Here is a 922,746-nt window from a genome sequence, read left to right on the forward strand (position 1 = left end):
GAAAGATACAGCTTCGCTTGATGTGTAGCGCCGAGTTCGCGAGCGCCGGAAACAAAGTCGGCGTGGATATGGGTTTCTGCGGCCGCTGTGATGTTTAGCCCTTCATCTTCGGCTGCTTGTAAATATGGTTTTAGATTGCGGCCGGGATCAATGACAATTGCCTCTCCTGTTTTTTGGCAGCCAACCAGATAGGATGCATGGGCCAGCTTTTCATCGTAAAAATAGCGCAATAACATGTTGTATTCCTCCTCTTGAAACATTTAACGGAATATGTCCTTTTGAGTTCGCATCATGCTTTGTCTTGCCTCTTACATCAGTCCTTTTAACATGCCATTCCAATACATGATGGGAAGCAATCTTCTTTTTAACAGGTACATGCTGAATCGTTCCTTGGACTGATCAAATGGAAACGTTTCTTGCGGCACCTTGTGATAGTCAAACTCAGCCAGCACGAGTTTGTTGTATCCTGTAACCAAGGGGCACGAGGTATATCCATCGTACTTTGCTTCTAATGAAGATCCTTTGATCAAGGACATCAGATTTCGCACCACAACCGGAGCCTGTTTACGAACTGCAGCTCCCGTTTTGGACGTCGGCAGGTTGGCACAGTCACCAATTCCGAAAACATTGGCAAACTTTTTGTGCTGCAGCGTGTACGGATCAACATCGACCCAGCCGCCGGCATCCGCCAATGCGCTTTCTTTGATGAAGAGAGGTGCTTTCATCGGCGGCGTCACATGAAGAAGATCATATGCTAATACTTCCTGCTCTCCCGTCTCCAAGTTTTCGAACAAGGCTTCTTTTGAATCAGGCTGAATTTCGATTAGATTTCTCTTGTACATCGTGTGGATATCCTTGCGCCTGACGACTTTTTCGAGCGCATTTGCATATTTGGGGACATCAAAAATGATCGATTTCGCCGATGCGAAAATAATGTCCGACTGATGGCGAACATTTGACTTGCGAAAATAGTCATCTGCTAAGTACATAATTTTCTGTGGAGCTCCCCCGCACTTCACGGGAGAATCAGGATGAGTGAAAATGGCGGTTCCGCCTTTAAAATTGCGGATGTTTTCCCAAGTGCTGTCTACCGTATGATATGAATAGTTGCTGCAAACCCCGTTTTTTCCAACCGCATCTTTCAAACCTTTGACCCCGTCCCAATCGATTTGCAAACCGGCTGCCGCCACGAGATAATCGTAGGAAACGATCGTTCCTTGTTTTGTAAGAAGTGTGTTCTGATTCGGGCGAAACTCAGTTACAGCATCGCCGATCAAGTCGACCCCGCCAGGAATCAGGGAAGCTAAATCGCGCTCAGACTCTTCCTTCTTCGCTGCGCCGCCTCCAACTAATGTCCACAAAGGCTGGTAATAGTGCTTTGTTTGCGGGTCAATGATGGCAATTTGTCCTTTGAGTGTTTTAGAAGCCCGAACGAGACGGGCGGCGACAGAGATGCCAGCAGTCCCACCTCCAACAATGACAATGGAATAACGAGCCTGTCTTGCCATGGTCAACCCCCTTATGTTTATAGAAAGTTGCTGTTTGTCTTAAAGATGTGTCTCTCGTTTTTTAAGTTACCATCCATCTTCCTTTTTTGTATAGGGGAACTCCCCTACTTTTATTTGAGCACCGTCTTCCCAAGCTGACAAGGTTAAGGGGCAGTATGTTAGAACGTCAGATCGAGATATTTGTTTTTGATCGCATATTGGATTAATTCGTGTTTCGAGTCCAGTTTTAATTTCTGCATCATATTTGTTTTATGATTTTCGACGGTTTTGACGCTGATTGAGAGTTTATCGGCAATCTCCTTATTGGCATAACCCAGCACAATGAATCTGAGAATCTCCTTTTCGCGAACAGTTAAAACAGAAGGCGGCTTTTGGGACTCTGAATTCAGCCATTGATCAATGATGTCCTGCGATACAGATGTCTTATAATAGAGATTTCCCCTGTACACTTCGACAATCGCCTGATAAAGCAACTGATAATGACTGTTTTTCAAGACGTATCCATGGGCCCCCGCCTCTATCGCTTTTTGGATAAAAATTTCTTTATCATGCATTGTCAAAATCACGATTTTAACAGAAGGGTTCATCTTTCGGATCGCAGTGCTCGCTGTGAATCCGTCCAACCCGTTTGGCATCGACAAATCCATCAGCACGACATCCGGTTTCAACTGTCCGGCCTTAAAAACGGCTTCGTTGCCATTGTTGCTTTCTCCCGCAATTTCGATTTCAGAAAAACCTTCCAAAAGCACACGGATGCCCTTGCGGATCATCATGTGGTCATCGACCAGCAATACCTTGATCACTCCCCCTCCCCTCCTTGTCCTGTACTTTCACTTTAATTGTCGTTCCTTTCTGAAGTGCGGAGTGAATTCGAAGGCTTCCTTCCATCTGATTGACTCTTTCTTCCATATGTTTGAATCCCAAGCCTTCCTCTGTCAGCCCGCGATCAAAACCAATGCCATTGTCCTGAATCATCAAAATAAGCTCGCCATCTTCTTTGTACAATATGACCTTAATATGTGTCGCCTGCGAATATTTCAGGGCATTATGCAGCGCCTCCTGAATGATGCGGTATAAATTGATTTCCAAAACCGGCAGCAAGCGAATGCTGACATTGCTTGAGGCAAACGTAATAGAAACATCCTGATGAGTCTTGTTTAAGCTGGACACAAGGTGCTTGACAGCAGGAATCAGCCCCAGCTGATCGAGACTGTGCGGCCGCAGCTGAAGAGAGTAGAGCTTGACGTCTTGGATCGCTTTTTCCAGTTCATCGATGATTTCCTGCATGTACTCTCTAAATGTTTCTTCCTGCTCCATGCGCGATTGAATCGCTTGAATACCTACTGAAACCGAATAAAGCGATTGTCCTACGCCATCGTGCAGTTCCTGGGCCAGCCGCTTGTGTTCGTTTTCCTGAGTTTCTAGCGTTTTTTGCAGAACCAGCTTGGAGATCCGCGCTTCCTCTTCCTTTTTCTTTATCGTTAAATCTTTCAGGACCAAAAGAACTTCCATTTGATCGCCGTTTTCAGAAATGACAGCCGTACTCATCTCCATGTCAACGAATCGTCCCTCATATGTGGGCATCGAGGAAAGAAAATAAGGAACTTCCCGCTTGGCCAGCAAATAACAACGCTCTTCTCCCGCTTCCAATTTTCTCGTTTGGCAGTAGGAACAGTACGGAACCTTGTCACCTAATTTCCATCCCGTCATCTTCTCTGCGGACGGATTCATCACCAGAATTCTGCGTTCCTGATCCATCATGATGATTCCATCCTGCAAATGGTCGAAGATCTGCCTTAAATAGCCGCTTTCCATTGACTTTCCTTCTTCTTTATACCGTTCAAAAAAAGTCGGGTTTTGACACATCATGGCCCCTCCCTTTAGCTATCTATTCCTCGTACAACTGATAGACTCTTTTTAACTTCTGTTCAAGCTGCTCAAAATGAACAAAACGCGCTTCTCTTAGACATTCGGTTCCCTCAATAAACAAAAGAAGCACAGGAATTGTGAAGACTGAAAACCAGCCGGCAACCTCCTTCACTATATCAGCGTTGATATGCCCTAATTTAATCTTTGGAAAGCGAGTCAACAGTACTCTAAGCTGCGGCAGAACAGCGTGACAGACTGTGCATTGAGGCCTTGATATATATATAAAACTTAATTTATGACCGGTTATAAACTTCTCAATTGCCGCCATTGAAGTCAGCTCTGTAATCTCTTTCATCCAATCCCTCCTTCAAAACAGAAAATATAGAAAACTTTAAACATTAATGTAAGATATCAAACCAGATTTTCACAGTTGTAATCAAAATAACGAATATCAGAATACCTTGAAGAACTTTAGCCTTCATCTTCTTGCCAATTAAAACACCTAGCGGGGATGCCATTAGGCTGGCAGCTATTATAATCAAAGCCGGCATAATAGGAACATGTCCAATGATGAGCTTTGTAGCTGTTGTTCCAATCGATGAAATAAATGTAACTGCGAGCGATGTTGCGATTGTGATTCGTGTAGGTATTTTTAAAACGACTAACATTAGCGGAACAAGCAGAAAAGCGCCGCCGGCACCGACAATGCCTGAAGCCAAGCCGACTGCAAAAGTAATTACTGAGGTTAATATCTTCGGAAAGCGAACGTGATCACTGTGATTACCTTCTGTTCCTGTCTTTGGAATAAGCATCATGACTGCGGCGATTATCGCCAATATTCCGTAAACCAAGTTTATGAAATCTTCGGAGAAAAAATGTGACCCATAACCACCGACTAGACTTCCGATCAGAATACTTAATCCCATGATGGAGATCAGTTCTTTATTTAAGTAACCGCCTTTCCGGTAAGCCCATACACCGGAAAATGTTGCAACAAAAACCTGGACTGCGACAATACCTGAAACCTGGTGAGCATTAAAGCCTGTAAACCCAAATAACACAGGAATATATAATAATAAAGGGTAATTAAGAATTGCCCCGCCGACACCAAGCATTCCGGACATAAAAGAACCAACAAATCCGATGAAAAATATGAGAAGAATAAAAGAGATGTCCACCGACTTTCCTCCTTTCCTTCAATAAAAAGGGGAATAGTCCCCCCTTTTTATCACCTTAACCTTTTTTAAGCCAAAACTTTAGTACACCATCTTCCTCAGTACCTTTAAGCAATTCATGGCCGCCTGACTTCGCCCATGCTGTCAGATCACTTTTTGCCCCTTTATCAGTGGCGTGTACTTCTAACACTTCTCCGGATTGCAATTCATCCATAGCTTTTTTTGTTTTCACAATTGGCATCGGGCACGCGAATCCTTTAACATCTATCACTTTATCTGATTTCATGTTTTATCTCTCCCTATCTTCAAATCTATACTCATCCATGAACCGCGCAACGGTTTGGTCCAATTTCCATCTCACTTTGCCTGTCAGCATCCGGCGTTATTTTGCCCATGTTGGTTTGACGGATTTCCTGATAGGCATTTGGCTGTGGCGGCAGGTTTTCTGATACAGCACTTCTGAATTCATTTTCATCCAGATTTAAACCGGCATTCTTTTTATATACATCACTCAGCTTAGCTTGAACCTGCCCTTGATCGCCTAATTCACTGACTGACGAAAAATGAGCTGGAAGCACAATCAAGTCACCTGATATTTGTTTGTATTTTTCATGCAATGTGTTACGTAAATCCTCTGCCCAGTCCCCGGCTTTTCCAGCCAAGTCTGGCCGGCCGATTGATTCAACAAATAAAATATCTCCTGTTAACAAATAGTGATTATCAACAATTAAAGATGTGCTTCCAATCGTATGGCCCGGTGAGTAGATAGGCTCCACTTTCATGCTTGTGTTTCCTATCGAAACATCATGACCTTCAATTAACGGTTCATGCGAAAATTGCACTTCCTCAGCATCTTTTGGCGGCAGGTAGTATGAGGCTCCTGTACGCTCACGAAGTAAACGTGCGCCAGAAATATGATCCGCATGTAAATGTGTATCGACCACATGTTTAATCGTAACGTTTCTCTCTTTTGCAAAATCTATATATGCGTCTACAGTACGAGCAGGGTCAACTATAATCGCTTCTCCGTCAGTCTCAATAAAATAGGATAAACAGCCTTTCCCCATTCTTACGAATTGATAGATCGAGCCCCCTTCTTTCAAGTTTCCGATTTTTACCGGATGTAAAAATTCGCTCCACGCTTTCATGCCGCCTTCAAGTGCAAAAACTCTTTCAAAACCGGCATCCACTAAATGCTGTGCAACCATCTCCGAAGACCCTTGTTTGGCACAAACCACCAGAACATCTTGATCTTTGGGAACTTGGCCTGCAATTTTATCTACACCATCAATTAAATCAAAATACGGAACATTTAAATGTTCAACCCGGCTGCCCTCGATTTTCCAATCACTAAAGGCATCTTTATTTCGTACGTCTAAAATAAAAAACGATTCTTTTCCTAATAATTTTTCGGTTACTTCTTTTGGTGAAATGATTGTAAAGTCCACTTCTAAACCTCCTTAGAATGTTAGAATCTCATTGGCACATGTTGCAATGGTCGCAACTTTTGCAGCCGTTCAATTTATTGATCATTTTTCAATAGGCCCTGACCACTCCTCCATTCCCCGCGCCACATTTTCAACGTCTTTAAAGCCGTTAGCTGCAAGCTGTTTAGCTGCCAGATCGCTTCTATTACCTGTACGGCAAACAACGTAAATTTTCTCTTCTCTATTCAGTTCCTTTGCTCTTTTTTCAAGTTCACCTAATGGGATTGAAATCGCTCCTGGAATATGGCCGAAACGGTATTCTGCAGGTTCCCGAACATCAACGACTGTTATCCGTTCTCCCGCCTCTACCTTTTTTTGAAGCTCTTCATTTTGAATCACATAAGGAAACGTTTTTTCTTTCTTTATTTCCGAGTGACCTGCTTTACGAAGAAAATGCTTTAATATATTTCCGTCTTCTGTCGTCCCGAGATACTGGTGGCCGCTTCCCTTTGCCCATGCCTGTATATCAGCAAGAGACCCTTTATCAGTAGCATGCACTTCCATTACCTGCCCCGGTTCTAACTCATTCATGGCCTTTTTCGTTTTTACAACGGGCATTGGACAAGCAAGCCCCTTCGCATCTAACACGCGGTCAGATTTGATGTTCATCAATCATCCCTCCATACTCATTTTCAGTATCAAAGTTCCATTTGATCGCTCCGGCAACCCTATTCCTTAAAGCACCGTTTAATTTGGAGACCGTTATATAAATAAATTCACTTTTGCTTCGTTGGCATCCCCGAGATATGCGGCAACTCCTGCATAATCAATACCGTCGATAAGTTCTTCTTTTTGCAAGCCTAACAAGTCCATTGTCATTGTACAGGCAACAAGCTTAACTCCTTGTTCTTGCGCCATTTCAATCAGCTGAGGCAGAGACAGCACGCCGTGCTTTTTCATGACATGTTTGATCATTTTAGGCCCGATACCGGCAAAATTCATTTTAGATAATCCGAATTTCTTTGAACCCCGGGGCATCATAAAGCCGAATGCTTTTTCAAGCGGCCCTTTCTTTACCGGCACCGGTTCATCCTTTCTTAAAGCGTTAAGCCCCCAAAATGTATGAAAAATTGTTACCTCATGATCATAAGCAGCGGCTCCATTAGCAATAATAAAAGCGGCAATCGCCTTATCTAAGTCACCGCTAAATAAAACAATGGTCGTTTTTTCTTTTTGGTCTGACATAGATCAACTCTCCTATTTCCATATACTAATACCCGTATGGGTATATAAAAAATAAAAAAATATAAGTTTCAGCTCTTTATACCCTTAAGGGGTTTTCTTTTAACTAAGGGTATACAGAGGCTGTATTATCAACAGCCATCTTAACACTATCTGCTTTTAACCAATAAATTAACGGCTTCTTGAATGAGGTCTTCGGTATCTTCTCCTCTTTCGATTTGAAGGCGAACGCATTTCTCCAAGTTGCTGCTTACAACAACACCAATGGCGCGATCTAATGCGGAACGAACCGCTGACATTTGGCTTACGAGCTCTTTACACTCTTTTCCTTCATCCATCATTTTTAATATCCCTCGAACTTGACCCTCCACTCGTTTGATCCTATTTTTTAATTGATCATCGTATTCCATCAGATAACCTCCCATTTTCTTATGATGATAGCATATCATTTTTATCAACAGTTTCGCGAAACCGTTACTATGCGGATATGAACTGTCCTGCATTTCTGTCATATTCGTTAAGAATCCAGCCTGTGACGACTTTTTGTACAAAACAGCCTATCTCCCGCACAATACATATACCCCTATGTGTATAATATACTGAACTGCTGAGGATAAATCAAATTTTAAGCTTCTGTCGCGGACCCGAGCGCTGATGAAGATGTTTCATGTGTTTTACCTTGTGGAGAAGGGAAGTGAAGCAGAAAAAGCCGGATCGTTTTCCGGCTTCCGCTATTTCATTTCAAAAACAAGAAATCACTTTATGCTGCTGGATATAAACATTGAAGCATCTTGATTCATAAAAATACGATGGCCGTGATAGAATGTTTTCATTTCAGTTGATTTAAATCCAACATCGGATAATCTTTTTTTCAATTCTCCGTGCGAAAAACCGCTGTGAACTTTCGGATGTTGAATTTTATCGTTTTTGTCAAAATCAATAATCATGAGCTTTCCGCCATTATTTAAAACACCGAACAATTCTTGTAAAATTTTATTCGTATCCGGAATATGAAGAAGGACTAGTGACATTAAAACGATGTCTGCCTTCAGTTCAGGAGTTTCTTGGGTAAAATCTGAATAAAGCACTTTTGCGTTGGCGATTCCTTTGCGAGAAATTTTAGCTTTCGCCACCTCCAGCATTTGTTTTGATGAATCGACCAACAAAATAGAATGTACTAAATCTGATAATTCTAAACTAATGAGACCCGTACCGCTCCCATAGTCGATTAAAGATTTTGATTGACTATTTCTCAATTCCTGTCTTACTTCATTCACGATCACTTTTGCTAATTCAATTCTTTCTTCTGTATCATATCGTTTTGCCATCTGTTCAAAAACGTTATTTTCCATATTCCACTTCCTATTTATTTTTAGATGGTTTACTAAAACTATGCTAACACCTTACATATTTCCGTTTGAAACCAAGGCGGCCTCTCTCAACATCCATTTGAATATTTTTGGAAGCGTTCAGGATACTGCTTTTTTTCTTGTCCCGCCGAAGTTCGACCGGGCCTACTGCTTTTGCGGTTTCAACCGCCTTTTCATGGAGCGGCAAATATGAAATCCCGACTGTGTAGATAAAGTTATTCATAGCCGATTTTGTTCGATCCGGAGAATCGTGAATCGCATGTTCCACCTGATCAAGCATACCGGCAATTTTGGTCACATTAAATTCATCGTCCGATCGATTACCTAAAAGCCAGCAGTAACAGCTCCAGCCTGCCGACATTCTGAGTTCTTCCCCGCTTGAAATCCATTTATCTGCGACAGCTTGCGCAAAATCGGTTTCTGCCAAAGTTACTGCAACAACATAATCAGATAGCATATAGAAATACGCCTCATCGATCCAGCGCTCAAAATCCGCTTCAGTCATTGTGATTGGGTCAGCAATAATGCCGGCAAAATACATGGCATCGTAGTTCCCGGTAGCGTAAAGCTGCTGCGCCAAAGGTTGATTTTTCTTGATTTTCTTTGCAAGCGGCTTCATTTTGCCTGTAGCCACACCAAAAAGCGGTTCGTGTGCACCATTCGTTATGTATCTTTTTTTCATATTTTCCGTACCCAGCGCTTCAAGTTCCTTCATAACCGTTTCAAAATCCATGCTTTCACTTCCCTCTGTAAATTAAATTCATTTCTTTGATTCCATTATCATGCTCTTTCGCTTCATCTAATCAATACAAATCAACTTTATTTGTTTTTTGCTCTCCATAAACGGTACATCATAATCCTCATCTTTTTTAGCGGCTGTTTTGTTTCTAAGTCTGATAAAAACTAAATTTCCTCTGCATATCATTTATATTTATTATGTGAAACATTTTAACAAGCAGAAAGGGGTTGTTTTTGACCGCCTTTCCTCTTAGACAAACAGAGAATATATGAAATCGTCAGCGGAAAGCCGATTTTCTCTTACCAAATCCCGGATACCCGGTGTTGAGCGCAGTCTGCGATGCCGTGAGAATGCGAATGACTGATTCAATGTTATTGCACCACTTTTCTATGAGTTATTTACAAATCATAAATATTACGATTTGTATTTTGAATTATAGACAATCACATCTATAATTTCAATGTTAGCAGACTCCTATTCTTAACACTGCCTGGTTAACCCCTGCGATATTCGTAAGGAGAAGAAAATTCCAGCCGTTGACGTTTTCCAAAGAATGCCCTACAATGAGATCGTAACTTTAACTTTTCAGGAGGATTATTAAAAAATGACACACTCAATGAGACTTCGTTTCCCAACTTTGAACCAGTAATTAAATACGTTCAAAGGCTCTGTTTGTGTATGCAGAGTAAACGGGATCAGTCTGTCCTTTTTTAATAATCTTCAATTTGCATATAAAATTTGTAATTTGTAGAAAGGCGGATCGTTCTGCCTTTCTTTTTTGTTTAATCCTTTTTTTCTAACGGCTGAGAAAGGCTTATTTGGTTATGGAAATACCGCGGCTTCATCCTTAAAGGATGGCTCTTCCCTTTACTCTGAATCACAGGCAGACCGCCTGTGATTTTTTATGATGAGAGGAAGAGGAAACATGAAGAAAAAAAATCATAAGTACAGAGGAAAAAAGTTAAACCGCGGGGAATCTCCGAATTTTTCCGGACAGCATTTGATGCATAATAAAAAATTAATTGAAGAAATTGTGGATCGGGCAAATATTAGCATAGACGATACGGTTTTAGAGTTAGGAGCGGGAAAAGGGGCTTTGACAACTGTGCTAAGTCAAAAAGCCGGTAAGGTATTGGCAGTGGAAAACGATTCTAAATTCGTTGATATACTCACACGTAAAACGGCACAGCATTCAAATACGAAAATTATTCATCAAGATATCATGAAGATTCATTTACCAAAAGAAAAGTTTGTGGTGGTCTCTAATATTCCCTATGCCATCACAACCCCCATCATGAAAATGCTTTTGAACAATCCTGCAAGCGGATTTCAAAAAGGGATCATCGTAATGGAAAAAGGGGCTGCTAAACGTTTCACATCAAAATTCATTAAAAATTCCTATGTTTTAGCTTGGAGAATGTGGTTTGATATTGGCATTGTCAGAGAAATATCGAAAGAGCATTTTTCTCCCCCTCCAAAAGTGGACTCGGCAATGGTCAGAATAACACGAAAAAAAGACGCGCCTCTATCACATAAACATTATATTGCGTTTCGGGGACTTGCCGAATACGCGCTAAAGGAGCCGAATATCCCTCTCTGTGTTGCTTTACGCGGAATTTTTACCCCGCGTCAAATGAAACACTTAAGAAAAAGTCTAAAAATCAACAATGAAAAAACCGTTGGAACGCTCACCGAAAACCAATGGGCGGTTATTTTTAACACGATGACTCAGTATGTAATGCATCACAAATGGCCAAGAGCAAATAAGCGAAAACCCGGAGAAATATAAAGAAAAAAGCTGCTGACTTCCCGTCAGCAGCTTTAGCTATTTCTGGAGGGATTCAGATGTCCCTGTCAACATTCCTTTTGTCCGCTTACAGCTTTCCAGTTAAAAACTGCGCCTCGCCGAGGCCGAAACTCCAATCGGCATCTCCATTTTCTGTGATGGACACCATGACATCTTCAGGTGAAATGCCGCATTCCGCTTCAAGCTTTTCAGCAAGTAAAGCGTACAATTTCTCTTTTTGGCTTTCCGTTCTTGTTTTACTGGTGATGCTAATCACAACCAGATCCTTTGATCTATTCAATCCCAAGCCTGTATCTTGGATAATAAGCTCATTCGCCGGATGCTGATGGACAATTTGATAGCGGTCTTTCTCCGGAACGTTAAACGCTTCTACCATCGCATCGTGTGCGGTATCTAATAATTTTTTTAATGCTTGTTCATCACGGCCTTCTATTAGATCGAAACGTAATAATGGCATTTGTTTATCCCCTTTTTGATCATTTTAAATTTCGTTAGCAAAATAACAAGAAATGATGTCTGTTAACTTGATAAAAACATAACACATAACCAAAATATATTCAACAATTGATAATCTTTTCATCTGCTTTATCAGTATCGAAGATATAAGGTCTGTATTATTAAAAATTAGTTGACACCCGTTCTTTAGGAGATGAGTATGTACATAATAGTTCATCAAAACATGACAATAACATGATCAGAAAACGCTTTTTTTGTCTTCCAGTCAAATGAAATCGAATGCGGTTAAGGCGGAAATTACGAAGACCGCCTCCTTCTTTATCAACACTCTACTTATTTCTAAAAAAAAGGGACAAGCTTTCTCAACTCGAATATGATGAAAATAATAAAAACAAATAAAGGGATAAACCCAACCAAGCTAAAACTTGTAAGCATAATAAGCTCCTTTCTTCATATATCCATTTAGTCCCTGCTCCAGTTTACGTTATCCACATTTTAAAAATATAATATAGATGTAAATGATATATTAAAAACAGATTTGTATACAAAAAAATCACCATCCAAGATTACGGATGGCGATTTTCTATTATTCAAGGTTGGCATGATTTCCATACATGTTATGAGTATTCAGCCCTTTCATTTCCATGATTCGCAATATGATAGCGTCATAATACAATAAAAGAGTCTGTTCAAAAAGCGAGCCCATCGGTTGTATCGTCTGTTTATTGCCTGTCGTTTGATCTTTTGGGGAGCCGGGCAGCTGCAGTATCAGGTCAGATATTTCAGCTATCGGCGAATCTGGAGAGATCGTAACTGTCGCTACAGTGCCTCCGATATCTTTTGCCTTTTCCGCCATATGAAGCAAACTTTCTGTTTTCCCTGATCCCGTGCCCACGATAAGCAAGTCTTTTTCGGTAAATACCGGTGTTACGGTTTCCCCTGTTACAAACGCATTGATCCCCATGTGCATTAATCGCATAGCAAATGATTTCCCCATTAAACCGGAGCGGCCTGCACCGGAAACAAACACTTTTTCAGAAGACATGATAGTGGATATTAAGTCTTCTATACCTTCCGCTTGATTTTGAGACGTTGCATGATCAAGCTCTGCGATGATCGCTTTTACATAATCATAAGTCTTCATGTTTATTGGATCATCTGCTTCATTTTTGCGGCTGCCGCAGCTTTATCGTCTTGATTTGCAATACCGCCCCCGACAATAACCAAATCAGGTTTTAATTTAACGACTTCGGGCAGTGTGTCTAATTTAATTCCGCCTGCAATAGCCGTTTTAGCGTTTTTCACAACATTTTTAATCGTCATTAAGTCTTCAAATGAATTTTGGCCAATGGCTTGAAGGTCATAACCGGTATGGACACAAATATAATCGACACCAAGCTCATCCAATTCCTTAGCACGCGATTTGATGTCTTTAATCCCAATCATATCCACCAGGATTTTGTTCCCTTGCGCTTTCGCCTCTTCTACAGCGCCTTTAATAGACATGTCTTCAGCAGCCCCTAAAATGGTGATGATGTCGGCTCCTGCTTCTGATGCTTTCATCACTTCATACCCCGCCGCATCCATAATCTTAAGGTCTGCCAGCACTTTCAAATTCGGGAAAGCGGCTTTCATCTCTTTCACTGCACGGAGTCCTTCATTTATCACAACCGGCGTACCGATTTCTACAATATCAATGTATTCTTCTACTTCTTTTACTACTTCGATGGCTTCCGGTATATTGACTAAATCTAATGCTAACTGTAATTCCACTTACAATCACTCCTGTTTGAATTAAGAATTCCGCGGATTATTCTTTTCATATTTTGTTACATCAAGAGTATAACAAGGGGAAAATTCCATTAATAGTACGCACTTTTTTTTTACATACTATACTTTTCCTCATATGGTACAGAAAAAGATACTGTCTCCAAAACAGTATCTTAAAGTCAACCATTCTATTCATCATCTTTTGAAAAGTTCGTTTCTATATAATTTTTACCCCATTCATACATCGCCTCTAATATAGGCATTAAACTTTCTCCTTGTTTCGTTAGGGAATATTCAACTTTTGGGGGAACAACCGGATATACTTCCCTATGTACAATATGATCCTCTTCTAATTCACGCAGCTGATTCACCAGCATTCTTTGCGTAATGCCGGGCATCAAAGCTTTTAATTCTCCGAACCTTTTCGTACCTTCTTTTCCTAAAAACCACAAAATCAGCATTTTCCACTTACCGCCGATAATGTTGAGCGTCAGCTCCTTCTCACAATTAAATGTTTTATTTTCCATTCGTGACATATGAATTCTCCCCTTATGAAATGACTAAACAATGAACATCTATCACATCATTGTAAAAGAACTTTGTTTAACTAATCAATCATCGCGTTTTTCCAGATTCCATTATTCACCATATCATCATGCGGATTTGCCCATCATGTCATTGTCAATCTTCTTATCCATTCGGGTGAAGGAAACATGACAAGTGTCATGTTTGAAGCATGATGTGTGCTACTACAAAGACATCTCTCTGTACCGTAAACTTAACTTAAGACCCATTTATGAGAGGATAACTTTACTATGACTGAACAAACCACCACACACAAACAAAAACAGTTAACAAAACAGGTTGCTGCATTTGCCCAGCCTGATACCAAAAACAGTCTCATTCAGCTCTTCAATACGTTTATTCCTTTCTTCGGACTGTGGTTTCTTGCCTACCTCAGCCTCGATGTCTCCTACCTCCTTACATTAGGAATAACGGTGATTGCCGCAGGGTTTTTGACGAGAATTTTCATTATTTTTCACGACTGCTGCCATCTTTCCTTTTTCAAACAAAAACGCCTTAACCACATTCTCGGCTTTTTGACAGGCGTTCTGACTTTATTTCCTTATCTTCAATGGCAGCACAGCCATTCGATTCATCATGCGACAAGCAGCAACCTAGATAAACGCGGAACAGGCGATATCTGGCTGCTGACGGTAAACGAATATAAAGCCGCACCTCTACGCACAAAAATCGCATACAGACTTTACAGAAATCCGTTTATCATGTTTATTCTCGGACCAATTTATGTCTTTCTGATCACAAACCGCTTTAACAAAAAAGGTGCAAGACGGAAGGAACGTGTGAACACATACCTTACCAACCTTGCAATCGCGGCATTGGCTGCTGTTTGCTGCCTGATCTTTGGCTGGCAATCGTTCTTGCTCGTACAGGGTCCGATCTTTCTGATCTCAGGTTCGATCGGCGTTTGGCTGTTTTATGTTCAGCATACATTTGAAGATTCTTATTTTGAAGCGGATGAAAACTGGAGCTACGTTCAGGCGGCTGTGGAAGGAAGTTCATTTTATAAACTACCGAAACTGCTTCAATGGCTTACAGGCAATATCGGGTACCACCACGTTCACCATCTGAGCCCAAAGGTGCCTAACTATAAACTTGAAATCGCACATGAGCAGCACGAACCACTAAAAAACGTCCCGACCATCACTTTAAAAACAAGCCTGCAATCACTCGCGTTCCGGCTTTGGGATGAAGAAAAAAAGCAGTTTGTAACCTTTCGGGACATGAAACAAACATCTTCCCATCTTCCGCAGGATTCAACGGAAAAACAGAAGCTGCGAAAGAACGCCTGACGATGAGGAGGTCTTCTTATATCAACAAGAAGGCTTCCTTATTTATTGTCGGATGATGCAATCCGGCTCAGGCAATGGTAAAGTTACTCTAAAGATGAAAAGCTGAAAACGAGGTTATATCATGTTCAAAAAGCACTTTGCATTTCAAAAACTTAACGGGATCTCACCGTATATATGGACGATATTTTTCATCCTGCCCTTCTACTTTATCATGCAATCATCATCTACCCTTGTCATCGTCGTCGGCATCATTTTGACACTTTTATTTTTTGCGGTATACAGATTTGCTTTTGTTTCAAAAGGCTGGGACATTTATTTGTGGGCGTTTATATTAATCGGCATTTCAACCGCCTCGATTATGCTGTTCAGCTATATTTATTTTGCTTTTTTTATCGCGTATTTTATAGGGAACATAAAAAAACGAGCCCCTTTTCACATTTTATATTATGTTCATTTAATAAGCGCAGCCGTCGCTGCCAACTTCAGTCTCGTGTTAAAAAAAGAATTTTTTCTGACACAAATTCCTTTTGTGGTCATCACTCTCATCAGCGCGATTTTATTGCCGTTCAGTATTAGAAGCCGCAAGGAGCGCGAACGCCTCGAAGAAAAACTCGAGTATGCTAATGAACGGATTGCCAATTTGGTAAAATTAGAAGAGCGGCAGCGGATTGCCCGCGACCTTCACGATACACTTGGGCAAAAGCTGTCTCTGATCGGTTTAAAAAGCGACTTGGCGAGAAAATTAATTTACAAAGATCCCGATCAAGCCGCGCGTGAACTGAAAAGCGTTCAGCAAACTGCGAGAACTTCTTTAAATGAAGTAAGAAAAATTGTATCCTCCATGAAAGGCATTCGGCTCAAGGATGAAATGATCAACATCAAACAAATTCTTGAAGCAGCCGACATTGCGTTCATCTATGAAGAAGAAAAATTGCCGGAAAATATCTCATTGCTTAATGAAAACATATTGAGTATGTGCTTAAAGGAAGCTGTCACTAATGTCGTCAAACACAGTCAGGCTAAAACCTGCCGCATTGACATCCAGCAGCTCTGGAAGGAAGTTGTCATTACAGTGACTGACGATGGAACGTTTCAAGGTGAAGAGAAGTACTTTTCAAAAGGACACGGCTTGCTTGGCATGAGAGAACGGCTTGAATTTGCAAACGGAAGCCTTCACATTGATACAAAAAACGGCACCAAGCTTACCATGTCAATTCCTAATAACTCAAAATAAACAAAAAAGGATGGCTTGCATGATTAGTATATTTATTGCGGAAGATCAACAGATGCTCTTGGGCGCTTTAGGATCACTACTGAATTTAGAAGATGATATGGAAGTCGTCGGCAAAGGCACAACCGGACAGGATGCCGTTGATTTCACAAAAAAACATCGGCCTGATGTATGCATTATGGACATTGAAATGCCGGGAAAAACGGGACTTGAAGCTGCTGAGGAACTAAAGGATACAGGCTGCAACATTATTATCTTAACCACTTTTGCCCGCCCCGGTTACTTTCAGCGGGCCATTAAAGCAGGTGTTAAAGGCTATTTGTTAAAGGACAGCCCAAGCGAAGAGCTTGTGAGCGCCATCCGCAGCGTCATGAAAGGAAAGCGGATCTATGCGCCTGAATTGATGGAAGACATGTACAGTGAGGCCAATCCCCTCACAGATAGAGAAAAAGAAGTGCTCGAACTTGTGGCTGACGGAAAAAACACAAAAGAAATCGCCCAAGAACTCAGCATCAAAAGCGGAACCGTGCGAAATTATATCTCAATGATTCTTGAAAAGCTTGAGGTCAAAAATCGGATCGAAGCCATTACCCGTTCAAAGGAAAAAGGCTGGTTTAAATAAAAAGAGAATCTTGGCATATCTCCAAGATCCCCTCGACGAATCAGCCGCTCCCACGGCGGAAACGTTCCTTTTCTACACGAACATCTTCTTCACAAGCTCGCGGTTGCGCTCTTTGAAAACCTCATTATGTGACGACACCATCGCACTCTTGTGTGCTTCGGGATCGATAAAGCGCTTGGCGCTGTTGACCGCGTTTGCCGCATCCTGAAACGCTCCGGCGATCAAGTGCAGCTTGCCTTCATAATGCACAATATCCCCTGCCGCATACAGTCCGGGCACGGAAGACTGGCAGTTGGCGGTACCTTTAATATAATAGTCATCAACCCTGGTAATATGAAGTCGGCTGTTCTCCAGCAGTGAGGTGTCGCGTTCATAGCCGTGGTTGATAACCACTTCGTCGACAGGCAGCTCCATCACCTCACCGGTTTGAGCGTTCGTGAGCTCGACCCGTTCGATCACCTCATGATCTTCCGAAGCGATCAGCTTGGTAATCTGTGTATGGAAGAAGCAGCTCACCGAGCTGTTCAGCAGCTGATCCACCTGGGCCTCATGCCCGCTGAGCGCATCTTTGCGGTAAGCGAGGTAGACCTTTTTCGCTACAGGTTCGAGCTCGTTGGCCCAATCGACAGCCGAATTGCCGCCGCCTGATACTATGACCGTTTTATCTTTAAAATGGTGCAGCGATTTGACCGTATAATTCAGATTGGACACTTCAAAGCGCTCTGCTCCTTCAATCTGAAGCTTTTGCGGATTGAGGATGCCGCCGCCCACGGCAACGATGACCGTCTTGGACAGATGCACCCCTGAGGCAGCCGTATGTAACTCAAACAACCCTTCTTCATTGCGGGCAATCGATTCAACTTTCTCATTCAGCAGCACTTCAGGATGAAATGTTAGCCCCTGCTGCACGATCTGTTCTATCAGCCTGGCTCCGGAAATCGGCGTTAGCCCCCCGACATCCCAGATCATTTTTTCAGGATATACGTGAACCTTTCCGCCCAGCATCGGCTGATATTCGATAATCTTCGTTTTCATTCCCCGCAGTCCGCTGTAAAAGGCGGAATATAAACCGGCCGGACCTCCGCCGATCACGGTCACATCAAACACTTCATTTCTGCTCATCGCTCTTCACTCCCGGTATATGTCATGAGTTTACACCCTCAATCGTAAATGATTATCATTATCATTAAGTGTACTTTGATTGCTTCGTTTTTACAATCCATTTTAATAAAAAGTTCATTCTTCGCCACTTCATTTTCGCCTCCCCCTCTTTGCGCTCGTTCTTCACGGGATGCCGCCGCTTCCCCATTCCGCAGCATGTAAGCAGTTCCTATATCTTACATTGACAAGGGTATGCTTCCTGCATAGAATGAAAATGATTATCAACTTCATTTAGGAGGAAACAAAGCATGATAAGCGGAAGGATTAGTTCGAAAATTAAAATTACTTTTGTATTAATGCTCGCCTTTTCTATTTTATTGGCCGGATGTACAACCTCAGGAAATTCAACAGAGAAAACGCATGAAAACATGGTCACAATGGCTTGGCCTAGAGATATTGGCGAGATGAATCCGCATGTGTATAATCCTTCCCAATTATTTGCCCAGTCGATGGTATATGAACCTTTGGTTACCTATGAAGCGGGAGGAAAGCTTAAACCGCATTTAGCCGAATCTTGGGATATATCAAATGACGGTAAAGTATATACGTTTCATTTACGTAAGAATGTAAAATTTTCAGATGGGACAACGTTTAATGCAAAAATTGTGAAGAAGAATTTTGATTCCATTTTAAAACATACTGAATTACACAGCTGGTTAGGGTTTCTTTCAAAAATAGCCCAAACAGAAGTAATCGATGATCATACATTTAAATTGACATTAACTGAACCATATTACCCGACCATTCAGGAACTAGCCGTAGTACGGCCGGTCCGGTTTTTGGGAGAAGCCGGCTTCCCTAAGGACGGCGATACATCAAAGGGTGTCGCAAAACCGGTAGGTACGGGCCCGTGGGTATTGGAAGAGCATAAAGCTGATGAATATGCGGTTTTTAAACGCAATGAACATTATTGGGGTGAAAAGCCAAAAGTCGAGAAAATCAAGGTGAAAGTCATCCCGGACGCCGAAACAAGGGTGCTTGCATTTGAAAAAGGCGAGCTTGACCTCATTTACGGCGAAGGCGTTATCAGTTTGGATGCATTCAAGCAGCTGCAAGCGACAGGCCAATATGAAACAAGCCTTTCTGAACCGGTGGCGACGAGACAGCTTGTCATGAATACGAAAAAAGAACAGCTCTCTGATGAGCGCGTGCGTCAAGCCCTCCACTATGGTTTTGACAAAGAAGCCTTGGTAAAAGGCATCACCTCCGGGTTAGAAGAAAAAGCAGATCATATTTTGCCGACAGACTTCCCATACACGTCTGATATTGATGTAAAGCAAATCAACTATGATCCAGAGAAAGCAAAAGCGCTATTAGATGCGGCAGGCTGGAAGCTTCCGAATGGCAAGACGGTGCGCGAGAAAGACGGAAAGCCTCTTGAATTTAGTTTAATGTATGATTCAGCGGAATCCATTCAAAAAACAATGGCCGAAACGCTGCAGGCAGAATGGGCGGCGATCGGGGTAAAGCTGAATCTTGAAGGTGTAGAATTGGCAACCCAAGTCAAACGGTTTAAAGCGAATGAGTTTGATATGAACTTCTTTAGCAACTATGGTGCGCCTTATGACCCGCACACATTTTTAAACATTGTCTCCTCCAAAGGATTCGGATTTAATGAAGCGATTTCAGCCTATCCAAACAAGGACGAGCTGATCAAGCAGATGGCAAAGGTACCTCAAACGACTGATGAAAAAGAGCGGCAGGAGCTTTACTCATCTATTTTAAAATCCCTTCAAGACCAGGGAGCCATCGTTCCTGTTTCTTATATTAAAAAGACGGCGATATATCAAAAGAATATCAGCAACTTTACGTTCCCTGCCAATCGTGACGAACATCCATTTACAGGGATTCGCATCAAGCAGCAACACTAGGAGGCTTTTATGGGCAACTATATATTGAAACGAATCATGTCTATTATTCCAGTGTTTCTTTTAGCTGCACTTCTCACAACTGGAATGATTCATCTCTCACCGGTTGACCCAGCTGAAGCATACTTAGCCGCAGCACATATCCAGCCAACCGATGAAATTTTAGCGCAAAAAAGACATGAGTTTGGCTTGGATCAGCCATTCTTTATTCAATATGTAAACTCTGTATTGAAGATATGCCAACTTGATTTTGGCATATCTTATGTTTCGAATCAGCCGGTTTGGGATGAAGTTGCACACCGAATGCCGGCGACGATCGAGCTCGCGCTTGGGAGTTTAATGATTGCGGTGCTTGTCAGTGTGCCGCTAGGCTTCTTAGCGGGAATTAAAAGAAACGGTGCAGTTGATCATATCAGCCGCTTCATTTCCTTTTTCGGAGCATCCATCCCGACTTTTTGGTTAGGGTATATGCTGGGTTTTTTCTTTTCTGTTCAGTTAGACCTTTTGCCGGTAGAGGGAATCGGGACATGGCAGCATCTTGTACTGCCGTCGATGACTTTGGCGCTTCCTTTAATCGCGATGTATACAAGGCTGCTCCGTGCAAGTGTCATCGAAAACCTGCAAGAACCCTATGTGCAATTTGCTCGCATAAGAGGAATGACGAGGATGAACATTATGGCCAAACATGTATTGCGAATGGCCATTTCTCCGATGATTACGGGGCTGGGAATGAACCTTGGCAAGCTGCTCACCGGCACAATTATTGTTGAAGTCGTTTTTTCTTGGCCGGGCTTTGGCCGTTATTTTATTGAGGCCATTTTCAATCGGGACATCCCTGTCATTCAATGCTATGTGTTCTTAGCCGCCGCCTTTTTTATATTGAGCAACTTAATTGTTGACCTCATTCAAATGTATATTGACCCGCGCATTTCAAGGAAAGAAGGACAGCATCGATGATAAGTATACGCAAGATTTTCAAAGGCCCAAAAGTGATCGCAATCTGCACCATCATATTAACCGTCCTTTTTATCATCGCTGTATTCGCCCCTTGGATTGCGCCGCATCACCCTGCTGATGTCCATTTGGTCTATAAGCTGCAGCCTCCGTCCTGGACGTTTCCTTTAGGAACTGATCATCTGGGAAGATGCAACTTATCCCGCCTTTTGTACGGCGCCCGGATTTCTCTTGGATTCGCGATGCTCATTTTCATTTCCTCACTCGTTATCGGCCTCATAATCGGGACGATCTCAGGGTATAAAGGCGGCTGGATTGATCAGCTGTTAATGAGATGCTGCGATGGTGTGATGGCCTTTCCGAACTTAATTTTAGTTCTTGGCCTCGTGGGCATATTCGGTCCTGGACTTCCTCAAGTCATTGTGGCCCTCATGCTTGTGCAATGGGTCTATTATGCAAGAATTTTTAGAGGAATGGTGCTTAGTCTGAAAGAGGAGAATTTTATTGCGGCGGCAAAAATCAATGGATCTTCCCAATGGAAAATTATTAAACAGCATATTATCCCTAATGTCCTCCCTCCCCTCGTCGTCATCGGCACGTTGGAAATGGGCTGGGCCATTATGGATATCTCCGCCATGTCTTTTCTCGGATTAGGCGTCCAGCCCCCGGCAGCTGAATGGGGAGCGATGATTCATGAAGGTAAATCGTATATTCGGACGAACCCCGAGTTAATGATTTATCCAGGGCTGATGATCATGGTTGTCGTTGTGACGTTCAATTTATTGGGCGAAGCCTTATCAGATCAATACGGCGTCAAACGTCGATGATAAAAAGGAATGAGGAAGTTGGGAACAGAACAATCAACAGTACTTCAAGTCAGAGATTTGCATGTGCAGGTTCACAATCAAAAAGGAAATTCAACTATCGTTCAAGGGATTAATTTTGAACTGAAGCGCGGACAGGTTCTTGGTTTAATTGGTGAGAGCGGTTGCGGAAAAACGGTAACGAGCATGTCTATTCTTCAGACGCTTGATCCAAAAACAACCAAGGTGGAAGGAAGTATTGCATTGCGGGGCCGGGAATTGAACGGATTAGCAGAACAGGACATGCGTAAAATCCGCGGCAAAGATATAGCCTATATTATGCAGAATCCGATGAACGCTTTTACACCCGTTTTTACGATCGGCCAGCAAATGATCGAATCGATTCGCTCTCATACATCTTTTAGCAAAAAACAGGCGAAAGAGCTCGCGACCGAAGCACTGCATCATGTAAACCTCCCCCACCCCGCTAAACTTTTGCATTCTTACCCTTTTCAATTAAGCGGCGGAATGCTTCAACGGGTCATGATTGCAATTGCAGCATGCCTGGAGCCGGCCGTTCTTATTGCGGATGAACCCACAACTGCGCTCGACGTGTTTAATCAGAAGACGGTGCTGAAATATTTAGACGGCTTGCGATCTGAATTCGGCACGGCGATTTTGCTTATATCTCATGATCTGGGCGTCATTGCTGAAATGGCCGATGAAGTCGCTGTGATGCAGAATGGGAGAATTGTAGAAAATGGAGATGTGTTTCAGCTGTTTGATGAACCAAAACATGACTATACAAAGAAGCTGTTAAGTGCACGGTTGACTTTGCCAATGGATCAACTTGCCACTTGAGTCAGTATGAAGAAGACCTGCATTTGATATGGGGTGAACAAGTGAGTTTATTACAAGTGAAAGACGTCACTCATCATTATACGGCGCGCAAATTGTTCAAATGGAAAGCTCCATCGAAACAAGTCCTTTCCAATGTCAGCTTTTCAATTGAAGAAGGCGCATGTCTGGGCATGATTGGACCAAGCGGAGCCGGGAAAAGCACATTGGGAAAAGTGATGCTCGGTTTGGAACGGCCGCAATCAGGCCAAATCTTTTTTCAAGGTCATGATCTATATAAAGCCGAGCAATCCATCCGGCGGAAAATCCGCCGCGACCTTCAAGCTGTTTTTCAAGACTCATATTCTTCCGTCAACCCGCGAATGACGGCGGAACAAATCATAGCAGAACCGCTGGAAAACTATGAAAGGCTCACAATCGCCGAGCAAAAACGGACCATTATCGAGCTGTTGGAAAGAGTAGGCTTAACTGAAGAGGATTTAACAAAATATCCGCATCAATTCAGCGGCGGCCAATTGCAGCGAATTAATATTGCAAGAGCAGTCTCGCTCAAGCCGAAGCTGATCGTATTGGACGAGTCTGTCAGCAGCCTGGACATGGTAACCCAAACGCTTATATTGGATTTATTAAAAGAGCTCAAAAACGATTTTGGAATGTCGTATTTCTTTATAACGCATGATTTAAAAGCCGCCTATCAATTAAGTGATACACTAGGTATTTTAGATCACGGCCAATTGACCGGGCTTTACGAGAAAGATCGGTTTTTAAAGTCAGATCACCCGGTTGTAAAAGAAATGAAGCGTTCCATACTGGCAGAGCATCCGCGATTTCGTTCGATCGGAACAAGAGCGCTTCAGCAATAAACTTGCCGGGACCAATTCAAACCTTTTCTCTGAAATGAGCTTCTTTAATTCACGTTTGTGAAAAATAAATGAGGGCTTCCAATCATGAAGCCCTCATTTATTTTTGAAAATCTATCATTTGGCGTAATGCCCCTTTTAGAGGCTGCGGTTCCTTGTTGACCAGGCATGCATTTTCACCTAATGTCAATAGTAGGCTTAAGATATACATCCGATAACCCTAAAAAAAGTTCACATACCAACAAATGAGGTGAAAAATGGTGAATAATCGATTCCGCGTGGGAGAAGTAGCACGGCTTTTCAAGCTGCCCGCATCGACTCTGCGTTACTATGATGAAATCGGACTGTTCAAGCCAAAGTATACTGACCCTGAAACATCCTATCGATATTATGGTGTTGAACAATTTCAGGTTCTGGATACCATTATTTTTTTAAGGAAAAATGGATTTTCGTTAAAAGACATTCAGCATCAGTTAGATAAAAGGACTCCGGAAACGACGATGGATATTTTGAAGAAGAAGCTTGAGGAAGTGAGGATGGAAATTTGCCGGCTCCAACGCAGTGCGGCGAGGATCGAAAACAAAATTTCCACAATCGAAGAAGGAATAAAACTTGCCGGTCATCCTGCTTTAACATTTCAGTATTTCCCAAAACGGCCTGTTTCCTATCTGTATTTTGACAAACCTGTCGATCTGATAGAGGAAGGCGACGACATCTATTTAAAGGATAGAGAAACGCTTTCGAGCCAGTCGATCGAGAATAACGGCTTCTTCACCGGAGACATCGGAACGATCGTGGATATGGAAAGCTTGAAGCAAGAAGGACCTGTAAAATACATCGGCTTATTTGAATTGCTGCACGGCGAAAACAGCAATGAATATTTAAACGAAGGTTTGTATGCAAGCTATCCTCATATTGGCCCCTACGAGGACATGAGAAAAAGTTATCAGCTTGTTTTACGTCAGCTGAAAGAGAAAGGATATAAACTTGAAGGAATCCCCGTTGAGATTTCCGTTCTTGATGAGGCTGTCATCAAGGAGTCCGATCATTTTGTCACTTTAATCCAAATTCCGGTGACAAAGTTTTGATTGACCTTCAAGTAACTTGAAGGTTTAGAATACTCCTGTAGCTCATTATAGGAGGAATACATGATGACAGAAACACATCAGCAGCTAATGAAATTACCAGTTAATCAAGTGTTTTTTAAATATTTCATCCCTGCAACGCTTGGATTACTCTTGATGTCAGCGAATATTTTAATTGATGGCCTATTCGTTGGAAATGGGATTGGAACCGCAGCACTGGCTGGAGTGAACCTTTCCTATCCGGTCATTTCTTTGATTATGGCCATCTCTCTGTGGGTTGGGATAGGCGGAGCAACGAAGTACTCTATCAGCATCGGGGAGAATCGTCCTCAAAAGGCAAGCAGCGTTTTTTCTCTGGCTCTCTTCTCTACACTAATCATCAGTGCGCTTTTAGGGGTGTTCGGGCTTTTCAATATTCAAGCCATTTCCCTATGGCTTGGCGCTAACTCCGACACCTCTTCTTACGTCATAGAGTACTTAAACATCATGTTTTTATTCGGCTGGGTCATCGCATTAGAACAGGTCTTAAGTATTTTTGTAAGGAATGACGGCAGTCCAAAGCTTTCGATGATAGCTCTTGCAACAACATCGATTGTGAATATCATTCTGAATTTTTATACAATCATGATTTTGAACATGGGGGTAACAGGTGCTGCGATTTCAACGGTGCTTGGCGGATTCGCCGGACTGCTTGTATTATCCCTGCACTTCTTTAACCGTCAAGCGCAACTGAGAAAGCTGGCGTTTCAGTGGTCCCGGAAATCCCTTCTGCATATCTTTGCCATCGGGTTTCCAAGTTTTCTGGCGGAGGCCGGGCTCCTCATATTTGTAACAGGGTATAACCTGGCGATGTCCGAATTGGCAGGCACGGGAGGGGTCGCTGCCTTCTCGGTCATCAACTACCTTCACGGGTTTATGTTCCTGTCCTTCTTCGGCATTGAAATGGCGCTTCAGCCAATGATCAGCTATTATCATGGTGCTGAAGAAAGCGAACGAATCAAAAGCAGCATGAAGATTGGGGAGAAGACCGCTGTTATCCTGGGAATTCTTTTGCTCGTTATCGGTTGGGTGGCTGCACCGTTCCTTGTAGGTTTATTCGGAATAGAATCAACCGAAATCCAGGAGCTGGCCATCGATGGAATCCGCCTATTTTTTATCGGGTATATCTTCCTTGGCTATAACTTTGTCTATATGAGTTACTTTCAATCCATTGGCCGGGCCGGCTCATCGGCTTTGATCATCATATTGCGAAGCTTCGTGTCCCTTCTCATCCTGCTTTGGATTTTGCCTAAGTTTATTGGCGTCACGGGAGTTTGGCTATCCTTGCCGCTTTCCGAGTTTTTTGTCGCCGCCCTCCTCTTTTTCATGACGAGAAAACATGTGATGAAAACAGGAAATCCCGTGTTTGGCAAGGGATGATTTTACAGCCGGGAGTTTCCTCCCGGCTTGTTTCCTATATCTAAGGACTGCATTCATCAATTGAAGATTCAAACAATAATACTTGTCCCTCCTATTTGAAGGTAATGATAGAATACAGGCGCCTGCCTGTCACAGTCTTCGTACGCTGACACGTTCGGCGTAATCGGCAAGTTAAATGTCGTCCTTTGCTAGTTACAGTCCGACAATGGATAGGTAAAGTTATAACTGTCCCGCCAATAAGGCAGGATGGAATGACGACCAAGTGAGCGAAGGTGCAGAAAGTTAAAGGAGTGCTCATACGTATGATGTCTCATAATCGAATTAAATTCCCGGCAGGTTTTGGGCGGGATTGCGTCACTTAGGAATTAACGCCTCTGACGTGCTCCGAAAAGCCCAGCTGCCGCTCACCATGATGACTGAACCAGTTGTCACCGCCGCCCAATACCTCGCGATCTGGCAGGCGTATTCCGATCTCGTTGATGATGTTTCCAAAGGAATCATCAAGCTTGCGACCGGCTTTGAGCCGGCACATTACCCTCCAGCCGTATTAGCGGCTTACCATGCTCGTGACTACCGCGACGCGCTAAAGCGAATGGCCCGCTATAAACAATTGTGCCCTCCCGAAAGCTTGCGTATCACCGAGGAAAGTGAGCACTGCACAATCGAACTGGAATGGTTGGATGATAAGCAACCCGGTCCGCCGCTCTTGATTGGCATTACACTGGCATTTCTTCTGGAACTCGGGCGCCGGGGTACAGGTCAGCCGTTGACAGCGAAGTCGGTCGAGTTTGCACACCCAATGGGCGACATGCAGGCGCTTGAAGCATACTTCGGCTGCCGTATCCGGAGCGGTGCAGATCGGAATCGGCTGACGCTGCATCGAGGAGATCTGGACCGCCCCTTTGTCTCGTATAATGCAGAGTTGCTGGAGATTCTGACTCCCGTGCTGGATCAATCGTTGAATGATCAGCAAAATAGCCTTTCAATCACTGAAGTGGTCAAGTGGATCATGAAACGCACGCTCACAGGAGGGCACCCAGACATTCAGACTGTCGCGGGCGAATTGGGAATGAGCGGCCGCACCTTGCAGCGCCGGCTTACTGATGAAGGCACTAGCTTCAAACAGCTGTTGATCCAAGTCAGACATGAGCAGGCGCGGGAATACTTGGCAGACCCTTCGCTCGATATTAAAGAAGTGGCCTTTCTGATCGGATATGAAGATCAGAACTCGTTCTACCGGGCCTTCCGCCTCTGGGAAGGCGAGACACCTTCTAATTGGCGTAAGCAAACCCGGCTGAATGGACTTAACTAGAATAGGAGAAATGTTTGATGGATATGGGATTAAAGAACAAAACAGCTTTAGTTACAGGATCGACGAAAGGGATAGGAAAAGCCATCGCTATTGAACTTGCCAAAGAAGGTGTTCATGTCCTCATTAACGGACGAAATGAGGAAGAGGCAGAACGAACAGTCAATGAAATAAAATCAGCTTTTCCTGCCACCTCTCCCCAAAACGCCGCGGCTGACATCGTGGATATTAGGCAAAGGGAAGCTTTATTTAAAAAATACCCTCAAATCGATATTTTAATAAACAATATGGGCATTTATGAAATCATGGAATATGAGGACGTTGACGATGAAATATGGGAAAAATACTTCCGCACCAACGTTCTGGCTGCAAACGGTTTAACTAAATTTTATTTGCCTAAAATGCTGAAAAGTGATTTTGGCCGCATCATCTTTATTGCAAGTGAAGAAGCGATGATGCCTTCAGGACAGATGCCTCAGTATTGTATGACAAAATCAATGCTATTATCATTGTCAAAAAGCTTATCTAAATTAACAATCGGAACAGAAGTGACGGTCAATACGATCATGCCGGGGCCGACGCTCTCTGAGAATGTGAAGCAAATCATTGAGGGAATGTACCCTGATGAAGGAATGACTTTTTCAGAAAAAGAGAAGAAATTCATGACCACAAACCTGCCTCAATCCGAAATACAGCGATTTATCAAACCTATTGAAATCGGCAGACTGGCGGCATTTGTATGCAGTCCTTATGCATCTGCATTTAAAGGGTCTCCGATCCGTATGGACGGGGGAATGGTGCCGACTATTTTTTAAGATCTCCTGTTCAAGATAGACTTCGTCAAAACGAAAAACAAGCTGGCGGCAGTAAGCGCCAGCTTGCAGCTTATGATGAAGATCAGCTTCTCCCCTTTTGATCAAGTTTCAACTGAATACTGTTGGACTTATAGATGATCTTCACTTTATACTTGCTTGGCAATCCTCTGGTTTCGACGGAAGAAAATGAGCCATGACGCTTGCGGAAGGTTATGACCGCCGATCCATCAGCCGGAACGTAATTGTCTGTAAAATTGAGACGTAATGTCCCCTTTAATCTTGCTTTTCCTTTAATTTTCAACTGATCTTTTTTACCGCTGAGATGAAGTTCAAGTATTCCTTCAGCAGATTGTTTGTAGTCTCCCCCGATCATCAGTTTTCCCGGCACATCTTCCCTAAGGGTGCCTCTTCCCAGTGAAACATCACCTCTCCCGAAAGCTGTCTCCGAACCGCCCTCAAGCGTCCCTTGATCAATCCGTGTACCGCCGGAATATGTATTTTTCCCTTCCAGCTTCAAAGTGCCTGTCCCCTTTTTGGTCAGCTTTCCAGCGCCGGAGATGTCGTTGCGCCAGCGATCCGTTGCATGGAAGCCGCCTTTGGCAGCATCCATCTTCACGGTAACATCTTTGGTCAAAGCACCATACCCATCTGCGGCGGAAAAGAGATTAAGCCTTCCCCATCCTTCCGCATCATCAAGAACAGGATAGCCGGCCGGAAGACCGGTAGTGGCTAAAATCAAACGGCGCTGCTTTTTATCAAGGTAAGGAAAACGCGTTTCCAGCAGGACTTCGGCTCCCTTTGGAACTGCCATTAGTTTAGCGGTTGTCTTCATTTGACGAAATCCATATGTCAATCGTTCCGTATATTGTTTTTTATTCGTTTCATAATCGCTGTATCTGTCTTCGCCTGTACCGGTTTGCGTTAATAGTTTACGATGAGCTTCATCATAAGCCGTTTTCTTCAATTTTTCATTGTCGGGATCGGACAGGATCGCAGCCGACAACGCTGTTGCCATGACCCTTCCCCCCATAACGTCCAGCGGGGAATGCATACCGGCAACAATCCGGTTATGACCGAGTTCAGAAGCGCGAGTCAGCAGCTCCTGATAACGCTCTGGTATCGCATAGGCCATGGCAAAAGCGCTGAGATATGCGGCGTTCGTATGTCCGCTTGGAAAACCTCCGTCTTTGTTCGGATCAGGATTGATGACGGGAATAAGCGTTGGAACAATGATCGAATTGTCTTTCCAGCGAAACGGACGGGGATAATTGAAATAGCCTTTAGCCGGATTCGATGAAGAATAGTTGCCGCGTAAAGTATTGACCAAGCTCACGACATGTCCAAGTTCCGAACTGGTGCTGCCTGAATTGGTTCCTTCATCATGATATTTTTTTATCGAGGCATCTGCCGGGATGCTGATGATCGTTGTCGTCGCTCCCGCGTTCATTCGATAGACGTCAGCAAGCTTCCCGAGGCCGTCAATAACACTGTAGCTCTGGCCCCTCCGATCATCAAAATATGCAGCATTTTCCTCAAACATCATGCGGTGTTCAGCAATATCCACGACTTTTTGGATGTTGGCATCCAACACTCTTCTGTTCAGTTTAGTACCGGCATTCCACGTCTTTCCGGGGATCCAAAGTTTATTAAATTCGGAAAGCACCCCGATGACTGGATTGGATTCCACCGTCATATTAGCAGAGATATTATTTTTGTAATGATCTACGAAAAATCCGGAAGACTGCGGCGAAGCTGCAGTTGTTGGTTTAGTTGCCGCGCTCGCATCGCCTACAACCAGAGAACTTAGAAGAAGTGCCAAAGAACAGACAGCTATCAGTAAATGCTTCCTCATCCTTAATCGTTTCATTCTCACATCATATCCCCCTTGCTCTTAATCTCCCAACCATCAAGTTCTATATGATCGTATCGTAAATTTGTTAAATCAAATGGCTTGATTTTATTAATGTTTTGTTTATATTTTTCAACGTTCTCTCTAAACAGTTGAAAGATCGTGTATACGCAAACATCGGATTGAAGGCACTGTCAGAGCTTTTTTGGATTCAAAGAAAAAAAGCGCATCCCGCAGGCCGCAAAGGATCTTGGTGAGTTATGTGTCATGCTTGGAAGCGGGAGTGTTTAAAGTGAGAAAGATACCGGCCTAATAGGTAAATGAGAGACAATAAAAATAAGGGGTCTTCGGAATATATCGTGGAATTCATATTTTAATTGCTTGATAAAAATCACATCATAAATCGGATTATATAGTGTAATAATGGATTAATTAAACCCTATTATAATCAGAATCTTTTAAAAAATAACTTGAAAAACATTTTAAATCGAATTACCTTATCTAAGAAAGGAGGATTAAATATGAAAATAACTATTGAAGAATTACCTGAATCAAGGATTGCTTATTTCCGAAATGTTGGGGAGTATGGTGAAAAGCAAAACAAAGAATTAATGGAGAATTTTAAAAAGTGGGCAAAATCGAATGGTGTATTTGATAATTCTACAATTTTAGGCATACCACAAGATAACCCAGAGATTACTCCTAAAGAGGAATGTCGTTATGATGTTTGCGTTGTTATAAATAAAGATTTTAATGTGGAAAAACCAGCTCATGTTGGTGAATTTTCTGGTGGGAAATACGCTGTTTTCTTGCTTGACCATACAAAAGAGGCAGTCAGTGAATTTTGGGGCAATATTTTTTCTGAGATAGAAAGAAATAATCTATCAATAAGAGAACAACCAATTATAGAAAGATATACCTCACAAATGATTGATAATCATTTGTGTGAAATATTAGTTCCTATACAGTAACGAAGCAGGGACATTTCCTACCTTCTGTTTAAAGGATGAACAACATGACAGACCTACTATGTATTTCAGATCTAACTGCAGTTGAAGCAGTCGAGGTAATGATATAATAAATTTTACCTTCTTGTTTGTCAAACATTTTTCTGAATTCAGTTAGTGACGGTAGACATACTGACGACATAGCGGGACACGGTAGACTTCGGAAAAGCGGGCTAAAGAAACGGAAGGTTTTCACTAAAGTACATATCAAGAACTTCGTTATATGAAAAAGAGCTGTATTGACAGCTCTTTTTGGTTTCATAAATTAACGCTTCTTCGCAACCAGATATTCAACGACAGGAAATATAACCATTCCCAAGCTTAACACAGCTAACAAAAATATATTAATGGTTCCGTTCACTAATTGATCAGCAAACACAGCTAACAATATCGCAAATAACAGAATAAAATAACTGATTTTCGAGCTTTTCTCGAGAACTTTTTGATCAAGTTCATCACTTTGATCTTCTTCCTTCTTATCCTCCCTAGCCATTACAGAAAAAAACATCATGAAAAATATCGATATCGTTATAATTTCATTGAAACCCACATCTTTTCCTGACATCATTTTGTAAGTTGTGTAAGCTATTGCGATGAGAGTAGCAATACCAATTATAATTGCACCAATTTTCCGCGTGCTCATTTTTCTATCTCTCCCTCATTTAAAAGTAAATATCAAAATTAAAGGCGGAAAACATTGTGAAGAAAAAAGAAAATTCAATAGAGAGGACAGATCTTAAAACCCAGCCCCTCTCTCCTAATCTTTAAAGCGCTTATGAACTTGACCGAAATCCATTTACACTTATTTATTTTCCTTCTCTAAAAACGCCATAACCGCTTTTGTCATATTCTGTGCTTCTGCCGGCGCATCCGGTGAGCCGAACATCTTATTTAAATCACTGTGAGATAAGCTGTTGACCCGATACACAAAATCCGTTGCTTTCGCTTTGTTTACGGTTTCCGCGAATTTGTAGACGGCGGGGTCTTCCCAGCGGGTCACAAGATAGGCAGGCGGTAATTTTGAGTTGTTGATGTAGGAGAGCGGCGAAGCTTCTGTCCATACCTTTTCGTCGGAACCGAACACTTTTTGATAAGACGGGATCGCTTCGATGAATCGTTTCATATCCAAGGGTCCATCTAAAACTACAATCGAATTGAGCGAGGCCGGCGTGAGGCCGACACGATTTAAATATGCCGGATTTGCGGCAATTAAGGCGGCCAAGTGCCCTCCTGCCGAATGTCCCATAACATTGATTTTTGACGGATCGATTTGATATTCATCAGCATGATCCATCACCCATTTAACAGCCTTAGCCGCATCATCAGCCATCTCTTCATATTGAACATCGGGATGAAGCCGATAGTTGACAGATACGAAAACATAGCCGTTTTCCGTGAACAATGCCGGCTTCGAAGCAGCCCTGCTTTTGTCGCCGCTTGTCCACCCTCCACCGTGAAGATAGATGAGAACAGGATGTTTTTCACCCTCGTTTATTTGCGGTGTATAAATATCCAATGTTTGTCTGTCGTCTTTTGCGTAATGAACATTTTCAGCATTCTTGTTGGAAGTACAGGCGATCAAGCCAATACACAGAATCGCCACCCCTGTCCATTTGATGAATCCTCTCAAGTTTAAAAACACCTTTCTTCTTTAGCCAGTATATTTTAAAACGTCTCACGGAACATTCCGGGAATGCTCATCTGTTAATCAGTTTTAAGGCGGCGGAACATTAGCATATGTTTCTAATTATAAACAGAAACAAGAAACTTACAAATTTTAAAATCAATGAGAGAATTAAAGGTTTTTACTGTCGAGGGCTGTAAACCTGCGAGGAAAATATGAGAGGCTGCATTCGCAAAAGCGGCCTGAAAAAGTATTAGACAATTAAGCCGGCAAGAAAAGTACTCCCCGTCATATCGGGGAGTACGATTTTTATGAGTCCTGTGATAGATGGTCGTCTGCTTTTTCTTCGAGCCGAAATGACAGCAAACATATCACGGCTGACTGTAAATCCAACCATTTAAAAACATAGTGGCAGTTCTTCTAAAGCTCTCATCAGAAAATTGCCTTTCCATTTGATCTGCTCCCTTTCACCTTTGATCTCTATATGTTCAAAGCGGCGCAGCAATGTTTGAATTGCGATTTTGGCTTCCAGCCGGGCAAGCGGTGCGCCGAGGCAAAAATGGCTGCCATGGCCAAAGGCAAGGTGGCGGTTATCCTTTCTTTCAATATCAAAGCGGTCGGCATTCGGGAAGACCGTGTCATCGCGGTTGGCTGACGCTAATGAAACGATGATCACATCTTTTCGCTTAATCTCCTGCCCGTGCAATGTAAATGGTTCGGCCGCCCAGCGCAGGGTGGTTAATTCCACTGGACTGTAAAATCTGAGCGCCTCTTCAATGGCTGAGTCGATTAAATCAGGATTTTGACGAAGCTTTTCCAGCTGATCAGGGTGGTTCAGCAAGGCAAAGGTCATATTGGTTATTAAGTTTACCGTCGTTTCATGTCCTGCAACGATAAGGAGCATAATCGTCGAATACAGCTCTTCTATGCTTAATCTCGTTCCTTCGCTTTCTGCCTGAATGAGCGAACTGACTAAATCTTCAGCCGGCTCCTCCCTTTTTTTGCGGACCAAATATTCCAGGTATTCAGCGAATTCGCCTATTTTATGCTTGTATTCCTCCAGGCTTTCAGGAGTGTCGGAAAAATCAATAATCGCCTGGGACCAAACCCTGAATTTTTGCCGATCTTCAACTGGAATACCAAGCATCTCACTGATCACGATAATCGGCAGGGGAAAAGCGTAGTCGTCTACAAGATTCATAGAATGGTTCGGTTCTGCTTCATCCAATAAGGAATCAGCGATTTGTTGGATTCTTCCTTCGAGCTGCAATATCATCCGGGGAGTAAATGCTTTCTGAACAAGGGACCGCAAACGGCCGTGGTCAGGAGGATCTAAGTTGAGCATATGCTTTGATAAAGGTTCTTCATTTCCCAGAGCGGAGAAGTTTTCTAATTCTTCTTCTGTAAACACATTTTCGTAGTTTTTCTTCATTCTTGCATCCTTTAATATACGAACCGCGTCATCGTACCTCGTAATGAGCCAGCCCTCACCCAGATCTCCCATGGATACGGGATAAACAGAACGAGAGCCGCGTGTGTTTTTGTAAAAATCGTACGCATTATGTTTAAATGCAGCAGAAGATAGTTCTTTTTCAGATAATATGGTAGAGACTTTTTGATGTTTTGAAGACATTTTTACAACCTCCATCTCCGAAAAATTGTTATTATAAACCTACCTTTACATATTAAACCACACATTGACTGATTTCATGATACCAAAAGCGTCATTCTGCTAAATTCGATCGACAGGGTTCGGCCGAACGGCCTCTCCCCTTTATGCTTTGCCTTTGGAGGAGCTGGTTTTCGCCATAACTTTTCTTCAAGCCCGTCTCCGTAAATCTAAAGCTTTCAGCCCTGTTCACGCATGCGCAGCAGTTCGTTTTCCTGCGTTTGATCAAAGGTTTTGGTTAGAAAGCGACATGGAGCTTGAGGATGGCTCGCTGGAAAAGTCAAACGGATTGCTTCATCGCAAAACCTCCTTTGCCATTCTGAACACTCATCAACTAATGAACATGTGTTTATTATAAGTTGGGGCAACTTTCAAATTCAATCGGCAATCAAGCGATGGATGTTCATTAATGAACACCTTCCGGAATCATTGTTTAGTAATGAAGTTTAATTTGAAAGGTTTTATCATGCATCTGCCCCTTCCGGGTTTCACTTACCCGTTAAGCGAGCGAGGATGACAACTTTTAAAATAAACCGAGGGAAGAAAGAGGCATTAAAACTGGAAGGGACGAAAACGGATTTAAACCGCCCCCGATTGTCGGGGGCGCTGTTTTTTTGACTCATAGCTCTTTATACATAAAGTAATCAAAATCGGCATGTTGATGTGCTCCGCTTGTATCTTGGCATTGCATTCCCACAAAAGCTCCGGTGAAGAATCCTCCTCCGCGCACATAATCATCTGACAGTTTTTTAGATTCCAACGGGATCTCAATTTTATACCAGTCTTTTTTATTAAAAGAATAGGAGTAATAATATGTTTCCCATTCGACATTTACTCTTAAATAAACATATTGTATGTCCCGCGGGATGACAATTTTGTCTTTTATCGGCTGTGAGAATGTAAAATTATCGCATATCGTTACATCCAAAATGCGCCCAAGGTCTTCATCATAAGTCACTTGAAGAGCCGTCCAGTTTTCGGTGTTGTAGTAATTCACGAGTCCCGCGGCTTGCTGAAAGGTCTCCGGGTTGAAATCAACAGCAGTCTCCGCTGTAAAACGGAGGCTTTGCCAACGCCTGGCTACAAACGCCTGGGTAAATGTAGAGGTTAGTGATTCACGTCCATATAAACGTAAATGATTCGGCCTTTCAGTCAATGATCCTAATTCTTTCGTAAAGGGAATCCGCAATGTCTGAAAGTTCATATTTAATGTCCGATCAGCAAATTGATCGACTTCCTGATATGTCGATGGAAACTTGGTTTCAGATATGCGGGGCGCTTCCACCTCCACCCTCCCCTCTTTTCCGCCTGCCACATAAGGCCAGCCGTCTTTCCACTCTAATTTTTGAATCGCGGTTTCTCTTCCCAAAGGACAATATCCTCTTTGGTGAATAACCGAGTCATCAGCAGGATGAATAGGACGCCCGGTTAAGTGAGCTAAATACCACTCGCCTGTATGCGTTTCCACAATTGATGCATGTCCGCATTTCTGCAACGGATTCCGAGGTTCGTGCCAAGACGTTAAAATTGGATTGTCGGGGTGAATCTCATATGGTCCTTCGATATGTTTTGAACGGGCAATTGTGGCGGCATGCTCGTAACGGGTCCCGCCTTCCGCTGTCAACAAATAGTAATAATCCCCGATATGATAAAGGTGCGGCGCTTCAGTCAGTTTAATATCTGTGCCTTCAAAAATGATTTTCGGTTGATGGATAAGCCTTTTTTCGCGCACGGAAAATTCCTGCATCACAATGCCTCCGAATGAATGGCGGCCGATCCGGTGATCCCACAGCATATTTAACAAATATTTTCTTCCGTCGACATCATGGAACAATGAAGCATCGAAGCCGGAACTATTTAGTTGAATCGGCTCCCCCCAATCTCCATCGACGGTTTCGCAAGTAACTAAATAGTTATGACAGTCTTTCCAGGCTCCATCCACAACTTTTACATCTGTATATATAAGCCAAAACTTTCCTTCACTGTAACTTAGACAAGGCGCCCATACACCGCCTGAGTCGGGATTCCCTTTCATATCCAATTGTGAAACCCTCTGCAACGGATGTGCAATTAAACGCCAATTCACCAAATCTTTTGAATGATGGATTTGCACTCCTGGAAACCATTCGAAGGTGGATACTGCGATATAATAATCTTCCCCTACTCTACATATGGATGGATCCGGGTTGAAACCTTTAAGCACCGGATTGATAATTTTCATCTTCATTCCTCCTCACGGTTGTCTTTAAAATGTATATTTCTACTGAAATTCTTCATAGAGTCCAAGTCACTTTATCTCTATTCTCTAATTCACGTACGACTTTTGCATATTTTTCATCGCTTAAATTGTAAAAATTAATGTCGATCATAGCCAATATAAGGAAAATAACCGGAACTACAGTTGTCGTTAATAATATCCCTGTCAACGCTTCAGGTGTTTGGACCTGGCCTGCGGCATAGCCGAACTTCTCCAATATGAGTCCTGGAACGATTCCGCCGAGTGCCATGCCAAACTTGAAAAAGAAGCCGATAATCGCATAAATCAATCCACTCAAACGTTTCCCTGTCTTATATTCGCCATATTCGATTGTTTCAGGGATAAGCGCCCACATATATCCCCCGGCCGTCACGCTTCCAACTGCGGCAATGACCCGAAAGAAGAGCACCAGAAACACATTGCTTGGCGGAACAATGAGAATGGCTAAAAGTCCAATGATATTTAATAATAAAGCGGCATTTAATAGCTTTCTCTTTCCCAGCCACTTATTGATTCGGGGTATAAACGGCAGGATGGCCAATGCAGGAAGGCTTCCAAGCAAGCCGTACCATTTCACAAGATCGGCTCTGCCTACATTGTACGTCATGTAGTAGATGCCGACGGAATTGCTTATCGAGTTGACGCCAAAAATAATGATAAAGAAAATGCTTAAAACGACTAACGGACGATTCACCCGGAATTGCTCGAATAGATCGGAAAATTTAATTTTTTCTTCGGACATTGGCAGAGTGACCCGTTCTTTTGTACTTTTAAAACAAAAGATTAATAGACAGGCGCCAATTATCCCCAGCATGCTCATCGTCAGCTGCCAGCCAAGAGCCGTGTTTCCTGTCGTATCACCTAAATAAGTAGAAAGTAAAGGAACAAAAAAAGATACGATGAGTCCGCCAAGATTGGCAAAGACCATCCGAACCGAAGTAATGCTGACGACCTCTTGATTATCTCTCGTCATCGCGGAGGTTAATGCGCCGTATGGAACATTTATCGCTGTATATGTGAGTGATAACCCGACATACGTGATATAAGCGTAGATTAATTTTCCGGTATCTGAAAAATCTGGAGTTGTAAAACAGAGGATGGCAAGTACAGCAAGCGGAAACGCGCCGAACAGCAGATACGGCCTAAACCTCCCGAATCTGCTGTTTGTTCGGTCTACTAATGTTCCGATAAAAGGATCGGCAAGCGCATCAATGATTCGAACAATCAGAAACATTGTTCCAGCGGCAGCGGCTGATAAACCATAAACATCCGTATAGAAAAATAACAGATATGTAGAAACCGTGGTGTAAATTAAATTACATGCTAAATCTCCAGAAGCATAACCGGATTTCTCATACATACTAACTTGGTTTACATGTCCACCCGTCATGATTCTTACCTCCTCCACAGCCTTTCAAAACGGCTTTATGATAAGTTTTTATGAAAGCGCATACATTGAACCTGGCAAGCGGCCTTTCAGCCGAAGTGAGACAGATGCTTCACTCGTCAACCACGAATACTAGATTGTAGGTTTATGTCATCTTATCACCTCCATTTTTCAATTTTCGCAAGAATCAGATTTCGAAGGTTGCTTTGATCAGAACATAAAATGATCTCCCTCTTTCATCCACTCCTTATGCACACACTTAGTTTAATCATCAAACTAAGTTTAAGTCAGTTTGAAAATGTTGTCAATCATTAGCAGTGTCTATTTCAATTTCAAAAGAAAAAAACTCGAAAAACCGCGGAGGCCTTCATGGGATATCAGCTTCATTTGTTACAGCGCCGCAGCACCATGATCGGCCTTTTTTCTTAATAAAAGCACAATTTATGGATGCCGTTCGCAAAAAGTGCATCATATGAAAAAGATAAACCCAATTTTTCAGGGAACAATGCCTCATTCTTTCATCTGTGATGAATGATACAATCCCCAGTGTAGTGACTAAAAAGGAGGACCAATCATGAAATTCAGCAAAATCGGTGCCTTACTGCTCACTTTGGCGTGTTTGCTTTTGCCTTTTTCTTCTGCGTCTGCAGCAGGTTCCGGTGTATGGGATAATATCGGCACATACGGCATGACATCGCAGACTCCGATCATTAAATCAGGCGGAGGGAAATTTTATTTTCACAACAACAGCTTTTATGGCTTTACTTTTACGCTGTATGAAGTTGACGGGGCGGGAAGCACGCCCGAAATCGTTAGAAAAAATATCTACGTCGGACCGAAAAGCAACAGTCCGGTGATCGATGTCAGCGATTTTACAGATGGCGCGAACAAAAAAGCAGAACTCGTTCTGTTTAAAGGGAACGATACATACATCACCGTTACTTGCTATGATTGAATTCCCCATAAACAGTAAGCCCGCCGTTTACAGACGGCGGTTTTTTGATGCTTTTTTTGCCTGGTCAAACAAACGGTCCCCTCTTTAAACTGAGGGGGCACAAAAAAGTGCCTATATAACTTTAAAGTGCGTACTTCCGTTTCGGGTTCTTCTGTTCCATAATCATGAATGATGTTTTGTATGACATTGTTCTGTTTATACTGAAAAGAAAACGGAGGGATCCATGATGAACCTGAACATACGAGGAAAAACAGCATTGGTGACCGGATCAACGTCCGGAATCGGCAAAGCGATTGCCGCTTCACTTGCGAAAGAAGGTGCGTCTGTCATCATTAACGGACGCCGGCAAGACAAGGTCAATCAAATAATAGACGAATTGAAAGGCCAATTCCCCGAGGCTGTTCTTCATCCGGCCCCTTATGATCTTGGCACTGAGAAAGGGTGTCAAGACCTAATAGCAGCGTTCCCGCATGTTGATATTCTCATTAATAATTTAGGAATTTTTGAGCCGGCGGAATATTTTGAGATTCCGGATGAGGATTGGTTCCGCTTTTTCGAAGTGAATATTATGAGCGGAGTAAGGCTCTCGCGGAGATATTTGCAAAACATGATCGAGAAAAAAGAAGGCCGGGTCATTTTTATTGCGAGCGAAGCTGCGGTTATGCCGTCACAGGAAATGGCGCATTACAGCGCAACAAAAACGATGCAGCTTTCGATTTCCCGGAGCTTGGCAGAGCTTGCTACGGGTACAAATGTGACTGTCAATACCGTTATGCCGGGCTCAACCTTAACCGAAGGCGTTGAAACGATGCTGAAGACTCTTTATCCAGATGAAAACCTGACGGTCGAAGAAGCGGAAAGGCGGTTTATGAAAGAAAACCGGCCGACCTCTATCATACAAAGGCTGATTCGGCCGGAAGAAATCGCGCACTTTGTCACCTTTTTAAGCAGTCCGCTTTCCTCGCCGATCAATGGTGCAGCCTTGCGGGCGGACGGCGGATTGGTCCGCAGCGTCTTTTAAATGAAAGGCTGGAATGCCCGGCATTCCAGCTTCATCGTTATCGATCAGCATAAACATGTTGGAAGACTGCGGTCGCATCCCATGCATTCAAGCCAAATGCTCCCTCGGTAAACGTGGAATCCCGAGCACTTATCACCAATCGGCCGTCCAAGTAAATATGAAAGTTGGAATCGCGGGCCACCGCCTTCAGGTGATATTTCCGGCCGGTTTCTATCGGTGTGCGGTGTTCGGCAATAACAGAGGCCGAGCCGTTTTCAAATTTGAAAAACTTCACCACATCATGCTTGGCATCCACATTGGCAAGATATCCGTTTTGAACATCCTTGTCGGCCCGAAACACGAGAGCACCCGCCCCTCTGCCATTTCCATCCTTTACCGTGATATCTGCTTCATATGTGAAATCTGTTCCTTTTGCTGAAGATAAAATGAACGAATCCCCGTCAGATCGCCCTTGTTTTCCATCAATCGTGTCGGCCCATACACCGTTTACGGTCGTCCAGCCGGTCAAATTCGATTGAAAGGGTGACGTTCCCCATACGTTTTTCAGAGGATGAACCGTCATTGAATTCAGCTTGACAAACCCGTTAGATGCGTATACTTCAAGCCCTTTACTGGATCGGTCCGGCAGAATAATGTCGGTGATCACCTGCCTCCCGTCGTTGCCGAATACTTCAACTGAAGAGCGGTCGACATAAATGCGCATCTTCACCTTCCCACCGACCGGTTGCAGCGGGGCCGCATGCTTTCCGGTGTTAAAGTTCGGATTAAAGGAGACGTTTCCGGATTGGCTTCGGTCGACGAACAGTGAAGCGCTGTTTTTGCTGTAGCCGATTTTCGTATATTGGTTTTCCCCTGTTCGGACTTTAAAGCCAAATTCGGCCGCAGTTCCGGTATTTACTTGAAATTCCGCATTGATTTCGTACGCATTATCTGACAGCGCTTTCAAAAAATTTCTGTTTCGAGGTGAAATGATCTTGTTTTTCCACATTTGCGATGCACCCCTGATCGACTTCAGCTCAGTTACCGGAGCCTGAACAATTCTGAATCCTTCGGAAAACGCTTTCAATTTTAGTTCTCTCGGGATAGACATTGCGCTTCTCCACGGGGAAGTGGGAATATCGTTTGCGTATTGCCAATTGCTCATCCATCCTAACCAAAGCCTTCGCCCGTCAGACCGCGGGATATCAGACCAGCTGACAGCTGCGTAGAAGTCTTTGCCGTAATCTGTCCATAATACGCGATTCGGCGGGTTTTCATTTTTAAAGGTTGTGCCGTCAAAGCTTCCGACGAAATATTGCATGCCTGATCCTCCTGAGACAGCACCGTCTCCAACACTGACTTGCATCACCCATTTCGTTTCATTCGGTCTGCCCTCTACAGGAAGCTCAAACAGATCCGGACATTCCCACACGCCTCCATGGCTGCCTTCTCCTTCGCCGAATTCGCTCGCATATGTCCAGTGCTTCAGGTCAGGCGATGTATAGATTAAAATTCGGTCGCCGCCCGCAAGCACCATCACCCACTTTTTCGTCTGTTTGTGCCAAACGACTTTCGGATCTCGGAAATCTCTTTTTCCCGGATTTGGAATGACGGGGTTGCCTGAGTACTTCGTCCATGTCCTGCCTTTGTCATTGCTGTAGGCGATGCTTTGTACTTGTTCCCCGTCCCGGTCCTGCGTATAAATGGCAACGAGCGGCTTCTCCGTCCCTGTTTGAAACCCTGTTGTATTATGCCGATCGACGACAGCGCTTCCCGAAAAAATTGTCCCTTTTTCATCCGGATACAGCGCGACCGGCAAATGCTCCCACTTGACCAAATCTTTGCTTACTGCGTGCCCCCAATGCATCGGCCCCCAGCGCAAGCCATACGGATGATATTGATAAAACAGATGATATTCCCCCGCGTAATACACCATCCCGTTCGGGTCATTCATCCAGTTTGCTTCCGGCGTGAAATGATACTTGGGCCGATGATCCTCGTTATAGTAGTCCGGGTCGGCCGCAGCTGCGGAAAAGGCTTCCGGAAACATCATAGCCCCTATGATCCCCATCTGAATCATTCTCTTTTTCATCCCTTTTCTCCCCTCTTCTTCACACGGTTTTTAGTGACGGTTAAGGCAGGAAGTCCAAACAGCCTCCCCCTTTTTGCGGCCGAATGGACCTGCCTCTCCAAAAGCTAAGAAAAGAACAACTAAATCATTTTATGCCAAAAAGCCAGCCCAATAGCCGACAATCCCGATGATAAAAATACCGAAAATCATGAGAAGAGGATTCACCCCTTTGCGAAGCATCCAGGCAGCGAGCAATGTCAATCCTAGAGGCAGTACCCCCGGCATGATGCTGTCTAAAATGTTTTGCACGGTCTGTACATCGACTTTGCCTGCATCATCTTTAATTCTCGACACGACGATCGGGATATTGATCGTCGTCCACTTGGAAACGAGCGCTCCCATCACAAACAGCCCGAGTATTGAAGCGCCTTCCGTCAGTTTCTGAATGCGGTTCCCGACCAAGTCCTGCAAAATTTCCATGCCTTTCACATAGCCGTACTTTAACCCGTAGTATTTTGTACTTAACCTGATCGCGTTGATTAAAAAGAAAAACAAAAGCGGGCCGGCGATGTTTCCGCTTAAAGCAAGCGACGCTCCCAAGGCTGCCAGAACGGGACGCAGCGTCCCCCAGAAAATCGGGTCGCCCACACCTGCCAACGGGCCCATTAAGCCGATTTTCATTCCATTAATCGCTTTGGCATCAATCTTTTTATTGTTGGCCATTTCTTCTTCCATCGCAGCGGTCACGCCGAATATCGGCGCTGTCAGCCACGGATGCGTATTAAACCATTCCAAGTGGCGCTGGAGCGCTTCGCTCCGTTTCGCTCCCGGACCGTACAATTTTTTGATCGCCGGAATCATGACGTAGCAGTAGCCGAGCGCCTGTACACGCTCAAAGTTAAATGATCCGAGCAAAAAGTTTGAGCGGATAAACATACTGAAAATCTCTTTCTTCGTTAACCTTTTTTCTGTGCTCATTATTCGTCCCTCCTTCAATAGTTAAGCATCCAGATCATCGTCATCATCATATGCAGCCACGCTGCTGTCACTGGCGGCAGCCACCGCCCCCTGCGCATGATTTTTTTGCATCACTTGCTGATATAAAAATGCCAGACAAAGCCCGAGGGCACCGAAGCCGACTAAATTGAAATCGGTAAACGCGGCCAGCAAAAAACCGATATAGAAAAACGGCTTCAAATACGGAATGTTCATCATGTTGATGACCATCGCATATCCGACAACAACGATAATCCCCCCGCCTATTTGCAAACCTTTTGTGATGACGTCCGGAATATTTCCCAAAAACGCCTGAACAGCGCTGACACTGATCAGAGCCACAATCAATGTCGGAATCATAACGCGCAGCGCCTGAAACGCCATGGCGGTAATATGCATGATTTCAATTCCTTTAAAATTGCCATCCTTTGCGTATTTGTCGGCACGGTGAATTAAAAATACGGTGATCGTCCTGACGAAAATCGTCAGCGCCTGACCCGCAGCAGCCAAAGCCACCGCGACGGCAATCCCTTCACCGACTCCCTGATCGGCGGTAATCACTAAAATGGTCGAAATCACGGAAGCGATAGCCGTATCGGGGGCCATTGCAAGACCGACGTTCATCCAGCCAAGCGCCATCAGCTCCAGCGTTCCGCCGAGAATGATGCCTGTTTTCAGATCCCCGAGAACCAGGCCGACCAACGTGCAGGCAATCAGCGGACGGTGTGTCTGCCCTTCGTCCAATACACTACCGATACCTGTTATAGCTGCAATGACGAGCAGCAAAATAATTTGAATCGTTGACATGGCTTTAGAACCCTCCTTCTAGGATTTTATTGCGTTTCTTAAAATCTGCATAAAGTCTTCGCTCGAATCTGACGGCAGCTGCCTCAGTTCCAGCTTCACGCCCAATCCGTGCAATTGTTCAAACGATTTGATGTCCTTTTCAGTCACGCTTACCGATTTCGTTATTTGCCTGCGGTTATTCTCGAAGCGCATCCCGCCGACATTGACTGTTTCGATCGGAACACCTGCTTCGATTAAAGAAACAATGTCGCCCGGATTTTCGAATAACAGCATTGCCGTCGTATCTTCGTACCGCGGACTGTGAAACGCTTTGGCCATTTTGGAGATCGAAACGGCGCTGGCTTTCACATTTGAAGGTGCGACAGAAAGGATCAGCGTTTTTCTCATTTCGTCCTGCGCCACCTCATCAGAGACGACGATAATGCGGTCAGCAGCGTGGATTTTAATCCATCTTGTTAATACTTGGCCGTGAATAAAGCGGTCATCAATTCTTGCTAAAACGATTTTCATTACAATTCATCCTCTCTTCCCTGATTAGACTGACTGAATTTTTCCAATTGCTCGCTGCAGATTTGGAAGCATTCCCGGCTCATCTTTTTCAACTGGTTCAGCAGTTGTTTTAGCGGCATATGCTCCCTCAAGCTCAATGCCTCTAACAAAATCGGCAGGTTCACGCCGGCTGCCATATCGAATCTCCGCTCCTTCGCGATGTAAGGAGTCGCTGCGTTGTATGGCGTCCCGCCGAAAATATCCACTAAAAAAAGCACCTCGTGTTCCTCCGGAATGTCCTTCAGCGTCTGATGATATTTTTCTTGCAGTGTCTGAATGCCTTCCCCTTTCAGAAACGGCACCGCGATCAGGCTGTCTTCTTCTCCGAATATCATCCCTGAAGATTCTTTTAATGCTGTGGGAAAGTTTCCGTGGCCGCTGATAATGACTGTAATCATGTACATTGCTCCTTTCTTTTTTCGTTCGCTTATTTATAATGCAAGGATCGTGCCAACAAAGTTGTATTAAGCGCTTTCACTGCATCTCAAGACGAATGATTTTCAAGTTTGAAACACATTCAAGCATAAAAATAAACCTGTATTAAAATGGGATTCCACTTAATACAGGTTTACCTGAAAAAATCGCTCATGGAAAACAGCTATAACTCTTCAGAAAAGATGGTCGCGATAAATATTTTTTCATCTTCGCTGATCGCGAGTCCAAGCTTTTCTTCGTAAGGCTTTAATGTTTTCTCTGTGATGTGAAGAACGTTTTGAAGCTGATCATTCATTTCTTCTTCCTCAGGAAAAGCGATCGGATTCTGTTTGATCACCCTTTCAAAAGCAAAAGCGGTATGCATGATGACTTTGATCAGCACCGCGTTGCTGAATGTGATGCGCAGTTCGTCTTGAACCGTCTGAAGCCACTCCAACAGCATGTCTATCATATGATAGGGATTCAAAAAGACAAGATATTTTTTCAGGCTGTCTTCGCACAGCTCCTTCACCACCACATTTTTACCGGATAATCCGCCGCTCGCAGGGACATTGCCGTTTCCAATCACTTGCTGAATCACTTTTTCTCCTTCGCCTTCAATCAATACTTCTAAAGGCACGTGCGGAGCATCGATTTTAGGATTCTTCGTGCCCACCGTGGCAAGGATCTCATACGCTTTTTCAATTTCTTTCATGCGGCTTGCTAATTTGATCGATGACACCGTCAAAATGCTGATTTGTTCATCTGATGTCCTGCTCACGATTGCTGTTAAGATCTCTTCGAGCTTTTTCGCCGTTCCGCCGCCTGTCGTGCAAATGGAGACGATCGCCTTCTTTTTGCCTGAGACCCGCGGTTTATCGGCCCATAAATCGATGAAATCCTTTGTAACCGAATCATAGATGGCGTGCAAATTCAAATTCAAATAATTCACCTTGCGGACAGCATCAAGCACCATCGATGTCGTAACATTGCTGATCGTTTTTATTTTTACGCCCGTTTGTTGTTCGAGCCTTGTTTCCAGCATCGCAAGCGATCCCATGTCGACAAGCATTAATACGCCTTCTCCTTCATCAACCTGCTTCACTTTCTCCGCCAGACTGCTTACGATTTCCGCAGGTGAAACGGTCAAAGGCATATCAACCGCAGCAATCGGGGTGCTCCCCAGCAGTTCAGTGGCTACTTCAACCATAGAGCTCGCCGTGCTGTTTCCATGGGCCGCCACGACAATGCCCGTCCTTTTGTTTTCTTTCCATGATTTAATCGACTGAATCAGCATCGTCAAGTAGATGACTTCGATTTCCGGAACGGTTACTTTAAAATACGCTTGAATTTTATCTTTGAAAATCAGTGCGACCTCATATTCTTTCACATGGGTTTCCCTGATTTCATCTGTTTCCTGCGGGTTTAAAACATCAATCTGTTTTCCGCGCTTTAAAAATGCGGCGATGTGCATGCTCAGGAAATAGATGAATTTACGGTCGAATTTGCAGTCTAACTCATGTTCAGCGACTTCCTTTAATTCTTTCGTCATCTGCATCACGTCGTCTTCAACGAATTTGAGCAAGCTGTGGTTTTGAAGCATTTTCTGATTAAAAAAGCTTCTGACGTGCAAATGAATATCCGTTAAAATATATTGATTGATTTGTTTTTTTGTTAAGCCTTCTTTATTCAGGATTTTCGCTTTTTCTTCTATAACATGGTATAAGTTAAATGAGTCATCGATTTTCGTTGTATCATCTTCCACAATCGGAGAGATGATCGTTGTAATGTTGACGTATTCAGAAATCATTTTGCTCCGTTCGATATTTTTGCTGCTGGACATCCAGTCCTGTTTAATCTCATCGGGAAGATCCCGGACGGTCAGTTCAACAACCTCGTCTTTGTCAAGGTTATTTAAAAATCCGTGCGCACAGACCAGCTGCACATTTGATTTCAGCTGCCCGACATTTCCGAATTTTGCAGAATGAATCAATGCATTATAGACGTCGATATGAACATTTAAGTTTTTTTTGATCCGCTCTGCTTCTTTCCCCAATAAAAACGTTGTCAGCTCCACTCTTTCTCCAAGGGAGCGTTCATCGAGCGACGGAATATGTACGGTCATCGGAATTCTCCGTAAAAATGTCTTCAGCAATGCAGAACTCGGGTTTTCTGTTGTTGCGCAGATAAACAGGACTTTTGCCGTTCGCTTATGCTCTGTTTCACCAAGCCTGTTGTATGTGCCGCTGTCAATGAAATAAAACAGCATTTCCTGCCCCTCCGGCGGGAGACGATGAATTTCATCCATAAACAGAATGCCCCCGTCCGCCTGTTCGACTAATCCTGCTTTGTCTTCGCCGGCACCTGTAAACGACCCTTTTTTATGTCCGAACAATTGCGAGAGCAATAATTGAGGATTGTTATAATAATCGGCACAGTTGAATGTGATGAACGGGGAATCGGGCTTCAATATGTCCGAATAAACGGCGAACTGGTAGATCCGGTTCGCAAACAGCGATTTACCTGAACCCGTCGGACCGAGCAGCAGCATGTGCAAGCCGTGCGGAGGATAAAAGACAGCCGCTTTCGCCTGAGAGATTGCCTTTTTCAAGCTCCCTTTAGCCCCGATCATGAGCTCGAGGGGATCGGCGGACATGTTGCGCGCCGGCTTTTTTTGGCCGTCAGCCAGCCGCTTCAGTTCTTCAACCTCCATCAACTCTGAGTTCCATTTGATGTTCAAGATGTTTTCAACGATTTCCACCGGGACATAGCGCACAGGGAACGTTTTAATCTTGATCACCTTTTTGGCACGAACGAGATTGTTTAATTCAAAGCTGACATTTGAACGCTCCATTTGCAGCTGACCGGCGATTTCCTGAGCCGAATTCCCTTGTATCTTTAAAAGCTGATGGATATTCGTTTCGCGAAAATTATCCAGCAGCTGATGGTAGATTTTATCTATTCTTTTCATATGTATCATCCTTTGTTCTCGATTGATCAGCAAAAAGGCGGCAAACTTCTTGAAGATTCAGAACTTTAAAGCCGAATCACGGGATAAAAAAAAGATCTTTTACAGATTGACAATCCTGACTCTCCTACTTTTATATCGATTTGTTCGTGCTCTCATGACACAGTCTGGTGTTTTTGCTTCATCAGCATCCACAGAAACACCCCACCCAAAGTAGCAGCTTGTCAATAGTGTATCATTATTGAGAAAATATTGGTGAAAACATCCTGTATTTTTCTCTAAATGTAAATGTTTTGTGAAAGCTCTGCTGATCAATGTTCACTTCGATACCATGTTGGCCGAACGACCGGCTGCCTTAACTTTCACAAAAAAGGCCGTTGACGGTTCAACGGCCTCTATCTTTATGATTCATCTCCCTTTGAAAATAAACGATTCCTTTAAAAGTCTGCCTTCGCTCCCTTTTTCCGTCCAAATCAAGTCCACTTCCAATTCGGTCGCATTCTCTGCCAATAGCAAATTCCGGTGCTTGACAGGGCTTCCGTCATTTAAGCTTTTGGCTAAAGAGACCGCATTGTCGTGAGGAATATTCCAAAGCGAAAATTTCGTTGAAGAATTGGGTTCATTCCGATAGAGATAAATTTCCGCCGAAGCTACATCGTGTCCAATGTTTTTGATTTCGACAGCATAAGTATGAAAGCTACCTTTTTCCGGCTTCGCCATTCCGTTTTTTGCTTCGGCTTTACCGATTTGAACTTCCCATTGTTTTGAAGCCTGTTTAACCGGCAATTCTTCAAACGTCAGCGCTTTCGTTTCAAATGTCGGAACAATCATGCCGAACAGGCACAATGCACATATGAATAGCCGCATATTTTTCACTCCTCGATGGTCGATGTCCCCATATGTTTTTCCTTATTCATAAATCCTATGCATACCGACGTTTCACTCCTGCTTCTGGCAGGGTAATAAAAGGACTGGAGGGATCAAGCAATGCCGCAAAACCACAATGATCGATACGAACTCTTTTTCAAAAAAAGATACAAAGTTCTTCATACATTAAACGATTTTCTCATCGGTCTTTTATTCCTTGTCGGGAGCTTCTGTTTTTTCTTCGAGGAACTGAAGCCGGCGGGAATATGGATGTTTGTGATCGGCAGCTTTCAGCTGTTAATCAGGCCGACGATCCGTTTGGTTCATGATTTTCATTACCGGAAGTTTGTTGAGAGCCGGCGTTCCAAATCCCGTGAGTAAATTTAAACAGCAGGGAGAGATGGCAGGGGACCCGCTAAGAAGTGCATATAAAAAAGGCCGAATCCTATCGGCCTTTCCTCTGTCACATAAGCCACTCCTCACAATCGGCGGCAAGCCGTTCCAACTCGTTCATAAAAGCGCCGGCATGATAGCCGTCACACACTGCATGGTGTACTTGCAGGGAAACCGGCAAAAATGTTTCACCGCCTTCTGAAAAGTATTTCCCGTTTGTAATAATCGGCAGCAAGTGTTCGCTGTTATCTAGGTTTAAATTAAAGTTTGTAAAGCGCACCCATGGAATAGAAGAAACTGAAAACGCATTGGGCGGGATGTCCGGCTTAGCCCACAAGCCCTTTTTGTCTCCAAAGCGCTCGGCATCCTGAAGATATTGACGATAAAACCGCGAGAAATCATCTGAGTATTCTGTCCAGAGGGCGGAAAACGTTTGGTCGTCCTGATGAAAAATCGTATAGCACGGGTGCATTTGTTCCCAATATCCCAGCTGTCCTTTGTCGTTAAAAGTTGTTCTAAACTCGGGACGCGAATGAATGGCCCTTGATACGATATAAATAAAAACCGGGTACAGCTTGATCTTCTTTTTCTTGAGCACGGCAAGCAAATTGGTCACATTGACGTTTGCCGTTATACTGAAAGAACATTTCGCTTCCTTCATGTAATGGTCAAAATAAGATTTTCTATACCAAGTGTCGAGATCGATTGTTTGAAAATTCATGTTTTACCTCCTAAAATATAGCTTTTTTATTTTAGGAGGCCTGCTTCTCTGATTTCGGCAATATTCTCACCTCATCCTGTATTGTAAATGAATTGTAGCGCGTTTCGGAGACGCAGGCAACCGTCCCTCCTCTTCTTTGTCTTCTTGCTGTGCCATTCCCCGCCTCTCCACCTCCGGCTGTCATTTAGGTTATACTGACATAGATCGGGGTGAAGATATGAATAGCAAATCACGATTGACGCCTGAAAGGTGGCGGGCGATTACGGAAAACGATTCCGCCTATGACGGAGTTTTTTATTACGCGGTCAAAACGACCGGGATATTTTGCCGCCCTTCCTGCAAATCGAGAGTTCCGCAAATCGAAAATGTGCAAATCTTTTTCAATGCAAAAGATGCTTTATCAGAAGGGTACCGCCCCTGCAAACGCTGCAATCCGGCCGGGATGCTGCTGCCGGATGAAGAGCTGGCACAGCGGGCGGTGCAAATCATCGAGGAATCTTATCGCGATCCGCTGTCTCTGCAAGCTTTGGCAGACAGGTGCCATATCAGCCCTTTTCATCTGCAGCGGACGTTTAAACGAATCAAAGGCGCCTCGCCGGCAGAATACATCCTGCAGAAAAGGATTGAGAAAGCATTCGATTTGCTTGCCCATTCTGAACGAACGATCGCAGAAATCGCCTCAATGGTAGGCATCGGGAATGCGGATTATTTTGCCGCTTTGTTTAAAAAGAAAACAGGGCAATCACCGACGTCATACCGGCAAATGAAACGGAGGTAAACATATGGAAGATCAAATCGTATACTGGCGTACGCTGACTTGCCGCCGCTCGCAGATTCACATTGCGGCGACTACCCGCGGGCTCTGTTTTACAGGGGCATGGAATCAAGGATTCGGGGAGCTGGCCGCTTGGGCCGAAAAAAGGTACGCACAGCCAGTTTTCATTCGGGATGACAAAGGATTGGCAGAATACGCCGAGCAGATTCAGGCGTATTTAGATGGCAAGCGGACTCATTTCAGCTTTCCTGTCGACCTTGCCGGAACGCCTTTTCAGCTGGCCGTGTGGCAGGCGCTCTCCGAAATTCCTTTCGGCAGCACGCGTTCCTATTCCGATATCGCCGGGCATATACAAAAGCGGAACACTGTCCGGGCCGTAGGTACGGCGATCGGCGCAAATCCGCTGTTAATGGTAGTGCCGTGCCATCGGGTTATCGGCAAAAACGGACAGCTCACGGGATACCGGGGCGGATTGGAGATGAAAAAAGAACTGCTGATACTGGAGGCCGCAGGCGCCGCTGAACATCCTTTAACAACGGCATCCCGATCTCAAGCTTTCTCATCCGAGACAATGTGAAGGTCGATTCCGTCTGTATGCCTCATAATGCTGTTGACAATCGAGCCTTTTCTGATTTCTTCCCATCGCGATCGGGCGGATTGGCCGAGCACGATTTGTGTAATGCCGTGCTGTTTCGCTGTATCAGTGATCGTTTCAGAAATGCGCCTTTTGTTTGAGTGTTTAAAAATGAATTCGGCGCCGAATTGTGCACAGAGCGTCTCCCATTGCCCGATTTTATCCCGTTCTGTCGGGGCCAGCTGCTCCTTTGACGTGCGCGACACGTTTAAAACGAGCAGATCGGCCTTCAGGCGGCTTGCGATTCTCCACCCGCGCCGAATCAGTTTTTCGGCATTTTTTCCGTGCTGGACGCACACCAAAATCTTTTCATTCGTTCCCCTCGGCCGGAGGCTGCCGTTCGTCCGCTCCAGACGATCATCCACATCATCTGCAACTTCTCGCAAGGCGAGCTCTCTCAACGCAGCTAAATTATTTTTCGTAAAAAAATGGGTTAAAGCCTGTTGTATCTTATGTTTTTCATATACCTTTCCTTCCTGAAGCCGCTTTTGCAATGTTTCCGGAGTGACGTCAATCAAGATGACTTCATTCGCCAATTCCAACACGCGGTCCGGGATCCGTTCTCTTACTTTCACCCCGGTGACGTGTTGAACGATATCATGGACGCTTTCGATATGCTGGATATTGACGGCGGACAGCACGTTGATGCCTTCCTGTAAAATATCTTCAACGTCCATGTACCGCTTTTCATTTTTCGAACCTGGCACATTGGTGTGAGCCAGTTCATCGACAAGCACAAGGTCTGGCTTCCGGTTAATAATCTCATCGACATCCATTTCTCCCATCGTTATCCCTTTATATGAAATGTTTCGTTTTGGAATGACTTCTAAACCTTTGACGAGTGCGGCCGTGTCTTTTCGATGATGCGTTTCGACAAGGCCAATCACGGCATCGATCCCTTCACGCTTTAAATCGTGCGCTTCCTGGAGCATCCGATACGTTTTTCCGACTCCCGGCGCAGAACCGATATAAATGGTCCAATGCCCTCTTTTCAGCTGTTCAATTTCGGCCAGCAGCTCTCCCGGCGTCTTCCTTCGATAATCACGGGTGTTTTTTGTCCGCATTGCAGCATCTCCGTTTTCTCATCAAGTTTGTTTTTCCCGATGTCGTATGATCAGACACCGGGCAGCATTCTACTTCAGTTTTTCTTTTAAATCGATATTGAGAAGCAGCACGTTGACGCGCGGTTCACTTAAGAAGTCGCTTTTGGTATGCTGATGAACAAGCTGCACAAGCTCTTTCTCCGGCAGTCCTGTCAGACGGCTGATTCTCGGAATTTGCGCCATCGCCCCGTCGGGACTGATATCAGGGTCTAATCCCGAAGCGGAGTTCGTGACTAAATCGACCGGCAGTTTACTGATCGGAACATCAGGGTTTTCCTCCTTCCACTTTTCAATCGATGCTTTCATCCGTTTCAGCAAATCGGGATTTGACGGCGCTTCGTTTGGGGATCCAGATCCTGCGGCATCATACTTGATGCTGGATTCCCTTCCTTGAAAGAGCCGCGGGTCTCTAAACCGCTGGCCAATGAGTTCAGAGCCGATCACATTCCCCTGCCGGTCATACACAAGACTTCCATTTGACTTTCCAGGCATGGCGGCCTGTGAAATCCCTGTCAGCGCGAGCGGATATCCAAGCCCGCAAACCAGCATTAACAGCAGGCTGATTCTGAAGATTACTCCGATTTCTTTCATGACGATTCCTCCTTACAACATAATCTGAAGCAGCATATCGATCAGCTTGATTCCGATGAAAGGGACGATAACGCCGCCGAGGCCATAGATCAATAAATTGCGGGCCAGCAAAGCATTTGAGCTCATCGGCTTATAAGCAATTCCTTTCATGGCTAAAGGCACAAGAAGCGGGATGATCAGCGCGTTAAATATCAGCGCAGATAAGATCGCTGAAATCGGCGAACCAAGCCTCATGATGTTCAGCGCGTTCATCTCGGGAATCGCCAGCATAAACATCGCCGGGATGATGGCAAAATATTTGGCGATATCGTTTGCGATGCTGAACGTAGTCAAAGCGCCGCGCGTCATAAGCAGCTGCTTTCCGATCGAGACGACTTCAATGATTTTTGTCGGATTCGAATCAAGGTCCACCATATTCGCTGCTTCCTTGGCAGCTGTTGTGCCGCTGTTCATGGCAAGCCCGACATCAGCCTGCGCAAGTGCGGGCGCGTCATTGGTTCCGTCGCCCGTCATGGCGACAAGCTTTCCTTCAGATTGTTCGCGCTTGATCACATTAATCTTGTCTTCGGGCTTGCTTTCGGCAATAAAGTCATCAACGCCCGCTTCCCTTGCGATCGTAGCGGCCGTTAATGGATTGTCGCCTGTGCACATCACCGTTTTGATCCCCATTTTGCGAAGCTCGGCAAAGCGCTCTTTCATGCCCGGTTTAACGGTGTCTTTTAAATAGATCAAACCGAAGATTGTTCCGTCTGCCGCTACAGCCAGCGGTGTTCCGCCTTCTTTTGAAATCCGTTCGCTTTCCAGATCGAGATTCGAAGGTATCGTTCCGCCATTGTTGATCACCCACTTTTTCACGGCATCGACAGCGCCTTTGCGAATGTGCCTTCCGTCGGGCAGGTTCACGCCGCTCATTCTCGTTTCCGCCTTGAATTCAATCGGTTCTCCTGCTTCAGCAACGGACGAGTCATAGTGAATCGAGAGTTTATCAGCGAGTTCGATGACTGAGCGTCCTTCCGGTGTTTCGTCATGGATGGAGCCAAGCGCCGCATATTCACCAACGGTTTGAAGCGATTCATCGCCGACAGGGACAAATTCCCCGGCCATCCGGTTTCCAAAAGTGATCGTCCCTGTTTTATCAAGAACAATCGTGTTAATGTCGCCCGCAGCCTCGACAGCTTTCCCCGACATCGCCAGAACGTTGAAGCGGGTCACGCGATCCATTCCCGCAATCCCGATGGCTGACAGGAGCCCGCCGATCGTCGTCGGTATAAGACAGACAAGCAGGGCAATCAAGACGGCGGGATCAATTTGAAAACCGAGATAGGACGTAAAAAACGGGAGTGTCGCAACAACGATCAGAAAAATCAGCGTTAAGCTCGTTAAAACCGTATTCAACGCGATTTCATTCGGCGTTTTTTGCCTTTCAGCCCCTTCGACTAAAGCGATCATCTGATCGAGGAACGTTTCACCCGGATCACTCGTGATCTTGACTTTAATCGAATCGCTGACGACCCGGGTGCCTCCCGTAACAGAGCTGAAATCACCGCCTGCTTCCTTTATGACCGGAGCAGACTCTCCCGTGATGGCCGATTCGTCTACTGATGCGAGACCCGCGATGACTTCACCGTCGCCAGGTATCATTTCTCCCTGGGAGACGATGACGATGTCCCCCTTTCTAAGCTCGGCAGGCGCTACCTTCTCAATGCGGTCATCCATTACTTTATTGGCCGAAACCCCTTTTTTCGTCTGTTTTAAAGAATCGGCCTGTGCCTTTCCTCTTCCTTCAGCCAGCGCTTCGGCGAAATTCGCGAATAACACGGTGATCAGCAAAATGAAAGAAACCGCCGGATTGAACCAGGGAGCCGCCGTACTGCCGAAAAACCGGGGAAACACGGAAAGCAGAACCGTTATGAAAAATCCAACTTCTACGACAAACATAATCGGATTTTTGATCATAGTTCGCGGATCTAATTTTAAAAAGGCATGTTTGACCGCATCTTTGATGATCGTGTCGTTCATCGTTTGCTTTGTTGTGTGAACGGCATCCGGTGTGGCCTGTTGACTGGAATGATGCAAATCGTTCATGAGTAAAGCCCCCTTATCGTAATGTTAAATATTCTGCGGCCGGTCCCAACACAAGCACCGGAAAGAATGTTAAAGCCCCGACGATCAGGATCGAAGCGATAAAAATCCCGCTGAACAGGCTTGAATCGGTGCGAAATGTTCCGATTGTTTCCGGAACGGTTTGCTTTTTCAAAAGTGACCCCGCAACTGCGAGCAGTGTGACAATTGAGAAATAACGGCCGATAAACATCACAATTCCCGTTGTTATATTCCAAAAAGGCGACGCGTCTCCGAGCCCTTCAAATCCTGAACCGTTATTCGCGGCTGAAGACGTATATTCGTATAAAATCTGGCTGATCCCGTGAAATCCGGGATTTGAAATTGCAGCCTGACCCGCTTGCGTCATGACGGCAAGCGCTGACGCCCCTAAGATTAACAAAGGATGAATCAGCAGAGTAACGGCTAAAAGCTTCATTTCATTTCCTTCAATTTTTTTGCCTAAAAACTCAGGCGTTCTTCCGACCATTAAGCCCGACAGAAAAACCGCAACCATCGCGTATAGAAGCATGTTCATCAATCCGGCGCCTATTCCGCCAAACACCGTGTTCAGCATCATATTAAGCAATGCCAAAAGACCCGTTAGTGGCGTGAGCGTGTCGTGCATCGTATTGACAGCTCCTGTCTCGCTCGCGGTGGTAACCATCGCATAAAAAGCTGAATTCAATGTTCCAAAACGCACTTCCTTACCTTCCATGCTGCCTTCTGTGTGCTCGATTCCGAGCTGATTGATGACGGGATTGCCTTGCGATTCCGCCATGAAAGCTGCCCCGGCTGAAAGCAAAAACAAAAGACCTGCGGATACAAAAAGAATGCGGCCTTGCTTCAGATTCCCAACCATTTTCCCATACGTAAACGGCAGTGAGATGGTAATCAAGAGCATTAATAAAATTTGAATCGCATTGCTCCATCCATTCGGATTTTCAAATGGATGAGAAGAGTTGACGCCAAAATACCCCCCGCCGTTGTTCCCCAGTTCTTTGATGGATAAAAAGGACGCCACCGGCCCCCGAACAATGGACTGCTCCCCTCCGCTCACCGTATGGGCTGTCACGGAACCGTCAAGCGTCTGCGGTACGCCTAGGGCGACGAAAACAAGCGACACCACAACTGTGATCGGCAGTAAAATCCGCGTGATCGAACGGACCAAATCGACAAAAAAGTTGCCGAACGGTTTCCCGGCGAGCCCCCGAATCATCGCAACCGCGGCGGCCAGCGCCGTAGCGGGAGCGGCAAACATTAAAAAGGTGATCGCAATCATCTGCGAAAGCATGGACAGACCGCTTTCGCCGCTGTAATGCTGCAAATTTGTATTCGTCATAAAACTGACTGCCGTATTAAAAGCCAGTGTGGGTTCCATTCCCGCGACCTTTTCAGGATTTAAAGGCAGTACACCCTGCAGACGAAAAACGAGATAAACGATGAAAATCATCGCCGTATTCGTGAGTACCAGCGCGGCGGCGTATTTCTTCCACGATTGGTTTTCTCCTTTTACTCCGCCCAGCTCAAGCAGCAAGCGTTCCGCCGGAAGGAAAAACCGGTCGATTTTGGACGGGGCGCCGTCAAATACCTTCGCTATGTAAAGCCCCATTGGTTTGGCTGCCAGCAATGCGGCAAGCAGGATAAAACAGATGGATATGAGCGACGTCATTTCAATACCCCCAATTTGTGTACAATTAAAATTTCTCAGGATTCAATAAAGCATAAGTCAAATAGACAAACATGGCGGCTGCTCCCGCTGCCAATAGCGCCATGGCAATCACTCCTTTCACATTTATGATTGATCAGCGGTTTTCCCCGCCCATCTCAGCAACAGAAACATCATCCCCGCTAAAAATGCGACAATGGCCAGCATCACGATATCCAGCACTCCGCTCACCTCCTTTCATGTTTTTTGCACGAAAAAAAGCCGCAAGAGAACAAACCTCTTACGGCTTTTTTGGGCACAGTTAAGAAACCGTGCTTTATGCACGTTTTTTGGTTCTCTTTAAACGCTTGCGAGGTTAGCTGTCGGATTCAGGTGCAAAGAGTCACCTTACCTTGAAAAGGATTCACCCCAAGTGGCAGCGCCACAAAAAATTGGTTCCCCCGCTTCCAATTGGAATTCAGCGGTTACGTTAATTGGAAATTTTATTCAGTTTTTTGATGAGATTTATATTACGCCCGTTCAATCATCGTGTAAAGTTTCATAAATGATCAAATTTCCTCGTTTATCAATTTTATAACCTTTTTTACACAGTTTATGACTTATTACCTTCTATTTTCTCTTAATATCTTGTTTTCTCTTTCATGTTATGGCTTTTACCTGTGAAAAACGGCGGATAAAAAATGTGTCGAAGCCCCGCTCGGAAATTCGAACGGGGCCGTTTTTTGTTAAAAGTCAAAGTTATCAGGATCAGGACCGACACGGGTGTTTTCATTCAGCCCGTCAATTTGCTTCATTTCCTCGAGGGTCAGTTCAAAATCAAATACCTCCGCGTTTTGGGCAATTCGCTCCGCTTTTGTCGACTTTGGAATGGTGATGACTCCGTTTTGCAAATCCCAGCGTAAAATGACTTGAGCAGGTGTCTTGCCGTGCTTGTCCGCGATATCTTTCAGCAGCGGGTGGCTGAGCAATTGGCCTTGCATCAGCGGCGACCATGCTTGAAGCTGGATGCTGTGCGAACGGCAAAACGCTTGCAGCTCTTTCTGCGTGAGCCGCGGGTGATACTCGACCTGGTCGATCACCGGTTTGACGGCGGCATCTTTCAGCAAGTCTTCCAGATGGTGAACGTGAAAATTGCTGACGCCGATTGCTTTTACGCGTCCTTGTTCATAAAGAGTTTCAAGGGCTTTCCACGCCGCTTTATAGCGCCCTTCAACAGGCCAGTGGATCAGGTATAAATCCAGGTAATCGAGCCCGAGCTTTTCGAGACTCGCTTCGTAGGCTGCAATCGTTTCGTCATAGCCTAAATCGTCATTCCAGACCTTTGACGTTACAAACAAGTCTTCTCTAGAAATTCCGGCTTCTTTCAACCCTTCGCGAATTCCTTGGCCAACCCCTTCTTCATTTCCGTAGATGGCTGCCGTATCGATACTGCGGTAGCCGTGCTTGATTGCCGTTTTTACGGCTTGCACCAGTTCGGGCCCTTCCTCTACTTTAAACACGCCTAGTCCAAACCAGGGCATGTCCGTCCCGTTATTCAATGTGATTCGATCTTGCAGATTTTTTGCCGTCATCTAATTGGCCTCCTCATATTTTTGTATACATCATGCGCAGTTTTTCTTTAAAGCTTGATTTTGTTTTTGGTCATTTCGTTCCAGCGCCCTGCTCCAGCCCGTCAGCGCGACGGCGCCGAGCACCATCAAAGCTCCGGCCCATGGAGTGTGAATCAAACCGATCGACTGTGTGATGGCGCCTCCTGTATAAGATCCGATCGCGATCCCGGCGTTGAATGCAGCGATATTGACAGCTGATGCGACATCTACCGCCCCCGGAACAAACCGTTCAGCCAGAATTACCACATAGGACTGGAGCCCGGGGACATTCATAAATGCTAAAAATCCCATCAGCATGATGACGATAAAGCCCGCTGCCTGATAAGGAGCAGCCGCCGTTAAGATGAGAAGCACAACCGCTTGGGCGATGAACATATAGAATAATGCAGTAAGCGGTTTTTGGTTGGCCGCTTTACCTCCGATGATATTTCCGAGCGCGACGGCAATGCCGTAAGCAAGCAAAATGACGGCAACAGCTTCCTGTTTAAAACCTGTCACATGCTGAAGCAGCGGGGATAAATACGTAAAGACAACAAATGTTCCTCCATAACCAAGCGCCGTAATGATGAATAAAAGCAGCAGACGGCCATTGGTTACAAGTTTCAATTGGCTCTTGAAAGACGTTCGGACGCCTTTCGGCAAATCGGCCGGAACAAGAAAGCTGTTGGCGATAAACGCCAGTGCGCCGACAGCGACAATCGCCGCAAAAGCAATCCGCCAGCCGAACAGCTGACCGAGGAACGTGCCGATGGGAACTCCGGTAATCATCGCAATCGTCAGACCGGTAAACATAATTGATATCGCTCCGGCTCTTTTATCCGCCGGGACCAGGCTTGCCGCAATCGTTGAACCGATTGACATAAATACGCCATGAGAAAACGCGGAAATCACGCGGGCGGTTAATAAAACACCGATGCTTCCGGCACATGCCGCAAGCCCGTTTCCGATCATAAAAATAATCATAATCACAAGCAACAGCGCTTTTCTCGGCATACTCGATGTGACAGACGTCAATACGGGTGCGCCGACTGTCACGCCCAAAGCGTATAACGATACAGTCAGCCCCGCGGTCGTCACTGAAATGTTCATGTCATCAGCAATTAAAGGCAGAAGCCCCACGCTGATGAATTCGGTTGTCCCGATGGCAAATGCGCTGGCCGCCAAGGCTAAAAGCGCTAATATACTGCGTTTTTTATCATGAACAGAAGTCATTCTTTTTCCCCCTTTCGTTTTTAATGTATAGCAAATGTCTGCCGGCAAATGATATTATGGTACATATCATCCATAAAAAAAAGTACGCACTTTTAAGTGCGATAGGAACCAAAAAGTTAGATAGGTACTTTTCGGTTCCTATGGTTTGGAGGAGAACATGAAGCCGAAAAAGTACAATATATCTGTCGAAGCTACACTTGAAGTAATTGGAGGTAAATGGAAATGTGTGATTTTGTGCCATTTGACGCACGGCAAAAAACGCACGAGCGAGCTGAAGCGGCTGATGCCGAACATTACGCAGAAAATGCTGACCCAGCAGCTGCGCGAACTGGAGGAGGACGGCGTCATCAATCGGCTCGTGTACCAGCAGGTGCCGCCGAAGGTCGAATACGAACTCAGCGAATACGGATGGACGCTTAAAGACATATTGGATTCATTGTGCGCCTGGGGTGAAACACATATTACGAAAGTGTATGGAGACAAATTTGCCGTTTTGGAGGACAGCGTGCTGAATGAACAATTAAAGGAAACATAATAAATAGATGGAGGTCAGGATGGGAAAATGGTTTCTTTCCGGAGGCGGAGATGCGCACCAAACTGAACGGCTGGATCGGCATTTTGCCGGGAGCCTCTGCCCGCATAAGCCTTTGTTGTATATTCCGATTGCCATGGACGCCGACAGGTATGATGAAGGCTTCGATTGGATCAGCCGGCTCTTTCACCCGCTCGGCGTTAAAAATATCGTGATGTGGACGGATGTCAAAGGCAAAACCGTGCACGATTTAGACGCATTTTCTGCCGTATATATTGGCGGAGGAAATACGTTTCGTCTGCTCAAACAATTCATTGAATCACATTTTATCGAGGTGTTAAAGCGCTATGCCGAAAGCGGCGGCGTCATTTACGGCGGAAGCGCAGGCGCCGTCATTCTCGGAAAGAACATCATGACTTGCTCTTATATGGACCGCAATGCTTGCGGATTGCGCGATTTTAACGGATTAAAGCTTCTGGGAGACTATGCGGTTTGGTGTCACTACAAGGTTGAACATGATCCGCTGATTAAAAGGTATAGGCATGCCTTTGACACTCCCGTCATCGCCTTGCCGGAAGAAACGGGAATCGCCGCAAGCATTTCAGACATCCGGGTCATCGGAACAAAGCCTGCCCGGATTTTTAATGAAGACGGCGCGGTATTCGTTTCAGATCAATTTGTTTTATAAAGCAAAAAACGCTTCGGCTCATCGGCGAAGCGTTTTTCTTGTTTTTGCGGCTGCAAGCCGTTTGACCAGGCTTTCCGTCAGAAAAAACACGGTGAGACTCAAACCCAGCAAAACAGAAAAATTTGACATCAACGGCTCACGATCAACATATTCAAAAGCATGATGCACAAAAAGTATCACGGCCCAGAAAATGATAGCCGCACGGCAAGCTGTGTCTGCGGCTTTTTTCCTTTTGGGTCTGCATACATGACAGCGCCTCTCAAGGAGACTCTCACGCCCCAATCTGCTGATTTCCTTCGCACTTACTGTGTTTTGATTTCCTCTTCCGTTTCATAAAACCGGGCCAGCTCCACAATCATCGCTCCCATTCGTTCGAGGCCGGGAGCGAGCAGGCGTTCAACTCCTTCTTCTCTTAAAGCTTCTGCCGTCACTTTTCCGACAGCGGCTGCCAACACGCTGTCTTGAAAAGATTGGACAATTTTCTCCGCATAGCCGTTTTCTTTCGCAAAATGAAAAAGCGAGCGGACTTGGACGGCTGTTGTAAAGGAAACCGCATCCACTTCACGGTTGATGACCTCGCTGCACAATAAGGCGACGGTTTCCCGGTCCGGTGCAACATGGCGATACGGCAGAAGCGGAAAAACAGCTGCACCTTTCTCTTCCAAAAACTGAAGCAGTGACGGTGCGTTTTCGCCGTGAAGCTGTACCATCACCCGTTTCCCGGAAAAATCATGGGATTGAAGCGAGTCGATCAGTCCTTTGGTGGTGCCGTCTTCATCCGCCGCAACCGGCGTAATGCCGAGCTTTTTTAATGCGGCGATTGTTTTGTAGCCTCTCGATGCCGCCTTCGCCCCGCGGATCGCTTGTAAATAGCGCTCACCGATCCCCAGTTTATCAGCTAGGTTGACAAGCGTCTCCGTCCCGATTCCGGTCGTGAAAATCACCCAGTCGGCTCCCGTTTCAACAAAGGCTCGCAAATCAGGACCTACTTCTTTTTCGGCCAAAAACACGGTACCCTGAAGGGAACGTACGACGGGAACCCCGCCTTGCTTTTTGATTAATGTGCTCATTTCATCCGTTTTTCGCGATGCTCCGATGGCAATTCTTCTGCCGTTCAATCCTTTTCCCAATCCAATCCCTCTTTTCCGTATCTGTTTCTATCAATGTAATGGTTTACTATCATCTTCCAAATGAGATATGATTGAATTATCAAAAAATAACAGGAGGTTTTTCAATGCATTCTCAATTTGAAACCCGAGCCGAGCATTTGACGAAACATGCCCGTTTTTTCGAGTATACCACTGCCTCTGACCCGATTGGAAGCGGAATAATCAGTCCGATTCCTGTGAAAGAGTTCGGACCTGAATTGTATGAAACAGGTGAAACGCGGATCATCCCGCTGGACATCTCAGAAGAACTGAAGACGGAATATCCCGCTTCAAGCCCTTCCCTTCTCGCCCACTTCATCAAGATTCGTTCGGGCGACACCATTCACACCGCCCCCCGCGCGACAAGCGAACTATATTACATTGTCAGCGGCGCAGGGCGTACCGAAGCGGGCGAAGATACGATTCACTGGCAGAAAGGCGATTTTTTGACTTTGCCTGCCGGTTCAAGCAGCCAGCATACCGCAGCAGAAGATGCAGCCATTTATTACATCACCGATTCACCTCTCCTGCATTATTTGGGCGTAAAGCCGTCGGAATCCCGCTTTCAACCAACCATCTACACCGCTGAACAGGCAAAAGCAAAATTGGCTGAAGCGGCCGCCGCTCCTGACGCCCGTTTCCGAAACCGTATTTCCGTTCTTTTAAACAATGATATATTCGATCAAACGCTGACGATCACCCATGTATTGTGGGCGATGTTCGGCATCGTGCCTCCCGGCTCCAATCAAGCGCCCCACAGCCACAAGTCGGTGGCTCTCGATTTTGTCGCCTATGCCGCACCAGGGACGTACACATTAGTCGGAAGCAAAATCGATCCGGCCACAAAGGAAATCATCGATCCGAAACGGATTGACTGGGTAACCGGAAAAGCCTTCATTACACCGCCGGGATTATGGCATTCCCACCATAATGAGTCAGGTGAAGCGGCCTATATCATCCCCATCCAAGATGCGGGCCTGCAAACATACCTCCGGACACTGGATATTCAATTTCAGCATTATGAAAAATGAAAAAGCGGGAAGCCGGATCATTCTTTTCGGCTCCCCGCTTTTCTATTCGTTTTTCGCTTTCTTGGATATCATGTCCGCGATTTCTTCGGCCTGCGCCTGAACAGCGTTTGGATCATACGGCCAGAACCTGTCCGGATCGAGGAAAAAGACCTTGCCTTTTTTCACCGCGTCAAGCGACTTCCAAACCGGATTGTCCTGATCAAGCTTTCCGTTGTATGATTCATCGACAAATATGTAGTCTCCGGCATATTTCGGCAGAACTTCGAAAGATATGGCTTTATATCCGTCAGCTGTATCAATGGCATCCTTTTTAACAGATTCAGGCGGCGTCAGTCCCAGCTGCGTATAGATCGCTTCTCCGCCCCGATACCCGTAGGCCCCGTAGACATACACAGATTTTGCATATGCGCCGATTAAAGAGAACGTTTCACCTTGTACAGATGCATCTTTGATTTTCGCGCGGGCGGCTTTCATTTTTTGATTAAACGTTTTCGTCCACTCCCGAGCCTCCTTTTCCTTGCCGAGCAGCTTGCCAAACGTTTTCATTTCATCGCGTGCATCTTTAAACGTGCCGAACGGATAAACGACAGTCGGAGCGATTTTTGAGAGCTTTTCATATTCTTTTTTATCGTTTGTCATCGATACGATCAAATCGGGTTTAAGCTTAAGAATCTTTTCCACAGATACTGAAAAACCGTCTTTTCCCCCGATATTCTTTATTTCTGAAATATGATCTTTAATATAGGGACTTTCAAGATATTTCCCTGTTTCTCCAAGCGGCTTGATTCCGAATGCAAGCATTGTCCCGGCATATCCTATCGTAACGACGCGCTTCGGATTGGCCGGTACAGTGACATTTCCGTTGATTGTTTTCACCACTCTTGTTTTCGCTTCGTTCTTTGATGCCGTCTGTTTTTGGCCGCTTTGACAGCCTGAAAGAAAAACAGAAAATGCGAGTAAAACGGTCAATATATAAGAATACTGCTTTTTCGTCATGTTCAACCCTCCAATTGATAATAATTATCATTATCAATATACAGGATAATTGTCACCATGAGAAGTCTTTATTTGCTTTACGGCTGATCAGGCCGCTCATTCCGTCGATAGTATTCGATGACAAATTCTTTAAAGTTGCGTGCCGCCGGCGATAAATAATAGTCTTTCAAAACGGCGAGACCGATCGTCCTCTCAGAACGGTAGTCTGACACTCGGCAAAATGCCACCGGAGAATGGATATGTTCCGCCGTTTTCGGCAGGATCGCCGCACCGAGCCCTGCTGACACAAGGCCCAAAATCGTCGACACTTCTTCCCCTTCAAACGCAAGCTTCGGGCTGATGGACAGTTCCCGGCACATTTGATCAAACACATATCGAAGACCATAACCCGGCTTAAAACCGACAAAGTCCTCATGGGCAATGGATCTGATCGCGACTTCTTTCCGATCTGCGAGCGGGTGGTCGGCGGGAAGCACCAGGTAAAGCGGTTCAGTATCCAGCACCGTCCATTCAAGAAGTTCGTTTGGAAGGGGTGGTGAGCTGAGACATATATCAGCCTCGCCCGTCTCCACCATATGCTGAAGATGTTCATTTGCGGCCTGATACAGACGGAACGCAACATTCGGGTATTTCTTTTTAAAACCGGCAATCAGCTGCGGCATCAGGCGTGAACCAAGCGTATGCAAAAAAGATACCGAGATTTCCCCGGCATTCGGATTGACGCTTTCCCTGATTTGCTGGACGCCTTCGTCAAGAGCAAGGCGGGCCTGTTTCGCTTTGATGAGGAACTGCTCGCCGTACTTTGTCAGGCGGATCGATTTTGTTTTTCGAATAAACAGCGGGACGCCCAATTCTTCTTCAAGCTTTTTGATCGACCTGCTCAAAGCCGGCTGGGAAATCCTTTGTTCCAGGGCGGCTTTTGTAAAGTGTTTATGCCTGCTCACGGCAATAAAATGGTCAATTTGATAGAGTTCCAATGCTCATCCGCTCCTTCATAACTAGAATGCATGATGTTGATAGATATTATAAATTAGACACATCACAAATGAAAGCGTACCATGAAACATAGATTGTCATTCTGGAAAAGAGGAGCTACCATGACTTACATACAGCCGCATACGAAAGATTATCAAAAAGCAAGCATCGCTTTATTCATCAGCGGTTTTGTGACATTTGCCACGCTTTACACCACACAGCCGCTCATGCCTCTGTTTGCGGAGGAATTCGGCATATCGGCGGCAGCTGCAAGCTTAACTTTATCCATTTCAACAGGTATATTGGCTTTTGCATTACTCACGGCAGCAGCTTTATCTGACGGATTCGGCCGGAAGACGATTATGGCAATATCCCTGTTTGCGACATCTGTGCTCGGCCTCTTGACCGCCTTTAGTCCGAACTTCGCGGGGCTCTTGGTGATGAGAGGGCTGCTTGGCTTTTTCCTTGCAGGCGTACCCGCGATCGCCATGACTTATGTCGGAGAGGAATTTGATCCGCGAGGGCTCGGGAAAATGATGGGGTTATACATTAGCGGCACAAGCCTTGGAGGAATGAGCGGAAGGCTTTTGACCGGCCTTTTGACAGACTTGTTCAGCTGGCGTGCAGCGCTTGGAATCATCGGGGGATTATCAGTGCTATTAAGCTATTTGTTTTGGATTTTGCTGCCCCGGCCACAGCACTCCGCTAAGCGAAAAACGAGCATGAAAAAGGCGAGCCTCGCCTACTCTGCCGTCTTGATGAACAAACGGCTGCTGTCGATTATTTCACTCGGATTTCTATTAATGGGAAGCTTTGTTACGCTGTTCAATTATATCGGATTTCAATTGATGGGACCTCCGTACAGACTCTCTCAAACTGTCATCGGGTTCATCTTTATCGTTTATTTGGCAGGGGCAATTAGTTCCGTTTATATGGGAAAGAAAGCCGACCGTTTTGGCAGCCCGCTGATGCTGAAAATCGGGATTGCCATTATCGCGGGAGGCGCATTGCTTACGCTTCTGCCTCAGCTTTCTCTGAAAATCGCCGGAATCGCTGTCTTTACATTCGGATTTTTCGGCTCGCATTCGATCGCAAGCTCCTGGGTCGGGCAGACGGCCGGCGAACAGCGCGTTCAAGCTTCCTCTCTTTATTTGCTGAGCTATTATCTCGGCTCAAGCTTAGCGGGGTCTTTCGGAGGCTTCTTCTGGACTCATTTTAAATGGCCGGGAATCGTCGCCTTCATTACCTTGTTGCTTTTGGCCGCTTATCCGGCAATTTTCTTTGCCGAAGCCAAAAGGAACAAGCGGCAAGACGATACACAGATCCGAAATAAAAGCTAAACTTTCTTCACCACATGCCGATATTTAAATCAAAGCCAGCATGACGATTCCTCCTGAAGATCAGCCGTTTTTAGAATGAATAAATGCAGCCTGTCATGTTGGCTTTTCCTTTATCTCCCTCTATAATGGTTTGAGGGGGAATCATCTTGCTTAAAACAATCGGATTTTACGGAATTTTGGCATCTGTAGGTTTGAATCTTTTTCTCCGGGCAGGGCTCAAGATCAACGGCACAGCGAATGATATTATCTCAATGGCCTCCCTGGTGTTCGGGCTGATGTACGTATGGAGCGATTTGAAAAAACATAGTGCAAAAACGCTCATTTTACAAGGAATCGTTCTCGTCATCTCTGTGGCGTTATTGGTGTTTGTCATCATGAAAGGGCAAACATTCATTGCTTCTCTGCCTTTTTTCGAGGGCTGGGAGACGCCGGCAAAATGGGTGTATATTTTGCTCGTTTTGTTCTTGGGATCAAACCTTTTCATCTATATCAATGAAAAAATCACAAGCTCTAAAAAAGAGGCATCCTGATCCATTCAGAATGCCTCTTTTTGTTTTATGTTCTTGCGATGCTGTCCGCATTCACGTCATGTTGGGAAACGCCGCCGTCCCACACATCCTTTGCATAGCGCCCTTCTTCCAAAAGTCCGGACAGCCAGCTTTCCGACTCTTCCTGACTCGCTCCCTGTACAATGCGGTACGCCTCACACAAAGCTTGTTCAACAGCGGGAGCCATGCGGCTTCCGTCTCCGCACACATACAGGCGGCCGCCTTCGTTCAACAAGTGAATCAGCATGTCTGCATCCTCTCTGAGCAAATCTTGCACATATGTTTTCGGACGGCCTTCAAGCCTGGAAAACGCTGTATGCAAATGGACGATTCCGTCCTTTTCCGCTTGCTCCAATTCGTCTCGATACAGAAAATCTTCGTCCGGACGGCGGCAGCCGAAGTACAAATGCGCTTCCCCGAGCTTTATCCCGGCATCGCGCTGGATGCGGCGCGCCTGAAGAAATCCGCGGTAAGGTGCGATTCCGGTGCCCGGTCCGACCATGATCACCGGTGTTTCAGGATCTTCAGGAAGCCTGAAGCCTGACTGGGGCTCCCTGATGAAACAAGAAATCGCGTCTTTCGGCGCAAGGCCTGCGAGATAGTTCGATGCGACCCCCTTATATTGCCCGCGGCCGCTCAATGCCGGGCCGCTTACGACAGAGACGGTGATGCTTGTTTGCCGCGGGTTAAGCTGCGGCGAACTGGAAATCGAGTAATACCTCGGTTTTAGCGGAGGCAGAAGCGCCAGAAAGCGGGCGAACGGCAGTTCACAGGCCGGGTATTGTTCAAGCAGGTCAAGCATTGTCAGCCGTTTTTTCAACACTTGATTCTTATAGACGTCATCTTTCAGCAGGTCTTCAAGCTCGCGCTGATGAGGCGGACAAACAGTATGTGCCGCCAACTCGCGAATCTGGGCCCTTGCGGCCGGTTCCTGGAGCTCGACGCAATGTTGAAAAAGATCCTTGACATGAACAGGCCGCTCCAAAGGCAAATGTGATGCTTGATTCCGGCCGCTGATCAAAATTTGTTCATCTCCGTTCAGCCCAAACCGCTGAAAAACACGTTCAATCAGCACCCCGCTGTTTTGCGGAAGCACCCCGAGATGGTCTCCCTCCTGATATGCGGTACCTTCAGGAAGCGATATTTCAATATGCCTCGTGCTTCTTCCGCTCTCTTCACACTGCAGTTCCCGGTTTGCCGATATTTTCGCTGTAAACACCTGATAAGCTTTAGCCAGCGGCGCAGCCGCAGGTGCGCTTACAAACTCGACAGATATGGCTTGCCTGTCTGTTTCTGTTTGATTCGGATCGGGTTCGGACAATGAAAATTCGGTTCTTAAAAGCGGCCACAGATCGTTTTTCCATGATTCAAACTGTCCTTCAAAATCATCGCCTGCGTCCCCTTCTCCGAGCTTGTGCAGCCTTTGGGCGCCTCTATTTTCCAATGCGCTGTCAATCAGGCGCGGAATCCGCTGGTAGGTGCTGGCCCAGCTCCGGTTACCGCAGCCGAATACCGCATATTTGACACCGTGCAAATCGCCTGTCTGATCATGCTCAAGCCAATTGACAAATTCCCTTGCGCAATCGGGCGGGTTTCCGTTATAGGAAGCCGTCACAATGATAACAGCCCCTTCTGCCGGGAGGGCGCCTGGATATTGATCAAGCTCCGCCGTCCGGCTTCGGTATCCTTGCTCACGCGCTTCTTCAGCAAGCTCCTTTGCAACCTCTTCGGCTGTGCCGAGATTTGAACCGTAAAGCACAAGGAGAGGAGTTCCGTGCGTATTTTCCGCAGCCGGTGCGGAAGGCTTTTCTTCCTGCCGCATGTTCTCTTCAGGTTGAGCACCCGGTGTCACCATCATTGCTTCTTTTTTCCTCGGCCTTACCCTGATTGTGAAGCCATCCGGTTTTAATGTCAGCGATTCTTTGATCTTCAATTGGTAGTTTGCATGATCTTCAAGATCAAAGTACTGAAGAATCATGCCGAGCACAAGCGTCGCTTCGTGAAGGGCGAACTGCATGCCGATGCATGCCCTTTGGCCGTTGCCAAACGGTTTGTATGCGTGCGCCGGAATGCTGTCCATCTGCTCGAACCGTTCAGGCCGGAACCCCTCGGCATCTTCTCCCCAGACGCTTTGATCCCTGTGCAGTTTTGGGATGAGCACTGTGACGCTCTGGCCTTTCGGAATCAAGTATTTTCCCCCGATAACCGTTTCGTCTTTTGCGTAAAGAGAGAAAGCCGGCGCCGTCGGCCAAAGCCTTATCGATTCATTCAAAATCATTCGGATGTATTTCAGCTGCTGAACCTGTTTGTAAGAAGGAACGGGATCAGTCAGCACGCGGTCTGCTTCTTCATACGCTTTTTTAAGCTTATCTGGATGCTTCAGGAGCAGATAGATCGCAAACGATAATAAACCGCTCGTCGTCTCGTGCCCGGCGATCAAAAACGTAATGATTTGATAGCGGATATTCTCATCATCCAGTTTTTCGCCGGTCTCAGGGTCTTTCGCATGAAGCATAAGCGATAAAAGGTCATTTCCACTTTCGCCGCCGGCCTGCTTCCGGTCAGCGATGATCCGGTCAACAAGAGAAAACATCGACTCAACATCGCTGTCAAACTGACGCTTCGTTTGGACCATCAGCTTATCCTGCAGCGGAAAGCGTTTCGTCTGTCTCATCGCTTCACTCAACCCCCGGACCATGCTCTCGATAAACGGATGCTGTCCTTCGCGGTAAAAGCTGTTAAAGCGGTAGTTAAATCCGCATAAACCGATCGTATCCAGCGTCAGCCGCGTCATATCATCCGGTACATCAATGCTTTCATCCTGATTGAGACGGGACCACTTTTGGATGAGCTGGACGGCGATGTCCTGCATCATGGGATGGTATCCCTTCATCGCTTTTTGGCTGAAGCTCGGCAGAAGGATATTGTGGGCTTTCCGCCAATTGGGTTCCTTCGTCCAGCTCGTAAACAGCCCGTCTCCGCTGAACTCGCGAACCTTCAATAGCCCCTTCCCCATGTTTTTGTCAAACCGGGACTCGTCAGAGACTTCTTTCACCAGTTCATGGCTGGACACAAATATCCCAATCGCATCCGCAAACTTAAATTGAAAGATAGGCCCCATCTCGTCCGCGATTTTCCAAAGAGACTGGGAGACCTTGTTTTTGTCAAGCAAAGGCAGGTTGCCGAGCGGCCCGTAAGTTTTAGGGATTGGAATTCCATTTAACATGTTCATGAAAATCATCCTTTCTGTTTTGAAAAAAGCTTTCATCCATGATATTTGACAGCATGCCAGGAACATTCTTCAATCTCTTTGATCAGTCCGGTAGGATCTTCGATTTCCCCGGCCCTTACCAATTTCTGAATATGAACGAACGCCCCGAATACCACAGCCGACAAGATGTGAGAAGGCAAGGGGCGAATCACGCCGGCCGCTTTCCCTTTTTCAAAAAATAAATAGACGAAATCCAGCAGTTCGTTTAAGACTTCACGGCTTTTCTCTGTCAGGTAATGAGAGGTTTTGTCAATTTCCAAAAAATAAAGCGCATGGACATTTTCCTGAGAAAACTCGAAAAGGCAGCGGAAAATATGCTGAAATTGTTTTTTTATCCCTGCTGAATCTTCAGGATAGTCCTCCTCAATCTTTTCTTTAAATCTCTTCACACTGTCTTGGAACAAGACGTTTACAAGGTCTTCCTTGCTGTCAAAGTAGCGGTAGATGGTGCCTGCACCGACGTTTGCCTTCTCGGCAATCATCGGAATGGTTGCGGCGTCAAAGCCACGGTCTGCGAAAAGGACGAGCGAAGCCTCGATAATCTTCTGATATTTGCTTTCCGATTCCATTGATTTTGCCCTCCAAGCCAGCGGAATGAACGTTCATTCCGCTTTTCCAATACATTCACTTTTTGACAGAACACTCGAAAATTCCTTTTTTAATATAAAATTTTTTAAAGGAAAACAAAAAAAGGGAGAATAGACCCAACTGTTGACATGAGTTGAAATTCATAAATCGAATGGAGGCAGTGCGGCTGTTTAATAGTATTCTTATATATTAATTTCGATTAAAAAAGAGGAACTGATATGTCATCAGTTCCCTCTGCCATCGGATTATTTTGCTTTTTTGACTTTTAATATGCTCGCTTTGCTCGTATTGCCGGCTTTATCTTTTGCAGTGACCGCTAAAACAGTGTTTGCCTTTTGTTTTTTTATTTTAACGGAAAACGCGCCTTTTTTATCGGCCTTGCCGGTTCCAAGCGTTTTCTTTCCTGCTTTGACGGTGATGGCGGCGTTTGCCTCTGCTTTCCCCTTAACGGCCGTGCTCTTGTTTGTTACCGTATTCACTTTTGGCGTGGGCGGGGGAGTTTTGTCAAGCACAGTGACGGCTTTCGCTTTGCTGACATTCCCGGCTTTATCCTTTGCTGTTACACTGATGACCGTTCCGGCTTTTTGCCTGCTGATTTTCAGCTTGTATTCACCTTTTCCGGTCGCTTTACCGGAAGCGATCGTCTTTCCTTTTACTTTTGCGCTGACTTGCGCGTTTGCTTCTGTTTTTCCCTGAATCACCGTACTTTTATCGGAAACCGGATAAACTTTCGGGGCGCCTGGCGGGATGACATCAGCAACCGTCATTTTAACATCGCCGCTTTCTCTGTAGTCATCAGCAGATGCGGAGACATACAAAACGGCATATTCTTTTTGCTTATTGATGTTCACTTTAAACGCTCCGGATGCATCCGCTTTGCCTTGCGCGATCACTTTTTTGGACGCGTTTTTCACTTTGATCGTGTAGCCGGCTGCCGTTTTCCCCGTTACGGCAGTATCTTTGTTCGTGATGCGTTTGACGGAAGGGTTTTTCGGCGCTTTTTCCACGACGGTTCTGAGCGAGGCTTCCGCCTGATAACCCGATGCCGCGACATGAAGAACTTGCCCCGCCTTCTGGGCCGGAATTTTCACTGAAAACGCGCCTGATTTTCCGGCTGTTCCCGTGCCCAATACTTGCTTCCCTCGCAAGATTTTGACCGCCACACCGCTTTTGGCTGTGCCTGTCACTGCCGTATGGCGGTTTAAAACGGGATGAACCTTCATGTTCAGCTCAAAAACGCTGGCTGCGTGATAAACATTCAGCCTCCCCCACCCGGAAACGAAATCATAACCAGGGATTTGAGCAGCCGGTTCTACATCCAGATCATAGTCCGGGTTGGGATTATCCTGTTCTTCAAATGCCACATCTGCTGTCGTCTCGGTCAATAGCTTTGCGACTTGCTTTGGTTTCAAAGATGGATTCTGTGACAAAAGAAGTCCTGCTGCAGCTGCAACATGCGGCGCCGCCATGGATGTTCCGCTCATATAAGTGACATTTCCGTCCGGAACGAGGCTTGGAATATCGGTTCCCGGCGCCACCATATCGAGACCTTTTCCATAATTGGAATAGTCCGAGACGAGATCGAGGTTATTGGTCGCCCCGACTGAAAGCGTATATTTCGAAGATGCCGGGTACGAAATCTCCGACACTCCGTCATTGCCGGTGGCGGCAACGATCGTCACATTTTTGGACGCCGCGTATTTGAGCGCATATTCCATCACCCTGCTGTATGGTCCGCCAAGGCTTAAATTAATGACTTTTGCACCGTGGTCGGCAGCATAGATGATGCCGTTGGCAATCTGTTCCGTATCTCCGCTTCCTGAAGAATCCAGCACTTTGACAGGCAGGATTTTGGCATAGGCATTGATTCCCGCCATTGAAAAATGGTTGTCTTGCGCAGCTGCGATGATGCCTGAGACGTGTGTGCCGTGGCCATTGTCATCCATCGCGTCCGCGGTGCGGCCGATATAGTTATAGCCTTCGTCTTTTTTGACGCTGCCGCTTAAATCGGCAAGCGTATGATCAACACCCGTATCGACAACGGCGATTACTGTATCTCTCAGCTTTTTGCCTTTCATCAGCTTTTGAAGCTGTTCAAATTGTATATCTGCATTCGCAGCACGGTTTTTGCCGTTATTTTTGAGCGACCATTGATATGGATACTGGGTGTCCGCTGACAGTGCTTCATATTGCTGAACCTGTTCGACGAATTCCACTTCAGGCATCTTGGCGATCTTGGCAGCTGCCGTCTGATATTGCTTTGCCGCCGCTTTGAATCCGGCAGAACGGCTTTCCTTCATTTCCACAACATACATATCTTTAAATTCCGTTTTATTTTTACCAAGGGGTTCTAATGCCTTGACGCCGGAAGATTGGGCTTTAGATTTGAAAGAACTCAGTTTTTTGCCGTCTTTCAATTTTACAATATAGCGTTTTTCGGGCGCGCTTGATGAAGCTGTCGCCATCCCCGCTTTCTCCAGCACAGCCGATACTTTGCTGCCTGTTAATTGTTCGATGCCGATGTCTTTTGCGACTTGATCCAGCTGTTTTTTCAGCGATTCGGGAACGGACGCGCGTGCTGTTTCGTACAGGCTGCTGATCGCTTTTTGATCATCATTCGTCATGGTGTATGCGCTCTCTTGTCCGTTTTTTGCGACATCGGCAAACAGCGGCTTCAGCTGCACCAAATCTTTGTAGACACTGTCTCTCATCGATTTGTTAAAGAGCATTTTTGCGCTGATGAATGGAGCTGCTTTATAGTAAAGGGAAGACAGCTCTTTTCCTTTTTCAGTTTTTGAAAGAACTTCATCCCTGATCGTTCTTAACTGTTTTAATATGCCCTTGCCGGTTTCCCTTTCGGAGACGCTTAATTCTGCCGGACACTCTTCTTCCGCCTCCTGGTTTGCCGGAGGCAGGGTGACGCCTTCATAGCTGATGGTGTAAGAAATATCTGTAATTGAAGTGGTTTCGTTTTCCTCATCATGGTGATTTTCTACTTTTATGTAGTAAGGACCTTTCCAGGCAATCGGAAAATCGATTAAAGCGGGATTATTTTCATAGGAGTAGCCGTTGTATCTGTCAAACGTTTGGTGATCAGCTGCGTTTTCCAGGCTGGAGTAAACGGAAATGTTCAGCTCTGCATCTGATTTCAGTTTAACGCGGAAATGCGTGTGGTTTGCGATTTCCTGATTTGAAGGATTGATTTTATACCAATGCGCCTCATCATCGCTTTGAAATGACGCTTCAACTGGGGACGCGCCGGTCAGTGTGGTTTCGTTAATCGGAACACTGTCTTCGGCCGCCATAGTCTTCGGTAGAGGCAGCTGGCCAAAAATCAATGCAACAAGGAGAAAGAAAGCAATTGAACTTTTCACGATCCTTTTGTTCATAAATACCTCCGGAAAATATAGTAAAAACGTTCACTTTGATATTAAACCATGTTTGCTATGTTATTGGAATACTTTTCTTTAAAAATCAAAAATATGATATTTAAGATCTGGTTTCAACTCTATCAAACATAAAAAATCCCTCTCGTATGAAAGGGATGATCGTACAAAGCTCACGATTTTACCGCAGAAATGCAGCAGTCATTTTCGTTCATATGTACCGTGATGTCTCTGAAATGGCTTTCTTCAAGCAGTTGCTTGATTTGCTCTTCTGAGTATAAGGAAAAGCCTTTTGTTTTTTTCGATTTTTTCAATTGCCCTTCCAGATGGACGGCGAGAAACAGCGTGCCGTCAACCTGTAAAACACGGTAAATTTCTTTTAATGCTTGTTTGAAATCCGTCCAAAAATAAAGGGTGTGGACTGAATATACTTTATGAAAAGAACGGTCCGGATAAGGAATGTTTTCGGCATGGCCGAGCTTCAATTCGGCTTTTCCTTCTTCTTTCATATGACGGATTCGCCGCATCCCTTGCTTGACCATGCTTTTTGAAGCGTCTATGCCGCAGGCTTTGCCGCTTTCAAGCATCTCCGCGATCTGATAAAGCGCCGCTCCGCTTCCCGTTCCGATTTCAAGGATGCGCTCATGCGGACAGACATCCATTAAATTGATGGTCCATTCGTTTATATCATGATTTCCGTTTTCCATATATGACGCGACCCATTTCGACAAAATGCCTCTCGGGCTCCGCAATTGTTTTCCAAGCCATTGTTCAAACACGTTATAACACCTGCTTTAATAACTAATTAGCCCGGTTTTTCAGGTTGCAAATCGTTCAAACGGGCCTTTCACCAATCATATCGGTCAATAAACCGAATATTAAAAGCATTAGCAAAAATAACTGCATTCTTTTGTTACATTCCATAACTAGACGGCTTCAGCTTTGAAAATGTTTCGCTTTAAGAAAACTGTTTTTTTAATGAATTGGTCTATCCGCCCTTTCCACAACTCAAACCCATGCATAGTATATATGGAATTTTCACTAAAAGGTGGTGCTATTTATGGGCTTTGGTTACGGCGGCGGATGCTGCGGCGGCTGGGGTGGCTACCCTGGCGGATACGGCGGTGGATACGGCGGCGGATACGGCTATGGAGGCGGATTCGCGCTTGTTGTGGTTCTATTCATTCTGTTAATTATCATCGGCGCTTGTTACGTCTGCTAAATGAACAGGAGGGGGGCTTTAAATCCCCCCTTTTTATTTTGCCATTCAGTTTGTCCACATGAAAAAGAGCAGAAAACAAACGTTTTCTGCTCTTTCTCAATAATACCAATAATGCGGCCAATACCCGAATTGGCGCGCCATCTCCATTCTTTGGCGCCGGTACGGATTACCGTATCCGTGCTTGAAAGAATGAGGCATTGATGTATACCCGTGGCCGATAAAAGGCATTCTGCCGTTTTTCTGCATGCTTTTCACCCGCATTCATTGAATTGCTTGCTTCATATTATGCAGAAAAGCGGAGATGCGGAACTCGTATCAGCCCCGGCTAAACCTGGTCCTTCTCCCGAGTGTAATGTGCCAACAGTTCCCTTCTATGCATCATCTTGATCTCCTCCTTTATTTTTTTTCGCGCTTTAAGCTAGCGCTGGCTGTTCATGTAAAGATATTTCAGCTGCAGGTCTTTCATTTCATTGTACATTTGTTCGATTTCGTATTCTCGCTCGTACTCTTCCGGACTTTTAAATCGTCTCTGAATGGTTAGTGTTAAGAAGAATAGATTTATTGTCACATCGCTCACCTCCTTTCAAGTTCGCTAAAAACAAAAACAGCCCGCAGATTATCTGACAAACCTGCGGGCGCAAACAAAAACCGCCAGATAAAAACGAATCGAGTCTTTATCTTGCGGGAGGAGCAGCGTATGATTATGCCTAACTTCCTAACGGACCGGCTGTGCTGAAAAAGCATCGGTTAAGGAAGTGCACAATCTCTCCCACAGGTTTGATGAATCATGATATTGGCGTTCACAAAGTCTAATGTATGTAGTCAGTGCTGGTTTCATGTTCATCAACCTCCTTTGCTTTTTGTTTACTTTGTAAGTATATCCATCAAATTCCTGTTTGTAAACCGTTTTTTTAATAAATGGACGGATTGATCAAACAAAAAAAGCGGAGAGCCCCTCTCTGAGTCTCTCCGCTTACGATTCTTCCATCTCATCTAATTGTCTTTTATATTTAAGCGAGCGCTTCACACAATAGAAGGCTCCTCCCAAAAAGCCGCATGTCGCGAGCATCATTGTCATCTTTTGGCCGGTTTCCAAACCTTGTCCGGGAATGACCGATCCGATATATAAAAATGCGCTTACGCTGAGAAGCGTAAAAGCAAACTGCTTATAGTCTTCCATCAGCGATTTGACTTTTTTCTTCTGCATGTCATGATCACCTGCTTTTGTTTCATAATGGATATGATTCAGGATAACATAGATTGACAGATGACCAGACATGTAAATTCAGCCATTTTAAGAAATCGGGGCCAGCGCTTGCTGCAAGTCTTCCAACAGATCGTCAATATCTTCTACCCCGGCGGAAATGCGGATCAATCCGTCTGTAATGCCAAGCTCCAGCCGGCGTTCACGCGGGATCGAAGCGTGAGTCATCCGCGCCGGCACTGAAATCAGGCTTTCAACCGCGCCAAGGCTTTCGGCAATCGTAAACCATTTCAGACGGCCAAGGACAATGTCCACGTTCTCTTCTTTTCCGATATCAAACGAGATCATGCCGCCGAAGCCCGTGCTTTGCCGCTTGGCAAGCTCATGTCCCGGATGGGACGGCAGCCCTGGATAATAAACCTTTTTGACGGCCGGATGATCATCTAAAAAAGCTGCGATTTTCCTGGCATTTTGCTCATGCGCTTCCATTCTCAAGCCAAGGGTTTTCATCCCCCTCATTAAGAGCCAGGAATCCTGAGGCCCGAGAATCCCGCCTGTAGAATTTTGAATGAAATGGATCTCTTCTGCGAGTTCCTTCGAGGCTGTCACAACCAGTCCGCCGACGACATCGCTGTGTCCGCCCAAGTACTTCGTCGCGCTGTGAAGGACGATATCGGCTCCCAACGAGATTGGGTTTTGAAAGTACGGTGTGTAGAAGGTGTTGTCGACAATCAGCAACAGGCCGTGCTTTTTCGCTGTTTCAGCGGCTTTCTTGATGTCCGTGATTTTCAATAAAGGATTTGTCGGCGTCTCAACATAAATCGCTTTTGTATTCGGCTTGATCGCTTTTTCGATGTCTTCAATGCTGCTCGTATCACTGAAGGTCGCTTCAATGCCGATGCGATTCATCACCTTTGTCATCACGCGGTATGTGCCGCCGTATACATCATCTGTCAACACGATGTGATCGCCGCTTTTAAAAAGCATCATGACCGCTGTGATCGCTGCCATCCCAGAGCCGAACGCGTAGCCTGCTTTACCGCCTTCAACATCCGCGATCAAGGATTCGAGCGCCGTTCTTGTCGGATTTCCCGTCCGGGAATATTCGTATCCTGTATGCTGTCCGGCGCGCGGCTGTTTGTACGTGCTGACTTGGTAAATAGGAACCGATACCGCTCCTGTTTTTTCGTCTCCTGTAATGCCGCCGTGGATCATTTTCGTTTTTGGCTTCATCTTATATTCCTCCTTCGTAAATTTTTTTGCTTAAATAGCGGTCGCTGCTGTCGGGGAAAATTGTCACAATGTTTGTGCCGGCTTTCGCTTTTTCGGCTTCTTTCAACGCGGCAAACAACGCGGCGCCTGATGAGCTTCCGATCAGAAGCCCTTCCTTTTCAGCGGCTTCTTTTACAAGCCGGAACGCCTCTTCGTCAAGCACGGTGTAAATCTCATCGAAATGGCTTTCGTCCATATATTCCGGAATGAATTCCATTCCGATTCCTTCGGTTTTATGTCCGTGCGGTTCTCCTCCGTTTAAAATCGAGCCTTCAGGTTCAACAATAACCGTTTTAATGGACGGATTTTTTTCTTTTAGAAACTTGGCGGTTCCCGCAAATGTCCCGCCTGATCCCGCACCGGCGACGAAGACGTCAATCCGGCCCTCTAGATCATCCCATATTTCCGGGGCGATCGTTTTATAGTAAGCCAATGGATTTACTGGGTTTTTAAACTGCAAAATGCAATAAGAATCAGGAATCTCCTTCTCAAGTTCAAGTGCCTTTTCAATCGCACCCTTCATTCCGGCACTTCTGGGGGTATGAACAATTCGAGCGCCGAGCGCTTTCATGATCGACTGTTTTTCCATGCTGAAATGCTCGGGCACGCAAAAAACGGGTCTAATCCTGTGCTTTCTGGCGGCGAGGGCAAGGCCGATTCCCGTATTGCCTGCTGTCGCCTCAATAACCGTTCCACCGGGTTTCAGCTTTCCCGAATCGACGGCTTCAGCAATCATCACTTCTCCGAGCCGGTCTTTAATGCTGCCTCCCGGATTCATCATTTCAAGCTTTGCATATATGTTAACACCGCTGGGGATATGAAAATTCAAAATCTGCAGAAGCGGCGTTTTACCGATCAATTGGGTGATGTCCTTGATCACATTCATGTTCCTTCCTCCTTCAAGAGGTGCAAAACAGAGGGGGGCTCCCCCCTGTTTTTAATTGATTCTTTTGATCATGCGGAGCACAAGATCTGTCGAATGCTTGGCAGCCTGCTCCAAAAATTGGTCAAATGAAATTTCAGACTCTTTTCCGGCGATGTCTGAAAGCGCCCTGATGACAACGAACGGCGTATTAAATTGATAGGAAACCTGTGCGACAGCAGCCGCTTCCATTTCAACCGCGTAAAGATCTGCAAACTTGCCGCGGATGAATGCCACGCGGTCAGGATCGCTCATAAAGGAGTCGCCTGTTGCAATCGTTCCTTTGACAACCTGAATGTGTCCCAGTTCAGACGCTTCGGCTTCCGCCGCTTGGATCAATGTACTGTCGGCCTTGTATGCGGCCGGCAGATTCGGAACCTGTCCATATTCATAATCAAATGCCGTGACATCGACATCATGATGGCGGACTTCGGTCGAGATGACGATGTCTCCGACATTAAGCGAATGATGGAAGCCGCCGGCTGATCCGGTGTTGATGACAACGTCCGGTTTAAAGCGGTCGAGCAGAATCGTCGTGCTCATGGCTGCATTGACTTTGCCGATGCCGGACTTTAAAAGTACGACTTCTTTTCCTTCATAAAATCCGCTGGTAAATTCACAGTTTGCGATGACTTCTTGGTTCGTCTGTTCGAGCTTGCTTCGCAAAATCGTGACTTCTTCTTCCATTGCTCCGATAACTGCGATTTTCATATCTTAAAACTTCCCTTCAAATTACAATTTTGCCGCTTCCATTACCCAGACAAAATCATTATGCTTTTGAAAGGCGATCCTGAATTGTTCTGAGGTAAAGATCATTTCCATTTCCGAAAGCGTCGGATAATGTTCCGTTTCAAGGTCTTCCGCCAATTGCAGGAACCCTTTTTCCTTCGCTTTTTTAACAGCGGCAGAGAAGGCTTCCCGATCCTTGAAGACGGTATCAGCAAACACTATTTTACCATGCTTTCCGAGCATTTTTCCATATCGCTTCACAGCCTCCCGTTTCTCTTCGTTTGTCAGGTGGTGAAACGCATAGGAACTGACAATCGTGTCGGGAGAAAACGGCGGTTCCGGAAAGTCGAGAAAGTCTCCGTCAACGATCACTGCATTCTCCGCTAGCTTTGCCTCGGCAATTTCCCTCATTGCTTTTGAAGGTTCTACACCTGTGACTCCCTTTCCGGCTGCCAGCAATTTTGCAGTCAGATTGCCAGTGCCGACGCCGAATTCAAGAACTTTATGCCCGGAGCGGCTGACGACATCATCCAGAATGCCGTCGTAGTTGCGAAACACTTCTTTGTACTGAAGATCGCGGCCAACTACTGTATCATCATAAGAATTTGCCCAGTTCTCAAATAAAGGAATGAACTCTCTTCCCATTTTATCGTCACTCTCCATCTATTTTTACAATTCCTATAAGTATAGTATGATTTATTTGGTTGATTAGTTCTTATCCTACCACAAGTCATTCGTTTTGGGTACAAAAAAGGCTTGGTTATATTTCCCTTGTCACCCGGACGCTTCTTTGCTTTAATAAAAAATGACTTGAAACGAATGGAGGATTGGTTTATGAACTTCGGGCTCGATCTGATCAAAGATAAAATTGAGTTTTTTGAGGCGCTGAGCTTAGAGGAGCTTGAAAAAAAGATCAGTCAGCAGATTGAAAACAACCAGGCGCTTTTGCTGAGGGTCCATTCGGTTTCCCATCAGACGGCGGTCATTGACGGACGGATCCACTACAGCGCAGTCGTGCATTTTAAAGCCGAATCATAAAAAAAAGCGCCCGGTTGTTAAAACCGGACGCTTTTTTCTTTACTTCAACTGTTCAACTTTTGTCGGCTTCCAGCCTTTCCCGTCAACCCAAGTAATGGCTACCTGGTATTTGACGCCGGTGTCCTTCGCCTGAATGGTTCCTTTCGCATCTTGCGGGCTGCCGTTGTTTCCGAGCCAGATCAACGTCATGTTATCCTGGGAAACCCCTGTCGCATATGAAATGGCTTCAAGCATTTCTTTCCAGTCTTGTGAAGACGAATCATATGTTGCGGTATGCTGTCCGCTCTGTTGTGTGCCGACAGGCTTCCAGTCAGGATTGATGATCGTTTTTTCAACATTGGCGCTTGAACCGCCTTCTTTCACTTCGGCTCCTTTAAACGGATCATCTGATGTTGATTTGTCCTCGTCTGAAGCAGAGTCTTTATCCTTGTCCGAGTCGGAATCGCTGTCTTCTTTGTCGGCAGAATCGCTTTTTCCTTTGTCCTCATCTTTTACATCTTCGTCAGACGTTTGTTTCTTATTGTCGGAAGCAGGTGCTTCTGTCGTCTGTTCAGAATCGTTTTTCGAAGCATCTTGCTGCGCCTGCTCCTTTGGGCTGTTCATCATCAGACTGCTGGCGACGACAACGATTAATACCAATACGATGCCTATTAAAATGTTAAGCACAAGATTCGCTTTCCTGCGCTTATCACGATTTTCAAAACGAGATTCCCTTGTTTCGCTCAAGTTCATTGCACTCCTTTTTCCCTCTTGCCTCGCTTTCTATTTTATCATCACCTGAGGCATTCTTCTATGTCTGGTTCTTTTCAATTTCATATACTTTTTTAACAATATCATAAAATACGGCATTTGTCGCAGCCTTGCTATCAGGCGTATCCATATGGACGACGACGAGCGCATATTTCGGTTTGTCCGCCGGAAAATAACCTGCGAACCATTTATGATAGAGCGATTTTTTGTCATCTGCCGTCCGGCCTGTCTGAGCTGTGCCCGATTTGCCCGCTACTTCGTACGGAAGATCTCTGAAGCGCCGGCCTGTCCCCTTTTCAGACGTGACGACTTTTCTGAGCAGTTTCTGCAGCTTTTGCGCGGTATACTGATCGATTTTCTCTCCGGGGAGCTTGTGATCTTTAAAAGCCGTCATCAATGTGCCGTTTTTATATTCGATCTGGTCTGCGATCTTGACTTGTTTTTTCTCTCCGCCTCTTGCAATGGTCGCCATCATGTTGGCGATTTCCAACGGGGTCAGCTTCACATTTTTTTGGCCGATGGCGGTCTGGGCTACAGCTTTTTTGACTTTTTTGTCCTTTTCATCCCCCCAGATTGATCCGGCAGTTTCATGATGAAACTGTCTGAACTCATCTTCATGATACAGCTTCCCTTCCCAGCCGACCCGTCCGGTCAGCCCAAGCTTTGCGGCGGTATCTTCGATCACGGAGCTGTTTTTTTCAACGAGCTGCCCAGCAAGATTTGTAAACGTGTAGTTGCAGCTTTCCGCAAAACTGTCTTCCAAGCTGAGCTTCCCTTTGTCTTCTCCGGCCTCACCGTACAGGTTCAAATTGCAGTTAAAGGTTTTTGACGGATGGTCCATGCCGTTTTCGATCGCTGCCGCGGCAATCACGGTTTTAAAAACCGAGCCGGGATATACCGGTGTCAGCATATAGTTTTGCCTTGTTTTTTGCGATGCCATGTTGAGATCGGGCTTGCTCGCAATCGCCGCCACGCCGTTCGTCTCGATGTCAATCAGAACCGCTCCGCCTTTATCAAGCTGATGGTCAGCCAGTACATCTTCCATTGCCCGCTGAACCTTTTTGTCGATCGTTGTTTTGACTTGCAGCGGGTAAAACGGATTTGCATCTGCCGTATATTTGACGTCCATACCGAACAAAGGGTTTCCCAATCCGTCCACATGATACAACAGTTTTGTATCTTGTTCAGGCAGCAGGAATTCATCAAATGTCCGCTCCATGCCGAAGGTGCCGATTTTCGTGCTGATGGAGAGGCCCTCTTTATCGGGATATTTTCGTCGGAGAAGGTCCGGGTCTTGATTGGTCATACCGAGCGTATGCGAAGCCAGCCTGTTCTTTTCTGTTTCTTCTATGTATACGCCGTAAACGCCGGGATATTTCAGTTTATTGATTTTTTCGAGAGCCGTCTTTGAAATGGACGCTCCTTCATGTTTTGTAAGAATCACAGGTTTTTTCGCATGCTCAAGCTTATTCTCGAGCTCATCTTTTGTCATGTTTAAAATTTCGGCTGCTTCTTCGGCCGGCCATGGCTGATGTTTTAAAAAAGGAAATAAGACGATGGCCGGTTTTTGGCTGACGGACAAATGTTCGCCGTTCCGATCTAAAAAAGATCCTCTCCCGTCTGAAATCCGAACTTCCTCAGTGCGCTGTTTGACGCTTTCCTGGATTAAGTTCACATTCCGTTTAGAAAAGGATTCGGTAAAAAACAGTTGAATTTCAGCGAGCCTGATCAGCAAAAATAACAGGGCAGCCGAAATGATAATCGACACCCACTTCATGCGCTTTTGCCATTTCATAATAAAAACACCTCATCCACATTGTGGACGAGGTCATCGTTTGCTAAACAAATTTTATGAAATTTTCACAATCTTTACAAGCATTTCGCCGCCCGGTGTTTGAACGGTCACTTCGTCCCCGACCTGTTTGCCGAGAAGGCTTTTCGCGATTGGGGAATCGTTCGAGATTTTTCCTTCAAACGGGTCGGCTTCCGCGCTGCCCACAATGGTATAAGATTCTTCTTCACCGTCAGGAAGCTCCGTAAATGTAACGGTTTTTCCGAGGCCGACGATATCTGAGTTTGCACCATCGTCTTCGATGATCTTTGCGTTGCGGATCATATTGTCAAGGGTTGTGATGCGCCCTTCTACAAAAGCTTGTTCTTCTTTTGCTGAATCGTATTCGGAGTTTTCGGAGAGGTCTCCGAAGCTTCTTGCCACTTTAATACGTTCAACAACTTCTTTACGTTTAACCGTTTTCAAATACTCAAGTTCTTCTTCCAGTTTTTTCTTTCCCGTTTCTGTCATAGGAAATACTTTCTCTTGTGCCATGTTCCTTCACTCCTTCTAGTTGGTTCCTCATCACTTGTATGTGAGGTATAGACTTGAATATACAAGAATGAGGACAACCCTTGTCCCCTTCTTCTCTCCCATATTTGTAAAGTATCATATAAACCGGATGGAAGGCTCCGGTAAATGGTGCTTATACAGTTAAAGAAGGGCTCAGGATGAGAACCCTTCAATTTCTATACATAATATGGTCAGAGTTGTGTTTGTCTATGCTATGTTATTATAAAATCGCGTTTTGTTCAAGAATAGTTTGTATTTTTGTTACCATCAGGTCGATGGCGACGCGGTTTTGTCCGCCCTCCGGAATAATGATATCGGCATAGCGTTTCGTCGGTTCGACAAACTGGTTATGCATCGGTCTGACGACTGAGATGTACTGCTCGATGACAGAATCGATCGAACGTCCTCTTTCTTTTATGTCTCTGACCATCCTTCTGATGATTCGCAGGTCGGCATCCGTATCGACATACAGCTTGATGTCCATTAAGTCGCGGAGCCTTTCATCCTCGAGGACAAGGATTCCTTCCAAAATAATAACATCTTTCGGATCGACGTGCACGACTTCCTCTGAACGCGTATGCAGCTTGTAATCGTAAATCGGCTTTTTGATCGGCTTGTAGGCAAGCAATTCGTTTAAATGCTCGATCAAATAGTCATTATCAAATGCAAGCGGATGGTCGTAGTTCGTGTTCAGCCGCTCTTCAAACGGCAGATGGCTCTGATCTTTATAATATAAATCCTGTTCCAGCATCAAGATCGAATGACCTTTAAACTGTTCATAAATGGATCTGGTGACGCTCGTTTTTCCAGATCCGGAGCCTCCCGCTATGCCGATAACTACCGGTTTTTTCCCCATGCCATTACTGCCCCTTTCTCATCATGTTGCTAGGATATATCTTGTTGTCCACTTTAAATTTGACGATCTGCAGGGGATGGCGGGCTGCATCAAGCACATTGCCTTTTTCGTCCCATATCGTGTCAATTTTGCATGTGAAATTTTCGATTTCCGGACCGAAAAATTCGACTTCATCTCCGGTTTTAAAGAAGTTCCGCTGCTGGAGCGTGACCATTTTTGTCTCTTCATCATAATCAAGGACAAGTCCGGCAAAGTCGTATGTTGTCTTTTTGCCGTGAACGCCGAACATCTGCTCTTCATATCCGGGGGTTCCTTCAAAGAAAGCAGGCGCCGTGTCTCTATTGGCGCATTTGTCCAGTTCTTTCAGCCATTCTTCTTTGATGACGAAATTTTCGGGGTCAGCACAATAAGAATCGATCACTTTTCTGTACACACTGACGACTGTCGCAATGTAGTGGATCGATTTCATCCGGCCTTCGATTTTCAGGCTGTCAATACCCATTTCAATCATTTGCGGAATCGATTCGATCAGCTTCAGATCTTTCGGGCTCATCGCAAACGGTGCATCGCCTTCTTCATATAGCGGCAGTGCATTCGCCCCGTCCGTCTGATACAAATCATAGTCCCATCGGCATGACTGGCAGCAGCCTCCGCGGTTAGAGTCTCTGGCCGTCATATGGTTGCTGAGCACGCAGCGGCCGGAATAAGCGATGCACATCGCACCATGTATGAATGTTTCGATTTCAATATCCACTTTTTCTTTCATTTCTCTGATCTCAAGTGCGCTCGTTTCGCGCGCGAGCACGACCCGCTCAAGGCCTTCTTCCTTCCAGAACTGAACGGCTTTCCAGTTTGAAAGGGACTGCTGGGTGCTCAAATGCACTTCCAGCTTCGGCGCGACCCTGCGGCATGTTTCAATGATCAGGGGATCAGCGACGATAATGCCTGACACGCCTGCTCCCTCGAGGTCGCGCAAATAGTCTTCTAGCCCGTCGATATTTTCTTCATGCGCAAAAATGTTTGTCGTCACATAAATTCTGGCGCCGTATTTTTTCGCAAATTCGACACCTTCAGCCATTTCTTCAATTGAAAAGTTATCTGCGTTTGAGCGGAGTCCATATTCACGTCCGCCGATAAATACAGCGTCTGCGCCATAGTGGACAGCGATTTTCAGTTTTTCCAAATTTCCCGCCGGAGCAAGAAGTTCTGGCTTTTTCGTAATGACGCGTTTTCCATCAACGATTTTGGAAATTTTATCTTTTACTGCAGACATGGCTATCCCTCCTTTTAGTATACTGTTTCTTTGAAAAAGAATCCGGTATCGATGCTGCGGTTTGCAGGCTGCAGCTGTTCAATCCGCTCGATCCATTCTTCTTTCTTGTCTTCGTATGCTTCTCTGTCTGCGATGCAAAGGTCGATGGCTTCGCGGTACATGGCCGTTACCTCAGTCATGTATTCGACCGATTTTAAAATCCCTTCAATTTTAAATGAATCGACGCCGGCATCGATTAAATCCTCAAGCTCATCAATGATGCAGACGTCATTCGGACTCATGATGTGCGTGCCGTTTTCGTCTTCGAAAATCGGATATTTGTTACCGCGTTCTTTATCATGAAGATACATGCCTTTTTCTTTTTTCTTTCCTTCGATATCCATGACTTTTCCCTGGTATTCAAAATAGTTGCCGATCAGGGAGCGCTTTGACTGGAACATACATGTCATGCCGTGAACCTGAATTTCGATCTCGACTTCTGCTTTCTCTTTAATCTCAACGATGCTGTCCATGTTGAGCTCTCTTGCGAGCACCGCGCGCTTCGCGCCCTTTCGCCCCCAATAGTTGCAGGAATAATGGTTGGTTGCGGTCGTTTCCGTATTCCAGTGAAGTTTCATATTCGGCGCTGATTCCCGTGCAGCCATAAGTACAGCGGGATCGCCGAAGACAACCGCATCGGCGCCTGCCTCGTCCAAGAAAGAAAGGTAGTCATTCAGTTCTGGAACCCGGTCATTGTGAAAAATCGCATTCACGGCAACATATACTTTTGCGCCTTTTTGATGAGCCTGAATGATGGCTTCTTTTACTTCCTCTCTGGAAAACTCCCCGGCTAAACGCAGACCGAACCTTTGTTCACCGATGATAAACGCATCGGCGCCCGCCTCTGCCAAAGGCTTAATATCCGAAACAGCCGTCGGCGTCACAAGCAGTTCAGGCTTTTTCATATCCGTTCACCTCTTTTTTGACTGACGGCCAATCCGTCGCCCACAGGCAGGATCGCCGTGTGGTAGTCAGGATGCTCCATCAGCCAATGATTGTAATGATCTATTTTCGATACAAGCTTTTTGATGCGCTTGTTTTCGATCTGATTGTAATCTGATGCGACAAGGCCTTTGAAAAGGACATTGTCAGTAAAAATGATGCCGTCATCGGCGAGCATTTTTTCATATATACTGAAAAACTTCTGATACTGGCCTTTTGCGGCATCGATAAAAAGCGCATCATAAGGAGCCATCGATTGAACGGCGTCCGATTCGCTGAGCGCATCGCCGAAGAACACGTGAATTCTGTTTTCAAGCTGGAATGACCGGATGTTTTTCAACGCTTCCCGATACCTGTCTTCATCGCGCTCGATCGTAAAGATTTCAGCTTCGGGAAGGGCAAGTGCCATCCGAATCGCCGAATAACCGATGGCGGTACCGATTTCAAGAATTTTTTTCGGATTTTTGAGTGAAAGAAGCTGCAGGAGCACTTCGATTCCTGTCGGTTCCATAATGGGCACGCCATGCTTTTCGGCATAGGCCTCCAGTTTCATAATTTCAGCCGGCCTTTGCTTCAGCAGCTTTTCAAGATAGCCGGTCAATTCTTCGTGTCCAATCTTCACGGGCAGATGGCCTCCCTTTCATAAAAAAGAGCCTTAGGTCAGATGTGCAGCACTCTCCTAAAGCAGTCGACTGTCTTTTCTCAATAAACAACCCGATATATTTTATCATAAAACCTTTGTATTTGCGAATAAAAGGAGAGTAATTTTTACTCTCCTTTTTCCTCGTCCTGCGTGTTCGTAATGTATTTTGCTTTTGCTTTATTGTGTTCTTCAAGCGTTTTTGTAAAGACGACTTCCCCATTTTTCTTTGCAAGGAAATAAACATAGTCTGTTTGCTCCGGATTTAATGCCGCTTCCCAGGAGCTCTCTCCCGCGTTAGCAATCGGCCCAGGCGGTAGACCGGCATGTTTGTACGTATTATACGGGGAATCCGCTTCAAGGTCTTTGTACATGACACGGTTTTTATGCTCCCCAAGCGCGTATAAAACGGTCGGATCCGTTTGCAATGGCATGTTTTTGCTGATGCGGTTGTAAAAGACGCTTGAGATTTTGTGCCGGTCCGCTTTTTCGGTAGCTTCTTCTTCAATTAACGAAGCCATCGTCAAGGCTTTGTGGACGGACATCTTTTTGTCTTTCATCTGCTTTTCATACTTTTCAGCCAGCTGATCTGTTTGTTTGATCATCGCTTCGATGATTGCGTCCAGCTTCGTCTCAGGGTCGTAAAACGGATATGTCGCAGGATACAGGTATCCTTCAAGCGGATGCTTGATATTCTTGTTTAGCACGTCGTCGGTGATCAGTTTCGGATACTTCTGTTTTAATCGGCTGATGAATTCGCGGTCATCCAGCTTTTTCATAATGTCCGCTGCCGAGTAGTTGGTTTGTCCGGCGATGATAGCTGCGATTTCCTGGAGCTGTCTTCCTTCAGGAACGGTAATTTTAAATGCCGGTACATGCGAAGCGCTCGTCAGCTTTTTGACCATGCCGGCCGCATCCATCGACTGGCTGAGCTGAAAGTTCCCCGCTTGAAAGCCGGAGACATTTTTAAATTTCACATAAGCGATAAATACTTTTTCGTTTTTAATTAGGTCCTCTTTTTTCAGTTTGGCGGCGATGGACGTAACGGTCGATCCTTCCGGAATATAGACGCTGACCGTTTTTGCATTATTTTTATCGACCGGTTCGAGCGCCGATTTGACGTAGAGCGAAACAGCGCCTGCGGTTAAAATCAGCAGAACCGCGACCACAGTCAGCCAAAACTTTATTTTATGTTTAAGGAGTCTTTTTATAAACGGTTTCTTTGTCTGATCTTCAAACATTGGTGTCCTCCTCTCCTCCCATGGTATATACTACATGATTCGTTATCATTCGGCAATTTATTACAAAATGTTTTAATAAAAAAAGCCGCCTGTCGGCAGCAGGGCGCAAATGATTGCAGATGCCCATTTAAAAAATGACAAAATCCTAAAACGGTTTAAGTTTTAGGATTTTGTCAAGCGGTTCAGCCGCTGCTTTATTCTTCTTCGTCTTCATCCGCTAAAAACGTGTTCAGCGTCTCTTCGATCATATCCCACTCTTCTTCTGTTTCAATCGGCATCAGTTCGCCGTCTTCTCCGGCTTCATTCGGTACGAAGCTTGAAGCATGGATCTCGATCTCTTCCTCATCCTGTGCTTCAACCGGATAATAAAGCACGTATGACTTGTTAAACTGATCGCTGTCAAATGTGAAGAGCACTTCACACAGCTGTTCGTTTCCTTTGTCGTCTACAATCGTAATGTTTTTTTCTCCGTGTTCCATCTTATTCACCTCATGAGTTTAGGCTGTCGAGATATCCTTGAAGGATCATCACGGCCGCCATTTTATCTATTACTTTTTTTCTTTTCTGCCTGCTTACATCTGCTGAAATCAGCATTCTTTCGGCCGCCATTGTCGAGAGGCGCTCGTCCCAAAGCACGACGGGAACTTGAAACGTTTCTTCAAGCACTTCCGCGAACTTCTGGCTCGCCTCCCCCCTCGGGCCGACGGTTCCATTCATGTTTTTGGGAAAACCGAGTACAATCTTGTCAATGACATAGTCTTTCGTCAATTCGGCGAGGCGGTTCAAGCCGTAGTCACCGCCCGCCTCGTCGATTTTAATCGTTTCTATCCCTTGAGCCGTCCAGCCCATTTCATCGCTCAGCGCTACGCCGAGCGTTTTCGAACCTAAATCCAGACCTAATATTCGCATGCTTGTTTACGCCTCTTTATGCTGTTCTAAGTACGATTTAACCAATTCTTCGATTATCTCGTCTCTTTCTATTTTCCGAATCAGGTTACGTGCATCTCGATGCCTTGGAATGTAAGCGGGATCTCCTGATAGCAGGTATCCGACAATTTGGTTGATCGGGTTGTAGCCTTTTTCCTGAAGCGCATCATGGACGGTTATCAGCACTTCATTTACATTGGTTTCCATCGAATCGTCGGAAAAGTTAAATTTCATCGTCTTATCAAATGAGCTCACCGTTTTGCACCTCTTTCCCAAATTCGCAGGCAAAGTTTCAGCCTGATTACCTTCTAATCACCATTCTACACCACAACGGCTATTTATAAAACGGATTTTACCCATTCTTCCGCAGATGCTAATGCTTCAGCAAGCCGCTCAGGCTGTTTTCCTCCCGCCTGCGCCATGTCTGGACGGCCGCCTCCGCCGCCTCCGCATGCTTCTGCGACTTGCTTGACAAGCTTGCCTGCGTGGAAACCCCGCTCTATTAAATCTTTTGTAACTCCGGCGGAAATATTCACTTTTTCGTTTTGAACCGCCCCGAGAACGATGACGGCTGAGCCCAGTTTCGCCTTCAGATCGTCAACCATTGTGCGCAGGTGATTCATATCTTTGGCATTCACTTTTTCTGCGAGCAGTTTGATTCCGTCAATTTCTTTTACTTTTTCTAAAATCTCTCCGGCTTCTTTATTTCCCAGTTTCGCCAATAAAGATTCGTTTTCTCTCTGAGCTTCTTTCAGATCAGACTGGAGCGCTTCGATCCGTTTCGGCACTTCCTTCACATTGGTTTTCAGGACTTCTGCCGCCTGCTCGAGAAGCTCCAGTTTGGCGTTCATCTCTTCATAAGCGCCCTGCCCAGTTACCGCTTCGATTCTGCGGGTGCCGGCCCCGATGCCTGATTCGGACACGATCTTAAAGAGACCGATTTCAGCCGTGTTTCTCACGTGGCAGCCTCCGCACAGCTCGATGCTGTAGTCGCCAACTTGAACGACGCGGACGATGTCTCCGTATTTTTCGCCAAACAGCGCCATGGCTCCCATCGCTTTCGCTTCATCAATCGGTTTTAAGTCGATTTGCACAGGAATCGATGCCCAAATTTTCTCGTTCACTTTTGTTTCTATTTGTTCGAGTTCTTCCTTAGTCACCTGTCCAAAGTGAGAGAAGTCAAAGCGCAGACGGCTGTCAGTGACTAGCGAGCCGGCCTGGTTGACATGCGTACCGAGCACATCTTTCAGCGCCTGATGAAGCAAATGTGTCGCGGTATGGTTTTTGACGATGTCTTTTCTTAGCCGCTCCGTGACTTCTGCGGTCACGCTCATGCCTCTTTTAATTGCGCCGCTTTCCACGATCCCTTCATGCAGGTTCTGGCCGTTCGGCGCTTTTTTAACATCTGTGACGCGAATCGCGGCATCCCCGCTTTTAACCCAGCCTCTATCACCGATTTGCCCGCCGCTTTCAGCATAGAACGGGGTTTTTTCCAGGATAAACTGAACTTTCTTGCCTTCTTGAACGAGGTCGGCAAGTTCCCCGTCTTGAAGAAGCTCGGCGATTTTCGTTTCCGTTTTGATATCGGAATAGCCGATGAATTCGCTTTTTGTCATGATATCGCGGAGAGCGCCGCCTTGAACCTGCATGCTGCCGACGTCCTGGCGCGCCTGCCGGGCCCGTTCGCGCTGCTTGTCCATCTCGCGCTCAAATCCGTCATGATCGACTTCCATGCCTTCATCTTCGGCGTATTCTTCGGTCAGTTCAACAGGGAATCCATACGTATCATACAGTTTAAAGACATCTTCCCCGGAAATGATGCGGTTTCCTTTTGCTTTTTCCTTTTGAATCACTTCTGAGAGAATCGCCAAGCCCTCGTGCAATGTTTCATGGAAGCGTTCTTCCTCTGTTTTGATGACTTTCGCGATAAAGTCCGCTTTTTCTTTGACTTCGCCGTAGAATGCGGCCATGATGTCGGCCACTACCGGCACGAGCTCATACATAAACGGACGGTTGATATTGATGGACTTCGCATAGCGGACAGCGCGGCGAAGCAGCCTTCTGATGACATAGCCGCGCCCCTCGTTTGACGGAAGCGCTCCGTCGCCGACCGCAAACGCAGCCGTTCGAATATGGTCGGCCACAACCTTAAATGCCGTATCTTTTTCAGCAGATGTGCCGTACTTTTCTCCTGAAATGGCTTCTGTCGCCTTGATGATCGGCATAAACAAATCCGTATCATAGTTCGTCTTGGCATCTTGAATAACAGATACCATCCGTTCAAGACCCATCCCCGTATCGATGTTTTTCTTCGGAAGCGGTGTGTATGTTCCGTCAGGATTGTGGTTGAACTCGGAGAACACAAGATTCCATACTTCAAGGTAACGCTCGTTCTCCCCACCCGGGTAAAGTTCCGGATCAGACGGGTCATTTCCATAATCTTCACCGCGGTCATAGAAAATTTCGGTATTCGGTCCGCTCGGGCCTTCACCGATATCCCAGAAGTTTCCTTCCAGTCTGATGATCCGTTCCTCAGGAACGCCGATTTTTTTTGACCATAATTCATACGCTTCGTCATCTTCCGGATGGACCGTGACTGACAGCCGTTCGGGATCGAAGCCGATCCATTTTTGATCGGTTAAAAATTCCCATGCCCACTCGATCGCTTCTTCTTTGAAATAATCGCCGATCGAAAAGTTCCCGAGCATTTCAAAGAACGTATGGTGGCGGGCTGTTTTCCCGACATTTTCAATATCGTTCGTCCTGATTGATTTTTGAGCGTTGCAGATACGCGGATTCTCCGGCACAACCCGTCCGTCAAAATATTTTTTCAGCGTCGCAACTCCGCTGTTGATCCAAAGCAGGGAGGGATCTTCATGCGGAATAAGAGAGGCGCTCGGTTCAACGGCATGCCCTTTTTCTTTAAAAAAATCTAAAAACATTTGGCGCACTTGTGCGGATGTCAATGTCTTCATTATTTTTTCCTCCTTTAAATGATGCACATGCAAATTAAAAAGCCCCCGCCCTATGCAAACAACGTTTACACAGGGACGAGAGCTCCTCTCGCGGTACCACCCTGATTATGGTCGTAACAAAACGCCCATCACCTTGATATCCGAATAACGCCGGATGAAGACGGCAGGTTTTCGCCTGCACTCAGGATTAGCTTCTACTGATCTTCTGTTAAAGCTCTTTCACCGCAATGGAGCTTCTCTCTATAAAACAGGGCTTCAGTATACTCGGATCCGTCAATCGAGATACGTATGTATGTCTATTTCGAAATTATAGACAACGGAAGCCGTTATGTCAAACTTCTGCCGCTCACGCTTTTCTTGCCGCTAAAAAATGGACGAGCATCACTTTGATAACGGCCATGACAGGCACAGCCAGAATCATGCCGATGATGCCGGCAAGCTCCCCGCCCGCCAGCAATCCAAGCATAATGACGACGGGATGCATATGCAGGCTTTTCCCGACGACAAGAGGGCCGAGAATATTGCCTTCGATAAACTGCAGCACCAAAATCGTAATGATCACCACGAAAACGAGCCTCGTCGATAAAGCGGCAGCTACCATAACGGCGGGAATCGCGCCGATGACGGGACCGAAATACGGGATGACATTTGTCGCGCCGATGACAAGGCCGAGGATCAGCGGATAGGGCAGGTCAAAAAACCAAAATGACAGGCTCGCTCCCAAGCCGATGACAAGACAGACAAAAAGCTGGCCTCTGATGTAGTCTCCAAGAGAATCATCGACATCGCGGATGAATTCGCTGCCTCTCGCCCTCCATGAAGAAGGCGTCAAATACCATACCGCCTTCTTCATCGTATCAATATCTTTCACCATGTAGAATACTAAAAAAGGAATAATCGCCGCCACGAGCATATAATCAAAAACGAACCGGATGCTTCTGATCGTCCGTTCCACCCAGCTTGCTACGAATTCCTCCGTCTGATTGACGAACCTGTCGATCCTGTCGTGCATGCCGTCGGGCCAGCCGTCTGTATGATGATGCAGCTGATCCAGCATGCTTTCGTAAGATGCGGCAAGAAACGGAATTCCCTCTGATAGCTCTGTCAGCTGTTTAATGAGGATCGGCACCCCTTTGTAAAAGGCGTAGCCGAGACCGGCAAAAAACAGAACATAAATCAGCAAAATACTCAATGTTCTCGGCACGCCGGCCCGGTGTATCTTTTCAACGACAGGCAAAAGCAGATAGGTGATAAAAACCGCAATTACAAGCGGAATCAGAATCGACTTCAGCAGCACGCAGACAGGCTCCCAAATCATTCTCAGCTGCAAAAAGATATAGACGGTTAATAGCAAAAGCATGAAGATCGAGACCCACATTAAAAGCTGCAGCGGTTTTTTCAGCATTTTTTTCACCCCTTGTTAGCTTTTGATTTCTGCTTGTAATTATTCCCGAAGAAAAAAGGGACACCCTTTTAAAGGTATCCCTTCTGCTTAAAACATTTTCATGACGCGTCTTCTCAGCTTTCTCATGTTTCGCTTGTTCATCATATCGTTCTGAGACGCCATGTAGTACATCAAAGCCCCGGCTCCTAAAGAAATGAGAGAAGTCATTGTACGATTCAACTTTCTAACCTCCATTCAAAGGTTAATCGTTCGTTCGTCATCTGAAAACAGATCGTCCAGGCTGCTCAATGTTCCGTCCTCTTCGACTTGATGAGTCGAAATTTTTCCTTTTGAAAGGGTCAGCTCAATAAAGCATCCCCAGCAGTAATATTGATTTACACCGATTTTGCCGATGTTTTTGCTTTTGCAATTCGGGCAAACGAGCATTTGAACACACACCTCTTATTCGTTCAAGACGATTGTGCTTCTGCCTACTTCAAGCGGTTCCCCAGATGAGTGAATCTGCTTTTTGTCGCCTGACAAATCGGCAAAAAAACCGTCTGATAGTTCATATGCTACGATTATGCCCGTGTCGGAAGAAAAGTATACATCTTCCAGCATGCCCAGCGTATCTCCTGCTCCGTTTTTGACCATTTTTTGTTTCATCTGGTCATAAGAAAGACTCTGCTTCGGAATTTGCATCGGCTTGAATTCGGTGAAATCAACATATACGCTGTCACGTCCGATTTCGGTGACAGCGGGAAGCGGAAGAAGCGAACGGGGATTGTAAAAGCGCCGCTTCTCTTCCATAATCAATCCGAGACATGTCCCTTCATTGGAAAAACAGATATCTGTTACCACCCCAAGCGGGAGAGAAGATTGTCTGTCGTAAACATTGAGTCCTTCCAGCTCATTGCATGTTCTCAAAGTGTGATCAACCACCTTTTTACGAACATTCTTATGATCTGCTGTTGCGACGCGACTCATACGATGAAATGGATTCCATGAAAAACACTTATTCTGCTTCCTTTTCCATAAAATCAAAAGGTGTAATGCCTTCCATCCCGATATTGGCGTCATAGACGCTAAAAGGCAGCTCTTTTTGCAGCGCCATGAGCTCTTCATCCTCTTCATGCGCCGCCTGCTGAAGCCTTCTTTTAAGCGATGTCTGCCTTTCCGATGATTCCTTATTTTTCACGCCCCATTCAAGGGCCTCTTCTTCCCCGCACAAAATCAGGAATTTCTTGCTTCTTGTGATGGCCGTGTAAAGCAAGTTCCTTCTCAGCATGCGGTAATAGCTTTTGACGACCGGAAGGATGACGATCGGAAATTCGCTGCCCTGCGATTTGTGGATTGAACAGCAATAGGCGTGCGTAAATTGGTTAAAATCTTTTTTTGTAAAGGTGATTTCATTCCCGTCGAAAGAGACGACGGCCATATCTTCTTTTTCCGTATTTTCTTTTGCATAAAAAATCGAGACGATCTCACCCATATCACCGTTAAACACGTTGTGTTCCGGCTGGTTGACGAGCTGAAGCACTTTATCCCCGGTACGGTACACGACATCGCCGTACTTCATTTCCCTGCCTTTCGGCTTCGGGGGATTCAGGATGCCCTGCAAAAGCGCGTTTAACTCGTTGATACCGGCTGCTCCCCTGTACATCGGAGCCAAAATCTGAATATCCCTGGCCGAATACCCTTTTTGCAGCGCGTTTTTGACGACTTTTTCGACGACTTCTTTAATCTGCTGCTGGCGGCAGCGAATGAAAGAACGGTCTTTTGTCGGCGCGGTCAAGTTTTCAGGAAGCTTTCCTTGTTTCATTTCATGCGCCAGTTCAACGATGGAAGAGCCTTCAGCCTGCCTGTAAATATCGGTTAATCTGACAGAAGGAATGACATTCGATGCCAAAAGATCCCTCAGCACCTGTCCGGGACCGACGGACGGAAGCTGGTCTTCATCTCCGACCATGATGACCTGAATCCGGTCGGGAATCGCCTTGAACAATTGGTTGGCGAGCCATATATCAAGCATGCTCGTTTCATCAATGATGAGCAGCCGTCCGTCAATCGGATTGTCTTCATCGTGCGTAAATCCTTCGGCTCCATTCCAGCCGAGAAGCCTGTGAATCGTTACGGCCGGCAACCCGGTCGACTCGCTCATCCGCTTAGCGGCCCGGCCGGTCGGTGCTGCGAGCACAAACGGAAACGTTTCATCCTTTTTGTAATCAGCCGGATTTAAGCTTAAGCCGTGCAGCTCGCTGTACAACTCGACGATTCCCCTAATGACGGTCGTTTTCCCGGTTCCCGGTCCGCCTGTCAAAAGCAGCATCGGCGACATCAGCGCTTTTTGAATCGCTTCTTTTTGACTTGGCGCGTACTGCACTTTCATCCGTTCTTCAAGCTCCCCTAAAGCGAGCAGGAATTCCGATTCGGGAAACTGGTCATCGTATTCGGTCTGTCCGGCGATTTTCTGCACCCTTTTGGCAAAGCTTTGTTCAGCGTAGTAAAGGGACGGATAATAACACCTTTCATCTTCAATGAACAGCTCTTTTTGCTCCCCTAAAGAAATGATCGCGTCCGCCACATCCATCTCGGTTACTTTTTCATCACCTGCAGACTGGTTTAACAGTTTTTGCGTCTCGATGATGAGCTGTCTCGTGTCTATGTATGTATGCCCTTCTTGAAGGCATGTCGCTTCAACCGTGTATAAAATCGCCGCCTTGATCCGCTCTTCATGTTTGCCTGAGATCCCCATTCTGCCGCCCAGTTCGTCCGCCTTGATAAAGCCGATTCCTTCGACATCCTTGACAAGCTGGTACGGATTTTCGCGGATTTTATCAAGCGTTTCCGCTTCATACGCCTGATAAATTTTCATGGACAGCTGGGGGCCGAAGCCGAATTCGCTCAAGGAGATCATAATCTGTTCGAGCCCCTGATGCTGCTGCAGGGCAGCGGCAAGCTTATCCGCCTTTTTTTTGGAGAGCTTCGGAACATCATACAGGACGGCGCCGTCGCTTAAAATTTTGTTGATCGCACCTTCCCCAAGCTTATTAACAATTTCCTCGGCCGTTTTTTTGCCGATTCCTTCAAATAAATCGCTGGCCAAGTATTGGATCACGCCTTCTTTTGTTGTCGGCACTTCTTTTTTAAAATGATCCGCTTGAAATTGCAGGCCAAATTTCGGATGGGAGGCGGTTTTTCCGTAAAAAGTGTAGATATCGTCTTCATGGATCAAAGGAAAGTAACCCGTGACAGAAACGGTTTTGTCTTCAAAAGACTCCGATGTTTCTTCCACTTTTACCTTTAATACGGTATACAGGTTTGTTTCATTATGATAAATGACAGCCGCAACCATTCCTTTTACAAATGAAGCTTCTTCCATTTCAATTTGGTCCGGGTTATGGCGCTGCATCACTGTTCTCCCCCTCTCCATTCAAAATCCGTCATGACGGCTCTTGATCAATCAAGCTTCTTCCAAAAGCTGCTTGGCGCGAATGCTGAGCATATGGTCCGGCTGAATGTCCAGCGCCTTGTTCAGCATGGCAAGCGCGGTTTCCCGATCTTCCTTAAACGCATAGGCAACGCCTAAATTATAAAAAGCATCTGCATGGGACGGATCGCGCTCTGTTACATTTGAAAACTCCGTGATCGCTTCGTCCAGCATCCCTTCATTGGCAAGGCACATCGCGTATTGAAAACGGGCTTCGACATCCGTATCGTTCAGCTCAGCGGCCCTTTGCAAATACGGCATCGCGAGCTTCGGCTGCTCAAGCTTCACAAGCGTCGTCCCGAGCATATAATATAAGTCGCTGTTTTCCATGCCCGTCCGATGCGCTTTTTCAAACATGTCCTTCGCTTCTTGATACCGTTCTTTCATGACATAGACATTCCCGGCTCCATAATAAGCTGCTCCCGCTTTCTCGTCCAAAGCAGCCGCCCGGTCGTAAAACTTAAGCGCCCTGTCCAGTTCCCCGACTGCCGAAAGCAGATTGGCAAAGTTGATATAAGGCACCGGATCGCCGCTGTTTTCATCAATTGCCTTTGTAAAGGCTTCTGCGGCTTTTTCAAAGTCGCCTTTTTGCATAGCATCTATTCCAATTTGATTGTAATCCAAAAGCCCTCTCCCTTTCACGAACTATTTTAAAAAGGCCGCCGACATTGCCGGCAGCCGTTCGAGAAGCTCCGGGGTGTTATCCAGAGCCCCGGTTTTATACATACCAAAGTTGTTGTCCGTCTTTAAACACATCATCAATCGTTCCGCCGCCTAGGCATTCTTCACCTCTGTAAAAGACAACCGCTTGTCCCGGCGTAACGGCGCGGACCGGCTCTTTAAAGACGACCTCTGCTTCATCTGTCCCGGTCATTCTGACAGTGACTTCGTGATCGGCTTGGCGATAGCGGAATTTGGCCGTGCAGTTGAGCTCTTCTTCACCGCCGAAGACGCCGTCATGCACAAAGCTTACGTTTGTCGCCGTGATCTTATCGGAGAAAAGAAGCGGATTGTCGAATCCTTGGTCAACATACAAGATGTTTTTTTCAAGGTCTTTACCGACGACGAACCAAGGGTCTCCGCTTCCGCCGATGCCGAGGCCGTGCCTTTGTCCGATCGTATAGTACATTAAACCGTCGTGGCGGCCTTTGAATTCGCCTTCCATCGTCCGCATATCTCCCGGCTGTGCTGGAAGGTACTGGCTGAGAAACGTTTTGAAGTTCCGTTCTCCGATAAAGCAGATGCCTGTGCTGTCTTTTTTGGAAGCTGTCGCAAGCCCCGCTTCTTTTGCGATTTCCCTGACGCGGCTTTTTTGAAGCTCGCCGATCGGAAACAGCACTTTGCTTAACTGCTCTTCTGTCAGCTGGTTAAGAAAATAGGTCTGATCTTTATTTTCGTCCAGCCCTCTGAGCATTTTAACACGTCCGTCCGTACGGTTGACCCGCGCATAGTGGCCGGTGGCCAAATAATCGGCTCCAAGCGACAAAGCGTGCTCCAAAAAGGCTTTAAATTTAATCTCTTTGTTGCACATCACATCCGGGTTCGGCGTTCTGCCCGCTTTATATTCATCAAGGAAATATTGAAAAACCTTTTCCCAATACTGCTTTTCAAAATTTACCGCATAGTACGGAATTCCGATTTGATTACATACCTTTATAACATCTTCGTAATCTTCCGTCGCTGTGCAAAAACCGTTCTCATCTGTGTCATCCCAGTTTTTCATAAAAATTCCGATGACATCATAGCCCTGCTCTTTCAAAAGCAAAGCCGCCACAGAGGAATCAACGCCTCCGGACATTCCGACGACCACCCGTGTATCTTCAGGCCGCTTCGTCATTTTCATCAACTCCAATAAATCAATTCAAAAACTTGTCCTTTCAGATCATATCATCATTTTCGGGCAAGATGCGAATCTTTAGCTCGGAGCGTCGCTTCCCGGCACTTATGACAGGCGCTGAACAATTGCCGCAAGTTCTTTCGCGGCCCGCTCCACCTGCTCCTCTGTATTGCCAAAGCCGAAGCTGATCCGTATGGATGACGTCAGCCGGTCATCTTCCTCGCCAAACATGGCGGAGAGAACATGAGACGGAAGCACAGATCCGGCCGTGCACGCCGATCCGCTCGATACTGCAATTCCCGCCATATCGAGATTAACGAGCAGCGATTCAACAGATACTCCCGGAAAATACAGATTTAAAATATGCGGCAGGCTGTGCTCTCTGCTGCCGTTCACATCGAAGGAGACGCCATCTGCTTTCAGCGTACGAATGACGATGTCTTTAAACCGGCGGTAAAGCGCCGATTTTTCTTCTCTTTCCTGACCTGACAGCAAAACGGCTTCACCGAGTCCCGCGATTCCCGGGACATTTTCCGTTCCCGCCCGGCGTTTGCGTTCCTGCTCTCCTCCGAAAAGCAGCTGGCTGAGCTTCACGTTTTCGTTGACGTATAAGAAGCCTGTCCCCTTCGGCCCGTTCAGTTTATGTCCGGAGACTGACATCATATCGATGCGGCTTTTTTGCACATCAATCGGCAAAAATCCGAAGGCTTGTACCGCATCTGTATGAAACAGCGCCCGATGGTCTTTTAGCAGATCGCCGATCTCATCTATCGGCTGAATCGTTCCCACTTCATTGTTTCCATACATTACCGTCACCAGGATGGTATCGTCCCGCAGCGCGTCTTTCACCTGCTCGGCGGAGATTCTTCCGCTTTCGTCGACATCAAGATATGTGACGTCAAATCCCATTTCTTCAAGCCTGTTGCACGTATGCAGAACGGCGTGGTGCTCGACTTTTGTCGTGATGATGTGGCGGCCCTGCTGCTCTCTCGCCAGCGCGGTTCCGAGAATCGCCATATTGTCGGCTTCGGTTCCCCCGCTCGTAAAAACGATTTCATTGGGATGCGCTCCGATTTCCCGAGCGATCATCTCCCTCGTGCCGTCAAGCCATTTTCGGCTCTCCCTCCCAAAGGAATGAATGCTTGAAGGGTTTCCGAAGTTTTCCGTTAAGTAAGGCAGCATTTTTTCCACTACCCGTGGGTCAGTCGGAGAAGTCGCTGCATGGTCTAAGTAAATCCGTTCCATCCTAACATTACACCTCAATCTTAAATGTAAAACATATACGCTTCTTGCTCGCCCTCTGTATAGCTGGCCAAGTCTTCAAGCGTCGTGGAGTCCAGCACTTCCTTGACAGCGTCGCGAATCTTGATCCACAGCTCGCGCTTTGCCGGCTCCTCATTTTCAAGTACTTCCACCGGGCTGATCGGTCCTTCCAGAACGCGAATGATATCGCCCGCCGTAATCGCCTCAGGCTCGTCACCCAGAATATAGCCGCCGTACGCGCCGCGGATGCTTTTCACAAGCCCTGCGTTCCGCAAAGGTGAAACAAGCTGTTCCAAATAATGTTCCGATAAATCGTTTGTCTGAGCAATACTTTTCAAAGAAGTCGGGCCTTCCCCATGCTTTTTAGCAAGCTCAATCATAATCGTCAGCCCGTATCTGCCTTTAGTTGATATTTTCAAAATAAACACCTCTAACCTATAATAAATCATGCCTTCAGGACGAAGGTACTCGGCGTTTTTCGCAGGACGCGAAAGCTCTTAGCCGAGTCTCCTTTCTCACCAGGACAAAGCTACTCGGCGTTCCTCGCAGGACGCGAAAGCCTTTAGCCGAGTCTCCTTTCTCACCAAGACGAAGCACTCGGCGTTCCTCGAAGGAGGAAAAAGCACGCAGCCGAGTCCCATTCGGACGCAGGAGGCGCCCGTAACATCCTAACAAGGCATAAGCCGTTCTCCAAATGAAATTACCGGTGCAAGCCGGCTGTTGGTTTTTAAGCATCTGTTATATATTAAAAACTCGGTTAAGGCAAGGTTCCAGCCTTGCCCTTCTGATAGATTACAGGTTATTATAGCACACTTTATATAAACTTTCATTTTCGGCCCTATATTCAGCTTGCCATATTCATTTCTTTTCTAATCGTCTTTTTTCCGTTACTCTATAAAAAGAATACATTCGGGAGAGATCAATCATGAAACCACTCGCATTTCGAATGCGCCCTACAAAAATCGAAGAGGTTCTCGGCCAGGATCATCTGGTCGGAGAAGGAAAGATCATTCATCGGATGGTGCAGGCCAAACACCTCTCATCGATGATTCTGTACGGCCCCCCGGGCATCGGCAAAACGTCGATCGCCACGGCGATTGCCGGCAGCACAAGCATCGCTTTCCGAAAACTGAACGCTGTCATCAATAATAAAAAGGACATGGAAGCCGTTGCCGCCGAAGCCAAAATGTCGGGGCAGGTCATCTTAATCCTTGATGAAGTGCACCGGCTTGACAAAGGCAAGCAGGACTTTCTCCTTCCGTATTTGGAAAACGGCATGATTATTATGATCGGGGCGACGACAGCCAACCCGTACCATGCGATCAATCCGGCGATCAGAAGCAGAACGCAGATTTTCGAGCTGCAGCCATTGGACTCTGAACAAATCAAAGCGGCCATTAAACGGGCACTTGAGGATGAACACAGAGGCCTCGGTTCGTATGATGTTGCTCTCGACGATGAAGCCCTTGACCATATGGCCCGCGGCTGCGGCGGCGATGTCCGCTCCGCTTTGAATGCGCTCGAGCTTGCCGTATTGTCCACAAAGGAAAACAGCGAAGGAACCATCCGCATTACATTGGAAATCGCAGAAGAATGCCTGCAGAAAAAAAGCTTTGTCCACGACAAAGATGGAGACGCGCATTATGATGTCATTTCCGCTTTCCAAAAATCGATCAGAGGCTCTGATGTCAATGCGGCACTTCATTATCTGGCAAGGCTCATTGAAGCGGGGGATTTGGAAAGCCTTGCACGGAGGCTGCTTGTTATCGCCTATGAAGATATCGGCCTGGCGAGTCCGCAGGCTGGAGGAAGAACGCTTCAAGCTATTCAAACGGCGGAACGAATCGGATTTCCGGAGGCAAGGATTCCGCTCGCCAACGCCGTGATCGAGCTTTGCCTGTCTCCTAAATCGAACTCGGCGATCCTTGCGGTTGACGAAGCGCTGTCAGACGTCCGCTCCGGAAAGATCGGCGATGTGCCGAACCATTTAAAAGACGCCCATTATAAAGGAGCCGCAGAGCTTGGCAGAGGCGTCGAATACAAATATCCGCACAATTACGAGAACGGCTGGGTCAAACAGCAGTACCTGCCTGATCCGCTGAAAAACAAAGTTTACTATCAGCCGAAGCAGACAGGAAAATTTGAGCTTGCGCTGAAACAAGTATATGACAAGCTGATGAAACAAAAATAATAAACAGCCTGTTCCCTTTTCATATGGGGAACAGGCTGTTTATTCTTACACTGAGCTTTAAAGGATGACAAAATCCCAAAACGGCTTTTAGTTTTGGGATTTTGTCAACAATCTTAAACGACAGCACCGTTGCCGTCATTTTTGTATTACTTATCTTTCACCCTTTTGATCGGGATATCTTTCAAAAGCTCCATGATCACATGGCCGCCCATGATCAAGCCTGCGACTGACGGAACAAAAGCATTCGAAGACGGCGGCATCTGCGCTTTGCGAATTTTCGCTTCGTCATTTCCGACGATTTGGCGTACGTCTTCGCGGATCACGATCGGGCTTTCGTCAGAAAAGACGACTTTAATGCCTTTCGTAATGCCTTCCTTGCGAAGCCTCGTCCGGATGACTTTTGCAATCGGATCGGTGTGGGTTTTTGAAATATCGGCCACTTGGAACCTTGTCGGATCTGTTTTATTGGCCGCTCCCATGCTTGAAATGATGTTGATGTCCCGCTTCAGGCACTCTTTCATTAAGTGAATTTTATAATGAATCGTGTCTGACGCGTCGATTACATAATCCGGTTCATAAGCAAAAAACTGTTCATACGTCTCTTCGGTATAGAACATTTTTAAAGCGATGACATCACACTCAGGATTAATATCGGCGATTCTCGCTTTCATTAAGTCAACTTTCGGCTGTCCTACCGTTGAAAGTAAAGCCGGCAGCTGACGGTTGACATTGGTGATGTCAACATCGTCTTTATCGACCATCACGATTCTGCCGACACCAGAACGGGCGAGCGCTTCCGCGGCGAAAGAGCCGACCCCGCCGACGCCTAAAACGGCGACCGTGCTGTTTTTTAAAATATTTAAACCTTCTTTTCCAATCGCTAATTCATTGCGTGAAAACTGATGTAACAAGAATCTCACTCCATCTTTATTAACAGTTACCGATAGTATCTTATCATAATCGGGTGATTAAACAAGCGGTCTATTTCATTTTCCCGTCATATTTTTTCGCTTCGCCTCATAGATTATCCTATGTATGGCCGAAATAGGCCTTTCAAGCACAAAAAAAGTCCCGATTGTGCCGTTGTCGTATTCCTTCGTTTTGATCCCGCTCTCGGCAGGTGGGTGTTCTGTTCCAAACTTTGCAAGTCCTCTTGAGCACACGAGTGATAAGAGGCATTTGCTCCATTTGGAAACGTCGAACTCCCAAGTAAAAAAATGTTCGGTCAAAACTAGGTGTACAACAAACACATCAGGACTTTATTTGTTAAAAATGATATCATACGTCCCTTTGATTTTCAATGGGATGTACAGCCGTATATTTTACAATTTACTGTCGAACTTTGCGGTTGATTGACAGGTGCAGCTCATCGAGCTGGGCGCTGTCCACTTCGCTAGGTGCTTCCATCAACAGACAGCTTGCGCTTGCCGTTTTCGGGAATGCGATCGTATCTCTCAGGTTGGTGCGGCCGCTGAGCAGCATTACAAGCCGGTCAAGGCCGAGCGCGATTCCGCCGTGCGGGGGAGCCCCGTATTCAAATGCTTCAAGCAGGAAGCCGAACTGCTCTTTCGTCTCTTCCTCAGATAAGCCCAAAAGCGCAAACATTTTCTCCTGAACATCTTTTTCAAAAATACGGATCGATCCGCCGCCCAGCTCATAGCCGTTTAAGACAAGATCATAGGCTTGCGCTTTCATGTCTTCCGGATTCGTGTCGACCAGATCAAGGTCTTCCCGGACAGGCATCGTGAACGGGTGGTGCGCCGCATAGAAACGTCCTTCTTCTGAATCATACTCAAGAAGCGGCCAATCAACGACCCATAAAAAGTTGAACAAGCTTTCATCGATCAGATTCAATTCTTTTCCGAGCTTTAAGCGCAGCGCGCCGAGCGCGTCATTGGCGACTTCCAGCCGGTCTGCGACAAAGAGGATGAGGTCCCCTTCCTTGGCGTCAAGCGCTTCAATGAGCGCCTGCTGTTTTTCGTCCTGGAAGAACTTCGCAATCGGACCTTTCAGTCCGTCCGCTTCAGCTTTCAGCCATGCCAGCCCTTTCGCCCCGTAGTTTGCGGCGAATTCGCCGAGTGCGTCAATGTCTTTCCGCGAATATTTAGATGCAGCGCCTTTAACGTTTATCGCTTTAACCGCGCCTCCGTTTGCCACAGCTGACGCAAACACTTTAAAATCGGAATCCTTTACGCTTTCTGATACATCGGTCAACAGCATGTCAAAGCGGGTATCCGGTTTGTCGGATCCGTAAAGGTTCATCGCATCCTGATATGACATTCTCGGCAGCGGCAGAGAAATGTCCACACCGTGCGTTTCGAGCATGACTTTCGCCATCATTTCTTCAGCGAGCTTCATGATGTCTTCTTGGCTCATAAATGACATTTCGATATCGATCTGCGTAAATTCCGGCTGGCGGTCGGCGCGTAAATCTTCGTCCCTGAAGCAGCGGGCGATTTGATAATAGCGGTCAAAGCCGGATACCATCAACAGCTGCTTGAAAAGCTGCGGAGACTGCGGCAGCGCGTAAAATTCGCCTTCATGGACGCGGCTCGGTACGAGATAGTCGCGCGCTCCTTCAGGCGTTTTTTTTGTCAACACTGGTGTTTCAATATCGATAAAGCCGTTGTCGTCAAGGAAGCTGCGGACGGCTTTTGTAACATTATGCCGCATTTTTAAGGTGTTGAACATCTCCGGACGGCGCAAGTCGAGATAGCGGTGCTTCAACCTGATGTCTTCAGACACTTCTGAAGCCTGGTCGCTGATCGCAAAAGGCGGCGTTTTGGCCGCACTCAGCACATTGACCGATTCCGCCTGGATTTCGATTCTTCCGGTTTTCAAGTTCGGATTGACTGTTGCTTCTTCACGGGCAACGACTTTTCCTGTAATGTCAAGCACATATTCGCTGCGGATGCTTTCAGCTGTTTCAAGGGCGTCTTTGGAAACGTCGGGGTTAAATACAACCTGCACAATGCCGGTGCGGTCTCTCAAGTCAATAAAAATCAAGCCTCCGAGATCGCGTCTTTTTTGAACCCATCCTTTTAAAACGATGGATTCTCCGATCGCCTTCTCCGTTATTTCGCCACAATAATATGTTCGTCCAAACAAAGCGGTCCTCTCCTTTAACTTTCAGTGTTTGTTTTCAAGAAACGGATGAATTCATCAAGGCCGATGGCCTGTTGATCTCCTGTTTTCGCATCTTTGACATTTATTTGATTTTGGCTCAGTTCATCCTCGCCCAAAACAGCGATATATTTCGCATTGAGACGGTCGGCCGATTTAAACTGGCCTTTCATCTTTTTTTGTTCATAGTCGATTTCGGCGGAAATCCCTGCTTCTCTCAATTTATAAAGGAGGGATACGGAATAGTCTTTGGCTTTGTCGCCAAGTGTCACGATATAGCAGTCAATGCCTTCATCCGCTCCGACTTTCACATTTTCCGCGTCCAGTGCGGCGAGAAGGCGTTCGATGCTCATCGCAAAGCCGATGCCCGGCGCTTTCGGTCCGCCGAACTCCTCGGTAAGGCCGTCATAGCGCCCTCCGCCAGCAAGCGTCGTAATCGCTCCGAAGCCTTCGGCATTGCTCATGATTTCAAAAGCCGTGTGATTGTAATAGTCAAGCCCTCTCACCAGATTCGGATCGACCTCAAACGCAATGCCGATGTCGGTCAGATATTGCTGCACTTTCGCAAAATAGGCTTTGGATTCTTCATTTAAGTAGTCAAGAATCGAAGGAGCCGTTTTCAGCAGTTCATGATCCCTGTCTTTTTTGCAGTCGAGAATCCGCAGCGGATTTTGCCGGAGCCGTTTTTGACAGTCTGAACAAAACTCGTCGATCCTCGGCTCAAAGTGGCGGATCAGCGCTTCTCTGTGAGCGGTTCGGCTCTCTTTGTCGCCGAGGCTGTTAATGACCAGCTTCAGATTGTTGAGACCCGCTTTCCGGTATACGCTCATCGCCAAGGCAATGACTTCCGCGTCAATCGCCGGGTCGTTCGAACCGATCGCTTCGATGCCGAATTGATAAAATTGGCGGTAGCGGCCTGTCTGCGGCCTTTCATAGCGGAACATCGGTCCGATGTAGTAAAGTTTCGTCGGCTGAACCGGATTAGCAAAAAGTTTGTTTTCCACAAAAGAGCGTACTGCAGATGCAGTGCCTTCAGGGCGAAGCGTCAGGCTTCTTCCTTTTTTGTCTGCGAATGTATACATTTCCTTTTGCACGATATCAGTCGATTCTCCCACCCCGCGGGAAAATAGTTCTGTATGTTCAAAAATAGGCGTCCGGATTTCTTTATATTGATACGCATGACACGTTTCTCTCGCAATCTTTTCGACGTATTGCCAGCGTTCCGATTCTCCTGGGAGAATATCTTGTGTTCCCCTTGGAATATTAAATCCCATTTTTAAATCCTCCTCATGACTTAAATGCTTTTTTCATTTATGGAAATAAAAAAACCCCCGAACCTACTATAAAACCAATAGTAGGGACGAGAGTTATACCCGTGGTGCCACCCTAGTTGGAACGATCAACCCGTTCCCGCTCATGCCTTTAACGCAGGTTCACGTCCGCCGCCTAATTGCTCGCAAGTTCTGCCGGGCTTTCAGCGGGAAACCTTCGGAGTGTTCATTCGGTCAAGATACCGTGCAGACCGCTTTCAGCCCAGGGCGGTTCCTCTCTTTTCACGTACTCTTGCCTACTATTCTCCATCTTCAGTTCAACTCATATGTACACTAATTTATATTATAATACGAGTGTTAAGTGTGCATGTCAACCCTATTTGCGGTTCTTTTTATTTTGAATTGATTCTTTGGACGCAAGCCCCAGCTCAGTCGCCGTTTCTTCCATAAAGCCGGCCTGCTCCGGGTCCGCATGATCCTTTAGATGCAGATTCGCATCTTGCTCATGGATCGCTCTGCCCATTCTTTGATTATACCTCATGCAGCAACATCCTTTTGATATCTTTTTTCTATAGTATAAACAAATCATTTTCATTTTATTAAAAAAACGGCAAGGAATATACGATATAGAAGAAGAAGTAGTGTTCCAAGTTTTTTACCGAAAGGAGGAGATGGGTACCAATATGAAAAAAAGAACAGTATTGATCCTATCGATGATGCTGGCAGCACAAGCAGCCTTTTATACATCGTCAAACACAGCTTCTGCAGCCATCGGGGAAGCCGTGATTGCCACCGATGAAATCAATGTCAGGAGCGGGCCCGGACTGAGCCATGAAATCGTCAGCGTCGTCAGCCGGAATGAAAGCTATCCGATTCTCGAAGAGCGCGGGGATTGGGTCCAGATCCAGCTGAACGGCGGACAAAAAGGATGGGTCGTATCCTGGCTGATCAAGAAAAAAAGCCAAGTCTCCAACGGCTCTGTTTCAGCGGCGGGAAAAGTCACATCTTCCGAAGCAAACCTGAGAATCAGAAAAGGCCCCGGCACTTCATATGAAGTCCAAGGCGTATTCCCTGAAGGAGAACAGGCTGACCTGCTAAAGACCGACGGAAAATGGATGAAGATTTCCTATCAGAATATCACTGGCTGGGTCCATTCAGACTATGTCAATCAAGGTTCAGGCCCGAAACAGTCTCAATCGTCTTCATCACATGCTTCATCAACAAAGTCAGGAACGGTCGGCGTATCCACCTTAAATGTCAGAAGCACAGCTTCCCATCAAGGACGGATTATTGCGTCGCTCCAACGGAATGCAAGTGTGACGATTTTAAACGAACAGCACGGCTGGTATGAAATCGAATTTAATGGTCAAAAGGGCTGGGTCGCAAGCCACTATATTCTCGAAGGAACCAAACAGAAAAGCGGAACTTCGGAAACAAGCAGCGGCTCCGGGTCAAAACAGCAGGCCACCATCGTGTATGAAGGCACAAATGTTAGAAGCGGGCCTTCGACATCCTCAGCGATCGTCAAGCGCGCAGGGAAAGGCGAGTCTTACCCGATCGTCTCTGCAAAAGGCGACTGGTATGAAATCAAACTGTCAAACGGCGATTCCGCCTATGTGGCAAACTGGGTCGTCCAGACTGCTGACCAGTCAGGCTCAGCCGGAGATTCGAAAAACGCAGCACCGCCTTTGGCAAAGCGGTCGAGTGCGAGCGGCACAATCAAAAACAAAACGGTTGTCATCGATGCCGGACACGGCGGACATGACAGCGGGACAATCGGAACGCAAGGGACGCTGGAAAAACGGCTGACCATCAAAACGGCAACGCTTCTTGCCGCGAAACTGAGAGCCGATGGCGTCAACGTCTATATGACGCGGAATGACGATTCTTTCGTCAGCCTTCAGTCGCGGGTCGCGACCTCTCACTACCGAAACGCCGACGCTTTTATCAGCATTCATTATGATAGTTTTGCAAACGCGTCCGTAAGGGGAAATACCGCCTATTACTACAGTCCGTCCAAAGACCGGAAGCTCGCAGCAGACGTGCAGTCCGAGATCGAAAAACACTCGCCTCTGCCAAGCCGCGGCGTATTATTCGGGGACTACTTCGTATTAAGAGAAAATAAACAGCCGGCCGCATTGTTTGAACTCGGCTACTTGAGCCATCCTCAAGAAGAAGCGGTTGTCAGCACGAACGCTTATAGAGAAAGAGTGACAGACGGCATTAGAAGCGGCTTAGAAAACTATTTTAACTAATAAAAAAGCTCCCAAATGGGAGCTTTTTTATGCTTTCGAATCCATAATAAAGGTGACGGGACCCGAATTTGTCAGCTTGACATCCATCATTTCGCCAAATCTTCCCGTTTCGACAGCAACGCCTTTTGCGCGAAGCATGCTGTTCCACTCCTCGTATAATTGAAGCGCCTGATCGGGCTTTGCCGCTTTTGTAAAATTCGGCCGTCTTCCTTTTTTCGTGTCGCCGTACAAGGTAAACTGAGAAACCGATAAAACGGAGCCTCCGACATCTAAAAGCGACAGGTTCATCTTTTCGCCTTCATCTTCAAAAATCCGCAGATTGACTAGCTTTTCCGCCAAATATGCGGCATCTTCGCTCGTATCCTCATGCGTCACGCCGACAAGCACCATCAAGCCGAGGCCGATTTGACCGACAGTCTCGCCTCCTACCGAAACGCTTGCATCTGTGACGCGCTGAACAACTAATCTCATGACGCTTTTCCTCCTAATTCATCACCCTGCGCACGGAGTAAATATCTTTGATCTGTTTGATCCGTTCAACCACTTTATGCAAATGATTAATATTTTGAATGAAGATGGCCATATGGATCGTCGCCACTTTATTGCGATCAGATTTACCTGACACAGATGAAATATTTGTTTTTGTCTCATTAACGGCCTGAAGAACTTCATTAAGAAGGCCGCGGCGGTCATAGCCGAGAATTTCGATTTCGACGTTATATTCTTTTCTCCGCTGCGTCTGCGGCTCATGCTCCCATTCTACTTGAATCAGCCGGTCGAGTGCTTCATTTGTTAAAACATTCGGGCAGTCCTCGCGATGGACAGATACACCACGGCCTTTTGTAATGAATCCGACGATCGGATCTCCCGGAACGGGGTTGCAGCATTTTGACAGTCTGATCAGAAGGTTGTCAACGCCTTTGACGCGAACACCCGCTTCGCGCTTTTTCCCTTGGTAAGGTTTCGGTTCAGGCGTTACGTCTTGAACGCTTTTCACCTGTTCTTCCTGATCTCTGATTTTCCGTTCTTTTTCCGTCAGACGGTTTGCAACTTGAGCGGCTGTAATGCCGTTATAGCCGACTGCGGCATACATGTCTTCTTCATTGGCAAAATTGAATTTGTCGGCGACTTTCTGCAGATTCTCGACTGTTAAGACGTCCTTCACTTCAAAGTCCAGGTTTTTAATTTCTTTTTCAACCAGTTCTCTGCCTTTTTCGACGTTTTCCTCTCTGCGCTGCTTTTTAAAGAACTGGCGGATTTTATGCTTAGCCTGAGATGTCTGCGCAAGGTTGATCCAGTCCTGGCTCGGACCGTACGAATGCTTGGACGTCAGAATTTCTACGATATCCCCTGTGCGCAGCTGGTAATCAAGCGTGACCATTTTGCCGTTTACTTTCGCCCCGATCGTTTTATTGCCTATTTCTGAATGGATCCGGTACGAAAAGTCGATCGGCACGGAGCCTGACGGCAATTCAATGACGTCCCCTTTCGGCGTAAAAACGAACACCATGTCGGAAAACAAATCGATTTTTAGAGACTCCATAAATTCTTCGGCATCGCTCGACTCATTTTGAAATTCCAAAATTTCACGGAACCAGGAGAGCTTTTTATCAAAGCTTGAATCTTCATTGACATTTTTGCCTTCTTTGTAAGCCCAGTGGGCCGCGATTCCGTATTCCGCAATTTCGTGCATTTCAAACGTCCTGATCTGGACTTCCAGCGGATCCCCCTTCGGACCGATGACGGTGGTATGGAGCGACTGGTACATGTTCGGCTTCGGCATTGCGATATAGTCTTTAAATCTGCCCGGCATCGGCTTCCAGCATGTATGAATGATGCCTAGAACCGCGTAGCAGTCCTTGATGCTGTTGACGAGGATCCGGACTGCGAGCAAGTCGTAAATTTCGTTGAATTGCTTGTTTTGCATCGCCATTTTTCTGTAGATGCTGTAAATATGCTTCGGCCGGCCGGAAAAGTCCGCTTTAATATTAACCTCTTCGACGCGGCTTTTCACTTCGTTTACGACCTCTTCGACGTACAATTCCCTTTCGGCCCGCTTTTTCTTCATCAAATTGACGATCCGGTAATATTGCTGCGGATTTAAATAGCGCAAAGCGGTATCCTCAAGCTCCCACTTTATTTTTGAAATCCCAAGGCGATGAGCCAGCGGAGCAAATATTTCAAGCGTCTCATTTGAAATTCTGCGCTGCTTTTCCTGCGGCAGGTGCTTCAGGGTTCTCATGTTGTGAAGGCGGTCCGCCAGCTTGATCAAAATGACGCGGATGTCCTGAGCCATAGCCACAAACATTTTCCGATGATTTTCTGCCTGCTGTTCTTCCTGTGATTTATATTTAATTTTCCCAAGCTTCGTGACGCCGTCGACAAGCATCGCAACTTCTTCGTTGAATGCTTCCTTTAAATCTTCAAGCGTTACGCTCGTATCTTCCACCACATCATGGAGAAATCCTCCCGCTATTGTGGCGGGGTCCATTTCCAAATCGACGAGGATACCCGCGACCTGGATCGGATGGATAATATACGGCTCGCCCGATTTGCGGTATTGTTCGCGATGTGCGTCTTCCGCGTACTGATAAGCCTTTTTTATAAAAGCAACATGTTCATCGGAAAGGTAACTTTTCGCCTTCTCAATGACTTGCTCAGCGGTTAATACTTGTTCGTTCGCCATGGAATCACCTTTTTTATAATTGAAAACTGTATTGTAATTATTATCAAGAAAAATGTCACAGATGTAAAGAGAAGAAATTCAAAAGGACTTTTGCCGGCCCCGGAATACTATATGAATAGGAAAAAAAGCACCCGCTTTTGATGAGTGCTTTTTATAGTATAAATTTTGTTTAGTATTGCATCAAGGTTAAAATATCATATCCGTCCAGTTTATTTCTTCCTTCAAGATATGTCAGCTCGATCAGGAAAGCGATTCCGGCTACGATGCCGCCGAGCTCTTCAACCAGCTTGATCGTTGCTTCGATCGTCCCGCCGGTTGCAAGCAGGTCGTCAGTGATCAAGACGCGCTGCCCCGGTTTAATGGCATCTTTATGGATGGTCAGGACATCTTTTCCATATTCCAATCCGTAGTCGACTTTGATGACTTCGCGCGGCAATTTGCCTTCTTTGCGGACAGGCGCAAATCCTACCCCAAGCGAATATGCGACAGGGCAGCCGATGATAAATCCTCTCGCTTCAGGTCCCACGACAAGATCGATCTCTTTTTCTTTCGCATACGTTACAATTTGATCTGTCGCATAGCGATAGACGTCGCCTTTGTCCATCAATGTTGTAATATCTTTAAATTGTACGCCTTCCTTCGGGTAATCCGGCACAATTGTCACATACTTCTTCAAATCCATCTGTCTTCATGTCCTCCTCATACTTTATAAGCGACGGCGTTTTCCGCCATCCGCTTATCCAGCCACTGTTTAAGCTCACCCGCCGAAGAATAAATGAGCTTTTGCTCCAATTCAATCAGGCGCTGTTTTTCCCGGTAGGTTTCAGAATCTGTCAGATCGCGCCTTTCGGCATGATAAACAACAGATAAAACACCATTCTCTATTGTAACAAAACCGAGCTCAAAAAACACCTTTGTCATGAAATCAATTGTGTCTTTTGTCCAGCCTTTATGTCTGGCAAGCTCCCCGCCGTATTTCGGCAAGTCAAAAGAACCTCTTTTCAGGAGGAAAGCATAGTACCATTTAAAGTATTCCCTTGTTGGAAATGTTGAGAAAAAATGTTCATCTGATTGATAAAAAATCAGATAAATGCGCTCCAGTTTTTTGCCTTTTATCACTTGGTCAAAGATGTCGAGCGACGGCGGAATATCTATAAATACCGCATAGCGGCTCTCAAGGTCGAGACGCTCTGCCTCTTCAGGGCCGCTGATGACGGTCAGCTCTTCTTCAAGGCCTGTCCCCGCAAGCTTCGCTTTTGTTTCCTCGCGGAAGCAGATGCACGCCCGTTTTGCAGGGTCCAGCTGCAATATTTTTTCTTCCCATGACCGTTTTCCCCGCAGATCAAACAGCTGCCATTCATTGACGGCCGCATCTTTGATCATCAGCTGCGGTTTTTTTCTGTTGTTCCACTCGTTAATCGACAGTTCCCCGACAATCGAAATCTTTGCTCCAGGAACGATCCCGTCTTCGATGGCGCCTTTATAAAATCCGATGCAATCGAGCTTGTTCTCGCCGTCTGCCAGGACAAGCTTCAAGTGATTCTTGTTGGCGCCGATTTTCCTGGAATCATCAATTTTAACGTCGCTGACAAGAACGAACGGCTTCGGATTTCCCGTGCCGAACGGCGCCAGCATGTTCATTTCGGCAATGCTGTCAACCGTGATATCTTCGAGCCGGCAGCACAAATCGACGTCTTGGACGGGAATAAAATCTTCCTCGGTCAGAACCGCTTCAGCCTGACGGTTGATTCTCTCCCTTAGTGCCGAAACATCTTCCAGGTTGAGCGTCATTCCGGCTGCCATCGGGTGCCCGCCGAAGTGCGGGAGAATATCCCGGCACTCCGAGAGATTTTGAAATAAATCAAATCCTTTGATGCTGCGCGCAGATCCTTTGGCAATGCCTTTTTCTTCATCGATACCGAGAACGATGGCTGGCCTGTAATACCTCTCGACAAGCTTTGAAGCCACGATTCCGACGACGCCGGGATTCCAGCCCGGCCGCGCCGCGACGATCACCGGCTGGTCAAGGCCTTCCTCCTCGATCATCTGAACGGCTTCCTCTGTCATCTGATTGACGATTTTTTGGCGCTCCTTGTTCAAGGCGTTGATGTCTTCGGCCAGCTCTTCTGCTTCTGTTTCGTCTTCTGTGTTCAGGAGGTAGACGGCCGGGTCAGCCTGTTCAATTCTGCCGACCGCGTTTAAGCGGGGCGCGATTTGAAAACCGATGGTCTCTTCATCCGCACTATGTATCTCCGCTCCGGCAATTTTGGTCAGCGCCTTTAATCCGGGGCGCTTCGTCCTCCTGAACTGTTCCATGCCGCGCTTGGCAATCTGCCTGTTTTCATCATGGAGCGGCACAAGGTCGGCAATCGTGCCGATCGCACAAAGGTCGAGCAAATCTTCCGGGAGCTCTCCGTTCAAAGCGTGGGCTAGCTTAAATGCGACACCGACGCCGGCTAGCTCTTTAAATGGATAGCCGCAGCCCGGCTGCTTCGGATGAATGATCGCATAGGCATCCGGCAAAACGGGGCCCGGCTCATGGTGATCCGTAATGATCAAATCGACGCCAAGCTCTTTAGCGACTTCAGCTTCATGAACGGCGGCAATGCCTGTGTCAACTGTGATGATCAATGAATAGCCTGATTCTTTGATCCCGCGAAAGGCCGCTTCATTCGGGCCGTACCCTTCTTTAAAGCGGTCAGGTATATAAAAATCGGCTTGTGCTGAACATTTTTTCAACATTTGCAAAAGGACAGTCGTGCTTGTCACACCGTCCGCATCATAATCGCCGTAAATCATAATCTTTTCTTGATCTGAAATTGCCTGTTTGATTCTCTGTACAGCTTTTTCCATATCTTTCAGCAGATAAGGATCGTGAAAAACAGCATCCTTGCCATTTAAAAATGAAGATGCTTTGTCGGCTGTATCGTAACCTCTCATGACAAGCAATGAGGCGGCAAGGGGAGTAATGCCTAATCTTCCGGCGAGCTGCTCCACCTTTTCTTTGTCGGGCGTTTGCACGTCCCAACGCATTTTTGACGCTAACATAAATTCACCCCTCAACCACACTATTATACTAGAGCAGCATGAGGGGATTCAATTTATTTCGTGCAATCTTTCTAGTCTTTCTGATTTTCGGGCGTCGCCGATTCGGCTTCAAGTTCAGGATGCTTTACCTGTTCTTCTCTCTTGAGCGCCTTCAGCTCTTTTTTCAGCCGCATGATCTGGAAAGCGCCGGCCGAGCCGATAATAAGCGCCCCCATTAATACCGACACCAAAATGACCAGGATCAGGGGCCATTCTGCCGTTCCAAAAAGAAAATCAACCTTTACCGGTTCAACATTAATGACCGCGAAAACAGCAACAATTAATGTGAAAATAAGTGCAGCGATTAACGTCCATTGTTTGTTCATGAGATATTCTCTCCATTCGCGTCGTTTTCTAGCGTTATTTTCCCGCTCTGCTCCCATTTTAAACAAAAAGAAGATCGATAGAAAGCCGCCAAAACAACTTTTTTTCTCTTTAAACCAAAAAAAGACCGCCCGGCAGTGCGGGCAGTCCACGATTTATTCTTCTGCAGGCTTGCGCTTCGGCTTTTTCAGTTCGCGCCCTTTCCAGACAAGCCATACTTGAGCCGCGATGTAGAGCGATGAATACACTCCGCTCAAAAGTCCGACCAACAGCGCAACAGAGAAGTTCGAAATCGATGCAGCGCCGAAGATGAGAAGCGCAATTACGACGATGACGACCGTAAGCACCGTATTAATCGAACGTGTGAACGTCTGCTGCAAGCTTAAATTCACAATATGCGACAAGTCGCTGAAAGTTTTCGGTTTGCGCTTTTTCAAATGCTCCCTGATCCTGTCAAACGTGACGATCGTATCATTTATCGAATAGCCGATGATCGTCAGCACGGCGGCAATGAAGGTAATATCAACCTCAAGCCTTGTGAGACTGAAGACGGCAATGATGAAGAACGCATCATACAGCAATGAAGCGATAGCCGCAACCGCCATCTTGTATTCAAAGCGGATCGATACATACAAAATGAGGCCGATCGACGCGATGATCACCGCATAGAACGCGTTTCTCGCCAGCTCTTTACCAACGGTCGGCGAGACGGTGCTGACATTTGGTTCGCTGCCGTATTTTTCTTTAAAATAATTTTTCACTTCAGCGATTTTTTTCTGATTCGGAACGCCGACAAACCTGGCGACGCCATGATCATTTTTTTCCCCTGAAAGAACGATCGAGTCAGGATCAAGCCCGACTTTTTCAAAGTCGTTTTCAAGCTCCTGGGTTGTCAGCTTATGATCGCTTTGAACTTCGATTCTCGCTCCGCTTGAGAAATCGATGCCGAGATTCAGCTTAAACACAAGCAAGACGATAAGACCAGCGGCCAGAAGAACACCCGAAACTGCAAAGAACCATTTCCGCTTTCCGACAAAGTCCCATTTTTCAAACGGAGTCGGAGGCTCCGTATTTTCGTCTGTCTTTCTGATATCCAAAATGTCTTTTTTGCGGACCCCAAACCAGCCTTTTTTCCGGTCAAGCCAGCGGCTTTCGACCAGCAGGCCGAGCAGGAAGCGCGACAGGAAGACAGCTGTAATAAAGCTTGTCAAAATGGATAGGATCAGCATGGTCGCGAAGCCTTTGACAGAGCTTGTACCAAATATGAAAAGGACGATTCCGGCAAGCATCGTCGTAATATTGGCATCAAAGATCGTTGCAAATGATCTTCTGTTTCCTGCTTTAAAAGCCGAGCGAACCGATTTGCCGAGCTTCAGCTCTTCTTTTATGCGTTCATACGTAATGATGTTGGCGTCAACCGCCATCCCGACACCCAATATAAGTGCCGCGATCCCCGGAAGGGTCAGAACTGCATTCATCCAGTCGAATATCTGCAGTGTAATGTAGATGTAGACCGAAAGCGTAATGACCGCAATAAAACCAGGCAAGCGATAGTAAAGAAGCATGAATAGGAAAATAATAGCAATACCAACGATTCCCGCAAACACGGTATCATTCAAAGCCTGCTCCCCAAACTGCGCCCCGACGGATGTCGAATACTTTTCAACGAGTTTGACAGGAAGAGCTCCCGCATTTAAAATGCTCGCCATGTCTTTTGCTTCCTGAATCGTAAAGTTTCCTTCAATCATCACGTCTGACGTATTCAGCACCTGGCTGACATTCGGAGCGGAGATATATTTATGATCCGCTTTTTGCGATTCCTTTTTAAAAGAGTCGCCTTTTTTGTAATCAAGCCAAATGACGAGCTGGTTGTTCGGCTTCATATCAAGCACTTTCTTCGTCACTTCGCCGAATTTATCGGCATCCTTCAGCTTGATCGTCACGATCGGCTCATTTGTGTCCTGCTTGAACGACTGTTTGGCGCCGTTTTCGACAAGATCCGCACCGTTCAAAAGCTCATTGTCATTCGTATCCCTGAACGTAAGCTGAGCCTGTGTGGATAAGATTTCCCGCGCCCTGTTCTGGTTGTCGACGCCGGCAAGCTGAACCCTGATCCGGTTATTTCCTTCAATTTGAATGTTCGGCTCGCTGACGCCCAACACATTCGCCCGGCGGTTCAGCGCTTCAACCGTGCTGACGAGGGCATCCCTGTCAATTTTGTCGCCCTGTTTGGCAGGCTGGACTTCATACAGAACCTCAAAACCGCCCTGAAGATCAAGGCCGAGGCTGATGCTGTCTGCAGCCGGCTTCGTGAACATTCCCAGTCCCGTACCGATCAAGAGAACGGTAAGGAAAAACGCAATCAAGCGTCCTTTTTTCATTATGTATTTCCTCCCTTAAATCAACCAAAATCAACGACTATCTCAGCAGCTCATCGAGCATATCCTGCCCTTCTTTGCTGTCGAGTAAATTAGACGTTTTAAACGATTCTACGGTTGCATAGTTCATAAATTCGCCAATTTTCACAGATAAAATATCACCGGCGAGCTGGTGAATTTGAACATCCTTCTTTTTCTTCCATTTCTTATTCAATAAGTATGACCACAATTCCTCTATTTCAATATCGTCATAACCGAGTATCCTGAACTCTTCCGTCTTGCTGCGAAGAAAGGGTTTTAAATGATCCTTGTAAAGATCAGCCGGATGTTTGCCCATGCCAAAGCCACGCTCCTTTCACATTTTTTCAGAGAGACTTGTCATGCTTGGACGATGTATGCGCATATCTTATTGTATATGATTAAAGGTTGTTTGAGAAGGCAGGGGACTCTAGAAATGACGAAGCAGACGTTTTTAAAAGGAACGCTCATTTTAATAGCGGCAGGTTTGATTACGAGAATGCTCGGCTTTATCAACCGGATTGTCATCGCAAGGTTCATCGGTGGTGAAGGCGTCGGACTTTACATGATGGCGGCTCCGACCTTTTTTCTGGCCGTCACCCTCACCCAGTTCGGCCTCCCGGTCGCCATCAGCAAGCTGGTCGCTGAAGCGGAAGCGCGCCGAGACCACAGGAAGACAAAGCAGATTTTAGTGATGTCTCTTGCGATCACCGGGACGCTCAGCGCCGTCATCACTCCGGTGTTTCTCATTTACGCCCCGCTGATGGCCGACACGCTGCTCACAGACAAAAGAACGCTTTATCCGCTTTTGGCGGTTACGCCGGTCGTTCCGATCATTGCCGTTTCCAGCGTACTGAGGGGCTATTTTCAAGGCAAGCAGAATATGCGGCCGCTCGCCGTGTCCCAGGTTCTCGAACAAATTGTCCGGATATCGCTCGTCGCCGTCTGCACGACGGCATTCCTTCCGCTCGGCATCGAATATGCGGCTGCGGGCGCGATGCTGTCATCCGTGTTTGGCGAATTGGCTTCACTCCTTTATTTGTTCGTCGCCTTTAAATACAAAAAGAAAATCCGCATCAGAAAACGTTTTTTCCAATCGCTGAAATCTGGACGAACCACGTTTTTCGAACTGATGAGCGTTTCGCTCCCAACAACGGGCAGCCGTTTTATCGGCAACCTGTCATGGTTTTTTGAGCCGATTGTCGTAGCGCAAAGCCTTGCAATAGCAGGGGTCGCCGCTTCCGCCGCAACGAGCCAGTACGGAGAGTTGACCGGCTTTGCCCTGACGCTTCTCACCCTCCCGAGCTTTATCACATATTCTCTGTCTACGGCGCTCGTTCCAGCCATCAGCGAAGGAATCGAACAGAAAAAAATGCAAGTCGTGGAATACAGGCTTGAGCAGGCGATGAGGCTTTGCCTTTTAAGCGGCGGAATATCGGCGGTCATTTTGTTTTCGTACGCGGATGAGCTGGTCAGCGTGATGTACGGGTCGTCAAATGCTGCGATTTATGTGAAAATCATGGCTCCATTCTTTTTATTTTACTATTTCCAAGGTCCGCTGCAGGCCGTCCTGCAGGCTTTAAACCTGGCCGGCGCGGCAATGATGAACAGCCTGGTCGGCGCCGTTGTGAAAACAGGTCTCATTTTTGTTCTCGCTTCACGGCCTTCACTTGGCATTATGGGGGCTGCGCTGGCGATTTTGACGGGGATCATCCTCGTCACCCTGCTGCACGCCGCAACCGTCAGCAAAGTACTTCCCATCAGCATTAACCTGAAAGAATATATCGTATCCTTCGGCGTCATTTTGATATCAGGGTGGGGAAGCCTTCTGATGAAAGAACACCTTTTTTTAGACCAGTCCGAGCCGATGCGCCTGCTTTTGTGTGTCGCGGTTACAAGCTTTCTTTACGTCTTCCTTCTGGTCGCCTTCAAGCTGGTCAAAAAAGAAGAAATCCAGCGGTTTCCGCTGTTCGGCCGCTGGATTTCGTAAGCTCTCGCTTTAAGGTTTAAATTCATCCTTTATGTCAATAAAAAAAGAACCTTTATTATATGTGCAATAAGAAATTTTGGAAAGATCGCGGTGTCCTCTTTTTTCAAGCTTTTGCTCAAGCCACTCCCGGTCTTTCCCGATCTTTTCTAATTGTTCTTTTTGAACCATTCCGTCAACAATCAACGGCAGTTCGATCATTTTGTTTGGCCCGTCTTTTGTAAACACTGAAAGCTTCCCGGTCGGCTCCAAAATCGCATATGAAACATCCCCGATTCGTTCCACATTCTTATCTCTCAGCTGTGTCATCAAATCATCGTAATTATAGCGCTGTGTCCTCATGGCGTGTTCATCAATTTTTCCGCGGTCTATGATAATCGTTGGTTTTCCATCGAGAAGCCGGCGGATTTTTTGATTTTTCAATGACAGATATGCAAATATAACCTGGATCAGCGTCAAAACGAGAATTGGAATGATCGTATGGAGAAGGTGGTCATCGAGATTTTCAATGGCCAAAACCGCGATTTCGGCCATCATAATAAAAACGACAAGATCCAATATGCTCAGCTCGCCTATTTCCCTCTTTCCCATCAAGCGAAACAAAATAAAGATGATGAAATACAAAACGACCGTCCGAAACGTAAGAGCTAAAATTTCATCCATTACCGCCCGCCTCCTTCCGCCTATCATGATCATAAACATAGCCTTTGTAAAATTGAGGCTTTTATGTATAAAAGGTCGGGGGAGCTAGTCTATTTGCCAAACGTGCAGAATACATTTAAAAAGACGAGCCCGTCTATATTGAAAGGAGGATCGTGATGAACGAACCAAAACAAGTCGGCAAAGGGATTTTATACAGCTTGGCGGTTATTTTCGCTTTGATGTTTGCGGGAAGCCTGGTCATTTCGCTGCTCCTCACCTTCACATCATTAACCGAAAGTTCATTCAGCTGGTTTATTACCGCCATTTCTTTTATTACCTTGTTCATCGGCGGTTTTATTGCGGGAGGCAAATCGAAGGAAAAAGGGTGGCTGAGCGGAGGATTGACAGCGCTTTGCTTCTCTCTTACGGTGCTTTTGTTTCAATATCTCGGCTTTGGCGAAGCCTTCAATTTGAAGCAGCTGCTCTATCATTCCGGTTTTTTGGGAGTCAGCATGCTGGGCGGGATTTTCGGGGTCAATCTGCAGGGGAGCCGTGCATAAAGACAGCAAAAAGGGAGCGGATGACCGCTCCCTTTTCTCATGCCCATCAGGCTTCTTTTATGCCATGTCACATCAGGAACAACTGCGGCTTCATCAAGACATAAGGAACGGCGCTAGCGCCGTTTTCACGTCCTACGACAGTCTGATTTCCGATGCTTATGTATCAGCCTTTCGGCTATTCTGCTGACGCCTCTCTGATCGCGCGGCGGTCGAATGTCAGACGGGTATTGTCGCCTGTTTTGATGACAACCTTGCTTTCGTCAATTGAATCAACGATGCCGTGCAGGCCGCCGATCGTTACGACCTTATCTCCTTTTTTCAGCTCCTCCTGCATCTGGCGGACAGCCTTCTGCTGCTTTTGCTGCGGACGGATCAAAAGGAAATAAAGAACCGCAAACATTAAAATAATCGGAAGTAATGTTCCAAGCATCTCCATTATTTTTTCACCCCTTTCAAATGGCTTTATCGCTTTCTTCGTTTATGTGTCAGAAACTTTTAGCATTTGGTTTATTAAAACCGTAGCGCTCAAAAAACTCTTCCCGGAAATCACCTAAACGATCTTCACGAATGGCATCTCTCACTTGCCCCATTAATTTTAACAGAAAATGAAGATTATGATAAGAAGTTAAACGAATTCCAAACGTTTCATTACAGCGGATTAAATGTCTGATATAAGCGCGCGAGTAATTGCGGCACGTATAACAGTCGCACTGCTCGTCGATCGGTCTGAAATCTCTTTCATATTTGGCATTTTTGACGACGAGGCGCCCTTCGCTCGTCATGAGCGTACCGTTTCTCGCTATCCTTGTCGGCAGCACGCAATCGAACATATCCACTCCGCGGATGGCTCCGTCAATCAGTGAGTCCGGCGAGCCGACCCCCATTAAATAGCGCGGTTTATCCGCAGGAAGCAGCGGAGTTGTAAACTCCAGCACACGGTTCATCACGTCTTTCGGCTCTCCGACGGATAGTCCACCTATAGCATATCCCGGGAAATCCAATGAAATCAAGTCTTTCGCACTTTGTTTTCTCAAGTTTTCGTACTCGCCGCCTTGAACGATTCCGAAAAGCCCTTGCTCGTCAGGGCGCTTGTGAGCTTTCAGGCACCTTTCCGCCCAGCGGCTCGTCCGTTCAACAGACCTCTTCATATAATCGTACTCTGCCGGGTACGGCGGGCATTCGTCAAACGCCATCATAATGTCTGATCCGAGGGCGTTTTGGATTTCCATCGCTTTTTCAGGAGATAAAAACAGCTTGTCTCCGTTTAAATGATTGCGGAAATGTACGCCTTCCTCTTCGATTTTGCGGAACTCGCTCAGGGAAAACACCTGAAAGCCGCCTGAATCCGTCAAGATGGCGCGGTCCCAATTCATAAACTGATGAAGGCCCCCCGCCTCTTTGACGATGTCATGGCCCGGTCTCAGCCAAAGGTGGTACGTATTGCTTAAAATAATACCTGCACCCATTTCTTTCAGCTCTTCCGGCGCCATCGTTTTAACGGTGGCGAGCGTTCCTACGGGCATAAACACCGGCGTTTCAAATGAGCCGTGCGGGGTGTGCACCCTTCCCAGCCTTGCTCCTGTTTGTTTACATGCTTTTATGAACTCATAGCGTATCGGTTGCTGCGACAAATTATGAGCCCTCCAATCTTTTTGAATTTTATTTGATCAACATGGCATCTCCGAAGCTGAAGAAGCGGTATTCATGTTCCACTGCGGTCCGGTAGGCGGAAAGCACATGCTCTCTGCCTGCGAGCGCGCTGACAAGCATAATGAGGGACGATTTCGGAAGATGAAAATTGGTAATCATCCCGTCTATCGCCCGGAATGTGTAGCCTGGATAAATAAAAATCGATGTCCAGCCTCTCGCTTCCCGGAAGCGGCCGTCATGCTCGGAAGCGATGGTCTCAAGCGTCCTCGTCGATGTCGTGCCGACGGAAATAATCTTTCCGCCTTCCTGTCTGACGCGGTTTAACAATGCTGCCGTTTCTTCCGACATTTCATAAAACTCGGCATGCATGTCGTGTTCCTCTACATTTTCCGCACTGACAGGCCGGAATGTCCCGAGTCCGACGTGAAGGGTAATAAACGCAATATGCACGCCTTTTTTCCTGAGCGCATCGAGAATCTCTTCCGTAAAATGCAGCCCGGCCGTCGGCGCAGCCGCTGATCCTTGTTTCTTTGAGTAAACCGTCTGATAGCGCTCCCTGTCATCGAGCTGTTCTTTAATATAAGGAGGCAGAGGCATTTCGCCGAGCGATTCGAGCACCTCGTAAAAAATCCCTTCATAGCGGAATTCAATTTTTCTTCCGCCGTGCTCGAGCTCTTCTGTGCAGACCGCTGTGAGACGGCCGTCTCCAAACGAAAGAACGGTTCCGCGCTTGACCCGCTTTGCGGGCTTGACAAGCGTTTCCCAGACGTCCCCTTCCTCCTGTTTTAACAGAAGAACTTCAACCTTTGCGCCCGTCTCTTCCTTGACTCCGTACAAGCGGGCCGGCAGCACCCTCGTATCGTTCAGCACGATGCAATCGCCCGCGTTCAGAAAATCAATCACATGCTTAAACGTGCTGTGAGTGATTTCTCCTGTTTTTTTATCCAGCACCATCAGCCTGGACGCATCCCGCTCTTTTAAAGGAACCTGTGCGATGAGGCGTTCAGGCAAGTCAAAATCGAATAATTCTACTTTCATCTTTTTTCACCTTACTCTATCTATAGACTTGAATGTCAGAGTCATTTCATTCGTCCGAAAATCGAAAACACCACGGACAGAATGATACTGATGACAATGCATGTAACAACCGGAAAGAAAAATGTCACGTTTCCCTTTTTCACAAAAATATCGCCGGGAAGCCTGCCGATGACTTGCATGAATAAACCGACGGCAAAAATGACGGCGCCCAGCACCATTAAAATCTTTGGAAATTCAGTCACTGTTCGGAACCTCCATTTTAAAGTGGCTGTATACATCAGGGGTCACGATGCGCCCCCGCGGCGTTCTTTGAATAAAACCGATTTGAAGAAGATACGGCTCATACACATCCTCAATCGTGTGAGACTCCTCACCGATGGTAGCCGAAATCGTATCGATGCCGACGGGACCGCCGCCAAATTTTTCGATCATGCCCATCAAAAGCTTGCGGTCGATATGATCAAGCCCAAGTTTATCAACCTGGAGGCGTTCAAGCGCATCAACCGCCACTTCCTCCGTGATGGAGCTGTTTCCAAGCACCTGGGCAAAATCCCTGACCCTCCTCAAAAGCCTGTTGGCAATCCGCGGCGTCCCTCTTGACCGTCTTGCGATTTCGAGAGCCGAGAGCGAATCGATGTCGACCTCAAACAGTTCCGCCGTTCTGATCACGATTTCCGAAAGCTCGTCACGCGTGTAATACTCAAGCCTTGACAGAACGCCGAACCTGTCCCTGAGAGGCGCGGTTAAAAGCCCGACCCTTGTGGTCGCGCCGACAAGGGTAAAAGGAGGAAGATCGAGCCTCACAGAACGCGCCGACGGCCCTTTGCCGATCACGATATCAAGGCAGAAATCTTCCATCGCAGGATACAGCACCTCTTCGATCGAACGGTGCAGCCGGTGGATCTCGTCAATAAATAAAACGTCGCCTGGCTCCAGAGCCGTTAATATCGCCGCCAAATCGCCGGGGCGCTCGATCGCCGGACCTGACGTCGTTCTGAGATTGACTCCCATTTCGTTGGCGATGATCGCGGCGAGCGTCGTTTTTCCCAATCCCGGCGGCCCGTACAACAAGACATGGTCAAGCGTTTCCTCCCGCATTTTCGCAGCTTCGATGAAAACCTTGAGGTTGTCTTTCACTTTTTCCTGGCCGATATACTGAGCCAGTCTTTGCGGACGCAGACTTTGCTCAATCGCTGATTCATGGTTGTCTAGTTCACTTGATACAAGCCGCTCATCCATGATATCACCTTACTTTAACAATTTTTGCAATGCTTTTTTAACGTATTGATCCGTCGAAAGCGCCTCTTCCTTTTTCAAATGAGGCTGGACTTTTTTAATTTCCCGGTCGGAATAGCCGAGCGCTCTTAATGCTTCAAGCGCCTCCTCAAGAGCCGTTTCCGCTTCATGAATTTGCTCCCGCTCTTCATGGTTAAACAGATCGGCCGCGATGTCAGGAACGGCGTCCGCAAGCTTCCCTTTCAGATCAAGGATGATCTGCCTTGCCGTTTTTTTGCCTACGCCGGGGAACTTGACGAGAAACGCTTCATCCTCATTCTCGATCGCTTCAATCACCGCTCCCGGATCGCCGGAAGCGAGGATCGCAAGCGCACCTTTCGGGCCGATTCCCGTAACATTCAGCATTTTCGTAAACAGCATTTTTTCTTCCCTTGTCGAAAAGCCGTACAGCGCATTCGTATCTTCTCTTACATAATGGTATGTATAGATTGTTTCGTTGCTGTTTTTCTTATAAATAAACGGATTTGGCGCAAAGATCTGATAGCCGATCCCGCCGTTTTCAATGACAATATATTGGGGCGATACATAATCAATCGTCCCTTTTACGAATTCGATCAACGTTCATTCACCTCTTTGACTGCTCTTCATTGTAACACAAAACAGGCAAAGCTAGAATGAAAAAGTTAACATATGTTCGCTAAAAATGGCTTCTGTCCGCAGCTGAAAAAAGACATAACAGCGTCATGTCTTCATATCTTTTACATGATGTTGGCTTCCGGATGATTTTACGGCTTCAATGACATGTTCAAATTCCTTTTTCGTGCGGTATGGGATCCCTTTGCGCAAATCATCCGCCATCCGGCTTTCCAGGCGCTTTATATCAATCTGAAAAAACGATTGAATCGGCTCTGATAATATGCCCGGGCGGCCGTGAAAAGTCGAAATCACGCCGTCTTCCGTCACTCCGATATAACCGTTTGTTTTGCTGAGGGGAGAAATGTCGTCCACCTGTTTGCGAAACAGAATAAACCCCTTTTTCTGATCGATGAGCTGCCACCCTTTATAAGCAGCTTTAAAGTCTTCCAGTGTTCGAGCGGCCTCTACTTTATTTTCGATGCCAACGTCCCCGTCCAGATAAACCTTTTCAAGCTGGATTTGAACTGTAGCCGGCTTTTCGGCCAGGGCCTCCAGGTGAAAGCTGAGCGCGGCCAGCAGACTTCCAATAAGCACTAAACCGATTTTGAACTTGCTTTGGCTGTTCATCAATATCACCTTCTTTTTTGCCTTAACGATCATATCCATAGTTTGACCAACGCTTTTAAAAATTAATCTAAAAAAGCAATGAGATAACAACCGGTTTACGAATGTTACATTTTCAAACCAATATGAAGAACTCAAAGGCATTTAAGGTGCAAAACCCCGCGTTCTCATGTATAAACAACATTATAGAGAGTTTTTCGTTTGACCAGCCCTTAAAAAGAAGGTGAGTTCAGCGTGAAAAAGGCGCAAACCTATGCAGAGGCCGTAAAGTATAATACGAAAAAAAAGTTCAATAAACTTATCCAAAAACCCGATGACTTAGAGTTGATCGGGAAAGGCAGGAGCGCATACGTTTTTAAGCTGACTGAAGAGGGCAGGGAAATGGCTCTTAAAGTCTTTTTTCCCGAATTTAAGAACATCGCCGCAAGGGAAGCGGAGATTTACAAAAAGCTTTCTGATTCGAATTATTATCCTGATATATATGAAACAGGGCCATCATATATTTTAATGGAGTATATAAAAGGATATACTTTTTATGAGTGTTTAAACAAAGGCATTCCGATCGATGATGACATGATCTGCGAGGTCGACCGCGCATTGAACGATGCGAAGCGGAAAGGGTTGAATCCATCCGATATCCACCTCCGAAACCTGATACTGACGCCGGCTGGGACAATCAAAGTCATCGATGTCGCCAGGTTTTTGCAGACGAAAGAATGCAGACAGTGGGATGACTTAAAAACAGCCTATCAAACCATTTACAAAAAAAGCCGTTTCCCGCAAAGGCTTCCTAAGCTGTGGATGGAATTGATCGCTTATCTTTATAAAAAAAACTGGCTTCAAAAACAATGGGCCGCCAGAAAAAACAAATTTCACCCGTAATTTGAAACTTAAAGAAGGCACGTCCGTATATGAAATAACCCCATTACAGTCAGGAAGGGAGAAACAGCTGTTGAAGAAAAAGAAGAAACGAAATGATGATAAATGGGATTATCTTTATCTCGTTGATTTGCTTGAGCCGTTGTTTTATGTGCTGAGGCTGGCAGTAAGAGGACTTGCGAAAATCATAAATTAAACACCCGGGCTTTCGGGTGTTTTTTTGATGGCCGAGTGATCAGTCAAATACAAAACCCCTTCATCAGAAGGGGTTGCTTTTTAATGCTCTTTCAAATTTGTGAGCGGTACTTCCTGCTCGTTCTCCGGTTGGCCGAGCGGAAAGATTCTTGCGGTTTCATTTTGTTCGTTGACACGCTGAATATAAATCGGCTTGCCATTATAAGTAACATCAACCATGTCGGGTGATTCGACGATTTCCTGGGCACGCTGCGTATTCATGCTGACACCCTCCTTTAGCTTTTACTCATAATGTGTACTCCCGGCTGCTTTCGTATTCCTTTTTAGCCGGTTTTCTTTCAAGGAGGGGTGATCTTCAGCTCCCGTAATCAATGAACCTTTACGTACAAAGGCAGATCCGTGTGTCCCATTTCACGGACATAAACAAACAGATTGCCTTTGTGATGTATTTCGTGTCCGATCGCGAGCTGCAGCAGCTGTTCGCCGGCTACTTTTCGTCCGATGACACCGGTCAAATCGACTTCACGATCCAATTCTTCATCCGTAAAAGATTCAAGCAGCTTTTTTGTTTTTTCTGTATATGCTTTGGCGAGCTCGCTCAGGCTTGCCCCTGTTTCTTCCGGCTTCTTTTTAAAAGACTCTCCGTTCCCTTCTTTTGCCGCTGAAGCAAAGGCATAGAAAGATTGCAGCATATGCATGACAAGTTCCTTCGCTGGCATCGACGTTTCAGTCGGTTTGTAATCGAGATGTTTTTCATCAATCTTTTGAATCAGTTCTTCTGTCACCAGGCGGTGGGACATAAATTCCTGAACGATGCGGTCTTTTCGTTCCATTTTTTATTCCTCCTTCGTGTTTAAGCAGTTCATACCCAGAATAACACGAGTTTCCATTTTCAGCATCTGTCCTGCAGCACCCTTCGGACCGCCTTGACATATTTGCGGAATGTTCTCGTTTTTGTCTCCTCCCTCTCTTTATAGGAAAAATCTTCGAAAAACTCTTTCCTTTGAGCCGTGCTGATTTCAAGCTGCACGCTCATTCCTGACTGGCTTTCATTATTGATGTTTTCCTCGGCAGTTCCGGCAAATTTCCCGTCCACTTTGACCAATTCTGCGGAAAAGTCAGACTTTTTCAGAGATTTGACGATAGCTTTTGCCAGCTTTCTGTCCGTTCCTCCCACAAGCGTGTGCGGGCGGTCGCCGGAATAGCCGTGGAATGCGATGGTATAGCGGTGTTCTTTTATTTTCTGCAGTGCCAGAGGCTCGTCAAAGTTTGTGCTTGTAATATGAAGATCCGAGTTGTTCTCATCCTTTTTTCCCTCGAATAAATAAGTTGAATAATCATCTTTGAAAGCTCTGACAAGCTCGCTTACTCCGCCTTCTATTCTTCCTCCGTGAGGCGAAAAGATTAAACAGTCGCTTCCCGCTTTTTCGTGGTACTCAATGTCATAGCCGCTTTTTTCGTGTTCCTGCAATTCCTTGAAATTCATGTATCTGTCCCCGGCCTGGATCTGAAAGTTCTCCCGGGTTGTTTTTTCGAACCATCTGTATACGCCATTTATCATCACTGCTGCGATCACCAAGTAGATGAGTACTTTTTTCTTCATTGATTATTCCCCTTTTACACTACCTTTCGATTTCTAAGCATGTCCTCCATGCCTCATTGTATATTTGGCTTTTTTGTGACACAGTTATTTTACGCTTTAGACATGACGCGTTCAATTATGAATAAGTTTGATAAAAAATAAAAATTTAAATATTTTTATTAAAAAGATGCTTTTTCATTAGTTTAAAAGATCGATAAATTTTAAGAAAAAAATCTCATAACAATAGGCGTCTCCTGTTGCACGACTTTCCCTACAGCCCATCCCGCTTGAGAATGAGGCGTTCTATCAGAAACGGGGTATACGGTTTGATAAAAGTAAAATCGGCCGCGTCTGCCGGCTGCAGATGTTATATTTTCTTTTCCTCCCCGTTCTGTTATCCTATTACCGACAATAAAAATGCAGGTGATAAAACATGGAAACAGAATATGATACAAAAGGCTACGACCTGACAAAAGTTTATGATTACAATCAATATCCGGATGTCCGCCACGGACGGTGCGACAATTGCGATTACACCCTTTTTAAAAGCTCTGTAAAAAACGGCCAGTTTTTGCGTGAATGCCGGCGCTGCGGCATGAAAAAAAGCATTTAGCGTTACAGCACATTCTCATATGTATAAAAAAACTTGCCGACAAGGCTGCATGCAGCTTTGCCGGCAATACACGTCATGCTGTCAAATGTTTAAACATCTTTTTGATCTTTGTTTGTGACAAAGCCGTTGATCGATTCACCGATCTTTCCGCTAAGATCGACATTCAAATTGTTGAGATTTTGAATATATTCGCTGATGACATTTTGGATCGCTTGATTAAGTTCCGCATTTTCGCTTTTTGTGAAATCGGCCTCTCTCAGATCGATACCGCTGTTTTTCTGAACCAGCTCATAGATCGATTCGCCAAAACCCGTGATAAGGCCGTTGACTCTCTCGATGATTTGAGCGGTTTCCTTGTCTTGCGGGCTGCCGCCCGCAGCCGGGAAAGGCTTCTCATTTCCGTGTTGTTCAGCCATTGCAGATCCTCCTCTCATAATGACAGACTCCTTCACAATATATGATAAAAAATCAAATCCTGTTTCCGCAGCAGCTTGATACAGCTGCTAATTGGTTGATGATGCATAAAAGGACGCCGCGAATCTGGAGCGGCGTCCTTTTTTAATGAACGTTCGTATACACTTCCTGCACATCGTCATCATCTTCAAGTGCGTCAATGAGTTTTTCGACTTTTTCCTGAAGTGTTTCATCGACCTCTGCATAGGTTTGTGGAACCATTGTCATTTCGGCTGTCGCCGTTTCGTAGCCGCGCTCCTCCAAGTTTTTCTTTACTTCTTCAAACTGTTCGGGCTCTGTATAAATCTCGAACAGCTCTTCGCTCGTTTCTAGCTCCTCGGCACCGGCATCAATGACCTCAAGCATAAACTCCTCTTCATCTATCTCAAGATCTTCACGCTCGATTGCAATATATCCTTTCCGGTCGAACATATAAGAAACACATCCTGTTTCCCCCAAGCTGCCGCCGTTTTTGCTGAAAGCAGTTCTGACGTTTGTCGCCGTCCGGTTTTTATTATCTGTCAAACATTTGACCATGACAGCCACACCGCTTGGGCCGTAGCCCTCATACGTAATTTCCTCGTAGCTTTTTCCATCCTGGCTGCCGGAAGCTTTTTTGATGGCGCGGTCGATGTTGTCGTTTGGCATGTTTGCATTTTTGGCTTTATCGATAACGAGACGCAGACTTGCGTTAGATTCGGGATCGGGTCCCCCTTCTTTTGCGGCTACATATATTTCTTTGGCAAGCTTCATGAAAATTTTGCCGCGTTTAGCATCTTGGGCATTTTTTCTTCTCTGAATATTTTTCCATTTAGAATGGCCAGCCATATCTTTCTACCTCCAAAAAAATTCTCGTCTCTATGTACACTTTATACGGTTTTCCCCGTTTTTGTAAAGAAATCGGCCGAACGCTTACAAAAAAATTGCCGGGGCATCCCCGGCAATTCCCTGCTTATTGGTTGCGCAAGCGGTTCAAATTGTTATTCGTCGTGTCTCCGCGATCCCTAATGTTCTGAGGGTCGTCGTTCATTTCGCGCAGCCTTGTAAATGCGCCGTCGTCCTCGACAACTTGAACTGTCCGGTCTCCAGCAAACGTTTTGGCTGCTTTTCTAATTTGAGTTCTCTCATTATTTGTCAGCTGTTTATCTGACCGTACCGCGATGATGACCGTTTCATTCGTTACGACGGCCTGACTCTCGTCAACATAATTCAACTTGTTGACGCGTCCAGTGATATTCCTGGAGATTTTACGGTTTTCCGGTCTGTTATAGCCCGTGTCCGCCGTGTTCACCAAATGATTGTGATAATTCATGTCTCCCCGGCTGAAAGTTCCATCGCCTGTTGGAACGGGATTGCCGTTGCCCGCTCGATTGTTCACGTTCGTTGCACCGTTTCTCCCGTTCATGTTTTCAAGCATTTCTGTAACAGGACCGTCATTATCAAGACCGTTATTACGATCTGCATCATTTGAATAATATCCGATCGGACGCGTATTGTTTCCATTATCTATAGCGTCGTTCGTTCCGCAGGCAGATAGACCAGCTGTCAAAAGCAAAATACCCGAAAACACTTTCAGCTTGCTGTCCAATGGTAATACCCCCCGTGAAAACCGCTGAATTTGAGCATTGCGCTCTTTTTTAGGATGTGCGAGATGTGAAGAGTTACCCTTGACAGTTATAGACAGTCCCGTGAAAAAGCATGAAAGTGTTTATAGCGGCCCACAATAAAAAAGGAACGATAGATCATCGTCCCATTCCGAATCAGTCTTCTTCATCTTCCGGTCTGTTAAACATCTGTCCGCCTGCGGGCTGCTGTCCGTATCCGCCCATACCGTACGGAGCTCCCATTTGCGGCATCTGTCCATATGGCGCTGCACCCGGAAAACCTCCCGGGAATTGGCCTGGCCCGCACCCGCAGTCATCTTCTTTGCCGTGTGCCATATTGGGATCGTGTCCGACGTTTGGCGATGCATATCCCGGAAACGGCTGATAAGGCGCATATGCCGGAGCAGTCATCGGCTGATGATGATATCCGTGATGACCGGCATTGTCATGCCCCATGTTGTCATCACCGTCATATTCAGCAGGAGATACATAGCTAGGCTGAGGCATGTAAGGCATTTGAGCAGGATATGGATACCAAGGGTGGCATAAGCCCGATCCAGGCAGCACCGGTGAAACAGGAATCCAGCAGCCTCCAGGATAGAACGGATAAGGATGCGGATGGTGATGGTGATGATATCCGGCAGCAGCTACATTTGGCATGCCGTGAAACTGCTTATTTTCATCACCTGCTGCACCGACATTCGGCGGCTGCGGAACATTCGGATAATTGACATTTTCCATATGATTCTCCTCCTCATTTGTCCATGGATTATACATGTTGGGGCTTTTCTCTTGATGTTCATAAGGTTTTGGAGGTGCGTACGGCTGATGAAGCTGATTGACGCTTTGATACAAATTTGAAATGTCGCCTTCAGGCAAACTTGACTGCCCGATGTTCGGGACAGGCGGAACATAAGGAACCGAAGGCTTTTCTTTCGGTTTTATATCTTCAACATCAAGCTTACCTTTCGGTTTTTCTTTTGCAAATGGATGTTCCTGCTGTTTTTTCGGTAACTCTTTTCTCATATTGAGCTGTTCTTCTTTTTTGACCGGCACTCCCCCTGACGGTACTTTGATTTTCATGCCCGGCATGATCAAATCTGGATTGCTCAGCTGCGAATTCAGCTTTTTCAGTTCTTCAAAGTCCACTTCATATCTTTCCGCGATTTTTTCCAGAGAATCGCCCTTTTGGACAATATGAATTTTCAACGTTTTCCCCTCCTATGCAAAAACGTGAACGAACAGATGAGAATAACAAATATGCTTCTCCACAAATTTATGCGCATAGCGGAGGGGTTATGATAAAAACTTGTTCTCCAAACATTTAACGGATCGTTAACATCCGATTCAGCGCAAGAATGGCATCTTTTGCGATATCTTGATCAACTTTGATCACGCCTGTCAGTTCACCTTTGTCAATCTGCTCCAGCGACCACAGCAAATGCGGCATGTCGATTCTGTTCATTGTCAAACAAGGGCACATATCTGGATTAAGGGATTCGATTTGTTTATCAGGATGTTCTTGAATGATGCGCGAAACAAGGTTCATCTCTGTTCCAATCGCCCATTTGCTCCCCGGTTTTGCTTCATTAATCGTATCGATGATTTTTTTTGTAGACCCGCTGAAATCGCTGAGTGCGACGACTTCATGGGTGCATTCCGGATGAACGATAACATTAATGTCCGAATCCCGTTCTTTAACACTTTTGATATTCGCCGCGGTAAATTTTTCGTGAACAGAGCAATGCCCCTTCCACAAAATGATTTTTATGTCTTCATAATCGCCGTTATACTCAAGTTTTTCTTCGATGGGATCCCACACCGCCATTCTGCTGAGGGGAATGCCGAGGTCAAATGCCGTGTTTCGTCCCAAGTGCTGATCCGGAAGAAATAAAATTCTCTCCTTTTGCGATAGCGCCCATGTCAACATGCGGGCCGCATTTGAGGATGTCACGGACGCTCCCCCGTTTCTTCCTACAAAAGCTTTGATTTCCGCTGTCGAATTGACATATGTGAGGGGAATGATGGTATCGTCAAACAGCTCTGCAAGCTCTTCCCAGGCGCGATTCGTCTGCTGCATGTTGGCCATATCGGCCATCGAACAGCCTGCGCGCATGTCCGGCAAAACGACAATCTGTTCGTCGGAAGTAAGCATATCGGCTGTTTCTGCCATAAAATGTACGCCACAGAACACGATATATTCCGCTTTTTTATTTTTTTGGGCGACTTGCGCCAGCTGAAGCGAATCTCCCGTCGCGTCCGCAAATTGGATCACTTCGTCTTTTTGGTAGTGATGCCCCGGGATAAACAGCCTTTCTCCGAATTTCTTTTTGATATTCAAAATTCTTCCGGCCATTTCTTCTTCGGTCAATTCTTTATACAGCTCCGGCATCATGCCGGCGTTCCTGTCATGAATCAAGTTTAAAATAGACATCTGTCACCTCTCCAATCCCGCTTATTTTTTCAGATCGACATTCATGCTGATATCAAGGCTTTTCGCCGAATGGGTCAAGTAGCCCAATGAAATACAGTGCACCCCTGTTCCCCTGTATGCGGGGAGATTTTCAAATGAAATTCCGCCTGAAGCTTCCGTCATAATGCCTGCGGGTGTCATTTCCGCAAATGCTTTCACCTTGTCAGGAGGACAATTGTCAAACATAATGATATCGGCTTCAGCCTCAATCGCTTCTTGAAGCTCTTGTTCAGACTCGATCTCCACCTCGATTTTGACCATATGGCCGCACGCTGCCCGTGCTTTTTCAACCGCTTTTGAAATCGAGCCGCAGGCGGCAATGTGGTTGTCTTTAATCATGATGCCGCCGTCCAAACCAAAGCGGTGATTGCAGCCCCCGCCGGTTTTGACCGCGTATTTTTCAAGAATGCGCAGGCCCGGCGTCGTCTTTCTCGTATCGCAAATCGCGATATTCGGATCATTCAGCCTGATAACGGACTGCTTTGTTAAAGTGGCGATCCCCGACATTCTTTGAATGAGATTCAGCACGACCCGTTCGCCGGTCATGAGAGAAGCTGCACGGCCTTTGATCCGCGCGATCGTTTCTCCTTTATGGACCGCTTCGCCATCTGTTTTCAGCATTTGCACGGCGATCGTTTCATCGAGCAGCCGAAAGCCTTCGAAAATCACTAATTCTCCTGCAAACAATCCGTCATCCTTCGCTGTGATGACCGCTTCGCATTGAAGATTGGCATCGAAAACGGCTTCAGAAGTGAAATCCCCCCAGCCGATATCTTCCTTGAAAAATTCTTTAAGCATGTTCCTAAGTATGAGCCGCTGCATATTTCACAATCCCTTCGTTTTGTCTTATCTTGATCCCGCCTTTTGTGTGAACGATTTGCTTGCCATGCCAGTTTTTATCATCAGGCGCCGGGCGATCCGAACGGTAATGGCCGCCTCTGCTTTCTGTACGAAGCAATGCCGAGGCCGTCATCTGCTTGGCGGTCTGCCATAAATGAGCTAATTCAAGCTGTTCTTTTGTGATTTCTTTCACATTCATGATTTGAAAAGGCACTCGCTCAAGCCATTCTTTCGCCTTCGTCAATTCATCCTCCGTTCGCACGATCGCCACATGATCCGTCATGCGTTTTTGAATATCCTTCACATCTGTCAGGGGAACAGAATATGTCACATCCTCAGGCTGAGGAGATTGTCCTCTGACAGGCTCAGGTTTTTGATAAGCTTGTATCCGTTCCGCCGCTCTCCTTCCGAAGACGATGCATTCCAAGAGAGAATTGCTTGCCAGACGGTTGGCACCGTGAAAGCCGGTGCATGCAGCTTCCCCAATCACATAAAGGTGTGGAACCGCCGTTTCCCCCCATCTGTTCACAGAAACGCCCCCCATTAAAAAATGCATGCCCGGTGAAACCGGAAGCCGGCCTTCTTCAATGGAAATTCCGGCTTTTTCGCAAAGAGAGGAAATCGTAGGGAAGCGGCTTTTAAAGTCTGATATGCGGGTAATATCCAAAAATACGCTGCTTCCACAGGCAAGCTTTTCGTGAATCGCACGAGATACGATGTCCCGCGGCGCTAAATCCTGCATAGGGTGAATCCCTTCCATCACCCGCTGGCCGTTTTCATCAACCAAGACAGCTCCTTCTCCGCGCACAGCTTCTGAAACAAGCCCGTGTGCGCGCCCGTCTTTGACGAGCAATGTAGGGTGAAATTGAACGAATTCCAAATCTGCGAGCTCGGCTCCTGCCCGATATGCCAAAGAAATCGCATCGCTTGTCACAGAACGGTTATTCGTGTTGATTTGAAATAGACTTCCGCAGCCTCCTGCCGCCAGCACAACAAAATCGGCTTTCCTGAGAAAAGTCTTTCCCTGGCGGTCTTTCGTCCAGACGCCCGCACAGCGTCCGTCTTCCATCCATAAATCCGCCGCCGTTTCGTATTCTTTCAGTATGACGTGAGGACCGAGCCTTCCGATTAAGTGCCGGATCAGCGCCTGCCCCGTAGCGTCTCCCCCGGCATGCAAAATTCTGTTCATCGAATGTGCGCCTTCTTTGCCGAGGCTGAGCTTTCCGGATTCGTCAGTATCAAAAGGGAAATGCTGAAGAATCAGCTCATCAACAAGGCGCTGGCCGTCTTTAATGGCATCTTGAACCGCTTCGATTTGATTGTGGCCGCATCCGGCATATAATGTGTCGTCCGCATGAGCTGACCAGGAATCGCGAGGCAATACAGCCGAGGCAATTCCTCCCTGAGCGAGGGTTGAATTGCTGTCTTTTACAGATGCTTTTGTCATCACAATCACTTCATAAGACGGCGGAATGGATGCAGCAAAAGACAGCGCAGCGGCACCTGCTCCGACAACAATTATCGTCTGATGAGACATGTCGACCCCTCCTGTAAATTTACATGTGTCTTGACACCTATATTTACATATCGATAAAATAAACTCAAGTATTTTTTATAAAGAATGGGAGACGAGAGCCGTGATTTATCTTGATTATGCAGCAACGACACCGGCGGCAAAAGAAGCCTTGGACGCGTTTCAAAAACTGAGCACAGACGTGTACGGAAATTCGAGCAGTCTGCACGATGCGGGAGGGAAAGCCGAAAGTATTCTGCGCTACTGCCGCCAAAAGATGGCGGAACTTTTATCCGGGGAAGAAGAAGGCGTTTATTTTACGAGCGGCGGCACCGAAGCCAATTTTTTGGCGATTCACTCCATCTTAAATGGACTCCCCGCCGGAAAGCAGCGCTTTTTAATGACCGAAATGGAACATCAGTCGATCCACATTTTGAAGCGGCATCTTGAGATACTGGGCTTTGAAGTCGACTTGATGAAACCGAATGCTTCAGGCATCATCACAACAGAGATACTGGAACGGCACCTCCGTCCTGATACAGGTCTCGTCTCAATTCAGCATGCCAACTCAGAAACAGGCGTCATCCAGCCCCTGGCAAAGCTTTCGGCTTACTTGCATAAGCGGGACGTGCTCCTGCACAGCGACTGCGTACAGACCTTTGCCAAGATTCCGGTCGGCATTGATGAGCTCGGCGCTGATGCCTTATCTTTTTCAAGCCATAAAGTATACGGACCAAAAGGAGTTGGAGCGGTCTATATTCGGCCTGGTGTGAACTGGAAACCCGTCTACCCGGGCACTTTACATGAAAACGGATTGAAGAGCGGCACCGTCAATGTCCCTGGAATCGGCGCTTTCATTACCGCTGCCGAGTTGACAATAAAGCGTATGGATGCCGCGTATCTTAAACATCAGGAGCTGCGCGCCCGTTTTCTGGAAAAGGCAAAAGCCCGGAAGCTTCCCGTCTCCCTCGCTGTGCCCGATTCGGCAAATTCGCATGTTCTGCCGCATATTATAGGTTGTTTTTTTCATTCCTTTGAAGGACAATATACTATGCTGGAATGTAATCGGAGAGGAATTTGCATTTCTACCGGAAGCGCGTGTTCAGCGGGCTATCATGAGCCGTCAAATACGATGAAAGCCCTTTTAGTCCCAAGGGAACTCGCGCTTCAATTCGTCCGCATTTCGTTCGGATGCGATACGACAAGCGAACATGTTGATAAGCTGTTGGACGTTTTTGAAGATATGATGCATGAGAAAGGAGACCATCGGATTGACAGACGGATTAAAACTTACGGGAGCTGAGCGGCGCCAGCAGCTTCTGGCCTGGCTGAAGGAGTCTGAGGCTCCGCTGACAGGAAGCGAACTGGCGAAAAGAGCATCTGTTTCACGGCAGGTCATCGTACAGGACATTTCTTTATTAAAAGCCAAAAACGAACCGATCATCGCAACAAGCCAAGGATACGTGTATTTGCGGTCGGCCCTCGGCAAAAAACAGCCGGTTCAGCGGATCATCGCCTGTGACCACGAGCCGGAAAAAACGGAAGAAGAACTGAATCTGATCGTCGACTTTGGCGTAACGGTGAAAGATGTAACGATTGAACATCCGGTCTACGGTGACTTAACAGCTTCGATCAGGGTCAGCACAAGAAAAGAAGTCTCGGACTTCGTCAAAAAAATCTCGTCGACAAACGCCGCTTATCTGTCTCAACTGACAAACGGCACCCATCTGCACACATTGGAGGCAGATGACGAAGAGAAGATCGAACAAGCTTGCGACGCCCTGCAAAAAGCGGGCATCCTCATTCCCGAATAAAGAAAAGGTCCTTTGCCGTCATCAACGCAAAGGACCTTTTCTTTATAATGTATACGCATTGTAGGCTCCGAGCATTTTCACCTTGCAGCCCAAAGCTTCAAGCTCAGCTATCGCACCCGGAATCAGCACGTCGTCCAGTGCCATTTCAATATCAATAATGAAAAAATAATTGCCGAGACCGGTTTTTGTCGGCCGCGATTCAATTTTAGAAAGATTCAAATTTCTCCAGGCGAAAGCCGACAGCACTTGATGGAGAGCCCCTGATTTGTCCGAAGGAAGGGTTACCAGCAAAGTCGTTTTCGGCCTTCCCGTCAAGTGCGGATTGACCGGTGGAGATGCCTCGTGATCCGGATGGAGCATCACAAATCTCGTGTGATTGTATTCATAGTCATGCACATCTCTTTTGACGATGTCTAATCCATACGTAGCGGCTGCCATTTCATTGGCGATTACGCCAATGTTCTCGTCCGGATGTTCACTCACGTATTTTGCAGCTGCTCCGGTGGATGTCGCATATTCAAACGGAATGGAGCGGAACCGGCTGTGCAAAAATTTATGGCATTGCGCGATCGCATGGGAATGGGAATAAACCTTCTGAATGTCTTCCCAAGCCTCTTTTCTTGCAGGATGCACAAGTAAATGCTGACGGATGGGAGCGGTGATTTCTCCGACAATATAAAGAGGCTGTTCGTGGATTAAGTAGTCTATTGTCAGATTCACCGATCCTTCAATCGCATTTTCAAGCGGGACGACAGCCAGATCAATCTCGCCGTTCATCGCCGCATCCATACATGCGGGTATCGTGTTAAATGCTTGCTGGTCTGCATCTGAAAAGCAGGAGCAGACGGCAAGGTGCGTAAATGTTGCTTCTGGACCTAAATAACCTACTCTCATACTCATGATATATGACATTCTCTCCCTTTAAGCGCCCGAACCTAGTATTTCGACCTTTTCTACGAATTCCAGCTTTCTTAATTTGTTCATCAGCAAATCGATATTTCCATCCATGCCTCTCGTACTGACGGACAGCGTGACATTCGCTCTTCCTTGAAGAGGGATGGTCTGGTGGATCGACAGCACGTTGCAGCCCGATTCAGCCACCACTTGGAGCAGATGGGACAGCGTTCCCGAGCGATCCTCCAAATGAAAAAAAAGCGTGATAATCTGCTCCTTGACCATCGTATAAAAAGGAAAAACCGCATCTCTGTACTTGTAAAAAGCGCTTCGGCTCAAATCTACCTTTTGGACGGCTTCAGCTACAGATTCCGCTTTTTTCCGCTCAATCAGCTTTTTGACCTCAAGTGTTTTCCGCATTGCCTCCGGCAGCACGTCTTCCCTGACAAGATAAAAGGTCTCCTCTTTCACAGACTTTTCTCTCCTTTTAAAAACCCTGATTCCTTTACATTGATCCGGCGAAAGGAAAAGCATTCCTTTCAGCTAAAAGTCGGAGAGCTTGCCTGGCAAACTCTCCGGTATGATCAGTCGATAAATTCAAATTCAAATTCGAGAAGACGGATCGTATCTCCGTCTTTTGCACCGCGAGCACGAAGCGCGTCATCAACGCCCATTCCGCGAAGCTGTCTGGCAAAACGCTTAACAGACTCGTCTCTTGAAAAATCCGTCATTTTAAATAAGCGTTCAAGCTTGGCTCCGCTGAGCACAAAGGTGCCGTCAGGATCACGGCTGATCTCAAATGGCGCTTCCTCATCCTCAAGCTTATACATGACTCTGTTTTCAGTCATGTCTTCTTCGTCGTAGAGCGGGAATTCCGGTGTCGTTTCCAAACGGTCGGCAATCTCAAACAGCAGATCCCTCAACCCTTGTCTGGTCAACGCGCTGATTGGAAAAACAGGATAATCATCTGTAAGCTTTTCTTTGAATGCCTTCAGATTTTCTTCCGCATCCGGCATATCCATTTTATTGGCGACAATAATTTGAGGACGTTCTGTCAGCCTCAGATTGTACTGTTCAAGCTCTTTATTGATGGTCACATAATCTTCATACGGGTCGCGCCCTTCAAGACCCGACATGTCGATCACGTGCACGATGACGCGCGTTCTTTCGATATGTCTGAGGAATTGGTGTCCGAGGCCAACTCCTTCGTGCGCCCCCTCAATCAGTCCCGGAAGATCCGCCATGACAAAACTGCGGCCGTCTTCCGTTTCGACCATTCCGAGATTCGGGTTCAGTGTTGTAAAGTGGTAATCGGCAATTTTCGGCTTGGCCGAAGACACGACAGACAGAAGCGTTGACTTCCCAACGCTTGGGAAACCGACAAGGCCGACATCCGCCAAAACTTTCAGCTCGAGAACGATATAGCGCTCCTTGCCGGGCTCGCCGTTTTCAGAAAGCTGCGGCGCCGGGTTGGCAGGCGTAGCGAACCGGGTATTGCCCCGTCCGCCGCGTCCCCCTTTTGCGATGACGGCTTCCTGTCCGTGTTCGGTTAGATCAGCGATGACCTGCTTTGTATCATCGTCAATGACAACCGTGCCGGGCGGAACTTTCACAACCATGTCTTCTGCATTTCGGCCGTGCTGGTTTTTAGACATGCCGTGTTCTCCGCGCGTCGCCTTAAAATGTCTTTGATATCTAAAATCCATCAGCGTGCTGAGGCCTTCGTCAACTTTGAAAACGACGTCTCCGCCTTTTCCGCCGTCACCTCCGGCAGGGCCTCCTTTTGGCACATATTTTTCGCGGCGGAAAGCAACCATCCCGTTGCCTCCGTCTCCGCCTTTTACGTATATTTTTACCTGATCAACAAACATAATGTCCTCCGTTCTATTCCTAAAAACCGCTTTACTTGATATGAATTTCGGCGATGCACTCACAGTCTGTTACATCAAGCCGCTTGATTTCATAAAAATCAGCCAGTGAATGATGAAAGTCTTTGATACCGGTCAGTTTTGTGAATACGCCGTGGAAATCCAGAAAGATGACGAGCCGATCGTCCAGACCGTCCGTCTGCAGCGTGATCGTCAGATGATTGTCGCCGCCTTTCAAAACGGCATCCTCAAAAGTCCCAAACAGCTTTCTGACGAAAACGACGAGCTTCTCTTCATAAGCTGACAAATCTCTGACCTGACCGATCACCTCATATTCAAGCGTCAGCGAATGGGCCATCCAGTTAAATGTAAGCAGCTCATACGCCGCACGCGGGATTTTAAGGTTTGAAAGCTTTGATTCATGCTGAGCTTCGATGACCACTTCATCAATAATTTCAAATACGCGGTCATACTTTTTTAATGTTAAGTTTCCTTTAATCAATTGCAGTTTATTCATCCAGTCGTGCCTTGAATGGCTGAGCAGATGAATAAGCTCATGGGTCAAAGCCTTATCGTCCATCGTCTTTTCTTGTTTTTTCGAAGTTTCTTCCATTTTTGCACTCCCAATCGTTTGTTCTCTATTTTAGGAGTCTGATTCAGTTTGTACTTTGAATTATAACAGAGAAGGCAGTATAAATGAAACACGTTTATATACTTTAAAGAAGCAGAATCAGAGCGGAAACCCGGCCTTGTCCAGGGGGCGGGAAGGTGTTTTTAAGCAAGTCACGATGCTGTATGTAAAAAACTCCGGTCAGAACGACCGGAGTTTCGTTTAAAGGTTAGGCTACAGGATATACGCTCACTTTTTTGCGGTTACGGCCGAAACGTTCGAATTTAACAGTTCCGTCGACTTTTGCATATAGAGTGTCATCTCCGCCGCGCCCAACGTTTTCACCTGGATAGATTTTTGTTCCGCGCTGACGATAAAGGATGGAACCGCCAGATACGAATTGACCGTCTGCACGTTTAGCACCTAGGCGCTTCGCCTCAGAGTCACGTCCGTTCTTCGTTGAACCTACTCCTTTTTTAGATGCAAAAAACTGAAGATCTAATCTTAGCATGTAGCTCACCTCCTATATTCTGTTCGTCGTTACTTTTAAGTAACCTTTGTAGTCTCGTTCGATCGTTTCAAGGGAGACGATCATGCCTTCGAGAAGGAGCTGCGCCTTTTCAAAAGCCTCCCGATCCGTACCGTCCGGGAATCCGAAAGATAAAAATCCGCCGTCTTCCCCGAGGTCAATGACCGGCTCAATGCCCGTCAGCTTCATGACGGCATTAACAGCTCCAAAGGCGACCGCCGATGCCCCTGCACAAACGAGATCCTGACCATGTTCAGCAAAATTCGCATGTCCCGACATTTCAAAGCCTAAGATGTCTTTGTTCGATCGGGCTCTGGTAACCTTTGCATGAATCATATCATACACGCCTTAAGCGTTGATTTTTTCGATTACAACTTTAGTGTAAGGTTGACGATGACCTTGTTTTTTATGTTGGTTTTTCTTCGGCTTGTACTTAAATACGGTAATTTTTTTCGCGCGGCCTTGTTTTTCAACTTTGCCTGTTACCGTAGCGCCTTCAACCGTAGGGCTGCCAACTTTAACATTTTCACCGCCGACAAACAATACGTTGTCAAAAGTAACTGTTTCGCCGGCTTCAGCAGTAAGCTTTTCGACGTATACAGTTTGGCCTTCTTCAACTTTGATTTGTTTTCCGCCTGTTTGAATAATTGCGTACATCTCTGCACCTCCTAATAAACTAAGACTCGCCAGTCACAGGGGGCTAAGAAAGCACTTAACACCTGTGCTGAGCGGTTGTAGCACGGGTGCTACATCCATAACATTAAAAAATATACCAGAAAAGAGCTCGAGTGTCAATGTCTTTTAGAAGATGGATATCGTCAATAAACCAAAAGCAGATCTTCCATTGAGGAAGTCGTGCGCTTGTCTGTAAAATAAGCGTGGAGAACTTCGTTTTCATCAAGCTGGCTCAGTTTTTGTCCGTCCTTCTCAATAATGATCGGGTGTTTGCAGCCTCTTTTAAACAGAAGCATGACCTCATAAATCCGCTGTTCGGCGCACACCGTGATCGGGGCGAGGCGTCGCACTTCCCTCTCCTTTCCGTAATAGCGCTCAAGCAAAAAACGGATATGGGCGTAATGGCGATTGCGATATTCCTGGTAAAGAGATGCAGCCAAAAATACGAGGAGCACCCAAGCGCTCAGCTGTGACGGGGAAACCAACAGAATCGCCGCGATTAAAACAGTACAGCAAAAGCACGACACAGCCAGCATCATCCGCTGTGCTTTCTGATACGGAAGGTGTTTTGAAAACAGCAAAAACAGCAGCTTCCCGCCGTCAAGCGGCCAAACCGGAAATAGATTAATCAAGAGGATGGTCAGATTGTAAAAGGTAAACATTTCAAATATATGAGGGCTGACGAGCGAATTGACCGCCAAAAGCCATGCAGCAAATTGAAGCCAAATATGCTGAACAGGTCCCGCGGCGATGACGGCCAGCTCTTCCTTTAACGGTCTGTTGCCATGTTCATCGACTTCAAGCGTTCCTCCAAAAGGCAGCAGAAAAATGCCTTTAATTCTCCATGAAAAATAAACGGCAGCAGCAGCGTGGCCAAGCTCGTGAATCAAAATAACGATCATTAAACAAAACAGCGCTTTAATATGTCCTGTCATGATACCGATCGCCATGACAAGCCACAGCAGCGGGTGAATGTGAAGCTTGGTGAAGAGCTCCGTCCATTTATTCAAATGTGATCACCTGTATCGGATCAACAAATTCCTCTCCTTGTTTGATCGCAAAGTAATAGACGCCTTTTTGATTTTTATCCTGCTTAATCGTTCCGAGCTTCGTTCCTTTATCTATAAAATCGTATAAAGCGACATCCGCTTTTTTCAGCTGGCCGTAGTAGGTATAGCTGTTGTCCGCATGCTGCAAAACCACCGTCAGGCCCGTTTCCGGATTTTTGTCCACTTCAATGACATAGCCTTCCTTCATACTGCGGATCGTTTCGTCTTCTGTTTCTACCTTAATGCCCTGGCCTGAGAATTTCTCCTGAACCTTTCCCATGGCAGGAACAGCGAGATCTTGATTCACCTCGACCTGACCGGATGGTTTTTCACCTTTCGGTTGAAAGAATGCGAGGGGATCGCCAAACTTGGATTCATACCAATTCTGGAGAGCCGCAAATTGGAACTCTTCAGTAAACACCTGGCTGATGACCGGTTTGATTTGGTTTGCGGGTTCAAACTGGCCTTTGTAGGCAATAGCGGACACAAGGACAAGACATGCCGACAGAAGACATTTCACGATGAGCGCGTCCGCTTTGACAAGAGGGTGCTTCCCATTTATCAGCAGGGAGCTTCCCTCAGGCGGAGGGAAGTCTCCGGCCTTTTCATCTTCCGAAAAGGCTGTCCATGCAGGCGGCTTGACCGGCAGCTTTTTGCCGCCTGACGAAAAGGGCTGTTTATCCGGCGCTTTCCGCTTTCTTTTCCTGGCCATTCTTTTTCGAATCTCATCTGCTCTATGACTCATAACCCTCATCCTTTACATTCAGGTTCGTTTGTTCAATGATATGTCTTGTCCCAGGCGTTTATGACGGTATATTGACATAAAACCAAAAGGTTGCATATAATAGATAGGAAACCTTTTGGTTTCACTTTTTTCTAGGAGGTCTATTATGAGCAATCAACAAGTGCCTGATATACATAAACAGGCTGTTTTTCACGCATCGATAGAAAAAGTGTGGGAGGCCGTCGCCACCAGTGAAGGCATCGCCGCCTGGTTTATGCCAAATGATTTCCGTCCGGAGATCGGCTGTGAATTCACCTTGCAGTCTCCGTTCGGACCCTCCCCTTGCAAAGTGATCGAGCTTGAAGCGCCACATCGACTCGCTTTCAGCTGGGATACGTCGGGATGGATCGTCACATTTGAATTGAAAGAGCTGTCTGCAGAAAAAACCGAATTTACCCTGATTCATTCAGGATGGGGCGCGCCGGAAGAAACGGTTGCAAAAGCGGGAGAAAAACAAGCGGATGTCCGCAATCGGATGAATGGCGGCTGGGAAGCGATCGTCAATCAAAAGCTGCGTCAGGCAGTTGAAGGCTAGTGACATCATCGGCCGTAAAACATGATGTGTTCCAAGCCGTTTCCGATCCCTCACGGCGAAAGATGCTGAAGCTCCTCGCCGGGAGGGAATTGCCTGTAACAGATATCAGCACTCATTTCCCGATGAGCCGAACGGCTGTTTCAAAGCATCTGAGAATTTTGTCAGAAGCCGGACTTGTCAGCGGAAGAAAAGCGGGCAGAGAAAAACTGTACAGGCTTCATCCCGAACCTCTCGCGGAGCTGCAGCAGTGGCTCGCCTACTTCGACATGTATTGGGACAATAAGCTTTCCTTGTTAAAGCACAAAGTCGAAAACGATCAATGAAACTGCAAAAAAAGCAATCTCGTTTTGGAGATTGCTTTTTTGCAAGTTAAGCGCGTACGCCGAAAAATGATTTAATCTTTGCGAAAACGCCTTTATTTTCTTCTTCAAACGACTGTAAAGGCACAGATTCACCCAGCACGCGGCGGGCGATGTTCCGGTATGCGATTGAAGCTTTATTGTTCGGATCCATGACGACAGGCTCCCCGTTATTGGAAGCTTTAATCACTTCGTCATCATCCGCAACAATACCGATCAGTTCGATCGACAAGTGCTGAATGACTTCATCAACATCCAGCGTATCGCCGTTTTTCATTAAGTGGTTGCGGATCCGGTTGACGACAAGTCTCGGCGGCTCAATATTTTCTTCTTTTTCAAGCAGGCCGATGATCCGGTCGGCGTCACGAACAGCGGAGATTTCCGGTGTCGTCACGACAATCGCTTTGTCAGCGCCCGAGACCGCATTTTTATAACCTTGCTCAATCCCTGCAGGGCAGTCGATGACAATGTAGTCGAAGTCTTGTTTGAGCTGCTGGACAAGCTTGACCATCTGCTCGGGAAGAACAGCCGACTTATCGCTTGTCTGGGCGGCCGGGAGCAAATAAAGCAAATCATCGAAGCGTTTATCTTTCACAAGCGCCTGATGGATTTTGCATCGCTCCTCAACGACATCTACCAAATCATATATGATTCTATTTTCAAGGCCCATGACGACATCAAGATTGCGCAGGCCGATATCCGTGTCAACGAGACATACCCGTTTTCCCAAAATGGCCAAGGCGGTGCCAAGATTTGCGGATGTCGTCGTTTTGCCTACTCCGCCTTTCCCCGAGGTTATTACGATAGCTTCACCCAATTTTACATTCCTCCCTCAAGCCTTGTTAAACTAGGTCTTAAATGAGCTAATTGCTGAAGGCGGTCAATGACCATATTCTCATTTTCATCTAAATAAGCACATTCCATGTCGTTCCCTTCTTGGATGTGGTCTGGGGAGCGATTGAGCACATGATTGATACGCAATTGAGTCGGTCTCATATCCGAAGCCGCAATAACAGCTCGTTTATTTCCATTAAAACCGGCGTGGGCAATCCCTCTTAATGAGCCGAGGATGAAAATATTCCCTCCGGCCTTCACCATTCCTCCCGGATTCACATCCCCAATCAGAAGCAAATCACCCTCCGTTTCGAGGACTTGCCCTGAACGGACAATTTTAGCGACAGAAATAATTTCGCTTTCCGCTTTTAAACGGTTTGCTTCATCTTTGGTCATGACTTCACTTTCAATGGAGTGGATGAACAGATTTTGTTTCTCAGTGATCACATCGGTCAAGATCTGTTCTTGCTCCTCGGTCACATAACGGTGGCCGAGCTTAACGAGCACACTGATTTTCTGGCCTTTTCCATCCATATAATGTTCGAGTGACAGCATATCCTGAAGACCGTACAATAATTCTTCAAAAGAGCATGTGTCATCAAGATGAAGCGTCAATCCATTTTTCGTTCCTTTAATTGTTACGTATTGCTGCTTTTGGGTCTTCACGGTGTTCACCTCAACATCATACTCTTTTCGACATCGGCTCATAAAATCCTCTTTTACTCATTCCTCAGCTCTTTCTTAAGACTGGTAAAAAACCATTTGAACGGGTAAATGAGCAAAAGGCCGCCAACGGCGTTCAGCCCAAGCGTAGGCAGGAGCCTGCCGAGCACAAATTGATGGAACGGCATGATTTCCGGACGTATCAGCATCTGCACGCCATATTGGTAAAATTCAAGAACACAGACGGCGAGCAGCGAAATAAAAATGACCACCAGCGCGTTTGTCTGCAATACTTTGAATGCTTTTGACGATAAATAGCAAATACCGGCAAAACCGAACATATATACACCTAAAAGGTCGGTGTAATTAATATCATATAACAGTCCGAAAATAAATCCATATGTAATGGCAAAAGGCTGATTGACATAAGCCGTCATAAAAACTAAGACAAGCAGCAGAAAACGCGGGATGAGCTGCTGTTCTTCCGTCACAAAAGGCAGGTTGACAAAATCCGCATAGACGCTGTCAGATACTAAAACAAACATCATCACGACGGGAAGAAGGAAGCGTTTCACGAACCTTCCTCCTCATCGTCCATCTTGTTGACATCCACCGTATCAAGCGTTCTGTCGACGACGATCACGTTATCAAGGTTATACATATCGGCCGCCGGCTCTACATAAGCGATTTTCGTCAAGCCGTAGGAATCGGGTTCAACCTCTGTCACTTTTCCGATTGTCAGGCCTTTCGGAAAAACGCCGCCCGCACCGGAAGTTTCGACGAGGTCTCCTTTTTTCACTTCCCTGTCTTCATCAGGCTCAATGATTTCCATTGACAGCGCCTTTTTCTCGGAGTCGTAGCCGTTGATGATTCCGTTGACCGTTTTCTTGCCTTTATTTGCAGCGATAACCGTAGAAATTCTGTTGTTTCTGTCTGTTGCGCTTAAAAGCTGGACGGTGGAAGTGAAATTGTTCACTTTAGTGCTTTTGATTTTTCCGATCAAGTTGCCGTTTTCATCTGTGACCGCCATATCCTTTTCGACGCCGTGCTTAGAACCTTTGTTAATCGTGATCAGGTTCCACCACTCATACTTATCGGGATTTCTGGCGATAACAGTCGCCAGAATCGGCGTGTAGTCTTTAATTGATTTCAAATGGCCGAGCTCTTTTCTTAAAGACTTATTTTCATTTTCAAGCTCTTGCAGCTTTGCCTCGTATTGCGTCTGGCCGTCGAGCTTTTTCCGCAGGCGCTCATTTTCGCTGTACGTATTTTTTAAGTCTTCGATATTTTCAAAGAAGCCCGCAAAAAATTGAGCGGGCGTATGAAAAATCGTCTGGAATACACCAGTTGTATCGCCAATAAATTTTTCGGGCCAAGTTGCATTCCGGTCATTCTTTAACGAAAATCCAATCATTGCCACTAAAATGATGATACAAAGGAGTAAAAGCATCAACCGTTTATTCGTAAAAAACTGCGGCATGATTATACACCTCTTCTATTCCCTGTGTCCTTAATTTTTGCCTTTAAATAGATGAATTTGCTCGAGAGCTTTACCTGTTCCGATCGCTACACAGTCAAGAGGGTCTTCCGCAATTAAAACCGGCATTTTCGTTTCTTCGCTGATGACTTTGTCCAAGTGGCGCAGCAGCGCACCGCCTCCTGTCAGGACGATTCCGCGGTCCATAATATCAGCCGCGAGTTCAGGCGGAGTTTTTTCAAGCGTATTTTTTACGGCATCGACAATTGCAGTCACAGTGTCGCGAAGCGCCGCTGTAATTTCTTTTTCAGTGATTTCAATCGTTTTCGGCAGACCTGTTAAAAGATCGCGGCCGCGGATTTCCATGCTTTCTCCGTTTTCAGAAGCTTCGGCAGAACCGATTTCAAGTTTGATCGCTTCCGCAGTACGGTCACCGATCATCAAGTTATATGTTTTTCTAATATAAGTAATGATTGCTTCATCCATTTCATCACCGGCAACGCGAATAGACTGGGATGTGACGATGCCGCCGAGGGAAATAATCGCGACTTCGGTCGTTCCGCCGCCGATGTCGACCACCATGCTTCCAGTCGGTTCCCAAACAGGAAGATTGGCTCCGATCGCCGCTGCAAACGGTTCTTCAATCGGATATGCATCTCTCGCCCCGGCCTGGCGCGTAGCGTCGATTACCGCACGCTGCTCAACCGCCGTAATTCCCGACGGGACACAAACCATGACATAAGGCTTTCTCGCAAATAAGCCTTTGTTTTTAACAGCTTTGCTAATATAATGTTTCATCATTGTCGCTGTTGTTTCATAATCAGCGATTACGCCATCTTTCATCGGGCGGAGGGCGACGACATTGCCGGGCGTACGTCCGATCATGTTTTTCGCATCGTTTCCGACTGCAACGATCTGCTTTGTATCTGTTTGCAGCGCAACGACGGAAGGCTCCCTGACGACAATTCCTTTACCTTTCACAAAAACAAGCGTATTCGCCGTTCCTAAATCTATTCCAAGGTCTCTCGCACCAATTCCAAACATTTGTATGTATCTTCCTTTCTTAAAACAATATTCCTAAGCAAAAACCCATAAATTCTATTATAGCTTAATTTAATGAAAAAAAAAGTGTTACAAATATCCTTTTTCTTTTAAGCTCACAAATTTTTGATCACCGATGATGATATGATCGAGCAATTCGATTCCAAGCAGCTGTCCGGACTCGTGAAGGCGCTGTGTAACTTCTATGTCTTCGCGGCTTGGAGCCGGATCTCCGGACGGATGATTGTGGACGCAGATGAATGAGGCTGCGGAGCGCTTTAAAGCTTCCTTAAACACTTCTCTCGGATGGACGATTGAAGAGTTCAAGCTTCCTATAAAAATTGTTCGCTTGTGGATCACCTGGTTTTTCGTGTTTAGATACAGGCATACGAAGTGCTCCTGAGACAGAAAGCGCATATCCCCCATTAAAAAATTGGCCGCATCTTCGGGAAAACGGATCACATAACGGTCTTTGCAGGCAAGGCTGTGAATGCGCCGGCCAAGTTCGAGCGCCGCCAAAATCTGCACGGCTTTGGCGCGGCCGATCCCGGAAATGCTTGAAAGCTCCTCAGCGGATGCTTCTTTTAACAAACGGAGGCCGTCAAACGTTTGAAGCAGCCGGCTTGAAAGCTGAAGAACCGATTCTTTTTTCGTCCCGGTTCTGAGCAGTATCGCGAGCAGTTCATGGTTTGACAAACTTTCGGCGCCTGTGTTGAGAAGGCGCTCCCGCGGCCTTTCTTCATCAGGAAAATCCTTTAATTTCAACGGCAGATCGCTTATGATAAACCCTCCCTTTTGATTCCCTTCTCGTTCGGTTTATCAAAAGGAGTGAAGATCGAACGTTTTCAGCATTCTCATCGTTTTGGAAATCGGAAGACCCACAACTGTATAATAGTCTCCCTTTATCTGTTTGACAAAAAGCGCGCCTTTTCCTTGTATTCCGTATGAACCGGCTTTATCAAACGGCTCTCCTGTAGCGATGTAAGCGCTGATTTCCTTTTCTTCAAGAGGCCAAAAAAAGACTTCGGTTTCTTCAAAAAATGTTTCGCATCTCTCGCCGTCCTTAATGCAGACGCCGGTAAGCACTGAATGGGTCTGTCCCGAAAGCATGCTCAGCATCCTTTTTGCATCTTCGGCATCTTTGGGCTTGCCCAAATAAGCCCCGTCATAAAGAACAATGGTGTCGGCGCCAAGCACGACGGCATCAGGATATTGTTCGGCTACTGCACGCACTTTTTGTTCCGCCAACCATTTGACGTTTTCTGCTGGTGAAAAGTTTCGAATTAATTTTTCTTCCGCGTTGCTCGTAACGATGCTGTATGGAATCTGAAGAAGATCGAGGAGTTCCTTTCTGCGGGGTGATTGTGAAGCCAATATGAGCTGTCGGGTCATAAGAAGACATCCTTTCAAAGGTTTTTGCATAGGAAAAAAAGATACCTGTTTTATCCTACCAAAAGAACGCCGCCGCCACAATTTCAGAAAAGTAACTTTTTAATGACAAAAATCGTGAAAATAAAAAAACCAGCGCCTCTGCTGGTTTTTTTATTTTATTTGGCTCAGCAATAGCTGCTGGCTTTTCCAGCCGTTGGCTGCGGTCGGTTTCTCAAGCAGGTTGACGGCTTCCAGTATGCTCTTCTTTACCTCTTCAGATTCTCCTTTTGATTTGGTGCCGTCAAGTTCAGCTTTGACATCAGCTATGTTTTGAGATGTAACCTCCGCGCCGAGAATCGCTTTTGCCGACAGCTCGGCCGCTTCTTTAAAAGGCTCTAGCAAACCGGGCTCGAGTGCAACCGGAAGCTCTTTTCCGCCCCACGCTTCAAAATCGTTTTCGATTAATATTTTGCCAATTTCAGATGTCATCTGTTTTTCCCCTGTTATTCCGGCGATCACATAAAATCCGTCGTCTTTGGCAATCGAAACGGCGGCATACCCCTTGTCTGCGATTTGAGAGGCCAGCGTCTCCGCTCCTTCTTTAGATGAAAACTTGCCGGCCTGAACGGCAAAGCTGTGAAAAGATTCTCCCGCTTGTCCGCTATTTTTTTGTCCGCTCTTTTTCTCTTCGGCACCTGAGTCACCGGCTTTTACCGCCTGTCCGTTTTCCGCATCCGCACCCAAGCTGCCGGATGCCGGCACTCCTTCTTTATGGGTTGCGAGATTCAGCGCGAACAGCCCGAGTCCCGTGCCGAGCAACACAGCAAAGATAATGGTTGCAGCAAAGCGCTTCAAAGGAAACGTAAGGGACATTTTCGCTTTTCGGTTGTTTTTAGCCTCGTTTTTCTTTTGATAAGGCGCCACCACTTTGGGATCGTCTTTGTACACGGTTTCTTCTTCGTCTGGAGGCGTCCATGTAAATTCATCTGTTTCAGGTGCGCCGTCCTCTTTTGAAGCCGATATTTCCCGTTCCGCCTTTCTCTTTTCTTCCCAGTTTGAAAAGGTGAACTTCTTTTCTTCATTTCTGTTGGAAAACTCTTTTTCATTTCCGTAGATGGTCTCTTCTCTGCCATTGATCATCACTTTAAGCGGGTCTTCCTGGGGCGCTTTTTTAGCTGAGTTTTTCTTGCTTTTCCGTTTTTTCATGTGGCTTCCCTCGCTTTCCGTTTATTGTTTTATATTGAGATTAGGCGGCAGATTGGCCGCTCTCTATACGATCGGCAGAGGGAAGCCAGAAGGAAGGAGGAGTTCTCCCAAAGGCTGTCCCTCTTATTGTCCACACTTTAACACAGCCTCAAAAAAAAAGAACAAGACTTTTGTCGTCTTGCCCAAAAAGGTTTCGTCAAATTTTTTACCACCGTGCCATTTGAAGGTACCACTCGATCATTGGATTGCCATAGAAACAGCTTATCAGCGTCCCGATCAGAATCGCGGGAGCAAACGGCATAGGTTCATTTTTCTTTAGCTTTCCTGCCAGCAATGCAATCAGACCAAGCACCGTTCCTGCGGCTGCCGAAAGGAAAAAAGCGAGAATGAGGAGGCGGCTGCCGAGCGCCATGCCGAGCACCGCAAACAGCTTTACGTCCCCCCAGCCGATCCCTCCTTTCGTCAAAAGCAGCGTCAAGAGCGGAAGCATGCCGCCGGCAAACGCACCGCTTAAACCGGAATGCCACGGCTCGAGGGGAACAAGAAACCGTCCGACAGCAAAGACAATCAGGAAAAAACAAAGCACAGCATCCGGAATGACCATATGTATCACATCAGATACAAAGACGATCAAAAGCAGGGAAATAAGAGCAAGCACAATCACCAGCTCCCCCTGATGCCCAACCTGCATACCGGCAAACGCAAACAGGATGGCGGCGGAGAGCTCAACTGCCGGATACACGATCGATATCGGGGTTTGACACCCCTTGCACCTCCCCCGCTGCATCAAATAGGACAAAACAGGTATCAGCTCCGCGAGGCCCAGCTTTCTTTTGCAAGCCCGGCAGAGGGAACGCGGAGCAATCAATGATATCTTTTCAGGGATGCGTCGCCCGGCTGAACTAAAAAAGGAACCGAGCACTAACCCCGCCGTAAAAAGGTAAAAGATGAACATCACTATCAGCCTCGCACAATCAAATTTAACCGCTTCATGGGAAAAAACGGCTTCCTGAGGCTGTTATTTTAGCAAATATGAAGCGCCTCCGCTTTTCATAAAACATAAAAATGCGCAGTCAGCCGATGGCCAAAAGCGCATTTTTATGTTTTTTATTCAGTTAAAACTGCCCTGACAGCGGAAATAAAGTAAAGCGACCCGGTAACAATGACCACCGCTTTTTCATCTTCAGCTTGTTCTTCGATATAGCGGAAAACAGAGCCGATGTCTTCATCACATGTTTTATGAACAGCGGTACTTTGCTCAAACAGCTTTTGAGCGGATTCCGCTCTCGGAAAATCAAAAGATGTGAAGTGAATCGATGACGCAAACGACTCGATTTTGCGGATCATGTCTCTGTACGGCTTATCTTTGAGAGCACTGAAGCATACGTGAATATTCCGCCCGTCGAAGTGGGACGTGATCGTCTCGGCCAGCCGCTCTACCCCTTCTTTGTTATGAGCGCCGTCGATATAAACGAGAGGCCTGTTCAATACCTTCTCAAACCGGCCGGGCCATCCCGCCTTATGAATGCCGCGTTTCAGCTCTTCTTCGCTGATGGCCGCATGCTTTTCGGCTGTCAGCCATTCGGCCGCAAGTATGGCCAAAGACGCGTTTTGCCGCTGATAGGTGCCGATCAGGCTTGTTTCAATTCTTTCATAACGATGTAACGGTGTTTTCAGTGAAAACTGCTCTCCATCGGGCAGTGAACGCTCTCCGGACAGCTCGCAATCCTCATGAAGGGATATAAAAGCAGATTCTGTCTCCATCGCCTTTCGCTTTATCACTTCAGCTGCTTCACGCTGATGAACGGCTGTGATAACAGGAACGCCGTGTTTGATGATTCCCGCCTTTTCTGCGGCAATCTCTTTCAGCGTGCCGCCTAATATTGCCATATGGTCATGGCCGATCGAAGTGATGACCGTTAACATCGGCTTCACGACGTTTGTCGAATCCAAACGGCCGCCTAATCCCGTTTCAAAAATAACAAAATCGGTGCGCCGGTATTTAGCAAAATATAAAAATGCGCATGCCGTAATAATTTCAAATTCGGTGGCTGCTCCGAATTCGGTTTTTTCAAGCTCAAGGACGAGAGGCCCGACCTCATTAAAGAGCGCCGTCCATTCGTCGTCCGAGATCGGTGCGCCGTCAACGCTGATCCGTTCGTTAAAGGTAATGATATACGGTGATGTGAAGGTGCCTGCTGTATAACCGGCTTCATTTAATACCGTACGGAGAAAAGCGATCGTTGAACCTTTTCCGTTTGTTCCGGCGACATGAATCGCATTAAGCTTTTTCTCGGGGTGCCCGAGCTTTCTCAGCAGCCATTCCATTCGTTCCAAACCCGGCTTCACGCCGAATTTAAGCCTTCCGTTAATCCAGCTGAGTGCTTCATCAAACGTTTTGAACAAGCGAATTCCTTCCCTTCAATTGATGAAGGTGTTTTCCAGCATCTTTAGAAAGACCTGGAAAACACCTCCTTTTTTCGTTGATTAATTTTTCAATTCGGCAATCCTTTTTTCTACAGCTTCACGTTTTGCCGTATAATCGGCTTCTTTCGCCCGCTCTTCTTCAATGACATGTGCAGGCGCCTTTTTCATAAATCCTTCGTTGCTTAATTTCTTTTGAACCCGTTCAACTTCCTTCGTCAGCTTATCGAGTTCTTTTTGCAGGCGGCTGATTTCTTCCTCAATGTTAATCAGACCTTCGAGCGGCAAAATCAGCTCGGCGCCGGATACGACTGCGGTCATCGCTTTATCGACCGCTTGAATATCCGTTCCGATTTGAAGAAGGCTCGGATTCGTAAAGCGTTCCACGTACGAACGGTTTTCTTCAAGTCGTTCGGCGATTTCCGGCGTGCTTGTTTTAATATAAAGCTCAATCTGCTTGCTGAGCGGCGTGTTGACTTCGCTGCGGATGTTCCGTACAGCGCGGATGACTTCAACGAGAAGCTTCATATCCGCCGCTGCTTCGGTGTCCGTATATTCTTTAACAGCTTCAGGCCACTTGGCGACTGTAATGGATTCCCCTTCGTGAGGAAGATGCTGCCAGATCTCCTCCGTCAGGAAAGGCATAAACGGATGCAACAGGCGCATCGTTTGATCCAGCACATACGCTAAAATAGAGCGGGTTGTCTTTTTCGCCGCTTCATCTTCACCGTAAAGCGGAAGTTTAGCCATTTCGATGTACCAGTCGCAGAAATCATCCCAGATAAAATTGTAGAGATGGCGGCCAACCTCGCCGAATTCGTACTTGTCAGCCAGCTGTGTCACAGTTTCAATCGTTTCGTTCAACCTTGTTAAAATCCACTTATCGGCAACTGATTTTTCTCCTGACAGATCAAGCTCTTCGTATGTCATGCCGTCCATGTTCATCAGGGCGAACCTTGATGCGTTCCAAATCTTGTTCGCAAAATTCCATGTTGACTCCACTTTTTCAAAGCTGAAGCGTAAATCCTGCCCCGGAGAGCTTCCCGTCGCAAGGAAGTAGCGCAGCGAATCCGCTCCGTACTTATCGATCACATCCATCGGATCGACGCCGTTTCCGAGCGATTTGCTCATTTTGCGGCCCTGGTCGTCGCGGATAAGCCCGTGGATCAAAACATCTTTAAACGGACGTTCTCTGGTAAATTCGATACCTTGGAAGATCATTCTGGATACCCAGAAGAAAATGATATCGTATCCTGTGACAAGGACGTTCGTCGGATAGTAACGCTTGAAATCTTCCTCATCGATATCCGGCCAGCCCATCGTTGAAAACGGCCAAAGAGCGGAACTGAACCATGTGTCAAGAACGTCTTTGTCCTGCTCCCAGTTTTCGGCATCTTCAGGAGCTTCAGCGCCCACATAGATTTCCCCCGTTTCTTTATGGTACCACGCAGGAATACGGTGGCCCCACCAAAGCTGGCGGGAAATGCACCAGTCGCGGATATTTTCCATCCAGTGCAGATATGTTTTTTCAAAACGGTCAGGGACGAAGTTGACTTTTCCTTCGCTTTTTTGCAATTCGATGGCGGCATCGGCAAGCGGCTGCATTTGCACGAACCACTGCGTTGACAAATACGGCTCAACGACTGCTCCGCTGCGTTCGCTGTGGCCGACCGAATGCGTATGTTCCTCAATCTTGAACAGCACGCCCTCTTCCTGTAGATCTTTCACGATCTGCTTGCGGCATTCAAAACGGTCCATGCCTTTATATTGAAGCGCCTTGTCATTCATTGTGCCGTCTTCATTCATAACGAGAATGCGTTCAAGGTTGTGGCGGTTTCCGATTTCAAAGTCGTTCGGATCATGGGCAGGTGTAATTTTGACGGCACCTGAGCCGAATTCCATATCGACGTAGTCGTCTCCGACAATCGGAATTTCTCTTCCTGTGATCGGCAGAATAACCGTTTTTCCGATTAGATGTTTGTACCGCTCGTCTTCCGGATGTACCGCAACCGCTGTATCGCCGAGCATCGTTTCCGGACGGGTTGTCGCAATTTCAATCGAGCCTGAACCGTCTTTCAGCGGGTAGCGCATATGATAGAACGCGCCTTGTACGTCTTTATAGATGACTTCGATGTCAGACAGAGCCGTTTTAGTGGCCGGGTCCCAGTTAATGATATATTCTCCGCGGTAAATCAGCCCTTTTTCATATAGCTTCACAAATACTTCGCGAACCGCTTTAGAAAGCCCTTCATCAAGGGTGAAACGCTCCCTTGAATAGTCAAGGCCAAGGCCGATTTTCGCCCATTGGCTGCGAATAAAATCGGCATATTCCTCTTTCCATTTCCATGTTTCTTCAAGGAATTTTTCGCGGCCGAGATCATAGCGCGTTTTTCCTTCTTCGCGAAGCTTCGCTTCTACTTTTGCCTGAGTTGCAATACCGGCGTGATCCATACCCGGCAGCCAGAGCACGTCATAGCCCTGCATCCGTTTCATTCTTGTCACGATATCCTGCAAGGTGGAATCCCAAGCATGCCCCAAGTGCAGCTTACCCGTCACATTCGGCGGGGGAATGACAACGGTGTACGGTTCTTTTTCAGGGTCGTTTTTCGCTTCAAAAAATTTGCCGTTCACCCAATAGTCGTATCTGTTTTTTTCAACTGCAGACGGATCGTATTTTGTCGGCATCGTCAGTTCTTGATTATCCATTTTCAAACCTCCAACAGTATTAAACGGCTGAACAATAAAAAAGAGCCCTCTCGATCCTGTTAAAAGGACGAAGAGAACTCTCTCGCGGTACCACCTTTTTTCATGAATGCGAAAAAAACGCATTCACGCACTTAAATGGGATAACGGGACTTTCCCGAATTTCTCTACTTTTTGTTCGAGAAATTGCGCTCCTGGGCGACCTTCCAAAAAAGACTGACTGGGAGCCTTTCAGCGAACCGGCTTCCCTCTCTGCAAGCGTCTGTTTTTGTACTCTTCCCATTCAAAGCGGGTGATCATTGACTTTTCAGCACGTACTTTTTCTTTTTCTTATATTACTAAATCTTTTTCATTTTCGTCAATCATCTTTTCCGTTTTTCTCTTGTTTTATACGATACTGGGCCATGCACACAAGCTCCTTTTCCTCATATGATGCTGTAACGATAAGAGAGGAGGCATAAGATGCGAAAAAAATTCAACACACATTCATTCCAGCCGTGGCTGAAGCAAGTCAGGCTTGTTGCTGTTCAAGTCGTCCTCCCGATCACGATCTTCCAGGGCATACGCACGATCATCTTTCCGACCACATTTGATGTCCTCCTTTTGGGCATTCTCATATTCCTTGCGTGCGCCTTTCACCTTGACTGGATATAAGCACGAAAAAAGTCCGCATCATGATGATGGGGACTCTGTTTCTTCCTGCAGTTTTCTGTTTTCTTCCGTCTCGTGAATGCTCATCACAAGCGGTTCGGCGTTTTTCATTTGCCAGTACGCCTTCAAAAGCGTTGTACAGGCTTCTTTTTCTCCGGGCCCCTTCTCAAGGTCGTAGCGGTTCAGCACACCGTATACAGGCCCGGGGTAAGCCATATAGCTGAGGAATAAGCTGATTTCTTCCTCCCGCAAAGGATAGACATTGTGATACGTATAAAACCAGTTTACACATTCCGTGCACATCACGGGATTCGTCTTAAACATTCTTGTAAAAAATACGATGAGATCGTTCGCTGGGGGCCCGTGTCCCGCTTTCTCAAAGTTCGTAAAGTAACCCGTTCCGGTATCGTTATAGAGAAAATGCCGGACGGACAGCTGCCCGTGGTTTAAAACCATTCTGGAAGACTCTTTGTCTTTCATGGTCTCATACCACTCTTCAAGGCGGGCAAGCGCAAAGTCTGCAGCTGATATCGTCTCTTTGAAATACATGGCTGCCTGAAGCTGGAACGGGGACATATACCATTCGTTTTCCGCTCTTGAGATGAATTCTTCATATTTCTGTTTTTGCTGTTCCCATTTCCGTTTTGTCCGTTCATAGTGCCCGAGTATTTCTTCCCGCCTCACACCGAGCTCTTTTTCCGTTCGCTGGTGAAGAAGAGCGATTTCTTTAAACATATATTCGTGTTTTTGGTCAAGCTCTTCCTCTCTTTCAAGGGTAAGCCAAGGCATGAGATAACAGACATCTTCTCCGTCTTGCGTTAAAAATTCGCCCGTGCGGTTTCGATAGACGGGGACAAACTGCCTGTAGCCTTTTTCCTCCAGCATGATCATCTGTTCTGTGAAGCTGGCGTTTCTTGAAGCCGCCAATTTTTTCAGGGCGAATACACCGTGATCCGTATACACTTTCCATACCTTTGGACTGACCGATTCCATATATTCAGGCGTAAGACCGTACTCATTTAAAACAGACTGGATGCCTTCCATCGGCTTCACCACATTTTTATCAATGCATTAGGCATGGCTGTTTTGATAATCCGGTATATAAAGGATCTGTCCCTCTTTTAATTCCTCGTCAAGGGAAAGGGAATTCATCCGGATGAGCTGCTGGACATTAATATCATAGCGCTCGCACAAAAGATCAATGGTATCGTTTTGCTGAACGATGCACATCCTCATTCGAGTAAACTCCTCCTCTCCCTGTTTTGTAAACAGCTTTGTCAAATAGAGAGCATTGTCATTCTCCTTCGCTGACACTTCCTGGTCGTCTGCTGCCGGCATCTCATCTCTTTCTTCTTCAGGCTCCGTCTGCTCATGAAACGAATATTCCGGGATTTCTATAGTATGTCCGGCTTCCTCTTCTTCATCAATCGCTTCTGCTTCCTGTGTCACTTCAACTTCAAACGTCTCAGGCTCCCTGTCATTCTGGTCTTCCTCCAAAAGAGGCGGAACACCGTAGAACGGGGTTTCTTTCGGTTCATCATGAGGTTGATAAGCCCTTTGGAGCGGCTCCGGCTCTTCTTCCGCTTCTTCCCTTTTTAACTCGTATTCTTCCGGCTTCTCTTCCGCTTTCTCCCTTTTTTGCTCATATTCTTCCGGTTTTGCTTCTACTTTCTCCCTTTTCAGCTCATATTCTTCCGGTTTTGCTTCTACTTTCTCCCTTTTCAGCTCATATTCTTCCGGTTTTGCTTCTACTTTCTCCCTTTTCAGCTCATATTCCTCCGGCTTTGCTTCTACTTTCTCCCTATTTAGCTCATATTCTTCTTCCGGATGTTCAAGAGCGGCGTCTTTTGGATTTTCCATTTCGCGCTTCGTCCGCTCTGCCGCAGACAAAGACGCTGTAAAAAACGGCTTTGTTTCCTCTGTATCGTCTCCGAGAAACGACTGGTAAATCGGAACCGCTTCCGCATCGGTATCAGTTTCTTCTGCTTCTTCATACGGCTGTTCTTCGTCCTGCTCTTCATAAGATCTGTCAAGCTGAATCAAAAATTCTTCCTCTTTACCCTGTTCTTCGTCGTCTGAAGGTGATCTGAAGGCAGGCTCAAGCTCCTCTTCCGGCTGGACTGCCGCAGGCATAGTACGCGGTTCTTCTTCTCCGGCTTCACCGCTTACATTCAAGAGGCCTTCAATCGCCAAATCAGCTTGAATCGTCAACATCCTCGCATCTGTCAGCTGATAATCGAAAGCATCAATAAAAACAAATACGTCGTTTAAATGATTGACCTTGTCTTTCGGGATGGTGATATCCACTGGGAAACAATGCGTCAGCTCTGCGCTGCCGTCCCCTTTCAGCTTTACATCTTCCACAAATCGGCTTGTCGCAGGCAGCTCTGCATATTCCCGGGTTTGATCTATGTTGTATTCGCCTGTCAGCTCTAATGACCCTCGTATGGATACATAATCATTTACTTCCTGAACGGTAATGTCAGGATCCAATGAAATCGATAATAATTCGGATACTTCCTGTCCTTTTTGAAAACAGATTGACTCTTCTACAGAAAATTGCAAACGATTGTTTTGCGGCAAACTGATATCCTCCCTTCACCTAATTTTTAAAATTAGATGTCAGTAAAGATGTATGAGAAAAGCTGGCAGAATATGAACAGAAAAATCATAAGCCGTTACCGGCACCATGCAAAAAAGAGCCGCCGGCAATGTCCGGCAGCCCTTTTCTTTATCTGGAGCGGCTGATTCTTTCGAATACGCGTTCAGCAGCTTGAATCGTATGCTCAATGTCGTCATCCGTATGAGCGGTTGACAAGAACAGCCCTTCAAACTGTGAAGGCGGGAGAAACACGCCTTCATCGGCCATCCCTTTATAATATTCGGCAAACAGTCCGAGATCAGACTGTTTCGCTGTATCATAATTGATGACCGGTTCATTTGTGAAGAAAAAGCCGATCATAGACCCCGCTCGATTAAATGTACACGGAATGCCATTTTTCTCGGCAGCTTCAGAAATTCCTTTTTCCAAACGGTCTGCTTTGCGGGAGAATTCCTGGTAGGATTCAGGAGTCAGCTGTTTCAATGTTTCGAGTCCGGCTGTCATGGCAAGCGGGTTGCCGGACAGCGTGCCGGCCTGATAGATCGGACCGCTCGGCGCAATTTTCTCCATGATTTCCGCCTTTCCTCCATAAGCGCCGACAGGAAGACCGCCGCCGATCACTTTTCCGAGGCAAGTCAAATCAGGCGTCACTCCGAAATAGCCTTGCGCACAGTTGTAGCCCACCCTGAAGCCTGTCATTACTTCATCAAAAATCAGCAGAGCGCCATGCGTCTCAGTCAGCTCGCGAAGCCCTTCGAGGAACCCTTTAACCGGAGGTACGACACCCATATTGCCCGCGACAGGTTCAACGATAACGCCGGCAATGTCCTCTCCGAATTCCTGAAAGACAAGCTTCATGCTTTCCAGATCATTGTAAGGAACGGTAATCGTGTTTTTTGCAATGCTTTCCGGAACTCCGGGGCTGTCAGGGAGGCCGAGCGTTGCTACTCCAGAGCCCGCTTTAATCAGCAGGGAATCACCGTGTCCATGGTAGCAGCCTTCAAATTTCACGATTTTGTTACGGCCTGTGTAACCGCGCGCCAGCCGCAAGGCGCTCATCGTCGCCTCCGTACCGGAGCTCACCATCCGAACGATTTCTATGGAAGGAACGCGGTCGATAACAAGCTCGGCAAGCTCGGTTTCCAGTTCTGTCGGTGCACCGAAGCTTGTCCCGTGTTCTGCCGTCTTTTGAATTTCTTTCACCACTTTTTCATTGCTGTGTCCTAAAATAAGCGGTCCCCATGACAAGACATAATCGATGTATTCGTTTCCGTCAATATCATAGATTTTTGATCCTTTTCCCCGCTCCATAAAAATCGGGTCCATGTTCACTGATTTAAAGGCTCTGACCGGGCTGTTCACCCCGCCAGGCATGACTCGTTGCGCCTCCTCGAATGCCGCTTTAGACTTCTCATAGCTCCGCATCCTCTAAAACCCCCAGTTCAAATTCTTATTCCGAAATCCATTTTGCCGCATCTTTTGCAAAGTACGTAATGATCAAATCAGCGCCCGCCCGTTTCATGCTTGTCAGCATTTCGAGAACAAGAGCTTTTTCTTCAATCCAGCCGTTTTGGGCCGCGGCTTTGACCATCGCATACTCCCCGCTTACATTGTATCCGACAACAGGCAGGTTAAATTCGTTTTTCACTTCTCTGACGATATCAAGATATGAAAGCGTCGGCTTGACGATCAGGAAATCGGCGCCTTCTTCCACATCGGATTTTGCCTCCCGGAGAGCCTCCCTGCGGTTGGCATAATCCATTTGGTACGTCTTGCGGTCGCCGAACTGCGGACTGCTTCCCGCGGCATCGCGGAACGGGCCGTAAAACGCGCTCGCATATTTTACAGCGTACGACATGATCGGCACATTTGTAAATCCTTCCTGATCAAGCGCATCCCTGATGGCGGCAACGAAACCGTCCATCATGTTTGAAGGCGCAATAATGTCAGCGCCTGCACGGGCTTGGCTGACAGCGGTTTTTGCCAAAAGAACGAGCGATTCGTCATTTAGTATTTCACCGTTTTCCACAAGGCCGCAGTGACCGTGGTCCGTGTACTCGCATAGGCATGTATCTGCGATAACGACAAGCTCAGGAAAGTCTTGTTTAATTTGTGCAATCGCTTTTTGAACGATGCCGTGGTTGTGATAGGCTCCGCTTCCCACATCATCTTTGTGTTCAGGCACGCCGAAGACGATCACAGATTGAATGCCGAGGCCTGCGACTTCCTCCATTTCCTCTTTCAGCCGGTCCAAAGACAGCTGGTATACGCCCGGCATGGACGGAACTTCGCTTTTAACGTTCTCTTCCTCGGTTACAAATATCGGATAAATGAAGTCAGATGCTCTTAACTCGGTTTCTCTTACCAATTTTCGCATACCTGCTGTCGTCCGCAGGCGGCGGTGTCTTTGAAATGATGCTTCCATTTGTCATTCTCCCTTTCTTGAAATGCGGCATATTTCACGCAGCATTCCGTCGATTGTATAGACGTCCGGCATATATGAAGGAATTCCGTAGTCCGACAGCGCCTTTTTTGTCATAGGCCCGATCGTAATAAAAGCCGTACCGTTCTTTTCGGCCCACGTTCTGCTCTCCTCTTTCAAAATGGACATGAATGTATGTACCGTCGAGGAGCTGGTAAATGTCACAAAATCAAAAGACGCGTGTTTTGCTGCTTCCTTAAGCTCCAGAATTCCCTTTTCATCGCGAACGGTTTCATACAAAATCCATTCCGAAACTTGAATTCCGAGCGGAGTGAGGGTTTTCTTGATGACGTCCCGGGATAAATTCCCTTTTAAAACGGCAACTTTATCATGACGGCCGGCATTTCGCTTCAGTGCCTCCGCCAAATGTTCAGCCACGTATAACTCAGGCATCAGATCGACAGAAAGACCCCTGTCGCGCAAATACCTGGCCGTTTTTTCACCGACAGCGGCAACCTTGGCCTTTGATGCGAAAGGAACGCTGAACCCGGCGTTCTTCAAATAAGAAAAAAAGAATTTTGCCCCGTTCACGCTTGTAAAAACAAGCCAGTCCGCGCTTTCAAGATCTGCTCGAAAGCGCTGGGCCTGTTCTCGCGGGAGGGCGGGCCGAAACGAAATCAATGACGTTAAAACAGCTTCTCCGCCTAAAGCCTCCACCTTTTCCCTGAAGGATTGGGCTTGGGCTTTATTGCGGGTGACGAGCACTTTCTTTCCCTGTAAAGGAAGATCATGCTTCATTGTCTTCCAGCTCCTGTTTCACACGGTCAATCAGTGCCTTTGCTCCTTTTTCCGACATGACCGCCGCGCATTCTCTGCCGACAGCCTCCGGATCTTTTCCTTTTACTGTTTCTCTGTATGCGGTTTTTCCGTCAGGCGATGCCACAAGACCGGTCAGTTCGATGACGCCGTCTTCGTCCATCGTCGCAAATCCGGCGATTGGCACTTGGCAGCCGCCTTCCATCGCATGAAGAAAAGCGCGCTCGGCCGTGACGGTCAGCTGTGTGTAGCGGTCGTTCAGGCGCGAAAAGAGGGACAGCAGCTCCTCATCCGAGCCTCTGCACTCGATCGCCAACGCGCCTTGCCCAACGGCGGGAAGGCAGCTCTCTGGATCAAGAAATTCGGTGACGACATCGTCCTTCCAGCCCATTCTTGACAGGCCTGCCGCTGCTAAAATAATCGCGTCGTAATCTTCGGTTTCAAGTTTTTTTAACCTTGTATCGATATTTCCCCTGATCCACTTGATCTCAAGGTCGGGACGCATTTGCAAAAGCTGCGCGCTTCTTCTGAGGCTGCTCGTGCCGATAACCGCACCTTGTTTCAGGTCGGCCAGCTTTTGACGGCTTTTTGAAATGAGAACGTCCCTGGCATCTTCCCGTTTTGGAATGCAGCCGACCACCAGCCCTTCGGGAAGCGCCGACGGCATGTCCTTCATGCTGTGAACGGCCATATCAATTTCCCCGGAAAGCATCGCCTGTTCGATTTCTTTGACGAACAGGCCTTTCCCGCCGACCTTTGACAGCGTAACATCCAAGATCCGGTCGCCTTTTGTAACGATTTCCTTTATTTCAAACGTGAAATCCGGATTTAATTCCTCCAGCTTTTTGATCACCCATTTTGTCTGGGTCATCGCCAATTTGCTTCTTCTTGAGCCTACAATGATGTTTCTCATGTTTTCTTCCTCCCAATCCGTCACGGGCAACCGTTTTAACTAACTAAACCAATGAAATTGCGAAAAGCTGCCGAGCAAAAAGAAATTGATTAAAAGAACAAGAAAAGACGCGGTATTCCACATGGCCGCGATCCTTCCCTGCAGCTCTTTGACAATCCTGATAAATAAATAGTATCCGTATAAAAAAAGCAGCACGATCGATCCGAGCACTTTCGGATCCGCCCAGTACAGGGTTTCAAGCGATACATACGACCAGATAATCCCCAGAATCAGACTCAGCAAAAGCATGGGAACGCCGATGAGATTAAGGACATAAGCCATATGATCAAGTTTTGGCAAATCTTCGATTCGTAAGAGCCATTTCCCCCACTTTTTCTTTTTCAATAAACGGTACTGAAAAAGATACAGCACGGAAAAGACAAACGACAATGAAAACGCTCCATACGAAAGAATCGCCATTGTAATGTGGATGATCAAGAGCTCGGACACGAGCCTTCCCGAAAGCTCCGCCGACTGCTGGGCCGTCGGTGTAAACGTGTGGATCGCCGCCATTGAAAAGCCGATGAGATTGGTGAAAAAAACGAGAAATTCCACTTTCAAAAGCTTCGTCAAAACGAGAGACAGCGTGACAAGCACCCACGCGTAAAAATAAAGCCCCTGTGCATTATTCAAAACAGGAAACTGATCTGTGTACTGCATGAAATAAAAAAGGTATACCGTCTGCAGAATCCAGACAATAGAAAGCAACCAGAAGGCCGCTTTTCCCGCCTTCCGGTTGTGCTGTAAAAAGTCTATAAAATAAAAGAGGACGGTGAGCGCGTACAACACGATTGTAACTTCGTTAAGCCTTGCTAACAATGTGTCTGTCATGTCTGTCACTCGCTCACGATAGAAGTCAAACCCTGCTGGTTTTGCCGCTTAAACGCATGAACCGGCTGGCGTTCGTCTTGATTCTCTCCGTCAGGAAAAGCCGCTTCTTCAATATCAAAAATCTGCGTAAACAGCGCAAGCTTTTCTTCGGCATCAGCTTCTGACGCAAACTCCTTCACTTTTAAAATCGGGTCGCGCAAGAGCTGGTTGATAATGCTTTTCGTATGCTTATTTAAAAGTTTTTTCTCTCTTGTGCTCAAGTGAGGGAGCTTCCGTTCGATGCTCTGCATCGTTTCCGCCTGGATTGTCAAAGCTTTTTCCCTGAGAGCAGAGATGACCGGCACGACGCCGAGCGTATTCAGCCATTGTTTAAAAGCGACGATCTCAGCTTCAATAATCAGCTCCACTTCTTCAGCAACGGCCTGACGCTCCTTCAGATTTTCTTCCACGATCCCTTCAAGATCGTCAATATCGTACAGAAAGACGCCTTCCACATCGCTGAGAGCCGGGTCAAGATCCCGCGGCACGGCAATATCCACCATAAAAAGCGGACATCCTTTGCGAAGCTTATTGACATGTTCGATCATCTCTTTTGTGACGACATAGCCGCTTGCGCCCGTTGAACTGATGAGAATGTCGGCTTCCATTAAAGCGCATTGCAGCTCATTTAAGCTTTTCGCCGCGCCTGAAAAACGGCCGGCAAGCTCCTTCGCTTTTGAAAATGTTCTGTTGATCACGGTAACCTGTCCGATTCCGTGGCCGTGCAGGTTTTGAACCGCAAGCTCTCCCATTTTGCCCGCGCCGAGAATCAGCACGTGTTTATCGGAAAGGTCGCCGAAGATTTTCCTGGCAAGCTCGACGGCTGCATAGCTGACGGATACAGCATTTGAAGCAATGTCCGTTTCGGCATGGCAGCGCTTCGCGACGGTGACAGCCTGCTTAAACAAATAGTTGAAAACGGTACCAATTGTCTTCTCTTCCTGAGCCAGCTTAAAACTTGTACGCACTTGGCCTAAAATCTGCGTTTCTCCAATAACCATCGAATCCAATCCGCACGATACGCGGAACAAATGTTCAACGGCTCCGTCGTTTTCATAAAACTTCAAGTAAGGCGAAATGTCCTCTTTGCTTAGTCCGAACCAGTTCGCCAAAAACATTTTCATATAATAACGTCCGGTGTGCAGCTGATCAACGACTGCATACAGCTCTGTCCGGTTGCATGTCGACACGATGATATTCTCAAGTATGCTTTTTTCTTCTTTCAATTGCGACATCGCCTGCCCCAGCTCATCCGGCTGAAAGGTTAACTTTTCACGTATATCAACAGGGGCTGATTTGTAATCCAATCCCACGACAAGTATATGCATAACTCTTGCTTGCACCCCCAACATCTATCTAAATTAGAATGATTATAATATAGAATTTATTATTCAAAACGATTATAACATATATTCACTATTTTCTCTTCCCAAAATGTGAACAGATTTTAAAAAATTGATGTGATATAGTAGAAAATGTGTTTCTATTTCTTTCACTACATCAAGAAGGTGATACTTTGAAAAAGAAATCTGTTTTGCTTCCATTGCTGTTGATAGCCGTGGCTGTCTACGCCTTTCTGCGGTCGGGCCGGATCAGCCTGTTTGACGGACAGGAAGAATGGTCTGTACTTGCGGGGCTCATCGGGCTGGCTCTTTTTTATCAGGGGCAGAAGGAAGCCGATTCCGCCCATTCCTTTGCAGGGCTCTTTATGACAGCGATCGGTGTTTATTTCACATTTAAAGAGGACTATTTCAGCCGCGCGGATGATTTTGCGGTCATCGTGCTGATCCTCGGTGCGGCGCTTCTTGTCAAATCGTTTAAGACGAAAGAATATCAATATGAGAGTCTGCTGATGATCGCAGTCGCCCTCTATCTTTATTTTTTCCGGCAGATTGCCGCCTGGCTGAAGACGGCGAATATCGAGACGGCATATGTAGAAGCTTATTGGCCGGCCGCTTTTATCGCGGTTAGTCTGCTTTTATTATTCTTAAAAAGAAAATAGTTTATTCAAGAAAAAGCACTTGCATCAATCCCGCAAGTGCTTTTTCTTTTATCTCGCGATCATTTGCTCGATCGCCGACCACGCTTCTTGTTTACCCTTTTTCGTCTCGGAGGAAAACAAGATGAGCTGGTCTTCTTTTTCTATATTGAGCGTCTCTTTGACGACTTTGGCATGCTTTTCCCATTTACCTTTAGGGATTTTATCCGCTTTTGTCGCAATCACGATCACAGGAATTTCATAATGCTTTAAAAAGTCGTACATGATGACATCATCCTGTGAAGGAGCATGCCTGAGGTCGACGATTTGGACGACCGCTTTCAGTTCTTCGCGGGATGTCAAATACGTCTCTATCATACGGCCCCAAGCCTCGCGCTCCGTTTTGGAGACTTTCGCAAATCCGTAACCGGGCACATCGACAAAGTGAAGGACATCGTTAATGATATAAAAGTTTAATGTCTGTGTTTTGCCCGGCTTTGATGATGTCCTCGCTAAGTTTTTACGGTTGATCATTGTATTGATAAATGACGATTTTCCGACATTAGATCTCCCGGCAAGGGCGATTTCCGGCAGCCCCCCTTCAGGGTACTGCTCGGGTTTCACCGCACTGATGACAATCTCTGATTTCGTTACTTTCATTTCTCTTCTCCTACTAGCGCATGCTTTAGAACTTCGTCCAGGTGAGCGACAGGAATGAAGGTTAAGCCTTCCCGCACGCTGTTTGGAATGTCCTCAATGTCTTTTTCATTATCTTTCGGCATAATGACAGTCTTTAAGCCGGCACGGTGTGCGCCGAGCGCCTTTTCCTTCAAGCCGCCGATCGGAAGAACGCGGCCTCTTAACGTGATTTCGCCGGTCATGCCGACATTTCGTGAAACAGGTCGGCCCGTCAGCGCCGAAACAAGAGCTGTCGCCATTGTGATTCCCGCGGATGGCCCGTCCTTCGGAACGGCCCCTTCCGGCACGTGAATGTGAATATCGTGTTTTTCATGAAAATCAGGGTTGATGTTTAACTCTTCCGCTTTTGAACGGACATAGCTGAATGCGGCTTGTGCCGACTCTCTCATGACATCGCCGAGCTTTCCGGTTAAAATGAGCTTGCCTTTCCCGGGGGAAAGAGACACTTCGATGGACAGCGTATCTCCGCCGACCGTCGTGTAGGCAAGACCTGTGACAACGCCGATCTGATCGTCGAGCTCAGCCTGTCCGTACCTGAACATTCTTTTTCCTAAATAGTCTTCAAGGTTTTTGTCCGTGACCGTAATTCTTTTTCTTTCCCCTGATACGATCAGCTTCGCCGCTTTTCTGCATATCGCTGCGATTTGGCGTTCAAGACTTCTGACGCCGGCTTCCCTCGTATAATAGCGAATAACATCAAGGACAGCCTGCTCCCGTATTTGCAGATTGGATTTTTTCAGACCGTGTTCTTTCAGCTGTTTTGGAAGCAGATGGTCTTTGACGATTTCGACCTTTTCCACTTCCGTATAGCCCGCGATCGTGATGATCTCCATACGGTCTCTGAGCGGACCCGGGATTGTGGCCAGGTTGTTCGCGGTCGCAATAAACAAAACCTTTGATAAATCAAACGTCTCTTCAATATAATGGTCGCTGAACGTATGGTTTTGTTCAGGATCGAGCACTTCCAGCATCGCTGAAGCAGGATCTCCCCTGAAATCCGAAGCCATTTTATCAATCTCGTCCAAAAGGAACACGGGATTGTTCTTGCCTGCTTTTTTCATCCCCTGAATAATGCGGCCCGGCATGGCGCCTACATATGTGCGGCGGTGGCCACGGATTTCGGATTCATCCCTCACGCCGCCAAGGGAAATGCGGACAAATTTGCGTCCGAGCGATTTGGCGATCGATTTGGCCAGCGAGGTTTTTCCGACACCCGGAGGTCCGGCCAAGCATAAGATCGGTCCTTTTAACGAGCGGGTCAGCTTTTGGACTGCCAAATATTCGAGAACCCGTTCTTTCACTTTTTCAAGTCCGTGATGTTCTTCATCAAGAATTTGACTGGCGAGATTTAAATCAAGCCTGTCTTCTGTTGCATCATTCCATGGGAGGGAAATAAGCCATTCAATATAATTGCGGATGACAGAACTTTCAGCTGAGCTTGACGGAATTTTTTCGTACCGGTTTAGCTCTTTAAACGCGGTTTCTTTCACATTGTCAGGCATGCCGGCCTGTTCGATTTTCTCAGTCAGCTTTTGGACCTCGCCCGTTTTTCCTTCTTTATCGCCAAGCTCTTTTTGGATGGCTTTCATCTGCTCGCGCAGGTAATACTCCTTTTGCGTTCTTTCCATTGAACGCTTGACGCGCTGCCCGATCTTCTTTTCAATCTCAAGGACTTCTTTTTCGTTGTGAATCAGGTCGATCACTTTGTTTAATCTGGCTTTGACATCGATCGTTTCCAGCACTTCCTGCTTGTCTTTCAACTTAAGCGGCAGGTGGGAGGCGACGATATCGGCCATTCTTCCCGGCTCTTCAATATCTGTCACAGCGGCAAATGTTTCAGCCGATATTTTTTTCGAAATCTTTATGTATTGATCGAAGTGGTCAAGCAATGTGCGCATAAGTGCTTCATCTTCAACATCTTTTTCAGTCTCTTCATCGATTCGTTCGATTTTTACAGACGTATATTCATCTAAATCATGGTACTCAAGAATGCGGGCGCGCTGCAGCCCCTCCACCAAAACGCGGATCGTTCCGTTCGGCAGCTTGAGCATCTGCTTGATTTTTGTATAGGTTCCGAATGTAAAAATCTCGTCTTCATCCGGTTCGTCTATGGATATGTCCTTTTGTGTTGCCAAAAAAATCATATGGTCATTCATCATCGCCTGTTCAAGCGCCTGAACCGACTTTTCACGCCCGACGTCAAGGTGCAAAACCATCGTCGGATAGACGAGTAAACCTCTTAAAGGGAGGAGCGGGATGTTTCGTTTCGTTTCATCTGCCATTTTGACTGACACCTCCGTAACTTTAGTATGAACCATTATAATATACTTTTTTTATCCCTGTACAATTGTAAGCCCGGCGAAATAAAAAGGGTCTCCTGTAGTATACCCTTTCTTTCAGTTCTGAAAAAGGAAAAGATGTCCTCCGCTAAGAAAACATGCCGGCGCCTGTCGGAGAAAACCGGCCCGAAAAAAATCCCCATCTGAAATGATGGGGATTTATACGGATTCTCTTTTCATCTGAGCGCCGTCAGGCATTTCTGAAGGAGGGTTGACCAATGCAAGGTCCAGCACTTCCTGCAAGGTTTTGACGGGAATGATATGTACGCCTTCTATCCGCTTTAAAATCGACTGGACATTTTCGTGCGGAATAATAACAGTTTTTGCCCCCGCATGCTTGGCCGCTTTGATTTTCGGAATCACGCCGCCGATCGGCTTTACCCGGCCGTTCAGGCTGATTTCCCCCGTCATGGCGACAGTATGGTCTATCGGAACCTTATGAATGGCGGAGAAAATGCCCGCCGCCATGGCAATTCCTGCAGATGGTCCGTCAACCGGGATACCGCCGGGGAAATTCACGTGAATATCATAATCCGAAGCTTTTACTCCCATTGTCCGCAATACAGTCATGACATTTTCGACCGACCCTTTCGCCATGCTTTTCCGTCGGATCGATTTTGACTGGTTGCCGATATTCTCTTCTTCTGCGATGCCTGTGATATTAATCGATCCCTTATCAGCAGCCTTGTTGACTGTGACTTCAATTTCGAGCAGCGAACCGCTGTTAGGGCCGTGGACGGCAAGTCCGTTGACGATGCCGACCTGCGGTTTGGAGGCGATTTTTTGTTCATATTTCGGTGTCAGCTGGCTCGAATGGATCACCCATTCGATATCTTCAACCGTCACCTCGTCGCGCTCTTCAGTCAAAGCCATTCCGGCGGCGATTTGCATCATATTGACGACTTCGCGGCCGTTTCTCGCATACCGCGTCAACAGGTCAAGTCCTTCCTCTGCGACTTTCTTCTCAATCTTATCAGCCGCTTTTTTGGCGACCGTTTTTAATTCTTGCTTTTCAAGGTCGCGGAAGAACACTTCCAGACATCTCGACCGAATCGCTGGCGGGATTTCGTCAGGCATCCTCGTCGTCGCGCCGATCAGTCTGAAATCCGCCGGCAGCCCGTTTTGAAAAATGTCGTGGATGTGTTTGGGGATTTGCGTGTTTTCTTCACTGTAATAGGCGCTTTCCAAAAACACTTTCCGATCTTCAAGCACCTTCAGCATTTTATTCATTTGAATCGGATGAAGCTCTCCGATTTCGTCGATGAATAATACCCCGCCGTGCGCATGCGTAACGGCTCCCTGCTTTGGCTGAGGAATTCCGGCCTGCCCCATCGCTCCGGCACCCTGATAAATCGGATCGTGGACCGATCCGATCAACGGGTCGGCGATTCCCCGCTCGTCGAAGCGGGCCGTTGTCGCGTCAAGCTCGACAAAGATGGAATGTTCCTGGAACGGTGAGCGCTTGTTCTTTTTCGCTTCTTCGAGGACAAGCCTTGCAGCTGCGGTTTTCCCTACACCTGGAGGGCCGTAAATAATGACATGCTGCGGATTTGGTCCGCAAAGGGCGGCTTTCAGTGCTTTAATGCCGTCCTCTTGGCCGACGATGTCTTTAAAAGCTGTCGGCCTCACCTTTTCTGATAACGGTTCTGATAAATGGATTGATCTCATTTTCCGGAGCTGTTCCATCTCTTTTTTGGACTCTCTGTCTATCGTAACCTTTTGGGTTCTTTGATTCTTGAGCAGATTCCAAAAATATAATCCGATGATGATCCCGAAAAATAGTTGTACAAAAAGTGCAATGCTCGTCCAGCTCAACTGATGGTCCCTCCTGAAATGGTTTCGTATCTTTAAGTATGTCAGATAGTATTTCCTGATCAGGGAGGGAATAAACGTACTGAAAGGGATAATTTTGCATTTGGAAACCATCACTTTTTTCTGTATGCCGACGGTTTCCAAATGCAAAAAAAGAACCTCCTTTGGCTAGGAGGTTCTCTTCATTATGCTGAAGTTTTTTTGTCTTTATTGACGACCGTGCCGTCTTTCATAATGAGACGCGGCGGTTCGCCGTCAGTGACGGTTTTGCCTGTAATCACGCATTTTTCAATATCCTCGCGGGACGGCAGATCGAACATCACGTCGAGCATAATTCCTTCGATAATGGAACGAAGTCCGCGTGCTCCTGTTTTACGTTCAATTGCTTTTTTAGCGATTTCTGTGAGCGCTTCGTCTTCAAATACAAGCTCCACATCATCCAGCTCAAGCATTTTTCTATATTGTTTAACAAGTGCGTTTTTCGGTTTTGTTAAAATTTCAACCAGCGCTTTTTCATCGAGTGGTTCAAGGCTTGCGATGATCGGGAGACGGCCGATGAATTCAGGGATCAGACCGAAGCGAAGCAAGTCTTCCGGAAGAACTTTGGAAAGAAGCGCTTCTTTTTCAAGATCTTCATGCTTGTTGTCAGAGCCGAAGCCGATGACCTTTTGACCGAGACGGCGCTTGATGATTTGCTCGATTCCGTCAAAAGCTCCGCCGCAAATGAACAGGATGTTCGTTGTGTCAATCTGGATGAACTCTTGATGAGGATGCTTTCTTCCGCCTTGTGGAGGAACGCTTGCAACCGTACCTTCAAGAATTTTAAGCAGAGCCTGCTGAACGCCTTCACCTGATACATCGCGTGTAATTGAAGGGTTCTCGGACTTTCTGGCCACTTTATCGATTTCATCGATGTAGATAATGCCTTTTTCCGCTTTTTCAACATCGTAGTCAGCAGCCTGAATCAGCTTAAGCAAAATGTTCTCCACATCTTCACCGACATAGCCTGCTTCAGTAAGCGAAGTGGCATCTGCAATGGCAAACGGCACATTCAGGATGCGGGCTAGTGTTTGAGCAAGAAGCGTTTTTCCGCTTCCAGTCGGTCCGATCATGGAAATATTACTTTTTGACAGCTCGACATCATCGACTTTGCTGTTCGAATTGATCCGCTTGTAATGATTGTAGACGGCCACGGCAAGGGATTTTTTTGCCTGGTCCTGGCCGATGACGTATTCATCAAGAATCTCGCGGATTTCCTTTGGTTTTGGGACATCTTTGAACTCCACTTCTTCTTCAGAGCCGAGTTCCTCTTCTACAATTTCAGTGCAAAGTTCGATGCACTCGTCACATATATATACGCCTGGTCCGGCGACAAGCTTGCGTACCTGATCTTGTGTTTTTCCGCAAAACGAGCATTTTAATTGTCCTTTTTCCTCGTTGAATTTAAACATTCTTTCACCCCTTATATCCTTGTCATTCCTGTTTCTTCGTTAAAAGAAACATCGCTTGAAAACATTCGTTCCATTATGTATTGCATTTTACCACACTTTCCAAAAAGGCGATAACGTTGTGTTTGCCGTTCGGCATATTCAATATGTATGTTGATCAAAACGACATTATCTATCCTTTCCCAAAGAAAAGATGATAAGTCAAAATTGTATAAAACAAGGCACGAAACATTCGCGCCCTGTTTTATATAAAGTATGATTATGAAACATATTAACGGTTTTCTACAAGAAAATCAATTGCTTTGCGAACTTTTAAGTCCTCTTTCATTCCTTCTGTAGAACCGATTGCTTGTTTGATGTTTTCAACAGGCATGTTGTACGCTTCAGCCATTTTAGAAAGCTCTTCTTCGACTTCTTCGTCAGTGACTTGAAGGTTTTCAGCTTTGGCGATCGCTTCCAGTGTCAGGTTGGATTTCACGCGTTTTTCAGCATCCTCTTTCATTTGCTCTTTCAGCGCGTTTTCATCCTGTCCTGAGAATTGGAAGTAAAGCTCAAGGTTCATGCCTTGCATTTGCAGACGCTGTTCGAATTCTTTCATCATGCGGTCAAGCTCTGTGTCGATCATCGCTTGAGGAATGTCAGCTTCAGCGTTTTCAGCTGCTTTTACGACAAGCTCTTCGCGAAGTTTAGCGTCCGCTTCATTTTCTTTTGCTTCCTCGAGACGTTTTTTCGTTTTTTCAGTCAGCTCGGCAAGTGTTTCAACTTCCTCATCGACATCTTTCGCAAACTCGTCATTAAGCTCAGGAAGCTCCTTCGCTTTGATTTCGTGGATTTTCACTTTGAATACGGCAGGTTTGCCCGCAAGCTCTTCCGCGTGGTATTCCTCTGGGAATGTCACTTCTACGTCTTTTTCAGCACCGGCTTCAAGTCCGACAAGCTGATCTTCAAAGCCTGGAATAAATGAGCCTGAACCGACTTCAAGGGAATAGTTTTCCGCTTTTCCGCCTTCGAACGCTTCGCCGTCTACGAATCCTTCGAAGTCAAGAACAACAGTGTCCCCTTCTTCCACTTTGCCGTCTTCTTTTACAACGAGTTCAGCCTGGCGCTCTTGAAGAGATTTCAGTTCGTTTTGAACGTCTTCATCCGTTACGGCAGTGTCGTCTTTTTCAATGCCAAGGCCTTTGTATTCGCCAAGTTTCACTTCAGGCTTAACCGTTACCTTCGCAGTGAAGATCAGGTTTTCGCCTTTTTCGATTTTTTCCACATCGATTTCCGGACGGTCAACAGGCTCAATGCCCGCTTCCTCTACCGCTTTCGGATACTCGACAGGAAGCAGGATGTCCAGCGCATCCTGATAAAGCGCCTCAACGCCAAAACGCTGTTCAAACAAACCGCGCGGCACTTTCCCTTTGCGGAATCCAGGAATGGATACTTGCTTTACGACTTTTTTAAATGCATCATCAAGGGCTTTATTAAAGGTATCGGCATCTACCTCAACCGTTAAAACGCCTTCGTTTCCTTCTTGCTTTTCCCATTTTACTGACATGTGTTTCCCTCCAAAATCTATTCAGGTTGTGTCGGTTTTCCATTTTAAAACAAGCAAACGGCTACGTCCATCGCAAGCTGCCGACTGTGTGCAGCTCATGTGTTTCTGACAGCCATCATTATGTATACAAAGATAAATAATGAACCTTAAGCGGCAAACGGAACAGCTTCCGTTTTTCACAAATGCAACCACTATATTATAACACAATGCCCGCTGCTTTCAACATTTACAAATAAGAAATTTCTTCTATGTCTTTGATCAGCGCGCAGGCCTCGTCAAGCTGTCTGTCATTGAATTCATAGAGAATATGAAGCTCCTCTTTATCGATGTCAATCCCGTGCATCTCGTATCCGACTTTATGCAGCGCGGCAGCCCAGAGCTCGCGGTTTGAGTATTTCGGCTGAAACGGATAGAGGACGTAAATATGCCTTCTCCACAGCTCTTCGACCGCTTGGTACAGCGTGGGATTTTCATTCCCAAGTGTGTCATCGAGCACGCTCAGAACATGCTTCAATATCGGCATATCATCAGGCTTGACCGTCTCTGTCGGATTAATTGTCATCGAATCGCCAAATTTTGCGACAAGCGTCGGCTTTTCATGGTCTGACTCGGCTAAAAGCTGAAGAATCATCGTTTTTACGACAGGATGTGCGCTCGGATTTTGCAGAATCGTTTTCAACAAGCCGATATAGCTTGTCAGATTGCGGTCCTTCAGTCCGTGAAGAAGCTTAACCTGCTCTTCCGTGTCATTCAAAAGCCTTTCCTGATCAACCTCCTCCGTCTCGGGAAGGTCTTCGGTGATGTCCTCAGGTCCGGGGTCTTCCGTCATCTTGCGGCTGAAATCAAGCAGTTTATAAAACTGTTCCGCGCTTTCAGGAGGCAGCTTGTTTTCTTCGAGTACAGCTTCAATCGTTTCTTTTACTTTTTCGTATTGTCTGAGCTGGATTAAAATCGTCATATAGACTTGTAAAACGGTAAAATAATGGCCGTGGCCTTCTTTCAGCATTTTTTCGCAGATGCCTTTCGCTTCTTCAAGCTCGCCGATTTCCAGCAGGCAGATGGCCATTCCCAGATAAATATCCGATTCCTCGTCATCATAGCGCTTCGCTTCAGAAAACAGCCTGAGCGCTTCGTGGTAATTCTTTTCTTTGAGCGCGGCCATCCCTTTGTGCACTAAACGCTCCTTAACGTTCGGGAACGGGATGATCTTCGAGTTTTTCTTGTCATGCTTCATTTCTAAGTTCCTTTCAGGCACTTATTTTTTAACAAGTGTATCAACCCGGCTCGCTAAACACAAGAAAGAACCGGCGGCAGTATGCTTCCGCCAGCAAAAAAAGCCTCCGATCTACATCGGACAGCTTTTTTATGCTTGCAGCCAAGAACTTCTCTGTTTCTCAAATTGTTCGATTTCTTCTTCAAGGAGCAATGTTAAAGAAATTTCATCGTAACCGTTCAACAGCATCTCTTGCCAATGCGGATCGACCTCAAAGGCAATCTGCTGCCCGGCGTGGTCTGTTATCGTCTGTTTTTCGAGATCGACAGTCATCGTCAAAGATTGATACTCATACTGTTCAGCAAGCTCTTTCCACGTCTCATAAGGAAGGCGGATCGGCAGCATGCCGTTTTTAAAACAGTTTTGGTGAAAGATATCGGCAAAAGACGGTGCGATAATGATTTTAAATCCGTAGTCGTCAAGCGCCCATGGCGCGTGTTCCCTTGAAGAGCCGCAGCCGAAGTTTTCGCCGGCGATTAAAATCGAAGCGCCTGTGTATTCCGGCCGGTTCAGCTCAAAATCAGGGTTGGGATCGCCGTTATCCAAATACCTCCAATCAAAGAAAGCAAAACGTCCGTATCCCGTTCTTTCGATCCTCTTTAAAAATTGCTTCGGAATGATCTGGTCCGTGTCTACGTTGATTCTGTTTAGCACCGCCGCTATTCCGGTATGGGTCTTTAATGGCTCCATCTTGTCACTCCTCTATACAGCTGTTGTCTCTTGGTAATATTTTCTGACATCGACAAAGCGTCCGTGAATCGCGGCCATCGCAGCCATCGCCGGGCTGACGAGATGCGTCCTGGCCCCTTTGCCCTGCCTGCCTTCAAAATTGCGGTTGGAAGTGGAAGCACAGCGTTCTCCTTCAGGGACAACATCGTTGTTCATGCTCAAACACATGCTGCATCCTGATTCTCTCCATTCAAAGCCCGCTTCGATGAAAATCTCGTGAAGCCCTTCTTTTTCAGCTTGGATTTTGACGCTTTGCGAGCCGGGAACGACGATCGCCCTGACACCGTCAGCGACTTTTTGGCCTTTTATCATTTCAGCCGCCTGGCGAAGATCTGTCATGCGCGAGTTGGTGCATGAACCGATAAAGACGTGCTCAATTGTAATATCCTCGATTTTTTTATATGGTTCAAGACCCATATATTCATATGCGCGCTGTGCTTCTTTTTTATCGTCTTCCTGAGAGAAAGCCTCAGGCCCCGGAATCGTTTCATCAACCGGCAGCACCATGCCGGGGTTGATGCCCCACGTCACCATCGGCGAAATGGCGCTTCCGTCCATCACGATCGTCCGATCGTAGACCGCCCCCGGATCGGTTCTCAGATTCTTCCACTCTTCTACAGCTTTCTCAAACTCTTCGCCTTTTGGCGCATATTTTTTCGTTTTGACATATTCAAATGTTGTTTCATCCGGTGCAATCAATCCGGCTCTTGCCCCAGCTTCGATTGACATGTTGCACACCGTCATCCGTTCGTCCATCGACATGTTTCGGAATACTTCGCCGGTATATTCAATGACATAACCCGCCCCGAATTTAACCCCGTATTTTCCGATGACCGCCAGAATGACGTCTTTAGCCGTCACTCCTTTTTGCAGTTTGCCGTCAACGCGGATTTCCAGCGTCTTCGGTTTTTGCTGCCAAAGCGTCTGCGTTGACAAGACGTGCTCGACCTCGCTCGTTCCGATTCCGAAAGCGAGCGCGCCAAACGCTCCGTGTGTGGATGTATGGCTGTCTCCGCAAACGATCGTTTTGCCCGGCAGCGTCAGCCCCAGTTCAGGCCCGATGACATGGACGATCCCCTGGTCGACGCTTGACAAGTCTGCGAGGCGGATGCCGAATTCTTCGCAATTCCGTTCGAGCGCACTGACCTGCCGTTTGGCGACGTCATCTTTAATCTCAAACCGATTGACAGTCGGAATGTTGTGGTCCATTGTGGCAAACGTATTTTGAGGCCGTCTGACTTTTCTGTTCTTTTGCCTTAGGCCTTCAAAGGCCTGGGGTGACGTTACCTCGTGTATCAGGTGCAGATCGATATAGAGAAGGTCAGGCTTCCCTTCACCTTTTTTAATCACGTGTTGATCCCAAATTTTTTCGATGATCGTTCGAGGCATCATCTTTCTTCCTCCCTCTACCAATATCCATTTTCCTTAAACGTAAGCGGTCATGATGTTTGAAATGGCATTGCCGTCTGCCAGCGCAGCTTTTACTTCCCCTGTAATCGATTGAGTCGTGCAATGCTCCGAGCCTTTTGCCAGGTCCTTCGTCCGCTTACCTGCCCGGAGAACTTGATCGACTGCGTGTTCAACAGCTTTCGCTTCAGCTTCAAGACCGAATGACGTCCTGAGCATCATCGCCGCGGACAAGATTGCCGCAAGCGGATTGGCAATGTTCTGACCCGCGATATCAGGAGCCGAGCCATGCACAGGTTCATATAGATGAAGACCGGAGCTTGATAAGCTTGCCGACGGCAGCATGCCGAGCGATCCGGTCAGCATCGATGCTTCATCGCTTAAAATATCGCCGAACATGTTTTCAGTCACGATAATGTCAAACTGTCCAGGCGCGTAAATGAGCTGCATCGCTGCATTGTCGACGAGCATGTGCTCAAGCTTGACGTCAGGAAACTCTTTCGCTACTTCTTCCGCCGTCTTGCGCCATAGTTTGCTTGACTCAAGGACGTTCGCTTTATCAACGGAGGTCACTTTGCCTTTCCGTCTCTGCGCCATTTGGAAGGCCTCCCTGATGACCCTTTCCATTTCCGACTTTTTATAAAACAGCGTGTCAACGGCTTCTTCCTCGCCGTTCTGATTGACGTACTGCTCGCTAGGCTTTCCGAAATACAAGCCGCCCGTCAGCTCGCGTACGATGACAAAGTCAACACCTTCGATATATTCGGTTTTTAACGGAGAAGCCTCCGCAAGGCTTTCAAATACTTTAACAGGCCGCAGATTGGCAAAAAGATCGAGCTGCTTGCGGATGGCGAGCAGCCCTTTTTCAGGCCTCAGTTCAGAAGGATTTTGATCCCATTTCGGCCCGCCTACTGCTCCGAGCAAAATGGCGTCCGCAGCTTTGCAGGCGGCGACAGTTTCCTCGGGAAGCGGCGCTCCCGCCTCATCAATTGCCGCTCCGCCGATCAGGCCGTATTCAAATTCGAATTCATGCTGATAATGTTCAGCAACGCTTTTCAGCACATCAACAGCCGCGTCCAATACTTCGGGACCAATTCCGTCACCGGGCAAAAGTGCGATTCGTTTTTTCAAATTCAACAAACTCCTTCCTTATTACTGTTATGATCCTACAGCCGCCTGTTTTGACAATCCTTCCGTATTCGTCTTCAATACGAGATAGCGGTTCACTGCGTTCAAGTAAGCTTTGGCAGATGCTTCGAGAACATCCTGGGCGACTCCGCGTCCTCCGGATTCTTTTCCGTCGATCATCACCCTGACGTATACTTGCGCAAATGCATCCTGTCCCTTGCGATTGGATTGAATCCGGTAATCAAGGAGCTGGACTTCTTTATCCATACAGCGCTTCAGCGTGTTGTACACCGCTTCAACGCTTCCCGCTCCGGTCGCCGCTTCCTGGATAATCTGATCCGTTTCCTGATCTTTAAGGGAAACCGTTGCTGTCGGAACCTGCGAGGTGCCGTAATGAACCTGCAGTGAAATAAATTCATAGCCGATTTTGCGGTCTGCCGTTTTCTCCTCGAGAATCATGGAGATGAGATCTTCATCCGTAAATTCCTTTTTCTTGCCGGTAAGCTCTTTAAAGATGTTGAAAAATTTATTGATTTCTTCTTCACCAAACTGGAATCCGAGGTTTTGCAGCTTATCTTTAAATGCGTGGCGCCCTGAATGCTTTCCGAGCACAAGCGCATCCGTTTTCACGCCGACAAGCTCCGGAGAAATAATTTCATATGTTGTTTTTTCTTTTAAGAAGCCGTCTTGGTGAATGCCTGATTCGTGGGCAAAGGCATTATCGCCGACGACCGCTTTGTTCCGCGGCACGGCCATGCCGGTGAGTTTGCTCACTAAATCACTTGTCCGCTTAATCTCATTCAGCTGAATCGTTGATTCCGCCTGGTAGAAATCTTTTCGGAGATAGAGGGCGACGGCGATTTCTTCAAGAGAGGCGTTCCCCGCTCTTTCGCCTATGCCGTTGATAACCGATTCGACTTGATCCGCTCCGTTTTCAATCGCAGCCAAAGAGTTGGCGACAGCCATGCCTAAATCATCGTGGCAATGGGCTGAAAGCGTGACTTTGTCAGCATTGCGGGCATTTTCTTTAATATAGCGGAAGATATTTCCGTACTCGGCGGGCGCTAAATAACCGACCGTATCCGGAAGATTGACGACGTCCGCTCCCGCGGCGATCACTTCGCTGACGATCTCGGCTAAAAACGGAAGGTCGGTCCGGCACGCATCCTCGGCAGACCACTGGACGATCGGGAAGCGTTCTTTGGCGTATTTCACCATTGCGACCGCCTGTTCCAGAACCTGTTCGCGCGTTTTTTTCAGCTTATATTTTAAATGGATGTCAGAAGTGGCGATAAAAATGTGAAGCCTTGGTTCAGCCCCGTCTTTGAGCGCTTCCCACGCCGAATCGATATCCCCTTTGACAGAGCGGGCAAGCCCCGTTACCGAACAGTTTTTAATCGTCCTTGCGATTTCTTTTACTGCGTTGAAATCCCCGGGGGATGAAGCGGGGAAGCCCGCTTCCATAATGTTGACCCCGAGTTTTTCAAGCTGCTGGGCGATCGCCAGCTTCTCCTGCGTGTTTAAATTAACGCCCGGCGACTGTTCACCGTCACGGAGTGTCGTATCAAAAAAGTTAATTTTTCGCACCGGCTACCACCGCTTCCTTCTTCTTGCCCTGCTTGACAAACGGCATCATTTCGCGAAGCTTTCTGCCGACCACTTCGATTTCGTGTTCGTTTTCGCTTGTATTGATGGCGTTGAAACGCGGACGATTGACTTGGTTTTCGACGATCCATTCTTTCGCGAATGTACCGTTTTGGATGTCTTTCAATACTTCTTTCATTGATGCCTTGACCTTCTCATCGACGACGCGCGGGCCTGATACGAAGTCTCCCCACTGCGCTGTGTCGGAAATCGAATATCTCATGCCTGCCAAACCTTCTTCATACATCAAGTCGACGATGAGCTTCAGCTCGTGCAGACACTCGAAGTATGCGAGTTCAGGCTGATAGCCCGCTTCTGTCAGCGTTTCGAATCCTGCTTTGACAAGGGAAGTCAATCCGCCGCACAGCACCGCCTGTTCGCCGAAAAGATCGGTTTCAGTTTCTTCTTTAAATGTTGTTTCAAGAACACCGGCTCTTGCGCCGCCGATCGCTTTAGCATAAGCAAGGGCTTTGTCTTTCGCTTCCCCTGTTACATCCTGATAGATCGCAAACAGCGCCGGAACCCCTGCACCTTGTTCAAACGTTCTTCTGACAAGATGTCCCGGTCCTTTAGGAGCGACAAGGAATACATCAACATCTGCCGGAGGCACGATCTGATGAAAATGAACGTTGAATCCGTGGGCGAATACGAGTGAATTGCCCGCTTGAAGTCCGTCTTTAATTTCCGCTTCATACACTTTTTGCTGCTGTTCATCCGGAAGAAGCACCATCACGATGTCGGCCTGTTCTGCCGCTTCTCTTACCGTGAAAACTTGATGGCCGTCTTCCTCTGCTTTTGCAAAGGATTTCCCTTTTCTGACGCCGACAATGACGTCCACTCCGCTTTCTTTCAGGTTCAGTGCGTGCGCATGGCCTTGAGAGCCGTATCCGATTACCGCTACTTTTTTGCTTGCCAATACGTTTTCTTTGATATCACCGTTATAATATACTTTTACCATTTCAATCTCTCCCTTTTTATGTTTTATACAATAGATATTGTTTTAATAGAGGACGGCTTTTGCTGGGTTCCCCTCGCAAAGGCCGTGGTGCCTGTTCTGGCAACCTCTTTAATCCCGTATGGTTTCAACAGTTCGATCAGGGCTTCGATCTTGCTTGATTCCCCCGTCACTTGAATCACGACGCTGTCTTTTGCGACATCGACGACAGTCGCCCGAAACGGTTCAATGACGCCGTTTATTTCCGCCCTGCTCGACGGAGGGGAAACCACCCTGATTAATGCCAGCTCTCTTTGGACGATCGATTGATTTGTAATGTCCGTGACTTTCAGTACATCAATCTGTTTGTTTAATTGTTTTGTCAGCTGTTCCGTTTCTTTTTCATCTGCCACATGAACGACAAACGTGATCCTGGAAATCCCCGCTGTTTCGGTGTGGCCGACGGTAATGCTTTCAATGTTGTAATGCCGTTTTGTAAACAACCCTGTAATTCTGTTTAAGACGCCGCTTTGATTCAAAACCGTCAGCGTGATGATTCTTTTCAAGGTTTCACCCCCACCATTTCGTGCAGCCCTTTTCCAGGCGCAACCATTGGAAATACTTTTTCAGCTTGTGCAACCTGAACATCGATGACCATCGGTTCATTCGACGTTAGCGCCGCTTCCAGCTTTTCTTCCGCTTCTTTTTCGGATGTGATTCGGACACCTTTGATGCCGTATGCTTCAGACAGCTTGATGAAATCAGGCTGTGATGCGAACTTGGAGTGTGAATAGCGCTCATCGTAAAAGATCTCCTGCCATTGCCGGACCATTCCGAGGCAGCGGTTGTTTAAGACCACGACTTTGATCGGAAGGTTCAGATCGTGAATGACGGACAGCTCCTGCAGGGTCATCTGGAATCCTCCATCGCCGAGTATCGATACAACCGTCGCATCCTTATCCGCAAGCTGTGCTCCGATTGCCGCCGGAAGTCCGAAGCCCATCGTGCCGAGCCCGCCGGAAGTGACCCATCTGTCGGCTTTTTGGAACTGATAAAATTGCGCGGCCCACATTTGATGCTGTCCGACGTCCGTCGTTAAAATAGCTTCGCCTTTCGTATAGCGGTGGATATATTCGATCAGCTTCTGCGGTTTGAATCCTTCTGTTTCATTCTCTTCATACCAGAGCGGATATTCGTTTTTCCAGTCCGCAAGCTGCTTTTTCCACTCATCCGAAGCGCTCGGTTTGCCGTTTTGCTTGATCAGCTCTGTCAGTACAAGCTTGCTGTCGCCGACAACCGGAATGTGTGTATGAACGATTTTGCCGATTTCAGCCGGATCGATGTCAATGTGAGCGACTTTCGCATATTTTGCAAAATGCTTCAAGTTCCCTGTGACCCGGTCATCGAATCTCGCACCGATGCTGATTAACAGATCGCTTTCATACAGCGCCATGTTGGCCGCATACGTTCCGTGCATTCCGGCCATCCCGAGGAATAGCGGATGGTCGGCCGGAAATCCTCCCAGGCCTAACAGCGTATGTGCCACCGGAATTTGCTGCTGTTCGACATAATTTTTTAATTCTTCTGACGCTTTCCCGTGCAAGACGCCCGCACCCGCTAAAATCACCGGCTTTTTCGCTGCACTGACCGCTTCTACAAGCTTTCTGATCTGCAGATAATTCGGTTCCTTCGTCGGCTGATAGCCAGGAAGGTGAATCTCATGGTCGTAGCGGAATTCTCCTTCTACAACGGCGATGTCTTTAGGAATATCGATTAAAACGGGGCCCGGTCTTCCTGTTGTTGCGATATGGAATGCTTCTTTAATAATTCTCGGCAGATCTTCTGCATGGCGAACCTGGTAGCTGTGCTTTGTAATCGGCATCGTAATTCCGATGACGTCAGCTTCTTGAAATGCGTCAGATCCGATAACCGAGGTCGCAACCTGACCGGTGAATACGACGAGAGGCAATGAATCGATCATCGCGTCGGCCAGACCCGTTACAAGGTTGGTCGCTCCCGGACCGGATGTGGCGATGACGACACCCGGTTTCCCTGAAATCCTCGCATATCCTTCGGCTGCGTGGATGGCGCCTTGTTCATGGCGCGTCAGCACATGAAACATGCCCGATCCGTAGAGTTTGTCATAAATCGACAGAACCGCACCGCCGGGATACCCGTAGATCACTTCGACATTTTCCTGTTTTAAAGCCTCAATCAGCATTGACGCCCCTGCCATTGTTTGTGTACATTGGGCATTTTCAGCATCCAACTGTACATTCGTCCCCATTTTTCTTCCTCCTTATCAAGTGATCATCATCACTGTTCATTCACGATTGGTTTTTTTTAAAATAATCAATTTATATATGCCGCAAAGCATGTTTCCAATTTGCTTTTGCAGCTAAAAAAAGCCTTCCCGCCCACTGTTGACGCTGCACACCTTGCAGGCCAAAGGGGCGAAAAGGCTTTTCTTTCCGCGGTACCACCCTTGTTCGCGGCTTTCGAAAGCCGCCTTATGGATAATCGCTTATCCGGTTTAATAACGAGTGAACGTTCGTGACGTTCACCCGGCCAGCCTTACTAAACTTGGAAGTCGTTCAGGCTGACACTCAGAGGGGAGTTCACAAGCGGAGGCCGTCACCGGTTTCCAGCAATCCCGGCTCTCTGCAGGCGGCGTTTCCGCTGTTACTTATCCTCTTCAACGTTTGTCTTTATTCAACTGACACTTAAGCTTTGATCTTCGAGGCTGACTTTTACCCCTTCACGGACGACGCGCTCGCGGAACTTTTCAAGCATCCGGTTTGTGTGGACTCCCGGCTTGCCGTCCCCGATCTTGCGGCCGTCAACTTTTACGACAGCAATGACTTCTGCAGCCGTTCCGGTTAAAAACACTTCGTCGGCTGTGTATACGTCATGGCGGGTAAACGGCTCTTCCTTCACTTCATAGCCGAGCTCCTGAGCTATTTCGATGATGGCATTCCGGGTGATTCCTTCAAGCGCTCCGATATAGCCCGGAGGCGTCAAAAGCTTTCCGTTTTTATAAATGAATACGTTATCCGCAGAACCTTCGGCGACATAGCCTTGATCATTGAGCATGAGCGCTTCTGTCACGCCCGCCATGTGCGCCTCGATCCGGACAAGAATATTGTTTAAATAGTTCAGCGATTTCACTTTAGGGCTCAGCACATCAGGTCTGTTTCTTCTTGTCGGAACCGTCACGATGTCAATTCCCGTTTCATATAAGTGTTTCGGGAATATTGCCAATGGTTCGACAATTATAATGACACTCGGGTGTGAACAATTGTTTGGATCGAGTCCGAGGTCACCCGCTCCTCTTGAAACGACCAAGCGGATGTAAGCGTCTTTAAGCCCGTTTTTTTCAACTGTTTTGAGAACGTGCTGTGTCAGTTCTTCCTGCTGATATGGAATCTCCAGCATAATCGATCTCGCAGAATCGTAGAGGCGGTCCATGTGCTCTTTCATTCTGAAGATGTTGCCGTCGTATACCCTGATCCCTTCAAACACGCCGTCCCCGTATAAAAATCCGTGATCATAGACTGATATTTTAGCGTCTTCTTTTTTAACGAGTTTGTCGTTTAGGAAGATCCACTGGTCTTTCTGGTCCCCCATCCCTCTAGCACACCTTTCTGTTGTAAATGAACGCTTTAAACGGTTAAAAATTGATGATGCGGGAACCCGTTTTCCCGCTGTCATTCCCGGGAAAGATGAAAAGTTTTCAAGTGATTTGTTCTTTTGTTTGAACTCATATTACGCCCCTTTACATGCAGTGTCAACCGTATTTTTTAAAATTATTAGACAATTTCGATTAATCAATCTACTTGTATACGCTTACATGATTGATATAAAAGGAAATCCAAAATTGAAAAACAATTTGAAATTTTTTATGCAATCTATAAAGATTACATAAAAAAACTGTTGTTTTATACAGTTTTGTTAGATTTTATTACCGACAACTTTTTAAAATTTCATCCCGGAAGGTTAGATTTTTTACCACATTTGTGTACAGACTCCATTTTACGATTTTTTACATAAACTGCTGTTAATCCAAAAAGAAACGGGTGAATATGATGTACCTCACCTTTCCTCCATACTCTGATCCCCGCGTGCGCCAATACCCGGGATACTTCGGCTATCCGACTACTTATGTCTATAATCCTTCAGCGCACGGGCCCTATCCCTATTATCCGTACGGCGGGGTGTTCACCACTCCGACTCTCGGATTCGGCATCGGTTACCCGGGAATTTCCGTTCCGGCTGTGCACGGCTTTACCGGAGGATTCAGAGAAAATTAACAAAGCACAAAAAAGAGAGAGCATTTCGCTCTCTCTTTTTACGGTTAAACGACTCCCTGAGCGATCATCGCATCCGCCACTTTAATAAATCCGGCTATATTGCAGCCGTCAAGCAGATTGCCGGGACGTCCGTATTCTGAAGCTGCTTCAACGCTTCTCGTGTAAATATCGGCCATGATCGTCCTGAGCTTCTCATCCGTTTCTTCCGCCGTCCAGTGGAGCCGCGCGCTGTTCTGCGCCATTTCGAGCGCTGAAACGGCCACACCGCCGGCATTTGCAGCCTTAGCCGGCCCAAAAAGAACCCCCGCATCCAAAAAGCGTTTGACGGCGCTCTCTTCAGACGGCATATTCGCTCCTTCTCCGACGGCTTTGACCCCATTTGAAATGAGCACTCCGGCCGCCTCTTCGTCAATTTCGTTTTGGGTCGCGCACGGAAGCGCGATATCGCACGGAATAGACCAAATGCCGGAGCATCCTTCGAAATAGTGTGCTTCCGGATGCTCGCTGACATACTCGCGAATCCTTCCGTTCCCGCTTTCTTTGAGCCGCTTCACCGTCTCAAGGCTGATGCCTTTTTCGTCATAGACATAGCCGTCAGAATCGCTGCAGGCCACTACTTTTGCGCCGAATTGAGCGGCTTTTTCCATCGCATACAGCGCCACATTACCTGAACCGGAGACGACAACAGTGCTGTTTTCAAAACGCAGCCCCTGATCCTTCAGCATTTCTTCTACGAAATAAACCAGACCGTACCCTGTCGCTTCTTTCCTCGTCAAACTGCCCCCGTATTCAAGGCCTTTGCCTGTTAACACACCTGCATCATAGCGGCCCCGAATCTTTTTATACTGTCCGAACATAAACCCGACTTCCCTTGCTCCGACACCAATATCGCCGGCAGGGATATCCGTGTCCGGTCCGATATGTCTGTACAGTTCATTCATGAAGCTTTGCGTAAAACTCATGATCTCCCTGTCAGACTTGCCCTTCGGATCAAAATCAGCCCCGCCTTTTCCGCCGCCGATCGGCTGGCCGGTTAAAGAATTTTTAAAAATCTGCTCAAAGCCCAAAAATTTAATAATGCTCGCGTTTACAGAAGGATGAAAGCGGATGCCGCCTTTATACGGACCGATCGCACTGTTAAATTGAACCCGGTATCCCCTGTTAACCTGGATATTGCCTTCATCATCGACCCACGGCACCCTGAAGGTGATCATCCGTTCAGGCTCTGCAATCCTTTCAAGAATGCGGTGTTCAATATACTTTGGATGCCTTGCCAACACAGGGACGAGGGAATCGAAAATTTCTTTTACAGCTTGAAGAAATTCGCTTTCGTGAAGATTTCGCTTCCGCACTGTCTCGTATGCTTTTGTCACATAATCTCTCGCCGTCTGGAAATTTGTTTGCTCCATTTTTTCTAGCGTATGCACCTTTCTTCAGCTCCCTTTCTAAAATAAAAGCAGAACGAACTTGTAAGATTTTCTATCATGGTAAATTTTACAACCAATGCCCCATTTACATCAATCTGGAAAACAGATTAAACCATTGCTGAATTGAGATGTATAACAAAAAGCGAGAATAGACGGGTATTAAGATAGAAGAACAGTTCTTAAAAGCTGAGGAGAAAAGGACCAATAAACCACAAAATACCATAACATCCGAAAGGTTCTTTCTGTGCTTTTCGTTGTGATCGGCGCATTTGCCCGTTGTACTCTCGGCAGAAAATGAGCATCTTATCCCGTTCTTAAAATGAATCCTACTGCACAAAACGAAAACACATAGCTCTTCTTTTTCATGGCAACAATAAAAATAAAACAGAGGTGATCTAATGGACGACAAAAAAGAACTGTCGAACGTTGAAACACAAAGAAACTTTTTAACGGCAGAAGAATTTCCTGAAGGAGCGTATGGAGCTGCCCAAGGCAAAGACAAGCCTGTTGAAAACAAAAACACGCCATGGAAGGAAGGCCAGCAGTACTACAGCAATTTCACATATGAATTCCGCAATCTCCACCAAGGAATGCCGCGACAGTACCCCGGGGCGCATCCAACCCATGACGAAAAGGATCAAAACGAGGAATGACCGATATAAAAAAGAGCCGTGCTAAACGGCTCTTTACAGCTTTTTATTGAAGCGGCTGCTGGAAATTTTGATTGTGCTGCTGGTTTTGTTGGTTTTGCTGACCCTGTTGCTGTCCTTGCTGCCCTTGCTGGTTAAATGACTGCTGCGCCTGCTGAAGTGCCTGGCTCATTTGGTTCATAGCCTGGTTTGTCTGGATTCCTTGAAGAGCCTGATTCAGCTGTTGGACAGCCTGCTGAATGCTTTGCTGAATTTGCTGATCCGTCTGTTGCATCTGCTGCTGAGATTGGGAGCTGAACTGCTGAATTTGCTGCTTCAGCTGATTGATTCCCTGGCTCAATTGAGAGCTCTGCTGGCCGCTTTGGCCTTGCTGTTGTGACCCCATTTGATTAACAGTTTGCTCCAGCTGGGCAAGCTGCTGCTGGATATTTCCGAATTCTTGAGCAAATTCGGTATCCGTAATATTGGCACCGAGCAGCTGCTCATGCTTTTGTTTTTGTTGTTTCTGCTTTTGCTGCTGATTTTGCTGTTGTTTTGTCATGACAACATCCTCCTTAAAATTGATCACACCCTTTATCTTTTTCATTTTGTTCGAAATGATGAAAGGGAATTTTTAGGAAGTTGTTATTTGAAGAAAAAGGCCATTCAGAGAACTACTCTCACCTCAAGATACAAATGGAGATGTTCTTGGAAGAAGTATAGAAAGAGGATTAGGTACCTCAGAAGTTGTTATAAATAAAAAAATGGAGTGTATATTTTAATAGGATATCCAATAAATAATGGAGTTTTAAATCCGCTCCCAAAACATATTTTCAAACCAAAAATAGAGCAGAAGTTCCCATCAAATAAAAAAGCCTCAAACCCTTGTATACCAAGAAGTTTGAGGCTTTTTCCAGAGACGTCCCAGGAGAGATTCGAACTCCCGACCGACGGCTTAGAAGGCCGTTGCTCTATCCTGCTGAGCTACTGGGACATGATGTTGTTTTGTTTCGCTTTAACTATCAGCGACAAGATTTATTATATGCGGATCGGGACATAAAGTCAACAACTTTTTAGAATTTTTTTCTTCACGAGGAAGAAAAAAATTCTTCCTCATGAATGTGCTGGCAGTTGGACATGGTTCGTCAGGCTTTCGACTTCCCGGCCGTCCAAGTCGTAAAAGCGGACCGTTGCATTGTCTTTGTCAATGTTCAGTATAGCATAAGTTTTTTCTTTCCGCACCCGCGGAAGGCGGATGCTGCCGGGGTTGATCAGCAGTTTTCCGTCCATCAGTTCGCTTCCCGCGATGTGGGAATGGCCGAAACAGATGATATCGGCGCCGAGTTCTTCAGCGCGGTAGTATACATTTAAAAGCGACTGTTTAATGCCGTATAAATGCCCGTGTGTGAAAAAAAGCTTTTTTGATCCGACGGGAACGACAACTTCGTCTTTAAACTCCCCGTAAAAATCGCAGTTTCCTTTTACCGTTAAGTAAGAGGAAAGCGCGGGATGGGAAGGATCCAATTCGGAATCCCCGCAATGGATCATGAGATCTGTTTCCTTCCCGTGCCGCTCAGCGATCATTTCCAGTTCGTCTTCAAGGCCGTGGCTGTCACTGACAATCAGAACCTTCATGATCGGCCCTCCTCCTTTACGCTTGGTCCAATAGAGCGGACAGTTTTTTCAGTGCTTCCGCTCTGTGGCTGATTTTGTTCTTTTCGCCGCTTGAGAGCTCGGCCATCGTTTGATCTTTGTCTTTGACGAGAAAAACCGGGTCGTAGCCGAAGCCGTTTGTGCCGCGCGGTTCTTCGGTAATGTATCCTTCCACAGAACCTTCGACCGTTTTCGTTTCCTGTCCTGGAATGCATAATGCGAGCGCGCATCTGAACCTCGCGGAGCGGTCTTCTTTTTCCACCCCTTCAAGCTCTTTCAATAGCTTTTTCAGGTTGGCGAGATCGTTTTTCTCTTCTCCTGCATAGCGGGCCGAGTAAACGCCGGGGCTGCCGCCGAGGTAGTCGACAGACAGGCCTGAGTCATCGGCAATCACGATTTTACCGGTTTCTTTCGAAATCGTTTCCGCTTTAATCACCGCGTTTTCTTCAAACGTCTGCCCGGTTTCTTCGATTTCGGGCGTATAGCCGATGTCCAGTAGAGATTTGACATCGTAGCCTCTCGGTTCCAGCATCGCTTTAAATTCCCTGACTTTCCCTTCGTTTTTCGTGGCAATGATGACTTCTTTCATCGTGTATCAAGCCTTTCTCATGTTATTGTTGAATGGCTGATGCAACGTCGCCGAGCACTTCTTTCTGCTTTTCGATGAGTTCAGCGATCCCTTTTTCAGCCAGTTCTAAAAGCCCGTCCAATTCACTTCTTGAGAATGTCGCTTCCTCTCCTGTTCCCTGAAGTTCGACAAAGCGGCCTTCGCCTGTCATGACGACGTTCATATCAACCTCTGCTGCAGAATCTTCCTGGTAGTTCAAATCAAGGATCAATCCTTTTTCCTTATCGATTCCCACCGAAGTGGCAGCCAAAAAGTCAGTGATCGGCATCGCCTTCAACGCGCCTTTTTCGACAAGTCTTCCGACGGCAAGCGCCATGGCCGTAAATGCTCCGGTGATCGACGCGGTTCTCGTGCCTCCGTCAGCCTGAATGACGTCGCAGTCGATCCAGATCGTCCGCTCACCGAGCTTTTCCAAATCAACGACCGCCCGCAGAGCTCGTCCGATCAGCCGTTGAATTTCCATCGTCCGTCCGGAGATTTTCCCTTTTGACGATTCCCTGATCGTCCTTTGGTTCGTGGCCCGCGGGAGCATGCTGTATTCCGCGGTGATCCAGCCCTTCCCTTCTCCTCTCAAAAAGGGCGGTACGCGGTCTTCCACAGACGCGTTGCAGATCACCTTTGTCCCGCCGACTGTGATCAGGACCGATCCCTCAGGATGCGTAATGAAGTCGAGGTCCATTGTGACAGGGCGCAGTTCATTGTTTTCTCTTCCATCGTATCTCATTTTTTACCTCCGATTGTATGTACATAAACCTTTCACAATCATTCTGCTCTTCCAAAAAGCTGAATAAAGAAAGAGGCAGCTTTAATCGCTTACCTCTTTTTCTATAGTATATCAAAAATCTCTGCTTAAAAACTACCTGTGTTCACCTTGCTCGGTCTCGAAACCGGCTTGGAAAGCTTTTCCCCTTTTTCATTGACGAGTTCGGATTTTCCGTTCACAGTAACCGAAACACTTTTCACATCAGGCAGCTCGGTTAATGTCAGCACAATGCTATTTAACACTTCATCCGATATCACTTTCTTCTCGCCGTCTGCACTCCCGTAGATCGCTTCGTTAAAGTCGAGAGTCACATGGCCGTCTTCAATTTTCGGCTCGTTTTCAAGCTTGACGCCGCCCTGGAAATCGGAAAGCAGGCCGCTTTTATTGCCCGGTCCTTCCGTCAGCTCTTTAATCGCCGCCGTCACCTGGTCTTTTTCTTTTACAGACGTCCGTTTCGTTACAGGAACGTAGTATGTGCCTTTGTCCGATTCAGCCAAATAATAGACGGTGACCGGCTGTGTCGCCGTTATATCGGTCACACCCGCCGTATCGAGGTTGATACCGTCCTCGCGGCTGAGTTCTTCTGAAATCGGCGTGCCGTTAACAGGCATTTCTTTCAAATCATGGCCGTTCATGCGGATCTTCACTTTATCAATCGAGTTAAACTGTGTCAACGTCCATGTAATCGCCTGTACGATTTTTTGCTCGTCTTCAGCTTTATAGTTTTTAAATTCATTTGAGAAGTCAGCGATCGCTGTTCCGTCTTCTTTAATATCAACATTGACCGCTGTATCCGCCGGCAGCACGGCTCTGAATCCGCTTGGCAGGATGTTTGAAACAGGGCCGCCTTCAACGAGGTATTCAAGCGCTTGTTTAGCCGTACCTTCCTGCTTTGGCAGCGGCAGCGTCTGCGCTGTCACATAGCCGTTCTTATCAATGAGATAAAGCTCTCTCATGACCGTATCGCTCGTTTGAGCCGCTTTATCGTCGCTTGTCGTTTTGCTGCCTTTGTCTTCTGTTTTATCTTTGGTTTTGTCTGTTTTGTCTTGCTCCTTCTCCTCTTTTACATATGTGATGTCCTGCGGCGGATCTATCTTCTCTGAGGCTTGATCTGACTGAAATATTCCGCACCCGGAAAGAAGCAGCGCGGAGGCCGTAACCGAAACCGCGATTCCTTTCATTCCTTTTTTCAGCATACTTTTCCCTCCTAAGGCAGTTTGTACTATTATGTATACGAGCCCGTTTTTGAATTAGACCGCTTTTTAAAAAAATCCCTCTGAATACAAAAAACCTTTTCTTTTAAAGAAAAGGCTCATGAAAAAAGCTGCCGTTTAATTGTGCGGCAGCTTTATTTTATAGCGGTTTCCTGAAGAGAAATGCTTTCCACATTTTTCACTTCGTATCCAAACCAATCATTTGCAATTTTCGTGAAGCGGGCGCGCTCCCCGGTTGTTAAAAACAAGTGTTCCGGCGGTTCCCCCGTTTTGCTTAATAAACCGTTGTATGACAAGATCGTGCTGACTTCCCTGGCCGTTTCATCTCCGGAGGAAATGATGTTGACGCGCTCTCCCATATAGCGCTGAATCGGCTCTTTTAAAATCGGATAATGCGTGCATCCGAGAATCAGTGTATCGATTGATGAATCCCTGAGCGGGTGCAGTGACGACCTGACGATTTCATCAGCCGTCTCATCCAAAAATTTACCGCTTTCCACAAACGGGACAAACATCGGGCAAGCGAGATTTTCTACCGTTAAATCTCCGTTCAGCGAAAGAAGCGCTTCTTCATATGCGCCGCTTTTGATCGTGTTTTCTGTTCCGATCACGCCGATCCGCTGGTTCTCCGTCACTTTAATCGCGGTTCTGGCTCCGGGCTGCACAACGCCGATGACCGGGATCGCGACTTCTCTGCTGATTTCTTCAAGTGCGATGGCCGTCGCTGTATTGCAGGCGATCACGAGCATTTTAATATGGTGGCGGGATAACAAATAATTTGTCATTTCCCATGTATATGACAGGACTTCTTTTCTGTCCCGGGGTCCGTACGGACACCTTTTCGTATCTCCAAGATATATAATTTTTTCTTTCGGCAGCTGCCTCATGATTTCTTTTGCAACGGTTAAACCGCCGACTCCCGAATCGATGACTCCTATCGGTTGATCCAACAAAATCGCCTCATTTTCTGTTCATTTCCTGCTGAAGTTTAATTAATAATTTTTCAAATGCGGCTGTTTCTTCCTCGGAAAACGCCTCTAACATGTCTTCCAAATAGTCCTGCCTTTTTTGAATGACCTCCTGGATGATCCGCTCTCCTTCCGAGAGAAGATGAATGCGGACTACGCGCCTGTCGGACGGATCTTTTACCCGTTCAACGAGGTTGTTTTTCTCCATTCGGTCAATTAAATCCGTCGTGGTGCTGCACGCCAGGTACATCTTTTGTGATAACTCGCCGATCGTCATATCCCCGTATTCATACAGCCATTGAAGACCGACAAACTGGGGAGGGGTAATCGTATATTGGGTGAGAATTTCTCTTCCTTTTTGTTTGATGATGCCCGCAATATGGCGGAGTGATTTTTCAATATCCGCTATGTGATTCAAAGAAGCATTCGAATTCATTTTCTCTACCTCGCTCGACTCGTTGTTTTGTTTTCAAAACACTTGAGTCTATTTTCCTTCTTTTCTACACAAATTGCAAGACTTCAACATGAATATACAAATTGCACCTCAAAACAAATAACCGGTTCCCTTCTTGTTACAAGAAGGAACACCGGCTCAATTTAGAGCTCTAGCTCACCCATTCGAAGAAGTTCAACAACAGCTTGCGAACGGCCTTTCACTCCCAATTTTTGCATCGCATTGGAAATGTGATTACGTACAGTCTTTTCACTTATAAAGAGCTCGCTTGCGATTTCCTTTGTTGTCTTGTCTTGAACGAGCAATTCGAACACTTCTCTTTCTCTTTTTGTTAGCAGCGGCTTTGATTGAAACTCTTTCTCCTTCAAGTATTGTAACCCTCCTTGCTAAGGTGAGAGCTGATCTGAAACGAATGGGTTTCGATATAGTCGTGATATCATATGAAACATACGCAAGGTCGGTGACGTTTCTGACGGAGAAAAGGGTTCCCTCAAACACCTATTTTTCAAATCATGACACAGGCATCGTTTCAGGGCTGAATTTCTAAGGAAGACATTTTAAAATCCAAGAGATCAGCCGCCATCTTTTCGTAATATATGCGTGCGTTTTCTTTTTCTGCACAGCGCTGATGATTTGTGCAGCCGCTTTTTCGGGCGAAGCCGTCCAAAACAGGTGATCACCTTTTGCGAGAGCCGTGTCCACGAAGCCTGGCTGAATGTCGGTGACCACGATTTCATCATACCCAAGTTTTTTCACTTTTTGACGGAGCCCTTTTAAGTAATTAGAAACGAATGCTTTTGAAGCGGCGTAGGTGACCGCCCCTCCGTTTCCTCTCAGTGCGGCGATTGATGAAATGCCGACTAAATGCCCTCTCCCGTTTTTGATAAAATGCTCCATCAACACGTTCGAGCAGGACACAAACCCCGTCACATTTACATCGATCGTTTCCTTTTCTTTGCTCCAATCCATTTCGCTTTCCAAATATCCAACACCTGAACAGATGAAGACTGCGTCTGCCCAATTCATCTCATCAAGCAGTTCTCTCAACAGTATAGGCGAGCGTTCGCTGTCGGCTGTATCGATCTTTTTAATGTATGAAGGTCCAGGGAGTTCGTCGCGCAATTTGGCTAACAGCTCATACCGTCTTGCAGCAAGACCGACCTCCACTCCTCCGGCTGACAGCTGCTTGGCAAGCGCTTTGCCAATTCCGGAACTCGCGCCGATGATCATCGCTTTTTTCATTTCCCTCCCCCTGTCAATTATTTCTCAGGAAATGAGTGATTGCCAAGCAGTTTTGCTTTTTGTTCATCTGTCCATTTCACCGGTTTGCCCGTATCTTTCGCAATTTGCACCATAACCGCCATTCCTGTAAAGCAAAGGTCACCTTCCCCATTTTTCGCCGCATAGTGAAGGGTGAGGGAAGCGTTGCCGACAGATGCTGTTTTGACGCCGATTTTCAAATGTTCATGAAGCATGACCTGCTGAAAGTAATCGCATTGCTGGCTCGCCACGACGGGAATTGCCGCGCTCTTCCCGTCTGAAAGGCGGTCCATGACGCCCAAGTGCTTGAAATAGGAAATCCTCGCTTCCTCGAAATAGACAAACGGTGTGACATTGTTCATATGACCGAACATGTCCGTTTCTGAAAAACGGACGGATACTTCATCAAAAAAAGAAAATGACTGACACCATGTGTCAAACGGTTCTTCAATATATCCCGGCAGCTTCATTGTTTTTCATCCCCTTTGGTCATAAAAACACCTCTTCGGCTTGAAGAGGTGCGTTTTTTCGTGTTATTCCGTGTTGTCGCTTCCGAAGAAGTTTTTAAACGCCTGAACGGTCGTATCCCTGTTTAACGCAGCGATTGAGGTTGTGAGCGGGATGCCTTTCGGACATGACTGCACGCAGTTTTGCGAATTTCCGCATTCGGCCAGTCCGCCGTCCCCCATAATCGCTTCAAGCCGTTCCGATTTGTTCATCGCGCCTGTCGGATGGGTGTTGAATAAGCGGACTTGCGAGAGCGGTGCAGGTCCCATAAAGTTTGTTTTATCGTTCACGTTTGGACAAGCTTCAAGACATACGCCGCAAGTCATGCATTTTGACAGCTCATACGCCCACTGGCGTCTTCTTTCCGGCATTCTCGGTCCCGGTCCGAGGTCATATGTGCCGTCGATCGGTACCCATGCTTTGACTTTCTTCAATGAATCAAACATGCGGCTCCGGTCCACTTGAAGGTCGCGGACAACCGGGAATGTTTTCATCGGTTCAAGGCGGATCGGCTGCTCAAGCTGGTCGATCAGGGCTGTACAGGACTGTCTCGGCTTGCCGTTGATCACCATCGAGCAAGCGCCGCACACTTCCTCGAGACAGTTCATATCCCAAGCAATCGGCGACGTTTTTTCCCCTTTCGTATTTACCGGGTTCCTTCTGATTTCCATCAAAGCGGAAATGACGTTCATATTCGGACGGTATGGAATTTCAAACTCTTCCTGGTAAGGACTAGAATCCGATGTATCCTGACGAGTGATGATAAACTTGATTGTCTTATTTTCACTCATGATTTCGCCACCTTTTTCTTCGAGTAATCCCGTTTACGCGGTGCGATTAATGAAACATCGACATCCTCATAATGGAATTTCGGGGCTTCAAAATCGCCTGCATGTTTCGCCATTGTTGTTTTCAGCCATTCCTCGTCATTACGTTCAGGGAAATCCGGTTTATAATGGGCGCCGCGGCTCTCATTCCGGTTGTATGCACCGAGCGTGATCACCCGTGCCAATTGCAGCATGTTGTGCAGCTGGCGTGTGAATACGGCGCCCTGGTTGCTCCATTTTGCCGTATCGTTGATATTGATGTTTTGGTAGCGCTCGGCAAGCTCTTGGATTTTTTCATCCGTTTTCAGCAGCTTGTCATTGTGGCGCACAACCGTCACGTTATCTGTCATCCATTCGCCGAGCTCTTTATGAAGGACATATGCATTTTCATTGCCGTCCATTTTCATAATGTCAGCCCACTTGTCTTCTTCCTTTTTGACGCAGCTGTCGAAAACGGAAGAAGACAGATCTTCTGCGGATGTTTCAAGACCTTGAATATATTCAACGGCTTTCGGACCTGCCACCATGCCGCCGTAAATGGCTGACAAGAGCGAGTTCGCGCCCAGGCGGTTTCCGCCGTGCATTGAATAATCGCATTCCCCTGCGGCAAACAGTCCTGGAATGTTGGTCATCTGATTGTAGTCGACCCAGAGTCCGCCCATTGAGTAGTGGACTGCAGGGAAAATCTTCATCGGCAGCTTGCGCGGATCGTCACCCATGAATTTTTCATAGATTTCAATGATTCCGCCCAACTTGATGTCCAATTCCTTCGGATCTTTGTGGGAAAGATCGAGATATACCATGTTTTCGCCGTTGATGCCGAGCTTTTGTCTGACGCATACATCAAATATTTCACGCGTCGCAATATCCCGCGGCACAAGGTTTCCGTATGCCGGATATTTCTCTTCGAGGAAATACCAAGGCTTGCCGTCTTTATACGTCCAGACTCGTCCGCCTTCACCGCGCGCCGATTCGCTCATCAGACGGAGCTTGTCGTCTCCCGGAATGGCGGTCGGGTGGATCTGGATGAATTCTCCGTTCGCATAGTAAGCGCCCTGCTGGTAAACGATCGAAGCGGCTGATCCGGTATTGATCATCGAGTTCGTCGATTTTCCAAAGATGATGCCCGGTCCCCCGGTCGCCATGATGACTGCGTCTGAACGGAACGACTCGATTTCCATCGTCGTCAGATTTTGGGCGACGATGCCCCGGCACGCATTGTCATCATCAAGAACGGCTCCGAGAAACTCCCAGCCTTCATATTTCGAAACAAGCCCTTCTACTTCAAAGCGGCGAACCTGCTCATCCAGCGCGTACAAGAGCTGCTGTCCGGTCGTCGCCCCCGCATATGCCGTTCTGTGATGCTGAGTTCCCCCGAAGCGCCGGAAGTCAAGCAGCCCTTCAGGTGTTCTGTTAAACATGACGCCCATGCGGTCAAGCAAATGAATAATCGACGGCGCCGCATCACACATCGCTTTGACCGGCGGCTGGTTGGCCAGAAAGTCGCCTCCGTAAACGGTATCGTCAAAATGCTCCCAAGGGGAGTCGCCTTCACCTTTTGTATTGACCGCTCCGTTGATTCCGCCCTGCGCACATACGGAATGTGAGCGCTTAACGGGAACGATCGAAAATAGTTTTACATTTGTTCCTGCTTCCGCAGCTTTAATGGTCGCCATCAGACCCGCAAGTCCTCCGCCGACAACGATGATGCTTGAATTGCTCATGCCTGCCCCACTCCCTCTAGTAATCTAGTTCTTTTACACAAATGCCAAAATCGCTCTCAGCCCTACATAGGACAACACAACAAAGACTCCCATTGTCACAAACGTGGCGATTCGCTGTGAGCGAGGAGAAACGGTGATTCCCCAAGTGACAGCAAACGACCATAAACCGTTTGAAAAGTGGAAGATTGTTGAGAGGACACCTACAATGTAAAAGCCGAGCATGATCGGGGAGCTCAAAATATCAGCCATCATGTCAAAGTTTACTTCTGCCCCCATTTGGGCGGCAATCCGTGTTTGCCACACGTGCCAGCTGACAAAAATCAAGGTAACGATTCCTGTAATCCGCTGCAGAACGAACATCCAGTTTCTAAAAAAGCCGAATCTGTTCGCATTGTTTTTCGCTGTAAAAGCTATGTATACTCCATAAACAGCATGATAAATCAGCGGAAGGAAAATCACGAAGATTTCCAAGACGTACCTGAACGGCAGGTTTTCCATAAAGTGAGCGGCGTTATTAAACGCCTCCTCTCCGCTTGCCGCAAAATGGTTGACAACCAAATGCTGGATTAAAAATATGCCTACCGGTATGACGCCAAGCAAAGAATGCAGTCTTCGATAAACAAACTCTCTGTTCCCGGCCATTGCTTTACCCCCTAGTTGAAAAGTGCAGTAAAAATGAAAGGTCTCCTATCCCCCGTCCTGTTTCAAATATCGCACTTTGTTAAGTTTTTATGACAATTTCATTTTACTCCTATGAGAAATAGGCGTCAAGAAAACGCGTACATAAATTGAAATTTTCTAAAATTTAATCATATTTTAGAAAATTTTATTTTATCAAAATATAAATATATCAGATTTTTTTCTTCCTAATTGCATGTCCCCGCTGTAATCTTTCACCCCATTTAAGCTATAATAAACGGAGAAAAGAGGGGAGACATTGGATATGAACAAATATGAAGCAAACTTAGCGCAATTAAAAGAGCTGGAAGTCTCCGCATATGGCTATGAGTTGATCAGGGAAGTGCTGCTTCCCGATATGCTGGGACAAGACTACGCAGATATGATGTACTGGGCGGGAAAAAAGCTCGCCCGCAAGTTCCCGCTTGAATCCAGGGAGGATCTTCCCGCTTTCTTTCTGGATGCAGGCTGGGGAACGCTTACGATCGCCCATTCAAAAAAACAGGAGCTTGAGTTTGAGCTCGAAGGCCCGCTGGTCTCAAACCGCCTCAAATATCAAAAGGAACCCTGCTTTCAGCTCGAAGCCGGATTTATCGCCGAGCAAATCCAGCTGATGAACGAACAAATTGCCGAATCGTATGAACAAGTGAAAAAAAGAGCCGGAAAAGTTGTTTTAACTGTAAAATGGGATTTGAAAGACCCGGCATAACTATGCAAAAAAGGCGGAGACTGCAAAAGTCCCGCCTTTTTCTTTTTAAATGACTGCTGTCTGCTTTGACAGTTCAAAAGCATCATGCAGCGCTTCAACGGCTTTCACCATATCGCCTTCGTTGACGACAGTCGAAACTTTGATTTCGGATGTGCTGACCATTTTGACCTGGATGTTTTTTTCCGCCAGCACAGCGAACATTTCCGCTGCTACTCCCGGGTTGGAGATCATGCCTGAACCGACGATCGAGACTTTGGCCAGCCTGTTTTCCGTTTCAATCTGTTCATAGTCGAGCGCGTCTTTGTATTCTTCGAGAACTTCGACCGTCCGTTTTAAGTCTTCCGTTTTCACGGAGAAAGAAATCGACGTTTGGCTTGTGCTTGTCACTGATTGAATGATGATGTCAACGTTGATGTTCTGTTTAGCGAGCGTTGTAAAAATCGTTGACAGCGTCGTCAAGCCGCTCGCCAGGCCGCATACGGTCACGCGTGTGATCTGATCTTCAAATGCAATGCCTCTTACGATTAAATTCTGTTCCATTGATGATTCCTCCTCGATTAATGTGCCGGCTTCTTTTTCGGTGCTTGAACGGACTTCCAAAGGTACCTGATAGTTTTTCGCGAACTCAACAGCTCTCGGGTGCAGGACGCCTGCTCCAAGATTGGCAAGCTCAAGCATTTCATCGTAGGAGATTCCGGCCAGCTTCCGCGCTGTTTTCACATAGCGGGGATCGGTTGTGAAAACCCCCGGTACATCGGTGTAAATGTCGCATTTATCGGCTTTCAGGGCAGCTGCGAGGGCAACGGCTGTCGTATCTGATCCGCCTCTGCCGAGCGTTGTGATTTCACCTTCCGCTGTCGTCCCCTGGAATCCGGCGACAACGGCGATTTTCCCTTCATTCAGACGCTCTTTCAGCTTGCCTGTATCAATGTTCGTAATTCTTGCGTTGCCGTGAATATTTTCGGTTTCGATGCCGGCCTGCCAGCCTGTATAGGAAACCGCATCATACCCCTTGTTCTGCAAAGCCATTGTCAACAGCGAAATTGTCACCTGTTCTCCTGTTGTCAGCAGCATATCCATTTCCCTGCTGCCCGGCTGCTCGGTAATTTCCTTAGCAAGCGCGACGAGGGAATCCGTCGATTTGCCCATCGCTGAAACGACGACGACAACATCATGACCGCGCTGTTTTTCTTCGATGACACGGTTTGCGACATTCAATATTTTTTCCACTGATCCTACTGAAGTTCCGCCAAATTTTTGGACGATGAGACCCATCAAATACCACCCTTTTTGTTTTCGTTCGTGCTTGTTTATGTATGAAGAGGAAAACTTGACCGGCGGGCTGTACGTTTTTTCGTACAAAAAAAGCAATGAGAGAAATTCCCTCATTGCTTTAACCAACAAAATGCCGATGATTTTAACAACGAGATAGCCCTCCAAGAAATGATTTCTTGACAGCCTTACATTTATTCAATGTAAAGCCAGCAGGAAAAACGAATGGATTTTTTCCCCGCTTCGGCGACGCTCCCCTTTCAGCTTTTTTCATCGGAATCCATCTTCCTCATCAAGCCTACTCTTGAAGTTCGCACCTCTATCTTCACCATATCACACGATCTTATTATGAAATTAGTACAAATTCTATCAGATTCTTTTTAAAAGTTCAACATTATTTTTTCAGAGCCTCTTCAATCAGCTGCGCCGTCTTCAGGGGGATGCCGAGCTTGCGGATATCTTCGGCGCTCGCTTCCTTCATTTTCTTAACGGAACCGAAATGTTTTAACAGCAGTTTTTTCCGCTGTTCGCCGACGCCCGGTATGCCGTCGAGCACCGATTGAAATGCGCTTTTTCCTCTGAGCTGCCTGTGGAAGCTGATCGCAAACCTGTGAACTTCATCCTGAATGCGCTGAAGCAGGTAAAATTCCTGGCTGTTCCGCTCAAGCTGGACGATCTCAAGGGGGTCGCCGATCAAAAGGTTGGAAGTTCTGTGTTTATCATCTTTCACCAGACCGGCAACAGGGACATCGAGCCCCAATTCATTTTCCAAAACGTCAAGGGCGGCAGACACCTGGCCTTTTCCGCCGTCGATCAATACTAAATCAGGCAGCGGCAGATTCTCTTTCAGCACCCTTGTATATCTTCTTCTGATGACTTCGCGCATTGACCCGTAGTCGTCAGGGCCTTCAACCGTCTTAATCTTATATTTGCGGTACTCTTTTTTATGCGGTTTTCCGTCGAGAAAGACGACCATCGCCGAAACGGGGTCCGTTCCTTGAATATTTGAATTATCAAACGCTTCAATTCGGTACGGCGTGTAGATGCCCAGTGCTTTGCCGAGCTTTTCAATCGCGCCGATCGTCCGCTCTTCGTCCCGTTCAATGAGCGAAAACTTCTCTTTCAAAGCGAGCTTTGCATTTTTATGGGCAAGGAGCAGCAGGTCTTTCTTCGCTCCCCTTTTCGGCTGGCGCACGTTCACGTCCAAAAGCTCCTCAATCATGTCCTTATCGACGCTGTCTGGAACTAAAATTTCCCTTGGGAGGAAATGGTTGTTTTTTGAGTAAAATTGCCCGATGAACGTCAAAAACTCCTCGTCTGCTTCCCTGTATAAAGGAAACATGCTGACATCTCTTTCAATCAATTTGCCCTGCCTGATAAAGAAGACCTGGACGCACATCCAGCCCTTGTCATACGAATAGGCAAATACATCGCGGTCAACCATGTCATTCAGCATCATTTTCTGTTTTTCCATCGTTGACTCGATATGGGCCATTTGATCGCGGAATTCTTTCGCCCGTTCGAACTGCAGGTTTTCCGAGGCTTCGAGCATTTTTGCTTCAAGTTCTTTCTTGACTTCATTGTATCCGCCCTTTAAAAAGCGGGTGATTTCTTCTGTGAGCTGTCGGTTTGTCTCCTCAGACACATCATATACGCATGGCGCCAGACATTGTCCGAGATGATAGTACAAACAGACGCGGTCCGGCAGTTTGGCGCACTTTCTGAGCGGATAGAGGCGGTCCAGCAGCTTTTTTGTTTCCCTCGCAGCCTGGACATTGGGATACGGCCCGAAATAGCGGCCTTTGTCTTTTTTGACCTTCCTCGTGACAATCAGCTTCGGATGCCGCTCGTTCGTGATTTTAATAAACGGGTAGCTTTTATCATCTTTCAGCATCACGTTATATTTCGGGTCGTACTTTTTGATTAAATTCATTTCAAGAATGAGCGCTTCGATGTTCGAGGAGGTGACAATGTATTCAAAATCTTCAATTTCACTGACAAGACGCTGTGTTTTGGCATCATGGGACCCGCTGAAATAGGAGCGGACCCTGTTTTTTAAGATTTTCGCTTTCCCGACGTAGATGACGGTATCCTGCCTGTCTTTCATCAAGTAGCAGCCAGGCTGATCCGGGAGAAGGGCCAGCTTTTCTTTGATTTTTTTGTTCATCAAAAATCCTTCCTTGTTTCGGCGTTTTTTCTTCATTTCAGTTTACCATGACCGACCGTACGTTCGCTACAATTGGAGAAGGAAGACGGGGCGTTGTAAGAAAAAAGCGATCCCTTTGGAATCGCCTTTTTCACAGGTTTCTATTTTACAAATGTTTGTTGACCAGTTCTTCAAGGGCTTCTTTCGGTTTAAAGCCGACAGATGTTTCAACCACTTCGCCGTCTTTTAGTATGAGGAGAGTCGGGATGCTCATCACGCCGTATTTGCCGGCAGTTTCTTGGTTTTCGTCAACATCGATTTTTACGATTTTCAGTTTGTCTCCCATTTCTTGATCAAGCTCTTCAAGTACCGGCGCGATCATTTTGCAAGGTCCGCACCAAGGAGCCCAGAAGTCGGCAAGAACTACGCCTTCACTTGTTTCAGATGAGAATGTTTGATCAGTTGCTTTTACGATAGCCATTCTTTCATTCCTCCAATTGTGAAATTATGCTTTTTAGTATAGCATCTCCCTTTGGTTCACGCTAACATAATGCTTGATTATACATTTCCCTATCTGCGCAGTTTTACACATCGGGATTTTAGCCTTTCTAAAAATGTCCTTATTCCATGTTATTTTGCAAAAGGCGGAAATGTGCCTATGTAAAAAGCCGGCCATTTCAGGCCGGCTTTTGATCAAGTACTGACGCTCAGCTTTTTAAATTCTTCCGTGAGCAGCGGAACGATTTCAAATAAGTCGCCGACGATCCCGTAGTCGGCAATTTTAAAGATGTCGGCTTCCGGATCTTTGTTGATGGCAACGATGATTTTGCTGTTTGACATCCCTGCGAGGTGCTGAATCGCTCCTGAAATGCCGCAGGCGATATATAAGTCTGGAGTTACGACTTTGCCGGTCTGGCCGATTTGAAGCGAATAGTCGCAGTAGTCTGCGTCACAGGCTCCCCTTGAAGCGCCGACCGCGCCGCCCAGTACGTCGGCAAGCTCCTGCAGCGGTTTAAAGCCTTCCTCGCTTTTGACGCCGCGGCCGCCGGCTACGATGATTTTCGCTTCAGACAAATCGACGCCTTCGGACGTTTTTTTGACAATGTCCTTGATAACCGTTCTGATGTCCCGAATATCCGCTTCGATGCTTTCGACCGCTCCCGTTCGCGTCTCATCTTTGTCGAGCGGGGCAATATTATTCGGTCTGATCGTTGCAAAAATCGTTTCATCTTCGGAAATGATCCGCTCAAACGCTTTGCCTGAGTAGATCGGTCTTGTAAACACGATGTTGCCGCCGGCTACTTCGACGTTGACGGCATCTGATATCAGCCCTGTTCCCATACGGGCTGCAAGCTTCGGCGACAAGTCTTTGCCCATTGACGTATGGCCGAAAATGATCACGTCCGGACTTTCGCGCTCAATGATCGGCATAAAGGCTTGAACATAGCCGTCAGACGTATAGTTTTTCAAGAGCGGGTTTTCGGCTGTAAGCACTCTGTCAGCGCCGTAATGGATCAGTTGTGCCGCATCGCTTGAAACGCTTTCACCGAAGAGAACACCGATCACCTCTCCCCCTTCGGCAACCGTTTTTCCTGCGGCTATCGCTTCGAATGTCACATTTCTCAACGAACCGTCCCTGAACTCTCCCAATACGATAACTTTTTTGCTCATGTCCATTTCCCCCTGTATTTTAATGACCGTGTTTTTGCTCCCTTCGGCTTCAAACGACCTTTGCTTCGCTTCTCAGCAGTGATACAAGGTCTGCCGCCTGCTGTTCCGGCTCCCCTTCAAGGATTTTCCCGGCTTCTTTTTTCGGAGGCAGGAACCGTTCGATCGTTTTTGTTTTGGCGGCCACGTCTTCCTCGTCGATGTCCAGATCATCAAGTTCAAGCTCCTCAAGAGGCTTTTTCTTCGCCTTCATGATTCCCGGAAGTGACGGATAACGCGGTTCGTTCAACCCCTGCTGTGCAGTCGCTACGATTGGAAGCGACGTTTGGATCACTTCAAGGTCACCCTCGGCGTCGCGTTCCGCTTCAACATCTCCGCCGTTTACCGTCAGCTTTGTAATCGTCGTGATACAAGGGATGCCGAGCAGCTCGGCCAAACGAGGCGCCACCTGTCCCGATCCCCCGTCGATCGCCACATTCCCGCCGAGTATCATGTCATACTCGCGGTCTTTCAAATAGTTGTATAGGATGGCTGACGCCGTATATTGGTCCGCTTCTTCCAGATCGTCTTCAATGTTGATCAAAACGGCTTTGTCGCACCCCATCGCCAGAGCCGTCCTGAGTTCTTTTTCAGCTTCTTCCTCGCCGACTGTGACAACCGTAATCTCACCGCCGTGCTTCTCCTTCAGCTGAAGCGCTTCTTCAATGGCGTACTCATCGTACGGGTTGATGATGAATTCCGCTCCATCCGTGCTGATTTCCCCTTGTTCAATCTGAATTTTCTCCTCTGTATCAAACGTGCGCTTCATTAAGACATAAATGTTCATGTTCTATTCATCCCCTTTGTTTTCACGTTTGTTATTTCCCTTTAAAATGCGGCTTCCGCTTTTCAAGAAATGCCTGAATCCCTTCCTTCGCATCCTCCGATTGGAACACTTCGCCGAAGTATTTTCCTTCCAGCTTGAGGCCGCCTTCATACGAATACACTTTGCTCGAATTCAGGAGTTCAATGACATAAGCCATCGTCTGCGGACTTTTTTCAGCGAATTTTCGCGCGAGCTCTTGTGCCTTTTGCAGCACTTCTTCTTCATTCGCCGCCAAAATCGTGACAAGGCCGTATTCAAAAGCTTCCTTGCCGGATATCGGCTCTGATGTCCCGATCATTTCAAGCGCTTTGGCGGTGCCCACATACTTCGGAAGGCGCTGCGTTCCCGCAAAGCCGGGAATGATTCCGAGATTCAGTTCGGGAAGGCCGAGCTTAGCGCTCTCCTCGGCAATCCGGATGTGGCATGCCATCGCAAGCTCCAGACCTCCTCCAAGAGCAGCTCCGTGAATCGCGGCGATCACGGGCTTTGGAAAAGATTCTACTTTTTCGAAAATCTGCTGGCCTTTATCAGCCAAATTTGCATAATCAGACCCGTCCATCAATGATGTAAACTCTTTAATGTCAGCGCCTGCCGAGAAAAATCTTCCTTCCCCGTGAATCACGACGCTTCTGACATCCTGACGTTCTGAAAGCTCCTCAAGACATGCGGAAAGGTCTTCAAGCACTTGCGTCGATAGCGCATTTGCCGGCGGGTGCTGAATCGTAATGGTTGCGATATAGTCGTCTACGGCGTATGTTAATGCTGCCATTTTATTTCTCCTCCTTCGTCTTTTGGCTGCCGAACCCATGGATCAGCAATTCATGAATGCTGTCTGCCAGCTTTGGCAGATCGTATTTTTGATCATTCATCACCCAGGTTGTAACCGTCTCATCCACCGTACCGAAAATCATCTGCTTCGCCAGGCGGACATCAAGCGTGCTCTTAAATTCTCCCGCTTCTTTTCCTTCGGTGATGATGTCTTCCAGGATCGTCAAGTACCCTTTGAGAATCTCATTGATTTTCAGCCTCAGCTCAAGATTCGACTGCCTCAGCTCAAGCTGGGTGACAATCGCGAGGTGGCGATCGCTGCTGAGCAGTTCAAAGTGCTTTTTGATGAACAGCGTGAGCTTTTCTGTCGCCGAATTTGTCACTTCCATTTCTTCGTTCATCTGCTCGATAAACTGTCCCATTTTCTCTTTGAATAGCGAGATGAGAATATCTTCTTTGTTTTTAAAATAAAGATAAATGGTGCCGTCCGCCACTCCGGCCTGCTTGGCGATTTTCGAAACCTGCGCCTGATGGTATCCGTTTTCTGCAATCACAATGACAGCTGCGTCGATAATCTGCATATACTTTGGTCTCTTTTGTTTCAATTGGCTTCGTTCCTTTCAAATTAATGAATGAATACTCATTCATGAGTTTATCGTAAATAAAAATGGACGCTTTGTCAAGAAGCTAAACTCAAATCGCACCACAAAAGCATGCCGTCAAAATCGACGGCAGACTTCGCTTTTTCAGACGCCGGTTTTTTCTTCTTGAACGAGCGCTCTTCTTAAAATCTTCCCGACTGCCGTTTTCGGCAGTTCGTCCCTGAACTCGTATACTTTCGGTACTTTATAAGGAGCCAGACGCGATCTGGCATATTCGTCCAATTCCTTCTCCGTTATTGTAACATGATCTTTCAGCACTATAAAAGCCTTAACCGTTTCTCCTCTGTATTCATCAGGGATGCCGGCAACAACCGCCTCCTGAACGGCTTCGTGCTCATAGAGCACCTCTTCGATTTCACGCGGGTAAATGTTGTATCCCCCGGCAATGATCACGTCTTTTTTGCGGTCGACAATATAAAAGAAGCCGTCTTTATCCATGTAGCCGATGTCCCCTGTAAAAAACCAGCCGTCCCTTAGACTTTGAGCGGTTTCTTCATCATTGTTCCAGTAGCCCTTCATCACCTGCGGTCCTTTGACGACGATTTCTCCATGCTCATAAGGTCCGAGAAAACCGCCGGTTTCTTCCGAATAGATAGCCGCGTCTGTACCAGGCCAAGGACAGCCGATACTGCCCGCTTTATTCAAATCCCAAATAAAATTGGCGTGAGTGACGGGCGAGGTTTCAGACATTCCGTAACCTTCGACAAGCCTTCCGCCCGTTACCTTTTCAAACTGCTGTTTGACTTCAACAGGAAGCGCTGCAGATCCGCTCAAACAGCTCTTAATTGACGACAGATCAAATTGGTGAAGATCAGGATGGTTCAACAGGGCAATATATATCGTCGGTGCCCCCGGAAATATCGTCGGCTTTTCTTTATCGATCGTTTTCAGCGCTGCGCGCGCGTCAAATCTCGGCAGCAGAATCATTTCATATCCCTGCCTGATCGTGAAATTCAAGACGGCCGTCATTCCGTAGACGTGAAAAAACGGGACGATCCCCAGCACCTTCTCCTCCCCTTTATTCAATTGATAAAACCAGGCATCGCACATCTCCATATTGGCTAGTATGTTGCGGTGGCTGAGCATGACGCCTTTTGGCGTGCCTGTCGTGCCTCCGGTATACTGCAGGACGGCAATGTCGTGGGCCGGATCGATTTCAATCCCCGGCGGACCGCTTGGAACGGGGCGTTTCATGATGGTTCGGAAGAGGTGTGTCGTCTCATTTTCATTGATCTCAACCGACATTTGATTCTCTTTTTTTTGCACGATTGGGTACAGCAGATTTTTAGGGAAAGGCAGGTAATCTTTTATGCTTGTCGCAATGATGTGCCGGATATTTGACAGCGCTTTCATTTTATATGCTGCCGGGTACAGCATGTCAAGCGTAATGATGATGGTTGCCCCGCTGTCATGAAGCAGATGTTCAAGCTCCCTTTCCGTATACAGCGGATTTGTCTGGACGACGATGCCGCCGGAGAAAAGAACGCCGTAATACGCGATAACCGCCTGCGGGCAGTTCGGCAGCATGATCGAGACTCTGTCTCCTTTTTGAATGCCGAGTGACAGCAGGTAATCTGCCATTTTTAAAGCGTCCTCATAAACTTGCCGGTACGAACATTTTTTTCCGAGAAAATGAATCGCTGTTTTTTCAGAAAACTGTTGGGCGGATTGTTGCAGGATGGAATGGAGTGTTTGATCTTCAAATTGCAGCTCGTGAGGAATTTGTTCGGGATAATGACGCAGCCACGGTTTTTCAGTCGGCATAAGCTCCCCCCTTTTAAACAATATATTCTTGATTTCAGTATATCAAAACAATATTCAGAAAGTAATGATATTTTTTCTTTTTAAAAAGGCGCCCTTTTAAAGGACACCTTTTTCAAGCATAAAAGATCATATAAATCAGGCCGATAACCACAAATACCCCAGCTGTGAAAAACAGGACTTTCGCTAATTTCTCCATGTTGATCCCCTTTAGATACCCGAAGCCACGACAAATGACAGGCCGACTGAAATAACGAATGAAATGAAGCCGACTGCGCGGTTGTCGTTTTCAATCTCCTTGTCAATTTTAAAGCGCGGCGTCAGAAATTCAAAAATGAAGTAGCCGATCAAAAGCAGGATAAAACCGAACAGCCCCCACCCCATCATTTGCAGCAGGGAATTATGCTGGCTGATCGATTTTTGCAGCACGTTGGCGATGCCTAAAATTTTTCCGCCTGTTGCCATCGCGACCGCCATGTTTCCTTTTTGAATCTCCTCCCAATTTTTATAGGTGGTGACGAGTTCAAACACAGATAAAAATATCACAAGACACAAAACGGAAACGCTGTAGTACGCGGCAATTTCCACAAGGTTGTTCTCCCAAAACTCTTTCATCCTTCTAGACTCCCTTTTTTATTTTAATTCGACAATGGTGACGCCTGATCCTCCCTCTCCCGCTTCGCCGAACCGGGAGTTTTTCACATTGCGGTGGGATTTCAAGAGGTCCTGAACGCCTTTTCGGAGGGCGCCGGTTCCTTTTCCGTGGATGATCGAGACTCTTGGATAGCCCGCAAGCACCGCATCATCCAAGTATTTTTCAACCCGGTGAAGCGCATTTTCATACCGCTCCCCTCTAAGGTCGAGTTCGAGCGAGACGTGATAATCTTTTCCTTTGACGGCGGCGATCGTTTTTTGTTTTTCGGGTTCAGGTGCCGATTTCAGGAATTCCAGATCCTTTTCCTTAACCTTCATTTTCAGAATGCCGATTTGAACATTCCATTCGGCCGCACCCGTTTTTTCGAGCAGCGTCCCTTTTTGACCAAAGGTTAAAACCTTGACTTCATCGCCCGGTTTTAATTCGCGCTTGTCCGTTTTTTTCTGAGCCGGCTTTTTCGCTTTTTCAAACGAAGGCACCGCTTCTTCAAGGCGTTTTTTCGCCTCGATCAGCTCATGGTCTTTAAATGCTTTATGGTCTTCCTTGATCATGCGGAGCGACTGGATGATCTCGTCTGCTTCTTTCATCGCTTCTTTGACTTTTTCAGCCGCTTTTTGCTCCGCTTCTTCATAGAGCCTTTCTTTTTTCTCCTGCCATTCGCTGATCTGCTGCTGGAGGTCGCGGTGAAGGGCTTCAGCCTCGGCGCGGATGGCTTCTGTCTCGTTCAGCTCCGCCTCGGCGCGCTTTTTGCTGTCTTCCAGCGATGCGATCATCGTATCAACTTCATTATGCTCGGCCGTCATCTCCGCTTTTGCGCGGCCGATCAGGTAATCAGGCAGCCCGAGTCGCTTCGAAATTTCGAACGCATTGCTTCGGCCGGGCACTCCGATTAACAGCTTGTAGGTCGGCGACAGTGTATCGATATCAAATTCGACGCTTGCATTAATGACATTTTCGCGATTGTAGCCGTATGCCTTCAGCTCAGGGTAATGAGTCGTGGCAATGACGCGCGCGCCAGTCTGGCACACCTCATCAAGGATGCTGATCGCAAGGGCCGCGCCTTCCTGCGGGTCTGTCCCGGCGCCGAGCTCGTCAAAAAGCACAAGGCTGTTTTCCGTCATGTCTTTCAAAATATCGACGATGTTGACCATATGTGACGAGAACGTACTTAAGCTTTGTTCGATTGACTGTTCATCGCCGATATCGGCAAATACTTGATCAAATATGGCGGTTTCTGATCCTTCTTCCGCTGGTACGTGCAATCCCGACTGCGCCATAATGGTCAAAAGCCCGAGCGTTTTAAGCGTCACCGTTTTACCGCCCGTGTTCGGGCCCGTGATGACAATTGTCGTATACTCTCCGCCGAGCTCAATATCATTCGGAACGACTTCATCCAGGGGCAAAAGCGGGTGGCGGGCTTGAATCAGGCGGACATAGCCGTCAGCATTGACAGCCGGTTTAACCGCTTTTGTCGCTTTGGCGTATTTTGCTTTTGCAAAAATAAAGTCCAGCGTCTGAAGCACTTTGACATCGTGAAAGAGTTCATTTGTGTGCTCTGCCGTCTTTTCTGTCAGGACGCGCAAAATCCGTTCAATCTCCTGTTTTTCGTTTACTTTCGCCTGGCGAAGCGCATTGTTCATATCGACAATCGCCTGAGGCTCGATAAACAATGTCGCGCCGGAAGACGACTGATCGTGCACGATTCCTCCGTAGCTTGATCTGTACTCCTGTTTGACAGGGATAACGAAGCGGTCGTTGCGAATTGTGATGATCGTATCCGACAGCATTTTTTGCGCAGATGAAGAACGCAACATTGATTCCAGCCGGTCCCTGATTCTTGATTCAAGCGTCCGCAGTTGCGTCCTGATTCCCCTTAACGTCTCAGATGCATGGTCTAGCACTTCTCCATGATCATCGATGCACGAATTGATGTCTCTTTCCAATTCGGAAAGCGGAATGAGCTTTTCTGCATATTGGTGAAGACAAGGAATCTCAACCCCGTCTTCGAACAGGCCTTCGAGAAAATGCTTCATCTGTTTTGCTGCGTATAGCAGACCCGATATTTCGGTCAATTCCGCCGGGCTTAAAATGCTGCCGATTTCCGCCCTTCTTAACGCTTTTCTAATGTCGGTAAGGCCTCCGAAAGGGGCGTTTCCTTTTAAACGCAGGACGGTTCCTGCTTCATCGACTTCTTCCTGCAGCTTTTTGACTTCTTCGAGCGAACGGGAAGGTTTGAGTTCCAAAAGCATTTCCTTCCCTAAAGAAGATGCCGCATGCTCTGTGAGCTGTTCTTTTACTTTATGAAATTCAAGTGCTGATAGCGCTTTTTGCTGCAACGTCCATTAAACCTCCTTAAGATCGATGGCGCGACAAAAATGCCTGGACTTCTTCAAAGGAGCGGGTATTTAATACATTGGCCTTTGGCGTCCATCCTTTTCTCGCTGCCGTAACGCCCGTTTTCATATCGTCAAGCATCGCTGTGTTGTGGGCATCCGTATTAATAACGAGTGTCACTCCGGCAGCATTCGCTTTCATCAAGTGTTCCATCCTGAGATCGAGCCGCGCTGGATTTGCGTTCAGTTCCAAGGCGGTATTCGTTTTCTTCGCAAGCTCGATCAGCTGGTCAATATCGACTTCATAACCCGCCCTTCTTCCGATCAGACGGCCGGTCGGATGAGCGATAATGTCAACGTGCTGATTCATCAGTGCGGTTTCAAGCCGCTTCATGATGACATGCTGCGGCTGTGAAAAGCTTGAATGGATCGAAGCAATGACAAGGTCCATTTCCGCCAGCAGCTCATCGTCATAATCTAGCGTTCCGTCAGGCAGGATGTCCATTTCCACGCCTTTAAAAATATGAAAATCGGTCAATTCCTTATTCAGTTCATCAATTTCCTTCGCCTGCATGCGCAGGCGCTCAGGCGTCAAACCGCCTGCCACTTTTAAATACTGGGAATGGTCTGTGATCGCCATATAGCGGTACCCTTTTGCCATGCAGGCTTCCGCCATTTCCCTGATCGAAAAAGCACCGTCGCTCCAAGCCGAGTGCATATGAAGGTCTCCTTGAATATCCTCGGCGGAAACGAGTCCGATGTCATCGCGGTAGTCCTCAACTTCTCTTCCTGTCTCCCGCAGTTCGGGCGGAATAAACGGAAGCCCGAAATGGGCGAAAAACTCTTGTTCGCTTGAGAAGGTTTTAATTTCTCCAGTTTCAACGGTTTCGACGCCGTATTCACTGATTCTTTCGCCTTTTTCTTTGGCAAGCTGGCGCATTTTGATATTGTGGTCTTTTGATCCGGTAAAATGATGGAGCGTCGTTGGGAACTGTTCCTCCGTCACCAGCCGGAAATCCGCACTGATTTCGTATTCAAACGCAAATGTGAGAGACACTTTCGTATCTCCTGCGGCAATGACCTCCTTGATGTTCGAAAGCTTTAAGAGTCCTTCCCGGACCAGTTCCGGATCAGTGACAGCCATAATGTAATCGAGGTCTTTCACCGTTTCTTTGGCACGGCGCAGGCTTCCAGCCCGCGAAAACTTGATGAGGCCCTGGAGCCCTTCAAGCTGTTCTTCGATGATGCCGGCGACAGCCAAAGCGACCGCGATCGGGTACCGTTCAGGGCGTTTCCCCGCTTCACCTAAAGCCTGCAGGATTTTTTCTTCCGTTTTTTTGCCGAATCCGGCAAGCCCCTGAACCTTTTGCTGTTCGCATGCCTCTTTTAAAGACGCCGCATCACAGACGCCGAGCTCCTGATACAGCTTGGCGATTTTTTTGCCGCCGAGGCCCGGCAGCTTCAAAAGCGGGACAAGTCCTTCCGGAACCTCTTCCTTTAATCGTTCCAGCGTACCGGACGCTCCCGTGTCCATATATTCCTTGATGACGGCATACGTGCCTTTGCCGATCCCTGACAGGGACATCATATCATCGATTTCCGAGAGGCTCCGGTCGTCTTGTTCAAGAGCTGCCGCAGCCTTTCTGAAAGCGGAGATCTTAAACGGGTTATCCCCTTTTAGTTCCATATATATCGCAATCGTTTCAAGCAATTTGATGATATCTTTTTTATGCATGCTGTTCACCTCTTGTTTCCCCTCGTTCATCCTGCTTCAATCATACAAATTTTTGGCTGATCCTACAACAAACAGGCCTATTCGACAGTTTTCGGGGTTCTCAAGAGCCCCGAAAAAAAACTTCCCTACAAACAGAGAAGTTTTTACAAAGATCCGTACTGATGCAGCAGATTGTTTAACATGTTTGATAAAAACGGTGTTTTATGAATGATCAAATCAGCCATCACCGAACCGGCCATCATGTTTTGCAGAACATCGATCGGCAGAAGCGTTCCGATGAACAGAACGACAAACACGAACAGATAGATTTCCGCAAAACCGAGCACGGCTCCAAGTACTTGGTTGATCTGTTTGAGAACCGGTATGCTTGCAACGGCATCCAGAAACGATGCGGCAATTCTCAAAAGGATAATCGTCAGGAAAAAGAGAATCAAAAACGCAATCATATTGTAATAAGCGCCTTCAAGGCTTCCGTTTACAAACGCCAGCGCAGACTGGCCGCCCGTAAAGTCGGGAGACGGAATCCAGCCGAGCTTAGGTGCAAGGTCGCCGTAATAGGTTGCGGCCACAGCGATCGCTGCGATAAACGTAACCAAACGGATAAACTGGCGGATAAACCCTCTTTTGAGTCCAATAAACAAACCGGACAAAAGCAAAATGATAATGATGATATCTAGCATCGTGATGTTCAATCCTTTTCTTTAATTTGTCCTTTTAATCTCTCAAGCTCTTCCTTCAGCTTCAAATAATCGTGAACCACATTTACAGCCGTCAAAACGGCCAGTTTATTTATATCAAGATACGGATTTTTTTCGTTGATTTCTCTCATTTTATCATCCACAATCGAGGCAACGTGCCTCATATGGCTCTTGCTCTCATCGCCGATAATTGTGAATTGCTGACCGTAGATGTCAACTGTTGTTTTCGTTTTTTGACCATCAGACAACGTTTCTCCTCCATTCCAATTATGCGAGAATCCTAGTCTATATCATAACATGTTTAGAGATTGAATGGAAAGACGAGCCCTCCGCTGTTATGATACACTTATAAAAACAATGATTTAGCCTGTTTAAGCAGCTAATAAAGGAGATTAGAACGTGTCACATTCTGTTTTAAAAGTTCCCCCGTCTGTTATTGAACGGATGCAAAGCCACTACGGGCCTCACATGACTTCCCTTTCCGTACAGGGCGCGGTTTTCCAGGCCAAACCACAGGGCTGCACCATTACAGCATACCGGTCGGGGAAGGTGCTGTTCCAAGGAAAAAACGCGGAAAAGGAAGCGGAGCGCTGGACGGCGGATGCTGAAACACCGGCTGCCAAAAAGCCCGCATCCAAAAAAAGCATCCCGTCCGTCTATCAGCCGCCTGAAGGCATCGGTTCCATGTCTGTGATCGGCTCCGATGAAGTCGGGACAGGCGATTATTTCGGTCCGATCACCGTCGCGTGCGTATACGCTGACAAGGTAAAGCTGCCGCTGTTAAAGGAACTCGGTGTTAAAGATTCAAAAAACTTAAAAGATCCGCAAATCGTTCAGATCGCGCGCGACTTAATCAAGACAGTTCCTTACAGCCTGCTCGTCTTGAGAAATGAAAAGTATAATGAAATGCAGGAAAAAGGGATGAGCCAGGGAAAAATGAAGGCCCTTCTCCACAACCAGGCGATCGGCAACCTTCTCAAAAAATTGGACGGAACCCGGCCTGAAGCGATTTTAATTGACCAGTTCGCAGAACCTGCCGTCTATTTTAAACACCTGGCCGGCAAAAACGCCATCAAAGAACGTACATATTTCAGCACAAAAGCGGAAGGCATCCATCTTTCAGTTGCAGCGGCTTCGATCATCGCACGCTATTCATTTTTAATGGAGATGGATAAGCTTTCGAAAGAAGCCGGGATGACGCTCCCGAAAGGAGCGGGTCCGCTCGTCGATGAAGCGGCGGCAAAGCTGATCAAGAAACACGGCGAAGCAGCGCTCGGTCATTTCACGAAACGCCATTTTGCGAACACACAGAAAGCGGTGCGCCTGGCGTCGAAAAACTGAATACACCAAAAAGCGGGAACTCCTGACTATCAGGGTTCCCAGCTGTTTTAGCAGGAAGCTCGAGAGACCAATTCACGGAGTTCCAAGGAGTATTTCCGCTTGTGGCTATATCCCGCATTCATCCCGGCTCTTCGCAATGAAACTTACGAATTCTTTCTTCGATCCATTCACAGTAAATATTTGAAACGGAATCGTGTATTGTCTTGACAGGACGTAATGAACTTCATGCTCTTACCATCATTCATTTTATCTCCTGATTAATATAATGAGATGAGGCTTTTCTTAATCATGATATGTTCTTAGTTATATTAGAATCACGGAAATCTTCCACATATATATGGATGCGCTTATCCTACGGGAAAGGGCCTATGAGCCCGACAAGATTAGGGAGGAAGATGAAGAGGCTGCAAACATTGCGTGCTGAGATTATGGCCTATTGGCATCCCGGCATTATAATCAAGTAAAAAGCAGACCCGTCGGCCTGCTTTTTTATGTATACTGTTCTGCCTCGGATTCTCATTATCGATTGGAATGAATTTAATATCCGGCAGAAGCCATTCCTAATACAACACCAAATAAACCACAAGCGATAGCTGCGATCATCATGATTGTCCCGTGTTGGACTTTCCCATTACTTCTTACTAGATATCCAAAAATAACTCCTCCTGCACCAAATAAAATTGGAAAAAGCAGTAGTGATATACCGGTACATATCCAGCCTAAAATGATAAATGTTTGAGTACTGTTGCTCGGGTTTTTTGTCATAGTACCAATCCTTTCTGAATGGTTATTTTGAACTATTAATGATTTTATACTAAAAAAAAGAAATATGAAATAGTTTTTTCCAGCGGGCCAGAGGAATGTGACTTGGTTAACATTTATTGAGAGAAGAAATTAGGTACAAAATAAGGTTATAGAGGCGGACGGCTTGTCTATTTATGCGAAACAGCCAAGCAGTGCCTTTCTCTTGCTTCTATTCCCGCAGGCAATTCAAAACTCAGCAATCTTAGCTGAATTTCGATCATTTTCGCTAGAGAATATTACGATTTATCAGAATATTAGCAAACAAAAGGCCTATAGTTCTGTTTAAAAATCACTGTCAAATGGCAGATTTCTTGTCTGATTTTAACGAACTTTGTAGTTACATTGAAAGGTTTGTCATAAGAACCTATGTATATTTTCCTCTTTTTGGATAGAAAGAAGGGATTTCTAGTTAACTAGACGAATCTTTAGTCTGTTAAAAACTAAGGAGGAAATTTTTCAAATGAAAAAACGGTCTTTATTCTTTACTTTATTGCTTTCTGCAAGTTTAATACCTGGGGCGGCCGGAGTCGCGGAAACGGGCGGTCATAAGCATACTCATGAAGCAAAAGGGATTTATAAGGAAGCATTGCCTAAACCTAAGGAAGGTTATAAAGATTTAACAGGCAAAGTTCACATTGAAAAAACAACGAAAACAAAAGTGCTGGATGAGAAAGGAAATGAAACGAGTACGATCACATTTAAAAAGAATGTAAACAACGGTAAATTTTCGACTCAGGCAAGCACGGGCAAGCAAAAGATAAGTGTCCTCGCGGTGGCTGATAAGCAGTACCGGCAGAAACACAAAGACTGGAAAACGAGAATCGTCAACATCGTTGAAGAGGCGGACGAAATGTTTAACCGCGACCACGATATTGATTTTGTCGTGGAAGCTGTTGCCCCATGGAGTTCTTCCGGAAGCAATGCCTCTGACATTCTTGACAACCTGGCGGACAAATTCGAAGGACGGCCTTATAAATTCGTAGCCGGCTTTACAGCCAACGACAATTTTGAAGCGGGCGGCATCGCTTTTCAATACCCTGTTAAACCGGACGGTCCTGCTTTCAGCGTCACGTTCGACCTGGGAACGGAAAATACGGCAAAAGCACAAAGACACGAATTTTCCCATAATTTCGGGGTGGAGCATGATCCGCAAGGAAGCGGCATCCGTTGCATTATGAACTACGATTACGCATACACCGTCGATGTCTGGGATGCGGAACACAACAGCCTGATCGAGAAAAATAAAGTTTGGTATCAATAGTTATAAAAAGGCGTCTCCGCATAAAGCGGAGACGCCTCAGATTGTTGACAAAATCCCAAAACGGCTTTTTGTTTTGGGATTTTGTCATCTTTTCAGCGTGATTGAAAACCTTTGCAGTCTAGGAAGGCCGAGCATCGGAGCGGAGCGAATGTTGGAATTCGTGAGCACCGACGCGCAGACCTGACAACGAATGCGAGGGTTTGTCGACACGCTGAAGCGTCTCCGCATAAAGCGGAGACGCCTTTTTTGTACTGCAGCCGGGCAGCCTCAATTGGGCTGGGAACCGGTTATCCTCTCAATACAGCCTGATACGCATCCTCCAGTGCTTTCAGCACTTGGTCGTGGACTTTTGTCACTTCTTCTTCTGTCAATGTCTGTTCAGGATTCAAATATTGCAGGCTGAAGGCGACAGATTTCTTGCCTTCTTCCATGTGCTCGCCTTCGTAGACGTCAAAGACATGGACTTCTTTCAGCCATTTGCCGCCTGCTGTTTTGATGACGTCCTCAAGCTGACCGGCCGCTGTTTCTTTATTCACAACAAGCGCGATATCCCGGGTAACAGAAGGATACTTCGGAATTGGTGTATACGTGATCTCCGGTACATCCAATCGAAGGAGCTCGTGCAGGTCCAGTTCAAACACATACGTGTCGCTCAGATCCAGCTCTTTTTCAACTGACGGATGCAGCTGGCCGATGAAGCCGACTAATGAGCCGTTATGCAAAATATTGGCCGTCCGCCCAGGATGAAGCTCTTTTCTTTCAGATTGAGCGAATTCGATGCCTTCGGTGATGCCGAGCTTTTCCAACAGACCCTCGACGATGCCTTTTACGACGAAGAAATCAACCGGCTTTTTCTCGCCCTGCCAGAGGTTTTTATGCCACAGGCCTGTCACGGCTCCGGCGACGTGTTCTTTTTCGACCGGTTTCGTATGTTCTTCGGCTTTCAAGAAAACTGAACCGACCTCATAAAAAGCTGCAGAATCGGACTGCCGTGCCAGGTTGTATGCGACCGAATCAAGCAGATTAGGAAGCAGGCTGTGCCTCAGCACGCTTCTTTCCTCGCTCATCGGCAGCGAAAGGATCGTTTTAAACGATTTTTCCAATGCGTAAGCCGTTGCTTTTTTATCGTTTGTTAGTGAGTATGTGATCGCCTGGGAAAGGCCTGCTCCTTCCAGAAAGCGTCTTACTTTTCTGCGCTTGTCCTGATAAGGTGTCAGTCCGCCCGTAAAGCCTGTTACTTCCGGCAGTGTCGACGGAATGTTGTCATATCCGTACAGTCTTGCGACCTCTTCGATCAAATCTTCTTCAATCGCAATATCGCCTCTTCTTGACGGAACCGTCACGACCAGTTCCCGTTCAGCGTCTTCAAGGGCAAAGCCGAGCCTTTCAAAAATGTTGACCATTTCTTCTTTGCTGATGGACATGCCGAGAACCTTCGTCACTTTATCAACAGAAAGGCGGATGACATTCTCTTTGATATCAAGGTGGTTTTCTTCAACCGTACCTTCTAAGACGGTTCCTCCGGCATACCGACTGATCAAATCTGCCGCGCGTTCTGCAGCGAGGCGCACCCGTGCAGGATCGATGCCTTTTTCAAAGCGGACACTTGATTCGCTGCGAAGACCGAGATCCTTTGATGCTTTGCGAACGGTCTGACCGTTAAAATACGCGGCCTCAAGCAGCACTGTCGCCGTATCTTCGCGGACTTCGGAGTCCGCTCCGCCCATTACGCCTGCGACTGCCTGCGGAAGAGAACCGTTTGTGATGACAAGATGCTCAAGCGTCAATGTTCTTTCTTGTTCATCAAGCGTCGTTATCGTTTCATTTTCGTACGCTTTGCGGATGACGACCTCTTTTGAGCCAAAGCGGTCATAGTCAAACGCGTGCAGCGGCTGACCGTATTCGAGCAGAACAAAATTCGTAATATCGACGACATTGTTGTGCGGTCTGATGCCGGCATTGATCAGCTTCGTCTGCATCCAAAGCGGCGACGGGCCGATTTTGACGTTTTTAATGATTTTTGCCGCGTACAAAGGATTGGCTTCTGTATCTTCAATTTTGACGGAAATATAGTCCGCCGCTTTTTCGGCGCCTGCCTGATAAGCCGTCTCAGGAAGCTTGACTTCGCGGCCGAGAATCGCAGCCACTTCATAGGCAACGCCGAGCATGTTCATGGCGTCGGCGCGGTTTGGCGTCAGTCCCAGTTCGAGAACCGCATCGTCGAGCGCCAGGCTTTGAAGGGCGTCCGCACCGGTTTCTGCATCACCCGGGAAGACGAAGATGCCTTCCGCATATTCTTTCGGCACAAGCTTGCCTTGAATGCCAAGCTCCTGCAAAGAGCAGATCATGCCGTTAGACACTTCCCCGCGAAGCTTCGCTTTTTTGATTTTAAAATTGCCGGGCAATACCGCACCAACCGTGGCGACGGCTACTTTTTGCCCTCTGTCCACGTTCGGAGCCCCGCAGATGATCTGGACAGGCTCTTCTTCGCCGATATCGACGAGGCATTTATTCAACTTGTCGGCGTTCGGATGCTGTTCGCGCTCCAGCACATGTCCGATGACAACGCCTTTCATTCCTTCTCCCTTATATTCGATGCCTTCCACTTCAATTCCGCTTCTCGTAATCTTTTCAGCGAGAATCTCGGGAGTCATCCCATCTAAATCCACGTATTCCTGCAGCCATTTATATGAAACAAACATCACGCGTCCTCCTCTTTAAGCCTGTTTAAATTGAGATAAAAATCTGACATCGTTCGTATAGAAATGACGAATGTCGTCAATGCCGTATTTCAGCATCGCGATCCGTTCAACACCCATTCCAAATGCAAATCCCTGATATTGTTTGGAATCGAATCCGGCCATTTCGAGCACGTTCGGATGCACCATTCCGGCGCCGAGAATTTCGATCCAGCCCGTTTGTTTACAAACGGAGCAGCCTTTGCCTCCGCATTTAAAGCAGGAAACATCGACTTCGACAGACGGCTCTGTAAACGGGAAGAAGCTTGGACGCAGTCTGATTTCGCGCTCTTCGCCGAACATCTTTTTCGCGACCGTTTCAAGCGTTCCTTTTAAGTCGCTCATGCTGATATCGCGGTCAACGCAGAGACCTTCAATCTGCATAAACTGATGGGAGTGTGTCGCATCATCGTTGTCGCGGCGGTATACCTTGCCGGGGCAGATGATTTTGACAGGGCCTTTGCCTTTATGCTTTTCCATCGTGCGCGTCTGGACGGGAGACGTCTGCGTCCTCATCAGCGTATCTTCCGTAATATAAAAACTGTCTTGCATATCGCGGGCCGGATGCTCTTTCGGAAGATTGAGCGCTTCGAAGTTATAATAGTCGGTTTCTACTTCAGGACCCTCTTCCACCGAATATCCCATGCTGATAAACAAGTCTTCGATTTCTTCAATAACGATCGTCAGCGGATGCCGTGCTCCTGTTTTTACAGGGCTTCCCGGAAGCGTCACGTCAATCGTCTGTTCTTTCAGCTTCCTTTTCACCTCTTCTTCCTCTAGGCGGGCATTTTTTTCGGCAATCGCCGCGGCGATTTTTTCTCTTACTTCGTTCGCCAAGGCGCCCATTTTCGGCCTTTCTTCAGCGGACAGCTTTCCCATTCCCCGAAGCACTTCCGTGATCGGTCCCTTTTTTCCCAGGTACGCAACGCGGACATCGTTGACTTCTTTTAATGAACCAGCGGCTTCCACTTTTTCAACCGCTTCTTTCTCAAGCCGTTTCAGCTCTTCCTGCATCTTAAAAACTCCTCCTTTTATGTAGCAACCTGTTATTTTAGGCAATAAAAAAAGCCCCTTTCATAATGAAAGGGACGAATCGTGGCCGTGGTACCACCCTTTTTTAAAACAAAGCAAAAAAGCTTTGCTGCTTACTTCATTGGCATAACGGAATGAATCCGGTTCACCTTTACACATCCCTCGAGAGACGCGGTCCCGGTGACAACTCAAGAGGTGAAGCGTTTTTCCGGCCTGCCATAAAAATGCTTGCAGTCTAAGGCATTTTCTCCCTAAATGGCGACATGTGAAAAAACGGAGCCTCTATCACTGTTTTTAAACATATTACATTCATTATAGTGAATTACATGATCCTGTGCAACCGGTTATCCGTGGAGATGATAAAGAAGGACCGCGGCTGCGGCCGCCACATTCAGCGACTCCGCTTTTCCATAGATCGGAACGTACAGATTTTGGTCGGTCTGTGCGAGGAGATCCGGATCGACCCCAGATCCTTCGTTTCCGATCAATAGCGCAAATGACTGCGACGGCTCCGCTTCTCTAAATGGCACGGCATCTTGCAGCGCTGTGCCGTATACCGGGACGCTTTTTCCCTTTAGCTCTTCAATCAGCTCCGAAAGCTCGCGTTTTAAAATCGGAATGTGAAAATGCGAACCTTGAGCCGATCTGAGCGTTTTGGCATTGTAGGGGTCGACAGTGCCTTGTCCGATCACAACGGCATCGATCCCCGCCGCGTCTGCCGTCCGGATGATCGTCCCTAAATTGCCCGGATCTTGCACAGCATCCGCAAGCAGCAGCTTTTCGTATTGAAAATGTCCGCTTTCAGGCATTCGGCATACAGCAGCGACAGCCTGGGGTGTCTCTGTTTCGGCAATCGCCGAGAAAGCATCGTCGCTCAAAATATAGCGGGCAACAGACTCATCAAGCGCGGCCGGGAAATCCGCTTCGTCTCGGACCATGATTTCTTTCACAACACCCGGTGTCTTCAGCGCTTCCTCAACGAGATGCTCGCCTTCTATTAAGAAAGTATTGGTTTTTGTCCGCTCTTTTTTCGTATGAAGTTTTTTCCAATCCTTCACTTTTTGATTTTTGGCTGATTCAATTCGTTTCAAATCGTTTTGACTCCTTTGTCTCGCAATAGTCACATTATATCTCATCAATGATACATAATAAACCCGAAAGCGAGGCAGAATATAGAAAATCAGATTTGATGAAATGGAGTGAAAAAAGATGGATTTGAATTTGCGCCATGCCGTTATTGCCAATGTATCAGGAAACTCGCAAGAAGAGCTTGAGCACACGATCGTCGATGCGATCCAAAGCGGTGAAGAAAAAATGCTTCCGGGATTAGGTGTGTTGTTCGAGGTCATCTGGCAGCACGCAACTGAATCGGATAAAACTGAAATGCTTGAGACATTGGAACAAGGATTAAAAACGAAATAAACCGGCGGCCTGAAACGGCCCCGGTTTATTTTCATCCTGGAATAGAAGGCTCCATCCGCAATGCCGGATCGCGCCAAATCTCCGTCCACTTTTTAATGGCAGCCGCCATGATCACCAGCCCCAGCAGCAGCATAATAATTGATAAAATGCCGTTTAAAACGCTGAAACCGGCAGCTTCCGCATTAAAATAAACGTTTTTGATCATCCAGTATCCCGCATAGTTGACCGTTACGTACAAATAAGCGAGCGGAATGAGACATGTCAGCATATAACGCCGTTTGTCCGCTATTTTTAAAATGACCGTCGCGCCGATAATTAAACCGACGGATGCCATCAGCTGGTTGGATACGCCAAACAGCGCCCAAATCGAGCTGATGTCGCCTGAATACAGCAAATACCCCCACATGAAACAGGCAACGGCGCTCGCTGCGACCGAACCCGGAAGCCAGTCCGTTTTTTTCAGCGGTTTGTACACTTCTCCGAAAAAGTCTTGAATCAAATAACGCGCCACCCTTGTACCGGCATCAATCGCCGTTAAAATAAAGACGGCTTCAAACATGATGACAAATTGAAAAAAGTAAGAGGCCAAATGGCTGAAAAACGGAATATCCGTAAAAATATAAGCCATGCCGACGGCAAGGGTAACAGCTCCGCCTGTTCTTCCTTCAAGATCGAGACCGATTTCGCGGCTGAGTTCAGGCAGGTGGACGACATTCATGCCAAGCGTCCGAAAGACTTCAGGCGAACTGTTGATGGCAAAATAATCGCCCGGCTGCAATGCCGTTGCCGCGATCAGCGCCATGATGCCGACAAGACACTCAACGAGCATCGCCCCAAAGCCGACGAATTTCATATCGCTCCACTTATCAAGCATTTTCGGCGTCGTGCCTGAACCGACAAACGCATGGAAGCCGGAAATCGCACCGCAGGCGATCGTAATTGAAATAAACGGCCAAACCGGACCAGGTGATACAGGTCCCCCTCCGCCCGTAAACTCGGTAAACGCCGGAAACGGAATCGCCGGATTGACGACGAACACCCCGGCAATCAAAGCGATAAACACCCCGATCTTCATGAAGCTGCTCAAATAATCGCGCGGCGCAAGCAGCAGCCATACAGGGAGCGCAGCTGCAAAAAATGCATAGACAGGAAGTGCGACAGCAAGCGTTTTCGTATCAAGCGTCAAGGCGTCTCCAAGCGGCGTTTCCGCGATGGACGGTCCGATGAAGACACCGGCCATCAGTAAAATAAATCCGCCGGTTGACGCTAATTTTAAGTTGCCTGTCTTTTTATAAAATAAACCGACCCCCATCGCGATCGGAATTGTAATCGCAACGGCGAACGTCCCCCACGGATTGCGTTCAAGCGCATGAAGCACAACCATCGACAGCCCCGCCATCGTGATCGTAATAATAAACAGCATCGCAAGCCCCGTGCAAAATCCCGCAACAGGCCCGAGCTCTTCTTTCGCCACTTCTGAAAGCGACTTTCCCTTCCTCCGCATGGACGCAAATAAAACGACAATATCATGCACGGCTCCCCCGATCACCGCTCCGATCAAGAGCCACAACAGCCCCGGCAAGTAGCCGAACTGCGCCGCCAAGATCGGCCCGACAAGCGGCCCCGCGGCTGCGATGGCCGCAAAGTGGTGGCCGAAAGACACCCATTTGTTCGTCGGCACATAATCTTTGCCGTCTTTCTGGAGATGGGCAGGAGTCGGCTTGTCATCATCAACCTTCAACACTTTCACCATCATAAATGTTCCGTACAAACGATAGGCGATCGCCAAAATACAGATGGAAGCGATCACAATTGTTATTGCATTCATCCAATTCCTCCCCCCTTTGTTTCTTTTTTAACATATCTCATATTTTTTGTAAGCGCAATCATCTTTTTTCGAAAAAAGACACGGCCTCCATCTTCGCTTTTTATGACAGCTTCCTTTTGTTATAGACGAGCACCCGGACCTCTCAGTTTGATTTCATATTCTTATTGACACTTTAGCACGATCGTACTAAAATTGAGCCATGAATACGAAATCACAAAAAAGACGACTGCAAATTATTGAAGACGCTATTCAAGTGCTTGTGGAAGAAGGCTATGCGAATGCCTCGATCGGCAATATCGCAAAAAAGGGGGGAATCAGCAAAGGAGTCGTTACGTATCATTTTCCAAATAAAATGCAGCTTATGAAGGCTGTTGTTGAGTATTGCTACGGACTTGCAGCACCTTATATGGAAAAATTCATGGATGGTTCAGACAGTGCGCCGGCGACACTGCGCGCATACATTGAATCAAATCTCAGATTCATGTATGAACACCGGGCTTACGTGACCGCAATCATTGAGGTGGTATCCAACCTACGAACAGAAACCGGTGAGCTGTTTTACCAGAATGAAGATGAATCAATATATGAGCCATTAGTTGAAATTTTTAAGTGGGGACAGGAAACAGAAGGGAGTTTCAGGCAGTTTTCCCCGCACATTATGGCCAGAACCGTCCGAAGCGTCATCGATTCTCTTGGGACCAAAATCGCAAATCAAGATATATCAGATAAGGAAGACATGATATCAGAAATTGTCGATACGTTCGATTATGCAACAAGAAAAATAACTAAATAGGGGGGCTATCGTGAACACTGGTGAATTTAAAAAATTGGACGGGAAAATTGTTGCCGTACGGAAGCTTGAAGGTGTGATCACTTTATGTGTGTATGCATCCTTGATTCTGGCATTGCTATACTTTACTATCACATTCGGCTGGCCAAAATGGATATTGGCTGTCACATTATGTTTAGCTGTTGCCTCGGTACCGTTTGAACTTTATCTTTTGCCGAAGTGGAAATATCACTTGTGGCGATACCGCCTAAGTGAAGTAAGTATTCAAATCCATAAAGGGATCATTTTCAGACGAAAAGTATTAATTCCTATGGGGAAAGTCCAGCATGTCGAAGCAAAACAAGGTCCTATTTTAAAAAAGTACAATTTATATACAGTGACTTTATCAACGGCAGCTGGCAGCCACGACATTCTGGGATTGGCCGAAGGAACAGCCGATTCGATCCGCAAAGAAATTGAAGCCTATGCGAGGTTAAGCGATGAACAAGTCTGACACATTGATCAAACATCGTCTCCATCCGGTTTCCGTCCTTTACTTTATCGCTACAGCGATCAAAGAATCCTTTTCCTTTATTTGGTTATTTCCACTGCTCGTATTATGTATTCATAAACTGGGCGGTGACATTCCCGCTTTCCTCATCAATATCACTTTAGGCTCATGCCTTATCATGTCGTTTTTCGTGATTGGTGTATTAAAATGGCGGTCATTTACCTACCAAATACATGAGAAAGCGATATATGTTGAATCCGGTTTGCTTGTCGTCAAGAAAAGATGGGTGCAGCCGGATCGTATACAATCAATTGATTCTGCGATTCGTGTATATGATCATTTATTTTCCACCCGGACTTTGACAATTGAACTTGCCGGAGGAGAAGAATCCGGCATCACACTCAGCTGCATTTCAAAAGAAGAAGAACAGCGCATTCGGACGGCTTTAAAAGCAGAAGCAAAAGACAGGCCGAGCGAACATGCTGAAGACTCCATGTTTCAATTATCTAAAAGTAACCTCATTTTACACAGCCTGCTATCGCCTAAAGTCGGGATTGTGTTTACGCTGTTATTACTGGGATTGCTAAAATATATGGATATATCGAAAGAAGGAGACAGGGACACTTTGTTCACCTCCTTATCCGGCTGGTTCGGCCCCAACTGGATCATGATCACGGTGGTCTTGATGGCTATTCTATCATTCGCGCTTTCGCTATTACTCACATTTGCAAGTGATTTTCAATTCACATTAAGGAAAAATAGCAAAGGAGAAATTGAGATTGAGCAGGGTCTGTTTGAAAAGAAAAAACGAACGATCGGACAAGACCGGATACAGGCCGTTCTCATCATTGAGCGTCCGATTCACCGATTCTTGGGGTATGCAGAAATCAAAGCTGTTGTGATTCGCAATCGTTCAAATGAGCAAAGCAGTAAAACCGTCACCCTACTTCCTTTTGTTAAAAAAGAAAAGGCCGAATCCATGCTTGAACCGTTTACCGGTTACCGCAAAGGAGGCCATCTGCACACGCTCACAAAGGGAGCGAAAATTCACTATATGGTTATGCCATTTATAGCCGGCTGTCTTTTTGCCATACCGATATGGCTGTTTGTACCTTCCGACTATCACAATCTGGCTGCAGTTCTGCCGCTCGGATTATTCAGCCTGGGGTGGATAGGGTATCGGATGATTGGCTGGAATCAAAGCAGCCGGTTTTTAACTTTGCAATACGGAATTTTATCCCGGAAAACGGCAATTATGAAACGCGGACGCATTCAATGGGCATCATTGAGCCAAACATTTATGCAAGAGAGAAAAAACTTAGCGTCAATTAAGCTGGCCGTTGCCTCAGGAAAAGAAAATATGAAATTTTCGATCAGCCACATTCCAATAGAGAGTGCAGCAGATCTTTATCAACATGTCCTTAAAACAAAGGAATAATTTTCAAAATCACCCAAAACCCAGTTGACTAATAGGAATAATAAGAATAAAATAGACACATGCTTCATCTGCTGCCTTTTTTAAGGCGTAATTGGCGGGTATCATCGGATATCCGCCTTTTTTCTGTCAGCATAACGGAACAATAAAAAAATGAACGGCCATGACTAGACAGAAAGCGGCGCTCCCTCCGATTCGATTGATGTTTGTTTTGACAAGTGAAGCTGAGAGATGGTGAGACAGCGAAAAAAACAATATGGTGCCGATCAAGATGACGCCCGCCTCTAAAAATGAGTGATTGAGAAACCGGGTCCGATCAAGGACCGCCGTGATAAACAGAAGCCAAAGGTATGCTATAAATGCGTACATCAAAAAGCAATATGCAGCCGAAAAAAACGACTTCATCATATCCCCCCTCCTGTTTTATAGTATTCTCCGACATAAATGCGCACACCTTTTCACACCTAAAAAAACCGGCACAGCGGCCGGATTTTTTAGATCATCTTTTTTTCACTCTGATCACATTCCAGGAAAGTTTCGGAAGGTGAGCCGTCAGCCTGCCGTCACATACTTTGGCGTCTCCGCCGCTGTGCGGAACGACGTTGTTGCGGTCTTTTTCATTCGTCGCTTTATGATCTTCGTGTTCCAGAACGATGTGCTCAGAGACACTGTACCCTTCAAAGCTTCTCATATCGGCTTCCATTTCAAGGCCGGCGTCAGTTGCGCGGTTGACGGCAAAAACGGTTAATTCTTCGGCTTCTTCATTGAAAACAGACACGGACTCCAGGTACGGCACATCCGTAAAGTCTTTCGCATCATACTTCGGAGACGATACCGCCGTCTGCAATACCGTTCCTCTGCCGTAGACGGAAGCGTGCATAAACGGATAGAAAATGGTCTGACGCCACGCTTCTCCGCCTTTGTCTGTCATAATCGGCGCGATGACATTGACAAGCTGAGCCAGACAGGCGATTTTCACGCGGTCGGCATGCTTGAGCATCGTAATCAGCATACAGCCGACGAGAAGCGCATCCTCAAAGTTGTAGATGTCTTCAAGAAGGTGCGGCGCTTTCGCCCAGCGTTCAGCTTCTTTGTCTTTTTCATTCGAGTGATACCAGACATTCCACTCATCATATGAAAGGTGAATCGTTTTCTTGCTTTTCTTTTTCGCTTTCATATAGTCGCAGACTGAGATGACCGTTTTGATAAAGTGATCCATGTCCAGCGATCTCGCCAAATAGTTTGGAAGGTCATTGTCACGGTTGCCGTAATACGAGTGAAGCGAGATGTACTCGACGTGTTCGTACGTATGATCAAGCACGGTCGTTTCCCAGTCGATGAATGTCGGCATTCCGCTTCCCGAACTTCCGCAGGCGACGAGCTCGATCGACGGGTCCGTCCATTTCATCACCTTCGCGGCTTCAGCGGCAAGTCTTCCGTATTCGGCTGCAGTTTTATGGCCGATTTGCCATGGACCGTCCATTTCATTGCCGAGGCACCATGTTTTAATTTTATGCGGTTCCTTATATCCATGGGATTTTCTCAAGTCGCTGTAGTACGATCCTGACGAATGGTTGCAATATTCTACCAGGTTGCGTGCGGCATCAATTCCTCTCGTTCCGAGGTTGACGGCCATATTCACCTCTGCCCCGACAAGCTTTGCCCAATCCATAAATTCGTTCGTACCGATTAAGTTCGGCTCGGTTGTCGCCCACGCCAAATCAAGTCTTGTCGGCCGCTGTTCGACAGGACCGACCCCGTCCTCCCAGTTATAACCTGAGACGAAATTTCCGCCGGGATACCTGATAAACGGAACCTTCAGTTCACTGACCAATTTAATAACGTCTTTCCGAAAGCCAGATTCGTCAGCTTCAGGATGATCGGGCTCATAAATGCCTTCGTAAACGGCTCTGCCGAGATGCTCGATAAAGGATCCGTAAATTCGCTTATCAACCTCTGCCACCTTATATTCCTTGTCAATCGTCATCTTCGCTTTGTGTGCAGTCATGTTAAATCATTCCTTTCAAGATGATATATAGTGGATCAGCCTTTAATTCCGCCTGCCGTCAAACCTGATATAAAGTACTTCTGGAAGAACAGGAAAATGAGAATCACGGGCAGAATCGCCAGCACAGAACCCGAAATCAACATGTCATAATTGTTCCCGTACGGACTGAGCAAAGCGGACAGTCCGATTGGGAGCGTAAACATTTCTTTCGATCGCAAAACGATCAGCGGCCATAAGAAGTTGTTCCAGCTGTTTAAGGATTGAAGAATGATCATCGCTCCAAATGCCGGCTTCATCAAGGGCGCCATAATCCTGAAGTAAATGCCGAACTCTGTGCAGCCGTCCATTCTCGCGGAATCAAGCAAATCTCTCGGCAGGCCGAGCGCATACTGTCTAAAGAAAAACACGGCGACAGGCGAGACGATAAACGGCAGAATCACACCGGCGTATGTGTCGACAATATGAAGAGAAACCGTCATTTTAAATAAAGGCAGCATGAGAATTTCGATCGGCACCATCATGATCAGGAGCACAGCTACAAACAAGAGATTTTTTCCTTTAAAGTCGTAGACGGCAAGCCCGTATCCGACCATTGAAGAAAACAAGAGCGTCAGCACGGTGGATATCACCACGAGAATCAAGCTGTTCGAAAACCATTGAAAATAAATGCTTCCTCCATTAAACAAGTATGTGTAATTGTCAAGGCTCAGGATTTCAGGGCTCAGCTTTAAATTCAAGCCGAAGCGCAACAATTCCGAAGATGGTTTGAGCGAGCCGAGCACAAGGCAGAAAAGCGGAAACACAAACAAAAAGCTTAGTATCGCAAACAGCAGAAACAGAGCAACTTTCGCAATGTTGAGGCCTCTGGCAGGACGCATTAATAGCCCTCCTTTTTAAAAGATCCAGACAGCTTTAATGAAATGAGGCTGCAGATGAAAATGATGATCAAGAGCACGATGCCGAGCGCCGAGCCGTAGCCCATGTTGTTGTAGGCAAGCCCCTGCTGATAAATGTATCCGACCATCGTCAGGCCGATGTTGCCCGGAGAGTTGTTTTGCCACAGCACATAGCTTTCTTCAAACATCCGGAAGCCGCCGATGATGCTGATCGTCAGCACGTAGACGCTGACGGGCTTTAAAAACGGAAGCGTAATATGGTAAAACTTCTTGAACGTGCCTGCGCCGTCGATTTCGGCAGCTTCATATAATTCTTTCGGAACGTTCTGCAAGCCCGCCAAAAAGTACAGGACATTGATTCCCATCCATCTCCAGGATGCGAGCATCACCATTAAAAACATGCCGGTATGTTCGTTGTTCAGCCAGTTGTACGGCGAAGCTCCAAACTTAGCCAATATCGAATTCGCCAGCGATGTCTCCATTTCTCCAAAAATCAGCCTGAAAATAATCCCCGCCACAATGGTTGACGTCAGAGCCGGGATGAATAAAGCCGATTTGAACACGTTTTTAAACTTTACGAGTTTAGAATCTAAAAAGACTGCCAGAATAAGAGGAACAGGTATTAAAATCAGCAATGTCCAAAAGGTGTATTTTACGGTGTTGAATAGTGCGGTATAAAATGTAGGATTGTTTAATGCTTGATAGTTCTCCGTCCCGATGAAGCGGACTTCCCCGGGGAGAATGCTTTGAAAGCTCATGATGACGACGCTGATAAGCGGATAAAGAAAAAATATGCAGAAGGAGAGTACAAAAGGTGCTGTGAAAATGTAGGGTGCGGCTTTTGCTGAATATAATAATCGTCTGATCTTTCTTTTTCTGCTCACCGGCGGAAACGAATGCACTGTATCTGTTTTAACAGTCTTCAAGTTATCGCCTCGCTTTACAGTAATGAAAGACTATTGCCCTTTCACTTCAGCTGCTGCTTTGTCCAATGCTTCTTTCGGTGTTTTGCTCTTCGTTTTGAGCGCTTCGTACAGGACGTTTCTGTTGACGAGATCAGAAGTCTTCGCATAATCCTCAGTAAGGTAAAGCGGATTGATCTCATCCTTTATGTCAAGAAGCACGGAAAAGATGTGTTGTCCGTTTTGAAAGTATTCTGTATATTGATTTGGTTTTTTCAATTCGTCCGAGTCCCACACATCCCATCTGAGCGGATCGAATCCGAGCACGGTCCACAGCTTGATGTTGCCTTCTTTCGATGCTTTGGCAAATTTCAAGAAATCCTTGGCCAGATCGACCTCTTTCGCCTGTTTTGGAATCACGGTGGCCGTTCCGCCCATTCCCGCTGAACGGTCTCCCCCTTCTTCCCATGCCGGCAACGGTCTGATCGCGATTTTCCCTTTCAAGTCAGGCATATAATCCAAAAAACGGCCCATATACCAGATCGGCATTAAGACAGACGCCGCGCCGCCTTGGTTCATAAACCCGTAGTATTCTTCACTGTGATGATTACCTCCGGGCGTTGTGACGGCAATTTTGTCTTTCTCAATTAAAGTCTTTAAAAATTCGAGCGTTTTTACGTTTGTCTCATTGTTTAATGTCAAACGCCCCTGCTCATCAAAGTAACCGGATCCCTGCTGGGAAACCAGCGGCAGAAATGAATTCGGATCGGTCGTTTCAATCGTTGTCATCGGCTTTCCGAGAGCTTTGACGACCTTTTTGCCCGCTTCCCTGTAATCTTCCCACGTTTTGATGTCGTCCGGATCAACGCCTGCTTTATTCATCATTTCCATGTTGTAATACATCACGGTTGTTCCGACATGTGTGTCAAGTCCGTAAAGCTTGCCGTTCTTGCTGTAGAGCGTCAGCCTCGCTTCAACAAACTTGTCGCGTTCGCCCTCCACAAGCGGCGTTAAATCTGTAAGAGGAATGTCAGAGCCCTTCAAAAAGTTCGAATAGCGCCCCAGCTCAACATCGGCAATATCTGGAACCCCTTTCCCGGCTAAAAGCGAGATTGATAAATTGTCATGCATCTGTCCATACGGATACACCACTGTATTTAATTTGATTTTTCGCTCGGGATACTTTTTGTTCCATTCTTTCACCATCTCAGCATAAAACTGTTCATGAAGGCCGTTGAATGTCCAAAATGTCAGTTCGGTGCCGTCCGCTTGATCAGAGGCTGGACTTGCCTTGCACCCCGATAAAAGCAGACATGCAGCGACCGTGACCATAAAGATAGATGAAAGGAACCTTTTCACATTTTAACCCCTTTCACGCCTGGTCCTTTGCCTAAAAGCCCCGGCAAAAGGCCGTATTGATTGATGATTTTCAGTCCTGTATACCGGTCTCTGAGCTGATGGGCGTATGCGAGCGCTTCTTTCACCAGCTCTTCTTCAACATCGAGTTCTTTGAAAGATACAGGCCCGCCGATACGCCTCATCCACTCTGCCATTTTCTTACCGTCAGGAAGCTTTTCATAAACGGAGCGAATCGCTTGCTCAGCGTGTTGATCACCCAGGCTTGTACCGATAAGAGATCGGTAAATGTCAGTCAGCATGATGGCGCTGCAGCCGACTTTAGCACCGTGGAGCACTTGCCGCTTATTGTTCTCCAACGCTTTCATTTCAAGGTAGTGGGAAAGATGATGCTCGCCGCCGGAAGCCGGCCTTGAATGGTCGAGAACCAGCATGACAAGACCAGAAAGGATCAGTGATTCCATCAATTTCTTAATCCCATCACGCGTCTTGGCAGCGATGTCATCTTTTCGGTCAAGGCATTGATCAAGCGCTTCCCTCGTGAGCCGGCTGGCGGCCGGGCAATACGGCTCATCGGCAAGCAGGCGGGAAATTTCCCAATCAGCAAGCGACGTCTCCTTGCCGAGCATATCGCCAAAACCTGCGGCTATCATGTTCTGCGGCGCTTGACACAAGAGCTCCAAATCGGCAAAAAGCGCGATCGGCGCTGTCGTTTGAACCGTCTGTTTCTTTCCTTTTAAAATCAGCGGTGCTCCGGCTGAAGTAAAACCGTCAACCGACGGAGCCGTAGGAACTGAAATAAACGGGATGCCGCGCTGATAGGCGCAAAACCTGACGATGTCGTGAATCGTGCCCGCTCCGGCCGCAATTAGTACATCCGCATCAATCGGTACACCGATCAATGCACTCACTAATGTTTGCTCATCCGCCGTCACATCGCCCGCTTCATTAGCTTCCAGCAGAACATGAACCGTTTCAGCCGTTTCTTCAAGAAGAGCCGCAATCCGCTTACCGGCTATCCGTCCGGTCGTTTCATCATAAATGACAGCGGCTTTTTTATAGGAAGCATATTTCACGAAAGCGGGCAATTCTTGCTCAACAGCTTTGCCGCCGATCGCGATTTTTTCGACTGTAAGCGGATGATGAACAGCTCCGCATTCGCACGCACCCAAAGTGTCTTTCACATAAGAGATCAAATCTTTCATTGACAGCTTCCCTCCTCTATTGGCCGTAATACGCGTCTGCCCCGTGCTTGCGAAAATAGTGCTTATCCTGCAAAGCGCTCTTAATCGGCTCAAGAGACGGATTCAGCATCAGGGAGCGGTACGCCATCTTCGCGACTTCTTCCAAGACGACAGCATTGTGTACGGCCGCCAAGGCGTCTTTCCCCCAGCAAAACGGCCCGTGATTGTTCACGAGAACGCCGGGCATCGCCAGGGGGTCCAGATGCCGGAACGTCTCGGCAATCACTTTTCCTGTATTCAACTCGTATTGACCTCTGATCTCCTCAGGATTCATTTCTCTTGTACACGGAATGTCACCGTGGTAATAGTCGGCATGAGTCGTTCCGAGTGACGGAATATCCTTCCCTGACTGCGCCCAGCTTGTCGCCCACGGAGAATGCGTATGGACGATCCCGCCGATCGACTGAAACTGCCGGTAAAGATAGAGGTGTGTCGGCGTATCGGAAGACGGCTTCAGATCCCCTTCTACAATCTCGCCGTCCATATTCAGAACCACTAAATCTTCGGCTTTCAAATCGCTGTATTTGACACCGCTTGGTTTGATGACGACCAGCTCATTCTCCCGGTCAATACCGCTGACATTTCCCCATGTAAAGGTGACAAGCCGGTATTTTTCAAGTTGCAAATTCGCTTTTAATACTTGTTCTTTCAAAGATTCCAGCACAGTTTTCTCCTCCCTTTAAGCCATCGCTTTACCGGTGTCAGAACTAATGGACTGGATGTTTTTCAATTTTTTAAGGCGTTTCATCACGTTGTTTTGCTTTCCGAAGTACGTGTAAAGCTCCTTGTATTCCGTATAAAGCCGATCGTATAAGGCAACGTTTTCAGGAATTGGTTTGTACGTTTGATCCTTGATCTTGCCCATATGTGCGACTGCTTCTTCGATATGGTCATAACCGCCGCTCACGCTTCCGGCCGCGAGCGCTCCGAATATCGCGGAACCTAAAGCCGGCGCCTGCGGAGATCCGGATATTTTGATTTCCATGTTGGTGACATCCGCGTAAATCTGCATGATAAACGGATTTTTTTCGGCGATTCCTCCTGCGGCATACAGCTCCTCGATCGGCACACCGCTTTGTCTAAACGTTTCAATAATGATCCTCGTCCCGTAAGCAGTCGCTTCAACCAATGCACGGTATATCTCTTCAGACTTAGTGGCAAGCGTCATACCGAGCAGCATGCCTGTCAGATCGGCATCAACGAGTGTTGAACGGTTTCCGTTCCACCAATCCAATGCAAGCAAACCGCTTTCGCCGATTTGGAGACGGTCAGCTTTTTGAGACAGCAGTTCGAAAATGGAAATCCCTTCGGCTTTAGCTTCTTTCATATACGCTTCTGGTACAAAGTGTTGAATCAGCCAATGAAAATGGTCGCCGACGCACGATTGGCCTGCTTCATAGCCGACATAGCCCGGGAGAATCCCGTTTTCAACAACACCGCACATTCCCGGCACCATTCTGACATCTTCACCGAGCAGCATATGGCAGGTAGACGTTCCCATGATCATCAGCATCTTGCCCGGCTCTGTGATGCCGACCGCCGGAACTGACACATGCGCATCAACATTTGCGACAGCGACCGCCGTACCAGCCAAAAGCCCTGTCTTCCCGGCCATTTCTTCAGTCAGTCCGCCCGCTTTTTCACCTACAGAATAAATATCCTCTGTTAATTTTTCGCGAACGATATTTTTCAGCTTCGGATGCAGGCTTGCGAAGAAATCATCAGAAGGATAGCCGCTTTTATTGTTCCAAATCGCTTTATAACCCGCTGTACAATTGTTGCGCTTTCTAGTTCCGCACAGCATATAGACGATCCAGTCGGCCGCTTCCATAATCTCGGCTGCAGCATCATAAATAACAGGCGCTTCTTCCGCGATTTGCATCACTTTTGGAACGAGCCACTCGGAAGAAATTTTCCCGCCGTATGTTTGAAGAAAAGGTTCATTTCTTTCTTCCGCGATTTGATTCAAGCGATTCGCCTGCTCCTGTGCAGCATGGTGCTTCCAAAGCTTGACATAGCTGTGCGGTTCTGACGCATACTCTTCCCTCATGCAAAGAGGAGTGCCGTTCTCGTCAACGGGCAAAATCGTGCAAGCCGTGAAATCGATTCCGATGCCGATGATTTCTTTCGGATCCGCTTTCGACTGCTTTAAAAGGCTCGGAATTGTTTCCTCCAGCACTTCAATGTAATCAGCCGGATGCTGGAGCGCCCAGTCCCGCGGAAGTTTTCGCTTTGAGACGGGAAGCTCCCGGTCTATCACCCCGTGTGTGTACTCTTTGACAGCTGTCGCGATTTCCTCACCTGTCCGGACATCGACGAGAACAGCGCGTCCTGACAATGTTCCAAAGTCAACTCCGATTGTGTAAGGGATAAGCCTTCACCCCCTTAAAACTTGCGAAGCCGATATGCAGCTTCACTCCATTTAAGTTCATTGCGAAGATTTAAAATCGTCGTATCGCGATTGATCAACACCGCTTCAATGCCTGACATTTCGGCCCAATCGAGTATCTGCTCGGCTGTCAGCTGATACGAAAGGCATGTATGGTGCGCACCGCCAGCCAAAATCCACGCTTCAGCCGATGTTCTCAAAGACGGCTGCGGCTTCCAAAGTACGCGCGCCACCGGAAGATTCGGCATATCATGCGGAACCTTCTCAGCTTCCACTTCATTGATGACAAGCCTGAAACGGCCGCCCAAATCGATGAGAGAGACATTGACCGCAGGGCCTGCAATTCCGTCGAACACGAGCCGCGCCGGATCGTCCTTTGCACCCATTGACAGCGGATGGACTTCAATTCTCGGTTTGTGATCGGCAATCGACGGGCACACTTCAAGCATGTGGGAGCCGAGAATCATTTCATTGCCCGGTTCAAAATGGTACGTGTAATCCTCCATAAATGACGTTTCTTTTCCGCCGGCCATCACTTTCATCATCCTGACGAGCGCAGCCGTTTTCCAATCTCCTTCTCCTCCGAAACCGTAGCCTTCGGCCATCAGGCGCTGAACGGCCAAACCTGGAAGCTGCTTCATACCGTGGAGGTCTTCAAAGGTTGTCGTAAAGGCCGTATAGCCCCCATTCGAAAGAAAGCGCTTTAATCCAAGCTCGATCCGCGCCTGCTCTTTGACGGATTCCCTTGCCTCTTCGCCTTCCGGCCACTCATAAAGCTCCTCATATTCGGAAATGAGCTCGTTCAGACTTTGTTCTGATACAGTATTGATCTCTGTGACGAGGTCGCCGATTCCATATCCGTCGACAGACCAGCCAAGCTGAATCTGCGCTTCAATCTTATCTCCTTCTGTTACCGCCACATTGCGCATGTTGTCCCCAAATCGGGCGACTTTGATATGACGGCTCTCAATATATGCGACCGCTGCGCTCATCCATTTGTCGATCGAGTGTTTGACGTCTCTGTCTTCCCAATACCCGGCAATGACTTTTCGCGGAATGCCCAATCTCGCTCCGATAAAGCCGTATTCGCGGTCGCCGTGTGCAGACTGATTAATATTCATGAAATCCATGTCGATTCTATCCCACGGAATGTCCCGGTTAAATTGGGTATGAAAATGGAGCAGCGGCTTATTCAGCTCGGACAGGCCCGGAATCCACATTTTCGCCGGTGAAAACGTATGCATCCAGGTAATGATGCCCGCGCACTCCTCGTCCCGGTTCGCCTCTTCAAACAGTTTTCTGACGCCGTCCAGCGAAGTGGCCACCGCTTTGTACTTGACTTGAAACCTTAAATGTCCGTCATTTAATCCGTTGCAGATCATTTTGGAATGCTCTTCCACCTCTTGTACGGCCTCTTCTCCATATAAATGCTGGCTGCCTGTCACAAACCAAAATACATGCGTCTTTTTTTGAATCAAATAGCTTCCTCCTCTTCTTTAAGGTTTCTGTGTAAAGATTAGCAAACTATTAAAACGCTTACAAAAAAACATGAATATACCTTATTCTCAAACTTATCGCGACTATATGTACGTACAACTAAACTCAAAAACATATTTGTACGAACAACTTCATTATATCATTTTGAAAAAAACTGTCAATTTAATTTCCAGTGTGTTTTTTATTTTTTTTGACAGATTTCAGAACAAAAAAACCGGTCGGAAAAATCGCCCGTCATCTGTTAATAAGTCGGCCACCCTTGGGAATCCCAGTACAAGTCGTTGATGAGCAGCTTCGATACACCATTGTCCAACGCGTCATAAGCGTGTCTGACAAGGATCGAGTTGTTCAGAACATCCTGATGTCCCGGCCCTTTCCAGCGGTCATTGCCGGAATCCAGGATCGTCCCTCCGCCGTTCATCATATTTTTGCCGCTTTTATCATAATAGGGTCCCGTAATGCTCGTTGAACGGCCGTACGCTATTTTATATGTGCTGTTCACCCCTTTACAGCAGCTGTCAAACGAGACAAATAAGTAATAGTAACCGTCTTTGTAGGTAATGTTCGGCGCTTCAACCGCTCCGCCGTTATTCGGCCTTGAGGCGATCGAATACAGACTTCCCGTCGGCTTCATCGTGTTTTTATCAAGCCTTGTCAGCTTGATGCCGGTCCAAAAGGAACCGAATGAGAGCCATGGATTCCCGTTATTGTCAATAACCAGATCAGGGTCAATGGCATTAAACTGATCACCGGATGTCGATCTGATGACCAGCCCGTCATCCCGCCATTGGCCGGATGAAATCCGGTCTGTCGATGCGAGTCCTATCGCTGATGTGTTTGAACCGAAAGACGATACAGAGTAATACAGCCAATACCGGCCGTTATAGTAGCTGATATCCGGCGCCCACTGATGCGGTTCATGATTTGGTACGTACATCTTCCACCAGGACAATGGAGCTGGAAAAATACTCGGGGCAGCACTCCAGTTTCTGCCGTCGGTTGACTTAATGACACGCAGCCCTGTACCGAGCCCGGTTCCAAATGTATACCACGTATTTCCCTCTTTAATGATGGAAGGGTCATGGATGAAATTGTCCCCCTTTGTGTCCCAAAACGCAGCCTTGCCTGATTCAGGCATCAAAAAAGCCAGCAGCAGTCCGAACATCAATCCTGTCAAAGACATTCTCCGCAACACATTTTTCATTCAAATCACACTCCTGTTCTTGTAAATGAAAAAACAATGCCTCCCTTTCTTTGTCAATTTTTCGAACAATGTTTATATATGTAAACGCTGTCTTTGACATTACAAAAAAAAGCTGACAGCTTATAAAATAAGCCTGTCAGCCACATCTTTCATCAGTCAAACGTAATATTTTGAACCGTCTCTTTATCCAATCGCTTAATCACTTCGGTAATTAATTTTACCGCATGTTCATAGTCATCCCGGTGAAGCATGGCTGCGTGCGTATGGATATACCTTGTTGCGATCGTGATCGACAGAGCAGGCACTCCGTTCGCGGTAAGGTGGATCGAGCCCGAATCTGTTCCTCCACCTGAGAGGGCGTCAAATTGATACGGAATGCCAGCTTCATCTGCAACATTCGTGACAAAGTCGCGAAGCCCTTTATGAGACACCATTGAAGCGTCATAAAGGATGATCTGCGGGCCTTTTCCCATTTTGCTTGTCGACTCTTTTTCCGTAATACCCGGCGTATCACCCGCGATTCCCACGTCAACACCGAAAGCAATATCAGGCTTGATCGTATGCGCGGCGGTTTTCGCGCCTCTCAGTCCGACTTCTTCCTGTACGGTTCCGACGCCGTAGACGACATTCGGGTGATCCGCTCCTTTCAGGTTTTTCAGCACATCGATCGCGATCGCGCAGCCGATACGGTTGTCCCATGCTTTGGCAAGCAGCATTTTTTCATTATTCATCACCGTAAATTCAAAGTAAGGAACGACCTGGTCTCCCGGAAGAACGCCCCACTCCATCGCTTCCTCTCTGTTCGACGCTCCGATATCGATAAACATATCTTTAATATCCACCGATTTTTTTCTTGCCTCCTGAGACAGGACATGAGGAGGTTTTGAACCGATGATACCGGTGATATCGCCTTTCTTCGTCACGACCGTCACACGCTGAGCCAGCATGACCTGGCTCCACCAGCCTCCAACCGTCTGAAAGCGGAGATAACCCCTGTCATCGATCCGCGTAACCATAAAACCGACCTCATCAAGATGGCCGGCAATCATAATCTTCGGTCCGTCAGCCTGTCCGGTCTTTTTAGCGATTAAGCTTCCCAGTCTGTCTGTCGTAACCTCGTCGGCAAACGGTTCTATGTACGATTTCATGACTTGTCTGGGTTCTTTTTCATTTGCAGGAATTCCTTTTGCATCTGTTAATTCCTTTAGCATCGTCAATGTTTCATCAAGCTTTGCCATCTCTATACAGCCTCCTTAATTAACCCTCATTTACTATTATACAGAAACATCCCTTTTCAATACGACCAATATTCTGTACAGCTTTTTTGGTTAAAAAATGAAACCTTGCGGGAACTGGTTCGTATATATTGGGATATACTCAAAATTACGTTCAAGGGAGGTTCTGTTTTAACATGATTGTCATCATATTGAGACTGGCTTTGCTGGCGCTTTTGGTTTACGTCGTGTACAGGGCCGTTCAATTTTTGGGGAGTCCGGACAGAAGGCTGAAATCAGCACAGGCCAAAAAACACTTTTATTTTTTGGACGAACAGAAAAATGCACGCAAAAATCTCAAGCTGACATTTAAAGGCGTGCTTTTCGAAGGAGAAAAACACATTCCTTCAAAAGACCATCCGCTGTTCATCCATACGATTTTTGTATGGACGGAAGCGCCTGAAGAAAAGCTCAGCTCTTTCACGGAAGAAGACTTCGCAGAATTGGAAGAAAACATTAAAGCCCACTATCCCGATTGCAAAATCGACTGGGATTCGAACATTCAAAAGTGGAGAAACAAAAAAGCAGAAGAGCAATAAGCCTCATCTGCTTTTTTAATTCATCATATAAAAATAGGTCAAAACGGCTTGCACGGCCAGCAAAAAAGGAATGCCAAGCCTGAAGGAAAGGTGTTTTGTCTTATGTCTGAACCGCATCATCCCGAACCAGACGCCTGCGGATCCGAAAGCGGCCGCAACGAGCCAGATGCGGCGCTCAGATACCCTCCATTTCCCAGTGACCGCTTTTTGCTTGTCTGCTTTCATTAAGAAAAAGCCGTATCCGTTTATGAGGATCGCGTAAATCCATATGAGAGTCATATTGTTCATTTCTCCTTGTTTCGCGGTTGGGGGCTTGCGGCGGCCGGTCTCACGAACCGTTTCACATCCCGCGCGAGTAGCTTCTAACAACAAAAGAAAAAGGCCGGGTTCCGGCCTTTTTCAATTATTTATTCAATTGCGCTTTAGCAGCGTCTGCAAGCTGATTGAATGCGTTCAAATCATTTACAGCAAGGTCAGCAAGCATTTTGCGGTTTACTTCGATACCGGAAAGCTTAAGACCGTGCATCAAACGGCTGTAAGAAAGACCGTTCATGCGTGCTGCAGCATTGATACGAGTGATCCACAGTTTGCGGAAATCGCGTTTTTTCTGACGACGGTCACGGAAAGCGTAGTTTCCTGATTTCATAACCTGCTGGTTAGCTACTTTATATAATGTATGTTTTGAACCAAAATAACCTTTTGCTAATTTGAGAACCTTTTTACGACGTTTGCGTGTAACAGTTCCGCCTTTTACTCTTGGCATTAGATTTCCCTCCTAATTATACCTTTTCCGAATTACTTAATGTTGGCAAGCTGCTGCTTGATGCGTTTGAAATCGCCGGCGCTTACGACTGCGCTTTTGCGAAGCTTGCGCTTTTGTTTTTGAGATTTATTTGCGAACAAGTGACTTGTATATGCATGAGAACGTTTCAGTTTCCCGGAACCTGTCTTTTTAAAACGTTTCGCAGATCCGCGGTGAGTTTTCATTTTTGGCATGGATGTTTCCTCCTTAATTACTTTTCAGTTTTAGGCGCGAGCACCAAGAACATGCTGCGGCCGTCCATTTTCGGCTTCGTTTCAACAGTCGCCACTTCCGCGCAGGCTTCTGAGAAACGGTCCAGCACGCGCTGTCCGATTTCTTTGTGCGTGATCGCACGGCCTTTAAAGCGGATGGACGCTTTCACTTTGTCCCCTTTTTCCAGGAACTTGATGGCGTTGCGAAGCTTTGTATTGAAATCATGTTCTTCAATACCAGGGCTCAGCCGAACTTCTTTTAAGTTAATGATTTTTTGATTTTTGCGTGCTTCCTTTTCCTTCTTCTGCTGCTCGAATCTGTACTTTCCGTAGTCCATGATCCGGCATACAGGCGGTTTTGCATTCGCTGCAACCAACACAAGGTCAAGATTTGCGCGACCCGCAATTTCCAGTGCTTCCTGGCGGGATTTGATCCCAAGCTGATCGCCATTTTGTCCGATCAAACGAACTTCACGCGCACGGATACCCTCATTAACCAATTGATCTTTGCTAATAATGAGCCACCTCCATAGAATCTTTGAATTGATTTCACAACTCATTTTGACCGTTTCTTTGCATTCCACAGGCAAACAAAAAGTGCGGGCATCGAAACACCCACACTGCGAACATTGCATAGAAAAATAAGAAATGTACGTTTAACCTGCCAACTACAAGAATGTGTCAATCAGGTGAGAAGCGGGTGCTTCTGCTTGTTGATATATATTCAATTCATTATCCATCTTACATAAACAAATCCTGCAAGTCAAGATATAAAATTTATCACAACATTTGCTATTATATCAGGACACATTTGAAATAGCAATGCTATTTTTTTATTTTTCTTTCACCGGCTCTATCCGCCGATCATTTGGACACATAACGGAACGACAAACACGGTCACGACGCCGACGACGACAACTGCAATACTCGCCATTGCCGCTTCGACTTCCCCCATTTCAATTCCGACGGCGACGCCGAGGGCATGTCCTGATGTTCCGAGCGCCAACCCTTTGGCGATCGGATGCTGCACTTTAAAGATCTTCAAAAAAAGCGCGCCGAGCGCATAGACGATCACTGCGTTAAAGATGACGGCGAAGGCCGTGATATCTTGAATGCCGCCGATCCCTTTTGATAAAGGAAGCGCAATCGCGGTCGTGGCGGCCTGAGGCAGCATGCTTTTCATGACGGCTCCGTCAAGATGGAGCGCGTTTGCGATTAGATAGACGACAGCAACCGAGCAGACAGAGCCCGCAATAATGGCGCCAAGGATTTGCAGCCAATATTTTTTCAAGCTTTCCACCTGTTTGTATAAAGGAATGGCGAACGCAATCGTGGCGGGCTCCAAAAAGAACTTAATGATGTCTCCGCCGCTCTTGTAGTCCTCATATGAAAAACCGCCGATTTTTAAAAATACGATCCCAAGAATCATCGCGACAAACAGAGGCGTGAACAAGAAAAAACCATTTGATTTTTTAAATAAAAAAGTGCCGATGCCAAATGCGGCCAGTGAAACGACGATACCGAAATAAGGTGTCATAGCGTTAATAACCTCCTATTGATTCAAGAAGCTGTTTTTTTGGCAGGTTCACCCCGGTTGTCCTGACGGTCCTTTTTGCTTGCAGACAGGATGAACTGTGAAAACAAGCCTGTCGCTGCAAGCAGAATGACGGTGGCCAGGAAAATCACGAGGACGATCGGCAGCCCGTATTTCTCCATGACACCGAGCGAGTTCATCACTGATATACCCGACGGAACGAATAAAAAACCGATCAGCGAAGTGAGCGCCGTGCCAAGCGATTCGACTTGTTCCAGCTTCAGTACGTTCGCACACAGCAATGCAAACAACATCACCAAGCCGATGACAGACGGAGGAATCGGGATGGGCAGAATCGCGGCGATTCCGTTTGAAACAAACATCATAACAGCAAAAATAAATGCCTGAGTTAAAAAGCCATATTCTTTTTTCCCCTTCATTTCGTTCACCTCTTTGGCTGTGTTGGGTTCATTATATAAAAAGGCCCCGGCCAAAAAAGCGTTTTCAAAATAACTTGCCGGATACCGCCCTTCAATTGCAGAAACGGGACGCTGAAATGCAAATTATTCTTCCGGCTTTGCACATTCTTCACAATTATTTAAATTCCAGAATGTGCTAATGGAGCAAAACAGATCGTATAGTGGTTAATGAGAAAACGATTGATGAGGAGGCTCTGACTCATGAACCATTCAAGAGGAGGGCGCTTTGTTCCGGCTGGCGAATTCGCATCTTTAGCAAGACGCGGCCTGATGCCTGAAGACGCTTCGATCGCCGCCGGCGCGCCCCGATTTGCAGATTATCCATTCAAGCTTGGAGTGGCTTCAGGTGACCCGCATCCCGACGGGGTTGTCATTTGGACGAGGCTTGCCCCCGATCCGCTTGCCGAAGACGGTTTAGGGGGAATGCCCGGCAGAGCCGTCCCTGTTCAGTGGGAAGTAGCCGAAGATGAACATTTCCGCAAAGTGGTGAAGCGCGGGACCGTCTCAGCGCTCGCTGAGCTCGCCCACTCCGTTCATGTTGAAGTGAACGGCTTAAAACCAGGAAGCTATTATTGGTACCGGTTTAAAGCGGGACGGGAAATCAGCCGGACAGGCCGTACAAAAACAGCGCCTTCCCCGCACGCCGACATTAAGGGAATGTCGTTCGCTCTCGCCTCGTGCCAAGCTTGGTACCACGGATATTTTACAGCTTACCGGCATATGGCCGAAGACCATCCGGACGTTGTTTTTTTCCTCGGAGACTATATTTACGAATATGCCATTAATGCTAAAAATCTTTTCCGCGATGTGACTTTATCTGCTGCCCATAACGCAAAAACCGTCACGCTCAGCCAATACAGACTCAGATATTCTCTTTTTAAGACAGACCCGGACCTCCAGGCCATTCATGCGCTGGCTCCCTGGGTTGTGACGATGGATGACCATGAGGTCGAAAACAATTATGCCGGCATCCATTCCCAATACAACACATCTCCGGACGATTTTCTCCGGCAGCGCGCAGCGGCGTACCAAGCTTTCTACGAAAATATCCCGATCCGCAGCACATCGATTCCAAATGGGCCTGACATGCTGATGTACAGGCGGTTCCGCTATGGAAACCTGGCTGAATTCAATGTTCTGGACACCCGGCAGTACCGCAATAATTTTCCGGCAAATGAGGCCGAACGGCTTGAGCCGTCACGCTCCATACTCGGATTTGACCAGGAGCGCTGGCTTTTTAACGGCTTGAGCCGGTCTGACACGGTGTGGAACTTTTTAGTCCAGCAAGTCGTCCTGGCTCAAATCGACCGCGATACAGGCCCCGGAGTTGAGTACAGCACAGACCAGTGGGACGGTTTTCCCGCTTGCCGCGACAGGCTTTTTTCCGCATACAAGGCATACGGCATCCAAAACCCCGTTGTGCTGACAGGAGATATTCACAGACATGCCGCTGCCGACTTAAAGGAGAACTTCGACGATGCGGGCTCAGCGACAATCGGAACCGAGCTGATCACAACTTCGATATCTTCAGACGCTGACGGCAGCGAGACCGATTCATTGGCGCCGATCTGGCTCGGAAACCCGCATGTCAAACTGTACAATGCGCAGCGCGGCTATGTTCGCTGCCGCTTGACGCCCCGGCAGCTTGAAGCCGACTTTCAGGTTCTTCCTTATATCACACGGCCCGGCGCCCCAGTCTCAACTTATGCCACATTCTCCATAGAAGCGGGACGGCCCGGGCTTCAGTGCTAAAAAACGGCGGTGAATGACGAATTCAGTCTTTCACCGCCGCTGATCATTTTTTACACCATATGCAGCCGTTTTTTCAGCTCTTTCGCGTATGTACGGCTGACAGGAATCGTGGAGCCGTCTTTCATCAGGAGGTTGTATGTCGAATTGAACCAGGGTTTGACTTCTTTAATATGATCCATATTTGCGAGAAAGCTTCTATGCACCCTGATCAACGCCGTCTGTGAAAGCTTTTGTTCGAGAACGACTAATGTATCGTGAACCGTGTATGCCTGATCAAAGGTTTTCACTGTGACGTGTCCGTCTTCTAACCCGGCGTATACGATTTCGTCCGGATCGAGAATGACGATCGCTTCGTCAATGCTGAGAGCCAGCCTGTGGCGGCCCGCAAGCTGCTGCCCCTCCTGATGGCCGGGACGCATCCTTTTATATTTTTGGATCGTCTGTCTGATTCGCTCCTCATCAAACGGCTTTGTCAAATAATCGACCGCATCCACTTCAAATGCTTTCAGCGCATATTCATCATAAGCGGTCGCAAAAACGACAGCCGGAGGCGCCGACATTTTTTTCAGCCGCTTCGCAATGTCAAAACCGTTCTCCCCAGACAAATCGATGTCCAAGAAAAGAATATCAGGTTTGTGATCCGCCATTTTGTCAAACGCTTCTTCGATATGTTCAGCTTCATCGACCGCAACCACTTCTTCGGTCTGCTCTAATAAATATCTCAGCTCGTCTCGCGCAAACATTTCATCATCCACGATTAATACCTTGAGCATCTCTGTTCCCCTCTCTTTCGATTTGAAAAGGAATCTTAAAGGATATCTCTGTTCCTCTATCAGGTTCGCTGGCAAGCTCGAGGGCAGCCTGGTGCCCGAACAAACCGGTAAGCCGCTGATTCACATTGTAAAGCGCCGTCCCGTTCCCTTCTTTTGAAGGTGCGGGCGCCTGTCCCAGCTGTCCAAGCAGCTCGGGATCAATTCCCCTGCCGTTGTCTGACACTTTCATCAAAACGCCGTCCTGCTCTCTCACAGCGCATACTTTTACCGTGCATACCTTTTGTTTTCTCGGGAATGCATGGCGAAGCGCGTTTTCAACAAGCAGCTGCAATATAAATGGAGGAATTTCCATGCTTTCAAGACCGTCCTCGATATGAAAATCAATATGATACTTGCCAGGGAACCGGGCCTGCTCCAATGATAAATAGGCTTCCAGGTGGTTCAGCTCTTTTGAGAGCGGAATCATCAGCTGCCTGGCTCCCTGCAGATTGGAACGAAAATAAACGCTCAACTGCAGGAGGAGTTTCCGCGTTTTTTCGGGATCTGTCCTGCACAGAGCAGAAATCGTATGGATGGCATTAAATAAAAAGTGCGGATTGACCTGCGCTTGAAGCGCCTTGATTTCGGCATCTTTCAAAAGCTTGCTTTGCAGCTCAGCCTCACCGAGTTCTAGCTGAGTGGAAAAAAGCATGGCAAGCCCTTCGGCGAGCTCTTCCGTCACACGGTTAAGACCGGACGGATGCTTAAAGTACAGCTTCAGCGTGCCGATTGTTTCGCGGTTGGAGAAGAGCGGCAGTACGATCGCCGCCTGCAGCGGACAAGAACGGTGCGCACACTCGATTTCATCGCGCGACTTCACTTTCATGACCTTTCCGGTTTGAATGACTTTTTTCGATAAACCGGTGATCAGATTTTTCGAAGGAATATGATGATCTGCTCCATCTCCGACATGAGCGAGAATGTTCTCTCTGTCCGTAATCGATACGGCATCCGTCCCCGTCATCCGGTGAATAATGAGAGCGGCGCTTTTGCAGGAATCCTCATTCAGTCCCCGGCGGAAAAAAGGAAGCGTCTGATCCGCTATCGAAAACACCTTATGGGTCTGAACGGCCCGCGCCTGTTCCTCTTTGCGGATAATAGACTGAATGATCGATAGAAAAATAAAGCTGCCCGTCCCGTTGACAATCATCATCGGAATGCCGATCATCTGAACGAGCGCAATAGCCTCAGCCTGCGGTCTTGCAAGTACGAGAATCATCAGCATTTGCAGACCCTCCATACAAATACCCGCCAGAGCGGCTACCCTTGGTGTCACCATCTGATGCCGTTTCCTGAAAAAGCTGCCGATATAACCGGCGATGACGCCAGCCAGCAGTGAAGAAACCGCACAGCTCAAAGCTGTCGTCCCTCCCAGTGAAAAACGGTGAATGCCTGACAATAGCCCGACACCCGCTCCGACAAACGGCCCTCCGATCAGACCGCCGATTTCGACACCGAGAATTCTCGTATTGGCAATCGAGCTTGATGGATCGATCGCAAAAATCCAATCATTGTTCAAAATCTTATGTTCCCGGATTTCAATGCCTGTATAGTTGCTGATGATGCTGAACAGGGAAAAAATGAAGATGAGAACCCCTTTTCCCTTATACCCTTCCGGATGCTGGAGGTGCTGACGGAACACCTTCATATGGGCCAACATAAAGCCCAGGATAACGATGATCCCCACTCTCTCCAGCATCATGATCATGAGTTGAATCATGTACTTCCCCTTGCTTTCTTTCTGTATCGGAATTTGCTCTTATTCTATCATACCTCTTTTTATTCACACTTTGACGCGGCATGCTTTACAAAATAAAAAAGGCAGCAAACAATTGCTGCCTTTACCTTATTTGCTGCTACCCGTTTTCAAATTAACAATCAGCCACACAACTTGAATAATGAATGGAAATATAAATGCAATCAATAAAACGATAAACGCTATTAATTTAAGCTCAGGCGTTTGAGTAACACCGGCGCCATCAACATCTCTCAGCCACACGAGAGCCGTCCCCATTACAAAAACGGCCATCCAAAATATGTTGCAAATCCACCAAAATATCCATCGTTTTTTCACAAAACCATTCCTTCCATTTCTACACTGTATCTGCTTCTTCTGTCCGCATGTGAGCCCGTTATCACGAACATAAGATGCATCTTAAAAATCCCCTGCATTTCCAAACAATAGAAACCCGTTTCATTCTATCATATTCGAGAAGCTTTCACACTTTGACACTGCATTACATCACATTCTTAAATTCATTTCTTTCACATCCATTTAATCTATTGTAAAATAAATAAGAGAATTCTATAAATTAATGGCAGAGGAGAAGATCATGAAAGCCGTATTTTTTGATTTAGACGATACATTGCTCTGGGATGAAAAAAGCGTCAGCACAGCATTTTCCAAAACGTGTCTTAAAGCTGAAGAAAAATACGGAATCCATGCGGAAGAATTTGAAGCAGCGGTCCGCGAAGCAGCGCGAAAGCTTTACACGTCTTATGAAACATATCCATACACCGTCATGATCGGCATCAACCCATTTGAAGGCCTGTGGTCAAACTTCAGCGAGCCGATCAGCGAAGGCTTTCAAAAACTGAACAAAATTGTTCCTGAATACAGAAAAAACGCATGGACAAACGGATTGAAGGCGTTTGGCATCGACGATCCCGCCTTCGGGGAAGAACTCGGCGAATATTTCGCCGCAGTGCGCCGAAAGAGCCCTTTCGTGTATGAAGAAACATTTGCCGTTTTAGATGAACTGAAAGGAAAAGTAGAGCTTCTTTTGCTGACAAACGGCGATCCGAGCCTGCAGAAAGAAAAGTTGGCAGGCGTACCGGAACTTGCTCCTTATTTTAATGAAATCGTCATTTCCGGTGAATTCGGAAAAGGAAAGCCTGATCCAAGCATATTTGAACACTGCCTCAGCCTCCTCGGCATGACAAAGGATGATGCCGTGATGGTCGGAGACAACTTGAACACCGACATTCTCGGGGCTTCCAGAGCGGGCATTCAAACCGTCTGGGTCAACCGCAAAGGCAAAAAGAATGAAACTGACCTTACACCCGATCACGAAATCAGCCATTTGAGCGAACTGTTCGATATCCTCCGCGGAAAAACAGCCGACAAACTAAGCAAAAAAGCATGACTCCCGAGCGGGAATCATGCTTTTTTCTCGTTTATTTCTTTGCTTCTGCAACGGCTTTTTTAATGAAGTCTGCAAAGGCAACTGTTTCTGATTTTTGCTCTCCGTATTTGCGGACGTTGACGGCTTCGTTTTCAACTTCCTGGTCGCCGACGACAAGCATGTACGGGATTTTTTGCATCTGTGCTTCACGGATTTTATAGCCGATTTTCTCGTCACGGATATCGACTTCAACGCGAAGTCCTTCACGCTGCAGGCGCTCTTGAACTTTTTTGGCGTAGTCAAGATGCACGGACGGCGATACAGGGATGACCTGGAACTGAACAGGGGCAAGCCATGTCGGCAATGCGCCTTTATGCTCCTCAATTAAGAAAGCGACAAACCGTTCCATTGTGGAAACGACACCTCTGTGAATGACGACCGGACGATGAGGTTTTCCGTCTTCTCCGACATATGTCAGATCAAATTTTTCAGGAAGAAGGAAGTCCAGCTGTACAGTTGACAGTGTTTCCTCTTTTCCGATTGCTGTTTTGACCTGAACGTCAAGCTTCGGTCCGTAGAACGCCGCTTCCCCTTCGGCTTCGTAATAATCGTGTCCGATCTCGTCCATCGCTTCCTTCAGCATCGATTGCGCTCTGTTCCACATTTCATCGTCATCGTAATATTTCTCTGTATCTTCAGGGTCGCGGTAAGACAAGCGGAATGAGTACTGCTCAAGGCCAAAGTCTTCATACACTTCCTGAATCAGGCGGACAGTGCGGATGAACTCTTCCTTAATTTGATCGGGACGGACGAAAATGTGCGCGTCATTCAAAGTCATCCCGCGAACACGCTGCAGACCTGAGAGAGCGCCTGACATTTCGTAGCGGTGCATCGTTCCGAGCTCCGCGATCCGGATCGGCAGTTCACGGTAGCTGTGAATGTCGTTTTTATAAATCATCATATGATGCGGACAGTTCATCGGTCGAAGCGTCAATGTTTCATTGTCCATTTCAATCGGAGGGAACATTGTGTCTTGATAATGATCCCAATGCCCTGACGTTTCGTAAAGTTCTTTGCTGCCAAGGACAGGGGTATACACGTGCTCATAGCCGAGCGCAAGCTCTTTGTCAACGATATAGCGCTCGATGACGCGTCTGATGGTTGCACCCTTTGGCAGCCAAAGCGGCAGCCCTTGCCCTACCTTTTGCGAAATCGCAAACAGCTTCAGTTCTTTTCCGAGCTTTCTGTGGTCGCGTTCTTTTGCTTCCTCAAGGAGGCGAAGATGCTCATCAAGCTCCGCTTTTTTGAAGAAAGCCGTACCATAAATGCGCTGGAGCATCTTGTTGTTGCTGTCTCCGCGCCAGTATGCTCCCGCAAGGCTCAGCAGTTTGAACTCCTTGATTTTTCCTGTCGAAGGAACGTGAACACCGCGGCACAAATCGAAGAATTCGCCTTGTTCATAGATCGATACCGTTTCACCTTCCGGAATCGCATCAAGCAGTTCCAATTTCAAATCATCGCCGATTTCGGCAAACCGGGCTCTGGCTTCCTCACGGCTGACTTCTTTTCTTACGATCGGCAGATTTTCGCCAACGATTTTTTTCATTTCCTTCTCAATCTTCGGAAGGTCTTCCGGAGTCAGCGCTTCTTCCATATCCACATCGTAGTAGAAGCCGTTTTCAATGACCGGACCCACGCCGAGTTTCACGTTTTTATACAGGCGCTTGATCGCCTGGGCCATTAAGTGTGCAGTACTGTGGCGCATGATTTCAAGCGCTTCTTCGCTGCCTTCTGTAATGATTTCGATGGCGCCGTCCTCAAGGATCGGTGCGCGCAGATCGATTTCTTTGCCGTTTAATTTCCCCGCTATTGATTTTTTCTTTAAGCCGGGACTGATTGATGCCGCGATATCTTCTGTTGTCGTCGTTTTTGCAAACTCCTTAACCGCTCCGTCAGGAAATTTGATTTTTACCATATCTGACATCCTAGTCACTCCTTTTTTTTACAAAATAAAAAATCCCCGTCCCCCTATGAAAGGGACGAGGATTAATAAACGGAATTCGTGGTTCCACCCTTTTTCCCGAAAACGCAAAAAACCCGTCGCGCTCTCGGCTTTCGGTTCTGTAACGGGAAGTCCCGTCAGTCATTACTAGACACATTGCCGTTCACAACTGATGTTCAAAGGCGGTAAAAAAATGCTCCTTGGCTTAAGAGACTTTCAGCCGTGGTCTCCCTCTCTGTCAAACCGGTGTTCATCTTTTCATGTCCTTATCGATACATAATATCTTTAAGTTTACATCGTATTATAAATCGTTTTTCACACAAAATCAAGAATGCTCTTCCAAAATGTTTTCTCGCGGATGAAAGGCGTCAAGCGAAAGAATCCGTACGCGCTCCTGAAAAATATTTTGAATGGTCTGAACCATGGCGTGTTCCCGGTCTTCTGTATAGAGGTCTATTTTTTCCGGCGCAATCGATACGAGCGGAGCCAGGAGATGGGAATCAATATACATCGGGTGTTCTCTTACGAACCGCCTGTCTATGTATTTTTTTTGTTCCCGTTCAGAAATATACTTTAATTCCCACAATACAAAATAACCGTCGTGCACAATGCGGACATGGTCAAGCATCGGCTCTTTCGACATGACGTAGTCTCTCAGCGATTGAATGAATGTCTGATATTCCTGTTCCATTTTATACTCGTCAATTGCCGCCTCCACATAAGACCTGAGGCGTTCATAATACCTCCCGAGGCGAAATGTCATAAAAGACCGAATGGAAAAGACGTTTTCCTCAAGACAAATCGTTTGGAGCTCCTGAATGATGTAATGTTCGCGAGGGGTGTCGTCCTTGTTGAGAGGAAGCCCTTCAAGTTCGCCCTCCATAATGCTGTGGGCCAGTTGAAGAATCTGCTGCTGTTCATCCCGGTCCAAAAAGTAATAATCGCCTTCAATAACCGAAAGCATGTATTCGTCTTCTTTGCATTCTGTAAAAAATCTCGTCAGAACCGGCTCAATATAGGCCTGAATACTGACAGAGGAATGGGTCTTTTCAATTCCGATCTTCCCTGGTGCTTCGTGAATCTTGATATGCCGGTTCGCATCCGCATTGCGAAGGAGATGCAAAAACGCGGCTGTATCATAATCATCTTCAAATGTAATTTCAAGCATGTTTGTCCCCCCTAACAACATCTGATACATGTATATGGGGGTGACAAATAAAATAGACGTAAAAAAAGGATGAGCCCTTAATCGAGGAGCGCCTGCACTTTTTTTCTGAACAAAAGAGGCACGGTAATGAATATCAAGTAAATTGCCGCTGTAGCTGCAATTGCTATGATGTCGCCGGTCAAGAGGCTTGACCCGAGCACATTTAAAATAACGGTGCCCGGAATGATGCCCGCAGCCGTCGCCAGGGCAAACGACAGGGGCTTCACTTTTGACACGCCTGCCGCATAGCTAACCGCGTCAAAATGAATCGGCGCGAGCCTCAAGAGCAGAATGCAGAAAAAGCCGTTTTTCCGCAAAAGCGTCCGCAGGCTGTCAAGCTTCAGCGGCATGTGCTGAAGGTTTCCGCCGAGCCTGTATGCAACAGCGAATGACAAAAATGCACCGCCCGCCGCACCGATAAAAGAATACAAAGAGCCAAACAGCGGACCGAATGCGAGGCCCCCGCTGACGGCGAAAACGGAAGCAGGTAGCAGCAAAAACGGCCGGATCATCAATAATCCGATATAGATGAGCGGGGCGAAAATCCCGAAGGATAAGACGCCTTCTCTTATATGAGCGGGGCTCAGATTCAGATATTTCGCATTCAACCATAGTCCGGCCGCCGCGATTACGGCGATAACCGTCCATTTGGCCAAGGTTCTTTTTTGCATCTTCTTCATCTCCGTAATTGAAGCTCGGGATCATGTGATTACTAACGTCGGTTTTTCCCGTCCAGCCGGACAGGTGTCGCTAAATACAGCACCCTCTCCATCAGCCTTGCCGCTTTCACCTCTTCTTTTTCGCCCCTTTGCGAATAGGTGAAATGGTGTTTCAGTTCATCAGGGTCAAAGTTGGAAGAGAAAAACGTCGGCAGCTGATGAGACATTCTGTGCTGAAGGATGGCGCCAAGCACCTCATCCCTCACCCAGCTTGACATGGACTCCGCACCGATATCATCGAGCATTAGAATCGGCGTAGACTTGACCATCTCAAGCTTTTCTTCAAGCGACTGATCGTGTATCGCATTTTTCAGTTCCCTGACAAATTCGGGGACATAGACGAGAATGGATGGATGGTCCTTTGCCGCAAGCTCGTTGGCGATGGCGGCCAGCATAAAGGTTTTTCCGACCCCGAACTTCCCGTAGACGTAGATGCCTTTTCCCTTTCCCGTTTCGTTATAGTCATGCAAAAAGCCCGTCACAAGCTGAAGGACCTTTAATCTGCTCGGATCATCTCCGTCAATATCGGCAAACGTAGCATTCAAGAGATCCTGTTGAATATAGATGCTTTTAATCAGCGACCGCTGTCTTTCCCTCTCGTCCGCTGCCTTTTTTTCCGGACACCTGTCATATTGAACATCGATCGTTTTTCCGTTCATCACAAGCTTTGGATGATAACCTTGAATCAGGTTTTTGCACTCTTTCAGACTCGGGCAGTCTTGGCATGCTTTGCTTTGCTGTGTAAATTCATAAAGCTTGTTTAGGCTCCTGTCGATCATTCCTTGATCCACTTCTGACTGGCGGCTGTTTAAAAACTCCTGAACATCCTTGTCAGAGAGCACTTTTTCTTTCATATCTTCAAGGCGTTTTTGAAAATCGGGTCTCGTCGTCACGCCTTGCAAAGCGCGTTTAATCGGCTCCATCATCTTCACCTCACATTAAAGAGCGGAATGGTTTTTCAGTTTTTTTATTTCTTCGAGCAGCTTCTGCTTCTGTTGGTCAAAGCCTTCTCTCGTTACGGAACCGGCCGGCTCTGTTTCGAGCGGTTTGCTGTCGGCTTCGTCACTTTCCCGAAGCCAGTCAGGCAGCTTTTCTTCCCTGATGACTTTCTTGTTCCGGGAAGGCTTTTTCTTCCCTTCCGCCCATTCAAGATATTGGCGGTTTTCTTCTTTCGCAAGCTTCATGGCCTCTCTAACCGTGCGAACGTTTTTTCTGGCCCAGTGAGAAGCTATTTTTTGGGTGTAATTTTTCGAAAGCTTCATATCGGTTTTCAGCATGACATAATAAATCAGAACATTGATGACGCCGGGCTCTAATTTTTGGTCAAGCATTATTTCTTCTATAATTTTCAGATCGGCTTTGGATGGTTCCGCTCCGCCGCCGATATCCTGCAGCAGCTTTTTCGGCGATACCTGCTCAAGCAAAGCAATCAAATTGTCTTCCTTGGCATTCGTTGACGACTGTTGATTCGGCTGTTCGCGGAGATTCATCGGCTGCACTTTGTCGACGAGTTCCGGAAGCGGGCCGCTGCGCTCGATCTGATACCAGTCGCTCGCCGCTTTTCTGAGCGCTTCTGTCGTGATCGTATCGTGCTCATCAACGGCTGACATGACGACGTTTTGCATCTGAAGCGGTTCGATCCCGTAGAGAAAGGCGAGCTTTTTAATCGTTTCCTTCACTTGGTCTGACAGCGCTTTTCTCGGAATAAGCGTGTCGGATAAACCGGCGAGAAACAGTTGAAAGTCAAAGGCGTCGTCTGTGACCGCCGCCGGTTTGCCATTCCCTTCTTTCATCCATTCACGATCTTCGCGAAGCTCCATCGCTTCGATCATATCGTCAGACATCTTCCATTCGCTCGGCTGGACAGATGCAAAAACTTCGTTGAAAGAACGGGTGATATCCCGTGCTTCTTCGGGAACAGACGGGTGGGAAAAGTATTCTTTCAGCTGCTGAAACCTCGCTTTTCCGACGCGGTTGTACAAGAAGACATTCAGCATGCCGTCCTGAAAGAACTCATCCGGTCTGAGCGGCGGAATCAATTCATATATAAACAAACGCTCGTCTTCCGTTTCTTTCATATAAGTTTTCAACAGTCCGATTCCCTCAAGCTTTTCCTTCTCTGAGTGAATCGTCTTCAGGTTGGTCTGCATCGCCGCCATCAGCTGTCTGTGAGTCGAGCTTTTCCCCCAGACTCTGTTTTGCTCCAGTTCCCCCCACAGCGTGAGAAACAAGCTGAATGAAAAAGAGCCGATTAGAGGCTGATACAATAGCGTGACAATTTGCCGGTCCAAGTCCTGAAGCAATCCGCAGCTTTTGACAACGTACGGATCGACAGGAAGCAAGTCTTTCCAATAATTACTCATATCTTTTGTCAACCTTCCACTTTGTTTCTTGTCCTCATTTTACACCTTTTTCAGGCCTTCATGTCACACGACCGTGGTTTTATCATGAGAAAAGAGCTGGATTAATTTACAGCTCTTTACCGTTCTTTCTTTATTAAGTCTTTCAGCTCGTCGATAAATACGTTAATATCTTTAAATTGGCGGTATACTGAAGCAAACCGGACGTATGCGACTTCGTCGATTTTCGCAAGCCGGTCCATCACCATTTCTCCGATCATATCGCTTTTCACTTCAGCAACGCCTTGATTTCTAAGCTCTTTTTCAATTTCAAAGCAAATATCCTCAAGTTGCTTTAAGGCGACAGGGCGTTTTTCGCACGCTTTGATCAAACCGCGGAGCATCTTCTCGCGGCTGAATTCTTCCCGGATTCCTTCTTTTTTTACGACGATGAGCGGAATTTCTTCCACTTTTTCAAATGTAGTAAATCGATAGTTGCATGATTCGCATTCGCGTCTTCTGCGAATCGATCTGCCTTCGTCAACGGGACGGGAGTCCAAAACCCTCGTCCCGTTATGCTGACATGCTGGACATTTCATTTTTTCAGCTCCCTATTCAATTGTTTGAATGTACAGATTTCTGCAGCTTTCCGTCCAGTTCGCTGTATAGCGTCGAGACAAGCCCGCGGCTGTAGCCAAAATCGGTCGGCAAAAACGTTTCCGTTGACACATTAAAATCCACCGCTGTATCAAAAGGGCGAATCGACACGACTGTCGCCACCACAAAAGCTTTTCTCGTTTTTTTCACCTCGGCGCTGATTTCTCCTCTTTCTTCCGACACCGATGTCACCTTACAGCCGTCAAGGCCTTCCAGCACTTCCTTTACAGCATTGAGCGCTTCTTTTGACGCCGCTTTATAATAGCGGCTCTTCAGCTTGTCCGAAGGATGGCGGTCAGACGTTTCGGCGTGTGTAGAAAAAAACCGGTGAATGTTTTGAAAAAGACTCATATCCCCTGTCCCCTTTGTCTTTCTTCTCTATATTTTATTAAAAAAATGGTTGATTTCCAAGGGAAAACAAATTAGGGCAAGAGAATGCCGGGGAGAATATGTTTCGGGGATTGTCGCGAGAGGAAAGAAAAAGGAGCGGATTTTAAAAGCGGTGTCCGCTTTTTCATCCAGCTCCTCTATGGGCATTAAAGTGCCTGTGCTTTGGCGTTGGCCTGTTTCACCTGAACAGGTCCCATGCCTCTCGGTATTTCAATGTTCTCTCTTGTTTCTGCTCTTAATTCTTCTGCGATATAATCGGCAGCTACGTTCGGATCTAAATCTCCGCAAGTATAAACATCAATGCTGGCATATCCGTGTTCAGGAAAACTGTGAATGGTCAAGTGAGATTCAGAAATGATCACAACCCCGCTTACACCTTGAGGTGCAAACTTATGAAAGGCTACCTCACGTACCTCAGCACCTGACTTCAGTGCCGCATTTACAAACGTTTTTTCAATAAAATCCATGTCATTCAGCTTATCAAAATCGCATCCCCACAGTTCGGAGATAACGTGACGCCCCATTGTTTCCATAGCATGGACCCCCCTTAACAAGAATTAGAAAAGTGAATTTCCAAGCAACTGAACCGGTCATTTACCACGGGGGAAAGTTAGTCCGGAGAGGTCCTAACCCTTTAAGTAATGCCGAAGCGCTCACGAACTAGAAGTTCACGAAAAATAGTATACTTTGTTTGAATATTTTTTGCAAGGCGGTTTTATCATTTGATGGTTAAGGGGTATTTATTTTTTATCCGTCCATGCTCTTATTTTATACAGCCGAAGGGTGTTTCATTCTTGAAGCCACGTATCTGATTAAATCGACAACCCTGCACGAATATCCCCATTCGTTGTCATACCATGCGAGCACTTTCACCTTTCTGTTCTCAAGCACCATTGTTGAAAGGCTGTCGATCACCGCCGAGTATGGATTCGTATTAAAATCGGATGAGACAAGCGGTTCATCGCATACATCGAGGATCCCGGACATCGAGCCTGCCGCCGCCATTCGGAACGCTTCATTAATATCTTCTGCCGTCGCATCGCTTTTTAAATCAGCCACAAGGTCAACGAGTGACACATTTGAGACGGGAACGCGCAGGGCCAGGCCGTGCATTCTTCCTTTTAAATGTGGCATGACAAGTGACAGCGCTTTCGCGGCGCCTGTCGTTGTCGGAATGATCGAAGAACCGCAGGCGCGCGCCCTTCTCAAGTCTTTGTGCGGATTATCAATATTTTTTTGATCATTTGTAAATGCGTGAACAGTGGTCACCAGGCCGTTTTCAATGCCAAATGCATCATCAAGCACTTTTGCGACAGGAGCGAGACAATTCGTCGTACAGGAAGCGTTTGAAATAATCGTATGACGCTCCGCATCAAATTCGCGTTCATTGACGCCCATCACGATTGTGATGTCTTCATTTTTCCCCGGCGCTGTCAAAATAACTTTTTTCGCGCCGGCTTCAATATGAGCTTCCGCTTTTTCCTTCGCGTTAAATTTCCCCGTCGCTTCTACGACGATGTCGATCCCGTATTGCGCCCACGGAAGAAGTTTAGGGTCCCTCTGATTGGTCAGCATGACCTTTTTACCGTTAACGAACAGGCAATCGTCTCCAGCGTTTACATCAAGCTCATATCGGCCGTGATTTGTGTCATACTTTATTAAATGAGCGAGCGTTTCCGGAGGGTAGCTCGCATTGATCACTGCAATGTCAATCTGTTCATCAAGCATCGCTTTTCTAAACACCATTCTGCCGATCCGGCCGAATCCGTTTATCGCAACTTTCACTTTCATCAAATATGCACCCCTTATTTTATGTCATTCCACATCATGATTTATTCAAAATAAGTATAACACATTATTTTTAATTAGCCATACCATTTGTTTCTTTTACAGCAAATTTACGGGGTTTTTGTGAAACAATGAACAAAGAACTAGAAAAAATCGGCATTAAAGCATATATTTCAAATACATCTTTAGTGCTACAATTTCCAACGGCGCCAAATTTTCACACGACAGAAGGCAGTGTCTTCAAGAAAGGACAACCATGAAACTGACCAAAAACATATATTTTATCATTTCTTTTTTGGCTGCGGCCGGCATTTATTTTTTTATAGGAACAGCAGCCGCTTCCGCGGCGAACGAAGATTATCCGAAACAGATGATCAGGCTGGAAAGCTTATCAGGCATAAACATCACGCCCGCCGGGAATCAAGATAATGCACCGCTAACAGCAAAACAGATGAGCGGGGAAAAAGCAGAAAGATGGAGGCTGGATACGTCTGACGGCAAACAGTTCAAAATCAGAAATATGGATAACGGCAAAATTATCATCCCTTCCCATTACGCGTTGTCAAACAATAATCCCGCTGTAGTCTACTATGACAATTCACGAAAAGAAGAGTTGTGGAATATTATCGGGGCTGACAAAGACGGAAACGGAGACTTTATCACGTATAAAATCGTCAGTGCGCAAAACAACAGCCTTGCCCTGACACTGGACGGCAACGGAGTGAAGCTTGCCAAATATACAGGCAGCTCCGTCCAAAAGTGGAAGCTTCCAAGCGACGGTCTCGAAGGTTTCGCGGGCTATGCAAAGGAATCGAATGGCAAGCAGAAAACAGGCACAACCGGCGGCCTGTTTGGAAAAGTCGTCTATGTCAACAATCTGGGCGAACTGAAAGCCAATATTGGAGGTTCAACGCCCCGCACCATTGTCGTCTCCAGCAATATCGGCGCTTCAGCCAAAACGGTATTGACGGTGGGTGCCAATAAAACAATCATCGGCTCGTATGAAAAACATAAGCTGAACAACATTTACTTTAAAACAAAAACGGACTCAGGCAACGTGATTTTCAAAAATCTGATCATTGCACATGATGCATTCATAAATGAAAACAACGACATCCCTGTTTACATTACAGATTCGAGGAATTACTGGATTGACCATGTCACATTCCAGGGCCACAGCTATTCAGCAAACGGTCACGATCTCGACAAGCTCTTATACATCGGCGCTAAAGCCGATTACGTCACACTGTCTCACAGCACATTCACAGACCACAGGTACGGCTTGATTCTCGGCTGGCCTCAAGATGACAAGCAATACCACAGTATATATAATGGATATCCGCGGATGACAATCAGCCACAACCGCTTTGAGAATCTCTATGTCAGGGCGCCCGGGTTGATGCGTTACGGCCATTTTCATGTGAAAAACAATTATATCAACAATTACCATCTAGGCTTCACGATAACGACATTGGCCAAAATTTATTCTGAAGCCAATTACTTCGGTACGGGCAGCGAGAAAGGCATACTTGATGATTACGGAGACGGCTCATTTAAAGATGTCGGATCATATCCGGCGATAAAAGGACAGAAATCGCCTGAAACAAGCTGGAAACCTTCATCCAACTACAGCTATCGGACGATGAAGGCAGGCAATGCCAAAGCTTTTGCCGAACGGTATGCAGGTGCACAACGCACCGCGCTGTATTATGCGAATTACAGCCAGTTTAACAACGACTAATAAAAAAGTGAGCGCAATTTCGCGCTCACTTTTCAATATTTGACCATGTATCAAGCAGCTGATGAAGCTGCCCTTCTGTATCTTTCAGACTGCCGCTGTTATCGATCACCGCGTCTGCCTTTTTCTTTTTTTCGTCAAGAGAATGCTGGGCGTGAATTCTGTTCAGCGCCTCGTCTTCAGTGAGCCGGTTTCTTTTCATCAGCCGCTCAAGCTGAAGCTCCATCGGCACCCAGACGACGATCACTTTATCTGTCAAATGTTCAAGCCCGCTTTCATATAAAAGCGGAATATCGAGAACAACAAACCGTTCACCGGCCCGGATGGCTTCGTCGCGCTGTTTGATCATCATTTTTCTCACTTCCGGATGGACGATCGCATTTAACTGCATCCTCTTTTCTTCGTTAGTAAAAACAATTTCTCCAAGTTTTCTCCGGTCGATACCGCCTGTTTCAAGCAGCACGCCTTGACCAAATGTCTCAGCGATTTTCTGATAAGCGGGCATCCCTTGTTCAACGGCCTCTTTCGCGATTACGTCCGCATCGACGACTGTGATGCCGCACTGCTGGAACATTTGCGCGACAGTACTTTTGCCGCTGGCAATCCCTCCGGTCAACCCGATGACCAATGTCAAAGGCCTGCACCTCCTTCTTACAGTTTCCAGATGCCGATCATAATCAGCAATATACCGGGAAGAAAGGTCAGTTTATCCATCCAGTTCCATTTCGATAAAAATCGCCCCGCCTGTATTCCGCAAAATACGAACAATGAGCTCATGATGCCTACCGTAATGCTCATCGGTACAGGGGAAAAGCCGAGCGCAGCCGCGCCGATCCCTGCTCCGAACGCGTCAATAGAGAGGGCGAAACCGAGAAGGAAAGCTTCTATACCGGTAATGATTCCTGATTTATCAATGTCGGCGCTTGTCGGTTTTCTTAAAATGTGTATCACGATTCCGAGCGATTTCAATTCAAGGTTGATGAGCGTTTTTTCAGAGAAGACAAGATCCTGTTCTTTCTCCGGCCTGAAAAACTGATACAGCACCCATGCGCCGATCCCCATTAATATGACGGCTCCGAGCCTTTCTGTTACGACAACGGGCAGAAATTTCGCCAAAAGGGTTCCGATCATCATGGCAATATACATCACGGCACCAGAGCAAAAAGCAATAATCAAAATCGCTTTAAAGGGGATTTTCAACTTTCGCAATCCGTAAGTAAATCCGACTGAAAAACTGTCCAAGCTGACGGCAAATGCCAGCAGCAAGAAAGATGCAAACATCATATCAGGCTCTTCCTTTCTGTTGATGCGAGCGGTTAAGTCATGCAGCCTAAAGGCAGCTTTCTAGGCTTCTTATATATATGAAAGAAGAAAACCATCCGTGTGTTGTTTACCCGAAAAAGAAACATCACACCTTAAAGCTTGCTTTTAACAGCTATATGGAGCGTATGCATCGACAGCTTGAACCATGATACGGCTTGCTGTTGTCCCTTTTATGCGATTGTCATTTTTTCTGGCACTTTATGCAAAAATGCGTGCCCCTTCCGCCAACGACTGTTTTTTCAATTGGAGATCCGCACTTTTTACAAGGTTCATCTTTCCGGCCGTAAACGAAAAGTTTGAGCTGGAACATGCCGATTTCACCTTGTGAATTGATGTAAGATCTGACTGTGCTTCCCCCTGCTTCAACAGCTTCCTTTAACGTTTGAACGATCTCTTCATGAAGAAGAACCGTCTGTTTTTTTGTGAGCTTGTTCGCTGTTGTCTCGGGATGGATACCGGCTCTGAACAAAGCCTCGTCGACATAAATATTGCCCAGTCCGACCACTGTCCGCTGATCGAGCAGTGCGGTTTTCACTGAGCGGTTTGTTTTCTTCAGGCGCTCTCTTAAGTAACCGGCTGTAAATTCCTCGCTGAAAGGTTCGGGACCGAGCTGCCTGAGAGGCAGCTCCGTCAGTTCCTCTCCCGGCTTAAACAAATGCATCGTGCCGAACTTTCTGACATCCCGGTAGCGCAGCTCGCTTCCGTCCGTAAACCTGAAAATGACGTGTACATGTTTATCAAGGGGTTCATCGTTTTGATGAAGCCCGTACTTTCCTTCCATTCTCAAATGGGAAACCATGACACAATCATCAAGATGGAACAACAGGAATTTTCCCCTTCTTCCGATCGACTGAATCGTCTGACCGGCCAGGAGCCTTGCGAATTCCTCAGGCTCCTCCGGACGTTTTATGATTTTTGTCCATCTGACATCAACCGCATCGATCGTTTTCCCTCTTACAAGCCCGGCAAGAGTGCGCCGGACCGTTTCGACTTCTGGTAATTCCGGCACATCATCACTTCCTTTTCTCTATTTTGCATCGTACCATGAAGGCCCTGAAGCGCAGTCCACTTTCAGCGGAACATCGAGCTCCAATGCATGTTCCATTACTTCCGGAACCAGTTTTTCAAGCACTTTGATTTCATCTTCAGGCGCTTCAAAAATCAATTCGTCGTGAACCTGCAGCAGCAGTTTGGCCTGGAGATTTTTTTCTTTCAGCTTGTCCGCCATGTCGATCATCGCTTTTTTAATGATATCTGCGGCGCTTCCCTGGATCGGCGTGTTCATTGCCGTCCGTTCGGCAAAGCTGCGCAGATTGAAATTCCGACTCGTCAATTCCGGTATATACCGCCTCCGGCTTAAAAGAGTCGTCACATAGCCCCTCTGTTTCGCTTCTTGAACGGTTTCTTCCATGTATTCTTTAACTCCCTGGAAGCTGTGGAAATAGCGCTCAATAAACGCGGCCGCTTCCTTTCTTGTAATTCCCAGGTTTTGCGACAAGCCGTAGTCGCTGATTCCGTAGACGATTCCGAAATTGACGGCTTTCGCCTGCCTCCTCATCGCAGGGGTGACTTCTTCTTCTGATACATGAAAAACATCCATCGCCGTTTTCGTGTGAACGTCCATATCGTTCGTGAACGCTTCAATCAAATTTTTATCCTTTGAAATGTGGGCGAGAACCCTCAATTCGATTTGGGAGTAATCCGCAGCGAATATGAGCCAGCCTTTTTGCGAAGGGACAAACGCCTGCCGGATTTTGCGGCCTTCCTCAAGACGGATCGGTATATTTTGCAGATTGGGATCGGTTGAGCTGAGCCTTCCCGTCTGTGTTAAAGCTTGATTAAAGCGGGTATGCACTTTATGGCTGTCTTTTTTGATTACTTTTAAAAGTCCTTCGACGTATGTGGACTGGAGCTTGCCGATCTGTCTGTAGTGCAGAATATCTTCGATAATGACGTGTTTGTCGCGCAGTTTTTCAAGCACATCGGCTGAAGTCGAATAGCCCGTTTTTGTTTTTTTGACGGCAGGCAGCCCGAGTTTTTCAAACAAAATCACACCGAGCTGCTTTGGTGAATTGATATTGAACGTTTCACCTGCTGACTCGTGGATTTTCTTCTCGTATTCCGCTAATTTGGCGGACAGTTCTTCCCCCATTTTTTTCAATCTGTCGACATCGACTTGGACACCGATCGATTCCATCTCACCGAGAATGTGGGCGAGGGGCATTTCGAGCGCTTCAAACAGATCGAGCTGCTCGTTTTTCTCCAATTCATCAAGAAGCTTTTCGCGGAGCAGCGATATCGCCTTCGCTTTTCTGGCTAAATGGTCGGCAAGCTCCTTCTCATCCGGCACCGCCTGTTTCGCGCCTTTTCCGTAGACCGCTTCATCTGCCGCGACAATGTGTAATTGGTGTTCTTTCGCAACGCTTGCAACATCGTCGTAAGAGTGTCCCGGATTGATGATATAGGCCGCAAGGAGAACGTCAAATTCTGCGCCTTTCAGTTCGATGCCCCGCCAGCGCAAAGCGACCGCCGCGCGTTTTGCATCAAACACCCATTTCTTTTTCGACTCGTCTTCGGCCCACTCTTTAAAACGGTCCGACTGAACGGCCGTCTCTTCCGGGATGAAGAAAGCGCCATGTTCGTTGACGATCGAAAAACCGAGGATCGGCGCCTCATGATAATTGTCGCCGAGCTGTTCGACAACGAGTGAAGCCGGTGACGCAAACAAATCATCCGTGATGTCTGTTTTGATCGTGACGTTGATCTCTTCAAACTGTTCTTCTTCTTTTTCTCCCGGCTCTTCGCCAATCCTTTCGAGCAAAGAGTTAAAACCGAGATCTTTAAAAATCTTGACGACCGCTTCCCTGTCAAAACCTTCGTATCCGAGGGAATCGAGGGTGACTTCAAGCGGCGCTTCTGTCGTAATTGTCGCAAGCTCTTTGCTCATCAATGCCTGTTCTTTAAATTCTTCAAGCTTTTCTTTCAGTTTTTTTCCGCTGACTTCGTCTATTGACGACAGCAGCTCCTCTACTGTATGGAACTGTTTCAAAAGCTTGATCGCCGTCTTTTCGCCGACGCCCGGCACACCTGGAATGTTGTCTGATGAGTCTCCCATCAGCCCTTTCATGTCAATGATTTGTTCAGGTGTAAGTCCGTACTTTTCCCGGACATGTTCCGGCGTATAGTATTCAACATCTGTAATGCCCTTTTTCGTGATGGCGACCGTCGTTCCTTCTGTAGCCAGCTGTGTCAGGTCTTTGTCGCCTGAAAAAATCTTCACTTCAAATCCGTCTTTTTCCGCTGACTTGGCAAGGGTGCCGATAATATCATCGGCCTCGTAGTTTTCAAGCTCATACCTTGAGATTTGATAGGCGTCGAGGAGCTCGCGGATAAACGGCAGCTGTTCGGACAGCTCGGGCGGCGTTTTTTGTCTGCCGCCTTTATATTCTTTAAACGTTTTATGTCTGAATGTCGTTTTCCCCGCATCAAAAGCAACGAGCATGTGGGTCGGTTTTTCTTCTTCAAGCATCTTCATTAAGATCGTGGTAAAACCGTACACAGCGTTTGTATGTATCCCTTTTTCATTGCTGAGAAGAGGCAGAGCGAAAAACGCGCGGTAAGCCAGGCTGTTTCCGTCAACCAATACTAGTTTTTTTCTTTCAGTCATCTTTATCCTCCTAAGGAGCCGATTCGTCAGCTTCCATTCAACTTCGTGATCATATTTGCTTATTTTATTTTAGCAAAGTTCATTTTGAAAGGAAAATGAGAGTGATTTCGCAGAAAAATAAAAAAAGGGACGCGCTGTTGATCGCGTCCGTCCATATGGCTCCTTGGATGAAGGGGTTCACTAATGATCCTATCAGCCAAGTTTTAACCATATATATAAAAGTTGTTAAGCCTTTGTAAAGTTTGCTAAATGAAGCTACTCGGATGCGCGTTTTAAGCGGACCGTGAATTCGGTGCCTTTCCCCCGCTCGCTTTCGACGTCGATTTCACCGTCGTGGGCTTCGACTAAATGCTTGACGATCGCAAGGCCGAGACCGGTTCCTCCTGAATTTCTGCTCCTGTCTTTATCGATCCGGTAGAAGCGTTCGAATATTCTCGGGATTTCGGACCGCTTGATCCCGATGCCCGTATCCTTCACTTTGACTTGCACTGCATTTTCCAGTACATCAGCCGAAATCGTTACGTTTCCATCTTCAGGCGTATATGTGAGGGCATTGTTCACCAAATTTAAAAAGATCTGCTTTAGTCTGTGCGGATCCCCAGAAGCAACGGCTGGCATCTCCGGCTTTTCCAGGGTCAAGGTGATTCCTTTTTCCTCCGCTTTATTCTTCAAAAGCATCTCAATTTCAGCGAGGATTTCACCAATATTGCAATTTTGAATATTCAAGGTGAAGTTCTGCTGTTCGATTTTCGACAGATCCAACAGGTCCTGGATCAACGTTTGCAGACGGCTGCTCTCTTTTAAGATGATCGATAGAAATTGCAGCAGCGTCTCCCTTTCGTTCATCGCTCCGTCTAAAAGCGTCTCGGTGAACCCTTTGATCGATGTAATCGGCGTTTTCAGCTCATGGGAGACATTGGCGACAAAGTCCTTCCTCATTTCTTCAAGCTGCTTTCTTTCCGTCATATCATGGAACACGAGAACGATGCCTTTCCACTCATCATTGATGCCGATAATTGGAACTCCGTCGACTTCAAAATACCTTCTTTCAATTTTGATCGGCAGTTTAAACATTTTGCGGACCTTTGTTTCCGTCATAAAAATTTCTTCGATGAGATTAATGATTTCTTCGTGTTCGAGCACTTCGTGATAGAAATGGTAAAGAAGCTGATCGGCTTCTACGTGAAATTGCTTTTGATAAGCGCGGTTCACAAGGTGAATATAACCCTTTCCATCGATTAAGATCAGACCGGAGTCGATATTTTCGATGACGGTTTGCAGACGGTCGCGCTGCATTTCCTGTGCTCTTGTCATGTCCTGCAGGTTCTGCGCCAGCATATTGATGGACTGGCTTAGCATCGTTTCATCTTCGTTGAAAGTTCTTGCTTTATAGTTTCCTTTGGCAAGCTCAATCGCTACTTGTGTCGCAGACTCAATCGGATTCGTATATTGAGAGGTTATTCTCGCCCCAAGCCCGGCGATGATTAAAAAGGCCGTTCCAAGGCTCACGCCGAGGAGAATCCAGATCTTTTGATTGATATCTTGCAATGAATCGACAGGAGTGCTGATCAGAATATATCCATTCACATTCCCGTCTTCTTTCAGCGGCTGCACGTAACGGTAAACGGACTCGTCATCTGGATTGATTCTGAAGCCTCCTCCTTCACCGTTTAAATCCGACTCAAGCGCTTCTTTGATAACGGATTGATCTTCTGCACGGCTCCCAAAATGAAAAAGAACCTGACCTTTTGTATCAACCAGCGATACATGACTGTCCAGTTCACGGCTTGCCTTCTCTAAAATGGCTCCTTGCTCCGAAGACTTCATGTTTTCACGATTTGCCAATGAAGCGACCAAAGCGGCTTCTTTTTCAATATGGCTGCTCAGTTTGGCATCGTATGAGGAGTGAAACAAGTGAACGAGCAGAAAACCGAGTGAAGCAAATACGAGAATCAAAAGCGTCAGCAGGGCAGCTAAAAGCCGGGTCCGGAATTTAATCATTCAGCTTCGGCTCCTCCATTTTGTAGCCAAGACCTCTGATTGTTTTAATGTATTCCGGTTTTTTCGTATTTTTTTCGATCTTATCGCGAAGATGGCTGATATGGACATCGACGATGCGCGTATCGCCCGCGAAGTCGTAGTTCCAGACAGCGTTGAGGAGAAGGTCTCTCGTCAGCACCCTCCCTTTATGCCTTCCCAAATATAAAAGGAGTTCGAATTCCTTAGGCGTTAGCTCGAGGCGTTCGTTTTGAAAGTAAACCTCATAATGTTCTGGCAGTATTTTCAATTCGCCTATGATCAGCTCGCCTGCATCCGGTTCTTCCGTCTCCTCCGGATGAACGGACAGCGTCTGTGTTCTTCTTAAAATCGCTTTGACCCTTGCCGTCACCTCTCTCGGGCTGAACGGCTTCGTCATATAGTCATCGGCACCCAGCTCGAGACCGAGCACCTTATCAAATTCATCATCCTTAGCGGTCAGCATCAAAATCGGATACATCAGCTTCTTCTGTCTGAGTTCCTTGCATACTTCAATGCCGTCCATTTTAGGAAGCATCAGATCGAGCACGATCAGATCCGGCTTCTCTTCAATCGCCTTTAATAAGCCGGCCTCTCCGTCCATGGCCGTCACCACATGATAGCCCGACCGTTCAAGGTTATATTTTAGAAGGGTAACAATCGATTCCTCATCATCTACAACTAATATCTTTTTGCTCATGACATGCCTCCAGGCTTCAGATTTCCCCGACATCTCTTTCTCTATCTTTTGTTAAATAAACGTTTTCACTCCTATTTTAACGAAAGCCTATCCGTTCGACAATTTGATTTTTCAGTGTTTTGCATAAAATCTCTCTTTTTCGGCAATAAACCGCTGTTTTAAGCGATGGAATGCTTCCAGAAAAAAGAATGAAAATGTCCGGGCAGATGATTATGATTAGGTATATGCTGACAGCCCGTGTTTATGTCTTGATTTTCATATGGTTTTATGTAAAAAAAGATCGCATTCAAAAACAGGAAGGCTTGTATAAAGCCTTCCTGCTGTTTTCATTATGATAATACTTTCATGACGTTTTTGACTGATTCAACGGATCGATCAAGCTGACTTCTTTCTGTTTCAGTCAGTTCAAGTTCAATGATCTGTTCAAGACCGTTTCCGCCGATAATCGTCGGAACGCCGAGGTAAATGCCTTCATAGCCGTATTCGCCTTCAAGGTAGGCAATAGTCGGCAGCACGCGGCGCTGGTCTTTTAAGATTGCTTCAACCATTTCTGTCAGGGAAGCGGCTGGCGCATAATACGCACTTCCGTTTCCTAACAGGTTGACAATTTCTCCCCCGCCTTTTCTCGTTCTTTCAACAATCGCATCGATCCGGTCTTTCGGAAGAAGCGTTTCAAGCGGAATGCCGCCTGCATAAGAGTAGCGAACGAGCGGAACCATATCGTCCCCGTGTCCGCCCAGTACAAAACCTGTAATGTCTTTGACGGAAAGGTTGAGCTCCTGAGCGACAAACGTTCTGAATCTTGCCGTATCCAAAACTCCCGACTGGCCGATGACCCGCTCTTTCGGGAAGCCCGATTCTTTATAGACGGCGTATGTCATCGCATCCACAGGGTTTGTCAGAACGACGATGATACAATCAGGTGAGTATTTAACAACTTCCTTCGTTACGCTCCTCATGATCTTTTCATTTGTAGCCACGAGGTCGTCCCGGCTCATTCCCGGCTTTCTTGCGATTCCCGCCGTGATGACGACGATATCTGAGCCGGCCGTATCTTCGTAGTTTGCCGTTCCTGTAATATTCGCATCAAATCCTTGGACAGGGCTCGCTTCCAGCATATCGAGCGCTTTCCCTTTTGTAGGGTTTTCAAGCTGCGGAATGTCGACTAGCACGACGTCAGCCAATTCTTTTTGAGCCGTTAAAAACGCAGTTGTTGCACCTGTAAAGCCCGCTCCGATGACAGATACTTTATTTCGCTTCTTTCCCATGTTTTCTACCCCTTTTAATTGTTGTTGTTTTACCCCAAAACAGCCGTTTAAGACATATTTTTGATAAGCTCATCACCGAATTCAGAGCATTTAACTTCAGTCGCGCCGTCCATCAAACGAGCGAAATCGTATGTGACGACTTTGGATGCGATTGTTTTCTCCATAGATTTAATCACAAGGTCGGCAGCTTCATTCCAGCCCAAATGCTCAAGAAGCAGCACGCCGGATAGGATGACTGAAGACGGGTTTACTTTGTCTAGGCCAGCATATTTTGGAGCTGTACCATGTGTCGCTTCAAAGATGGCGTGTCCTGTCTCATAGTTGATGTTTGCTCCAGGAGCGATGCCGATTCCGCCGACTTGGGCAGCAAGCGCATCTGAAATGTAGTCCCCGTTCAGGTTCATTGTCGCCACAACATCAAACTCGGCAGGGCGGGTCAGGATCTGCTGAAGGAAGATGTCAGCGATGCTGTCTTTGATGATGATTTTGCCGGCCGCTTCAGCTTCGCTTTGCGCTTTGTTTGCAGCGTCTTTGCCGTCTTTTTCAGCGATGCGGTCGTATTCGGCCCATGTGAATACTTTATCGCCGAATTCTTTTTCAGCCACTTCATAGCCCCAGTTTTTAAAGGCGCCTTCCGTGAATTTCATGATGTTTCCTTTATGGACGAGCGTTACAGATTTGCGGCCGTGCTCGATTGCATACTCGATCGCAGCTCTGACAAGCCTTGACGTTCCTTCTTCAGAAACCGGCTTGATACCGATGCCTGATGTTTCAGGGAAACGGATTTTGTTAACGCCAAGCTCGTTTTTCAGGAATGAAATCAGCTTTTGAACTTCTTCAGAGCCTTTCGCGTATTCGATGCCGGCATAGATATCTTCAGTATTTTCGCGGAAGATGACCATATCCGTATCTTCAGGGCGCTTAACCGGTGAAGGAACGCCTGTGAAATAGCGGACAGGACGCAGGCATGTAAACAGGTCAAGCTCTTGTCTTAGCGCTACGTTTAATGAGCGGATTCCGCCGCCTACAGGAGTTGTTAAAGGACCTTTAATCGCGATCAGGTATTCGCGGATCGTATCAAGCGTTTCTTCAGGAAGCCATTCGCCTGTTTTGTTGTACGCTTTTTCCCCGGCGTAGACTTCTTTCCAAGTGATTTCCTTTTCGCCGTTATACGCTTTCTCCACAGCCGCTTCAAGAACCCTTGAAGCCGCTCTCCAAATATCAGGACCTGTTCCGTCCCCTTCAATAAACGGGATAACCGGGTTGTTTGGAACGTTTAATACTCCGCCGGAGACTGTAATTTTTTCGCCTTGTGCCACAATAAAACCTCCCATAATATGTAATTCTTCAATATAGAAAAACATTTGTTTCCCCCGTTTGGCGGGGGACAAACATGTTTTTTCATAGATTCATGAAATCGTTGTTTCCTAAGAAAGCCGTTAAGAGGCCGGCCGAACAAAGCTCGAACAGCCTCCTTTCAAACGGTCAGCTTCTGTCTTCAATCGGAATGAACGTCTGCATGTCAGGGCCGGTGTAATCAGCCCGCGGACGAATCAGTCGGTTATTTTCATACTGTTCGAGAATGTGAGCGAGCCAGCCTGATACCCTGCTGATCGCAAAAATCGGCGTGAACAGATCATGGTCGATTCCTAAGCTATGATAAACCGACGCAGAATAAAAGTCTACGTTTGGCGGCAGCTTTTTCTGAGACGTGACGATTTCCTCAGTCCGCTCTGAAATCTCATACCATTTGCTTTCACCCGTTAAATTCGTCAAACGTCTGCTCATTTCCTTCAAATGTTTTGCGCGGGGATCGCCCTGGCGGTATACGCGGTGGCCGAACCCCATGATCTTTTCTTTCTTTTCAAGCTTGGCGTGAATATATGAATCTACGTTTTCAACCTCGCCAATCTCTGAAAGCATTTTCATAACTGCTTCGTTTGCTCCGCCGTGAAGCGGACCTTTCAAGGCCCCGATTGCGGCCGTGATCCCTGAGTAGACGTCTGAAAGCGTCGCGACGCATACTCTGGCTGTGAACGTAGATGCGTTCAGCTCATGATCCGCATGCAGAATCAAGGCTTTGTCAAACGCTTCCACTTCAACAGGTGAAGGTTCTTTTCCATTCAGCATGTAGAGAAAGTTGGCGGCAAAACCGAGTTCCGGATTCGGCTCAATCGGCTCGAGCCCTTTGCGGATTCTTGAAAAAGCAGCGACAAGCGCAGGCATCTTCGCTTGGAGACGCACCGCTTTTCTGTAGTTTGCTTCCGCATCCATTTGATCTGCTTCTTCGTCAAACAGTCCGAGTAAAGAAACGGCTGTCCGAAGAGCTGCCATCGGGTGGACTTTTCCATTCGAGTAGGATTTGAAATGGTCAATCACTTCTTTGGGGATACCGGCATTTTCAGAAAGCTGTTTTTTAAGCTCTGCGAGCTCCTCTTTGTTCGGCAGCTTTAAATGCCAAAGCAGATAAACAACTTCTTCAAAGCTAGCTTTTTCTGTCAAATCATCGATGTTATACCCTACATATGTAAGAGTATCATCAATAATTGAACTTACTGATGATGTAGTGGCGACTACCCCTTCAAGGCCGCGTGTTGCTGTCATACTCATCTCTCCCTTTTTTTAAAAATTTCCCCTTTTAAAATTAAACCAAAACCTAGGAGCAAAAACAACGCATGTTGTATACATCTTCTTCAACCCAAAAAGAAAATGCTTACATTAAATCGTTTTTCAAATAAAACAATCGTGCGTTTCTATATACCGTTCGATACTCCGATATGCTTAATAAAGATTAAGCATATTTATATTATAAACAATAATCTGATAAATTTGTAGGTTTTTGATCAAAAATGCTTTCAAAGCCTTATAAATCAAGGGTTCGTAGTTATTTATTATCAATCGACAGCTTTGTAGAATCATGTATTCTTCTGTATCTATTTGAGGGAGGTTTTGGGAAGGGATTTTTATTAAAAGTGGACAGACGTATTCCTCCAGTTCTTTCATACTAATCGGTTTATGATTTTCACCTATAATAAATTTATAAACAAAAGAAAAAGAGATAAAATCTTTTACTTGTTACTTTCAGCAAATCCCCTTCATCCGTTTTAAAACAAACGGGGGGGAGTTTTTATGAATGAAAAGTTATTATCATTATTTTGACTGATGTTCCCTTTTAAAAGAATCAGGTATGATCGATAAAGAAAACGTTTTCAAAGAAAGGGGAATGCCACATGCCTTATCGTATGAAACGAGTGTTGCTGCTTCTTGTCACTGGATTGTTTTTGAGTTTGTCTGCAGTCACTTCTACTGCCTCGGCTCAAGCAGGCGGATCGTTTTTTGACCCTTTTAACAGCTATAACTCCGGTGTATGGCAGAAAGCAAATGGTTATTCGAATGGAGGTGTGTTCAACTGCACTTGGCGTGCAAATAACGTATCAATGACATCATTAGGTGAAATGCGTTTGGGGCTAACAAGTCCATCTTATAACAAGTTTGACTGCGGGGAAAATCGCTCTGTTCAAACATATGGATATGGACTTTATGAAGTCAGAATGAAACCAGCTAAAAACGTAGGGATCGTTTCATCGTTCTTCACTTACACAGGTCCAACGGATGGAACTCCTTGGGATGAGATTGATATCGAATTTTTAGGAAAAGACACAACAAAGGTTCAGTTTAACTACTATACGAATGGTGTAGGAAACCATGAGAAGCTTGTGGATCTCGGATTTGATGCATCCAATTCCTATCATACGTATGCGTTCGATTGGCAGCCAAACTCGATTAAATGGTATGTCGATGGGCAATTAAAACATACCGCGACGAGCCAAATTCCGACTACGCCAGGAAAGATCATGATGAACTTGTGGAATGGTATTGGTGTCGATGACTGGCTCGGTTCCTACAACGGTGTAACACCTCTATACGCTCATTACGACTGGGTGCGTTATACAAAAAAATAATGTCAAAAATGATAAGAGCCTGCAGCCTCAACCTAAGCAGGCTCTTATGATTGTAATGAGAAGTTGTTGGCATGATTAGTCTTTTATACAATCTTATCGAGATGATGACAGCCCTCTTTCTGGGTTTGCTTTTTTTGCTTCTTTAGTTCTCTTTCTTTTGTGAAAATGACATCTTCATATCCTTCAATTTTTTGATGGTTTCTTCAATTTCTTTCTGTTTTCTAGCAATTTTTCTCTTTCGTTCACTAAAATCACTTGCTGCCGTCCGCGCCGCAATCATATCCGACGTCTCAGTTAGCAGAAAAAATAAACTCTCCGGCACTGAACAGAACTCCCAATTCGACAGCCATCATAATAAAGGATGCGATAACTGATGCAAGCGTTTCAGCCCGAAAGAGACGATAGATCATTTTTTCTTTTTATCCAAGCTTACCTGCTGAAGACTCCACAAATAAAAACCCACAAATTGGAAATAAACGGTCATATTTCCCCACACAGGTTTTTGACAAACTGAGCCCTCTTTTATAGAGGGCCTTATTTTTTTGCACCAGCTGACTTCTATTTACAAATTTTCAGGAGTTTTAACTGCGTTATGTATGTTTATTTTTAGTTGCGAACGTTTTTTTCAAACTAAAAAACCCCCTGAAACAGGGGGAGCTGGCCCGCATTTCTAAGATGTAAAATGCTGGACGGCCTGCATGACAAGATAGGCGATCCCGGCACCGATGAGCGGGCCGACGGCAACACCTTTGAATAAAGCGACCGCTAAAATCGTTCCAAATACAAGAGCGGTGGTGATATGCGGGTCTTCCGCGAGCAATGTGATCCCGTTTTTGGCGATCAATGCTACGAGAATGCCCGCCCCGAGTGCGATCCATGCGTAATATGATTTCATCGCTTCGCCAAGCTGTTTAAAGCCGATCTCTCCAGTGGCAATCGGCACAAGGACCGCTATTGTAATAACGGTAACTCCCCAGTTAATCCCTTTGGATTGGATGGCCGGAAACAGCTTTTGATCGAGGCCGGTCAGCTTGATCAAAAGCAGGACGGATACCGCGATGATCAACGACTGATTTTTCGCGATTAATGCGATGGCCAAAAGCAGGATCAAAAATAAATTAGCTTGAGTAAACATGCTGTATTCAACTCCATTTTTTTATGACCTTTCTCATAATAACAGGACTCAAGAATAAAATGAAATAAGGACATGCTTTCTAATATCAGGAGGATGCAGAATTGAATCAATCCTATCTCACAGCTGCGCTTCGGGCAGTGTATGTGCTGTTTTTGACCGCTGCTTGCGGAGCGGTCGGCTACTACTCTTTTCCGTTAACCTATCCTTTTGTGATTGCGCTTATTCTCGCCATCATGATCAACCCTTTTGTGGAATGGCTCGATAAGCGGACCGGGCTCCCGAGAGGCGTTAATGTCGGCATCGTGCTATGCGGCTTTTTGATCGCCGGAGCCGGCTTTTTGACCCTGGTCGTTGCCGAGATTGTCTCTGGAACGGCTCATTTGGCTAAAATACTCCCCGTCCAGTTTAATAAAGCCGCTCTTTATATCGAATCTTTTTTTACGAATCAAATCATGCCGCTGTATAATCAGCTTGCCGCTTTTTTTGACGGGCTCGAAGCCGCCCAGCAGGAATCGATCATTACACAGGTCCAAAATTTGGGCAGTGAACTCGCATCAGGCACCGCTTTGTTTCTTTCAAAAATTCTTGAGATGGTGCCCCTCTTTTTCGCCTTTCTGCCGAATATGGCGGCCGTGCTGATCTTTTCGCTCCTAGCCACTTTTTTTATCAGCAAAGATTTGCATAAAATACAAAACAAGGCGCGGTCTGTTCTTCCTGATCGGCTGATCTCGGGTGCAGCGGCTGTCTATGCGGAATTGAAAAGAGCGCTGGCAGGCTTTGTGAAGGCCCAGCTTACCCTTGTGGCGATGACGATGGTGCTCGTGTTGATCGGGCTTTCTGTGTTGAAGGTTAATCATGCTGTCGCCATCGCTTTTCTCATCGGGCTGGTCGACCTGCTGCCGTATTTGGGAGCGGGGTCTGTATTTGTGCCGTGGATCGTCTATTTAGCAGCATCCAAGCAGCTGCCGCTTGCGATCGGCCTCGGAGTCCTGTACATCGTCGTGCTCGTCTTCAGGCAGCTGGCCGAACCGAAGATTTTGAGCCGGTCAATCGGACTTCACCCTTTGGGAACATTGATCGCGCTGTTTGCCGGTTTCAAATTGTTTGGCTTTCTCGGATTGATCATGGGCCCCGCCCTTCTCGTTCTCATTCAGGCTCTCTTTACAACAGGTATTTTTAAAGACGTATGGCAGTTTATTAAAGGAAATGAAAAATAAGCGGCAGCCTGCTTTTTCCAATGCGGGCCGCCGCTTATCGGGTTATTTGATGATGTTGATCCGCCTGCCTTCAGACATCCTCTTCAGCTTGCGGGATATGAACGGTTTGAAACGGCTGCGCGTTGCCGGCAGCAGCAGCAGTAAACCGATGATATCCGATAAAAAGCCGGGCAGCAAAAGCAGCATGCCGCCTATGAAAATACAAAGCCCGTCCAAAATCGCATCCCCAGGCATTTTTCCATACTGAAGATCGCGCTGAACTTTGTAGTAAACTTCGATTCCTTGTTTTTTGGCGAGAGCGGCCCCGAGAAATCCCGTCAAGATGATCAGCAAAACGGTCGGCAAGACACCGATCCAATTAGCGGACAAGAGGAACAGACCGATTTCACTCGCTGGAAAAATGACGAGAAATAATAAGAAAAACTTCATTGTCTTCACCTCATAATTCTAATATGGAAGCGAACGGCCGCCCTGTTTTGCTTGTGCCGCCTGCAAAAAAAGAAGGGAAAAGCTTCCCTTCTTCTTCAATAAGCGATTAAAGTACGCTTGCACGTCCTTTGTAAACAGCTCCGCGGGCGGAGTCGACCGTAATGTCTTCTCCCTCTTTGAGAATGGAAGTCGCATTTTCCATTCCGACGATGACAGGGATGCCGAGGCTCAAGCCTACGACTGCCGCGTGGCTGGTTAAACCGCCTTCTTCAGTAATCAGCGCAGCCGCTTTTTCAAGGGACGCCATCATGTCACGATCCGTGCTTTTTGTAACCAAAACGGCGCCATCTTTCATTTTTTTATCCGCTTCTTGTGCATTTTGAGCGATGACCACTTCACCAAACGCGGATTTGCGTCCGATTCCCTGGCCTTTTGCGACCACGTCTCCGACAACATACACTTTCATCAAGTTTGTTGTGCCGGCTTCACCGACAGCTCCGGCCGTGATAACGATCAAGTCGCCGTGGCGTACGATGCCTGTGTCGAGAGATTTTTGCACTGCTTTTTCAAGCATTTCGTCAGTCGAGCTGTGGTTTTGTCCGCTTGTTGCGAAAACACCGAAGACAAGAGACAGCTTTCTTGAAACCGCATCATTTACCGTAACTGCGACAATCGGCGCCTGCGGGCGATATTTGGAAATCATTCTCGCCGTATGACCGCTTTCTGTCGGTGTGACGATGGCATTCACGTCAAGGTTGATTGCCGTATGCGCCACAGACTGGCCGATGGCATCTGTAATTGACATGCTGACTTGCTTGCTCCGTGCAGAAAGGATCTTTTTATGGTTGAGCGCTTCTTCTGAACGGGAAGCGATATTGTGCATCGTCTGAACGGCTTCAACAGGGTAATTTCCCGCAGCAGTTTCACCTGAAAGCATAATCGCGTCAGTTCCGTCAAAGATCGCATTGGCAACGTCGCTCGCTTCCGCGCGTGTCGGACGCGGATTGCGCTGCATGCTGTCGAGCATTTGGGTAGCCGTGATAACAGGCTTGCCAAGCGCATTGCATTTTTTGATCAGTTCTTTTTGAACGAGCGGCACTTCTTCAGCAGGGATTTCAACACCAAGGTCTCCACGTGCAACCATCAGACCGTCTGATACTTCAAGAATGGCATCGATATTGTCAACGCCTTCCTGGTTTTCGATTTTTGGAATGATTTGAATATCTGCCGCATTGTGCTCTTCAAGAAGTTCGCGGATTTCAAGAACATCCGACGGACGGCGCACAAAAGATGCCGCGATAAAATCAACACCCTGCTCGATACCGAACACAATGTCGTTAGCGTCTTTTTCCGTAATTCCCGGAAGATTGACGCTGACGCCCGGCACATTCACGCCTTTTTTGTTTTTCAGCGTTCCGCTGTTCATTACTTTTGTGACGATTTCACGCTTGTCCTTGTTGACATCTGTGACTTCAAGTCCGATCAGTCCATCGTCAAGCAAAATCGTTGAACCAATTGATACATCGTGAATCAACCCATCATATGTAACTGAGATTTTTTCAGGCGTACCGATAACTTCTTCCATTGACACGATCAGCTGAGAACCCGCTTCCAGTTCGATTGAACCGCCTTCCATTGTGTGCGTGCGGATTTCCGGACCTTTCGTATCAAGAAGGATACCGATATCTTTTCCCAGCTTGCCGGCTGCTTCGCGAATGTTTTTAATTCTTGCGCCATGCTCTTCGAAATCTCCATGGGAAAAGTTCAAGCGCGCCACGTTCATTCCGGCTTCCATCAGCTGGGTGAGCTTTTCAACAGTTTCGCTGGCCGGCCCAATTGTACAAACTATTTTAGTCTTTCTCATATTGCTTCCTCCTCGGGTTTTACACTAGATTGACAGTTCTTGAGACAAGCGGTACATGCTTTGATCAATTGTATGTTTATGATCGAGTATTTCAATGATATCATGATGCACAAGCTGGTTATTTTGAATTCCGACACAGCGTCCGCCTTTTCCTTCAAGAAGCAGTTCAACCGCAAATGCCCCTAGACGGCTTGCCAATACACGGTCTGCTGCAGTCGGAGAACCGCCGCGCTGGATATGTCCAAGCACCGATACTCTAGTTTCGAGATTTGTGGCTTCTTCAATTCTTTTGCCGAATTCAACGCCGCTTCCGACGCCTTCCGCCACAATGATGATGCTGTGTTTTTTGCCGCGCTCATGCCCTCTTTTCAGCCTTGCAATAATTTCTTCCATATCGTAGTCAGCTTCAGGGATCAAAATGGATTCCGCGCCTCCTGCCAAACCTGACCATAAAGCAATGTCCCCGGCATGGCGGCCCATTACTTCAATCACGTATGTACGTTCGTGGGATGTAGCTGTATCCCTGATTTTATCGATGGCATCGATAACGGTATTTAACGCCGTATCAAATCCAATCGTCAAATCTGTTCCAGGGATGTCATTGTCGATTGTTCCCGGCACTCCGACACAAGGAAAACCGTGTTCTGTCAGCTTTTTCGCTCCCATATAAGAACCGTCTCCGCCAATGACGACTAATCCTTCTATACCATATTTTTTTAAATTCGCTATTCCTTTTTCCCGTCCTTCTACCGTTTTAAACTCAGGACACCTTGCTGTATATAGCTTCGTTCCTCCGCGGTGAATGATATCTCCGACAGAACCGATTTCAAGCTTTTCTATTTTTCCGCTGATTAAACCTGAATACCCGTTGTAAATTCCGTATACTTCTACGTCATGGTAGATCGCTTTCCTGACAACCGCGCGGACCGCCGCGTTCATTCCCGGGGAATCTCCGCCGCTCGTCAATACTCCGATACGTTTCATCTTTTTCACCTCGAAAACATATATAATTTACCTTAACACGTTCATTGCCGCTAAAACAATGAAAAAGGGATGAAAATTTTCCGAAAATCCCTATAAAACCTTACTCATTATACAATTAAACAAAAAGTTTTTAAATAAATTTTAAGCAAACTCTTTGAAAAATCGCGGGTGAAAGACACAATCCTTTCACTTTTCACCTTTATCCATAAAAAATAAACGTGAGCCAAAGGCCTCACGTTTATTTATTTTATCCCAACAAATTGGTTTTCAGTCGAAATTTTTCCAATTGATTTATACTTGTTATATCTTTGTTGAATCAGCTCGTTCTTATCCAGTTTCAGCAAGGATTTAAGCTCGCTTTTCAGCGCTTCATCGATGTAGGCGGCCTGCTGCTCTACATCGCGGTGTGCTCCGCCTCTTACTTCTTTTATAACATGATCTATAATATCCAATTCTTTAAGGTCTGGAGCGGTGATTTTCATTGTTTCTGCCGCTTTTTTCGCGAGTCCTGAATCCTTCCAGAGGATAGCAGCCGCTCCCTCGGGAGAGATTACCGAATAAGTTGAGTTTTCCAGCATCAATAAGCGGTTTGCGACGCCGAGCGCAAGCGCTCCCCCGCTGCCGCCTTCCCCGATGACGATCGAGATGACCGGCACAGAAAGTCCCGCCATTTCAAAAAGATTCTTGGCAATTGCTTCGCTTTGCCCCCGCTCTTCAGCTGCTTTTCCAGGGTATGCTCCTTTTGTATCAATAAAGCAGATGATCGGCCTGTTAAATTTATCGGCCTGCTTCATCAGCCTGAGCGCTTTGCGGTAGCCTTCCGGATGCGGCATTCCGAAGTTGCGGCGGATGTTTTCTTTTGTATCCTTGCCGCGCTGTTGGCCGATCACTGTCACAGGAAGGCCCCGGAACTTGGCAATTCCGCCGACAATCGCTTCATCATCACCGAAATATCGATCTCCGTGGCATTCAAAAAAATCGGTAAAAAGATGTTCGATATAATCGAGCGTTGTCGGACGGTTCGGATGCCTTGCAATCTGGACTCTGTCCCAGGCTTTCAGATTTGTATAAATGTCTTCTTCAAGCCTTTCAAGACGAGCTTCAAGCTTCGTAATTTCAGAGCTTAAATCCATATCGGAATCCTGTGTGAACCTTTTCAATTCGGCGATCTTTTCACGCAGTTCGACCACCGGTTTTTCAAATTCTAATTCTCCAGCCACTCGAGATCACCTCCAGTTTGGTGCATTTTCAAAATGCTGCCGAGCGTTTTTTTCATGTCTGCTCTGTGAACGACGGAATCAAGCTGTCCGTGCTTTAACAGAAATTCCGCAGTCTGAAAATCCTCAGGCAGTTCTTCACGGATGGTTTGTTCGATAATTCTTCTTCCGGCAAAGCCGATCAGCGCGCCCGGCTCGGCAAGGTTGTAATCGCCGAGGGATGCGAAGCTTGCGGATACACCGCCTGTTGTCGGATGTGTCATCACCGAAATGATCAAGCCCTGCTCTTCACTGAACAGCTTTAAAGCGGAGCTTGTTTTAGCCATTTGCATCAAGCTGAGAAGGCCTTCCTGCATTCTCGCACCGCCTGATGCGGTAAAAATAATGAAAGGCACTTTTTCTTCTCTTGCCTTTTCGATCGCCAGCGTAATTTTTTCGCCTACGACAGACCCCATGCTTCCCATTCTGAAAGATGAATCCATCACGGCAACGACTGCCGGAGATCCGTCAACCGTCCCTTTTCCGGTGACAACCGCTTCATTCAGCGATGTTTTTTCCCGGTCTTTTTGCAGTTTCTCAAGGTATCCTGGGAATTCCAGCGGGTTTTCAGACATCATATCCTGATTGAATTCTTCAAAGGAGCCATCGTCCAGCAGGCTTTTTATACGCTGCTTCGCGTTCATTTGAAGATGGTAACCGCAGTTCATGCAGACCCTTAAGTTTTTATCCAGCTCTTTTGTGAGCATGATTTTTTTGCAATCCGGGCATTTTGTCATGATCCCTTCCGGTACATCTTGCTTTGCTGATTCCGCGGGAACGGAAGCGTATTTTTTTTTCTTTTTGCTGAATATATCTTTTAACAAAAGATTACCTCCCTTTTCTGAAGGGTTTTCTTCATGTATGCCTGTCCTGTTTATAGACTAGAACATCACTATACCGAAACTATTGTACTTTTTTTGTCAAACGGTGTCATCCTCAATTCGACATTTTTGACCGGCAAACAGCCGAATCGCACTTGATGCGGTTAGAGACTGACAAATTGATATATCAGCCTTGAGAGCGGATACAAAAGTCCGGAAAAGCGATTTGAAAAAATTTTTTACAGCCCGCATATTCCCTTACAAGTGTCCCCAATAAGAGGAAAAACTGTACATCATATTCGAGAAACAGCGCGTGACGGCTCTTTAGGCCAGAGCAATCACGCGCTGATCACAAAAATGGAGTTTTATTTTCCTTCAATTACTGCAAGCTTTCTTGTCTTTTCAGCGACTTCTTCAGGATCGACATCGATTCGTGCAACACCTGTTTCCATCGCGGCTTTCGCTACCGCTTTGGCAACGGCCGGTGCGACCCTTGGATCGAACGGAGCCGGAATGACATATTCGGGGCTCAGCTCTTCGTCGGAAACGAGTGATGCGATCGCCTCAACCGCGGCGATTTTCATTTCTTCGTTAATATGTGTCGCGCGGACGTCGAGCGCCCCGCGGAAGATGCCGGGGAATGCGAGAACGTTGTTCACTTGGTTAGGGAAGTCAGAGCGTCCCGTTCCAACGACGCTTGCTCCGGCTTCATGCGCTTCAGCAGGCATGATTTCAGGATTTGGATTCGCCATGGCGAAGATGATCGGTTTGTCAGCCATGCTTTCAACCATTTCTTTTGTCAAAGCGCCTTCGACGGAAACTCCGATAAAGACATCGGCGTCTTTGATCACATCTTTGAGCGATCCGTCTATGCGGTTTTTGTTCGTATATTTTGCGACTTCATCTTTAACAGCGTTCATGCCGTTCGGACGGCCTTCGTAAATCGCGCCTTTCGTGTCGCACATGATGATATCGCGCACGCCGAAATGATAAAGAAGCTTGATAATGGCAATTCCCGCTGCCCCGGCGCCGTTTGCCACGACTTTGACGGAAGACATCGATTTGCCAGACAGCTTAAGCGCATTGACGAGACCGGCTACCGTAACGATTGCAGTACCGTGCTGGTCATCGTGAAACACCGGGATTTTTGTTTCTTTTTTGAGGCGTTCTTCAATGACAAAACAGTTCGGCGCTGCAATGTCTTCAAGATTGACGCCGCCGAATGTCGGCTCAAGCAGCTTGACCGTCTCAACAATTTTGTCGACATCAGATGTATTTAAACAGATTGGGAATGCGTCCACACCGGCAAAGCTTTTGAAAAGAACCGCTTTTCCTTCCATAACCGGAAGGGCGGCTTCAGGGCCGATATTGCCGAGGCCGAGCACTGCCGTTCCGTCCGAGACGACTGCTACCATGTTTCCCTTCATTGTATAATCGTATACTTTGCTGTTATCATCGTAAATCGCTTTGCAGGGCTCAGCCACACCCGGAGAATATGCAAGGCTTAAATCATCCGCATTGCGAACCTGCACTTTTGATTTTGATTCCAATTTGCCCTGGTTTACTTTGTGCATATGCAGCGCTTTTTCTTTCAATGACATGTTAACAAACACTCCTTCAAGGGAATTTTGCCAAAAACTTTGCTTCGTTTTCTGCTTAAGATTCTTGTAAGACGAACCCTAGAATCTTAAAAATGATAACACAATTGACCGCTTTTTTGATCAATAATGCTCAAAATACCTGCTATCTGAGCACGACATTTTTCTCACCTACAACGCTTTTCAGCCTGTAGAGGGCAGCGTGGTCAGCCTTGATGTTGTAGCTTTCCGGCAGCTGCATCGTTTGTTTCCGTTTTTCATAATAGACGCAGACCGGCGTTTCCCCTTTGTGTTCAAGCAGGATGCTGCTGATTTTCTTAAAGATATCGTGGGTGTGCTGACTTTCCTCCACTTTAATATAGACGGACGGCTGCTTTTTAGCATGAAGCGATTCGACAAGCGATGCCCCGGCGATGATCAGCTGGCGCTTTTCATTCCTTGTCTCAAGACGTCCTTCTGCAAAAAGCGATACGCCTTCTTCCAGGATCGGGGAAAGCTGTCTGAACTGTTCAGGAAAAACAACCGCTTCGATTTCCCCGCTTTCATCGCTCAGCTCCAGAAAAGCCATCGTCTGTCCCGTTTTTGTACGGATCGTCTTCATCTTCGTCAAAAGTCCGCCCAAAGCCGCCTTTTTACGGCTGGAGGCGAGCAGCTGAATAATCGGCAGCGCACCTGCACGGTCCAGCTTCTTGCGGTGAACGCTCAGCGGATGGTCAGAAAAGTAAATGCCGAGCGTCTCCTTCTCGTGTGCCAGCAGGTCGACGAGCGGCATTTCTTCCGTCTCGGCGTACTTCGGCTTAATTGTCAAGCCTTCATCGAGAAAGAAGCCGAGCTGATCATTGTCTCCTGCAAACAATTCGGCATGCTCCAGCGCGACATCGACAGAAGCGAGCAAAGTGGCCCGGTTTTCACCGAATTCATCCATTGCTCCGGCAAAAATTAAAGCTTCAATCGTTTTCCGGTTCACGCTTTTCACAGAAGTCCTGACACAAAAGTCAAACAAATCTGCGAACGGCTTTTCTTTTCTCGCCCTGTAGATTTCTTTCACAGCCGAAATACCGACGCCTTTAACAGCCCTTAAACTGTAGCGCAGCGCCCCGTTTTCCACGACGAACGGATAGCCGCTCTTATTAATGGAAGGACCTAAAACATGCAGCCCTTTCCCTTTCGCTTCATAGATGTACTGAGCAAGCTTTTCCTCATTTCCGATCGCACTCGTCAAGAGGCCGCACATAAAGTAGAGGGGGTAATGCGCTTTTAAATAAGCGAGCTGGTAGCCGATCATGCTGTATGCAACCGCATGACTCCGGTTAAAACCGTAATTGGCGAATTTTACAATCAGATCGTATACTTCATTAGCCGCTTGTACGGAATACCCTTTTTTCAAGCATCCACTAATAAAATGATTTCTCTCTGTATCGAGAATTTCCTTGTTTTTTTTGCCGACCGCCCTTCGCAAAAGATCGGCTTCTCCAAGCCTGAAACCCGCCATCCGCGATGCGATCATCATGATCTGTTCCTGATAAACGATCACGCCGTATGTATCTTTCAAAATCTCGGCCAAATCCTCGTGCGGATAAGACACGGCAACCCGTCCGTGCTTTCGTTCGATATACAGCGGGATATTTTCCATCGGGCCCGGGCGGTACAAGGCATTAACAGCGACAATGTCTTCAAGGCTTGATGGCTTGAGCCTTTTTAAAACGTTTCTCATGCCGGCTGATTCGAGCTGGAAAATACCTGTCGTATCTCCTTCTGACAGCAGCTTAAACGTCTGTTCATCTTCATAGGGAATCGCCGAAAAATCGATGGTGACCCGCTCGCTTTTTTCGATCAGCGTTTTGATCGATTCAATGAGCGTTAAATTGCGCAAGCCGAGAAAATCCATTTTCAATAGTCCCAAGTCTTCGAGATAGCCCATCGAATATTGCGTTAAATATACACCGTCATGTCCTTCCTGTATCGGTATGATATTCGTCAGTGGCTCCTCGCTCAACACGACGCCCGCCGCATGAATGGACGTATGCCGCGGAAGCCCTTCGATTTTCTGAGCCGTTTTAAATATGTCCTGAAGCTTCTTGGACCCGTTCAGGCGCTTGTCCAGTTCAACAGAAAGAGCTCTCGCCTCTTTCAGCGTCACTCCAGGTTTGGACGGAATCAATTTCGCCAACTGGTCGGCTTCTTTCGGACTGATGCCCATCACCCTGCCGACGTCCCGGAGCGCCGCTTTTGCGGCCAATGTACCAAACGTGATAATTTGCGCTACGTGCAGTGCCCCGTATTTATTTTTCACGTATTGGATGACTTCATCCCTTCTCGTATCGGGAAAATCGATATCGATATCGGGCATGCTGATGCGCTCCGGATTTAAAAACCGTTCAAACAGCAATTTGTGCTTGATCGGATCGACATCTGTGATAAACAGCGTATAAGCGACGAGAGAGCCGGCCGCCGACCCCCGCCCCGGCCCTGTGATAATGCCGTTGTCGTGGGCGAACTTCATGAAATCCCAGACGATCAAAAAATAGTCGCTGAACGCCATGTCGCGAATCACTTTCAGCTCATACTCAAGCCGTTCGACATACTCCCTCGGAGCGGCATCGAACCGTTTTTCCAGTCCGAGAAAGCAAAGCTCAGCCAAATAATCGTCAGCATTCTTGCCGGAAGGCGCCGGATATTTCGGCAGGCGCGTCTGGCCAAGGCTCAGGTCCACCTGGCACAGATCCGCGATTTTGACTGTATTCTCCAACGCGTCCGGACGATCCCTGTAAATGTCAAGCATTTCAGCGGGCGGCTTGAGCTCAAGATGCAGATCTCCTTCGGCCTTCATGTCTTCGTTCAGCTTCTCGCCCGCTTTAATCGCTTTTAAACACGTATAAGCTGCCGCATCCTCTTTTTCGATGTAGCGTACATCGCCGGTTGCGGCAATCGGAATTCCCGTATGTTCGCTGAGCTCCAGAATGCGTTCAGAAAGAAGCGGGTCGCCCTTGTACGGCTGATACGACAAATAAAAGCTGCCCTCTCCGAAGATCGAAAGACAGCGGAGGGCGGCGTTCTTCGCCTCTTCGATCAGCCCTTCTTTCAACAGCGCTTCAACATGGCTTGTCCCGCCCGTTGTCAGCGCAATGAGCCCTTCATGATAACTTTTGAGCCATTTTTCTTTGATGCCGGTTTTTGATTTCGACTGCAACACGCTGCTGATTTTCAGCAGGTTTTGGTAGCCTTTGTTTGTTTTCGCCAAAAGAACGAGCGGATATGAAAGCTGTTCTTTTTCATCTGTTAAAACTGAGGCTGTAAGCCCGATAATCGGCTTGATGCCGCGTTTTTTGCATGATTTATAAAATTCCACCGCCCCGTACATGACCTCATCATCCGTCAGCGCCATTGCGCTGTAGCCCAGCTCTTTGGCTTTGGCCGTGAGGTCCTCTACGGAAGCGGCGCTGTTTAATAAGCTGTAACCGCTGTGTACTTGCAGGTGAACAAAAGGCATTTCTGTCACCCCTTCCTTTTTCGAGCCGTCTCTTTTCATTATATGATGGGATCGAATGAGAAACAAATGTTCTTTCTTTGATCAACAATCATACTTGTCTTTCTTTATCCATATAGTGTGATAAGGTGAGGTGATCGGAATGGATCCTGAACAGCCCTTTTTTCCAAACTTTATCAGCTGTTATTTTATTGCGCTAGGAGTGCTTCTCGGCGGTTGCTTAATCGGAGGGATCGGCGCCTATCTGTCGGGACAGCCGCCTTTAACGATTATTACAAGCCTCGCAAACCGTCTAAAAATCTGGGCGCTGGTTGCGGCAATCGGCGGCACGTTTGACGCGGTCTACAGCTTTGAAAGGGGCATTATCGAAGGCAATACGAGAGACATCGTAAAACAGCTTCTCCTGATTCTTTCGGCGATGGGAGGAGCGCAGACCGGTTATCTGATCATCAATTGGCTCACACAGGAGCATATTTCCTCATGAGAATCCCTCCTTATTATAAAAAACCGGGTTGGCAGCGTTTTTTTGCGGGAATGATGTGCGGAGCCATCATCAGCTGGGTCGTGTTCCTGTTTACATACGGCACCTTTCAGGAGAAGCAGGTCGTCTTGATAAGAGAACAGAAAGAGCGCATCAATGATTTAAATGACCAGATCACCATTTACCGGGAGGACCTTCATAAGCTGAATGAAGACAATAAAAGAAAACTGCTGATTCAAAGCGTCGACGTCAAGCTGATCAACGGCAAGCAATACAAATTGTCACAGCCCGACATGATGAACTTTGAAGAGCGTATCCGGGATAATATTTCGGATGTCATCACAAAGGATATCGAAAGCGTCTACCGGACGAAGGAGCTTTTAAAGCGGACGATTGAAAATAAAGAGTATACGATAAACGATAAAACGTACAAAGCGAAAGTCACCGAACTGACGATTTATACACGGCTTTCCGTTGAAATCAAAATCTCTTTTTCCGAATAAAATTATGGATTTTTTTTTACGATTTACATGCATTCGTCGCTTTTTTCCATATTTTAATTTAAACTGACAGTAAGCGATATGTAAGTTTTTTTAAAAAGGGAGGAAAGCAGAATGTACATTTACAGTTACCATCAGCTGGCAAGAGATAAAGTCAACCGGATCAAGCTGGGCTACTCGGCTTATGCGGAAACCGAAAGTCTCGCGTCCCTTATCAAAAGAGAGTTAAGAGCCCAAAACATCCATGTTTATGAGGATGTAACAGATATCGGATCATGGTTTATACCTGAATAAGCAGCAGCTGTGATGCGTAAAATGATCTGCTTACACTTTGCTGCTTACTTTTTCGCAAAATATAATGCAAACGCTTGCAGTTGAACTGCACAAAAAAAGAGGGACTTCCCCTCTTATTTGTTTTCTTTGCATATGCGCTCCAAGTCAGCGATGACAAGATCGGTGTCTTTCCAGTCATAGATGGAAGCACCGGCTGCGAGCGGATGGCCTCCGCCGTTGTATTTTTTAGCGACTTCATTGACAATCGGCCCCTTTGAACGAAGCCTTACCCTGATCTGGTCGGCTTCCTCCACAAAAAACACCCATGCTTTGATTCCTGAAATATTGCCGAGCGTGCTGACAAGCTGTGAAGCTTCAGACGGCGTAATATTGTATTGATGCAAAATGTCACGGGTGATGAATACCGACGCCACACCGTTTTCGGACAGAGAAACATTCTGGTAAATGTAACCGTTCAGCCTCACAACATTTAATTTCGTCTCATACAATTGATTAAAAAGCGCCTGAGAATTAAAAGGATACTCAATCAGCTCTCCGGCATATTTCAATGTCTTTTTTGTCGTGTTCGGAAATAAGAAGCGCCCTGTATCCCCCACAATGCCGGCATAGATCAGTTCGGCACCCTTTGTCGGAAGCGTCCATCCCGCTTGTTCTTTACCCGCTAAATACAGTTCGTAAATCATCTCGCTCGTCGAGCTCGCATTCGTATCCACCCATAAAAGGTCGCCGTATTGGTCTTCATTCGGATGATGGTCGATTTTGATCAGCTTGTCGCCCATGTTGTAGCGCGAATCGGAAATTCTCGCTTGATTGGCCGTGTCACAGACGATGACAAGTGCATTTTCATACACCGGGTCTTCAATCACATCCGGGGTGTACAAAAAAGCGAGGGAAGGCTCGGGCGTTCCGACCGCGAAAATATTTTTTTCAGGATAGGTTGCCCTCAGGATTTCCGCAAGGCCGCATTGGGATCCGTAGGCATCGGGATCCGGTCTCACATGTCTATGTATAATGATCGTGTCATATAATGATATGGTTCTGATGATTTCTTTTTTCATGACGCGCCCCTTCTTTACTTTGTTTTTAACCATTAAATCATAATCTGTTGTTGGTGGAAAGTGAAAGTTATGACTTTTTATTGTAGAAAGCGAACCCGATTATGTATACAATGGGTTTGTAAAACTTACAATGGAGGATGTCGATTATGCCGTTTTTTGTTTTTTTCATTGTGGTTTCAGCGATAGCTTATGGGTACTTCAAAGTAAGGTATGTGCGCACCAAAAAAGCGATTGAACGGGAATACTATTCGGCCAAGTCAAGCATGAGTCTGGGCCTGTTTATCATGTTCTTCGGCGCCAATCAGCTGCTTTTAAACCGCGGCACGCTGGCTGTCGTCATCGGCGTTATTTTTATGCTGACCGGGCTCGGGAGCATGTGGGCCGGCTACAGAGCCTATAAGCACTATGTCCCTTTGCTTGCGAAAGAAAACGAACGGGAAAACGCATAAGCGAAAAGAGGGACACTGGCCGCGTCCCTTAGCTTCTTTCCATCAGCTGAACCATCATCATCGCTTTGCCGACGAGAGCACCCTGGTGAAAAACTTCTATATCCATTTTTCCGAACTTTCTCCCGGCTTCGAGAATGTTCGGTTTTATTTCAATGACAGACTCCATTTGCACAGGCTTTAAAAAATAAATCGTCATGCTCTCTATCACGAGTTCGCCTTTTTTGTGCGACCGCAAAAAACGGTTTGCAGCTTCGGTCAAAATCGTCGTAAACACGCCGTAGGAAATCGTTCCCAAGTGGTTTGTCATTTGCGGCGTTACTTCGTATTGATAAACCGGATCCGGCTTGTTTTTGTCATTGTCCGATTCTTTGAAACCGCCTGTCACAATGTCATCGAGTTTTTCGCCGACCTGAGGCTGCTTCTGAATCATTTGAAGCGCCTTTAATACGTCCTGCCTGCTGATCATGCCGATCAGCTTTTGCCGCTCGTCAACGACGGGAAGCACTTCGATTCCTTCCCAGACCATCATCTGCGCCGCTGAAGCGACTGACGTTTTGCCGATTACTGTAATCGGGTTTTTCGTCATGACTTTTTCAATCAATACAGAGCGGTCATATCCGGCAACATCTTTTGAAGTTAAAATGCCGTGGATTTTCATCTGCTCGTCAACGATGGGAAAACGTCCATGCCCCGTTTCAAAGTTTTTCTCATACCATCTTTCGAGCTTTTCATGAGGGGATAAGCAGACCGTTTTTTCCAAAGGGGTCAAAATATCCTCGACAAGCACGACCTCTTTTTTGATGAGCTGGTCATAAATCGCCCTGTTGATCATCGCGGCTACAGTAAACGTGTCATAGCTTGTAGAAATGACCGGGAGCTCGAGCCTGTCGGCAAGCTCAATAATCTCCGGCTCCGTATCAAAACCGCCGGTCACCAGCACGGCAGCACCCGCTTCCAAAGCCTGGCGGTGCGCATCGATTCGGTTGCCGACAATCAGCAGGTTGCCCGCCCCGGTATATCTCATCATCGCATCAAGCTTCATCGCTCCGATGACGAATTTGTTGAGCGTTTTATGAAGCCCTGCTTTTCCGCCAAGCACATGGCCGTCAATGACATTGACCACTTCAGCGTATGTCAGTTTTTCAATATTCTCTTTTTTCTTTTGCTCGATCCTGATCGTTCCGACCCTTTCGATCGTGCTGACAAACCCTTTATTCTCGGCTTCTTTTATCGCTCTGTAAGCAGTTCCTTCACTGACTTTCATTTCCTTCGCAATCCGCCTGACGGAGATTTTTTCGCCGACGGACAAAGAATCAATATATTTTAAAATCTGTTCGTGTTTTGTCGCCAATCGTTTCACCTTCATCCTCTGACTGCTAGATATATTTATTATAAATGGTTGTGCAATTGAACCGCAATCCGCCTTCGCAACATCATGTCCGTCTAAGAGCGATCATTCTCCATCAGAAGAAGCGCTTTTTCAAGCCATGAGCAATAGCCGTTTTCCCGCTCCAGCGCCCGGGTCAATACAAGGTAATGGCCGAAATGAGGCGAGCGGAAAGTTATCGATTCACCCGCTTCGCGCTTCAATTCTTCGAGCTTATTTTTTAAAAAAACGGCTTTCTCCTCCCGCTTTTGAAGCTGATCGGCAAAAAGCCTTTTCGCTTCATCACGTTCCATCGAAGAGATAAAATAAGCTTTCAGCATAAATTCATCTTTTACCGTATCGGGGACCGGTTTGAATTCCGTAAGCCATCCGTGAAGTTCACGCTTTCCGGCCTCTGTGATGGAATACATTTTCTTTTCTAATTTTGAGCCTTGGATCACCGTTTCATATTCGATAAATCCTTCATCCGTCAGCTTTTTCAGCTCGGGATAAATCTGACTGTGCTTGGCGCTCCAAAATTGGCCCAATTCGGCTTTAAAGCGGCTTGTCATATCGTAGCCGCTCAAACTCCCGTGATCAAGGAGCCCCAAAATCGCGTATTTCAATACCCTCATAATATCCTCCCAAGAACAATCCGATTCCTATATTATATCATCATTAACATGTTTTGATAGACATATAACCGGTTCAACCGAAAAAAGGACCCGGATTCGGGTCCTCTAAAAACAAGTTTATTTAAATTCGATTGACTCACCGACCTCAAGCACTTTTCCGACGCCGCCGGGAAGGCTGTCCGCAAATGCATGCGGGTCCTGTTCGATGACGGGGAACGTCGAGTAGTGAACCGGTACAACCTGTTTCGCCCTGAGCCATTCTGCGGCCAGTTTGGCATCCTCCGGGCCCATCGTAAAATTATCGCCGATCGGCAGGAAAGCGAGGTCGATATGATTTAATTCACCGATCAGCTTCATATCTGAGAAAAGCCCAGTGTCTCCTGCATGAAAAATCGTCCTTCCTTCCACAGTCAAGAGGATCCCCGCCGGCATGCCGGTATAGACGATCTTTTGGCTGTCTTCTTCCGTATAAGCCGATCCGTGGAAAGCCTGCGTCAGCTTGACTTGGCCAAAATCGAACTGATGGGAGCCGCCGATATGCATCGGATGGACATTCAGGCCTTTCCATCCCAGATAGACCGCGAGTTCATTCGGAGCTACAACGAGCGAATGATTTCGCTTGGCGATTTCGACGGTATCGCCGACATGATCGTTATGACCGTGGGTCAGCAAAATAACATCCGCTTTAACCTCTTCCGGCTTTAAATCGGTTAAAGAATTTCCTGTAATAAACGGATCGAAGATCAATTGATGATTTCCCGTTTCAACTGTTACCACTGAATGACCATGATATGTCACTTTCATCATATCCACCCCTGTTTTTTAATTTCGCACGTCTAAAGAGAATGACGGTTAATCACATTCAAGCCGCCTGTCGCTTCAATGACTGTTCCCGTAATGTAGTCGGAATGTTCATCGCATAGAAAAGTGATGATCCTTGCGATATCTTCACCGGTTCCCGACCTGCCGATCGGCGTTTCCTCATCAAGTGACGCCCTCGCTTCTGAAATCGAAGCCTCTTTCATATCCCCGACGATGTTGCCTGGACAAACCATGTTGGCTGTGATGCCGGAGCCCGCTTCTTCAATGGCGATCGTTTTTGTTAAAGAAGCCAGCCCCACTTTCGCCGCTCCAAAAGCGGAACGATGCAGCCAGCCCGGCGCATGGTCTGCCCCCTGAAATCCGTATGTGATGATGCGGCCGAACCGCTGGCGCCTCATCACCGGAACAACCGCTTTAAACAGATGGAAGACAGAGCTTAAGTTGCCTTCAAGCATGTCATACCATTCATCATCAGTATAATCTGCAAGCTTTTTTCGTTCAAATATGTATGGGCCGGCATTATTGATCAGAAGATCAATTTTTCCAAATCGCTCAAGTGCGGCATTCACCATCCGGAGCAGGTCTTCTTTCTTGGTGACATCTCCCTTTACAAACTGTAAACGGTCAAGGGATGACCGCCATTTTTCTTTTAGGCGGCTGACAGCTTCTTCGTCCTGCCTGTAATTCACCGTCACTGAGTAGCCTTTTTCAAGCAGGGCTTCCGTCACTTTACGCCCCAAACCTTTTGAACCGGCAGTAATTAACGCATGGCGCACATCTTTCCCTCCCAGGCATTGGTTCTCGGTATTCGCAAATGATTGCATGTATCTACCTATACTTTACTACAAAAGCCAGAGTATATCACATGTGGAGCATCGGGAAATTTGCAATCGCCGCTGGACAGAAGAAAGCTGAAGCCCGCTGTTACGGGCTCCAGCTTTCTATTGTTTATCTGCATCAGCTAACGGCTGTGCGTCATCGTGCGCGACAAATCCGCTGAAATAGGCATCAGAGATTTGCTGAACGGTTTCTTTATCGCCGTCGGCATCATACATGTATGCGTGTTTTGACTGATCTTGTTTCATTGCCACACCCCTTTTCGATTCACAAATCTATTTTGCGTATGAAGCCGCACAGTTATGAATCGAATCGGGAAGTGTTAAAAATTGTTCAAACAATGCTTCGCCTTTTGAATGGCTTCTTCCACCTTTTTGAATCCCGTCCCGCCTTCACTCATCCTTTTTTCGACGGCATGGTGCGGGTCGAGCACGATGTAGACGTCTTCTTCAAACAGTTCGCTTGCCTTTTCGAACTCTTCAAACGGCAGGCCGCTGAGATAAATGCCTTTTTCGATACAAGTGTAGACAAGCTTTCCGACGACTTCGTGCGCCTCTCTGAACGGCATGCCCTTTTTCGCCAGATAGTCGGCAAGTTCGGTAGCATTTGAAAAATCCTGCTCCGTTGCTTTTTTCATCATATTTTTGTTCACTGTCATCGTTTTCGTCATGCCGGCAAAAATCTCAAGGCTTCCTTCGACCGTTTTCACAGTATCAAACATACCTTCTTTGTCTTCCTGCAAATCTTTATTGTACGCTAACGGGAGCCCTTTCATAATCGTCAGGAGGCCGATCAGATCACCGTATACGCGTCCGGTTTTCCCGCGAATGAGCTCTGCCATATCCGGGTTTTTCTTTTGCGGCATCATGCTGCTCCCCGTAGCATAAGTGTCATCAAGCTCAATGAATTTAAATTCCTGCGAACACCAAAGAATGATTTCTTCGGAGAATCTTGACAGATGCATCATCAAAATGCTGCTCGCGCTTAAAAATTCAAGGATGAAATCCCTGTCGCTGACGCCGTCCAAGCTGTTTTCATATATCGAGTCAAACCCGAGCAGACCTGCTGAATATTCACGGTCGATCGGAAATGTCGTTCCAGCGAGCGCCCCGCATCCAAGGGGGGACTTGTTAATCCGCTTGAATGAATCATGATAGCGTTCTTTATCGCGCTCAAGCATCCAGAAGTAAGCGAGCAAATGATGCGCGAACGAGATCGGCTGCGCCCGCTGCAGATGGGTGTATCCCGGCAGTATCGTCTCCACATGTTCTTCCGCTTTTTCGATAAGCACGTGTTGAAAAGCCGTAATCAGCTCGATGATATGCTCTGTGTGCCCTTTTAAATACAGGTGCATATCCGTCGCGACCTGGTCGTTTCGGCTTCTGGCCGTATGAAGCTTTCCGCCGAGCGGCCCGATTTCGTCAATGAGCATTTTTTCAAGGTTGAGGTGAATGTCTTCGTAATCGACTGAAAAATCGAGTTCGTTTTTTTCCGCTTTGTGCAAAAGGGATGTCAGGCCTTCTTTTATTTTGACCGCTTCTGCTTCGGTTAAAATGCCGCATTTTTCAAGCATGGAAGCATGAGCGAGAGACCCTGCGATATCTTCTTTCACGAGCGTTTTGTCAAAGTGGATCGATGCGCCGAACTCATCGACCCATTTTTCCGGTGTTTTTTGGAACCGGCCTCCCCACAGCTTTTTCATGCTTTAATCTGCTCCTTTTTTTGGACGATGCTGTTTACTTTCGTCGGCAGTCCCCACAGCTCGATAAAGCCGACGGCAGCGTGATGATCGAACGCATCGTCTTTTGTATACGTCGCCAGTTTTTCATCATACAGGGAGTATTCGGATTTACGCCCTTCAACGATCGCATGGCCTTTGAACAGCTTGACGCGGACGACGCCCGTGACATGCTTCTGCGTTTCTTTCAGGAAACCGGAAAGCGCGTCTTTAAGCGGAGAAAACCACAGGCCGTTATAGATCACTTCAGCCATTTTTTGTTCGATCAGAGGTTTGAAATGCGCCACTTCTTTTACTAATGTCAAATCTTCAAGCTCTTTGTGCGCCTTCATCAAAGTCATCGCGCCCGGGCATTCGTACACTTCGCGTGATTTGATGCCGACAAGGCGGTTTTCAACATGGTCGATGCGCCCCACTCCATGCGCGCCCGCCAGTTCATTCAGCTTTAAAATCAAGTCTGACAGTGAGTAATGAGCGCCGTCAATGGAAACCGGAATGCCCTCTTCAAAAGCGATTTCGATCACATCGGGGGTATCCGGTGTTTTTTCAAGCGGCTTCGTCAAATCATAAGCCCCTTCAGGAGGCGCCGCCCATGGATCTTCCAGAACTCCGCATTCATTGCTTCTGCCCCACAGGTTCTGGTCAATTGAATACGGGCTGTCAAGATTGATCGGAATCGGAATGCCGTGCTTTTCTGCATACGCGATCTCTTCGTCGCGCGACCATTTCCATTCGCGCACAGGTGCCAGCACCTCTAAATCCGGATTGAGCGATTTAATGGACACCTCGAAGCGCACTTGGTCATTTCCTTTGCCTGTGCAGCCGTGAGCCACGGCTTGGGCGTTCTCTTTTTCAGCCACTTCGACCAGCTTTTTGGCGATCAGCGGTCTGGACAGAGCTGATACAAGCGGGTACTTTCCTTCATAAAGCGTATGGGCCTGGAGGGCGGTCAGTGCAAACTCTTTCGCAAATTCTTCTTTTGCATCGATAACATATGAATTAGAAGCCCCGACTTGAAGCGCTTTTTGCTGAACAAATGCGAGATCCTTTCCCTCCCCGACGTCAAGGCAGCAGGCCACTACATCATATCCCTGTTCCTGCAGCCATTTTATCGCGACAGAAGTATCAAGTCCTCCTGAATATGCTAAAACCACTTTTTTCTTTTGCGTCATTTTGAAAAACTCCTCTCATCTCGGTGCTCTTTTTGTATAAAAATAAGTTTTATTTAATAAAAATACATTTAATATGTATACACTTTAACAAGGAAGTCTGGTTTTTTCAACCTTTTTATAAAAAAAACTTCATTCATTTTTTATGAATGAAGTTCAGTGCATATTCAGCGTTCAGCCGGAGGGCTTTCCGGCTTTATTTTTTCATATCTTTTCTCAGTTCTCTGATGACATGGGCAAGCTCAGGCACAATCAGCTTTGACATTGCAAGCTTAACCGCCCCGCTTGAACCCGGTGTTGCAAACACGGCTTTGTTTTGAATAACACCCGCTGCAGCTCTTGAAAGGATCGCAGCCGCTCCGATATCCTCTGTATAACTCAGCATGCGGAATATCTCCCCAAATCCCGGAATTTCTTTCGAAAAAAGAGGAACGATCGACTCGATTGTTACATCTCTAGAGGCAATGCCCGTCCCTCCGTTTAATAGGATGGCATCGATCCGGTCATCAAGACAGCCTTCCAGCACAGCTTTTTGAATCATTTCCTTTTCATCCTTTACAATCTCATAGGAAACGATCTCATGACCGTCTTCCGCTAAAAACTCTTTCATAAGCCGGCCGCTTTTATCTGTGTCTTCCGTTCTTGTATCGCTGACAGTAATAACTTTGCAGTTGACGCGGTCCGGCGCTTCTTTTTTATGTTCCTCAACACTCATGGCTAAATAGCCTCCTTTATACAGTCTTTTTTCATTATAAAGGGGAAGATGCATAAAAAAAACAGCCTTCCTTGTAAAGAGAAGGCTGTTTTTTTATTTTTAGTGAGCCAGTCTAACGACGTCTCTTGCAATCATCACTTCTTCATTCGTCGGGATGACGAGGACTTTTACAGGTGAATGCGGATAGCTGATAAACGCTTCTTTTCCACGGACGTTATTCAACGCAGGATCCCAATAGACACCCATGAATTCCAAACCATGAAGAACGCGCTCTCTGACTTCAACGCTGTTTTCCCCGATGCCGGCAGTGAAAATGATCGCGTCTACTCCGCTCATTCTCGCTGCATAAGAACCGATGTATTTATGAATTCTGCTTGCGAATACTTCAAGGGCTGTTTCCGCACGTTCATTGCCTTCTTTAGTTGCTTCGACAATATCGCGCAAATCGCTTGAGAATCCGGAAATACCTAAAAGACCGCTCTTTTTATTGAGTGTGTTCAGGACTTCGTCGGCTGTTTGACCCGTTTTTTCCATAATGAACGGGATAAGCGCAGGATCGATGTTTCCTGAACGCGTACCCATCGCCACACCTGCAAGCGGTGTGAAGCCCATTGATGTATCGATTGATTTGCCGCCTTCAACAGCTGCGATGCTCGCGCCGTTTCCAAGGTGGCAGGAAATCAGGCGAAGTTCTTCAATCGGACGGCCGAGCAGCTCTGCCGCGCGTTCAGTCACATATTTATGAGATGTGCCATGGAAACCGTATTTACGGATGCCGAATTTCTCATAGTATTCGTATGGCAGACTGTACAGATAAGATTGTTCCGGCATTGTTTGGTGGAATGCCGTATCAAAAACGGCCACGGCAGGAACATTTGGAAGTACTTCTTTAAACGCTTTAATTCCGACAATATTAGCCGGGTTATGAAGCGGTGCGAGTTCTGAAATCTCCTCGATCTCATGGATCATTTCATTCGTCAATAAAACGGAGTCGCTGAACTTTTCGCCGCCGTGTACGACGCGGTGTCCGATTCCGTCGATTTCATTTAAATCTTTGATAATGCCGAATTTTGTGAGTTTATCCAGCAGCATTTTTACGGCTACGGAGTGATCCGGAATATCTGTTGTTTCGGTCTTTTTTTCGTCGTTGACGGAAATCGTGAAGATGCCGTTATCCAGCCCGATTCGCTCAACAAGGCCTTTTGTTAGTACTTTTTCGCTGGGCATTTCGAACAGTTGAAATTTCAATGATGAGCTTCCAGCATTGATTGCAATAATTTTGGACATAAAATGACGCTCCTTTTTACCTATAGTCCGGTGACATTATGTTCAACCCGGATCATAAAAAATATGTATAAAATCGTTCTTAGTAAATTCAAAAAATATCTGCCTTTCTCATTTAAACACTCAAAAGAGTGCATTTCAAGTCACGATCCGACATGTTAACGCTTTCACAAAGAAATTATTATTTTCTGAATATAAAAACAGATCAGAGAATATATCTTCTCTGATCTGCTTATCTTTTTTCAGCTTGAAACCAGTTGTCGAGTTTGGCTGTCATTTTCAGCATCGCATCCTGATTGGCGAATGATGGAACTTGTGCAAGCAGAACTTGTTTAGGCGCTTTCGCCTGTTCGCCATGCTTTTGTAAAACCAAAATGCTCTTCGCGTGTGCCTCATCTTTGAAAATCGACAGCGGAAGCTGAAGCACTGCATTAATATACGCATTGTCCTTTAAAAAGGTACGCAGCTTTTCGCTTTGGCTGCTTTCGAACAATTGGTTCGGAATCATAAAAAATAAATAGCCGCCCGGTTTCGTATAGGTCAAGCTTTGTTCAATAAACAAATGGTGTGAAAAAGAATGGCCTTCATCTGCCTTTAATTCGAAAGCGCGCGCGCTTTCGTCATCAGGATAATATCCGACGGGAAGATCGCAAATGACCGCATCGGCAGGCTCCATAAAAATCGGCTGCAGGCTGTCCTGGTTAAAAAGCTCGATTTCCTTTTCCTGCAGGTTTGCCTGGACATAGGCGAGCTTGATCAGAACGTCATCAATCTCTGAGCCGAACGCTTTTCCGGCTTCACCGGCCAGCTGGTTCAAGACGGCAAGCAGCAGGTTTCCAGTGCCGACCGCCGGATCAAACAGCGTCAATTCTTTTTTGGGTCCGATGAATTTGTTCACCAGATATCCGATAAATAAACCGATTGTATCGGGCGTCATCTGCCGGTTCGGATGGGGAATATCTTTCTGGCCTTTCAGGATGGCAAGCTGGAAGGCTTTTCGGATCGCCTCATGGCTGCATTCTGAAAAACGCGCACGGCCGAGCAGATCCTTCACCTTTTGTTCGGCTTTTTCGGAAAGCCCGCGGTCCGCGGAACCTGTAAAGAATGCCTCTCCTGCTTCCGCCAATCCTTCTATGTAAGGGATCTGCAGGTCACGTGCGATGATTTCCGCTCCTTTGTCAAGCCATTCATAAATCGTTTCGACTGGATAGTTTTGCATGATGATGTCTCTCCTTATCAAAAAATCAAAGCCATGAAAAGAGCTCCGGCAAGATGATCACCTGGAGCCCTTTTATGAGTTGAATTTACTTAACGAGTGATTTGGCAGCTTCGATGGCTTTGTCATAGTCCGGGTGGTTTGTCGCTTCGCTGACGTATTCAGTGTAGACGACTTTTCCGTTTTCATCTAACACAAATACGGCGCGGGCAAGCAATCTCAATTCTTTAATGTAAAGCCCGAATGCTTCCCCAAAAGACATTTCCCTATGATCTGACAATGTTTCCACATTTTCAATTCCGTTTGCTCCGCACCAGCGAGCCTGTGCAAACGGCAGATCCGCGCTGATCGTATACACTTTCACTGAACCGAGGCCTGCGGCTTCTTCGTTAAAGCGGCGGGTCTGCGCGTCACAAACACCTGTATCGATAGACGGAATCACCGAAATAACGGCTGGTTTGCCTTTAATGTCTTGAAGCGTGACTTCCTCAAGCGAATTGGACAAAACAGTGAAATCAGGCGCCTGGTCTCCGACTTTCACTTCTGAACCTACCAGTGTCACCGGGTTTCCTTTAAATGTAATTGAAGCCATCATCATTCCTCCTTCATTTATGTATGACTCTACTATAAAAGAGTTTAGGACAAACTGCAAAGCTTAAGTCCGGCCGAGACAAAAAAAGTTAACTGCTGCAGGAACAGTTAACTTCTGTGGCCGGAAAGCCGAAGCTTTTAAAATGGAGGCGTCTGGTTTTGGCGGTTCATATTTTGCTTTTGCTTATCGTTTTTCTTAAACATATGCTGAATCCGTTCGATCGTTTGCGGGGCTGCGTCTAAAATCTTATCGATGACGTGCGTGTTTTCATCCAAATGCAGGATTTTAACGCCTGATGATCCGACAATCAAAAAAGCAATCGGCGTAATCGATACGCCTCCCCCGCTTCCCCCGCCAAACGGGAGCTTCGATTCTTTTCGTTCACGATCTCCATCGCTCGCTTTGGATTCGGCCGGTTTATTTCCGCCGAACTCGCTTCCGCCAGCCGCAAAACCGAATCCCACTCTGGAGACGGTTAGGATGACGCTGCCGTCAGGTGTTTCTACAGGATCTCCGATAATGGTATTGACATCGATCATTTCCTTTAAATTTTCCATTGCGGTTTTCATCAAACCTTGAATTGGATGTTCAGCCATATTCCATTCCTCCTATACTGATGAATCATTCTTTGTTGAACCTGACAGATTTTTTGGCAGCTTAAATAAGCCGCGCATTTTCCCTTTCCAGTTCATCACGATTCTAAAAGCTGCGGTTATAGCATGGCCAACGCGAAAATGGAATATACATGTCAGATGCGTTTTAGAGGAGCGGCTGTTAAAGACTGGAATCACTTCGTATTCCGGCTGGCTGTCAAAGCAAAAAATCTGATGCAAGAGAGCCATTGTGCCGGCTTTCAGAGACCAGGCGCCTCCCGTGACGATTCCGGTTAAAGCGGCATCAGGAAAGCCGAGGACTGAGGTCCATTCGAGCTTCGTGATGTGAATCCGCTTCATAAATCGGCGGATAAGCGGCTGCAGATTGATGACCTGTTCCACCAATTTTTTGATTTGCTTCGTATTATCGAACACTTCCCGATAGCCGACTTTTCTCCTCTTTTTATCGTTTTTTAGAGCCGTATTCGTCTGTTCTTTTACATCAACGGTCATATCCTGCTGATTGATTTTAATCACCGGAATTTCCTTTTTGAAGCGCAGAAGCCCAAAACCTGTTCGAACTTTAAAGGTCAGCCGGTCGTCATCGTCTGTATGAAGATATTCGATCGCGATGCGGATTTTCATCATCATTAACGCTGCCAAAAGAAGGAATACTCCCGCAATCCATATGTAAATCATGATTTCACTTCCTCATACTAATCATTATAGGAAGAAATTTGAAAAAATAAACATAGACGGAGCTTATTCTAGGCAGCAAAAAAACCCGGCTGTCTTTCAGCAGCCGGGTTTGATACGCTCAGTCTTTTTTTCGATACAGCTTTTCATGAATAACCGCCGTGTCCGCAAAGAAATCGTGAATCCCCTGTTTCTTTGGCGAAAATGCAGCAACGAGATACGTAATATACAAACTGTTGATATAGCGGCCGATAAGCTCCCTAAACAAGATCACATCCCATGTCAGCCCTTTTTCCGGGACAAGCGACACGACCCTCAGCCCGAATACCATCTTGCCCAACGTCTGTCCGAAATACTTCGTCATCAGGACGAAATAAGCGAAAAATACTGCCGCCGTTACAAAAGAATAAAGCGAAAAGGTGAAAAACCCTGATTCTTTAGGGAGATTCAGCAGGCTGAAAACAGGTGAAACCGCTAATTTGTTGATGCTGCCGACAACAATCCCGTCGAGCAGAAAGGCAAACAGCCTGATCCAAAAACCGGCATATGCATGCTCTACATGCGGGGCCGATTCTTCCCTGGAAACACCGGCGTCCGGTGATAATTCATTATGATCCTTTCCATCATAAGTCACATCCATTTTTTCGGTCCCCTCCTATTTAGCGTATAAATACATGAGTCTCGGTGCGCCGGATTGAGAAATTGCTTCTTTAATGTTTAAGAAATCGGCTTCGCTTTTAAACATCTTATTTGCAGTCATCGAAAAGAGCGACGCAAGGCCGGCCGATTCTTCATAGCTGACAACAGACGCTCCGGCAAGGTTTTTGTGGTCTTTTTTCATCGCTTTGACCGCATCCTCATAGTAGCCGAGCTCATCAATGAGATGGTTCTGTTTCGCCTGGCGGCCGTCATAAACGCGTCCGTCGGCAATTTTTTTCACGTCATTTTCGGACATGCTGCGTCCGTCGGCTATAACATCGACAAATCCTTCGTACGCGTCATCGACCATTGACTGCATGATTTCTCTTTCTTTTTTCGTCATATCGCGCGTCGGTGACATGATGTCTTTAAACTCACCGCTTTTGATCGTTTCCGTTTTCAATCCAAGCTTTTCTGCAAGCTTGCTGTAGTTAAGGCTTTCCATGATGACCCCTAGTGAACCCGTCAGCGTGTCCGGCGCTGCAAAGATTTTGTCGGCAGGCGTTGAAATGTAATAGCCTCCAGATGCAGCCATCGAGCCCATTGATACGTAAATCGGTTTTTTCGTATCTTTTTTGATCTCTTCAAGCTTCTTATGTATTTCGGCGCTTTCGTATACTCCGCCACCCGGAGAATTGACGCGCAGAATAATGCCCTTTACAGCAGAGTCGTCTTTTGCTTTTTCAAGCATTTGCAAAAACGATCTGTGGTTATAGCCTTCAGAGCTGAACAAGCCAGAAGCGCCGCCATTGTCGGAAATCGTTCCGTTCACTTCAAGCACGGCGATTTTTCTTGAGCTGTTTCCTTCTTCAAGCACCGTTTCTTCCTGGGTGTCATTAAGGCCAAACTGCATCTTTCCGTCATTCCCCATCGTGTCAAATACTGCTAGCAAAAGGCTCACCACCGCAGATAACGCAAAAACGCCCAGCGCGATGACAAGTGCGATCCATCTTTTCGCATTCATTTTGTCTGTTCTCCTCCTTTGAATAAAAAAAGCTGCATGTCTTAGTACGTATATGAAGAGAAAAAGTTCAGTATGATGCCGCTTCATATACAAGAAGTTTTTGGACATGGTAAACTAAGGGTCACAGGTCATTTTAACATACATGTTAGATGGCAGAAAAATCTAAACTTAACAGACAAAGGGGAGAATGATTGTGACAGACCGCCGGAACATTTATTTCTTTTACAAAAAAAGCGAAGAAACCGACGAGCAGTGCAAAAAACTGAAACACCTTGCAGAAGAACACGGATTTCGCGTCGTTCACCACCACAATGAAGCCAATATTATCGCAAGCATCGGCGGCGACGGGACATTTTTGCAGGCGGTTCGAAAGACGAATTTCAGGGATGACTGCCTGTACGTAGGCGTGGCCAAAAAGGGGAAAGCTCATTTGTATGCGGATTTTAATATACATGATACCGATAAAATGATTGAAGCGACAAACTCTGAACAAATCGAGGTCAGAAAATATCCGCTGATCGATGTAACCGTTGACGGGACAAGCTTTCAATGTCTGAATGAGGTATCCATCCGTTCAAGCATTATTAAAACATTTGTGATGGACGTTTATATTGATGATCTTCACTTTGAAACATTCCGCGGGGACGGAATGATCGTGTCCACTCCGACCGGAAGCACCGCGTATAACAAATCGGTTGAAGGGGCCGTCGTTGATCCGCTGCTTCCATGCATACAGGTGACAGAGCTCGCTTCATTGAACAACAACACATACAGAACGCTCGGATCTCCGTTTATTTTAAGTGCGGATCGAAAGCTGACATTAAAAATCGTCCAAGACGGGAACGACTATCCGATCATCGGCCTTGATAACGAAGCCTTCAGTACGATGCATGTAAAAGAAGTCGAAGTCAGCCTCTCAGGCAAGATGATCAAAACCATTAAATTAAAAGACAATTCGTTTTGGGAAAAAGTAAGGCGCACATTTCTATAATTTTGAAAACCTTTTCATCAATAAAGAGCGGGATGTTCTTCCTGCTCTTTTTTGCGGTTGTTTATCACGAAATTTTCATTTCCGCATTCATGCCGGGTAGCAAGCACTTTGGCGGACGAATTTAATATCGACACATCGGATTGCCTCAAAAGTGCTCCTCCTTCCGGTTTTTATATATCGTATTACAAGTTGTATTACGCATCCTTTTTTCTATAAATCAACAGATTAAAAAGAAAAAGGCTGGTGATCGTCTGACCAACAGCCTTTAGCCGATTATTTGCTCCACTTTTTAAAATCCTGATTCAGTCTGATCAAATGAGTTTCCAATGTGCTCAGTTCTTCTTTTGTCCAGTCTTGAAGAACCTCCGTGTATACATGATAGCGAGCCTTTTGCACTTTTTTCAGAGTATCAATGCCCTCTGAAGTCATTTCTACAAGGCTGATCCGGCCGTTGTTGGGATCGGGAAAACGCCTGATGAGCTTTTTCCGTTCCAATGCTGCAACCTGTCTGCTCGCTGTCGAAAGATTCAGCATTAAGGTTTCAGCCAGCGAGTTGATGGCAAGAGGACTTTGCTTATCAAGCTCGCTTAACAGCAGATATTCCGAGCGGTCCAGACTTCCGAACCGCGGACTGTAGGCCGTCGTCAGACGGACTAAAAGCGCGATTTCCTTCTCGATGTTTCGGAGTGAGTCATGCCCCAAAGGATATTCCCCCCCTCTTGTGTGGTTATTCAGCTTTTGTTTTAAGAACGATTTCCCGTTGTCTTAGTTCAAAGCGCTTAATTTTCGCCGATGGCGTTTTCGGCAGTTCTTCGATGAATTCTATCTCCCGGGGGTATTTATAAGGGGCCGTCATGGCTTTTACATGGTTTTGCAATTCCTTTGTCAGTTGTTCATTGCCGCGGGATCGATCCTTTAAGACAACATATGCTTTCACGATCGATCCCCTGATTTCGTCAGGGCTTGCCACAACAGCACATTCTTTGACCTCAGGATGCTTGATCAGTGCATCTTCAACTTCAAACGGGCCGATTGTATATCCTGAACTGATGATCACATCGTCATTGCGGCTTTCAAACCAGAAATAGCCGTCTTCATCCTTTCGCGCCTTATCCCCTGTTATAAAGTAATCTCCTCTTCTTTGGCGGAGCGTTCGTTCTTGATCTTTGTAATATTCTTTAAAGAGTGCCGGCGTGCTTAAGTGGACGGCGATATCGCCCGTTACGCCCTGCGGACAGCTCTTTCCATTCCCGTCTATAATATCAACCAGGTTTCCAGGCGTCGGTTTTCCCATGCTTCCAGGCTTGATTTTCATTCCTTTTAAAATCCCCACCAACAGCGTGCTTTCCGTTTGTCCGTATCCGTCCCGCACATCAATATGAAAATGCTTTTTAAATGTATCAATGACTTCCCTGTTCAACGGCTCCCCGGCCGAAACAGCGCTGTGCAGAGAAGACAGGTCAAAGCGAGACAAATCATTGACTTTCGCAATGAATCGATACTCTGTCGGCGTACAGCATAGCACATTGATTTGATGGCGCTCAATCAGCTGCAAATACGTTTCCGGCGTAAATTTCCCGTGATAGATAAAGCCGGCTGCACCGCTGCCGAGCACTGCTAAAAACGGGCTCCATACCCATTTTTGCCAGCCCGGCCCCGCTGTTGCCCAGACGAGATCCCCTTCTGAAATGTCAAGCCATGCGGAAGCTGTCGTTCTTAAGTGAGCATAAGCCCAGCCGTGTGTATGTACAACTCCTTTTGGCTGACCGGTCGTGCCTGATGTGTAAGATAAAAATGCGATGTCATCGCGAGAGGTATCAGCCGCTTGAAAATCCGCGGCAACGGCCTGATTCATTTCTTCAGGCAGGTTGATCCACCCTTCTCTGCTTTCTCCGACGGCAAATAACGACAGCTCATCTTTTGCTTGAACATCTAGAAAAGCATCAAGAAATGCTGAATATACGACGGCTCCTTTGACGCCGGCATGCTTGATCCTGTAATCCAAGTCTTTCGCCCGGAGCATTTCGGAACATGGGATGACCACCATTCCGGCTTTTAAAATGGCCATGTAGACGGCATACGTCTCCGGGATCCGCGGCATCATCACGATAAGCTTGTCACCTTTTTTCAGTCCAGAACGGGTCAATATGCTGCCGATTTTGTAAGCCCTTTCAATTAATTTTTCATAAGTCCAAGACACTTGACGTCCTGATTCATCTTCCCAGATCAAAGCGGTTTTATCACGGGAAGATTTAAATTTTTCAATTTCATCAACCGCGTTATACTTCTCCGGCGCAATCAAATCTTCTCTTCTCAACCCATCCATCTCCTTGTCTTGTGCCATCTTTTTATTATACATAATCCTTTCATACAATTGTATTCCGAAATGCCTATTTTGCAGAACATAAAAAAGAGTGGGGATTAAACCCCACCCATTATCCATTGCTTTTTAATTTTAATTATTGTTGTGTTCCACCCATTTGCTGTTGAGCGAAAGAAACTAAACGCTTAGTGATTTCTCCTCCAACTGAACCGTTTGCACGAGAAGTAGTTTCTGCTCCAAGGTTAACGCCAAATTCAGAAGCGATTTCGAATTTCATTTGGTCGATAGCTTGAGCAGCACCAGGAACCAATAGTTGGTTAGAACTGCTTTGTCTGTTGTTTTGAGCCATGTGTTCTCACCTCCTTGTGAGTATAGATTGTGTAAAAACACATGACTTCATACAAAGAATGTTTGGTAATTGTATGCAAAAACAGACAAAGGCGTTTGATCGAATATTCCTTTAGAAAAAGTCCGCAAATTGATCTTTCGTTTCCGCTTTGCTGCTCAAAACAATCGTTTCTGTGTTCTCTACAGCTTCGTTGATGAGCGGTTCGAAATCTGTGTAGCTTTCAAAGTGTTCGATTTTTTCTTTTTTCGGACGCGTTTTCGGCGCAGAAGGCGTGAAGATCGTGCAGCAGTCTTCGTACGGACGTATGCTGATATCGTACGTATCGATTTCCTTCGCTTTTTCGATGATTTCCGTCTTATCCATGCCGATTAAAGGGCGCAAAACCGGCGTGCTCGTGACCGCGTTGATGGCATACATGCTTTCGAGCGTCTGGCTTGCCACCTGGCCGAGGCTTTCTCCTGTAAAAACGGCAAGCGCGTTATGTCGTTCGCGCAGTTTGTCGGCGATCTGCAGCATCAGCCTTCTGGTCGCCGTCATGGAATAGTTTTCGGGAATCTGCTTTTGAATGAGCTCTTGGGTTTTCGTAAACGGAACGATATGAAGCTTGATGTCTCCGCCGAAAGCCGTAAGGCGTTTAGTGAGATCAATCACTTTTTGCTTGGCCCGTTCGCTTGTATATGGCGGGCTGAAAAAGTGAACAGCTTCGATCTCAAGCCCGCGCTTCATGGCATAGAACCCGGCAACAGGGCTGTCAATTCCGCCGGATATCATAAGCATCGCTTTTCCTCCGCTTCCGACCGGCAGTCCGCCCGCACCTTTTTCATCCCGGAATGTCAAATACGTAGCATCTTCCCGAATTTCGATCCGCAAATGGATGTCCGGGGAATGAACGTCAACGGTAAGATCATCGGTGTTGCGCAAAATGTGTCCGCCGATTTCGGCATTCATCTCATTTGTATTTAATTCAAACTGCTTGTAAGCCCTTTTCGTCGATACTTTAAAGGTATCTCCGGGCTTGTATTGTTCTTGAACAGACGCGAGCGCCGTCTCTTTAATGCTTTCCAGATCTGTCCGGCATTTCACGGCAAGACTGAACGATTGGATGCCGAAAACGTTTTTCAGACGGGCCATTACGGCTTCCGCGTCTTCTCCGTTTAATACGAGAGTCATCCTGTCACGTGTTGACTCATAACGGACGTTGCGGAAATCGCGCAAGACCATTTTGATATTTCTTTTCAGGCGATCGACAAAAAGCTTTCTGTTCTTTCCTTTTGTTGAAATTTCGCCAAATCTGATTAAAATATAGTCTTCATTCATTGTGTCTCTACCTCATAATTCCTTTTAGTTTGTGTAAACTTTCTTTTAAGGCCGTCATAAACGGGCCGACAATCTCCTGATTGTCCCGGTATGTCATACTGATTCTGATGCTGCTTGCCGCTGCATCTTCACCTTTTCCCATTGCTAAAAGCACCTTGCTCGGCTTATGCTGTTTTGAAGAGCATGCTGATGTCGTCGATACGAAAATACCTCGCTCTTCTAGCATATGCAAAAGGACCTCAGCCTTCAATCCCGGCACGGAAAAATTAATGATATGCGGCGCGCTGTTTTCTTCCGGCGTATTTAATATAACACCTTTTAGCTCTTTTAGCTCCTTGATAAAAGCCAATTTTGCCGCCTTTATTTCTTCTATATAATGGTTATAATCCTGTTTTGACATATTGATCGCTTTTGCAAGCGTAACAGCGCCGGCGGTATTTTCAGTTCCGGCACGCCTGTTGTTCTGCTGTTCTCCTCCGGAAATCAAAGGAAAAAGCGAAATCCGTTCGTTCAGAATGAGCGCTCCTGTTCCTTTTAAGCCGTGAAATTTATGGCCCGATATCGTACAAAGGTCAATGTCCGCCCCGGAGATGTCCAGCGGAACCTTGTTAATGCCTTGAACGTGATCAACATGAAAGTATGCCCTTGTGTTTTCTTTTACGATTTTGCCGATGTCTTCCACAGGCTGGATGACACCTGTTTCATTGTTGACGTGCATGATGCTCACCAGAATCGTGTCTTTGCGGAGCGCTTGTTTCAGATCTTCAAGCGAAACAAATCCGCGGCTGTCGACAGGAAGATATGTAACCTCAAAGCCGAAGGCTGTCTTCAGCTGCTCCAAAGATTCCGTCACAGACGGATGTTCAATGGAGGAAGCAATGATATGTTTTCCTTTTTGCATATGTGCCAAAGCAATGCCTTTCAGCGCCATGTTGTTGGCTTCTGAAGCCCCGGACGTAAACACGATATCATGACTTTTTAGCGAAAGCGCCGTTTTGATCTGTTTCCGCGCTTCTGAAAGCAATTGATCCGCTTCAATGCCGTGGCGGTGCAGTGACGACGGGTTGCCGAAGAAGCGCTGATTTACTTGTTCATAAATTTGTAATAATTCAGGATATGGTTTTGTTGTTGAACTATTATCAAGATAAATCATGATCTACTCCTTTAAAAATGAACGTTCTTTTTCATGACTGTATATGTTATCATATCAACTTGTAATTGAAAATTAAAAATAAATGTTTGACTTCTCTGATTTTTAAAATATAATAGTCTTTGGACTTTTGTCATATTATATCACGAAAATAAATTGACAGAAAATTTAAACAACAAACCAGGAGGTTCTTTTTAATGAAAACTTCACTATCCGCTAAGGAAACGACGGCGATTGGACTTATGCTGTTCGCCCTCTTTTTCGGAGCGGGAAATATGATTTTTCCTCCCCAGCTCGGTCAAGCTGCCGGAGAGAATGTTTGGCCGGCTATCATCGGATTCTTGCTGACAGGCGTCGGTCTTCCGCTGCTCGGCGTCATCGCGGTTGCTCTAAAAGGGAGTGCAAAAGGCCTAGCTGACAAAGCCCATCCGGTCTTCGGCACGATATTAATCGTCAGCATTTATTTGACGATCGGACCTTTGTTTGCTATTCCGAGGACAGGAAATGTTTCATACGTGATAGCGGTGGAGCCGTTTTTAGGGAAACATTCATCAAGTCTTTATCTGTTTATCTTTACCCTGATATTTTTCGGAATCACTTATTTCCTGGCTTTAAACCCAAGCAAGCTTGTTGACCGCATCGGTAAAATTTTAACACCGATATTATTGACTGTAATCGCAATATTAGTCATCAAAGCGTTTATCACCCCGATGGGCAGCATCGGCTCTGTGACAGAGGCCTATCAATCCGCACCTCTGTTTGTCGGATTTTTAGAAGGATATAAAACGATGGATGCGATCGCTTCAATCGTATTTGGAATTGTCGTTATTACCGCGATTAAAGACCGCGGCGTTACAAATCCAAAGTCAATCGCCGCTTCATGCATCAAAGCGGGGATCGTCGCTGCAGTCGGTCTCGGACTCGTTTATGTTTCTCTCGCTTATTTAGGGGCGACAAGTGTTGAAACCGTCGGTTCGCTCAACAACGGCGGCGAAATATTGTCCAAAGCTTCCGCGTATTTATTCGGCTCGCTTGGAAATGCCGTGCTCGGTATCGCGATCTTGTTCGCCTGCCTGACGACGAGCGTCGGACTCGTTTCCTCTTGCGGAGAGTATTTTTCAAAGCTGATTCCGAAGCTCTCTTACAAAGCTGTTGTCATCATCGTGACGCTTTTCAGCCTTGTGATTGCCAATTTCGGACTGACAGAAATCATCTCGTTTTCAGTTCCGATTCTGTCGGCGATTTATCCGCTTGCGATCGTCGTCGTTTTGCTCTCTTTCATTGACAAGCTGTTTGCTGAACGACGCGAAGTCTATATCGGTGCCCTTATCCCGACTGGAATTTTAAGCATCATCGACGGATTAAACGCGGCGAAAATTCCGCTGGGTCCGGTAAACGATATCTTAAAAGCGAACATCCCGCTGTTCAGCATGGGTGTCGGCTGGGTCATTCCGGCTGTTATCGGCGCGGTGATCGGTTACATTGTGACATTTTTCATCGCTTCGCCGAAAGACAAATTAAAGAAAGTCAGCTGATCTTTGAAAAACCGGCTCTGTTTTTAAACAGGGCCGGTTTTTTTATTTTTCATTGCAGCTATAGACAAAAAAACCCGACACGCCTTTTCACGTGCCGGGTTTTTGCTCTATTCAGGCTGCTTCGCGTCCGCTGCAAGCCGGGCAACTGCTCCCGGCGACGCTTTTTCGACCGCTCTGGCGGCAATGTCGTAAGCCTCTTCATACTGATATGCATAAAAACTTTTTTCTGCTTCTTTGAGCTGTTCGGAAAGAATCCGGTCCTGGCTTCTGAAGCGGTTGCCATATTGGATGATGCGTTCGATCAGCAAAACCATTTCAACCAGTTCATCCGTCTTTGTTTTCACTTCTGTGACAAGCTGTTCCGCCTCTTGAAGGCGTTCGTTCACCGCATCCATGTTCAGCGGCAGCTCATTCAGCTGTTCTGTCACTTTCTGCACAGTCGTCTGCGACTGCCGGATCTTTTCGGTTATGGCTTCCGGAATCCCTGGAACATTGCTTTTCTCCAGGCTCCGAGCCGTATCCTTGATCGTCTGCTTTAATTGCTTGAGAAGCTCTCTTGCCTGAAGCTCTTCTTTTCTCAGCATTTGCAGCATGTCCCTGTATTCGTCATGCTCCCGTTGAGCGGCTTCCATCTGCTTTTCGATATCCGCAAGCTCTTCCTTTAACAGCGAGTAGGCGACATGTTTCTGATCAAGCCTTTCTTTCACTTGTTCGAACTGCTTTTCGATCATTTCAAGGCGCTTTTCGTATGACTGCTGTTTCTCCAGTTCTCCGGTTGTCAGTCTGTAGCCTTTCTTGACGAGTTCGGTTTCAGCTTCGGTATCCTTTTTGGAGGCTTCAAGCTTTTCCAATGCAGCGGCAAGCTCAGGCACTTTCTCCAAAATTTCCTGCCCTGCTTCGACTTCATGCTCCAGCTGGTTATACAGCGTCTGGATCGTTTCATCAATCATCTGCACGATTGCGGCGGCTTCTTCTAAATCAAGTTCGTCCAAAAGCGCACCTTCAGCACGCTTCAATTCTTTCAAAAGGTTTTCGAGCTCCTTCTCCACTTGAATATGATCGAGCTTGTACCCTTTATCGATCATTTCCTGATAGCCGGCTTTCAATTTGGCGAGTTCCTGCGGAACGGTCTGCTTGCAGCTTGCAAGCAGTTTCGGCACATCGTCTATGTATGATTGAAGCTCTTCAAGCAAACGGTCTTGGGCGAGCAGCACCTTTCTGGCTTCTATATAATTTCCGCCTTCTGTTTCCTCTTCAAACTGTTTAATGCCTTCCCACACGGTATCGAGGTCGGTTTCAATTTTCTCATAGAGGTCTCCGTACAGGTGACTGTATGCCAAAAGGTTTTTCCGCACTTTTGTATACCGTTCTTTTACCTCTTCGATTTCTTTGCGGTTCTGCTCTTCGCTCGAGACAAGATCGGCGATTTCCTTTAAGATGTCTTCAATGTTGGATTCAGCCGCTGATAAAAGATTCTCAATATGCGCGAGCACCTGTTTCGATTTTTGAAAACGGTATTTGTCGGCGCAATCCTCGGCTTCAAACAGAAGCTCTTCGACTTTGGGCATATGCGAGGTGACGATTTCATCCCATTCCCGGCGCCACCTTTCAAAGAATTCCTCAGTCTGCCCCGTCATTTTCAGATGCTTGATTTTTGACATCTCTTCCACGATCGATCGGTTCATGATTTCGATTTTCCAAGCTTCTAAACGGTCGATCTCTTTATATATATTTTTTCTGAATAAGTAGCCCGTAGCGAATAAGATTAAAAATAACGCCAGTAAGCCAATGACAAACTCCATAATGAGCCCCCTTGCTGTTTATCTGTTCTGTCAGGGTATGTATTTGAAATTGTTATGTAAAAATGAAGTTAAACTATCGTTTTCATTGTTCTTATGATACCATGTAACCAACATTTTTTGAGCAGAATTTTTAATTTTTTTACATCAAAGTGACAACATCTGACTATTTTTTTACGGGGTGACATCATGCTGAAACGAGACGGTCATGTTCATTCTCCCTTTTGTCCGCACGGATCAAAAGACGAATTCAGATATTATATAGAAGAATTATGCAAAAAAGGCTTCCGATCCGTATCCTTTACCGAGCATGCGCCGCTTCCGCCTTCATTCATGGATCCGACCCCGGAGAAAGACAGCGCCATGCCGATCTCCGAGCTGGACCGCTATATTGAACGGCTGACCGAACTGAAGAAAGAGTACAAAGGACAGCTCGACGTTTTAATCGGTCTTGAAGTCGATTATATCCGCACCTTTGAACACGAAACGAAAGCTTTTCTCGATCAATACGGCACGCATCTTGACGACAGCATTCTTTCCGTTCATTTTTTGCCGGCCGGATCATCGCACATCTGCCTTGACTACGATGAAAAAGCGTTTCAGCAGCTGATCGGCTGCTACGGCAGCACAGAACAGGTCTATCTCGCCTATTATGACGAAATTTATTCTTCCATTGTATCACCGCTGGGAGCATTTAAGCCAAAACGAATCGGCCACATTACGCTGGCGAAAAAATTTGTGAAGCTGTTTCCGTATTCGATGTCAGAAAGCGTCAGAAAATCGGTCTCCTCCTGTTTGGATGAAGCCGCAAAGCGCGGATACGAACTTGACTTTAATACGTCCGGCCTCCGCAAGCCTTATGCAGGCGACGTCTATATGGAAGAATGGATGATAAAAGAAGCGGAACAAAAAAACATCCCGCTTGTCTTTGGGTCTGATGCCCACCAAGCAGAGGATGCCGGATTTGGTTACGAACATTTTGAGAGCCGCTTGGCTAAATAACGGCGGCTTGCCGACCTTCTCTGTACAACAGACTGAGAAGCCATGTTTTGACTTCCTTGTAATACGCCTGATAAAAGTACGGCTCGTGCGGCTGTACATACAGCACTTCTGAAATATATTGAGGCTGCAGATAAGGCATCATTAAAAGCGACTTCAGCTGAATCATAAAATGGGAAAGGGGAAAACGGGAAAATTCGTTGTCCTCATTTCCCTTTTCAATGATCAGGTGGAGAATGTACTTTTCTTTTGTTAAATATGTTGACATCACTTCGCGATTCAGTGTGGAATCAATCGTGACTTCGCGATAAACAAACCGAGTTAATTGACGGTGCTCATGCTGATACGATAGAATATCAAAAACCAATTGAAGAAGGCAATCCGTTGCACCTGCATCCGGAAGGCGTTCATAACCCTTTTCAAGGACTCTTAAATAGCCTTCATAAAATCGGGATATCAAATGCTCCATTAAACCGCCTTTTCCATTAAAATAATAGGAGATGTGGGCGACATTGACATTGGCTGCTCGGGCAATTTCGCGGACGGATGTTCCTGAAAAACCTTTTTGGTTGAACAGCTCCACGGCAGATTCGATGATCCTGTCCTTCGTGGTTGAAATAGCGTTTGATCCCATCTTGTTTCACCCCTTCTTACTTAAAACAATTCCACTTCAAGCGGAATTGTTCCTGTAAAAAGTGCTCGACAAATAGCATCACGGCAAGCGTGTTTTTGCCATTTCAAAGAAAAAGCGAGGGAAATTATCATGTTTCATGTCGAAAAAACAGAAGGCAGCAAAGAAAAAAAATACGAGCTTCTCCTCAAACAGATCGATGCGCTGACAGAAGGCGAACCTGATATGATCGCCAATACAGCAAACGCCTCCGCTCTTTTGTATCAATCATTGGAAGACATCAACTGGGCGGGTTTCTATTTTGCCAAAGACGGCGAGCTTGTGCTCGGTCCGTTCCAGGGACTTCCTGCATGCGTAAGAATCCCGTTCGGGAAAGGCGTCTGCGGCACCGCTTATACAAACGGCCGGGTCGAGCGCGTTGAAGATGTGAACGCGTTCCCCGGACACATTGCGTGTGATGCGGCGTCCCAATCCGAAATCGTAGTTCCGCTTGAAGTGGACGGGAACATCATCGGAGTGCTCGATATCGACAGCCCGATTAAAAACCGCTTCGATGAAACAGATGAGTATTATTTGAAAAAGTTCACAGAGATGCTTGGAGAGCGTTTAAGCGAAAAGAGCCGGTAAATCCGGCTCTTTTTTAATGTGTCATAAACCTGTTTTTCCCGTTTCGCTTTGCATTGTACAGCGCGACATCCGCCTCTTTAAAAAGGCAGGTTAAAGATTTCGGACGATCCTGAGACCAATTGGATACCCCGCACGAAATCGTCACCTTTGGATCAGTGCATTCCCTGACAAGCGTAATCAGCCTCTCAGCAAGCATTTCACCGGTGTTCAGCCCTGCTTTCGGCAAGTATACCGCAAGCTCTTCTCCTCCCCACCTTGCTGCGACGTCCTGGTCGCGGATGTTTCGCTGGATCACCCTGGCGACTTGAATGAGAATATCATCGCCTTTCTGATGGCCGTACGTATCGTTAATCTGTTTAAAATCATCGATATCAATCAATACGAGTACGCCGCTCTCATCCGCTTTCATACTGTACCCGATTTTTTCATCGAAATAGCTTCTCGAGTAAAGCTCTGTCAAACGGTCTGTTTGAACAAGATACTTCAGCCGGTCACGCAGCATCAAATTCGACACGGCGAGCGTGGAATGCCTGATCAGCGTCTGAAACAGCTTAAACATTTCAAATGAAAAAGAGCAGACGTTTTTTTTCAATACGATGACAAATCCTTTGTTTTCATTATTCTCCAGCATCGGAACGCCCATTAATGAAGCATAACCTTCATTTCCAAAAAACGAAGAACCGTTTCCGACAAATACCCCGTTTTCCTCTGAAATCTTTTCTTTAACATAGCGGATGTATAGAAGGGCCGCATCCGTCTGAAAAAAACCTGTGCTTCCCGGCAGCAGGGTTTCCTCGTCCAAATGATTTTTATAAAAAAAGCCCACCTCTTCGGCGCCAAATGAACTGATCAGCCTTTCGGACAAACTCTTCATCATATCAGGGAGGCGTTTCGTCCGGTTCAGCTGATGCGATGTTTCATTAATCAGCTCCAAATTTGAAATCATATTCTGCGACTGTTCGTAAAGCCGGGAATTTTCAAATGCTTTCCCTGCCGCATTCGAAATAATGCATATATCCGCTGCCGTATCGGCAGCCCCTGGTCCAAAAGCCTTCAAAACGCCATACGTTCCCTGCCGGCCTTTAATCGGAATGTAAACTTCCGATTCATTTTTGCTCTTCGCCTGTCCTGATAAGTATGCCTCTAAGGCGAAAGAATCGGTCGATTCGCTTTGCACATCTAACTCTATCGCAGGAAGGCTGATGTATTGGTCCTCGTCGTATGACAAGAAAAGACAATATGCCAAAAAAGGAAAAACATCCCTCAAACTTTCAACCATTGTCTTGAGCACCTGCTCCTGATCCATCAGCTCATGCAGCAGCGCCGTCTTTTCATAAATCTTTGTTTTATTGAGCTCCTCATGAAATAATGCATCAAGTTTCAGACAATGCATTAAAAACAGGCGGATGGATTCAGCAAGACGTTCTGGTACTTTATGATTCTTTTGACACAAAAGTTCTATATATTTGCTGTTTTCTTCTATTGTTATAATGATATAATAATCATTAACTCGGCTGATCTGGCCGCTTTGGCCGTTCGCTCCCTGCGGACTTGAAGAAGGACGCAATGTAAGAGATATAAACGAAAAAAATGACTCTGCTGCCGCTTTTAGCCAGGCAACAGAGTCATCGTACGAGACGGCCGGCTTTTTTAAAAGAAATTGGAACAGCTTCTGATGAAAAGACAGATATAGGTCTTCAGTTTGTTTGTTCATGGTCATCACCTTAAAAAAATCCGTTTTATGTATTTTATTTTCCTGATTATATCATAAAAAACAGGACTTTATACTTATTAATGATTCAGACTCTTTGGGACAGTCCATGAATGGTTGACTTTGCACAGCGGACATTATATAATCTTCTTTGTGTGAAATAATGCAGCCTTTTTGTTCTGCTTCTGTGTTTCATTTTGTTCCTTATCTATTAAGGTGTATCGTGTAACTCTTTGCTGCTGGAGCGAGGATACATGAAAACAAAATGGACATGGCTGAATTGAACAGATGGGTTTTATTTTCACAAAAATAAAACCAAAGGAGGAGTCACATTATGGCTCGCTATACAGGTCCAAGCTGGAAATTATCCCGCCGTTTAGGCATCTCTTTGAGCGGTACGGGTAAAGAATTAGAAAAACGTCCTTACGCACCAGGTCCTCACGGTCCGGGACAGCGTAAAAAACTATCAGAATATGGTTTGCAATTGCAAGAAAAGCAAAAGCTTCGCCATATGTACGGTGTGAACGAACGCCAATTCCGCAACCTTTTTGACAAAGCTGCGAAAATGGCTGGTAAACACGGTGAAAACTTCATGATTCTACTTGAAGCACGTCTTGACAACATCGTTTACCGTCTTGGCCTAGCGCGCACTCGCCGCCAAGCACGCCAATTGGTAAACCACGGTCACATTCTTGTTGACGGAAGCCGCGTTGACATTCCGTCTTACCAAGTTAAACCTGGCCAAACGATTTCACTTCGTGAAAAATCTCAAAACCTTTCTGCAGTTAAAGAAGCGGTTGAAGTGAACAACTTCGTTCCTGAATACCTGACTTTTGACGCTGAAAAGCTTGAAGGTTCACTAACTCGCCTTCCAGAGCGTTCTGAGCTTCCTGCTGAGATCAACGAAGCATTGATCGTTGAATTCTACTCTCGTTAATAGAAAATGCTCTTTGAAGAGCATTTCTCGAAACCCAAGAAACGTTGTTTTCTTGGGTTTTTTATACCTGCTGCAATACAGTGTTTTAGCTCCTGCTTTTTAGTCTCCGGGGATTTTAAGTTAAAGAAGGTATGAAAAAGTGAAGAAGCTTTTAAAAAGCCAGACCAAGGAGGAAGAAACAAACACATAAAGATCTTTTTAATGTAGAGTTACAGCTCAAAAGAGGAGTAACCGTTAACTGTCAAAAAATAAAGCTCTCCTTTTATAAGAGAGCCTTACTTAACTTATCGAGTCCACTTGCTTGAATACACTGTTTGCATTAATTCTGAATGCTTCCAATTATTATAAAGTTTAACCTTTACCCGGGTAGAGGCAGACTTTTTGGCGATATTCGAAAATGTAACGTTTAGTTTTTTACCATATTCTGCATCACCAGAAGCGGTATCAATCGTTTTCCAAGAGCCACCTGTGTAGCGTTGCAGATATAATTTGCAATATGCTGCAGTACCCCAAGTGCCAACTCTACCTAACTCAACTGTAGCATATACGTTTATATAATTTTCAGATGTATGGATATAAGACTTTGCATCCCCAATACCCGAATGATATGTAAAGCTCGTTGTTTTGCTTACAGCCTCTGCCGTCTTGCCAGTTCCCATAAAAATAAATCCAAATACCATGATACCGACAAAAGCTAATAACGTAATTTTTTTCATAAATGTACCCCTCCATTAAATATAAATATTGTAAAATAAAAGATATATATCCATCCTAAACCATCGAAACTACTATTTCAAGGGTTATATTTTGATTGTCTCCTGTACTATGATGTCCGGCTGATGTGCAGCGATTTTTTCCAGGACACCTTCACACCAAACCGTACCCCCCTTTTACAAACAGCGTTTTCTCTTTTAGTGCTTAAAGACAACGCCGCACACTTCTCCGGCAAATTTAATATCTCTCCTCTCCCATGCTTGCCTTTTGCCTTCTTGAATCGATCAAACACTGTTCTTTTGTTAGAACCTCTATATTTTGAAAACCGGCTTTTCTCACTTCCTCAGCATCTGCTTCATTTCAGACAAACAGTTTAATTTCTATCGGCAACAGATCCTAGATCTTTGGCAGCATCGTCAAAGTGATCTAAATGCAGATAAGGGACGATAACTGCGTCTGTATTCTTGGACGAGTTCGTCGGTTGGCACAGGCAGAGTGACCAAAGTGTGGTTTTGATCTTGTTTTGCTGAATCCGGAAAAGGAGGGCAAATGCCTTTCTCAGCCCAACATCAGAGCTATTAGTAATGTTTTGCCGGTTATACCTTTCCTTTTATTTACGATCAGTTTATACTATGACCGATCATCATTTAAATAGATATAATCAAGTATTTTTAGCGTTTGATTTGAAAAACATCAAGAGGATTTAGGGTAATCTGTAAATATAGGAAAATAATAGAGATGATTCAAGAACAACCGGATAACCATGAAAGAGTGATTGAAGGTATACCATAAGAGGATGAATCAAGTTAAACTCGAGTGTTTTATTCACGCTTTTTTTAATATCTATACAAAAGGCGCTTATCATAACGTCCTGTCATTCAAAACTAGAAAATCAGCGGGGACTCTCGAATGCAAGTTTCCTTCAAATCAACTGTTGGATCAATTTTTACAATTTTAAACCATCATGCAAATTATAAACTGTCGATCGTGACTCATCAAACGGACGTGTGAAGAATTTGCCGTCCGCTTTTTTATAAAAAAAGGGCCCTAAAGACCCTCTACTTCAGCCGCTTTGCTGCATTTTCCGTCTGATTCAATTGATTGTATCCGTCAGCCGACTGCTGCACCTCTTGTTTTCGTTCCGTTTCCAGCTGCTTGTTGTAATCTTCCATAAACTTTTCTTTGGCTGCAATGAACAGGTTCATGCTACATTCCTCCCTCTTCAACGATGGAAATGCTCTACCTATTACATCTATATTTTTGACATTTCCTGAATGAACATACATGAAACATACGGACACAAAAAAACCCTTGCCGTTTGGCAAGAGCTTTTTGATTATTTATAAGTCAGCAGGAAGTATTTCTTTTTACCGCGGCGAATGACGGTAAACTGTCCTTCGATGCGGTCGTCGCCGGTGAGGACGTCCGCAACATCGGTGCGGCGCTCGCCGTTAACGTATACCGCGCCGTTTGTGATATCTTCGCGCGCCTGGCGTTTAGACGGAGACAGCTTGGATTGGACGAGCACCTCAACAAGAGGCAGTTCATCCGCTTTCTCAAGTTCCATGGAAGGAACCCCTTTAAAGCCGACCTTCACTTCTTCAGCAGTCAGCTGTTTAATATCTCCGCTGAAGAGTGCTTTTGAGATGTTGACAGCCTGCTCAAACGCTTCACGGCCGTGTACAAGAACGGTCACTTCTTCGGCGAGGCGCTTTTGCGCTTCGCGTTTTTCAGGCGCCGTCTCTGCTTTTTCAGCGAGATCTTCAATTTCTTCTTTGGACAAGAAAGTGAAGTATTTCAAGTATTTCACGACATCCCTGTCGTCGGTATTGATCCAGAACTGATAAAACTCATATGCCGACGTCTTCTCTTTATCAAGCCAGATCGCGCCGCCTTCCGTTTTTCCGAACTTCGTGCCGTCTGCTTTTGTCACAAGCGGAATCGTCAATCCGAAAGCTTTTGCATTCTCTTCAGATTTGCGGATAAGCTCGAGGCCTGACGTGATATTGCCCCACTGGTCGCTTCCGCCGATCTGCAGCTTGCATTCCTGGTTTCTGTACAAATTCAAGAAATCGAGAGACTGTAGGATCATGTAGCTGAATTCAGTATAAGATATGCCCGTCTCGATTCTGGAGCTTACCGTATCTTTGGCAAGCATGTAATTGATTCCAAAGTTTTTGCCGACATCGCGCAGGAAATCAATGACGTTCATTTTGCCGATCCAGTCATAGTTGTTCGCCATAATCGCCGGATTTTTTTCAGCTTCAAAATCCAGGAAACGCGAAAGCTGGTTTTTGATTTTCTGCGACCATTCGCGGACGATTTCTTCATTGTTCAGCGTGCGCTCCGCTTTCTTTCCGCTCGGATCGCCGATCAGGCCCGTCGCTCCGCCTACGAGCGCAATCGGACGATGTCCGGCCAGCTGAAAGCGGCGAAGCATTAATATCGGCAATAGGTGTCCGATATGCAGACTGTCAGCTGTCGGATCAAATCCGGAGTATAAGCTGATTTTTTCTTTATCCAGCAGTTCTCTCAAGCCTGCTTCATCGGTTTGCTGCTGAATCAGTCCCCTGAAGGACAAATCATCAAGTAAGTGTGTCATCATCATTTAGCTCCTTTTTTCCAAAAATAAAACGCCCCTTCGCAAAAACGAAGGGACGATAAAAATCGCGGTACCACCCTGCTTAAAAGAACGCATGGCCGCGCTCTTTTCACTCTCAATGATAACGGAAAAGCTTCCGTTCTTCTGCTACACAAAGCCCGGGAGGCTTTTTTCGCAAAAGCGGTTCGTGAGTGTAATTCAAACCATCCATATGTGCTGATTTTCACCGGCCATCAGCTCTCTAAGACAGGGAAGGATGCGTTTTACTAATCTCAGTCTTCACCTTTTGAATATTCGACTAAATCTTTTTTAACATAATATTTTTGCATTGTCAATGAGACATCAGTCTTCCATCGATGAGAGATCGCCTGCCGGAAGGTTCAGCTCCCAAGCTTTCAGGACGCGTCTCATGATCTTTCCGCTTCTTGTTTTCGGCAGTTTATCCTTGAATTCGATTTCCCTTGGCGCGGCGTGTGCGGCCAAGCCTTGTTTCACGAACTGCCTGATTTCTTCTTTTAACGAATCTGACGGTTCATAACCGTCCCTCAAGGCGATGAACGCTTTAATAATTTCACCGCGGACGGGATCCGGTTTGCCGATGACGCCTGCTTCAGCGACAGCTTGATGCTCAACAAGCTTGCTTTCGACTTCAAACGGGCCGACGCGCTCGCCCGATGTCATGATGACATCGTCGATCCTTCCCTGGAACCAGAAGTATCCGTCTTCATCCATGTAGGCGGAATCTCCTGACACATACCAATCCCCCGGCATAAAATAGGAGCTGTATTTTTCAGGATTGTTCCAGATCGAATGCATCATCGACGGCCAGCCTTTTTTAATGGCGAGATTCCCCATTCTGTAAGGAGGCAGTTCATTTCCCTGGTGATCGACGATTGCAGCCTCTACGCCTGGAATCGGCTTGCCCATCGATCCCGGTTTAATTTCCATGCACGGGTAATTGCAGATGAGCTGCGCTCCTGTTTCGGTCATCCACCATGTATCATGAATCCGGTTGCTGAAGACTTTATGCCCCCATCTGATGACTTCAGGATTTAACGGCTCCCCTACGCTTAAAATATGCCGTAATGAGCTCAGATTATATTTGTTCACGAGATCGTCGCCAGCACCCATCAGCATCCGAAAAGCCGTTGGCGCGCTGTACCATACCGTCACTTCCATTTTTTCAATCGTTTCGTACCATGCTTCGGGACTGAATCTGCCGCCTACGACAACATTCGTTGCTCCATTCAGCCACGGACCGAAGATCCCGTAGACCGTTCCGGTAACCCAGCCTGGATCAGCCGTGCACCAATAAATGTCATCGTCGTGCAGATCAAGAACCCATTTGGCTGTTTGATAATGCTGAATCATTGCTTTGTGGACGTGGAGAACCCCTTTTGGCGCGCCGGTCGAACCCGATGTATAGTGAAGCAGCATCCCGTCTTCCTGATCCATCCATTCAATCTCAAGATCAGTATCTGCTTCAGCCGCTTTCGCGTAATAATCGATGACAGACCCTTCTTCCTTTACGCCTTCTCCAACGACAATGATTGATTCAAGATCCGGAAGTTCGCCGGCCGGCACCCGTTCAAGCAATTCCGGCGTCGTCACGATAACCTTCGCTCCGCTGTTTAAAAGCCTGTCTTTGACAGCGCCTTCCATAAATGCTTCAAACAACGGCCCGACGATCGCTCCCAATTTGACAGCGCCGAGAAGAATAAAATAAAGCTCGGGTGATCTCGGCATAAAAACAAACACACGGTCTCCCTTTCCCACATTGGCATGCTGCTTTAAGACATTCCCGGCTTTATTCGTTTCATTTTTCATCTCTCTGAAGGTGTACTTTTCTTCGCGGACCGGATCTTTGTAGTAAAATGCCACTTTATTTTTCAAATTTGACTCAGCGTGGCGGTCGATCGCTTCATAAGCTGCATTGATTTTTCCCGTTTTGTGCCATGAAAAATGTTTTTCGGCATCCTTCCAGTCAAATGTCCGGTATGCTTCATCATAGTCTTTCAAGTTGTAGTTTCCCTTTTCTGCTGGCAACGCTTTCAATTCCATGCCCATCCCCCTTTGTTCGCTCATCAAAATATATTATAGTATAGATTTTTTATTTTCTCAATTTTTAAAAAATACTCTTCCATCCTATGAAAACGATTAATATTTTGGTATGTTATGTATAAAAGACTTCAACTAAGATGTAAGGCGGTGGATACGTGGACCATCACAAAACTTATCATGCCAAAGAATTGCAGACCGAGAAAGGCTCCGTGCTGATAGAGGGCCCTATCAGTCCCGAAAAACTCGCACAATATGAATTTCACAACGAGCTTACAGCCTTTCGCCCATCTCAAAAACAACATGAAGCATTAATCGAAATCGCAGGGCTTCCCGAAGGACGGATCATCATCGCCCGTTTCCGGCAAACCATTGTCGGCTATGTGACATATGTTTATCCAGACCCGCTTGAAAGATGGTCTGAAGGAAACATGGAAAATTTAATTGAGCTTGGAGCCATCGAAGTCATTCCGGCGTTCAGGGGTCACTCTGTCGGGAAGACGCTGCTTGCGGTCAGCATGATGGATCCACAGATGGAAAAATATATCATCATCACGACTGAATATTACTGGCATTGGGATCTAAAGGGGACTAATAAAGATGTTTGGGAATACAGAAAGATGATGGAGAAAATGATGAATGCCGGAGGGCTTGTCTGGTTTGCGACAGACGATCCGGAAATCAGCTCCCATCCCGCCAACTGTTTAATGGCCCGCATCGGAAAAGAGGTCAGTCAGGAGTCGATCGAGCGTTTTGACAGACTCAGATTCCACAATCGTTTTATGTATTAAGGGAGCAAAGGGGACCTGAATATGATTGTTGAAAAAATCATGAAACGGGATGTTGTGACACTTTCCAGAACGGATACGATTGAAGAAGCGATCAAACGCATGCGAACATTTCATATTAAACACCTTCCCGTCATCAATGAACGGGGAACGGTCATAGGCATCGTCACGGACAGGGACGTCAAAACAGCAAGTCCGAGTATTTTTGCCCAAAACAGATCTGACGAAGATTTAAAAAAGCCGGTGGAACTGATTATGTCAAAAGAAGTGATCACCGGTCACCCGCTTGATTTTGCCGAAGAAATATCAGCTATTTTTTTCGAACACGAAATCGGCTGCCTCCCGATCGTAAAAAACGGGAAGCTTGTCGGCATTGTGACAAAATCCGATTTGCTGCATACGTTCGTCCAGCTGACAGGAGCCCATTTTCCAGGCTCCCAAATCGAAATCAAAACCGATCATATCGCCCGTAGCCTCGCTGATATCAGCGCCATTTTCAGCAGGCGCCAAATCGCCATATTGAGCGTGCTCGTATATCCCGGTGATGAAGATGATTCGAAAATACTCGTGTTTCGCGTTCAAACAATGAATCCCGCCTCTATCATCAAAGACGTGAAGTCCAAAGGGTATCAGGTTCTTTGGCCGGCTGTTCAAAGGGATTTGCCATGAAGGACAGCGTATTTATTTTTTCTCCCTCTTACCAAACCTATCAATTTCATCAAGATCACCCGTTTAATCAGCTGCGAGTCTATGTAACATACGATCTTTTGAATACGGTCGGCGCATTTGAACCGGGAGAAACGATTGCTCCGCGCATAGCGACAGAAGCCGAGCTCGCCCTTGTTCACACAGGCGATTATATCAAGGCCGTCCAGCTTGCAGGGGCGGGAAAACTCCCGGCAGCCGAAAGCGAAAACTACGGGCTTGGAACAGAAGATACCCCTGTCTTTGCCGGGATGCACGAAGCCGCCTCCCTTTTGGTGGGCGGAACACTGACAGCTGCAGACTATGTCATGACGGGCAAAGCAAGACACGCCCTCAATCTCGGAGGCGGGCTTCACCACGGATTCAGAGGAAGAGCTTCAGGATTTTGCGTCTATAACGACAGTTCAGTTGTGATACGATATTTGCAGAAAAAATATCATGCGAAGGTTTTATATATTGATACGGACGCCCATCACGGCGACGGGGTGCAGTTTACGTTCTATGATGATCCTTCCGTGTGTACCGTCTCGATTCATGAAACCGGCCGCTACCTTTTCCCGGGAACGGGGCAAGTACAGGAAAGAGGTCATGGCGAAGGCTACGGCTACGCTTTTAATATCCCGCTCGATGCCTTCACAGAAGATGAGTCTTTTCTTGAATCCTACCGGACGGCTGTTTCTGAAATAGCCGAGTTTTTCAAACCGGACGTTATTTTGTCGCAAAACGGAGCTGACGCGCATTACTACGATCCGCTGACACACTTGTGCACGACGATGAAGATTTACGAAGAGATTCCAAAGCTCGCTCACGAACTTGCACACACCTATTGCAACGGAAGATGGATCGCTGTCGGCGGAGGCGGGTACGACATTTGGCGCGTCGTACCGAGGGCATGGGCAAGAATCTGGCTTGAAATGAAAGGAATGAAACCTGAGGATAAGATGCCTGAAAAATGGCTGAAAAAGTGGGGGAAGCAGGCATCTGTCCGACTTCCTGCCAACTGGTCCGACCCGGCAGATTTGTATCCTTCGATTCCAAGAAAATCCGAAATAACGGAAAAAAACGCCCAAACCGTTGCCAAAGCTCTTTATCCGATTCGCTCTGCCAAGCGCGCCACTTAATGCGAAAAATCCCGGCGTACAGAAAAGGCCTTGCTTTTATGCAAGACCTTGCTTTCTTCTCATTTATTTTTTTGCGATGACAATTTCAACGCGCCTGTTTTCCTTCATATGGCTCTCTGTGCGGTTGTCCTTGACCGGTTTTGTATCGGCATAACCGATGGCAAGAAAACGTGAAGAGTCGAGCTTTTCTTTCGACGTAAAGTAGCCGATCACAGTGCTCGCCCTTGCCGCAGAAAGCTCCCAATTGGATGGAAAACGGTAAGTCGAAATCGGGCGGCTGTCCGTATGCCCCTCCACACGGATCGGGTTGGACACTGATTTGAGAAGGACGGCGATTTTATGCAAAAGCGGGTGAGCCTGGTCTTTCAGATCCGCTTTTCCCGAATCAAACAAAACCGCTTCCTGAAGGACGAGGATGATGCCCCGTTCATCACGCTTGGCCGCTATCAAACTTGACAGTTCATTTTTTTCAATATAGTCGTTGATTTTCTTTAATAAATCTTCTTGGCTTTTAGCCGTTTTTTCAGCCTTCTGATCGTCCGCGTTTTCTTTTTTCAGCTCTGCGGCGGATTTGCCGTCGGCCCTGTCTTGAAATGAACCGACTGCTGCTTTAAATTTGTTTAAATCGATTTGCGACATCGAAAACAGTAAAATAAAGAACACGAGGATGAGCGTAATCAAATCCGAAAACGTGATGATCCAGTTTGACGATTTGCGACCCTGCTCGCGCTTTCTTCGTTCATGTCTAAGCTTCATGAGCCCTGTCCTTTTGTTTTATATGATCCGCCCGCTTTTTTGCCCATTCTTCTTTTGAACTGAAAACGACAAGCTGGCTTTCCAGATTTCGCGGATTTCTTCCCGACTGGATGCCGATGATGCCTTCGATCATGACCTGCTTCTTAAAGATTTCATTCTCCGTCTTTTCTTCAAGCTTTGCGGCGATCGGTATAAACAGCATGTTGGCTAAAAGGGATCCGTAAAGCGTCGTCAAAAGGGCGATCGCCATATTCGGACCGAGCGTTTCCGGCTTGTTCAGGTTTTTGAGCATCATGACGAGTCCGACAAGGGTTCCGATCATTCCCCATGCAGGGGCAAATTCCCCCGCTTTTTCAAAGATTCTTCTTCCCTTTCTGTGCCTTTCTTCCATCGCGGCGATTTCCGAGTTCATCACATTGCGGATCGTCTCCTCGTCCCATCCGTCGATGGCAAGAAGCAGACCTTTTTTCAAAAACGGGTCTTTCATTTCATTGATATTGGCGTCCAATGATAAAATTCCTTGTTTGCGCGCCTGTTCAGACAGGCTGACAAAGGTTTTGACCAAGTCGCGTACATCGTCTTCTTCCGAAATAAAGACCTGCTTCAGCACAGCCGGCGCTCTTTTTAAATCTTTCGGGGAAAAGCTGATGAAAACAGCTGCACACAATCCGCCCGTCACGATAAAGAAAGACGTCAAATCGATAAATGAATAAAAACCGGAAAGCCCCGCTCCAGAGACAACGCCGATTACTAAAATGAAAATACCCAAAATCAAACCGACCGGTGTCAGATAATCAAATCGTTTCATTTTTTCATAATCTCTCCAGCTCATGGAAAAGAAAGCAAGCAATTCACGAAAAAAGCTGTGAACACTTGCTTTCTTTCTCGTTTATTTAATCATGATCATTTTGTTGATTGTCTGAGTTCAATGCGATGCGGCAGCTGGACAATATGCTCTTCGACTTCCTCTTTGTTCATCAGCTTTGTCAGAAGTCTCATCGCTACGGCACCGATATCATACGTCGGCTGGACGACAGTCGACAGCTGCGGCCGAACCATTAATGAAAGCCTTGTATTGTCAAAGCCGATCACTTCAAGGTCATCCGGAATAGCCAGTCCTTTATCCTGTGCTGCGTGAATAACGCCGAGTGCCATTTCGTCTGTCGCTGACAGGACGGCCGTCGGTTTTTCATCCAGCTTCATTAGCGCCTCCAGCGCTTCCATTCCTGAATCGTACGTATAATCGCCTTCTGCGACATACTCTTCTTTAAATGTCAGCCCCTTATCCTCAAGCGCTCTTTTAAAGCCTTGAAGTTTTTTCGCTTGATTGACCGGCTCAGTCATAGGTCCTGATACAAACGCAAGGCGCTTATGGCCTTTTTCAATCAGCATGGTAGCCGCATCATAAATCGCCTGTTCATAATCGATCGCAACCGACGGCGTTTCCCCTTTTTCTTCAACAGATGCCGCAAGCACGATCGGAACTGGTGACCGCTTAAACTCCTCCACATGCTCTTCAGTGACATTTCCACTCATAAAGACGATACCGTCAACTTGTTTTCCCAGCATCGTATTCAAAAGATGAAGTTCTTTGTCCATATTCTGGTCGGAGTTGCTCAAAATAATATTGTACTTGTACATCGTTGCGATATCTTCGATTCCCCTCGCCAGCTCTGAATAAAAGATGCTGGAAATATCGGGAATGATCACGCCGACAGTCGTCGTCTTTTTGCTTGCAAGGCCCCTTGCCACGGCATTTGGACGATAGCCAAGACGCTCGATGGCTTCAAGCACCTTCTTTCTCGTCGTCGGCTTGACGTTCGGATTTCCGTTCACAACCCTGGAAACGGTTGCCATACTTACATTTGCTTCGCGTGCTACATCATATATTGTCACATTACTCATTTTTACCACTCCTTCAACTGGGTACACTTTTCTTTTCCTATAGCATAAACATTTTCATGTAGAGAAATGTCAAAATGTAAAACTTTATGTAAAATAAACAGAACTCAAGTTTACATTATTTTTCATAACCTGCCAAAACAAAAGGGGCTCTCTGAAATTATACACGGTTTTACCTAATATGAAAACGTTCCCTTTATTTTTATAATTAATTTAAATAAGAATAAACAGCTTTTTAATTAAAAATAAGACATTTTTTCGACAATTTTTGATGACAACTAAAAAAAGGACCGCTCGAAAGCGGTCCATAAACGAATCTTATGCTTTTACTTGAACGAGCGGCTTCAGTTCATTTAACCATTTTTCAAATGTCGGGATATCCATTTGCTGAGCAGAGTCGGAAAGCGCAACAGAAGGATCAGGGTGAACTTCGGCCATGACGCCGTCAGCTCCGATCGCAAGCGCTGCTTTTGCTGTCGGAAGCAGCAAGTCGCGGCGTCCGGTAGAATGAGTGACATCCACGAATACAGGAAGGTGAGTTTCCTGCTTCAGGATCGGCACAGCTGAAATATCAAGCGTATTTCTAGTCGCTGTCTCATACGTTCTGATTCCGCGTTCGCAAAGGATGATTTGATCATTGCCCTGTGACATGATGTACTCCGCTGCATTGATGAATTCCTTCAGCGTTGCGGCAAGTCCGCGCTTCAGCAGAACCGGCTTCTTCACTGAACCGGCGGCTTTTAAGAGCTCGAAGTTTTGCATGTTGCGGGCGCCGATTTGGATAACATCAATGTAATCAATGGCTTCTTCAATATGCTGCGGATTCACGATCTCACTGATGACGGCAAGATCATACTCATCAGCAACACGCTTTAAGATTTGCAGGCCTTCAACACCGAGGCCTTGGAAGTCGTACGGGCTTGTACGGGGTTTGAAGGCTCCGCCGCGAAGCAGTTTCAAGTTTTGCTTTTTAGCTGCGGCTGCAACTTCGGCTACTTGCTCATAGCTTTCAACTGCACACGGACCGACGATAAATCTTTGTTCTCCGTCGCCGATCTTTTCGCCTTTCAAATCAACGATCGTATTTTCAGGCTTTTTCTTGCGGGAAACGAGCAGTGCTTTGCTGTGATCGTCTTCCTGAAGCTCAAGTCCAGCTTTGAAAATCTCTTTGAAAATATGCTGGATCGTCGAGTTTTCAAACGGTCCGTCATTATTTTCAATAATTTCGTTCAGCATCGCTCTTTCTCTGACTGGATCGTAGCGGTTGATGCCTTGCGCTTCCTTCGCTTTTCCAATCTCCTGAACGATTCTTCCTCGCTCATTAATCAGCTTTAATATTTGCAAGTTTAATTCATTCGCCTGCTGCCTCAGCAAATCAAGTTCAGTGTTGCTCATGTTATCCATCCTTTCTTTTTAACTTCACCCTCTATGAGAATAAGAATGATTCAATTGATTAGGGTTTATTATAAACAATGTTTCTTAAAATGTCACGGAAAAATTCTTTATTACCAAAACGCTTTTAAGCGATAAAGCATTATATGCGGTTTATCCCTTGCTGTGCGGGTGTTTGTCGGAAGAATAAAAAAAAAGAATCTTGTTTGATTCTTTAACTTGATAACCTGTATATTCTCTGTATTGCGGTTTCGACGCTAAAAACCCTGTCATTCAAGGCAGCCGCCTTATCATCGGCATGTTCGACAATGTTCTCCGTAAATTGTCCGATGTTCTCGATGATCGTTTTCGGGAGCCTCTCCTGCCCTCTTTTCAGTTCATCTATATCTGTTTCAAGCCGATTCAGCCGCTTGTCCATTGCGTTTAAGCGGTTTTCTACTTTGTTTAAGCGCCCGTCTATTTCTTTGAAGCGCTTGTCGATCTCAGCGAAGCGTGCATCCACTTCATCGAAGCGCTTGTCGACCTCAACGAAGCGTGCGTCGATTTTGTCTAAGCGCTTGTCGATTCCATCAAGACGCTGATTGATCGGACTCAATTCTTCTTTTAGAACGGATTGAAGCATGTCCTTTAATTCAGTGTTCAACTCATCACCTCCTGTTTTATTAATTATAACGTACAACCATGGATCAAACGATACATTTTCCTAAAAAGGCATTTCCATGAGGCAAAAGCATCATAACAACATAGAAAACGGCCAAAACGCTATACGTCTTGGCCGTTTTTACCTGCGGATTATCTGCTGTTTTCCGCAAGTGCTTGAGCTTTAATTTGCGAATGGGAGTCGTGCCATTTCACGTTCCCGTTTGTAAAAATGAAGGCTTGAGGACTTTCGTGTTTAATTCCGTACTGCTCAGCGATATAGTTTGACAGCGGTCGGCTTTCCTGCACTTTTAAATAATAAGCCGGTATGTCTTCATGCTGATTGGCGAATGATTCAAATTCTTCAAACGCGCGCCTGCTGATCGGGCATGTCACACTATGTTTCAAAAAGATAAATGTATCGTTGTTTTCTGCAAGCTTTTTAAATTCATCCTCTGTTTGAATGAGCTGTTTCGACACGGTGATCTCCCTTTCCTCCATTATTTCTGGACGGTATCCGCTGTTTCCCTTGCTTCATCTTCTATTTCATTTTTGGCTTCTTCAGCCTGTTCTTCGATTTTAGTCGATGCTTCTTCCTTTAGTTCATCAGCTTTTTCAGCACCTTTGTTTCGCAAGTCTTTGACTTTATCCATGATCTGTGAAGACTGGTCGGCAACAAGCTGTGAAATCGAAGATGTCTTCTCTTTGGCGATGCTGACGTACTCAGAACCTCTCTCCCTCGCTTCGCTTGTGAGCTTTCCGGTCTTATCTTTTAAAACGACAGCCTGATTTCCGAGGTCATCGCGAAGCTCTTTCCCTGACTTCGGTGCTAAAAATAAAGCTGCGGCTGCCCCGATGATTCCGCCTACAAACGTGCCGATTAAAAAATCCTTAGTATTCATTCCATCTTTACTCATAAATTATTCCTCCTTCATCTTCTTTTGTTTCCATCTATTCCAAATTTCCAAAGCTGCATTGCTCCAGCTGACAACTTGAGAAATTTTTTCACGGTTTTGCTCTGCGGCTGATGTGACGGACTCTGAAACCTGCTGAATGGAGCTGTTAAACTGCCTGACCGATGTGCCGACTTCCTGAACGGCATCCACGACCGTATTCAGCTTCAAAGATTTTTCCTGAATATCATCAGCGAGCCGATTCGTCTTATTCAGGAGCTCCGTTGTTTCAGCTGTGATGCCTTTCATTTGTCCTTCAACACCTTCCAGCGTTGCGGCAACATGATTGAGTGTGACTTGAAGCGATTTTAATGTTTTTGATAAATAGATAACCAGAATAAGAAAGCTGACAGCGATGAGTGCGGCGCTTAAATATAGAATAATAATCATCTTATCCTCCTCGAGCTAAGGTCTTACAATTGATGTATACCCAATTGTTTAAATCGTAAACCTTTATATTTACTTTTTCTACACGCACGAGAGAATTCCTTTAACAGAAACTCCCGGCTCCATATGTACAAAAAAGCAGCGGATTGACTCACACTGCCTTTTTCTCATTATGCTAATACATTTTCATATGCTTTTAAATACTTTTGAATGTCACCTGCGCCCATGAAAATTAACACTGCATTTTCATGCTCCTTTAAAATCGATGTGTCATTTTCATCGATCAGCTTCGCCTGCGGGATTTTCTCCTGCAAATCGCCGATCGTCAGCTTTCCTGCATTTTCCCGGGCAGATCCAAATATATCGCAAAGATATACGTAATCGGCTTTCTTGAGGCTTTCGGCAAACTCATTCAGGAACGACTGCGTACGCGTAAATGTATGCGGTTGAAATACTGCGACAACGTCCCGTTCCGGATACTTCTGTCTGGCTGCTTCAATCGTCACCGTGATTTCAGTCGGATGATGGGCATAATCGTCAATCAACACTTGGCTGCCGGCATGTTTTTCGTTAAATCTGCGTTTAACGCCGCCAAAGGTTTGCAATCCTTCTTTAATGATATCGACATCGACCTGTTCATAATGGCAGAGTGCAATAACGGCCAAAGCGTTCAGAACGTTATGGCTGCCGTATGCCGGTATATAGAAGGTATCGTAGAATGTGTTCCTGACGAAAACATCGAACGTTGTGCCCTCGGTATTTTTGATGACATTTCTCGCCTGAAAATCGTTTTCCTCGGCAAAGCCGTAGTATACGACTGGAACGTTCGCATGGATTTTCATCAAATATTCGTCGTCGCCGCATGCGATAATTCCCTTGTTCACCTGTAATGCCATCGTTTGAAATGCGTCAAATACATCATCGATATTCGCGAAATAATCGGGATGATCAAAATCAATATTTGTCATGATCGCATAATCAGGCTGATAGCTCAGAAAATGCCTTCTGTATTCGCAGGCTTCAAGCACAAAGTACTCGCTGTTTTCGCAGCCTTTTCCAGTCCCGTCTCCAATCAGATAAGATGTCGGTTTTGCTTTCTGGATGACATGGGATAAAAGACCCGTCGTTGACGTTTTGCCATGTGCCCCTGTCACGGCAATACTCGTAAATTTCTTCAGATAGTCACCGAGGAATTTATGATACCGCACGACTTGCAGGCCTTCGGCTCGCGCTTTTTCAATTTCAGGATGGGTGTCGGGAAAAGCATTTCCGGCAATAACAGTCATTCCCGGCTTGATATTTTCCGGATCAAACGGATATATCGGGATATTTCTCTCCTCTAAAGCGGTTTGTGTAAAAATGTACTTTTCGATATCCGATCCTTGGACATTATATCCATTATCATGGAGAATTTGGGCAAGCGGACTCATACCTGTCCCTTTTATTCCGACAAAATGATAAACAGTCATAATTGTACCTCCAACAAACGTCTATCTGCTTCCCAGTATATGACGCTTATTTCAATTTGCAACCTAAGCTCGGCCGCATCGTTTTCTTCAAAGTCATCATTATATTCAGTATCAGACATTTTCAAGAGTGAATAAACCTCCTGCGTAAAGGATTTTTTTGAACCCTTTCACGGAAGTGCTCTTAAAAACGGATTAAAACGCCGCTGCCGGCGCTTTAATATGCGGCGCTCTAAAAAAAACACGCCCATCTGCTATCATACCATGTTTAGCCGAAAAGTGAACTACTTTCTATTAACTGTTCAAGCTCGGCCTTTGTAATCAGGACTTCTCTCGGCTTACTTCCTTTCGCCTCAGAAATCATGCCTTCCCTTTCCATCATATCGATTAATCTGGCAGCTCTGTTATAGCCGATGCGAAAGCGCCGCTGCAGGCTTGAAGTGCTGGCGCTGTTTTGTTCCACGGCAAATTCGCACGCTTCCAGAAACAGTTCATCCTGATCAAATCCGGCCGGATTTTGTCTGACCAATTGTTCTTGTTCAAATAAATAGTTCGGCTCCTGCTGCCGTCTGACATGTGAAACGACACGGTCAATCTCCCGGTCGGAAACAAAGTTGCCCTGCAGGCGGACCGGTTTGCCTGAACCGTTCTCCAGGAACAGCATATCCCCTTTTCCAAGCAGCTTTTCAGCTCCCGCCATATCGATAATCGTTCTTGAATCGACGGCGCTTGATACAGAAAACGCTATTCTTGTTGGTATATTGGCTTTAATCAAGCCGGTAATGACATCAACTGAAGGCCGCTGCGTCGCGATCAGAAGATGGATGCCGCACGCTCTTGCTTTTTGTGCGATTCGGCAGATGCTTTCTTCCACTTCATTCGGAGCGACCATCATTAAGTCGGCAAGTTCATCAATCACGACAACAAGATAAGGAAGTTTTTCACCCATGTTCTGTTCCCGGACTTTTTCATTAAATCGTTCAATTTCCCGAACACCGGAATGGGCAAATAATTCATAGCGCCGCTCCATTTCTTCGACAACCCATTTTAATGCAGCAGTTGCCGCTTTGGCATCTGTGATGACAGGACTGACGAGATGAGGAATTTTATTATACGGAGCAAGCTCCACCATCTTAGGATCGATAAGCAGAAGCTTGACATCCCTCGGCGCCGATTTGAATAGCAGACTGACTAAGATCGTGTTGATGCATACGCTTTTCCCTGATCCTGTAGCCCCGGCAATCAACCCGTGGGGCATTTTTTTCAGATCTGCCACGACGGGCTTTCCGGAAATGTCGAGTCCGAGGGCTGCGGTCAGAGGGGACGGATTCGTTCTGAATTCCGAACTTCTGATCATTTCGCGCAAATAAACCATTTTACTATGCAGATTCGGCACTTCAATTCCGATCGTATTTTTTCCCGGAATCGGCGCTTCGATCCGAATATCTTTCGCTGACAGGCTGAGTTTAATATCATCTGACAGATTTGTAATTTTGTTTACTTTCACTCCGGGTTCAGGATGCACCTCAAATCTTGTCACAGAAGGCCCCTGGGTGACATGAACGACATTTGCTTTGACATTGAAGTTCTCAAGCGTGACGTCCAACAGCTCGCGCTGCTCGTGTATCCAGGCCTGATCATCCGGCTTTTGCGCCGGAGGCACATCAAGCAAAGACATATTCGGGAACTGATATCCTTGAGGCGCTTTTTCTTTTTGTTTATCTGATGAAAGCATCATGACATTAAACGGAACAGAGCCTTTCTTCGATCCCGGAGCAGCTCCTGTTTCCCGTTTCCGCGGAGCCTCGGGCCGCCCCTCAACTGTCCCTGTACTCTCCCGGTCCTGTTCGCTGTTTTCGGGTTCACCCGCGCTTGACGCTGTCTCTTCCGGTTCCGGTGAAAATGATGCATGCTCATGTCTCCAGCCAGCCTGGCTGCTTCCGCTTGTTTCTTCACGAGCGTCAGCCGGCGTGTTGGAATCTGTCCGGTTTTTGTTATCGGAAGGACCATCGCTCTGGTCGGATACTTCAGAACTGCGGCCAGTGTACTGCTTTTCTGGAAAAGCTTCCGGGTCAGGCAGCATTTCGTCCGAGCCGTTAGTCTCCCCATGTTCTTCTACGATGGTTTCTGCATCCTCTGCAGTTTCCTTCTCTTCTCCGGTTTCCTCGATCTGATCCAAAAGCTTTTCGATTTGTTCCGGCGTTTGCTCGGCGGGAATTGCTTCTTCTTCCGTTATGTTCCATGATGCGGTGGCTGTCTCTTCTTCAGCTTCATACCGCAGCGCTTTCTCTTCGGCAAGCCCGCCGCCTTCTGTCATTCGCTCTTGGCGGATTTCCGCTTCTTCCGGAGTATGTGTTGAGACAGGGGTTTCCGTTCGTTCGGATTCATACCGCAGCGCTTTCTCTTCGGCGAGCCCAGAGTCTTCTGTCATTCGCTCTTGACGGATTACCGTTTCTTCCGGAGTACGTGTTGAGACAGGGGTTTCCGTTCGTTCGGATTCATGCCGCAGCACTTTTTCTTCAGCGGCTTCGCCACCTTCTGTGATTTGCTCTCGGCGGAAATCCGTTTCCTCCGACATATGCGGGACATCTTCAAATTCGGCTCGCCATGTCGGATTGCGACTCTCGCTTTTAGTCAGCGGACGGCCGTTCTTTTCAGTTTGCAAGGAAGGTTCTTCTCGTACCGGCTGCTTATTTCCGGCAACCTTCTGCTCTTTTTCAATTTCTTCGTTAAACAGCGTGACACGCGCTTCCATTTGTTTGTTTGCACGATATGTATAATTTTCCGGTTTGGCTCTTTTCTGTTCATGAAAGCCGTAAACCGGTGACGGGATGACGGACGGCCTAAAGGGTTTTTTCGCCGCTTTCTCTTCATGATGATAGGAATTTCCGGGTTTCGGCTGAGAAGCTGTGTGCCGGCCTGCCGGGCGGCGGGTCCTTTGTTCGCGGCTGTCATCCTTTTCCCGCGGCCGCGAGTTTTGATCAGGTATAACCGGGAAGCGGAATTTCCCTTTTGGATATTCATATACGACTTTTGCGTCGGAAATTTGCGGCATTTCTTCTTCTTTCTCTATAAATGAATCCGCCTCAAACTCTTCTATGTGCTTTTTTTGTTTTTCATTATCTTCATCATCGCCTAAAAACAGGCTGAACATTTTATTAAACCAGCTCATGAATCATCACTCTCTAACTCCCTTAAATTTTTCGGGGACGGTTTTAAGTATACCACTGCTTCCCCACCCAGAAAAGGACAAGTCCTTCTCATGTGTCCGCCCTCCGAATAAAAAAGCCGCCAAGTTTGTCTACCCAGCGGCTTCTTTTTTACATCTATTCGAAAGTTTTGTTCATTTTATGCCGTTAAAATGTAAAAGCTTCTCCTGCTTTACGGCTGTCATCAAGGACAAGAATGCCTTTTTCCTTCGGCGCGTCTGGGAGGTTCAGTTCCTTGGCAGAACAAATCATACCGCTTGACGCCACTCCGCGAAGTTCCGCATCTTTAATAATCATACCGCTCGGCATCACGGCTCCAACTTTGGCTACGACGACTTTTTGGCCGGCTTCAACATTAGGAGCTCCGCAGACGATTTGCAGCGTCTCGCTCCCTGCATTCACTTTGCAGACACTCAGTTTATCGGCATTCGGATGCTTTTCTTTTTCTTCGACATATCCGACTACAAACTTCGGAGAAAGATCGACGGTCAGCTCATCTTTCAAACCGTTGCGGACCAGAATTTCATTCACATCCTGGACAAAGGATTCGGAAAGCGCAACAGCTCCGCTTTCCTCAATGCTTAAATATGAGGAGACATTAAAAATGTTATAGCCTCCTGTTTCCTTTGTGTCTTTATGAAAAATTTTCACGACGTCTCCGCAGCGCTCAAAAGCGATCTCTTCGCGCGGAATATCGTTCAATGAGATGAGCAGCGTATCGCCTACGCCTTCTGGATTATAAAATGCGTTCATGAGAAAAATTCCTTTCTATCATTTCTTTTTAGGGCGGTTTTTAGCCAGAATAAAGATCGGTTCAAGCTTTCCATCCTCATAAAGGAAAGAAAGCGCAGTGATCGGCACTGTTCCGTTTGCAAAAAAGCTCATCGACATTTGCCCGAGAATATCGTATCCAGCATTGTTGCGGATGTCGGCAATAATCAGCACATCCTGGTGCGGGATTGACACCGCCAGTGTCCCTTCCGCGCTTTTCTCATACTCTGCGAGAATCGATTCGTTCAACACCCTGCTGGCGTCATAGCCGTCATTTGCTCTGAAAAAGTAGAAGTGATTGCCGGCGACTGCGTCTTCTTTGACAACGGTTTGGAGCGAGCGAAGGTTAAAGGAAGCCGTTTCCCGAATCCTTTCCTTTGTCCAGCCCTCTTTTTCCAGCATTTTTTCGTCGATCAGCCGGTATGTGTTTCCAAGGTCGAGCGCGTAGTATATTCGTGTTTCAGCCGTGTGGCCGTCAAAAATCAAGGGAACGCCTGCGCTGGATTTCTCGGGAAAGGAAGTCGAGCGGATGACGGGATAGATGAGACTTTCCCGCCCTTCCATTTCCTGCGACTGGCCTTTCATGGCATTGAGTGCTTCCTCAGTATAATAGACGACTTCGTCAATCGCATCATCTTTTTTCTGCTCCCATTTGGCGATGATCCCCGGGAGTTCGAGTGTAATGCCTTTTCCTGTATTTTTATCCTCGATTCTCAAGGTGTCTTTTTCCCTATCGAAATGAAAGGACCAGTTGTCATTTTGCAAACGTTTTTTTAATATATCGGAAAGTTTCCTTGACGTCATTTTCATAGAGGAACTCTCCTTTCGGCTACTTATTCAGGGAATCTGTCAAAAATTGCTCGATTTCCTCTTTCGTTTTTCGGTCTTTGCTGACAAAGCGGCTGATTTCGTTTCCTTCTTTAAATACGAGGAAGCTCGGGATTCCGAAAATGTCCCACTCCGCGCACGTATCAATAAATTTGTCACGGTCAACATAATAGAATGTAAATTCCGGATAGTTCGCCTCAAGCTCGGGCAAAAACGGTTCTACAAAACGGCAGTCCGGGCACCAGTCAGCCGAAAACATCAACAAGGATAAATCGTCTTTCACAACTTTTTGCAGTTCTTCATTCGTCTCGATCGTTTTCATCACTCAACGCCTCCAATATATGTTCTTATCATCCATTCGGATCATACCAGACAACCGGCTCCATATCCAGCCTTTTGCTGTCCACCTGCTTTTTTAAAAGATGAACGATTCTTTATGTATCTTACCCGTTTTAAAAAGGGAAAATCTTAACGATCCGATCCTCTTTCATATCATAAGCATAATTTTTTTGCTTTATCAAGCCATTCTCGTTTAACATGGTAAGTAATAGGGTAAAAATATCCGTTAAGGCGCCTTGCGCCGTGATCCCATGACAGTCAGGAGGAGTATGTATGGAATTTATCGTTTATCTTGCCGGAGAAATACATAGCAATTGGCGTGAAGAAGTGAAGGAAAAAGCAAAATCGCTCAAGCTGCCGATCACGTTTGTCGGACCGATGGAAAATCACGACCGCTCCGACAACATCGGTGAAGAAATTATGGGCAAGCAGGCTGATTCGATCGCGAAAGATGATGCAGCCTCGGATTTGAATAATTTTCGAACTTCCGTTTTAATGAACAAAGCGGATGTGGTCATCGCTCTTTTCGGGGAAAAATACAAGCAATGGAACACGGCGATGGATGCTTCATACGCGATTGCCAAAGGCAAGCCGCTGATCATCATCCGTCCTGAGTCACTCCATCATCCGTTAAAAGAACTGTCAAACAAAGCGAACATTACCGTAGAAACTGTCAATCAGGCGATTAAATCGTTGTCGTACGTATTTGAAAGCCGGTAGCTGTATCATCAAAAAGAGACCCTGTGCGTAAAGCGGCACAGGGTCTCTTTGTTCAATCATTTCGCAAAATCGATTGTACGGCAGAACTGTCGCAAGCTTTGACAAGCTTGAGCAGCAATTCTTTTGCAGCAAGGTAGTCATCAACGTGGATAATGGAAGCAGATGTATGGATATATCTTGAACAAATGCCGATCACGGCCGAAGGAACGCCTTCATTTGAGATGTGAACACGACCGGCATCGGTTCCTCCAGGGGAAACAAAATATTGATACGGGATGTCATGAGTCTCTGCCGTATCCAGCACAAAATTTCTCATTTCGCTGTGCGTCACCATCGTCCGGTCGAAAATCCTTAACAACACCCCTTTGCCGAGCTGGCCAAATTGATTTTTGTCGCCGCTCGCATCGTTTGCCGGACTTGCGTCAAGCGCGAAAAACAAGTCAGGCTGTATCATATTGGCCGCAGTTTGCGCACCTCTTGTGCCGAGCTCTTCCTGAACGGTCGCGCCTGAGTAAAGCGTGTTCGGAAGTTCTGCTCCTTGCAGTTCTTTCAGCAACTCAATGCTGAGTCCGCAGCCGTAGCGGTTATCCCATGCTTTCGCCATGATCTTCTTTTCATTTGCCATCGGGGTAAACGGACAGATCGGCACGATTTGCTGGCCTGGTTTGACACCGATGCGTTCGGCATCTTCCCTGTCATCCGCACCAATATCAATCATCATGTTTTTGATATCCATTGGACGTCTCCTCTGCTCATCTGTTAAAAGATGAGGAGGCGTGCTCGCGATGACGCCGGGGATCGGCCCGTTGTCCGTATGGATTTCCACCCGCTGAGCCAATAAAACCTGGCTCCACCAGCCGCCCAGTGTTTGAAACCGAAGCAGTCCGTTGTCAGTGATTGATGTCACCATAAATCCCACTTCATCCATATGGCCGGCCACCATAATTTTCGGACTGTCTTCAGGTCCATGTTTAACGCCGAACACGCTTCCCAGTCTGTCCTGGAGGATCTCATCAGCATATTTTTCAAGCTCTTTTTTCATGAAACGGCGGACTAGATGTTCATTTCCCGGGGCGCCGGGGAGCTCCGTCAACGTTTGAAAAAGCGTTCTCGTTTCCTGATTCATCTGTTTCCCTCTTTTCTTATGTATCTCTCTACATTTTACATAAGTGTGCGATGTGTTTCCAGAAGAGAGCCCATCCTTAACACGGACGGACATGTTCTGTATAATGAAAAAAACAAGCTTTGGAGGTGCTGAAAAGATGAAACTGCGCCATTTTCTTCTTGGGGCCGGCATCGGCATTGCCGCGGCCGTTGTTGTCAAACAATATGTCATGCAGCCTTACATTTCTTCTGAAAAAGCGCTGCGCATCGTCAAGTCCGCTTTTAAACAGAGAGGCCCGATCGACGGTTCATGGATATATACCGTTCCGGAAGCCTATACCGTAAACGGCGAAACCGTCATGGTGTACAAAACAGGCATTACACGTTCTGCTTTCGGAGAGCTTGAACAGTACGAAGTCATGGTTGATGCGAAGACAGGCATGATCGTAGATGTGATTGATACCGCAGCATAGCATCAAAAAAATGCGGCCTGAAATGGCCGCATTTTTTAAATGGCGCGAATCGGCCGGTAGACCGGATGCCACATCGCATCCTGTACAGCTTGAATCACATCGCCCGGCTCATTTTCTGCAACTCCGTCTTTTATGGCTGCTTTAATGACAGCCGTTGCCACTGTTGCGGAAACCGTGCGCAAATCCTCAACCTCCGGAAGGAGCGCTGCGCCGGGCCGTCCGATGTCAACCATACCCGCGATCGCAGCTGCGCTGGCGTAAAACATGTTGTCCGTAATCAGCCTTGCTTTTGATACGAGCGTTCCGAGACCGAGACCGGGGAATACAAAGGCATTGTTCGCCTGGCCGATCGCATAACGGGTGCCGTTGTAATCGACAGGCGCAAACGGGCTTCCTGTGGCGACGAGCGCCCGCCCTTCCGTCCATTTGATCAAATCTTCTGGTCTTGCTTCAGATAACGGCGTCGGATTGGACATCGGAAATATAGCCGGCCGTTTCACATGCTTTGCCATTTCTTTTACGATTTCTTCTGTAAATGCGCCCGATACAGTAGAGGTTCCAATCAAAATGGTAGGCTGCACTTGTTTTACCACCTCAAGCAGATCGATTGTATCCCCCGGGCCGTTCCGGCTAAAGTCTTTGACCTCGTCGGCAGGCCGTGCATACGGCTTTTGAATGTCCTGCAAGTCGTTCATATCATCTGTCAGCAAACCGTTCCGGTCAACACACCAAAAACGGCGGTATGATTCCTCTTCCGACACCCCCTCTTGAACAAGAGCGGCGCGAATTTGCTCTGCGTTGCCGATCCCGGCCGTCCCCGCTCCGAATATGACCACTTTATGATCTTTTAGGGGCATTTTCGATATTTTGACGGCCGCAAGCACCGCTGCAAGGGTGACTGCTCCTGTGCCTTGAATGTCGTCGTTAAAGGTGCAAATTTTGTCTTTGTATTTTTTTAAAATCTGACGTGCATTTTGCGTTCCGAAATCTTCCCAATGCAGCAAAACGCCCGGAAACGTCTCGGTTGCGATTTGAACGTATTGATCAATAAACGATTCATAACGCTCGCCTCTGATTCTTGAATGCTGATTCCCGACATAAAGCGGATCATTGAGAAGCCTTTCCTGGTTCGTCCCCGCATCAATGACAACGGGAAGGACCTTGTTAGGATCGATGCCCGCAGCCGCAGTATAAACGGCAAGCTTTCCGATCGAAATGGCGATGCCTCCGACTCCCCAATCCCCGATTCCGAGAATCCCTTCAGCATCAGTGGCCACAATCAAATCGATCCGGCTTTTTTTAGCGGCCAGATTTTCAAATGCCGTTTTCATGCCTTCAGGGTCATTAACCGACAAAAACAGCCCCCGCGGCTTTCTGTATTCATGGCTGTATTGCTGGATTGCCGTTCCGACAGTCGGGGTATAAACAATCGGCAGCATTTCTGTCATATGGTCGTTCAGAAGCCTGTAGAACAGCACTTCATTTCGGTCATGAAGCGCCGTTAAATAGACGTTTTTGCTCAAGTCATCAGGTTGTGATTGGAACTGTTTATACGCCCGTTTTGCCTGTTCTTCAAGCGTCAGCACCTTGGGAGGAAGCAATCCTGTCAAGCCGAGAGCTTCCCTTTCCTCCGGAGGGAAGGCAACCCCTTTGTTCAGCAGGGGCGTTGCAAGGACTTCAAATCCTCTTAATTGCGTCTCGATCACTTGTTCATTCAGATTATTGTGGCTCACCCGTCGTCTTCCTTTCAAAAGTTAGTTATCCTTAGGATGGATAACTACAAAGCAAACCATTCACCAAAATAGCTTAGCGCCTTTCTCTCTTTACTGACTCTGCAATTTCGCCGTTTTCATCCCATTTTAATGCCCTATAAATGGCGTCATGGTAAAAAATGTACCAGGCGTTTTTCTCGGCGGCTTTCGCCTGCCATGCTTGCTTCGCCGCAATCGATGTCATCGGATAATCGTCGTACGCCAACACCCAGAGAGGATTCTGATGGGCATGCGTCGGCATAATATCAGCCATATGAAGGGCCGTTTCGCCGGCATCCTCAAGAACGATCACGGAATGACCGTCGCTGTGGCCGCCTGTATGATGCATCGTAATTCCCGGCAAAACTTCGAGCTTCTCATCGAAGGTCCTCACTTGATGCTGAACTGCTTCCCAGTTTTCTTTCCAATATGTATTTTTCGAGCGGATATTCGGATTTCTCATCTCTTCCCATTCGATCGCAGACGTGTAAATCGCTGCATTCGGAAACACGGAAACAAGGCTTTCTCCCTCATAGCGCGTCAATCCGCATGCATGGTCAAAATGGAGATGTGTCATCAGAACGGCGTTGATATCTTCCGTTGAGAGCCCGAGTGCTTTTAACGAGTCAGCAATTGACGATTCTTCGGTGACCCCGTAATTTCGTTTCTGCTTATCCGTCAGTTTGCCGCGTCCGATACCGGAATCGATCAGCAAATTTGTGCCGTCTTTCTGAACAAGTATAGGGTCTGTTCTCAGTTCGATCTGATTTTTCTCATTGACGTCATACTTTTTAGACCAAAGCGGCTTGGGCACAACGCCGAACATGGCGCCTCCGTCCATGTGTGTGACGCCTCCGTTCAGCCATGTCAGCTTGATTCGTCCGATTGTTAAAGTTTCCATGATCATCCCTCCTTCTCCTATCGTAGCAAAAAACGCAACCCGAAGCTTCATTTGAAAGCAAAAAAACAGACCGCCGGAAGCAGTCTGTTTTTTTTATGTTCGCCATTCAGCTTCTACTCTGTAGATCGGCTGGCCTTTAGCGGCGAACTTTTCTTCGTATTCGGTCATCACGTTTCCTTGAAAATCGCTTTGATGCAGGTCAAGGCTGACGAACGTCAAAACGAGTCCGTATTCGGAAAAACTGGTAAGGGAGTACTCAAATAACCCGCGGTTATCGGTTTTGAAATGAATCGCTCCCTCGCCTCCGAGCACCTGCTCATACTTTTTCAAGAACGCTTGATTGGTCAGACGGCGCTTTGCATGGCGTTTTTTCGGCCACGGGTCGGAAAAATTCAAATAGACCCGGTCGACCTCCCCATCTGCAAAAACGTCTGAAAGCATATTGGCATTAATGTTCAAAAGCTTTACATTCGGCGCCTCTGTCTGCTTTACTTTATCAACAGCGGTTACGATGACGCTTTTAAATAATTCGATTCCGATATAGTTTACATCCGGATTTTGCAGGGCCATTCCTGAAATAAATTGCCCTTTTCCGGTTCCTACTTCGATGTGGATCGGGTTGTCATTTCCAAAAATGGAATGCCATTTCCCTTTACATTGAGACGGCTCGCTGATCACAATATGAGAGTTTTCAGCCAGGTAGTCATCCGCCCAAGGCTTGTGACGCATTCGCATGTACTTACACCTCTATTTGTTATATCGTCTTACAACATACCATGAAATCCCGGAATCCCGCAAGGCCTCTTCCAAAGCAAAAAAGACCGAAGATCGGCCTCCGGGTCTTTCGCGTATAAATTACAGCTTTCTGAACATTTTAATCCATATACTCCGAGAATGAAGGGAAGTGCCAATATTATGGGCTTAAATCAGCAAAATCAGATTCATCTATTAAAAGATATTCTCTCAGACCATCAGGCAGACTGCACCGGAACCGTCGCTGAGTGCGAACAGATGGAGCGGATTATCAAGTCTTTAATGGCAAATACGAATCTTGACGCCGGCCTGAAAGGCGTTCTCGAAGACATTTATTTGTACAGCCAGAGGGGAAAATCGTCCGCTTCAATCAACAGCCACATTCAGGAACACCAGGATCATCTCACACAATGGGTGGAAGATATCGGCTCATTTTCATGAAGCTCCGGCGAGACGCTTCATTAATGCGTGAAGCTGTTCCAGCCCTTGGTGAAAGCCTTCCTGATTGCCTTTCGCTTCTTGCCAGAGTGTTGTCATTGCTTTTTCCGCCAATACGTACCAGGCCATTCTCAGCCTGAGATTGTCCGTTAACGAAGAGCCGTAGCGTTCGAGCCAGCTTCCCCATTCCCGCTCTTCAACGTAATGATAAAGAAGCGGCCCCAGATCGATCGCGGGGTCTGCAATCATCGCTCCATCCCAATCGATTAAATAAAGCTGGTTCTGATCTGTAAGAAGCCAATTGTTATGATTCACATCGCAGTGACAGACGACCTTTTCTCCGGACTGTACATCATCGAGATGGTGCTCCAGATACAAAAGGGCTTGGTCAAGCTGCGGTATCGGATATTGCCGGGCCTGGATAAACTGCTTCAATTGAGTAATTACAGAGTTTGGCTGAAAAGGCTGCTTGCCGAGTCTCTTCAGCATGTCTAAAAGCTCTTTGGAGCTGTGAATTTTCCGAAGCATCTCAGCCACCGCCTGGCTGTTCATATCCTTCGGCTTCAGTTCTCTTCCCTTGAGCCAGTGCTGTGCTGTAATCACATCCCCGTTTTCCATTCGTTTTGTCCAAACGAGCTTAGGAACAATTCCTTCCGCGGACAGGACAGCCAAAAAAGGAGAGCTGTTGCGCTTTAAAAAAAGCTGCTGTCCATTATGTTCTGCATAATATGCGTCTCCTGTAGCTCCTCCTGCGGGGGAAATCTCCCATTCGCTACCTAGTAATTGTCCCAACCAGTTCATATCGATTTTCAACCCATCATTTCATTAAAAGATTTTAAAAAGCATCTGCTCCCTAGAGCGGGCAGCAAACCGCTTGTATTGTCGTCTCTTTATATTCAAATAAAAAGACGGCTATTGAGAGTCATTTGTGCTAAACAATAGCCGTCTTTTAAATTTTAGCGCTAGACGCCAAACTTCGTCAAGCAAAACTAAAAAATCCCTTTTGGTTCGTATAGAACATAGGTTCCGATGCCGTTCAGCCGAAGCCTTTTTTCCGCTTGAACCTTCCCATTGAAGAACGTAAAAGGATCGCAGTGCAGCAAGTACTGTTTCTGGGCGGGCAGCTCAAGCGTTTCCTTTTTTGCAGACGGACAATGCACCACTATGATTTCGTTCCAGGGATCAAATGCTGCAATGTTCTTCAGCTTGTAGGCCGTCACTTCTCCTGTACCGCTCATAAAAGAAAGATGTTCCTTGACTTCCTCCTCTTTTTGCAGACGAAAAGCGGGATGGCTTCTCCGCAGCCTGATCAGCTGGCGCACATATTCGATTTCCTCGCAAAGCTCCGCCCGCTTTTCCCAATCGAGCCTGTTGATGCCATCTCCCGACCTGTAGCTGTTGCTGTCCCCATTCTTTGTTCGGCAAAATTCCTGCCCGGCATGAAGAAATGGAACGCCTTGCGAAAGCAGGACGATCGACAGCGCGAGCCTTTGCCTGATCCGTTTTGTGCAGGCATCTTCTTCCGAACAGAAGGCCATCTTATCCCAAAACGTATGATTGTCATGGCACTCCGCATAATTGATTGACTGTGGCGGCAGCAAGAATCCCGGTGAGCCGGCAATTCCATGTTGAAGCTCAGCTTTTTTTCCAGTGTCCCCTAAAGCATATCCGCGGTCACCGAGCTCAAATGTACTCCCTTTGACTGCGTTTCTGAACCGATCATTAAAAAAGCCGACCGCCGGAACTTTCCCGGCATTTTGCAATGTTGCTTTTTGCCCGCTTTCAAGCGGGGTATTTAAATCCCAGCCTTCTCCGAACAGGAGCGCGCCCGGCTTCACATTCTCGGCAAGCTTACTGATTTGGCGGACGGTTTCAATATCAAGAATGCCCATTAAATCAAAACGAATTCCGTCGACATCATATTCTTCAAGCCAATAGCGGACAGAATCGAGAATATATTTTCGCACCATCAGCCGCTCAGATGCAATGTCATTTCCGACGCCTGTTCCGTCGGCTGGAAAACCGTATTCATTATGTCTGAAAAAATACCCGGGAACCGTTTTTTCAAAAGGGGATGTTTCCCTCTTGTACACATGATTATATACGGCATCCATGATCACGGAGAAGCCGTGTTTGTGCAGCGTCTGAATCATCGTTTTCAGCTCGGCGATTCTGCTTTTGGGGTTCTGCGGATCGAGCGAATAGCTTCCTTCAGGCGCATTAAAATGAAGAGGGTTATAGCCCCAATTATAGGATTGGTCCGGAGACAGCTCGTCAACTCCGGCAAAATCGTGAAAGGGCAGAACCTCGATATGGGTGACGCCGAGCTCTTTCAAATAGGCAATTCCCGTTGAGAAGCCGCCGGACGTTTCAGTTCCGTCCTCTGTAAAAGCAAGATATTTGCCTTTATGGCGCATACCGCTGTCTTCATGAATCGAAAAATCGCGGATGTGAACCTCATATATAATCGCATCACACGGACTGTGAAGGCTTGGCGCACGGTATTTTTTCACTTTGACTTCCTCAGGATCTATTACAACGCCCTTTTCCCCGTTTACCGTAACAGCTTTCGCATAAGGATCGACTGTCAATAACGGCGTCCCGTTTACATAAAGCTTATATAAATAGGACCAGCCGTTCAGATCGCCTTCGACCGTTACCTCAAAAACACCCTTTTCTCTGCGCATCATTTGAAAAGTATTTGTTTGAAGCAAATCAGGGCTCTCCAGCTTGATCGCTGCCGTACTCGCGGTCGGCGCCCATACCTTAAATAAAGTACGCTCTTTTGAATAAAAAGCACCGAGACGGCCGTCATAAAAAAAAGCCTTGTCAAACGCCGCACTTCGCGTAACAGAACCAATTTGCAGGTCTGTCCAGACGCTTTCTTCACAGCATACTTTATGAACTCTTCCGAATGGAACGGGGCGGCTGCTTTCGAGAACATACTTGAATTTCTCCTCAAGCTCCTCCGTCGCTTTTACCGAAAGCTCTATCTTCCCTCCTTGATCATCTTCAAGTAGAAAAGGGGGGCTGCAGCTTGAGGCGCGGCTCTTCGGAACTAAAACAGTGATCGTTCTCATTTCATCGAGATAAGCTTCAAAGGGGCGGCTGATACCCGGCATCTCAGTCTCTCCTTCATTCGAAAGATTTATGCTCTTAACCGAAGAGATTCGGTCCCTGTTTTGATGAAAACGGGCGCCCAGCCGATCACCTCTCCATCCGCTTGAAAGAGCACCCGCTCATTCGTATGAAAATAAATTTCTTTCGTCTTAAACGCCGTAACACCGTTTTTACCGATGTGTTTGCCGAATATCATTGCAAACAAGAGGCCGGCTTTTTTCAATACGGAGCGGTCTTCAATAATGATCACGTCTAAAAACTCATCCCGCGGATTCGCGTTCGGTGCAATCTTCATGTCTCCGCCATAGTAGGGGTGATTTGAAACCGACGCAAACCAGATTTTTTTAAACGTACGCTTGTCATCCCCGTTCTCATACGAAAGAACAAACGGTTTAAACGTAAACGCCGTAACAAAGAAAATCAGCGGCTGAATCAAATGATTCAGCCTGAGAGCAGCCGTCCATTTCGGCAAAGCAGTCATCTTTTTGACGGCGCAGGCATCAAATCCTAGGCTGAGATGATTGGCAAAATAGAGTTCGTTTTCACTGTCTTTCGTATGAAAGCTTCCGAGGGCATAGGTCCGGGTCAGCGATTGCCCTTTTCGCTTCATTTCTTTAATGACATTCGATTTTTTCACGGCAAAGCCGCGTTTAAAATCATTATTTAAGCCCGACGGGATGACGCTCAGCTGAATATCCCGCAAGCTGACTAAGCCGTTGAGCACTTCATGGACGGTTCCGTCCCCGCCGATCACCAGCAGACGCTTCAGCCTGTCATCCTGCATCGTTGATATTTGCCTTGCCAACACTTCAGCATGCCCGGGATGCTGGGTCATAAATGAGCGGTACGATATATTTGCCTTTTGAAGGTCTTTCTGCAATGATTTCCATACTCTGAAGGCCGTCGCATTTCCCGCCTTTGGATTTATGATGATATACCAATCGCTCATGATTCCATTCTCCATTTTATAGTATGAAAAAGCCGGGATAACGTTCTGGCGGTCAGCTCAGCCATTCCTGTCTCCGCATCGAGTCGGAGACGCCGTGCGACAACAGAATTTTCGCCGTTTTCAGCTGCTGGCTTTTAATCGGGGCGAAGTTCTTTTGCTGCTTCTCCAGCCACTCTTTCCAGTGTCTTTTGTCGCAAATGCCGATTCCGTAAGGAGGTTCCGGATAATCGATATACGATGTCCGGCTGACAACAACTTTGCGCACAGGCAGTTCAATTCCCGATCCCTTTAACAAGCCGGAAAGAACCGTGCCTGTCCTGAGAAGCTCAACAGCCGGATTTAACAGTGACCGTTCCCTTCCCCTTACCGTTTTTTCTTTCCAAAAACGATCTTTGGAACCGATAAATGCGCTGTCCTTCTCGCCTTCGAGAAATGATATACAGTAGATCTCAAGAGGTGTGAGAATCAAGACGCTGAGCTCTACCGCAGCCTGATTTACCTGCAGCACCGGCCGATACATGATGAAATATGAATCCGGCAGCTGCTGTGCCAAAATGTGCAGGATTTTATCGCTTTTTATTTCCCGGGAAAGCCTGGATATGTCAGAGATTGTCGAGCTTGCCCATTTCAGCTGAAACTCGTACACGTATTCTTTGAAAAACGACACGAGTTCCTCCCGTGCCGCAGGAATTCTTGCAATCAAGCTTTCATCCGTTTCTCCGTCCAGTCCGTTAAACCATTCATCGGCTTCTTTTCCTTTATTAATATCGGATGCTTCTTTTTTTCTCTTTAATGTAAATGTCTTCTTTCTTTTTCCGACCGTTTCATCATCGGCGGCTTCTTTATCGTAATGAAGGCTGTCTTTCTTTTTCTCAGCCATCTCTTTAATTGACTGCCAGCGCTGCTTTTTCAAGCGGATAAACTGGTTGATATAATGATAAGGATCCTGTTCATACCTTGAAATGCAATCCTGTATTTTAATAATCTGTGCCATCTGCGTTCATCTCCGAATCTTGCTTTTCTGCAGCCGGCCGTTCACCGAAATGGAAAACGGCTTGATGCTCATATTTGGGAAGCCTGTCTAAATGAGTTTGAAAGATGGTGAAATGCCCGGCCATAAAAGACACCGCGTCTTCAAGAGGCTCCAGGCGGCCGTTAAAAGAAGCCGATCCATTCCACTTTCTAGCAACCGTCATATGTGGATGAAAAGGCCGTTTTTCAATTTCAAATCCCGCCGCATCTGCAGCATGCTTCACCCGTTCCCTCACGTGAAAGAGAGCGTCTGAGTATTCCGGTTCCGCATGAAGAATTCTCGGCTCCGACGGCTTGCCGAAGGTTCCGAAACGTTTCAAGGCAATCTGAAACGGAGCCGTCTCAGCGGAGATCAGCTTGAGGCTGTCAGCAAGCATAGCCAGCTGCTCTTCTTCAGCGGAGCCGAGGAACACGAGGGTGATGTGATAGTCCAAAGGATGCACCCATCTATGAAAAGAAAATTCCGGACGGCTGCTGACTGTTCGATAAAGCGGCTCACTAAGCTCCGCCGGAATTGGAATTCCAATAAAGTAATGCGGTTTGACTGACATATGTATGGCTTCCTCCTCATTCGTCTTCTCTATATTTTAACAAAAAATATAAGGACTTATAACCTCTCTATTTTCCACTTTCCGAGGCCTTATGATAGGATAATGACAGAATCATGTTTTTTGGAAAGGGTGCACAGCCGTGAAAGCCGTTCACAATATTGCAGAATTAATCGGGGAAACGCCCCTTGTCAAGTTGAACCGCGTTCAGCCCGAAAACGCAGCCCAAGTTTATATCAAGCTTGAATCTTTTAATCCGAGCGGAAGCGTGAAAGACCGCGCGGCCTACCAAATGATTGTGGATGCCGAAGAAAAAGGCCTGCTGAAACCGGGTTCAACCATCATCGAACCGACGAGCGGAAACACCGGCATCGGCCTTGCGATGAACGCTGCGGCAAGAGGCTACAAAGCCATTCTTGTTATGCCTGATACGATGACAAAAGAGCGGATCAACCTTCTGAAAGCGTACGGAGCTGAGGTCGTCCTGACGCCGGGGGATGAAAGGATGCCGGGCAGCATCAAAAAAGCGCAGGAGCTTGCTCGGGAAATTCCGGGCAGCTTTATTCCGATGCAGTTTGATAATGAAGCCAATCCGGAGGCTCACCGGAGATCAACCGCTCTGGAAATTGCCCGGGCAATAGAAGAAATCGGCAAACCACTTGCCGCATTTGTTGCAACAGCAGGAACAGGGGGAACGATTACCGGAACAGGCGAAAAGCTGAAAGCGTTATTTCCGGGGATAACCGTTCATGTGGCAGAACCTGCAGGGTCGCCTGTTTTATCCGGGGGCAAACCGGGAAAGCACAAGCTTGTCGGGACAAGTCCGGGATTTATTCCAAACATTTTAAACGAAAACGTCTATGACGAAATCTTAAAGATCAAGGACGAAGAAGCCTATGAGATGACGCGCAGATTGGCGCGGGAAGAAGGAATCCTTGTCGGCCCTTCTTCTGGGGCCGCTTGCTTCGCCGCTGTTGAAACAGCTAAGAAGCTCCCTCCCGACAAAGTGGTCGTCTGTATGACAGCCGATACAGGAGAACGCTATTTATCAAGCGATTTATTTCAATTTGATTAAGAGAGAAAAGCCTGGTTTCTGTTGTGAAATCAGGCTCAGATTGTTGAAAAAATCCCAAAGCTAAGAGACGTTTTGGGATTTTTTCATCTTTTTAGCGTGAACCGCAACCCTTGCAGTCTAGGAAGGCCGAGCATTGGAGCTGGTTTTCACAGGATTGTGATGACGGCAGTGTTCAGGCAGGACGACGCCTGCTCCGTTAGCCGCCGTTTCTCTTTTGTTCGTGAGCACCGACTTAGCAGGCCTGACAACGAATGCGAGGGTCTGACGACACGGAAAGAAGCGGATAAAACGCCCGTAACCGAAAAAGAACAAAAAATAAAATGAATAAAACCGTTTCCTCACATGCAGCAATTCCTTTTCCTGCTTCAAAAAGCCCCTCTCCTGAAAACAGCAATGTTTAACAGCAAAAAAGCCGCTCTAGAGAGCGGCCGTCTTCGTTATGCTACACATACATTCCTGTCCTGGCATCGTTGTGATCCGTTATATATTCAATCCGCTTGAAACCGCAGTCCTTTGCATTTTGATATAGAAGCTCCAGTTTTTTTTGATCTTTGCAGTATATCGTGACAAAACTCGAATCGGCTGTAAGCACAATCAGCTCGCAGCTGCTTTTCATATATGATTCATATGTGCTGACATCTTCAGGATGGCCATCCTTCGGAAAAGCCTTCAGATCGGCGAAGATGAGATAGTACCTTGCGTCTTCCAGCCTTTTTTTAAATGCTTCTCCTGTCATCACCTGCGGATCTTGAGGAAAAAGATTTTCATCTGACAATTCACCGTTTTCCACGAGATAGCATTCGCCATCGGCAAGCAGCCAATTGAAATCGGCCGGTTCAACCGGCTTCAGCATATCGAGAAGAAAGCGCCCGTACCCGTTCGGGATTTCAAATAAAACGCCTCGCTTATGACTCATGTCATCACTCTCTTTGCTACTTCGCCAATTCATAAATGGCCTGTGCATATATCGATACAGCCTTCAGCAGATCATCAATTTCCATATACTCGTCTTTCTGATGGGCAACGTCGGGACGGCCTGGAAACAGCGGTCCAAATGCCACGCCGGCTTCCAGTGACCGTGCATATGTCGCCCCTCCGATCGAAATTAATTGTGCCGTTTCCCCTGTCTGCTCCTCATAGACCCGCTGCAGCGTTTGGATCAGCTTATGGTCTTTTGCTACATGATGGGGCTTGCTGTCTTTAAAGCTCACCAGCCGGGCGCCCTTTATTTGCGAAAGCCCGGATTTCACCCGATCGCTCTCTTCAGTCACAGGATAGCGGATGTTAATATGGGCTTCTCCGCCTTTTTCCTGTTCATACTGCAGCCGGCCGACATTCAACGTCAACTCTCCACTGATGTCATCGCGGCAGCCGATGCCGATTTTTTTCCCTCTCGTATCTCCGGCAAAAGCCCCGCTAACCGTTTGAACAAACTGGAGCCCGGCTCTGTCAAGGGATTGGGTATGTAAAAACTCGGACAAAATGAGGCCGGCATTGACACCGTTATTAGGCTCCATGGCGTGAGCTGATTTGCCGTACACGGTTAATGTCAGTCTGCCGTCTTCTTGAAAAATACGCCCTTCTGCACGCTTTTCTTTTACAAACCGGACAAATGACTCTTCAAAACCTGATGGGGCAGACCCCTCTAGGACGGCTTCGGCGTCATCAGGCACCATGTTCAGACGCCGGCCGGACCGGAAAGTCTCCAATGTTAAGTCCGCACCTGTTTCCGCTTGATCAGTTTCAATTTTTAAAGCCGCGTCAATCAGGCCTTTTTCCGCATAGATAATCGGAAAATCAGCATCAGGCGCAAAACCGGCCGAAGGCATCTCTTCGTGTTTAAAATAATGCTCCACACAGCGCCAGTCGCTTTCTTCATCAGTGCCGATAATCATTCTGATTCGCTTTGATAATGGGAGGCCGGAGTCTTTGACAATTTTTAATGCATGATACGCGGCCATTGTCGGCCCTTTATCATCAAGCGCTCCTCTTGCATAGATGCGGCCGTCTCTAATTTCTGCAGCAAACGGATCACTCGTCCAGCCATCTCCGGGCGGAACGACATCAATATGGCAAAGCACGCCGATGATCTCCTCGCCTTTCCCCCATTCGATATGGCCTGCATACCCGTCAAGATTTTTGACCGTAAATCCGCTTTCTTCCCCTTTATTCAAAAGCGCTGTCAGGCATTCTTGAATTCCTTTTCCAAACGGCCGACCCGGACCCGCCGTCTCTTCATCAAGGACGCTGTTGATTTTTAAAAAACCTTGAATATCCTCTACGATCTCATTCCGTCTTTTTGACACTTCCTGTTCCCAGTTCATAATTTCGCCCCTTCTTTTTTCAGTTTAGCCAAAAACCCTTGCAAAAACACCCGATAACGAATAATATAGATATTGTTTTGCTATAATGTTCGTTATTGGAGGAAATGATGTTTAACATAAAAGAAAACCAAACCACAGTCAAAAAAGAAATCCTCGCCGGTATTACAACCTTCTTTACAATGGTTTATATCGTCGTGGTCAACCCTAGTATCCTATCCGGTACAGGCGTCCCGTTTGATCAAGTGTTCACTGCCACAATCATTGCTGCCGTCGTCGGAACGCTTTGGATGGCGCTTTCCGCCAACTTTCCGATCGCGATTGCACCCGGGATGGGGTTGAATGCGTATTTTGCAGTGTCAGTCGTCGGCTCGTCCAACGGCGAAATTTCTTACCAGACAGCGTTCAGCGCTGTTTTCGCGGCCGGTATCCTCTTTATTATCTTATCGCTAACACCTCTTAGAAAACAACTGATCGAAGCCATTCCGGCTAACCTAAAATACGGGATTACCGCCGGAATCGGCTTGTTTATCGCTTTTGTCGGTCTGAGAGGAGCCGGAATCATTACCGCCAATGAATCCAATTTGGTCGGACTCGGCAATCTGCACTCGGCCGGAGTGATCCTGGCACTAATCGGCTTGGCTTTCTCCGTCGTTTTGATGGTCATGAATGTGAACGGCGCTCTATTTTTCGGTATGATCTTAACCGGCCTGATCGCCTTTTTTACCGGCCAGCTTGAGTTTACCAAAGGGATTCTGTCAATGCCTCATCTGCCGGAAAAACTGATCGTCACAAACCCTTTCGCCGCTTTTGGAGATGTCGTCCACTACGGCCTTTATTCGGTTGTCTTCTCGTTCCTGCTCGTCACGATTTTTGATACGACAGGAACGATGATCGGTGTCGCCGAACAAGCCGGACTCATGAAAAACAACAAACTGCCGAATGCAAGAAAAGCCCTTCTTGCCGATTCGACAGCGACGACGATCGGCGCAATGTTCGGGACAAGCCCGACGACCGCTTATATCGAATCATCCGCAGGGGTGGCCGCAGGCGGAAGAACAGGGCTTACGTCTTTAACAGTCGCTGTGCTTTTCGGAGCGGCGCTGTTTTTCAGCCCGCTTGTGAGCGCGGTCTCCGGGATCTCGGCGATTACGTCGCCGGCATTGATCATTGTAGGAAGCATGATGATCGGCGCTGTCACCAACATTCGCTGGAAAGAGCTTGACGAAGCATTCCCGGCCTTTCTCGTCATTTTGACAATGCCGCTGACATCATCTATTGCGACAGGCATTTCCCTCGGGTTTATTTCTTATCCGATTGTCAAAGCCGCGAAAGGCAAATGGCGCGAAATTCATCCGCTTGTCTTCGTGTTTGCCGTTCTCTTTTTCATACACCTCTTCTTTTTGGAAGGGCATTAAACGACTGAACCCCGTCTTTTTTAAAAAGACGGGGTTTTCAGCATCAGGCTGAGCGCGATGACGAGGCAGCACCAGATCAACCCCGGATAGAAAAACCAGTCAATGGAATTCCGCCTGGCTTCATAAAAAGCGTTGCTTTCTTTGTCTGCCCCCAGCAAAAAAACGCGTTCCATCACCTTGTCAAAATGGACGGACAACAGACTTCGATAAGCGAAGGCAAAAACCAGGAGAGCGCCCGCTTTCATCCAGATCGGTCCAACCATGATCAGCGCCGTAAAAATGCCGATCATTTGCATAACCTGTCTTTTATAGTCCGGATGGCGCAGCATCACTTTAAAAAAGATTTCCTTAAGGCCATTTTGCACTGTACGGGCTTTAAAGATGTTCCGAGATTTTTTAAAGAACAGCCGCGGCCCTTTTGCCCCTCGTTTCCCCTGCTTCGGCACGCTTCCATCCAGGTTCAGCGACAGGAAAAATTTTGCGAGTCTCAGCTTTCTTCTGTTATCAAATTCAACCTCTTCATAAAATAGATACATGTTGCCGAGAGTGCCGCCGGCGGTCTTCAGCGCGGCCACAGACAGCACCATGCCGCTCAAGATTACAACCGGCCAGGAAAACAACAAAACAACTGCACAAGCCGACAGCCACACGAAAAAGATCAGTCCGGCGTTCAGCACCCGGTGTTTCAGCTTGTACTGCCATCCGATGTTCCGCCTCTTCAAGACGGTGATCAAGGAATTGAGACAGAAATAAAAAAAGAATACGGCGAGACAAGCGGGCAGTTCAATCCCAAATTGTCTGACGAACAGAGGAGTAAACACGGCCGCCGCCAACAGCCATTTGCAAAACTGGATAAACAGACAATATAAATAGCCGCACCTTTTCATGTCCAGCACGAGTGTCTTTTTTTGCAACAAATAAAGCTGATCAGCTTCCATTAAAAATGTCCTCACAGACCCAAACAGCGTAAAAACGGCCGGAGCAAGCACAATCAATCCGGCCTGCCATCCGTTATCAAACGACCCTCCATTCAGCCATTTGATATATTGATAAACGCCGATTCCAGCCGCAGGCAGTACAATATACAGCGCAACCGTCCAATCGATGACCAGTTTGATGATCCGGAGCTGATAAAGACAGTCCGCTTTCAGCCTGCTGATAAACAGAGCCCGGCCGCTCATGCGGGAGCACCTTTTACAGCAAAGTAAAAGCAGTCAAGCAGCGAGCCACCCGAAAGGCCGGTTTTCTCCTGCAGCTCTTCGAGCGTACCTTCCAGCATCAGACGGCCATTTGAAATCAGCAAAAAACGGTCACAGATCTTCTCGGCGGTATCCAGCACATGCGTACAAAGCAAAATACCCGCTCCCCGCTTCTGCTCTTCTTTCAGCATATCCAAAAAGAGGCGGCTTGCGATCGGGTCGAGCCCGATAAACGGTTCATCGATAATATATAGATCAGGCTGCATGAGAAAAGCATGGATCAGCATCAGCTTTTGCTGCATCCCTTTCGAAAAGCTCCCCGGATAATCATGAAGCGCATGCTCCAGCGAGAATCGCTCGATGAGCCGATTCGCCCTCGGCAAAAACGAGGACTCGTCCTCCTGCAAAAACGTCCCTAAAGCCGTGATATGCTCCCATAAAGTCAATTCGTCGTAAAAACTGGGCTGTTCAGGTATGTATGCATAGTTTGACGTTTCAGCCCATTCAACCTGCCCGGCCATATGCCTTGTTAAACCGAGTATCGTTTTAATTGTCGTGCTTTTCCCCGCTCCATTCGGTCCGATTAATCCGACAAGCTCGCCTTCCCCCACAGTAAACGATATATTTTCGATCGCCGATTCCTTTTCTTCATAACCGGATTTTTCAATATGCACTTTTAATTTCATTATCTTTACCACCTCTCTTTTACTACGTATGAAGCTAGAAAAAGTTTAAAATTTTTTTGGCAAAAAAACGTGATCGTACTGCATGTTCTGCTCACGATTTTCATTTTTTCATTAATTTGGCTCCGGCTTTTTTCTGGATATTTGGCAAAGAGATCGTGTATAATATTTATTGATCATTTTCAAGAAATGGTCGCTAACCGTCCATGCTGCATTTTGGAGTCGTAAGTTGTGGTAGTCAAGTCCATTCGATCATACGATAGGGAGTGGTTGTTTGAAACCTTCAACAAACCGAATGCTAACCAGGATCAAATCAGTATACATGTTCATTCAAGAAAAAGGACTCGTTACAACCCAGGAACTGGTTGATGAATTTGGCACTACACCGAGAACAATCCAGCGTGATCTGAATGTGTTGGCATACAACGATCTAGTACACAGCCCCAGCAGAGGCAAATGGGAGACTACAAGAAAAAAAGTGAAAATCTCCTCATAGTAATATTCTGAAAAATTGAACTTTAGCGCTGAATATCATATAGGACAGCCATCAAACATAAAAAGCATCAAACCCGATGAAGTTTGATGCCCCATAAACCAGCTCTACAGGCACTCGACGAATCAGAGTGTCTTTTTGTTTTGCAATGCGGCAAGCTCGTGCTCAGAGAGCTCTCTGTATTCCCCCGGCAAAAGCTCTCCATCAAGATCGACATCCCCCATTTTCAGTCGCTTTAAATAGATGACGTCACGGCCGACCGCCTTCAGCATTCTTTTAACCTGATGAAATTTTCCTTCCGTTATTGTCAAAAGCAGACGTTCCACGCCGTTTTCGCTTGCCAAAAGCGACACTTCAGCCGGTTTTGTGACATATCCTTCACCGATATCGACCCCTTTTTCAAGCTGATCGAGAGCCGCCTGATCAATCGGCTTATCGACATGTACTTCATACGTTTTAGGCACGTGTTTTTTCGGCGATAAAAGCTGGTGTGCCAACTGGCCGTCATTCGTTAAAAGCAGCAGCCCCTCGGTATCCTTGTCAAGCCTTCCGACCGGAAACGGCTCAAACCTCAGCAGCTCCGGATCGAGCAAATCAACAACCGTTTCCTGGCGGCTGTCTTCTGTCGCTGACAGCACGCCTTGCGGCTTGTTCATCATCAAGTAAATAAATTCCTGATAAACGACGGGTTCGCCGTAAACCGTGATGTCGTCTGATTCCGGGTCTACATGCTCTTTTGCGTCTTTGATCAGTTGATCATTCACGCGTACCGCCCCGTTTTTCAGCATTTTTTTGACTTCTTTTCTCGAACCGTAGCCGCTGTTTGACAACAGTTTATCCAATCTCATGAAGACACTCCCTTTTTTTACATAAAAAGAAAAGCCCTTTTTAGGAGGCCTTTCTTTTGAAAAAGCGATTCAACCGCTGACCGAACATTTTTTCGAGCAGTTTCACACGGTAAGCCAAGTACAGATAAACCGATCCGCCGACCGCGGTTGTGATGAAAATGACGACAGCAGATTTGATCTGCCCGCCTTCATATGAAATAAACAGACTGAGTAGCGCCTGAACAAGCAGCAACATGATGCCCATGACCGCCGTCAGGATCAGCATCAGCAAAAACCGTTTAAACAGTTTGCGATACGAATAGCCGGCATGGCGTTTAATCATAATAAATCCGTACAGGAGTGACGCTGAATAGCCGAGCGCCGTTGCCAAAATCGATCCGCTTCCTTGAAACAGCTTGATGAGCGGAACGTTAAGCCCGATTTTGATTACAATCCCGATCATCAGGCTGACAACCGCAAATTTCTGCTTGTTCACCCCCTGCAAAATCGCAGCGTTGACGGTGAAGAGCGAGAATAACAGCGCCACGGGCGCGTACCAGAACAAAATATCTCGTCCCATTTCAGGGAGCAGGCTTTCCGAGCCGTAAAAGAACGTGTAAACCGGACCCGATAAAAGAGCCATACCGACTGATGCAGGAAGAACGATAAAAAGAATGATCTGCATCGCCTGATCAATCTGTTTATTTAAAGCAGGGAAATCTTTGTTGGTAAAGTTTTCAGTCACCGCCGGGATCAATGTCAGGCCGAATGCCGTCGCGAGAGATACCGGTATCATCACAAGCTTTGGCACGTACAGCGTCACGATCGCCATCAAATCCTGGCTGATGTTTTGATAGCCGGCTGCAATCATCGCTTTATTAAACGTATTCGTATCAATGTACTGGTAAAGCGGTATCGCCAATCCGACAAAGATGTATGGGGCGGCATAGCTGAACAGCTCCTTAAACATTTGCCGATACGTAATATTGGCGGAAGGAACCAGGTTCGGCTTCAGCGCCAAAAGCGCCCCTTTTCTTTTCTGCCAGGAAAAATAAAGCGTGAACAGCCCCGCGAATGCGCCGATCAAAGCCGCAAAAGTCGCATAGCCGACAGCTACGACAAGCCCTCCGTCTAATACTTTGATCACCAAATAAGTAGCCGTTAATAGAAAGACGATTCTGGCAATTTGTTCAACGACCTGTGAAACGGCTGTCGGCCCCATCATCTGGTGACCTTGGAAAAAGCCTCTGATCAGCGCCAGGATCGGCACAACAAGTAAAGCGAGACTGACCATGCGAATGACATACACGACATGTTCAATCGTCAGCCCGTTGTTTTCTGTTCCGCCGAGGGCCATCTCCGCAAAAAACGGGGCAGACAAATATAGAATGGAGAAAGCAATGATGCCTGTGACGAGCATCATCGACATTCCGGCGCGCAGCATCCTTCTCGTTGTTTCATAATCGCCCATCGAGTTATATTTTGAAACAAATTTGGACACGGCCGCCGGAAATCCCATGGTCGCAATGCTTAAAAAAATCGTATATTGATTATAACCGTACTGGAACAGGGCACCGCCGGTGGCACCGACCATGGCTCCGAACGGAATCAAGTAAATCATTCCGAGGATCCTTGAAATATAGGTACCAAGCGTTAATACAAAGGTGCCTCTTAACAGTTTGCTTGACATGTTCCCAATCACCATTTTTCTTCAATAGATTCAACTTTTCTATTTTAACATACAGGCGCATTACTCAGGTAATAATAACATGGCTAAATTTTAACATCCCCATGTTTTAACGTTTTTTCATCCTGCCGATCTTTCGTTATAATAAGAAGATGGAGCGCGGATATTATCTGATGAAATCCCTCCCGCCTGCACAGAATGCAGGCTCTACAAGACAGGAAAGTTGAGGATATTGGTATGAAGTATTTTGATGTCATCGTCATCGGCGGAGGCCCCTCCGGGCTGATGGCCGCCATCGCGGCCGGTGAACAGGGGGCGGACGTACTTTTGATTGACAAAGGAAACAAACTCGGCCGCAAGCTGGCCATTTCGGGAGGCGGACGGTGCAATGTGACGAACCGCTTGCCGGTTGATGAGATCATCCGGCATATTCCCGGAAACGGACGCTTTTTGTACAGCGCTTTTTCTGAATTTAACAACGAGGACATCATCAAATTTTTTGAGCGCCTTGGCGTCAAGCTGAAAGAGGAAGATCACGGAAGAATGTTTCCTGTCTCCGACAAGGCGCAGAGCGTAGTGGATGCACTTTTAACAAGGCTTGAACAGCTTCATGTAAGCGTGCGGACAAACGAAAAAGTGAAAACAGTCCTATACAATGAAGAAAAAGCGTGCGGGATCGTGACAGGCAGCGGCGAAGAAATTGGAGCGGGCTCTGTCGTTATCGCTGTCGGCGGGAAAAGCGTCCCGCATACAGGATCGACCGGAGACGGCTATGAATGGGCGGAAAAAGCCGGACATACGATTACGGAACTGTTCCCGACAGAAGTTCCGGTTACGTCTGACGAGCCTTTTATCAAGCAGAAAACATTGCAAGGCCTATCATTGAGAAACGTCGCTCTCAGCGTATTGAACAAAAAAGGAAAACCGGTCATCACCCACCAAATGGATATGATTTTTACCCATTTTGGACTTTCTGGGCCCGCTGTCCTCAGGTGCAGCCAATTTGTCGTTAAAGAGTTGAAAAAGCAGGAAAAAGTCAGGCTGAAAATCGACTTGTTCCCTGACATTCATGAAGAACAGCTTTTTCAAAACATGCATAAAGAATTAAAGGACGCTCCGAAAAAATCACTCAAAAACATGCTGAAGCCTTGGATGCAGGAAAGGTATCTGCTGTTTCTTCTCGAGCGCAACAAGATTGATCCTTCTGAAACGTTTTCATCCCTTTCCAAAGACCGTTTCAGAGCTTTCGTCAAAGACTGTAAAGAGTTTACCGTCAACGTGAACGGCACTCTTTCGCTTGACAAAGCCTTTGTGACCGGCGGAGGGGTTTCCGTAAAAGAAATCGATCCAAAAAAAATGGCGTCCAAAAAAAAGGAGGGGCTTTATTTCTGCGGGGAAATCCTCGATATTCACGGCTATACGGGCGGGTACAATATCACATCCGCGCTTGTCACAGGCAGACTTGCAGGCATGAATGCAGGCGAATTTTCACTTTGCCGAAGAAAAAAATAAAATTGCTCCAAACCCTTGACAAATGTGGAATGGCAGAGTTTCAGCGCAGTGCTGAGACTTGTGCCTTTTTTGAAAAGTATGTTACGGTTAAAGAGTTTTGTTTCACCTGATTGTGGGGTAATAGGGGAAGCTAGGTCAAACTTCCTGAGAGAGAATGAATTTTATATGTGCAACTCATACTAAACATAATGATGGGAGTAAGGACGAAAAATGATTAGAGGGTGAGGATGATTTTGAAAAATATTTCAAGCGTTTTTTGGATTGTGATTGTTATCACAGCAGCAGCTGTATTATGGGGAATCGTTGCTCCTGATAACCTTCAGGCGTTAACGACTTCGATTCAAGGTTATGTTACGAACACACTCGGATGGTATTATTTATTGGTGGTTTCTCTGTTTGTCGCATTCAGCATCTTTTTGATCTTCAGTCCGATCGGAAAGATCAAATTAGGGAAACCTGAAGAAAAACCTGAATTCTCTCGATTATCTTGGTTTGCCATGCTTTTTAGCGCAGGTATGGGCATTGGTCTCGTATTTTATGGCGCGGCTGAACCGATCAGCCATTTTGCCATTAGCTCTCCATCAGGTGAAACAGAAACAGCCCAGGCCTTCAGAGATTCTCTGAGGTATACATTTTTCCACTGGGGATTGCATGCATGGGCGATCTATGCGATCGTTGCTCTTTGCATCGCGTACTTTAAATTCAGAAAAGACGCGCCTGGCTTGATCAGCGCGACGCTGTTTCCGGTCTTCGGCGACAAAGTCAACGGACCGCTTGGAAAAGGGATTGACTGCATCGCTGTCTTTGCAACCGTCGTCGGTGTAGCAACAAGCCTCGGAATCGGCGCCACGCAGATCAACGGCGGACTCCATTATCTATTCGGAGTGCCGAACAGCTTTCAAGTGCAGCTGGCAATTATTGCAGTCGTTACCGTGCTGTTCTTAATTTCCGCATGGAGCGGTATCGGAAAAGGCATCAAGTACTTGAGCAATACGAACATGGTGCTGGCCGGCATCCTGATGATCTTTATGCTGTTCGTGGGACCGACAGTGTTGATTATGAACTCGTTTACGGACACGATCGGAACGTATATCTCCAACGTGGTGCAAATGAGCTTCCGCCTTGCGCCTAATGATCCGGACAGCCGTGAATGGATCAATTCATGGACGATTTTCTACTGGGCTTGGTGGATCTCCTGGTCGCCGTTTGTCGGTATTTTCATCGCCCGCGTATCAAGGGGGCGCACAATCAGGGAATTTTTGATTGCCGTATTGTTTGCCCCTACTGTGCTGGCGTTTCTATGGTTTTCAATTTTCGGGGTTTCAGCGATGGATCTTCAGCAAAAAGGGACTTTTAACGTTGCAAAACTGTCTACAGACACGATGCTGTTTGGCATGTTTGACCACTATCCGCTGGCGATGATTACATCTATCATTGCCTTGGTGCTCATTGCCGTATTCTTTATCACTTCCGCAGACTCGGCAACATTTGTTCTCGGCATGCAAACGACTTACGGTTCACTGAATCCTGCGAATTCGGTCAAGGTATCATGGGGCATCATCCAGTCAGCAATGGCTGCGGCGCTTCTGTATTCAGGCGGACTATCGGCCCTGCAAAACACCGCCATCCTGGCCGCATTGCCGTTCTCAGTCATCGTGATTTTCATGCTTGTATCGTTGTATAAATCTCTGTCACAAGAGCGGAAAGAAATTAAACAGGCTGAGAAATTCCAGAAGCCAAGAAGCCCGAGGGTGAAAAAAGCATAAACGAAAACAGCTCTTCCTTTGAAGAGCTGTTTTTTTATGTCCTGTATAAAATTAACGCAGAAAAACAGTAAAGCTGTTCGCCTTGAGGATCGCATGCGGCTGATACGTCATATTTTATATCGACCAGCTGGTCTTCCGACAGCTTTTTTAAGAATTCATTGATCTCATGCTGCAAATCTTTTTCGTGTTCTTCATCAAATACGGCTACCTTCAGCATACGCTCTCTCCTTTCTATAATGAAAGGTATTCGCACACAGCCGAAGTTATGCTTAAAATCCTGATCGAAAGAACCTTGAAGGTCGCCGGCAGGAGGCTCCGAGCGTTTCCTGACATGTGATAAATAAAAAACTTCTTATCTGTACAGATAAGAAGCCGGACCCGCTTATTTTGTTTTCGGCTTTGTGTTTCCGGTCCATTCGAGCATGCCGCCGACCATATTGGTGACATCAAAGCCTTTATCCTGCAAATAGAGGCAGACATTTTCGCTGCGCTTGCCTGATCGGCAGACAAAAATATAAGGCTGCTCCTTTTGGAAGACATCGAGTTTTTCAGGAATATCCCCCATTTTAATGTGAACGGCTTCAGGGATCATTCCTTCAGCCACTTCTTCATCTTCTCTGACGTCAATAATGTTCAGCGTTTCTCCTTTTGCAAGCCTGTCTTTCAGCTCATCAGCCGAAATCTCTTTTATCGTCATCGTTACTGCTCCCTTCAATTGCCTTTAGGTGAGACTATTATAGCAAAAGTCGGGAGGCAATTTCTATTTCAGCAGGTTTTCTCTATCGTCCACTGTCAGAAAACACTGATTTCCCCAATGTCTGGAACGATCCGTCCTGTGCTGCAGAATCGGCTGTGAAGCTTCCCCCTATCAGACAAACAAGCATGACGGTGAAAAAACAAATGGATTTTTTCATATGAGCCCCTCCTTCATTTTATATATTTGATTCTTGGCATGCTGCGATTTTTCCAGGTAAAGCGCGCTTTTTTCATAGTCGCCGGACTTCATGTAGTAATCGGCTATATCTTTTGTCAGTTCGGCAACATGAGGCCATAGCCGTTTATCGCTCATGTATTCAAGCGAAAGTTCAATATCGAGCGGATGGCCCGCGTCATACAGGGCGAAAATCAGCCTGAATTTCGCCGCGTATTCATCCTCTCCTTGTTCCGCCGCTCTGGTAAATCCCTCTTTGCAGAGACGTCTCGCTTCTTCGGGAGAACCGTTTTTGTACATGAGGTGGGACAGCTCAAAAAGGGTGTTAATGCCAAAGACCGATTGCTCATGGACACCGATTGAAAGAGCTTTTCTAAAGTGCTCCTCCGCCAAAAGCGGCATGCTGCATTTGGCGTAGTTCAGACCCATATTATGATAGATCAGCCCGATGATTCGCCGGTTTTGGAGGGAAACGGCCTGATCAAGCGCCCGGCCGTAGTGTTCCTCGGCTTGTTTGATGCGGAACAGTTCAAACTGAACCGACCCGAGAATCATTTCGCACCCGATCGTTTTGTCTATGTATTCTTTATGCTTGCTGAAAAGTGAGAGCGCTTTTTCGGAGTAGTTCAACGATCTGAAATGATCATCTATTTGGTAGTAGGCAGTTGCGATCTTATAGTAAAATTCCGCTTTTTCAATTTCATCGGTCAGTTTATGCAGCTTCATTTCCGCTTTTTTGTAACAGCTGATCGCCTCAAGATAGTTTTTCTCATAAAACTCATACATGCCTGAAAAAAAGAAAAAATAGTACTGAATGATGTCATCCGCGATCTTAACCGTTTCCTTCTGCCTTTTAATCTTCCGGAAGAGCTCGGCTGATTCTGCAAACTGCTCCATCATCAATTTGCAGCGGTAGTCCAAAAGCTGAAAATAGAGCTCCAAATCTCTGTTTTTCTCCATTTTAGAGAGCAGGTTTCGGATCTCGTATCTCAAAGATACAGCCTAGAGCGCTTCATGGCGCTTGATCATGGTGTACCACTGATTCAAGAGCCCGGCCGCTTTTTCGTATGCCGCTTTCGCTTCCACTTCTTCATTCATCCTTTCTTCTTTTTAAAAACATAAAAATTACATTTATTAACTTTATTTTACAGAAAATAATTGTTATTGGCAATTATTTTTATGAATAAGTGCAAGGAGTGGCATCAGCTCCAATATTTGAGCTGGCTTTCGAGGTTTTTGGCTGAAACAAGGCCTTTTTGGAATTGGTTCGGACAGGTGAGGTTGTATTTTTTAATTTTTAGGTTGATGGCATCGATCAGCGCTTCGTGCTGATTCGATTTGATCGCTTTTTCAATCTCTTGTTTAATTTCCTTTTGCAGCTTCAGCCACTCCGGCAGATAACGGGCGTTTTTAAGAGTTGACGAAAGCGCATCCCCTTCGAGCGCCTCTTTACTGAGCGGTCTTCCAAAACCGGGGAGGGACTTGAAGTCGTCTTTCTTTTCGCTTTCCTTTACAGCTTGATCAATCCAGTGAAGATATCGTTTTTCAAATTCTTCACTCATGTGGGCCATCTCCTCTCATCACACCTGAAGCAAAGGTTCAGGTGTGTCTTGTCGTTACGACAGTTCCCCTCTGTTCTACGGCCTCCGCTTTTTTCAATACTTGATATGCCAGCCACATGACCGCATAGCTGAGCAGGCTGACGCTGAAAAAAGGAACAATTCCGGGCAGAAAGGCAAAAGCGATATAAAGCACGGCAGCAACCGCCATCATTGTTAATGTATACTGTAAATACGATATGCCCAGAATCAGCGAAAACTTAAAATACATCCGCTTCTTCCAATCGAAATGGGCGAGCAGCGGGAACATATAAAACAGCATAATTAAAAACAAAAACCCAAAAATCATAATGACGAACCGGAGAACGTGCAATAGGAAATGCTCCGGATAAATAAAAGCAAGGTCAACATAAATGATGATGCCAACTGCCGCCAGAATAAGACCGATGACGTTGGAACGAAAAAACTCGCCGCGGTACGCCTGCCAAAACGTTTTACATATCGGAATATCGGTTTTGCCCATAATCCATTTTCTCATCACGGAAAACAATGCAGTCGTCGCCGGCATAAACCCGAAGACGCCAAGGCCGAGCAGCGTAAAAACAAACCACAGCAGATTGGCGTAAAAAAACTTCAGCACCCATTCACAAAAACTCAGCACCCTTCCCATGGAGACGCTTTGTTCCACGAATTCCCCCCCTTTATGTATATTGCCGGGTATACAGAAGTTCACTGATTCCTATCGGCTTTTTTTCTTTGATGGAGCGCCATATTGCCTCGCCGGCTGCAATTGAATAGGCGCCTGCTTCGGCACCGGCCAGAATGTCGTAATTCCTCAACGGGTCTCCTCCGCCAAACAGCTCTTCCAAAAGCAGCGGATCTCCTCCGCCATGCCCGCCGGGCTGCCTGACGACGCGAATCGTTTCTTTCGATTCAAACAGCGGATAATAATCGATGGTCTGTTCGGGAACTTCAAATGGAACCCTTGCCGGCGCATGATATTCCTGCGTTTCAAGCCTTCCCTTTGTCCCGTTGATTGCAAGCCGGTAGCCTTCATACGGGGCTGAAAAATGGACGGAGTAATTCAGCAGCGCCCCTTTGTCGTATTTCAAAACGGCTGCATACGTGTCCTCGATATCGATTTCTTCATCGAAAATACACGCGTCAGGCCTGTAATCGGTATAGAGCAGATGCTGGCTTTCGTTGGTCTTGACATGATCGTCCTGCGGGTCGCCTGCCTGCCACCTCATATAATAGCGGCAATTCTTCTTGACATGGCATGTTCCGCAATAGCGTTTTTCCCCTTTTTCAGGATTCATTTCGCCGCCGGGTCCGTAGTAGTACAGGCCTCCATAGGCAAAAACCTCGCGAGGCGTTTGAGCAAGCCACCAATTGACAAGGTCGAAATGATGGGTTGACTTATGGACGGAAAGCCCGCCGGAGTATGCTCTCATCCTGTTCCAGCGTTTAAAATAGCTTGCGCCGTGATACGTATCGATGTACCAGTTCAAGTCAACCGACGTAATCGTGCCGAGCTTTCCTTCAAGTATCAGCTCTTTGATCTTGCGGTGGTACGGATTGCAGCGGTAATTAAACGTAACGGTCACTTTTCCTTTGCTCGCGGCTTCGGCTTTTAATACGGCTGCCGCATCCCGTGCCGTTGTCACCATCGGCTTTTCAGTGACCACATCGATATTCGCCTGTAAAGCGCCCAATATATAGCGGACATGCGTATCATCACGGCCTGCTACAATAATGGCGTCCGGCTTGATTTTATCAAGCATTTCGGTAAACGCTTTCTCCTTGAAAAACGGGACAGGACGAAGCGCCGGAAACCTGTCTTTGCAGACTTCTTCCCTTAGCGGATCGCTGTCCAGGAGCGCGGTGATGCGGTGTTCTTCCCCGTATTTTCCCACTAGAGGCTCGATAAACATGTTAAAAGCGCGGCCGCTCAGACCGCATATCGCATATGTTTTCATCGGTTCCTCCCCCTTTCATTTTCAGCGAAGCGCTTCGATGAGTTCCGTCGCTTCAGGGGTTTTCTTCGCATAGACCGGTATGAAAGCTGCCATGTCTGTATTCAGCTGAAACGTATAGCCGTTCAAACGTTTTTCTCCTTTTTCAATTACAGCCGCATACAGCTGTACGTCCCCGTTTTTGCCCGGAGCGCTGTACGGCTCTTTTTCTTCCGAAGCAACATTCAATGGCTGAAGTCCTTCAGGATCGTAAAAAGGTTTAAACATGTCTTCTGGAACGATAAACAGATCTCCTTCTTTCGCCGCAATTTCAACTAGAAGTTTTTCCGGTGCAGCCGGGAAAACGGTGATGTTGAGCTGTTCTTTCCCGGCTGCGCGCTGGACGTTTTCCTTTATTTCAGCCGGTGCAGCCGAAAAGATCAATACGTCTGTTCCCCGGCCCCCATCCTGTCCGCATGAGGAAAAAAGAAGCACTGCTGCAAATAGAAGGACGGAGAAAGCGAAGTTCTTCACTTCGCTGCCTCGCGGGAAAAGCGGCCGGTCTTTTCAAGTTCTACAAGAGCCATGATCAATGCGCCGACACCGTGAAGATCGTTGGTGCTTTTTTCCCGCCCGACATAATAATCGTATGTCCCTGCAGAAGTTCCGACGCAAATATCTTTTAAAAGCAAGCCTTCTTTTGCGCTCAGCTCGATTTTCTCTTCGACGAGTCCTTTGAAAGCCTTTGCGGCTCTATCAATATATGATGAATCGATATAGCCCATGCGAGCTCCTTTCGTCATCGCGTACATATATAAACACGAGCAGGAGCTTTCAAGCCAATTGTCCGGAAGTCCGCCTTTATCGACAACCTGGTGCCATAACCCTGTGCGTTCATCTTGAAAATTGGCAATGCTTTTGACCATCTCTTGAAGCACCCGGGTCCACTCCTGTCTCGTGTCATGCCCCTGCGGGAGCAGTTCGATCATATCGCTCAGTGCAAGCGCGTACCAGCCGATTGACCTTCCCCAAAATTCGGGAGAACAGCCTGAAATGGGGTCGGCCCAGGGCATTTCCCTCTTTTCATCCCACGCATGATGATACAATCCCGTCCGGCAGTCTTTCGTATGTTTTCTCATCAGTTTTTCTTCGAGGATGACCACATCGTACATTTCAGGCTCACTGAACGCTCTTGCATACTTAAGTGCGAAAGGCCCTCCCATGTACAACCCGTCAAGCCACATTTGGTAAGGATATTTATCTTTATGCCAAAACCCGCCTTCTTCTGTTTGATTCAGCGTATCAAAAAGGCCCTTCAGCTTTTTGGCGGCTTTACGGTAGCGTTCATCGCCCGTTTCATCATACAAAGGATAAAGGATAAGTCCGGCTTGTATGGCGTCCAGTTCATCCCTCCTGAAATAAAAATTCCCGCAGCCGTCAATGAGCTCATTGGCGTATTCTTTTACATAGTTGAAATATGCTTCTTTCCCCGTTTCTTCCCAGAGGCGAATCAAGCCGCACAGAAATACACCCTGATGGTAGTGCCAGCGTCCGGCCGGCGGCAGCTCCTTTGGTGTATACGCTTTCATTATTGTTTTGGCCGCTTCTTTGGCAATGTAAAGAGGCGTTTTTGTGATGAGAGATTGATTCATGTCATTCAATTCCTTTCATCAAAAAATATTAATATATTCCTTCTTCTCCAAACTTCTTCGCCATCCTGTTTGCAAATATGACAAGAATGAGACCGACAGCTGCTTTAAATAAACCGACGGCTGTACTGTAGCTGAACTGCCCCTGCTTTAATCCGGCCGTGTATACATACGTATCAAAGATCTCGGCCACTTCGCGGTTCGTTGCATTTAAAAGCAGATACACATGCTCAAAGCCGAGTTCGAGCGTATCGCCGATTTTCAAAATAAGTAAAACAACGATGACGCTTCTGATCGCAGGTAGTGTGACATGCCACATCCTCCTCAGGCGATTGGCCCCGTCCATTTTCGCCGCTTCGTAAAGCTGCGGATCGACAGCGGTAATCGCCGCCAAATAAATGATCGTCGACCAGCCGGCTTCCCTCCAGATGACCTGGAGAATGTACATCGGCCTGAACCAGCTTTCATTCAGCAAAAAGTTGATCTTTTCTCCGCCGAAGTAGGCGATGATCTCATTAATCAATCCTCCGTCAACCGTCAACAGAACGAATGAAAGCGATACCACAATGACCCATGACATAAAATGCGGAATATAGATCAGCGTCTGGACAAACTTTTTGAACAATGCGACTCTGACTTCATTCAATAAAAGCGCCAAAATAATCGGTATCGGAAAGAATACAACAAGGTTGAGGAAAAACAAAATCAATGTATTCTTCAGAAGCATAAAAAACGTCGGTTCGGTGAACAGCCTTTCAAAATGCTTAAAACCCACCCATTCGCTCCCCGTTATGCCGAGAAACGGCTGGTAATCCTGAAACGCTATGACAATCCCCCACATCGGCACATACTTAAAAAGCAAAAAATAAATCAGTCCCGGCAGAATCATCAAATATAAATATTTTTGCTGGAGAAGCTTTTCCCAAAAACGCGTCTTTCGTTTTTTTTCAACAATATGGGCCGGATTTTTTCCGGTCTGGACATCGGCTGCTTTCATAAACGGCCTCCCTTCGTGATGTTTGCTTTCACTTTATCCCACCATGAAAAAATAAATCTACAATCATATCATCACATCGGCCGCACCTCGCCCGGCAGCCGGCAAAACCTAATAAAATGAAACGATGGTTAGAAAATGATTATTGACAAATTCACACAAAAGTCGGATTAATTATATATGAACAACTCAAACGAAGATTTGTTGGGGGGGAATTTATGAAGAGAAAACAATATAAGTTTTACTATAAGCTGGTGACCTTCTTTCTCGTTCTGAGCACCATTCCGGTCATCATCGTCGGCTTTTTTTCCTATCAGAGATCAGCGGAAACCATTGAACAAAACGTTACAAACGAAAAGCTCCAAACCGTTGGCCAGACACAGCTAAATATCGAGCATATTTTAAAAACGGTTGACCATTCCTTCACCAATTACGTCCGTTCCTATCCTTTAATTCAGACACTCAGCCGCACCATTACACCAGAACGCTTTCAGCTGTATAACCAAATCAACAAGGAATTAAACGAACTGCAGACATTCGATACCGATCTGTCGGATATCACGCTGATCAGCCAAGAAAAAAAGTGGTATATCAACAATTCCGGTTTATATCCTTTAGATCAGGGAAAACAAGCCATCACGATCTCGCTTTACAACGCCTTAAAAAGCCGCTCCAGCTGGGTGCTTGAAAAAAACAACGACCTTGTCGCCACAAAAGAAGGGGCTTCGGGCAACTGCCTGTACAACGTCAATCTGGTCAAACAGCTTCCGCTGAACAGCATGGAAAACAGAGGCCTTGCGATCGCAAGTATTCCTTCTTGTTCGCTTGTCAAGCGCATGCCGCATCATTCAAAAACAAACAGCATGATGGTGCTTGATGACAACGGACGGATCATCCTTCACTCAGACCCGTCAATGATTGGGCAATCGATCAAACAAGACGATTATTTCAAAACGATCCGCCGGCATCAGGAAAAAAACGGCCAGTTTGATACAACAGTCAACGACACCGCCTATAACATTACATACCAGAAATCAGATTACAATAATTGGATATACATTTCGTTAACGACCATTCCGGAACTCTATCAGCAGACGGCATCAATCGGCTGGTTTACGTTTACGATCTGCGTCTTTTTGTTAGCGCTTTCATACCTGTTTTCCTGGTTTGGTTCTCGTCATTTTTACAGGCCGATCAAGGTTTTGTACGAATCCGTCTCAGGCTTTTCTGCCGGGGCCTCTTCCGGCCAGGAGAAACCGAAAAACGAATTTGAACTGATTGAACGGAATATTAAAGAGATGAAAAATAAAAACCATGATCTGAAGGTGCGCGTCGAACAGCAGGTCACCCAGCTGAAGCAGTATTTTTTAACAAGGCTTTTGCTCGGCAAGCTGAGCGAAGAAGAAATCAAAGACCGCTTTACAGGGCTCGGCTTCCCTGAAGATTGGAGCCACCTGTCCGTTTTTGCCTTGCAAATTGATACATTGAAAGACACATCATATGATAAAAAGGATCTTGATGTCCTGCTGTTTGCGATCAACAGCCTTGTCGAACGATCTGTGCCCAAGAATAAGCGCCTCCCGCCGGTTGTCATTGATAAAACGCAGACCATCATCATGCTGAACCGCGGACAGCCGCTGGACAGGTTTCAGGAGGACTTGGAGCATACAGCATCATCCATCAGGGATAAAATTCATGAGGAGCTTGGATTGTTCGTCAGCATCGGCATCAGCCAGCCGTTTACAAGCCTTGCAATGTCGAAGCGCGCTTATTTGGAAGGGCTTGAAGCGCTGACATACCGTCTGAAATCAGGAAAACACGCGGTGATTTTCTATGAGCATCTTGACCGTAACAAAGCGTTTTTAACCCAGTTTCCAAAGCAGATCCAAAATGAACTGTTTGAAGCTATTAAAACGTGCAACCGTAAACAAGCGGCCGAACAGCTTCACCTTCTCCTTGAATCGATTTGTTCTGAAAACATGAATCCGCATCACTGCCAGGTGGCGATTGCAAGGCTCTTGAACAACTTGATTGAATTTATGCATTTGCTCGGAATCGAGATTTTTGAACCGAACGAAAATACGATGCTGTACGACGACGTCTTTGAGCTGACGACCATCGAGGAAATCGAAAGCTGGCTGAACGCGCAGATTATCGTCAAGATGATCGATACACTCAGCATCAGAGAAGAATCGCAATACAAAAACATCTCAGAAAAAATCGTCCATATTATCCAGCAGGAATTCGACACGGACTTGACGCTCGAATCGATCGCAGGAAGGCTTCATTACAACCCCAACTATTTAAGCAGCATCTTCAGGAAAGAAATGAAAATATCGTTCAGCGAATACTTGTCATCCTACAGGCATCATATCGCGAAGAACTGGCTGACGGAAACGACGCTGTCCGTAAAAGAAATTTCTGAAAAACTGAAATACAAAAATCCGCAGAATTTCATCCGCTCATTTAAAAAACTGGAAGGAATCACGCCCGGCAAATACCGCGAGCTGAAAAATCATTCGGCATAAAAAGACAATCCCGGTTTCCCGGGATTGTCTTCTATTTTTCTGCTTTTTTAAATGACTCCTCATATTCTTCTATTACTTGATCTCCGCCGTTCGTCCGCCATTTTTCAACCGCTTTCTCGAACTGGCTTTCATTGATTTTGCCGAGGATGAATTGATATGTGGCATCATCAATGATCTTTTGCAGTTCATCGCCTCTTTCAGATGCGGCCGGTGAGTACAAGCTTTCGGCCGGATTTGAGACGATGATCTCATTATTGTCCTCTGTCAGCTCTTCATATTTTGTACGGAGCGGATCGCCCGTATTTTTCAAATATTGTTTATCAATGCCGACGAGAGAGACGAGCGGCTGGATTTCCGCCTGCCAGTCTTTCAGTTTCTCGTCGATCCGTTTGAATTGTTTATTCCCTTCTTTTTTATAGTGAACCCCTTCGATCCCGTAAGTCATCAGGCTGTAAACATCCTCTTCGGCGATCCGGTCGAAAAAGGCCAGAATCCTCTTCAGCTCTTTTTCTGTTTTGACGCTTGTTTTCGGGAAGGCAAAGATTCCGTTATGCCCGCCTGATGCCCAGACGCGTTCCTTTCCGTCCGGCCCTTTGATCCGATTGATGATCTCAAGCTCCATTTTATCATCGACAGACTGGTCTCTTAAATTGACGGCATCGACCATATTTCCGACATAAATGCCGGCTTTCCCTTGTGAAAACATCTCCTGCTGCTGCGTTTTGCTCGTAACCGGGAAGTCTTTGTTGATCAGCCCTTCATCATAGAGTTTTTTCATATATTTCATCGTATCCATGTACTCTTTTGTCATGAAGTCAGGCGTGAACTTGCCGTCTTTTTCCTCCCAGTCAGTCGGCATGCCCATATAGGACCCCAATGTTTTAAAGGCGCCGTAGATCAAATCGTTTCTGTCGGCAAAGCCGATCGTATCGTTCTTTCCGTTTTGGTCAGGATCTTTTTCTGTAAATGCCTTCGCTGTTTCGTAAAGTTCATCAACCGTCTTCGGCATTTCGAGCCCAAGGTTGTCAAGCCAGTCTTTACGGATGACAACCCCCTGTCTTGATAACGGGCGCTCCCTGTAGATGCCGTAAAGCTTTCCGTCGATCGAAGCGTTTTTATTGATCAGCTTGTTCATCTTGCTTAAATTCGGATAATCCTTTAAATAAGGGCCGACCTCCCAAAACATCCCCGACCTGAACGCATTCATGACAGATGAATTTTTAATGTCCTGAATGGTGACGACTTTCGGCAGGTTTCCGGCGGCGAGCGCTGAGTTTAAGCGGTCTTCTTTTACCGCATCAGGCACCCACATTAAATCGAGCTTTGTATTGGTGAGCTCCTCGATTTTTTTAATCGCCGTATCTTTCGGCGGCTGCTGATGATAAAGGATTACCATCCAGCTCAAGTCCAAAGGCGAGTTCAGGTCGATTTTCTCATCCTTTGTAGAAGCCTGATCTGCTCCGCTGTTCGAACAGCCAAGCAGCCCGCCGGCCAAAAGCGCGAACGCAAAAATCGCGATCAGCCATTTTTTCCCCATATTGTCCCCTCCGTTTTTATCCTTTAATTGACCCTAAAAGAGCGCCTTTTGCAAAGTGCTTTTGAATAAACGGATACACGAGCAACACCGGTATGGTTGCAACGACAATGACCGCCATTTTGATCGTTTGTTCCGGCGGCGCCGCGGCTGCTCCCATTTCCGTCATATCCCCTTGCATACCGCTTGATACGATGACAATCTGGCGAAGCAAAACTTGTATCGGCCATTTTGTCGCATCGCTCAAGTACAGAATCGCCTGCATGTACGTATTCCAATAGGTGACGGCGTAAAACAGCGAAATTGTCGCAATCGCCGGCAAAGACAACGGAAGAATGATGCGGAAGAAGATGCCGATGTCATTGCAGCCGTCGATTTTGGCGGATTCCTCGAGGCTTGACGGTATGTTTTGAAAAAAGTTCTTTAAAATTATCAAGTTAAACGCATTGATGGCCGTCGGAAGAATCAGAGACCAATAGGTATCGAGCAATCCGAGCGATTTTACAACGAGAAAGGTCGGGATCATCCCTCCGCTGAACAGCATCGTGAACACGACCAAGAACATGAGGACGCGCCTTCCCATCAGCTCCTTTCTCGACAACCCGTATGCCATTAAAGAGGATAGAAACATGCTGACCGCTGTCCCTGCGGCTGTGACAAGAATAGAAATGATTAAGCTTCTGTACACAATGTCAGTTGAAAAAATATACCTGTACGCATCCAGCGAAAAAGTCGTCGGTATTAAGATAAACTTTTTCGAAATGACCTCCTCAACTGTCGCGAAAGAGGCTGCAATAACGTGAATGAACGGCAGCACACAAACCAATCCGAACCCTGTTAAAAATGAATAATTCAATATGTCAAACACGCGGCTTCCAGCAGAATGCCTGATCGTCATTTCCCCCTCCTTGTAAGCGCTGTCAAAATATTACGATATCGTGTCTAAAATGTAGCAAACAGAAAGAAGAGCGTCTATAATCATTTTTTAAGCAGGATCAGAAAAGCGGAGAAAAAGATCATCACCTTAGAAGATGATACGTCAGTCTTCATCAAGGATGTCTGAGGCGCTTACTTTCGGCTTGAACCCCAGTTCCCGAATGGCGGAATCGATCGACCACGGCCGCCCCTTATTGTCGCTGACAGCATAATATGTACCATATGTTTTGCCGGATTCGATTGCGGCTTTAAAAATCCCGATAAGGTCGGGGTGGGATAACAGCGTTTTTTTGCTCCTCGGTTTTGCGCGCAGCGTTTCTTGCTCATTTTCAGCGGCTGTCCCGATCCGCAGATTGATCACGGAAACCTTGGCGTCTAATTGGTGCGAGAAAAGGTAGCCGAGATTTTCGGACGCCAATTTTAGCAAGCCGTACAAGCTTTTCGACTGCGGGTAGTCATCAGTGTTGATCTGCCTCCCCAGCAGAGAATCTCCGTCCTTTTCATACACATCTGTCACATGGTTGCTGCTTGCAAAAACCACCTTCGGCACCCCGAGCTCCGCCGCCGCCCGCAAAATCGTATATGTTGCTTTAAAAAAGATATCCGTCATTTTCTCAAACTCCTGCCGGTCAAGCAAATCGCCCGTCGGCTTTACAGCTAAAAGGTTGATCACCGCATCCGTATTCAGAGGAATGTTTTTCACGACTTCATTGTAATCTGCCGCATCCACCCGGACAAAGCGGACAGCCGGCTTTTCATCCGGTTCTTTTAAATCCAGCACTGTCACCTCGTATCCTTCGCCTGCCAATCCGCCCGCTAATACGCGGCCGACCGTGCCGTTCCCTCCGATGATCGTCACCTTTTTCACAGTGATTCACCTCCTGTTTTACAGCCATGTTTTTAAGAAACCGATCGCTTTATGCCTCATTCCGGCTGTCTCGAAGTGCCCTGAATGAGAGCGAAACACTTCATAGCGTTCACCGGCGCCTTTTTCTTTATACACATCGGACAGCTTTTCTTCAATGAGGTCAATCCCTTGAACTGGCGTTAGTTTATCTGCGGTTCCGACCAGGCTTAAATGAGGCCTTGGAGCGATCAGGCTTTCGATTTGAGCGGTTGAAAAGTGCTTGACCAGCCCTGGAACATACGAATAGAGATTGTGACGGTCCAAATTCTGCGTCTTGATTAATGTTTCGCTGTCCACCTGCGCGCATATATCAACGCATACGCTGACCCGCTCATCCAATGCAGCAGTCCACCAGGCCATCAGACCTCCCATCGACATGCCGAGTGAAGCGATGCGGCTTTCGTCTGTGTCCTCCCGCATGCTCAGGTAATCGATGGCTCTGATGCTGTCGAAGACCATCATTCCCCACATCACCCGCCCTGTCCAAAGCATTTCTTTAAATATCTCACTCTCCGTTTTGCCCCGCCTGTCTCCGAAAGCCCAATGGTCAATCGCAAGCACGGAAAATCCCAAGGCCGTCAATTCCTCGGCGAACGGCGGTGTTTGCAAGTAATCCGCTCCTTCAATCAGCTCCTCCTTTCCCCTTTCGTAACGTCCTCCGTGTGAATGACAGTAAAGCACGGCCGGCCGCTTGCCGTTCATCTGTTTCGGTTTTGCAAAATAGGCCGGCACCGCTTCAATTCCGTTTAACTCAAGCAAAAGCGTTTCGAGAATAAAAGATGACTTTTCTTCAATTTTAAGAGTGCTCACACCAATGCTTTTTTTCCCCGGCAAATCGCCGAGCAGTTTGAAAAGTTGACTGCGCATCGTGTTCCCCTTTCTTTTTCCGTTTGATTGATTAATACGATTTGAAAGGGCGTTTTACCTTTTTCCAGATGATAAGTTGACGGAAGTTCACCACAAACAAGGCGCTGGCAAGCATGATAAACAGTAAGACCCAGGGTGATGAAAACAAAAGAAGCAGCGAGAAGCACCCCATGAGAAAGAGGCAGCCTATTTTGTAAACCCGGCCGGATAGCAGCTTGTAAGCAGCGGCAAGACCGCACAGCGAGTTGCAGATGAAAAAGGCGTTTGCGATCAGAACCAGTGTCTCAACATTAAGAAAGTGAAACATCAGGCAGACGAAAACGACGGTATGGATGAAAAATATAAGCCCCAGCGCTGCCATCGGCTGATTTCCCCTTGATCTGCGGGCAAACAGCCCGCCGGCCTGCGATGCCACCAGCCTGGCTGCTCCGCCTGTCACCTGAAAATAAGCGCACATGCAGAGGACAGCAGTGAGGACTGCGATCACAGGCAATGCAAAAGATCCGAACAACGGCGTCAGCATCATCGCCAGCTTCAATTGTCCGTTTGCGAAGAACCCCGGATCAATCCATTGAACAGCTGCCGCAGTCGCCACATATATGAGCGTTACCGTCAGGCTGCTGATCACGACGGCCCGGGGAATCGTTTTCCCGCGGTTTTTCACTTCCATGCTGTAGTTGCCGACGATTTCCCATCCGACTAATGCCCAGAACAGCAGCAGCAATCCGCGGCCAAAATCGGCAAACTGAAATGTTCCGTCTACGAGCGGCCCCTCACGAAAGTAAGGCACAGAAGCTGCGCTGCTTCCAAACAGAATGAGGGCCGCGGCAGTGGAAAAAATGAGTGCAACCATGCCGACAAATGAAAGGTTAAAGCAAAGAACTACCATACAAAAGATAAAAAAAATGAAGCCGTACAGTTCAGCAGGAAATGCCGTGCCGGCCGCAAGAGAATGAATATATTCGCCGGCCGTCATTAATACGGCGGCGGGGCCGAAGCTCGCAGCCATGATAAAATAAAAGACTGCCAACTTTTTAACACGGGAACCGAACGCTTTTTCAGCCGCATAAGCAATCCCGGCATCATTCGGATACTCGACGCTCAATCTGGCAAAAATCCAGGCAAATAAAAAACCGATTCCCAACATCAACAGCCATGCAAAAATCGCATAGTCCCCCGCTGTCTGATGAATCATCGGCGGCAGCAGAATGATTCCCGACCCTAAAATAGGCCCCGTCATCAGCCCGCTTAATAATAAAGGGCCAAGCTTTTTTTCTCTCATACTGATACAATCCTTTCGCAAAGTCGTTTAAAATGATTGTAATCTTGTTTAATTCATCAGTAAAATAGATATTATCGATCTGCAACTTCGAATTTTTCGATATAAAATAAAAGGGAGATGGACGAGATGGAGATCCGACATTTGAAAACATTCAAAACCATCGTGGATATCGGCGGTTTTACCCGTGCTGCCGATTATTTGGGATATGCGCAGTCAACTGTGACTTCGCACGTTCAAGCAATCGAACAAGAATTAAGAAAGCCGCTGTTCTACAGGCTGGGGAAAAAAATGATGCTGACAGAAGCAGGAAAACACCTTCTCCCTTATGCCGCAGAAATGGTCGAACTGTATGAAAAAGCGAGGCACATTCCGGAAAACGACCAGGAGCCGTCGGGAAACTTGATCATCGGCGCCTCGGAATCTTTAACGGTTTACAGATTGCCTGCCATTCTTCACGAATTTACTAACAAATATCCGCAGGTCACGGTCACATTAAAGTCTTCCACGTGCTGGCAGCTGAGAGATGAATTGAAGCAGGGAAAAATCGATGTCGCTTTTCTTTTGGACAACGATCGGAAAGAAAACGACCTTCATGTTGAAAAGCTGGTCAATGAGCCAATGGTGTTCATCTTTCCAAAGGAACACCCGGCAGGACAAAAGGCCCTTGATGATTTGACTTTTACCGCAAATGAAACGTTTTTATATACGGAGCACGGCTGCAGCTACCGTGATTTTTTTGAGGAGTATTTACGTCAAAGGGGAGTCATTGCCGACCATACGATGGAGTTTTGGAGTGTCGAAGCAATTAAACAGTGCGTGATGTGCGGTTTGGGCGTATCCCTTCTTCCTTTGATCACAACGCGCACTGATATCGAAGAAGGAAAGCTTCAGGGCACGCTTGTCCGCGACGCCCTGTTTTCCACTCAAATGGCTTATCATAAAAACAAATGGCTTTCTCCTGCAATGGCGGCTTTTACAGATATCGTCCGCACGAAAGCAAGAGACTGGGCACAGGCATAACGTTCCTATATCTAAATGCCTTCGGTATTCATCAGCACGATCCGCCAGCCGTCCGGATCTTCCACTGTTGCCCCTTTGTCCTTCCAATACGGATTTTCTGGCGGCACTTCGTGATGGCCCATGTCAGCGAGCCTTTTTAAAATACTCTTGATTTCCTTCTGATCAGGAATATAAAAAACGAGCAGATTGTCTTTGGTCGGTGCCGGACAAGGGCTGCCTCCGATATGGGAGGTGAATTCAAGGTGATATTGGACATTCGGCAAGCCGAACATGACGCCATGATACCCTTGATGTCCTGAAAAACCGCCAAGCTTTTTCAGGCCCAGCCCCTTTTCGTAAAACGCAACGATTTCGTCAAAACGGTCTGTAGGCCGGGCGATTCTGACCTGTACGGCGGAAAAATCGGAAAAATGCATCTTAATCATCTCCTTTTTTCCCATTTTAAGCGGTCATGGATCATTTGAAACGAAGCGAACGGCTGAAATATTTTCATCCTTTCGGCGGAATGACAGAGCTTTCAGATTATTAACAAAATCCCAAAACGGCTTATAGTTTTGGGATTTTGTCATCCTTTGTCCCGCAATCCTTGCAGTCTGGGAAAGCCGAGCATCGGAGCGGTCTTCCACAGGATGTGGTGACGGCGGTGTTAGGCGGTTAGCCGCCTGATCTTTTCTCCTATCGTAAGCACCGGCTTAGCAGGCCTGCCAACGAATGCGCGGGTTTGTCGGCACGCTGAAAAGCCCCTTCGGATTGAAGGGGCTTTTCCATTAATTTGCGACAATATTTACAAGCTTTCCAGGTACAGCAATCACTTTTCTGATCGTTTTTCCTTCGAGCTGTTCTTTTACTTTTTCATTGTTTTTCGCCAGCTCTTCAAGCTGTTCTTTGTCGGCGTCGGCTGGAACGTTCAGCTTCGCTTTCACCTTTCCGTTCAGCTGAACGACGATTTCGACTTCGTCATCAACGAGCTTTGCTTCATCATAGACAGGCCATGCTTCATACGTGATCGTTTCCTCATGTCCAAGTCGGCTCCACAGCTCTTCAGCCAAGTGAGGCGCGACAGGAGACAGCAATTTCACGAAGCCTTCCATGTATTCTTTCGGAAGCTGATCAGCTTTATATGCTTCATTGATGAAGACCATCAGCTGAGAAATACCTGTATTGAAGCGCAGACCTTCGAAATGGTCTGTTACTTTCATGACCGTTTCGTGGTAGACGCGCTCAAGCGTTTCGCCGGCTCCTTCAACGATCTTCTCGTTTAACCCGCCATTGTCATCGATGAACAGACGCCATACGCGGTCAAGGAAGCGGCGGGCGCCGTCAAGTCCTGTCGTTGACCAGGCGATCGATGCATCCAAAGGCCCCATGAACATTTCGTACAGCCGGAGCGTGTCCGCACCATGAGTCTCCACTATTTCGTCCGGATTGACGACATTGCCTTTGGATTTGCTCATTTTTTCGTTGTTTTCACCAAGAATCATTCCTTGGTTATAAAGCTGTTTGAACGGCTCTTTCGTCGGAACGACCCCGATGTCATAAAGGAATTTATGCCAGAAGCGCGCATACAATAAGTGAAGAACGGCGTGTTCCGCACCTCCGATATACATATCGACAGGAAGCCATTCCTGTAATTTTTCAGGGGAAGCCAGTTCGTTCGGGTTTTTCGGATCGATGTAGCGCAGGAAGTACCAGCAGCTTCCCGCCCATTGCGGCATCGTATTCGTTTCGCGTCTTCCCTTTTTGCCTGTTTCAGGGTCTGTCACTTCCACCCATTCTTTAATGTTCGCAAGAGGGGACTCACCCGTTCCGCTCGGTTTGATTTCCGACGTTTTCGGCAAGATCAGCGGCAGCTCTTCTTCAGGAACCGGAGTCGATGTGCCGTCTTCCCAATGGATGACCGGGATCGGCTCGCCCCAGTAGCGCTGACGGCTGAACAGCCAGTCGCGGAGGCGGTATGTTACCTTTTTCTCGCCCTTCCCGTTTTCCTCAAGCCACTGAATCATTTTTTCGATCGCAGCCGCTTTATCAAGGCCGTTCAGAAAATCTGAATGGATGTGTTCGCCGTCGCCTGTATAAGCTTCTTTCTCAACATCTCCGCCTTTGACGACTTCTTTGATCGGCAGCCCGAATGCTGATGCGAATTCGTGGTCCCGCTCATCATGGGCAGGGACGGCCATGACCGCTCCGGTTCCGTATGTAGCCAAGACATAGTCCGCGATCCATACCGGAATTTTTTCCCCGTTTGCCGGATTGACGGCATAAGCACCTGTGAAGACGCCTGTCTTTGTTTTGGCAAGGTCTGTCCGCTCCAAGTCGCTCTTTGATTGAACTTCTTCGATATAGGCGTCGACCGCGTCTTGCTGTTCAGGCGTCGTGATTTTTTGAACCAAATCGTGCTCCGGAGCCAAAACGGCATATGTGGCACCGAATAATGTATCAGGCCGCGTTGTGAAAACCGTAAACATTTCGTCTGTGCCGTCGACCGCAAAATGAACATGCGCCCCTTCGGAACGGCCGATCCAGTTGCGCTGCATCTCTTTGATGCTTTCCGGCCAGTCGAGTTCTTCCAGATCTTCAAGGAGACGGTCGGCATAAGCGGTAATCTTCAGCATCCACTGCTTCATTGGACGGCGTTCTACAGGATGGCCGCCGCGTTCGCTTTTGCCGTCGATGACTTCTTCATTGGCAAGAACGGTTCCAAGCGCAGGACACCAGTTTACAGGGACTTCATCTACATAAGCGAGACCTTTTTCGTAAAGCTTTAAGAAAATCCACTGCGTCCATTTATAGTAGTCCGGATCTGTTGTATTGACTTCTCTGTCCCAGTCATACGAAAAGCCGAGCGCTCTGATCTGGCGGCGGAAGTTGTCAATGTTCTGTTCGGTAAAGACGGCAGGATCGTTTCCCGTATCCAGCGCATATTGTTCCGCAGGAAGCCCGAATGCATCCCAGCCCATCGGATGGAGGACATTGTACCCTTGCATCCGTTTCATGCGGGACAAAATGTCAGTTGCCGTATAGCCTTCAGGGTGTCCGACGTGAAGGCCTGCGCCTGACGGATACGGAAACATGTCCAATGCATAAAATTTCGGTTTGGATTTATCTTCACGCGTGGCGAACGTTTTATTTTTAAGCCAATAGTCCTGCCACTTTTTCTCGATTGTTTGATGGTCAAAACTCAATTGTAAAAACCTCCTTTGAATATGAGTACGGCTTCTTTGTATTCAAGTATGGACGGGACTGGCAGCGTTATATTCAGATTATTCTAAAATCAAAAAAACTCTCCCATCCCTAAGAAGGGACGAGAGATTTCCCGCGGTACCACCCTTGTTAGTGTGCATGCGGCACACTCACTTGATATCTGTAACGCAGATACGCGGCAGCAGCTCATCACTGCTGCAACTCTGAGGCGAGTTCGGAAGCTCATTTGATTGACTTTCACCAGCCGTCAACTCTCTGAAACAAAATGGGCTTCTTACTGCTCCTCTTCACTGTTCTTGCCGTAACCGTAATCTTATCTGTATTTTATAGAATTCTGTTCATAAGTGCAAGCAGGTTTGTATACAATGGGAATGTGCTGAAAAAAGGGTAAGAGTGAGGATCTTAATCGTGTGGAGATTTGTTTTGCCGTTCGGAGTTCTGTACATTTGCCTGCTGTTCTCTGACAAAGTCAAAGCTTCTCAATACAGCTTCACCGCCGTAGCCGGCAATGATCGATAACACGACAAGCTGAATTCCAGAATCAGGTTCCGCAGATAAAACAAGCAAAATAGAAGCAACCATTCCGACAAGAATATCTTCAAAAAATCCAAGGTAAATGAATCGTTTCGTTGTTCTCGGTTTCTCGAGGCGCCCTCTTTTTTTAACGTGCCCGAGAACCCCCATAATCCCTCCAATCAAACAAGCAACCAAAACTTGATGCAGCATCTTCATCACCTTCCTAAAGCCCTTAGTTTAGTCAAGCGACTTCAGGCCATCGAGCAGCCCCCCTAGACCCCTTGCGATGATATTCGATACTACCATACAGAAAATGTGTTCTGTCTGAGAAGAAAAAAAGCTTGTTTCTTCCATTATATGTGAAGATTTGGTTGATAATCTTGATTCCTTCGATTCATTTTCATATAATTACAATTACCTATTTTTTCTATACCACTTATGCATCTGATTGAGCGGAGAGCTGCTTTTCCTTCCTGTCGTATAAAAACGCCGTTCCTATTGCGAACAGCAGCAATACGAGCAAAACCGCGAGCAAAAGCTGCATATTGAAATAATCAACCAGCATTCCGCCAAAAAGCGGCCCGATCATTCTTCCGCCGGTCGCCATACTGTTGACAAACCCTTGATAAAACCCTTCTTTTCCCCTCGGAGCGAGACGGTTGGCGATTGTCGGCACAGCCGGCCATACAAGCATTTCGCCAATGGTCAGCACAACCATCGCGGCAAGAAACGCCGGAAACCGTTCAGCGCCAAACAAAATTCCGTATGCCATCATAAAAATGACAAATCCGATCACGATTTGGTTTTTCAGCGATTCGGCAAACCGTTTCACAAAAAAACCGATCAGCGGCTGACCGAAAACAATGAGCGCCCCGTTCACTGTCCAAAGTACGCTGTACTGCCCAAGAGATATCCCCAGCTCCTGGGTGTGTGAAGCGATGGTCGAGGACCATTGCGAATAAGCGACCCAGCCGAGCAGGTAGCCCGTACATATAACCAAAAGCGCGGAGAATCTAGATTTCCCGCTGACTGAATCGGCATGATCCAAAACAGAAGACTGCATGGCTTTTTCAGACCGAATGCGTCTAAATCCGAAAATCGCAATCATGAAAAAGACGGCATACAGCATTGCATTCGCCAGAAAAACATACGTAAATGAAAAAGACGCGACAATTCCGCCGAGCGCTGAACCAACTGCCACCCCTGCATTTTGCGCCACGTATACAGCATTGAACGGCTTTCTGCCGCCTTCCGGCCAAACCGAGCCGGCCATTGCATAGCATGCCGGAAACACGATCCCTGATCCAAAACCGGCCAGTGTTAAGAAAAGAATGTATTGGAACCACTCGTGAAAAAAGACGAGGCCTGAAAGGCTCGCAAACGTGATCACAATTCCAAGTACGACGGTTTTAAATCCGCCGATTTTATCGAATAGATATCCCCCGAACAGGTTGCCCAGCACATTTGCCCCTGAGTTCAGCATCAGCACAAATCCGGCCGCTGTCAGCGACTTTCCCAAATGCTGATGGATATAGATGGTATTCAGCGGCCATAAAAAAGATGCCCCTGTGACATTGATAAACATTCCGATGACCAATAGCCATAATGTGCGCGGCATAGCGTTTCCTTCTTTCTCTTTAGCATTCCCTCTAGATTCTATTCGTTTTGCCCATTTTTTTCAATTGACACGATTTCGATTTTCAACATAAAAAACCCCCTTTTTAAAGGGGGAATTTTTTTATGATTGCGTCATCCATTTTGGCTTTCCGAAACCGGCGAATTCCCGATCGATCGCATCTTCGAAAGCTTTGGATTTTACCGCTTCTTTGAGATCTTTGGCGAATGGCTTGTCTTTGTTTTTTTCATCCACTACCACTTGATTGCGGTAGCGGTCAGGCATGTTCTCAAGCGCCAGCGCGTCCTGCAACTTCATATTAGCGGAGAGAGCGAAATTACCCGGGACAGCCGCGATATCCAGGTCATCGACCGCTCTTGGAAGATTGGCAGATTCAAGCTGTTTAAATGTCAGCTTTTTCGGATTTTCCGCAATATCCTGCACAGAGGCTTTCAATGTGTCGACATCGCTTTTCAGCCGAATCAGCCCCTGATCCTGGAGCGTTAAAAATGCCCTGGCGGCATTGGCCGGATCGTTTGGAACAGCCACTTCCGCCCCGTTTTTGACATCGTTCAAGTCGTTATATTTGGCAGAATAGAGACCCATCGGAGCGGTCGGCACAGAAATGAGTGCAGCAAGATGTTTATTGTTTTCTTGATTGTATGATTTCATAAAAACCTCATGTTGAAACAAATTGGCGTCGAGTTCGCCTTCGCTTAACGCCGTGTTCGGCTGTACATAGTCGGTGAATTCGACCACTTCAACTTTGTAGCCTTTTTTCTCAAGTTCAGGCTGAATCGCTTTTTTGACCATATCGTAATACGGTCCTGCAGTAGCGCCTATTTTGATCGTTTTACCATCGCTTTCGGCATTGTTTCCGCATGCGGTCAGAAGCGCCATGCTCAAGGCCAGTCCCAGCACGGAAGTCCATTTTAATATCTTGTTCATGTACATCTCCTCCTCCAAAATAAAAAAAACTCTTTCAGCGCCTGAAAGAGTTGTTCAACTTATCTTTCAGAATGCGCCTGACATTCTGCTGGATTTAGCACCTTGCTCTGCTGCAGGTTGCTGAGATTTCGCCGGGCCAGTCCCTCCATCTCTCTTTATAAGCTGCATATTCAGTTTTTTAAATGATTTCTTTATTTTACGTTTGAATATTTAGATTTGCAAGAAGTTTTTTGGTATAAACATTTTTTTCTTTTTAAGCTAAAATATAGTTATCAAACACGAAAGGAGACGAATCATGGAATCTATCATGCTGATCGGGTTTTTATCCTTTATTTTTTCCATCTGCTACCTTGTATTTCATTTGATCAGAAGAATCTTTTCTCCAGGCAAAAGGTTTTCCAGAAAACTCTTTTATCCTTGTTTTGCAGGCGGACTTCTCCTCCTGATCATCTCTGCGCCTTATTACAGTGAGGAAACATATGCCGTCGATGAGACAAAAACAGAGGACCTGACAACCGAGCTTCAGGAACTGAAAACTGAACACAGCGCTGTACAAAAGGAGCAAACCGCATTAAAGCAGCAGCTCAATCAAGCAAACGAAAAACTGAAGGCAGCCAAAACGGAGAATGACACATTAAAAAAAGAAAACGAAAAACTGACAAAAGAAAAAGACTCGCTTACGAAAAAAACAAAATCGCTGTCAGAAAAACTGGCTAAGGCTGAAGAAAAAAGCGGCAGTACCGAAGCCACTGTAAAAGAAAAGAACGCCACCGCTCAGGCCGGAACGTCACACAGCGCGCCCTCCCCTAAGAAAAACAGCGGTGAAAGCAAACAGGAGTGCAAAATCAAAGGAAGCGTCAACCATATTTATCATACACCAGGAAGTACATATTATGACCGCACGAAAAACGTCGCCCGCTGGTTCTGCACAGAACAGGAGGCGCGTGATGCGGGGTACAGACCTCCGAAACGTTAAAAAAGCCGGCATACCGCCGGCTTTCAGATTGTTGACAAAATCCCAAAACGGCTCTTAGTTTTGGGATTTTGTCATCCTTTCAGCGTGACCCCCAACCCTTGCAGTCTAGGAAGGCCGAGCATCGGAAGCTGACTTTCACAGGATGTGATGACGGCGGCGTTCAGGCAGGACGCCTGGGCGGTTAGCCGACGATCCTTCTCCTATTCGTGAGCACCGACGCGCAGGCCTGACAACGAATGCGAGGGTTTGTCGACACGCTGAAAGCCGGCATACCGCCGGCTTTTTTCTTAAAGCTCTCTTCTTAATGCTGTCAGCACGTTCGTTCTTGTCGCTTTAATGGCCGGGTTCAGGCCTGAAAGAATGGCGACGCCTGCACTGATCAAGGTCGCGATAAGGACAAGACTGACCGGAATGTACGAGAAGGTGATGCTGAAGTCTGCCGCACTCGCTCCTCCTTCTGAAACCGATGATAAAATAGGTGGTATAATCTTGTTCACTAAAAAGCTGACACCGTATGAAATGATAACACCTAAAACAGATCCTAAGATACCGATATAGGCGCTTTCCAGCAGAAACATTTTCCTGATCACGTTCGGGCTTGCCCCGATCGCTTTCATAATGCCGATCTCCTGCGTCCGCTCTGTAACCGCCATTGTCATCGTGTTGAAAATGCCGATCGCTGAAATCAAGACGGCAATGACTCCGACGAAGATCAGACCGATTTTAAAAGCCATGAAAAAAAGATTAATGCTTTCGAGTTTTTTCGTTATTGAATCGACGTAGTAGCCTTCATCCTCCAAATCTGTTGTCAGCTGTCCGACATGTTCAAAGTTATCCGCGTAAACCGAAAGCTTTTTTTCGATCGTGCCGCTGTCTTTGTCCGCCTTCAGAAATCCGGTGATGTCTTTTTGCATGTCGTTGCTGACATAGACTGTTGAATCGCTTGCCCATTCATAAGAAGGTTTTTTCGTAACTCCGACAACTTTCAGATCATATGTTTTCGCTTTCCCTTCTTCTCCTGTTTTTTCATCCATTTTTGAGATCTTTAATTCAATTGTTTTGCCGAGAATATCTTCTGCGTATCCTTTTGGTTCTTTTACTTCCTCAGCATTATTTTCCATCTGCTTTTCATAATCTTGGGCTTCTTTTTTCGTCCAGAGATTCTTCCCGAAATGGTAGCCGACGACGATTTCATTCGGTGTTTTCGCTACGCGGCCGCGATCGAGTTTGATATTGGCTTTTTGTTCAGCGGCCATGTCAGTAATCGTGATATTCGACATTTGATTGTTTGTCCTGTTGCCCAACTTTGCTTCAGCAGGTGCGAACACCTGCGTGCGCTCGATAATCGCGGACACATCTTTGCGATTTTCGAATTCTTTCAAGTCTTTCTTTTGAACTTTCTGATCGCTTTGCCCTTCTTTTCCGACAACATTTATCTCAGTCACGATTTGCTCTTTCATCAGCTGTTCAGTCAGCGATTTTTGCAGGCCGAACCCGACCGATGCGAGCACGATTAAAAATGCGCAGGCCACCGTTGTTGCGAGAATGGTCATGAATACACGCAGGCGGTTTTTCTTCATATTTCTTCTAATAAACTTCAACTGATCCTTAAACTTCAACAGTCTCTTCCCCTTTCTCTAACACGCCGTCAGATAACTGAAATTTCGTATTGGCGATCGATGCCACTTCGTCATCGTGCGTGATGATGACAAATGTAATCCCGCGTTCCCTGTTCAGCTGCCGAATGAATTCGAGAATTTCCTGTTCTGTTTCGGAGTCCAGGCTTCCTGTCGGTTCGTCGGCTAAAATGATTGACGGATTCAAAATCAAAGCGCGGGCGATGCTGACGCGCTGCTGCTGTCCGCCTGAAAGCTCATTCGGATAGTGGCCGGCGTGGTTTTCAAGGCCGACGCGGTGAAGCATCTCATTGACGCGTTGCTTCCGCTCAGACGGATGAACACCTTTTAAAGTCAGAGGCAGCTCGATATTTTCGAAAGTCGTCAGGCTCGGAATCAGCTGAAAACTTTGAAAGATGAAGCCGAAATGTTCAAGCCTGAATGCCGCCCATTCTTTTTCGCCGTAATTCGTGACATTCGTGCCGTCAATGACGATCTTACCTTCTGTCGGGGCGATATAGCCGGAAATCAAGTTCAACAGCGTCGATTTTCCGGAACCGCTCCGTCCGACAATGCAGGCGATTTCGCCTTTTTCGACGGTAAGCGAGACATCCTTTAACACTTTAATTTCATTTTCCCTCCCCTTTTTGCCGACTTTAAACGAGTGGTGAATATGCTCTACACTGATCATTTGTAAATCTCCTCTCCATTATGGGTTACAGCTGTTTTATTTTTTTAAAAATCAAGAAGTAACTGATTAAAAACCCGACTGCCGAACCGATCAACATACCGAAGATATAGCTGGACAGGCTTGAGCCAGAGGCTGTCCCGAATCCCCCGATGCCGAATAAAATCACGAGAATTTGGATCGGCCGGTCCATTTTTCCCCAAAGGAAAAAATGTCCGTTCCGTTCAATCTGCTGTCTGATAAAGCAGAAGTAGCCGATCATATAAAACAAAATCCCCATGGCGAGCGGAATAAGCGTAAAGGCCAGGCTGCCGTATTGAATGCCGAAATGGTTGAGGTACATGATCGGCGTTATATAATCCAATAGTTCTGTTTCACCATAAAAGAAAGCAGAGTGACCTCCAAAGAAACTCCGAATGATTCGAAGGTTGGCCAACGGAAGCCCGATCAGCAAATACGGCAGGATCGACGTTGAAAATGCAACGACCAGCTGGGCCAGCGGATTGCCGGTCATCGCGCCCGCCGCCATGACAAGCGAGTAGACCATAAAGCAGAAAATGACCGACCCGATAAAATACTCATGAAAATGAATGACATCAACCTTATACAAAATAATCAAAGCGTAAGATAATAAGTAAGATAATAGCTGAGCTGTTAAAAGAATTGAAAGGCCGAAGACATATTTCGTATTGAAAATGATGCCGCGCCTATAAGGGAGGCCGAGTGTGAAATCAAGCGTTCCTCTGCTACGTTCAAACCCGATCTGGCTGAGTGCAAGCGCGACTCCTCCAACCCAGAACATTCTCATAGCCCCGCCTATCTCATAATCTTTATATAAAACACACTCCATATCGGGAAATTTTTTCAGTTCTGCAAGGCATCCTTGGTACTGGAAATAATCATTCAAAAGCGTAAGCGGTTCACTCAGCATCACCGCTGCAAACACAACTAAAAAAATCCAGAAATGCTGTTTCCACTCTTTATATAAAAGTCCGCGGTCTACCATCTTCGCTTACCTCCATACTTCGCGATGAATACTTCCTCAAGACTGACCGGAAGCTCGTTCCAAACTTTCGGAGACAAACTTTTAAGAAATTGTTTGCTCACATCGTCTTCTTTCGGAATCAACACCGTATAAAAGACGCCGGTGTGATCCAAAACAGGGATTTCCCTTTCTCTGATTTTCAAATTGACATCTTCTTCAAATGCCATTTGGATTTTAATAAAATCGCCTTTCAGTTCATCAAGATCCATGATGTTCGACAATGTATTGTCTTCGAGAAAACCGATTCGGTTGCACATTCTTTCAATATCCTCAAGCCGGTGGGATGTGATGAGAATCGTCGTGTTGTTTTCAGCCACTTCATCGACCATCAGCTGGAGAACATCTTGTCTTGTGACGGCATCAATGCCGTCTGTCGGTTCATCGAGCAGGATGACCGCCGGCCGGATCGCAAATGACAAGATCAGCGACATTTGCTTTTTCAATCCTGTAGACAATTCCCTGTACTTTTTTGTTTCAGGAATATCGTAGCGGTTCATTAATTCATTAGCGTATGTAACATCAAAGTCAGGATAAATGTTTCGCAAAATATTGACGAGCTGTTTGTAATTGTATTTTTCGAAATAGGTGTTTTGAACGGGCATATAGACGATATTGCGCTTGACGAGCGGATGGTCCTTCACCTTGACGCTGCCGAAGTAGATATCTCCCTCATCAGGCAGCAGGATTTGCTGAATCAGGCGGAGAAGCGTTGTTTTCCCTGAGCCGTTTCTGCCGAGCAGTCCGAAAATCTCTCCTTCCTCAAGCTTAAAGGAGATGTTTTTGAGTATTTGTTTTCCGTCAATCGTTTTTGATACAGATTTGAGCTCAATCATTCACTTCCCCTCCTCTCACTTCTTCGTCGATTTCCGCCATCCACTCCTGCAGCTTTTTAGTGTCGATCCCAGCGTAATGCGCATCGATGATCAGCTGCTTTAACTGCTCTTTAATCATCGCAATCTTCCCTTCATCAAGCGTAACTTTCGCGTTTTCTGAAATATACGTTCCTCTCCCCCTCAACGTTTCAATTATTCCTTCCCGTTCAAGTTCTTTATAGGCTTTGCTGACAGTATTCGGGTTTGCAATGATAATGGTTGCAAGCTCTCTGACAGAAGGAAGTTTATCTCCAGGCTTGATTATCCCTTTTAAGCAAAGCTCTTTCATCTGCTGGATAATCTGCTCATAGATCGGGGTAGAGCTTCTCGGATCGATTTGAATCATCTATCTCCCTTCTTTCTCGTTCAATCTCAGGTCATTCACTTTTAAAAAAACACGTATCCCAAATTTTCTTGAATTATAAAGCCCAGCTTCGCAAGAACAAACAAGAACGAACAGGCAATGATAAACGCCACGACCACCATCGGCGTTATTTTTTTATGTTTATCACTCATGAGAGTTGCTCCTTTACATGTGTGTGTTAATTGTATTACTCGATATAGTACACCTAATACATTAAATACATCGTCCTTTTTTGTCAATCACTTTTTTCAAAAAAATGAACCCTTTCAAAAAGGGTTCATCTTTCATACGATCTCTGCAGAATCATATTGTTTTGAAGGGTTTGCAGCTGAAGCCTTTTGCGGTGAATTTCCTCCCTTTGTTGCTCATTGGCAAACAGCGAAAGCTTGTTTAATTCATTGACCGCGTTTTCAAGCATCAGCTGCGCATCGCTGTACTCTGTCTCATTGTAATGTTCCTGCCTGCTTGCAGTTTCAAATTGAGATAAAGCATAATCATAAGCATCTTCGCTTCTTTGGATGTGCTCTCCGACGGATTGTCTTGTAGCCAAAGAAAACCCCTCCTTAATGGAAAAATCCATCGTGATTAGTTTGGCCATCACAGCCGTGATCATTGAAGAAAATAATTGGGAATCGGTTTGTTCTTATCGTGTTTATTTGCTACAATTTTAGGATGCGTAATACTAAAAGGAGGTCCTTTTGTTTGCATCAGAACAACCCTTTTCCATATACGAACAGTGAAAAACGATATCATACATGGAATTATCATTTACGAAATCATTTCGGTCATAAAGTGTTTAAAGTCGCCCTTGACGGAGGCTTTGACTGCCCGAATCGCGACGGCACGGTCGCACACGGCGGATGCACATTTTGCAGCGCCGCAGGGAGCGGAGACTTTGCGGGAAACCGAGCCGACGATCTGCTGACCCAATTTAATGAAGTCCGCGACAGAATGCATGAAAAATGGAAAGACGGCAAATACATGGCGTACTTTCAAGCATTTACGAATACGCACGCTCCTGTCAGCGTTCTTCGCGAAAAATACGAAACGGTCCTCGGCCTCGACGGCGTAGTCGGCCTTTCAATCGCAACCCGGCCGGACTGTCTTCCTGACGATGTTGTCGAATATCTTGCCGAGCTTCATGAACGAACATACCTCTGGGTGGAACTCGGCCTTCAAACCGTTCATGAACGGACGGCTGATTTGATCAACCGCGCACATGATTTCGACTGCTATGTAGAAGGCGTGAACAAGCTGAGGAAACACGGTATCCGCGTCTGCTCTCACATCATTAACGGGCTGCCTCTCGAAGACCGCGGCATGATGATGGAAACCGCAAAAGCGGTCGCCGATTTGGATGTGCAGGGGATTAAAATCCATCTGCTTCACCTGTTAAAGGGAACGCCAATGGTGAAGCAGTATGAAAAAGGAAAATTAACGTTCCTTTCGCAAGATGATTATGTCCAGCTTGTTTGCGATCAGCTTGAAATTCTTCCGCCGGAAATGATCATTCACCGGATTACGGGTGACGGACCGATCGAATTGATGGTCGGACCGATGTGGAGCGTCAATAAATGGGAAGTCTTAAATGCCATCAATGGAGAACTGGAAAGGCGCGGCAGCTATCAGGGGAAATGGTTCAACAAAGAGAAAGAAGGCATCGCCACATGAAGCTCAAAAAGATCCTCCCGTATGCGAAAGAACTGCTGAAAACAGCCGCAGGCGAAGGAGACATCGTCATTGATGCGACAATGGGAAACGGACATGATACGTATTTTTTAGCAGAACTTGTCGGTGAAAACGGACATGTCTATGCCTTTGATATTCAAGAAACAGCTCTTATGAATACTGCCGAAAGACTTGGAAACGAGTACAAAGACCGGGTGACATTGATTCAAAAAAGCCATGATGAGCTCATCACTTCGCTTCCTGACGACATCTCAGGCAAGGTGGCAGCAGCTGTGTTTAACCTCGGGTATCTTCCGGGAAGCGACAAATCGGTGACAACAAAAAGCGATTCAACCATCGCCAGCATCAAGCAGCTTCTCAAAATCCTGAAAAATGAGGGGCTGATCGTTCTGGTCGTCTACCATGGCCATCCCGAAGGAAAGCGGGAAAAGGACGCCCTGCTCGAATTTTGCACATCACTCGACCAAGATACTGCCCGCGCCCTCTGTTACCAATATTTAAACCAGCGAAACGATCCGCCTTTTATCATTGCGATTGAAAAGAAAATAGCGGCTCAAAAATGATATCTTGAAAATCCTCCATTAGGAGGATTTTTTTCATCCAAACATAATGTAAGCGATATCAAAATAAAATATAAGAAATTTTTCGCAATTTTCTAAAAAGAAAAGGTGTTTCACTCTTTGTCACGAAATTATTGAAAACTCATGTAAAATACGGAGGGATTTCAATTTGAAAAAATTTATCGCTTATCAAATTTTGATCGCACTCGCCATTGGAGCAGTGATCGGACACTTTTTCCCTGATTTCGGAATGGCGCTGCGCCCCGTCGGAGACGGATTTATCCGCTTGATTAAAATGATCGTCGTTCCGATCGTTTTTTCTACAATCGTCATCGGAGCGGCCGGAAGCGGAAGCATGAAAAAAATGGGCAGTCTCGGCATCAAGACGATTATTTGGTTTGAAGTGATTACGACGTTCGTGCTCGGACTCGGGCTGCTTTTGGCTAATGTGCTAAAGCCCGGCGTCGGCCTTGACCTCTCCCATTTGGCCAAAAAAGATATCGGCGAGCTCTCAGGCTACACGGAAAAAGTGGTCGATCTTAAACAAATGATCCTCGATATTATTCCTACCAACATCGTTGACGTCATGGCCAGAAATGATTTGCTTGCCGTGATCTTCTTTGCGATATTGTTCGGCGTCGCAGCTGCCGGGATCGGCAAAGCCTCAGAGCCTGTCATGAAATTTTTTGAGTCTGTTGCCAATATCATGTTCAAACTGACGCAGATGGTTATGGTTACAGCCCCTATCGGCGTGCTTGCTCTTATGGCCGCATCCGTCGGGCAATACGGCATCGAACTCCTGCTTCCTATGTTAAAATTAGTCGGCACTGTTTTTCTCGGACTGTTTCTCGTTCTTTTTGTTTTATTTCCGATTGTCGGTCTTATTTTTAAAATTAAATACTTCGAAGTCCTGAAAATGATTTGGGATTTGTTTCTGATCGCGTTCTCAACTACGAGCACAGAAACAGTCTTGCCGCAGCTGATGGACCGCATGGAGAAATACGGCTGCCCAAAACGGGTCGTTTCCTTTGTGGTTCCTTCAGGCTTATCGCTGAATTGTGACGGCTCCAGCCTATATTTATCTGTCGCTTGTATCTTTTTGGCGCAGGCTTTCAATATAGACATGAGCATTTCACAGCAATTGCTCATGATGCTCGTGCTAGTGATGACAAGCAAAGGGATCGCCGCCGTTCCATCTGGCTCGCTCGTCGTCCTTCTGGCTACCGCCAACGCAGTCGGCCTTCCCGCTGAAGGAGTCGCGATTATCGCGGGAGTGGACCGCGTGATGGACATGGCGCGAACAGGCGTGAACGTGCCGGGTCATGCTGTCGCCTGCATAGTTGTTTCAAAATGGGAAAAAAGCTTCCGGTATAATAAGCGTTTTGTACTTGAAAAACAATACCGGATGGAAAGCTTGTAAACAGCAAAAGCTCAAGCCGATGAACGGTTTGAGCTTTTCTTTACGAGCTTTTCATCCACGGCATTTTTTGAATTTTGCGGTAGGCCCTTCCGTTGATATAGAAGAAGTAGGAAGTTTTTCCGCTCGCTTTAATAAGGCGCTTCGCCAGCCGGCCGATTTCCTTTTGACCCGCGACCTTATCGTCTGATAAATAAACACCCAGAAGACCTCTGTTGATCAAACGGTGAAAGTTTTCGTGCGGAATCCCGCGCAAATGTTCATCCGCCATTTCGATGAAATATTCGAGCCTTTCCATCATATCTGAATGTGATGGGTAATACGTGCAGAAATTCAAATCTCCGCCGATTAAGTCTTCCTCCTGGTCAATTAAATAATCGAGCAGGATGTGCAGTCCCTGTATGTACGGAAAATAGCTGTCGCGGATCTTTCCGGCCATCGATTCAGTAAAATCGGAACGGACGGAATACGATACGAGGCAGAAGATGCCGAGCGTTGAACCCGCACAGGCTGAGAACTCGTACCATTCCATTTTCGGCAAGGCCGATCTATAATTCTCAAACCACGCTTCGAGCCGGGGGACACGCTCATGCTCCACAACGTGTTTATGAACTTGCAGATCGCAGTAATAGCTGCAAAGCTCAAGCAGGTGCTGCTTGATCAGATCATAGTTCTCAATTTCCGCAAGCACGTCTTGGCACGTTTTCACTAAGTCGTGCAAATAGCCTTGATCATCCTGGTCTTCCCTGAACCGGTAATAGTTCTTCAATTCAGCCCCGACGGTCAGCGCGTCTTTCATTGACTGATGAAGCATGGAAAAATCATCCGGGTCAAGCGAGGTGCTCCGGTCGCATAGATTGTCGAGATAGTCGCTTATCGTCTGATACGCCGTAATAAACCGGATCGACTGCTCGATTTTATCGCCTGAAAGGAGGGCCATAATGCCGCCGCCTTCACAGTGAAAGGTTTTATCCCTGATGCTGGCTTTCGCCTGCGTTTTCAGCTCGGGATTTTGAATCGTTTCAGCTTTTCGTTTCCACTTGTCCAACTCCTGATGAACAAGGGGAAAAACTTCTCTGTATACTTTAGCCATTAATCCAAAAGGATGCTCCGGTACTGCCAAAGAATGCACCTCCATTATGTCATATACTGTTCCACAAACGCTCTGGCCGCTTTAAAAACGTCTTCCCGCTCAGGCTCATTAAAAATTTCGTGGTATAAGCCCTCCCATTCCCTGTACGTCTTATTGTGAGAAGCAAGCTCGTTAAACCACTTGACGACCATTTTTTTGTCGACAAGCCAGTCTGTGCCCGCCTGCATGACAAAGAGCGGGATGTTGAGAAAGGCGTCCGTCGGCTCCATCGCGCTTTTCAACGCTTTTAACATTTCTTGATACCATCTGACAGAAACTTTTGTGATATATAATGAATCGTTGATGTCCATTTCGATGACTTCTTTGTTTCTCGTCGCTTTATCAGGCGTGATCCCGGATTCAAACCGCATGGACGGAGCCAAAACGTTGAGCCCTTTGGAAATCCAGTCCAAAAATTTGTTCGGCTTTAATTGCAGCCCGAGACAAGGGGATGATAAAATGAGACCGGCAATGCCGCTTTGCTGCTGCTTAAACCACTCGATCGCGATCAGGCCGCCCATGCTGTGCCCGAGCATAAATACAGGCAGTTCAAATGCTTTCGCCCTGGCGACCCATTTGTCCACTTCATCAATATATTCTTGAAACGAGCGTATATGTCCTCTTTCTCTTGTCGAAGTTCCCTGTCCGGGCAAATCCCCCATGACGACATTAAACCCGGATGAACGCCACATTTCGGACAGCCATTTATACCGCCCGTGATGCTCACATGCACCGTGAATGATGACGATTGAAGCAACAGGTCTTTCCGCTTCCATGCACCACATGCTGACCACCTCACACAATTTTATAAATGAAAGGATGAAACCAATGATCTACCCTTATAAAAAAACGGAACCCGTTATTCATGAAACGGCGTTTATCGCCGACAACGCGGTCATCACCGGAGATGTAACAATCGGAGAGCAATCAAGCATCTGGTTCTCTTCGGTTATCCGCGGCGATGTCGCCCCGGTCAGGATCGGAAAAGGCGTGAACATTCAAGACCTTTCCTGCCTGCACCAAAGCCCTGAGCGCCCTCTTGTGATTGAAGACGGTGTGACGGTAGGCCATCAGGTTACACTGCACAGCTCCGTGATACGAAAGCATGCCCTTATCGGAATGGGGTCGGTTATTCTTGACGAAGCGGAAGTCGGGGAAGGCGCTTTTATCGGGGCAGGCAGTCTTGTCCCGCCTGGCAAAAAGATCCCGGCCGGGCACCTCGCATTCGGCAGGCCCGCTAAAGTCATCCGCCCGTTAACCGACAAGGATAAACAGGAAATGGAAAGAATTCGCAAAGAATATATTGAAAAAGGACAATACTACAAATCCTTGCAAAAAAAAGATTAGCTTTGCTACAACTTTACCATTTTTCCACCGATAATTTAAGCAATAACCTTTTCGGCCGCACGCATCTGCGGCTTTTTTCTTTTCCGAAATCTTTACAAATACTTATCATTTGCTAAACATTCATTTTTTACAATAAACATGAAGCAGCCATTCATGTAAAGGGGGTTATGACATTTGAATAAACTGATGGTCGGCATCTACAACTTTGAATGCCGGGTCTTCCTCGGTATGAACAGCTTATTTCACCAAAAAGCACTAAACCGTTACTTTCGTTCCTCAACACATCTGGGAGGGGCATTCTGCACGATTTCCGCTTGCCTGTCTCTCTTGCTGTTCGGATCCGGAAGTGTTCGTACAGCGGGGATCGCCAGCGCCATTGCACTTTTGGTCAGCCACCTTCAAGTCATGCTGATCAAAAAGCTGTATCCAAGAAAGCGGCCGTATTTAACGCTAAAGGAAACACAGGTTTTGCAAAATCCGCTCAAGGATCATTCTTTTCCATCCGGCCATACGACCGCGGCATTTTCCGTCATTACACCGCTAATGATATTCTTTCCGATACTCGCGCTTTTATTAATTCCGGTAGGCATCAGTGTGGGACTCTCCAGAATTTATCTCGGTCTTCATTATCCTTCGGATGTTCTGGCAGGCACGGCCCTCGGGATATCAGTCGGAACTTTGTCGGCGATGGTTTTCTAAGCCGGCCGTTTCTTCCAAAGCTTCACTGATTTTTTACATCACAAACAGGAGGGGAAACGATGAAAATTGCGATATTTACGGACACTTTTACACCGGATGTGAACGGATGCGCCAGAACGCTGAAAAGGTATACGGATTATCTTGAAAAAAACGGGATGTCCTATAAAGTATTTGCGCCGGAAAGCACGCATGAAACACAATTTTCGAGCCGCATCCGCCGTTTTACGAGCATGCCGTTCTTCTTATACCCCGAGTGCAGAATCGCTCTTCCTAATCTCATCAAAATGAAATCAGAACTCCGCGAATTCAATCCCGATCTCATTCACATCGCGACTCCTTTTAATATCGGCCTGGCAGGGCTCAAGCTTGCGAAGAAATGGAACATCCCTGTCGTAGGCTCTTACCATACCGATTTTGACCAGTACCTTTCATATTATGATCTTCAAATGTTTTCCAAACTATTATGGAAATATATGCACTGGTTTCATAAAGATTTTCGAAAAATTTTTGTCCCTTCGCGCGAAACGTTTATGCAGCTCAAAGCCAAACAATTCAGGAACCTCTCCATCTGGAAGCGCGGCGTGGACTGCTCGCTGTTCAGTCCGGCGCATCAAACCGAACACATCCGCAAGCGATACAGCATAAAGGAAACCTATATCCTCAGCTATGTCGGAAGGCTTGCACCTGAGAAAGATTTGGAGACGCTGCTCAAGATCGCAAGTCACCCCAATTTGAAAGATGGCGTCCACTGGCTGATCGCGGGAGACGGCCCGTTAAAAAAAGAGCTTGAGAAGCGGGCTCCCCTCAATATGACTTTTGCCGGCTATGTCAAAGGAGAAGAGCTGGCAAGCATTTATGCAAGCTCAGATTTGTTCGTCTTTCCTTCTCCGACGGAAACCTTCGGAAATTCCGCGCTTGAAGCGCTCGCCTGCGGGACGCCTGTTATCGGGGCAGATTCCGGCGGCCTGAAAGACTTTATACAAAACGGAAGAAACGGTTTTCTTTCCGAACCTGGAAATCCGGATGCATTCACCGAAAATATATTGCGCGTCCTCTCCAATGTGCCGTTAAAAAAACGGATGTCATACGATGCGAGAAGCTATGCCCTTACCCAGTCGTGGGAAGTGATTTTTGACAATCTCTTCTCCGAATGTGAACGTGTGCTAGCAGATTTATCAGCTGAAAAACCGGCATAAAAAAAGAAGGTTTTCGATTAACGAAAACCTTCTTTTTTCACTTAAACGATAATGACTTCTTTTGGCTGATGGTTCAGTTCTTCCGGTACAAAGCGCTTTTCAACGAAAATGCTGTGCCAGATCATAAAGATGAGAACCGTCCAGATTTTGCGGCTGTTATCCGCTTTGTTGGCGCAGTGGTCTTCAAGAAGCTGAAGCACGTAATCTTTATGGATATATGCGTCTGTCTCGCTCTCTTTAATGATGTTCACGGCCCAGTCATGCATTTCGTTTTTCAGCCAGTGGCGGATCGGCACAGGGAACCCTAGCTTTTTGCGGTTTAAGACATGATCTGGAACGATGCCTTCCGCCGCTTTTCTAAGCAGATATTTTGTCGTGCCGTTTTTCGTTTTCAGCTCTTCCGGAATTTTGGAAGCCGCTTCAAATACGACTTTGTCCAAAAACGGAACGCGGAGTTCCAGTGAATTGGCCATCGTCATTTTGTCGGCTTTCAGCAAAATGTCACCGCGCATCCATGTGTGGATATCGACATACTGCATTTTGTTAATTTCGCTGTAGGACTTGCTTTCTTCAAAATATGGCTTTGTCACGTCACAGTAAGAGAGGTTGCTGTCATACTGGCGAAGAAGTTTTGATTTCATGCCTTCTTCAAAAATCTTTGCGTTGCCGATATATCTCTCTTCAAGAGGTGTACAGCCCCTCATTAAAAAGCTTTTCCCTTTCATTCCTTCCGGCATCGCTGAAGCTACGTGCAGAAGCATCTTTTTCAGCGGGGACGGAATTCGTTCAAACGGCTTTAATGAAAGCGGCTCCCGGTAAATATTGTAACCGCCGAACAGCTCATCTGCTCCTTCTCCGGACAAAACAACCGTAACTTGCTTCTTCGCTTCCTTCGCGACAAAATACAAAGGAATTGCAGCAGGGTCTGCCAACGGATCATCCAGATGCCAGACGATCTTTGGAAGCTCGTTCATATATTCTTCAGGGGAAATGATCGCGCTGAAGTTCTCCACACCGACCCTATCAGCGGTTTCTTTCGCAACGTCAACTTCGCTGAAGCCTTCATGTTCAAAGCCGACAGAAAACGTTTTTAAGTTGGGATGAAATTGCTTCGCCACCGACACGATAAAAGAAGAGTCGATGCCTCCGGAAAGGAAGGAACCTACAGGCACATCGCTTCGCATATGGACTTTTACGGAATCAAAGATCGCGTCTCTTACTTCCTGAACAAGCTTGTCTTCTTCGGTCTGAACAGGCTTGAATTGAACTTTCCAGTATGTTTTAAATTGAATATCCTCGCCCGGGCGGACAGTAAACTGATGGCCCGGTTCTACTTTTTGCACCTTTTTGTCAAGCGTCTCAGGCTCTGGTACAAATTGGAACGACGTATACTGCTGAAGCGCTTTTTCATTCAATTCCAAATCGGCATCAACAGCCATCAGGCTCTTTCTTTCTGACGCAAAATAAACATGGCCGTCCGTTTTCGTAAAATAGAGCGGCTTAATGCCGAACGGATCGCGCGCTCCGTATAGGAGCTGTTCTTTTTTATCCCAGATTAAAAAAGCAAACATTCCGCGCAGCTTGGAAGCAGCTTCCTGTTTGTAGTGGCGGTAAGTCGCAAGCAAAACTTCCGTATCTGAATCGGTTTTGAACTCGTATCCTTTTGAAATAAGTTCGTCTTTCAGTTCTATATAGTTATAGATTTCTCCATTAAAAATAATCCAATAGGAATCATCTTCATAAGACAGAGGCTGTCCTCCGTTTTCCACATCGATGATGCTGAGCCTTCTAAATCCGAAGCCTACATGCTCATCATGATAGTACCCATCATCGTCCGGACCGCGGTGTACAATCATTTCATTCATTTGTTTAATCAGTTCTTCCTGGGCTGCTGTCTCGGATGATGGGCGATGATTGAATACCCCTACAAATCCACACATAGTATTGCCTCCGATTTTTTAAATTTCGTGCAGAAATCAAAGTCTGCTTCTTGATTAGACAAGTGTTTAAAGAAAAACGTTTCACATCCGCCCGCTTTTTGCCATCGAAAAACAAAGCCGCTTATGAAAGCGGCTATGCGGTTGTTATTCTCCTAATGCATCTTTCTTCAGCTGATCCGCTTTGTCTGTGCGCTCCCAAGGCAGATCGAGGTCGAGGCGGCCGAAATGTCCGTAAGCTGCCGTTTGTTTGTAAATCGGACGGCGAAGATCGAGCATTTTAATAATGCCGGCAGGTCTTAGATCAAAGTTTTTGCGAACCACTTCGATCAATGTTTCTTCACTGGCTTTGCCTGTACCGAATGTATCGATTGAAATGGATACCGGCTGTGCGACACCGATCGCGTAGGCAAGCTGCACTTCACAGGAATCAGCAAGGCCTGCGGCGACGATATTTTTCGCTACATATCTCGCAGCATAAGCTGCAGATCTATCAACCTTTGTCGCATCCTTACCGGAAAACGCTCCGCCGCCGTGACGGGCATATCCGCCATAGGTGTCAACGATGATTTTGCGTCCTGTTAAACCGGCATCCCCCTGCGGTCCTCCGATAACAAAACGGCCCGTAGGATTAATGAAGTACTTCGTGTTTTCATCGATCAGCTCTTTTGGCACTACCGGGTTGATGACATGCTCTTTCAGATTGCGCTGAATTTGTTCAAGCGAAATCTCAGGGTGATGCTGAGTCGAAATGACAATTGTATCGATGCGAATCGGCTTGTTGTTCTCATCATACTCAACAGTTACCTGTGTCTTTCCGTCCGGACGAAGATACGGCAGAATTTCCTCTTTGCGGACTTCTGTCAAACGGCGAGACAATTTATGAGCAAGCGAAATCGGCAGAGGCATAAGTTCCTTTGTTTCGTTGCAGGCAAAACCGAACATTAAACCTTGGTCTCCGGCTCCGATCGCTTCAATTTCAGCGTCGCTCATTGCTCCTTCACGCGCTTCAAGCGCCTGGTCGACTCCCATTGCAATATCTGGCGACTGTTCATCTATAGACGTTAAGACCGCGCAAGTTTCGGCATCAAAACCGTATTTTGCACGTGTGTAGCCAATTTCTTTAATCGTTTCGCGGACTGTTTTCGGAATATCGACGTAAGTGGACGTCGTGATTTCACCGCTTACCAGCACCAATCCGGTTGTCACAGATGTTTCACAGGCAACGCGGGCATTCGGATCTTTCTTTAAAATTTCGTCTAATATACTATCCGAAATCTGGTCGCAAATTTTGTCCGGATGTCCCTCCGTAACTGACTCTGATGTAAATAACCGACGGTTTTTGCTCATTTATGTTTCCTCCTGTATATGAAGATCAGCCGTGATCTTAAGTATGATACGGATCTCGTCCCTCTTGATTATATGACGATACTCGGGCTTCATACGCTCTCGTTTTGAAACAATTTCCATATGCTATTCTTGACGAGATTCTAAGTCAAAATTCCTCTTAATAGAATTTTTCCTGACTGGCTGCCCGGCTAGACCTTTCACGTCCTGTGAAAAACGCCCAGTACCTTCCTCCTGCTTGATACTCGGCTAAAACCTTTCACGTCCTGTGAAAAACGCCGAGTACCTTCCTCCTGAAGGCAGTTTTTTTAGCAATTTTTGGATCTCGATTTATGCAATAAAAAAACCTTTTCCTATTCGCTGAGGAAAGGGTCTGGTATTGCGTGCCTTTCACTCTTATCGCTCAAGGTATTGAACACCTTGCATCAGGTTAGCACCGTAGTTGTCTCAGAAACTGTTTTTTTCCATTAATAAGAGAAACCGGTTGCTGGGTTTCATTGGGCCTGTCCCTCCACCAGCTCGGGATAAGAGTATCCGCTCAATGAAATATCTTATCTTAAAATGGCTTGTTATGTCAATATCGGCCGCAATAAATTTAAACTTGTCTTTCGAGAAAAAACCCGAACGAAAAATGAAGAAACGGTATAGACTATAAGAGTAAATGTGTTATACTAATTCTACATTAATGTTATACACATTAAAAAACACGCAAAGGAAGGTTTTTTATGAATTCTGTAGATTTAACAACTGACTTACAAACGTTATTAATGGGCGAAAACGTTCAGCTGAACTTATCCGTTCCCCTTTTGGTTGAAAAAGTCCTTGAACGCAAAGAAGGAGTCTTAACATCTTCCGGAGCCGTGCGGGCTACAACCGGTACATACACCGGCCGCTCGCCAAAAGACAAATTCATTGTGGAAGAAGCGAGCACAAAGGACAAAATCGATTGGGGCGCAGTAAACCAGCCGATTTCAGAATCCGCCTTTGACCGGCTGTACACAAAAGTGCTCAGCTATTTAAAGGAACGCGATGAATTGTATGTATTTGAAGGGTTTGCAGGAGCAGACGAAAAATACCGGCTTCCGATTACAGTTGTCAACGAGTTCGCCTGGCACAACCTGTTTGCAAGACAGTTGTTCATCAGACCTGAAGAACATGATAAAAAACCTGAAGAACAGCCGTTTACGATTCTTTCCGCTCCGCATTTCAAAGCCGATCCGCTCATTGACGGGACCAGATCTGAAACATTTATCATCGTGTCGTTTGAAAAGCGTACGATTTTAATCGGAGGCACCGAATATGCCGGCGAGATGAAAAAATCGATTTTTTCTATTATGAATTATCTTCTTCCTGAACAAAACATTTTACCGATGCACTGTTCGGCAAACATTGGCGAGGAAGGCGGAACAGCTCTCTTCTTCGGATTGTCAGGCACAGGAAAAACGACGCTTTCCGCCGATCCGAAACGGAAGCTGATCGGTGACGACGAACACGGCTGGTCCAGCACAGGCGTTTTCAACATTGAAGGAGGCTGCTACGCCAAGTGCATTAACTTAAGCAAAGAAAAAGAACCGCAGATTTACAATGCGATCCGCTTCGGTTCCGTTCTTGAAAATGTCGTGGTTGACGGCAAAACCGGGGAGCCGGACTATTCCGACGCATTCTATACGGAAAACACGAGAGCGGCTTACCCGATTGATGCGATTGACAACATCGTCAAGCCGAGCATCGCAGCACACCCGCAGACCATTGTATTTCTGACGGCAGATGCTTTCGGCGTGCTTCCTCCGATCAGCAAGTTAACGAAAGAACAAGCCATGTATCATTTCCTGAGCGGATATACAAGCAAGCTCGCCGGCACCGAACGCGGGATCACCGCTCCTGAAGCCACATTCTCGACCTGCTTCGGTTCCCCGTTCCTTCCGCTCCCTGCACATGTGTACGCTGAAATGCTCGGAAGAAAAATCGATGAGCACGGCGTCAGCGTCTTTCTCGTCAATACAGGCTGGACCGGCGGCGGATACGGAACAGGGGAAAGAATGAGCCTCGCTTATACGAGAGCGATGGTTCAGGCTGCGATAGAAGGAGAACTGGATAACGCCGAAATGAAGACTGACCGCATTTTCGGACTTCATTCACCGGTCCATGTTCCGGGTGTGCCTGATCAAGTGCTTGACCCGGCTAAAACTTGGACAGATGAAAACGAATACGAGGAAAAAGCGATCCACTTGGCGAATGCATTCAAAAAGAATTTCAAAAAATTCTCTAATACCGAAAACATTGAAAAAGCCGGAGGACCGCTCGTATAACTCAACCCGCTTGCAGCAGCGCAGGTATTCTGCGCTGCTGCAGTTTATTAAAAATCCGCTTCGCCTGTCAGCGGCCGATGCCATTTTCTGGACAATGATTAAAACGACAATCAAGCACGGCCTGTGATAAAACGCTTCCAATTCGCGGCTGTTATTATTTGAAAATACAGACTTTTTTTATTTTTAACAAAAGAAATCTTTCATATGATAATATGATAAAAACATTTGTATATATCAGGAGGACACATCTATGAAATTTGGATTACTGCCGAGAATTATGACGGCAATTGTTCTTGGTGTTATCGTCGGAAGCTTTGCTCCGCTTTGGTTTGTCAAAACAGCCGCTACTTTCAATGATATTTTTGGAAACTTCATTAAATTCGTCATTCCTTTTATTATTATCGCTTTTATTATTCCCGGCATCGGACAAATCGGCCGCGGCGCCGGAAAAATCCTTGGCATTACAGCAGGTATCGCCTACACGTCAACCATTTTTGCCGGCCTCCTGGCGTACCTTGTCGGATCAAATCTTCTCCCCGCGATCATTTCCGGCCATCAGCTGCAGGAATTTAAAAATCCGGAAGAAGTTTTGCAAGCAGGATTTTTCACCATTGAAATGACGCCGTTTATGAGCGTGATGAGCGCACTGATTTTTGCTTTCATCATGGGAATCGGAATCGCTTATCTGCCCGGAAAAACATTAAAAAACGCTTTCGATGAATTTCAAACGATCGTTGAAAAGCTGATATCATATATTATTATTCCGTTACTGCCTGTTCATATTTTCGGTATTTTCACCAATATGACGTTCGGCGGTCAGGTGCAGACAATCTTATCCGTATTTGCTAAAGTTTTCGTGATGATTATCGTGCTTCACCTCGTCATACTTTTGATTCAGTACTCCGTTGCGGGCGCTGCAAACGGCAGAAATCCGCTGTCGCTGTTGAAAATCGTGGCGCCGGCATACTTCACTGCGCTCGGCACACAATCGTCAGCGGCAACGATTCCCGTCACGTTGAGACAAGTCAGAAAAACGGGAGCAAGCCAAAAAGTGGCTGACTTCGCCGTTCCGCTCCTGGCCAATATTCATTTGTCAGGTAGCACGATTACACTGACGAGCTGTGCAATGGGCGTAATGATTCTAAACGGTCAAACACCGACTTTTTCGATCATGATGCCGTTCATTTTAATGCTTGGCGTCACAATGGTCGCAGCGCCCGGTGCCCCGGGGGGTGCCGTTATGGCCGCGGCCGGACTGCTGCAGTCGATGCTCGGCTTTAATGAAACCAGCGTATCATTGATGATCGCACTTTACCTTGCTCAGGACAGCTTGGGTACAGCAACGAACGTGACAGGAGACGGCGCTCTCACCATGCTGATTCACAGGCTGACTTCCAAAAAAGGAATCGGAAAAGAGGAAGATGTGCCTGCATAATACAGAAAAGCCAAGGACGCTACCCGCGCCTTGGCTTTTTTTAATTCGTCGAATTTAATGATACGAGCCTGTATGTTAAATGAGTCCGTCCGTCTGACCATTCAAGGCGCTCCGCCTGCGCGGTGCCGGTAATGTCGCCCCGCTTAGTCTTTCTGACTTCAAGCGGCACATGAAGAGGGTAAACCCGATAACCTTCTTTTTCAAGTGTAAACACATTTTCCTCAACCCGTGTTTCTTTTCCTTTTGTCACAATCATTGTATTAAATTCAACTGGCATTCCCACCTAAAGTCCCCCTCCTTTTCTCTTTTCTTTTAGTTTACCATAACTTGTCCAAGGCCGGCTTTTCATCCATTGAGACAATTCTCTTACAATCCGCCTATTTTCCCGCGGAGGAAAATAGTGGGTATATCGACTGAAATACCACGTATCCACAGACTTGTTTCTTTGCAGAAGTTCGCGTTCTAGACGCCGCGCATGCTCGATGGAGACATTTTCATCGTTTGCTCCGTGGATCAAAAGCACGGGCGCTTCGATCTTCTCCAGCTCGTCAAAAGGCGTCCTCCATTCGTACGCTTCAGGAACCTTTTCAGGCGTCCCGCCGATGACCCGCTTCATCATCCGCCGCAAATCTTTGCGTTCGCGATAGGTCATAACCATATCGCTGACACCGCCCCAAGACACAAACGAAGCTGCAGCTTCTTTCATTTCGATTGCCGTTAAGATACCCATGATCCCGCCGCGGGAAAAGCCAAAAATGTGTACGCGTCCGTCTTTTACCAGGTCATGCTTCTGCAGAAGACGAAAAGCGGCAAAAGCATCTTCCCGGTCATCACCCGCAAAGTCTTCATCGCCTTCTCCTCCTTGATTGCCTCTGTAAAACGGAGCAAGAACGACAAAGCCCTGTGAAGCGAACTGGACGATTCGGCCCGGTCTGACCATCCCGACGTTTTTAATTCCGCCGCGCAAATACAAAAATCCGTCATAATGTCCGGGAGCGGCCGGTTCCGCCAAGAGCCCCTTAACCTTGAGTCCTTGTGAAAGGTATGTGACGGAAAACAGACGCACCTTTTTGTTCGGCGATGGAAACCTTCTTTTTTCTAACCACATTCGTCACGTCACCTCTTTTTTAATCCGCAGCTGCCCCTCACACCTGTTTAGTATATAACATAAACTATTTTATGCCGAAAATAACCGAAATCAAAGGAGGGAAATCGGTTTGAAGCGTTTCTTTTTTACCATATTATCCTTCATTATGATGCTGTTTATCCTCGCGTCATGCGGCGGTCAAAAGCCCGAAAAGATCCGTCTCGCGGAAGTGACCCGTTCCGTTTTCTATACGCCTTTATATATCGCCTTGTCTGAAGGTTTGTTTAAAGAAGAAGGCCTTGATGTTGAACTGAAAACGACATGGGGTGGAGATAAAACGATGACTGCCCTTCTGTCAAACGGTGCCGATATTGCGCTTGTCGGCTCGGAAACGTCAATATACGTGAATGCCCAGGGCGCAAGCGATCCGGTGATTAATTTTGCACAGCTTACCCAGACGGACGGAACATTCCTCGTGGCCAGGAACGATGCGGGGCATTTCAGCTGGGATGATTTGAAAAACAAAACGTTCCTTGGCCAGCGCAAAGGCGGAATGCCGCAGATGGCGGGCGAATTTGTCCTGAAACAGAAAGGCATTGATCCCAAAAAGGATGTGGACCTGATCCAAACGATTGATTTCGCGAATATCGCAAACAGCTTTGCATCTGGTACAGGCGATTATGTTCAATTATTTGAACCCCAGGCCTCCATTTTTGAAAGAGAAGGCATCGGCCGCATTGTCGCCTCCTTCGGAAAAGAATCGGGCCGAATTCCATATACCACATTCATGGCTAAACAAAGCTACTTAACAAAAAACGAAGAAGCGGTCGAAAAGTTCACCCGCGCGGTTTACAAAGCGCAGCAGTGGGTAGAGACGCACTCTGCAAAAGAAGCTGCCGAAAGCATTCAAGATTATTTTAAAGATACCGAGCTTTCAATCATTGAATCTTCAATCGAACGGTATAAACAACAACGGTCTTTTGCCCTTGAGCCTGTTTTGGCTGAAAAAGAATGGAACCAGCTTCAAACCATCATGGATGAAGCCGGCGAGCTGCCGAAGCGCACCCCTCATCAAGAGCTGGTCAATACAAGGATCGCCGAAAAGGTCACAAAAAATCACTAGGAGGTGGCCGCAGTGTCTTTTTTGCAAGTTCAGGATGTCACACATACTTACTTTTCATTAAAGGAAAAAACAGCAGCGCTGGAAAACGTCAGCATTGAAGTCGAAAAGGGCGAATTTGTTTCGTTTCTCGGCCCAAGCGGATGCGGCAAAACAACACTTTTATCGATCATCGCCGGCATCGTTTCCCCCACGGAAGGACGCATCTTGGTGGAAGGGCGCACGCCTGACGAAGAGGATCGGCACATCGGTTATATGCTCCAGCAGGATTATTTATTTCCCTGGAAAACCATTGAGGAAAACGTCTTAATCGGTTTGCATATTTCCAAAAAATTCGGACCGGAAACAAAGGAGACCGCTCTCGGCCTGCTGAAAAAATTCGGGCTTTACGAGGTTGAAAAAAAGTATCCAAAAGAGCTCTCAGGCGGTATGAGACAAAGGGCGGCGCTTGCCCGCACACTCGCTGTCGACCCCGATATCCTCCTGCTTGATGAACCTTTTTCAGCCCTTGACTATCAGACAAAACTAAACCTCGAAGATTTGGTGTTCAACACGTTAAAGACGTATCAAAAAACAGCGGTGCTCGTGACTCATGATATCGGTGAAGCGATCGCGATGAGCGATCGGATATTGCTATTTTCAAAGCAGCCGGGCACCATCCATAAAACATTTGCCGTTCCTGAAGCGATCAGGAAGCTGACACCGTTTGAAGCGAGACAGGAACCGGAATTTCAGCCCCTCTTTCAGAACATATGGAAGGAGCTCAATGACCTTGAATAACAAACATCTGAAATCAAAAATTGACTTCCTTCATGAGGATTTTTTAAAGGAGCAGCAAGCCGAAAAAAGGCGGGTCCGCTTTTATCAAATCGTGATTTTCATCGTTTTCTTTTCACTGTGGGAAACTGCAAGCCGTCTGGCGTGGATCGATCCGCTGATCTTCAGCTCTCCTTCAGCCGTCTGGGCGCTTTTCCTCGAAAAGATGGGAGACGGATCATTGCCGGGGCATATCGGTGTCACCGTATTTGAAACCATCCTCGGCTTTCTGGCCGGAACATTGCTTGGAACTTTTCTGGCCGCCCTCCTATGGTGGTTCCCGAGGCTCTCCAAAATATTGGATCCGTATCTTGTCGTCTTAAATGCGATGCCGAAAGTGGCGCTAGGCCCCATTCTCATCGTGGCGATCGGCCCCAGCTTGACGAGTATTATTGCAATGGGCGCCATCATCAGCGTTATCATTACGACAATCGTCGTCTACACGTCCTTTCAAGAAATCGACGAAAACTATTTAAAAGTCATGAAAACATTCGGTGCAACGAAACGCGAGATTTTCAAAGAAGTCATTCTGCCCGCTTCCATTCCGACAATCATATCTACACTGAAGGTCAATGTCGGCTTAAGCTGGGTCGGCGTCATCGTAGGAGAATTTTTAGTGTCGGCTCAAGGCCTCGGCTATATGATCATCTACGGCTTTCAAGTCTTTAATTTCAACCTCGTCATGCTGAGCCTCCTGATCATCGCCGTCTTTGCAACATTGATGTATCAGGGTGTCGAGCTGTTGGAAAGAAAGTGGATGAAAGGCAGAGTATAACATGAAAAAACCCTGCAAATGCAGGGCTTTTTATTTGATGATACCGGTCTTTTTCAGCTTTTCAAGACTGATCGTCAGGACGGAATCTTTCATTATAAAACTGTAATTTCTGTTTTTAGCGATATCTTTCGGGAGGCTCTTCAGCAAAACAGGGCCATTTGTCTCATAGTATGTCTGCTGTTTTTCGATCTTTTCGATATCGGCAAAATAAATATTTTTGACGATCACTTTCTCTCTGCCAAGAACTTTATATTGTCCGAGATAGGTCAGCTTTCTTACGACAGCGCCTGTTTCTTCCTTTACTTCCCGCAAAGCCGCTTCCTCAGCATTTTCGCTTGGTTCGACTTTGCCGCCTGGGAATTCACGGCCCCTGTCTTTATGATTTGTCAACAGCCATTGATCTTCGTAACGGCAGATCACCCATACATGCTTTGGTTCTTTTGAAAAAGGTTCCTTTTCAAAAGAAAGCTGAACCGTATTACGGTAAAAATCTTTAAATTCGTACATCCTAATCCCTCTTATCCGTTTCCTTGCTTCTTCCACTCATCATATCATATATTGGTTCTTTCGGTAGAGTTTTTGTCCAGTTCAGCTCAGTAATTTTATCGTTCCCTCGGGAACTTCAGTGTCCATTTCTGAGTGAGAAGGCAGCAAGGCTGGGTAACTCCGTGCTTGATGGTGCTTCGTTTAATCTGCTGAATTGAGTTCAGCAAGGCCGTTTTCACTGATAAACGACTTGGTTTCTTCATTGCCCAGACGGTAAAGCATCGAGTAAATGTCTTTGCGCAGTTCGTCCATTTTGTCATTTGCACTGTCATAATGGTATTCGACTGCCGGCACGTGAGCTCTGAAAAAGTTTATCCAGTCTTCTGAATACAGCTGATCAAAATATTCCCTTAATATAATGATGTCATCATCTGTCGCTGAAATTTGAAATTCCCACGGGGAAGCGTCTGAGCTCTGTGAAATCATTCCATCTTGCACCGAAACATAGTATGTCCTTTTTTCCAAAGCCAATCATCCTTTTTCGTGTTAGTATGACCAGTTGTGTTAAAATGTTACGGCTTTCCCCGGAGTTTTTCCTTTATGGTATTTAAAATATCCAATAACATCTGCGGCACGGGGATTCCTAACGAATGAGCCGTGCTTATGATTTGAAACGCTTCATATAAAATATAAAACATAATAGAAAAATCGCGGATCGAACTGCCTGTTTGCAGCATCTGATCAAAAAGGTGGGCAACGGATATAAGAAAGAGCGTCACCAATTTTTTCGCCAGCCTTGTAAACAGCCTCTTCATTGTAAAGCGATCTTCCACACATTCGTTCAAGCTTTTGCTGACAAATTCAATTCCCATGAGCGTTATTAAGATCATAAATAAATATTCGATTCGGCCAAACAAAAATCCGATGGCTGATAAACCGATTGTAAAGAGCGAAAAGATGCTTAAGTCCTTAAACATATGCTTCAACATCCTTTCAAAAAAGACTTTTCATAGCTTATCCTATGAAAAAAGACTTTGAAAGGCTTGGATGAATTGTTTGACAATTTCTAAAAAAGGCTTTAAAAAGAACGAAAATAAAAAAAGCTCAGGCATTGCCCGAGCTATTCTTACCCTAAGTAGGCTTTCAGCATCCAGTTGTGTTTTTCGATCGATTGATGAATCGCGAGCAGCATGTCTCCCGTCGTTTCATCATTGACTTCATCGGCAAGCTCCATTCCGCTTTTCAGCTCCTCAGCCACCGTTAAAAAGTCATTATAAATATTTTGCACCATTTGTTCAGCAGACTCGCTTCCGTCCGCTTCTTTAATCGCGGACATTTCCAGGCATTCCTTCATCGTTCCGACCGGGGAGCCCTGTATAGCCAAAAGGCGTTCAGCCAAATCATCGATATGCTCTGCAGCTTCTGTGTAAAGTTCCTCAAATTTTTCATGCAGCGTAAAGAAATCTTTCCCTTTCACATACCAATGATAATTATGTAGCTTTACATATAGAACGGTCCAGTTTGCGACTTGTTTGTTGACGGTTGCTTTCAATTTTTCAGACATAAGGTCGTCCTCCTTTTCGTTTACTTTTGATTTACCCGTTTAGCTTGTGCAGGAAACATTTCTTTTACTCTTTATCATGATTTTCTTTGCCTGATATGGTAAACTGTTGGAAAAAGCTATTCGGAGGTAAGTGATGATCCTCTTTTGGATTATTGTAGGAATTCTGATTACAGGCGCCGTTCTGGCCGTATCGCTTGTCACAACATCAAAAGCTTATGACTACAAGCATGAAGTCGATCCCCTTCCGTCGCGGGAAGAAGAACAGCCTCATCAGTGATGGTGGGCTTCTTCTTTTTCATCTTCTTCAGTCACATCCGTTGCTTTCCCTACCTTAATGTCTGCAACCGGCATTGTATGCTGTTTTTTCGCCGTGACATGGACTTGAACTTTGTAATGGCCATCTTCAGGAAACGCTTTTTCAATGCTGTATACGCCTTTTCCTTCATTCTTCGCTTTGATTAGCTCGCTATCTTCCTTGCTCCCGGCCTTCCAGCATTCAAACTCCACATCATCGGCATCTGCAACAGGCTCGTCCCCATAGCGCACGGTCGCTTTTATGACAGCCTTTTCATTTTTGGCCGCCGCTTCTGGAGCCGCCAGTTTTGCCGTCAGCACTTTGGGCTCCTCATCCGATGCCGCCTGCTTGTCCCCCTGGCTGCAGGCTGAAAGACCGACTGCTAAACATAAGAGAATAAACCATTTTCCCAAACGCATCCTATCACCCTTTTTCTATGATATGTATTACAATATAAAGTGTAGCAAAGTTCAGGGATATATGGCATTATTTTCTTTGTGAACAAAAAATGAAAACCGGCTCTTTTCTGAGCCGGTTTTTTTCAAACGTTTTATCCAAACACTTTGAGCAGATCTTCTTTATTTTGCGAAAGCCAAAAACGCATCATGCGCTTTGCGCCCTCTAGATCGTGAAGCTTTGCCTGGCCGCACTGTTTTTCGTTAGCCGCCGGAATTTCAGTCACTTCAACGGCTTCTTTGAACGTATCCTCAAGCAAATCAACGATTTCTTCCACTTTCGGTTCACCGCTCACCACCAGGTAATAGCCTGTTTGGCAGCCCATCGGCGAAATGTCGATAATATCAAAGTGGTCATATTTTTCCGCATACGTGCGGATCGTAAATGCAAGAAGATGCTCCAAAGTATGAATTGTATCAGGTTTCATAGCCTGCTTATTCGGCTGGCAAAAACGGATATCAAACTTGTTGACGACGCCGTCCGATCCCACTTTATGGACGCCGCAGTGTCTGACGTAAGGCGCTTTTACTGCATTATGGTCAAGTTCAAAACTTTCAACTGAAGGCATGTTTCCTCTCTCCCCTCTAATCGGTCTTTTTGTATTATATCATACTTTACCGATAAGTTTTCAGGTCAATGCTTTTCCTTTTTATGAGTTTTTTGCTTATATTATAATAAGATCAAAACAAAAAAGGTGCGAAAAACATGAAAACCTTATTCCTGCTGCTCATCCGCTTTTATCAAAAATGGATATCACCGGCTCTTCCGCCGACATGCCGTTTTTATCCGACATGCTCCAATTACGGCCGTGAAGCGATCGAAAAGCACGGCGCATGTAAAGGCGGATGGCTCACCATTAAGCGGATTCTGAAATGCCATCCGTTCCATCCCGGCGGGATAGATCCCGTTCCGGAAAAAAAGCAAAAGGATTAACGTTCTTCCGGATATCCGTTGACAATAAGATCCAGTCTGCCTGTTTCCGGATTGATGACAAGTCCGTGAACAGGTACTTCCTCCGGCATCAGCGGATGGTTTCGAATCACGCTTACACTATCCCTGACGCTGTCCTCTACAGAATCAAAGCTTTTCAGCCATTGTTCAAAATCGACGCCGGAGTACTCAAGCGTCTCAATCCGTTCTTTTGGAATGCCTCGCTTAACGACTTTATCCAAAAAGCTGGCGCAGCTCAGCTTGCTCATTCCGCAGTCATGGTGGCCGATCACGCATACTTCATCAGCGTTCAGTTCGTATACCGCAACGAGAATGCTCCGCATAATACTCCCGAAAGGATGAGCCACGAGTGCACCCGCGCTCTTAACGATCTTCACGTCCCCGTTCCGCATATTCATGGCATGAGGAAGCAGCTCGACAAGCCTTGTGTCCATGCAAGACAGAATCACCATTCTCTTATCGGGAAACTTGCTTGTTTGGTATTTTTGATAGTCCTGCCGCTCAACAAACTGTTGATTGAACTGTAGAATGTTCTCCAAAAGTTTCATGGCTCATTTCCTTTCTAAACGCTTTTTATATCTAAATATAACATATTTCTTGTATTTTTTTCATAAGTCAAGTAAGATTTCCATTGTGCAAATCGAAATAATTACGTTTTAAAGGAAGTGAAAACATGACGCAAAACCTGATTCCTGTCACTGTTTTAAGCGGCTATCTCGGGTCCGGGAAAACGACGCTGCTGCAGCATGTCCTGCATGAAGCGCACGGCATGAAAATCGCCGTGATCGTCAATGACATGAGTGAAATTAATATCGACGGCTCCCTCGTGAAAAAAGGGGATCTTATCCGCACGGATGAAAAGCTTGTCGAAATGCAGAACGGCTGCATTTGCTGTACGCTGAGAGACGATCTGCTCATCGAAGTCCAAAAGCTGGCGGAGAACGGCGGAATCGATTATATTCTCATCGAATCTTCCGGTATCAGCGAGCCGATTCCCGTTGCCCAAACCTTTACTTACAAAGATGAGGAGCTGGATATTGATTTAAGCAAATATTGCAGGCTTGATACAATGGTCACCGTCGTCGACGGCAGCCGTTTTTTTGAGGACTTCGCTTCGGGGGAAAGCCTTTTGGAACGGAAACAGGCGGCAGATGAAACAGACAGCCGTGAAGTGGCCGATCTTTTAATTGAGCAAATCGAATTTGCCGATGTCCTCATTTTGAATAAAACTGATTTACTCAATAAAGAAGAGCAAAGAAAAGCTTTTCTGGTCTCTGACAAAACTGAATCCGGACTGCAGAATCATTTCCTCGACATTCGCAAAAGTGCCGCTTTCGGCCATCATGAATACGAAATCGTTCGATTTTGAAAAATCGAGTCAATCAGCGGGGTGGATCAAAGAACTGAATGAAGAGCACACACCTGAAACAGAGGAATTCGGAATTTCTTCCTTCGTCTATCAAAAACAAAGGCCTTTCCATCCTGAAAGACTGAAGCGCTGGCTTGAAAACTGGCCGCCTCATATTATCAGAGCAAAAGGCTTCTTCTGGCTTGCTTCTCGAAATGACACAGCAGGCCTTCTGTCCCAGGCAGGCTCTTCTCTGATGATCCAAAGCGCAGGCCCCTGGATTGCAGCGTCTCCCGAGGAAGAACAAAAGCTCGCGTTTGAAGAGGATCCCCATTTAAAAACGGACTGGGATGAAACATACGGAGACCGGAAAACGGAAATCGTTTTTATCGGCATTGACATGAATCAGGAAGACGTGATCCGCTCCCTGGATCAGACCCTTCTTACAGATAAAGAAATGAATTCAGACTGGTCGGCCTTCCATGATTCACTGCCTGAGTATATTTAACTATCATTTCCTCTTTTCAAATCGTAATTATTACGATACAATGATACAGGACCATTAAATCGGAACCATTACAGTTTTACATTGAGAGGAGAAATACCATGAAAAAAACATTCGGATTAGCATCTGCATTCATTCTTGCTGCCGGATTAGCAGCCGGTTGTTCAAGCAACGGCACTTCCAGTGAACAAAAAGAAAACAAAGACACGCTGGATATCTATACAACCATTTATCCGCTTGAAGACTTCGCCAAAAAGGTCGGCGGAGAATATGTGAACGTCAAAAGTGTTTACCCGCCAAACGTTGAAGCGCACACTTACGAGCCAAGCTCAAAAACGATGGCGGAAATTTCCGACTCGGATGCCTTTATATACTCTGGAGTCGGTGTAGAAGGATTCGCAGACAAAGCTGTAAACACATTAAAAAACAGCAACGTCAAAATCGTCAAAGCCGGAGAGGGCATTGCCCTTCTGTCACGTGAAGAAGAAGGCGAACACGATGACCATGCACATGAAGAAGAACATGGTGACCACGATGAGCATGCTCACGAAGAAGAACATGAACACGGAGAAGCCGAAGGCCATGATCATCATCACGACCATGGAGATCATGACCCGCACGTATGGCTTGATCCTGTCCTTGCTGAAAAAATGGCCGAAAACATTAAAGACCAGCTCGTAAAATTAGATCCGGAACACGAAAAAACGTTTACGAAAAACTATGAGTCTCTAAAAAAAGATTTGGAGCAGCTTGACAAAGACTTTAAACAAACCGTTGACAAAGCTGATAAAAAAGAAATTCTCGTCTCACATGCCGCCTACGGCTACTGGGAAAAACGCTACGGCATTAAACAAATAAGCGTTCTCGGCCTTTCGCCTACTGAGGAACCTTCACAAAAGCAGCTTGAAAACATTGTTAAAACAGCGAAAGAACATAATATTAAATACGTCATTTTTGAAAGCAATGTCAGCAGCAAAATCTCCGAGATCATCAAAAAAGAAATCGGAGCCGAAAGTCTGACGATGAAAAACCTTGAATCTGTAACAAAAGAAGACATTGAAAGCGGCAAAGATTATACTACCATCATGAAAGAAAACCTGACCGTCTTGAAAAAAGCTTTATCAAACAAATAACAAAGATCAAGCGCATGAGACCTCATGCGCTTGTTTTTTTTATATGGACGAAAAAAGACCGGAAACATCCGGTCTTTTTCATTTAATCCATATTAAATCTTTTCTTGAACTGTTCGACCCTTCCGCCTCTTTCGTTGAATTTCTGTCTTCCGGTATAAAACGGATGGGTGTCTGAGCTTACCTCAACTTTTATAACGGGATACGTCTTGCCGTCTTCCCACTCGGCCGTCTCATCGGAAGTTTTAGTTGAGCGGCTTAAAAAACGGTACCCGCTGTTTACATCCTGAAAGATCACTTGATAAGTTTTCGGATGAATATTTGGTTTCATATGCCATTCCTCCTAACAAAACGTAATAATTACGTTTTATTATATACCTTTCATATGTTTGTGTCAAAAATGAATGTTCATTTGCCATGTTTTGATCACCTTATCCATTTTAACCGCTCACAGGAAGAATAATCTAAAAAAGGCGGTAAACAATAAAAAGCAAAATGGTGTAAATGAAAGGTGGTTTTCCGGATGAATGACTTGATTTTTGCAAGAAGCCTTTTCGGAACAACGATGGGGTTCCATATTATTTTCGCCTCGCTCGGTGTCGGAATTCCTTTAATGATTTTGCTGGCCGAGCTGATCTATCAAAGAACGAAAGATCCCCACTACGCCATTATGGCAAAAAGATGGACGAAGGCACAGGCCGTGTTGCTCGGGGTCGCCATACCGACCGGAACCATTGCCGGAACGCAGCTCGCCTTGCTTTGGCCGGGATTCATGGAAGTGATCGGGAAAGTCATGTCCCTCCCATTTCAAATTGAAATCTACGCTTTTTTTATTGAGGCATTATTTATGTCCATTTATGTTTACGCAGCCGATCGGCTGACTCCCCTTATGAGAATTACAGCTGTCATTTTTATCGTTATCGGAGCAGCCGCATCAGCCATCTTAATTACAAATGTGCACGCTTTCCAGGGAACGCCTGAAGGCTTCAAAATCGTGAACGGCGAAATTACAGATGTTCAGCCGTGGACGGCGTTCTTCAACAAAAGTTTTGTGGCTACAGCAGGACACGTTGTCGTCTCCGCTTTTATGACGGGCGCGTTTATTATTGCGACGATAGCCGCCTACAAAATGCTCCGAAACCGCGGTGATGAAAAAGTCTACGCCCTTCATAGAAAAGCGCTGCTGCTCGGGCTGATTGTCGGAGGAGCGTTTTCTCTGGTCACGGCTCTGAGCGGTCACGAATCCGCACAGCTTCTTCACCGCTACCAGCCTGAAAAACTGGCGGGCGCAGAAGGGCTTTTTGAAACTCAGTCCCACGCTCCACTTGCGATCGGCGGATTTACTGATGAAAAGACGCAATCGGTCAAATGGGCGATTGAGATTCCTTGGGCTTTAAGCTTTTTGGCCGACAACCGCTTTGACACCGTTGTAAAAGGACTGAATGACTTTCCAAGGGATGAGTGGCCTCCTCTGTTCATTCATACTTTGTTCAACGGCATGGTTTTTATCGGCAGCCTTTTGATTGTTTATGCCGCTATCGGTTTTATTTGGAGAAAAGTCATGAAAAAAGACCGCTTTCCCCGCTGGATGCTGGCCGTGTTTATAACCGGCGGCCCGCTCGCTTTGCTTGCAATCGAATTGGGCTGGGTGTTCGCTTGCACCGGAAGGCAGCCTTGGGTCATTTACCATATGCAGAAAACGTCCGAAGTAGTGACATCCTCCGGCTCGATCGGCATATTGTTTCTTTTGTTCTTTATCGTCTACATCATTTTAGGAGCAGCGGTGGTGTTCGTATTGCAATATTACTTTAAACGCCACCCTGTCGAAGAAGATTTAAAAAGCAGCTGAATGCACAAAAAAACAGAAGGGAAGTCATATGATGCAACTGGATGGAACAACAGATGCCCTGCTGGCTATTTCGATCGTCTGGGGATTTATATTTATCTACGCTGTGATGGCGTCAATGGATTTTGGAGCGGGATTTTGGTCGATGATCTATATGAATAAAAAACAGCTGAAAGCAACCAATATTGCAAACCGCTACCTTTCCCCGACCTGGGAAGTGACCAATGTTTTCATCGTCGGAATCGTCGTGGCCCTTTTCAGCTTTTTCCCGGGCGGCACTTTTGTGCTGGGAACGGTGCTTTTGCTTCCTGGCAGCATTATTTTATTGCTTTTGGCGATTCGAAGCGGATTTTTGGTCTTTTCGCACGCTGCAAAAGATTATGAAAGGGCGTTGACTTACGTTTCAGGGATCAGCGGCTTTATCATTCCGGCTGTTTTAATCCTTGTCTTGCCCGTGACACACGGCAACTTCGTATATCAGGTAGACGGAAACCACCAATTGGATTTTATTAATTTGTTTTTAAGCCCTCATGCCTATTCTTTTATGGGCTTTGCCATTTTCAGCACGCTGTTTCTGTCTTCATTGCTGCTGGCTGATTTTTCAAATGTAGCCGGAGAAAAAGACGCGTATCAGGTCTACCGCCGAAACGCTTTAATCACCGGCCCGCTCGCTTTGCTTATGTCATTCAGCATCATGATGACCATGAGGACGGAAGCCCGCTGGCTTTATACAAAAATGATGGACGGGCTTCCGTGGCTGATTTTATCGTTTTTGCTGTTTCTCGTCGCATTTGCGGCTTTGTTTCTGCCAAACAGACATAACAGCGACCGGCAGGGAAAGCCTCGCCTCGCCGTCATCGCCATTACGCTGCAGTATTTTACGGCGAGCTATGTGTACGGGAGAGCGCACCTTCCTTACATGGTCTATCCTGATGTCACGATTCAATCAGGCTTCACCGCGCCGGAGACATTCAGGGCGCTGTTCATCTCCTATATCGTCGGTTTTATTATTTTATTCCCCGGCTTTTATTATTTCTGGAAATTGTTCATGAAGGACAAGAGGTACATCAAACAGCATGAATAAGGTTAAGCTAAATGTGTACAACTTTTAAAGGGGGCCAAAATGATATGGAACAAAAAATACTGTGTGAAGTCAGCAACTGCACTTATTGGGGACAGGGAAACAAGTGCACAGCCGACGCCATTTATGTCGTCAGTCATGCTGAAGGTGAAAAAGCTTCTAATAGTGAAGAAACGGATTGTAAAACATTTAAACCTGAACATCATTAAAGCGGATGAATGAAGGAGGGACAGTCATGAATAAAGAGTCGCTGCTACAGGCTTTTTATCAGGAAATCCACGGGGCGGACGAAACCGCATTTCAAAAAGCCGCCTGCTCCTTCATGAACTTATGGGATTATGAATACGGCTGTCTGGACGGGCTGCCTGATCAAGCGGACCGGCTGATCGGACAGATCGTACACGAAGATTTGCTTTTGGGCGATTAAAGGAAAGGGCTGCTATTAAGGCAGCTCTTTTCATATTTTTAAAAAAACCGGCTTGAAAGCCGGTCCAAACGAGAAGGGAATAATGTACAGCTTTAATATACATGAGAAGCCTTCCATTTAACAAAGCTTGAAAATCTGGAAATCAGCGTTTAAAACAGCCTTTACTGTTTGAAAACGTCTATTTTAGATGAATTCTTTCTCAAAACATGCGTATCCACTTCAAAGCCCATTCCCGGTCGGCTTGGAACCTGAATATAGCCGCCTTCGATGCGGATTTCCGGTTTTACGATATCCTCTTCCCAATACCTTGAGGATGAAGAAAGATCCCCGGGAATCAAAAACTGCGGAAGAGAACTCAGCGCAAGATTGTGTGCTCTTGAAATACCGGTTTCAAACATGCCGCCGCACCAGACAGGCATTTGATGTTCTTTGCAGATGTCGTGGATTTTCAGAGCTTCTGTCAAACCGCCGACTCGGGACGGCTTAATATTGATAATTTTGCAGCTGCCGAGCTCGATTGCCTTTCGCGCATCATCAGCAGAACGGATGCTTTCGTCAAGGCAAATTGACGTTTTGATATGTTTTTGCAGATGACGGTGGTCAACGATATCATCATCCGCCAGAGGCTGTTCGATCATCATTAATTTAAATGCGTCAAGCTCTTTAATCCGGCTGATGTCTTTTAATTCATAAGAAGAGTTGGCATCCGCCATCAGCGGCACCTTCGGAAAATGCCGGCGTATTTCCTTTAAAAGCTCTATATCCTGCCCCGGCTGAATTTTGATTTTTATTCTTTGATAACCTTCTTTTACATATTGTTCAATTTCCTCAAGCATATCATCCAATGGAGCAAGACCGACGACGACCCCGGCAGGAACTTCTGTTTTTACTCCGCCCAGCGCCTCTCTTAAAGAGATTCCTTTTTTCCTGGCGTAAATGTCCCAAAAGGCGGCTTCAAGGCCGGCCTTTGCCATTCTGTTGCCTTTGAATCCGCGAAGCGTCTCGGGCACTTCTGAAGGGTGTGTGAATGATTCGCGCAGCACAGCCGGAATCAAAAAATCTTTTAGCATGTGGTAACATGTCTCCGTTGTTTCTTCTGTGTACCACGGAGATGAAAAAGCGGATACTTCCCCCCAGCCTGTCACCCCTTCCCGGTCAGCAGCTTCTATGATGATAAACTTGCGATCCTGAAAGGTTTCCAAGCTTGATTTAAAAGGCTTTTTCAGCCGCATGCTGAGATGGTACAATGTCAGCTGTTTGATTTGAATCATGGCGCTCTCCTTCTACAATTGATGTCTCATCAGTTTATTCGAAGCATTTCTCGGCAGCTTGCCGACAAAATGAAAGGCTTTAGGCACTTTATAGGAAGCAAGCCGTTCTTTGCAAAAGTCGCTCAGCTCCTCTTCATCAACAGGGCTGGCGGCGACAAGATAGGCGTGGGGAACCTTTCCCCAAGTTTTGTCATCGACCCCTTTTACCCCCGCTTCCGCAACTTTGGGGTGTGACAGAAGAACGGCCTCGACTTCAGCCGGATAGATGTTTTCTCCCCCTGATATGATTAAGTCTGAACGCCTGTCCAGCACGTATAAAAATCCGTCAACGTCAAGATACCCGATATCACCGGTTTTAAACCAGCCATCATTGAATGAGGCTTTGTCTGCCGCCTCATTTTTTAAGTAGCCCTTCATAACGGTCGGCCCTTTTACGGTTATTTCTCCATGTTCTCCGGGTTGGCATTCCGTGCCGTTCTTTTCGATTTTAATGCTTGATGCAAACAGCGGCTTGCCGGCTGAACCGAGCTTTTCAATCGAGTATTCTGGGGCGAGGGTGGCAATCTGTGAGCACGTTTCAGTCATCCCGTATGACTGTACGACAGGCAGCCTCTTTCTTTTGCATTCCTCAAGGAGAGAAAGCGGAGCAGGCCCTCCGCCCAGTAACAGGCACCTTAATGATTCGGGGCAGCTGTCGACTTTTGCCGCAAGCCTTGACAGCATCGTCTGAACGACCGATGCAATCGTTACTTGATTGTCTTTGATCGAACGGAGAACTTCTTCCGCGTCAAACCTTTGATGTAAAACAACTGTCATTCCGTAAATGACCGATTTAAAAAGAGCCGATAAGCCGCTGATGTGGAAAAGCGGCAAGGCGATCAGCCAGCGATCGTGTTCTTGGAGCCCCAAATTCAAAGCGGATGAAACCGCGCTGAAATAATGGTTGGCAAATGTCTGCATAACCCCTTTCGGCCGTCCTGTCGTTCCGGACGTATACATAATTGTGGCTGCATCGTCCAAATGAATGCTCTCGATTTCCGTAACCGGAGGGCCGGCGGCGTTTTGAACGTCTTCAATGTCAACAGCGCGGGCCGGCTTGCCCTCTCTATGCTCTTCCAGGAAAGGCTGTTCTGTAAGCAATAGCTTTGCTTCCGAGTGTTCAATTTGATATGTTCGTTCGGCCATTGACAGCTTCGTATTCAGCAAAACGATGCGAACTCCGAGAATAAAACAGGCATGGACGGCGATAACCATCTCCAGCCGGTTGGTGAGAAGTACAGCCGCTGTATCCCCTTTCCTCAGACCAAAGCTCTTCAGCTGCCCGGCCGTTTTTTTTGCTTCATGAAACAATTGATTAAAAGTCAGCTTGTGATCCCCCTGAATCACAGCCATCCTGTCAGGAGTCAGCTCTGCTCGCTGATTAAGCCAATTCGGATGGTCCATCAGCATATCATCATCTCCAAAAAATATCTTGAATGATAAAAGAAACAGCTCAGTCGCACTAAGCTGTTTCTCTCTTCCGTCTTTTAAGGAAAACGCGGGAACTGTCCGAAATCTGGACGGCGTTTTTCTTTAAACGCATCGCGGCCTTCTTTCGCTTCATCTGTTGTGTAATAAAGCAGTGTCGCATCTCCGGCAAACTGCTGGATGCCTGCAAGCCCGTCCGTGTCGGCATTAAAGGCCGCTTTAAGAAATCTGAGTGCTGTCGGGCTTTTCTCAAGCATTTCTTCACACCATTGAATCGTTTCTTCTTCAAGCTTTTCAAGCGGTACAACCGTATTGACAAGGCCCATTTCCTTAGCTTCCTGAGCGTTGTATTGACGGCACAGATACCAGATTTCACGCGCTTTTTTATGACCGACGATACGAGCCAGATAGCCTGATCCGTAGCCTGCATCAAAGCTGCCGACTTTCGGCCCTGTTTGTCCGAAAATTGCGTTGTCTGCAGCAATCGTCAAATCGCATACGATGTGGAGCACATGGCCGCCGCCGATCGCATAGCCTGACACCATCGCAACAACAGGCTTCGGAATGACGCGGATCAGCCGCTGAAGATCAAGAACGTTCAGACGTGGAATCTCGTCTTCGCCAACATAGCCGCCGTGTCCTCTTACCTTCTGGTCTCCTCCTGAACAAAACGCTTTATCGCCGGCCCCTGCAAGGATAATGACACCGATATTGGCATCATCCCGCGCATATGCAAACGCATCGATCAGTTCCGAAACCGTTTTTGGACGAAATGCGTTATGTACCTCAGGGCGATTGATCGTGATTTTGGCGATGCCGTTATATGTTTCATATAATACATCTTCGTATTGACGTTCGCTTTTCCATTCTACAGTCATAGATGTGTACCTCCTATTTTAAAATAAATTCACTTACTATTTTACCAAAAAAATCGGGCTCTTCCACATGAACCGCATGACCGGTATGTTCAACAATCTCGAGGCGGGCAGTTGGAATTCGCTTTGCCATGCTTTCATTGATCGCGATAAATTTCCGATCCAGGCTCCCCGCAATGAGAAGCACCGGATCATCGATTCCGCTCAATCTGTTCCACCAGGACGGCTGTGATCCGGTTCCCATTCCGATTAAGCTGCCTCGAAGCCCGACCGGATTGTTGTTCAGACGTTCTTCACGCACTTTTTTTCTTTTCGAAGGGTCCATTGACAGCTGGGATGCAAACAGCGGAATGCCTTCCCAATAATCTACGAAAGACTCGATTCCTTCTTCAAGTATCCGTCTGCTGAGCCGGCTGTCCTGCTCCCTGCGCATTTTTCTTTCTTCCGGCGAATCAAGCCCCGGAGAACTGCTTTCCAGCACAAGACCGGACACACGCTCCGGATGAATCATCGCCACTGATAAGGCAAGCCGGCCGCCCATTGAATAACCGATGAGGTAAGCCTGTTTCACATTTAACTGATCAAAAATCTCGATCAGATCGGCTGCCTGCTTCTCTGTTGTGTAGCGGCTGCTGTCTGCCGGCGAGTCTGTTCCGCCGTGTCCGAGCAGGTTCAGCTTGATCAGACGCAGCCCCTGAAAATAGCCGTCTATCCCGTCCCATGTTGCCGCACTTCCTGTAAAGCCATGCAAAAACACCGCCGTTTTTTCCGCAGACAGGCCATTGTCTTCTATTTTATAGGAAACGCCGTCTTTCAGTGTTAATTTCAAAACGGCCACTCTTTTCTTATTTCATACATTGCGGAATCAAGCATTCGGCGATGCTGCTCTACACGATCATCGCGCTTCGTTTTCACCTCAATGATATCCAAGCCGCGGCGGTTGACGGAGGACAAATACGCATCGGCAAAATGAGCGGATGACTCAGGGCATACATAGCGTCCCCCATACAGCTTGGCGGCATGCTCGAATTCGAGCCCCGTCGGCGTTCCGAACAAGAGCTCGAAGTACCTTTCTTCAGCAGATTGGGGAAGAAATGAGAAAATGCCGCCGCCGTCATTGTTGACGAGAACGACAGTCAGCGGAATGTCGAGCGTTTTGCTGACAAGAAGGCCGTTTAAATCGTGATAAAAAGACAGATCGCCGATGACAAGAGTTACCGGTTCTTTCGTTGCGGCATATATGCCCAGCGCAGTCGAGACAACGCCGTCAATCCCGTTTGCCCCTCTATTGGCGAAAATCCGGAATGATCGCTCCTGATTTTCAAAAAATGTATCCGCATCGCGGATCGGCATGCTGTTTCCGACAAACAGGGAACTGTTTTCCGGAATCAAATGCTGCAGGTTCCGGTAGATATTTCCTTCAAAGGTAAGATCCTCAGCTTCAAGATTTCTTAAAAGAGCTCGGAAGCGGCTGTTGGCAAACCGCCATTTCTCCAGCCAGCTGTCTGATCTTTTTTCTGAATGGACAGCGGAAGCCACAGCAGCCGCAATCTCTTCTTCCGCGCAATGCAGCATATGTGCACTGAGCTGAGTCGGATCGCGCCACCCTCCATCTGGGTCAACAACGATTTGCCTGATGCTCGGATTTTGCTTTAGCAGCTGAAAAAGCGGCTTTGAAACCGGCATCGCGCCGAAGCGGATGACTAGCTCAGGCATGAGCTCCCGTTTCAGCTGTTCTTCTTTCAATAATGAATCGTATCCATCGATGATGGTTTCTTTTGAATGGCTGCCGTTTCTCAAGTTTGAAAGCGGGTCAGCCAAAATCGGATATCCCGCTGCCTGAGAGAGAGATACAATATGTGCTTTGGCGTTATCATCTTGCAGCTCTCCGCAGACGATCATGCCTTTTTCCGTCTCTTTGATCAGAGCGCTCAGCGCTTCAAGCTGATGCCGGTCAGCACGAAAGCGGCCGCTTTCAACCGCCACATGACTGCCGTTTCTCAACCTTTGAAACGGTTCATCCTCAAGGTTCGGCATGAGCGGCTCTCTCAGCGGAAAGTTGATATGCACGGGTCCGCGCGGCGCTTTTTTGGCTTCTCCGGCTGCGCGTGCTGCCAAAGAACGGATGTACGCCAGCATTTCGGGATGACTGTCAGGCAAAGCCGAGTCTGTGAAAAACTTAACAAAGTTTCCGAATAAGAATTGCTGATCAATCGCCTGAGGTGCTCCTACTTCTCTCAGTTCATGCGGCCGATCAGCCGTTAAGATGATAAGCGGTATTCTTGAATAATGAGCTTCGATCACAGCCGGGTAGAAATTCGCCGCAGCTGTTCCGGATGTACAGATCAATGCGACAGGCTTCCGCATAGCTTTTGCCATGCCCATTGCAAAAAACGCAGCGGATCTTTCATCCACATGAATATGAACATTGATGTCCGGATGACTCGCGGCCAAAATCGCAAGGGGCGTCGATCTTGATCCCGGGCAGATAACCGCTTCTGTCACGCCTGCAAGAGAAAGCTCATCAATAAAATTCCCTATATATTTTGTAATTGGATTTTCAGTCAACGGATATCGCCTCCAAGTGCAGACAGCATCGGCTTCATCTTAATTTGCGTTTCTTCGTATTCCATATGAGGATCGGAATCAGCCACAACCCCGCAGCCGGCAAAAATTCTGGCCTCTTTTGAATCGATAAGTCCTGACCTGATCGCCACCGCAAATTCCCCATTGCCGGACATGTCGATCCAGCCCGCCGGTGCCGCATACCAGCCCCTTGACATCGGCTCCAACACTCTGATGACCTCAATCGCTTTTTGCTGAGGCGCTCCTCCAAGTGCAGGAGTTGGATGAAGCTTCTCGATTAAATCAAAAAGCGAGGACTCCGCATTCATTTTGCCGACAATCGGCGTATACAAATGCTGCACATTTTTTGTTTTGTATAGTCCCGGCTTGGCCGGCTTTTTGATATTGCTGCAATTTGACAATAGCGCCTGATGAATCATATTGACGACAATGTCGTGTTCGATAAGGTTTTTTTCATCGTTTAACAGCTCAAGACCGAGCATCCGGTCCTCCTGCTCACTTTCGCCTCTCTTGATTGAACCGGCAAGGCAGGTCGACAGCACGTTGTCTCCGTCTTTTTTGACCAGTCGTTCAGGTGACGCGCCGACAAAACTTTTGCCGTTTTCTTCAATAGCGAATATATAGCTCGTTTTTTGTTCAGACATCAGATTGAATAATACTCTGTGAAGTTCGACTGGCTGGTCGAACGTTAAAAGGATCTCTCTGGCGAGCACAACTTTATCGTACTTCCCGTTTTTAATGTCGTCAGTCGCCCGCCGGACCGCTTCAAGCCATTCAGGAACATCAAGCTCCTCCTTGGCGGTAAATCGCGCATGACCGTTTTCGGGATAACGGGAAGCGTCCGCCTTGATCAGCTGTGAAGCAGCGCCCTTTATTTCTTCAAGTACTTTGCGCACATCCTCTTCAGGAGCCTTCCATCTATTGACCGTAATGAACGTTTCCTCTCCGTCCTGTGTCAGCATAGCGGTAGGAATAAAAAAAGCGCCTTCCTGGTAGCCGTTCCAATGCTGCTTGCGATCTTCCAGCGGATCAAATGAAAAACCGCCAAACAGCAATGGCCCCACCGCTGCCTGACTCGTGCATTGATCTTCGTGGAAGTGAAAGGTTTTCTCTTTTAAGCGCTCCCATTTTTCATGTACAGCCTGATAACGTCCGGCATCCTTCAGGTCTGTGGAAACCGAAATTTCCTTTCCCAATCCGACAAGCGTCAGTCCGCCGTCGGGATCAGACCAGAAGAACCGTTTCCCGGCAAATTGTTCTTCCCCATTTATGAAAAAGGAAAGAGCATCTATGCTCTCAATTTTTCTGGAATAACTTATTAAAACAGCATGGTTGACTTTTTTGACGATGTTTAATGCTTCAGGCGCTTCCCTTAGGAAAGTGCGCTGCACTGTTGTCACCATGATACATTCCTCCAAAATCCGTAAAATGCTTTTATAACCATACACCTGTGAACGGTATGTGTCAACAAAACGACACTTTATTAACAACTGCCCTTACCTATTATAAACGTAATCGGCCGATTGAAAAAGACAAGGTCATTTAATATTTTTGAATTGCTGGACGGCCGCTTTTTTTCTAACAATATCACCCATTATATTGACACCTTTTTTAACTTTTTCTAAACTTAGTATGGACGTGTACGTATTAAAACTAAAGGAGTCATACTATATGCAGCATCAATCACTTTCAGGGAGTGTTTCTGAAATAAAGCCGGAAAAATGGCGCGTATGGTGGATGTTAACAAGACCCCATACACTGACAGCAGCCTTTGTCCCTGTAACGCTCGGGACCGTAATGTCCCTTGAATCGGGAAAAATTGATATCTGGCTGTTTTTAGCTATGCTGGCCGCATCAATATTAATTCAAATCGGAACGAACTTATTCAATGAGTATTTTGATTTTGTACGAGGACTTGATAATGAAAACTCGGTCGGCATCGGCGGTGCTATCGTCCGCTATGGAATGAAGCCAAAGACGGTATTATACCTGGCATACGGACTTTTTGGAGCAGCCGTTTTACTCGGCCTGTACATCTGCGCTTCTTCAAGCTGGTGGCTTGCGTTGATCGGATTGGTATGCATGGCCGTCGGCTATCTTTATACGGGCGGACCGTTTCCAATCTCCTATACGCCGTTCGGTGAAATTATGTCGGGCGTTTTTATGGGAATGGTCATCATTCTGATTTCATATTATATTCAGACTGGCGGGTTGACTTGGAACGTCTTTCTGATCTCCCTTCCGATTACGATTTTAGTCGGAGGCATCAATCTTTCCAATAATATCCGCGATATGGTCGGAGATAAAGAAAACGGAAGGAAGACGCTGCCGATTTTGGCTGGAAGAAAAAATGCCGTGCAGATTTTGAGCTGGGTTTTTGCTGTTTCCTATATATTGATCGGTATATACATCGGCTTTGAGATCGTTTCTCTGTGGAGCTGCATTGTTCTATTAAGCCTGCCGAAGCCGATTAAAGCCATCCAGGAGTTCAAGGAAAAAGAAAAACCGGCGGATCTGATGGTCGCCATGAAATCAACGGCGCAGACGAACACCTTTTTCGGCCTTTTGCTCGCCATTGCCCTGCTCATTCAGTATATTTTTTAAAAAAGGAGCCTTTATGGCTCTTTTTTTTGCTTTTATTTACAAGAAAGTTCTGTTTGAATTCGTTCATACTAAAAACGCGAGCACTTTAAAGAAACGAGGCGATGCATGTGCTAACAAAAGAACAGTTGACAAAACTCGAAAATGAACTGAAAGCCGGGAAAGAACAGATCGTCAGCCGCTTTAAAGAAAACGGACATTTTGGCATCGATGTGACGCATCCGTTCAACTCGACGGGCGATCTTTCGGCTTATGACAACCATCCAGGAGATGAAGGTACAGAACTGTACGAACGCGAAAAAGATCTTGCTCTTTTTGAACATGAAAGAGAGCATTTGCACGATATCGAACATGCTCTGGCTTTGATCGAAAAAGGAACATACGGCCGCTGTGAGGTATGCGGAAAGGATATCCCGTATGAAAGGCTGTCCGTACTGCCAACCGCAACGACATGCAGCGAACATTCGTCAACCGTCTCCGTTTCAAAAGACCGTCCGATTGAAGAAGAAGTGCTGAACCCCCCGTTCGGACATTTTGAAAAAGACGAAGACGACGAAAACGTCGCATACGATTCAGAAGACGCTTACCAGGACGTCGAACGCTACGGCAATTCTGAAACACCTCAGGATCTGGCCGTTCCGCCGCTTTCATACAGCCAGATGTACATGGAATATGAAGAGCCGCTCGGATATGTCGAAGATTACGAAAACTATGCCGCAACAGACATTACCGGAAAAGAAGTAACCGTCTACCCGACGAAAGAACACGAAAAATATGAAGACCTTCTTGATGAAGAAGGCATCATGACCTCTTTCGGTGATCTCCCGGCTTATGAAAAGGATCCTTATACTGAAGAAGACTAAGCCCCGCGGGTCAGGGGCTTAGCGTTTTTAAATTCGGCGGTGATACGGCTCAATTTTCCAAATGTCTTCCGCATACTCCCTGATCGTGCGGTCACTTGAAAAATATCCGGCATGCGCGATGTTTGTGACGGCTTTTTCGGCCCAAAGACGCTTATTCAAGTAGTCTTTTTGAATCCGTTCCTGCGCTTCAATATAAGAAGCAAAATCTTTTAAAACAAAGTATTCATCATTATAAGCGATCAGCGAGTCATAAATCGGCTCAAATTCGCCGGCTTCCCCTTCGAAAAAACCATTGATCAGCTGATCGGCCGTCTGTCTGATCCTTGCATCATGCTGATAGTATTCCCTTGACAGATAGCCGCCTTTTTCAGTGTAGTTCAGCACTTCATCCGCCTTTAAACCGAACGTGTAAATACACTCGGGCCCCACCCTCTCAAGCATTTCAATATTGGCGCCGTCATGCGTGCCGATCGTCAAAGCCCCATTGATCATGAACTTCATGTTTCCTGTACCGGAGGCTTCTTTGCTTGCCGCAGATATTTGCTCGCTGACATCTGACGCCGGAAAGATACGCTCGGCGATTGATACCCGGTAATTTTCCAGAAAGATGACATTGATCGATTGTCTGACATCCGGATCATGATTGATTTTATCTGCGACTGAATGGATCAGCTTGATCACCTTTTTGGCATAATGATAAGTCGGCGATGCTTTTGCCCCGAAAATAAATGTTTGCGGATAAATGGCAAAGCCTTTGTCTTCCTTCAGCCTGTTGTACAAATACATGATATGGAGCACATTTAAAAGCTGGCGCTTATAAGCGTGGAGACGCTTGACTTGAACATCGAAGATGCTGTCAGGATTAATGGCGAATCCGATGCTGCCTTTCATCATGTCTGCCAAAAGCTGCTTTCGTTCCCTTTTGATGCGCTGAAATGCTTCAAGAAACGCGGAATCGTGCACAAACGGACGAAGATCCAAGAGGCTTTCCGGTTCTTTCAGCCACCTGTCTCCTATCGCTTCAGTTATCAGGTTCGCCAGCGGCGGATTTGCCTTTAACAGCCACCTTCTATGTGAGATGCCATTCGTTTTATTATTGAATTTAAAAGGGAATACAGAATAAAAGTCGTTCATTTCCCGCTCTTTTAATATGGTTGAATGAATGTTGGCTACGCCGTTAACACTGTAGCTTCCGACGATCGCCAGATGGGCCATTTTCACTTCGCCGTGGGCGATGACGGCTAGCTTTTCGATCCTTCCCCATTCACCCGGGTATTTTTCCCACAGCCAGCCGCAAAACTGCTCATTGATCTCCTCAATGATCATAAAAATTCTCGGCAGAAGCGGTTGAATTAAATCGATCCTCCATTTTTCCAGCGCTTCGGCAAGCGTCGTATGATTCGTATATGAAATCGTATGTACGGTAACATGCCACGCTTCATCCCACGTCATTTTTTCTTCATCAAGCAAAATTCTCATCAATTCCGGCACAGCCAGAGCGGGGTGGGTGTCATTGATATGGATCGCAACTTTTTGATGAAAATCATGGAGTGACGGGTGATTTTTCTTATAGCATTTCACAATGCTTTGCAGGCTTGCCGATACTAAAAAATATTGCTGTTTCAAACGGAGAATCTTGCCTTCGTCATGCGTGTCATCCGGATACAGGCATTCAGATACAGCTTCTGTCTCGCGCTTATACTTCAAAATATTCGGTTCATGATGGAGCGAGCAAGGCTCCGCATTCCACAGCCGGAGGGTATTGACCGTCTCGGTCTCATAGCCGATGATCGGAATGTCGTAAGGCACGGCTGTCATCACTTCCGCTTCTTCCTGCCAAAAGCGGAGGCGCCCTCCTTCCTGCGCCATCTTGACCCGCCCGCCGAAACGAACACAAACAGCCTGATCGGCGTTGCGGATTTCCCAGACGTACCCATGTTTGAGCCATTGTTCAGGCAGTTCGACTTGATGACCGTCAACGATTTTTTGTTCGAAAAAGCCATGCTTGTAGCGAATCCCCATCCCATGCCCGGGAAGGTCGAGCGAAGCCAGTGAATCCAAAAAGCACGCCGCGAGCCTGCCCAATCCGCCATTGCCAAGGCCTGCATCCATTTCGGCCTCTTCGATGTCTTCAAGACAAATGCCAAGCTCGGAAAGACCTTCTTGGACAACTTCACGGACGCCGAGGTTGAGCAGGTTTTGGCCGAGCAGTCTGCCCAGAAGAAATTCAATCGATAAATAATAGGTCTGTTTATTTTGGTTGGAGCGGCTCCTTTCATTGGTCCTGATCCAGTTTGCGCTGATATGTTCCCTGACCATGATGCCGAGCGTCTGATACTGGTCAAGCGTAGAAGAGTCCCGAAAGCTTTTTCCGCACAACCGTTCAAGACGCTTCAAAAAGCATTGTTTAAAGCCTTCTTTACACGAGAACATGGCGCTTCCCCCTTTATCTCCCGGCTGTATAACTGCTGATACTGACGGGCTGACAAAGCCCAGCTGACATCATGTGTCATGGCTTTTTGAACGATGCTGCCCCATTCTTCTTTCCGGTGATATATAGACAGTGCTCTTTTAATCGTATACTTCATATCATGGGCGTTAAAATGGGCGAACGTAAAACCGTTGCCTTCACCGTTTGTTTCCTGGTAAGCGGTCACTGTATCGTGAAGCCCGCCTGTTTCCCTGACAACCGGAACCGCTCCGTATCTAAGGGCAATCAGCTGCCCAAGACCGCACGGCTCGAATTTTGAAGGCATCAGGAAAAGATCGCTGCCGGCATAAATCTTGCGGCTGAGCGGTTCATGAAAACCGATATACGCCTTGCACCGCTCCGGAAAAGCCTGCTCCATATAGCGAAAATAATTTTCATATTCCGCTTCTCCGGTTCCTAAAACGAGCAGCTGCATGTCTTCTTCTTGAAACAGTTCGTGCAATACCCGCTTGATCAAATCGATGCCTTTTTGCTTCGTCAGCCTTGTCACCATGCTGATGAGCGGAATGTCTTCATTCACCGGCAGACCGAATGTCTTCTGGATCACAGCTTTATTTTTCCGTTTTCCGTCACGGTTGACGGCATCGTAATGATAATCGATGTGAGGATCATTTAAAGGGTCGTACAGCTCATCATCAATCCCGTTTAAAATGCCGGTCAGCACATCCTTCTTGTCTGCCAGCACCCCTTCAAGCCGCTCGCCGTAGTATGGAGTCAAAATTTCATTGCTGTACGTCGGACTGACCGTTGTCACCTGATCAGCGGCAATAATGCCGCCTTTCATATAATTGATGTGTCCATAAAACTCGAGCTTTTCCGTTGTGAAGTGGGAAATGTCAAGGCCGAGCAAGTCATGGACCGCTTCCTTCGGAAAAATTCCCTGAAATTGAAGGTTATGAATGGTGAATACGCTTTTCATGCGCTGATAGAACGGTTTTTTTTGATATTCCTCTTTTAATAAATAATTGATCATCCCTGCGTGCCAATCATGGGTATGGATGACATCAGCATCAAAATTCAGCGCGTATAATGCTTCCAAAACGGCCCGCGAGAAAAAAGCAAACCGTTCTCCATCATCATAATGGCCGTAGAGGGAATCCCGGTTAAAATAATACTCATGATCTAGAAAATAATAAGAAATTCCGTCATGTTCAAGGTGTTCAATGCCGCAAAACTGCCTGCGCCACCCGACGCGAACTTCGCATTCAGCCGTTTTAACCATCCTTCTTCTGAAATCTTCCGCAATCAAGCTGTATTTCGGCATCATGACAGCCGTTTCTATTCCTAAAAGGGCGAGTTCTTTCGGGAGCGCACCGGCGACATCGGCGAGCCCGCCTGATTTAACAAACGGCACACATTCAGAGACAGCGAATAAGACTTTCAAGAGTTCATCAGCGCTCCTTGTACGGCTCCTTTTTTTATGATGAAAGGGAGGCTCATAGTGCCGGACATTTCGATATGATGGCCGATTTTGACATCCTTGTCGCAAATGACGTGCTCCAGTCGGCAGTTTTCTCCAATCCTTGTTTTTTGCATAATCACGCTGTTTTTAATGATCGTTCCTTTTCCTACGTGAACTCCTCTGAACAAGACCGAATTCTCAACTTCACCTTCGATGACGCAGCCGTTAGCGATAATCGATTGCTTTACCCTGCTGTTTTTAGCGTATTTTACAGGAGGATCGTTTTTTATTTTTGTGTAGACAGGCTGGCCCATATGAAAGATTTGCTCCCGAAACACGGGCTGAATGAGGTTCAAACTATGAAAGAGATAGCTTTCCGGGGAATCGATCACGGCGGTATACCCCGAATGCTCATAGCTGTTGACGGATAGCGAACCACGCTCTTTCCGGCAGACTTCCTCAAAAGATTGCGCTCCTCCGGCGCAATGCCCTTCAACCATCTCTCTCAACAGACTTTTTTTCGTGACATACAAACCTAAAGGTTTTCCTTCTTGACAAACTTCAGTCAGATCACACCCGGATTCAAGGTGCTGTTTGAGCACTTCTTGAAAAGGAATGTGGCAGACCGTATAGCTGTTTGCCACAGCAGCATATGGCTGAGTACTTCTTTGAAAATAATCGAGATGCTCGGCAAATTGCCGAAACGAACCAAGCCCGACATGCTCGTCATGGGGAATCGAAGACGGAAGAAAGAAAAGACCGTCCCTTTTCCTGTTTAAATCCCACTCTTTTCCCGATCCTAAATGATCCATCAAGGAACGGTACGGAGACTTGGAAAATACAGCGACACTCCGAATGCCTGCATGAACCATTCCTGACAATGCAAAATCGATCAGCCGGTACCTTCCTGCAAATGGAACGGCTCCGATCGAACGTCCGGCCGTTAAATCCTGAAGAGAGTGCTGGTTGACAGCTGCATCAATAATTCCCAGCATTTGTTTATTCATTGGCACCATCCGCCTCTCCGTGTTGTTTAAACAACCTTATGTTTTTTGACATATTCCTCTGTGATCAGCAGGACTTCGCCATCTTCCGCCTTCGCGTGAAAACCGTCCGGAATTCGAATTCCTGCCGATACAATAGCATTTTCGATCTCAACATGCTCTCCAATAGAAACGTCATGCATCACGACTGAACGTTTGATTGCGGAATGTCTGCCGATTGCAACGCGCTGAAAGATAACCGAACGGGTGACAGCCCCATATACGGCGCACCCTTCGCTAATGAGCGATTCTTTGATGTCCGCCTGCTCGGCAACAAACTGCGGCGGTAGGTTCGGAGCGACGGAATAAATCCGCCAGTTCCGTTCGAACAGGTCAAGTGGAGGATGATCTCCAAGCAGATCCATATTAGCTTCCCATAAACTTCTGACCGTACCGACATCCTTCCAGTACCCTTTAAACGGATAAGCGTTCAGCTGCTTCTTTTCCTCGAGAAGAGCCGGTATGATATCTTTACCGAAATCGTGGCTTGAGCCGGATTTTTTTTCATCGCGTTCAAGCGCCTCTTCAAGCACGCTCCATTTGAAAACGTAGACACCCATCGATGCCAAGTTGCTCTTCGGGTATTTCGGCTTTTCCTCAAAGCTTGTAATCTCCATCTTGTCATTCGTATGAAGGATACCGAAACGGCCGGCTTCTGCCCAGCTCACTTCGATGACGGCAATGGTGGCGTCAGCCTGTTTCTCCACGTGGTATTCGAGCATTTTTCCGTAATCCATTTTGTAGATATGATCTCCTGATAGGATGAGTACATGTTCAGGCTGAAGCTCTTTTAAAAAATGGCGGTTTTCATAAATCGCGCTTGCCGTTCCTTTGTACCACTTCACTTCTGACGCTTCTGCATAAGGGGACAAAATGGAGACCCCGCCGTCATTGCGGTCAAGATCCCATGGCTCGCCGATGCCGATATATGAGTTTAATAAAAGCGGTTGGTATTGAGTCAGCACACCGACATGATGAATTCCCGAGTTGGCGCAGTTGCTGAGGGCAAAATCGATGATTCTGTACTTGCCGCCAAATGGAACGGCCGGTTTTGCGAGGTTTTTCGTTAAGGCATTCAGCCTGCTTCCCTTGCCGCCAGCCAAAAGCATAGCCACACATTGTTCTTTCATCCCTTTTTCGCTCCTCTCTTTTTGACTGCTCTGAAAACCGCAGCTCCCAGCGGAGGGACTGTCATGCTGATGCTGTATGGTTTGCCATGCAGAACGCCTGCTTTTGCTTGAAGGCGTTTCGGGTTGATTTGGTGTGAACCTCCGTATTTTGCATCATCGCTGTTAAGCACTTCGATATATCCGGTTTGAAAAGGGACGCCGACCTGATATTCGTGATAAACGGAAGGCGTAAAATTGCAGACGATAATCAACGCTTCACCGGGCTGTTTTCCATAGCGGATAAACGATACAATCGACTGTTCCGCATTGTTGACGTCAATCCACTCGAATCCTTGCTGCCGATGATCATTTTCATACAGAATACGGCTTTTTTTGTAGAGGTGAAGAGCCTCCTTTGTAAACATCCGGGCCTTGCGGTGCATGTCAAAATCGTCCAAGAACCAATCGAGCTCTTCTTCGTCTTTCCATTCATCAAATTGAGCAAACTCACCGCCCATAAAGAGAAGTTTTTTTCCCGGGTGCAGCGTAAAATAACTGATCAGCAGGCGGTACTGGGCGAATTTCTGCCAGTAATCGCCGGGCATCTTATGAAGCAGAGACTTTTTGCCGTATACCACTTCATCATGGGAGAACGGCAGGATGTAATTTTCTGAGTAGGCATACATTAAGGAGAATGAAACAAGATGATGCAGGTGTTTTCTTTGTTCTGGGGAAGCTTCCATATAGGTTAATACATCGTTCATCCAACCCATATTCCACTTATAATTAAACCCGAGACCGCCTGCATAGGTCGGATGCGTCACAAGCGGCCAGTCTGTGGAGTCCTCAGCAATCATTAAAAAGTGGGGATCTTTTGCAAAAACCTGTTCATTTAAAGTTTGAATAAATTCGACGGCAAAGCCGTTCGCTTCAGCCTGAGGACGGTTTGGCCAATACAGGAGGTTTGCAACTGCATCGACTCGAAATCCATCTATGTGATACATCTCGATCCAATACAACGCATTCGAGATTAAAAAACTGCGAACTTCTCGTTTTCCGAGGTCAAAATTGGCGGTCCCCCATTCCCAATTTTCCCTGTCATGCTCATGTGAATATTCATACAGCGGCATACCGTCAAACAAATACAAGCCGTGGTCATCTTTGCAGAAATGGCCGGGAACCCAATCCATAATGACGCCGATTTCATGCTGATGGCACTGGTCGATAAAATACATCAAGTCATGCGGTTCGCCATATCTGCTCGTCGGACTGTAGTACCCCGTTGTCTGATAGCCCCATGAACGGTCAAACGGGTGCTCTGTCAACGGCATCAGCTCGATATGTGTGAATCCGTGTTCTTTAACGTAAGGAATGACTGTTTCGCTCAGTTCCCGGTATGTGAAAAAACGCCCATCCGCTTTCTTTTTCCACGAACCGACATGAAGCTCGTAGATGGAAATCGGTTTTTCATATACGTTTTTTTGTTTCTTTTTCTTTTGCCACTTTCGGTCGCCCCATGGGTATCCGGCCAATTGATAAGTGATCGATGCCGTTTTCGGCCTGACTTCAGAAAAAAAAGCATAGGGATCGGCCTTCAATTTTGTTTCATTTGCGGCTGTGATCATTTCATATTTATACAGCTCCCCTTCTCCGATGCCGGGGATAAACAGTTCCCATATGCCTTCCTGATGACGCTTCTCCATTTGATGCCGGGCACCGGACCAGCCGTTAAACGTTCCGGCGATTCGAACTTCCTTCGCATGAGGGGCCCAAACACAGAAGCGAAAACCTTGGCGACCGTCCTGTTCCATTTGATGAGCGCCGAAAAATCTGTAGCATTCATAAAGCCGACCGTCATGAAAGAGATGCGCTTTAATATCCGAGGCACTCACACCAGCCATTGATTTCATCCTTTCTGCCACTATATTTAAAGATTACTCTTTTATTCGCATAATATGGCTTGATCCCTTTCATGAAAGCGCTTCTTTTTATTGACAAAGTTCAACAATATCCTTTTTGAACATTGACTGAAGTCATACAGGCATAAAAAAACTCCGCATCATAATGATGCAGAGTTTAACATGATGACCCGTACGGGATTCGAACCCGTGTTACCGCCGTGAAAGGGCGGTGTCTTAACCACTTGACCAACGGGCCTTATTAAAAAAATGGCGGAGAAGGAGGGATTTGAACCCTCGCGCCGCTTACGCGACCTACACCCTTAGCAGGGGCGCCTCTTCAGCCACTTGAGTACTTCTCCATGGCTCCGCAGGCAGGATTCGAACCTGCGACCGATCGGTTAACAGCCGATAGCTCTACCACTGAGCTACTGCGGAATATCATGGTGGGCCTGAATGGACTCGAACCATCGACCTCACGCTTATCAGGCGTGCGCTCTAACCAGCTGAGCTACAGGCCCATGATATGCAAATGGAGCGGGTGATGGGAATCGAACCCACGACATCAGCTTGGAAGGCTGAGGTTTTACCACTAAACTACACCCGCATTTCGCATGGGGCGGTTGATGGGAATCGAACCCACGAATGCCAGAGCCACAATCTGGTGCGTTAACCACTTCGCCACAACCGCCGCAATATATAAAATTGTAAAATGGTGGCTCGGGACGGAATCGAACCGCCGACACACGGATTTTCAGTCCGTTGCTCTACCAACTGAGCTACCGAGCCTTTATTAAATGGCGGTCCGGACGGGACTCGAACCCGCGACCTCCTGCGTGACAGGCAGGCATTCTAACCAACTGAACTACCGGACCATTTTGGCAATGAATTTAAATTTGGTTGCGGGGGCAGGATTTGAACCTGCGACCTTCGGGTTATGAGCCCGACGAGCTACCGAACTGCTCCACCCCGCGATGATCAAAACAATAATAGATATATGGCGGAGGAAGAGGGATTCGAACCCCCGCGGGCTTTGACACCCCTGTCGGTTTTCAAGACCGATCCCTTCAGCCAGACTTGGGTATTCCTCCGTAACAATGGTGGACCTTGTAGGACTCGAACCTACGACCGGACGGTTATGAGCCGTCTGCTCTAACCAACTGAGCTAAAGGTCCTTTAATAGCGGCGGAGGGAATCGAACCCCCGACCTCACGGGTATGAACCGTACGCTCTAGCCAGCTGAGCTACACCGCCATGGTGAATATTAAAGATAACAAAGTGGAGCCTAGCGGGATCGAACCGCTGACCTCCTGCGTGCAAAGCAGGCGCTCTCCCAGCTGAGCTAAGGCCCCAAATAATGGTCGGGAAGACAGGATTCGAACCTGCGACCCCATGGTCCCAAACCATGTGCTCTACCAAGCTGAGCTACTTCCCGTTATATAATGGCGCGCCCGAGAGGAGTCGAACCCCTAACCTTTTGATCCGTAGTCAAACGCTCTATCCAATTGAGCTACGGGCGCATAGATGATCAAGCGGAAGACGGGATTCGAACCCGCGACCCCCACCTTGGCAAGGTGGTGTTCTACCACTGAACTACTTCCGCAAAATAGATTGGCAATGCGGATGAAGGGACTTGAACCCCCACGTCTTTAAAAGACACTAGAGCCTGATTCTAGCGCGTCTGCCAATTCCGCCACATCCGCATGAAAATGGTGAGCCATGAAGGACTCGAACCTTCGACCCTCTGATTAAAAGTCAGATGCTCTACCAACTGAGCTAATGGCTCCAATACTGCAATGAAAACTGAAGACTTTTTCGAAAGCTATCTGTCTTTTTTCAGCAACTTTTATATTGTATCATAAAATCGTGGTGCCGGCAAGAGGACTTGAACCCCCAACCTACTGATTACGATTCAGTTGCTCTACCAATTGAGCTACACCGGCCCATTCCAAAATGAATGGTGGAGGATGACGGGATCGAACCGCCGACCCTCTGCTTGTAAGGCAGATGCTCTCCCAGCTGAGCTAATCCTCCTCGTCAGTTGTTGGAGTAACTCTCGATCTGACAAGGACTATTATATACGGGAATACACCCATTTGTAAAGGCTATATTAAAAAAATTTTATTTTCAGTTTATTCTATCATAACAAGACGAATGTGCACACATCGTTCCGCTTAATCCGTATATTGCATCAAAAGCTTCAGAGCAACATTTATCCCTATGTACTGCTTATAATAGGTTCTTCAGACGCTCCGTGAATTCCTGTCTTTTCCCCATAGCAAATTTGTATTCGAATTGATTTTTTCAAAACAATTTTAAGTCCTTTTCGAGCGATAAGCAATGTATTTGGCTTCTCGACTCTCTCTATCCCAACTCTTAATACCAAGCGGCGTGTTTTGAAAATGAGTGTTGTACGGCTCAAAATATATGCCTTCATTTGTCAATTTTAAAACTGTTCAATACCTCAAAATCCCTTTTCCGGAACATCCATCTTTTGCTCCTCTATTTGCATGAGTTTCACTGCCTTACATCACTGATCTTATACATGCCGATGTGTTGATTGACTCCATATTTCCCTATGGAATTCGCACTGAACCGCCAGATCGCGAGCCTGAAGAGGTGAAAGCAAGCCTATTGTTTCGAAGTTTCGCGGATCACTGAAGGGTTAAAAGCGCTATATCAATGATTGAACGTCAACAAAAAAGACCAGCTGATATCAGCTGGTCTTTTTAAGTGCTTGGCGGCGTCCTACTCTCACAGGGGGAAGCCCCCAACTACCATCGGCGCTGAAGAGCTTAACTTCCGTGTTCGGCATGGGAACGGGTGTGACCTCTTCGCTATCGCCACCAAACTATTGCCTTCAGGATGAAGGTACTGGGCGTTCCTCACAGGATGTGAGGGCCTTTAGCCGAGTTTCCTTGCCTTTGGCTTTTGAGAGGCATTCTCTCAAAACTAGATAACGGTCAGACGATTCACAAACATTTAGGTTAAGTCCTCGATCGATTAGTATCTGTCAGCTCCATGTGTCGCCACACTTCCACCTCAGACCTATCAACCTGATCATCTTTCAGGGATCTTACTTCCTTGCGGAATGGGAAATCTCATCTTGAGGGGGGCTTCATGCTTAGATGCTTTCAGCACTTATCCCGTCCGCACATAGCTACCCAGCGATGCCCTTGGCAGAACAACTGGTACACCAGCGGTGCGTCCATCCCGGTCCTCTCGTACTAAGGACAGCTCCTCTCAAATTTCCTGCGCCCGCGACGGATAGGGACCGAACTGTCTCACGACGTTCTGAACCCAGCTCGCGTACCGCTTTAATGGGCGAACAGCCCAACCCTTGGGACCGACTACAGCCCCAGGATGCGATGAGCCGACATCGAGGTGCCAAACCTCCCCGTCGATGTGGACTCTTGGGGGAGATAAGCCTGTTATCCCCGGGGTAGCTTTTATCCGTTGAGCGATGGCCCTTCCATGCGGAACCACCGGATCACTAAGCCCGACTTTCGTCCCTGCTCGACTTGTAGGTCTCGCAGTCAAGCTCCCTTGTGCCTTTACACTCTGCGAATGATTTCCAACCATTCTGAGGGAACCTTTGGGCGCCTCCGTTACCTTTTAGGAGGCGACCGCCCCAGTCAAACTGCCCACCTGACACTGTCTCCCCGCCCGATAAGGGCGGCGGGTTAGAAGGTCAATACAGCCAGGGTAGTATCCCACCGATGCCTCCACCGAAGCTGGCGCTCCGGTTTCCAAGGCTCCTACCTATCCTGTACAAGCTGTACCAACATTCAATATCAGGCTGCAGTAAAGCTCCACGGGGTCTTTCCGTCCTGTCGCGGGTAACCTGCATCTTCACAGGTACTATAATTTCACCGAGTCTCTCGTTGAGACAGTGCCCAGATCGTTGCGCCTTTCGTGCGGGTCGGAACTTACCCGACAAGGAATTTCGCTACCTTAGGACCGTTATAGTTACGGCCGCCGTTTACTGGGGCTTCAATTCGCACCTTCGCTTACGCTAAGCGCTCCTCTTAACCTTCCAGCACCGGGCAGGCGTCAGCCCCTATACTTCGCCTTACGGCTTCGCAGAGACCTGTGTTTTTGCTAAACAGTCGCCTGGGCCTATTCACTGCGGCTCTCTCGGGCTTGCACCCTAACAGAGCACCCCTTCTCCCGAAGTTACGGGGTCATTTTGCCGAGTTCCTTAACGAGAGTTCTCTCGATCACCTTAGGATTCTCTCCTCGCCTACCTGTGTCGGTTTGCGGTACGGGCACCTCTCACCTCGCTAGAGGCTTTTCTTGGCAGTGTGGAATCAGGAACTTCGCTACTATATTTCGCTCGCCATCACAGCTCAGCCTTATGGGAAACGGATTTGCCTATTTCCCAGCCTAACTGCTTGGACGCGGATATCCAATACCGCGCTTACCCTATCCTCCTGCGTCCCCCCATTGCTCAAATGGTGAGGAGGTGGTACAGGAATATCAACCTGTTGTCCATCGCCTACGCCTTTCGGCCTCGGCTTAGGTCCCGACTAACCCTGAGCGGACGAGCCTTCCTCAGGAAACCTTAGGCATTCGGTGGAGGGGATTCTCACCCCTCTTTCGCTACTCATACCGGCATTCTCACTTCTAAGCGCTCCACGAGTCCTTCCGGTCTCGCTTCACAGCCCTTAGAACGCTCTCCTACCACTGTTCGTAAGAACAGTCCGCAGCTTCGGTGATACGTTTAGCCCCGGTACATTTTCGGCGCAGAGTCACTCGACCAGTGAGCTATTACGCACTCTTTAAATGGTGGCTGCTTCTAAGCCAACATCCTGGTTGTCTAAGCAACTCCACATCCTTTTCCACTTAACGTATACTTTGGGACCTTAGCTGGCGGTCTGGGCTGTTTCCCTTTCGACTACGGATCTTATCACTCGCAGTCTGACTCCCAAGGATAAGTCTTTGGCATTCGGAGTTTGACTGAATTCGGTAACCCGGTAGGGGCCCCTAGTCCAATCAGTGCTCTACCTCCAAGACTCTTACCTTGAGGCTAGCCCTAAAGCTATTTCGGAGAGAACCAGCTATCTCCAGGTTCGATTGGCATTTCACCCCTACCCACACCTCATCCCCGCACTTTTCAACGTGCGTGGGTTCGGGCCTCCATTCAGTGTTACCTGAACTTCACCCTGGACATGGGTAGATCACCTGGTTTCGGGTCTACGACCACGTACTCATGCGCCCTATTCAGACTCGCTTTCGCTGCGGCTCCGTCTTTTCAAACTTAACCTTGCACGGGATCGTAACTCGCCGGTTCATTCTACAAAAGGCACGCCATCACCCGTTAACGGGCTCTGACTACTTGTAGGCACACGGTTTCAGGATCTCTTTCACTCCCCTTCCGGGGTGCTTTTCACCTTTCCCTCACGGTACTGGTTCACTATCGGTCACTAGGGAGTATTTAGCCTTGGGAGATGGTCCTCCCGGATTCCGACGGAATTTCACGTGTTCCGCCGTACTCAGGATCCACTCAGGAGAGAACGAAGTTTTGACTACAGGGCTGTTACCTCCTATGGCGGGCCTTTCCAGACCTCTTCATCTACCTCGTTCCTTTGTAACTCCGTGCAGAGTGTCCTACAACCCCAAGAGGCAAGCCTCTTGGTTTGGGCTGTTCCCGTTTCGCTCGCCGCTACTCAGGGAATCGCATTTGCTTTCTCTTCCTCCGGGTACTTAGATGTTTCAGTTCCCCGGGTCTGCCTTCTCATATCCTATGAATTCAGATATGGATACTGCTCCATTACGAGCAGTGGGTTTCCCCATTCGGAAATCTCCGGATCAAAGCTTGCTTACAGCTCCCCGAAGCATATCGGTGTTCGTCCCGTCCTTCATCGGCTCCTAGTGCCAAGGCATCCACCGTGCGCCCTTTCTAACTTAACCGTTAAAAAGAATCACTACGTGATATCTTGCATTACGAATTGAATGTGATGTCTACTGTTATCTAGTTTTCAAAGAACAACGCATAGGATGTGCTAACACATGCGTTGCCACAGGATGTGGCGCATTTAGCAGGTGCTCCTATGTCTGAAGGAATGATCCTTCAAAACTAAACAAGATCTAAACGCACCTGTCTATAAGACCGCAAGGTCTTATATTCCGTATAATATCCTTAGAAAGGAGGTGATCCAGCCGCACCTTCCGATACGGCTACCTTGTTACGACTTCACCCCAATCATCTGTCCCACCTTCGGCGGCTGGCTCCAAAAGGTTACCTCACCGACTTCGGGTGTTACAAACTCTCGTGGTGTGACGGGCGGTGTGTACAAGGCCCGGGAACGTATTCACCGCGGCATGCTGATCCGCGATTACTAGCGATTCCAGCTTCACGCAGTCGAGTTGCAGACTGCGATCCGAACTGAGAACAGATTTGTGGGATTGGCTTAGCCTCGCGGCTTCGCTGCCCTTTGTTCTGCCCATTGTAGCACGTGTGTAGCCCAGGTCATAAGGGGCATGATGATTTGACGTCATCCCCACCTTCCTCCGGTTTGTCACCGGCAGTCACCTTAGAGTGCCCAACTGAATGCTGGCAACTAAGATCAAGGGTTGCGCTCGTTGCGGGACTTAACCCAACATCTCACGACACGAGCTGACGACAACCATGCACCACCTGTCACTCTGCCCCCGAAGGGGAAGCCCTATCTCTAGGGTTGTCAGAGGATGTCAAGACCTGGTAAGGTTCTTCGCGTTGCTTCGAATTAAACCACATGCTCCACCGCTTGTGCGGGCCCCCGTCAATTCCTTTGAGTTTCAGTCTTGCGACCGTACTCCCCAGGCGGAGTGCTTAATGCGTTTGCTGCAGCACTAAAGGGCGGAAACCCTCTAACACTTAGCACTCATCGTTTACGGCGTGGACTACCAGGGTATCTAATCCTGTTCGCTCCCCACGCTTTCGCGCCTCAGCGTCAGTTACAGACCAGAGAGTCGCCTTCGCCACTGGTGTTCCTCCACATCTCTACGCATTTCACCGCTACACGTGGAATTCCACTCTCCTCTTCTGCACTCAAGTTCCCCAGTTTCCAATGACCCTCCCCGGTTGAGCCGGGGGCTTTCACATCAGACTTAAGAAACCGCCTGCGCGCGCTTTACGCCCAATAATTCCGGACAACGCTTGCCACCTACGTATTACCGCGGCTGCTGGCACGTAGTTAGCCGTGGCTTTCTGGTTAGGTACCGTCAAGGTACCGCCCTATTCGAACGGTACTTGTTCTTCCCTAACAACAGAGTTTTACGATCCGAAAACCTTCATCACTCACGCGGCGTTGCTCCGTCAGACTTTCGTCCATTGCGGAAGATTCCCTACTGCTGCCTCCCGTAGGAGTCTGGGCCGTGTCTCAGTCCCAGTGTGGCCGATCACCCTCTCAGGTCGGCTACGCATCGTTGCCTTGGTGAGCCGTTACCTCACCAACTAGCTAATGCGCCGCGGGTCCATCTGTAAGTGGTAGCTAAAAGCCACCTTTTATAATTGAACCATGCGGTTCAATCAAGCATCCGGTATTAGCCCCGGTTTCCCGGAGTTATCCCAGTCTTACAGGCAGGTTACCCACGTGTTACTCACCCGTCCGCCGCTAACATCAGGGAGCAAGCTCCCATCTGTCCGCTCGACTTGCATGTATTAGGCACGCCGCCAGCGTTCGTCCTGAGCCAGGATCAAACTCTCCATGAAATAATGGAGCGCAGATTAAGTTCGTCACATCCTGTGACAACATCTGCATGACCTGCATCGTGCAGGCCCCTGACTACGCACATTCGCATGTACGATTTATTTAATGAATTAACAGGTACGTTTTGTCTTGTTTAGTTTTCAAAGATCATTTCCGCCTCTCGAAGAAGCGACTTTACTAATATAACATTCTATCACCGTGAATGTCAACAACTTTTTTTAAAAGATTTTCGAAGTTGTTTTTATAAAGCCTCCTTTTTAGGTGCGGATATTAATATAACATCTATTTTCGTTTTGCACAATAGCTTTTTTAAAAAAATAATAATCAAATGATTTGGACTCAGATGATTCCTGATCATCTCGACCTCAGGCAGTTGACAGCATTTATTTCTTCTTACTGCTTTCTTCTATATAAAAGTATACAGCGGTCTTTAAAAATTGATTTGCTAAAGCTGCACATGGTCCAAAGCTTCGAGGATGACATTAAACTCTCCGTTATCAGCTTTTACTTGAATAAAAAGCTCCTCATTCCGGAGCTTTGTAACAGAATATATATTCTTCTCATTTTCATTCACGCTGGTTGGCGGATAAAGATTGTGCAGCCTACCTTTTCAGCTTGGCGGTCGAATGTCTGACAACCAGTTCAGGTTTGTAGACGGTGGAATGTTCAAGCTGATTCGTGTTGCGTCCCTCAACTTTGGCAATCATCCATTTTGCCGCCTCAATCCCCATCTGCATTTTCGGATGAGTGACTGACGTCAGCTTCACTTCAGATGCCTCGCTCAAATGTGAGTTGTCATATCCGACAATCGAAATGTCTGCCGGCACTTTCAAACCGAATTCCCTCACGACATCCAACACCAAAAGCGCTATCTCGTCATTATAGCAGAATATGGCAGTCGGACGGTCTGATGAAGAAAGCCGCTTCCTGGCTTCAGCTATCGTTTTTTGTTTTTTGTTCTCTGTTGTGTACGTCACGACCATTTCAGGGTAAAACGACAAGCCGTTTTCTCTGAAAGCACGGATAAATCCTTTCATCCGGTTGGCGCCCTGCATATCGTCCTGTTTAAAGAAACCGAACACTTTTTCATGGCCGAGTTTAATCAAATGCTCAGTGGCGATAAAGCCACCGTGTTCATCATCCAAAATGAAATGGGGCGGATTTAGCTCCTGATAAAATTGGTTGATCATCAAATACGGAATATGATGTTGTTCAAGCGTCAGATAGTAACTTAAATTCGGGTTAAAGCTTCCTGTTTTCGTCGGCTCCACGATCAACCCAGCAATTTTTTTATCGAGCATATTCACAAGGCATTGTTTTTCTTTTTCAATGTCATTATTGGTGCTCGCGACGACAAGGGTGTATCCTTCGCTGGACAGTGACGATTCGATTCCTCTTATAATAGAAGGAAAAATGTAATCCGAAAGGTAAGTCGTAATAACCCCGATCATCTTATTTCTTTCCCTTCCTTTTTCAGAAAGCTGAAGACGGTGAGAGCAATACGTCCCTGAGCCCTGCTCTCTGTATAAAAGCCCTTCATGAACAAGGTCGCCAATCGCTTGCCGGATCGTGTGCCTGCTTACATCAAATATTTTCATCAATTCATTTTCCGAATGAATTTTTTCCCCCGGCTTCACTTTGCCTTCATATATCCACGATTTAATTTTATTTTTCACCATGCTGTATTTTGTAGGTTCACTCATCAGATCAACCCTTTACTGATCTTGTACGTACGAATACGTTCTATTATAAAGGAAAAGATGTTTGCATTGCTACATATTGGAGAAATTAAGCAAAATTTTTCGAAAAATCAGCTTGTCGTCCGTTTCTTTTTTTAGTATAGTAGAATATAACTAAATAACTTGATGACCACAAGGGGAGCCTCGAGGCTGAGAGTGAACGACCGTTCTGACCCTTTGAACCTGTTAGTTAACGCTGGCGTAGGGATGTGGCAAAGTCATTTCTAATTGCATCCAAAGCAGTGCGTGGAAAACTTTCCTACTCCTTCCCCGCATTGCTTTTTTTATTGGGAAAGAAGTCCAGTATCCCTTTGTTCATCAAAAGTGAGGGTTATGATGAATCAATCTAAACAACTTGTACAGCTGATTGAAATTGCGTTTATGACAGGAATAGCACTTATACTTGATATGGTGTCCGGAATGTTTTTAAAAATGCCTCAAGGCGGTTCAATCGCCGTCATGATGATTCCGATCTTCCTGATTTCCTTTAGATGGGGGCTGAAGGCAGGGCTGGCAACCGGGTTTTTAGCCGGATTGCTTCAGTTTGTCACTGGAGGATTTTACGTTTATCATCCTCTGCAGCTTCTTCTTGATTATTTTATCGCGCCTACAGCCGCGGGAATCGGCGGCTTTTTTGCTGGATCGATCAGAAATGCTTCAGTCGAGAAACAAAAAGGAAAGATCATTTTCTATGTTACGCTGGCCGTCTTTCTCGGAAGCGGACTGAAATTTCTCGCTCATGTCATCAGCGGCGCTGTCTTTTTTGGAAACTATGCGCCTGAAGGCACTCCGGTATGGATTTATTCCTTGGTATATAATGGAACATATATGCTTCCGTCTTTCATTGTCTGCACAATTGTCCTTTGTTTACTGCTGCTAACCGCGCCAAAACTCTTGGAAAACAGATCAGACATGAGATAGCATAAAAAAACAGCGGACTCGCCTGAGATTCCGCTGTTTTTTATGATTTAATCAAATCCGCGACCAATATATACCGCTCCGGTGCTGAACCGATAAAGTCAAAAGGATAGCAGGTGGAAACCGTCAATGTTGCTCTCGGCTTTGGTACAATCACCGTCCGGTCATCCGCATCCACGATCCGCACCTTTTTCACTTTGTATGTAAAAGTTCCGTAGGAAGCTTCAACAATTAACTGATCGCCTTTCCCCACTCGGCCGAGTTTTCGGAAAACCGTATCCCGGTGGCCTGATAAAACCGAGTTGTCATCTTCTCCAGGCAGAACGGAACCAGCGAAATGGCCCACGCCTTTTTGCAGCTCGTCTTCATCTGTCCCGTGATATATAGGAATCCTTGCATTGATTTTCGGAATGACAAGATCACCGATTTTCTCCCCGGTTTTAAATGTTTGATCAATCACCGTTTTTTCTTTTTTCGCCGTCTGAATCGGAGGTTTTTCAGGCTTTTCTTCTTCTTTCATCTGCTGAAATGAAAAAAGAGCGTAGCCGTGCATTAACTTGAACACATTCGTTGTTGTAAAATAAGCGCCGCACACAACCATCACAATAGCTGCGAGCCAGATGATTTTTTTTCGATGTGCCTTAATTTCCTTTCACTCCTTATAAAAACTTCCCATTCTCTACATAATTAGAATGGGAAGTGACATGTTAAGCCGCTTTGCGAAGCCTTCTGATCATGAAGAATCCGCCAAACATCAGAACGGCGCCTAAGATCGACCATTCCGCGTAATGCCCGGCTGTCTTTGGAAGCTTTGCACCTTTAACCGTCTTTTTCACATGAGATGGCTTTGAATCATGTTTGACAGCCGTTTGGGTTTGCTTCACTTTTGACCCTGTATCATGAATTAAATCAGATCCGATCATGTCAGGCGTCAGCAATACATCCAAAATGAAGTTGCCTTGCAGATCGTATACTTCCACCAGAAGGCTTGCTCCCTTCAGATCTTCCGCGCTGACAAGCGTTGTCAAAGACACTTCTTTTTTCTTTCCGTCTTTAACAAGATAGTATTTTGTTTTCACTTCAAGCGTCTTCTGAAGATCGTTTAAAATGGATAGCATTTCAGCGATATCCTGAGCTGACAGCTCTGATACAGACTCGAAATCGGCTACCGCTTCAAGACGTTCTCCAAGAGCCATCAAATCATTTTCAAGGTTTGGATTTTTATCGCGCACCTTTCGGAGATGATTCACGAGCCTTTCCCACTCCTGATCATCCACACCCAATTCTTGAAACAGGTTCCCGATCTGAAAATCGTCTTCTTCATATGTCACAGTGAAAAGCGCATCATCCAATTCGTATTCAAACATAAACACGTCGAGAATGTTTTGGCCGCTTTCCATATAGCCATTTTCAACAAAAAGGTCAGCCGCTTCTTTTTCGCTCAATCCGTATTCTTTTAAATAGGATGCCAAAAGTTGATTAGTCAGTCTTTCCCCTAAAAAATCTTTCAACTCTTCCACCGACTCAAAATCTTTTAAACTTTCATCATATGTATCCTGTAAATAAGCTTCCAATTCTTTTTCTGTCATTCCTATTTCTTCAAGATACTCTTGAAGCTCGGCCTGTTTCGGCGCGGCAAAAGCACCAGCTGCCGGCACTAAAACCAGGATGCAGACCAATAGTGACATCAGCCTTTTTTTCATTTCTTATGACCCCCTAAATTTATCTTTCATTTTGATTATAGTGGAAATATTTTTAAAAACATGTATTGTAATTGAAAATCTTTTCGTCTATAATATTTTGTTCTTTTTCCTGTTTAAACAGGCATAATCTTCCCCTCTATTGAATGTAATATAGTAAAGCGAATAGAGGAGGTATGCAAATGAACCCTTACTATATGATGCTCTTATGTTACGTCCTATCGATCATCCACTTTTTAATAGGCTACCGGGAAGCCCTGAAAATAAGCGGAGCTGACGGGCTGGTCAACGGAACCGCAATGATCTCCTGTATTCCGCTTGGCGCGGTTTTCGCTTTTTTCGCGCACTTTTTTTGGAAAATGACGATTTAATTTCAGAAATGAACTTTTCACCGGCGAACTTGCATTTCAGCGTTATTCACAGACGGCAGCAGTTTATGCTATGATTAATAGAACTTCAATTTACAAAAAATTCACAAAGATTGGAGGGAAGAGAATGGCCAAAGCCGTGGCTTCACAAGAAGTCGCCAATATGCTCAACGACTGGTACATACTGATGAAAAAAAGAGACATTTCAGGCTCAATCGAAATGAAAGATGACATAGATAAAGCAATTGAAAAAATGGAAGAAGATCATGACGTTCTACTCTATTATCAAATGCTCGATTTTCGCTTAAGGCTCCTTCTTGAAGATATCTCCCAATCTTCCACCGAAAAATTGGAGGCCATCAGTTTTCAAGACAAAGATCCAAAAAGTACGGACGACAAGCTGAATTATTATTTTTACCTGTTTAAAGGGATTTATGAGGACTACAAGCAAAACCATACAGAAGCGCTCAATTTTTTCAGAATAGCGGAAAAAAGACTGAGCGTCATTCAAAATGAAATTGAAAAAGCTGAATTTCATTATAAAATCGGTGTTTTGTATTACAACTTAAAAGCGACATGGCTGTCGATTCATCACATCAACATTGCCTCCGGCATCTTTCAAGGGTATGACGGGTATGCCAAGCGGGTCATCAACTGCAAAATGCTGATCGGGCTCAATTATATTGACCAATTTAAGTTCTCCGAAAGTGAAGTATTATTAAAAGAAGCGATCGAAAAAACCGAAAAAATCGGCGACCAATTCCTTTTACCGTGTACCTACTATAATATGGGCTTTTTGAAGAGTAAGGAAGACAAGCAGGAGGAAGCGCTAAAGTATTACAATAAAGCTTTTGCAATCAAAGATTTTGAAACGAAAGCCAAGTATGCTTACCTTCTTTGCGTTTATGAAAACACAAGGTCTCTTTTCAAAACCAACGCACACAAACAAGCATTTAAATGGATCGAAGTGGGCTTTAAAAAATCCCGGGAAATGAACAGCGAAATTTTCGAATTGAAATTCAAAATTTTATATACATTATATTCTGATACACAGAATAAACTGGAAATAATCAAGGACTATGTTCACCAGTTAGAAAATGAAAAAGCCTGGGTAGATTTGGAGGAATTATTGATGGATGTAGCGAATTACTACAGGCGAGAAAAGTTATATGAAGAAGCCATATACTTTTACATTAAAACAGACAAGGCGAGCAAGCTCGCTGGAAGAGGAGGAGAATAAAATGAAAAAAGTATTATTAACAGCAGTTGTATTAGGCGCAGTTATCAGCTTTTCATTCGTAAACCATGCACCGGAAGCGGCTTCTCAAGGAGATCAGGTACTTCTGGCATCCCGGGGATCAGGAGCATAAAATATTTAAAAAAATACCCATTCAGACATCTTCTGAATGGGTATTTTGCACTTTATATTCATATTCAGGAGGGATCGATATGGGAAAGAAAGTACTGCTGACAGGTTTTGACCCCTTCGGGGGAGAAACGGTCAATCCGTCTTGGGAAGCTGTAAAACGGCTGAACGGAGAAAAAGTCGAAGGCGTCTCTATCGTGGCGGAGCAGATCCCGACCGTTTTTCATCATTCAGCGGCCGTTTTGGAAAAAGCGATCGAAAAGCACCATCCCGATATCGTCATTTGTGTAGGACAAGCAGGCGGCCGGGCTCACATTACTCCGGAACGCATCGCAATCAACATCGATGACGCCCGCATTCCGGATAATGAAAAACGGGAACCGATCGATGAACCGATCGCGGCAGACGGGCCTGCAGCTTACTGGTCCGCGCTTCCGATCAAACTCGTTGTGAAAGAGTTGAGAAAAAACGGAATCCCGGCCTCCGTCTCTAATTCAGCTGGAACATTCGTATGCAACCATCTTTTTTACCAGTTAATGCACCGTATAGACCGCACCTCGGCAAACATCCGCGGAGGGTTCATCCACATTCCGTATCTCCCCGAACAAACAGTCGATAAGCACGAGCCGAGCCTCAGCCTTGAAACGATCGTCGAAGGGCTGAGGATAGCCGCCGTCGTCTCTGCCCTTCACGAAAAAGACATTCGCGAAACCGGAGGCTCGCTCAGCTGAAACCGAAGCCGCCTCAAGGCGGCTCTCCGGATTCGCACACTTCCGGATTCTTGTACATCCCTGTGTGTTTTTCTTTTAAAAAAGTAAACACTATAAGAAAAACAGATAAAAGGGTGAACACGGATGCAGAAATCTTATGCCGTTTTCGGGCTCGGTCAGTTCGGCGGCAGTCTTGTCAAAGCCTTCCACGCAAAAGGGGCTGAAGTTTTAGGCATCGACAAATCCGAAGAAAAAGTAAACGAATATTCTGCTTATGCAACCTACACCATTTGCGCCAATGCCGTTGATGAAAATACATTGAAACAAATCGGAATACGCAACATCGATCACGCCTTTGTATCATTCGGCGATGACATTGAAGCAAGCATTCTGACTTCGCTTTTGCTGATTGAAATGGGCGTTCCCAAAGTATGGACGAAAGCGCAAAATGACTATCACCAAAAGGTTCTCCATAAAATCGGCGTCCATCGTATCATTCATCCCGAAAAAGATATGGCCAAGCGGATAGCCAGCCATATCACCTCGGAAAAGATGATCGATTTTGTTGAGCTGTCGCCAAATTACAGCATAGTCGAAATTGTGGCAACAAAAAAGCTGGACAAAAGAAGCCTGGGGGATATCGATGTACGCGCCAACTTCGGCTGCAACATCGTCGGCATAAAAAGAGACGGGCATTTCATCATCGCACCGAGCGCTGATGACTTGATATACGAAAACGATATTTTGATTGTGATCGGGCAAAACAAAGATATTGAGACCTTTGAAAAAAAGGGCGATTAACCGTGAAGTTTAAACAGATTCAATTAAGCCCGTCCCAACTGCTCGTGCTGGTGTTTTTATTTTTCATCATATTAGGAACTCTTTTATTGAAGACCCCGGCAGCGACGTCTAAACCCATAGGCTGGATTGATACGCTTTTTACATCGACATCGGCGATGACTGTTACCGGCCTAGCCGTCGTTGATACAGGCACGGATTATACGTTGTTCGGTCAGCTCATGATCCTCGTTCTCATCCAGATCGGGGGACTCGGCATCATGTCATTTGCAGTGCTCATTTTTATCATGCTCGGGAAAAAAATCGGCCTGAAAGAACGGCTGTTGATTCAACAGTCTCTCAATCAAACTTCTTTAGGCGGGATCATTAAGCTCATCAAGAGTTTGTTTATTTACTCCTTCGCAATTGAAATGCTGGCCATGGTCATACTGGCTGTCAAATGGGTTCCTGAATACGGTTTCGCACGCGGCGTCTACTACAGCCTGTTCCACGCGGTTTCCGCCTTTAACAATGCGGGATTTTCCATTTGGCCGGACAGTTTAATACGGTATAAAAGCGATCCGCTCGTCAACTTGGTGATCAGTTTTTTGTTTATCATCGGCGGGATAGGGTTTACCGTATTGTCTGATCTATGGCATAAGCGGAGCTTGAAAAAGTTAAGCCTTCATTCGAAATTGATGATATACGGTACGTTTATCATCAATTTGTCAGCCATGATCTTTATTTTTCTGCTTGAGTATCAAAATCAAAAAACGCTCGGCATGCTTCCGCCAGCTGAAAAACTTTGGGGCGCCTATTTTCAGGCCGTGACCCCGCGAACAGCCGGGTTTAACACGACAGATATCGGAAGCCTGCACGAAAGCACGATCACACTTTTGCTCCTTCTTATGTTTGTCGGAGCGGGGAGCGCATCCACCGGCGGAGGAATCAAGCTGACGACGTTTCTTGTCATTCTCCTGTCGGTTATCACTTTTTTAAAAGGCAAAAAACATATTTCGATAGCAAAAAAAACGCTGAAAGACCAATTGATCATTCGTTCGCTCGCTATTTCGACTATCAGTGTGCTGTTGATTTTAGCGGCTGTCTTTATTTTAAATATGACAGAACCTAAGCCGTTTTTGGCGATTTTGTTTGAAGTCGTATCAGCCTTCGGCACGGTCGGCCTGTCAATGGGGATTACGGCTGACCTGACCCCTGTCGGAAAGATACTGATTATTTTCATTATGTTTCTCGGAAAACTCGGACCGCTCACATTGGCGTTTTCCCTGGCCAGACCTGAACAGGAAAACATCCGCTATTCAAGCGAAGATATTTTGACCGGATAAGGTGCAAACTTTAAAGCGCCTTATGTGTCTTCCCTTTAACGGACGGGACGGTGTTTTTCCTCATGCTTTGCGAGGCCATGAACAAAATAATACCTGAAAAAATGACCGCTCCGCCGATCACCTGCGTCATCATGACGGATTCGTCTAAAATCCAATACGCCAGCGCAACCGCTCCGACAGGTTCAAATAAAATCGCCACAGAAATCATATTTGTGCTCAGCCATTTCAGCACCCAGTTAAACAGCGAGTGCCCGAGCAAAGTCGGAATGACGGCAAGCAGAAAGAAATACCCCCAATCTGACGCAGGATAAGAAAAAAAGGCGGCGCCCGAAAACAGACAGTACAGGCATAAAGTGATGGCGCTGATTCCATACACAATAAACGTGTAAACGGTCAAACTGTGGCGTTTTCTGACATGCTGGCCAAACAGCAAATATGCCGTCACAAGCGCACACGCCAATAGTGCAAGAATGTCGCCGTAGAGCGCCTGGCCGCTTACTTTGAAATCCCCCCAGCTGATGTACGCGCTTCCGCCGATCGCGAGAAGCGCACTGATGATTCCAGCGAACGACACTCTTTCTTTAAATAAAAAGTATGTACCGATAAAAGAAAAAATCGGCTGCAGCGTCACAAGAACAACCGAGCTCGCCACTGAGGTGTATTCAAGCGAACGAAACCATAAAATAAAATGAAATGCCAAAAAGAACCCCGCTGCCGCTGAAAACAGCCAGTCCTTTTTCGAAAAACTCAAGACTTCTTTTCTTTTTCCCCAGAAAAAAGGAAAGATCAGCAAAGCGGAAAAAAAGAGACGATAAAAAGCGATGATTCCAGCGTCAGCCGTTGACAGTCTGACAAAGATGGCGGAGGAAGACACAGCCAGCACCCCGACTACTAATGCGATATACGGGTACAATGTTGTTCTCAAATAAATCCTTCCTTCTATTCATTTTTCTTAAGCATATCCGATGGCGATGCGAAAATCGAGTGTTTTTTGGTTATTTTACCAGCCTGCGATATGGTACAGTAAAAACAGGAGGGGATATGATGAGCATTTTTAATGAAGCGAGAAAAGAACTTTGGAGCGAGATTCAAGGCCTGTCAGACGAAACGCTGAATAAAAGGCCCTCGGAGGACGAATGGAGCATTCAAGAAGTGATCGACCACCTGAAAAAAATCGACCTGATGGCACTTCAAATCCTAAAGGAACAAATCAAGCATGCACCGGTCAAAACAATCGAAGATAAACCGGTGCATCAGTCGGAAGACAGAAGCTCCAAACGAAAGGCGCCCCCATATGCAGAGCCTGAAAGAAAAACGGCGGATGCTTTAACCCTCAAAGCTGAGCTCGACAATGTCAGAACACAATTAACTTCAGTCATCGCCGCCTTTCATGATGAAGATTTTCAAAGGGTGCTGCCGCATCCGGTTTTCGAAGAGCTTACGGTCAGACAGTGGCTCGACTTCATCGGCCATCATGAAAGAAGACATATTAAACAGATCAAGGAAATCAAACAGAAACTATTATAATACACGGAAAGCCCCGGCTTTAGAGGCCCGGGGCTTTTCATCCGCTCAGGCAAACGACCTGGCGTCTTTCGTGGCAGCAGGCGAATACGCCCACACTTCTGCCTGGTCGCCTTGATGGATCAAGCCGGGGCGTTCGACGACGCAGACGATTCCCCTTCTTCCGATCGCATGGCGCACAAAGCGCGAAGCAAGCTTCGGTTTGTCGGGAAACTGCTCCTGAATGACTTCTCCGGGCTGAATGCACGGCTCGTTCTCACCCTCGCTCAACAGAGAGGCGCCGCTTGGAAAAACGATTCTGCTTCCTTCTCTTAATGAAGTTAAATCAGGCAGTCCGCTTAATGCGATATTAGCCCCGAGCCATTCCGGAAGGACCGCAGGAACGTTCAGCCGTCCGGCAATCTCAAGACACTCTTCGACCGAGACAATTGAAATCTGCCTCCTGTTGAAAATCTCCGTCCCTCTTTTATACATCGGCTCCCTTGCTCCCGCTTTTTTCGTCAGTCCAAAATGCAGATCACCCGGTATTCCCCCATAATCAATCACAATCTTTTCTTGTTTCTCTGTCACAAATGACGGTGTGTCCGCTATGTATACGTTCTCTGCAACAGCCGTGTGCTTTTTCCACATTCAACCCATCCCCTTTTTTCAAGATGTGATTTATTTTACAATGCATCCCTTTTTTTCTCAAATTGAGAAAGCCCGCTGTGCGTTCACACAGCGGGATTCATGCATTTCTTTATACAGTTTTCGGGGTTAGATTAAAGCAGCGTTTGTAAATCCAATTGTACGCTTTTTCGTTCAGGTCTCTCGGGTTTCCGACCGTTTGCGGATCTTTCATCGCTTCTTTTGAAAGGCGGTCGATCATGTCAGGTGATACGCCTTGCTCTTCAAGACTAGGAATCTCCAAGTCTTCCACAAGCTGATACATCCAGTTCACTGCAGCTTTAGCCGCTTCCACTGTAGACATGCCGCTTGTGTCAATGCCGAACGCTTTTGCAATGCGGGCAAATTTTTCAGGGTAGCCTTTCCAGTTGTATTCCATTACAGGACCCATCATCGCCGCCACACATTGGCCGTGCGCGACAGGAATGATTCCTCCGAGCGTCTGGCTCATCGCGTGAGCAGCGCCTGCAGATTCGCTTCCGTAAGAAAGGCCTGCAAGCATAGCCGCCTGCGCCATGCCGTATCTCGCTTCAAGATCTTCCCCATCGGCAAACGCTCTGCGGATGTAATGTGCGCCGTATTCGATGGCAAGAAGGGCCACCGCGTCAGTTATCGGCTGAGCAAATTTCATCGTATAGCACTCGATGGCGTGAGCCAAAGCGTCAACGCCGGTCATCGCTGTGACGTGCGGAGGCATTGATACATGCAATTCAGGATCGATAACTGTCAAGTGAGCAGCAATCAGCGGGCCGCCCGTATTGAATTTAAATTCACGCTCTTCATCTGTGATAACCGCCCATTGTGTAACTTCTGAGCCGGTTCCGGCAGTCGTCGGGATCGTTGTAAGCGGAGGAATCCGGTTTTCAAGAGGCTTCTTTCCTTCTGCCGCTTCATAGTCAAGAACCGAGCCTTCATGAGTGGCTTCGACTCCGATCGCTTTCGCCGTATCCATTGAGCTTCCGCCGCCGACTGCTACAAGGCCGTCGCAGTTTTCTTCAGCATACAGTTTGGAACCTTCAGCGACAAGACGGACAGGCGGATTCGGCTCGACTTTATTAAAGACGACAACTTCAACGCCTGCTTCCTGAAGGGATTCAACGACCGGGTTTGTTACACCTGCTTTGTAGATGCCGGGGTCTGTGACAAGCAGCGCTTTTGAAACGCCAAGTTTTTTCACTTCTTCGCCCACATGTTTAACGGCTCCGATTCCGTGCTTAATGACGGTCGGGATTTCAAACGTGTGGAATTTGTTCATCGCTTCTACTTTCATATTTAAAGTCATGAATCATTTCCTCCTTCTTATGCTTTAAACCAATTGACAGCCGCCGGTTTCGTATTGCGGTAGACGTGCTTCACTTCCGTGTATTCTTCAAGGCCCATGCGGCCAAGCTCGCGGCCGATGCCTGACTGCTTGTAACCTCCCCAAGGCGCTTGTGCGAAATACGGGTGGAAATCATTGATCCAGACGGTTCCCATGCGCAGTTTGGAAGCGACGCGTTCCGCTTTTTCGATGTCTTTTGACCAAACGGCGCCGGCTAAGCCGTAAATCGTATCGTTTGCAAGTGAGACCACTTCTTCTTCTGTTTTGAATGATTCAACTGTTAATACAGGACCGAATACTTCTTCCTGAACGATTCTCATATCTGATGTACAGCCCGAGAAGATCGTCGGCAGATAGAAGAATCCATTTGCAAGTTCAGGGTCCTCCGGACGCTTTCCGCCTGTTTCCAACTTGGCGCCTTCTTGCAGGCCGATTTCCACATATTTTTCAACTTTGCTGCGGTGTTCAGCTGAAATGAGCGGACCGCTCTGTGTCTCCTCGTGGAATCCGTTGCCGAGCTTGATTTTTTTCGCACGTTTGACAAGCTCTGCGACAAACTCGTCATGAATGGATTTTTCAACGAGAAGACGAGCACCCGCGGAGCAAACCTGTCCTGCGTGGAAGAATACCGCATTCAGCGCCTGGTCAACCGCTACGTCAAAATCTGCGTCTTTAAACACAATATTCGGATTTTTCCCGCCAAGCTCAAGCGCAATTTTTTTCACATTCGTACTTGCAGCCTGCATGATTTTCTTTCCGGTTTCAATTCCGCCGGTGAAAGAAATTAAGTCGACGTCTGTATTTCTGGCAAGTTCATCGCCGACAGTGGCCCCGGGGCCGAGAACAAGGTTGGCAACCCCTTTAGGCACACCGGCTTCTTCCATCAGCTTGAAGATCTTAATGGTTGTCAACGGTGTGATTTCACTTGGTTTGACAACGATTGTGTTGCCCGCCGCCAAAGCCGGAGCGATTTTCCAGCTTGCCTGCAGGAGCGGATAATTCCATGGGGTGATCTGCCCGCAGACACCGACCGGCTCCCTGACAATTTCGCTTTTAGAATCGGGAATCGGTGAAGAAATGACTTCTCCGCCATCTTTATCCGCAAGCCCTGCATAATATTGAAATACGTTTGCAATATCATCCATATCGGCTCTGCTTTCTTCAAGCGTCTTGCCGGTGTCAAGCGATTCAAGCTCTGCCAGCTCTTCGTGGTCGCGTCTGATCAGTTCGGCGATCTTTAATACGATGTTGCCTCGTTCAAGACCCGGCGTATTCGCCCACTCGCCGTCGTCAAAGGCGCGGCGCGCTGCGGAAATCGCCCGAACAGCGTCTTCTCTGTCTCCTTCACTGACGGTTTCAATATGCTCTTGATTGTAAGGGTTGATAATTTGGCGGGTTTCGCCTTTTTTGGCGCCCACCCACTTTCCGTCAATGAAAAGTGTTTGACTCATAAAAGCAGCCTCCTCATTACGCAAAGTTTGTTAAATAAAAATTTAACGTTTTGAACACTTTGAATTTATCATGCGCCATTTTTTGTGTCAAAGGGAATCAGTCTGATTATTTTTTTTGAATTTTATGTGAATGCAGAGCTCACATGGGCTGAGGCCGTTTGAAAAAAAAATTTGATTTTGACATTTGAATTTCTTTCGTTAAGATAAAGAACATACAGAAATAACTTAACAAACTTAACGCGGATTTCAGATCAATCCCCGATTTTTCGGGGGGCATTGAATCTGCAATGCTGATGTTCCGCTCCTGTGAAAGGAGGCAAGTTATGGACAATCCCCGTGATCTTTCAGCAAAAGAAGCGATCGCACAGGCAAAGGATCTTGTCATTGATTCAATCGCAGAAACGATGGATCTGTACGGCATTACCCGGAGTGCGGGTATTTTGTACGGAACCATGTACCTTTCGGATGAAATGACACTGGACGAAATGCGGGAAGAACTGCAAATGAGCAAGCCCAGCATGAGCACAAGCGTAAAAAAACTCCAAGACTTAAACGTCGTCAAAAAGACATTCCATAGAGGAAGAAGAAAACACAGCTTTGTTGCTGAAAAGGATTTCTTCAAATTTTTCACAAGCTTTTTCCCGCAAAAATGGGAAAGGGAAGTCAAAGTGAATCTCATGGCCATTCAAGACGCTCAAAAAGCATTGGAGGACATCGTCGAAAGCGATGGGCTTGACGAAAGTATAAAAGAAGAAGCGAGAACTCTTTATGACCAGTTGGAACAGTCAAAACCGTATTATGACTGGCTGCTGAGACTCGCGAAATCTGTCCAATCCGGAGAGATTTTTGAGTTTATACCGATTGATAACAAGGAATAAAAAGGTTTTATCCGCTCTGAAGTCAGCAGTTTGCATACTTCCCAGAGTGGCGCAAAACCTTTTTTCACATTTTAATTTCAAGAAAATTCGAAAAATTATTACCGGAGGCGATGTGCATACATGAATTATGCTGAGAAGAAAAAAAACTGGATCAAATTAGGTATTTTTGTGTTGTTTGCGGGAGGCTTACTCGCGTATATCGGCATTTCGAATGCAGACATTCATTGGGGCGGCTTTATCTCCATGATGATATTCTTTGCTTTCACCTATTATTTAGGCGCTTTTTACGCAGCAAAGAAATCAAATTCTTTTTCTGATATGATCGTGGCAAAAAGGAGCATGCCGTTTTTCGTCGGAATGGTGACGATGGCCGCAACATGGGTCGGCGGCGGATATATTAACGGAACGGCCGAATCGGCTTACAGCGACGGTCTCATCTGGGCCCAGGCACCCTGGGGCTACGCATTAAGCCTGATTATCGGCGGTATTTTCTTCGCCAGAAAAATGCGCCGTCATCAATTTATGACCATTATCGATCCTCTCGAACAGCGCTTCGGTAAGCGGATGGCCGGTGTTTTATATATACCGGCGCTGTTAGGAGAATTGTTTTGGAGCGCCGCGATCTTAACGGCATTGGGCACGACTTTCGGAATGATTCTGAATATCGATTTCCAAACGTCGATTATTCTTTCGGCGATGATCGCCATCGCTTATACGGTGGCCGGAGGCATGTGGGCAGTCGCTTTCACAGATGTCTTCCAAATGATCATCATTTTGCTTGGGCTGTTTTTAGTCGTCCCATTTGTGTTGTCAAATGTCGGTTCATTCGATATCGTATGGGCAAATTACAGGCACGATTTCGGAAGCAGCGCCAATCTGTTTCCGCCGTTGGACGGCTGGAAAAATCCTGAATGGGGAAACCTGTTTTGGAACTGGTGGGATAATGCGCTCCTCTTAATTTTCGGTGGTATCGCATGGCAGGTGTACTTTCAGCGCGTTCTTTCGGCAAAATCGGAAAACGCCGCCATGTGGCAGTCGATTATTGCCGGAGTGATCTGTATCATTGCCGCCATTCCGTGCGTGATCATCGGAGCTGCCGGAAACAGTGCGGATTGGAGCCTGTTCGGAGCGAGCGCTCCGGATAACCCGGCGATGATTTTGCCGCAAACGCTTGCGTATTTAACGCCGGGAATTATCGCTGGCATCGGTTTGGGTGCAATTGCAGCTGCCGTTATGTCAAGCATGGACTCATCGATTCTATCGGCATCATCAATGGCCGCATGGAATATTTACCGTCCGCTGATCAAGCCGAAGGCCACCCAAAAACAGCTGCAAAAAGTCGTCAAACGCTCAATCATTTTGTTCGGCGCGGGAGCAGCGATCATCGCGCTGAATGTCAAAAGCGTTTATACTTTATGGTATTTGGCATCGGATTTAGTTTATTGCATTCTTTTTCCCCAGTTAACAATGGCCCTCTTTTATAAAAGAGCAAACCTGTACGGGTCAATTTCCGGATTTGCAGTTGCGGTCATTCTGAGGCTGGGCGGCGGTGAACCCGCATTCGGCATCCCGCCGCTTCTGCCGTATCCGATGATTGAAGACGGCACAGTCCTCTTTCCTTTCCGGACGCTGGCTGCGGTTACAGCATTTATGACGATCTTCGCTGTGTCCGAATTGACGCAGCGCAAATGCCCTCCTAAACAGCTTGTACTCCCCCAAGAAAAACAGAAAGACGATCGCGCGGCTTAAAATAGGAAAAACGCCCGGCCCCGGGCGTTTTTCTTGATTCGTGTTTAATTTTTCACGGCATGAATGTAGTGAATCGTTTCAAAGGCTGACAGATCATCTTTTCGATTTTTAAAATAACGCTCTTGAATATCCGACGGTGACAAATGCTCATAAACGAGCAGTCCGGATTGCTCCAGCATATGCTGGATTTCCTGATACGAATAGCATGACTTCATCGGTTCTCCGCCTGCCGCTGCCATTTTCACCATATTTTCCACCCTGTTGGAGAAACCTTTTTCTTTGAACAGGTTTTCATCCGCATAATCAAAAACGATCGAACTTCCTGAAGGAAGATCAGCCATTAATTGTCTCAGCAATTTTTCGGTTTCTTCCTTTGTTAAGTAGTAGGAAACGCCCAAAAAGCTAAAGAACGTTTTTTTGTTAAAATGAAAACCCTTATCAGCCAATTCTTGATAAGAAAATGCCTTGGCAAAGTCCAAAGGAATAAAATGAAGGTGGGCCGGGATGTGAAAACCTGCTTTGTCCAGCCTTTCCTTTTTCCATTTTTGTGTCGCCGGATGGTCAATTTCAAAGATATCAATTTTGCCTTTTAACTCTAGGTTCCGAAAACAAAAAGTATCCAGCCCTGCCCCAAGAATCACGTATTGTTCTGCTCCAAACCGAATCTCATGGTGCAGCACGCTTTCGCAATATGCGGCACGCGCGAGCGGCGTCGGAGAGAGCTGAATTTGTGTGACCCATTTTAATATTTCTTCATCGTCTCCCTCGTATTTTTCCGCTATATCTTTGTTGAAGAACTGTATACCTTGAATGAAACTGTTTTTAATATCAGAAAATTCTTGTTGGGAAATGAGCGTTTTGGCTAGATTGTCATCAAAAATTTTTGGTTCATCATATTGGCTGTGATAAGCTCTGCCAAAAGCCGAAATAAGAGACGTTACACTCGATTCATCTTTTTTCATGTCGTACACTCCTTCATCAAACGCAAAAAAAATAGGATTCTCCCGGCCAGGAGAATCCTATTATACACACCAATATTCAATTAGTAAATTATAGCATAAATAAATTTTTTTGTCAAGAATTTGCACTTTTCCTATTTTATCAATGATCGAGAAAACAGCCTGTGAGTATGGGAAAACTACACGTATAACAGCGGGGTCGACTTTTTAAAAATCTTGCCGTCTCTTATATAAAAGCGGGGGACGCGCCAGCTTATTGTAGATACCACTTCATAATTGATCGTATCAAGCATTTCCGCAACTTCATCAACGGAAATTTCAGCTCCCTTTTGCCGGCCGTAAATCACGACTTCCTCTCCTTGTTTACCTTCGCTCTCTCCCAGACTGACCATTATCATGTCCATTGTTACTCTTCCCGCCACCGGCACCCGTCTTCCGCGGTGTAGAATAAATCCGCGATTGGAAAGTTCACGGGAATAACCGTCAGCATAGCCGACCGGAATCGTGGCAATCACTTCCCCGCGCTCAGCAACATATGTAGCCCCATAACTAACGGTCCGCGGTTCTGTCAACATGGTTTTCACATAAGCGATGCGCGCCTTCAAGCTTAGTGCAGGCACAAGCTTAACGAGATTGAGCTGCCTGATATAATCGGAAGGATATAATCCATACATTCCGATACCTAAGCGAATCATATCAGCGCTGAATTCCGGAAAAGCGATCGCCGCGGCCGTGTTGTTCATATGCACCGTAGGCAGCTTAAAGCCTTGTTCTTTCAGAAAACGAAGAAAGCTGATAAACTTTTCGTGTTGAATCATGGTTAGCTCAGTATCCGGTTCGTCAGCTGTGGAAAAATGCGTGAAAATCCCTTCCCATCTAAGGTTTTCACTAGCCGCCAGCGCTTCCACAATTGCTAAAAGCCTTTCTTTTGTGCGTACACCTAAACGCCCCATGCCGGTATCCACATTGATATGAACAGACAGCCGGTCAGGGGTTGCTTCTGTTTCCAATATCTCGTTCGCTTCTTTAATCCAGTCAACTTGAAATGCTGATAACGATATATTCCAAGCTGCCGCTTCTTTCACACAGCTAAGCGGGGTGAAACCGAGCACAAGGATCGGTGCGTCAATCCCCGATTTTCGCAAAACGACCGCTTCCTCCACCGAGGCAACGGCGAGCTCACTCGCGCCGTTTTCCAGTGCATGGCGTGCCACTTCCACCGAGCCGTGACCATAAGCGTTCGCTTTTACGACAGCCATAATCTTGCTCCTCTTCGGAATATGCCGCCGAAATGCGCGCAAATTTTTTTTAATCGCATCAAGGTTTACCTCTACCCAGACTTCCCGGCAAAGCTTTTTCATCAACGCTCCCTTCTTTCTTGTCACATAGTATTCATTCATGTAGCCGTTCGAAAATTGCCCGGATGCTTTCTATCTCATTCTTATTCAGCTTCGGGCGAAATCATTCAGTCAGTAATCGTTAGCGGTGGAAGGCAAACAGCAGGAGCCCGTGCCGTGCAGACTTTAAATCGAAGGTTTTCTTCTGCTGCCAAAGGAAATGCAAATCTGTCCATCTAGTTTTTTTAAAAGCGGCTTAATAAGGCTCCGATTTTTTTCGATTTGATATATTTTAAGCGTCCCTGTCATAAATTTCGGTATACACGACCTGTGAAGGGAGCTTTTTACATGAAAAGAACAGCCGGGACTCCAGCTTGGTACAATCGCGTGCCTCATCCAATAAGACACGATGGTGCGGGCGCGACTGATTTTGGGCCCCGCGACGTGATGCGGGATTTAGAGAATCCCGACATGTTCGTTCCTCCAAAAACAGATGCCGGAGCAATCCCCAATTTAAAGTTTTCTTTTTCAGACACACATATGCAGTTAAATCATGGCGGCTGGTCGCGCGAAATAACTGTCCGGGAGCTGCCGGTATCAACGACGATTGCCGGCGTCAACATGCGGCTGACGCCAGGCGGGGTGCGCGAGCTGCATTGGCATAAGCAATCGGAATGGGCTTACATGATTTTGGGCCATGCGCGCATTACCGCCGTCGATCAGGACGGCCGAAACTTTATCGCCGATGTCGGCCCCGGGGATTTGTGGTTCTTTCCCGCCGGAATACCGCACTCGATTCAAGGGCTTGAGGATGGCTGCGAATTTCTCCTCGTTTTTGACGACGGGAACTTCTCCGAGTTCGATACCTTCACGATTACAGATTGGTTCGCACACACACCGAAAGATGTTCTGGCCGCGAATTTCGGTGTACACGAAAGCGCCTTCGCCCGCATCCCCGACAAACAGCGATACATCTTCCAAGCAAAAGTGCCGGGACCGCTCGAAAACCAAAAAGTGCCCGACCCGTATGGAACCGTACCAAAAAGCTTCGCTTACAGGCTGTTTGCACAAAAGCCTATCGTAACACCCGGCGGAACGGTGCGAATTGTTGATTCTTCAAACTTTCCAATTTCGACAACGATCGCCGCCGCACTCGTCGAAGTCAAGCCCGGCGGAATGAGGGAAATGCATTGGCACCCGAACAACGATGAATGGCAGTACTATATCTCAGGAACCGGGCGAATGACAGTATTTGCGGCAAACGGGACTGCCCGCACCTTTAATTACCGGGCGGGGGATGTCGGATATGTCCCGTTTGCCATGGGACATTACATTCAAAATACAGGCAGCGAAAGCCTGTGGTTTTTAGAAATATTCAAAAGCAGCCGCTTTGCAGACATTTCATTAAATCAGTGGATGGCGCTGACTCCAAGAGAGCTTATTGAAGAGCATTTGCATGTAGGACCGGAGCTGATGAACGCTCTGCGAAAAGAAAAATGGCCAGTCGTCAAATACCGTACAGACAGATAGGCCATCAACCCGCAAAAATGGATCGCGTAAAAAAGGCAACAAAAAAACCCTTGAATCTTCAAGGGTTTTAAAGATGGAGCATAGCGGGCTCGAACCGCTGACCTCTACACTGCCAGTGTAGCGCTCTCCCAGCTGAGCTAATGCCCCGTATATTTAAGACATGATTTATTATAGATGGATTTTTGGAGAAAAGCAAGCGGTTTTTGATGTGAGTAAGAAAATGCTCTGTCAGCCGGCATTTTCTTTTTCACCTAGACAAGCGCTATTGCTTTGATTTTTCAAAACAGAACTGAGTGAACCTTTCAGACAAATCCAGAATGTCATCTATCCTAGGCAAGGCAGTGATCCATTCTTCCGGGATGCTTTCCATTTGATCATACATTCCAGCCATTGTACCTGTAATAAAGGCAATTGTATCTGTGTCTTCCCCCAGGTTCACTGCTTCCAATACAGCATCAGAATAACGGTCTGAATTGAGGAAACACCACAATGCCGCTTCTAAAGAGTGCACAACATAGCCGTCTGACATGATGTCTTCTCTTTTAACACCCGCAATGTCATCATTGAGTATCCTCTTATAGGCAGAAAACTCATTTTCATACTCGGTTCCTCTCAAATTCTCCACACAAGAATGGACTGCTTGTTTATATGCCTCTTTAGGAGAATGATCAAACAAGTTTATTAAGAATTCTATATAAATGATACATCCCAGCGTAGATCGGGGATGACGATGTGTAATAAATGCCCACCTTTCGATCTCAGCTTGTCTTTTTGAAAAATCTGATTCGTTCCATAGCATAAAAGCCAACGGAGATATTCTCATCAATGCTCCGTTTCCATTATCAAACTCAGACGCTCCGCCGCATTGTTCAATTGGAACGCCCCTTTTGAAGCGCTCGATTGCATCATCAGTCGCTCTGCCAATATCAAACATGCTGCCGTATGGAGTCCAGTACCCTTCCCGATACGCAGCAAACTTTTTCATCAATTCGGTCTCATCTTTTTTTTCGATCAGATTCTCCATTAAACACAAAGTGAGTGATGTATCATCTGACCATGTCCCAGGCGGTTGATTATAAGTCCCGTACCCTATCATTCCAGTGATATTTAAGTTTCTAGCTTTAAATTCCACAGGGACGCCCAGCGCATCACCGATAACCCCGCCAAGGATAGTGGAGTACAGTCTTTTTTTAAATTGTGAGATATGGTTATCATCGTTCCACTGAAACGATATTATTCTTCTTTTCATTTGGCACACCCGCTTTGTTGATTCATCTTGAAAACGCATGGAGATCGATTTCCATGCGTTTTAGTTTTAAATCATATTCATTTAAAAATAATTATACATCAAATATTATTTTCCTAAAATCAATCTTCTTATCTTCTCTTCAAACTGCATACTTATATTGAAATCGTTTTTCCATAGATTTAAAAGAGAGATAACTTCTTTTAATTTTAAGGAAAAGTTATACAATACAAGAAATGCACTTGGAGCTTCTCTATCTTTAATTAAATAAACTTTTTTGAAGTCAGGAGTCATATAAAAAATATTATATAATCCATTTTTTGTTTGTTCTAAGTTAACAGAAATCTTTTTTTCTTTAAAAATTGAAAAATAATTCTCACCAATTTTCAAATCTAATAATTTATTTAAAGATTTTATTTCATTATCTTCTAACTCTAATATTTTATCTTGTGTTTCAATATCTCGAATACGATCACCTAAAATAGAAACCGCATAAATACCGAGTGCACAAATTCCCTCTTCTTTATTATCAAATTGCTCTTTAATAAATCCATTCCCTCTTTGATTTAATATTAAATAATATATATTGTTTTCCGTGTTTTCTTGAAGTTCAACAAATGTTTCTTGATAAATACAGTTATTAAACTTTTGATAAACCCCTATTTTATTTTCTTCAGCATGACTTATAACCGCATAATCCTCACCAAGGTTTTCCTTCAACAAATTATGCATTTCTAAAGACCACCTTTTGTAATTGAAACTTCTTTTATATAACCTTTATCTATTGTATCATTGTGATATTTAAGAATAGTGTAATCTTTACTCTCTGTCTCCATAACCTTATGTAGTTTCAATTAAAATCGACCATCTATAATAGATAGATGGTCGATTTTAATTTCATTATAAAAGAAAAGTACTTATGTCTCCTTCAGAGAAATTATTTGCTATTCCTTCAGCTTCCAACAAATTTTTCACTTCATTTTCAAATTGATAAAGCAAATAAACTTTTTTGAACGCAATAAACAGTGCTCTTTGATTTTGGATTGCTAATGTAGATTGAATCACATTACCTTTATTGTTGACAAAAGAGACAATCGAACTTGCTTCGTCTTCCATCTCTAGCATAATCGCTCTATTTTTTACTTGTAATTGTCCCAAAGCAAATAAAGAAGCAGGGATCCCTAATATAGACATGGCTTGAAAAAGCTTACTTTGATCAAATGTAGGTCCACCTATATCCAACTCTTCATGTTCCATCACAAAAAGCTGAAACTTTTCTAAAAAATAAAAAGAAGATAACCTATCCAGAAAAAAGTGTTTTGCCCCTTCAACTTCATTGTAAAATTCTTTTGTTATTTCCAAATAAGGGTTATTTTGTCTTTCAACCATAAACAAACCATAAACCCATTTATCTTTGTCTTTCTTCAATATATAAAAATTTTCATACGGAGCAACATTCTCTTTAATGCAACTATCTTCAAGAGTAGTTGATTTCCCCAGCTTATTCAAAATTTTATGAGCTTGATTAATATTCACTGAAAGTCCACCACATTTATTTTAATAAACTTTGTCAATGAGCTACGGTCGTTGAGCTTGCCTTTTGCTTTCAGTCGCATGCGTTTTTGATTATATCTCATTTGAGTCATACAGCAACTCTTAGCTTATTTCTTCTCCTTTCTAAATGCTATCTCGGAACATCTGCCCACATTCCAGTAGATCTGCCACCATTATGAATAGTTATATTGTGTATTCCAAAAGGTACTAACTCCATTTTACCTGGCACTTCAGTATGGTGCCATGTCATACCTTCTGGTCTTCCTCCAATTGCGTTATCTAGCCATTCAAATTTTGCCTCGTCAGACTTTAACCAGAGACTTTCTGGTAAATCTTTAGTCTCTACCACAAGTCCAGCACCCTTGAAATCTGCAAAACCAATACCTCCTTTTAATAGGTTAGTTTAACATTTAAATAAGTTAATTTTTTCTCACTAGAACTCATATTTTGTGCTACACTTCTTATTTGTTCATCCACTATGTCTATTCTATATTTCCATTGAGATCTGAGGGAAGAATTTATTTTTCCTTCTACCAGCTATATTACACAAAAAAGCACCCGTTGTTTTTAACAACAAAGTGCCTTATAGTAACGTACAGAAAGCATTCCACTTAAAGTTTAGCCTAAAGTTGCACAGAAAGCTTCTTCATCTCACTATGTTCCTCAGGTATCCATTATTTAATATCATATTTTTCTTTAATCTTCATTAATAATTCTTCAATAAGCTCTTTCTTCTCAGGATTTCTTTCTATATAAAAATTACACGCAGTACTTATATACTGATACAATTCATCATAACTCACAATATCGTAATCATCGTCACCGTCGCCAGAATAAAATAAAACTTTATTTTGTCCAAAGTATTCCTCTTCATCTTGTTCATATTCATCTGAATAAATTATTCCATTATACTCACGGCGCTCTCCCTCTTTATTTTTAAATTCTTCTAAATGCTGTAGAAAGTTACGTCCATTTACATAAAGATTCAAAACATCTATAACTGCCTCTTTAGTCAAATTATTCTGTTTCATCATCTCAATAAATTCTTCATATACGTTCATACTAATCCACCCATTCTAATACTGGATAAGCATTTTCTATCTCACCAGTTTCTGAATTCATAATGCCTTCAAATTTTAATTTTTTTCCATTATATTCTGTTTGTCCTTGTATTTTTATCTTCTTTTGTTTTAATAGAGGAATTTCTCTTTTATTGCTTAATCCTTCGTCCATTGCCTTTTTACTTAAATTTATTATTTCATCATCCGAAATAATCTTTGGATCATACACTGTCTTTTTATACATTTTGTCTTTATTAGGTATTACTTTGTATTCACCTGTTCCATTTTTTCCGGTATAGTCCATTTTTTCGTACTTCACTTTATATTCAATATCAAAAACTCCTTCTATACTTGGATGTTCTTTCTTAACAACAGTTTCCAACTCATACTTGTTAGAATTACTATCAAAATAATTCTTAAACTCATCATAATTATGTCCACCACTAACACCATTACGTTCAGTAAACTTTTTAACGGGTCCTGTCGTGTGTTCGACATAGTAATCTTCTTTATATTTAAGGTTTGTCGTACCTTTAGAAACACTCTTCCCAGCCTCAATCTCCTTCTCAACCCGCTGAATCGAATCCTGCATCTTCGCTTTCGACGCTTTATGGGCGTCGTTGACGTGGGCGGAGTAATTGGACCCTTTTCGGACGAGGGTGCCGCCGGCTCCTGCTTCTGCACCGCGGGCAATATCGCTCAAAGCGTCGGCGCTTTTGGCGAATTGTTTTTTGATGGCGAAGCCTGCGTCGTTGAGTCGGTCTTGAGCTTTCAGCCCATTCACCTTCATGCGGTTCGCCCAGATGTTTTTGCTGTCTTTAAAAGATTGTACCATATGTTCTGTTTTGCTTGAAATTTGCCCGATTGTGGCTGCGCTTTTAAATGTACCTTTTGCCGCGGCTGCCCCCGGGATGATGTCAAGGGCGCCGAACACGCCTCTTTCAACCCTTTCGTCTGTGTTTAACTCCCGTTGTGTCATCCAGTCTTTTCCGGTTGCGGCGCTCGAAATATTGGCTCCTCCGTAGGCGACGGCCACCGTGAGACCGGCCGGTGCACAAAAGATGGTGAGCACGATGATGCCTGCACCGGCCAGAAGATCCCGCCACAATTCCTGATTCTTTTGGACATCTCCGATTGATTCGTATTCAAATCCGCGGGAAGAGGCAATCGCTTTCATGTATTCTTCATACGATAATTCGATGTCGGGGTGGTTGATCTGGAATTCTTCAAATTCTTTGCTCAGTACGTGATCAAACGATTCCGAGTCTTTGAAAATATCATTTACGCTCACTTTCGCTTTGTCGGTTTCGACCGCTTGTTTGGACATGCCGTATCCGACGTAAGTGGTTTCCTTGGAGCCGATCCGGTTCGCGGTCGTGTAATTATGTATCGTCAGTCCGCGCATTTTTTCGGCGAACGCGTCTATTTTTTTATAAAAAGGGCTGTCAATGTGATCTTCCACCAAACTGCCGGCTTTCATGCAAAAGTCAGCCAGCTTTTGATAATCCTTAAACAGTTCCTCGATCTTGCTTTTTTTGCTTGTGTGGGTAAAGCTGATCGCCCTGTCGCTGTCCTTGTCTTTGATTTTGGATTCGATATCTTCCAAGAGATCGTTGAGTTTGATAAGGCCGGCTTTCATACCGCCGCCATATGGTCCGCCCGTCAGCGCATCGAGCCCGTCTTTCATGCCCTGCCATTCTTCCGGTACGTATTTCACATCCATTTAGATGATCGCCTCATTTCTATTTCTGAATCTTGTAGAGTTTTTGAAGCTCTTTATCTGTTTCATACATTTTCTCCATCGCATAACTGACAATGTGGGAAGCTATACAGTAATTATCAAACAGCTCCATCGTCTTCCCGAGAATATCCGCGTAGCTTTCAATCGCTTTTGGTGCCTGTCCGGCTTTATAAAAATCGGATTCTGAAAGGTTTTTGATTTCTTTCTGAACCCCTTCTGTATAAATATCGCAGATGCTTTTCAGCTTATTGGAAATGGTGATCATTTCTTCAAACTCGAGATGGATGTTTGTACCGCCGCCTCCTGCTCCGCCTTCTGCATTCATAGCATCGCCCTCCCTGCTCTGAAATTGATGTGCAGTGCGTCATAGATCCGGTTGTTCATAATATAAAGGCTGATCCATTCATATCGATCATTTAAAGGATCAACCGAGATGAAATCTTCGCCTTTTGTAAAGTAAAGTGTTGTCGTCTGGAAACCGGTGTCTGCCGGTTTTTGCTGCGAGGCAAGCTTGAACGTTTCCACAGCAAGAACTTCTTTTTGATCAAGATCCATTGCCCTGACTTCGGCTTTTTCAGCGGCGCTCATCGGTTTTGTCAAAAAAGCGAGGTCTTGATCACGCGGCTCTCTTACTAAAAATGACACGTTGGAAATAAGCGATAAATAAACTTCGCGCTTTTCCAAATAATCTAATGTGTAGCCTTTGCCCTGGCTTCTTTCAGTCAGAGCGACAACGCGCTCCTCATCGTCCGGCAAAAATGCGCACATGACGTTATTAAAGCGCACGAATTCTTCGCTTTCTTGATATTGCTTCAGCAGCTTAATCAGAAAAAAAGCGGTCTTGGTCAGCTTGCCTTCCTTTAAAAGGATGCCTTTTTCAATCAGGCTCTCTTTTGCTTTTACTGCACAATCCGGCTCAGCCAAGGCCAGCTGTTCGCGTTCCGGAAGACCGAATATGTAGGTAACTCCGGCTGCTCCTGCTAAAACATAAAGTTCTGCCGCCGACAGCGTATCTGCTTTCACCTGCATGTCATTCTCCTTCCCTGTTATAAGTTTTTGATTTCCTGCACTTCACTGAGCTTTGAAAAATCGTCGATGTGCATTTGCAGTGCATCTAATGCAGCCGTATGATCTTTCAAGGCGTCTTTCATATCGGCATTCAATTCGATAATCAGCTCAAGGTAGCTTAAAAATGCGTCGCGGGTTTTTCCGCTCCATTTTCCGCTTTCAACATACGCTTTCAATTCCTTTGCTTTTTTCAGCGAGTCGCCAACATGTTTTTCGATCGCTTTCGCATGGGAATGCGCTTTTATTGTTCCATTATGTGAAATTTTCACAGTCTCTCCGCTTACTTTCGGATTGGCCGCTTGATAGTTGTAGTATCCATATCCGTCCATGACTCGGCTGTTCCTCCTCTACGCCTTTTTCTCTTCAGCTTCAGCTTTTGCTTTATAATACTCCCACTTGCTTTTCGCCTTCGACTTGGCGCTTTGAATGTCATCGACCATATCTTTAAAATGCTTGACCAATTCCTTCAGCTTGGCATCCTTTTCATGGCGTGTATCCTCAAATTCGTGGGAAGGGATGTTCAAGTCCGGGAGATTGCTGTGGTATGCCTTCAAACTTGCATCAACTTCTGCTAATTTCGTCTTAACATCGCTTTCTTTATCAGATAAAAAGTCGTATAAATTTTTATACTCGTCGCGTTTTCGTTCATTTTCCGTGTAGGATATGTGCAAAAAGTTGCCTACTGAATCCCAAAAACCTTCGCTCAAAGCAGCTGCCCCTTTCATTTATCCTAGTCAATAAAAACTATTTTCCTGTAGTGGATGATATTGTAATAGGTTTATCTTACAGGATGGTCCTAGGCGAATGAATAGGTTAAAAGGATTGTTTTTTTCGACGAAAAAATAAAATAACCGGTCTTCGAGAGATTTTTATAAGTAAAAAGGATCAGTCTGTTTTCCCCTCTTTTCCGACCGGTCATTTCCTGAGAAATATTTTCTTTTGAAGAACATTCCATTATAATGAAGTTGGTCGGATTTTACATCATGAAAGGAGAAGCGCTATGCGTGAACATAAAGGATGTATCAAGTGCGGAAGTACAGATGCGGGGCAAAAAGAAATCGCGACGACCGGCACCGGCCTGTCAAAATTGTTCGATGTGCAGCATAACCGTTTTCTCGTAGTTTATTGCAAAAACTGCGGGTATTCGGAACTGTACAACAAACAATCTTCAACCGCCGGAAACATTCTCGACCTGTTCTTTGGAGGATGACGGCCCGAAAGGAGAAACGGTTATGAGAGAAAAATACGGATTATTGATTGCCATATTTATTTTGGCTTTATGTGTGCACTCCAATATCGTCGTAGAACATGCACTCTTACAGGCGATCATAAAAACAGTCTCACTATTCGTGATGATCGCTTCGGCGCTTGCAGCATTTGTCAAAGGCATCAGACAGCCGTCATAATCACTGGGAGAGGGGGTTAGTCATTGCCCCGTTCCCAGTGATTTGACTAAATCGAGAATCCATTCTTTCACGTCGACAAGGCGATTGTATGCCGGCTTTGTATCGGTTCCGGTGATGATCATGGATACGAGGGAGTCCTGCTTGTGCAATGCACCGTGGCTGGCTCCTCCGACGTGCGTCGGCGACCCTTCGCCGATAAATTCGTATCCAGGCTTTGAATTGGCGATCAAAAAGTCGCCTTCATGCGAAAAAAATGAAGTGTACAGTCTGGCCAGCGCATCGGGAAACTTTCCGTATGTCATGCTGCTTTGCTCGACCGTCAAATCGAGAATGTTTACATCCCCTTCCAGCGTCCACGTTTGTCCAAATTCATCCGTGTATTTGCCTCCCGGCCGAAATGTGAGCTTCCCGTGCTGCTCACCCGAAACGACCTCAATTGAATCCGTTTCATTTTTCCAGCCGATGATGTCGATCCTCTCGTCCTGTTGCAGAATATCCGCGATCCTCGTGAGCGGAAGCTTCGCTTTATCGAGCGAATAGATAAACGCCATTCTTTCGTTAACGGCAAGAACGATGTCATCATCGTCCGTCACGCCTTTCTTTAATTTCACAATGCGAAAGGCGTCCAGAAGGCTTCTCAAATCAATCAATGCTTCTTTTTTATTGCCGCTGATCCAGGCCTGTCCGTTATCCCCCATCACGATCCACATGTGATCCTTTAAAGCGGCTTCCCATGACGGAAAGCTGTCTAAAATCTTTTGAACATGCCGGTCTGCTTTCGCCACCCCCGCTGCGTCGTTTCTCCCGTGTTTATGTACGTGCTGGTCGAGATCGGGAAAATAGACGAGTGTAAGAGGCGGCACTTTGTTTGTTTTGATCAGATGAACCAATTCATTCACAGAAAACCGGTCATTAAAGCCGAATTTTTTGAAAAGCGAGCGGTTTGCCGGATTCACTTTGGAAAAACCGCCGTACGAGAACAGCTGGGACGTGTTGATTTTGACTGATTGGTTTAATCCGGAAATCATTGAAAAAAGAAAGGGAACCTGTAAATAGTTGTCCCGGCTCCCCCTGTGCAAAAGCGCATTGATCGAGCACGTTTCAATTCCTTTTTCATCAAGCTCTTCGTGAAGCGTCTTCACCTGTTGGCTTAAATGAACCTGATTCAAATTGTAAAAGACGTCTCTGGAGGATTGTTTGATGCCTAATTTCAGAAGCTCTCGAATATGGCTGCCATAATTGATGATCCGTTTTTCCTTCGCGTTGTACCACACAAGGCCCGGAACTTTATGGCGGTCGCTGCTCGCCCCTGTAAGCAGTGTGCTGTCAACATTGACGGACATCGTCGGAAAAGGGCTGATCATATCAGGAACATAGCGCCCGTTTTCCAGCAAATATCGCAGACCAGGAGCCTGTCCGGTGTTCACGGCTTCTTGAAGCGGTTCATCCATTAATGAATCGATCAGCAACATGACGACTGATTTCTTGCGGCTCTCAGACATCGTTCTTCCTCCTTCCTTATACGTGAGCATTCCCTAAACCGCTCCGGTTATGAATGATCCCGTCTAAAATGTCGCTGATATCCCGGTCCGATTTTTCGCGCAAATATTGACCAACGCTCATTTGATAGCGTCTGATGTCTTCTTCCGAACGGAAAAAGGAGAGCAGCTGCTGTTCAATCGGCTGCTGTTTTTGCTGATTCAGTTCAATGACAAGGTTTTTCTTTTTCAGAATATCGAGATTCATCTCTTCCTGTCCGGGCAGCGCGTGATAGATGAAAACAGGGAGCTGTTTTTCAATGCACTCGCTGATCGTGACGCCGCCGGGCTTCGTCATGATGCCCGACGCCTCCCCGTATAAGCGGTTCATTTCAGCTTTGCTTTCGATATAAGGCAGCGCTGTAATGTATGGATTGTTTAAATCATGAACATACCGGTAGAGCTTTCGGTTTTTTCCGCATAGTATTTGGTATGCGACATCCCCATTCGGCGACAGCTCCTGCACAAGCTTAAAAATGCCGCCCACCCCCATGCTTCCGCCGGTTATGAGGATGTTGCACACCGCTTTTTTGTCCCCGTTCTGCCCAGGCTTTCTCTCCATTTTATAGGAACGATGCACGGGTATTCCGGTCAAAAAAATCTTCTCTTCATCAACGCCTTCTGCGATCAGCTGTTCTTTGATGTCTTTGATCGGCGCAAAATGATAATCAATCTTTTCTCTTCCCCAAATTCGGTTGACGAAAAAATCGGTATAGACATTGACCACTTTCATGTCGGGAAATCGGCCTTTTAAGCGGTTCAGCAAATAGGAGGGCAATGCATGCGTACAGAACACGATATCAGGCTTTTTTTCCGCAATGATCTGCTGCATATCCTTCAAAAAGATCAGCTCGTACAAGAGGTGGCGCTTTGCGGTTTGATGGCGCCCGCACGCCAGGAGATGATAGACCGAGCTGTAGACTTTCGGAAAATACTGAATCCATGACAAATACGCCGCAGAAGAGGCTTTTTCAAGCCGCCGATAAGCATGTGAAAAAATGTCGATTTTTTCACATTGATGGGATTTGAGAAGCAGTTCTGCCTGCAGTGAATCGGCAACGTGATGATGACCGGTGGAAATGCTTAAAAAAGGGAAAATCAGAATCTTTGTCATCTCCATCCTCCATTTCAGAAGAAAAATGTTTTCCATTTATATTTTTCAAATATCCAGCCAAAATATAAGTGTATTTTTTCAGGAAAGGAAAGTGGCGACTTGAGAAACTGTTTTTTGTCGATTTGGAGTGTAATTGACCCGTTTTATTATTTTTTTTCAAGACTGACACTCATTGATCAAATGAAATCGAGCATTTTTCGCGTCCGTCTCACAAGGTACAAAGGGATCGATGTGGTGTTAAACGATGGGACGGTTATTAAGAAGAACGATGTTCTGATCAAAATTCATCTGCATAATATTAAGCTGATTAAAGAGCTACAAAATATTGAGAGCGCTGTCAGAAGAGGCATCCTCATTTATCAAAAGGCGTACTTTTCAATGCCGATCCTGGCCGAATATGTTAAAAACCATCACCGGACAGACCAAATCAAAGGCATCATCGGCATTACCACACTGCATAAAGGCGTTGAAAGGCTCGGTTTTGAAGCCGTTGAGCCCGCAAACCAGTTTTACAGAGTCTTTAAAAAACTGACGCAGATTCCGATTTTATATTTAACAACAAAGCAATTTTCTCTTCGTAAAATCCCTCCTTCCCAATATTTGTTTATCTCGAAAGAAAAATTGTTCAAGTCCTATCTGCAGAAATAACAAAAAAAAGAGACTGATCCCTCAAAACAGGAACAGCCTCTTCTTTTTATGAAATGTGATGGAACGTCATTTCCGGACGGCTTCCAATGCGGATATTCGCTCCCGTCTGGCCCAATCCCTCGCTGATATAAAACGGTTTGTCATGATGATAGTGAAGACCTTTAATCATATTCATTCGCACAAGCTTTCCCATCTTCAGAAGATGATAAGGCTTCGGCCAATGAATCTGACCGCCGTGAAAGTGCCCTGACAGAAGATAGTCAAAGTGAAATTCCTGCATATCAAGCACAACGTTCGGATCATGCGTCAATACAAGGTTGTACCCTTCCTTCAGCTCTTTATATGAAGCGGCAATATCGCTTCGCTTCGTGCTGTAATCATCAATCCCGATAATGTTGAGTGCCTCACCTTCCACTTCAATCGAGACATGCTGATTTCGAAGGGTGATGCATCCGTTATCTTCCAGCACACGTTTCAGCTTCCGAAAGTGTTCACCTTTCAATACGTAGTCATGGTTGCCGAATACAGCGTACATCCCGTATGCCGGCTTTAGTTTTTGCAAAGCTTTTAAGTAGTTTGCAAGCTTTGGTATATTTCGTTTCCTATCAAGAAAATCTCCTGTTAAAGCAATGAGATCCACTCGTTTTTTATTGGCAAGTTCAAGAATCTGTTCAGGTGAAATCGAAATGTTTTCTAAATGAAGATCAGACAGATGAAGAATGTTCAGCTTTTTCTTTAAAGCGGGAGCCTGGACGCGCTCGACCGAAATCGTGTTGACTTTCACATCTTTTGTATTGTGGTTCGCTTTATAAAAAATAGGCATTAAACCTAAGATAATCAATAGACATGCGATAATAAACATTTCAATATCTCCTCCCTCTTACTAGTATAGTAAGTTGGCAGGCAGTTTTATAGTGGGAAATAATAGGATATCATTCTTTTTACCTATAATAAAAACCGATTTCCAGCTGGAAATCGGTTCGTAATTTTACAGAAACAAAATGAACAGAAGAAGCCCTAAAATGATGCGATAGATGGCAAACGGGACAAGCTTGATCTTATTGATCAGCCTGAGGAAAAAGCGGACGACAAAAAGAGCGACAATAAAAGCGCTGATAAACCCTGTAATAAAGAAAGGAAACAGATCTGCACTTAAATATGCCCAGTTTTTAATTAAAGAGAGCAGGCTGGCTCCCATCATGATCGGAATCGCCATAATGAAGGTGAAATCGGCGGCCGCTCTGTGGTTCAAGCCGAGAATAACACCGCCCGAAATCGTCGAACCCGAGCGCGAGAAGCCCGGCCAGAGCGCCAGACATTGAAACAGCCCCATACCGAGCGCCTGCTTATACGTCATCCGGTCAACCGAATCTGTCGTCTCCGTGCGCCGGTTAATCCAGTCGGCCGCGAGCATCAGCACCGCGCCGGCGATGAGACCGACCGCAACGGTGTGTACGGAAAACAGGTACTGATCGATATAGTCTTCGAATAAAAAGCCGAGCACAGCGGCGGGAACAAGTCCTACAGCGATTTGGGCAATGGAAAGGCGGTTTCCCGATTTTTGCTCTTCCGTCATGTTTTTCTTCACACCTAAGAGGTTGAGAATCCGGTCTTTAAATACGATGGCGACAGCGAGGATGGAGCCGAGCTGAATCACGACTTTAAAGGTATTCGCCGCCTCAGGCGTGAGCAGTTCTTTCGATTTCAGCCAGACGTCGTCAACAATGATCATATGCCCTGTTGACGAAACAGGGGCATATTCTGTTAATCCTTCAACAATTCCGAGTATGATGGCGACAAAAATATCCCAAATGTTCATATGTCATTCCTTTCGCTTCATAAAACTTGTCCTCTAATAAACTATTTATATCGCCTTTAAAAGCCGATTATGCAAGCGGGATTCAGACTTCTTCGTTTTTTTCATAAAGGTGTGAACGCTGTTTAAACCATTCAAACAAATGCGTGACCACCACTTTGATGACCGCGTATCCGGGGATGGCGAGAATGACGCCGATCACGCCGAACAGCTTGGCTGCCGTCAGCAGCACAAAGATGATCGTTACCGGATGGATGTGCAGGTTTTTTCCCATAATTTGCGGCGAAATAAATTTTCCTTCAAACAGCTGCACCACAGTCCAAACGATGATCAGCTTCACAAGCATAAACGGGGAAGTAACCAGGGCAATAATGATTGCCGGCGTGATCGCAATCGTCGGTCCGAGATACGGAACGATGCTCGTACACGCCGCCACAAGGGCCAATAAGGAAGCGTAATCAAGACCGATGATCATATATCCGATAAACAATAGGCAGCCGATACAGAAGCTGACGATGATCTGCCCCCTGATATACGAACTGAGCCGGTGATTCATCTCGGACATCATCACATACGTCTGTTCCCGCAAGCGGACCGGTACGAGCTTCAAAATAAAGAGCGGCAGTTTTTTACCATCTTTCAATAAGTAAAACAGGATAAACGGCACGGTCACAATTGAAATCACGACTTCTGTAACAGCGCCTATGAACGTTCCCACTCCGGTAAATGTGCTGTTTAAAATTGTGGTGGCCTGATCGGATAATTTGCTTGCCAAATCGGTCAGATTGATGTTCAGCGTCTGCTGGACCTGATTAAAAAACTGGCTTCCGATCAGCTGTTTAATTTGGTCTTCCACAATGTGGACATACCTTGGGAAATTATCGACAAGGCTTGTGATCTGTTCCCTTAACAGCGGGATAACGGAGACGATCAAAATCGTGATCAGACCGATGATCACGATATAGAGAAGAAGAATCGAATAAATCCTTTTCACATTTTTCCGCTCTAGAAAATCAACGATCGGATTTAACAAATAATAAACGACACCTGTCAGTACGACAGGCAGAGCGATGGTTTCCACAAGGACGATGAAAGGCGTGAAAATAAACGATGCTTTTGTAAATACAAGGATGTTCAATCCGATCAAGAGCAGAACGAGCAGAAACAAAACGAATTTATTGTCTAAAAAAAACTTCTTAAATCTGCCGCCCCACATATTCAAAGAGTCCATGGCGATCCTCCATTAACATTGGTTTTATACATTAAATTGTACACTATTACTCCTCATACTAAAAATAAAACCATTGCTATTGGTCTTTTTTTCCGCTTGCAAACGTTTATTGATGATATACATATACGCCGGTGTTTCCGGCTTTTTGCCTTTCGCCGGCAAAAGAAAACACTGTATAATAAACATATCCTACAGCGAAAGGGGAAAATAGCATGATACGGTTCGGGGTAGTCGGAACAAATTGGATCACCGACCGGTTTCTTGAAGCGGCCCGTTTGGTCGGCGATTTTCAATTAACCGCGGTATATTCAAGGAGCGGGGAGCGCGGACGTGAATTCGCGCAAAAATACGGGGCAGAGGCGGTTTTTACCGATATCAGCGAAATGGCTGAGAGCGATGTTATTGATGCGGTATATATCGCAAGTCCCAACTCTTTACATAAAGAACAGGCCGTCACATTCATGAAAAGCGGAAAGCACGTCCTGTGCGAAAAACCGCTTGCGTCCCATGTCAAAGAAGCGGAAGAAATGGTAAAAACAGCGCAGGAACACCGCGTGACATTTATGGAAGCGATGAAAACGACATTTCTTCCGAATTTTAAAAACATCGAACGCAACCTGCACAAAATCGGCAAAGTCCGCCGTTTTACAGCAAGCTACTGTCAATACTCTTCCCGCTATGACGCCTATAGAAACGGAACCGTCTTAAACGCATTTAATCCGGCTTTATCGAACGGTTCCCTGATGGATATCGGCGTCTATTGCGTCCATCCCGCGATCGTCCTGTTCGGCAAGCCCCTCGAAGTAAAAGCAAACGGGCTGATCCTTGAGTCGGGGGCGGACGGTGAAGGAACAGTGCTGTTAAAATACAAGGAACATGAAGCTGTTTTGATGCACTCGAAAATCTCCAATTCCTTCACGCCTGCTGAAATTCAAGGGGAGGAAGGCTGTATTGTCATTGATAAAATCCACCGACCTGAAAAAGTCGACATCCGCTATCGGGACGGACGGGTTGAACATCTTACGCTGCCGGATGACAAACCGGCCATGTTTTATGAAACAGAGGAATTCATTCATTTAATTAAACAAGGGCGGATCGAGTCTTCGCTTAACACATTTGAACGCTCTATCAACACCTTGGCGGTCATGGATGAAGCCCGCAAACAGATCGGTCTCGTTTTCCCCGCTGATCAAAAATAACAAATGAGCCGCCTCGATTCGAATGAACGGGCGGCTCATTTGTTTTAGGATTGCGCCAAAAGATCGGCAAAGGCTTTGACATAGATCGGCAGGTCCGGCGGGCGGCGGCTTGACACGATATGACCGTCGACGACCGCTGCTTCATTTACCCATACCGCTCCGGCATTTTCCATATCGTCTTTGATCCCAGGTGTGCTTGTGACTTTCCTGCCTTCCAATATTCCTGCGGAAATCAGTACCCAGCCGGCATGGCAGATTTGCCCGATAGGCTTCTTCCTTTCGTTGAACCACCGAATCATCTCCAGTACCTCGGGATATCTTCTGAGCTTGTCAGGCGCCCAGCCTCCCGGAACCAGAACTGCGTCGTATTCCTCAATATTCATACTTTTCAGCTCATAATCAGAGACAGCAGGTACGCCGTATTTGCCCTTATATTCATGATCCGCTTTTTCGCCAACGAGGTGTACGATCGCGCCTTCTTCCCTCAGCCTTAAAACTGGATACCACAGTTCTAAATCTTCGAAGTCATCGCTGACAAGCGCGATCACTTTCTTGCCTTCAAGTCGCATGATTTATCCCTCCTGTACAACCAGTGTACGATAGATGGCAGTCTGTTTAAACCTATTTATCCCCTTCCCCGTCACTTTTTAAAAATGCTTTTCCCGCGTAAAAGGCTGCCGGATCGCCGGCAGCCTGATGTTTAGTCAATCTTAAATTTTTTCGTCAAATCGCGCAGTTCTTCAGCCATTTGTTCAAGCGTAGCCGCAGAAGAACTGATTTCTTCCATTGAAGCGAGCTGTTCTTCAGCCGAAGCGGCGATGTCTTGAATGCTTCCTGAGCTTTCACGCGATACGTCTGCAATTTCTTCAACCGCTCCCGCGACATGCTGTGACCCTTCTGACAGCTCTTCAACTGCCGCATTCATCGTCTGCAGCTTGCCCGCGATTTCGTTTGTCATGTCATAAATCTGCTTAAAGCTTGTATCTGTTTCATCTGTGATGGTAAGTCCCGACTGTACTTCACGGTTGACGTCCTGGAACATGTCCAGCGACTTTCCGATCTCATTGACGATTTCCTGAATGAGCGCTTCGATTTCTTTTGCCGATGAGGCGGATTGCTCAGCCAGTTTGCGCACTTCTTCAGCCACTACTGAAAACCCTCTCCCGGCTTCACCGGCTCTTGCGGCTTCAATTGCAGCGTTCAACGCGAGCAAATTCGTCTGATCTGCGATGCCGTTGATCACCCGCAGAATTGCCGTAATGTCTTTTGACTTGCTTTCAAGTCCTTTCACGACGGATTCTGCCTGTTTAACGGAATGATCGATGGAATTCATTTGTCCGACCGTTTTTTGAACAAGCTCTCCGCCTGTACCGGCAATGTCTGTCGATTGAATGGATGATTCTGTAATCGATGCTGAAACTTTGGACATTTCATGCAATTGGCTGTTCATGTCAGCCAGCTGCTGTGCACTGACTTCCACTTTCTCGTTTTGGCTTTCGTTTCCGTTTGAAAATTGTTCGATCGCAGATGTAATATGTTCTGTCGCCTTACTTGTCTGATCCGCGCTCGCGGTCAGCTGCTCTGACGAAGAAGCGACGTTTTCAACTGATGTCTGAATGACGCTGATTAAAGAGCTCAGCGATTCGGCCATTTCGTTGAAGCTTGATCCGAGCTGTCCGATTTCATCTTTTGAACGGACAGTGATTTTTTGCGTCAAGTCGCCTCCGCTGATGCTTTTCGCAGAGGAAACGAGTTCGCGGAGCGGACCTGTGATCGATCTGATGATGAAAATCATCAGAAGCACACCGATGATGATGCTGACGCCCAACGTAATCAAAGCTGCATTCAACACAGGCTGTGACGCTTCTTTTAGTTCAGTGATATACATGGTTCCGCCGATTTTCCAGCCGGTCAGTTTATTGGTCGCGAATGCCATCTGCTTTTCGCCGTCAGACGTATATTTGATTGTTCCTTTGTCATTGGCGTATACTTTTTCAACCCAGCTGCCTTCGATGTCTGAGCCCGCATCATGTTTCGGGTGGGCGACAAACTTTTTATCGGCGCTGGTGATAAAGGCAAAGCCTTTTTTCCCGATGGTCACACGTTCTGTCGCTTTAATGAGCTCTTCGATTTTCATATTGACGGCGACCACGCCGGATCCGTCTTCATGCATCTTGGCGATGGTGATAACCATCGTTCCGGTTGACGCCGTTTTGTAAGGGTCTGTAATAATGACTTCGCCCTTGTGTTCGGCGGCTTTTTTATACCAGTCCCGCTCTACCGGATTATATCCGCTCGGCATTTCCTGATCCGGGTAGCGGATGAACTTTCCGTCCTTTGATCCGGTAAAGATCCCTTCCACATCGGGATGGAGCTTGGCGAACTGTTCGAATTTCACTTTTAAAGCGTCACTTTCTTTTCCTTTAAAAGAGTTTTCTTTAATGAACCCGCTGAAATAGGACATGGCATTTGTTTTCTGGCTGATATTCTGATTGATGATTTCGTTCAGCTGATTAACGTTTTCGCGCGCATTGTCCATGATTTCTCCGTCAAGCGTACTGCTTGCCGTTTGATACGCGCTATAGGAGAGGACGATGATTGGAACGGTTAAAATAAGCAAGAATGAAAGAATTAATTTCTTTGCAATGGAGGGACGTTTCACCCAATTTATAATATTTTCCATAGAATTGTTGACTCCTCTTTTCTGTTATATTTCTAATATCGGATTCTTTTAAAAGTTTTTATACGGATTTTATAACTTTTTATAGTCTAAAATAACTAAAAAAACATCCGGAGGAAAACCGGATGTTTTAAAGCTATTCAATCTTAAATTTCCGTGTCAAATCACGCAGTTCTTCAGCCAGCTCCGCCAATGTGGTGGAGGAAGCGCTGATCTCTTCCATTGAAGCGAGCTGCTCCTCGGCTGAAGCAGCGATGTCCTGAATGCTTGCCGAACTTTCTTTCGATACATCAGCGATTTCTTCGACCGCACCCGCGACTTGGCGGGAACCTTGCGTCAATTGTTCGACAGCGGCATTCATCGTCTGCAGCTTGCCTGCGATATCATTGGTCATATCGTAAATCGTTTTGAAGCTTGTCTCTGTTTCATCTGTGATTCGAAGTCCTGACTGTACTTCATGATTGACCGATTTGAACATGTTCAGGGAGTTGTCGATTTCCTTGACGATTTCCTGAATTAAATGTTCAATTTCCTTCGCCGAACCGGCGGATTGTGCGGCGAGCTTCCTGACTTCTTCAGCCACTACCGAGAAGCCGCGGCCCGATTCCCCGGCCCTTGCCGCTTCGATCGCGGCATTGAGCGCGAGCAGATTCGTTTGATCGGCGATTCCGTTAATCACGCGCAAAATGCTTGTGATGTCTTTTGATTTGGCTTCGAGCCCTTTGACAACCGCTTCCGCTTGCTTGACAGACCGATCGATCGAGTTCATTTGGCCGACCGTCTTTTGAACAAGCTCTTCCCCTTTGCCTGCAATCTCAGTCGATTTCAGCGACGCATCGGTAATCGCGGCTGATGTTTTCGACATGTCATATAACCCGTCGTTCATTTCATTCAGCTGATGCGAGCTTGCTTCGACTTTTTCTTTCTGGCTTTCATTACCGTCAGAAAACTGTTCAATGGCCATTGTAATATGCTCCGTCGCTTTGCTTGTCTGCTCTGCGCTGGCATGAAGCTCTTCAGATGAAGAAGCTACATTGTCAACTGATGATTGAATGACACTGATTAACGAGCGCAGCGATTCGGCCATTTCATTAAAGCTTGTACCGAGCTGACCGAATTCGTCTTTTGAACGGACTGCGATTTTTTGTGTCAAGTCGCCGCCGCTGATGCTCTTTGCGGATGACACGAGCTCGCTTAACGGCTTGCTGATTCCGCGGATAATGAAATAGATGAGAATCCCGCCGAGCACGATCGCTGCTGCCAAAATGATGATCGCCATATGGAAGACAGGCTGGGCGGCCTCTGATATTTCATCCGTGAACATCGTTCCGCCGATTTTCCAGCCGGTCAGCTTGTTCGTCGTGAAGGCCATTCTCTTTTCTTTTCCTTCAAATGTATATTGAAAATCACCTTTTTCACTGCCGTACATCTGTGTAACCCAGTCGCCTTTGCCTTCGGTTCCGGCTTCGATCTTCGGATGGGCGACATATTTTTTATCATTGCTTGAGATAAACGCAAAGCCGCTTTTTCCGATGTTGACGCGTTCTGTCGCTTTGATAAGTTCATCGATTTTCATGTTAACGGCAACAACTCCTGAGCCGTCCTCCGTCTGCTTTGCAATCGTGATGACCATCGTTCCGGTTGACGCCGTTTTATAAGGGTTTGTGATAATTGCTTTTCCTTTATTTTCAACGGCTTGCTTATACCAGTCCCTATCCACAGGGTTATAATCTTTCGCCATTTTTTCCGCGGGATAGCGGATGAACTTGCCGTCTTTTGAACCTGTGTAGATCGCTTCCACATCCTGGTTCAACTTGGCGTACTGCTCGAATTTCTCGACAAGTGATGCGTTCCCTTTTTGTTGATAAAGCTTTTCATTCACCCAGCCGCTGAAAAAGGAAACAGCCTGCTCTTTCTTCCCGATATTCTGGTCTATGATCTCATTCAGCTGTTCGACATTATCGCGTGCGCTTCTCATGATTTCCGTTTCAAGAGAGCTTCCCGCCGTTTGGTACGCACTATAGGATAAGGCCAAAATCGGCAAAGTTAAAACCAATATAAAGCTGAAAAACAGCCTTTTTGAGATAGACGGACGTTTAAGCCAGTCCAATACCTTTTTCATTTGATATAACTCCTTTAGCTTCTAGGTTATGAAACTAATATCGGAGCTTTCATTTACTTTTGCATATTAAAAAACTTTAAAAAGTATTTCTGAAGATTCTAAAAAAAGGGCTGAAAAAAGAGGCTGACCAGCAGCCTCTTTTCATTAAATTGTAAACTTTTTCGTTAAGTCGCGCAGTTCTTCAGCCATTTGTTCGAGCGTCGCAGCGGATGAGCTGATTTCTTCCATGGAAGCCAGCTGTTCTTCCGCTGAAGCAGCGATGTCTTGAATGCCGGCAGAGCTTTCACGCGATACGTCGGCGATCTCTTCGACCGCGTCGGATATTTCGTGAGAACCTGTTGATAAATGCTCTACGGCAGCGTTCATCGTCTGCAGCTTGCCTGCAATTTCGTTTGTCATGTCGTAAATATGTTTAAAACTCGTTTCCGTTTCTTCCGTAATTTCGAGCCCTGACTGTACTTCTTGGTTGACCGATTTGAACATGTTAAGCGAATGTTCGATTTCCTTGACGATATCCTGAATCAGCGCTTCGATTTCTTTTGCCGATCCTGCTGATTGGGCCGCAAGCTTTCTGACTTCTTCAGCGACAACCGAGAATCCTCTGCCTGATTCGCCGGCCCGCGCTGCCTCGATGGCGGCGTTCAGCGCCAGCAAATTCGTTTGATCGGCGATTCCGTTTATGACGCGCAGGATCGCGGTGATATCTTTCGATTTCGCTTCAAGCCCTTTGACAACCTGTTCGGCCTGTCTGACGGACCTGTTGATCGAATTCATCTGCCCGACCGTTTGTTGGACAAGCTCTCCGCCTGTTTCGGCAATTTCCGTCGATTTACCCGAGGATTCTGTAATCGATTCCGATACGCCTGCGATTTCATTCAGCTTGTCATTCATTTGGCTGAGCCGCTGTGAGCTTGTTTCGACTTTTTCCCTTTGACTTTCAGCGCCGCTTGAGAACCGCTCGATGGCTAATGTAATGTGCTCCGTCGCTTTGCTTGTCTGGTCCGCACTTGCCGTCAGCTGCTCTGATGAAGATGCCACATTGTCGACCGATTCCTGAATTGTGCTGATCAGCGAACGCAATGAGTCAGCCATTTCGTTGAAGCTTGCGCCCAGCTGGCCGAATTCGTCCCTGGAGCGGACATCGATTTTTTGTGTCAGATCTCCTTCACTGATGCTTTTTGCAGAAGAGACGAGTTGATTTAAAGGCTTGCTGATCGCGCGGACGATAAAGTAAACAAGAATGCCGCCCAGAATAATCGCGCCTGCCAATGTCATGACTGCCATGTGAAGCACAGGCTGTGCAGCGTCTTTAATCTCTGCTGTATTCATCTTTCCGCCGATTTTCCAGCCGGTTAGTTTATTTGTCGTGAAGACCGTTTTCTTTTCTTTGCCTTTTTCATTAAAGGTGAACAAGCCGCTCTCTTTGCTGAACATCTGCTCTGTCAGATCGGCCTCTGCTTCTGTGCCGGCTTTCATTTTCGGATGGGCGACATACGTTTTCCCTTCGCCGATGATGAATGCATAGCCGGTTTTTCCGATGCTGATGCTGTTTGCCGATTTGATCAGCTTGTCAATGTTCAAGTCAAGGGCGACTACGCCTGATCCGTCTTTATTCTGCTTGGCGATCGTGACGACCATATGGCCTGTTGATGCAGACTCATAAGGTTCAGTTACAATCGTTTTCCCTTTTTCCTCAACGGCCTGTTTATACCAGTCGCGTTCTACCGGGTCATACCCGTCAGGCAATGGAGCATTCGGATATTGTGCGTAAACGCTATCTTCCGAACCGGTGAAGACGAGCTCGACGTCGGGATTTTGTTTTGCAAATTGCTCAAACCGCTGTTTAATGGCAGTCTGCCCTTTCTCTTTGTACGCTTTTTGATCAATCCATTCGCTGAAATACGCAATAGAAGTCTCCTTGCTGCCGATATCTTGCTGAATGATGTCGTTCAGTTCATCGATATTGTCTTTCGCACTTCTCAAAATCTCATCCTCAAGCGTGCTGCTGGCCGTAAAATATGAAGTAGCCGAAAGAACCAAGATCGGAATTGTTAAAATGAATATAAATGAAAAAATTAATTTTTTAGAAATAGAAGGCCGTTTCATCCAATTTAAAAGCTTTTTCATGTGTGATTCCCCTTTCTCTACTTTTATCGGAGACGGGGTCTATTTTTTAAGTAAAAAAAGCGGAAAATTAGACCGTTTTCCTGCCCAAGCATCAGGCATACGCTAATAAAAAAGGGAAAAGGGTGTATCCTATGATAAGTGTTTCGGGCTACTGGCTCCGTCCTGAGGATATCGAAAAACTGAATGTCAGTCAGACGCAAAGAGACATTGCCAACCGGATGCTGGCCATGCCGTCCAGATATAGATACGGTTCAATCTCAGAACTGTTATTTGAGCTGAGATTCAGAGTGCATACCGTCGAATCAGCCAGAGAGCTGATCAACAGCGGAGCAAAGTTTGCCACCTTTTCAAAGACATACGGGAATGAAGAGTTTTGGAGGGTGACGCCTGAGGGGGCTTTGGAGTTGAAGTACAGAGCGCCGGCTTCAAAGGCGATTCGAAATATTTTCGAAAGCGGCTCTCTTTATGCTTTTGAGTGCGCAACTGCGATTGTCATCATTTTTTATATGGCGCTCCTCAAAACGATCGGCGATCAGACATTTGACCGGAATTATCAAAGAATCATTTTATACGATTGGCATTATGAGCGGCTGCCGATCTATACAGATAAGGGGAACGACTACCTTCCGGGAGACTGCCTGTATTTCAAGAACCCTGAATTCGATCCCGAAAGACCGCAGTGGCGCGGAGAAAACGCTATTTTACTTGAAAATAATCTCTATGCGGCACACGGTCTGGGGATCTTAAGCGGCGAAACGATCATTGAAAAACTGAACGGGCTGAGAAAGCCTCATGCACAGACGTCCGCCTATCTGCTTTCTCAAGTGACACGGGTTGATATTCCTGCATTAATACAAATGATCAGATAGCACATCGGCAGGCGCAAGCTGATCCATCAGCTCCTTCACCGTCGTTAGCCGGACGGAGGCCCGCACGCCCTGCCCGGACCACAATGACATGCCGTCCGGATTCCCTTCAAGCTTCGCCTGTTTTCTCATCGGCTGCGTCAGCGTATTTTGCAGAGGATAAGGCAGCGCTTCAACTTCGTCCGGGCGCCTGTCTTCCATCCATTGATTGACGATGCCTCTTGCCGGCTTCCCTGAGAACAAACGGGTCAGCCTTGTGTCTGTTTCAACCGCTTCGAGCAATTTTTGTTTGTATGCAGGGTGTGTTCCGCTTTCTTCGCACGTCAAAAAAGCGGTGCCGATTTGAACGCCCTGTGCGCCGAGGGCAAAAGCTGCCGCAACACCTCTTTTGTCAAAAATGCCGCCCGCTGCAATAATCGGAACCGACACATGATCTGCCGCTTGGGGAATTAAAGCCATCGAGCCGACAGCGGGTTCTCCCTTCGTTTTCAAAAAGGCACCCCTGTGGCCGCCAGCTTCACTTCCTTGAACAACGATGACATCCATCCCCAATTCTTCAAGCATCAAGGCTTCTTCAACCGAAACGGCGGTGCCCATTAAACAGCAATTTCGGTCTTTCAGTTCTTTGACGGCATCGGCCGGCGGCGGGCCAAACGTAAATGAAACGGCGCTGACCCCTTCCCTTAAAATGATTTCGATTTTCTCGTAAAAATCGTCCCAATCGTGTTTCTCTTCTGGCACGGGTGAAGCCGAACGCGCATAAGGTATCTTCTCTTTCCACCCTTCATATTCTTCCCGTCTGACGTTTTCCCGTTTTTCCGGAATGAAGAGGTTGACTTGAAACCCGGCTGATGTCAGCTTTTTAGTCTCCAGAATCTGTCGTTGAAGAACTTCCGGCGTCAAATAGCCGGATGCAAGGCTGCCTAAGCCGCCGCAATCTGATACGGCGGCGGCGAGCCTTGGTGTTGTCGGTCCACCCGCCATCGGCGCCTGGATCACAGGCTTTGATAAAGAGAGACGTTCCATGAACTGATTCATTTTATTTTCTCCTTTCAATCGGCTGTGATTTTAAAATAGCATGTCCGGTGCCTCGGGCCGTCGAACTCGCAAAAATATATGCCCTGCCAAGTCCCGAGGACAAGCCTGCCCCCTTCAATGATCATATGTTGCGATGCCCCGACCGTGCTCGCTTTCAAATGCGCCGCGGTATTCCCTTCCATATGGCGGTCAAGCTCATGTTCCCACGGATACACTTCATCGAACCGTCTCAGCATATCGCGTTTAACATCGGGGTCGGCATTTTCATTAATCGTAATGCCTGCCGTTGTATGCGGACAGTAGACAATAACAGTGCCGCTGGAAACGCCATTTTCTGAAACGAATCTTTGGACGTCATTTGTAATATCAAGCATTTCATCGCGCCGGTTTGTTTGAATCTGTATTTTTTTCAACATATGAATCCGCTCCTTTCCTGGCACCCTTTCTCTATTCGTTATAAATCGCCGATTTCCTGTCTGATCATGTAAACGCGCGCCTCATAAGGCTTCATCACAAAAGATGTAAGGTGCTTGTGCGCGTTGATATCAGCATTTGACAGCAGCAGTCCGTCCGTACATAACGGGTATGCGGGATGGTGGTAATACGCCTGGCGCGCGCTAAGGTTGACGATCACGATGGCCGTTTCTTCCCGAAGCTTTCGCAAGTATGCGAAAATCTGCCGGTCCTCAGGCAAGAGCAGTTCATATGATCCGTCGATGAAGACGTCATACCGCTTTCTGATCGCGATCAACCGTTTATAAAAATGATAGACTGACCGGGGGTCATGCTGCTGATGAACCGTATTGATCAGCTTGTAATTTTCGTTCATGCAGAGCCACGGTTCTCCTTTAGTAAAGCCGGCATTTGGCCGATCCGTCCATTGCATCGGCGTGCGGGCGTGATCCCTGCTCTTTTTCCAAACCGCCTTCATGATGTCTTCGTGTGAGCGGCCCTTTTCTTTTTGAATCCGGTAATCATTTTTAATCGATACGTCATCATAATCATCTATATCGAAGAAAATCGCGTTTGTCATTCCGATTTCCTGCCCTTGATAAATAAACGGGGTGCCTTTCATCAAAAAATACATCGCAGCTAAGGCCTTGGCGCTGTCTACTCTGTATTTCCCGTCATCTCCCCAGACTGAAACGGCCCGGGGTTGATCATGATTTTCGATAAAAAGCGCGTTCCACCCTTTCCCCTCAAGAGCCGATTGCCAGTTTGACAATATCCGCTTGAGTTCGGGGAGATCGAGTTCTCCGCCTTCAATCCCCCAAAGACCGAGGTGTTCAAATTGGAAAATCATGCTGAATATCCCGTTTGATTCTCCAACCCAGTCCTCCGCTTCTTCAGCGCTGACACCGTTTGCTTCGCCGACTGTCATGATATGGGGATACCCGGCGAACGTATTTTCTTTTAGTTCCTGCAATAACGCTATAATCCCGTCGACATTCATATGATAAGCAAATGAAGGCACAAAAGAGAGCCCTTCTGGATTCGGCAGATCCGGAAGTCCTTCTTTTTTCTTAATGTGTGAAATCGCGTCAACCCTGAACCCGTCGATTCCTTTTTGAAGCCACCAGTTGACCATGTCATAAAGAGCGCTTCGCATGTCACTGTTTTCCCAATTCAGATCCGGCTGCTTTTCGTGAAACAGGTGCAGATAATATTGCTCTGTTTTTTCGTCATAAGTCCAGGCTGAGCCGCCGAATATGCTTTCCCAGTTGTTCGGTTCGCTCCCGTCCTTTCCGTCTTGCCAAATATACCAGTCCCGCTTCCCGGAATTCCGCTCTGCCCTTGATTCGATAAACCATGGATGTTCATCGCTCGTATGATTGATGACGAGATCGATGATCAGTTTCATTCCGAGCTGATGCGCTTCAGTCAGCAGAGCGTCAAAGTCGTCCATCGTGCCAAATTCCGGCATAATGCTTTGATAATCCCTGATGTCATAACCGTTATCGGCATTGGGAGAATCAAAGACCGGACAAATCCAAATGGCATCTGCCCCGAGCTCCCTGATATACGGAAGCTTCTCTCTGATCCCGTTGATATCTCCGATGCCATCCCCGTTCGAATCCATAAAACTGCGCGGATACACTTGATATATGACAGCCTCTTTCCACCATGCCCTTGTCATTCAAACACCCCTTGTTGTGAAGACATTATGATATATGAATAAAATATTTTTAGACTCCGAACATAAACATCCTATAAACTTTGATATACCAACGATTATACGTTTCTCAATACTAAATATGCTTTGCGGCTTATAAATCCTTTGAAGGCAGCAAGGGTGATGGCAAGAGTAGGTGAAAGAAGCTTTAATCCTTTTGAAACGGAGCATCTGTTAATACAGAATATGTAAAGCATAAATTACAGTTGCTTTTTTACCTATCGGTAAGTAAAATAAATATACAGATTATGCTAAGGATGATTTCAATGAAAAAGAAAATGAACACCCAAGATGCGATTGTTGAAGCAGCATTTACTCTTATTGCCCAACACGGCCTAAAAGGCACGAGCCTTTCAATGATTGCATCGGAAGTCGGCATTTCTAAACCGGCTATTTACTATTATTTCCCTTCTAAAGAAGAGCTGGTGGATTATCTATTTCACATTGTATTTGATGATCACAATTTCTCTGAATTTTTTTCAATCAATGAGTACACGAAGGAAAACTTTAAAAAACGATTAATAACAGACGGCATACGCTATTTTGAAGAGTATAAACATAACTCTCCTGCTTTAAAAGTGGTACACGAGTTTGTTTTAAGTGCAGCACAAAAACCAAGGTATGAGAAAAAGCTTAAATCTATCATGGAACAATTCTTAGAAGGTTTTGAAGCTTTGCTTTCTTACGGTGTCGAACTCGGTGTCATCTCTTCTAAAAACACCAAAGTGAATGCACACTCCCTTGCCCTGATCATTGATAATTTGGGTAACTTTATGATTTTAGGAATCGAGATGGATTATAAAAAAATATGGGAAACAGCAGTCAGTCATGTGATGAAAGGCAGTGAAAGATTTTGAATCAGGAAACGATTATTGGATTATCTAAAATAGAGAAAACCTTATATTGGATCATTCCACCGGTTTTAGGAGCTGTTCTTGGATGGTTTTTGCCTGTTATAGCCGATTGGGTATTGACCATTCCAATCGTTCCTTTTAAAGGGCCTTTGGAATTTATCACATCACTAAACAATTTCTGGGTTTCAATTATCGCTGCAGTTATCGGAATCGTTGCCGGCCTATTTTTTTCACAATATATTTTCACTGAAATTCTTCAGGTGTTCATCTCTGATCAAAATGTGAAGCTGTTGTTTAAAGAGAAAGAAGAAGTGATTGAGAAAAAAGACATTTCTGCAGTTTATCTTGAGAATAAGGATCTTGTTGTTCTTGATCATAAGGGTACTGAATTGTACCGTGAACAACTTGAATCAAAGAGAGCCCTTGCAGAAAGTGCTTTTAAACATCACGGCTATAAATGGGCAGACGAAGATCCTTTTAAGAATGAGTATCAACGCTGGGTTGCGGATCACCCCGATTTTCCCTCGCATATCAATACGCTACTTTTAGCCAGAGAACGAGCTTTACTGGATAATAAACATGAAGAAGCAAAAATTCTGCGCAAAGACCTGGCAAAGCTTGGAGTGGTTATACAGGATGAAGATAAACGGCAATACGTAAGGATGGTATCGTAATATTTCAGTTGCGAACGCCTAAAAAAGAACATTAGGAATAAATTAAACACCGCTCTTTTTGTGAAAGAGCGGTGTGAATCCATCAGCGGACTGTTACGTCCCAATTGGAAATATTAATTTGTCCTGTGCCTCCGAAAACTTCCGTCCCGAATTCCACACTGCTGACATACTTTGTTTTGGAAAGCCAATGTTTGGAGTCGGCAAGATAATTCGTGAAATCCCGAACATTCAGGTTCGCACGTTGGGTGTTTGCCGTTCTGACAAATGAAAACACGTTCCATCCTTTGCCGCTTCCAGCATCAATATAGCCTTTATATACTTTCCAATTGTGCCCGCCGATCGAAACAGTTTCGACATAAGAACCGGCAGGTCCGGCATTTGTGTTATTGAGCCAGATCATAATCTCATCGGTTGGAGCCGAACCCCAGCTTGCCTTGTTTGTATTGTGGAGCCAAATGTCATATGCGGCATTGTACGTGCCGTTCGCACTGATCGAATAGCTGACTTTCGTGTTGATGTTTTTTTGATCTGACAATCGGGTCGGGAAGCCGCTGCCCGCAGTATAGCCTTCAGTCCAATGCCAGCCGCTGACGATCGACGGATAAGCTTTTACTGTGCTTGTATTGCTCGGCCAATTCCATACCCAGCCCATGTCTGAATCATTGTTATGATAAATGGTCTGCCACCAGCCGCTGACCTGGTCGGCTCCCCAAACATTGTTGAATATGTAGTATTTTTTGTTTTTAAAATACAATTTATCCGACGGGTTTGATGACGAAGCAGCAAGCGCTGAGAGCGGCCCCGTCAGCAGCATGATACATACAGCTCCCCATAGCAGGATAGCTTTTAGCAAATGGTTGTTTCTCACGTATTGAAAACCTCCTCATATTTATACACCCTATTATAAAAAAGAACGAAACGGAGTACATTCGTAAAAAGTCATGAATTTCCATAGATATATCCTCTTATCTTTGAAAAGATATCCATTTTATTGAAATAAAGAACGGCCATCGAACTAAAAAACAGCCGCGGTCGCCCGCAGCTGTCTTTTTAAAATTCCGTTTTTTTCACTTCAATGAAACGGATATGATGATCTTCAGCATCAAGAATTTTAAATTCGCATCCCTCAGTTTTGAGGATGTCACCGTTTTTCAGCTCCATCTTTTGCGTCAGAAGCCAGCCGGCAATCGTATCGACTTCTTCGTTTTCAATCGCGATATGAAGGAGGTCATTCACTTCGTCGATTAAAGCCTTTCCGTCCATAATATAATGGTGTTCGCCTTTTTTTATAATGTGCGGCATTTCGTCCTGATCAAACTCATCCCTGATTTCCCCGACGATTTCCTCCAATATGTCTTCAACCGTAACCAGTCCTGCCGTTCCACCGTACTCATCAACAAGAATGGCCATATGAATCCGTTCCTTCTGCATGCGAATCAAGAGCTCCTGGATCGGTATGTTCTCAATCACCCTGATGACAGGCCTCATTAAGTCCGTTAAAGGAATCGTCTCGTCGAGAAAATACGATTTAAACAAATCCTTGCTGTTGACAATTCCGATAATATGATCTTTATCATCCTTAATGACCGGATATCTCGTATAGCGTTCATTAATGACGGTTTCAATCGCTTCTTTTATGGATTGATCGGCCAACAAGGTAGCCATCTCCGTTCTCGGCACCATGATTTCCCGGGCCAGTCTGTTGTCAAATTCAAAAATTTTGTTGACGTATTTATACTCAGACTGGTTGATTTCTCCTTTTTTATAGCTTTCAGACAGCATAAGCCGCAGCTCTTCCTCACTGATTGCCACTTCATGCTCTTTAACCGAATGGAACCCGAACAGCTTCGTTAACAGCCGAGCCGAGCCATTCAGCAGTTTGATAAACGGGAACATGATTTTATAAAATAAAATGAGCGGCTTCGCCGTCCATAAGCTGACGGCTTCCGCTTTTTGAATCGCAATCGTTTTTGGCGCAAGCTCGCCGACCACAACGTGCAAAAATGTAATGATGACAAAGGCGGTAACAATCGAAGCCACTCTTAAAACGGATTCAGGCAGGCCAAATAGTTCAAAAAGCGGATGGATGATCCTTTCGAATGTCGATTCTCCGAGCCAGCCGAGCCCTAATGCGGTGATGGTAATGCCGAGCTGGCAGGCAGACAAATATTCATCAAGATTTGTCACCACTCTTTTGGCGGCAATCGCGCGCTTATCCCCGCTTTCAACAAGCTGATCGATTTTTGTGCCGCGGATTTTGACGATCGCAAATTCGGCGACAACGAAAAAAGCCGTAGCTGCAATTAAAAGTATGACGAGTATGAGATTCAGGATATTCAAAAAAAGCCCTTACCAAATATGGTAAGGGGCCACCTCCTTAAGACGAATGGTTAGTCATTACGACCGGACAGGAAAATTGCGACGAAGCGCAGCAGCTCAAACAGCGAAACAAGCGCTGCAGCAACATATGTCAGAGCCGCGGCATCCAGCACCTTGCTGACGCCTCTTTCTTCCGTGTTGCGGATCATTCCTTCTGAAACGATGATCCTTTTTGCCCGGGAGCTTGCGTTAAATTCAACAGGCAGTGTCACAAGCTGAAAGAATACGGCCGCCGAAAACAAAATGATGCCGAGTCCGATCAGATTCAGGCTTCCGAGCAGCATTCCGCCGATAAACAAAAACGGCGCCACTCCCGAAGAAAAGTTCACGATCGGAAACATCTTATGCCTCAAAACAAGTGCGCCGTATGATTCCTGATGCTGCAGGGCATGTCCGCATTCATGGGAAGCAACGGAAACCGCTGCAATTGAACGGCCGTAATATACGGGTTCGGACAGGCGCACAACGCGTGCTGTCGGGTCATAATGGTCTGTCAAGGTTCCTCTTACCGGTTCAACCGGGATATCGTAAAGGCCGTTTTGGTCGAGAATCTGTCTGGCCACTTCGGCTCCAGTTCTCCCGCTTGACGCCTCTACTTTTGAATATTTTTCAAAGTTGCTCTTTACTTTAAATTGTGCCCAAATCGATAAACCTAATGCAGCAAATGTTAACAAGTAAAAAATCATGCTCATGCAATCATCTTCCCTCTTGTGATAAGTCGTTTAAAATTTTAATTGTAAATATATTTTATCCCGAGGGATTTCCTTTTGTACAGAAAAGTGCACTACCTTTTTCTTCGCGGTAAACAAACCCCGATAAAGATCAGCACCATTCCTGACACCATGATGTAGAAAGGCGGCCTTGTGAACAGCTCCTTGAAAAACTCCCTCCAGAATACCTCATCAGAGGAATGATAAACGGCATTTAAATCAAAAATGAATTGAATGGATGCCGCCGCCATCAGCTGGACTCCGACCAGTATGAAAAAGAGCCTCATTAAACAGGACATTCCGCTCCCATCCCTCATCCGTTTATAAAAAGTGTATGGAAGGACGGGAACCGATATGACGCCCCAGTAAAAATCTTCAGCTCTACCGGTTATTGTCGGTTAACAAAGGTTTATTTTTACCTGAAAAATTTTTGTAAAAGAGGGATATACTGAGTAAAAAGGCGAACTCGGGTGGTGACACGGTGAAAGTAACGGATCAGGAAAAAGAACAGCTAAGCACGGCGATTGATAAAATGAATGAAGGGCTTGATGCGTTCATTCTTCTCTATAACGAATCGGAAAAAGACGAGCAGCTGATCGAATTTGAAGAAGAAACGGCTGAGATGATCAGACAAGCGATTGAACAGCACGGGAAAGTAAGCACCAATCAAAAGTTAAATGCAATCATCAAAGAGATTTTATCATTTTCCCTGCGGAAAGACGGTGAAGAAACATGAAATCAAACCGTGTATTTATCGCATGGCTGAGGTGGCCGATATATGTCCGCATCGCAATCATTATCCTTTTATTGATCATCCTTTTCGGTCAGCTGATCACATTCGTCGAGCCGCAGCAGTTTTCAAACGTTTTTGAAGGCGTATGGTGGGCGCTGATCACCGTGTCCTCAGTCGGATATGGCGATTTTGTCCCTAAAACCGCACTCGGCAAAACCGTCGGCATGCTCCTTATTTTAATAGGGGCAGCGTTTGTCACGGCCTATTTTGCAACGATGGCGACGGCCGCTTTTAGCAAGCAGCAGCGCTACGCCGAAGGCAAGGTCAACTACAGAGGCAAGGGACATATGATCCTGATCGGCTGGAACGAGAAATCCAACAAGCTGATGAGGACGCTCCAGGCCGCCGATTCAAACAAAACGATCGTGCTCATTGATGAAACACTAAAGGAAGGCCCCCTGATGGAAAACATTCATTTCATCAGAGGACCCGCTGCGGATGATGCCACACTGCAAAAAGCCAATATTGAAGAAGCTGAAATCGTCTTTATTACCGCCGATCAGCATAAAAGCGAAATATCTGCAGATATGCAGTCGGTCTTAACATTGCTGGCTGTTAAAGGCTTGAACCCGTCGGTGTATTGCGTTGTAGAAATCTTGACGGAAAAGCAGAAAAAAAATGCCGAGCGCGCCGGAGCGAACCAAATCATCAGTACGGCGGACCTTTTAAAAACAGCGATGCTGCAGCATTTTCTCATTAAAAATCAGCTTCCTGATCCGCTATTTAAGGAAGCCGATATTCATTTCAAAGTCCATCGGGTTCCGCTTCCGAAGACGATGGAAGGTGCGTCTTTTCAAGAAGTGATTCACCATTTCATGAAGGAAGACATTTTCGTCATCGGTATTCACCAAAAAGACGGGCCTGTGCTGTCTCCTTCATTTTCGTACAAGCTTCAGCCGACAGACCAGCTGCTGTCACTTTAGGAAAGAAGCGCCTTTTCGAGTTCTTTTACATACGATTGGCCAAGCTTTTCATAGACGCCGGGAATATCGGCGTCTTTTTCTTTCGGTTCAGCAAACTGGTCAAAAGATGCGCGAAAATTCCCCTGAACGACGTAGTCGTCCAGCGCTTCCTGATAGACGTGGCGAAGCAAAAATGGTGTACCGAGCTTGACCGTCGCATTTTGCGAATCAAGCTGTCCGTCCTCCGCTTCAAACGGAATCCGCAAAAATAAGTATCCTTCCTCATCATCAATTTTATAGTCAAAAAAGCCGCGGTCATATTCCCAGCCGCCGCTGATTACATAACCGAGAGGCTTGAGCGTCTGTTCGAGATGATAAAGAGAAAACGACCGGTTTTCCAGTTCAGAAGGTAAGCTTATCATAAAAAAACTCCTTTTTTCGTTTTTATACTTCAGGGCCCTAGCGCAATTGTTTATCAGGTTCGTGCAGGTGCCCTTCATTGATTTCCTTAAACAGATTGTCCTCCGGCTGCTGCAGGTTGTTTTGCATGCGGAGGAATTTTTTATACTCTCCCATAGTAAAAGGCTTTGCATCATCCGATAACTCGTAGCCGATCTGGCCGTTTGATTCGAGCGTTACGTTTTTCACGTCCGATAATTTTGAAATCCCCTGTGTCCTGAGCCTCATTTCCAGCTGGTCGACAGTCAGGCGGTGCCTTTTTAGGTTCTGCTTCTGAAGCTCGCCGTTTTCGATTAATACAACGGCTTTCCCCGCAATCAGGCTTTCAAAAAAATCAAATTTCATTTTCAAATACTCGATCAACAGAAGGACGATGATAAAGATCGATGCAGCTGCCACCGTTTTAAAAATGCTGTCTTCAATGATCGGCTGAACAATGATCGTTCCGATGGAAATCATGACGACGGTGGTGGCTATTGTCATTTGCGAAATTGATTTCCTCCCCGAAATTCTCAGCAGAACAATACCCGTTAAGATGAGAAACAACGTTTCCAATACAAATAACATGATGTCACTTCACCCGTTTTATTTTTTAGTATGGATCAGAAGCTTGTGCGGTATGAGTATATTTAAACGAATAGGGAAAGACAAAGGTATCAAGCTTACTATGAGGAGGGACTTTTATTGAAGAAGGAAAAAATAGCAACGGCTGTCATCGTGTTTCTCGTTACATATGCACTGTTTTCACTGGCGAGCGTTTTATTTCCCGTAGATCGTGAATGGTATGAGTCATTGAACAAACCGGATTGGACACCGTCAGGCCGTTTGATCGGAACCATCTGGAGCGTGCTGTTCGCCTTCATTTCATTAGCGGCGGCGCTTGTGTATGCCACATATGATCTGAGAAAAGCAGCGGCGCCATTTTGGATCATGCTGATCATTAACTATTTGTTTAACCAGGCATTCAGCTATTTTCAATTCACGGAAAAAAACGTACTTGCTGCCGCGGCCGACTCCTTTTTCGTAGCCTTGACCGCTCTTGCGCTCGCCTTGATTACACTTCGCATTCATAAAAGAGCAGCACTTCTCCTTGTCCCTTATGTGTTGTGGAGTTTTTTCGCGACTTATCTCGCGTTTGCGATTTACGGGATGAATCATTAGGTTAACGAGCCCCGCCGGCTATTGCCGTGTTAAAATAAGGTGAACAGCTGCCTTACAAGGGGGACCGGAATGGAATGAAGCACTGCTTTCTGCAAACAACACGCATCGGCTTTTCTTTATGGGCTAAAGAGAATTTGAATTTGGCAAAGACATTGTGGGGAAATCGAGATGTGGCCAAATATCTGACAGCAGACGGAATTATGACCGATAGCGAAATAAGAAATCGTTTGCTGCTTGAGATCGAACAATACAAAACACACGGTGTGCAATACTTCCCGATATTTAAAACAGGAAACAACGAATTCATCGGATGTTGCGGACTTCGCCCCTATGACCCGGAAAATGATGTGTACGAGCTTGGTTTTCATCTCGTCCGTTCGGCTTGGGGGAAAGGTTATGCATCTGAAGCGGCTGAGGCCATGATTGAATACGCATTTAACAAAATCCGGGCAAAAAAGCTGTTTGCGGGACATCACCCTGAAAATACAGCTTCACAAAAACGACTGGAAAAATTGGGATTCGTCTACACTCATGACGAATTTTATCCGTCTACTGGACTTCAGCATCCGTCATATGAATTAAAACAGCCTCCTGGACAATAAGTCCGGAGGCTGTTTTTTCGTTTATTGATCCAAACGTTTCTCAAGCTCTGCTTTTTTCTCTTCGAAGCCAGGCTTGCCGAGGAGAGCGAACATATTGACTTTGTACGCTTCCACTCCAGGCTGGTCAAACGGGTTGACGCCGAGCAGGTATCCGCTCATTGCGCAGGCTTTTTCAAAGAAGTACACGAGGTAGCCGAACGTGTAAGCGTTCATTTCAGGTACGTTCACGATCAGGTTCGGCACATTACCGTCTGTGTGCGCGAGCATTGTGCCTTGGAACGCTTTTTTATTGACGAAGTCGACCGTTTTGCCGGCAAGGTAGTTTAAGCCGTCAAGATCATTGTCCGCTTCTTCGATTGTCAGCTCATGTCTCGGCTTTTCAACGTTCAGCACCGTTTCGAACATGTCTCTTCTTCCTTCTTGTACGTATTGTCCAAGAGAGTGAAGATCCGTCGAGAAGTTGGCTGAAGATGGATAAATGCCTTTTTCGTCTTTTCCTTCACTTTCGCCAAAGAGCTGCTTCCACCATTCTGCGAAGTACTGAAGGCCCGGCTCGTAGTTGATCAGCATTTCAATCGTTTTGCCTTTGTTATAAAGGACATTTCTGACGACCGCGTATTGGTAAGCCGGATTGTCTTCAAGCTCTGATGTGGAGAAGTCTTTGCTCGCATCGCGGGCGCCCTTCATCATTTCATCGATATCGGCTCCGCTGACTGCGATTGGAAGCAAGCCGACCGCTGTGAGCACAGAAAAGCGGCCACCGACATCGTCAGGAATGATAAATGATTCAAAGCCTTCCTCATTAGCAAGCGTTTTTAATGCGCCCCGCTCTTTATCAGTTGTTGCATAAATGCGGCGTTTCGCTTCTTCTTTTCCATACTTTTCTTCAAGAAGCTTGCGGAAGATCCGGAAAGCAATCGCCGGTTCTGTCGTTGTGCCTGATTTAGAAATCACGTTGATTGAAAAATCAGCGTCTTCAAGAAGATCCATCACGTCTCTCATGTAAGAAGAGCTGATGTTGTTGCCGATGAAAATCACTTGCGGCGTTTTACGCTTTTCTTTCGGCAGCACATTGTAAAATGAATGATTCAGCATTTCGATCGCCGCTCTTGCGCCGAGGTATGAACCGCCAATTCCGACAACCAGCAAAACATCGGAATCATTTTGAATTTTTTCAGCGCATTTTTTAATGCGGGCGAATTCTTCTTTGTCGTAGTCAGTCGGAAGATCCACCCATCCTAAAAAGTCGCTGCCTGCACCTGTTTTTTCGTGAATGGTATGGTGGGCGACTTTCACGAAGTCACGCAGATATGTAAGTTCATGTTCTTTAAAGAATGGCAATGCTCTTGAGTAGTCAAAACGGACATGCGTCATATTATTAAACCTCCAGTACTAGCTGTTTTCTTCCATATACCCGCCAGCGCTTTCATTTTCATGAGAGTGCGGGCCAAAGGGTTTTAAAACATGTCGATTTTCGGCGACAGCCTCTTCCCTTTTCACTTTATATGAACTCCTTCGTTAAATCAAGTGACGAAAAAAAGGAGGATGGAGGCAGGCGCGCAAAAATGCATGTTTTTCAGCCGCCACGCGCAGTTTTGTCAAAAAGATAACAAATGAACAACGGCTCAAGGTATGGCGGTCCTCCTTGAGCCGTCAAGAAATCTTATAAAGAAGCCTTCAAAATAGACAGAACATCGTCTTTATTCAGCGTTTTAAAGCGGCCGAATTCGCCGTTTGCCATCGCTTTGTCGGCAATCAGATCCAGCTTCTCATCTGTTATGTCATAATCAGCAAGGCGATTTGGCGCGCCAAGGCTGGTCCAGAATTCAGACAGCTTCTCGATTCCAACAAGCGCCACTTCACGATCGGTTTTTCCTGTTTCATCTACGTCAAAAACGCGTACGGCAAGCTGTTTAAAGCGGCCGACATTTTCGGAAAGCGTGTGCTTCATCCAATTCGGGAACAGGATCGCAAGCCCTCCCGCATGCGGAATATCGTAGACGGCTGAAACAGCGTGCTCGATATTGTGCGTCGCCCAGTCTCCGCGTGCGCCCATTGATAGCATGCCGTTCAGCGCAATGGTGCCTGTATAGAGAATCGTTTCGCGCAGCTCATAGTTTTCAAGGTCTTCAATGAGCTTAGGAGCTGTTTCAATCACCGTTTTGAGCAGGGATTCGCACATCCGGTCCTGATAAGGAGTATTTTCGGTATGGTGAAAATATTGCTCAAACACGTGGGACATCATGTCGACAATGCCGTAAATCGTGTGGTCTTTCGGAACGGTAAATGTGTTGACCGGATCAAGAATTGAAAATTTAGGGAATACTAGCGGGCTTCCCCAGCCGTATTTTTCATTGGTTTCCCAATTTGTGATCACAGATCCCGAGTTCATTTCCGATCCTGTTGCTGCCAACGTTAAAACCGTTCCAAACGGCAGCGCATCAGCAGGAATATGTTTTTTTGTCACAATATCCCATGCATCGCCGTCGTATTTCGCTCCGGCGGCGATCGCTTTCGTACAATCGATGACGCTTCCGCCGCCGACTGCCAATAGAAAGTCAATATCGTTCTCTTTGCAGATCGCGACTCCTTTATTCACAGTGGCAACACGCGGATTCGGTTCGACACCGGGCAATTCATGGACGGTCGCGCCTGCCTTTTCAAGAATTGAAATCACTTGATCGTATAAACCATTTCGTTTAATGCTGCCTCCTCCGTATACGAGCAGGACATTGCGGCCGTAGTGTTTCACCTCTTCTGCCAGCTTTTCAACTTCTCCCCGGCCGAATATCAGCTTCGTGGGATTCCAATATGTAAAATTATCCATCTACATCTCCTCCTTTATTTACTATTATGGGAAATCGCCGAATGCCCTGTAAAGCGATCTGCTCCTCAGGCGTATAATGTTTCCAAATCCGTCGCAATCTATAAATGTGAAATATAGGACTTCAAAAAGGAGGAAAAACAAATGAATGCACTTCAACGTATTGCATTGGTATTAACAATCATTGGAGCAATCAATTGGGGACTGATAGGATTTTTTCAATTTGACTTGGTTGCAGCCATTTTTGGCGGTCAAGGATCCGCTTTAGCCCGGACCGTTTACGCGCTTGTCGGAATTGCAGGTCTGATCAACCTCGGACTTTTATTTAGACCGGCTGAAGAGACTGCTGGCGAAGACGCCAAGCAGCCGGAAATGCGATAAAAAAACTCCGGCTTTTGCCGGAGTTTTTTCATTTACTTCTTAATAAGATCTTTTCTGTTGGACTGCTCGATCCACTCTTCAAGTTTGTCTTTTAACGTGTTGAATCCTTGTGGAGCAGCTGTATCTTCGGCTTGAACAGCCTTTTGTCTTCTAGGCTTGCTTTCTTTTCGTTCAGGAGCTGCCTGTGTAGCGCGGATAGAAAGGCTGATTTTGCCTTTTTCCTCATCTACAGAAAGAACCTTCACTTGCACCTCATCACCGATCGCCAAGTGCTCATTAATATCTTTAACGAAACCGTGTGTTACTTCAGAAATATGCACAAGTCCCTGTGTTTCTTCATCTAATGCAACAAACGCTCCGTACGCCTGTAATCCAGTCACTTTTCCAGTGTAAACACTGCCTACTTCAAATTTTGCTGTCATAACTAACAACTCCTAAATCATATGAATTTAACTCTTTTTATACGCAATAAAAAATTATATCATACAAGTCTTTATTAAGCAAAAAAACTTTTTTAAGCATTGTATGTTTAAAACCGAGCTGAAAGGGGAATACTAAAGAACAACTAAGGCTTTCTAGTATTCCCCCCCTTATGTTGATGCGGACCTTTTAGGTGCGCATTTTTTTATTGAACTGCACCGGTCTTCTGGACAAAGCGTTTCATTCTGACGAGCGCTTCCTGAAGCTGTTCAAGCGAGGAAGCGTAAGAACATCTGATATAGCCTTCGCCGCTCGGCCCGAAAACATTGCCCGGGACGACGGCGACTTTTTCTGCGATGAGAAGCTCCTCAGCAAACTGTTCTGAACTCATGCCCGTTTTTTTAACGGACGGAAACGCGTAAAAAGCGCCCCCCGGCTGATGACAGTCAAGCCCGATTTCGTTCAGTGAATCCACAAACACATTCCTTCGGCGGCGATAGCTTTTTTTCATCTTTTCGACGTCTTCGAGACCGTTTTTAAGGGCTTCCTCCGCCGCAAATTGAGCCATGCTTGGCGCGCACATCATCGAGTACTGGTGAATTTTCAGCATAGGGTCCCTTAAATATGCAGGAGCTGCGACATATCCAAGGCGCCAGCCTGTCATGGCAAACCCTTTCGAAAAACCCGATATCAATATCGTCCGCTTCTTCATTCCGGCGATTTCCGCAAAGCTTGTATACGCTTCATCGTATGTCAGCTCGGCGTATATTTCATCCGCTATTACAATCAGGTCATGCTGTTCAGCAAAAGCCGCGATCTCTTCCAGTTCTTTTTTTGTATACACAGAGCCTGTCGGATTAGACGGCGTGCAAAGGATAATGGCCTTCGTACGTTCAGTCAGAACGGCTTCAAAATCGGCTGCGCTCGCTTTAAATCCGCGTTCTGCGTTCGTGTGAATGTGAACCGCTTTTCCCCCCGCCAAAGAAACAAGCGCTTCATAAGCGACAAAACAAGGCTCGGGAATCAGCACTTCTTCTCCGGGATCAAGGATCGCCCTGACCGCAATATCAAGCGCCTGGCTTGCTCCGACTGTGACAATCAGCTCGTCATCAGGAGCATAATCCAGATGAAAGCGTTTATTCAGATAAGCGCTGATCTCTTTCCGCAAAGAAAGAAGACCCGCGTTTGCCGTATATGACGTGTAGCCCTGTTCAAGGGAAAGGATGCTCGCTTCCCTGACATTCCACGCCGTTACAAAATCGGGCTCTCCGACGCCCAATGAAATCACGCCTTCCATTGTGGACGCAAGATCAAAAAATTTGCGGATGCCCGACGGTTTGATTTGCTGGGCTGCTTTAGAAATATAAGTTGTCCTCATTTAAGGAGACACCACGATTCTTTTGTCATCATCACCGGAGTCAAAAACTTTACCGTCATGCTTGTATTTCTTTAAAATAAAGTGGGTGGTTGTCGACACGACCGATTCGAGCGTCGATAATTTTTCGGACACGAAATGCGAAATATCCGACATCGTTCTGCCGCGGATGACAACAGACAGATCATATACGCCTGACATCAAGTAAACGGATTCAACTTCCTGAAAACGATAAATCCGCTCGGCCACTTCGTCAAATCCGACGCCGCGCTTCGGTGTTACCTTCACATCGATCATCGCTGTAACGCCTTCATGGCCGTCGACTTTTCGCCAGTCGATCATTGCCGAATAATCGATGATGACCTTTTCTTTTTCAAGCTTTTCGATAATCGCTTTTGTTTCTTCCTGTGAAATGTTCGCCATTTTAGCAATGGTTTCAGGTTCGAGGCGGCTGTTTTCCTCTAATATTTCCAATATTTCTGTTTCTTTTTCTGTTAGCTTCATCTCGTTATCACACCTTTTATATGTCAAGAAATCTTCTGAATATTATAGCACGTTTTTGAACGAATGTAAGGCGGTAAAAAAAGCGAAATCAAAGCGTGAAAAAAATTTTTTCGGGTACGATAAATAACGTACTCAGGACTTAGGCGACAACATGCAGCCAGATTGTTTGAACATGAAAGAAAAACATTCGGAGTGATTTGGATCATGCTGTTAACAAAACCTTCTATTGAAACCATTCAAGGGGTCAATATATATTATGAGCATTACGAGAATCCGGGCAGGCAATCGCTCGTTTTAATACACGGCTTTCTTTCTTCCTCGTTTTGCTACAGAAAAATCATTCCTCTTCTGAAGGATGAGTTTAATTTAGTCGCCGTTGACCTGCCTCCCTTCGGCCAATCAGAAAAATCCAGCACCTTTGTGTATACCTATCAAAACATGGCCAGGGTGGTCATCGAACTGATCGAAAGGCTGAGGATTAGAGACGCCGTGCTTGTCGGACATTCGATGGGCGGCCAGATTTCACTTTATGCGATAAAGGAAAGGCCTGAACTGTTCAAAAAAGTCGTCCTGCTGTGCAGCTCAGGCTATTTAAAGCGTTCCCCCCGCCCGCTCATTTTCGGGAGCCATATTCCTTATTTTTATTTGTACATCAAGCGCTGGCTGTCAAAACAAGGCGTCCTGAAAAATCTCATGAATGTTGTCTACGACAGATCTCTGATCGATCAGGAGATGATCAATGGCTACCTGAAACCGTTTCTTGACGATCAAATTTTCAGGGCGCTCGCGCGTCTCATCAGACACCGGGAAGGCGATTTATTACCGGACGATTTGAAGAAAATCGAGACGCCTTCCCTCTTAATCTGGGGCGAAGAGGACCGCGTTGTCCCTGTACAGATCGGCAAAAGGCTTCATCAGGATTTGCCCAATTCCATTTTCTATTCCTTGCGGGAAACCGGCCACCTCGTCCCCGAAGAAAATCCGGATTATGTATCAGACAAAATTGCCGATTTCATTTTGACATGAATATAAAAAAACCGCCGTTTGGCGGTTTTTAAATTTTGATCAGCACGAACTGCTGTCTTTGATCGCAAGGAGCCGTTCAGCCAGCTGTTTGCATTTTGCCAGCGGCAGCGTCTGATCAAATGATACTTCAAAAACGGACTGGATAGCTTCGCCCAGCCGCTCTGCGTCGTTTTCCGTGTAGACGGCCTGAACAATCTCGGCCGCTTCCGTTTCATAAAAATCGGGTCCGGCTTGAAACGGATCCCATTCCTTTATGATGTGGATGATTTGTGCTGCTGCCTGACTTTCTTTCATCATGATCACCGCTTCATTGTAATGTTTCAAAAGCTATTGTATCATAACGCGCCGGCTTGTCGATAAGGAAAGCACCAGGCTATCGGCCGGCTTGTCTCCGCTTCCTCCGCCAGGCGATCAGCAGCAGCCCGATGCCGTTGACGAGAATCAATCCGAACACGGCATTTCCGAGGGGCGCCCAGCCGTTTTCCCCCGTCAGCATCACTGACAGCACAACCTTGCCGATCAGCGTCACATTCAATACCGCAAGTCCCCACCCTAAGGAGCGCTTCCAAAATGCCGCGCCAATCAACACGAGAAACCCCATCATAAAAGCGAGCGTGAGCACGGCAGAAAGCGGGTTGGACAAAAGCATCTGCTCGTAATCCAAAACAGCCTGCATCTCCGGATTGATCCGCTCGGGGACGGGAAACCAAAACATGCTGCTCGTCATCAGCAAAAAAGTAACGATGACGCCTTTCCAAGTCCGCCTATAGCAAAAATACGCAAGCGCCACGAGAAAGACCGGGCGAATATACCAGCTCATAGGGTTGAGATGACGCTGAAAAGCCCACTCAGGGCACACTGCTCCATTCCATCGGATGCCACTCCCTTTACTTTATAAAAGCTTTCATGGTTAAAACATTGCAATCTATCCTTATCACAGTTAATGTATAACATATGAAAAAGACATGAGGTGAGATCATGGATTTTAATACAGAACATAACAGACGCGGGACCCAGTCTGTGAAGTGGGACTTAACACAGGAATTATTCGGTGTAGATGACGCGCTTCCAATGTGGGTGGCTGATATGGATTTCCGCGCCCCCCAGCCCGTTATCGACGCTCTTCAGCAGCGCTTGGAGCACGGGGTTTTTGGCTATACATCTGCAAGCGCGGGCACGAACGAAGCTGTCACCGATTGGCTCAGCCGCCGGCACGGATGGAATACTGAACCGGTGCTTATCACTTTCAGCCCGGGCATTGTAACAGCGCTAGCCCAAGCGGTGCAGGCGTACACAGAGCCCGGCGAGCGGGTGGTCGTACAGCCGCCTGTATATACGCCGTTCTTTGATATTGTTGAAAAAAACGGACGGGTTGTGTTACACAATCCATTAATCGAAAAAGACGGCCGCTATGAAATGGATTTTTCCGACCTTGAAAAAAAGCTTGGGGAACCGGATGTGAAGATGTTCATTCTTTGCAATCCGCACAATCCTTCCGGACGTTCATGGTCGAAAGAAGAGCTGACAACGCTGGGCGAACTCTGCCTTAAACACGGTGTCACAGTTGTTTCCGACGAAATCCATTCAGACCTGATGCTGAACGGACTGAACCATACGCCGTTCGCCTCTTTATCTCCGGAATTCGCGGATATTTCGATCACATGTATTGCACCGAGCAAAACGTTTAACTTGGCCGGGTTGCAGGCCTCAGCCATCATCATACCCGACAAGGCGAAGAGAACCGCCTTTGCAAAAGTTATGCAGCGTCAGGGACTGCATTCTTTAAATACATTTGCAGTTGCAGCAATCGAAGCGGCCTATTCAAAAGGCGAACCGTGGCTCGATCAGCTTATCCCTTACATCGAACGAAATATGGAAGAAGTCCGCCGCTTTTTAGCAGAGGAGCTGCCCGAGGTCCGCATGATGGAGCCAGACGCCTCTTACTTGGCATGGCTTGACTGCCGCAAGCTCGGATTGACGGATCAGGACATCAAACGGCTTCTCCTTCATAAAGGAAAGCTGATTCTGGAGCCGGGACCAAAGTACGGACCGGGCGGAGAAGGATTCGTCAGAATGAATGTCGGATGTTCGCTCTCTGTTGTAAAAGACGGGCTCAGACGTCTGAAGACCGCTTTTTCATAAGCGTTCCGGCTGAAAAACGGGCGCTTCTAAGAGCGCTTGTGGATGGTTTCATTCAATTCTCTTTCCAGCTTTTCCGCTTTTTCAGCTTCTTTTTTGGAATGTTTAATGATCAGCCGGAATACAACAATTGCGATGATAAAGAAAACGGCCAGCGTAATAAAAGAAGGGATATATTCTCTTTTGTCTTCAGGAAAATAGAGCATAAACTGAATCAGAAACGGCGCCATTTTTCTTCCTCCCTGAAATGATTTTTTTACCATTTATTTATTATGATACCATTAGGAGGCAGATGCAGTGAACAACCAATTTCAAGTCGGCGATCGTGTAAAGGGCTTTTATAAGACAGGCGTCTACATCGGCGAAATTACGGATGTTAAACCGATGCACTACCTTGTCAAAATCCTCGCCGTGCTGACCCACCCGAAGCAAGGCGATCTTCACCATCCCAACAAGGCAGACGTCCCTTTTTTTCATGAACGAAAAGCGCTCGCTTTCGGTGAACAGACAAATATCCCGCATCGTATGGTGAAGCCGTTCGATGAAGCTGTACCGGATTATGCGGATTCGCTCCGCTCAGCTTTAAACCGTTTAAAAACGGATCTGCAAAACGATTCGTCCGAATACGCGGCAAAATCGCTTGAACTTATTCATGCGCTTGAAAATGAATATTTCCCGCACAAATAACCCAATCTGTTCGCCAGATTGGGTTATTTATGTGGCGTGCGGAAAAACTTTTGAAAGATCAACCCGTTCGCCGATCGTCGTCGGTTTCGGATTTTCCAAATACTTCTTATCCCGTTCTACGAGCCGAAACAGCTTATACGTTGTCATCGCGTCGTCTAGCGCTTTATGCTGTTTTCCCGTTCCTGAATCGCCGTACTCTTCCGCTGCTTTCCACAAATTCGTCAATGTTTTGTCACCAAAGAATTCCTTGTACTCCATGGAAAGATCCCTCATCTCTCCTTTAAACGGAAACGGAACATGGTTGAACATGCAATTTTGCTTCAGCACTTTCATATCCATGTTTCCCCATGTAATGATGGCGCTGTTTTGGTCAGGATCAAGCTCCCGCAGCTTTTCAATCAACGCGTTAAACGTGATGCCTTGGTCAACCTGTTCCTGCGTAATGCTGAGAAATTTTTTGCAGCGCCTCGTTAATTTAGGGAACTTCTTCGGCTTAATATAGCTTGAAAATGTCTCAACCACCTCATCATGAACCGCCTTTACAATCCCTGCTTCTATGATTTCCGGGAAAAAATTTTGCGGGTGATACTTTCCCTCAGGCATTGTAAATTCAAAATCAATAATCAGTAAGGTGCTCGCTTCCAACTTTCACACCTGCCTTTCTATCTCAATATAAAAAACTTATGGATGTAGCGCAACGGATGGAAATCGTCCAAGCCTAAAGCCTTCTGAATGTTTTCCAAAGTACGTTCATATTTCTCTTATTATATCATTATATTTCTATATTTAAGGTTTTAATTTCTGAAAATGTTGAAAATTCCTTCAAATACCCAATTTTCATTTTTCCAATGAGCAGCGATTCCATACAGCTTCCACATTTCATTTATAATGAAGGAAATTCAAACTTTTTAAGAAGGTGATTCGCATCTCTGTTTATAAGAAAAACCTTGTGATCATGTGGTTCGCGAATTTTTTCGTGGCCGCAAGCTCTACAATGGTTCTGCCGTTTCTTTCCCTCTATATCGAAACGCTCGGCAGCTATTCGGACGGATTTACGGCAAAATGGAGCGGATACGTTTTCGGCGTCACATTTTTGATGGCCTTTTTGGTTTCTCCTTTTTGGGGAAGGTTCGGAGATAAACACGGCTATAAAAAAATCCTCTTGATCACGGGCACCGGCATCGGCACTTGCATTCTTCTCATGTCCCTTGTCTCTTCCGTATACGAACTGTTTTTTTTGAGAATGGCGATGGGGCTCGTAACCGGGTTCATTCCCACTTCCCTTGCCATGATTTCGGCTCAGACGCCGAAAAAAACGGCTGGCAAAGTGCTCGGCACGCTGCAGATGGGCACGGTCTCAGGAGGGTTATTCGGCCCCTTGCTCGGCGGTCTGCTCGCCGATCGCGTCGGTTTTACATATACGTTTTTCATTACGGCATTTGCCATTTACAGCGCGGTTTTCCTCGTGTTTACCGGAGTGCGTGAACGTCCTTTGAAGGCGAAGCGCGATGCCTCCGCCGGGTATACGAGAAAGCAGGTGCTGCAGACGATTTTGCACCAGCGCCCGCTGATTACGGCGATGATCCTCACCGCTGTGATTCAAGTGGGAAACTTCAGTGTTCAGCCGCTGCTCGCCTTATATGTCAGCGAGCTGCACGGAACTGACAATCTCGCATTTTTCTCAGGGCTGGCTTTTTCTGCAACCGGCCTTGGAAGCCTTCTCGCCGCGAGAAAATGGGGCGTCTTAGGCGATCGGTTCGGCCATGGAAAAATATTGATGATTCTCGCGCTGGCTGCCGCGGTTTGCGTTATTCCGCAAGGACTTACATCTCAGTATGAAATGCTTGTGTTCTTCCGCTTTCTGTTCGGAATCGCGCTTGGCGGGATGATTCCCTGCATCACCGCCTTAATCCGAGTTGAATCTCCGGGGCCTATTCAAGGGGAAGTGCTTGGCTATAATGTAAGTTTCAGATTTTTGGGCAATGTCATCGGCCCGGTGCTCGGCGGCGTTCTTTCCAGCTTTTTCGGAATTTCTTCCGCTTTTTACGCAACTGCCGTCCTCTTTTTCGGCGGAGCATGCCTTCTGATATTCCAAAGGTCCCAGCAAAAAAAATCAGAGGCAAAAGCAAGCTGAAATCGGATAAAAAACTGCCAATCTATCAAATTATCCTTCTCGATATCAAAAAAGAATGGTACGATATGGCTAGAATTTAGCGAAAAGAGAGTGACAAAGTTGCGTTCATTTTTTGGATGGATTTTTCTGTTGATGTTAATTCCTATATTTGTCTTTACCTTAATGGCCTCCGGCCGGGAAGCTCAGGATATGAAGCCTCTCGATCAGGTGCTCGATGAGAAGATCAATATAAAAGATATCGGCCTTGTACAAAACAGCTACATGTATGACAGGGACGGCGCCCTGATTTCAGAAATTGTTTCAGATCACCAAAACCGGGTATTTGTCCCCTATAAAAATATCCCTGATCATGTGAAGCAGCTGTTTCTCACTTCAGAGGATCGGCATTTCTTTCAGCATAAAGGCTTTGATTTTATCGGAATGGCCCGGGCCGCCGCAGCCAATGTCAAAAAAGGCGGCATTGATCAGGGAGCCAGCACGATTACACAGCAGCTTTCGAGAAACTTGTATTTGAACCATGAACGAACCTTCGACCGCAAGTTCACAGAGCTCCTGTATTCCTATCAGCTGGAAAAAAAGCTTTCAAAAGAAGAAATTTTTGAGAAATATTTAAACACGATCTATTTTAATCATGGGGTCTACGGAATTGGATCCGCGTCTTATTTCTATTTCAGCAAGCCTTTGAAATCTCTCAACCTTGCCGAAACGGCGTTTATTTGCGCGATCCCTAATAACCCTACATTATATGATCCTTTGAAACATTTTGACTACACAAAAACCCGCCAAAAGCGGCTGCTTGAAGGGCTGAAAAAAGCGGGCGTGATCACTGAAAAAGAATACAGCAAAGCCGTAAAGCAAAAAATTACGCTTCATGTAAAAGAAAAGAAAGACGCTTATCCCGACTATACGACTTATGTCAACGAGGAATTCACCAAATTGGTGTCTGCTTCGGAAGGGTTTGACGAACGGCTGAAAAAGGCAAAAACAAAAGAAGAAAAGAAAAAAATCGAAAAAGAGCTGTCTAACCGCATCAGCTCCCTCACGACGAGCGGGATCAAAATTTATACGGCGCTCGATACCGGGATGCAAAACCGGGTCGTCCAGCAAGTGAATAATCGCCTCCCTTATGAAGGCGTACAAGGCGGAGCGGTGGTGATCAACCACCAAACCCATCAAATCGTCGCCATGTCCGGCGGGAAAAACTATAAAAAGTATGATTACAACCTGGCATTCCAGGCATACAGGCAGCCGGGATCATCGATTAAACCGCTCCTTGACTACGGGCCGTACATTGAAGAAACGGGTGCGACGGCAGGCAGCATGATTGACGCAAGCAAATTTTGCAGCAAAGAATACTGTCCGAACAACTTCAACGAAAGAACATACGGAACCGTGTCGATCAAGACAGCCTTTAAAAATTCGTATAATACACCGGCCGTACGAATGTTGAACCGAGTCGGCGTGCAAAAAGGATTCAGCTATTTAAAACCGTTCGGATTTGATAAAATCGTTCAAAACGACTACCGTCTTCCTGCTGCACTGGGCGGATTTACATGGGGTTTCTCACCGCTGGAGATGGCCGATGCCTATACGACTTTCGGCAATAACGGCAGCTATACATCCAGCCATGCCATCACAAAGGTGACGGACTTAAAAGGCAAAACGCTTTACAAATGGAAAGACAAACCGCAGCAAGTATTCAGCATGCGGACAAACAACCAAATGCGCGAGCTCTTATCAGCGGTTGTCAAAGAAGGAACCGGTAAAAAAGCGAATTTCAGCGGCGGATATGTAGGAGGCAAAACCGGAACATCCAACGGGTACAGAGACCTTTGGTTTGTCGGATTGACGGATACGTACACAATGAGTGTATGGGTCGGAAAAGAGGCAAAAGGCAATGTCGAGTATCTGCATCACGCGGGACCTCAACTTTTAATCTGGAGAGGAACGCTTGCATACGCATCTTAAATCAAAAAAGGGGTGGCTGAAAGTGGCTGATATGCCTGAGCGAATCGTTCTGTTTGACGGCGTGTGCAACTTTTGCGACGGAGCCGTTCAATTCATCATCAAGCATGATCCAGAAGGCTTATTTTCATTCGCTTCCCTGCAATCTGATGCCGGGGGGAAGCTGCTCAAGCAATATCAGCTCCCCTCCGATCATTTTGACAGCTTTATTTTGATCGAAAACGGACGGGTATATCAGAAATCAACCGCGGCCTTGCATGTGGTGAAAAGCCTTCCTGGTCTTTGGCGGGCCGCTTCCGCCCTCTTGATCATTCCCAGACCGCTACGGGACGCCATCTACAGCGTGATTGCGAAAAACCGTTACAAATGGTTTGGGCAAAAAAGCGAGTGCACCATTCCCGGTCCTGAGATCAGAAAACGATTTTTGTCATAAAAAAACCGGAGCCGTCGGACAAACGTCCGCGCTCCGGTTTTTTGCATGGCTCAAACGGGCAGGCTCGCCATGACGCTGTTATATAGCTTGATGACGATATACACCGTGCCGATTAAAAACGTAAACCAAAACAGCAGCTCAAACATAATAAAGCCGATTAATGACATAAATGAAAGCGTGCTGTGGATCGCATAAACGATAAAAATTAAATATACGAGTGTTGCGAGTAAAAAAAGCGCTGCAATTCCAGCGGCATATTGGACAAAAATAAAGGATAAAAGGCTTGCTCCCAGATACACGGCAGAACCGACCCTGATTTTCCTCAGGTTCGCTCCTTCAGGATCTTTGGCGAAAAATAAGAGGGCAAGCTCTGTCACTGTATTGGCAATCAGCTTCAAAGCGGAAAATACCATGAAAAAAATCAGCGTAAACACAGCAAACAAAGCCATCCGGATGCCGCTCTCAGAGAAAAACTCGAGCATTCCTTTGTAAATGCCGAGAGAAGACAGTATCCCCATGGCATAGATAACGGAAGAAATCGCAAGAGATGAACTGAAAAGAAGAATTGCGATAAAAGGAAAAAAGCCTGTTACATACGTATTTTTCATAAAAAAAGTCCCTTTCTGATATGTTCCTCATTCATTATGTACGACTTAGGACCTGTTGACAAGAATATTTTCCATATTTTTAATTTCTGCTGTTCGCGGCAGAAAGGGGCAGGTTTCTTCACAAATTCGCCATTTACTTGTAAAGTATTATGTGTTGACTAATCAATAGATCGCGAGGAATCGCCGTTGAAAAAAACATTAAAACTGCAGACACGATTAACGATATTTGTCTGCGTCGTCGTTTTGATTTCTTTATTGATCGCGTTTTTTATGGTCGGTTCCGAGACCGCAAGGAACATTCGGGAGCAGGAGCAGCAGATTGCCCTGCAGACGGCGGAGATGGTCGCCGAAGCTCCGATTACGGCGCAATCGCTGGAAAGCGGCGAATACGATGAGCTCCGAACATACACCGCCCGCGTTCAAAAAATCACCGAGACTGAATTCGTCGTTGTCATGGATATGAACAGCATCCGTAAAACCCACCCGGATCCGAATAAAATCGGAAAGAAATTTGCCGGCGGGGACGAAAAAGAAGTGCTGAAAGGCCGCCGCCACATTAGTACGGCAAAAGGCACGCTCGGTGAATCACTGAGGGCTTTTGTTCCCATTTATAATAAAACGGGCAGCCAGGTCGGAGCGGTAGCGGTCGGAATCACCCTTAACGAGATTGAGCAGATCACCCAGCAAAATCTCCGCCCTTTATATACGGTTATCGTCCTCAGCATCTTCGCCGGAATCATCGGAGCTGTCATCGTGGCGAGGAAAGTAAAAACGATTATGTTCGGTATGGAACCGTATGAAATTGCAACGCTTTTGAATGAACGAAGCGCGATGCTTGAGTCGACAAAAGAAGGGATACTCGCCGTTGACCGAACAGGAAAAATCAAGCTCGCCAACGCGGAAGCGAAGCGCCTGTTTCATAAAATGGGGATCGAAGAGAATCCGATCGACCGGGATGTCACCGACATCTTGCCAAACAACCGCCTGAAACAAGTGATCGATACTCAGAAGCCCGTTCTGGACCGCGACGTTAGAATCAACGGGCTAGAACTTGTCTTTAATGAAGTTCCGATCCACTTAAAAAAGGGAAACATCGTCGGAGCGATTGCCACATTCCGCGACAAAACCGAAGTGAAGCACTTAGCTGAGCAGCTGTCCGGTGTTAAAATGTACGCAAACGCGCTCAGGGCGCAGTCGCACGAGTTTATGAACAAGCTCCACGTGATTCTCGGTCTCGTTCAATTAAAGAACTACGACGAGCTTGGAAACTATATAAAAGACATTGCGATCTATCAGCAGTCTGAAGCGAGCGAAATTATCAACCATATTAAAAACTCGGTGCTCGCCGGCTTTTTGCTCGGCAAGCAGAGCTATATCCGGGAACAGGGGGCCTCGCTGGAGGTTCATTGCAGCACGAGGATTCCGGATACAGCCAACACAGCGGTGATACACGATTTAATCACCGTTATCGGGAACCTTCTCAACAATGCCCTGGATGCCGTTTCCGCAACTGATAAGAAAAATATCTCGATTTCATTCCGCCACCATGACGGACAGCTTGATATTGAAGTCACGGATACGGGAGTCGGCATATCCAAGGAGGAACAGCAGAAAATGTTTGATCAAGGCTTTTCAACAAAGGGCTCCAACCGGGGGTTCGGGCTTTATTTCGTCGAACAAAGCCTTGAAAATTTAAATGGACATATCATCGTGACAAGCGAAAAGAATGAAGGAACGACATTCAGTCTCCGCATTCCGTATGAACCAAAGGAGGATGACCATGATTGATGTATTAATTGTTGAAGATGACCCGATGGTAAGAGAGCTGAATAAACGTTACCTCAGCCAGGTAGAGGGATTTCAGCTGAAGGGAATTGCCGCTTCTTTTCAAGAGGCTCTCACCTTCCTCCGGGAAGAGCACATCGATCTGATCCTGCTCGATATTTATATGCCGGGCAGGAACGGCGTCGAGCTGCTCACTGAGATCAGACGCCAGAATCAAGCTGTCGACGTGATCGTCATCTCAGCGGCCAGTGAAATGGATGTTGTTCAAAAAACGCTGCGGTACGGGGCTGTCGATTACTTAATCAAGCCGTTCGAATTTGAGCGGTTTCAAAGCGCCCTAATCGATTACAAACGGAAGCAGCAGCTTTATGCAAGCAACCGGAATATCAGCCAAAAAGAGCTGGATTTCGAACTTTTTCAAAAAAAACGCGCACCCGAAAAGATGCATTTGCCAAAAGGGCTGACCAAAAGCACGCTGAATCTCATTTGGTCAAGCATCAGATCGTTTGACAGCTTGACGTTCACAACAGAAGATTTGGCCAATCACACGGAAATCTCTCAAGTTTCAATTCGCAAATACTTGAAGTTTCTGGAGGAAATCGAAGTTCTCAACGTAGAAATGGCCTACGGCACGATCGGCAGACCGGTTTTCCAATATAAATTAAATACAAATGACTTGAACGTGATTAACCAATATCTATAACATGTCCCCTCCCCGCCCGCTGCTTCCTAAAGACAGCGGGCGTTTTTTTGTGACGGTCACGCTTGACTTCTCGCATGCCGCCGTTACCGGACAAGGATTTATCGCGCTCGCTGCGCTTAGGGTTCGACCCAATCGAATCCGCTCTGTTCTTCGGCTTCGCTCAAAGCTATCAACAGCATCGGGTCCACGCTTCCCTTCTTTAAAGAAATACCAAGCGTCTGATGCTGATTTCGCCTTGCGTTTGACGATTCCCGCGCTGGCCTGATATATCGGCTTATATTAAAGGAAAACGCGAACCGAACGATAGAATAAGAGAGCGTCTGCTCTCTTATTCATTTTTTTGTTACCTTAACAAAATATAAATTTTTTTGACGCCGCCAGTGTCTTTACCACTTTTATGGTATGATGAAAAAGTCTGGTTATCAATCATTTCAGGAATTTTATTGCAGACAGGAAGCAAATCGTATACAATTTAATATTGTTTAATTTCTATATAAAACGTTTTTATTTAAAGGATGCGAAAACATTGAATAAATCAGTCATACCTTCTTTAATTACGATTGGAAACTTTGTTTCGGGCATCTCTTCAATATTGCTTGCATTCAGAGGGTATTTATTCTTAGCCATTATATTTGTTCTGATCGGCGCTATCTTGGACAGCCTTGACGGCATGGCCGCGCGCAGATTAAATGCCGTCAGCCCGTTTGGAAAAGAATTGGATTCTTTGTCTGATATTATCACTTTCGGAGTCGCCCCGGCCATCATCACCTATTCAATCGTTTTTTATGATGCACCGATCTTAGGCCTTCCTTCGACATTGTTATTCCCTGTTTGCGGAGCGCTTCGGCTGGCGCGATTTAATATTCAATCAGAGAACCAGGATTATTTTACAGGCCTTCCGATCACCGCAGCCGGAACAATTCTGGTTTGCTTAAACCTTTTATCAGAGATCCTTGGCAAAAAGCCGTACATTTTGATTATGCTGTTCCTGTCCTTTCTCATGGTCAGCAAAATCAAAGTCATCAGCCTGAAGGGGAAAAAACTATTGAAGAAAGTGAGCTAGTTTTTCATGGAGTTGGCAAAAGAATTGATTTCCCAATACGGGTATTTTGCGATATTCGGGATGCTTGTTCTCGGAATTGTAGGCCTGCCGATACCCGATGAAGTCATGATGACATTTGTCGGTTATCTGTCTTCTATTCATCTATTAAACTATGAGCTGTCTCTTTTGATCAGCTTTTCAGGTGCGGTATCAGGGATGCTCATCAGTTACTTTCTAGGGAAGAAAATCGGTAAACCGCTGCTCGATAAGTTCGGGAAATGGATCGGTCTGACGCCGAAAAGACTGGACACCGTGCACCGCTGGTTTGAAAAATACGGCCCGTGGACGATTCTTTTCGGCTACTTTGTTCCCGGAATCCGCCATGTGACATGCTATCTGTCCGGCATGAACGAGATGGACATGAAAAGGTTCCTGATTTATGCCGGATCAGGGGCTTTTATTTGGTGTCTCGTTTTTATTACGATCGGATACACAATCGGCGTGATTTAAATACCGCTTGCATCCCGTGTGATCAGTAAAGGAGTGAACAGCTTGAAAAAGCGGCTTTACCGGTTTTTGATCGAGTTGACGAATAAAAAGGGCGTGTCCCGGATGCTGAAAAAGTTTGCTCAGTCAAAGCTCAGCAAACCTCTCATCCCCTCCTATATCAAAACCTTTCATATCAATACAGAAGAGATGCAGGAAGATGTCCGCTCTTTTAACAGCCTGCACGAGCTGTTCATCAGAAAATTAAAGAGCGGTGCACGCCCCCTTCCCGCTGAACCAAACAGCCTGGTCAGCCCTGTGGACGGAGTCATCGAAGAAATGGGCGCCATCACGCGCGACAAGCAATTTACCGTCAAACAAAAGCTCTATTCCGTAGAAGAAATGATCGGGCGATCCGAGATCGTGAACCGCTATATCGGTGGAACCTATATCATCATCTATTTAAGCCCGAGGGACTACCACAGAATTCACAGCCCGGCTGACGGTACACTTGAAACGCAATATTCGCTGGGAAGCACGTCTTACCCCGTGAATCAAATCGGTTTGACCTACGGAAAATCGCCGCTGACAAAAAACTACCGGATGATTTCCGAATTTAAGCATCAATATGGGTCCGCCCTGCTTGTGAAGGTCGGGGCGATGTATATTAACTCGATCGTGATGCTCGAGGAGTCAAAAGAATGGCGTCAAGGCGACGAAATCGCATATTTCTCTTTCGGCTCGACCGTTATCCTGCTGTTTGAAAAGGATACCTTTATTCCTGATGAGCGCCTTCACCCCTCTCTTCAAGTGAAAATGGGAGAGGCGTTAGGATCTCTTGTCAAAAGAAAATCATAATGCAAAACCCCCGAAAACAGTTTCGGGGGTTTTTTAAATTGCTGCTTTAAAAAAGCTTTCTCCCCGGACAGGGAATTCCCTTTTTTACCTGGATACGACCCCCCAATAAATCAAAAGACCTATAAATTGATCAAAATCAAGCAGATTCCTCCTCTTTTCCCGCTCTTTTTCGCTTTAATTTAATTATCAATCGATTATTTTAATTTAAAAAACGCACAGAATTGACACTTTTCTTCTACAATTGAACACATACAAACATGGGGGTGTTTTTGATGGAAGCAGCAAAAGATTTGAAACCGATTACAAATCACGGTCATAAAGAAAATAAAAATTTTTTCCAGAAGTTGATCAATTGGAAAATCGGCGTGATTCCGTTTCCGCTATACATTGCGCTTGCGCTGATTATTTTTCTGGCAGCTTACTATAACGAATTGCCGAATGACATGCTTGGCGGTTTCGCGATCATTATGATTCTCGGTATTATTCTCGGGGATGTTGGACAGCGCATTCCGATTTTAAAAGATATCGGCGGACCTGCCATTCTCTCGCTGTTTGTTCCTTCGTTTTTAGTCTTTTTCAAAGTGCTTAACCCCGCATCTATGGAAGCGGTTACGACTTTGATGAAAACGTCGAATTTTCTGTATTTTTACATCGCATGTTTAGTCGCGGGAAGTATTTTAGGAATGCATCGCACGGTTCTGATTCAAGGTTTTATGAGAATGTTCGTTCCGTTGTTGGCCGGGACGGTCGCAGCGGTTGCCGCCGGTATTCTCGTCGGTCTGTTGTTTGGCTACAGCCCTTATGAAGCTTTCTTCTTTATTATTGTACCGATTATTGCCGGAGGCATCGGCGAAGGAATCCTGCCGCTGTCACTCGCTTACTCGCAAATTTTGGGACAATCCACAGATGTATTTGTTTCACAGCTCATTCCGGCCGCTATTATCGGAAACGTCGTTGCCATCATCTCAGCCGGACTGATGAAAAAGCTTGGCGAAAAGCGGCCTGAGCTGAATGGTAACGGCAGGCTCGTCAAATCGAAAAAAGACGATGAAATTTTCAACCAAAAAGAAGAGGAGCCGAAAATCGATTTGAAATTAATGGGTGCCGGCGTTTTAATCGCATGTTCCTTCTTCATTTTCGGCGGTTTGGTCTCCAAGTTCATCGCAATTCCGGGAGCGATCCTGATGATCATCGCGGCGGCTGCCGTAAAATATGCAAAGCTTCTGCCTGCAAGCATGGAAAAAGGCGCACACCAGCTTTACAAATTCATGTCATCAAGCTTCACTTGGCCGCTGATGGTCGGGCTCGGCATTCTTTACATCCCGCTTGATGATGTGGCGTCCGTTATTTCCCTGCGCTTCATCGCCGTCTGCGCTTCAGTCGTCATTGCCATGGTGACATCAGGCTACTTTGTCGGCAAATTAATGAACATGTACCCTGTTGAATCAGCGATTGTCACCGGCTGTCACAGCGGTCTCGGCGGTACGGGGGACGTGGCTATTCTTTCGGCTTCAGGCCGGATGGGGCTGATGCCGTTTGCGCAAATCTCAACGCGTCTCGGCGGGGCAGCAACCGTCATTATGGCGACCGTTTTACTAAGGTTCTTCACCTCGTAAGGGCCGCATAAAAAAACAAAAAGGAGTCTGATCTATACGATCGGATTCCTTTTTTGTTTTCAGCGTTTCTCAACTCTGATATATTCTCTCGGTTTAAAGGGAGCTCTTTCTTTTCCCGTTAAGGACTGATCTTCCGCTCCCGTCTGAAGCGGCGTGTAATCCCCGCGATATTGAGGGCCTTCGTCCGTTCCTATCCCCGGATTCTGTTCACGCGTCATTTCCCTGTTGATCATAAACGCTCCCGCAAAAAGCGAACAAAATAAACTTAAGCTGATAAAAGCTTTCCTTCTCATCTTTCATCACCTCAAATTCATCTTGTTCAAAAAAACTTTCCATTATACAAATGCCGCATTTTTTGTTAAAATTGTTTTCAGGTTCATAAGACCGCATAAACCGCGGTTATCATGAGATCATGCAGCCGATTAAAATTTGAGTTATAATTTGTCTAGGTCACCAGTTCTAAAAAAGTACATAACGTTTGAAAATTTTAGTATGGAACAGAATGTATTTATACATGCTACCTTAAAGGGAGGTTAATATGACGGCTTTACATATTGCAATTTTATCGCCTTTTGCACTCGCCTTTTTGATTCCGCTATTGGCGAAAAACGTCAGAAAGATTCATACAGGCTGGTTTGTCCTGGTTCTTCCTGTTCTATTATTTATTTATTTTTTCCGCATGATCAAAATGACGGCGGATGGCGGAACATTAAAGGCTGTACTGGAATGGATTCCGTCCTTTGGCATTAACTTTACCGCATACGTTGACGGACTCGGATTGCTATTCGCCCTTCTGATTACAGGGATAGGGTCTTTGGTTGTCCTTTACAGCATCTATTATCTATCTAAAGAAAGAGAGCAGCTCGGACCGTTTTACGTTTATCTGCTCATGTTCATGGGGGCAATGCTCGGCGTTGTTCTCGTTGATAACGTCATTGTACTTTATTTATTTTGGGAATTGACCAGCATATCGTCTTTTTTGCTCATCGGCTATTGGTACAAGCGGGAAAAATCAAGATACGGCGCGACAAAATCGATGCTTATCACCATTTTCGGCGGTCTTTCCATGCTTGGAGGCTTCATTCTTCTTTACACGATTACGGGTTCATTCTCGATCAGAGAAATGATCAACCAAGTTGATTTAATTTCGGGCCACGGCTTTTTCATTCCGGCTCTCGTGCTGGTGTTAATCGGAGCCTTCACTAAATCTGCGCAGTTCCCTTTTTACATCTGGCTTCCAGACGCGATGGAAGCACCAACGCCTGTAAGTGCTTACCTGCACTCCGCCACGATGGTAAAAGCGGGAATTTATATCGTTGCAAGATTCACCCCTGTGTTCGCTTTTTCCGGGGAATGGTTTTGGATCGTGTCCCTCACGGGGATTGTCACGCTTTTCTGGGGTTCGTTCAACGCCGTCAAGCAGACTGATCTAAAAGCGATACTTGCCTTTTCTACGGTCAGCCAGCTCGGAATGATCATGTCGATGCTCGGCGTCGGTGCCGCAGCTTTGCACTATCAAAATTTTGAATACTATATGGTTGCAGTGATCGCTGCCGTTTTTCACTTGATCAACCACGCGACATTTAAAGGCAGCCTGTTCATGGCGGTCGGAATCATCGATCATGAAACGGGAACGAGGGATATCCGCAAGCTCGGCGGTCTGATGACGATCATGCCGATTACGTTTACGATTACGCTGATCGGCGCGTTTTCAATGGCTGGTCTGCCGCCGTTCAACGGCTTTTTGAGCAAGGAAATGTTTTTCACCAGCATGCTCAGGATTACGGATTTTAATTTGTATAACGCCGACACATGGAGTTTTGTGCTTCCTGTTCTGGCTTGGATCGGAAGCGTGTTTACGTTCATTTACTGCATGGTTCTGCTGTTTAAAACGTTCGGGGGGAAATATCAGCCTGAAAAACTTGAAAAACAAGCGCATGAGGCTCCACTCGGCATGCTGATTTCGCCGATTGTCCTCGTCTCTCTCGTGGTGATTTTTTTCTTTTTCCCGAACATTCTGTCATACAGCATCATTGAACCGGCTGCATCGTCGATTATGCCGACCCTTTTGGACGGAGACGAAAAATTCAAGGTTCATATTTACATGTGGCACGGCTTTTCATCTGAACTCTACATGACAATCGGCGTCGTTGCTCTCGGCGTTCTCGCCTATTTGACCTTGTCAAAATGGCGGAAGGTCTACGGCCTCTTCCCGGAAAAACTGACGCTCAACAAACTGTACGACAGCTCGTTGTCTGGGCTTGAAAAAGGCTCCAACAAGATTACAAGAACGTATATGACCGGGTTTCTTCGCGATTATCTCGTCTATGTTTTTGTCTTCTTTATCGTGATCATCGGCGGATCGCTCGTTGTTACCGGAGGCTTTTCATACGATGTGAAAGGCAATGCTTCAATCGGCATCTATGAGCTTGTTTTGTCAGCCGTCATGATTGCCGCAACATTTACCACCGTTTTCGCAAGATCAAGACTGACGGCGATTATCGGGCTCGGCGTCATCGGCTACACGCTTGCGCTGTTCTTCGTCATTTTCAGAGCGCCGGATCTCGCGCTGACGCAGCTGATTATCGAAACGATTTCAGTCGCATTGTTCCTGCTTTGCTTCTATCATTTGCCGAAGCTCAGATTCAAGCCGAAGTCGGCTAAGTTCAGGGTCACAAATGCGCTTGTCTCGGTCGGAGTCGGAACTGTTGTGACGCTGCTCGCACTTTCTGCAAACAGCCAGCGCTCCCTTGAAAGCATCGCATCGTATTTTATTGAAAACAGCTATAAACTCGCGGGCGGCCACAATATCGTCAACGTGATATTGGTCGACTTCAGGGGATTTGATACATTGTTTGAAATTACTGTACTTGTCATAGCCGCTTTAGGAATATACGGCATGATCAGGCTCAGAATGGGGAAAGGAGGGGAAGAGCATTGAAAAAGGTTCAGACGAATGATGTGATCCTGCAAACCGTTACAAAGATTGCATCCTTTATCATTCTGCTCTTTTCTTTCCATCTGTTTTTTGCCGGCCATAATAACCCGGGCGGCGGTTTTATCGGCGGATTGATGACGGCGTCTTCGCTCGTCCTTCTGCTGCTTGCCTATGATTTAAAAACGGTGCAGAACATTTTGCCCGTCAACTTTATCTATGTGGCGGCCGTCGGCTTATTCATTTCCGTTTCCACCGGAATCGGCTCATTTTTATTCGGCGCTCAGTTTCTTTCCCACGCGTTTGATTACTTTAACCTTCCGCTCTTGGGGAAAACGGAGCTTGCCACCGCGGTATTGTTTGATATCGGGGTTTATCTCGTAGTGGTCGGCGTGACCATGACCATTATTCAGACGATTGGGGAGAGAGAATAATGGAGATTTTAATGTCTTTTATTGTAGGAATTTTGTTTATGGCGGCGACATATCTCTTGCTTTCAAAAAGCCTTCTGAGGGTGATTATCGGAACTGCCGTTCTCAGCCATGGCGTCCACCTGCTTCTGCTGACAATGGGAGGGTTAAAAAAAGGTGCGCCTCCCATTTTAAATGAAGAGTCGTCAACCTATGTCGACCCTCTCCCTCAGGCGTTGATTTTAACGGCGATCGTCATTGCTTTCGGGGTCACCTCGTTTCTCCTGGTCATGGCTTTCCGCGCCTACCAAGAGCTGAAAATGGATGATATGGATCAAATGAGGGGAAATGATCAACATGAATAATCTTGTAATTCTGCCAATACTGATTCCTTTAATGGCCGCAGTTCTACTCATCTTTATGAACAAGTCGATCGTGCTGATGCGTGCATTCAGCGCCATATCTTCCATTGCGGCGATCGCGGCGGCCGCTGTTCTTGTGCAGACCGTCTATACGGACGGAATCCAGACCTTATATCTCGGCGGGTGGAAGCCGCCGTTCGGGATCAGCCTTGTCGCTGATCAATTCGCCAGCCTTCTGGCGTTAACGACAGCCATTATCGGATTTCTGACGGTTCTTTATTCGTTTCGCTCCATCGGCGAAAAACGCGAGCGTTTCTTTTATTATCCCGCGGTCCAGTTCCTGCTTGCCGGAGTTAGCGGCGCTTTCTTAACCGGGGATTTGTTTAACCTGTTCGTATTTTTTGAGGTTCTCCTGATGGCTTCGTATGTGCTGATCGTCATTGGCGGCACGAAGATCCAGCTGCGGGAATCTCTGAAGTACATCGTCTTTAACATTATCTCTTCCGCCCTCTTTGTCATCGGAGTCGCTTATTTATATGCGGTGACGGGCACATTAAACATGGCGGATTTGAGCGTTCGGATCAGTGAATCGGGCCAAACCGGGCTGATCACGGTCATCGCTGTTTTATTTTTGATCGTCTTCGGTTTAAAAGGCGGCATTTTCCCGCTGTATTTCTGGATGCCTGGTTCTTATTATGCGCCGCCTGCCGCTGTGTCCGCACTGTTTGGCGCACTTCTGACCAAAGTCGGCCTATACGCGATCACAAGGGTGTTTACATTAATTTTCACCCAAGACGCGGCTTTTACTCATCAATTAATGGTCTGGCTTGCGGCCCTTACGATCATCTTCGGTGTCATCGGCTCGATCGCCTACTGGGATGTTCAAAAAATCATTATCTACAATATTGTGACTGCGGTCGGTGTGATCTTATTCGGTATCGCCGCCAATACGCCGGCTTCGATCGAAGGATCTGTCTACTATCTGATTCATGACATGATCATTAAAGGAGCGCTGTTTATGCTTGGCGGAGCGCTGTTTACTCTGACAGGGACAAACAACCTGAAAAAAATGAGCGGCCTGATCAAAAACCATCCGGTGCTCGGCTGGATGTTTATGATTTCAGCTGTTTCATTGGCAGGGGTCCCTCCTTTCAGCGGATTCATCGGCAAGCTGAAAATTGCAGAGGGCGGCTTTCTAAGCGGTGAATTCGTGATTACGCTGCTGATGCTTTTATCCAGTCTGCTCGTCTTGTATTCCGTCATGAAAATATTTATCAACGGCTTCTGGGGGGATGAACAGGAAGATGCTCCGGCCAAAAGACCGCTAAAAGGCTACATGTATCCGGCAGCGGTACTGCTCTTTCTGTCGCTTGCCATCGGACTCGGAACCGAGCTTATCGCGCCGTATTTCCATCAGGCGGCTGATACGCTCGTCAACCCCGAAAAATATATTGAAGCCGTTTTGAAGGAGTAGATCGCATGGCATTACAAATATTGTTGAACTTTATTCTTGCGTTGTGCTGGATGTTTCTGAACAATGACTACACTGCTGCCGGGCTTGTCGTCGGTTATGTGATCGGATTATTCTCGCTCTTTCTGATGAGGCGTTTTTTCCGCCGCCGCTTTTACTTAATTAACATTTGGGCGATCATTAAACTGCTGTTTATTTTTATTAAAGAGCTCGTTCTCGCAAACGTCAGCGTATTAAAGACGATCTTATCCCCAAGGTTAAAAAATAAGCCCGGCATCTTCGCCTTCAAGACAGACCTTAAAGCGGACTGGGAAATCACGACATTGGCGAACCTGATTACGCTGACACCGGGCACATTGGTTGTTGATATCTCTGATGACCGTTCGATTCTTTATATTCATGCGGTCGATATCGATGATGCTGAGAAAGCCATCAGTGATATCCGCATTTCGTTTGAAGAGGCCATTAAGGAGGTAAGCCGCTGATGTTTGAATTTATTTTGCAATTGTCACTCGGCATTTTGGCGGTCTCCACTTTTCTGTATGTCCTGAGGGTCATTAAAGGGCCGAGCATCCCGGACAGAGTGGTGGCGCTTGATGCGATCGGCATCAACCTGATCGGAATTACGGCTCTCGTGTCCATCTTGTTAAATACGACAGCATATTTGGAGGTCATCCTCTTGATCGGTATTCTGGCCTTTATCGGCACCGTCGCATTTTCTAAATTCCTTGAGAAAGGAGAGATTATCGAAAATGATCGAAGCCGCTAAATTGCTTATCGCCGTCTTGGTCCTTCTTGGCGCACTGATATCGTTAGCCGCTTCCTTTGGAACGCTGCGGCTGCCTGACGTATACTCAAGAATCCACGCCGCTTCTAAAGGAGCGACATTGGGGATCATCAGCGTGCTGCTCGGCGTATTCTTTTACTTCTGGTTTCTGCACGGCTTCATTACGGCCAAAGTGCTGCTCGGTATCGTCTTTGTATTTCTGACGTCTCCTGTAGGCGCCCACCTGATCGCAAGGGCCGCCTATAACACCGGCGTAAAAATGGAAAAGAAAAGCGTACAGGACGATTATGAAGGCAACAGAAATTTTCTGATTAAAAAGAAGGAAGATTCCTATTTATAAAAAGAAAACTCGCCCTAAAAGGCGAGTTTTTTTGGTTTACGATGAAGGGCGGCTGATGACCGCCATCGTGCACCTGGACGTGCAAATCAGGCTGTCTTGCTCATCGCGTATTTCAATTTGAAACACCATTGTTGATTTGCCTACATGCAGAGGCGTTGCGACCGCTTTAACCGTTCCGTCTTTCACCGATTTAATATGGTTGGCGTTGATCTCAAGCCCGAAGCATGCCTGCTCTTTTGGATCGATATGCTGATATGCCCCGATACTTGCCACCGTTTCAGCAAGCGCAACGGACGCACCTCCATGCAGATAACCGAATGGCTGACGCGTTCTTTCGTCGACAGGCATGACCGCAACACACCGCTCTTTGCTGCATTCCTTCAACTCGATTCCCAACGCTTCAAGAAGTGTATGTTTCGTTTCCATCACAATCGTCCCTTCATCAAAGTACGCCTTCAGATTTCGCGATTAAAACAGCCTCTGTCCGTGATCCTACATTCAGTTTGCTGAATACGGAAGTCAGACTGTATTCGATCGACCGCTTGCTTAAATGAAGCGCATCAGCGATTTCCTGATTTGTATAGCCTTTTTCGACTTCTTTTAAGATCAGGCATTCCCTTTCAGTCAAAAGATCGTGCTGGGTCTGCTGGCTGTTTGACTTCGATTTTTGCTGTGTTATCAGCTGCTTGAAATAATCATAATCGACGACAATTTTATTATCCAGTACCTGATATATGTACTCTATAATCTTTTCCTTCGATTCCGTTTTGCTGATGGCGCCGTGCATGCCGGAACGAATCGCCTCTTCAAAATAATCTTCGACTTCATAGCCTGTGTAAACGATAATTTTGCATGATGAACACGTCTCAAGGATTTTCTTAGATAGGTCCATGCCGTTGATTTCACCCAAATTTAAATCCATTAAGATCAGGTCATACGCAGAAAAATCATGCTTCTTGAGAAATTGTTCGCTGGCTTCAGGGCTGAGGCAATCGACAACAAAGTCCTGGTTCGTTTCAAGAATTGCCTTCGTCCCCTCCATGACAGCCGGATGATCATCGATCACAAGTAATCTTCTCATAATTTCCTCCCTTTTGCGTAACCTTGCCCTATCACCATTTTATAGAAAAAACTTGGCGGATGCCAAGCAAAAATGTTAACTAAACATTACAATTCCATTTCAATGGCGACCCTGAAGCCTTTCCCTTCTGCTGTCTGTATATCCAGACTGCCGTTCAGCGCGCGGACTCGCTCGCGAATGCCCGACAGCCCCATGCTTGCGCTGTTTTGATAAAGCTTGTCCGGATCAAAACCGATGCCGTCATCTTCATAATGAAGAACAACTTTTTCTTTTATGCAGACAAGCATAATCAAAACCTCATTAGCTTTCGAGTGTTTAACCGCATTGCTTAAAAGCTCCTGCACAATTCTGTACAAATTCAGCTGCGTGTCCAGGTCGAGCACCTTTGAGAACCTTTCCGTATTGAGGCGGATCTTATCGATCGATGAGGACTCCTGATGCTGTGCCGCCAGTTTCGAAAGGGCTTTGACCAGTCCGAGATCGTACAACAGCTGCGGCCTCAGCTCCTGACACGTTTCCCTTGTCGTCTGGATGACGGTGGACATTTGCTCATTCATATTGATGAGCCTTTGCCTGATTTGATTCGTACAGACTTTATCTTTTTCAAAATCAGCCAGAAACATCTCGCTTTGATGCTTCAAGGAAATCATGTCCTGCAGCACAGAATCATGAAGATCACGGGCCAAATCAGATCTCTGCTTCTCTTCAATCGCAAACATCAATTTATTCAGCCACGCCGGATTCGGCCCTTCTTTTTTCACATGTTCCAGATGCTCCATCAGCTCGCCGATTTTCAAGACGTTTTCCAGGGAAACACTCGTATAAAACGCCAGCGTCTCAAGCCACGAAATCTCATCGCGCGTCAGCCTAGGCGTATTTAAAACCGACAAACACAGCATGACATAAGAAGTCCCGCCCCGTTCACCGATCTTAATCAAAAATCCGCGGTCGACTTCGACGATTTTACCGATGTCGGTGATGACCTTGGTTACTTCTTGTTCGTACGGGATCCACGGTTTTTCTTCTGCATCATTCTCTAGCATCGATACCGATCCATCGTTTTTTACTTTGAGCATATAAATATTATTAACAAGAAGCACGTCCAAAACGATTTGTTTTAACTCCATTAAAACTTGATTTAAAGACGTAAATGTTCGAATGGTTTGAGTAAATTTAAAAATACTATCCTGGTAGTTAAATTTTTCTGAAAAGCGCTTTAGCCGAAAGCGAAAATCAATAATTTCTTTTAAATAGAAAACGCCTACCATGATAAGATATGTAAAGATTGTAACCTGTACTGTGAAAAATTCTCCTTCTTGATGCTTAACAATGGCTAAAATAGTAATAATTAAAGAAGTTGGAATTATCGCTAAAAAACTATAATATTTCAATCGACCAATTAAAAATTCAATATCATATATTTTATTAGACATAAATTGATATACCAAAGATAAAGGAATCAGCAACAGAAACGGGGACACAACAATGGCCGAGAAAATATAATCGCCAAAGACCAGCATAGGAAGTACATAGAAAAACAAAAAAGGTACCAATGCAATGAAGTTCATCAACATTAATATTTTCAATAAGTAGGACTGTTGAGAATACTTGAATTTAATTAAGGCATATGTAATCAGAATAAAAACAATGACCGTCGAAATAAAGAACGACAATAAGTTAATGCTTTTTAGAATACTTCCCTCAAATTCAAATAAGTATAAACCAGCTTCAAGTATGAGGTTTATAAATGGTATTAAATAAAGTAAAAAAACTTTATTACTGAAAAATGTTTTCCCTATCTCTTTAAAGTATCGATAAATAAAATGTAAGTAGCTAGTTGGAACAGCTAAAAAAGTAAGTATATTTACAAATCTACTGAAAGTGTCACCTCTTGCAACTGCGCCTGCACTAACATAAGCTATAGAAGTAATAAGCAGAAATAGGACTAATAAAAATGCTGAGAAAAGATTTTTAGATTTGTTTACTTTAAAAATAAAATACACACAAATTAAACATAAAAAGTAAAAGATCAACGGAATGATAAATATAAAAAAACTGTCATAACTGACTAAATCCAAATATATCAGAGAATCATTCTCAAATACTTTCCCATTTCTTTCAATTGTTAACGTTAAAACGTTTGACAATGTATATTCCTTATCTTTTTTAAATGGAACCTGCTGCCCATTTATTCTATGAATGATATCTCCTTCTTTTAATTCTGCATAATCAGCGGCTAAAGTGTGTTTTTTCACTTCCACAACTTCAAGACTGTATTCATCAAGATTTTTCACCTTTAACCCAACTAGATTATTATTAAAACTAAGATAGCAAACATAGAGAACATAAATAAAACTTAACAATATGAGAACTAGTGAAACCTTGTTATAATATGACTTCATTTAGAAATCCCTACTATTCATTATTTGAACCATAAATTAGGGTAAGGACCCCAACCTGCTTCAATTCTTTTAAAACCTTCAATTAAACTGAAAACTTGGTCTTTATCAACACCTATAAGACTGGCTTTGCCAGCAATAACCTGTTCCAACACTTCCGGGTGTTCAACCAAAAAACTCACGATCTCCTGCATAATACTCTCCTCGTAAAGACTCGTTTAAAAGCGCAGACATCAAACGTTCTTTCTCCATATCCCCCAACTGCAGCTCCCCAATTCCCTTTTTAAATTTCTGAATAGCGAGCTGATTCATAACATACATATACTGAGTGACGCCTGCTGCTTTCAATTTCTCTTTATAGCATTTTATTTCTTTATCGGCAATTTTATCCTCAGTTTCAAATGTTTTTAACAAATCAATCGATGGCTGGTTAAATTTTCTTGACAAATATAAGTACGCAAGCGTCCGCTTTTTCTTGGCGATATCGCTTTTTGAATCATAAAAAAGTGCTTTATAATCATTTTCGATTTGTGAAGCAATGCCCAGCTGATATGCGTACTTCTCCACCGCCGGGTCAAATTTGCCCGTGGCAAGCATCGCCCCAAGCACGCATGGCAGAGCCGTCAGCGCCCCGGACTTACGCTTGATCATGTCAAGGCATTCATCTTCAGTGGCAGGCCGGTTGCTGAGATCGTCATGCTGTCCCTGCATCGATTGAAGTATATATTCCATCAGTTTTTCAAAAAACACCGGTTCTTTCGACACCGAACTGATCACTTTAATGCTTATTGTATAAAGCGCAGTCGCCGCATTCATTGCGACTGAACGGTTTATTTTCATCCAAGGTTCATCGGGGCTGTCTTCATCCTCTAAATCATCGAATATATCAAACGCAAGAATCAAAAGTTCTATGCCCGCTCCAAGCGTTTCCGCCGCATCAGCGTCCGTGCCGCCGAAACTTTGGTAATGATAAAAAGCAAGCTCGCTGAAATGCAACTGGTCCTTTGCATCTAGAAAAGCGTGCAGCGTCCGATTTAAGTCCGCGTTGGGAATCTCAACGTCTATAAAATGATTCATTCTTTGCTTGATTTTACTGTGATCTAGACAAAAAAGCTTAGAGATGGTGCTCCCTCCTTTCTTAATATTTTACTAAATCAAATTCCCGATTGACAGAGCAATTTTTTTATTTAACAATTATATAATAATATATCCTTTTTTTGGATTTGTTCGCAAAAAAAAAAGACTTGTCTGAAACAAGTCTTTTTACGAGGTTTTTAGATATGTGTACTTATCGTATTGATCAATGCTTTTGTTAATCTTGCGCAAGGAGTCCTTTGTTTCTCTGATTTCATTCTCTAGCCGCCAAAGCAGTTGTTTTAATTCTTCAATTTGTTGCTTTTCCACCGATTCCACACTCCTTTTGGAAGATCAATCAATTTGTGTATAGTGAACGAGTCATAGGTATTTGATCTGTTAATACAAGTTTAAAGGGAATTGGTCTCTTTTTCACCGAAAAGTTGCATATAAATTCATGCGTTACACCGCAAACTTTAAATAGACCATAACACCCATTCTACACGACTTGCGATTAGTTCTCAATTCCTAATGAAACATAAAATTTTAGTTTGTTTTTAAAGGGATCAAATAAAGATCACTAATAAACCCCTTTAGCACCGCAAGTTCAGTTATTTTTTGTTCGTTTTGCGACATTGAGTCTAAAGTAATAACTAGCGGGGAATAGAAAAACTTGATTGTTCAAGGAACGCAGATCGGGTATGCACCACCGAAAAACACGCAATAGACCGACACGCATTTCGGCCCTTAAAAAAAACCGACCCTTCGCCTTACACCGCAAAAACCGCAATTTGACCCGTAAAAATTGAAACGAGGTGTTCATATTGCTTCCTTCTCATTGCTTTTGGATGCATCCATACCAACATATCCGCTGCCGGCAGGTCTATCCGGAAGTTGAAGCCAGCGCCTTTTCGCGTTCGGCAAAAGAAGCGGAGGGCTTGATGGCTGACGGACAAAGAATTTTAAGCAGGCTTTCAGCATCGCGTGCTTTGGCTCACCAAATCATGACGGCTGCCCAAAGCAACCAAAAAAATACCGTCCTTGCCCTGCTCAGACAAACTGGCGTCCGCAGCCAGCTTGATGCCTCTTTCGATCCCGACGGCATCCGCATCATGCTTATCAGCCCCCGCAGCAGAATATTCCTCCTCCTGCGTTGGTCTTAGCGCAAAAAAAATTCCGGTCCCTAAAAAGGAGCCGGAATTTTTTTATAAAAGTTTTTGACACCAATCAACGGCTTCAAGATAGCATTGATACGCTTCATCTTTTGTTAAGCCTTCTGTTTCTGGCGTGCTGTCTTCCCATTCGTTTCGCTCGATCGATTTTGCAAGCCGTAAGATTTTTCGATAATCGTTTTCTTTGCCGAGCAGTGCTTGTCCTACTTCGTCCGTCAGCGGCAGTTCGCTGATGACTTCCGCCAGTTCTTTGTGAAGCAGTGTATCGATAAATGAAAACATGCCTGTCAGCATATAAGAAGCCGGCTGAGGGCGATTCGTTTTTTTCGCCAGCAATTCGCAAAGCTTCGCGCGGATCAGCGAAATCTTGACGACTTCGTTCTTGCTGGAGTTTTGTTTTTTCGTTAAATCCTTAAATGAGAGGATGAAGATCCACCTTTTGATTTCTTTAAATCCGAGAAGCACGATAGCCTGGCGGATGCTTTTAATCTTTTGAATCGGCCGGTTGGCCGGAGAGTTCAACAGCTTCAGCAGCTGGTAGGAAAGCGACAAATCGCGTTCTATAATATTTGTGACGTTTTCAATATCAGGCTGATCTTCGCTTAATTCATGCAGCAGCTCATAGTAAGCATGGAAATGATATGTAATGTCCTGACCGTCAATCACAGCGGGCTCGCTGAAGAAATAGCCTTGAAACAGTTGAAATCCGTCTTTTGCCGCCTGCTCATAATCCTTTCGCGTCTCCACTTTTTCAGCGAGAAACGTCAGACGGTGGTTCCGGCATGATCGAAGGATGCTCTGTCTTTCCTGCCGCGTCGTTTTGAAAAAATCGATCTTCAAAATATCAATGGATGCCAAAAGCTGATGGAGCAAGTCCCTCTCCACGCGATGTTTTAAACAAAAATCATCAAGGGCAATCGTGTAGCCGAGGCTTTTCAAATGCCTGCACCTTTCGATAAGCTCAGGGGTGATCGGCACATCTTCAAGGATTTCTACAACGAGCTGGTCCGGATCAAAATAAGTCGGCAGCCCTGATGCCAAAAGACCTTCGGTAAAATTCACGTAATACCTTTTGCCTTCTGTCAATTTATCGATTCCAATGTTTAAAAAGCTGTTAATCATCAATTCTGTTGTCGCTTGATCACCGTCAATACCGGAAAAAAAGTTTTTCTCGCTTTCTCTGTATAAAAGCTCGTATGCGACAACTTGTTCTTTTCTGTTGAATATTGGCTGTCTGGCAACGAATACCCTCATTCTTTTTCCCCCTAGCGACTGAGGTGCCTTCGCTTTTAAGTATATCAATTAAATGAGCAAATCCCGTCCGCTTAAAAAATCCGCCCAAATATTGAACTTAATATTGAAAAACAGATAATCCCCGAAGAAATTATCTGTTTCAATCCCCAGTTATATTAAAAACTATCGTTTACAGAGTCAACCTTGATCCAGACCTTTTTTCGCCTTGATTTTTGCTTCGTGAATTTGCTGCATCTTGTTGTTCCAGCAAGCTTCGCTTAAATCGACAGGATATTCTTCGGGCTTGCTGATCCGCTTATACTCTTCCCAAAGCAAACTGAGATTTTCTTGAACATACCGCTTAATATCCTGAATGCTCGGATTCTCATAAACAAGCTCGCCTTTTTCAAAGATCGGCTGGTGAAGGTCTTTCGCATCAAAATTCGTCACAAACTTGCTGATAAACGTATGAACGGGGTGAAACATCTTCAGCCGCTCCTGTTCATTGACCTTTTCATAGTCCAAAGCGATATAATCGCCTTCTGAATGATGGTTCAGCTGATTGATGATTCTGTACACCTTTTTCAAGCCTGGAGTCGTCACTTTTTCCGGATTCGAAGAAATTTTAATCGTGTCTGCCATCTTTCCGTCTTCTTCGATGGAAACGAGTTTGTAAACCGCGCCGAGAGCCGGCTGATCATAAGCGGTAATCAGCTTTGTGCCGACGCCCCAGACGTCGATTTTTGCGCCCTGGGCTTTCAGGTTCATAATCGTATACTCATCAAGATCGCTTGAGGCGACGACTTTTGTATCTGTAAATCCGGCTTCATCCAGCATGGCTCTCGCTTTCTTGGACAAATAGGCGAGGTCTCCGCTGTCCAGGCGGATTCCTGAAAATTCAATTTGATCACCGAATTCCTTCGCCACTTTGATTGCATTTGGAATGCCGGAACGCACCGTATCATATGTATCGACCAAAAAGACACATTTTTTATGGGTTTCCGCATATTTTTTAAATGCCGTGTATTCGTCGCGGTAGGCTTGAACAAGCGCATGGGCGTGCGTGCCCGATACCGGAATGTCAAAACGCTTGCCGGCGCGGACATTGCTTGTCGCATCGAACCCGCCGATAATCGCGGCCCTTGCTCCCCACATCGCCGCGTCCATTTCATGCGCGCGCCTTGTTCCAAATTCGAGCGCCGTCTCATCTCCGATCACACTTTTGATTCTCGCGGCTTTTGTCGCGATCAATGTTTGGTAATTCACAATGTTGAGCAGAGCCGTTTCAATCAGCTGCGCTTCGGCCAAAGGCGCTTCGATTCTCATGATCGGTTCGTTTCCAAACACGATTTCGCCTTCCTGCATGGAATAAAGCGAACCGGTGAATCTCATATCTTTTAAAAAGCTGAGAAAGTCATCTTTGAAGCCCAGCTCTTCTTTTAAATAAACTAAATCGCTTTCAGTAAATCTGAAATCCCGCAAAAACTCAATCGCTTTTTCAAGACCGGCAAAAACGGCAAAACCGCTGTCAAAAGGGAGCTTTCTGAAAAACAGTTCAAAAACGGCTTTCTTTTGATCAATGCCGTCGCGCCAATACGTTTCCGCCATATTAATTTGATATAGGTCTGTGTGTAGTGCTAGACTGTCGTCTGTAAAACGGTGTTCCAACCTTCATTTCTCCTTCCTCAATCTGACACTGAGGCTCCCAGGGTGTTTGCAAAATGAGAAAGAGCCCAGTCGTGCCCGTCCGGGTTAAAGCTAGCCACTGCGTTTTGATGAATGACAAGATTAAACCCTTTATTATAAGCGTCTACTGCGGTATGGAGCACGCATATATCTGTGCATACGCCAACGAGGTGCAGTTCTTTAATATCCCTTTCACGAAGCTTCAGCTCGAGGTTTGTCCCGGCAAAAGCAGAGTACCTTGTTTTTTCCATGTAATAGACATTCTGGTCATGTTCGTGTTTTCGATAAAGCGCTTCAAGCTTTCCGTATAAATCCTGTCCTGATGTACCTTTTATATTATGTGGAGGAAACAAACGGGTTTCCGGATGATGCGAATCGCCGGCCTCGTGTGAATCGACTGCAAATACGACGTAATCGCCGTTTTGAATAAACGTTTCCGCGAGACGCGTCACGGCGTCTTCGATTTCCCGGCCTGGTTCTCCGCACGTCAGCTTTCCGTCAGCTGCGACAAAGTCATTTGTATAATCTATACATATAAGAGCTTTTTTCATTGCCGCCCTCCCCGCCTTTTGTATGATAGGTAACATTATAACTTATCTAAACGGACAAGTGAATGGCGAATCAAGCGGATATGGCTGCAAAGCCGCGCCAGCAGCGGGTTTTTTCTTTTTCAGAAAAAAACAAAAACCGCGGGTTTTCGCACGCCCTGTGGAAGACGCGTGCGAAAACCCGTGCCTCATCTCTTGTTTAAAACCGACTGCTCAAAGATGTCGTCCTGAACATAAATCGATTCTTTCTCTACAGCCTCGCGCGCTGCGAGGACAAGTCCAAGGGGAGTATCCGATTGCTGGTCGGACACGATGGAAAAAGAAACACCTTGTTTATTGGACTCCTTGATGTAAGGAGATAAATGAGAGTAGTCGATTTCACCGTTCAGCAATAATGTCGCATCCGCTTTTGAGCCAAGCGCATCGATGACTTCGCGGTATGCCTGCGGACGCAGCACTTGTCCTTTCGTCAATGCGATGATAACCCGTTCCCTCAGCGAGCCTAAAAACAGTCTGCGTTCATCCGGCTTCGTTTCGCGTGGTCCATACATTCCCTGCTGTAAATATTGATCCATTGATTGGTCGCTCACGTCTTAGACCCTCCAGTTTATCTTGCTGGCAGCTTGTTTTAAGCTGCGTTTTTTTATCAGTATGCCCATGAAAACAGCGGGCATGAGCCCGGGCTACATTTCGGTCACCCATTGTACAATCTTTTTGGACAGCTCCTCGGCCGCATCCGCTTCAGCCACTTTCGACAATGACCGGTCAAGCTTTTCGGCGAGCTCTGCTTTTTCTTCCTCATAAGAAATCAGCTTACTCCACTCCAGTTGCGGCACAGCCACAAGCGTATGAAATTCCTTTTTATTTTCATGGAGGTAAACGTCTGTGATCATCTGATCTTTGTTCAAGATGTTTGCCTTCCTGATTTTCATCTTTGTCACCTGCCTTATCTATCTTTTTTCCCATTATACTATAAAAAAGAAACAGCCTCTTTAAAAGAGGCTGTCACAGGTTCAATGACTTGAAACCGTCGATCACATCCGCATCTGTGAAGGATGTTTTATTGCTATTGTTTTGAATCAAACCGTAGTCCCCTGTTAAAAATGTACCCGCTCCTCCTCCGGAAACATCCGTGCACTTCGGGGAAATGGCAAACACATCTCCAAAGAAGGCTGCGCTGTCATCAACGACTTGCCTGATAAAAATCGGTCCGACGATCGCCGGCATCTTCACACCTCCGCCATTCAATTTATTAGCATCATATGTGAAAATGGGCAAAACGTTCAGACTTCAGCATTTTCCGCCGTTTCTTTTTTATACCTCTGCCTTAAACGGACAAGGCGGACGATATTCAATGTAAAAGCCTTGAGCAGGGCATAAGCCGGAACGGCCAGGATCATGCCGAGAATACCTCCGAAGCTTCCGGCGCCGATTAATAAAAGGATGATCGTCAGCGGATGCGTATTCAGACGGCGGCCGATAATCAGCGGCGACAGCAGATTTCCGTCTGTCTGCTGAACGGCAACGACGATGATCAGCGCGATGAATGCTTTCGTCGGCGAGTCGAGAAAAGCGATAATGACAGCCGGTGTCGCTCCAAGAAACGGTCCGACATATGGAATAATATTCGTCACGGCAATAATCATGCCGAGAATCAGCGCGTATTTCACACCGGCGATCCAAAAACCGATGAAGCACGCCGTTCCGACAAACATACAAACGATCAACTGTCCTTGAATGTAAGCCGCCAGCGTCTCATACAAATCCTTAAAAATTTTCAGTCCTTCATTTTTGTACTTGTCAGGCAGAATCTTAACAGCCAAATTCGGGAAACGGTGGCCGTCCTTCAGCATATAAAACAGGATGAACGGCACGGTAACAGCCGTGAGCGCAATGTTGGTCACAACACCGAATACAGAAGACAGGCTCCCTGTAATATTCTCAGGCAGGCTCGTCAGATATTCGCCGATTGAGCTTTCGATTTTGGCAACCGACACGAAATCCTGATTCATTATCCAAGTGAACCACTGCGAATTCGACATTTGCTTAATGAAAATCTGGATCTGTTTCACATAGGACGGAATGCTGTTAAACAAATCGGTCACCTGCTTTGTAAACACAGGACCGACAGATGACAACACAAACACGATCAATGCCACAAACGCCAAATAGATCAGCAGAATGGACAGCGTTCTCGGCAGCTTTTTTTCAAGAAACCGCACGATCGGATTGAATATAAAATACAAGATTCCCGCGATTAAAATCGGTGTAAATAAAGTCGATGCAAATACAATGATCGGTTCGAAAAGAAAAGACACTTTTGTCGACACATAAATAATAAGAAGAACCAATAAAATTTGCAGCGTCCAAAAATGGGTTTTTGATTTAAACAAGCTTTGTTTCCTCCCGGCTTTTTTCATTAATCTAAAAACTACTATTCACACTAACGTCTGTCAACTGTTTTCCTTCCATTCATACGAAAAAGCTTTGACAGGGTTTCATTTCAACACCTTTTTGAGCAAAAAAGATTGACAGCTTCACCCGTTGTAAATACAATAATTACAACGGAAGGGTGATTTGATGAAGATCAGCAGCAGATTTACGATAGCCGTACATATGTTATCCTTGATGCAAGTCCGAAGCGACCATTTGACATCAGAGCAAATCGCTGACAGCGTCAATACCAATCCGGTCATCATCCGCCAAATCAGCAGATTGCTGAAAAAAGCGGGCTTGATTGAAGTAAAGCGCGGCACAGGCGGCGCGCACTTATTACGGGATGCCGACGCCATTTCTTTGTATGATGTCTATAAAGCCGTCGAAGTTGTCGGTGAAGGCGAACTGTTTCACACTCACGAAAATCCTAATCCTGATTGCTGGGTCGGTGCGAATATCCACCAGGTTCTTGAGCTTATTTTATTAAAAGCGCAAACAGCCATGGAGACTATACTCAAAGAAATTTCTATAAAAGAATTGACTGATCTGATTATCCAAAAAAAGAATGCTTCTCAATGAGGCATGATTTTTTTCGACTCGTTGTAATAACCACACTTACAACGAGCGTCTGGTATTATATTTTTTCGCCTCGTTGTAATATTGTTCGTTACAACAGAATAAAAGGAGGTGGGTACCATGTGATCAACACAGGCGAATTCGGATTTCCAACACATTAAGGGAGGACTTAACATGACGAATCATATAAAAGAAATCAACTGGGAGCAAAACACCAACTCTTACATTCAGCTCATACCGAATATTGAGTACACAAAAGTGAAAGACACTTCTTTGACATTACATTTGCTGGTGCGCCGCAATCCAATGGATGCGTTATTTAACCGGGAAGGCAATCAAGAAACATACCCGCTGATTATTTATCTGCAAGGGTGCGGATGGGGTTGGACAAAACAGGATACATCCGCCTTTATCCCCCAGCTGGTTCCATTTGTCGAGCAAGGCTATGTCGTGGCAAGCGTTCAATACAGAGGCAGCGGAGAGGCGCTGTTTCCGGCTCAGCTTCATGATGTGAAAACAGCTGTCCGCTTTTTAAAAGCAAATGCCGACCGCTATAACATCGATCCTGATAGAGTGGGAGTCTGGGGGGATTCTTCAGGCGGCCATTTGGCTCTTTTGCTTGGATTGACCGAAGGAATTGAAGAATTTGAAGGCCAGGACGAATACCGTCATGTATCGAGCAAAGTCGATGCGGTTGCGGACTGGTTCGGCCCGGTTGATCTTCTGTCCATGAGCAAGTATCCGTCCATCTTCGACCATGATTCACCCAATTCACCGGAATCCAAGCTGATCGGCGGACCTGTTCAAGAAAACAGAGAACAGGCGAAACAAGCGAGTCCGATAAGCTATGTTCACAGGGACGCGCCCCCCATTCTGATCATGCACGGGGATCAGGACGATGTCGTCCCTTATGAACAAAGCGTCCAATTGTTTGAAGCCTTAATAAAAGAGGGCCATGATGCCCTTATGTATAAAATAAACGGGGCCGGACATAACGGTTTTACCCAGGCTCATACCCTTGACATCGTCAAATCGTTCTTCCGCAAACATTTAAAGCCTGGAAAAGCATGAACATTGAAGGCCGGATATCCGGCCTTTCAGTGTATATTCCTATCTTTTATGAATATTTTCTAAATTTTTTTCAGTATATCGGTATAAAGTTCACCTTCAGAAAATAAGATGAAAACGCTTACAACAAAACCATGAGGTGAACAACGATGAAAAAACTGGTACTGCTCATGCTTGTTTTGCTGGTCGTGTATCCGCATGTATCGAAAGCGGGAGGATTTAAAGGAGGGGGCGGCGATCCGGGCCACTGGTTCGCGGGAGACCCTGTTGAACATCCTGATCCCGCAAAACCGCCGATTGTATTTGTCCATGGATTAAACGGCTCTTCAAGCGCTTGGTTTGACGAAAATGACATGGCGGAGCAGGCGTGGAAAAACGGATATGATGCGGCTTTTATCGATCTCCACCCCGATAAAGACATGCAGGATAACGGAGCGATGCTGGCCGCGAAACTGCGCGAAATCTACCAGCATTTCGGCCGCAAGGTCATTCTCGTTTCCTACAGCAAAGGCGGAATTGACAGTCAGTCGGCGCTGATTCATCACAACGCATACCATTATGTCGAGCGCTTGATTACGCTCGGAACCCCCCATCACGGTTCGCAGCTGGCAGACCTTGCCTACAGCAGCTGGGCAGGATGGCTCGCCGATATTTTAGGCCAGAAAAATGACGCCGTTTACTCTCTCCAAACAGGGTTTATGAAATCGTTCCGCGATCAGACCGACAATCATCCCAATCGATCGAAAACCAAATATTTCACCTTGGCAGGCAATAAAATCGGCGGGTTCGGCAGCGTTTTATTTTTTGGAGGCGTCTATTTAAACATGTTTGGCGAAAATGACGGAGCCGTCACCGAAAAAAATGCGAGACTCCCTTACGCCACAAACCTGAATACAGGGAAGTGGGATCACTTCTCGATTATTAAAGGAAACCTCACATTTCCTGTATTTATGCCTTTATTGACGGTTCAGGCATATGCAAATGAAACAGCGGCCATCAAGGAAAACCTATCGTACCCTTTCATCAGAGGAGGGGAAAATCATGGATTGAGAGAAGAGGAATTCGCTGTTGAAAAAGGCGTCAAGGAAATAACCGTTCACTGGCTGAGCAATCATTCCTCGGGAAATATCAAATTGACAGATCCGCACGGCAAGCCGCTCAAAGATTTTTCAAAAGCAAAGACGGCGGATGTTTTTGAAGGGGGATTCGTCCATTCCGCTGCCATTAAAAATCCGGCAGCAGGTACATGGAAGATCGCATCATCTGTCAAACAAAAAGAGGCGTTTTTGTTCATTGTGACGTTCGATTCTCCTCTGAACCAGCAAATTAAAAACGCAGTCACCAGAGAATCGGCAAATCTTGCGAATGTTAAGGCGTCCGTTCGTTCTATCCGCTATGAAAACGGAAAACAGGCCGAGAAAAAGTCGCTGAAACCAGCTTCCATCAATGCGCTGCAAAACAGCCTGTCATTCAAAAAAGCGGGCTTGTATTCGGTGACGATCGACCTTTCAGGAAAAACGGCAGACAACTCGCCGTTTAACAGGACGATCATCCGCTCTATTTATGTAAATGACAAAGGGGAGAAGTTTGAAAACAGCCCTTTGTCCGATTAAACCGTTCTTTTCATGGGAGATAAAGATTCATCGACCATGCGGTCAAGTTTTCTGATCTTTTCAAGCGCCAGCTTATGATCGATTTTGCGGTAATGGTGGTTTCCGCCCGGCTCTTCATCCAGCTCATCCGCTTTTTTGACGATTTCCTGCAGCTTGTTTTTATCGAGGTCCCCTTCTGGCAAATAGGAATCCGTATGAAGCAAAATCGCCAAAGCAATCTCTTTTGCCGCTTTCCGATCTTCGCCGAGGCGGATCAGAAGCTTGTGAGCGCGCTCGGCACCCTTTATCGCGTGAATGTCGTTTTGCTTGTATTTTTCATAATCCCATTCCCCGTCGGTATACCATTCATAATGACCGATATCGTGCAGCAAAGCCGCTTTTGTCGCGATATCAGGGTCTACTCCCGCTCGCACCGCCAGGCGGTATGCGTGGTAAGCGCAGGCTACGGCATGAGCTACACCGGAGCGTGTTAAATATTTTTGTGCGATTGGATGGGTGAATACATCCACTAATGTTACGTTTCTCATGTAAACCCCTCCTTTATATATTTTTAGAATCCTAACATATTTTCATGTAAATCTCAATTGATCTGACACATCATATTTAAAATTCCGCTATATGAGCCTGCGCCATAATAAAATAAAAACAAGCACAATCGATTTGATGTGCTTGTTTTTTTATTTTTCACAAAAACTCTTTAATGTCATACACTCTGCCGTTTTCAAAGTCGGTCTCAAGCAGATCGAGCAGAACGCCGGCGACGTAAGGCGTGCTTCTCAGCTTTCCTTCTGTTTGATAGGTTTTGAATCGTTCAATTTCATGAAAGTCTTTTTTCGATGATGAACGTATTACCTCTTGCATGCCGGTATCCATGATCCCCGGTGAGAAAGAAATCATTTTCACCGGATCAGATTGATCTTCCTGTTCAAAGCCGAATGTTTTCGTGAACATATCGAGCCCCGCTTTTGAACTGCAGTAGGCGCTCCATCCTTTATAAGGGTTTTTGGCCGCACCTGATGATATATTGACAATCGATTTTTTACCTTTGTATGGCTTGAGCCATTTGGTAAACAGCTGGCTGAGAATCACCGGAGCTAACAAATTCAAGTCATAATGCAGCCTCAGCTCTTCCAGTTCAGCTTCACCGGCGCGCTTGATCGGCGTCACCATACCCGCATTGTTGATCAAGGTGATCGAAGTAAAATCGCGGGCTTGGACAGATTCTGTCAATTGCCGAAACCACTTTTCTGTTTCGACGAGCTGTGTCAGATCAGCCTCATGCCGGATCAGCCTCTCATGACTGACTTCAGACTTGGTCCTTGAGACAGCGTGAACAATATGGCCTTTTTGCAAAAGCCCTTCGGCAATCGCGGCGCCAAGCCCTTTTGACGCTCCGGTAACAATGGATAAATGCATACGGCGTCCCTCCTTATCCATTATTGTACTGATTCATCAGCCTGCTTCTCAAGTGCAGCGGTTTTCTGTTCCGGAAGAAACGCGGCGAGCACGTAAAAAACCGCCGTCAGTAAACTGAACCATTCGAACACAATCAGCTGGAGAGCTGCTCCAAAAACAAGCAGACCTTGCGTCCATGAACCGCATTTCCCTTTTAAAATGCGAATCAAAGCAAAGATCATGATGGCGAGTGCCACACCCGAGCCTAGCAAGCCATAACCGTAGTGGACAAAGTCCGCCATTGCCTGATCGTGTCCCTCCCTCATCGATGGGTATATCAGTAAAATGATGCCTAATGTGCAGATGACCACAATGTAATAGAAAATGGATTCTAATATGAGCAGCCCATGTACTGCCACAAGCATTAATAACCAAATCGACGCCAATGCAAAAGCTAACCATGCAGATAGCACCTTATAGAACCTCGGATTTTTCATTGTTGAGCGCTCCTATTTTTTCTGCTGCCCGCTGACTTTCGGAATCAAAAAGAACAGACCTGCGATGCATAAGAGGATCAGCAGACCGTATAAAATGGGCAGGAAGATGGATTGCCGACTTTCCGCAGCGTCATCTTCCCGTCCCGATAAGGACGGATTTGCCGAGAATGACAGGTCAAGCTGCTTCAGCTTTGACGCCACGGAATTGCTTTCATTCGTGAAGCTTCCGGACAGGCTTTTCAGCTTTTCGATGGCATCTTCTTTTTTCGAATCTGTAAATGAGAATTCCTTCAGTTCTTCTGGAATTGATATTTCTTCCTTGTATTCCGTCTCTTCTTCCTGAAGATAGTCCGTCTCGATTTTAATATCCTGCTTTTCATACTCGTTTGGCTTTACATCGACTTTATCGGTTTCCTCCGCCTTCACGAACGGAGTGAAAAGAAAGAAGGAGAGCATGACTGCCATGATCCCCTTCTTTCCCCATTTCGCATTAAGCATCATGGTCAGTCTCGCTTTCTTCTGTTCTTGATTTTGCAAAATCGATAATAAAAGGAACAGCAATCGCGATGATCGTGATTAAAATTAATGCTCCGATTCCGAGTGCAAACTGGCTTCCAGTTCCGTACTGAATCGACATATATACGGTTGATACCGGATTGTTAAAGCTGAAGTTCGGCATCGCCAAGTCAAGCAGCGGCGCTACATAGAACAGCACCATAGCGGCTGTTGCGATTCCGCCTGCGATCGATCCCAGCATAAACGCCGTCCGGATGATGGCTGAACTTGCGACCAGCAGCAAGATCGTAAAGACCGACCACATGACGGCCTGATCGTCTGCGAGTGAGTAAATGTTCAAACCGAACAGACTGATCATCAGTCCGACAATAATATTCAAAATGCCAAACAGCGCGCCTCTGACTAAGAGCGGAGCATTTTGATAATGGTGGCTGAAATATCCGATCAGCAAGCTGGAAAGCATCACAATCACGAGAATGACGACCGGCGGTACGTTTTGCGCTTTCGACTCTGGAACATCCCCGCTGATTTTCACCGGACTTGCCAGATGATCGTATACATATCCGTCGTTTCCTCCGAACGCATTGCCGAGAATGCCGTACACGTCTCCGCGGATCAGCTTTGTCGTCGCGACATTTTGGCCCCAGTTTGAATTCAGGGTATCCGCTTTTTTCTGAACATCGTTCACACTTTCCTGAATATTGCCCGTGTACTCGATGACGCCTGATTGCGTTTCCGACAAGGAACCGAGCATGTTAGACAGCTGCAAAATGTCATTTCCGAGCGTATCCTGCATGCTGATGACCATCGTTCCATCTGTCGCGTCTCCCTGCATGACCGCCGTTCCGGCGCCTTCCGGATTGCGCAGCTGTTCAGATACGGCATTTGCTCGTTCTGAAATCGTGCTGAGTTCATTCAGCACGTCAGTCTGCTTCTCACTAATGAAATCGCCGTAGCTTTTGACGAAATCGGTCATGTCTGTTGTGTAATTTTCAATGTCTTCATTTGTAGACAGCATATTATTTTTTAAATTGCTCCATTTTTCCGCTTCGGTTTCACCGATTTTAAGGACGGTATCCACGCTGTCTTTTTTCGCGGAGATGACATTGCTCTTAATTGAATAATCTACTGATCCGTATAGCGTTGTTCTATATACAGACAACGTATTATGATATCTGAGAAGGTCGCGGACATCTCTTGTATTGATTTTAGAAGCAAAAGCCTCTTTTAATGCTTCTTTTCTCTCAGTACCCATCGGGTAGCTTAATATTTCGTTTTCAAGTGTTTCGATTTGACTGTAAATCGTCTTAAAGTCTTCATTCTGGCTCTCTTCAAGCTTTGTAATTCGCCCGTTCAGCTTTTCGACATTTTGATTTAAGTCTTTAATCGTATTCGTTAATTCAGCGACTTTATCATCAAATTTTTCCAGCTGTTTTTTCAACTCTTCATTATGCGTTTCCTGTTTTTCGCGAAGATCTGTTTCCACCTTTTCAATTCTAGCGGCGGCTTCATTGAGCTGTGCTTTTAACTTGGTAATTTCGTCTTCAGGCTCGTCTCCCGGGTTCTCCGTTTGGCCGTCTTCGCCTGTTCCCTTATCGCCTGCATCATCTGCAGAAGTTGAACCGTCCTGCTGACCGATTTCCCCGGTTTCAGGAGAAGGTTCTTGACCCTGATTCGGCTCTCCGGCAGATGGTTCTTGATCTCCTGAACCGCCATCATTCCCTGAGGAATCCTTTAGCCCGTCCGATAATTCTTTAAGATCAGCCGCAATGTTCTTCAATTCATCTTGCTGTTCTTGAAGATCGATTTTTAAATCTTTCGGCTGTTCTTCGTCGTCATTTTGATCTTCATCATCGTTATCTTGATCATCACCAGGATTTGTGGTGCCTGGATCTTCCTGTGGAACGGTTAACACTGAGCGCCTCTCTATTAATTTAGGTTGAAGCACGCTCAGATTATAGCTTCTCGTTTGGGCCTGATAATCATCGATCAACTCATTCTGAATCCTGTCAATTCCGCTCATTTGTAACGGCACCTGATTTTCACGCGTCGTTTGCAGGTTTTGAAAAGAGTTCGCAGTCAGGCTGAATTGATTTTGCAAACCGTTGAATGAAGCGGCCATGCCGCTCATTTGTTCATTGAAACGGCTCGTTGCGCTGGACTGCTTTTCCTTAATCACCGTAAGGCCGTCTTGAATTTGCTTTTCACTGTCCGCTTGTGCAGCTTGAAGCAGTTCCGACTGCTTTTCTTGATATTGTTTGTACTGATTGACGTTGTCGACGAAGCTGTCCAGTTGTTTTTTGGATTCTTCGACGCCTGCGTTGCGCTCTTTTGATGTGCCTTCTGTTTCATTGATCGATTCTTTCAGTCTGTCGATCATCTCTTTTTGTCTTTCTACTTCGCCCGCTAAATTGTTGGAGCTCGGCTTGTAAAAATTGTACATCGCGTTTTGGAATTCTGATTCTTTGTTTACGATGCTGTCAAACTCTTTTCTGACCTTTTTGACTCCCTGTTTGACAAAGCGCCAATACAGGGAAGACATTTTTTTGCTCACCGTTTTTTGCGCGTCTTGAAGTTCGCGCTGGACTTTTTCCTTGTTGACGGCGTCAAGCTGGTCCTGAATTTTAAATTCCAGCTCCGCTTTTTGTGGACGCTCATGGTTGTAGCTTAAAATGTTTTGCGAAAAGTCCGACGGAATGTAGACAATCGCATCGTATTGCTTCTCCGAAAGTCCGCTTTCTGCTGCGCTCCGGTTGACGACCGTCCATTTATAGTCCGGACGGTCAACCAGGGAAGCCGAGATTTCGTTCCCCAGCAGCGCATCTTCATCAACGGTTCCGTCATCTTTCAAAATGCCGGTATCTTCATTGACGACAGCGATTTCCCTTGTCGCGTTCGATACCTTTTTCGTCGGGTTCTCACCGATGAAATGAAAGAACAAGACGGGCAGCAAGATGATCGTGACGAAGGCGCTGATAATTTTCAGCGTGCTTTTTTGTTGTTCCGTCATTTCGTTTTCTTCCTTTCTACGGCACATAAAGGAATTTGAATTTTCCTCTCTTTGCCGTTTTCAACGATATAGCCAAAGCCCGGGAGAATTTCCGGCTCCTGGCGTTCATATGGGAGCTGAATCAAATTCTGCTCGGATTTTTTCATCAATAGCATGGCGTGTCTGACCTGCTTGACTTCGCTTGTCAGCGAATCATAGCCTTTTGTGAACTCGCTGTGATTTCCGGCAGGTATAAAGTGGAAGCCTAAATGGGCGTATGACTTCATAAACATCGCCATTTTATCCTGAATAGATGCGTCGATCGTCTGCTGGAACCGTGAAAGTCCGTCGACGATAAAGACCATCGGTGAAAAATCAAGGTTGGCGATTTCGCCTTGTTTAACGGCTTCCAAATACATCGCTTCTCTTGTCCGGCAAATTTCTTCCGTCTCAGCCAGCCAGAGCATAATGTCGTCTTTTGTTTCAAGATAGCTGATTTGATCCTCTGTCGCATATTGAGAAAGCCCTCTGTCTATCGAATCAAACACGGCAATTTTTTTCGTGTCATGGTCAAGCAGGTGCTCGAGCATGATCTTGATGACGTTTGTTTTTCCGCGCTGCGTCTGACCCATGATGAGGCAGTGCTTATTTTTCTCAAGGTTAAAGTATACCGGTTCGACAGATTCTTCATCGAGTCCCATTGGAATAAGGCCTCTTTCAGGCTGAAGCGGATAATCTCTCACAAACTGCGTAACGGAAAGCTCCAGCGGCAGCATCGGCACAGGCGCCGGCTTTCTCATGCCTTCCGACCGTTCTGCGATCGCCTGAATGTCGGATTTGATCCGTTCAAACAGCTCGATATCATTGTCCGCTTCCACAGGCATAAACATTTGTGCGAAGTATTGGTTTTCTTTATTGATAATGACGCGTCCAGGGATCGGTTCAAGGCTGAATTCCGGCCTTCCGATGATCGAATATGCTTCAGACTGATCCATCAGGTAGTGGACAACCCTCGTTTTCAGGTTGTTCAAGAGCGACTGTCTGATCGCATTGACCCTTGTCGCGGTCAGGATTAAATAAATTCCAAGCGACTGGCCGTCGCGTGAAAACTGGATAAATTCGCTTTCAAGTTCATGCATTTCGTCTTTAATGATGTCAAAGTTGTCGACCGTTATGAAAATAAACGGCAGCTTTTCCTCATTCAGCGCATTGTACATCTTGATATGGCTGATTTCTTTTGCGCGGAAAAGATTTTTCCGGTGCTCGATTTCCGCCTTGATCCGGACCATGAATTTCTCGATTTTTCTCGTTTGGTCCATCAAGAAATAATCCGCGGTATGCGGAAGCCTTGCAAGCGGAAGCAGCGTTCCGTTGCCAAAGTCGAAAATGTAGTAATGCAATTCTTCCGGTGTATATTGTTCGGCAAAGCTCATCATGAACGTCGTAGCGGTCAGGGATTTTCCGTAGCCTGACGATCCGACGATGCCGATATTGCCGTCATCCATCATGCGATAGCTGATCGGCTCCTGGCTTTGCTTTTCAGGTTCATCGATATAAGCAAAGTTAAAGGCATCCGCTTCCTCAGACGGGTAGCGTGTTTTAGGTATGCGCTCTTCAAGAGGCGGCAGCCAAGGGCTCGGAAGCTTCTCGATTCCCATTTCCTCTTGAATCCGTTCAATTTGTTCGACGACTGCGGAAATTTCCGTTACGGCCTCTTTTTTCGCAGTATGATCGGCGTCAACGTCTGACAAAGGAATTAAACCGGTGTCTGTGACGATCGCCACTTCATCCTCTGTGCCGTAGCCGTCCTCCATGTAAGGGGCGCCGCTCCATGCAGACTGGAACAGTTCATACACCTCATTGTTGCCGACTTGCAAATAACCGCGGCCCGTTACCGTGATGGTAGCCGCATCCCCATTTTTAAGGATTTCTTTACTGTCATTCGCATCCTGAACCTTCAAGGCGACCTTGAATCTGGAGTTACTCCAAATCTGGTCGTCGATGATGCCGCCCGGTTTTTGCGTCGCCAAGATTAAGTGCACCCCGAGACTTCGGCCGATCCTTGCCGCGCTGACAAGCTCGCGGATAAATTCCGGTTCTTCGCTTTTCAGCTCGGCAAATTCGTCTGAAATTAAGAAAAGGTGCGGCATCGCCGTTTTCGCTTTTTTCTGTTTGTAAAGCTTTGTATAGTCATTGATATGGTTGACTTTATACTGATCAAAGAGCCGCTGCCTTTTCTTCAGCTCACTCTTAATGGACGCCAGCGCCCGGTTGCTGAAGTTCTTGCTGCCTTCAATGTTAGTAATCGTTCCGAGCAAATGCGGGATGTTCCGGAACGGCTGCGCCATTCCGCCCCCTTTGTAGTCGATTAACAAAAATGCGACTTCATGCGGGTGGAAGTGAACGGCCAAAGACAAAATATAAGTCTGCAAAAATTCACTTTTACCCGAACCGGTCGTTCCGGCAAGCAGCCCGTGGGGGCCGTGGGCTTTTTCGTGAAGATTTAAATGAACAATGTCGTCTTTTCCTTTATAGCCGATCGGTACGGCCAAAGATTTGGCCGATTCGCTTGCTAACCATTTTTGGCCAATACCGATGTCATCGACTTCCTTCACTTGGAACAGTTCGAGAAACGATACGGTATCAGGAATCGAATTCGTCATGCCCGTCTGGTGGTCAAGCGTTCTCAGCGTCCGGGAAAACAGTTCGTTGTCTTCCCTGTTGTGGTGATCCAGCTGAAACGGGATCTGTACGGCTTTCTTTTGCTTGATCAAAATGTCGCCTTCCTGTTCAGTAATATAACGAACAAGGGTATGAATGTTTTCGGACAGGCTTTCTTTCGTCTCTGCCGCCACGATTGTCGACACTCCGAGGTTTTTCTGCTTGCCTTCCAAATATTCTAAAATGACGTGTTCCGCGATGAGCTGCTGATTTGTGATGATAAACACAAAGTGCGGCTTATACAAAGTTTTCTTTTTGTTTTCATCTAAATCCCGTTCTCTCAAAATTTCATATATGCTTGAAAGGAGCTGATCTCTTGTCTGTTCGTTGTAAATAAACCCTTTCGCATAAATATGAGGCATCTGAAAATGCGGAAGCCACTTCATCCATTCCCATTCTTGATACTCGGCTTCGTCAAAAATAAAGACAAAGCGCAAATCATGATAGCTGTGGAAAAATGCGAGCTGGCCGACAAGCTGATGAATTTCATTTTTGACGACGGACAATTTTCCGACGACGCCCATCGGGCCTTCAGCAAGATTCACGGTGATCGGCGCATTTTTCAGTTCTCTGTAGACCTCTTCCATTTTTTGCGTTTGTTCAAGGAGATGGTCTGTATCGCGATTGGCCAAATCTCCGCCGTTCAAATTGATTTGGTATGAAGATGCAACATTTCCCGTTCCAAGGCGGATTTGCAGAAAATCGGCGCTTTCAATCGATTTTTCCCAAATCCGTCCGCTGATCTCCTTTGTTAAATACTTCATTCTCTCAAATGTAGGAAAATGGAAATCAAGGACGAACTTTTGCCTTTCTGCAAGTTCGTGCAGCTCTTTCTTTTTGTTTTCAAGGTAAAGGGTATAGACCCGCTCTCTTTTTTCTTCTCTTTTTTTACGCTGATTTTTGTCGCGGAAGTACTGCACGGTTGACGTAATCAGCGTCATCATAAACATCGCAAGGGAGACGATGATAAAGATTCCCCGCGGCTGAATGAGCGCCACGATCCCCATGACGAGCAGCATGACGATCGGAGGCAAAATCATCAGCCATAAGCCTCTGTTGTCTCCGTCGCTTTCCTGTGCCGGGAAGCTGAAGGATATCTTTTCATCCGGCAGATCGTAAATCATTCTCGGCGGCCTGCGGTATTGCGGATATTTATTTTTTGTCTCGGAGCTCGGCTTGAGAATGTTCTCCAAAGACGTATCATATTGTCCGAACCCCTCGATTTCCAAGAGGTCATCTTCAATGATGCGAAGAATATTCAGTCCAAATGCGATTTCGTCTCCATTTTGCACGGAGACCGAAGCGGACACTTCTTCTCCGTTCAAATAAATTTTGGCGCCATTCGGCAGGACATTCCATCGCCCGTCGAGGCGGATGAAGGAGAATGTACCTTTTTCTCCAAAGAATGAATCCGTTTCATTGAAATAAACATCCGCTTCTTGATCAAGGGAAGAAATGACGACTTCCTGTCTCTCTCCCAAATAGTAGGCGGGAACGCTGTCGGATTCTTCGGCTAAAAAAAGTGTCAGCTGTTCAGCGCCGCTTTGGACGGACGCCTTTCCGCCAAGCTTTAAAGAAGAAACAGTCTCCCCTCCCAGCTGCACGTTGAAAGCGTCTGAGTCCTTCTGCTTTTCCAGTACCACCGGGCCTTTTTCAAACGAAAAATGCTTGATCGTGACAGAATGTTTCAAATCCGGCCCGATGGTGAGCGTGCGGCTGTTCTGATCATCCAGTTTTATTTTTTGATAGTTTTTATGATAAAAAATCCATAACAGACTCATTTCCCCGCCTCCTGCCAACAACAGGTGTTTTCGCTTTTATTTATCATCTTTTTTCTTTTTGTCTTCCTTTTCTTTATTTTCTTTTTTCGCCTGCTCTTGCTCGGCTTTCTCCTTTTCAGCCTTTGCGGCTTCTACGTCCGCCTGGCTTTGCTCGGTGTTTGCCTGCTGGTTTTCATCAGTATTCTTCTGCTCTTTTTTATTTTGTTCCAATGTCTTATATAATTCGTCAAATTCCTTTTGCAGCGGCTCCAGGAGCTTTTCTCTCTCATCGCTCGACATTTGGTCATCCGCTTTTATTTCACTCATATATTTTGTGATTGCGTAGATAATTTGAAGGTCGTTTTCCAGTTTCCGGCCTGTCTCAAGAGCCCCCTTATTATCCCCCCGTCCGATCTGAATCCAGTAAAGGAAATTATTCGGATCGACTTGGAGCGTCAGGCTTTTTAAAGCATCTTCCTGCCAGTCCAATTCCTTCAATGCGCTCTCAACAAGCACATACGAATAAGCCAGCTGATATTGAACAGAATCAGGCATCTCGCCGGCATCATATTTATCAAGCGTACTGATGACTTTGCTGTACTGTTTATTTAAGAAGTAGCGGTTGCTTTCGATAAACGCCTGCTGTTTCGGTTGTGCAAAGAATAATGAGTAGAAGGAAAATAAAACAGCCGGTATTAAGCATAAAATAAGTCCTAACCCTATGTACCTTTGAATCTTCCATTTCTTTTTCGGAAGATGGACAAGCGTTTTTTCTTCGGCATCCAGTTCATCGATCTTCTTTTGAATGACGGCTTTCAAATCGCCGTACGTCCCGCTTGTGATGATGTCTTTTACCTGGTCTGAAAACTTGATGGTTTCGCTGTATTTTAAATACTCTTCAAAAGTAAACTGCCCATCGACAGCAAGCGCAGCGGCGGCTTTCACTTCATTGAAAAGTCTTTCTTCGTCGTGTTCATATGGCGGAATGCTTTCTTTCACTCCATAATGTAAAAATTTAGGTGTTAATCCTTTGTCAAAAACAATATTTTCAGGCGCAGCGATCAGGTGCAGCCTTTTAATTGAATGTTCTTCGACGGCTTTCACGAGCTGGTACGCAAAAAGCCATTTGCTTTTTTTATTTTTTCCTTTTATATAACGAAATTCTTTATATTCGGAAGGAGGCTGAATCAAAATTTGGACTTCATCATCGGTCATGACGGTTTCTTTATTAAAGGAAGGATCGACTTCTTTGATGACGTTTGCTTCCAAGCCGTTCACAAGATTGATCTTTTCTCTTTGAAAACGAAAGATATATGCACCGTCTTCTTTCGTCATGACGGCCTCTAATTGGTCTTCGAGATACGTTTTCTTTTTCTCTGCCATTCACCCAGATCCTTTCATAAAATTTCCAGGCGGTCACCTGTCGTAATTCCGCATTGCGATAATGTATATTCGCCTGAAAAAACGGCATCTTTATTTGTCACCCTTACCCAGTAGCCTTCCCGGGGAGGTACCGGTATGCTTTTGGCTTGCCACGCGATGTCGATTACCTTTTTAACAGAATGGTAATCTGACAGTCTGAGGTCAAAGGCGCTGCCGTCGTAATGTTTTAAATCGATGGTAATGTCAACATACACCAGTTCATCACCTCTCAATAGAAAAAGCGCCGTCATCTTCTTTTGAATTAGGCGCTTCTCTCATTCTTCTAATCTGTAAATTAGCCGCGGATTTGGCTAGCGATGTCTTGGTCAGTGCTTTCAAGAGTGTTAGCAGTCTGATGAAGTTGTTTAGAAACGTCGCTTAGAAGTTCAGCCATTTTAATAAAAGAAGGTCTTAGCTCTTGATATTGCTCTGAGAACGCACGGCTTGATTCACCTTCCCACATATCTTGAAGCTGGTTGATCATTTGATCAAGGCGCTGATTGACCTGTTCAGTCACATCTCCGCTTTCTTTTTGATATCTGTCAGCCATTTGCCGCAATTCAGCCGGCGTAACACGAATGATTCCTGACATATTCCTTATACCTCCTGCGCTATTCGCCCTAGATATGGGCTAAATAACTTATTTTTTTGAACGCTTTTATTATAAAAACAAGATTGAGGCACAGTCAAACAAATCTGTTGTTATTTTACAAAATGAGTCTAAAGGTTTATCATTCCTCTATTTCCACCCAGCAAAAATTATAGAAATCTAGTAAAATTATCTCAATTTTCTTCTCTCGTAACATTTGAATCAAATGACATGGTTCTGTGTACCCACTTGGGTCTGAACCGTTTCCATAGGATAAAGGAAGGATTGCATAAGCGCAAAAAAAGCCCGCCTCTAAGAGAGGCAGGCTTGTCTCGATCAGCCCGCTTTCAAGCCGGCTGATTTTTGTTTTTCCTTATTATAATGGTGCAAAAAGAAATCGTCAGTTTCCGCCCGAATGACTTTCCATAAGAGCACAAGGGCGATTAAGTTCGGGATCATCATTAATGCGTTCGCCATGTCGGCAAAAGCCCATACAGTATTGAGGCTTGCGACTGCACCGTAATATGCAGCGATGACATAAACGACACGGTAAACCGGCACCCATTTTAAACCAACTAAATATTCCAGACATTTTTCTCCATATACATACCAACCGACAATGGTTGAATAGCCGAAGAAAATAACTGAAAACGTCACAATGTATTTACCCGCGGCTCCGAGCGAAGAAGCAAACGCGGCGTTTGTCAGCGCGCCGGCGTCAAGCGATGTATCGTGGGCAACACCAGAAAGCAGACCGCCTGAAGGATCCCAAAATCCCGTAATAATGAGGACGAGCCCGGTCATTGTACATACGATCAATGTGACGATGAATGTTCCCGTCATCGCAACCAAAGCAGCCTTGACGGGGTGATCGGATTTCGCGTTTCCTGCGATCAAAGCAGCGGTACCAAGACCCGCTTCGTTTGAAAAGATTCCTTTCGACATGCCGTTTCTGATCGCCTCAGACACGACTACACCTGTAAAGCCCCCAGCGGCTGACACCGGATTGAAGGCGTGATAAAAAATCAGCTGGAACGCCGGAATGATTTGATCATAATGAAGGAAAATAATGATCAGTGAGCCGCCGATATAAAGAATCGCCATGACCGGCACGAAAATGCTCGCAACCGTGCTGACACGCTGAAAACCGCCGAAGATGATCGCGGCTGTCAATATCGCGAGCACAAGACCGATGATCCAGCCTGGAATTCCGAAGCTGTGTGTGACGACTTCCGAAATCGTGTTGGATTGGACGGAATCCCCGATTCCAAAAGAGGCAAGCACACCTGACAATGCAAATAAAACGGCAAGCGGCTTCCACTTCTTCCCGAGCCCTTTTTCGACATAGTACATCGGTCCGCCCGAATATTCGCCCCGCTCATTTTTGACGCGGTATTTCGTGGCGAGCAATGCTTCGCTGTATTTCGTAGCCATCCCTAAAAGACCGACGAGCCACATCCAAAACAAAGCCCCCGGACCTCCAACCGTAATCGCCGTGGCTACACCGGCAATATTCCCGTTTCCGATCGTTCCGGCAAGCGTCGTCATCAGCGCCTTGAAATTGCTGACATCACCGTCTGCTCCGGCTGATTCTTTCTCTTTCCCGAATGCAAGTTTGAATGCATATATCAATCTTTTAAATTGAAGCCCCCGCAGGATGAACGTCAAAAATAAACCGGTTCCCACAAGCAGAATGATGCCCGGGACTCCCCATAAAAAGCCGTTGATTTTCTCTAGAATCGCCAATGTTCCTACTCCTCTTATTTCAGAATAATTAAATTTGGTGTAATACATCGCTACGTTTATGAAAAATAATAAATCGCCAGCGACTTTTTTGTTGATTTTAACAAACAACTATATTCATAATAAAAGTAAGATGGGTATATGTCAAAATTTTTTCATGCAAACATAAAAGTAGGGGTTTTTTTATGAACAATCGAAACAATCCTTTTAAATATCAATATGACCGTTTAGAAGATGTGGCAGATCATATCAGCGAGGTGCTGGACTGTCCGATTACAATAGAAGACATCAACCACCGTCTCCTTGCTTACAGCACCCACAGCGACTACACGGACCCGGCGAGAACGTCAACGATCATCGGAAGACGCGTGCCGGAAAAGGTCATCAACAAGCTTTGGAAAGATGGAACGATTCCCGCCTTGATGAAAACCGACGAACCGATCAGGGTCGAGCAAATCGATGAAGTCGGCTTGTCGAGCCGCGTGGCGATATCAATCTGGAAAAACAGCGAGGTTATCGGTTTTATCTGGGCGCTGGAAAGCCAAAAAACGCTGTCGGAAAACGAGCTTCATCTTTTGAAGCTGGCTGCGGATTCCGTCAAAAACAAGCTGCTGCCTTATCAAGTCCGAAAAAGAAAAAATGAACAGCGCAGCCAGGAATTTTTCTGGAAGCTCTTGACCGGGCATATTTCGGAAGATCAGGAGATCTCCGACGGCTTTCATCAGCTTGGTATCGGGGTACCTTCAACTTACTCGGTCATCATCATCCGGCTGAAAGACGAAATCGAAGAAAAAACCGAAAAACAGCTCCACTACTTGCTGGAGACGACGCAGCAGGTGCAAATTCTTCTGGCTACAATCGATTATAATGAACTGATTGTCCTCGCTTCGCCAAAAACGGGGCAAAAGGGACAGCCGTTCAATGATTTAAAGCAATTTGCCGCGAATATACAAAAGCAGCTTGAAGAGCGCTATAAACTGAACAACTGCACGATTGCGATCGGCGGAATGTACAGCTTGATCACCCTTGTACACCAGTCTTATCAGGAAGCGCTCTCGGCGCTGAAGGTCAAGGAGCGTTTTCCCGAAGAAACAAGGCAGCTCGTCAGCTTTTCAGAACTCGGCATCTATCAGTATCTCGACGTGCTCAGCGAAAAACGGAAACACGCTAGCTATCCAAACTATTCTTTAATGCAGCTTGAAGCATATGACAAGGAGCACCACTCCAATCTTGTCGAGACGCTTGAGCAGTTTATCGAATGCGACAGCAACGTCAACACCGCCGCCAAAAAGCTGAACATTCACGTCAACACGCTGAACTACAGGCTGAAGCGCATCAGTAAAATCGCCGAAATCGATTTAAAAAACATCAATGAAAAATTTACGATTTATCTGGAAATCAAGCTTCGCAACATGCATTTGTGAAATTCCACAAATGCATGTTTTTTTATTTTTCGATTCAAACAAAGAAAATTCTAAAAAGTCAGTATAAACTAAAACAACAACATTTTTACAGAAAAAGGAGGAATGATGGGATGATTATCGGCGTACCGAAGGAAATCAAAAACAATGAAAACCGTGTTGCCTTGACTCCCGGTGCAGCTTCTCAACTGATCGCGGCAGGACACCACGTCATCATCGAAAAAGACGCGGGGGCTGGAAGCGGGTTTGAAAATGAAGATTACGTCTCAGTGGGAGCGGAGATCTCAGAACAGGCGAAAGCCGTCTGGGAAGCAGCTGATATGGTGATGAAAGTCAAAGAGCCGCTTCCTGAAGAATATCCGTATTTTAGAGAAGGGCTTATCTTGTTCACTTATCTGCATCTGGCCGCAGAGCCTTCCCTGGCTGAAGCATTAAAGCAAAAAGGCGTGACAGCCATTGCCTATGAAACGGTCAGCGACGGCCGCTCCCTTCCTTTACTGACGCCGATGTCAGAGGTAGCCGGGCGGATGGCCGCTCAAATCGGCGCCCAGTTCCTTGAAAAGCCGAAAGGCGGAAAAGGCATACTATTGGCCGGGGTACCAGGAGTCGCGCGCGGGAAAGTGACGATCATCGGCGGAGGCGTTGTCGGCACAAATGCGGCAAAAATCGCGGCGGGTCTGGGAGCTGACGTGACGATGATCGATTTAAGCGCGGAACGTCTGCGCCAGCTTGATGATCAATTCGGCAACCAAATCAAAACTTTGATGTCCAATCCGGTCAACATCGCTGATGCAGTCGCTGAAGCCGATCTCCTCATCTGCGCGGTGCTGATCCCGGGTGCCAAAGCGCCGACTTTAGTGACAGAAGAGATGGTCAAACAGATGAAACCGGGCTCGGTGATCGTTGACGTCGCAATCGATCAAGGCGGCATCGTCGAGACGGTGGATCACATCACAACCCACGACAATCCGACCTATGTCAAACACGGAATCGTCCATTACGCCGTTGCCAACATGCCCGGGGCCGTTCCGCGGACATCCACAGTCGCACTGACGAATGTAACAGTTCCGTACGCGCTTGAAATCGCAAATAAGGGCGCGGAAAAAGCGATACTTGATAACCGTGCGCTAAAAGCCGGCGTAAACACAGCAAACGGCCATATCACTTATGAAGCCGTAGCCAGAGACTTAAACTATGATTACGTTCCGGCAGAGCTTGCGATCGAAAATTCGTCGTCAGCCACCGGTGCATAGCATCAAAAAGACAGAGCCCCGGGAAACAGCTCCGAGACTCTGTCTTTTTCTTTTATTCCGTTTTCCGCCGATCCTGAATCAATTTTGCGGTAATCACAGAAACAGGGATCGCCGCAAACAGAACGATTCTCCACAGCGTCCTGTCTGAGGCATCGCCGGCTGCGGCAAACAGCGGCAAAACCGCCGCAGCTGTCAGCGCTAATAAAACAGCAAAAGCCTTTTTCTTGAATGATGCGATCAAAAGCCAAAAACATACGGTCAGCATGCAAAATATGAGCAGCTATACGAAAAACATTTCATCCTCCCCCGCTAATCAAAGCTGTACCTTTCTTCTTTCCAAGGATTTCCCCTCATATGGTACCCGTTTTTCTCCCAAAAGCCCGGATGGTTTTCCTTTGTAAACTGAATGCCCCTCAGCCATTTGGCGCTTTTCCAAAAATACAGATGCGGCATGACCGCTCTTAGCGGAAAACCGTGCTCCGGTGTGAGCGGGGCGCCGTTGTGGGAATGAGCCAAAAGAGACGAATCCTTTAAAAAGTCTTCGAGCGGAACATTCGTCGTCCAGCCTTCCTCTGCATGCAAGATGACAAATTTGGCTTCGGGAAGCGGCTTTACTCTTTCAGCGATCTCCTTTGTTTTGATCCCTTCCCAGACATTATCGAGCCTGGACCAGCCTGTTACACAATGAATATCATTGGACACTTCGCTCTGCGGCATGTCATGCAGATCATTCAAAGACAGCAGGAGCGGCTGTTCGACAAGTCCGTAGACTTGCAAATTCCATTTTGAGAGGTCTTTGTATTCCGGAACATCGCCTGCATGAAGAACAGGAAAAGATGTCGTGACATTTTGGTTTGGAGGCACCCTGTCGGACTTGTGCGGTTTTGTTTTTCCAAAAAACACGAAAGAACCCCCCTTTGTTAACTTTGTTTAAAAAGTGGTTGACAAACTATTTTACGATCTCTTACGATAAGGTTGTGTTGAATCACTGAGGAGGAACAAAGATCATGAATAAAAAGAAACTTCGCGCCGCTGATATGGCGCTTGTCGGAATGTTTGCCGCCCTCATGGGGATCGGCGCTAATATCACTTCGTTTGCCCCGTTTCTGCAAATCGGCGGTATTCCGCTTACGATGCAGCCTTTCTTCTGTCTGCTTGCCGGGCTTCTGCTCGGCCGCAAATTAGGTGCGCTATCCATGATCGTTTATGCGTTAGTCGGCTTTGTAGGCGCTCCTGTATTCGCTTCTTTTTCAGGCGGTATTTCCGTTCTTTTCAAAGGAAGCGCCGGATTTATTCTATCCTACATTCCTGCCGCATATGCCGCGGGCTGGATCACGGACAAAGTATCAGAACCGAGAACTGGCCACTTTTTCACAGCTTCATTGATCGGTACACTAATCATTTATCTGATTGGCGTCAATTATACGTATCTCGCGTTTTCAACTTGGCTCAATACACCGTTGTCTTATTCTGCCGTTTGGAAGATGATGACCTGGTTCTTCGTGAAAGACTTGGCATTCTCCGTTCTGCTCGCCGCGCTCGCCTCAAAGGTTTTCCGGGCGGTTCAAAAAGGCGCAGGCTTCAGAAGAAACCCGACCTATTAATTAAGAGCAGGCGGTGCGGTTCTCTTTTTATTTTAACAAACATAGAAAAAAATTCCCCTCAAAGTGAGGGGAATTTTTTTAAAGAACAATCGCCGCGATCCAGCCAAACAAAATCAGCGGAATATTATAAAAGATGAATGTCGGAACACAAGTATCCCAAATGTGGTGGTGCTGTCCGTCTGCATTTAAGCCTGATGTCGGGCCAAGCGTGCTGTCGCTCGCAGGTGAACCGGCGTCCCCGAGAGCCGCCGCCGTCCCGATAATAGCGATGGTCGCCATCGGACTGAAGCCAAGCTGCATGCAAAGCGGCACAAATATCGTTGCGATAATCGGAATCGTCGCAAATGATGAACCGATCCCCATTGTGATCAATAAACCGACAATCAGCATCAGCAATGCGCCGATCACTTGATTATTGCTGATGAAACCTGTTGACGCTTCAACAAGGGCTTTGACATCGCCCGTTTTCTCAAGCACATTGGCAAAACCGGCTGCGGCCAGCATCACAAATCCGATAAACGCCATCATGTTCATGCCGTTTGTGATCAATTCGTCCGCTTCGCCGCGCTTCATCGCTCCGCTTAAAAACAAGACCGCCAAACCGCTGAGCGCGCCGAAGATCATTCCGTCGACGTCTAAACTTTGAGACAAATAAAGCTGTACGCTTAGTGATACAGCGATGGCCAAAGCGGCAATCGAAAGGCTTTTTTTCGTATAAGCCGCCGATTTTTGACCGGCGATTTCCTTCATTTCGTACGTGCGCGGTTTGCGGTACACAAAAGCAGCAGCAGCCAAACCGGCAATCATCCCGGCGATCGGGATGATCATGGCGATCGGAATATCAGCCAATGTGACCGAAAGGCCGGCATCTTTCATATTGTCTTTCAAAATCCCCTGGAAAATCTGACCGAAGCCGACGGGAAGCAAAACATACGGAGCTGTCAATCCGAATGTCATCGCACACGCAATCAGGCGGCGGTCCACTTGCAGCTCATTCAAAATTTTCAATAGCGGCGGTATTAAAACAGGGATAAATGCGATATGAACCGGAACGATATTTTGAGACATACAAGAAATGATTAAAATCACGAAGACGATCAGCGCTTTTGAAAGGGTTTTGCGCCTTGTATCGCCTTCTTTGCCGATCAGCTTGACAGCAGCTTCAACCATGGCATCCGGAAGACCCGTTTTCGTCAAAGCGACCGCAAATGCGCCGAGGAGCGCGTAGCTGACAGCGACGGTTGCGTTCCCGCCGAGTCCTTCCGTGAATACGCTGACCGTCTGGCCGAGACCGAGACCGCCCGTCAGACCTCCTGCAAGAGCGCCCACAATCAAGGCAAGAACAACATTGACTCGCAGCAGGCTTAATATAAGCATGACAATAACAGCAATCACAACTGCATTCATATTTGAAACCTCCGAACAAACGCTTTAGTTTGCTAATGTAGTAGATAATTAAAGTAATGAACGTATATTACCACATGTTTTATGAATGCGTCAATGAGGCTCTTCTGTATTTTTCATAAAAAAAATCCCCTTCTGTCAAAGGGGATAAAAACCTACAATTGATCCGAAAACCGCTCGACAAACGTGACAAGCGTCCTTACCATCACGCCCGTTCCGCCTTTCGGTCCAAAGCATGAACTTTGAGATGTCGTTGCCGTTCCGGCGATGTCAAGGTGAACCCATGGCGTCCGCTCGGCGAATTCACCGAGGAACGTTCCGGCCATAATCGCATGGCCTTCCCTGCCCGGTGAATTGTTAAGATCGGCCATTTGGCTGTTTTTTACTCTTTTTTTGTCTTTTTCTGTAATCGGAAGCTGCCAAATCGCTTCTCCCGCTTCTTCAGCCGCCTGTCTCACCTGCTGATAAAGCGGATCATGATTTGTCATCGCGCCTGTCGTTTCCGTTCCCAAAGCTACGACGACACCTCCGGTCAGTGTCGCGACATCGATCAACACGGAGGCTCCGTGGTGCTTTGCATATGTCAGTCCGTCAGCGAGCGCCAGCCTTCCTTCGGCGTCCGTATTCAAGATCTCAATCGTCTTGCCGCTCAAGGAAACGATAACATCGTCCGGCTTCATTGCGCTTCCCGAAATCATGTTATCAGTCGATGGGATCACGGCAAGCACGTTTTGTTCCGGCCTTAATTCACCGATCGCTTCCATCGCTCCCAAAACGCTGGCGGCTCCGCCCATATCTGACTTCATGCCGACAATGCCGCTCTTCGTCTTAATCGAATAGCCGCCGGTATCAAACGTGATCCCTTTGCCGACTAAACCGATGACATCATCCCATGCTTCCTTTCCCTGATATTTTAAGACGATCATTTTCGGCGGCTCTTCTGATCCTTGGTTGACCGCGAGGAGACCGCCCATCCCGAGCTCTTCCATTTCAGCCTTTTCGAGAATTTCACATTCAAATTCGTATTTTGCTGCCAATTCAGCGGCGTATGACGCGAGATCCGCCGCTGTCAGCATGTTCCCCGGCATGTTCACGAGGGTTCTCGCCGAATTCGTCGCATTTCCGTACACCTGCCCGACATGCAGACTCGCCTGAATTTCCTTCAGGTCATGGTCTGTCAAAACATAGACGCTTTGCAGGCATTGATCAGGTACATTTGCTCTGTGCTTGTAATCCTGCACTTCATAGCATGACAGCATGCACGATTCAGCCAATGCATGCGCGGCGTCAGCGGCTGGTACCTCTTCAGATACGAAGCTGTCGAGCATGACGGTTAACTCCTGCTTTCGATCTTTGTGAATCTGCTGAACCGCTTCGGCAAAGCACTGTTTCGCATCCTCGAAGGTAAATTCCGCTTCACGGCCCAATCCGACGATATAGATGCGTTTGACTCCCTGAAGGGAAGGGGTAAATATTTTAGACACTTTCGTTTTTTTGGAAGATACATCCCCGTCTTTCAGCAGCTGAGAAAGTTGGCCGTCCAAAAGGCGGTCGATTTCTTCCGCCTTCCCGTACAGCTGGCTTTTTTTAAACAGTCCGATTAAAAGCGTTTCTTTTTTTTCGAAGTCTTTAAAGGCATAAAACATGCGTTCACAGCTCCTTATCAGCAAAGTGAGTAAAATTGAAACAACAATGTTATAATAGGAAAAACATTTTTTCCCGATGGGGTTTCATATTATATATTTTAGCAAATAACTGAGTGCTTTTTTGAATTCATCTCTATTTTCTTTATAGAAAGGATGTTCTGCAAAATGGAAATCCTCACAAACTTTCCTTTACTGGCGAGCTTTGCCGCGATCTTTTTCGCTCAGTTTATCAAGGTGCCCATTTACTTTGTCGTCTCGAAAAAATGGGATTGGCGGCTCGTCACAAGCACTGGCGGAATGCCGAGCTCACACTCAGCAGCCGTTACGGCGCTTTCAACCGGCGTGGCTCTTGATCACGGGATGGATTCTTCTTTGTTCGCCGTTTCCGCAATATTTGCCGTTATTACGATGTTTGATGCAACCGGAGTGAGAAGACATGCCGGAGAACAAGCAACAGTGATCAACCGGCTTGTCCGCGATTTTAACCGCTTTGTCAACGAAGCGAAAGATTTCCCTAAAAGCCATCAGGAAGAAAAACAGAAGAAGCTGAAGGAACTGCTCGGCCATCAGCCGATTGAAGTTTTTTTCGGCGGTTTGACCGGCATTGCCCTGACGCTGCTTCTCGATTACTTATTGATGTAGAGCAAAAAAACGTTTAAGACGCACAGGTCTTAAACGTTTTTTCTTATTCTTTCGCCATTTTATATTTTTGTCTGAATACTTGCATCGATTTATTTTCATTCAGTTTCAGGAGATCCTCTTCGGTAATGGTGCCGTTTCCTTTTTTAATGACATACACATCAAGTGTTTTTTTGCCCCACTCTTTATAAACATCTTCAACCGTCTCATAGTACAAATCAAGCCGGTTCCCTTTGATGGCTGATCCGGTGTCCGCAACAACGCCATAGCCGTAGTCCGGTATGAACAATATCGTGCCGATCGGAAAGACCGACGGGTCGGCAGCAACGGTTGAATATAAATCTCTTTTAACTTTGACTCCCGAATATGTAATCCCGTAATCTGGATGATGAGGCTGTTTTCCCGTCGATTCCGCCCCTGCTGTATATCCGGTCGCGGTGACTTTTTGCTTCGGATACTTGGTCCAGTCAAAGGCATCTTCAAGCGATTTCGGTTTGTTTTTAATTTGTTCTGCGGCAGACAGAGACGTTTTTTCCGCTTTTTCTTTCGGAAGTGATTTAAAGGTGAGCATCAGCTGTTTCAAGGACAGATCGCGTTCTTTCGCCCAGCTGGATATGTCCTGTGCTTCCACGCCTGAAACGGCAAAGAAGGTCGTCATAAAAGCAAAGACAAACAAAACTGTCATCAAGAAACGCCGGAACATTGTCATCACTTTTCTCAAATCTTCCACTCCTCTCACCATCTAGTTGTTTCCAAGCGGAAACAGAAATATTCAGATGGCGGAAAAATTTTAAGAAAAGTGAAAAAATTAAATTCAAAAAACCCTCTCCCTTGAAGAAGAAGGCTTAAAACATTTGATATCCCCTTTTTCGCAACGCTTTAATCGTAACACCCGACAACAGGGCTCCGGCCATTCCGCTGGCTAAAATGATGATATCGGCAGCTCCCAATGAAGCCACTCTGTCAAAAAGGCCGGAAAATGCCTCTCCCGGCGCCTCTACATAGCGAATCAGCTTTTCTTTATTCACAATGAAAAGGCATACAATTGGATAAATGACAGCCATGATCCATGACATCCTGAGCAGCATATTCAGCAGAAAACCGATGCCGAAAAACAGGACGAAAAATAAGACAACTGAAATAATGACAACTGGTAAACTAATCAAAGCCTCCACCCCCAATTCACCTCTTTTAGTGTACATTGGGGAAGGAACTTGAGTCAATCATTGGAAAGCGGCGATCAGCGGTCTTTTCCCGTTCCCTTGCAGTTGTTGCACGTTTCCGAACCACCGAGCAGAAGCTGAAAATAGCCTTTTCCCGAACAAAATGTACAGGTTGATTCAAGGCGATGGGTTGATGTCGTCTTCATTAGTTACTCACCTTTTTCTTAATTTTCTGATAATATATCATGAACATTGTCAATAATAAAGTCAGAAAATATAACAGATCATTTGATGTAAGCGCTTAAAAGCTAAGCTTTCTTCCTTTTTCTTTCGTTTTTGAAGTTTTTAACCCCGAATAAAAAGCCCGCAGCTTCCGCTGCAGGCTTCGATTCCGCTTAGAAAAATTTAAACTTGCCTTTTTTCAGAACAAGTCCCGGCCCGCCGATCAGGAACAGCGAGCGGTTGTCGATGATTTTTTTCATCATGGACGCCGTCGTTCCCGTCATCTTTCTCCCGAATGCGACGCCGATTGCATCATGTTCGCCGAGAGAAGCGACAGAGCCTTTATTATCGAATGAGAACGTTTCCGTTTCTTTGCCGTGAATCAGTGCGGCCAAATTGTTTGCGCACGTTTCGCCCTGCTGCATGGAAATCTGCGCAGTCGGCGGATAAGGCCTTTCGGTTTCTTCATTTATGATCAGCGAGCAGTCTCCGATTACAAATATATCATCATGGCCTTCAACGCGCAGATCAGGTTTTACCTTCACACGGCCGCGCATGTTTTCAAAGCCTGATTCTTCTATGATCGGGTTGCCGCGGACACCTGCGGCCCATACGACAGTGCCTGCTTTGATTTCTTCGGTCTGATCGTCTTTTCCACAGATGATTCCGTCAGGCGTGCATTCTTTCACCGCAGTGCCGATTTTGAATTCAACGCCTTTTCCTTCAAGGTAGTTGACCGCATAATCGACAAGCTCCGGATCAAAGCCCGGGAGAACGGACGGCGCGGCTTCCACGCATATTAAACGAACCTGCTGACGGTCGATATCGTATTCGCGGCACAGCTCAGGAATGCGGTTGCCCAATTCGCCCAAAAATTCAATGCCGGTAAAACCCGCTCCTCCGACAACGATCGTCAGGCGTTCCGGGCGCTTCTCGGCTTCTGTGTTATACGTCGCAAACTGATATTCAATGTGCTCGCGAAGCTGCCGGGACGAGTTGATGTTTGAAATGGAGAAAGCATACTCTTTCAATCCAGAAATTCCGAAAGTTTCAGGGACGGCCCCCAGCGCTACGACAAGATAGTCGTAACTAAGCTCGCCGGTTTCAAGGACGACTTTCTTTCCTTCTTTATCGATTTTCTTTACCGTATCCTGAACGAAATTGACACGGGATGTATTGATGACGTCTTTAATCTGATAGCGGCATCTGTCATGATGAAGCGTACCTGCGCTCGCTTCGTGCATCCAGGTTGTCTCATAATGATAATTGTGCTTGTTGACAAGCGTAACATCCGCTTCATTGACGCCGATTTTTTTAACAAGTTTCGTAACGGTCATTAATCCACCATAACCTGCACCTAATACTACTACTTTTGGCTTATTCAACGGAATCACATCCACCTTTTCTGTATTTTACTGCTAAGCCGGATTAAAAATAGCCTTTGGGTTATCTTCTGCCGGCTTCAGGCTTTTTATGAAAAAAAGTTTGTGAAACCCTTCACTTTAATTTGCCGAACAACGGAATGTTTTTCGGCTGTGCGTCGAAAAATATTCACGAATCTTTAACAAAATGTTCACAACTACATCATAGCCGCTCGCTTTTGCTTTTTCAAGATTAAATATGCTCGGGCGGCAGACTTTAGATCAGACGGTAATATTTTCCGATCTTAAAAAAACAGACGCGCTCGTATTTATTTTATGTGATATGATATAATTAAGAACAATTTTCATTTAGGGGGCATTATTTTCATGCGTGAAGACTCAAAAGTATATGACATTACAATTATCGGGGGCGGCCCTGTCGGCTTGTTTACCGCATTTTACGGCGGAATGCGGCAAGCGAGCGTCAAAATTATCGAAAGCCTGCCGCAGCTAGGCGGTCAGCTGTCCGCTTTGTATCCCGAAAAATACATATACGATGTAGCCGGGTTCCCTAAAATCCGCGCTCAGGAGCTGGTCGACAATTTGAAAGAGCAAATGGCGAAATTTGATCAGACCGTTTGTCTGGAACAAGCTGTCGAAAGCGTTGAAAAACAAGCAGACGGCATTTTCAAGCTCGTCACCAACAAAGAAATCCACTATTCTAAAACGGTGATTATTACTGCCGGAAACGGAGCATTCCAGCCGAGAAAGCTCGAGCTTGAATCTGCGGCTCAATACGAGAATGCAAACCTTCATTACTTTATAGATGATCTGAATCAATTTGCGGGCAAACGCGTTGCGGTGTTGGGCGGCGGCGACTCTGCCGTCGACTGGGCGCTCATGCTGGAACCGATTGCTAAAGAGGTGTCAATTATTCATCGCCGCGATAAATTCCGCGCACATGAACACAGCGTCGAAAACCTGCACAATTCAAAAGTCAATGTGCTGACACCGTTTGTTCCGACCGAACTGATCGGCGCCGAGCGGATTGAACAGATCGTCATCGAGGAAGTGAAAGGCGAGAGAAAAGAAATCATCGAAGTCGACGATGTGATCGTCAACTTCGGCTTTGTTTCATCTCTCGGACCAATCAAAAACTGGGGGCTTGAAATCGAGAAAAATTCGATCGTCGTCAAGTCCACAATGGAAACGAACATCGAGGGATTCTATGCAGCCGGCGACATCTGCACATACGAAGGAAAAGTCAAGCTGATTGCCAGCGGATTTGGAGAAGCACCGACCGCTGTCAACAATGCAAAAGCTTACATGGATCCTAAAGCGCGCGTACAGCCGCTGCACTCTACAAGCATGTTTGAAAACAAATAAAAATGAAAAGGAGCCTGACACCGGCTCCTTTTCATTATATGATATTCAAATATGAGAAGATCGTTCCCAAAATCAGCACAATCGTTAAGATACCGACCACTCCCGCCGCAGTCAAGACAATCCGGTCCGTAATTTTCTGTGCTTTTGGAAGCGGTTTTTCGCAGCCGCATGCTTCACAGACTTTTGAATCGTAAGGCGTAAGCCCGCCGCAGCTTCTGCAGTTGATTTTTTCCATGGTTGAACCCCTTTTCTTTACTGGGCTTGGACTCTAAATAAACCTGTCCAGTATAGAATAACAAATTGACGAATAGAATGTCTTAAGATTCACAAAATATTCTTAAATGAACTCCAAAAAACCCTTGTTAGGAAGTGACGATATGTCTTACTACAACAATCGCAATCAAGAGCCTTTGCCAAAGGAAGATATCAGTACGTGGGAATGTACCGCTGAGGACTGCAACGGATGGATGAGAAAAAATTTCACGAGCAGCGATCGCCCTCTATGCCCTCTGTGCAACAAGGAAATGGTAAGCGGAAGCCGCTATATCACCTCAATCACCAACAACACGAGCAATCTCAACCGAATCTTTAACCAGAAATAAACACGATTGTTCCGGAAGCCCCGTTGCAAAAACCTTGCTCAGCACTTGAGCGGGGTGGCTGCATTGCTTCCTTCCGGCATTTCCCGAGCGAAGCGGAAAACAGATTATGTTAAATCTTTTACCAAAAGAATCTCATCCCGAATCGGTATGCCGTTATCAGCGGTAAAGGGAATTTCAGGCTTTACTTTTCTTGCTTCTTCAACTGCGTTTACATACAGCTCGGCCATTGTATAGCCTCTCTTTTGATAAAACATAAACGCCCGCATATTATCGTTCGTCGTGATCAGTTTAATCGATTGACACTGTTTTCGCTTTGCAGCACGTTCCACTTCGTTTAAAAGGAGTGAGCCGATCCCTTTGTTTTCGGCAATACTGTCCAAGGAGACGACTTCACATTCGTTTCCGGCGATGAAGTACGTAATCAGGCCTTTTATATCGCCTTTTTCATCTGTCACAGCGAATCCTTCCAATTCATCGCAGCGGAATGTTCCGTGTGAATTGACCATGTCCGGACTTCCCCAATGCTTATGAAAAAACGCGGTAACGTCCGCTTTTGACAAGCCGAGCGTTGATACGAGTTTCATTTCTTTCCCCCCAGATCATAATAAAACGCCTTTTCGTCACGATGATGCATCGCAATGAAAGGCGTTTTTCTCATTCCATATCGTTGACCTGATGCCAATATGTCAGCACTCTTCAGGCTTCCCTGCATTCACTGCGGTTCTGAATGATGATCCGCAGCCGCATGAAGCGATGGCGTTTGGATTATCGATGGTGAAGCCTCCGCCCATCATCGATTGTTTAAAATCAATGACCGTACCGTTCATAATATCCAGGCTTTCTTGATCTACAAGCACTGTGATTCCATGCTGGACGAATTCATTGTCGTCTTCGTTTTTTTCGTGTTCAAAACCCATGCCGTATGACAGACCGCTGCATCCGCCGCCTTTTACTCCGATTCTCAAGAATGCGTTCTCCTCTTCATGCTCTTTCATCATATCCTTGATATGAAGAGCAGCCGCTTCCGTGACCGTAACTGTTTTTTCGCTCATAACATCACACCTCCTAAAAGCTCATGTGTACTTTATTATAAAGTCGCACGTCCGATTTCTCAAACGGACCGACTCATGATATAAAAAACTCGCCTTCACATACCGTTTCAGCGGGTCCTGTCATCATGACGCGTCCGTCATTTTTCCAATTAATGATCAAATCACCGCCGGCGAGATGGACGGTAATGTCCGTGTCCCGTTTGGAATAGCCGTTGAGTATCGAACTCACTGCGGCTGCGCAGGCGCCCGTTCCGCATGCCTGGGTAATTCCTGAACCCCTTTCCCATACACGGAAATGGAGTTCTTTGTCGTTTTCGACTTCAACAAATTCTACGTTAACCCCTTCCGGAAACCTTTCATCTTTTTCAATGAGCGGTCCCATCGACGTAAGCGGCGCTTTTTCAATATCGTCTAAATAAAAGACGATGTGGGGATTGCCCATGGATACAGCGGTACCTTTCATTTCCCGGCCGCCGAATATCATCTTTTCATTGATCGTCTCCGACCCCTGTTCACCGAGCATTGGCATATCTGATTTGAGAAGGCGCGGTTCACCCATATCGACTGTAGCCGATACAACTTTTCCTTCCTTCACTTCAATCTCAGCCTTTACCAAGCCTGAAAGAGTTTCAATTAAAAAGGATGTTTCCTTCACCAGTTTATGTTCATACGCGTATTTTGCAACGCAGCGCAAACCGTTTCCGCAGTTTTTGCCTTCAGATCCGTCGCTGTTGAAAATCCTCATTTTAACCGGCGCTTGATCTGAAGGACAGATGAGTATCATTCCGTCTGAACCGATTCCGGTGTAAACGGAAGACACTTTGACGGCCAAATCTGACAACAGCTCCTCAGGGAGATGTTCTTCAAACTGATTGACGTATATATAGCTGTTTCCTAAGCCGTGCATTTTAGTAAAACGAAAAGAATTCATAGCCGCCTCCACATTTTTTACTTTCTTCTAGTATAAAAGCTGAAAGGGATGGATACAATATGGCTATCCCCCGTTTTTCATACATAAAAGCTCCCTGCGTTCATTTGCAGGGAGCTTTTATCATGTTATCCGATAAACATACCGGCGATCGCCGCGCTTGTAAGGTTGGCCAATGTTCCGGCAGCAACGGCTTTCAAGCCGAGACGGGCGATATCGGAACGGCGGTTCGGCGCCATTCCTCCCAATCCTCCGAGCAAAATCGCCACAGAAGACAGGTTTGCGAAACCGCACAGCGCAAAGCTGATAATCGAAGCGGTTTTGACGGAAAGCTGATCAAACATCGGAGCAAAATTGGAATAAGCGACAAATTCATTCAGTACGAGCTTTTGACCGATAAAGCTTCCGGCCTGAACTGCTTCATCCCAAGGGACGCCGATGACAAAGGCGAGAGGTGCAAATACATAGCCGAGAATGAATTCAAGCGAAAGGTCTTTAAAACCGAACCATCCACCGATTCCTCCAAGAATTCCGTTTAAAACGGCAATCAAAGCAACAAATGCAAGGAGCATCGCACCGACATTCAAAGCAAGAGAAAGACCTGTTGATGCCCCTTTTGCAGCGGCATCGATGACATTTGCTGCGTCTTCGTCTTCAGCCATTTGAATATCTTTTTCTTCAATTTTCGATTTTTCAGTTTCGGGAATAAGCATTTTTGCCATAATCAAGCCCGCAGGTGCAGCCATAAAGCTCGCTGCAAGCAAATATTCGAGAGGAACCCCAAGAAGGGCGTAACCGAACAAAACAGAACCGGCCACTGATGCGAGTCCGCCTGTCATAACGGCAAACAGCTCCGACTTTGTTAAGTTTGCAATAAACGGCTTAATCACAAGCGGCGCCTCAGTTTGTCCGACAAAGATATTGGCAGCTGCAGAAAGAGATTCCGTTTTGCTTGTTCCGAGCAGTTTTGCCAATCCGCCGCCGATAAAGCGGATGATGACTTGCATGATCCGTAAGTGGTAAAGAACCGCAATCAGCGATGAAAAGAAGATGATAACAGGAAGAACGCTTAAAGCGAAGGCAGCGCTGTCGCCTACTTGCAAGAGAGGCCCGAAGAGAAAGCTGATTCCTTCATTCGCATAATTGACGAGATGCTGAACGGCTTTCGTAAACGAAAGAAACACTTCCCGCCCCATTTCCCATTTGAGAACGATGAATCCGAACAGGAGCTGCATCGCCAAACCGATTAAAATCGTTCTTATGTTAATTTTACTCTTGTGCTCAGAAAGCAGAAAAGCAATCGCGAAAATCGCCAGAATACCAAGAAGTCCCCATAAAATGTTCATGACCACACCTCTTATTATTTTTTAAACTTTTATTAAGATAACAATTAATGATTGGCCTGTCCACAAAAATTTTTAAGAATTTTTTCTCTTTTTATGTAAACCCTTTCAAACGAAGGCTTTGCATGAAAAAACGAGATCACCAAGATGACCCCGTTTTTAAATAAGTTCATTTTCATCAATGAACTTGTATATATTTTCGACCAATTCAGCCGGATTATTCGCTGTCACCATTTCTCCGTTTACAAGAGCATACATGGTCTGCATGCATTGTCCGCAGTAACTCAGGCAGCCGTATTCGACGACGTCCAGATTCGGATCTTTCTCCAATATTTCTTTTGCTTCCTGAGAACCTTGGGCAAGATTGCTGACGCAAAACTCAACGATTGGAAACACTTTATTTCACCTCACATTGCTTTTTTATCGTACCCTATTTACGTTTCAATAGTCAAAGTTTAAGGCTGAGGAATAAAGCTTTTGTAACATATTAATACCTTAAAGGGTTTTACTAATTATCGATTCAAGGCGGATATGTAGGTTATTTTCCCGAGAAATATTGTGATTTTACATCAAATTAGATATAATTCTAGAGGGTATTTACATAGTTTTTTAATTTTGCAATGAAAAAGGTTAGTTTCTTAATCTGAGGGGAAAAGGGGAATTACCAATGAGAAATTTAGTCTTGCTCGGCGGCGGGTACGGAAATATGCGGATCATTCATCGTTTGCTGCCTAACCAGCTGCCAGATGATGTGATGATCACTTTAATCGACAGAAACCCTTACCATTGTTTGAAAACGGAGTACTACGCACTGGCTGCGGGGACGATTTCCGATCATCATATCAGAGTGTCCTTCCCGGATCACCCGAAGTTAAAGATTGAATACGGGACGATTTCGTCTGTTGATTTGGAAGGGAAAAAAGTTTTGTTTCATGACAGGGAGCCGATATCTTATGATGACGCCGTCATCGGGCTCGGCTGTGAAGATAAATATCACAACGTTCCCGGTGCGCCTGAACATACCTACAGCATTCAAACAATTGATCAATCACGCAGCACTTATCAGGCGCTCAACAACTTAAATGCGGAAGCCACCGTTGCGATCGTCGGGGCAGGACTGAGCGGCGTTGAGCTTGCGAGCGAGCTGAGAGAAAGCCGAAAAGATTTGAACATCGTCCTTTTTGACCGTGGAGAATTAATTTTGTCGAGCTTCCCGAAGCGTTTGAGCAAATATGTTCAAAGCTGGTTTGAAGAGCACGGCGTCAAGATTATCAATTGCGCCAACATCACAAAGGTGGAAGAAGGCATCGTCTACAATCATGACGATCCGATACAAGCTGACGCCATCGTCTGGACAGCGGGGATACAGCCGAACCAAATCGTTCGGGATCTCGATGTGGAAAAAGATCCGCAAGGGCGCGTCGTCCTGACGCCGCACCATAACCTGCCGGGAGACGAACACGTGTATGTTGTCGGCGACTGCGCAAGCCTGCCTCACGCGCCGAGCGCACAGCTGGCCGAAGCTCAGGCGGAACAAATCGTCCAAGTGCTTGAACTGCGCTGGAAAGGCGAACCTCTTCCTGAAGCGATGCCGAAATTCAAGCTGAAAGGCGTGCTCGGTTCACTCGGCAAAAAAGCCGGCTTCGGTTTAGTTGCCGAACGGCCGTTGATCGGCAGAGTGCCTCGCCTGCTGAAATCGGGCTTGCTTTGGATGTATAAGCATCATAACGGGTAGAGTTTCGCGGATGTTCGGGAAAGTTTTTCTAGTTTTAAAAAAACTGTATCATATTAAAAACCGACGTATTCGTTAGGCAAATGTTAGTTTTTTCTTTTGTATTCACACAATCGGACAGATATGAAAAACTGAAACAAGCTCATTTATCCATGATGAGCTTGTTTCAGTTTAACCAGTAAAATTTCGGGTAAACCAGCGTATTTAATAAGCCTCCTAGTCGGCTCTCAAGCGCTCACTTCTACAGCAAAGGCTCGTTCTGATTCAAGTTTATTCTTTATCAAGTGAAGAATTTATATGATCTTTATACGTATCTAAATAGATATTTCTATCAGGTGATAAAACTGCATAGAAAACTTCTTCAGCAGACAGATTTCGCTTTTGCAATTCGGACTGTAACCATTCATGAGTTAATTGATTATCTTTCAAATTATCCTCTTTCATTTTTCCATCCATGATTAATTCGATCGGGAGTTTTCCTTCTGATGCAGTGGCAATCCATAAATCCTTTTTAGTCACATTTCGAAATTGGGGTTTTTTTAATACTGTTAATGTCCCGTTTGTTTCAATAATCGCATAAAGCACTTCTTCAATTTTGAATACATCTTTTTCCCTTAGTTGCTGATTTAAATAATCAATTGTATATCGCATTTTGCGCATGTTGTGTTCAAGAATTTTCCCATTTTGAATTACAACGGTTGGATCTCCAGCAAAGAATTTCCGCGCCTTCTGATTCCAAAGGGATAGATAGGCAGTTGCCAATATTACAAATACAAATATAGAGAAAGCGAGTACCATGTGGTGAATTTTAAGTGAAGTATTAAAAGCCAGATTTGCAGTAATTGCTCCTAGTGTAATTGACGCAATGAAATCAAAGATATTCATTTGTGAAATTGTTTGTTTTCCCAACAACCTTGATCCGATCAGTAAAATGCCAAAAGCGAGAATCGATCGAAGAATTACTTCAACATGTTCACTCATTGTTTTCACCAACTCATTGTATTGTCTATGTACATCCTAGACAAAAATGGTCTTATATATACTGTGATGGCGCACTCATTATTGTATTAGGCATATACTAAGCTGATAAATACTTCAGGGACGGTGAAACTTGTGTATCCTTATTATTATGCTTATCGTACCCCTCCTGACAGAAAACTAATTAATGACATCCTCAAGGCAATTAACGGGGAGTACAGCGCCATTTTCTGCTATAAGCAAATAGCAGAAAATGCTCCCACAGAAGGCATAAGAAAGCAAATTCGTGAAATTAGACAAGATGAACAGAGACATTTTGAAGAGTTTAGGAGAATTTATACTAACTTGACAGGTCAAAAGCCAACCCCAAAAATCACAGAAGAATGCCCTAAACAGTATAGCACTAGTCTAAAGTCTGCTTTTAAAGATGAGCAGGAGACAGTTGATTTTTATTTAGATTTAGCAGACCAAACACAAGATCAGTCAATTAAAAAAGTGTTTCAGCGTGCTGCAGCTGACGAGCAAAATCATGCAGTATGGTTTTTATATTTATTAATCCATTCATCTACACAACAAACCCGGCAAGCGAATTATGGGGCAGCAGGTGCTTTAAATGCAGGTTCACTCACTTTACCGCAAATGCTCACCTACGCCATTCAGGATGAGTACTTAGCTCAAGCGAGATACAATGAAATCATTAGCAACTTCGGAAACATTCGAACGTTCATACAAATCAAAGAAGCAGAATTACGCCATATCAATGCACTACTTTCTCTTTTTGAACGATACCAGGTACAGATACCTGAAGACATCTCTAACTTATATGTCACTGCGCCATTATCCCTTAAGGCTGCATTTGCTGCCGGGGTACAAGGAGAAATTGATAATATCGCTATGTATAACAAATTTCTAACTTTTGATGTTCCAGCAGATGTGAGAACTGTTTTTACGCAATTACGCAACGCATCAGAAAATCATTTAGAAGCTTTTCGAAGAGGTCTTGAAAGAAATGAAGCTTAAACTTTGTCAATTGAATTTTTACAGGTAAGGAGAAAAACTACTTTTTTTACTCAGATGCATCCATATCAATATCTTTTCCTTATCCTATTAAAAAGTCAGTGTGTTGGCTTTTTCAACTTTACGTAAAAAGGACACTGCTCCACCTCTCAAAACCGATTAACTGACATTTCGCTGATTGACTTCAAGATCAAGCACAAGCGGGTATGCGAGACGGACCTTTTTATCAAGTGGCAAAAAGAATCTCGCTGCGCGCCAATGCTTCACAAAAACAGCGTTTTTAATTAACCCCCGTTACCTTAAACAGGCGAAATAAGGGCGCTCTCCCCTCTTATGAGTGAACGCCCTTATTTTTGCGTTTTTTTATTTCCGCCAAAAAGTTGAACAGTCCGCCTTATCCACAATATTAAATTCGATCATTTTTTTAAGTAATGAGAAATCAAGCGGACGATCCCACGGGAAACGGACAAGCTGCTTCGTATGATCATAGCCGGCCTGCACGATTTCTTCAGAAAAACGATCAATTCCCGCGCTTTCAGGGGCAACAGCCAGGTGATGTTTCGCTGTGCTGAAACCGATAATAAAAGTGCCGTGATCGGTAAACATAGGCTGATTCCAGGCGATTTTCGGCGTTAAATTTGGAAATGTCTCCGCTGTCCAACTCAACACTTCCTCCATCCGGGCTCGATGTTCCGGGTGATCAATTCCTTCTAAATATTCTGCAAAAGCTTCCATGTTGCTCCCTCCTAAAATTAAAATGATGCTAGAACTTTGTTTCGCAAATGAACCCTTTGTAATAAGTCTATCCTTGGAACAGTTTCATTCGAATTCCCCCAGATAAGATTCTACTCAAAAAAGCCCCCTTGTCATCGGCGGGCTTTCTTGAATTGAGCGTCATACCTATTATAGCGTTTCCATGCCTGTACCGCTTTTTATAAAGCTATTAAAAACTCCATCATCGTTTCATAAGCAATTTGCGAGGACTGCCGGTTGTATTTTACGGAATACGGGTCGCTAAATCCATGCTCACCCTTCAGCTTCACCGTTTTGACATTCTTTGATTCCAATTGGGATATACACGCGGCAACGTCAAAGGACTGCTCTTTTTCCGGGAAAAAAAGCAGTGCCGGACATGAAGGCGATATGTTCAGATAGTCTCTTATCCGGGAGCCGTAGTATCCGGCGATCCCATTGACACGCTCATCTTCGCTGCAAAGCCAGGCAGCGGTTGCTCCGACGCTGAACCCGAGTAAGATGATCTTGCGATATTGACGATCCAGCTTGGATATGATTGTATTTATTTTGCGCAAAACACCGGGGAAACCGACGTTTTCCATAAAAAAAAGATAAGCCGCTTTTTCTTCAGCGTATTCAAACGGTTGATCCCGATTTAACAAATTGGGGCAAATAACATCAAAGCCCTGCTCAGCTATCAATTGGCAAACATCGTGCATGTGCCGGTTAATCCCGTATATTTCGTGCAGCACGATAACCGCTGTATCGGATTTATTTTGAATATGTATCATGTTCTGACTCCTTGTCTCTCATTGCTGCATAAAAAAAGGGCGCCGCCTTCGGCGCCAGTTTAACAGCTTGTACGGCAACAAATCAGGTTATGCAGTCTTTTGCAAAGCTGCAGGCGCTTTACCATCAAAGCTGTCGAGAAAAATCGCTCTGCCCGCCATCAGCTGGGCCGGCTTATCGTCAAGAAAAATGGCGCGACCGGCAAACTCGGCATTTCCCTTCGGCTGAGACGAAAAACTTAAAACGACAAGGCTGGCAAAGACGGCAGTCAACGCAACGGCAATCATCTTTTTCACTTTAGCTCCTCCGTTCTTTTAAGAATTTGGTCTCTTGCATGATGAGATTCTTCAAAATATTCGGCAGCTTTGTCTGCATCTCCGTTTTCTTTATAGTAAAGTGCGATATCAAATGTTAATTCCGCTACATCCGTCCAGAGATTGATCGTTTTAAGATATTCTAAAGCATGTTCAACCGTAAGTGGATCCTGTTCATCATACAGAGCATGAATAAGTTTAAATTTCGACAAATATTCCCTTTCTCCTGCTTTTTCCGCTCGGAAAAATCCTTTTTCATACAATTTGCGGGCTTCTTTGACAACATTTGATTTGTATAGCACATGTGTCAGTTCAAACATGGAGTGGATGCCGTAAACCGATTCTTCATGCTCTTTGATAAGCAGCGCTTCTTTGAAATGATGTTCGGCCAAGGTGAGGAGATTGCGATTGACATAGCTCAATCCTAAGTTGTGGTGAGCCATGCCGAGGAGAACGTGGTGCTTGATCAGTGCCGCGTCTTTTAGGGCTTGCTTGTAATGCTGTTCGGCTTCATCAAAACGAAATAAATCGAGTTTATTTGCTCCGATCAGCATATCGTTGCTGATCGCTTTTTGAATATAGTCATCATGTGTTTTGAAGGTTTTTAGAGCTGTTTTTGCATGGTTTAAGGAGAGGAAATTCTGTTTGATTTGATAGTAGGCGATAGCCAGTTTGTAATGGAATTCGGCGATTTCGATTTGATCGGGGATTGTTCTGAGCTTTTCTTCGGCTAGTTTATAATAATTGATGGCATTTGTATAATCCTTTTTATGAAATTCGTACATGCCTGCGAAAAAGAAATAATAATATTCGATCATGTCATCTGTGCTTTGCATATCTGCTTTTTGCTCCTGAATATCTTCGAACAATTTGGTGGAAGCAGCAAACTCTTCTGTCAGCAGTTTGTGCCGATAGTCTAAAAGATTAAAATAAAGAAGCAGATCTTGATTTTCTTCCATATTCGGCAGCCGGTGCTCAATGTCGTATTTAATCGAGACCGCTTGTGCCACTTCATGGCGCTTGATCATGACATACCATTGATTAAGCATTCCCGCGACTTCCTCATAAGCAATTTTTGTCTTCAATCGTTTATCCTTCCTTTCCTCCCATGTCTCTTCCTTTTTATGGGTTGTTTTTCATTTTACAGAATCGCTTATTTTTTGACAATCACTTTTCTAAATATTGGCTTAATTTCCTAAAATAACTCAAAATTCTGACATCAATCGTAACCATTTTCTGTATTGTTGCAAATCTCTCAGAAAGTATTTTCGTTTGACATTGTTTTTGATGACATTTTATAATTATATATGTAAATATCAACATGTTCGATTTTACAATAAACAAATAAGGAGCGGTTCATATGAATCAAGATGTCAAAGAGTTTGTCGGAAGCCATATGATCTATACGTATGAAAACGGATGGGAATATGAAATCTACATTAAAAATGACCATACCATTGATTACCGCATTCACAGCGGAATGGTCGGGGGACGCTGGGTTCGCGATCAAAAAGCCGATATCGTCAAGCTGACTGAAGGCGTCTATAAAGTATCATGGACAGAACCGACAGGGACTGACGTTTCCTTGAATTTCATGCCCAATGAAAAGCGGATGCACGGCATCATCTTCTTCCCTAAATGGGTTCATGAACGCCCTGATATCACAGTCTGCTATCAAAATGACCACATCGACTTAATGGAAGAATCGCGCGAAAAATATGAGACGTATCCAAAATATGTCGTACCGGAATTCGCCGATATCACATTCATTGAAAATGCCGGAATCGATAATGAAGATCTGATTTCAAAAGCCCCTTATCCCGGAATGACGGATGACATCAGAGCCGGAAAACGAGTATAAATGGGAAAAGGGCTTTTCATTAATGATATAATGACTGGACTTTTGTTAAGTCATGCAGCAAGGCTTTAATATCATCTTGCGATAAAGGGACAAGCATTTGATCGTAGAGGGTGATGATCTGTCCTCCCTCGTCATGCTCATGCTGCCTTAAATACTGCTGCAAAGCCATGAGCTGGTTTTCTTTCAAGCTGGTCTGCGTTTGAAACTGCTTGATTTTCTTTAACGAAAAAACATTCATTTCGTCATCAAAATCGCCTGACATGATTTGACCTTCAATGCTGGACATGCTGGCTATCCCTCCTTATTGACGATTCGGCTGGTAGTTAGTCTGTCCGCTTTAAGAAAAGTACAATCATAAAAAATAAAACAGCAAGGGACATATCTGTCCCTTGCTGTTTATCATGCAGGCTTATAACCTTGCTTTTCCATTTCTTTATACACGTCTTTCAGCTTCGGATTTCCTTCGCCGACCACTTGATCACCGACCATGACGAGCGGATAAAAATATTCGTCGTTCAGGATTTTTTCGGAGATTTCCTGTTTTTCAGGATCGTTTTCCGGCGGCTGATGGATATCAATGTACGTGATCGAGAAAGGCTGATCGGGATATTTTCTTTTCAGGGCGGCTTCGAGCCACTCATACGTTTCTTTTGATGACGGAAGGTTGACACAGCTTGGACAAAGAACGTCGGCACCGTAAACAAAAAGCTCGGCTTGTTTTTTCATCAGCGGCAGCTCCTTTCTCTTTGTCTTTTATTTTATTCTATTTTGTCCTTTCGCTCCATATTGAAATGAAAATCGCTTTTTGTCTTTGCCGGCAAATATGATATAATATGTGGGAAAACGATTGAAACCAAACAATAGCTTTTTATTGTTCGACTGAATATAATGGTTGTATGATTTGAAAGGAGCGATACGAATGACGACAGAGGTCGAAATGAAAGAACAAGTACAGGAAGTGCTGGACAAACTTCGTCCATTTCTACTCCGCGACGGCGGTGACTGTGAACTCGTCGATGTTGAAGACGGCATCGTCAAGCTTCGCCTGCTCGGCGCATGCGGAAGCTGCCCAAGTTCCACGATCACCCTTAAAGCTGGAATTGAGCGCGCCCTTTTAGAAGAAGTTCCGGGCGTCATTGAAGTTGAACAAGTATTTTAATTTGAGGCGGCTGCCGTTCATTACGGCAGCCTTTTCTTTTTTTATAGATAATCTTCAAACCAGCCGGCAATATACTCAAGCCGTCTGATCCGCTGCTTCGGATGCCCGCTTCTTGATAAATCGTGCGACGCATTCGGGAATCTGACGAGTTTTACTTCTTTCCCCATTTTTTTCAATGCCGTAAACAGCTGCTCCGCCTGTTCAATCGGGCACCTGTCGTCCCGTTCGCCATGGAGGATGAGAAGAGGAGTCTCCACCTTGTCCGCATATTTGAGCGGCGAATGCTCCCACAGTTTGCCGGGATTTTCAAAAAGGTCCGCTCCGATCTGCCAGTCTGTGAAAAAATAGCCGATGTCGCTTACCCCGTAAAAACTGATCCAATTGGAAATGGACCTCTGCGTCACCGCGGCCTTAAAGCGATTCGTGTGGCCGACAGCCCAGTTTGTCATAAAGCCGCCGTAGCTTCCTCCTGTGATTCCGAGCCTTTCTTGATCGATGAAATCATATTGTCCCAGCGCGTGGTCAACAGCTGCCATTACATCTTTAAAATCTCCCCCGCCGTAGTCGCCTCTCACCCGGTTGACAAAATCCTGTCCGTAGCCGTGGCTTCCCCGCGGATTGACATATACAACGGCGCTTCCCTTTGCGGCCAGCACTTGAAATTCGTGAAAATAAGCATTCGCATACATGGCGTGAGGACCGCCGTGCACTTCCAGAATGAGCGGATACGTGTTTCCTTTTTCATATTGAGCAGGCTTTATCAGCCAACCGTGAATTGTCAAACCGTCCGCTGTCTGAAATTGAAGCTCCTCCGGTTCCGATATGATATGCTCTTCCGTAAACGCTTGGTTGGCATCTGTTAATCGCTCCGCTGTTTCTTCCCCCAATGGGAGATGGTAAAGTTCGCTCGGCCGGACAGGCAGGGCTATCGATGCCGCAAAACTTTTTTCATCCGGATGCAGGCTGAATCCGTTCAGATGCTCTTTTTCCAACCGGACCGGATAAGCAAGACCTTCGATTGATATGTAGTAAATGCCTGTCGAACCTTTGTCAGATCCAATGACATAAAAGCCGTTTCCGTCTTTGGTCCAGGCCGGTTTCGGAAGAACGCCTCCGACAAGGCTGTCCCCTGCTACTGCATCGCTGAGATGGACATCAAGCATTTCCGTCAGACACGTTAGTTTTCCTGTTTCGATATTATACAGCCATGCTTTATCAAGCGTGGCGTTTTGAAATTCCTTTTCGTTTCCGATGAATGCAAGGTGTTTGCCGTTAGGAGAAAACGATAGTGAAGAAAAAACGCCGTTTTGACCTGTAAGGCGCTTCAAATCACCTGTCGAAAGGTTCATCAAATAGACATCGTTCACACGCATATCCGTCTGATTGGCACAAAATGCAATCCTGCCTCCGCACGGTGAAAATGCGTGGCTGAAATGGTCGCGTTCTAGATCGGTCAGCTGTTTTATCTCCCCGGTTTCCACTTGAACGAGGACAAGCTGCGTATACTTTCCCCTTTTAAACCCTTGGCCGTCTAATTTATACGACAAAGAATCGACTTCCAGCGGTTCGTGATCTTCAATCTCCGTCTTTTTCTCATCGTCGACGCTTTCCTCTTTCGTCAGCCTCACTGAACAAAGCAATGACTTGCCGTCAGGCGACCATTCAGGCTGTGATACATCATAGGGAATATCGGTCACTTTTCTCGCTTCTCCTCCGGCGGCGCTTATTACGTAAAGTTGTGTGGTTTCCTCGCGATTAGACGTAAATGCAAGGGATTTGCCGTCGGGCGACCAGCGCGGATGCTGGTTTCTTCCTTTTCCAAACGTCCATTGTACTGACGCTTGTTGTTTGCGGTCGTAGACCATGATATGCGAATCATAAGAGTCCTGTTTTTCGTTTACTTTTGTTTGTACGTAGGCGATTTTTGCACCGTCAGGCGAGTACTGCGGGTCGGTAATGGATACAAGCTTGATGAGGTCTTTTTCGGTTATCAGCTGCTTCATGTTCGTTTCTCCTCCTCTATATGTTTGTCATACTATTTCGACTTTCTAAATAAAAATCCTTGTTTTGAAGGCAAACAAAAAAAGAGCCGAAAAAGCTCTTTTATCGTTAAACACTGTTTACTGATTTTCTTTCAACGATAATGCCTGTATCCGGGACATGAAGGCAGTCCACTTCACAATGTGGAAACTTAGAAGCAAGCTGATCTCTCAGCGCGTCTCCCTTTCCTTTTTCAATAAAGGAAAGGATCGTCGGTCCTGCTCCGCTTAAAGCGGTCCCAAACGCGCCGTTTTTGCCTGCTTCATGCTCCACTTTAGAAAGCTCAGGGACGAGCGCCCTTCGGTAAGGCTGATGAAAGAGGTCTTTTTGCATCATGCGGCCGACAAGCTTCCAATCTTTCGCCATCAGTCCGGCGACGAGCATATTGCTGACCGCGCTTGCTTCCACCGCTTTCGGATAAGAGAGGCTTTCGGGAAGAACATCCCGCGCATCTTTTGTCAGCACTTCATAAAAAGGAATGACGACAACGACATCCAAATCGATGTCTTTCATCGAAACCATCTCTGTTTCATCTTCTTCATGAAGTCCGATGACAAGCCCGCCGAAAAGCGATGCTCCGGCATTGTCAGGATGGCCTTCTTCAAGGCTTGCAAAATGGAGTTTCTCGCGGTCAGAGAGTTTTAAATCGGCAAGTTCGTTCGCCAGCTCAATCGCAGCGGCAATTGCGGCTGCGCTGCTGCCGAGACCGCGCGCCAGCGGAATATCGCTCCACACTTTGACGAGGCTTGGCGGAAGGTCTTTTCCGAAGTGTGCAGCGGTCCGTTTGGCCACCTGGTAAATTAAATTATCCGTCCCTTCAGGAATTCCCGCTACGACTTCTGTTTCAGCCTCAAAACGCCACTCATCATGAGGAAAAACAGACAGTCTCAAATAACGGGACAGCGCCATGCCGACTGAATCAAAGCCCGGGCCCAGATTGGCCGTGCTTCCGGGAACCGTAACGGAAAACAGCATGTCAGCCTCAGTCATACACGAGCGGCTCCTTTTAAGTGTTCGAGAATGGCTTCTTCATCTGTCGGCAGTGTGACAGGTTTGATCTGCGACACATCAACGGCTGTGTTCGGATCTTTCAAGCCGTTTCCGGTTAAGACGGCGACAACTTTCGCCCCCGGCTGAATCTCTTTCGTTTCCAGCTGTTTCAGTACGCCGGCAATAGATGCGCACGATCCCGGTTCTGCAAATACGCCTTCTTCTCTTGCCAGGAGCTGATAAGCGTGCAGGATCTCTTCGTCTGACACTTCATCGATTTTTCCGTTCGATTCTTTTGCAGCATTGACCGCTTTGTCCCAGCTTGCCGGATTTCCGATTCTGATCGCTGTCGCAACGGTTTCCGGCTTTTCAATTACTTTGTTTTTGACAATCGGGGCCGCGCCTTCCGCCTGAAAACCTCTCATGACCGGCAGGCCTGTGCCGTTTTTCTCATGATATTCTTTAAAGCCTTTCCAGTAAGCCGTAATATTTCCGGCATTCCCGACAGGAATTGCAAGGATGTCAGGCGCTTCGCCCAGCTGTTCACAAATTTCAAAGGAAGCGGTTTTCTGTCCTTCAATCCGGTAAGGATTCACAGAGTTGACGAGTGCAATCGGCTCTTTCTCGCAAATGCTGCGCACCATTTTCAGGGCATCGTCGAAGTTTCCGTCGATCGCAATGATTTTAGCGCCGTACATGACGGCTTGGGCCAACTTTCCGAAGGCGATTTTGCCGTCCGGAATAATGACGATGCACTTCATGTTGGCGCGGGCCGCATAAGCCGCAGCAGCAGCTGACGTATTGCCGGTCGAAGCGCACATGATTGTATCATTGCCTTCTTCTTTCGCCTTGGCGACCGCCATGACCATCCCGCGGTCTTTAAAGGAGCCTGTAGGATTGACACCCTCTGTTTTGACATAAAGCTCGATTCCGAGCTTTTTCGAAAGATTTTGCAGATAAATGAGCGGGGTATTTCCTTCGTTCAGCGTCAATTCCGGTGTTTTGTCCGTTACTGGCAAATATTCTTTATATTGATGGATGAGTCCTTTCCACATTAGCTCCAACCGTTCCCTTCTACTCGATAAGTGCTTTTCACCTGATCAACAACCTCAAGATCATTCAGCTTTTGCAAGATATCCGTAAAATCCTCTTCTGACGTATGATGTGTCACAATGACAATCTCAGCCAGGTCATCATGGCCTTTAATCGGAAGCTGCAGAATTTTTTCAAAACTGACGCCTCTTTCCGAAAAAATCGATGTGATTTTTGAAAACGAACCGACCTGATCTTTAACATGAATTCTTAAAAACTGCTGGGCGAAGATTTCAGACGGCGCCTTTATCTTCTTTTCAAACTGCGGATCGACAAAGCTGCTGCCGTTCACGCCGAGACGCATGTTTTTCATGACGGAAACCAAATCTGATACGACGGCGGTCGCAGTCGGCATGCTTCCTGCGCCAGGCCCGTAAAACATCGTTTCCCCGACGGCCTCGCCATACACGTAAACCGCATTGAATTCATTATGGACGGAAGACAGCGGATGATGCTCCGGCAACAATGTCGGCTGGACGCTCACTTCGACTTTTTGTCCGTCGCGCTGGGCGATGCCGATCAGCTTCATCGTATAGCCGAGCCGTTTGCTGAAATTGATGTCTTCATCAGACACTTGGGAAATGCCCTTCACTTTGACATCGTCAAGATCGACATTCATTGAGAAACCGAGCCTGGCCAAAATCGCCATCTTTCTCGCCGCATCAAGACCTTCAACATCAGCTGTCGGGTCCGCTTCGGCGAAGCCGAGCTCCTGCGCTTCTTTCAGCACATCAGCATAAGGCGCGTTTTCTTTATTCATCTTCGTTAAAATGAAGTTGGTCGTTCCATTGACGATACCCATCATTTTCGTAATCCGGTCTGAAGCCAGCCCGTCTTCCAGGCTTCGCAAAATCGGAATCCCGCCGGCGACGCTCGCTTCAAAATAAAGGTCGCAGCCGTTTTCTTTCGCGGCAGCCGTCAGTTCCGATCCATAGAGGGCGATCAAATCTTTATTCGCTGTCACGACATGTTTTTTCGCCTGAAGCGCGTCAAGCAAATAGCGTCTTGTCTCCTCGATTCCCCCGATGACCTCAATGATGACATCCACTTCCGGATCTTGAATGACATCATAAGCTTCCGTCGTCAGAACATCTTTGGAAAGGTCGACATCCCTCTTCTTATCTTTATCTTTTACAAGAACTTTTTGAATCGTAACAGGGCATCCGACTTGGTGTGTCAGCTTATCCTGGTGATCCTGAATAATCTTCACCACACCGCTCCCGACTGTTCCTAATCCTAGCAGCCCCACTCGTATCGCCTTCAATGAAATTCCACCTTTCTCTCTCTTATCGTCCTCTCTCTGAGGACATTTGTAAACACAACACAGACATTTAAGTTACAAACATTATAATGGGGGATTCTTTTTTTGACAAGATGACATTTGCTGAAAAACAAATCATGAAAACGCTTTATACATTGATATAATAAGATTCTATATATTCAGAAATATTTTCGCGAGAAAATCTTCCGACCCGTCAGGCCGGCCGGAAGAAACATCAAATCTCGGTCTTTGCCGGCTTCCCTCCCAGGACAAGCGCAATATTTTCCGCACAAAGCCTCATCATGGCTTCTCTCGTTTCGACAGTGGCGCTGCCGATGTGAGGCAGCGCGGTCACTTGCGGCAGATTGGCGAGCGGGTGATCCTGCTGCACGGGTTCTTCCGCAAAGACGTCGAGTCCTGCGCCGGCAATATCTTTTTCGATCAGGGCTTCATATAAATCGTCTTCATTCACAACCTGTCCTCTTGAGACATTGATAAAAATAGCGGAGCGCTTCATCCTTTTGAATGCGCTGCGGTTAAACAGATGCTTCGTTTCCTCAGTCAGAGGCGTCAGGCATACCACAAAATCCGCCTGTTCGAGCAGTTCGCCAAAGGATAGATAGGATGCGCCCAGTTCGGCTTCCGCCTCGGGATTGCGGGTGCGGTTATGATATAAAATCTCCATGCCAAAGCCTTTCGCCCGCCGGGCGACGGCTTGTCCAATGCTCCCCATCCCGACGATGCCAATCGTTTTATGATGGATATCCGCTCCGGCCAAAAGCAGCGGCCCCCAGCCCGTCCAGTTGCCTTGTCTAATCCAGTCGCTTGCCTCGACGATTCTGCGCGCGGATGCCATCAGCAGAGCAAACGTCAAATCTGCCGTTGACTCTGTCAGCACGCCGGGCGTGTTGCAGCAGATGACGCCATGCTTTTTCGCAGCCTCCACATCGAGGTTGTCATAGCCCACCGCCAAATTGGCCACCACTTTTAAATGCGGCGCACCTTTTAAAAGCTCCTCATCAACTGTGTCGGAAAGCATCGTCAACAGTCCGTGCGCCTTTTTTGCTTTTTCCGCCAGAACGGCGCGCGGGCACGGTTCTTCTTCCTTTTCCCACATCTCAATACGGGCTTCTTCTTTTAACGCAGAAAGCTGTTCTTCCGGTAATTTTCTCGTTACATATACAAACGGTTTGTCCATGCTGCCTCGTTCCTTTCTAAGAGTAGCTTCCAACCAAGCATATCGAAAAAATCCGGAAATGTTAACATGAAGAAAAGAACACCGCGGCGTCTATGGTGTCCTTTTCAGCCAATTGACAGGCGGCATGCTCATAAATCCTGCGGCTCTCATGCCTGCCATTTCTTGAAATCCGTTCAGAAATTGCTCATAAGCCGGCGCTCGAGACAATAAATGGTCGAGTCTGCTTTCAAAATAATGGTGCTCTGATTCAGGAGAAATATAATACCCTTCAACCGTCTCAAAATAGTGGAGCGGAAACAGAAGCCTGCTGTACACCAGCCGTTTAGAAAATGAGGAAAGCGGCGCGGCTTGTTCGTATTGCTGAAAAAACAATGCGATGTCATTGAAGTTTTTCCTTTCGTGAAACAAGCTTCTGGCATATTCCGCAAGATCCCTGGCCGCATGATCAAACACCCATTCCATCGGGATTTTAATAAGCGGCTCGCGCCTTAATGCCTCGCAGGTGAGACGCTGCTGGCAAATCGTCCCGGAGTCGGCGGCCTGCGGCTGATCATCCAATTCGGTATCGGCCAAATATTGAATCGCGTTTTCGGTTAAACCGAGATAATAAGGAAACGATTCGATAAAATGTTTTTCAAAAGGCTGCAGCTGTCTTGCCTGCGTTTTTTGGATCCAGAATTGTTCCAGCTGGTCGAGCCGTTTCCCCCAAAGGTCTTTCCACTGCCCGATCCGCGAGGTTTCTTTTACCTCATAAGGGTATCCTCTTCCCTTCTGATGAAATTCAGCCAGCTCCGCCCCAAATGAAACGGACCTGTTTGTCATGCGGGGAGCAGCTTGAAGCAGTACATATGAGGCGCCATTGTCCTCAAATGTCATCTCCCCGTCCTTTGTCAATATAAAAGATGAAACGTATGGGTCGCGCTGTTCTTGCAAATACTGACTCATACTAAACAATTCCGCCAGCTCATCCTGACTCAAGTGGGATACCGGGACGATCAAAAACATCGAATTCGGGGTATGAAAAGCCTGATAAGACAAGTATGAAGTAAGATCGCGAATATGGATTCCGAATTTTTCTTTGATCAGCTCCTTCATGGACATCACTTCCTGATAAATTTTTCTCCTTCTACACATCGTAATCATGAAGGGATTCGATTATGAATCGATTCGGAAAAAGAGTTCTGAAATCGTTACATTTTTAAGGTTGTTTGTATACACTAAGTAAAAAAAGATTGGGTGAAAATGATGCCGGAAAACAACAGCATGCATCAAATCGAAACAGCAGCAAAAGAATGGCTTGAGAAACGGGGCGTCAAGATTTCGGATATTGCTGATCTTGTCTACGTACTACAAAAGAAATATCATCCAAACTTGACAAAAGAAGAATGTGAAGAGAATGTCAACCGGGTCATGAAAAAACGCGAAGTTCAAAACGCCGTGATCACAGGGATTCAATTGGATATGCTGGGTGAGCAAAGAAAGCTCATGGAACCGCTCCAAACCTTAATCGAGACAGATGAAAGCTTGTACGGCGTCGATGAAATCTTATCCTTCTCCATTGTGAATTTGTATGGATCAATCGGTTATACAAACTATGGATATATCGATAAAATCAAACCGGGAGTGCTCGCACGTTTAAACGATAAATCAACAGGCGAATGCCACACGTTTTTGGATGATATCGTCGGAGCGATTGCGGCAGCCGCATCCAGCAGACTGGCGCATCGAGCAAAAGATGCGGAATAAGCCATTAAAAAACACTTGTCCTTAAAAGACAAGTGTTTTTTTGCGGTTTAGATGCGATCCATCCAGTCTGTTAAAGAATCAATGACATATGTCGGCTTTTCCTGGTAGGCTTCAAGGTGTTCTTTTTTGGTCACGCCCGTATGAACGAGAAGCGTGTCCATCCCGGAATTCATTCCCGCCATAATATCCGTATCATAATTGTCACCGACCATCAGCGTTTCACTGATATTTGTGCCGAGCACCTTCATCGCCTGCTCCATGATGATCGGCTCCGGCTTGCCGATAAAAATAGGCTCTGTCTGCGTAGAAACGGTTAATACTGATGTGAGAGAACCATTGCCCGGCAATAGTCCTCTTTCTGTAGGAATAGCGATATCGCCGTTAGTCGAGATGAATGTAGCGCCGTTGCGGATGGCAAGGCAACCGACGGCTAGCTTTTCGTATGTAATGCCGCGGTCGATACCGACGACGACGAAGTCGGCGTCTTCTTCGCCGAATGCCAGTCCTTTTTCCTCAATGGCCTGGCGGATGCCTTCCTCACCGATCACATATACGGAAGCATCCGGTTTTTGTTCGGCGATAAAATTGGCGGTCGCCATGCTGGTTGTGAATACCTGGCTCTCTTCGGCCGGAATATCAAATGAAACAAGCTTGTCCGCCACTTGCTTCGGCGTGCGCGACGAATTGTTTGTGACGAACAGATACGGGATGCTCCGTTCTTTCAGCTTCCTTACGAATTCGCATGCTTCTTCGATTTTTTCCGTCCCTTTGTACATTGTTCCATCCAGATCAATTAAGTATCCTTTGTATGTTTTCATGTTGTACACTCCAGTTTTGTTTAGTGCGGTTTGAATGCGGATACCGGACCGAGCTCATGGTTTAAATAATCGCGGATCCGCGCCGGAAATTTCTCAAGCGTTTCCGCATGCCTGCTGAGCAGCATGTCCAATTCTTCATGGTTGACATTCAAGTAGTCTTGAACCAATGTCTTCCGATAGGCGATCAAATGTTTCAGACTGTCGCCTTCCGCTTGGCTGACAACCTTTTCATCGGTCAGTATATCCATAATGTCGTCATAGCTTCCAGGATCTCTCATAATAAAGCCGTCAATCATATCGTTCCCTATATCCAATATACATTCGATCAGCGTGTGGCCGATTCGTTCGAGCGCTTTTTTTTCGACGTCGGAAGTCCATTCCTCCTGTGTTTGATAAAGCCGCAGCTCCTCTTCCAGGAAGTTCAGCGTGTTTTCGATTTTGTGTCGATCGACAAAATACATCATCAGAGCATCCCCTTTTATGATCGCTTATTTTCGCAGACGTTTTAAAACAAAGTAGGCACATCCGAAATTACAGTACTCGTAAATATATTCATCAAGCGTGCTGATCTTCGTATCAAATGTGGCCTTTTGATTTTGATCGTCAAAAAAGCCTTTCAGCCTCAGCTGGCTGTATCCCCAATCCCCGACGATGTAGTCATATTTATTTAAAATGTCGGAGTATCTGGCTTTAAACGCTTCTTCGTTAAAACCGTTTTTCACATCTTTGACGACTTCAAATGCAGCGTTCTGAACGACAATCATTCTTTTCACCTCTTTTATATGATAATTCAAACCCGTGCCGCCATCAATTGCTAAGAATAAATCCTCCCCGTTGGAAAAGCTATAAAAGAGGAGGAAAAGCAGAATGAATAAAAAAATTCTTTTAGCAGGGCTGCTGGCGGTGCCTTTAGCAGGATGCCAGACAGCCTTAAATGATACCGAACACAATATATATGACGAAGACGGAAATACCGTTCACGTTGCAGACAAGAACCCTCAATATCATGAAAAGTTCAGAAATGACAACCGGAAAGGCAGATTCGGATATGCGCGCCATCAGGCAACTCCAGTCGCAAACAAGGAAGAAATGCAGGCGCCTCAAATTGATCGGGAAGAAATGGCGCATATTATATCTAGTTTAACGGTTCAGCTTCCCAATATTCAAGATGCCTCAGCACTTGTGACAGACGAAGAAGCGCTTGTCGTGTACAAAACGGACTCTGGGCAGCGCGAACAGACGGCTGACCAAGTTAAAAAGACGGCGGCATCCGTCATTCCGAGGTATTACCACATCTATATTTCCGATGATCCGGATATGATGCAATCCGTCGCCAACTTCAGCCGGCTTGGAGCCAATTCAAGAAACGTTGATCAGCTGATGGCCGATACGATTAAGGAAATGCAAAAATCACCGCAAGGCAAAACAACGACAGGTACAGATGAAAACGGCCTTGACGGAAAAGGAAAAGCGACCGAATCCTGACCTGAAAATAAGAAAAACGCCAGCGCAAACGGCTGGCGTTTTTTCATCCAATGTTATGCCTGTGCCTGGCGTTTTTTAGACGCTTCATTCACCTGTTCATCGGCATGGTATGAAGAGCGGACGAGCGGCCCTGCTTCACAGTGGCTGAAGCCTTTTTCCATGGCGATTTCTTTCAGTTCGGCAAACTCGTCAGGATGGTAATATTTCTGTACTTTAATATGTTTTTTGGACGGCTGTAGATACTGGCCGATTGCCATGATGTCGACGTTGTTCGCAAGAAGGTCGTCCATTGTTTCGATGATTTCTTCTTTTGTTTCGCCGAGGCCGATCATGATGCTGGATTTCGTCGGGATGTCCGGCTGCATCTCTTTGGCACGGCGCAAAAATTCCAATGATCTTTCGTATGTAGCTCTCGCACGGACTCTCGGCGTCAGGCGGCGGACCGTCTCAATATTATGGTTTAAAATATCCGGACGCGTATCCATCAGCGTTTTCAAATTATGATAGTCTCCGCCCATGTCAGACGGGAGAACTTCGATTGTTGTAAACGGGCTTTTTCTCCGGACGGCGCGTACGGTTTCAGCGAATACCCCTGCTCCTCCGTCTTTTAAATCGTCACGGGCAACGGCTGTAATGACCGCGTGTTTCAGATTCATGATGCTCACAGAATCCGCGACTCTTTCCGGCTCATTCAAGTCAAGTTCTGTCGGCAGCCCCGTCTTCACCGCACAGAAGCGGCAGGCTCTCGTACAGACAGATCCGAGAATCATAAAGGTTGCGGTACGTCTGACGGCCCAGCATTCGTGGATGTTCGGGCATTTCGCCTCTTCACAGACCGTATGGAGGTTGTTTTCCCGCATTAATTTTTTTAAGCCCGTATAGTTTTCATTTGTATTCAGCTTGATCTTAAGCCATTCGGGCTTTCTTAGGTGCTCGTCTTTCTTTGCCAATTCCATCATCTCCATTGTGGATTGTAGTCATGTTCAATACGAAATTTGTGACATAGCGCCGGATGTGTCCCTCTGCTTTGGAACCGCTTAAATTAAAATTGCTAAATCTTCATCTTTAGTCACTTTAACATAGTACAGATTTGTGAACAAGAGCTTGATTAGTCAAGATGGAATTTCTAACATTTTCTTATTATCGATTTCCGCAGATGTCACAAACTAACCGTATTCAAACTGAAAGGAGCTAAGGACACTGTGAAAGCTGTATTATCCGTTCTCATCCTCCTTTTGCTCATATCGCAGCCGTGCGCTCTTGCAAAGGAGAAAAAAGAGCCCGATCTGCAAAAGAGAATGGCCCTTTATCATAAAACAGAAGCTGCAACCCATATTCCTTGGTATGTTTTCGCGGCTGTCGACCAATACGAAATCAACATCCGCAAAAACCGCAAGGACTTGCCGAAGCAAAAAGGGCACACCGGGATATATATTCCGCAAAGCGTGTGGAGCGGACCTGAAAACCCCAACCCGAAAGATACATCGCCGCTCAGCATCAAGGTTTTTGACGGAATTGGAATGGACGGAAACGGAGACGGACTGGCGGAACCGGATCAGGATGAAGACGTCCTTTATACGTTTGGACAATACTTGTTGACATACGGAAGAGACATAGAAAATATCCGCATCGGCCTGTGGGAGTTTTACGAAAGGGATCAGACGGTCGGCATCATATCAGGCTTTATCAGGCTTTTTCAAAAATACGGCCACATTGATTTGAGCAAGCACGCCTTTCCTCTTCCCGTAAGATCAGATTACAGCTATAGAAGCACATGGGGAGATGCCCGCGGATTCGGGGGCAGGCGGATTCACGAAGGGACGGATTTGTTCGCCCATTATGGCCTCCCCGTCCGGTCGACATGCTACGGTATTGTTGAAATGAAAGGCTGGAACCGTTTCGGCGGTTGGCGGATCGGAATCAGAGACATCAACAATACGTACCATTATTTCGCTCATTTGAACGGATTCACAAAAGGCTTGAAAGTGGGAGAAATCGTCGAACCCGGCCAAGTGATCGGCTCGGTCGGAGCAACGGGATACGGGCCGCCGGGGACATCGGGAAAATTCCCGCCCCATCTTCACTACGGCATGTATAAAGACAACGGAAGAACCGAATGGTCTTTTGACCCTTATCCTCATTTAAGGGCATGGGAACGGAAAGAGCTTCGAAAGAAAAAATAAAAGACATCCCTATTTCAGAAGAATAGGGATGTCTTCTTTTCAGAGATTAACCGGCTTGGCTTTTCTTGCTTTTCACAACCGCATTGATGATGCTTGCGGCCAAGCCTCCCCAAATAATGACGATGCCGATTACCATCATTGCTATAGATGCGCCGTTCATGAGGAAACCTCCTTGTCATGTTGAAATGGCGTATATTTCAGTTCGTTCTTCCATTTTGAAAGTGAAAGGATAAACCCGGCTGCGATCGCTCCAACAGCGACGCACCATCCCCATTTCAGGAGAAACTCTACCGGCAGATCACCGTAGGCTGTTGTGATATTCGTCTTGATATTATCAAACATCATATACCCCAGAACAATCGGTGTGACGACGCTCAGGCAGATTCTCCACCAGGCGCCGAGCTGAATGTCGGAAACCGAATTGGCGTGAGCCTGCAAAGCTTTCAGCTCTTTCGCAAACCATGCAATCGCAACGACTTCGATCAATCCGGCAAGCGCCACTCCGAAATTGTTGATAAAGTAATCGGCTGCATCGAGAAAGAACAGTCCGCCTTTTGTCGCAAATACGAGCGAACACAATGCAGCAGCCCCTCCGCCGAACAGGACGGCTTTCCGCCGCGGAACGTTGAACTTATCCTGAATCGCGGCAACATATGTTTCAGAGATCGAAATGAGAGACGACAGACCTGCCAAAACTAGCGAACCAAAGAATAAAAACCCGAAAAGCACATTAAACGCCGGAAACTCATTGATGATTTGCGGAAAGACGACGAACGCCAAACCGATTCCGGAAGAGACGACCTCTTTAACTGGAACGCCCTGCTGCGCGGCCATAAAGCCCAGCGCACTGAATACCCCGATCCCGGCCAGCAGCTCGAACGACGAATTCCCGAAGCCGGTGATGAACGCATTGTTTGTAACATCGGATTTTTTCGGCAAATAGCTGGAATACGTAATCATGATGGCAAACGCGATCGACAGACTGAAGAAAATTTGGCCGTATGCCGCCACCCAAACTTTTCCGTTTGTTATCTGGCTCCAATCAGGCGTGAAAAACGCATTCAGCCCTTGAGCAGCCCCGTCAAGTGTAATCGAATAAATGACGATGATTAAAAATAAGACCACAAGCAGCGGAATGAAAATGCGGTTCGCAATTTCGATTCCTTTTTTGACTCCGGCAAATAAAATGCCTAAGGAAACAATCCAGACAATCGCGAGCGGAATCAGGACGCCCGGCACGAAGCCTCCGAATTGCCCGATGGCTCCTCCTCCAATATCAACTCTGTTTAAATATTCAGTCATTAGAAAATTTTCTGTATCTTTACCCCAGCCTAAATTGAAAGAAAAGACAGTGTAAGAAATGGCCCATGCCACGATCACGGCATAATACGTCGAGATGACAAATGAGATGGCGACCTGCCACCAGCCGATCCACTCCTTTCCTTTCCCCATCCGGGCATAGGATAGCGGGGCTGAGCCCCTGTATTTATGGCCGATTGTAAATTCCATGATGAGAAGAGGGATTCCTGCTGTCAAAAGCGCGAACAAATATGGCAGAAAGAACGCGCCTCCTCCGTTTTCATAAGCTACAGCCGGGAACCTCCATATATTCCCCAAACCGATCGCAGAACCGACAGCTGCTAAAATAAAACCCGCTCTTGTTCCCCATTGCGGACGACTATCCATAAGCTTCCTCCTTTACCTTATTGAAACATCTGAAAACAATGAATTTTCTAATAATTATTATTATTGAATAGTATATACAGTCTTTTTGCCTAAGTCAAAGTATTTTTTTAAGAAAATAGACACATTCTGTTTCCAGGACGCAAAAAAAAGCATTCTGCCTGATGTGTGCAGAACGCCTGGAAATCATTGCTTATTTTGTTCCTTTTTTTGTTCTGTTTTTTCATCCTTTGAAGGGATTTGAATCGATGGCGCCGTCTGGCTGCCGTTGCCGCTGTAGAAGTCGGGTACTTCGCCGTGCACGGCTTGAATCGTTGCCGGAATCGTATTTTTAACAACCGCCGTTTTTGTCGCAAACGGTATGACGACACGGACCTTGACTTCGACAAGAACACCGACATTTATTAAAGCATTATTAATTCCATATGGTTCGACACTATGTTTAAAATCTGTAAAGACATCCCCCACAACATTAAGCCGTACAGGTATTTTCGGCCCTAGGTTTCCAAGAAGCGTGTTTCCCGTTGCCTGACCTAGAGGAATATTATAGATTACACCATCATTCTTACCTTCGGGAGTTTTCGCAGAAGAATTAAATTCTTCGGTTTCTGTTTCCTTCAGCTTTTCGTGAAGTTGTTTCGTAATTTTCGAATGCATACCACGAAGACCATGAGAGTTGAAATCAATTGTTGTTACTTTTCCATTTTCATTCGTCTTCATTTCTACTAGATTTTGCACATTTTCATCTTGGCTCATATAATCCTCGACGGCTTCCTGGATGACGTGCGTCGCAATCCGGTTCGTTTCCATTTCAGCGATGTTCAGAAGCGTCGGTTTGATGGATGAGTTGATGATCAACAGGCTGATGGCCGTTGAAAAAATAAAAAATACAAACGAAAGCAGCATGACATATCGAAAAGGCAAAGGTCCTCTTTTTGACAGAGGGCCGCGAAATCTTCGCAAGCAAAATCCCCCCTTACATCACAAGTGTATGCTTGTAAGAGGGGATATACGATTCAATCAGACAACTTTATTTCACCATTTTTAAAAGGGCTTCTTTTCCGCTCATTCCGGGATGGATGCCGAGCTCTCTGGCCGCATCGGTTACAGATTCAAGCGGTGCTTCGAGAAGCTGATCGATCGTCCGCACGCCGACGGCTCTGGCGGCGACGATTTTCCGTTCTTTTAATTTATCATTCAGCAGGGCGACGTCAAGCGCTCCGCACATAATATATCCATGGTCATTGGTTACCGCCATAAAGTTCGTTTTCGGCAGTTTGACCGTTACAGCCGTAAACGGCTGATCTTCTATCATAATCGGAGTTAAATTTACCATCGCGATCCCTCCTTTACCATTAATGTATGATAAAGCGGGAGACATGTTCCGGTTTACCCCGAATCTTAAAGCATCTGTATTAGAACCGGTTTGCTTTTTTAAGCTTCCAGGCGAGCAGATCGCGCAGGAATTCAGGCATAAAGTACTCGATATCTTCCGCATCGCGGATCGCCGGAAACAGCGTTCCGAGTGTAAACATATCAATCGTGGCGATCGTGTAGAACGCATCATCTTCAATGTCCGCTCCGTTGACAGAGAGCTTTTCCGGGTCAAGGCCGGCATACAGCATTTTCCCCATCACTTCGCCGCGAAAACCGAGCCCTTTAATTCGCAGTTTCTCGGTTTCTTCCGATGATGCATGGAAGATGACCTCTTTCAGCTCACGTCCCGTCAGCTTCAGTTTGACCGGATTAATCGGATGCGGACAGATGCGGTGAACATCCGCTTTCGTCACCGGGCCTTGTGATAGAGACTCCAGTACAATGCCTGAGTTGACCATTCCGATTTCTGCCTCACACCATTCCTTTAAGGCGTCTGCCAGCATTTGCGGAAGGGCGCTTCTGCGGAACCAGGCGGTTTCAAGGGTGTTGTCCAATGTCGCAATTTCTTCTTCAAGGAGATGTCCGGCTTCTTTCTCTTTTTCCTTCAGAAAACGAATCGTCTCCTCTGATTCTTCGTTCCATTCTGCCGTCTTCATAACGGTTGCTGTGATGTTCTCAAGCGTTCCGTTATACGTCAGTTCAACATGACCGACATAGTTCCCGTATTTTTCGGCGCAGGCCAGCATAACGCCGTCTTTCATCATCCCTTCTTCTAGCAGGTGATGGGTGTGGGAACCGAGAATCAGGTCGATTTCGGGAAAAGCCTCCGCGACGCGCTGATCATCCAAAATGCCGAGGTGTGAAAGAAGAATGACAGTATCGGCTTTTTCTTTGATTTCACTGAGCATCTCGCCGATGCTTTCAAATGCGTCTGCAACCGTCCAGCCAAGCTGCCGGTAGATCGGATAATACGGGACTGTCACACCGAGAATGGCAAGAGTTGCACCGCTCTTCACCTTTTTGAGCACATACGGTGCTGCCCAGCCGGGCCTCTTCCCTTTTTCGTCAAACAAATTGGAAACAACGACAGGAAACTGTGCGTTGTCATAAAGTGTATCCAGCTCCTGATGCGGCAGTGTAATTCCTTCATTATTTCCGATCGTTGCAGCATCATACTGCAGACGGTTCAACAGCTCCACATTCGCTTTTCCGAAGGTGGCCTCAGATATCGGATGGAATCTGTCGACATGATCGCCGAGGTCGAACAAAAGCACTTCTTCCCCCTGCTCTTCATGTTTTTGTCTTTGTGTCTGAATATAATCGACGATTTTCGGCCAGTTTTCAAAATGGCTGTGCAAATCGTTCGTATGGTAAATATGGAGCTTTTCCGTCATGCAAATCTCTCCCTAACGTTTAACTAAACACGCCTTGATAGATTAATCTGATTCCGATGATGATCAATACGAACCTCATGATCAATACGATCGTCTTTGTTTGCATCTTTTTATTAATGTAGGCGCCGAGCTGTCCGCCAAACCAGGCGCCCGGGATCAATGCGAGCGCATAAAGCCAGTTGACATGGCCCGCGATGACATGGCCGGCAGAGCCGGCGACAGATGAAAGGAAAATAATAAACATCGATGTCGCAACGGCGACCCTTGTCGGAAATAAAAACAGAAGAATCATCGCCGGCACCATCAGCGAGCCGCCCCCGATGCCGAAAAGCCCGCCGAGGAAGCCGACGACAAAGGCGATCGCGATTCCGGCTAAAGGATGATATGAATACGTATATTCCTGTCCTTCATCCCCTGTGAACGTTCTGATAACGCCCGTATGCTTTTTCTCGGCAGGTTTCACCCTTTTCTTTATCATTAAGGAAAGGGAAATGAGAATCATAAAAATCCCGAACCATAGAGAAAACGAGTCTGAGCTGAAATATGTCGATACATGGGCACCTGCGATGCTGCCCGGCCCCGAGCCGATGAAAAAAATAAGACCGCTTTTATAATCTACGGTTTTATACTTCATATACGCAATCGTTGAAGAAAGCCCTGTAAATATGATGACAACCAGCGATGTGCCGACCGCCATTTGCGGTGTCACATGGTCAAAGAGCGTCGGCAGCCCCGCCAGAAAAAGGAGCGAGGGAACGATGACGATCCCTCCGCCGAGCCCGACAAGACTGCCGATGGTTCCCGCGATAAATCCGAGTATTAGCAAAATAAGATATTCCATAAAATAAGTCCTCTTTTCTAGCTGAATAAATCGAGCTGCCTTGGCGTAAGCCCTTTGTATTCAATATCGAGCAGCTCCTTCATTTGCTTCCCGTTTTGAGCCGCATCACCGCCTGAATTGTTATTAAACAGCACGTAAACGTTTTTCGACTGCTGTTCAAGCAGCTCAAGGTTTTTCTTCCAGTCTTTTAATTCTTGTTCATTATATAAATATAAATATCTGACCTCACGCCAATTTTGCCCGGAAGACGGCCTTAACCAGCCTTCCTTGTTGCGGCCGTGAAAACGGACGAGCGTTTTCCTGCTGTCAGTCGCATGAAGAACCGTCGGTATGCTGCCTTCGCCCGCCTGGGGTTCATCGCAAATGCTGTGAATCCATTGCTGTTCCTCCATAAAAGCGAGCGTTTTGTCGTAAAACTGGGGCATAAACCATGACCGATGCCTGAATTCAAGCGCACACGGTATATCTCCCATTTTCTCTTTTACCCATCTTAAATAATTGACGTTTTCTTTTTTGCAATCAAACCATGGCGGAAACTGAAAGAGGACCATCGCCAGCTTGCCCGCTTTTATGTATGGCGTTAACGAAAGCCTAAAAGCAGCAAACATGTCGTCTTTCGTTTCAAAGGGGGTTTCCCCGCGCTGATGCCCCGTCATTCCCTGATATGCCTTAATGATAAACTGAAAGGTTTCCGGCGTCTCCTTCACCCATTTTTCATTGTTCCGCTCGGGCTGAATCGCGTAAAAGCTCGCATCAAGCTCGACGATCGGAAAATGCGCCGAATAGTGGATCAGCTTGTTTTGACTGCTTGTCTTGGGCGGATACAGGCTGTCATGATCCCCCCATCCTGTTAATCCAATATAAATCAATGCAGTTCACCTCTTCCTTTAGTTTATCACAGGTTTTTTTCGAAAACTTGATCCAGGTCTGCTTGTAGCATTTCCTTTTTTGCGGCGGAATACTTGAACATGAAAAAGAAGCCGGATGTCCGGCTTCTTTTAACGGGCTTTCTTCGGAAAAAGGGTAAAGCTGAAACTGTACAGAAAATCGATGGCAAGGATGATCGACCATAAAGAAGCGATGCTGATTAACGGTTCTGTTCTTTCCGGGTCGCCGATGAACAGATGCATCCCGGCCAGCAGCGCCGCCCCGATCAGCCATGCGATAAAATGCCGCAACCAGCCTTTGCGCTCTTTTTTGGCGTGTTCCTTGCCGTACTGCGGGCCTTTGTCAGGCTTCGGACCGCCGGCAAAGCGATAGGCGAACCTTTCATCCGCCCATTTGATCATGCGGCTTCCGAACGCGATGCTGACGCCGATATAAACGGCGGCGAGGCCGTGCAAGACATCCGCTTGCGCCCCATTGTACAGATCAAGCGCCGTTGCAGCCAAAAGCAGCAAATCCAAAACCGGTGTGCATGCAAACATGATCAAACCAGCCTTTTTCCAGCCTGCCATATAGCGAAAAATAAGGCCAAGCAGAATAAAAATCCAAAAACCGATCTCACAAGCTATAATCAATAAACCAATCACCTTTTATCCGCCTCTCTTTTTAACACATTTGTACTAAAAAATTATAACACATATGTATTAAATAATACACCCGTGTTATAATGTGTGTATGCCAAAAATAGTTGATCACGAAAAACAAAAAGAAAAAATTGCCGAAGCGGTGTGGAATGTGATTCACAGAGATGGACTTGAACATTGCACCGTCAGAAATGTCGCTAAGGAAGCCGGACTTTCGGCCGGATCGATGCGCCATTATTTTCCTCAACAGTCTGAGCTTTTCATTTATTCAATGAGGCTTGTGGCAAACCGGGTCAAAACGCGGATTGAGAGCATGACATTTAACGGTACACCGGCTGAGAACGTCAAACAGCTTCTTTTTCAGCTTATGCCTCTTGATGAGGAGCGAAAACTGGAAATGGAGGCATGGTATGCATTTACGGCCAAATCGCTCAGCGATCCGGAGCTCAAACCGTTAAGAAAGGAGATGAATGAAGGCATTTATTCAGCATGTAAATCGGCTGTTGAAATGCTGGTGAATACCGGTGCCAAACCGGGGATCGATGTTCTAAAGGAAACCGAGCACCTGTACGCCCTTGTCGACGGGCTGGCGCTTCATTTGATCATGGCCCCTGAAAGGCTGACGGCTGAAATGATCGATTCTGTATTGGCCGGTTATTTAAGATCGTTGGAATAGACACAGATCGATCGGATTGCACCAAAAGAGACTTACACAAAACCACGGAAAAGCAGGCCTCTCAGCCTGCTTTTTTTGATTAATTCTCTTGTTTTAGATTCTCACGGATGTCGCAAAATTGTTTTTTTCTGGTCATCCCACAAAAAACAGCCTGATCACAGGCTGCTTTTTGCGCTTCAGTGAACCGCTTTTGCTTCTCTTTCGTCTGCCTTAAAAATGTATTGATGCACTGCCGTCAAGCACACCCAGCACAGCAATCAGCCCGCCGACGCCGATATCGGTTTTCCTTACGCCTTCCGGGCACACGACGGAAGCGCCTTTCAAAAGCAAGTCAAACGTTTTCATGAGATTAGCCTACTCATGATAGAAATCCAGAGCCGCCTGAAGCGCATTTCCCGGCGATACTGAAGCACCTGTGCGAATGAGAACCGCTTCGAGAGCAGCCAATGTAAAAAGAACATTTTCTTTTCGGCAGCTGTACCCCATTGTCCCGATTCTCCATATCTTTCCGGCCAGCGGTCCGAAAGAGCTGGCGATTTCGACGCCGAAGTCGTCAAGCATCATCTTCCTGACAAGGTCCGCGTCAACCCGATCAGGCACTTTCACACAAGTGACGGTCGGCAGCTTTTTCCGGCCTTCCGTAAACAATTCGAGACCCATCGCTTTGATGCCCTTGATTAGCGCTGCTTCATGCAGCCGGTGTCTTGAGAACCGCTCGCGGAGCCCCTCCTCAAGAACGACCCGCGCTCCTTCACGCAAACCGTACAGCATCGAAGTCGCTTCTGTATGATGATTGAGGCGCCTCGGGCTCCAATAATCCATCAGCATGCCGAGGTCAAAATAATTGCTGGAAATCGGCAAGCGTCCTGTTTCAAGCTCGATATCTTCTCTTGTGGCAATGCCACGTTCTACCTTTTTCCTTTCATTGATGCGCTTTTCAACCCGGCTGTTAAATGTGATCGGCGCCATCCCGGAAGGAACGGATAAACACTTTTGCGTACCTCCGACGACCGCGTCAAGGCACCATTCATCAGTATTGACATCCGTGCCGCCGATCGTAGCCACCGCATCGACTACACAAAGCACATCAAGCTCCCGGCAGGCCCGGCCGATTTCTTCAAGCGGCTGAATGCATCCCGTTGACGTCTCGCCGTGCACAACCGCGACGATCTCCGGTTTCGTCCGTTTGATTTCGGAGATGATATCTTTCGGTTCAAAAACGTCTCCCCACGGGCATTCCATTGTATAAACATCAGCCCGGTACCGTTCGCAAATTTCGGCCAGCAGATAGCCGAACCGTCCGAAAATGGGAATGAGCACCCGGTCCCCCGGTTTGATGAGACTGGCAAGGACGGCTTCAAGCCCGGCCCGCGATGTCCCGTCTATCGGAAATGCCCATTTATTTGTCGTTCGGAAAATCTGCCGGAGCAGCGCCATGACGTCATTCATCATGTCTGTAAATGCAGGATCGAATTGTCCCAGTACAGGTGAGGAAAGCGCCCTCAGCACTCTCGGATGAACCTCGACAGGACCGGGAGTCATAATTGTCCGTTTCGGAATATTCATTTCGCCAATTGTCATGTGAAGAAACTTCCTTTCTTTTTTCTTGTTATATTTCTTTACAACTCTCTATATAAATACAAGTTTACTGGTAACATGAAAAATAAACATCGGCATAAATGTCACAAATCCGCTCATTTTTTGTTGATAATGACTAAAATGACAAAGGAGGTCTGTACAGATCAATGAATATCTATGACATGATGAAACTCCCCGTGTTTAAAGGCGCAACGCTTGCCGCCGGAAAAACGGGAGGGACCCGGAACATCGAACACATCAATATGATGGATGCGCCAGATATTGCCGATTATCTGCATCACGGCGAGCTCCTCGTCACGACCGCATACCATTTAAAGGACCGGCCTTTTTTATTGAAGGAATTGATTGAAAGGATGATCAGGCGGGGCTGCGCCGGACTCGGCATCAAAACGCGCTTTTTGCAGAAAATACCCGACGAGGTGATCAAGCTTGCCGACGAGCGGTCATTTCCGATCATCGAGCTAAATAAAGATGTCCGCCTCGGTGATATTGTCAATCATACACTGAGCCATATTTTGGACAAACGGACGGCAGAACTCGAACAGGCCATTACCGCCCAAAAAAAGTTCACAACCCATATTATGAGCGGAAAAAGCATTCAATCGCTCTTGCATAACGTCTCTGCTGTTTTGAAGCTTCCCGTTCTTCTTTTCAATCAGCATCTCAAGCCGATCGCCTCCTCAAAAGCGGATGCCGCCGGGACGCTGTCGCATTATGAAGGAATATTTCAAAAAGGAAACAGGACGGGGCTCACCTGTTTTTCAACGCTTCCCGACAAACAAACCTATTCGGTATTTCCGATCTATACTCATGAAAAAAAATGCGGCTTCCTCGTTGTCTGCGGGATGATTTCCCCTTCAGACAAAGGCTTGCTGTTAACCCTCGAACAAGCCGCCAATGTCATCGCCTTTGAGCTGCTGAAGGAAAATGCGCTCAAACAATATTTGCGAAGAGCACGGAACGAGTTTTTCAGCAATTTTTTGGACGGCGCCTTTTCCTCTGCTGAAGAAATTAAAAACCGGGCCAAAGAATTTCAGCTCAAGTGGGATCAAAAATATGTGTGCATTGCGGGCAAATTGGACCGGCGCGAAAAATCGCTCAGCTTCACGGAAAATCAGCTTGAATCAGATTCCGTGTTCGAACGCCTGGAAGAAGAGCTGGTTGACTTTCCGTTCCCTCCGCACCTTTTCACAAAGGGAAACGTCTGCTTCCTGCTGGCCGAAGCGACGGACAGCTGGGCTGAACTGAATGCAGACGTCGGCGGATTTTTAAAGACGTTTCAGCGTCATGCTGCGGAGCACTTTCAGCGGACAATCTCTTTCGGAATCAGCAACCTCAGCCATCAGCTGAGCGACGTTCCGCACATTTGCAAAGAAGCCGTCGACGCGCTCCACTCCGGCCATTTGTCCGGCAGCACAGAGTTCATCCAGACGTACCATATGAAAGACGTCTCTGAGCTTTTGCGCATGATTCCGGCTGATGATTTGAAGACATTTTACACGCATGCACTGCATCAGCTTGCCAGCCTGCCGAAGGATGACCAGGGGCTCCTGCAAACATTGTCCGTCTATCTGGAAACGCACTGTCAGATTTCTGAAACGGCCAAGCGCCTGTATGTCCACAGAAACACAGTCATCTACAGGCTTGAAAAATGCGAAGAATTGCTCGGGAAAAGCCTGAAAGATGCGGACACAACCCTGCGCTTGAGACTGGCGCTCAGAATTCAAATGCTGCTTGGATTGTGAGAAACTCCAACAGCAGCAACCGGAGAAAGTTAAGCCATACCGGCATTGCTGATGATTAGACATTCACCATAGAAAAAAGCCGGCATATGTGCCGACTCCCTTATACTTTTTCGGGAATTGCGCGCGTCTGCTGCTTCCGCCCCCAGCTGACTGCCGCCAAAAAGCTGAGCACGAGAACGACCGCACCAAAAATATATGGAATTTCCACGTTCACATCGAATAACAGACCGGCCACCGTCGGTCCGACAATGTTGGCAAGGCTCATAAACGCATTGTTCATGCCTGCGGCAAAGCCCTGTTCATCACCGGCCATTTTTGAAATCAGCGTATTAATCGCCGGACGGAGGATGGACGTCAGCATGAAGAAAACAATTGTTGCACCGAAAACGAGCCAGTACGAACCGGCAATCGAGCAGACGGCAAGCGCTGCGGCTGAACCGATCAGCGTCATGTTCATCAGCTTTTTTTCGCCGAAGCGGTTCGTCAGCATCCCGAGGGCCACCGCCTGGACGAACACGCCGATCAAGCTTGCCGCTGTAATGACAAAGGCAATGTCTCCCGGTGTAAAGCCGTGCTTATGATCGACATAAAGGCTGAATACCGCCTCAAAATTCATGATCCCGAAGTTCAGGATGAACACGAGGACAAACAGAAAAGCATACGGCGATCGCAGCGCGCGCGCCATTTGCTTAGGAAGCGGTTCGCGCTTTTGAGCGGAGCGGCGCTTTTCAAGCATCTTTTCTTGACTGAGCGTTTCCGGGAGGACAAAAAGCGATAAAACCGTCGCCAAGCCGGCTAATCCTGCTGACACGTAAAACGGAAAAGTGAGCCCGTACGCAGCCAAATATCCGCCGGCTCCCGGACCGATGACAAAGCCGAGAGACATCGCGGCGCTGATCAGCCCCATCCCTTTGCTTCGATCCTTTTCCGATGTGATGTCGGCGATGTAGGCAAACATGGCCGGCACCAAAAACGCCGCTCCCGCTCCGCCGAGAAGGCGGGAAACAAACAGCAGCCACATCTGGCTCGCCAAGGCGAAAAGCAACTGGGAAACCGCAAACGCACCGATGCCTAAAATGATCATTTTCCGTCTTCCGTATTTATCGGTCATTTCCCCGGCAACGGGCGAAAACAGCAGCTGGGTAATTCCCGAAGCCGCAATCAGCAACCCGAGCGTGCTGCCTGACGCGCCGAATTCTTCTATAAACGTAGGCATGAGTGGAATAATCAAGCCTATACCAAGCATAACGATGAACACGTTCAGCATGAGAATATACAATCTGGCCATTTTTTTCATCCGCGGATACCTTCCTTAAAGCCCGATAATACCGGACAATCTTAAATTCGATCAATTACTAAATTAGTATATCCACAGATAGGTTCAAAGTCTAGTTTTTTCATATTTTTGCATATTTTCTCTTCTGAAGGAATGATGGGAAAATAAAAAAGCGGAGGATTCCCCCGCCTTTTTATCCATTTACGACCAGCCGACAGCGTTAGCAAACAGCAGGAAAAGCACGGCCGCTCCCATCCAGAGGCAAAACAGCGGAAGGATGAATCGCAGCCACTTGTTCCAGGCAATCCGGCTGATCGCAAGCGTCGCCATAAAGTAACCCGATGTCGGAAAGACGATGTTTGAAAAACCGTCGCCGAATTGGAAAGCCAGAATTGCCGTCTGCCGCGTAATTCCGACAATATCAGCCAAAGGCGCCATAATCGGCATCATTATTAAAGCCTGTCCGCTTCCGCTTGGAACAAAAAAGTTAAACAGCATCTGTGTGAAAAGCATCGCCGTAACCGTTAAATAAGAAGGAAGCTGTGAGACCGCATGAGACAAGCCGTAAACAATCGTATCCATGATCTGTCCGTCGGCCATAACGACCGCAGCAGCTCTTGCAATGCCGCAAATCATCGCCCCGACGAGCACTTCTTTAAAGCCCTCATTAAAGGACTCGGCAATGTCTCTCGAGCTCATGCCGGCAATGTAAGCAGGAATGATGCCGAGCGCGAGGAAATAGCCCGCCATTGTCAGCATATCCCACCTGAAATAAATGACACAGCCAATCAAGCCGGCAAACAACCCAAGCGCCGCGATACCGGCCCATTTCACCCGTCTGCCTGCTTTAAAAGCAGGCACCGCTTCTACTGCTTCTTTCCCCGTCAGGCTTTTTTCAGGATGCGCCCTGACCTTTTCCGCATATTTGAGCACATATACAGCGGCAATCGCCGTAATGACAACAAAGATGACCGCCCTGTACCCCATCCCTGAATAAAGCGGGAGACCGGAAATCATTTGTGAGGTTCCTACGGTAAAAGGGTTTGTCAAAGCGCTCGTAAAGCCGGCGATCGTCCCGCACAACGCAATTGCTGCTGCTGTCATCCGGTCATATCCGAAAGACAGCAGCAGAGGAAGAATGACAGGGACGTAAACGATGGAAAGCTCAGGCGTCCCGATAAAACAGGAAATGCCGGAAAAAACGAATATTAAGACAGGTGTAACGAAAACCGGTTTGTTCCTGAACTGATCCGCCAGCAGACGGACACCGAGCTCAATGACAGACGCTTTCCGCAGAACGGCAAAAGCGCCGCCAATCACAAATGTAAACACGATAATCGGGGCCGCTTCTGTCATCCCTTTCGGAACAGCCGTAAGCAACCCCAAGATATCAACCGGCGTCTGTTCGATCCGTTTGTAGGACGCCGGATCAATCATTTCCCTGCCGTCCGGACTTTCCACCCGTTCATATTCGCCCGCCGGAATCACATATGTCATAAGCGCCATTAGACCAATCATGACAGCCAGAATGACATAAATATGCGGAAATTCCTTTTTGCTTTTTTCTTTCTTGTTCACGTCTTCTGTTTTGTAAGCCGGCATTCCCATTTTCGATCATCCCCTTTTCCATGTTAACTTTTTTAACATATTAAATGATTACAGCATTAATCGCATTGAAAAACCCTCTAAATTTCAGCATGTTTTCAGTTAAAATACCTAAATCTACACGGCCAATCCAGAAAATCGTCATATTTTCTATCAAGTATTAAGCCGACAATCTCGACTGTTCCTTTTCTGCATTTTCATGTAAAGTCATAAGAAAGATCAGCATGTAAAGGAGAGAGTTCACATTGCAACAGTGGATTAAAGAAGTCGCAAGAGGAAAAAGGGGCGCCCGCGATTTAACTTACGAAGAGGCCAAGCAGGCTGCAGAAGCGATCGTTACGGGAAATGCCAGCCCCGTCCAGACCGCCGCATTCTTAATAGCGGAGCGGATGAAAACAGAGTCCCCTGAGGAATTGCTCGCGTTTACCGAAGCATTGCGGAACAGCTCGAAAACATTGAACCTTTCCAAAGCTGTAAAAGATGCGGTCATCGATTTTGCGGGACCTTACACAGGAAGACATTCTTTTTTAGCAACCATTCCCGTCTCGCTCCTTCTCGCAGGAAACGGAGTCCCCGTGTTTCTCCACGGCAGTGATGCATTGCCGCCCAAATATGGAACGAGTGTAAAAAATGTCCTGGACAAACTCGGAATCCCCTCTGAGACTGATCCTGCGCAAACGGCACACTCACTGGAAGAGGCCTCAATCGGATTCGCATCCGCCGAAACATTTTGCAAACCGTTTGTTCGGATGAGGAAAATTCGCGAAGAGATCGGCGTCCGCACCGTGCTGAATACAGCTGAAAAACTGGTCAACTTCTCTGATGCCGACAAGCTCATGATGGGCGCGTTTCACCGGACGGCCATTCAGAAAATGCATCCCGTTTTTCAGCACTTGACGTACAAAGAAGTGTTCATTGTCCAGGGGGTGGAAGGCTCGGAAGACGTACCGGTCCACAGAGGCAGCTTTGTGTTTACGATAAAAAACGGCGTGATCGATTCCTTTATATTAAAGCCGGAAAAATTCGGGCTTTACGCAGATGAAGCAAAGCTCAACAAACCGCTGTCTGCTGAGGAACAGGCGGAAAAAATAACGGCCGTTCTCGCCGGAGATGAATCGGCCGATACCGAATACGAAAGAAAACAAGTCATCATGAATACCGCATTGCGCTATTATTTGTTCGGACACTGCGCGGCCATTGAAGAAGGCGTCCGAACGGCGGAAAAACAGCTGAAAGAAAAAGCCGGCCTGGAAGCCCTCGAGAGGTGGAAAGCTTCATTTACAAGACCGTAAGAAAACCGTAACCAAAATGATATTTCTTTTTCATGAAAAGATTGGATAATGGAAGAAATGAAAAGGAGGGAATCGAAAGATGAACCGAAAGTGTCTCATACCGTTTATTTTGATGCTGTCAGCGATGTGCGCGCCCACCCAAAACGCAGAAGCCTTCCAGTTGTTTTCCTTACACGTCCAGCCCCATCAGTCCTCGGCTCCGGCGGATTACTATGAACAGGCGCAAGGCAAAACAGGCGAAGCTTTAAAACAAGCGCTTCACGACACAATCGACGATCATAGAGAGCTTTCTTACAGCGAGGTATGGGAAGCGCTGAAAGCAACGGACGAAGATCCGGCCAATCGAAATAACGTGATTCTCTTATATTCCAGAGAGTCGCGCTCTAAACAGGCGAACGGGGGGCAAACTGGCGATTGGAACCGCGAGCACGTATGGGCAAAATCGCACGGTGATTTCGGAACAAGCAAAGGACCCGGAACAGATTTGCATCATCTCAGGCCCAGCGATGTGCAAGTAAACGCCGCCCGCGGAAACCTTGATTTCGACGAAGGCGGCAGCCCCTATCCCGGTTCTCCCGGAAACCGCTATGACGGCGATTCCTGGGAACCTGACAAAAGCATTAAAGGCGATGTCGCCAGAATGATTTTCTATATGGCGGTCCGCTATGAAGGGGACGACGGCCAGCCGGATCTTGAAATGAACGACACAACGAACAACGGATCTAAACCGTACCACGGAAAAATGTCGGTTTTATTGAAATGGCACCATGAAGATCCTGTCGATGCCCTTGAAAGAAAGCGGAACGACATCATCTATCAGCAATACCAGCATAACCGCAATCCATTCATTGATCACCCTGAATGGGCGGAGGATATTTGGGGCTCAGGCGTTTTGAATTGAACAAAAAAAGCGCCTGCCCGGCGCTCTTTTTTTAAACCTCTCTTTTTTTGTTCAGCACACCGATTTTAGGGCCAGTTCAAATTCATGGTATCCCGCGCGCCTGCAAATATTGGATTCAAGCGCTTGTCAAAACGTCTCCTTCTTCAGCATGTCGAGAATGTCAAACAGCGTATGTTTGATGACAAATTTGCGATACTCAGCGGAACCCTGCGCATCGTCCAAAACAGGGCCGGGAAAGCGGCTGATCGCCTTTTCCACCCTTTGATCTACAGGGAGCGATTCGTCATTCAACGCAGATTCCACTTCTGATGAACGAAACGGAAAAGGGCAGACACCGCTAAATGCACAGCGGACGCGTCCGTCTATTTCAAGAGCTGAAATCGTCGCCAAAGGATATCCCGTATCCCATTGCTGCCTCACTTTTATGCTTGCAAAAGGCTGATGAAGATAGCGCTCTTCAATCAAAAGGAAAATGAGGATTTCTCCCTTGTTCAGCTTCAGCTGCTGATCGAATACGTCGTGAATCAAATAGCGCTTTTCCCCCTTGTCTCCGATCGTCACCACTTTGCTGTCGGTTAATAAAAAAGGCAGCACTGCTTCGCGGTAAAAGATCTGCCCGCAAATATTGCCGCCAAGCGTAATCTTATTGCGCGCCGTATGGTCGGCCACTTCCCTTACCGCTTTGCTCAACAATGGAAAGCCGCCGTTTTCCGTGATCTCTGTCAATGTTAATGCTGAGCCTAAAGCGAGGTGGCGCCGTTCAAATTGCAGAGTTCTGCACTCAGGTATGTCTTTAATATCGATAACGGCATTTGGATGAATCACACTCAGCCGTCCTGGTATCAAATGTTCTGTTCCGCCGGAAAAATAAGCCGGCTTTTTGCCCTTGCGCTCCAAGCTTTGAAAGAGCTTTACCGCTTCCTGCGCAGATTGGGGCCTGTAATACTCAAAGTCAAACTGGATCATGGCGACCCTCCTTTTACTTTCCAAATTTGTTCGGGAATCAGAGGCGGCCGATTCAACCGAACACCTGCCGTTCAAAAAAACCGGCATGCACTACGAAGAAAGTCAGATGGTTTTCTCAAAATTTTCCTCCATGGATTTATATTGAAAAATTTTCTATTTTAAAACTGTAAACAAGAAAAAAGTTCACTCTAGCTTCGAGTGAACTTTTTTTGCAACATGATTCAACTTTCAAGCGCGCCGGCCGGATCATATAAAGCGATATCAAGCTCAGGCTGTTCTCCCAAGGCGAGTCTTGCCAATTCCGCGCCAAGGTAAGGACCTGACGTGAGCCCTGAAGCGCCAAGGCCGTTGGCAACAAGCAGCCCGCAAATGTTCGGCAATGAGCCGATCACGGGGAGAAAGCCTGGTGTAAACGGCCTGAATCCTACACGCGTCTCAAGCAGCTCGCTCAATTCCAAACCCGGCGCAACAGCAAGCGCCTTTGAGAAAATTTCGTGAAGGCCGCCAGCCGTTACCCGAAGATCATCAAGCTCCGCTTCATTTTCGTGAGTAGCGCCGGCAACGATCCGGCCGTCTTCAAATGCCAATATGTATTGGTCATTCGGAGGCATCACAACAGGCCAGCTGCCGGTATCCGCCTCCGGAAGACGAAGATGAACAATCTGCGCTTTTTGGTGGCTGACTGAAAAACGCACGCCGAGCGGCTTCAAAAGCTCGTCCGCCCAAGCGCCCGCTGTGACCAGCACCTGATCAGCGTATATTTTTTTGTCAGCTGTGGAGATCCCTGTTACCCGGTTTCCTTCATAGAGCAATGAAGCGTTTCCGGCAACAACTGAAGCTCCGTATTTCTGTGCGGCATTCACAAGTGAGCGGCGGAGCAATTTTCCGTTTACGCGCGCGGCGCCGCTGATATGAACCGAGCCGTACCCCTCTGCCAAAGGCGGAAATAAACGCTTCGTTTCCTCATGGGATAAACGGGTGATCTCGCCGATTTCAGGCGCATCCTTGCGCCTGAGATGCGCCCGTTCTTCCATTTTCTCCAGCTTTCGCTCGTCTGTATGCAAGCTGATAGCGCCTGTCCGTTTATACCCCGTCTCCGATTCTCCGTCAGCTTCAAGCTGCTTGATTAAATCGGCGTAGTACGCCGCTCCGCCTTTTGCAAGCTTGTACCATGCCTGGTTTCTGCGCTGCGAAAGCCAGGGGCAGACGATTCCCGCCGCGGCATCTGTAGCCCTTCCCCGCTCTCCGCGGTCAATCAAGGTCACTTCCGCGCCCTTTTTTGCAAGATGATAAGCGGCAGAAGCGCCGAGGACGCCCGCTCCGACTACAATAAAAGATTTCATGATAAACACCTTTTTCATTTCTGTTTATTTACAAATATAACGGATCACATCGATGGAACACAACCTAACCAACGGCTACCGATATCACGCCAAGCACCATAAAGACAGCCGCGACAATTCTAAGCCGTCCGAAACCTTCAGACAACAGAACCGCCCCCATCACCGTTCCGATTAAAATGCTGATTTCCCGAACCGGTGCCACATAGCTGACCGGAGCAAATACCATGACACTCAGCGCCAAAATATAAGCCAAAGAGTTAAAAACCCCCACCCCGACAGCTTCCATCCGGTGATGCTTCCACTCAAAGCGGACTTCGCTCCAGCTTTTCGCGGCAAAAGGAGTCAATATGATCAGACGGCCGAGCGTATTGCAATAATCAAGCAGCAACGGCGGAATGAGAAACCGGCTGACCGCTGCTTTATCAAGGAGGGTATATGCGGCAATAATACCGCCGACCGCCAGCCCGTAAAGAACCGGTGTGAGCGAGCCTGATTCTTTTAGCCGCTTGACTCCCCCTGTGAAAAAAAGAATGCTGATCACAATCAAAAGAATCCCTGTTATTGCGGGCAGCGTCAATGACTCGCCAAAAAAGGCGACCGCCAGCACACAGGTGAGCAGCGGGCCAGTTCCTCTCGCAATAGGGTAGACGAGGGAAAGGTCGCCCTTTTTGTACCCTTTTTGAAGAACAAGAAAAAAGCCCAAGTGTGCAAGGATGCTCGCCATGATAATGGCAAGCTGCCAGATGCCGATCTCAGGCTTTTCATATATGACAACACCTATGGCCAACGGCGTGTAGACAACGGCTGCAATCGCTGTGAACAGCCAGATAAATGGAACGCCTCCATCGGCTTTTTTTGAAAGGTAGTTCCATGATGCATGGATAAATGCAGAACATAATAATACACAAAAACCCACGGCAGTCATTACACAGCCCTCCGTTCATCATAATGGAGCTCAATGTTTGATGACAATGTAGCGCTTCAATTCCCCATGCCATTTCTTTCCTTTAACAGCATCCACCCAGACGTCATACTTGCCCGGTTTCAGCTTTTTCGTCGGGAAGCTCACCCGAAAATGAGATTTTCCGCGTGTTAAATGAACATCTCGATAGATCAGGACAGTTCCTTTTTTATTGATCAGCCGGACAGCGATCATCGTTCCCGTAACAGGACTCTTTCCAGTGACAACGATCGAAGTGGCTGATTTCGTATATGTATTGGCATCCGTCCTGAATTTCACCGCGCCTTTGGAAGGCATAGCAAAGGCTTCTGTACTCCCGGCAAATGCGGCCAGCAAGAAAACAGCGGCTGTCAACACAGCCTTTTTCAACATTTTCACTGGTCATATCCTTTCTTATACAGTATGAATGTCACATGCTATACCCTTCATTATACATGACAATATGATCTAATAAAGATATTTTACAAGAAGATCCTGTTCTTCTTTTAATGGATAAATACTGTATAAGTGGGTGAAAGGAGGTGATTTAAATGTATGAAGCTAAGGTGAAAAGATTAAGACAGGTATACAAATTGTTGATGAAGATGGGTATTTTCATGATGATCTTTTTCTTGCAGGCAGCCTTGTGGAAATACTCGTCGATCGAATAGCAGCCCGATTTTTTTAACAAATTTGCTTTTGCCTGGAACACAAGGCGCGCTTCATTTTATACCCATTAAATGACAATATATTAAAGAAAAAAGTAATTTAATAATGTATTGCTAGTTCAAGTCGTGAATTCCAATAAAATAAAGCCCTTCTAGCAAAATGAGAAGGGCTGTTTTGACATGCTAATTTGCTGGAATGCGCACTGAATTTATATCAAAATTATTACATCAATAATCAGAGAGTGCTTAGGATTGTAGTCTATCAGCGACTTTAAATGTAGCGTTATCTGATTGTGCAACAGAAACACCTACTATACCTATAGTCCCTATAAACAAAACAACACAAAGCAATATTTTAGCCTTCATTTGCTATCCCACTCCTTTGAATTTGTCGTCTCGCATCATATGCAATACGGTAGAACTCAAGAGCGTCGTAAATCTTTTCTCTTTTCGTTAAAGCTTCAGCCACTATAACCCCGTAATCTTCCATATCTGCATACATGCCATTTTCCCTGAAAAACTTGAATGAATCTCTGATTAAATCTAAATCGAACGATAGGTATAACCCTTTAATCATTTCCAGCTTTGCAAGGATATCAAAATTCCTATTATTCTCAGCTACTTCCTTCCCTTCAAGGTATGCGTCTTCTGCGTTACCCAATTTACGAAGTTTTGCCATAACATAGGACAAATTAAACAGTGTTTTAGGCAAGAAACTCAGATATCCATCCCTATATAGATTCAGGGCTTCCTTCAAATGATTGGATGACTTTTCAAGTTCTTCAAGCTGATTATAACATATTCCGAGATTCAAATGCGATGAGCCAATTAAATGATCAGCACCGAGATTATTGGATTCCTCAAGCGCTTTATGTAAATTGACTAAGGCTTTTTCTGGATACATTTTGTCAATTAAATTCCCTGTAAGAATAAACTGACATTGAACTCTTCTCTCCCCATAAGTGTCATATTTTTTATATATGTTATATGCACGGTTCGCGTAATTCATCGAAAAGAATGTTTGTTTCATATGATAGTAAACTTCTGATGCCTTGAAATAAAATTCTGCTTTTTCCAACTCATCACAATCAAAAGAATCAAGCTGTTTCTCGGCATTCCTGTAAAAATTCAACGCAAGTATCAATTCTTTTTGTCTGAAATGATACATACCTGCGAAGAATTGATAGTAATATTCCAACATTCCTTCAAGGCTGTTCTGATCTCGAATTTTTTTGAACTCATCAAATCGACTCGCTAAATTACCTCCAGCATCAGAATACATATAATCAAATTGAAGGTTGTGCCGAAACAACAATAAGTTATAATAGACAATCACATCTTGATTTTGCTCCATTTGTTCTAATTCTCTTTCAACTTCTTTCCTAGTATCTTCTGCCTTGCCAGGCCAATTGTTTTTTAGGGCGGTGTACCAAAAATTCATTTTCGTCGCAACCAAATCATATGGTATTACGCTCACTTATCCTCTTCCTTTCTCGTAAGATTATAATTTTTCAGAAATATCAGCAGGTTTTTCCTTTTTCTTCATAGTAATCATTTTACATAAAAGAATAATTTTTCACAACAACATTCTAAGAAGTCTTTAAAAATTAGAGGTTTTTTGACCTAATCAATTTGATTCATTTTTCCTGTTGAATTTTAGGATTATAAAATTGGGATCAGAAAAGTAGTAGGATTATATATATCTGTTGGTATGATAAAAGGTAGTATAAAATGCGGTTTCTTTTGTTGAAACGTATCGTCACAGAATCGTTAAGAGAATATAAAATTGAGTCAGAGTTCTGACCGCACTTATCAAACCAGTGTTCCTCCGAACCGTATGATATTATAACTCAAAATTGAAACCGGCAAGCCGAAAAAAAACCGTAGATATACCCCCATCTTGTCAATAAAAATTGAAGACAGGCAATAGTTTATATCTACGGTGCACAAACACATAAAATGATGACGGGTAAACAAATCGAAATCTGCTATAACCGATGGACGACCCTACCACCTTGTTTAAAGTTGCTTAAAATAGTCTTAACCACAAATATTAGTCGCTCTGCTAATTAAGCTCCAAATCCGCGGAATAATTTGGTTTATCTTATTATAATCCGGACCTGCGACAACCACAATTTCATAAAATCGATATTGATCAATTCTTAAATGCATAATCACAACTGTGTGATCATCGGTTAAGCAGGTAACTGCACGGGCATGATTCACTACATTTGAGTAGTAATACCTTAACTCATTTGCTATGCATTCCTTGTGTCGTGCAATGTCTGAATAACTGTTGATGTTGGCTGAATAATTGACCGATGGATAAGCCATTTAATTTTCCCCCTCAGAAAATTTCCGAAAGTTATTATTTTCCAGTCATCAATTATATGCCTACTGCAAGTTAATTGTTACTTCTAAGAAATAAGTTATTCTCCCTGTTGTTGAATAAAAAAAGCAGGGTTTCCCCTGCCAATCCCCACTGTTGTAGAGAGATCAAACAAATACTTAGAAAAAAAGAAGAAGACGAACTTCAAAAGTTCGCCTCAACATTTTTTATATATTAACCAATAGACCCTTCCATTTCGAACTTGATCAAACGGTTCATCTCAACCGCGTATTCCATCGGCAGTTCTTTTGTGAACGGCTCGATGAAGCCCATGACGATCATTTCTGTTGCTTCTTCTTCAGAAATGCCACGGCTCATCAAGTAGAAGAGCTGCTCTTCAGATACTTTTGATACTTTCGCTTCGTGCTCCAATGAAATGTTGTCGTTCAAAATTTCATTGTATGGGATTGTATCAGAAGTTGATTTGTTGTCCATGATCAACGTGTCGCATTCGATGTTTGAGCGGGCGCCTTCGGCTTTGCGTCCGAAGTGGACGATTCCGCGGTATGTGACTTTTCCGCCTTGTTTTGAGATCGATTTTGAAACGATTGTGGATGACGTATTTGGTGCAAGGTGAATCATTTTCGCACCGGCATCCTGATGCTGTCCTTTTCCTGCGAGAGCGATAGAAAGCGTCATTCCGCGCGCGCCTTCGCCTTTCAGGATAACGGCAGGATATTTCATTGTCAGCTTGGAGCCGATGTTTCCGTCGATCCATTCCATCGTCGCGTTTTCTTCACAGACCGCACGCTTTGTCACAAGGTTGAAGACGTTGTTCGCCCAGTTTTGAATCGTTGTATAACGGCAGTATCCGCCTTTTTTAACGATGATCTCAACAACCGCGCTGTGAAGGGAGTTTGTTGTATAAACAGGTGCTGTACATCCCTCTACATAGTGAACGTGAGCGCCTTCGTCGACGATGATCAGCGTCCGTTCGAACTGTCCCATATTTTCTGAGTTGATGCGGAAGTATGCTTGCAGCGGAGTATCAACTTTTACGCCTTTTGGCACGTAGATGAATGATCCGCCGGACCATACCGCAGAGTTCAAGGCCGCAAACTTGTTGTCAGTCGGCGGGATGACTTTTGCCCAATGCTCGCGGAAAATGTCTTCATTTTCTTTGAGGGCGCTGTCTGTGTCTTTAAAGACGATCCCTTGAGACTCAAGATCTTCTTTCATGTTATGGTAAACGACTTCTGACTCATACTGCGCAGATACACCGGCCAAATATTTTTGCTCAGCTTCAGGGATTCCGAGCTTGTCAAATGTTTGTTTGATTTCCTCAGGAACTTCATCCCATGATCTTTCTGAACGCTCAGAAGGCTTTACATAGTACGTGATTTCATCAAAGTTCAATGAGTTTAAATCTCCGCCCCATTGCGGCATTGGCATATTGTAGAAGTGTTCAAGAGATTTCAGGCGAAAGTCGAGCATCCACTCCGGCTCTTCTTTCATGCGTGAAATTTCTTCAACGATTTCTTTTGTCAATCCCCGCTCTGAACGGAAAATGGAAACGTCTTTGTCGGCAAAACCGTATTTATATTCGCCGATATCCGGCATTTTCTTAGCCATCCATTTTCACTCCAATCTTTATTCGTTATCGCTGTTTTCTTTGGAAACGCCTTTTTCAAGGGCTTTCCATGACAATGTTGCACATTTAATCCGGGCCGGAAATTTTGAAACGCCTTGCAGGGCTTCAATATCGCCTAAATCGATCGAATCGTCGTAGTCTTTACCCTGCATCATATCTGAAAAGATCTGTGACATCTGAAGGGCGGTCTCCACGTCTTTCCCTTTGATCGCCTGTGTCATCATGGACGCAGAGGCCATTGAGATTGAGCATCCTTCGCCTTCAAATTTTGCATCTTCTACTTTACCGTCTGTTATCTTCATCGTCAGTCTGATTCGGTCACCGCATGTCGGGTTGTTCATATCAACAACGATGCTGTCATTTAAAACCCCTTTGTTTCTCGGGTTTTTGTAGTGATCCATTATCACCTGGCGATACAGTGTATCCAAGTTCACATTAAAAGACATTTGTGAAATACTCCTTTGTCTTCTGAAGAGCTTCAATCAGTTTGTCGATGTCTTCTTCCGTATTATACAGATAAAAGCTTGCTCTTGCAGTGGCAGAAACGTTCAGCCATTTCATCAAAGGCTGTGCGCAGTGATGACCAGCTCTGACGGCGACCCCTTCTGCATCAAGCACGGTTGCCACATCGTGCGGATGAACGTCTTCAAGGTTGAATGTCACGAGTCCTGCACGTTCGGCAGGACCATAGACAGTCGCGCCTTCAAGCTCTTTAAAGCGCTCCAGGGCGTAGGCCGCCAAACGGTGTTCATGCGCCAATATTTCGTCAAGTCCGATGTCTTCAAGGAAGTCAATCGCCGCTCCCAATCCGATCGCACCGGCAATGATCGGTGTGCCGGCTTCGAATTTCCAAGGCAGCTCCTTCCAAGTCGATTCGTAAAGACCGACAAAATCGATCATTTCTCCGCCGAATTCTGCGGGTTCCATGTTTTCAAGCAATGCTCTTTTTCCATACAATACCCCGACCCCGGTCGGACCACACATTTTGTGGGCTGAAAACGTGTAGAAATCGCAGTCCAAATCCTGGACGTCAATTTTCATGTGAGGCGTGCTTTGCGCACCGTCTACGACCATGACCGCGCCGTTGTCATGCGCGATTTTGGCTATTTCCTTAATCGGGTTGATCGTACCGAGAACGTTTGAAACATGCGCAGCCGAGACGATTTTTGTATTTTCCGTCACCGTTTCCCTGACATCGTCCAAGGAAATGGTTCCGTCTTCCTGAAGCGGAATGTACTTCAGCGTGGCGCCGGTTGCTTTGACAGCCTGCTGCCACGGAATAATATTCGCATGGTGCTCCATCGGTGTAATGACGATTTCATCACCAGGCTTGAGGTTTGCGCGGGCATAGCTGAGCGCAACCATATTCAGGGCCGTTGTCGTACCCCTTGTAAAAATAATTTCCTGCATCGACTTCGCGTTTATAAACTTCCTGACCTTCTCACGAGCTCCTTCATATCCATCCGTTGCTTTCGTTCCTAATGTATGAACGCCGCGATGGACATTGGAATTGTAAGAGTTATAATACTCATCAAGCGTCTCGATGACAACGCGCGGCTTCTGCGAGGTTGCCGCGCTGTCCAAATAAACGAGATCGTGTCCGTTGACCTGTTGGCTGAGAATCGGAAACTGTTCGCGAATATCTTTGGCATTCATTATTTTACTTTCCTTTCAATCACAGAGACCAGCTGCTTCTTCACGCCTTCGATCGGAAGTTCATTGACAACCGGTGCGAGGAAGCCGTAAATGACGAGGCGCTCTGCTTCTTCTTTTGGAATTCCGCGGCTCATCAAATAGTAAAGCTGAACCGGATCGACGCGGCCGACGGATGCAGCGTGCCCTGCCGTTACATCGTCTTCATCGATTAACAGGATCGGGTTGGCGTCGCCGCGCGCTTTTTCACTCAGCATAAGAACGCGTGATTCCTGCTCTGCATTTGATTTTGACGCGCCGTGCTCGATTTTTCCGATGCCGTTGAAGATCGAAGATGCGGAATCTTTCATAACGCCGTGTTTTAAAATATAGCCTTCTGAATGCTTTCCGTGATGAATGATTTGCGTTGTAAAGTTTTGAGTCTGTTCTCCTCTGCCGACGACAACCGTTTTCGTATCGCCGAATGTGCCGTCTCCATGCAGATTTGTCGTGTTTTCAGAAACGGTGTCTCCGTCATTCATTAAACCGAGCGCCCATTCAATTTTGCTGTCGCGTCCGAGTGCAATTCCGCGGCGGCTGACATAAGCCGTCACCCCTGCGGAAAGGTTGTCGACCGCACCGTATTGCACGCGGGCATTCGCGCCTGTGATCACTTCTGACACGATGTTAAAGACCGCTTCCTTAGGGTTCACAGTGCTGATGTAGTTTTCTACATATGTGACTGCACTGTTGTCATCAGCAACGACAAGTACATGGTTAAAAAGCGTTGTATCATTGCTTTCATGGACATAAACAGCTTGCACCGGCGCTTCCAGTTCGACGTTTTTCGGAACGTAAAGGAAGGCTCCGCCGTTCAGGAGGGCTGCATGCAATGCCGTTAATTTATGCTCATCGGCTTTTACGCCGTCTTTCATAAAGTATTTTTTGACTAGCTCGCCGTGTTCGCGGAACGCAGTATGAATATCTGTAAAGATGACGCCTTTATCCTGCAGCTCTTTTGAAAGAGAAAGGTAAGCCGGCGTCTGGTCTCTTTGGACATAAAGCGTTTTGTCTTCATTTCCAAGATCGATCAGCGATTTGACCTCATCTGAAAGATCATCCAAAGAATCAAGCGGTTTATTTTCTACAGTATGCTTATCAAACCGTGTAAAATTCCAATTTGTAATTTTCGTTTTATCAGGTTTCGGCAGCGGCAGATCTTCTGCTTTTTCAAGCGCTTCTAAGCGTAGATCTTGCAGCCATGCAGGTTCCTGGTGCTTCTCAGAGAAGCTTTTGACATATTCCCGATCTACAGATAGTTTTGTTTCCAATGTCATGTTTATCCCCCTAACGCTTACGCTTCTTGACCGACAGTTTCGTCTTCGATTCCAAGCTCATGCTTAATCCAGTCATATCCTTCAGCCTCAAGGCGCTGCGCCAGCTCAGGTCCGCCGGATTTCACAACGCGGCCCTGCATCATGACGTGCACGTGGTCAGGCGTAATGTAGTTCAAGAGGCGCTGATAGTGCGTGATGATCAGGCAGCCGAAGTCCTCGCCGCGCATTTTGTTGATTCCTTTTGAAACGACTTTAAGGGCGTCGATATCCAAACCTGAATCGATTTCGTCAAGAATCGCGATTTTCGGTTCGATCATCATCAGCTGAAGAATTTCGTTGCGTTTTTTCTCACCGCCTGAGAAACCTTCGTTCAAGTAGCGCTGCGCCATATCAGGATCCATTTCAAGAAATTCCATGTTTTCGTCCATTTTGCGGATGAATTTCATTAAAGAAATCTCGTCGCCTTCTTCTCTGCGCGCGTTGATCGCTGAACGGAGAAAATCGGCATTTGTAACACCGCTGATTTCACTCGGATACTGCATAGCCAAAAACAGGCCGGCCTGAGCGCGCTCGTCCACTTCCATTTCCAGAACGTCCTTGCCGTCAAGCGTGATGCTTCCTTTTGTTACTTCGTATTTAGGGTGCCCCATAATCGCCGCGGATAAAGTTGATTTACCCGTTCCGTTCGGTCCCATTACAGCGTGGAATTCCCCGCCTTTTATTTCAAGGTTTACACCTTTTAAAATCTCTTTTCCTTCAATCTCAACGTGAAGATCTTTGATTGTTAATGTCGAAGCAGCCATGAAATATACCTCCAATATATATAATCATCATTCTCAATTTATTCTCATTCTAATTTTATAACAAATGAAAAGTGAATACAACAATAGTCTTCCTATCTTTTCGTGTACATGTTCTCAAGTTTAACAAAAAACGTTTTGTTCTTAAAGAGATTGGGACAAGAAAACTTCCCCGGACGAGAGATGTGTACCTTACAATCAACAAGCTATAGAAAAACAGCGGGAATTACGAGCGGGAACGGTTTGATCCAAGGCTGCACGATTCATGACGGGAACAGCGCTCCCCTTCTATTTGGACCGTCACATGCTCCACGTTGCATTCTTTCCTTAGATATTTTGATACTTGTTTTAAGATTCTATCCCTGTCACTGTTTTCGTCTGCCACGATATGGCAGCTTAATGACGGCATATCAGATGAGATCGACCAAATGTGGAGATCGTGAACCTCTCTGACTGTCGGAATGGAAAGCAGGCCGTTTTTAAGCGCTTCCGCATCAATGTCTTTCGGTTTTCCTTCCATTAATATATGCACCGAGTCTTTCGTCACCCGCCACCCGCTGACAAGAACCAAAGCCGCGACGGCGGCGCTTGCGATTGGATCGGCGATATTCCAATTGAAGAAAAGCATGAGGAGGCCTGCGATAATCGCGCCGAAAGATCCCAGCATATCACCGATGACGTGCAAAAATGCGCTCCGCATGTTTAAATTCCCGCTTGTGTCGCCTTTCATTAATATCCAGGCTGCAGCAATGTTGACGAGCAAACCAACCGTTGCAATCACCAGCATGCCACTGCCGGCGACTTCCGGCGGGCTGAAAAAGCGGTTGTACGCTTCCCAAAAGATATAAAGTGAAATCAAAAGCAAGGTGATGCCATTGATAAACGCAGCCAAAATTTCAAAGCGCCTGTAGCCGAATGTTTTGCTCACAGTTGCGGCCTTTTCCCCAATTTTAAACGCCAAGAGGCTGAAACCAAGCGCTGCAGCGTCGCTGAGCATATGTCCCGCATCTGACAGCAAAGCGAGGCTGTTCGTCAATATCCCACCTATCACTTCAATGATCATAAAAGTAAAAATTAAACCGAAGCTGATGTAGAGCGCTTTTTGATTGGCTGATCGGCTGCCATGGTGGCTGTGACCTGTGTGATCGTGAGAATGAGCCATCATAAATCCTCCTTTTAATATATGATCATATATTCATATTTAAATTTTACCTTTTCCTTCACTTATGGTCAAGCGGATTCTAAAGACATATAGAAGGACGGATTGACATCCGCCCCCCTCGTTTTATCCGATCATGGGTAAATTTGATACGATCTGCTTGCTTTTTTGATGCTGCTCTTCGCGCCTTTTCTCAACTTCAAGCCGGTTCACATGGCTTCTGCTGTACTCCTCGTACCCCATTCCATGCGACTTGTGCATCGCTTTTTCCATTTCGGCCGTGAATTCAAGGTCAAGCTGATCTTGGCTTGAACAAATAATGAATCATCCTTTCAGAGATTTTCTTTCATAGTACCAGTTATATACAAACTCTTCAAAGATGTGTGTGCTTTCAATATGCTTTCATGGATGAAAAATCAATGCTTCATTTGCTGGAATTCTTCCATCGCCTGCAGAACGAGCGTGACAGCTTGGCTCATGGCCGCGCCCCCGCCAAATGCCGCAGTTACGCCGACCGCTTCAAGAATTTCTTCCTCCGACGCTCCGCAATCCAGGCAGCCCTTGATATGATAAATAATGCAATATTCATCCTGTGTATTAACACTGATGCCCAGTGCGATCAGCTGCTTATCCTTTTCGCTGAGCGCGCCTTTTTTAAAGCATTCCTCTGTAAATTCATTGTATTTGGCGGCAATTCCGGGCATTTTTTCGGAAAAGATGCCGATCCCTGCTTTATATTCATGCAGTGCGGATTCGATAATGCTTTCTGATTCATGCTGATTCACGTTTTGTTCCTCCATTTTCAGTTGGTAGTCTTTTTTTATTATGAGCCTCTTTTCAAAAAATACGCGAAAAAACCCCGGTTTTCTCCAAAACCGGGGTGTTCTTTCATTTACTCAGAAACAGAAATGACAGAGCCTTCATATTTTTTGTCGATGAACTTTTTAATGTCATCAGAGCGCAATACGTCCATCAGAGCTTTCACTTTGTCAGAATCTTCGTCGCCTTTGCGGACGGCGATGATGTTAGCGTAAGGATTGTCTTTTGGAGACTCAAGCTCGATTGAATCAGTTTTCGGATTGAGCTTGTTTTGGATCGCGTAGTTCACATTGATGAACACTGCGTCAGCTTCATTGGCTTCGTATGCTTTTGCCGTCATTTCAGGCGCCACATCATTTTTGATTTTGAGTTTTTTCTTGTTTTCTGTAATATCTTTTACTGTCGCATCCACTTTTTCAATGCCTGATTTCAGCTTGATCAGTCCGGCATTTTCAAGCATTGCAAGCATGCGGCCCTGTTCAGCGGCGTTGTTGCTCATAATAATTTTTGCACCGTCAGGAAGGTCTTTTAAAGATTTATACTTTTTAGAGTAAATGCCGAATGGCTCAAGGTGTACCGCGCCGACGTTAACAAGATCGTAATCTTTATTTTCTTTCATTTCCTGTTCAAGATACGGGACGTGCTGGAAGTAGTTCGCATCGAGATCTTTCGTTGCAAGCGCCTTGTTGATCAGTTTGTAGTCCGTGAAATTTTTGATTTTAAGCTCATAGCCTTTTTCTTTCAAAAGCGGCTTTGCTTCTTCAAGGATTTCAGCGTGAGGCGTCGGCGTCGCTCCGACTGTGATGACTTTGCTGTCTTTATCCCCTTCGCTGCTGGAAGATCCGCAAGCGGCTAAAACGCCTGCAAAAATGATGAATAAAGCTGTTAATAAACCTTTTTTCATGTTGATGTCCTCCCTAACGTTTGTCTAATTTATTTGTTATAAAATCCCCGATAAACTGGATGATAAACACAATAGCTAAGATGAAAATAGTGGCGATGAGTATAATATCGGGATTGTTCATCTGAAAACCGTTTACATAGGCAAGGTTCCCGAGTCCGCCTGAACCGATTGCTCCGGCCATCGCCGTCGAACCGATCAGTGCAATCGCCGTAACCGTAATGCCAGAGATCAAGGCCGGCATCGATTCGGGCAGGAGCACTTTAAATATGATCGTCGATGTTTTGGCTCCCATCGATTTTGCCGCTTCAATCACGCCTTTATCAACTTCGCGCAAAGCGATTTCAACCAGGCGGGCATAGAACGGAGCGGATGCGATAATCAAAGCCGGAAGTGCGGCGTTCGGCCCCAAGATCGTGTTCATTAAAAACTTTGTGAAACCAAGCAGCAAAATAATCAATATAATAAAAGGAATAGACCTGAACACATTGACGATTGCCGAGATTACACCGTTCACGACTCGATTCTGCCAAATGTTTCCTTTTGAAGTCAGATACAGCAGCATACCGAGAATCACTCCGATGATAAAAGCAAACAATAGGGAAATTCCTGTCATATATATCGTTTCATACGTAGCTTCCCACAGCTGCTCCATATCTACGTTTGGAAACAGTTTTTCAAACATTCGTGATCACCTCTGCTTCTACTTGACGGCTCTTGATGAAATCGACCACATCATTGACCTCGTTTTCATATCCGTCGACATGAATGAACAATGAACCGTATGCGCCGTCCTGAGTTTGCGAGATTTTGCCTTGAAGGATGTTGACTTCAACATCGAACTTCCGAATGATCTGTGTGATCAGCGGCGATTCGGCCGCTTCACCGACGAAGGTGAGCTTGATCGTCCGCCCCGATGTCGTTTCTTCGAGGAAATGCTTCAGCGTTTCCTGTGTTTCCACCGGTTCTGTTACCTGCTGAACAAAGCGCTTTGTCATTTCTTCCTGCGGCTTGAGGAATACGTTCAGCACATCGCCTTCTTCCACGACCTTTCCGTTTTCCATGACGGCCACTCTGTGGCAGATTTTCCTGATGACATGCATTTCATGAGTAATCAGGACAATGGTCAGTCCGAGCCTTTCATTGATATCGGACAGAAGACCCAGGATCGAGTCAGTCGTCTGCGGATCAAGCGCTGATGTCGCTTCATCGCATAAGAGAACTTTCGGATTGTTTGCGAGCGCCCGAGCGATGCCGACGCGCTGCTTTTGGCCTCCGCTAAGCTGTGAAGGGTAGGCATTTTCCTTGCCTTCAAGTCCGACAAGCTTTATCAGTTCAGCGACTCTTTTCAGACGTTTTGCTTTGCTGACACCGGCGATCTCCAGCGGAAACGCAATATTGTCGCGGACCGTTCTTGACCACAATAGGTTGAAGTGCTGGAAAATCATGCTGATTTCCTGCCTTGCATTCCTCAGCTTCTTCCCTTTGATCTCACTGATTGTTCTGCCGGCTACTTCAACCGTGCCTGAAGTCGGCTGTTCAAGTCCGTTCAAAAGACGGATCAAGGAGCTTTTTCCAGCTCCGCTATATCCAATAATTCCGAAGATTTCACCTTTTTTAATCGTAAGGGTGACATCCTGGACAGCATTGACATCTCCATGCTTTGACCGATAAATCTTTGAAACATTTTGAAGATTTATCAAAAGCCATCACCTGCTTTCTTGCTCAATTCTCATAGTTGTCTAAATCCCTGATCAAACAATGAAAAAAGCCTTTCTGCACACATGAGCAGAAAGGCTTTTGAATAGTCTGGGCCTTTCTCTCATCTTTCAAAGCATAACGCTTCGTGTGAATTGGCACCATTTCAACACGTGTTGATGGTTGCCGGGTTTCATAGGGCACTTCCCTCCACCTCTCTGGATAAGAGAATCATATATTTATTTTTTGATTATTATGATCGGAATTCTTAAAGTAGGATATCATGCGAAAAAATAGTTGTCAACTATTTTTCGTAAGACAATCGGCCTACGGCGAAAAGAGACGAACGTAAACGCTCGTCTCTGTCCGACTTATACACGGAATGTGCCGATTTTTCAAATTTTTAAAATGTCTCTGAATAAAGATCGCTGTTTTTAAAAAAGCCGTCCGTCAGCCATAAAATCGCTTCAAGCTTCAATAAAGCTCTGAATGAGCCTTTTACTTGAACAGTGCCGCGCTGTACGAGATGCTGCAATGAAATATCGCCGTGAAGAAGGTCAATAATCTCGCTTTGCTCTCCAAAAAAGGTCAAATGAGCTTTCTCTGCAAGAGAAGATTTTTCCATTTCTCCTTTTTCGTTGATCGCTAACGTAAAAGCTTCTTTCTCGCCTTGAAACGTAATCAGCAAAGCCGTTGTCGATAATAGAGGTTTTAAAAAAAGAGCCTTGTCCTCTCTTTCTATCAATCCCATTTTCTCCAACTGTATAACCTCCTGTAAATTGGTCATACTTACAGATTCTCTGTCTGCCGCAGGAGTTCCTTTAGGAATTGCTCGACAAGTTTTTGCTGGTTATTTCCCGAGAAATATGTCAAAACCGCCCTTAATCCACAACATTTTGTTTAATCGTATCGTATAAGTAGGAAACGGAGTGAAAAGCGTATTCTTTTTTGACGACTTCCCCGTTTTTGTAAAGGATAAAGCATGGAACGCTTTCTATTTCCTGCTGCTTGGCAAATGCCGGGGAATAATTGAGATTGTTTTTATAAAAAGGAATGTCCTTTATCATTTCATCAACGACTTCCAGCATTCTTCCGGCCAGCTGACACGTTCCGCAGAACGGCGTGTATACATATAGAAGACAGGTCTCATGTTCAAGCCGTTTTAGCTCTTTTTCTTGGAGTTCTTGCATCTGTTGAACCGCACCTCAATACGTTTTATAATAAATATTTTGTATGTACCCGGATGTTTGAACGAATTAATACTTCTGCAACATGCTGACTCGGGGCGGAAGCGACTTCTTTGTATACCCTATCGATGTATAGATGCGAAGCTTGGGGGAGCTCCCTCGTCAGCTGCCGGCGGAGCTTTTCCCCTGATTCATCGGCATCCACCAGGATATAAACGTCTTTATCAAACAGCGTTTCGGCGAATTCATCGAGTTTTGCCTGGCTGATCGTTCCGTTTGTGCAAATAATATCCACGGGCTCTTCGATGACATGCTTCACTTTTTGCTTATCTGATTTCCCTTCGACGATCATGACTTTTTCATTTTCCGGCATATGGATCACCTTTAAAGATTTACTTGTAAAAAAAGGCAGTGAATATTCACCGCCTGATTTGATTAACACCAGCCTTGGTGGTCATCACAGTCTACATATTTAGCATCCGGACCGCTTACGGTATCCGCCGTTTTGTAAAATCTCTCATCTTGGAATGAATATCCAGATTTCAACTCGTATTGATCCTTCCCGGTCATTCGGCCGATCAGCTCATTCTCATGGTACAGCTGCATTCCGCCGTTTTTTAATCGGCTTTCCACATGTTCTGTAATATCAATACGTTCTTTTTTCAGCGTCAATTTGGACACCCCCTCTTGATATAGAGTATCCAAACGACACATGGCTATCCTGAATAATCCTTAGTCTTCTTTTATCATGTCCTCATATTGCTCGGCTGTCATCAGATTTTCGATTTCAGAAGCATCGGACGGCTCGACGATAATCATCCAAGCCTTTTCATACGGAGACTCGTTGACGAATTCAGGGCTGTCTTCCAGATCTTCGTTCACTTCGACCACTTTTCCGTTGATCGGGGCATACAGCTCAGAAACGGTCTTTACGGATTCAACGCTGCCAAAAGGCTCGTCCGCTTTGATTTCGTCTCCCACTTCAGGAAGCTCGACAAATACGATGTCTCCAAGTTCGGATTGGGCGAAGTCTGTAATGCCGATTCTGACTTTATCTCCTTCTGTTTTCACCCATTCGTGTTCTTCTGAATAACGCAACTCTTTCGGTGTGCTCATGCTAACCCCTCCATAAAGTGTTTTAATCGATCCTACATTGAAGATATCATATTTTGATGGGTTATAACCAGTATGTCTTAAACTGATCTTCTTTAAAACCGACCGTTACTTTACTGCCGTCTGTCGCAATCGGGCGTTTGATCAGCATACCGTCCGAAGCCAGCAGTTCCAGCTGCTCATCTTCAGACATGTTTTGCAGCTTGTCTTTTAAGCCGAGTTCACGGTATTTTTGTCCGCTCGTGTTGAAAAACTTCTTCAATTCAAGCCCGCTTTTCTCGTAGAGCTCTTTCAGTTTTTCCTTGCTTGGCGGCTCTTCTGCGATATGTATCCCATTGATTTCTTTGCCATGGTCTTCAAGCCATTTTTTCGCTTTACGGCATGTCCCGCATTTCGGATACCAGTAAAAATCCAAAGCCATACATACACACCCCTCTCATTTAATCGAGGTAATTTTAACACAGATCGAATGAAAAACCTAAAACCGTGCTCCATTCTATAACAGCTAAAAACCCCGCCTAAGCAGGGCTTTTCGTTTAAACGATATATTTCTCAGCTTCAAAGACTCCCTTGGCTGCCTGGCGCTTTTTCTCAATGACATTGACAGGCGTAAAGCGCGTCAATTTGCGGAGCGCGGACAGCATCATCCGCAGCGAATCACCTGATTCCATCGCAATGAGCGATTCCTTGGCATGGCTTTCAATTTCCTGAAAGGCAACTTGTGCAAAAATCTGCGTATAAAGAATTTTCTGGGCGTTTTTGTCTTCCCCGGTTGCCTGGATGGCTTTTTCTGTACGCAAAATAGCTGCTTCCATGGCGTAGACCTGGCTGACAATGTCGGCGATATTCACGAGGATTTCCTGCTCCTGGTCGAGCGCTTTTCCATATTTTTGCGCGGCGAGTCCCGCGATCATGAGCGCGATTTTTTTGGCGTTTCTCAGCAGATACTTTTCCTGTTCCAAAACGCCGTCACCTGGTTCTTCAGGCATGAGCATCATCAGTTCTTCCTGAAGCGCCTTCGCTTTCTCAAACAGAGGAAGCTCGCCTTTCATCGCTTTTTTCAAGTATGTGCCCGGGACGATGAGACGGTTGATTTCATTTGTGCCTTCAAAAATCCGGTTGATCCGTGAATCGCGGTAAGCCCGCTCCACTTCGTATTCCTGCATGAATCCGTAACCGCCGTGGATTTGGACGCCTTCATCAACGATATAATCAAGCGTTTCAGATCCAAATACTTTGTTAAGGGAGCATTCGATTGCATATTCAGCGATCGATTTCGCGACCTGGCGCCCGTCTTTTTGCTCTTCTTCGCTCAAGGTGCCCATTTTGTCTTCAAACAGCCCGACCGTACGATAAACAGAGCTTTCCATCGCATAAAGTCTGGCTGACATAGTGGCGATTTTTTCCCCGATTAAGCTGAACTTTGAAATCGGCGTCTTAAATTGCTGGCGCTGATTGGCGTATGAAGCGGACAGCTCGATGACCCGTTTGGAAGCGCCGATTGTCCCGACAGCAAGCTTATAGCGGCCGATATTTAAAATATTGAAGGCGATGACATGCCCTTTTCCCGGTTCGCCTAAAAGGTTTTCTTTCGGAACTTGAACCTGGTCTAAGATGAGCGTACGGGTCGAAGAGCCTTTGATGCCCATTTTTTTCTCTTCAGGCCCTGTGGAAACACCTGCGTAATCTTTTTCCACAATGAAGGCCGAAAAATGTTCGCCGTCTATTTTCGCGTAGACGATGAAAACATCGGCAAAAGCTGAGTTTGTAATCCATTGCTTTTCACCGTTTAATATATAGTGGGTTCCCGCCTCATTCAAAACGGCCGTTGTTTTTGCCCCTAATGCATCAGATCCGGAGCCAGGCTCTGTTAAGGCATAGGCTGCAAATTTTTCCCCTGTTGCAAGGGACGGCAGATACTTTTTCTTTTGCTCCTCGGTTCCGAAAAATACGATCGGAAGCGTGCCGATCCCGACGTGCGCCCCGTACGATAATGAAAAGCTTCCCGCTCTTGAGAATTTTTCGGTAATCAGCGCCGAGCTGATTTTATCGAGCCCGAGTCCGCCATACTCTTCAGGAACGTCAGCACCGAGAAGCCCGAGTTCTCCAGCTTTTTTCAGGAGCCTGACAGAGTGATCGAAATTGTGCTCTTCAATTTCGTCGATGTATGGCAAAACATCTCCGAGAATATAATCTTCAGTCGTTTTGGCGATCATTTTATGTTCATCTGTGAAATCTTCCGGTGTAAACAGCTGATCAGCCGTCACCTCTTCGATCAGAAAGGCTCCGCCTTTTTTCATATGGTCTTTTGTTTGTTCCATTGTTCCATCCCCCTTGTGATTAAACTAATTCGAATACCCCTGCTGCTCCCATACCTCCGCCGATACACATTGTTACAACGCCGAATTGCTCGCTTCTCCGCCGCATTTCGTGGATCAATGTCAGCGTGAGCTTTGTGCCCGTGCAGCCGAGCGGATGTCCGAGCGCAATCGCTCCACCGTTGACATTGACTTTTTCTTCATCGATGCCAAGCGACCTGATCACCTGGATCGCTTGTGATGCAAACGCTTCATTTAATTCGAATAAACCGATATCAGAGAGCTCAAGTCCTGCCATCTTCAGCGCCCTTGGAACAGCTTCAACAGGACCGATGCCCATCACCTCCGGCGGAACGCCGCCGACTGCGAACGAACGGAACCTTGCGAGGGGCTTTAACCCAAGCGCATCCGCTTTTTCTCTGTCCATGATCATCACTGCGGCCGCCCCGTCGCTCGTCTGCGATGAATTCCCTGCCGTAACAGAACCGTCCGCCGAAAACGCCGGTTTTAACGTTGACAGAACGTCTTTCGTTGTCCCCGGGCGCACACCTTCATCGGCAGAGAAAGTAAACGTCCGCTCCTTCAGCTTGTGATGGTCATCCACTTCTCTGACGGTGACGTCCACCGGGACGATTTCATCTTCGAACTTTCCTTCCGCGATCGCTTTGGCTGCTTTTTGATGGCTGCTGACGGCAAATGCATCCTGATCATCCCTGGAAACGCCGTATTTAACGGCAACCTGTTCAGCCGTATGGCCCATTCCCATATAATATTCAGGAGCTGTTTCCGCGAGCGCCGCGTTCGGTCTGACGATATGTCCCATCATCGGCACGATGCTCATCGATTCAGCGCCGCCGGCAATGACCGTGTCGGCAGCTCCAAGCATGATTTTTTCGGCCCCGTAAGCGATCGATTGAAGTCCTGAAGAACAATATCTGTTGATTGTAACGGCCGGAACTGTGTGCGGCAGCCCGGCAAGCGCGCCGATATTGCGCGCCATATTCAACCCTTGTTCGGCTTCCGGCGTAGCGCAGCCGATGATTAAATCATCGATATTCCCTTCATAACCACCAGCTCTTTTCAACGTCTCTCTCACTGCATATGCGCCTAAATCATCGGGACGGACAGTCCTCAATGAGCCTTTTTTTGCTTTTCCGATCGGGGTTCTCGCTCCCGATACAATAACTGCCTCTTTCATTATTTTCCCTCCTTAATTACGCAAAGGTTTGCCTTTTACAAGCATATGCTGCATTCTCGCCTGCGTTTTCGGTTCGCTCACAAGGCTCAGGAAAGCTTCTCTTTCCAAATTGAGCAAGTATTCTTCCGTTACTTCAGCGCCGAACGGAACCCTCCCGCCCGCGATGACAAACGCCAGCTTTTTCGCTATCTTCATGTCGTGTTCAGAGATGGCGCCGGACAGCTTTAACGATTCCGCACCGAGCAGGAGCGCCGCATAGCCGGTTTCGCCTGTCACCGGAACTTTCTTTTTCACCGGCGGACGGTAGCCGCTTTCGGAAAGTGTCAGGACGAGTTTCTTAGCATCGTATAACAAGTGATCCTGGTTGATGCTGATTTGATCCTCTGCGGTTAAGATGTTCAGCTCTTTCGCTTCTTGAGCCGAAGTCGACGTTTTTGCAAGAGCAATTGTCTCAAACGTTTTGATGGCGGCCTCCTGGATATCCGGTTTAACGCCTTCAGGCAGCCCCTTCAAGTAGTTTAAATAAAGCTCTTTATTGCCTCCGCCGCCCGGAATCAGGCCGACGCCTGTTTCAACGAGGCCCATGTATGATTCACTTGAAGCTTGAACACGGGCTGCAGGCAGACAAAGCTCAGTCCCCCCGCCAAGCGTCATCCCGAACGGAGCAGCGACGACCGGCTTGGTACTGTATTTCACTTTCATCATCGTCTCCTGGAACTGACGGATGATCATGTCAATTTCCATATAGTTGTCGTCTTGGGCTTCCATCAGCATCATCGCAAGATTGGCTCCGACGCAGAAATTTTTGCCCTGATTGCCGATCACAAGTCCTTTATAATTGGCATCTACTTCCTCAAGAGCGAATTTGAGCATTTGGATGATGTCGAGGCCGATTGCATTGCTTTTCGAATGAAATTCGAGCAGTGCGACATCATCGCCTAAATCGATCAAACTTGCCCCGCTGTTTTTCTTGATGACGCCTTTTGTTTCTTTGAGTGACGACAAATGGATCGTTCTCTTGTTTTCTTGAAGCGCCCTGTATTCGCCGCTTTCAAAACAGTAGCAGAACGTCTTTCCGTTTTCTCTAAGGTAGAAGGTCTCATGTCCTTTTGCGAGCATTTCCTTCACCCAGTCCGCGACTTTCCAGCCCTCTGCTTCAAGCTTTTGCACCGCGTTTTTCACACCGATGCTGTCCCACATTTCAAACGGACCTTCCGACCAGCCGAACCCCCATTTCATCGCCTGATCAATCGCCGTTATGCTGTCAGCGATTTCCCCTGTCAGCTCAGCCGAATAGACAAGCGTCGGAGCTGTCATGTTCCAAAGAAGGCTTCCCGCTCTGTCATCTGAATAAATAAGCGCTTTCAATCTCGCTCCTGCGCCTTTCATTTGCTTGGCCGCTTCAAGTCCCGATGTTTTTAATGGTTGGCGTTTGCTGTAGGTCATCGTCATCGGATCGAGCTCAAGGATGTCTTTTCCTTCTTTTTTGTAAAAACCTTGTTTCGCTTTGCTTCCGATCCAGCCTTTTTCGAGCATTTGTTCAATAAATTCAGGCAGCCGGAAAACGTTTTTTTCTTCGCCAGTGACTTGGTTATAGACATTTTTGGCAACGTGCGAAAATGTATCAAGCCCGACGACATCTAGCGTTCTGAAAGTTGCGCTTTTCGGGCGTCCGATCAGCGGGCCTGTAATCGAATCGACTTCGCCTATCGTGTAGCCGCCTTTCAGCATTTCCTGAACCGCCACAAGCAAGCCGTAGGTTCCGATGCGGTTGGCGATAAAGTTTGGCGTGTCTTTCGCTTCAACAACCCCTTTGCCAAGGACGTCTTCGCCGAATTTCTTCATAAAATCCAGCACTCCGGGATCCGTTTCATCAATCGGAATCACCTCAAGCAGCTTTAAATAGCGGGCCGGGTTAAAAAAGTGCGTTCCTAAAAAGTGCTTTTTAAAATCAGCGGACCTTCCCTCCGCCATCTGCCTGACGGAGATGCCTGATGTATTGCTGCTGACGATGCTTCCGTGTTTTCTGTATTGATCGACCTTTGAAAACACTTGCTTCTTGATCTCCAGGTTTTCGACAACCACTTCAATAATCCAGTCGGCATCTTTAATTTTTTCAAAATCGTCTTCCATGTTCCCTGTGCTGATACGGCTGATATTCTTCTTCGATGTCAGCGGAGCCGGTTTTTGCTTTAGCAGCTTTTGTACGGCTGACTGTGCCAGCCGGTTGCGCACATCCGGGTCTTCAAGGGTGCGGCCTTTTTTTCTTTCCTCATCTGTTAATTCACGCGGCACCATATCGAGCAGTAACACAGGAATCCCGATATTGGCTAAGTGAGCCGCGATTCCGGAACCCATTACACCGGAACCGATAACGGCGGCTTTACGAATATGCTTGACCATGAAAGATCCTCCCCTACTTTGAATGAATACTCATTCATTTTTGCTCCAAAAAAATAAACTCTCCTGTCTTCTTTCATCTTAAAAGATTTTGGAAGCGAGTTCAATAACTTGGTGCAAAATTTCTGAAATTTTTTCAGCGGGTATTATTTTGCCGCGGTTACATGTTTCCCCGCTTTTGGGACAAACCAATAGAGAGGGAGGTGAAGGCCTTGGTACGTGAAAGAAAAAATCCATCTTCAGCCGCAGTCAGCGCCGCAAGCATAAAAGGTAATGCAGGTCCGGATTATAAAAAGGCGGATGCGGGCGGAAAACGGACAAGCCAAAACCAGCAATATAAAAAGCATAATATGGATGTTCCTGAAGATCACTAAGCCCCCTTTAAGCATCCGGTATAAATTTCCGCTGTGTTAGGAAATCTAAAAATAAACGCTAAAAGGAGGCAGACTCATGCAGCAACAGCAAGGAATGACAACACCGCCGCCAGTCATTTCAACAAAGGATCATCTGTATTTGCAGGATATGCTGAACTGGAACTTGCTCGCAATGAAAAAAGCGCATTTTATGGCGGACCAGTGCCAGGATCAGTCTCTTAAAACAGAACTCGACAGGGTCGGACAAATGCACCATCACCATTACAATGTGATATTGGAGCAGCTTCGACAAAATCAAACGCAAAACCCGTCAGCATACATGCAATAGGAGGTTAATGATGAATCAGCAAAACCAACAGAAAATCGGCAATCAGGAAACTCCTGTCCCGAAAACGAGCGCGATGAATGACAGGGATTTTGTCAACGAACTGCTGACAACCGAAAAATACATGACGGCAGCATACTCGACAGCGCTTAATGAATTAAGCCATGAGTCGCTTTACCAAGCCGTTCAGCCGCTGTTTAACGAGGCGCAAAACGTACAGCGCAGATTGTACCAGGTGATGTTTCAAAACGGATGGTACAAGGTGGAGGCAGAAGATGCCCAGAAAATCCAGCAGTCTTATCAGCAGTTCCATTCTACATTGCAAGACCAGTCGCCATATCAGCAAAACCAATAAACAAAAAATAAGCAGAGGAGTCTCCCTGCTTATTTTTTTTGATTAGCCGCTCGGTGCGCTTCATTTCGTTCTTTAATTTGACGGATTACTTCTTTTATCTCCTGCTTCGCATCGGGATAAGCTCCGTTCCAATGCTTGGCGAGGGGCGGCATGCTTTTGGCGATATGGCTGTAGATGATCCACATCTTCACCTGTTCTTTCAGTTCTTCGTCCGTTTCGCCTAAAAGCAGCTCCGTATATTTCTCAACAAGTCCATCCAGCTGCTCCTTTAGTTTTTCCACTCACGACACCCTTTCTTTACGTTTATTTCTCGGGCATGTCCTGCATTTGACACCGTTTTTGTCTGTTGCATAATACAGACAGCAAGTCGTGCGTGTCCGGTCCTCCGCATGCTGTCCGGGATAAAACCTTTTGAGAGGGTTTTCGTCCGCCCCTTCTTCAAAAAGACCGGGCTCAGCTTCATAAAGAAGAAAATGAAAATCTTGCGCCGCCCGCGCCTTGAGTTTCGGATCTTCCAGAAGCGTGTCATACATCCAATACAGATAAACGGCAATATTTTCCCAAAGAATATGCTTTGAAATCGAAAATACCCGCCGACAGGCCGCGATCAGGCCGCCAAGGTGGCACCTGAAGATATCCTCAGTCAATCTTTTCAGTTCTTCGGTGCGATCCGCTTCGATAAGCTCAGCACCTTTGTGAAAATAAAACGACGGCGTCCACCCTCGATCATCAGCTTCTATCTCCCATGACACGGAAGCAGGAGCGGTTGGCAAGCGCTTTCCCCAAACCGTAAACAGATAGAAATGCAGCGCAGCCAGCATCCCGCTGCGCTTGACGAGCATTGAAGCCGCAACTTTTTGATTCGGAGCGTTCAGCCTGTCTTTAATATCTTCTACATAACGTTCTAAAAAATCCTCATCAAGGAGCTTGTTTCCTTTAACAGAGAATAAGGAGCCGGTCTGCTTCGTTCCAAGGCGAAAACGAAGCAATGACTCAAGCTCCTCTTTTGTTAAATTAAGCATGGGACTGAACCACCTGCTGGACGATGCATCTTCCTCTTCCGTACGGAATGCAGTGCGGCGTGCCGAAAAGCGGATCTTTCGTCACTTCGCAGTCCATTTCAAAAACGTCCTGCACAAGCTTGCAGTTGATAATGGATTCAGGCCGGCCTTCGGCATATATCTTTTTATCTTTAATCGCGACGAGGTGGTGAGCGTAGCGGCAGGCAAGGTTCAAATCGTGCAGCACCATCACGATCGTGCGCTTTTCGTGTTCATTTAATTCAAACAAAAGGTCCAGAATTTCAATTTGATGCGTCATATCCAAGTATGTCGTCGGTTCATCCAGTAATATGATATCCGTTTCCTGGGCGAGCGTCATCGCGATCCAGGCGCGCTGCCGCTGGCCTCCTGACAAGGAATCGACTGTGCGCTCGGCCAGTTCTTCCATTCTTGTCGCTTTCAAAGCCTTTTGCACAGCCTCTTCATCTTCCGCCGACCATTGCTTCAGCCAGTTTTGGTAAGGGTACCGCCCCTGCTTAACGAGCTGGAGAACGGTCAGGCCTTCCGGAGCCGAAGGGCCTTGAGGCAGAATGGCCAGCTCCTTTGCCACTTCTTTCGTGGGAAGTTTGGCGATGGAGCTGCCTTCGAGAAGCACTGAACCGCCCTTTGGCTTCATCAAACGTGCGAGAGACCGAAGGAGAGTCGACTTACCGCAGCCGTTGCTGCCGATAAATACGGTGATTTCACCTTTTGGGATCGTTAAGTTTAACTCATCAATAATGATTGTTTCTCCATAACCTAAGCTTAACGTTTCTGTTGAAATGGCACTCATAAATGAAATCTCTCCTTTTATTGGTTTCTGCTTTTATACAGCAAGTAGATAAAGTAAGGGGCGCCGATCGCTGCAGTAAACACACCGGCAGGCACTTCAACGGGAGAAAAAAGCGTGCGTCCGATGATGTCGGCAATCAGCACAAGCAATCCTCCGATCAGCGCTGCAACCGGCAAGAGGGCGCCGAATGATGAACCGACAAGCCTTCTTGCGATATGCGGGGCCATCAAACCGACAAATCCGACGGTTCCGGCAAAGGCAACGGCAATTCCGGCAAAAGCCGTGCTCAGCAGAAGGAGCAAAAAGCGGTTCCGCTGAACCGAGCTGCCCGCTCCTGTCGCCAGTTCTTCACCAAGCGTCTGAATGTTGACGTTTCTGGCGGCGGCTGCGGATATCAGCAAAAGGACAAGCGCAGCCGGCATTAAAATATTCACATCCTGCCAGTTCGATCCATATACTGATCCGGTAATCCAGACGTTCGCCTGAGACATTCTGTATATCGGTCCTTTTATCATAAACAATGTCGTCAGCGACTGGGCAAGCATCGAAAATCCGATTCCGATCAAAACGAGCCTGAAAGTCGAAGAGCCGTTTTTATATGAAAGAAAATAAACGAGCATTCCGGCGAGAGCCGCGCCGATAAATGCGGCAACCGGGAGCCAGCTGATGCTGACCGTAAGCGCATTGTTTTTATTGGAAAACAGCATTAAAAACAAGACAACGGCGACTGAAGCCCCGCCGGTCACACCGATAATATCCGGCGAAGCGAGCGGATTGCGGATCAGACCCTGAAGGATCGATCCGGCTGCCGCCAGACAGATTCCGGCAAACAGAGCGACCAAAATCCGCGGCATCCTGAAGGACATGATGATCAGGTCATCGCCCGGATCCCCCATGCCCAAAAACGTTTTCGCGACGGCGCCCGGAGAAATAAAACGTTCACCGATGCCGGCGCTGAGGATGACTGCACAAGCCGTCAACACCAATAGGATCACGAACGAAAACAGTGCTTTTCTGCCGATCAACAATGAAATGCCGCCTTTTCCGATTCTCAGCGTGCGGTAATTTTTCATTTTTGGAACCCCCTTCTCGCGATATAGACAAAAATGGGTGTCCCAATGATGGCTGTCATGACGCCGACAGGCACTTCTTCAGGCATAATCAGGTACCTTGCGCCAATGTCTGCGGTTACAAGCAGGATGGCTCCCAGCACGGCACAGTACGGAAGAACCCAGCGATGGTCGTGGCCGACGATAAATTTTGCAAAATGCGGGATAACAATACCGATAAAACCGATCGGCCCGGCGACGGCGACAGATCCCCCGGCAAGCAGGATAATCGAAACCGCCATCAACGCTTTGATCAGCCACGTTTTCTGGCCGAGGCTTTTTGCCACTTCCTCCCCCATCGTTAAGACATTGATTTTCGACCCGAGTAAAAAGCTGATGATGAATGCCGGCACGATATATGGAAGGACGGAGACCAAGAGGCTGAGGTCGCGCCCCTGGACAGAGCCCGCAAGCCAAAACAGCGCCTGCTCAAGAGCTGCTTCATTAACGGAAAGCATGCCTTGCGTTAATGATGAGAACAGCGCTGACATCGCCGCCCCTGCAAGCGTCAGCTTGACCGGCGTCAGCCCTTCCCTTCCGAGGGAGCCGACAAAATAGACGACAAGCGCGGCAAACGCTGCACCAAAAAACGAGATCCATGCAATCGTCTGAAGCGAACTGACGTGATAGAAAAACAGCGCTCCAACAACAAAGAAACCGGCACCCGCGTTCACGCCGAAAATTCCCGGGGAAGCAAGCGGGTTTTTGGTCATCGCCTGCATTAAAGCGCCGGCAACTCCGAGGGAAGCGCCGACAGTTGCAGCAATCAGCGCGCGCGGCAAACGCACGTTTTTGATGACAAGATGTTCATTAGAGCCGCTGAAGCCGGTAAAAGCCTTGTAGGCCATCGACCATGACGTATTCGTATAACCGTATACGATACTAGCGCAAACGGCGGCAACCAGCACCAAAATAAAAGACAGTAGTGCGATTGTTCTATATTTATTCGTTCTTAAGAGCATAAATTAAAATTCTCCTAGTTTGACTGAAACATCTACTGGTTATTGTATCAGATAACATTGATCTTGAAAATCATTTTCAATTAACAATTGACAAAATTCTGATCAAAAATTATGATCAGGATGAATGACTTACATACCTAAGGAGGACACACATGAAGAGATGGTCAATTGTTGGATTTATCGCTTTGTTAGCGATTTCAATTCTTGCAGCCTGCGGCGGAGGCAAGGATGACTCTGCAAAGGGCGGAGAGAATAAAGATACGATCACCGTTAAACACGCAATGGGTACGGAAGAACGAGTGCCTGCAGACCCAAAAAGAGTCGTCGTCCTGACAAATGAAGGAACCGAAGCGCTTTTGGAACTCGGAATCAAACCTGTGGGTGCAGTCAAATCCTGGACAGGCGATCCTTGGTATAAGCATATTCAAGCCGATATGAAAGGCGTTAAGCAAGTCGGGCTCGAAGGCGAACCGAATATCGAAGCGATAGCCGAGCTAAAGCCTGATTTAATCATCGGGAATAAAATGAGACATGAAAAAATCTACGACAAGCTTGAAAAAATTGCTCCGACTGTCTTCTCTGAAACGCTGCGCGGCGAATGGAAAGACAACTTCTCCCTCTACGCGAAAGCGGTAAACAAAGAGGAAAAGGGCAAAGAAGTTTTAGAAGATTTCGATAAAAAAGTCAGCGAATTAAGCGACAAGCTCGGCGACCAGAAAAAGAAACGGGTGTCGGTTGTCAGATTTATGGCCGGCCAATCAAGGATTTACTATAAAGATTCTTTCCCGGGAATCATCTTGGATCAGCTCGGTTTTAAGTATCCGGAAAAACAGGAAAAACTGTTTGAAAAACAAGACGACAAATTTGTTTTTATGACGGAAAATAAAGAATCGATCCCTGAAATGGATGGGGATGTCCTGTTCTATTTCACATATAAACCTGCCGAAAGCAAAACAGAGGCCGAAACATGGCAAAACGATTGGACAAGCGATCCGCTTTGGAAAAAATTGAACGCTGTCAAAACCGGAAACGCCCACGAAGTCGACGATGCGATCTGGACGACGGCCGGCGGTGTCAAAGCAGCGTATCTGTTCCTTGATGACATCGAAAAATACTTTTTAAAATCGTAAGCAAAAAAGAGCATTTCCGCCGTTGGAAATGCTCTTTTGTTTATTTTCCGTGATAGATTCTTGACGTACCATCCGGCCATTTCACCCGCAGATGAAACAGGTCATATCGCTCATCAAGATTGAAAGCCTCGAGCACATTGCTGATCACGTCCTGCTTTGAATCGGATTTGGCGATCGAAAGCTCGCTTAAAACCATTTTCATTTCGTTTAAAGCTTCTTCCCCTTCGCGGTCCGCTCCGTTCAGGTGGTCTTTAATCGATGCTTCTTCCCGCTCCTGTTTGTCGTATACGGCTGTAAACGAATTGTGCTTTCCACGGCCATAGTTCACTTCCAATGCAAATGCAGCGTAAGGCACGCTTTCCACATCTGAAACAGGAGCGTTATCGGGAACGGCCTCCTTGCCTTCGGCATGTTCTTCCGCTATTGAACGGCAGCCGGTCATCAGGATCATGACGAGAGCGATAACGGCCATCCGAAATAGGTTCATACCGTTCATCTCCTCTATGCACATTATCCTTAGCTATGTCCACTTTGCGGAAACTCATTCAATCTCTCAGCGGAAGCCTTTATATCATCTCTAACAATGCTTCTGCATCACGGACAGCCGGCTGAATGGCCGCTTCCCAGAAATCCCGCTTCGTCAGATCGGCGCCGAGATGCTTCATCGCCAGTTCCTCAACAGACATGGAGGCTGTATCTTTTAAGAGCGCGATATATTTTTCTTCAAACGCCGCCCCCTCTTTCAGCGCTTGCGCGTAAATGCCAAGCGAAAACAAGTAGCCGAACGTATAAGGAAAATTGTAGAACGGGACAGACGTAATATAAAAATGAAGCTTTGATGCCCAAAAATACGGATGATACTCGCCAAGCGCGCCGCAAAACGCTTCTTTCTGAGCTTCTTCCATCAGCTCGTTCAGTCTTCCGGCGGATACGACGCCGTTTTTTCGTTCATCGTAAAAGCGGGTTTCAAATAGAAACCTCGCGTGAATGTTCATAAAAAAGGCGACGCTTCGCTGGACTTTATCTTCCAGAAGGACGAGTTTTTCTTCGTCTGAACCGGCTTGTTTTAATGCCGCATCAGCCACGATCATTTCTGCAAAAGTAGACGCGGTTTCCGCCACGTTCATCGCGTACGCCCTGTTTAGCGGTCTGACGTCCAGCATGGATTCCTGATGAAAGGCATGGCCAAGCTCATGCGCCAGCGTGGAAACGTTTGACTGGCTTCCTGCAAATGTCATAAATATTCTCGATTCCCCGCTGTCAGGAAAATTGGCGCAAAAGCCGCCCGGGCGTTTGCCTCCCCTGTCCTCAGCTTCAACCCATCTGTCTCTGAGCGCTTTTTCAGCAAAGGAGGAGAGCTTTTCTCCAAACGTTTTAAACTGCCCGGTAATAAAAGCGGCTGCCTCTTGATACGAATATTCCTTTGCCGCTGAACCGATCGGCGCTTCGACGTCATACCAGCTCAGTTTATCCAGCTCAAAGATAGACGCCTTCCGGGAAAGATAGTCTGCAAACGGCTTTTTATGATCAATAATGACCTGCCACATGACATCAAGGGTTTCCTGCTTCATGCGATTGATGTCCAGGGGTTCTTTTAATACATTGTCCCAGCCTCTCGCCTCATAGACGTTCAGTCTGAAACCGGCGAGGTGATTCAGCGTGCTGCTGAGCAAATCAGCGTGCTGTTCCCAGCCGTGGTCCAAATTTTCCGATACGGAGCGGCGGATCTTTCTGTCAGGTTTAGATGTCAGGTTCTGCGCCTGTCCGACAGACAGAATTTTCGTCTCGCCATCTTCTTCATACGGGATTTGAATTTGGTCGACGATGCTGTCGTACATATCACCCCAAGCATGATATCCGTCAACAGACAAACCTTGAATCAATGTTTCCTGTTCGGAACCAAGCTTTTCCGTTACCCGCTCCCTTCTCTCATTCAAAATATAAGAGATATTGGAAATGCCTTCTTCTTGAAGGATCGCTTCCCATTCTTCATTTGAGACAACGGCAAATTTGCTGTCAAGCACGACCAGCGCCTTCTGAGCATCGGCAGCGAGCTGGGTGACCTCAAAATTAAGGGCATTCGCCTTTAAATCCGCGGTGTCCTGCGCTTGGAGACATCCGACAAAAGCGTCTGCTTCGCGAATTTTAACATCAATTGTTTCAAAAAGCGCCAGTGTTTCCTTCAATTCATCAAGACCGCTTTTTGAGACGGTAAGAGCCTCGGCAGAGCGTTTAAAAGTTGAAAGCAGCGCTTTAATTTCATTTAAATATTGACGGAACTCGACGGAGCCGCTCCCGCCTTTAAAGAAAACCTCGAGATCCCACGTATCTTTAAGTTGATGAAATGTCATTGTTCCCGTCCCCTTTCATTGGCTTGTTTCCATTATAAGATAAATTTGGCTTTTCAGGGCAAATAAAAAACGGCCGGCTTGTGAGCCGGCACGCCTCTTCCCTGATCATATTACAGCTGCCTCATCCGTTTGACCGCATAGCTGGCCGTCAATAAACCGATTAGGCCGAACACAAATAAATACAATCCGCCTTTACTTTGCGGCGGGCCTTGAACAGCATCTGTGCCGCTTGATATTTCCGCGCTGAATGGTTCTGCGATTTGCAGGGTCTGAAGCAGCCTGCCGTCCTCTCCTTTAATGTTCAGAATTCCGTCGCTGTCTACATTTTCACTCAGGGCTTCGCCTTTCTTTTTCGTCACGTATAAAGGGTTTTTCAGTTCATGGCTTGTCCCGTTCTGGTCGGTAAACGCCTCTCCCTTTTTGAGTTCTTGTGTCTCGTAATTGTGAAATCCTTCATCCAGAAGCGTTTTTGTATCGCTGTACATCATTTTCTTGCTATCGGCCTTCATGATGACGGCGATTAAATTAAGGCTGCCCCGTGTTGCCGTTGTGACAAGGGTATGCTTTGATTCATCCACAAATCCTGTTTTGCCGCCGGTTATTCCTTTGTAAGGAATCTCACCTGTCAGCATTCGGTGATGGTTTTTCAGCGTCGTGTCCCACGTCTGTCCGTGCCATGACGTTTGCTTTTCCGAAAAAAGCGCTCGAAACGTTTTGTTTTTCATTGCGTACTCGGTAATTCTCGCCATGTCGGCGGACGTCGTATAATGATTTTTGTCAAACAGTCCGTGAGGATTCACAAAATGAGTGTCATGCACTCCGGCATGCTCAGCAATAAACGCGTTCAAATCATCCGCAAACTGTTTCACGCTTCCGCTGACATGTTCGGCGATCGCCGTTCCGGCGTCATTTCCCGAATTCATCAGCAGCCCTTGGAGCAGCCGTTTTAATGGAACCGACTCCCCCGCTTCCAGATATACGCTTGATCCTTCCGTTTGAGCAGCATTTTTGCTGACTTTCACACGATCTTCTAGATCTCCGTTTTCTATTGCATAAATCGCCGTGGCAATTTTTGTAATGCTGGCCGGGTACATTTTTTTGCGGCTGTTTTTTTCATAGAGAACCTGCCCCGATTTCCCATCGATCAATATGGCGGAAACACTTTTAATTTCCGGTTTGTTTTTTTCTCCTGCTTGAGCCGAGCTATGAAAAAACAGCGTCAGACATAGTACAATAATGAACAGGAGGGATCGTTTAACATTCATCGTGTCACCCTGCCTTCTTTCTATCTTGCGTTTTTTTATAAAAAATAGGTCTTTTAGCACTTTTTAAATTTTATCAATGATAAACTGCCGCTGACAAGCCTTTTTTTGTCAACAAGCCAAAATTTTGAATGGAGGAAACTCATTGAATAATAAAATCGCCATCGTAACAGGCGCGACGAGCGGATTTGGTTTATTGACCGCTTTAAAACTCGCCGGCACTCATTTCGTCATCGCAACGGCGCGCCATCCCGAAAAAGCGGAAGCTTTACGGAACCGCATAGCGGAGCTTTCGATCGATTCATCGATTGCCGTCACTGAACTAGATGTCACAAACGAACAATCGATTTCAACATTTACCGAAGAGCTGAAACCGTACGGACAGATAGACGTTCTCGTCAATAATGCAGGAACGGCATACGGCGGATTTGCTGAAGAGCTTTCTCTTGACGACTACAGAAAACAGTATGAGACAAATGTTTTCGGCCTGATGGCGGTAACGAAAGCGGTCCTTCCTTATATGAAGAAACACAGCGGCGCCAAAATCATTAATCTGAGCAGTATCAGCGGACAGATCGCTTTCCCCGCTTTCTCGGCATATGCTTCATCAAAGCATGCGGTTGAAGGCTTTTCAGAAAGCCTCCGCCTCGAACTCCGCCCATTCGGAATCGATGTGGCCGTCGTCCAGCCGGGATCGTATCAGACGGCGATTTGGGAGACATCATTTGCCGCCCAGGTCACTGCACCTGAAGCCAAATCACGGTACAGTACATATTTTGAGCGAATCTCCGCCTACATTGCGGCGAACCGCCAACATTACGGAAACCCTGATGATGTGGCTGAACTGATTTGCCGCCTCGCTGTAAAAAAGCGGCTGAACAGGCTGCGCTATCCGATCGGCAGGGGCGTCCGCCTCATGATCCTCCTCCACAGCGCCCTGCCATGGAGGATTTGGGAACGCGCGGTCATTAAAAATTTGTTTAAATAAGGTTATTTAAAATAATTATAATTTAGTATTGATTTTAATATTATATTTGTTATAATATAATTAACAAATGAAAACACGAGGAGGAAATATCACATGATCTCTCAACAATTAAAACAGCAAAATCCTGTACTTGAAAACTCAATGAATACGAATTTGTCCAACTGGTTCATTCTCTACACGAAGCTTCACCGTTTTCACTGGTATGTAAAAGGGCCGCAGTTCTTTACCCTTCATGAAAAATTCGAAGAGCTTTACAACCATGCCGCAGAAACGGCAGATGTGGTCGCGGAACGCTTGCTGGCCATCGGCGGACAGCCGCTTGCCACAATGAAAGAATACCTTGACCACGGCACAATCGAGGAAAACGGATCCGAAAAAACGGCCGAAGAAATGGTTTCCGCACTTGTCAGCGATTACCGTCAAATCCGCGATGAAATTCAGCATACCATAGAACTGGCGGAAGAAAAATCAGACCATTCTACCGCTGACCTTTATATCGCCCTGACAGAGGAAATTGATAAGCAAATTTGGATGCTTAGTTCATTTTTGGACAAGTAATATGAAAAAGCCATGGCAGACGCCATGGCTTCAGATTGTTGACAAAATCCCAAAACTAAAAGCCGTTTTGGGATTTTGTCATACTTTCAGCGTGACCCTCAACCCTTGCAGTCTAGGAAAGCCGAGCATCGGAAGCTGACTTTCACAGGATGTGATGACGGCGGCGTTTAGGCAGGACGCCTAGGCGGTTAGCCGCCGATCCTTCCTCTATTCGTGAGCACCGACGCGCAGGCTTGACAACGAATGCGAGGGTTTGGCGACACGCTGAAAGCCATGGCAGACGCCATGGCTTTTATTTATGATTTGCTTTTCGCAAGCTTTGCTTTCATTGTTGTTTGCTTTCCGTTTCTCAGCACCTCAAATGTGACGGTATCTCCTGCTTTTGCTTCAGTATAAAGAATTTTTCTGAGATCTGAAGTGGTTTCGACGTTTTTGCCGTTCATTTTGGTGATGACGTCGCCGGCTTTCATACCCGCGTCTGCCGCAGGCGATTTCGGCGATACTTTATCGATGTACACGCCTTTATTAAGCTGGTCTCCGAATAGGCCGAGCGTATTTTGCTGGTACTGTTCAGGCACCTGCTGCATATCGATCATTTGCACGCCGAGGAAAGGCCGTTCCACTTTCCCTTTTTCCAAAAGCTCGTCAACGATCGGCTGAACATCGTTGCTCGGAATCGCGAAGCCAAGCGATTCAACACCGCTTTGGCTGATCTTCAGGCTGTTGATGCCGATGACCTGCCCGCTGCTGTTAATCAGAGGCCCGCCGCTGTTTCCAGGGTTGATCGCCGCATCTGTCTGAAGGACGTTCATATCCCAATTCCCTTCAGATGTTGAGACTTCAATCGTCCGGTTGACACCGCTGATGATGCCTTCTGTAACCGTTCTTGAAAATTGAAGGCCGAGAGGGTTCCCGATCGCAATTACTTTTTCGCCGGCGCGCAGTTTTGCGGAGTCTCCGAAACTTGCAACCTTATCAACGCCTTTGCTGCTGATCTCTAAAACAGCCAGATCAGTCAAAGCGTCGCTGCCGATAATCTTGGCATCCGCGGTCTTTCCGTTGTATAAGGAGATGGTCACCTTCGAGGCGCCTTCAACGACATGGTTGTTTGTGATAATGTAGGCCTTGCCGCCGTCTTTCTTAAAGATGACGCCTGATCCCGTGCCGCTCTCCTCCACGTCGTCTTCAGAGAAGCCGAAGCTCGTTTGAATATTTGAAACTCCGACGATCGCAGGCTCCAAATCTTCCACCATATCAGGTACGTTATCTGCGTTTGTGACAGGTTTTGTGGTGAAATTCTGCGACTGCTTTGGCTCTGTCTGTCCGGTTCCGGCAGTTTCGCTCGGATGATCGCCCGGCAGATACGGGGAGATTCCAAGCACCAAGCCGCCTCCGATGATCCCGCCCAAAATCGGGCTCAGCCACGAAGCCTTGCGCCGCTTTTCTTTTGCCGCTCTCGTTTCCCTGGCATCTTCCAGGGCTGCAGCGGTTTCTTTATTCGTAAGATCTGACTGATCGTCTGTATCCTTCTTTAAAATCAGCTCGGGCTCCTTTGCCGGCTGTTCTGACTGCTGCTCCTCAGAACCTGCCGTTTGCGGCGTCTGCGCTTCTTCGTGAAACTGCTCTTCATTTGCATGTTTTTGTTCGTCATCGCGTCTAAAATCCATAAGCGTACACTTCCTTTATTTTTCTTGTCTTCAACTATCGCAAATGGCATTAAAGCTTTAACATCCACAAAAAAAGAGACCCGGCCATCGTTCACTCTGTTTTCATTCCCTTTCTTCCCTGATGAATATGTTACGAAAACATTGTGGGATAAAAATGAAAAGAATATGTGAAATTATGAAAATTGACCAGACTTATGTTAAAACTAGTATAATGACGTAGAAAGGATGTGAACCGCCCTTGTCATACTCCATTTATCTAGTTGAAGATGAAGAGAATTTAAATGAATTGCTGACAAAATACTTAGAGAGTGAAGGCTGGCACGTCACTTCTTTTCTAAACGGTGAAAGCGCCAGGCAAAAAATAGGCCAGTCACCTCATTTATGGATTCTCGATATCATGTTACCAGATATCGACGGGTATACGCTAATAAAAGAAATAAAAAATCAAGATCCGGAAGTCCCCGTCATTTTTATTTCTGCGCGCGATGCCGACATTGACAGAGTGCTGGGGCTTGAACTGGGCAGCAGCGACTATATATCTAAGCCGTTTCTCCCCAGGGAGCTGATCATCCGCGTGCAAAAGCTGCTCAAGCTGATTTATAAAGAAGAACCGCCTGAGAAGAAAAAAGGAACGCCGGTTTCCTGCTATGAAGTCTATGAAGACTTGAGAGAAGTCTATGAAAATGGCAGCATGATCAATTTGACGTCAAAGGAATTTGATCTTCTGCTTCTATTTATAAACAACCAGGGCCGCGCCTTTTCAAGGGAGGATATTCTCACCAGCGTCTGGGGAGACGATTACTTCGGAACCGACCGCGTCGTCGACGATCTTGTCAGAAGGCTGCGCAAGAAAATGCCCGAACTGAAAGTGGAAACCATCTACGGGTTTGGCTACAGGATGTTGAAATCATGAAGAACAGGTCGCTCGCCTTTCAAATTTGGAGTGTCATTTGCGGCATCCTGTTAACGGTCTCGATTTTGCTGACGTTTCTATTCTCGACGACACTGCAGAACTTTTTCACTGATGAAATTTATACAAACATTGAAAATGAGCAGCATGTTCTGACGGAATACGGATTTTCCGATTCACCGGAAAGAGGCTTCGGCGGAAGCAGCGGCTCGCGAAGCACAAACCGCCACGTTCAGCACGTCCTGCTGCCTGAGAAAGGAACCGTCTATCAGAGCCCGCAGATTCTCCCCGATTCATTTATCGAGAAGGTGCAGAAGCTCGGGAAAAGGCAGGACGAGTCATCGAAAAGGTATTCGGAGAATGTCAACGGAGAGCACGTTTTCTTTGTGCTCAAAAAAATCCAGACCCAGGACCAGACGTTTCTGTTGTTATCCTATGCGCTTGATTCATACAGGGACGATTTGTCTCATACGCTGTTTAAGCAGCTGCTGTTTATTTTGATCGTCGTCATTTTGCTGAGCTGGATTCCTTCTATTTGGCTGGCGAAATATTTATCAAGACCGCTCGTCACGCTTGAAAAGCACGTCAAACAAATCTCTAAACAGGATTGGGATGATCCCGTGATTGTCGACAGGGAAGACGAAATCGGCAAGCTGGGGCACACCATTGAAGACATGCGGCAAAAGCTCATCCAGAAAGATGAGACAGAACGCACGCTCCTGCAAAACATCTCCCACGACCTGAAAACGCCGGTCATGGTCATCCGCGGGTATACCCAGTCGATCAAAGACGGCATCTACCCTAAAGGAGATTTGGAAAACACGATTGAAGTCATTGAAGGCGAAGCTGAAAAACTTGAAAAGAAAATCAAGGATCTTCTTTATCTGACAAAGCTTGATTATTTGCTGAGACAAGAAAGACAGTACGGAACTTTTGATATACAAGAGGTCATTAAAGAAGTTGTTGAACGCTTGAGATGGTCCAAAAAAGAATTGAACTGGAAGATTGATCTTGAAGAGGAAACAATGTTGACGGGCGATCAAGAACAATGGAGCAAGCTGTTGGAAAACGTTCTTGAAAACCAGATCCGCTATGCGGAGACATTCATTGACATCAGCGTCAGGTCGACGAAAGAACATACGTTGATCACCATTAAAAATGACGGACCGCACATTGAAGAAGAGATGCTTTCCAGCCTGTATGAGCCTTTTAATAAAGGGAAGAAAGGCGAATTCGGCATTGGACTCAGCATCGTTAAACGAATCTTAACGCTCCACCATGCTGACATGACCATTCGGAATGATCAAACCGGTGTGTGCTACTCAATATCCGTTCCGAGAAATTAGACTGTAGACGCTGCAGTCTTTTTTCATATAAACGAATAGCCGTTGAAATCCCGGTAGCTCGGCTTCACTGTGTTTTTTGGCTTTTTCATCCATTTCTTTTCGCACAGGACGTGCTTTGGATATTTAACTTTGTCCACCTTAATTCCCCTGCTGCGCAGGCGCCTGATCATGTCATCGATTTCTTTCATCAACCTTCACCCTTTCTCCGCAAATTTTGACCACTCGGTCACCTTACTTTATAATATAAATAATATCAAACAAAAAAACAAGTTACAATCTAGTTAAAAATATAACGGAGCAAAAAAAGTGACCCGCCAGTCACCCCGGTCCGCCGAAAGCCGCTTTTGGGTTCGATCTTTCAGGAAGGTGAAAGCTATGAAACAAAAAGAGAAAGTCATTATTGAAACAGCCATCAAACTTTTCGCTAAAAAAGGATACAGTTCTACTTCAGTTCAAGAGATTGCAAAAGAGTGCCAAATGTCAAAAGGCGCTTTCTACATTTATTTTAAATCAAAAGAAGCGCTCCTCCTTTCAGTCCTTCACTACTACTATGAAAGAATCTTTACCCGAATCCAGAAAATCAAAACGGAGCATGACCATCCGCGCGATGTGTACCGGATGCAGCTCGTCGTTTTTTTCGAAAACATTTTGGAGCATAAAGAGTTTATCACGATGCAGTTTAATGAGCGGTCGATGCCGATCAATGAAGAAATTGAGGCGTTTGCGAAAAAAATGCGGAGAACCACGCTCAGGCTGCACATCGAAAACATCCAGAACATTTACGGCAAAGACATTGAACCGTACAGCGCCGAACTGTGCTTTATGATCAACGGAATGAGCGATGTCTACCTTGAGCTGATGATTTTGCTGCACCATTCGTTCGACCTGCAGTCTCTCGCCGACCACATGCTGAACCGCCTCGACGATTTGGCGAAGGGGATGATCAAGCGCAATGACCAGCCGCTGATCCCATTCGAAAAAGCAGACGAGTGGTTCGGCCCATTTTACACATTTGATCCGCTGAAGGACGCCCTGCTCAATGAAATGCGCGTCAAAGCGAACAAGCAGTACAACGGCGCTCCTCCTGCAGACCTTGCCGAAAGCCTGGATATTCTGGAGAAAGAGCTGAGAAAAGAAAAACGCAAAAACGCCATTATCAAAGGCATGATAGCCAACTTGAAGGAATATCCCGCGATTCGAAAAGAAACGGACAAACTCGCCGAATTGCTCAAAAAAGACATGCACCATCCGCACGGATGATCCGCAAAACAAAACCGGCTGCAATGCATGCAGCCGGTTTGTTGATTATGCTTTCGGTTTCACCATTTCTTCAGGTTTAACAACTTCGTCGAACTGCTCCTCTGTCAAAAGGTTCAGCTTGAGAGCCGCTTCTTTCAGCGTCAGCCCCTCTTTATGAGCCAGCTTCGCGATTTTCGCAGCATTTTCGTATCCGATATGCGGGTTTAGAGCCGTAACCAGCATGAGAGAGTTGGTCAGGTTCTTCTCAATTGTTTCCCGATTAGGTTCGATTCCTACAGCACACTTGTCATGGAATGAATTCATGCCGTCGGCAAGAAGCTGAACGGATTGGAGGAAGTTGTAAATAATCACAGGTTTAAAGACGTTCAGTTCAAAGTTCCCCTGGCTCGCGGCAAAGCCGATCGTTGCGTCATTCCCCATGATCTGGGATGCGACCATTGTCAGCGCTTCGCTTTGCGTAGGGTTTACTTTTCCAGGCATGATCGAGCTTCCCGGCTCATTTTCCGGGATAAGCAGCTCGCCGATTCCGCAGCGAGGTCCGCTCGCAAGCCATCTGACATCATTGGCGATTTTCATGAGATCTGCCGCAAGCGCTTTAAGCGCCCCATGCACGTGTGTCAGTTCATCATGGCTTGTCAGCGCATGAAACTTATTAGGCGAGCTTTTGAATGTCTGCCCGGTCAGAGCGCTGATCTCTTCGGCAACGGTGCTGCCGAATTCAGGGTGGGCATTAATGCCTGTTCCGACGGCAGTTCCGCCGATGGCAAGATCGCGGATTTTTTCAGCAGCTTCAAGAATCATCTCTTTAGAGCGGTCCAGCATGTATACCCAGCCGCTGATTTCCTGTCCCAATGTCAGCGGTGTCGCATCCTGCAAATGAGTGCGGCCGATTTTGACAATGTCTTTGAAAGCTTCAGCTTTTTCATGCAGCGTGCTTCTCAACCGGTCAATCGCCGGAATCAGTTTATCGTGAATCGCGAGGACAGCTGCCACGTGCATAGCTGTCGGGAATGTGTCGTTAGAGCTTTGGCTGCGGTTGACATCATCATTCGGGTGGATTTTCAGGCTTGATCCTTTTTCCTGCAAATAAGCCGTTCCCCTGTTTGCCACAACTTCATTCATATTCATGTTGCTCTGTGTTCCGCTGCCGGTCTGCCAGACGACCAGCGGAAAATGGCTGTCATACTTTCCTTCTAAAATATCATCGCATACGGAAACAATCGCTTCCTTTTTTTCCGCCTCAAGATTTCCAAGCTTTTCATTGGCAATCGCAGCGCTTCTTTTCAAGATTGCAAACGCATACACAATTTCCTGCGGCATTTTCTCGGAACCGATTTTAAAGTTCTCCTTGCTTCTTTGGGTTTGGGCTCCCCAAAACTTATCCGCGGGAACCTTGACTTCACCCATCGTATCTTTTTCAATTCTGTAGTCCACTTTCTTATCCCTTCCTTCTCTAATTCTGCAATATTCTATATTTCGATAAAAATCGATAAAACCCTTCCATTTAAATTTTATCTTTATTTTAATTTTAGCTCAATATAAACCCGGGTATCTTTTGCATATTTATATTTCGGATTTGTTTTACCGTATTCTTTCGATACATATGAAACCTCATAATGCTTAGAAAAAGATTGAATAATGCGTTCAATCTCCTCCGGTTTCCCCGTAAGCCTGATTTGCGCCAACTTTCTCACTCCGTCTCTGTTCAATGAAAATTTCGCCAAACACTACTGTAACACAGTATATTGTTTTTTTAACAGGAAAAGATAACCTATACAACTCCAGAAACACCAGGGCAGGTGACGATCATGACTCAATCGGAATTCAAGGAACACATCCATGAAAATCTCGCAATGCTCCTTCCCCATCTCGAGCATAACGATGATCTGATTCAAAATAAAAAAATGCTGAAAAACGGAATCATTTTTTACTTTTTGTACTTTAAAGATTTGAATGATGATAAGAAAATCCAAAAAGCGGCGAAATTGCTGGTCTCGGATGACAGCTCTTATTCACTGGAGGATGTCCGTCTCCGTTTAAATAAGCTGAATGCGGAACCCGTTACAAAAGAAAAAGACGCCATCAACGCGATATTCAAAGGAAAGTGCCTGCTCTTGATCAATGGCATGAATGTTATTTTTGCGCTGCCAACATCTGAGAAAAAGAAAAGAAGTCTTGGAGTCGTAGATACGGAAAACGTCGTCAGAGGCCCGAAAATCGGCTTTATCGAGGATGTCGATACAAATGTGGCCCTGGTCAGGCAGCGTGTCCCGGATCAAGAACTGACCGTGGAAAAAATCCCGCTCGGCAAGAGCAAGTTTAAAGACGCGACCATTCTCTATATCCAGGGCAAAGCGGACGATTCGATCATCAAAGATCTTAAAAAGCGCCTGAAAAAAGTTCAGCTGGATGATATTCAAGATACCGGCGTTCTTGAAGAATTAATCGAAGATAATAAGTACTCGCCGTTTCCGCAGATCCAGAATACCGAAAGACCTGACAAGGTTTCTTCAGCGCTGTTTAATGGACGGATCGCAATTTTTGTTGATTACTCGCCATTTGCCCTGATCGTGCCGGCTTCTTTCGGAATGGTGATGCAGTCCCCGGACGATTTTTACGAAAGATGGATCGCCACGACCTTGATCAGATTTCTTCGGTTCAGTTCGATTTTCATCACCCTGTTCCTATCGGCGTTTTATATTTCGCTTGTATCTTTTCATCAAGGCATGCTGCCGACGGCTCTCGCTGTTACGATTGCGAGCACGCGCGAAAATGTGCCGTTTCCGCCGCTCCTTGAAGCGCTGATTATGGAAGTGACGATCGAGCTCTTACGGGAAGCGGGACTGCGGCTTCCCAATCCGCTAGGCCAGACGATCGGCCTCGTGGGAGGCGTCGTCATCGGCCAGGCGGCGGTCGAAGCAAATATCGTCAGCTCTGTGATGGTGATCATCGTCAGCATTATCGCCCTTGCTTCATTTACTGTGCCGCAGTACGGCATGGGCCTGTCGTTTCGCGTGCTTCGTTTTATTTCCATGGTGGCTGCAGCCGTGTTCGGGCTTTACGGGATCATATTGTGCATGCTCGCCATCTTCACCCATTTGGTCAGGCAAAGAAGCTTCGGCATCCCGTATTTTAACCCGAACCATTTTTTCAGCTTAAAACATACGGATGAAGCCATTATTCGTCTGCCAACAAAAGCTCGGGAGGTGAACCGTAAAAATGGATCCAAAAAATCAGCACGATCGGATTAGCACGTATGAAGCCGCTTCGATCATAACCAGCACAATGCTCGGCGCAGGCCTGCTGACGCTGCCCAGGGCGCTGACGCAAAAAACGCTGTCGCCGGACGGATGGATCGTATTAATCTTTGAGGGGCTTGTCTTTTTTCTCATTATCTACATCAATGCAAAAATCGTTAAAAAACACAACGTCCTGTCTTTTTTTGATTACACAAGAGAAGGCTGCGGCTTTATAATCGGGAATATTCTCAACCTGTTAATCGTTTTATACTTCATGGGCGTGGCCAGCTTTGAAGCCAGGGCGATGGCTGAAATGGCAAAGTTTTTCCTTCTTCAGTTCACGCCGATGAGCGTGACGATTTTCGCTTTTATCGTCTGTGCAATTTATTTGGTTGTCGGGGGTATCAGCGATATGTCAAAGATATTCCCGTTCTTCCTGTCCGTTACCATTGTCATTCTTCTGATCGTCTGCGGACTGAGCCTGAATATGTTTCAGCTGAACCATTTGCGGCCGGTTCTCGGCCTTGGTTTGGAGCCGGTCAGCAGAGCTTTGACGGTCGTTTCCATTTCATTTTTAGGGGTGGAGCTGATGATGTTTCTGCCGAAATACGTCAAAAACAAAGAAAAGCTTTTTAAGGCATCGGCGATTGGATTTGGGATACCGCTCTTCTTATATATCCTCACCTTTGCGGTCGTTGTCGGGGCGCTGACCGCGACTGAGGTCATGACGTTGACATGGCCGACGATCTCGTTGTTTCAGTCTTTTGAGATAAGAGGGATTTTCATCGAAAGGTTCGAATCGTTTTTGCTCGTCATTTGGACGATCCAGTTTTTCACAACGTTTGTCGTCTATACGTACTTTGCCGCTTCAGGACTTGAAAACGTATTCGGATGGCCTGTGAAAAAAAACGTCCTCTTCATCGGCGTTGTCATCTATCTAGCATCCCTTGTCCCGCGGGACGCCAACCAGGTCAGCGCCTTCAGCGACTACCTTGGATATATCTTTATCGTTGTCTTCTGTGCACTTCCGCTTATGATCTTTTTGCTCGTGTCCATCAAAAGGAGGTTTACTTCTTCATGAAAAAAAAGGGAATGTTAGCAGCCCTTTCTCTGCTTCTCCTTTTAACAGGCTGCTGGGACAGCAGGCAGATCGAAAAGCTTAGCATCGCCATCGGCCTTGCCCTCGATAAAGGTGAAGATGATAAAAAGGTGAAATTGACGTATCAGTTTCTCGTTCCTAAAAAGATCGGACAAGACGGCAGCGCTCAGGATCCGTCTAAAGTGGTGTCCACCTCCGGAAACACGGTCCATCAAACCATCCGTTCCACCGCTTTGAAAAATTTCCCGGTATTCTCGCAGCATCTGCAAGTCCTGATTTTCTCAGAGGAGCTTGTATCCGATATTTCTCTGGAAGCATTGATCAATCAATTTATTAGGGACAACAGCATCAGAAGGAGCAGCGAGGTCTATATGACGCCCGGAGCTGCCGACAGCATACTGAAGGTTGATGGTGCAAGTGACCCTGCGTCCGACGTGATCCACAGCATCTCTGAAAACAGAGCTTCGACGATCAAGCTGCTCAAGCCCGTCACATTGAACGATATTTCGATTAAAATGCAGTCTGATTTATCTTATATCATGCCGAAGGTTGCGATCGAAAAAGGACAGCTTCAGCTTGAAGGCGGCGCCGTGATCAAAAACAACAAATACCATGCAAACCTTTCGCCGTCTCAGATCGAAGCGCTGAATTTATTAACTGGCAATGTCATCGGCGGAGTGATCGACTCAAGGCATGATGGACATTTGTTCTCGTATGAAGTGTTTTCGATGACCCACCGCGTGCGGGCGATGAGGCAGAACGGAAAGTACAAATTCGTCGTAAATGCCAATATTAAAGGAAGGCTGTCAGAGGACTGGTATCTTGGAGAGGATTCTTTTAATGACCAATATATAAAAAACATAGAGAAATCGGTTCAAAAAGACATCAAAAAGCGGGTTGAGCAGCTGATCCATGTCCTGCAGCACGATATCAAAACGGACGTCACCGATTTTTCCGACAATGCGCGGATCAATTTTCCGAAGGAGTGGGAAAAAGACAGATTCAATTGGGACAAACACTTCAGCGAAGCCTATATCGACTATCATATTAAAGCGACGATTCAGGACTTTGGAACAAAAGGTGCGACAAAAAGCAGATAGCGCCCCGTTTTTCTGATAGAATGTGTTTGAAAGGGTGATGAGCTTGAAGCGGATATTGCACATGACAGGCATTTTTTTGATTGCAGCGGCAGTCATTCTGTCCGGATTCATTATCAGTGATGTCGCCTATGATCCGTTTATGGAGGATTCGCAGTCGATGCTTTTCTTCACGATCGGCACATACCTCACCACTCCGTTTTTTTGCTTCATCGGCGGATTCATTTTGCTAGGCATCGGCAAGTTGATCGACTTGCAGGAGAAACACAATGCCATAGTGGCCGAGCGGCTCGACATCATTTGCCAAAACGGTACAGCGGGCGAACATGCACGCGAAGAAAACGAGGCCGCCCAACTTACCGCCCGCACGGTTGAAACAGATTCATTCACTCTTCCTGCAGCCGAGGATCGAAAATATTGGAACGGCTGAAAAACGGCTTTCTTGAGAAAGCTGTTTTTTGTTTGATCAGTCGACAAGTTTGTTTCGGTGGGCGTAGATTGCGGCTTGTGTCCGGTCGTCGACTTCAAGCTTGGAAAGGATGTTCGTCACATGCGTTTTAACTGTTTTAATGGTGATATATAATTCTTCGGCAATACCTTTGTTTGTCTTGCCCTCTGCTACAAGTTTGAGGATTTCCAATTCTCTTGCCGTCAGCGATTGATGAAGGGGCTGTTCGCCGGCTGAATGTCTCAGCTTGGACAACACTTTTCCTGCGACTTTGGCTTCAAGCTTTGGTTCTCCGACGCTCGCAGCCCTGATCGCATCGGCGATTTCACTCGCTTTCGACGTTTTCAGCAAATAGCTGAGCGCTCCGGCTTCGATGACCGGATAGACCTTGTCATCATCAACGAAGCTCGTCAGAACGATGATTTTCGGATCGGCAAGCTGCCGGCATATTTGTTTCGTGGCCTCAATTCCGTCCATCCCTTCCATCACAAGATCCATCAAAATCACGTCGGGTTTGGTTTCAAGCGCCAATTCAACGCCGCGCTTTCCGTCTGATGCCTCCCCAATCACTTCAATATCAGGCTGGGATTCCAGGAAAGCGGCCAGCCCCATTCTCACCATTTCATGATCATCAATTAACAATACTCGAATCACCTTTTAAGCCTCTCCTTTTTGTTGTTCAAAAATCGGAACCTTTACATCAACCTGTGTTCCTTTTCCCGTAAATGAAATGATTTCTGCCACTCCGCCGACTTCGCTGGCTCTTTCCTTGATCGAGTTCAGCCCGTACGAAGATGTTTTGACGGCATCCATCTTAAATCCTTCGCCATTGTCAATGACTTTCAACTGGAGCTGTTTGTTCCTGAGCAGCAGTCTGACGGTGACTTTTGTCGCTTTTGAATGCCGGAACACGTTTGAGAGCGCTTCTTGAACGATCCTGAACAGGTGGTCTTCCACACCTTTCGGAAGTTTGCCCGCATCCTCAATCTCCCAATCGATGTCGATCGACTGTTTCGCTTTAAATTCTTTCAAAAGGTCTGCAAGCCCTTCTTGTAGACCTTTCCCTTCAAGCGTAACAGGTCGCAAATGCAAAAGGAGCGCCCTCATTTCATTCTGGGCATCGGCCGCCATTTTTTCGACCATTTTCAGCCTTTGAGCGAGCTTTTCATCAGCCGCAGCATCGATTCCCTCCAAAACAGCTGAAGTCATCATGGAAATCGCAAACAGCTGCTGGCTCACCGCATCATGCAATTCGCGCGCGAGACGCTGCCGCTCTTCGGAGATCACCGATTTTTTCATTTGATCCTGCCATTCCGCTCTCTCATTGGACAGCTTTTGCAAAGAGGCAACCTGTCTTTCGATCCGTTCGGCCATCTCATTGAGCTGGTCGGCGGCCAGCCCGATCTCATCGTCTCCAAGCGATGGAATCCGGTAGGCAAAGTTGCCGTTTTCGTACTTTAGAATAGACTCGATCAGCTTTTCAAGCCGTTTTTTCAGCTGATTGCCGAACATATAGCCTGAGCCGAACCCGACAGCTGCGCTGATCAATGCGAGAAGCGCGATAAACGGAATCCCGAACCACCTGGAAACGATGAGCACCCTCGGATCCAGCTGGTAATAAAACAGCATAAAGCCCAATACAGCAAGAAAAATCGTAAAGCTGACACCAAGGGATAAGCGGACGGCGCGCCATTGAATGTTTGCAAGTCTGTTCGTTCTCATATGAACCGCACATCCACATCGCCGATAAACAGCGAAATCGAAATTTTGACCCGTCGTGCCGACTGCTCGTAATTCTCTGTCTCGGAATAGATTTGATTGCCGATGCCGCTTTTTCGGCCGCCGATGACGTCAATGTCTCCAACGAATGCAGAAGAGCTGATGGACACCTCAAGATCGGACGGAATGTAAATATCGACATCTCCGATCAACCCCGTAATGACGATGGTGTTTTCGCCCTCTGAAATAATCGCCTTTGACAAATCGATTTTCACGTCACCGATAAACCCGGAGATATTCAAGTCATTTAAGTCAAAAGGTGTTTTCATCAATTTTACATCACCGAAAAAGAAGCTGCGCTGGCCAGGGCTGTTCTTCTCCTGAAGCGGCTTGAAATCCGCCTTTTCCTTTCCCCTGTCTTTCGGCTTATGGCGGTCAAATACCGGCTGATTTGTCACCAGCCGGTACCCCGCATAAATTAAGAAAGCGGCAAAGAAAAAGCCGAACAGGCTGAATGTAATGCTGAAGATGTCTTTCAGCAGCAGAAAGCCTGCAAAAATATACATGACAGACCCGAGCCAGCGGCGGGAATATTTGTGGAGAAAATACCCGGCAAAAAGAAAAGCGAGCGGCCAGAATAACGCGTCTCCAAGCCCGCTGTTTTGCAAAAATATGCTGATTCCGAAGAGTACGATGATCAGTCCGATCAGCTGGTTTTTTGTAAGACGCATGCTGACTCGAGCCCCCTTTCTTCTTGTCGATTACTCAATTGAGACATTCCCGCTCGTAATTGAGATGTCGATTTTATTTTTTCCATTTCCTTTTTTTCCAGTCAGCGTCCGCTTCTCATTGGCGACTTGGTCAAATGAATAGGAATGACTGATGTTTCCGCTTGTCGACTCGGCTTCAAGACTGATGTCGGCATCATCGGGCAGGCTGAGCTTGGTGTTTCCGGATGTCTGTTTGATGCTCAGAGAATCGTTGATCTCTGTAAAGGAAGCGCGCAAATTGCCCGAAGTCTGTTTGATGCTGAGTTTGCCGGTGACATTTTCAAGTTTTGTATTACCGGATGTGGAGCGGATATCAGCAGCTGCCGTTTGAACGTTTTCCAGCCTGACCGATCCTGACGTCCCTTTTACAGAAAGGTCTTCCGCCTGAAGGTCATCGGCCTTGAGGCTGCCGCTTCCCGACTTCAAGGCTACATTTCGCAAATGCAGACCGCCGCCGGACAGTTTGACATTTCCGCTTCCCGAAGAAATCGCCAGATCTTCTTTATATTCAGAAGGAATCTTGACAATCAGCTCTTTTTTACTCCAGAAAAACGGCCAAAAGCCCTTCGAATCAGCGGAAAGCCGGAGTGTACGCCCCTGTTCAGACGAATCAAGCCGGACGTTTTTTCCCGAAATCTCAGCTTTTATATCATCGCGGTTTTCAGCTTGAATGTTGACTGTTATGCTCTTTGCATCAATGTCAATTTTATCGATGTCTTTTCCCTGTGCATGATATGTGCGGGCTGACTCGTCATCGAAGCCGAAGAATGAAAAGCCTTCGCGCCCATTCAACATCATCCCGACAAGGATAAGAATGCCGGCGATAATCAGCAGTTTTCCAACCGTTTTTTTCATTTGGATTACCCTTTCGGCTAGTAAGTGTATGCTCCTTATTATAAGGAAAATGATCTATGAAAGAAATCAAAAATTGCATAAGGGGCCTATGAGAGCCCCTATTCGTTTACGCATTTCCCGCAGGCGTCTGCTTTTCCAAGCCTGTCTTTTTAGCCCTCATTTTTTCCAGCTCTTCTTCTACCTCTTTTGCATATTCAAGGCGGCCGAATGGGCTGCTTGATGAAGCGGATAATTCAGCATAACTGTTCGCCTTTGTTTCCATCTCTTCAATGCGGTTTTCCATTCTCATAAATTCCCGGTAGGCGCTTTCGCTGTCGATTTTATTAAATGATGCATTCATATGTTCTTTCGCTTTTACCGCGTTTGCCCTGGCGATCAGCGCATGCTTGCGGTCTTTGACATCGCGCAGTTTAATTTCGAGTGTCTCAAGCTGTTCCTTTAATTCGGCAAGCTGCTTTTTCGCGTGCTGGTGAGCGTCCTTATATTCGGCAGCTTTTTCTTCAAAATACTTCATTTCTGAGAGCGCCTTTTTAGCAAGTTCTTCTTCACCCGCATCAAAAGCGAGCTGAGCCTGGTTTCTTCGCTTGACAGCAAGCTTTTCGGCTTCTTCCACTTTTCCTTTAAAACTATGTTCAATTGTCTGCTGCTTGACAATGGTATGCTTCGCCTTAGCGATATCACTTTCCATGTCGCGTACGTATTGATTCAGCATCACCCGGGGGTTCTCAAGTTTATCCAATCCTTCATTTACTGATGCGACAAACATGTCTCTGATTCTTTTTAAAGCCATGATCTCGTCCTCCTAAAATATTATTTATTCTTTTTCAAAAAGTCTTCCCACTCTGCATCAAAGCCTGTGTCATATGAAGCTGCAGAAGGCTCCGTTTTCTCTGAATAAAGGATGTCATTCTGTTTGTCATCCTGCTTCATCATTTTCCATCCGAAATAAACCATCGCTGCAGCAACCGCGATGCCGATCAGAAACGGCAATGACCCTCCCAAAAACATGATGCCGAAGATCGCGGCCAGTACCGCGGCAAACTGGCGTCCTTCCTTCCATTTTTTCACGGAATAGAATAGAAGCAATGCTCCAATAGCACCTGTAACCAATCCGCCGAAATGGCCTCCGCCGAAGAACAGGGAGACGCCAAAAAGGATTAGAAAAAAGCCGATGATGGACTTCCCATTTATATTCATATTTGCTCCTCCTTTCTCGTTCATGTCTTTACTATAGTCAATTTCAGGCTTCGACAAAACGAGTCACAGATTGATTTTGCCGTACGACCAGGGTCGTATGGCACATCGGACCCGCTCGCATAAAAAGACCGCTCATCTCAGCGAGAGAGCGGTCTTTCTGCAGGTTGCCTTGCTATGATTCAACTTTAGGATTCCAGCCGTCCAATACGTTTTCAATTGTCCATTTCTCAGCCTCATGATCGGCAAGCTGCCTTCGGGCCTCATGCGAAATCGCACCCGGACCCGTATTCCCGTATTCGTACAATCTGGCATCGGCCGCAGAAAAGCCCGACATATCCGTCCATCCTTCAGGCTTGATGTGTGCGCCTAAATCGCAGCGGTGATATAGCACACTGGCGATGGCGTCGGGGTCTCCTCCCGGATGCCATGGGCGCCCGAGGTATACCGTTCCATCTGCGGCATCGCTTGTCACTCTGCAGTTTGTTATCAATAAACCGAACGGCTTTGCGATATGCGTGCTCGCAGCTGTCACATAACCGTTGTTTGTAGCGGACCCGCGGTCAGCGCTATGGATCTGGCACTCTTCAAACACAGCTCTTGCTCCTCCGAAAATGAAATCGACATCGCCTTCTATATAGCATTGATAAAAATATTGTGTACCGTCATTGACAAACAGTGTATCTTGTCTGCCTATAAACCTGACATATTTGAACGTCATCCTGTTTCCTTTCGCATAAACCGCCACCGCTTGCGTATCGGTCGTGTCGACTTTCGTGCGGTCGAACGAGTTTTCAAACGTCAAATTTTCGGCTTCAACATGATCCGCATAAATAAACACGCTTGAACTTCCGGTCGTGCCGTATTTCCCTCCTCCTTCCTTTTCTTTTCCGGCATAGTTGTCATACGTAATCACAGTCTCGTAACGATTTTCGCCGATCAGCTTCACAAACGGCTTTGTAGCCGGAATATGAACGACTTCTTTGTAAACTCCTTTTTTAATGAATATCACTTTCTGTTCCCGACTGTACTCAGGCAAAGCATCGATCGCCTCTTGAACGGTTTGAAATTCGCCGTCTCCATCCTTCGAAACCGTCAGCCGTATAGCAGCTGCCTCCCGATTAACCACTTGAACACTCCCTCTCTTTGAAATCGCTTACTTAAAGTTTACGACAAAAAGCCGTTTTCCCCTGCCGGAAAACGGCTTGATTTGATCAATCGGCCCGTTTCTGTTAGATAACGATTGGCGGATGGCTCATTCATGATTTTTTCTTTGTCCGGAATACATCAGCGCTTCGTTCATATTCGACATCCACTTCCCCGAGACGGTGATTGACAATGCGCGCCGCCGCAAATAAATAATCGGACAGCCGGTTGACGTATGGCAGCGCAAGCGGCGGAATGTCTTCTTCTTTGGCCAAAGCGACAATCTTTCGTTCAGCTCTTCTGATGACCGTTCTCGCCGCATGCAAAAATGATGCCGTTTCTGTTCCGCCCGGAAGAATAAACTTGGTCAGCCGCGGCGCTTCCTCGACATAGGCATCAATTCGTTCTTCAAGCATGGTGATTGATTCAGTCTTGAGCTTGCCTTCTTCCTGAACATTGACATACGCCAAATCAGTGCCGCAGTCGAACAGCTCATGCTGGATGGCGGTCAACTCTGACAGAACATCTTGAAACAGCGCTTCTTCTGCTTTTAAATAAGACTGAGCCAGCCCGATGAAACTGTTTGCTTCATCCAATGTGCCGTACGCTTCCACTCTAAGATGATCTTTATCCGCCTTTCCGCCAATTAAACTCGTTTTTCCCTTATCGCCTGTTTTTGTGTATAGTTTCATTTCATTCTCCCTTCTTTATTACTTGTTTCTATAGTATACCCTGTTTCTAACTACTGCAGGAATTGTTCCATTATGAAACAAAAAAACGAATAGCAATCATCAAAATAAAGTTTTGTTGAATAAAGAAACACTCAATTTTATAATAGACATGAAAACGGTTTTATTCAAAGACAGGTGGGATGAGGATGGAATTGAATCAGCAAACGGCGATTATTACCGGTGCAAGCCGCGGCATCGGCAAAGCTGTTGCAGAGACGCTTGCGGATAAAGGGGCAAATGTCGTCATCAACGGGACAAACGAAGAATTGCTCAAGTCCCTGTGCACACAATTGAATACTGAGAGAAAGCGCGCTTCTTATGTTGCAGGTGATGCCAGTTTGCCAGAAACAGCCTCGCTTCTCATAGCTGAAGCAAAACAGCAGTTTGGGCGGATCGATATTTTGGTCAACAATGCGGGCATTAATTTGCGGAAAACGACCATTGATACATCGCTTGAAGAGTGGAAAAGAGTGATAGATTTAAATTTAACCGGCACCTTTCTCATGTGTCAGGCTGTCATCCCGGAGATGATCATGCAGGGCGGCGGAAAAATTGTAAACATGAGCTCAACGACGAGCAAAACACCGCATCACAATGCCTCTCCTGCTTACGGTGCATCGAAAGCAGGCATCAACTATTTAACGATGCATTTGGCAAAGGAGCTCGCTGCACACCGCATTTATGTCAACGCCGTCTGCCCGGGACCGATTGAAACGGATATGAGCAAGCAGTGGAGCGAGGAGTATCGCGCAGCTGTCATGGAGCGGATTCCGCTGAAAATGATCGGCTCACCCGAGCATGTCGCAAACGTTGTCGCCTTCCTAGCCTCTGATCAATCTGATTTTATAACGGGCGAAACCATTAATATTAACGGCGGCACCTACATGAACTAAAAAGAAGAGCCTCCTTAACTGGAAGGCTCTTCTTTTATATATATGCCGCTCAAGCGTACCGGACGGACAGCACGATTGCTTGTCTCACTGCTTCTTCTAAACTCGCAGGATCAGCTTTGCCGGTTCCCTCATTATCAAAGGCTGTTCCATGGTCAACACTCGTACGGATCATCGGCAGGCCGACTGTAATGCTCACACCGGCTTTAAGGCCAAGCGGACCGAATGCCTGCGTTCAACGCTAGGAACAATTTTCTCTTCTCCTTCTCCATGTCCAAACAAACCATTCTCACTGCCATGGGGGGTAATACCGCATACGGCGATTTTCGGCTGCGGAATGCCTGCGCGAATGAGCGTGTCATACGCCAATTGAATTGTCGTGTACACCCGTTTCACATCACGAGGGAGTCCCTTCAAACGATTGGGACAGCCTCTCGAACTTAAATCATAAATGATATACCCTTCATTCCATCAAGTGCCGCGCGCTCAAACGGCTTTATTCTTGGCTGGCAAAGGCCCATGTTTGCGGAACACGTACATATTTAATCGCCTGACGGTAGTACGTAAAGGCAATATGCAGATCACCGTCTTTCCCCTGCTTGATCGACGGATAGGAAAATTCGCGGTTGAGCTTGTCTTTTGAGTTGTTCGTCATCGCATAACCATCGCCGACTTCGATGTTTCTTTTGACAGGCCATGTGATGCCGCCGTCCTGTGAAAGGGCCAATGTCATCGGCGCCCTCGGAGCTCCCCAGAAGGCAGGTCGCGCTTCTGTGTCAACACCTGTTTTTGTATCATCCTCATCCTCAATTTCATCGTATAAAGATGCTCTTCTTTCGGTCGTTTCATTCGCATTCATATGATTGTATACGAGAGCAAGCGTCCCATCTTGAAGCGCTGTAAATTGAATGGAGGAGTTGTTGTTCGGCAGCTCCGTCGGCTCAGGCTCTGACCAGGTGCGGCCGTTATCAATAGAGCGGCTCAAATAAATCGAGTCTGCAAAACGGCTTCTAAACAGCGCAAGCAATGTGCCGTCGCGCAGTTTTTCAATATTCATATGAACACAGCCCGTACTGCCCGGCACCTTCACTTCCTCCCACGTCTTGCCTTTATCAGACGAAATTTTCACCGCGCTGATGTCACGGTTTCCAGTCCATTTCACGCCCGGCAAGGTGATGCAGTAAAAGACAGGCAGCAGCCAATCGCCGTTATCCAGAACAATGAGCGGCTGGCGGATAAAAGTCCCGGCTTCGGCAAACAATGTGTCAATCTTACTCCATGTCCGGCCTCTATCGTCTGAAGTCCGGTATCTGACAATCGCTGTATCCTGATTGCCGGAAAGCTGTGCCGTATACATAAGCCAAAGCCGGCCGTCAGGCTCTTGAAAAAGCACAGGATTTTGTTCGGAGCGGGAAGGATCATCTGACAGCTTTTCTGCCTGTGTCCACTCATCGCTTCCTCTTTCAAGCCTTGACATGTAAATCGATATATCAGGGATGCCTTCCTGCGTTCCCCCAAACCAGACGCACAACAGATCACCATTATCCAGCTCCAGCAGGTTGGCTGCATGGTTTTGCGGGCAGTCTGTCGGCAAAAACGCATCCTTTCTGGCCGGGTCAGTTTTATTTTCTCTGATGCGCCCATCTATCGGCAGGGAAGTTTCACTTTGTTTCATCACAATTCCTCCTCCACATTTGACTCTTTTTTCGCAGGCGAGCTGATCAGACGGTCTAATACGAGCACAATAAACGGGACAATGATGGCGATGTACATGTTATCGATGCCAAACGGATTGTCCAGCAAATACCATACCGTCGTCGTAATACCTGAAAGCGTCAGACCAATTGTTGCTCCGCGGTTTGAATTGAAATATGGCAAATAAAAGCCCATCGCCGCCACAACGGCAATTGATGTCCGAAGCGCCCTCGTAAAGAAAGAAAGCGTTAACAATTCAGGCGCCAGCGCAACGCCGAGCAGCGGAATAAAACCGATGATAATCGAAACATATCTCGTGATTTTCATGCGCTGTTCCGGTGTCGGGTTTGCTTTCGGCACATAAAAATCATCAATGATCAGCGTCGTTGTCGCCAGCGCAACCGTCGAAACGCCGACGAAAATAGACGCCACAAGGGATGTCGCCACAACCGCGCTCAGCACAGGATTCATGTGCTGCATAAACACCGGGAATGCGTAAATTGGATCAATATCCGGGTACAAATACCGTGCAGCAACGCCGATGACTCCAATGGCAATCGCAAGCGGCAGACAAAGCAGCGCTGCATACAGCGTCGACTTCTTTGCATCTTTCTCACTTTTCGATGATGTAATAGCCTGTATAATAAACTGAGTCGCGAAAATCGCCCCCATGTTGCCGATAAACCAGGCGCCGATTGTCCCCCATCCGATGCTGCCGTCCCAAGTGAAGAAATGCTCCGGCAACTGCTGCGTCATCGGCTCCCAGCCTTTTGTCAAATAGAGGGCAACCCCTAAAGTGATCAGAACCCCAGCATATTTAACAAGAGAATGCAAAATCGTCACCCAGGCAACGCCCTTCATTCCGCCAAACGTAAAATAAAAGGTGCTGACAATCGCTGTAATGATCGCACACGTCATCAGCGGCAAACCTAAAATAGACGAAATTGCCGCCGATCCGCTTAAATAGTTTCCAAGATTCACAAGTAAAAGGGCTACAATCATAATGATAGAAACGACTAGCTTGGTCGAACGGCCAAACTTTTCACTAATAATGCCGGAGATCGTATATTGGCCTGTTTTATAAAATTTCCCGGCTAAGAAGTAGGAAAAAATAAAAAATGCAATCGAGACCGTTACAATCGACCATGAAGCCGCCAAACCATGTGTATAAGCTGATTCAGCGGTCCCAATTGTCGATTTGGTGCCGATGAATTCACTCATCAGCAGAATGCCGACAACAATCGCCGGCAGCGTTTTGGCAGCATTGTTGAATTCCGAACTTGATTTACTGCGAAACCGCATCGTCAGCCACGTCGTAAAAAGAATGTAAACCACAATCACTGCCAAAATAAACGTTATGATCGAACCGCTTAAGACATCCACCCAAACTCCCCCTTTGTTTGTGAGCCATATACAGGCTCATGGTGAAAACCATGTACAGATCCCGGCACCTACATATCCAGCAATTTCAAATAGACGGCTTCAATCTCCGCAATGGACATCGGCTTTGGATTGTTATCCATGAGCCGTTTGACGTCGGCTGCCGCCTCTGCAAGCGATGGAACATCCTCTTTTGATACCCCGAATGTCTTTAAATTTTGCGGAATGTTCAAATCAGCGGTCCACTCTTCAATTTTCCGTATGACCCGCTCTGCTTGACTTGCCTTCGAACCCTTTGGTTCAATTCCAATCACGCCAGCCACATCCGAAAGACGGTCAATCACATGATCCGCATTGAAGGCCGTTACATGCGGAAGCAGCATTGAATTGGCCACCCCGTGCGAAATTTTGTATTTTCCCCCGAGCGGGTAAGCCATCGCATGAACCGCCGCTGTTCCTGCGCTTGTCAAGGCCATTCCGCCATACATGGCGCCAATGAGCATTTTTTCTCTCGCTTCCAGATTATCTCCATGATGGTAGGCCTCCTGAATACTGGAGGAAATCAGTCTCATAGATTCAAGCGCAAACATGTCGCTGAATGGGTTTGCTTTGTTGGAAATATAGGATTCGAGTGCGTGTGTAAATGCATCCATTCCAGTTGCAGCTGTGATCGCTTTTGGAAGACCGGTCGTCAAAACCGGATCTAAAATCACAACCGACGGCAGCAGATAGGGAATGACCATACCAATCTTTAATTCTTTCTCCGGGAACGTCACAATCGCATTCGGCGTCACCTCTGACCCTGTTCCGGATGTTGTCGGAATCAGCACAAGCGGAACGCCGGGCTTTTCAACAAGATTCGTGCCAATCAAAGCAGAAATCGGTTTTTCATTTGTTTTCAGAACAGAGAGGATTTTAGCCGCATCTAGCACACTGCCTCCGCCAATTCCTAGAATCGCGTCATGGCCTCCTTCAGAAAAAAGCTGAAAAACCTCTTCGATATTTTGTTCCGTCGGCTCCGGCTGTATATCGGTGTTAATTTCACTTGAGATGCCTTTTTCGGCCAGCACCTCTTTCATTTGGTCTGCATAGCCGAGAGAAACGATCGACGGCTGAGTTAAAATAAACACCGAACGAATCTGATTCAAGCCGGTCTGATCTAAGTGATCGCCAAGCAAATTGAGTGAATGTGCACCAGCCTCAATTCGGGCGGCCGTTTGAAAATGATAAAGCGTCTTCATAACCTCACTGCTCCTTTGCCATTTTTACTTCAATTCCGTAGCCTTCGAGCATCTTTTTTACTTTTAGCAGCGGCTCTCCCGACAGCTCTGCAATCGGACTTTTAGGCGGCCCGACGGCAATGCCGGCAAGCTCTGCTGCTTTTTTTAGCGGTGCCGGCAGTGAACCGAGTGAAAACGTATCACGAAGCGGTTGCAGCTGCTGTTGATAGCGCTCGCTCTCTTCAATGTTTCCTTGTTTAAAAGATTCATAGATTGAAACAACGGTTTGCGGAAGCACATTGGCTGTGGCAGCTACAGCACCTGTTCCACCCGCCTTCAATGTGTCTAAAATCAATGAATCAGTTCCTGCCAGGACGGAAAAGGACTGTTCTTTTGTACGCTCAAGATACGCCTTAATATTGGCGAAGCTGCCGCTGCTGTCCTTAATGCCGATAATGTTCGGCAATGCCGCAAGCCTTTCAACCGTTTCGGGCTCCAATGATACGCCTGTTCTCGACGGAATGTTGTAGAGCAGGACAGGAAGCGTGACATTTTCAGAGACCGTGCGGAAGTGCTGATACAATTCCTCCTGCGAAGGTGCGACAAAGTATGGCGTAATAATCGAAAGAACATCCGCTCCGATATCCGCCATTTGATTGGATAAGGAAATGGTCGCCTCAGTACTGTTTTCTCCTGCCCCGATGAAAACAGGCACTCGTTTATTAACCGCTTTTACAACTGTTTCAGCAATTTGAAGCTTTTCCTCTTGCGAGAATAAATGAAATTCGCCATTTGTCCCTAAAGCAAAAATGCCATGGACGCCTGAATCAATAAGATCATTCACCAGCTTTTCGGCTGCGCCCGCATGAAAAGCCTGTTCTTTTGTAAGCGGTGTCAGTATGGCAGGGATAATCCCCTCTACTTTCAAGTGATCTCGCCTCCTCTGTTGCATTTTTAAACATTTAAATAGTAAAACGCTTTCACAAATTTTATTATAAAGGTGTTATGATTCATTTAACAACACATTTTTTCGAATTCGGGACAAAAGAATGAAACCTCACCTTCAGCTGATGCGTTTTAAAACAATAAAAAAACCTGTCCAAAGACAGGCCCAAATCTAACCTTTTAAAACTTTCACACAAGCCGCTGTTTTATTTTGAATTTCTGTAAAAAAGGCAGTTTGATACGCTGACCGGCCGGATTGAGTGGCCGCTACAAGCACATCGCTGCACGGAATATGGTGCTCGGCTGCGGCATTTGCTGCAGCACTTATCGCCGTTACAAATTGACCATCTTGCAAACAGCCGTCAACTAACACCCATATGATCAAACGCCCCGCCGTATCTTTCATACCGACGATGCAAAGATCACCCTTTTCCGACACAATATGACAGTCAGCCAATTCAGCATCATGTTGGATAAACAGCGTTTCCTGTTCATAGGCTGACAGGTCATGCGGCAATCCAGAGTTGTTTCCGCTTGCGAAGACAAGCTTTCGTCTCCATGCAAAGCCTGTTTCAGAGGACAGAAGACGCAGCGGGCGGTCTGCCGAAAATGCGATGCCATGCGGCAAATATTGTTCAATCCGCTCTTTTAAAAAGAGGGGCTCGGTTTTCTCCGGGATGGTTTTCGCCTTGATCGTAAACTGCGGATTTGCACGCTGAGGATGGTCCAGCGCTGTGATGCCCGTATCATACACTCTTCCGATACCCTCGGCAGAAAGGGCGGCTTCCGGGCGGTCAAGAACTTCCGCCTTTCCATCTTTCAACAACAGCAGGCGGTCACAGTATAAACTCGCAATATTCACATCATGAAACACCCCGACCACTGCGAGTTTGGATGCAGCCGTTTCTTGTTTCATTAAATCAAGCAGACTCTTTTGAAATGACAAATCGAGAAAACTCGTCGGTTCATCAAGCAGCAAATATTCGGGTTCCTGGGCAAGTGCCTGTGCTAAATACACCCGCTGCTGCTCTCCGCCGCTCAGCTCATGAATGGATTTTTGAGCGAAACGAAGCGTGTCTGTCTGCTTCATCACCCTCTTCACGATATCATGGTCTTCCGCTGTCAGCTGCCGAAAAAGGCCTGATTGATACGCGTAGCGGCCAAACTGTACCGTTTCCTCCACCGTAAAGGAAAAGGCCTGCTCCGTTTTTTGAGGAAGGACCGCCATTTTGCGAGCGAGCTCTTTCGTTTGGTACGCCCCGACTGAACGGCATTCAAGCAGCACCTCGCCGCTTCGAGGCGCGATTGTTCCCGACAACATTTTCAGCAAAGTAGTTTTTCCGCTGCCGTTCGGACCAAGAATTCCTAAAAATTCACCCGGCTTTACAGCAAAGCTGATGTCCTGTAAGACATCCGTTTTTCCGTAGCCGCCGGACACACGGATGACATCAATCATGAATTCGCCCTCCCCGGTAGCGCCGAATCAAAATAAACCCGAAAACAGGCGCTCCTATCAGTGCGGTAATAATACCGATCGGCAGCTCGGACGGCTCAATGATGGTTCTCGACAAAAGATCTGACAGCACAAGGAACGAAGCACCGTTCAGCATCGAGAGCGGCAGAAGATGACGGTGATCCGTAATAGAGAAAAGCCGGATAAAATGCGGAATGACGAGACCGACAAAGCCAATGGTTCCAGACACAGCAACCGCACTGCCAGTTAAAATAGCTCCCGCCAACAGAACGACATACTTACTTCGCTTCACATTCACACCGAGGAGCCTCGCTTTTTCCTCGCCATAAGTCATCACATTCAGTTCTCTCCCGCTGATCAAAAGCGCGGCAGCACCAACCGCAAAAAAGGGCAGAAACAGCGCGATATAACCCCAGCCTCTCATCGATACACTGCCGAGCAGCCAGTGGACGATCGGTTTTAAATCATCGCCGGTCAATGCGATCATGAGAGAAATAAGCGCACCCAAAAAAGAACTGAAGATGATTCCTGTCAAAATCAAAGCAGACAGGGTCAATGAAGGGTGTACGAGCCGCGCAAAGAACAAAACCAAAAAAATCACGACAACGGCCGCGGCAACGCTTAAAAACGGCAGTGTAAAACTTCCGATCACCGGCAGCTGAATCCCAAAAAACAGCGTGACCACTGCACCGACGGCCGCGCCTGACGAAATGCCGAGCGTATACGGATCTGCGAGCGGGTTTTTCAAGAGCCCCTGAAACCCGGCTCCCGCAGCAGCAAGCCCCGCGCCGACAAGAGCGGCCAGCACCACCCTCGGCAGTCTGATTTTCATGATGATGTTCGCCTCTGTCGTATCGGGATTTAACCCTTGAATACCAAACCATTCGTTCAAAAAAACCTTGATAATAGAAGGAATGGGAATCTCCAAAGATCCGATAGAGATTCCCATAAGAACAGATGCCGACAGAAACATCAGGCTGAAGGCATATGCCGCGAAGCGGTTATTTTTTAAAAACGTCAGGGTAAATATGTTCAGCAAGCTCTTCGACCCCTTTGATCAATCGCGGCCCCGGACGGGTCACGAGGTCAGGGTCCACGTCGTATACTTCGTTATTTTTGACCGCTTTTACACCGTTCCAGCCGCTTCGTTTTTTAATTTCGCTGACTGCGGATTTACCATTTGTCGTCACGATCGCATCGGGATTCAGCTTGACGATCGCTTCTTCCGTTATTTTGGTCCAGCCTTTCTGCGCGGAAGCAGCATTTTCCGCATGGATCGCTTCAAGCATTTCATCCATAAAGGTGCCTTTTCCGGTCGTATAAATGTCCGGAGCCGGAGACACTTCGACAAATACTTTCTTTTGATCGTCTTTAGATATGCCGGCAGCTTTTTCTTTTATGTCAGCCAGGTCAGATTTCATGCCCTTGATCAGGCTTGCCGCTTGATCCTCTGCACCGGCAGCTTTTCCGATCATTTCGATGGACTGGTACGCCTCTTTAAAAGAGGCCGCATCATTCACGGTCACCACCGTAATTCCTGCATCCTCCAGCTGCTTTAGTCCTTCTTTGGCACTCTGCATGCTCGATGCGTGAGCCAAGACCAAGTCGGGATTTAACGAAATGATTTTTTCTGTGTTGAATTCCATGCCCCCGATTTTTTCAACGTTTTTCACTTCTTTTGGATATGTATCAAAATCCGTCACGCCGACGACTTTCTTCCCCAGGCCAAGGGCATATGTAATTTCGGTATTGCTCGGCATCAGAGAGACGATTTTCTTCGGTTCTTTTTCAATTTTGACCTCTTGTCCTGAAGCATCTTTTATGGTGACCGGAAACGCTTCAGCCGCCTTCTCCTGTTTTTGCTGTTCTGCCGGCTTTTGCGCTTGACCGCAGCCGCTAAGAACGCCGGCGGCCAACAGCAGTGACAGCAATAAAAGCCCTAACTTCTTCATTCTGCTTCCTCCTCGGGATAAAATAAAAACATCTCTACTCAGTAAAGATGCAGTAAACCAGGAACGTACAAAAAAAGAGCACATCGCTTATACCGCATCTGTCTTCGCAGATAACGCGGTCATCATCCAGGCGGTTATTCCGGGGCTTTTGGTTGATCGCTCCCGGCCCGTCCGAACTGCTCGCGGGGGGCTCGCCGGCTCCCTTAAGCTGCTGACGGCTAGCGCCTTTCTGACTCATTCGTGTCCTAATTTCGGAATTATTATACTATAATCGACACAGGTCTGTATATGAGATTCTGAAAAGGAGATTTTCAACTGAAAAAACGTTGTTTTTGCTAAAGTATTTACGATATATTGCATATAGAGAAAGGGTGGTTTTATGCCGATACCGAAAAACTATACGCCGCAGGTCAGACTTTCAGCAAAGGAAAAAGCGTTTCACCAATTGCAGCGCTGGATTGTCGACGGAACACTTGAACCCGGCGAAAAAGTCACGGATGCCGATCTGGCCGAAGCGCTCGGCGTCAGCCGCACACCGGTCAGAGAAGCGCTACAGCTCCTCGAATCCCAAGGTTTTGTTGAAATGAAGCCGGGAAAAGAAACAAAGATCACGCTCATTCATCCCGATGATGCGCTGGCCGTCTATCCCCCGCTCGCACATCTTCAGGCTCTGGCGGCGGAACTGGCCGCGCCGCTTTTGACTGAAGAAGAGATCGCCGAGCTCAAAAAACTCGCGGCTCAATACGAAGCCGCGTTTAAGGAAGAGCGGAACCACGATGCAGCCGAACTGGACGAACAGTTCCACCATTTGATTACAGAAGCGGCTAAAAACCCGTATGTTCTTCAGTTTTCCTCTGTACTGCAGCTTCATGTCAGACGGATGAAGTATGTGTTTTTCAATCGGCCGTCTGCTCCGAAACTGCAGTCCGCCGCCGAGCATTGGGAAATCATCGCCGCTTTTGAAAAAAACGATCCGAAATTGGCGGCTGAAGTGATGAAAAAGAATTGGCTCCGTCCGATGGAAGATATTCATAAGATTTTAAAAAACAAGGAACAATAAAACGTCAAGCACGATTTTCGACCGAGGTGTCCAGCTGCGATATACTGTTCATTAGATGTTTTTTCATCTTAACTCTTAAAACAAGGATTGATGGCATATGGATTTACAGCTAAAAGACAAACTCGTCCTCGTGACAGGTTCTACTGCAGGTATTGGAAAAGCAACGGCGGAAGCCTTTTTGGCGGAAGGGGCCGAAGTCATCGTGAACGGACGGACAGAAGAAAAAGTCCAGTCAGTCGTTGAGGAACTTTCCCGGCACGGAAACGTTCACGGCATTGCCGCTGATTTATCCGCTCCTGAAGAAAGCATGGCATTGGTCGAAAAAACCGCTAAAATCGGGGAGCTTGATGTCCTCGTCAATAATATGGGCTTCTTTGAAGTGAAGGATTTCACAGAGGTGACAGACGAAGAGTGGCTCAAATATTTTGAAGTAAACGTTTTAAGCGCAGTCAGGCTTTGCCGCGCGTTTCTGCCGGCCATGCTGAAGCGTAATAAGGGAAGGATTCTCAATTTGGCAAGCGAAGCCGGCATCAAACCGCTTCCGCAGATGATCCCTTATTCAATGACGAAAACCGCTCTGATCAGTTTATCAAGAGGTTTGGCCGAAATGACGAAAGGGACAAATGTGACGGTCAACTCCGTCCTTCCGGGACCTACCTGGACGGAAGGCGTCGCCAATTATATGGAGGGTGCAGCAGCTCAGGAGAAAACCGATTTAGACACTTTTGTCAAAGACTATTTCAAAGTGAATGAGCCGACTTCTTTGATTCAGCGCTATGCAAAACCGGAAGAAGTGGCGAGTACGATCGTCTATCTCGCTTCCGAAAAAGCTGCGGCCATCAACGGTTCCGCTCAAAGAGTGGAAGGCGGAATTATCCGCTCCATTTAACAGAAATCCTCTGCCGATCGGCAGAGGATTTTTTCCTTTTGGGTTAAGATCTCTTCTCCAGACCTCCCGTCAGCCTTTCGCGGTCATCCGGCTCAAAACCGTTAAGCCGCTTTAAACATGATGCCCGCCAATTTGCCGACAGTTCCTCCACCTCGAGAAGTTTTTTGATGCCCTCAATATTGTTCTTTTCATGATGCTTGATGCGATTTGCGTAAGAAATCGTGATGCCTTTAGGGTGGCGTGAGATTCGTTTCAGACCACGATCCTTACAGACGAACCCTTCTTTCAGCACGCGAAAGTAAAAACCCGTAAATCCGGTGTCCTGTACCTTCAGTATCATATCGGGCATACCGTACCTTACGGTTAGTTTATAGCAAGGCTGCCTTGGCTGGCTCACCTGTACAACAGCTTCACCCAGCTGAAAGATATCGCCGATATGAACGTCATCCTCCAGCAGACCCTTGATCGTTAAATTTTCGCCAAATGCTCCGTATTCCAGCTTTCTTTGCAGTTCCTTTTCCCAAAAGAGATAATGTTCATACGGATAGACACACACTGCTTTTTCCGCGCCACCATGATGAACGAGATCCCCCTGCCCGTCCCCCGCAAAATTAGTAGATGACAGGAAGATAGGGCCGCTTGCCGGCTTCTTGTATATTCCGGTAGACACAGCTTTATTTTGAAACTGAATTGCCTCTGGCTTCCCTACATTGATCGAAAGGATATCGGCATATTCCATTCATATCACCTCTTACATTCAAATGTCCTGCAGACGGCAGCGGCCGAACAGCAACGCTGCACATCTCTTTTGAGATTTAAGTATAATCGACCTCTTATCATAAAACCATTCAATCGTTATTATAAAAACAATAGGTTAAACCTATCGTTGAGTTTCGTCTGTTTTTTATAATGGAGAGGAGGAAAAAGCATTGGAGCTAAAGCAATTGGAATATTTCATGGCATTGTGCCGGGAGCTTCATTTTACCCGTGCCGCCGAAAAACTGAATATCGCTCAGCCCTCGCTGAGCCAGCAAATCCGTTTGCTTGAACATGAAATCGGAACGCCTTTGTTTAACCGTTCAGGCAAACGCACCGTAATGACGGAAGCGGGAAAGATTCTGCTTCAGCACTGTTACAATATCTTTCATGAACTGTCACAGGCGCAAGACGCAATCAGCGAGCTCCAAGGTTTAAAGAGGGGAACGCTAAAAATCGGGGCGCTGTTGACCGTGGTTAATTATTTGCTTCCCCGGACCGTGATCGAATTTCACCGCAGCTACCCCAATATTGAATTGTCTGTTTTAGGGCTGAGAACCGGAGATATTTACGAGCGGCTGCTGCAAAATGAGCTCGACTTGGGCATTGTAGCCCAGCGGGTGGAACACAGTGATCTGGAAACCGTTCCATTCCTTACCCAGCAGCTCGCCCTCGCAGTGCCTATTGACAATCCGGTTGCAAAACGGCAGTTTGTCACACTTGACGTGTTAAGGGAGATTCCATCTATCTTGCTGCCTGAGACGTATTTTTTGCGGCAGCTGATCAACGAAAAGTGCCGCACGTTTGGATTCGAACCTCGGCCAGTCATGGAAATGACAACGATGGAATCGATCATGAACATGGTTGGTAAAGGCATTGGCGCCACCATTTTGCCGAAAGGCTATCTCGATGATATTGGAAATAAATCCATTCAGACGATTCCGATTCAAATGCCGGATTTGACGACGGAAATCAGCATCGTTTACCGTAAAAACAAGCATATATGCGCTGCAAGCCGGGTGTTTATGGAACTGCTGATTTCCTCGGTCAAAAACGAAACCGCTGATGCGCCGCCGCGTTAAAAGAAAGATCCTCTGCATGTCTGCAGAGGATCTCTGTTTAGACTTCGTGTGAATCATAGCGTTTTCCGTTAATATACAGATTCGAAAAAACAGGGTCTTTCACATGTTTCAGTTCCATCGGAATATCGACGCCGTCGATCTCGGAATCAGTCACTTTCAGACCGGTGACTGGAGAATGATCGTACGCCAGCACCCTGATCCCGTATTGTCCGCCCATGCTTTCCAGCTGCTCAACATCAATGTTGCGGACGACGGGCTTGAAATCTCCGGCGTCCCCTTCTTCATATTCCATATCGATGGCGATCACTTCGCGCTTCAAGCTTTTGACCGTATTTTTGTGAAAGTAGATGTTTTCAAGAACACCGCCGCGCACCGAATTCGTTTTAATGCGGAGGGCTCTGTCCAAGTTCGGGCTGTCCATGAGGTTTCCCTCGGCGATGACATTCTTCACGCCGCCGGAAATTTCGCTTCCGATCGTGACCCCTCCATGCCCGTCTTTCATTTCGTTATGTTCAATGACAATGTTCTCCGATGGCATGTTGATCCTTCGGCCGTCGGCGTTTCTTCCCGATTTGACGGCGATGCAGTCATCTCCATTATCAAAATGGCAGCCCTTGATCACCACGTTTTTGCACGATTCCGGGTTGACTCCGTCGGTATTCGGACCGTGTCCGATGACCTTGATTCCGTCCACTGTCACATTCTCGCAAAGCACGGGATGAACTTGCCACATCGGCGAATTCAAAACGGTGACACCTTGAATCAAAATATCTTTGCAGCGATACGGCTGAATGAAGTTCGGCCGCAAATAATGCCCTTTTCCAAACTGCCGCTCAGTGACCGGGACACCGCGCTCAGCCATTTCAAACAAAGCATTTCGGTCTTTTTCCTGTGAAGACTGGCCGTTCGTTCCCCTTTTCCACGGCCACCAATGTTCGTCATCACCTTGGCCGTCAAGCGTGCCCTTTCCGGTTATTGCAATATTTTCGGCTTCGTAAGCATAGATGAGCGGTGAATAATTATAGAGCTCGACGCCTTCGAACCTCGTCAGCACAACGGGGAGATAATCTTCCGGGTTCTGACTGAATTTGATCACCGCTCCTTGTGCAAGATGAAGCTCCACATTGCTTTTCAGTCTGAGTGCACCGGAAAGAAACACGCCTTCAGGAACTGCTACTCTTCCACCGCCTGCTTTGTGGGCTTGATCAATCGCCTTTTGTATCGCTCCCGTCGCATCCTTTTTTCCGCTTCCGTCAGCCCCAAACGCTGTAACATCAAATGATCGATCAGGAAATACCGGAACCTTCAGCGTCTTTAGAATCTCGTCTTTTATTTTCTGCAGACTCACGTTACCGCCCCCTTTACAATGTAACGCCTGTTTTAAATATCGCAAGCTCCCTGAAATCGTTTATCTCATTGTTCAGCTGCCTGCCGCCCGCGACTTCGATCAAATATGCTGTCAACTCTTTCAAAACGTCATCTTCTGACCGGTTTTCGAGCACCCTTCCCGCATTAAAATCGATCCAGTGGCGCTTCGCCTCATAAATCGCTGTATTTGTCGAAATTTTCATCGTCGGCACAAAGGTGCCAAAAGGCGTGCCCCGCCCTGTCGTAAATAAAACGATTTGACACCCTGCAGCGGCCAGTGCGGATGAAGCAACAAGGTCATTTCCCGGAGCGCTCAGCAGGTTCAACCCGTTCTTTTTCAAAACGTCCCCGTATTCCAGAACATCCGTCACCTTTGAAGTGCCGGCTTTTTGCGTACAGCCGAGCGACTTATCCTCCAATGTCGTAATGCCGCCTGCTTTGTTGCCCGGAGACGGGTTTTCATAGACGGGCTGCCTGTGATCGATAAAGTACTGTTTAAAATCGTTGATTAAGCGGACGATTTTATGAAACACTTCCTCATTTTCAGCCCGCTCCATCAAAAGCGTTTCCGCTCCAAACATTTCAGGCACTTCTGTCAAAACCGCCGTTCCCCCTTGGGCGATCAGAAAATCGGAGAGCCGGCCGAGCAGCGGATTCGCGGTAATGCCGGAAAATCCATCAGATCCGCCGCACTTCAAACCGATCTTCAGTTCAGAAATCGGAACATCTTCACGCCGGTCACCTTTTGCATGCTCATAAATTTCTTTTAACAGTTTGACGCCTTCCGTGACTTCGTCTGATACTTCTTGAGAAAGCAGGAACTTGACCCGGCTGTGATCATAATCGCCGAGCGCTTCGCGGAATTCATGGATGCTGTTGTTTTCACAGCCAAGTCCCAGCACAAGGACACCGCCTGCATTCGGGTGTTTGACGGCATTCGCCAACATCGTTCTCGTGTTGATATGATCATCGCCAAGCTGTGAACAGCCGTACTGATGCTTTAATACGTGAACGCTTTCAAAAGGGACGATAGAGCCGACCTCAGCTTTAAATTCCTTGATGATCAGCTCTGCAATGCCATTTACACAGCCGACAGTCGGTACGATCCATAGCTCGTTTCTGATTCCCGTTTTTCCGTCTTTTCGTTTAAAGCCTTTAAATGTGAGCGGTTCTTTTTGATAGCGGTTTTCCGTAAATTTCGGCTTGTAGCTGTATTCTTCGACACCGCCCAAATTCGTTTTCACATTTTTTGTATGCACCCACTCCCCCGTCTGAATCATGTCAGTGGCGTGCCCGATCGGAAAGCCGTATTTGATGACGTCTTCATTTTCAGCGATGTCTTTTAAAGCAAACTTATGGCCTTTCAAAATCGTTTCCTTGATCACGATGGCCCGTTCTCCTGCAGTGACCGTTTCACCGGTTTGCAATTCTCTTAACGCAATGCCGACATTATCTTGAGAATTGATCATCAAGCAGTCTTTCATCACATGTCCCCCAGCTCAGCCATTTGGCTGTTCATCATTTTTTTCAGCGCCTTCCTCATTCCCGTTTGTTTCATGTCCCTTAAATATTCAGCCGTCTTGTCCGTCAACCCGGAAATGTCGTTCAGGTTTTGCCCCCATACTTTTTCAAACCCGAGAACATGGAACGCGATGTTTGAAACGTCTGTCTCTTCTGTCCAGAGCCGTTTGAAAAAAGCCAGCACCTCATCGTCGTCAGACAGCGGAATGGCCTCATCTTCCCGTTTTCCTTGGTAAAAATAAATTAAAGCGCTTAAAGCAAATACGGTTCGAGCAGGAAGTTTGCCAGTTCGTTCCGCATATTCCATTAAGACGGGCAAATTTCTGACTTTGAATTTTGCAAAGGAATTTAAGGAAATATCGATCAGCTTGTGACGGATAAACGGGTTTTTAAAGCGGTCGAGAATCTCTTCCACATAGGCGTCAAGCTCACTGCCGGGCATATCGATCGTCTCGAGCACTTCACGCTGAATCAGCTCTTTCACAAATGATCCGATAAGTTCGTCTTCAGCCGCTTCACGAACCGTCTCAAGGCCTGCCAAATAAGCGATCGGCGTCATCGCGGTATGGGCGCCGTTTAAGATTCTCACTTTTCTCAGCCGGTACGGCGTCACATCTTTGACAAACTCGACATTCAGACCGGCCTCATGAAGCGGAAGCTCGTCTGGAAGCCATTTCGGCCCTTCAATCACGAACAAATGATACGGCTCCGCCGTCACCATCAGAGAATCGCGATAGCCGGCCGCGTCTTCAAGCCGGTGTGCATTTTCTTGCGGGAATCCCGGTACGATCCTGTCTACAAGCGTATTGCAAAACACATTTGACTCCTCAAGCCAATCGATGAACCCCTGTTCAAGCGCCCATTCGTTCGTATAGCGCAGCACAATCTCTTTCAGTTTTTTCCCGTTATCTTCAAGCAGCTCACACGGGAGGATCACCAGGCCTTTTTCCCTGCTTCCCTGAAAAGTCAGGTAGCGTCTGTATAACAGCGCAGTCAGCTTCCCCGGATAGCTCTTCTGCGGACGGTCGGACAGCCGGTCTTCCTCGATATATATGATGCCGGCCTCTGTCGTATTTGAAAAGACAAAGCGCAAATCCGGCAGATCGGCCAGCTTCATAAATTCATCATAGTGTTCATAGCTGCTGACGACTCTGCTGATTGTTGTAATGACAGCAGAATCGCGAACCTCCCGTCCTTCCCTGAAGCCTTCAAGATAAAGCGTGTAAAGCCCATCCTGTTCTTGAAAGGCCGTTACTGAGCCGCGGCGCGGAGGCACAACGACGGCGCTGCCGTTAAAATCGGTTTCTTCATTCAATCTATGAATCTGCCAGTCAATAAACCCCCTCATAAAGTTACCTTCCCCGATTTGCAAAATCCGTTCGGGACGGCTCGGCTTAGACCTTATCCGTTTGGACAGCCTCTCCATTTCAATTCCCTCCTCATTTTTGCACACGTTCACATTTTACAGCGCATCAAAAATGATGCTATAGATGCTTAACTGAATTGCGAATGATCAGCTCCGTGCCGATGAGCGTCTGCCTGCCTTCTGCCTGCGGATTTTCGATCAGTGACAACAGGCTTTCCGCACCAAGCATGCTGATTTTTTCCGTCGGTTTTTTTACCGTCGTCAATGACGGTGTCGTATACGCCGAAAATCCGCTATCGTCAAAGCCGATGATCGACATATCGTCAGGACAGCGTTTCCCGTTTGCATAAAGGGCGTTCATCGCGCCGATCGCCATATCATCATTGGCGCAAAACAGGGCAGTCGGAGGGTTCTTCAGCTTCAGCAGCGTTTCAGCCGCACGAAAGCCGCTTTGCATCGTATAATCACCTTGAACGAGGTATTCGCCGGGCATGTCAAGATTTGAGTCGCGAAGCGCTCGAAGAAAGCCTCCTTTTCTTTCTTGAGACGATTTAAAACTTTCTTTCCCCTGCACCATGGCGATCCGTCTGTGGCCGTTTTTGATCAAGTATGAAGCAGCGAGGAAAGCGCCCTCGTGTTCATTCGCCAAAATATTGACGACGGAGTGCCCTTCGATTTTTCTGTTCAGCACGACGACCGGAATATTCTGTTTGAGGACGTGCTCAATAAAAGCCTGATCCTGTTCGCTTTGGCTGATTAAAATCATGCCGTCATAGCGGTTGCGGTGAATGGATGACAAATCATGATAATCGTCAATCCCCCTGACAACCATATTATAGTTTTCATCGATCACCTTGTTGACGCCGCGCAGGATGTCTGCAAAGAAACTTGAAGACGTCCCGTCTGTCAGGCTTGTTAAAAACAGACCGATCGTAAAAGACTTTTGCGTAACAAGGCTTTTCGCATTAAAATTCGGTTTATAATTCATTTCGGCTGCGATGTCGAGTATTTTCTTTTTCGTGTTCTCTTTTATCAGCGGACTATTGTTCAGCGCTCTGGATACTGTGGTGTGCGATACATTCGCCAGCCTGGCGATATCTTTAATCGTTACTGACATTGTTTTTTTACCCGCCTTTTCTTGCTGTTGTTACCATCAGTTTACCATATCAAAAGCGCTTTTTAGAAAATGAAATTCCGCTATGGTCTCGCTTCGATTTCCGCGATCATTTCGGCATGCTTCTGATCTGTCAGACGGTACAGGTAGCCGAGAACGAGAATGGCCGCCGTCAGCGCCGCTGCAGGATACAAAAGGAGTATCGCTTTAATGCCGAGCAGCGTCCCCGCTTTTTGGGTCGCATTCGGCACATAGCCGATAATGCTGAGACCGATCCCCGACAGGAAGCCGGAGAGCGACTGAGCCAGCTTTCTCGAAAAGTTAAACAGCGAGTATACCGTTCCTTCTTTCCGTTCCCCTGTTCTCCACTCGCCATAATCGATTGCGTCTGATACAAATGCCCAGGTGATACCGTTCGGAATGCTGATGCCGATAAAGGCGATGCTGGCGAGAATCGTAAAAACAAAGACATTGCCCGGTACGAAAAAATTGATCAGATCCGCACAGACGGAAACCGCGAGCCCCAAAATAGCGGTATGCTTTTTCCCGAACAGCTTCACGAGCTTCGGCAGCATGATGACGCCGATAAAGGATGAGCCGATGATGATAAAGTTCATGTAGGCCATCAGTTCGGCGTTGCCGAGGTTATACTGTGCGAAATAAATCAGCATCGCAGATTTAAGGTTATAGGCTGAAATCGTAAAAATGGTCATGAATATAAGCGTAAGGAGCGGTTTATTCGTAAAAAACGTCTTTGATATTGCTTTGAATGTCACTTTTTCCTGTTTGTACTTCTCATCTTTTACGACAATCCGTTCCTGGCAGTTTCTATAGCAAATGTAGAAAAACAACACACCGAGAAAAGACATCAGCCCCATGACGACCGGATAGGCAACCGCAGGGTTGTCAAACCTGACGATCATCGGAATGACAACAATGCTCGTCACAAACAGGGCGCCCAGCGAGCCGGCCTGTCGAAAGGAAGCAAGCGAAGTCCGCTCCACCGAATTTTGCGTCATGGCCGCCCCGAGCGAGCCGTAAGGGATGTTGACAAAGGAATAGCCGAGGCCCCAAAGCATGTATGACGCATAAGCGTATATGAGTTTGCCCGTCGGTGACAGATTCGGCGAGATGAAGGTCAATATCGTCAAAATCGCGAGCACAAAGCTTCCGTATAGCAAATACGGCCTGAATTTGCCTTTCGGCCCGATATTCTTCCTGTAGTCGATCGATGTTCCCACAATCGGATCGACAAAAGCGGCAAAAAGTTTGCTCACAAGAAAAATGCCGCCGGCCGCTGCCGCCGGAATACCGGCAACATCCGTAAAAAACTTCAAAAGATAGAGCTGTCCAAGGTCAAACATAAATCCGTTCCCAAAATCTCCAAAACCGTAAGAAACCTTTTCTTTTAAACTTAATTTCTCTTGAGTGACGGTGACTGTTTCGGTTTGTTTGTTCGTCGATATTTCCATGAAAAAGCAGCTCCTCTGCTAGCCATTTTGTGACTCTATGCTTTCAAACGATCTTTCACTTCAAACTGGAAATAGTGTTTTGCATTTTCGTAGCAGATCCCTTTGACGATCCGTCCCAGAAGCTCGATATCATCCGGCGCTTCTCCTTTTTCAACCCATGTGCCGATGACATCGCAGAGCAGGCGCCTGAAATATTCATGTCTTGTGTAGGAAAGAAAGCTGCGCGAATCAGTCAGCATACCGATAAAACGGCTCAATAGTCCGATGTTGGCGAGCGATTTCATTTGTTCGAGCATGCCGTCTTTCGTATCGTTGAACCACCAGGCGGTGCCATGCTGGATTTTCCCCGGTATCCGGCCGTCCTGGAAGCTTCCGCAAAGGCTTGAAATCACGACGTTGTCTCGCGGATTTAAAGAATACAAGATCGTTTTTGGCAGCGCGTCTTTTCGGTCAAGAGAATCGAGAAAGCTGCACAAAGGCTTTGCGATGTCCTGATCATTAATCGCATCATATCCCGTATCAGGCCCGAGCTTCCGGTACATTTTGCTGCTGTTGTTTCGGAGGGCGTTAATATGAAGCTGCATCGCCCAGCCCTTCTCCGCATAGCATGTTCCCAAATAGTGCAGGGTAAAGGATTTAAATTTGCACTCTTCCTCAGGCGAGGCGGCTTCTCCGTTCATCACCTTTGCAAAAATCGGACGCACTTCGCTTTCATCTGTTTCCGTGTACATCATTTGATTGATGGCATGATCCGATATCCGTCCGCCTAGTTCATGGAAAAAGTCAATTCTGTTTTTAAGCGCTTTCAAAAAATCGTCATAATTTCCTATCTTCATAGCGCTTGCTGCTTCAAGCTTGCTCACCCAGGCGGCAAAGCCTTCTTGATTGATTTCCAGCGCCTTGTCTGGCCTAAATCCGGGTAAAACGCTTACATTAAAGTCTTCATCTTTCAGCTTCATATGATATTCAAGACTGTCTGCCGGATCATCCGTCGTGACAACCGTTTCAACGTTTGATTTTTCAATCAAGTCTCTGGCGCCGAACCCTTCTCCGGTCAGCTGTTTGTTCACCCGCTCCCAAATATGCGGCGCGCTCTTTTCATCAAGCCGTTCATCGATGCCGAAAAACCTTCTCAGTTCCAAATGGGTCCAATGATAAAGCGGGTTTCCGATCGTCATCGGAACCGTTCTTGCCCAGGCGCTGAATTTCTCTTCGTCTGACGCATCTCCTGTAATAAACTCTTCGGATATTCCATTGGCCCGCATTGCTCTCCACTTGTAATGATCCCCGTACAGCCATACTTCGGTCAGGTTTTTAAACGTTTTGTTTTCGTAAATTTCCTTTGGGTTCAAGTGGCAGTGGTAGTCGATGATCGGCATCCCTTTAGCATACTGGTGGTACAACACTTTCGACGTTTCATTCGTTAAAAGAAAATCGTCATTCAAAAACGGCTTCATAAAATCCCCACCTTTCCTTATTTAATGTTAACGTGAACATTTCTTTTTGCAATACAATGTGAACGTTAACATTTAATCTTATTTTATACGAACCTCGCCTTCTTTTCCATTATTTTCTCAACATAAAAGAAGCCTAAAGGCAATAACCTTTGGCTTCTTCTTTTTCATACCGCTTATTTGGCGGTTTTAGGGTTTTTCTTAAATTCCATCGTAATTTCCGTCCCGCGGCCTGTCCGGCTGTCAACGGCGATGCAGCCGTCGTGAAGGTGGACAAGTTCCAAAGAAATCGCAAGGCCGAGACCGCTTCCTTCTGTCGCATCTTTTGTATGCGTTCCTCTGTAGTAGCGGTTAAATAAATTTGAGACGGTTTCCGAGTCCATGCCTCTTCCGTTGTCTTGAATTTTAAGAATAATATATTGCTTGGTTTCTTCAAGGATCACCTTGATGTCAGTGCCTTTTTTGTTATGCTTGACGGCGTTGGCAAGGAGGTTTTCCAGGACTCTTCTGAACCAGCCTCTGTCTATCGCAAACTCGGTATCTTCTTGCGTATATTCAAAAGAAACGTTGTACCCTTCCGAAAACGAATGGCGCTTAAACTCTTCAACGAAGCTTTTTAAAAACGGCACAAGCCTCACTGTCTGGCGTTTAATCGGCAAGGCGTCGTTTTTCAGCCTGTACGTCAAGTTCAGGTCTTCGATGAGCTGTGACATGTAGTCCGATTTTTCTTTCATTGCCTGGCCGATTTCACGGATTTCTTCTTTTGACCACTCATAGTTTGGAGACTCCAGCATCATGCTGTAGCCGTAAATCGTGCTGAGCGGCGTTTTTAAATCATGGGAGAGCCCCGCGATCCATTCCTCCCGAGTCGTTTGGATTTTCTTGCGGCTTTGTTCGTCTTTTTTCAGCGTTTCCGTCAGCTGCTCCATCGATTCAAACACTTCTGTGAACAACCGGTACGGCTGTTTTCGCTTCCCTTTTTTGTTCCGGCTTTGCGGGCGGCCTTTCCGATTTCTCGGCTCTTCAAATCGCCCTTTTGAAAGGTTGACGATCCATTTAATCGTATGGATGATCGGCATGCCGAATCTGAAAGAATACCAAATCGTCATGGAAGACATCAATACGATCAGAACGCCGATCACGAGCAGAACGATTTTTAAAGCGAGCCCGATCATCGTCCTGTTGAACTCATGATCCGGATTATAAATCGGGTTCGGGGTAGCGGCAATCAGCCATTCTGTCGCGCTTAAACGCCTGTATGAAAACTCGTGCTCGTAGTTCCATGGCTTCGATCCGTATTTTAAAAGTTCCAGCTCAGTGATGCCCTGGCTGTAATCTATGTCCTGATAGAGCGAGTTCAACATTTTCCCTTTTTCGCTGAACAGATAAACCGATCCTTTGTTTTTCTTAATGAAATCAAGCGTGCTTTTTTTATAGGAAGAAAGGTCCGCCATATCCTTCTCTTCCTTTTCCAAATAGGACAGGATCGTATCGCTTTTCGACTCCCATCCGAATAGAATCACGTAGTCTTCACCATTGAAATTGGCAGACCAGAAGTTGACTTGATATTTTTTGATTCTTTTTTTGTCAAAGACTGATACGAGGTCTTCCCTGTGGTACTCCCTCTGAATTTCCGAAGGAAGGCGGTAGGAATAAACGGTTTTCTCCTTACCGTCTAATATTTGAAGCCAGCCTCCCTGTTTGTCGATAGCCGATTTCAAGATATCTTCAATCTGCCAATTATTATTGTCATCCACACTGACCCAGCTTTCAAAAGTGTCTGATGTGGCTTTTGCCAAGCCTGTATCCGCTTCGCTCTCGCTTAACCGGAGAGCGAAAAAGATGAAGGATAACAGCAGAGTGGCGAGGACAAGACCGAGAATCAGGAAAATCTGGCTGACAAAATGGAGAACGAGCTTTCCTCTCAGCTTCATCCTTCGCTCTCTTTTCTTGCAGGATTGGGAACGAACTTATAGCCAAGACCGCGAATCGTGACGATATATTCGGGGCTGCTCGGGTCTTTTTCGATTTTCTCCCTCAGTTTTCTGATATGTACCATAACGGTGTTGCTGTCTCCGTAAGATGGAACGCCCCACACTTTTTCATAAATTTGGTCCTTGGAAAGCACTCTGTTCGGATGATCGCAAAAATATTGCAGAAGCTGGAGAAGCTGTGCGGAGCAGCTGACCGTTTCTCCGTCCACGATCAGCTCCGCAAAATCGGGATGAAATGTAAACCGTTCATATTCGTAGGCTGAAGATACCGAAGCAGCTGCGACTTCTTTATGTATATACGTTCTTTTTAAATGCGCTTTAATCCTGGCAATTAACTCCAGAGGATTAAAAGGTTTTGTAATATAATCATCGGCTCCGTAGGCAAAACCTGACAGTTTATCGAGGTCCGATGTCTTCGCCGTTAAAAAGAAGATCGGGGCGTTGGTGTGCCGTCTGATTTCAGGGGATACATCAAATCCTGTCTGTCCCGGCATCATGACATCGAGAAGTATTAAGTGCACGGTATCCTTTTTCACGATGTCGAGCGCTTCTTCTGCGCTGCTCGCGGTCAGCACTTCTGAAAATCCTTCCTTCGTGAGGACGCGCTTGACCATTTGAACAATGGCGTCTTCGTCATCCACAATCAAAATTGTCGCATTTTCCAAAATCCTTCTTTCCTTTCTGTCTATATCATGTTTTGATATCCTCATCTTACCATCTATTATATCTTTATCGGCACCCGTTTTCTGATTTTAAAGTAAAAATAAACTTTTTTAGAAATGATTTTTTACTTTACGAAATCATGGAATAAAAAAACAGACATCGTCTGATGTCTGTCAGCCGGTTGCCAGCCTCTGATCCTCTTCTTTTTTCAATAGATCATAAGTCAGGCACACCGGTTTTCCTGTGCGCGGGTCTAAAATAATTTCCGCATCAATCTGAAACACTTTTTTCAATACCTCTGATGTCATGACTTCATGTGGAGCGCCCTCTTTGACAATTGCACCGGAGTTCAGCGCCACCATGTGATGGGCAAAGCGGGCGGCATGGTTGAGGTCGTGAATGACCATCAAAATCGTTCGGCCTTCTTCTTTGTTGAGCTTTTCCAGCAGTTGCAGAATTTCAAGCTGGTGCGCCAAGTCCAAATAGGTTGTCGGTTCGTCGAGCAGCAAGAGCTCCGTTTCCTGGGCAAGAGCCATCGCAATCCAGACGCGCTGGCGCTGTCCCCCGGAAAGGGCTTCGATCGGCCGGTCATAAAAAGGCAGCATTCCTGTCACTTCGAGAGACCATTCAACCATGCGGCGGTCATCGGCCGAGAGCCTGCCCATTCCCTTTTGATGAGGAAAACGGCCGTAAGAAACGAGCTCATATACGGTCAGACCGCCTGGCGCCTCAGGGGTCTGCGGAAGAATCGCCATCTGTTTGGCTATATCTTTCGTCGACATTTGGTGGATCGCTTTGCCGTTTAAATAAACGGCGCCCGTTCTAGAACGCTGTATGCGTGCCATCGTTTTTAATATGGTTGACTTGCCGCACCCGTTCGGACCGATCATGGTCGTTACTTTTCCTTTTGGTATGTGGAGGTTTAAGCTTTCGACTATCATCTGTTCTCCGTAGCCGATCCCCAGGTTGTTTGTTGAAAGAGACACCTTGCACCCTTCCCTTCTTTAATTTGTTTTCATGAGCAAATAGATAAAGTACGGCGCGCCTAAAGCGGCAATGACTAACCCTACGGGAATTTCCGAAGGCGCCAGTATCATCCTTCCGATTAAATCCGCCAGCAAAAAGAGCAATGCTCCGGTCAACGCGGAAGCCGGGATTAAAAGCTGATGCTTCGGCCCGACAAGCCTTCTGGCAATATGCGGAGCCACAAGACCGAGAAACGTAATATTCCCTCCAGCCGCTACACACGCGCCGCTCAGCGCGGCTGCCGACAGAAGCAGTATGCGCCGCTCCTTTTCAACTGCCGTTCCAAGCCCTGTTGCGAGCTGATCACCGAGATTCAGCACGTTTAAATAGCGCGCTTTGTAGAGAATAAAAGGAAGCAGCACGACAATCCAGGGCAGCACGGCCGAGACAAAGCTCCAGTTTGAACTCCATATATTTCCTGACAGCCAAACAGCCGCCTGCATAAAGTCATTCGGGTCCATTTTCAGCTGCAGCATTAAGATGGCCGCCGAAAACGCCGCATTCACTCCGATGCCGACCAGAACGAGGCGAATGGGATTCAAGCCTTTTTTCCACGCCAGCAAATAGATGGAAACGACTGCAAAGCAGGCTCCCAAAAATGCAAAAATCGGCAGGGAAAAAACGAATCCTTTTTGCAGATTTCCAACATTCCCCTGAAAATAAAAGATGAACAGCACAACGGCAAAACCTGCTCCCGTATTGATGCCCAATATCCCCGGATCGGCCAGGTCATTCCGCGATATCCCCTGCCAGACGGCTCCGGAGACAGCAACTCCCGCACCGATCAGCATGGCGAGGACCATGCGCGGCAAACGGAATTCAAATAATACAAGTTCATCCTGCGGCGTTCCGAAACCGAACAGTGTTTTCAATGTATCAAGCGGGGCGATGCGGATTTCTCCCATGTTCATGCTTAGTAAAAACACGGCGACCGTCAGCACGGCCATGACGAGCATCACCGCAGCCGCCCGTCTGCTGTTTTTCTTGAGCATTACAGTCCACTCCTTTCCCTGCGGGCCAGATAGAGAAAGAATGGTACGCCGACAAGCGCCGTGACTGCTCCGACAGGTGTTTCGAACGGCGGATTGACCAGCCTTGCCGCAATATCCGCATAGATCAGCAGGACGGCGCCAAGCACCGCTGAGCATGGAATGATCCAGCGGTAATCAACCCCGACCAGAAAGCGGGTAATATGCGGAATGATCAATCCGATAAAACCGATTGCCCCGGCAACGGACACAGCGGCACCCGTCAGCAGAACAACCGACACGATTCCGATCGCTTTCACCGTCTTCGTATATTGCCCGAGCCCTTTCGCCAGCTCCTCTCCCAAGCTTAGAACCGTAATGGAACGGGCGATGACAAAAACGACGGCCAAACCGAGAGCTGCCGCCGGAACCAACAACTGAATGCTGAGCCATTTCGTGCCAGCGACACCTCCGGCATACCAAAAACTGACGTCGCGCGCCACATCAAAATGGATCGCAATGCTCGTAGAAAGAGCGCTCAGAAATGTGCCGACAGCCGTACCGGCCAAAGCCAGCTTTACAGGCGTAAGACCGCCTTTTGAAAACATTCCGATCGCAAAAACGAGTCCCGCTCCAAGACCCGCGCCGGCAAACGACCAGATCATCAGCCCGACCGATGAGGTTCCCGGAAAAAAAGCAAACGCGACAGCAATTGCGAAAGCTGACCCGTGCGTGACGCTCATAATTTCCGGCGATGCGAGAGGGTTTCTCGTCATCCCCTGCATCACGGCTCCGGAAACCGCCAAGCAGGCGCCCACAAGAGCCGCACTTACCGTCCTTGGCAGTCTGAGTTCCTGAATAATTTGATGGGCCGTATTTTTCGCATCAAAATGAAAAATGGCGTCCCAAACCGTTCCAAGCTTTATATCAGCCGCACCGAGCGCAATCGATAATGCGGCGCCAAACAGCAGTAGCATGATTCCGCCGGCCAGGACAAAAACAGCTCCAAGCGGACGGTTGATCGGTTTCTGTTCTTCATCAGGGCCATCCGCGCTGTTGATACGATGTATGTTTTTGCAAGAGCTCACTCGATGCCATTCCTTTCGATCTTTTTAACCGATAACGATTATCATTTTCATTTTATAGTATAACAGGCCTAAGCGGAAATTTTAATCAAAAATTTCGGCGGGAATCAAAAAGCCAGCCGATCTTCTGCTAAAAGACCCGGCTGGCAAAGAACTTTATCACACTTGATTATTTTTGAACTTTTTGTAGACGAACGGGTAGATCGCAAGACCGACGAAAAACAGCCCGATTCCCAAGATAAAGGTGGTTAAGTCAGACGTACCTGAAACGATGACCCATAAAGAATACACCAGAGCAGCCAAAGCGATGATGCCGTCCCCTGTTCTTGAACCTTTCAGTTCACCGTATGTCTCCCCTTTGAGGATGAGCTTCAAGCTGAAAACAGCCGCTACAAGATAAGGCACAAGGTAAGCGAGCGTCGCCGACGTTGTTAAAAACGTAAAGGCCTCGCTGATCGTTCCCGAAACCGTTGAGAAAATAAAGATCTGCGACATCACGTTTGTGACGATCAATGAATTAACCGGGCTTCCCTTTTTGTTCGTTTTCGCAAAGAAAGCAGGAAAATCACCGGCCTTTGCCGCCTGATACGGAACCTCTGCGCCGATTAAAATCCAGCCGAGCATCGATCCAAACAAAGAAACGATTGCCAAGACCGCCATAATTACGCTGCCAAAGCTGCCGATGATCACGTGCAGCACATCAACGAACGGTTTATCCGAGGCCTGGAGCTGATCGTGCGGGATGACGCCCATCGTTATTAAAGTGATGACCATATAAATGCCGAGCGCAATTAACAATCCGGTAATCGTCGCGCGTTTGACATCGCGCTGGGATGATGCGCGCCCTGATAAGATTACCGCAGACTCGATGCCGACAAACGCCCACAGCGTTGAAATCGCCGCATTGTGAACCTGTCCGCCCAGCCCAATACTTTTGCCTTCTGATTCGATTGGAAAATAAAATGATTCGAATAAAGCCGTCTGAAAAACGAACAAACCTGCAACAATAAACAGGACAAACCCAAGCACTTTTGAAAAAGTTGCTAAAAAGTTCAGTTTGCCCGCTCCATTTATGCTGGAGACTAAGATGAAATGCGTCCCCCATAACAAGATTGTACATACGATAAATGTCAAGAGCTGGCCGAGTGTAACGGGGTGGCCGCCGAGTTCAATCAGCTCGCGTCCGTCAGTTAAGATCGGCAGGAAAGTCGTCAAATAGCCTGCAAGGCTTGTAATGATGGCCACGTTGCTGATCCAGCTTGCCACCCAATACCCCCATACCATTGTAAAACCTGCCGCATTCCCTTTTTTAGGGTCTGAGAATAAAGCTCTTGCATAGCTTTGCGGACCTGCTTTAAGATCCGGGCGGCGAATGGATAAATGACCGAATACAAGGGCGATCATCAGCACCCCCGCACCCGTCACCAGCCATGCCGCCGTTACGCCGAACGGGCTTGCCGTCTGGGCGAGTGTGCTGGGGAGCATAAAAATCCCTGAGCCGACCATATTGCCGACAACAAAAGCGGTAAGAAGCCAGAAGCCCCATTTTTTTGTCTGTTCCATAAGATATAACCTCCGAGCATTTTATAAAAAATATGCCGGACCAGACCGTGAGATCATTCAAAATAAAAAAAGCATGAACAAAAGTCCATGCTTTGGTTAAACATACACTCTTGATCTCCGGATAGCCCTCCGCGGGAAAACCCGCGGCAGTCCTGCACTTATTCAATGCAGACCCAGCATAAAGAATGAATGGCTTCCTTATGCTTCGGCGCTGATGCCTTTTGCATATGATCATCGGCCCCATCAGCCTCACACATGCGACTCATCATCCGCGCAACCTCTACCTCACTAAGAGTTAAGAGTGAGGATTTATCACATATTCTGAAAAGAGGTTACCAGAGAAATTTTAATCTGTCAAAGGGAAGTGATGGAAAAACGGACAGCCGCGCCAAAAGGCCGCCTGTTTCGGCAGCCTTCTGCAGAATGGAAGACGGCGCTTCCATCTGTCATTTATCGGTTGTTTTTCTTTTTGTTGACCGCCTCTTGCAAAGGGTCTCCTTTCAGCGCTTGTCCTGCATCTTCAAGCGCCCCCCGAACGGCGTTTTGGTCCTTTTCCTTATTTCCTCTATCTTTATTGAAGAAAATACCCAAATGAATCACCTCTTTAAAAATGTGGTACAATTTTAATTTGGCTTATCACTTTAAAATTATGCAGAACCTTGAATGTGTTTTTTAACTGAAAACACCATATTCTAGATGTAAACATGCTGATTGCCTCAGGAAAATGCGTTTTTTGCCTGACAAGTTGCCACCATCTGTCTTGAAGGCCGCCAGAACTCTTGATATAGTTTTCATTAGGAAATTGTTATAGGTCTTAAAGGAGAAGCGATATGACAGGAAAAACACACATCATGGGAGGGGTCGCTTCTTGCACGGCTGCTGCTTATTTTTACGGATATGATCCAGTGTTCATGACAGCTTCGGGCGTTATCGGAGCATTGATTCCGGATATTTGCCATACAAAGAGCAAGATCGGCAGAAGGCTACCGATTTTATCAGCAGTGGTCAGTTCTGTCTTCGGGCACAGGACGTTTACACACAGCCTGCTCTTTTTGCTCATCACGGCATTTGCGGCACATTTATATTTTACAGATCAGAGCATTTTTGTCGGATTGATGGCCGGAATGGCGAGCCATCTGCTCCTTGATGCCGGGACTGTAAATGGCATCAAACTTTTCTTTCCGTCCGCCATTAAGGTTCGGCTGCCCCTTTATATTAAAACCGGCGGGAAGGCGGAACAAGGCGTTCTGGCTGTGCTCACCGTTGTTTCGTGCTATTTTATTGCGAACTTGATCGCCTGACGAAAGGGACGGTTTGACCGATTGCTGTATTGTGCTTTGTTCAGTCGTTTTATCTTGGTGTTCTTTACCTGCGGGGATTATATGTGAGGAGCTATTTATATGAAAGAACAATTTTTTAAAAAGCAGTGGTTTTTATGCCTATCCATATTTTTTATGTGGATGAAAACATACTTCATCTACAAGCTGGGCTTTAATTTACAAATCGACAACGCACTTCAGGAATTGATCCTGTTTATCAACCCGCTTAGCTTTCTCATCCCTGTACTCGGCATCAGCCTCTTTTTTCGCGAAAAAACGCAGCGCCTCTATTTAATCGGGGCTAATGTCGTCCTGACGGGCATCTTGATTGCAAACAGTATTTTCTATGGTTTCTATATCGATTTCATCACTGTTCCCGTCCTGTTCCAGGCAAAAAATCTCGGGGGGCTTGGGAGCAGTTTTCAGGAGCTGTTCAATCCGGTTTTCATCGCGCTTTTTCTGGATTTGGTTCTTTTGGTCTGGCTGGCAAAAACGCGCACTAGAACCGGCAAAAAGCTTTCCGCTAAAGCCGTTAAGATCTACTACGCGGCAGCCGCCGGCACGGTACTGTTTAATCTCGCCCTGTCGGAGCTGGATCAGCCGAAGTTTTTAAGCTACTCCTACGACAGGGAAGTGCTTGTAAAAAACATCGGCTTATATCAGTTTCATCTGTTGGACGGCATTTCACAGACCTTTAATTTGACACAAAAAGCTGTCGCTGATGAAAACAGCCTGGCAACGATCGAGAACTACACAAACGCTGACTACAGCAAACCGAACCAAGAAATGTTCGGGATTGCCGAAGGACGAAACGTCATCTTTGTAACGCTTGAATCCACTCAGACATTTGTCATTAATGAAAAGGTGAACGGGCAGGAAATCACGCCGTTCTTAAACAAATTCATTCAAAAAAGCTATTATTTCGACCATTTTTATCAGCAGACCGAACAGGGAAAAACGTCCGATTCGGAATTCATTGTCGCCAATTCGCTCTATCCGTCTCTGAGCGGTTCGGTGTTTTTTACGAAGAGCGAAAATGCGTACAATTCGATGTATAAAACACTGGCGAACCACGATTACAGAACATCGGTTTTCCACGCCAACCATAAAAAATTCTGGAACAGGGACGTCATGTACAAAGCCCTTGGCATCGACAGCTTTTATGACGTCTCCCATTTTCATGTGACACCTGAAAATTCAACGGGCTGGGGGCTGAAGGATAAGGAGTTTTTAACGCAATCGGCCGACTTGATGAAAGACTTGCCGCAGCCCTTTTACAGCAACCTGATCACATTGACGAACCACTTTCCGTTCCAAATTGATGATAAGGATAAGCTGATCGATGAATACGACTCGGACAGTGAGATTTTAAACCGGTATGTCACGACGGTACGCTATGAAGACGAATCATTGAAGCATTTCATTGCAAAACTGAAGAAAAACGGCCTTTACGACAATTCCGTGATCGTCTTCATGGGAGATCACTACGGCATATCAGAAGCGCACAACGATGCGCTGGCTCAATTTTTGGGCAAAGACGAAATCACCCCTTACGATACCGTTCAGCTGCAGCGTGTGCCGCTGATTATCCACATTCCGGGGGTAACGGATCAAGACCCGAAAACGATATCTGAAACAGGCGGCCAAATTGATGTCAAACCGACATTGCTCCATTTGCTCGGAATTGATACAAAAGGCATGATTCAATTCGGTAATGACCTGTTTTCGAAAGAAAGAATGCCTTTCGCTGTGTTAAGAAACGGCAGTTTTATAACAGATGATTATATCTACACGAAAAATACGTGCTACAGCAAAAAAACCGGGGACATGATCAACGACAGTGAGGACAAATGCGGTCCGCTCATAGAGAAGGCGAATCAAGAGCTTTCCCTTTCCGATAAGATTATTAACGGTGATTTGCTGAGATTTTATAAAAAATAATCCGTCCCCTTTAAGCCGGATTCCCCCGGCTTAAAGGGGCTGTTTAAATTGAGGGACAGCTGGGTATTATATACCGAATGTTAAAAATGAACTTGCGGTTTTGCAGTTCCTTCGTTACCCTAAATAAAAAGAGAAGTTATTTCGAGTACCGATTATTTCATAAAGTGTTATAAAAAATGATAAATAAGAAGGTTTTAATATGAGTGAAACACAGCATAAGACAAATCAATTGCCGATTGTTGCCGTCTTGATTATGGGGACTTTTATCGCCATTTTGAATCAGACGCTATTGACGACCGCTTTGCCTCCGATCATGAGGGACTTAAACATTACGCCGGGGCTTGCCCAATGGCTGACGACCGTTTTTATGCTCGTGAATGGGATCATGATTCCAGTTACGGCTTTTTTAATTGAAAAATTCACGACGAGAAAGCTGTTCATGGCGGCAATGTCTTTATTTACGGCTGGGACTCTGATCTGCGCCTTGTCATTCAGCTTTCCGGCGCTGATTGCAGGACGCGTCGTCCAGGCGGCCGGCGCGGGCATTATGATGCCATTGATGCAGACGGTGCTTTTATTGATTTTCCCAAAAGAAAAGCGTGGATCAGCGATGGGAATGGTCGGGCTTGTGATTGCCTTCGCTCCCGCTGTCGGACCGACCCTGTCAGGCTGGATCGTCGACCGCTACCCTTGGGAAGTATTGTTTTATCTGTTGCTTCCGTTTGCCGTTATCGACATGATTGCCGCACACTTTATTTTAAAAAATGTCACCGAACAGACGTCACCTAAGATGGATGTTACTTCCATCATCTTGTCTTCACTTGGCTTCGGCGGCATTTTGTACGCCTTCAGCAGCGCCGGTGTTGCGGGCTGGACGGGTGCGGACGTGCTGGCTGGCTTCGCGGTCGGCAGCGTTACGCTGTTTTGGTTCATTTGGAGGCAGCTCCATTTGGAAGAACCGATTTTGGAATTCAGGGTATTTAAATATCCGATGTTTACACTTGCGACGATTATCGGGATGGTAGTCTTTATGTCGATGATCGGAGCGGCGACGATCGTGCCGATGTATATGCAGGATATGCGCCATTTCACGGCGATGGAATCGGGAATGATGCTGTTTCCGGGAGCTGTCGTGATGGGGCTGATGTCTCCGATTACCGGAAGAATTTTTGACAAAATCGGCGCGCGGATCTTGAGCATCACCGGTTTGACGGCGATCTTCGTGACCACATTGCTCTTGACCCATCTGACAAAGACGACGCCTTTTGCGTATTTGTCTGTCGTCTATGCGATTCGGATGGTCGGCATGGGGATGGTGCTCATGCCTGTTACAACAGCCGGCTTGAACCAGCTCCCGCGCCATTTGATTCCTCACGGAACGGCCATGAACAATACGATGAGACAGATGTCCGGATCGATCGGGACGGCTGTTCTCATCACCATCATGACACAGCGTGCGCTTGCCGATCCTGCCGGTCCGTCTTCGAATACAGCGATGATTCACGGCGTCAATCTGGCGTTTATGACCGCGGCCGCATTGTCGGGAATCGGATTGGTTCTCTCATTCTTTATTAAGCAGCACCGCCGCGGACGGCTCGACGGCAGCAGAAGGAAACAAGCGAAAGGCCGCTTGGCCATTCATGAAAAATAATAAATCCCGGGTTTTTATGAACCCGGGATTTTCTTATGCTTATTCGAATCCGTGAACCATTGTGTCAGGATCGGGACCGACGCGCTCATCTTTGTTAAGAGCGTTGATTTTTTCGATATCTTCCGCTGTTAATTCAAAGTCAAATATGTCGGCATTTTCAATAATGCGGTGTTCTTTGATTGACTTCGGAATGGTAATGACTTCATTTTGCAAATCCCAGCGCAGGATGACTTGAGCGACGGATTTGTTGTATTTTTTAGCGATGTCAGTCAGCACTTGATCATCGAGGAGTTTTCCCTGCATGAGCGGGGACCATGCTTCCACCTGAATGCCCTGCTTTTTGCAGTAGTCCCTGAGCTCAGCCTGAGTCAGCCGCGGATGGAACTCAACCTGATTGACCATAGGTTTAATTTCCGCATCTTCCAATAAGCTTTCCAAATGGTGCACATTGAAGTTGCTGACGCCGATCGCTTTTACTCTGCCGTCTTTGTACAGCTTTTCAAGCGCGCGCCACGTATCTTTATATTTGTCTTTTCCAGGCCAATGAATCAAATATAAATCAAGGTAGTCAAGACCGAGTTTTCGAAGGGTTTCATCAAAAGCCGCCAATGTTTTTTCATATCCCTGATCGCTGTTCCAAACCTTTGACGTGATGAAAAGCTCTTCGCGGGGAACGCCTGCTTCTTTAATCCCTTTGCCGACGCCTTCTTCGTTTTGATAGATAGCGGCTGTGTCAATGCTCCGGTATCCGTTTTTAATGGCTGCTTTCACAGATTCTACAACTTGGCTGCCTTCTTCCACTTTGAAAACTCCAAGTCCGAACCATGGCATTTTCACACCGTTATGTAATGTCACAGTATCCTTTAAACTGCTTACCATTTTGAACGACCACCTTTCTTTTTTTCATGCTTTTAAACGCACCGCTGTTATTATCTCACACTGGGTGGATTTTACAAAACAACTTGCTCAACCGGCTTCATAAGCCAAAGCGAGCGCACCGGTGATTCCCTGATCGTCGCCGAGACCCGGCGGTACGATGTATCCTTCAAGATCAGGCAGGTCAACATATCCGTTCATATATTCGGCAAGCTTTTTGCGAATCAGCGGGAACAGCTGCTGCTGCTTCATGACACCGCCGCCCATGATGATTTTTTCAGGGCACAGGATCAAGATATATTGCATGAGAGCCTGCGCTAAGTAGTCGGCTTCCATCTCCCAAACTTCCTCGTTTTCAGCCAAATCATTGCCCTTTTTCCCCCAGCGCTTTTCAAGCGCCGGACCCGATGCCATTCCTTCAAGGCAGTCCTTGTGATACGGACAGATTCCTTCAAACGTATCGTGCGGATGCCGTCTAATGAGAAGGTGACCCATTTCAGGATGGAGCGTGCTCTGCACGAGCCGGCCGCCGACAATCGCTCCTGCTCCGATTCCTGTACCGACTGTAATATACAAGCAGCTTTCCAATCCTTGCGCCGCTCCTTTTGTCAGTTCGCCAAGCGCGGCAGCGTTTACATCAGTCGTAAACGAAACCGGTATGCCGAGCCTTTTTTTCAACTCGGGAATAAACGGGTACCCCTTCCAGGCTAATTTCGGCGTATTGGTTATGTATCCGTAATCCTCTTTATCTTTTGCAACGGATATAGGTCCAAAAGAGCCCACTCCCATTGATGTGAGCTGATACTTGCTGAAGAAATCAGTCAGTTTTCCAATAGTCTCTTCAGGAGTCTCCGTCGGGATCGTCAGCCTGTCAATGATTTCTCCTTTTTCTGTTCCAACTGCACAAACAAACTTTGTGCCTCCTGCTTCTATTGCACCGTAATGTTTCATCCTCTCGGCTCCTTTTCATCTGTTTGAATTGCTTTAATTGAATCATAAATCAGACGATGAAAGAAAGCAATCGCACTGAACAATGATTCACCAGAGCATGGGAGCTTTTGATGCTGACGGAAGAAAGCTTCCCGAAAATGTGACAGTTTTCAAACAGCTGCAGCAGTTGTTCTTTCGCTTAAAGAGGCTTCTGCCCGCTTAATTTCAACTGTGAAAAAGAGGATTTTTTCAGGCCCGCTCGAAGCTTTAATGAGGAGGGATATCATGAAGCATCCATTCCACACTTACCGTTCTTTATTTCCGATATTGTCTGGTCATGTTCACCTTGCCGCATGCTCCGGCAGCGCGTTGGCTCTGCCTGTTGCCAAAGCGGTTGATGAGTATCAGAACGGCCTTTTAACAGCCGGTGCAGACTGGAAAGCGCATCTCGACAAGATGGATGAAGCCAAGGAAAAATTTGCCCGGCTGATCGGTGCCGAAAAAGAAGAGATAGCCGTTTTGCCGTCAGTATCTGACGCAGTGGCGGCTGTCGCTGCTTCATTGCCGCAGCCACCACACCGAAGGCAGATCGCCTTCACGGATATCGATTTTCCTGCCGTCGGCCAAATTTGGCTTGCGCAAGACCGCTTCAAAGATCACCTCATCATCATTCAGAGCGAAGACGGGATGATTGACTTGGAACAATACGAAAAAGACGTTACCGATCAGACGCTCTTGACTTGTGTACCCCATGCCGGCTATCGGAACGGGTTTAAACAAGATGTAAAACAGATTGCCGAGATTGTTCATCAAAAAGGATCGCTTTTATTTGTCGACGCCTATCAAACCGCCGGACACATTCCGATTCATGTCAAAGACATGGATATCGACATCCTTGCGGCGGGGACGCGCAAGTACATGCTCGGCATTCCCGGAACGGCTTTTTTGTATATGAAACGCGAACTTTGCGGACAATTTGAGCCGAAGACGGCCGGCTGGTTCGGCAGGAACAAACCATTTGCCTTAGATTCATGCTTTGCGGAAGGTGCGAAACGCTTCGAGTCGGGGACACCGTCATTTATCAGCATTTACGCGGCAGACGCGGCACTGAGGCTGCTGCTTGAAGCAGAGCCCGGCAGGATCGAGCACTACCTGCGGGAGCTCGCGGCATTCTCTTTGCAATACGGGGCGGAAAAAGGCCTGAAGATCATAGGCCCCGAGACCGTACATAACAGAACAAGCCTGATCTCGGTGTATGCCGAAGAGGCTGGCCGTATGGAAGCTCTCTTGCGTGAAAAGCATATCATCGTCTCAGCGCGAAACAACGTCATCAGAATAGCCCCGCATTTTTACAATACAAAGGAGGAAATCGGGTTTGTGATGGATGAGATGGCGGCGCTCTTTGGTTAACCCTGCTTCAAAATAGACAGAATACGATTTTTTCCTTAAACTATAAAAAACAATTTTCATCAAGGAATGAGACAAATTGGAGCTTTATATTGACGGAGAAATAGAAAAGCAGAGGAAGTCACCGTGCCGAAGCGTCTTGTTTGCCATTTTGGCTGTTTTGCTTGCGTCAGGCATTACCATCGGATATATCGTGTATACGCATTTTTACTCGATGAATCATCTGCCGAAAGGAAATTGGATTCAGTCTTCCGCTTCGCCGAATCAAGCATACAACCTGAATTTGTATAGCGTGAATAAAGGCGGGGGAACGAACTCCCCTTCCGTCAGAGGGGAATTGACAACGGTTGCCACCGGTGAACGAAAAAACATATATTGGGGATACGAAGAAGAACATGTCAAAATCGAATGGCAGGACAAATACCATGTGTCCATCAACAACAACGTGCTGGATGTCAGAACTGATATATATGATGGAAGAAGAGAGTGACAGCGTCACTCTCAGCCTTTGGAAAAAGTTTGTATGACCGCTCGTATAAGCCGCTGCATCTCCATGAAATGGACAACAAAACTGTGGTTTATTTACTGAAAAAACGTAATATACGTTCATTTACGTATTGAGGCTGTTCCATTGATAAAACGTGACCTGCCTGTTTTATGATTTCCGCTTCAATACCTGGAACTAATGTTGAGGCGCGATGTAAGGCTGATTGCGGGTCATAGATGACTTCATGTTCACCCAGCAATAATAGAATAGGGACTTTTACTGATTTTAATTCGTCGTCAGTGAAAACATACGGAAATCCGTCAGCGTTAGGCCTTGGCTGTCTTAATCCATCCTGCCACATTACGCCTGCATGAAACTGCTCTGCAAAAACCGGGTGTAACACATTACGATCTGTCATCATCCAATTTAAGAAATTCTCTACTCCATCAGGCTCTGTGAGGCTAAGAGCGTATTGATAAAAATCGTGATGAAACGGCAAAAATGTTTCCGCGGGACTAAGGATCGCTGCGCTCTCTACTCTCTCTGGCGCACGTAAAGCGAAATTCATCGTATGAAGCCCGCCAAGCGAAAGACCAACCATGTGCGACTTCTCTATCCCCAAAGCGTCGAACACTTCGAGAAGCCAATCAGCGTAACCCGCCCTCGTACCGCATAAATCTGCAGGGATGCTTTTGTTCTTATCACCTATGATATCGATTGCGTATGTTCGGTATTTGCTGCTCCAATCCTCGATATTGGGGTACCACATAGTGGAACTGAATAATGCGCCGTGAAGCAATACAAGCGGCGGGGCATCTTCAGGTCCGCTTGCAATAATATGCGTTTGGCCGAAACGGGTAGATACGTAGAAAGTTTTGTAATGAACTGGCCAAAGACCAAGGCTTTCCTTATAAGCCCGAAAATAGCGAATGCCGCTGTCACTTAAATCAGGGGTAATCGGTGAATGGTTTGACATGAAATATTTCCCTCCCAATAAATCCTCTTCAAATGAATATGCCGTTTCGTGCAGGGGAGTTTGTCATTATATATAACAGACTCTATATATAATATATTACAGAATAAATTAATCATCAAATCCCAATTTTAAAAAGCTTTATATTATGATACAGAACTATAAAATTTAATATAACAGATTTTAATTAACGATTTCGATTTCGTAATCTCCTGCATGTAAAATGAAAATAGAAAATATGTTATATATCCTCAAGAAAAAGAGAAGCGATTTGATGAATAAAAGCTTTTATATTATTTAGCCAGACCACTTTCCTCTATATATGCTGGAAATCATTTCATTTTTGTTTAAGATGACAAACTCTTTAACCTGCCAGAATATGAAGAAGATTGCCACAGACTCAGCCTAGTGTAGAAAAGTTTGTAAATAAAAAAACTTATAGAAACAATGGTTTCTCCAAAAAAGAGAGTGACACCGTCACTCTCTTTTCGTGTACATATCATTTGAAACACCGTTTAAAAAATGCGTTTCCTCTCCAAGGGAAAAGAGATGGAGCTCATGCATCGCCCTCGTGCACGCCGTATAAAACAGAGTCCGCTCTCTCTCTTTTTTGTATTGTTTTTCAGAAGCGTCATAAATGACGACGGCATCAAATTCGATCCCTTTCGCCAAATAGACGGGAATGACGATCACCCCTTTTTGAAACGTTCTCGTTTCTTTATCGATCAGTTTAAGCTCTGTATGCTGCTGAAGATGCCGGAACGCATCCCTGCATTCCCGGACTGTTTTACAGATGACTGCAATCGTCTCAAGTCCTTCTTTTTGAAGGGCGGTTATAAGGGAAGCCATCTGTTTATGGTGTGCATGAAGGTCGGCCGATATTGTCAAGGTCGGTTTTTTGCCGTTCCTGTTAAAGGCTTCGATCTCTTCGCCTCCCTCGATAATGCGCTTTGTCAATTCAACAATTTCTTTCGTCGACCTGTAGCTGCGCTTCAAGGTGATGATCTCCGTTTTTTCGCCTTCAAACACGCCTCCCGACAGGAGCGTCTTATCGTGATAGGCATGGGCAAGAATCGCCTGGTTTAAGTCTCCCAGCATTGTGATGCTGCACGCGGGAAACAGGCTCTTCAAAAAAGCAAGCTGAAAAGGCGTGTAATCCTGGGCTTCATCAATGAATAAATGGCGGATTGCCGTGTTTTTTCTCCCGCCTGTTAGCTGGTTTTTCATATATAAAAAAGGGACGGCATCTTCATAAGGCAGCTTCTCAAAACGAAAGCTTTTCCGGGTGAATGTGCAAGTGCTTTGCCAGTCATCAGGACGGGTTTGCGGGGTATAGTGCCCGGAAAAAAGCTGAAGGTACGTTCCTTTAAAATCAATAAAGCCGAACGCTTTTACCGCTTGCTTGAGCGGTTTGAACTCCCTTTCGGCAATGATAGCGGCAAGGAGGTTTTGTTCCCTTTCATAATCGTCAAACGTATTCTCCGTAAATCGCTGTTCTTCCTGAAGACGTTTATAGGCCTTTAAATATTCCTCTTTATCCAGCAGCTCGCTTTCCTCGATGACCCAGTCTTTTTTTCTTTCTTGGCGTTCGTATTTGTTCAGCAGCTGTAACAGCCATTTCCCCGTTTTTTCAATCCGGTTGGACAGCGTATCTGCATGATCAAGGGCCGCGAAAAATTCCCGCACCTGATCGCTTGTAATGATCCTTTTTCCGCGAAAGGCGATATGTTTAAACACCAGATCCAGACGCCCTTTTGCCAAACATTTGACATAATCATCGATAATGCCTTTGAAGGCCAGACCTGATTTCAATTTGATTGATTTCATCCGGATGCGCTGCTCCTCATCGTCTGAAGCCGTTAAACAATATTCGAGCTGATCGAACGGAGTCTCGCACGAAACCTGCTTTCCAAGGCGGCGCGCCACAAATTCCTGGAATGTCGTCTGCTGGATGTTTTCCTCTCCGAGCTCAGGCAGAACATTGGCGACATAGCTGTTAAAAAGCAGGTTTGGTGAGAATAGCAGCATCTGGCTCGACTCGATCTGCCCGCGACCGCGGTACAGCAAATACGCAGCCCGCTGCAATGCCGCCGACGTTTTTCCGCTGCCAGCCGCTCCCCGAACAATTAAAAAGCGGCTTCTTTCGTTCCGAATAATCTGATTCTGCTCTTTTTGAATTGTGGCGACGATGCTTTTCATCTGAATATCTGCCTGCTGCCCCAGGACTTCCTGAAGAATTTCATCTCCAATCGCCATATCCGTATTAAACATCGCTTTCAGCCGGCCGTTTTTGAAGAGAAATTGCCTTTTCAGCTCAATCGTTCCCCTGACCGTCTCGTCCGGAACTTCGTATTGAGCCGCACCGGGACCATAGTTGTAAAACAGACTGGAAATCGGCGCTCTCCAATCATAAATCAAAAACCGCTCTTCTTTTTCGTCCATTAAAGAGGCGAGTCCGATGTAGACGGATTCAGCGTTTTCTTCGCCGTCCTCCAAAAAATCTACACGGCCGAAATAAGGCGATTCTTTCACTTTTAACAAGTTTTTCAACTCGTTGTAAAACTGCTTATGACTCCTTTCCCTTTCAGCCAAAAACTCAGCCTGCTGTTTAATGCTAAAAAATGTTTCAACCGCTTCGTTTTCATCGGCCAAGTTTACGGTGACATCGCTCCAGAAATGTTTCCGTAAATCGATGATATCCTCCTTCAATCCGCCGGTCTTTCCCTTTAGAGAATGAAGCTTCTGATCCAATTCCTTTAAAACAAGCCGGATTCGTTTTTCCTCTTCCAGCCATTCCTGACCGTTTTCCTGCACGCTGACCACTCCCTAAAAAGATTTGACATCAAAAAAGATTCATGATAAAATAAAAATGGATAATACTATAATATTTGAAATTTTATGTTAAAATACACTTCATCTTATCATATAACCTTTGGTCAAATCAATATAAAAAGCCGATTTTTCAATCAACGAAAAATCGGCTTTTTTCTATTCAGCTGTGGGACCGCAGCGAACGATTCGGCAACTTCCAGTTAAACATGTACGAGCATACGCGGCATGCGACCAGCAAAGCAAACAGGATATACAGCGTGAGCGGCTTCTCCGCCCAGCCCATGCCGATAATGAATCCGCCCAAAGCGGCCCAAACGGCGTAGATCTCGGTTTTCAGCACGAGCGGCTTTCTTCCGGCCAAAAGATCCCGGATCATTCCGCCGCCGCTTCCTGTTAAGACCGCCGCAACGATCACCGCGCTGACCGGATGGTTCATGTGAACGGCATAAAGCGCTCCTTGTATCGCAAATGCGGCAAGACCGATCGCGTCTGAAAAGCTCCCCCAGATGCTCCAGTGCTTTAACAGGAGCTTCGGAAACAAAAAAACGATCGTGATCGAAACAAGAGCGATTAGAAACAGGCTCCCCTGCTCCCACAAGGCGGACACCGGAACTCCGATGAGCAGGTTTCTGATCGCCCCTCCGCCGAACGCCGTCACAATCCCCAATATATAAACTCCTAAAATATCATACTCTTCTTCCATTGCAACGATCGCTCCGCTGATCGCAAAAGCGACGGTGCCGATGATGCTCAACACTTCCCAAGCCATCTAAGGTGTCCTCCATACTAAACTTCAATCTTTTTGATTTTATAACTTCTCCAACCTTTAAATCAACCCTCTCTGAATCAAAATATCTTATAATATAAAAAGACGTTTTTAAAGGGGTGGAAACATGGAACAGGAGATCATCATCGAAAAAGCGAAAGCCGGGTGGGCTCAGGAATTTGCAGCTGAAAAACAGCGGCTCACGGATGTCCTCGGAAAAAAAGTTCTCGCTATCGAACATATCGGCAGCACCTCTGTTCCCGGTCTTGCGGCAAAACCGGTGCTCGATCTGATGGCCGGCGTCAACAGTCTCAGCGAAGCTTCAGCCTGGATCGAACCGCTTGAGCAGCTCGGTTATGAGCACGTATTTCACGAAGCCTTCCCTGCCAGGCGCTTTTTTCGAAAGGGAATGTGGAGGGCGGGCACACACCATCTGCACGTATATGTTTTTCAAAGCGAAGAATGGAAAAACCAACTGAGATTCCGAAATTATTTAAGAAAGCACTCCGCCGAGCGGCAAGAATATGAAACATTGAAAAAAACCTTGGCACGGCGCTTTCCATATGACCGCACCTCGTACACAAAAGGAAAAGAATCATTCATTAAAGACGTGATTGAGAAAGCAAAACATTTGGAAAGGAGTGGCCCGGTATGCTGAAAAAGACAAAACATAAATTGCTTACAATAGCCATCGCCTTCATTATGGCGGTCTTGTTATACTACTATGTCCAAGTCACGAAGTGAAAGCGGGCATTATACGCGCAAGGCCATTCGGACCGTTTTGAGGATATGCCCTTCAAATTCTTCATCATATTCGGAGACATCCTCAAAACCCTTCGCCTTGTAAAAGTTTTTTCCGGTACGGTTTTCTGTTTCAACCTCTACAAAGATCTTTTTTACTCCCTCCAAATGTTTTAGCCCCTCTTCCAATAATGCGGTTCCGATGCCTTTTCCTTGGTATTCCGGGGCTAAATAAATGGCAGCGAGATAGGCCTCCCCTCCTTCTCTTACAAATGAGTAGTTAACAAAGCCGACGATTTTTCCGTCCGCTTCTGAAACGAGCATTAACGAGTGTTCCAAACGCTGCTGCATTATCTCATCATTGTACGCTTTCTCTAAGAATTTCTCTTGAATATCGAAAGGGATTATCCCTTCATAAGTGTGATTCCAGCTTGTTTTGGCAATCTGCTGCACTTGTCGGATGTCTTTCTTTTTCATTTTACGAATCTTAAATTCCATCCTCATCATCCTTATTCATTTAATAATTTCCAAATATTATAACATTCATTTTGTTGAACATGTAAAAAAAAGAGCATTGTCAGACAATGCTCTTTTTACTCGTCTTTCCCCTTGAGAAAGCACATAAAAATGATAATCAAAATAAATGCGATAAGGGCGAGAAACGGAATCGTGATGAAACCGAACCAATTGATATACTGCCCTGAGCAAGGCACTCCTGTGACACACGGTTTAATACCGTTGAATCCGGGAATTTTTTGTTCCATGTAATGCATCAGGGAAATGCCTGCGCCGATCACCGCCATCGGCAGCACGTATTTTTTCACGCGGGCATCGCCCTGAAATGTCGCAATTCCAAGGATCAGCACGAGCGGATACATCATAATCCGCTGATACCAGCACAGTTCGCAAGGAATGAATTTACGGATTTCGCTGAAGTACAGGCTGCCTAGTGTCGCCGTTAATGAGACGATCCAGGCGCCGTACAGAAAAAGCAGTTTATTTTTCATCAGACTGGCCTTTCAGCTCTTTGGCGATCGTTTCTTTGATTTTGTCATAATCAAACGGTTTGTCGATTTTTACGTCGTTGACAAAGATCGTCGGCGTCGAGTCTACACTGTATTTGCTGATGAGCGAATTGTCCGTTTTTAATTGCTCAGAGAACGTTTTGTCATTTAAGCTGCTGATGAGCTTATCGCGTTTGATTTTCGTATTCGCTTCCGTGATGTCTGCCAATTTTGCCGGCGTCGCCCACTCGTTTTCCATCGTGTCATTGTCAGGCTGCGCTTTGTACAGTGCTTCATGGAATTTCCAGAATGAAGCCGGATCTTCCTTCCATACTTGCTCGGAAGCGAGGGCGCTCAATTCAGAGCCTCTGCCGTGCTGTTCATTGACGAAGTTAATATATGAAAAATTAACTTGATCTTTATCGATGTAATCCTTTTTCAAATCCGGAAAGACGGTCTCAGTCCACTGTTTGCAGCTTGGACATTTGTAATCTCCGAATTCTGTGATCGTTACAGTCGCATCTTTGTTGCCAAGAAGCGGCTGCCCTTCAGTTGAAGGCTTGTCATCAAAGGTTTGCGAAGCATTTTGGGTTTGATTGTTGAGTACGACAAGTGCGCCAATCAGAAAAACGACCACGACTGTCATAATCACTGCAAATTTCATCGGTGACTGCTGTTTCTTCTTCACTTAGACACCTCATTATTCTTATTTTTTAGTATGCCAGTTTGATAACCTCTTTCATTTTAACAAGACAAGCCGCATTCGTGAAGATGCTAAAAAAGGAATTTCCAGTTCATTAGGTGGTAAAAAAGTTACATTTCTTTCACTTTTAAAACCCTCATCGCATTTAAAACGGCTAAAAGGGTAACACCGACGTCTGAAAAGACGGCTTCCCACATCGTTGCGATGCCGAAAGCACCCAAGATGAGAAAAACACTTTTAACGCCGAGCGCAAAGATAATATTCTGCCAGACAATCGCCCTCGTCCGCTTGGCAATGCTGATGGCTTCCGCAATTTTTGAAGGCTGGTCCGTCATGATCACAATATCAGCCGCTTCGACTGCCGCATCAGAGCCAAGGCCTCCCATGGCAACCCCGATATCCGCTCTCGCCAAGACCGGCGTATCGTTGATGCCGTCTCCTGCGAAAAGCAGCTTTTCTTTTGGAAGCTTTTGCTTGTCAAATGCTTCAATGCGGTCCACCTTGTGCTGTGGAAGAAGCTCCGCATGCACTTCATCAATGGACAGTTCCGCGCCGACCGCCTCGCCGGTTTCTTTCGCGTCACCCGTCAGCATCACCGTTTTTTTAATCCCCGCTTTTTTCAAAGCAGAGATCGCACGCTTGGCATCCTCTTTGATTTCGTCTGCGATAACAATCGAGCCGATAAACGTATCGCCGGCGGCTACATAAACAACGGTACCGATTTCGCTTTCCTCTTGATACTGTATGCCGAATTTCTTCATGAGCTTGGCATTCCCGGCCAAAATGACGGCTCCGTCTACAACCGCTCTGACGCCGAAGCCGGCCGTCTCGCTGTAATCTTTGATGCGATCCGCTTGGCCTACCTTCCCGTATGCTTCACGGATCGACTCGGCGATCGGGTGGCCTGAGAAATGTTCGGCAAGCGCCGCATATTCAAGCAGTTCCTCTTCTTTGACACGGCCTGCCGGCGACAGCTTAACAACGGCAAATTCGCCTTTTGTTAATGTGCCTGTTTTGTCAAAAACGGCATATTTGACATCATTGAGCGCTTCTAAATAATTGCCGCCTTTTACGAGTATACCTGCTTTTGACGCCGCTCCGATGCCGCCGAAAAAGCCGAGCGGAATGGAAACGACAAGTGCGCACGGACAAGAAATGACCAAAAAGACGAGGGCCCGGTACACCCAATCCGACAGCGCGGCTCCGGAAATGATCAGCGGCGGGACAAAAGCGAGAAGAAGCGCGACTATGACAACAAAAGGCGTGTAGTACTTGGCGAATTTGGTAATAAAGTTCTCTGTTTTCGCTTTTCTGCTGCTGGCATTCTGGACGAGGTCAAGAATCTTTGAAACGGTTGATTCACTGTATTCTTTGTCCACTTTCACTTCAAGCACGCCGTTTTTGTTGACAAATCCGCTCAGCACCTCTTCGCCGGGTGCGGCTTCTCGTGGAACGGATTCCCCGGTTAATGCGGACGTATCGACAAGCGATTTGCCCGCTCGCACTTTGCCGTCAAGCGGGACTTTCTCTCCTGGCTTGACGATGATGATATCGCCCGCTTTAACCTCATCGGGAGATACTTTGACCGTACCGCCTTCCGTTTGAAGATTGGCATAATCGGGACGGATGTCCATCAAATCGCTGATCGATTTCCTGGAGCGGCTGACCGCGGCTCCCTGGAACAGCTCGCCTACTTGATAGAACAGCATAACCGCCACGCCCTCGGGATACTGCTGAATGATAAATGCACCCAGAGTGGCGATCGTCATTAAAAAGTGCTCATCAAAAACCCGGCCGCGAAAGATGTTTTTGACGGCTCTTAATACGACATCACCGCCGATGATGAGGTAAGCAAGGAAAAAGAGAATCCACTCAGCTGCGGTACCGCCGGGAAGCAGAAAGCCTGCTGCGCCGAGAACGGTGCCTGCAGCCAGTCTTGCGATCGTTTTTTTAAACCGGCCATCACCTTCGGATGGAGCCTGTTTTGTCCCTTCCTTCAACTTCACGTTGACGTGCGGTTCGATCTCGGTTACTTTTTTCTTTATTTTTGAAGAAATGTCTTCGCCGCTGTTTTGGTCGACTTTGACAGTCAGCGTGCTTGTTGCAAAATTGACTGAACACGCTTCAATCCCTTTCATACCGGCTATCTCATGCTCAATTTTTTGTGCGCAATTGCCGCAGTCGAGACCGTTTAACATGTATTCCTGCTTCACCTTTTCCATCTCTCTCACCTTTCTTTTTCAGCGCCGGGCTTTATTTTATATATGAGCATATACGCATATATTATTTATCCTTATTATATGCTTCATTCGAAAAATGTGTCAATCGATCTTTGTTATCATACGCACCGGACTGTTTCCGCGTTTTACCCTGCTTTCGCGCCTGCGAAACTCTGCTGGCATATTAGAAGCGATGCCCAAATATACTTAGTTTAGCTATTAAACTAACAAGCTTTTTTTCATAAGGAGTGAGCGTTTTTGAAAAAATCGTGTCTGATGATCATCTGCCTCGCCCTTCTTCTCGTTTTTTCCGCAGGCTGCAAAAGTGGCACCAACGCCGGCGCAAAGCATGCGGAAGAAATCAAAGTCTGGGATTATTTCACCGGCAGACAGCAGGAACTTTATCATGAACTTGTCGACCAGTACAATCGGTCTCAGGATCGGTACAAAGTCGTAACAGAGTACATTCCTTTTAATGAAGTGAAAAAGCAGCTGTCTGTCGGAGCAGCCGGCAATGCCATGCCTGACGCCGTTTTCCTTGACAATGTCGACAATGCCTCATTCGCCGCCATGGGCGTGCTCGAAGATTTAACAGAGAAAGTCGAGCAATGGGGGCAGGCTGACCGGTATTATGAGGGGCCGCTCTCATCAGCCGTATATGAAGAGAAGTACTACGGCATCCCTTTCGCAAGCAATGCGCTTGCTTTGTTTTACAACAAAGACCTCTTGAAGGATGCAGGGATTTCCAAGCCGCCTGAAACGTGGAGCGAGCTGAAAAAAGCAGCGAAAAAAACGAGCAAAGGCCAAACGGAAGGATTTGCCCTGTCAGCCGTCAAATCAGAGGAAAGCGCTTTTCAATTTTATCCGTTCCTTTTGTCTTCCGGAGCAGATTTAAAACAGCTGCATTCAAAAGAAGCAGCCTCTTCCCTGCAGTTTTTAACGGATCTGGTCAAAGAAGGCGCAATGAGCAAGGAAGTGTTAAACGCCACCCAGGATGATCTGGCCAGACAGTTTGCAGCAGGTCAGCTCGCTATGATGATCAACGGCTCCTGGAATATTGAACGGCTGAAAGAAGCCGGTCACTTACATTACGGGATTACCTTCATCCCGAAGGATCAAACATTCGCTTCCGCCCTTGGCGGGGAAAATATGGCAGTCGTTAAAGGAAAAAACACCGACGGCGCCTGGGATTTCATCACTTGGCTGATCGATCCGGAGCGGCTCGAAACACTGACAGCGGAAACAGGTGTATTCCCGCCGCGTAAGGATTTGCTCGAATCATCAAGTCATTGGAAAACAGATGACAATTTAAAAGCCTTTATTCCAATCATGGAGATTGCATCAGCCCGCGGCCCTTCGAAAAACTGGCCGAAAATTTCGGAAGCTTTACAGACGGCCCTGCAGGAAGCATTGAGCGAAAGCAAAACGCCGAAAGAAGCGCTGGATGAGGCCGCACAAAAAATCAACGCCTTAAACTAGCTTTAAGCGCACGAAGGAGTTTTGACATGATCAAAGCCATCATTCGTAAATGGGAAGGGTGCTTCTATTTGTTCCCGGCCGTTCTTTTTATGCTTGCCCTTATCGGTTATCCTCTCATCTACAACATAATTCTCAGCTTTCAAAACGTGTCGCTTGCAAATATAGCATCAAAGGATATCAGCTTTATAGGAATCGACAATTATCAGCGGCTTGCCCAGGATAAAGTATTTTGGGCATCTTTAAAAAACACGCTGCTCTACACGGCTGGAAGCGTCGTTTTTCAGTTTGCAATCGGCTTTTTGCTCGCTTTGTTTTTCAGCATGAAATTTCGGCTTGCCCCGTTTCTCAGGGGATTGATGATGGTGAGCTGGCTCATTCCGCTGACGGTTACGGCGCTTTTATTCAAGTTTATGATGGCTTCAAATGAAGGCGTGTTCAATCAGCTGCTCATATCATGGGGAATGATCGACAATCCAATCCCCTGGCTGTCAGATCCGAAGATTGCCATCTGGTCCGTTATTATCGCCAACATCTGGGTCGGCATTCCCTTTAATATGCTGCTCATATCCGCCGGTCTCAGCTCCCTTCCGGAAGACGTCTATGAAAGCGCAAGCCTTGACGGCGCCAATGCTTTTCAGAAATTCATTCATCTGACCCTACCCTTATTGCGGCCGGTGATCACCGTCGTCATGATGCTCGGCTTCATTTATACGTTCAAAGTGTTCGACCTTGTGTTTGTGATGACTGGAGGCGGCCCCGTGCACGCCACTGAAGTCCTGTCAACCGTCAGCTACCGCTACTCCTTTGACGAATTTCAATTCAGCATGGGCGCAGCAAGCGCCAATGTCCTGTTTTTCATTCTTCTTTTGGTCAGTCTTGTCTATTTGCGGCTGATCAAAAAAGATGAGGTGATGTCATGAAAACGAAGCAAAAGGAATGGCTCTTTAACATTATTGGCGTCCTCGTTACGGCCGGCTTTTTATTCCCCGTTTATTGGATGATCGCCACAGCTTTCAAAAGCGAGGCAGAATTGTTTAAAACACCACCTTTATTGTGGCCCGAGACATTCCGGACGGCCGGCTTCGAAGCTGTGTTCACTTCAGGCATCGCCGGATACTTTTTGAACAGCCTGCTGATTTCCGGGGCGGCTGCCGCCATCGTTCTCATATTGGCCGTTCCTTCCGCCTACGGCTTGGCGCGCTTTCGGATCAAGGGCAAAAAAATGTTCATTTTACTGTTTCTCATCACGCAAATGCTGCCTGCCACCGTTGTTTTGACTCCGCTGTTTATCGCCTTTAATCAGCTGAACATATTAAACACGTATATCGGACCGATTTTGACGGGAGCAACGCTCGGCGTTCCTTTTTCGGTATTAATGCTCAGAACTTTTTTTCTCGGGATTCCCAAGGACCTTGAGGATGCGGCCAAAATCGACGGCTGCAGCCGTTTTACCGCATTCATCCGCATTATTTTGCCTATCAGCGTACCCGGGATTGCCGTCAGCGGAGCGGTTTCCTTCTTTTTCGCATGGGGAGATTTGATTTACAGCATGACATTCAACCGAAATCAGGAGCTGTGGCCGCTGACGGCCGGCATTTACAATGTGATCAGCCAATACGGAATCCAGTGGAATGATCTGATGGCATTTGCCGTTTTATCGGTTTTGCCTGTCATCATCATTTTTATACTGCTTCAAAAGCAGCTTGTTAAAGGTCTGATCAGCGGATCCATCAAGTAAAAATAGAAAGGGTGTTTTCGATCATGAAATTTTCAGACGGCTACTGGCTGACGCGCGAAGGATATCACATCAACACGCCAAAAGAAGCCTACGACCGAATGATTGATCAGCAATCATTGACTGTATACGGGCCTGTCAAAGCGGTTCAAAAGCGCGGGGACACGCTGGACACCCGCATGCTCACCGTCAGATTTTCGAGTCCTCTTGAAGACGTGATCCGTGTGCAAGTGTCCCATTTTCAAGGGGAAACGCCTCGCAAGCCCGAGTTTCAGCTGGATATGACAGACGTTGAGCCGGTTATCTCCGAACAAGATGATGCGCTGACCTTCCAAAGCGGCAGCCTGTGCGTTGAGGTGAGCAAAAGCGGTTGGCGCTACCAATTTTCACGTGATGGACAGAGCCTGACCGCAAGCGAATCGAATAGCCTCGCCTATATCACGAGCAATGACGGGCGCACCTTTATGAGGGAACAGCTAAACATCGGTGTCGGCGAATTGATCTACGGTCTCGGCGAGCGTTTTACGGCATTCGTGAAAAACGGCCAAACCGTAGACATCTGGAATCAGGACGGCGGCACAAGCACGGAGCAGGCGTATAAAAATGTGCCGTTCTATTTGTCAAACAAAGGGTACGGTGTTTTTGTCAATCATCCCGAGCTCGTTTCGTATGAAATCGGTTCTGAAGTCGTATCCAAAGCGCAGTTTTCGGTCGAAGGGGAAACGCTTGACTATTTTATCATTAGCGGTGCTGAACCGAAGGATGTTTTGAAACGCTATGCGTCGTTAACGGGAAAACCGGCGCTTCCCCCGGCCTGGTCTTTCGGCCTCTGGCTGTCCACATCGTTTACAACCGACTATTCTGAGGAAACCGTGACACGTTTCATCGACGGGATGACCGAACGCGGCATCCCGCTCAGCGTGTTTCATTTTGACTGCTTCTGGATGAAAGAATTTGAATGGTGCAATTTCGAATGGGATGAACGATATTTTAAGCAGCCTGAAGCTATGCTCAGCCGCCTGAAAGATAAGGGGTTGAAAATATGCGTCTGGATCAACCCTTACATCGCCCAAAAATCGAAGCTTTTTCAGGAAGGAAAAGAAAACGGCTACTTTTTAAAAAACAGCCGGGGGGATGTGTGGCAGTGGGACCGGTGGCAGGCCGGCATGGCAATCGTCGACTTCACCAATCGAAAAGCGCGTGACTGGTATTGTTCAAAACTTGAAAGCCTGCTCGACATGGGCGTCGACTGTTTCAAGACCGATTTCGGAGAACGGATTCCGAGAGACGCGGTTTACTTTGACGGATCAGACCCCGACAGAATGCACAATTATTATTCTTTTTTATACAACAAAACCGTATTTGACCTGTTGAAGCAAAAGCGCGGCGAACGGGAAGCGGTCGTGTTTGCAAGGTCGGCGACGGCCGGAGGCCAGCAATTTCCCGTACACTGGGGCGGGGATTGTTTTGCCAGCTATGATTCAATGGCTGAAAGCCTTCGCGGCGGCCTGTCGCTTTCCCTTTCAGGCTTCGGCTTCTGGAGCCACGATATCGGCGGATTTGAAAGCACGGCAACAGCCGATTTGTATAAGCGCTGGACCGCATTCGGCCTCTTGTCGACGCACAGCCGCCTGCACGGGAGCGAATCATATCGCGTTCCGTGGCTGTTTGACGAAGAAGCGGCCGATGTGATGCGGTATTTTGTCAAACTGAAGCACAGGCTGATGCCTTATTTGTACGCCGCCGCGCATGAAGCGCACGCTGAAGGCATTCCGATGATGCGGGCGATGCTCCTCGAATTTCCCGGTGACAACACTTGCCACTGGCTTGACAGACAGTACATGCTCGGCGGAAGACTCCTCGTCGCTCCCGTTTTTCAGGAAGACGGCGTTGTCCGTTATTATTTGCCAAAAGGCACCTGGACACACCTTTTGACGGGAAAAGAGACGGAAGGCGGAGAATGGAAAGAAGAACAGTACGGGTATATGGGGCTTCCCCTGTTCGTCAGGGAAAATACGCTGCTGCCGCTCGGGCAGGAATCCGGGCGACCTGATTATGATTATCTCGACGGTGTGACGTTCTGCCTTTACCAATTAAAAGACGGCTGCACAGCCGAACAGACGATTTACAATGAAAAGTGCGAAGCAATGACAGTCAGAGCTTCACGGCATGAAAATACGATTACCGTGAAAACAACAGGCGTCCAAAAGAAATGGAAGCTGCTCATCCGCGATCTGTCTGTCACTTCTGTCATAAACGGCGCAGCGGAAGCGCTTCAGGAGGGAACAGCAATTCAGCCAAAAGAAAAGGACCGGGATGTCTTCATTTTTTTCTAAAAGGAGTGATCAGGATGCTGAAAACGGTCCGCACCATCATGTTGGCGGCAATGTGCACGATCCTTTCCGCCGCCGCTGTCAATCCGCCGCCCGCGGCCGCTAAAACCCAGGCTGATGAATATGAATATCCCTTTCAAGATCCAAGTCTCCCTGTTCAAAAAAGGGTCAGCGACTTGCTTTCTCGACTGACCCTTGAGGAAAAAGTGTCGCTGATGCATCAATATCAGCCTGCCATTCCCCGGCTGGGCATTCCCGCTTTTAAAACAGGCACAGAAGCGCTTCACGGCGTTGCCTGGCTCGGGGAAGCGACCGTTTTCCCGCAGGCTGTCGGGCTCGCACACACATGGGACCGCTCTTTAATCAAACAAATCGGCTCAGCGGTCGGCGATGAAGTCCGCGGCTTCCACCACCTTGATCCCGCGGCAAACGGAGTCAATGTCTGGGCGCCGGTCGTTGATCTGCTGCGGGATCCAAGGTGGGGTAGAAATGAAGAAGGCTATTCCGAAGACCCTTTTTTAACAGGGGAAATAGCAACCGCCTATGCCTCCGGTTTAAGGGGCGAGCATCCCTTCTATTTGAAAACAGTTCCTACCTTAAAACATTTTCTTGCCTATAACAACGAAACAGACCGGGGATTCAGCTCCTCAAGCATTGATCCCAGGAACATGAACGAGTATTATTTGAAGCCCTTCAAAACGGCAATTTCCGCAAAAGCCGCGTACAGCCTGATGCCAGCCTACAATTCTGTCAACGATAAACCGGCCATTTTGAGCCCGCTGCTCAACAGCACAGTCAAAGGAAAATGGGCCGAAGACGATTTCTTCATCGTCAGCGACGCCTTTGATCCTTCAGGAATCGTCACTGACCACAAGTATTATGACAGCCACGAAAAAGCGCATGCCCACGCCGTAAAAGCCGGCATTGACAACTTTACAGATCAGGGAGAAAATCCCGGGCTGACGAAAACCGCCTTAACCGGCGCCTTAAAGAATGGCCTTATGTCTGAGAAAGACCTCGATCAAGCCTTGGCCAACACATTCAGCATCCGTTTTCGAACAGGCGAATTCGATCCGGACGAACTCAATCCGTACAGCCGCCTGACAGATGGCGTCATCAACAGTCCAAAGCACCGGCAGCTTGCGAAAAAAGCGGCTGAAAAAGCCATTGTTTTACTGAGAAATGACCGGAATCTGCTGCCCTTCAATACCCGGAAAAATGAAAACATCGCAGTTATCGGACCGTTCGGAAATGCGCTTTACGAAGATTGGTACAGCGGAACGATGCCGTATCGGAAAACCCCGCTTGACGGAATCGCGGACAAAATCGGCAAAGACCGCGTCTCCTTTGCCGAAGGGCTGGAACAAAGCGGGTTCAAATCCGCCCTGACAGGAAAGTTTGTAACCGCAGGCCGGGACGGCAAACAACCGCTCACAGCATCGGCTGACAAGCTTGAGAAAAGCGCGGCATTCGATGCGGCGGATTGGGGAGAAAGCATTTTCACCCTCCGCGCCCAAGCGAACGGTCTCTATGTCTCGCTTCAGGATGACGGCAAACTGATCGCTGATCAGAAACAGCCGAACGGCTGGACCGTCAAAGAAACTTTCCAGTTTGAACAGCAGCCTGACGGGACATTTGCCATCAAAAATACGGCAAACGGCAAATATCTCACCGCTGGAAAAGACGGGACATTAACAGCCGCTGCCGAAAAGCCGGCGACAGCAGCGGAAAAGTTTTCAAAGGCGATCATCAAGAGCAGTACGGAGGAAGCGGTTCGACTGGCAAAAACCGCGGACAAAGCCGTCGTGTTTGTCGGCAACAATCCTTACATCAACGGCCGGGAAACCGAAGACCGGAAAGACATTACACTACCTCCGGCCCAGGAAAATCTGCTGAAAGCTGTTTCTAAAGCCAATCCCAATACGGTGCTTGTCGTAACGAGCAGCTATCCGTTCGCTCTCAACTGGGCTAAAGCGCACATTCCTGCGATCATATACTCCGCACACGGAGGCCAGGAGGCGGGAAGCGCATTGGCGGACATTCTCTTTGGAGATGAAAATCCGGGCGGACGGCTGACGCAAACTTGGCACACGTCAGTCAAAGAACTGCCGGATATGATGAATTACGATATCATCAAAGGGAAAAGAACCTATAAATATTTCGAAGGCAAGCCGCTGTATCCGTTCGGCCACGGGTTATCCTATACAGCGTTCCACTACAGCGGTTTAAGCGTTTCCTCTGACAGCATCAAAAAAGACGGCTCCGTCACGATCCGCGTCAACGTCACCAACACAGGCGGAAGAAAAGGAGATGAGGTCGTTCAGCTCTATACTTCTCCCCTGTTTAACACGCGGGTTAAACAGCCCAATCTGGACTTGAAAAACTTTCAGCGCGTTGAGCTGGCACCGAAAGAAACGAAAACCGTGACATTCAAGCTGAAACAGGCAGACCTTGCCTTCTGGGATGTAACGAGCGAAACGTTTGCCGTTGAAAGAGGCGCATACAAAATAGCGGTCGGGAGCTCGGCGGCGGACATCCGCAAGACAAAGCGGATTTTCGTCCAAGGTGAAACGATTCGAGAACGGAACTTGCGGCGGCAGACAAACGCTGAAAACTACGACGACTACAAAGGCGTGCTCATCACCGAAGAATCCAAATACGGCGGCGATGCGGTAAAAAGCAGTACAGCAAACGCGTGGATCGCCTTCCATGATGTCCGCTTCAAAGGCGAAAAAAGGATAAAAGCAAAGGTTGCAAGCAGAGGCGGCGGCGAAATCGGCATCTTCCTCGATCATCCTCAAAAAGGAAAGCAAATCGGCTCGTTAAAAGTGCCTGACACATCCGGATTGCATAACTGGAAAACGATAAAAGCTTCCGTCCGAAAATCGGCAGGCACCCATCGCATCTACTTTGTCTTCAAAGGGAAAGTCGCAATCGATACGTTTCAATTTGAACGATAAACCGGCACAGAAGAAATTTTTTTAAAGCCATGCAGCTTGATCTGCATGGCTTTTACCGTTTTTCAGCAATTTTAGTGCTTTACAACTTAGGAATGATATATTAGAATTCAATCAAAAGTTGCATTAGGTAAAAAAAATGTCTTAAGGCAATAAAATATTACCGCAACAAAAATATTGTATTCAGGTTAACTTTCATATAGACATAGAAAGGGGTTAATGAACCTATGAAACCCGCGATTACTGTAAAAGATTTATATGTTTCTTATCACGGCGCAGAAGCGCTTCGCAATATCAATTTCTCGCTTGATCAAGGAATGATGGCGGGCGTTATCGGACCGAACGGCGCAGGAAAATCAACACTGTTAAAAGCCATGCTCCAATTGATTCCAAAAGATAAAGGCGACGTCCGTCTGCTCGGAAAACCGCTCAAACATGTACGCAAGCAAATCGCCTATGTTCCGCAGCGGAATGATATGGATTGGACGTTCCCGATCAATGTGCTCGACACCGTCATCCTCGGCACGTATCCTGAACTCGGCCTTTTCAGACGTCCGAAAAAACGCGATAAAGACTGGGCATATCACTGTCTTGAAAAAGTCGGGATGGAAGCATACGCCAAGCGCCAGATCGGTGAACTGTCAGGCGGGCAGCAGCAGCGCGTTTTTCTCGCCCGGGCGCTCGCCCAAAAAGCAGAGCTGTTCTGTCTTGACGAACCGTTCGTCGGAATTGATGTGACGAGTGAAGAAATGATCGTCAGCATCTTAAAGGAACTTCGTGATGAAGGAAAAACCGTTCTTGTCGTCCATCACGATTTGAGCAAAGCGGACAGCTATTTCAATGAATTAATTTTGCTGAACAAAGAGCTGATTCAAAAAGGCCCGGTCTCCGACATCCTCAATCCCGACGTGATGATGAAAGCCTACGAATCTCAGCTTCCGTTCCTGCAATCGAAAAGGGGTGCGATGTGATGGAATTTATCCATGGTTTGATGGAATATTCGTTTCTGCAAAAATCGCTGTTCACATCGATTATGGTGGGCATCATTTGCGGCGTCATCGGCTGCTTTATCATTCTCAGGGGAATGGCGCTGATGGGAGATGCGATTTCACACGCGGTCCTTCCCGGCGTCGCCATCTCTTATATGCTCGGCGTCAATTTTTTCTTCGGCGCCGTCTTTACGGGCATCCTGACGGCTCTCGGAATCGGCTATGTCAGCCAAAACAGCCGAATTAAAAACGATTCGGCCATCGGTATCGTCTTCACAGCCTTTTTCGCCGTCGGGATCATTTTGATCACGCTTGTCAAAAGCTCAAGCGATCTGTACCACATCTTATTCGGAAATGTGCTGGCCGTTCGTTCATCCGACATGTGGATCACGCTCGTCATCGGAGTCATGATTCTTACCGCCGTCTTTTTGTTTTACAAAGAGCTGCTCATCACCTCTTTCGACCCGACGATGGCGGCCGTCTACGGCTTGCCGAACCGGCTGATTCACTACTTTTTAATGACGCTTTTAACGATGGTCACGGTCGCATCGCTTCAGACCGTCGGCATTATCCTCGTCGTCGCGATGCTGATCACGCCTGCCGCAACCGCTTATTTATTAACGGACCGGCTGTGGGTGATGATCTATTTGTCCGCTTTCCTCGGCGCTTTGTCAGCGGTCGTCGGTCTTGGATTAAGCTATACGTACAACCTCTCCTCAGGAGCGGCGATCGTGCTCGTGGCTACGATTTTGTTCGGACTTTCCTTTACATTTTCACCGAAACAAGGCGTGCTTTGGAGAGCTTTGAAATCAAGAAGAAAGCGGGCAGCACTTCAATAATCCACAATATAAAGGGGGAACACAAAACATGAAATGGAAGCAAACATTAGCCATTGCGGCGGCATTGATTCTTGTTCTCGCCGCCGGCTGCTCATCGAAAAGCAGCAGTGAAGAAAACGGAAAGCTGAAGGTCGTCACCACCTACTCCATTCTCTATGACATCGTCAAACAAGTCGGAGGAGATCACATCGATTTATACAGCATTGTACCTGTTGGAACAGACCCGCACGAATACGACCCGCTGCCAAAAGACGTGCAAAAAACGACGGACGCCGATGTCATCTTTTACAACGGCCTGAATTTGGAGACAGGAAACGGCTGGTTTAACAAGCTGCTGGAAACAGCTGAAAAAGACGGCGATGACGCCCCTGTCTACAAGCTGAGCAAAGGGGTCAAGCCAAAGCATCTCACTGCCAAAGGTAAAGAAACGGAAGAAGATCCCCATGCATGGCTCGATATAGAAAACGGGATTCAATATGCCAAAAACGCGAGAGATGCGCTGATCAAAAACGATCCCGACCATAAAGAAGATTACGAGAAAAACGCTGAAGCCTATATCGGCAAGCTGCAAAAGCTTCATAATGAAGCGGTGAACCGCTTTAAAGATATACCGAAAGAGCGCCGCGTCCTTGTGACGAGCGAAGGAGCTTTTAAATATTTCGCTTCGGCCTACGGCGTCGACGCGCAGTATATTTGGGAAATCAATACCGAAAATGAAGGAACTCCCGGTCAGATGAAAAAAATCGTCGACACGGTGAAGAAAAAGGAAGTTCCGGCCTTATTCGTGGAGACAAGCGTTGACCCGCGGAGCATGGAAAGCCTGTCAGCGGAAACAGGCGTGCCGATTAAAGCAAAAGTCTTCACCGATTCGATCGGAAAGCCCGGTGAAGCGGGAGATTCCTATTATAAGATGATGAAAGAAAACCTTGACCGGATCCATCAAGGTCTCGCCGAATAACCAAAACTGCTGTACAGGATGTACAGCAGTTTTTTTCGCATGTTTTCCCGATTTTAAAGCAGGGTACAACGAAGGGAAAACGCAGAAAAAAGGAGTGTATTTCGTGAAATCTGTATACGAGGAATGCATCAAAGCCTGCCGGGAATGCCTTGAAGCATGCAATCACTGCTTTGACAAATGTCTGATGGAAGAAGACGCGGGGATGATGGCCGAATGCATCCGACTTGACCGGGAATGCGCGGAGATGTGCGGATTCGCACTTCAAGCCATGACGCGCAACAGCCCGTATGCCGAAGACATTTGCCAGCTTTGCGCAAAGGTTTGCGAAGCTTGCGGCAATGAATGCAGCCTGCACAAGCATGACCACTGCCAGCTTTGCGCTGAAAGCTGCTTTGCATGTGCTGAAGCATGCAGAAAAATCGCTTCTTAACTTGAAATATCCGGCTCTCGGGCCGGATATTTTTATGTCGGAAACGTTTATTTTTTCTCCTCCCCCCTTGCTAAACTGATACAATATGACTATAAAAGGGGGTTTTAATATGAAAGACAGCGTGTTTCAAATGACTTCTGACACATATCAGTCGCTCAGCGATTCAGAACGGCATTTGCTCGAGTACATTTATCAGCACTTAGATGTCATCGCCACTTTATCGATTGTAAAATTAAGCGAGGATGCAAATGTTTCAACAGCCACGATTGTCAGGTTAATGAAAAAGCTCGGTTATGACGGCTACACTTCTTTTAAGTACGCATTAAAAGAAAAACACCACCTCGGCCACGCTCCGCTGATGGATGATATCGACAGCCAAATTAAACAGGCCGTGCTCAAGAATGAAAGAGAAGTTCTGGATACGATTAAAATGCTTGATATCGGGTTGATCGAAGATGCCATTCAAAAAATCAGCAATGCCGAAAAAGTTTACATTTTCGCAAGGGGATTGTCTGAAATGATTGGGACTGAGATGACGATCAAGCTTCAGCTGCTCGGCAAAAACTGCGAGATGCACAGCGACCCGAATATTATCAGAGGCAAGTCAAAAACACTGGCAAAAAAAGACCTCGGCCTTTTTGTTTCCCTGAACGGCGAGACAGAGGAGCTTGTTGAAGCCGCTCAAAATTTCAAATTGCAAGCCATTTCCACCATTACATTAACAACAAGGATCGATTCGCGTCTTGCGAAATTATCAGAGATCGTACTAGTCGGGTTTAAAGGTGAACAATCATTTTTTCCCGATTATGAAGTCCGCTCGCGCCTCCCTCTGCAAGTCCTCTCCCGCATCATGCTGGACTCATACGTCATCCGCACCGCTCATAGCTGAAAACCTTTACACAACCTGTAAACATCCCCCCTTTTATCTGTGACATAATGTCTGTGAAGCCACAGATAAAGGGGGGATACAGCATGATCTATACATGCACGATGAATACCGCGGTCGACTTATTCGTTGAAACCGACGAGCTGCTTCCCGATGTCGTCAACCGCACTAAAGATGAAGATTATCAGCCAAACGGAAAAGGTGTCAATATTTCTTTTATGCTCAAGCGCCTCGGCCTTAACAATACCGCGCTTGGATTTACAGGCGGATTTACCGGGCGGTTTATTGAAAATGAACTGCTGAATGAAAAAATCGTCACAGACTTTGTCGAAGTCGAAGGCATATCACGGATTAATATTTTTATTAATGCCACCCGGGAATTCAAAATCGTAAACAAAGGTCCGCTCATATCTGAAGGCCGAAAACAGGAGCTGATCAACAAAATCCGTCAAATTCCGTCCGGCCGCTTTTTATTTGTCTCAGGCAGTCTTCCGAGAGGAGTCCCAGATGACATGTACCTTTCGCTTTCCGAGATTGCCGCCGAAAACAAACTGAAATTGATCTTGGATATCAGCTCTCCCGTCCTATTAGATTGTCTTTCATACCATCCTTACCTGATTAAACCGAATGAACAGGAGCTTGCCGCTTTTTTCAGCCGGAAGAAAGCGCTGTCTGAAGAAGAAATCATCCACTACGGAAAGGAGCTCCTCAATCGCGGCGCTCAAAGGGTTCTCATCTCACGCGGCAAAGACGGCGCCCTTTATTTGGACCGCCAAAGAACCTTAAAAGCGACAGCCGCCAAAGGCAAAGTTGTCAATACCGCGTGTGCCGGCGATGCCATGCTTGCCGTGTTCGTCGGAAAACAGGAGCTGGGCTGTTCTGTTCCTGAAGCACTCAGACACGCCTCTGCCGCCGGATCCTTGACGGCTTTCTCGAAAGGCCTCGGAGATGTGTCAAAACTCGATCAAACAGCTTCACAAATTCAAATCACTCATTTATAAAGGGGGTTTTCTTATGAAAAAGTTCAAAATCATCGCGGCAACCGGCTGTCCAACAGGCATTGCCCATACATTTATGGCTGAAGAGGCCTTAAAACAGGCCGCCGCCAAACTGGGTGTAGAAATCAAAGTCGAAACACACGGACAAATCGGAGTTCAAAACGAACTATCGCCAGAGGACATTAAACAAGCCGACGGAGTCATTGTCGCGGCTGACAAAGATGTAGGCGCCGATCGTTTTGCAGGCAAACGCGTCCTTGACGTCCCGGTTGCGCGGGGCATCCGAGATGCGGAATCTTTAATTCGGGCGCTGCTGAACGGCGAAGCGCCGATTTACCGCGAACAAACAGCGACAAAAACAGAGGATGAACTCCAAACAGGCGAAGCCGCTTCCATCGGCCGTAAAATATATAAACATTTGATGAACGGGGTTTCCCACATGCTCCCATTTGTCGTCGGCGGAGGGGTTTTAATTGCACTTTCCTTTTTATTCGGCATCCATTCAGCAGATCCTGAACATCCAAGCTACAACGCTTTTGCCGAATTGCTGAATAAAACGGGCGCATTCGGCTTCCAGCTGATGGTTCCGATTTTATCCGCTTATATCGCCGCTTCAATGGCCAAACGTCCCGGCCTGATTGTCGGGTTTATCGGCGGCATGATCGCCAGCACGGGGGGAGCGGGTTTTCTGGGCGGCATCGTATCCGGTTTTTTGGCGGGACTGATCATTTACGGTCTCTCGTATGCACTTAAAAAAATGCCTCAATCCCTTGAAGGGCTAAAAGCAATTTTTCTTTATCCGGTTATCGGCATTTTTCTGATCGGTGCGGTCATGTTTTTCCTCGTGGAGCCGATGACGGCCATCAATGAAGGGATGAAGGACTTTTTAGCCGATTTTCAAGGAGCGAATCCCGTCATTCTCGGCTTAATTATCGGCTGTATGAGCGCATTTGACATGGGCGGTCCGGTCAATAAAGCCGCTTATGTCACCGGCACTGCTCTTCTCGCTGAAGGGAACCAATATTTCATGGCAGGCGTTTCCGCCGCGTGCATCACACCGCCGCTTGTCATTGCGTTTGCCACTTTGCTTTTCCGCAAATATTTCAGCCAGCAGGACCGAAATGCAGGGCTTGTCAATTTTATTCTCGGCGCCACTCATATTACCGAAGGTGCTATCCCGTTCGCCGCAAAAAAACCGATCCCTGTCATCCCGATTTTGATGATCGGCTCTTCGATATCGGCGATATTAACATACTCATTCGCAGTTCAAGTACCTGCCCCGCACGGCGGATTCCTTGTACTTCCCGTTGTCACAGGAGCCTTTCAATGGGTGTTGTCGATTATCATCGGATCGCTTATCGGCGCCTTCTTATACGGTTTTTATCAAAAACGGACATATGAAAAACAGAAAGGCTGATCAAACATGGGCACAACAGCTTTAATCAAAAAAGAGCACATCTATCTTCAAGAAACGTTATCTTCCCAAGCGGAAGCATTTGACCGGGTGGCTCAGGTCGCATATGAATCGGGAGCCGCCCAAACAAAACAAGCGGTCATACACGGATTGGCACAAAGAGAGGCTGAAAGTACGACCGGCTTCATTGAAGGCTTTGCCATTCCCCATGCAAAACTGAAGGACATCACAGAAGCATCTGTCATCATCATTCAAAACCAGATGGGCATCGAATGGAACGCGCTTGATCAAAACCCTGTCACATTTATCATTGCTTTATTGATACCAGATGCCGAGGCAGGCAGCACACATCTCAATCTATTATCATCGGTGTCTCGCATGCTTGTTCACGAAGATGCGAGGCAGCAGCTGATTAAAGCCTCGAGTCCTGACGACATTCTGAACACCTTTTCGAGCTATATATCCTAATTTTGATCAGAAAGAAGGAATCGATATGCTGACAAATACGAAGAAAATGCTGTTGGACGCACAGACAAACGGCTATGCGGTACCGGCCTTTAACATTCACAACCTGGAAACCGTGCAAGCCGTGACAGAAGCGGCTGAAGCCCTAAGGTCCCCCGTGATTCTTGCGGCTACTCCCGGAACCTTCAGCTATGCAGGCCGCGACTATATTCAAGCGATTGCAGAAACGGCCGCAGCGCGCTGTTCAATCCCGGTCGCCCTCCATCTCGATCATCATGAAGAGATTGATGATATTCGCGAGTCTTTATCATTAGGGACAAAATCGGTGATGATTGATGCTTCGCACCATCCATTTGCCGAAAATACCGCAATTGTAGCGAGCGTCGTACAATATGCCCGGCAAAAAGATGCCACTGTAGAAGCCGAGCTCGGAAGGCTCGGCGGACAGGAAGATGATTTAATCGTGGATGAAGCCGACGCTTATTACACCGATCCGGATGCAGCAAAAGAGTTCGTCGAGAAAACCGGAATCGATTCGCTTGCGGTGGCAATCGGTACAGCCCACGGGCTTTACTCAAAAGAACCCAATATCGATTTTGACCGGCTGGCCGCGATTCAAAAACGGGTTTCAGTTCCGCTTGTCCTGCACGGCGCCTCAGGAATTCCGCAAGAAGATGTAAGAAAGTGCATCAAGCTCGGCTGTGCAAAAGTAAATATCGCGACTGAATTAAAAATTCCCTTTTCAGATAAACTGCGCCGTTATCTGCATGAACACACTGATGCAAGCGATCCAAGAAAATATATGACCCCCGCCAAAGAAGCCATGAAAGAAATCGTTCAGGAAAAGATTTTGATGTGTATGAGCAATAACAGATACTAATGCAAAAAGCCGGATGTTCTTTAACATCCGGCTTTTTCAAATCATTTGGCATGCTCTTCTAAAGCATGACCGTCATGAGGCTTTTCATCGGGTATCGGTTCCTGAGCGGCCAATATGCTGTATACGAGCATGACAATTCCTACATAAACAACCGCCGAAACCGTCCAAACGAGTACTGTTTTATCCTTCAAGACGGATTCCTCCAATCAAGCTTCACCTTTTGCAGCCTGAGTGCATTCAGAACGACCGAGACCGAACTGAACGCCATCGCGGCACCTGCGATCCACGGGGCCAAAAGCCCGACGGCCGCGAACGGAATGCCGATGCTGTTGTAGGCAAACGCCCAGAAAAGGTTTTGTTTAATGTTTTTGATCGTCAGCCTGCTCATGAGGATCGCATCGGCGATGCTGTTTAAATCGCCGCGGATCAAGGTGATATCGGCGGCTTCCATGGCGACGTCAGTCCCCGTTCCGATCGCCATTCCGGTATCGGCTGCCGCCAGTGCCGGCGCATCATTGATGCCGTCGCCGACCATCGCGACTTTTTTGCCTTTTGCCTGGATTTTCTTCACTTCATCTGCTTTTCCTTCAGGCAGGACTTCTGCAATGACATGCTGAATACCGGCTTCAGCAGCAATCGCTTCTGCCGTCCGCCGGTTGTCCCCGGTGATCATGACGACTTCAAGCCCCATATCATGCAGCCTTTTCACCGCTCTCTTCGACGTGTCTTTTATCGTATCGGCGACGGCGATCAGCCCGGCAAACCGACCGTCGATGGCGGCAAGCATCGCCGTCTTTCCTTGTGTTTCAAACTTCTCCATTTCGCTGTGCGCCTCTTGAATGTCAATATCACGGCTTTCCATCAGCCGTCTTGTACCGATCAAAATCCGTTTTTCATTGACTGCGGCTTCGATACCATAGCCGGGTATCGCTTCAAAGCTGTCTGCGGAGGCCGGTTCTATCTCTCTCTTTTTAACGCCTTCGACAATGGCTTCAGCAAGCGGATGTTCAGAGTTTTTTTCCGCAGCACCGATAAGCTTGAGAAACGATGTTTCATCGATCCATGGTTCAGTGCGCACATCTGTGAGCTGAGGCTTTCCATTTGTGACAGTCCCCGTCTTGTCAAGCACGATCGTCTCCAAGCGGTGAGCCGTCTCCAAATGTTCGCCGCCTTTGAATAAAATTCCGAATTCAGCCGCACGGCCCGATCCGGCCATGATCGAAGTCGGTGTTGCCAAACCGAGCGCACACGGACATGCGATCACAAGCACCGCAATCAGCTTTTCCAGCGCCGTGCCGAATTCACCGGGGCTAACCGCCAAATACCAGACGAAAAATGTGATGACTGCGATCGCCACGACAATCGGCACAAAAACCCCGGAAATCCGGTCTGCGAGCCGTTGAATCGGAGCTTTTGAACCTTGCGCCTCTTCCACGACTTTTATAATCTGCGCCAGCGCAGTATCTTTGCCTACTTTTTCTGCTCTTACTTTTAAAAAACCATTTTTATTGATTGTAGCACCGATAACCGGATCTCCAACCGTCTTGTCAACAGGGATGCTTTCACCGGTGAGCATTGATTCATCCAGCGCAGAACGTCCTTCGACAATCTCTCCGTCTGCCGGTACTTTTTCACCGGGCTTCACGTACATGATGTCGCCTGCCAATACGTTTTCAATCGGCACGGTCATCTCTTCGCCGTTTCTGACGACGGTCGCCGTCTTTGCCTGCAGCCCCATCAGCTTTTTGATCGCTTCGGATGAGCGCCCTTTCGCTTTCGCTTCAAACAGCTTTCCTAAAATGATCAAGGTTAAGAGGATGGCGCTTGTTTCATAATAAAGTCCGTCCGGATGCCGGTTCGTGCCGAGGCTTTCAATGCTTAAATACAAGCTGTAGAAATACGCGGCAGACGTGCCTAGAGCGACCAGCACATCCATGTTCGCACTTTTGTTCCGAAGCGCTTTATAAGCCCCTGTGTAAAACTGTTTCCCGACGATAAACTGAACCGGTGTCGCCAACGCGAACTGAACCCAGGGATCCATGAACATCCCCGGCAGCCATATAAATGACGTGAATTTGAAATGGCTGACCATTGCCCAGAGCAGCGGAAAAGATAAAATGGCCGAAAAAATAAACTTGCCGGTTTGACGCTGAATGCCTTTTTCTCTTTGTTCCGCCGCTCCATCCGCAGTTTGGTCTTTTTTCAGCTCGAGCTTGTAGCCGAGCTTTTCAACGGCTTCGATCATTTCCTCCGGCGAAACCGCACCGGTATGATAGTCGACTGCCGCAGTCTCTATGGCAAAGTTGACGGCGGCGTTTTTGACGCCCGGCAGCTTGTTGAGGCGCTTTTCAACCCGGTTGGCGCAAGCCGCACACGTCATGCCGGAAATTGCGAATTCGGCTTTTTCCGCTGGAACTTGATAGCCGAGCGATTCGACTTTCTCAGCCAGCTGTCCGACTTCGATTTGCCCCGGATCATAAACGATTTTTGATTTTTCCAGCGCCAAGTTCACATTTGCGTCCTGAACGCCGTCAAGCCTTTTCAACCCTTTCTCGATCCGCGCCGCACAGGCGGCGCAGGTCATGCCAGAGATTTGGAGGGTGGCTTCTTTTTGTCCGTCCATATCCTTCACTCCTTATATACCCCTTATAGGTATACATTAGCCTGCGACATCATACCCCTGATCTTCGATCGTATCGATGATTTCTTTCAGCGATACTTTGCCTGAATCAAACGAAACTTCGACCTTGCCCTCGCTTAAATTCACTTTAACGGACTCTACTCCGCCAAGCTTTCCGACGTTTCCTTCTACTGCCTGAACACAGTGGTTGCAAGACATGCCTTCGACTTTCAGTGTTTTTTGTTCCATATTGAAAACCTCCTATGGTTTGATGATATTGATCGGTTTTATATTACCATACCCCTGTAGGGTATTTCAAGAAAACGATTTTCCCTTTTTTCGTTCACGACTTTGAAAAACGCTTAAACACATCAAGCAGCTCCTCGATGGCCTCTTCGCCTTCACCGCTTTTAATCGCGTTTGCGACACAATGGTGGGTATGATCTTCAAGCAGGCTGAAAGCCACCTTTTGCATCGCGGCTTGCACAGCTGAGATTTGAACAAGAATATCGACGCAGTAGCGGTCATTTTCGATCATGTTTTGAATGCCTCTGACCTGCCCTTCAATCCGCTTTAAACGGTTTGTGATTTGTTCTTTTCCTTTAGAACTTTTGGGATTTAATGTGTGTTCATGATGATCTGCTGACATCGGAGCACCTCTCTTTCCATTGTATTTTGTCCAAGTTACCCGTTTGTACCATTATAAAATGCGAAGCGAAACATGTCTAAAAAAAAGAGACAACCCCAATTTTCTGCGGGGTCGTCCCTGCATATTATTTGTTTAACGCTTTAAAAAATTCTCTCATAAACTCCGGCAGATTGGACCAGTCATGGCCTGAGACCAGATTGGCGTCGACATGAAGCTTCTCCTCTACATAAGTCGCGCCCGCTGCTTCGACTTCCGGTTTGCAGGCGATGTAAGCCGTCAGCTCCCGACCTTTCAGATGTTCTCTCAGGCTTGTGAAAATCAGGCTCGCGTGACAAATCGCGCCGACCGGTTTATTTTCCTCAAAGAAATGAGCAACAATTTTCAGCAGGGAATCGTACATCCGGATAAATTCCGGCGCGCGTCCGCCCGGAATGATGATGCCGTCGTATTCGGACGGATCAATCTCATCAAATGAAGCATGCGCGTCAATTAAATAGCCCGGCTTTTCGGTGTATGTATCCCAATCCAGAAAGTCATGAACAACCGTATGAATCTTTTTCTTTTTCGGTGCGGCGATCGTCGTTTCATAGCCCTCTTCAAGACAGCGGTAATAAGGATAATACACTTCCAGCGCTTCAACTGCGTCGCCCGTTACGATCAAAATCTTTTTCGCCATCAAAAACATCTCCTTTCCTTTTTTACTCTTCTATTTTATCCCATTTGCGCCTGATTTTAAAATCAAGTGCTTGAGGAGCTTGATTTCAGCCGACGATCGTGATGGTCTCTGTAATGTCTTTCAAGAGGGCAAGGTTTGCTTTGTCAATTCCTGAATCTGTGATGATCCTGTATCCGTTATGAAGGCGGTCGATTTGCGAGAAAGCACGGGTCCCGAATTTGCTGCTGTCCGCCATCAAGATCGTTTCGTCCGCAATCTCGATCATCCGTTTTTTCAACAGCGCCTGCATTTCGTTTGAATCGCTCAAACCGCTCGCAGGGTCGACGCCTTTGCAAGACAGAAATGTTTTGTTGACGTGATACATATCAAGGGAGCGCTCAGCCAAAGGACCGACATATGACATCGATTGCGGCAGCAGCATCCCGCCGGTTGAAATGACCGTCACCTTTTCTTTTTTGCTGAGTTCAATCGCGACTCTGACTGAATTGGTGATGACGGTCAGCGGGATGTTTTCAAGCGCTTTTGCCATGTACCATGCCGTCGTGCTGGCGTCAAGAATTATTCGTTCCCCGCTTTTCACGTGCTTAACGGCTTCAAATGCAATCATCTTTTTTTCGTTTACGTTTGTAATTTCGCGCTCGCGAAAATGCACCTCCGCTTCTTCGGTCTGTACGCTGACAGCGCCGCCATGACTTCTTTTCAGCTTATTTTCCTTCTCAAGCTTTTCCAGATCGCGCCTGATCGTTTCTTCCGTGACGGAAAAAAGCTCGCTCAGTTCTGTGACGCGTACGCTCGAGCGCAGATTGACAAGCTCGACGATTTTTTGGTGTCTTTCAGCTACAAGCATCCGTTTACTTCCTTCCTTTTTTGGTAAAAGTCACTGTTACTTTCATGATAGCGCATCAGCGCCGATACAGGAAATGTTTTCAGCGGGAAGCGGCGCCGAGAATCTGACTTGTATAGCGGCGATATGCCGCCTCCCACGCTTCTGTATCTTCCGGTACATACGTTTTTTGAGGGAAGGAAGTCCTGATCGCTTTTCGGGCGCTTTGAATATCCCAAAACATGTCGAGTGCGATGGCCTGTACGGCAATGTTGCCGATGGTGCTCGCCTCTGACGGTCCGGCCCATACATTTCTGGCCAGTACATTCGCCGTGTATTGGCACAGCAGTTCATTTCGAATCCCTCCGCCCGCCATGTGAAGTCCGTCATATTCTTTTCCTGTCAATGTTTCAATCCGTTCAAGCGTAAACCGGTATTTAAACACAAGGCTTTCCAGCACGCAGCGGATCATCTGTCCGGGCGTTTCCGGCACGTGCTGCCCAGTTGCACGGCAATACTCCCTGATCGCCTCAGGCATATGCACTGGATTAAGAAACATCGGGTCATCCGGGTCAACCGCCGACCTGAATGCTTCCGACTGTCCGGCAAGTTTGACAAGCTCGACGCTCGAATAGCTGATCCCGTCTTTTTCCCAATCCGCCTGACAGCGCTGGAACAGCCACAATCCCATAATGTTTTTTAAAAAGCGGAATGTACCGCCTGCACCGCCCTCATTTGTAAAATTCCAATCGAGCGCCTGTTTTGACATCAGCGGAGTGTCAAGTTCAGTTCCAATCAGCGACCAGGTGCCGCAAATCAAATATGCAAAGTCTTCCGTTTCAGCGGGAACGCCGACAACTGCAGAAGCCGTGTCATGTTCGCCGACGGCAATGACCGGTACGGCAGGCACCGACAATTCGCTGCACACTGATTGTGACAGCCTCCCCGCTTCGCTTCCTGGTTTTGCTATATCCTTCGGAAAAATATTGGCCGGGAGTCCCATAAGGCTGATGAGCTCCCAATCCCAATCTAACGTTTTCGGGTTGAACAGCTGAGTTGTCGTCGCATTTGTAAACTCGCTTTTTTTCTCGCCCGTTAAAAAATAGCGCAGCAAATCAGGAATCATTAAAAGCGTTTCCGCGTGTTCCAACAGCGGAGAATTCGCTTTTTTCAGCGCCCGGAGCTGAAAGATGGTGTTGAACGGCAAAAGTTGAATACCGGTTCTTGAAAACAGCTCTTCTTTTCCAATTTCATTCAGCACCTCCATCATCATTCCGTCCGTGTAAGGGTCTCGGTAATGATAAGGGTTCCCCAACAGCTCTCCGTTACGATCGAGAAAGCCGACATCAACTGCCCATGAATCGATTCCGATACAGCTGATTCGTCCGCAGCCGTTTTTCGCCTTTAAAATGCCTTTTTTGATTTCATGATAAAGCCTGAGAATGTCCCAATAAAGGTGTTTTCCCGCCTGAACGGGCTGATTTGGAAAACGGTGAATTTCCTCCGCTTTGATCAGACCGCCGTCCACATGACCTGCATAAGCTCTGCCGCTCGACGCACCAAGATCAAAAGCGAGAATCGTCACCAGCTTGCACCGCCTTTGCCGCGTGCCAGTATTTTCTCCGCATACCCGCTTTCCGCATAAGCTTTGAGCGGATCAGGCGGGACGTTCATTTCCTCCCGCACGGCGTAAAGGAGCGGTTTGACGTCAATTTCAAATGCTTCGCGGATCGCAGCCTCTGCGGCAAGAACGTCATGATTTTCCTGCGCTTTCTTCACTTCATCGAAGTTGATCAAAAGCGCTTTTGCAAATTGAGTCTGCACATTCATGACCGAGCGCAGTACAGCCGGGATTTTAGGTTCGAGATTATGGCATTGATCAAGCATATACGAAATATGTTCGGCCGTCTTCCGGACATTCGGGTCGGAATCACGGCAGGCGTCCAAAATTTGATAAAAAATGAGAAACAGTTCGTACGGGTTGTGCGCGCCTGCGATCAAATCGTCATCAGCGTATTTGCGGCTGTTGAAATGAAAGCCTCCGAGACGTTTTTCGTCAAGCAAATAAGCGACAATGTGCTCGATGTTCGTCCCTTGGGGATGGTGGCCGGTGTCGACGAGCACCTCAGCCTTCGGCCCGAGCTTTTGCGCCAAATTGTAAGCCATCCCCCAATCCGCCAGGTCTGTATGATAAAATGCCGGCTCAAAAAACTTGTATTCAATCAAGAGCCGCATATCATCTTCAAGCGCTTCGTATACTTCAGCCAGACACTCATACATCCAATTTTTCCGTTTTCTGATGTCGCCCTGACCGGGATAGTTGGTTCCGTCGGCAAGCCAGAGGCTGATTTCCTTGGAGCCTGTTTGTTTTGCAATATCGACGCATTCGAGCAATTGCTCAGTCGCTTTTTGGCGAATGTCCGCTTTAACGTTTGTGACGCTTCCGAATTTGTAGTCATCGTCCTGGAACAAGTTCGGATTCACGGCGCCGACGGCAAGGCCAAGCTGCTCGGCGTGCGCTTTCAGCTTTCCGTAATCATCAACTTGATCCCACGGAATATGGATGGCGACGGAAGGACAAGTTCGGGTTAATTTGTGAACGACTGATGCATCTTCCATTTTTTCAAACGGATCCCTCGGTACGCCCTCTTGCTGAAACACTTTGAAGCGCGTGCCCGAGTCCCCGTATCCCCATGAAGGCGTCTCGATTTTAAGCGCTTTCAATTTTTCCTTTACTTCAGAAAGGCTGATGCCTCTGTCTTTCTGCTGTTCTTCAAATAAAGCGTAAGCCCGGTCATTCATCATGTACACCCTTCCCCCTTGTTTTTAACGGATATGCCATGGTTGACATTAACGCAAGTTCCGGCTGGGTTGTGTCCAGCCGGCTGTACTGGACGATCACAGGTACATCGCTTGCGATCTCGATCGCATAAGGAACATTTTCAGGAATGCGTTCTTCTGCTCGGTGCAAAGAACTTGTGCGAATATGCTTCGTTCTCTTGCCCTGAACCGTCTCGGGAATGCCTTCGAGTGGCGGACGGTCTTCAAAGTATACTGTGATCGCAAGGTTTGCGTCTTCTTCATGGCAATTTAAAACACAAATGGCTTCATGGCTCGTCAAGCTTCCGGAACTTTCCGGAGGAATAAAACCGTCCGGTATGATCCAGTGGGTCTCGCCCTTCATCTCCCTTTTCCCCCTTTGTTTTCTGAAAGGACGGCCGAAGCCGTTCCTTTCCAATTACCTTGAAAATGCGGCCGGCACTCCCCCGTCAACCGTCAGCATGCATCCCGTCGTTTTTGCCGTTTTTTCTGAAGCGAAATAAGCGATCGCTTCGGCGATGTCGGCGGGATAAATGTTGACGGAAAGAGTCGTACGTTTGCGGTAATGCTCTTCAAGCCGATCGGGTTCAATCCCGTAGGCGGCGGCTCTTTCTTCGCGCCACTTGGAGTCCCAGATGGCCGACCCTTGAAGCACCGCATCCGGAAGCACTGAATTCACGCGGATTCCATACGGTCCGCCTTCAGCGGCGATGCATCTCGCCAAATGAACCTCAAGCGCTTTTGCAGAGCTGTATGCCGAAGCGTTTTTGCCTGCATAAACGGAATTTTTCGAGCCGATAAACACCATGCTGCCGCCTGAACCCTGTCTTTTCATTTGCTTAAAAGCTTCTCTGGCGACGAGAAAATATCCTGTTCCAAGTACATTCATATTTAAATTCCATTCTTCGAGAGTCGTTTCATCAAGCGGGCTGGATGTCGCAAGCCCCGCGTTGTTGACGAGAATGTCGATCCCGCCGTAATTAAGGACGATTTCCTCGAATGCCGCCTGAACGTCCTCTTCTTTCGTCACATCCATGCGGACGGCGGATGCTCGTTCCGCACCGTATTGTTCATTAATCTCTGCGGCTGTTTTTTCTGCGCCTTCTATATTAATGTCAGCAACAGCAACATGCGCACCTTCTGAAGCAAGGCGGCGGCAGGTCTCGCTGCCGATTCCGCCCGCTCCTCCCGTCACAAATGCGATCTTGCGGGAAAATTCGGCTTCCGGCGGAGCAAGCGTTAATTTATAAAGCTCAAGCGGCCAATATTCGACATTGTAGGATTCTTCCTCATTTAGAGATACAAAGTTTCCAAGGACTTCTGTTCCCTTCATGACAGCAATCGCCCGCCGATATAAATCTCGGCTGACCTTTGCCATCGCCAGGCTTTTACCTGCTGCCACCATGCCGATTCCCGGGATTAGCATCACGCGCGGCGCCGGTTCAAACATCTCGTCTCCTTCATGCCGGTTTCTTTGAAAATAGGCGGCATACGATTCTTTAAACCTAGCAATCTCGGTTTTGATCCGTTCGACCAGCTTCTCTGTGTCCTGTTCAGCGGGATTCCACGGAATATAGGCAGGCGTCCGCTTTGTATGCACAAGGTGATCCGGACATGCGGCGCCGACCTGTGAAAGCGATGGAGCGCGCCTGCTGTTCGTGAATTCGAGTACATCATCAGCATCGCACCATGTGAGCAGCATGCGTTTCTCTCCGCTGACAGCGCCGCGGATAATTGGCAAGATATCGGCTAAAATCCGTTTCCGGTCCTCCGGTGCAAGCGGCTCGACCATCTGTCCGCCAAACGGCTGATGATCTTCTGAACGGCTTTTAATGTATGCTTCCGCTTCGCGAATCACAGCAATCGTCTGATCATAGCTTTCTTTCGCCGTTTCCCCCCAGGTGACGAGCCCATGCTTCTCCATTAAAACAAGCTCTGCATTCGGGTTGTTTTTCACACCTTCTGCTATCAGCTTCGATAAAGCGAAGCCCGGTCTGACATAAGGCACCCATACAAAGCGGCTGCCGAATATCTCCTCTGCGATCTCTTTTCCATTATCAGCGCAGCAGATGCTGATGATCGCATCGGGGTGGGTGTGATCGACATGCGGAAACGGCAAAAAAGCATGAAGAAGCGTTTCGATCGACGGCCGCGGGTGCTTTCCGTCCATCATGCAATGGGACAAATATGCCGTCATTTCTTCATCGGTCATGCTGCTCCGTTCCATCAGCGGACGAATATCATCGAGCCTCAGCCCGGTAAATTGGCCCGCTGACATCGTCGCCAAGTCCGAGCCGCTGCCTTTCACCCACATCACCTCGATGTCCCTGCCCCTGAAATCCTTTTCCGTCGTTTTCATCGATGTGTTTCCCCCGCCCCAGTTGCAGACCGATCGGTCAGAGCCGATCAGGTTGGAACGGTAGACGAGTTCGTCAAGACCCGGACGCAGCGATGCAGCCTCAGTTTCTGACCATAAATATTCCACCATACGTATCACTCCGTTTTTGTTTGTTTATTTTTGAATATGTTTGTTTAAAGAGTAACACATTTTGTTTTGTTTTGTAAGCGCTTTTTCCAGAAGCCATTTTATGATAGAGCTGTTTCAATCGGTCTATAAATAAAAAACCCCCAACAGCAGGCAGCCGTAGGGGGGCAGGAATGTGGAATGTTTTAACCTTTGAAAATAAAATGTCAGATTTTAAGAAAGCGCTGGCATCATGATGATGACGCTTTTTGTCCCGCCGGCTAACCGTTTTGGGAACATATTGATCCACAACAAACGGTTGAAAATCGGCTTTTAATCTTTTAATATATAAACTCATGTTTTTTAAAAGGAGGGGTCAGGATGAATAAAACACTGCACGCACCAGTCAAACTGATCATCGCAATTTTTATGATTTGCACATTTTCTATCGGCTTTACAGAGTACGTCGTTATGGGTATATTGACTTCCATTTCAAAGGATCTCTCTGTTCCGATTTCATCTACCGGCTTATTGGTAACGGCATATGCGGGAAGCGTTTGTCTGACGGGGCCGATCGTCACCATATTGTCGGTCAAAATGCCGCGAAAACCGGTATTGATCGGCTTGATGAGTGTGTTTGTACTGTCGAATGCGCTCAGTTTCCTGGCGCCGAACTTCACCGTTTTGTTGATCTCAAGAATCCTATCCGCTTCCATTCATGGCGCATTTTTTGCAACGACGATGGTGTTCGTCAGCGAAATGGTACCGCCCGAAAAGCGGGCCGCCGCTGCCGCTTCAATGAACGGCGGCTTGACCATCGCCCTGATGCTCGGCGTTCCGTTCGGTTCTTATTTAGGCGACCTTTTCAACTGGCGGATCGTTTTTCTGATGATCGCATTCCTCGGATTGATCGGCCTCGCCGGCATTTGGCTGACGGTGCCGCACAGAAAACCGAAAGTCGTCCCTAAATTGATCCATGAATGGGATGTGTTTAAAAATAAACAAGTTCTTTTCTCTTTTGCTATCACAATTTTCGGCTATTCAGGTGTATTCATCGCCTACACGTTTATTGAACCGATGCTGCGGCATTCTGCCGGTTTTGGCAGCCTCGGCATTACAGCCGCCCTTTTCGCCTACGGATTTGGCGGAGTCGTCGGCAATTTCTACGCCGGAAAGGTGCCGTTTCACCTGTTAACCCGCTCCATGATCGGCGTGATGATCGCGCTCATGGCGATCCTTGCGGCCTTCCCTTTTGTCAGCGGACACCCTGCCGGCGCCATCATCGTGACGTTTTTATTCGGAGCCGGCGCTTTCGGAACGGTGCCCCTTTTGCAAACAAAGGTCGTGGCTGCGTCTGAACACGGAACAACGATCGCCACCTCTGTCAGCATCGCTGCATTTAACTTGGCCAACGCGCTCGGCGCATGGATCGGCGGACTCATTCTTCATGCATCAGAGTCCTACACATACCTTGCCACAGGCGGTGCGCTTATGACCATGTGCGGACTGACGCTGACGATGTTCGCCTTTGTGTCTGAGAAAAGACAAGTGAAAGAAGAAATGTGGAGAACGGATCTGTAATTAAAAAAGCTGCCCGGTTTTAAGACCTGGCAGCTTTTTTGTTTGGTTCTTGCAGCGTCTTTGTCTGAGCTGCTTTCCGCATGATCGCGATCATCAAAAGGGCGGCCGCGGCATAGACGATGCCGAAACAGCCGAAAACGAAAACAGAAGATGACATTCCCAATAACACGCCTGATAGAACAGGACCGCAGGCCATTCCCGTATACCTGATAAAATTAAACATGCCCATCGCACTGCCGCGGTTCTCATCAAATTCATTTGCCATCATCGTAGAGAACAGCGGCGGGATCAGCCCCATCGTGACGCCGAAAAGAACGAGGGCCGCCGACAACGCGAAAAGTGAAAACGAGTGGGTAAAGCCAAAACAGACGACGCTGCCAGCAGCGGTCAGATTGCCGATCAGAAACAGGCGTCCGAGCGACAATCTCTTTTGTATCCACTTAAACAGCACGCTGCCGGCAACCGTACTGACCGCTATCGGCAAATACAGCAAGCCGACGATCTGCAGATCAAGGTGATAATGATCAGTCAGCAAAATCGGCAAATATACGATCACTGAAAAATAAATAAAGAAAAGAAGATAGCTTAATATCAAAACGGCATTTCCCGTCCTGTTTTTGAAAATATCCTTATAATGCGACAACAGGCTGCCCGCGCTGAGATTGGTCTTTTTCTCCGCATGTCTCTGCGGAAAGCAAAACGCATTTCCGAAAAGCAAAAGAACAGACAAGACTGTCAAAAACCAAAAAATTCCCGGATAATTATAGCGCTCCCCGATAAAACCGCCGAGAATAGGCGCCGCTGCCGGTGCAAGGGAAAGCAGCATTTGATAAGTCCCCATCGCACTGCCCCGCTTCGTTCCCTGGAACAGAGATCCGATTGTGGTTGCCGCAATTAATGGAAGCGCTGCCGTCCCTAAAGCCTGCAGCACCCTAAAAAAAAGAAACAGTCCAAAATCCCTTGCGACGGCGCAGCCGATTGTAGCAATGACCGTTACGATCATGCTCGCCATCATCACAAACCTCGATCCTTTAAAGTCGACAATTGAGCCGACAATGATTTGCATCACAGCTGTAATGAAGATGAACAGCGAGACGGACAGGTTGACCATCGATACGGAAACGTGAAACGAATCTCTGATTAACGGAATGATGGGTGAATAAATATTTTGATTCAACGATGCGAAAAAGGCGCTGATACACACAAAATACATAATGAAAGAAGCATTTAATTTCATTGGTCTCATGTCAAACCGCCTGCCTTGTTTTTGTTTATTCGTTAACAACTCCTCTAATATCGTTCACTGGTTAACAATATTAATTGTAGATGACTCCTTTATCAATGTCAACGAACATTTCTTACTGCAGCTTTAAAGTTTTTACAAATTTTTTACTTATCGGGTTTCTTCACTCGAAAAACGCCTTAAAAAAGGTTCCTTCTGATCAAAATTCCTCAGATTCACAAAAAACGTTACGAATATTTTCATATTTTGAATTTGATTTGTGTTGACAACTGGAAAAGTTAGGGATAAAATGACTATTGTTTACTAGTAAACTTTTATGCTGTATCTTGTCTGATTTTGAGCTCAAACTCTTGCTCTGCTTTAACTATTGAACAAATGTGATACCCCTTCATCATGACCCGCACCATCGCTGTATTCTTCTCGATTCATCGTGAAGTTGAGACCAGCCTATTCCCAGCTCGATAAACCGCACGTATCCCATCATTGATTGCAAAAGAAGTCATTCTATGTCCGTTAAGGAGGAAATCAATGACAGAGCTTACAATGGAGAGCAAACACCGGCCATTCAAAACTGAAACTCTTACCCGAAACTGCAATGAAATACTAAAACGCAGACGCCATGTTCTCATTGGCATCAGCCCGTTTAACAGCCGATTTTCCGAAGATTACATTCATCGGCTTATCGGCTGGGCCGTCCGTGAATTTCAACATGTATCCGTGCTTTTAGCCGGAAAGGAAGCAGCCAACCTTCTCGAAGCGCTCGGCACCCCGAATGGGAAGGCCGAACGGAAAGTCAGGAAAGAAGTCTCACGGAACCGGAGATTCGCTGAAAAGGCGTTGGAAGCGCATGGCGGCAACCCCGAGGCCATTCATACATTTTCCGATTTCGCGAACCAGACCGCATACCAGCGTTTGCGGATGGAAGTCGAAGACGCCTTTTTTGACCAGCCGCATTTCCGCAAAGCCTGCCTGGAGATGTCGCATGCGGCGATCCTCGGACGGGCCCGGGGCATTCGGATGGATGTCCAGGAGGTCAGCGCCGCCATGCTGGAGCTGGCTGTTGAATACGTCATCGCTGAACTTCCGTTTTTCATCGCCGCCCCTGATATTTTAGGCGTCGAAGAGACGCTTCTTGCTTATCACCGTCCATGGAAGCTCGGCGAACAGATCTCCCGTCATGAATTTGCCGTCAAAATGCGCCCAAATCAAGGATATCTTATGGTTTCCGAATCGGACGAAAGTGTGGAATATAAAAGCATGCAGGAGGAACGAGTATGAATCAATCGCTAAAAACATTCAGCGTGTTGTCAGAACAATATCACGAGAATCCGTATCAATATTTCTCATACCTTCGGGAATCTGATCCCGTCCATTATGAAGAATCGCTAGACAGCTATTTTATCAGCCGCTACCAGGATGTGCGCCGCGTGCTCCAGAATCAGGACGTCTTTACAACGAAATCGCTCGCCAAACGGGCCGAGCCCGTCATGCGCGGACCTGTGCTCGCCCAAATGAAAGGCAAAGAGCACACGGCGAAAAGGAGAATCGTTCTGCGCCGTTTTATCGGAGAATCCCTTGATCACCTCACGCCGCTCATTAAAGATAATGCACAAAGGCTTTTGGCCCCTCATCTGGAGAAAGGGCGGATCGACCTTGTCAATGATTTCGGCAAAACGTTCGCCGTTTGTGTGACGATGGACATTTTAGGTTTGGACAAGAGCGACCACCAAACAGTGAGAAACTGGCACAGCGGCGTCGCCGATTTCATTACCAGTTTGAATCAGGCGCCTGAGGACCGGGAGCATTCCCTTAAATGCAGTGAACAGCTCGCTGAATATTTGAATCCGATTATCGAAGAAAGGCGCAAAAATCCCGGACATGATTTAATATCCATCCTTTGCACTTCCGAATACGAGGGAGTAGCGATGTCTGACCGCGACATCCGCGCGCTGATTCTCAATATATTACTTGCCGCCACGGAACCGGCGGACAAGACGCTCGCATTAATGATTTATCATTTGCTTCATCATCCCGATCAAATGAATGACGTGCTGGAAGACCGCACGCTCCTGCCTCAGGCCATCGCAGAGACGCTGCGCTACAAGCCGCCGGTGCAGCTCATCCCGCGCCAGCTTTCACAGGACGCGGTGATCGGCGGAGTCGAGCTCAAAGAAGGGACGACTGTATTTTGCATGATAGGCGCGGCAAATCGCGATCCTGAAACGTTTGAGGAGCCAGACGAGTTCAACATCCATCGCACCGACCTGGAAGTCAAAAGCGCATTCAGCGGCGCAGCCAGGCATCTCGCATTCGGTTCAGGCGTCCACAACTGTGTAGGAGCGGGGTTTGCGAAGACGGAAATCGAGCTTGTCGCAAATATCGTCCTGGATCAGCTGAAGAATATCAAGCTGGAGGAAGACTTCGTTTACCGTGAGAAAGGCCTTTACACACGCGGCCCCGTCTCGCTCAACATCAGATTTGATACGAAACATTAATCTTGTGAAAAAGCCTTCTCCTCCCGAGAGGAGGCTTTTTCAATTGCCGCCTCACTGATCTTCGCCAGCTCTTCAAAATCCTCCTTCCCTTCGATCGCATGTGAAAGTTCGTGGCATTGAACGATTTTAAAACCATTCATTTTAAACATCGCGATGATTTCAATTCTCGCCCGGTCTCCGTTTGTTTTGACAACATTGACCGTATACCTGACCGCTGCGCTTTGCAGTCGCTCGTCAAACAAAAACTCATGAAAGGGCGACACCGTTATGGTGCGGGCAACCTTTTTCAGCGTCCTCATGTGATCTTTAAACTGCACAAGGTCAATTTGACTGCCGTCGGTTACTTGAACATAATTCTCGCTGAAATAATCGGGAATTTTTTCAGTATTCATTTCACTCAAGATGTCCTGATACATGCTGCTTAAAAACTGTTGGGCTTCACTTTTATTCATTCGCTGCTCCTCTTGATTAAATGTGTTTTGACCATTCGTTTAAAAAGCGGATGACGGTTTCCAGCTCGGATTCGGAAAACCGCTCAAACAGCTCGATATAGCGCTGCTTTGCAATTTCGTGCATCCTGTCATGAATGTCGGCCAGTTTCTTCCCCTCGTCTGTTAATCTGTAATACAATTCTTTGTTGTTGTTCGGTTTTTTGTGCGATTCGATCATCCCGTGCTTTGTAAGCACATTGACCGCTTTTGTCACTGCCGCTTTTGATATTTGAAGTTTTGCTGCCAGGAAAGCGTTGTTGACGTCTGCCTCGTTTTCGCTGATAAGCGAGATAATGTGAAGCTGGGTCAGTGTCCAATGCTTCCGGATGCTGTCGTCTTCTTGAAAAGCTTCCTTTGCGAGCGCCTGCTGTTCATGCTGAGCCCGCTTTTCTCTTTTGAGAATAAAATCCTGAACGGCTTGAAATGCTTGCTCATACGTCTTGTTTTCCACGATCATCATATCCTTTCCATCATCGTTAACCGGTTAACTATTTAATAGTTTACCAGTTAACAATAATTAAAGCAAGCAAAAAGCATATGATGCAGAAAAGATCCGCAGCATATGCTTCCCTCATACTTGAAGAGATAACACGTGCTTTTCAGTCCAAGCCAGAAGCTTCAGGTCCTGTTTGCGGCCGGCGATGAATGAAAGCCCCAAAGGCTCGCCGTTTTTTGCCGGTAACGGAACGGTGATCTGCGGAAGCCCGCCAAGCCCGGCAATACACGTCAGTTTCATCGTGCGCGCCCTTCTCTCATGTAATTCGTTTTCCGGCAGCCCGCGGAGCGGCGGCGTGCCGGGAGCAGTTGGAATGACGAGTAAGCCGTCTTCCGCGAGCCATTCCGACAGTCTCCTTTTCACCGCTTCTCTTTTCATAAACACATGCTCATGATCGCTTTTCCTAAGACTTGACGTCCATTCAAATCTTTCTGCGATTCCAGAGCCGAACACTGGATTTGTGCGCTCGATCCAAGCTCCATGCTCCTCCCAAATATCCAGACCCTGCAGCAACTTGAACATCTCCGCCCATTCCGCGAGGCCTCCGTCAGCGGCAATGCACCAGTCGAATTCGCCGTCTATCAGGCCTAATGCATGAGCGTATACTTGTGTCCGGTCGCTTTCTTCAAGCAGGCTCCACGCCTCTTTTTCAAAATAAATCCGCTTGAAACAGGCCCCTGCCTCCTCCTGTCCGCTAAGCAGGACGCGGCCTGCCGCATGAAGAATTCCGATATCTTTTGACATCCATCCGACAGTGTCAAAGCTTTTCGCCAGCGGTATGACTCCATTAACCGGCACCTCGCCGTGCGTCGGCCGAAATCCGAAAATTCCGCAGTAGGAAGAAGGGATTCTGACAGACCCTCCGGTGTCTGTTCCAAGGGCAAAATCGGCCATGCCGGAAGCTGCCGCCACGGCCGAACCGCTTGAAGATCCTCCAGGAATGTTGTCCTTGGCACAAGGATTGACTGGCGTACCATAATGGACATTTTCTCCGTCAAGGCTGTACATCAGCTCATCCGTGTGAGCAGCACCTTTAAGCCTTGCCCCTTCACGCAGCAGCAAGTCAACGGCTTCCGCGTTTTTTTCGGCAGGTTCGTGCGTCCTCAGCCAATCAGGATTTCCCGCCGCATTTGTATGGCCTTCTACCGCAAACACATCCTTTACCGCAAACGAAAGGTTTTTCAAGCTTCCTTCAGCTGATGCCGGCTCGACAGCCAAATCCTTGTTCATAAAAGCGCCCCAATCATACTCCATTTTCAAAATCCCCTCTTTTTGTTTTTAACGATAACCGGACACCTCTTCAAATTGAACAAAATTGTGACAAAATCTTCCATTCTCCGGTTGAAAAAGGTCTTTAGGTTTGTTCCTATAGGCAAACAGGGTAAAATAAAGGTGTGTTAATTACATATTAAAAACGAACATGGGAGAGGAGAATGAATGGTGAACAAGGTTCGCACAGGAATATTAGGATACGGTTTGTCAGGTTCGGTGTTTCATGCGCCTTTATTATCTGTGTTAGAAGATTTTGAGATTCGAAAGGTGATGACTTCAAGAAAAGAACAAGTCAAACAAGACCTCCCCGAAACAGAAGCCGTCAGCTCGATCGAAGACATCACAAATGACCCTGACATTGATCTCGTCATCGTGACCACGCCGAGCGGCCTTCATTACGAAATGGCGAAAGAGTGCATCCGCGCCGGAAAGCATGTCGTCCTGGAAAAACCGATGACGGCAACAGCGGAAGAAGCTGAAAAGCTCATCAATGCCGCGAAAGAAAAAGGGGTGCTTCTCAGCGTCTACCACAACCGAAGATGGGATAACGACTTTTTGACGATCAAACAGCTCATCAAAGAAGGGCGCCTCGGAGAGGTTAACACATTCCACGCCTCCTACGACCGGTTCCGGCCGAATGTCAGACAGCGCTGGAGAGAGCAGAAAGGACCGGGCTCAGGCGCACTGTACGATTTGGGTTCACACCTGATCGATCAGGCGCTTCATTTATTCGGCATGCCAAACAGTGTCACCGCTCAAGTGACCGCTCAAAGAGCCAATGCGGAAACAGACGATTACTTCCATGTCGTCCTTCACTATGATCAGCGCCAAGTGATTCTCCACTCGGGTTCGATTGTTCCGGCCAACGGTCCCCGCTACCAAATCCACGGTTCAAAAGGAAGCTTTATTAAGTATGGTATCGACGGCCAGGAGGATGCACTCAGAGCGGGTCAAAAACCTGCAGGCGATGAGTGGGGAGCCGATCAACCCAAATATTACGGGGAACTGGCCACAGTCGAAGGTGACGAGGTCATTAAGGAAACAGTGGAAAGCATCCCGGGTTCATACTTAACCTTTTACAAGCAGCTTGCTTCAAGTATTCTTGAAGGCGGCAGCCTGCCTGTCACGGCTGAAGAAGGACGCGACGTCATCCGCATCATCGAAGCCGCGCAAAAAAGCAGCGAAACGAATCAAACGGTGTTCTTACACAAATAAAATAAAACCGCGGATCACGTCCGCGGTTTTTTCAAAAGGTCCGGCCCAATTCTTTGGCGCGGGCAATTGCATTTCGTTTAATTTCTTCGGCTTTATCCGGCTCTGCATTATGCCCTTCTATAAATAAACCTTCAAATTCCGGCACTCCGAAAAACTGCATCATGATGCTGATATAGCGGTGCCCCATCTCAAGTTCCGCAGCCGGCCCTTCTGAATAGTAGCCGCCTCTCGCCTGGATGTGCAGGGCTTTTTTATCGGTTAACAGCCCGATCGGTCCCTGTTCGGTATATTTAAACGTCTTTCCCGCTACAGCGACCGCATCAAAGTACGCTTTCATCACCGGCGGAAAAGAGAAATTCCAAAGCGGCGTGACAAACACGTATTTGTCTCCCGCGATAAATTGCTCGCTTAGCTCATTCAAACGGCCGACTTTTGCCTTTTCGTGTTCAGAAAGCTGTTCAAATCCCGATCCCGACTGCAATTTTCCCCAGCCGCTGAAAACATCCGCATCAATCTGCGGAATGTTCTCCTTGTAAAGATCAAGATGTATGACTTCATCATCCGGATGAGCTTCTTTGTAAGATTCGATAAAAGCTTTTCCCGCCGCCATGCTGTATGATGCCCTTTCGTCATGCGGGTGAGCGGTAATGTAAAGGGTTTTTGTCATCTCTTTTGCTACCTGCCTTTTTGTATTGTTATTGGATAGTATGGGACGTTTTCAGGCAAATATTCAGAAAAACTCGGCTTATGCTGGAATCATCCGCCGGTCCAAAAACGTATAGCCGGGAATAGCTCGCAGACAGGATGCAAACTTCCCATACGGAAGTTTTACGACGCAGTTTGCACATATTGCTGATCGCCTGTTTCGCATTTTTGCACTAGCTGCTGGATCAAAAGCTTTAATTGATACTTTCGTTTAGCAGTCTGATCGCCTGCAAATACTTTCATTCTGCTTGCAATTTACGAATAAAAAAAGGAACGCCTCGATTTTTCAGGTCAAGGCGTTCCTCCATTCAAAACGAAAGCAGACTCCCTTGCAGGAGCAATGCCATTTCTTAGATGCTTGCGGCATCTTCGTTTTTTAGATGATACTTTTATATACAGCTTTTATGACTGCGTTGTATGCCCCTCTTCTTCCAGCTTTTCGAGTCTCTCTTGCACCTCTTCTTCTGAAAGGCCGTGCTCTTTGACATACAGGTTGCGCGAATGAACCCGGCACTCGTGCGTGCAGCCCCGCAAATAGCGGTGTTCATTTTCTTCAGAGCAGATGATCTGCTTGTTGCATTCAGGGTTGGCGCAGTTGACATAGCGCTCGCAAGGCTCGCCGGTGAAATAATCCTTGCCGACGATGACATGCTCTTTCTGGTTGACCGGAACGCTGATTCTTTCATCGAAAACATAGCACTGCCCGTCCCACAGTTCACCTTGAACTTCAGGGTCTTTTCCATACGTCACAATCCCGCCGTGAAGCTGGGACACGTCTTCAAATCCTTCTTTTTTCAGCCATCCCGAAAATTTTTCGCAGCGGATACCGCCCGTGCAGTAAGTCAATATTTTCTTGCCTTCGAGCTTTTCTTTGTTATCACGGATCCATTCAGGCAATTCGCGGAACGCTTTAATGTCCGGTCTGACCGCGCCGCGGAAATGTCCCAAATCGTACTCATAGTCGTTCCGTGCGTCGACGACAATCGTATCTTCCCGCTGCATCGCCTCATAAAATTCTTTTGGCTCAAGGTATTTTCCCGTTAATTCATTCGGATCGATATCATCTTCCAGACGGAGCGTCACAAGCTCATCGCGATGGCGGACATGCATTTTTTTGAAAGCGTGCCCTTCTGATTCATCGATTTTAAACACCATATCTTCAAAGCGGGGATCGTTTTTCATTTCACTCATATAGCGGTCTGTCTGCTCTACGGTTCCTGACACGGTTCCGTTTATTCCTTCACCCGCCACAAGGATGCGCCCTTTCAGGCCCAAATCTTTGCAGAACTTGAGGTGATCTTCGGCAAATTGCTCGGGGTTGTCGATAAGAACATATTTATAATACAACAATACTCGGTATTGATTTTTCATGATATCTTACCACCTATCTGATGCATGTTTTTATAGGAGAAAAAATGGAATATCCATCCATTTATTTTATCAAACCTTTGTTCATATTAAAACAAATCATCACCATGATTTCAATGAAGCTGCTTGAACATTCCCTTAATCAAATGCTAGAAATTTTAACACTTCCGGCCGTTTTACGCAAGCAAAACAACTCAGGTTAAAGGACTTTCAGCAATTCTGTTATAAACTCCCAAAACCCAGGAACTTCTTGACATAAAAGCATCTCCGCTTTTTCGCAAATTTTCATCTTCAGCTCCTGTTCAAGATCCTCCCTCTCTTGATAGGATGTGTTGTTTAATTTGCTTTTGATCATCGGCGTGAAATTTTCCAGCAATTTCTCAATCTCTTCTTCGTCGTGCAGACTCACTGTTATCATTCCCCTCTGCTTTAGAATTCAGCAGCTCTCTTATCTTTTCGAGTGCCCTTTTATGAATTCTTGAAATATTTTGCCTTGATTCTCCCAAAGAGTCAGCCATTTCCTGCATGGATACCCCGTGAATGTAAATTTGCGCAAGTACTTTTTTCTGCTTGTCCGTCAATTGCAAAAACGCTTCATAAAGCATCGGGTCTTGCAGATGTTCACTTAAATCCTCTTCCTGTTCCAAGACATCGTCTAACAGGTCCCCTCGGGGCGGCTCGGGCAAAGTCGGACTGTCGTCGATCATCAATGGAAAACGCTCTCGATTTTTCCGGACTCTTTTATCAAAGTCGACGGAGAAAATCCGGATCATCGAGTTGATGTATTTGATCATGCGGATGTTTTTGTAAAACCGCTTAAATTCGCGATCGAGACACTCTGCCTCTTCAGAATCCGGATGTTCCAAAACGTGGTTGAAAAGCCGCTCATACCGGGGGTTGCTCAAAAAATGCTTCACAAGCGGATGCCCTGTGATTTCCTTGATTTTCGCACGCAGTAACGTTTGATCAATCATAAAAACCGCCTCCTATTTATTTAGATGAAAGAAATGTAAAAAAAGTAAACTCATCTCTTCTTATTAACATGCAAACATAAGTTCCCATTCAGAGAAAATAGTTCTTTGCTTACATTTTTCAGACTTTCTTCACTTCTTAACATAGGAGGTGGTAAGAATGGACAGTGCATTCATTGAGGAAGCAGCGAAACAAATCGGCAATGTCGGCTTTCCGGCTGTATTGGCAATTTACCTGCTGACGCGTTTTGAAAAGAAAATCGATGAACTGATCGAATTGATCAAAGAAAAAAGTGACACCGATGATTGACATCGGCCTCACTTTTTTCACTTAACATGACAGAAGGGGAAAACGAAAGGCCTTTCAGCTCTCCTTTACATTTTGAGAAAGAGGGGATATCACATGGAAAAAAACAAATCAATTCCACAGCCGATCAGAGGAGAAAAAGGAGCGGAAACGAAAATTCCGCATAACGTTGAGCGCGATCGCCAAAATCCGGACATGCTTGCGCCGCCGGAAACCGACCACGGAACGGTGTCAAACATGAAATTTTCATTTTCCGATGTCCATAACCGACTCGAAAAAGGCGGATATGCACGGGAAGTCACCGTTCGCGAGCTGCCGATTTCAGACAAGCTTGCCTCTGTCAACATGAGGCTGAAACCTGGAGCCATCAGGGAACTTCACTGGCATAAGGAAGCCGAATGGGCATATATGCTGTACGGAAAAGCACGGATTACGTCTGTTGACCAAGACGGCAGAAATTTTATTGAAGATGTGAAAGAAGGAGATCTCTGGTACTTCCCGTCAGGTCTGCCGCATTCAATCCAAGCGCTTGAAGACGGCTGCGAATTCCTGCTCGTCTTCGATGACGGTTCTTTCTCTGAAAACAGCACCTTCCAGGTGACAGATTGGCTGGCCCATACGCCTGATGAGGTAATTGCCGCAAACTTCGGCATTTCAAAAGACGTCGTAGCATCTCTTCCAGATAAAGAAAAGTATATTTTCCAAGAAGTGATCCCTGGATGTCTTGAGAAAGACAAAGTCGAAAGCCCGAACGGAACGGTGCCTCAATCTTTCAGCTACAATTTGCTTGAACAGGAACCGATCGTATCTAGCGGCGGTAAAGTATGGATTGCCGATTCCACGAATTTCAAAGCGTCGAAAACAATCGCTTCTGCGCTGGTGGAAGTCGAACCTGGAGGCATCCGGGAGCTGCACTGGCATCCGAATACAGACGAATGGCAGTATTATATTTCCGGACAAGCGAAAATGACCGTTTTCGCGTCCGACGGGCATGCCAGAACATTTAACTACCAGGCCGGAGATGTCGGCTATGTGCCGTTTGCAATGGGACACTACGTCCAAAATACAGGAGACGAACCGCTTCGCTTCCTCGAAATCTTCAAAGACGACCACTATGCTGACGTTTCGTTAAACCAATGGCTCGCGCTCGTTCCGGAAGAGCTTGTCCGCCAGCACCTCGACGTCGGCAGCGAGTTTACAAACATGCTCTCTAAAGAAAAGCATCCGGTCGTGAAATTTGATAAGAAATAACCAGCCAGGCTTGCAGGAGACATATCCTGCAGGCCTTCGGCTGCTGTGTACATATTTAAAAGGAGTTGTATCATGAAACATTTCGTTATTTGCTGCTTATCGGTAATGTTCGTTTTTTTCGCCCACTTTCTCGGCATTTCGATCCTGTTTCATCTGCCGGGCGCATTTTACCAAACTGTCGGGTCCCTGCTTTTGTTTACGCTTTGTTATACCGCACTGACCTTTGTCCTGGAACCGGCTGAAAAGCTGCTCATCCACAGTATGAAGCTGCTGGGCATCAATCGGCGGATCACGTTTTTTGCAGCCGAAATGCTCACGATCGGATGTTTATGGGCCGCGATTTTTACAGCGGACGAATTGCTGGACGACGTTCTGCTGACCTCTTCGGCGGAAATCATGATTGCCGTTTCGTTTTTTACCATTGATAAAATCCTTTATCCACGGCAGAGGTCCGGTTCGCTCTTATATTGAGAATCCACTGTGCAGGAGAATGTTATATAATGGATTTCAAGTAATCAAAAGGAGGTTTTCGTTCTTGTATAAGGTACGTTTTAGACCCGACATGTCGATCAAAGAAATCGGCGAACAGGTGCAAAGCTATGTCGCCGCCAATTGGAAACAAACGCTTGAAGATCATCGCGAAGCGCTTTTAAAGGTGTTTCCCGAATTGGAAGACGCGACTTACGGCGTCTACTTGGACCACCTGCTGCCTCCTGTATTTGAAAGTCTCGAACAGTCCGGCTTTACAACGATTCAAGATGCGGGAAAAGGTGATTTTTTCATCGGAAAAGGCTTAAACTTTAGACAGTCCATGGAAAAATGGGGAGCTGACGACTGCCGCTCACGGGTGTTTTGGGCTGTCATCTCCGATCAGCAAGAAAAGCCTGCCGGGACGCTGCTCTTTGACTTTTTTCACTCTCACGCCGGGTTTGACGTGCCTCTTTCTCCGAAGATTTACACATTGGAGGAAACAGAGAGAGACAGAATTGTCGCTCACGTGAAACAGATAAAGGAAAACTAGCTGATAGCGACCCACAACATCATAAGCTGCAACCGCTGGGTAACCCGGCGGTTTTTTTAATGCAGCACAAGGAATATTTTTGCAACCAATCAAACCACACATTCGTTATGTATAAGACCACCAACATCTTACATAAGGGAGAAAATCATGAGAACTTTCGAAATATTATTAACACTCCTGTCTTTTGTCATGCTGTTTCAGCAAAAAATGCCGAGAAAACTTGCGGCGGCAGCCGGATTTGCGAGTATTGGCGTGTTGGCGGGACAGCTTTTTTTTGAGGGATACAGATGGCAAATGGTTTTGATCTATCTGATCTCCGCCGCCCTCGCCTTTATCGCGATCTTCGGTAAAAGGCTTCAAATCAAGATGTGGAAGCCGCTGAAATATGGCTTGTATGTTCTAACATTCGCCATGCTGGCAATCTCCGTCTTCCTGTCTGTATACCTGCCCGTCTTCGATTTGCCTAAGCCTGACGGCGCTTATTCTGTCGGGACGAAGACGTTTCATTTGACCGACCGCGACAGAGAAGAAACGCTGACAAAAAATCCGCACGATAAAAGAGAACTGATGATCCAAGTATGGTACCCTGCCCAAGGTTTGCATGGACAGAAACGGGCACCTCTCTTTCCCGAAGACGCAAGCACATTTCACGAATATATCGAGAAGTTCGCAGATGGATTCGGTCTTCCCCCGTTTGCTTTGGACTATTGGCGCTACATCAAAACAAACTCATACGAAAACGTTGCGATCTCATCAGCTGAAGCCCGATATCCAGTCGTCGTAATCAGCCACGGCTTCGGAACAAGCCGGCTGCTGCACGCTTCCCAAGCCGAACATCTGGCAAGCCATGGATTTGTCGCAGTGGCGATCGATCATACGTACAGTACGATGGCAACGGCTTTTCCAGACGGACAGATGACAGGCTTAACAACCGAGCGATATATGAATGGAGTTTCCGAAAACAGCAGCAAGCTCGGGAACATTTGGACGCAGGACGCCGACTTTGTCATCAATCAGTTGGATCAGCTGAATCGCGATGCCTTTAAGGGAAAACTCGATATGGACAACATCGGGATGATGGGTCACTCATTCGGCGGCGCCACGGCGTTTAACGCCGCATATTCAAATCCCAAAATTAAAGCTGGAATCAACATGGACGGTTCACTGTACAATGTCAACGGCAAGCAGGCGATTTCAAAGCCGTTTCTATTCATGGAATCGAGCAGCTTTATGAACATTAAAGACAAGGCGCTCAGCGGAAAAATTTCTGATGAAGAAATCAAAAATTCGGGTTTAACGAAAGAAGAATTCAACAAGATGATTGAGGAACGAAAAAAGGAATACAAAATCATTGATCAAGCGTCAATGGTGTATATTGAAGGAACGGAGCATTACAACTTCACCGACTTGCAGCTTTATTCAAAACTTTTGAAGCAGCTCGGCATGACGGGCGACATCGACGGCGAACGAAGCGCGGATATCGTGAACCGGTACGTTTTGGATTTTTTCAACAAGCATTTAAAAGAAACCGGCGGCGGCTTGATCAGCAAGCCGAATCCGTCATATCCGGAGGTGAAGTTTCCGAAGGAATAAACCGAAAACGACAGAAAGGGTGCCGGCGGCGGCACCCTCTTTGTCTCATTAACAGATACACCCTGGATTGCGAGAACTAAATATTTTTCGTATGCCTTTTCACTAAATGGCCGCTAAGCCCGGCATATCGGAAGTGTGCGGCTTGTAACTCCGCTTCATGCGCGGCGTCGTTAATATTAGCGGAGGTTAGCGACAAATGTTGTCACACTCTGAGCCGGAAGATGCGCCCAAAAATGATTGTCTGTTACATTGAGATTCGTTCCAGGTTGAAGGTTGCTGCTGCTGCTCGTGATCCATCTGGATACTTGAGAAACAGATCCATTCTGCAGAACGAAGTTTTGGTTAACCCCTGAGTTGTTTTTATTAATGGCAACTATAACGACTTTGTTGTCACCTTTATAGGCAGATACGTAAACGTTTGAAGCGGGGCTCTTTGTCGCATCAACCCTGACATAACCGGGACGGACAAACTTCGAGAAATGAGCCATATTGTAACCGCGCTTGCTGATCGTACCGTCTTCTTTCATAGGACCGTATGATCTGCGGATGTACCACCATACATAAGCCTGAAAATCTCCCTCTACCATCGAATTGTGAATATGGTGCGAAACATCCAATGCCTCAGGCCAGCGGTCCGCAGAATTATTGTCACTGTTCGGATAATATACTTCCGTCATCCAAAGATCTTTTCCTGCTCCTTTTTGTTTGAACAGTGGATAAGCGAAATTGTTAAGCTGTGTACCATAAAGATGAGCGCCAAGAATATCCATATTGGCAAGCGCCTTCGGATCATTCAAAATCGGATCCGATATATTTTTTAAGTATTGAAACGACTCAGGCGCGATGACACGGGCATTAATCGAGCCGGCGTTCTCTTTCATAAAGCGAAGTATTTCTTGCGGTGTCCACCACGTCCAGTCGTGTGCGTAATCAGGCTCGTTTTGGACGGAAATCGCATACAGATTCACGCCATTATTTTTCATGAAGGTAACAAAGTCGTTAAGATGCTTCGCGTATGCGGCGTACTTATCGTATCTCAGCCGTTTAGCTGATGTGTCTCCATTCCGATTGAAAGTCTCAACCATATCGCTTGGCGGATTCCAGGGAGAAGCAAAAACGATTGCTCCGTGTTTGATCGCACTCTTTGCCGTCTCCACTTCTCTGTACCAATTGTTTCTATTTTCATCAACATGAATTCTTAAAATTGAAAAGCCTAACTGATTCTGTCCATTGCCAAAGGCGGTTTCTCTTTGAGCTGCTGTAAGATCCCCGATCCAAGCCGGGTGATTCATCCCTCCAAAACCGCGAATCACTTGTTTTTCTGCAGATAGACGAACTGTTGCGTCACTGGCTGCTGAAACTTCAGAAGCGGCAGGCCCGGTTAACATGAGCGACAGCATCGTTACATATGCCAACAATACACAAATTAATTTTTTCATATGCTTTCATCCTCTCATTGTTTTGGTATATGAAAACCCTTCTGAGACCACCTTTTTGCTGTTACCGGTGCTCATTTTGTGTAAACTGCCAGTAATCAAAATTAAACAAGTTGCCTGAACTGTTTCCGGTAAATACAAAATAGACGTTGTGAACACCGGTTGCGCCGCTCACAGTGGTTTCTATTTCTCTCCAAGTCTGCGCTCCGCCTGTGGAAGGTACATTCAGAGTTCCCACAAGCTTACCTGTTACACTGTCGAGACGGACTTCAATTTTACCGCCTGCAGTGGAAGCGACATTGGCTTTAAATGTCCTCGCTCCGCGCGTGCCGAAGTCAGCATTTCCTACAGCAATCCAGTCTCCGTTATGAATGCTTGTTACGTTTTGATTATTTTCCGGTCCGCCGGGTGCTGAGGATTTCTCCGTCAAAATGCGTCCATTCCAGGCAAACGTTTCAGCTTCTACCCGGTTATACGGATTCAAATTGGCAAGCTGAGACACTCCCCTGTAATTTGCCGCCACCTCTTGAATGGACCCGTTTGCAAGATGGACCAGCTTATTGATATGGGGAGAACGGTATCCTTTGCCGGCTCCGAACAAAGCGAAACTGACAGTTTGAGCATGGTACACCACATACCACTCGTTTTTAAAATTGAAAACAGCATGATGGTTGTTTCCGCCAGCCCCGAAGAATGCACCCGGATTTTTCAGGAAATGCCCTCTATACGTAAAGGGCCCCATGGGACTTGAGCTGGTCATGTAGCCGATTTCACCCGGTGGTATATTGGCCGGGTGCACACCGCTGAAATTGATGCAATAGGAATAGTAATATTTTCCGTTATGTTTATGAATTCCCGAGTCTTCAAACATGAAAGGCGCATCAATCACAGACGCGCTTCCAACAACGCTGGTCATATCGTTCCCCAATTTTATGACTCGTGCTGTTTTAGGATTTGCCCATTGCTCCTGCGTTGGATTTGAACCGCCGGGGATGCCTCCACCGGCATACAGATAACCGGTGCCATCGTCATCTACGAACACTGCCGGATCAAATAGCCAAACAACGCCGGACATTCCCGGTGTACTTATTGTAACCAACGCTTTTCCAATCGGATCTGTCCACGGCCCGGTCGGGCTGTCTGCGGTGAGGACCCCGATACCTCCGCCGCCGTTTGCAAAGTAAAGGAAGAATTTATCCTTACCATTTATCTTTTTAACTGCGACTGACGGGGCCCAGGACGCGCCTGCCCATTTCGCAATCCCCCGGCCGCCATTAGCCCCGTTGGCACCTGCCACCGGAATGGCTCCGTGATCTGTCCAGTTCACCATATCCGCTGAAGAGATGACGAACACTTTGTTCAAATTGGCAAATGAATTATCCTTAATCGTTCCGTTGCTGTTATATTCATAATCGTCACTGGACATATAGATGTAGACTCTTCCGTTATAGGTCAGCGCAAAGGGATCCGCTCCTAAATGATGGTCTATAAGCGGGTTAGAATTCCCTACATGTTTTGCAATGGTTGTGCTGGCAGCAAGTACAGATTTCCCAGGTATACAGCTCATGAATAGCACAAGAACCAATAAACATGCACCGCACTTCATTTTCATAACCAACATCCTCCTTTTATCTATAAAATCAGGCGAGTTGCCGATTTTTCCGGCAGAAGCCCCTGTCTTTGAAAAGTGCGATCCGGCTTTGGGGCGATTTCTAATCTTGAAGCAGCTTCTTTCATAGCTCTATTCCTTCGCGAAGCCGGGCCTAGCCCTCTTCCGGAAGAACGCGTTCAGAATCTTGGCCAACCGCAATAACCTGACCGGTGATTTATCTGCCGGCGCTTTGCTCTTCTTTCTCCGCATCCCCTCCTGTAGTTCATATTTAATAACCGTTTTGCATAAGCGTTGATCATACAAACTTTTACATTTAGCGCCTTCAAAAACTTACCATAATTTTTTAAGCATATTAAGTGTCTTTTATCATTTCTTTTTCATAATCTAAAATTGATTCTTATGAACTAATTTCATTTTTCTAAAAGAAAATAGGGTTGTTTTATAGACATCCGTACGTTGCCTAGAGGTGATTCTTAATCGCGGAAAGAAAAAGAGTTTAAGTTGAATCAGCGGAGCATTACAGCTTCCCCGAAGACGGAAAAGCGGAGATATTATAAATCATCATGTTTTGGATTTTTTAAGGAACGGGCGGCGACTTGACAAGCGAGCTGAATCCGGAGGAATGATCGAAAAGCTGAGTGCCGCTGAGGAAAGCGGCAACCTCTTATAATCAGGAGAAAATAAAGAAAAGACTTAAAGCAATCGCAGTCTGAACAAGCGAAATCAAAGCCAAGTGTCCTAACGGAGTCTTGGCTTTTTTGATGTATGTATCATAAATGGCATTAACAGTAAAGAAACAAACGTATCCTATTAGCGATTCAATGATGAGCATGGTAGACCTCCTTTTGGTCAGCTCCTTCGAATGTATATACAATCAAAGTTCGACATAATACCCTCTGATCCTTTTTTAGCGATCCCTAAGTCGATTACACGGTGCCTCTGCTATACCGATTCCAAAGAAAAGCCAATTTCTGAAAATAAATGAAACTTTATGCTAAAATTAAAGGAAAACAGGTTTGAGGTGCAGTAAACTTATGATCCAACACAGTGTCTTTCTTGAGGGAGAATATACATTACAGGATATGAGATACTTCTTTTTTTATTGGCTTAAAAAATACGCATTCCTTTATTTTATTCTTATTTTTCTATTGTTGGTCTGGGTGTTTTCCGTCGATGGGAAGATGCCGATTACCGTTTATCATAGTGAAACACTCGAATTGTTGTTGAATGGACTTCTCATGATTGTACTTTCAATAATATTAACCTCACTTTTAATTGGTTTTTTTTATATCCGGATGCAAATTGTCTATCGGAAAAATGAACGGCTAAAACGTAAAAGAACTTACACTATCAATCCACAAGGAATTCAGATTCAATTTAAGAATTTCGATACGTTGTTTCAATGGTATGAAGTGACAGCAGTAACAGAATATAAACGCCTCATCCTCATGAAAACGTCAAGCAGCCAGATGATTTTGATACCGAAACGCTTTTTCACATTTGAAAATGAACTTCATTCTTTCAGAGAGCTTGTGACTACATATGGGCAGGCCAAAAAATTGAAATTGCAATCTTAAGAAGATGGATTTCTCTTTTTTGTATATCCATTTTCATTTCGTAAAAGGAAGCTTTATTCTTTAGTGATTGTAACCAAATGTATCAGAGGAGAATGCTATTTTTAGAAAACCATTAATAATAAGAATGTCCCTATAATGAATCCAGTCGATAAATAAAAGGCGGTTGATAGTAATGAATAATGCAATACTAAAAAAATTACACCCACATATAGAGGAAGAGGTTACACTTGAAATAAACGGATTTGAATTCACTGGATTTTCAACTATTTGCCCCTATGTCATTGAAGAAGGGAGAGAGTATCCTGTTTTTATTAGCTTCACAATTTTAGATCAGTCAGACCTTCTTGAGTTAGATAAGGAAATCAAAGAATTAGCACGAATTGATGATAGTTATAGATATTATATACGCGGAATACTACATGAAGATTATATTGATGCAGGAATAAAAATTTATGATGACAATGGATATTTTAATGATTATAAATATCTGGCAGGTAAACCCGTAGAGTTATTAGTTGACAGAATAGCAGTTGATTTTCTTGATAATAACTAATGACCAATCGGCAAGAAACCATTCAAAATAAAATAGATTGATGAAAGTCAAAAAAGTTTTAAAACAGTTCTTTAATCTCGAGTTTATAGAATTTGAAAATTATGATCCTGAGTGGTTGCAAGTATTTGACGCACCATTGGAACGATTTATCCTAATTTTCTCCACCCTTCTTCCTTCCTCTTCATTATGATTCATTTTCAGTGAACCACAGGATTTATTGTCCATTCTTTTCTATAAAGTGGTAAACTTTTTTCTGAATAAGTCTTTTGAAAGGGTTTGACGTATGAAAGTCTTTGAAGCGAGTTCTTTAATTGAAGCAGCGAACAAACGTAAGAAAGAATATGAAGCCTTTGAAGAACAACTGCAAACACTGAAAAAAGCGTTTCTGGGCGTTGCTGATTTAGGTGATGACTTTGAGGGAAAAGGCGCGGACAACATCAAAGACTTCTTTAGAGGACAGGCCGAGATCGTTGATAGTTGGCTCAAGCTTGTCGATGCACAGATCGCTTTTTTTAAAGGGGTTTCCGGCGATATTAAAGATCAAAAGCTGTCCAATTCATATGTGGAAGTCTCCTTTCTGGATCATGAGCTGAAAAATGCGGATTTGAAAGCAACGGAAATCGTCTCAGGGCTCAAGCTGGAAATGGATAAGATCATCGCCAGCGTAAGCGATATTGTTGACTTGGATAATTGGACGCTAGATGACTATATTGATAAAATGGGCAAGGCACAAGAAACTCGCCAGAACACGATCGATGCTGTCAACAAGCTTGACGAATCGTTAAAAACCGAATACTCAAATTTAGAAGCTCTTGACAATACAGTGCTAGCTAAGTATTCCGGTCTAATGGAAGCAACAAGCCATGGAAAAAGTGCGGCTCCGATGCATTTTAGTTTGAAGTCGTTTCATTCCAGTGAAATCTACAAGAATACGATGGAAGTTGAAAAACAGGCCACTAATTACATCGACTCCAAAAGCGAACAAGCCGAAGCCCGGCAACTGCAGGAAAAACAAGAAGAAGAAGCAAACAAGCCTTGGTATTTAAAAACGCTTGATGCTGGTGGAACATTTTTAGGAGAAATCAGCGGGTACTATGATTATAAAAGAGCTGCTGAAGGGATTGACCCGATCACAGGCGAGAAATTAACGGATGGCCAGCGAGTCGCCGCCGGAGCGATGGGTGCGGCCGGCTATATCCCGGTTGTCGGCTGGTTAGGCAAAGGTGCAAAAGGGATCAAAGGTGTATACAGCATGTACAAGGCCGAAAAAGCAGTCACAACTGTAGACAAAGCTCTGGCTGCTTACAAAACCCCGAAAACCTTCCACGCTCTGAAAAACTCTGAAAAAGGCCTATATGGACTGGCCGCGGCTAATGGCTTCAGCGAAACCATCACCGGACGGGATATGCTCGGAAATAAGATTTCGGATGAACAGCGACAGGATAGCCTAAATCGTGCAATCGCAATGATAGCACCTTTCGGTATGCAGAAAGCCGGAAAAGTGCTGAGTGTAAACTCACATAACGGTAGGGCCACTAATCTTTACAGAGGTGAAGACTTTCCTTATGAGCCTAAAAGACCAAACGGCATAGGCAAGTCTCATATTTCCCCTGAAACCGGTAATCTTGTACCTGCCAACAAAACTGGTATGTACCAAGGTCGTCAGGTTACTGTAACAGAGCACGTCCTTGGAGGATATAGAAAAGGCGGGAAATCCAACAGCCCATATACAAGTTTTACAATAAATCAAAAAGTTGCAAAGGGATACGGTGAAAATACAATAGAACTCGACATATCTGCTCTCCGTAAAGCCATCAGGTCTGGTGAAGTGAAGGATATTGTAATTTTATCTCCTAAACAAATCGAAAGGTTAATCAAAAATGATACTCGACAGTCTGAATACTGGAAAAACAAAGCTTTAAAATGGACTCAAAGAGACACTGAATACTTTGTAAAAGGTGAAGTTCCAAAACAATTTATCAAAGTACATCCGAAGGAGTGATAAATATGCTTCTATATTATAAAAATGAATGCTTGGGTGAAATAAAAGGCGCTACTGTTGAAGGTGTCTGGATGTATGGAACAATCATTCCTAATGAAAACATGGAAAAGTTCAAAGATTTCTTTAAGGCTGTAGTAAACGAGGATGACCCTTTTGCCATTGAACAGTATAGTGAAGAATGGTTAGATGATGAAAATTGGTTTATTATTGATGAAAAGCAAAAAAAGGTTGGTATATCCCTTCCAGGGATTTACGAAAATGATAATGAAATAAATTGGAGATGGAGATAAGAAGGCCCTTATTAGAGGCCTTTTTGTATTACTTCAGTAGTGATTCAAGTTTTGCTTTCGTTTTCGGTCCGTAAATACCATCCGCAGACAACTCGTACATCAGCTGGAACCGTTTGACCGCGTTCGCCGTTTTCGGCCCGCAGCAGCCATTTCTATGTCGTTATTCTTTGCCTCTTTGTATGGATAGAAATAGAGGGCAGCTAAAGCCTCTTGAATCCGCCGAACGGCCGTTCCTTTCATGAGTGGGCTTTTTATCTTAAAGATGCCCGCAGGCAGCGTGTAGGATGATTTTTTGTCGCTCGAGGAAAGCTTTTTTTTTTCCGCTGCAATATGAGGACCGATGACCCGCCATACATGTTCATTAAGCCTTTCAAAGGCTCTTGCACAAACATCAAAACTCCCCCAAAAACAAAAAAACCACCATCATATGTATGGTGGAGACGGTGGGAGTCGAACCCACGTCCAGAAACGTCGATTGCTTCAGCGTCTACGAGCGTAGCCCTGCATATTTAGTTTCGCTCATCTTCGTGCCTGCGGGCAGGCCCTCGGAAAGCTAGTCTGATAAGTCTCTTCCTGCGCTCTCAGACGGGAGCGCAAGCGTAGCCTACTTCGTTATGGGCTCTTAACCGGCACATAGGCGATGCGGGCAAGAGCTCGCTGCGCTAATTAGGCAGCTAGTGCTAAGTTCTGGTTAGATTTGCCAGTTATATTTAGGTGCGTTTTTACGAGATCGCCTCTCGGCTCGCAACTCAAGCTCGATCCGTCCCTGTCGAATCCGTAACGTCCCCTTGGATGAAAAGGAAGTCGGATAACTGGCTGCATCACTATTATAACAAGATCACGCGTCAATTCCAAATGGTAATGTCTGTGATCACGTTCATATAGGATAACATGGGTTCCGGCTTTAGATCAAGCCTTTTTGCCTGTCGCGGAATGCTCTTTCGATTTCACGTTTGGCGTCTTTGCGCTTTAAGTCTTCGCGTTTGTCGAATTTCTTCTTCCCTTTTCCGAGTCCGAGCAGCACTTTCGCAAAACCGTTCTTCAAATAAATCTTGAGCGGTACGAGCGAGTATCCCTGCTCTTTCGTCAAACCGATCAATTTGTTGATCTGCTTGCGGTGCATCAAAAGCTTTCTCGTCCGCAACGGATCATGGTTGTAGCGGTTCCCCTGCTCATACGGGCTGATGTGCATATTGTGAAGGAACACTTCCCCGCGCTCAATTTTGGCGAACGCGTCCTTTAAATTCACCCGTCCGGCGCGAATGGACTTGATTTCCGTACCTTGAAGCACGATGCCTGTTTCGTATGTTTCTTCTATAAAATAATCATGATTTGCTTTTTTATTTTGGGAAACAACCTTCCCTTCTCCCTTTGGCATACGGCAACCTCCTCCCGCCTTCAATCTCACATTCAAAAGGGCGGCGAATACGTATTATTCTATCAAATGAACGTTCGCCTTACAATTTCGCCGCCCTTTTTTTGACGTGTGCCGTCTATTTTTTCTTGCGTTTTTGTTTCGGCGCGTTTTGAAAACCGCGTTTTTTCTTTACTTTTTTCTTTTTCGGCTTGGTGAACCATTCCCCTTTGTCAGCCGATGGAGCATCCTTTTTAGGACCCTTTTTCTGTTTTGGCTCCGGTTTCTGCCGGCGGCGGGAGCCTTTCATGCCGACGATTTCAAAATCGATGTTCCGCTCGTCTTTATTGACGTCAACGACGCGGACCGTAATCTCATCGCCGATCCGGTAGACGTTGCCCGTACGCTCGCCGATCATGGCATAGTGCTGTTCATCATAACGGTAAAAATCGTCTGTCATAAAGCTGACGTGGACAAGCCCTTCGATCGTGTTCGGCAGCTCGACAAACATGCCGAAGTTCGTAACGGAACTGATCACACCGTCAAATTCTTCACCGATCTTATCCAGCATAAATTCGGTTTTTTTCAGATCATCCGTTTCCCGCTCGGCATCTACGGCATTGCGTTCCATATTTGACGTATGCTCGGCGATCTCAGGCAGTTTTTCGGCCCATTTCTCCCTTGTCGCTTCGTCTGTCTTGCCCTGAATCAAATACGTCCTGATCAGCCTGTGGACGATCAAGTCAGGGTAGCGGCGAATCGGTGACGTGAAATGGGTGTAGAATTCAGTCGACAAGCCGAAGTGTCCGAGGCTTTGCGGATCGTATTTCGCCTGCTTCATCGATCTGAGCATAACCGTTGAAATTACGGCTTCTTCAGGACGATCCCTGACTTCTTCAAGCACGCTTTGCAGCGCTTTCGGATGGATGCTTCCGGCCGTCCCTTTGACGACATAGCCGAATGTCGTAACGAACTCAAGAAATCTCTGGAGCTTTTCTTGATCCGGATCTTCGTGAATCCGGTAAATAAACGGAACATTCATCCAATGAAAGTGCTCGGCGACCGTTTCATTGGCGACAAGCATAAATTCTTCGATCAGCTTTTCTGCTGTCGACCGTTCTCTCAAGACGACGTCCTTCGCTTTTCCTTCTTCGTCGACGAGTACCTTCGCTTCCTTAAAGTCAAAGTCGACGGCACCGCGTTCCATCCGCTTGCCGCGCAGAATCGCAGCCAAGTCTTCCATGTCTTTGAACATCGGGACAAGCGCCTCATATTTCTGCTTCAGCTCTTCATCGTCATCGACTAAAATCTTGTTCACGTCAGAATAAGTCATCCGCTCGGTCGTTTTAATGACACTTTGAAAAATTTCGTGTTCGACGACTTGCCCTTGAGGATTAATGAGCATTTCGCACGACAAAGTCAGCCGGTCAACCTTCGGATTTAAAGAGCAGATTCCATTCGACAGCCTGTGCGGGATCATCGGAATCACCCGGTCGACAAGATAGACGCTCGTGCCGCGTTCATATGCTTCCTGGTCAATCGGAGACCCTTCTGTGACATAATGGCTGACATCGGCAATGTGGACGCCGAGTTTATAATGGCCGTTTTTGAGTTTTGTGACGGTAACGGCATCATCCAAGTCTTTGGCATCTGCGCCGTCGATCGTGACGATCATTTGATCGCGCAGATCCCGTCTGCCTTCAAGATCTTTTTCATCGATTGTATCAGGCGTATTGCCGGCTTGTTCCATCGCCTCAGCCGGAAAGTCTCCCGGGAGGCCATGTTTATGAATGATGGAAAGGATATCGATGCCGGGGTCGTTTTTGTGGCCGAGAATCTCGATAACTTCCCCTTCCGCACTCATCCGGCCTTCAGGATAGCTTGTCAGGCGGACGACGACTTTGTGCCCCTCGACGGCGCCGTTTTTGGCGTGCTTCGGAATAAAGATGTCATTCGTGATTTTTTTATCGTCGGGAATGACGAAGCCGAAGTTTTTCGTCTCTGTATACGTGCCGACAATCTTCTGAACGTTGCGCTCAATGATGCGGATGATGGCTCCTTCTTTTTTTGTACCTCCGGACTCCGTACTCAGGCGGACAAGCACGGTATCTCCGTTCATTGCCGTATTCAGCTCAGACGGCGGAATGAAGACATCGTCAAGCGAGGAATCTTCGGGGAGAACAAACGCGAAGCCTTTCGCGTGCGCCGACACCTTCCCTTTGATCAAATTCATTTTTTCTGGCAAACCGTAGCGGTTGCTTCTCGTTCTGACGACCAGCCCTTTTTCTTCAAGGGTTACAAGAGCTTTGACAAGCTCTTTGTATTCGTCCGAATCGGTGATTTCCAGCATCTCTTCCAGTTCCTGAACTGTAAGAGGTTTATACGCTTCTTCTTTCATAAAGGAGAGAAGCTTATCCATAAATTCTTCTTTTTCCACTAACCAGACCTCCTTATGTCTGCCAATCCAGCGTTTCTAAAAATTGATACACATCCTTGTGCAGTGCTTCGCGTTCTTTATCCAATGTGATGGCATGACCGGATTCTTCATACCATTTCAGCTGCTTATCATCCGTTTCAACTTCATTGTAGATGATGTTCGCGCTGTCCGTATTAATCATATGATCGTGGCGCGCCTGCACGACAAATGTAGGCGAATAGATCATGTCCACATGCTCTCTGACATCGGCAATCAAATCCTGCAGTGCTTTCAACGTGTTCATCGGCGTTTTTTTGAATTCTTCCATCTCAGCGTCAATCTGTTCCGCTGCCTTGCCTTCAAATTTCTTATAATTGCGGGCATACTCAAGCACACCCTCGTACATCGTCTCTTCGCTTTTGATATACATCGGCGCGCACATTGGAACAATTCCCTTTATGGGTACAGTGTAACCCAATTTCAATGAAAAAACCCCTCCGAGAGACAGACCGCAAGCGGCGATTTGTTCATACCCTTCCGATTTCAAATATTCATACCCGTTCATGACGTCTTTCCACCAGTCTTCCGGCCCTGTGGAAAGAAGTTCTTCCGGAGGCACGCCGTGGCCTTTATATTGGGGCGCATGGCATGTGTAGCCTTTTTCATTCAAATATCTTCCGAGCATTCTCACGTCCGCCGTGTTGCCCGTAAATCCGTGCAGCAGCAGGACGGCTTTTTTTCCGCCTTTAAATGTGAAAGGTTGTGGTTTGACGATTTTCATGATTCACTGTCTCCTTTTCATATGTATTCTTCCACGTTTAGTCTTGAACCAAACTTTATCAATCGGCCGGTCTCTTCATACAAAGACCTGCAAATAGGAAAAAGGCCTGACTTGAACATCAGACCTCATGCTTCATTGTCTTATACAAAGTAAGCAAGCGCAATCGTTAAGAAAAAGAAAAGCACGGTTAAAACGACCGTCATCCGGTGGAGAATCAAATCAAGTCCTCTTGCTTTCTGCTTTCCGAAAAGCTGCTCGGCTCCGCCGGAAATTGCGCCTGATAATCCGGCGCTTTTGCCGGATTGCAGTAAAACGACAACGATCAGTACGATACTTACAATCACTAATAAGACCGTTAAAAATGCGGCCATAACCTACACCTCCAGACAAACTGGCTGACAATAGTTTTATTTTACATGAAAAGCAAGCGCATGTCACGAGCGTTTCGAACAGCTTTTTTTATTTTTTCCCAGCGCCTGAATAAAGTATACAAAAAAAGGAGCGGCTATGCTCCCTATCAGGCGGAATATGTAATCATTTTTCTGACAAGGCCGCCATCATATCTTCCAGCAGCATTTCTGCTCCCCTTGGGCTGAGTACGATTTTGCCGCCCGCATACGTTTTATTTTTGGTGGTGATGTCGCCGGTCATCAAGCATGCCATGTTGGCGGCGTATTTTGTCAAAATGATGTTTTCTCCGTCGGTGTATATTTCGAGCGGGTCCTTTTCATTGATATTCAGCACCCTGCGCATTTCGACCGGGAGAACGACTCTGCCGAGCTCATCGATTCTCCGGACAATTCCTGTATTTTTCACGTTTGAAAAGCCTCCTTTTTTCCTTCGTTTATTGACTTTTGTCAACATCTTTATAATAAAAGAGATCTTCAAATTTTTTGTTGAAATACTGAATCATCTTTCCGATCACAAGCTGTCCGGGCCTCCTTTCGCCATTTAAAACTCTGCTCAGAGTCGCCGGGGATACGCCGATTTCAATGGCAAGCTGATTTAAGGAGAGATTGTGTTCAATCATATACTGAAGAACAAAATCTCTTTTGATATGAATCTTTTTTACCATGATTACTCCCCTTTCTAATCTCTTATGTTCCTTTTTGTCTATATTGAACATAAACGATTTGTTAACTTTTGTCAATACTTTTATCATCCATATGTTTCCTATAGGCAATATTCGTACTAAAATATTTTATAATAAGAGATTGCGAGGTTTTGGCCATGACGAACTTTGGATACCATTTACGACAATTAAGGGAACGGAAAAAACTGACCGTCAATCAGCTGGCGATGTATTCCGGCGTCAGTTCGGCCGGCATTTCGCGAATTGAAAACGGAAAGCGCGGCGTGCCGAAGCCGGCGACGATCAGAAAACTGGCGGATGCTTTGAAAGTCCCGTATGAGGAACTGATGGCATCCGCAGGCTATATCAGCGCATCTACAGTCCAGGAAGCAAGAAGCAGCTACGATTCCATTTACGACATCGTTTCACAGTACGATTTAGAGGATCTTTCTCTGTTTGACAGCGAAAAGTGGAAGGTGCTCTCAAAGAAAGACATCGAAAACCTGGACAAATATTTCGACTTTCTCGTGCAGGAAGCAAGCAGCCGAAACAAAAACTGAATACCTTCTCCGCAGCGCACGCCCCCCTTTTTATCATTTTCGTCTGTTTTCGACCCTGCTGTTATTTTATCCCTTATGTTAACTTTTGTCAATATTTTTCCTGTCTAAGTATTTCCTTTAGTCAACATTTGTATTAAACTGTTTATATCATGAATTTGCGGGGGAGATGGCGATGACAATGTTCGGCGAACGACTCAAAGAGCTGAGGGAACAAAGAAGCCTGTCTGTTAATCAGCTTGCTATGTATGCCGGTGTGAGCGCCGCTGCCATTTCCAGAATCGAAAACGGCCACCGCGGCGTTCCAAAGCCCGCGACGATCAGAAAATTGGCCGATGCTCTGAAAATGCCGTACGAGCAGCTCATGGATATTGCCGGTTATATGAGGGCTGACGAGATTCGCGAACAACCGCGCGGCTATGTCACGATGCAGGACATCGCGGCCAAGCATGGCGTCGAAGATCTGTGGCTGTTTGAGCCCGGAAAATGGGACTGCTTGTCCCGCGAAGACCTGCTCAACCTCGAACAATACTTTCATTTTTTGGTCAATGAAGCGAAAAAACGCCAATCATAAAAAGCCGAATTTCTCTTTAGCAGAAATTCGGCTTTTTTCGGCTGCCATTTAAGCGGCATCCGGATTCGGCGTCTTGCCTTTATGATGCTTAACGGGGCTCAGCGCACGTTCAAGCCATCCCATGAACAGATCGGCGATGATCGCCATCAGTGCCGTCGGGATCGCGCCTGCCAGAATGATCGCTGTTCCGTTGGTCGCGTTTGACCCCCTGACAATGATGTCCCCGAGGCCGCCAGCGCCGACAAACGTGCCGATGGCCGTGATGCCGATCGCGATGACGAGCGCGGTTCTGAGCCCTGCCATAATGACCGACAAAGCGAGCGGAAGCTCCACCATCCGGAGCACTTGAAATTTCGTCATGCCCATCGCCTTCCCTGATTCAAGGTAGGCGTGCTCAATGCTGACGATTCCCGTATATGTGTTTCGAATAATCGGCAAAAGCGAATACAAAAACAATGATAGAATCACCGTGTTGGCGCCGAGTCCCATGACTAGCATCAAGACGGCGAGCATCGCAAGCGCCGGAATCGTTTGAATGACATTGGTGATGGAAAAGACCCATTTGCTGATCTTCCGGTATCTGGCGATGAAAATACCAACAGGGATGCCGACGACGGCGGCGAATAATACGCCGTATGCCGACATTAAAAAGTGTCGGTAAAATTCCCCCAGCACATAGCTCCCGTTTTGCGCATAATACGTCCAAAGCTGCTGCAGCACTTCCATTTGTCAGCCCCTCCTTTTACTCAAAATAATTGTGCTTCTTTAAAAATTCGTCCGCGACGACAGAAGGCTCTTTCAGTTTTCCATCAACTTCGTAATTGAGCTCCTGCATCGTTTCGGTATCGATTTTTCCGATCAGTTTATTGATGGTCTCTTTAAGCTCTGGATGTTCCTTCAGCACTTTTTCCGGCACGACCGGCGAACAGTCATACGGCGGGAAAAAGCGTTTATCGTCTTTTAACAGCTTTAAATCATAGGCTTTGATCCTGCCGTCCGTTGAATAGGCAAGAACGATATCCATTTTGCCGTTTTTGACGGCGTCATAAACGAGTCCGATCTGCATTGGAAAGGTCGAGCCGAATGAAAATCCGTATTCCTGTTTAAATCCCGGATATCCGTCGCCTTTTCGTTTCAGCCAGGCATTGTCAACGCCAAGCTTCAGTTTATCCGCGTCTTTTTTCAGATCGGATATGGTTTCATAGTTCCCTTTTTCAGCGAGTTCTTTCGTGACTGTAAAAGCGTACGTATTGTCAAATCCGTAAGAATCAAACCATTTGTAGTTGAATTTCTTTTTAAAGTCCTGCTGTACGATGTGAAGCGCTTTTTCCGGGTCTTTCTCCGCTTCCCTTCCAAGCGTGCTTGTCAGATCTGTTCCCGAATAGCGCGTCGCTGAAATGTCGATGTCTCCGCCGAGCATGGCCTGGTGCTGCACATAGTTTGAGCCGAGGTTTTTGACAAGCACCGTATTGAGATCTGTATCATGCTCGATCAAAAGCGAGATCATATTGGCAAGAATTTCGGATTCGGTCAGGTTTTGCGCCCCGATTTTGATCGTTTTATCGGAAGCCCCGCCAAGACCCGGCAGCGCACAGCCGCTGATCAAAAGCAAGAAGACCAGCATGACGGCGCCGAGCCGTCTCAATTTTTTTGTTTGCATAAGAGCCAACTCCTTATGATACTTCCTTCATCCCTTTTAATCCTTGGGGCGTGACTTTGTCTTCGGTTTTCGACAGCATATAGTCGATCACAATGGCCAGTATCGTAACCGGCACCGCTCCGGCGATAATGTACTCAGGCTGGTACAGGTTGAGCCCGATAAAAATATAGTCGCCGAGTCCGCCGCCGCCGATAAAAGCCGCGAGCGTCGCCCAGCCGATTAAGTAAACGGTGGAAGTCCGGATGCCTGCCATGATCACCGGCACCGACAGCGGCAGTTCGATCAGGCGGATTTGTTCCCATGCAGTCATACCGATTCCCTTTCCTGATTCAAGCAAATTTTGATTGACGCCTTTTACGCCCGTGTAAGTGTTTCTCAGAATCGGTAGGACTGAATAGAAAAACAGCGCGACAATCGCCGGAATCTTTCCCACTCCGAGGAGCGGAATAAAAAACGCCAGAATCGCCAAACTCGGCAGCGTTTGAATGATATTAACAATTCCAATCACGACGCCGGCCCCTTTTTTCATTCTCGTTAAAACGACACCGAGCGGAACCGCGATAATGATGCCGAGCAGCACCGCAAAAATGGATATATATAAGTGCTCCCATGTTTTATAAAGCATTTCCCCGCCGTTGTTCTGGAGAAATTGGACGATCTGATTCATGATTGATGCACCTCCCTGCATTTAACGTTGGACAAGGGTTTCTTCATCTCCCCAAATCGAGTCGTACACGATGTCGACAAGGTTTGCCCTTGTGACAATTCCGACAAGGCGCCCTTCTTCATCAAGAACGGGAACATATTTGAATCCTCTTTTCAAAATTTTTCGGACGGTATCTCTGATGAGCGTGCCTTTTTGAACGGAGTAGACATTCTCATTGACAACCTCTCCGACCGTGACGGCTTTTTTCCGGTATTGATCGATGATTTCAACATCGATATATCCTTTTAAGACATTGCGTTCGTCCACAACAAGCAGTGAATCGACGCGGCGCTCCCTCATCACTTGAATCGCTTCAGTCAGGTTTTTTTCACTCGTAATCGTGACCGGATTCGGATTCATCACTTGTTCGACATGCTCGATGTCAGGACGGGACTGAAGAAGCCGTTCTTTTCCGATGAACTCCTCAACGAATTCATCAGCCGGATTCCGCAAAATGTCGTCAGGCGTTCCGACTTGAACAATCTCGCCGGCACGAAGAATCACAATTCTGTCGGCAAGCTTGATCGCTTCATCCATATCGTGGGTCACAAAGACAATCGTTTTGTCCAGCGATTTCTGCAGCTTTTTGAACTCTTCCTGAAGCGAATCACGGGTGATCGGGTCCAGCGCTCCGAACGGTTCATCCATTAAAATGAGGGGCGGCTCTGCCGCAAGCGCCCGCAGCACGCCGATTCTCTGCTGCTGTCCGCCGCTTAGTTCATGAGGATAGCGGTTCAAATATTCCGGCCCCATATCAACGAGCTGAAGCAGTTCCTCCGCCCGCTTCTTCCGTTTTTCTTCCGGCCATTTCAAAAGCCTTGGAACAAGCGTGATATTCTGCTGAATCGTCATATGGGGAAAGAGTCCGATTTGCTGAATGACATAGCCGATTTTCCGGCGCAGCTCCACCGGGTCCTGATCCATTATGTTTTCTCCGTCGATGTAAATGCTTCCTGAAGTCGGTTCAATTAAACGGTTGATCATTTTCATCGTCGTTGTCTTCCCGCAGCCGCTCGGTCCGATAAAGACGATAAATTCACCTTTTGCTATATCAAGATCAATGTTCTTGACCGCTTTTTTTCCGCCTTTATAAACCTTCGATACATTTTCTAGCTTCAGCAAAACGCACACCTCCATCTGTTTTTTAAAAATTTCAACATCTCATTTATTATAAAATACACTTTGTAAAATAAAAAGTTTACAAAGTGTTTAAATTATATATATAAGACATAAAAATATATGTTAACGGCATCAATCTGCTGGTTATTCTTAAAATTACGGCCGATTTCTTTATTTTCCTGCCGTTTTAGTGTTTTCAACCGCTAGCAAAATTATGATATATTGACAATAAAATTGGCTGCCCGAAGGGATGATGTGCTTTGGAGGAAAACGCTTTAAAGGCGATTAAACAAGCGGAAGAACATTTCATAGAAAAAATCGCGGAAAACATGAATACGTACGGTATATCATCAACTGTCGGCCGCGTGCTCGGGATTATCTATATGAACAGAAAGCCGATGACTTTAAATGAACTGTCAGAAGAAACGGGCATGAGCAAAACGAGAATGAGCCAGGTCGTCCGCGAAATGCTCGATTTAAATATAGCCGAAAAAGTTTTTGAAAAAGGCGTCCGCAAAGATTTGTATGATGTCGAACAAGATTATTACCAAACGTTTATTTCATTGTTTACGGCCAACTGGAGCAAAGTCGTCAAAAAGAACAGGATGATCGGGAAGAAAATCAGAAAAGAGCTGTTGGAAGCCCTTGAGGAAGAAGGCCTTTCACCCGAAACCGAAGCTAAAATCAATGAGCTGCTGGCAGAAACAAAACAATGGATCGATTACTGCGAGTGGCTTGACAATCTGATCGCGTTTTTAGAAAGCGAAGAAATCTTCAAGCATGTGCCGAAACCTTCATAAATTGAAAAAAAGCTGCAAAGAATAAAGCAGCTTTTTTTGCTTTTTCTCCAATCATCCCGACAAAACCGGAAACATCCCTTTTAAGCCCGTGCCGATCATGCCGACCGCCACGACCGCCAAAATCAAGCCCATCAGCCGGGTGATCACATTCATTTCCGTCTGCCCCAATTTGTTGCTGATCAGCGTCGAATAATGAAAAGCCGCAAACGTCAGCAGGAGGACGGCGGCGATGCCGATGATCATACCGCCAAAATGAACCAGGCTGCGGCTGCCGGCCGAAAGGCTCATCACCGTTGCAATCGTTCCGGGCCCCGAAATGATCGGAATGCTGAGCGGCGTCACCGAGATATCCTCTTTTTCCTTGCTCTCGCGGTGCTCATCATGATGGAGCGACTGAACATGAGACTGCTTCGCATTCAGCAGATTGTAGGCAATTCCGAAAATAAAAATACCGCCGGCAACTCGCAACGCATGGATGTTGATGTCAAAAAGCCTGAAGATGAACTCTCCGAATATGAGAAACGCGATCAGAATCAGAAACGATAAAATTGCTGCCTTTCTCGCCAATGCGGTGCGTTCTTTTGCTTCATAGCCTTCTGTGAGCGCCAAAAAGATCGGCACATTGCCTATCGGATTTGTGACGGCGAACAATGATACAAAAACATGGATGATAAAAGCAAACACGGTTTACCACTCCTTTCTTCGTAAAAAAATATGGGTAATCGATTTTTACCTCCGACGTTGGCCGCTTAAACTTTCAAAAAACAATGTCATCTTGCGGCACTTTCCTTTATAATAATTTTTTATAGGATAAAATAACTATTTCAAAGGAGATTTTATTTTTATGACATGTTCAAAGTGCGGCCATCAAACAGATGGCGGAAAATTTTGTGAGCAGTGCGGGGCAAGCTTGGCAGGCGGCAGTGCTGACAGCAAGGCTCCCGCTGAAACGCCGCAGGCAGCGAGGTACACGGAGGCGGCGAAACAAGCGTCTTCCATGTATTTTTCCTTTTGTTTAAAGGTATTGAAACGACCGTATACCGAAATGAAAAACGCGGGGGAACAGCACATCCTCAACAGCATCATCACAATGGTGATCTTTGCGCTTACAGTGCCGCTGATGTTTTACTTCGGCCTCAAAGGCTTTTTTGACTCTCTGGGGGACTATTCCGGATTATTCGGCCGATCCTACGCAATGCCGACATTTTTTGATATCGTCGTCAAGCCCGCTTTTACCTTTGCTATTTATATTTTCTTATTATTTGTTTTTACATACGCAGGTGTGCGCATTCGAGGTGTGCAAGCGACATTTAAGGAAGTGCTCGGACGGTTTGGAACGGTGCTTGTTCCTTTCGTCGCACTTCTGCTCGCCGCATTGCTCTTATCATTCATGCAAACGGGTTTGTTTGTATACATTCTTTTCTTTGCCCTTTGCGGTATCGCCTTTTTAATTCCGCCGGCTGTCATCTTGAGCTACCACGAAAAAGCGGCAGGCGCTGTTGATACGATTTACGCGACGCTGATCGTCTATTTGCTGACATTTATGTCTGTGCGGATCATGGGAGATTTGTTTCTTGAATATTTCGGAAGGATCGGAGGCTCTATATTAGGGCGGCTGTTTTAGTGAAGTAAAAAGCCTTTTTCCTCAAAGGAAAAAGGCTTTTTTTTATTCTATTGACGTCAAGAGCAATTGTCCGTTCTCGATGGAGGCATGATATGTCCAATGGTACGTTTTTAACTGTTTTTTTCCGCCTTTAATGATATTGATTTTCTCTGTTGTCTTAATCGTTGCCTCCCGCCCGTTTTGCTTCCAGCTGTTTACGCTGAAATCTGCAACTTCTTCCTGCGTCCCGCTGTTGTACAGTTTAGTGACAAGTTTCTTTTGATCGTTGTACAGCGGACTTCCTTCTTTCAAGCTGTCGCGGACAAGGCCGAAATTGTTTGTGTTGATGGCGCCTTGAAGACTGTATAAATACGTTTCAATGGCGGAAGCAACCTTTTGATCAGTGAGCTCTTCATCTGCTGATGCATTGTTCACAGCTCCTTTTGCCGAAGCCCATGCCGATGTGTATTCCTTCGGATTGTCATTTTTGATTTCTTTTTGATGTTCGATATTGATAACGGCTTCAGGATCGCTTTTTTCGACGAACCACTTTTTCTTGCTTTCTGAATAGACCAGTGTATACGTATAGCCGCTATCGTTTTCTTCCAGTTCAGGGGAACTGTAGTCGTCATAATAAGCCGATTTATGCTTTTCAATCCCTTTAACCTCTGTTTTCCATTGCCCGTCTTCTTTGTACAGCCGAAACGAATCAAGATCAAATACGGTAGATAAGTAGGTGCCTTTATAGTAGGTGCTGCTGCTTTTCAGCCCGTCCGTGACCTCTTTCAGGCTAGTTTGATAAGACGTCGCGGCCAGTGTCATGCCGCTGTCATCGCCGCTTGCAAAGGCCTTTGCTGCTTCTTTTGTATGACTGACGACCGTGGTCATCATCTCATCCATAAATTCCTTGTCTGAAGCAAGATTGACTTCGATTTCCCCGCTTTCAATCGGCGTTTTTTCGCTTTTCAGCTTCCCCCACGGAAATTGCGCCTCAACCGCAGCAGTCATTGAACCGTCAGTCAGCACGGGTCCGAATTCCGTTCCTTTGAACGGGTTGATCTTCATCTCCTGATCATTGATCCAGAGCGTTCCTTTCAAGTTTTCATAGCCTTCTCCAAAGACGAGCTTTGCCATGTGCCCGTCAAGGTCCGCATTAACCTTCACATCACCTTGGAGGGCAGTGACCTTTTCCGCTTTTTCAAGGTCGGCGATTCCGCTTTTCAGCTTTGCCTTCACCTCGTAAATACCGGGAACAAACGGGCCGATTTTTTTCTCGAAGTTTTCTTTTTCTGTTGTGATGACCTTCTCACCGTTAACAAACAGGCCGGTATCTTTATAGTTTGTCTTAACCGTTAAATAGACAGGCACCGTGTTCAAGACATAGTGGTCATAGATCCAAAAACGTCTGCCCTTTTTTTCGATCGTCATCAATGGATGGCCGGCACCGCTCTTTAAGGATGAGATCAGCTCTTTTTCTTCATCCGGATGTTCTTTCAAATAATCGAGGAGCGGCTTGACGTTTTTCTCCGTGACAGCCAGATCCACGTCTGATGATTGAAGCAGTTTTGCTGCTTTCTTGGCATCTTTCTGATCGAGGGCAGCTTCAAAATCGGAAATCAGTTTTTCCTTTGAAGTGAGTGCTTCACCGGTTTTATAGCCGGCAAACAATAAAATCAAGCAGGCCGCGATTGCTGCCATGATGATGATTCTTTTTCGTGTCATCGCACGCTGATACCCTGCCGCCGGATCGGAAGCTCGTTCCTCGTCCACCCGCGCGCCGCAATGCTTGCAATACAGCGCATTTTTTGTTCGTTCCCTTCCACATTCCTTGCAAAAATTCATGACTTTCCTCCTATAAAACTTAAACCTCTTTAGTCATTTTATACTATATTTATCGTAAGAAGGGAGTTAATCTTAAGGCAGCATTAAAAAAAGCCAAACGAATGCGCTGATCCGTTTGACTTTTTTTTCATTATTTTAAAAAGTATTTTTCGATATCATCAAGCATCAGATTCGCTGCAAGGACGCCCCCGGCTGTATTCCAGACGGCATCGCTCACTTTATGGACGTTTCCTTTTTTGGAGACGCTTAAATTTTTAAAGAGCGGATCGTTGATATAGTTGTCTCAATGGCGCTTGCTTTGTCATCGCCTGTCTCATACGTGTAATAAAAAAGCACGTCTCCATCCATATCAGGAATTTGCTCCTTTGTCACTTCCATTTGTCCGAGATCGTTGGCTTCCTGGCCTTTAGGCCTTGCAAAACCGAGCTGATCCAAAACCGTTCCGGCAAACGATCCCTTGTGATAGATGCGGGTATCGGCATCTGTAAAGCGGACGAGAGAGACTTTTTGCTTCACTTTATCGCCGAGCTTTTCATGAATGTCTTCAACACGCTTGTCAAAGTCAGCGATGACTTTTTCGCCTTCTGCTTTTTTATTGAGCGCCTCGGCTGTCAGCTTAAAGTTGTCTTTCCATTCCCCTGACAATGTCTCGGCAAATACGGTCGGCGCGATGGCTTTCAGCTTGTCGTATACTTCTTCTTGGCGGATTTTGTTGCCGATGATGAGGTCAGGGTTCAGGCTCGCGATTTTTTCAATATTCGGCGCAGCTTCCGTTCCGACGTTCTCTACGCCTTTCATTTTATCTTTAATATGATCATACCATGGATCTCCCAGCCAGGATTGAACGGCGCCGACAGGTTTAACACCCAGGGCGAGCACTGCTTCTGTCGCTTCATTCGTCAGCACAACGACTTTTTTCGGAGTGCCGTCAATTGTCGCTGTTCCCATTGCGTGCTTTACAGTATAGGAATCTTTGCTGTCGTTCTTCTCCGCAGCTTGTTCTTTATCTTGATTTCCACAGGCGGCTAATATAAGGAAAAGCGCAGCGAACAGCGCAAACCATTTAAAACGTTTCATGATATGCTGTATCCCCTTTTCTCAAATGATTTTCATTATCAATTAGATTATATAATGAAACAACCCAAAGTCAATATGAAATTCCTATAAATCTGCTTTGGATGATGCTGAAGACCGTTTTTAAGCTGTTATACAGGTGGGATTATCCAGTGGAAGCGGCGAGAGCTGGTGAATCAGAAAAAGGGTTCGCCGTCGTGGCTGAGGAAGTCCGCAAGCTTGCCGAGGAAACAAAAAATGCTTCGACTGATATTTCAGCTACCATCCACTCAATACAAGACGGGATAACCCATTCAGTCGAATCGATGAAAGACAGCCAGCAAGCTGCACATACAGGCATCGAAAAAGTCAAACAAACGGGGCAGTCCTTTACAAGCATCCATCAATCTATCCATGATGTGACAGCAAATATTCAGCTTATCAAAGATGATATCCAAGCTGTTGAAGAACATACAAAACAAATGCGCGATATCGTCAAACAAGTGCACGATTATTCAGTGAACACAAGCGAAAACGTAAACAATTCATCCGCTTTAACAGAGGAGCAGTCACCGATTACGGCAGAAATCGCCAAAGCATCAGAAGACCTGGCGGTTATAGCGTAGGACCTTCAAGAAAAGATTTCTCAGTTTAAAATGTAGAGCAATTAAATAACACCCTCGCTTAAAAGACGCAAGGGTGTTATTTTTATTTTGAAGATAAGTAAAAAAATCATAAAGTGATACATAATGTCCAACACATTTAAGTCCATTGAATGTAGTATGTATGATTTATTTTTTATGCTTTGTCAAAAAAATAACCAAATAGAACATTTAACAGTACTCTCATCTTGACAGCCAAATAGTTAGAATCCTGTACGTGGCATAGATGTTTAATTAAAAGATCACTCTATTTATTGTTTATCTTTTTGTATCGAATATAAAAAGAAAGATCTATTAACGATCCAAGCATTATTCCTATAGAAAGACCATACGATAAAATATTAAAAACGACTCCAAGGAAAAGCCCTAAACAAAAACCGATTACAAGAAATACCGCGCCATCCCCTTTATAATGTTTCAAATTAAACAGCTCCTTAAATGTATAAGTTAATTATAGCATATTCTCCCAAAAATTCTTTTAATACCATGAAACTCCATTCAACTATTTTTTCTTAATAAAACAATAGTTTTTTAGTTCAAACACTAAGATAATTATTCCGCTTTTACTTCTGAATACTTATAGTGTATATTTTCAAGTGGAGGGATTTAAATGAAAAATTTGGCTTTATCCATTCTCTATCTTTTAGGATTTGTGATGTTAAGCAGCTGGTCGGTTTCATTTGGAGAAATGTTCGGAGTCAATGTTTCAGCTATACCTCAGTTTATTTTAGCGATGCTGTACACACTTATCATAGGAGGCTATACGGGTCTTCCTTTAATTTATATCAAATTCAAAAAATCTGAAACGTTGTTTTTCACGAATCAAAAGGTCTTCCTCATCACCTTAGGATTGGGTGGGCTGCTTTCCTGCGCGGCTTACAGCCTTCAGCAAACGCTCTCTTCCATTGCGATAGCAATGCTGTCGATCATTGGTTTTTTGATCATTGGCATTAGCGGTTTTCTTCCCGCCTGGCTTCTGAAACCTGTGAAAAGTCTGTGATAACGGGTGGGCTTTTTCTTAGGCTGAAGGGTTGTTGGAGCCCAAGGTTGTAAACAGTGCTAGACAAAATGGGGCAGAAAATACCTTTCCGATTCATAAAAACAACAATTTGCTATCACCATTTACAAATTAATGAAAATTCCTTATGATATAGATGTAATCTCAGAAACCATGTTGTATATATTAAGAAGACCGAAGTGCTCCAACACTTCGGCTTGTACAAAAAGCCGGCCCTTCGAAGGGGCTTGCTCAGATTGATCTAAAATAGACCACTCCCTATCACTTTCCAGGCTCAAGGGGCGGTCTATTTTTCTTTGTTCTTTGACAACATGGCAATCAGCATGCCAAAAGCAATCATTAAAGAGATTGTTTCATATGCTGTCACTTTTATCACCCCCTTTCAGAAGGGGATGAGCAAGACTTCCCTTGAGTGAGCAAAGCTTTTTATACGAGGTAGATTATACCATACCAAGCAGAGTGTTAAATAAAATAAAAAACCCTTTTCCCTCATGAAATTTGCTTTTCCACCGAAAAAAATGCTCCTCCAGCGTCTAAAGCATCGTTCTCCTCATGGTCTTTGAGCTACTTATTGATCGAGTTCATTAACGTGAAGAAATATTCAGGTTGGCCGGTCTTATTGAGCTGATACCATGAATCCAATGTATCCGGTGCAAACACGTCTAATTTTTTCAGCACTTCCCTCGCGAATTCAAGAGGAGCCGTTCCTGATGCAGTAACCAGATTCTCATCAGATACCGCTGGTTCAATCTCATAAAATGGTTCTCCTTTATAATGGGGACAGACCATTTTCATATATGCCAGGTCATTGCTTGTATGCTTTCTTGAATTCAAGTATCCGTTATTCGCCAGTCCCGCAGTTGCGCCGCAAATTGCGGCAACCATCGCGCCAAGCTCTAAAGCTTCGCCGGCCTTTTTTAAGATCGGCTGATGAATCTCTTCTCCCCAAGTATTCCCTCCGGGTAAAATTAAAAGATCCGTACTCGCAAGCGTCCACTCATCAAGTGAGATATCCGGTTTGATGCGCAGCCCTCCCATCGTCGTCACCATTTCTTTAGTCACTCCTATTGTCATGACTTTTAAAGGTGCTGCATCTTTTTTGAAATATCTTCCCGAGTTCAGTTCGGCCATTAAATATCCATATTCCCAATCCGACATTGTAGGAAATGCATAAAGATAAACTGTTTTCGACTGCATCCATAACACTCCAATCTCAATTGATACAGCCTATTATAGTCAAAAACCCTGACAGCTCTTGTCAGGGTAAAGAAAAAATTAAGCTTTCACACAAAAAAGAGCTTGGCCGCATCAGCAGCCAAGCTCTTTTTTATGCTTACTTATTCAAGTTGTAGAAAGATTGAATACCGTGGTATTGAGCAGTTTCAGCCAACTGATCTTCGATGCGAAGAAGCTGGTTGTATTTCGCAACACGGTCCGTACGGGACGGAGCACCTGTTTTGATTTGTCCTGCGTTTGTTGCCACAGCGATGTCAGCGATTGTGCTGTCTTCAGTTTCACCAGAACGGTGAGAGATAACAGCAGTGTAGCCTGCGCGTTTCGCCATTTCGATCGCATCGAATGTTTCAGTCAATGTACCGATTTGGTTTACTTTGATCAGGATAGAGTTGCCGACGCCGTTTTTGATGCCTTCAGCAAGTTTTTTCGTGTTTGTAACGAAAAGGTCATCACCGACAAGCTGAACTTTTGAGCCAAGACGCTCAGTCAGTAGTTTGTGGCCTTCCCAGTCGTTTTCGTCAAGTCCGTCTTCGATAGAGATGATTGGGTATTTAGAAACCATTTCTTCGTACCAGTCAACCATTTCAGCAGATGTTTTCACAACGCCTTCGCCGGACAGATGGTATTTGCCGTCTTCTTTGTTGTAGAACTCAGAAGATGCAGCATCCATAGCCAATTTCACTTCTTCGCCAGGTTTGAAGCCGGCTTTTTCAATCGCTTCAACGATTGTTTGAAGCGCTTCTTCGTTAGAACCAAGGTTTGGAGCGAATCCGCCTTCATCACCTACAGCAGTGTTCATTCCTTTAGCAGAAAGAACTGATTTCAAGCTGTGGAAAATTTGTGCTCCCATGCGAAGTGCTTCGCGGAAGTTTTCCGCACCGACAGGCATGATCATGAATTCTTGAATGTCAACGTTGTTGTCCGCATGCTCTCCGCCGTTTACGATGTTCATCATCGGTACTGGGAGCGTTTTAGAGTTGAATCCTCCAAGGTATTGGTATAGAGGAATCTGTAAGAAATCCGCAGCTGCGCGGGCAACGGCCATTGATACGCCAAGGATGGCGTTGGCGCCGAGCTTGCCTTTATTTTCAGTTCCGTCAAGTTCGATCAGCAATTTGTCGATTGATACTTGCTCTGTCACATCAAAGCCGATAAGCTCAGGTGCGATGATTTCGTTTACGTTGTTAACGGCTGTTAAAACGCCTTTTCCAAGGTAGCGGTCTTTGTCGCCGTCGCGAAGCTCAACAGCTTCGTATTCACCAGTGGAAGCTCCGCTTGGAACAAGCGCGCGTCCAAAAGCTCCTGATTCAGTGTATACTTCAACTTCAACCGTCGGGTTACCGCGGGAGTCTAATACTTCACGTGCATAAACATCAACAATGTATGGCATGTTTGTTTCTCTCCTTTAAAGCTTATTTTTGAATTAATGACGATCCTGTCATTTCTTTCGGTTTTTCAACACCCAGCAAGTCTAAAAGAGTTGGCGCCAGATCCCCGAGGATTCCGCCTTCTCTTAATGTCACGCCTTCTTTTGTGACGATGACAGGAACCGGATTTGTCGTATGTGCGGTGTGCGGCTTGCCTTCTTCGGTAATCAGCACGTCTGCGTTACCGTGGTCGGCCGTAATAATCGCGTGGCCGCCTTTTGCAAGAATCGCATCAACGACTTCGCCGAGGCACTCGTCAACCGCTTCGATTGCTTTGACCGTCGGCTCGACTTTTCCTGAATGTCCGACCATGTCAGGGTTGGCAAAGTTGAGGATGATCGCGTTATGGTTTTCAGCCTCAATTTCTTTGACAAGCGCATCTTTTACTTCATATGCACTCATTTCAGGTTTCAAGTCGTATGTTGCAACTTTAGGCGAGTCGATTAAGATTCGCTCTTCGCCAGGGAATTTCTCTTCGCGTCCGCCGCTCATAAAGAACGTAACGTGCGGATATTTTTCAGTTTCAGCGATGCGAAGCTGCTTCAACCCGTTTTGGGATAAAACTTCGCCGACTGTGTTGTCGAGATTGACCGGTTTGAATGCCACGTATCCGTCAACCGTTTCACTGAAATGTGTCAAGCAGACGAAATGAAGGTTTTTCGGATGCTTGTCTCCGCGGTCGAAATCGCGGAAGTCATCATTGGTGAACGTGTTGGAAATCTGGATCGCCCGGTCAGGTCTGAAGTTGTAGAAAATGACCGCATCGTTGTCCTTGATTGTCGCAACAGGCTCGCCGTTTTCTTTCGTGATGACGGAAGGAATGACGAATTCATCGTAAATTCCGTTTTCATAAGAATCTTTCACGACATCGAGCGGATTTTCATATTTCGGTCCTTCTCCGTATGCCATGGCTCGGTACGCTTTTTCGACGCGGTCCCAGCGCTTGTCTCGGTCCATTGAATAATAGCGGCCTGACAATGTTGCGATCTCGCCGACGCCGATTTCTTCGATTTGCTCCTGAAGCTCTTTGATGTACTTCTCAGCTGTTTGCGGGCCTACATCGCGGCCGTCAAGGAAGCCGTGAATATAGACGTTTTCAACGCCTTCTTTTTTCGCAAGCTTCAAGAGTGCGTACAAATGTTGAATGTGGCTGTGTACTCCGCCGTCAGACAGCAGTCCGAACAAGTGGAGGTTTGTGCCTTTTTCTTTGACGTGTTTCATCGCGTCTAAAAACGTTTCGTTCCGCTCAAATTCGCCTTCACGGATTGCGACGTTGACGCGCGTCAGGCTTTGATAGACGATCCGTCCGGCACCAATGTTCAAGTGGCCGACTTCAGAGTTTCCCATTTGTCCTTCGGGAAGTCCGACCGCTTCGCCTGAAGCTGTCAGCGTCTGATGCGGATACTTGTTCCAATAGCGGTCAAAGTTCGGTTTCTTCGCTTGGGCTACGGCGTTTCCGACTGTTTCGTCCCTTAGTCCAAACCCATCCAAAATGATAAGTGCGGCCAATTTATTACTCATATTGACCTGCCTCCAGTAATTGCACGAAAGACTGCGGCTCAAGGCTTGCTCCGCCGACAAGAGCGCCGTCGATATCGGATTCGGCCATATATTCTTTAATGTTCGCAGGTTTTACGCTTCCGCCGTACTGAATGCGGACGCTGTCTGCTGCAGCTTGTCCGAATTCTGATGCAACGGTTTTGCGGATGTGCGCGCATACTTCGTTTGCATCTTGTGCAGTTGAAGATTTGCCGGTTCCAATCGCCCAGATCGGCTCATAAGCGATCACGGAAGCAGCTACCTGTTCAGTTGTTAAACCTGCAAGTGCTTTTTTCACTTGGTCTGCAACAAGCTCGTTTGTTTTGTTTGCTTCGCGCTCTTCAAGCGTTTCACCTACGCAGATGATCGGCACGATGCCATATTTGAATGCAGCATGCGCTTTTTTGTTGACCGTTTCATCCGTTTCAGCAAACATTTCGCGGCGCTCGGAGTGGCCGATGACGCAGTATTCAACTCCGAGGTCTTTCAAAGCCGCAGGGCTGATTTCACCCGTGAAAGCACCGCTTTCTTCAAAGTGCATGTTTTGCGCGCCGACTTTCAGATCTGTACCTTTAACAGCTGATGCAAGCTTTTCAAGGAACAGTGCAGGCGCACAGACAACAGCTTCTGCTTTATCTGCTGCGGGAATGGAAGATTTCACTTCTTCAACGAAGCTGACAGCTTCTGAAAGCACTTTATTCATCTTCCAGTTACCGGCTATTATTGGTTTTCTCATGTGCTCCACTCCTTATGCTGTATATTTTGCTTACTTGTCGTTCAATGCTTTGACGCCAGGAAGTTCTTTTCCTTCCATAAACTCAAGGGAAGCTCCGCCGCCTGTTGAAATGTGGCTCATTTTGTCAGCAAGGCCGAACTTTTCTACAGCAGCTGCAGAGTCTCCGCCGCCGATGACAGAGTATGTATCTTTTGCCTCTGCTAAAGCTTCAGCGACAGCTTTTGTTCCTTTAGCGAACGCATCGAGTTCGAATACACCCATCGGTCCGTTCCAAACAACAAGCTTGCTGTTTTTAATGACGTCAGCATATGTTTTTCTTGTTTCCTCCCCGATGTCAAGGGCTTCCCAGTCGCTAGGGATTTCGCTGACCGGCACGACTTTCGTGTTGGCGTCGTTTGAGAAATCGTCAGCAACAAGCACGTCTGTAGGCATGTAGAAGTTCACGCCTTTTTCTTTGGCGCGGTCCATGAAAGATTTAGCCAATTCAATTTTATCTTCTTCAAGCAGGGATTTTCCTACTTCATGGCCCAGCGCTTTAACGAACGTGTAAGCAAGACCGCCGCCGATGATCAGGTTGTCTACTTTCTCAAGAAGACTTTCGATCACGCCGATTTTGTCTTTTACTTTTGCGCCGCCGATGATCGCTGTAAACGGACGTTCAGGGTTAGACAGTGCTTTGCCCAGCACTTCAAGCTCTTTTTCCATGAGGAAGCCTGCAACAGCCGGAAGGTGTTCAGCGATACCTGCTGTTGAAGCATGGGCACGGTGAGCCGCTCCGAATGCGTCATTGACATAAACGTCAGCCAGGTCGGCAAACGCTTTAGACAGCTCAGGATCATTCTTTTCTTCTCCCGGATAGAAGCGGACATTTTCCAATACGAGAATATCTCCATCTTTCATTTCGGAAATTTGCGCTTTTACGGCGTCGCCGTAAGCTTCATCCGCTTTTTTCACTTCTTTGCCGATCAGTTCGCCGAGGCGTGCGGCTACCGGCGTTAAGCGAAGCTCTTCTGAAACCTGGCCTTTCGGACGGCCCAAGTGGCTTGCAAGAAGAACTTTCGCTCCCTGCTCTGTTAAGTATTGAATCGTCGGAAGTGCGGCGCGGATTCTCGTATCATCCGTCACTTTTCCGTCCTTCATCGGAACGTTAAAGTCAACACGGCAGAAAACAACACGGCCTTTTACATCAATGTCTTTTACTGATTTTTTGTTCATGGCTTTTAGGAGATCCTCCTTTTAATGTTTTACAAGCCTGAAAACGGAAATCCCCGGGCGGCTTAATTGGCGCCGATATGGAAAAAGGGAAAGGGAGTGTGTGTCCCCTTCCCTTGTCCGCTTTCATTATAGCGCTTCTCTCATCAAGAACCAAGTCTGATTCTGGTTTCCGGATTAAAGACCTTGTTTTGCGATGTAAGCGGCAAGGTCAACTACACGGTGAGAATATCCGCTTTCGTTGTCATACCAAGAAATAACTTTAACCATGCTGCCTTCCATAACCATTGTAGAAAGAGCATCGATTGTAGAAGAGTTTGCATTGCCGTTGTAGTCTTTAGAAACAAGCGGCTCTTCGCTGTAGCCAAGAACGCCTTGAAGTTCGCCTTCTGCTGCTTCTTTAAACGCTGCGTTTACTTCTTCTGCTGTTACTTCTTTGTCAAGTTCAGCAACCAGGTCAACAAGTGATACGTTTGGTGTTGGAACACGCATTGCTCCGCCGTTCAGTTTTCCTTTCAATTCAGGAAGTACAAGAGAAACGGCTTTCGCTGCACCAGTTGTTGTAGGAATGATGCTTTCAGCTGCCGCACGCGCACGACGGTAGTCTTTGTGCGGAAGATCCAGGATTTGCTGATCGTTTGTGTAAGAGTGAACAGTTGTCATCATACCGCGTTTGATGCCGAATTTGTCGTTCAGAACTTTTGCAAACGGCGCAAGGCAGTTTGTTGTGCAAGATGCGTTAGAGATTACATCGTGGTTAGCCGCATCGTATTTATCTTCGTTAACACCCATAACGATTGTAATATCTTCTTCACTCGCAGGAGCTGAGATGATAACTTTTTTCGCACCGGCTTCCAAATGTTTCGCCGCGTCTGCGCGTTTTGTGAAGAAACCAGTAGATTCAACTACGATTTCAACGCCTTGTTTGCCCCAGCTAAGTTTAGAAGGATCGCGCTCTGCTGTAACTTGGATTGTTTGACCGTTAACAACTAGGTTGTTTCCGTCAACAGAAACCTCTGCGTCCAATTTTCCGTGTACTGAATCATATTGTAATAGGTGAGCAAGCATGTTAGCGTCTGTCAAATCGTTAACTGCTACAACCTCAACTTCAGGATTATTTAATGCTGCGCGGAATACATTGCGTCCAATACGACCAAAACCATTAATACCGACTTTTACTGCCATGATGATTTCCTCCTTTAAGTAAATAAGAGATATTTAATTTATATTGAGGGAAGAAGCTTCCCTTAATAACTGTTTCGCGGCTCCTTCATCAGTGATCAAAACCGTGTTGCGCGGCTTTTTGAAGTACGCCTCTATCGCGTCCGCTTTTGACGAGCCTCCCGCCACCGCAATGATGTTCGGGATTGAATCAAGATCTTCGAGCTGGATGCCAACGCTGTGCACTTTGTGAATGACTTCTCCGTGGCGGTCGAAATAGTAGCCGAACGCTTCTGCAACCGCCTCATTTTCTTCTATTTTCTTCAAATCTTCCTTCGGTGTATTTCTTCGTTCTGCCATTGTTTTAGCATCCCCGATTCCATGGATCACCATACTGGACGATTGAATTGTCTGAAGCACTTCTTTAATAGAAGGCTCTTCAATGATAGAAGAATATGCTTCTTTGCTCAGCTCACCCGGCACAAATAACAGTCTGTATGTACCGGAAGCTTTTTCAGCCATATGGGCGCAAATCGTATTGGCCTGATTCCTGACGTTTTCGCCGAGCCCGCCTCTTGCCGGAACAAAAAGCAGCTTGCGGTTTTTCGAGTCAGGCGTCATCATTTCTGCCACGGCCTCAAGCGTCGTACCTCCGGTTACGGCGACGATATTTTCCCCCGTAAACCTGTTTTTCATGCATGCGACGGCCGCTCTCCCCATCTCTTTTTTGACCCATGGGGACTGGTCGCTGTCTCCCGATACAATGATGACTTCGTCGAGGTTCAACCTCTCTTTTAATGTATTTTCCAAATGGGTTAAACCTAAAACGTCCTTCATCGTATCTTCGAGAACTTTCAGCAGGTTGGATCCTTCAAGTGTCAATATCATGCCGGTTGTTTTAATCTCTAGTAGATTTTGTTCTTTTAAAAACTGAACCTCCGCCCTTAAAATCCGCTCGCTGATGCCGAGACTGGCGGCAAGGCTTCTTCTGCCGATCGGTTCAGTCAGCCTTATGTACTGCAAAATTTTGTACCTTTTCTGCATGACATCGAGAAGATCCGGCAATAATTTTTTTTGAGCCTGTATTAGTTGATTCATGCCAAAACGTTCCTTTCATCTCGTCCTGGACAAATAATGTCCCGTAGTGACTGAAAACGTCCCACCTCAGCCAAAAAAAATTGCTCCTGCTTACATTCCTTATTGTAACAGGGTTAAAATGTTTATTCAACTGTTAAGAATCAATTCATCGACAACATTCGCGCGAATGTTCACACATCTGTATTAATTATTGTCCCTGTTGATTTCTATACTATACATATTTCATGAAAATTGTGCCTCAATGAAAAAAACCTATGAATGCCATTGCGTATTACGGACCGGAAATATTCAAAATGAATCTGGCTGTCCAACGTTCTGGGACGTTTGAATGGGGTGTAATACCGGATGGTGGTCGATGCTCGCGTACGGTATGGTACCGTCCCTCATCTTCGTCTATTTTCAAAAATAAATATATTGCTAAAGTACGTACTCAAAAAAAAAGCAACGGGCGGTTTTTCCGTTCCGTTGCTTTGTTGCCGTTTATCCATTTTTCCAGACATCAGCAATGATTTCAAACGAGCGAAGTCTATCAGCATGGTCAAACGTTTCTGAATTGATCATGATCTCGTCCGCCTGAGTCGTACGGATGAATTCTTCAAGCTTTTCTTTCACACTGTCCGGCCCGCCGATGATCGTTGAGCTGAGCTGCTCATTCACCATCGCTTTTTCACGCGGCGTCCAAATCTGATCCATATCATCTACAGGCGGCTTAAGCTGAGTCGGGGCGCCGCGGACAAGATCCAAAAACTTCTGATAGTGCGATGTTGCAAGGCGCTGCGCTTGCGCGTCTGTATCGGCTGCGATCACGGTCACCCCGACCATCGCATAAGGCTCCTCCAAGACGCCCGGCTTAAACGAACTGCGGTACAGTTCCAAAGCAGGCAGCGTATTGGCCGGCGAAAAATGAGCCGCAAATGCAAACGGCAAACCGAGTTCCCCGGCAAGCCGGGCGCTGAATCCGCTTGAACCGAGAAGCCAAATCGGCACATCAAGCCCTTCGCCCGGTATGGCGCGCACGTGATTTCTTACATTGCCGGACGGCTTAAAATACTGGCGGAGTTCTTCAAGCTGCTCGGGAAAATCCTCCCCGCTGCTTATATTTCTTCTTAATGCGCGGGCGGTTAATTGATCCGTACCCGGAGCGCGCCCCAGTCCTAAATCGATTCTGCCTGGATAAAGGGATTCAAGCGTTCCGAACTGTTCGGCGATAACGAGCGGGGAATGGTTCGGCAGCATAATCCCTCCCGAACCGATGCGCATCTTCTTGGTGCCCCCGGCGATATAACCGATCAAAACAGAGGTAGCCGAGCTCGCAACGCCTTCGATATTATGGTGTTCAGCCAGCCAGAACCTGTGGTATCCCCATCTTTCGGCATGCTGCGCCAAATCCATAGATTGTTTAAAAGATTGTCCCGCATCTCCGCCTTGTACGATAGGAGACAGATTTAATACGGAATACTTCGTATTTTTGAAATGCTGTTTTGACATTGTCTTTCCTTCTTCCTGAAGTGTAGTGGTCATGTAATTAGACGATAACATAATCGTTCAGGTGAATAAAAGAAATTAGTTCGAAAAAAATCGAACTAATGTGTTAAAAGCTTGCCTCCCTGCGGAGGCAAGCCTTTTTTTAAGAAGCGGACGTTTGGCCGGCTGTCTGGTTCCTTCCTTTAAAGAAATAAGCAGCGCTAATGAGCAGATAGATTCCCGCCGTCACCAATGTAATGACAATCGATGTGGTCAGGATGACACCGATCAGTATCGCTGTCAGTGAAATGATTGCCAGCCAAGTCGTATAAGGGAACCATTTGACATAGTAGCCGTTCCCCGCTGTTTGATTCCGTTTCCTCGATTTTAAATGGGCAGCGGCAATCAGCATCCAGATCACAAGGACGGTATAGCCGAGAGACCCCATCAAATATTCAAACGTTTGGCTGCCGGCAAACAGTGAAAACAATACGCCCAAGTATAAGAAAGAAGTACATAATAGAATCGAATAAACCGGCACTTTTCTCACGGAAAGTCTCGAAAAGATTTTCGGCATTCTTCCGTCTGATGCCTGTGTATACATTATTCGGGAGGCGCCGTAAAGCCCTGAGTTCATCGAAGAAATGACCGCCAGTAAAATGACCGCATTCATCAAATGATCCGCTCCGGGAATGCCGATCATCTTAAAGACCATAACAAAAGGACTCTCCGACACACCGTTGACTTGATTCCATGGAATCAAGCTGACGATCACGAAAAACGGCAGAAGATAAAAAGCAATAATGCGCGTCAACGTTCCACGCACGGCTTTAGGCACGACCTTCTCAGGGTTTTTGGTTTCCGCCAGTGTCACCCCGATAATTTCGGTTCCGCCATAGGAATAGATCACAACTAGCATGGCTGTAATCAGCCCTCCGGCGCCATTCGGGAAGAAGCCGCCATGGTCTGTCAAATGAGTAAAACCAACAGCTGAGTGTTGTCCAAAAGAGAAAAATAACAAGATAAATCCGGATATAATAAAGACGACAATCACTGTGATTTTAATAAGGGCAAGCCAGTATTCCGTCTCGGCAAAGCTTTTGACAGAAAGCAAATTCACGCTCGTAATGACGAGTGAAACGAACAGCGCCAGCACCCAGATCGGCAGCCCCGGCAGCCAGTACTGCAAAAATATCGCGGCGACAACAGCCTCTGCCGCAATATTGAGAACCCACATTTTCCAGTATATCCAGTCTAAAAAATAAGCGGCATACGGCCCTAATATTGATTGAACAAGATCCCTGAATGTTCTGGCTTCACTGTTTCGGACAGCCATCTCGGCAAGCCCCTGCATGATAAACAGCAAAATCACGCCGCCGATCAAGTAGGCGATCATGACCGAAGGCCCCGCCAAATCGATCGCTTTGCTGCTTCCTTTAAATAATCCTGCTCCAATGGCTCCGCCCAATGCCATCATCATAATATGCCGCGATGTCATTGTGCGCTCGAGCTTCTGCATGTCTTTCTCCATCTATGTTCACTTCCTCTAGTAAAATGAAAAAAGCTCACCGTCTCCCTCTTCGATTTGAAGATAAAGAGACGATGAGCTTTGAAGCTTACCGCGGTACCACTCTTTTTGATTCTATGCCAAGAATCCAGCTTTGCGATGCACAGCCATGCTGTGCAAACCTGTTAACGAAGGTTAATCGTAATGTCCTCAGGAATTGATGTCCGTCCTTTAGCCAGTCCACTCCCGGGCGAGTTCAAAGGTTCATTGGTCTGCGTCGCACCTACCCACAGCTCTCTTTGCCAATGCCGATCTTTTACTGCTCCCGTTCATTGTGTTTTCTTCTGCCTGAAATATATTCATATAATATACGTGCCGATCTTGACTTTGTCAACATCAAATCCACTGCCAAAAAATAAAAATTAAAATTTTTCTCTTTTTTCAAGGAAAATCGCCTTTCCCATTGGAAAATACAAGGGAAGATATGCACAACTTTCATAATGATGGAGCATTCCCCAGAAGAGGGAAATATAAAAATCGGCGAATTTCCCCCGAAAAAAATAGTTAAATTGAAATATTATTCAAACTTTACAAAATATTTTAACAATGATAGAGTGTGAACCGAATCATCACTTCAGCTAAAGGAGGAAGAGAACGTGAAAAAACTTTCGTTTATGGTGATCTTGTCCGTATTGACGCTCGTCTTTGGTTCATCGTCCGTAAGCTTTGCGAAAAACATTCCTGAAGACAGATATACAACACCTACAGATGCTGAATTTAGCCAGATGAAAGAGATTTTAAACGACGCTGATATTGAAACCGGCAATTTGCAGAAGGATTACGGCGTGATTGTCAATGATCCCGCTGAAAAAGTCGGCGTCATATCAGACATCCCCGCCGAAAAAGACGACTGGAGCCATGTCAGCTTCCATTCCTACTATGTCGACCTCAACAGCAACACTCTTATCGCTGATGTTCAATTTGAATTCACACAAAACGATGACGGCACTTCGGAAACCGAGTACAAAAACGTAACAAACGGAGGCAGGTATTTCGTCAAGATGGACCAAGACGGAAATGTCATTGATGAAGAAACGACCGGCGACATGTCGATTTTGGGGAAATACTAGAAACCGAGCGCCCCTTATGGAAAACGCCTTTATTCAAAGGCGTTTCAGATTGTTGACAAAATCCCAAAGCGACTTTTTGTTTTGGGATTTTGTCATCCTTTCAGCGTGATTGAAAAACCTTGCAGTCTAGGAAGGCCGAGCATCGGAGCGCAGCGAATGTTGGGATTCGTGAGCACCGACGCGCAGGCCTGACAACGAATGCGAGGGTTTGTCGACACGCTGAAACGCCTTTATTCAAAGGCGTTTTTTTGTTCGGGCATTTAATAGATCTATCCATTGACGCCATTCGCATCTGCAAGACTAAAGGCATGATGCCCGAACAGATCCGGGTTCATTCCTATCAAATTCTTTCTGTCAAGAAACAACGCGTTCCTCAGAGCTGTCCAAAAAGATGTCTTCAAGCGACGGTTCATCGACGTGAATTCTGTAGATTCCCACTTTGCAGTTCGTTAATACTCTGACAATGGCGGGAATTTTTTCTTCTGAATTGACGGTGATCGAAATCTCGTGGTGATTGAATTGAACGTTTTCACCAGCTGACTCAAGAAAACGGTCGATCAGGCCGAAATGCTGATCGGGAATAGTCGAATGGCGAATGTGAACGCTTATGTTCGACATGAAATGCCTCCTTAATTCATCGAGCGTGCCTTCTATTAAAATGCGGCCGTTTTTCATGATGGCGATTCGCGTACAGATTTTCTCTATCTCATGCAGGTTGTGTGATGTCATAAATACCGTCTTACCTTCTTTTTGCAAATCCATAATCAGCTTTTGAATGTGCAGGGCCGATTCGGCATCGACACCTGATGTCGGTTCATCCAAAAAGATGAGCTCGGGGTCGTGGATGATCGCCTGGGCGATGCCGAGCTTTTTTTTCATACCGAATGAATAGGCGCCCGATTTTTTTTCAGCATGCTCAGTGAACCCAACTCTCTCTAAGACTTCTTCGCACCGCTCAGTCGATACGGCTTGTCCGTTCAGCTTTGCAAAATACTTCAAATGCCCGACTGCTGTCATTGAATCATAGAGGGTCAAATAATCAGGTAAAACGCCGATGCGATGCTTGACGTTTTCAATCGAAGCATCATTTAACAGCAGAAAACTGCCGGCTGTCGGCTCGATAATGCCTGTGATCATATTCATGAACGTAGATTTCCCCGCACCGTTACGGCCGAGGAAACCGTAAATCTCTCCTTTTTCGACTTGGAGGTCGACATGATTGACGACGGTTTTAGCCCCGTAGCTTTTCATCAGCCCTTTTGCCTCGATCACCACATCCATTATAAATCTCTCCTTTTAAACAAAACGATCGCACCGCAAAGAACGATGGCCGCGTAGACAAAGTTGATGAAAACAAAAGAACCGCCCAGCACGGAGTAATAGTACGGTGTTAAATATTTAAACCAGGTGATCATGCCGTTCTCTGAATAAACAGTCCATAAGCTGACCGCGGGAAAGACGAGCGCAAACACGATTCCGAAAAACATGGACATGGCGGGCCTTGAAATCACGATTGAAAATAAAAGGTTCAAAGAGATTGCAGCTGTAAGAAACGCCATGCTGTCTGCATAACTCATCCATAAAAACTCTTTTGAGGCGATCATCACCAAGGTGTACGAAACGAGCATGCAGAAAAACCAAAACAGCCAGACGCCAAAAAACTTTCCCAGAATGATCTTGATCCGCGACGTTTTCGTCACAAGAAATCTGACCGTCCGGGCATGGACTTCGCGGTTGATCATGTCATGAGAAAGTCCAGCGATAAACAGGAAACCGAGAGCGAAAACAATAACGGCCGTTCCGATTGCGTTTGCATCGCTTCCTAAATCCAATTCGCGCACGAAGTCCGCAGGCGCCTGTTCGATCAATCCTGCAGTCTTATAGCTCACCCAAAACATAATAATAATGACAATAATCGACTTGATGCTTTTAAAAAGACTGATAAATTCATTCAGACATACCGCCCGCATACGAGTCACTCCTTCACTATTCTCCATTATAGTGAGTGAACATTATCGGGAAATAATCTTATCCTTAACATTACCTTAAATTTTAATAGGCTATTTCTTACAGGGGTGTTTCCGAGAATCATAAATGAGATGCAAGTGGCTTGAACCAGCGGCAGAAATGGGGATACAGAGCCGGAAAACTGATAAAAATACCATTTTAATATAACAAGTTCCGCTATTTTATAACCGGCCAAAAAAGTGGAATGATGCGGAAAATCGGGATATGCCGGAATTGTCATATCGCTAAATAAAAAAAGATTAGCTCTGCATGAGGCTAATCTTTTTGTTATCGTCTAATTACCGGTCAGTCACGACAATATATGCCGCTTTTACCGGGCCGTGGACACCGACTACAAGGTCCATTTCGATGTCGGCTGAATTGCTCGGTCCAGTGACATAGTTGATGCAGGACGGGATGACGTCGCCGTCTGCAACCTTTTGTTTGATCATTGCGCTTGCCTGTGTCATCCGCGGGACGATGGTGCTTTTCGGGACGATCGCGATATATGTCGTCGGCAGCAAGCTGACAGATCGTCCTTTGTCTTTTGAACTGAAGAGGACGACCGTTCCGGATTCAGCAAGCGTGATCTCGCTGAATGTCACGCCGATGTTAGCCTGTTCGGCCCGCTGGATATTTTCATCTCCGGCCGCTGCATTCCATTCCCACACTTTTGTCCCCTCATTCGGCCACTTGTCTGTTAACAGGCCTGACAGTCCGTACTCTTTAAAACGGTCATCTTTCGGAATGATGACAGGCCCGCCTCCAAATCGTGATGCTTGTTCATACAAGGCATCATGCAAGCCGATAATATCCGTTTCAATCAGCTCCGTATGAATCTTTCGGCAGTGGTCCTTTAAGACGCCGACAAGCTCATCCTGTGTATAGCCTTGATATACCCGGTGCTGCGGCTGATACGTATAATCGGGAACGGTGACACCTGCCGAACGCCTGTTGCGGCCGAGCCTTTCCGCAATCCGGTTTAAAAAGCCGTCTTTATTTTGGATTGTTCCGTTTGTCATCTGTCTTCCCCTTTCTCTTTCCGTCTGTCCTCAAACCAGTCGCGGAACCTTGACTTGTTCGGCGCGGGGAAGTCGCGAATCTGGGTCCACTGTTTTAACGGACCCGGTCCCTTTGTTATTTTGCCGTCTTCGTTAAACGGCTTCATGGCTGCCGGCGCCCATTTGGAGCCCATTTTATATAGAGATGGCGCAGAAGTTCCCAAGCCGAACGCTTTCATCGCGAGCTTCTCGGATATCGGTGCGCGCCCTTCTTTTTCAACGATGCGCTGCCGGTGCTTCAGAAGCAGTTCGTGAAGCGGGATTTTTACCGGACATGCTTCAGAGCATGCCGCACATAACGAAGAGGCGTACGGCAGTTCTTTATAATCGTCATATCCGCCGAGCAGCGGCGACAATACGGCTCCGATCGGGCCTGAATAGATCGAACCGTAAGAATGCCCGCCGACATGGCGGTATACGGGACAAACATTGATGCAGGCCGCACAGCGGATGCATTGGAGGACGGATTGAAACTCCGTTCCGAGAATGTTCGAACGCCCGTTGTCAATGATGACGAGGTGAAACTCTTCGGGTCCGTCCGCTTCACCGGGCAGCCGCGGCCCTGTCAGCGCCGTGATATAGCTTGTCAGCCGCTGTCCAACCGCGCTTCTTGTGAGCATGCCGACGAGAACCTCAAACTCGTCGAATGAAGGGACGATCCGCTCCATCCCCATCACGGTAATCTGCGTCTTCGGAACGGTCGTGACGAGACGTCCGTTTCCCTCGTTTGTGACAAGGCTGACAGACCCCGTATCGGCAATCGCAAAATTGCAGCCCGTAATGCCGATGTCAGCCTCGAGAAATTTCTTTCTGAGCACGGCGCGCGCATGCATGACAAGCTCTTCCGGCTTTTCGGTGTTGCGGTAGCCGATCCGCTCTTTGAAGACGTCGCGGATTTGCTCTTTGTTTTTATGCAAAGCAGGTGCGACGATATGTGACGGCGGATCATGATCATCGATTTGGAGGATGTATTCGCCCAAATCGGTTTCGACCACTTCGCAGCCGTCGCGTTCAAGCGCCTCGTTCATGTTGATTTCTTCGGTCACCATTGATTTTGATTTCACGATTTTTTTGCCGTTTTTCTTTTTCACGACATCGCGGATATAGCCTGTCGCTTCTTCAGCCGTCTGTGCAAAGAATACGTGCCCGCCTTTTTTGGCGACATTTTCGGCGAGCTGTTCTAGGTAGTAGTCCAGGTTTTCGAGCACGTGCTGCCTGATTTCCTCGGCCTGAGACCGCCATTCTTCCCAGTTCCCGAGCTCTTCCGCCGCCTCAAGACGGCGCGCTCTCAAGCGCTCCTGCGCACTTGAAACAGCCCCCCTCATAAACTCGTTTTCGAGCCCGTCTGATACGCGCTCTTTAAATTTCTGCGTTCCGATCTTCATTGCCATAACGAATGTCCCCCTCTATCTGTGAAATGACCGGATGTCTGTTTATCTGCTGTTCAGCACTTCTGCGATGTGCATGACTTCAATCGGCTTGTTCTTTCTCCCGATCCGTCCGCCGATATTCATCAAGCAGCCGCAGTCCGCCCCGATTAACACATCTGCGGCGGTTTCTTCGACACACGCCACTTTCTCATCGACCATCTGTTCGGATATTTGCGACATCTTCACCGAAAAAGTCCCCCCGAATCCGCAGCAGTCGTGTTTGCGCGGCAGCGGCGTGAACTCCAGTCCCTTCACATGCCGAAGGAGCTTCATCGGCGCGTCTGTGACGCCCAAAAGCCTTGTCATATGGCATGACGTATGATAAGTCGCCTTTTTCTCAAGTGTCGCCCCAACGTCTTCAACCTTCAAAACGTTGACGATAAAATCGGTCAGCTCATACGTTTTGTCAGCCAGCCGCTGCGCTTTTTCCGCCCAGGCCGGCTCATCCCGGAAAAGGTGCGGATACTCTTTGAACATAAAAGCGCACGATCCTGAAGGGCTGACGACGTATTCGGCTGATTCAAATGTCTCAATCATCCGTCTCATCGCTTTTTTGGAATCTTTGACATAGCCGCTGTTGTACGCAGGCTGGCCGCAGCAGATCTGTCCTTCGGGAAAATCCACTTCACATCCGAGCCGCTCAAGCAGTTCAACCGTCGCTTTTCCGACATTTGACTGAAACATGTCAACCAAACACGTGATAAACAGTGATACTTTCATCTTGATCCCCTCTCCAACCCGATAAATCAGGTCATCTGATGACTTGGTTAGAAAACCCTCTTTCTCCATCTTACACCTTGGTAAAATTTTTTGAAAGGGGTTTCTTTTTCGTTTTCACTCGGGCCGCTGCTTATATGGCCGGCTCGTCGGCCTGTTTCGTTTCTTCAAAATATGAGGCCAGCACATTTTCCACATTCGTCAGATGATTGTGCATCGCCTGCTCTGCTTGTTGGCCGTCTTTTTCCATCACAGCCTGATAGATGGCATCGTGTTCCTCATAAAGGCGCTTAACGGTTGTGTTCTTCGAGAACAGCCAAATTTTGCGCGTCTCCCTCATCGTCTCAATTAAGAGTGATGACACATGATTCATCAAGCCTTTCAGCAGATCGTTTTGCGAGGCGCCGGCAAGCGCAAGATGAAACGCGAGGTCGGCTTTTTCGCCAAGTTCGCCGTTCCCATCCGCCTGCTTCATATCCTCAAGTGCGGCCTGCATGCGCCCGAGATCTTCTTCTGTGCGTTTTTGAGCCGCACTTGAAACAGCTCCGATTTCAAGAATCTTACGGACTTCGAGCAGTTCAGCGACGTCTTTCTTTTTCATCAAAAGCGCAGCCGAAAGGGGGATGGAAATTTGCTCAGGCTCAAACCTTTTCACATACGTTCCTTCCCCCTGCTTCATTTCGACCATCCCCATCGCTTTTAACGCAGACAGCGCTTCCCTGACGGCCGAACGGCTGACCTGAAAGCTTTCGGCGAGCGCCTGAACGGAGTCAAGCTTATCACCTGGCTCAAGCTCTCCGCTTTTAATCGATTCAAGAAGCGCTTCTGCGACTTCTTCGTATATTTTTTTCGTCTTGATTTGTTTGTATTTCAACTTTTTTCACCTCGTAACCAGACTGGGCATGATGCGCTATTTTATTATACCGTTCTTTCCGTCCGGAACATATAGACTTCGGCTCCATGCAAAAAAAGATTGTAATTTATGACATTGAGAAATATAATGCTAAATGATCAGTCTTATCATCATGTCATCAGATGACTGAGTGAGACTTTGAACAAAGGGGGAATTGGAGATGGGATGGACGCAAGATTATACTCCGCTGGGGAACAGTTTGCTGCTCTCTTCGCTTGCAGCGCTTATACCGATTTTGTATTTTTTCTGGGCTCTGGCAATCAAAAGAATGAAAGGGCATACAGCGGGTGTGTCGACTTTGCTGATTGCGCTCGCGCTGGCCGTTTTCGTATACGGCATGCCCGCTCATCAGGCTGTGATGTCGGCTTCACAAGGGGCGGTTTACGGGCTGCTTCCGATCGGCTGGATCATTGTGACTTCCGTTTTTTTGTACAAGCTTACAGTCAAAACCGGCCAATTTGAAATCATCAGGAGCTCGGTATTATCGATCACAGATGACCGCCGTTTGCAAGCACTTTTGATAGCGTTTTCATTCGGGGCGTTTTTAGAAGGAGCGGCAGGCTTCGGCGCCCCTGTCGCAATCTCGGCCGCATTGCTTGTCGGCCTCGGCTTCAATCCGTTGTACGCGGCGGGCATATGCCTGATCGCTAACACGGCGCCTGTCGCTTTCGGAGCGATCGGCATTCCGATTATCGCGGTTGAAGGGCCGACGGGGATTCCTGCGATGGACATTTCAAAAATGGTCGGACGCCAGCTCCCGTTTTTATCTGTATTTATTCCGTTTTATTTGATTATCATCATGAGCGGCTTGAAAAGGGCTTGGGAAGTGCTGCCGGCGATTCTCGTGTCGGGTGTCTCTTTTGCCGTTACACAGTATGTAAGCTCAAACTTTCTGGGGCCTGAGCTCCCGGATATTTTGTCAGCCATCGTATCGCTTATCGCGCTCGCTGTATTCTTAAAATTTTGGAAACCGAAAACGATATTCAGATTTTCACATGAAAAGGAAATGGCCGCTGCCGCGGAGGCGCAGCAGCTTGAACATCAAAAGGCCTCATACTCGGCTGGGCAGATTTTCAAGGCGTGGACACCGTTTTTGCTGCTCACGGCAATGGTCTCCATCTGGGGAATTCCAGCTGTCAAACAGGCGCTGACAGGCCATTACGAAGGGTCAAATCCATTGCTGCTGTTCATTAGTGATATCGGCGGCAGGCTGACGTTCGCGCCCGGTGTGCCTTTTTTGCACAATCAAATTCTCGATGGCTCCGGAAAACCGCTTGAAGCTCTTTATAAACTTGATCTCGCCGGATCGGCGGGAACGGCGATCCTGATTGCCGCCGTACTGACAAAGTTTGTCACAGGCATGCCTTGGAAAGAATGGGGCGCCATGTTTACAGAATCGCTGAAAGAACTCGGCAAGCCGATATTAACGATCGCTTCCGTTGTCGGTTTTGCCTATGTCACCAACTCTTCGGGCATGAGCACAACACTTGGCATGTCCCTTGCGATGACGGGTTCAATGTTCGCATTCTTTTCTCCCGTTCTCGGCTGGCTCGGCGTCTTTATAACCGGTTCAGATACGTCGGCCAATTTGCTGTTCGGCAGTCTGCAAAAAGTGACGGCACAGTCAGTCGGAATGGAGCCGGTGCTGTCTGTGGCGGCCAACTCTTCGGGCGGCGTCACCGGAAAGATGATCTCTCCGCAGTCGATTGCTGTCGCCTGCGCAGCCGTCGGACTGGCAGGAAAGGAATCCGATTTGCTGCGCTTTACACTGAAACACAGCCTGTTTCTTTTGTTCCTGGTTTGCATGATCACGTTCCTGCAGCATCACCTGTTTGCGTGGATGATCCCGTAAAAAAGCCGCCGGCGTTCGTGCCGGACGGCTTCTTTATTGATATCTCTTTCTGACGGACGAAGGCAGTATATTAAGCTGATCGCGGTATTTGGCGACGGTCCGCCTCGATATGACGATGCCGTGCTTTTCGTTTAAAAGGTCGGCCAGCTTCTGGTCTGAAAGCGGTTTCATTTTGTTTTCTTCATCGATCAGCCGACGAAGATGCGCTTTGACTGTGTGACTTGACGTATGTCCGTCAGCGGCATCCTTTACCTTCGCCGAAAAAAACCGTTTAAGCTCGCACAGCTCAAAAGGCGTCTGCACGATTTTCCCTTTGACTGCACGGCTTACTGTTGATTCGTGAACCCCGAGGGCATCGGCGACTTCTTTTAATGTGAGCGGCTTCAGTTCGTCTTTCCCTTTTAAAAAATAATCTTTTTGACGCACCATAATTTCCGCCATCACCCTCCGCATCGTTTCCCGTCTTTGCCTGAGGGCATTGTCGAGCCATTTCCACTGCTTGAACTTATCAGAGATATAAACGGTCGCCTCGTCTTTTGACTGGCGCTGCAAAAACGGCTCGTAAAACGCGTTAAGCTGGATATCGGGAAAAGAACGGCTGCTGAGCTCAAGCACCAATTTTCCATCCTCGGCTGAAATGATGACATCAGGCTCGATATAGACTCCGCCTTCATCCGTGCCATACATCAATCCGGGACGCGGCGACAGCTCTGCAACAAGATCTTGTATGTCCTGAAGCTCTGAGAGCGAAAGGGCCGCTCTCTCAGACAGCTCTTTCCATCCTTTTTTGGCAAACAGGTCAAAGTATAGGGAAATGACTTTTTCCGCTTTTGCCGTCTCCTTTGGCAGACGCTTTAATTGGATCAGGATGCATTCCTGAAGCGACCGCGCTCCGATGCCCGCCGGATCAAGAGTCTGCAGCTTGCCCAAGACTTCTTCCACTTCTTCTCTGGCGACAGCCAGCTCGGAAGCGATAAAGGCGATGTCTTCTGTCACATATCCGTTTCGATCAAGGGATTCGACCAGGTAGCTGAAAATCCGCTTTTCCCGGTTTGACAGCCGGAGATCGAGCGCCTGCTGTTTCAAGACGCTTTTGATATCTTCACGGGAATGCGCCATCTCAGAGCGGCTCATTCCTTCATTTTGCAAATGACGATTCGTTTTATGGTAAAATGATCGGGGAATATCGGGGTCTTTTCGTTCGATCAGGGGGTTTTCCAATGAGAGTTCGTCAATCCGGCTGTTCAGCTCGGCCGACGAATACTGAAGCATATGAATGGCTTGGGCAAGCCCTTGCGTCAAGTGAAGTTTTGCCGTTTGCTGCTGCTGTACATGCAAGTTCATCATATCTCCCCTCCCACTATTAGTTTACACGATCGGTTCCGTACCGTATAGACTTAAAAAAGGAGTGTTACCATTGACAGAACTTTTCTCTGTGCCCTATTTCATAGAAAATTTTAAAACCCATATTGAAATGCATCCAAATGAGGATAAAATTCACGCAATGAACAGCTACTACCGTTCAGTCGTGTCAACGCTTGTCCAAGACCAGCTGACAAAAAACGCGGTCGTCTTAAAACGGATTCAGCATTTGGATGAAGCCTACAACAAAGTAAAGCGCGAAGAAGCATAGCAGAAAAACCGCCTGTCATACGTGAACAGGCGGTTTTTCTGCTTCTTCCGGATTGTTTTGAATCAGTTTTGTACTCGGGATATCCTTCATCCATGTGTTGTAGTAATTTGCGTTTTTTCCGTAGGAGTTGTCAATCACGACATTTTCTTTTCCAAGCAGACACGATAAGATGTGGCCGTGCAGCCTTGAAGTAACGACGGATTCATAGCGGTTGAAAAAACGGATTGATTTGTCGACGAGGCTGTCCGAATAGCGTTTCCAATAAGAAGCGATCGGCAGCGGATTGCCGGCTTTTTTGTTGAGGACATTGATCGTCTGCAAGCGTTTGATTCCGCGTTTGTCGCCTTCTGACAAGATAACGTTCCAATCGTACGTATCCGGCTCCTCTGCTTTTTGCAGGCTGCTGTTTGCTTCTTTGTCGGTTCTGATCAACCGCAGAACGGACTCAGAAGGCTTTTCGGCAGGTGCCGCGATCGGCCAGAGCTGGTGAGCCATATCGGGCATCATTCTGATGTTTTTCACCCCTTCGAAATGCTTGAGAGCAAATTCGAAGGATGCCTTTTCCCGCGTGAATAAGTGCAGATCCGGGTGAGCCGCCAAAATGCCGCGCGTTTTTTTTGCATTTTCTTCATGTTCATAATAAATCGACTGCGGCAGAATGACGATCCGGTGGTCCGGGTAATGTTCGACAACCCGTTCCCTGAACTGCTGAAAGTGAGGGTACAAATCGCCGAAATTGCCGCCCCCCTGACAAACGATGATGGCGTCCTTTGGAATGCGGCGGCCCGGAATAAAATTCTCTGCATTCCATCTTTCGCGCACCTTGATGCCGTATGCTTCAAAAAAAGCTTCCGTTCCTTTCATGATCAATAGGTCCCCGACGTTTCCGTAGAGCGGGTAGTCCAAGTAAACGACTGATGAAAGTCTTGGGATGACATCCAAAATTTCTGCCAGCTTATGCTTTAAGCTGTCCATGGAATATGTAATCGCCATGTTTAGCACCTCATTTATATTTAATCCGGTCGGCCACGATTTGAATCACCCGGTCCTGCTCTTTTCGCGTCATACTTGATCCTGACGGCAGGCAGAGCCCGCGCTGAAATAAGTCGCAGCAGACAGAGCCTTGGTCATCGTGCTGATAAAAGGCCGCTCCTTTAAAAAGGGGCTGTCTGTGCAACGGCTTCCATAACGGCCGGGCTTCAATGTTTTCATTTGCGAGCTGTTCAATGATGTCCGCCGGTGTTGTTTGAATCTTTGCTGTATCAAACGTTAATGTCGTGAGCCAGCGGTTTGACATGCCGGCTTCAGGCATGAATTCTATACCTTCGATACCGGCGAGCGCCTCCTGATAGCGCTCGAAGATCGCCCGTCTGGCGTGTACCCTGTCATCCAGGACGGCGAGCTGAGCGATGCCGATTCCGGCCAGGACATTGCTCATCCGGTAATTGTAGCCCGCTTTTTCGTGCTGATAATGAATGGCGGGCTCGCGCGCCTGAGTGGCTAAAAAGCGCGCCTTCTTCAAAGCGTCTTCATCATCGCTGACAAGCATTCCTCCGCCTGATGTGGTGATGATTTTGTTGCCGTTGAACGAATAAATGCCGAAGCGTCCGAAGGTTCCGCTTTTTCTGCCCTTATAAACAGAACCGAGCGATTCGGCCGCATCTTCAATAACAGGGACGGCAAATCGATCGCAAAGCGCGATAATCTCGTCTATTTTCGCGCTTTGGCCGTACAAGTTGACGACGATGACGGCTTTCGGAAGATTTCTGGCCCGCTCCGCTTCGTCGAGCGCCCGTTCAAGCGCCTCGGGCGACATGTTCCATGTATCCCGTTCAGAATCGATGAAAACCGGCTCAGCCTGCTCATATATAATCGGATTGGCGCTCGCTACAAACGTAAAGGAAGAACAGAAGACCTTATCGCCTTTGCCGACGCCGAGCAATTTCAACGCCAGGTGGATTGCGGCTGTTCCTGAGCTGACTGCCGCGGCACCGGACGTCCCCGCATAGGCGGCAAGCTTTTCTTCGAATGTATCGACAAGGGGACCGAGCGGCGCGATCCAGTTTGTCCGAAACGCTTCAGCTACATAGCGCTCTTCGTCTCCGCTCATGTGCGGCGGGGATAAATAAATTCGCTTATTCTGACTCATGTTTTTCACCCTTTTTACTGCTGTGATATTTAATTTTTCTTGCAGGGACTCCGACAGCGGTACAATCATCAGGAATGTCGTGAATGACGGATGATCCCGCTCCCGTTACGCTCCAGCGGCCGATTGTCTTTCCGGGAATGACCGCCGTTCCCGCTCCGAGATGAGCGCCTTCCATAACTGTCACACCGCCGGTTAACACCGTTCCCGGCGAAAGATGAACGTAATCGCCGATCCGGTTGTCATGTTCGACGATCACACCTGTGTTGACAATCGTGTGGATGCCGATGTCGGCATCCGCTTGGATGACGCTCGACGCCATGACAACGGCGCCGTTTTGAATCCGGGCCGAACCGCTGATCACGGCGGACGGATGAATCAAAACCGCATACCGGTCAAGCGGAAGGCCGAGACGTTCATACAGCTGCTGTCTGATGCCGTTTTGACCGACAGCTAAGACGAACTTCACGTCCGGATGCAATCGCGCAAGTTCTTCTGCTGCGCTTGAAGGCCCGCGATACAGACCGTTCTCGACATGAAGCTCCGCATACCGGTCATCGAGAATGCCGGCAAGCGCCGTATCAGGCCGTGCTTTTACAAGATCCAGAACGACTTTCCCATGGCCGCCGGCTCCGATGATCACCACATTTTGCATCAGGCATTCCTTCTCCCCGTAAATTTTTCTGCTGTCACATGGCGGTCCTGGCTGACGCCTTCCGACTTCAAGACTTTTACGACAGTCAACAAAAGGATTTTGAGATCAAGCAAAAAAGAACGATGATCCACATACCAGACATCAAGTTCAAACTTTTCCTCCCATGTCACTTTATTTCTCCCGTTGATCTGCGCCCAGCCCGTGATGCCCGGCTTGACTTCATGCCGTCTCCATTGCCGCTTCGTATAGAGGGGAATATACTCCATCAAAAGCGGCCGCGGCCCGACGAGGCTGAGATCTCCTTTGATGACGTTGATCAGCTGCGGCAATTCGTCAAGGCTCGTTTTTCTGATCAGCCGCCCCGTCTTTGTCAGCCGTTTTTCATCGCTTAGCAGATTGCCTGCTTCATCTCTTTCATCAGTCATTGTTCTGAATTTATATAATGTAAAAGGCTCGCCATTCAGCCCCGGACGGGTTTGGCGAAATAAAACAGGCGAGCCGATTTTCCATCTGATGAGGCAAGCTGTCAGGATCATGGCCGGACTGAGCGCGATCAGCAAAATAACCGACAATGCAAGATCGAAAAACCGTTTCGCAAGCACGAAAAACGCACCCCTTTCTTTTATTTAAAAAATCCCTTTTGAAACGGGAAGGATAAAGAGCATCGAAATGCTTGGAGCCTTGTTGTGACAATATGCCGTTCCGCTTTCGTCAACATGACGAAATAGGCAAACAGGCCGTATGTCCCCGTCGCAGCAAGCGCCGTGACAAACAGGGACAGCAGGCTGTCGATTGCAAATAAGTATTGAAGAGCGTAACAGACAGCCAAGGTAAATGAAGCACCGGCAACCGGCCTGTATATACCTTTATAAAAAACCCTTTTTCTTTCACCCGTAATCTTTGACGCATAAATCGGAGTGAAGACGACATTTTTCAGCATTAAAGCTGCCGCACCGGCCAGCGCAATTCCGTAAAGGCCGAGTCCCGCCGGTCCGCTCAGCACGATGGCAAGCAGCAAATTGACAACGCCGAAGGCAACCGTGGTCAGCGCCGGTGTTCTCAGCTTGTTATAGGCGGTAAAAATATAAAAAAGCGGCGCCGGGCTTAATGAAACAACCAAATAACCCGCATGTATCAGTAAAAGCCATTTCAAATGTTCGAATGAAGGGCCAAGCCACAGCGACAGAAACGGGCCGGCAAGCCCGCCCAGAAGCGCAGCCGGCAAAGCGAGCAGAATGCCGTTAATTCTGACGGCCTGGTTGGCATAGCGGACGAGCCCTTCTTTGTCGCCTTTTGAATAATAGAGTGTAATCGTAGGTGAAAATACGGCCGCAAGCGTTCCCGAAAGCGTCCGCAATAACAGCGGAAACTGAATGATCGCGGCGTACATGCCGGATTCGGAAACCCCCAGCATCACATTCGCCACCATTAAATCGATTTGCAGAAACAGCAGGACGCCGACTTGGCTGACGGAGCTCCATCCTCCCGCCTGAAGCAGTTTTTTGCACTTTGCAAACGACATATCCCTCACACGAAACGTAAACCATGGGATCAATTTCTTAAAGAAAAAGATCGACAGGATGCACGCCGAAGCGGTTGCGATAAGAGCGGCGAGCTGAATGTGCCAGATCTTCGGTGCAAACCACGCGAAAATCAACAATACGCTCAAGACGCGAATCAGCATTTGGACGGCCTGGATCGTGCTTGTAATATAGATTTTATTGGCAAAAAACGGACCGGCGGCAAATCCCGACATCACAAAGGTCAATAAAAACAGCAGGCTCCCGATCAAAAGCGCGATCTGCACATCCCCCAAAAGACCGGCGGGAACGCGAATGATCTGATCGATAAAAAACACCGTGCCGCCAAGCGGAAAAAACAAGATGACCGAAAGCACCAGTGATGAAACGATGTAGGTATTCATATAGCCCCTCGCTTCATCAAGCGCCCCCCTGTGGGCGGAAACAGAAAAAAACCGGACAACGACCGCGCTCAAGGCAACCGTAATAATCGAAAAGTAATTGATCATATTCTGCGTGAGATGGACAAACCCAAACGCCTCAACACCGAGGTTCTTGATAACATAAGGCGTCAGCCACATCGAAAACAGCACCGATAATAAAAAAGACGCCACATTGGCGCCGAGATTCAAAATAAATGTCTTATTCAAAAGGCTCATCCCTTACTGGGCAGATTTCGTTTAAAAAACAATTCGAGCAGGATCGGAATATTCAGCTTGCATAGCAATAAAACGAGCCGTTGGCCGATTAAAAGATTGCGGTTGCGGAGAGACGTTGATTTGACGCACGACTGCACCATCCGGTAAGACAAAATGTCTTTAATGTGCCGCCTCACCTGCTTTGAAGGCTTCGGTTCCGCACAGGCATTGGCTAAAAGCATCGGAATTTGATGTTTGCATGTGTACGTTTCCAGATCGTCCGCACATTCATCCAAAAGCTGAAACGTCTCATAGAATCTCCTTTTCGCCCGGTACTGCCTTTTCAGGCTTTCGTCCATGTACGGTTTAAACGGCACCTCCGTCAGGCTATCCGGATTGCACCTGTACATGTAGTAGCCGTCATCGATCGCTCTTACCCGTTTCGCTGCATAAAAGGCGTACAAATTGAACGGCGAATCCTCTGCAAAACGAATGTCTTCAAAAAAGTACAACTGGTTTTTCTTCAGCAGATCGCGCCTGTACAAATTCCGCCACACATACCAGATGAAGCGGGTTTCGTGCGCCTTTTTGAGCTCGCGTTTAATATCCCAGCTCAACAAGAGACGATCGGTCGGCAGCGGCGGCGGGAAATAGGTGTCTTCCGCATCGGAATGTTTATGATACCCGCACATGACGATATCAAGGTCGTCTTTTTTGGCAGCGGCGTACATGTTTTCAAACATGGCAGACAATACAAAATCATCACCGTCGACAAATCCCACATAATCTCCTGTCGCGGCTTGAAGACCGGCATTTCTCGCCGAGCTCAGCCCGCCGTTTTTTTTATGAATCACTTTCACTCTGGCATCCAGGCTGCAGTACTTTCTCGCTATCTCCCCGGATCTGTCAGGAGAGCCGTCATCGACAAGGATGATTTCAATATTTTTCAGCGTCTGCCTGCGCAGGGAATCGACGCATTCTTCTATATAATTTTCGACATTGTACATCGGAACAATGATACTGACAAATGGCTTCATTGGACATCACCCATAATTTTCTGTCTTAAATCTGTGAAATAATGCTCCCTTGACGGAGTCTCACGATACGAATCACCGGTCTTAATCAGCTCTTCAATTGCGCCGAGAACCTCTGCCGCATCGGGATTTTCCACAAGCTTCATCGAAGGAACGCTTTTCAGCCAGCGAAAGCCTTCAAGCACCTTATGATCAAAAGAGCGGATCACAACGCACGGCGTCCCTGTAATCGCACAAAAAATCATGCCGTGCAGCCTGTCTGTCACAACGACCTCCGCACCTCTCAGCTGATCCCAAAGCCGATTCAGCTCCTTCTCGCGGGACATGCGGCTGACCCTCCTGCCGATCGTCGTTGTAAAAGTTTGCACGCCGCCGTATTCGTCGCCGACAGCCTTCATCAGCTTTTCACGCTCTTCCGGTCTGAGAAAGCTTTCTTTATCCTCTCTTAAACAAACCAGCACACCGTCTCTTTCAGACTGCTGTTCTTTCTTTAAATAAAGCACCATATCAGGCTGCTTCACAATCGTTTGCTTCGAAAAATGCTGTTTCATAAATTGATAGGTTGTATCATCGCGCGCCATCATAAACAGCCGACGATGGGAGTTGTAGACTTTTTTCGCTCTTTTCAGCTCCTTTTTGCCGCGGGGCGTCTCGGAAAAGTGCGCGGTGGCTGGGAGCTGGACAATTTTATAATGCTTGAATGTTTTGATAATAAAGCGCCTCGTCCATTCCTCATTGCGGTACAAATCCCCCATGTTTCCTCCGCCGATGATGAACACCATATCCTCGGGGTGGCGGATGCGGATGAGGGCTTTTGCATGTTTGTAAATATCGTTGATGCCGATTTCAATTAATTCAAAATCGGGAAACTCGTTTTCTATGAATGTCCGGCTTGCCAGGGCAATCGCGTGATCTCCCAAATTATCATGGGACGGAATTAAAGTCAGAATGATTTTTTTCTTGCCTTTGTATTGATCAAAACGCTTCAAACCCGGCGTTCCCATCACATATTCAGAAGGATATTTCACCTTGAGCAAAAGCCATTCTGCAAGATTGATCTTCAGTTCCTGAAAGGTCATTTCCTCACCGCCTATTTCTTCATTCTGTGCTCGATCATTTTCTGGTAAATGGCCGCAAATCCATACACTGCCGGCATAAACCGCAAGCGAATCAGCATAAGGAGAAGCTTCTTCTTCGAATCGAATGCCGACATGTCCACCGCGGGAATTTTCCCCCTGAATTCCGGACAGGCGCATATGCTGCGGATATTTTTATATTTTTCTATTGAAGGATTTTGGTTTCGGCTCTTGCATTCATTTAAAATACTGATGCAGCCGTGGTTGACGATAAAGACGTGCAGCGCCTCCTTTAAAGCCGGAAGCTCTCCGTGCTTTGTCAGGCAGTCAAGGTTCGCTTCATAAAGAGCGAGCCCGTCTTCAAACAGCCCCGCCTGATACTTTTGGACGATGGACGACAGGTGGACCCTGTAATGATAAAGCGGCTTAGTCACGAACGCCGCCGTATTCGCATATAGAAGGCATCTGAAGCTGAAGTATTGATCTTCGATGTTTTCCAGCTCGTCGCGCAGCGGGAAAACGAGCTTATGCTGCTCAATCAGGCTCCGCCTGTAGAGCTTGTTCCAGGAAAAGCCGCTTACTTGACCCTTTAATAAAGCTTTTATGAATGCCTCTTTCGGCTTTCCTTCATAGTTTTTCCCGATGTCCGGGCAGACCGTTTTTCCGGTATCCTGAATTTCGACGGCATAATCACAGATGACAAGGTCGGCATCCTCATCCTTTGCTTTTTCATACATAGATTGGCAATAGTCCGGCTCAATCCAGTCGTCGGAGTCGATGAATGCCAAGAACTCGCCTGACGCCGCTTCGATCCCTTTATTGCGGACAGCGCCGAGGCCCTGATTCTCCTGCCGAATCGTTTTGATGCGTCCGTCCTTTCGGGCGTAATGATCAATGATCTTCTGGCTTCCGTCTGTTGAACCGTCATTAACGATAATGATTTCGATATTTTTTAAGGTCTGGCTGATCAGCGATTGCAAACAATTCGGCAAAAAAGCTTCTGTATTATAAACAGCGACCAGTAGACTAACTGCTGGATTTTCCAATGTGATGACTCCTTTGTCGAAATTTTCACAAGATATTCCGCTATTCAACGTTCAAAAATCGTTCTGTAAGGCAATACCGACGAGTCGAACGGCATGAGCATAAAGCTGTATAAGAAGTAACAGATCAAAATCAAAACATACAGAAGCGCGTTCGATTTCGGTTCGAAAATCCGTACAAAATAAGGAACGAGAATCAGCTGATAGAGCCCGAAATAAATGTTGAACCTCGCAAAAATGACATCCTTTGTCGCCAAAATTCCGAACAGGAAACCGATCAGACAAAGGTTGACGATATAATCGACTTCGGGCCAGCGTTTTCTGAGCTGCTCCCTGAAGCAGAATGCAAGTACGAGCGGGAGAAGAAGAACGATGATTTTAATGGCGTTCATGCCGTTCGTATTTTTCATCAGCCATTCTTCGTAATGTCCGTATTGACTGTTTTCAAGCACGACAAGGAATACGGACAAAAATTTTTGATACAGAAAAGTTCCCGCCAAAAATAAGAGCATGAGGCACCAGAGGACAGGCGACCACGCTTTTCTTCTGACGATGAAATAGACAGGAATCATGATCAAAGCCGAAGAATGAAAAAGCGAACAGATCAGCACGACGATCATATAGCGCACCAGCTTCCCATCGATCAGATACCGGACCGCCCAAAACAGAATGGCCGCCGCCATGTATTGGCGAATACCGTTAAACGAAGCGTAATAGTGAAACATGCCGATAAAGAGAAACATGCTCAACTCAAACGGCCTTCCATACACATATAGCGTCTTGACGATATAGATATAGGTAATCGCGGCAACGACGGCAAACATGAGCGCCGGATCGGCTGAAATCTGGTTTAATATCCATAAGAGTGCGGTAAATCCGGGATCTGTCGACGACTTATCTGTTCCGAAACCGAAGATCTCCCAAATGTTGTTGTATTTTCCGGCTAATTCGTAAAGCAGCATATAGGTGTGGTAATCCGTTCCGACCTTGTATCTTAAGCCGGCAACGATAATCAAAGACGCGAGCGGAACGACGGTGAGGATCGCATTCGGACGGTAGCCCGTCGGCAGCCTGTGATCTTCCCTGCCGTACATTTTCGCAAACCATGACCAGATGAAAACAATCCCCATATTCAACATGTAAACAGACATACACTCACTGTCCTTCTGCCGCGGAGATTGAATAGATGTCCATCAGTCTCGCCAAATTTGCTTTTGCATCATAGCCTCTCTCTGCCAGGCTTCTCTCAATCTCCGGCCATGCAGGCTTTTTCGCCTGAGCGGCACGGCTGATATCCTCAGCCCACCGTTCAAAGCCGGCATTTAAGCTGAGACTGGTCAGCAGGCCGAGTCCCAAATCGGTTTCCTCTGTAATATGGTCTGATACAATACAAGGAAGCCCTGATGCCTGCGCTTCGACGAGTACGAGAGGGAGCCCTTCAAACAAAGACGGCATGGCAAATACATCAAACGTCTGCATGAGAGCCGGGATATCTTCGACGACGCCGAGAAACAGAATGTCGTCTTTTACACCGAGAGCGGCGGCTTTTTCTTCCATCTGTCTGCGCAGCGGACCATCACCTGCGAACACCGCTTGAAAAGGCGTGCCCGATTTCTTGAAATGAGCGGCAAGCCCGAGCAGAAACGCGTGGTTTTTCTGTTCAAAAAAACGGCCGACATGTCCGATAACCAATGCGTCTTCCTTGATGCCGAAGCTCTTTTTTGCATCCGTCTTTGAAACGCCGTTCGCTTCTTTGAAGCGGTCAAGTTCAATCCCGTTTTGCAAAAGATGGACCGCGTTTTCGCCCATCTTTTTTCCGCCGAATAAAAAACGCCCGGCATCTTTGCCGCAAGCACACAGAGCCGTAGCACTGGAGAAAATCAAACGGCGGAATGCGAGGAGCTGCCATGTATCCCAAAACCGGGGGTTAGGCTTCCAGGCCGTGTTGTGGGAATGACAGACCCTCACCGGAACGCCGGCGAGCTTGGCCGCCAATGCGGCAAACCCCGTCTGAAAATCCGTATGGGCGTGCACGGCGGCATACGGCCCTTTCTCAACCAAAATCCTTCTGATGTTTTTGATGTAGGCGAGAGGCCCCGACCGCCCGATGCTTGGTACATAAAACACCCGGCCGCCGCGCGTGATGATCTCCGGATCATAATCGCACGTTTCTTCCCGGTGGGAAATAAAATCAAATTGAATATGCCGCCTGTCTGTATGGCGGTATATATTCATAATCATCGTCTCCGCTCCGCCGCGGTTCATTCCGCTTACGATGTGAAGCACCCGTTCTGGTCTCACGCTTCCGTCATTCATGTTTTACGACCCCTCCGCCTTCATTCATCAATCTTCTTTTATGGTATTTGTTCATGATAAAAGGAGGCATGAGCCCCCTGATGATGGGTTTCATCATATAAATGTAGTCTGAGAGCGGCAGCTTCAGCCGTCTGCAGGCGGCAAAGACGATAAACGCATTGTCAATCGAGTAGCTGAACTTTCTCCTTTTAAACGCCGATTCGTCTTCCCTTACTTTGTATAAAGCTTCCTGAAGGTTATAGCCCGTGTAGCCCGCTTCAAAAAAACGGAGCCACAAATCGATATCTTCCATCCTTCTTGTTCTCCGGCCGACCCGATAGCCGTCCAGCGCCTCGTACACTTCCGCTCTCATCATGATCGTCGCATGGCAAAACGGCGTTCCTTTCGCCATGATTCTCGGCCCGGGAGAGGGAGGAAGCATTCTGACGCCTCTGATCCCGTTTTCGTCGAAGGCCATCATTCCGCTGCCGACGACATGATAATGAGATTGTGATTCAAGAAATGCGACCTGTTTTTCAAAACGCCTTGGCAAAGAGATGTCATCTCCGTCCTGGCGCGCGATATATTTCCCGCCGGCGTACCGGAGACAGTGGTTTAGCGAAGCAGCCAGCCGCTGATTCTTCTCGTTTTTAATCAGCTTGATCTTATCTGCGTAATGATCGGCATACCGCCTGGCAACAGCATATGTCCCATCTGTTGATGCATCGTCGCATATAATCAGTTCCCAATTTTTATAGGTTTGATTTAAAATCGACTCGATGCTCTCTGCGATCGTGTCCTCACAATTGTAGACTCCCATAATGACAGAAACTTTCGGCTTTTGACCCCCTGTCATCCTTTCAGCCTCCTTTCAACTGTTTCATGATCCATAAAGGAAGAGTAAATGCCCGCCATTTCTTTGACGGTGCGCTGCTGGGAAAAAGCGGCGGCCGTTCGTCTCCCCGCGTCCCCCATCTTTTTTCGCAAAGAAGGCAGACGGTACAGCTGCAAAATTCGGTCGCTGAACGTTCCGGCGTCTCCCTGCGGAATCAAAAATCCGTTCACGCCCTCTTGAATAACTTCCCGGTGTCCGCGGTTGTCCGCTGCAACGGCGGGCTTTCCTGCCGCCATTCCTTCCAGGAGGTTCATGCCGAGCCCTTCCCTGATGCTTGAAGCGACAGACACATCGGCAAGCTGAATCCATTCGTGGATGTTTTTTTGAAAACCTGCAAACGTGACGGTCGAAGAAACGCCTTTTTGTTCAGCGAGACTTCGGTATTTTTCTTCCATCTGCCCTTTTCCTGCAAACACGAGCTTTAAGTTTGGGGCTCTATCTTTTAAAGCAGCCGCCGTTTCGATGAGCAGCGCCTGGTTTTTATTCGCGTTCAGTTCCGCGGGATATATGAGAATAAAGTCGTCTTCTTTGAAACCGTATGTTTTCCTGAGCAGCATTTTCTCTGTTTCGCTGACAGGATGAAAGCGCTCGGTATCGACGCCGATGCCATGAATTTTTTCTGTTCGCAGCGCCTTGCGCAAGCCTTTTGCAAGGACGAAATCTTCTTCATTGATCGTGATTAGGCAATCGGTCAAAGCGGACAGCCCTTTTTCAATCGGATAGTATAGCAGCCAATTCTTTAAAGGTGCACCTTGGCAAAAGTGAAAACCGTGAGCGGTATAGATCACTTTCGTTCCCTCTTTTCTCTGTTTCCGGGCCGCAAGCCTTGCCAGCACGCCTCCCATCGGCGTATGGCAATGAATGATGCTGTACCGGTTTTCGTCAATGATGCGCGCCAGCTCCCGATAGGCTGCGATATTGCTTGCATTCAGAGGAGAACGCCTGATGTCGATATCAAATTTTTTGTCTGTATAAGGCAGTGCCATATCTCCTTTTGCGGCGATATGAACGTTCCACCCCTGCTCTTTAAACCATTTTAAATATGGGAGGTGGAAGGCCTTGAAATGGTAATCCACAGTAGCGCAAAACAAAACCGTTCTTGTCATGTTCTTCCCCCTAGTGCGCTGTCACCAGCTTTTTCTCATGCTGGCCGATCGCTTGGAACAAGCGTTCTCTCAGCTCGCGGTCTGACAAATACATAAATTCCTCCATGAATGTCTTCAGCACCGTTAGCTCGACGTCGACCGCCTTGCCGATATGAATCTTCGGAAAAACCTGCTCTGCCAGCACTTCATTTTGATTCAGCAGCTCTTCGTACATTTTTTCTCCCGGGCGGATGCCTGTAAATTCAATTTTGATCTGGTCTGTCGTATAGCCGGAGAGCTGGATGAGATTTTTAGCGAGATCGACGATTTTGACCGGTTCGCCCATATCGAGCACGAAAATCTGTCTTCCTTTGGCAAGCGCCCCCGCCTGAATAACCAGCCTTGAAGCTTCCGGAATCGTCATAAAGTACCTCGTCATGTCCTGGTGTGTGACAGTGACCGGACCGCCTCTAGCGATTTGTTTTTTGAAAATCGGAATGACGCTTCCCCTGCTGCCGAGAACATTTCCGAAGCGGACGGCGACAAATTTGGTTTTGCTCGTTTTGCCGAGATTCATGATCAGCATTTCTGCGAACCGCTTCGTCGCCCCCATGATATTGGCAGGGTTGACCGCTTTGTCTGACGAGATCAGGACAAAAGTTTCCACTCCGGTTTCGTCGGCGGCTTCAGCGACGTTTTTCGTACCGAGAATATTGTTTTTGACAGCTTCTTTCGGGCATTTTTCCATCAGCGGCACATGCTTGTGTGCAGCTGCATGATAAATGACATTCGGTTTGTAGCGTTCCATCAGCAAAAACATTTTCTCTCTGTCCTGTATGTCGGCGATTTCCGGATAATAGGCGACATGCTTTCCGAACTTCTCCTGCAGTTCCAGCAGAATCGAATGAATGCTGTTTTCTCCGTGCCCGACTAAAACAATCGATTTCGGTTTAAATTTGCTGATTTGACGGCAGATTTCCGAGCCGATTGAACCTCCGGCTCCCGTCACAAGAACGACGCGGTCCTTGACCGTATTGGAGATTTCGCTTGTATCAAGCTGGACAGGCTCCCTTCCGAGCAAATCTTCCGCTTTGACATCGCGAAGCTGGCCGACAGGATGTCTGCCGAGCAAAATTTCGTCTATTTTCGGCATGATTTGCGTTTTGATCCCCGTTTGCGCACACGCCTTGTACATGTCCTGCATCTGAGTGACGCTTAAAGATGGAATGGCGATGATGATCCGGTCAATATTCCACTGCCGGACCGCCTGCATGATCTGCTCTTTTCCGCCTAAAACGGGCAAACCCATGATTTCAAGCCGGTATTTCGTTTTGTCATCATCGATAAATGCGACAGGCTTAATGTTCAATTCCGGCTTTTGCACAAGCTGTTTTGCGATCAAACTGCCGGCAGAGCCGGCTCCGATAATCAGCGCTTTTAAAGATCCTTTGCTTTCTTTGTTCACCTGTTCCCTGATGATGCGCCACATCATCCGCGACCCGCCGATCAAGATCAGCTGGAACAGCCAGCTTAAACATAAAAGGCGAACCGGAACGTTTTGAAAGAAAAACAGTTCGAGGACCGCCGTCACAAGATGGGACAAGGTAATCGATTTAAGCAGCACATATAATTCACCGATGCTTGCGTACTCCCACACTTTTTTGTAAAGGTGGAAGCAAGGGGCGAATAAATGCTGAGCGCCAAGCAGTATCAGTGAAGTCATCAGCAGCATTTCCGAAGGGTATAAATCATATGATGGCGAAATCAGCTGATATCCGATAAAGATGGACAGCAAAACCAAGTACGAATCGAGTGCGGTAATAATGGAAAGCCTTCTCCGATATGTCAATTTCCTACCTCCTAATGTATCTTTCTAGCTGATAGGATCTTTTAGGGCAAAATCCCATGAGCTAAAAAGATACGGGCGATTTTCAAATTTAAACCGAGCACGTCAATTAAATAAAAATGGGCATTTAACCCGTCCTCACGCTCCGCCATCGACGACTTGCGTCTAAGGCAGACGGGTAGTCTGCCCACGGTAGAGCCGAGTGCCTCCATCGGTAAAGGCAAGGAGACATCACCTAAAGCGGCGCAGCCGCTTCAAAAGATTACATGGTTGCGTAATTATACTGACGCGCCTTCTTCACTTTCCGCCCGTTCAACACGGCGCCGAGCAGTTCGCTTTTTGAAGAATTCAGCGCGTCCCGCGACTTGATCGCGTTATCAAGCTTTGTTTTTCCGCTGAGGATGACAAGGATGCTTCCATCCACTTGGTTCGCCAATATTTGCGCGTCTGCGACCGGCAATAGCGGCGGTGAATCAAGGATGACTAAATCGTACTGGTTGTACGCTTCAGCAAGCAGATCCTCCATCGCCTGCGACGACAACAACTCGGACGGATTCGGAGGAATCGGACCGCTTGTCAGCACATGGAGATTTTCCGCCGGGCTTTGCTGCACGACATTTTCCAGCGTCGTTTTTTTCATCAATACATTTGTGACGCCAGAATGATTATCGAGCTCAAAAATTTTGTGAATCGTCGGCTTTCTTAAATCCGCGTCGATCAGAAGGACCTTTTTTTCCTGTTGCGAAAATACGACCGCCAAGTTTGAAGCCGAGAATGATTTGCCCTCTCCCGGGAGGCCCGATGTGATGAGCAATGATTTAAACGGCTTCTCAAAGGATGAGAACTCAATGTTCGTCCTGATCGTCCGATATTGTTCGACGATCGGCGCATTAGGCTGATGCAATGCGACAAGCGCCGATTGATATTTGCGAGAGCGTTTTTTTCTAATAGCCAAGCGGCTCACTCCTTCCTGCTTTCACACGGATATTCATATCGGGGTCTCCGCGAAACAGACTTTTTGTATGCTTCATTTGCTCAATACTTCCCAAATAAATAAATCCCGCTTCCTTTTCGACTTGAGACGGCCTTGCAACCGTATCATCGATAAAATCCAAAAAGAACGCCAAAGCGATTCCGGTCATTATTGCGGCGCCGAATGCCAGCAAAATATTCATTTTGTAATTCGGTCTGACAGGAGTCGGCGAATCGATGATGTCGGCTTTTGAAAGGACGGTTATCCGATCGGTGTTCATGATTTGCTTAATCTCTTTTTTGAGCACCGCTGTTAGCGTGTTCGCTATATCGGCTGCCCGTTTCTGATTTTCGTCTTGAACTGTAATGTTAATAATCTCTGATTCGCTTTCACTGCTCGTTGCGATTTTTTCACCCAACCGGCCGGCAGAGTAAGGTAAATCAAGCTCTCTCTTGACTTGCTCCAAAATCACCGGGTTCTTCAGAAGCGCTTGGAATGTCCGCGTGTATTGCAGGTTGATTTGAATATCGCTGTACGTGGCGCTCCCTTTTTTCTCTCCTACTTGATGCACCAAAATCTGCGTCGATGCCTGATAGACAGGTGTCAGCACATAGAACTGAATGATTCCGGTCGTCAATGTTACACCTATTGTCAAAACGAGAATAAGAACCGTTCTTTTTCGCAAGATTGCAATCAGTTCTCTAAAATCAATATTTTCTTTCATGCTTGACTGCCTCCTCAGGAATGCCGTTTGTTAATGATTGGATTATAAAAGAAAAAATTTGAATTGAAAAATGCTGAATTTAGCTATATAGTTCTTTTTAGAGAACAAATCCGTTCGTTTTCTTTTATTTTCTGTCGATATCTTAAATTTTTGAATTTTATAAAGAACAAATTATTTCTTATAATGAACAGGAAAGCGTTTTTATATGAATGGCAAGGGGAAGAGGAGGAATCAGTATGATCGGAAGAGTCATCCGAATGTACAGAAAAAGAAAAGGCTACTCCATTAACCAGCTTGCTGATATAGCAGGCGTATCAAAATCATATTTAAGCAAAATCGAACGCGGCGTTCACAGAAATCCGTCAGTCGAATTCCTAAAAAAAATCTCCCGTGCGCTGAAAGTGGAATTAAAGGAATTGTTTGATACCGAAGTGATCCTTTATCGCCGGACCGAGCATGAAGACGAGTGGAGAACCCACCTTGTACAGGCCGTGCAGGCGGGGATGAACCAGGAAGAACTGTTTCAATTCACACACCGTCTCAAACAGAAAAAGAAAGAACGGACGCTTTATCGAAACAGGGAGCTGACACAAGCCAATATCGACGAATGGAGAGCCCTTATGTTGGAGGCCAAAGAAATGGGATTAACCGTCAAAGAAGTAGAAGCGTTTTTGATGAGAACAAAAAACCATTAATTCATCCTGCATTCATATTTAATTTTTTAGAAGATAACGGGAGCTTTTGACTTGAACCATTCATCCGGATATAAATCCACATTTCCATTTCAACTTGCCTAAAATTCGGAATAATCGCATTAATAGATATCGCCCGATCATGAATATCCATGTCTATAGCTCCGTTTTCACCTGTTTGCCTTATTTTTTCATGGCAGTCTTTAAGAGACTTTTTACTTATGTTTATATATAAATGAAGAAACTCGGATTTTGACCTTTCGCATCTTCCTCCAAGGCATGCAAATTCTGTGTCTTGCGGCTTATATCAAGACCTTTGTCACGGCCCGATTCCTTGAATAGGGATGAAGCGTTTTTGTTGAATCCAAGCTGGCTGTTCGTTAAGATGAATAAAATGGAAGAAGGAGATGGAATCATGAAAGTATTGGTACTCGCATTTCATCCGAATATGGAGCAGTCAGTTGTAAACAGAGCATTTGCAGACACATTGAAAGATGCACCCGGCATTACATTCCGCGACCTTTATCAGGAATATCCTGACGAGGCCATTGATGTGGAAAAAGAACAAAAACTTTGTGAAGAACACGATCGGATCGTCTTCCAGTTTCCGCTTTATTGGTACAGCTCGCCGCCACTTTTAAAAAAATGGCTGGACCACGTTTTTCTCTACGGCTGGGCATACGGAACAAACGGCACAGCGCTTCACGGCAAAGAATTCATGGTCGCTGTATCGGCGGGCGCTCCCGAAGAAGCCTATCAGGCCGGCGGGTCAAATCACTATACGATCAGCGAACTGTTACGCCCTTTTCAGGCGACAAGCAACTTCATCGGTACTACATACCTTCCGCCGTACGTCTTCTATCAAGCGGGCACGGCCGGAAAAAGCGAGCTTGCTGAAGGTGCGACACAATACAGGGAGCATGTGCTGAAGTCATTTTAAATGAGAAAAGCCCGGCTTATGAGCCGGGCTTGCAGATTGTTGACAAAATCCCAAAACGACTTTTTGTTTTGGGATTTTGTCATCCTTTCAGCGTGATTGAAAACCCTTGCAGTCTAGGAAGACCGAGCATCGGAGCGGAGCGAATGTTGGAATTCGTGAGCACCGACGCGCAGGCCTGACAACGAATGCGAGGGTTTGTCGACACGCTGAAAGCCCGGCTTATGAGCCGGGCTTGTTCCTTATACTTGAATCTGTTTCACTTTTCCCAATAGGAATAAATAATTTAAAATGGCAATGACGATCAAGGCAGCTGAAAAAAGGAGCGCCGGCACGAAAGAACCCGTTGCGCCAACGATGAAGCCGGTAATGATGGGCCCGACCACTCCGCCCATATTAGAGACTGTATTTTGAATACCGGCAACCATCGACGTCATATTTTTCGGAGCCACATCCCCCGGAAGCGCCCAGACTTGGGACGCGGCGACAGTCGTTCCCGATTTCGCTACACAAAGAAGGATGACAGCCAGGATAGCAGAATCTGCAAAAGCGGCAAAACCGATGCACGAAGCCATGGCAAGCCCGATAATTAAAAACAGTTTCCGGACGGCTGTCAGCGACAGTTTTCCCTTTGCATATATCCGGTCGGACATCCACCCGGCTCCGACTTCAACGACCATTGCAGTCAAAAGCGGCAGAGACGCCATAATCCCCATCTCGATTAAATCCATGCCCCTTTCTTTGACAAGGTATGTCGGCAGCCATGTGATAAAGAAGTAAGAATTATAATTGATCATGAAAAATCCGATGCACATCGCCCATATGTTTCGATATTTGAATAGCTGATACCACTTCAGCGGCTGGCCGCCGCCCGTTTCTTCCATGTGAGCCTGCCCTTCCCGAATATGAGCCAGTTCCGCCTCATTGACGCGCTTATGATCTGCGGGATTCTCCTTAAAGAAAATCATCCAGACAATTCCCCACACGACACCGACAAGTCCGATCAAAAGAAACGTCAGTTTCCAGTCAAAGACCGCTATCATCCAGGCAATCAAAGGCATGGCAACAGCTCCGCCAAACTTTGACCCGCTGTCAAAAATTCCGGCTACTGTCGCCCTTTCTTTTTTCGGAAACCATTTGGCGGCGATCCCCGCATTGCTCGGATATGCAGCAGCCTCTCCGACTCCCAGTGCGACCCGCAGCCCGAGCAGGGATTTGAAGCCTGTCGCAAGACCCGTCAGCGCCGTAGCAACAGACCACCAGACGACCGCAAAACCGAGCGTTTTTTTCTGGCCATACTTGTCGGCCGCCCAGCCTGAAGGCAGCTGCAGCAAAGCGTACGACCAGAAGAAACCGGACATGATGATTCCCATTTGGCCGGCTGTCAAGTTGAATTCCTCGGTAATATAAGGAGCGGCAGCCGAGAGCACTGTCCGGTCAATATAATTGATGGCAATCGCAGCCCACATCATAAACGCGACAACCCAGCGTACATTTGACTTTTTTTGAATCGGGTGATTCAACATGTTATCCACCTCATCCCATTTGTAGAAAACGCTTTCAAATCATGATGCAGGGCATGAATGAAAACACATTCACAACCCGTTGACGACAAACTCCGGTTTTTGTTTGTCGATCAGTACACTAGCGATGTTTTTGACGCATATCATCCCAAGGTTCTGTACGGCATCTCGGGTGTACCCCGCGATATGCGGCATGGCGATAAAACGGTCCAGCTCAAAGAGAGGATGCTGCTTCAGCGGTTCGGTTTGATACACGTCAAGCGCAGCCCCTGCGATGCTCCCGTTCGCCAAGGCATCATATAACGCACACTCAGACACGATGCCTCCCCTTGAAGCATTGATCAGATAAGATGTTTCTTTCATAGCGGCTAATTCTTTTTCACCGATCATGTTTTCCGTTTCGGCTGTGAGCGGCATATGAAGGGTGATAAAGTCGCTTTCTTTCAAGAGGTGATCAAGCTCCGTAAATTGGATGTGATGATCGGCTGCGAATGCACGATCGGGAAACACATCATAGGCTAAAACAGTCATATTGAAGCCTTGCGCCCGTTTGGCGACTTCTTTTCCGATCATGCCAAGTCCGACGATGCCGAGTGTTTTGCCGTAAACGTCAGATCCAAAAATCCTCGGCCATTTTCCCAGCTTTGTCTCCCTGTCGGCTGCAGGAATCTGTCTTGCAGCCGATAGCATGAGGCCGAATACAAAATCGGCGACTGCATGCTTGTTGGCGTTGGGAGCATTCGTCACCCAGACATTGCGCTCTTTCGCAGCGTGCAGATCAATATTGTCGATACCGACGCCATGTTTGCAGACAATTTTTAAAGAAGGGAGACGATCCAGGACATACGGCGTAATCTGGTTAAACGCCACGATCGCGGCATCCGCTCCGCCTGCTGCTTCTATGAACTGCTCCTCGGTTATATCTGCAGGAAGGCGTTCCAGCGATATGCCTTTTTTCTTCAAAAACAAGACGGGATTGTCTGAGTATTTCGCAAATGACGGTGATGTACATACGACTTTCATAAGATGCACCAACCTTCTTTCATTTTTCTACGATTTGGGCGCCAGCTCAGCGGCTGACCGCAAAGCAGCGAGCATGCTTCTTTCATCGGCTTTGTTCTGCCCCGCAATGTCAAATGCGGTTCCGTGGTCGACAGAGGTGCGTATGATCCCGCCGTTTAATCCGACCGTAATGTTGACGCCCTCTTCCAACCCGAGGACTTTGACCGGTATATGCCCCTGGTCGTGGTAGCAGGCTACGACCAGGTCAACATCTCCTCTGACAGCTTTGTAAAACAGCGTGTCTGCGGGGTATGGGCCGCCGGCATCAATTCCCTCAGCTGCCGCCTGCTCAATCCCCGGAAGCAATTGCCGTTCTTCCTCGCCGCTTCCAAACAGGCCGTTTTCCCCTGCATGGGGGTTGATTCCGCAAACAGCAATTTTCGGCTGTTCGAATCCGGCTCTTGTCAATGTATCATGTGCGAGACGGATGACTTTATAGGTCCGCTCCGGCGTAATCGACTGAATCGCCTCGATCAGCCCTTGATGCGTTGTCAGGTGAATCACCTTCAGCTTTGGCGAAGCCAGCATCATGCTGTAGTCTGTCGTATTCGTTAAATGAGCGAGAATTTCCGTATGCCCCGGGTATCGGTGTCCGCCTTTATGCAGCGCCTCCTTATTTAAAGGCGCTGTGCAAATCGCTTGAATGCAGCCTTTTTTAGCGAGCTCAACCGCTTTTTTCACGAAATGGAAAGCGGCGTTTCCAGCTTCAGCCGATACCTTTCCGACAGGCAGGTTTTCAGGGAGCAGATCGATATCGAGGCAATCGATCTTTCCATGTACAAAACCGCCCTCGTCCGGATGCCCGACCTTGTTAATGACAACCTTTGATCCGATTTGGAAAGCGGCTTTTTTCAGCATTTTCATATCGCCGATGACGAGCGGCCTGCACATGTCATACACTTCACGGGACTTGAGGGCTTTTACGATAATTTCCGGACCGACGCCTGCCGCGTCGCCCATTGTAATGCCGATAACCGGTTTCTTCATTGTTTATCCTCCTTGTAGCTTGTTTGCCGCACTTGCCATCACCGAACGCGAGCCAAAATTTCCGGCCTTTGTCACAATGTACAATTCTTCACCGGCTGCTCCCAGCGGAATGCCGGGCTCTACTTCGTCCAGCAATCGTATCTCATGAATCCGAAGCTGATGCAGCACTTGGTATGCCGTGTCACCTCCGGTTAAAAACAGACGTCTCACATGAAAGGCTTGAATCAGCTCGCCCGCCAATTCGCCTAGTGCACCGGACACCGCATTGCTCGTTTGAACCGGGGTGAGTCCGCGGCTTTCACCAATCTTCTGTGTCTCTGCCGCATTGTCCGAGGTGCAGAGGACGATGTGTTTCGAACGGCGGCGGACGTCCGCCGCCCTCTCCTTCAGCCGTTCGAACTCGTTTCTTTTCTCAGCTCCGCCGCACAGCACGCGCTCTGATCTCATTTCAATTTTTTCAGCCGCACGTCCGGCGAATAGTTCGTGAAGCTGTTCCCTCCCCTTCCGACTCATGCTTCCGACGACAAACATGATCGGCTGGTCGGAAAACGGAACGGTTTGACCGAGCTCCCTTTCTTTCAGATTGAACGCTTTGGGCAGGCAGCTCATCAAGCCTGCCGAACCGGCTAAAATGATAGAATACGGCAAACTCTCCAAAATAAGCGCCAGATCCTGCAGATCGGATTCGTGAACCGAATCGGCCGTCACATATGAAATCCCTTCCGCCCGAAAGCGTTCCAGCTTGTTGCGAACATGCCCGTGTCCGCGGCGGATGTCTTCATATGATAAATGCCCGCTCTTATTTCGAGTCTGCTTTTCTATTAATCTTTGAATATTCGACTCGGCTACAGGCGTTTTCGGATCGTTTGCCGCTTCGGTTTCTTCAAGCTTTACGCCGTTCACATAATGGACGCCGCCGATAACCTGACGTCCGTTTTGAGGGTAGCCGGGAGCGATCAGTACAAAATCCGGCTGAAACACTTCGTGCATCGCTTGAAGCTCGGCTCCGATATTTCCCCTCATTGTGCTGTCGATTTTTTTGTAGACGATATCAAACGATTGCCGGGAGATGTGTTCACTGATGTTTTTCACAGTCGCCTTCGCCTCTGCGGCTGACAGCGATCTGCTGTCCGTATTGAAAATAACGACGCCTTCCGTTTCCCGTCTGGTGAATTCGGCGTCGAGTTTGACGGAAACATCCATCCCGTAATGAACAAGCTGACCGCCGCAGTCGTTCGCTCCCGTCAAATCATCCGCGATGATTGCAATTTTCAAATGTCTTCATCCTTTAGTTGATTAGTTTTCGATAGATGTCTTTTATATTTTCCAGACTGAGCGGTTTCGGATTGTTATGAAGCAGGCGCGTCACTTTTGAAGCTGAGTCGGCTAAATCGTCCACGTCGCTTGCGGTTACGCCGAACGCTTTTAAATCCTGAGGAATATTCAGCCGCTTCGTCCACTCTCTTATTTTCTGCACAACAGCCTCAGCCGCTTGTTCGGCGGTCAAATCAGATGCAGCGATTCCCATCGTTTCTGCCGCAAGAGACAGCCGTTTTGTAATAGCATCCATATTAAACTCCATCACATGCGGAAGGAGCATCGAATTGGCGACACCGTGGGGAATTCGGTATTTCCCCCCAAGCGGATAGGCGAGGGCATGAACGGCAGCAGTACCGGCAGCCGTCAGCGCCATTCCGCCATACGTCGAACCGAGCAGCATGTTTTCTCTCGCTTGTATCGATGAACCGTTTTCATACGCTTCCACAATACTTGCCGAAATCAATCTGATGGATTCTAAAGCGAACATATCGCTGATCGGGTTTGCTTTCGTCGAAATGAACGATTCAAGCGAATGGGTGAATGCATCCATTCCGGTAGCCGCCGTAATTGATTTTGGCAATCCAAGGGTGATGATCGGGTCAAGAATGACAAGTTTAGGCAAAAGAAGCGGACTGACGATGCCGACTTTCAATTCCTCTTCGGGAAGCGTAACGATCGCGTTCGGCGTCACCTCTGCGCCTGTCCCCGAGGTACTCGGAATCAGCACGGTCGGGATTCCCGGCTTTTCGACCAAATCTGTCCCGAGCAGCTCCTCGACCTTTTTTGAATTCGTTTGCAGCACGGACAATATTTTCGTTCCGTCCAGCACGCTGCCTCCGCCGATTCCGATGAGAATGTCGTATCGTTTATCACGGATTCCTCTAAATACGTCTTCAATATTTTGTGCGGTCGGTTCGGGCAATATGGCTGTGCAAACATCTGACTGAATGCCAATCTCTGTAAGCTGAGCCTGTACTTCTCCGATCGCGCCAAGTTTGACAATCGACGGCTGGGTAATAATCAGCGCCCTGTCCGCCTTCGGTACAATCGTTCGTACATGATCTTTGAGCCTGCGGATGGAATGTTCGCCCGCAACGATATGATCGGCTGTCCGAAATTGATAATTCGCTGGCATTCTTGAAACCTCCCTATTTTGATTGATAGTAAGCGACCATTTTTTCGACCTCCAAGAGCGCCGAACCGGCCAGCTCTTGGATGGGCGCTTTCGGCGGGCCTACAGGGATTGAATAAAGCCCAACCGCTTTTTTCAGTGCCGCCGGGATCGTACCTAAACGAAATGTATCGCGAAGCGGCTGAAGCTCCATCTGGGCAGCCTCCGCCTTTTCAGTCTCACCCTCTGACCAATGGTGGTAAATCGACGTTACGATATCAGGGAGCATATTTGCTGTTGCTGCGACTGCTCCCGCTCCTCCCGCTTGAAGCGTTTTCAATATGAGCGAATCGGTGCCTGCAAAAACGGAAAAGTCCTCATTTTTCGTCAGCTCGATATACTGCTGTATGTTTTCAAAGTTTCCGCTGCTGTCCTTAATTCCAACGATATTATCCACTTTCGCAAGCTCTGCCACTGTTTCTGGTTCTAAATGGAAACCTGTTTTTGAAGGGATATTGTACAAAAGGATCGGAAGTGAAACGGATGCCGCAATTGTTTTATAATGCACCGCCGCTTCTTCCTGTGTCGGTGGAATAAAGAATGGCGTGATGACCGACAGCGCATCTGCGCCAAGCCTCTCCATTTTCTTAGAAAGCCAGATCGCTTCTTCTGTGCTGTTTCCTCCGCTCCCTACCATGACGGGAACGCGTCCTGCCGTCTCTTGAATGATGATTTCTGCAACTTTCAGCTTGTCTCCGGTGTTGAACATATGAAATTCCCCGTTGGTACCCAACGCAAAAAGCCCGTGTACATGAGCATCGATCAAATGGTTTGTCAGCTGTTTCAACGCCGATTCATCAATGCTTTGATCTTCTGTGAGCGGTGTCAGCATAGCAGGATAAATCCCCTTTGGTACGAATCCCATGATTGCCTCCCCTTCCTGTAAAGCGTTTTCAAAAATGATTATATACATAAATGTTTCAATAATCAACGGTATTTATCTAAATTATTTTTATTTACTGTTGCATATTAAAACAAAAAAATAAAACACCGGTTTAGCCGGTGTCTTATCAATGTGACGATTTCAATTTTCTCCAAAGCGTCGTTCTGTTGATGCCGAGCCTTTCCGCTGTTCTTGTTTGATTGTTCCCTTCTTCGGCATAGATTTTTTGAATGATCCTTTTTTCGATCTCTTCGAGCGTTCCGGATAAATCGATGTCTTCTCTTTCTTCCTCGTTCAAGCGGCTCAGGACCCGTTCGGCGTCAGCCTTCTCGATATAAACGCCCTGCGCTTCAAGGACACAGTTTTGGACTGTTTTTCTCAATTGGCTGAGGTTGCCCGGCCATTTCGCTTCTTCAAGCAGAACACCAGCTTCGCTTCGAAAGCCGACGATTTGTTTGCCGAATGCCTCATTGCTTTCCGCAATAAACAGATAAGCCAGATGCAAAATATCCTCTTTTCTTTCGGAAAGAGGGGGAACGTCCAGCTCCAAATGACAAAGCGCATCATATAAATCGCTTAAAAATTCCCCGGCGCGCCTGCGGGAAGAAGAAACGATCAGCCTCGGCCCGTCATACGGTTCGCTGATCCGCCTGAGTAAAAGCCGTTGCGAGGACGGCGGCATGCGATCGACTTGTTTGATGTATAGCGTTCCTCTCCCTGAAAAGAATTCTTCGCTTTCACACGCCTGTTCCCATTCTGCTTCAGACAGCAAACCGGCATCGATTTTTCGAAACGGCTCATGCTTGTCCTCCCCCTTCATATGGATCAGCCCGGCCAAGCTCTCTTTCCCTGAGCCGGGCGCTCCGTTGATCCATATGGGTTCCCGCCTTGCCGCGAACAACTCCGCTTTTTTCAGCACCTGCTGCATCGTTTCGTTCCTCGATGTTTCCATATAACTCATCCGTAAAGGAGAAAGAGTCGCTGCTCCAGGCAAAGAAGAAACGTGAACATCTTTTGCATTTTCCGCGGTAAATACGGTCAATGCCTCGTCTGATGCGAAAAACCTGCGTCCCGTGATATTCCATGTCCGCCCATGCTTTCGGAATCTAAAATGGATGACTCCCTTCTTTTCCGCTTCCCCGATCAGCTCTTCCAGATGATCCAGCAAGCCGATTTGTTCGGCAAATACGCCGTTTTGAAAAACCGGCCGCAATGTCTTGTTGTATACTGCATAACCGGTCTCGGCCTTTTGTAAAATGTGATACGGCACAGCGTACTTCTGCTTGATGCTCTCTAAAAAGGAATACAGTTTTTTAGCGTTTGCAAAAGCTTTGGCAATGCTTTCTTTTCCGGATGTCAAAAGCAGTCCGTTTAAACCGAGCTGCTCTGCTTTCTCAATTGTGATCACATCGCCGATAATGATCTGATAGCCCTGTTCTTTGAGCTGAAGAAGCACCGGTTCAACATCGCGTTCGTCTGATACGGTGCAGGCGTCGATCCGGATATCCAAAATTTCGCACACTGCTGACGCGCCGTCGGCAATCATCGGAAATCCGACAATTGCCGCTTTGCCGGGATAGCCCTTGGCAAGCGTAAGCACACGCAGCATATCGTATCCCGACACTTCGATATCCACAACCGGAATGGAAACTTCTTGCTGGATCAGCTCAGCGGTTCCACCTCTGCTGATAATCAAATCAGTCCCGTTTGCTTCCGCTTGTTTCGCCAGCTCCACGCCCTTCTCTAAATCTCCGGAAGCCGCCTCGAATTCAAAATCCTCGCCGCCTGCCACTTGAATCATCAGCTCTTTTAATCCTTCATATGGAGCAATTGCCATCACTTTCATATTCGATCACCTTTTGTTGCAAATTTAAACACATTATCACTATACCAAAAGGCAGAAATATTTGGAACCGCAAAACGAAGGCAAAATAAAAAGGCTCCATTACGGAAGCCATTTTTCCCCCCACGCGGCCATCTCTTTAAAAATGCCGTGGAACTCTTTACCTTTTTCTGTTAATTCATATTCTACAGTAACAGGAACCGTCGGGAACACCTTCCGGGAAATCATACCGCTTTCTTCAAGATGTCTTAATGTGTCAGTTAATCCTTTAGTGTTGACGTTTCCCAAGTTCCTTCTGAGCTCGTTGAATCGCCGCTTGCCCTGAATGAGCTCGGCGAGAACCAAAAATGACCATTTACCGGAGAAAATTTTCAATACACCCTGTATTAAAGAAGAGCATTCTTTATGATCGACAGCTGAATTCATAGCAATTCCTCCATTGCCTCATTCGCCAATTTTGACTTGATCCTACCATATGGACACCAGAGCATTCAAGAGAACGATCTTACGGTTTATTTTTATAAAGCATATATAAAAAAATTGCGTTCTTGTGGAGCCTCACGGTGGTTGCTATGGTTATATCAAAAGGAGGAAAAACATGAAAAAACAATACGATTCTTTATTCACACCCTTTACTTTTAAAAACGGCATCCAATTGAAAAATAGAATCATCATGCCGCCAATGGGGCATTCATCCTCTATGCCGGGAGGATTCATTTCTGACGACGAACTCGTCTATTATGCCGCGCGGGCGACAGATGTCGGGATGGTCATCACATCTGCGACAACCGTACAGCCCGGAACCGGATTTCCCGGCATTCCCGGAGCTGAGAACGATGATCAAATCCCGGGACTAACCCGGCTTGCAGCCACTTTAAAGAAACATGGAGCAAAAGCAATCCTGCAGCTCTTTCATCCTGGAGCCAAAGGTATAGAGCAGACGGTCAGTGCCAGCGCCGTCGCTCCGAATCAACCGAATGCACCGGTGCCAAGGGCACTGTCTGAGCAAGACATTCAAGACCTTATCCATTCTTTCGGCCAGGCGGCGCGAAGAGCGATAGAGGCCGGGTTTGACGGAGTCGAAATTCACGGCGCAAACGGGTTTCTCATCCATCAGTTCTTCTCTCCTTATTACAACCGGCGCAATGACAGCTGGGGCGGCACTTTAGAGAAACGGATGAGATTTCCGCTTCAGATTATAGAAGAAATCAGACGCGTAGCGGATAGCTACCATAAACCATCTTTTATCATCGGCTACAAATTTTCGCCCGAAGAGCCGGAAACGCCCGGAATCACAATGGCTGAAACGTTGCCTTTCGTCAATGTACTGCGGGAACAAGCATTGGATTACCTGCACGTTTCTCTCATTGATTTCCGGTCCTTGCCGCGCCGTGGTGCAGACAAATCCCGCACGCGGATGGAACTGATCAAAGAAGCGGTCGGGGACCGTCTTCCTCTGATCGGAGCCGGGAAAGTACACACACCGGAAGATGCCGTTCAAGCGCTGAAAACAGGTGCCGATCTCGTCGGAATCGGTCGGGGACTTCTGATGGATCCGGAATGGCTTCAAAAAGTTCAAGCCGGAAAAGAGGACGATATTCAAACAACCCTGTCAAGACATGATCAACGAAAGCTCGCAATTCCAGATGCCTTTTGGGAAAGTATACCGATGTATATTGATTTCAACGATTGACGATTCCTCCTTATACGGACTATAGATTCATTAAAAAAGGTGCCTTTTAGCTTAAAATTGATGTCATTTGCAAAAAAATGTATGAGAAAAGAGGAACTTAGACCAGTTGAGTCCCGGAGATGAGTATATTAGAATGATGGTAATTCAATATTGTCGGGATTGTTACTGTCTAAGCAGGCAAGACCTAAAATGTGTGAAGGGCGAAGTCTATCTTTTGCCTATATGACCTTGCACATTTTAGGTCTTTTTTCTGTTCTTCAGGACAATGCCGCAGTTAGGAGGGATGATTGGAAACGTTCATGTTGTCAGGAGCAATCTGTTACATATTGAAAAAGGGAGGAAATATTGATGAACATCAAAAACATCGCTAAAAAAGCGTCAGCCTTAACCGTCGCAGCAGCTCTGCTTGCGGGAGGCGCGCCGCAAACCTTTGCAAAAGAAACGCAAGATTACAAGAAGAGTTACGGATTTTCTCATATCACAAGACATGACATGCTGAAAATTCCCGAACAGCAAAAGAGCGAACAATTTAAAGTTCCTCAATTCGATCCGAAAACCATCAAAAACATCCCTTCAGCAAAAGGTTATAACAAAAATGGAGAACTGATCGATTTAGACGTATGGGACAGCTGGCCGCTGCAAAATGCCGACGGAACAGTCGCTACATACCACGGCTACAATCTTGTTTTCGCGTTGGCGGGCGACCCGAAAGACGTCGATGACACATCCATCTACTTGTTCTATCAAAAGAAAGGCGAAACTTCCATCGACAGCTGGAAAAACGCCGGCAGAGTGTTTAAAGACAGCGACAAATTCACTCCTGACGATCCGTACCTTAAGTATCAAACACAAGAGTGGTCAGGTTCCGCCACGCTGACAAAAGACGGAAAAGTCCGACTGTTTTACACAGCTTTCTCCGGCACGCAATACGGCAAACAGACGCTGACAACGGCTCAGGTCAACTTCACTCAGCCGGATTCGGACACACTGAAAATTGATGGTGTAGAAGATCATAAATCGGTCTTTGACGGCGCCGACGGTTCAGTGTACCAAAACGTTCAGCAATTCATTGACGAAGGAAACTACAGCTCCGGCGACAACCATACGCTGAGAGACCCGCATTATGTGGAAGATCACGGCCGCAAATATCTCGTATTTGAAGCCAATACGGGAACAAAAACCGGCTATCAGGGAGAAGACTCTCTATTCAACAGAGCTTACTACGGAGGCAGCAAGCAGTTCTTTAGAGGAGAAAGCAGCAAGCTGCTTCAAGGAGCGAACAAAAAGAACGCTTCATTGGCTAACGGCGCACTCGGAATCATCGAATTAAATAAAGATTATACGCTGAAAAAAGTCATGAAGCCTTTGATCGCCTCCAATACGGTGACTGATGAAATCGAACGGGCCAACCTCTTCAAAATGAACGGAAAATGGTATCTGTTCACAGATTCAAGAGGATCAAAAATGACAATTGACGGCATTGGTGCAAAAGACATTTATATGCTCGGCTATGTATCAGATTCACTAACCGGGCCATTCAAGCCTTTAAACAAATCCGGACTTGTTTTGCACATGGACCTTGATTACAATGACATCACATTTACTTATTCACACTTTGCCGTACCGCAGAAAAAAGGCGACAAAGTCGTCATCACGAGCTACATCACAAACAGAGGAATTTCAAACGAGCATCACGCCACATTTGCACCAAGCTTTTTGCTGAAAGTCAAAGGATCAAAAACATCCGTTGTCAAAAACAGCATTCTTGAACAGGGACAATTAACGGTAAACTAATAAAACGAACGAAAGAAAATGCCGGTGAACATCGGCATTTTCTTTCGTGTGTCATCTTAGAATAAAGCGGGGAATTTTCTTGAAGAAGACAGTATATAAGCGGATTAGCATTTTAACTGTTTGTCTTGGAATCTTCATCATGATATTGGTTTCAGACCGGGAAACAGAAAAAAAGGGAGAATCCCCGGAAACACCGGAATATCGCGCGGCTTTCCATTTGACAACCCCTGACAAGTGGAAAAACGACCCTCAAAAGCCCGTCTATTTCAATGGAAAATATCATTACTACTATCTCTATAACCGGGACTATCCGGACGGCAATGGGACAGAGTGGCGCCACGCGGTGTCAGATGATCTCGTCCACTGGCAGGATCAAGGGGTTGCCATTCCGAAATATACGAATAAAAACGGCGATCCTTGGTCCGGTTCTGTCGTTGTCGACTCACAAAACACAGCCGGCTTCGGCAAAGGGGCGATCGTGGCGATAATGACGCAGCCTTCGGCCAATGACGGGAAGGAAGAACAATTTTTATGGTACAGCCAAAATGGTGGAAAAACATTTAAACCTTACGGTGAAGAGCCGGTATTGCCTAATCCGGACACCGTCGATTTCAGAGACCCGAAAGTGATCTGGGATGAAGAGGATGATAAATGGGTGATGGCGCTGGCTGAAGGAACGAAAATCGGCTTTTACGAATCACAAAATCTGAAGGAATGGCGTTATACAAGTAGTTTTCAAACAGAAAATATCGGCATCATCGAATGTCCGGATCTATTCAAAATGCGGGCGGATGACGGAACATATAAATGGGTTCTCGGAGCAAGCGCAAATGGAAAAGGTGCCGGCAAGCCGAATACTTATGCATACTGGACAGGCAGCTTCAACGGCAACGAATTTACCGCGGACGAAGCGGAACCTCAGTGGCTTGATCACGGCTTTGACTGGTATGCGGGCGTGACATTTGAGGACGGCGAAACAGACGATTCGTACGAGAAACGCTATGCTTTGGCGTGGATGAATAACTGGGATTATGCAAACCGGACGCCGACATGGAAAGACGGCTTTAACGGAACCGATTCGATCGTCCGGCAAATTCAGCTTAAACATAAAGGCGGAAATCAATACAGCCTTGCCTCTCATCCAATCGATCAATTGGATGAATTAACCGAATCGACAGATGAGTTTGAGCGCATCGAAGTAAACGGATCAAAAACGCTTCAGATTAAGGCAAATACCTATCAGCTTGAGGCGGATATCTCGTGGGCCGATCTTAAAAACGCGGGATTCAGGCTAAGAGAATCCGCGGATCGAAAACGCCATATCGATGTAGGAATTTCGGCTGAAGGCGGTTATTCTTTTGTGAACAGAGGATTTACGGGACAGCCTGACAGCACCCGCACCTATTTGGAAAGCAAAGCACCGTTTGATCCGGAAAAAAAGCGGGTGCATTTCACAATCATCGTAGATCAAAACACTGTCGAAGCGTTTATTGATGACGGCGAAACGACGCACTCAAACCTTGCATTTCCAGACCTGAATGATACGGGTATCACGCTCTTTACCGAAAATGGAACGGCCGTCTTTGAAAATCTAAAGATCAAACATATGCGTTCAATCCACGATTAAACAACAACGGGCGGCCAAGCGGCCGCCCGTTGTTGTAAAAGCGCAAAAAAGCGAGCCTTCCAGCTCACTTTCCGTTTCGTTTCGGCACAACAGCAGACAACAAAATCCCCGCCCCGAGGCCGATCAAAAGCCCCGGTGCCGGATGGTCGAATACTATCCCGATGCCTAATCCAATCAACAGTCCTGACGGTATAAAATAATTGTGTTTTTTGTCCATTTAATCCCGCCCCTTCGTCTAGTCATCACGAGTAACCCCAATTGATATATGCTTCCGGGGAGTCAAATACGACTAAAAGTGCACAAAAAAAACAAGGGCGGCTAATGCCAAACCCTTGTCTTGAAAACGCGCTCGGAGGGATTCGAACCCCCGGCAGACGTGGTACCGGAAACCACCGCTCTATCCAGCTGAGCTACGAGCGCACAATATAATTTTTTAACGTCAGCAATTTATATTATAAGGTCTGTCCTTTAAAAAGTCAATCACAATCTCTTGCTCGAAACAATGCAGGTTTAGATTATACTCGATTTCTTTATTTAATTCGTCCGTTGTTTTCACAAGGCAGATCATACCGTCAATAAAAGACCAAATCTAATCCAGTTGAGAAGCAGCATGGCTACAGCGTAGCCTGTTCTCTCGTCGAGATAAAATCTATGAGCGGCAACAACGCCGAGAAACCCGATCAGCTTTGGTTTCTTCTTATTTGAAGCTCTGAGCGCTCTTGTCTGCGTTCACATATATAACCGGCTTCCTTTTTTCCTATAAATTAAATTGAAGATCAATGGACTTAGACCCCATTTTTCTATACTTTCCTCTGTAAAGTTGATCTTTTGTTTGAATGTCCTTTAAAATGGGAAAAATAAACCCCAGTATGTCTTTTTAATGAAGGCGGCTTTTTGTTTGACCTTTATTGACCAAAAATGTATGATTAAACTACATACTTACCTTTTAAGGTGAAGGAGGAGCATTATGAATTTAATACCTACAGTCATTGAACAGACGAACCGCGGGGAAAGAGCGTATGACATTTACTCACGCTTGTTGAAAGACCGTATCATTATGCTGGGATCAGCAATCGATGACAATGTTGCGAACTCCATCGTATCTCAGCTTCTATTCCTTGAAGCCGAAGATCCAGAAAAAGATATCAGCATCTATATTAACAGCCCTGGCGGCTCTATCACAGCCGGCATGGCGATTTATGACACCATGCAGTTCATTAAACCTCAAGTCTCTACGATTTGTACGGGAATGGCGGCATCTATGGGTGCGTTCCTTCTCGCAGCCGGCGAGAAAGGGAAGCGCTACGCTCTTCCAAACAGTGAAGTCATGATCCACCAGCCGCTTGGCGGAGCGCAAGGTCAGGCAACAGAAATCGAAATTGCCGCGAAGCGCATTCTTTCATTGCGTGACAAACTGAACAAAATTCTTGCAGAGCGCACTGGACAACCGCTTGAAGTGATCGAGCGCGATACAGACCGTGACAACTTCAAAACGGCTGAAGAAGCAAAAGAATACGGCCTGATTGATAAAGTGCTCACACGCAATATCGACGCACAGAAGTAAACAGCAAAAAAAGCTGCCGAAGTCATCGGCAGCTTTTTTATGTTACCGTACCTCCGCTCATTATGTAAGAGTTTCTATAAATCCTTCCACTTTTTCTCGAGGACAGGGTAGCGATAATCATTCATGTTCCCGATCAATTCCGCGGGGCTCGCCGAAGCATGAATCAGCTGAAGGTGCGATTCATTCGAAAAGCCCTCTTGAACGCTGTATTCGAGCATTTTAAGAAGTGGGTCAAAATAGCCGTTCACATTGTAAAGTCCGATCGGCTTTTGATGAATGCCGATCTGGGCCCAGCAAAGCACTTCAAACAGCTCTTCAAACGTACCGAAGCCTCCGGGCATCGCGATAAAGCCGTCAGCTAATTCACTCATTTTCGCTTTGCGCTCATGCATGCCGCTCACTTCGATCAGCTCTGTCAGCTGCTGATGAACGATTTCCCCTGTAAAAAGTCCTTTCGGCATAACGCCGACAACTTCCCCGCCGTTTTTCAATACGGTATCCGCAATCACGCCCATCAATCCCATTCTCGATCCTCCATAAACAAGGCGAAGCCCCTTCTCGGCAATATAAACACCAAGCTCTGCAGCTTTCTTCTTGTACGCCGGGTCCGTCCCCATATTTGATCCTGAATATACGCATACCGTTTTCACTTTCGCTCACTCCAACTCCATATATTGATAAAAGCAATTAACATTGTACTATATATTGTTTGTTCCGTGTGCGATAATATAATTGAATTTCTAAATGGGAGTGTAGACTTATGACAATCACAGACGCGGAGCAATGGACAAAGACATTTTATCGGAAAAGGGGATGGAGCGAATACGGACCTTTCATCCGGATGGGATTTTTAATGGAAGAGGCCGGTGAACTGGCGAGAGCGGTCAGGGCATACGAAATCGGAAGAGACCGTCCTGATGAAGCAAAACGGCCGGCTGCTGAACTGAAAAAGGAACTGATCGAAGAAATGGGCGATGTGATGGGGAATTTGATTATGCTTGCCGGCATATACGATGTTTCATTGGAAGACATGATGGATGCCCACCGCCGCAAACTGACGAAAAGATTTGCAGGAGAGCATCATGAAGATCAATGACCGCCTTTACGGCGAGGCAGATTTGGAGCCTGTGCTGACAGACCTCATTCATTCAAAAGCCGTTCAGCGTCTAAATGGGATTCACCAAGGCGGAGCATGCTTTCTCGTCAATCCCGCATGGAACATCAGCCGCTGCGAACACAGCATCGGGGTTATGCTTTTGATCCGCAGGCTTGGCGGAAGCCTTGAAGAACAAATTGCAGGTTTGCTTCACGATGTTTCCCATACGGCATTTTCCCATGTGGCTGATGATGTATTTAACATGGAAAACGAAGATTACCATGAACAGATGTTTCGGCAATGGGTCAAGCAATCTGATATCCCCTGGATTCTGGATACATACGGATTCAAAGATGAAGATATCTTATACGATGAAAAAAAATGGACGCTGCTGGAGCAGCCGGCTCCTTCATTATGTGCGGATCGCATCGATTACACGCTTCGCGACTCTTTAGCCTACGGGTTTGGCGACCAAGAAGAGATTCGACGATTTTTAGAAACCGGACTGACCGTTGTCGAAGGCGAAATCTGCTGCACTTCGACAGAGCACGCCGAATGGTTCACCCGCCTTTACTATCAAGAGGTAATTGACTTCTTTATGAATCCCCTCAATGTATATGCGCTCTGTACACTCAGCCAAATGCTGAAAAAGGCGCTTGACATGCGTATCATCACGGGACGCGATTTTTTCAAAACCGACACGGAACTGCTTGCGATGCTAAAGCAAAAAGCGTGCTTCCGGGAAACGCTTGAAAGGCTCAGTACAGCGAGCCAGAGCGTTAAGCAAGGAGACGAAGACGATTTTACTTTTCATCAAACTTTAAAGGTAAGATGGATCGATCCAAAAGTCGCCGTTAACGGAAGAAAAGTCCCCGCCTCCACACTTTCAAAAGACGTCCTTTTGATGAAAGAAACGGCAATAGCCGCAATGAAAAAAGGCACATATGTAAAAGCCGCCGAATAAAAGCAACCGCCTGCTTCGGTCAGCCCGGAACAGGCGGTTTTCTTCAGTTATGTCACGTCAAATATTTGTTCAGGCCTGTCGACAAAATGCTTTTTGCCGATTTTATGAAACAGCCCTGTTTTATGAAGAAGCTCACGCGGCTGCTGCTGCAGCCCGACAATCATCACTTTGCCGTTTTGCTGGTGGACACGGTTGACGATCGTCATCAAGCTGCCTTCTGCGGAAGAATCCATATAGTCTACTTTGTTCATAAGCAGGATGAGGAGTTTTGGCGGGTGGCCTTTGTCCAAAATTGAATCCTCCAATGAATTCGATGAGCCGAAAAACAGCGGGCCTTCAACAGAATAGATGCTGACAGAGCGGTGGAATTTCTTTTCTTCCGCTGCAGCAGCCGACTGGACGATCGATTCAGACACATCCTTTTTAATGCGGAACGATTTGCTCATTCTGACGATAAAGGTGATGATCGCCAGCAGGATCCCGGCCGCCACCCCAAATACAAGGTCCTGCCAAACCGTTAAAAGAAATGTGACGACAAGCACGGCAGAGTCGGAATTCTTAATTTTCAAAATGTTTACAAACTCTTTCCGCTCACTCATATTCCAAGCGACCACCATTAAAATCGGCGACATGCTTGCAAGCGGGATAAGGGAAGCGTATGGCGCAAACAAAAGCAGGACCAATAAAACAAACACGCCGTGCACGATCCCTGAAATCGGAGAAGCAGCACCCGTTTTAATATTGGTTGCCGTACGGGCAATCGCGCCTGTCGCCGGAATTCCGCCGAACAGCGGTGCGGCAATGTTCGCAATCCCCTGGCCGACAAGCTCTTTATTGCTGTCATGCCTTGTTCCCTTCATATTGTCTGCCACCATCGCGGAAAGCAGCGATTCGATTCCGCCGAGCATCGCAATCGCAAGAGCGGGAGGCAGCAGGTAAATGATTTTTTCCAATGACAATTCAGGAAATTGAAAGCTCGGCAAGCTGCGCGGAATTTCGCCGTAAGCTGAGCCGATCGTTACCACCTGTTCAGGAAACAGCATCGTGGCCATGACCGTCGATACAAGCAAGCCTGCAAGCGCTCCCGGCACTTTCGGCAGAATCTTTGGCGTAAACAGCACAAAGAAGAGCGATACGACAGCCGTCAAAATGCTGTAGAAGCTGAGCGTGTTCAGGTTGATGACAACCTCTCGCATATTCATATAAAAACTCTCATGCTTCTCAACATTCCTCAAACCTAAAAACTTGGCGATTTCTCCGGTGAAAATAATCACTGCGATGCCGGCCGTAAATCCGATGATCACCGGCCGCGGAATAAACTTGATAATCTTGCCGAGTTTTAGCAGCCCTAAAATGACGAGAATCACTCCGGCCATAAAACCGGCAATCAGCAGATTCTCAAATCCGTATTGGAGCACAATAGCGAACAGGATCGGAACAAAGGCGCCTGTCGGTCCGCCAATCTGGTATTTCGACCCGCCGAGAAGCGAAATCAAAATACCGGCGACAATCACTGTGTAAAGACCGTGTTCCGGTTTCACCCCCGAGGCTATGGCAAAAGCCATGCCAAGCGGAATTGCGACGACTCCAACGACCATTCCTGCTACAATATCTTTTTGAAACCGTTTAAGGCTGTATCCTTCAAATCTGCCTGAAAAACGTAACATTCAATCTATCCTCCCCATTTCCGAAAGCAAAACGTCTTCACGTGAATAACCATCTTCCACAACATCCAAACGGCCGGTCTTTGGATCAATCACCAATCCGTGCACCGGAACGTCTGAAGGCATCAGCGGATGATTCCGAACCATGTTCACGCTGTGGCTGACGCTGTCTTCAACGCTGTCAAAGCCCGTCATCCATGTGTCCAAGTCGATGCCTGAATGCTGCAGGAGTTCGAGACAGCCATCATCAATCCCCCGCTGTTTGGCCTTTTGAAGGATAGATGAAGCGTTCAGGCTTGCCATACCGCACTCATGGTGGCCGATCACGCAGACTTCTTCAGCCTGCAGCTCATAGACAGCCACAAGAATGCTGCGCATGACGCTTCCAAAAGGGTGAGAAACAACGGCCCCCGCATTCTTAATGATTTTTGCGTCTCCATTTCTTAACCCCATTGCATGATGGAGCAGTTCTAATAAACGCGTGTCCATACATGTCAAAATCACAAGTTTCTTCTCCGGAAATTTTGTCGTTTCATAAAACTCGTACCCCTTTTCCTCTACAAAAGACTGATTTCGCTTCAAAATGGAAGTTAAAATCGCCATTTCTCTCTCACTCCTTTTCATAGTCATATGACCTTGATATTGTTACAGCCGAATTATAGCACATGGTTTTTCGATTTGGATTCGAATCAAAAAATTCACTATAAATGTACTGAATATTTTAAAAAGTCTAATTTTATATCTTTCTAAAATAATAAAATTTACACTGTTCTTCACCTATAAAAATAGAACTGGAAGCAAAATAGAACATCTAATATTTGGATTTATAGTTATAAAAATGCATTAAAATAAATTAAAAAACTGAAATAAGTATCTATGATTTTCTAAACAACAATAATTGAGCTGATAGTCCTGCGTTTATTCGGAACAGACTTTGATTTTTATAGAAGCCGTTTTTCCTCTATAATAGAAGCAGATGATACGCGGAAGGAGAATGCAGATGAAACCGTTTGTATATGTCACAAAACCGGTCCCAAAAGAAATCGAAGAGATGCTCGCCGAACACTGCACATATGAAATTTGGACTTCGCGCGAGCGCATTCCCAGATCAACCCTGCTCGAAAAAATCAAGGAAGCAGACGGTCTTTTGACCTCGGGGACAAAAATCAACCGTGAATTATTATGCAATGCGCCGAAGTTAAAAATCGTCAGCAACAACTCCGTCGGCTATGACAACTTTGACATTGAAGCAATGAAAGAAAAATCGGTTATCGGCACTCACACACCATACATTCTTGACGGCACAGTCGCAGACCTCGCATTCGGTCTGATCCTTTCCTCAGCGCGGCGAATCGCCGAGCTCGACCGCTACATCCGCGATGGAAAATGGACCAAATCAGAGGATGATGAAAGCTTGTTCGGATGCGATGTCCATCACCGGACGCTCGGCATCATCGGAATGGGACGAATCGGAGAACAAGTCGCCAAACGGGCGGCCTTGGGTTTTGATATGGAAGTGCTCTATTACAGCCGCAGCCGCAAACCCGACACAGAGAAAAAAACCGGCGCGGTTTATACGGGCTTTCATGAATTGTTGGAACGCTCGGATTTCATTGTTCTGATCACACCGCTCACAGATGAGACATACCGCCTTATCGGCGAAGCTGAATTCAAAAAAATGAAACCGTCATCCATTTTCATCAACATCTCCCGCGGCAAAACCGTTGACGAACAAGCGTTGATTCAAGCGCTGAAAGAAGGATGGATTAAAGGAGCCGGACTTGATGTATTTGAAAAGGAGCCGATTGAAAAAGACAATCCGCTCCTAAGCCTTTCCAATGTGACCCTCGTTCCCCACATTGGATCATCCACTCTTGTCACACACGTCAACATGCTGAAAAGCGCCGTCCAAAACCTGATTGACGGTCTTCAGGGCAGACAGCCAAAAGATATAGTCAAAGAACTGAGATGACGCACATTCTTACATTCAGGCCCGGAATGTTTTGCCGAGCTCGCGTCCTAAACCAAAATAGTGTCTAAAAAGATAAATTAAAGGCCCCCATTTTTGAGGATCGATGTGGTGTTCCCCTTTTATAATCGCTTCATGTGCGTGCACATGAAGCACTTTTGTTTCAATGACGGCAAAATACGGTGAATGTTCCGGAATGCGGATATTGACGGCTTCCGCTTCAATTTGAAGCGGACAATCGGCGACTCTGTCAGGTTTCACCGCCAGGGAATCTGCTGCCGTAAATCCGCCGGCTGCAAACTTTTCTTTAAGGTATGTAAAGCCGAGCCGCTTTTTTTCTTCTGGAACGCATCGTTTGCCGGTATAGGAAGCGAGCCGTTCTACATTGCTCCATAAAGATGAATCCGGCACATTGATGACACATCCGGCTTGTCTCTCTAAATTCTCCAATGCTTTGCCGCCGGTGCCGACGCCGAGTACGATCGAATCCCCAAGCGCCCAAGAAGAGGAAAGCGGGCTGAGATTCGTGGAACCGTCTTCGTTCAGCGTGCTGAGCAAAATGACGGGTGTTCCGTAGTATAAAATGCTTGGCTGAATAATTTTGCTGTTTTGATGCATATCGGTCTCCTCCTTTTATGCTTTTATTGTAATTCTCCAATATTTCAATTAACATCGAAGTATCGATTACATTTTAGGAGGAAGTGTCATGACCGTGAATCCGAATATCGCCGAGGTCGCCAAGCTTGTCACCGATCCGTCGCGGGCCGCGATTTTAACCGCATTGCTTGATGACCGGTTTTATACAGCTACCGAGCTGGCCGGGTATGCGGGAATCAAACAGCAGACAGCAAGCTTTCACCTTTCCAAACTGCTTGACGCCGAAATGCTGACATGCCGGAAGCAAGGACGGCACCGCTATTACCGGCTCAAAGATGGCAAGGTTGCACAATCACTGGAAACTCTGCTCAACATAGCCCCCCCTGCTGAAATTCGCTCTTTCCGGCAGTCAGCCGAAGATCGGGCGGTCAGAAAAGCGCGGACATGCTATGATCACTTGGCTGGATCGCTCGGCGTCACACTTGCGGAGCGGCTCGTGGAGATGGGCGTGTTGAAAGATGAAGAGACGGCTTTTACCGTGACTGAAGCAGGAGAATTATTTTTGAAGGAACTTGGCATCGATGTTGGGGAAGTCAAAAAGAAACGGCGCTCTTTTTGCCATAAATGCCTGGATTGGAGTGAAAGGCGGCATCACATTGCCGGTGCCCTGGGCTCCGCACTGCTCGACGCTTTTATCCGCATGGGCTGGATCGAGCGGCCCCCGCGCACACGGGCCGTTGCAGTCACGCCCGCGGGCGCAAAGGAACTTTACCGCCTATTTCATATTTCCATTGAAAAGAACTGATGAAAAGCAGTTGGTTTTTTCTTCAAATCTTGACTAACATTCCGGGAGTCAAATAGGAAACCGCGGCGATCCGTTCCCGTCCTCGGGTTTCATGGAAAATTTACAATACTATAATGATTTCTGAGCATGTTTTGAGGTACAATTCAATATGATTACAGACGGAATGGAAATGAGGAAATGCGGCTGTTCAATCCCATGAAGGCACATTCTTCATGTTTATGCTATAAAGTCTAAAGATGGGGAGGACTTTATCCGTGAAAAAAATATTATCCACACTTGCGCTTGGGATTGTTCTCGCGCTCGGCTTTCTGGCGGGGAACCTTTTTACAAGCTCAGCTGAAGGGCCGCATGCAGAAAAAGCCAGCACCGTTCAGTCAAATGAGGTCATTAATACGTTTGAAGGTGTTGCCGACTATATCGTGAAATACGGCAGGCTGCCTGACAACTTCATCACAAAAGCCGAAGCGGCAAAATTAGGGTGGGACCCGCAAAAAGGCAATCTCGCAGAAGTAGCGCCTGGAAAAAGCATCGGCGGCGATATCTTTCAAAACAGAGAAAAGCTGCTTCCAGATGCGGCCGGACGCGTATGGAGAGAAGCCGACATCAACTATACATCGGGATTCCGGGGGTCAGACCGGATCGTCTATTCCAACGACAGACTGGTTTATAAAACAACTGACCACTATAAAACGTTTACGAGAATGAGATGATCATATGAAACAAGTCACTTTAAACGGAGACAAGATCACGAGTGTATCAGACCTTCACCAAACATTAAAAGAACAGCTGGAGCTTCCGGACTACTATGGCGAGAACCTTGACGCGCTGTGGGATTGTCTGACCGGCTGGGTCGGCATGCCTTTGCTGATCGAGTGGAAGAATATCGAAAAAAGCCGGATTTACTTGGGCGATCAAGCCGAAGCATATTTGCAGCTTTTTCGCGAAGCCGAAGAAACTCTGGACGGCTTTCAGCTGAAAACAGAAGGATAAAACAGAAAACGAGCGGGCGCTGCAGACAGGCGTCCGCTTATTTAATTGATGCGCGCAGCGGTGCTTCAGTCAAAAAAGGCTTGAACGAAAATGGTCTGGAAATCTCCGGCGTTCACATCTTCTTTCGTCAAACCGCTTCCGGTTTGCTTTGTGAAGTGATCCTTCGACAAAATTAACTTTCCGTCCATTGTCAGCTTGGAAGCGAGCGGGTTTTTATTAAAGGGAGACGCTTCCTCATCGAAAATCGCATCCCGCACGCACGCAAGCGCCGCTTCATCGATTGGCGTCAGCGAAAATGCGTAGCCGGTCTGCCACCCCTCTCCCTTATCCATTTCAAGAAGGTAATCTCCTTTATCTGTCTTTGTTTTCCTGATACGGTAAGCTCCTGTTTTTGAGGTGATGGGTTCACCTGAGAACGGAACGGGGGCAAGCGGCAGGTTGATGCCGAATCCAGTATCAAGCAAATAGGTTTCATCGCTTTCCCGCAGAATAACGGCGACATGCGTTCCCGTCAGCGCCCACGCCTGTTCTTTTGGATTAAAAACCGTCCCGCGAACCATGTGTACGGAAAAGCCGAGCTCAGTCAGCACATGGTAAAGAAAGGCGTTCAAATCATAGCATAAACCGCCCCTTTTATTGTTCAGCAAGGCTTCCGTCAGCCCTGTTTTCGTCATCGAAATCCGTTCGTTTCTTAAAACCGCGCCATTTTCAAAAGGAAACTGTAAAGCCAGCAGCGATAAAAATTCGGGCAAGTCAGCAAATGTCACCTGCTGACCGGGCTTATATCCAATCCTTTTAAACAGTGAATCAAGCATCGTCGTCATCGGTTATTCTCCTTCCGCTTTGAATCGATGAGAAAAAGCCAAACCTCATAAAGGTTTAGCTTTTTTCTCTTGAACATATGCAGTCAATGCAGCAAGAGCATCTTGTTCATCGGAACCGTCGGCGATCAGCGTGACTTCCGATCCGGAGCTGACAGCTAGGCTCATCAGCCCCATGATGCTTTTGGCATTCACTTTTTTATCTCCCTTTTCCAGAAAAATATCTGATTGAAAACGGTTGGCTTCTTGAACAAACAATGCCGCCGGGCGCGCTTGAAGCCCCGTTTTCAAAAGAATTTCCACTTTTTGTTGAACCATACGATCTCCCCCATTCCCTATTTTAAAGAGACAGATTGTCCTGAACGCAGCTGCTCAGCTATTTCATCCAGTTTCCTAAGCCGGTGATTGATGCCCGATTTGCTGATTTTTCCGCTCGACACCATTTCCCCGAGTTCCTTTAAGGTTACTTCCTGATAATCAATGCGGAGCTGGGCAATTTCCCTCAGCTTTTCCGGTAGCGCATCAAGCCCGATTCTTTCGTCGATCAGCTTAATGTTTTCCACCTGCCGCAGAGAAGCGCCGATCGTTTTGTTTAGATTGGCTGTCTCGCAATTGACGAGCCGGTTGACCGAGTTTCTCATATCTCGCACGATCCGGACGTCTTCAAAGCGGAGCAGCGAATTATGCGCGCCGATCACATTCAAAAACTCGGTAATTTTTTCAGCTTCCTTCAGATACGTGATGTATCCTTTTTTCCGCTCAAGCGTTTTGCTGTTTAAATGAAACTGATTCATGAGCCTGCACAATGAATCATTATGCTCTTTATACAGCGAAAAAATTTCGAGGTGGTAAGAAGATGTCTCGGGATTATTGACAGAACCCCCGGCTAAAAAAGCCCCTCTCATATAAGAACGTTTGCAGCAACGTTTTTTGACTAAGTCTTCCGAGATGTTTCTGGCAATGACAAAGTTGTCTCCGAGTATTTTCAGGTCCTCAAGAATCAGCTTGGCATTTTCGATCAGGCGTACGATGTAGACATTGTTTTTTTTCAGTCTCATTTTCTTTCGAACGAGCAGTTCAACGGAAACATCGTATTGTTTCTTCAGCAATGTGTAAATTCTTCTGGCGATGGCCGCGTTCTCGGTCTGGACGTCGAGAACCACTTTTCGGTTTGAGAAAGACAATGAACCGTTCATCCGAATGAGGGCAGAGAGCTCTGCTTTCGCGCAGCAATCCTTTACTTCAAGGTTTGTAAGTTCTTTTTTCGTTTCCGATGCAAATGACATATTATAGACACCCCCATTCCAAGGCCTGCTATTCTTTTAACAAATCAACAAGTAGCGAAGCGACTTTATGTGTATCATGACGGATCACGCCATTCTCGTATGTCACAATCTGATCTTTGATGACCTCAAGCCCCATCGCAGACAGATCTTCAATGTTAAACTGGACGGGCTGTGCCTGCTCCTTCGCATAGCGTTCCCGGATGTCGTCCGGGATTTCCTCATTGTTGACGAGGATCGTATCAATAAACGGACCGCCCATATGCTCATTAAGCGCTTTTACATGATCGGCTGCGCTGTAGTACAGCGTTTCTCCCGGCTGGGTCATCACATTGCAAATATAAACTTTTTTTGCCGGGGCGTTTAATATTTCTTCCCCTATCTTCGGAACGAGAAGGTTCGGCAAGATGCTCGTATACAGGCTTCCGGGGCCGAGAATAATCAGGTCGGCGCCGCGGATTACATCAATCGTTTCCGGGACGGGTTCAATTTTTTCAGGGGTTAAAAACACCCGTTTAATCTGCTTCCCGTAAGACGGAATCGTCGATTCCCCGGATATGACCTGTCCGTCATCCATTTCTGCATGAAGGACAACGCTGGTATTGGCCGCGGGCAGAACCCTTCCCCTCACATTTAAAACTTTGCTCATTTCAGTGACGGCGTGAAAGAAATCACCGGTTATATTCGTCATCGCCGCCAAAATCAAATTTCCCAATGAATGGCCGATTAAATCGCCGCCTTTAGAGAAGCGGTGCTGGAACAGGTCTTCAACAAGCGGTTCAACATCAGACAGTGCAGCGAGCACATTTCTGATATCCCCCGGGGGGGGAATTTTAAGCTCATCGCGCAGCCTCCCCGAGCTTCCGCCGTCATCTGCGACCGTCACAATCGCCGTAATGTCAACGGGCTGTTGCTTCAATCCTCTGAGCAATACCGAAAGGCCAGTTCCTCCGCCAAAGATTGCGATTTTTTTCTGATCTGCCATGCTATTTTCTGCTTTTCTTCTCGATGTCCCGGTGAGTAACATGAGTATAGTAGTCCTTTTTATAGTAATCGGCAAGGTATTCAGCAAGCGTCACAGAGCGATGCTGTCCGCCTGTGCAACCAATCGCGATGACCAGCTGGCTTTTTCCTTCGCGCTTATATGACGGAAGCATAAAGCTCAGCAGTTCGGTCAGTTTTTCGAGAAACTTTTGCGTTTCGTTCCATTTCATCACATACGAAGATACTTCCTGATCTTTTCCCGTCAGCGGCCTCATGCTGTCGATATAGTACGGATTCGGAAGAAACCTTACGTCGAATACTAAATCCGCATCGATCGGTAATCCGTATTTAAACCCGAATGACATCACATTCACCGTAAAGGTATGTCCGTGATCTGCCGCAAAATGCTGGACGATTTTTTCGCGCAGGTCCCTCGGTTTCATATCGGATGTATCATAAATGATTTGAGAGCGGCCTTTCAGCTCTTCGAGAAGCTCCCGTTCCGTCCGGATGCCCTCAAGCGGCAGGCCAGTTGTCGCAAGGGGGTGGGACCTTCTTGTCTCTTTATATCTTGAAACGAGAACCAAATCCTTGGCATCTAAAAATAAAATTCGCGGGGTAATCCAGGATGTTTCCCCAATCTCGTCAAGCGCTTCAATCAGGCTGTCAAAAAACTCGCGGCCGCGCAAATCCATAACAAGGGCAACTTTGCTCATTTTTGAACTTGATTCCTTCATCAGCTCCAAAAATTTCGGCAGCAAAGATGGTGGCAGATTATCGACACAGAAAAAACCGAGATCCTCAAAGCTTTGAATCGCCACTGTTTTTCCTGCCCCTGACATTCCGGTTATGATCACAAGCTGTATATCATGGCCTCCATTCGCATTCATGCTTCTCTCCCCCTCTTATGTTTATTCGCCTTGCGGGTCGAGGCGATAGGACAGCAATTCAAAGTCAGGCGTATACGTAAAGGTGCCGTGAAGCAGTCCTTTGCCTTTCAGCATAAAATCCAGAATATGGACGTCTCCCGGCGCCATCGGCAGGCTCCCGACGTCTCCCGCCTGATGCCACCTGATGATGCCTTCTTCCGATTCTTCTACATGTTTACCTGTATAATGATCGGCGACGAATGTGAACATCATCCATTCAGATACGACCTGATCATTTTCTTTTATGATAAAGGTGAATATCCCTTTCAGCTGCGGGTTCAGCACATACAGACCCGTCTCTTCGCGGTATTCCCTGATGACGGCGTCCCTGACGGTTTCCCCGCTTTCCATTTTACCGCCGGGGGCTACCCACCAGCCTCGTCTGGGCTTTTGCAGCAACAGGACTTTATCACCTGAAGTCAGCACACAATTCGTCACTCTTTGCAAAGTCTGTCACCCATCCTTTTATTCCTTCAATTCTTTTTTCTATTATACCGCTTCCTGTCCCCGCTCACAATGAACATGCAGTTCCGCCGTGAAAATCGCTTTTTTCCGGACTGCTTTAAGGCTTTTCCCGGGTAAAGCTTAAAGAAACAGCTTTTTCAGCGAATGGAAGCGCTTGCGAAAACCGTTCTTTTATTCTATTTTACAGCAAAAACGGACGTTTCAATATTGAAATTTGAACAACTTGTGAAATTTGTAAAAAATTCTCTTTGTGGGAAAATAAAACAAAAAAAGGACACGGATAAGATCATCCGTGCCAATAAAATTCATTATAAAAGGGGGTCAATTACTATACCCATCATAACGAATAATTGTTTCACTGGTGTTACAGGGCGGTTAAATCATGATGACGATAAAAATACGTTATTTTACAGCCTTTTCTTTCTCTTTCAGCTCTTCGATATAGTGCTGAACGCTCTGTGCGGCAATGCTTCCGTCGCCTGTTGCCGTTACGATTTGGCGAAGGGTTTTCTCACGGATATCGCCCGCTGCAAAAATACCTTCAACTTTTGTTTCCATCTGTTCATTTGTCACGATGTAGCCCTCTTCATTTGTAATGCCGAGGTTTTTGAACGGCTCTGAAAGCGGCAGCATGCCGATGTAGATAAAGACGCCGTCAGTCCGGAACTCTTCTTCTTCGCCCGTGACCGTATCGACCAGCGTTACTTTACCGACCTTTCCGTCTTTTTCATGAATTTCCTTGACCGTCTTGTTCCAGAGAAAGTCGACTTTTTCGTTGTCAAACGCGCGCGCCTGAAGGATGCTTTGCGCTCTCAGCTTATCGCGGCGGTGGACGATCGTGACTTTCGAAGCGAAACGGGTTAAGTACACGCCTTCTTCAACAGCGGAGTCCCCTCCTCCGACAACGACGAGCTCTTTGTTTTTAAAGAATGCGCCGTCACAAACCGCACAATAAGATACACCGCGGCCGCCAAGCTCTTTTTCGCCAGGTACGCCGAGCTTCTTATATTCGGCGCCTGCTGTGATGATGACCGCACGCGCTTTAAATTCTTTTGATCCCGCTTTGACGATCTTGTAGTCTCCTTCATCGACGACTTCTTTAATATCGCCATACGCATACTCAGCGCCGAACTTTTTCGCATGTTCAAACATTTTATTTGAAAGCTCTGGTCCCAGAATGCTTTCAAATCCCGGATAGTTTTCGACATCCTCCGTATTGGCCATCTGTCCGCCCGGAACGCCTCTTTCAACCATCAAAGTCGACAGGTTCGCCCTTGACGTATAAACGGCTGCCGTCATTCCCGCAGGACCTGCTCCGATAATAATGACGTCATACATTTTTTCTTCTGACACAATGTTCACTCCTTCATGAATCTTATGCTGTCAAGCAGTCCATTTCTGTTAAATAAGATTCCCTTCTTATATCTTCCTTACCCATATCCTATAAAATATCATGAATAATCGCTATTTTTTTGCTCACATAATAAAACAGGCTGAACAGTGAAGTTCACACCTGTTTCTAAAGATGTTCTTTTAATGTACGTTCATACTTTGAAAGCGTTCCGGGCGAGATATGGAAGATTTTTGCGGTTTCAGCTTTTGTCAGCCGCTCCTGATGCTCGGTCTTCCAAATGTAATAGATCGCCGCGGCAAGCCCGCCGGCATTTTTCAGCTGAAGGCCGTAAGCCCTGATCTGCTGAATAACATGAAAAATCCAAAAGCACATGGCCTCCTGTTCCATCGCTGACTGATCCGCTTGTTCAATCGCTTTCGCAGTTCTGTAAGCAAGAAGCGCGTCTTTTGAATCAACGGCTGCACTGCTTTCCCCGTAAAGCACAAGCCTGACAAACTGATCTTCAAACGGCGTTTTTGCCATCTGTGAATCAAGCACCGCTTTCAGCTGGGCTTTTTCCCCTTTTCTTCCGCTGATATAGTACGCGGCAAGGCGCTCCTCAAGCGGCCGCTGGACAGGTTTCTTTTCCTTCCGTTCTTTCCACGGCTCCATGCGGGCGTCATCCGGATACTCTTCCTGCATCTTTTTCCATACAGACCGGGCAAATTGAGTGCGGCCGGTGTAGTAAGCTGAGCAGGCGAGCCAGTAATAAAAGGTCTCATCCCCTTCAAATCCCATGCGGTAGAGTGATTTCAGCCATTTATAGCCGAGATCGTATCTGCCGACGAGGGATAGCGTGGCGCCGAGCTTATACCTTTGCTCAAACAGCATCGGATAAACATTGGAAAGCTGTTCGGAAAGCGCCTCGACCTTATCGTCCCGTCGTTCATAGTGATAAAAAATGAGAAGATTGCAAAGCGCATGCAGGTTTCCATGGCTTTTTTCCAAGACCGAAAAAATCGTCGTTTTGGCTTTCTGAATGTCTCCGGCATAAAAATATGCCAGTGCAAGGTTGTTGTAAGCTGACCAAAACTCTGGGTAATCGGAAGTGATTTCTTCAAGCATCACGATCGATTCTTGAAGCTGTCCATTTTCCAGCAGTGATTTCGCCCGATCCTGTTTCAGAATCAAGTCGTCCTGATCGAACTGCGAATAGCCCTCATCTTCCTCTCCCATATCCAATAAATCAAGGAGCTCCGCATTTTCCTCGCTGAACTCGCCGTCCGGGTCTTCTTTTAAATAAGTCTCCGCTGCTTTGTAGGCTTCGTGAAAAAGACCGAGGTGCGCATAGTTGTTTGCTTTAAAATAGTAGCATTCAGTCATTTTTTCGTTGATGTTCTTCAGGATAAAGTCCAAAAGTTCATTTGATTGCTGATAAAATCCCATTTCCGTGTAAATAACCGCAAGTTGGGACAGCATTCCCGTGTTTTCCGGTTCAAGAAAAATCGCTCTCTGAATGAGCTTGCTCGCGCGGGATAAATTGCGTTCTCTATATGCTTTGAGCCCTTTATGATAAAAATATTGCCCATCTTGGAACAGTTGGACAATTCTCGAATCTTTATGGTGTTCAGAAGTGTACTTTCCCACAGATACCCTCCATTTCAAACTATATACCGTGAGTAGTATAACATAGTTCCCCGCCGGCTTAACAGGTCAAAAACAAGTTTCGAGAAAATTCTCTTCATTTTCCACATATGGTTTTTTCACCATTTTATTCCGGACGTTTGGAGCATCGGAGCGCATAGGGCCTTCAGAAGGTTCAAGGTAGGTTTTATATCGGAAGTACGCTTTTTATTTTAACCAGGGCAAAATCTTTTTTTAGCACTAGATAGTGACGAATATACGTTCCCATTGTATGATCATAGAAAGGGGGTTCATCATGTGAAAAAAAGCGGATCAATACAATTGAAGCATTTCTCGGAAGAACATTCAGCTGCGCTTCTCGAATTCGAGCTTCCTGAAGAACAGCATCGATTTACCGCGCTGCCGAAAGAGGTTTTAAAACGGACGGACGGTCAGTTTCCAATCGTAATGTTAAGCGAAGGCAAGCCCGTCGGATTTTTTATCCTGCATGCGACCGAGAGGGTAAAAGACTACTCGTACAACCCGGAAGCCATGCTGTTAACGGCACTATCCGTCGACAGAAAGCACCAGGGAAAAGGTTTTGCAAAAGAAGGAATGCTCAAGCTTCCTGAGTTTGTCGCCAAGGCGTTCACCCATTGTCATGAAATCGTGCTGGTTGTGAACGTGAAAAACACCGCGGCCCAGCACCTGTATGTGAAAGCCGGATTTGCAGACACAGGGGAAAGAAAAACGGGGCCGATCGGAGAGCAAATCGTGATGAAATTAAACATCAAATAGCTCCCCTATCGGGAAAACACCCAAAAGGCAGTTTGCTTTTTAGGTGTAAGCAATACGCTTATGATTCAGCGCCTTCATGGCGCTCTTTCAGGACGCCAAGCACATCATCAAGCGGAAGGGACTGCTCCCTCAGCAAAACGAGCAGATGGTAAAGAAGGTCAGCCGCTTCCCATTTCAGCTCTTCAGAATCCCGGTTTTTTGCAGCGATAATGACTTCCGCCGCTTCTTCGCCAACCTTCTTCAAAATCTTGTCAACGCCTTCACTGAACAAATATGTCGTATATGCGCCTTCAGGCATTTCCGCCTGCCGTTTGGCAATCACCGTTTCAAGTTCATTGATGATGTCAAAGCGGCCGCCGCCAGTCTGTCTGATATGTTCGCCGGGCGAGAAACAGCTGTAGCTTTCTGTATGACAGGCCGGTCCCGCCGGTTCGACCAGCACGATGAGCGCATCCTGATCACAGTCAAGCCTGATGTCTATCACACGCTGAATGTTTCCTGACGTCGCTCCCTTATGCCAGAGCTCTCCTCGCGACCTGCTGAAAAACCATGTCTCCTTCGTTTCCAGCGTTTTTTCAAACGATTCTTTGTTCATATAAGCAAGTGTCAGCACTTCCTTGCTCACTGCATCCTGGACAATCGCCGGAATCAAGCCGGCTTCATTAAATGTCAACTCGTCTGCCTTGATCATCTTACATTCACCCCGCGCTCTTTTAAATAAGCTTTTACTTCTTTTACAGATGTTTCTTTGTAATGAAAGATAGATGCGGCAAGAGCCGCGTCCGCCTGCCCTTCTGCAAATGCATCATACATGTGGTCCGCATGACCTGCGCCTCCGGATGCAATGACCGGGACTGAAACGGCTTCTGATACACACTTTGTGAGCCTGCAGTCAAATCCGTTCTTTTCTCCGTCTGCATCCATGCTTGTCAGCAGGATTTCACCGGCTCCCCGCTGAACGGCTTCCTTTGCCCATGAAACGGCCTCAAGGTCCGTCTTTTTACGTCCGCCGTGTGTATAAACATAATACTGATCAGCTTCCGGATCGAATTTTGCATCAATCGCGACGACAATGCATTGAGAGCCGAAAAAGTCAGCGCCTTCCGTTATCAGTTCCGGACGGAGAACGGCAGCCGTATTAACGGAAACTTTGTCGGCTCCGGCCCGCAGGATCGTTTTCATATCATCCAAACGATTAATGCCGCCGCCGACGGTAAACGGGATCGCCAGCTTGGCCGCCACTCTTTCAACGACGTCAACCATCGTTTTTCTCCCCTCGTGGGATGCCGAGATATCGAGAAAAACAAGCTCATCAGCGCCTTCACGATCATATACTTCAGCCAGCTCAACGGGGTCGCCGGCATCTTTCAATTCAACAAACTGTACACCTTTGACAACGCGGCCGTCTTTTACGTCTAAACACGGGATAATTCGTTTTGTGATCACTTTTCCGCCACCCTTTCAAGCGCTTCAGCCACGGTAAATTGATTGGTATACAGCGCTTTTCCGACAATGGCGCCAGAGACGCCTTCCGCAGCCCGGGAAGCGAGTGCCTCAAGATCGGCGAGAGAGCTGACACCGCCGGAGGCAATGACTTGTTTACCGGTTGCCCTGGCAAGCTCCACTGTACTGCTGATATTCGGTCCTGACAGCATTCCGTCAGTCGCAATGTCGGTAAAGATAAACACTTCCGCACCTTCATTCGCAAGCTCGCGGCCAAGCTCTTCCGCTCTAACGGAGGAGGTCTCAAGCCATCCTTCAGTCGAAACAAATCCGTCTCTTGCGTCAAGACCGATTGCGATATGCCGGCCGTAAGCTTTCAGCATGTTTTTGACAAACTCGGGATTTGATACGGCCGAGCTGCCTAAGATCACCCTTTCAACACCTTGCGACAAGTAGTCATACACGTCTTTTTCGGTCCTGATGCCGCCGCCGACCTGCACTTTAACGTTGAGCTCATCAGCAATGCTTATGACGTGGCTGTCGTTCACTTTTTTGCCTTCTCTTGCCCCGTCCAAATCGACAAGATGAATCCAGTCTGCCCCCGCTTCAGCAAACCGGGAGGCCATATCCAGAGGGGAATGACCGTAAATCGTTTCTTTTTCGTAATCTCCCTGGATGAGCCTGACGCATTTGCCGTTTCTCATGTCAATGGCAGGGTATACAGTAAACTCGCTCATTTTTTCACCTTCTGTTCTTGTGTAAGCTGCTTGAAACGCTTTAAGATCGACATGCCGACCGCACTGCTTTTTTCCGGATGGAACTGGGCGCCGTATACATTGCCAAGACCGACGACAGCGGGCACACGCACACCGTATTCGGCGCTGGCAAGCAAAGCCTCCTCTTCGATTCCGCTGACATAATACGAATGAACGAAATACGCATATCCTTCTTTCGTCTTTGGTAAAAGCGGAGAGTCGCGGTGGACCGTGAGCAGATTCCAGCCCATGTGAGGCACTTTTAAGCGATCTCCCGCTTGATCACGGTCTTTCAGTTTAACGATTTTTCCTTTCAAAAGGCCGAGTCCTTCTGACGCCCCGCGTTCTTCGCTTTCTTCAAACAAAAGCTGCATGCCGAGGCATATGCCGAGAAAAGGTTTTCCTTCGCTTACGGCATCTTGAATAAATGTTTTCAGGCCGGTCTGGCTTAAAGTCTCCATCGCATCCCGAAAAGCGCCGACTCCCGGAAGGATATAGCTGTCCGCTTTCTTAAGTTCATCCGGATGCTCGGACACGAAATAAGGAGCATCGATCCGTTCAAGCGCTTTAGAGACGCTGTACAGGTTTCCCATTCCGTAATCTATGACACCGATCATTTACAGCATTCCTTTCGTTGACGGAATTCCTTTGACCCGCGGATCGATCAATGTCGCTTCATCAAGCGCACGTCCCAGCGCTTTAAAAATCGCCTCGATCATGTGGTGGGTATTCGTACCGTAATGAACGATGACGTGAAGATTCATTCGCGCTTCCAGCGCAAACTTCCACAAAAATTCATGGACAAGCTCTGTATCAAATGTTCCGACTTTCCGGCTCGGGAATTCGGCTCTGAACTCGAGGTGCGGCCTGTTGCTCAGATCAATCGCAACCTGGGCGAGCGCTTCATCCATCGGTACCATGCTCGAACCGTAGCGTTTGATTCCTTGTTTATCTCCGAGCGCTTCCAAAAGCGCCTGTCCGAGACAAATACCGATATCTTCAGTCGTATGGTGGTCGTCGATTTCAACATCGCCTTTCGCTTCAACTGAAAGGTCAAACTGCCCGTGTTTTGTAAATAAATCGAGCATATGTGTCATAAACGGGACATCCGTTTGAATATCCGCTTTCCCTTCTCCATCAATATGAAAGGATAATTTAATATCAGTTTCATTGGTTTTTCTTGCCCGTTCGGCTTTTCTCATCAGTTTTCCTCCCGGTCTCTGGATTCAATTGCTCTTGCATGGGCTTCAAGTCCTTCTAATCTTGCAAAGGCCGCGATGTTCTCGGCATTCTCGCGGAATGCATCCCTGCTGTAGGAAATGATGCTGGAGCGCTTTTGGAAGTCAGTCACATTTAGCGGGCTTGAAAATCTGGCTGTGCCGTTAGTCGGCAGAACATGATTAGGGCCTGCAAAATAATCGCCCACCGGCTCTGAACTGTAGCGGCCCAGGAAAATGGCGCCCGCGTGTTTGATCTGTCCGAGCAGGGCATCAGGCTGAGCTGTTAAAATTTCCAAATGTTCAGGAGCGAGCTCATTGATGACGGAAACGGCTTCATGCATCGTCTTTGTAACATAGATCAAACCGTGGTTGTCAATCGACTGCCGTGCAATCTCTTTTCTCGGAAGATGTTCGAGCTGTTCGTAAACCTCTTTTAAAACAGATTCGGCAAGCGGCTTTGAGTCGGTGACAAGAATGCTCGATGCCATCGCATCGTGCTCAGCCTGTGAAAGTAGATCAGCGGCGATTTCCCGGTGGTTTGCCGTACTGTCAGCGAGGATGGCGATTTCACTTGGGCCCGCGATCATATCGATATCAACCTGGCCGAATACTTCCCGTTTAGCAAAGGCGACGTAAATATTGCCAGGTCCCGTGATTTTATCGACGGGGGAAATGGATTCCGTTCCGTAAGCCAATGCGGCAATCGCCTGAGCGCCGCCCATTTTGTAAATCTCTGTGACGCCAAGCTCGGCGGCAGCCGCCAGCACTCCCGCCGACAATTTGCCGTCTTTTCCCGGAGGTGAGGCAAGGACAATGCGATCGACGCCGGCAACAAGCGCCGGAATGACATTCATCAGGACCGATGATGGGTAAGCAGCCGTTCCGCCGGGCACGTACACTCCGGCTGAATCAAGCGGCGTAATTTTTTGGCCGAGCATCGTTCCGTCCTTGCGGTGGTAAAACCATGATGATGTGAGCTGCCGCTCATGATATTCTTTAATGTTTAAAATCGCCGCCCGAATAATCTCGAGATCCCGCTTTTTGAGCGTGGTGTATGCTTCCTTGATTTCCTTTTCAGAAACGCGAAAGTCGGCCACATCCGCTCCGTCAAATTGCCTTGTGAATGCGGAAACAGCTGAATTCCCGTTCTTTTTCACTTCTTCGATAATGCCGCGGACTGCTTTTCTTTGTTCTTCCGTTCCGGCGTCAATGGTGCGCTTTAGTAAAACCGACGTATTTCCGCTGATGGATTTGATCTTCATTTTGCTTTTTCCCCTTCCACAATAAGAGAAAGTTTTGAAGCCATTTCATCGATGACTGCGTCTTTCATTCGGTAGCTGACAGGATTTACGATGAAACGCGACGTGATGTCGCAAATTTTTTCGGTTTCAACCAGCCCGTTTTCCCTTAAAGTCTGTCCTGTTGATACGATATCAACGATTCGGCCGGCAAGCCCGATCAAGGGAGCGAGTTCAATCGAACCGTTGAGCTTGATGATTTCCACTTGTTCTCCCTGCTCCCTGAAGTAGCTTGACGCGACATTTGGATACTTGGTCGCAACCCGGGGTGCAACGCTGTCGGCCGCCGTCTCTGCCAGGCCGGCTACGGCAAGACGGCATTTGCTGATGTTTAAATCAAGCACCTCGTAGACATCGCGTTCTTCTTCCAGCAGGACATCTTTGCCGGCGATTCCGACATCGGCCACCCCGTGCTCGACATATGTTGTGACATCCATCGGCTTGGCGAGGATAAAGCGAAGGTTCTCTTCAGGCACTTGAATGATCAGCTTTCTCGAATCGTCGAATTCTTCAGGGAGCTGATAGCCTGCTTTTCGAAGCATATCGGCAGCTTCCTCAAATATCCGCCCTTTCGGCATCGCAATCGTCAATTCCTTACCCATGCTTCTCTTCCTTTCTGGCCCCGATAAAATAGGTCACGTTTTGAAAAGACTTTGTCATTTGGTCAATATCTCCGATTCCCGCTAAGTCCTGTATGACGACTTTTTTGCCTTTTCTTCGCTCTTCTTCGGCAAATCTGATCGCCTCTTTTCTCTGTTCCGTGCTGAAGATGACGACATCGATTTTTTCTTGCTCTTCAGCCGGCTTCAATGCTTCCAGCAGCCTGTCAGTCCTGATGCCGAAACCGGTTGCCGGAGCGGGTGAGTCGAAGCGGCCGAGAAGCTGGTCATATCTGCCGCCGTTTCCGATCGGAAAGCCGACGTTTTCAGCATAGATTTCAAACAAAACGCCGGTATAGTAGCTCATATGGCTGACCATGCCTAAATCGAGCTTAATGTCGTCCGTGCAACTATAGTCGCCGAGCGTCTCCCAAAGCGTCTTCAGTTCTGAAACCGCGCGTTTTCCTTTTTCAGAATCGATGATCGATGCCGCCTTGCTGCACGTTTCAATACCGCCTCTCAACTCCAAAAGCTCGAGCAGCCTGCTTTTATCAATTGAGGATAAATTGAGGGATTTTACATGCTCCCGGTAGCCGACATAGTTCTTTTCGTATAAATAGCGCCGCAGGACATGAGCCCTTTCTTCGTTTCCTAAAACCTCCACAAACAGAGCGTCTGAAATTCCGACATGGCCGATCGAGATTTTAAATGAAGTCAGGCCGGCTTTTTTAAGCGAAAAAATGACGAGCGCAATCACTTCTGCGTCAGCGCTTGTAGATCCATCGCCGATCAGTTCGACGCCGACTTGCTCAAATTCGGCGGCACGCCCGCCTTCACGCTCCTGTGCCCTGAACACATTTGCAGCATAGCCCACTCTAAGCGGGTGATCATCTTTATGAAGCTTTGAGGCCGCCACCCTTGCGATCGGAGCCGTCATATCAGGTCTTAACACGAGCGTCTGTCCCTCCTGATCAAGGAGTTTAAACAACTGCTGATCCAATATGGCCGACTGCACACCGACCGTATCATAAAATTCAAGGGCCGGTGTCTCCATGAACTGATACCCCCACAAAGCCATCACCTCTGTTAATGAAGAGCGCACCTTTTTCTTCGTTTCGTAAAGCACAGGCAGCGTATCCCGCATGCCATGCGGTTTTTCAAACATAAACATCTACACTTGCACCCCCATAACCGTTTGAAGGAAAATTCCGAATCCTTTAGTTCGCTAATATGATAATATGCTAACAGATAAAAGAATCAAAATCAACAGCCGCTCTTAAAATAGACTCCGGACCGTATGGGAAATGATAACTTTTATGTCATGAACATCTTGATGTTATAATGTATACGATCGCAAATCTTTGCCTTAACCAAACCAGCAAAGGGAAGACAGGAGACTTAGAATGAAATTTTTCAAAACTCTTTTTTTTATTTTTTTCGTAGCAGCTCTTATGACCGCCGTTCTTATACTGTTTTCTAAAGATGCGTTAAGCCCGTTAGCCGAAATGCTGCACAGCAGCCATAAGAATGCTGCTGACAATAAAGAAGTACGTCAGCCGCTTGACGTCCCGCTGATCAACCAAATGGACTCGCCGAAGCTTTATAACGGCTGTGAAGTCGCCAGCCTGGCGATGATCTTAAACTACAGCGGATATCATGTCACAAAAAATGAGCTTGCCAATGAGGTGAAAAAAGTGCCTCTGCACTATGAAAACGGCTTAAAGGGAAATCCTAACGACGGCTTTGTCGGAGATATGGAAAACGGACCCGGACTGAGTGTCTACCATGGCCCGATTTACGATTTGGCCTATTCATACGCAGGTACTAAAGCTGTCGATTTGACGGGAAGTGAGCCGGAGAAAATATATGAACAGCTGAATCAGGGAAGACCGGTTTGGGTGATCACCACTGTACATTTCACCCCAGTCAACGATATGGAAACATGGAATACACCGTCAGGCAAAGTCGATGTGACGTACAGCGTTCACAGTGTTGCCGTGACAGGCTATGATGAAGATTACGTTTATGTGAATGATCCGTACGGATATAAAAACAGAAAAACAGATAGAGAACATTTTGAAAAATCATGGAAACAAATGGGCAGTCAGGCGATCGTGATCGCCGCCTAAAAAGGCAGTTAACCCCCTGCCTTTTTTTAGTTCTTTCAACCCCTATTAAAATAAGCCCCTTTACCCTTTCGTCACATCCAAAATACAGAAAACAACCCCATTTCACGTGTTTTATTTACTGTTTTTTCACAATATTCAAATTATTTGTTTACACGTCAGCAAACTCGCATATATGATAGTACCGAAATAGGTGTCTCATCTTATTGCAAATGGACCAGAAACTGCTTTCACCTACGGGAGACAAATCTGTTTTGAACAATATTTCATGAGGAGGATGAAAATGATGAAGAGATTAGCAGGTACGGTTATTTTGTCAGGTTTGCTCGTCTGCGGGTTTGGACAGGCTCTGCCCGAAAAAGCCTCGGCCGCCGAGGTCGTTCACAAAACGATCGTAGTCGAAAAAGGACAAACGTATGACGGGAAAGGCAAGCGGCTGATTGCAGGTCCGGAGCTGGGGGACGGAAGCCAGCGCGAAGATCAAAAACCGATTTTCAAAGTGGAGAATGGCGCAACGCTCAAAAATGTCGTGCTTGGCGCTCCTGCTGCTGACGGTGTTCACACTTATGGTAACGCTTCTATAAGCAATGTTGTTTGGGAAGATGTCGGCGAAGATGCCCTGACTGTCAAAAGCGAAGGAAATGTCACGATTAACGGAGGATCAGCCCGGCTTGCCGCGGACAAAATCTTTCAGATTAATAAAGCGAGTACATTTACCGTGAAAAATTTCACTGCGGATCAAGGAGGCAAATTCATTCGCCAGCTCGGAGGCTCGACATTTAAGGCAGTGGTCAATATTGATAACTGCACGATTACAAATATGAAAGAGGCCATCTTCAGAACCGACAGCAGTACAAGTTCCGTTACGATGACAAATACAAGGTACTCAAAAGTCGGAAAGAAGTGGATCGGTGTGAAGCATATTACGGAAAGGAACAATCATGAATTTTAACTTTGATTGCAAATAAAGGCCCCCGTTCTTTATTCAGCGGGGGTCTCCAACCTTTTTTCCATTTCTTCTTTTGTATAGATCAGCCGCATCGGATTGCCGCCGACAAAAGCGCCCGGAGGCACATCTTTATGAACGAGCGTACCGGCGGAAATGACGGCGCCGTCTCCGATTTCGACGCCTGGAAGGATCGTCGTATTGGCTCCGATCATGACTTCATCGCCGATGACAACCTCGCCGAGCCGATATTCTTTTATTAAATACTCGTGCGCCAAAATGGTCGTATTGTAGCCGATCACGGTGTTACGCCCGACGGAGATCTTTTCAGGAAACATGATATCCGGCATGACCATTAAAGCAAATGAGCATTTCTCTCCGATTTTCATCCGCAAAAACGTCCGGTACATCCAATTTTTCATCCCAAGAAACGGCGTATAGCGCGCTGCCTGAATGACGATAAAGTTTTTGACCACTTTAAAAAATGGAACCGTCTGATAGATGTGCCATAAGGAATTGGCGCCGGACACCGGATAGCGCTTCGTTTTTCTCAAGCTTCCTCCACCTCAAGAATGCGAAGGAGATCGCTCATTTGCCGGAGCATAAAATCAGGCTCGTGTTTAGCCAGGCTTTCTTCTCCTTTAATCGTCCACGCAACGCCTGCTGTTTTCGTTCCGGCGTTCTTCCCTGCTAATATATCGTGGTAATTATCACCGATCATGATGGCTTCTTCCGGACGGCTGCCAAGCTTGGAAAGGGCAAGCAAAACAGGCTCGGGATCTGGCTTCGGCCGCTTGACGTCATCCAGCGTCACAACCGTCTCGAAAAAGGCATCAAGCCCCGTCAGTTTAAGCCCCATGATAACGGTGTCCCGCAGCTTTGTCGTGACAATCCCGAGCTTATACCCTTCTTCCGCGAGGCGTTCCAGCGTCTCGTAAACCGTCTCATACTCGGTTACCAGTTCATCATGCATCTGATGATTAAATGTCCGGTACATGGTGATCATTTCTTCAGCCTTATCCTTTTGAATGCTTGAGAACGTTTCATAAAGGGAAGGTCCGATGAAAGCAAGGACATCCTCCCGTTTATAGCGTCCCGGTGCATAATGGTCGAGCGTGTGCAAAAATGAGGCGATGATCAGCTCATTTGTATTGATTAGCGTTCCATCCAAATCAAATAAAACCGTATTAACTTTCATACAAAGCTTCCTTTCTGCGAACGGAATAACCCGGCTTTCTCCAGATGCGCGAAATCGCGATCGTCAGCAGAATCGCGGTTACAAGCCTGATCAACAAAAGAGGCCAGACCGGAATGCCGAGCGGGATAAATACCAATGTGTCTTCCACAACCGCGTGACAGGCAACGAGAAAAATAAACGCGAGCGTTACATCTCTTTTGCTGACGCCGTCTTCTTCGACCGCTTTGATCATAACGCCGGCCCCATATGCAAGGCCGATCGTCAGCCCGGCAACCATCGTCATTGAGGTGTTCTCTTTCATGCCGAGCATTCTCGTCAGCGGTGCAAACCACTTTGAAAAAGTATGCAGCCAGCCAAGGTCTCTCATATATTGAATGATGATCATCAGCGGTATCACGATGGCTGCAAGCTGAAGGACGCCAAGACCCGCCTTGGTGACGGCTTCAAGCGCAATTTCAAGCCAGCCGGAAGGAGCGGCGCTTTTCGCAGAGATCAAGCCGTATTGGGCCGCATCCTGACCGCCGTGCCAGACAAGGTTAATGATAAAGGCCGAAAAAACGGCGAGGCCGATGCGCACAAGCAAAATAAGCCATATTTTAATTCCGACCCTTGATGCAACGGTCGATTCGATAATCAAATTGTGGCAAAACGACAGCATCACCGCTAAAATAAACACTTCTTTAACTGTCAAATCAAGCGTTAAAATCCCCGCAATTCCGGCATACAAGTTCAGCATGTTGCCGAGCACAAGCGGTATCGCCGCTTCCCCTGACAACCCGAAAATTCCCATCGCCGGCGTGATCAGCTTGATCAACCAGTCCATCACCGGTGTATGCTGAAGCAGGCTGACAATCAGCGTGACAGGAAAAATCACTTTTCCGAGTGTCCACGTCGTTTTCAGCCCCGCCACAGCTCCGGCTTTTAAAGTTCCCTTCATTGCTGCCTCCCCTTTGTAAAATCGCTACATCTCCTGATACCGTTTAATCTCTCGCCCTTTGAAACGTCTGTAGGCTATCAGCGCAGCCGCACTGAGGATCAGGACGATTGAAATCACCTGGGCGATGCGAAGGTTCGCCGTCAGCATCAGACTGTCCGTTCTCAGGCCTTCGATATAGTAGCGTCCCATCGAATACCAAATGACATAGATTAAGAACAGCTCGCCTCGCTTTAAATTCGCTTTTCTTAAAAGAAGCAGAACGACTACTCCCGTGAAGCTCCACAGCGATTCATACAAAAAGGTAGGCTGGTAGTACTGCCCGTCGATGTACATTTGATTGATGATAAAATCAGGCAGGTGGAGGTTTTCTAAAAACGCTCTTGACACCGCCTCACCGTGCGCTTCCTGGTTCATAAAGTTTCCCCAGCGGCCGATCGCCTGACCGAGCAGGATGCTTGGAGCAGCAATATCAGCCAGCTTCCAAAACGAAAGCCCTTTGACCTTCGCATAAATGATTCCCGTCAGCACGGCGCCGATCAGTCCGCCGTGGATCGCAAGGCCGCCGTTCCATATTTGAATAATCTGGTCCGGGTGTTCACTGTAATAGCCCCATTGAAAAATGACATAGTATGCCCTTGCACATAAAATCGCAATCGGGATCGCAAAAAGCACCAAATCGACAAAGGTGTCCTTATGCAGCCCCCTCCGTTCGCCTTCCCTGACCGCCAGCCACAAGCCCAGCAAAGCGCCAAGGCCGATGATAATGCCGTACCAATGGACAGCAATCGGCCCCAGGTGAAAAGCAATCGGATTTAAAGGTTCAATCGTTTCATTCATATTGTCAGCTCCTATTCTTCAAGCTCACCATCTTCAATCACATCCGCAAGCTTATGGGTAAATTGCTCAGCGGCATTCAGACCCATTCTCTTTAGTCTGAAGTTCATTGCGGCCACTTCGATGATGACGGCAAGATTTCTTCCCGGACGAACCGGAATTGTCAGCTTCGGAACGTCTGTATCAATAATTTTCATTGTATCTTCTTCAAGCCCTAAGCGGTCATACTGCTTTCCTTGCTCCCAAAGCTCCAGACTCATGACAAGAGTAATCCGCTTAAAGCTTCTGACCGCCCCCGCGCCAAATAACGTCATGACATTGATAATGCCAAGGCCTCTGATTTCCAGGAGATGCTCAATTAATTCAGGCGCGCTTCCGATCAATGTATCCTGGTCTTCCTGTCTGATCTCAACGCAGTCATCCGCCACAAGGCGATGGCCTCTTTTGACAAGCTCCAAAGCCGTTTCGCTTTTTCCAACGCCGCTCTTTCCGATAATGAGCACCCCGACGCCGTAAACATCGACGAGGACGCCGTGAATCGCAGTTGTCGGAGCCAGCTGGCTTTCAAGAAAATTCGTCAGACGGCTTGTCAGGCGCGTCGTCTTTAACGGGGATCGAAGCACAGGCACGCCGTTTTCTTCGGAAGCCTCGATGAGTTCAGGCGGAATCGGCAAATCACGGGAAAGGATAATCGCCGGTGTAATTTCCGTGCATAACGACAGCATCCGCTGCTTTTTTTCTTCCTCTGGAAGCTTTTCAAAAAAGGTAATCTCGGTCTTCCCAAGCAGCTGAACCCTCTCTTTTGGATAGTATGTAAAATAACCAGCCATTTCAAGGCCCGGTCTTGATAAATCGCTCATCGTAATCGGACGGTTGATCCCTTCTTCTCCGCTGATGAGCTCAAGCTTAAATTTATCCATCACATCTTTTGTTCGAACTTTCGGCACGATTGATGCACCCTCCTCTTCTCAGATGAAGAACTAGACATTCAGCTTTATTCTATCACTTTCAAAATGAACCTAAAACATTTTTTGAAAATGGCCCCCCTTGACACTTCGGTGAAGTCTTCTTTTCCTGGGCTTTCTTTCAAAGCGAAAAATCAGTAGTATGTAAAGAGGAACGCGAAAAGGAAGTGAAGAACCGTTGAAATACAATATCCATGATACCACCGTGCTGAACGAAGACATTTTGACCCCGGAAGAAAAAGAGACATGGGTTCTTTATATGAAAGTACTGACCGCTGCCGGCCTGGGGGATGTCTCCGAATGGATGAAGCTCGATCTCAGCATGCCGCAAATGAAAGTTTTAATGCTTCTGAACAACCACGGCACACTGAAAGTCTCTGAAATCGCTGAAAAAATGGGCGCTTCCCTTTCAAATATGACCGGACTGCTCAGCCGCCTTGAACAAGCGAACTTCATCAAAAGAACACATTCCGAGCAAGACCGGAGAACGATTGTTGTTGAACTAACCGAAGATGCAAAGGGGATTTTTCGAAGCCTTTACAAAAAGGGCCACGAAAAGCTCAAAAAGGCGCTCCAGAAACTGAACGAACAGGAAAAAACCAAAGTGAATGAAGGCCTTACCATTCTTGAAAAAGCGTTAAAAGCTGACGATGAATAGACAAGCTGCCCGGAAAACGGCGCAGCTTTTTTTGTTGAAAAATTTCTTTTGACAAAACGTGTTTTTTTAAGGATGATTAAAATAGTTCACTCAAAGTGAATTATTCATTTTAAATTAATAAAAAAGGAGGATATATGGTGTGAACCAAAAGTGGGCCGTATTATTATTTACGATCGGCGTGTTTATGGCTGCTTTAGACAATGGCATCATTTCAGCCGCACTGACGACAATCAACGATTCTTTTCAAGTATCCCCCTCATGGGGAGCTTGGGGCATCACACTTTATACGCTCGGTTTGGCAGTCAGCGTCCCGATCGTCGGAAAGCTGTCTGACCGGTATGGACGCAAAAAGCTGTTTATCATCGAAGTCTTGCTGTTTGGCGCCGGTTCGCTGCTGGTTGCATTGAGCCAAAACTTCCCGATGTTTTTATTGGCAAGGCTGATTCAGTCGCTTGGCGGCGGCGGAATCTTTATTATCGGAAGCTCGCATATTCTCACTGCGCTGCCTAAAGAAAAACAGGGAACCGCACTGGGGCTTTTAGGTGCGATGAACGGCATCGCGGCAGTGCTCGGTCCGAATATCGGCAGCTTTATTTTGGATATGACCGGAAGCTGGCACTGGCTGTTTTTGATCAACCTTCCGATTGCCGCAGTGCTGATCATTCTCAGCGTTCCATTGATGAAAGAAACAAAAGGCGGAACACAGAAGCCGCTCGATCTGGCCGGAACTGTGCTGTTGTCTCTTGGGATTTTAGCTGTGATGTACGGAATAACGAATATAAACGGACAGCACATGTCTGCCGTCCTGTCCGATCCAAAGGTTTACTGTTTTCTTCTGATCGGCTGCGCGCTGTTTGCAGGACTCATCTTTTATGAAAAACGCATAGAACTGAAAGGCGGCGACCCGATACTTGCCTACAGCTTATTAAAAAACAAGGTGTTTCAATGGACGCTTTTTATCGGATTTTTATCCGGCGGACTCTTGGCAGCCGTTATTTTCATTCCTGCATATGCGGAACAATATTTGCATGTCGCTCCTGAAAAAGCGGGGTATTGGATGACGCCTCTGGCGCTGGCTTCGGGAATAGGAGCAGGGCTCGGCGGAATGCTCGCTGATCGGAAAGGACCGGTAAAAGCGGCATGGCTCTCGGGAATCATTTCGTTCGCCGGGTTTTTACTCTTATCCGTCTGGGTGACAGAGAAGTGGGAATTTGTTTTGGCAAGCATTATCGCAGGGGTCGGCTTTGGTTTTCTGTTAGGCGCGCCGTTAAATATGCTTGTATCAGAGGCAGCAAAACAGGATTACGGGACAGCGCTCGGCACATTATCACTCGTCAGGCAGATGGGAATGACCTTGGCGCCCGCTTTGTATGCAGGATATATAACGGCCGGCTACGAAAATATCGGCACACATATCAAACAAAAACTGAATGATGCAGGGATGCCGATAAAAGAATTTACAGGCGGTGAGTCGGACGTAGCGCGTCTGAACGAATCACTCAGCCAGATTCCCGACCCAAAAGTAAAGGACATTATAAGCGAAGCGATCCATGAAAGTGTAGGAACGGGGTTTTTTAACCTCTACTTCACAGCCGCCGTCCTCTCCCTTGCCGTCATCGCTTCTGTCAGCATTTTATCGCTTTACAGAAAAAAACAAGCCGACACGGCAACCCGTCTGAAAAAAGATGTGACAAACTAAAAAGCATTTGCTCCCCTTAGGAAAACAAATGCTTTTTACGTTCACAAATGAATACCGCAGCCAGCCAAAAGCCGATTACAGCAATTGGGGGATTTTTCATACCTGACGGCTCAAGTTTCGCTTGCTTTAACTTCATGCCGGCCGGCGGGGGGCTCCCCGACAATTGCCACAGAGCTGAGCCCACCCCGGCGGTTTGATCTATCAAAAAGGATCTCATGCCGTCATCTTTTGTCGTCAATTTCCACATCTGAGATCTGCTTTTGCCGCCGTAATGGTCAGAAGCTGCGGCGTACCAGAAATAGGTTGTGTTCGGCTGTAAATCCTTCCATGTCACTGAAGCCGTCTTTCCGCTTTTCACCGTTTTTGCTTTCCCAATTTCCTTGTTCGAAAAGACATTCAGCTCAAAATAATCGGTTTTAACCTTTTTCTTCCGTGGTTTCAGATCCGTTTTGATGTTGAACTCGTCTTTCGGGCCGAATTGGTGCGGATCATAAAAATTATAGTCGTCAAGATATGGCGAATACGTTTTGACATGGATCGTGTCATGCTTCGGATCTACATGAAGAATTCTTAAATAACCTTGGCCTCCTTCAGGACCGCCCTGATAGTCGGCAAGCATTTGATACACCTTGCGATCCGTCTTGCCGTCCCCGTTATCATCAAGCCTGTCGACTTTTAAGTTGGAGCTGTGATAGTGGCCGCTCAACACGGCGATCACATTCGGATTCCGCTTGATGATCTGTTCAAATATTTTCTCCCCGATTGGACTTCTGCTTCCGCTGACAAGCAAAAACTCGTGAAATGACAAAATCGCTTTTCGATCGGGATGGCGTTTCAGAACATCATCTATCCACTGCAGTTCTTTTTTTCCGATTCCCCACCCCATCGATACCATGATATAGTCGTTTCCCCCGCTGGAGATGAGATCGTAATGCCCTTTGTTATTCTGATAAGACCCGCCGTAATGCGGTTTTTGTTTAAAACGTCTTTCCCCGAAATACCTGCCGAATTTCAAATAAGACCGGTCTTTATGGCTGACATCGTGATTGCCCGCCAGCACGCCGTATGGAACTTGATGGTCGTCGAGAACTTTCATGAACTGGTCGGCGCGCTTCCATTGCAGCGGCTGATCCGCTTCATCCACAAGATCCCCCGTATGAAAGACGTACTGAATGTTCAGCTTATCCTTTTGTTCGGCGATCCACTTGACCTGACGTTCAAAAATGTGCGGATAGCTTTCCGAATAATATTGCGTATCAGACATCCACACAAATGTATAGTCATTTTGCGAAAGCTGAATTTGATCCTGAATGATGATGCTCGCCTTGGATTGACGGATATAATCGGCAGCTTTTATGCTTCCTTTGAGGGTGAAAGGTTTTTCATCCTTTGCAACATGGAATGTCAGCGTCTCCCACCTCTTGCTCGTCCAATTCCAAGCGAACATGGAGACTTTTCTGCCGGGAAGCGAACTGCCTCGCCACCGCACTTCCACCTTGTCGTTCGGCCCCGTATTTTCATCCACTTTGACATCAAAGCGATGGTACGGAAACTTTGTTGTTGATGACGTTTCAAAACCTTTTCCGTCAGGTGCGGACATGCCGCTGCGCTCTTCTTTTGTCAGCGCCTTTTCCCCTCTGACCGCAAAGCTTTGCGGAGGTTCCGTCCCGCTTTCGTTCGCTGACACGTCAACGTGCTCTTCGTCTTTTACAGTGTACTGAAACCCTTGATGGAATGACACTTTCATCTTATCTTTGGTCGGGTCCTTGACGCGAACGGCCAGCTTAGCTTGTGTGCTGCCGGGGGCATTTTTGACCTGGGAGGGCTTCTCCGGCTTTTCCTCTTTAATATAAAATGCCTTTTTCACGATTGACAGGTTGCCGGCGCTGTCCTCCGCTTTTATTTTCAGTTCGTGCTTTCCCGCATCCAGGCCGGCAGAAGATATAAAATAGGGAAGCGCTATTTTTTTGCCGTCAAGAACGGCTTTTATGCTTTTCACACCGCTCCATTTATCGTGTGCGACCGCATTGATCTCAAACGATCCTTTATACGTCCTGCCGTCTTTTAGTGACGTTTTGATCTCAGGGCCTGTATTATCAACCGTCACCCTGCGGATGAGCCTTTCTTCGCCATTCTCCGCTTCAACGATGTGCGGCCCTTCATCCCAGGCCTGTGTATGCCATTGACTGGCAAGCGATGTAAACTTGGCTTCCGGAATCGAAAAACGGAATTCATACCATTCGCGCGCCCCTGGACCGTCGCCGGCCGGAAGCTCAGCTTTCGGATCGTCGTACTGCTCATCGCGAATGATGGTCCCATCCGCTAAGATAAGACGGGGATTCTTGAGGACAAAATCATCCCTGTTTTCTTCTGCAGATTGTTCAAATGGGGTTGACTTCGTGCCTGAACGAACTTTAATCGCAAACGGCTTTCCTTTTTTTAATTCCTCCGGAGAAACCGGAACCGTAATGGTCGTATACCGGCGGCGCGAATCGTCAAAAACTTTTTGAACCCTTCTGCCGATCGTTATAGCATTTTTAAAATACAGATTTGTTTGATTGACATCGAATGCAAAGTAGGCTTTTTTTTCAAGCGCTGATTCACCTTTTTTTTGTTCAATTCCGTCAATCCGAATTGTCGTTTCAAAAGGCGGCTTTTCTGCTGTGGCTTTCAACAGCATTTTTCCGGAAACGGTTCCGCCTTCGCTTACATTCAGCCTGAGCCCCTTTAAAATCCGCTGTTCAAGCGGTATCGTTTTCTTTTCAGTCGCCGTAACATTTGATCCATCGCCGGCCCGCATATAGTATTCCACTTTTTCTTTGCCAATGAGCTCGGCAAAATAGATATTGTGGCGGTACAAACCGTCATTGCGGCTTTTTTCAACACGGACTTCAGTAAACGGCTCATCATCATTCATACGGTAGAAAAACTGCGCCTGTTTCACTTGCCGATTGTCTTTCATGTCAGCTAAGAGCTGAATCGTTTCACCCGGTTTGACCGCTTGATGATCCGTCATATCATGGATCGCCGGCTTTTCTCTGTCAGGCATGACCGTCACCGTCTGTGAAGGAACCTGCGCCTTCAGAAGCGAACCAGGAGACGGTGTTTCTTCCCCGGCCGATATCATTTTCATATGCTTCGTTCCATCCAGCGGATATCGATAAAGAAGCGCTTTATTTTTAGTGACATCAGTTTTATCCGGCTTGCTTTGATAACGGGCGGATGCGACCTCTTCCCCGCTGTTTGTGCAGATAATCACCTCTCTCGGCGCCGTATTCGCCAGGCCGCTCCCTTTGAGAACAGAAAGCGTTTTGCCTTTACGAAGGTGAACACCGTAATGCTGATTGAAGTCATCTTCCGTCAAATGTCCGTTTGAGCGGTTTTTCACCCAAAACACGTGTGTTTGACCGGAAGGAATCGTCACATCATCGCGTTCAAAAGGCCAGACGGTGTCTGATTCCTTGCCCTTTTCAGGATGCCTGTATTTCATTTTGTAATTGTTCAGATGAACAGCTTTATTGGTATTGTTATAAACTTCAATAAATTCATAGCCGTCCTTTGCACCGGTGTTTGACGTGTCGACAGCCATTTCCGTGATCAACAGCTCCGGAAGCTTTTGTGTATCCGTACGTACGCCTTTCAGGGCGACAGTATACACATCCGTCTTCACAGAGGAACGACCGGCCTGAGCCTCAATGTAATACTGGACTTTGTCGGATGCTATGGATTCGCTTTCCAACTTGGCAATATAGCCGTTCTGTTTGCCCGGCTCTACTTCCATCGGAATCCCCCGATACGGCAATTCGGCATGCTGCTTGTAATACAGAATGACCGTGTCAGCGGCCGCCTCCGCGGAAAAATACAAGTCGTCTCCTTTTTTTACTTGTTCAACAGAAGTATGCCTGATGGCCGGTGAACTAAGCTGAATGTGCTCTTTTTCCGCCGCGGACGATATCGGCATCTGTAAGGCAAAAAGTAAAACTGCGGCCAGAAACAAAAGGGTTTGGCGATTTCTGTACTTTTTCATCGTCTACCTCCCTTTCGTATTTTGCCTTTACAGATCATTTTTATGAAAGAGACATCCGTGCAAAAAAAAGAAGCCTGATGAATCATCAGACTTCAACTTATTTTTTGGACATCGGTTCGATAATTGCTTTTTGAATGAGCAAGTGGAAAACCGACAGGACGATCGACGCAAAAATGGCTGTCCCAAAGCCGTCCAGGTCAAAACTGTCCCCCATAATGGATGCGGTCATATAAAGAGTAATCGCATTGATGATAAACAAAAATAAACCTAACGTAATCACCGTGACAGGCAGCGTCAAAATCACCAGCACCGGCTTCACAAACATATTTAAGATCGATAAAATCAAACTTGCCGTGATGGCTGCCCCGATGCTTCTGACGTGAACCGAATCAAAGTAACCAGCAATAACGATTAATAATAAGGCATTGACAAGAACGTTTATGATCCATTTCATCATCTGTCGACGTCCCCTTCATTCGGCACTAGGAATACCCAGACAATATAAATCAGCAGAACGGGAACTCCGGTCGAAAATATAAATAATAGAACCGTAATGATTCTCAGCAATGACGCATCCATATTTAAATACTCAGCAAGACCCCCGACGACCCCGGCAATCTTTCTGTCTGTTTCGGATCGAAATAGCCTTTTCATTGTATCACTCCTGTGTATGGTTTAAATGGATCGATCCTGTCTTCGATTCCAAAAAAACAGTCATGCTATGATCATGATTTTGATTTGCTTTTAGATACATTTCTTTCTGGATTGTCTCGTTTTTTTCTTTTAAAATTTCCGCATCTGACAGATCATGAGACAGAGAACCGAGATTGCTTTTCAGCTCCGCTGTCACAGCGCAGTCCCGGGGAACATTCAGCTCTACGCTTCCAGTCGTTGTTTTCACGTATGCCGTCCGGCAGTGCGGATTTTTGACTGTTGCAGCAATATTACCGTTAAAGCTCTGCAGGTCAAGTGCATCGCATGAACCTTTAAGATCGATCAATCCATTGATGGTTTCCGCTTCAATCTCTCCGCAAGTATGGTCGGCGAGTTTGATTTGCCCATTTGCAGTTTCCAATGAAGCTTTTCCTGCCGTGAGAGCAGAGAACGACAGCACGCCGTTCGTCGTTTTGGCGGACAGCTCTTTTACGTTTAAATGTTCCCCTCTGACCGGGCCGTTAAACAGCTTAAAGCGGATTTTGCCGTACTCTTTGTCCGGTATATAGACGGTAAGGTTGGTCTTCATTGTTTTTTTCTCCGTGCGGATCGTGAACTTATCGCCTTCCACACCGCAGTCGATATGCTGGAGAAAAGCCTGCCTTGCTTCATCCTGATTTTCGGCGCGGTACACTTTTGCCTGGCATTCGACTCTGATGTCGGAATCGTTCCATGGTACAAGGTTGACGCTGCCGTTGGCAAGCTGAATATCCAGAGTCGAAAAATCGGAGTCTTTGAACTGGAATATATGCTGAACCTCGAACGAGTGCCCGAAATTCAAATCCAGGTCTGCTTCTTTCACTTTTTTTACAGCGGTATCAATCCATTCGAACAGTTTGGAACCGATTGAAGGCTTCGGTTCTTTTTTCTTTTCGCTGTAGAAGTCTTCCGCATCAATGACATTTTCAGACAGAGCTGTCACCTTGCTCTCCGTTTCCCTATAGTCTTCTTCAAGTTTTTCGATCAGGATCAGCGCCTCTTTCGCAGACAGTTTTCCTTCCTCGACCAATTTTAAAATTCGCTCTTTCTCATGCTTCATGAAAAGCTCCCCCGTTCTCCTTCTTTTAGGCCTGAGTCAGCATTTTAATCCCTTGAACAACGTTCCAGACCACAATAATCAAGCTGATGATCCCGAAAAAAACAAAACCTCCGACCATGAAAATGACCGCCAAATAACCGCCGTCATTAAAGATAAGCGAACCGCTGATCGCGCCTGCTGCCAATATGACTACGCTTATAAACGGAATAATATGCGAAATAAGCGAACGCATCGCATGCTTTTTCGTTTCTTGATCATCTGTTATAAAATACGCAGCGATTGGCAAAATAAGCGGGGCAAAAAAAACGCTAAAATAACAAATTGCAGAAATCAGTGCGTTGTTTCTCGTCATGCAAAACACTCCTTATCGATGTAAAGCGTTCTTGTGAGTCTAATGTACAGTGACCTTATACTCAGTTTACGTGTATCTTGGCCTTTAGGTTTCATTTTCATTCGATCGGCGTGCGTCAAACTTCGCGAATTGATTTTTTTAGATTTTATGAATAGATTCTTTTTTTATAACCCTTTAAAATATGTGGCAAAGCCAAAGAAAAGGAGCGAGCGTTATGAAACAGAAATCGGAAGTACCCACCTCATCCGCCTCCCAGCTTCTTAGTCTGATTCAGGAACAAAAAAGGATGAATCAGGAGATCGTGAACCGATTGGAAGCGATCAACTCCGCTCCTCCGCTTTCCAGCGAAATCCGCTATTTAAAGGTTCTGCTCAACAGCAGCAGCACCCACATTTTAAACAGTATGATTGAAGCGGCCAAACACATCAGCCGGACTGAGCGTTAAACGTTCTCACGAAGTTCGTTTGATATTTCAACCAGATTTCCGTCGGGATCTCTGATATACACCGAAACGATCGGTCCTTCAGCGCCCGTCCGCTCTGCGGGGCCTTCTTCAATCTGAATGGACAGCCCTTCCAGATGACGGATCACATCATCAATGCCTGTATTTGTGATGAAACACAGGTCCAGGGAGCCGGGCACCGGGTGCTGTGCCTTCGGCTCATATTCTTTTCCAGCCTCGTGGAGGTTTATTTTTTGCCTGCCGAATGTCAGCGCTTTTCTTCCTTCTCTAAAAGTGACCGCATCCATCCCCAACACACGGCTGTAAAATTCGCATGTCGCTTCAAGGTCTTTGACCGTCAGGACCAGATGATCAATCCGATCGATCTTCATCACCCCATCCCCCTTTATGGTTTGTTTTTTACGTTATAACAGCTATTGAATAAAAGAGCAATGAAAATCTTTTGAACAAAGCTTGCCGCTGATCATTCGGCCATTGAAAAAGCTGCCGACGTGAGATCGGCAGCATGTTATTTACGGTCTGACAGCTTCTTTTTCCTGAAGCCGCTTTTTCATTCTGTTTTTGTCGCGTTCAATGATCGGTTTTAAATAATGGCCGGTATATGACCCTTCAACTTTCATGACTTCTTCGGGCGGTCCGGAGGCCACGATCGTCCCCCCGCCGTCTCCTCCTTCAGGGCCCAAATCGATCAAATAATCAGCTGCTTTTATAATATCGAGATTGTGTTCGATTACAAGCACGGTATCTCCATTATCGACCAGGCGCTGCAGAACGGCCAAAAGCCTTGCGATATCATCGACATGCAGTCCTGTCGTCGGCTCGTCCAAGATATAGAGTGATCTTCCCGTTGAACGGCGATGAAGTTCAGATGCCAATTTGACCCGCTGCGCTTCTCCCCCGGAAAGCGTTGTAGCCGGCTGTCCGAGCGTAATATAGCCAAGCCCGACATCATAGAGGGTCTGCAGCTTGCGCTTGATTTTCGGGATGTTCTCAAAAAATTGAACGGCATTTTCGACCGTCATCTCAAGCACGTCAGAAATGTTTTTACCTTTGTATGTGACCTGAAGCGTTTCACGGTTGTATCTCTTTCCGTGGCAAACCTCACAAGGAACGTATACATCGGGCAGGAAGTGCATTTCGATTTTAATAATTCCGTCGCCTTTGCAGGCTTCACAGCGCCCGCCTTTGACGTTAAAGCTGAAGCGCCCTTTTTTGTATCCTCTGACTTTCGCTTCATTCGTCTGGGCAAACACGTCACGGATGTCATCGAACACGCCGGTATATGTGGCCGGGTTTGACCTCGGCGTCCGGCCGATCGGAGACTGGTCGATGTCGATCACTTTATCGAGGTGCTCGATTCCTTTTATTTCTTTGTATTCTCCCGGTTTTGCCTTCGCCCGATGCAGCTTCTGAGCCAGCGTTTTGTGGAGAATTTCATTGACGAGCGTGCTTTTCCCTGATCCCGATACCCCGGTGACAGCTGTGAACACGCCGAGCGGAAACTTCACGGAAACATTTTTCAAGTTGTTTTCCTTTGCGCCTTTTACCTCGATAAAACGGTTGTCAGGCTTCCTTCTCTCGGCAGGAAGAGGAATGAATTTTTTCCCTGAGAGGTACTGCCCTGTCAGCGATTGATCATCGTTCATCACTTCTTCCGGTGTTCCGGCAGAGATCACTTCTCCCCCGTGTACGCCCGCGCCGGGTCCGATATCAATTAAATAGTCGGCGGCAAGCATCGTGTCCTCGTCATGCTCGACGACGATCAAGGTGTTTCCGATATCCCTCATGTTTTTGAGCGTATCAATCAGGCGGTCATTATCGCGCTGATGAAGACCGATTGACGGCTCATCAAGAATGTAGAGGACACCGGTCAGCCTTGAGCCGATTTGCGTTGCAAGCCTGATCCGCTGCGCTTCTCCTCCCGACAGAGTGCCGGCGGCGCGGCTGAGCGTCAAATAGTCAAGCCCGACATTGTTCAAAAATCCAAGGCGCTCTTTAATCTCCCGCAAAATGAGGTTGGCGATCTTCATGTCTTTTTCCGAAAGTTCAAGTTCACGGAAAAATTGAAGGGCGTTAGAAACCGACATTTCGGTTATTTTGCCGATATGAAGGCCGTTTACCAGTACGGCGAGGGATTCCTTTTTCAGACGGTAGCCTTTGCATGAAGGGCACGGCTGATTGGCCATGTATTTTTCCATCAGTTCCCGAACGTAATCAGAGCTCGTTTCTTTATAGCGCCTTTCGATATTGCGGATGACGCCTTCGAACTCAATGTAGTTTTCCCGGACCTGTCCGAAGTCGTTTTCATATCTGAAATAAATCTGCTCGTCTCCGCTGCCGTAAAGGATTTTTTCAAGCTGGTGCTTCGGCAGCTCCCTGACCGGAACATCCATATCGATTCCATAATGGCTGCATACCGCTTCAAGCAGCTTCGGATAATACTGGGAGCTTTGCGGTTCCCAAGGTGCAATCGCATTCTCCTTTAGCGACAGCTCATCGTTTGGAATGACGAGCTCTACATCGACTTCCAGCTTGGACCCGAGGCCGTCGCAGCTCGGACACGCGCCGAACGGGCTGTTGAAAGAGAACATTCTCGGCTCCAGTTCACCGATTGAAAAACCGCAGTGCGGGCAGGCATGATGTTCGCTGAAAAGCAGCTCTTCCTGTCCGATCACATCGATGATCACGCGGCCTTCACCGAGGCGGAGCGCCGTTTCGAGCGAGTCTGTGAGACGGGCTGCTACCCCTTCTTTTATAACGATACGGTCGACGACGACTTCAATCGAATGCTTTTTATTCTTTTCGAGCTCGATGTCTTCTGAGAGGTCGTTCATTTCGCCGTCGATCCGGACTCTCACATAGCCTTGTTTTCTGATTTGGTCGAGCACCTTCACGTGCGAACCTTTTCTTCCCGAGACGATCGGCGCGAGCACCTGGATCTTCGTGCGCTCGGGATATTCCAAAATTCTGTCCGTCATCTGTTCGATCGTTTGCGAGGTAATTTCAATGCCGTGAACCGGGCAGACCGGCTTTCCGATTCTGGCAAACAGCAGCCGGAGATAATCATAGATTTCCGTCACCGTTCCGACTGTCGACCGGGGGTTCCGGCTCGTCGTTTTCTGATCGATGCTGATCGCCGGCGACAGGCCTTCGATCGCATCGACGTCGGGTTTGTCCATCTGTCCTAAAAACTGGCGGGCATACGCGGAGAGAGACTCGACATAGCGCCGTTGCCCCTCTGCATATATCGTATCGAACGCAAGGGATGATTTCCCTGATCCCGAAAGACCTGTCAGCACGACAAGCTGGTCCCTCGGAATAGAGACATCGATATTTTTCAGGTTGTGGGCCCTTGCACCTTTCACCTCAATTCGTTTCGTTGCCATTCTCCATTCATCCTTCCGATTTTAACTCTAGGAGCAAGTCGCGAAGCTCAGCGGCACGTTCAAAGTCAAGCGCTTTTGCGGCTTCCTTCATGTCGTTTTCCATTTGAGCGATCACTTTTTCCCGCTCTTTCTTCGTCATCTTCGAAAGCTTCGGCTCCTCTTTTGCTTGATATTCTTCCTGCTCTTCAGCAGCATGAGTTGCCCGGATGACGTCCCTGATCTTTTTGTTGATCGTTTTCGGCGTAATGCCGTGTTTATCATTATAGGCCTCCTGCTGTTCGCGGCGGCGCTTCGTTTCATTGATTGCGATTTCCATTGAGTTGGTGATTTTGTCGGCATACATGATCACGCGGCCTTCGGCATTTCTGGCGGCGCGGCCGATTGTTTGGATGAGCGAACGCTCAGACCGCAAAAAGCCTTCTTTGTCTGCATCAAGGATGGCGACAAGTGAAACCTCCGGAATATCGAGTCCTTCCCTCAGCAGGTTGATGCCAATGAGAACGTCATGCTTGCCGAGGCGAAGGTCGCGGATGATCTCGATCCGCTCCAGCGTTTTAATCTCGGAATGCAGGTACGTGACCTTGATTCCGATTTCTTTCAGATAATCCGTCAAATCCTCGGACATTTTTTTCGTCAGCGTAGTGACGAGGACGCGTTCATTCCGCTCGATTCTCTGCTGGATTTCGCCGATCAGATCATCGATCTGCCCTTCAATCGGCCTTACCTCAATGATCGGATCAAGCAGCCCCGTCGGCCGGATGATCTGCTCTACCATTTCAGGCGTATGCTCAAGTTCATAAGGGCCCGGCGTAGCCGACACATACACGATGTTGTGAATGTGCTTTTCAAACTCTTCAAACCTGAGCGGACGGTTATCCAAAGCGGAAGGGAGCCTGAATCCGTGATCGACGAGAACCTGTTTCCTCGCCTGGTCTCCGTTGTACATTCCTCTGATCTGCGGCATGGTGACATGCGACTCGTCTATGACCATCAGGAAATCGTCCGGAAAGTAATCGAGCAGCGTATATGGAGTCGAACCTGCCGGACGAAGCGTCAAATGCCTTGAATAGTTTTCGATGCCCGAGCAAAAGCCCATTTCGCGCATCATTTCCAAATCGTATCTCGTCCGCTGTTCCAGACGCTGGGCTTCAAGGAGCTTGCCTTCTTCACGAAGCGCTTTAAGGCGCTCTTCCAGCTCCTCTTCAATGTTTATGATCGCTTTCTTCATCTTTTCTTCCCGCGTGACGAAGTGGGAAGCCGGGAAGATCGCGACGTGTTCCCTCTCCCCTAAAATTTCGCCTGTCAGGGCATCCACTTCCCTGATTCGTTCGATTTCGTCCCCGAAAAATTCAACCCGGATGCAGTGCTCATCCCTTGAAGCCGGGAAAATCTCGACGACATCGCCGCGCACCCTGAATGTTCCGCGCTGAAAGTCGATATCATTCCGCGCATATTGGATGTCAACGAGCTTTCTGAGCAGCTCATTTCGCTCGATTTCCATTTCCGCTCTGAGCGAGAGCACCAGTTCCCTGTATTCCTCTGGGGAACCCAAGCCGTAAATACAAGAAACACTCGCCACAATGATGACATCTTTGCGTTCAAAAAGAGCAGACGTGGCAGAGTGCCTTAATTTATCAATCTCATCGTTAATGCTGGCATCTTTTTCGATAAATGTATCAGTCTGAGGCACGTAAGCTTCAGGCTGGTAATAGTCATAATAGCTGACAAAATATTCGACTGCGTTGTTTGGGAAAAATTCCTTAAACTCGCTGTACAGCTGTCCGGCGAGCGTTTTGTTGTGGGCGATGACGAGAGTCGGTTTGTTGACTTCTTTAATCACGTTTGACATCGTAAACGTCTTTCCTGTACCGGTCGCCCCCAAAAGCGTCTGATGCTTTCTGCCTTCATTGATTCCTTTGACAAGCTGATCAATCGCTTTCGGCTGATCCCCCTGGGGCTGATAATTCGAGACTAATTCAAAGCGGTCTTTCACAAAAAAGCCTCCGTTTCTTTACGAAATCTTCCTGCTTATTATTTTAACACACCCGAAGTAAAAATACGAACTAAAGTTCGGTTTCTGTGTTTTCCCACAAAAGCCGGCCCTTCCTGATCTATCAAAAAACCCCTCCTTTTTGTCATCAAAAGCAGGGCTTTACGGCAATCATTCTTACGATTTCTATGAGTCTTCCTTCTTTTCGCCCGCCTTTTTCGCCGCATAGAGTGAACCGGCCACGAGCGAGACGATATCAAGTCCTACAATAAAAAAGGTTTCCGTATAACCTTTTAAATATGAAGCGAACAACAGCGCTGCGGTCAGCGCAATCCCGACGTAATGGTTATAGGTCACCCTTGTAAAAAACAAGACAAGCAAGAAAGGAAATATCAGTGCAAAAACGGCTTTTGTAAACACAAAAACCCTCCTCACGTTTCTTGATCTTATTCGATTATATTAAAGAACAAAGAAACGGACAAACATGGACACTCATTCATTTTGTCCATTATCATGCCGCGTTATTCGGAATCAGACGTTAAAAGGCGAAAAAGAACGAGATTCCGGCTGCCAGGAGGTTCGGCATGGCGAAAACGGCGAGTGCGTTTGCCAGTTTGCCGTTCCACTCCCTGTGCTCCTTCGTTTCCGAATCGTGATTTCCCTTGAACCGGTCACCGCTGACAAATACGCCGGAACATAAAGCAGACAGCAGAATTGCGCCTAGTCCGGCGGATCCCGAAACTTTGAAAATCAACGTCCAATCCCCGGCCGCAGCCGAAATCAATACAGCTATCAAACAAACAAAAACACCGGCGAGAAAAGCCTTTTTCATCAATCATTCTCCTTCAATCGGTTCTATCCATCATCCTAGCGGAACGTTTTGTAAAAGACAACCAAAAAGATTCCCCAAAAGGAAAAGCAAAAGCGCCCGAAAAAGCGGCGCTTTATTAACATCAATTATTCTGTTTCTTGTGAGGCGGCTGCCTCAGCGTGCTTCATCGCCGCATCCTCTTCTTTTACAAAGATGATGCCAAGCTCATGATGCTCTCCTTCATATGAAGCTCTTTGTTCAAAACGAATTTCATTGTTTAAACCGACGACTTCAAGTTTGAAGAAAGCACGGTTCTTTTGAAGCGCTTCGTAGAAGTCCGCCGCATTTTTCACTGAAATCCCGTTAACCTTCGTGATGATTTCGCCGATCTTGAGACCGAGATCGGCTGCCGGCGTGTTCGGAATAATGCCGAGCACCACGAGCCCCTGGTCTCTCTTTGAAAAATGGAAAGGGGCGGAATTATCGTTCATCCGCTGTTTCCATGATAAAAAGGCCCTTCCTGCGATCGCCGCTCCGGCGGCAAGAGCGGCAAGCGGCGTCCACCATACGCTTCCGGCCGCGAGCAGCAGAATGATAATACCAAGCACGCTGATGCGCTTCGCTGTAATTTTAATGCTTTCAATCGGAAGCGATCCTTGAACTCTTTGGCCGAAGCCGATGAAATAAGGAATCCAGAGGAGCTCAAAGCCTCCGTTAAATGACAGAACGGGCCACCACGGAACCGATGATTCGATCGCATGTCCCGGAATGAGAATGAACAACGGCAAAAGCCAGGTTCTGCCCGCAATCTGCTGGCCGATCGGGAGCCCTCTTTTGCTCATAACGATCGCAGGGGAAGTTTTGATATGTGCCGTTTTGTAGACGAGCACTCCTTCCGCTACCAACAGAAGTCCGAGCAAGACGGCAGCAGCCGGCCAATTCGCGAGGGACAGCTGCGGAAGTAATGCGTCAAGCGCTCCGAAACCGGTGTATTCGATACATAAACCGGCGACGATGCTCACGCCAAGCGTATATGCCGCTGACAGCAGACTCTGTCTGAAAGTTAAAGCTGCGGCAACGCTGACCGCCGCTATTAAAACCAGCATACCCATCGGCAGATACAGCCCTAAGCCGAACGAAACAATGGACAGCACGAGTCCCGCCAAGAGTCCTTTAGAATATGTAAACTTAAACTCGTCATAAATATCTTCAATACGCGTATGAAACGTCTTTCTTTCACGTTTGATCCGGGCATAGCCGTAAGCAAGACTCATGATCATCATAAAATAGAAGAGCGGGTGCAGAAAAAACAATCCTGCTCCTTTTAAAAGTTCAATTAAGCTTTCTTCAACTGACAAGGGAACGTTCACCGCCTCAGCCAAGCATTTCAGGCCGCCTTAAATACGGCAGCTTTTTAACGTTGGATATTTTAGGGAAACCCAGCTTGTCTAAAGCGTCGGCACGAGGAAATGACGTGCGGCCGTTCAGGCGGGATGCCTGAGCCGTCAGCCGCAGAAACTTTCGTCATGATGCTTTAACGCCGGTGCTTTTTAAGCGCATTCGTGACGACAAATGCTGGCACCTTTAGGCAAGCTGGTGCATTTTATTATTATTCTAACAAATAATAAAATGCTTGGGTATGGTAAACGTGAGGTTTATTTCTCCTGGCTCATCCAAAGCGTCACATTCGACAAAGAAAAGTCTTTCAGGTAATGATTGACTTCGACATCTAGAATATCTCCTATCAGCTGCATTGACCGCTTGATATCGGTCAGATTGATGCCGAGCCGCTTGTGGTTGTCCATCAAGTAGTTGAAATAAAGTTCCGCGCAATCCTCATTGATATCCTCCACACTTTCGACCGAAGTGTAGTTTACGAGGTATCTGCTGAACAGCATAAGCAACCCTACTGCCTTTGTAGCGGAAAACGTAACGTCTTGTGATCGAACTTTTAACTGCTCCACTAATTCATAGTATTTTTTCTCTCTCACAATACTTGCCCTTTTCAATCGTGTACCCCCATTTATTATTTATATATAAGAAAAGCGCAAGCGTCAGACGACTCCACCAACAGAGACGAAGAACGCAAACCGCGCTAACATTCTCCGCAAAAAAAATGCACACATTATAATTCTTGAAAAAGCTTTGGTTCTATTTTAAAAAGTTTTCCTTAGTTATACAACTTGCAAAAGTTACATTTTTACTGCATCTTTACATCCTTATAAAGTCTCCCATACACTTATGTTATCGGGTCAATTCTATTCATTATGAATGTTTTTTTTATGAAAAAACAAAAATTTTAGGTAAAAAGATTGAGAATTTATTTTCTGAGAATAAAAAAAGTGAGGACATCCTGTGTCCTCACTTTTTGTTAAACAGCACTTTTAATGCGGTTTGCAGCTGAAGATCGTTCTTTTCTTTCATCTTTTTCTCTTCAATCCGCAGGTTCATTGTATTTGCCGTTTTTTGGTCAATGATGCCCGTTTGTTTCAGCTTGTTTTCAGCCTGAAACGCCATGACGGCTTTTTTTGTGCCTTTACTGTAATAGCCGTCTTCCCGGCCGGGGACAAACCCGAGTCCTTTCAGCAGGTGCTGTGCCCGCTTAATTTCATTGTTGTTCATATCCGGCTTGAGAGGCTCCTTCAGCTGTACAGGCCCCACCGAGAAATATGCAGGCTGGGCGACTGGAACGGTCGGCTGAATTCCCTGCTTATGGATCCAATTCCCTTTAGGCGTCAGCCATTTATACAGCGTCAGCTTAATATTGCTTCCGTCTCCCATCGGAACCGCTTGCTGGACGGTTCCCTTTCCAAAGGAAGGATCGCCCACCACGTCGTAACCCTCGGCTTCTTTTAATGCACCTGCAAGAATTTCCGACGCTGAAGCGCTGCCCTTGTCCGTAATCACGCTCACAGGATATGGTTTTTTCTCTTTTAATTTTGAAAAGTATTGTTTTTTATTTCCGTTTCTTTCGGCGATTTGTATATATGGATGATCTTTTGTCACAAAATGTTTTAAAATGTCTTCAACGCTTTGCAAGTATCCGCCCGGATTGCCTCTTACATCCAAAACGAGCCCTTTTATTCCCTTTTTCTCAAGCTTTTTCAGTTCAGCAGTAAAATCTTTTGCCGTATGTTCGGAAAAGGAAGATATTGCGATATAGCCGACAGGTTTTTCCTGTATTTTTTTAATGGAAGCAAATACCGTTTCCAGCGGAATTTCATCGCGCTTAATTGTAAATGTCAGCTGATCTTTCATGCCGGGCCGATGAACTTTCAGCGTAACCGTCGACCCCTTTTTGCCCCTGATCTTTAATACGGCGTCATTCAAATCCATTCCGGCCATGGAATCGCCGTCGATACTGATGATTTCATCGTTCGGCTTTAATCCGGCTTTCTCTGCCGGAGACTGTTTAAAAGGAGAAACGATAATGATTTTCCTGTCTTCCATTCCGATTTCTGCGCCGATTCCTTCAAAAGAGGAATCAAGGGAATCTGAAAACCGCTTTGCCGTCTGTTTATCCATATAAACCGAGTATGGGTCATTCAATGTTGAAAGCATGCCCTGTATGGCTCCTTCCAACAGCTTTTCCCTGTCGACCTGCTCTACATATTCATTTGAAATCAGGTCATACGCTTTCTCAATTTTCTCCAATTCGTTTCTGACGGCAGCCGCTGATGCTTTTGGAACGGCATCATGAAACGGAATCGGACCGGCGCCTGTTACCAAGCCGCATAACAGGCTGAGCGCAATGATGAGCCGTGCAATCTTCTGATTCATCCTATACCTCCTCTTCTGCCTGCACTATATTTTGTTGCTTGAAGTATTATGCGCAAAAACCGCCCGTATCATGTAATCGATTTTCCATTCACAGCAAAAAAACTGCCGGATTGCCGGCAGCTTTTGCTTATATAGTCTTCACACGCTTGATGATTTCTTCTGTCACTTCATCCGTCGTACTTGAACCGCCGATATCAGGCGTCAAGTAACCGCTTTTTAGAACGTCTTCGATCACGTCAAGCAATCTGGCACCGAGTTCTTCTTCTCCAAAATGATCAAGCATCATTTTAGCCGTCCAAATTTGGCCGATCGGGTTTGCAATTCCTTTGCCGATAATATCCGGGGCAGAGCCGTGCACAGGCTCAAACATGGACGGATATTTGCCGTTTACATTGATATTGGCGGCCGGCGCCACGCCTATACTCCCCATAATCGCCGCCCCGATATCGGTCAAAATATCACCGAATAAGTTGCTGGCAACAATGACGTCAAGCTTCTCCGGCTTCGTTACAAAAAAGGCCGACAGCGCGTCAATGTGCTGCGAATCAGCGGTAATGCCAGGGTAGTCTTTTGCCGTGTTCGCAAAGACTTCATCCCAAAAAGGCATTGAATATACGATTCCGTTCGATTTTGTTGCGCTTGTGACATGCTTTTTCCGTTTAGCCGCCAACTCAAATGCAAAGCGCATCGCCCTCTCCGCCCCTTTTCTTGAAAAAACGGCATTTTGGATGGCGATTTCATCTTCATCTCTGAAGATTCTGCCTCCGATCGAGCTGTATTCCCCTTCACTGTTTTCCCTGACGACAAGAAGATCGAAATCTTTTGGATTGGCCAGCGGAGACTTGATTCCTTGCAAATATTTCGCAGGTCTAACATTGATGACCTGTTCAAATTCGCGGCGGATTTTAATGAGCAGCCCCCATAGGGAAATATGGTCGGGGACAAGCTTGCTGTTTCCTACCGCTCCAAGGAAGATGCTGTCGAACTCTTTCAGCTGCTCCATACCGTCATCGGGCATCATTTCCCCGTGTTCCAAATAATACTCGCAGCTGTATGGAAACTCCGTAAACCGAAATGAGAGTCCTCCGTGAACATCAGAAACCGCTTTCAAAACTCGCTGTGCAGCAGGTACGACTTCTTTTCCTACTCCGTCACCGGGTATGCTGGCAATGTTGAATACTTTCATTAGATCATCCCCTATTCAAATAGTCGACTGTCGACAGGTGTCACTTTCATTCTATACCTTGTGTTATTTTCTGACAAGAACAAATTTTGAAGCATCTCGATTTGAATAACAAAAAGCCGATTCGGTCCATTTCCGGACGAATCGGCTTTCATTTTTAAAGCGGTATATAATTGGCCGGGTCAACAGCATTGGATTTCGCGTTGTTCCAAAGGCCTTTATGAATTTCAAAGTGAAGATGCTGCCCGTAGGATTGGCCTGTATTTCCCATCGTTCCGATCACTTGTCCCTGTTCAACACGCTGGCCTGTCTGCACTTTAATCGAAGACATGTGAGCGTAGACCGTCTGATATGTTTGCCCGTTGATATTATGGGTAATAAACACAACATTGCCGTAGCTGGACGAGTAATGGGCGTTATAGACCGTTCCGGCGGCTGCCGCATGAATCGGAACACCTGAACCGCGCTTGGCGATATCTACGCCGAAGTGATTCCCGAGCGAACGATTTCCGAACCCGGAAGTAAATGTGCCGGAAGCAGGACGGATAAAGCCTGAGCTGCTTGGTGCCGACGGTTTAGAAGAAGAGGCTTCCGATTGGCCGCTTGAAGCCCGGCGGCTCGCTTCAGCTTCCTGCTTTTTCCGATGCGCCTCTTCAGCTTTGATCGCTTCATCCTGACGCTTTAAAATTTCTGCTTCATTTTCGAGTGAACCAAGTTCTTCATGCGCATGATCTTTATCTTGCTTCACTTTTTTCATGACGTTTGCTTTCTCTTTTTGCTGCTTGTCGAGCGTCTTTTTTAAATCTTCCAGGTCTTTGAGCGCTTTTTCAAGGCTTTCAAGATCCTTGCTCAGCTTTGTCTCCTTTTCCTCAACAAGCTGAAGATCGCGCTTTTGCTCTTCCATCAGGTCTTTATCAGCTTCGACAATTGTCGAAACCGCACCCGCACGGCTGATGAAATCCCCAAAGCTTTTCGAGCCGAGAAGCACATCTATGTATTGAACGGAACCGCCGTTTTCCTGCATGGAGCGAACCCGGTCTTTCAATATTTTATTGCGTTTTTCAATCTTTTCTTTAAGCTTTTTGATTTGCTTTTTCAGCTCTTCAATGCTTTTCTTTGTTTGGTCGATTTCTTCGTTTTTCTTTTCCAGCTTTTCATTCGTGTTCGTCATCTGACGGTCGATTTTCTCGATCTCGCTTTTCAGGCCTGCTTCTTTTGATTCAAGCTTTGAAAGCTCCTGTTTCTTTTTCTCGAGTTTTGACTCGTTTTCAGATTTCTTGCTTTGAACGTCGCTCTTTTCTTTCTCCAAGTCTTCATAAGCTAAAGCATGGTTGCTTTTTAGGGGGATCAGCACTGCCGACGATCCGAGCACAGCGGTCAGCCCCAGCGTCATAAGCTTTCTTTTCAACCTTGGTTCCTCCTTGCCTTCAGAATCAAGGGAGCCCGGCGCTTTGCAGGCATCCCAGCTTTAAACATGATACAACCGGCGAGAGCGCCGGTTTAAACTTTTAAGAATTTGCGAATCGACATCAAGCTTCCCCATACACCGATAACGGCTCCGATCAGCACAAGGATCGCTGAAATTTGGAAGACGAACGGATTGTACGGCAAGAGCTGTATGAATGTGCCCTGAACTTTCGGAGCGATCCACTTAACGGCATGATGATACGTTCCGAGCAAAATAGCGATCGGAATGATAGAACCGCATACGCCTAAGAGCAGACCTTCAATGAAGAACGGCCAGCGAATGAACCAGTTTGTCGCGCCTACAAGTTTCATAATCTCGATTTCTTTGCGTCTTGCAAAAATCGTGATTTTGATCGTATTAGAGATTAAAAACATCGCCGTAAACAGCAGGCCGACAACCAATGCAATCCCGATTACTTTGGTGACACCGCTGATTTTAAACAGGCGGTCTACCTGCTCCTGCCCGTATGTCACCTTATAGACGTTGGTCAGCTTCTCAAGCTTCTTGGCAGCTTTCGGTGTGTCTTGAGGGTCTTTTGTTTTTACGACAAATGCATCGTTCAGCGGGTTTTCCTGCTCGAACATTGCAAAGAATTTCCCGTCTTCGCCAAAGCTGTCTTTCAGGTTTTTCAGCTCTTCATCTTTAGATGAATATTTGACACTGCTGATTTCCGGTATTTGTTTAATTTCTTTTTCCAATGTATTTTTTTGGTCCTGGTTGGCCGTCAAGTCAACAAGCACTTTGACTTCGACTTCCTGTTCGGCTTTTAATGTCATATTGTATACGTTCAGCATGATGACCATGAACACGCCGACCAAGATAAGTGTAACTGTTACAGCACTGATGGATGCGAAAGTCATCCACGCGTTTCTCCCGAGAGATTTTAAGCTCTCGCGCAAATGCCGTCCGAGAGTTCTAATCATAAGAACCATACTCCCCTCTAGCTTCATCACGCACAATGACCCCGTCTTCGATTGCGATGACCCGTTTCTTCATGGTGTTTACGATTTCTTTGTTATGAGTCGCCATAACGACTGTTGTTCCGCGGTTGTTGATCTCCTCGAGCGTCTTCATGATTTCCCAAGACGTCTCAGGGTCAAGGTTTCCCGTCGGCTCGTCAGCGATCACGACATCAGGGTCGTTGACGATTGACCGTGCAATTGAAACCCGTTGCTGTTCTCCCCCGGACAGCTGATCAGGGAATTGCCTTGCTTTGTGCTTCAGCTGGACAAGATCAAGCACTTCAAGCACTTTTTTTCTGATCACCTCTGGACGCTCCCCGATGACCTCTAAAGCAAATGCAACATTTTCAAACACCGTCAGCTTTGGCAGCAGTTTAAAGTCCTGGAATACAACGCCGATTTTCCTTCTGATAAAAGGAATCTCTTTTTCTTTGAGCTGCGCCAAATTTTTATTGTTTATGACAATCTTCCCTTTGGAAGGCTTTTCTTCGCGGTAAATCATTTTAATGAAGGTTGATTTTCCTGCTCCGCTCGGTCCTACAACATAAACAAATTCCCCGGGATATATAGAGATGCTTATTCCGTTCAGCGCCGAGACCCCGTTGGAATAAGTCTTATATACATCTTTTATTTCGATCATGTAATCACCTAATCTTCTATGTTTATACGGTCATACTCTTCGAAAGGACATGTCGTTTTGTGTCCTGCTAAATTCACGGTAAACGGTATTGATCCAAGCCCTTTTTCAACAACACCCATTATACGTCAAGATTAGACAAAATGATATTACAGTTTTGTTTCAATGCCGACATAAGTTATAGGAAAAACGCAAAATCAGACAAAAAATTTGTACTTTGGGCCTTTTCTGAGATAAAAGAACTTGTTTTTTTCGTTCTTTAATAGGTATAAAGGCCTTTTCAACAAAAAAAGAACCTTTTTCACCCGAATGTGAAGAAGGTTCTCTTCGCCTCCTGACCGGCAAGGCATTCTTATTTTTTCTCTGAAAGCCACTTCGCGACCGCTTCAGCTTCTTTTTCGTCTACAAGATTGCCAGGCATTCCGCCGCGGCCGTTGACTACAATGTCTTTAATTTCGCTTTCCTTATACTTGCCGCCAACTTCTTTCAAGCTCGGGGCGGAACCGCCGGACAAATCCTTACCATGGCAGCCTGTGCAGTTTTGCTGGTAAATCTCTTCCCCGTCCGTTGCAGTTGCTTGCCCGCCTGTGTTTTTCTCTTTGCTTTCATTGTTATTGCCCCCGCAGGCAGCCAGCACAAAAGAAACAGCCATAAACAGAGTAAACAGCTTCATTTTCATTTTTTTAAGTCAGCTCCTTTAACAAGTCAACCTTTATTATAACCTCGATTACGCGCGTTTAAAACCCTCGCCAAGCACCTCTGAAGCATCCATCGCAATGACAAATGCAGACTCATCAATGTGTTTCACGAGTTGTTTCAGCTTTGTGAACTCGGTCTGGCCGACCACGCACATCAAAATGGGCCGCTCATCATCTGTATAGCCTCCGACCGCTGATATTTTCGTAATCCCTCTGTCAATTTTATTCAGTACCGCATGTCGAACTTCCTCTTCCCGGTTGGTAATGATCATCGCCATTTTGGAACGGTTCAGCCCGACCTGGATAACATCGATGGTTTTGCTTGATATATAAACGCCAAGCATAGCATACAGTCCCTGTTCGATGTTAAAAACAAACATCGCCGACAGGACGATCGTTCCGTCGATCAGCGCCAAACATTTGCCTTGCGAAAGCCCGGTGTACTTATGAATGATTTGCGCAGCCAGCGCAGTCCCGCCTGTAGAACCCCTTCCGAGAAAGACCATCCCGATACCAACTCCGATGCCGACACCGCCGAAAATGGCGGCTAAGAGCGGATTCTCTGTCGCCGGAGCAATGTCCCGTGTCATATATACGATAAAGGGGAGAAAAACAGACCCGACAAGCGTTTTAATGCCGAATTTTCCTCCGAGTATGAGAATCCCGGCAATAAATAAAGGAATATTAAATGCCCATTGCACATAGGCAGCTTCAAAGCCGAATGATTGCAAAATGGTGCTGATGCCGCTGACTCCGCCGGCTGCAATCCGGTTGGGAAGCAGAAACATATTAAATGTCATAGCGACGACAGCTGATCCAAACAGGATATAGCCGTAGTCACGCAACACCGCAAACAATTGATGTCTCGTTTTATCCATATTCATATCTGTCATCCTCCGCACGATTCGTTACCAATCGAGAGTATAGCATTTAGCTTATTGTAAGTAAATAACAGCCAAATAACGTATTAATCGGATAAAGCGGCAGAGGGACAAAGCTTCTTACGGCTTAGGCTGAACATATCCAGGCGGATTTACCCGCAAAAAAAAAGACACATCTCACAATATGGATGTGTCTTTCTCCAATTTAGGAAAGCTTTGAACGCAAATATGCGTCGATGAAAGAGTCAATGTCTCCGTCCATAACCGCCTGCACGTTCCCCATTTCCGTGTTCGTTCTATGATCCTTCACTAGGGAATACGGATGGAAAACGTATGAGCGGATCTGGCTTCCCCAGCCGATTTCTTTTTGTTCGCCGCGAATTTCGTCAAGCTGTGCCTGCTGCTCTTCGATTCTGCGCTGATACAGCTTCGACTTCAGCATTTTCATGGCACGTTCGCGGTTTTTAATTTGTGAGCGCTCCGTTTGGCAAGTGACGATGACGCCTGTCGGCAGGTGGGTGATCCTGACGGCGGAGTCTGTCGTATTGACATGCTGCCCGCCGGCGCCGCTTGCCCTGTACGTATCGACTTTAATATCTTCCGTACGGATCTCAATGTCGATTTCTTCGTTGAATTCAGGCATGACATCACAAGACACAAACGACGTGTGCCTGCGCCCTGATGAGTCGAACGGAGAAATTCTGACGAGCCTGTGTACGCCTTTCTCGGCTTTTAAATAGCCGTAGGCATTGTGTCCTTTGATCAGGAGAGTAACAGACTTGATTCCTGCTTCATCCCCTGGGAGGTAATCAAGGGTTTCCACCTTAAATCCGCGGCGCTCTGCCCACCTGGTGTACATTCTGAGAAGCATTGAACCCCAATCCTGTGATTCGGTGCCGCCGGCTCCCGGGTGAAGCTCAAGGATCGCATTGTTTTTATCATACGGCTCGCTTAACAATAGCTGCAGCTCAAATTCGTTAAATTGCTTTGTTAAGCTTTTCAGCTCGCTGACCAGTTCATTTTGCAGGTCTTGGTCAGGATCTTCTTTTAAAAGATCGTGTGTCATTTGCAGTTCTTCATGAGATTCGCTCAACTTGTTATACGTGTTGACATAATCTTTTAACGCATTCGCTTCATTAATGATCGTCTGCGCTTTCTGCTGATCTCCCCAAAAGTCAGGGTCAGCCATCTGCTCGTCTAATTCGCTGATTCTTGCTTCCTTTGTTTCGAGGTCAAAGAGACCCCCTGAAGTCCGCTAATCGAGTAGCCATATTTTCAAGTTCCTGTCTGATTTCTGCCAATTCCATTATTCTTTCACCTCATCATAGATTTCAGCCTGTTCAAAATAAAAAGAGGCGTGCACCTCTTTTTATTCTGTTCTTCCGCAGCAGTTTTTATATTTTTTTCCGCTCCCGCAGTAGCAAGGATCATTGCGTCCGATATCCACCGCTTTGCGGACCGGTTTTTTCTTCGCTTGTTTTTCCTCATCGCCTTCTTTCGGCTGATGGGCTGTCGTCTGTCCTTGAATGACCTCTTCGCGCTCAAGGTTGTTTTCAATTTCAGCCTTCATGACGAATTTGGCTACATCATCTTCGATGGCCGCGATCATGTTTTCAAACATTGCAAAGCCTTCCATTTGATACTCGCGAAGCGGGTTTGTCTGAGCGTAAGCGCGCAGATGAATTCCTTGACGCAGCTGATCCATCGCATCGATGTGATCCATCCATTTCGTATCCACTTCGCGGAGAACGATGACTTTCTCAAATTCGCGCATTTGTTCAGAGCCGTACCGCTCTTCTTTCTCATCGTATTTCGTCTTGATCCTGTCATAAATGAGCTCTGTAATCTCCTCAGGCTCTTTTCCGAAAATGTCGCTTTTCTCCACTCCGCCCTCATCAAGGAAATTCGCATTTACAAGCTCGACAAGGCCTTCAAGATTCCACTCTTCAGGCAGATCTTCCTTTGGCGTGTATGAAGCAACAGCCCTCTCAAGTGAAGCTTTAATCATATTTTCGACGATGGAGCGGAGGTTGTCGGAATCGATGACCTCAAAGCGCTGTTTATAGATGACCTCACGCTGCTGGCGGAGCACGTCATCGTATTGCAGAAGCTGCTTACGGGCATCAAAGTTGTTGCCTTCCACACGCTTCTGTGAAGATTCGACCGCTCTTGAAACCATCTTGCTCTGAATCGGCGTCGAATCGTCCATTCCGAAGCGGTCAAGCATCGCCATCGTCCGTTCTGCACCGAAGCGTTTCATTAATTCATCTTCCATGGAAAGATAAAATTGGGTGATACCAGGGTCCCCCTGACGGCCTGAACGTCCGCGCAGCTGGTTGTCAATCCGCCGTGATTCATGGCGCTCTGTACCGATAACGGCCAGTCCGCCAAGCTCTTTTACACCTTCGCCAAGCTTGATGTCCGTACCACGTCCCGCCATGTTGGTCGCGATGGTGACCGCGCCTTTTTGCCCGGCATCTTCGATAATCTGGGCTTCCCGCTCGTGGTTTTTCGCGTTTAACACCTGATGCGGAATGCCTTTATTTTTAAGCAGCTTTGAAATCAATTCAGATGTTTCAACCGCAACTGTACCGACAAGAACCGGCTGACCGACCATATAGCGCTGGGCGACATCCTCTGCAACAGCTTTAAATTTTCCTTCCATGGTCCGGTAAATTAAATCCGGGCGGTCATCACGGGCGATCGGCTTGTTGGTCGGAATCGTTACAACCTGCATGTTGTAGATGTTGCGGAATTCTTCTTCTTCCGTTTTTGCCGTACCCGTCATCCCTGCCAATTTTTCATACATGCGGAAATAGTTCTGGAAGGTGATCGTCGCGAGCGTCATGCTCTCATTTTGGATCTCAAGCCCTTCCTTCGCTTCAATGGCCTGGTGGAGCCCATCGCTGTAGCGGCGGCCTTTCATCAGACGGCCTGTGAAAGAGTCGACGATAACGACCTGGCCGTCTTCGACGACGTAATCGACGTCTTTATGCATCGCCGCATGGGCTTTAAGCGCCTGGGCAATATGATGGTTTAAGGCGACATGGCGGACATCAAACAAGTTTTCGATGCCAAATGCCTTTTCGGCTTTTGTCATCCCTTCTTCAGTCAGCTGAACGCCTTTTGTTTTCACATCGTATGTGTAGTCCTGATCCACTTTTAACGTGCGGACAAACGCATTGGCCTGAACGTACAGCTTTGTGGATTTGGCCGCTTGTCCAGAAATGATGAGCGGCGTTCTTGCTTCATCGATCAAAATCGAGTCGACTTCATCGATGACTGCAAAATGAAGCGGACGCTGAACCATCTGCTCTTTATAAAGCACCATGTTGTCGCGCAAGTAGTCAAAGCCAAGCTCATTATTCGTAGAGTACGTAATATCGGCTGCATAGGCTTCACGCTTCTCGTCTTTTGAAAGGCTGTTCAGGTTTAAGCCGACTGTCAGCCCGAGAAATTCATAGATTTTTCCCATCTCTTCAGCATCGCGGCTCGCCAGGTATTCGTTGACCGTCACGATGTGAACGCCTTTCCCTGACAAAGCGTTCAAATAAACGGGCATTGTGGACGTCAGCGTTTTACCTTCCCCCGTTTTCATTTCGGCGATATTCCCTTCATGAAGGGCAACGCCTCCCATCAGCTGAACCTTAAACGGGAACATGCCTGTCACGCGCCGGGAAGCTTCCCTGACAACGGCAAACGCTTCAGTCAAAAGGTCGTCAACTGTTTCGCCTTTTTCAAGGCGCTCTTTGAACTCGATTGTCTTTTGTTTCAAAGCTTCGTCTGAAAGCCTCTCTATATCTGCCTTGAGCGCATCAATCTCGTTCGCTTTCTTTTCATAACGGCTGAGCGTGCGTTTTGTCGGATCAAACACTTTATTTAAAATTCCAAGCATAGAATAACGCTCCTCTTTATTTTCCTTGTTTAAGTATGAGTAAACAGTAATTTTTATATATGCAATATCATATCATACCTTTTGTCATTTCCAAACAATTTACCGCGGGGAAACGGAAAAAATCCCCTCTGCGGAAGATCCGGGAGGGGACTTGATATATTTATTCGTTCGGTTCGATCAAACCGTATTTTCCGTCGTTTCTTCGGTAGACCACATTGGTCAGATTGGTTTCGGCGTTCGTGAATACAAAGAAGCTGTGTCCAAGCATATTCATTTGTAAAATCGCTTCTTCATTATCCATCGGTTTTAAATTAAAGCGTTTTTGACGGACAACCTGCGGCTGTTCATCCTCAGCGTCATCCTGCACGGCCGTTCCGATGCCGTTTTCTTCGGCAAAAACATACTTCGGAGAACCTTTTTCGCGGAATTTCCGGTTCACTTTTGTTTTGTGCTTGCGAATTTGACGTTCCAGTTTGTTCGTTGCGAGATCGATTGCATTGTACATATCTTCGTGGTGAACTTCCGCACGGAGAGAGAGGTCTGTCATTGGAATTGTCACTTCCACCTTAGATTCCTGATCGTTGTAGAATTTCAAGTTGACGTGAACAATCGCATCAACGTTATTTTCAAAATAACGCTCAAGCTTTCCAATTTTCTTCACGACGTGTTCTCTTAACGCTGGTGTTACCTCAATGTTTTCTCCTCTGACGTTGTACTCCATCAAAAGAACGCCTCCTTTATATTAAGGATATGTAAATACATTTCGTCTTTTCCCTGCTGAATTCCTGCATAAACGTAAAAATTATGTGAAAAATCCGTGAATTTTGACGAAGATTGTCTCCTGTCATTTGAACCCCTTTATTAAATCTTAAATATATTCACATGCGAATAAAATCAGAACGCCATTTTTGCTTTTTAAAAAATATGGCATACACCTGTCAGGTGTATGCCGTCAATGGATAACGTAAGGTCTCATGCATTGGTGGATCGTTTTCATCCATTCCCGATAAAGCGGTAAAAAATGATGGGTTAAGTCATGCTGAAATTCAGCAGACGGATAATTGTAATAAATCAGACTGTCAAACTCACGGAAGACTCTGTCAAAAAAACGAATCGAAGATTTGGCACAGCTTGTCTCCAAAATCGACAGCAATACAGCGTGCGACGAATCCAACTGAAAAAAAGCATAGATTAAATCGTTAAAAATCCGCTCTCCTTCTGTCTTCGCCAAATCTTGATTCGCTTCTATTAAATAGCAAAACCCCTCTTCAATCGTAAACAAAAGCTGATAATAAGTCGTTAAGAGCATGTAATCGTCGGTGCTTGTCAAAGCGATCACCTATTTGCGCTTGTCATAATATGTGCCGTCAATCGTCATGTTGGCGTACGGATTGATATAGGAATGATGCATGGCTCGCTTCTGCTTCGCCTGAAGCAGCTCATGTTTGACAGCCTGCTGCAGCCTTTTCAGTTCGGCCATGAGCAATGGCTCCATATCCGTCACTTGCCGCAGCTGCTGCTTTTCTGTCTCAGAAAGAGGCGGCTTGATCTCCTTGATCAAGCCATCGCGTTTTTCAAGAAAAGCTTCGATTGCCTGAACCAGCTCATCACTTTCCGGGGCGTCTTTTATTTGAGCGAGCATATGTTTTGTTTCGCTGTACAGCAGCTCAATCTTTTCCATTATGCCAGCCCGCCCGATCCGAACCGGCCCTGCCGTTCGATTTGAAGCGCTTGCTTCCAGGCATCGCGTAAATCTTTAACATACCCTTCGACTTCCGTCACGATATCTTTGTCATTGCGAATGTTGGCTTCAACCAGGCGGCGGTGGATATACTCGTACATTGCCCCCATTGATGCGGCCAATTCGACTTTCCGGTCAAGAGTGATATTGAGCTCCTGAATAATCTTTTGAGCTTTAACAAGGTTCGTATTTTTCGTTTCCATATCCTCTTGTTCAATCGCCTGTTTCGCCAGCTTCATAAATTTAAGGCAGCCATCAAATAGCATAAGCGTCAATTCTCCAGGGGTCGCCGTGTTGATTGAATTTTGCTGATAAGCTGCATACGGGTTGTTTAAAGCCATTCTTGATCCTCCAAACTACGATTATTGTCCAAGCAATTGCGCCAAATATGTTGATTGTTCATTCATTTTTTGAATTGCTTTTTCCATCGCCGTGAATTTTGTGTAATAGCGATTTTCGATTTGTTTCAGGCGGTTATTCATGGACGAAATATCGGTTTCAACTGTATTTAAGTTTTTCCCAATCAAGAATTGATTGTTTGCCATTGATGAATTTCCCGCTTTATCTTCAATCTGTTTCTTCGTATCAGTTAAAACAGACTGAATCCGCCTCAATATCCCTTTTTCATTATAGTTTTCAGTACTGCTAGTTCCCGCCATAAAAAGGTTAGCCACACTGTCGGGGTCCTCTGCGATCTTTTCTCTCAGTTTTTTTTCGTTTATCTCTAAATGACCGCGCTGACTGTAAACGCTTGAAGTAGAAATTCCAAACTGGGTAAGTTGCAGCGATTCTCCATTAGCAGATACATTAGCGTAAAAATCAGTCCGCATTTGGTTGGTGGCGCCGCTTAAAATCGTGTCGCCCCTTAACAATCCGCTTTTCGCTTTTTCTTCCCATAGCTCAATTTGCTTTTCCGTCATATCTTTTTTCTGTTCTTCTGTCAGCGGCGTATAGTCGCGGTATTTCTTTTCCGTGAGCTTTCCGTTGACCATATCGATCAATTCATTGTACTGTGTAACAAAATCTTTAATCTTTTCGTATATACCGTCCACATCAGTAGATACATCTATCGAAACGGGGCTGTTTGTCGTATTCTTCAGCTGATATGTCACATTATTAACGGTAAAGTTGTTCGTTGTCTTCTCAATCTGCAACCCGTTGATGATAACTTCGGCATTTTGACCGGCTAGACTGGCTGTCAGCTTGTTGTCTGCGTCAAGCGCAAAACCGAGTTGATTAGACATAAAGTTCGCCGTCGCATCATCAGCTGCCTGTATGCTGCCCCCTGCGCCGGTTGCTTTTGATGTGAAAGCGATCGTTTCCACATATTCAGAACCGTTATAAATCTTTTCTTTCATAGCGGTTACGCCCAAGTTTGATTTGTTGATTTTGGAAACGATGTCATCCAGCGTATCCGTGCTGCTGACACTGATTTCAACTTTTTTTGCAGTCGTTTCTCCAGGAGCTGTCACTTGGAAAGTTAGCGTTTGATCGCTCCCTGTATACCCTGAAAGGCTGGAAGATTTATAGGTGGCCGCAGTTGCCAGCTTGTTGATTTGAATCGTGCCTGATGCCGCATTCGTGGTGCCTGTTGCCGTAACAGCCGACTCGTTAGAGCTTGTCACCTTTTTCGCGCCGTACGTGCTGGGACGGAGCATAAGGTTGATTGATTCCTGCAAATCTTTAATTTTTGTATTGATTTCACGATAGCTGTCGCGCTGCCATTCCAAAGTCTGTTTCTTTTGCGTGAGCTTATCAAGCGGAACTCTCTCCGTCTTCATTAATTTACTGATAATCTCATCAATATCCATTCCTGAAGCTAAACCAGATATCCTCATTACCATACCTTGTACACTCCTGTTCTATGTAGTTTGATCGACAATTAATCCCATAAACTCCGCCATCGCCGCATAAAAATCGAGCCACTCCTTTGGCGGGATCTCGCGTACGACTTCCTCCGTCCGATTGTCCACGACCTTCACATAATACTCTCCCAATTTTTCGTGAAGCACAAACTGAAGGTGGACTTGAGACGGCTCCAAAAGATTGTTTGCGCCTTGTACCGTTTTTTCAAGCTGAGCAAATGTAAATTCTGCAGCGTCCGTCTGCTGCGGACGTTCTACAGCTTCAGACTGTTTATTCATCATCTGCGTTTTGTAAGCATCAATAATGGGTTCTAAAGATGACAATCTATTGATCGACAATTTTTACCATCCCCTATGCTATGATCTAAAACTTATATCGGCTAAGGGAGAATGAGATTAAACATCTTTATGGAAAAAAATTAATCAAGGTAGATAGAAACTAGCCACTCACAGTATATTTTAAGAGTAAGACCATGATAGAACTTCCTTATGATAGCCATTATAAAATCCTTTTGGATACGAAAATATCTTTCAATAAATATTCAAATTTGTTATTTATTATAATGTTATAATTGAACTGACAATATCTACAAGAAAGGGGATTTGTTCATGAAAAAAATATTTGTGTCGCTGGCACTAGCCTTTGTATTGTCATTTGGTTTTTACTCATCTTCGAAGGCAGCAGTATTAGCTCGAGTAGCTGTATACCCTGGTGAAATTCGCCAAAGCGCTGATATTTTTCATGGCGTTGGGGAGGGGGATTTCCGGTGCAGATTTTATAATGCAACACGTTTAGGCGGTGGTACATGTTCACTTTATGAAATTACTCCAGATGGAAGAAATAAATTAGTTGCCTCTTCCAGTGTAGATTACTCGCTACAACAAGAAATTCAGACAGTTTATACAGATCCAGATCTCCTCTACTATATAAAAGGGAAGAATTCTGCACTAAGTGGTACAAGAACACTTATTATTAGCGAATTCTCTAATTAATAGACATTCTATATTGAGACACTCTAAGATCAATAATTGAATATCTCTTATCTAACCTTTTAAAAAAGATCTTAGCAATCTTTACTGGGATTGATATTCCAATAAAAAAGACCTCGGCAAAAGCCAAGGTCTTTTTAAGTAATTAACGAAGCAACTGAAGTACGTTTTGTGGCTGTTGGTTAGCTTGAGCAAGCATAGCTTGAGAAGCTTGAGAAAGAATGTTGTTCTTAGTGAACTCGCTCATTTCTTTAGCCATGTCAACGTCACGAATACGAGACTCAGCAGCAGTTAGGTTCTCACCAGAAGCACTCAAGTTGTTGATTGTGTGTTCTAGACGGTTTTGAACCGCACCAAGTTTAGAACGTTGAGTAGATACTTGTTTGATAGCATTATCAATTGCGCCTAGTTGATTTTTGAAACTGAATTTAGCTTTATCTTCATCAGAAAGGTCTGTTCCATCTGCGGCTTTACCAGTCAATTTAGTAACATCGATATCAGCAATTTTAAAAGAATTTGTAGGGTCAGCTTCATCGATTGTTCCTATATCTTGGATTGACATGCTTGAGATATTTACAGACAATGTTTGCTCGCTGTTAGCACCAATCTGGAATGTAAGCTGCTCAGTTGCAAAGTCTCCGTTCAACAGTTTTTTACCGTTGAACTCAGTGCGGTCAGAGATACCTTTACTTGCACCGGCTTCAGTAGAACCGCCGATTTCTTCTTTAAGTGCTTTAATCTCATCTTGGATTGCTGCAAGATCAGTATTATCTTGAGTTCCTAAGTTGTTTGCTTGAACAGTAAGCTCACGAACACGTTGAAGGATGGAGTGAGTTTCAGTCAACGCACCCTCAGCTGTTTGGATAAGAGAGATGCCGTCTTGAGCGTTTTTCTGAGCCATTTCAAGACCGCGAATTTGTCCTCTCATTTTTTCAGAGATTGCAAGACCTGCAGCATCATCTCCTGCACGGTTAATACGAAGACCAGAAGAAAGTTTCTCCATGTTCTTTTGGCTTGCGCCGTTGTTTGAAGACAGACGGTTCAGCGTGTTAAGCGCTGCAATGTTGTGGTTGATTCTCATTGTATATTTCCTCCTTGAAATGTGTTTGATTGCACGTCCATGTGCATATTTTGGAGCATTCAGGCTGTCCTTCCTGCTACATACTTTATATCGGAGATGCCTTAAAATTGTTTATAGCAAAAATAAAAAAATCCTCACTTTTTTTGTGAGGACAATTTCGCAAGCAAATCGTTTGAGATGGAAGCGGCCCGGTTGTTTTCTTCCTGGATTGCCAAATAGATTTCCTTGCGGTGAATTTCGATATGCTTCGGCGCGTCAATGCCGATTTTCACCTGGTCGCCGTCAACGGATATGATTTTCACTTCGATATCGTCTCCGATTTGAATCGCTTCATTGAGCTTACGGGATAAGACTAACATGCTTCCCCTCCTATCGGCTGCTTTGTCAGATAAGAGGAGTCATGCAAAATCACTTGTTTGGCAAGCATTTTTCTGCGGTTCACGACAATCGGCGCCATCAAATTGGCCGTTGATTTCTCGAATGGCTCTTCGATCGTTAAAATCGCCATCACTTCAACGTCTTCGGCAGATTCGATTTCAAGAAGTTCAACCGTCGTTTCATCAAGATCAAAGCCATAATCTTTGAAAAAGACGAACGGACTGGCGACAATGAATGCAAGCTCTTCCGACTGCACCGACTGAAGGACGACAAACGGCGAATCCTCGGAAAGCGGCAGGATGACGAACTTCTTCTCCCCTGTAAATCCGGGTAGGCCGTTTTTAAACATGATCGTCTGATCTTCTTGAATTTGTGTTTCTCCGTGATACTTCGTTTTAATGATCATCATTCACGATCCTTTGCTAAATTACTTTTGTTTTGGGTATTCCACATCTATTTTTACCTCCGGATATTGGAGCATGTCAACCTTCACACTGCCTGGCGTATAGTTAACAACCGGTTTATTCGGCGTTGCTTCGATAACAGGCTTACGCGGTGTTGCTTCAATGTTCACTTTAGCCGGTTCATATGCGATCTTCACCCTGTCAAATGACGGCGTAAAATGAACGCCGATTTGAATCGGTTCAGGCTCGCTGATTCGTCTCGCCTGGTCTGCAAGCGGATTGCCTTCGATTTCAATCCGCATCATCTCGTCCCCTTCTTCAGCGGTCCGAGCCATTCCGGCAAGCCAATCCTGATAGCCTTGCTGCGCCCCTTCTTCAATCCTTTTAAAGATATGCTTTCTTTCTAAGTCTTCCCATGCTTTAGTCTGGTCAATCGTGAGCTTCGAAGGGGTAGTTGTCATCTCCAGTTCAGCCGGCGGCTGCTCGATTTTCAAGTCGGCGCGCGGCTGTTCCATTTTCAAATCCGGCGGCGTTGTTGTTAAACCGATGCGGCCCGGGATATTTTGCATGATCAGCCTCGGCATCTCCATTATGATATCCTCCTTTTGCTGAAAAAAAGCAACTCGGATAGAGTCGCTTTTATCTTAAAAAGTCAACCAGTGTCGGCTGAACAATTTTCGCGTTTACGGCAAGTGCAGCTCTGTGAACCGATTGCTGTGTAATAAATTCAGTAATGATTTCTTCAAGCTCAACATCTTCGTTGTCTGACAAAACTTTTGTCGCCGTCTCTTCCTGTTCGCTCAGCCGTGAATTGATCAATTCGAGCCGATTGTAGCGCGCTCCAATATCAGACCGCTCATTGCTCATCTGATTGGAAAACTGGTCAATGTCTGAGAGGGCGTTTTCCATCCCTTCCATTGTTCCCGCTTTTAAGGCGTTCTCGAGAGACTCAATCATTTCAAACACATTTTGTCCGCTGCCTGACTGCCCGCCGAAAGCCGAAATCGGATTTGAGTTTACATTTAAGGTTGCGTTTGGCGAAACATTGATGTTGACGTCAGAGCTGCTTGTATAGTTTTCAAAATTGTATGTGTACGTACCGTCGGCGTTTTTTGTGATTGGAGCGACGTCAGAGTTCGTACCGTTAAAGAGGTAGCGGCCGTTGACCTGCGTATTGGCGATCTGAATCAGCTGGTCTTTCAGCTGGCCGATTTCGACTCCGATCGCATTTAGTTCTTCTTCGCCGTTTGTACTGTTTTGAGCCTTAACAGTCAGCTCCCTGATTTTCCCCATGATATCAATGCCTTCTGTAATGTTCGTTTCCGTGTTTTCAAGCCATGTAAAAGCTTGGGAGGCATTGCTTTGATATTGTTTAACCTGGGACAATTGCGTATTGTACTTCAGGCTTTTCATTGCGACGACGGGATCATCGGACGCCTTTGAAATCTTTTTTCCTGACGAAATCTGGGATTGAAGCTTATCCAGCTTTCCATAGCTTGAATTGATGTAGCGCAAAGAGTTTTTTGCGATCATCCCTTGGGTTACCCGCATGAATCTTTACCTACCTTCCCACGACACCCATGCCGTTAATAATTTTATCGAGGACTTCGTCCTGCAGCGTTATCATTCTCGCAGCTGCGTTATAAGCATGCTGGAATTGGATCATGTTCGACATTTCTTCGTCTAATGATACGGCGCTTACAGACTGCCTGTTCAACTCAGCAGTGTTTACAAGCGTTTCTGTATTTTTAGCCAGTCTGTTTGTTTCCTGAGCTTTTACACCCATTTCACCGATAATACCTGCATAATAGTCTAAAACGGTCGTCGTTTTGTCGCCAATTTGAATTTTCTTGGTGAAGACATTAGCGAGATTTGTCGCGTTGGAGTTGTCGCTCGCTTCACCATTCAGCGATGCAGCGATTTTATCGCCTTTTGAATTCATGATCTCATCGGTTACTTTGATTTTGCCGGCAGCTCCCTTTGCAGGCTCAGCCTCTCCCCCGGTGAATTCAAAGAAAATGCCTCCCGGTTCTCCCGATGAAGTAAACCCGCTTTGATGGACTGCATTAAACTCTTTCGCAAAAGCAAGCGCCAGCGTATCCAGATCTGCGAGCATTTCAGGATACAAACCTTTTTCTTTACCGTTTGACATATATCCGTAAGACTCAATTAAACCGCGCAGCGATCCTTTGCTAGTAAACGAATCGATGCCGATGTCCGTCCCGCCGAGGGAAACACCTGTCACAAGGCCTGTATCGTTGTCGTAATTTACTTTGACAGTTTCAGTCGTGAAGTTTGGTCCGTCAAGAACCTGGCCCAGAGACTGGCCGTTTTCGTCCAGGATTTCGATTGATGCAATGCCTTCAGCGGTTGCAAGTGGGTTGCCGCCAGTTTTCGTATAGCTGACTTTGATATTAACCATTGAAGACAGTTCATCAAGGAGCTGATCACGTTTATCGTACAAATCATTCGGGAGATAGCCGTTCGGCTCGACTTTGGCAATTTGCTCGTTTAAGCTGTTCAGCTGTGACAAAAGCGAGTTGATCGTCATCACATTTTGATCAATCTGGTCGCCTAAATTTGATTGAACGGTTGTCAGCGATTTATACAGAGTGTTAAATGTCTCGGCGACCGCCTGCCCTTTTTGTCCGACGACAGAAGCAGCGCTCGGCTCGTGAGCGTTGTTCGTCAATTCCTGAATGGAATTCCAGAATGAATTCAGAACCTTGTTTAACCCGGTGTCATTCAGTTCATTCATAATCCCTTCCATTTGGTTAAAAGCGTCCACTTTTGCATTGTAATAGCCTGCCTTTGTATTCTGCGTCCGGTATTGATAATCCAGAAAGCTGTCTCTTACCCGTTCAACCGAACCGACCTCAACGCCTGTACCCATCTGGCCGGCAAGCCCGACAGAGTTTCTTGATACGGACGGATAAGGGGTTGACGCTTTAAATGTGACACGCTGTCTTGAATACCCTTCGGTATTGGCATTGGATATATTGTTCGCTGTCACGCTCAGAGCTGATTGCTGCGCGGACAAGCCTCTTTTGGCGATTTCCAGCCCTAAAAAAGTTGGGTTTGTCATCTTTTTCACTCCGTTCTAAGCTTTTGAGTCGAATAAAGAAAGCCGTTTTGTCCCGCCTGTCTGATTTGACTGCTGCTCTTTTCCATAATTCGAACCGCTTTCTTTCGGAAGGAGCATATCAAATGTAAGCGAGATAAATTGAAGCGACTGAAAAGTCAGCTGCTTATTCAAATCGTTCACATCCTTTAAACGGATGACGAGCTGTGAGAGCTTGGCATACAGCTGTTCCAGCACCTTTTTCTCGCCGCCCGCAGCTCTGCTGATACATGCGCTGATGGTCGCGTCCGAGCTGCCGATACAGCTTTTAGTTGCTTCAATGCGGGACTGCTCCGTTTGTTCAATGGCTTGCACATACTTTTGTTCTTTCGTCACGATTTCTGAAAGTGCCTTTATTTCGTTCGTCTTCAGCGCCTCCGTTTTTTGTTCCGACAGAGACAGCAGATGTTCATGCAGCACGCATAAGCGCTCCAGCTCTTCAATCACCCGTTTCACTGAACTGACTTCCTCCTTTTATTGCTGTTTATAAAAATTAACCATTTTTTCAGCTATGCCTTTGCCGTCCACTTTGTATGTTCCATTCTCCACGGCTGCTTTCAGCTGGGCAATTTTCTCCTGACGCTCCTTCATTAAATCAGGGCCTTTTTGCAGCTCCTTTGCTTTCGCAGAAATCTCAACTTTATCTTCCGGCTGTGCTGCAGCCTGGGAAGAAGCTGTTTGTTTTTCAAATGATTTATGATAAGGATTAACAGGTTGTGTTCCATATTGGTTGATCTTCATGGGATTCCTCTCACTTTCCGCCATAGTTATCTATGATCATACTCATTTTATCGTCTGAGCTTCAAGTTAGTTTAGGGAATCAGTCATTTTTAGGATTAAAGGTATAGTACGTGCCTTTAGAACTATTTCTCTTCTCTTTTTCAAGCTGCTCCAGCTGGTCCAATTGACTCATTTGCGATGCTAAATCTTGATCGCATGACAGGCAATAACGCCCCTCCCGAATAAGTGTGCCGCACCTTTCGCACGGATAGCCGAGATTCGGAAAATTGGAGATTTGAATGCGTTTCTGTCTGATGAACTTCAATATTAACTCTTCTTCGACACCTGTTTTTTCTACGATCTGAAACATTGTAGACTGTCGGTTTTCTTGTTTTTTCAGAAATTTATAAACGGTTTCAAACGCACGTTCTTCTTCTTTCAAGCATGAAACGCAAACGGTTTGAAAACTGCTTTTCATAAACAATGCATTACATCTTGGACAATTCGCCAATTGACTCATAAATTTTGACCCCTATCCTTAAATTCTATCTTTTATATCGGCAGGGAAAAAAAATGATTTAGCTTCGAATTAATGTAAATGATGATACAGATTTTGCCTCACCGGATGTCATCAGACAAGCAGCGGCATGATGAAGGGTCGCCCCTGTCGTATACAAGTCGTCGATCAATATGATATCCAGATTCTTTACCGATCCCTTTTCGGTTCTAAAAACCGTTTTGGGCTTGATCCGTTCTTTTCTGCTTTTTTTGGATTGTTTTTCATTTTCGATTCTGATCAAAGGATGCATAACGGGTTTTTTTAATAAGGAAGCAAGCCTCTCCGCCTGATTGAATCCCCGCTCCGCTTTACGTTCTTCACTGAGTGGTATCGGAACTAAAACAGCTGGAGTGCGGCGGTAATATTGGTGGAAAGCATTGATAAATAAAGGAGCAAAAGCGAAGACCAGTTCAGCATCACCTCTGAACTTAAAACGGGCAAGGACTTCTTTCATGAAGGTATTGTAGATATAGACAGAGCGGTTTTGCCTCAAAAGAGAGCGGGTTAACGGATCAGCTTCCCATTTTAGGCAGTCACCGCAAAGTTCTTCGCTCTCTTGGGGGCGCCCGCACTTAGGGCACACCGTTCTTCCTTCGATCCTGATAAAATTGTCTTTACATGCCCTGCATATTTTCTCTTCTGATCGTAAAAAGAATAAAGCGCGCCATGAAAGAGAATGTAAAAGAGGCGCTTCACAAATTAAACAATGCAGTTCATTTCCTCCCTTTTCGATTGCTTTCGCAAAGCGGGTTGTCATTCACCTTTCTGGCAGCTTCAGCCAAGGTGACGAGCATTGATGTATTTTTTTGTTTGTCAACGAGCTCTGCTTTTATGTAAGTCAGCTTCGACTCATCTGTTACATATTGCGGTTTTACTGCATTTAAAGCCAAGGCGAGCACATCCTCTCTGCACCTGCTGCACTTACAGCTCATGTGCAGCTGTTCGATATACTGATCAAACAACTCTTCCAAAACAGCCTCTTTAGCATTGACTAGCATCCGGCACCGCTCCTCATTTTATATTCATAGGTATACTTTACCATGAATATCAGACTAGTCAATCAACATTTCCTTTTTAGACAGTTTATTCATATATTGAATATGACGTCGTGCCGCATTCATCGACTTTGTCCTACCGTGATGAAAGAAACAGACGTCTCCATCTGTGTGCTCAGGATGCCTGCCGGCTCTGCCGGCCATTTGGACAAGAGCGCTTTCCGAAAAAACAGCCGACTCTGCCCCCAATACTCCAACCTGTGCTTTTTTGACGGTTACACCTCTTTCCAAAATCGTTGTCGTCACGAGCACCTCAAGCTTACTTTTCCTAAACCGGTTCACTTTTTCATTTCTCTCAGGGTCTTCGGCATAGACTCCTTCTGCGCGAAATGTTTCCTTTTTCAGCAGACTGACCACGGTTTTAAGAACAGGGATAGAGGGAACAAACAGAAAAACCGGATGCTGCAGTTCCTGGTGCTTAAAAAGCCATTTTTTGAGGCGTAAAGGAACTTTTCTTCGTTTCAAACCCCTTTCCCAATTTCCGCACCAAATCAATGTAGGTTCAGGCAGCGGGCTGCGGTGGAATCTTGCGGGAATACGGACGGTGTGCAGCTTTCCGCTCTCAGCCCTTTTCTTCATATCTCTAGAAGGCGTGGCGGTTAAATAGATATGTGCGCTTTGCCGTTTTGCCGATTTTTTAACAGCGTATTGCAGCGTATTATCAATAGAATACGGAAAAGCATCCACTTCATCTATGATGATCACGTCAAATGCTTCTTTATAGCGGAGCAGCTGGTGGGTAGTTGAAATGACAAGCGGCGAGAGAGTTCCAACGTCTGGGCTTCCTCCGTATAAAGCGGCGATTTCCATCCCGGGAAAGGCGTGGCGAAACCGCGGTTCAAGCTCAAGCACAACGTCTGTTCTCGGAGTGGCGATACATACTCTCAAACCGTTGTTCAGCGCGAATTCGATCCCTTGAAAAAGAAGTTCCGTTTTTCCCGATCCGCAAACCGCCCAGATCAACAGCTCTTCTTTCCTGCGTATAGCATCGATAATAGATTTTGCCGCTTTTTCCTGACCGGCTGAAAGTACGCCTTTCCACTCCGTGTAAACAGGCGCCCATTCATGTCTGCCATGTCCACGCCAAGTCAACAGAGACGTACACTCGCTCACCCTGCCCATCATGACACAGGCTCGGCAGTACACGCAGCATTTATTGCACCTATAGCAAGGATATCGAGCGAAACAGAAGCGCTCGTGCTGGCCGCACCTCAAGCAAACAAAGCCTCTCTTCGTTTTTTTAATGCCTTCCTCCGTTTTTATCAGGCCTTCTTGGATATGCCAATCAATGACAGGTTCCGGAAAAGAAAGTTCGCTTTTCAGAAGGTGGCGCTGCTCCAAACATGACCGCAATTCACAGGAATAGGATGCCGGATGTTCGATGTGAATCACCTCCAATCTGCCATTCAGTATCTATCATCCATGTTTTCTTGTAAAACAGTCAAAATCTTAAAATCTCCCTCAAAAACCGTAGAAAAAGAAAAAATCTCCGTTTTGCAAAACGGAGATTGGCTTTTATACTGTATACCAGGCGATACCCATTGCTCCTTCACCAAGGTGGGTGCCGATCACAGGCCCGAAATAGCTTTTATAAAATTCGACATGTGCGTATTGCTGCGACAATTCTTCGATTATTTGATCGGCTTCTTCTTCACGGTTGGCATGAATCACAACCGCTCTCAACGGCTTTCCTTTTTCGGCATCTTCGCCAAAAAGCTCAAATAAACGGTTCATCGCTTTTTTTCTCGTCCGGATTTTTTCGAAGGGAACGATCAGCTTGTTCTCAAAATGCAAAATCGGCTTTACTTTTAAAAGGCTTCCGACAAAAGCCTGGGCGCCGCTCAGGCGTCCTCCCCTTTGCAAATGCGAAAGGTCGTCAACCATAAAATAAGCCCTCATTGAGGTTTTCATATGATCCAAGTGGCGAATGATTTCTTCCGGAGCCGCTCCTTTTTCCGCCATCTCAGCCGCTTCGATCGCATAAAAACCTTGAGCCATGCAGCTGATTTCTGAATCAAACGGATACACTTTAATTCCTTCAAGCATACCGCGTGCTGATACAGCGCTGTTGAATGTTCCGCTGATGCCGCTGGAAAGGTGGATGCTGATGACCGCATCATATGTTTCCCCGAGTTTTTCATAGAGAGAAATCAGCTCGCCGTATGCGGGCTGGGAAGTCGTCGGGAGATTTTCGTGAGCTTTTACTTCTTTGTAATAGTCCTTCCAGCTCATATCGATTTCTTCCCTGTATGAAGTCTCTCCAAAGATCACATTGAGAGGTATCATATAAATATTGTAGCGCTCACGCAGGTCTTTAGGTATATATGCCGTACTGTCTGTTACTACTGCTGTTTTCATGAAATAAACCTTCCTTATGAAAGATACTCTTTTCTATTCTAAAAGAAAAAGCAGCTTTTTTCATTATAAAGTTTGATTTTCTGCTAAAAGAAAAGACCTGCCTTATGGCAAGTCCACCTTTATCTCATTTCTACCCAGCCATTTTTAATGGCTACAACGACAGCCTGCGTTCTGTCGTTTACATTCATTTTTTGAAGGATGTTGCTGACATGGTTTTTAACCGTTTTTTCACTGATAAATAATGATTCGCCGATTCCGCGGTTGCTTTTTCCGTCCGCCAGCATCTGCAGAACCTCGCATTCCCTTCTGGTAAGAATGTGAAGAGGTCTCCGGATTTCCGGATACACTTCATGTTGAGCGTGAGATGATACACCGCTTGTTGCAAGACGGCGGAATTCATTCACAAGATTATGAGTAACCTTAGGATGCAGATAAGATCCGCCTTCAGCCACAACTTTCACGGCTTCGATCAGCGTGTCGGCATCCATTTCTTTCAGCAGATAGCCGCGGGCTCCTGTTTTTAATGCATGTGTAACATAGTTTTCATCGTCATGGATAGATAAAATAATAACCTTTGATTCCGGATACAAGTCGACCAGTTGTTTTGTCGCTTCTACGCCGTTTACATTCGGCATATTAATATCCATGATTACCACATCAGGATGGTAGTGCTCGACAATGCGAGCCGCTTCATCTCCGTCGTCTCCTTCGGCCACTACCTCAAAGGTAGGTTCGAAATCCAAAATCCGTTTGACACCTTCACGGAATAACTGATGATCGTCAATAATTACAATATTTACTTTAGTCACAAGCTACGCCTCCCCATTCTCATTGTTAAACACACCGCTTTTATGGTCAATATGTCTTTTGTCTCTATTTTACAATTATCTTTACAAAGACAGCGGAACTTTAATCAAAATAAATGTCCCAAGACCTATTTTCGAATCGATTGTCATTGAACCTTCGAGCAAATCGACTCTTTCTTTCATACCTAGCAGACCGAAAGATTTGTTCTTCTTGCCTTTAACTTCTTTTAAGTCAAAGCCGTTTCCATTGTCTTTGATAATCAACGTCACAAAATCTTTTGTCACTTCTACTTTAACATGAATCTCAGTTGATTCGGAGTGTTTTAAGGCGTTTGTCACTGCTTCCTGTGCAAGCCGGAAAAGTGCAACCTCAAACCGCGGTGCTATTCTTCTATCTTCGGATTCTCCGATGCATTGGAAATGGATCTTTGCTTTTCCATGATAATCTTCGATCGTGTTCAAGTATTTTCTGAGCGTCGGTATCAATCCCAAATCATCTAAAGCCATCGGTCTTAAATCATAAATGATTCTTCTGACTTCATAAAGAGCATTTCTGACGTTTTGCCGGAGGTTTCTAATTTCCTGAAAGCCTTCTTCTGTTCCTTTGTCTCTGAAGATGCGTTCGATCAGCTCAGATCTCATCATGACGTTGGCCAGCATTTGCGCAGGGCCGTCGTGGATTTCCCTTGAGACCCTTTTTCTTTCTTCCTCTTGGGCTTCGATGATCCGCAGTCCGAAATCCTGTTTGGCCTGCGCATCTTCTAGGAGAACGCCAACCTGGCGCAGATCCTGATTTAAATAGTTTAAGACGACGGTAATCTGGCTGACAAGCCCTTCTGAACGCTCGATGATTTCCTGAAGCCCCAAAAGGCGCCGTTCCAGATCATCACGCTTCTCTCTCAGCTGCTTTTCACGCTGCTGGATCATCGTCAGTTCAACCTGCAGTTTGTGGGCTTTTTCATAAGCTTCGCGAATCTCTTCTTCACTGAATTTATGAAAGTTTCTGCTGACCTCAGACAAGCGGTTTCGCGCATGGCGGGCATGCACTTCCAGCCTGTCTCCAAGATCGATGACTTCGTTGACCTGCTGTTTAATCTGCTTCAGCTCTTCTACCAAGCCTTCATATTGCTGACGGGACTGCTCTCCGATTTGAAAGACCTCATCCTTGCTCCCATCAACCGTTTTTAACATCTTCATAATGATTGAATCTAAAACTTTGGAGTCCATTTTGGAAACACTCACCCATTTTCCCTCCGTAACAGCATTGTCATTTACTTTTATCATAAATTTCATTGAACTGAAATTCGTGTCGAATTATAATGAAAGAATGCGTATTCTGGTTTTTTGGTCTTTTTATGGTTACCGATCCATTTCTATTTAATCATAACAAAATACGCGCCAAAATTCTAAGTCTGTTCGATTTTTAGGAGAACAGCCGCATGGCTTGTCAGGAGGTAAGCAGGCATGCTGCAAAGTTATCTCACTGTTGCAGGTGAAGGGACCCATGAAATCGTGATTGAAAAATCCCGGTTTATATGTCACTTGAGCCGCGTCAGTACTGAAGAAGAAGCACAGAACTTTATCAATCACATAAAAAAGCAGCATTGGAATGCGACGCATAATTGCTCGGCTTACGTCATAGGAGAAAATGATCAAATTCAAAAAGCGAATGATGACGGAGAACCGAGCGGGACAGCTGGAGTTCCGATGCTTGAAGTTTTGAAGAAACGCAACCTTAAAGATACGTGCGCCGTTGTGACGAGGTATTTCGGCGGTATTAAACTCGGCGCTGGAGGGCTGATACGGGCTTATGGAAAATCCGTGTCAGAGGGGCTGAACCATGTCGGCGTTGTCGAACGAAAGCTGATGCGGGTGATGCACACGACAGTGAACTATACATGGCTCGGCAAGCTTGAAAACGAGCTTCGCGAGTCCCCTTATCAAATAAAAGACATTCATTATGCCGACGATGTCGAATTTGAAACGTATGTGAAGGAAAGTGAAAAGCAGGCATTTACGGAATGGATAACCGAATTAACAAATGGCAAGAGTGAGAATAGAGAAGGCATTCAAGTTTATTTGGAAGAAGCTTTTAACAATTAAAGGAGAATTATTATATGGCTGAGCGTATTAAAGTGAAAGTGCGAAAAAAAAAGAATAAAAAGAGAAAGCTGATTAAACGGTTTATAGTCCTTATGCTGCTCGCACTTCTCGTAGTCGGCGGAGTGGGCATATATAAAATTATTAACACGATTTCCGCTGCTGACGGCACTTATGATGAGCTTGAACGCGGAGAGAAGTCAAAGCTCAGGGACGATGTCGTTAATATTCAAAAAAAGCCGTTTTCGATTCTTTTTATGGGAGTTGAAGATTATTCGACAAACGGCGAGCACGGACGGACGGATTCCCTGATTGTCGTGACGCTCGATCCTAAAAAGAAGTCGATGAAAATGCTGAGCATTCCGAGGGACACAAGGGTGCATTTGGCCAGTGACACAGCCGGCACAAAAACAAAAATAAATGCGGCCTATGCAAAAGGCGGCAAGGATGAAACAATCGAGACGGTAGAGGACTTCCTCGGAATCCCGATCGATTACTATGCCACAGTCGATTTTGACGGGTTCAAAGATGTCATCGATGAAATCGGCGGAATCGATATTGACGTCCCGTTTGATTTCAGCGAAAAAAGCGATGTCTCCAAATCCAAGAGAATCTATTTTAAAAAAGGGAACATGCATCTAAATGGAGAGGAAGCTCTTGCCTACGCAAGGATGAGAAAACAGGATAAGCGGGGAGATTTCGGGAGAAACGACAGACAAAAGCAAATCTTAAAAGCCGTTCTTGATCAAATCTCAAAACCGCAAAACCTCGCTAAAATTGATAAAATAGCCCAAAAAGCAAGCAAAAACATTCAGACAAACTTCAAAATTACACAGGCTCTGGCGCTTCAGCAAATCTACAGCGGCTTTGCTGGTGATGATATAAAAACATTAAACATCACAGGAAAAGATCTTACGATCGCTGATGTTTACTACTTTGAGCCTGACCAGCAAAACCTTGCAAACGTGCAAAATGAATTGACCCATCACTTGTACCCGGACTCAACCGCTGATTCAAGCGGAACATCGTCTGAATCTTCCGCAACCGCTGACGGGACAGACAGCTCAGCTGAATCGTCTGCTGCTTCTTCTTATTGATTGGCTCTGTTGAATGTGAAATTCATAATCGAATAAAATGAAGGGGAACTCTTTATATATTAAGGGTTCCCCTTTCTTTTGAAAAAGACAATTGATTGATAACACTTTGTTTTAAATAGTTATACTGTTTTTCGTTGGTATCTGAGAATGCCTCGTTTCTATTTGAGGGAACATCCATATACAGGATGTCTTCTTTGAATTGGGAAATTGTTAAATCATATCTTTTACCATTGATAACATTATAAAAATGCCACCCTTCAGGCAGCTTTGTTTTTCTTATTTCTCCACCTAATAGATCATTTACGATTAAGGCGGTTACGCCGCATTGTCCCTTCGCAGGGTTATCCTGACTCCATTTTGAACTTGAATCTGAAGACCAGGATTTATAGAGTGCTTTCATAATTTGTTCGATCTGTCCAAGGTGATGATCATCCATAAAAAATCCTCCTTCTCATAGAGTTTTAGTTAATCAACCAACCGCTTGTGAGGCTTCCTGAGTTGCAGCAATAATAAAACCCCTGGAATCCAGGGGTTTTTGTGCGCATTAATTCCTCTTCACCATCCGCCTGTAAAACTTCGTAAAGGGCTTGTACTGCTCATTTACAAGGCCTGTCACTTCTGCGATGATCTGCATGAACAGGATTAAGCCGAAGATGATGAAGATGGACACCCAGAGCGTCGCGGTTTTTAAAAGAATGGCGCTCAGGCTGAAGACGATGCCAATTAAATAAATAACGATGACGGCTTTCCGATGGGACAGGCCAAAGGCCATCAGCCTGTGGTGAATATGCGATTTGTCGGGCGCCGAAATCGGCTGTTTGTTTAAAATCCGCCTGATGATCGCGAATGTCGTGTCAAATATCGGCACTCCTAATATAATGATTGGAATGACGACGCTGAACAGGGTCACGCTTTTATACAGTCCGAGAAGCGACAGAACCGAGATCACATAGCCCAAGAAGAGCGAGCCCGTGTCTCCCATAAAAATTTTCGCCGGGTGGAAGTTATAGAACAGAAAGCCGATCGTGCTTCCGATGACAACCAGCGACAGAGAGAAGATCAAGATTTTATCGGCAGAAAAAGCCATGACGGCAATCGTCGAAAGGCCGATGACGGATATACCCGCAGCCAGTCCGTCCAATCCGTCGATTAAGTTGATGGCATTGGTGATCCCGACGATCCATAAAATCGTCAGAGGGTATGCGAGCCACCCCAAATCAAAGCGAAGATCCCAAAATGGAATCGATAAAAATTCCATTTTCAAGCCTGTACTGACGATGATGCAGGCTACTAATATTTGAACGATAAATTTAATTCTCGCGCTTAAATTGTGTTTGTCATCTACAATGCCCAAAATGACAATCATAAAAGCACCGAGTGTAATTGCTGTTATTCTGTTTTCATAAAGGCCTCCGGCAAGCGAACCGGTCAATACTCCTATAAAAATGGCTAAACCGCCCATTCTCGGCATTACTTTATCATGTATCTTTCGTTTATCCGGCTGATCCACGACCCCGGATTTGATTGCTAGACGTTTGACAAGCGGAGTAATAATTAAAACAGTAATGAGAGAGACAAAAAACGCAAGTACAGTGCGTTCATAAGACATAAGGAAGTCTCCTTTTTAAATGAAGTCTGGTCGTATTAAAGATCATACCTTTTCATTATACAATTTCATTATTTATTATAACAAGCTCCAGCCAAAAGAAACATCATGAATTAATATCCCCCGCCGCAAATTATGCATCTTTATTCAAGTTCAATTTATCAAGCATCGATAAAAATAAATGATGCCAGTCTCTTTCATGTGCGATCTTTCTGCGCAGTTCCACATGGGAGACATCATCATGCGCAAGCTCCAGCTCTTCACACAGCGCTGTAAATTCAACGGGGTCGTTTCCTGTTAGATGACGGTAAACGTGTTCCTGTTCAACCTTTTTTGTTGAAGGAAGGTTCATACCGGCGACAGGCTTTCCGGCAGCCAAAAATTCAAACAGCTTTAAAGGGAATACCGCATTATTATATGGCGACGGTTTATACGGCATGATCCCGATATCCACTACATTCATATAAGCCGGTACTTCCGACGGCGCAGCGGGCCCCGTCCAAATGACATTTTCTTCTTCAAGAAGCGCTTTAAAATCTTCATCTCCGTTTGTCCCGTCAGGACCGACAAATAAAAACGTCCACTCTTTTTTGGTTTTGGCAGCTTCTTTGATGAGCTTAAAATCGAGCTTCGGCTTAATTCCGCCGATAAAGCCGAGGACGGTGCCTTCCCTTCCGTTCAATACATCGGCTTTTTGCTTATTTTTCGCAAACAAGCTGTATTCCACACCATTTTCGATTGTAAAAACCGGCTTTGTCTCTCCTTGAAGCCGGTCTGCTACGTTTTGGTGCAAATATTCGGAAGTGCAAAAAATCATATCGGCTGCATTGATGATTCTGCCTTCGGCTTCAGAAATGACCTTTTGCCTGAATCCTGAGACAAGGCTTTTTTTTCCGCTGATCGGTGCCGCCCACAGGTCACTGCAGTCATAGATGACCTGATCCCACTGATAAAGTGATGACAGCAGCGGAAAACCGGGGAATGTGTACCATAAGCACACCTTTTCCCCCTGAACGTCTTCTTTCAGCCGGTCAAGCAGCGGCTTCAGCTTGCTTTTATAAAAAACATCCTTGTAGCGGGCAAACCTGAATATTTTCTTTTTCAAAAAATCTTTGACTGCAAATTGCTTGATTCCGTTGTCAAGCAATGTAAATGTCTCTCGGGAAGGATTTTCAGACGGACAGACCCAAATGACTTCCTTCGTCTCCTTGCGGCCAGCCAAAAACTCAGCAAGGCGGTGCCTTCTGTACCTTAGCTGATCCTGTCCCCATTCACCTGTCGCTACTATGACGTGTATGACTTGATCTGCTTTCACTTTCAATCACCTTTTCTGTCAATGCCGTTATAATCTTTTCATGACTGCGTTCTTAGCGTAATGGAAAAAGCACCATGTCGCTTTCATCAAGTGAAGGCGTTCGATTTCCCTGTACACATACCAGGTTTTTCGCGCCGCCTTCCACTTGTTTCTGGAGATCGATGTTTCAACGATGCGGTATTCGGCGAGGGGTTCGTTCAGACCGAATGCCTTGAATCCTCGCTTTAATACGGACAGCCATGTCGCCAAATCCTGACGGGTTCTGATATTCGGCATCCGGATATCACCCGTTTGCTCTCTGTCAATCATTACCGTCAAACAGCCGATAATCGTATTTTTTAATACATCATCATATGTAAGGCTGACGGGTGCATGAATGGTTTTATGAAGCGGTTCGCCGTCTTGGCTGATCAGCTCGTATGCCGTAAATGTGAAAGCGTGCTGATGCTTCCTCATAAAGGCAAGCTGCTTATCCAGCTTTTCTGCTTTCCACACATCATCGCTGTCCAAAAAGGCGACATAGCGCCCTTCGGCTTTGCTGAGCGCTGCATTTCGAGCCGCTGCAGCGCCTTGATTTTCTTTCAGAAAAATGGCATGGATCCGTTCATCATCTTCTTCATAGCGCTTCAAAATGTCTCTTGTCCCATCTGTTGAGCAATCATCGGCAATGATCATTTCCCAGTCGGAAAACGTCTGATTTAAGACGGACTGAATGGTTTTTTCGATAAATTCCTCCGCGTTATAGGAAGGCGTAATGACAGAGATTAAAGGTTTTTGCCTCGTCATGGTCCTGATCCACATCCCCAATTAAAAATTTAACGTTCTCTGAATACTTCCGGAACGACAATGATAAAAAACGACAGCGCTAAACCGATCAGTACGCCTAATACCGCTCTTTTTTTAGGCGACATGCCGGCAGCCTGGTTATCCAGCACGATCAAAGGCTCAATTTCTTCAGCAGCCTTCATGTCGAGCCTGCTTGTTTCAAGCTCATACAAAAACCGCTGTTTATCAACTTTGGAATCAGCGCTGACTGTTTCGCCTTCAAGCGCCTTTATATTCTTTTCGATGACTTCTTCCCTTTTTGAAAACAGCGCCTTATCGCCTTTCATATAGGCATCTTTAACTTTTCCTAAAGTATCCAATGTTTTCTGTTTGTCAGGCCCTGTATAACTTAAGTTAAAAAGTGAATCCGTTCTGATTTCAATCGCCAGATCGTCTTTCAACTGCGCCAGATCCTCTTCCGGCATATCCGGGAAAATGTCCTTTAAAAAGGCTTCGTTTTTCAACAGCAGCGGCACCTGCTTTGCATTGTTGTACTTCGCTTCTCCATAGTTCCCGGTTGATATCGTTACAGTAGCCGTGTAATCGGACGGAGCAACGCTCCCCTTCGGCATAAAATAGCCGACAAGACCAAGAATAAGAGGAAGCGCAATAATCGCCACAATAAACTTTTTCACTCTACCAGCAATACGTTTGATTAAATTCATCACATGAATTTCTCCCTGTTTTTAAATTCGATTTTCAAAAATCACCTATACTGTTCGGTTTCATCCGTTCCGCTGACTCTAAAGGTATTAACCGTCGCAATCACAAGGGCGAGAAACACCCAATGGAAATATAGATTCGAGACGGAACTCGGACTGATGCTTGATACAAGGAAGGCGACGAGCGCGGCTGTCAAACCTTCAATGAGAAGCTTGTACCGCTTTCCAAGCGATCTTTTATAATATCGGTAAAGCACAGTTATTAAATAAATGTACATCGTTAAATAACCGAGCATCATCACAACTCCAAAATTCGTCATGATCTCTACGAGCCAGTTATGAACCTCCACGACCCGGTCTGTATCGAACAATGCGTGATGTTCCAAATAATAAGGTACATTGCCGGCGCCGACGCCAAATCCGTAAGTATCCAGCACATAATGCCCGGCGTTTTTCAACAAGTTTGCCCTGGCGACATTGGATGGCAGCGGCTCGCTGAAATCGTGTGTAGTTTGCGGAGCCAAAAAGTATGTATAAAAAGCTCCGGTGATCTTTCCTGCAAACAGTGTGACAAAAGCGATACATCCTGCAGCTGCGGCGATGAGCGCCCATTTTTTAAGCACCTTCGGCAGCAAAATAAATGCATAAACGGCAAGTCCGGCTATAATTCCCAGGATGCTGGCTCTTGATCCTGTCAGGAAAATCAAGTAGGCCGAACAGAACGCAAGGAGCAGCCCCGCTATTTTTAAGTAGCTGTTTTTAATGTTTTTGAAAAAAGATAAATAAAAGAAAAAGCTGATGGATAGAAATGTCGCAAAGTCATTCTGATTGAAAAAGACGGATGTCGGATAGTGCTGTTTATAGTGCGGCCCGTTATAAAGGGTCGAACTCGGCAGGTGGTTTAATGTAAAGTGGTTGTAAAACCCGATGACCATTAAAAATACGGTCATGACCAACCATATGTAATAAAACGCGAGAATTCGATCCATTTTTTGAAAAAACATAACAATCAGAAAAACAAAAAACATTCCCATTGCCAATAGGAACAGATATTTTACGCCCTCAGTAGCAGACTTGACCCAAAGCAGCGAAATCATTCCATAGCAGAACCAAAACGTGAAAAACATCAGAATGCCTTTAACATGCACCTGCTTCCACTTTTCAAGGTGCTGGCTGCCTTTCAACATTTCCGCTATGAATAAGAACCCTGCCAGAATCAGAAGAATTCGATATGGAAACAGGCTGAAAAAGCCCAATTTAATCGTAAAAAAAGCATTGTTGGCAAATGTTGCAGCGATAAGCAGATATAATACGGGCATCAGCAATTGCTCGGACGACAAATACTTCCGGAGCACAATGATCAAAGTCAGCGCAATCAAAATCAGACATGCTAACAAGACTTTTTTTGCATTGGACTGGGCCAATACAACGAATGCTAACCCTGCGGTCAATGCGGCGAGCCAAACCAAAACATTGACCGCGGAACGTTTGAGACTCATTTTTCCCCCTCCTTCCGCTTCTTTCTGGAAAAGGGCTGCCGACATCAGCCAGCAGCCAGTGATTTACATATTCATTTCTTTTTTATAATATGAAATGGTCTTTTCCAGTCCTTCAGCGAGCGGCATTTTTGGTTCCCAGTTTAAAATTTTCTTTGTTTCTTCATTACACAGTGTGCTGTGGCGGATATCCCCCGGTCTTTCATCTTGATAAATCGGAGACAGCGCCGAGTTCGTCGCTTTTTTCATCTCTGCAAACAGCTCATTGACTGTGATCGAAAAGCCGTTCGAAACGTTTAAACAAACGTTTGATTGAGCTTTGAGCGCCTTGACGTTGGCGGAAGCCACATCACCGACATAAATAAAATCGCGCGATTGTTCTCCGTCTCCAAAAATCACCGGAGCCTTGCCGCTTGTCAGCAAATCGGAGAAAATCGATACGACGCCGCCCTCTCCTTTTGCGTCCTGGCGCGGCCCGTATACATTGCTGTACCGCAAAATGCAATACTCGGTTCCATACAGATCATAGGCCAGCTTTAAGTAGTTCTCCACCGTAAGCTTCGTCAGCCCGTAGGGTGAGCCTGGATTTGTTTTATGACGAGTGTCGACAGGCAGATATTCAGGATCTCCATAAACAGCTGCTGATGATGCAAAGACAATCTTTTTCACGCTGCATTCACCCGCTGCCTTAATGATATGGAGCGATCCCTTGATATTGATGTTTTCATCATTTAAAAAATCGCTGACAGACTCCGCCACGCTTACTTGTGCAGCTAAATGAATAATATAATCGGGATCAATGCTTTTGATGACGTCGATGACTTCCGGCTTTGTTATATCCTGCTCATAAAAGTCAACCGCGAGACCTTCAATGTTGGAGCGGTGTCCCGTAGTTAAATTGTCAAGAATTGAAACCCGGTAATTTTCTTTCAGAAGCTGTTCAGCGATATGCGAGCCTATAAATCCGCATCCGCCTGTCACTAGTACTTTTTCCATTAATAACACCCCTCGTTTTATACTTTTGTTAAGCTTTTCTCTCCCTGTACTCCAGGGCGGCCAATTGAATGATAAATAAATCCTTCTCTTCTCATATCTTCAAGTTTAAACAAGTTACGTCCATCAATTAGAACAGGACGATTTAAATATGTTTTCAATTTCTTAAAATCCATTTCTTTAACCTGTGGCCAATCTGTCAAAATGAGGCAAGCATCAGTATCCTTTACAGTATCATACAAATCGTTGCTGTATATGGCCTGATCTCCCAATAAGCGTTCTGCCTCCGGAATTGCAATGGGATCGTATGCTTTAATATGAGCACCAAGGCCTCTCAGCATCGGAATGACATCCAGAGACGGCGCCGAGCGCATATCGTTTGTATTCGGCTTGAATGCCAGCCCAAGAACCGAAATGGTCATGCCGTTTAAATCGCCAAACACATCAAGGAGCTTTTGCACAATGTGGGCGCGCTGCTTTTGATTCGTCTCAATAACGGCTTCAATCATTTTAAAAGGATAGCCGACTGACTTCGCGATGTGCAATAAAGCCATTGTATCTTTAGGGAAGCAAGAGCCGCCAAAGCCGATTCCGGCATTCAAAAATTTATTGCCGATTCTGCTGTCCAGTCCGACACCTTCAGACACCTTTGATACATCAGCTCCGACCCTTTCGCAAATATTTGCGATATCATTAATGAACGAGATCTTTGTAGCCAAAAATGCATTTGCAGCGTATTTAATCATTTCTGCACTTTCAAGGTTAGACTTGACGATTTTCGTTTGAAAAGGCTTATGGAGCTCTTCAATAATCGCAGCAGCCTTTTCGCTTGTCGCACCGATGACGGCTCTTTCCATATTCATCGTATCGTAAATAGCTGTTCCTTCACGAAGGAACTCCGGATTCGAAACGACGTCGAAAGGGAATTCCCCTTTTGAATTGCGTTCTATAATGGCTTGTACGAGCTTTCCTGTTCCAACAGGGACAGTGCTTTTGTTGACGACGACTTTATAGCCGTTCAGATGCTTCCCGATCATTTCGGCAACAGATTTGACAAATGTCAGGTCTGCTTCCCCTGTTTCCGACATCGGTGTTCCGACTGCAATATAAATAATCTCTGCTTCTTCAATCGCCTTGGGAATATCAGTAGAGAAAAATAAGCGATTTTCGTTTACGTTTTTATCCACAAGTTCTTTTAGGCCGTTTTCATAAATCGGCATCACTCCTGCTGAGAGTCCTCTTATTTTTTCTGCATCAATATCGCAACAGACAACCGAGTTTCCCACTTCGGCAAAACAAGTTCCAGACACCAGCCCGACATATCCCGTTCCAATGACAGCGATTCTTTTCAACATTATCATTCCCTTCTTTCAGCTGACCCTTCAAATCCAATAGCTTGATTTAGGTAATGATCTTTATCTCTTTTCTATTGAAAAAATCTGGGTTTTCCGTTTTCCCAATTCTTATTTTTATTAGCTTAGACGCAAATAAATGGGTTTAAACAGTATTATATTCAACACTCATGCGCATATTAACCGACAGATCCCAACTTAATTTTTGTTCTCGGCAACATCTCCATACACATCCAGCAACTTGCCGGCATTTTTAAAGGCGTCATAATCATCGTGCACCGTTTGATACAGCTCTTCAGCGATGTCTTCTTGCCAATTCGCGCCTTCCAAATAACCTTTGACAGCTTCTGTTATGCTGGAAGCCGAGCGCGGCTTAATCAGCAGATGTTCGTGTTTTCCGAATAAAGACGGAACCCCTCCGACCGCCGTACAAAGCACCGGAACCTTGAGGGCGAGCGCTTCAATGACGACAGTCGGCATCCCCTCAGAATACGAAGGAAGCGCAAACAGATCTGATGCAGCCAGATATTCTGATATCTCATGGTTTGCGACCTGCCCCGTCAATATCGCTTTTTCACCGGCGGTTTGACGAATGTGCTGCTTCTCCGGTCCGTCGCCGATGAACACAGCTCTGTAGCTGTCATCAAGCTGCTTGACCGCTTCCGCCAGCTCGGCTACTCCTTTTCCTTTCACCAAGCGGCCGACGAACGTCAGCAATTTTTTGTCTTTCGGCAGGCCGAATTTCTCCCTCAATTCAAATGTTGAAGCGGAGGGTTTTTGAAACCGGTCCAGGTTGACGCCGATAGGAAGAACCGAGCATTCAGCACCGGTCATTTCTTTTGTTTTGGCTTTCAGCTCATCGCTGACAGCCAGAACTTTTGCCGCGGAATGCACAGCTGTTTCAAATGCTCGAAATGCACCTTTGCTGTAATGGGGATAAATATTGACATCGCTTCCGTGCAAAGTCAGAACATAAGGAACTTTCAGCCTCTGTGAAACAACGGCAGCGGCACCCCCGGATGGCATCGCGAAATGGGCATGGATAAGATCCGGCGCAAGCCCGTGCTTCTCGATCGTCCTCAATACAGACTTTGCAATCCGGCGATGCGGCTGTGCCCATTTTAGCTGTCCAGGCAGAGCCGTATACGGCGGTCTGTAGACCGGGATGCCTTTTCTTTCTTCATATTCCGGGACTGTTCGTGCTTGACGGTATTTTTTTTTCAGCAGCCTGAGGGGAGCAGGGTTCACAGGTGATGGACATATGACCGCCACATCAACGCCCTGCATCTGCAGCGCCTGAACCTGTGTTTCATGAAAAACGCCTTCTCCCGGTTTTTGACTGCTTGGATAAACACTGGTAATCCAAAGAACCTTCAATGATGAAACGCCCTTTCTGCTGTCATCTTCCTAATTGGATCTTCATAGCCCGCCGATAAAATTTACTGACCAGAAAACCGTAAAAAATTCCGCTGATTCCGACGGAAACTGCCAGCTGAAGCATGGCGCCGTGAAGCAGATGTCTGCTGCCGACGCTCAAGACAAGAGCCAGCAATGCCATGAGCAGTGTCAAGGCCAGCGGTTTTCCAACGGTTCTGAAATATTCGCCCATCTTCAGCTGGATGACATATTTGAGCAGCCATCTGCCGATAAAGAAATTGATCAGGCTGATCGCTGCATAGGTCCAGGCGGTGATCGTCAAATCATTCGTTAATACCGCCGCATAAAGAGACAGCCCGTAAAGGAGCATGATCCCGCTGTCCCAATAAAATGCCAGGTCTGCTCTCCCCTTCGCCAGCAAAACCGATCCGTTCGGATTCATCAAAACCCTGAGCAGCCCGACAATCGCGAGGATATTCAGAACCGGTACGGCCTGCAGCCATTTTTCTCCGAAGACGACTTCAATAAATAAATCTGAAACGGTCATCAGTCCGATCAGAAGCGGGAATGAAATCAGCGAGAGAAGCTTTGTCATATTTAAAAAGCCTTCGCGCAGCGTTTGATTGTTCCCTTGATTCTTTGAGAAGACGGGAAACGCTACCCGTGTCACGATCGGATTGATTTTTAATACGGGAATCGTAATAATTTGATACGCCAGGTTATAGATTCCCAATGCTTCCGCACCGAGAAACCGTCCGATCAAAATCATGTCGATATTGGCGCCAAGCCTGTTTACAAGCCTTGAAGCGAGCTGAAACGCGCCGAACGAGAAAAATTCTTTCACTTCCCCCAACGCAAAGACGAGAGATGGACGCCATTTTTTTAAATATACAGCAAAAAACATGATGCCTTTAACCGAATTAAGAAAAACTTGTGACAATGCATAGGCCACAATCGGATCCATCAGAAAAACCAAAACGAGCAGGAGCACAAATGACAAAACGGTGACACCCGCTTCTATTTTGCTCAGCACATTAAACTTCAGATCTTTTTGCAGCATATATTGATACTGCTGGCCGACCGGGGCGATCAAAAACATGACGGCCAAAATCCGCACAAGAAAAACCAGTTCGTCCCGCTGATAAAAGTCTGCGATGAACGGACTCAGGAAAAAGAGGCCGATAAACAAAAGGATGCCCGTTAGGATATTCAGCCAATATAAGGTCGATAATTGGCGTTCACTGATGTTCTCCTTTTGAATTAAAGCGGCCCCGAATCCCATATCGAGTACAATTTGTGTAAAAATCGTTACGGTGGTCAGCATTCCGACCAAACCGAATTCGGCAATTGTCATGATATTGCCGAGCAGTGCAAACTGTATAATTTGAATGACCGTGACGATCAAAGTTGAAACACTTGTCCATTTTGCACCGCTTAATATTTGTTTCGTAATGGTAGACATAGCATATTCCTAACTTCCTCGTATTATCTGGCTCCTTCGCCGGTTAATACTACTTTAATCGTTTTCAGCATAACCTTCAAATCGAGAAGAAACGTTAAATTCCGAATGTAATACAGATCGTGCACCAATTTTTCTCTCGGACCGATATCATAGCCTCCGTTTACCTGTGCAAGTCCCGTTAACCCAGGCTTAACAATTAAGCGGTTTTTAAATCCCGGAATTTCATGGTGAAACTGAGCGGTAAACATCGGTCTTTCAGGCCTTGGTCCCACAAGGCTCATATCTCCGGCCAGAACATTGATCAACTGCGGAAGTTCATCGATTCTTGTTCTTCTTATAAAAGACCCGACTGCAGTGATGCGCGGATCATCCTTCTGCGCCCATTTCGCACCGGATTTTTCTGCGTCAATTCTCATAGAACGCAATTTAATCAGCTTAAAGTGCTTCCCGTCTTTTCCAACGCGTTCCTGGCGGTAAAAAGGCGATCCAGGAGTCTCTATAGAAATCAAAATACAGAATAACAGAATCACCGGCAGTGTAATGGCGAGACCGATGAGTGATAGGACGATATCCATTGCCCGTTTGATATTCAAATATCGCACTGCTTTTTCAGATAGAGCACAAGAATAGATATGCTGGCTTGAGTATTCATTATACATTCTTAAGCTTTTGTCCATACTCACTGACATACACCTCACGATTGGTTTGGTTCTTCTTTGTGATCTCTGCGTCAGTGTAGCATATGAACGTAAACCCATTGTAAAGGGCTTGTTAAAGAGTATTAATTGTGTGATTTTTCGGTAAGTTTGTTTATTTTTCTTTAAACATTAATCACTGTCCGCTCCTTTTTGTTGAATTAATGGAATAATCATACTATATTTCAATATATAAAAAAAGAAGCCGAAGTTCGGCTCCTTTTTTCACATAAAGGACTCACAAGCCCTCCTTTTATCTATAGTATGCTGAAACAGCATCATTGATTCCTTTTGCTGCTTTATCCTTTAGCGTAACGCTTTTTAATTTGCTTGCGTCAGACGAATTCGTGATAAAAGCGGTTTCTATTAAAACGCTCGGCATTTTCGAATACTTAATCACATAGAACCCTGCTGTTTTCACGCCTCTGTCTCTTGTTCCAAACGCGCTGACGACCCTCGGTTGAACTAATTCAGCAAGCCGCTGGCTGTTGGCGCTTTGATATGTTTTGTCATAATACGTTTCAGTGCCTTGTGATGAAGATGTATATGAATTGGCATGAATGCTGATGAACAGATCGACATTCGCGTTGGCGCCCTTTTTCACCCGTTCTTCAAGCGAATAGAACGTATCGTTTGACCGTGACATTACCGGAATAGCTCCTGCGCTGTTCAGTTTGCTGTTTAGCCGTTTAGCAATATCCAGGTTGACGTCCTTTTCCTGCAGACCGTTGCCGATTGCACCAGGATCCTGATCCCCGTGCCCCGGATCGATGAAAATCGTTTTACCGACTGCCGGATTTTTAAGCTGGGTCATAACCTTTGAGGTGACAGAAGAAGTTCCCCCAACTACAGAGAAGTTTTTGATATTTTTATTGCCGATAAAAGCTCTCGGCTCTTTCGATAAATTTTCCCCGTTTGTCAGGATGATCGCTTTATTTTGTTTCGCAGCAAGAGCTGCTCCGGCGATAGAGTCAGCATAAGAATACCCATTGCTGACGTAAGTATTACTTGTATTTAGAGTAAGCTTTTTTGCAATATTCACAGAAATGTCGTAGCGGTTTACTCCTCCGATTCTGATCGGCGATGGGAGTCTTTTATATAATGTGCTGTTTATACTGCCATTTCCTCCGATAACATATGTCTGTTTAATCCCTTTGCTTTTGAGCGCATCAGCTGTATAACTATTGAGTGTACTGTTATTTGTAAACAAGATTGGATAGCCATTTTTAGCCGCATAAGGTATGATGGCTATCGGTTCGGCATACAAAAAGCCATTTGCGACAATCGCTTTTGAAGTGCTTGGCATGGATTTTGCCACTTTTGCTGCCGTATCATACCGGTTTTTCCCGACAATTCTTTTGACAGTGATTCCAAGACTTTTAATTTGATTTTCTACTGTATAGGATACGGTTGATGTCCCGCCAATGATATAAACGGTTTTTGTCTTTAATTCTTTTAAACGAGATTTTGTCTCGCTTGACAGATTATTTGCATTTGTTAATAAAAGCGGCGCATTTTTTTGATAGGCAAACGGCGCCGCAGAAATAGCATCCGCATAAGCTCCTCCGCCTACAATGACTGCGGTGCTGGCGGTTGACCAGCCTTTTTTTGATGCTTGCACCGCTGTATCATATCGATTTTTTCCTGCAATTCTGTTTGCTGTGTTGTCTGCAAGAGCAGAAGGTATAAAAAGGATGAGTCCTAAAAAACTAAATGTTAGGACTTTTAATAAAGATCGCAATATCTTCCCCTCCAAATATTTCAAATCATTCGGCAATAAAAAGGAAAACAAGAGACGAGGCTGCCTCCTGTTTCCGATTTGAATTTTAATTTAATAGTTCGTTAAAGTCGTTCTCGGATAATAGAATTTTAAAATAGAACTATATGAAGTCCCCGATCCGGCTCTCGTTTTGCAGGTCCACTTTTTTGGCAATGAGATAACGGACTTTAAAGCCCCATTACCTCATTGCTCGCCTCAGTGTAACCCCCATAACTTGAAGAATATACCGCTATGATCAGGATTCCAGTACTTTCATTTCGTTTAATTCACGACCTTGCAAGAGTTTGAATACAACTGTATCTGCCGTAAACTTGATATACGTTGTATTCGCCCCTTTTTCCAATTTTCCTGACCGAATATGTACAAGCCGACACAGCCGTTTGGTATCCGCCACATTGCTGCCTCTCACTTTGTGATTTCCGACAGTTGTAATATCCAGGCTTGACATAGTTGGTCAGCTTAACGGATATGAATTCGTAGCGAAAGAAACGGAAGGCGTGATCAACAAGATCATGAAAAAGTGTAAACAGCATCGCTTGCTTCGTTTTCTTCAAGACCCCAAAAAGTCACTCTTCATTGACAAACTTAATTTATTTCTCACTTTCGATTTTCTTTAATTCAAGCTGCCCATTTTCGGTCTTTTTGTAAGTCACTCTTACTTTTTGTCCGTCTGTAAATTTGTCAATGTCCCCTTCATAGTCACCGGCAATATTTAAGCTGACAGGCTCGTTGTTTATCTTCACCTCAATCGTATGAGTGTCTGCCTGTCCCACGAACGTACCGTCCTCCGTTTGAACCTGATCCGTTTGAACCTGGTCGGTTTGCTCGCCTTGTTTCGCCTGTTCGGCAGTACCGCATCCGGCCAGAAGAAGCATAAAGAACATAAATGCCGCAAATTTCTTCATTTTTCATCACCTCTTGTTTTTTATCGACAAACATTTATAATTTTATAGAAGGAAGCGCCTCTTTGTAACATTCTTAAGTGCTATTTAATCTACTTGTAATATTAAAACTAGAGATATGAAAAAAATTAGTTGTTTCTATTATTTTTAAAATTTATAATCAAATCAGATGATAAAAACTTTAAAGCGAGGAAAATGATGAGAGCTGAAAAAAGAAAAAAGAAAAGAAAAATCCTTTTCATTATTTTAACGATTATTGGCTTATTCGTTTTATGTACAGGCGGCTATGCCTACTACCTATGGAACAAAGCAGCTTCAACCATCGCCAGCATTCATGAGGATATCGGAAAATCTGATAAACGGGACAAGCAGGTGGATGTTAACAGCAAAGATCCAATCGCAGTCTTAATCATGGGAGTTGATGAAAGGGAAGGCGATAAAGGACGGGCTGATTCCCTCATCTACATGACGGTGAATCCAAAAACGAATACAACAGAAATGGTAAGCATACCGCGTGATACGTACACCGAAATCATCGGCAAAGGAAAGATGGACAAAATTAACCACTCCTACGCCTTCGGTGGAACCCAAATGACCGTCGATACGGTTGAAAACTTTTTGGACGTGCCTGTAGATTACTTTGTGAAAGTGAATATGGAAAGCTTCAGGAATATTGTTGATACGCTCGGTGGAATTACGGTGAACAGCACATTTGCTTTCAATTATGACGGGCATTCATTCAGCAAAGGCGAAATCACGTTGAACGGGGAAGAAGCGCTTGCTTACACCCGGATGAGAAAAAAGGATCCAAGAGGAGACTTCGGAAGGCAGGAACGTCAGCGTCAGGTCATTGAAGGCATCATCAAAAAAGGGGCCAATATCTCTTCCGTAACGAAATTCAGCGATATGTTCCAGGTCATCGAAGACAACGTGAAAACAAACCTTACGTTTGACAATATGTGGGATATTCAGTCAAACTACAAATCGGCACGAAACAAGGTCGTGCAACATCAACTTAAAGGCCAGGGAACCAAAATTGACGGAATCTATTACTATAAGGTCGACGAAAGCGACCGTGAATCGATTTCAAAAAAATTAAAAGAAAGCCTTGCGCTTAAGAATTAACAAAACGAGCTCCGCTCATAACATGCGGAGCTCGTTTTATGTTCATGAAATGGAAGAAGCTTGTCCGGCCGATAGCCCAAAACGATAAAGAATCTCGCCAACGATGAGTTTCAGCGCGTTTCCATCACTGTATGGAGTTGAAGCTTTTGACATTCTTTGATACTCGTCATAATTATTCAGCAGCTTTGTCAGTTCGCAAACATCTTCTTCATTCGTTCCGACCAGCTTTAACGTTCCGGGTTTTACCCCTTTTCGGCCAATATCACCTGTTCTTTCAATGATATTC

The 922,746-nt window shown here is 46.4% G+C and carries 917 protein-coding genes, 23 tRNA genes, 3 rRNA genes, 2 other RNA genes, 11 pseudogenes, 7 riboswitches and 9 other annotated features (2 of these 972 running past the window's edge); of the genes and pseudogenes, 244 read left to right on the plus strand and 712 right to left on the minus strand.

Annotated elements, in window-relative coordinates:
* From MHH76_RS14165 to MHH76_RS14230, 14 genes and pseudogenes are all read right to left on the minus strand, one after another.
* Positions 1-236, minus strand: partial view of an MBL fold metallo-hydrolase gene (locus tag MHH76_RS14165; protein WP_020452316.1) — the 5' end (the start) only. The gene continues 1,195 nt to the left of window position 1, outside the view; 236 of the gene's 1,431 nt are visible here — the first part of the coding sequence; the start codon lies at positions 234-236; the stop codon falls past the left edge of the window.
* A 72-nt stretch (positions 237-308) separates the two neighbouring features.
* Entirely contained in the window at positions 309-1,508 is a 1,200-nt protein-coding gene (locus MHH76_RS14170) for an FAD/NAD(P)-binding oxidoreductase (protein WP_043054403.1), read from the minus strand.
* A gap of 158 nt (positions 1,509-1,666) precedes the next feature.
* Positions 1,667-2,311 (minus strand): response regulator transcription factor, encoded by a 645-nt coding sequence (locus tag MHH76_RS14175; protein ID WP_043054404.1) that lies wholly within the window; start codon positions 2,309-2,311, stop codon positions 1,667-1,669.
* Positions 2,286-3,377: a PAS domain-containing sensor histidine kinase gene (locus MHH76_RS14180; protein WP_043054405.1), complete on the minus strand. Its 1,092-nt coding sequence runs from the start codon at positions 3,375-3,377 to the stop codon at positions 2,286-2,288. Before MHH76_RS14180 ends, MHH76_RS14175 begins: the two co-directional genes overlap by 26 nt.
* A 19-nt stretch (positions 3,378-3,396) precedes the next feature.
* On the minus strand, positions 3,397-3,732 hold the full coding sequence (locus MHH76_RS14185; RefSeq protein WP_043054406.1) for a thioredoxin family protein: 336 nt from the start codon (positions 3,730-3,732) through the stop codon (positions 3,397-3,399).
* 43 nt (positions 3,733-3,775) lie between these two features.
* The gene (locus MHH76_RS14190) at positions 3,776-4,555 is read right to left on the minus strand and encodes a sulfite exporter TauE/SafE family protein (protein ID WP_043054407.1); all 780 of its coding nucleotides are present in this window, start codon (positions 4,553-4,555) and stop codon (positions 3,776-3,778) included.
* A gap of 55 nt (positions 4,556-4,610) precedes the next feature.
* Positions 4,611-4,838 (minus strand): sulfurtransferase TusA family protein, encoded by a 228-nt coding sequence (locus tag MHH76_RS14195; RefSeq protein ID WP_043054408.1) that lies wholly within the window; start codon positions 4,836-4,838, stop codon positions 4,611-4,613.
* A gap of 31 nt (positions 4,839-4,869) precedes the next feature.
* Positions 4,870-6,000, minus strand: a complete 1,131-nt coding sequence (locus MHH76_RS14200) for an MBL fold metallo-hydrolase (protein WP_048350332.1) — start codon at positions 5,998-6,000, stop codon at positions 4,870-4,872.
* Positions 6,001-6,081: 81 nt separating this feature from the next.
* The gene (locus tag MHH76_RS14205; RefSeq protein ID WP_043054410.1) at positions 6,082-6,648 is read right to left on the minus strand and encodes a sulfurtransferase TusA family protein; all 567 of its coding nucleotides are present in this window, start codon (positions 6,646-6,648) and stop codon (positions 6,082-6,084) included.
* 93 nt (positions 6,649-6,741) lie between these two features.
* Entirely contained in the window at positions 6,742-7,224 is a 483-nt protein-coding gene (locus tag MHH76_RS14210) for a DsrE/DsrF/DrsH-like family protein (RefSeq protein WP_020452325.1), read from the minus strand.
* 146 nt (positions 7,225-7,370) lie between these two features.
* The gene (locus tag MHH76_RS14215; protein ID WP_009327831.1) at positions 7,371-7,631 is read right to left on the minus strand and encodes a metal-sensitive transcriptional regulator; all 261 of its coding nucleotides are present in this window, start codon (positions 7,629-7,631) and stop codon (positions 7,371-7,373) included.
* A 345-nt stretch (positions 7,632-7,976) separates the two neighbouring features.
* A complete protein-coding gene (locus MHH76_RS14220) occupies positions 7,977-8,573 on the minus strand; it encodes a methyltransferase domain-containing protein (RefSeq protein WP_020452327.1) in 597 nt (198 codons plus the stop codon).
* Between the two features lie 43 nt (positions 8,574-8,616).
* Positions 8,617-9,324, minus strand: a complete 708-nt coding sequence (locus MHH76_RS14225) for a DNA alkylation repair protein (RefSeq protein ID WP_020452328.1) — start codon at positions 9,322-9,324, stop codon at positions 8,617-8,619.
* 258 nt (positions 9,325-9,582) lie between these two features.
* Positions 9,583-9,699 (minus strand): annotated as a pseudogene (locus MHH76_RS14230) (porphobilinogen synthase); the annotation flags it as partial.
* A 556-nt stretch (positions 9,700-10,255) separates the two neighbouring features.
* On the opposite strand from MHH76_RS14230, the gene MHH76_RS14235 reads away from it, so the two are divergent.
* Positions 10,256-11,119: a 23S rRNA (adenine(2058)-N(6))-methyltransferase Erm(D) gene (locus tag MHH76_RS14235; RefSeq protein WP_025811090.1), complete on the plus strand. Its 864-nt coding sequence runs from the start codon at positions 10,256-10,258 to the stop codon at positions 11,117-11,119.
* Between the two features lie 85 nt (positions 11,120-11,204).
* On the opposite strand, the gene MHH76_RS14240 is transcribed toward MHH76_RS14235, so the two are convergent.
* From MHH76_RS14240 to MHH76_RS14255, 4 genes are all read right to left on the minus strand, one after another.
* Positions 11,205-11,594 carry a tautomerase family protein gene (locus MHH76_RS14240; protein ID WP_003183782.1) on the minus strand — a complete coding sequence of 130 codons (390 nt, stop codon included), beginning with the start codon at positions 11,592-11,594 and terminating at the stop codon, positions 11,205-11,207.
* A 585-nt stretch (positions 11,595-12,179) separates the two neighbouring features.
* Complete coding sequence (gene hxlB / locus MHH76_RS14245) at positions 12,180-12,737, minus strand: 6-phospho-3-hexuloisomerase (protein WP_020452330.1); 558 nt, start codon at positions 12,735-12,737, stop codon at positions 12,180-12,182.
* 2 nt (positions 12,738-12,739) lie between these two features.
* Entirely contained in the window at positions 12,740-13,366 is a 627-nt protein-coding gene (gene hxlA, locus MHH76_RS14250; protein ID WP_003183787.1) for a 3-hexulose-6-phosphate synthase, read from the minus strand.
* Positions 13,367-13,551: 185 nt separating this feature from the next.
* Positions 13,552-13,899: a winged helix-turn-helix transcriptional regulator gene (locus tag MHH76_RS14255; protein ID WP_003183789.1), complete on the minus strand. Its 348-nt coding sequence runs from the start codon at positions 13,897-13,899 to the stop codon at positions 13,552-13,554.
* Positions 13,900-14,178: 279 nt separating this feature from the next.
* Here MHH76_RS14255 and desE point away from each other — a divergent pair, with 279 nt between their 5' ends.
* From desE to desR, 3 genes are all read left to right on the plus strand, one after another.
* Entirely contained in the window at positions 14,179-15,237 is a 1,059-nt protein-coding gene (gene desE, locus MHH76_RS14260) for a fatty acid desaturase DesE (RefSeq protein WP_020452331.1), read from the plus strand.
* A 121-nt stretch (positions 15,238-15,358) separates the two neighbouring features.
* Positions 15,359-16,471, plus strand: coding sequence for a sensor histidine kinase (locus MHH76_RS14265; RefSeq protein ID WP_020452332.1), 1,113 nt, complete (start codon positions 15,359-15,361; stop codon positions 16,469-16,471).
* A gap of 19 nt (positions 16,472-16,490) precedes the next feature.
* Positions 16,491-17,090: a two-component system response regulator DesR gene (gene desR / locus MHH76_RS14270; RefSeq protein WP_020452333.1), complete on the plus strand. Its 600-nt coding sequence runs from the start codon at positions 16,491-16,493 to the stop codon at positions 17,088-17,090.
* Between the two features lie 72 nt (positions 17,091-17,162).
* On the opposite strand, the gene MHH76_RS14275 is transcribed toward desR, so the two are convergent.
* Positions 17,163-18,212 carry an NAD(P)/FAD-dependent oxidoreductase gene (locus tag MHH76_RS14275; RefSeq protein ID WP_025811089.1) on the minus strand — a complete coding sequence of 350 codons (1,050 nt, stop codon included), beginning with the start codon at positions 18,210-18,212 and terminating at the stop codon, positions 17,163-17,165.
* A 287-nt stretch (positions 18,213-18,499) separates the two neighbouring features.
* Here MHH76_RS14275 and nikA point away from each other — a divergent pair, with 287 nt between their 5' ends.
* The 9 genes from nikA to MHH76_RS14320 all read left to right on the plus strand — a co-directional run bounded on the left by nikA (position 18,500) and on the right by MHH76_RS14320 (position 28,222).
* Entirely contained in the window at positions 18,500-20,122 is a 1,623-nt protein-coding gene (nikA, locus tag MHH76_RS14280) for a nickel ABC transporter substrate-binding protein (RefSeq protein ID WP_020452335.1), read from the plus strand.
* A gap of 9 nt (positions 20,123-20,131) precedes the next feature.
* Complete coding sequence (gene nikB / locus MHH76_RS14285; protein WP_025811088.1) at positions 20,132-21,076, plus strand: nickel ABC transporter permease subunit NikB; 945 nt, start codon at positions 20,132-20,134, stop codon at positions 21,074-21,076.
* Positions 21,073-21,900 carry a nickel ABC transporter permease subunit NikC gene (gene nikC, locus MHH76_RS14290; RefSeq protein WP_023855330.1) on the plus strand — a complete coding sequence of 276 codons (828 nt, stop codon included), beginning with the start codon at positions 21,073-21,075 and terminating at the stop codon, positions 21,898-21,900. Before nikB ends, nikC begins: the two co-directional genes overlap by 4 nt.
* 18 nt (positions 21,901-21,918) lie before the next feature.
* Positions 21,919-22,737 (plus strand): nickel import ATP-binding protein NikD, encoded by an 819-nt coding sequence (gene nikD / locus MHH76_RS14295; protein WP_020452338.1) that lies wholly within the window; start codon positions 21,919-21,921, stop codon positions 22,735-22,737.
* A 41-nt stretch (positions 22,738-22,778) separates the two neighbouring features.
* Entirely contained in the window at positions 22,779-23,597 is an 819-nt protein-coding gene (gene nikE / locus MHH76_RS14300) for a nickel import ATP-binding protein NikE (RefSeq protein ID WP_020452339.1), read from the plus strand.
* Positions 23,598-23,851: 254 nt separating this feature from the next.
* A complete protein-coding gene (locus MHH76_RS14305; RefSeq protein ID WP_206761307.1) occupies positions 23,852-24,682 on the plus strand; it encodes a MerR family transcriptional regulator in 831 nt (276 codons plus the stop codon).
* Between the two features lie 60 nt (positions 24,683-24,742).
* Complete coding sequence (locus MHH76_RS14310) at positions 24,743-26,098, plus strand: MATE family efflux transporter (RefSeq protein WP_020452341.1); 1,356 nt, start codon at positions 24,743-24,745, stop codon at positions 26,096-26,098.
* 409 nt (positions 26,099-26,507) lie between these two features.
* Positions 26,508-27,410, plus strand: a complete 903-nt coding sequence (locus MHH76_RS14315) for an AraC family transcriptional regulator (RefSeq protein WP_229029916.1) — start codon at positions 26,508-26,510, stop codon at positions 27,408-27,410.
* A 17-nt stretch (positions 27,411-27,427) separates the two neighbouring features.
* Complete coding sequence (locus MHH76_RS14320; protein ID WP_020452343.1) at positions 27,428-28,222, plus strand: SDR family oxidoreductase; 795 nt, start codon at positions 27,428-27,430, stop codon at positions 28,220-28,222.
* Positions 28,223-28,304: 82 nt separating this feature from the next.
* Here MHH76_RS14320 and MHH76_RS14325 read toward each other — a convergent pair whose 3' ends face one another.
* Positions 28,305-30,089, minus strand: a complete 1,785-nt coding sequence (locus MHH76_RS14325; protein ID WP_020452344.1) for a phosphatase PAP2 family protein — start codon at positions 30,087-30,089, stop codon at positions 28,305-28,307.
* Positions 30,090-30,592: 503 nt separating this feature from the next.
* Between MHH76_RS14325 and MHH76_RS14330 the strand changes: the two genes are divergently transcribed.
* The gene (locus MHH76_RS14330; protein WP_025811085.1) at positions 30,593-31,042 is read left to right on the plus strand and encodes a GyrI-like domain-containing protein; all 450 of its coding nucleotides are present in this window, start codon (positions 30,593-30,595) and stop codon (positions 31,040-31,042) included.
* Positions 31,043-31,343: 301 nt separating this feature from the next.
* On the opposite strand, the gene MHH76_RS14335 is transcribed toward MHH76_RS14330, so the two are convergent.
* From MHH76_RS14335 to MHH76_RS14355, 5 genes and pseudogenes are all read right to left on the minus strand, one after another.
* Positions 31,344-31,721, minus strand: coding sequence for a hypothetical protein (locus MHH76_RS14335; protein WP_025811084.1), 378 nt, complete (start codon positions 31,719-31,721; stop codon positions 31,344-31,346).
* Positions 31,722-31,880: 159 nt separating this feature from the next.
* On the minus strand, positions 31,881-32,708 hold the full coding sequence (locus tag MHH76_RS14340; protein ID WP_025811083.1) for an alpha/beta hydrolase: 828 nt from the start codon (positions 32,706-32,708) through the stop codon (positions 31,881-31,883).
* A gap of 391 nt (positions 32,709-33,099) precedes the next feature.
* Positions 33,100-34,335, minus strand: a complete 1,236-nt coding sequence (locus MHH76_RS14345; RefSeq protein ID WP_025811082.1) for a cytochrome P450 — start codon at positions 34,333-34,335, stop codon at positions 33,100-33,102.
* A 655-nt stretch (positions 34,336-34,990) separates the two neighbouring features.
* Complete coding sequence (gene xynB, locus MHH76_RS14350) at positions 34,991-36,592, minus strand: xylan 1,4-beta-xylosidase (protein WP_020452348.1); 1,602 nt, start codon at positions 36,590-36,592, stop codon at positions 34,991-34,993.
* 2 nt (positions 36,593-36,594) lie between these two features.
* A pseudogene (locus MHH76_RS14355) lies at positions 36,595-38,018 on the minus strand (MFS transporter).
* Positions 38,019-38,589: 571 nt separating this feature from the next.
* On the opposite strand from MHH76_RS14355, the gene MHH76_RS14360 reads away from it, so the two are divergent.
* Both MHH76_RS14360 and MHH76_RS14365 read left to right on the plus strand, forming a co-directional pair.
* A complete protein-coding gene (locus MHH76_RS14360) occupies positions 38,590-38,970 on the plus strand; it encodes a hypothetical protein (RefSeq protein ID WP_020452350.1) in 381 nt (126 codons plus the stop codon).
* 226 nt (positions 38,971-39,196) lie between these two features.
* Complete coding sequence (locus tag MHH76_RS14365; protein ID WP_043054412.1) at positions 39,197-39,991, plus strand: SDR family oxidoreductase; 795 nt, start codon at positions 39,197-39,199, stop codon at positions 39,989-39,991.
* A gap of 37 nt (positions 39,992-40,028) precedes the next feature.
* Here MHH76_RS14365 and MHH76_RS14370 read toward each other — a convergent pair whose 3' ends face one another.
* From MHH76_RS14370 to MHH76_RS14400, 7 genes are all read right to left on the minus strand, one after another.
* Positions 40,029-42,062 carry a GH32 C-terminal domain-containing protein gene (locus MHH76_RS14370; RefSeq protein ID WP_043054413.1) on the minus strand — a complete coding sequence of 678 codons (2,034 nt, stop codon included), beginning with the start codon at positions 42,060-42,062 and terminating at the stop codon, positions 40,029-40,031.
* Between the two features lie 129 nt (positions 42,063-42,191).
* Complete coding sequence (locus MHH76_RS14375; protein ID WP_020452353.1) at positions 42,192-43,019, minus strand: PTS system mannose/fructose/sorbose family transporter subunit IID; 828 nt, start codon at positions 43,017-43,019, stop codon at positions 42,192-42,194.
* A gap of 21 nt (positions 43,020-43,040) precedes the next feature.
* Complete coding sequence (locus tag MHH76_RS14380; protein WP_020452354.1) at positions 43,041-43,844, minus strand: PTS mannose/fructose/sorbose transporter subunit IIC; 804 nt, start codon at positions 43,842-43,844, stop codon at positions 43,041-43,043.
* Positions 43,845-43,862: 18 nt separating this feature from the next.
* Positions 43,863-44,354 carry a mannose/fructose/sorbose PTS transporter subunit IIB gene (locus tag MHH76_RS14385; protein WP_023855343.1) on the minus strand — a complete coding sequence of 164 codons (492 nt, stop codon included), beginning with the start codon at positions 44,352-44,354 and terminating at the stop codon, positions 43,863-43,865.
* Positions 44,354-44,791, minus strand: coding sequence for a mannose/fructose/sorbose PTS transporter subunit IIA (locus tag MHH76_RS14390; protein WP_020452356.1), 438 nt, complete (start codon positions 44,789-44,791; stop codon positions 44,354-44,356). Before MHH76_RS14390 ends, MHH76_RS14385 begins: the two co-directional genes overlap by 1 nt.
* Before the next feature lie 200 nt (positions 44,792-44,991).
* Positions 44,992-47,778 (minus strand): sigma-54-dependent transcriptional regulator, encoded by a 2,787-nt coding sequence (locus MHH76_RS14395; protein WP_020452357.1) that lies wholly within the window; start codon positions 47,776-47,778, stop codon positions 44,992-44,994.
* A gap of 405 nt (positions 47,779-48,183) precedes the next feature.
* On the minus strand, positions 48,184-48,642 hold the full coding sequence (locus MHH76_RS14400) for a hypothetical protein (RefSeq protein ID WP_043054414.1): 459 nt from the start codon (positions 48,640-48,642) through the stop codon (positions 48,184-48,186).
* A 120-nt stretch (positions 48,643-48,762) separates the two neighbouring features.
* Here MHH76_RS14400 and MHH76_RS14405 point away from each other — a divergent pair, with 120 nt between their 5' ends.
* Positions 48,763-49,023, plus strand: coding sequence for a YrhK family protein (locus MHH76_RS14405; protein ID WP_023855347.1), 261 nt, complete (start codon positions 48,763-48,765; stop codon positions 49,021-49,023).
* Positions 49,024-49,105: 82 nt separating this feature from the next.
* Here MHH76_RS14405 and catA read toward each other — a convergent pair whose 3' ends face one another.
* Positions 49,106-49,756, minus strand: a complete 651-nt coding sequence (gene catA / locus MHH76_RS14410; protein ID WP_043054415.1) for a type A chloramphenicol O-acetyltransferase — start codon at positions 49,754-49,756, stop codon at positions 49,106-49,108.
* A 217-nt stretch (positions 49,757-49,973) separates the two neighbouring features.
* Between catA and MHH76_RS14415 the strand changes: the two genes are divergently transcribed.
* Together MHH76_RS14415 and MHH76_RS14420 are read left to right on the plus strand one after the other, a co-directional pair.
* The gene (locus tag MHH76_RS14415) at positions 49,974-50,534 is read left to right on the plus strand and encodes a bifunctional transcriptional activator/DNA repair enzyme AdaA (RefSeq protein ID WP_023855349.1); all 561 of its coding nucleotides are present in this window, start codon (positions 49,974-49,976) and stop codon (positions 50,532-50,534) included.
* A 4-nt stretch (positions 50,535-50,538) separates the two neighbouring features.
* A complete protein-coding gene (locus tag MHH76_RS14420) occupies positions 50,539-51,108 on the plus strand; it encodes a methylated-DNA--[protein]-cysteine S-methyltransferase (RefSeq protein ID WP_043054416.1) in 570 nt (189 codons plus the stop codon).
* On the opposite strand, the gene kdpDN is transcribed toward MHH76_RS14420, so the two are convergent.
* The 6 genes from kdpDN to MHH76_RS14450 all read right to left on the minus strand — a co-directional run bounded on the left by kdpDN (position 51,081) and on the right by MHH76_RS14450 (position 59,450).
* Entirely contained in the window at positions 51,081-52,229 is a 1,149-nt protein-coding gene (kdpDN, locus tag MHH76_RS14425) for a KdpD-like non-kinase potassium sensor (RefSeq protein ID WP_043054417.1), read from the minus strand. The genes MHH76_RS14420 and kdpDN overlap by 28 nt on opposite strands.
* Positions 52,230-52,298: 69 nt before the next feature.
* Entirely contained in the window at positions 52,299-52,859 is a 561-nt protein-coding gene (gene kdpC, locus MHH76_RS14430; RefSeq protein ID WP_020452363.1) for a potassium-transporting ATPase subunit KdpC, read from the minus strand.
* Positions 52,860-52,871: 12 nt separating this feature from the next.
* The gene (gene kdpB, locus MHH76_RS14435; RefSeq protein ID WP_020452364.1) at positions 52,872-54,944 is read right to left on the minus strand and encodes a potassium-transporting ATPase subunit KdpB; all 2,073 of its coding nucleotides are present in this window, start codon (positions 54,942-54,944) and stop codon (positions 52,872-52,874) included.
* 13 nt (positions 54,945-54,957) lie between these two features.
* Positions 54,958-56,631 carry a potassium-transporting ATPase subunit KdpA gene (kdpA, locus tag MHH76_RS14440; protein WP_020452365.1) on the minus strand — a complete coding sequence of 558 codons (1,674 nt, stop codon included), beginning with the start codon at positions 56,629-56,631 and terminating at the stop codon, positions 54,958-54,960.
* 325 nt (positions 56,632-56,956) lie between these two features.
* A riboswitch (cyclic di-AMP (ydaO/yuaA leader) is annotated at positions 56,957-57,101 on the minus strand.
* A 252-nt stretch (positions 57,102-57,353) separates the two neighbouring features.
* A complete protein-coding gene (locus MHH76_RS14445; RefSeq protein ID WP_020452366.1) occupies positions 57,354-58,199 on the minus strand; it encodes an aldo/keto reductase in 846 nt (281 codons plus the stop codon).
* A 30-nt stretch (positions 58,200-58,229) separates the two neighbouring features.
* Positions 58,230-59,450, minus strand: coding sequence for an MFS transporter (locus MHH76_RS14450; protein ID WP_043054418.1), 1,221 nt, complete (start codon positions 59,448-59,450; stop codon positions 58,230-58,232).
* 157 nt (positions 59,451-59,607) lie between these two features.
* Between MHH76_RS14450 and MHH76_RS14455 the strand changes: the two genes are divergently transcribed.
* Positions 59,608-59,985, plus strand: coding sequence for a helix-turn-helix domain-containing protein (locus MHH76_RS14455; protein ID WP_020452368.1), 378 nt, complete (start codon positions 59,608-59,610; stop codon positions 59,983-59,985).
* 19 nt (positions 59,986-60,004) lie between these two features.
* Positions 60,005-60,670, plus strand: a complete 666-nt coding sequence (locus MHH76_RS14460; RefSeq protein ID WP_020452369.1) for a peptidase E — start codon at positions 60,005-60,007, stop codon at positions 60,668-60,670.
* Between the two features lie 302 nt (positions 60,671-60,972).
* Here the strand turns inward: MHH76_RS14460 and MHH76_RS14465 are convergent, their stop codons facing one another.
* Complete coding sequence (locus MHH76_RS14465) at positions 60,973-61,800, minus strand: uroporphyrinogen-III synthase (protein ID WP_020452370.1); 828 nt, start codon at positions 61,798-61,800, stop codon at positions 60,973-60,975.
* 104 nt (positions 61,801-61,904) lie between these two features.
* Here MHH76_RS14465 and MHH76_RS14470 point away from each other — a divergent pair, with 104 nt between their 5' ends.
* Positions 61,905-62,849 carry a hypothetical protein gene (locus MHH76_RS14470; protein WP_020452371.1) on the plus strand — a complete coding sequence of 315 codons (945 nt, stop codon included), beginning with the start codon at positions 61,905-61,907 and terminating at the stop codon, positions 62,847-62,849.
* 42 nt (positions 62,850-62,891) lie between these two features.
* Here the strand turns inward: MHH76_RS14470 and MHH76_RS14475 are convergent, their stop codons facing one another.
* Together MHH76_RS14475 and MHH76_RS14480 are read right to left on the minus strand one after the other, a co-directional pair.
* The gene (locus MHH76_RS14475; protein ID WP_020452372.1) at positions 62,892-63,845 is read right to left on the minus strand and encodes an iron-hydroxamate ABC transporter substrate-binding protein; all 954 of its coding nucleotides are present in this window, start codon (positions 63,843-63,845) and stop codon (positions 62,892-62,894) included.
* Positions 63,846-63,922: 77 nt separating this feature from the next.
* Positions 63,923-64,822, minus strand: coding sequence for a LysR family transcriptional regulator (locus tag MHH76_RS14480; RefSeq protein ID WP_020452373.1), 900 nt, complete (start codon positions 64,820-64,822; stop codon positions 63,923-63,925).
* 120 nt (positions 64,823-64,942) lie between these two features.
* On the opposite strand from MHH76_RS14480, the gene MHH76_RS14485 reads away from it, so the two are divergent.
* A complete protein-coding gene (locus MHH76_RS14485; RefSeq protein ID WP_020452374.1) occupies positions 64,943-66,160 on the plus strand; it encodes an MFS transporter in 1,218 nt (405 codons plus the stop codon).
* A gap of 146 nt (positions 66,161-66,306) precedes the next feature.
* Positions 66,307-66,690, plus strand: coding sequence for a YoqO family protein (locus MHH76_RS14490; RefSeq protein ID WP_020452375.1), 384 nt, complete (start codon positions 66,307-66,309; stop codon positions 66,688-66,690).
* A 25-nt stretch (positions 66,691-66,715) separates the two neighbouring features.
* Here the strand turns inward: MHH76_RS14490 and MHH76_RS14495 are convergent, their stop codons facing one another.
* From MHH76_RS14495 to MHH76_RS14510, 4 genes are all read right to left on the minus strand, one after another.
* Entirely contained in the window at positions 66,716-69,940 is a 3,225-nt protein-coding gene (locus MHH76_RS14495) for a bifunctional cytochrome P450/NADPH--P450 reductase (protein WP_020452376.1), read from the minus strand.
* Positions 69,941-69,972: 32 nt separating this feature from the next.
* Positions 69,973-70,548: a TetR/AcrR family transcriptional regulator gene (locus MHH76_RS14500; RefSeq protein WP_020452377.1), complete on the minus strand. Its 576-nt coding sequence runs from the start codon at positions 70,546-70,548 to the stop codon at positions 69,973-69,975.
* Positions 70,549-70,812: 264 nt separating this feature from the next.
* A complete protein-coding gene (locus MHH76_RS14505; protein ID WP_020452378.1) occupies positions 70,813-73,956 on the minus strand; it encodes an Ig-like domain-containing protein in 3,144 nt (1,047 codons plus the stop codon).
* A 170-nt stretch (positions 73,957-74,126) separates the two neighbouring features.
* On the minus strand, positions 74,127-74,732 hold the full coding sequence (locus tag MHH76_RS14510) for a class I SAM-dependent methyltransferase (RefSeq protein ID WP_020452379.1): 606 nt from the start codon (positions 74,730-74,732) through the stop codon (positions 74,127-74,129).
* Positions 74,733-75,013: 281 nt separating this feature from the next.
* Between MHH76_RS14510 and MHH76_RS14515 the strand changes: the two genes are divergently transcribed.
* The gene (locus tag MHH76_RS14515) at positions 75,014-75,175 is read left to right on the plus strand and encodes a YjcZ family sporulation protein (RefSeq protein ID WP_020452380.1); all 162 of its coding nucleotides are present in this window, start codon (positions 75,014-75,016) and stop codon (positions 75,173-75,175) included.
* 96 nt (positions 75,176-75,271) lie between these two features.
* On the opposite strand, the gene MHH76_RS14520 is transcribed toward MHH76_RS14515, so the two are convergent.
* The 7 genes from MHH76_RS14520 to MHH76_RS14550 all read right to left on the minus strand — a co-directional run bounded on the left by MHH76_RS14520 (position 75,272) and on the right by MHH76_RS14550 (position 79,947).
* Positions 75,272-75,421: a hypothetical protein gene (locus MHH76_RS14520; protein WP_164468297.1), complete on the minus strand. Its 150-nt coding sequence runs from the start codon at positions 75,419-75,421 to the stop codon at positions 75,272-75,274.
* Positions 75,422-75,593: 172 nt separating this feature from the next.
* Entirely contained in the window at positions 75,594-75,743 is a 150-nt protein-coding gene (locus tag MHH76_RS14525; RefSeq protein WP_020452381.1) for a YrzI family small protein, read from the minus strand.
* A gap of 405 nt (positions 75,744-76,148) precedes the next feature.
* Positions 76,149-76,382, minus strand: coding sequence for a YrhC family protein (locus tag MHH76_RS14530; RefSeq protein ID WP_011198155.1), 234 nt, complete (start codon positions 76,380-76,382; stop codon positions 76,149-76,151).
* Between the two features lie 87 nt (positions 76,383-76,469).
* The gene (locus MHH76_RS14535; RefSeq protein WP_025811067.1) at positions 76,470-77,612 is read right to left on the minus strand and encodes a bifunctional cystathionine gamma-lyase/homocysteine desulfhydrase; all 1,143 of its coding nucleotides are present in this window, start codon (positions 77,610-77,612) and stop codon (positions 76,470-76,472) included.
* Between the two features lies 1 nt (position 77,613).
* Positions 77,614-78,537, minus strand: a complete 924-nt coding sequence (locus MHH76_RS14540) for a cysteine synthase family protein (protein WP_020452383.1) — start codon at positions 78,535-78,537, stop codon at positions 77,614-77,616.
* Between the two features lie 51 nt (positions 78,538-78,588).
* A complete protein-coding gene (gene mtnN / locus MHH76_RS14545; protein ID WP_020452384.1) occupies positions 78,589-79,284 on the minus strand; it encodes a 5'-methylthioadenosine/S-adenosylhomocysteine nucleosidase in 696 nt (231 codons plus the stop codon).
* Positions 79,285-79,305: 21 nt separating this feature from the next.
* Entirely contained in the window at positions 79,306-79,947 is a 642-nt protein-coding gene (locus tag MHH76_RS14550; RefSeq protein ID WP_043054419.1) for a class I SAM-dependent methyltransferase, read from the minus strand.
* Between the two features lie 189 nt (positions 79,948-80,136).
* Between MHH76_RS14550 and MHH76_RS14555 the strand changes: the two genes are divergently transcribed.
* A complete protein-coding gene (locus MHH76_RS14555) occupies positions 80,137-80,340 on the plus strand; it encodes a YrzA family protein (protein WP_023855370.1) in 204 nt (67 codons plus the stop codon).
* A 39-nt stretch (positions 80,341-80,379) separates the two neighbouring features.
* Here MHH76_RS14555 and MHH76_RS14560 read toward each other — a convergent pair whose 3' ends face one another.
* From MHH76_RS14560 to cymR, 21 genes are all read right to left on the minus strand, one after another.
* Entirely contained in the window at positions 80,380-81,072 is a 693-nt protein-coding gene (locus MHH76_RS14560; RefSeq protein WP_026579203.1) for a YrrS family protein, read from the minus strand.
* Between the two features lie 58 nt (positions 81,073-81,130).
* On the minus strand, positions 81,131-82,885 hold the full coding sequence (locus MHH76_RS14565; protein ID WP_025811065.1) for a penicillin-binding protein 2: 1,755 nt from the start codon (positions 82,883-82,885) through the stop codon (positions 81,131-81,133).
* Positions 82,886-82,939: 54 nt separating this feature from the next.
* Positions 82,940-83,416, minus strand: a complete 477-nt coding sequence (gene greA, locus MHH76_RS14570; RefSeq protein ID WP_020452389.1) for a transcription elongation factor GreA — start codon at positions 83,414-83,416, stop codon at positions 82,940-82,942.
* A 238-nt stretch (positions 83,417-83,654) separates the two neighbouring features.
* Positions 83,655-84,290, minus strand: a complete 636-nt coding sequence (gene udk / locus MHH76_RS14575) for a uridine kinase (RefSeq protein ID WP_020452390.1) — start codon at positions 84,288-84,290, stop codon at positions 83,655-83,657.
* Between the two features lie 4 nt (positions 84,291-84,294).
* Positions 84,295-85,563 carry a U32 family peptidase gene (locus MHH76_RS14580; protein ID WP_020452391.1) on the minus strand — a complete coding sequence of 423 codons (1,269 nt, stop codon included), beginning with the start codon at positions 85,561-85,563 and terminating at the stop codon, positions 84,295-84,297.
* Positions 85,564-85,577: 14 nt separating this feature from the next.
* The gene (locus MHH76_RS14585) at positions 85,578-86,507 is read right to left on the minus strand and encodes a peptidase U32 family protein (RefSeq protein WP_020452392.1); all 930 of its coding nucleotides are present in this window, start codon (positions 86,505-86,507) and stop codon (positions 85,578-85,580) included.
* Complete coding sequence (locus tag MHH76_RS14590; protein WP_020452393.1) at positions 86,504-87,166, minus strand: O-methyltransferase; 663 nt, start codon at positions 87,164-87,166, stop codon at positions 86,504-86,506. Before MHH76_RS14590 ends, MHH76_RS14585 begins: the two co-directional genes overlap by 4 nt.
* A gap of 146 nt (positions 87,167-87,312) precedes the next feature.
* Positions 87,313-88,425 carry an endolytic transglycosylase MltG gene (gene mltG, locus MHH76_RS14595; RefSeq protein WP_025811064.1) on the minus strand — a complete coding sequence of 371 codons (1,113 nt, stop codon included), beginning with the start codon at positions 88,423-88,425 and terminating at the stop codon, positions 87,313-87,315.
* Positions 88,426-88,619: 194 nt separating this feature from the next.
* Positions 88,620-88,904 carry a DUF1292 domain-containing protein gene (locus MHH76_RS14600; protein WP_016885528.1) on the minus strand — a complete coding sequence of 95 codons (285 nt, stop codon included), beginning with the start codon at positions 88,902-88,904 and terminating at the stop codon, positions 88,620-88,622.
* Positions 88,905-88,914: 10 nt separating this feature from the next.
* Positions 88,915-89,334 carry a Holliday junction resolvase RuvX gene (ruvX, locus tag MHH76_RS14605; RefSeq protein WP_003183918.1) on the minus strand — a complete coding sequence of 140 codons (420 nt, stop codon included), beginning with the start codon at positions 89,332-89,334 and terminating at the stop codon, positions 88,915-88,917.
* A 6-nt stretch (positions 89,335-89,340) separates the two neighbouring features.
* Complete coding sequence (locus MHH76_RS14610; RefSeq protein ID WP_003183920.1) at positions 89,341-89,607, minus strand: IreB family regulatory phosphoprotein; 267 nt, start codon at positions 89,605-89,607, stop codon at positions 89,341-89,343.
* Between the two features lie 83 nt (positions 89,608-89,690).
* The gene (gene alaS, locus MHH76_RS14615) at positions 89,691-92,327 is read right to left on the minus strand and encodes an alanine--tRNA ligase (RefSeq protein WP_023855375.1); all 2,637 of its coding nucleotides are present in this window, start codon (positions 92,325-92,327) and stop codon (positions 89,691-89,693) included.
* 68 nt (positions 92,328-92,395) lie between these two features.
* Positions 92,396-92,613, minus strand: a binding site (T-box leader).
* Between the two features lie 60 nt (positions 92,614-92,673).
* Positions 92,674-93,732: an AI-2E family transporter gene (locus tag MHH76_RS14620; RefSeq protein WP_023855376.1), complete on the minus strand. Its 1,059-nt coding sequence runs from the start codon at positions 93,730-93,732 to the stop codon at positions 92,674-92,676.
* A gap of 87 nt (positions 93,733-93,819) precedes the next feature.
* Positions 93,820-93,951 (minus strand): YrzQ family protein, encoded by a 132-nt coding sequence (locus tag MHH76_RS14625; RefSeq protein ID WP_003183926.1) that lies wholly within the window; start codon positions 93,949-93,951, stop codon positions 93,820-93,822.
* Between the two features lie 15 nt (positions 93,952-93,966).
* Positions 93,967-94,158, minus strand: coding sequence for a hypothetical protein (locus MHH76_RS14630; protein WP_016885531.1), 192 nt, complete (start codon positions 94,156-94,158; stop codon positions 93,967-93,969).
* A 15-nt stretch (positions 94,159-94,173) separates the two neighbouring features.
* Positions 94,174-94,638, minus strand: a complete 465-nt coding sequence (locus MHH76_RS14635) for a PRC-barrel domain-containing protein (protein ID WP_023855377.1) — start codon at positions 94,636-94,638, stop codon at positions 94,174-94,176.
* A gap of 88 nt (positions 94,639-94,726) precedes the next feature.
* A complete protein-coding gene (locus MHH76_RS14640; RefSeq protein ID WP_025811063.1) occupies positions 94,727-97,123 on the minus strand; it encodes an ATP-dependent RecD-like DNA helicase in 2,397 nt (798 codons plus the stop codon).
* 51 nt (positions 97,124-97,174) lie between these two features.
* Positions 97,175-97,825: a tetratricopeptide repeat protein gene (locus MHH76_RS14645; protein WP_025811062.1), complete on the minus strand. Its 651-nt coding sequence runs from the start codon at positions 97,823-97,825 to the stop codon at positions 97,175-97,177.
* A 94-nt stretch (positions 97,826-97,919) separates the two neighbouring features.
* Positions 97,920-99,038, minus strand: a complete 1,119-nt coding sequence (gene mnmA / locus MHH76_RS14650; RefSeq protein WP_025811061.1) for a tRNA 2-thiouridine(34) synthase MnmA — start codon at positions 99,036-99,038, stop codon at positions 97,920-97,922.
* 105 nt (positions 99,039-99,143) lie between these two features.
* Positions 99,144-100,283 carry a cysteine desulfurase family protein gene (locus MHH76_RS14655; protein ID WP_025811060.1) on the minus strand — a complete coding sequence of 380 codons (1,140 nt, stop codon included), beginning with the start codon at positions 100,281-100,283 and terminating at the stop codon, positions 99,144-99,146.
* 20 nt (positions 100,284-100,303) lie between these two features.
* Positions 100,304-100,720, minus strand: a complete 417-nt coding sequence (gene cymR / locus MHH76_RS14660; RefSeq protein WP_023855382.1) for a cysteine metabolism transcriptional regulator CymR — start codon at positions 100,718-100,720, stop codon at positions 100,304-100,306.
* Positions 100,721-101,226: 506 nt separating this feature from the next.
* On the opposite strand from cymR, the gene MHH76_RS14665 reads away from it, so the two are divergent.
* The gene (locus MHH76_RS14665) at positions 101,227-102,492 is read left to right on the plus strand and encodes a replication-associated recombination protein A (RefSeq protein WP_023855383.1); all 1,266 of its coding nucleotides are present in this window, start codon (positions 101,227-101,229) and stop codon (positions 102,490-102,492) included.
* A gap of 146 nt (positions 102,493-102,638) precedes the next feature.
* Here the strand turns inward: MHH76_RS14665 and MHH76_RS14670 are convergent, their stop codons facing one another.
* From MHH76_RS14670 to MHH76_RS14690, 5 genes are all read right to left on the minus strand, one after another.
* The gene (locus MHH76_RS14670; RefSeq protein ID WP_025811059.1) at positions 102,639-103,403 is read right to left on the minus strand and encodes a tRNA threonylcarbamoyladenosine dehydratase; all 765 of its coding nucleotides are present in this window, start codon (positions 103,401-103,403) and stop codon (positions 102,639-102,641) included.
* Between the two features lie 153 nt (positions 103,404-103,556).
* A non-coding RNA gene (gene ssrS, locus MHH76_RS14675) (6S RNA) lies at positions 103,557-103,753 on the minus strand.
* Positions 103,754-103,821: 68 nt separating this feature from the next.
* A complete protein-coding gene (gene aspS / locus MHH76_RS14680; protein WP_020452406.1) occupies positions 103,822-105,600 on the minus strand; it encodes an aspartate--tRNA ligase in 1,779 nt (592 codons plus the stop codon).
* Positions 105,601-105,614: 14 nt separating this feature from the next.
* A complete protein-coding gene (gene hisS / locus MHH76_RS14685; protein WP_020452407.1) occupies positions 105,615-106,889 on the minus strand; it encodes a histidine--tRNA ligase in 1,275 nt (424 codons plus the stop codon).
* A 79-nt stretch (positions 106,890-106,968) separates the two neighbouring features.
* Positions 106,969-107,208, minus strand: a binding site (T-box leader).
* 54 nt (positions 107,209-107,262) lie between these two features.
* The gene (locus MHH76_RS14690) at positions 107,263-107,427 is read right to left on the minus strand and encodes a YrzK family protein (protein ID WP_023855388.1); all 165 of its coding nucleotides are present in this window, start codon (positions 107,425-107,427) and stop codon (positions 107,263-107,265) included.
* 142 nt (positions 107,428-107,569) lie between these two features.
* Between MHH76_RS14690 and MHH76_RS14695 the strand changes: the two genes are divergently transcribed.
* A complete protein-coding gene (locus tag MHH76_RS14695) occupies positions 107,570-109,141 on the plus strand; it encodes an SH3 domain-containing protein (protein ID WP_020452408.1) in 1,572 nt (523 codons plus the stop codon).
* A 27-nt stretch (positions 109,142-109,168) separates the two neighbouring features.
* Here MHH76_RS14695 and dtd read toward each other — a convergent pair whose 3' ends face one another.
* The 7 genes from dtd to MHH76_RS14730 form a co-directional block, all read right to left on the minus strand.
* Positions 109,169-109,612 carry a D-aminoacyl-tRNA deacylase gene (dtd, locus tag MHH76_RS14700; protein ID WP_020452409.1) on the minus strand — a complete coding sequence of 148 codons (444 nt, stop codon included), beginning with the start codon at positions 109,610-109,612 and terminating at the stop codon, positions 109,169-109,171.
* A 13-nt stretch (positions 109,613-109,625) separates the two neighbouring features.
* Positions 109,626-111,827 (minus strand): bifunctional (p)ppGpp synthetase/guanosine-3',5'-bis(diphosphate) 3'-pyrophosphohydrolase, encoded by a 2,202-nt coding sequence (locus MHH76_RS14705; RefSeq protein ID WP_020452410.1) that lies wholly within the window; start codon positions 111,825-111,827, stop codon positions 109,626-109,628.
* Between the two features lie 169 nt (positions 111,828-111,996).
* Complete coding sequence (locus tag MHH76_RS14710; protein WP_020452411.1) at positions 111,997-112,509, minus strand: adenine phosphoribosyltransferase; 513 nt, start codon at positions 112,507-112,509, stop codon at positions 111,997-111,999.
* Between the two features lie 17 nt (positions 112,510-112,526).
* On the minus strand, positions 112,527-114,875 hold the full coding sequence (gene recJ, locus MHH76_RS14715; protein ID WP_020452412.1) for a single-stranded-DNA-specific exonuclease RecJ: 2,349 nt from the start codon (positions 114,873-114,875) through the stop codon (positions 112,527-112,529).
* A gap of 71 nt (positions 114,876-114,946) precedes the next feature.
* On the minus strand, positions 114,947-115,240 hold the full coding sequence (locus MHH76_RS14720) for a lipopolysaccharide assembly protein LapA domain-containing protein (RefSeq protein ID WP_020452413.1): 294 nt from the start codon (positions 115,238-115,240) through the stop codon (positions 114,947-114,949).
* Between the two features lie 153 nt (positions 115,241-115,393).
* On the minus strand, positions 115,394-117,619 hold the full coding sequence (secDF, locus tag MHH76_RS14725; protein WP_020452414.1) for a protein translocase subunit SecDF: 2,226 nt from the start codon (positions 117,617-117,619) through the stop codon (positions 115,394-115,396).
* Positions 117,620-117,656: 37 nt separating this feature from the next.
* Positions 117,657-117,953, minus strand: coding sequence for a post-transcriptional regulator (locus MHH76_RS14730; RefSeq protein WP_020452415.1), 297 nt, complete (start codon positions 117,951-117,953; stop codon positions 117,657-117,659).
* Between the two features lie 117 nt (positions 117,954-118,070).
* Between MHH76_RS14730 and spoVB the strand changes: the two genes are divergently transcribed.
* Positions 118,071-119,624 carry a stage V sporulation protein B gene (gene spoVB / locus MHH76_RS14735; protein ID WP_041817270.1) on the plus strand — a complete coding sequence of 518 codons (1,554 nt, stop codon included), beginning with the start codon at positions 118,071-118,073 and terminating at the stop codon, positions 119,622-119,624.
* Between the two features lie 9 nt (positions 119,625-119,633).
* On the opposite strand, the gene MHH76_RS14740 is transcribed toward spoVB, so the two are convergent.
* Positions 119,634-120,284: a DUF421 domain-containing protein gene (locus MHH76_RS14740; protein ID WP_020452417.1), complete on the minus strand. Its 651-nt coding sequence runs from the start codon at positions 120,282-120,284 to the stop codon at positions 119,634-119,636.
* Between the two features lie 155 nt (positions 120,285-120,439).
* Between MHH76_RS14740 and MHH76_RS14745 the strand changes: the two genes are divergently transcribed.
* Positions 120,440-120,823, plus strand: a complete 384-nt coding sequence (locus MHH76_RS14745) for a TIGR04086 family membrane protein (protein ID WP_020452418.1) — start codon at positions 120,440-120,442, stop codon at positions 120,821-120,823.
* Positions 120,824-120,998: 175 nt separating this feature from the next.
* On the opposite strand, the gene yajC is transcribed toward MHH76_RS14745, so the two are convergent.
* The 7 genes from yajC to MHH76_RS14780 form a co-directional block, all read right to left on the minus strand.
* The gene (gene yajC / locus MHH76_RS14750; protein WP_085959518.1) at positions 120,999-121,262 is read right to left on the minus strand and encodes a preprotein translocase subunit YajC; all 264 of its coding nucleotides are present in this window, start codon (positions 121,260-121,262) and stop codon (positions 120,999-121,001) included.
* A 46-nt stretch (positions 121,263-121,308) separates the two neighbouring features.
* Positions 121,309-122,454 (minus strand): tRNA guanosine(34) transglycosylase Tgt, encoded by a 1,146-nt coding sequence (gene tgt, locus MHH76_RS14755; protein WP_025811052.1) that lies wholly within the window; start codon positions 122,452-122,454, stop codon positions 121,309-121,311.
* A 28-nt stretch (positions 122,455-122,482) separates the two neighbouring features.
* Positions 122,483-123,511 (minus strand): tRNA preQ1(34) S-adenosylmethionine ribosyltransferase-isomerase QueA, encoded by a 1,029-nt coding sequence (queA, locus tag MHH76_RS14760; RefSeq protein ID WP_020452420.1) that lies wholly within the window; start codon positions 123,509-123,511, stop codon positions 122,483-122,485.
* A 41-nt stretch (positions 123,512-123,552) separates the two neighbouring features.
* Entirely contained in the window at positions 123,553-123,753 is a 201-nt protein-coding gene (locus MHH76_RS14765; RefSeq protein ID WP_020452421.1) for a DUF2905 domain-containing protein, read from the minus strand.
* A complete protein-coding gene (gene ruvB / locus MHH76_RS14770) occupies positions 123,746-124,750 on the minus strand; it encodes a Holliday junction branch migration DNA helicase RuvB (RefSeq protein ID WP_020452422.1) in 1,005 nt (334 codons plus the stop codon). Before ruvB ends, MHH76_RS14765 begins: the two co-directional genes overlap by 8 nt.
* 9 nt (positions 124,751-124,759) lie before the next feature.
* Complete coding sequence (gene ruvA / locus MHH76_RS14775) at positions 124,760-125,365, minus strand: Holliday junction branch migration protein RuvA (RefSeq protein ID WP_020452423.1); 606 nt, start codon at positions 125,363-125,365, stop codon at positions 124,760-124,762.
* Positions 125,366-125,488: 123 nt separating this feature from the next.
* Positions 125,489-126,010, minus strand: coding sequence for an intercompartmental signaling factor BofC (locus tag MHH76_RS14780; RefSeq protein WP_020452424.1), 522 nt, complete (start codon positions 126,008-126,010; stop codon positions 125,489-125,491).
* Positions 126,011-126,241: 231 nt separating this feature from the next.
* Here MHH76_RS14780 and MHH76_RS14785 point away from each other — a divergent pair, with 231 nt between their 5' ends.
* Positions 126,242-126,889, plus strand: coding sequence for a protein kinase family protein (locus MHH76_RS14785; RefSeq protein ID WP_020452425.1), 648 nt, complete (start codon positions 126,242-126,244; stop codon positions 126,887-126,889).
* 70 nt (positions 126,890-126,959) lie between these two features.
* The gene (locus MHH76_RS14790) at positions 126,960-127,082 is read left to right on the plus strand and encodes a hypothetical protein (RefSeq protein WP_023855401.1); all 123 of its coding nucleotides are present in this window, start codon (positions 126,960-126,962) and stop codon (positions 127,080-127,082) included.
* Positions 127,083-127,162: 80 nt separating this feature from the next.
* Here MHH76_RS14790 and MHH76_RS14795 read toward each other — a convergent pair whose 3' ends face one another.
* The 3 genes from MHH76_RS14795 to MHH76_RS14805 all read right to left on the minus strand — a co-directional run bounded on the left by MHH76_RS14795 (position 127,163) and on the right by MHH76_RS14805 (position 128,684).
* Complete coding sequence (locus MHH76_RS14795; protein ID WP_020452426.1) at positions 127,163-127,342, minus strand: small acid-soluble spore protein H; 180 nt, start codon at positions 127,340-127,342, stop codon at positions 127,163-127,165.
* A 107-nt stretch (positions 127,343-127,449) separates the two neighbouring features.
* Positions 127,450-127,914: a DinB family protein gene (locus MHH76_RS14800; protein ID WP_020452427.1), complete on the minus strand. Its 465-nt coding sequence runs from the start codon at positions 127,912-127,914 to the stop codon at positions 127,450-127,452.
* 59 nt (positions 127,915-127,973) lie between these two features.
* The gene (locus MHH76_RS14805) at positions 127,974-128,684 is read right to left on the minus strand and encodes a poly-gamma-glutamate hydrolase family protein (RefSeq protein WP_020452428.1); all 711 of its coding nucleotides are present in this window, start codon (positions 128,682-128,684) and stop codon (positions 127,974-127,976) included.
* 412 nt (positions 128,685-129,096) lie between these two features.
* On the opposite strand from MHH76_RS14805, the gene MHH76_RS14810 reads away from it, so the two are divergent.
* Complete coding sequence (locus tag MHH76_RS14810) at positions 129,097-129,276, plus strand: hypothetical protein (RefSeq protein WP_025811051.1); 180 nt, start codon at positions 129,097-129,099, stop codon at positions 129,274-129,276.
* Positions 129,277-129,365: 89 nt separating this feature from the next.
* Here the strand turns inward: MHH76_RS14810 and MHH76_RS14815 are convergent, their stop codons facing one another.
* The 7 genes from MHH76_RS14815 to nadB all read right to left on the minus strand — a co-directional run bounded on the left by MHH76_RS14815 (position 129,366) and on the right by nadB (position 136,183).
* A complete protein-coding gene (locus MHH76_RS14815) occupies positions 129,366-129,692 on the minus strand; it encodes a hypothetical protein (protein ID WP_025811050.1) in 327 nt (108 codons plus the stop codon).
* A gap of 142 nt (positions 129,693-129,834) precedes the next feature.
* Positions 129,835-130,557 (minus strand): YebC/PmpR family DNA-binding transcriptional regulator, encoded by a 723-nt coding sequence (locus MHH76_RS14820; protein WP_023855406.1) that lies wholly within the window; start codon positions 130,555-130,557, stop codon positions 129,835-129,837.
* A gap of 124 nt (positions 130,558-130,681) precedes the next feature.
* On the minus strand, positions 130,682-131,317 hold the full coding sequence (locus MHH76_RS14825; protein ID WP_023855407.1) for a YhcN/YlaJ family sporulation lipoprotein: 636 nt from the start codon (positions 131,315-131,317) through the stop codon (positions 130,682-130,684).
* A gap of 172 nt (positions 131,318-131,489) precedes the next feature.
* Entirely contained in the window at positions 131,490-132,542 is a 1,053-nt protein-coding gene (safA, locus tag MHH76_RS14830; protein WP_025811049.1) for a SafA/ExsA family spore coat assembly protein, read from the minus strand.
* Positions 132,543-132,657: 115 nt separating this feature from the next.
* Positions 132,658-133,767, minus strand: a complete 1,110-nt coding sequence (gene nadA, locus MHH76_RS14835; RefSeq protein WP_025811048.1) for a quinolinate synthase NadA — start codon at positions 133,765-133,767, stop codon at positions 132,658-132,660.
* Between the two features lie 21 nt (positions 133,768-133,788).
* Complete coding sequence (gene nadC, locus MHH76_RS14840) at positions 133,789-134,628, minus strand: carboxylating nicotinate-nucleotide diphosphorylase (protein ID WP_339223428.1); 840 nt, start codon at positions 134,626-134,628, stop codon at positions 133,789-133,791.
* The gene (gene nadB / locus MHH76_RS14845) at positions 134,609-136,183 is read right to left on the minus strand and encodes an L-aspartate oxidase (protein WP_025811046.1); all 1,575 of its coding nucleotides are present in this window, start codon (positions 136,181-136,183) and stop codon (positions 134,609-134,611) included. Before nadB ends, nadC begins: the two co-directional genes overlap by 20 nt.
* Positions 136,184-136,283: 100 nt before the next feature.
* Between nadB and MHH76_RS14850 the strand changes: the two genes are divergently transcribed.
* Both MHH76_RS14850 and MHH76_RS14855 read left to right on the plus strand, forming a co-directional pair.
* Positions 136,284-137,462 carry an IscS subfamily cysteine desulfurase gene (locus MHH76_RS14850; protein WP_043054420.1) on the plus strand — a complete coding sequence of 393 codons (1,179 nt, stop codon included), beginning with the start codon at positions 136,284-136,286 and terminating at the stop codon, positions 137,460-137,462.
* Positions 137,431-137,973 carry a transcription repressor NadR gene (locus MHH76_RS14855; RefSeq protein WP_035338338.1) on the plus strand — a complete coding sequence of 181 codons (543 nt, stop codon included), beginning with the start codon at positions 137,431-137,433 and terminating at the stop codon, positions 137,971-137,973. The genes MHH76_RS14850 and MHH76_RS14855 overlap by 32 nt, the downstream gene beginning before the upstream one ends.
* A 42-nt stretch (positions 137,974-138,015) precedes the next feature.
* On the opposite strand, the gene pheA is transcribed toward MHH76_RS14855, so the two are convergent.
* The 9 genes from pheA to MHH76_RS14900 form a co-directional block, all read right to left on the minus strand.
* Positions 138,016-138,867, minus strand: coding sequence for a prephenate dehydratase (pheA, locus tag MHH76_RS14860; RefSeq protein ID WP_035339345.1), 852 nt, complete (start codon positions 138,865-138,867; stop codon positions 138,016-138,018).
* A gap of 27 nt (positions 138,868-138,894) precedes the next feature.
* The gene (locus MHH76_RS14865; RefSeq protein ID WP_023855415.1) at positions 138,895-139,338 is read right to left on the minus strand and encodes an ACT domain-containing protein; all 444 of its coding nucleotides are present in this window, start codon (positions 139,336-139,338) and stop codon (positions 138,895-138,897) included.
* A gap of 113 nt (positions 139,339-139,451) precedes the next feature.
* On the minus strand, positions 139,452-140,738 hold the full coding sequence (gene obgE / locus MHH76_RS14870; RefSeq protein WP_020452440.1) for a GTPase ObgE: 1,287 nt from the start codon (positions 140,736-140,738) through the stop codon (positions 139,452-139,454).
* 31 nt (positions 140,739-140,769) lie between these two features.
* Positions 140,770-141,348, minus strand: a complete 579-nt coding sequence (locus tag MHH76_RS14875; protein ID WP_035338336.1) for a sporulation initiation phosphotransferase B — start codon at positions 141,346-141,348, stop codon at positions 140,770-140,772.
* Between the two features lie 226 nt (positions 141,349-141,574).
* A complete protein-coding gene (rpmA, locus tag MHH76_RS14880; protein ID WP_003184023.1) occupies positions 141,575-141,856 on the minus strand; it encodes a 50S ribosomal protein L27 in 282 nt (93 codons plus the stop codon).
* Positions 141,857-141,868: 12 nt separating this feature from the next.
* Positions 141,869-142,210, minus strand: a complete 342-nt coding sequence (locus MHH76_RS14885) for a ribosomal-processing cysteine protease Prp (protein WP_035338334.1) — start codon at positions 142,208-142,210, stop codon at positions 141,869-141,871.
* A gap of 12 nt (positions 142,211-142,222) precedes the next feature.
* Entirely contained in the window at positions 142,223-142,531 is a 309-nt protein-coding gene (gene rplU, locus MHH76_RS14890; RefSeq protein WP_035338332.1) for a 50S ribosomal protein L21, read from the minus strand.
* Between the two features lie 12 nt (positions 142,532-142,543).
* Positions 142,544-142,618 (minus strand) — a sequence feature (ribosomal protein L21 leader region).
* A gap of 74 nt (positions 142,619-142,692) precedes the next feature.
* Complete coding sequence (locus MHH76_RS14895; RefSeq protein ID WP_035338329.1) at positions 142,693-143,559, minus strand: M50 family metallopeptidase; 867 nt, start codon at positions 143,557-143,559, stop codon at positions 142,693-142,695.
* Positions 143,552-144,343 (minus strand): peptidoglycan DD-metalloendopeptidase family protein, encoded by a 792-nt coding sequence (locus MHH76_RS14900; protein ID WP_025811044.1) that lies wholly within the window; start codon positions 144,341-144,343, stop codon positions 143,552-143,554. Before MHH76_RS14900 ends, MHH76_RS14895 begins: the two co-directional genes overlap by 8 nt.
* A gap of 145 nt (positions 144,344-144,488) precedes the next feature.
* On the opposite strand from MHH76_RS14900, the gene MHH76_RS14905 reads away from it, so the two are divergent.
* Positions 144,489-144,917: an SRPBCC domain-containing protein gene (locus MHH76_RS14905; protein WP_025811043.1), complete on the plus strand. Its 429-nt coding sequence runs from the start codon at positions 144,489-144,491 to the stop codon at positions 144,915-144,917.
* Positions 144,917-145,240 carry a metalloregulator ArsR/SmtB family transcription factor gene (locus tag MHH76_RS14910; protein WP_023855421.1) on the plus strand — a complete coding sequence of 108 codons (324 nt, stop codon included), beginning with the start codon at positions 144,917-144,919 and terminating at the stop codon, positions 145,238-145,240. The genes MHH76_RS14905 and MHH76_RS14910 overlap by 1 nt, the downstream gene beginning before the upstream one ends.
* Before the next feature lie 46 nt (positions 145,241-145,286).
* Here the strand turns inward: MHH76_RS14910 and minD are convergent, their stop codons facing one another.
* The 11 genes from minD to MHH76_RS14965 form a co-directional block, all read right to left on the minus strand.
* Positions 145,287-146,093, minus strand: coding sequence for a septum site-determining protein MinD (minD, locus tag MHH76_RS14915; RefSeq protein WP_020452447.1), 807 nt, complete (start codon positions 146,091-146,093; stop codon positions 145,287-145,289).
* A 2-nt stretch (positions 146,094-146,095) separates the two neighbouring features.
* On the minus strand, positions 146,096-146,776 hold the full coding sequence (gene minC, locus MHH76_RS14920) for a septum site-determining protein MinC (RefSeq protein ID WP_023855422.1): 681 nt from the start codon (positions 146,774-146,776) through the stop codon (positions 146,096-146,098).
* A gap of 53 nt (positions 146,777-146,829) precedes the next feature.
* Positions 146,830-147,348: a rod shape-determining protein MreD gene (gene mreD / locus MHH76_RS14925; protein WP_020452449.1), complete on the minus strand. Its 519-nt coding sequence runs from the start codon at positions 147,346-147,348 to the stop codon at positions 146,830-146,832.
* Positions 147,345-148,253 (minus strand): rod shape-determining protein MreC, encoded by a 909-nt coding sequence (mreC, locus tag MHH76_RS14930; protein WP_020452450.1) that lies wholly within the window; start codon positions 148,251-148,253, stop codon positions 147,345-147,347. Before mreC ends, mreD begins: the two co-directional genes overlap by 4 nt.
* Positions 148,254-148,283: 30 nt before the next feature.
* The gene (locus tag MHH76_RS14935; RefSeq protein WP_003184042.1) at positions 148,284-149,294 is read right to left on the minus strand and encodes a rod shape-determining protein; all 1,011 of its coding nucleotides are present in this window, start codon (positions 149,292-149,294) and stop codon (positions 148,284-148,286) included.
* An 87-nt stretch (positions 149,295-149,381) separates the two neighbouring features.
* On the minus strand, positions 149,382-150,056 hold the full coding sequence (gene radC, locus MHH76_RS14940) for a DNA repair protein RadC (protein WP_020452451.1): 675 nt from the start codon (positions 150,054-150,056) through the stop codon (positions 149,382-149,384).
* A 54-nt stretch (positions 150,057-150,110) separates the two neighbouring features.
* Complete coding sequence (locus MHH76_RS14945) at positions 150,111-150,683, minus strand: Maf family protein (protein ID WP_020452452.1); 573 nt, start codon at positions 150,681-150,683, stop codon at positions 150,111-150,113.
* Positions 150,684-150,833: 150 nt separating this feature from the next.
* Complete coding sequence (locus tag MHH76_RS14950; protein WP_043054421.1) at positions 150,834-151,868, minus strand: SPOR domain-containing protein; 1,035 nt, start codon at positions 151,866-151,868, stop codon at positions 150,834-150,836.
* A gap of 205 nt (positions 151,869-152,073) precedes the next feature.
* Complete coding sequence (locus MHH76_RS14955) at positions 152,074-152,823, minus strand: A24 family peptidase (protein ID WP_043054422.1); 750 nt, start codon at positions 152,821-152,823, stop codon at positions 152,074-152,076.
* 152 nt (positions 152,824-152,975) lie between these two features.
* Positions 152,976-154,274 (minus strand): folylpolyglutamate synthase/dihydrofolate synthase family protein, encoded by a 1,299-nt coding sequence (locus MHH76_RS14960; protein ID WP_043054423.1) that lies wholly within the window; start codon positions 154,272-154,274, stop codon positions 152,976-152,978.
* Between the two features lie 81 nt (positions 154,275-154,355).
* Complete coding sequence (locus MHH76_RS14965) at positions 154,356-156,998, minus strand: valine--tRNA ligase (RefSeq protein ID WP_026579133.1); 2,643 nt, start codon at positions 156,996-156,998, stop codon at positions 154,356-154,358.
* 60 nt (positions 156,999-157,058) lie between these two features.
* Positions 157,059-157,291: a binding site (T-box leader), on the minus strand.
* Between the two features lie 166 nt (positions 157,292-157,457).
* Between MHH76_RS14965 and MHH76_RS14970 the strand changes: the two genes are divergently transcribed.
* Positions 157,458-157,649, plus strand: coding sequence for a hypothetical protein (locus MHH76_RS14970; protein WP_020452457.1), 192 nt, complete (start codon positions 157,458-157,460; stop codon positions 157,647-157,649).
* A gap of 18 nt (positions 157,650-157,667) precedes the next feature.
* Here the strand turns inward: MHH76_RS14970 and ysxE are convergent, their stop codons facing one another.
* From ysxE to hemA, 8 genes are all read right to left on the minus strand, one after another.
* The gene (gene ysxE, locus MHH76_RS14975) at positions 157,668-158,690 is read right to left on the minus strand and encodes a spore coat protein YsxE (protein ID WP_026579132.1); all 1,023 of its coding nucleotides are present in this window, start codon (positions 158,688-158,690) and stop codon (positions 157,668-157,670) included.
* A 27-nt stretch (positions 158,691-158,717) separates the two neighbouring features.
* Positions 158,718-160,229 (minus strand): LysM peptidoglycan-binding domain-containing protein, encoded by a 1,512-nt coding sequence (locus tag MHH76_RS14980; RefSeq protein ID WP_043054424.1) that lies wholly within the window; start codon positions 160,227-160,229, stop codon positions 158,718-158,720.
* 148 nt (positions 160,230-160,377) lie between these two features.
* Positions 160,378-161,673: a glutamate-1-semialdehyde 2,1-aminomutase gene (hemL, locus tag MHH76_RS14985; protein WP_025811039.1), complete on the minus strand. Its 1,296-nt coding sequence runs from the start codon at positions 161,671-161,673 to the stop codon at positions 160,378-160,380.
* A gap of 25 nt (positions 161,674-161,698) precedes the next feature.
* Positions 161,699-162,673 (minus strand): porphobilinogen synthase, encoded by a 975-nt coding sequence (gene hemB / locus MHH76_RS14990; RefSeq protein WP_020452461.1) that lies wholly within the window; start codon positions 162,671-162,673, stop codon positions 161,699-161,701.
* Between the two features lie 3 nt (positions 162,674-162,676).
* Positions 162,677-163,468: a uroporphyrinogen-III synthase gene (locus tag MHH76_RS14995; protein ID WP_026579130.1), complete on the minus strand. Its 792-nt coding sequence runs from the start codon at positions 163,466-163,468 to the stop codon at positions 162,677-162,679.
* Positions 163,458-164,399 (minus strand): hydroxymethylbilane synthase, encoded by a 942-nt coding sequence (gene hemC / locus MHH76_RS15000; protein ID WP_020452463.1) that lies wholly within the window; start codon positions 164,397-164,399, stop codon positions 163,458-163,460. Before hemC ends, MHH76_RS14995 begins: the two co-directional genes overlap by 11 nt.
* A gap of 39 nt (positions 164,400-164,438) precedes the next feature.
* Positions 164,439-165,269, minus strand: coding sequence for a cytochrome c biogenesis protein (locus tag MHH76_RS15005; protein WP_020452464.1), 831 nt, complete (start codon positions 165,267-165,269; stop codon positions 164,439-164,441).
* A 5-nt stretch (positions 165,270-165,274) separates the two neighbouring features.
* Positions 165,275-166,636 (minus strand): glutamyl-tRNA reductase, encoded by a 1,362-nt coding sequence (gene hemA, locus MHH76_RS15010; RefSeq protein WP_026579129.1) that lies wholly within the window; start codon positions 166,634-166,636, stop codon positions 165,275-165,277.
* Positions 166,637-166,824: 188 nt separating this feature from the next.
* On the opposite strand from hemA, the gene MHH76_RS15015 reads away from it, so the two are divergent.
* Entirely contained in the window at positions 166,825-167,310 is a 486-nt protein-coding gene (locus MHH76_RS15015) for a hypothetical protein (RefSeq protein WP_020452466.1), read from the plus strand.
* 48 nt (positions 167,311-167,358) lie between these two features.
* Here the strand turns inward: MHH76_RS15015 and yihA are convergent, their stop codons facing one another.
* The 14 genes from yihA to ilvE form a co-directional block, all read right to left on the minus strand.
* Positions 167,359-167,946: a ribosome biogenesis GTP-binding protein YihA/YsxC gene (gene yihA, locus MHH76_RS15020; RefSeq protein ID WP_025811037.1), complete on the minus strand. Its 588-nt coding sequence runs from the start codon at positions 167,944-167,946 to the stop codon at positions 167,359-167,361.
* Positions 167,943-170,267 (minus strand): endopeptidase La, encoded by a 2,325-nt coding sequence (lon, locus tag MHH76_RS15025; protein WP_020452468.1) that lies wholly within the window; start codon positions 170,265-170,267, stop codon positions 167,943-167,945. Before lon ends, yihA begins: the two co-directional genes overlap by 4 nt.
* 216 nt (positions 170,268-170,483) lie before the next feature.
* Positions 170,484-172,139 carry an ATP-dependent protease LonB gene (gene lonB, locus MHH76_RS15030; RefSeq protein WP_025811036.1) on the minus strand — a complete coding sequence of 552 codons (1,656 nt, stop codon included), beginning with the start codon at positions 172,137-172,139 and terminating at the stop codon, positions 170,484-170,486.
* A gap of 182 nt (positions 172,140-172,321) precedes the next feature.
* Positions 172,322-173,587, minus strand: coding sequence for an ATP-dependent protease ATP-binding subunit ClpX (gene clpX / locus MHH76_RS15035; protein WP_003184083.1), 1,266 nt, complete (start codon positions 173,585-173,587; stop codon positions 172,322-172,324).
* 268 nt (positions 173,588-173,855) lie between these two features.
* The gene (gene tig / locus MHH76_RS15040; RefSeq protein WP_020452470.1) at positions 173,856-175,130 is read right to left on the minus strand and encodes a trigger factor; all 1,275 of its coding nucleotides are present in this window, start codon (positions 175,128-175,130) and stop codon (positions 173,856-173,858) included.
* Positions 175,131-175,356: 226 nt separating this feature from the next.
* The gene (ddcA, locus tag MHH76_RS15045; RefSeq protein WP_023855434.1) at positions 175,357-176,364 is read right to left on the minus strand and encodes a DNA damage checkpoint antagonist DdcA; all 1,008 of its coding nucleotides are present in this window, start codon (positions 176,362-176,364) and stop codon (positions 175,357-175,359) included.
* A gap of 129 nt (positions 176,365-176,493) precedes the next feature.
* The gene (gene leuD / locus MHH76_RS15050; RefSeq protein ID WP_025811035.1) at positions 176,494-177,093 is read right to left on the minus strand and encodes a 3-isopropylmalate dehydratase small subunit; all 600 of its coding nucleotides are present in this window, start codon (positions 177,091-177,093) and stop codon (positions 176,494-176,496) included.
* A 12-nt stretch (positions 177,094-177,105) separates the two neighbouring features.
* Complete coding sequence (leuC, locus tag MHH76_RS15055) at positions 177,106-178,524, minus strand: 3-isopropylmalate dehydratase large subunit (RefSeq protein ID WP_025811034.1); 1,419 nt, start codon at positions 178,522-178,524, stop codon at positions 177,106-177,108.
* 33 nt (positions 178,525-178,557) lie between these two features.
* Positions 178,558-179,670 (minus strand): 3-isopropylmalate dehydrogenase, encoded by a 1,113-nt coding sequence (leuB, locus tag MHH76_RS15060; protein WP_025811033.1) that lies wholly within the window; start codon positions 179,668-179,670, stop codon positions 178,558-178,560.
* 27 nt (positions 179,671-179,697) lie between these two features.
* Positions 179,698-181,254: a 2-isopropylmalate synthase gene (locus MHH76_RS15065; RefSeq protein ID WP_025811032.1), complete on the minus strand. Its 1,557-nt coding sequence runs from the start codon at positions 181,252-181,254 to the stop codon at positions 179,698-179,700.
* Positions 181,241-182,269, minus strand: coding sequence for a ketol-acid reductoisomerase (ilvC, locus tag MHH76_RS15070; protein WP_025811031.1), 1,029 nt, complete (start codon positions 182,267-182,269; stop codon positions 181,241-181,243). The genes MHH76_RS15065 and ilvC overlap by 14 nt, the downstream gene beginning before the upstream one ends.
* A gap of 23 nt (positions 182,270-182,292) precedes the next feature.
* Positions 182,293-182,811 (minus strand): acetolactate synthase small subunit, encoded by a 519-nt coding sequence (ilvN, locus tag MHH76_RS15075; protein WP_020452477.1) that lies wholly within the window; start codon positions 182,809-182,811, stop codon positions 182,293-182,295.
* Complete coding sequence (ilvB, locus tag MHH76_RS15080; protein ID WP_025811030.1) at positions 182,808-184,532, minus strand: acetolactate synthase large subunit; 1,725 nt, start codon at positions 184,530-184,532, stop codon at positions 182,808-182,810. Before ilvB ends, ilvN begins: the two co-directional genes overlap by 4 nt.
* A gap of 159 nt (positions 184,533-184,691) precedes the next feature.
* Positions 184,692-184,953: a binding site (T-box leader), on the minus strand.
* Between the two features lie 4 nt (positions 184,954-184,957).
* Positions 184,958-185,872 carry a branched-chain-amino-acid transaminase gene (gene ilvE / locus MHH76_RS15085; protein ID WP_025811029.1) on the minus strand — a complete coding sequence of 305 codons (915 nt, stop codon included), beginning with the start codon at positions 185,870-185,872 and terminating at the stop codon, positions 184,958-184,960.
* A gap of 458 nt (positions 185,873-186,330) precedes the next feature.
* On the opposite strand from ilvE, the gene MHH76_RS15090 reads away from it, so the two are divergent.
* Complete coding sequence (locus MHH76_RS15090; protein WP_025811028.1) at positions 186,331-186,555, plus strand: hypothetical protein; 225 nt, start codon at positions 186,331-186,333, stop codon at positions 186,553-186,555.
* 44 nt (positions 186,556-186,599) lie between these two features.
* On the opposite strand, the gene gdhA is transcribed toward MHH76_RS15090, so the two are convergent.
* On the minus strand, positions 186,600-187,982 hold the full coding sequence (gdhA, locus tag MHH76_RS15095) for an NADP-specific glutamate dehydrogenase (protein ID WP_025811027.1): 1,383 nt from the start codon (positions 187,980-187,982) through the stop codon (positions 186,600-186,602).
* A 398-nt stretch (positions 187,983-188,380) separates the two neighbouring features.
* Between gdhA and MHH76_RS15100 the strand changes: the two genes are divergently transcribed.
* Complete coding sequence (locus tag MHH76_RS15100; protein WP_020452482.1) at positions 188,381-188,635, plus strand: hypothetical protein; 255 nt, start codon at positions 188,381-188,383, stop codon at positions 188,633-188,635.
* A gap of 43 nt (positions 188,636-188,678) precedes the next feature.
* Here the strand turns inward: MHH76_RS15100 and MHH76_RS15105 are convergent, their stop codons facing one another.
* From MHH76_RS15105 to MHH76_RS15170, 14 genes are all read right to left on the minus strand, one after another.
* The gene (locus MHH76_RS15105; protein ID WP_025811026.1) at positions 188,679-189,173 is read right to left on the minus strand and encodes a hypothetical protein; all 495 of its coding nucleotides are present in this window, start codon (positions 189,171-189,173) and stop codon (positions 188,679-188,681) included.
* Positions 189,174-189,531: 358 nt separating this feature from the next.
* A tRNA-Arg gene (locus MHH76_RS15110) sits at positions 189,532-189,605 on the minus strand.
* A 119-nt stretch (positions 189,606-189,724) separates the two neighbouring features.
* On the minus strand, positions 189,725-190,246 hold the full coding sequence (locus MHH76_RS15115; protein WP_025811025.1) for a metallophosphoesterase: 522 nt from the start codon (positions 190,244-190,246) through the stop codon (positions 189,725-189,727).
* Positions 190,247-190,262: 16 nt separating this feature from the next.
* Complete coding sequence (locus tag MHH76_RS15120) at positions 190,263-190,853, minus strand: XTP/dITP diphosphatase (protein ID WP_020452485.1); 591 nt, start codon at positions 190,851-190,853, stop codon at positions 190,263-190,265.
* Positions 190,854-190,875: 22 nt separating this feature from the next.
* Positions 190,876-191,616: a ribonuclease PH gene (rph, locus tag MHH76_RS15125; protein ID WP_025811024.1), complete on the minus strand. Its 741-nt coding sequence runs from the start codon at positions 191,614-191,616 to the stop codon at positions 190,876-190,878.
* 125 nt (positions 191,617-191,741) lie between these two features.
* Positions 191,742-192,851: a GerMN domain-containing protein gene (locus MHH76_RS15130; protein WP_025811023.1), complete on the minus strand. Its 1,110-nt coding sequence runs from the start codon at positions 192,849-192,851 to the stop codon at positions 191,742-191,744.
* A 152-nt stretch (positions 192,852-193,003) separates the two neighbouring features.
* Entirely contained in the window at positions 193,004-193,822 is an 819-nt protein-coding gene (gene racE, locus MHH76_RS15135; protein WP_020452488.1) for a glutamate racemase, read from the minus strand.
* A gap of 7 nt (positions 193,823-193,829) precedes the next feature.
* Positions 193,830-194,273, minus strand: coding sequence for a MarR family transcriptional regulator (locus MHH76_RS15140; protein WP_003184148.1), 444 nt, complete (start codon positions 194,271-194,273; stop codon positions 193,830-193,832).
* Positions 194,274-194,434: 161 nt separating this feature from the next.
* Positions 194,435-194,659, minus strand: coding sequence for a spore germination transcription factor GerE (gerE, locus tag MHH76_RS15145; RefSeq protein WP_003184172.1), 225 nt, complete (start codon positions 194,657-194,659; stop codon positions 194,435-194,437).
* Between the two features lie 175 nt (positions 194,660-194,834).
* Entirely contained in the window at positions 194,835-195,533 is a 699-nt protein-coding gene (locus MHH76_RS15150) for an SDR family NAD(P)-dependent oxidoreductase (RefSeq protein WP_025811022.1), read from the minus strand.
* A 17-nt stretch (positions 195,534-195,550) separates the two neighbouring features.
* A complete protein-coding gene (locus MHH76_RS15155; protein ID WP_025811021.1) occupies positions 195,551-196,021 on the minus strand; it encodes a thioesterase family protein in 471 nt (156 codons plus the stop codon).
* A 63-nt stretch (positions 196,022-196,084) separates the two neighbouring features.
* Positions 196,085-196,849: a succinate dehydrogenase iron-sulfur subunit gene (sdhB, locus tag MHH76_RS15160; RefSeq protein WP_025811020.1), complete on the minus strand. Its 765-nt coding sequence runs from the start codon at positions 196,847-196,849 to the stop codon at positions 196,085-196,087.
* Positions 196,846-198,609 carry a succinate dehydrogenase flavoprotein subunit gene (gene sdhA, locus MHH76_RS15165; RefSeq protein WP_025811019.1) on the minus strand — a complete coding sequence of 588 codons (1,764 nt, stop codon included), beginning with the start codon at positions 198,607-198,609 and terminating at the stop codon, positions 196,846-196,848. The genes sdhB and sdhA overlap by 4 nt, the downstream gene beginning before the upstream one ends.
* A gap of 33 nt (positions 198,610-198,642) precedes the next feature.
* Positions 198,643-199,251 (minus strand): succinate dehydrogenase cytochrome b558 subunit, encoded by a 609-nt coding sequence (locus MHH76_RS15170; RefSeq protein WP_023855447.1) that lies wholly within the window; start codon positions 199,249-199,251, stop codon positions 198,643-198,645.
* A 301-nt stretch (positions 199,252-199,552) separates the two neighbouring features.
* Between MHH76_RS15170 and MHH76_RS15175 the strand changes: the two genes are divergently transcribed.
* Positions 199,553-199,996 (plus strand): YslB family protein, encoded by a 444-nt coding sequence (locus tag MHH76_RS15175; protein ID WP_020452494.1) that lies wholly within the window; start codon positions 199,553-199,555, stop codon positions 199,994-199,996.
* 45 nt (positions 199,997-200,041) lie between these two features.
* Here the strand turns inward: MHH76_RS15175 and MHH76_RS15180 are convergent, their stop codons facing one another.
* From MHH76_RS15180 to zapA, 13 genes are all read right to left on the minus strand, one after another.
* The gene (locus MHH76_RS15180) at positions 200,042-201,271 is read right to left on the minus strand and encodes an aspartate kinase (protein ID WP_043054600.1); all 1,230 of its coding nucleotides are present in this window, start codon (positions 201,269-201,271) and stop codon (positions 200,042-200,044) included.
* Between the two features lie 146 nt (positions 201,272-201,417).
* A riboswitch (Lysine riboswitch) is annotated at positions 201,418-201,598 on the minus strand.
* Positions 201,599-201,662: 64 nt separating this feature from the next.
* The gene (uvrC, locus tag MHH76_RS15185; protein ID WP_023855450.1) at positions 201,663-203,435 is read right to left on the minus strand and encodes an excinuclease ABC subunit UvrC; all 1,773 of its coding nucleotides are present in this window, start codon (positions 203,433-203,435) and stop codon (positions 201,663-201,665) included.
* Between the two features lie 145 nt (positions 203,436-203,580).
* Positions 203,581-203,895, minus strand: coding sequence for a thioredoxin (gene trxA, locus MHH76_RS15190; RefSeq protein WP_020452497.1), 315 nt, complete (start codon positions 203,893-203,895; stop codon positions 203,581-203,583).
* Between the two features lie 212 nt (positions 203,896-204,107).
* Complete coding sequence (locus MHH76_RS15195) at positions 204,108-205,085, minus strand: electron transfer flavoprotein subunit alpha/FixB family protein (protein ID WP_039072904.1); 978 nt, start codon at positions 205,083-205,085, stop codon at positions 204,108-204,110.
* A gap of 49 nt (positions 205,086-205,134) precedes the next feature.
* Positions 205,135-205,908 carry an electron transfer flavoprotein subunit beta/FixA family protein gene (locus MHH76_RS15200; RefSeq protein WP_020452499.1) on the minus strand — a complete coding sequence of 258 codons (774 nt, stop codon included), beginning with the start codon at positions 205,906-205,908 and terminating at the stop codon, positions 205,135-205,137.
* 31 nt (positions 205,909-205,939) lie between these two features.
* Positions 205,940-206,716 carry an enoyl-CoA hydratase gene (locus MHH76_RS15205; RefSeq protein ID WP_020452500.1) on the minus strand — a complete coding sequence of 259 codons (777 nt, stop codon included), beginning with the start codon at positions 206,714-206,716 and terminating at the stop codon, positions 205,940-205,942.
* Position 206,717: 1 nt separating this feature from the next.
* The gene (locus MHH76_RS15210; RefSeq protein ID WP_020452501.1) at positions 206,718-207,320 is read right to left on the minus strand and encodes a TetR/AcrR family transcriptional regulator; all 603 of its coding nucleotides are present in this window, start codon (positions 207,318-207,320) and stop codon (positions 206,718-206,720) included.
* A 141-nt stretch (positions 207,321-207,461) separates the two neighbouring features.
* The gene (locus tag MHH76_RS15215) at positions 207,462-209,141 is read right to left on the minus strand and encodes an AMP-binding protein (RefSeq protein ID WP_023855453.1); all 1,680 of its coding nucleotides are present in this window, start codon (positions 209,139-209,141) and stop codon (positions 207,462-207,464) included.
* Positions 209,142-209,348: 207 nt separating this feature from the next.
* Entirely contained in the window at positions 209,349-209,753 is a 405-nt protein-coding gene (locus MHH76_RS15220) for a DUF350 domain-containing protein (RefSeq protein ID WP_003184198.1), read from the minus strand.
* An 18-nt stretch (positions 209,754-209,771) separates the two neighbouring features.
* Positions 209,772-212,129, minus strand: a complete 2,358-nt coding sequence (locus tag MHH76_RS15225) for an endonuclease MutS2 (RefSeq protein WP_023855454.1) — start codon at positions 212,127-212,129, stop codon at positions 209,772-209,774.
* Positions 212,130-212,145: 16 nt separating this feature from the next.
* Positions 212,146-213,861, minus strand: coding sequence for a DNA polymerase/3'-5' exonuclease PolX (polX, locus tag MHH76_RS15230; RefSeq protein WP_025811018.1), 1,716 nt, complete (start codon positions 213,859-213,861; stop codon positions 212,146-212,148).
* A gap of 143 nt (positions 213,862-214,004) precedes the next feature.
* Positions 214,005-214,541: a CvpA family protein gene (locus tag MHH76_RS15235; RefSeq protein WP_023855455.1), complete on the minus strand. Its 537-nt coding sequence runs from the start codon at positions 214,539-214,541 to the stop codon at positions 214,005-214,007.
* 8 nt (positions 214,542-214,549) lie between these two features.
* A complete protein-coding gene (zapA, locus tag MHH76_RS15240; RefSeq protein ID WP_020452506.1) occupies positions 214,550-214,807 on the minus strand; it encodes a cell division protein ZapA in 258 nt (85 codons plus the stop codon).
* A 151-nt stretch (positions 214,808-214,958) separates the two neighbouring features.
* Between zapA and rnhC the strand changes: the two genes are divergently transcribed.
* Complete coding sequence (gene rnhC / locus MHH76_RS15245; protein ID WP_020452507.1) at positions 214,959-215,900, plus strand: ribonuclease HIII; 942 nt, start codon at positions 214,959-214,961, stop codon at positions 215,898-215,900.
* 537 nt (positions 215,901-216,437) lie between these two features.
* Here rnhC and MHH76_RS15250 read toward each other — a convergent pair.
* Entirely contained in the window at positions 216,438-216,665 is a 228-nt protein-coding gene (locus MHH76_RS15250; RefSeq protein WP_020452508.1) for a hypothetical protein, read from the minus strand.
* A gap of 499 nt (positions 216,666-217,164) precedes the next feature.
* On the opposite strand from MHH76_RS15250, the gene MHH76_RS15255 reads away from it, so the two are divergent.
* Entirely contained in the window at positions 217,165-217,965 is an 801-nt protein-coding gene (locus tag MHH76_RS15255) for a zinc-dependent metalloprotease (protein ID WP_020452509.1), read from the plus strand.
* Positions 217,966-218,252: 287 nt separating this feature from the next.
* On the opposite strand, the gene pheT is transcribed toward MHH76_RS15255, so the two are convergent.
* From pheT to MHH76_RS15270, 3 genes are all read right to left on the minus strand, one after another.
* The gene (pheT, locus tag MHH76_RS15260) at positions 218,253-220,667 is read right to left on the minus strand and encodes a phenylalanine--tRNA ligase subunit beta (RefSeq protein ID WP_043054426.1); all 2,415 of its coding nucleotides are present in this window, start codon (positions 220,665-220,667) and stop codon (positions 218,253-218,255) included.
* A gap of 15 nt (positions 220,668-220,682) precedes the next feature.
* Positions 220,683-221,717: a phenylalanine--tRNA ligase subunit alpha gene (gene pheS, locus MHH76_RS15265; protein WP_003184229.1), complete on the minus strand. Its 1,035-nt coding sequence runs from the start codon at positions 221,715-221,717 to the stop codon at positions 220,683-220,685.
* 362 nt (positions 221,718-222,079) lie between these two features.
* Positions 222,080-222,826 (minus strand): RNA methyltransferase, encoded by a 747-nt coding sequence (locus MHH76_RS15270; RefSeq protein ID WP_025811016.1) that lies wholly within the window; start codon positions 222,824-222,826, stop codon positions 222,080-222,082.
* Between the two features lie 118 nt (positions 222,827-222,944).
* Here MHH76_RS15270 and sspI point away from each other — a divergent pair, with 118 nt between their 5' ends.
* Positions 222,945-223,157: a small acid-soluble spore protein SspI gene (sspI, locus tag MHH76_RS15275; RefSeq protein ID WP_023855460.1), complete on the plus strand. Its 213-nt coding sequence runs from the start codon at positions 222,945-222,947 to the stop codon at positions 223,155-223,157.
* Positions 223,158-223,188: 31 nt separating this feature from the next.
* Here the strand turns inward: sspI and cstA are convergent, their stop codons facing one another.
* Positions 223,189-224,985, minus strand: a complete 1,797-nt coding sequence (cstA, locus tag MHH76_RS15280; RefSeq protein ID WP_020452513.1) for a carbon starvation protein CstA — start codon at positions 224,983-224,985, stop codon at positions 223,189-223,191.
* Positions 224,986-225,184: 199 nt separating this feature from the next.
* Here cstA and MHH76_RS15285 point away from each other — a divergent pair, with 199 nt between their 5' ends.
* From MHH76_RS15285 to MHH76_RS15295, 3 genes are read left to right on the plus strand one after another with little or no spacing between them, the layout of a single operon-like run.
* Complete coding sequence (locus tag MHH76_RS15285; RefSeq protein WP_023855462.1) at positions 225,185-225,778, plus strand: TetR/AcrR family transcriptional regulator; 594 nt, start codon at positions 225,185-225,187, stop codon at positions 225,776-225,778.
* Between the two features lie 10 nt (positions 225,779-225,788).
* Positions 225,789-226,268, plus strand: coding sequence for a PH domain-containing protein (locus MHH76_RS15290; RefSeq protein WP_025811015.1), 480 nt, complete (start codon positions 225,789-225,791; stop codon positions 226,266-226,268).
* Positions 226,255-227,703 (plus strand): PH domain-containing protein, encoded by a 1,449-nt coding sequence (locus MHH76_RS15295; protein WP_025811014.1) that lies wholly within the window; start codon positions 226,255-226,257, stop codon positions 227,701-227,703. The genes MHH76_RS15290 and MHH76_RS15295 overlap by 14 nt, the downstream gene beginning before the upstream one ends.
* Positions 227,704-227,829: 126 nt before the next feature.
* On the opposite strand, the gene MHH76_RS15300 is transcribed toward MHH76_RS15295, so the two are convergent.
* The 11 genes from MHH76_RS15300 to MHH76_RS15350 all read right to left on the minus strand — a co-directional run bounded on the left by MHH76_RS15300 (position 227,830) and on the right by MHH76_RS15350 (position 240,434).
* The gene (locus tag MHH76_RS15300) at positions 227,830-228,105 is read right to left on the minus strand and encodes a hypothetical protein (protein ID WP_025811013.1); all 276 of its coding nucleotides are present in this window, start codon (positions 228,103-228,105) and stop codon (positions 227,830-227,832) included.
* A gap of 94 nt (positions 228,106-228,199) precedes the next feature.
* Positions 228,200-229,708: an alpha-N-arabinofuranosidase gene (locus MHH76_RS15305; RefSeq protein ID WP_025811012.1), complete on the minus strand. Its 1,509-nt coding sequence runs from the start codon at positions 229,706-229,708 to the stop codon at positions 228,200-228,202.
* Between the two features lie 35 nt (positions 229,709-229,743).
* On the minus strand, positions 229,744-230,586 hold the full coding sequence (locus MHH76_RS15310) for a carbohydrate ABC transporter permease (protein WP_020452519.1): 843 nt from the start codon (positions 230,584-230,586) through the stop codon (positions 229,744-229,746).
* Positions 230,586-231,530 carry a sugar ABC transporter permease gene (locus MHH76_RS15315; RefSeq protein ID WP_025811011.1) on the minus strand — a complete coding sequence of 315 codons (945 nt, stop codon included), beginning with the start codon at positions 231,528-231,530 and terminating at the stop codon, positions 230,586-230,588. Before MHH76_RS15315 ends, MHH76_RS15310 begins: the two co-directional genes overlap by 1 nt.
* Positions 231,531-231,560: 30 nt before the next feature.
* Positions 231,561-232,838, minus strand: coding sequence for an ABC transporter substrate-binding protein (locus MHH76_RS15320; RefSeq protein ID WP_106070691.1), 1,278 nt, complete (start codon positions 232,836-232,838; stop codon positions 231,561-231,563).
* 23 nt (positions 232,839-232,861) lie between these two features.
* Positions 232,862-234,067, minus strand: a complete 1,206-nt coding sequence (locus tag MHH76_RS15325; protein WP_025811010.1) for a sn-glycerol-1-phosphate dehydrogenase — start codon at positions 234,065-234,067, stop codon at positions 232,862-232,864.
* Between the two features lie 16 nt (positions 234,068-234,083).
* On the minus strand, positions 234,084-234,770 hold the full coding sequence (araD, locus tag MHH76_RS15330; RefSeq protein WP_025811009.1) for an L-ribulose-5-phosphate 4-epimerase: 687 nt from the start codon (positions 234,768-234,770) through the stop codon (positions 234,084-234,086).
* 15 nt (positions 234,771-234,785) lie between these two features.
* Positions 234,786-236,477 (minus strand): ribulokinase, encoded by a 1,692-nt coding sequence (araB, locus tag MHH76_RS15335; RefSeq protein ID WP_025811008.1) that lies wholly within the window; start codon positions 236,475-236,477, stop codon positions 234,786-234,788.
* 14 nt (positions 236,478-236,491) lie between these two features.
* Positions 236,492-237,973 carry an L-arabinose isomerase gene (gene araA / locus MHH76_RS15340; protein ID WP_025811007.1) on the minus strand — a complete coding sequence of 494 codons (1,482 nt, stop codon included), beginning with the start codon at positions 237,971-237,973 and terminating at the stop codon, positions 236,492-236,494.
* 260 nt (positions 237,974-238,233) lie between these two features.
* Positions 238,234-239,130 (minus strand): glycoside hydrolase family 43 protein, encoded by an 897-nt coding sequence (locus tag MHH76_RS15345; protein ID WP_224067380.1) that lies wholly within the window; start codon positions 239,128-239,130, stop codon positions 238,234-238,236.
* 218 nt (positions 239,131-239,348) lie between these two features.
* Positions 239,349-240,434: a M42 family metallopeptidase gene (locus MHH76_RS15350; protein ID WP_020452527.1), complete on the minus strand. Its 1,086-nt coding sequence runs from the start codon at positions 240,432-240,434 to the stop codon at positions 239,349-239,351.
* Between the two features lie 173 nt (positions 240,435-240,607).
* On the opposite strand from MHH76_RS15350, the gene MHH76_RS15355 reads away from it, so the two are divergent.
* On the plus strand, positions 240,608-241,009 hold the full coding sequence (locus MHH76_RS15355; RefSeq protein ID WP_023855473.1) for a hypothetical protein: 402 nt from the start codon (positions 240,608-240,610) through the stop codon (positions 241,007-241,009).
* A 15-nt stretch (positions 241,010-241,024) separates the two neighbouring features.
* Here MHH76_RS15355 and MHH76_RS15360 read toward each other — a convergent pair whose 3' ends face one another.
* The 6 genes from MHH76_RS15360 to lrgA form a co-directional block, all read right to left on the minus strand.
* Positions 241,025-241,288 carry a DUF1294 domain-containing protein gene (locus MHH76_RS15360; RefSeq protein WP_020452529.1) on the minus strand — a complete coding sequence of 88 codons (264 nt, stop codon included), beginning with the start codon at positions 241,286-241,288 and terminating at the stop codon, positions 241,025-241,027.
* Positions 241,289-241,412: 124 nt separating this feature from the next.
* Positions 241,413-241,772, minus strand: a complete 360-nt coding sequence (gene rplT, locus MHH76_RS15365; RefSeq protein ID WP_003184266.1) for a 50S ribosomal protein L20 — start codon at positions 241,770-241,772, stop codon at positions 241,413-241,415.
* Between the two features lie 32 nt (positions 241,773-241,804).
* Positions 241,805-242,005: a 50S ribosomal protein L35 gene (gene rpmI, locus MHH76_RS15370; RefSeq protein WP_003184267.1), complete on the minus strand. Its 201-nt coding sequence runs from the start codon at positions 242,003-242,005 to the stop codon at positions 241,805-241,807.
* Positions 242,006-242,022: 17 nt separating this feature from the next.
* Complete coding sequence (infC, locus tag MHH76_RS15375) at positions 242,023-242,541, minus strand: translation initiation factor IF-3 (protein WP_116523372.1); 519 nt, start codon at positions 242,539-242,541, stop codon at positions 242,023-242,025.
* A 67-nt stretch (positions 242,542-242,608) separates the two neighbouring features.
* Positions 242,609-242,741, minus strand: a sequence feature (ribosomal protein L20 leader region).
* A gap of 135 nt (positions 242,742-242,876) precedes the next feature.
* Complete coding sequence (lrgB, locus tag MHH76_RS15380; RefSeq protein WP_020452531.1) at positions 242,877-243,560, minus strand: antiholin-like protein LrgB; 684 nt, start codon at positions 243,558-243,560, stop codon at positions 242,877-242,879.
* A gap of 23 nt (positions 243,561-243,583) precedes the next feature.
* Entirely contained in the window at positions 243,584-243,997 is a 414-nt protein-coding gene (lrgA, locus tag MHH76_RS15385; RefSeq protein ID WP_020452532.1) for an antiholin-like murein hydrolase modulator LrgA, read from the minus strand.
* Positions 243,998-244,237: 240 nt separating this feature from the next.
* Here lrgA and MHH76_RS15390 point away from each other — a divergent pair, with 240 nt between their 5' ends.
* Positions 244,238-245,788, plus strand: coding sequence for an alkaline phosphatase D family protein (locus tag MHH76_RS15390; protein ID WP_043054427.1), 1,551 nt, complete (start codon positions 244,238-244,240; stop codon positions 245,786-245,788).
* 50 nt (positions 245,789-245,838) lie between these two features.
* Here the strand turns inward: MHH76_RS15390 and MHH76_RS15395 are convergent, their stop codons facing one another.
* The 3 genes from MHH76_RS15395 to MHH76_RS15405 form a co-directional block, all read right to left on the minus strand.
* Complete coding sequence (locus MHH76_RS15395; RefSeq protein WP_020452534.1) at positions 245,839-246,561, minus strand: LytTR family DNA-binding domain-containing protein; 723 nt, start codon at positions 246,559-246,561, stop codon at positions 245,839-245,841.
* Entirely contained in the window at positions 246,536-248,320 is a 1,785-nt protein-coding gene (locus MHH76_RS15400; protein WP_059231047.1) for a sensor histidine kinase, read from the minus strand. Before MHH76_RS15400 ends, MHH76_RS15395 begins: the two co-directional genes overlap by 26 nt.
* Before the next feature lie 126 nt (positions 248,321-248,446).
* Positions 248,447-248,674, minus strand: a complete 228-nt coding sequence (locus MHH76_RS15405) for a DUF3923 family protein (protein WP_020452536.1) — start codon at positions 248,672-248,674, stop codon at positions 248,447-248,449.
* Positions 248,675-248,933: 259 nt separating this feature from the next.
* On the opposite strand from MHH76_RS15405, the gene MHH76_RS15410 reads away from it, so the two are divergent.
* Positions 248,934-249,746, plus strand: a complete 813-nt coding sequence (locus MHH76_RS15410) for an HAD family hydrolase (RefSeq protein ID WP_020452537.1) — start codon at positions 248,934-248,936, stop codon at positions 249,744-249,746.
* A gap of 31 nt (positions 249,747-249,777) precedes the next feature.
* On the opposite strand, the gene thrS is transcribed toward MHH76_RS15410, so the two are convergent.
* From thrS to MHH76_RS15455, 9 genes are all read right to left on the minus strand, one after another.
* Positions 249,778-251,709 carry a threonine--tRNA ligase gene (gene thrS, locus MHH76_RS15415; RefSeq protein ID WP_020452538.1) on the minus strand — a complete coding sequence of 644 codons (1,932 nt, stop codon included), beginning with the start codon at positions 251,707-251,709 and terminating at the stop codon, positions 249,778-249,780.
* A gap of 343 nt (positions 251,710-252,052) precedes the next feature.
* Positions 252,053-252,895, minus strand: a complete 843-nt coding sequence (ytxC, locus tag MHH76_RS15420) for a putative sporulation protein YtxC (protein WP_020452539.1) — start codon at positions 252,893-252,895, stop codon at positions 252,053-252,055.
* A 77-nt stretch (positions 252,896-252,972) separates the two neighbouring features.
* Positions 252,973-253,605 carry a TVP38/TMEM64 family protein gene (locus MHH76_RS15425; RefSeq protein ID WP_026579089.1) on the minus strand — a complete coding sequence of 211 codons (633 nt, stop codon included), beginning with the start codon at positions 253,603-253,605 and terminating at the stop codon, positions 252,973-252,975.
* Positions 253,606-253,646: 41 nt separating this feature from the next.
* Positions 253,647-254,576: a primosomal protein DnaI gene (gene dnaI / locus MHH76_RS15430; protein WP_043054429.1), complete on the minus strand. Its 930-nt coding sequence runs from the start codon at positions 254,574-254,576 to the stop codon at positions 253,647-253,649.
* A 15-nt stretch (positions 254,577-254,591) separates the two neighbouring features.
* Entirely contained in the window at positions 254,592-256,016 is a 1,425-nt protein-coding gene (locus MHH76_RS15435; RefSeq protein WP_023855478.1) for a replication initiation and membrane attachment family protein, read from the minus strand.
* A 116-nt stretch (positions 256,017-256,132) separates the two neighbouring features.
* The gene (gene nrdR, locus MHH76_RS15440; protein WP_020452543.1) at positions 256,133-256,591 is read right to left on the minus strand and encodes a transcriptional regulator NrdR; all 459 of its coding nucleotides are present in this window, start codon (positions 256,589-256,591) and stop codon (positions 256,133-256,135) included.
* 16 nt (positions 256,592-256,607) lie between these two features.
* The gene (locus MHH76_RS15445) at positions 256,608-257,000 is read right to left on the minus strand and encodes a hypothetical protein (protein WP_020452544.1); all 393 of its coding nucleotides are present in this window, start codon (positions 256,998-257,000) and stop codon (positions 256,608-256,610) included.
* Positions 257,001-257,185: 185 nt separating this feature from the next.
* Positions 257,186-257,572 (minus strand): adenosylmethionine decarboxylase, encoded by a 387-nt coding sequence (speD, locus tag MHH76_RS15450; protein WP_020452545.1) that lies wholly within the window; start codon positions 257,570-257,572, stop codon positions 257,186-257,188.
* A 235-nt stretch (positions 257,573-257,807) separates the two neighbouring features.
* Positions 257,808-258,830 (minus strand): glyceraldehyde-3-phosphate dehydrogenase, encoded by a 1,023-nt coding sequence (locus MHH76_RS15455; RefSeq protein WP_020452546.1) that lies wholly within the window; start codon positions 258,828-258,830, stop codon positions 257,808-257,810.
* A gap of 517 nt (positions 258,831-259,347) precedes the next feature.
* On the opposite strand from MHH76_RS15455, the gene MHH76_RS15460 reads away from it, so the two are divergent.
* The gene (locus MHH76_RS15460; RefSeq protein WP_230588705.1) at positions 259,348-260,568 is read left to right on the plus strand and encodes a pectate lyase; all 1,221 of its coding nucleotides are present in this window, start codon (positions 259,348-259,350) and stop codon (positions 260,566-260,568) included.
* Between the two features lie 25 nt (positions 260,569-260,593).
* On the opposite strand, the gene coaE is transcribed toward MHH76_RS15460, so the two are convergent.
* The 9 genes from coaE to citZ form a co-directional block, all read right to left on the minus strand.
* Positions 260,594-261,199, minus strand: a complete 606-nt coding sequence (coaE, locus tag MHH76_RS15465) for a dephospho-CoA kinase (RefSeq protein ID WP_035338188.1) — start codon at positions 261,197-261,199, stop codon at positions 260,594-260,596.
* Between the two features lie 17 nt (positions 261,200-261,216).
* Positions 261,217-261,849, minus strand: coding sequence for a sporulation membrane protein YtaF (gene ytaF / locus MHH76_RS15470; protein ID WP_009329359.1), 633 nt, complete (start codon positions 261,847-261,849; stop codon positions 261,217-261,219).
* Positions 261,850-262,069: 220 nt separating this feature from the next.
* On the minus strand, positions 262,070-262,897 hold the full coding sequence (gene mutM, locus MHH76_RS15475; protein WP_023855481.1) for a DNA-formamidopyrimidine glycosylase: 828 nt from the start codon (positions 262,895-262,897) through the stop codon (positions 262,070-262,072).
* An 18-nt stretch (positions 262,898-262,915) separates the two neighbouring features.
* Positions 262,916-265,555, minus strand: coding sequence for a DNA polymerase I (polA, locus tag MHH76_RS15480; RefSeq protein ID WP_020452550.1), 2,640 nt, complete (start codon positions 265,553-265,555; stop codon positions 262,916-262,918).
* A 255-nt stretch (positions 265,556-265,810) separates the two neighbouring features.
* A complete protein-coding gene (locus tag MHH76_RS15485; protein WP_035338186.1) occupies positions 265,811-267,556 on the minus strand; it encodes an ATP-binding protein in 1,746 nt (581 codons plus the stop codon).
* Positions 267,549-268,271, minus strand: a complete 723-nt coding sequence (locus MHH76_RS15490) for a response regulator transcription factor (RefSeq protein ID WP_020452552.1) — start codon at positions 268,269-268,271, stop codon at positions 267,549-267,551. The genes MHH76_RS15485 and MHH76_RS15490 overlap by 8 nt, the downstream gene beginning before the upstream one ends.
* A 329-nt stretch (positions 268,272-268,600) precedes the next feature.
* Positions 268,601-269,539 (minus strand): malate dehydrogenase, encoded by a 939-nt coding sequence (mdh, locus tag MHH76_RS15495; protein WP_020452553.1) that lies wholly within the window; start codon positions 269,537-269,539, stop codon positions 268,601-268,603.
* Positions 269,540-269,586: 47 nt separating this feature from the next.
* Positions 269,587-270,858, minus strand: coding sequence for an NADP-dependent isocitrate dehydrogenase (gene icd, locus MHH76_RS15500; RefSeq protein WP_023855485.1), 1,272 nt, complete (start codon positions 270,856-270,858; stop codon positions 269,587-269,589).
* Positions 270,859-271,024: 166 nt separating this feature from the next.
* Positions 271,025-272,143, minus strand: coding sequence for a citrate synthase (gene citZ / locus MHH76_RS15505; protein WP_020452555.1), 1,119 nt, complete (start codon positions 272,141-272,143; stop codon positions 271,025-271,027).
* Positions 272,144-272,769: 626 nt separating this feature from the next.
* On the opposite strand from citZ, the gene MHH76_RS15510 reads away from it, so the two are divergent.
* Positions 272,770-273,501 carry a glycoside hydrolase family 16 protein gene (locus MHH76_RS15510; protein WP_023855487.1) on the plus strand — a complete coding sequence of 244 codons (732 nt, stop codon included), beginning with the start codon at positions 272,770-272,772 and terminating at the stop codon, positions 273,499-273,501.
* A 256-nt stretch (positions 273,502-273,757) separates the two neighbouring features.
* Here the strand turns inward: MHH76_RS15510 and MHH76_RS15515 are convergent.
* A pseudogene (locus tag MHH76_RS15515) lies at positions 273,758-273,896 on the minus strand (transporter); the annotation flags it as partial.
* Positions 273,897-274,171: 275 nt separating this feature from the next.
* The gene (locus MHH76_RS15520) at positions 274,172-274,636 is read right to left on the minus strand and encodes a DUF441 domain-containing protein (protein ID WP_020452557.1); all 465 of its coding nucleotides are present in this window, start codon (positions 274,634-274,636) and stop codon (positions 274,172-274,174) included.
* A 101-nt stretch (positions 274,637-274,737) separates the two neighbouring features.
* Here MHH76_RS15520 and ytvI point away from each other — a divergent pair, with 101 nt between their 5' ends.
* On the plus strand, positions 274,738-275,853 hold the full coding sequence (gene ytvI, locus MHH76_RS15525) for a sporulation integral membrane protein YtvI (protein WP_020452558.1): 1,116 nt from the start codon (positions 274,738-274,740) through the stop codon (positions 275,851-275,853).
* A gap of 42 nt (positions 275,854-275,895) precedes the next feature.
* On the opposite strand, the gene MHH76_RS15530 is transcribed toward ytvI, so the two are convergent.
* The 7 genes from MHH76_RS15530 to dnaE all read right to left on the minus strand — a co-directional run bounded on the left by MHH76_RS15530 (position 275,896) and on the right by dnaE (position 286,295).
* Complete coding sequence (locus tag MHH76_RS15530; RefSeq protein ID WP_020452559.1) at positions 275,896-276,282, minus strand: FxsA family protein; 387 nt, start codon at positions 276,280-276,282, stop codon at positions 275,896-275,898.
* A 106-nt stretch (positions 276,283-276,388) separates the two neighbouring features.
* Positions 276,389-278,146, minus strand: coding sequence for a pyruvate kinase (gene pyk, locus MHH76_RS15535; RefSeq protein ID WP_020452560.1), 1,758 nt, complete (start codon positions 278,144-278,146; stop codon positions 276,389-276,391).
* Positions 278,147-278,170: 24 nt separating this feature from the next.
* On the minus strand, positions 278,171-279,130 hold the full coding sequence (gene pfkA / locus MHH76_RS15540) for a 6-phosphofructokinase (protein ID WP_020452561.1): 960 nt from the start codon (positions 279,128-279,130) through the stop codon (positions 278,171-278,173).
* Positions 279,131-279,372: 242 nt separating this feature from the next.
* A complete protein-coding gene (gene accA, locus MHH76_RS15545; RefSeq protein WP_023855491.1) occupies positions 279,373-280,350 on the minus strand; it encodes an acetyl-CoA carboxylase carboxyl transferase subunit alpha in 978 nt (325 codons plus the stop codon).
* Positions 280,335-281,210 carry an acetyl-CoA carboxylase, carboxyltransferase subunit beta gene (accD, locus tag MHH76_RS15550; RefSeq protein WP_020452563.1) on the minus strand — a complete coding sequence of 292 codons (876 nt, stop codon included), beginning with the start codon at positions 281,208-281,210 and terminating at the stop codon, positions 280,335-280,337. The genes accA and accD overlap by 16 nt, the downstream gene beginning before the upstream one ends.
* Positions 281,211-281,572: 362 nt before the next feature.
* Complete coding sequence (locus MHH76_RS15555) at positions 281,573-282,808, minus strand: malic enzyme-like NAD(P)-binding protein (protein ID WP_020452564.1); 1,236 nt, start codon at positions 282,806-282,808, stop codon at positions 281,573-281,575.
* Between the two features lie 142 nt (positions 282,809-282,950).
* A complete protein-coding gene (gene dnaE, locus MHH76_RS15560) occupies positions 282,951-286,295 on the minus strand; it encodes a DNA polymerase III subunit alpha (protein ID WP_025810999.1) in 3,345 nt (1,114 codons plus the stop codon).
* Between the two features lie 139 nt (positions 286,296-286,434).
* Between dnaE and MHH76_RS15565 the strand changes: the two genes are divergently transcribed.
* From MHH76_RS15565 to MHH76_RS15575, 3 genes are all read left to right on the plus strand, one after another.
* Positions 286,435-286,776, plus strand: coding sequence for a YtrH family sporulation protein (locus tag MHH76_RS15565; protein WP_003184343.1), 342 nt, complete (start codon positions 286,435-286,437; stop codon positions 286,774-286,776).
* Positions 286,773-287,276 (plus strand): sporulation membrane protein YtrI, encoded by a 504-nt coding sequence (ytrI, locus tag MHH76_RS15570; RefSeq protein WP_020452566.1) that lies wholly within the window; start codon positions 286,773-286,775, stop codon positions 287,274-287,276. The genes MHH76_RS15565 and ytrI overlap by 4 nt, the downstream gene beginning before the upstream one ends.
* A 111-nt stretch (positions 287,277-287,387) precedes the next feature.
* The gene (locus MHH76_RS15575) at positions 287,388-287,567 is read left to right on the plus strand and encodes a hypothetical protein (RefSeq protein WP_020452567.1); all 180 of its coding nucleotides are present in this window, start codon (positions 287,388-287,390) and stop codon (positions 287,565-287,567) included.
* 113 nt (positions 287,568-287,680) lie between these two features.
* On the opposite strand, the gene MHH76_RS15580 is transcribed toward MHH76_RS15575, so the two are convergent.
* The gene (locus tag MHH76_RS15580) at positions 287,681-288,625 is read right to left on the minus strand and encodes a bifunctional oligoribonuclease/PAP phosphatase NrnA (RefSeq protein ID WP_023855493.1); all 945 of its coding nucleotides are present in this window, start codon (positions 288,623-288,625) and stop codon (positions 287,681-287,683) included.
* A 146-nt stretch (positions 288,626-288,771) separates the two neighbouring features.
* On the opposite strand from MHH76_RS15580, the gene MHH76_RS15585 reads away from it, so the two are divergent.
* The gene (locus MHH76_RS15585; protein WP_023855494.1) at positions 288,772-289,074 is read left to right on the plus strand and encodes a YtpI family protein; all 303 of its coding nucleotides are present in this window, start codon (positions 288,772-288,774) and stop codon (positions 289,072-289,074) included.
* Positions 289,075-289,102: 28 nt separating this feature from the next.
* On the opposite strand, the gene MHH76_RS15590 is transcribed toward MHH76_RS15585, so the two are convergent.
* The 15 genes from MHH76_RS15590 to sppA form a co-directional block, all read right to left on the minus strand.
* Complete coding sequence (locus MHH76_RS15590) at positions 289,103-290,425, minus strand: CBS domain-containing protein (protein WP_020452570.1); 1,323 nt, start codon at positions 290,423-290,425, stop codon at positions 289,103-289,105.
* Positions 290,426-290,517: 92 nt separating this feature from the next.
* Positions 290,518-291,075: a PadR family transcriptional regulator gene (locus tag MHH76_RS15595; protein ID WP_020452571.1), complete on the minus strand. Its 558-nt coding sequence runs from the start codon at positions 291,073-291,075 to the stop codon at positions 290,518-290,520.
* A gap of 117 nt (positions 291,076-291,192) precedes the next feature.
* The gene (locus tag MHH76_RS15600) at positions 291,193-291,879 is read right to left on the minus strand and encodes a metal-dependent hydrolase (RefSeq protein ID WP_020452572.1); all 687 of its coding nucleotides are present in this window, start codon (positions 291,877-291,879) and stop codon (positions 291,193-291,195) included.
* 32 nt (positions 291,880-291,911) lie between these two features.
* On the minus strand, positions 291,912-292,673 hold the full coding sequence (locus MHH76_RS15605; RefSeq protein WP_023855495.1) for an SDR family oxidoreductase: 762 nt from the start codon (positions 292,671-292,673) through the stop codon (positions 291,912-291,914).
* 165 nt (positions 292,674-292,838) lie between these two features.
* The gene (locus MHH76_RS15610; RefSeq protein ID WP_020452574.1) at positions 292,839-292,982 is read right to left on the minus strand and encodes a hypothetical protein; all 144 of its coding nucleotides are present in this window, start codon (positions 292,980-292,982) and stop codon (positions 292,839-292,841) included.
* A gap of 74 nt (positions 292,983-293,056) precedes the next feature.
* Entirely contained in the window at positions 293,057-294,436 is a 1,380-nt protein-coding gene (argH, locus tag MHH76_RS15615) for an argininosuccinate lyase (protein ID WP_020452575.1), read from the minus strand.
* Positions 294,433-295,644 carry an argininosuccinate synthase gene (locus MHH76_RS15620; protein WP_023855496.1) on the minus strand — a complete coding sequence of 404 codons (1,212 nt, stop codon included), beginning with the start codon at positions 295,642-295,644 and terminating at the stop codon, positions 294,433-294,435. Before MHH76_RS15620 ends, argH begins: the two co-directional genes overlap by 4 nt.
* A gap of 193 nt (positions 295,645-295,837) precedes the next feature.
* Positions 295,838-296,356 carry a molybdenum cofactor biosynthesis protein B gene (locus MHH76_RS15625; RefSeq protein WP_023855497.1) on the minus strand — a complete coding sequence of 173 codons (519 nt, stop codon included), beginning with the start codon at positions 296,354-296,356 and terminating at the stop codon, positions 295,838-295,840.
* A 99-nt stretch (positions 296,357-296,455) separates the two neighbouring features.
* Positions 296,456-297,643 (minus strand): acetate kinase, encoded by a 1,188-nt coding sequence (locus MHH76_RS15630; protein ID WP_025810997.1) that lies wholly within the window; start codon positions 297,641-297,643, stop codon positions 296,456-296,458.
* A 229-nt stretch (positions 297,644-297,872) separates the two neighbouring features.
* Positions 297,873-298,859 (minus strand): class I SAM-dependent methyltransferase, encoded by a 987-nt coding sequence (locus MHH76_RS15635; RefSeq protein WP_020452579.1) that lies wholly within the window; start codon positions 298,857-298,859, stop codon positions 297,873-297,875.
* An 85-nt stretch (positions 298,860-298,944) separates the two neighbouring features.
* Positions 298,945-299,448 carry a thiol peroxidase gene (tpx, locus tag MHH76_RS15640; protein ID WP_023855499.1) on the minus strand — a complete coding sequence of 168 codons (504 nt, stop codon included), beginning with the start codon at positions 299,446-299,448 and terminating at the stop codon, positions 298,945-298,947.
* A gap of 137 nt (positions 299,449-299,585) precedes the next feature.
* Positions 299,586-300,044, minus strand: a complete 459-nt coding sequence (gene ytfJ, locus MHH76_RS15645) for a GerW family sporulation protein (protein ID WP_020452581.1) — start codon at positions 300,042-300,044, stop codon at positions 299,586-299,588.
* A gap of 12 nt (positions 300,045-300,056) precedes the next feature.
* Positions 300,057-300,740 carry a DUF2953 domain-containing protein gene (locus tag MHH76_RS15650; protein ID WP_020452582.1) on the minus strand — a complete coding sequence of 228 codons (684 nt, stop codon included), beginning with the start codon at positions 300,738-300,740 and terminating at the stop codon, positions 300,057-300,059.
* 118 nt (positions 300,741-300,858) lie between these two features.
* Complete coding sequence (locus tag MHH76_RS15655) at positions 300,859-301,377, minus strand: RDD family protein (RefSeq protein ID WP_020452583.1); 519 nt, start codon at positions 301,375-301,377, stop codon at positions 300,859-300,861.
* A 15-nt stretch (positions 301,378-301,392) separates the two neighbouring features.
* Entirely contained in the window at positions 301,393-302,400 is a 1,008-nt protein-coding gene (gene sppA / locus MHH76_RS15660) for a signal peptide peptidase SppA (protein WP_020452584.1), read from the minus strand.
* A 193-nt stretch (positions 302,401-302,593) separates the two neighbouring features.
* Between sppA and MHH76_RS15665 the strand changes: the two genes are divergently transcribed.
* Entirely contained in the window at positions 302,594-303,391 is a 798-nt protein-coding gene (locus MHH76_RS15665; RefSeq protein ID WP_020452585.1) for an NAD kinase, read from the plus strand.
* A 17-nt stretch (positions 303,392-303,408) separates the two neighbouring features.
* On the opposite strand, the gene MHH76_RS15670 is transcribed toward MHH76_RS15665, so the two are convergent.
* The 6 genes from MHH76_RS15670 to MHH76_RS15695 all read right to left on the minus strand — a co-directional run bounded on the left by MHH76_RS15670 (position 303,409) and on the right by MHH76_RS15695 (position 308,533).
* Positions 303,409-303,540 carry a hypothetical protein gene (locus tag MHH76_RS15670; RefSeq protein ID WP_023855500.1) on the minus strand — a complete coding sequence of 44 codons (132 nt, stop codon included), beginning with the start codon at positions 303,538-303,540 and terminating at the stop codon, positions 303,409-303,411.
* A 124-nt stretch (positions 303,541-303,664) separates the two neighbouring features.
* A complete protein-coding gene (locus MHH76_RS15675) occupies positions 303,665-304,093 on the minus strand; it encodes a MarR family transcriptional regulator (protein ID WP_020452586.1) in 429 nt (142 codons plus the stop codon).
* A 25-nt stretch (positions 304,094-304,118) separates the two neighbouring features.
* The gene (locus MHH76_RS15680) at positions 304,119-305,717 is read right to left on the minus strand and encodes an acyl--CoA ligase (RefSeq protein WP_033155109.1); all 1,599 of its coding nucleotides are present in this window, start codon (positions 305,715-305,717) and stop codon (positions 304,119-304,121) included.
* A 133-nt stretch (positions 305,718-305,850) separates the two neighbouring features.
* Complete coding sequence (locus MHH76_RS15685) at positions 305,851-306,063, minus strand: alpha/beta-type small acid-soluble spore protein (RefSeq protein WP_003184396.1); 213 nt, start codon at positions 306,061-306,063, stop codon at positions 305,851-305,853.
* A gap of 111 nt (positions 306,064-306,174) precedes the next feature.
* On the minus strand, positions 306,175-307,380 hold the full coding sequence (gene thiI / locus MHH76_RS15690; RefSeq protein WP_023855502.1) for a tRNA uracil 4-sulfurtransferase ThiI: 1,206 nt from the start codon (positions 307,378-307,380) through the stop codon (positions 306,175-306,177).
* A 7-nt stretch (positions 307,381-307,387) separates the two neighbouring features.
* Positions 307,388-308,533, minus strand: a complete 1,146-nt coding sequence (locus MHH76_RS15695) for a cysteine desulfurase family protein (protein WP_020452589.1) — start codon at positions 308,531-308,533, stop codon at positions 307,388-307,390.
* A gap of 194 nt (positions 308,534-308,727) precedes the next feature.
* On the opposite strand from MHH76_RS15695, the gene brnQ reads away from it, so the two are divergent.
* Positions 308,728-310,065 carry a branched-chain amino acid transport system II carrier protein gene (gene brnQ, locus MHH76_RS15700; protein WP_020452590.1) on the plus strand — a complete coding sequence of 446 codons (1,338 nt, stop codon included), beginning with the start codon at positions 308,728-308,730 and terminating at the stop codon, positions 310,063-310,065.
* A 107-nt stretch (positions 310,066-310,172) separates the two neighbouring features.
* On the opposite strand, the gene ezrA is transcribed toward brnQ, so the two are convergent.
* Entirely contained in the window at positions 310,173-311,867 is a 1,695-nt protein-coding gene (gene ezrA, locus MHH76_RS15705) for a septation ring formation regulator EzrA (RefSeq protein ID WP_043054430.1), read from the minus strand.
* A gap of 186 nt (positions 311,868-312,053) precedes the next feature.
* Between ezrA and hisJ the strand changes: the two genes are divergently transcribed.
* Positions 312,054-312,866 (plus strand): histidinol-phosphatase HisJ, encoded by an 813-nt coding sequence (gene hisJ / locus MHH76_RS15710; RefSeq protein ID WP_043054431.1) that lies wholly within the window; start codon positions 312,054-312,056, stop codon positions 312,864-312,866.
* On the opposite strand, the gene refZ is transcribed toward hisJ, so the two are convergent.
* Positions 312,859-313,497, minus strand: a complete 639-nt coding sequence (gene refZ, locus MHH76_RS15715; protein ID WP_020452593.1) for a forespore capture DNA-binding protein RefZ — start codon at positions 313,495-313,497, stop codon at positions 312,859-312,861. The two genes, hisJ and refZ, sit on opposite strands and share 8 nt — an antisense overlap.
* Positions 313,498-313,626: 129 nt before the next feature.
* On the opposite strand from refZ, the gene MHH76_RS15720 reads away from it, so the two are divergent.
* Entirely contained in the window at positions 313,627-314,121 is a 495-nt protein-coding gene (locus MHH76_RS15720) for a GAF domain-containing protein (protein ID WP_020452594.1), read from the plus strand.
* Between the two features lie 13 nt (positions 314,122-314,134).
* Here MHH76_RS15720 and MHH76_RS15725 read toward each other — a convergent pair whose 3' ends face one another.
* The gene (locus tag MHH76_RS15725) at positions 314,135-315,835 is read right to left on the minus strand and encodes a GGDEF domain-containing protein (RefSeq protein ID WP_043054432.1); all 1,701 of its coding nucleotides are present in this window, start codon (positions 315,833-315,835) and stop codon (positions 314,135-314,137) included.
* A 331-nt stretch (positions 315,836-316,166) separates the two neighbouring features.
* On the opposite strand from MHH76_RS15725, the gene rpsD reads away from it, so the two are divergent.
* Positions 316,167-316,769, plus strand: a complete 603-nt coding sequence (rpsD, locus tag MHH76_RS15730) for a 30S ribosomal protein S4 (protein WP_020452596.1) — start codon at positions 316,167-316,169, stop codon at positions 316,767-316,769.
* 284 nt (positions 316,770-317,053) lie between these two features.
* On the opposite strand, the gene MHH76_RS15735 is transcribed toward rpsD, so the two are convergent.
* The 5 genes and pseudogenes from MHH76_RS15735 to acsA form a co-directional block, all read right to left on the minus strand.
* On the minus strand, positions 317,054-317,485 hold the full coding sequence (locus MHH76_RS15735; protein WP_020452597.1) for a hypothetical protein: 432 nt from the start codon (positions 317,483-317,485) through the stop codon (positions 317,054-317,056).
* A 91-nt stretch (positions 317,486-317,576) separates the two neighbouring features.
* Positions 317,577-318,107 (minus strand): annotated as a pseudogene (locus tag MHH76_RS15740) (MBL fold metallo-hydrolase); the annotation flags it as partial.
* A 434-nt stretch (positions 318,108-318,541) separates the two neighbouring features.
* A complete protein-coding gene (locus MHH76_RS15745; protein ID WP_165688280.1) occupies positions 318,542-318,688 on the minus strand; it encodes a hypothetical protein in 147 nt (48 codons plus the stop codon).
* A gap of 131 nt (positions 318,689-318,819) precedes the next feature.
* Positions 318,820-320,085, minus strand: coding sequence for a tyrosine--tRNA ligase (gene tyrS / locus MHH76_RS15750; RefSeq protein ID WP_023855507.1), 1,266 nt, complete (start codon positions 320,083-320,085; stop codon positions 318,820-318,822).
* A gap of 48 nt (positions 320,086-320,133) precedes the next feature.
* Positions 320,134-320,374 (minus strand) — a binding site (T-box leader).
* Positions 320,375-320,427: 53 nt separating this feature from the next.
* Positions 320,428-322,146 carry an acetate--CoA ligase gene (gene acsA / locus MHH76_RS15755; RefSeq protein ID WP_020452599.1) on the minus strand — a complete coding sequence of 573 codons (1,719 nt, stop codon included), beginning with the start codon at positions 322,144-322,146 and terminating at the stop codon, positions 320,428-320,430.
* A gap of 155 nt (positions 322,147-322,301) precedes the next feature.
* Between acsA and MHH76_RS15760 the strand changes: the two genes are divergently transcribed.
* The 3 genes from MHH76_RS15760 to MHH76_RS15770 are packed head-to-tail and all read left to right on the plus strand — an operon-like array spanning position 322,302 to position 324,757.
* Entirely contained in the window at positions 322,302-322,934 is a 633-nt protein-coding gene (locus tag MHH76_RS15760) for a GNAT family N-acetyltransferase (protein WP_020452600.1), read from the plus strand.
* Between the two features lie 21 nt (positions 322,935-322,955).
* Positions 322,956-323,600 carry an acetoin utilization AcuB family protein gene (locus MHH76_RS15765; RefSeq protein ID WP_020452601.1) on the plus strand — a complete coding sequence of 215 codons (645 nt, stop codon included), beginning with the start codon at positions 322,956-322,958 and terminating at the stop codon, positions 323,598-323,600.
* Positions 323,597-324,757: an acetoin utilization protein AcuC gene (locus MHH76_RS15770; RefSeq protein WP_043054433.1), complete on the plus strand. Its 1,161-nt coding sequence runs from the start codon at positions 323,597-323,599 to the stop codon at positions 324,755-324,757. The genes MHH76_RS15765 and MHH76_RS15770 overlap by 4 nt, the downstream gene beginning before the upstream one ends.
* A gap of 63 nt (positions 324,758-324,820) precedes the next feature.
* On the opposite strand, the gene motS is transcribed toward MHH76_RS15770, so the two are convergent.
* The 13 genes from motS to MHH76_RS15835 all read right to left on the minus strand — a co-directional run bounded on the left by motS (position 324,821) and on the right by MHH76_RS15835 (position 337,382).
* Complete coding sequence (motS, locus tag MHH76_RS15775) at positions 324,821-325,513, minus strand: flagellar motor protein MotS (protein WP_020452603.1); 693 nt, start codon at positions 325,511-325,513, stop codon at positions 324,821-324,823.
* Positions 325,503-326,321, minus strand: a complete 819-nt coding sequence (gene motP / locus MHH76_RS15780) for a flagellar motor protein MotP (RefSeq protein ID WP_020452604.1) — start codon at positions 326,319-326,321, stop codon at positions 325,503-325,505. Before motP ends, motS begins: the two co-directional genes overlap by 11 nt.
* A 95-nt stretch (positions 326,322-326,416) precedes the next feature.
* On the minus strand, positions 326,417-327,418 hold the full coding sequence (gene ccpA, locus MHH76_RS15785; protein ID WP_020452605.1) for a catabolite control protein A: 1,002 nt from the start codon (positions 327,416-327,418) through the stop codon (positions 326,417-326,419).
* A 315-nt stretch (positions 327,419-327,733) separates the two neighbouring features.
* A complete protein-coding gene (locus MHH76_RS15790) occupies positions 327,734-328,810 on the minus strand; it encodes a bifunctional 3-deoxy-7-phosphoheptulonate synthase/chorismate mutase (protein WP_043054434.1) in 1,077 nt (358 codons plus the stop codon).
* Between the two features lie 211 nt (positions 328,811-329,021).
* Positions 329,022-329,450 (minus strand): hypothetical protein, encoded by a 429-nt coding sequence (locus MHH76_RS15795; protein WP_025810993.1) that lies wholly within the window; start codon positions 329,448-329,450, stop codon positions 329,022-329,024.
* A 149-nt stretch (positions 329,451-329,599) separates the two neighbouring features.
* Complete coding sequence (gene ytxJ, locus MHH76_RS15800; RefSeq protein ID WP_025810992.1) at positions 329,600-329,926, minus strand: bacillithiol system redox-active protein YtxJ; 327 nt, start codon at positions 329,924-329,926, stop codon at positions 329,600-329,602.
* A gap of 20 nt (positions 329,927-329,946) precedes the next feature.
* On the minus strand, positions 329,947-330,363 hold the full coding sequence (locus MHH76_RS15805) for a YtxH domain-containing protein (protein ID WP_020452608.1): 417 nt from the start codon (positions 330,361-330,363) through the stop codon (positions 329,947-329,949).
* A gap of 3 nt (positions 330,364-330,366) precedes the next feature.
* Positions 330,367-330,789: a DUF948 domain-containing protein gene (locus tag MHH76_RS15810; RefSeq protein ID WP_020452609.1), complete on the minus strand. Its 423-nt coding sequence runs from the start codon at positions 330,787-330,789 to the stop codon at positions 330,367-330,369.
* 167 nt (positions 330,790-330,956) lie between these two features.
* Positions 330,957-332,255, minus strand: coding sequence for a UDP-N-acetylmuramate--L-alanine ligase (gene murC, locus MHH76_RS15815; RefSeq protein WP_020452610.1), 1,299 nt, complete (start codon positions 332,253-332,255; stop codon positions 330,957-330,959).
* Positions 332,256-332,520: 265 nt separating this feature from the next.
* Positions 332,521-335,424 (minus strand): DNA translocase FtsK, encoded by a 2,904-nt coding sequence (locus MHH76_RS15820; RefSeq protein ID WP_043054435.1) that lies wholly within the window; start codon positions 335,422-335,424, stop codon positions 332,521-332,523.
* A gap of 184 nt (positions 335,425-335,608) precedes the next feature.
* On the minus strand, positions 335,609-336,214 hold the full coding sequence (gene ytpR / locus MHH76_RS15825; protein ID WP_020452612.1) for a YtpR family tRNA-binding protein: 606 nt from the start codon (positions 336,212-336,214) through the stop codon (positions 335,609-335,611).
* Positions 336,215-336,232: 18 nt separating this feature from the next.
* Positions 336,233-337,042, minus strand: coding sequence for a DUF1444 domain-containing protein (locus tag MHH76_RS15830; RefSeq protein ID WP_020452613.1), 810 nt, complete (start codon positions 337,040-337,042; stop codon positions 336,233-336,235).
* Between the two features lie 19 nt (positions 337,043-337,061).
* Positions 337,062-337,382 carry a thioredoxin family protein gene (locus MHH76_RS15835; protein ID WP_003184462.1) on the minus strand — a complete coding sequence of 107 codons (321 nt, stop codon included), beginning with the start codon at positions 337,380-337,382 and terminating at the stop codon, positions 337,062-337,064.
* 290 nt (positions 337,383-337,672) lie between these two features.
* Here MHH76_RS15835 and MHH76_RS15840 point away from each other — a divergent pair, with 290 nt between their 5' ends.
* A complete protein-coding gene (locus MHH76_RS15840; protein ID WP_020452614.1) occupies positions 337,673-338,119 on the plus strand; it encodes a YtoQ family protein in 447 nt (148 codons plus the stop codon).
* Positions 338,120-338,171: 52 nt separating this feature from the next.
* Here MHH76_RS15840 and MHH76_RS15845 read toward each other — a convergent pair whose 3' ends face one another.
* Positions 338,172-339,245, minus strand: coding sequence for a M42 family metallopeptidase (locus MHH76_RS15845; RefSeq protein ID WP_020452615.1), 1,074 nt, complete (start codon positions 339,243-339,245; stop codon positions 338,172-338,174).
* Positions 339,246-339,381: 136 nt separating this feature from the next.
* On the opposite strand from MHH76_RS15845, the gene MHH76_RS15850 reads away from it, so the two are divergent.
* Positions 339,382-339,696: a PepSY domain-containing protein gene (locus tag MHH76_RS15850; protein ID WP_020452616.1), complete on the plus strand. Its 315-nt coding sequence runs from the start codon at positions 339,382-339,384 to the stop codon at positions 339,694-339,696.
* A 35-nt stretch (positions 339,697-339,731) separates the two neighbouring features.
* Here the strand turns inward: MHH76_RS15850 and MHH76_RS15855 are convergent, their stop codons facing one another.
* The 3 genes from MHH76_RS15855 to trmB all read right to left on the minus strand — a co-directional run bounded on the left by MHH76_RS15855 (position 339,732) and on the right by trmB (position 343,083).
* A complete protein-coding gene (locus MHH76_RS15855; protein WP_020452617.1) occupies positions 339,732-341,429 on the minus strand; it encodes an NAD-dependent malic enzyme in 1,698 nt (565 codons plus the stop codon).
* A gap of 73 nt (positions 341,430-341,502) precedes the next feature.
* Positions 341,503-342,348: an MBL fold metallo-hydrolase gene (locus tag MHH76_RS15860; RefSeq protein WP_023855520.1), complete on the minus strand. Its 846-nt coding sequence runs from the start codon at positions 342,346-342,348 to the stop codon at positions 341,503-341,505.
* A 93-nt stretch (positions 342,349-342,441) separates the two neighbouring features.
* Positions 342,442-343,083, minus strand: coding sequence for a tRNA (guanosine(46)-N7)-methyltransferase TrmB (trmB, locus tag MHH76_RS15865; protein WP_020452619.1), 642 nt, complete (start codon positions 343,081-343,083; stop codon positions 342,442-342,444).
* A gap of 180 nt (positions 343,084-343,263) precedes the next feature.
* Here trmB and MHH76_RS15870 point away from each other — a divergent pair, with 180 nt between their 5' ends.
* A complete protein-coding gene (locus tag MHH76_RS15870; RefSeq protein ID WP_020452620.1) occupies positions 343,264-343,542 on the plus strand; it encodes a YtzH-like family protein in 279 nt (92 codons plus the stop codon).
* Here MHH76_RS15870 and MHH76_RS15875 read toward each other — a convergent pair.
* The 5 genes from MHH76_RS15875 to thpR all read right to left on the minus strand — a co-directional run bounded on the left by MHH76_RS15875 (position 343,537) and on the right by thpR (position 349,191).
* Positions 343,537-344,340 (minus strand): phosphotransferase family protein, encoded by an 804-nt coding sequence (locus tag MHH76_RS15875; protein ID WP_025810990.1) that lies wholly within the window; start codon positions 344,338-344,340, stop codon positions 343,537-343,539. The genes MHH76_RS15870 and MHH76_RS15875 overlap by 6 nt on opposite strands.
* A gap of 188 nt (positions 344,341-344,528) precedes the next feature.
* On the minus strand, positions 344,529-346,661 hold the full coding sequence (gene pulA / locus MHH76_RS15880) for a type I pullulanase (protein ID WP_043054437.1): 2,133 nt from the start codon (positions 346,659-346,661) through the stop codon (positions 344,529-344,531).
* A 26-nt stretch (positions 346,662-346,687) separates the two neighbouring features.
* Positions 346,688-347,608 (minus strand): YegS/Rv2252/BmrU family lipid kinase, encoded by a 921-nt coding sequence (locus tag MHH76_RS15885; RefSeq protein ID WP_025810988.1) that lies wholly within the window; start codon positions 347,606-347,608, stop codon positions 346,688-346,690.
* 52 nt (positions 347,609-347,660) lie between these two features.
* On the minus strand, positions 347,661-348,602 hold the full coding sequence (locus MHH76_RS15890; RefSeq protein ID WP_025810987.1) for a hypothetical protein: 942 nt from the start codon (positions 348,600-348,602) through the stop codon (positions 347,661-347,663).
* Entirely contained in the window at positions 348,586-349,191 is a 606-nt protein-coding gene (thpR, locus tag MHH76_RS15895) for an RNA 2',3'-cyclic phosphodiesterase (protein ID WP_025810986.1), read from the minus strand. The genes MHH76_RS15890 and thpR overlap by 17 nt, the downstream gene beginning before the upstream one ends.
* Before the next feature lie 139 nt (positions 349,192-349,330).
* Between thpR and cysK the strand changes: the two genes are divergently transcribed.
* On the plus strand, positions 349,331-350,263 hold the full coding sequence (gene cysK, locus MHH76_RS15900) for a cysteine synthase A (RefSeq protein ID WP_020452626.1): 933 nt from the start codon (positions 349,331-349,333) through the stop codon (positions 350,261-350,263).
* A 117-nt stretch (positions 350,264-350,380) separates the two neighbouring features.
* Here the strand turns inward: cysK and MHH76_RS15905 are convergent, their stop codons facing one another.
* From MHH76_RS15905 to pepV, 3 genes are all read right to left on the minus strand, one after another.
* Positions 350,381-350,632: a hypothetical protein gene (locus MHH76_RS15905; RefSeq protein WP_025810985.1), complete on the minus strand. Its 252-nt coding sequence runs from the start codon at positions 350,630-350,632 to the stop codon at positions 350,381-350,383.
* Between the two features lie 73 nt (positions 350,633-350,705).
* Positions 350,706-351,179 carry a DUF2691 family protein gene (locus tag MHH76_RS15910; RefSeq protein ID WP_025810984.1) on the minus strand — a complete coding sequence of 158 codons (474 nt, stop codon included), beginning with the start codon at positions 351,177-351,179 and terminating at the stop codon, positions 350,706-350,708.
* A gap of 16 nt (positions 351,180-351,195) precedes the next feature.
* Complete coding sequence (gene pepV / locus MHH76_RS15915) at positions 351,196-352,587, minus strand: dipeptidase PepV (RefSeq protein WP_020452629.1); 1,392 nt, start codon at positions 352,585-352,587, stop codon at positions 351,196-351,198.
* A gap of 107 nt (positions 352,588-352,694) precedes the next feature.
* Here pepV and MHH76_RS15920 point away from each other — a divergent pair, with 107 nt between their 5' ends.
* Positions 352,695-354,002, plus strand: coding sequence for an NCS2 family permease (locus MHH76_RS15920; RefSeq protein WP_025810983.1), 1,308 nt, complete (start codon positions 352,695-352,697; stop codon positions 354,000-354,002).
* 20 nt (positions 354,003-354,022) lie between these two features.
* Here the strand turns inward: MHH76_RS15920 and MHH76_RS15925 are convergent, their stop codons facing one another.
* Positions 354,023-355,183 carry an ABC transporter permease gene (locus MHH76_RS15925; protein ID WP_025810982.1) on the minus strand — a complete coding sequence of 387 codons (1,161 nt, stop codon included), beginning with the start codon at positions 355,181-355,183 and terminating at the stop codon, positions 354,023-354,025.
* Entirely contained in the window at positions 355,180-355,887 is a 708-nt protein-coding gene (locus MHH76_RS15930; protein ID WP_020452632.1) for an ABC transporter ATP-binding protein, read from the minus strand. The genes MHH76_RS15925 and MHH76_RS15930 overlap by 4 nt, the downstream gene beginning before the upstream one ends.
* Positions 355,888-356,158: 271 nt before the next feature.
* Here MHH76_RS15930 and MHH76_RS15935 point away from each other — a divergent pair, with 271 nt between their 5' ends.
* Positions 356,159-356,380: a DeoR family transcriptional regulator gene (locus MHH76_RS15935; RefSeq protein ID WP_003184500.1), complete on the plus strand. Its 222-nt coding sequence runs from the start codon at positions 356,159-356,161 to the stop codon at positions 356,378-356,380.
* A 122-nt stretch (positions 356,381-356,502) separates the two neighbouring features.
* Here MHH76_RS15935 and MHH76_RS15940 read toward each other — a convergent pair whose 3' ends face one another.
* Both MHH76_RS15940 and MHH76_RS15945 read right to left on the minus strand, forming a co-directional pair.
* Positions 356,503-357,225 carry a pseudouridine synthase gene (locus MHH76_RS15940; RefSeq protein WP_025810981.1) on the minus strand — a complete coding sequence of 241 codons (723 nt, stop codon included), beginning with the start codon at positions 357,223-357,225 and terminating at the stop codon, positions 356,503-356,505.
* 40 nt (positions 357,226-357,265) lie between these two features.
* Positions 357,266-358,894, minus strand: coding sequence for a polysaccharide biosynthesis protein (locus MHH76_RS15945; protein ID WP_020452634.1), 1,629 nt, complete (start codon positions 358,892-358,894; stop codon positions 357,266-357,268).
* 234 nt (positions 358,895-359,128) lie between these two features.
* On the opposite strand from MHH76_RS15945, the gene MHH76_RS15950 reads away from it, so the two are divergent.
* Both MHH76_RS15950 and MHH76_RS15955 read left to right on the plus strand, forming a co-directional pair.
* The gene (locus tag MHH76_RS15950) at positions 359,129-360,403 is read left to right on the plus strand and encodes an NAD(P)/FAD-dependent oxidoreductase (RefSeq protein ID WP_025810980.1); all 1,275 of its coding nucleotides are present in this window, start codon (positions 359,129-359,131) and stop codon (positions 360,401-360,403) included.
* A gap of 230 nt (positions 360,404-360,633) precedes the next feature.
* Positions 360,634-362,169 (plus strand): BCCT family transporter, encoded by a 1,536-nt coding sequence (locus tag MHH76_RS15955; protein ID WP_116523392.1) that lies wholly within the window; start codon positions 360,634-360,636, stop codon positions 362,167-362,169.
* 34 nt (positions 362,170-362,203) lie between these two features.
* Here the strand turns inward: MHH76_RS15955 and MHH76_RS15960 are convergent, their stop codons facing one another.
* From MHH76_RS15960 to MHH76_RS16005, 10 genes are all read right to left on the minus strand, one after another.
* Positions 362,204-362,386 (minus strand): sporulation protein Cse60, encoded by a 183-nt coding sequence (locus MHH76_RS15960; protein WP_003184510.1) that lies wholly within the window; start codon positions 362,384-362,386, stop codon positions 362,204-362,206.
* A 165-nt stretch (positions 362,387-362,551) separates the two neighbouring features.
* Positions 362,552-362,866 (minus strand): rhodanese-like domain-containing protein, encoded by a 315-nt coding sequence (locus MHH76_RS15965; RefSeq protein WP_020452637.1) that lies wholly within the window; start codon positions 362,864-362,866, stop codon positions 362,552-362,554.
* 82 nt (positions 362,867-362,948) lie between these two features.
* The gene (locus MHH76_RS15970) at positions 362,949-363,083 is read right to left on the minus strand and encodes a hypothetical protein (protein ID WP_268441313.1); all 135 of its coding nucleotides are present in this window, start codon (positions 363,081-363,083) and stop codon (positions 362,949-362,951) included.
* Positions 363,080-364,093, minus strand: a complete 1,014-nt coding sequence (locus tag MHH76_RS15975) for a hypothetical protein (RefSeq protein WP_230368249.1) — start codon at positions 364,091-364,093, stop codon at positions 363,080-363,082. Before MHH76_RS15975 ends, MHH76_RS15970 begins: the two co-directional genes overlap by 4 nt.
* Positions 364,094-364,302: 209 nt before the next feature.
* Complete coding sequence (locus MHH76_RS15980; protein ID WP_025810978.1) at positions 364,303-364,662, minus strand: DUF1992 domain-containing protein; 360 nt, start codon at positions 364,660-364,662, stop codon at positions 364,303-364,305.
* Between the two features lie 37 nt (positions 364,663-364,699).
* Positions 364,700-365,347, minus strand: a complete 648-nt coding sequence (locus MHH76_RS15985; protein ID WP_023855529.1) for a YesL family protein — start codon at positions 365,345-365,347, stop codon at positions 364,700-364,702.
* Between the two features lie 13 nt (positions 365,348-365,360).
* Positions 365,361-366,638, minus strand: coding sequence for a Gfo/Idh/MocA family oxidoreductase (locus MHH76_RS15990; protein ID WP_025810977.1), 1,278 nt, complete (start codon positions 366,636-366,638; stop codon positions 365,361-365,363).
* Positions 366,639-366,659: 21 nt separating this feature from the next.
* Positions 366,660-367,148, minus strand: coding sequence for a hypothetical protein (locus tag MHH76_RS15995; RefSeq protein ID WP_033155089.1), 489 nt, complete (start codon positions 367,146-367,148; stop codon positions 366,660-366,662).
* Positions 367,145-368,266, minus strand: a complete 1,122-nt coding sequence (locus tag MHH76_RS16000; RefSeq protein ID WP_025810976.1) for a glycoside hydrolase family 105 protein — start codon at positions 368,264-368,266, stop codon at positions 367,145-367,147. The genes MHH76_RS15995 and MHH76_RS16000 overlap by 4 nt, the downstream gene beginning before the upstream one ends.
* 28 nt (positions 368,267-368,294) lie before the next feature.
* Complete coding sequence (locus MHH76_RS16005) at positions 368,295-369,260, minus strand: sugar ABC transporter permease (RefSeq protein WP_020452644.1); 966 nt, start codon at positions 369,258-369,260, stop codon at positions 368,295-368,297.
* A gap of 215 nt (positions 369,261-369,475) precedes the next feature.
* Here MHH76_RS16005 and MHH76_RS16010 point away from each other — a divergent pair, with 215 nt between their 5' ends.
* Positions 369,476-371,785, plus strand: coding sequence for a helix-turn-helix domain-containing protein (locus MHH76_RS16010; RefSeq protein WP_043054440.1), 2,310 nt, complete (start codon positions 369,476-369,478; stop codon positions 371,783-371,785).
* Between the two features lie 31 nt (positions 371,786-371,816).
* Here the strand turns inward: MHH76_RS16010 and MHH76_RS16015 are convergent, their stop codons facing one another.
* The 5 genes from MHH76_RS16015 to MHH76_RS16035 all read right to left on the minus strand — a co-directional run bounded on the left by MHH76_RS16015 (position 371,817) and on the right by MHH76_RS16035 (position 377,311).
* Positions 371,817-373,322 (minus strand): extracellular solute-binding protein, encoded by a 1,506-nt coding sequence (locus tag MHH76_RS16015; RefSeq protein ID WP_020452646.1) that lies wholly within the window; start codon positions 373,320-373,322, stop codon positions 371,817-371,819.
* A 16-nt stretch (positions 373,323-373,338) separates the two neighbouring features.
* Positions 373,339-374,217, minus strand: coding sequence for a carbohydrate ABC transporter permease (locus MHH76_RS16020; RefSeq protein WP_020452647.1), 879 nt, complete (start codon positions 374,215-374,217; stop codon positions 373,339-373,341).
* Between the two features lie 141 nt (positions 374,218-374,358).
* The gene (locus tag MHH76_RS16025; RefSeq protein WP_020452648.1) at positions 374,359-375,123 is read right to left on the minus strand and encodes an NAD(P)-dependent oxidoreductase; all 765 of its coding nucleotides are present in this window, start codon (positions 375,121-375,123) and stop codon (positions 374,359-374,361) included.
* Positions 375,124-375,141: 18 nt separating this feature from the next.
* On the minus strand, positions 375,142-376,029 hold the full coding sequence (locus MHH76_RS16030) for a dienelactone hydrolase family protein (protein ID WP_020452649.1): 888 nt from the start codon (positions 376,027-376,029) through the stop codon (positions 375,142-375,144).
* Positions 376,030-376,060: 31 nt separating this feature from the next.
* Positions 376,061-377,311: an amino acid permease gene (locus MHH76_RS16035; protein WP_020452650.1), complete on the minus strand. Its 1,251-nt coding sequence runs from the start codon at positions 377,309-377,311 to the stop codon at positions 376,061-376,063.
* A 126-nt stretch (positions 377,312-377,437) separates the two neighbouring features.
* Here MHH76_RS16035 and MHH76_RS16040 point away from each other — a divergent pair, with 126 nt between their 5' ends.
* Positions 377,438-378,331, plus strand: a complete 894-nt coding sequence (locus MHH76_RS16040; protein ID WP_020452651.1) for a LysR family transcriptional regulator — start codon at positions 377,438-377,440, stop codon at positions 378,329-378,331.
* Between the two features lie 11 nt (positions 378,332-378,342).
* Here the strand turns inward: MHH76_RS16040 and MHH76_RS16045 are convergent, their stop codons facing one another.
* The 5 genes from MHH76_RS16045 to MHH76_RS16065 form a co-directional block, all read right to left on the minus strand.
* A complete protein-coding gene (locus MHH76_RS16045) occupies positions 378,343-378,747 on the minus strand; it encodes a VOC family protein (protein WP_020452652.1) in 405 nt (134 codons plus the stop codon).
* A 351-nt stretch (positions 378,748-379,098) separates the two neighbouring features.
* On the minus strand, positions 379,099-381,513 hold the full coding sequence (gene leuS / locus MHH76_RS16050) for a leucine--tRNA ligase (RefSeq protein WP_020452653.1): 2,415 nt from the start codon (positions 381,511-381,513) through the stop codon (positions 379,099-379,101).
* Positions 381,514-381,625: 112 nt separating this feature from the next.
* Positions 381,626-381,832: a binding site (T-box leader), on the minus strand.
* Positions 381,833-381,934: 102 nt separating this feature from the next.
* Positions 381,935-382,264, minus strand: coding sequence for a DUF4257 domain-containing protein (locus tag MHH76_RS16055; protein WP_016885609.1), 330 nt, complete (start codon positions 382,262-382,264; stop codon positions 381,935-381,937).
* 220 nt (positions 382,265-382,484) lie between these two features.
* Positions 382,485-383,666, minus strand: coding sequence for an MFS transporter (locus tag MHH76_RS16060; protein ID WP_020452654.1), 1,182 nt, complete (start codon positions 383,664-383,666; stop codon positions 382,485-382,487).
* Between the two features lie 120 nt (positions 383,667-383,786).
* Positions 383,787-384,611 (minus strand): MetQ/NlpA family ABC transporter substrate-binding protein, encoded by an 825-nt coding sequence (locus tag MHH76_RS16065; RefSeq protein WP_020452655.1) that lies wholly within the window; start codon positions 384,609-384,611, stop codon positions 383,787-383,789.
* A 56-nt stretch (positions 384,612-384,667) separates the two neighbouring features.
* Positions 384,668-384,775: riboswitch (SAM riboswitch) on the minus strand.
* A gap of 131 nt (positions 384,776-384,906) precedes the next feature.
* On the opposite strand from MHH76_RS16065, the gene MHH76_RS16070 reads away from it, so the two are divergent.
* Positions 384,907-385,587, plus strand: coding sequence for a hypothetical protein (locus MHH76_RS16070; protein ID WP_020452656.1), 681 nt, complete (start codon positions 384,907-384,909; stop codon positions 385,585-385,587).
* 287 nt (positions 385,588-385,874) lie between these two features.
* On the opposite strand, the gene MHH76_RS16075 is transcribed toward MHH76_RS16070, so the two are convergent.
* The 7 genes from MHH76_RS16075 to MHH76_RS16105 all read right to left on the minus strand — a co-directional run bounded on the left by MHH76_RS16075 (position 385,875) and on the right by MHH76_RS16105 (position 390,722).
* Positions 385,875-387,206 carry an ABC transporter permease gene (locus MHH76_RS16075; protein ID WP_020452657.1) on the minus strand — a complete coding sequence of 444 codons (1,332 nt, stop codon included), beginning with the start codon at positions 387,204-387,206 and terminating at the stop codon, positions 385,875-385,877.
* Positions 387,196-387,894, minus strand: a complete 699-nt coding sequence (locus MHH76_RS16080; RefSeq protein ID WP_020452658.1) for an ABC transporter ATP-binding protein — start codon at positions 387,892-387,894, stop codon at positions 387,196-387,198. Before MHH76_RS16080 ends, MHH76_RS16075 begins: the two co-directional genes overlap by 11 nt.
* 25 nt (positions 387,895-387,919) lie before the next feature.
* Positions 387,920-388,897, minus strand: a complete 978-nt coding sequence (locus MHH76_RS16085) for an ABC transporter permease (protein ID WP_020452659.1) — start codon at positions 388,895-388,897, stop codon at positions 387,920-387,922.
* Positions 388,891-389,769, minus strand: coding sequence for an ABC transporter ATP-binding protein (locus tag MHH76_RS16090; protein ID WP_020452660.1), 879 nt, complete (start codon positions 389,767-389,769; stop codon positions 388,891-388,893). Before MHH76_RS16090 ends, MHH76_RS16085 begins: the two co-directional genes overlap by 7 nt.
* Positions 389,762-390,154, minus strand: a complete 393-nt coding sequence (locus MHH76_RS16095; RefSeq protein ID WP_003184565.1) for a GntR family transcriptional regulator — start codon at positions 390,152-390,154, stop codon at positions 389,762-389,764. Before MHH76_RS16095 ends, MHH76_RS16090 begins: the two co-directional genes overlap by 8 nt.
* A 41-nt stretch (positions 390,155-390,195) precedes the next feature.
* Positions 390,196-390,324 (minus strand): hypothetical protein, encoded by a 129-nt coding sequence (locus MHH76_RS16100; RefSeq protein ID WP_020452661.1) that lies wholly within the window; start codon positions 390,322-390,324, stop codon positions 390,196-390,198.
* 125 nt (positions 390,325-390,449) lie between these two features.
* Positions 390,450-390,722: a YtzC family protein gene (locus MHH76_RS16105; protein ID WP_003184568.1), complete on the minus strand. Its 273-nt coding sequence runs from the start codon at positions 390,720-390,722 to the stop codon at positions 390,450-390,452.
* A 152-nt stretch (positions 390,723-390,874) separates the two neighbouring features.
* Between MHH76_RS16105 and MHH76_RS16110 the strand changes: the two genes are divergently transcribed.
* The 3 genes from MHH76_RS16110 (at position 390,875) to gltP (ending at position 393,841) form a co-directional block, all read left to right on the plus strand.
* On the plus strand, positions 390,875-391,843 hold the full coding sequence (locus MHH76_RS16110; RefSeq protein WP_020452662.1) for a TIGR01212 family radical SAM protein: 969 nt from the start codon (positions 390,875-390,877) through the stop codon (positions 391,841-391,843).
* Positions 391,840-392,424: a class I SAM-dependent methyltransferase gene (locus MHH76_RS16115; protein WP_043054441.1), complete on the plus strand. Its 585-nt coding sequence runs from the start codon at positions 391,840-391,842 to the stop codon at positions 392,422-392,424. The genes MHH76_RS16110 and MHH76_RS16115 overlap by 4 nt, the downstream gene beginning before the upstream one ends.
* A gap of 166 nt (positions 392,425-392,590) precedes the next feature.
* Positions 392,591-393,841: a glutamate-aspartate/proton symporter GltP gene (gltP, locus tag MHH76_RS16120; RefSeq protein WP_023855832.1), complete on the plus strand. Its 1,251-nt coding sequence runs from the start codon at positions 392,591-392,593 to the stop codon at positions 393,839-393,841.
* A gap of 40 nt (positions 393,842-393,881) precedes the next feature.
* Here the strand turns inward: gltP and MHH76_RS16125 are convergent, their stop codons facing one another.
* Positions 393,882-394,961, minus strand: a complete 1,080-nt coding sequence (locus MHH76_RS16125) for a tetraprenyl-beta-curcumene synthase family protein (protein ID WP_020452664.1) — start codon at positions 394,959-394,961, stop codon at positions 393,882-393,884.
* Between the two features lie 14 nt (positions 394,962-394,975).
* Complete coding sequence (locus MHH76_RS16130) at positions 394,976-395,755, minus strand: alpha/beta hydrolase (RefSeq protein ID WP_023855831.1); 780 nt, start codon at positions 395,753-395,755, stop codon at positions 394,976-394,978.
* A gap of 43 nt (positions 395,756-395,798) precedes the next feature.
* Between MHH76_RS16130 and MHH76_RS16135 the strand changes: the two genes are divergently transcribed.
* The 3 genes from MHH76_RS16135 to MHH76_RS16145 all read left to right on the plus strand — a co-directional run bounded on the left by MHH76_RS16135 (position 395,799) and on the right by MHH76_RS16145 (position 398,212).
* Positions 395,799-396,317 (plus strand): gamma carbonic anhydrase family protein, encoded by a 519-nt coding sequence (locus tag MHH76_RS16135; RefSeq protein ID WP_020452666.1) that lies wholly within the window; start codon positions 395,799-395,801, stop codon positions 396,315-396,317.
* Between the two features lie 174 nt (positions 396,318-396,491).
* Positions 396,492-397,016, plus strand: a complete 525-nt coding sequence (locus tag MHH76_RS16140) for a phosphatase PAP2 family protein (RefSeq protein ID WP_043054442.1) — start codon at positions 396,492-396,494, stop codon at positions 397,014-397,016.
* A 59-nt stretch (positions 397,017-397,075) separates the two neighbouring features.
* Positions 397,076-398,212: a glycosyltransferase family 1 protein gene (locus MHH76_RS16145; RefSeq protein WP_043054443.1), complete on the plus strand. Its 1,137-nt coding sequence runs from the start codon at positions 397,076-397,078 to the stop codon at positions 398,210-398,212.
* Between the two features lie 41 nt (positions 398,213-398,253).
* On the opposite strand, the gene asnB is transcribed toward MHH76_RS16145, so the two are convergent.
* Both asnB and metK read right to left on the minus strand, forming a co-directional pair.
* On the minus strand, positions 398,254-400,152 hold the full coding sequence (asnB, locus tag MHH76_RS16150; RefSeq protein ID WP_023855828.1) for an asparagine synthase (glutamine-hydrolyzing): 1,899 nt from the start codon (positions 400,150-400,152) through the stop codon (positions 398,254-398,256).
* Positions 400,153-400,296: 144 nt separating this feature from the next.
* Entirely contained in the window at positions 400,297-401,499 is a 1,203-nt protein-coding gene (gene metK / locus MHH76_RS16155; RefSeq protein WP_003184586.1) for a methionine adenosyltransferase, read from the minus strand.
* Between the two features lie 390 nt (positions 401,500-401,889).
* Positions 401,890-402,027: riboswitch (SAM riboswitch) on the minus strand.
* Positions 402,028-402,221: 194 nt separating this feature from the next.
* Between metK and pckA the strand changes: the two genes are divergently transcribed.
* Complete coding sequence (pckA, locus tag MHH76_RS16160; RefSeq protein WP_043054444.1) at positions 402,222-403,805, plus strand: phosphoenolpyruvate carboxykinase (ATP); 1,584 nt, start codon at positions 402,222-402,224, stop codon at positions 403,803-403,805.
* Between the two features lie 250 nt (positions 403,806-404,055).
* Positions 404,056-405,240: a dicarboxylate/amino acid:cation symporter gene (locus tag MHH76_RS16165; protein WP_020452671.1), complete on the plus strand. Its 1,185-nt coding sequence runs from the start codon at positions 404,056-404,058 to the stop codon at positions 405,238-405,240.
* Between the two features lie 40 nt (positions 405,241-405,280).
* Here MHH76_RS16165 and MHH76_RS16170 read toward each other — a convergent pair whose 3' ends face one another.
* On the minus strand, positions 405,281-405,523 hold the full coding sequence (locus MHH76_RS16170; protein ID WP_009329422.1) for a DUF2584 domain-containing protein: 243 nt from the start codon (positions 405,521-405,523) through the stop codon (positions 405,281-405,283).
* Positions 405,524-406,348 carry a prolyl oligopeptidase family serine peptidase gene (locus MHH76_RS16175; RefSeq protein WP_020452673.1) on the minus strand — a complete coding sequence of 275 codons (825 nt, stop codon included), beginning with the start codon at positions 406,346-406,348 and terminating at the stop codon, positions 405,524-405,526.
* Between the two features lie 145 nt (positions 406,349-406,493).
* Between MHH76_RS16175 and MHH76_RS16180 the strand changes: the two genes are divergently transcribed.
* Genes MHH76_RS16180 through MHH76_RS16190 form a run of 3 tightly spaced genes read left to right on the plus strand, consistent with a single transcriptional unit; the run spans position 406,494 to position 409,038 of the window.
* A complete protein-coding gene (locus MHH76_RS16180; protein ID WP_043054601.1) occupies positions 406,494-407,450 on the plus strand; it encodes an ABC transporter substrate-binding protein in 957 nt (318 codons plus the stop codon).
* A 12-nt stretch (positions 407,451-407,462) separates the two neighbouring features.
* Positions 407,463-408,227, plus strand: a complete 765-nt coding sequence (locus MHH76_RS16185; protein WP_020452675.1) for an ABC transporter ATP-binding protein — start codon at positions 407,463-407,465, stop codon at positions 408,225-408,227.
* Positions 408,214-409,038, plus strand: coding sequence for an ABC transporter permease (locus MHH76_RS16190; RefSeq protein ID WP_031304951.1), 825 nt, complete (start codon positions 408,214-408,216; stop codon positions 409,036-409,038). The genes MHH76_RS16185 and MHH76_RS16190 overlap by 14 nt, the downstream gene beginning before the upstream one ends.
* 30 nt (positions 409,039-409,068) lie before the next feature.
* Here MHH76_RS16190 and ytkD read toward each other — a convergent pair whose 3' ends face one another.
* The 4 genes from ytkD to MHH76_RS16210 form a co-directional block, all read right to left on the minus strand.
* Positions 409,069-409,545 (minus strand): RNA deprotection pyrophosphohydrolase, encoded by a 477-nt coding sequence (gene ytkD, locus MHH76_RS16195; protein ID WP_025810965.1) that lies wholly within the window; start codon positions 409,543-409,545, stop codon positions 409,069-409,071.
* A gap of 180 nt (positions 409,546-409,725) precedes the next feature.
* Entirely contained in the window at positions 409,726-410,049 is a 324-nt protein-coding gene (locus MHH76_RS16200; RefSeq protein ID WP_020452678.1) for a hypothetical protein, read from the minus strand.
* Positions 410,050-410,096: 47 nt separating this feature from the next.
* Entirely contained in the window at positions 410,097-410,501 is a 405-nt protein-coding gene (locus tag MHH76_RS16205) for a phage holin family protein (protein WP_020452679.1), read from the minus strand.
* A 149-nt stretch (positions 410,502-410,650) separates the two neighbouring features.
* Positions 410,651-411,088 carry a Dps family protein gene (locus MHH76_RS16210; RefSeq protein ID WP_003184609.1) on the minus strand — a complete coding sequence of 146 codons (438 nt, stop codon included), beginning with the start codon at positions 411,086-411,088 and terminating at the stop codon, positions 410,651-410,653.
* Positions 411,089-411,221: 133 nt separating this feature from the next.
* Here MHH76_RS16210 and ytzI point away from each other — a divergent pair, with 133 nt between their 5' ends.
* Entirely contained in the window at positions 411,222-411,365 is a 144-nt protein-coding gene (ytzI, locus tag MHH76_RS16215; protein WP_020452680.1) for a YtzI protein, read from the plus strand.
* Here ytzI and MHH76_RS16220 read toward each other — a convergent pair.
* Together MHH76_RS16220 and MHH76_RS16225 are read right to left on the minus strand one after the other, a co-directional pair.
* A complete protein-coding gene (locus MHH76_RS16220) occupies positions 411,359-411,802 on the minus strand; it encodes a FixH family protein (protein ID WP_020452681.1) in 444 nt (147 codons plus the stop codon). The genes ytzI and MHH76_RS16220 overlap by 7 nt on opposite strands.
* A gap of 131 nt (positions 411,803-411,933) precedes the next feature.
* The gene (locus tag MHH76_RS16225; RefSeq protein ID WP_020452682.1) at positions 411,934-412,407 is read right to left on the minus strand and encodes an S-ribosylhomocysteine lyase; all 474 of its coding nucleotides are present in this window, start codon (positions 412,405-412,407) and stop codon (positions 411,934-411,936) included.
* A 137-nt stretch (positions 412,408-412,544) separates the two neighbouring features.
* Between MHH76_RS16225 and yidD the strand changes: the two genes are divergently transcribed.
* Complete coding sequence (gene yidD, locus MHH76_RS16230) at positions 412,545-412,772, plus strand: membrane protein insertion efficiency factor YidD (protein ID WP_020452683.1); 228 nt, start codon at positions 412,545-412,547, stop codon at positions 412,770-412,772.
* Here the strand turns inward: yidD and MHH76_RS16235 are convergent.
* Positions 412,769-413,338: a carbonic anhydrase gene (locus MHH76_RS16235; protein ID WP_025810964.1), complete on the minus strand. Its 570-nt coding sequence runs from the start codon at positions 413,336-413,338 to the stop codon at positions 412,769-412,771. The two genes, yidD and MHH76_RS16235, sit on opposite strands and share 4 nt — an antisense overlap.
* A 125-nt stretch (positions 413,339-413,463) precedes the next feature.
* On the opposite strand from MHH76_RS16235, the pseudogene MHH76_RS16240 reads away from it, so the two are divergent.
* Together MHH76_RS16240 and MHH76_RS16245 are read left to right on the plus strand one after the other, a co-directional pair.
* Positions 413,464-414,646: pseudogene (locus MHH76_RS16240) on the plus strand (GTP-binding protein).
* Positions 414,647-414,744: 98 nt separating this feature from the next.
* Positions 414,745-415,776 (plus strand): metal ABC transporter substrate-binding protein, encoded by a 1,032-nt coding sequence (locus MHH76_RS16245; protein ID WP_025810963.1) that lies wholly within the window; start codon positions 414,745-414,747, stop codon positions 415,774-415,776.
* Between the two features lie 82 nt (positions 415,777-415,858).
* On the opposite strand, the gene MHH76_RS16250 is transcribed toward MHH76_RS16245, so the two are convergent.
* Positions 415,859-416,104 (minus strand): type B 50S ribosomal protein L31, encoded by a 246-nt coding sequence (locus MHH76_RS16250; RefSeq protein WP_003184624.1) that lies wholly within the window; start codon positions 416,102-416,104, stop codon positions 415,859-415,861.
* A 192-nt stretch (positions 416,105-416,296) separates the two neighbouring features.
* On the opposite strand from MHH76_RS16250, the gene MHH76_RS16255 reads away from it, so the two are divergent.
* Genes MHH76_RS16255 through MHH76_RS16270 form a run of 4 tightly spaced genes read left to right on the plus strand, consistent with a single transcriptional unit; the run spans position 416,297 to position 419,127 of the window.
* Positions 416,297-417,622 carry a cytochrome ubiquinol oxidase subunit I gene (locus tag MHH76_RS16255; RefSeq protein ID WP_020452687.1) on the plus strand — a complete coding sequence of 442 codons (1,326 nt, stop codon included), beginning with the start codon at positions 416,297-416,299 and terminating at the stop codon, positions 417,620-417,622.
* A 37-nt stretch (positions 417,623-417,659) separates the two neighbouring features.
* Complete coding sequence (locus MHH76_RS16260; RefSeq protein ID WP_025810962.1) at positions 417,660-418,703, plus strand: cytochrome d ubiquinol oxidase subunit II; 1,044 nt, start codon at positions 417,660-417,662, stop codon at positions 418,701-418,703.
* A gap of 44 nt (positions 418,704-418,747) precedes the next feature.
* On the plus strand, positions 418,748-418,909 hold the full coding sequence (locus tag MHH76_RS16265) for a DUF1540 domain-containing protein (RefSeq protein ID WP_020452689.1): 162 nt from the start codon (positions 418,748-418,750) through the stop codon (positions 418,907-418,909).
* A 26-nt stretch (positions 418,910-418,935) separates the two neighbouring features.
* On the plus strand, positions 418,936-419,127 hold the full coding sequence (locus MHH76_RS16270) for a hypothetical protein (RefSeq protein WP_020452690.1): 192 nt from the start codon (positions 418,936-418,938) through the stop codon (positions 419,125-419,127).
* 161 nt (positions 419,128-419,288) lie between these two features.
* Here the strand turns inward: MHH76_RS16270 and menC are convergent, their stop codons facing one another.
* The 6 genes from menC to MHH76_RS16300 form a co-directional block, all read right to left on the minus strand.
* Positions 419,289-420,398, minus strand: coding sequence for an o-succinylbenzoate synthase (gene menC / locus MHH76_RS16275; RefSeq protein ID WP_020452691.1), 1,110 nt, complete (start codon positions 420,396-420,398; stop codon positions 419,289-419,291).
* Between the two features lie 12 nt (positions 420,399-420,410).
* Positions 420,411-421,847, minus strand: a complete 1,437-nt coding sequence (locus tag MHH76_RS16280) for an o-succinylbenzoate--CoA ligase (protein ID WP_020452692.1) — start codon at positions 421,845-421,847, stop codon at positions 420,411-420,413.
* Positions 421,848-421,924: 77 nt separating this feature from the next.
* Positions 421,925-422,743: a 1,4-dihydroxy-2-naphthoyl-CoA synthase gene (gene menB / locus MHH76_RS16285; RefSeq protein ID WP_020452693.1), complete on the minus strand. Its 819-nt coding sequence runs from the start codon at positions 422,741-422,743 to the stop codon at positions 421,925-421,927.
* 13 nt (positions 422,744-422,756) lie between these two features.
* A complete protein-coding gene (gene menH, locus MHH76_RS16290; RefSeq protein WP_025810960.1) occupies positions 422,757-423,578 on the minus strand; it encodes a 2-succinyl-6-hydroxy-2,4-cyclohexadiene-1-carboxylate synthase in 822 nt (273 codons plus the stop codon).
* Entirely contained in the window at positions 423,566-425,308 is a 1,743-nt protein-coding gene (gene menD / locus MHH76_RS16295) for a 2-succinyl-5-enolpyruvyl-6-hydroxy-3-cyclohexene-1-carboxylic-acid synthase (RefSeq protein ID WP_020452695.1), read from the minus strand. The genes menH and menD overlap by 13 nt, the downstream gene beginning before the upstream one ends.
* Positions 425,305-426,729: an isochorismate synthase MenF gene (locus MHH76_RS16300; RefSeq protein ID WP_023855811.1), complete on the minus strand. Its 1,425-nt coding sequence runs from the start codon at positions 426,727-426,729 to the stop codon at positions 425,305-425,307. Before MHH76_RS16300 ends, menD begins: the two co-directional genes overlap by 4 nt.
* Positions 426,730-426,997: 268 nt before the next feature.
* Here MHH76_RS16300 and MHH76_RS16305 point away from each other — a divergent pair, with 268 nt between their 5' ends.
* Together MHH76_RS16305 and MHH76_RS16310 are read left to right on the plus strand one after the other, a co-directional pair.
* The gene (locus MHH76_RS16305; RefSeq protein ID WP_020452697.1) at positions 426,998-427,930 is read left to right on the plus strand and encodes a 1,4-dihydroxy-2-naphthoate polyprenyltransferase; all 933 of its coding nucleotides are present in this window, start codon (positions 426,998-427,000) and stop codon (positions 427,928-427,930) included.
* Between the two features lie 107 nt (positions 427,931-428,037).
* Positions 428,038-428,790: a TraR/DksA C4-type zinc finger protein gene (locus MHH76_RS16310; protein WP_023855810.1), complete on the plus strand. Its 753-nt coding sequence runs from the start codon at positions 428,038-428,040 to the stop codon at positions 428,788-428,790.
* Positions 428,791-428,817: 27 nt separating this feature from the next.
* On the opposite strand, the gene MHH76_RS16315 is transcribed toward MHH76_RS16310, so the two are convergent.
* The 29 genes from MHH76_RS16315 to MHH76_RS16455 form a co-directional block, all read right to left on the minus strand.
* Positions 428,818-431,223 carry a glycogen/starch/alpha-glucan phosphorylase gene (locus tag MHH76_RS16315; RefSeq protein WP_020452699.1) on the minus strand — a complete coding sequence of 802 codons (2,406 nt, stop codon included), beginning with the start codon at positions 431,221-431,223 and terminating at the stop codon, positions 428,818-428,820.
* Positions 431,184-432,665 carry a glycogen synthase GlgA gene (gene glgA, locus MHH76_RS16320; RefSeq protein ID WP_020452700.1) on the minus strand — a complete coding sequence of 494 codons (1,482 nt, stop codon included), beginning with the start codon at positions 432,663-432,665 and terminating at the stop codon, positions 431,184-431,186. The genes MHH76_RS16315 and glgA overlap by 40 nt, the downstream gene beginning before the upstream one ends.
* Positions 432,662-433,690, minus strand: coding sequence for a sugar phosphate nucleotidyltransferase (locus MHH76_RS16325; protein ID WP_025810959.1), 1,029 nt, complete (start codon positions 433,688-433,690; stop codon positions 432,662-432,664). The genes glgA and MHH76_RS16325 overlap by 4 nt, the downstream gene beginning before the upstream one ends.
* A gap of 26 nt (positions 433,691-433,716) precedes the next feature.
* Positions 433,717-434,856, minus strand: a complete 1,140-nt coding sequence (locus MHH76_RS16330) for a glucose-1-phosphate adenylyltransferase (RefSeq protein ID WP_020452702.1) — start codon at positions 434,854-434,856, stop codon at positions 433,717-433,719.
* On the minus strand, positions 434,853-436,736 hold the full coding sequence (gene glgB / locus MHH76_RS16335) for a 1,4-alpha-glucan branching enzyme (RefSeq protein WP_020452703.1): 1,884 nt from the start codon (positions 436,734-436,736) through the stop codon (positions 434,853-434,855). The genes MHH76_RS16330 and glgB overlap by 4 nt, the downstream gene beginning before the upstream one ends.
* 184 nt (positions 436,737-436,920) lie before the next feature.
* Positions 436,921-436,992 (minus strand) — tRNA-Glu (locus MHH76_RS16340).
* A 12-nt stretch (positions 436,993-437,004) separates the two neighbouring features.
* Positions 437,005-437,095: transfer RNA gene (locus MHH76_RS16345), tRNA-Ser, on the minus strand.
* A gap of 1 nt (position 437,096) precedes the next feature.
* Positions 437,097-437,171: transfer RNA gene (locus tag MHH76_RS16350), tRNA-Asn, on the minus strand.
* A gap of 6 nt (positions 437,172-437,177) precedes the next feature.
* Positions 437,178-437,254 (minus strand) — tRNA-Ile (locus tag MHH76_RS16355).
* A 12-nt stretch (positions 437,255-437,266) separates the two neighbouring features.
* A tRNA-Gly gene (locus MHH76_RS16360) sits at positions 437,267-437,340 on the minus strand.
* Positions 437,341-437,348: 8 nt separating this feature from the next.
* A tRNA-His gene (locus MHH76_RS16365) sits at positions 437,349-437,424 on the minus strand.
* A 22-nt stretch (positions 437,425-437,446) separates the two neighbouring features.
* A tRNA-Phe gene (locus tag MHH76_RS16370) sits at positions 437,447-437,522 on the minus strand.
* A 9-nt stretch (positions 437,523-437,531) separates the two neighbouring features.
* Positions 437,532-437,608, minus strand: a tRNA-Asp gene (locus MHH76_RS16375).
* A gap of 22 nt (positions 437,609-437,630) precedes the next feature.
* Positions 437,631-437,707 (minus strand) — tRNA-Met (locus MHH76_RS16380).
* A 24-nt stretch (positions 437,708-437,731) separates the two neighbouring features.
* Positions 437,732-437,824 (minus strand) — tRNA-Ser (locus tag MHH76_RS16385).
* A 7-nt stretch (positions 437,825-437,831) separates the two neighbouring features.
* Positions 437,832-437,908 (minus strand) — tRNA-Ile (locus MHH76_RS16390).
* 5 nt (positions 437,909-437,913) lie between these two features.
* A tRNA-Met gene (locus tag MHH76_RS16395) sits at positions 437,914-437,987 on the minus strand.
* 25 nt (positions 437,988-438,012) lie between these two features.
* A tRNA-Ala gene (locus MHH76_RS16400) sits at positions 438,013-438,085 on the minus strand.
* A 6-nt stretch (positions 438,086-438,091) separates the two neighbouring features.
* Positions 438,092-438,168 (minus strand) — tRNA-Pro (locus tag MHH76_RS16405).
* 8 nt (positions 438,169-438,176) lie between these two features.
* A tRNA-Arg gene (locus MHH76_RS16410) sits at positions 438,177-438,253 on the minus strand.
* Positions 438,254-438,264: 11 nt separating this feature from the next.
* Positions 438,265-438,336, minus strand: a tRNA-Gly gene (locus MHH76_RS16415).
* Between the two features lie 15 nt (positions 438,337-438,351).
* Positions 438,352-438,436: transfer RNA gene (locus tag MHH76_RS16420), tRNA-Leu, on the minus strand.
* A gap of 7 nt (positions 438,437-438,443) precedes the next feature.
* Positions 438,444-438,519 (minus strand) — tRNA-Lys (locus MHH76_RS16425).
* 81 nt (positions 438,520-438,600) lie between these two features.
* A tRNA-Thr gene (locus tag MHH76_RS16430) sits at positions 438,601-438,676 on the minus strand.
* A gap of 15 nt (positions 438,677-438,691) precedes the next feature.
* Positions 438,692-438,767: transfer RNA gene (locus tag MHH76_RS16435), tRNA-Val, on the minus strand.
* Between the two features lie 701 nt (positions 438,768-439,468).
* Positions 439,469-439,584, minus strand: a 5S ribosomal RNA gene (rrf, locus tag MHH76_RS16440).
* Between the two features lie 132 nt (positions 439,585-439,716).
* Positions 439,717-442,646: ribosomal RNA gene (locus tag MHH76_RS16445) — 23S ribosomal RNA — on the minus strand.
* Positions 442,647-442,879: 233 nt separating this feature from the next.
* A 16S ribosomal RNA gene (locus MHH76_RS16450) occupies positions 442,880-444,429 on the minus strand.
* The 16S, 23S and 5S rRNA genes sit together here, the layout of an rRNA operon.
* A 600-nt stretch (positions 444,430-445,029) precedes the next feature.
* The gene (locus MHH76_RS16455; RefSeq protein ID WP_043054445.1) at positions 445,030-446,130 is read right to left on the minus strand and encodes a GntR family transcriptional regulator; all 1,101 of its coding nucleotides are present in this window, start codon (positions 446,128-446,130) and stop codon (positions 445,030-445,032) included.
* A gap of 161 nt (positions 446,131-446,291) precedes the next feature.
* Positions 446,292-446,391, plus strand: a riboswitch (TPP riboswitch).
* 111 nt (positions 446,392-446,502) lie between these two features.
* On the opposite strand from MHH76_RS16455, the gene thiT reads away from it, so the two are divergent.
* Complete coding sequence (thiT, locus tag MHH76_RS16460; protein ID WP_020452705.1) at positions 446,503-447,087, plus strand: energy-coupled thiamine transporter ThiT; 585 nt, start codon at positions 446,503-446,505, stop codon at positions 447,085-447,087.
* A gap of 40 nt (positions 447,088-447,127) precedes the next feature.
* Here thiT and MHH76_RS16465 read toward each other — a convergent pair whose 3' ends face one another.
* Positions 447,128-447,685, minus strand: coding sequence for a class D sortase (locus MHH76_RS16465; RefSeq protein ID WP_023856005.1), 558 nt, complete (start codon positions 447,683-447,685; stop codon positions 447,128-447,130).
* Positions 447,686-447,791: 106 nt separating this feature from the next.
* The gene (locus tag MHH76_RS16470) at positions 447,792-448,787 is read right to left on the minus strand and encodes a processed acidic surface protein (protein ID WP_020452707.1); all 996 of its coding nucleotides are present in this window, start codon (positions 448,785-448,787) and stop codon (positions 447,792-447,794) included.
* A 179-nt stretch (positions 448,788-448,966) separates the two neighbouring features.
* Between MHH76_RS16470 and MHH76_RS16475 the strand changes: the two genes are divergently transcribed.
* The 6 genes from MHH76_RS16475 to MHH76_RS16500 all read left to right on the plus strand — a co-directional run bounded on the left by MHH76_RS16475 (position 448,967) and on the right by MHH76_RS16500 (position 453,351).
* On the plus strand, positions 448,967-449,155 hold the full coding sequence (locus tag MHH76_RS16475; protein ID WP_003184678.1) for a hypothetical protein: 189 nt from the start codon (positions 448,967-448,969) through the stop codon (positions 449,153-449,155).
* 124 nt (positions 449,156-449,279) lie between these two features.
* Positions 449,280-450,392: a transcriptional regulator gene (locus MHH76_RS16480; RefSeq protein ID WP_020452708.1), complete on the plus strand. Its 1,113-nt coding sequence runs from the start codon at positions 449,280-449,282 to the stop codon at positions 450,390-450,392.
* A gap of 1 nt (position 450,393) precedes the next feature.
* Complete coding sequence (locus tag MHH76_RS16485) at positions 450,394-450,522, plus strand: hypothetical protein (protein WP_023856006.1); 129 nt, start codon at positions 450,394-450,396, stop codon at positions 450,520-450,522.
* A 79-nt stretch (positions 450,523-450,601) separates the two neighbouring features.
* The gene (gene pcp, locus MHH76_RS16490) at positions 450,602-451,249 is read left to right on the plus strand and encodes a pyroglutamyl-peptidase I (RefSeq protein ID WP_023856007.1); all 648 of its coding nucleotides are present in this window, start codon (positions 450,602-450,604) and stop codon (positions 451,247-451,249) included.
* A gap of 123 nt (positions 451,250-451,372) precedes the next feature.
* Positions 451,373-452,029: a TrkA family potassium uptake protein gene (locus MHH76_RS16495; protein ID WP_020452710.1), complete on the plus strand. Its 657-nt coding sequence runs from the start codon at positions 451,373-451,375 to the stop codon at positions 452,027-452,029.
* 2 nt (positions 452,030-452,031) lie between these two features.
* Entirely contained in the window at positions 452,032-453,351 is a 1,320-nt protein-coding gene (locus MHH76_RS16500; RefSeq protein ID WP_026580030.1) for a TrkH family potassium uptake protein, read from the plus strand.
* 10 nt (positions 453,352-453,361) lie between these two features.
* On the opposite strand, the gene MHH76_RS16505 is transcribed toward MHH76_RS16500, so the two are convergent.
* Positions 453,362-454,276, minus strand: a complete 915-nt coding sequence (locus MHH76_RS16505; RefSeq protein WP_020452711.1) for a DMT family transporter — start codon at positions 454,274-454,276, stop codon at positions 453,362-453,364.
* Positions 454,277-454,392: 116 nt separating this feature from the next.
* Between MHH76_RS16505 and MHH76_RS16510 the strand changes: the two genes are divergently transcribed.
* The gene (locus tag MHH76_RS16510; protein ID WP_033155020.1) at positions 454,393-454,878 is read left to right on the plus strand and encodes a DinB family protein; all 486 of its coding nucleotides are present in this window, start codon (positions 454,393-454,395) and stop codon (positions 454,876-454,878) included.
* 45 nt (positions 454,879-454,923) lie between these two features.
* Here MHH76_RS16510 and MHH76_RS16515 read toward each other — a convergent pair whose 3' ends face one another.
* From MHH76_RS16515 to betB, 3 genes are all read right to left on the minus strand, one after another.
* Complete coding sequence (locus tag MHH76_RS16515; RefSeq protein ID WP_020452713.1) at positions 454,924-455,505, minus strand: MOSC domain-containing protein; 582 nt, start codon at positions 455,503-455,505, stop codon at positions 454,924-454,926.
* A gap of 109 nt (positions 455,506-455,614) precedes the next feature.
* Positions 455,615-456,823 (minus strand): iron-containing alcohol dehydrogenase, encoded by a 1,209-nt coding sequence (locus MHH76_RS16520; protein ID WP_020452714.1) that lies wholly within the window; start codon positions 456,821-456,823, stop codon positions 455,615-455,617.
* 17 nt (positions 456,824-456,840) lie between these two features.
* On the minus strand, positions 456,841-458,313 hold the full coding sequence (gene betB / locus MHH76_RS16525; RefSeq protein WP_339223511.1) for a betaine-aldehyde dehydrogenase: 1,473 nt from the start codon (positions 458,311-458,313) through the stop codon (positions 456,841-456,843).
* A 323-nt stretch (positions 458,314-458,636) separates the two neighbouring features.
* On the opposite strand from betB, the gene MHH76_RS16530 reads away from it, so the two are divergent.
* Together MHH76_RS16530 and MHH76_RS16535 are read left to right on the plus strand one after the other, a co-directional pair.
* Complete coding sequence (locus tag MHH76_RS16530; protein ID WP_023856013.1) at positions 458,637-459,191, plus strand: GbsR/MarR family transcriptional regulator; 555 nt, start codon at positions 458,637-458,639, stop codon at positions 459,189-459,191.
* A 120-nt stretch (positions 459,192-459,311) separates the two neighbouring features.
* Positions 459,312-460,940 carry a sodium:solute symporter family protein gene (locus MHH76_RS16535; protein WP_023856014.1) on the plus strand — a complete coding sequence of 543 codons (1,629 nt, stop codon included), beginning with the start codon at positions 459,312-459,314 and terminating at the stop codon, positions 460,938-460,940.
* Positions 460,941-460,984: 44 nt separating this feature from the next.
* Here MHH76_RS16535 and MHH76_RS16540 read toward each other — a convergent pair whose 3' ends face one another.
* The gene (locus MHH76_RS16540) at positions 460,985-461,902 is read right to left on the minus strand and encodes a class I SAM-dependent methyltransferase (protein WP_023856015.1); all 918 of its coding nucleotides are present in this window, start codon (positions 461,900-461,902) and stop codon (positions 460,985-460,987) included.
* Between the two features lie 176 nt (positions 461,903-462,078).
* On the minus strand, positions 462,079-463,260 hold the full coding sequence (alr, locus tag MHH76_RS16545; RefSeq protein WP_025809663.1) for an alanine racemase: 1,182 nt from the start codon (positions 463,258-463,260) through the stop codon (positions 462,079-462,081).
* Positions 463,261-463,584: 324 nt separating this feature from the next.
* Here alr and MHH76_RS16550 point away from each other — a divergent pair, with 324 nt between their 5' ends.
* Positions 463,585-464,766, plus strand: a complete 1,182-nt coding sequence (locus MHH76_RS16550) for an oxalate decarboxylase family bicupin (RefSeq protein WP_025809665.1) — start codon at positions 463,585-463,587, stop codon at positions 464,764-464,766.
* 74 nt (positions 464,767-464,840) lie between these two features.
* On the opposite strand, the gene MHH76_RS16555 is transcribed toward MHH76_RS16550, so the two are convergent.
* The 12 genes from MHH76_RS16555 to MHH76_RS16610 all read right to left on the minus strand — a co-directional run bounded on the left by MHH76_RS16555 (position 464,841) and on the right by MHH76_RS16610 (position 472,143).
* Positions 464,841-464,913: transfer RNA gene (locus tag MHH76_RS16555), tRNA-Ala, on the minus strand.
* Positions 464,914-465,028: 115 nt separating this feature from the next.
* The gene (locus MHH76_RS16560) at positions 465,029-466,015 is read right to left on the minus strand and encodes an ADP-ribosylglycohydrolase family protein (RefSeq protein ID WP_025809667.1); all 987 of its coding nucleotides are present in this window, start codon (positions 466,013-466,015) and stop codon (positions 465,029-465,031) included.
* A 105-nt stretch (positions 466,016-466,120) separates the two neighbouring features.
* Complete coding sequence (locus MHH76_RS16565; RefSeq protein ID WP_043054447.1) at positions 466,121-466,744, minus strand: hypothetical protein; 624 nt, start codon at positions 466,742-466,744, stop codon at positions 466,121-466,123.
* Between the two features lie 168 nt (positions 466,745-466,912).
* The gene (locus tag MHH76_RS16570; protein WP_043054448.1) at positions 466,913-467,548 is read right to left on the minus strand and encodes a hypothetical protein; all 636 of its coding nucleotides are present in this window, start codon (positions 467,546-467,548) and stop codon (positions 466,913-466,915) included.
* A 148-nt stretch (positions 467,549-467,696) separates the two neighbouring features.
* Complete coding sequence (locus MHH76_RS16575; RefSeq protein ID WP_020452730.1) at positions 467,697-467,915, minus strand: HNH endonuclease; 219 nt, start codon at positions 467,913-467,915, stop codon at positions 467,697-467,699.
* A gap of 41 nt (positions 467,916-467,956) precedes the next feature.
* Positions 467,957-468,103, minus strand: a complete 147-nt coding sequence (locus tag MHH76_RS16580; protein ID WP_075213391.1) for a polymorphic toxin type 15 domain-containing protein — start codon at positions 468,101-468,103, stop codon at positions 467,957-467,959.
* Positions 468,104-468,240: 137 nt separating this feature from the next.
* Positions 468,241-468,627 (minus strand): ribonuclease toxin immunity protein CdiI, encoded by a 387-nt coding sequence (gene cdiI / locus MHH76_RS16585; RefSeq protein ID WP_020452731.1) that lies wholly within the window; start codon positions 468,625-468,627, stop codon positions 468,241-468,243.
* A gap of 1 nt (position 468,628) precedes the next feature.
* Entirely contained in the window at positions 468,629-470,350 is a 1,722-nt protein-coding gene (locus MHH76_RS16590) for an EndoU domain-containing protein (protein ID WP_052500263.1), read from the minus strand.
* 19 nt (positions 470,351-470,369) lie between these two features.
* Complete coding sequence (locus MHH76_RS16595) at positions 470,370-470,693, minus strand: hypothetical protein (protein WP_043054449.1); 324 nt, start codon at positions 470,691-470,693, stop codon at positions 470,370-470,372.
* Positions 470,690-471,397 (minus strand): DUF5081 family protein, encoded by a 708-nt coding sequence (locus MHH76_RS16600; protein WP_020452733.1) that lies wholly within the window; start codon positions 471,395-471,397, stop codon positions 470,690-470,692. The genes MHH76_RS16595 and MHH76_RS16600 overlap by 4 nt, the downstream gene beginning before the upstream one ends.
* Before the next feature lie 17 nt (positions 471,398-471,414).
* Positions 471,415-471,765, minus strand: a complete 351-nt coding sequence (locus tag MHH76_RS16605) for a WXG100 family type VII secretion target (RefSeq protein WP_020452734.1) — start codon at positions 471,763-471,765, stop codon at positions 471,415-471,417.
* 18 nt (positions 471,766-471,783) lie between these two features.
* Positions 471,784-472,143, minus strand: coding sequence for a hypothetical protein (locus tag MHH76_RS16610; protein WP_020452735.1), 360 nt, complete (start codon positions 472,141-472,143; stop codon positions 471,784-471,786).
* Between the two features lie 293 nt (positions 472,144-472,436).
* On the opposite strand from MHH76_RS16610, the gene MHH76_RS16615 reads away from it, so the two are divergent.
* Together MHH76_RS16615 and MHH76_RS16620 are read left to right on the plus strand one after the other, a co-directional pair.
* Positions 472,437-472,646 (plus strand): zinc ribbon domain-containing protein, encoded by a 210-nt coding sequence (locus MHH76_RS16615; RefSeq protein ID WP_003184724.1) that lies wholly within the window; start codon positions 472,437-472,439, stop codon positions 472,644-472,646.
* A gap of 22 nt (positions 472,647-472,668) precedes the next feature.
* On the plus strand, positions 472,669-472,842 hold the full coding sequence (locus MHH76_RS16620; protein WP_020452736.1) for a hypothetical protein: 174 nt from the start codon (positions 472,669-472,671) through the stop codon (positions 472,840-472,842).
* Between the two features lie 20 nt (positions 472,843-472,862).
* Here the strand turns inward: MHH76_RS16620 and MHH76_RS16625 are convergent, their stop codons facing one another.
* Positions 472,863-474,344 carry an alkaline phosphatase family protein gene (locus tag MHH76_RS16625; RefSeq protein WP_041817298.1) on the minus strand — a complete coding sequence of 494 codons (1,482 nt, stop codon included), beginning with the start codon at positions 474,342-474,344 and terminating at the stop codon, positions 472,863-472,865.
* Between the two features lie 16 nt (positions 474,345-474,360).
* Positions 474,361-475,494: a glycosyl transferase gene (locus MHH76_RS16630; RefSeq protein ID WP_043054450.1), complete on the minus strand. Its 1,134-nt coding sequence runs from the start codon at positions 475,492-475,494 to the stop codon at positions 474,361-474,363.
* A 99-nt stretch (positions 475,495-475,593) separates the two neighbouring features.
* On the opposite strand from MHH76_RS16630, the gene MHH76_RS16635 reads away from it, so the two are divergent.
* Positions 475,594-476,142, plus strand: coding sequence for a hypothetical protein (locus MHH76_RS16635; protein ID WP_020452739.1), 549 nt, complete (start codon positions 475,594-475,596; stop codon positions 476,140-476,142).
* Between the two features lie 46 nt (positions 476,143-476,188).
* Here MHH76_RS16635 and MHH76_RS16640 read toward each other — a convergent pair whose 3' ends face one another.
* The 3 genes from MHH76_RS16640 to MHH76_RS16650 all read right to left on the minus strand — a co-directional run bounded on the left by MHH76_RS16640 (position 476,189) and on the right by MHH76_RS16650 (position 479,189).
* Positions 476,189-477,004 carry a metallophosphoesterase gene (locus MHH76_RS16640; RefSeq protein WP_020452740.1) on the minus strand — a complete coding sequence of 272 codons (816 nt, stop codon included), beginning with the start codon at positions 477,002-477,004 and terminating at the stop codon, positions 476,189-476,191.
* 126 nt (positions 477,005-477,130) lie between these two features.
* Positions 477,131-477,961: an undecaprenyl-diphosphate phosphatase gene (locus MHH76_RS16645; RefSeq protein ID WP_020452741.1), complete on the minus strand. Its 831-nt coding sequence runs from the start codon at positions 477,959-477,961 to the stop codon at positions 477,131-477,133.
* Between the two features lie 82 nt (positions 477,962-478,043).
* Positions 478,044-479,189, minus strand: a complete 1,146-nt coding sequence (locus MHH76_RS16650) for an AI-2E family transporter (protein ID WP_020452742.1) — start codon at positions 479,187-479,189, stop codon at positions 478,044-478,046.
* A 212-nt stretch (positions 479,190-479,401) separates the two neighbouring features.
* Here MHH76_RS16650 and MHH76_RS16655 point away from each other — a divergent pair, with 212 nt between their 5' ends.
* A complete protein-coding gene (locus tag MHH76_RS16655) occupies positions 479,402-480,388 on the plus strand; it encodes a Gfo/Idh/MocA family oxidoreductase (protein ID WP_020452743.1) in 987 nt (328 codons plus the stop codon).
* 44 nt (positions 480,389-480,432) lie between these two features.
* On the opposite strand, the gene MHH76_RS16660 is transcribed toward MHH76_RS16655, so the two are convergent.
* The 4 genes from MHH76_RS16660 to MHH76_RS16675 all read right to left on the minus strand — a co-directional run bounded on the left by MHH76_RS16660 (position 480,433) and on the right by MHH76_RS16675 (position 487,317).
* Positions 480,433-480,957 (minus strand): type 1 glutamine amidotransferase domain-containing protein, encoded by a 525-nt coding sequence (locus MHH76_RS16660; RefSeq protein ID WP_020452744.1) that lies wholly within the window; start codon positions 480,955-480,957, stop codon positions 480,433-480,435.
* Positions 480,958-481,088: 131 nt separating this feature from the next.
* A complete protein-coding gene (locus MHH76_RS16665) occupies positions 481,089-483,071 on the minus strand; it encodes a methyl-accepting chemotaxis protein (RefSeq protein WP_020452745.1) in 1,983 nt (660 codons plus the stop codon).
* A gap of 133 nt (positions 483,072-483,204) precedes the next feature.
* The gene (locus MHH76_RS16670) at positions 483,205-485,190 is read right to left on the minus strand and encodes a methyl-accepting chemotaxis protein (protein ID WP_035337561.1); all 1,986 of its coding nucleotides are present in this window, start codon (positions 485,188-485,190) and stop codon (positions 483,205-483,207) included.
* 144 nt (positions 485,191-485,334) lie between these two features.
* Positions 485,335-487,317: a methyl-accepting chemotaxis protein gene (locus MHH76_RS16675; RefSeq protein ID WP_268441411.1), complete on the minus strand. Its 1,983-nt coding sequence runs from the start codon at positions 487,315-487,317 to the stop codon at positions 485,335-485,337.
* A 131-nt stretch (positions 487,318-487,448) separates the two neighbouring features.
* On the opposite strand from MHH76_RS16675, the gene MHH76_RS16680 reads away from it, so the two are divergent.
* Positions 487,449-488,186, plus strand: a complete 738-nt coding sequence (locus tag MHH76_RS16680; RefSeq protein ID WP_020452748.1) for a protein-glutamine gamma-glutamyltransferase — start codon at positions 487,449-487,451, stop codon at positions 488,184-488,186.
* Here the strand turns inward: MHH76_RS16680 and MHH76_RS16685 are convergent.
* From MHH76_RS16685 to MHH76_RS16695, 3 genes are read right to left on the minus strand one after another with little or no spacing between them, the layout of a single operon-like run.
* Positions 488,166-489,221 (minus strand): nitronate monooxygenase, encoded by a 1,056-nt coding sequence (locus MHH76_RS16685; RefSeq protein ID WP_035337568.1) that lies wholly within the window; start codon positions 489,219-489,221, stop codon positions 488,166-488,168. The genes MHH76_RS16680 and MHH76_RS16685 overlap by 21 nt on opposite strands.
* A 14-nt stretch (positions 489,222-489,235) precedes the next feature.
* Positions 489,236-489,637, minus strand: a complete 402-nt coding sequence (locus MHH76_RS16690) for a secondary thiamine-phosphate synthase enzyme YjbQ (RefSeq protein WP_023856122.1) — start codon at positions 489,635-489,637, stop codon at positions 489,236-489,238.
* Positions 489,638-489,675: 38 nt separating this feature from the next.
* Positions 489,676-491,358 carry an alpha-glucosidase gene (locus MHH76_RS16695; protein ID WP_020452751.1) on the minus strand — a complete coding sequence of 561 codons (1,683 nt, stop codon included), beginning with the start codon at positions 491,356-491,358 and terminating at the stop codon, positions 489,676-489,678.
* A gap of 302 nt (positions 491,359-491,660) precedes the next feature.
* Here MHH76_RS16695 and MHH76_RS16700 point away from each other — a divergent pair, with 302 nt between their 5' ends.
* Positions 491,661-492,251: a TetR/AcrR family transcriptional regulator gene (locus MHH76_RS16700; RefSeq protein WP_016886099.1), complete on the plus strand. Its 591-nt coding sequence runs from the start codon at positions 491,661-491,663 to the stop codon at positions 492,249-492,251.
* Entirely contained in the window at positions 492,248-492,922 is a 675-nt protein-coding gene (locus MHH76_RS16705; RefSeq protein WP_023856124.1) for a hypothetical protein, read from the plus strand. The genes MHH76_RS16700 and MHH76_RS16705 overlap by 4 nt, the downstream gene beginning before the upstream one ends.
* Before the next feature lie 82 nt (positions 492,923-493,004).
* Here the strand turns inward: MHH76_RS16705 and MHH76_RS16710 are convergent, their stop codons facing one another.
* The 4 genes from MHH76_RS16710 to MHH76_RS16725 form a co-directional block, all read right to left on the minus strand.
* Complete coding sequence (locus tag MHH76_RS16710) at positions 493,005-493,790, minus strand: glycoside hydrolase (protein WP_020452753.1); 786 nt, start codon at positions 493,788-493,790, stop codon at positions 493,005-493,007.
* A gap of 182 nt (positions 493,791-493,972) precedes the next feature.
* Positions 493,973-495,262: a hemolysin family protein gene (locus MHH76_RS16715; RefSeq protein ID WP_020452754.1), complete on the minus strand. Its 1,290-nt coding sequence runs from the start codon at positions 495,260-495,262 to the stop codon at positions 493,973-493,975.
* A gap of 50 nt (positions 495,263-495,312) precedes the next feature.
* Positions 495,313-495,987 (minus strand): zinc metallopeptidase, encoded by a 675-nt coding sequence (locus MHH76_RS16720; protein WP_023856125.1) that lies wholly within the window; start codon positions 495,985-495,987, stop codon positions 495,313-495,315.
* Between the two features lie 98 nt (positions 495,988-496,085).
* Positions 496,086-496,310: a hypothetical protein gene (locus MHH76_RS16725; protein WP_026580040.1), complete on the minus strand. Its 225-nt coding sequence runs from the start codon at positions 496,308-496,310 to the stop codon at positions 496,086-496,088.
* 182 nt (positions 496,311-496,492) lie between these two features.
* On the opposite strand from MHH76_RS16725, the gene MHH76_RS16730 reads away from it, so the two are divergent.
* On the plus strand, positions 496,493-496,747 hold the full coding sequence (locus tag MHH76_RS16730; protein ID WP_020452756.1) for a membrane-integrating protein MstX: 255 nt from the start codon (positions 496,493-496,495) through the stop codon (positions 496,745-496,747).
* Positions 496,744-497,727, plus strand: coding sequence for a potassium channel family protein (locus MHH76_RS16735; protein ID WP_020452757.1), 984 nt, complete (start codon positions 496,744-496,746; stop codon positions 497,725-497,727). The genes MHH76_RS16730 and MHH76_RS16735 overlap by 4 nt, the downstream gene beginning before the upstream one ends.
* Here MHH76_RS16735 and MHH76_RS16740 read toward each other — a convergent pair.
* Complete coding sequence (locus MHH76_RS16740) at positions 497,724-498,128, minus strand: YugN-like family protein (protein ID WP_020452758.1); 405 nt, start codon at positions 498,126-498,128, stop codon at positions 497,724-497,726. The two genes, MHH76_RS16735 and MHH76_RS16740, sit on opposite strands and share 4 nt — an antisense overlap.
* Positions 498,129-498,165: 37 nt before the next feature.
* Positions 498,166-498,732, minus strand: a complete 567-nt coding sequence (locus MHH76_RS16745; protein ID WP_023856128.1) for a DUF421 domain-containing protein — start codon at positions 498,730-498,732, stop codon at positions 498,166-498,168.
* A gap of 117 nt (positions 498,733-498,849) precedes the next feature.
* Here MHH76_RS16745 and MHH76_RS16750 point away from each other — a divergent pair, with 117 nt between their 5' ends.
* Positions 498,850-499,326 carry a TspO/MBR family protein gene (locus tag MHH76_RS16750; RefSeq protein ID WP_035337572.1) on the plus strand — a complete coding sequence of 159 codons (477 nt, stop codon included), beginning with the start codon at positions 498,850-498,852 and terminating at the stop codon, positions 499,324-499,326.
* Between the two features lie 74 nt (positions 499,327-499,400).
* Positions 499,401-499,928 (plus strand): GNAT family N-acetyltransferase, encoded by a 528-nt coding sequence (locus MHH76_RS16755; RefSeq protein ID WP_020452761.1) that lies wholly within the window; start codon positions 499,401-499,403, stop codon positions 499,926-499,928.
* 21 nt (positions 499,929-499,949) lie between these two features.
* On the opposite strand, the gene MHH76_RS16760 is transcribed toward MHH76_RS16755, so the two are convergent.
* Positions 499,950-501,302 carry a glucose-6-phosphate isomerase gene (locus tag MHH76_RS16760; RefSeq protein WP_020452762.1) on the minus strand — a complete coding sequence of 451 codons (1,353 nt, stop codon included), beginning with the start codon at positions 501,300-501,302 and terminating at the stop codon, positions 499,950-499,952.
* A 289-nt stretch (positions 501,303-501,591) separates the two neighbouring features.
* Positions 501,592-502,755, minus strand: a complete 1,164-nt coding sequence (locus MHH76_RS16765) for an iron-containing alcohol dehydrogenase (protein ID WP_023856133.1) — start codon at positions 502,753-502,755, stop codon at positions 501,592-501,594.
* Between the two features lie 141 nt (positions 502,756-502,896).
* On the opposite strand from MHH76_RS16765, the gene MHH76_RS16770 reads away from it, so the two are divergent.
* Positions 502,897-503,133, plus strand: coding sequence for a DUF378 domain-containing protein (locus MHH76_RS16770; RefSeq protein WP_020452764.1), 237 nt, complete (start codon positions 502,897-502,899; stop codon positions 503,131-503,133).
* 32 nt (positions 503,134-503,165) lie between these two features.
* Here MHH76_RS16770 and yugI read toward each other — a convergent pair whose 3' ends face one another.
* The 3 genes from yugI to MHH76_RS16785 all read right to left on the minus strand — a co-directional run bounded on the left by yugI (position 503,166) and on the right by MHH76_RS16785 (position 505,432).
* A complete protein-coding gene (yugI, locus tag MHH76_RS16775; protein WP_020452765.1) occupies positions 503,166-503,555 on the minus strand; it encodes a S1 domain-containing post-transcriptional regulator GSP13 in 390 nt (129 codons plus the stop codon).
* Between the two features lie 203 nt (positions 503,556-503,758).
* The gene (locus MHH76_RS16780; protein WP_020452766.1) at positions 503,759-504,931 is read right to left on the minus strand and encodes an aminotransferase; all 1,173 of its coding nucleotides are present in this window, start codon (positions 504,929-504,931) and stop codon (positions 503,759-503,761) included.
* Positions 504,932-505,432: an Lrp/AsnC family transcriptional regulator gene (locus tag MHH76_RS16785; protein WP_003184796.1), complete on the minus strand. Its 501-nt coding sequence runs from the start codon at positions 505,430-505,432 to the stop codon at positions 504,932-504,934.
* A gap of 204 nt (positions 505,433-505,636) precedes the next feature.
* Here MHH76_RS16785 and MHH76_RS16790 point away from each other — a divergent pair, with 204 nt between their 5' ends.
* Positions 505,637-506,458 (plus strand): alpha/beta hydrolase, encoded by an 822-nt coding sequence (locus MHH76_RS16790; RefSeq protein ID WP_023856136.1) that lies wholly within the window; start codon positions 505,637-505,639, stop codon positions 506,456-506,458.
* Between the two features lie 39 nt (positions 506,459-506,497).
* Here the strand turns inward: MHH76_RS16790 and MHH76_RS16795 are convergent, their stop codons facing one another.
* Both MHH76_RS16795 and MHH76_RS16800 read right to left on the minus strand, forming a co-directional pair.
* Entirely contained in the window at positions 506,498-506,752 is a 255-nt protein-coding gene (locus MHH76_RS16795) for a DUF1871 family protein (protein WP_023856137.1), read from the minus strand.
* Between the two features lie 79 nt (positions 506,753-506,831).
* Positions 506,832-507,278, minus strand: coding sequence for a hypothetical protein (locus MHH76_RS16800; RefSeq protein WP_116523391.1), 447 nt, complete (start codon positions 507,276-507,278; stop codon positions 506,832-506,834).
* A gap of 158 nt (positions 507,279-507,436) precedes the next feature.
* Between MHH76_RS16800 and MHH76_RS16805 the strand changes: the two genes are divergently transcribed.
* Positions 507,437-508,600 carry a MalY/PatB family protein gene (locus MHH76_RS16805; RefSeq protein WP_043054452.1) on the plus strand — a complete coding sequence of 388 codons (1,164 nt, stop codon included), beginning with the start codon at positions 507,437-507,439 and terminating at the stop codon, positions 508,598-508,600.
* A 26-nt stretch (positions 508,601-508,626) separates the two neighbouring features.
* Here the strand turns inward: MHH76_RS16805 and MHH76_RS16810 are convergent, their stop codons facing one another.
* The gene (locus MHH76_RS16810) at positions 508,627-508,827 is read right to left on the minus strand and encodes a hypothetical protein (RefSeq protein ID WP_020452772.1); all 201 of its coding nucleotides are present in this window, start codon (positions 508,825-508,827) and stop codon (positions 508,627-508,629) included.
* A 67-nt stretch (positions 508,828-508,894) separates the two neighbouring features.
* On the opposite strand from MHH76_RS16810, the gene MHH76_RS16815 reads away from it, so the two are divergent.
* Positions 508,895-509,284 carry a kinase-associated lipoprotein B gene (locus tag MHH76_RS16815; protein ID WP_023856140.1) on the plus strand — a complete coding sequence of 130 codons (390 nt, stop codon included), beginning with the start codon at positions 508,895-508,897 and terminating at the stop codon, positions 509,282-509,284.
* Between the two features lie 27 nt (positions 509,285-509,311).
* On the opposite strand, the gene kapD is transcribed toward MHH76_RS16815, so the two are convergent.
* Positions 509,312-509,929 carry a 3'-5' exonuclease KapD gene (kapD, locus tag MHH76_RS16820; RefSeq protein WP_023856141.1) on the minus strand — a complete coding sequence of 206 codons (618 nt, stop codon included), beginning with the start codon at positions 509,927-509,929 and terminating at the stop codon, positions 509,312-509,314.
* Between the two features lie 310 nt (positions 509,930-510,239).
* Between kapD and MHH76_RS16825 the strand changes: the two genes are divergently transcribed.
* From MHH76_RS16825 to MHH76_RS16835, 3 genes are all read left to right on the plus strand, one after another.
* Entirely contained in the window at positions 510,240-511,418 is a 1,179-nt protein-coding gene (locus tag MHH76_RS16825; protein ID WP_026580045.1) for an MFS transporter, read from the plus strand.
* Positions 511,419-511,508: 90 nt separating this feature from the next.
* Positions 511,509-513,386 carry a transglycosylase domain-containing protein gene (locus MHH76_RS16830; RefSeq protein WP_186442244.1) on the plus strand — a complete coding sequence of 626 codons (1,878 nt, stop codon included), beginning with the start codon at positions 511,509-511,511 and terminating at the stop codon, positions 513,384-513,386.
* 31 nt (positions 513,387-513,417) lie between these two features.
* Complete coding sequence (locus tag MHH76_RS16835; RefSeq protein ID WP_033155026.1) at positions 513,418-513,816, plus strand: thiol-disulfide oxidoreductase DCC family protein; 399 nt, start codon at positions 513,418-513,420, stop codon at positions 513,814-513,816.
* A gap of 50 nt (positions 513,817-513,866) precedes the next feature.
* Here MHH76_RS16835 and MHH76_RS16840 read toward each other — a convergent pair whose 3' ends face one another.
* Positions 513,867-514,424, minus strand: a complete 558-nt coding sequence (locus MHH76_RS16840; protein ID WP_020452777.1) for a YufK family protein — start codon at positions 514,422-514,424, stop codon at positions 513,867-513,869.
* Positions 514,425-514,610: 186 nt separating this feature from the next.
* Here MHH76_RS16840 and malK point away from each other — a divergent pair, with 186 nt between their 5' ends.
* The 7 genes and pseudogenes from malK to MHH76_RS16875 all read left to right on the plus strand — a co-directional run bounded on the left by malK (position 514,611) and on the right by MHH76_RS16875 (position 520,914).
* Positions 514,611-516,212, plus strand: coding sequence for a malate sensor histidine kinase MalK (gene malK, locus MHH76_RS16845; RefSeq protein WP_023856146.1), 1,602 nt, complete (start codon positions 514,611-514,613; stop codon positions 516,210-516,212).
* On the plus strand, positions 516,205-516,912 hold the full coding sequence (locus tag MHH76_RS16850; protein ID WP_025809726.1) for a response regulator: 708 nt from the start codon (positions 516,205-516,207) through the stop codon (positions 516,910-516,912). Before malK ends, MHH76_RS16850 begins: the two co-directional genes overlap by 8 nt.
* A 52-nt stretch (positions 516,913-516,964) precedes the next feature.
* Positions 516,965-517,154 (plus strand): annotated as a pseudogene (locus MHH76_RS16855) (ABC transporter permease); the annotation flags it as partial.
* A 284-nt stretch (positions 517,155-517,438) separates the two neighbouring features.
* On the plus strand, positions 517,439-517,975 hold the full coding sequence (gene pssA / locus MHH76_RS16860; protein WP_020452780.1) for a CDP-diacylglycerol--serine O-phosphatidyltransferase: 537 nt from the start codon (positions 517,439-517,441) through the stop codon (positions 517,973-517,975).
* Between the two features lie 6 nt (positions 517,976-517,981).
* On the plus strand, positions 517,982-518,464 hold the full coding sequence (locus MHH76_RS16865; protein ID WP_020452781.1) for a DedA family protein: 483 nt from the start codon (positions 517,982-517,984) through the stop codon (positions 518,462-518,464).
* A 42-nt stretch (positions 518,465-518,506) separates the two neighbouring features.
* On the plus strand, positions 518,507-519,298 hold the full coding sequence (locus MHH76_RS16870) for a phosphatidylserine decarboxylase (RefSeq protein ID WP_025809729.1): 792 nt from the start codon (positions 518,507-518,509) through the stop codon (positions 519,296-519,298).
* A 272-nt stretch (positions 519,299-519,570) separates the two neighbouring features.
* On the plus strand, positions 519,571-520,914 hold the full coding sequence (locus MHH76_RS16875) for a 2-hydroxycarboxylate transporter family protein (protein ID WP_023856149.1): 1,344 nt from the start codon (positions 519,571-519,573) through the stop codon (positions 520,912-520,914).
* Between the two features lie 59 nt (positions 520,915-520,973).
* On the opposite strand, the gene MHH76_RS16880 is transcribed toward MHH76_RS16875, so the two are convergent.
* The gene (locus MHH76_RS16880) at positions 520,974-521,207 is read right to left on the minus strand and encodes a hypothetical protein (protein ID WP_043054453.1); all 234 of its coding nucleotides are present in this window, start codon (positions 521,205-521,207) and stop codon (positions 520,974-520,976) included.
* A gap of 245 nt (positions 521,208-521,452) precedes the next feature.
* On the opposite strand from MHH76_RS16880, the gene MHH76_RS16885 reads away from it, so the two are divergent.
* From MHH76_RS16885 to mnhG, 7 genes are read left to right on the plus strand one after another with little or no spacing between them, the layout of a single operon-like run.
* A complete protein-coding gene (locus MHH76_RS16885; RefSeq protein ID WP_023856151.1) occupies positions 521,453-523,855 on the plus strand; it encodes a Na+/H+ antiporter subunit A in 2,403 nt (800 codons plus the stop codon).
* On the plus strand, positions 523,852-524,283 hold the full coding sequence (locus MHH76_RS16890) for a Na(+)/H(+) antiporter subunit B (RefSeq protein WP_003184834.1): 432 nt from the start codon (positions 523,852-523,854) through the stop codon (positions 524,281-524,283). The genes MHH76_RS16885 and MHH76_RS16890 overlap by 4 nt, the downstream gene beginning before the upstream one ends.
* A complete protein-coding gene (locus tag MHH76_RS16895; RefSeq protein WP_020452785.1) occupies positions 524,283-524,624 on the plus strand; it encodes a Na(+)/H(+) antiporter subunit C in 342 nt (113 codons plus the stop codon). The genes MHH76_RS16890 and MHH76_RS16895 overlap by 1 nt, the downstream gene beginning before the upstream one ends.
* Positions 524,617-526,095 (plus strand): Na+/H+ antiporter subunit D, encoded by a 1,479-nt coding sequence (locus MHH76_RS16900; protein ID WP_025809735.1) that lies wholly within the window; start codon positions 524,617-524,619, stop codon positions 526,093-526,095. The genes MHH76_RS16895 and MHH76_RS16900 overlap by 8 nt, the downstream gene beginning before the upstream one ends.
* A 5-nt stretch (positions 526,096-526,100) precedes the next feature.
* Complete coding sequence (locus MHH76_RS16905; protein ID WP_020452787.1) at positions 526,101-526,577, plus strand: Na+/H+ antiporter subunit E; 477 nt, start codon at positions 526,101-526,103, stop codon at positions 526,575-526,577.
* Entirely contained in the window at positions 526,577-526,861 is a 285-nt protein-coding gene (locus MHH76_RS16910) for a Na(+)/H(+) antiporter subunit F1 (protein WP_003184842.1), read from the plus strand. Before MHH76_RS16905 ends, MHH76_RS16910 begins: the two co-directional genes overlap by 1 nt.
* Positions 526,845-527,219, plus strand: coding sequence for a monovalent cation/H(+) antiporter subunit G (gene mnhG, locus MHH76_RS16915; RefSeq protein ID WP_023856153.1), 375 nt, complete (start codon positions 526,845-526,847; stop codon positions 527,217-527,219). Before MHH76_RS16910 ends, mnhG begins: the two co-directional genes overlap by 17 nt.
* Positions 527,220-527,255: 36 nt before the next feature.
* Here mnhG and MHH76_RS16920 read toward each other — a convergent pair whose 3' ends face one another.
* The 6 genes from MHH76_RS16920 to degQ all read right to left on the minus strand — a co-directional run bounded on the left by MHH76_RS16920 (position 527,256) and on the right by degQ (position 532,103).
* Complete coding sequence (locus tag MHH76_RS16920) at positions 527,256-527,645, minus strand: hotdog fold thioesterase (RefSeq protein ID WP_009329508.1); 390 nt, start codon at positions 527,643-527,645, stop codon at positions 527,256-527,258.
* Positions 527,646-527,661: 16 nt separating this feature from the next.
* A complete protein-coding gene (locus MHH76_RS16925) occupies positions 527,662-528,300 on the minus strand; it encodes a response regulator transcription factor (protein ID WP_003184849.1) in 639 nt (212 codons plus the stop codon).
* Positions 528,301-528,386: 86 nt separating this feature from the next.
* On the minus strand, positions 528,387-530,702 hold the full coding sequence (locus MHH76_RS16930) for an ATP-binding protein (protein ID WP_020452789.1): 2,316 nt from the start codon (positions 530,700-530,702) through the stop codon (positions 528,387-528,389).
* A 20-nt stretch (positions 530,703-530,722) separates the two neighbouring features.
* Positions 530,723-530,893 (minus strand): competence pheromone ComX, encoded by a 171-nt coding sequence (comX, locus tag MHH76_RS16935; protein ID WP_020452790.1) that lies wholly within the window; start codon positions 530,891-530,893, stop codon positions 530,723-530,725.
* Complete coding sequence (locus MHH76_RS16940; protein WP_035337591.1) at positions 530,865-531,776, minus strand: polyprenyl synthetase family protein; 912 nt, start codon at positions 531,774-531,776, stop codon at positions 530,865-530,867. Before MHH76_RS16940 ends, comX begins: the two co-directional genes overlap by 29 nt.
* Positions 531,777-531,962: 186 nt before the next feature.
* Positions 531,963-532,103: a degradation enzyme regulation protein DegQ gene (degQ, locus tag MHH76_RS16945; protein ID WP_003184860.1), complete on the minus strand. Its 141-nt coding sequence runs from the start codon at positions 532,101-532,103 to the stop codon at positions 531,963-531,965.
* A 485-nt stretch (positions 532,104-532,588) separates the two neighbouring features.
* Here degQ and MHH76_RS16950 point away from each other — a divergent pair, with 485 nt between their 5' ends.
* On the plus strand, positions 532,589-532,936 hold the full coding sequence (locus tag MHH76_RS16950) for a hypothetical protein (protein WP_223254849.1): 348 nt from the start codon (positions 532,589-532,591) through the stop codon (positions 532,934-532,936).
* Positions 532,937-532,978: 42 nt separating this feature from the next.
* On the opposite strand, the gene MHH76_RS16955 is transcribed toward MHH76_RS16950, so the two are convergent.
* The 7 genes from MHH76_RS16955 to MHH76_RS16985 form a co-directional block, all read right to left on the minus strand.
* The gene (locus MHH76_RS16955; protein ID WP_035337594.1) at positions 532,979-534,199 is read right to left on the minus strand and encodes an HDOD domain-containing protein; all 1,221 of its coding nucleotides are present in this window, start codon (positions 534,197-534,199) and stop codon (positions 532,979-532,981) included.
* A 177-nt stretch (positions 534,200-534,376) separates the two neighbouring features.
* On the minus strand, positions 534,377-535,846 hold the full coding sequence (locus MHH76_RS16960; RefSeq protein ID WP_023856157.1) for a nicotinate phosphoribosyltransferase: 1,470 nt from the start codon (positions 535,844-535,846) through the stop codon (positions 534,377-534,379).
* A 17-nt stretch (positions 535,847-535,863) separates the two neighbouring features.
* Positions 535,864-536,415 carry an isochorismatase family cysteine hydrolase gene (locus tag MHH76_RS16965; RefSeq protein WP_020452795.1) on the minus strand — a complete coding sequence of 184 codons (552 nt, stop codon included), beginning with the start codon at positions 536,413-536,415 and terminating at the stop codon, positions 535,864-535,866.
* A 185-nt stretch (positions 536,416-536,600) separates the two neighbouring features.
* Positions 536,601-537,002, minus strand: a complete 402-nt coding sequence (locus MHH76_RS16970; protein ID WP_026580054.1) for a YueI family protein — start codon at positions 537,000-537,002, stop codon at positions 536,601-536,603.
* 93 nt (positions 537,003-537,095) lie between these two features.
* Positions 537,096-537,344 (minus strand): YueH family protein, encoded by a 249-nt coding sequence (locus MHH76_RS16975; RefSeq protein WP_020452797.1) that lies wholly within the window; start codon positions 537,342-537,344, stop codon positions 537,096-537,098.
* Between the two features lie 73 nt (positions 537,345-537,417).
* The gene (locus MHH76_RS16980) at positions 537,418-537,639 is read right to left on the minus strand and encodes a spore germination protein (RefSeq protein ID WP_020452798.1); all 222 of its coding nucleotides are present in this window, start codon (positions 537,637-537,639) and stop codon (positions 537,418-537,420) included.
* 56 nt (positions 537,640-537,695) lie between these two features.
* Entirely contained in the window at positions 537,696-538,805 is a 1,110-nt protein-coding gene (locus MHH76_RS16985; protein WP_043054454.1) for an AI-2E family transporter, read from the minus strand.
* A gap of 187 nt (positions 538,806-538,992) precedes the next feature.
* On the opposite strand from MHH76_RS16985, the gene MHH76_RS16990 reads away from it, so the two are divergent.
* The 3 genes from MHH76_RS16990 (at position 538,993) to MHH76_RS17000 (ending at position 542,105) form a co-directional block, all read left to right on the plus strand.
* Complete coding sequence (locus MHH76_RS16990) at positions 538,993-539,427, plus strand: Rrf2 family transcriptional regulator (RefSeq protein ID WP_026580057.1); 435 nt, start codon at positions 538,993-538,995, stop codon at positions 539,425-539,427.
* 171 nt (positions 539,428-539,598) lie between these two features.
* Positions 539,599-540,495 carry an alpha/beta hydrolase gene (locus MHH76_RS16995; protein ID WP_035337600.1) on the plus strand — a complete coding sequence of 299 codons (897 nt, stop codon included), beginning with the start codon at positions 539,599-539,601 and terminating at the stop codon, positions 540,493-540,495.
* 146 nt (positions 540,496-540,641) lie between these two features.
* Positions 540,642-542,105 carry a hypothetical protein gene (locus MHH76_RS17000; protein ID WP_043054455.1) on the plus strand — a complete coding sequence of 488 codons (1,464 nt, stop codon included), beginning with the start codon at positions 540,642-540,644 and terminating at the stop codon, positions 542,103-542,105.
* Here the strand turns inward: MHH76_RS17000 and MHH76_RS17005 are convergent.
* The 10 genes from MHH76_RS17005 to MHH76_RS17050 all read right to left on the minus strand — a co-directional run bounded on the left by MHH76_RS17005 (position 542,102) and on the right by MHH76_RS17050 (position 555,740).
* The gene (locus MHH76_RS17005) at positions 542,102-542,632 is read right to left on the minus strand and encodes an HD domain-containing protein (protein ID WP_020452803.1); all 531 of its coding nucleotides are present in this window, start codon (positions 542,630-542,632) and stop codon (positions 542,102-542,104) included. The genes MHH76_RS17000 and MHH76_RS17005 overlap by 4 nt on opposite strands.
* Positions 542,633-542,789: 157 nt before the next feature.
* Positions 542,790-543,521, minus strand: a complete 732-nt coding sequence (locus MHH76_RS17010; protein WP_020452804.1) for a (S)-benzoin forming benzil reductase — start codon at positions 543,519-543,521, stop codon at positions 542,790-542,792.
* Between the two features lie 20 nt (positions 543,522-543,541).
* Positions 543,542-543,997 carry a hypothetical protein gene (locus MHH76_RS17015; RefSeq protein WP_023856164.1) on the minus strand — a complete coding sequence of 152 codons (456 nt, stop codon included), beginning with the start codon at positions 543,995-543,997 and terminating at the stop codon, positions 543,542-543,544.
* 12 nt (positions 543,998-544,009) lie between these two features.
* Complete coding sequence (essA, locus tag MHH76_RS17020; RefSeq protein WP_025809752.1) at positions 544,010-544,498, minus strand: type VII secretion protein EssA; 489 nt, start codon at positions 544,496-544,498, stop codon at positions 544,010-544,012.
* On the minus strand, positions 544,488-547,523 hold the full coding sequence (gene esaA, locus MHH76_RS17025; protein ID WP_025809754.1) for a type VII secretion protein EsaA: 3,036 nt from the start codon (positions 547,521-547,523) through the stop codon (positions 544,488-544,490). The genes essA and esaA overlap by 11 nt, the downstream gene beginning before the upstream one ends.
* The gene (gene essC / locus MHH76_RS17030; protein WP_025809756.1) at positions 547,520-552,004 is read right to left on the minus strand and encodes a type VII secretion protein EssC; all 4,485 of its coding nucleotides are present in this window, start codon (positions 552,002-552,004) and stop codon (positions 547,520-547,522) included. The genes esaA and essC overlap by 4 nt, the downstream gene beginning before the upstream one ends.
* Before the next feature lie 36 nt (positions 552,005-552,040).
* A complete protein-coding gene (gene essB / locus MHH76_RS17035; protein WP_025809758.1) occupies positions 552,041-553,366 on the minus strand; it encodes a type VII secretion protein EssB in 1,326 nt (441 codons plus the stop codon).
* A gap of 14 nt (positions 553,367-553,380) precedes the next feature.
* Positions 553,381-553,620 (minus strand): EsaB/YukD family protein, encoded by a 240-nt coding sequence (locus tag MHH76_RS17040; protein WP_020452810.1) that lies wholly within the window; start codon positions 553,618-553,620, stop codon positions 553,381-553,383.
* 80 nt (positions 553,621-553,700) lie between these two features.
* Entirely contained in the window at positions 553,701-553,997 is a 297-nt protein-coding gene (locus MHH76_RS17045) for a WXG100 family type VII secretion target (RefSeq protein WP_003184900.1), read from the minus strand.
* A 333-nt stretch (positions 553,998-554,330) separates the two neighbouring features.
* Positions 554,331-555,740: a sodium:alanine symporter family protein gene (locus MHH76_RS17050; protein ID WP_023856169.1), complete on the minus strand. Its 1,410-nt coding sequence runs from the start codon at positions 555,738-555,740 to the stop codon at positions 554,331-554,333.
* Between the two features lie 182 nt (positions 555,741-555,922).
* On the opposite strand from MHH76_RS17050, the gene MHH76_RS17055 reads away from it, so the two are divergent.
* Positions 555,923-557,161 (plus strand): PucR family transcriptional regulator, encoded by a 1,239-nt coding sequence (locus tag MHH76_RS17055; RefSeq protein WP_043054456.1) that lies wholly within the window; start codon positions 555,923-555,925, stop codon positions 557,159-557,161.
* 110 nt (positions 557,162-557,271) lie between these two features.
* Positions 557,272-558,411 carry an alanine dehydrogenase gene (gene ald / locus MHH76_RS17060; protein ID WP_043054457.1) on the plus strand — a complete coding sequence of 380 codons (1,140 nt, stop codon included), beginning with the start codon at positions 557,272-557,274 and terminating at the stop codon, positions 558,409-558,411.
* 52 nt (positions 558,412-558,463) lie between these two features.
* Here the strand turns inward: ald and MHH76_RS17065 are convergent, their stop codons facing one another.
* Together MHH76_RS17065 and MHH76_RS17070 are read right to left on the minus strand one after the other, a co-directional pair.
* On the minus strand, positions 558,464-558,676 hold the full coding sequence (locus MHH76_RS17065; protein WP_230368265.1) for a hypothetical protein: 213 nt from the start codon (positions 558,674-558,676) through the stop codon (positions 558,464-558,466).
* A gap of 44 nt (positions 558,677-558,720) precedes the next feature.
* Positions 558,721-559,314 (minus strand): sulfite oxidase-like oxidoreductase, encoded by a 594-nt coding sequence (locus MHH76_RS17070; RefSeq protein ID WP_035337616.1) that lies wholly within the window; start codon positions 559,312-559,314, stop codon positions 558,721-558,723.
* 104 nt (positions 559,315-559,418) lie between these two features.
* On the opposite strand from MHH76_RS17070, the gene MHH76_RS17075 reads away from it, so the two are divergent.
* Entirely contained in the window at positions 559,419-560,015 is a 597-nt protein-coding gene (locus tag MHH76_RS17075; protein ID WP_020452815.1) for a biotin transporter BioY, read from the plus strand.
* Positions 560,016-560,093: 78 nt separating this feature from the next.
* On the opposite strand, the gene MHH76_RS17080 is transcribed toward MHH76_RS17075, so the two are convergent.
* Both MHH76_RS17080 and MHH76_RS17085 read right to left on the minus strand, forming a co-directional pair.
* The gene (locus MHH76_RS17080) at positions 560,094-561,422 is read right to left on the minus strand and encodes a Na+/H+ antiporter family protein (RefSeq protein WP_025809768.1); all 1,329 of its coding nucleotides are present in this window, start codon (positions 561,420-561,422) and stop codon (positions 560,094-560,096) included.
* Between the two features lie 152 nt (positions 561,423-561,574).
* Positions 561,575-563,065: a leucyl aminopeptidase gene (locus MHH76_RS17085; RefSeq protein WP_020452817.1), complete on the minus strand. Its 1,491-nt coding sequence runs from the start codon at positions 563,063-563,065 to the stop codon at positions 561,575-561,577.
* 165 nt (positions 563,066-563,230) lie between these two features.
* On the opposite strand from MHH76_RS17085, the gene MHH76_RS17090 reads away from it, so the two are divergent.
* Positions 563,231-563,707: a divergent PAP2 family protein gene (locus MHH76_RS17090; RefSeq protein ID WP_003184918.1), complete on the plus strand. Its 477-nt coding sequence runs from the start codon at positions 563,231-563,233 to the stop codon at positions 563,705-563,707.
* A gap of 43 nt (positions 563,708-563,750) precedes the next feature.
* Here the strand turns inward: MHH76_RS17090 and MHH76_RS17095 are convergent, their stop codons facing one another.
* From MHH76_RS17095 to MHH76_RS17110, 4 genes are all read right to left on the minus strand, one after another.
* Positions 563,751-564,416, minus strand: a complete 666-nt coding sequence (locus MHH76_RS17095) for a 3D domain-containing protein (RefSeq protein ID WP_023856175.1) — start codon at positions 564,414-564,416, stop codon at positions 563,751-563,753.
* Positions 564,417-564,549: 133 nt separating this feature from the next.
* Complete coding sequence (locus tag MHH76_RS17100; RefSeq protein WP_025809770.1) at positions 564,550-564,870, minus strand: YuiB family protein; 321 nt, start codon at positions 564,868-564,870, stop codon at positions 564,550-564,552.
* Between the two features lie 74 nt (positions 564,871-564,944).
* On the minus strand, positions 564,945-565,073 hold the full coding sequence (locus MHH76_RS17105; protein WP_033155022.1) for a YuiA family protein: 129 nt from the start codon (positions 565,071-565,073) through the stop codon (positions 564,945-564,947).
* A 189-nt stretch (positions 565,074-565,262) separates the two neighbouring features.
* Positions 565,263-566,480: an NAD(P)/FAD-dependent oxidoreductase gene (locus tag MHH76_RS17110; RefSeq protein ID WP_162157327.1), complete on the minus strand. Its 1,218-nt coding sequence runs from the start codon at positions 566,478-566,480 to the stop codon at positions 565,263-565,265.
* 357 nt (positions 566,481-566,837) lie between these two features.
* Between MHH76_RS17110 and yumC the strand changes: the two genes are divergently transcribed.
* Complete coding sequence (gene yumC / locus MHH76_RS17115; protein ID WP_020452821.1) at positions 566,838-567,836, plus strand: ferredoxin--NADP reductase 2; 999 nt, start codon at positions 566,838-566,840, stop codon at positions 567,834-567,836.
* Positions 567,837-567,870: 34 nt separating this feature from the next.
* On the opposite strand, the gene MHH76_RS17120 is transcribed toward yumC, so the two are convergent.
* The gene (locus tag MHH76_RS17120) at positions 567,871-568,071 is read right to left on the minus strand and encodes a hypothetical protein (protein WP_020452822.1); all 201 of its coding nucleotides are present in this window, start codon (positions 568,069-568,071) and stop codon (positions 567,871-567,873) included.
* A 142-nt stretch (positions 568,072-568,213) separates the two neighbouring features.
* On the opposite strand from MHH76_RS17120, the gene MHH76_RS17125 reads away from it, so the two are divergent.
* Positions 568,214-568,438 carry a cold-shock protein gene (locus MHH76_RS17125; protein WP_020452823.1) on the plus strand — a complete coding sequence of 75 codons (225 nt, stop codon included), beginning with the start codon at positions 568,214-568,216 and terminating at the stop codon, positions 568,436-568,438.
* Positions 568,439-568,542: 104 nt separating this feature from the next.
* Here the strand turns inward: MHH76_RS17125 and MHH76_RS17130 are convergent, their stop codons facing one another.
* The 5 genes from MHH76_RS17130 to MHH76_RS17150 all read right to left on the minus strand — a co-directional run bounded on the left by MHH76_RS17130 (position 568,543) and on the right by MHH76_RS17150 (position 572,157).
* Positions 568,543-569,022 carry a GNAT family N-acetyltransferase gene (locus tag MHH76_RS17130; protein ID WP_025809776.1) on the minus strand — a complete coding sequence of 160 codons (480 nt, stop codon included), beginning with the start codon at positions 569,020-569,022 and terminating at the stop codon, positions 568,543-568,545.
* A gap of 102 nt (positions 569,023-569,124) precedes the next feature.
* Positions 569,125-569,490, minus strand: coding sequence for an iron-sulfur cluster assembly accessory protein (locus MHH76_RS17135; RefSeq protein ID WP_020452825.1), 366 nt, complete (start codon positions 569,488-569,490; stop codon positions 569,125-569,127).
* A gap of 73 nt (positions 569,491-569,563) precedes the next feature.
* Entirely contained in the window at positions 569,564-570,421 is an 858-nt protein-coding gene (gene dapF, locus MHH76_RS17140; RefSeq protein ID WP_025809778.1) for a diaminopimelate epimerase, read from the minus strand.
* Positions 570,422-570,546: 125 nt separating this feature from the next.
* Complete coding sequence (locus MHH76_RS17145; protein WP_020452827.1) at positions 570,547-571,764, minus strand: NupC/NupG family nucleoside CNT transporter; 1,218 nt, start codon at positions 571,762-571,764, stop codon at positions 570,547-570,549.
* A gap of 156 nt (positions 571,765-571,920) precedes the next feature.
* Positions 571,921-572,157, minus strand: coding sequence for a YuzB family protein (locus MHH76_RS17150; RefSeq protein ID WP_003184941.1), 237 nt, complete (start codon positions 572,155-572,157; stop codon positions 571,921-571,923).
* 271 nt (positions 572,158-572,428) lie between these two features.
* Between MHH76_RS17150 and MHH76_RS17155 the strand changes: the two genes are divergently transcribed.
* Positions 572,429-573,496 carry an NAD(P)/FAD-dependent oxidoreductase gene (locus MHH76_RS17155; protein ID WP_025809781.1) on the plus strand — a complete coding sequence of 356 codons (1,068 nt, stop codon included), beginning with the start codon at positions 572,429-572,431 and terminating at the stop codon, positions 573,494-573,496.
* 267 nt (positions 573,497-573,763) lie between these two features.
* Here the strand turns inward: MHH76_RS17155 and MHH76_RS17160 are convergent, their stop codons facing one another.
* Positions 573,764-574,474, minus strand: coding sequence for a DUF421 domain-containing protein (locus MHH76_RS17160; protein WP_020452829.1), 711 nt, complete (start codon positions 574,472-574,474; stop codon positions 573,764-573,766).
* A gap of 132 nt (positions 574,475-574,606) precedes the next feature.
* Between MHH76_RS17160 and MHH76_RS17165 the strand changes: the two genes are divergently transcribed.
* Positions 574,607-575,491: a ferritin family protein gene (locus tag MHH76_RS17165; protein ID WP_020452830.1), complete on the plus strand. Its 885-nt coding sequence runs from the start codon at positions 574,607-574,609 to the stop codon at positions 575,489-575,491.
* 360 nt (positions 575,492-575,851) lie between these two features.
* On the opposite strand, the gene MHH76_RS17170 is transcribed toward MHH76_RS17165, so the two are convergent.
* From MHH76_RS17170 to MHH76_RS17185, 4 genes are all read right to left on the minus strand, one after another.
* A complete protein-coding gene (locus MHH76_RS17170) occupies positions 575,852-576,223 on the minus strand; it encodes an iron chaperone (protein WP_043054458.1) in 372 nt (123 codons plus the stop codon).
* A 197-nt stretch (positions 576,224-576,420) separates the two neighbouring features.
* Positions 576,421-577,014, minus strand: a complete 594-nt coding sequence (locus MHH76_RS17175) for a dienelactone hydrolase family protein (RefSeq protein ID WP_020452832.1) — start codon at positions 577,012-577,014, stop codon at positions 576,421-576,423.
* 87 nt (positions 577,015-577,101) lie between these two features.
* Positions 577,102-577,299: a hypothetical protein gene (locus tag MHH76_RS17180; protein WP_154495611.1), complete on the minus strand. Its 198-nt coding sequence runs from the start codon at positions 577,297-577,299 to the stop codon at positions 577,102-577,104.
* Positions 577,300-577,304: 5 nt separating this feature from the next.
* Positions 577,305-578,411, minus strand: a complete 1,107-nt coding sequence (locus MHH76_RS17185; protein WP_020452833.1) for a Rap family tetratricopeptide repeat protein — start codon at positions 578,409-578,411, stop codon at positions 577,305-577,307.
* Between the two features lie 275 nt (positions 578,412-578,686).
* Between MHH76_RS17185 and MHH76_RS17190 the strand changes: the two genes are divergently transcribed.
* On the plus strand, positions 578,687-579,187 hold the full coding sequence (locus MHH76_RS17190) for a phenolic acid decarboxylase (RefSeq protein WP_009329528.1): 501 nt from the start codon (positions 578,687-578,689) through the stop codon (positions 579,185-579,187).
* Between the two features lie 19 nt (positions 579,188-579,206).
* Here MHH76_RS17190 and MHH76_RS17195 read toward each other — a convergent pair whose 3' ends face one another.
* Both MHH76_RS17195 and MHH76_RS17200 read right to left on the minus strand, forming a co-directional pair.
* Entirely contained in the window at positions 579,207-579,473 is a 267-nt protein-coding gene (locus MHH76_RS17195; RefSeq protein ID WP_043054459.1) for a hypothetical protein, read from the minus strand.
* Between the two features lie 113 nt (positions 579,474-579,586).
* A complete protein-coding gene (locus MHH76_RS17200) occupies positions 579,587-579,913 on the minus strand; it encodes a YuzD family protein (RefSeq protein ID WP_003184955.1) in 327 nt (108 codons plus the stop codon).
* Positions 579,914-580,047: 134 nt separating this feature from the next.
* Between MHH76_RS17200 and MHH76_RS17205 the strand changes: the two are divergent.
* Positions 580,048-580,346 (plus strand): annotated as a pseudogene (locus tag MHH76_RS17205) (NifU family protein).
* Positions 580,347-580,387: 41 nt separating this feature from the next.
* Here MHH76_RS17205 and MHH76_RS17210 read toward each other — a convergent pair.
* From MHH76_RS17210 to yutH, 6 genes are all read right to left on the minus strand, one after another.
* Positions 580,388-582,349: a S9 family peptidase gene (locus MHH76_RS17210; RefSeq protein WP_043054460.1), complete on the minus strand. Its 1,962-nt coding sequence runs from the start codon at positions 582,347-582,349 to the stop codon at positions 580,388-580,390.
* Between the two features lie 106 nt (positions 582,350-582,455).
* On the minus strand, positions 582,456-583,376 hold the full coding sequence (thrB, locus tag MHH76_RS17215) for a homoserine kinase (RefSeq protein ID WP_020452837.1): 921 nt from the start codon (positions 583,374-583,376) through the stop codon (positions 582,456-582,458).
* Positions 583,373-584,431 carry a threonine synthase gene (gene thrC / locus MHH76_RS17220; protein WP_023856186.1) on the minus strand — a complete coding sequence of 353 codons (1,059 nt, stop codon included), beginning with the start codon at positions 584,429-584,431 and terminating at the stop codon, positions 583,373-583,375. The genes thrB and thrC overlap by 4 nt, the downstream gene beginning before the upstream one ends.
* Positions 584,431-585,732 (minus strand): homoserine dehydrogenase, encoded by a 1,302-nt coding sequence (locus MHH76_RS17225; RefSeq protein ID WP_020452839.1) that lies wholly within the window; start codon positions 585,730-585,732, stop codon positions 584,431-584,433. Before MHH76_RS17225 ends, thrC begins: the two co-directional genes overlap by 1 nt.
* A 232-nt stretch (positions 585,733-585,964) precedes the next feature.
* On the minus strand, positions 585,965-586,927 hold the full coding sequence (locus tag MHH76_RS17230) for a D-glycerate dehydrogenase (RefSeq protein ID WP_023856187.1): 963 nt from the start codon (positions 586,925-586,927) through the stop codon (positions 585,965-585,967).
* A 90-nt stretch (positions 586,928-587,017) separates the two neighbouring features.
* Positions 587,018-588,028, minus strand: coding sequence for a spore coat putative kinase YutH (gene yutH / locus MHH76_RS17235; protein ID WP_043054461.1), 1,011 nt, complete (start codon positions 588,026-588,028; stop codon positions 587,018-587,020).
* 144 nt (positions 588,029-588,172) lie between these two features.
* Here yutH and MHH76_RS17240 point away from each other — a divergent pair, with 144 nt between their 5' ends.
* Positions 588,173-588,673: a phosphatidylglycerophosphatase A gene (locus MHH76_RS17240; protein WP_020452842.1), complete on the plus strand. Its 501-nt coding sequence runs from the start codon at positions 588,173-588,175 to the stop codon at positions 588,671-588,673.
* Positions 588,674-588,720: 47 nt separating this feature from the next.
* Here the strand turns inward: MHH76_RS17240 and MHH76_RS17245 are convergent, their stop codons facing one another.
* From MHH76_RS17245 to MHH76_RS17255, 3 genes are read right to left on the minus strand one after another with little or no spacing between them, the layout of a single operon-like run.
* Positions 588,721-589,491, minus strand: a complete 771-nt coding sequence (locus MHH76_RS17245) for a TIGR01457 family HAD-type hydrolase (protein ID WP_020452843.1) — start codon at positions 589,489-589,491, stop codon at positions 588,721-588,723.
* A 20-nt stretch (positions 589,492-589,511) separates the two neighbouring features.
* A complete protein-coding gene (locus MHH76_RS17250; protein WP_023856189.1) occupies positions 589,512-589,952 on the minus strand; it encodes a DUF86 domain-containing protein in 441 nt (146 codons plus the stop codon).
* A gap of 27 nt (positions 589,953-589,979) precedes the next feature.
* A complete protein-coding gene (locus MHH76_RS17255) occupies positions 589,980-590,255 on the minus strand; it encodes a YutD family protein (RefSeq protein WP_003184977.1) in 276 nt (91 codons plus the stop codon).
* Positions 590,256-590,358: 103 nt separating this feature from the next.
* On the opposite strand from MHH76_RS17255, the gene MHH76_RS17260 reads away from it, so the two are divergent.
* Positions 590,359-590,976 (plus strand): YhcN/YlaJ family sporulation lipoprotein, encoded by a 618-nt coding sequence (locus MHH76_RS17260; RefSeq protein WP_020452845.1) that lies wholly within the window; start codon positions 590,359-590,361, stop codon positions 590,974-590,976.
* A gap of 53 nt (positions 590,977-591,029) precedes the next feature.
* Here the strand turns inward: MHH76_RS17260 and lipA are convergent, their stop codons facing one another.
* Positions 591,030-591,941, minus strand: a complete 912-nt coding sequence (gene lipA, locus MHH76_RS17265) for a lipoyl synthase (RefSeq protein WP_256163556.1) — start codon at positions 591,939-591,941, stop codon at positions 591,030-591,032.
* Between the two features lie 237 nt (positions 591,942-592,178).
* Between lipA and MHH76_RS17270 the strand changes: the two genes are divergently transcribed.
* Complete coding sequence (locus MHH76_RS17270; RefSeq protein WP_023856191.1) at positions 592,179-593,159, plus strand: M23 family metallopeptidase; 981 nt, start codon at positions 592,179-592,181, stop codon at positions 593,157-593,159.
* A gap of 46 nt (positions 593,160-593,205) precedes the next feature.
* On the opposite strand, the gene MHH76_RS17275 is transcribed toward MHH76_RS17270, so the two are convergent.
* The 8 genes from MHH76_RS17275 to MHH76_RS17310 form a co-directional block, all read right to left on the minus strand.
* The gene (locus MHH76_RS17275; protein ID WP_003184985.1) at positions 593,206-593,319 is read right to left on the minus strand and encodes a methionine/alanine import family NSS transporter small subunit; all 114 of its coding nucleotides are present in this window, start codon (positions 593,317-593,319) and stop codon (positions 593,206-593,208) included.
* A complete protein-coding gene (locus MHH76_RS17280; protein WP_043054462.1) occupies positions 593,316-594,845 on the minus strand; it encodes a sodium-dependent transporter in 1,530 nt (509 codons plus the stop codon). The genes MHH76_RS17275 and MHH76_RS17280 overlap by 4 nt, the downstream gene beginning before the upstream one ends.
* A gap of 183 nt (positions 594,846-595,028) precedes the next feature.
* On the minus strand, positions 595,029-595,805 hold the full coding sequence (gene yunB / locus MHH76_RS17285; protein ID WP_023856193.1) for a sporulation protein YunB: 777 nt from the start codon (positions 595,803-595,805) through the stop codon (positions 595,029-595,031).
* A gap of 67 nt (positions 595,806-595,872) precedes the next feature.
* The gene (locus MHH76_RS17290) at positions 595,873-596,178 is read right to left on the minus strand and encodes a DUF1805 domain-containing protein (protein WP_023856194.1); all 306 of its coding nucleotides are present in this window, start codon (positions 596,176-596,178) and stop codon (positions 595,873-595,875) included.
* Positions 596,179-596,257: 79 nt separating this feature from the next.
* Positions 596,258-597,613: a bifunctional UDP-sugar hydrolase/5'-nucleotidase gene (locus tag MHH76_RS17295; protein ID WP_025809804.1), complete on the minus strand. Its 1,356-nt coding sequence runs from the start codon at positions 597,611-597,613 to the stop codon at positions 596,258-596,260.
* A gap of 19 nt (positions 597,614-597,632) precedes the next feature.
* Positions 597,633-598,454, minus strand: a complete 822-nt coding sequence (locus MHH76_RS17300) for a sulfite exporter TauE/SafE family protein (protein ID WP_025809806.1) — start codon at positions 598,452-598,454, stop codon at positions 597,633-597,635.
* A 17-nt stretch (positions 598,455-598,471) separates the two neighbouring features.
* Positions 598,472-599,323 (minus strand): DUF72 domain-containing protein, encoded by an 852-nt coding sequence (locus MHH76_RS17305; RefSeq protein ID WP_025809809.1) that lies wholly within the window; start codon positions 599,321-599,323, stop codon positions 598,472-598,474.
* A gap of 129 nt (positions 599,324-599,452) precedes the next feature.
* Entirely contained in the window at positions 599,453-599,986 is a 534-nt protein-coding gene (locus MHH76_RS17310; protein ID WP_025809811.1) for a membrane protein, read from the minus strand.
* Between the two features lie 88 nt (positions 599,987-600,074).
* On the opposite strand from MHH76_RS17310, the gene MHH76_RS17315 reads away from it, so the two are divergent.
* Positions 600,075-600,659 (plus strand): TetR/AcrR family transcriptional regulator, encoded by a 585-nt coding sequence (locus tag MHH76_RS17315; protein WP_020452853.1) that lies wholly within the window; start codon positions 600,075-600,077, stop codon positions 600,657-600,659.
* Between the two features lie 210 nt (positions 600,660-600,869).
* Here the strand turns inward: MHH76_RS17315 and MHH76_RS17320 are convergent, their stop codons facing one another.
* Both MHH76_RS17320 and MHH76_RS17325 read right to left on the minus strand, forming a co-directional pair.
* Positions 600,870-601,004 carry a hypothetical protein gene (locus MHH76_RS17320; RefSeq protein ID WP_023856197.1) on the minus strand — a complete coding sequence of 45 codons (135 nt, stop codon included), beginning with the start codon at positions 601,002-601,004 and terminating at the stop codon, positions 600,870-600,872.
* Positions 601,005-601,013: 9 nt separating this feature from the next.
* Positions 601,014-602,240 carry an alanine--glyoxylate aminotransferase family protein gene (locus tag MHH76_RS17325; RefSeq protein ID WP_025809814.1) on the minus strand — a complete coding sequence of 409 codons (1,227 nt, stop codon included), beginning with the start codon at positions 602,238-602,240 and terminating at the stop codon, positions 601,014-601,016.
* 164 nt (positions 602,241-602,404) lie between these two features.
* Here MHH76_RS17325 and MHH76_RS17330 point away from each other — a divergent pair, with 164 nt between their 5' ends.
* Positions 602,405-604,003 (plus strand): PucR family transcriptional regulator, encoded by a 1,599-nt coding sequence (locus MHH76_RS17330; protein ID WP_025809816.1) that lies wholly within the window; start codon positions 602,405-602,407, stop codon positions 604,001-604,003.
* 100 nt (positions 604,004-604,103) lie between these two features.
* On the opposite strand, the gene MHH76_RS17335 is transcribed toward MHH76_RS17330, so the two are convergent.
* Together MHH76_RS17335 and MHH76_RS17340 are read right to left on the minus strand one after the other, a co-directional pair.
* Positions 604,104-605,300, minus strand: a complete 1,197-nt coding sequence (locus tag MHH76_RS17335) for a tetracycline resistance MFS efflux pump (protein WP_020452856.1) — start codon at positions 605,298-605,300, stop codon at positions 604,104-604,106.
* A 180-nt stretch (positions 605,301-605,480) separates the two neighbouring features.
* Positions 605,481-606,887, minus strand: a complete 1,407-nt coding sequence (locus tag MHH76_RS17340) for a TIGR00366 family protein (RefSeq protein WP_025809819.1) — start codon at positions 606,885-606,887, stop codon at positions 605,481-605,483.
* Positions 606,888-607,129: 242 nt separating this feature from the next.
* On the opposite strand from MHH76_RS17340, the gene MHH76_RS17345 reads away from it, so the two are divergent.
* Together MHH76_RS17345 and MHH76_RS17350 are read left to right on the plus strand one after the other, a co-directional pair.
* The gene (locus MHH76_RS17345) at positions 607,130-608,176 is read left to right on the plus strand and encodes a glycosyl transferase (protein WP_025809821.1); all 1,047 of its coding nucleotides are present in this window, start codon (positions 607,130-607,132) and stop codon (positions 608,174-608,176) included.
* Positions 608,177-608,255: 79 nt separating this feature from the next.
* Positions 608,256-609,077, plus strand: a complete 822-nt coding sequence (locus tag MHH76_RS17350; protein ID WP_020452859.1) for an endonuclease — start codon at positions 608,256-608,258, stop codon at positions 609,075-609,077.
* 126 nt (positions 609,078-609,203) lie between these two features.
* Here the strand turns inward: MHH76_RS17350 and MHH76_RS17355 are convergent, their stop codons facing one another.
* The 25 genes from MHH76_RS17355 to MHH76_RS17475 form a co-directional block, all read right to left on the minus strand.
* Positions 609,204-610,043 (minus strand): FAD binding domain-containing protein, encoded by an 840-nt coding sequence (locus tag MHH76_RS17355; protein ID WP_023856203.1) that lies wholly within the window; start codon positions 610,041-610,043, stop codon positions 609,204-609,206.
* Positions 610,044-610,264: 221 nt separating this feature from the next.
* On the minus strand, positions 610,265-611,386 hold the full coding sequence (locus MHH76_RS17360) for an FAD-binding oxidoreductase (protein WP_043054463.1): 1,122 nt from the start codon (positions 611,384-611,386) through the stop codon (positions 610,265-610,267).
* A gap of 64 nt (positions 611,387-611,450) precedes the next feature.
* The gene (locus tag MHH76_RS17365; protein WP_020452862.1) at positions 611,451-612,311 is read right to left on the minus strand and encodes a DMT family transporter; all 861 of its coding nucleotides are present in this window, start codon (positions 612,309-612,311) and stop codon (positions 611,451-611,453) included.
* Positions 612,312-612,341: 30 nt separating this feature from the next.
* The gene (locus MHH76_RS17370) at positions 612,342-612,725 is read right to left on the minus strand and encodes a hypothetical protein (protein ID WP_023856206.1); all 384 of its coding nucleotides are present in this window, start codon (positions 612,723-612,725) and stop codon (positions 612,342-612,344) included.
* Between the two features lie 624 nt (positions 612,726-613,349).
* Positions 613,350-614,471: a Rap family tetratricopeptide repeat protein gene (locus MHH76_RS17375; RefSeq protein ID WP_020452864.1), complete on the minus strand. Its 1,122-nt coding sequence runs from the start codon at positions 614,469-614,471 to the stop codon at positions 613,350-613,352.
* 563 nt (positions 614,472-615,034) lie between these two features.
* On the minus strand, positions 615,035-615,328 hold the full coding sequence (locus tag MHH76_RS17380) for a hypothetical protein (RefSeq protein WP_025809825.1): 294 nt from the start codon (positions 615,326-615,328) through the stop codon (positions 615,035-615,037).
* A gap of 229 nt (positions 615,329-615,557) precedes the next feature.
* A complete protein-coding gene (gene sufB / locus MHH76_RS17385) occupies positions 615,558-616,955 on the minus strand; it encodes a Fe-S cluster assembly protein SufB (RefSeq protein ID WP_020452865.1) in 1,398 nt (465 codons plus the stop codon).
* Positions 616,956-616,973: 18 nt separating this feature from the next.
* On the minus strand, positions 616,974-617,420 hold the full coding sequence (gene sufU, locus MHH76_RS17390) for a Fe-S cluster assembly sulfur transfer protein SufU (RefSeq protein WP_020452866.1): 447 nt from the start codon (positions 617,418-617,420) through the stop codon (positions 616,974-616,976).
* Entirely contained in the window at positions 617,410-618,630 is a 1,221-nt protein-coding gene (gene sufS / locus MHH76_RS17395) for a cysteine desulfurase SufS (protein WP_020452867.1), read from the minus strand. The genes sufU and sufS overlap by 11 nt, the downstream gene beginning before the upstream one ends.
* A complete protein-coding gene (sufD, locus tag MHH76_RS17400; protein ID WP_025809828.1) occupies positions 618,630-619,943 on the minus strand; it encodes a Fe-S cluster assembly protein SufD in 1,314 nt (437 codons plus the stop codon). Before sufD ends, sufS begins: the two co-directional genes overlap by 1 nt.
* A gap of 17 nt (positions 619,944-619,960) precedes the next feature.
* On the minus strand, positions 619,961-620,746 hold the full coding sequence (sufC, locus tag MHH76_RS17405; RefSeq protein ID WP_020452869.1) for a Fe-S cluster assembly ATPase SufC: 786 nt from the start codon (positions 620,744-620,746) through the stop codon (positions 619,961-619,963).
* A gap of 223 nt (positions 620,747-620,969) precedes the next feature.
* Positions 620,970-621,905 carry a cation diffusion facilitator family transporter gene (locus tag MHH76_RS17410; RefSeq protein ID WP_025809830.1) on the minus strand — a complete coding sequence of 312 codons (936 nt, stop codon included), beginning with the start codon at positions 621,903-621,905 and terminating at the stop codon, positions 620,970-620,972.
* 413 nt (positions 621,906-622,318) lie between these two features.
* The gene (locus MHH76_RS17415) at positions 622,319-622,687 is read right to left on the minus strand and encodes a carboxymuconolactone decarboxylase family protein (protein WP_020452872.1); all 369 of its coding nucleotides are present in this window, start codon (positions 622,685-622,687) and stop codon (positions 622,319-622,321) included.
* 107 nt (positions 622,688-622,794) lie between these two features.
* The gene (metQ, locus tag MHH76_RS17420; RefSeq protein WP_025809832.1) at positions 622,795-623,625 is read right to left on the minus strand and encodes a methionine ABC transporter substrate-binding lipoprotein MetQ; all 831 of its coding nucleotides are present in this window, start codon (positions 623,623-623,625) and stop codon (positions 622,795-622,797) included.
* A 13-nt stretch (positions 623,626-623,638) separates the two neighbouring features.
* Positions 623,639-624,307, minus strand: coding sequence for a methionine ABC transporter permease (locus tag MHH76_RS17425; RefSeq protein ID WP_003185053.1), 669 nt, complete (start codon positions 624,305-624,307; stop codon positions 623,639-623,641).
* Positions 624,300-625,325 (minus strand): methionine ABC transporter ATP-binding protein MetN, encoded by a 1,026-nt coding sequence (gene metN / locus MHH76_RS17430; RefSeq protein ID WP_023856214.1) that lies wholly within the window; start codon positions 625,323-625,325, stop codon positions 624,300-624,302. Before metN ends, MHH76_RS17425 begins: the two co-directional genes overlap by 8 nt.
* A 116-nt stretch (positions 625,326-625,441) precedes the next feature.
* Positions 625,442-625,549, minus strand: a riboswitch (SAM riboswitch).
* Between the two features lie 174 nt (positions 625,550-625,723).
* Entirely contained in the window at positions 625,724-626,080 is a 357-nt protein-coding gene (locus MHH76_RS17435) for an SCP2 sterol-binding domain-containing protein (protein WP_020452875.1), read from the minus strand.
* Positions 626,081-626,201: 121 nt separating this feature from the next.
* Positions 626,202-626,510: a thioredoxin family protein gene (locus tag MHH76_RS17440; protein WP_023856215.1), complete on the minus strand. Its 309-nt coding sequence runs from the start codon at positions 626,508-626,510 to the stop codon at positions 626,202-626,204.
* A gap of 25 nt (positions 626,511-626,535) precedes the next feature.
* A complete protein-coding gene (locus tag MHH76_RS17445; RefSeq protein WP_023856216.1) occupies positions 626,536-626,880 on the minus strand; it encodes a toprim domain-containing protein in 345 nt (114 codons plus the stop codon).
* Between the two features lie 62 nt (positions 626,881-626,942).
* Positions 626,943-627,179, minus strand: coding sequence for a YusG family protein (locus tag MHH76_RS17450; protein WP_020452878.1), 237 nt, complete (start codon positions 627,177-627,179; stop codon positions 626,943-626,945).
* A gap of 60 nt (positions 627,180-627,239) precedes the next feature.
* The gene (gene gcvH, locus MHH76_RS17455) at positions 627,240-627,623 is read right to left on the minus strand and encodes a glycine cleavage system protein GcvH (RefSeq protein WP_020452879.1); all 384 of its coding nucleotides are present in this window, start codon (positions 627,621-627,623) and stop codon (positions 627,240-627,242) included.
* Positions 627,624-627,684: 61 nt separating this feature from the next.
* The gene (locus tag MHH76_RS17460) at positions 627,685-628,041 is read right to left on the minus strand and encodes an arsenate reductase family protein (RefSeq protein ID WP_020452880.1); all 357 of its coding nucleotides are present in this window, start codon (positions 628,039-628,041) and stop codon (positions 627,685-627,687) included.
* Between the two features lie 115 nt (positions 628,042-628,156).
* Positions 628,157-629,941: an acyl-CoA dehydrogenase family protein gene (locus MHH76_RS17465; protein WP_025809836.1), complete on the minus strand. Its 1,785-nt coding sequence runs from the start codon at positions 629,939-629,941 to the stop codon at positions 628,157-628,159.
* A gap of 19 nt (positions 629,942-629,960) precedes the next feature.
* On the minus strand, positions 629,961-631,136 hold the full coding sequence (locus MHH76_RS17470; RefSeq protein WP_025809838.1) for an acetyl-CoA C-acetyltransferase: 1,176 nt from the start codon (positions 631,134-631,136) through the stop codon (positions 629,961-629,963).
* Between the two features lie 12 nt (positions 631,137-631,148).
* Complete coding sequence (locus tag MHH76_RS17475; RefSeq protein ID WP_025809840.1) at positions 631,149-633,539, minus strand: 3-hydroxyacyl-CoA dehydrogenase/enoyl-CoA hydratase family protein; 2,391 nt, start codon at positions 633,537-633,539, stop codon at positions 631,149-631,151.
* A 209-nt stretch (positions 633,540-633,748) separates the two neighbouring features.
* Between MHH76_RS17475 and MHH76_RS17480 the strand changes: the two genes are divergently transcribed.
* From MHH76_RS17480 to MHH76_RS17490, 3 genes are all read left to right on the plus strand, one after another.
* Positions 633,749-633,910: a YuzL family protein gene (locus tag MHH76_RS17480; RefSeq protein ID WP_020452884.1), complete on the plus strand. Its 162-nt coding sequence runs from the start codon at positions 633,749-633,751 to the stop codon at positions 633,908-633,910.
* Positions 633,911-633,986: 76 nt separating this feature from the next.
* The gene (locus MHH76_RS17485; RefSeq protein WP_023856221.1) at positions 633,987-634,238 is read left to right on the plus strand and encodes a hypothetical protein; all 252 of its coding nucleotides are present in this window, start codon (positions 633,987-633,989) and stop codon (positions 634,236-634,238) included.
* Positions 634,239-634,248: 10 nt separating this feature from the next.
* Positions 634,249-634,590, plus strand: coding sequence for a spore coat protein (locus MHH76_RS17490; RefSeq protein ID WP_009329552.1), 342 nt, complete (start codon positions 634,249-634,251; stop codon positions 634,588-634,590).
* Positions 634,591-634,619: 29 nt separating this feature from the next.
* Here the strand turns inward: MHH76_RS17490 and MHH76_RS17495 are convergent, their stop codons facing one another.
* The 5 genes from MHH76_RS17495 to MHH76_RS17515 are packed head-to-tail and all read right to left on the minus strand — an operon-like array spanning position 634,620 to position 638,494.
* On the minus strand, positions 634,620-634,871 hold the full coding sequence (locus tag MHH76_RS17495; RefSeq protein WP_020452886.1) for a YusU family protein: 252 nt from the start codon (positions 634,869-634,871) through the stop codon (positions 634,620-634,622).
* Complete coding sequence (locus MHH76_RS17500; protein WP_023856222.1) at positions 634,872-635,612, minus strand: IucA/IucC family C-terminal-domain containing protein; 741 nt, start codon at positions 635,610-635,612, stop codon at positions 634,872-634,874. It abuts the gene before it with no gap.
* Entirely contained in the window at positions 635,605-636,423 is an 819-nt protein-coding gene (locus tag MHH76_RS17505; protein ID WP_020452888.1) for an ABC transporter ATP-binding protein, read from the minus strand. Before MHH76_RS17505 ends, MHH76_RS17500 begins: the two co-directional genes overlap by 8 nt.
* Positions 636,424-636,440: 17 nt before the next feature.
* The gene (locus tag MHH76_RS17510; RefSeq protein WP_020452889.1) at positions 636,441-637,496 is read right to left on the minus strand and encodes an iron ABC transporter permease; all 1,056 of its coding nucleotides are present in this window, start codon (positions 637,494-637,496) and stop codon (positions 636,441-636,443) included.
* Positions 637,493-638,494: an iron ABC transporter permease gene (locus MHH76_RS17515; protein ID WP_020452890.1), complete on the minus strand. Its 1,002-nt coding sequence runs from the start codon at positions 638,492-638,494 to the stop codon at positions 637,493-637,495. Before MHH76_RS17515 ends, MHH76_RS17510 begins: the two co-directional genes overlap by 4 nt.
* Positions 638,495-638,646: 152 nt before the next feature.
* On the opposite strand from MHH76_RS17515, the gene MHH76_RS17520 reads away from it, so the two are divergent.
* Positions 638,647-639,624, plus strand: coding sequence for an iron-siderophore ABC transporter substrate-binding protein (locus tag MHH76_RS17520; RefSeq protein ID WP_020452891.1), 978 nt, complete (start codon positions 638,647-638,649; stop codon positions 639,622-639,624).
* Positions 639,625-639,664: 40 nt separating this feature from the next.
* Here the strand turns inward: MHH76_RS17520 and MHH76_RS17525 are convergent, their stop codons facing one another.
* The 3 genes from MHH76_RS17525 to MHH76_RS17535 form a co-directional block, all read right to left on the minus strand.
* Positions 639,665-640,111: a YusW family protein gene (locus tag MHH76_RS17525; RefSeq protein ID WP_020452892.1), complete on the minus strand. Its 447-nt coding sequence runs from the start codon at positions 640,109-640,111 to the stop codon at positions 639,665-639,667.
* 79 nt (positions 640,112-640,190) lie between these two features.
* The gene (locus MHH76_RS17530) at positions 640,191-641,975 is read right to left on the minus strand and encodes a M3 family oligoendopeptidase (RefSeq protein WP_025809843.1); all 1,785 of its coding nucleotides are present in this window, start codon (positions 641,973-641,975) and stop codon (positions 640,191-640,193) included.
* 110 nt (positions 641,976-642,085) lie between these two features.
* The gene (locus MHH76_RS17535) at positions 642,086-643,240 is read right to left on the minus strand and encodes a D-alanyl-D-alanine carboxypeptidase family protein (RefSeq protein WP_025809845.1); all 1,155 of its coding nucleotides are present in this window, start codon (positions 643,238-643,240) and stop codon (positions 642,086-642,088) included.
* A 142-nt stretch (positions 643,241-643,382) separates the two neighbouring features.
* On the opposite strand from MHH76_RS17535, the gene MHH76_RS17540 reads away from it, so the two are divergent.
* Positions 643,383-644,225, plus strand: a complete 843-nt coding sequence (locus MHH76_RS17540) for an oxidoreductase (protein WP_023856223.1) — start codon at positions 643,383-643,385, stop codon at positions 644,223-644,225.
* Between the two features lie 93 nt (positions 644,226-644,318).
* Positions 644,319-644,783: a DNA starvation/stationary phase protection protein gene (locus MHH76_RS17545; protein WP_020452896.1), complete on the plus strand. Its 465-nt coding sequence runs from the start codon at positions 644,319-644,321 to the stop codon at positions 644,781-644,783.
* Between the two features lie 296 nt (positions 644,784-645,079).
* Here the strand turns inward: MHH76_RS17545 and MHH76_RS17550 are convergent, their stop codons facing one another.
* Positions 645,080-646,450, minus strand: coding sequence for a S1C family serine protease (locus MHH76_RS17550; protein WP_003185101.1), 1,371 nt, complete (start codon positions 646,448-646,450; stop codon positions 645,080-645,082).
* Between the two features lie 238 nt (positions 646,451-646,688).
* Between MHH76_RS17550 and MHH76_RS17555 the strand changes: the two genes are divergently transcribed.
* Entirely contained in the window at positions 646,689-647,363 is a 675-nt protein-coding gene (locus MHH76_RS17555) for a response regulator transcription factor (protein WP_009329557.1), read from the plus strand.
* Positions 647,360-648,706, plus strand: a complete 1,347-nt coding sequence (locus tag MHH76_RS17560) for a HAMP domain-containing sensor histidine kinase (RefSeq protein ID WP_003185106.1) — start codon at positions 647,360-647,362, stop codon at positions 648,704-648,706. Before MHH76_RS17555 ends, MHH76_RS17560 begins: the two co-directional genes overlap by 4 nt.
* A 23-nt stretch (positions 648,707-648,729) precedes the next feature.
* Here MHH76_RS17560 and spxO read toward each other — a convergent pair whose 3' ends face one another.
* Positions 648,730-648,894 carry an anti-adapter protein SpxO gene (gene spxO, locus MHH76_RS17565; protein ID WP_009329558.1) on the minus strand — a complete coding sequence of 55 codons (165 nt, stop codon included), beginning with the start codon at positions 648,892-648,894 and terminating at the stop codon, positions 648,730-648,732.
* A 187-nt stretch (positions 648,895-649,081) separates the two neighbouring features.
* On the opposite strand from spxO, the gene MHH76_RS17570 reads away from it, so the two are divergent.
* Positions 649,082-649,966: a TetR/AcrR family transcriptional regulator gene (locus MHH76_RS17570; protein WP_020452897.1), complete on the plus strand. Its 885-nt coding sequence runs from the start codon at positions 649,082-649,084 to the stop codon at positions 649,964-649,966.
* A gap of 45 nt (positions 649,967-650,011) precedes the next feature.
* On the opposite strand, the gene fumC is transcribed toward MHH76_RS17570, so the two are convergent.
* A complete protein-coding gene (fumC, locus tag MHH76_RS17575; RefSeq protein ID WP_003185111.1) occupies positions 650,012-651,400 on the minus strand; it encodes a class II fumarate hydratase in 1,389 nt (462 codons plus the stop codon).
* A gap of 83 nt (positions 651,401-651,483) precedes the next feature.
* On the minus strand, positions 651,484-651,651 hold the full coding sequence (locus MHH76_RS17580; protein WP_003185114.1) for a YvzF family protein: 168 nt from the start codon (positions 651,649-651,651) through the stop codon (positions 651,484-651,486).
* Between the two features lie 123 nt (positions 651,652-651,774).
* Between MHH76_RS17580 and MHH76_RS17585 the strand changes: the two genes are divergently transcribed.
* From MHH76_RS17585 to MHH76_RS17600, 4 genes are read left to right on the plus strand one after another with little or no spacing between them, the layout of a single operon-like run.
* Positions 651,775-653,217, plus strand: a complete 1,443-nt coding sequence (locus MHH76_RS17585) for a spore germination protein (protein WP_025809849.1) — start codon at positions 651,775-651,777, stop codon at positions 653,215-653,217.
* Entirely contained in the window at positions 653,186-654,286 is a 1,101-nt protein-coding gene (locus MHH76_RS17590) for an endospore germination permease (RefSeq protein ID WP_003185118.1), read from the plus strand. Before MHH76_RS17585 ends, MHH76_RS17590 begins: the two co-directional genes overlap by 32 nt.
* Positions 654,283-655,404 carry a Ger(x)C family spore germination protein gene (locus tag MHH76_RS17595; RefSeq protein WP_020452900.1) on the plus strand — a complete coding sequence of 374 codons (1,122 nt, stop codon included), beginning with the start codon at positions 654,283-654,285 and terminating at the stop codon, positions 655,402-655,404. The genes MHH76_RS17590 and MHH76_RS17595 overlap by 4 nt, the downstream gene beginning before the upstream one ends.
* Before the next feature lie 37 nt (positions 655,405-655,441).
* Positions 655,442-655,831 carry a hypothetical protein gene (locus MHH76_RS17600; protein ID WP_223254851.1) on the plus strand — a complete coding sequence of 130 codons (390 nt, stop codon included), beginning with the start codon at positions 655,442-655,444 and terminating at the stop codon, positions 655,829-655,831.
* Between the two features lie 36 nt (positions 655,832-655,867).
* Here MHH76_RS17600 and MHH76_RS17605 read toward each other — a convergent pair whose 3' ends face one another.
* From MHH76_RS17605 to MHH76_RS17640, 8 genes are all read right to left on the minus strand, one after another.
* The gene (locus MHH76_RS17605) at positions 655,868-656,503 is read right to left on the minus strand and encodes a response regulator transcription factor (protein ID WP_003185124.1); all 636 of its coding nucleotides are present in this window, start codon (positions 656,501-656,503) and stop codon (positions 655,868-655,870) included.
* Positions 656,504-656,506: 3 nt separating this feature from the next.
* On the minus strand, positions 656,507-657,571 hold the full coding sequence (liaS, locus tag MHH76_RS17610) for a two-component system sensor histidine kinase LiaS (protein ID WP_020452901.1): 1,065 nt from the start codon (positions 657,569-657,571) through the stop codon (positions 656,507-656,509).
* Positions 657,568-658,299, minus strand: a complete 732-nt coding sequence (liaF, locus tag MHH76_RS17615; protein ID WP_003185130.1) for a cell wall-active antibiotics response protein LiaF — start codon at positions 658,297-658,299, stop codon at positions 657,568-657,570. The genes liaS and liaF overlap by 4 nt, the downstream gene beginning before the upstream one ends.
* A 30-nt stretch (positions 658,300-658,329) precedes the next feature.
* Positions 658,330-659,193, minus strand: coding sequence for a DUF4097 domain-containing protein (locus tag MHH76_RS17620; protein ID WP_025809852.1), 864 nt, complete (start codon positions 659,191-659,193; stop codon positions 658,330-658,332).
* Positions 659,194-659,299: 106 nt separating this feature from the next.
* A complete protein-coding gene (locus tag MHH76_RS17625; RefSeq protein WP_023856235.1) occupies positions 659,300-659,983 on the minus strand; it encodes a PspA/IM30 family protein in 684 nt (227 codons plus the stop codon).
* A gap of 20 nt (positions 659,984-660,003) precedes the next feature.
* Positions 660,004-660,390: a protein liaI gene (locus MHH76_RS17630; RefSeq protein WP_023856236.1), complete on the minus strand. Its 387-nt coding sequence runs from the start codon at positions 660,388-660,390 to the stop codon at positions 660,004-660,006.
* A gap of 172 nt (positions 660,391-660,562) precedes the next feature.
* The gene (locus MHH76_RS17635; RefSeq protein WP_003185134.1) at positions 660,563-661,516 is read right to left on the minus strand and encodes a pectinesterase family protein; all 954 of its coding nucleotides are present in this window, start codon (positions 661,514-661,516) and stop codon (positions 660,563-660,565) included.
* A 130-nt stretch (positions 661,517-661,646) separates the two neighbouring features.
* Positions 661,647-662,225, minus strand: coding sequence for a cob(I)yrinic acid a,c-diamide adenosyltransferase (locus MHH76_RS17640; RefSeq protein ID WP_020452902.1), 579 nt, complete (start codon positions 662,223-662,225; stop codon positions 661,647-661,649).
* A 185-nt stretch (positions 662,226-662,410) separates the two neighbouring features.
* Between MHH76_RS17640 and MHH76_RS17645 the strand changes: the two genes are divergently transcribed.
* On the plus strand, positions 662,411-663,157 hold the full coding sequence (locus MHH76_RS17645) for an SDR family NAD(P)-dependent oxidoreductase (RefSeq protein ID WP_020452903.1): 747 nt from the start codon (positions 662,411-662,413) through the stop codon (positions 663,155-663,157).
* Between the two features lie 49 nt (positions 663,158-663,206).
* Here MHH76_RS17645 and MHH76_RS17650 read toward each other — a convergent pair.
* The 8 genes and pseudogenes from MHH76_RS17650 to MHH76_RS17685 form a co-directional block, all read right to left on the minus strand.
* A pseudogene (locus MHH76_RS17650) lies at positions 663,207-663,547 on the minus strand (4-hydroxythreonine-4-phosphate dehydrogenase PdxA); the annotation flags it as partial.
* A gap of 103 nt (positions 663,548-663,650) precedes the next feature.
* Positions 663,651-664,829, minus strand: coding sequence for an exo-alpha-sialidase (locus MHH76_RS17655; RefSeq protein ID WP_043054464.1), 1,179 nt, complete (start codon positions 664,827-664,829; stop codon positions 663,651-663,653).
* Complete coding sequence (locus MHH76_RS17660) at positions 664,829-666,232, minus strand: sodium:solute symporter family protein (RefSeq protein ID WP_025809865.1); 1,404 nt, start codon at positions 666,230-666,232, stop codon at positions 664,829-664,831. The genes MHH76_RS17655 and MHH76_RS17660 overlap by 1 nt, the downstream gene beginning before the upstream one ends.
* A gap of 68 nt (positions 666,233-666,300) precedes the next feature.
* Complete coding sequence (locus MHH76_RS17665) at positions 666,301-667,470, minus strand: iron-containing alcohol dehydrogenase (protein ID WP_020452907.1); 1,170 nt, start codon at positions 667,468-667,470, stop codon at positions 666,301-666,303.
* Between the two features lie 4 nt (positions 667,471-667,474).
* A complete protein-coding gene (gene dapA, locus MHH76_RS17670) occupies positions 667,475-668,377 on the minus strand; it encodes a 4-hydroxy-tetrahydrodipicolinate synthase (RefSeq protein WP_020452908.1) in 903 nt (300 codons plus the stop codon).
* A gap of 189 nt (positions 668,378-668,566) precedes the next feature.
* Positions 668,567-669,850 (minus strand): ABC transporter ATP-binding protein, encoded by a 1,284-nt coding sequence (locus MHH76_RS17675; protein ID WP_020452909.1) that lies wholly within the window; start codon positions 669,848-669,850, stop codon positions 668,567-668,569.
* Positions 669,843-670,907, minus strand: coding sequence for an iron ABC transporter permease (locus MHH76_RS17680; protein ID WP_020452910.1), 1,065 nt, complete (start codon positions 670,905-670,907; stop codon positions 669,843-669,845). Before MHH76_RS17680 ends, MHH76_RS17675 begins: the two co-directional genes overlap by 8 nt.
* Positions 670,870-671,820 (minus strand): ABC transporter substrate-binding protein, encoded by a 951-nt coding sequence (locus tag MHH76_RS17685; RefSeq protein WP_023856248.1) that lies wholly within the window; start codon positions 671,818-671,820, stop codon positions 670,870-670,872. The genes MHH76_RS17680 and MHH76_RS17685 overlap by 38 nt, the downstream gene beginning before the upstream one ends.
* A gap of 379 nt (positions 671,821-672,199) precedes the next feature.
* Here MHH76_RS17685 and MHH76_RS17690 point away from each other — a divergent pair, with 379 nt between their 5' ends.
* The gene (locus MHH76_RS17690) at positions 672,200-672,880 is read left to right on the plus strand and encodes a GntR family transcriptional regulator (RefSeq protein ID WP_025809869.1); all 681 of its coding nucleotides are present in this window, start codon (positions 672,200-672,202) and stop codon (positions 672,878-672,880) included.
* Between the two features lie 97 nt (positions 672,881-672,977).
* On the plus strand, positions 672,978-673,769 hold the full coding sequence (locus tag MHH76_RS17695) for an SDR family oxidoreductase (protein WP_020452913.1): 792 nt from the start codon (positions 672,978-672,980) through the stop codon (positions 673,767-673,769).
* 43 nt (positions 673,770-673,812) lie between these two features.
* Here the strand turns inward: MHH76_RS17695 and MHH76_RS17700 are convergent, their stop codons facing one another.
* Entirely contained in the window at positions 673,813-674,508 is a 696-nt protein-coding gene (locus MHH76_RS17700; RefSeq protein ID WP_025809872.1) for an MOSC domain-containing protein, read from the minus strand.
* Between the two features lie 190 nt (positions 674,509-674,698).
* Here MHH76_RS17700 and MHH76_RS17705 point away from each other — a divergent pair, with 190 nt between their 5' ends.
* Positions 674,699-675,607: a LysR substrate-binding domain-containing protein gene (locus MHH76_RS17705; protein WP_043054465.1), complete on the plus strand. Its 909-nt coding sequence runs from the start codon at positions 674,699-674,701 to the stop codon at positions 675,605-675,607.
* 37 nt (positions 675,608-675,644) lie between these two features.
* On the opposite strand, the gene MHH76_RS17710 is transcribed toward MHH76_RS17705, so the two are convergent.
* The 13 genes from MHH76_RS17710 to sspJ all read right to left on the minus strand — a co-directional run bounded on the left by MHH76_RS17710 (position 675,645) and on the right by sspJ (position 691,792).
* The gene (locus MHH76_RS17710) at positions 675,645-676,955 is read right to left on the minus strand and encodes a glycoside hydrolase family 28 protein (protein ID WP_023856253.1); all 1,311 of its coding nucleotides are present in this window, start codon (positions 676,953-676,955) and stop codon (positions 675,645-675,647) included.
* Positions 676,956-676,968: 13 nt separating this feature from the next.
* Positions 676,969-678,459 carry an altronate dehydratase family protein gene (locus tag MHH76_RS17715; RefSeq protein WP_025809876.1) on the minus strand — a complete coding sequence of 497 codons (1,491 nt, stop codon included), beginning with the start codon at positions 678,457-678,459 and terminating at the stop codon, positions 676,969-676,971.
* Positions 678,459-679,922, minus strand: a complete 1,464-nt coding sequence (locus MHH76_RS17720; RefSeq protein ID WP_025809878.1) for a tagaturonate reductase — start codon at positions 679,920-679,922, stop codon at positions 678,459-678,461. Before MHH76_RS17720 ends, MHH76_RS17715 begins: the two co-directional genes overlap by 1 nt.
* Positions 679,923-679,980: 58 nt before the next feature.
* The gene (locus MHH76_RS17725; protein WP_020452919.1) at positions 679,981-680,979 is read right to left on the minus strand and encodes a LacI family DNA-binding transcriptional regulator; all 999 of its coding nucleotides are present in this window, start codon (positions 680,977-680,979) and stop codon (positions 679,981-679,983) included.
* 80 nt (positions 680,980-681,059) lie between these two features.
* Positions 681,060-682,448, minus strand: coding sequence for a glycoside-pentoside-hexuronide (GPH):cation symporter (locus MHH76_RS17730; protein ID WP_020452920.1), 1,389 nt, complete (start codon positions 682,446-682,448; stop codon positions 681,060-681,062).
* Between the two features lie 35 nt (positions 682,449-682,483).
* Positions 682,484-683,905 (minus strand): glucuronate isomerase, encoded by a 1,422-nt coding sequence (uxaC, locus tag MHH76_RS17735; protein WP_020452921.1) that lies wholly within the window; start codon positions 683,903-683,905, stop codon positions 682,484-682,486.
* Between the two features lie 173 nt (positions 683,906-684,078).
* On the minus strand, positions 684,079-685,836 hold the full coding sequence (locus tag MHH76_RS17740; RefSeq protein WP_020452922.1) for a HAMP domain-containing sensor histidine kinase: 1,758 nt from the start codon (positions 685,834-685,836) through the stop codon (positions 684,079-684,081).
* Positions 685,833-686,561 (minus strand): response regulator transcription factor, encoded by a 729-nt coding sequence (locus MHH76_RS17745; protein WP_020452923.1) that lies wholly within the window; start codon positions 686,559-686,561, stop codon positions 685,833-685,835. The genes MHH76_RS17740 and MHH76_RS17745 overlap by 4 nt, the downstream gene beginning before the upstream one ends.
* Positions 686,562-686,732: 171 nt before the next feature.
* The gene (locus MHH76_RS17750) at positions 686,733-687,500 is read right to left on the minus strand and encodes an ABC transporter ATP-binding protein (protein ID WP_043054605.1); all 768 of its coding nucleotides are present in this window, start codon (positions 687,498-687,500) and stop codon (positions 686,733-686,735) included.
* 63 nt (positions 687,501-687,563) lie between these two features.
* Entirely contained in the window at positions 687,564-688,577 is a 1,014-nt protein-coding gene (locus MHH76_RS17755) for an iron ABC transporter permease (protein WP_023856259.1), read from the minus strand.
* On the minus strand, positions 688,577-689,641 hold the full coding sequence (locus MHH76_RS17760; RefSeq protein WP_043054466.1) for an iron ABC transporter permease: 1,065 nt from the start codon (positions 689,639-689,641) through the stop codon (positions 688,577-688,579). Before MHH76_RS17760 ends, MHH76_RS17755 begins: the two co-directional genes overlap by 1 nt.
* Before the next feature lie 156 nt (positions 689,642-689,797).
* A complete protein-coding gene (locus MHH76_RS17765) occupies positions 689,798-691,201 on the minus strand; it encodes an amino acid permease (protein ID WP_020452927.1) in 1,404 nt (467 codons plus the stop codon).
* A 114-nt stretch (positions 691,202-691,315) separates the two neighbouring features.
* Positions 691,316-691,492, minus strand: a riboswitch (Lysine riboswitch).
* A gap of 159 nt (positions 691,493-691,651) precedes the next feature.
* On the minus strand, positions 691,652-691,792 hold the full coding sequence (gene sspJ, locus MHH76_RS17770) for a small acid-soluble spore protein SspJ (protein ID WP_003185183.1): 141 nt from the start codon (positions 691,790-691,792) through the stop codon (positions 691,652-691,654).
* 239 nt (positions 691,793-692,031) lie between these two features.
* Between sspJ and MHH76_RS17775 the strand changes: the two genes are divergently transcribed.
* The 3 genes from MHH76_RS17775 to MHH76_RS17785 all read left to right on the plus strand — a co-directional run bounded on the left by MHH76_RS17775 (position 692,032) and on the right by MHH76_RS17785 (position 696,112).
* Positions 692,032-692,502 carry a metal-dependent hydrolase gene (locus tag MHH76_RS17775; RefSeq protein WP_020452928.1) on the plus strand — a complete coding sequence of 157 codons (471 nt, stop codon included), beginning with the start codon at positions 692,032-692,034 and terminating at the stop codon, positions 692,500-692,502.
* 99 nt (positions 692,503-692,601) lie between these two features.
* Positions 692,602-694,461, plus strand: coding sequence for an LTA synthase family protein (locus MHH76_RS17780; RefSeq protein ID WP_268441426.1), 1,860 nt, complete (start codon positions 692,602-692,604; stop codon positions 694,459-694,461).
* 199 nt (positions 694,462-694,660) lie between these two features.
* Positions 694,661-696,112 (plus strand): MDR family MFS transporter, encoded by a 1,452-nt coding sequence (locus MHH76_RS17785; RefSeq protein WP_025809885.1) that lies wholly within the window; start codon positions 694,661-694,663, stop codon positions 696,110-696,112.
* A 39-nt stretch (positions 696,113-696,151) separates the two neighbouring features.
* On the opposite strand, the gene MHH76_RS17790 is transcribed toward MHH76_RS17785, so the two are convergent.
* The gene (locus MHH76_RS17790) at positions 696,152-696,991 is read right to left on the minus strand and encodes an aldo/keto reductase (RefSeq protein ID WP_020452931.1); all 840 of its coding nucleotides are present in this window, start codon (positions 696,989-696,991) and stop codon (positions 696,152-696,154) included.
* Positions 696,992-697,078: 87 nt separating this feature from the next.
* Complete coding sequence (locus MHH76_RS17795) at positions 697,079-697,939, minus strand: ROK family protein (protein ID WP_025809888.1); 861 nt, start codon at positions 697,937-697,939, stop codon at positions 697,079-697,081.
* Positions 697,940-698,203: 264 nt separating this feature from the next.
* Between MHH76_RS17795 and MHH76_RS17800 the strand changes: the two genes are divergently transcribed.
* Together MHH76_RS17800 and MHH76_RS17805 are read left to right on the plus strand one after the other, a co-directional pair.
* Entirely contained in the window at positions 698,204-699,328 is a 1,125-nt protein-coding gene (locus MHH76_RS17800) for an aminotransferase class V-fold PLP-dependent enzyme (protein ID WP_025809891.1), read from the plus strand.
* Positions 699,329-699,404: 76 nt separating this feature from the next.
* A complete protein-coding gene (locus MHH76_RS17805; protein WP_025809893.1) occupies positions 699,405-699,815 on the plus strand; it encodes a DUF5412 domain-containing protein in 411 nt (136 codons plus the stop codon).
* A gap of 88 nt (positions 699,816-699,903) precedes the next feature.
* On the opposite strand, the gene MHH76_RS17810 is transcribed toward MHH76_RS17805, so the two are convergent.
* The 3 genes from MHH76_RS17810 to MHH76_RS17820 form a co-directional block, all read right to left on the minus strand.
* Positions 699,904-700,788, minus strand: a complete 885-nt coding sequence (locus MHH76_RS17810) for an alpha/beta hydrolase (protein ID WP_023856268.1) — start codon at positions 700,786-700,788, stop codon at positions 699,904-699,906.
* 474 nt (positions 700,789-701,262) lie between these two features.
* Positions 701,263-703,599, minus strand: a complete 2,337-nt coding sequence (gene helD, locus MHH76_RS17815; protein WP_025809897.1) for an RNA polymerase recycling motor HelD — start codon at positions 703,597-703,599, stop codon at positions 701,263-701,265.
* A 178-nt stretch (positions 703,600-703,777) separates the two neighbouring features.
* Positions 703,778-704,386 carry a trimeric intracellular cation channel family protein gene (locus tag MHH76_RS17820; RefSeq protein ID WP_003185205.1) on the minus strand — a complete coding sequence of 203 codons (609 nt, stop codon included), beginning with the start codon at positions 704,384-704,386 and terminating at the stop codon, positions 703,778-703,780.
* A gap of 124 nt (positions 704,387-704,510) precedes the next feature.
* Between MHH76_RS17820 and MHH76_RS17825 the strand changes: the two genes are divergently transcribed.
* Complete coding sequence (locus tag MHH76_RS17825) at positions 704,511-705,041, plus strand: GrpB family protein (RefSeq protein ID WP_025809899.1); 531 nt, start codon at positions 704,511-704,513, stop codon at positions 705,039-705,041.
* 95 nt (positions 705,042-705,136) lie between these two features.
* On the opposite strand, the gene MHH76_RS17830 is transcribed toward MHH76_RS17825, so the two are convergent.
* From MHH76_RS17830 to MHH76_RS17845, 4 genes are all read right to left on the minus strand, one after another.
* Positions 705,137-705,622 (minus strand): GNAT family N-acetyltransferase, encoded by a 486-nt coding sequence (locus tag MHH76_RS17830; RefSeq protein WP_020452938.1) that lies wholly within the window; start codon positions 705,620-705,622, stop codon positions 705,137-705,139.
* 95 nt (positions 705,623-705,717) lie between these two features.
* A complete protein-coding gene (locus MHH76_RS17835; RefSeq protein ID WP_003185211.1) occupies positions 705,718-706,131 on the minus strand; it encodes a disulfide oxidoreductase in 414 nt (137 codons plus the stop codon).
* The gene (locus MHH76_RS17840) at positions 706,121-706,816 is read right to left on the minus strand and encodes a thioredoxin domain-containing protein (protein WP_020452939.1); all 696 of its coding nucleotides are present in this window, start codon (positions 706,814-706,816) and stop codon (positions 706,121-706,123) included. The genes MHH76_RS17835 and MHH76_RS17840 overlap by 11 nt, the downstream gene beginning before the upstream one ends.
* Before the next feature lie 125 nt (positions 706,817-706,941).
* Positions 706,942-709,053 carry a heavy metal translocating P-type ATPase gene (locus MHH76_RS17845; RefSeq protein WP_033155028.1) on the minus strand — a complete coding sequence of 704 codons (2,112 nt, stop codon included), beginning with the start codon at positions 709,051-709,053 and terminating at the stop codon, positions 706,942-706,944.
* Positions 709,054-709,308: 255 nt separating this feature from the next.
* Here MHH76_RS17845 and MHH76_RS17850 point away from each other — a divergent pair, with 255 nt between their 5' ends.
* The 14 genes from MHH76_RS17850 (at position 709,309) to MHH76_RS17915 (ending at position 725,413) form a co-directional block, all read left to right on the plus strand.
* Positions 709,309-710,529, plus strand: coding sequence for an ABC transporter substrate-binding protein (locus tag MHH76_RS17850; protein WP_043054468.1), 1,221 nt, complete (start codon positions 709,309-709,311; stop codon positions 710,527-710,529).
* Between the two features lie 26 nt (positions 710,530-710,555).
* Positions 710,556-711,449 carry a sugar ABC transporter permease gene (locus tag MHH76_RS17855; RefSeq protein ID WP_025809905.1) on the plus strand — a complete coding sequence of 298 codons (894 nt, stop codon included), beginning with the start codon at positions 710,556-710,558 and terminating at the stop codon, positions 711,447-711,449.
* Entirely contained in the window at positions 711,446-712,267 is an 822-nt protein-coding gene (locus MHH76_RS17860) for a carbohydrate ABC transporter permease (protein ID WP_023856275.1), read from the plus strand. Before MHH76_RS17855 ends, MHH76_RS17860 begins: the two co-directional genes overlap by 4 nt.
* 23 nt (positions 712,268-712,290) lie before the next feature.
* Complete coding sequence (gene yicI / locus MHH76_RS17865; RefSeq protein WP_043054469.1) at positions 712,291-714,600, plus strand: alpha-xylosidase; 2,310 nt, start codon at positions 712,291-712,293, stop codon at positions 714,598-714,600.
* Positions 714,601-714,614: 14 nt separating this feature from the next.
* On the plus strand, positions 714,615-717,557 hold the full coding sequence (locus tag MHH76_RS17870) for a glycoside hydrolase family 3 C-terminal domain-containing protein (protein ID WP_043054470.1): 2,943 nt from the start codon (positions 714,615-714,617) through the stop codon (positions 717,555-717,557).
* Between the two features lie 224 nt (positions 717,558-717,781).
* Positions 717,782-718,525 carry a metal ABC transporter ATP-binding protein gene (locus tag MHH76_RS17875; RefSeq protein ID WP_023856278.1) on the plus strand — a complete coding sequence of 248 codons (744 nt, stop codon included), beginning with the start codon at positions 717,782-717,784 and terminating at the stop codon, positions 718,523-718,525.
* Complete coding sequence (locus MHH76_RS17880; protein ID WP_020452947.1) at positions 718,525-719,382, plus strand: metal ABC transporter permease; 858 nt, start codon at positions 718,525-718,527, stop codon at positions 719,380-719,382. Before MHH76_RS17875 ends, MHH76_RS17880 begins: the two co-directional genes overlap by 1 nt.
* Before the next feature lie 28 nt (positions 719,383-719,410).
* Positions 719,411-720,340, plus strand: coding sequence for a metal ABC transporter substrate-binding protein (locus MHH76_RS17885; RefSeq protein WP_020452948.1), 930 nt, complete (start codon positions 719,411-719,413; stop codon positions 720,338-720,340).
* A 103-nt stretch (positions 720,341-720,443) separates the two neighbouring features.
* On the plus strand, positions 720,444-720,770 hold the full coding sequence (locus MHH76_RS17890; RefSeq protein WP_020452949.1) for a four-helix bundle copper-binding protein: 327 nt from the start codon (positions 720,444-720,446) through the stop codon (positions 720,768-720,770).
* Between the two features lie 109 nt (positions 720,771-720,879).
* The gene (locus tag MHH76_RS17895; RefSeq protein WP_003185233.1) at positions 720,880-721,659 is read left to right on the plus strand and encodes a MurR/RpiR family transcriptional regulator; all 780 of its coding nucleotides are present in this window, start codon (positions 720,880-720,882) and stop codon (positions 721,657-721,659) included.
* A gap of 83 nt (positions 721,660-721,742) precedes the next feature.
* The gene (pfkB, locus tag MHH76_RS17900) at positions 721,743-722,657 is read left to right on the plus strand and encodes a 1-phosphofructokinase (RefSeq protein ID WP_023856281.1); all 915 of its coding nucleotides are present in this window, start codon (positions 721,743-721,745) and stop codon (positions 722,655-722,657) included.
* 13 nt (positions 722,658-722,670) lie between these two features.
* The gene (locus tag MHH76_RS17905) at positions 722,671-724,071 is read left to right on the plus strand and encodes a fructose-specific PTS transporter subunit EIIC (protein ID WP_025809917.1); all 1,401 of its coding nucleotides are present in this window, start codon (positions 722,671-722,673) and stop codon (positions 724,069-724,071) included.
* Positions 724,072-724,077: 6 nt separating this feature from the next.
* Positions 724,078-724,536, plus strand: a complete 459-nt coding sequence (locus MHH76_RS17910; RefSeq protein WP_023856283.1) for a PTS sugar transporter subunit IIA — start codon at positions 724,078-724,080, stop codon at positions 724,534-724,536.
* Between the two features lie 25 nt (positions 724,537-724,561).
* On the plus strand, positions 724,562-725,413 hold the full coding sequence (locus MHH76_RS17915; protein ID WP_023856284.1) for a tagatose bisphosphate family class II aldolase: 852 nt from the start codon (positions 724,562-724,564) through the stop codon (positions 725,411-725,413).
* Positions 725,414-725,454: 41 nt separating this feature from the next.
* Here MHH76_RS17915 and MHH76_RS17920 read toward each other — a convergent pair whose 3' ends face one another.
* The 10 genes from MHH76_RS17920 to MHH76_RS17965 form a co-directional block, all read right to left on the minus strand.
* Positions 725,455-725,604 carry a hypothetical protein gene (locus tag MHH76_RS17920; protein WP_023856286.1) on the minus strand — a complete coding sequence of 50 codons (150 nt, stop codon included), beginning with the start codon at positions 725,602-725,604 and terminating at the stop codon, positions 725,455-725,457.
* A complete protein-coding gene (locus MHH76_RS17925; protein WP_025810763.1) occupies positions 725,601-728,036 on the minus strand; it encodes a heavy metal translocating P-type ATPase in 2,436 nt (811 codons plus the stop codon). Before MHH76_RS17925 ends, MHH76_RS17920 begins: the two co-directional genes overlap by 4 nt.
* 36 nt (positions 728,037-728,072) lie before the next feature.
* The gene (gene copZ / locus MHH76_RS17930) at positions 728,073-728,282 is read right to left on the minus strand and encodes a copper chaperone CopZ (RefSeq protein ID WP_020452955.1); all 210 of its coding nucleotides are present in this window, start codon (positions 728,280-728,282) and stop codon (positions 728,073-728,075) included.
* A gap of 94 nt (positions 728,283-728,376) precedes the next feature.
* On the minus strand, positions 728,377-728,682 hold the full coding sequence (gene csoR, locus MHH76_RS17935) for a copper-sensing transcriptional repressor CsoR (RefSeq protein ID WP_020452956.1): 306 nt from the start codon (positions 728,680-728,682) through the stop codon (positions 728,377-728,379).
* A gap of 124 nt (positions 728,683-728,806) precedes the next feature.
* Positions 728,807-729,358, minus strand: a complete 552-nt coding sequence (locus MHH76_RS17940; protein WP_003185255.1) for a DJ-1/PfpI family protein — start codon at positions 729,356-729,358, stop codon at positions 728,807-728,809.
* Between the two features lie 85 nt (positions 729,359-729,443).
* Positions 729,444-730,205 (minus strand): DeoR/GlpR family DNA-binding transcription regulator, encoded by a 762-nt coding sequence (locus MHH76_RS17945; protein ID WP_020452957.1) that lies wholly within the window; start codon positions 730,203-730,205, stop codon positions 729,444-729,446.
* Between the two features lie 79 nt (positions 730,206-730,284).
* On the minus strand, positions 730,285-731,766 hold the full coding sequence (locus MHH76_RS17950) for a rhamnulokinase family protein (protein ID WP_025810762.1): 1,482 nt from the start codon (positions 731,764-731,766) through the stop codon (positions 730,285-730,287).
* Positions 731,763-732,983, minus strand: coding sequence for an L-rhamnose isomerase (rhaI, locus tag MHH76_RS17955; protein WP_025810761.1), 1,221 nt, complete (start codon positions 732,981-732,983; stop codon positions 731,763-731,765). Before rhaI ends, MHH76_RS17950 begins: the two co-directional genes overlap by 4 nt.
* Positions 732,976-733,365: a sensory rhodopsin transducer gene (locus tag MHH76_RS17960; RefSeq protein ID WP_025810760.1), complete on the minus strand. Its 390-nt coding sequence runs from the start codon at positions 733,363-733,365 to the stop codon at positions 732,976-732,978. The genes rhaI and MHH76_RS17960 overlap by 8 nt, the downstream gene beginning before the upstream one ends.
* A 54-nt stretch (positions 733,366-733,419) precedes the next feature.
* Entirely contained in the window at positions 733,420-735,489 is a 2,070-nt protein-coding gene (locus tag MHH76_RS17965; protein WP_020452961.1) for a bifunctional rhamnulose-1-phosphate aldolase/short-chain dehydrogenase, read from the minus strand.
* 357 nt (positions 735,490-735,846) lie between these two features.
* Here MHH76_RS17965 and MHH76_RS17970 point away from each other — a divergent pair, with 357 nt between their 5' ends.
* The gene (locus MHH76_RS17970) at positions 735,847-737,046 is read left to right on the plus strand and encodes an MFS transporter (protein ID WP_023856293.1); all 1,200 of its coding nucleotides are present in this window, start codon (positions 735,847-735,849) and stop codon (positions 737,044-737,046) included.
* Between the two features lie 19 nt (positions 737,047-737,065).
* On the opposite strand, the gene MHH76_RS17975 is transcribed toward MHH76_RS17970, so the two are convergent.
* Entirely contained in the window at positions 737,066-738,292 is a 1,227-nt protein-coding gene (locus MHH76_RS17975; protein WP_025810758.1) for an MFS transporter, read from the minus strand.
* A gap of 525 nt (positions 738,293-738,817) precedes the next feature.
* Between MHH76_RS17975 and MHH76_RS17980 the strand changes: the two genes are divergently transcribed.
* Positions 738,818-739,567: a tRNA-dependent cyclodipeptide synthase gene (locus tag MHH76_RS17980; protein WP_025810757.1), complete on the plus strand. Its 750-nt coding sequence runs from the start codon at positions 738,818-738,820 to the stop codon at positions 739,565-739,567.
* Positions 739,564-740,784, plus strand: coding sequence for a cytochrome P450, cyclodipeptide synthase-associated (locus MHH76_RS17985; protein WP_043054471.1), 1,221 nt, complete (start codon positions 739,564-739,566; stop codon positions 740,782-740,784). Before MHH76_RS17980 ends, MHH76_RS17985 begins: the two co-directional genes overlap by 4 nt.
* Here MHH76_RS17985 and MHH76_RS17990 read toward each other — a convergent pair.
* From MHH76_RS17990 to MHH76_RS18000, 3 genes are all read right to left on the minus strand, one after another.
* A complete protein-coding gene (locus MHH76_RS17990; protein WP_043054472.1) occupies positions 740,781-741,236 on the minus strand; it encodes a nuclear transport factor 2 family protein in 456 nt (151 codons plus the stop codon). The genes MHH76_RS17985 and MHH76_RS17990 overlap by 4 nt on opposite strands.
* Before the next feature lie 16 nt (positions 741,237-741,252).
* Positions 741,253-741,732 (minus strand): MarR family transcriptional regulator, encoded by a 480-nt coding sequence (locus MHH76_RS17995; RefSeq protein WP_223254854.1) that lies wholly within the window; start codon positions 741,730-741,732, stop codon positions 741,253-741,255.
* A 114-nt stretch (positions 741,733-741,846) separates the two neighbouring features.
* Positions 741,847-743,025, minus strand: coding sequence for an amidase (locus tag MHH76_RS18000; RefSeq protein WP_025810754.1), 1,179 nt, complete (start codon positions 743,023-743,025; stop codon positions 741,847-741,849).
* A 183-nt stretch (positions 743,026-743,208) separates the two neighbouring features.
* Here MHH76_RS18000 and MHH76_RS18005 point away from each other — a divergent pair, with 183 nt between their 5' ends.
* Entirely contained in the window at positions 743,209-744,258 is a 1,050-nt protein-coding gene (locus tag MHH76_RS18005) for an oxidoreductase (protein ID WP_043054473.1), read from the plus strand.
* A 31-nt stretch (positions 744,259-744,289) separates the two neighbouring features.
* On the opposite strand, the gene MHH76_RS18010 is transcribed toward MHH76_RS18005, so the two are convergent.
* From MHH76_RS18010 to MHH76_RS18025, 4 genes are all read right to left on the minus strand, one after another.
* Positions 744,290-744,925, minus strand: a complete 636-nt coding sequence (locus MHH76_RS18010) for an FMN-dependent NADH-azoreductase (protein ID WP_020452970.1) — start codon at positions 744,923-744,925, stop codon at positions 744,290-744,292.
* 440 nt (positions 744,926-745,365) lie between these two features.
* Positions 745,366-746,334, minus strand: coding sequence for a rhodanese-related sulfurtransferase (locus MHH76_RS18015; protein ID WP_023856301.1), 969 nt, complete (start codon positions 746,332-746,334; stop codon positions 745,366-745,368).
* Between the two features lie 196 nt (positions 746,335-746,530).
* Positions 746,531-746,740 carry a sigma-O factor regulator RsoA gene (gene rsoA, locus MHH76_RS18020; RefSeq protein WP_043054474.1) on the minus strand — a complete coding sequence of 70 codons (210 nt, stop codon included), beginning with the start codon at positions 746,738-746,740 and terminating at the stop codon, positions 746,531-746,533.
* Entirely contained in the window at positions 746,712-747,305 is a 594-nt protein-coding gene (locus tag MHH76_RS18025) for a sigma-70 family RNA polymerase sigma factor (protein ID WP_043054475.1), read from the minus strand. The genes rsoA and MHH76_RS18025 overlap by 29 nt, the downstream gene beginning before the upstream one ends.
* Before the next feature lie 157 nt (positions 747,306-747,462).
* Here MHH76_RS18025 and MHH76_RS18030 point away from each other — a divergent pair, with 157 nt between their 5' ends.
* The 5 genes from MHH76_RS18030 (at position 747,463) to MHH76_RS18050 (ending at position 751,474) form a co-directional block, all read left to right on the plus strand.
* Positions 747,463-747,612: a YvrJ family protein gene (locus MHH76_RS18030; RefSeq protein ID WP_020452973.1), complete on the plus strand. Its 150-nt coding sequence runs from the start codon at positions 747,463-747,465 to the stop codon at positions 747,610-747,612.
* 93 nt (positions 747,613-747,705) lie between these two features.
* Positions 747,706-748,860 (plus strand): oxalate decarboxylase family bicupin, encoded by a 1,155-nt coding sequence (locus tag MHH76_RS18035; RefSeq protein ID WP_020452974.1) that lies wholly within the window; start codon positions 747,706-747,708, stop codon positions 748,858-748,860.
* A gap of 72 nt (positions 748,861-748,932) precedes the next feature.
* Positions 748,933-749,331: a YrvL family regulatory protein gene (locus MHH76_RS18040; protein ID WP_025810753.1), complete on the plus strand. Its 399-nt coding sequence runs from the start codon at positions 748,933-748,935 to the stop codon at positions 749,329-749,331.
* A 64-nt stretch (positions 749,332-749,395) separates the two neighbouring features.
* Positions 749,396-749,881, plus strand: a complete 486-nt coding sequence (locus MHH76_RS18045) for a DUF6022 family protein (protein ID WP_039073024.1) — start codon at positions 749,396-749,398, stop codon at positions 749,879-749,881.
* A 147-nt stretch (positions 749,882-750,028) separates the two neighbouring features.
* Positions 750,029-751,474: an alpha/beta fold hydrolase gene (locus tag MHH76_RS18050; RefSeq protein ID WP_043054476.1), complete on the plus strand. Its 1,446-nt coding sequence runs from the start codon at positions 750,029-750,031 to the stop codon at positions 751,472-751,474.
* A 176-nt stretch (positions 751,475-751,650) separates the two neighbouring features.
* Here MHH76_RS18050 and MHH76_RS18055 read toward each other — a convergent pair whose 3' ends face one another.
* The 3 genes from MHH76_RS18055 to MHH76_RS18065 all read right to left on the minus strand — a co-directional run bounded on the left by MHH76_RS18055 (position 751,651) and on the right by MHH76_RS18065 (position 755,354).
* Positions 751,651-752,913: a glucuronoxylanase gene (locus MHH76_RS18055; RefSeq protein WP_035400315.1), complete on the minus strand. Its 1,263-nt coding sequence runs from the start codon at positions 752,911-752,913 to the stop codon at positions 751,651-751,653.
* A gap of 61 nt (positions 752,914-752,974) precedes the next feature.
* Positions 752,975-754,522, minus strand: coding sequence for a glycoside hydrolase family 43 protein (locus tag MHH76_RS18060; RefSeq protein WP_020452979.1), 1,548 nt, complete (start codon positions 754,520-754,522; stop codon positions 752,975-752,977).
* Between the two features lie 670 nt (positions 754,523-755,192).
* A complete protein-coding gene (locus MHH76_RS18065; RefSeq protein ID WP_023856310.1) occupies positions 755,193-755,354 on the minus strand; it encodes a hypothetical protein in 162 nt (53 codons plus the stop codon).
* A gap of 202 nt (positions 755,355-755,556) precedes the next feature.
* On the opposite strand from MHH76_RS18065, the gene MHH76_RS18070 reads away from it, so the two are divergent.
* The 4 genes from MHH76_RS18070 to MHH76_RS18085 all read left to right on the plus strand — a co-directional run bounded on the left by MHH76_RS18070 (position 755,557) and on the right by MHH76_RS18085 (position 758,944).
* Positions 755,557-756,099, plus strand: coding sequence for a YcxB family protein (locus MHH76_RS18070; RefSeq protein ID WP_020452980.1), 543 nt, complete (start codon positions 755,557-755,559; stop codon positions 756,097-756,099).
* 172 nt (positions 756,100-756,271) lie between these two features.
* Complete coding sequence (locus MHH76_RS18075) at positions 756,272-756,652, plus strand: hypothetical protein (protein ID WP_023856311.1); 381 nt, start codon at positions 756,272-756,274, stop codon at positions 756,650-756,652.
* A 283-nt stretch (positions 756,653-756,935) separates the two neighbouring features.
* Positions 756,936-758,654, plus strand: a complete 1,719-nt coding sequence (locus MHH76_RS18080; RefSeq protein ID WP_020452982.1) for a T7SS effector LXG polymorphic toxin — start codon at positions 756,936-756,938, stop codon at positions 758,652-758,654.
* Between the two features lie 5 nt (positions 758,655-758,659).
* On the plus strand, positions 758,660-758,944 hold the full coding sequence (locus MHH76_RS18085; RefSeq protein ID WP_003185302.1) for a hypothetical protein: 285 nt from the start codon (positions 758,660-758,662) through the stop codon (positions 758,942-758,944).
* Between the two features lie 28 nt (positions 758,945-758,972).
* Here the strand turns inward: MHH76_RS18085 and MHH76_RS18090 are convergent.
* The 8 genes and pseudogenes from MHH76_RS18090 to MHH76_RS18125 all read right to left on the minus strand — a co-directional run.
* Positions 758,973-759,268 (minus strand): annotated as a pseudogene (locus MHH76_RS18090) (peptidoglycan-binding domain-containing protein); the annotation flags it as partial.
* A gap of 108 nt (positions 759,269-759,376) precedes the next feature.
* Positions 759,377-759,732, minus strand: a transfer-messenger RNA (tmRNA) gene (ssrA, locus tag MHH76_RS18095).
* A 116-nt stretch (positions 759,733-759,848) separates the two neighbouring features.
* A complete protein-coding gene (smpB, locus tag MHH76_RS18100; protein ID WP_009329604.1) occupies positions 759,849-760,322 on the minus strand; it encodes an SsrA-binding protein SmpB in 474 nt (157 codons plus the stop codon).
* Positions 760,323-760,437: 115 nt separating this feature from the next.
* A complete protein-coding gene (gene rnr, locus MHH76_RS18105; RefSeq protein ID WP_023856313.1) occupies positions 760,438-762,735 on the minus strand; it encodes a ribonuclease R in 2,298 nt (765 codons plus the stop codon).
* Between the two features lie 13 nt (positions 762,736-762,748).
* Positions 762,749-763,495: a carboxylesterase gene (locus MHH76_RS18110; protein WP_020452984.1), complete on the minus strand. Its 747-nt coding sequence runs from the start codon at positions 763,493-763,495 to the stop codon at positions 762,749-762,751.
* Positions 763,496-763,635: 140 nt separating this feature from the next.
* Positions 763,636-763,866, minus strand: coding sequence for a preprotein translocase subunit SecG (secG, locus tag MHH76_RS18115; RefSeq protein WP_003185418.1), 231 nt, complete (start codon positions 763,864-763,866; stop codon positions 763,636-763,638).
* A gap of 163 nt (positions 763,867-764,029) precedes the next feature.
* Positions 764,030-764,311 (minus strand): AbrB/MazE/SpoVT family DNA-binding domain-containing protein, encoded by a 282-nt coding sequence (locus tag MHH76_RS18120; RefSeq protein WP_020452985.1) that lies wholly within the window; start codon positions 764,309-764,311, stop codon positions 764,030-764,032.
* Positions 764,312-764,339: 28 nt separating this feature from the next.
* On the minus strand, positions 764,340-764,573 hold the full coding sequence (locus tag MHH76_RS18125; protein WP_085959538.1) for a helix-turn-helix transcriptional regulator: 234 nt from the start codon (positions 764,571-764,573) through the stop codon (positions 764,340-764,342).
* A gap of 152 nt (positions 764,574-764,725) precedes the next feature.
* Here MHH76_RS18125 and MHH76_RS18130 point away from each other — a divergent pair, with 152 nt between their 5' ends.
* A complete protein-coding gene (locus MHH76_RS18130; RefSeq protein ID WP_020452987.1) occupies positions 764,726-765,127 on the plus strand; it encodes a transcriptional regulator in 402 nt (133 codons plus the stop codon).
* Between the two features lie 172 nt (positions 765,128-765,299).
* Positions 765,300-765,698 (plus strand): helix-turn-helix transcriptional regulator, encoded by a 399-nt coding sequence (locus MHH76_RS18135; RefSeq protein ID WP_023856314.1) that lies wholly within the window; start codon positions 765,300-765,302, stop codon positions 765,696-765,698.
* Positions 765,699-765,746: 48 nt separating this feature from the next.
* On the opposite strand, the gene MHH76_RS18140 is transcribed toward MHH76_RS18135, so the two are convergent.
* From MHH76_RS18140 to MHH76_RS18155, 4 genes are read right to left on the minus strand one after another with little or no spacing between them, the layout of a single operon-like run.
* Complete coding sequence (locus tag MHH76_RS18140; protein WP_020452989.1) at positions 765,747-766,424, minus strand: ABC transporter permease; 678 nt, start codon at positions 766,422-766,424, stop codon at positions 765,747-765,749.
* 16 nt (positions 766,425-766,440) lie between these two features.
* Complete coding sequence (gene opuCC / locus MHH76_RS18145) at positions 766,441-767,358, minus strand: osmoprotectant ABC transporter substrate-binding lipoprotein OpuCC (protein WP_023856315.1); 918 nt, start codon at positions 767,356-767,358, stop codon at positions 766,441-766,443.
* A gap of 13 nt (positions 767,359-767,371) precedes the next feature.
* Positions 767,372-768,025, minus strand: a complete 654-nt coding sequence (locus MHH76_RS18150) for an ABC transporter permease (RefSeq protein WP_020452991.1) — start codon at positions 768,023-768,025, stop codon at positions 767,372-767,374.
* A gap of 21 nt (positions 768,026-768,046) precedes the next feature.
* Complete coding sequence (locus tag MHH76_RS18155) at positions 768,047-769,186, minus strand: betaine/proline/choline family ABC transporter ATP-binding protein (protein ID WP_020452992.1); 1,140 nt, start codon at positions 769,184-769,186, stop codon at positions 768,047-768,049.
* Positions 769,187-769,443: 257 nt separating this feature from the next.
* Between MHH76_RS18155 and MHH76_RS18160 the strand changes: the two genes are divergently transcribed.
* A complete protein-coding gene (locus MHH76_RS18160) occupies positions 769,444-769,983 on the plus strand; it encodes a GbsR/MarR family transcriptional regulator (protein ID WP_020452993.1) in 540 nt (179 codons plus the stop codon).
* Positions 769,984-770,034: 51 nt separating this feature from the next.
* Here MHH76_RS18160 and MHH76_RS18165 read toward each other — a convergent pair whose 3' ends face one another.
* A complete protein-coding gene (locus tag MHH76_RS18165) occupies positions 770,035-770,667 on the minus strand; it encodes an NAAT family transporter (protein ID WP_020452994.1) in 633 nt (210 codons plus the stop codon).
* Between the two features lie 160 nt (positions 770,668-770,827).
* On the opposite strand from MHH76_RS18165, the gene MHH76_RS18170 reads away from it, so the two are divergent.
* Entirely contained in the window at positions 770,828-771,607 is a 780-nt protein-coding gene (locus tag MHH76_RS18170; RefSeq protein WP_020452995.1) for a zinc ribbon domain-containing protein, read from the plus strand.
* Positions 771,608-771,649: 42 nt separating this feature from the next.
* Here the strand turns inward: MHH76_RS18170 and MHH76_RS18175 are convergent, their stop codons facing one another.
* Together MHH76_RS18175 and MHH76_RS18180 are read right to left on the minus strand one after the other, a co-directional pair.
* Positions 771,650-773,428, minus strand: coding sequence for a zinc ribbon domain-containing protein (locus MHH76_RS18175; protein ID WP_043054477.1), 1,779 nt, complete (start codon positions 773,426-773,428; stop codon positions 771,650-771,652).
* A gap of 130 nt (positions 773,429-773,558) precedes the next feature.
* A pseudogene (locus MHH76_RS18180) lies at positions 773,559-774,505 on the minus strand (iron-siderophore ABC transporter substrate-binding protein).
* Positions 774,506-774,654: 149 nt separating this feature from the next.
* Here MHH76_RS18180 and MHH76_RS18185 point away from each other — a divergent pair.
* Positions 774,655-775,107 (plus strand): methyl-accepting chemotaxis protein, encoded by a 453-nt coding sequence (locus tag MHH76_RS18185; protein ID WP_043054478.1) that lies wholly within the window; start codon positions 774,655-774,657, stop codon positions 775,105-775,107.
* A gap of 646 nt (positions 775,108-775,753) precedes the next feature.
* A complete protein-coding gene (locus tag MHH76_RS18190) occupies positions 775,754-776,143 on the plus strand; it encodes a hypothetical protein (protein WP_043054479.1) in 390 nt (129 codons plus the stop codon).
* Positions 776,144-776,725: 582 nt separating this feature from the next.
* On the opposite strand, the gene MHH76_RS18195 is transcribed toward MHH76_RS18190, so the two are convergent.
* The 7 genes from MHH76_RS18195 to MHH76_RS18225 form a co-directional block, all read right to left on the minus strand.
* Positions 776,726-777,358, minus strand: coding sequence for a type 1 glutamine amidotransferase family protein (locus MHH76_RS18195; protein WP_025810744.1), 633 nt, complete (start codon positions 777,356-777,358; stop codon positions 776,726-776,728).
* Between the two features lie 136 nt (positions 777,359-777,494).
* Complete coding sequence (eno, locus tag MHH76_RS18200) at positions 777,495-778,787, minus strand: phosphopyruvate hydratase (RefSeq protein ID WP_020453001.1); 1,293 nt, start codon at positions 778,785-778,787, stop codon at positions 777,495-777,497.
* A 22-nt stretch (positions 778,788-778,809) separates the two neighbouring features.
* Positions 778,810-780,345, minus strand: coding sequence for a 2,3-bisphosphoglycerate-independent phosphoglycerate mutase (gene gpmI, locus MHH76_RS18205; RefSeq protein ID WP_020453002.1), 1,536 nt, complete (start codon positions 780,343-780,345; stop codon positions 778,810-778,812).
* Positions 780,338-781,099 (minus strand): triose-phosphate isomerase, encoded by a 762-nt coding sequence (gene tpiA / locus MHH76_RS18210; protein WP_020453003.1) that lies wholly within the window; start codon positions 781,097-781,099, stop codon positions 780,338-780,340. Before tpiA ends, gpmI begins: the two co-directional genes overlap by 8 nt.
* A gap of 30 nt (positions 781,100-781,129) precedes the next feature.
* Positions 781,130-782,314 carry a phosphoglycerate kinase gene (locus MHH76_RS18215; protein WP_020453004.1) on the minus strand — a complete coding sequence of 395 codons (1,185 nt, stop codon included), beginning with the start codon at positions 782,312-782,314 and terminating at the stop codon, positions 781,130-781,132.
* Between the two features lie 174 nt (positions 782,315-782,488).
* Entirely contained in the window at positions 782,489-783,496 is a 1,008-nt protein-coding gene (gene gap, locus MHH76_RS18220; RefSeq protein WP_020453005.1) for a type I glyceraldehyde-3-phosphate dehydrogenase, read from the minus strand.
* A 33-nt stretch (positions 783,497-783,529) separates the two neighbouring features.
* Complete coding sequence (locus MHH76_RS18225; protein ID WP_020453006.1) at positions 783,530-784,570, minus strand: sugar-binding transcriptional regulator; 1,041 nt, start codon at positions 784,568-784,570, stop codon at positions 783,530-783,532.
* Between the two features lie 287 nt (positions 784,571-784,857).
* Between MHH76_RS18225 and MHH76_RS18230 the strand changes: the two are divergent.
* A pseudogene (locus tag MHH76_RS18230) lies at positions 784,858-784,961 on the plus strand (hypothetical protein); the annotation flags it as partial.
* A gap of 89 nt (positions 784,962-785,050) precedes the next feature.
* Here the strand turns inward: MHH76_RS18230 and MHH76_RS18235 are convergent.
* The gene (locus MHH76_RS18235) at positions 785,051-786,058 is read right to left on the minus strand and encodes an LLM class flavin-dependent oxidoreductase (protein WP_020453007.1); all 1,008 of its coding nucleotides are present in this window, start codon (positions 786,056-786,058) and stop codon (positions 785,051-785,053) included.
* 139 nt (positions 786,059-786,197) lie between these two features.
* On the minus strand, positions 786,198-787,565 hold the full coding sequence (locus MHH76_RS18240; RefSeq protein ID WP_020453008.1) for an amino acid permease: 1,368 nt from the start codon (positions 787,563-787,565) through the stop codon (positions 786,198-786,200).
* A gap of 61 nt (positions 787,566-787,626) precedes the next feature.
* Positions 787,627-787,883, minus strand: a binding site (T-box leader).
* A gap of 314 nt (positions 787,884-788,197) precedes the next feature.
* Between MHH76_RS18240 and MHH76_RS18245 the strand changes: the two genes are divergently transcribed.
* The gene (locus MHH76_RS18245; protein WP_025810743.1) at positions 788,198-788,671 is read left to right on the plus strand and encodes a hypothetical protein; all 474 of its coding nucleotides are present in this window, start codon (positions 788,198-788,200) and stop codon (positions 788,669-788,671) included.
* Positions 788,672-789,025: 354 nt separating this feature from the next.
* Here MHH76_RS18245 and MHH76_RS18250 read toward each other — a convergent pair whose 3' ends face one another.
* From MHH76_RS18250 to MHH76_RS18275, 6 genes are all read right to left on the minus strand, one after another.
* Positions 789,026-789,952, minus strand: coding sequence for an ABC transporter ATP-binding protein (locus MHH76_RS18250; protein WP_023856326.1), 927 nt, complete (start codon positions 789,950-789,952; stop codon positions 789,026-789,028).
* Positions 789,952-790,641, minus strand: coding sequence for an ABC transporter permease subunit (locus MHH76_RS18255; protein ID WP_020453011.1), 690 nt, complete (start codon positions 790,639-790,641; stop codon positions 789,952-789,954). Before MHH76_RS18255 ends, MHH76_RS18250 begins: the two co-directional genes overlap by 1 nt.
* 336 nt (positions 790,642-790,977) lie before the next feature.
* Positions 790,978-791,700 (minus strand): lactate utilization protein C, encoded by a 723-nt coding sequence (locus tag MHH76_RS18260; protein ID WP_025810742.1) that lies wholly within the window; start codon positions 791,698-791,700, stop codon positions 790,978-790,980.
* Positions 791,697-793,130: a LutB/LldF family L-lactate oxidation iron-sulfur protein gene (locus MHH76_RS18265; RefSeq protein WP_025810741.1), complete on the minus strand. Its 1,434-nt coding sequence runs from the start codon at positions 793,128-793,130 to the stop codon at positions 791,697-791,699. Before MHH76_RS18265 ends, MHH76_RS18260 begins: the two co-directional genes overlap by 4 nt.
* 42 nt (positions 793,131-793,172) lie before the next feature.
* Positions 793,173-793,889, minus strand: coding sequence for a (Fe-S)-binding protein (locus MHH76_RS18270; protein ID WP_020453014.1), 717 nt, complete (start codon positions 793,887-793,889; stop codon positions 793,173-793,175).
* 130 nt (positions 793,890-794,019) lie between these two features.
* Entirely contained in the window at positions 794,020-794,760 is a 741-nt protein-coding gene (locus tag MHH76_RS18275; RefSeq protein WP_023856328.1) for a FadR/GntR family transcriptional regulator, read from the minus strand.
* A 199-nt stretch (positions 794,761-794,959) separates the two neighbouring features.
* Here MHH76_RS18275 and MHH76_RS18280 point away from each other — a divergent pair, with 199 nt between their 5' ends.
* Complete coding sequence (locus tag MHH76_RS18280) at positions 794,960-796,651, plus strand: L-lactate permease (RefSeq protein ID WP_043054480.1); 1,692 nt, start codon at positions 794,960-794,962, stop codon at positions 796,649-796,651.
* Between the two features lie 33 nt (positions 796,652-796,684).
* Here MHH76_RS18280 and rpoN read toward each other — a convergent pair whose 3' ends face one another.
* Positions 796,685-797,998 (minus strand): RNA polymerase factor sigma-54, encoded by a 1,314-nt coding sequence (gene rpoN, locus MHH76_RS18285; protein ID WP_033155069.1) that lies wholly within the window; start codon positions 797,996-797,998, stop codon positions 796,685-796,687.
* Between the two features lie 70 nt (positions 797,999-798,068).
* On the opposite strand from rpoN, the gene yvfG reads away from it, so the two are divergent.
* The gene (gene yvfG / locus MHH76_RS18290) at positions 798,069-798,284 is read left to right on the plus strand and encodes a protein YvfG (RefSeq protein ID WP_003185491.1); all 216 of its coding nucleotides are present in this window, start codon (positions 798,069-798,071) and stop codon (positions 798,282-798,284) included.
* A 15-nt stretch (positions 798,285-798,299) separates the two neighbouring features.
* Here yvfG and MHH76_RS18295 read toward each other — a convergent pair whose 3' ends face one another.
* The 15 genes from MHH76_RS18295 to MHH76_RS18365 form a co-directional block, all read right to left on the minus strand.
* Positions 798,300-799,277, minus strand: coding sequence for a polysaccharide pyruvyl transferase family protein (locus MHH76_RS18295; RefSeq protein WP_043054481.1), 978 nt, complete (start codon positions 799,275-799,277; stop codon positions 798,300-798,302).
* A gap of 10 nt (positions 799,278-799,287) precedes the next feature.
* The gene (locus tag MHH76_RS18300; protein WP_025810738.1) at positions 799,288-800,433 is read right to left on the minus strand and encodes an aminotransferase class I/II-fold pyridoxal phosphate-dependent enzyme; all 1,146 of its coding nucleotides are present in this window, start codon (positions 800,431-800,433) and stop codon (positions 799,288-799,290) included.
* Entirely contained in the window at positions 800,420-801,085 is a 666-nt protein-coding gene (locus MHH76_RS18305; protein WP_025810737.1) for an acetyltransferase, read from the minus strand. Before MHH76_RS18305 ends, MHH76_RS18300 begins: the two co-directional genes overlap by 14 nt.
* Entirely contained in the window at positions 801,085-801,687 is a 603-nt protein-coding gene (locus tag MHH76_RS18310) for a sugar transferase (protein WP_025810736.1), read from the minus strand. The genes MHH76_RS18305 and MHH76_RS18310 overlap by 1 nt, the downstream gene beginning before the upstream one ends.
* 20 nt (positions 801,688-801,707) lie before the next feature.
* Complete coding sequence (locus tag MHH76_RS18315; protein WP_031305047.1) at positions 801,708-803,264, minus strand: MATE family efflux transporter; 1,557 nt, start codon at positions 803,262-803,264, stop codon at positions 801,708-801,710.
* Positions 803,261-804,280 (minus strand): glycosyltransferase, encoded by a 1,020-nt coding sequence (locus tag MHH76_RS18320; protein ID WP_025810735.1) that lies wholly within the window; start codon positions 804,278-804,280, stop codon positions 803,261-803,263. Before MHH76_RS18320 ends, MHH76_RS18315 begins: the two co-directional genes overlap by 4 nt.
* The gene (locus tag MHH76_RS18325) at positions 804,277-805,356 is read right to left on the minus strand and encodes a polysaccharide pyruvyl transferase family protein (protein ID WP_025810734.1); all 1,080 of its coding nucleotides are present in this window, start codon (positions 805,354-805,356) and stop codon (positions 804,277-804,279) included. Before MHH76_RS18325 ends, MHH76_RS18320 begins: the two co-directional genes overlap by 4 nt.
* A gap of 11 nt (positions 805,357-805,367) precedes the next feature.
* Entirely contained in the window at positions 805,368-806,399 is a 1,032-nt protein-coding gene (locus MHH76_RS18330; protein ID WP_020453025.1) for a glycosyltransferase, read from the minus strand.
* A gap of 44 nt (positions 806,400-806,443) precedes the next feature.
* On the minus strand, positions 806,444-807,547 hold the full coding sequence (locus MHH76_RS18335; RefSeq protein ID WP_020453026.1) for an EpsG family protein: 1,104 nt from the start codon (positions 807,545-807,547) through the stop codon (positions 806,444-806,446).
* A 4-nt stretch (positions 807,548-807,551) separates the two neighbouring features.
* Complete coding sequence (locus tag MHH76_RS18340) at positions 807,552-808,712, minus strand: glycosyltransferase family 1 protein (protein WP_043054482.1); 1,161 nt, start codon at positions 808,710-808,712, stop codon at positions 807,552-807,554.
* Positions 808,705-809,547 (minus strand): glycosyltransferase family 2 protein, encoded by an 843-nt coding sequence (locus MHH76_RS18345; protein WP_020453028.1) that lies wholly within the window; start codon positions 809,545-809,547, stop codon positions 808,705-808,707. Before MHH76_RS18345 ends, MHH76_RS18340 begins: the two co-directional genes overlap by 8 nt.
* Positions 809,544-810,692 (minus strand): glycosyltransferase family 4 protein, encoded by a 1,149-nt coding sequence (locus MHH76_RS18350; RefSeq protein WP_025810732.1) that lies wholly within the window; start codon positions 810,690-810,692, stop codon positions 809,544-809,546. Before MHH76_RS18350 ends, MHH76_RS18345 begins: the two co-directional genes overlap by 4 nt.
* Positions 810,693-810,702: 10 nt before the next feature.
* Complete coding sequence (locus MHH76_RS18355; protein WP_043054483.1) at positions 810,703-812,520, minus strand: nucleoside-diphosphate sugar epimerase/dehydratase; 1,818 nt, start codon at positions 812,518-812,520, stop codon at positions 810,703-810,705.
* Between the two features lie 259 nt (positions 812,521-812,779).
* A complete protein-coding gene (locus tag MHH76_RS18360) occupies positions 812,780-813,472 on the minus strand; it encodes a CpsD/CapB family tyrosine-protein kinase (protein WP_020453031.1) in 693 nt (230 codons plus the stop codon).
* Complete coding sequence (locus tag MHH76_RS18365; protein WP_020453032.1) at positions 813,462-814,214, minus strand: Wzz/FepE/Etk N-terminal domain-containing protein; 753 nt, start codon at positions 814,212-814,214, stop codon at positions 813,462-813,464. Before MHH76_RS18365 ends, MHH76_RS18360 begins: the two co-directional genes overlap by 11 nt.
* 236 nt (positions 814,215-814,450) lie before the next feature.
* Here MHH76_RS18365 and MHH76_RS18370 point away from each other — a divergent pair, with 236 nt between their 5' ends.
* Positions 814,451-814,909, plus strand: a complete 459-nt coding sequence (locus MHH76_RS18370; protein ID WP_023856335.1) for a helix-turn-helix domain-containing protein — start codon at positions 814,451-814,453, stop codon at positions 814,907-814,909.
* Position 814,910: 1 nt separating this feature from the next.
* On the opposite strand, the gene MHH76_RS18375 is transcribed toward MHH76_RS18370, so the two are convergent.
* Complete coding sequence (locus MHH76_RS18375) at positions 814,911-815,060, minus strand: hypothetical protein (protein WP_023856336.1); 150 nt, start codon at positions 815,058-815,060, stop codon at positions 814,911-814,913.
* A 261-nt stretch (positions 815,061-815,321) separates the two neighbouring features.
* Here MHH76_RS18375 and MHH76_RS18380 point away from each other — a divergent pair, with 261 nt between their 5' ends.
* Positions 815,322-815,846, plus strand: a complete 525-nt coding sequence (locus MHH76_RS18380; protein WP_023856337.1) for an NAD(P)H-dependent oxidoreductase — start codon at positions 815,322-815,324, stop codon at positions 815,844-815,846.
* A 239-nt stretch (positions 815,847-816,085) separates the two neighbouring features.
* On the opposite strand, the gene MHH76_RS18385 is transcribed toward MHH76_RS18380, so the two are convergent.
* From MHH76_RS18385 to MHH76_RS18420, 8 genes are all read right to left on the minus strand, one after another.
* A complete protein-coding gene (locus tag MHH76_RS18385; RefSeq protein WP_023856339.1) occupies positions 816,086-817,369 on the minus strand; it encodes an MFS transporter in 1,284 nt (427 codons plus the stop codon).
* 69 nt (positions 817,370-817,438) lie between these two features.
* Positions 817,439-818,389 carry a phosphoglycerate dehydrogenase gene (locus MHH76_RS18390; protein WP_020453036.1) on the minus strand — a complete coding sequence of 317 codons (951 nt, stop codon included), beginning with the start codon at positions 818,387-818,389 and terminating at the stop codon, positions 817,439-817,441.
* Between the two features lie 27 nt (positions 818,390-818,416).
* Positions 818,417-819,415, minus strand: a complete 999-nt coding sequence (gene pdxA / locus MHH76_RS18395) for a 4-hydroxythreonine-4-phosphate dehydrogenase PdxA (protein ID WP_020453037.1) — start codon at positions 819,413-819,415, stop codon at positions 818,417-818,419.
* A gap of 3 nt (positions 819,416-819,418) precedes the next feature.
* On the minus strand, positions 819,419-820,690 hold the full coding sequence (locus tag MHH76_RS18400) for a four-carbon acid sugar kinase family protein (RefSeq protein ID WP_020453038.1): 1,272 nt from the start codon (positions 820,688-820,690) through the stop codon (positions 819,419-819,421).
* Between the two features lie 13 nt (positions 820,691-820,703).
* Entirely contained in the window at positions 820,704-821,870 is a 1,167-nt protein-coding gene (locus MHH76_RS18405; RefSeq protein WP_020453039.1) for an iron-containing alcohol dehydrogenase, read from the minus strand.
* A 13-nt stretch (positions 821,871-821,883) separates the two neighbouring features.
* A complete protein-coding gene (gene dapA / locus MHH76_RS18410; RefSeq protein ID WP_020453040.1) occupies positions 821,884-822,771 on the minus strand; it encodes a 4-hydroxy-tetrahydrodipicolinate synthase in 888 nt (295 codons plus the stop codon).
* 145 nt (positions 822,772-822,916) lie between these two features.
* The gene (locus MHH76_RS18415; protein ID WP_023856343.1) at positions 822,917-824,635 is read right to left on the minus strand and encodes a sigma-54-dependent transcriptional regulator; all 1,719 of its coding nucleotides are present in this window, start codon (positions 824,633-824,635) and stop codon (positions 822,917-822,919) included.
* A gap of 99 nt (positions 824,636-824,734) precedes the next feature.
* Positions 824,735-825,058 (minus strand): helix-turn-helix domain-containing protein, encoded by a 324-nt coding sequence (locus tag MHH76_RS18420; protein ID WP_020453042.1) that lies wholly within the window; start codon positions 825,056-825,058, stop codon positions 824,735-824,737.
* 172 nt (positions 825,059-825,230) lie between these two features.
* On the opposite strand from MHH76_RS18420, the gene MHH76_RS18425 reads away from it, so the two are divergent.
* From MHH76_RS18425 to MHH76_RS18435, 3 genes are all read left to right on the plus strand, one after another.
* Positions 825,231-826,325, plus strand: a complete 1,095-nt coding sequence (locus tag MHH76_RS18425) for an NADH-dependent flavin oxidoreductase (protein WP_026580145.1) — start codon at positions 825,231-825,233, stop codon at positions 826,323-826,325.
* A 348-nt stretch (positions 826,326-826,673) separates the two neighbouring features.
* Entirely contained in the window at positions 826,674-828,119 is a 1,446-nt protein-coding gene (locus MHH76_RS18430; protein ID WP_023856345.1) for a glycoside hydrolase family 68 protein, read from the plus strand.
* A gap of 79 nt (positions 828,120-828,198) precedes the next feature.
* Positions 828,199-829,746 carry a glycoside hydrolase family 32 protein gene (locus tag MHH76_RS18435; protein WP_039073036.1) on the plus strand — a complete coding sequence of 516 codons (1,548 nt, stop codon included), beginning with the start codon at positions 828,199-828,201 and terminating at the stop codon, positions 829,744-829,746.
* 64 nt (positions 829,747-829,810) lie between these two features.
* Here the strand turns inward: MHH76_RS18435 and MHH76_RS18440 are convergent, their stop codons facing one another.
* From MHH76_RS18440 to MHH76_RS18450, 3 genes are all read right to left on the minus strand, one after another.
* Positions 829,811-829,963: a hypothetical protein gene (locus MHH76_RS18440; RefSeq protein WP_164468296.1), complete on the minus strand. Its 153-nt coding sequence runs from the start codon at positions 829,961-829,963 to the stop codon at positions 829,811-829,813.
* 127 nt (positions 829,964-830,090) lie between these two features.
* Positions 830,091-830,166, minus strand: a tRNA-Arg gene (locus MHH76_RS18445).
* A 144-nt stretch (positions 830,167-830,310) separates the two neighbouring features.
* Positions 830,311-830,430: an NINE protein gene (locus tag MHH76_RS18450; protein ID WP_075212739.1), complete on the minus strand. Its 120-nt coding sequence runs from the start codon at positions 830,428-830,430 to the stop codon at positions 830,311-830,313.
* Positions 830,431-830,713: 283 nt separating this feature from the next.
* Between MHH76_RS18450 and clpP the strand changes: the two genes are divergently transcribed.
* Positions 830,714-831,310 carry an ATP-dependent Clp endopeptidase proteolytic subunit ClpP gene (clpP, locus tag MHH76_RS18455; RefSeq protein ID WP_003185550.1) on the plus strand — a complete coding sequence of 199 codons (597 nt, stop codon included), beginning with the start codon at positions 830,714-830,716 and terminating at the stop codon, positions 831,308-831,310.
* Positions 831,311-831,384: 74 nt separating this feature from the next.
* On the opposite strand, the gene MHH76_RS18460 is transcribed toward clpP, so the two are convergent.
* On the minus strand, positions 831,385-831,960 hold the full coding sequence (locus MHH76_RS18460) for a TIGR00730 family Rossman fold protein (RefSeq protein ID WP_023856348.1): 576 nt from the start codon (positions 831,958-831,960) through the stop codon (positions 831,385-831,387).
* A 110-nt stretch (positions 831,961-832,070) separates the two neighbouring features.
* On the opposite strand from MHH76_RS18460, the gene MHH76_RS18465 reads away from it, so the two are divergent.
* Both MHH76_RS18465 and MHH76_RS18470 read left to right on the plus strand, forming a co-directional pair.
* Entirely contained in the window at positions 832,071-832,406 is a 336-nt protein-coding gene (locus MHH76_RS18465; protein ID WP_020453047.1) for a MazG-like family protein, read from the plus strand.
* Entirely contained in the window at positions 832,393-833,370 is a 978-nt protein-coding gene (locus MHH76_RS18470) for an HD domain-containing protein (RefSeq protein ID WP_020453048.1), read from the plus strand. Before MHH76_RS18465 ends, MHH76_RS18470 begins: the two co-directional genes overlap by 14 nt.
* A gap of 47 nt (positions 833,371-833,417) precedes the next feature.
* On the opposite strand, the gene MHH76_RS18475 is transcribed toward MHH76_RS18470, so the two are convergent.
* Both MHH76_RS18475 and MHH76_RS18480 read right to left on the minus strand, forming a co-directional pair.
* Positions 833,418-835,037, minus strand: a complete 1,620-nt coding sequence (locus MHH76_RS18475) for a solute carrier family 23 protein (RefSeq protein ID WP_020453049.1) — start codon at positions 835,035-835,037, stop codon at positions 833,418-833,420.
* Positions 835,038-835,637 carry a carbonic anhydrase gene (locus MHH76_RS18480; RefSeq protein WP_020453050.1) on the minus strand — a complete coding sequence of 200 codons (600 nt, stop codon included), beginning with the start codon at positions 835,635-835,637 and terminating at the stop codon, positions 835,038-835,040.
* A gap of 397 nt (positions 835,638-836,034) precedes the next feature.
* Between MHH76_RS18480 and MHH76_RS18485 the strand changes: the two genes are divergently transcribed.
* Positions 836,035-837,006 carry an NAD(P)-dependent oxidoreductase gene (locus tag MHH76_RS18485; RefSeq protein ID WP_020453051.1) on the plus strand — a complete coding sequence of 324 codons (972 nt, stop codon included), beginning with the start codon at positions 836,035-836,037 and terminating at the stop codon, positions 837,004-837,006.
* A 15-nt stretch (positions 837,007-837,021) separates the two neighbouring features.
* On the opposite strand, the gene MHH76_RS18490 is transcribed toward MHH76_RS18485, so the two are convergent.
* Positions 837,022-837,621: a flavin reductase family protein gene (locus MHH76_RS18490; protein ID WP_020453052.1), complete on the minus strand. Its 600-nt coding sequence runs from the start codon at positions 837,619-837,621 to the stop codon at positions 837,022-837,024.
* 88 nt (positions 837,622-837,709) lie between these two features.
* On the opposite strand from MHH76_RS18490, the gene MHH76_RS18495 reads away from it, so the two are divergent.
* From MHH76_RS18495 to MHH76_RS18505, 3 genes are all read left to right on the plus strand, one after another.
* Positions 837,710-838,405, plus strand: a complete 696-nt coding sequence (locus MHH76_RS18495; protein ID WP_020453053.1) for a winged helix-turn-helix domain-containing protein — start codon at positions 837,710-837,712, stop codon at positions 838,403-838,405.
* Between the two features lie 254 nt (positions 838,406-838,659).
* The gene (locus tag MHH76_RS18500; RefSeq protein ID WP_020453054.1) at positions 838,660-839,115 is read left to right on the plus strand and encodes a ribonuclease; all 456 of its coding nucleotides are present in this window, start codon (positions 838,660-838,662) and stop codon (positions 839,113-839,115) included.
* 4 nt (positions 839,116-839,119) lie between these two features.
* Positions 839,120-839,395, plus strand: coding sequence for a barstar family protein (locus MHH76_RS18505; RefSeq protein WP_020453055.1), 276 nt, complete (start codon positions 839,120-839,122; stop codon positions 839,393-839,395).
* 65 nt (positions 839,396-839,460) lie between these two features.
* Here MHH76_RS18505 and MHH76_RS18510 read toward each other — a convergent pair whose 3' ends face one another.
* The 8 genes from MHH76_RS18510 to MHH76_RS18545 form a co-directional block, all read right to left on the minus strand.
* Positions 839,461-840,219, minus strand: a complete 759-nt coding sequence (locus MHH76_RS18510; protein WP_020453056.1) for an arylamine N-acetyltransferase — start codon at positions 840,217-840,219, stop codon at positions 839,461-839,463.
* A gap of 45 nt (positions 840,220-840,264) precedes the next feature.
* On the minus strand, positions 840,265-840,534 hold the full coding sequence (locus MHH76_RS18515) for an HPr family phosphocarrier protein (protein ID WP_020453057.1): 270 nt from the start codon (positions 840,532-840,534) through the stop codon (positions 840,265-840,267).
* A gap of 17 nt (positions 840,535-840,551) precedes the next feature.
* Positions 840,552-841,502 (minus strand): DNA-binding protein WhiA, encoded by a 951-nt coding sequence (gene whiA, locus MHH76_RS18520; protein WP_020453058.1) that lies wholly within the window; start codon positions 841,500-841,502, stop codon positions 840,552-840,554.
* A gap of 28 nt (positions 841,503-841,530) precedes the next feature.
* On the minus strand, positions 841,531-842,484 hold the full coding sequence (locus MHH76_RS18525) for a YvcK family protein (protein WP_041817328.1): 954 nt from the start codon (positions 842,482-842,484) through the stop codon (positions 841,531-841,533).
* Between the two features lies 1 nt (position 842,485).
* The gene (gene rapZ / locus MHH76_RS18530) at positions 842,486-843,373 is read right to left on the minus strand and encodes an RNase adapter RapZ (RefSeq protein ID WP_020453060.1); all 888 of its coding nucleotides are present in this window, start codon (positions 843,371-843,373) and stop codon (positions 842,486-842,488) included.
* Positions 843,374-843,394: 21 nt separating this feature from the next.
* Positions 843,395-843,859: an 8-oxo-dGTP diphosphatase gene (locus MHH76_RS18535; RefSeq protein WP_003185583.1), complete on the minus strand. Its 465-nt coding sequence runs from the start codon at positions 843,857-843,859 to the stop codon at positions 843,395-843,397.
* 420 nt (positions 843,860-844,279) lie between these two features.
* On the minus strand, positions 844,280-845,230 hold the full coding sequence (trxB, locus tag MHH76_RS18540; protein ID WP_020453061.1) for a thioredoxin-disulfide reductase: 951 nt from the start codon (positions 845,228-845,230) through the stop codon (positions 844,280-844,282).
* A gap of 166 nt (positions 845,231-845,396) precedes the next feature.
* The gene (locus tag MHH76_RS18545; RefSeq protein WP_020453062.1) at positions 845,397-846,857 is read right to left on the minus strand and encodes a tetratricopeptide repeat protein; all 1,461 of its coding nucleotides are present in this window, start codon (positions 846,855-846,857) and stop codon (positions 845,397-845,399) included.
* Between the two features lie 294 nt (positions 846,858-847,151).
* On the opposite strand from MHH76_RS18545, the gene MHH76_RS18550 reads away from it, so the two are divergent.
* Complete coding sequence (locus MHH76_RS18550) at positions 847,152-847,631, plus strand: GNAT family N-acetyltransferase (RefSeq protein ID WP_020453063.1); 480 nt, start codon at positions 847,152-847,154, stop codon at positions 847,629-847,631.
* A gap of 58 nt (positions 847,632-847,689) precedes the next feature.
* Here MHH76_RS18550 and hisIE read toward each other — a convergent pair whose 3' ends face one another.
* Genes hisIE through MHH76_RS18590 form a run of 8 tightly spaced genes read right to left on the minus strand, consistent with a single transcriptional unit; the run spans position 847,690 to position 854,117 of the window.
* A complete protein-coding gene (hisIE, locus tag MHH76_RS18555) occupies positions 847,690-848,322 on the minus strand; it encodes a bifunctional phosphoribosyl-AMP cyclohydrolase/phosphoribosyl-ATP diphosphatase HisIE (RefSeq protein WP_043054485.1) in 633 nt (210 codons plus the stop codon).
* Complete coding sequence (gene hisF / locus MHH76_RS18560) at positions 848,319-849,077, minus strand: imidazole glycerol phosphate synthase subunit HisF (RefSeq protein WP_020453065.1); 759 nt, start codon at positions 849,075-849,077, stop codon at positions 848,319-848,321. Before hisF ends, hisIE begins: the two co-directional genes overlap by 4 nt.
* Positions 849,074-849,811, minus strand: a complete 738-nt coding sequence (hisA, locus tag MHH76_RS18565; RefSeq protein WP_020453066.1) for a 1-(5-phosphoribosyl)-5-[(5-phosphoribosylamino)methylideneamino]imidazole-4-carboxamide isomerase — start codon at positions 849,809-849,811, stop codon at positions 849,074-849,076. Before hisA ends, hisF begins: the two co-directional genes overlap by 4 nt.
* Positions 849,808-850,446 carry an imidazole glycerol phosphate synthase subunit HisH gene (gene hisH, locus MHH76_RS18570; protein ID WP_020453067.1) on the minus strand — a complete coding sequence of 213 codons (639 nt, stop codon included), beginning with the start codon at positions 850,444-850,446 and terminating at the stop codon, positions 849,808-849,810. The genes hisA and hisH overlap by 4 nt, the downstream gene beginning before the upstream one ends.
* The gene (gene hisB / locus MHH76_RS18575; RefSeq protein WP_020453068.1) at positions 850,447-851,031 is read right to left on the minus strand and encodes an imidazoleglycerol-phosphate dehydratase HisB; all 585 of its coding nucleotides are present in this window, start codon (positions 851,029-851,031) and stop codon (positions 850,447-850,449) included.
* On the minus strand, positions 851,031-852,311 hold the full coding sequence (gene hisD / locus MHH76_RS18580) for a histidinol dehydrogenase (protein WP_020453069.1): 1,281 nt from the start codon (positions 852,309-852,311) through the stop codon (positions 851,031-851,033). Before hisD ends, hisB begins: the two co-directional genes overlap by 1 nt.
* The gene (gene hisG, locus MHH76_RS18585) at positions 852,308-852,949 is read right to left on the minus strand and encodes an ATP phosphoribosyltransferase (protein ID WP_020453070.1); all 642 of its coding nucleotides are present in this window, start codon (positions 852,947-852,949) and stop codon (positions 852,308-852,310) included. Before hisG ends, hisD begins: the two co-directional genes overlap by 4 nt.
* Positions 852,942-854,117 carry an ATP phosphoribosyltransferase regulatory subunit gene (locus MHH76_RS18590; RefSeq protein WP_020453071.1) on the minus strand — a complete coding sequence of 392 codons (1,176 nt, stop codon included), beginning with the start codon at positions 854,115-854,117 and terminating at the stop codon, positions 852,942-852,944. Before MHH76_RS18590 ends, hisG begins: the two co-directional genes overlap by 8 nt.
* Positions 854,118-854,349: 232 nt before the next feature.
* Here MHH76_RS18590 and MHH76_RS18595 point away from each other — a divergent pair, with 232 nt between their 5' ends.
* Both MHH76_RS18595 and MHH76_RS18600 read left to right on the plus strand, forming a co-directional pair.
* On the plus strand, positions 854,350-855,075 hold the full coding sequence (locus MHH76_RS18595; RefSeq protein WP_020453072.1) for a C39 family peptidase: 726 nt from the start codon (positions 854,350-854,352) through the stop codon (positions 855,073-855,075).
* Between the two features lie 283 nt (positions 855,076-855,358).
* The gene (locus tag MHH76_RS18600) at positions 855,359-856,024 is read left to right on the plus strand and encodes a pectate lyase (protein ID WP_035339279.1); all 666 of its coding nucleotides are present in this window, start codon (positions 855,359-855,361) and stop codon (positions 856,022-856,024) included.
* A gap of 29 nt (positions 856,025-856,053) precedes the next feature.
* On the opposite strand, the gene MHH76_RS18605 is transcribed toward MHH76_RS18600, so the two are convergent.
* The 5 genes from MHH76_RS18605 to hprK are packed head-to-tail and all read right to left on the minus strand — an operon-like array spanning position 856,054 to position 859,934.
* The gene (locus MHH76_RS18605; RefSeq protein ID WP_020453074.1) at positions 856,054-856,572 is read right to left on the minus strand and encodes an acyltransferase; all 519 of its coding nucleotides are present in this window, start codon (positions 856,570-856,572) and stop codon (positions 856,054-856,056) included.
* Positions 856,569-857,216: a pyrophosphatase PpaX gene (gene ppaX, locus MHH76_RS18610; RefSeq protein WP_020453075.1), complete on the minus strand. Its 648-nt coding sequence runs from the start codon at positions 857,214-857,216 to the stop codon at positions 856,569-856,571. The genes MHH76_RS18605 and ppaX overlap by 4 nt, the downstream gene beginning before the upstream one ends.
* Positions 857,206-858,153, minus strand: a complete 948-nt coding sequence (locus MHH76_RS18615) for a nucleoside recognition domain-containing protein (RefSeq protein WP_020453076.1) — start codon at positions 858,151-858,153, stop codon at positions 857,206-857,208. Before MHH76_RS18615 ends, ppaX begins: the two co-directional genes overlap by 11 nt.
* A 24-nt stretch (positions 858,154-858,177) precedes the next feature.
* Positions 858,178-858,990: a prolipoprotein diacylglyceryl transferase gene (lgt, locus tag MHH76_RS18620; RefSeq protein WP_020453077.1), complete on the minus strand. Its 813-nt coding sequence runs from the start codon at positions 858,988-858,990 to the stop codon at positions 858,178-858,180.
* Positions 858,991-859,001: 11 nt separating this feature from the next.
* A complete protein-coding gene (gene hprK / locus MHH76_RS18625; protein WP_020453078.1) occupies positions 859,002-859,934 on the minus strand; it encodes an HPr(Ser) kinase/phosphatase in 933 nt (310 codons plus the stop codon).
* A 196-nt stretch (positions 859,935-860,130) separates the two neighbouring features.
* Between hprK and MHH76_RS18630 the strand changes: the two genes are divergently transcribed.
* Together MHH76_RS18630 and MHH76_RS18635 are read left to right on the plus strand one after the other, a co-directional pair.
* Positions 860,131-860,610, plus strand: a complete 480-nt coding sequence (locus tag MHH76_RS18630) for a MarR family transcriptional regulator (protein ID WP_020453079.1) — start codon at positions 860,131-860,133, stop codon at positions 860,608-860,610.
* A gap of 139 nt (positions 860,611-860,749) precedes the next feature.
* Positions 860,750-862,309 (plus strand): MFS transporter, encoded by a 1,560-nt coding sequence (locus tag MHH76_RS18635; protein ID WP_020453080.1) that lies wholly within the window; start codon positions 860,750-860,752, stop codon positions 862,307-862,309.
* A gap of 16 nt (positions 862,310-862,325) precedes the next feature.
* On the opposite strand, the gene MHH76_RS18640 is transcribed toward MHH76_RS18635, so the two are convergent.
* From MHH76_RS18640 to MHH76_RS18660, 5 genes are all read right to left on the minus strand, one after another.
* On the minus strand, positions 862,326-866,336 hold the full coding sequence (locus tag MHH76_RS18640) for a metallophosphoesterase (RefSeq protein WP_043054486.1): 4,011 nt from the start codon (positions 866,334-866,336) through the stop codon (positions 862,326-862,328).
* Between the two features lie 97 nt (positions 866,337-866,433).
* A complete protein-coding gene (locus MHH76_RS18645) occupies positions 866,434-866,793 on the minus strand; it encodes a phage holin family protein (RefSeq protein ID WP_023856370.1) in 360 nt (119 codons plus the stop codon).
* Positions 866,790-866,990, minus strand: a complete 201-nt coding sequence (locus MHH76_RS18650; protein ID WP_020453083.1) for a PspC domain-containing protein — start codon at positions 866,988-866,990, stop codon at positions 866,790-866,792. The genes MHH76_RS18645 and MHH76_RS18650 overlap by 4 nt, the downstream gene beginning before the upstream one ends.
* 4 nt (positions 866,991-866,994) lie before the next feature.
* On the minus strand, positions 866,995-868,089 hold the full coding sequence (locus MHH76_RS18655) for a DUF4097 domain-containing protein (protein WP_020453084.1): 1,095 nt from the start codon (positions 868,087-868,089) through the stop codon (positions 866,995-866,997).
* A 25-nt stretch (positions 868,090-868,114) separates the two neighbouring features.
* On the minus strand, positions 868,115-868,441 hold the full coding sequence (locus MHH76_RS18660; RefSeq protein ID WP_020453085.1) for a DUF4870 domain-containing protein: 327 nt from the start codon (positions 868,439-868,441) through the stop codon (positions 868,115-868,117).
* A 214-nt stretch (positions 868,442-868,655) separates the two neighbouring features.
* On the opposite strand from MHH76_RS18660, the gene MHH76_RS18665 reads away from it, so the two are divergent.
* Complete coding sequence (locus MHH76_RS18665; protein WP_043054487.1) at positions 868,656-868,886, plus strand: hypothetical protein; 231 nt, start codon at positions 868,656-868,658, stop codon at positions 868,884-868,886.
* Here MHH76_RS18665 and MHH76_RS18670 read toward each other — a convergent pair.
* The 22 genes from MHH76_RS18670 to flaG all read right to left on the minus strand — a co-directional run bounded on the left by MHH76_RS18670 (position 868,883) and on the right by flaG (position 892,540).
* Positions 868,883-869,275 carry a VOC family protein gene (locus MHH76_RS18670; RefSeq protein ID WP_031305052.1) on the minus strand — a complete coding sequence of 131 codons (393 nt, stop codon included), beginning with the start codon at positions 869,273-869,275 and terminating at the stop codon, positions 868,883-868,885. The two genes, MHH76_RS18665 and MHH76_RS18670, sit on opposite strands and share 4 nt — an antisense overlap.
* A 141-nt stretch (positions 869,276-869,416) precedes the next feature.
* Positions 869,417-872,290 (minus strand): excinuclease ABC subunit UvrA, encoded by a 2,874-nt coding sequence (uvrA, locus tag MHH76_RS18675; protein WP_020453087.1) that lies wholly within the window; start codon positions 872,288-872,290, stop codon positions 869,417-869,419.
* 7 nt (positions 872,291-872,297) lie between these two features.
* Positions 872,298-874,283 carry an excinuclease ABC subunit UvrB gene (uvrB, locus tag MHH76_RS18680; protein ID WP_020453088.1) on the minus strand — a complete coding sequence of 662 codons (1,986 nt, stop codon included), beginning with the start codon at positions 874,281-874,283 and terminating at the stop codon, positions 872,298-872,300.
* Between the two features lie 183 nt (positions 874,284-874,466).
* Positions 874,467-874,700 (minus strand): CsbA family protein, encoded by a 234-nt coding sequence (locus tag MHH76_RS18685; protein WP_020453089.1) that lies wholly within the window; start codon positions 874,698-874,700, stop codon positions 874,467-874,469.
* Positions 874,701-874,818: 118 nt separating this feature from the next.
* Entirely contained in the window at positions 874,819-875,112 is a 294-nt protein-coding gene (locus tag MHH76_RS18690) for a DUF5316 domain-containing protein (protein WP_020453090.1), read from the minus strand.
* 125 nt (positions 875,113-875,237) lie between these two features.
* Complete coding sequence (locus tag MHH76_RS18695; protein WP_020453091.1) at positions 875,238-876,449, minus strand: PDZ domain-containing protein; 1,212 nt, start codon at positions 876,447-876,449, stop codon at positions 875,238-875,240.
* 297 nt (positions 876,450-876,746) lie between these two features.
* Complete coding sequence (gene swrA, locus MHH76_RS18700; protein WP_003185659.1) at positions 876,747-877,100, minus strand: swarming motility protein SwrAA; 354 nt, start codon at positions 877,098-877,100, stop codon at positions 876,747-876,749.
* Between the two features lie 352 nt (positions 877,101-877,452).
* Positions 877,453-878,871, minus strand: coding sequence for a S41 family peptidase (locus MHH76_RS18705; RefSeq protein WP_043054488.1), 1,419 nt, complete (start codon positions 878,869-878,871; stop codon positions 877,453-877,455).
* Between the two features lie 127 nt (positions 878,872-878,998).
* Entirely contained in the window at positions 878,999-880,057 is a 1,059-nt protein-coding gene (locus tag MHH76_RS18710) for a tartrate dehydrogenase (protein WP_020453093.1), read from the minus strand.
* Between the two features lie 154 nt (positions 880,058-880,211).
* Positions 880,212-881,462, minus strand: coding sequence for a M23 family metallopeptidase (locus tag MHH76_RS18715; RefSeq protein WP_020453094.1), 1,251 nt, complete (start codon positions 881,460-881,462; stop codon positions 880,212-880,214).
* Between the two features lie 92 nt (positions 881,463-881,554).
* Complete coding sequence (ftsX, locus tag MHH76_RS18720; RefSeq protein ID WP_020453095.1) at positions 881,555-882,445, minus strand: permease-like cell division protein FtsX; 891 nt, start codon at positions 882,443-882,445, stop codon at positions 881,555-881,557.
* The gene (ftsE, locus tag MHH76_RS18725) at positions 882,438-883,124 is read right to left on the minus strand and encodes a cell division ATP-binding protein FtsE (RefSeq protein WP_003185670.1); all 687 of its coding nucleotides are present in this window, start codon (positions 883,122-883,124) and stop codon (positions 882,438-882,440) included. Before ftsE ends, ftsX begins: the two co-directional genes overlap by 8 nt.
* 349 nt (positions 883,125-883,473) lie before the next feature.
* Complete coding sequence (gene cccB / locus MHH76_RS18730; protein ID WP_020453096.1) at positions 883,474-883,800, minus strand: cytochrome c551; 327 nt, start codon at positions 883,798-883,800, stop codon at positions 883,474-883,476.
* A gap of 48 nt (positions 883,801-883,848) precedes the next feature.
* On the minus strand, positions 883,849-884,697 hold the full coding sequence (locus MHH76_RS18735) for a YitT family protein (protein WP_023856378.1): 849 nt from the start codon (positions 884,695-884,697) through the stop codon (positions 883,849-883,851).
* A gap of 208 nt (positions 884,698-884,905) precedes the next feature.
* Positions 884,906-886,007, minus strand: a protein-coding gene (gene prfB, locus MHH76_RS18740; RefSeq protein WP_096748347.1) for a peptide chain release factor 2 whose coding sequence is annotated in 2 segments (ribosomal slippage) — positions 884,906-885,934 and positions 885,936-886,007 — 1,101 coding nt in all. Because the reading frame shifts where the segments join, the coding sequence is not laid out codon by codon here.
* 62 nt (positions 886,008-886,069) lie between these two features.
* Entirely contained in the window at positions 886,070-888,595 is a 2,526-nt protein-coding gene (gene secA, locus MHH76_RS18745) for a preprotein translocase subunit SecA (RefSeq protein ID WP_020453099.1), read from the minus strand.
* 160 nt (positions 888,596-888,755) lie between these two features.
* Positions 888,756-889,316: a ribosome-associated translation inhibitor RaiA gene (gene raiA / locus MHH76_RS18750; protein ID WP_020453100.1), complete on the minus strand. Its 561-nt coding sequence runs from the start codon at positions 889,314-889,316 to the stop codon at positions 888,756-888,758.
* A 231-nt stretch (positions 889,317-889,547) separates the two neighbouring features.
* Positions 889,548-889,925: a hypothetical protein gene (locus MHH76_RS18755; protein WP_020453101.1), complete on the minus strand. Its 378-nt coding sequence runs from the start codon at positions 889,923-889,925 to the stop codon at positions 889,548-889,550.
* 9 nt (positions 889,926-889,934) lie between these two features.
* On the minus strand, positions 889,935-890,276 hold the full coding sequence (locus MHH76_RS18760; RefSeq protein ID WP_020453102.1) for a flagellar protein FliT: 342 nt from the start codon (positions 890,274-890,276) through the stop codon (positions 889,935-889,937).
* Complete coding sequence (gene fliS, locus MHH76_RS18765) at positions 890,276-890,677, minus strand: flagellar export chaperone FliS (protein WP_020453103.1); 402 nt, start codon at positions 890,675-890,677, stop codon at positions 890,276-890,278. The genes MHH76_RS18760 and fliS overlap by 1 nt, the downstream gene beginning before the upstream one ends.
* 21 nt (positions 890,678-890,698) lie before the next feature.
* Complete coding sequence (locus MHH76_RS18770) at positions 890,699-892,180, minus strand: flagellar hook-associated protein 2 (RefSeq protein ID WP_020453104.1); 1,482 nt, start codon at positions 892,178-892,180, stop codon at positions 890,699-890,701.
* An 18-nt stretch (positions 892,181-892,198) separates the two neighbouring features.
* Entirely contained in the window at positions 892,199-892,540 is a 342-nt protein-coding gene (gene flaG, locus MHH76_RS18775; protein WP_043054489.1) for a flagellar protein FlaG, read from the minus strand.
* Positions 892,541-892,810: 270 nt separating this feature from the next.
* On the opposite strand from flaG, the gene MHH76_RS18780 reads away from it, so the two are divergent.
* A complete protein-coding gene (locus MHH76_RS18780; RefSeq protein WP_043054490.1) occupies positions 892,811-893,194 on the plus strand; it encodes a hypothetical protein in 384 nt (127 codons plus the stop codon).
* Between the two features lie 142 nt (positions 893,195-893,336).
* Here MHH76_RS18780 and hag read toward each other — a convergent pair whose 3' ends face one another.
* The 15 genes from hag to MHH76_RS18855 all read right to left on the minus strand — a co-directional run bounded on the left by hag (position 893,337) and on the right by MHH76_RS18855 (position 904,915).
* Positions 893,337-894,272, minus strand: a complete 936-nt coding sequence (gene hag, locus MHH76_RS18785) for a flagellin Hag (RefSeq protein ID WP_020453106.1) — start codon at positions 894,270-894,272, stop codon at positions 893,337-893,339.
* A gap of 134 nt (positions 894,273-894,406) precedes the next feature.
* A complete protein-coding gene (gene csrA / locus MHH76_RS18790) occupies positions 894,407-894,631 on the minus strand; it encodes a carbon storage regulator CsrA (RefSeq protein WP_020453107.1) in 225 nt (74 codons plus the stop codon).
* On the minus strand, positions 894,625-895,056 hold the full coding sequence (fliW, locus tag MHH76_RS18795) for a flagellar assembly protein FliW (protein WP_035337783.1): 432 nt from the start codon (positions 895,054-895,056) through the stop codon (positions 894,625-894,627). The genes csrA and fliW overlap by 7 nt, the downstream gene beginning before the upstream one ends.
* Positions 895,057-895,077: 21 nt before the next feature.
* The gene (locus tag MHH76_RS18800; protein ID WP_020453109.1) at positions 895,078-895,644 is read right to left on the minus strand and encodes a DUF6470 family protein; all 567 of its coding nucleotides are present in this window, start codon (positions 895,642-895,644) and stop codon (positions 895,078-895,080) included.
* A 49-nt stretch (positions 895,645-895,693) separates the two neighbouring features.
* Entirely contained in the window at positions 895,694-896,605 is a 912-nt protein-coding gene (gene flgL, locus MHH76_RS18805) for a flagellar hook-associated protein FlgL (RefSeq protein WP_020453110.1), read from the minus strand.
* Between the two features lie 10 nt (positions 896,606-896,615).
* Positions 896,616-898,139, minus strand: a complete 1,524-nt coding sequence (flgK, locus tag MHH76_RS18810; protein ID WP_043054491.1) for a flagellar hook-associated protein FlgK — start codon at positions 898,137-898,139, stop codon at positions 896,616-896,618.
* Between the two features lie 15 nt (positions 898,140-898,154).
* The gene (locus MHH76_RS18815; RefSeq protein ID WP_023856391.1) at positions 898,155-898,631 is read right to left on the minus strand and encodes a flagellar protein FlgN; all 477 of its coding nucleotides are present in this window, start codon (positions 898,629-898,631) and stop codon (positions 898,155-898,157) included.
* Positions 898,632-898,649: 18 nt separating this feature from the next.
* Positions 898,650-898,916 (minus strand): flagellar biosynthesis anti-sigma factor FlgM, encoded by a 267-nt coding sequence (flgM, locus tag MHH76_RS18820; RefSeq protein ID WP_020453113.1) that lies wholly within the window; start codon positions 898,914-898,916, stop codon positions 898,650-898,652.
* 79 nt (positions 898,917-898,995) lie between these two features.
* Complete coding sequence (locus tag MHH76_RS18825; RefSeq protein WP_020453114.1) at positions 898,996-899,415, minus strand: TIGR03826 family flagellar region protein; 420 nt, start codon at positions 899,413-899,415, stop codon at positions 898,996-898,998.
* Between the two features lie 58 nt (positions 899,416-899,473).
* Positions 899,474-900,211, minus strand: a complete 738-nt coding sequence (locus tag MHH76_RS18830) for a ComF family protein (protein ID WP_026580174.1) — start codon at positions 900,209-900,211, stop codon at positions 899,474-899,476.
* Positions 900,168-900,452: a late competence development ComFB family protein gene (locus MHH76_RS18835; protein WP_020453116.1), complete on the minus strand. Its 285-nt coding sequence runs from the start codon at positions 900,450-900,452 to the stop codon at positions 900,168-900,170. Before MHH76_RS18835 ends, MHH76_RS18830 begins: the two co-directional genes overlap by 44 nt.
* 54 nt (positions 900,453-900,506) lie before the next feature.
* Complete coding sequence (locus MHH76_RS18840) at positions 900,507-901,901, minus strand: DEAD/DEAH box helicase (protein ID WP_020453117.1); 1,395 nt, start codon at positions 901,899-901,901, stop codon at positions 900,507-900,509.
* A gap of 123 nt (positions 901,902-902,024) precedes the next feature.
* Positions 902,025-902,867 (minus strand): DegV family protein, encoded by an 843-nt coding sequence (locus tag MHH76_RS18845; RefSeq protein WP_020453118.1) that lies wholly within the window; start codon positions 902,865-902,867, stop codon positions 902,025-902,027.
* 119 nt (positions 902,868-902,986) lie between these two features.
* Positions 902,987-903,676 carry a two-component system response regulator DegU gene (degU, locus tag MHH76_RS18850; RefSeq protein WP_003185730.1) on the minus strand — a complete coding sequence of 230 codons (690 nt, stop codon included), beginning with the start codon at positions 903,674-903,676 and terminating at the stop codon, positions 902,987-902,989.
* An 81-nt stretch (positions 903,677-903,757) separates the two neighbouring features.
* Positions 903,758-904,915, minus strand: a complete 1,158-nt coding sequence (locus MHH76_RS18855; protein WP_020453119.1) for a histidine kinase — start codon at positions 904,913-904,915, stop codon at positions 903,758-903,760.
* A gap of 222 nt (positions 904,916-905,137) precedes the next feature.
* On the opposite strand from MHH76_RS18855, the gene MHH76_RS18860 reads away from it, so the two are divergent.
* Both MHH76_RS18860 and MHH76_RS18865 read left to right on the plus strand, forming a co-directional pair.
* Positions 905,138-905,776: a YigZ family protein gene (locus tag MHH76_RS18860; protein ID WP_023856394.1), complete on the plus strand. Its 639-nt coding sequence runs from the start codon at positions 905,138-905,140 to the stop codon at positions 905,774-905,776.
* Between the two features lie 14 nt (positions 905,777-905,790).
* Entirely contained in the window at positions 905,791-906,870 is a 1,080-nt protein-coding gene (locus MHH76_RS18865; protein WP_020453121.1) for an LCP family protein, read from the plus strand.
* A 52-nt stretch (positions 906,871-906,922) separates the two neighbouring features.
* Here MHH76_RS18865 and MHH76_RS18870 read toward each other — a convergent pair whose 3' ends face one another.
* The 13 genes from MHH76_RS18870 to MHH76_RS18930 all read right to left on the minus strand — a co-directional run bounded on the left by MHH76_RS18870 (position 906,923) and on the right by MHH76_RS18930 (position 921,338).
* Positions 906,923-907,306, minus strand: coding sequence for a hypothetical protein (locus MHH76_RS18870; protein WP_020453122.1), 384 nt, complete (start codon positions 907,304-907,306; stop codon positions 906,923-906,925).
* A 108-nt stretch (positions 907,307-907,414) separates the two neighbouring features.
* Positions 907,415-908,479, minus strand: coding sequence for an MraY family glycosyltransferase (locus tag MHH76_RS18875; RefSeq protein WP_020453123.1), 1,065 nt, complete (start codon positions 908,477-908,479; stop codon positions 907,415-907,417).
* Between the two features lie 130 nt (positions 908,480-908,609).
* Positions 908,610-909,797 carry a glycosyltransferase family 1 protein gene (locus MHH76_RS18880; protein ID WP_230631857.1) on the minus strand — a complete coding sequence of 396 codons (1,188 nt, stop codon included), beginning with the start codon at positions 909,795-909,797 and terminating at the stop codon, positions 908,610-908,612.
* Between the two features lie 21 nt (positions 909,798-909,818).
* On the minus strand, positions 909,819-910,577 hold the full coding sequence (locus MHH76_RS18885) for a glycosyltransferase (RefSeq protein WP_026580179.1): 759 nt from the start codon (positions 910,575-910,577) through the stop codon (positions 909,819-909,821).
* Between the two features lie 29 nt (positions 910,578-910,606).
* Positions 910,607-911,281: a hypothetical protein gene (locus MHH76_RS18890; RefSeq protein WP_035337789.1), complete on the minus strand. Its 675-nt coding sequence runs from the start codon at positions 911,279-911,281 to the stop codon at positions 910,607-910,609.
* A 41-nt stretch (positions 911,282-911,322) separates the two neighbouring features.
* Positions 911,323-912,777 (minus strand): O-antigen ligase family protein, encoded by a 1,455-nt coding sequence (locus tag MHH76_RS18895; RefSeq protein WP_020453127.1) that lies wholly within the window; start codon positions 912,775-912,777, stop codon positions 911,323-911,325.
* Positions 912,778-912,840: 63 nt separating this feature from the next.
* Positions 912,841-913,770 (minus strand): NAD-dependent epimerase/dehydratase family protein, encoded by a 930-nt coding sequence (locus MHH76_RS18900; RefSeq protein ID WP_020453128.1) that lies wholly within the window; start codon positions 913,768-913,770, stop codon positions 912,841-912,843.
* A gap of 17 nt (positions 913,771-913,787) precedes the next feature.
* Positions 913,788-915,119, minus strand: coding sequence for a UDP-glucose/GDP-mannose dehydrogenase family protein (locus MHH76_RS18905; RefSeq protein WP_095292153.1), 1,332 nt, complete (start codon positions 915,117-915,119; stop codon positions 913,788-913,790).
* 198 nt (positions 915,120-915,317) lie between these two features.
* Positions 915,318-916,496, minus strand: a complete 1,179-nt coding sequence (locus tag MHH76_RS18910; protein ID WP_020453130.1) for a glycosyltransferase family 4 protein — start codon at positions 916,494-916,496, stop codon at positions 915,318-915,320.
* 22 nt (positions 916,497-916,518) lie between these two features.
* Complete coding sequence (locus tag MHH76_RS18915) at positions 916,519-917,958, minus strand: MOP flippase family protein (protein WP_020453131.1); 1,440 nt, start codon at positions 917,956-917,958, stop codon at positions 916,519-916,521.
* Positions 917,959-917,981: 23 nt separating this feature from the next.
* Entirely contained in the window at positions 917,982-918,641 is a 660-nt protein-coding gene (locus MHH76_RS18920) for an exopolysaccharide biosynthesis polyprenyl glycosylphosphotransferase (protein WP_023856406.1), read from the minus strand.
* A gap of 265 nt (positions 918,642-918,906) precedes the next feature.
* On the minus strand, positions 918,907-920,394 hold the full coding sequence (locus MHH76_RS18925; protein ID WP_025810695.1) for a cell wall-binding repeat-containing protein: 1,488 nt from the start codon (positions 920,392-920,394) through the stop codon (positions 918,907-918,909).
* A 629-nt stretch (positions 920,395-921,023) separates the two neighbouring features.
* Entirely contained in the window at positions 921,024-921,338 is a 315-nt protein-coding gene (locus MHH76_RS18930) for a hypothetical protein (RefSeq protein WP_023857189.1), read from the minus strand.
* A 195-nt stretch (positions 921,339-921,533) separates the two neighbouring features.
* Between MHH76_RS18930 and MHH76_RS18935 the strand changes: the two genes are divergently transcribed.
* Positions 921,534-922,460 carry a LytR family transcriptional regulator gene (locus MHH76_RS18935; RefSeq protein ID WP_023857188.1) on the plus strand — a complete coding sequence of 309 codons (927 nt, stop codon included), beginning with the start codon at positions 921,534-921,536 and terminating at the stop codon, positions 922,458-922,460.
* Between the two features lie 42 nt (positions 922,461-922,502).
* Here the strand turns inward: MHH76_RS18935 and MHH76_RS18940 are convergent, their stop codons facing one another.
* A protein-coding gene (locus MHH76_RS18940) for a hypothetical protein (RefSeq protein ID WP_075213841.1) crosses the window boundary here: on the minus strand, positions 922,503-922,746 show its 3' portion. 50 nt of this gene lie beyond the right edge of the window; the window shows 244 of its 294 coding nt (coding positions 51-294); its start codon lies beyond the right edge, outside the window — the gene reads right to left on this strand; it ends in the stop codon at positions 922,503-922,505.

Source organism: Bacillus sp. FSL L8-0193 (assembly GCF_037976065.1).
Lineage (GTDB): Bacteria > Bacillota > Bacilli > Bacillales > Bacillaceae > Bacillus > Bacillus paralicheniformis.

Coding starts and splice junctions, on each gene's coding strand:
- raiA (WP_020453100.1), bottom strand. CDS start 889,316: ATGGAGTACAACGTCAGAGGAGAAAACATTGAGGTAACACCAGCGTTA.
- MHH76_RS18650 (WP_020453083.1), bottom strand. CDS start 866,990: ATGAAAAGGCTATTTCGATCCGAAACAGACAGAAAGATTGCCGGGGTC.
- MHH76_RS14705 (WP_020452410.1), bottom strand. CDS start 111,827: ATGGCGAACGAACAAGTATTAACCGCTGAGCAAGTCATTGAGAAGGCG.
- MHH76_RS16695 (WP_020452751.1), bottom strand. CDS start 491,358: ATGACAAGGGCATGGTGGAAAGAGGCTGTCATATATCAAGTGTATCCG.
- metK (WP_003184586.1), bottom strand. CDS start 401,499: ATGAGCAAAAACCGTCGGTTATTTACATCAGAGTCAGTTACGGAGGGA.
- MHH76_RS18870 (WP_020453122.1), bottom strand. CDS start 907,306: ATGGATGATCATCACCTTGGACAGATCGAACAAATTATGAAAGCACTC.
- yidD (WP_020452683.1), top strand. CDS start 412,545: ATGAAAACCTTATTCCTGCTGCTCATCCGCTTTTATCAAAAATGGATA.
- MHH76_RS14380 (WP_020452354.1), bottom strand. CDS start 43,844: ATGTCAACGATTCAAATTATTTTGCTGCTCGTCATTGCAGCTATAACA.
- MHH76_RS18175 (WP_043054477.1), bottom strand. CDS start 773,428: ATGAATTTTTGCAAGGAATGTGGAAGGGAACGAACAAAAAATGCGCTG.
- MHH76_RS16010 (WP_043054440.1), top strand. CDS start 369,476: ATGAAGAGAAAACAATATAAGTTTTACTATAAGCTGGTGACCTTCTTT.
- MHH76_RS15890 (WP_025810987.1), bottom strand. CDS start 348,602: ATGGCACAGATTATTAAAATACAGGATTGCATTTCAAGGTATGAACAG.
- MHH76_RS16040 (WP_020452651.1), top strand. CDS start 377,438: ATGGAGATCCGACATTTGAAAACATTCAAAACCATCGTGGATATCGGC.
- rpmA (WP_003184023.1), bottom strand. CDS start 141,856: ATGCTAAGATTAGATCTTCAGTTTTTTGCATCTAAAAAAGGAGTAGGT.
- MHH76_RS15580 (WP_023855493.1), bottom strand. CDS start 288,625: ATGAAAAAAGAAATCATCAGAACCATATCATTATATGACACGATCATT.
- motS (WP_020452603.1), bottom strand. CDS start 325,513: ATGAAGCTTAGACATGAACGAAGAAAGCGCGAGCAGGGTCGCAAATCG.
- rplT (WP_003184266.1), bottom strand. CDS start 241,772: ATGCCAAGAGTAAAAGGCGGAACTGTTACACGCAAACGTCGTAAAAAG.
- MHH76_RS16020 (WP_020452647.1), bottom strand. CDS start 374,217: ATGACGATCAGGCATTCTGCTGGAAGCCGCGTGTTTGACATATTGAAT.
- MHH76_RS18070 (WP_020452980.1), top strand. CDS start 755,557: ATGATCCAACACAGTGTCTTTCTTGAGGGAGAATATACATTACAGGAT.
- MHH76_RS16625 (WP_041817298.1), bottom strand. CDS start 474,344: ATGTCTGAGAGCCGCAAGAAATCAGTCGTCATGTTGCTGATCGATTCA.
- pyk (WP_020452560.1), bottom strand. CDS start 278,146: ATGAGAAAGACTAAAATAGTTTGTACAATTGGGCCGGCCAGCGAAACT.
- MHH76_RS18015 (WP_023856301.1), bottom strand. CDS start 746,334: ATGAAAAATCAATACCGAGTATTGTTGTATTATAAATATGTTCTTATC.
- MHH76_RS14240 (WP_003183782.1), bottom strand. CDS start 11,594: ATGCCATTATTACGTTTCGATCTAATAGAAGGCCGTGATGAACAAGCA.
- MHH76_RS17655 (WP_043054464.1), bottom strand. CDS start 664,829: ATGAAACAAAGTGAAACTTCCCTGCCGATAGATGGGCGCATCAGAGAA.
- MHH76_RS18845 (WP_020453118.1), bottom strand. CDS start 902,867: ATGAAAACAGCAGTAGTAACAGACAGTACGGCATATATACCTAAAGAC.
- MHH76_RS16530 (WP_023856013.1), top strand. CDS start 458,637: ATGGACAATCCCCGTGATCTTTCAGCAAAAGAAGCGATCGCACAGGCA.
- MHH76_RS16250 (WP_003184624.1), bottom strand. CDS start 416,104: ATGAAACCAAATATTCATCCGAAAACTTATCAAGTGATCTTTCAGGAT.
- MHH76_RS14620 (WP_023855376.1), bottom strand. CDS start 93,732: ATGCTGAAAAAACCGCTGCAGCTTTTAATGTGGGTCTCGATCTTCATG.
- MHH76_RS17845 (WP_033155028.1), bottom strand. CDS start 709,053: ATGGAAAAGGTGAAGCAGGAATACATGTTAAACGGTCTCGACTGCGGC.
- MHH76_RS16145 (WP_043054443.1), top strand. CDS start 397,076: ATGAAAATTGCGATATTTACGGACACTTTTACACCGGATGTGAACGGA.
- MHH76_RS17940 (WP_003185255.1), bottom strand. CDS start 729,358: ATGGCGAAAAAGATTTTGATCGTAACGGGCGACGCAGTTGAAGCGCTG.
- ytzI (WP_020452680.1), top strand. CDS start 411,222: ATGATCCTCTTTTGGATTATTGTAGGAATTCTGATTACAGGCGCCGTT.
- MHH76_RS16840 (WP_020452777.1), bottom strand. CDS start 514,424: ATGAAAAATACGTATGTAACAGGCTTTTTTCCTTTTATCGCAATTCTT.
- kdpDN (WP_043054417.1), bottom strand. CDS start 52,229: ATGCGGACAAAAAACACCCGTGATTATCGAAGGAAGACGCCGGGAGAG.
- yumC (WP_020452821.1), top strand. CDS start 566,838: ATGCGTGAAGACTCAAAAGTATATGACATTACAATTATCGGGGGCGGC.
- MHH76_RS17380 (WP_025809825.1), bottom strand. CDS start 615,328: ATGGCTTATCCATCGGTCAATTATTCAGCCAACATCAACAGTTATTCA.
- MHH76_RS15635 (WP_020452579.1), bottom strand. CDS start 298,859: ATGCAAAACTATCCAGTCGAAACGATTTATGAATGGCTTGACAAAGGA.
- MHH76_RS17295 (WP_025809804.1), bottom strand. CDS start 597,613: ATGACGGAAAAGCTCCATATTTACCATACGAACGATTTGCACAGCCAT.
- MHH76_RS18390 (WP_020453036.1), bottom strand. CDS start 818,389: ATGAAAGTCGTATGTACATCACCGTCATTTGCGAAATACTCAGACAAT.
- MHH76_RS18335 (WP_020453026.1), bottom strand. CDS start 807,547: ATGTCTGTTTACATGTTGAATATGGGGATTGTTTTCATCTGGTCATGG.
- MHH76_RS17990 (WP_043054472.1), bottom strand. CDS start 741,236: ATGAATAAAAGTGAAGCCCAACAGTTTTTAAGCAGCATGTATCAGGAC.
- MHH76_RS18515 (WP_020453057.1), bottom strand. CDS start 840,534: ATGGTTCAACAAAAAGTGGAAATTCTTTTGAAAACGGGGCTTCAAGCG.
- MHH76_RS15850 (WP_020452616.1), top strand. CDS start 339,382: ATGAAACTGCGCCATTTTCTTCTTGGGGCCGGCATCGGCATTGCCGCG.
- sufU (WP_020452866.1), bottom strand. CDS start 617,420: ATGTCTTTTAATGTGAACTTGGATACACTGTATCGCCAGGTGATAATG.
- MHH76_RS18190 (WP_043054479.1), top strand. CDS start 775,754: ATGAAAAATTTGGCTTTATCCATTCTCTATCTTTTAGGATTTGTGATG.
- sspI (WP_023855460.1), top strand. CDS start 222,945: ATGGATTTGAATTTGCGCCATGCCGTTATTGCCAATGTATCAGGAAAC.
- MHH76_RS17915 (WP_023856284.1), top strand. CDS start 724,562: ATGCTGACAAATACGAAGAAAATGCTGTTGGACGCACAGACAAACGGC.
- MHH76_RS15390 (WP_043054427.1), top strand. CDS start 244,238: ATGAACCATTCAAGAGGAGGGCGCTTTGTTCCGGCTGGCGAATTCGCA.
- MHH76_RS14390 (WP_020452356.1), bottom strand. CDS start 44,791: ATGATTACAGTCATTATCAGCGGCCACGGAAACTTTCCCACAGCATTA.
- kdpA (WP_020452365.1), bottom strand. CDS start 56,631: ATGACGTCGCTCATATCCATCTGTTTTATCCTGCTTGCCGCATTGCTG.
- clpP (WP_003185550.1), top strand. CDS start 830,714: ATGAATTTAATACCTACAGTCATTGAACAGACGAACCGCGGGGAAAGA.
- MHH76_RS14550 (WP_043054419.1), bottom strand. CDS start 79,947: ATGGGAAGAGAGTTCATTCCTTTATTTGAGAACTGGGCAAATTCTTAT.
- MHH76_RS17515 (WP_020452890.1), bottom strand. CDS start 638,494: ATGCTCTTAAGAACGAATAAATATAGAACAATCGCACTACTGTCTTTT.
- MHH76_RS15920 (WP_025810983.1), top strand. CDS start 352,695: ATGTTTAACATAAAAGAAAACCAAACCACAGTCAAAAAAGAAATCCTC.
- MHH76_RS16220 (WP_020452681.1), bottom strand. CDS start 411,802: ATGCGTTTGGGAAAATGGTTTATTCTCTTATGTTTAGCAGTCGGTCTT.
- MHH76_RS16510 (WP_033155020.1), top strand. CDS start 454,393: ATGATGAGCATTTTTAATGAAGCGAGAAAAGAACTTTGGAGCGAGATT.
- sppA (WP_020452584.1), bottom strand. CDS start 302,400: ATGAATGCGAAAAGATGGATCGCACTTGTCATCGCGCTGGGCGTTTTT.
- fliW (WP_035337783.1), bottom strand. CDS start 895,056: ATGATCATTAAAACGAAGTATCACGGAGAAACACAAATTCAAGAAGAT.
- MHH76_RS18935 (WP_023857188.1), top strand. CDS start 921,534: ATGAGAGCTGAAAAAAGAAAAAAGAAAAGAAAAATCCTTTTCATTATT.
- MHH76_RS16495 (WP_020452710.1), top strand. CDS start 451,373: ATGCAGAAATCTTATGCCGTTTTCGGGCTCGGTCAGTTCGGCGGCAGT.
- MHH76_RS18140 (WP_020452989.1), bottom strand. CDS start 766,424: ATGGAAGTGCTGCAGCAGCTTTGGACGTATTATGCGCAAAACGGGAGC.
- MHH76_RS17135 (WP_020452825.1), bottom strand. CDS start 569,490: ATGAGCGAAAAAACAGTTACGGTCACGGAAGCGGCTGCTCTTCATATC.
- greA (WP_020452389.1), bottom strand. CDS start 83,416: ATGGCACAAGAGAAAGTATTTCCTATGACAGAAACGGGAAAGAAAAAA.
- MHH76_RS14220 (WP_020452327.1), bottom strand. CDS start 8,573: ATGGAAAATAACGTTTTTGAACAGATGGCAAAACGATATGATACAGAA.
- MHH76_RS17105 (WP_033155022.1), bottom strand. CDS start 565,073: ATGAAGACGACATCAACCCATCGCCTTGAATCAACCTGTACATTTTGT.
- MHH76_RS16595 (WP_043054449.1), bottom strand. CDS start 470,693: ATGAATGCAGAAGGCGGAGCAGGAGGCGGCGGTACAAACATCCATCTC.
- ilvE (WP_025811029.1), bottom strand. CDS start 185,872: ATGGGGGACCAGAAAGACCAGTGGATCTTCCTAAACGACAAACTCGTT.
- MHH76_RS18345 (WP_020453028.1), bottom strand. CDS start 809,547: ATGACAGGGGGTCAAAAGCCGAAAGTTTCTGTCATTATGGGAGTCTAC.
- MHH76_RS15520 (WP_020452557.1), bottom strand. CDS start 274,636: ATGTTTACTCAAGCTAATTTATTTTTGATCCTGCTTTTGGCCATCGCA.
- MHH76_RS14235 (WP_025811090.1), top strand. CDS start 10,256: ATGAAGAAAAAAAATCATAAGTACAGAGGAAAAAAGTTAAACCGCGGG.
- MHH76_RS14965 (WP_026579133.1), bottom strand. CDS start 156,998: ATGGATAATCAAGAACTGACGATGCCGACAAAATACGATCCGTCTGCA.
- MHH76_RS14265 (WP_020452332.1), top strand. CDS start 15,359: ATGTTCAAAAAGCACTTTGCATTTCAAAAACTTAACGGGATCTCACCG.
- MHH76_RS18255 (WP_020453011.1), bottom strand. CDS start 790,641: ATGCGGGCGGTATGTCTGAATGAATTTATCAGTCTTTTTAAAAGCATC.
- udk (WP_020452390.1), bottom strand. CDS start 84,290: ATGGGGAAAAAACCGGTAGTTATCGGCATAGCGGGAGGCTCCGGATCT.
- copZ (WP_020452955.1), bottom strand. CDS start 728,282: ATGGAACAAAAAACACTGAAAGTCGAAGGCATGTCTTGCAACCACTGT.
- MHH76_RS18660 (WP_020453085.1), bottom strand. CDS start 868,441: ATGACGAGAAACAACGCACTGATTTCTGCAATTTGTTATTTTAGCGTT.
- spoVB (WP_041817270.1), top strand. CDS start 118,071: ATGACGAAGCAGACGTTTTTAAAAGGAACGCTCATTTTAATAGCGGCA.
- MHH76_RS15810 (WP_020452609.1), bottom strand. CDS start 330,789: ATGATTATTATTCTATATTTAAGCGCCGCACTCATCGCTGTCAGCTTT.
- MHH76_RS17870 (WP_043054470.1), top strand. CDS start 714,615: ATGCTGAAAACGGTCCGCACCATCATGTTGGCGGCAATGTGCACGATC.
- brnQ (WP_020452590.1), top strand. CDS start 308,728: ATGAAAACTTCACTATCCGCTAAGGAAACGACGGCGATTGGACTTATG.
- MHH76_RS17925 (WP_025810763.1), bottom strand. CDS start 728,036: ATGGACGGACAAAAAGAAGCCACCCTCCAAATCTCTGGCATGACCTGC.
- MHH76_RS15835 (WP_003184462.1), bottom strand. CDS start 337,382: ATGAAAACGATCGAGACGAATGAAGAACTGCAAAAAGTTGTGAAAGAC.
- MHH76_RS14935 (WP_003184042.1), bottom strand. CDS start 149,294: ATGTTTGGAATTGGTGCGAGAGACCTTGGAATAGATTTAGGAACGGCG.
- MHH76_RS15655 (WP_020452583.1), bottom strand. CDS start 301,377: ATGGATGTGACTTATGATGGAAAGGATCATAATGAATTATCACCGGAC.
- sufC (WP_020452869.1), bottom strand. CDS start 620,746: ATGGCTGCTTCGACATTAACAATCAAAGATCTTCACGTTGAGATTGAA.
- polX (WP_025811018.1), bottom strand. CDS start 213,861: ATGCATAAAAAAGATATCATCAAATTGCTTGAAACGATTGCGATATAT.
- MHH76_RS14720 (WP_020452413.1), bottom strand. CDS start 115,240: ATGAACAAACAATGGACGTTAATCGCTGCACTTATTTTCACATTAATT.
- MHH76_RS15130 (WP_025811023.1), bottom strand. CDS start 192,851: ATGCTGAAAAAAGGAATGAAAGGAATCGCGGTTTCGGTTACGGCCTCC.
- MHH76_RS15960 (WP_003184510.1), bottom strand. CDS start 362,386: ATGCTGAAGGTAGCCGTATTTGATGAAGAACACGAAAAAGATTTGCAG.
- MHH76_RS14580 (WP_020452391.1), bottom strand. CDS start 85,563: ATGTCTGCAGTAAAAGATAAAATTTCCAAAATCGTTGATGGAAAACGC.
- sufD (WP_025809828.1), bottom strand. CDS start 619,943: ATGACATTGGAAACAAAACTATCTGTAGATCGGGAATATGTCAAAAGC.
- MHH76_RS18690 (WP_020453090.1), bottom strand. CDS start 875,112: ATGAAAAAGGCTTTTCTCGCCGGTGTTTTTGTTTGTTTGATAGCTGTA.
- pulA (WP_043054437.1), bottom strand. CDS start 346,661: ATGCCGGGTATCAGCCGCCCCTTTGAAGCTTATCTCGATGAAATGAGA.
- MHH76_RS16865 (WP_020452781.1), top strand. CDS start 517,982: ATGGAGTTGGCAAAAGAATTGATTTCCCAATACGGGTATTTTGCGATA.
- MHH76_RS14415 (WP_023855349.1), top strand. CDS start 49,974: ATGAATAGCAAATCACGATTGACGCCTGAAAGGTGGCGGGCGATTACG.
- ruvX (WP_003183918.1), bottom strand. CDS start 89,334: ATGCGAATATTAGGTCTGGATTTAGGTTCGAAAACGCTCGGCGTAGCG.
- MHH76_RS17145 (WP_020452827.1), bottom strand. CDS start 571,764: ATGAACATTTTATGGGGACTTCTTGGTATTCTGGCGATTTTCGCGATT.
- MHH76_RS17880 (WP_020452947.1), top strand. CDS start 718,525: ATGGAATTTATCCATGGTTTGATGGAATATTCGTTTCTGCAAAAATCG.
- MHH76_RS16685 (WP_035337568.1), bottom strand. CDS start 489,221: ATGAATCAGTTCATGGAACGTCTCTCTTTATCAAAGCCTGTGATCCAG.
- MHH76_RS17195 (WP_043054459.1), bottom strand. CDS start 579,473: ATGTCCAGCATTGAAGGTCAAATCATGTCAGGCGATTTTGATGACGAA.
- MHH76_RS14455 (WP_020452368.1), top strand. CDS start 59,608: ATGAAGCCGAAAAAGTACAATATATCTGTCGAAGCTACACTTGAAGTA.
- MHH76_RS17640 (WP_020452902.1), bottom strand. CDS start 662,225: ATGAAACTATACACAAAAACAGGCGATAAGGGAAAAACGAGTTTAATT.
- comX (WP_020452790.1), bottom strand. CDS start 530,893: ATGCAGGAGATCGTGAGTTTTTTGGTTGAACACCCGGAAGTGTTGGAA.
- MHH76_RS17325 (WP_025809814.1), bottom strand. CDS start 602,240: ATGACAATTGGCGAAATGAATATTCCGAAACGGACAATTATGACTCCC.
- MHH76_RS16520 (WP_020452714.1), bottom strand. CDS start 456,823: ATGACTTTAAATATGAAAGTAGAAGCGATGAACAAATTCCACACGTTT.
- MHH76_RS15530 (WP_020452559.1), bottom strand. CDS start 276,282: ATGAAGTTTTTCTTATTATTTCTCGTCATTTTTCCAGCGAGTGAAATC.
- MHH76_RS17460 (WP_020452880.1), bottom strand. CDS start 628,041: ATGGCTTTGGATTTTTACTGGTATCCGAAATGCGGGACATGCCGTAAA.
- MHH76_RS16765 (WP_023856133.1), bottom strand. CDS start 502,755: ATGGATAATTTTACATATTGGAATCCCACGAAGCTGATATTCGGCCGG.
- MHH76_RS18475 (WP_020453049.1), bottom strand. CDS start 835,037: ATGTTACGTTTTTCAGGCAGATTTGAAGGATACAGCCTTAAACGGTTT.
- MHH76_RS16665 (WP_020452745.1), bottom strand. CDS start 483,071: ATGGAAAATATTATAAATTGGGTGAAACGTCCCTCCATTGCAAAGAAA.
- MHH76_RS15925 (WP_025810982.1), bottom strand. CDS start 355,183: ATGAGCGGCCGGGCTCTGTTTATCAGCAGGCTGAAAGCGGACTGTCTT.
- MHH76_RS18615 (WP_020453076.1), bottom strand. CDS start 858,153: ATGAAGGGAACTTTAAAAGCCGGAGCTGTGGCGGGGCTGAAAACGACG.
- MHH76_RS16995 (WP_035337600.1), top strand. CDS start 539,599: ATGACGAATCATATAAAAGAAATCAACTGGGAGCAAAACACCAACTCT.
- MHH76_RS17465 (WP_025809836.1), bottom strand. CDS start 629,941: ATGGAACAAACAAAAGACCATATGAAAAAAGGCGGAGCCTTTCTGATC.
- menB (WP_020452693.1), bottom strand. CDS start 422,743: ATGACTGTAGAATGGAAAAGCGAACGTCAATACGAAGATGTATTATAT.
- MHH76_RS15175 (WP_020452494.1), top strand. CDS start 199,553: ATGAACAAATATGAAGCAAACTTAGCGCAATTAAAAGAGCTGGAAGTC.
- MHH76_RS15250 (WP_020452508.1), bottom strand. CDS start 216,665: ATGACAAAAAACCCGAGCAACAGTACTCAAACATTTATCATTTTAGGC.
- MHH76_RS15695 (WP_020452589.1), bottom strand. CDS start 308,533: ATGATTTATCTTGATAATAGTTCAACAACAAAACCATATCCTGAATTA.
- MHH76_RS15685 (WP_003184396.1), bottom strand. CDS start 306,063: ATGGCTCAAAACAACAGACAAAGCAGTTCTAACCAACTATTGGTTCCT.
- murC (WP_020452610.1), bottom strand. CDS start 332,255: ATGACTGTTTATCATTTTGTCGGAATAAAAGGGACAGGTATGAGTCCG.
- MHH76_RS16755 (WP_020452761.1), top strand. CDS start 499,401: ATGAAGCACTGCTTTCTGCAAACAACACGCATCGGCTTTTCTTTATGG.
- MHH76_RS18835 (WP_020453116.1), bottom strand. CDS start 900,452: ATGCTAGTCAATGCTAAAGAGGCTGTTTTGGAAGAGTTGTTTGATCAG.
- MHH76_RS14325 (WP_020452344.1), bottom strand. CDS start 30,089: ATGAAACGATTAAGGATGAGGAAGCATTTACTGATAGCTGTCTGTTCT.
- MHH76_RS16920 (WP_009329508.1), bottom strand. CDS start 527,645: ATGGAAACGAAACATACACTTCTTGAAGCGTTGGGAATCGAGTTGAAG.
- MHH76_RS17250 (WP_023856189.1), bottom strand. CDS start 589,952: ATGTATTTTGTCGATCGACACAAAATCGAAAACACGCTGAACTTCCTG.
- nikC (WP_023855330.1), top strand. CDS start 21,073: ATGATAAGTATACGCAAGATTTTCAAAGGCCCAAAAGTGATCGCAATC.
- MHH76_RS15805 (WP_020452608.1), bottom strand. CDS start 330,363: ATGAGTAAAGATGGAATGAATACTAAGGATTTTTTAATCGGCACGTTT.
- hisH (WP_020453067.1), bottom strand. CDS start 850,446: ATGATCGGTGTCATAGATTACGGAATGGGAAACCTGTACAGCGTCTCT.
- yihA (WP_025811037.1), bottom strand. CDS start 167,946: ATGAAAGTAACGAAATCAGAGATTGTCATCAGTGCGGTGAAACCCGAG.
- MHH76_RS18050 (WP_043054476.1), top strand. CDS start 750,029: ATGAGAACTTTCGAAATATTATTAACACTCCTGTCTTTTGTCATGCTG.
- MHH76_RS14515 (WP_020452380.1), top strand. CDS start 75,014: ATGGGCTTTGGTTACGGCGGCGGATGCTGCGGCGGCTGGGGTGGCTAC.
- MHH76_RS17315 (WP_020452853.1), top strand. CDS start 600,075: ATGCCAAAAATAGTTGATCACGAAAAACAAAAAGAAAAAATTGCCGAA.
- MHH76_RS16060 (WP_020452654.1), bottom strand. CDS start 383,666: ATGCCGCGCACATTATGGCTATTGGTCATCGGAATGTTTATCAATGTC.
- csrA (WP_020453107.1), bottom strand. CDS start 894,631: ATGTTAGTCTTATCCCGTAAGCTCAATGAAGCGATTCAAATCGGAGAC.
- MHH76_RS14420 (WP_043054416.1), top strand. CDS start 50,539: ATGGAAGATCAAATCGTATACTGGCGTACGCTGACTTGCCGCCGCTCG.
- pcp (WP_023856007.1), top strand. CDS start 450,602: ATGGGAAAGAAAGTACTGCTGACAGGTTTTGACCCCTTCGGGGGAGAA.
- MHH76_RS15345 (WP_224067380.1), bottom strand. CDS start 239,130: ATGCCTGAATCAGGCAAGGCTGCGTTTTGGGACACAAAGGGGGACAAT.
- MHH76_RS16090 (WP_020452660.1), bottom strand. CDS start 389,769: ATGATTGAGCTCAAATCTGTATCAAAAACGATTGACGGAAAACAAATA.
- MHH76_RS17860 (WP_023856275.1), top strand. CDS start 711,446: ATGAAAACGAAGCAAAAGGAATGGCTCTTTAACATTATTGGCGTCCTC.
- ilvC (WP_025811031.1), bottom strand. CDS start 182,269: ATGGTAAAAGTATATTATAACGGTGATATCAAAGAAAACGTATTGGCA.
- MHH76_RS15255 (WP_020452509.1), top strand. CDS start 217,165: ATGAAAAAACGGTCTTTATTCTTTACTTTATTGCTTTCTGCAAGTTTA.
- MHH76_RS14305 (WP_206761307.1), top strand. CDS start 23,852: ATGGTGAATAATCGATTCCGCGTGGGAGAAGTAGCACGGCTTTTCAAG.
- essB (WP_025809758.1), bottom strand. CDS start 553,366: ATGGCAGAGAAAAAGAAAACGTATCTCGAAGACCAATTAGAGGCCGTC.
- MHH76_RS14330 (WP_025811085.1), top strand. CDS start 30,593: ATGAAAATAACTATTGAAGAATTACCTGAATCAAGGATTGCTTATTTC.
- MHH76_RS18305 (WP_025810737.1), bottom strand. CDS start 801,085: ATGCAAAATGTGGTGATCATCGGAGCCGGCGGCCATGGGAAAGTCGTT.
- MHH76_RS14955 (WP_043054422.1), bottom strand. CDS start 152,823: ATGTTCATCTTTTACCTTTTTACGGCGGGGTTAGTGCTCGGTTCCTTT.
- catA (WP_043054415.1), bottom strand. CDS start 49,756: ATGAATTTTCAAACAATCGATCTCGACACTTGGTATAGAAAATCTTAT.
- MHH76_RS17970 (WP_023856293.1), top strand. CDS start 735,847: ATGAATAAAACACTGCACGCACCAGTCAAACTGATCATCGCAATTTTT.
- MHH76_RS15630 (WP_025810997.1), bottom strand. CDS start 297,643: ATGTCCAAAATTATTGCAATCAATGCTGGAAGCTCATCATTGAAATTT.
- MHH76_RS14275 (WP_025811089.1), bottom strand. CDS start 18,212: ATGAGCAGAAATGAAGTGTTTGATGTGACCGTGATCGGCGGAGGTCCG.
- MHH76_RS17160 (WP_020452829.1), bottom strand. CDS start 574,474: ATGAGTGAACATGTTGAAGTAATTCTTCGATCGATTCTCGCTTTTGGC.
- mdh (WP_020452553.1), bottom strand. CDS start 269,539: ATGGGAAAGAAGCGAAATAAAGTATCTGTCATCGGAGCGGGCTTTACA.
- MHH76_RS18215 (WP_020453004.1), bottom strand. CDS start 782,314: ATGAACAAAAAATCAGTAAAAGACATTGATGTAAAAGGCCGTGTTGTT.
- MHH76_RS16955 (WP_035337594.1), bottom strand. CDS start 534,199: ATGAGGGTATTCGTTGCCAGACAGCCAATATTCAACAGAAAAGAACAA.
- MHH76_RS14710 (WP_020452411.1), bottom strand. CDS start 112,509: ATGGATTTGAAGAAGTATGTGACAATTGTGCCGGATTACCCGAAGGAA.
- MHH76_RS17820 (WP_003185205.1), bottom strand. CDS start 704,386: ATGGCTTGGGAAGTGTTGAGCATCATCGGCACCGTCGCTTTTGCGATC.
- MHH76_RS15600 (WP_020452572.1), bottom strand. CDS start 291,879: ATGAAAGTGACATATCATGGTCATTCAGTGGTAACAGTTGAAACGGGA.
- MHH76_RS17475 (WP_025809840.1), bottom strand. CDS start 633,539: ATGGTCAAGCATATTCGTAAAGCCGCCGTTATCGGTTCCGGTGTAATG.
- refZ (WP_020452593.1), bottom strand. CDS start 313,497: ATGGGATCAAACGCTATTTCAACCACGAAGGACAGGATCATCGAATCT.
- MHH76_RS16640 (WP_020452740.1), bottom strand. CDS start 477,004: ATGTTTATTATCGCATGTCTATTGATTATCTTAGGTTTAATGCCTATT.
- MHH76_RS16325 (WP_025810959.1), bottom strand. CDS start 433,690: ATGAATAAACAAATGCTGGGAATTATTGATGCAGCTGTCAACCAGCAC.
- leuC (WP_025811034.1), bottom strand. CDS start 178,524: ATGATGCCTCGAACGATCATCGAAAAAATTTGGGATCAACACGTGATT.
- MHH76_RS14970 (WP_020452457.1), top strand. CDS start 157,458: ATGCGAAAAAAATTCAACACACATTCATTCCAGCCGTGGCTGAAGCAA.
- MHH76_RS15790 (WP_043054434.1), bottom strand. CDS start 328,810: ATGAGCAACACTGAACTTGATTTGCTGAGGCAGCAGGCGAATGAATTA.
- MHH76_RS17075 (WP_020452815.1), top strand. CDS start 559,419: ATGAATAAAAAGAAACTTCGCGCCGCTGATATGGCGCTTGTCGGAATG.
- glgB (WP_020452703.1), bottom strand. CDS start 436,736: ATGGCTGGTGTGAGTGCCTCGGATATTAAAGCGCATCTCTTTCATGAC.
- ysxE (WP_026579132.1), bottom strand. CDS start 158,690: ATGGAAGGCATCCAGTCTGTTTTAAATGAGTACGGTCTTACGCCTGAA.
- MHH76_RS18885 (WP_026580179.1), bottom strand. CDS start 910,577: ATGACGAGGCAAAAACCTTTAATCTCTGTCATTACGCCTTCCTATAAC.
- MHH76_RS16850 (WP_025809726.1), top strand. CDS start 516,205: ATGATTGATGTATTAATTGTTGAAGATGACCCGATGGTAAGAGAGCTG.
- MHH76_RS17910 (WP_023856283.1), top strand. CDS start 724,078: ATGGGCACAACAGCTTTAATCAAAAAAGAGCACATCTATCTTCAAGAA.
- MHH76_RS18705 (WP_043054488.1), bottom strand. CDS start 878,871: ATGAATCAGAAGATTGCACGGCTCATCATTGCGCTCAGCCTGTTATGC.
- MHH76_RS15725 (WP_043054432.1), bottom strand. CDS start 315,835: ATGAACAAACAAACTGAAGACCTATATCTGTCTTTTCATCAGAAGCTG.
- sdhA (WP_025811019.1), bottom strand. CDS start 198,609: ATGAGCAATTCAAGCATCATCGTTGTCGGCGGAGGACTTGCGGGTCTG.
- MHH76_RS17365 (WP_020452862.1), bottom strand. CDS start 612,311: ATGACTGCCGTGGGTTTTTGTGTATTATTATGTTCTGCATTTATCCAT.
- rpoN (WP_033155069.1), bottom strand. CDS start 797,998: ATGATGAACTTGCATGTACAGCAGCAGCAAACGGCAAAACTTCACTTG.
- ddcA (WP_023855434.1), bottom strand. CDS start 176,364: ATGAAGCATGACAAGAAAAACTCGAAGATCATCCCGTTCCCGAACGTT.
- ald (WP_043054457.1), top strand. CDS start 557,272: ATGATTATCGGCGTACCGAAGGAAATCAAAAACAATGAAAACCGTGTT.
- thrB (WP_020452837.1), bottom strand. CDS start 583,376: ATGACTGAGGCTGACATGCTGTTTTCCGTTACGGTTCCCGGAAGCACG.
- MHH76_RS18640 (WP_043054486.1), bottom strand. CDS start 866,336: ATGAAAAAGTACAGAAATCGCCAAACCCTTTTGTTTCTGGCCGCAGTT.
- MHH76_RS16905 (WP_020452787.1), top strand. CDS start 526,101: ATGGCATTACAAATATTGTTGAACTTTATTCTTGCGTTGTGCTGGATG.
- MHH76_RS15195 (WP_039072904.1), bottom strand. CDS start 205,085: ATGAGCAAAAAAGTTATCGTATTGGGAGAGTTCAGGGACGGTTCGTTG.
- MHH76_RS18065 (WP_023856310.1), bottom strand. CDS start 755,354: ATGCTCATCATTGAATCGCTAATAGGATACGTTTGTTTCTTTACTGTT.
- MHH76_RS14905 (WP_025811043.1), top strand. CDS start 144,489: ATGAGCAATCAACAAGTGCCTGATATACATAAACAGGCTGTTTTTCAC.
- MHH76_RS15885 (WP_025810988.1), bottom strand. CDS start 347,608: ATGAGCGATTGGTATATCATCATAAATCCAAAGGCGGGAAATGCGACG.
- MHH76_RS17045 (WP_003184900.1), bottom strand. CDS start 553,997: ATGTCAGGAATCATTCGTGTTACGCCGGCTGAATTGCGGCAAATGGCT.
- lrgB (WP_020452531.1), bottom strand. CDS start 243,560: ATGACACCTTATTTCGGTATCGTCGTTTCACTGGCCGCATTTGGCATC.
- MHH76_RS17600 (WP_223254851.1), top strand. CDS start 655,442: ATGAGCTTGAAGCGGATATTGCACATGACAGGCATTTTTTTGATTGCA.
- MHH76_RS15180 (WP_043054600.1), bottom strand. CDS start 201,271: ATGGGTCTCATCGTCCAAAAATTTGGCGGAACTTCAGTAGGATCAGTG.
- MHH76_RS17740 (WP_020452922.1), bottom strand. CDS start 685,836: ATGAAGCTGAGAGGAAAGCTCGTTCTCCATTTTGTCAGCCAGATTTTC.
- ccpA (WP_020452605.1), bottom strand. CDS start 327,418: ATGAGTAATGTGACAATATATGATGTAGCACGCGAAGCAAATGTAAGT.
- MHH76_RS17585 (WP_025809849.1), top strand. CDS start 651,775: ATGACTCAATCGGAATTCAAGGAACACATCCATGAAAATCTCGCAATG.
- MHH76_RS17795 (WP_025809888.1), bottom strand. CDS start 697,939: ATGAAACATTACGGTGCAATAGAAGCAGGAGGCACAAAGTTTGTTTGT.
- MHH76_RS16085 (WP_020452659.1), bottom strand. CDS start 388,897: ATGGTAGACCGCGGACTTTTATATAAAGAGTGGAAACAGCATTTCTGG.
- pheS (WP_003184229.1), bottom strand. CDS start 221,717: ATGCAGGAAGAGCTGAAACGGCTTGAGAAAGAAGCGGTTGAAAAAGTG.
- pheT (WP_043054426.1), bottom strand. CDS start 220,667: ATGTTTGTTTCATATAAATGGCTGCAGGAATACGTGGATTTAGATGGG.
- MHH76_RS17410 (WP_025809830.1), bottom strand. CDS start 621,905: ATGGCTCATTCTCACGATCACACAGGTCACAGCCACCATGGCAGCCGA.
- eno (WP_020453001.1), bottom strand. CDS start 778,787: ATGCCATACATTGTTGATGTTTATGCACGTGAAGTATTAGACTCCCGC.
- MHH76_RS15355 (WP_023855473.1), top strand. CDS start 240,608: ATGATTGTCATCATATTGAGACTGGCTTTGCTGGCGCTTTTGGTTTAC.
- MHH76_RS14185 (WP_043054406.1), bottom strand. CDS start 3,732: ATGAAAGAGATTACAGAGCTGACTTCAATGGCGGCAATTGAGAAGTTT.
- MHH76_RS15150 (WP_025811022.1), bottom strand. CDS start 195,533: ATGAAAAAAGCGATGATCATCGGCGCGAGTTCCGGAATTGGCAAAGCG.
- MHH76_RS17630 (WP_023856236.1), bottom strand. CDS start 660,390: ATGAATATAAATGGGAAGTCCATCATCGGCTTTTTTCTAATCCTTTTT.
- MHH76_RS14585 (WP_020452392.1), bottom strand. CDS start 86,507: ATGAAAAAGCCTGAACTGCTTGTGACGCCGACGGCTGTTTCGGATATT.
- MHH76_RS14730 (WP_020452415.1), bottom strand. CDS start 117,953: ATGGGCAAACATCCGGCTGATCTTTACAAGGATCATTTAAAACCCTTT.
- MHH76_RS17425 (WP_003185053.1), bottom strand. CDS start 624,307: ATGTTTGAAAAACTGTTTCCAAACGTAGATATGGAGCAGCTGTGGGAA.
- MHH76_RS14405 (WP_023855347.1), top strand. CDS start 48,763: ATGCCGCAAAACCACAATGATCGATACGAACTCTTTTTCAAAAAAAGA.
- MHH76_RS16785 (WP_003184796.1), bottom strand. CDS start 505,432: ATGAAGCTAACAGAAAAAGAAACAGAAATATTGGAAATATTAGAGGAA.
- MHH76_RS14900 (WP_025811044.1), bottom strand. CDS start 144,343: ATGAGTCATAGAGCAGATGAGATTCGAAAAAGAATGGCCAGGAAAAGA.
- hemC (WP_020452463.1), bottom strand. CDS start 164,399: ATGAGAAACATCATTGTAGGCTCAAGAAGAAGCAAATTGGCGATGACC.
- MHH76_RS16205 (WP_020452679.1), bottom strand. CDS start 410,501: ATGTTTAAGGACTTAAGCATCTTTTCGCTCTTTACAATCGGTTTATCA.
- pfkB (WP_023856281.1), top strand. CDS start 721,743: ATGATCTATACATGCACGATGAATACCGCGGTCGACTTATTCGTTGAA.
- mreC (WP_020452450.1), bottom strand. CDS start 148,253: ATGCCGCAGTTTTTTACGAATAAACGGTTGATGCTTTTACTCCTTTGT.
- MHH76_RS18710 (WP_020453093.1), bottom strand. CDS start 880,057: ATGAAAGTATTCAACATTGCCAGCATACCCGGTGACGGAGTAGGAAAA.
- MHH76_RS15435 (WP_023855478.1), bottom strand. CDS start 256,016: ATGAGTAATTATTGGAAAGACTTGCTTCCTGTCGATCCGTACGTTGTC.
- MHH76_RS17695 (WP_020452913.1), top strand. CDS start 672,978: ATGGATTTACAGCTAAAAGACAAACTCGTCCTCGTGACAGGTTCTACT.
- MHH76_RS15445 (WP_020452544.1), bottom strand. CDS start 257,000: ATGAGTCTTTTTCAAAACATTCACCGGTTTTTTTCTACACACGCCGAA.
- ytkD (WP_025810965.1), bottom strand. CDS start 409,545: ATGTACGAATTTAAAGATTTTTACCGTAATACGGTTCAGCTTTCTTTT.
- thrS (WP_020452538.1), bottom strand. CDS start 251,709: ATGTCAGATATGGTAAAAATCAAATTTCCTGACGGAGCGGTTAAGGAG.
- MHH76_RS15625 (WP_023855497.1), bottom strand. CDS start 296,356: ATGAGTGTTGAGGAACATAAAAAAGAAGCGCCGGACCGCGTCAACTGC.
- hxlB (WP_020452330.1), bottom strand. CDS start 12,737: ATGAAGACTTATGATTATGTAAAAGCGATCATCGCAGAGCTTGATCAT.
- MHH76_RS16620 (WP_020452736.1), top strand. CDS start 472,669: ATGAGAGAAAAATACGGATTATTGATTGCCATATTTATTTTGGCTTTA.
- MHH76_RS15990 (WP_025810977.1), bottom strand. CDS start 366,638: ATGAAAACATATGCGATATGCGGTCTGAGCGGCCGCGCTTTTAACATG.
- MHH76_RS18370 (WP_023856335.1), top strand. CDS start 814,451: ATGATCGGAAGAGTCATCCGAATGTACAGAAAAAGAAAAGGCTACTCC.
- sdhB (WP_025811020.1), bottom strand. CDS start 196,849: ATGAGTGAAAATAAGACAATCAAGTTTATCATCACTCGTCAGGATACA.
- MHH76_RS15720 (WP_020452594.1), top strand. CDS start 313,627: ATGTTTCATGTCGAAAAAACAGAAGGCAGCAAAGAAAAAAAATACGAG.
- ilvB (WP_025811030.1), bottom strand. CDS start 184,532: ATGGGGACGAATGTACAGTTGGATGCTGAAAATGCCCAATGTACACAA.
- nikB (WP_025811088.1), top strand. CDS start 20,132: ATGGGCAACTATATATTGAAACGAATCATGTCTATTATTCCAGTGTTT.
- MHH76_RS16210 (WP_003184609.1), bottom strand. CDS start 411,088: ATGTCTGAAAAATTGAAAGCAACCGTCAACAAACAAGTCGCAAACTGG.
- MHH76_RS17875 (WP_023856278.1), top strand. CDS start 717,782: ATGAAACCCGCGATTACTGTAAAAGATTTATATGTTTCTTATCACGGC.
- queA (WP_020452420.1), bottom strand. CDS start 123,511: ATGAAAGTAGAATTATTCGATTTTGACTTGCCTGAACGCCTCATCGCA.
- MHH76_RS15205 (WP_020452500.1), bottom strand. CDS start 206,716: ATGGCAGCATTAACATACGCCGTAGACGACTATATCGCAACCATTACG.
- MHH76_RS16655 (WP_020452743.1), top strand. CDS start 479,402: ATGATACGGTTCGGGGTAGTCGGAACAAATTGGATCACCGACCGGTTT.
- MHH76_RS17290 (WP_023856194.1), bottom strand. CDS start 596,178: ATGGTAAATTTAACTCCGATTATGATAGAAGATCAGCCGTTTACGGCT.
- MHH76_RS17350 (WP_020452859.1), top strand. CDS start 608,256: ATGAACCGAAAGTGTCTCATACCGTTTATTTTGATGCTGTCAGCGATG.
- MHH76_RS17440 (WP_023856215.1), bottom strand. CDS start 626,510: ATGCAAGAACTCCAAGAAAAAGAGCTAAAACGGCTTGAACATGAGACC.
- MHH76_RS18670 (WP_031305052.1), bottom strand. CDS start 869,275: ATGAAGATCGATCGGATTGATCATCTGGTCCTGACGGTCAAAGACCTT.
- hisIE (WP_043054485.1), bottom strand. CDS start 848,322: ATGATCAAGGCAGACGAGTTGACATTTAATGAAGCCGGCTTGATTCCG.
- pfkA (WP_020452561.1), bottom strand. CDS start 279,130: ATGAAACGTATCGGAGTATTGACGAGCGGCGGAGATTCCCCGGGAATG.
- MHH76_RS14630 (WP_016885531.1), bottom strand. CDS start 94,158: ATGCTCGTTTGCCCGAATTGCAAAAGCAAAAACATCGGCAAAATCGGT.
- MHH76_RS16225 (WP_020452682.1), bottom strand. CDS start 412,407: ATGCCTTCAGTTGAAAGTTTTGAACTTGACCATAATGCAGTAAAAGCG.
- MHH76_RS14950 (WP_043054421.1), bottom strand. CDS start 151,868: ATGAAAAAACGGAAAAGCAAGAAAAACTCAGCTAAAAAAGCGCCCCAG.
- MHH76_RS17520 (WP_020452891.1), top strand. CDS start 638,647: ATGAAGAGATGGTCAATTGTTGGATTTATCGCTTTGTTAGCGATTTCA.
- polA (WP_020452550.1), bottom strand. CDS start 265,555: ATGACTGAAAGAAAAAAACTAGTATTGGTTGACGGAAACAGCCTGGCT.
- MHH76_RS16475 (WP_003184678.1), top strand. CDS start 448,967: ATGAACCCTTACTATATGATGCTCTTATGTTACGTCCTATCGATCATC.
- MHH76_RS17170 (WP_043054458.1), bottom strand. CDS start 576,223: ATGGAAGCTTTTGCAGAATATTTAGAAGGAATTGATCACCCGGAACAT.
- MHH76_RS18055 (WP_035400315.1), bottom strand. CDS start 752,913: ATGAAAAAATTAATTTGTGTATTGTTGGCATATGTAACGATGCTGTCG.
- MHH76_RS17240 (WP_020452842.1), top strand. CDS start 588,173: ATGCCGGAAAACAACAGCATGCATCAAATCGAAACAGCAGCAAAAGAA.
- MHH76_RS14530 (WP_011198155.1), bottom strand. CDS start 76,382: ATGCAGAAGAAAAAAGTCAAATCGCTGATGGAAGACTATAAGCAGTTT.
- rpmI (WP_003184267.1), bottom strand. CDS start 242,005: ATGCCAAAAATGAAAACTCACCGCGGATCTGCGAAACGTTTTAAAAAG.
- MHH76_RS14565 (WP_025811065.1), bottom strand. CDS start 82,885: ATGAAATGGCAAAAGCGCATGAAGTGGGTGTCGATTATCATTTCGGCT.
- MHH76_RS18005 (WP_043054473.1), top strand. CDS start 743,209: ATGGTGAACAAGGTTCGCACAGGAATATTAGGATACGGTTTGTCAGGT.
- MHH76_RS14345 (WP_025811082.1), bottom strand. CDS start 34,335: ATGTCTTCAAAACATCAAAAAGTCTCTACCATATTATCTGAAAAAGAA.
- lgt (WP_020453077.1), bottom strand. CDS start 858,990: ATGAATGAAACGATTGAACCTTTAAATCCGATTGCTTTTCACCTGGGG.
- MHH76_RS17755 (WP_023856259.1), bottom strand. CDS start 688,577: ATGCTCAAGAAAAACAGCAGACGGGCGGCTGCGGTGATGCTCGTCATG.
- tyrS (WP_023855507.1), bottom strand. CDS start 320,085: ATGACACACTTACTTGATGATTTGTCCTTCAGGGGACTGATTCAGCAG.
- MHH76_RS18260 (WP_025810742.1), bottom strand. CDS start 791,700: ATGACAAACGGAACAATCCAAAATAAAGACGGCTTTTTAAACCGGATT.
- alaS (WP_023855375.1), bottom strand. CDS start 92,327: ATGAAGACATTGACATCCGCACAAGTGCGCCAAATGTTTTTAGATTTT.
- thiT (WP_020452705.1), top strand. CDS start 446,503: ATGAATCAATCTAAACAACTTGTACAGCTGATTGAAATTGCGTTTATG.
- MHH76_RS17945 (WP_020452957.1), bottom strand. CDS start 730,205: ATGCTTGTAGCTGAAAGACACCAAAAAATCGTCGAGCTTGTCAATCTG.
- MHH76_RS16910 (WP_003184842.1), top strand. CDS start 526,577: ATGTTTGAATTTATTTTGCAATTGTCACTCGGCATTTTGGCGGTCTCC.
- MHH76_RS15460 (WP_230588705.1), top strand. CDS start 259,348: ATGGATAACGGCAAAATTATCATCCCTTCCCATTACGCGTTGTCAAAC.
- MHH76_RS18525 (WP_041817328.1), bottom strand. CDS start 842,484: ATGGCAGATCAGAAAAAAATCGCAATCTTTGGCGGAGGAACTGGCCTT.
- MHH76_RS16930 (WP_020452789.1), bottom strand. CDS start 530,702: ATGAAGTCATATTATAACAAGGTTTCACTAGTTCTCATATTGTTAAGT.
- MHH76_RS14540 (WP_020452383.1), bottom strand. CDS start 78,537: ATGAATGTGATCAAGGACATCACCCAATTGATCGGTAAAACGCCGCTT.
- MHH76_RS18865 (WP_020453121.1), top strand. CDS start 905,791: ATGGCTGAGCGTATTAAAGTGAAAGTGCGAAAAAAAAAGAATAAAAAG.
- MHH76_RS18030 (WP_020452973.1), top strand. CDS start 747,463: ATGGACAGTGCATTCATTGAGGAAGCAGCGAAACAAATCGGCAATGTC.
- MHH76_RS17490 (WP_009329552.1), top strand. CDS start 634,249: ATGAATCAGCAAAACCAACAGAAAATCGGCAATCAGGAAACTCCTGTC.
- MHH76_RS18040 (WP_025810753.1), top strand. CDS start 748,933: ATGAAACATTTCGTTATTTGCTGCTTATCGGTAATGTTCGTTTTTTTC.
- gap (WP_020453005.1), bottom strand. CDS start 783,496: ATGGCAGTAAAAGTCGGTATTAATGGTTTTGGTCGTATTGGACGCAAT.
- MHH76_RS16245 (WP_025810963.1), top strand. CDS start 414,745: ATGAAAAAAACATTCGGATTAGCATCTGCATTCATTCTTGCTGCCGGA.
- dnaI (WP_043054429.1), bottom strand. CDS start 254,576: ATGGAGCCGATTAAACGCGCTTTGCAAGGCGTGACGACGAGACCCGAT.
- MHH76_RS17155 (WP_025809781.1), top strand. CDS start 572,429: ATGAGAAATTTAGTCTTGCTCGGCGGCGGGTACGGAAATATGCGGATC.
- MHH76_RS18295 (WP_043054481.1), bottom strand. CDS start 799,277: ATGGCGATTACATATTCCATGGACAGCTTAAAGCATAAGCTGGCAGAA.
- MHH76_RS18430 (WP_023856345.1), top strand. CDS start 826,674: ATGAACATCAAAAACATCGCTAAAAAAGCGTCAGCCTTAACCGTCGCA.
- rapZ (WP_020453060.1), bottom strand. CDS start 843,373: ATGAATGCGAATGGAGGCCATGATATACAGCTTGTGATCATAACCGGA.
- MHH76_RS17985 (WP_043054471.1), top strand. CDS start 739,564: ATGAATCAATCGCTAAAAACATTCAGCGTGTTGTCAGAACAATATCAC.
- MHH76_RS14810 (WP_025811051.1), top strand. CDS start 129,097: ATGGAAACAGAATATGATACAAAAGGCTACGACCTGACAAAAGTTTAT.
- MHH76_RS17340 (WP_025809819.1), bottom strand. CDS start 606,887: ATGGGAATGCCGGCTTACAAAACAGAAGACGTGAACAAGAAAGAAAAA.
- lrgA (WP_020452532.1), bottom strand. CDS start 243,997: ATGAAGGGGAAAAAAGAATATGGCTTTTTAACTCAGGCATTTATTTTT.
- MHH76_RS14400 (WP_043054414.1), bottom strand. CDS start 48,642: ATGCGGCTATTCATATGTGCATTGTGCCTGTTCGGCATGATTGTTCCG.
- MHH76_RS14485 (WP_020452374.1), top strand. CDS start 64,943: ATGACTTACATACAGCCGCATACGAAAGATTATCAAAAAGCAAGCATC.
- MHH76_RS18075 (WP_023856311.1), top strand. CDS start 756,272: ATGAATAATGCAATACTAAAAAAATTACACCCACATATAGAGGAAGAG.
- MHH76_RS17120 (WP_020452822.1), bottom strand. CDS start 568,071: ATGGAAAAAATCAACTGCAGAAGCTGCGGCGGGCTTACGCCTTACGAT.
- hag (WP_020453106.1), bottom strand. CDS start 894,272: ATGAGAATCAACCACAACATTGCAGCGCTTAACACGCTGAACCGTCTG.
- MHH76_RS17280 (WP_043054462.1), bottom strand. CDS start 594,845: ATGGATAGTCGTCCGCAATGGGGAACAAGAGCGGGTTTTATTTTAGCA.
- MHH76_RS16975 (WP_020452797.1), bottom strand. CDS start 537,344: ATGAAAATCAGGAAGGCAAACATCTTGAACAAAGATCAGATGATCACA.
- thpR (WP_025810986.1), bottom strand. CDS start 349,191: ATGTCAGTCAAACCGCATTACTTTATTGGAATTCCAATTCCGGCGGAG.
- MHH76_RS16315 (WP_020452699.1), bottom strand. CDS start 431,223: ATGTTCTCGTGTAAAGAAGGCTTTAAACAATGCTTTTTGAAGCGTCTT.
- MHH76_RS17500 (WP_023856222.1), bottom strand. CDS start 635,612: ATGCTTAATTTAACAAAAGAGGAGCTTGAGTCATTGCTTCGTTTTCGC.
- MHH76_RS15360 (WP_020452529.1), bottom strand. CDS start 241,288: ATGACTCTCATATGGATTTACGCGATCCTCATAAACGGATACGGCTTT.
- MHH76_RS14365 (WP_043054412.1), top strand. CDS start 39,197: ATGAACCTGAACATACGAGGAAAAACAGCATTGGTGACCGGATCAACG.
- hisS (WP_020452407.1), bottom strand. CDS start 106,889: ATGGGATTTAATATTCCAAGGGGAACACAAGATATTCTCCCAGGAGAA.
- MHH76_RS16940 (WP_035337591.1), bottom strand. CDS start 531,776: ATGAATCATTTTATAGACGTTGAGATTCCCAACGCGGACTTAAATCGG.
- MHH76_RS16235 (WP_025810964.1), bottom strand. CDS start 413,338: ATGAAACTTTTGGAGAACATTCTACAGTTCAATCAACAGTTTGTTGAG.
- MHH76_RS17645 (WP_020452903.1), top strand. CDS start 662,411: ATGGAATTGAATCAGCAAACGGCGATTATTACCGGTGCAAGCCGCGGC.
- MHH76_RS17545 (WP_020452896.1), top strand. CDS start 644,319: ATGATCTCTCAACAATTAAAACAGCAAAATCCTGTACTTGAAAACTCA.
- secG (WP_003185418.1), bottom strand. CDS start 763,866: ATGGCCGCATTTTTAACGGTCTTATTAGTGATTGTAAGTATCGTACTG.
- MHH76_RS15860 (WP_023855520.1), bottom strand. CDS start 342,348: ATGGAAACTTTAACAATCGGACGAATCAAGCTGACATGGCTGAACGGA.
- MHH76_RS17975 (WP_025810758.1), bottom strand. CDS start 738,292: ATGAGACCAATGAAATTAAATGCTTCTTTCATTATGTATTTTGTGTGT.
- MHH76_RS15295 (WP_025811014.1), top strand. CDS start 226,255: ATGAACAAGTCTGACACATTGATCAAACATCGTCTCCATCCGGTTTCC.
- ppaX (WP_020453075.1), bottom strand. CDS start 857,216: ATGAAAGTTAATACGGTTTTATTTGATTTGGATGGAACGCTAATCAAT.
- MHH76_RS14310 (WP_020452341.1), top strand. CDS start 24,743: ATGATGACAGAAACACATCAGCAGCTAATGAAATTACCAGTTAATCAA.
- MHH76_RS14665 (WP_023855383.1), top strand. CDS start 101,227: ATGAAACCACTCGCATTTCGAATGCGCCCTACAAAAATCGAAGAGGTT.
- MHH76_RS17275 (WP_003184985.1), bottom strand. CDS start 593,319: ATGAACGGCGCATCTATAGCAATGATGGTAATCGGCATCGTCATTATT.
- ytrI (WP_020452566.1), top strand. CDS start 286,773: ATGAGAATCCCTCCTTATTATAAAAAACCGGGTTGGCAGCGTTTTTTT.
- MHH76_RS16900 (WP_025809735.1), top strand. CDS start 524,617: ATGAATAATCTTGTAATTCTGCCAATACTGATTCCTTTAATGGCCGCA.
- MHH76_RS17665 (WP_020452907.1), bottom strand. CDS start 667,470: ATGAAGACGCTTTATCATTTTCAAACGGCCGCCCGAATTGAGGCTGGT.
- csoR (WP_020452956.1), bottom strand. CDS start 728,682: ATGTCAGCAGATCATCATGAACACACATTAAATCCCAAAAGTTCTAAA.
- MHH76_RS14740 (WP_020452417.1), bottom strand. CDS start 120,284: ATGGATGAAATTTTAGCTCTTACGTTTCGGACGGTCGTTTTGTATTTC.
- MHH76_RS14745 (WP_020452418.1), top strand. CDS start 120,440: ATGAACGAACCAAAACAAGTCGGCAAAGGGATTTTATACAGCTTGGCG.
- MHH76_RS16700 (WP_016886099.1), top strand. CDS start 491,661: ATGAAAAAGAAAATGAACACCCAAGATGCGATTGTTGAAGCAGCATTT.
- MHH76_RS14460 (WP_020452369.1), top strand. CDS start 60,005: ATGGGAAAATGGTTTCTTTCCGGAGGCGGAGATGCGCACCAAACTGAA.
- MHH76_RS18490 (WP_020453052.1), bottom strand. CDS start 837,621: ATGCATCAAAACAGCAAAATTATTCAGCCAAGCATTTTATACTACGGA.
- MHH76_RS16515 (WP_020452713.1), bottom strand. CDS start 455,505: ATGTGGAAAAAGCACACGGCTGTTGCAGAGAACGTATACATAGCGGAC.
- MHH76_RS15105 (WP_025811026.1), bottom strand. CDS start 189,173: ATGACAAAACAACAGCAAAATCAGCAGCAAAAGCAGAAACAACAAAAA.
- MHH76_RS18300 (WP_025810738.1), bottom strand. CDS start 800,433: ATGAGTCAGAATAAGCGAATTTATTTATCCCCGCCGCACATGAGCGGA.
- MHH76_RS16745 (WP_023856128.1), bottom strand. CDS start 498,732: ATGTTATTTGTATTGGAAACGTTGTTTCTCATCTTAACGGGTATTGTT.
- MHH76_RS15120 (WP_020452485.1), bottom strand. CDS start 190,853: ATGAAAGAAGTCATCATTGCCACGAAAAACGAAGGGAAAGTCAGGGAA.
- MHH76_RS16770 (WP_020452764.1), top strand. CDS start 502,897: ATGAATGCACTTCAACGTATTGCATTGGTATTAACAATCATTGGAGCA.
- xynB (WP_020452348.1), bottom strand. CDS start 36,592: ATGAAAATTATCAATCCGGTGCTTAAAGGTTTCAACCCGGATCCATCC.
- asnB (WP_023855828.1), bottom strand. CDS start 400,152: ATGTGTGGATTTGTAGGGGTATTCAATCATCGCCCATCATCCGAGACA.
- MHH76_RS16135 (WP_020452666.1), top strand. CDS start 395,799: ATGATCTACCCTTATAAAAAAACGGAACCCGTTATTCATGAAACGGCG.
- MHH76_RS17725 (WP_020452919.1), bottom strand. CDS start 680,979: ATGTCAGTAACGATTAAAGATATCGCCAGGCTGGCGAATGTATCGCAC.
- MHH76_RS14180 (WP_043054405.1), bottom strand. CDS start 3,377: ATGATGTGTCAAAACCCGACTTTTTTTGAACGGTATAAAGAAGAAGGA.
- MHH76_RS17245 (WP_020452843.1), bottom strand. CDS start 589,491: ATGAAAACATACAAAGGATACTTAATTGATCTGGATGGAACAATGTAC.
- flgK (WP_043054491.1), bottom strand. CDS start 898,139: ATGACAAACCCAACTTTTTTAGGGCTGGAAATCGCCAAAAGAGGCTTG.
- MHH76_RS17790 (WP_020452931.1), bottom strand. CDS start 696,991: ATGGTAAGCAGTTTAAAGGATACTGTGACATTACATAACGGTGTGAAA.
- MHH76_RS15115 (WP_025811025.1), bottom strand. CDS start 190,246: ATGAAGGTTCTGATTGTCAGTGACAGCCACGGCCTTGAAGACGAACTG.
- MHH76_RS18760 (WP_020453102.1), bottom strand. CDS start 890,276: ATGGAAAAGATTGAGCTGCTGTACAGCGAAACAAAACATATGCTCGCT.
- MHH76_RS18325 (WP_025810734.1), bottom strand. CDS start 805,356: ATGACCTTTCAGGAACTGAAGATCAATCTTGCAGAATGGCTTTTGCTC.
- argH (WP_020452575.1), bottom strand. CDS start 294,436: ATGAAAAAGCTGTGGGGAGGCCGGTTCCAAAAAACACCGGAAAAATGG.
- hemB (WP_020452461.1), bottom strand. CDS start 162,673: ATGGAAGCATCATTTCAAAGACACCGCCGCCTGCGGACGACAGCAGGT.
- MHH76_RS17835 (WP_003185211.1), bottom strand. CDS start 706,131: ATGAAAAATAAACTGCTTTTTCTGTACGGCGCCTGGATCGTCTCATTA.
- MHH76_RS18000 (WP_025810754.1), bottom strand. CDS start 743,025: ATGGAGTATGATTGGGGCGCTTTTATGAACAAGGATTTGGCTGTCGAG.
- MHH76_RS17625 (WP_023856235.1), bottom strand. CDS start 659,983: ATGGCTTTAAAAAGAATCAGAGACATGTTTGTCGCATCAGTAAATGAA.
- MHH76_RS17700 (WP_025809872.1), bottom strand. CDS start 674,508: ATGGAATATGCCGATATCCTTTCGATCAATGTAGGGAAGCCAGAGGCA.
- MHH76_RS18645 (WP_023856370.1), bottom strand. CDS start 866,793: ATGATGAAATGGATCATAAACGTTCTTGTCAATGCCTTATTATTAATC.
- pdxA (WP_020453037.1), bottom strand. CDS start 819,415: ATGAAGAAACCGGTTATCGGCATTACAATGGGCGACGCGGCAGGCGTC.
- ezrA (WP_043054430.1), bottom strand. CDS start 311,867: ATGGAGTTTGTCATTGGCTTACTGGCGTTATTTTTAATCTTATTCGCT.
- MHH76_RS14395 (WP_020452357.1), bottom strand. CDS start 47,778: ATGAAAAGAATAGATAAAATCTACCATCAGCTGCTGGATAATTTTCGC.
- MHH76_RS18600 (WP_035339279.1), top strand. CDS start 855,359: ATGAAGAGATTAGCAGGTACGGTTATTTTGTCAGGTTTGCTCGTCTGC.
- MHH76_RS16650 (WP_020452742.1), bottom strand. CDS start 479,189: ATGGACTCTTTGAATATGTGGGGCGGCAGATTTAAGAAGTTTTTTTTA.
- nadA (WP_025811048.1), bottom strand. CDS start 133,767: ATGTCTATTTTAAACTTGATTCATGACAGGAACGCCGGCATGATGCCG.
- MHH76_RS16180 (WP_043054601.1), top strand. CDS start 406,494: ATGATGCTGTTTATCCTCGCGTCATGCGGCGGTCAAAAGCCCGAAAAG.
- MHH76_RS16660 (WP_020452744.1), bottom strand. CDS start 480,957: ATGCGACTTGAAGGCAAGAAAGTGATCGCGCTTGTCAGCGATGACTTC.
- MHH76_RS18590 (WP_020453071.1), bottom strand. CDS start 854,117: ATGTTTATGTTTGAAAAACCGCATGGCATGCGGGATACGCTGCCTGTG.
- MHH76_RS14945 (WP_020452452.1), bottom strand. CDS start 150,683: ATGACCCGACAGCTCATATTGGCTTCACAATCACCCCGCAGAAAGGAA.
- MHH76_RS14600 (WP_016885528.1), bottom strand. CDS start 88,904: ATGGAACACGGAGAAAAAAACATTACGATTGTAGACGACAAAGGAAAC.
- MHH76_RS14815 (WP_025811050.1), bottom strand. CDS start 129,692: ATGGCTGAACAACACGGAAATGAGAAGCCTTTCCCGGCTGCGGGCGGC.
- gpmI (WP_020453002.1), bottom strand. CDS start 780,345: ATGAGTAATAAATTGGCCGCACTTATCATTTTGGATGGGTTTGGACTA.
- MHH76_RS18875 (WP_020453123.1), bottom strand. CDS start 908,479: ATGTCTTATGAACGCACTGTACTTGCGTTTTTTGTCTCTCTCATTACT.
- MHH76_RS17180 (WP_154495611.1), bottom strand. CDS start 577,299: ATGATTGCCGTTGCGTTGACTGCCGTCTTTGCCAGCCTTGTCGTTTTA.
- esaA (WP_025809754.1), bottom strand. CDS start 547,523: ATGACGGAACAACAAAAAAGCACGCTGAAAATTATCAGCGCCTTCGTC.
- MHH76_RS14360 (WP_020452350.1), top strand. CDS start 38,590: ATGAAATTCAGCAAAATCGGTGCCTTACTGCTCACTTTGGCGTGTTTG.
- MHH76_RS15910 (WP_025810984.1), bottom strand. CDS start 351,179: ATGAGTCATAAGCGAGGCGTTTTATTTGAAATCCCGAACGGGTACGGG.
- MHH76_RS16990 (WP_026580057.1), top strand. CDS start 538,993: ATGAAGATCAGCAGCAGATTTACGATAGCCGTACATATGTTATCCTTG.
- yutH (WP_043054461.1), bottom strand. CDS start 588,028: ATGTCCATGAAGGAGCTGATCAAAGAAAAATTCGGAATCCATATTCGC.
- MHH76_RS15765 (WP_020452601.1), top strand. CDS start 322,956: ATGATTGTTGAAAAAATCATGAAACGGGATGTTGTGACACTTTCCAGA.
- MHH76_RS16000 (WP_025810976.1), bottom strand. CDS start 368,266: ATGAATCAATCTCTCATCACAAAAACGCCTCTTTACATTGCCAAAGAA.
- MHH76_RS17775 (WP_020452928.1), top strand. CDS start 692,032: ATGACAGGAAAAACACACATCATGGGAGGGGTCGCTTCTTGCACGGCT.
- MHH76_RS15155 (WP_025811021.1), bottom strand. CDS start 196,021: ATGAAGCTGCCGGGATATATTGAAGAACCGTTTGACACATGGTGTCAG.
- MHH76_RS14655 (WP_025811060.1), bottom strand. CDS start 100,283: ATGGAACGGATTTACTTAGACCATGCAGCGACTTCTCCGACTGACCCA.
- MHH76_RS14335 (WP_025811084.1), bottom strand. CDS start 31,721: ATGAGCACGCGGAAAATTGGTGCAATTATAATTGGTATTGCTACTCTC.
- MHH76_RS16615 (WP_003184724.1), top strand. CDS start 472,437: ATGCGTGAACATAAAGGATGTATCAAGTGCGGAAGTACAGATGCGGGG.
- MHH76_RS18320 (WP_025810735.1), bottom strand. CDS start 804,280: ATGAAGCCATTTGTCAGTATCATTGTTCCGATGTACAATGTCGAAAAT.
- MHH76_RS14210 (WP_020452325.1), bottom strand. CDS start 7,224: ATGTCAGACCAAAAAGAAAAAACGACCATTGTTTTATTTAGCGGTGAC.
- MHH76_RS15620 (WP_023855496.1), bottom strand. CDS start 295,644: ATGACGCAAAAGAAAAAAGTGGTTTTAGCATATTCAGGAGGACTTGAT.
- MHH76_RS17300 (WP_025809806.1), bottom strand. CDS start 598,454: ATGGAATATCTTATTTTGCTAATACTCGGATTTATCGCGGGAACCATC.
- MHH76_RS18270 (WP_020453014.1), bottom strand. CDS start 793,889: ATGAAAGTATCACTGTTTATCACGTGTTTGGTTGACATGTTTCAGTCA.
- MHH76_RS18800 (WP_020453109.1), bottom strand. CDS start 895,644: ATGGAGATGCCGAGGCTGATCATGCAAAATATCCCGGGCCGCATCGGT.
- MHH76_RS18170 (WP_020452995.1), top strand. CDS start 770,828: ATGACATGTTCAAAGTGCGGCCATCAAACAGATGGCGGAAAATTTTGT.
- MHH76_RS18465 (WP_020453047.1), top strand. CDS start 832,071: ATGACAATCACAGACGCGGAGCAATGGACAAAGACATTTTATCGGAAA.
- essC (WP_025809756.1), bottom strand. CDS start 552,004: ATGAGTCTGTTATGGATTTTTTATCATAAAAACTATCAAAAAATAAAA.
- MHH76_RS17675 (WP_020452909.1), bottom strand. CDS start 669,850: ATGATTGATGTCATCCGTGTGTCCGGCGGCTACGGAAAAACGGATGTC.
- MHH76_RS14475 (WP_020452372.1), bottom strand. CDS start 63,845: ATGACGAAAAAGCAGTATTCTTATATATTGACCGTTTTACTCGCATTT.
- MHH76_RS16825 (WP_026580045.1), top strand. CDS start 510,240: ATGTGGTTCGCGAATTTTTTCGTGGCCGCAAGCTCTACAATGGTTCTG.
- MHH76_RS16175 (WP_020452673.1), bottom strand. CDS start 406,348: ATGTGGTTAGAAAAAAGAAGGTTTCCATCGCCGAACAAAAAGGTGCGT.
- MHH76_RS18830 (WP_026580174.1), bottom strand. CDS start 900,211: ATGACAACCCGCTTTGCGAAAGCAATCGAAAAGGGAGGAAATGAACTG.
- MHH76_RS16095 (WP_003184565.1), bottom strand. CDS start 390,154: ATGATTCAAATCGATCCGAGAAGCTCTACCCCGATCTATGAGCAGATT.
- MHH76_RS18655 (WP_020453084.1), bottom strand. CDS start 868,089: ATGAAGCATGAGAAAGAGCGAATTTTAAAATTGGTCGAGGAAGGAAAA.
- MHH76_RS16835 (WP_033155026.1), top strand. CDS start 513,418: ATGCCTGAGCGAATCGTTCTGTTTGACGGCGTGTGCAACTTTTGCGAC.
- trmB (WP_020452619.1), bottom strand. CDS start 343,083: ATGCGAATGCGTCACAAGCCTTGGGCGGATGACTACCTGGCTGAAAAC.
- MHH76_RS15680 (WP_033155109.1), bottom strand. CDS start 305,717: ATGGATGGGTTGAGAAGAGAAGATTTGATTGCGCCGGAGAAGTATAAC.
- MHH76_RS18595 (WP_020453072.1), top strand. CDS start 854,350: ATGAAATTTTTCAAAACTCTTTTTTTTATTTTTTTCGTAGCAGCTCTT.
- MHH76_RS17200 (WP_003184955.1), bottom strand. CDS start 579,913: ATGAAAAAACAAGCCGAGCTTTTTGTTTACGGTGCCGACGTTCTTTGT.
- MHH76_RS15820 (WP_043054435.1), bottom strand. CDS start 335,424: ATGAGCTGGTTTAATAAAATGTTCAGCCTGTTTTTAGGCGATGATGAA.
- MHH76_RS14370 (WP_043054413.1), bottom strand. CDS start 42,062: ATGAAAAAGAGAATGATTCAGATGGGGATCATAGGGGCTATGATGTTT.
- uvrC (WP_023855450.1), bottom strand. CDS start 203,435: ATGAACAAAAAAATCAAAGAAAAGCTGGCCCTTCTCCCGGATCAGCCT.
- MHH76_RS15575 (WP_020452567.1), top strand. CDS start 287,388: ATGTACATTTACAGTTACCATCAGCTGGCAAGAGATAAAGTCAACCGG.
- MHH76_RS17010 (WP_020452804.1), bottom strand. CDS start 543,521: ATGCATTTATCCATTGTTACCGGAGCGTCAAAAGGGCTTGGCGCCGCG.
- MHH76_RS15595 (WP_020452571.1), bottom strand. CDS start 291,075: ATGAGGGTATTGAAATACGCGATTTTGGGGCTCCTTGATCACGGGAGT.
- MHH76_RS18240 (WP_020453008.1), bottom strand. CDS start 787,565: ATGGAGAAAGACATGCAGAAGCTCGAGCGCACAATGACATCGCGGCAT.
- MHH76_RS17905 (WP_025809917.1), top strand. CDS start 722,671: ATGAAAAAGTTCAAAATCATCGCGGCAACCGGCTGTCCAACAGGCATT.
- MHH76_RS16880 (WP_043054453.1), bottom strand. CDS start 521,207: ATGAGAAGGAAAGCTTTTATCAGCTTAAGTTTATTTTGTTCGCTTTTT.
- sufB (WP_020452865.1), bottom strand. CDS start 616,955: ATGGCTAAGAAAATGCCGGATATCGGCGAATATAAATACGGTTTTGCC.
- MHH76_RS16925 (WP_003184849.1), bottom strand. CDS start 528,300: ATGAGAAGATTACTTGTGATCGATGATCATCCGGCTGTCATGGAGGGG.
- MHH76_RS15235 (WP_023855455.1), bottom strand. CDS start 214,541: ATGCTAGATATCATCATTATCATTTTGCTTTTGTCCGGTTTGTTTATT.
- MHH76_RS14225 (WP_020452328.1), bottom strand. CDS start 9,324: ATGGATTTTGAAACGGTTATGAAGGAACTTGAAGCGCTGGGTACGGAA.
- acsA (WP_020452599.1), bottom strand. CDS start 322,146: ATGGAATTGAAAGCGTTGCCAGCAGAAAAGGGAAACTACAACTTGAAA.
- MHH76_RS14205 (WP_043054410.1), bottom strand. CDS start 6,648: ATGAACATCAAATCTGACCGCGTGTTAGATGCGAAGGGGCTTGCTTGT.
- fliS (WP_020453103.1), bottom strand. CDS start 890,677: ATGGCTTTAAACAACCCGTATGCAGCTTATCAGCAAAATTCAATCAAC.
- MHH76_RS18495 (WP_020453053.1), top strand. CDS start 837,710: ATGACCGTGAATCCGAATATCGCCGAGGTCGCCAAGCTTGTCACCGAT.
- MHH76_RS17590 (WP_003185118.1), top strand. CDS start 653,186: ATGGATCCAAAAAATCAGCACGATCGGATTAGCACGTATGAAGCCGCT.
- leuD (WP_025811035.1), bottom strand. CDS start 177,093: ATGGAGCCATTAAAGACCCATACCGGAATAGCGGCGGTGCTAAACAGA.
- MHH76_RS16805 (WP_043054452.1), top strand. CDS start 507,437: ATGGATTTTAATACAGAACATAACAGACGCGGGACCCAGTCTGTGAAG.
- betB (WP_339223511.1), bottom strand. CDS start 458,313: ATGAGTCAAACACTTTTCATTGACGGAAAGTGGGTGGGCGCCAAAAAA.
- MHH76_RS18825 (WP_020453114.1), bottom strand. CDS start 899,415: ATGAGTCAATTGGCGAATTGTCCAAGATGTAATGCATTGTTTATGAAA.
- MHH76_RS18770 (WP_020453104.1), bottom strand. CDS start 892,180: ATGGTAATGAGGATATCTGGTTTAGCTTCAGGAATGGATATTGATGAG.
- nadB (WP_025811046.1), bottom strand. CDS start 136,183: ATGTCTCATCAGACGATAATTGTTGTCGGAGCAGGTGCCGCTGCGCTG.
- MHH76_RS15840 (WP_020452614.1), top strand. CDS start 337,673: ATGGAATTTATCGTTTATCTTGCCGGAGAAATACATAGCAATTGGCGT.
- MHH76_RS17355 (WP_023856203.1), bottom strand. CDS start 610,043: ATGATCCAGTTTGACTTTGAGTATTACAGGCCCCAATCTGCGCAGGAA.
- desE (WP_020452331.1), top strand. CDS start 14,179: ATGACTGAACAAACCACCACACACAAACAAAAACAGTTAACAAAACAG.
- hisB (WP_020453068.1), bottom strand. CDS start 851,031: ATGAGAAAAGCCGAACGGGCAAGAAAAACCAATGAAACTGATATTAAA.
- MHH76_RS17730 (WP_020452920.1), bottom strand. CDS start 682,448: ATGGAAATATCGACGAACAAACAAACCGAAACAGTCACCGTCACTCAA.
- MHH76_RS16540 (WP_023856015.1), bottom strand. CDS start 461,902: ATGAAAAAAGATGAATCGAGTGTAACGTCTCTTATTTCGGCTTTTGGC.
- rplU (WP_035338332.1), bottom strand. CDS start 142,531: ATGTACGCAATTATTCAAACAGGCGGAAAACAAATCAAAGTTGAAGAA.
- MHH76_RS18380 (WP_023856337.1), top strand. CDS start 815,322: ATGAAAGTATTGGTACTCGCATTTCATCCGAATATGGAGCAGTCAGTT.
- MHH76_RS15310 (WP_020452519.1), bottom strand. CDS start 230,586: ATGCGTCCTGCCAGAGGCCTCAACATTGCGAAAGTTGCTCTGTTTCTG.
- MHH76_RS18375 (WP_023856336.1), bottom strand. CDS start 815,060: ATGGATATTCATGATCGGGCGATATCTATTAATGCGATTATTCCGAAT.
- MHH76_RS14470 (WP_020452371.1), top strand. CDS start 61,905: ATGCATTCTCAATTTGAAACCCGAGCCGAGCATTTGACGAAACATGCC.
- MHH76_RS18060 (WP_020452979.1), bottom strand. CDS start 754,522: ATGAAAATGAAGTGCGGTGCATGTTTATTGGTTCTTGTGCTATTCATG.
- MHH76_RS16720 (WP_023856125.1), bottom strand. CDS start 495,987: ATGATTTTTTACTTGTTAACATTTGCTGCATTAGGTTTATCGATTTGG.
- MHH76_RS14640 (WP_025811063.1), bottom strand. CDS start 97,123: ATGCAGCGCCATAACCCGGACCAAATTGAAATGGAAGAAGCTTCATTT.
- MHH76_RS14195 (WP_043054408.1), bottom strand. CDS start 4,838: ATGAAATCAGATAAAGTGATAGATGTTAAAGGATTCGCGTGCCCGATG.
- thiI (WP_023855502.1), bottom strand. CDS start 307,380: ATGAATGAAGACTATATTTTAATCAGATTTGGCGAAATTTCAACAAAA.
- MHH76_RS17720 (WP_025809878.1), bottom strand. CDS start 679,922: ATGGAGAGGCTGTCCAAACGGATAAGGTCTAAGCCGAGCCGTCCCGAA.
- MHH76_RS16190 (WP_031304951.1), top strand. CDS start 408,214: ATGACCTTGAATAACAAACATCTGAAATCAAAAATTGACTTCCTTCAT.
- MHH76_RS16265 (WP_020452689.1), top strand. CDS start 418,748: ATGGAACAAAAAATACTGTGTGAAGTCAGCAACTGCACTTATTGGGGA.
- MHH76_RS16055 (WP_016885609.1), bottom strand. CDS start 382,264: ATGAAGATGCTGCATCAAGTTTTGGTTGCTTGTTTGATTGGAGGGATT.
- rph (WP_025811024.1), bottom strand. CDS start 191,616: ATGAGATACGATGGAAGAGAAAACAATGAACTGCGCCCTGTCACAATG.
- MHH76_RS16550 (WP_025809665.1), top strand. CDS start 463,585: ATGAAAAGAACAGCCGGGACTCCAGCTTGGTACAATCGCGTGCCTCAT.
- MHH76_RS16480 (WP_020452708.1), top strand. CDS start 449,280: ATGGCCAAAGCCGTGGCTTCACAAGAAGTCGCCAATATGCTCAACGAC.
- MHH76_RS14500 (WP_020452377.1), bottom strand. CDS start 70,548: ATGGAATCGGAAAGCAAATATCAGAAGATTATCGAGGCTTCGCTCGTC.
- MHH76_RS17620 (WP_025809852.1), bottom strand. CDS start 659,193: ATGAAAAAAACGGTTGGAAAACTGCTGATTATCGCCGGCATTCTTATC.
- MHH76_RS18735 (WP_023856378.1), bottom strand. CDS start 884,697: ATGGATAAAACGAGACATCAATTGTTTGCGGTGTTGCGTGACTACGGC.
- MHH76_RS15875 (WP_025810990.1), bottom strand. CDS start 344,340: ATGAACTGGTTGGGACAATTACTAGGTAGCGAATGGGAGATTTCCCCC.
- MHH76_RS15005 (WP_020452464.1), bottom strand. CDS start 165,269: ATGACAGACACATTGTTAGCAAGGCTTAACGAAGTTACAATCGTGTTG.
- MHH76_RS14535 (WP_025811067.1), bottom strand. CDS start 77,612: ATGAAGCCAAAAACGAAAATGATCCACGGCGGCATTACAGGAGACGAA.
- MHH76_RS17090 (WP_003184918.1), top strand. CDS start 563,231: ATGGAAATCCTCACAAACTTTCCTTTACTGGCGAGCTTTGCCGCGATC.
- MHH76_RS17570 (WP_020452897.1), top strand. CDS start 649,082: ATGAAACAAAAAGAGAAAGTCATTATTGAAACAGCCATCAAACTTTTC.
- MHH76_RS18280 (WP_043054480.1), top strand. CDS start 794,960: ATGGGATGGACGCAAGATTATACTCCGCTGGGGAACAGTTTGCTGCTC.
- MHH76_RS16270 (WP_020452690.1), top strand. CDS start 418,936: ATGAATAAAGAGTCGCTGCTACAGGCTTTTTATCAGGAAATCCACGGG.
- ftsX (WP_020453095.1), bottom strand. CDS start 882,445: ATGATTAGAACTCTCGGACGGCATTTGCGCGAGAGCTTAAAATCTCTC.
- MHH76_RS17830 (WP_020452938.1), bottom strand. CDS start 705,622: ATGGAATTTAAGATTCGTAAAATGAAAAAGAAAGACATCCGACAAGTG.
- MHH76_RS16740 (WP_020452758.1), bottom strand. CDS start 498,128: ATGATAAGCTTACCTTCTGAACTGGAAAACCGGTCGTTTTCTCTTTAT.
- MHH76_RS18900 (WP_020453128.1), bottom strand. CDS start 913,770: ATGGAAAAAGTACTAGTGACAGGCGGATGCGGATTTATAGGCTCGCAT.
- opuCC (WP_023856315.1), bottom strand. CDS start 767,358: ATGCAAACAAAAAAATTGAGACGGCTCGGCGCCGTCATGCTGGTCTTC.
- MHH76_RS16875 (WP_023856149.1), top strand. CDS start 519,571: ATGGAAGCAGCAAAAGATTTGAAACCGATTACAAATCACGGTCATAAA.
- MHH76_RS18420 (WP_020453042.1), bottom strand. CDS start 825,058: ATGAATTCAGCTGTCGATCATAAAGAATGCTCTTCTTTAATACAGGGT.
- MHH76_RS18135 (WP_023856314.1), top strand. CDS start 765,300: ATGACAATGTTCGGCGAACGACTCAAAGAGCTGAGGGAACAAAGAAGC.
- MHH76_RS16670 (WP_035337561.1), bottom strand. CDS start 485,190: ATGAAAAAGGTATTGGACTGGCTTAAACGTCCGTCTATCTCAAAAAGG.
- MHH76_RS18150 (WP_020452991.1), bottom strand. CDS start 768,025: ATGAATCAGATCGTCCAATTTCTCCAGAACAACGGCGGGGAAATGCTT.
- MHH76_RS17190 (WP_009329528.1), top strand. CDS start 578,687: ATGAATCAAGATGTCAAAGAGTTTGTCGGAAGCCATATGATCTATACG.
- MHH76_RS17330 (WP_025809816.1), top strand. CDS start 602,405: ATGAATATCTATGACATGATGAAACTCCCCGTGTTTAAAGGCGCAACG.
- tpx (WP_023855499.1), bottom strand. CDS start 299,448: ATGGCTTCAATTACATTTAAAGGAAACCCGGTGACACTGGTAGGTTCA.
- MHH76_RS18315 (WP_031305047.1), bottom strand. CDS start 803,264: ATGAGCCTTTTGAATAAGACATTTATTTTGAATCTCGGCGCCAATGTG.
- tpiA (WP_020453003.1), bottom strand. CDS start 781,099: ATGAGAAAACCAATAATAGCCGGTAACTGGAAGATGAATAAAGTGCTT.
- MHH76_RS17320 (WP_023856197.1), bottom strand. CDS start 601,004: ATGAAAACGTTTGACTTGCTTTTGAAAGGCGCTTCCGTCGTGTGCCCG.
- MHH76_RS18350 (WP_025810732.1), bottom strand. CDS start 810,692: ATGACAAGAACGGTTTTGTTTTGCGCTACTGTGGATTACCATTTCAAG.
- nrdR (WP_020452543.1), bottom strand. CDS start 256,591: ATGAAATGTCCAGCATGTCAGCATAACGGGACGAGGGTTTTGGACTCC.
- MHH76_RS18365 (WP_020453032.1), bottom strand. CDS start 814,214: ATGAAAGAAAATATTGATTTTAGAGAACTGATTGCAATCTTGCGAAAA.
- MHH76_RS14255 (WP_003183789.1), bottom strand. CDS start 13,899: ATGTCACGAATGGAAAATAAAACATTTAATTGTGAGAAGGAGCTGACG.
- MHH76_RS18665 (WP_043054487.1), top strand. CDS start 868,656: ATGAAACAGAAATCGGAAGTACCCACCTCATCCGCCTCCCAGCTTCTT.
- MHH76_RS15305 (WP_025811012.1), bottom strand. CDS start 229,708: ATGACTGCACACAAAGCGAAGATGACGATTGACAAGGAATATAAGGTG.
- MHH76_RS17525 (WP_020452892.1), bottom strand. CDS start 640,111: ATGAACCTATTTCGGATGGCCGTTATCGCTCTCGTCATGATCCTGATG.
- MHH76_RS18010 (WP_020452970.1), bottom strand. CDS start 744,925: ATGACAAAAACCCTTTACATTACCGCTCACCCGCATGACGAAAGGGCA.
- MHH76_RS15965 (WP_020452637.1), bottom strand. CDS start 362,866: ATGACGATAAAAGAGATTTCGGCTGATGAGCTGAAAGACAGGCTTGCA.
- MHH76_RS16455 (WP_043054445.1), bottom strand. CDS start 446,130: ATGAGTGAACCTACAAAATACAGCATGGTGAAAAATAAAATTAAATCG.
- tig (WP_020452470.1), bottom strand. CDS start 175,130: ATGTCAGTAAAATGGGAAAAGCAAGAAGGAAACGAAGGCGTTTTAACG.
- MHH76_RS15940 (WP_025810981.1), bottom strand. CDS start 357,225: ATGAGATTGGATAAACTGTTGTCAAACAGCGGCTACGGTTCGAGAAAA.
- dapA (WP_020453040.1), bottom strand. CDS start 822,771: ATGGGATTCGTACCAAAGGGGATTTATCCTGCTATGCTGACACCGCTC.
- MHH76_RS18510 (WP_020453056.1), bottom strand. CDS start 840,219: ATGACGACGATGCTTGATTCACTGTTTAAAAGGATTGGATATAAGCCC.
- MHH76_RS18385 (WP_023856339.1), bottom strand. CDS start 817,369: ATGTTGAATCACCCGATTCAAAAAAAGTCAAATGTACGCTGGGTTGTC.
- MHH76_RS14690 (WP_023855388.1), bottom strand. CDS start 107,427: ATGAGGTATAATCAAAGAATGGGCAGAGCGATCCATGAGCAAGATGCG.
- pepV (WP_020452629.1), bottom strand. CDS start 352,587: ATGAACTGGGAACAGGAAGTGTCAAAAAGACGGAATGAGATCGTAGAG.
- MHH76_RS15735 (WP_020452597.1), bottom strand. CDS start 317,485: ATGAAAAAAATTACGTTATTAGCTTTTGTCGGTATCATGGTATTTGGA.
- hisD (WP_020453069.1), bottom strand. CDS start 852,311: ATGAAGATCAAATCCATCAGCGGAAATACGTCGGTTTTACTAAAGCGC.
- MHH76_RS16080 (WP_020452658.1), bottom strand. CDS start 387,894: ATGATCAGTGTAGAGCATATTCACCACTCGTTTAAAGTCGGCAAAAAG.
- essA (WP_025809752.1), bottom strand. CDS start 544,498: ATGATGCTTAATGCGAAATGGGGAAAGAAGGGGATCATGGCAGTCATG.
- MHH76_RS15220 (WP_003184198.1), bottom strand. CDS start 209,753: ATGAAAGAGTTTTGGGAGAACAACCTTGTGGAAATTGCCGCGTACTAC.
- MHH76_RS14170 (WP_043054403.1), bottom strand. CDS start 1,508: ATGGCAAGACAGGCTCGTTATTCCATTGTCATTGTTGGAGGTGGGACT.
- hisG (WP_020453070.1), bottom strand. CDS start 852,949: ATGGGTAAGGAATTGACGATTGCGATGCCGAAAGGGCGGATATTTGAG.
- MHH76_RS15555 (WP_020452564.1), bottom strand. CDS start 282,808: ATGTCATTGAAAGAAAAAGCGCTGCATATGCACAAAGTAAACCAGGGC.
- pheA (WP_035339345.1), bottom strand. CDS start 138,867: ATGAGAGTAGGTTATTTAGGTCCAGAAGCAACATTTACGCACCTTGCC.
- uxaC (WP_020452921.1), bottom strand. CDS start 683,905: ATGAAGCCGTTTTTGAATGACGATTTTCTTTTAACGAATGAAACGTCG.
- MHH76_RS15945 (WP_020452634.1), bottom strand. CDS start 358,894: ATGTCAAGCAAACTGTTAAGAGGCACCTTTGTATTAACGCTTGGTACC.
- kdpC (WP_020452363.1), bottom strand. CDS start 52,859: ATGAAAGAAATCGGAGTAATCTTCAGAATCAGCCTGCTGTTAATGCTG.
- MHH76_RS14805 (WP_020452428.1), bottom strand. CDS start 128,684: ATGAAGAAAAAAGTACTCATCTACTTGGTGATCGCAGCAGTGATGATA.
- MHH76_RS14375 (WP_020452353.1), bottom strand. CDS start 43,019: ATGAGCACAGAAAAAAGGTTAACGAAGAAAGAGATTTTCAGTATGTTT.
- MHH76_RS18195 (WP_025810744.1), bottom strand. CDS start 777,358: ATGCAGTCGAAAACAGTTTATCTTTATGCATTTCCTACAATGTCGGAT.
- MHH76_RS16035 (WP_020452650.1), bottom strand. CDS start 377,311: ATGAGAGAAAAAAAGCTTGGCCCTTTATTATTAAGCGGGCTGATGACG.
- menC (WP_020452691.1), bottom strand. CDS start 420,398: ATGATTCAAATCAAACAGCTGACATTGTACCATCTCAGCATGCGGCTG.
- yugI (WP_020452765.1), bottom strand. CDS start 503,555: ATGACAGCAAAATTTGAAGTAGGCAGTGTTTACACTGGAAAAGTGACT.
- MHH76_RS16470 (WP_020452707.1), bottom strand. CDS start 448,787: ATGAAAAAAAGGCTGATGTCACTATTGGTCTGCATCCTGGTTTTAGTG.
- MHH76_RS18340 (WP_043054482.1), bottom strand. CDS start 808,712: ATGAATGACGGAAGCGTGAGACCAGAACGGGTGCTTCACATCGTAAGC.
- MHH76_RS15455 (WP_020452546.1), bottom strand. CDS start 258,830: ATGAAAGTGAAAGTTGCGATAAACGGATTCGGCCGGATCGGCAGAATG.
- MHH76_RS16895 (WP_020452785.1), top strand. CDS start 524,283: ATGGAGATTTTAATGTCTTTTATTGTAGGAATTTTGTTTATGGCGGCG.
- dnaE (WP_025810999.1), bottom strand. CDS start 286,295: ATGCCTTTTGTTCACCTGCAAGTACACAGCGGTTACAGCTTATTAAAC.
- MHH76_RS16735 (WP_020452757.1), top strand. CDS start 496,744: ATGAAATCAAACCGTGTATTTATCGCATGGCTGAGGTGGCCGATATAT.
- thrC (WP_023856186.1), bottom strand. CDS start 584,431: ATGTGGAAAGGACTCATCCATCAATATAAAGAATATTTGCCAGTAACG.
- MHH76_RS18035 (WP_020452974.1), top strand. CDS start 747,706: ATGGAAAAAAACAAATCAATTCCACAGCCGATCAGAGGAGAAAAAGGA.
- trxA (WP_020452497.1), bottom strand. CDS start 203,895: ATGGCTATCGTAAAAGCAACTGATCAAACATTCTCATCTGAAACAAGT.
- MHH76_RS17470 (WP_025809838.1), bottom strand. CDS start 631,136: ATGAAAGAGGCAGTTATTGTATCGGGAGCGAGAACCCCGATCGGAAAA.
- MHH76_RS16600 (WP_020452733.1), bottom strand. CDS start 471,397: ATGCAGGTGAAAGCAGATACGCTGTCGGCGGCAGAACTTTATGTTTTA.
- MHH76_RS14780 (WP_020452424.1), bottom strand. CDS start 126,010: ATGAACAGCCAAAGCAAGTTCAAAATCGGTTTAGTGCTTATTGGAAGT.
- MHH76_RS16070 (WP_020452656.1), top strand. CDS start 384,907: ATGGAATCTATCATGCTGATCGGGTTTTTATCCTTTATTTTTTCCATC.
- MHH76_RS15485 (WP_035338186.1), bottom strand. CDS start 267,556: ATGATTAAATTCCGGACCCGGCTTTTAGCTGCCCTGCTGACGCTTTTG.
- yicI (WP_043054469.1), top strand. CDS start 712,291: ATGAAATTTTCAGACGGCTACTGGCTGACGCGCGAAGGATATCACATC.
- MHH76_RS14505 (WP_020452378.1), bottom strand. CDS start 73,956: ATGAACAAAAGGATCGTGAAAAGTTCAATTGCTTTCTTTCTCCTTGTT.
- ytxC (WP_020452539.1), bottom strand. CDS start 252,895: ATGCTTGAAATTACATTTGAAGATGATTATGATACAGCCGCGTTTTTG.
- MHH76_RS16810 (WP_020452772.1), bottom strand. CDS start 508,827: ATGGCGCCGTTTCTGATTCAGTTTATGCTCTATTTTCCTGAAGACAAA.
- MHH76_RS14520 (WP_164468297.1), bottom strand. CDS start 75,421: ATGCAGAAAAACGGCAGAATGCCTTTTATCGGCCACGGGTATACATCA.
- MHH76_RS18930 (WP_023857189.1), bottom strand. CDS start 921,338: ATGAAGAAATTTGCGGCATTTATGTTCTTTATGCTTCTTCTGGCCGGA.
- hemL (WP_025811039.1), bottom strand. CDS start 161,673: ATGCGGAGCTATGAGAAGTCTAAAGCGGCATTCGAGGAGGCGCAACGA.
- MHH76_RS17895 (WP_003185233.1), top strand. CDS start 720,880: ATGAAAGACAGCGTGTTTCAAATGACTTCTGACACATATCAGTCGCTC.
- MHH76_RS18250 (WP_023856326.1), bottom strand. CDS start 789,952: ATGGATGTGGTGATCGAGGCAAAAGGGCTGATGAAAAGCTACGGGGCT.
- obgE (WP_020452440.1), bottom strand. CDS start 140,738: ATGTTTGTTGATCAGGTAAAAATATACGTAAAAGGCGGAGACGGAGGC.
- MHH76_RS16465 (WP_023856005.1), bottom strand. CDS start 447,685: ATGGTTGTGTGCGGCGCTTATTTTACAACAACGAATGTGTTCAAGTTA.
- MHH76_RS16690 (WP_023856122.1), bottom strand. CDS start 489,637: ATGTTGAAAAAAATACAGATTCAAACAAACCGGCGCGATGAAATGCTT.
- MHH76_RS16605 (WP_020452734.1), bottom strand. CDS start 471,765: ATGGACGGATATGGATACTACAACTATCAAGCGGCCAATCCGAAAGTA.
- MHH76_RS16675 (WP_268441411.1), bottom strand. CDS start 487,317: ATGAAAAAGCTTTTAAATTGGATGAAACGGCCTTCTATTTCTAAAAAA.
- ftsE (WP_003185670.1), bottom strand. CDS start 883,124: ATGATCGAAATAAAAGATGTATATAAGACTTATTCCAACGGGGTCTCG.
- MHH76_RS16305 (WP_020452697.1), top strand. CDS start 426,998: ATGCAGCATCAATCACTTTCAGGGAGTGTTTCTGAAATAAAGCCGGAA.
- cccB (WP_020453096.1), bottom strand. CDS start 883,800: ATGAAAATGAAGCTGTTTACTCTGTTTATGGCTGTTTCTTTTGTGCTG.
- MHH76_RS15200 (WP_020452499.1), bottom strand. CDS start 205,908: ATGAACATTTATGTCTTAATGAAGCGCACGTTTGATACAGAGGAGAAA.
- MHH76_RS14820 (WP_023855406.1), bottom strand. CDS start 130,557: ATGGCTGGCCATTCTAAATGGAAAAATATTCAGAGAAGAAAAAATGCC.
- MHH76_RS14695 (WP_020452408.1), top strand. CDS start 107,570: ATGAAAAAAAGAACAGTATTGATCCTATCGATGATGCTGGCAGCACAA.
- MHH76_RS14495 (WP_020452376.1), bottom strand. CDS start 69,940: ATGAACATGTTAAATGGAATTCCAATCCCTAAAACTTACGGGCCGCTC.
- MHH76_RS16645 (WP_020452741.1), bottom strand. CDS start 477,961: ATGAACATTTGGGATATTTTTGTCGCCATCATACTCGGAATTGTTGAA.
- MHH76_RS17800 (WP_025809891.1), top strand. CDS start 698,204: ATGAAGCATCCATTCCACACTTACCGTTCTTTATTTCCGATATTGTCT.
- MHH76_RS15830 (WP_020452613.1), bottom strand. CDS start 337,042: ATGAAAATGACGTCAAGGAAACTTTCCGATATATTAAAAAAACGTTTG.
- MHH76_RS18110 (WP_020452984.1), bottom strand. CDS start 763,495: ATGAAAATCGTCAAACCACAACCTTTCACATTTAAAGGCGGAAAAAAA.
- MHH76_RS14215 (WP_009327831.1), bottom strand. CDS start 7,631: ATGGAATACGATGATCAATTAAAAAATAGGATCAAACGAGTGGAGGGT.
- MHH76_RS18505 (WP_020453055.1), top strand. CDS start 839,120: ATGAAACAAGTCACTTTAAACGGAGACAAGATCACGAGTGTATCAGAC.
- mtnN (WP_020452384.1), bottom strand. CDS start 79,284: ATGAAAATCGCAGTTATCGGAGCAATGGAAGAAGAAGTCACGATTTTG.
- desR (WP_020452333.1), top strand. CDS start 16,491: ATGATTAGTATATTTATTGCGGAAGATCAACAGATGCTCTTGGGCGCT.
- MHH76_RS16115 (WP_043054441.1), top strand. CDS start 391,840: ATGAAGCTCAAAAAGATCCTCCCGTATGCGAAAGAACTGCTGAAAACA.
- MHH76_RS17005 (WP_020452803.1), bottom strand. CDS start 542,632: ATGAGAAACGTAACATTAGTGGATGTATTCACCCATCCAATCGCACAA.
- MHH76_RS18860 (WP_023856394.1), top strand. CDS start 905,138: ATGCTGCAAAGTTATCTCACTGTTGCAGGTGAAGGGACCCATGAAATC.
- MHH76_RS17080 (WP_025809768.1), bottom strand. CDS start 561,422: ATGAATGCAGTTGTGATTGCTGTTATTGTCATGCTTATATTAAGCCTG.
- MHH76_RS16065 (WP_020452655.1), bottom strand. CDS start 384,611: ATGAACAAGATATTAAAATGGACTTCCGTGCTGGGACTGGCCTTGAGC.
- MHH76_RS14450 (WP_043054418.1), bottom strand. CDS start 59,450: ATGACTTCTGTTCATGATAAAAAACGCAGTATATTAGCGCTTTTAGCC.
- MHH76_RS15350 (WP_020452527.1), bottom strand. CDS start 240,434: ATGGCAAAGCTTGATGAAACATTGACGATGCTAAAGGAATTAACAGAT.
- MHH76_RS15565 (WP_003184343.1), top strand. CDS start 286,435: ATGGATCCTGAACAGCCCTTTTTTCCAAACTTTATCAGCTGTTATTTT.
- rhaI (WP_025810761.1), bottom strand. CDS start 732,983: ATGAATGACCGGGCTTACGCTTTATTTGAAGAACAGCAGAAAGACAGA.
- MHH76_RS15610 (WP_020452574.1), bottom strand. CDS start 292,982: ATGAAACAAGATCAGTCAAAACACGCATACATGTATGATGCCGACGGC.
- MHH76_RS17715 (WP_025809876.1), bottom strand. CDS start 678,459: ATGAAAGACTGCTTGATGATCAATTCTCAAGATAATGTCGGCATTGCG.
- MHH76_RS17560 (WP_003185106.1), top strand. CDS start 647,360: ATGAAGAACAGGTCGCTCGCCTTTCAAATTTGGAGTGTCATTTGCGGC.
- MHH76_RS17360 (WP_043054463.1), bottom strand. CDS start 611,386: ATGAAATCTTTTATTGTAGTCGGAGCGGGCGTCCTCGGCGCTTCTGCC.
- MHH76_RS14885 (WP_035338334.1), bottom strand. CDS start 142,210: ATGATTCATGCAAAGGTTACCAGAGCCCGATCGAACAAAGACATCTTA.
- MHH76_RS17510 (WP_020452889.1), bottom strand. CDS start 637,496: ATGAAAAATTACCGCACGCTGAGAATCGGAAAAGGCGGCATTTCATTG.
- MHH76_RS17780 (WP_268441426.1), top strand. CDS start 692,602: ATGAAAGAACAATTTTTTAAAAAGCAGTGGTTTTTATGCCTATCCATA.
- MHH76_RS15325 (WP_025811010.1), bottom strand. CDS start 234,067: ATGAAAGATTTGATCTCTTATGTGAAAGACACTTTGGGTGCGTGCGAA.
- MHH76_RS16760 (WP_020452762.1), bottom strand. CDS start 501,302: ATGACGCATGTCCGTTTTGACTACTCAAGAGCATTGCCATTCTTTAAA.
- MHH76_RS15395 (WP_020452534.1), bottom strand. CDS start 246,561: ATGCTCAAGGTATTAATCGTGGATGATGAAATGTTTGCGCGAGACGAG.
- MHH76_RS17530 (WP_025809843.1), bottom strand. CDS start 641,975: ATGACATTTCATCAACTTAAAGATACGTGGGATCTCGAGGTTTTCTTT.
- MHH76_RS15400 (WP_059231047.1), bottom strand. CDS start 248,320: ATGATTCAACTCATGATCATGATGCTGGAGAGAGTGGGGATCATCGTT.
- MHH76_RS17255 (WP_003184977.1), bottom strand. CDS start 590,255: ATGATTGTCGTTCAGAACGCTGCATTTGAAGTCGTCAAAGATGTGAAA.
- MHH76_RS17065 (WP_230368265.1), bottom strand. CDS start 558,676: ATGCTGACCGTATGTTTTTGGCTTTTGATCGCATCATTCAAGAAAAAG.
- sufS (WP_020452867.1), bottom strand. CDS start 618,630: ATGAATGCCAAAGATATTCGCGAACAGTTTCCGATTCTCAGCCAACAG.
- MHH76_RS15930 (WP_020452632.1), bottom strand. CDS start 355,887: ATGAAATTAAAAGTGCATATTGAAAAATCCGGTTATGAAGAAAAGGAA.
- MHH76_RS18225 (WP_020453006.1), bottom strand. CDS start 784,570: ATGAATCAACTAATACAGGCTCAAAAAAAATTATTGCCGGATCTTCTC.
- MHH76_RS16015 (WP_020452646.1), bottom strand. CDS start 373,322: ATGGGGAAAAAATGGCTGATCGCGATTTTTGCGTTCGCGCTTTTGGCC.
- MHH76_RS15980 (WP_025810978.1), bottom strand. CDS start 364,662: ATGAGTGAAGAATTTGAAAAACGATATCTTCACTGGATTGATCAAGCT.
- spxO (WP_009329558.1), bottom strand. CDS start 648,894: ATGAAAGAAATCGATGACATGATCAGGCGCCTGCGCAGCAGGGGAATT.
- MHH76_RS17595 (WP_020452900.1), top strand. CDS start 654,283: ATGAAAAAAAAGGGAATGTTAGCAGCCCTTTCTCTGCTTCTCCTTTTA.
- citZ (WP_020452555.1), bottom strand. CDS start 272,143: ATGACAGCAACACGCGGCCTTGAAGGGGTAGTCGCCACTACATCATCA.
- dtd (WP_020452409.1), bottom strand. CDS start 109,612: ATGAGATTAGTTGTTCAGCGCGTCACAGATGCAAGCGTTTCGGTAGGA.
- MHH76_RS17260 (WP_020452845.1), top strand. CDS start 590,359: ATGAATAAAAAAATTCTTTTAGCAGGGCTGCTGGCGGTGCCTTTAGCA.
- MHH76_RS18405 (WP_020453039.1), bottom strand. CDS start 821,870: ATGCCAGCGAATTATCAATTTCGGACAGCCGATCATATCGTTGCGGGC.
- MHH76_RS15090 (WP_025811028.1), top strand. CDS start 186,331: ATGTACCTCACCTTTCCTCCATACTCTGATCCCCGCGTGCGCCAATAC.
- MHH76_RS14555 (WP_023855370.1), top strand. CDS start 80,137: ATGAACTTCGGGCTCGATCTGATCAAAGATAAAATTGAGTTTTTTGAG.
- hisJ (WP_043054431.1), top strand. CDS start 312,054: ATGCTGAAACGAGACGGTCATGTTCATTCTCCCTTTTGTCCGCACGGA.
- MHH76_RS17750 (WP_043054605.1), bottom strand. CDS start 687,500: ATGATAGTCGAAAGCTTAAACCTCCACATACCAAAAGGAAAAGTAACG.
- MHH76_RS18415 (WP_023856343.1), bottom strand. CDS start 824,635: ATGAAAGTGATGGCAATTGCTCCATATGAAGGATTAAAAGAGCTGATG.
- MHH76_RS17175 (WP_020452832.1), bottom strand. CDS start 577,014: ATGATACATATTCAAAATAAATCCGATACAGCGGTTATCGTGCTGCAC.
- MHH76_RS16780 (WP_020452766.1), bottom strand. CDS start 504,931: ATGAGGACAACTTATATTTCTAAAGCAGCCCAGCAAATCAAACCGTCG.
- MHH76_RS16795 (WP_023856137.1), bottom strand. CDS start 506,752: ATGAAAGAAAGTCAGGCAGCAGCACAAATCATCCACATCATAAAGGAA.
- MHH76_RS15410 (WP_020452537.1), top strand. CDS start 248,934: ATGAAAGCCGTATTTTTTGATTTAGACGATACATTGCTCTGGGATGAA.
- ytpR (WP_020452612.1), bottom strand. CDS start 336,214: ATGAACGCATTTTATAATCCAGAAGGCGTAGGCGATACGCTGCTCATC.
- MHH76_RS14800 (WP_020452427.1), bottom strand. CDS start 127,914: ATGGAACGAAAAGACCGCATCGTTCAGGAATTTATGTCCCACCGCCTG.
- MHH76_RS15320 (WP_106070691.1), bottom strand. CDS start 232,838: ATGGTCACGGTCGCTGCATGTCTGCTTTTATCGGGGTGCAAGGCAAGT.
- MHH76_RS16300 (WP_023855811.1), bottom strand. CDS start 426,729: ATGGTGACAACAGTGCAGCGCACTTTCCTAAGGGAAGCGCCTGAAGCA.
- MHH76_RS18425 (WP_026580145.1), top strand. CDS start 825,231: ATGAAAAAACAATACGATTCTTTATTCACACCCTTTACTTTTAAAAAC.
- MHH76_RS14560 (WP_026579203.1), bottom strand. CDS start 81,072: ATGAACTTGAGCGAAACAAGGGAATCTCGTTTTGAAAATCGTGATAAG.
- MHH76_RS14385 (WP_023855343.1), bottom strand. CDS start 44,354: ATGAAAATCGTTTTAGCAAGAATTGATGACCGCTTTATTCACGGCCAA.
- metQ (WP_025809832.1), bottom strand. CDS start 623,625: ATGAAAAAAGGTTTATTAACAGCTTTATTCATCATTTTTGCAGGCGTT.
- hisA (WP_020453066.1), bottom strand. CDS start 849,811: ATGAGCGAGTTTACTGTATACCCTGCCATTGACATGAGAAACGGCAAA.
- gcvH (WP_020452879.1), bottom strand. CDS start 627,623: ATGAGCACACCGAAAGAGTTGCGTTATTCAGAAGAACACGAATGGGTG.
- MHH76_RS15870 (WP_020452620.1), top strand. CDS start 343,264: ATGGGCTTAAATCAGCAAAATCAGATTCATCTATTAAAAGATATTCTC.
- smpB (WP_009329604.1), bottom strand. CDS start 760,322: ATGCCAAAGGGAGAAGGGAAGGTTGTTTCCCAAAATAAAAAAGCAAAT.
- MHH76_RS18235 (WP_020453007.1), bottom strand. CDS start 786,058: ATGTCAAAACAGCATTTCAAAAATACGAAGTATTCCGTATTAAATCTG.
- MHH76_RS18130 (WP_020452987.1), top strand. CDS start 764,726: ATGACGAACTTTGGATACCATTTACGACAATTAAGGGAACGGAAAAAA.
- MHH76_RS16280 (WP_020452692.1), bottom strand. CDS start 421,847: ATGCTGATGGACCATCCGAATTGGCTTAATCAGCGAGCAGAGCTGACT.
- lipA (WP_256163556.1), bottom strand. CDS start 591,941: ATGGAGATGATGGAATTGGCAAAGAAAGACGAGCACCTAAGAAAGCCC.
- MHH76_RS17765 (WP_020452927.1), bottom strand. CDS start 691,201: ATGGAACAGACAAAAAAATGGGGCTTCTGGCTTCTTACCGCTTTTGTT.
- MHH76_RS14995 (WP_026579130.1), bottom strand. CDS start 163,468: ATGAAGCATGATCTTCCTTTACAGGGAAAGAAAGTGCTCGTCACCCGC.
- MHH76_RS15215 (WP_023855453.1), bottom strand. CDS start 209,141: ATGCCGACTGAAAAACCGTGGCTGCGTCATTATCCCGAACAAATTCCT.
- recJ (WP_020452412.1), bottom strand. CDS start 114,875: ATGTTAGCGTCAAAAATGCGTTGGGACGTGCAAACGCCCGACAAAGAA.
- MHH76_RS16005 (WP_020452644.1), bottom strand. CDS start 369,260: ATGAAAGCAGCCGATGTCCAGACCGGAAAAAATCCGGCCCATATTGTT.
- MHH76_RS15300 (WP_025811013.1), bottom strand. CDS start 228,105: ATGAAGTCGTTTTTTTCGGCTGCATATTGCTTTTTGATGTACGCATTT.
- flgL (WP_020453110.1), bottom strand. CDS start 896,605: ATGCGGGTAACCCAAGGGATGATCGCAAAAAACTCTTTGCGCTACATC.
- pckA (WP_043054444.1), top strand. CDS start 402,222: ATGAATTCTGTAGATTTAACAACTGACTTACAAACGTTATTAATGGGC.
- nikA (WP_020452335.1), top strand. CDS start 18,500: ATGATAAGCGGAAGGATTAGTTCGAAAATTAAAATTACTTTTGTATTA.
- MHH76_RS17855 (WP_025809905.1), top strand. CDS start 710,556: ATGATCAAAGCCATCATTCGTAAATGGGAAGGGTGCTTCTATTTGTTC.
- MHH76_RS18890 (WP_035337789.1), bottom strand. CDS start 911,281: ATGAATTTAATCAAACGTATTGCTGGTAGAGTGAAAAAGTTTATTGTG.
- MHH76_RS17785 (WP_025809885.1), top strand. CDS start 694,661: ATGAGTGAAACACAGCATAAGACAAATCAATTGCCGATTGTTGCCGTC.
- MHH76_RS18080 (WP_020452982.1), top strand. CDS start 756,936: ATGAAAGTCTTTGAAGCGAGTTCTTTAATTGAAGCAGCGAACAAACGT.
- MHH76_RS17810 (WP_023856268.1), bottom strand. CDS start 700,788: ATGTCAAACCATTCACCGATTACCCCTGATTTAAGTGACAGCGGCATT.
- MHH76_RS16590 (WP_052500263.1), bottom strand. CDS start 470,350: ATGGATGTGAAATACGTACCGGAAGAATGGCAGGGCATGAAAGACGGG.
- MHH76_RS15745 (WP_165688280.1), bottom strand. CDS start 318,688: ATGAACCTGTTCATTGCAGCCAAAGAAAAGTTTATGGAAGATTACAAC.
- MHH76_RS16255 (WP_020452687.1), top strand. CDS start 416,297: ATGAATGACTTGATTTTTGCAAGAAGCCTTTTCGGAACAACGATGGGG.
- MHH76_RS16045 (WP_020452652.1), bottom strand. CDS start 378,747: ATGCATTTTTCCGATTTTTCCGCCGTACAGGTCAGAATCGCCCGGCCT.
- MHH76_RS17535 (WP_025809845.1), bottom strand. CDS start 643,240: ATGAATGTTAAACGATCCCTCCTGTTCATTATTGTACTATGTCTGACG.
- MHH76_RS14795 (WP_020452426.1), bottom strand. CDS start 127,342: ATGAATACGCAGCGTGCCCAGGAAATCGTCGAATCACCCGACATGGTT.
- MHH76_RS15425 (WP_026579089.1), bottom strand. CDS start 253,605: ATGCAAAAAAGAACCTTGGCCAAATGGACGGTTATCGCCGTAATCGCG.
- MHH76_RS14445 (WP_020452366.1), bottom strand. CDS start 58,199: ATGACGGCAAAAAATCTGCAAGATCGAATCACATTGAATAACGGGACG.
- ytaF (WP_009329359.1), bottom strand. CDS start 261,849: ATGATGTTTGCATCTTTCTTGCTGCTGGCATTTGCCGTCAGCTTGGAC.
- MHH76_RS18485 (WP_020453051.1), top strand. CDS start 836,035: ATGAAACCGTTTGTATATGTCACAAAACCGGTCCCAAAAGAAATCGAA.
- MHH76_RS15650 (WP_020452582.1), bottom strand. CDS start 300,740: ATGATTTACATATGGATTGCGGGAGTATTCCTTCTTTTGGCAGCGTTA.
- MHH76_RS17055 (WP_043054456.1), top strand. CDS start 555,923: ATGAACAATCGAAACAATCCTTTTAAATATCAATATGACCGTTTAGAA.
- mnmA (WP_025811061.1), bottom strand. CDS start 99,038: ATGACGAAGCGGCCTGAAGATACACGGGTGGTCGTCGGAATGTCCGGA.
- MHH76_RS15100 (WP_020452482.1), top strand. CDS start 188,381: ATGGACGACAAAAAAGAACTGTCGAACGTTGAAACACAAAGAAACTTT.
- cstA (WP_020452513.1), bottom strand. CDS start 224,985: ATGAATGCAATAACAATTGTGATCGCTTCCATCTGTATTTTGGCGATC.
- MHH76_RS16330 (WP_020452702.1), bottom strand. CDS start 434,856: ATGAAAGAACAATGTGTGGCTATGCTTTTGGCTGGCGGCAAGGGAAGC.
- MHH76_RS15950 (WP_025810980.1), top strand. CDS start 359,129: ATGAAGTATTTTGATGTCATCGTCATCGGCGGAGGCCCCTCCGGGCTG.
- MHH76_RS17485 (WP_023856221.1), top strand. CDS start 633,987: ATGCAGCAACAGCAAGGAATGACAACACCGCCGCCAGTCATTTCAACA.
- MHH76_RS18265 (WP_025810741.1), bottom strand. CDS start 793,130: ATGGCAATGAAGATCGGAACGCAGAAATTTAAAGAGCGCGTATCAGAC.
- MHH76_RS14875 (WP_035338336.1), bottom strand. CDS start 141,348: ATGGAAGAAACTTCGAAAAAACAAGAAAAGACGATGGACGATAAGGCT.
- lon (WP_020452468.1), bottom strand. CDS start 170,267: ATGGCAGATGAAACGAAACGAAACATCCCGCTCCTCCCTTTAAGAGGT.
- MHH76_RS15510 (WP_023855487.1), top strand. CDS start 272,770: ATGCCTTATCGTATGAAACGAGTGTTGCTGCTTCTTGTCACTGGATTG.
- mnhG (WP_023856153.1), top strand. CDS start 526,845: ATGATCGAAGCCGCTAAATTGCTTATCGCCGTCTTGGTCCTTCTTGGC.
- MHH76_RS18780 (WP_043054490.1), top strand. CDS start 892,811: ATGAAAAAAATATTTGTGTCGCTGGCACTAGCCTTTGTATTGTCATTT.
- motP (WP_020452604.1), bottom strand. CDS start 326,321: ATGAAACGATTTGATTATCTGACACCGGTCGGTTTGATTTTGGGTATT.
- MHH76_RS18480 (WP_020453050.1), bottom strand. CDS start 835,637: ATGGCGATTTTAACTTCCATTTTGAAGCGAAATCAGTCTTTTGTAGAG.
- MHH76_RS16800 (WP_116523391.1), bottom strand. CDS start 507,278: ATGAGCTGGTATATTCGCCCGGTCTTTCTCGTGGCGCTTGCGTATTTT.
- MHH76_RS15770 (WP_043054433.1), top strand. CDS start 323,597: ATGAAGGACAGCGTATTTATTTTTTCTCCCTCTTACCAAACCTATCAA.
- MHH76_RS17505 (WP_020452888.1), bottom strand. CDS start 636,423: ATGAGTGCCATTTCAACAGAAACGTTAAGCTTAGGTTATGGAGAAACA.
- MHH76_RS16130 (WP_023855831.1), bottom strand. CDS start 395,755: ATGTGGTGCATGGAAGCGGAAAGACCTGTTGCTTCAATCGTCATCATT.
- MHH76_RS17445 (WP_023856216.1), bottom strand. CDS start 626,880: ATGCCGGAAAATGAAAAAGTCATGATCGTCGAAGGGAAATCAGATAAG.
- alr (WP_025809663.1), bottom strand. CDS start 463,260: ATGAAAAAGCTTTGCCGGGAAGTCTGGGTAGAGGTAAACCTTGATGCG.
- liaS (WP_020452901.1), bottom strand. CDS start 657,571: ATGAGAACGAACAGACTTGCAAACATTCAATGGCGCGCCGTCCGCTTA.
- MHH76_RS17130 (WP_025809776.1), bottom strand. CDS start 569,022: ATGAAACTCGTATCAACGCTCGGCTTGTCAAAAGCGGACGTTACCGCG.
- ruvB (WP_020452422.1), bottom strand. CDS start 124,750: ATGGATGAGCGGCTTGTATCAAGTGAACTAGACAACCATGAATCAGCG.
- MHH76_RS18440 (WP_164468296.1), bottom strand. CDS start 829,963: ATGGACAAAAAACACAATTATTTTATACCGTCAGGACTGTTGATTGGA.
- MHH76_RS17965 (WP_020452961.1), bottom strand. CDS start 735,489: ATGGTGGAATATTTATGGTCAGAAACTGAGGCTGCATCGCTGCGTCCG.
- liaF (WP_003185130.1), bottom strand. CDS start 658,299: ATGCGTCTTACAAAAAACCAGCTGATCGGACTGATCATCGTACTCTTC.
- mltG (WP_025811064.1), bottom strand. CDS start 88,425: ATGTTTGAAGATCAGACAAAGAAACCGTTTATAAAAAGACTCCTTAAA.
- MHH76_RS16630 (WP_043054450.1), bottom strand. CDS start 475,494: ATGACAAAGATTCTGATTTTCCCTTTTTTAAGCATTTCCACCGGTCAT.
- MHH76_RS15140 (WP_003184148.1), bottom strand. CDS start 194,273: ATGAATTCGAATGCTTCTTTGAATCACATAGCGGATATTGAAAAATCA.
- MHH76_RS18025 (WP_043054475.1), bottom strand. CDS start 747,305: ATGATTGATCAAACGTTACTGCGTGCGAAAATCAAGGAAATCACAGGG.
- MHH76_RS16165 (WP_020452671.1), top strand. CDS start 404,056: ATGAAATTTGGATTACTGCCGAGAATTATGACGGCAATTGTTCTTGGT.
- MHH76_RS17000 (WP_043054455.1), top strand. CDS start 540,642: ATGAAAAAACTGGTACTGCTCATGCTTGTTTTGCTGGTCGTGTATCCG.
- secA (WP_020453099.1), bottom strand. CDS start 888,595: ATGCTTGGAATTTTAAATAAAGTGTTTGATCCGACAAAACGCACGCTC.
- MHH76_RS15845 (WP_020452615.1), bottom strand. CDS start 339,245: ATGAATCAGGAAACGAGAACGCTTTTTCAAACGTTGACGGAGCTCCCC.
- whiA (WP_020453058.1), bottom strand. CDS start 841,502: ATGTCATTTGCATCGGAAACGAAAAAAGAACTTACAAACCTTGAAGTA.
- MHH76_RS17960 (WP_025810760.1), bottom strand. CDS start 733,365: ATGAAGGGCGAGACCCACTGGATCATACCGGACGGTTTTATTCCTCCG.
- flgM (WP_020453113.1), bottom strand. CDS start 898,916: ATGAAGATCAACCAATATGGAACACAACCTGTTAATCCTTATCATAAA.
- MHH76_RS17685 (WP_023856248.1), bottom strand. CDS start 671,820: ATGAAGAAGTTAGGGCTTTTATTGCTGTCACTGCTGTTGGCCGCCGGC.
- MHH76_RS16965 (WP_020452795.1), bottom strand. CDS start 536,415: ATGAAAAAAGCTCTTATATGTATAGATTATACAAATGACTTTGTCGCA.
- MHH76_RS18470 (WP_020453048.1), top strand. CDS start 832,393: ATGAAGATCAATGACCGCCTTTACGGCGAGGCAGATTTGGAGCCTGTG.
- MHH76_RS17995 (WP_223254854.1), bottom strand. CDS start 741,732: ATGATCGTGGAAAACAAGACGTATGAGCAAGCATTTCAAGCCGTTCAG.
- cdiI (WP_020452731.1), bottom strand. CDS start 468,627: ATGAACGTATATGAAGAATTTATTGAGATGATGAAACAGAATAATTTG.
- MHH76_RS16565 (WP_043054447.1), bottom strand. CDS start 466,744: ATGCATAATTTGTTGAAGGAAAACCTTGGTGAGGATTATGCGGTTATA.
- MHH76_RS16790 (WP_023856136.1), top strand. CDS start 505,637: ATGCTGTTAACAAAACCTTCTATTGAAACCATTCAAGGGGTCAATATA.
- secDF (WP_020452414.1), bottom strand. CDS start 117,619: ATGAAAAAAGGACGCTTGATTGCGTTTTTCCTTACCGTTCTCTTGATC.
- MHH76_RS17690 (WP_025809869.1), top strand. CDS start 672,200: ATGCCGATACCGAAAAACTATACGCCGCAGGTCAGACTTTCAGCAAAG.
- MHH76_RS17825 (WP_025809899.1), top strand. CDS start 704,511: ATGGAACAGGAGATCATCATCGAAAAAGCGAAAGCCGGGTGGGCTCAG.
- MHH76_RS17550 (WP_003185101.1), bottom strand. CDS start 646,450: ATGGATTTTAGACGCGATGACGAACAAAAACATGCAAATGAAGAGCAG.
- MHH76_RS17210 (WP_043054460.1), bottom strand. CDS start 582,349: ATGAAGCAGCTGATAACCGAAAAAGACCTCATCAAGCTTGTATCCATT.
- MHH76_RS16030 (WP_020452649.1), bottom strand. CDS start 376,029: ATGCGCAGTCAACTTTTCAAACTGCTCGGCGATTTGCCGGGGAAAAAA.
- MHH76_RS17015 (WP_023856164.1), bottom strand. CDS start 543,997: ATGAAAAATCCGAGGTTCTATAAGGTGCTATCTGCATGGTTAGCTTTT.
- MHH76_RS14320 (WP_020452343.1), top strand. CDS start 27,428: ATGGATATGGGATTAAAGAACAAAACAGCTTTAGTTACAGGATCGACG.
- MHH76_RS15585 (WP_023855494.1), top strand. CDS start 288,772: ATGCCGTTTTTTGTTTTTTTCATTGTGGTTTCAGCGATAGCTTATGGG.
- speD (WP_020452545.1), bottom strand. CDS start 257,572: ATGGAAACAATGGGGCGTCACGTTATCTCCGAACTGTGGGGATGCGAT.
- MHH76_RS17230 (WP_023856187.1), bottom strand. CDS start 586,927: ATGGACAAACCGTTTGTATATGTAACGAGAAAATTACCGGAAGAACAG.
- MHH76_RS16680 (WP_020452748.1), top strand. CDS start 487,449: ATGATAAGTGTTTCGGGCTACTGGCTCCGTCCTGAGGATATCGAAAAA.
- kdpB (WP_020452364.1), bottom strand. CDS start 54,944: ATGAACGATTTGCATCATTCCAGTCAACAGGCCACACCGGATGCCGTT.
- MHH76_RS16100 (WP_020452661.1), bottom strand. CDS start 390,324: ATGAGTGATAAACATAAAAAAATAACGCCGATGGTGGTCGTGGCGTTT.
- dapF (WP_025809778.1), bottom strand. CDS start 570,421: ATGAATTCTTTTCGTTTTACTAAAATGCACGGCTTAGGAAACAGCTAT.
- MHH76_RS14315 (WP_229029916.1), top strand. CDS start 26,508: ATGATGACTGAACCAGTTGTCACCGCCGCCCAATACCTCGCGATCTGG.
- MHH76_RS17885 (WP_020452948.1), top strand. CDS start 719,411: ATGAAATGGAAGCAAACATTAGCCATTGCGGCGGCATTGATTCTTGTT.
- MHH76_RS16485 (WP_023856006.1), top strand. CDS start 450,394: ATGAAAAAAGTATTATTAACAGCAGTTGTATTAGGCGCAGTTATCAGC.
- rpsD (WP_020452596.1), top strand. CDS start 316,167: ATGGCTCGCTATACAGGTCCAAGCTGGAAATTATCCCGCCGTTTAGGC.
- MHH76_RS16885 (WP_023856151.1), top strand. CDS start 521,453: ATGACGGCTTTACATATTGCAATTTTATCGCCTTTTGCACTCGCCTTT.
- clpX (WP_003184083.1), bottom strand. CDS start 173,587: ATGTTTAAATTCAACGAGGAAAAAGGACAATTAAAATGCTCGTTTTGC.
- MHH76_RS17335 (WP_020452856.1), bottom strand. CDS start 605,300: ATGAAAAAAATGGCCAGATTGTATATTCTCATGCTGAACGTGTTCATC.
- MHH76_RS15285 (WP_023855462.1), top strand. CDS start 225,185: ATGAATACGAAATCACAAAAAAGACGACTGCAAATTATTGAAGACGCT.
- ytfJ (WP_020452581.1), bottom strand. CDS start 300,044: ATGGCTGAACATCCAATTCAAGGTTTGATGAAAACCGCAATGGAAAAT.
- MHH76_RS16980 (WP_020452798.1), bottom strand. CDS start 537,639: ATGCCGGCGATCGTCGGACCGATTTTTATCAGGCAAGTCGTTGATGAC.
- MHH76_RS17980 (WP_025810757.1), top strand. CDS start 738,818: ATGACAGAGCTTACAATGGAGAGCAAACACCGGCCATTCAAAACTGAA.
- MHH76_RS17125 (WP_020452823.1), top strand. CDS start 568,214: ATGTCTTACTACAACAATCGCAATCAAGAGCCTTTGCCAAAGGAAGAT.
- MHH76_RS15490 (WP_020452552.1), bottom strand. CDS start 268,271: ATGAGCAAAAAGATATTAGTTGTAGATGATGAGGAATCGATTGTTACC.
- MHH76_RS16535 (WP_023856014.1), top strand. CDS start 459,312: ATGAATTATGCTGAGAAGAAAAAAAACTGGATCAAATTAGGTATTTTT.
- nadC (WP_339223428.1), bottom strand. CDS start 134,628: ATGCAGCGGCTCATACTTAGGAACATGCTTAAAGAATTTTTCAAGGAA.
- MHH76_RS18085 (WP_003185302.1), top strand. CDS start 758,660: ATGCTTCTATATTATAAAAATGAATGCTTGGGTGAAATAAAAGGCGCT.
- MHH76_RS18915 (WP_020453131.1), bottom strand. CDS start 917,958: ATGTCTACCATTACGAAACAAATATTAAGCGGTGCAAAATGGACAAGT.
- MHH76_RS15170 (WP_023855447.1), bottom strand. CDS start 199,251: ATGGCCGGGAACAGAGAGTTTGTTTATCGAAGACTGCATTCTTTGCTT.
- uvrA (WP_020453087.1), bottom strand. CDS start 872,290: ATGGCAACGAAACGAATTGAGGTGAAAGGTGCAAGGGCCCACAACCTG.
- MHH76_RS18895 (WP_020453127.1), bottom strand. CDS start 912,777: ATGAGTCTCAAACGTTCCGCGGTCAATGTTTTGGTTTGGCTCGCCGCA.
- MHH76_RS15970 (WP_268441313.1), bottom strand. CDS start 363,083: ATGAAAAAATCCATTTGTTTTTTCACCGTCATGCTTGTTTGTCTGATA.
- hemA (WP_026579129.1), bottom strand. CDS start 166,636: ATGCATATACTTGTCGTGGGATTGGATTACAAATCAGCCCCTGTTGAT.
- MHH76_RS16725 (WP_026580040.1), bottom strand. CDS start 496,310: ATGTCCTGTTTAATGAGGCTCTTTTTCATACTGGTCGGAGTCCAGCTG.
- MHH76_RS17085 (WP_020452817.1), bottom strand. CDS start 563,065: ATGTTTTATGCCTTTAAAGACTTCGAAAAAAAAGAAACGCTTTTAATC.
- MHH76_RS16560 (WP_025809667.1), bottom strand. CDS start 466,015: ATGAAAAGAAGAATAATATCGTTTCAGTGGAACGATGATAACCATATC.